The organism is Silvimonas iriomotensis (assembly GCF_014645535.1).
GTDB classification, from domain to species: Bacteria; Pseudomonadota; Gammaproteobacteria; order Burkholderiales; family Chitinibacteraceae; genus Silvimonas; species Silvimonas iriomotensis.
In genome coordinates this window covers 230,687-1,153,432 of record NZ_BMLX01000001.1, presented here as the reverse complement: position 1 = coordinate 1,153,432, position 922,746 = coordinate 230,687, and the positions used below count along the sequence as shown (strand labels likewise).

Below are 922,746 nucleotides of genomic sequence, written 5' to 3'. Positions count from 1 at the left end.
AACGAGCGCGACTTTTCTGCGCAGCTGACTGCGACGTCACTCGGGTCGATTTCTGTAACCCGCTGCAAAGGCACATCTCACAATAGTCACCGGGCGCGCCGGGAGTTGAGCTATAGCCAGGAACACAGCTATCACTTGCTGGTCAGCGTGCAAAACAATTGGGGACTGGTGCATCGCGGGCATCATCTGCTGATGCCCGGAGACGTGGTATTGACCGACTCGCAAGTTGCTCACGACATCGAGATTAATACCCGCTTTGACATCGTCAATCTGAAATTGCCGGTGGATTGGGTCAATGCCTGGCTACCAGATCCCAGCCTGCTGGTGGGACGGCCCATTTCCAGGGGCGAGGGTTGGGGGCAGACCTTGTCGAGTGTGTTGAGCTGCCTGTCTCCGGAGTTTGTGGCCTCCGCCCCGGTGCCGCACGCGGTGCTGGCCGATCAGATTGGTGCATTGCTGGCCATGAACTCAGGTGATGTAAATCCGCCCAAGGCGGCCGATCGGGCACTGCGCGACGCGGTGCATGACTGTATTGTGCAGCGGTGTGGCGAGCCCATGCTGACCGCCAGCGACATTGCGGCGTTCCTGAGCGTCTCCGAGAGCGATCTGCATGCGGCCTTATCCGCGTTTTCTGAGACCTTTGCAACCAGCCTGCTGGCGGCGAGGATAGACCTGGCCACCCAGTTACTGACTTCGCCTGTTTGGGCGCGGCTGACTGAAACCGAGATCGGCCGGCAAGCGGGTTTTGTGGATATGGCGCATTTTGAGCGCGCCTGCTTGCGCTGTAACGGGCGTACTCCGGCCCAAATGCGCGGGCCCCGTTCCCGGCAATAATCTCCGGAGTCCATGCTAACTGGGGCTGCCGGAGACGGGTTTTTATTGGTGCCCCCCCGGCATCCGGTCTATCTCGATGGTGATAGCTGCAACGCAGACTGACTGTTGATCCGGGGTTGCCCATGGCGGCGTAGTTTTCCTGTGGTGGAGCGTTGATGCCAGCCTGTTTTGGCAAACAGTTCCTGCCTAAACCACAAGGAGAAACGCCATGTTAAGCACCATGTTTTACGCAAAAAATCTCCCGAACTGGGAGCGCATTCTGCGCGTGATTGCCGGCCTCGTTGTTGCAGCGCTGGCTGTTTACTACTGGCCGGGAATGATTGGCTGGATTGTCGCCATTTCTGCACTGGGAATCGTGGCCACCGGCCTGGTTGGTTTTTGTCCCATGTGTGCCATGGCAGGTCGCCGATTGGCTAAGGCTGCCGCAAAGAAGTGAGTGCTTGCGCCGTGCCAGACCAGCATGTGCAATTTTTTCGCACATGCTGGCTCATCCCGTGAAACGGCACGGCGATCTGACGGGGGCAATATCAAACCGTCAAGACTCCACGGAAGATAAATCATGGCTCAATCTATTCAACGCTTGCTGGCACTCGTTGCGTTTGCTTTGGTTCTGGCGGGCACGCAGGCAGCCGAACAGGTCGAACAACATACCCGTAGCGTCGAGGGTGTGCCCATCCATTATCTGCAAACAGGTTCGGGCAACGGCACGCCGGTTGTACTGCTGCACGGCTATGCCGAAGAAAGTGATATGTGGATTCCACTGATGCAGCAACTCGCGCCCCAACGAGTCGTCATCGCCCCGGATTTACCGGGAGCGGGGCAAAGTGGATTTTTGCCGGCCTACACCAAGGTGGCCATGGCCCAGTCCATCCACGCGCTGGTTCAGCAACTGGGCTACAAAAAAGTCAAAATCGTTGGGCATGACATCGGCCTGATGGTGGCCTATGCCTATGCCGCCCAGTACCCGGATGAAACCGACAGCGTAGTGCTGATGGAGTCTTTCTTGCCGGGAGTAGGAGATTGGTACAAAACCTGGCAGCGGCAGGACAAATGGCATTTCCACTTTTACGGTGATACCGCAGAAAAACTCACTGCAGGCCGCGAGCGCATCTATCTTGATCATTTCTGGAATGATTTTGCTGCGGATCCACAACACGCTGTGCCAGAACATACGCGCGAGCAATGGACGGCCGTTTACGCAAAACCAGGCCGGATGCATGCGGGTTTTGAGTGGTTTCACGCATTTGAACTGGATGCGAAAGACTTTGGCGAGCTCTCAAAAACGCCGCTGACCATGCCACTCCTGACTGTAGCCGGTGAAAAATCCGCTGGGGTGTTTCTGATCGGACAGGGCAAATTGATCGACCCCAACGCCCAAGGCATTGTCATCCCCGGTGTGGGCCATTGGCTGATGGAAGAGGCGCCACAACAAACCATGGCCATACTGACCTCATTTATCAATGACCCAGCCTCGGTTCAAGGTATTGAAAACCGATAACATCAGGGGTCTTATCCCAACCATTGGAGTGCTTCAAATGCCCAAAGAAACCAGAACCGCCATCGTGACCGGAGCCTCGCAAGGGATTGGCGCTGCGCTGGCCATCCGCCTTGCCACTGACGGTTTTCAGGTGGTGGTCAACTACGCGAATAGCCGCGAAGGTGCCGAAAAGGTGGTCGCGGCCATCGAGGCTGCAGGCGGTGTTGCAAAAGCCATTCAAGCAAACGTGGCAAACTCCGCCGCGGTCATCAGCCTCTTTGATTTTGCAGAAGCCGAGTTTGGGCCGGTTGATGTGCTGGTGAACAATGCTGGCGTTGCCAAAATGGCGCCATTGGCTGAAGTGAGCGATGAGGACTTCCAGCAATTGATGGCAGTCAATGTGACGGGCACTTTCAACGGTATGCGCGAGGGGGCTCGACGTGTGCGCGATGGCGGCCGGATTATCAATTTCTCAACCAGCCTGATCGGGAATTACGCGCCGGGCGGTGGTGTTTATGCCGCGACCAAGGCTGCGGTCGAAGCGATGACTCATACCCTCGCAAAAGAACTGGGTTCCCGCCGGGTAACGGTGAATGCCGTTGCACCCGGCCCGGTCGCAACCGACATGTTTTTTAACAGCCGGACGGCTGAAGCGGCGAAGAGCGCAATCAATGCCATTCCGCTGGGCAGGCTTGGGGAGCCTGAGGATATTGCGAACATTGTGTCTTTTTTGGCTGGCCCGGAAAGTGAATGGATCAATGGGCAGGTGATCAAGGCGAACGGCGGCCGCAACTAAACCCTGTGCACAAGTGGCGAGGAGGGGCTGGATCGCGCGTTCATGCCAATATCCAGCCCCGCTTGGCGCGGCGCACCTCTTCAGTCGCTCACTAGCAGTCTGCCTAGCGCCATAAGTTGGTACGGCTCAGCTCCAGCACTTGCCCAGCCCGGCCGTCCAGAATGGCGCGGGCGACATACAGACTGAAGCCGCGCGCTTGGGAGAAGGTCACTTTAGGCGGCATGGCCAGCTCTTGCCGATTGGTGACCACGTCGATCAGTGCCGGGCCATCGTGGGTGAAAGCGCGCTCCAGTGCGGCATCAAGATCAGTTGGGTCTTCGACCCGTTGCCCATACAAGCCCATGGCGGTGACCACGGCCCCAAAATCCGGGTTAACCAGTTCGGTGGCCGTTTCAAGGAAGCCTGCGGCTTTCATTTCCAGCTCCACAAAGCCCAGCGCGCCGTTGTTGAACACTACAATCTTCACTGGCAGCTTTTCCTGCACGGCGGTGATCAGATCTCCCATCAACATCGTCAGGCCGCCATCTCCGCATAGCGCCACTACCTGGCGTTGTGGCGCAGCCGCTTTGGCACCCAGCGCTTGCGCCAGCGCGTTGGCCATTGAGCCGTGGTTGAACGAACCAATCAGCCGGCGCTGGCCATTCATTTTGAGATAGCGTGCCGCCCAGAGCGTGGGCGTGCCGACATCGGCAGTAAAGATGGCATCCGGCGCGGCCAGTTCGCTAACCCGCTGCGCCAGATACTGGGGGTGAATCGGTTTGCGCCCGGCATGACCCACGGCCAGTTCATCGAGCTCTTTGCGGGTTTTGCTGTAATGCGCCAGCGCACGATCCAGATGTGTGCGATCGCTCCGCGCTGCCAAGGCGGGCAGTAACGCGCGAATGGTCTGGCCCACGTCTCCCACCACACCTAATGCCAGTGGATGCCGCAAGCCGAGGCGTTCGCCGGCCAGATCGACCTGGATGACTTTGGCGTCTTGCGGATAGAACTGCCGGTAAGGAAAGCTGCTGCCCAGTACCAGCAAGGTGTCGCAGCTTTCCATGGCGTAATAGCCACTGGCAAAGCCAATCAAACCCGTCATGCCCACATCGTAGGGGTTGTCGTATTCGATATATTCCTTGCCCCGCAACGCATGTACCACCGGCGCTTGCAGTGCCTCAGCCAGTTTCACGACTTCATCATGCGCACCAGCGCAGCCCGCGCCACACAAGAGGGTGATGTTCTTGCCAGCATTGAGTAACGCCGCCATGTGTTCCAGTTCGGCCTGTGCGGGTAACACGCGCGGTTTGGCCTGGCGCGGCCAGACCGGGTCAGGCACATCGGTGGCTGCACTCAGCGCCACATCGCCCGATAGCACCAGTACGGCGACGCCTTTATGCGTCAGCGCCGCCTGAATGGCCGTGCCCAGCATGCGCGGCAATTGCTCTGGCGTGGCGACCAGCTCGCAATACACGCTGCATTCCTTGAACAAAATCTGCGGGTGGGTTTCCTGGAAGTAATCGCTACCCACTTCGCCGCTGGGGATATGTGCCGCAATCGCCAAGACCGGCACGTGGTTGCGCTGGCAATCAAACAAACCATTGATCAGGTGCAGATTGCCCGGCCCGCAACTGCCGGCGCATACCGCCAGACCTTCTGTGATCACCGCCGCTGCACCCGCTGCAAACGCGGCAACCTCTTCATGCCGGGTGTGCACCCAGCGCATGTCCGATTTACGGCGCATCGCATCGGTAATGCCGTTGAGCGAATCCCCGGCGACGCCAAAAATCTGTGAGACACCCAGCGCTTCGAGCGTGTCGATGAGTACGTCTGCAACCAGTCTGGCCATGTAAGAGCGTCCTTGTGATGGGGAAGTACTCGATCTGCGTCGTTCAAAGGGCCGTTTCATCTGGCGGCGGGCATACCTGCCCATCCCGAGTGCTGGCCGATGCCCCTGAAACAGGCCGGAACCATCGACCGCATCAGGCGGGATCAATCATGCTGCTGACCCGGGTCTGCAGCCTTCGCCCTAGACTTGCTTGTTTTAGGTGAATGGCGTCAGTTGCGCCAGTAGTTGTTGGCCGCGGCGATCGTCGCAAACTCGGTGGCCACGATCTGACAGGTCTGCAACAGCATCCCCGCGTTCTGGCTGTAGATTTCACGCAGATCTTCGCGGATGGCCGCATCCGGCTGGGTTGCCTTGACGATTAACCGTGCCATCTTCATGGCCAGAGCACGACCTTCTTCGGGTGTGGGGACGATCAACGAATTGCTGGGAATCAGATCAGATGACATGAGGGACTCCGTAGATGATAGGGGCGCTTCATCGCAAAGTGGATGCCTCATTATCTGGCCCGAGCCCAAGCGTCGGAACCCATCTGAAGTCGTAGTCCGGACTATGCACTGGACGTGGGTGCACTTACCAGCCAGACGGTGTTTAAAAAGCATAAAGCCCGATCACTGGATCGGGCTTTATGCTTTTGGGCCTGTTAAGGCAGAGATTGGTGTAACGATTGCAAAATGCCTACATGGTGCCTACATGAGGCCATAGTAACAAAAAGAAAACCGGGCAGAAGCCCGGTTTTCCTTGCAATCAACCAACCATTAAGTTCGGATTAGAAATCCGAACGGAAGCCGGTCAACACGGTGAAGTTGGTCTGGCCATTCTTGGCAACCAGCGAACCAGAGTTGTTCTGGAAGGCGAATTGGTAGCCAGTAGCCTTGCCGCTGTTCTTCAGACCAACAGCGGAGGTGTACCAACGAGTTTGCTTGGACAGGTAGTAAACGCTGGACAGGGAGTACTGTTGACCAGTCAGGTCGTCAACCGAGTAAACCTTGTTGGCGCGGCTGTACAGAGCTTGCAGTTCGAACTTCGGGTTGAACCAGTAGTTACCGGTAACCAGGTAGTTGTTCCAGCTCAGAGTGCCACTGCCCAGACCGGCAACGGTAGCGTTGTTGTCGGTAGAGATGTGTTCCCAACCCAGACCCAGACCCAGACCGAAGTCGAAGTTGTAGCCGGCGGCCAGTTCGATACCGTCAGTCTTCGCGCCGTCGGTCACGTTGTAGGTGGTGACAGGCGGAGTAGCGGTATTGGTGGTGCCAGTGGTGTCAGCGGTAGAGATGCCACCCAGTTGAGCGAACGAACGGTTCTTGGCGTACTGGTAAACAGCAGCAGCGTTGAAGCCACCGTAGTTATACAGAGCGCCGATGCCGTAGATCGGAGCCGAACCAGCAGCGCTCGGGGAACCGTCCAGAGCGATGTTGGCGCGAACCTGGAAACCACCCCAAACCGGCGATTCGTAGGCCAGGTTGTCGTTCAGGCGGGTTTGCAGTTGACCCCAAGTACCCTTGTTGCCCTTGAAGTCGGTGCTGTCGAGGAAGTCATCGAACAGCGGGGACATCTTGGAAGAAGTGAAGGTGTTCTTGTAGGTGCTGTCGTAGTTACCAGCGCGGAAGGTACCGAAGTCAGTGCCGGTGAAACCGATGAAGGTGTTACGGCCGCCCCAGGAACCGCCACCGAAAGCCTTCGGCTTGGTGCCGTTCTGGTCAGCAGAAGCCGGTGCAGCGCCGATACCGGTTTCAACTTGCCAAATAGTCGCCCAGCCAGCGTTGTCCCACTTGTCCACGCCCTTGAAGCCGATGCGGGAGGAGGAATCAACGATGCGGGTAGCGCCAGCGTTGGTCGGGGAAACGCCGTTGTGGTCGCCGAAGTGATCGTATTCCAGATCAGCACGGATAGAACCGTAGATGGTCACGTCAGCCAGAGCCAACGGGGTAACGAAAGCAGCAGCCAGAGCTGCAACCATGATTTTTTTCATTTGGACTATCTCCGTTTGCGGATAACAATGCAGAAGTTTGCACTTCTACAACTTTGAAACCGAGGCTGGCTCAATCAATTCAGATAAACCGATTTGCCTTTGCCGGATTACGACGAATGCTTCGTGAGACCCGTGGTTTCGTTTTGACTGGGTTGTTCGATCACTCAAATCGAATCGTCTTCTTCTGAAACCGGCGCCAGTCTAGGACCGTATGATGACAGAAATATGACATTTATAGGTCCGCAAACGCTTTAAAAGGCCAGTGATATTCCAAAAATTGCTGGTTAGCCCCTGAAAACGGTCGAATATTGGGGATAACCACTAAGAAAAGGCCCTTTTTTTTGTGTTTGTTGTTGTAGAAAAACAACTACAAAAAGTAATGATGACATCAGGCCACAGATCAACTGTGCCTAAAAAACCACTTTTCCGGTTATTGCCACCGGGCCTTCTCTGCAGCTAAATCCTTTTCAGCCAGATAAATACAACGTTGTACGCAAAAAAAGACCCGATTTGGTTAAACCGGGTCATTTTCTGGATTGCGCCGCCTGGCAGACGAACGTTGAAAAAAAGCTTGCCAGCGGTAGGTTTTTTCTGTTTGAACTTTCCGGCTCAATTCTTGTTACGGAAAAATCCGCACAAACACTGTGCCGTTTAATGGTGCATTTCAGGCAAAAAGTTGTGCCAAAGCCACGCCGGGTTGTTCCGCGCGCATGAACGCTTCGCCCACAAGGAAGGTGTGGACGTGGTGATCACGCATGAGTTTGACGTCCGCGGCCTGCAAAATCCCGCTTTCCGTGACGGCAATGCGATCAGCCCCGATGCGTGGCAGCAGATCAAGCGTGGTTTGCAGGCTGACTTCAAACGTGCGCAGATTGCGGTTGTTCACGCCCAGCAAGGGGGTGGAGAGTTCCAGCGCCAGATCCAGTTCTTCGCCGTTGTGCACTTCCACCAGCACGGCCATGCCCAACGCATGGGCGGTGGCTTCCAGGTTTTTCATCTGCGCCAGTTCAAGCTCAGCGGCGATCAGCAAAATGCAGTCGGCACCCCAGGCCCGGGCTTCGAAGACCTGGTATTCATCGATCATGAAATCTTTGCGCAGCGCGGGCAGGGCGCATGCGGCGCGCGCAGCCTTGAGGTAATCCGCGTGGCCCTGAAAATACTGTACGTCCGTCAGTACCGACAGGCAGGCAGCGCCGTGTTCGGCGTAGCTTTGTGCAATGGCGGCAGGCTGAAAGTCGGCCCGGATCACGCCTTTGGACGGGCTGGCTTTTTTGACTTCGGCAATCACGCCGGCCAGACCGGCCGCATGCTTTGCCCGCAATGCGCCGACAAAATCGCGCACGTCTTTGCGTGATTCGGCTTCTTCACGAATGGCCGCAAAGGGAATGGCTTTTTTTGCCGCCGCGACTTCTTCGGTTTTGGTGGCAATGATTTTCTTCAGAATATCGGACATATCAGATCAACCTGGAAATTGCTTTGAAAAGCGGATCAGCTCATCAAGTTTGGCACGCGCCTTGCCGCTGGCAATGATTTCACTGGCCAGTTTAAAGCCGGCTTCAAGGCTATCGGCCACATTGGCAGCGTAAATGGCGGCACCGGCATTCAATACCACGATATCGCGACACGGGCCTGGCTGGTTATCCAGCACGCCTTCTACTTTGGCGCGGGATTCGGCCGCATCACCGGCGTGCAGGTCTTTCAGTTCACAGAAGGCAAAACCGTAATCGCGCGGGTCAAAGTCGTATTCGGTGATGTTGCCGTCTTTGAGTTCAGCAATGCGCGTTTTGTCGCACAGGGTGATTTCATCCAGACCGTCTTTGCCATGCACCACCAGCACATGTCTGGAGCCCAGTTCCTTGAGTACGCGCACCTGAATGCCCACAAGGTCAGGGTGGAACACGCCCATCAACTGGTTCTCGGCGCTGGCCGGGTTGGTCAGCGGGCCCAGAATATTGAAAATGGTGCGTACGCCCATTTCCTTGCGTACGGCGGCGACATGCTTCATCGAGCTATGGTGGCTGGGCGCGAACATGAAACCGGCGCCGACATGGTCAATACAGGCCGCCACTTGTTCCGGGTTCAGATCCAGCCGCAGGCCCAGCGCTTCGAGCACGTCGGCGCTGCCGCTGCTGGAGGACACCGCGCGGTTGCCATGCTTGGCAACGCGGCCACCGGCGGCCGCGACCACAAACATGGCTGTCGTGGAAATATTGAAGGTGTGCGCCTTGTCGCCGCCGGTGCCGACGATATCGACAAGGTGCGTGCGATCAGCCACGTGTACCGGTACGGCAAACTCACGCATCACGGTCGCGGCGGCGGCAATTTCAGACACAGACTCAACCTTGGTGCGCAGACCCATCAACAGGGCCGCAATCTGCACGGCCGGCATCTGGCCGGTCATGATCTGCCGCATCAGGTACAGCATTTCGTCGTAAAACAGTTCGTTCTGGTCGATCAGGCGGTTCAGCGCTTCCTGGACAGAGATGGTCATGGCTGGCTTTCCTCAAGCAACTACGGCGTTATATAGATGTGCGGAGTCGGGCTGACTGGCGAAACAGATCAGGCCCATTCCTTGAGGAAGTTATCCAGCATCTGATGACCATGCTCGGTCAGGATGGATTCCGGGTGGAACTGCACCCCTTCAATCGGCAGCGTCTTGTGACGCACGCCCATGATCTCGCCGTCGTCGGTCCAGGCCGTGATTTCCAGGCAATCGGGCAGCGTGGCGCGTTCGATAACCAGCGAGTGATAACGGGTGGCGGTGAAGGGCGAGGGCAGATCCTTGAACACGCCCTTGCCGGTATGCGTGACCAGCGAGGTCTTGCCGTGCATCAGCGTCTGGGCGTGAATGATGTTGCCGCCATAAGCCTGGCCGATGGACTGGTGGCCCAGGCACACGCCCAGGATCGGCAGCTTGCCGGCAAAGTGCTCAATGGCCGCGACCGAAATGCCGGCTTCCAGCGGCGAACACGGGCCTGGCGATACCACCAGGTATTTGGGCTTGAGGGCCTCGATCTCTGCCAGGGTGATTTCATCGTTGCGGTAAACAACGACATCCTGTTTGAGTTCGCCAAAATACTGGACGAGGTTGTAGGTAAACGAATCGTAGTTGTCGATCATCAGCAGCATGGTGAATTCCTCCGTTATTCAGGGCAGATCAAGCATCAAGACCACGTTGAACCAGCTCTGCAGCGCGCAACACCGCGCGAGCCTTGTTCAGCGTTTCTTGCCACTCACTCTGCGGGACGGAATCGGCAACGATGCCCGCACCAGCCTGCATGTACAACGTTTCGTTCTTGACGACTGCGGTGCGCAGCGCAATGGCCACGTCCATATCGCCGTTAAAACCCAGGTAGCCGACCGCACCGGCATAAACGCCGCGCTTGGAAGGCTCCAGCTCATCAATGATTTCCATCGCGCGCACCTTGGGGGCGCCCGATACCGTGCCGGCCGGGAAGGTGGCCTTGAGCACGTCGATATTCGACAGCCCCGGCTTGAGCTTGCCTTCCACGCTGGACACGATGTGCATGACGTGAGAGTACTTCTCGACCACCATGCGATCCATCACCTTGACGCTGCCGGTTTGCGCCACGCGGCCGGTGTCATTGCGGCCCAGGTCCATCAGCATGACGTGTTCGGCAATTTCTTTCGGATCGGCCAGCAGTTCATCGGCCAGTGCCTGATCTTCTTCACGCGTTTTGCCGCGCGGACGGGTGCCGGCAATCGGGCGTACCGTAATGGTTTCGCCTTCCAGCCGCACCAGGATCTCTGGCGAGGCGCCGACCACGTGCATGTCGCCAAAGTGGTAGAAGAACATGTACGGCGACGGGTTCAGCGAACGCAGCGCGCGGTACAGGCTGAGCGGGGATTCGGAGAACGGCAATTGCATGCGCTGGGACAGCACCACCTGCATGATATCGCCATCGAGGATGTATTCCTTGGCCTTGCCGATCGCATCCTTGAAGCCGTTTTCACCAAACTCGGAGTTCGGCGTGGTCACCAGCTCGGACGGGCCTTGCAGCGGCATTGGCGCTGGCTCGCGCAGCTTCATGCGCAAGGACCACAGACGCGCTTCGGCTTTGTCGTAGGCTTCAGGCTGGGCCGGGTCGGCGTAAACCACCAGATACAGCTTGCCGGAAAGGTTGTCGACCACGGCCAGTTCTTCAGACAGCAGCAACTGGATGTCCGGCGCGCCGATCACGTCCGGCTTTTTCACCGCGGCCAGTTTGCGCTCGATAAAACGGATGGTTTCGTAGCCAAAATACCCGACCAGACCACCGATAAAGCGCGGCATATTGGGCGGGATGGCGGCCTTGTAGCGGCTTTGGTAATCGTGGATGAAATCCAGCGGATTGCCGTCATGGGTTTCCACCACGCGATCATCGTGAATGACTTCGGTGTGTTCGCCGTTGACCACAAGGCGCGTGCGGGCCGGCAGGCCAATGAAAGAGTAGCGGCCAAAGCGCTCGCCACCGACAACGGATTCCAGCAGATAAGAATACGGGCGGTTGGCCAGCTTGAGGTAAACGGAAAGCGGGGTGTCCAGGTCAGCAAACAGTTCCAGGACAACGGGGATGCGGTTGTAGCCTTGCGCAGCGAGCGCTGCGAATTGTTCACGCGTCAGCATGATTACTCCGAACGAAGGATGGGTTGAGACAATGCGAGGGGCTTGCGGCCGTAATCAGCAGCTACGCCATCGCCATTCAAGCCAGATTTCGTTGGAGTGGAATGCCATTTGAGATTGAGGTCTGCGTCAACAAAGGGGTGAAAATTCGGGTTTCATCTTGCCGGACTCGCCTGCATTGGTCAACCGGCAGTTTTGTGACAGGGGCCGTTCAGCCAGTGCTGTCGCTGTTTTCCGGTGCGAGCGCCAGAAAAAAATCCGGCCAGATGCGGCCGGATTTTTCAATGGGGACAAAGGCTTGTTCAGGGCGCGCTGCCAGGCAGCGGCGCGCCTTTGGGCCAGAGTAGCCAGATGCGCCCTTGTTGTTTTGTGTGGCCGGCCAGCTCGCCCGCCGCATCGCCCGTGCCCCAATAAAGGTCAGCGCGGACGGCGCCGGCAATGGCGCCGCCGGTATCCTGCGCAGCCAGCGGACGATTCAGCGGCTGCTGGTTGTCCGGCCGGGTGGATGACAACCAGACCATGCTGCCCAGCGGCACGGCACGCGGATCGATTGCGGCGCTGTATTCGGCGGTGAGTGGTACGCCCAGCGCGCCTTGCGGGCCCTCGCTGGATGGGGGTAGCGTGCGGAAAAACACATAGCTCGGGTTGCTGGCCAGCAACTCGGGAATACGCTGCGGGTTGGCGGTAGCCCAGGCGCGGATGGCCTGCATGCTCACCTCGCCAGACTTCAATTGCCCTTGTTCAATCAGCCAGCGGCCAATGGGTTTGTATGGGCGGCCGTTCTGGTCGGCATAGGCAATGCGCAACTGGCTGCCATCGGGCAGACGCACCCGGCCAGAGCCCTGAATCTGCATGAACTGCAAATCCATCGGGTCTTGCAGCCACGCCAGAACGGGGGCGGTAACGCCTTTGTCGCCAATGGCTGCGGCATCGGGATAGGGCACCAGCTTGCGCCCGACCAGCTTGCCGCGCACGCGCTTGCCTTTGAGTTCGGGGTAAAGGTCATCCAGCGCGACGATGATGAGATCGTCCGGCACGCCATAAACCGGCACGGTGGCCTTGGCGGTCTTGTTCTGGCTGCCGTTGTAAATGGGCTCGTAATAGCCGGTGATCAGCCCGTTCTGGCTGCCATCCGGGTTTTGCAGCGCCCAGGGTTGCAGTCGGCTTTGCAGAAAGCTGCGGATGGCGCTGGCATCTTGCGGCACTTGCGCCGCTTCTGCGCACACGGGTGCCCAGATGGTGTTGCGGCTGAGTCTGGCGCAACCTGCGCGCCAGGCGGTAAAGCCGCCCAGGATATCAGCATCGCTGGTGATGGGTAGATCGCCCCATTGTGCGGTCTGGTATTTGACCGCCGGCGCTGAGGCGGTTGGTGTCGGGCCGGGCTGGGGTGGCTGGACGGGCGGCGTGGTACAAGCGGCCAACAGCGTGCCAAGGGCCACGGTGGCCAGCAGGAGCAGATTGCGGGCGGGGGAACGGGTGGCGCGGGTTGCGCCGGCGATACACGGTTGCGTCATCCGCCGTGGCCTCCTTCGGGCATGTGGGGGTCCAGCCCCTGGCGCAGCGCGGCCAGGCCGGCTTTTTGCAACTCCAGGGTCTTTTCAGTCATCTGTAGCAGGTTGACCTGCATGGTCAGCCATTGTTCGACGGTTTTCAGTTCCGCCAGCTTGCGGTCGATCTCTTCTTCGGTCAGCGGTGGCATGAACGGGTTGCTGGCACCGGTTGCCGTGTTCTTCCACATTTGCGCAAAAAAACCGAATGGATCGCCCGGATTGAATCCGTGTTCACTCATTTTGCCTTTCCTCCTGTGTGGCGGCGGGCTCGCCGCGTTTATTGGATAGTGCAAAACAAAACCGGAACCCGTCTTGCAACGGATTCCGGTTCATTGTGGCAAGCCTGGCGTCATGACGCCAGCACAGGCGTCATGTTGCGGTCGGTTTACTGCGCCAGCAGGTTCAGCTCGTTTTCATGCGTGGCCGCTTCCACCGAGGCCAGCGCGGTCATGTTCACCACGCGGCGTACCGATGCTGTCGGCGTCAGGATGTGTGCGGTGGCCGGAATACCCAGCAGGATCGGGCCCACGGTCAGACCATCACCCGCCGTCATCTTCAACAGGTTGAAAGAGATATTGGCGGCATCCAGGTTAGGCATGATCAACAGGTTGGCATCGCCCTTAAGTGTGGAATGCGGGAACACGCGCTGGCGGATTTCCGCCGAGATCGCCGCATCGCCATGCATTTCACCGTCGATTTCCAGATCAGGCGCACGTTCACGCACCAGACGCAGGGTTTCCTGCATCTTGCGGGCAGACGGGCTGTCAGACGTGCCAAAGCTTGAATGCGACAACAGCGCGACCTTTGGTGCAATACCGAAATTGCGCACGGCTTCGGCGGCCATCAGCGTGATGTCGGCCAGCTGCTCTGCGGTCGGATCCTGGTTGACGTAGGTATCGGCGATGAAAATATTGCCGGTGGGCAGCAGCAGGGCGTTCATGGCACCCGTCGTTGCGCCGCCTTGCTGGGGGCAGAGCACGTTGGTGACATAGTAGTGATGCTGATGATAGCGGCCGGTCAGGCCACAGATCATTGCATCGGCCTCGCCCCGCTTGACCATCAGCGCGCCGATCAGGGTCGGCTTGCCGCGCACTTCCAGCTGCGCTTGCTCTTCCGATACGCCCTTGCGCATCATCAGGCTGTGGTACAGCGTCCAGTATTCGCGATAGCGCGGATCGTGTTCCGGATTGCAGACTTCAAAATCGACGCCTTGCTGCAGACGCAGCCCCAGTTGTTCGATGCGCTTGAGAATGATCTTGGGGCGGCCGATCAGGATCGGCACGCACAGTTTCATGTCTACCGCTTCCTGCACGGCGTGCAGCACGCGCTGGTCTTCACCCTCGCAATACACCACGCGCTCTTGCTTCTTGCGCGCGGCAGAGAACACCGGGCGCATGAACAGGTTGGACTTGTAGACAAACTGGGTCAGATCTTCGACATACGCATGCATGTCGGTGATCGGGCGCTCGGCCACGCCGGTATCCATGGCGGCCTGGGCCACGGCCGGGGCGATCTTGATGATCAGGCGCGGATCAAACGGTTTCGGGATCAGATATTCCGGGCCGAACTTCAGGCTCTGGCCGCTGTATGCATCGGCCACCACGTCAGACTGCTCGGCGTGGGCCAGATCGGCAATCGCGGTCACGGCCGCGCGCTTCATTTCTTCGTTGATGGTGGTCGCGCCGACATCCAGTGCGCCACGGAAGATGAAGGGGAAGCACAGGACGTTGTTGACCTGGTTGGGGTAATCAGAGCGGCCAGTGCACACAATGGCATCCGGGCGCACGGCCTTGGCGGCCGGCGGAGAGATTTCCGGGTCCGGGTTGGCCAGCGCCAGGATCAGCGGCTTGTCGGCCATGCGCTTGACCATCTCTTGCGTCACTACGCCAGGGCCGGACAAGCCCAGGAAAATGTCGGCGCCGGTGATGGCGTCGCTGACCGTGCGGGCGTCGGTATCGCGGACGTAACGCGCTTTGGTTTCGTCCAGACGCTCATCGCGGCCGCTGTAGATCACGCCTTTGGAGTCACAGACCACCACGTTTTCACGCTTGAGGCCCATGCCGACCAGCAAGTCCAGACACGCAATGGCGGCAGCGCCCGCGCCGGAACACACCAGCTTGACCTCTTCAATTTTCTTGCCAACATAACGCAGGCCGTTCTTGACGGCGGCGCCGGTGATGATGGCCGTGCCGTGCTGGTCATCATGGAACACCGGGATATTCATGCGTTCACGCAGCTTGCGCTCAACAATGAAACACTCCGGCGCCTTGATGTCTTCCAGGTTGATGCCACCGAAAGTGGGTTCCAGCGAAGCAATAATGTCGACCAGTTTGTCCGGGTCGTTTTCTGCCACTTCGATATCGAATACATCAATGCCGGCGAACTTCTTGAACAGCACGCCTTTGCCTTCCATCACCGGCTTGCCGGCCAGCGGGCCGATATTGCCCAGGCCCAGCACGGCTGTGCCGTTGGAAATCACGGCCACCAGGTTACCGCGCGCGGTCATGTTGCGGGCTTCAGCCGGGTCTTCCACGATCGCCATACATGCAGAAGCCACGCCGGGCGAATAGGCCAGCGCCAGATCACGCTGGCTGGCCAGTGCCTTGGTCGGAACCACCTGAATCTTGCCGGGGCGGGGAAAACGATGATAATCCAGCGCCTTATTCTTCAGTTCATCATCCATGTAGAACTCCGATACCTTTGATTTTGTAGTGATTGGGTTTTGTTGGTTTGTGCAAGCGCAATATATTTACCGGGTTATTGTGATGCTCCGCGCCTCTTCTCCTGAAAACAAGTCAGGGTTTTGCCGAATAGGGAAAGCGCGCTGGTGCGGCATCACGGAACCTGTTCCACGCCTTTTTGACGGGCGCCGGAAACAAACAAGGGGCCACTGGCCCCTTGTTTGAAACACACTTAATGCTGCGCGGCAAAGCGGATCGTCACTGCATCGTCGCCCAGCCATGTTTTCAGATTGCCCACCAGATCGTCATGCAAAGTCACGCGCCAGGCGTAGCCCAGCGCCAGTTTGCAACGGGCGTTGTCGTTGTGATATTCGATCTCCACCTGGCATGCGCCACCTGACCAGTTATCCAGGGTCTGCTTCAGTCTGGCCGCGTCGGCATTGCCGTTGAACTTGAGCGTCAGCGCCTGGGCAAACTGGCTGCGGGCTTCTGCGATGTCCATCACGCCATCGGCAATCACACGCAGGCCGCCCGAGAAGCGGTCTTCGCTGATCTTGCCCGGAATGACCAGCAACGCATCTTCCGTCAGCTTGGTGCGGTTGGCCTCAAACACCTCGGAATACACGGTGATGTCCTGCTTGGCCCAGCCGTCATCCAGCGTCACAAACGCCATGCGGCCACGCTCGCCATTCTTTACCCGCACACCGATCACAATCCCGGCGACGTACTGAATATCCTTGCGCGGTTGCAAGCGGTCCAGCCGGGTTTTGATAAACGCTTTGACGTCTTTGGCATACGCATCAAACGGGTGCCCGGAGAGATAAAACCCGATCGCCGGTTTTTCTTCGGCAAGGCGGGTTTTGTCATCCCATGCCGGCACCACGATCCGCTCCACGGTGGGGGCGGCGGCCGGCTCGAACACATCAAACAGACTGCCCTGGTTGGCGTTGGCAGCGGCATGCTCGGCAATGCTCATGGCCTGTTCAACGTTGGCCAGCAACTGGGCGCGGTTGCTATCCAGCGCATCAAACGCGCCGCCGCGGATCAGCGCTTCAATTACGCGCTTGTTGACTTCCTTCTTGTCGGTCCGCATGCAGAAGTCATACAGATCGATGTACGGGCCGTTGGCGGTACGTTCATTCACGATCATGTTGACCGCGCCTTCACCCACGCCCTTGATGGCGCCCAGGGCGTAGCGGATCTGTTTTTTGCCGACCGGCACGAAGCGGTACATGCTGGCGTTGACGTCGGGTGGCAGGATTTCCAGCCTGTTCTTCTCGACGCAATCGTCGTAGAACACCTTGAGCTGATCGGTGTTATCCAGTTCAGAACTCATGGTGGCGGCCATGAACGCCGCGGTGTGATGCGCCTTGAGCCAGGCGGTGTGGTACGACACCACCGCGTAGGCGGCCGTGTGCGACTTGTTAAAGCCGTACTCGGCAAACTTGGTCATCAAGTCAAACAAGTGCTCGGCCAGTGCCGGATCGTAGCCTTTCTGGGCCGCGCCCTCGGCAATGGTCACCCGGTGCTTGGCCATTTCTTCAGGTTTCTTTTTACCCATGGCCCGGCGCAGCATGTCCGCGCCGCCCAGCGTGTAGCCGCCGATAATCTGCGAGATCTGCATCACCTGCTCTTGATACACGATCACGCCGTAAGTCGGCTCCAGACACTTTTCCAGATCAGGGTGGAAGTAATCCGGGGTTTCCAGACCCTTTTTCCGGTTGATAAACGTATCCACCATGCCAGAGCCCAGCGGGCCCGGCCGGTAGAGCGCCAGCACAGCGATAATGTCTTCAAAACGGTCGGGTGCCAGCTTTTCCAGCAGCCGCTTCATCCCGTCCGATTCAACCTGGAACACGGCGGTGGTGTTGGCGTCGCGGAAAACCTGATACGCCGCCTGATCGCCAAAGCCCAGACTCATCAGGTCAATGTATTCGCCGGTCTGCTCTTTGATGTATTGCAGGGCGAGTTCAATAATCGTCAGGTTGCGCAGACCCAGAAAGTCGAACTTCACCAGGCCGACTTGTTCCACGTCGTCTTTGTCGAGCATGGAAACCGGCGACGAATCCACGCCGCTGGCCTGGTACACCGGGCAGAAGTCGGTGATCTGGCCTGGCGCAATCAACACGCCGCCAGCGTGCATGCCGATATTGCGGGTCAGGCCTTCCAGCTTCTTGGCCAGCTCCCACAACTCGATCACTTCTTCTTCGTTTTTGACGCGTTCGGCCAGTTCCGGAACCATCTCGGTAGCGTCATCCAGGCTGTATTGCTTGCCCGGTGCGGCCGGGATGAGCTTGGACAGGCCATCGACAAACATATAAGACAGATCCAGCACGCGGCCAACGTCGCGCACCACCGCCTTGGCGGCCATGGTCCCGAAGGTGGCGATCTGGCTGACGGCCTCGGCGCCGTATTTGCCGCGCACATACTCAATCACGCGCCAGCGGTTGTCCTGACAAAAGTCGATATCGAAGTCAGGCATCGAGACCCGTTCCGGGTTCAGGAAGCGCTCGAACAGCAGGGCGTATTCGGTGGGGTCAATGTCGGTAATGCCCAGCGAATAGGCCACCAGCGAACCCGCGCCCGACCCCCGGCCCGGCCCGACCGGGCAGCCGTTGTGCTTGGCCCAGACGATAAAGTCCGCCACGATCAGAAAGTAGCCCGGGAAGCCCATCTGGATGATGGTATCGGTCTCGAACTTGAGGCGTTCCTGGTAGCGCGGGCGTTCGGCGTCGCGTCTGGCTTCGTCCGGGTACAACTGCGCCAGACGCATTTCCAGGCCGTCCTTGGCCTGATGCACCAGGAAGTCATCCAGCGTCATGCCATCGGGCGTCGGGAACAGCGGCAGGAAGTTCTTGCCCAGCACGATATTCACGTTGCAGCGCTGCGCCAGCGTGACCGTGTTGGCCAGCGCCTCGGGGAGGTCGGCAAACAGCGCCTGCATTTCGTCAGGCGTCTTGAAATACTGTTCTTCGGTGAAGTTGCGCGGCCGGCGCTTGTCGGCCATCACGTAGCCTTCAGAAATACATGTACGGGCTTCGTGCGCCTTGAAGTCGTCCGGGTCCATGAACTGGATGGGGTGTGTCGCAACAACTGGCAAATCCAGTTCGGACGCGATATCCAGATGACCCTGCACCGACGCTTCGCACTCCGGGCGGCCGCTGCGTTGCAGTTCCAGATAGAACGCACCAGGAAAGTGATCGTGCCACCAGCGGGCCAGTTCAATGGCGCCGGCCATGTTGCCATTCAGGATGGCCTGGCCGATTTCGCCCTGGTGCGCGCCAGACAGGCACATCAAGCCCGTGTTGTCGCCGCTGTCCAGCCATTCTTTTTTCAGTTCAGCGCGGCCACGATACTGGTTTTCCAGGTAGGCGCGGGTGAGGAGTTCGCACAGACGGCCGTAACCGTCACGGTTGCGGGCAACAAACAACACGCGCGTGGGTTTGTCGCGATCATCATGGTTCTCTATCCAGCAATCCAGCGCGACGATGGGCTTCAGGCCGGTGTTGCGGCAGGCTTTGTACAGCTTGACCATGCCAAACAGGTTCATCAGATCCGAAACAGCCAGGGCTGGCATGCCCAGCTTTTTGGCCTGGCTGACCGCATCGTCAATACGGACAATGCCGTCGGTCACAGAGAATTCGGAGTGAAGGCGGAGATGGATAAAGGCAGGGGTATTCATCCGCAAATTCTATCACTGCTAATCAAGACAGAGGCAGGCGCGCGTTGAACAGTGTGGGCGGACTAACTTGCATTTGTAATAAATTCCAGGTTAAGGTGTTGATTCCTATAGAGGAGTCTTCAGCCTTATGGATGCAAGTGCAGTCAGCAGTCAAAGCAACGCGGTGAATCAGAGCATGAACCAGCTCAACGCCACGGTGCTGCAACCCGCCGCCAACGCCAATTCGATCAACGTGGCCGTCATGAAAAAAGCCAATGACGCGCAAGCTTCTGCGGCCCTTAGCCTGTTGCAGGCGCTGCCGCCAGTGCCGCAGTACAACAATCCGTCCAACCTGGGTAACAGCGTGGACGTCAAAGCGTAAAGCCTGCAAATCAAACAACTGTTTGATCCTGTTTATAAAAAAACGACCGTCAGGTCGTTTTTTTTCGTGCTGGATTTTTCTGATGCATTGCACAAAATAAGGTTGACATATGAATGCATTCTGCCAGAATGCCCTCAAATGTTGCATTGCACAACCACTTAGGAAAAATCATGACGCTTGGTACCAACCGTTTCGCCGAAGAGTTTTCCCGCGCTCAACAAGTCGGGATCGAACAGTCTCTGGGTTTTGCCCGTACCGTCCTGACCGGTACAGAGCGCCTCTGGGCGGTGCAACTGGGTTTTGCCCGTGCACTGTTGTCTGACAACGAGCACGCTGCCAAGTCCCTTGCTGGTGCCAAGGACGCGAATGAAGCGCTGGCCGTTCAGCGCGAACTGGTCGAACCCGTGACCGAAAAAACCACCGCCGCCTGGCGCGAAGCCGTGGGCATTGCCCATGCCACCCAGAAAGAACTGGGTGAACTGGTGGAAAAACATCTGAAGCAAACCAGCGAAGAAGTACTGGCTGGTCTGGACAAGCTGGCTGAACAATATCCGGCCGGTGCCGCAGGTGTGAAGAGCCTGCGTCAAGGCGTGGCCACCACGTTTGATGTGTACGATTCCGCGATCGCCGCAACCCGCAAGCAAAGCGAAGAGTGGCTGGCTGCGACCGTGCAGAACATCAACAAGGCCAGCTCTACCGCTGCAGCCAATCGCCGCAAGGCCGCTGCTGCCTGACCTGTTTACTAGCGCATATCTGCCGATTGCGTTAACGGCCCCTTCATAAGGGGCCGTTTTTTATTTGGGCCGACACTGTGTGAGTCAGGGTTTGGGGTTGACCGCCTGCGCGGCCAGGAACCAGTTGGCCAGTTGGCGGGCCGGGGATTCACGGGTCAGCGGGTTGAGTAGCAGGGCGCATTGATCGGCAAACCAGGGCTGGAACGGCCCGGTATCAATGGCCAGATAGCTGCGGGCATCGTCTTGCAGGTGCGTCAGGCTGTGGTCGATCAGCGTTTGCCAGGATTGCAGATCAAACGAACTGGCACCCGGTTGCTGCAAGGCATGCAGCAACCATTGCCAGACAGATTCAGACTGCGCCAGCCAGCCGCTGGCAATGCTGTTCAGAAAAGCACCGGCCCCAGGGCCGCCGGCGTGAAGCCAGGCTTTGGGAAACGGCGGCGCCAGCGCATCCAGTACCGGCGTGGCCAGGGCGAAATCATCATGGTTGCCACCCGCGGCAACCATCCAGCCCATGGTTTTACCAAACGGATTGTGCAGATTGACCGCCAGGTCCAGAAGGCGCCAGCCACCTTGCCGGGCAACGGCCAAGTGTTGCTGGTAAGCAGCCATATTGCCCGGATTGATCAGCACCAGCGTGCTGTCTGCCGTGGGGGCGGGCGGAAGCGCTGCCGCCGCCTCCGCCGGGAATACAGGCAGCCCCAGCCCGGCCTGTCCCAGGCGTTCAAGTACGGCAGAGGCTTGTGCGGCAGGGGCAATCAGGCAGAGCTGGGCGATCATGGGGGCGCGGGGTCAGTTGCCCTGGCAGCTATTCATCAACTGCTTCAGGCCTTCGATGTCTTTGAGTTCAATCAAACGGTTCTGTACCCGCAGTAAACCCTGGTCCTGGAAGCGTGACAAGGTGCGGCTGACGGTTTCCAGTTTCAGGCCCAGATAGCTGCCGATTTCTTCACGCGTCATGCGCAAATGAAAACTGTGCTGCGAGTAACCGCGCAAGGCAAAACGTTGTGACAGGTTCAGCAGGAATGCCGCAATGCGCTCCTCAGCCTTCATGTTGCCCAGCAACAGCATGACGCCATGATCGCGGACGATCTCGCGGCTCATCAGGCGGTACAGGTGGCGCTGCAGCGAGGGAATGCGGCGCGACATGTTTTCCATTTCATTGAATGGCAACTCGCACACTTCGCTGTCTTCCAGTGCCACCGCATCGCAGGTGTGGTGCTCGGTGCTGATGGCATCCATGCCGATCAGTTCACCGTTCATGTGAAAGCCCGTGACCTGCTCCCGGCCATCTTCAGAGACAACACTGGTCTTGAAAAAACCCAGGCGCACAGCGTAAAGCGAGTGAAACGGTTCGCCGGCCCGATAGAGCGCTTCGCCCCGCTTGATCGGGCGGCCCTGGCTGACAAGCTGGTCGACCTGACGCATTTCATCGGGAGAGAGCCCGACAGGCAGGCACAGTTCGCGCAGGCTGCAACTGGAGCAGGCATGGCGCAATTGCTTGAGACCGGTTTCACGTAACTGGATAGGTGAGAGCATGGTTGTTTTTCCACTTGGACTTCAGATAATTGCCTGCAGGCCAGAGCCAAAGTCACGGTTGGGGCTGGTCTGTCAGAAACGGTCGGTCGCTGAGGGCATCTATTAATTACATGTGCGAAGTAGATGCGAGCATCATGCGATTTGCTTTGATCTGTATCAAGTAAATATCTCCAGGGTGGAGGCAAACTGTTTACCCTGAATTTTCAGGGCAGGACAAATGCATACAGCCGCCTACATCCAGCAAGTCGAGTTCGATCGCCCCCTTGTCGAACGCTACGATGGCCAGGGGCCTCGCTACACCTCATATCCCACTGCTGACCGCTTTGGTCCGCTGAGTGTCGACGCCTATGCCGCGTCGCTGCAGCAGTCCCGCGTGGGGGAGGCAGACCGCCCGGCATCGCTGTATTTTCATCTGCCTTTTTGCAATACCGTCTGCTACTACTGCGCCTGTAACAAGATCATCACCAAAAATGAAAGCAGGGCAGTTGAATATGTCGAATATCTTAAAAAAGAAATTCGGCTGCTGGCAAATATATTGCCATATACCATGAAGGTTGGCCAGATTCATTTTGGCGGTGGTACACCTACTTTTTTGCCGGAAGCACAACTTGCCGATTTGATTTCAGAAATCAATAAGAATTTCCATATTTTGCCAAATGGCGAATATTCGATCGAAATTGATCCGCGCAAATTGCAGCCCGCCAAAATCAGCCTCCTGGCCCAGGCCGGTTTTAACCGCATGAGTGTTGGCGTGCAGGATTTTGACGAGCGCGTGCAGCGCGCCGTGAACCGCGTGCAGAGCGAAGCGCAAACCCGTATGGTGATCGACGCCGCGCGCAGCATGGGTTTCCGCTCGGTCAGCATTGATCTGATCTACGGCTTGCCGTTCCAGTCGGTGCAAAGTGTGTTGCGCACAATCGACCGGGTTCTGGCAATCAGGCCAGACCGACTTGCGCTTTATAATTATGCGCATTTGCCTGAAAGATTCAAAACACAACGGCAAATGGATGCCAGTGCATTGCCGGGGGCATCAGAAAAACTCGATATCCTGCAATCTGCAATTGAGCGGCTTACCGAGGCCGGATATGTCTATATCGGTATGGATCATTTTGCATTGCCGGATGATGATCTGGCCGTAGCGCAAAGGCGTGGCACTTTGCAGCGCAATTTCCAGGGTTATTCAACCTGGGCGGAATCTGATTTATTGGCATTTGGCGTTTCCGGTATTGGCAAAGTGGGCGCCGGTTATTTCCAGAACGCCAAAGAGATCGAACAGTACTACGCCATGCTGGATGAAGACATCCTGCCCATCGTGCGGGGGTACGAGCTGAACCGCGATGATCTGTTGCGGCGATCGGTCATTCAGGGGCTGATGTGTCGCTTCAATCTGGACTTCGGGCAGGTCGAAACCGCCTGGCTGGTGGATTTCAAAACCTACTTTGCGCCTGAACTGGCGGTGCTGGACGCCATGATGCGCGATGACTTGCTGATCATTTCGCCCGAAGGCATCGAGGTTACGCCCAAGGGACGCATGCTGATCCGCTCCATTGCTATGGTGTTTGATCGCCACTTGCGTGAGAAAACTACCGCCGCGCGCTACTCCCGCCTTGTCTGATGCATTGATCTGCCAGGTTTTGCGGTAAGCTTGCCGCTTGTCTGTCGCCGTTCTGGTGGCTGGGTCTGGCGTGCTTTTCCTAGCGGGATCATCCTTGCACGACTTCGACGTTTTTGCGTTCTTGCTGGCAGGCTTTCTGGGCGGCGGACATTGCTTTGGCATGTGCGGCGGCGTCGTTGCCGCGTTCAGCTTGCAATTGCCACCCGGCCCGCGCCTGCGTTATCACCTGGGTTTCAATCTTGGCCGCCTTGCCGGCTATACGCTCATCGGCGCGCTGGCCGGGGCGCTTGGCGCGCTGCCGTTTCTTGTTTCCCTGCAGTCCATCAAGCTGGTGCTCTATGTGCTGGCCAACCTGTTGCTGATTGGCGTCGGGCTGTATCTGGCCGGCTGGTTTTCCTGGATTGTGCATATCGAAACCGTTGGTCGGCCCGTGTGGCGATTTTTGCAACCGGTTTTGCGTCGTCGCTTACCAGTCAGGCGCTGGCCTGACACGCTGATCGTGGGGGCGCTCTGGGGATGGTTGCCCTGTGGTCTGGTTTATACGGCCAGCTTGTCAGCTTTGTCCTCTGGCGGGGTCGGGCAGGGCGCCTTGATAATGCTGGCATTCGGGCTGGGTACGCTGCCAAACCTGTTGTTGATGGGGCAGGCCGCAGGCCGGATTTTGCAGTGGATAAGAAAGCGATTTGTCAGGGTGTTGGCAGGGTTGCTCTTTATTGCATTTGGCATATATCGGCTGCTTTCAGTGCTGCTATTTAGTCATATGGTGCTTTGAGAGACTATTCAGGGCGAGATAACTTCACTAAAATCTGTCAGCTTAGGCCTTTTGCCTCGTTGAATAGCCCGGAATGCCGCATGCCAACGCCGATACTTGTCGTCGACGATTCATCCATAGCACGCAAGATGCTGATCAAAGCTTTGCCCCCCACGTGGGACGTGGAAATCACGCAGGCCAGTAATGGCAACGAGGCGGTCGCGGCCTATCGCGCGGGCAAGGCCGACGTGATGTTTCTGGATCTGACCATGCCGGACATGGACGGCTATGCCGTGCTGGAAACCCTGCAAAAAGAAGGTTTGAATTCCTTTGTGGTTGTTGTAACCGCAGATGTGCAAACGTTGGCGCGCGAGCGCGTACGCGCCCTGGGCGCTGCAGCCTTCGTCAAAAAGCCGGTTGATCCGGCCAGTATTGAGGCGGTGTTGCGCGAGTACGGAATCAAGCTATGACTGTTATTGCCTTGACGGAAGATCAGCGCGACGCGCTGCAGGAAATCACCAACATTGCCATGGGCCGCGCCGGCGCGCTGCTGGCCCAGTTGATGGGCAGCTTTGTCCATTTGTCGGTGCCGGGTATTTCGCTGGCCGATGCCGGCAATATCTCGGGCACCATCGCGCAGACGGTCGGGCGCGAACTGGCTGTCACCGCCGTGCGCCAGTCGTTCTCTGGCACGCTGCGTGGCGAAGCCATGGTGATCTATGACGAACGTGGCTGCCGCAACCTTGCCGACCTGATGGGTTACGAGGACGAAGTTGGCCAGGCGACCGAGCGCGAACTCTTGCTGGATGTCGGCAACGTGCTGGTCGGTGCCTGTCTGAACGGGATTGCTGATCTGCTGGTGTCGCCGCTGTCGTATTCGCCGCCGACCATCATTGCAGAGAACGCCGAGGTGGACCGCTTGATCAATCCTGATCAGCTGACCTGGGATTACGCCTTGCTGATCCAGGTGCGCTTCACGCTGGAAATCCGCGATTTCACCTGCCACCTTTTGACCTTGATGCCGGAAGAATCGATCTCGCAACTGAAAAAGGCGCTGGATGCGTTCATGGAAAGCATCTGATGCTGGAGACATTGCGCAATTTCATCGTCAGTGAGATCGGCGTAGGTATCTTTGCACTCGATCGGGAATACAACCTGTTGCTGTGGAACCGCTTTATGGCGGACCACAGCGGCATCAGCGCGGATCAGGCCATCGGCCGCAATCTGTTCGAGTTGTTCCCCGATTTGCCGCAAAAGTGGCTGAGCAAAAAAGTCGACAGCGTGTTCATGCTGCACAATTTTGCGTTTACTTCCTGGGAGCAGCGCCCCTGGCTGTTCCCGTTCCGCCACAACCGTCCAATCACGGGTGGCATTGATTTCATGCAGCAAAACTGCACCTTCATGCCCGTGCGTGAGGCCGATGGCGAAATCAGCGCAGTTGCGGTGACCGTCAATGACGTGACCGATGTGGCGGTCTACCAGAGCATGCTCAAACAGGCCATGGCCAAGCTGGAAGAAAGCTCCAGCCGCGATGGTCTCACCGGCGTGTACAACCGCCGCTTTACCGAAGCGCGCCTGCTCGAAGAAATCGGCAGGGTCGAACGTTACCAGGCCGAGACCTTCAGCGTCATCCTGCTTGATCTGGACCACTTCAAACAGATCAACGATACCCATGGTCACCTGGGTGGTGACGAGGTGTTGTGCGAGGTGGTCGCGCGGGTGCGCGACGTGCTGCGTGATACCGACGTGTTCGGGCGCTATGGGGGCGAAGAGTTTTTGCTGATGCTGCCGCAAACCGGTCGCGAAGGTGCGGTGGCCGCCGCCGAACGTATCCGCAAAGCCATTGCGGCCACGCCGATTCTGTACAACGAAGTACCGATCAACGTGACCGGCAGCCTGGGCGTGGCGACTTACGAAGTGGGCGCACCCAAGGTCGAGCGGGTGAAGACGCAGGCCGATCTGGCGCTGTATGCCTCCAAGCGCGCCGGCCGCAATCGGGTGACGTTCTACAGCGCGCAAATGGTCGACAAGGAACTGGGCGCGGGCTAATGCGCGCGCCGGGTTTCTGGTTTTCCTCTCCTTTGTATCTGATCTATCTGATCTATCTGATCGTTTTGTCCCTCATCTGCGGCGGGTGAGCCTGGGCTGCGGCACTGCAGCAGGGCTGCACCCGGGCGTCGGTGCGACTGTTGCATTTGGCCCACTGCGGACCGCAAAAAATTTTTTGCAAGCGCATGTAACAGGGCACGCGTTGGTATTTTCCTGTCAGATCAAGCAGTTCCGCCATTGGTCACCAAACTGGATCATCAGTTTGGTAATTCAGATAACGTTCATATCAAGAAACCGCCGTCACGCCGGAACGGGCTCGTCTATAACAGTAAGCGAGAGGGCGCGATGCCTTCCCGTTGTCCAGCGCCGCCCCTTGCTGTTTTGAATTTCCTCACTCAAACCCCACCTGGCGACGCGTGGCAGCCGTATCCCATCCAACAAAGCTGGAGATGCGTCATGGACGTGTTCAATCACTATGCCTCGCGATACGAGCGCACCCGCGAAGAAGAACTCACCCTGAAGGAATACCTGGAGCTGTGCCGGCAAGACCCGTCGGTATACGCCACCGCGCCTGAGCGCATGCTGATGGCGATTGGCGAGCCCGAGATGGTGGATACCCGTCTGGACTCGCGCATGTCACGCATTTTCCAGAACAAGGTCATGCGGCTTTACCCGGCGTTCCGCGAGTTTTACGGCATGGAAGAAGTCATCGAACAGGTGGTGGCTTATTTCCGGCATGCGGCGCAAGGGCTGGAAGAGAAGAAACAGATTCTTTATCTGCTGGGGCCGGTGGGTGGCGGCAAGTCGTCCATTGCTGAAAAACTCAAAGAACTGATGGAGCGCGTACCGTTCTATTGCATCAAGGGCTCGCCGGTGAACGAGTCCCCGCTGGGCTTGTTCAACGCCGAAGAGGATGGCGAAATTCTCAGAGAGCAGTACGGGATTCCGGAACGCTATCTGAAGACGATTCCCAGCCCGTGGGCGGTCAAGCGGCTGCATGAGTACAACGGCGACATCAACCAGTTTCGCGTGGTCAAACGCTATCCATCGGTGCTGCGGCAGATCGGTATCGCCAAGACTGAGCCGGGTGACGAGAACAACCAGGATATCTCGTCGCTGGTGGGCAAGGTGGATATCCGCAAGCTGGAAAAATACGCGCAGGATGACCCGGACGCATATAGCTACTCTGGCGGCTTGTGCCTGGCGAACCAGGGCCTGCTTGAGTTTGTGGAAATGTTCAAGGCGCCGATCAAGGTGCTGCACCCGTTGCTGACGGCCACCCAGGAAGGCAATTTCAAGGGGACGGAAGGTTTTGGCGCGATCCCGTTTGAAGGGATTATCCTGGCGCACTCCAACGAGAGCGAATGGAAACAGTTCCGCAACAACAAGAACAACGAGGCCTTCCTTGACCGGATTTACATCGTCAAGGTGCCGTACTGCCTGCGCGTGTCTGAGGAAACACGCATCTACGACAAGCTGTTGCGCAACTCTTCGCTCTCGGCCGCGCCATGCGCACCGGGCACGCTCAAGATGATGGCGCAGTTTGCCGTGCTCTCGCGTCTGAAAGAGCCGGAAAACTCCAGTTTGTTCTCCAAGATGCTGGTGTACGACGGCGAGAACCTCAAGGACGTCGACCCCAAAGCCAAATCCATGCAGGAGTACCGTGACTTCGCCGGGGTGGACGAGGGCATGAACGGGCTCTCGACGCGCTTTGCCTTCAAGATTCTCTCGCGCGTGTTCAACTTTGATCACCAGGAAGTGGCGGCCAATCCGGTGCACCTGTTGTATGTGCTGGAGCAGCAGGTTGAACGCGAGCAGTTCCCGCAGGAGCAGGAACAACATTACATCGCGTACATCAAAGAATATCTGGCGCCCAAGTATGTCGAGTTCATCGGCAAGGAAATCCAGACCGCATACCTGGAAAGCTATTCGGAATACGGCCAGAACATTTTTGATCGCTACGTGACCTTTGCCGACTACTGGATTCAGGATCAGGAATACCGCGACCCGGATACCGGCGAGAGCTTTGACCGCAATTCGCTCAACAACGAACTGGAGAAGATCGAGAAACCGGCGGGGATATCCAACCCGAAGGACTTCCGCAACGAGATCGTCAACTTTGTGCTGCGGGCGCGCGCCAGCAACAACGGCAAGAACCCGGCCTGGACCAGTTACGAGAAGCTGCGCACGGTGATCGAGAAGAAGATGTTCTCCAACACCGAAGAGTTGTTGCCGGTGATCTCTTTCAATGCCAAGGCCAGCGCAGAGGATCAGAAAAAGCACGAGGACTTTGTGAACCGCATGGTGACCAAGGGCTATACGCCCAAGCAGGTTCGGCTCTTGTGCGAGTGGTACCTGCGCGTCAGAAAGTCATCTTAGACGTGGTGGGTGGGCCGCCGTGGCGTAGTGCAGACGCCACGGCGGCCCGGTCGTACAACCCGCTCGGGGGACTTATATGCACCATCTGATAGACCGGCGTTTGAACGGCAAGAACAAATCCGCAGTCAACAGAGAGCGTTTTCTCAAGCGTTTCAAGAGCCAGATTCGCGAGGCGGTGGCGCGCTCGGTCAAGGATCGCTCGATTACCGATATTGAACGGGGAGAGAAGGTTTCGATTCCGGTGCGCGATATCAACGAACCGACCCTGGGTCATGCCCACGGCGGCGTGTGGGAGCGCGTGTTTCCGGGCAACAAGGAATACCTGCGCGGTGACGAGATTGATCGTCCGGAACAAGGTGGCGGTGGCGGTGGTAGCGGCGGCTCGGGTCAGGGCGGCGGCGGTGAGGATGACTTTGTCTTTGACCTCTCCCGCGAGGAATTCCTGAACTTCTTTTTTGACGATCTGGAACTGCCCAACCTCATCAAGCGGCAGCTGCAGCAAACCATCACTTTCAAATCCATCCGCGCCGGGTTTACCAGCGACGGCACGCCGACCAACATCCATGTGGTGCGCAGTTTGCGCAGCGCGCTGGGCCGCCGCATTGCGCTCTCGGCCGAGCCCATGCGCGAACTCAACGAGGCCCAGGAAGACCTGGACAAACTACTGGAAACCCGCAGCGAGCATGATCCGCTGGTCAAAGCGGTGATGGCGCAGATTCACGCGCTGAAAACACGTGTGGCCAATATCCCTTTTATTGATCCGTTTGATCTGAAGTATTCCAACCGCACCAAAATTCCGTTGCCGACCACCCAGGCGGTGATGTTTTGCGTGATGGATGTCTCGGGCTCGATGGACGAGAACAAAAAGGATATCGCCAAGCGGTTTTTCATCCTCTTGTATCTGTTCCTGACCCGTATTTACGACAAGATCGAAGTGGTGTTCATCCGCCATCACACGCAGGCGTATGAAGTGAACGAGGACGAGTTCTTCCATGCCCGCGATACCGGCGGCACCGTGGTGTCCAGCGCGCTCAAGCTGACGCGCCAGATCATCGAGGCACGCTATCCATCGTCGGACTGGAATATCTACGTCGCCCAGGCGTCGGACGGCGACAACTGGGATTCAGACTCCCCGCAGTGCCGCGAGATTCTGGAAAACAACCTGTTGCCGTTGTTGCAGTACTACGCCTACGTCGAAATCACCGAAGGGGAACCGCAAAACCTCTGGTACGAATATGAAATGGTAGCCCAGACGCACAAGGAATTTGCCATGCGTCGCATCAGGGATGCGTCGGAGATCTGGCCTGTGTTCAGAGATCTCTTTCGCAAGCATCCGGAAAAAGCGGTCGCCTGAAAAGGCGCCGCGCCGCAGGATTGAGCGCCATGACCACCACCCGCACCCGCAAGAACAAAGCCGATGAGCCAGAACACAAGCCGCCGCGCCGCAAGCCGTTGTCACTTGGCTCGGAATGGACATTCGAGCTGATCGAAACCTATTACCGCGAGATATCGCGCATTGCCAAAGACTTTGGTCTTGATACCTACCCCAACCAGCTGGAAATCATTTCTGCCGAGCAGATGATGGACGCGTATGCGTCGGTCGGCATGCCGGTAATGTACAACCACTGGAGCTTCGGCAAGCAGTTTCTCTCCACGCACAAGCATTATCAGCGCGGCATGATGGGGCTGGCGTATGAAATCGTCATCAACTCCAATCCCTGCATTGCCTACTTGATGGAAGAGAACACCATGACCATGCAGGCGCTGGTGATCGCGCATGCCAGTTTTGGTCATAACTCGTTCTTCAAAGGCAACTATCTGTTCCGTACCTGGACCGAAGCCGACGCCATCATCGACTACCTGGTGTTTGCCAAGCGCTACATTGCCGAGTGCGAAGCGCGACATGGCGAAGAGAAGGTCGAGGAGTTGCTGGATTCTTGCCACGCGCTGATGAACTACGGTGTGGACCGCTACAAGCGCCCGCAAAAGCTCTCGCTGGAAAAAGAACTGGCGCGGCAGGCCGAACGCGAGCAATACCAGCAATCGCAAGTCAACGAAATCTGGCGCACCTTGCCGCGCCGGTTTGAGGAAGAACAAACGGTCGCGCCACGACGGTTTCCAGAGGAACCGCAAGAGAACCTCTTGTATTTCATCGAGAAATTCGCCCCGTTGCTGGAGCCATGGCAGCGCGAAATTGTGCGCATCATCCGCAAGATTGCGCAGTATTTCTACCCGCAACGCCAGACCCAGGTCATGAACGAAGGCTGGGCCACGTTCTGGCACTACACACTGATGAACCAGCTGTATGAAGAAGGGCTGATCACCGATTCGGCCATGTTCGAGTTCCTGCACAGCCACACCAATGTGGTGATGCAGCCGGGCGTGGACAGCCCGTACTTCAACGGCATCAACCCCTACGCGCTGGGCTTTGCCATGTACCGCGATATCCAGCGCATCTGCCAGAACCCGACGGAAGAAGACAAGCGCTGGTTCCCGGACATGGCGGGCAGTGACTGGCGCAAAACGCTGGACTTTGCCATGCGCAACTTCAAGGACGAGAGCTTTGTGGCGCAGTACCTCTCGCCCAAGCTGATCCGCGATTTCCGCTTTTTCAGCATTCTGGATGACGACGAAAACGCCACGCTCAAAGTCGCGGCCATTCATGACGATGCCGGCTACGCCGAAATCCGCACGCAACTGGCATCGCAATACAATCTGGCCTACCGCGAGCCCAATATCCAGGTGTACGACGTCAACACCCGGGGCGATCGCTCGCTCACCCTGCGCCACTACCAGTACCAGCGCCGCCCGCTGGCCAACAGCGTGCATGAAGTCCTGAAACACATTGCGCGGCTATGGGGGTTCTCCGTCAAGCTCGAAAGCGTGGATGAAGACGGGCAGGTGATCCTGGCGTATGACTGCAAACTGGAAAAACGCGGTAGCCCGTTCTGAAGTCTTTGCCGCAATCCCGTCTGAAACCCGGTCTGTTGACCGGGTTTTTTAATGTGCACTGAATCTGGCGCCGGTCTCTTTTAAATGTGATTGTCTTTTTCCGTGATTTCAGCGCATTTGTTTTTATATTTAGGGTTTTCCTTATTGATATATTCCATATAAAAAATACATGGCAATACGTAGCCATATTGTGAATGGAAAAAGCTGGAATTTAAATTTATCCATGGTGTGCCGGGCCTTAGCATAAGGTGGCCGGACTCGTTTTTTTCATGAAAAGATAAAAATGCAATCCGGATTTTTCGAACAGACGGATTTTGCAGGATATAAAGCATGAATAATCCGGTGGCAGGAAATTCGAAATTCATCGCGCAGCAAGGCAAAGACAAGCTTTCGTTGTCCGAAAAAGTGGGATATGGCCTGGGGGATGCCGGCGGCACCATTATTACCTGCCTGATCATGAATTTTCTCACCTTTTTCTATACGGATATTTTCGGGATTACCCCTGCACTGGTCGGGATCATTTTTGTCGCACTGCGGATTTTTGATGCCATTTCTGATCCATTGATGGGCATTCTGGTAGACCGCACGCAGAGTCGCTGGGGGCGCTTCAGACCCTGGCAATTATGGGGAGCGGTGCCGATTGCGTTATGCGCGGTCCTGACCTTTACCGTGCCGGACGTCAGCATGAACATGAAGATCATGTGGGCGTTTGGCACGTATTTTCTGCTGTCGCTGGCCTATACCGCCATCAATGTGCCGTATTGCGCGCTGATCAATACCATGACCCGTCAGCGCGAGGATGTCATTGCTTGCCAGTCCTGGCGTTTCATCTTGTGTGGCCTGGCGGGTTTCATGGTCTCTGTGGGCCTGCCCTGGCTGGTTTCATTGACTGGTGGGGGAAATCTGGCCAAGGGTTACCAGACGGGTGTGGCCATTCTTGCTGTGGTCGCCATGTTGATGGTGCTGGCCTGTTTTCTGGGTGTGAAAGAACGTATATCCGTGAGTCAGATGGGTGTATTCGATCTGAAAACCCATTTGCGCGGATTACGCAAAAATGACCAGTTGCTGTTGATGCTGATTTTGTCATTCCTGCTGATTAATGTGTTTAATCTGCGGGGTGGCGGATATATGTACTTTATTACCTATGCACTGGAAGGTGATGAAGGGTTCGCATCCCTGTTTTTTACCATGTTGACGTTCTCTTCCATTGTCGGCTCGCTGGTGGTTGGTCCTGTAGCCAGGCGCATTGATACGGTGAAGCTTTATTCGTGGACCAATATCGTGCTGGCAGCACTGGCAATTGGCATGTGGTTTCTGCCAACGGGGCCGCAATACAAAAATCTCTGGCTGATCGCCATCTTTGGTAATGGCGTTATTCTGGGTTTTACCCTGCCATTGCACTTTTCCATCATGGCCTTTGCGGATGATTACGGCGAATGGAAAAACGGCGTGCGTTCGTCCGGGCTCAATTTTGCCTTCAATCTGTTTTTCATCAAGCTGGCGTGGGCCGCCAGTGCCGGTATTGTCAGCCTGATTCTGGTGCTGGTGGCTTACCAGCCCGGTCTGGAAAACCAGACGTCCACCTCTTTGCACGACATCTCGGCGCTGGAAAGCCTGTTGCCGGCGGCATTTCATTTGCTGGTGGCCTTTGCCGCGCGCTGGTGCCGTCTGGACAACACCACCATGGCGCGCGTGAGTGGCGATCTGGCGCTCCGGCATGCCAAACATTGATATGAAAAGGAACCGCGCGATGCAAGTACATGAAGTGAATCTGCAAGGCTGCGTCATTGATGATCCACTGCTGGGGCAATACCAGGCACTGGTGCGCGATGTGGTCATCCCTTATCAATGGGCCGCCCTTAATGACCAGATCCCGGAGGCGGAACCCAGCCATGCCATTGATAACTTCCGCATTGCTGCCGGGCAAAAAGAGGGCACGTTCTACGGTATGGTTTTTCAGGACAGTGACGTCGCCAAATGGCTTGAGGCGGTGGCCTGGTCACTGGTGCAGCAGCCAGACCCGGGGCTGGAAAAAACAGCCGATGAAGTCATTGCCCTGATCGCAGCAGCCCAGCAGGCAGACGGTTACCTGAACACCTGGTTTACCGTCAAAGCCCCGGAGCAACGCTGGAGCAATCTGGCGGAGTGCCATGAACTGTATTGTGCCGGGCACCTGATCGAAGCCGGCGTCGCCTGGTTTGGCGCAACCGGCAAGCGCCAGTTGCTGGAGATCGTCTGCAAACTGGCCGACCATATTGACCAGATGTTCGGGCCGGAACCGGACCAGCTTCAAGGCTACCCCGGCCACCCGGAAATTGAACTGGCCCTGGTGCGCTTGTACGAAGTCACCCAGGAGCAGCGCTATCTGCAACTGGCGCGGTTCTTTGTAGAGCAGCGGGGCGCGCAGCCACACTACTATGACATCGAGTCCGACCGGCGCGGCGGCAGTTATTTCTGGCCGGTGCATGGCCCGGCCTGGATGATCAAGGATAAGGCGTACAGCCAGGCGCATCTGCCGCTGGCGCAGCAAAACACCGCCACTGGCCATGCTGTGCGGTTTGTTTATTTGCTGGCGGGTGTCGCGCATCTGGCCCGCCTGTGCGGTGACGAAGAAAAACGCCAGACTTGCGTGCGCCTGTGGCAGAACATGGTGGAGCGGCAACTTTATATAACCGGCGGGATCGGCGCGCAAAGCCACGGTGAATCGTTCAGCACGGATTACGATCTGCCCAACGATACGGCCTACGCAGAAAGCTGTGCCTCGGTGGGTCTGATGATGTTTGCCCGGCGAATGATCGAACTGGAAGGCGAAAGCCACTACGCCGACGTGATGGAGAAAGCGCTCTACAACACCGTTCTGGGCGGCATGGCACTGGACGGCAAGCATTACTTTTACGTCAATCCGCTGGAGGTTCATCCGGCGACCCTCGCCAGCAACCACATCCATGATCACGTCAAACCAGTGCGCCAGCGATGGTTCGGGTGTGCCTGCTGCCCGCCTAACATTGCACGATTGCTAACCTCGTTGGGGCATTACATCTACACCCGGCGTGACGATGTGGTCCTGGTCAATCTGTACGTTGGCAATGTGACTACCCTGGGTGATTTGCGTCTGCACCTGCACGGCAATTATCCGCAGCAGGAAAACATCCGCATCGTGATCGAGGCCGCGCCAGATGCTCCGCGCGGCATTGCCCTGCGAATCCCGGACTGGTGCAGCAATGCCACCTGGACGGTGAATGGCGACGAGCTGTCCGGTGAACACATCAAGGGTTACGTGCATCTGCGACGGGTCTGGCGGGCTGGCGATGAAATCAGCCTGCATTTACCCATGGCCGTCCGGCGCGTGTACGGGCACCCACAACTGCGGCACGTTGCGGGCAAGGTGGCCGTGCAGCGTGGCCCGTTGGTGTATTGCCTTGAGCAGGCGGACAACGGCCCGGCATTGCACAACCTGCGCTTGCCGCCGGATAGCGTATTCGGGCAACTTGCTGGTGAAGGGGCCCTGGCGGGACTGGTGCTCTTGCAAGCAAAAGGGCTCAAGCACGCCCGACCTTCGCACACCGCGCTTTATGCCTATGACACTACGCCGCAGACCACCCCGGTGTCGCTGATATTCATCCCCTGGTTTGCCTGGGCCAACCGGGGTGAAGGCGAAATGTGTGTATGGGTCCGTGAACACTGAGCACCATTTCGCCCAATACCCGGCGTTTGGCCCGGGTATTGGGCCGCCAGCTGATTTCCAGGGTTCCAAAGCAGGCACGATTGCGTCAGGATAGGCGCAAGACCCATTTACCTTGATGCTGACCTATGACCATTCGCTCTCTGCGCTGTCTGATGCTGGTATCCACGCTGCTCGCCCCCGTGGCCTTTGCCGCGCCCGATGCAGGCACACCCTACGCCATCAAAGGCACTTGTGAAGGGCTGCCGCGCGTCAATCTGAAAACCGCGCCGGGTTTTTGCGTTGGTCTGGCCGCTACCGGTCTGGGTATGCCGCGCGGGGTGCTGCCGCTGGCAGATGGTTCTGCGCTGCTGACTGATATGGGCGGTTGGGGCGAGGGCAAGGGCCGTGTATTGCGGTTGGTGCGCAGGCAGGGCGGGTTTGATAGCGTCACCTTGTTCAGTGGCCTCAATCGCCCCCACGGTTTGCAACTGGGCCCGGATGGTCAGGTTTATCTGGGCGAAGATGGCCGCATCAGTCGCTTCAACCCGACTGACGCGCAGCCGAAATTGACGATGGTGATCGACAAACTGCCCGCCGACGGCCGCCATCCGATCAAGACCTTTTTGTTTGGCCTGGACGGTGCCTTGTATATCAACTTTGGTTCGGCCACCGATAACTGTGAAGGGCGGATCGACACCAGCCAGCCACCGCTGCAGCAATGCAAGGACATGCAGACTGACCCGCAGCGGGCATCAATCTGGCGCTACACCCAGCAAGACGGCCAATGGGAAGGCAAACAGTTTGCCGCCGGCCTGCGTAACTCGATGGCGCTGGCCATTCACCCGGTGACTGGTGCGTTATGGCAGGCCGAAAACAGCCGCGACTATATCAATCGCAAAATTCCCGGCATGAAAGACGACGAAAACCTGCCGCACGAAGAGCTCAACCTGATTCACGAAGGCAGCAACTACGGCTGGCCCTATTGCTACGACAACAACGTGCCGGCCCCTGAATTCCCGCAAGCCGATTGTGGCCTCTTTGCCAAACCGGCGATGTTGCTGCCCGGCCACGCCGCCCCGCTGGGCATGGCGTTCTACAACGAACCCGCCGGCCTTGCCGCATGGCGCGGCAGCCTGATCATGGGTTGGCACGGCTATCGCAACAACGGCCACCGCCTTGTGGCCATCCGTTTTGACAGCAACGGCATGCCGCAGGGCCAACCGCAAGAGCTGATCAGCGACTGGGGCGACATCCCCGGCAAACACCCGATGGGCGCGCCCACGGACATCAAGGTCGATAAAACAGGCGCAATCTGGATTACGGAAGACCGTAATGCGGATTTGCTGATCATGGCGCCGGTGCGGGGGCGCTAAATAAACATGCTTCGTTTCACCTTATGCATGCTGCTGGCCTGTGTGAGCGCGGTGGCGTTTGCAGCGCCGCATTTCCAGGTGACCTGGCCTGCCGCAAAGTGCCGTGCGCCTCAGGCGCCTGTTGCGGTGATTGTGCCGGGCTACGGGTTAAGCGGGGATGACTACACATTTCTCCAGGCGTTTTTGACGCAGTTTGGGTACGGTGTTGTCGTCTACGATGGTCAGATCGGAAGAACAACACCGTTGTTGTTGCAAAGTAGTCCGCTCGCGCCGCAATTACGCTGGTTGGCAGACCAGACTGCAAGGGCAGTGAGTGACGTTTTGCAGCAAGGCCAGACTCTTTATCCGCAAGGAGACTGGCATCGGGTGTTGTTGGTCGGGCACTCATTGGGCGGGGATGCGGCGGCGTTGCTGGCAAGCTGGCTGCCAGAACGAATCAGCGCCCTGATTACGCTGGATAACCGGCGCGTGCCTCTGCCGGTTACAGAACACTTCAAGGTGTTGTCGATTCGGGCTACGGATACCGTGGCCGACCCCGGCGTTTTGCCGAGCGCGCAAGCAATACAAGGTACGAGTCTGCAGCTGGTGACTTTGCAGGGCGCGCATCATAACGATATGCAAGATGCCGGGCCTGAGGCGCTCAAGCAGCAGATCCGCGCAGCGCTGACCGGATTTCTTCGTGCCAACGGACTTCCCGAATGTCATCGTTGAGTTTTTCCAGGCCTTGACCTGCCATGCCACAAAACATCTACGACAACCCGGTCTTCTTTGAGGGCTACAAAGCGCTGCGGCAGAACGATACCGGCCTGAACGGTGCAGTCGAAATCCCCGCCCTGCAGGGTTTGTTGCCTGCGCAGGCGGGCCTGCGTGTGCTTGATCTGGGGTGCGGCTTCGGTGACTTTGCGCGGTATGTGCGCAGCCAGGGGGCGATGGCGGTGACCGGGGTGGATGTGTCGCTGAACATGCTTGAAGAAGCGCGCCGGCTGACCGTTGATGCGGCGATCCGTTATCACCATGGCGCCATTGAAGACTTTCAGCCTGATCAAGGCGAGACGTTTGATCTGGTCGTCTCTTCGCTGGCCCTGCACTACGTGGCCGATTACGCGGCTGCGGTGCAGGCGGTATGGCGCGCGCTCCGGCCTGGTGGGTTGTTTGTGTTCTCTGTAGAGCACCCGGTGTGCACGGCTAACCCGGTCGGCTGGGTCAAGGATGAACACGAGGGCAAGGCGCACTGGCCGCTGGATCACTATCAGGCCGAAGGGCGGCGCGATACGCGCTGGTTTGTTGATGGCGTCATCAAGTATCACCGCACCACGCAAACCTGGATCAATACCTTGCTGGAACGGGGGTTTGCGCTGGAACGCATGCTGGAGCCAGGCCCGGTGCCGCATGCTTTGACACTGCGGCCAGCGCTGGCAGATGAAAACCGGCGGCCGCCGTTTCTGCTGCTGCGGGCACGCCGGTCGGGGTGAGGGCGCTCAGGCGGCGCGTATCACCTTGACCATGGCCGCAAGGCCGCTGGCGCGGGAGCTGGAAAGAAAGCGCTGCAGGCCAAGGGTTTGCAAAAGTGCCGCAAAGTCAAAACCGGCGACTTCATCCTGGCTGCGGCCCGCGTAGGCAGCGCAGACCAGCGTGAGCAAACCTTTGACAATACGGGAGTCGCTGTCGGCCTGCAGTTGCAGGTGGCCATCTTGCCACTGTGTCACCAGCCAGACTTGCGCCTCGCAGCCGGCGACACGGTGGGCGTCGGTTTTAAGGTCGTCTGCCATGGCGGGGAGTTCGCGGGCCAGCTGGACCAGCAAGCGGTTCTTGGCCTCCCAGCCGTGCGCGGCTTCCAGTCTGGCGCTCAGGGTGGGCAGGGCCAGCGATTCGGGCAAGGCGGGCCAGGCGCTCATTGCAGCAACTCCAGTGTGTCTTGCAGTGCGGCCAGCAAGCGCTCGATATCGGCGCTGGTGTTGTATAGCGCCAGCGAAACCCGCAAGGTGCCCTGGCTTAAACCCAGCGATTGCATCAGCGGCCCGGCGCAATGATTGCCCACGCGCACGGCAATGTCGCGTTCATCCAGAAACTGGGCGACGTCGTACGGGTGCGCCCGCCCAAAAACCAGCGAGGCAATCGGCCCTTTGTCCGGGGCGTTCCCGACAATCCGCACGCCGTCCAGGTATCTGATGCCTTCGGCCAGTTGCTGATAAAGCGCCGCTTCATGCCGGGCAATGGCCGGGCGATCTTGCGCAGACAACCATTCCAGCGCAGCGGCCAGCGCCACGGTCTGCGCAAATGCGGGCGTGCCGGCCTCAAACCGGCGCGGGGCAGGGGCGAACGTGGTGCCGGCAAACGACACGCGCTCGATCATCTCGCCGCCGCCTTGCCACGGCGGCATGTCGGCCAGCAGCTCGGCACGGCCCCAGAGCACACCAATGCCGGTCGGGCCAAAAACCTTGTGACCTGAAAACACGTAGAAATCCGCACCCAGCGCCGCGACATCCACCGCTTGATGTGCGATGCCCTGCGCGCCATCCACCAGTACCCGCGCGCCGACGCTGCGGGCCGCCTCAATGATCTGTTCCAGCGGCGGGCATACGCCCAGCGCGTTGGACATCTGGCTGATGGCCACCATGCGCGTGCGCGGGCCGAGCAAGCTGGCAAACGCGGTCATGTCGATCTGGCCGTCTTCTTGCAGCGGAATCGGCCTGATGACGGCGCCCGTGCGCTGCGCAATCAACTGCCACGGCACGATATTGGCGTGGTGTTCCAGGGTAGAAAGAATAATCTCGTCGCCAGCCTTGAGCTGACTACCGCCCCAGCTGTAAGCCACCAGATTGATGGCCTCCGTGGCGCCGCGGGTAAATACGATTTCCTGCGCACTGGCATTGATAAAACGCGCTACGGTGTTGCGTGCTGCTTCATAAGCTTCTGTTGCCGCATAACCCAGGCGGTGCCCGCCACGATGCACGTTGGCATTGCTTTCTTCATAGAAGCGTCGCTCAGCATCCAGCACCACGCCTGGCTTTTGCGTGGTGGCCGCGTTGTCCAGCCAGACCAGGTCCGGGTTGGCGGCCAGCAGCGGAAAAGAGGCCCGGTCGGGCAGCGACGAGTGATCCATGGGTGCGTACAGAAAGTGAAGCAATAGATGCGCATTGTATAATGCGCCGATGGCTTACAAACAACCGATCTCCGTCCTTGTCGTTATCCACACGCCTGATCTGAAAATCCTGCTGCTGGAGCGCAAGGGTTACCAGGATGGCTGGCAATCCGTCACGGGCAGTCGCGAGGGCGAAGAACTGTTGCCGGATACGGCCCACCGCGAGGTGTTTGAAGAAACGGGGCTGGATACCAATCGCTATGACCTGGCGGACTGGCATTACAGCTCCGACTATGAAATCTACCCGGTCTGGCGCCACCGTTATGCGCCGGGTGTGACCACCAATACGGAGCACGTGTTCAGTCTGGAAGTGCCATTTGAACTGGATATCACGCTGGCGCCGGATGAACACACCCGCTATCGCTGGGTGACCTGGCAGGTGGCGGCAGAAATGGTGTTTTCGCCGTCGAATGCCGAGGCGATCCGCACGCTTGCCGAACGTCGTCAGGGGTAACGCCAGGCGCTTGCTGCCCGTCAGCTTCATCCCCATCTTTCTCGTAATAAGTCACGCTGCAGAACCTTCGCTGACCCGTCTGTCAAACCTGACGTTGTCAGTGATAACCCGCTAAAAACCGGCCGGGCTGAGTGCTACGATGATCTCGTACACCTCAGGCAAAACATGCCGGCCCTGATCGTCATAACGATATAAAGCGCTGATCTGGTTATGGAAAGAAGAATCAAGGTTGCCTCCTACAACATCCACAAGGGCCTCTCGCCGCTGAACCGCCGGCTGGTGGTGCATGACGTGCGTCATGCGCTGCATAACCTGGCGCCGGATGTAGTGTTCCTGCAAGAAGTGCAGGGCGAGCACAGTACCCGCGCGCGCAAGTTCAACTACTGGCCGACCACGCCACAGCATGAATATCTGGCGGGCGACGATCTTTCGTTTGCCTACGGCCGCAACGCGATCCATCGCCTTGGTCACCATGGCAACGCGGTGCTGTCACGTTTTCCGATCAGCCGCTGGGGCAATCACGACATCACGCTCAACCGCTTTGAAAAACGTGGTTTGCTGCATTGTGTGCTGGAGATTCCCAGCTGGAATGTGCCTTTGCATGCGTTCTGCGTGCATTTGAACCTGCTGGCGCGGGATCGACGCAAGCAACTGGCGGCGATGGTGGAACAGATTCAGGACGAAGTGCCGAGGAACGCGCCGCTGGTGATTGCCGGCGACTTCAATGACTGGCGCCGCGAGGCGACCCGGATTCTGGGTTCCGAGCTGCATGTGATTGAAGCGTTTGAAACCATGCATGGCTCGCCCGCCCGCAGTTTTCCGGTGCGCTTGCCGGTGCTGTCGCTTGATCGCATCTACGTGCGCGGCTTCGGCATTGAAGTGGCTGATGTGCTGGGTGGCCAGCCCTGGTCGCATTTATCGGATCACGCCCCGCTGTACACTGTGCTGCGGCGGGGTTGAGTATGGACGGCTACCTGTCTGGTAACCGCATCAAGCTTCTCAAAAATGGCGCAGAGTATTTTCCGGAATTGTTAGGTGCCATCGCGCACGCAGAGCGCGAAATCTTCCTGGAAAGCTATCTGTTTGAGCTGGACATCATTGGCGAAGCCGTGTGCGAAGCGCTAATGAAAGCCGTGCAGCGCGGCGTAGAAGTCAAAATGCAGCTGGACGGCTTTGGTGCCCGCAAGTTTCCGGATGCCTGGAAAATGCGGCTGGCCGAGGCCGGCGTGTGGTTGCTGTTTTTCCGGCCAGAAGTCAAAGCCTTGTCGTTCAATCGCCAGCGCTTGCGGCGGCTGCATCGCAAACTGGTCGTCGTCGATGGCGTGCTGGCGTTTGCGGGCGGCATCAATATCCTGTCTGACTACACCGGCCAGCCCGGGCCGGAACCGCGCTACGACTATATGGTGGAAGTGCGTGGCCCGGTGGTGACCACCATGCATGAGGCCGCCGACCGGCTCTGGCGCCATACCGCCTGGGTGCAGGTGGAGCCCGACTGGGCCAGGACCAGCCGCGACAAACCGCCGTATGAAGAGGCGGGCGGGGCGCTGGCGCGGTTTGATATCCGCGACAATCTACGCAACCGTCATACCATCGAGCGCGAATATCTGGAGACCATCGAGGCCGCCACGGATGAAATCCTGATTGCCTGCGCGTATTTCTTGCCGGGCTACCGTTTTCGCCATGCGCTGATCGATGCTGCAGCCCGTGGCGTAAAAGTGGTGCTGCTGCTGCAGGGCACGCTGGATCACGCGTTGCTGCAATATGCCAGTCGGGCGTTCTTTCGCCAGTTTATCGAGGCAGGCATAGAGATTCACGAGTACGTCAGCGGCTATATGCATGCCAAAGTGGCGGTCATTGACGGCGCCTGGGCGACGGTGGGGTCGTCCAATATTGATCCGTTCAGCCTGTTGCTGGCGCGTGAAGGAAATGTGTTTGTGCGCGATAAGGATTTTGCCGGCACGCTGGCACAAGACGTGCGCAATACAATTGAAAACTCGGCACGACCGGTGCAATTGCCGGCCAGATTGCGCGGGCCATCGGGCTGGCGTATCAAGCCCTGGCTCAGTTACGGAATTGTCCGGTTTTTGATGGCGGTATCCGGTTACGGGGGCGAGCGTTACCTGAAATAAAATATGAATACAAAACAGGTGACGTAGTTCACTTTGATGCGTTGAAATCGGCCGCTTGTCGGCCATTTTTTATGCGCGCTTCTCCAATTGTATCGAAAGGTTATGGGTGATTGACGCCGTAATTGCCGCTGCGTAGATTTCGCCAAAAAAGACAACCGCACATAACAAAGTCACCGCAATAGCTACCCGTTGGCGCGGTCTACAAACATTCAATCAGGAGTCCTGATCATGAACAAAATGATGCGAGTTGTTGCTGCTGTTATCTCTGCCGGTGCCATTTTTGCGCCGCTGTCGGCCCACGCTGATACCCCGGGCCCGCACCCGTATTACCTGCACGCATTGAGCGATCTGCGCGACGCGCGTGGTTATCTGGATCGCATTGATTCCAGTCAGGTGCAAAAAGACGAAGTGAAAGCGCTGGAAGAAATTGACGCGGCCATTGGTGAAATGAAACATGCTGCGATCGACGACGGCAAGGATATTCATGACCATATGCCGGTCGATGCCAATCTCAAGCATACCGACCGTTTTCACAAAGCGCTGGAATTGCTGAATCGCGCAGAGCAAGACGTATCGCATCAAGAAAGCGATCCGGCTGCGATCGAATTGCAGGCGCGCGTATTACACCATATTCATGAAGCGCATCACGCTGTGGATCGCGCAATCAATGCCGCACTGGAATAAACCGGATTAATCCGGAAATGGCGCATTAAACACCGCCAATCAAAAAGGCCGCAATTGCGGCCTTTTTGATTGGGTAAACCGCAAGCAATATTTATTCAGATGCGGGCTGGTCTTTCTGGCCGGGTGGCGGCACCACACGCTCGAACTCAACAGCGGCACGCAAGACGCCGCGCAGCATATCCACTTCTTCCTGATCCAGCTGGGCGCGCTGCACAATGCGGCGCACGCGCGGCATCAGGCGCTTGGGGTTTTTGGTGCGCAAGAAACCAATGGTGATCAGCGTGCGTTCCAGGTGCTCATAAAAAAGCTCCATGTATTCATGGCTGGGCAGGGTGCGTTTTTCTTCCAGGTGGCTCACGTCATCCAGCAGCGCCGCGCGCAATTCGTAGCACAGCACCTGCACGGCTTGCGCCAGGTTCAGGCTGGAATACACGGGGTTGGTTGGAATGGTGACAAGCCGGTTGCACTGGCGCACTTCATCAATGGTCATGCCATTGGTTTCGTTGCCGAAGACGAGGGCGATCGTGCCGCCGCTGGTGGCTTCTTGCAAAAGCTCCGGCACCAGTTGCCGCGGCGTGTGCAAGGGCTGGACCAGTTCGCGCCGGCGTGCGGTCATGGCCACTTGCAGCGTGGTGCCCGCCAGCGCTTCTTCCAGCGTGTTCACGACGGTGGCGTTGTCGAGTACATCATCGGCGCTGCTGGCGAGCGAGCGCGCCACGTCCGACGGGTATTCTTTCGGGTTCACCAGATAAAGGTGCGACAAACCCATGGTTTTCATGGCGCGGGCGGTAGACCCGATGTTGCCGGGGTGCGAGGTATTGCACAGCACGACGCGAAACGCGGCGAGCGTGTGGTTGGCGGCAAGGCCGGCTTCAGGAAGATCAGTCAGTTCAGTCATTCGGGGCGTATCAAGGCGTTTTTTGGTTGGCGCTGACAAAAGGGCCGGAAATTCAGTACAATAGCGGCTATAGTTGTTTTCGATCTTTACAGGCTGATCCGTGACGCACTTCGCGCCGCCCGGGATCAGTGACAATCTGCATCGTCATGCATGGGCCGCTGGCCGCTTTGCCATTGTGTAATGGCATTGCAGGTTGCGCGTTTCAATCAGCCTGTTTCAATCTGCCAGGGGTAAGTTCATGCATCCGATGCTCAATACGGCCGTTCGTGCCGCTCGCCGTGCCGCTTCCGTCATCCAGCGCGCATCCAATAATCTCGATCTGATCACGCCAGAGAAGAAAGGCCACAACGACTTTGTGTCTGAAGTGGACCGCGCTGCTGAACGTGCCATCATCGAAACCATTCTGGAAGCCTATCCCAAGCACGCCATTCTAGCAGAGGAGTCCGGTGCGACCGGTAATTCCGAATTCGAATGGATCATCGACCCGCTTGATGGCACCACCAACTTCCTGCACGGCTTTCCGCAATATGCGGTGTCGATTGCCCTGGCACACAAAGGTGTCGTGACGCAGGCCGTGGTGTACGACCCGAACCGCAACGATCTGTTTACCGCCACCCGTGGCGTGGGCGCGTTCCTGAATGATCGCCGTATCCGCGTTTCCAAGGTGCGTGAACTGTCTGATGCGCTGGTGGGTACCGGCTTTCCGTATACCGACTTCAAGCATCTGGATACCTACCTGAACATTTTCCGCGAAATGGCGCAGAAAGCTGCGGGCGTGCGTCGCCCGGGCGCAGCCGCGCTGGATCTGGCCTATGTGGCTTGCGGTCAGTTTGACGGTTTCTTTGAGTTTGGCCTGAAGACGGTTGATATCGCCGCGGGCTCTTTGCTGGTGCAAGAGGCCGGTGGTCTGATTACCGACGTTGAAGGTGGCGAAAACTACTTGCAGACCGGTGATGTGATCTGCGGTACGCCGCGCGTGTTTGGCCAGATGCTGCAACTGATCAAGCCGCACCTGAAGTAAGCGTCAAACCAGAACGGTGATCCGGCCATGACTGCGCCAGATGCCGATTCCCGCCTGGCGGCGCTCAACGCCGCCTACATGGCCACCCGCTATGTTGTGCCCGCACTGGGCCTGACATTGCGGGTTGGCCAACACTCCCCGGAACTGGATGCCGTACTGCGTCAGCACGATGCGCACGGCTGGATGTTCATCTCTGCGTGTAACCCATACTCCCGCGCCGTGCTGTGCCAGCACGAGAACCTTGCACGCCACCAGAATCTGCTTGATGCCCTGAACACGGCCGGACTGGTCTTCTTTGAAGGCTTTGGCGAGGGCGATGACGGCCAGTGGCCGGCCGAACCCTCTGCGCTGGTGCTGGCGGTCGATGCGCCTGCCGCTGCGGCATGGGGTCAGCGTTTTGAGCAAAACGCCGTGCTATCAGGCACCTTGGGCGGCGCTGCCGGTTTGCTCTGGTGTCTGCCCGCAGACGCCTGATTGCGGTTTCAAAAATACAAAACCGCAATAAACCGCATTAATTTGCACAATCTGGCATGGCCGGACTAGAATGTCCGCATGTTTACTGAAGAACGCCATCAAACCATTCTTGATTACCTGGCCGAAACCGGCCGGGTGACGGTGCTTGAGCTCGCCCAGCGGCTGCAGGTGTCAGACGACACGGTGCGCCGTGATTTGCGTGCGCTGGATGAACTGGGCTTTTTGCAAAAAACCCACGGCGGTGCGGTGTCGCTGGAAGTGCCGCGCATGGCGCGGGCGCAGCGCGCCCAGGTGCTGCCGCAGGTCAAGCAGCAACTGGCGCAAGCAGTCATTGAACAGATTGAACCGGGCCAGACGCTGATGCTTGATGCCGGGCAAAGCGTACTGGCCGTGGCGCAAGCCCTGCCGGATGTGCCGCTCACCGTGATCACGCATGCGCTGGATATTGCCAATGCATTAAGCCAGCGCCCGCAAATACGCCTGATTCTGGCGGGTGGCCTGTGGGATGCACGCCAGCGCTTGTTTACCGGCACGCAAACCGTGGCGCAGATCCAGTCGCTGCGGGCTGACTGGGCCATCATGGGGGCGTGCGCGGTACATGAAAAACTCGGCCTGACCGCCAGTGATGCCGCCGATGCCGAAGTCAAACGCGCCATGCTGGCGGCCAGCGCCCAGGCCATGCTGGTGGCTGATCACAGCAAGACTGGCCGTAGCGAACCCTTTTTTGTCTGCCCTGTGCCGCATTTTACCCACTGGTTTACTGATCGCACGCCCGGCTGGGCGAATGCGCCGGCGGGTTTGCGGGTGATCGGGGCAGGGCATGTTTCTACAAATACGGAGAAAACCGCATGAATCGACTCAAAGTTGCACTGGTGGGCTACGGCTACGCCGGTAAAACCTTTCACGCCCCGCTGATCGTGGCCTCGCCCGGCCTGCAACTGGCCACAGTGGTATCCAGCGATGCGGGCAAAGTCCATGCGGATTACCCGGACGTCAACGTGGTAGCGCACGCCCGCGAAGCGCTGGCCGATCCGCAGATTGATCTGGTGGTGATCGCCGCACCCAATGACCAGCATTTTCCGCTGGCACAAGCCGCCCTGGCCGCAGGCAAGCATGTGGTGGTCGACAAACCGTTCACGACCACGCTGGCCGAAGCCCGCAGCCTGATCGCCCAGGCTAGGGAAGTGGGCAAGGTGTTGTCGGTATTCCAGAATCGCCGCTGGGATGCGGATTTTCTGACTGTGAAAAAACTGCTGGCCGATGATGATCTGGGCCGCGTGGTGCATTTTGAATCGCACTTTGACCGGTTCCGCCCGGTAGTGCGCCAGCGCTGGCGCGAAGCCGCCGGGCTGGGTAATGGCCTGTGGTTTGACCTGGGTCCGCACCTGGTCGATCAGGCACTGCAACTGTTTGGCACGCCAGAAGCGGTGTATGCCGATATGGCCATCATGCGTGATGACGCGGTGGCGACCGATTATTTCCACGTTATCCTGCGTTATGAAGGCCTGCGCGTGATCCTGCATGGCAGCACGCTGGTGGCCGGTGGCCCGCGCTTTGTCATTCATGGCGACAAGCGCAGCTTTATCAAGCAGGGCCTGGATACCCAGGAAAGCCAGCTCAAGGCCGGTGGCAAGCCGGGTGATGCCGGTTGGGGTCAGGATGCGCTGGATGGCTCGTTGATCACCAGTGTGAACGACATCGAAGAAACTGAAGTGGTCAGCACACAAGTGGGCGACTATCGCGCGTATTACAACGGCGTGGCGGCAGCCATTGCCGCTGGCGAACCCAACCCGGTGTCCGGCGAAGAAGCGCTGGCCGTCATGGCGATCATCGAACTGGCCCACACCAGCGCCACTATGCAGCGCGAACTGCCGTTTACGGTTTGATACCAGAGGGGAAGTGCATGACCGATTTTGCCAAAGACCTGGCCGCGATCAAGCGCCAGGAAGAAGTGCTGCAGTTTGACCGGTTCGATACCGATGAAGCCTGGAAGCTGGGCTGCCGCCTGCGTGATATGGCCGTGGCGCGCAAGGCGCCAATCACCATTGAAATCACGCTTAATGGCCAGCGTCTGTTTTACGTCTCCATGCCCGGCACGACGCCGGTGAATGATGACTGGGTGCGTCGCAAACGCAATGTGGTCGAACTGCATCATCACAGCACGTATTTTATTGGCCAGGGTTGCCGGCAATCCGGTATGACCCTGACTGACAAAATCGGCGTGCCGCTGGCCGACTACGCCACCAACGGCGGCGCTTTTCCCCTGTTGATCAAAGGCGCGGGCTGCGTGGGTAGTGTGATTGTGTCCGGTCTGGCGCAGCGTGACGATCACGGCTTTGTGGTCGAAGCGCTGGCAGCGCACCTGGGGGTGTCGCTGGACGGGTTGATGCTGGATTGATGTAGTTGTTGATTGAAAAAAAGCCCGCTGATGCGGGCTTTTTTTGTGGTCTGGTCTGCCTTGATCAGGTAAAGGCAACTTATGTTGGCAGTGTATGCACCTGCATGACCTTGGGTCGCCGGCCGTGCAGGGTGGATTGCCACAAGTCATAAGCCATCTGCGCACGCAGCCAGCTTTCCGCGCTGGGGCCAGCGTCGGGGCCGCCCAGCCAGCTTTCAAGTCGCAGAGCCATTTCGGTCGATATACCGGCATGGCCATGCAGAATGCGTGACAGGGCGGCGCGGGTTACCCCGAGTTCAATGGCGGCCTGGCTGACGGTAAGGTCCAGTGCGGGCAGGATATCTTCACGAAGTGCTTCGCCGGGGTGCGGCGGGTTGTGCATGGCGCTGGGCATCAATGGTAGTCCTGATCATCAACAAGCTCGGCGTGGCCGCTTTCAAGCCGGAAAGTCATGCGCCAGCTGCCAGACACGGTGACGGCCCAGTGGCCGGCCAAATGACCTGTCAGTGCATGCAGGCGCCAGCCGGGCAGGTTCATGTCTTGCGGATGGAGTGCCACATCGAGTCGGGCAAGTTGTCTGCCCGGTCGCCCGGCGTGCGATGGCTGAATGCCCGCCGTGCTACCGGTCTCAAAAAACTGACGAAGGCCTTTGTGCCTGAAGTGCTTGATCATGGCACAAAGCGGATAGCGTAACTATACGCCTGTTTGTGCGCTAAATCAGTATTGACGCCCAAAAGAGGGGTGTTATTCCGTCATCGCCAGCGCCTGACGCGCTGATTCTTCATCCGTCACCAGCCCTGACAACCATTTCCCGCGCAGTGCTGCGTTCAATGCGGCGTATTTGCTGGCGCCACCGGCAAAGGCGATCACCGGGCGTTCCACGGCGGTGGGCAATTGCAGGCTGGTGACGCGGTCGGTGATGGGCGAGGAGATGGGCCGGCCTTCGTGATTGACGGCATGACCAATGATTTCACCGGCCGCGCCCTCAGAAACCAGCTGGCCGATCTCTTCTTTGCTCAAGAAACCATCTTCTTCCAGCGGGCAGCCCGGGCCGACTGAGCCGATGCCGATAAAAGTCACGTCTGCGTGGGCAGACAACTCGCTCACTACGCGGTACACGCGGTGGCTGCACCACTGGCGGCAGTCTTCGGCGCTGTCGGCAATCAGCGGGGCGGGCAGCATGAAGTATTTGCTGCCGGTTTTCTCTGCAGTACGCAGCGCTACGTCGTAGCGGTTGGAAGCGCCGTCAGTGGCAATGGCGCCGACCATCGAGACGATGCGATGTTGCGGGCGCTCGATCTCTGTCAATTCGTCGATCACGGCCTTGAGGGTCCGGCCAGAGCCCAGATTCACCACGATCGGGGTTTCGGACTGCAAGAACTGCGTCATGACCTCGGCGCCCGCCACGGCCAGCATGCGGCGCAGGCCTTCAGATTCACCGCTGGCAGGCACCACGCGGCACAGGCTCAAGCCAAAGCGAGCTTTCATCTGCTCGGCCAAGGCCAGGCAGTCGGTGATTTCATGCTGCACGCTGACCCGTACCAGGCCTTGTTCTACGGCGTACGCCACGAGGCGCTGTGCCATCTGGCGCGAGATGCCCAGGTGATCGGCGATCTCATGCTGGGTGTTGTTGGCAACGTAATACATCCACGCGGCCCGCGCGGCCTGATCCAGTTTTTCTTGCTGTTTAGACATCGATTGCTCCGTGATGCAGGTCTGGCGCTGGCTGGCGGCAGACGGCGCTTGCCGATTGTAGCCATTTCAGCGGCCGTGCGGCAGTCACTGCGCGGCCGGGTGTGGTGCGCAAGACAAGTGCATAAAAGTGGCATTTGCTCTAAATGTGGGCAAAAGCTTGACATTGCGCAAGTGATGTTTGATTATTTGCTCGTGTAGTGATTAATTGCTCACTACGCGATGGCGAAAACCCAGGCCTGCCAGCCTGTCAGGCATGACAACGCTGCTGCATTTGACAGTCGCAAAGACCTTGAGCAAGAAGAAAATGGGGTTAAAGCACAGCAAATTGCAGTTAATGTGCGGTCTTTTTGCGTCATCAGAACTCGAACGACACGACGGATATGCCGCGCCGCGCTTGATGGCAGTTGCATAAAACAACGTCGGCAATGCGGTACCCAGCAAGCAGGAGCGGGTCGATGAATGCACCATATTGGTGTCAGAAGGCTACAAAAAATGTAGTCGGCACCGCGTTCATCGCCCAACGTACAAACGTTTGGAGAGACAAAGCATGAAACGCAATGCCATGATTTGCGCCGTGAGCGCGGCCACCTTTGCCGCGGCCGGTTTTGCCAGCGCCGCCACCGTGACCATCGCCACCATCAACAACCCGGACATGATCGAACTGCAAAAGCTCTCGAAGCAGTTCGAAGCCGCCAATCCGGATATCCAGCTCAAGTGGGTGACGCTGGAAGAAAACGTACTGCGCCAGCGCGTGACCACCGACATTGCCACCGGTTCGGGCCAGTTTGACCTGATGACCATTGGTGCGTACGAAACCCCGATCTGGGCCAAGAAAGGCTGGCTGACCCCGCTGAACCTGCCGGGCAGTTACGACGTCAACGACGTGATCAAGCCCGTGCGTGACGGCTTGTCGCTCAATGGCAAGCTCTACGCTGTGCCGTTTTATTCTGAAAGCTCCATGACCTACTACCGCAAAGACTTGTTCGATGCCAAAGGTCTGAAGATGCCGGAACAGCCGACCTGGAACGATATCTCTGGCTTTGCGGCCAAGCTCACTGATAAAGCCAATGGCGTGTATGGCATTTGTTTGCGTGGTCAGGCCGGTTGGGGCGAAAACATGGCGCTGGTCGGCACCATGGTCAATACCTTTGGTGGCCGCTGGTTTGACGAGAACTGGAAGCCCACCATTGATACGCCCGAGTGGAAAAAAGCCGTCACCACTTATGTGGATATCCTGAACAAATACGGCCCTCCGGGCGCCAGTGCCAACGGTTTCAATGAAAACCTGGTGCTGTTTGGCAGCGGCAAGTGTGCCATGTGGATCGACGCCACCGTCGCCGCCGGCATGCTGTACAACGGCAAGGAATCCAAGGTGTCCGATAAGGTCGCCTTCGCCCAGGCCCCGATCGGCACCACGCCGAAGGGCGCGCACTGGCAGTGGATGTGGTCGCTGGCGGTGCCCAAGTCGTCCAAGAACCAGGACGCTGCGCAGAAATTTGCCGCGTGGGCGACCAGCAAGGAATACATCGGGCTGGTGGCCAAGGATCTGGGCTGGGCTTCGGTGCCGTCCGGTACGCGTGAATCCACCTACGCCAATCCGGAATACCAGAAAGCCGCGCCGTTTGCTGCCTTTGTGCTGAACGCCATCAAGACGGCCAACCCGACTGACGCCACCGTGCAGAAAGTGCCTTATATCGGCATCCAGTTCGCCACCATTCCAGAGTTCCAGTCCATCGGTACTGTGGTTGGCCAGCAAGTGGCCGGCGCACTGACAGGCAAGAGCTCGGTCGACGCCGCGCTCAAGTCATCGCAAGCGCTGGCCGAACGCGCCATGCGCCAGGCGGGTTATCTGAAGTAATGCGTGAGGCGTGAGGAGGGAGGCGAGGGGCCAGGTGTGCCCTCCTGATGCCTTCCTCTCTTGCTCCATCGGGTGAGGGATGAGGTGCCGTGGCAAGACCATGCCGCAGGTTTTTTGCGCCTCAGCCCTTACGCCTTACCCCTTACTCACCGTAGGTGTCCCATGACTCAACACGTTCTTGAAGCCCTGCCAGCGGGTACGGCGGCTGCAGTGGCGCCTGCGCCCCGGCGCAAGCCGGTGACACCGCTGGCCAGGTTGCTGCTTACGCCATCGGTGGCCGTCCTCTTTTTGTGGATGATCGTGCCGCTGGCCATGACGCTGTATTTTTCTGTGATCCGTTACAACCTGCTCAGCCCGGATCAGACCGGCTTTGTCGGCCTGGATAACTACAAATACCTGCTGGAAGACCCGACTTTCTGGCCCTCGATCGGCCGCACGCTGGTACTGATTGGCTCGGTACTGGCGATCTCTGTCATTGGCGGCACGCTGGTGGCGGTGTTGTTTGACCAACCCTTTGCAGGCCGCGGTATCGCCCGACTCCTTGTTATCGCGCCTTTTTTTGTGATGCCCACGGTCAGCGCGCTGATCTGGAAAAACATGGTGCTGCATCCGGTGTACGGCTTGTGGGCGGGGATATTCCGCCACCTGGGCCTGCAGCCCATCGACTGGCTGGCGGATTACCCCATGTGGTCGGTGATCGTGATGGTGGCGTGGCAGTGGTTGCCGTTTGCCTTCCTGATTTTGCTGACGTCGCTGCAATCACTGGATACCGAGCAAAAAGAAGCCGCGCAGCTGGATGGCGCCGGCTCCGTGCGCATCTTTGTCTACATCACGCTGCCGCACCTGTCGCGCGCTATTGCCGTGGTGATCATGATCGAGACCATCTTCCTGCTGTCGATCTTTGCCGAGATTTTCACCTCTACCGCAGGCGGCCCGGGCAATGAAACCACCACGCTGACCTGGCTGATTTACTCGATTGGTCTGCAACAGTTTGATATCGGGATTGCCTCGGCCGGCGGTGTCATTGCCGTGGTGCTGGCCAATATCGTGTCGATCTTCCTTGTGCGCATGCTCGCCAGAAACCTCAAAGGGGAGTACGACAAATGAATGACAAAGCCCCGATCTGGGTCGGCGTGCTGGGCTGGGCGGTCGCGCTGGTCATCTTCATGCCCATCTTCATCATCGCCATTACCGCGTTCAAAACCGAGCAGGATGCGTACTCGCTCAGCCTGGTGTTCACGCCCACCCTGCAAAGCTTTCATGAGGTCTTCGAGCGCAGCCATTACCTGTCGTTTGTCACCAACTCGGTGATTGTGTCGTTTGGCTCGACCTTGCTCTCGCTGGCGATTGCCATTCCGGCGGCGTATTCACTGGCGTTTTTCCCGGGCCCGCGTGCCCAGAAAACGCTGTTGTGGATGCTCTCGACCAAAATGATGCCGGCCGTGGGTGTGCTGATCCCGATCTATCTGCTGGCCAAAAATAGCGGCTTGCTCGATAGCGTGACCGGCCTTGTGATCATCTACACCCTGATCAATCTGCCGATTGCCGTGTGGATGGCCTTTACCTATTTCAACGAAGTCCCCAAGGAAATCCTGGAAGCCGCGCGCATTGATGGCGCCAGCGCCTGGCAGGAAATGCTGCACCTGCTGTTGCCAACGTCCTTACCCGGTTTGGCATCTACCGCGCTGTTGCTGGTGATCCTGTCGTGGAACGAGGCGTTCTGGAGCCTCAATCTGTCCAGCTCCAGTGCTGCGCCGCTGACCGTGTTCATTGCCTCGTATTCCAATCCGGAAGGCTTGTTCTGGGCCAAGCTCTCAGCTGCCTCTTTGCTGGCCGTGGCGCCCATTCTGTGCCTGGGCTGGATCGCGCAAAAGCAACTGGTACGCGGCATGACCTTCGGGGCCGTGAAATGACCCTGAAGCACCTGATCTGCGATTGCGACGGCGTCTTGCTCGATAGCGAAAGCGTGGCGCTGGCCGCCATTCTGGACGGCCTTTCCGGGCGTATGGAGCGCGCGCAGCTTGATGCCTTTCTGCGGCCGCGCCTGGGTATGACCCTGCACCACATCGCAGACGACATGGCGCGCGTGCTGGGCCTGCATCTGACACATGACGAGACGATGCATCTGGAAGCATCAGTAGAAGACCGCTGCATCGTCGAAGCCCAGGCCATTGATGGCGTGCGCAATGCGCTGCGCAAGGTGGCCCTGCCCATGGCGGTGGCCAGCAACAGCAGCCAGCCGCGGGTTGAGGCCGGTTTGCGCAATGCCGGACTGTGGACGCTGTTTGCCGGCCGTATCTACACGCCAGGCCGTGGTTTGCGCCCCAAGCCCGCGCCAGACCTGTACCGCGCGGCCTGCCAGGGTTTGACGGCGGATCCGGCCACCACGCTGGTGCTGGAAGACAGCGTGGCCGGCGTCACCGCGGCGCGCGCGGCCGGGTTGACGGTGCTGGGTTTTGTCGGCGCCCGCCATGGCGAGCCCGCAGCAGCCCAACGTCTGCGTGATGCCGGTGCAACCGATGTTTTTGACGATATGACGACGTTGCCGGCGCGCCTTGCCGCCTGGCATTAACAGACACCAGCGGCCCGCGCCAGTACGTGCGGGCCGGTCAAGAGAAAGGAGCCTGAGATGGCCAGCATGACCTTGCGGGATGTGCAAAAGAGTTACGAGTCGGTTGAAGTCTTGCGCAATATCAATCTGGATATCGCAGATGGCGAGTTTGTGGTGTTCGTCGGCCCGTCTGGCTGCGGCAAATCCACGCTGCTGCGCATGATTGCCGGGCTGGAAGAAATCACCGGCGGCGAGTTGCAAATTGGCGGCACCCGCATGAACGACGTGCCCGCCAGCAAGCGCGGCATCGCCATGGTGTTCCAGAGCTACGCGCTGTACCCGCACATGACGCTGTACAACAACATGGCGTTTGGCTTGAAGATTGCCGGCAAATCCAGAGAAGAAATCGATGTGGCGGTGAAGCACGCCGCCAAAATCCTGCATATCGACCATTTGCTGGATCGCAAACCCAAGGCGCTTTCCGGCGGGCAACGGCAGCGTGTGGCGATTGGCCGCGCCATCACCCGCGAGCCCTCTGTGTTTCTGTTTGATGAGCCGCTATCCAATCTGGATGCCGCGCTGCGCGTAAAAATGCGGCTGGAGTTCGCCAAGCTGCACGACGATCTGAAGACCACCATGATTTACGTGACGCACGATCAGGTGGAAGCCATGACGCTGGCCGACAAGATCGTCGTGTTGTCGGCCGGGCGGATTGAGCAGGTCGGCTCGCCGCATACGCTGTACCACCATCCGGCCAACCGTTTTGTCGCCGGGTTTATCGGCTCGCCCAAGATGAATTTCATTGAAGGCGAGGTCGCCGGCATTGGCCCGGATCACGTCAAGGTGCAACTGGCCGGCGGGGTGCAACTGGTTGCCGTTGATGGCAGCGGTTTGAAGGTGGGCGACAAGGTCACGGTCGGCATTCGCCCGGAACATGTGGCCATTGATGGCGCGGGCCAGATTCAGGCCACGGTGACCGCTCAGGAGTCTTTGGGCGATCACGCTTTTGTGTATGCCACGTATGCCGGTGCGCCGGATGGCCTGATCCTGCGCGTGCCGGACGAAGACGAATACGTGCACGGCAGCACCGTACAACTGTATGCCGACCCCAATCGTTGCCACTTGTTTGCCGCCGACGGCAGCGCCTGCCCGCGGGTCAAGCTGCAGGCCGCGGCGTAACGCCCCAACCGAATGATCGCCACACGTGACAAGCCGGGCCAGACGGTGCCGGGCAGGGCGCGTGCGGCCGCAAGACCGCCAAAGACACAGGAGATTCATCATGAATACACATGCCAACGGGCCCTGCACCTGGTTGCACCTTGGGGCCGGCTCTTTCCATCGCGCGCATCAGGCCTGGTATCTGCACCGCCTGCGCGAGGCCGGTGATCACGGCTGGACCCTGGCACTGGGCAATATCCGCGAGGACATGTCGCCTTTGCTGGCCGCACTGGCGCGGCAGAGGGGCGAGTACACGCTGGAAACCATTACCCCGGAAGGTGTGCATCAGTATGAAACAGTGCGCTCCATCGGCAAGATCGTGCCGTGGGATGCCGAGCTTGCCGCAGTGGTCGAGGCAGGCGCCGCCGCGCAGACGCGCGTGATCTCGTTTACCGTGACCGAGGCCGGTTATTACCTGGATCAGCATTTCAAGCTGGATATCGCCAACCCGGATCTGGCGGCAGACCTGAAAGGCGGCAAACGCACCATTTACGGCGCGCTGCACGCCATTCTCAGTGCCCGCCGCGCGGCCGGCCATGGCCCGGTCACGCTGTTGAACTGCGACAACCTGCGCCACAACGGCGAACGGTTCCGCGATGGCATGCTGCAATTCCTGGCCCTGCGTGAAGAGAACGATCTGGCAGACTGGGTGACCGTGAACACCGCCAGCCCCAACTGCATGGTGGACCGCATTACCCCGCGCCCGGTGCCGGCCGTGCGGGAACGCGTCAAAGCCGCCACCGGGTTTGATGATGAAGTGCCGGTGATGGGCGAGAGCTTTATCCAGTGGGTGGTAGAAGACCACTTTATTGCCGGCCGTCCGGCGCTGGAGAACGTCGGCGTCGAGATGGTCGAATCGGTCTTGCCGTATGAAGAGGCCAAGATCCGTATCCTGAACGCCAGCCACAGCTGCATTGCCTGGGCCGGCACGCTGACCGGCCTGACGTATATCCATGAAGGCACGCACGTCCCCTCGATCCGGCAGATGGCCTACGCTTATGTCACCGAAGACGTGATCCCGTGCCTGTCACCCAGCCCGATCGATCTGGGCAAATATCGTGATGTGGTGCTGGACCGTTTTGGCAATCCGGCCATTCGCGACAGCAACCAGCGCGTGGCCGCCGATGGTTTTTCCAAAATCCCCGGCTTTATTGCGCCGACGCTGAACGAATGCTTCAAACGCGGCGCGGTGCCGGTGGCGACCGCCATGTTGCCGGCGCTCTTTTATGTGTTCTTGCAGCGCTGGGCCGCCGGCAAGTTGCCATATGAATACCAGGACGGCATTCTGGACGCCACGGCGACGCGCGCCATGCTGGCAGATGCAGACCCGATTGCCCGTTTTTGCGCTGATCCCATGCTATGGGGCGCCATTGCCGGCAAGCCGGAGTTTGTTGTGCTGATGCGTGAATCGGTCGAGCGCGTGAATGGCTGGCTGGCCGCGCAGTAAGCCGGCTGGTTCAAGCAGTCAAACTGGGCAGCACACAGGAGAAAGCATGTATCTGGGCATTGATCTGGGCACGTCTGAAGTCAAAGTTGTGCTGCTCGATAGCCGCAACAACATTGTGGCCACCGCAGGGACCACGCTGACCGTCAGCCGCCCGCATCCACGCTGGTCAGAGCAAGACCCGGCCGCGTGGTGGGATGCCACGGTCGAGGCCGTCGACAAACTGCGTGCCGCGCACCCGGCGCAGTTTGCCGAAGTGCGCGCCATTGGCCTGTCTGGCCAGATGCATGGCGCGGTGGTGCTGGATGCGGCCGACAAGGTCTTGCGCCCGGCCATCTTGTGGAACGACATGCGCGCCGCTGATGAATGCCGTGAACTGACCGAACTTGCGCCTGATCTGCATGACATTGCCGGCAACCTGGCCATGCCGGGGTTTACCGCACCCAAACTTTTGTGGCTGCGCCGGCATGAACCGGATATCTACGCCAGAACGGCGACTGTGTTGCTGCCCAAAGACTGGCTGCGCCTGAAGCTGACTGGCGAAAAAGCCTCGGACCCCTCTGACGCGGCCGGCACCTTGTGGCTGGATGTCGCCAGGCGGGACTGGTCTGACACCTTGCTGGCCGCCACCGGGCTGACCCGCGATCACATGCCCAAACTGGTGGAAGGCGATGCCGTGTCCGGCTTCCTGCGCCCGGAACTGGCCGCGCGCTGGGGTTTGTCGACCGGTGTGATGGTGGCCGGCGGTGGTGGCGACAATGCCACCAGCGCGGTTGGCATTGGGGCGACCGCGCCGGGCGACGGGTTTATTTCGCTGGGCACTTCTGGCGTCATGTTTGTGGTGAACGACCGGTTCCGGCCCAACCCGGCCTCGGCCGTGCATGCGTTCTGTCATGCCTTGCCCAATCGCTGGCACCAGATGAGCGTGGTGCTCTCTGCCGCCAGCTGCCTGCGCTGGTTGTGCCGGTTAACAAGTACCGACGAAGCGACCTTGCTGCCTGAAGTCGCGGCACTGTCGGCCGACATGCTGGATCAGTCGCCCGTGTTCTTGCCGTATCTGTCGGGCGAGCGCACGCCGCACAATGACCCGTTCGCTCAGGGCGTATTTCACGGCATGACCCACGCGACCGATCGCGCCATGCTGGGTTATTCAGTGCTTGAAGGCGTGACGTTCGCGCTCAAGGATGGTCTGGACGCGCTGAGCGAGGCGGGCACCACCGTCGATACGCTGTCGCTGATGGGGGGCGGCGCCCGCAGCCCGTACTGGGCGCAACTGATTGCAGACGTGCTTAACCTGCGCATTGTCACGCATCACGGCGGTGAGGCCGGCGGCGCGCTGGGGGCGGCGCGTCTGGGCTGGTTGTGTGCCGGCGGGAACGAGGCCGATATCTGCCAGAAGCCGCCAGTGCGCGCGGAATACCTGCCGCAAACCCAGCGGGCTGACATCCTGGCGCACCGGCTGGCGTTTTATCGCGACCTGTACCGGCAGCGGCCGCAAGCGCATCTGGTACGCGGCTGATCTGGCTTTATATTTACCCGGGTAATATTGACTGGATATTTTTATCCGGGTAAATTGTGTTCTCGCATTGATGGAGAACACGGCATGAACACGCTCAAGGCAAACGGCATTACGCTGGCCTGGGACAGTTTTGGCGACGAATCGGCAGAACCATTGTTGCTGATTGCGGGGCTGGGCACGCAAATGATCCGCTGGACCGTGCCGTTTTGTGAGGCGCTGGCCGCGCGCGGTTTCCGGGTTATCCGCTTTGATAATCGCGACACCGGCGGCTCCACCTGGTTTGATCAACACCCCGCGCTGGATTTTCCGGCACTGGCCGCCGCCTTGCAGGCCGGCAAGCCGCCCGTGCTGGCGTACCGGCTGGAAGACATGGCCGCCGATGCGGTGGGCTTGCTTGATGCGCTGGGTATCGCACAGGCGCATGTGGTGGGCCGGTCCATGGGCGGGATGATTGCGCAACTTGTCGCCAGCCATTACCCGGAGCGGGTGTTGTCGCTGACTTCGATCATGGCCAGTTCCGGCAATCCGGCATTGCCAGGTGCTGCACCAGAAGTCATGGCGCTGATGACGCGGCCCGCGCCAGACCCGCAAACCGATCTTGAAGGCTTTATTGCCCACGGTCTGGCTTTTGCGCAGCGCATCGCCGGCAAGGGGTATCCGTTCTACCCGGCGTTGCAGCGGCAATGGTTGCTGGAAGAAATTCGCCGTGGCCGCAGCACCGGTGGCTTTGCCCGGCAGCTTGCCGCGATTGCGCTCAGCGCAGACCGGCGCGCGCAATTGGCAAAGATCCGGGTGCCGTCGCTGGTATTGCACGGCACGGATGATCCGCTGTTTTTGCCGGTTTGTGCGCAAGACACCGCCAGTGCGATCCCCGGGGCGCGTCTCATGATCCTGCCTGGCATGGGTCATGACTTGCCGCTGGTCCTCTACGACACCGTGGTTGATGCCATCGCCAGACACCAAACTACGCCTGCGCAGGCCAGGGTAAACGTGACTTGAGTGCAGGGGCGCGCCTCTGGTCTAATCAGTGCATACTGATTTTCAATACGCGCGCCGGCCACAAGCCCTCAGTGCCCTGAAGTGGATACCCGCCCATGCAAAAAACCGCTTTCGCCAGTGACAACACCTCCGGCATTTGCCCGGAAGCGCTTGAATCGTTCATCGCCGCCAATACCAGCAACATGGCCTCTTACGGCAACGATGAATGGACGCGCCGCGCTTGCGATGCCATCCGTGATCTGTTCCAGACCGATTGCGACGTGTTCTTTGTCTTCAACGGCACCGCCGCCAATTCGCTGGCGCTGGCCTCGTTGTGCCAGAGTTATCACAGCATTGTCTGCCACAAGCTCTCGCACGTGGAAACCGACGAATGCGGCGGCCCGGAATTTTTCTCCAACGGCACCAAGTTGTTGCTGGCAGAAGGTGAGGACGGCAAGCTCGATGCCCGGGAAATCGCCCGCCTGGTCGCGGCCCGCACGGATATCCATTACCCCAAGCCCCGCGCCGTGACCATCACGCAATCGACGGAAGTCGGCACCGTGTATTCACTGGCAGAAGTACAGGCCATCGGCGCTGCCTGCCGTGAAATGGGCCTGGCGTTTCATATGGATGGCGCGCGCTTTGCCAATGCCGTGGCGCATCTTGGCGTCAGCCCGGCAGAACTGACCTGGCAAGCCGGCGTGGATGTACTGAGTTTTGGCGGCACCAAGATGGGCATGCCGGTGGGCGAAGCGGTGGTGTTTTTCAATCACGAACTCGCACAGGACTTTGCCTACCGCTGCAAGCAGGCCGGGCAACTGGCCTCCAAAATGCGTTTTCTGGCCGCGCCGTGGGTTGGCATGCTGCACGACAACGCCTGGACCCGCCGCGCCGCCCACGCCAACGCCATGGCCACGCGCCTGTCAGAAGCACTGGCCGCACTGCCAGGCGTCTCGCTGATGTTCCCCACGCAAGCCAACGCCGTGTTCGTCAACCTGCCCGCCAGCGCCGCGCAAGCGCTCAAGGATAACAACTGGGCGTTCTACAGCTTCATCGGCGCCGGCGGTGCGCGCTTTGTATGCTCGTGGGCGACGACGGTGGAAGAGGTTGATGCACTGATTGCGGATGTGAAAGCCGGGTTGTAATACTGGCGAATCGGTTTGCATGGTGGAGCCCATGACTGACGCACACGAGATGGAATCGCAACAAGGGCCGATGTGGCTGCGCGTGCTGCTCAAAATGGCGGAGTGGGTTGCCTTTGCTTTTCTGGGGTTGGCAGTGAGCTGGCTGGTTCACGCGCTTCTCACCAAGCCCTGATGCCCAATTGAGCACGCCGCAGAACTAACGTGCTTATTCGTGACTGGAGTAGCGACTTTTTGGCAAACGCTAGACACCAATTGACTCGGCAATTCGCATGAAGGTGCGGCAGTCTGACGGATCGTGCGGAGAGTTCTCAGTCAAGATTTGTAGTTCTGCCGATCAATACAAAAGCCATGGTGAGCAACACACCATGGCTTTTGTGCTTTAAGGGGCGTCGGCAAAAGCCGGCCAGTCACGCTAGAATACGCCCCATTTCCCCATAGACAGACCCGGCTGCCAACCCGCTGGCGGCCGCACAGGAACGCATAATCAATGGCTGTAGAACCGACCCCCAAAGCGAAATCCGGCAAGGTGGATTCGTCCACGCAACACACGCCGATGATGGCCCAGTACCTGAAACTCAAGGCAGATCATCCGGACAAGTTTGTGTTCTACCGGATGGGGGATTTCTACGAGCTGTTCTACGACGACGCGGTCAAGGCTTCCAAGCTGCTGGATATCACCCTGACCACGCGCGGGCAGTCGGCAGGTGAACCGATCCGCATGGCGGGCGTGCCGTATCACGCGGTCGAGCAATATCTGGCCAAGCTGGTGAAGTTTGGCGAGTCGGTCGCCATTTGCGAGCAGTTTGGCGATCCGGCCACGACCAAAGGCCCGGTGGAGCGTCGGGTGGTGCGGGTGGTGACACCCGGCACGCTGACGGATGCCGCCTTGCTGGATGACAAAACCGAAAACCGCATTCTGGCGCTGACGCTGGAAAAAGGCGCGCTGGGCATGGCGTGGTTGTCGCTGGCCTCCGGCGATTTTGCGCTGATGGACACCACCGTCGAAAAACTGATGTCTGAGCTGGAACGCTTGCGCCCGGCCGAGATACTGATTGCCGATGGCGCCAGCCTGGCGCTGTTCGATCAGGTCAGCGCGCCGGTGCGCCGCCTTGCGCCCTGGCAGTTTGATCGCGAAAGCGCCGCACGCAATCTCACCCGCCATTTTGCCGTGCATGATCTGGCCGGCTTTGGCGTAACCGATGAGACGCTGGCGCTGGGCCCGGCGGGGGCGTTGCTGGAATACGTGCGCAGCACGCAGGGTGGGGTGGTGCCGCAACTGGCGGGCCTGCGTGTGGAAAGCCATACGCAGTTCATTGAGCTGGATGCCGCAACACGGCGTAACCTGGAACTGACCGAAACCATTCGCGGCGAGGCCTCACCGACCTTGTTCTCGTTGCTGGATCGTTGCGCAACCGGCATGGGTTCGCGTTTGCTGCGGCACTGGCTGCATCATCCGCTGCGCCAGCATGGCCCGATTCTGGAGCGGCAAGAGGCCATTGGCGCGCTGGTCGAGAGCGGTGCGTATATCGATATTCACCGCGTGCTGGATGACGTAGCCGACATTGAACGGATTGCCAGCCGCATTGCCCTGCGCAGCGCGCGCCCGCGTGATCTGGCCAGCCTGCGTGACAGCCTGGTGTCGCTGGCCAGGTTGCCTGGCGTGTTGCCGCAGCAGCCTTTCTTTGCCGGCCTGGCACAGGCGCTGCAACCCGATCCGGCGCTGCATGCCATGCTGGCCGCGGCAATCAAGCCCGAGCCGGGTGTGGTCCTGCGGGAAGGCGGGGTGATTGCCGATGGTTTCTCGGCTGAGCTCGATGAGCTGCGCGCCATTCAGGTGGGCGGTGGCGAGTTCCTGACCCAGATGGAGGCCCGCGAGCGCGAGCGTACCGGCATTGCCAATCTGCGCGTGGAATACAACCGTGTTGCCGGGTTCTTTATTGAGGTGACCAACTCGTATCTGGATCAGGTGCCGCCGGAATATCGCCGTCGCCAGACCATGAAAAACTGCGAGCGTTTCATCACGCCGGAACTCAAGCAGTTTGAAGACAAGGCGCTCTCGGCCCAGGACCGCGCACTGGCGCTGGAAAAGCAACTGTATGAAACGCTGCTGGAAGACCTGCAAGCGCACCTGGCAGCATTGCGTCTGGCAGCCCACGCGGCTGCGACGGCAGATACGCTGGCTTGCCTGGCTGCACGTGCGGTCGAGTGCAATTATGTGGCGCCGCAGTTTGTCGATGAAACCGTGCTGCATATCGACGCTGGCCGTCATCCGGTGGTGGAAGCGCAGATTGACGATTTCATTCCCAACGGCGTGGATTTTGCGGCTACCCGCAAACTGCTGCTGATTACCGGCCCGAACATGGGCGGTAAATCGACCTACATGCGCCAGGTGGCGCTGATTGTGCTGCTGGCACATGTGGGCTCGTGGGTACCGGCAACGGCGGCGACCATTGGCCGGGTTGATCGCATCTTTACGCGGATTGGTGCATCGGACGATCTGGCCGGCGGGCGTTCGACCTTTATGGTGGAAATGACCGAAACCGCCAACATCCTTAATAACGCTGGCGAGCACTCGCTGGTGCTGATGGATGAAGTAGGGCGCGGCACGTCCACGTTCGACGGTCTGGCACTGGCCTGGGCCATTGCCCGCGCGCTGATCGAGAAAAACCGCGCCTATACGTTGTTTGCCACGCACTACTTCGAGCTCACCCGTCTGGCGCAAGACTACCCGCAGGTGGCCAACGTGCACCTGGATGCCGTCGAGCACAAAGACAAGATCGTGTTCCTGCATGCGGTGCAGGAAGGACCGGCCTCACAAAGTTATGGCGTGGCCGTGGCCAGCCTGGCTGGTGTGCCGCGCGACGTAGTGCGTCAGGCCCGTCGCAAACTGGTAGAGCTGGAACAGCACAGCGTCACCAATGGTCTGCAGGGCGATCTGTTTGCGGCGCCGTTGCCCGAGGAGCCCGAGGAAATCGCCGCTGACCCGGTGCTGGTGGCGCTGGATGAGGTCAATCCGGATGACCTTTCCCCGCGCGAAGCCTTGCAAGTTTTGTATCGCTTGAAAGCGATTTCAGACAATTTGTAACAAGGTTGCTTACGGATTGTAAGGTGGTGTGATAAGGTACACGCCCCATTGGACCGTCCGTCTATTTCCCCTATCGTTTGCAGGGTCGTTTGCTACGATTCTGGTCTGGTGACGCAACAGAGCTCAACCAAACCCTTTACGCATACCAATAAAAAAGCCTTGAGGAGTTGATTGTGAACATTGCAAGTGAGCCGGTGAATGCCCCGGCAGATGGCCCGGATCCGCTGGATTCGGGGGTTGTACGGTTTCTTGGGCTGACCGGGACGGACGACGGTATCAAGCTCAATGACATCCGCTCCAAAGCCGCCAGCGAATTAAGACGTTTCGGTGACGACCTGGGTCAGCATCTCAAAGAAATTGATATTACCGTGCCGCCAGCCGTCCAGTTACGTAGTGCCGAGGATGGCAAGGTCGCTGTTTTTGGTGACCACTTTGGTAAGGAAAAAATTGAAGCTTTCATCAACGCCGATACGCGTTTGATGAAGTGGTTCAAGGAAGTCGAAGTGCTGCACGAGATCCTGCGTCGCGCCGAGTTGCGCGGTACCGGACAAACCACCGAGGGTCAGCACTTCAATCTGGGCCTGACCAGTCTGGGCAGCATTGCTTTTTTCTCTGCTGACTGAGGCTTCAAACAGCACCGCAACAAGACCGCCAACTGGCGGTCTTTGTTTTTGTGGCCGGCCGCGCAGCGCGTCTGGTTGATATCCGCAAGCACTGGCCGGGTGTTGTTGTCGGCTCTAAGTTATAATCGTGGATTGAATTGGGGAAAGATCGCATGAAAACCACCCGCGCCCGTCGGCCGCAACCTGCCATCAGAGAGCAAAAAACCGGACAGAACCAGAAGGCTGCCGCCGGCGTTCGCCGTACGCGCACCAAAGATACGTCCGATAACTGGCACAGCGGCCCGCGTGAAGAAACCGGCGCGCGTGGTACTGCCCCCAAGGCTGCGCCGCGCTCTGGCCCGCGTGCAGCCACTACGGCCCGCCCGGCCAATACCCGCCCGACCGGTGCGGCTGGTGCCGCTGCGCCAGGCGCAGAAACCCCCGCCAGCAAGCCACGCACGGCCAAAGTGAGTGTGACCCGCGCCAAGAAAATGCTGGTGCGGCACGGCTCTGCCAAGCAGGTCGAAACCCAGAAGCAATTGCGTGCCAAGCGCCTGACTTCTGACCAGGTGGGTGAAGAGCGTCTGCAAAAAGCACTGGCGTTCAGCGGCTGGGGCTCGCGCCGCGAAGCGGAAACGTGGGTTGAGCAAGGCCGCGTTTCGGTGAACGGCAAGATTGCCGAGCTGGGCGCCAAGGTCAAGCAGGGCGACGACGTACGTGTGGATGGCAAGCGCGTGAACCTGCGCTGGGCCGATCGTCTGCCGCGTATTGTGATGTACCACAAACAAGAAGGTGAACTGGTCACGCGGGATGACCCGCAAGGCCGTGTCACCGTGTTCGACCGCCTGCCCAAGCTGGCCTCCAGCAAGTGGGTGGCCATTGGTCGCCTGGACTTCAACACCAGCGGCTTGCTGCTGTTTACCACGTCGGGCGATCTGGCCAACCGCATGATGCACCCCAGTTTTGCGGTTGAGCGTGAATACGCCGCGCGGATTCTGGGCGAGCTGACCGGCGAGCAAATGAACGAAATGACCCGCGGCATCGAACTGGATGACGGCAAAGCCCACTTTGACCATATTTCAGATTCGGGCGGCGAGGGCGTTAACCACTGGTATCGCGTGGTGCTGCGCGAAGGGCGTAACCGTGAAGTGCGCCGGATGTTCGAGCATTACGAACTCACCGTCAGCCGCCTGATGCGGGTGCGCTACGGCATGTTCCACCTGCCGGCCCGCCTGAAGCGCGGCCAGTTCTATGAACTGAACGAAACCGAAGTGCTGGCCGCCATGAAGTGGGCCGATCTGCGCATCAACGGCCAGACCAAAGATTACTGAGAAAGACCGGCCCGGTCTGATGGAAGTACATCATGAACAAGGCGTTTACCAAAGAGAGCGATGACGACGGCGATCTGCCGCCAGAACTGCAAGTGCCGGCGGGCAGCAAGAACTACATCACGCCCGGCGGCTGGAAAAAGCTGCGCGAAGAGTTGCATCACCTGGTGAACAAAGAGCGCCCGGAGCTCACCCAGGTGGTGAACTGGGCCGCCAGTAATGGTGATCGCTCTGAAAACGGTGATTATCTGTACGGCAAACGGCGGCTGCGCCAGATCGACAGCCGTATCCGCTTTCTGACCAAACGCCTTGAAAACGCCGAAGTGGTAGACCCCGAAACCCGTGAAGCCACAGACCAGGTGTTTTTCGGCGCCACCGTGACCTACGCGCGTGAAGATGGCCGCGAAGAAACCGTGAGCATCGTCGGCGTGGATGAAACCAACCCGCCACGCAACCATATCAGCTGGACTTCGCCCGTTGCCCGCGCGCTGCTCAAGGCGCGTGAGGGCGACGTGGTGTTGCTGCGCACACCGGCCGGTATTGAAGAACTGGAAGTGCTGGAAGTGATGTATGTCGCGGTAGAGACAGAGCCGGCCGCCTGATTTCACTGTTTTTGCAGCAAGCTGGCGGCGTCTGTATGCTGCCAGCATGACAGAACAAGAACTGACCGCGCCCGCCAAAGCCAGCCTGTTCCGCCGCGTCCTGCGCAATATGGCCTGCCGTATTGCGCTGGCCTCGCTGATCCTCTCCGCGCTGGGTTATTACTACAGCTACACGCGCTATCAGACCGAAGCGCTGGCCAATCTGGGCAAGTACATCGAGGCGCGCAGCCAGATTGAATCCAATCTGTTTTTGCAGGCCGAAACCAACACCAAACTCTTGCGCAACGAGTTTGTCCGCCGCTATGCGCAAATGCAAAGCAGCGATCCTGGTCCCGAGTTCCACCGCTTGTTCAAGCAAGACCGTGACGGCATGTGGCGCGTGCGGCCAGAGCTGGATGACTTCGAGTACAAAGCCACCGTCGCCATCTTGCCGCGGGTGAATCTTACCGATGAATTCATGCGGCAGGCGTTGCTGGCGTACGAGCTGTGCGGCCAGTTTGGCCAGGCCAACCGCAACCGCTATTACGACACCTTTGTTGATCTGAACGTCTCTGACGGCAGCGTGATGTTCCTGCCGGACCTGAACTACGCGCGCAATGGCTCGGTGGCGGACTTTGCGGTCGATCTGGAAACCGAACTGGGCGCTACGCCGGAGCGTAATCCGGAGCGCAAAACCTTCTGGACCGGTATTTATTTCGACAAACAGGCCATGGAATGGATGGTCTCGGTGGTGACGCCGATCGACTATCTGGGCCGCTATATTGGCGGCTCTGGCCAGGATGTGTTGCTCGATCAACTGATCCAGCGCACCAACAGCGTCAGCATTCCGGGTACCTACAACTTTATCGTGACGCGTGGCGGCCAGCTGATCGCTCATGCCGATCGCATGACGCAAATCCACCAGGCGCATGGTGAATACGATTTGCGCACGGCCAACGACCCGCTGCTGCGTGACTTGTATTACGCCGCCCTCAAGGCCACGCCCTCACAACCCTTTGTGGAATCGCCTGACGGCAAATCCTGGCTGGGCGTCTCTGGCATCTCTGGCGCGGACTGGATGTTTGTGGTGGTGTACCCCAAACGCCTGCTGCAGGAAAAAGCCGCGGTCGCCGCCAGCATGGTCTTGCTGCTGGGGCTGATTGCGCTGCTGGTAGAACTGGGCCTGCTGGCGTGGGTACTGAAGATGGATGTCGCCAGACCACTGTCGCGGCTTAAATCCGCCATCCAGACGCTGGCACACGGACAAGCCTCTGACCAGCTGGATATCCATCGCGATGACGAACTGGGCGAGCTGGCACGCAACTTTGATGCCATGGCGCAAAAAGTGGCCAATCACCGCCATCATCTGGAAGAACTGGTGGCCGAGCGTACAGCCGAACTGGCGCAGACCAATGCCGACCTGCACAGCGCCAACCAGCAACTGACGCACCTGAATGACGAAAAGAACGAACTGCTGGCCATTGCCGCGCATGACCTGAAAAACCCGGTCGCCAGCATTGGCGGCATGGCAGGCCTGGTGGCGGAAAAGCTGCACGAATGGCCGGCAGAGCGCGTGCGCACGCGCTTGTTGGGCATGCAGCAGCTGGCAGGGCGGTTGCAGCAGATCGTCAGCAACCTGCTGGATATTCACGCGCTTGAATCCGGCCAGTTCCGCGCGCATCTGGAAACCGTAGAGCTGGACCCATTGATGGCAGAGCTGCTGCAAAGCTGGGACGCGCGGCTGCAAGACAAATTCCAGCACGCCTCGTGGCTGCCCAGCGGGATATCGGTCCGGGCAGACCGTCAGGCGTTATGGCAGGTGCTCGATAATCTGTTGTCCAATGCCTCCAAATACTCGCCATCGCACAGCGCTATCACGCTGACCGCGCTGGTGCGGGGCAAAGCGGTGGAGATTCGCGTGGCGGATCAGGGCCCCGGCATCGCCTTACATGAAATGGACAAGCTCTTCTTGAAATTCAGCCGGCTCTCGGCTGTTCCGACTGGCGGCGAGCATGCCACCGGCCTGGGCTTGTCGATCGTCAAGCGCCTTGTCGAAAGCATGCACGGCACGGTGCATTGCCACAGCCAGCTGGGTAATGGCGCGACTTTTCTCGTAAACCTTCCGGTAGCCGGTTGAGGCCCCAGCGGGTAAAATGCCGCTCTTTAAAAAGTGTTTGTTCGCGGAGTTCTTCTTTCATGCGCCAGTACCTTGATTTGCTGCAACATGTGCTCGACCACGGAACGCGCAAGGAAGACCGCACCGGCACCGGCACCATCAGTTATTTCGGCGCGCAAATGCGGTTTGATCTGGCGGAAGGTTTTCCGCTGGTCACCACCAAGAAAACGCATCTGAAGTCGATCATTTACGAACTTCTGTGGTTCCTGCGCGGCGACACCAACGTGAGCTGGCTGCAGGAAAACGGCGTCACCATCTGGGACGAATGGGCCCGCGAAAATGGTGATCTGGGCCCGGTTTACGGCTACCAGTGGCGTAGCTGGCCAACGGCCGATGGTCGCCATATCGACCAGATCAGCCAGGTGATCCAGCAGATCAAGAACAACCCGGATTCGCGCCGGCTGATTGTTTCGGCCTGGAATGTGGGTGAGATCGAGAACATGGCGCTGCCGCCATGCCACGCGTTCTTCCAGTTCTACGTGGTCAACGGCAAGCTCTCCTGCCAGTTGTATCAACGCTCTGCCGACCTGTTCCTGGGCGTGCCGTTCAATATCGCCTCCTACGCATTGCTCTTGATGATGGTGGCGCAAGTGTGCAACCTGGAACCGGGCGAGTTCGTCTGGACCGGCGGCGATTGCCATATCTATCTGAACCACATGGAGCAGGTTAAAACCCAGCTCAGCCGCGAGCCCCGCTCACGGCCAGTCATGAAGATCAACCCGGATCGCCGCAGTATCTTTGACTTTGAATACGCGGATTTCACCCTGGAAGGCTACGACCCGCACCCGGCGCTGAAAGGCGCGGTGGCCGTCTGACGCAGTCTTGCCGCTACCCCGGCCCGCCAGCGCGCGGGCCTTTTCTTTTGCGGCAAGGGCTATCATTGGTTTTGTCTCACTCACCTTGCAACAATCGCCGGCACTGACCGGCGTGGAGTACCTGTCATGAATCCCGTCGCCACTCTGGCCTGTTTGCTGCCCAAGGCAGAATTGCACCTGCATATCGAAGGTACGCTTGAGCCTGAACTGGCATTTCGCCTGGCCCAGCGCCACGGCGTCACCTTGCCCTGGCCGGACGTGGAAGCCCTGCGCGCCGCGTACAACTTTTCTGACCTGCAGTCGTTTCTGGATTTGTACTACGCCGGTGCCAACGTCTTGCGTACCGAGGCCGATTTCTACGATCTGACCCGCGCCTATCTGGAGCACGCCCACGCGGACAACCTGCGCCATGTGGAAATCTTCTTTGATCCGCAAACCCACACTGAACGCGGCGTGGCCTTTGAAGACGTGCTGGGTGGTATCCGCCGCGCCTTGCTGGAGGCCGAGCGCGAGTGGGGTATCAGTTTCCGGGTGATCATGTCGTTCTTGCGGCATTTGTCCGAAGCCGACGCCCTGGCCACGCTGGACGAAGCCCGGCCGTACCTGCATCGCATTGACGGTATCGGGCTCGACTCCAGCGAAATGGGCCACCCGCCGTCCAAATTTGCCCGCGTCTTTGCCGAATGCCGCGAACTGGGCTTGCCGGTGGTGGCGCATGCCGGTGAAGAGGGCCCGCCCGAGTACATCGAAGAAGCGCTGGATATCCTGCGCGTCAAACGCATTGACCACGGCGTGCGCGCACTGGAAAGCGACGCACTGATGACGCGCCTGGCTAACGAGCAGATCCCGCTCACTGTATGCCCGCTCTCCAACGTCAAACTCAAGGTCTACGACGATATGACCGCGCACGGCCTGCGCAAGATGCTGGCACGCGATATCAAAGTCACCATCAATTCAGATGACCCGGCCTATTTTGGCGGCTACGTGAACGACAACTTTATCGCCTGCATCGACGCGCTGGATTTGACCGCAGACGAAGTCATCAAACTGGCACGCAACAGCATTGAAGCCAGCTGGCTTGATAACGCCCGCCGGGATGCGCTGCTGGCAGAGATCGACAAGGTAGTGGTGGAGTGGCAGAGCGCGGGCCAGTAACCCACGCGTGACAAGGCCCGCCATGAGCGGGCCTTGTTGTTTGAACGCGGCTGACCTTACTTGATCACATTCAGCGCTTCGTAGCACGCGCCCATGGTGTGATAGTCGGTCTTGCCGGCGGGGGACTTCTCGTCGTCTACCTTGCCGTTTTCCGGCGTCAGGATGCGGTACCAGGCGCCGTATTTGTGGTCGACAAAGAATTCCCAGCTGTACGCCCAAATGCGCTCGTACCACTCCCAGTATCTGGCGTCACGGGTGCGCTCGGCCAGCAAGGCGGCGGCGGCGAAGGATTCTGCCTGGACCCAGAAATACTTGTCGCCGTCGTACAGCTTGCCTTCAAGGTCGTAGCCATAAACCAGACCGCCATTCTGGTGATCCCAGCCATGTTCCATGGCGCGATCAAACAGCTCGCGGGCGCGGTCCAGATGCCATTCGGCCGGGGCGTGGCGATCCAGGATCAGCAGCAGTTTGGCCCATTCGGTCTGGTGACCGGTCTGAAAACCCCACGGGCGGAAGATGTTGGTGCGGTCGCCCTTGTTGTATTCCAGATCAGGCGTCCAGTCGGTGCGAAAGTGCTCCCAGACCTGGCCACCGGTGCGGCCGGCCTGCACGATGGTGAAGTTCTTGGCCAGCGTTTTGGCGCGTTCCAGATAGCGTTGTTCGCCGGTGGCTTCATAGGCGGCCAGCATGGCCTCGCAGCCGTGCATGTTGTCGTTCTGGCCACGATAGTCATCGAGTTTCCAGTCGGCGCTGGCTTCGCTGGCGTACATGCCGTGTTCGGGCAGCCAGAAGTGCTGCTCCATCAGGTCGTAGGTTTCACCCAGCCATTGGGCTGCATTGGCGACGCCGCAGCGCACGCCGCAGGCATAAGCCAGCATTACAAAGGCAAGGCCATAGCACATGTTGCGGCCGTCTTTGACCTGGCCGTCCTGCAATTCCCAGGCGTAGCCGCCGGTCTGCGGGTTGCGGTGGACATTGCGGATGAAGTCGATGCCGTGCTGGACGCGGTCTTTGTATTCGGGCTGCTGGAATTGCAGCCAGGCCATGGCGTTATTGAAGACAAAACGGGTAGAGGAGACGAGGTGACGGGTCGATTTATCGTAAATCGTGCCGTCGTCTTTGTAGAAGTGGTAGAACCCGCCGTTCTCATCGACCGAGCGCGGATCGTAAAACGACATGGTGTGACGGATATGGTCCAGCAAAAACTGGCGACTGCGAAATTCGGGGTGATGGGTACTCATGAGGTCTCCTGCCCATAGAGGGAAGCCAAAATACGGACGGCGGAGGAAAGCGGGCGTCCATCGCAAGCGTTATGCCGCTGGTGACGCTTGCCCACTATACTTGCGTCCTTGCAATCAACTCTTTCGCGAATTCTACGGAGGCGTTGCAAAGAGGTCTGTACGGTATCCCCCCACGCTTGCCTCGTGTCAGCAAGAGAGTTAGATTTTGATAATGTAGTGATTCCATGCTGGTGACATTGTCGCTGGCAACAACTGTATAGAGGCAGGAGCGAAGATATGCGAAATCTGTTGGCGTTGGCCGTGTTGTGCGGATGCGCTGCACTGGCACAGGCCCAGATCTACAAGTGGAAGGATGCGAACGGCAATACGCAGTACTCGGATACGCCACCACCGCCGACAGCGAAAGCCCAGGTCGTGAACGTCAAGACGACCAATCTGACCAGTATTCCTGCCCAGAAGGCCGCCAGCGGGGCTGCTTCTACCGTTGCCAACGCGGCCTCTGCGCCGACCAAGGCCAGCACGCTGGATGTGACTGCTTGCAGCAACGCCCACAAGCGGCTTGAGTTCCTGCAAAACGATGCAGTTCGCCTGCGCACTATCAATGAAAAAGGCGAAGTTGAAATGATGGATACAGACAAGAAGCAGGCAGAAATCAAACAGACCCAGGCCAACATCAAGAAGTATTGCGAAGAGCAATAAGGTTGGTTTGCCCACCTGTTCTGTGCAACAGGCTCAAACAAAAACAGGCGCCCCGAGCGCCTGTTTTTGTTGGTGCACCGGTATGGCTGATCAGCTTTGTACCGCAGTAATCAGCAATTCCACGCGACGGTTCAGTGCGCGGCCGGCCTCGGTGGCGTTGGATGCGCGCGGTTCGTTCATGCCGCGACCTTCCACTTGCAGGCGAACCGGGTTGACCTGGTGCGCAGTCATGTAGTCGCTGACCGACTGGGCGCGGCGTTGCGACAGGCCCTGGTTGAAGTCTGCCTTGCCGACGTTGTCGGTGTAGCCGATCACGCCAACCGTCGTCTTGCCGTACTGGTTGAGAACATGGCCGATCTTGTCCAGTGTCGGTGTAAAGCCGGCCTTGAGGGCGGCCGAGCCGGTATCAAAGCCGGTGGTCGAGGTCATGGTGACCTTGATCTGGCTGTCGCTCAGGCGTTGCAGGCTGATGTTGCCGGCCTGGATTTCCGGGGCCAGTTGCTTTTGCAGGTCTTTGGCTTGCTTGTCCATGTAAGCGCCGATGGCGCCACCGGCAAGGCCGCCACCCACCGCGCCGATCAACGCGCCGCGACCACGATGGTTTTTGTCGACTGCCGCACCAATGGCTGCGCCGCCAACCGCGCCAATCAGGGCGCCGGTTTCCGTATTGTTCATGCTGCGCTTGTCGCCCAGGTCATTGGCACAAGCAGAAAGCAAAAGGGCGCTGATCAGCGCCGGAATAACGATTTTACGCATGCGGTTGATTTCCCGTATTTGGAGTGGGCTTATAAGAGATTCGGTCGGGCGAGTATGACTGGATGTCTGTTCGTTGTGGAGGAACACAATCACACTGTATCGGCTGCAGATTCAGGTGCCGGCGATAGACAAACCGCGCCGGATCAGGGCTTGTGCCAGGCCGGCGGGCGACCATGGCACCAAGCCGTCGGCCTGTGGCCAGCGTGATGCCGGCCCGGCAGCACAGAGGGCATCATCCGGGCCGGTGCGCCGGTGGTAAACCGGCGCCTTGTCTGGCGGCAGTATGGGCGTGACGGCTGGCCGGCAGCTTATTCTTCGGCTGGGCCGCCGCCTTTTTTCATGACCTTGCCTTCAGCGGCGCGCTGGCGGCGCACTTCTTTGGGGTCCGCAATCAGCGGGCGATAGATTTCAACGCGATCTTTCTGGCGCAGTACGGTGTCCGGCTTGACGGCCTTGGCGAAGATGCCCAGTTTGTTGACGGCCAGATCAATCTCCGGGAACTCGGCCAGGATGCCGGAGCGGCGCACGGCTTCTTCTGCGGTGGTGCCTTCCGGCACTTTCACGCTCAGCAGCTTTTGTTTGTCACGCGTGGCGTAGACCACTTCAACAACGATGTCATGGCTCATGCTGGCCGCCTTTTCAGTCGTAAAGTTTGTCGGCGCGGGTAATGAACGCATCGACAAACGTATTGGTAATCCGCGAGAACACCGGGCCGATCACAGCCTCGATCATGCGGTTGGAAAACTCGTAATCCAGCGCAAATTCGATCTTGCAGGCGTCTTCATCCAGCGCAGTAAATGTCCACTCACCGTGCAGCGCCTTGAACGGGCCGTCGGCAAACTGCATGTCGATGCGCGTATGCGGCACGCGTTCATCACGCGTGCGAAAAAAGGTTTTAACCTTGAGGAATTCGATATGAACCGTCACGTCCAGCACGTCGTCGGTGCGCTCGTGCACCTCGATTCCGCCGCACCACGGCAGGAATTTCGGGTAGTCTTCTACCCGGTCCACAAGGTTGAACATGCGTTCGGCGCTGTGTGGAACCAGCAGGGATTTTCGTATGCGCTGCATGTCTGGCGTAAACTAACAGGCTTTTCTACAGGAATTGACGCAACAGCGCGTCAGCATCGCCTTCACGCGTTGCTTTGCCAGCCCCGGTTGCATTTATGCTGAACGGGTGTGACAACAGTAAACCAGAAGAACGGCGATTTGATTTAATTACAAAATGACCGAGCATCCTACCGCCCCCGTCCCTGACACGCAACCTGACAGCCTGCGCCTGCCCCCGCATTCCATTGAAGCGGAGCAATCGGTGCTGGGCGGCTTGTTGCTGGACAACCCTTCGTTTGACCGTATTGCCGACATTCTGGGCGAGCAGGACTTTTACCGCGACGATCACCGCCGTATTTTCCAGCATATCGTCCGCTTGATTGAACACAACCGGCCGGCTGACGTGATTACTGTCGCTGAATCGCTGGATAACAACAACGAACTGACTTACGTCGGCGGCCTGGCTTATCTGGGCGCGCTGGCGCAGAACACGCCCTCGGCGGCCAATATTCGCCGCTATGGCGAGATCGTGCGTGAGAAGTCCGTCATGCGCCAGCTGGCCAGCGTCGCCAACGAAATCGCCGACGCAGCCTATAGCCCCAACGGGCGTGAGGCGACAGAACTGCTGGATGAAGCCGAATCCAAGGTGTTCCAGATTGCCGAGCAATCGGCCAAAGGGCAGCAGGGCTTTATTGCCATGCCGCCGATTCTGAAAGAAATCGTCGAAAAGATTGATTACCTGTACCGCCAGGATAACCCGTCGGAAATTACCGGCGTGGCCTCGGGCTTTGTCGATCTGGACAAGATGACTTCCGGTCTGCAGCCGGGCGACCTTGTGATCGTGGCTGGGCGACCCTCCATGGGCAAGACTGCGTTTTCGGTGAACATTGCCGAACACGTGGGGACCGAACTGAAAAAACCGGTCGCGATTTTTTCCATGGAAATGGGCGCGGCGCAGCTGGGCATGCGGATGGTGGGTTCGATCGGCAAGATTGACCTGCACAAACTCAAAACCGGCCGGTTTGAAGATGAAGACTGGACCAAGCTGACCTACGCCATTAACAAGCTCTCTGAGGCGCCGATCTTCATTGAAGAAACCGGTGCGCTCAGCGCGCTGGATATCCGCACGCGCTGCCGCCGTCTGGCGCGTCAACACGGCCAGCTGGGTCTGATCGTGATCGACTATTTGCAGCTGATGTCGGGTCGGGCAGGGGCCAAGGACCAGAACCGGGCGACCGAACTGGGTGAAATCTCCCGTTCGCTCAAGGGTCTGGCCAAAGAGCTGAAATGCCCGCTGATTGCGCTCTCACAGCTGTCGCGTTCGGTGGAGCAGCGTACAGATAAACGTCCGATGATGTCTGACTTGCGTGAATCGGGCGCGATTGAACAGGATGCGGACATCATCATGTTCATGTACCGCGACGAGTACTACAACCCGGATTCGCCGTTCAAAGGCCTGGCCGAGTGCATCGTCGGCAAGCACCGTAACGGCCCGACCGGCAAGGTGCCGCTGGTGTTTATCGGCAAGTATTCGCGCTTTGACAATGCGCTGGTCAAGCCGGAAGGCTGGAGTGGTGATCTGGAGTAACGGGTGAGGTGCGCGCCGGCACGCTGGCCCAGCATCGCAAACTCTGAAAAAACCCTGGCCGCATCCGCGAAGGCCAGGGTTTTTTTATTCATGCAGCAAGGCAGGCTAACCGGGGCAAGCTGGTGCAGGTTTCCACCAGACTTCCCCGGCCGTGCCTTAGTACGTATAGAACATGCGCTGGATTTCTTTGGTGTCTTTGGTTTTGGTCAGCGCCAGCATCAACAGAATGCGTGCTTTCTGCGGGTTGAGCGTATCGGAGACCACAAAGTCGGTCTTGTCGTCATCGTTCTCGCCGTTGCGCAGCGTCGGGCCATTACCCACGCGCGATGAGCGCAGGATGAAGATGCCTTTCTGGCGCAGTTCTGTCAGGCGGGCGCGTACCGGGGTGGCCAGGCTACCGTCGCCCGTGCCAGCGTAGACAATGCCGACATCACCGGCGGCCACAAAGGCGTCGATGGCCAGGGTATTGGCGTTGGCCGAACCATAGGCGATATCGACGGCCGGCAGGTGCTCCAGTTTCGAGATATCAAACTCGGTATCAGCGGTGTGCTTTTTGGTGGTAGCGCGGTAGTACTGCGGCTTGCCACTGACGATGTACCCCAGATCGCCCAGTTCCGGCGAGCGGAAGGTGTTGGCGAGCATGGTGTTGGTCTTGGTGACATCACGTGCGCCAAGGATTTCGTCGTTCATGGCCACCAGCACGCCGCGGTTGACCGAGTCCGGGCTGCCCGCCACCGCGACGGCGTTATACAGGTTGATCGGGCCATCGGCACTAATGGCGGTGGAAGGGCGCATGGAACCCACAATCACCACCGGTTTTTTGCTTTTCACCGTCAAATTGAGAAAATAAGCCGTTTCTTCGATGGTGTCGGTGCCGTGCGTGATCACGATACCGTCCACGTCGCTTTGCTTGAGCAAGGTGTTGACGCGTTTGGCCAGGGTCAGCCAGTTCTCGTTGGTCATGTTTTCACTGGCAATCTGGAAAACCTGTTCGCCCGAGACATTGGCTACCTGTTTGAGCTCCGGGACGGCCTCGATCAGTTTTTCGACGCCTACTTTGGCTGCGGTATAACCCACGGTGGTGGTGCTGGTGGCGCCCGTGCCGGCAATGGTGCCACCGGTGGCCAGAATGACCACGTGCGGCAGTTTGTCGGCGGCCCAGGTGGCCGTGGCGCTGCAGGTAATGGCGATGAACAATGCGCGTTGAAACAACTTGGTCAGCATATGACTCTCCAGACAATGTTTTTCAGTGGATACGGCATGAAAACAACGAAACCTGTTTTCATCTGGTCAGCCTGCCGTGTTGCGTTTCAAATGGGCGGGCCAACGACGAAGCAAGTTTTGTCAGGGCATAAAAAGCATGATCTGTGCCCCGTGCTGACAACATTGCTGAAAGTACTGTCAGGGATTTCGTTAATACCAATCGGCAGCCGCGCTCTGGGCGGATTGCCCAAGTTGATGATTGATAAGGAATAACCGTGAAAGTGATCGCCTTTTCTGCCCACCAGCCGCAACCCGTCACCGATTACCCGCGCCCGGAACGGCTGGTCTCAGGCAACCCGCAGCGCACTACCTGGCTGCACTATGAACATGCAGCCAATGGCTTTTCGAGCGGAATCTGGGCGTCGGAAGTCGGGAGCTGGCGTATCGAGTTCGGCCCGGCTGAAGAAGAGTTCTTCAGCATTATCGAAGGCCGTGCGCGCGTGTATGACGAGGCGGGCGAGTTTGCCGAAGTCGGCCCGGGTGAGGCGCTGGTGATCCCCGCAGGTTTCAAGGGCCGGTTTGAGGTGCTCGAGCCGGTGAAGAAGTACTTTGCGATCTACGAAAAAACCGCGGACTGAGCCGCAAAGCGCAAGCGCAACCCTGTCAGCCATAAAAAAAGGCCCGCACAAGCGGGCCTTTTCTTTCAGGAATTCGTGGTCGTCAAACCGCAGTGGCGGGCCGGATCAGTGGTGCGCCGGCTGACGTTGCTGCTTTTCCACGACCAGTGCGTTATACGGCGCAAACAGATAGAACGGGGCAAACAGGAATCGCCAGCCGTGCATGGCGCTTTTGACGGTGAAGTGCATTTCTTCAGCGTCGGTGTCAAACACCAGTGGCGGGGTTTTGCCCCAGTCAAGCTGGGCCTGCAGTACGTGGCGGCCCGGGGGCAGTGAAGCGGTAAGGCAGTGGCCGGGCGCCGTGTGGCCCAGCGGGTGTCCATCTAACAACATGCGCGGCTGACGGCCCAGCGCGCCCTGACGATGAATCTTGATCGTTGGCATTGATCCTCCATCTTGTAGTTGTAACAGTCGCGCAACCGGCTACTGGTGTGCACCAGTCCCTCCCCGGGGGTGTACTGACGACCGGACAGCGCACAGCGTACACGTCGGTATGTTGCTTAGCTAGCCCCCGTAATGCTTGCCTTATCAAATAAATTTACGCATTTATTGGGATAGCGGCTGATACCACTTGACCGTCTGTCAGCTCCATACGGGATGACAGCAAAGCTGTCACGGAGCTGAAAAGATGCTGTGAAAACAGGTTTGAAAACGAATTCAATTGTGGATTCATGTAGTCAGGCAGTCACTTGCACCATGATTGGTCATGGATGACACCGGTAAAACGGCTGGCTGCAGGGGCATATCAGTCGCAGGTAAAGACCACTTGGCAGGGGCCGATCACTTTACGGGCAATAAAAAAAGCGGGCCGAAGCCCGCTTTGCGTTGCATGTAGCACCTGGTGCTCAGAGCGTTTCTGCGGCGTAATCCGCCAGTCTTGAACGCTCGCCCCGCTGCAAGGTGATGTGGCCGGAGTGGGTCCAGGATTTGAAGCGGTCCACCACATAAGTCAGGCCGGATGAACCCTCGGTCAGGTAGGGCGTATCAATCTGGCTGATATTGCCCAGACACACCACTTTGGTGCCAGGGCCGGCGCGGGTGATCAGCGTTTTCATCTGCTTGGGCGTGAGGTTTTGCGCCTCATCAATGATCAGGAACTTGTTCAGGAAAGTGCGCCCGCGCATGAAGTTAAGTGACTTCACCTTGATACGGCTGCGGATCAGGTCACGCGTGGCGGCGCGGCCCCAGTCGCCTGCTTCGGCGTCGGTCTGGTTGAGGACGTCCAGGTTGTCTTCCAGCGCGCCCATCCACGGCTGCATCTTTTCTTCTTCGGTGCCCGGCAAGAAGCCGATGTCTTCGCCCACCGGCACGGTCACGCGGGTCATGATGATTTCGGAATAAATCTTGGATTCCAGTGTCTGCACAAGGCCCGCTGCCAGCGTCAGCAAGGTTTTACCGGTGCCGGCCTGACCCAGTAGCGAGACAAAATCCACATCCGGGTTCATCAGCATGTTGAGCGCAAAGTTCTGCTCGCGGTTGCGCGCGGTCACGCCCCAGATGGCGTTTTTCTGGTGCGAGTAATCCTTCAGGCTCTCGATCTTGGCGGATTTGCCTTCCAGTTCCACCACGCGCGCGGCCATGGGGCGGTCGCCTTGCTGGAACAACAACTGATTGGGGTAGAGGTCGATGACTTCCGGGCCTTTCAGGCGCCAGTAGCTGCGGCCGCCTTCTTGCCAGCTCTCCAGATCCTTGCCGTTTTTCTCCCAGAACGTCTGGTCGATCTCACGCATGCCGGTGTACAGAAGATCGGTATCTTCCAGCACTTTGTCGTTGAAGTAGTCTTCCGCCGCCAGACCCAGTGCACGCGCCTTGATGCGCATGTTGATGTCTTTGGAAACCAGGATGACCTGCCGCTTGGGCTGCATCTGCTGCAGATGGTGCACTACGCCCAGGATCTGGTTGTCAGCCTTGCCCATGGGCAGTTGCGAGGGCAGCACGCTGGTGATGGCTTCGGTCTGCAGGAACAAACGGCCCGATGCCTGCCCCTTGCTGGCGTCTTCCAGCGAGACCCCGGCGTGCAGGTCTTCTTCGCGGCCGGCGATCAATTCTTCGATAAACCGGCTGGTCTGACGGGCGTTGCGGGCAACTTCCGTCATGCCTTTCTTGTTTCCGTCCAGTTCTTCCAGCGTCATCATCGGCAGAAAGAGATCGTGTTCCTCAAACCGGAAGATCGACGTGGGATCGTGCATCATCACGTTGGTATCCAGCACGAACAGCTTCGTTTCCTGGCTTTTCTTCGTTTTGCGGGTGGCCATCGGGCTCTCCTTGTAGACGGGCGGATCAATACGCATGAGCGACACCAACAAAAAACGGCCTGCGCGCAGACCGTTTTCCCCTTTTATTTAAGGCCCTGCACGACGCTGAGCACTTCTTCAACGTGGCCGGGTACTTTCACCCCGCGCCACTCGTGGACCACCTTGCCCTCCTTGTCGATGACGAAAGTGCTGCGTTCCACGCCGCGCACCTGTTTGCCGTACATGTTCTTCATTTTCATGACACCAAAGGCAGCGCACGCCGTTTCATCCGGGTCAGAGATCAACTCGAACGGAAACGACATTTTTGCTTTGAAATTTTCGTGGGATTTGATGCTGTCGCGGCTGATGCCAAAGACACGCGCGCCGGCGGCAGCAAAGGCCGCGTTCTTGTCGCGAAAATCGGAGCCTTCTACCGTGCAGCCAGGCGTGCTGTCCTTGGGGTAGAAGTACAGGACAAAGGCTTCGCCCTTGAGCGAGGCCGGGTTGAAAGTCGCACCACCCGTCATGGGCAACTCAAAAGACGGGCAGGATTCATTGAGCATCTGTATTCTCCGTTGTTTTTCGGGATGCTTGCCCCTCTGATTTCATTCTGGTCAATGCAATCACAAGCGGCAAGTAAGAAGAAAGTGTTTTGCAAAAATGCCGCAGGTGCTGCCGTGGCCGGGCAGTACCTCAAAACAAGCCGCGTTTGCCAGCGCGCAAGCACGTGACCCACACGCGCCAGTCAGGTGCAGTTACAATAACCCCCATTTTGTGTAGATGGTGTGACAACGATGAGTATCAAGTCCGATAGATGGATCCGCCGCATGGCCGAAGAACACCAGATGATCGAGCCCTATGTGCCGGGTCAGGTGAAAATGGTGAATGGCGAGCGCATTGTGTCGTATGGCACCTCCAGCTATGGCTACGACATTCGCTGCGCCGATGAATTCAAGGTGTTCACCAACCTGAATTCCACCATTGTCGATCCGAAGAATTTTGACGAAAACAGCTTTGTTGACGTCTCCGGCAAGGGCTATTGCATCATCCCGCCGAACTCGTTTGCGCTGGCCCGCACGGTGGAGTACTTCCGCATTCCGCGCAATGTGCTGACGGTGTGCCTGGGCAAATCAACCTACGCCCGCTGCGGCATCATCGTGAACGTGACCCCGTTCGAGCCGGAATGGGAAGGCTACGTGACGCTGGAGTTCTCCAACACCACGCCGCTGCCGGCCAAGATTTATGCCAACGAAGGCGTGGCCCAGGTGCTATTCCTTGAGGCGGACGAAGACGATATCTGTGAAACCAGCTATCGCGATCGTGGCGGCAAGTATCAAGGCCAGGTGGGCGTTACGCTGCCCAAAACCTGATGCATCCATGCATTGCCCAGTAAAAAAGACCGCCCGGCGCGGTCTTTTTTTGTTTGCGTGACGAGATCACCAAACCTGGTGCGGCCTCAGGCCGGATGTTGTGCCGGGCTTGCGCACTGGCCAGCACAGTCTTGAATACAAGGAAACCGGATGGCAGGTTGTGGGTCAACCTGCTCATTGTTCCTGTCTGCCAGTCTGTGGAGTGATCTCATGTCTTACCTTGCATCAGAAGCCCGTTACGATCAGATGGTGTACCGCACGTGCGGCAAAAGCGGCCTCAAACTGCCGGCGTTGTCGCTGGGGCTGTGGCACAACTTTGGCGGCACCACGCCATTGGAAAACCAGCGCGCCTTGCTGCGTACTGCGTTTGATCTGGGCATTACCCATTTTGATCTGGCCAACAATTACGGCCCGCCGTATGGCAGCGCAGAAAGTAATTTCGGCGAGTTGTTCCGCCAGGACTTCAAGCCTTACCGGGATGAACTGGTTATTTCCAGCAAGGCCGGCTGGGATATGTGGCCTGGCCCGTACGGGCAGGGTGGCGGCTCGCGCAAGTATGTGCTGGCCAGCCTGGATCAGAGTCTGAAGCGGCTGGGGCTCGATTACGTTGATATTTTCTACTCGCACCGCTTTGACCCGGATACGCCGCTGGAAGAAACCGCCGGCGCACTGGCCACAGCGGTACAGCAGGGCAAGGCGCTGTATGTGGGGATCTCGTCATACTCGCCCAACAAAACACGTGAAATGGCGGCGCTCTTGCGTGAGTGGAAAATCCCGCTGCTGATTCATCAGCCGTCGTACAACATGCTTAATCGCTGGGTTGAGCATGGTTTGCTGGATGCCATTGCAGATGAAGGTGCCGGTTGCATTGCCTTTACGCCGCTGGCCCAGGGGTTGCTGACCGACAAATACCTCAATGGCATTCCGGAGCATGCGCGCGTCAACAATCCGGGTGGTGGTTCGCTGCAAAAATCGCACCTGAATGATGAGAATATTGCCCGCGTGCGTTCGCTCAACGAGATCGCCAAACGGCGTGGCCAGAGCCTGGCGCAAATGGCGCTGGCGTGGGTGCTGCGCGACAAACGGGTTACCACGGCGCTGATTGGTGCCAGCACGCCAGAACAAATCAGGGAAAACGTCGCCGCCCTGGGCAAGTTGAATTTCTCTGCCGAAGAACTGGCCGAGATTGACCGCTACGCTGTGGAAAGCGGCATCAATCTGTGGGAGAAGCCCTCCACTGACCAGCGCCCTTGATCGCCGGCAGAGCGCAGCGCATGGCGTGCTAGAATCGCCGCCATGCGCTATCACCTTGTCATTCCTCACGGCATCTGGCCGGATGCCGAACTGCAATCTCACCTTGTCAACGACCTGAAACTGCCCGCGCTGGGGCAAATGCTGGGCCGTGGTCGGCCCATGCCTGCCCGCGCCCAGTCCTGGCACGACTGGCTGGCAGAACGCTTTGAAGTGCCGGGCCTGCCGGTGGCACCACTCAGCATGGGCGTCGATCTGCCTGATGCCGAGCCTGGATACTGGCTGCGGGCAGACCCGGTGCATTTGCATGTCGGGCGGGATCAGTTGTCTTTGCAGGATGGCCATAGTTTTCCGATTACCCAGGCCGATGCCGATGCGCTGGTGCACAGCCTGAACCAGTTGTTCGGTGAAGATGGCTACCATTTTGTCGCCGCCACCCCGCAGCGCTGGTATCTGCGCGTGCCGCAAGACCCGCAACTGGTGTGTACGCCGGTGGATACGGTCAATGGCCGCAATATCGACCCATTCTTGCCCAAGGGCCCGGATGCGTTGCTTTGGCATCGTGCCCTTAATGAAATCCAGATGTTGTTCTATACGCATCTGGTCAACGACGCGCGCGAAGCACGCGGTGAGCCGGCGATCAGCTCGGTGTGGTTCTGGGGCGGCGGGCAATGGCCGCTGAGCCACGCGCCGGTGTTGCCCGCCGCGCGCATTGTGGCGAATGACCCGCTGGTGCAGGCCTTGTCTGGCGCCGCGCGGGCGCAGGCAGAGCCCTTGCCGGGCCGTGTTGAAGACTTGCCGACGCAAGACGCCATGATTGTGTTTACTGCGCTGGGCGCGGAACTGGTCGCCAATGATCCGCAAGGCTGGCGTGATGCCTGGCAAAAGCTGGAAGCCACCTGGTTTTCGCCGCTGCTGGAGAGTCTGAAAGCAGGGCGGATCGACAGTCTGGCGTTCTCTTTGCCGGAAGCCGGGCTGGCGGTTGAGGTTGATCGCAGCCTTCGCTGGAAATTCTGGCGCGGGCCGCGACTGCCGTGGCAGTTCTGATGACATTGCAACCGGTGATCTGACCATGCCCCAAATCCAGCCCAGAGTCGTGCCTGAACAACTGGAAAGCCGCTTGCGCCATGCCGGGTATTCGGCGCTTGAAGCGCGCCTGTACGCCGCGCGCGGTATCGGTGATGAGCATGAGCTTGAATATGACCTGACGCGGTTGATCCCGTGGGCGCAACTGAAAGGGGCCGCTGCCGCCGCCGTGCGCCTTGCCGATGCGATCGCCCGCAAGGAACGCATCCTGATCGTGGCCGATTACGATGCCGATGGCGCCACGGCCTGTGCCGTTGGCATGAAGGGCCTCGGCATGCTGGGTGCGACCATCGGCTTTGTGGTGCCCAACCGCTTTGAATACGGCTACGGCCTGACGCCAGAGATTGTCGAACTGGCAGCGCAGCAATCGCCAGACCTGATCCTGACCGTGGACAACGGCATTGCCAGCGTGGCGGGCGTGGCTGCGGCCAAAGCGCGCGGCATTGATGTCCTGATTACCGATCACCATCTGCCGGGCGAGCACCTGCCTGATGCGCTGATCGTGAATCCCAACCAGCCCGGTTGTGACTTTCCGTCCAAGAACCTGGCCGGCTGCGGCGTGATGTTCTATGTACTGATGGCGACCCGGGCCGAGATGCGCAGCCGCGGCGTTTTTGCCAGCCAGCCGGAACCCAATCTGGGGCAACTGCTGGACCTGGTTGCGCTGGGTACGGTGGCCGACGTGGTGCGTCTTGATGCCAATAACCGCATTCTGGTTGAACATGGACTCAAGCGCATGCGTAGCGGCAAGGCCAGTGCCGGTGTGCTGGCTTTATTCAATGCCGCTGGCCGCAACCCGCATCGGGCCAGTTGTTTTGATCTGGGCTTTACGCTGGGGCCACGGCTGAATGCGGCCGGGCGGCTTGATGACATGGGCCTGGGCATTGCCTGCTTGCTGGCGGGATCAGAGCAATCCGCCTTGCCGCTGGCGAGCGAGCTGGATCAGATGAACCGCGCGCGCCGGGATATCGAAGCCGGCATGCGCGACGAGGCCGAGGCCATTCTGGCCAGCGTCAATGTGGCAGATAGCTGGAGCATCTGTTTGTACCGCGCAGACTGGCACCAGGGCGTGGTCGGGATTGTGGCCTCCCGCGTCAAGGAACAGTTTCACCGGCCTACGCTGGTGTTTGCCGATGGGGGCGAGGGCGAGATCAAAGGCTCTGGCCGCTCGATTCCCGGCCTGCATCTGCGTGATGCGCTGGATCTGGTATCAAAGCGTCATGAAGGCTTGATCCTGAAGTTTGGCGGGCACGCCATGGCGGCGGGCCTGAGCCTGCGTACCGAAGACTTTGCGCGCTTCCAGCAAGCGTTTGAGGCCGTGTGCCGGGAGTTGATGCCGGCGACGGCGCTGGAGCGCATTATCGAAACCGATGGCGCCTTGCCGGAAGAAAGCTACAACATGGAGGTGGTCGCGCGGCTGGATCACCAGGTGTGGGGTCAGGGTTTTCCGGCGCCACGCTTTCATGACGAGTTCCGGGTGCTGGAACAACGTGTGGTCGGTGAACGTCACCTCAAGGTGAAGCTGGCCACCCGCTTTGGCATGGTGCTTGATGGCATCCGCTTTGGCAGCCCGCAAGCCTTGCCGGATAAAGTCACCGCCGTGTTCTCGATCAGCATCAACGAGTTTCGTGGCGAACGCATTTTGCAGTTGCAACTGGAGCATTGCGAGTAAAACGCCCGCGCCGGCATCCGGCGCTTTGACGGAGACATGGATTTGACCCTGCAGCGGTTGGTGTTCTGTGTTCTGTGCTGGTTCTGCTGCGCCGTGGCGCAAGCAACCTTGATGACGCCGCAGGAAGCTGCCAGCAGCGGCAACCGGGCCTGCAAGCCGGCCAGCGGCGGCATGGTCGATTGCATTGATGTGGAAGCGCCGCCCGCAGCGCCGGCCAACGACCCATCCATTCAGGCCTTGCCGGCCATGCAATACCCGGGTCAGTCCATTCCCGCGCCCAGCGTAGAGCCGCCGATCAAACCGGCGATGGACGAGGTGCCCGCATCGCTGCCGGGCAATCAGCTGACCATAGGCTGGGATATCAATTTCGGGACCACGGCCCAGTATTGGGAAATCTGGGATAACGGCGAATTGCGCGTGCGCACGCAAAGCTTTACCCAGCGCACGTTGCTCACCAGCAAAGACAGCGCTGCCAAAGCGGTCTCGGTGCAAAGCGGCGTGTACACCCTGACCGATCTGGCGCCAGGCCGGCACGAACTGCAGATCCGCCTGTGCAACACGGGTACCAAAAACGAACCGGTCTGCACTTTGCTGGGCGCCAACACCTGGGTGGGTGGCGCCAAGGGCGACGGCAAGCCTTCCGCACCAGAAATCGAATGGCTGCCCACCGTGACCACTGGCGAGCCGATCAAGCTCACCTGGCATTTGTGGTGGGGTACGCCCGGCCATTACTGGCAGGTGCTGGACGATAAAAAAGTGCTGTTTGAATCCAGTGCTTTTGGTGAAGACGACGCGCACAGCCAGATGGGCGAAACCACGCTGACCGGGCTTGCACCGGGCAAGCATCAATTGAGCGTGCGGCTGTGTACCAAACTGGCCTGTACCCCCAGCGACGTTTACGCCGTGGAAGTCGTCAGCGCGCAACCTTCCAGCGTGGTGCCGCAACTGGCGCTCAGTGGTACGACGGCAGATTCGTACATCCTGGCCTGGTCCTTGCCGGTTGCCGCTGCGCCCAATGCGCCGTTGCGCTGGCAGTTGTTCGATACGGATGCCAGAACGGCGTTTGGCGATATCCAGAAGCGCGCCGTGCAATGCCCGCAAGGTGTGGAAGAAGCGGCCCAGACCGTCAGCAGTACGCGCAGTTACTGCGGCAAGGTGCGCATCCTGCGCACCGAAGCGCCGGTGCATATGGCCGTGCAAGTGTGTTTTGACGATGACGATTGCCGGGAAAGCCAGCCCTTGGCGATTGCCGATGCGACCACCGCCATCCCGCCCGCTGCGCCAGCGCCCGCCATCAGCAAGGTGCCGCCAGCGTCGACGGTCGATGACATGGAGCCACCGGCCGCCGCCCCGGCTACTGCTGCCCCGGCAACGGATCAGAACAGCAAGCCGTTTGATCTGCCCGACAACTACACGCGTGTCCCCACCCGATGACCCACAACAGCACTGCGGCCGATGATGGCTATGTCTTTGTATACGGCACCTTGAAACAAGGTTGCCGCAACCATCACTGGATGCGCGGAACGCCGTGCCTGGGTGCAGCCCGCACCGTGGCCAGCTATGCGCTTTATCTGGAGCAACGGATTCCGTTTCTGTTCAAGGGCGAATCACGCTATCCGGTGACGGGCGAGTTGTATCGCGTGGATGCGGATCAGCTGGCGCATCTGGATGTGCTGGAGCGCCATCCTGAATGGTATGCGCGCGAACGCATTGCGGTGCACGCGCCGGATGGCTCGCAAGTACAAGCCTGGGCGTATTTTTGCCCCGCGCCCATAGGCACGTTGTTGCCGGAAGGGGTTTACCTGGAGCAACTGGACTAACGCTGGTTCTGCTGCCGGATGAAAAAAGCCGCCTTCCTGGCGGCTTTTTTCATGACCGGGCGAGCAGGTTTAATGGCTGTGCGAGAATTCGGTCGCGCCAAGGCCCAGTACATCGACATTCACATCAATGCTGCCACCACGCTGCAACGCCAGCGAGAGCTTGAAGTGGCTGCCTTCCTTGAGCGGTGCTTTCAGCCCGGTCAGCATCACGTGATAACCCTGCGGGCTGAATGTGACGCTGGCTTTGGCAGGGATATCCAGCTTCGGCACGGCACGCATCTGCATCATGCCGTTCGCCATTTTCATTTCATGCACAGAAGCGTCATCGGCCACGCTGGTGCGCGCACCCACAATGCTGTCGGTCGTGGCACCCTCGTTTTTGATGATGAAATAGGCCGCTGCGGTGCTTGCGCCCGGCGGTGTTGCCCGGGCCCAGGCCTGGCTGACGGTCAGGGTGTCTGCAGCAAAGCAGGGGGCAGCCAGCGTCAAAGCCAGCGGCAGGGCGATAAACCATGTTTTCTTGAGCATGCGGCGGGTTCCGTTTTTATCCGTTGATCGGGTTGGCACAAAAAGGTTCAAGCAGTGCCGCCCTGGCCGGATACTTGTCTCGGGCAGAAACGTGTTGCAGATTCTAGACGCCGCCGGCTGCACCCGATAGTGGGGCAAACAGTCACCCGGCATACTGGAGCCCCTTTGGACGGAGCGGATGCATGCAGGCGAAGGACTGGTTGTCGGCGCTGGTGGTGGTGTTTGTGTGGGGCGTCAATTTTGTGGTGATCAAGTTTGGCCTGCACGGCGTACCACCCATGCTGCTGGGCGCCTTGCGCTTTACGCTGGTGGCGTTTCCGGCCGTGTTCTTTGTGCCGCGCCCGCAGATTTCATGGCGTTTGCTGCTGGCCTATGGCGCGACAATCAGCCTGGGGCAGTTTGCCTTCCTGTTTACCGCTTTGTACGTCGGCATGCCGGCCGGGCTGGCCTCCCTGGTGTTGCAGGCGCAGGCGTTCTTTACCGTATTGCTGGCCGCCGTGCTGTTTGGCGAGCCGGTGCGTTGGCACAATATGGCGGGTCTGGTGGTTGCGGCGACCGGGCTGGCCCTGATTGGCCTGCAAGGGCATGCTGGGTTTACTGGCTTCGGTTTTGTGCTGACCTTGCTGGCGGCGCTGTCCTGGGCCTGCGGCAATCTGGCAGTCAAACGTGCCGGCGCGGTCAATCCGCTCAGTCTCGTAATCTGGGGTGCGCTGGTGCCGCCGATTCCGTTTCTGTTGTTGTCGTTGTGGCTGGAAGGCCCGGCCCGCATCACCGCCAGTCTGGCCAGCCCCGGCTGGAGTAGCGTGCTGGCACTGTTGTACCTGGCGTATGTCGCTACCTGCATGGGCTATGGGTTGTGGGGCCGCTTGCTGGCGCATCACCCGGTGCGGCAGATTGCGCCGCTGACCTTGCTGGTGCCCGTCATCGGGGTGGTGACCGCCGCGCTGGCATTGGGGGAACGTCTTTCTGCGCTGCAATGGCTGGGCGGGTTGATTGTGATGCTGGGTTTGCTGATCAACGTGTTTGGGCCAACGCTGACCGCGCGCTTTTACCGCTAACCCGCGCGTTTGGCGGCAAGGTTGCGTTTTTTCAGTTCGGCCAGCACCAGTTCTACGTGATCGCCCTGGATTTCAATCACGCCATCCTTGATGGTGCCGCCGGAGCCGCACACGGCCTTGAGTTGGCGCGCCAGCGTGGTCAGGCTGGCGGCGTCCATGACGGCGCCCTTGATCAGCGTTACGCCTTTTCCCTTGCGGCCCTTGGTCTCGCGCATGACCCGGATTACGCCGTCGGCAAAGCCGGTGGGTTGCGCTGGTTTGCAAATGCATTGCGCCTCGGGCTGGCGGCAATCCGGACACATGCGGCCATGCTCTGTGGAATAAACCAGACCGCCTTGTGACGAGGATTTCATGCGCAAACTGCCTGTATCGGGAACGAAAGCGCTCAAGCATAACAGGGGATTTACGGTGCCAGCGCAATCGTCATGCATGTTTCCAGGTAAGAGAGACATTTGCTGGCTATGAATTGAGAGTGCCGCCGCGCTCTGGCGGCCCGATTTTCACAGCCTCGCCCGTGTCGTGGCGATATTCTGGAATTGCGTATTCATGCAGATGCCCTCGCGCAGATCGTTGCTGCAGCATTCTTATGTGGTGTTGTTGGTGTTGGGAATCATTGCGGTGGCGATCATTCCGGTCGGCATCATGACCTTTGTTGCGGAACAACGCGCACAGGCGCGTGAATACGATGCGCTGGTGCTCTACGCCCGGCGCGGCCTGTCCCGCGTAGAGATGGTGTACACCAACGCCCGTGACGCGCTGGAACAGATGAAGCGCATTGATGCGGATACCTGCGGCGATGAATACCTGCAAGACATGCGCCGCGTGGCGCTGATGCATCGCTACGTGCAGAACATCGTTACGCTGCGCGACGGCCAGTATGTCATGTGCGGCGCCATGCTGGGGCGACTGCAGCCACAAGCCCGCCTCAAGCAGCCGTCCTGGCAAGGCCCGCGCTATCGGGTCTGGCTCAATGCGTATGACATCGAAGACACCGGCAACCCTATGCTGATGATCGCCGATGAGCGCAACGCCGTGCTGATCGACCCGGATTCACTGGTTGATGTGGTGGTGGAGGACCCGAGTCTGTCCTTGTCGCTGGTCGGCACGGCGACCAATGAAGTGGTTGCGTCCTGGCACAACGTGAAACCGGAGTACGCCCTGATGGGCTACAAGGACCCCGGTTCACGGCAGGCGGACGGCAATTATTATGTGATGGTCAAATCCACGCAGTATCCGTTTGCGGTGGTGGCCGGAGAGCCCACTGGCAATCTGATGCGGCACTGGTATGCCAGTTTGCGCATCTGGTTGCCGCTGGGTATTTTGCTGGGGCTGGCGGCGGCCGCGGCCATGCTGATGTTCATTCGCAGCCGCGGCTCCATGGTGGGCCAGTTGCGCGATGCCATCCGCCGTAAACGGCTGGTCATGCATTACCAGCCCATTGTTGATCTGGCCAGCAGACGGTGTATTGGTGCAGAAGCCCTGGTGCGCTGGCCGCAGCAGCACGGCACCATGATCCGGCCCGATGTGTTTGTGCCGCTGGCCGAAGACAACGGCCTGATCCAGCCCATGACTGACCTTGTGCTGGAGTTGATCTGCGCCGATATGGCGACGCTGCTGCAATTGCGGAGTGATCTTTACGTTTCGATCAACCTGGCCGCCATCGACCTGAGTACAGACCGGTTCATCCAGGTGCTGGCGCACAAGCTGCCGCAGGCGGGAATTGAATCTGCCCGTCTGGCCATTGAAGCGACCGAACGCGGGTTCATGGATGTAAACAGCGCGCAGGAAGTGATCGGCAAACTGCGGGCCGCCGGGCACAAGGTGTTGATTGACGACTTTGGTACCGGCTATTCCGGGCTGTCGTATCTGCAGACCTTTCAGGTTGATGTGCTCAAGATCGACAAATCGTTTATCGATACGGTCGGCACTGAGGCGGCCACGGCCAGTGTTGCGCCGCATATTGTCGAGATCGGCCACGCACTCAAGCTGAAAATAATTGCCGAAGGCGTCGAGAGCGAGGACCAGGCACAATGGTTGCAGGCGCATGGCGTGCAGTCCGGGCAGGGCTGGTTGTTTGGCAAGCCGATGCCGGCGGCGGCATTTCTGGCCTTTCTGGCGCAGGATCGACAAAAAGCCTTGTCTTGAGGGGCCCGCAGTCAACAAAAAAGCGCCGATCCGGGCGCTTTTTTGTTGGGGCAAACCTGCTGCTTATGGCGTCACAAAGTAATTGAGCACGCCATCAAGCCCGACAAAGTTGATGCAGTAGGGCGCTTCAGCCTGAACCTTGGGTTTGGCATGGCAGGCTACGCCGTAACCGGCCTCGTGCAGCATGGGCAGGTCATTGGCGCCATCGCCCATGGCAACCACCTGATCAGGCCGCAGGCCCAGTTCCTCACGCATGCGGATCAATTCGCTCTTTTTGCGCTGGGCGTCGACGATATCGCCAATCACCCGGCCGGTGAGCTTGCCGTCGATGATTTCCAGTTCATTGGCAATGGTGCGGGTCAGATTCAGGCGGGTTTGCAGTTTGCTGGTAAAGAAGGTGAAACCGCCGGAAATCAGCAGCGTCTTTGCACCGGCAGCCTGAAAGCCCTTGAGCATGGCTTCAGCGCCCGCCATCAGCTTCAGGCGTTCGTCGTAAACGCGTTGCAGCGCGCTGGCGTCCAGCCCGGCCAGCAAGGCCACGCGGCGGGTCAGGCTTTCCTTGAAATCCAGTTCGCCACGCATGGCGGCCGCGGTAATCTCGGCCACCTGCGGCTTGATGCCGACCATGTCGGCAATCTCGTCGATGCACTCGATGGTGATCAGGGTCGAGTCCATATCCATGACCACAAGGCCGATATCGCCCACCCGGGTGTCTTCCGGAATAAACGCCCAGTCATGCTGGATGGATTCGCAAAAATCAGCGACGGCTTCCGTGTTGCCGATATCGGCGCCAATCAGATGGAATGCCTGCTGATTCACGGCCTGGATTTCCCCAGCGCCAGACAGGCGCGCCAGTTGCTTGAGGTTCGGGGTTTCGATTTCCGGAGCCTGGATAACAAGACGGTACATGGGCGGGATCAGTAGTCAGTAGATGGAATGATCAAGTACAACCCGGTGCAGTTGCCGCCGGGTTGCGCGCAGGCTGGCGCAATCAGGCGCCGTGGCACTTCTTGAATTTCTTGCCGCTGCCGCACGGGCAGGGGTCATTGCGGCCGACTTTGGGTTCTTCGTTCTTGACGGTTTCAACCTTGCCAAAGCGTTGTTCCAGCCAGTAGTACATCAGTTCTTCAATCAGCCACGGCAATTCATCCAGCCGATCCTGGCGTTGCTTGATGGTGAGTTTCTTTTCTTCTTCATCATCCGGGTCATGGCCCAGTTCCACCGCCAGAATGCGGGCGATGGTGTTGTAGAAGTCATCGTTCTCATCCATTGCGCCTTGCCAGGCTTCTTCGCGCACGGCCACGCCGGCATGAAAACCGGAAGCCCAGTACTGGCCAACGGTTTCCTGCCATTTTTCATCCAGACCTTCGTCATTGAGGATGAGCGGGTAGTACAGCGCTTCTTCGCCCGGCCGCACGCGGCTCTTGGCGGAAAACGCCTCACGCACCGTGGCCGCATGGCGACGGATCAGATCCATGATGTCGTCGGCTTCGACCTTGTCGGAAAACTCGGGCACCTGACCGTCAAACACTGCCGGCAACCATTCGTCTTCAGGCACTTCATCCGGGCCGATGGTCAGCGCGACCAGGAAACCATCCAGCATTTCCAGATCCATGGTGGCTTCAGGCGTGCGCGGGCACATCAGGAAAGTATCCAGGCGATCGAATTCCTGGTCGTCGAGCGGTTGCACGGTCATTGCGTTAAATCCGGTATCAGACAATCAAAGCGCTATTGTACCTGTTAGGCGATTCCCCTGGCGGCCATTGCGCGCGCGTTGCCCTTGGGCGCAGCTTCGCCCACAATGCCGCCTTTACTGCACTGCATGCACCGGAGTCGCCATGAGCCAACGCCCCGAAGTCGTCCTGATTGCCGCCATGGGCAGCAATGGCGTGATCGGTATCGAAAACCGCCTGCCGTGGCGCCTGCCGGAAGACCTGAAACGCTTCAAGGCGCGCACCCTGGGCCAGCCCATCCTGATGGGACGCAAAACCTGGGATTCGCTCGGCCGCCCATTGCCTGGCCGCCGTAATCTGGTGATTACCCGCCAGGCCGACTGGCAGGCTGAGGGCGCAGAAGCCTGGCCGAGCATCGAAGCTGCGCTGGCTGCGTGCGACGGCCTCGAGCGCGTGTTTGTGATTGGCGGCGGTGAAATCTATCGGCAATCGCTGGAACTGGCAGATGCGTTGTACCTGACCGAGGTTGAACTGGCGCCGGAAGGCGATGCGTATTTTCCGCAGTTTGATCGCCAGGTGTGGCAGGAAACCGCGCGTGAAGCCGCGGTGGATGAAGCCAGCGGCGCGCGCTTTGCCTGGGTGGATTACCACCGCAAGCGTTGATCCTGCGTGCCGCACATAAAAAAAGGCGCTCAACAGCGCCTTTTTTTATGTGCGGGTGGAAACGGCTTAGTCGATGAATTCCAGCAGATCGGCAAAATGCTGAATGACGCGATCGGCGCCCATGTCATCCATCTTTCCGCCGTAACCGTAACTGACCGCCACCACAGGGCAACCGGCGGCTTGCGCAGCCAGTACGTCGTTTTTGGAGTCGCCCACCATCAGCATTTCGCTCGGGCTGACACCTAGCCGGGCGGCAACGTGCAGCAAGGGTTCCGCCGACGGTTTTTTCTGCGGCAAGGTGTCGCCGGCAACCACGACCTCAAAATGCTCGCTCACGCCCAGTTCACGCAGCAGCGGCAGGGTGTAGCGCTCCGGCTTGTTGGTGACAATGGCCAGCGGAAAACCGCGCTCATGCAGGCGCGACAGCGTGATCTGCACTTGCGGGTAGAACGTGGTGGCAATCGTCAGACCTTGCTTGTAGTGCATGTCAAAGTGGCTCATGGCCTCTTTTTGCAAGGCGGTGCCGGTGAATTCGGCGGCGTGATCGTCCGCCAGCGTGCGTGCGACCAGTGAGGATGCGCCGTCGCCGACGTAACTGGCCACCACGGCCTCGGTCAGCGGTGCCAGGCCCAGATCGGCCCGGGCAGCGTTGGCGGCGCGGGCCAGATCGGCAATCGAATCGACCAGCGTGCCGTCAAGATCAAATGCAAAGGCTTTGATTTCCATGGCGCGCTCACTTGCTGACGTGGCGGTCGATTTCCTGATGCATGGCGCTGATGATGGCGCGGTAGTCCGGATGCCCGAAGATGGCGGAACCGGCCACAAAGGTGTCGACACCGGCGGCCGCAATCTGGCCGATGTTGTCGATCTTTACGCCACCGTCGATTTCCAGATGGATATGGCGACCGGTTTTGTCTTTGTACTTGTCCAGCTTGGCGCGCGCCTGGCGGGCTTTTTCCAGCATTTCCGGAATAAACGACTGACCGCCAAAGCCCGGGTTGACCGACATCAGCAACACCATGTCGACCTTGTCCAGCACGTAGTCCAGATAATCAAGCGATGTGGCCGGGTTGAATACCAGGCCAGCCTGGCAGCCATGATCACGGATCAGGCCCAGCGAGCGGTCGATGTGGTCAGACGCTTCCGGGTGAAAGGTGATGATATTGGCGCCGGCTTTGGCAAAATCCGGAATGATACGGTCCACCGGCTTGACCATCAGATGCACGTCGATCGGCAGCGTGGTGTGCGGGCGGATCGCCTCACAGACCAGCGGGCCAATGGTCAGGTTGGGGACGTAGTGATTGTCCATCACATCAAAGTGGATCAGGCTGGCCCCGGCCTCGGTGACGTTACGCACTTCTTCACCCAGGCGGGCAAAGTCTGCGGAAAGAATGCTGGGGGCAATGCGATATTCGGCCATGAAGAACTCCGTGAAATGGATAAGACACTCAGGCTGATTGTATCGCATAAGACATGCAGCCCGTTCGCATGCGCTGCTAATATGTAAATCACCCTGAAACAGGCATAAACCATGAGCGAAAAGCCAGAGTTCGTTATCGAGATCGTCCCGCATGCGAGTTACGTCCCGGATCAGTCCGACGAGACGGAAGACCACTACGTCTTTGCGTACCGGATTGCCATTACCAATCGCAGCGCGGTGACCGTGCAATTGATCTCGCGGCACTGGATCATTCGTGACATGGAAGGGCGTGAGCAGGAAGTCAGCGGGTTGGGCGTGATCGGCGAGCAACCCGTGCTTGAACCTGGCCAGTCTTTTGAATACATGAGTGGCACCACACTGGAGTGCCCGGTTGGCACCATGCGTGGCAGTTACCAGATGCGCACCACAGACGGCACGCTGTTTGATGCGCAAATCCCCGAGTTTCTTCTTTCCGTACCCCGCACGCTGCATTGACACGTCACCGCCTGCCAGTGCGCTTGACAGCGCCAGGCCGCGCCAGACAAGGGCTGCAAGCGCGCGGTACCTCCGGCAAGGCGGCAATACGCAACGCTCGTTCTGCCGCCGCTTCGCCGTCCAGGCGCATGCGGCTAGAATACGCCGCAGTGGAGGCCGCATGCGTATATTAGTTTCCAATGATGATGGGTATTTCGCGACCGGGATCGCGGCGTTGGCCGAGGCCCTGGCGGATGAGCACGAAGTCATGATCTGTGCACCGGAGCGCGACCGGAGCGGGTCCAGCAATTCTTTGACGCTGGATCGGCCGCTGAGCGTGAGAAGGGCACCGAACGGATTTTTGTATGTGAACGGTACGCCGACCGATTGCGTGCACCTGGCCGCAACCGGCTTGTTGGAAACCTTGCCTGACCTGGTGATCTCCGGCATCAATCATGGCGCCAATATGGGCGATGACACCATTTACTCGGGCACCGTGGCGGCTGCGACTGAGGGTTATCTGCTGGGGGTGACCTCGCTGGCGTTCTCGCTGGCCTCACGCAACCCACAGCATTTTGAAACGGCGGCCCGTGTGGCGTGTGATCTGGTGCGGCAAGTGATCAAGCAGCCGTTCGAACAGCCCACGCTATTGAATGTGAATGTGCCTGACCTGCCGTATGACGAAATCCGCGGCAAGCTCACCACCCGCCTGGGGCGCCGGCATCGCGCGGCATCGGTGATCAAGAGCGAGAACCCGCGCGGCGACCTCATCTGGTGGGTCGGGCCGGTAGGCAGTGCCGCTGTTTGCGGTGAAGGAACAGATTTTTATGCTGTGGCGAACGGGTTTGTCTCCGTCACGCCGCTTTCCATTGATCTCACTGCCTATACCGGACTGGAGACGGTTTCGAAATGGCTATGCGCATGAATTTCAATAATGTGCCCGGTATGGGCATGACATCAGCCCGCACGCGCAGCCGCATGATAGACCGCCTGAAAAGTCAGGGCATTACCCATCCCGAGGTGCTGGTGGTCATGGGTGAGGTGCCACGCCACGCGTTTGTGGACGAGGCCATCTCGCACAAGGCCTATGACGATATGTCCTTGCCCATCGGCCACGGTCAGACCATCTCTCAGCCTTATATTGTTGCCCGCATGACTGAACTGGCGCTGGGCGCGCCGCAGCACGACAAGGTGCTGGAAATCGGCACCGGCTGCGGTTACCAGACCACAGTGCTGGCGCAGTTCTTCAAAACTGTTTATTCCATCGAACGCATTGGCGGTCTGGCCAGGCAAGCGCGAGATCGTCTGGCCTCGCTGGGCGTGCTCAATACCCGTTTGCGTCATGGCGACGGCAGCCGCGGCTTGCCTGATGGCGGCCCGTTTGACGTGATCATGCTGACCGCCGCCGCGCCGATCGTGCCCGAGGCCATGATTGCCCAGCTCAAGCCCGGTGGCCGGATGATTTTTCCGGTCGGTGGCGAGACACAAGAATTGCGCATGATCGAACTCACCCCGGAAGGACCGGTCGAGCAAAAGCTGGAACGGGTGAAGTTTGTGCCGCTGCTTCCTGGCACGGCGTGAATTTTGCGGTGGCTCTGCGCGGCGTGTGAGTGCTACATACATGCGGTTGTTACACAAGCCAAGAACAATTGCCCGCAAGCAGCATCAGATAGAAAAAATCCAAGGAGAAATTGAGTGAACTGGCAGCGTCTCATTGCCCCCGCCACCGCGTTGCTGTTGGCCGCCTGCGCCAATCAGCCAACCCAGCCGGCCCCCATTGTTGACCGTTATCAGCAGAGCACGCCTGCCGCGATCTCTACCACCACGCCCAAGCCCCAGACCAGCACGCCGCCGGCGCTCGCTCCTTCCGGTGAAACCTATACCGTCCAGAAGGGGGATGGTTTGTATCGCATAGCCATGGATCATGGCGTGGCCTGGCGTGACCTGGCGGCATGGAACAATCTGGACGATGTGAACGCCATCAAGGTGGGGCAGGTGTTGCGGTTGACACCGCCGGCAAATGCCGCCACTGCGGCGGGCGGGGTTGAAACGCGCCCGCTCAAGGATGCCAGTACCGCGCCTGCCGTGGCGGCAGCACCTGCCAGCGTGAACAAAAGTTATCCAAAGGCGATGAAGCTGCCCTATAGCGCACAGAACGCAAGCGCCATTGCAGCACTGGCGGAAGGGCCTTCCGTTGTATCAAAACCACAGCCGGATAATAGTGCGGCAACCCGACCGGCTGTCACTTCAGAAACTGCGATATCGTCCGATAGTGTTACAAAAGGTAACGTAAAAGCGGCTTCCGGGCCCGCTTCCGCTCCGGCGGATGCGGCTTCGGCTGATGTTGAGTGGATCTGGCCTACTTCCGGTCAACCCGCCAAAGCTTTCAATGATGAAAGCAGAGGTATTGATATTCTCGGGAAAATGGGGCAGTCTGTGGTTGCGTCAGCGTCCGGTAAGGTGGTCTACGCCGGAAGTGGCCTGCGCGGGTACGGCAAAATGATCATCATCAAGCACAACACCGAGTTCTTGAGCGCATATGCGCATAACAGCAAGTTGCTGGTCAAGGAGGGCGACATCGTCAAGAAGGGTGAAAAGATCGCGGAGATGGGCAATACCGATGCCGACCAGGTCAAGCTGCATTTTGAAATCCGCAGATTTGGCAAACCGGTCGATCCAGCCAAATACATCCACTCAGACTAACCATGAACGATCAAATCGATATCCTGGAAGACGAAGCGTTACTTGAGGAAGAAGACCTCGAGTCAATCGAGAATGAAGCAGAAGGGGAAGGTGAGGCGGAGGCTGCAGCTGCCGAGGAAGCAGACGCTCCTGTCTATGAAAGCACTGGCGATGTCACTCAGATCTATCTGAATGAGATCGGCCATAGCCCGTTGTTGACGCCGGATGAAGAGCGCGCCCTGGCTCGTCGCGTGGTACAGGGTGATTTCCAGGCCCGGCAAAAGATGATCGAGCACAATTTGCGGCTCGTGGTGAACATCGCCAAGCACTACATCAACCGTGGCATGACGCTGCTTGACCTCATTGAGGAAGGCAACATCGGTCTGATGCATGCGCTGGAGAAGTTTGACCCGGAACGCGGGTTCCGTTTTTCGACCTACGCCACCTGGTGGATTCGCCAGAGTATCGAGCGCGCGATCATGAATCAGTCGCGCACGATCCGCCTGCCGGTGCACGTCATCAAGGAACTCAACGTTTATCTGCGCGCACAGCGCCACCTGGAAGCCCGCATGGGCCATGAACCGACGGTGGAAGAGGTGGCAGCGCTGGTTGGCAAGCCGGTGGAAGATGTACGCCGGGTCATGGGTCTGAACGAGCGGGTGGCATCGCTGGATGCGCCGCTGGATATCGACCCGATGCTGACCATTGGCGAATCGATTCCGGACGAGCAGCACGAAGGCCCTGAAACACTGCTGCAGAACATGGAAATCGAGCGCTATGTCCGCGAGTGGCTCAAGCAGCTCAACGACAAGCAACGCATGGTTATCGAGCGTCGTTACGGTTTGAACGGGTACGAAATCTGCACCCTGGAAGACCTGGCGGCCAGCCTGAATCTGACCCGCGAACGCGTGCGCCAGATCCAGATTGAAGCGCTCGAGCAACTGCGCCGCATTCTGCGTCGCTACGGTGTCACGCGCGACGTGGTGCTCTGACAATAAAAAGTGGTCTGGCCCTGATTGGTCAATCGATTAATCCGGGCATGTAAAAACGGCTGAATGACAACAAGTCACTCAGCCGTTTTTGTTTGCAGATCAACCGGTTATTTGCTGGTGATCTTGTGGTCTGGCACCACGGTAAAGCTGAAATTGCGATCCTTGACCAGATAGTGCCGGGCCAGCGAATCCAGATCAGCCTTGGTGATGCTTTGATAGTCGCTGGCGCGGCTACGGGCCCATTCCAGCCGGGCCGGGATTTCCTGCGAGCCATTAAGCACCGTGCCCAGCCAGTAGCCGTTGGTGCGCTCGGAATCGCGAATGCCGGTCAGGATCGGGGCGCGGGCGCGCTCCAGTTCGTCATCGGTCACGCCATGCGCCTGCATGTCGGCCGCGATTTTCTTCACGGCGGCGGTGACTTTGTCAGCTTGCTCAGGTTCTACCGTGATCAGCACGCCAACCATGCCATAACCCGTGAAGGTCTCGCTCAGTTGGGCAAAGGCTTCCGGGCTGTACGAACTGCCCATTTGCGTGCGGATGGTATCCCACAAACGGTTCTTGAAAACCTCTGCCAGCAGGTTGAAACGGCGGGCCAGATGGATGTCGCGACCGTCCGTTGCCGGCCAGACGATATACACCAGACCGCGGTTGATTTCGGTCGGAACGGTGAAGCGCTGGCTCAGACCTTTATCCGGAAAATTGACAATGCGCTGATTGGCATAGTCAGGCTTGGTTTCCCGATCCGGCAGCGTACCCAGCGTCTGGGCGACGGCGGCAATGGTCTTGTCGATATCAATATCGCCCACGATGGAGACTTCCAGCGGGCCTTTGTCCAGTTGTGGCTGCAACCAGTTCTTGACCTCGTCAAGCGTGCGCGACATCAGCACTTTCTCGTCCGGAATGCCAAAACGCGGGTCATGATTGGCCAGTTCAGAGTCAATGCGCGTCTGCAGCAAGCCTTCCGGCGTGTGTGTCAGTTCAGCCTGGGTTTCGACAATCGCCTTGCGTGCCATGGTCAGCGCCTCAGGGCGATAGCCGGCATGCGTCAGATATGCCGTGAGCAACTGCATCTGCAGCAGCAGGTTGTCCCGATTGGTGCTGCCGCCAAAGGTAAAGGCGTCGTTGGAAACCCGGAAATCCATGCCGACCTGCTTGCCGGCAAGGGCGGCATCCAGATCATCAATGCTCAGTTTGTCCAGACCGCCCGCCTTGAAGGTGAGCAAGGTCAGCCATGCCAGGCCCGGTTTGGTTGCTGCTGGTTCAGTCAGGCGGCCGGCGCCGACACGCATCGTCACATTGATGGTGTTGGCCTGGAAAGGCGTCTGCTTGAGGTTCAGGCGTACGCCGTTGGCGAAGGTAACCTGGGTGACATCCAGATCGGCCAGCCGCTTTTGCGAGACCACTTTGCCGGCCGGGCCAAAATCGGTATACGGGAATTTCAGGTTGTTGTCGTTTGCGCCGCTGGTGGTGGCGACGCTCTGGCTTTGTGTCCAGGCGGCCTTGATCTCGGCTTGCGGATCAGCCAGTTTGGCGTTGCCGGAAACAAACACGCGACGACCGCCCGTCCACGCCTTGCGCAGCGCGGCTACGCAGTCTTCTGGCGTGACTTTATCCAGCAAGGGGCCAAGCAGCGCCTTGTCTTGCGCGGGCGAGGTGTACACATTGCCGTCGTTCAGCGCGTCGGTAATGGCGCCGGCCAGCCGGTCGGACCGGCGTGTTGCCGCGCTGGAGACAGATTGATCCAGGTCGGTACGCAGATTGGCGACGGCCACTTGCAGTTCCTGCGCGGTAAAACCGTGATCCAGCGCGCTGCGCAGTTGCTGGTCAACCAGCGCCAGTGCAGCTTGCCATTGTTCCGGCTTGGCAGAGGCGCCAATGGTGCCAATCCGCACTTGCTGGAACATGTCGTACACGCCAGCGTACGAGCCATTGAGTGGCGAATTTTCCTTGTGCGCCAGGATATCCAGGCGGCGCGAGAGCATGTCCAGCGCCAGTTGCAGCGTCTGGTCACTCAGGCGGATGCCGCTACTGTCCTGGCCCGGGAAGGGTTGCAGGGTCTGGATGCTGATGCTGGTGTTCGGCGCATCCGCTTCATAGTGATAACCGAACTCGGTGCCCGGAATGGCGGTCGGGATCTTGAGGTCCGGATACGGGCGGGCTGGTGCGCGTGGCGCCAGTTCACCAAATTCTTTCTGGATCAGCGCGACGGTCTGTTTGACGTTGAGATCGCCCACCGCCACGACCGTAATGCGATCGGGCTGATACCAGGTGTTGTACAGATCCACAAAGCGGTCGCGCCGGCTTTGCTGGATAACGTCATCAAGGCCGATCGGCATGCGCGCAGCGGGCAGGGAGCCTGGCAGCAAGAAGCCGACTTCTGCCTTGTAACTGCGAAATGCCACGGAATCACGTGCCCGTTTTTCGCTCAGGATTACGCCACGTTCGCTGTCAATCTGGTCTGGCTGCAACAGCAGGCCGCCAGAGAAATCGGCAAAAACCTGCAGGCCTTCTTGTAGTGTGTGCGGCTTGGTATCCGGCAATTCCAGCTGATACACCGTACGATCCATGCCCGTATTGGCGTTGGCGTCGCTGCCCATGCCCATGCCAAGGCGCTGGAAATAATTGACCAGCGTACCCGGCTTGTAGTGCGTGCTGCCCTTGAACGCCATGTGCTCAAGAAAGTGCGCCAGCCCTTGCTGATCGTCCGTTTCATTGAGCGAACCCGCTTTGACCAGCAAGCGCAGGCTGGCGCGGCCTTTGGGTTCGGCGTTGGGCATGATGGCGTAGCGCACACCGTTATCAAGCGTGCCCCAGGTGACGGCAGGGTCTGCCTTCAGGTCACTTTTATCTTGCGGGAAGCCAGTATCGGCGTGGGCCAGGCAAACAAGGCCGGAGGAAAGCAAAGCAGCGAGCAGGAGCTTGCGAATCAATGGCATGAGTGGATACCGAGTCTCTTGTTCAATGTGATCAGATCACGGGTGACCGGTGTGGCGCACCGACAGGTGTGCGCAAACGCGGCCGTACACCCGGGCGGGCAATGCGTGCCAACCCGGGCTACGGTTGCGTTTGAATTAAATGCCGCGCAGAAGTTCGTTAATGCCGACCTTGCCGCGGGTCTTGGCATCGACCTTCTTCACGATCACAGCGCAATACAGGCTGTAGCTGCCGTCTTTGGAAGGCAGGTTGCCGGAGACCACCACCGAGCCAGCCGGAATGCGGCCGTAGGTGACTTCGCCGGTTTCGCGGTCATAAATCTTGGTGGACTGGCCGATGTACACGCCCATCGAGATGACCGAGCCTTCTTCAACCACAACGCCTTCCACCACTTCGGAACGGGCACCGATGAAGCAGTTGTCTTCAATGATGGTCGGGCCGGCCTGCAGCGGCTCCAGTACGCCGCCGATGCCGACGCCGCCGGACAAGTGCACGTTCTTGCCGATCTGCGCGCAAGAACCCACGGTCGCCCAGGTGTCGACCATGGTGCCTTCATCGACATAAGCGCCGATGTTGACATAGGAGGGCATCAGCACCACGTTTTTGGCAATGTAGGAGCCACGACGCGCAATGGCGTTGGGCACCACACGGAAACCGCCGGCACGGAAATCGGCTTCGGTGTAGTCGGCAAACTTGCTCGGCACCTTGTCAAAATACTGGGTGCAGCCGCCGGCCATGGGTACGTTGTCGTTCAGGCGGAACGACAGCAGTACGGCTTTTTTCAGCCACTGGTTGGTTTGCCATTGGCCGTCCACTTTTTCGGCCACGCGCCACAGACCCTTGTCGAGGCCGATGATGGCTTCGTTGACGGCATCGCGTACTTCGGCCGCGGCATTGCCAGGGTTGATTTCGGCACGGTTCTCGAACGCGGTTTCGATCACGGACTGCAGATTGCTCATGGCTTTTTCCTGTCTATTTTCAATGGTGGTGAAACTGCGCGGCGTGCAGCGGGCCGCGCGTGATGTAGCGGACTCAGCAGATGCTGGCCGGTATTACAGATTCTTGCAAAAGTGCACGATGCGCTCAGCCGCGATCACGCAGTCTTCCAGCGGCGCCACCAGCGCAATGCGCACCCGGTTGGCACCCGGATTGATGCCGTGGGCCTCACGCGCCAGATAAGAACCCGGCAGGACGGTCACATGTTGTTCAGCATAGAGCCGTCGCGCAAATTCCGTATCGCTGATTGGCGTAGCGGCCCACAGATAGAACGACGCATCGGGCAGTGCCACATCCATCACTTCGGCCAGTTTTGGCGTAACGGCGGCAAATTTGGCGGCGTACAAGGCGCGGTTTTCAATGACATGCGCTTCGTCATTCCAGCCTGCTTCACTGGCCGCCTGTACCGACGGGCTCATGGCGCAGCCGTGGTAAGTGCGGTACAGCAAGAACTTGCCCAGAAGCTGCGCGTCTCCCGCTACAAAGCCCGAACGCAGGCCAGGGACGTTGGAGCGCTTTGACAGCGAACTGAACACAACCAGGCGACGATCATCACGCCCCAGTTTGTGCGCGGCTTCCAGCCCGCCCAGTGGGCGCTGGTCGCCAAAATAGATTTCCGAGTAACACTCGTCGCTGGCGATCACAAAGCCATAACGGTCAGACAGGGCAAACAGCCGACGCCAGTCTTCCAGCGAGGCGACTGCACCCGTCGGGTTGCCCGGTGAGCAGACAAACACAAGCTGGGTGCGCTGCCAGACTTCTTCCGGCACCTGGTCCCAGTCCGGCTGGAAATGGTTTTGCGCAAGGCAGTTGACGTAAAACGGCTCGGCGCCGGCCAGAAGCGCCGCACCTTCATAAATCTGATAGAACGGGTTGGGCGAGATCACCACGGGCTTGCTGCTGCCGCTGGTGTCGATCACGGCTTGCGCAAACGAAAACAGCGCCTCGCGGCTGCCGTTGACCGGAATGATCTGCGTGGCCGCGTTCGGGGCCGGGATATCGTACCGGCGGGCAATCCACTGGCTGATGGCCTGGCGCAGGCTGTCACTACCCAGGGTGGCCGGATAGGCGGACAACCCGTCCAGATGATTGATCAGTGCATCCTTGATCAGCGCCGGCGTGGCGTGCTTTGGCTCGCCAATCGACAGATTGACGGCTTTGAGCGCCGGATTGGGCGTAACCCCCTGGAACAGGGCTTTGAGCTTCTGAAAAGGGTATGGGTGCAGACCGTCAAGCCGGGGTGACATACTCGCGGGGCCTTGGGGAAAATCGCAATTATAACGGCGTTGTGATCCATGCGGCACCCGTCCCGTGCGCTGGCAACAAAAACGGCGGAGGGCTTGCGCCATCCGCCGTTCTGGCGATGCAAACGCACCACCGTCCGTTACAGGCTTTCTTTTGACTGCGACGGGAAATACTTCAGCAGCTTTTGCACCTTGGAGGCGACCACCAGCGAGCAATAAGGTTGTTCGCCGTGCTGGTTGAAGTAGTTGTTGTGATAGTCCTCAGCCGGCCAGAAATCCTGCGCGGGCGTGAGGCGGGTCACGATCGGATCACGGAACGTGCCGGCTGCGGTCAGTTCTGCAATTTTGGCGCGGGCCTTTTGTTCTTGCTCTGCCGACAAAAAGAACACTTCAGAGCGGTACTGCGTGCCCACATCGTCGCCCTGACGGTTCAGCGTGGTCGGATCATGAATGGTGAAGTACACATCCAGGATGTCTTCATACTTGATCACGCTGCTGTCAAAGTCGATGCGCAGCACCTCGGCGTGGCCGGTTTCACCGGTGCACACGGCCTTGTAGGTGGGGTGATCGACATGACCGCCCATATAACCCGATTGCACAGCAGTGACGCCGCGCAGACGCTGGAACACGGCTTCCATGCACCAGAAGCAGCCACCGGCCAGTACTGCAACTTCTGTGGTCATTCTGTTTCTCCTTGTGGGATAGGTCATTCACGCGTCTTGCGCGTGGTGTTGTTGCGGACGTTCCGGTTTATTGCCGGGCCGTCCTGATATTGGTCGGTTGCGGGCCGCTGAAATTACAGCGGTACGGGTTGATGTCCAGCCCGCCGCGTCGCGTGTAGCGGGCATATACAGCCAGTTTCATGGGTTTGCATTCACGCATGATGTCAACAAAGATGCGCTCGACACATTGTTCATGAAACTCGTTGTGATTGCGGAACGACACCAGATAGCGCAACAGGCTTTCACGGTTGATCGGCGCGCCCACATAGTGGATCTGCACGCTGGCCCAGTCCGGTTGCCCGGTCACCAGGCAGTTGGACTTCAACAGATTGGACGTGAGCGTTTCTTCCACCGGGCTATCGGATTCATCGCACTTGAGCAGGCCCGGCGTGGGCTCGTACTGGTCGATTTCAATATCCAGATTGTCAATGCAATAGCCTTTCAGATCGCCCATCTTTTGCGCGGCAAAAGCGGCCGGCGCAAACAGTTGAACCATCACGGGCGCGCCGGTGGCTGCGCTCAGATCAGCCTGCAGCAAAGACTGCAATGCTTCAAATCCGGCCAGTCTGGTCTGGTTAAAACTGTTCAGGTACAGCTTGAATGACTTGGACTCGACGATATTCGGGCTCTCGGCCGGGATCAGGAAGGTGGCAATGGCCACTTCCGGCTTGCCCCGACTGTTAAGCCAGCTCAGCTCATAGGCATTCCAGATATCCACGCCCATAAAGGGCAGGGTGGCGCCCACGCCGATCTCATCACGCTTGCCTTGGCGCGGAATGGGAAACAGCAACGTGGGGTCGTATTCGGTTTTGTAACTGACCGCTTTGCCAAGCGGCGAAAATTCAGCTTCGCTCATGCACTTGTCCGATAAGTTCAGGCCACCGGGAAGGGCGACGCAGGGTAGACGGGATAGATGCGCCCGCCACGCGCACATTCAAGCCCGGCGGTATATCACGCTATTGTGCGGCATGCCCCGGCTTTGGGGCCAGCGTTGTTCAGTATGGGCAAAACAAAACCCCGGCTGAACCGGGGTTTTGTTTGATGGCGTTCGGGGCAGGGCGCGTTTAGCGGTACTTGCGCACAAGGCCAACCAGCACGCCGTAAATCTCCAGACCCTCTCGCGGGCGAATGGGCTGGAATTCCGGGTTGCGCGGCAACAGCAGAAAACCTTGCTTGTCGCGGCCCAGTTCCTTGAGCGTGTATTCGCCATCAATAATGGCGACCACGATATCGCCCACGCGCGCTGCCGGGCGTTTTTCGACAATGGCAATGTCGCCATCGTGAATGCCGGCCTCGATCATGGACTCGCCCCGCACGCGGATGGTGATCGTGGCAGAGGGGCGGTTGATCAGGTAGTCATCAATGGAGAGCGCTTCGCTCATCGCATCGTTGGCGGCCGCAGGCAAACCTGCCGGCACCGGGAAATCAGCCAGTTCACGCTCAAAGAAGCGTTTGGTGGGGGCCAGGCGCTTGTCTGGCGTCATTTCAATAAAGCCGGCCAGCATCAGGCGCTTGACCAGGGCCGAGACGGCAGATTTGGATGCCATGCCCAGCATCTCGCCAATAACGGCGTAAGAAGGCAGGCTGCGGTAATCGGCGTAATAGTCTTGCAGCTTGCCGAGGTACTCGTTATCGCGATTCGGGTTGCCCATGATGCGCTCACAGAACATTCGTTCTCTGAAGGTTATGTGAACGAACGTTCTGTGTCAAATAAGATCTGCCCGAGTGAGGGCTCCGCGCATCAATCCGCGCGCGGCAAACGGCGGGCCGCACGGTACAATGGCGGCTTACCGATTTTCAGGCTGGATCTGTTTTGCGTATCTATCTGGCCCCGATGGAGGGGCTGCTTGATCATGTGCTGCGTGATGTACTGACCCGCTCCAGCGGGATTGATGTCTGCGTGAGCGAGTTCATCCGCATCTCTGGCAGTTTGCTGCCCAAGCGCACCTTTTATCGCTCTGTGCCGGAACTGCTCACGGGTGGCAAGACACCTGGCGGGGTGCCGGTGCGCGTGCAGTTGCTCGGGTCCGATCCGGTCTGCATGGCAGAGAACGCAGAAAGACTGGCCTCGCTCAATCCGCCTGGGATTGATCTGAACTTTGGCTGCCCGGCCAAAACCGTCAACCGTCACGGCGGCGGCGCGTTACTGCTCAAGACACCTGACCTGATTCACGACGTGGTGCGTGCAGTACGGCAAGCCGTACCGGCGCATATTCCGGTGACCACCAAAATGCGCCTGGGTTACGAAGACCAGAGCCTGACCCTGGAGTGTGCGCACGCCATGGAAAACGGCGGTTCGGCCGAACTGGTGGTGCATGCCAGAACCAAAACCGACGGTTATCGCCCGCCCGCGTACTGGGAAAAACTCCCGGCGATTCGCGAAGCATTGCGCATTCCGGTGATCGCCAATGGCGAAGTGTGGACCGCGGCGGATTTTCACCGTTGCCGTGAGGTATCTGGCTGCGAAGACGTGATGATCGGCCGGGGCATGGTGGCCAATCCGGGCCTGGCGCTGGAAGTGCTGGGCAAGGCCGGCCTGGCGTGGCATGAACTCGCGCCGCTTGTCCATGTGTTCTGGCATAACGTTGAAACACGAATCCTGCCAAAATACCAGGGCGGCCGGGTAAAGCAATGGCTGGGCTATATGCGCCGTCAGTATCCGCAGGCCGACGCGGTTTTTGTTGAAGGCCGCGCACTGCCAGAAGCGCGTGATTTGGTCGCGCTGATGCTTGAATCCATGCGGCAGGCAGAAGTCGCTCACGCGTGAGCGCAATGGCAAATGAATGCAAAGGCCGGGTAAACCGGCCTTTATTTTGACTACCGGGTTGTTTCAACTCATTCAGTATTCAGTAAACAGGAGACGCCTTGATGGGGCTGCAGCTCGAAAGTATTTTGTTCGCAATCATGCAAGGGGTCAGCGAGCTATTTCCGGTCAGTAGTCTTGGGCATGGCGTGGTGGTGCCTGATTTGCTGCACTGGCAAATGGATACGCGCAGCGAACAGTTCTTGCCGTTCATGGTGGTGCTGCATCTGGGTACTGCCCTGGCGTTGCTGGCGTACTTTCGCAAAGACTGGATCGAACTCTTTCGCGACTTCTTCAAGGGTGGCTGCAACCCTAATAACGCGCTGGCACGTCCGCTGTGGCTGACCATTGTCGGCACCATTCCCGCCGGCCTGTTGGGCCTGTTGCTGGAAAAAAAGATCAAGTTACTGTTTGGCAGTACCACCATCGTGCTGGCTGTGCTGGTGCTCAACGGCATCATGCTGATTGCGGGCGAGCGGGCGGTGAAGCGCAGCCGTGGCGGTGGCAAGCTGGAAGACCTGTCTTTTGCGGGCGCGCTGAAGGTGGGCCTGGCGCAAAGCCTTGCGCTGGTGCCGGGGATTTCACGCTCGGGCAGCACCTTGCTGGGCGGTCTGTCGCAAGGGCTCTCTTACGAAGCCGCTGCACGCTTTTCTTTCTTGCTGGCCACGCCGATTATCCTGGCCGCCAGCGTACTGGAAGTGCCCAAGGCCATGCACCAGGCCGGGCCGTTGCCGTTTGGGCAAATGGCGCTGTGCGGGCTGATTGCGGGCGTCTGTGCGTATCTGAGTACGTGGGCCTTGATGCGCTACTTCAAGACGCATGAAGTCAAGGCGCTGAGCCCGTTTGGCTGGTACTGTATTGCCTTGGGTGTTTTGGGTCTGGCGGTCAAATTCGCATAAGGAGTGCGCAATGGCACGGCTCCCGCAGGAAACGCAGCAACGCAAACCCTGGTATCGCGAACCTGGTCCGTGGCTGGTGGCGCTGGGGCCGGCTTGCGTGGTGGTCGGCAGCTTGTTTTGCGTGTACCTGGCGTTCTCGCGCCAGGATGACCTTGTTACGCAGAACTACTATCAGGCTGGCCTGACTGTAAACCAGCGCATGCATGAGGATGAAAAAGCCAGAGCGTTGGGGCTGGATGGCCAGTTGACCATTGATGTCACCAGGGGGCAGGTTGCGCTCACCCTGGACAACCCGGAAAAACAACCGCTCCCGCCCGTCCTGCAGCTTGATCTGGCCCACCCGACACAGGAAAAGCTGGATCAGCATGTTGTACTCAGCAAAACCGAGGGCAATAGCTACATTGCCAACATTGAACCGACCAAAGCGTCGCGCTGGCATGTCACGGTTCAGAATGAAGAACTCTGGCGTATGGAAGGGGAATGGGATGCCCACAGCGGCAATGTTGTCCGCATCCAGCCAACCAGCCGCGCCGCCGCTCCCGCCGATAACTGATGGCCGGGTGATATCGCAGACAAAACAAAACCCCGCACTGACGGGGTTTTGTTTTGTCCGGTGCAGCCCGGAAGTGGGTCAGGTAGCGGGCGACAGAACCAGCTTGCCGCTTTGCCCCGGCTTCATTTGCCCACGTAGCCGCCAGGTGTTTTTGTTGTCAGACAATTCCACATCCCATCTGACCGCACCGGGCGGATGCGCCAGTTGGCCTTGCCACAGGTGATTGCCCTGATCGCTCAAGCTGGCGGCCTGATCATTCCGCGCCACGGTGGGGTGCAATAGCTTCAGCTGCAGTGGCCCGGCAACCGGCTGGTTGAGTTCAATCCGCGCCAACCCTTGAGCGTCAATGGTGGCAGTGGCACGCAAGCCCAGCCTGGCCGCCGCTTGATCCCGTGCCAGTACTTGGGTCACTTCATCACCCGTTCTGGTGTAATCGTCTGCCACCACGCCATCGCTATGCTTGCCGGCCAGCCAGATCAGATTGATGCAGCCAACAATGGCAATCACAGGCAACAACAGGATGAACCAGGCCCAGGGCTGTTTGTACCAGGGGCGTTTCTCTGGTGATGACGGGGTTTGCATAGGCTCAGGTTAAAAGGTCAGGGGTTCTGCCCGATAAAACTCGATTTTTCGCGAGTTTCGATTTTCGGGTCGTCTTTGGCGGTAATGATGAAATAGATGGTGTGACTACCTGCTTTGGCGTTGTGGGCATCGACATGCAAGCGCACGCCCACGTCTTCCTGCCCGGTAGCGCTGACCGACACCGCGTTGCCGCCATCCACCAGCACCTTGATGCCCTCCAGACCTTCGGCGCGGATGGTGTAGACATGGTTTTTCTCGTCCGCGTTTTCGATCTGCAAACGGTAGCTGTTTTCCAGCAGGCCATCTTCCGCCTCCCGCACCAGTGCTACCCGATCACGCGCGATATTGACCTTGACGGGCTGGTGACGAATCAGCGAGACAAGGGTGATCACCAGTACCACCAGCAGGATAAAACCATACATCAATACGCGCGGCCGCTTGAGGCGCGAGAGGAATTTAGACTCCGGATAAACATGGTTGAGGGCGTTTTCCGTGGTGTAACGGATGAGCCCGCGCGGGTAGCTCATCTTGTCCATGACCTCATCACAGGCATCAATGCATGCCGCGCAGCCGATGCATTCATACTGCAGGCCGTCGCGGATATCGATGCCGACCGGACATACCTGGACGCACATCTTGCAATCTATGCAGTCACCCAGGCCTTCTGCCTTGTAGTCCGCGCCTTTCTTGCGGCTGCCGCGCTGTTCACCGCGTTCAGGGTCGTAAGAGACCACCAGCGTGTCGGCATCAAACATGGCACTCTGGAAGCGGGCGTACGGGCACATGTACTTGCAGACTTGTTCACGCAACCAGCCAGCATTGCCGTAGGTGGCAAAGCCATAAAACAGCACCCAGAACCCTTCCAGCGGGCTAATGGTGAAGGTAATGGTCTCGTGCCACAGATCACGAATCGGCGTGAAATAGCCCACAAAGGTGAAGCCGGTCCACAGCGCAAAGACAATCCAGAGGGCGTGTTTGGTGATCTTGAGCCGGAGTTTGCGGGCAGTGCGCGGGCCGCTATCGAGCTTGATCCGCGCCATACGGTCGCCTTCGACCCATTTTTCTATCCACAAGAAGATCTCGGTGTAGACCGTTTGCGGACAGGAGTAACCGCACCAGAGCCGCCCGCCAATCGTGGTCCACGCAAACAGGCCGAAAGCGCACAAAACCAGCAGGGCGGTCAGGTAAATAAAGTCTTGCGGCAGAAAAACCAGGTTGAAGATAAAAAACTTGCGGTTGGCCAGATCAAACAGCAGCGCCTGACGCTCGTTCAGATTGATCCATGGCATGCCATAGAAGAAAAGCTGCGTGGCAAAGACAAAGAAGATGCGCCATTTGTTGTAAATGCCGTTGACCCAGCGCGGGTAGATTTTCTTGTGTTTGGCGTACAGGCTGATTTCTTCGTATTCACCCTGATCATTGACCTCTACCACTGTGACCGGAATGTCCTGCAGCTTCTTGCTCATGATCGCAATTCCTGTTGCGGCCCCAAAACAGGCGGCACGTATCGCCAGCGTCTTGAAACGGACACGGGCGGAATACCCGCCCGTGTCGTTGTTGCCATTAGCAGATGAAAGCGCGCGTCCCGCCGGGCTTACTGGGCGTTCTGTGCGTTATGGGACAAGCCATACACATAGCCGGCCAGTACATGCACCTTGGCGTCACCCAGAAAATCTTTCCAGGCCGGCATCTGGTTATTGCGGCCGTTGGTGATGGTCTCGATGATGGTGGTCTCTGACTTGCCATAGAGCCACACGCCGCTCGGGTGCGTCAGATTGGGCGCGCCGACATCGATATTGCCGTGGCCATCTGGCCCATGACAGGCAGCGCAGACTTGCTTGAATGTGGATTCGCCCCGCCCGGCGCGTTCATCGTCAAACTTGTTGCCGGAAATCTTCAGCACGTAGTTGGCGACATCGCGCACCTTTTCTTCGCCAAACGCTGCGCCAAAGGCGGGCATCTGGCCGTGACGGCCGTTGCTGATGGTTTGCACAATGCGGTCAGGCGTGCCGCCATACATCCAGTCATGGTGAACCAGGTTAGGAAAGCCCTTGGCGCCACGGGCATCTGCACCGTGGCATTGCAGGCAGTAGGTCAGGAACAGGCGCTTGCCGATTTCCTGTGCCTGCGGGTTCTGCGCAACCTGTTCAATCGGCATTTTCAGGAACTGGTCATACAGCGGCCCATATTTGGCATCTGCCTGGGCGGTTTCCTGCTTGTATTGCCCGGCCGAACTCCAGTTCCGCAGATTGCCAATGGCAATGCCAGGGTAGAGCGCCAAATAACCCACCGCAAACACCAGGGTCAGTACAAACAGACCCACCCACCAGCCTGGCAACGGGTTGTTGTACTCCTGCAGGTCGCCATCCCAGACATGACCCAGGGTTTCAACTTTCTCGCCCTTTTTGACTTTGACTGCGCTCTGGCTTTTAAGCAGGAACGCAAGGCCAATCAGGGAAACAATGACGATTACAGTGATGTAAACGCCCCAGAAACTGCTATAGAAATCATTCATTTATGACTCCGCGCGGTAAGCTGTCTATCTAGTTTTGTCTGGACGACGACGGAGGCAGGTCATCGTCCAGGAGGGGCGCGCGGCCCGCTTCTTCCATCTCCGCCCGGGTGTTCTTGCTGAACGCCCAGATGATGAGCGCGACGAAGCACAGAAACCCCAGCACGGTGACGCCGATGCGCAACAAATCCTGCCATTCCATATGTCTTACCTCTTGTTCTTCAAGGCCAGACCCAGGCCTTGCAGATAGGCAATCACCGCTTCCATCTCCGATTTGCCTTCTACATCCTTGGTGGCACTGGCAATGTCCTGGTCGGTGTAAGGCACACCGACCTTGCGCAGGGCACGCATTTTGGCTGGCAGGCTTTCCCCGTCCACGCGGTTGGCCGCCAGCCACGGAAACGCCGGCATGATGGATTCAGGCACCACGTCACGCGGGTTCATCAGGTGGGCGCGATGCCATTCATCCGAGTAACGCCCGCCAACACGCGCCAGATCAGGCCCGGTACGCTTGGAACCCCACAGGAAAGGGTGGTCATAGACAGATTCGCCGGCCACGGAGTAGTGGCCATAGCGCTCGGTTTCCGCACGGAACGGCCGGATCATTTGCGAATGGCAGTTGTAACAGCCTTCACGCAGGTAGATATCACGCCCGGCCAGTTGCAAGGCGGTGTAGGGTTTGACGCCCTCGATCGGCTCGGTCGTGGACTTGGCAAACGCCAGCGGCAAGATCTCTACCATCATGGCGACGCTAACGGTCAGAATGGTCAGCAAGATCAGCCAGAAGACGTTTTCCTCGATCAGCTTCTGAATTTTTTCCATATCTGTTTATCTCCGTCTTGGCTGGTCAGGCGTGTGCAGGCACAGCAGGAATCTGCGCGTTCACCGGCGAACCGGAGGACGCTGTGCGCAGCGTGTTGTACAGCATCAGCACCATGCCGGAGAGGAACAGCACACCACCCAGGAAGCGGATGATGTAATACGGATGCGTTGCCTTGACCGCATCGATAAACGCGTAGGTCAGCGTGCCATCCGGGTTGACCGCGCGCCACATCAGGCCTTCTGTCACACCGGCAATCCACATGGAGGCGATGTACAGCACCGTGCCCAGCGTGGCGATCCAGAAGTGCACTTCGATCAGCTTGATGGACCACATCTGTTCGCGGTTGAACAGGCGCGGGATCAGGTAGTAGGTGGAGCCGATGGTAATCATGGCCACCCAGCCCAGTGCGCCGGAGTGCACGTGGCCAATGGTCCAGTCTGTGTAATGCGACAGGGCGTTGACCGTCTTGATGGCCATCATCGGGCCTTCAAACGTGGACATGCCGTAGAACGACAGCGCGGTAATCAGGAACTTCAGGATCGGGTCGGTACGCAGTTTGTGCCAGGCGCCCGACAAGGTCATGATGCCGTTGATCATGCCGCCCCAGCTTGGCGCCAGCAGGATCAGCGAGAAGATCATGCCCAGCGACTGGGTCCAGTCCGGCAGGGCGGTGTAATGCAGGTGGTGAGGGCCGGCCCACATATAGGTGAAGATCAGCGCCCAGAAGTGCACGACCGAGAGGCGGTAAGAATAGATCGGGCGTCCGGCTTGTTTGGGCACGAAGTAATACATCATGCCAAGAAAGCCCGCGGTGAGGAAAAAGCCCACTGCGTTATGGCCGTACCACCATTGCACCATGGCATCGACCGCGCCGGCGTAGACCGAATAAGACTTCCACAAGCTGACCGGAATAAACGCACTGTTGACGATATGCAGCAGTGCGACCGCCAGAATAAAACCGCCATAAAACCAGTTGGCGACATAAATGTGCTTGACCTTGCGTTTGGCAATCGTGCCAAAGAAGACCACGGCATAAGTCACCCAGACAATGGCAATCAGGATTTTGATTGGCCATTCCATCTCGGCGTATTCCTTGTTGAAGGTAATACCGAGCGGATAGGTAATGACGACAGCAAGGATGACGATCTGCCAGCCCCAGAAGGTAAAGGCGGCGAGCTTGTCGCTGATCAGGCGCACATTACAGGTACGCTGGACGACGTAATAAGACGTGGCAAAAAGGCCGCTGCCGCCAAAGGCAAAGATAACGCCATTGGTGTGCAGTGCACGTAGACGACCGAAGTGAAAATAGGGTCCGAAATTGAGTTCTGGCCAGGCAAGCTGAGCCGCAATCACTACCCCCACCAGCATGCCGACAATACCCCACACGACGGTCATGATGGCAAACTGCCGCACCACTTTGTAATTGTATGTGGCCTGGTTTTCCATAAGCGCTCCGAAAAAGCTCCAAAACAGCAAAAGTAAATCTGTCGTGCATGCCCGTGGGGTCGGGGTCGGACTCAAGTCCGCATATGCATTCTGAATAAATCTTGTGTCGGGAATTTAGCCGGGCGAGCAGCAGCTCAGCTTTGATGCAAATCAAACTGCACCATGGGTTCGGGCATATCTTAACGTGCCGTAACCTGTCAGTCAGGTGTTTTTGGGGTTTCTATCTCTTTTTTTGACGACACGGCATGGGCGGAGTCGTCATCCTGCAAAATCCGGTGCGCCGGGCCTTCCAGATCATCGAATTGGCCGCTGCGCATACTCCACCAGAATAGCGCACCAATCAGAAAAACCAGTAATACGGAAAGCGGGATCAGCAAATATAAGCTCTCCATCAGGCAAGCCCTTGATCCGCAGTCGTTTTTTTGTTGTGTTTCAAACGCCCTGGCGCGGCAAGGCGCAGGGCGTTGCCCACGACCAGCAATGAACTGGCGGCCATGCCCAGACTGGCGAGCCAGGGGGTCACCAGACCGCATACGGCCAGTGGCAGTGCTACAAGGTTGTAACCCAGTGCCCACGCCAGATTCTGCCGGATGACCTTGCGGGTTTTGCGGGCCAGCGCCAGTGCCATGGGCAATACATCCAGTTTGCTGTCGTAGAGCACGGCGTCGCCAGTGGCCTGCGCGATATCCACGCCAGAGCCCATGGCGACGGAGACATGGGCCAGTGCCAGCACGGGCGCGTCGTTGACGCCGTCGCCAATCATCATCACCTTTTTGCCGGATCGTTGCAGTTGCTGCATGACTTTGAGTTTGCCCGCCGGTGTGGCGCTGGCGGTGTGGCTGGCTATGCCCAGCGTTGCGGCAAGATCAGCCACTGCCGCTTCATGGTCGCCGCTGAGCAAATGCACGGTGTAGCCCTGTTTTTGCAGCGCCTGCACGGCGCCTGCGGCCTCTGGGCGCACTGAGTCGGCCAGGGTAAAACAGGCGATCCATTTGGTGGCGCAAGCCAGCCAGATGTGAGTGCCGGCAGGGGCGTCTGCCGGCACGCCCGGTGGCGCCGCAGCGCAATGCGCCGCGACAAACTGCAGCTTGCCGATGGTGTAGCCGGTGCCGTCAATCATGCCGGTGAGGCCGCCGCCAGGATGATTGGTGACATCCGTGGCAAATACCGCAGTTTCACGGCTGAGCGCGTGCGCCAGCGGGTGTTCGGAATGCGCTTCCAGTGCGGCGGCAATGCCGGCGGCGCGTTCAGGCTCGCCATACCAGACGGCGGTGTGGATCAGTCTGGGCTGGCCTTGCGTCAGGGTGCCGGTTTTATCAAAGACGATATCGGTCACGTCCGTCATGGTCTCCAGTGTGTGTCCGCGTGACACCAGCAGCCCGCGCAACGCCAGATGACCGGTCGCTGCGGTCAATGCCGCGGGCGTGGCCAGCGATAGCGCGCAGGGGCAGGAAATCACCAGTACGGCAATGGCGATCGGCAAGGCGTGCTGGGGGTCGTGCCATTGCCAGAATAGCCAGGTCAGCAAGGCAACGCCCAGTAGTACGGCGACGAACAGGCCGGAGATCTTGTCGGCAACCTGCGCAATGCGCGGCTTCTCTGCCAGTGCGCCATCCAGCAAGCGCACAATGCCGGCAAGACGCGTGGATTCGCCCACGTGGGTGGTCTTGATGATCAGCGGGGAATCCAGGTTCACGGTACCGGCAGTGACGTCATGTCGCTCCGCCTTGCTGACCGGTGCGCTTTCACCGGTGAGCAGGGCCTCATTTACGCTGCTCTGGCCCTGCAATACCACGCCATCGACCGGAATGATCTCACCCGGTTTGACCAGAACCCGGTCATCCGGGCGCAGATGAATGACCGCTACTTCTTCGATCTGCGCGTAATCAGGCGCGGTTTGCCGATGGGCAAACGCCGGCAACATGCCGGCCAGATCATCCAGCGCAGCACCCGCGCGGCGGCGCGCGCGGCTTTCCAGGTAGCGGCCGCCCAATAGCAGAAAGACAAACATCGATACGGAGTCAAAATAGACTTCGCCGTGGCCGGCAATGAGTGTCCAAGTGCTGGCGGCAAACGCGGCCAGTACACCGATGCTGACCGGCAAATCCATGCCGGCCCGACCGCGTCGCGCGTCGCGCCAACTGGAAACATAAAACGGCCAGGCCGAATACAGCACCACCGGCAACGTCAGCATGAAGCCGGCCCACTGCAGCAACCTGAGCCACTGCGGCGCGATATCCTCTATGCCATTGATGTATATCGGCACCGTGAACATCATGACCTGCATCATCGACAGTCCGGCCACCCACAGGCGGAACAGGGCGGACTTGCGCGTTTTGTCTGCCACCAGTTCTTGCCGGGCGCGGTCGTAGGGCTGGGCGTGATAACCAATATCGGCAACCGCCTTGAGGATGTCCGATAGCTGCGTTTTGCTGTTGTCCCAGCGTACGCGGGCACGGTGTGTGGTGTAGTTGATCGAGACTTCGCGCACGCCCGGCACACGGGCAATCTGGCGTTCGTTAAGCCAGATGCAGGCCGCGCAGCTGATGCCTTCAATCAGCAGGGCGGCTTCGCGCCCGTTGCTGCCATCGCCCGTCACAAAGCCTTGCTGGAGTGCTGGGTCATCGTACAGGCGCAGGCGTTCCTGCAATTCGGCAGGCAGGGGCTGGGCGCGATCGGCGGGTTGTTCGCGTTGCTCGTAATAGTCGGCCAGGCCGGCGTCGATAATGCTGCTGGCCACGGACTGGCAGCCCGCACAGCACACCGGGCGGGGGATATCGCGGTAGACGACGGTGTAATTCAGATTGCGGGGAACGGGCTCGCCGCAATGAAAGCAGGGCGCGCTGGCAATGTCATTCATGGTGACCGCAATTGTAGCGGCTCGACATGACGCTTGCACAAATTCTTACAGCGCAATCGGCGGGGTTTTTCTTGTTTTAAATCAAATAAAAACGCCGCAAAAAGCGGCGTTTTTAACTGGCGGTGCAAGGTCCGGTCAAACCAGACCCTTGGGCAGGGAAAACACGATGTTTTCCTCAAGGCCATCCATGGGCACCACGGATTGCGCGCCGAACTGCTGAATGCGCTGCACCACCTGCTGCACCAGGATTTCCGGCGCAGAAGCACCTGCCGTCAGGCCCACGCGGGCTTTGTTGGCAAACCATTCTTGCTTGAGTTCGGTTTCGTTATCCACCATATAGGCATCGATGCCCAGCGTGGTGCCAACTTCGCGCAAGCGGTTGCTGTTGGAGCTGTTGGGCGAGCCGACCACGATCAGCACATCCACATCCCGCGCCAGTTGCTTCACGGCATCCTGGCGGTTTTGCGTGGCGTAGCAGATATCGTCTTTCTTGGGACCGACGATCTCGGGGAAGCGGGCGCGCAGGGCATTGATGACCACTTGCGCGTCGTCTACCGATAACGTGGTTTGCGTCACGTAGGCCAGTTTCTCAGGCGCGCGGACATTCAGTGCCGCCACGTCTTCCGGGTCTTCGACCAAGTACATGCCGCCTGCATCAGACTGGCCCATGGTGCCCTCGACTTCCGGGTGACCCTTGTGGCCGATCATGACGATTTCAAAACCCTGCTCACGCAGGCGTTTGACTTCCAGGTGCACCTTGGTGACCAGCGGGCAGGTCGCGTCGTACACGGTCAGGCCGCGGGTTTCGGCTTCTTTGCGCACCGCCTGCGATACGCCGTGGGCCGAGAAAATCACCGTGTTGCCGGCCGGCACGTCTTCCAGTTCTTCTACGAAGATCGCGCCTTTTTTCTTCAGGTCTTCGATCACGTATTTGTTGTGCACCACTTCATGACGCACATAAATGGGCGCGCCGTATTTTTCCAGCGCACGTTCCACGATGGCGATGGCGCGGTCCACGCCGGCACAGAAGCCGCGCGGGTTGGCCAGAATGATCTGCATGCTCACAGCGTCTTCTCCCTGGTGTGCTGCGGGCGGGCGATCGAATCAATCACCAGCAAGGCAGCCCCGATACAAATGGCCGAGTCAGCCACATTGAACGCCGGGTAGTACCAGTTTTTCCAGTAAACAAGAATAAAATCAATCACATGGTGATAAGCCAGGCGATCGATCACATTACCCAGGGCGCCACCCATGATCAGCGCCAGCGCAAATGAAAAGCGCGTTTGCTGATGATGCTTGCGCAGCGTAAAGACAATGAATGCCGATACGCCCAGCGCCAGCGCGGTAAAGAAGTAACGCTGCCAGCCGCCGGCATCCGCCAGGAAAGAGAACGCCGCGCCCGGGTTGTAGGTCAGGGTCAGGCTGAAACAACCCGGAATAATGGCGTACAGCTCGCCAAACTGGAAGTGCGACTGGACGAGCAGCTTGGTGATCTGGTCGATCACGATCACCAGCGCTGCAACCACTAACCACTTACGCATGCTTGCGCACCTCGCCGGCACCAAAGAGGTTGTCCGCACAACGTGCGCACAGGCCCGGATGATCGGCGTGGCTGCCTACCGTCGGCGTGTAGTGCCAGCAGCGTTCGCACTTTTGCTCGGTCGAAGCGGCAACCGCGATCCGGGTTTCGTCACCACGGGCCAGCTCGGCTTTGGAGACAATCAGCACAAACTTCAGATCATCGCCCAGGCTGGCCAGGGCGTCGTACACGTCGCCCGTGGCGGTCACGGTCACTTCGGCTTGCAGCGACGAGCCCAGTTTGCCTTCGGCGCGTTGCACTTCGATTTCTTTCTGTGCCTGCGCACGCACGTCGCGGATCAGTGCGAAGCGTTGCTCCAGCGCTGCAGCATCTGCCGGCAGCGGTGCGCTGTGCAGCGTGGCAAAGAACACATTGTCTTCATTGCCCAGCGTTTCCCACACTTCATGCGCGGTAAACGACAGGATCGGCGCCAGGATGCGCACCAGGCCTTGCGTGATGTGCCAGATGGCGGTTTGCGCAGAGCGACGGCCCGCGCTGTCGGCCTTCATGGTGTACAGGCGGTCCTTGATGATGTCCAGGTAGAACGAACCCAGTTCCTCCGAGCAATAACCGTGGATTTCCTGCACGGCAGAGTGGAACTCGTAACGGTCGTACAGAGCCGTGACACGATCCTGGAAAGCCTGATAACGGGCGAGGGCGTAACGGTCCAGTTCCACCATCCCGTCCACGGCCAGCACGTCGGCTGCCTTGAAGTCAGAGATGTTGGCCAGCAAGAAACGCAGCGTATTGCGGATGCGGCGGTAAGCATCCGAAGTGCGCTTGAGGATCTCTTGCGACAGCGACATCTCGCCGGAGTAATCCGCGCTGGCGATCCACAGGCGCAGCATGTCGGCGCCCAGGGTGTTGAAGATTTCCTGCGGCTCGATCCCGTTGCCCTTGGACTTGGACATCTTGTGGCCGTTTTCGTCCACGGTGAAGCCATGAGTCAGCAGTTGCTTGTACGGCGCGCGGCCTTCAGTGGCGCAGCCAGTCAGCAGGGAGGACTGGAACCAGCCACGATGCTGGTCAGAGCCTTCCAGATACAGATCGGCCGGCCAGGCCAGTTCTTCGCGCTGGCGCAGCACGGCGTAGTGGGTCGAGCCGGAGTCAAACCACACATCCAGCGTGTCGCGCAGCTTGTTGTAATGCTCGGCGTCCGCGCCCAGCAGTTCAGCTGCATCCAGCTTGAACCAGGCTTCGATGCCTTCTTTCTCGATGCGCTTGGCGGCTTCTTCCAGCAGTTCGAGCGAGTTCGGGTGCAGTTCGCCCGTTTCCTTGTGCACGAAGAAGGTCATCGGCACGCCCCAGTTACGCTGGCGCGAGATACACCAGTCCGGGCGATTGCCGATCATGGCTTCCAGGCGGGCACGGCCCCACGACGGGAAAAACTCGGTGGCATCCACGGCGGCGTTGGCTTTTTCGCGCAGGGTTTTGCCATCGGCACCGGCTTTTTCCATGGCGATAAACCACTGGGCCGTCGCGCGGAAGATGATCGGTGTTTTGTGGCGCCAGCAATGCGGGTAGCTGTGCAACAGTTTTTCGTTGGCCAGCAGCGTGCCGGTTTCAGCCAGCAGCTCGACGATTTGCGGGTTGGCTTGCCATACGGTCAGGCCGGCAAAACGCTCAACGCTGGATTTGTAGCGCCCATCGTCGCCCACCGGGTTGTCTTTGGGCAGGTCGTACTTCAGGCCGACTTGCCAGTCTTCCAGACCGTGCGCCGGCGCGGTGTGCACAAGGCCGGTACCGGCATCGGTGGTGACGTGATCACCAAGAATGATCTTGCCCTGGCGCGCGTAGAACGGGTGTTGTAGCGGCAGGAACTCCAGCGCGGCGCCCTTGGCGTGGCCGACCGACTTGCTGCCTTCAAACCCGTAACGCTTGAGCGCGGTTTCTGCCAGTTCACGCACCAGGATCAACAGACCCTTGGGGGTGTCGAACAGGTCATAGGTCAGTTCCGGGTGCACCACAACCGCCTGGTTGGCGGGCAGCGTCCACGGTGTGGTCGTCCAGATCACGGCGTAGGCGTCTTTGCCATTCAGCGACGGCAGATCAAACGCCTTGGCGACGGCTGCGCTATCGAGCACCTTGAAGGCGACGTCGATGGCCGGAGAGGTCTTGTCTTCGTACTCAACTTCAGCTTCAGCCAGCGCGGAGCCGCAGTCCACACACCAGTGCACCGGCTTCTGGCCTTTCACCATATAGCCATTGGCGTGGATCTTGCCCAGCGTGCGCACGATGTCGGCTTCGGTTTTGAAGTCCATGGTGCGGTAGGGGTGGTCCCAGTCGCCCATCACGCCCAGGCGGATGAAGTCGGCCTTCTGGATTTCGATCTGCGCGGCGGCATACTGGCGGCACAGTTCGCGGATGAACGCCGGCGGCAGGTCGTAGGATTTTTCATCCAGACCGTGTTCCTTGCGATACGCCACGATGCGGGCGTGGATATCCGGATTGTTCTTGATGGCGGTTTTGTCGCCCTTGGCCAGTTTTTCGATCTGGTGTTCGATCGGCAGGCCGTGACAGTCCCAGCCCGGCACATAAGGCGCATCAAAGCCCGCCAGCGAGCGCGACTTGACGATGATGTCCTTCAGGATCTTGTTGACCGCGTGACCCAGATGGATCTTGGCGTTGGCGTAGGGCGGGCCGTCATGCAGGATGAACTTGGGGCGGTTCTGTTCCTTGGACCTGGCGCGCAGTTTTTGATAAATCTGCTGGTCTTGCCATGCCTTCAGAAAGCCGGGCTCGCGCTTGGCCAGATCGCCACGCATCGGGAACGGGGTGTCGAGCAGGTTAACGGGGTACTTGTTCGACGGCTTGTCACTCATGGTTGCTCTATCCTGGCTCGTGTAGCGGTATGGGTATCTGTGAAAACGGGTTCGGTGGACGACGGGTCAGTCTATGTACATGGGGTTGGTGGCGCCCGTCTCAACGGCGGGCAGCAAACCAGTCACGCGCATCGTCGCAATCCTTGTGGATCTGGGCGATAAGCGCTTCCAGACCGTTGAATTTGAGTTCGTCGCGCAATTTATGCAGAAAATTGACGCGTAAATGCTCGCCGTAAATCTGGCGTTTGAAATCGAAAATGAATACTTCCAGCACCGGCGCAGCGCCAGCGCCTTTCACCGTGGGCCGTACACCCAGGCTGGCCACGCCTTGATAAGTGCGCTCCAGTCCTTCGATCTCCACCACAAAAATGCCCATGGTCGGCGGGCGATTGTGCCGAATGCGGATATTGGCGGTCGGAAAACCCAGCTCGCGGCCCAGTTTGTCGCCACCCACCACGCGGCCAGAGATCGAATACGGCCGGCCCAGCAAACGTGCGGCCAGATCCATATCGCCCGCAGCCAGCGCGTCACGCACGGCAGTGGAAGAAATACGCTGGCCATCAAGCGTGACGGCGTCGATTGAACGCACGGTCAGTGCCGGGTTCTGTTGCAACAGTTCAAAGTCGCCTGCGCGCTGTTTGCCAAAACGGAAGTCGTGGCCGATCAGCAAGAAACGCGCATTCAGGCGCTGTGCAATGATGTTGTCGCGAAATGCCGTGGCTTCAATGCCGGCAAACTGGCGATCAAAGCGCTGCAGAATGACGTAATCCAGACCTTCTGCCGCCAGGATTTCCATTTTTTCACGCAGACTGGTCAGCCGGGTCGGCGCCGTTTGCGGCGTAAATAACTCGCGCGGATGCGGCTCGAAAGTCAGCAGGGCACTGGCCAGCCCGCGGCTGGCCGCTTCCTGGCGCAACTCGGCCAGCATGGCGCGATGCCCGAGATGCAGCCCATCGAAATTACCGATAGTCAGTGCGGTTGGCGGAAGGGCGGCGGCATTAACGCCACGGATTATGCGCATTGGTCGCAGCAAGGCATTCAAAACGGACAATTTTAACGCCTGGCGGCCTGTTTGTCAGGACGGGGCGCAGAAGGTCGCGGTGAAGGGCGGAGATTCGCGTTTATTCGGTAACCAGTACCGCGCCATCTGCCCGGGCAATGCCTTGCACAATGGTGGATGTACCGACGCGCACGCGCACGTTTTGCCCTTCGCTGGCGTTGTTCATGGCGTAGCCGTCGTTGCTGACTTCGATCTCGCCCACGCGCATGAGCACACGCACTTTCTGGCCCTGCTGGATGATGATGGGGGCGCGCAACATTTCCGAGCGAACCGCGCCGCCAGCCGCCACCGCGGTGGACAGCGTACGACCCAGCGCATTGGCAGGATCAAGGATTACGCTGCCTGGCAGCTGGCCCAGATCGCCCTGTTGCGGGGCCAGGTCACCGTCAGCCAGCTGGTGGCCAGCGGCCAGGGGTTTGGCGGCCACATAATACGTGGCTTGCACACTGATCTTGACCGGCAGGTTGACGGCCCACGTGGCGCCATCCACACAGGTCACCCGCAGCATGCTGTTGCCGGCCAGGCGATAACCCGGTGCGGCTTTGACATCCATGGCGTTGCAGGCGTCCAGCCGCAGGCGGCTGTCGAGCTTGCCAAAGCTGTAGCTGCTCTGGCCCTGATACTGGGACAACTGCTGGTCCAGCCAGGAGGCGGCATTACGCTGGACGGTGGCGAGATCGACTTGCCCGGCCGCAAGGGCCGGCACAGCCAGAAGGAAACCGAAACTAACCAGTAGGGTGCGCATCGCACGATTATAGCGTGCGACATACGGCGTGTGTCCGTTCCCGCTGGTGAAGGGGGCGTGACTTGCCTACAATCCGCTCACGACTGCAGGTTTGGCGGCGTGCAAGGTTCTGGTAATCCAATTGTAAACGGGTAACACAAGTAATGATCGATCTACTGTTTGGCGTAACAACCCTGGTGGCCTTGCTGGCCGGTGTGCTGGTCGTGTTCCGGTTGCAGCAACTGGCGCGAGTGCAGGAACAAGCAGTAGAAGCGCTGGCCTCTGAACTGAATGCCAGTCAGCGGGAAATCCTGAACCAGTTCCACACGGGTCTGGCGCGCCAGGCCGAGACCACACACACCGCGCTGACCCAGCACGCCAGTTTGCTCAATACCGCCATTACGCGATCGGGCGAGCAGTTGCGCGCCAATATGGGCGAGGCGTTTGATCGCCTGCGCAGTGGCGTATCCAGCGAACTGAACCAGACGCGCAGCGCACTGGAGCGCCTGCAGATCACCCAGACCGAGTCACTTTCTACCCTGCGTCTGGCGCTGACGACGGCCCAGGGGGAATCGCGCGAACAGATCATGCGGCAATTGGCCGAGATCTCTGAGTCGCTGCAATCCAAACAGGACACGCTGCGTGAAGAAGTGCTGGTGAAGCTGGCGCAGATGCTGGCAGAACAATCCCGACGCGAGATGGACCAGTTGCGTGAGGCGCTGGCCCTGACCAGTACGCAACTGACGCAATCCGTGGCGCAACTGACGCAAACCGCAGATACCCGCCTGGCCGAGATTTCCGGCAAGGTGAACGAGCGGCTGGATGAGGGCTTCAAGAAAACTAACGAGACCTTCGCCAACGTCATGGCGCGTCTGGCCACCATTGATGAAGCCCAGAAAAAGATTGATGGCCTGACCACCAATGTGGTCAGCCTGCAAGAACTGCTGGGCGACAAGCGCTCACGCGGCGCATTTGGTGAAGTGCAACTGGAAAGCCTGGTCCATAACGTGCTGCCGCCGCAGGTATACGAAATGCAAGCCACGCTCTCCAACGGCACGCGGGTGGATTGCTTGCTCAAACTGCCGGAACCGACCGGCCTTGTGGCGGTGGATGCCAAGTTCCCGCTGGAGAACTACCACCGCATGTTTGAAGCGGGCGAGGATCGCAACGCCGCGCAACGCGCATTCCGGGCCGACATCAAAAAGCACATTGATGACATCAGCAACAAGTACATCATCCCCAATGAAACCGCTGATGGCGCGGTGATGTTTATTCCGGCTGAAGCCGTGTTTGCAGAAATCCACGCCTATCACGCCGAGCTGGTGAATCACGCCATGAAGCAGCGCGTGTGGATTGTCTCGCCCACCACGCTGATGGCCGTCCTTAACACCGCCCGCGCCGTGATCAAGGACGTGGAAACCCGCAAGCAGGTGCACATCATCAAAGAAGCGCTGGGGCGCCTGGGTACCGAGTTCGCGCGTTTTGACGATCGCATGAAAAAACTGGCCACCCACATCCGCCAGGCGCATGAAGACGCCCAGAACGTGGCCATTACCAGCGAGAAAATCTCCCGCCGCTTTGAGGAGATCGAGCAGGTGCGGCTGGATGAGCCGCTGCTGGAGCAAGGTGCCATGCCGCGCCAGACCAGCCTGCCGGAACTGCAGGAAGCCTTGCAGGACGAAGAATGATGCAGGGTGCAGAAGCGCTGGTACGCGAATTCTGGCAACTGATGCAGACCAATGATTTTGATGCTGTTGGCGCGGTGCTGGCGGATGACTTTGTGGTGGAGTGGCCGCAATCATCCGAGCTGATTCGCGGGCGGGCCAATTTTGCCGGGCTGAACCGGGAATACCCCGCCCACGGGCACTGGCAGTTTGTATTGAACCGGCTGGTGGCAGGTGTCGATCAGGTGGTGACCGACGTCTCGATTACCGATGGCGTACAACAGGCACGCGCCGTTTCGTTTTTCACTATCACTGACCAGCGCATCAGCAAACTGGTCGAGTACTGGCCAGAACCCTACGCCGCCCCCGCCAACCGGGCGCACTGGGTTGAAGCACTGGCCTAACGCGCGGCCTTGTCGCGCCAGAGCGAGGCACCGCACTGCTGGCAGGCGTAGACCGAGTAAGTGGCGGTGCTGCGCGCCGGATGCAAGGCAATGCGCGTGTGGCCGCACAGATAGCAACACAGCAAACCGCCCTGCAGCTGGCGGGCGTGGCGCAATGCATAGGCGGCCTTGGAGGGCAGTCTGTCGCGATGGAACGACGGCCCCCAGCGATAAGCGAGGGCGGCGACAATGATCAGAATGGTCAAACCCGTGATCAGATGGATCATGAAGGGTGTTTGATCTGGCTGGTTGGCATGCGTTGGGAAGGGGACGGCTGACCGCGCGCCAATTGTTGCAGCTTCATCGTGGGCGGCAAAGCACAGACTGCAGAGTGTCTTGCATTTGCTTCAACTGCCCGCATCTGACTGTGCGCCGCACGTTCCACAAGAACCCCGGCAACCCATGCGGGCCGCATCCGACGTGCCTGAAGACAGACCCAAAGGACACACCATGCGTATCCGCTTTTTGCGGCACAGCGACTTTCACCGCCTGTTTGACCTGGCCAACAAGGCCGGCGTGGGCGTCACCACCCTGCAACCCAATGCAGAGCGCCTGCAATCGCGCATTGCGGCCAGCATGGCGGCCGTCGCGGGCGAGCCCAGGCTGGGTGATGCCAGCTATTTCTTTGCGCTGGAGGACGAAACCACCGGGCAACTGGTTGGTACGTCAGGCATTGAATCGGCCGTGGGCATGCGTGACACCTGGTACAACTATCGCGTTGGCCTTACGGTGCATACCTCGCGTGAGCTGGATATCTACAAGCAGCTGACCACCTTGTTTCTGAGTTCCGATCTGACGGGCTCGTCTGAATTGTGCTCGCTGTTCTTGCTGCCAGAGCATCGCGGTAACGGCAATGGCGGCTTGTTGTCCAAATCACGCTTTCTGTTCATGGCGGAGTTCCCGCACCGTTTTGCCGAGCGCGTCATTGCAGAAATGCGCGGCGTGTCAGATGACGCGGGCCGTTCGCCATTCTGGGAGAGCCTTGGCCGGCACTTCTTCAAAATGGACTTCGCCCGCGCGGATTTTCTCTCTTACGTTGGCAATAAATCGTTTATTGCCGAATTGATGCCCAGCTATCCGATCTACACCTGCCTGTTGTCGGAAGAAGCCCAGGCGGCCGTCGCGGAAGTGCACCCGGCCACGCGGCCGGCCCGCAAGCTGCTGGAAACAGAGGGCTTTCGCTATCGCGGCTACGTGGATATTTTTGATGCGGGCCCCAGTCTGGAGAGTGCGCTGCACGATATCCGCGCGGTGCGTGACAGCCAGGTGTACAAGGCGCTGGCGGTCAAGGCGCAGCCGCAAGAGGGCGAGTCGTGGCTGGTCAGCAACCGCAAGCTGCAGGATTTTCGCTGCGTGCTGGCCATGACGCACCCACTGGATGGCGCACTGCCACTGACTGACGATGTCTTGCAGCGGCTGGAGATTGCCGATGGCGATAGCGTGCGCGCAGTCAGGCTGGCGCCGTAACTGCGCGTTGTAGTGCGACCGGAAATGCAAAAAGCCCGCAAAAGCGGGCTTTTTGTCGGGTAGCGCGTCAGCCCCGCAGGGTGAGAGTAATCAACGCGTTTTTTTCTTGCTGGTGCTGCGCGCCGGTGCTTTCTTGCTGGCCGTCTTGCTGCTGGTTTTGGTCGCCGCAGCGGTGCTCTTGCCAGCCTTGGGCTTGGCGCAGACCGTCTCGACGTGTTTGTGCTTGCCTTTGCCCTTGGTAACCTTGCGGCAACTGCCGCCGCTGTTGTCCTGCACGCTCACGCCGGCAGCAGAGGCCGACTCGGACTGGTTGGATACGCGCGATGCACCGGCCACCGCCAGCAAGCTGGCCAGACTGGGTGCTTCACCGCTGACATCGGTCACGCGGCGGGCGCCGTCAAAGCGGGTGGTCCAGTAAGACTCGCCCATGTTGGCCACTTCAATATCGCGGCCGGTACGTGGCGAATGCACGAAACGGTTGTCGCCCAGATAAATGCCAACGTGAGAGAACCTGCGGCGCAGCGTATTGAAGAACACCAGATCGCCGGGCTTGAGTTCAGAGCGATCCACATCCCTGCCAGACTGGCTCATGCCCAGCGCATTGTGCGGCAGCGTGATATTGAGTGCGTTCTGGAATACATAACGGACAAAGCCGCTGCAGTCCAGACCGGACTCCGGCGTTTTACCGCCCCATTTGTACTTGACCCCGATCAGGCTCATGGCTTGCAGCAGCAACTGCTGTGCAGGCTGGGCGGGGTTGGGTGCGCCGTCGTCGGCCGCTTCGGCAGGTTTTTCAGCAGCGGTTTTTTCTGCGGCGGCTTTCTCTGCCGCTTTGGTGGACTTGCTGCTTTTGCCACCACCCAGCCAGCTGGACGCAGCCGGCTCTGAGGCCGCACTGGTGCCTGTTGCGGGAAGGTCGTCTGCCTGCGCCCCGTAAAACGTAAAGCCCAACACGAGGGCGAAAATCAGCCGATTACATTTCATGGGGGCAAACTGTATCGGTGTGACCTGATGCTGTAAAGCACGAATTTCGCCGTCGGCCCAGGCCCGCGGAAACGTTTTCAACAGGCTCACACAAGATTGACAAAAAGGAGGGGATCACAGGAAAAACAGTCAGAAAAAGAGAGGGAACGCCTTTCGAGACCATTGCCCTGCATTGGTTCCATCCCGGCAAAAATATTACATGCGAGTAAACAAAACGGCAGGGCAAGACAGCTTGTGTGCCCGAAATGGGTTATCTTGACCATGCATAGCCAACATAGCGGGAAACACACTCAAGCATGCTCAAGGAAACATTCACCGTCATGCGCGACTTGCCGCGCGTGCGGGAGATTATCTCGGTATTGATGCGCCACGGCCTTGGCAATCTGGTTCAGCGACTGGGGCTGGCCAAAGGTCTGGAGCGCGCCGGCGACCTGTTGCGCCTGCCCGGCGAACATGGCATCGAGTTACTGGACCCGCCCGTGCGCGTGCGCCGCGCGCTGGAGGAGCTGGGCCCGACCTTCATCAAGCTGGGCCAGGTGCTGGCAACGCGGGTGGATGTCTTTACGCCAGACTGGATTGCAGAGTTCGAAAAACTGCAATCACATGTGCCGCCCGTGCCGTTTGAAGAGCTACTGCCTGAGCTGACGCTGGTGCTGGGCCGTGACCCGCACGAAATCTTTCTGGAGCTGGACCCGCTGCCAGTGGGATCAGCCTCGATTGCCCAGGTGCACCGCGCTCGCCTTGTGACGGGCGAAGAGGTGGTGCTGAAAATTCGCCGCCCGGGCATTGTGGCCAAAATTGATTCTGATTTGCGAATCCTGCGGCAGATTGCCTCGCTGATGGAGTTCGAGTTTCCGGAAGCGCGCCGCTATCAGCCGGTGAAGATTGTCGATGAATTCGCCAAATCATTGCGCCGTGAACTGAGCCTGGCCGCCGAAGCACGCAATCTGGAGCGGTTTGCGCAGAACTTTTCTGACCACGCCGAGATTGAAATTCCGCGCATTCACTGGGAATACACCAATGAATTTTTGAATGTGCAAAGCTGGGTAGGTGGTCTTGCCGGCAATGATCTGGCCGCGCTGGAGGAAGGTGGTTACGATCGCAAGCTGCTGGCCGCGCGCGGGGCGGACGCCGTGCTGAAAATGGTGCTGATTGATGGCTATTTCCATGCCGATCCACACCCGGGCAACGTCAAATATCTGCCGGGCAACCGCATTGCCTTCCTCGACTTTGGCATGGTCGGCCGCCTGCCACATCAACGCCGTGACCAGATTGTCGATCTGCTGGCGGCGCTGGCGCGGCGCGACGAGCACGGCATTATGGACGTGCTGATGGAGTGGACTGGCGACACGGTGGTTGATGAAGAACTGCTGGCGGCCGATATCGCCGGTTTCATCTTCAATTATGAGAATCTGCCGCTGAAAGACATCCAGATTGGCGTGCTGCTGAGCGAAGTGGCCGTCATCATGCGCGAGCACGAGATTACGCTGCCGGCAGATCTGACACTGCTGTTCAAGGCGCTGATCACGCTGGAAGGCCTGGGCCGGCAGCTTAACCCTGATTTCCAGATGATTGCCCAACTGACCCCGTTCGTGCGCGAAGTGCTGGTCGATCGCTACAAGCCCCAGGCCTTGTACAAGCGTTCCAAAGAAGGCTTGGCGGATGCATTTGATCTGATCACAGGTCTGCCGCGGGATGTCGCCAAGCTGGTGCGGCAGGCGCGGCGCGGCAATTTCCGGGTTGATCTGGACCTCAAGCGGCTGGATCGCTTTGGTACGCAACTGGCCAAAAGCGCCAACCGGCTGACCATGGGTATCGTCACGGGCTGCCTGATTATTGGTTCTTCGATTGTGATCACCGTGAAGGCCGGCCCGATGTTGTTCGGCTTGCCCGCCTTCGGTTTTCTCGGATTTGCCATCGCCTTTTTCAATACGCTGTGGCTGATTTTCTCGATCTGGGTTTCAGGTAAGGAAGAGCAATGAACATGCCGGCACTGGTGATCGACCGGCTGGATCATCTGGTGCTGACCGTGGCAGATATCGCGGTGACTTGCGCTTTTTATCAGCGCGTACTGGGCATGCAGGTCGAAACGTTTGGCGAAGGGCGCAAAGCCCTGGTGTTCGGGCGTCAGAAGTTCAACCTGCATCAGCGCGGCCATGAGTTTGAGCCCAAAGCGCAGGCGCCGACGCCGGGCGCCATTGATGTATGCCTGATCACAGGCTTGTCGCCAGACGCCGTGGTTGCCCACCTCAAGGCGCAGGGTGTGCTGATTGAAGCGGGGCCGATCCAGCGCACGGGTGCGGCCGGGCCGATCATGTCGGTGTATTTTCGTGATCCGGATGGCAATCTGCTTGAGGTGGCGAGTTATCTCTGAGGCCGATCCGGCCCTGGAAAAACAAAACGGCCGTGAAGGCCGTTTTTTTGTGTCTTGCCGGTCAGTGCAGGTGTCGCGGTGCTTCGGCCTGGGCTTCGGCTTCTTCCGGCGGCTCTGCATGCAACACTTCGCCTTCCGGATTGGGATACAGCGGCGAGCCGCAGTCATCACAGTAATCCAGCGGAAAATCGTGCTCGTGAACCAGAATGTCCACGATGCCGGCGTCTTTGAGTTGCGCTTCGATTTCTGCCACGCAGTCCGTGCGTTCGTCCTCGCCATCCAGCAAGGGCCAGACCACGCCCTGGATCACCTTGTCATCGCCACGGCGCAAGAAACCGACGCGATACTCTTCCAGCCGCTTGCCGGCAAACGGGCCGATCACGGCCTGCAGGTCACGGGCGGTGATATTGAGTGTCAGCATCAAAAACGAGACCGTCGCCCGCAAGGCATACGCCCGCGAGGCGCGATCAGCCTCACGCCAGGTGCCGTGATACGCGCCGGGCAACAAGGTCTCTGACGCCGCGCCAGGCAGCAAGGGTTGCAGCACGGCGCCACCTTGGCGACGCCATTGGGTCTCTGCTTCTTCCTGATCGCCGTCGTCTTCCTGCCAGCGGAAAATTGCCTCACCCGCCGGCACCAGTACGGCGCCAATCACGTAGCGCGTGTCAGACAAGAAGGCGCGTGTTTCCGGCAGGGTGCGTGCATCCAGTTTCAGCGTGCCGCTGCCCTGGGCGGCCTTGGCCAGCGCCTGCAGCAATTCAAGCGTCGGCACAAAGCCGCGGGGCAACTGATCCGGGCTGAACAGGAAGTCGGCAATGGCGATGCGGGCATCCCGTGCGAACACATGGGCGCGCAATTGGGTTTGCGTATTGCGCACGGTGTCGGCGTTCATCGGGCCAGAGGCAATCTGCCAGCGCGACCAGGTCAGCAGCGGCGCGGTGAACAGCAGGGCGTCCCACGCTTTGCCGTCCACGGTCAGCCTGACTGATTCGCATGTGCTCTCAATGGCGTCGGCCAGAACGGTGTAGGCCTCGGCGTCGCCTTCGGCCAGTTGGTCCAGCGCGCTGGTGAGCGTGTCTTCATCACGATCCTGCAGCAGTTTCTCGACCAGCGTGGTCAGCCGGCTCAGCCAGAAATTGTCTTCCAGCCGGCTGGTCGAGGCGGCCATGCCCTCGGCCAGGCGGATAAGTTCGACTTCGTTGGCAGGGCTGCGGCCACGGCGGGCGGTGCGATTACGCTTGAGCATGCAAAAAGACCTGGATCGCAAAAGTGGATATCGCGTAATTCTAGCGCTTCACCGCGCGTTCCGGGGGTCTTGTCGCGTCACCGCCAATACCCTTAGCTGCAAGGTGCGCCCGCCCGGCGCCGGCCAGGCGATAGTTTGCCCGACCGACAAGCCCAGCAGCGCGCTGCCTACTGGCGCCAGAATGGAAATACGGCCGGCGGCAATGTCTGTGTCTTGCGGGTAGACGAGGGTGAAGGTGTGGCTGGCCCCGGTGGCGTCATCCACAAAGTGGGCGGTGCTGTTCATGCCGATGACGTCATCCGGCATGGCTTCGGGCTCTACGACTTGCGCGCGGGCCAGTTCGTTTTCCAGCGCGCTCAGGTCATCGGGCAGCCGGGCGATCAGTGTTTCCAGGCGTTCCAGATCCGGACGGGCAATCATCAGTGTGGGTTGACGGGTCATTTCGACTCTCCTTGTTCTGAATGTAATAAAGCCAGGCATGCGCCTGGCTTTTTTTTGCGGCCGCATTGTGCTGCGGCACTCAAGGAGTATAGGTCGCCCCGTGGTGTCAGGGCCTGGTAGTAATTGCCTGGTTTTCTGCCGACAAAGCCATCAGTGCCGCATCGTCGCCATAAGCAGGGGCGGCGGCAACGGGCTTGAATCCCCACTTGCGCCAGAACGGCGCAGCGCCGGCTACGGCAACAAGGCGGGTGAATTTGAGTCCGCGTTGTTTGCCCCAGTGCAGCGCGGCCTCAATCAGTCTGGGCGCTACGCCACGGCCCCGTGCATGCGGGTGTACTGCCAGGTCATGCAAAAAGTGCGTGTCCTGATGTTGTGGCAGGTGTTCCAGCGTTTTGCCCAAGGGTGGTGGGGCTTCGCCGGTCCAGGGGTGGGTGAAGAAATAGCCCAGCACCTGGCCGCCGGCTTCTGCCACCCAGCTGGAACCCGGCGACAAGCGCAGGCGCGCCGCAAAGGTTTCAACGGGTTCGTGAAACACGGGCTGGTAGCAAAGCCGCTGGATCAGATCAATGGCGGGCAGATCGAACAACGTGGCGGGGCGAACGACAAGTGCAGAATCCGGGTGTTGCAGCATAAAAGGTATCGTCTTGCGGGGAGGCGCAGTCTGCCTGTTTCGTGGCATCGCGGCAAGTCAGTACAATGACTGCCCGGTTTGATGAAACAGTTCGACATGAATCCTTGTTTGTCTTGTGGTGCTTGTTGCGCAGCGTTCCGCGTCACCTTTGATGTCTCGGAACTGGAAAGCGAAGGCGGCACCGTGCCTGATGGTGTGGCTGATCGCGAAACCAGTACGCTGTATCGCATGCGCGGTACCGATTACGCGCGCCCGCGCTGTATTGCGCTGGTGGGCGAGATCGGCAAGTCGGTGCATTGCGGCTTGTATCGGGAGCGGCCCAATCCTTGCCGGGAGTTTGCGCCTCTGGCTGAAATAGGGCAGTTCAGCGATGCCTGTAACCGGGCGCGCGCCCGCCATGGCTTGCCGCCACTTGAGTCATGAGTTTGTTGGGCGCCACAAACAACAACGCCTCCTTGCGGAGGCGTTGTGCTGTATCAGCCAGGCTTATTCGCCAGAGCGATCGCCACGACGGGAGAAATCGCCACCGCGCGGGCGACGGTCGCCGCCAAAGCGGTCATCGCGACGCGGCTGGTTAAAGCCACCTTCACGACGGGCGCCGTCACGGTTGAAACCACCTTCGCGATTGCCGAAGTCACGCTTCTCGCCGTAACCACCTTCGCGCTTGCCATAGCCGCCACGGTTTTCACGCGGAGCGCTGTCGCGGTTGAAACCGCCTTCACGCGGGGCGTATTCACGGTTGCCGGTTTCGCGGTTGCCGAAATCACGCTTCTCGCCGTGACCGCCTTCGCGGTTGAAACGGTTTTCGCGCGGGGCGCTGTCACGGTTGAAGCCACCATCGCGCTGACCGTCACGGTTGTTGCGATAGCCACCTTCCGGACGCGGACGGTTTTCAAAGCTGCGTTCCTGACCGCCTTCCAGATTGCCGTTACGACGATCGCGGAAGTAGTTGTTTTCACGCGGTGCGTGTTCGCGGTTTTCGTTGTTGAAACGCGGGGCGCTGTCGCGCTGACCGTAACCTTGACGATCGCCACCTTGACGCGGAGGACGGTCACCAAACGAGCGGCCGCCATTCGGACGACGGTCGTCGGTGCGGCGCTGGTTCGGCTGGAAGCGCGATTCCAGGCCTTCCAGGGTCATGGTTTCAAAGTTGACTTGATAACGCTTCTTGATGCGGGTCAGCAGCACGAAGTCGTTACGGGTCACCAGCGAAATGGCGCGACCGGAGCGACCAGCACGGCCGGTACGGCCAATGCGGTGGATGTAATCTTCAGAGAAGCGCGGCAGATCAAAGTTGATCACCTGGCCGATACCGGCCACGTCGATACCGCGGGCGGCCACGTCGGTGGCAACCAGCATGTCGATTTCGCCGCGGCGCAGCTTGTCCAGCACCTTGCGACGGCTGCGTTGCGGCAGGTCACCGTGCATGGCATCAGCCTTCAGGCCGGCAACACGCAACCAGTCAGCGATGCCATCAGCATCAGCCTTGGTGGCGGTAAAGATGATCGATTGCGTACCGGCAGCAGCTTCGGCCAGTGCGGCGGTCAGCTTGAGCTTGTGCTCGTAGCCGTCGGCATAGTGTACGGATTGCTCAACGTTGGCCGTCGGCAGACCTTGCGGGGCCAGTTCTACCTTGCGCGGATCGCGCAGCATCGGACGGGCGAAGTCCTGCACGGTTTCCGACAGCGTGGCGGAGAACAGTGCGGTCTGGCGCTCTTGCGGCAGTTCGGCCACGATGGCTTCGATGTCGTCAATGAAGCCCATGTCCAGCATGCGGTCGGCTTCGTCCAACACCAGCAGTTCCAGACGGCGGAAATCAATACGGCCGCTGCGCATCAGGTCCATCAGACGGCCCGGGGTAGCGACGACGATTTCAACCGGCTGTGCCAGTTGCTTGTGTTGAATCGGGTACGGCACACCACCGACCAGGCTCACCACTTTGCAGCGCGGAATGCGGCGGCTGAATGCCATGGCAACTTTGGATACTTGCTCGGCCAGTTCGCGGGTCGGGGTCAGAACCAGAACGCGCGGACCCTTGCCATGATGCTTGGGCGGGCGTGCCAGACGGTTGAGTGCGGGCAGCAAAAAGGCTGCGGTCTTGCCGGTGCCGGTCTGGGCAGATGCCATCAGATCGTGGCCTTCCAGCAAAACGGGGATCGCGGCGGCTTGTACCGGAGTGGGGTTGTGCAGACCTTGCGAGGTCAGTTCTTGCACAATTTCGGTAGCAAGGCCGAGCGACGAGAAAGAGGTGTCCTGATCCTGAGCCGGATCATGGGCTGCGTGCGACATGATTGTTTCCTGGTTACGGTTGGCCGGCTGCAAAAGGGCCGGCGAGCATCGACCTAACCAAAAAGACAACCGCAATCAAACATCGAACGCAGGGCGGCAAAAGGTCAGGGGGCGATGAAATTTCAAGCGGGACCACGTTGTCCCGAGGCGAAGGGCAAGACTATATAGATGTTTTGTAGGCCTCGCAACAAAATTTACAGATTTTTCTTAATTTGTCGGTAACAAAACTACATTTTTGCACAATGACCGCCCACGCCGCCGATCTGGTCAGCGCGGCGTCACCCTGGGCTTGCCGGCAACCGGCTCTTCTTTGCCGGTATTGGCCGGAATAACGCCCGCTGCCGGCAGTGCTGCCAGGTATTCGCGCAGCACGCGTTGTTCAATCCGCGCTCGCTGTCCCAGCGGCACTGGCAATTGCAAATGCAAGTTGACCGCCTCGCGGTCATCCAGCGAAATCCGCACCCGCGGCTCGGTGGGCGGTGTATCCACCGCGTAATTGCGCTCCAGTTCTCGCACATGCATGGCCAGGTCTGCGGCGTATTCTTCAATGACCGCAGCCCCTGCCTGCAAGAGGGCGGCCTCAGCCAGGTGCCAGTCTTCGCCGCGGTTCAGTGCAATGTGAATGCTCTGCAGTACGTACGCGCCCAGCATGGTTTCGTTGTAGACCGGCGTGGACAGGAACATGGAGTTGGGAATTACCACGCCGCGCCCGACGGTGCCTTTGTTGGGCAGTGCTGCAGAAGATTCGATCAGCGTGGTGTTCAACAGATTCATGTCGATAACCCGGCCGCGAATCTGGCCAACCTCAATGCGGTCGCCCACTTCGAATGCGCGGCTGGTCGTGCGGTAAATCGAGCCCAGGATACACATGATGATTTCTTTGGTGCCGATCACAATGGCCGCGGCAATGGCAACCAGCGAGACGGCAAACGCCTCGATCTCATGACCCCAGATCACCACCGTGCCCAGCACAAACAGGATCAGCGAGGCATTGCGCGAGTAAACCATCAGCCGGCGTTTGTCTTCCGGCTGCAGCTTGCTGCGACGCAGGATGGCCCGCCGCACCATGGAATGCATGAACAGGAGGAAGATGATCAATCCGAGCGAAATGAACAGATCACGCAGGAAGGCAACGTCAGTAATGGTCGAGAGCAGATCTTTGAGCATGCGAAAACCGGGAAGGGACAACACAGCGATTGTAGCAGGGCACTTTGCCCCGCCAGGCAATTAGCGCGCTTGTCTGATACCGGCGGCAAGCGTCAAGCCAAATCCTGCCAGACTTGCGTCTTGACGAATATCAGGGCGATTGGTGGAATCGGCTTTTCGCAGGAAAAGGAGCGGGACAATGAACTGGGTCTGGCTGGCCATTGCCATTGTGGCGGAAGTCATTGCGACGTCTGCGTTGAAGGCGGCAGACGGATTCTCGAAACTGGTGCCCTCCGTCATAGTGGTCCTGGGCTATGCCGTGGCATTTTATTGTCTGGCTCTGACGCTGCGCAGTATCCCGGTTGGCATTGTCTATGCCATCTGGTCAGGGGTCGGCATTGTGCTGATCTCGCTGGTTGGGTATTTCGTGTATCGGCAAGCGCTGGATCTGCCTGCGATAATCGGGCTTGGCCTGATTGTCGCCGGGGTCGCCGTGATCAACGTGTTTTCCCGGTCCGGCGTGCACTAGTCATGAACGCAATGCCCGTGGCGGATTGATAACCCGCAGGGTGGCCCCATTCACGTACAGACCGGCATCTGCCGCATCCGCTTGTTACAAACAGTCGACCCGCACTCTGCCAGACTGTTTACAGAACCAATAATCCGGACCTCACCGGAGGAGGCACCATGATCAATTCAAGTCTGCTGCGCTGGCTACTGGCTGCGCTGCTGACGTGCCTGCCGCTCAGCGCAATGGCCGCATCCGGCCAGGTGGCCGCCATGGGCGGGCTTGTGACCGCCGCGCACCCGGACGGCAAAACCGACGTCCTGCACAAGGGCGACGACATCAACAAGGGTGATGTCATTGCCACCAGCGCCAACAGCTGGGTGGTGCTCAAGATGGAAGACGGTGCCAGCCTGACGCTGCGCCCCAATGGCAAGCTGCGCATCATTGATTACGTTTACGACCCGGACAATCCGCAAAACGGCCGCAGCTGGCTGTCGCTGCTGCAGGGCGCTTTGCGTTCGGTGACGGGTGCCATTGGCAAGCTCAACCATGACAGCTACCAGCTGACCACGCCGACGGCCACCATTGGCATCCGTGGTACTGACTATGATGTGGATGTCGTGCCGCCGGGCAATGAACAAGGCCTGGCGCCAGGGACATACCATACCGTTCATACAGGCGGCACAACGATTCGTGGCAAGGATGGCGGCGTCGTCAATGTTTCGCCCAAACAGGATGTGTTCACGGGCGAAAGTGCGCCCCGGCCGCGCCGCATGAAAGCGCGTCAGGACAGCATGTGGGCCAGCATTGCCAATTTTGATTTCAAGGAAAAGATCGACGGCGTACTTGATGGCATCCACAAGCGCGTGCATGGCGGCTATACGCTGAACCCGCAATCGCTGAGCCGTGGCCGTGACCAGGTGATGCGATATCTGGATGCGCATCCGGAAGAGACATCGCGCCGGGCGCTGCACGAAGCCCGCGGCAAACAAGGCGCACCGGAAGCGGCCATGCAGACGCATCCGCAGTACAACAAGTGGCAGCCAGGCAAACCCTTGCCGCCGGTGCGTGAGCGCAGCCGCCCGCATCAAGGTGCCGGACACAAACAAAACCGCGACTAAGCGGCCAGCCCGCAGCAGATGACAAACGGGTCAGCAAGGCCCGTTTGTTTTTTGCCGTGGCACAACACCAGGGACAGAAAACCTATGAAACAGATCGACCGACATCAACTTGCCGTGCTGGCCGCCAGCGCCGCTGCATCGCCGCGCCTGCGCGCCAACTACAACCTGCACCCGGAACTGGCTGATCCCATTCAGCGCCTGGCCATTGCCATGGAACCGGGCACCTATGTGCGCCCGCACCGTCATCCGCACACCTGGGAGTTACTGTTCCCGCTGCAGGGGCGCTTTCTGGTGCTGCATTTTGATGAAGCCGGCGTGGTGATTGATCGCGCCATTCTGGGCGAGGAATCGGCCATTCTGGAAACGCCGGCCGGCACCTGGCACGCGGTGCTGTCGCTGGACGTGGGCGGGGTGATTTTCGAGGTCAAACACGGCCCGTACATGCCGATTGCGCCTGAGGACTACACCACCTGGTCGCCAGCCGAGGGTGAGGCCGGGGTGGCTGAGCTGATGCGCTGGTACGCGACCGCACAAATTGGCGATCGCTACCTGGGCGTGGCCGCTTAACCTTTTTCGATAAACCCGCCGCCGGCCGGTGCCGGCGTGAGGCTGCGCCGGTCGTACACGCTGGCGGGGGTTGCAGCGGGGCGGCCTTGTGCGCCGTCTTCGTTTTGCGGTGCAATGCGCTTTTCTATCTGCAACCGCCGCAGCCACACCTGCGTGGATAGCTCCGGCATGACCTGCATGACGGGCGCAGCGGTGGGCGTCGGGGCTTCGACATCCATAGTGGTGTCGTCCGGCTCATCGCCTTGCTCGGGCGCGTGCGGGGTGGTGTGGCGGGAGAGATTGAAGCCGGCTCGTGGTGCGCCGGGTTTTGCGCGGATCGCGGCGGACTGCATGATGCTCGCCACGGGACCGCTGCCACGTAGGTCGATCGTCATGGAAGCACTCCGGTTGTTTGATATACATCATCCGGATTTCGTGCTTTTGTGGCTGTGACATGTTGCGGCCAATCAAACGTAAATATTTAGTATTTTGCGCCAAGTGACTGACCGGATTGAGTTTTCTTCAAGCCGGAGCCGCACATCACAATGCGGCCATGCGCCGCTTCATTTCTTCTTCAGATACATCTTCAACGTGCGTGGCCAGGTGCCAGTCATAACCATCCGGATCAACCACAGAGCCTGAGCGGTCACCGTAAAACTGGTCTTGCACTGGCCGGGTCAGTCTGGCGCCCAACTGCACCGCCCGGGCGACCGTGGCATCGACATCCGGCACATACAACACAATGCTCAGCGGACAGCCGCCCACGCGCAACGGGCTGCGGCAGCCGTTTTCCAGGTTTTCATCGGCCAGCATCACCACCGCGCCGTTGATAACCAGTTCTGCGTGACGAATCTTGCCGGTGGGGTCTGGCATGCGCATGCGTTCGGTGGCGTTGAACGCGGCTTTGTAGAAGTCGATCGCTTTGGCGGCGTTATCGCTGATGAGGTAGGGCGTGATGGCCTGGTAGCCATCCGGAATGGGTTTGACTGCACTCATGATCTGTCTCCGCAAAAGGGATGGGTGCAGGCGGAATGCACCAAAAAGGGGATATTTCTGTTTTTGCTTGCACCAAAAACACGCTAGACAAAATACGGCGGCATGGCGGGTTTTTTGTTTTGCCGGTATTGCCCAAAACAAATTGTCTTTATTTATCAGCCAAATACGCAGATTTACCAACGGTAACGGCGCCGTTTGATCTGCGCAGGCATGCCACTTGCATTAGATGACAGCACGAGAGGTGCGACATGTTCGCATCGTCTTTCAGGAAAGCTAGGGTTCCGGTCCCTGCGGGGATGAATGACTGGTCCGAGAGCTTTCCGGCCCTCCATCACACGGTGATGACTGCCCGACAAGCCGCAACGCGGCTTTGCCTGGTTGCCAGGGGCTCCACGGCGGGACAAAAGCCCGGGAGGTCGCGACAGATACAGTGTATGTGCACATGGTCTGCCCGCCTCTCGTACCCGAATTGTCCAAGAGGAGCCTTGCCATGTTTGCCCGCCAAGCTGTCCGCCGTACCCTCTGTCGTCTTGCTGCCATCTCTTTTGTCATGTTCTCCGCCTGGTCGCCCATTGCCCGCGCCGAGGTCAAGGTCGGCGTGTCCGACTGGCCGGGCTGGGTAGCCTGGTACGTGGCTGAACAGAACGGCTATTTCAAGAAATATGGCGCTGACGTGAAACTCGTCTGGTTTGCCAACTACACCGATTCCATTTCGGCGCTATCCAGCGGCCAGCTGGATGCCAACTCCCAGACCTGGTCTGACACCATGGCACCGCTGGCCAAGGGCGTGCCGGTCAAGGCGGTGCTGGTGAACGACAACTCGTTCGGCAACGACGCCCTGATGGTTGGCCCAGGCATCAAGTCTTTTGCTGATCTCAAAGGCAAGACCATCGCGCTGGAGCAATACAGCATCTCGCACTTTGTGCTGGTGACCGCGCTGGAAAAACACGGCATGTCGCTCAAGGACGTGAAGCTGACCAATTTGTCCGCCGGCGATGCTGCAGCGGCATTCATGGCCGGCCGGGTTGATGCGGCGGTGGTGTGGAACCCGTGGGTGAACACCATCCAGACTTCCGGCAAGGGCCACGCGCTCTTCACCTCCAAAGACATGCCGGGCCTGATTCCGGATTTGCTGGTGGCGCAAGACAAGGCCATCCAGACCAAGCGCAAGGAACTGGTCGGCATGATCAAGGCCTGGTACGACGCGCAGGCCTACATCAGCAGCCATCCGGATGAAGCCTCGAAGATCATGTCCAAAGTGGTCAGCATGAAGCCGGACGAATACAAGGCCTTCTTGCCTGGTACTCGCTTCTTTACCGCCAAGGACAACGCTGACGCCTTCAACCCGGCCAGCCCGACTTCGCTGGCCGCCGTGGCGCCGACCATCAATAAATTCCTGCTGGAAAACAAACTGGTTGATGGCAAGCCTGACTTTGCCAAAGGCCTGGATGGCTCGCTGGTCAAGGAAGCCGCCAAGTGATGCACGGTGCGGGCTGGCCGCCCGCACCTACGCCGTCTGACACCACAAGAGGGGGAACGCCCATGTCTGCACCAGAAACCATTCCGGCGCGCAATGCGGCCAGCACGGCCACGCCCCGGCGCACTACTTTCTGGGCGATCCGCGGTCAGTTGGGCCGGCGGCAATATGCGTTGATCGCCCTGGCTGGCCTGTTGTTGCCACTCGTACTGTGGTGGGCGCTGGCCGCCACGCAATGGGTGTCGCCGGTGTTCCTGCCGGGCCCGGCCCAGGTGGCAGAGCGGCTGGGTCAATGGTGGACCGATGACAATCTGGGCGCCGATATGGCCATCAGTGCCTGGCGTGTCTGTGCCGGCTGGGCGCTGTCGCTGCTGGTGGCGCTGCCACTGGGTTTGCTGATCGGCACGTTCCGCCCGGTACAAGCACTGCTGGAGCCGCTGACCGACTTTATCCGCTACATGCCGGCCGTGGCGTTTGTGCCGCTGGTCATGCTGTGGGTGGGGATTGATGAAGGCGCCAAAGTGGCGGTGATTTTCATCGGCACGTTTTTCCAGATGGTACTGATGGTGGCCGAAGACGTGCGCCGCGTGCCGGATGCGCAGATCGAAGCCGCCCAAACCATGGGCGCCACCCGCAGCGAGATCATCCGGCTGGTGATCATTCCCTCGGCCAGACCAGCCTTGCTGGATACCTTGCGCATCACCATGGGCTGGGCCTGGACTTACCTTGTGGTGGCAGAACTTGTCGCCGCCAACTCTGGCGTGGGGTTTGCCATTCTCAAGGCCCAGCGCTTTTTGCAGACCGACAAAATCTTCGGCGGCATTTTGCTGATCGGCGCCATGGGGCTGGTGATCGATCAAGCGTTCCGTCTGGTGCATCGCCTGGCGTTTCCATGGCTGGCCAAGAGGTAAACACCGATGACACAGAAAATTGAAATCCGCAGCGTCAACAAGGTTTTTGGTCGCGGCGCCCAGGCAGTGCAGGCGCTGCAAGATGCCAACCTTAATATCGGGGATAACGAGTTCATCACCTTTGTGGGCGCGTCCGGCTGCGGCAAATCCACCCTGTTGCGCATGATTGGCGGGCTGGAAACGCCCACCAGCGGGCAGATTGCCGTAGATGGCCGGGCGATTGATGGCCCGGGCGCAGACCGCGCCATGGTGTTCCAGCACTACAGTCTGTACCCGTGGCTGAATGTCATGGACAACATCAAGTTCAGCCGGCGGCTGGCGGTAAACCAGCAAAACCGCACCAGCGCAGATGTCGAGCAAGCCAGCGGCCGCGCCGACGCCTTGCTGAGCCTGATGGGGCTGACCGCTGCGGCTGACAAATATCCGGCGCAGTTGTCCGGCGGCATGCAGCAGCGCGTGGCCATTGCGCGGGCGCTGATGAGCAAGCCGCGCATCTTGCTGATGGATGAACCCTTCGGCGCGCTGGATGCGCAAACACGTGAAGTCATGCACGACCTGATCTGCCACGTGCGGCGGCTGGAGAAAGTCACCATCGTCTTTGTCACGCACGACGTGGAAGAGGCCATTTACCTGGGCGACCGGGTGGTGCTGATGGCGCCGCGCCCGGGCCGGATTGACTCGCTGTACCACGTGCCGCTGCCGTTTGCCCGCAATCAGGACATGAAACTGGCACCTGAATTCCTGCGCCTGAAGCGCGAGATTCTGGACCGCATCCGGGAGACCGCCGGAGTGAAGACGGATCTGGAACAACTACAAAAACTGTCTGGCGCGACCGCCTGATGCTTGTGGCAAGGAGTGAGCATGACCGATTTTTCACGCATACCCGCCAACCCGCCTTCTGCCAGCCCGGTTGATACGCCCGAGTTCTGGCGCCAGTTCGCCGCTGATCTACCACAGGACAAAGTCATGTGGTCAGAGATCATGCCGGGCGGCGCGCACTGGTCTGGCGTTATGCCGCGTGGCAGCAGCCTGCGCTTTGTCATGCTGGAGGCCGGGGCCAATGTCTCGCTGGTGTTGTACAGCGCCAAAGAAAAGCTGGAGCGCTACAGCATGCCGGACTCGCTCAAGGCGCAGCACACCGCCCATTACACCCGTGGCCACGTATTGATGAGCGACATGGGCCGCTCGCTGGCCTCCATCACCGCCGATACGCTGGGCTGGCATGACCCGCTGGGCGCCGTGCTTGATGCCGAAACCTGCCAGCGCAAATACGGCGAACGCAATTTCGAGTCTGCCCGCAACGCCATGTATCGCAACGGCAAAGATGGGCTGTTGATTGAAATTGGCAAATACGGCCTGACCAAGCGTGACTTGATCGCGCCGGTCAATCTGTTCAGCAAGGTGGTGGTTGATCCGCAAGGGCGTTTTGTGTTCGTGCCAGGGCACGGCAAGGCCGGGGATTACGTCGAGTTGCGGTTTGATATGGACACGCTGATTGCGTACTCCAGCGCGCCGCATCCGCTGGACCCGCGTCCTGATTACGCCCCGGCAAAAACCGGCCTTGTGGCATGGCGCTCCGGCAGTGCGGCGGCAGATGACTTTTGCCGCCAGTTCCGCCCGGAAAACGCCCGCGCGCTGCATAACGCCGATATGCAATATCTGGTCTGACTGAAGGGGAAGGATATGACCGTCATCGACAACGAAGTCACCACCACGGCCACGGCCTTTCGCGTTCAGGAAAGCACGCTGGACCCGGCCCGGGCCGCGCTTGACCACTACCAGCCCGCGGGCGAGCCGTGGCTGCATCCCGTCAAAAAGGGCCAGACGCTGCGCATTGTGGATCTTGAAGGCAATCAGGCCGCAGACGTGCTGTTCTACAACGGCAATGACATCAGCGAGCACTACAGCGCAACCGAAACCATGCTGCGGCAGGGCGGCATTTACCTGACCACGGGCACCACGCTGTACTCGTGCGATGCCAACCCGATGCTGACCATTGTGGCCGACACCTGCGGGCGTCACGACACGCTGGGCGGCGCCTGCGCGGCTGAAAGCAACACCGTGCGCTACGCCCTGCAAAAAAAGTACATGCATTCGTGCCGCGACAACTATCTGCTGGCCATGCAGCACGCTGATATCGGCCTGACCAAGCGCGATCTGGTGCCCAATATCAATTTCTTCATGAATGTCCCGGTGACTGAAGCGGGCGCACTCAAGTTTGATGACGGCGTTTCCGGCCCGGGCAAGTACGTTGAATTGCGCGCCGAAATGGATGTCTGGGTGTTGATCTCCAATTGCCCGCAACTGAACAACCCCTGCAATGCGTGGAACCCGACCCCGATCCGGCTCTTGATCTGGGATTGATCCGGCCCGCCATCGCACCGTCACTTTTGCACACCGGGACGACCCGGCGCTGCACGCCTTTCCGCGGGACGACCCGCACGCCGTCAAGGGCGCCATCATGTTCAGCAAGGTTCTGATTGCCAATCGCGGCGAAATTGCTTGCCGCATCATCCGTACTCTCAAAAAACTGGGCATTGCCTCTGTCGCGGTGTATTCCGAGGCTGACCGCCATGCGCAACACGTGCAAATGGCCGACGAAGCCATTTGCATCGGCCCGGCGCCGGCTGCGCAAAGTTATCTGTTGGCCGATACCATCCTGGCCGCCGCCCGCCAGTCTGGCGCGCAAGCCATTCATCCGGGCTACGGTTTTTTGTCTGAGAACGCCGCTTTTGCCGAGGCCTGTGCCGCCAGCGGCATTGCTTTTATCGGCCCCAAGCCGGCCCATATGCGCGCCTTTGGCCTGAAACACACCGCGCGTGAACTGGCGCAGCAAAACGGTATTCCGCTGCTGCCGGGCACGGGCCTGCTGGCCGATGCCGCCGCAGCACGGGTTGCGGCAGCGCAAATCGGCTACCCGGTCATGCTTAAAAGTACGGCCGGTGGCGGGGGCATTGGCATGCAACTGTGCCGGGATGAAACCCAACTGGCTGAAGCCTGGCAGACGGTAGAGCGGCTCTCGAAAAACAACTTCAAGGATGGCGGTATCTATCTGGAGAAGTTTGTCGAATACGCCCGTCACCTTGAGGTGCAGATTTTTGGCAGCAGCGATGGCACGGTTATTCATCTTGGCGAGCGTGATTGCTCCACCCAGCGCCGCAATCAGAAGGTGATTGAAGAAACCCCCGCGCCGCATCTGAGTGCGGAACAGCGCAAAAACTTGTGCGACACCGCCGTGCGGCTGGTGTCCTCGGTGGGTTATCAATCTGCCGGCACCGTCGAGTTTGTGTTCGATACGCGCTCTGGCGAGTTCTATTTCCTGGAGGTCAACACCCGTTTGCAGGTGGAGCACGGCGTCACTGAACTCGTCACCGGTGTTGATCTGGTGGCATGGATGCTGCAAGCCGCAGCCGGCGAGGGGCCAGACCTTGGCGCTTACCAGCATCAACCACAAGGCGCGGCCATGCAGGTGCGGGTCTACGCCGAAGATGCCAACAAGCAGTTCCAGCCGTCGGCCGGCCTGTTGACCGAAGTCAGTTTTGGCGAGGGCGCGCGCGTTGATAGCTGGGTAGAGCGGGGCACGGATGTGCCTGCGTTTTATGATCCGCTACTGGCCAAGGTGCTCACACATGGTCAGGACCGGGCCGAGGCGCTGGCGCGCATGCAGGCCACCCTGGCGCAAACCCGGCTGGATGGCATCGAGACCAATCTTGAGTATCTGCGGCAGATTCTGGCCGACAGCACCTTTGCCCAGGGGCGTCAGATCACCCGTTATCTGTCCACGTTCGCCTATGCGCCGCATACCATCGACGTGCTGGATGCCGGCGTGCAAAGCAGCATTCAGGATTACCCCGGCCGTACCGGCTACTGGCATATCGGCGTGCCGCCGTCCGGCCCCATGGATAGCCGCGCCATGCGCCTTGCCAACAAGCTGGTCGGCAATGCGGATGACGCCGCCGCGCTGGAGCTGACCGTCACCGGCCCGACCTTGCGCTTTAACAGCGCGACCGTCATCGCACTGACTGGCGCCGCCATGCGGGCCACGCTCAATGGCCAGCCGTTGCCGCAATGGCAGGCAGTGCCTGTCCGGGCGGGCGATCAGCTGGCCATCGGCGCTATCGAGGGTGGCGGTTGCCGCAGTTATCTGGCAGTGGCCGGCGGGTTTGATGTGCCGGATTATCTGGGCAGCAAATCCACCTTTACCCTGGGCCAGTTTGGTGGTCACGGTGGCCGTACCCTGCGCGCGGGTGATGTGCTGCATCTGGGCAAGGCCCACGGTCAGCCGGTAGATATGCAGGGCGGCGCGGTGCCGGCCTATCCGGCCCATTGGGAAATCTCTGTGCTGTACGGCCCGCACGGCGCGCCGGATTTTTTCACCGAAGCCGATGTAGACATGTTTTTCAGCACGGACTGGGAGGTGCATTACAACTCCAGCCGTACCGGCGTGCGCCTGATTGGCCCCAAGCCGGTCTGGGCACGTACGGATGGTGGCGAAGCCGGCCTGCACCCGTCCAATATTCATGACAACGCCTACGCCATCGGTGCCATCGACTTCACGGGCGACATGCCCGTTATCCTGGGGCCGGATGGCCCAAGCCTGGGTGGCTTTGTCTGCCCGGCGGTGATTGTCCAGGCAGAGTTGTGGAAAATGGGGCAGTTGCGCCCGGGCAATACCGTGCGCTTCAAGCGCGTCAGTCAGGCGGATGCGGCAGCACTGGAAGCGGCGCTGGAAGCATCTATCGACCAATTGGCTGCACCAGCGGCGGTTGAACTCACCCCCAGCCAGGATGAGCCCGTGGTGCTGAGTTTGCCGGCCACCGCAGCGCGGCCGGCGCTGGTGTGCCGGCAGGCGGGCGACAAATACCTGCTGGTCGAATACGGCCCGCTGGTGCTGGATCTGGACCTGCGTTTCCGCGTGCAGGCGCTCTACAACAGTTTCGATGCCGCGCAACTGACCGGGGTGATCGACCTGACGCCGGGCATCCGCTCGCTGCAGATTCACTACGACAGCCGTGTCTTGCCGCTGGCGCAATTGCTGGTGCAGGTTCAGCAGGCCGAGGCCGCCTTGCCGGCGATTGACGACATGACCGTGCCGTCACGCATTGTGCATCTGCCGCTCAGTTGGGATGACCCGGCAACGCGCCTGGCGATCGAGAAATACATGCAGTCCGTGCGCCCGGACGCACCGTGGTGCCCCAGCAATATCGAGTTCATTCGCCGCATCAACGGGCTGGACAGTATTGAGGACGTAAAGCGGATTGTGTTTGACGCCAGTTATCTGGTGATGGGTCTGGGTGATGTGTATCTGGGCGCGCCAGTTGCCACGCCGCTGGACCCGCGCCACCGCCTGGTGACCACCAAGTACAACCCGGCGCGCACGTGGACGCCGGAAAACGCGGTGGGCATTGGTGGCGCGTATATGTGCGTGTACGGCATGGAAGGGCCCGGCGGCTACCAGTTTGTCGGCCGGACCATCCAGATGTGGAATCGCCACAAAACCACGCGTGACTTTGTGCCCGGCAAGCCGTGGCTGTTGCGGTTCTTCGACCAGATCCGTTTTTACCCGGTCAGCGGCGAAGAGTTGTTGACGCTGCGCGAGGATTTTCTGCAAGGGCGGTTTGAACTCAAGATCGAGCACACCGAGTTCAAACTGGGCGACTACAACCGTTTTCTGGCAGACAACGCCGCCAGCATTGCCGCCTTCAAAACCGCCCAGCAAGCCGCGTTTGATGCCGAACGCGCGCATTGGGAGGCCACTGGCGCCAACAACTACAGCATGGAGCAGGCCAGCAGCAGTGCGGCGCAAGAAGACGAGTTGCCTGATGGCGCGCGCGGCATTCCCAGTCAGGTGGCGGGCAATGTCTGGCAAGTGCCGGTCAAAGAGGGTGATGTGGTGGCCGCGGGCGATGTGATCATGGTGGTTGAATCCATGAAGATGGAAATCAACGTCACCGCGCCGGCCTCGGGCAAGGTACTCAAGGTATTGTGCCAGTCGGGCACGCCGGTCAGCGCCGGGCAGAATCTGCTGGTGATCCAGCCGGAAGAAACCGTGCCGGCCTAGGCATCAGGCGGCGTCAGGCTGTTGCTCTGGCGCCGCCGCAACAAACGCCGGCAAGGCCTGGCACTGTGCTTCAATGGCGAGTATCCGCGGCAGGCGGGTCAAATCGCAGCCAAAGCGGCGCGCGTTGAACAACTGCGGGATCAGGCAGCAATCGGCCAGCGTGGGCGTATCGCCAAAGCAGAACCGTGAAGCCGGGCGCTGCGCCAGATGCGCCTCAAACGCTGCCAGGCCAAGCTGCACCCAATGCTGGTACCAGGCCTGCTTTGCCGCATCGGTTGCACCCAGTTCGGCCTGCAGGTATTGCAATACGCGCAGGTTGTTTACCGGATGAATATCACACGCCACCGCCAGCGCCAGCGCGCGCACCCATGCGCGGTCTGCCGGTGCGGCGGGCAGCAGTGGCGGCGTCGGCACCAGCTCTTCCAGATACTCGATGATCGCCAATGACTGCGTGAGCGTGACCGCGCCATGGTGAAGCGTGGGCACCAGGCCTTCCGGATTGACGGCCAGATAATGACTGGCGCGCTGCTCGCCGCCGTTTCGCAATAAATGAACCGGCTCAATGCGATACGGCATGTTTTTCAGGTGCAAGGCAATGCGCACGCGGTAAGCGGCAGAGCTGCGGAAATACGAATAAAGCACCAGTTCATCGGCCATGATCGCACCTGTTTTCAGTCAAGCGCTGGCAGCAGCGTGCCACTACACAGGCCAAAACCAATGCTGACTGCGCCATCCGCCGCGCAACGCCCGCGCAGGATGACCTCATCGCCGTCTTGCAGGAAAGTGCGCGTTTCCCCGTTGGCCAGTGTCATTGGCTGCTTGCCGCCATGGGTCAGCTCCAGCAAAGAGCCGGCCTCGTGCGCCAGTGGCCCGGATTGCGTGCCGCTGCCCAGCAAATCACCCGCCTGCAAATTGCAGCCATTGATCGTGTGGTGCGCCACCATCTGCGCAATGCTCCAGTACGACTGCGCAAATTGCGACTGCCCCAGTCGTTGTGGCGGCAGGCCGGCTTGCCGCATCTGCGGCGTACAAATGGCCACTTCCAAAGCAATGCCGATGGCGCCGGCATCCCGATGCGCGGGCGAGTCCAGATACGGCAGCGGTTGCGGGTCATCCACCGCGCGCGCCCAGGGTTGCCGGAATGGCGCCAGCGCTTCCAGTGTCACCACCCAGGGCGAAATGGTGGTGGCGAAGTTCTTGGCCAGAAACGGGCCGAGCGGCTGGTATTCCCAGGCCTGAATATCCCGTGCCGACCAGTCATTCAACAGGCACAGACCAAAGACATGCTCGTCCGCGCGATCCAGCGCAATGCGCTGGCCGGCGGCGTTACCTTTGCCAATGAATACACCCAGCTCCAGTTCGTAATCCATGCGCCGGGCCGGGCCCAGTTCCGGCGTGGCTGCGCCAGCGGGCAGGGTTTGCCCCAGCGGGCGGGCAAATTGCTGGCCGGATATGCCAATGGATGAGGCTCTGCCGTGATAGCCGATCGGCACCCATTTGTAGTTGGGCAGCAGCGGATTATCCGGGCGGAACAGCGCGCCGACATGCGTGGCGTGGTGAATGGACGTGTAAAAGTCGGTGTAGTCGCCAATCTGTGCGGGCAGGGCGTATTCCACCGCAGACTGCGGCACCAGCGCGTCTGCCAGTACCGCAGCGGCGGGCGCGCCGGCGCGCAGCGCGCGGGATAACGCCAGGCGCAAGGCATGCCAGGCAGGCTGACCCAAGGTCATCAGCGCATTCAGCGTGCTTTGTCGGCAGGCGTTCTGGAGTTCCGGGTCTTTCAGTTCAGGCAGGCCGTCCACGCAAAGCGCATGCGTCAGATCAAGCACCTGATCGCCAATGGCGACGCCAATCCGCCATGCTTCGGTTGCGCCGGCACGCCGGAATACGGCATATGGCAGGTTCTGCAGCGGAAAATCCGTTTGTGGCCCATTGGCCGAGGCAACCCAGCTGCGCAGGGTCGGGTCGTGCGTTTCGTTGGTATTGAGCATGACTTAGCCTTGCGGATGAGTGGGGCCGGCAAACCGGCTGCGGACATCTGCCCAGCAATCCAGGTAATTGCGTTGCCGTTGCGGGCCGTTCAGGGCGTGATCGGTCAGCAGCATGGGCAGGCGCGTTTCAAACATGAATGCCATGGTGTCGGTGAGGTAATCAGTCTGGTGCGTATCGGCCTGCAATGCCCGCTCGACCGTGGCGGCATCCGGCCCGTGACCGGTCATGCACGGGTGCAGGCTGGCGCCGCCGGGCACAAATCCGCTGGCTTTGGCATCGTACCTGCCGTGAATCAGCCCCATGAACTCGCTGGCGACATTGCGGTGAAACCAGGGTGGCCGGAACGTGTCTTGCGCCACCAGTGCCCGTGGTGGAAACACCACGAAGTCGATCTGATCGACGCCCGGCGTGTCTGAAGGCGCTTGCAGGACCAGGAAAATTGACGGGTCCGGGTGATCAAAGCTCACCGACCCCAGCGTGTTGAAACGACGCAAGTCGTATTTGTACGGGGCGTGATTGCCGTGCCAGGCCACCACATCAAACGGCGAGCGCTGGAGTACGCCTTGCCACAGCTGCCCAAGGTAACGCGTGATCAACTGGATCGGCGCAGTGCGATCTTCAAACCACGCCACGGGGTAGAGGAAGTCCCGCGCGGCAGCAAGACCGTTGGCGCCGATCACCCCCAGATCAGGCAGGCGAAACGGCGCGCCAAAGTTCTCGCACACATAGCCGCGGGCGGTGTCTTCTGTTAGCTCAAGCAAAAAGCGGATGCCGCGCGGGATGACGACGATTTCTTGCGGTGCCACCTCCAGCAACCCCAGCTCTGTCACCACCCGCAGCGCGCCGTGCTGCGGCACGATCAGCATTTCCGCGTCGGCATTGCAAAACACGCGCTCGCTCATGCTCTGGTTGCAGGCGTACCAGTGAATGGCAAAACCGTGCTGCAGCGTGGCGCTGCCATTGCCGGCCACGGTGACAAGGCCATCCACAAAATCAACGGGCGTGGCGGGTATGAGGGGCGGGTCCCAGCGCATGGGTTCTGGTGGGGTGTCCGGGCGCAGGCTGGCGGTAAAGCGCGGCTGCGCATAGGGCTCGGCGCAGGGCTGGCCGACGCTGGGCCGTATCCGGTACAGCCAGCTGCGGCGGTTCTGGTGTCGCGGCGCGGTAAACGCCGTGCCGGAAATCTGCTCGGCGTACAGGCCGTACGGGCAATGCTGCGGCGAGTTGTGTGCCGGCAGCGCGCCGGGCAGGGCTTCGGTTTGCAGTTCACTGCCAAAGCCGGCCTGGTAGTGCAGCGTGTCGGTCATGGTGGCGACCATCAGATCACGCCGCGGCGGCGCTGGTCTTCTTCAATGGAATCGAACAGCGCTTTGAAATTGCCCTCGCCAAAACCTTCATTGCCCTTGCGCTGGATGATCTCGAAAAACAGCGGCCCGATCACGGTGTCGGTGAAAATCTGCAACAGCAGGTCTTCGTGGCCGCTTTTATCCATGGGTTCGCCGTCGACCAGAATGCGATTGCGCTGCAGTCGCGCCGTATCCTGGTGGTGATCCGGCAAGCGGCCGGGCAGTTGTTCGTAATACGTGTCGGGCGTATCCAGAAACCGCACGTCGTTCTCACGCAGTTGCTCTACGGCGCGGTAAATGTCGGATGTCGCCAGCGCAATATGCTGAATGCCTTCGCCGTGATGTAGTCGCAGGTATTCCGCAATCTGGCTTTTATCGTCGGCCGATTCATTGATCGGAATACGGATACGGCCACAGGGGCTGGTCATGGCGCGGGAGTGCAGCCCGGTTGATTTGCCCTTGATGTCGAAATAACGGATCTCGCGGAAGTTGAAGTAATCCGCATAGAAACTGGCCCACAAATCCATGTGGCCACGTTCGACATTGTGGGTCAGGTGGTCGATGCCGGTCAGTCCGACGCCGGCCGGGTGCTGATCCACGCCGGCAATGGGCCGAAAATCCACGTCGTAGATAGTCTGCTGGCCGTAACGGTCTACCAGGTAAACCAGTGCGCCGCCAATGCCTTCAATGGCCGGAATCTGCAATTCCATCGGGCCGGCGCCAGATTCAACCAGCTTCGCGCCTTTCTTTCTGAGTTCTTCCACCGCAAAGGCCGCATCCTTGACGCGCAAGGCAAAGGCGTTGGCGCTGGGGCCGTGGGTGGCGGTAAAGCGCGCGGCCTGGCTGGCCGGTTCGGCGTTCAGGATGAAATTGATGTCGCCCTGGCGATACAAGGTGACATTCTTGCGGCGGTGCCGGGCAATGGCGGTAAAGCCCAGCCGCTCAAACAGCGCGGCCAGTTCGGCCGGGTTGCTGGATGCGTATTCAACAAATTCAAAACCATCAGTACCCAGCGGGTTTTCCCACATCGTCTTGCCTCCAGGGTGGTTGGCGCCGGTTTTTGAGCGTCAGCTTGTGGCTGCGCTGTGCCGGTCGTGTATGGGTTTCATTTCAACCTGTGGCTGTCTATTATTCAAACGAATAATTTCAATCAATTATCAAGAAAAACTCATGAATATCACTTTGCGGCAATTGCGGGCGTTTCTGGCGGTTGCCCATCATGGCGGATTTACCGAAGCCGCGCGCGAGCTCAGCCTGACGCAGTCGGCATTAAGCTTGCTGGTAAAAGACCTGGAAACCGAAATCGGCTTCAAGCTGTTTGACCGTACAACCCGCCGCGTTGCCTTGTCGCAACCTGGCGCCGAGTTTTTGCCCGCCGCCCGGCAAATTTTTGACGACTTGCAAAGCGCGGTGCGCAGCGCCTCTGATCTGGCGACGCTGGAAAAAGGGCAGGTGCGTGCCTGTGCGCCGCAGGTGCTGGCGTGTACCTTGCTGGCGCCGGTGATTGCCCGTTATCAGCTAGATCACCCCAAGGTGCAACTCAAACTGGTCGATACCTTGCTGGAAGATATGCTGGAGCAGGTGGTCAGTGGCGAGGTGGATTTTGCCGTCGGGCCGGATCGCAAGAACGATGCGCACCTGGTCCGCACGCCTTTGTTCTGCAGTCCGTTTGCGGCCTGGTGCCGGGCGGGTCATCCGCTGGCCGGGTCTGGCCAGACCAGTTGGGCGCAGTTGCAGCAATGGCCGCTTATCATCATGGAGAGCGACTTTTCGTCGCGCCTGTTGCCTGAATTGCAGGGCGCACACCCGGGGTTGCAGCTCGCGCCGGCCTGGACGGTGGCTTATGTTACGTCCGGGCTGGGTCTGGCCGGTGCCGGGCTGGGTGTGGTGATTGCGCCGGATTATGTTGCCCCGCTGGCAGGGGCTTTCGGGCTGCAGCGCATTGCACTGGTTGAGCCAGCCTTGTCGCGGGAAATCTCGGTTTACCGCCGGCCGGATCGGTCGTTGTCGCCTGCGGCGGCGCGGTTTCTGGAAGTATTGACGCAAGTGGCGACTGAAAATCCGTGACGCCATTACAGGATGGTGGTCGACATTGTGTGACTTGCCGCAAAAATTCTGATGTTATCTATAAAAATATAATAAATTCAACATATTGAATGCACTTGTTTATGTTGTTTGAAAAGAAAAAACACCACAAAACAGGTGGTGTTTTTTCCTGGTGGCTTTGTGTGACTTGGCTGTTATTGCAGCAGACCCCGCAACACATACGGCAAAATGCCGCCGTGTTTGTAGTACTCCACTTCAATCGGCGTATCAATGCGGCACAGTACGTTCACCGTTTCCTTGCTGCCATTGGCGCGGGTGATTTGCAGTGTCAGGTCTTGCTGTGGTTTCAGTCCGTCGCCCACGCCCAGCACATCAAATGTCTCATCGCCCTTGAGTTGCAGACTCTGCGCCGAGTCCGCGCCCTTGAACTGCAATGGCAGTACCCCCATGCCGACCAGATTGCTGCGGTGAATGCGTTCGAAACTCTTCGCCGCCACTGCCTTCACGCCCAGCAGTAATGTGCCTTTGGCGGCCCAGTCCCGGCTTGAGCCCGTGCCGTATTCCTCCCCGGCAAAGACCATGGTCGGGATGTGTTGCGCCAGGTAATGCCGGGCTGCGTCATAGACGGTGGTCTGCTGGCCATCCAGCAGCGTGAAGCCGCCCTCGACGCGGCTGCCGTCTGCTTTGGGTGGCAACATCAGGTTCTTGACCCGCACATTGGCAAAGGTGCCGCGAATCATCACGTCATGATTGCCGCGCCGCGACCCATAGCTGTTGAAGTCTGGCCGGCTGACGCCACGTGCAACCAGATACTGGCCCGCCGGTGTTTTCTCGCCAAACGAACCCGCCGGGCTAATGTGATCGGTGGTGACCGAATCGCCCAGAATCAGCAGGGCCCGGGCGCCCTTGACCTCGCCAATGGCGCCGGGCTGCATGGCAAAGTCGTCAAAAAAGGGCGGTTGGGCAATGTAGCTTGAATCAGGCCAGCTATAGACTTGCCCTTTGGGCGCGGGAATGGCGTTCCACAAATCCAGGTCTTTGGTGAAATCGCTGTACAAGCGCCGGAAGACGTCCGGGTCCAGCGCGTATTTGAGCAAAGCGGCGATTTCTTCGCTGTCCGGCCAGATGTCTTTCAGATAAACCGGGTTGCCGTCTTTGCCATTGCCTAATGGCTCGTGGGTCAGATCAATATTGACGCGCCCGGCGATGGCAAAGGCCACCACCAGCGGCGGGCTGGCCAGGTAATTGGCGCGGATATTGGGGTGAATGCGCGCCTCGAAATTGCGGTTGCCCGACAACACGGCAGCGGCAATGACATCGTTTTTGGTGATGGCCTCGTTGAATTCGGGCGCCAGATCGCCCGCATTGCCAATACAGGTGGTGCAGCCATAGCCGGCCAGCGCAAAGCCCAGTTGTGCCAGCGGCTCCAGCAAACCGGCTTTGCTCAGGTACTCGGTCACGACCCGGGAACCGGGCGCAAGGCTGGTCTTGATATGCGGATCAACGCCCAGGCCTTTCTCGACTGCTTTTTTGGCAAGCAGGCCGGCCGCCAGCAAAACGCCGGGGTTGGAAGTGTTGGTGCAACTGGTGATGGCCGCGATCAAGACATCACCGTTGCCCAGATCGGTGCGGGCGTGGGGCGGTACGACGCGGCTTGATGTGGGATGGTTGCCGATCATTTCTGCCTTGTTGGCAGCAGAGCCTGCTTCATCCAGCAGATTGTCGGCGGCCGGGCTGGCCGGCACAAAACCAAGGCCGATGCGGCGCTTGAGGTCATCCGCTGTCTTGCCAAAGCCGTTTTCTGCCACTGGCGCGACAAACAGCGATTCAAATTTCTGCTTCATGTCCGGCAGCGCAATCCGGTCTTGCGGGCGCTTGGGGCCGGCCAGGCTGGGCGTGACGTCGTGCAGGTTCAGTTTGACCACGCGGGTGTAGTCAATCTGCCCGTGCGACGGCACGCCGAACAAACCCTGCGCCTTGAAATAGGCTTCAAACGTGGCGATTTCCTGCTCGGTACGGCCGGTGCCTTTAAGGTAGGCAATGGTTTTTTCATCTACCGGAAAAAAACCCATGGTCGCGCCATATTCCGGCGCCATATTGCCGATGGTGGCGCGGTCCACTACCGACAAACTGGCCGTGCCTTCACCAAAAAACTCAACAAACTTGCCGACCACTTTTTCTTTGCGCAGTAGCTCGGTCACAGTCAGCACCAGATCGGTGGCGGTCACGCCTTCGTGCAACTTGCCGGACAACTCCACGCCAATCACATCCGGCGTGAGGAAGTAAACCGGTTGCCCCAGCATGCCGGCCTCGGCCTCGATGCCGCCCACGCCCCAGCCCACGACGCCAACGCCATTGATCATGGTGGTGTGGCTGTCGGTGCCGACCAGAGAATCCGGGTAAACCATACCGTTCTTGATCTGCACGCCGCGGAACAGGTATTCCAGATTCACCTGGTGCACGATGCCGATGCCGGGCGGCACAACCTTGAACGTGTCAAAAGCCTGCATGCCCCATTTCATGAACTGGTAGCGCTCGGTATTGCGCTTGAATTCCATCTCCATATTCAGGCGCAGCGCATCGGGCGTGCCGTAGTAATCCACTTGCACCGAGTGATCCACCACCAGATCGACCGGCACCAGTGGCTCGACCACTTTGGGGTCTTTGCCCAGTTTGTCGGCCACGTTGCGCATGGCGGCAAGGTCGGCCAGTAGCGGTACGCCGGTGAAATCCTGCAGCACCACCCGGGCCACCACAAATGGAATCTCTTCGGTGCGCTGGGCTGTCGGCCCCCAGTTGGCCAGTTGCCGGACATGTTCTGTCGTGATTCTCTGGTCATCGCAATTGCGCAGGACGGATTCCAGCACAATGCGGATCGACACCGGCAGGCGGCCGATCGGCCCGACGCCGGCGCTTTCCAGGGCGGGCAGGCTGTAATACTGCAATGATTGGCCGTCGGCCGTTTTCAGGGTTTTGAGCGTGTGATGCAGGTCGTGCGGCATAAGGGAACTCCCGGGGCAGCAGGCACAAGCCAGTACGCATGCGACCGTCATTGGCACTGCAGGTTCGACGTGGTTACAAAACCATCTTTGGTCATGCTGCCGCAAAACCCAAGCCCGGATATGCGCCCTGGCCGGATGGCCGAGCGTCGGTCGTTCCCTGTGATCAATAGCGGCCAGCGCCGACCGGTTCTTCCTGTTCAATGCTGGCCAGGCGCGCTACCCATTCCTGCACCCAGGCCCGGCGTTGCTCCTGGCCCACTTTGGAGGCCGAGTAGTAAATCTGCGGCTTGAGTACATCAAAGCCGACGAATTCCAGCATGCCGCGCTGGATCGGGCGCAGTACGCCGTTGATGTCGCCGTTGGACCCGTCGGGTTTGTAGGCATCCGCCCCGGCTCCCGTGGTCACCGACAACAAAGCCCGCTTGCCGCGCAGCATGCCGTCTTCGTACATGTGGCCGTAACCATAAACGCTGCCCATGGCAAACACGCGATCCACCCAACCCTTAAGAATGGCCGGCACGCTGAACCACCACAGCGGAAACTGCCAGATCATCAGATCGGCCCATTTCAGTTTGGCGATCTCGGTGGCGATGTCCGGCGCAAAGCCGGCGTGCTCTGTGGCGTGCATTTCCTCAAATTGCAGTTTGAGAAAATCCGGATTCTTGACCGTCTCAAAATTGCGGCGGCTGGACACCGGGTCAAACTGCATGGCGTACAGGTCGCTTACCTGAACTTCATGTCCCAGTTCGGTCAGGGTTTTGACGGTGATGTCGCGCAGGGCGCCGTTAAAGCTATCGGGCTCAGGGTGAGCGTAAACCAGCAGGATTTTCATGATATTGCCTTTCATTTCAATGCTTTGAACAAACGGCCCGCCAATGCTTTGCTTTGGCAGAAGCGGGCCGGTTGTTTAGCGGGCGCCGCCGTCGATATCAATCAGCGCGCCAGCGGTAAAGCCGTTGGTGACAACAAACTCAATGGCCTGGGCGACTTCCTCAGAGGTGCCCGCGCGGCCCACGTGCAAGCCTTTGGTGATGTTTTCAAACAGGCCGCTTTTGGCTTCTGGCGAAAAATCGTCATAAACCGGCGTGTCGATCAGCCCTGGCGATACGACGTTCACGCGGATGGGTGCCAGTTCTTTGGCCAGCGCCTGACCCATTTGCGTGATCGCACCATTGACTGCGGCAAGGCCGGCGGTGCCGGCAATCGCCACGCGGGATGCCGCGCCAGAGAGCAGGGTGATTGAGCCGTCTTTGCGCAGGTGCGGCAGCGCGGCGCGGATGGCGCGCCAGTAGCCCAGCGCTTTTTGCTCAAACGCCTTGGCCAGTGCCGCGCCGTCGATATCGCGAATCGAGCCCCAGGCGGCACTGCTGGATGCAGTGATGATCAGGTGATCCACATGCCCCAGTCTGGTAAAGAGGCGGGTGAGCGAGGCCTCGTCAGAAAAATCCGCCGTGTAGGCGCCGGCCTTGCTGTCGATGTGTTTCAGGGCCTCATCCAGCCGGGCCTGATTGCGCCCGGCGATGATGACTTCCGCGCCCAGTGCGGCCAGGCGTTGCGCCGTAGCCAGACCCATGCCATTGCTGCCGCCAATAATCAGAACACGTTGATTTTGCAGATTTTTCATGATGATCTCCGGTGTCTCTCCCGCGTCTCGGGAAAGTGATGTCAGCATAAAACCGGGTCATGAATTCGTGAAATGGATTATTGTTATTCAAGGTATTCATTCAATGGATAGTTTGGTGAACTGATGCAACTGGCCCGGCTTGATCTGAACCTGCTTAAATCTCTGGATGTCTTGCTGGCGGAGTGCAATGTCACGCGCGCGGCGGGGCGGCTCAATTTGTCGCAGCCTGCGTTATCCAGTCAGCTCAAACAATTGCGGGCCTTGTTTGATGATCCCTTGCTGGTGCCGGGTGGCCCACGTGGCATGTTGCCAACACCGCGGGCATTGGCGTTGCAAGAACCGCTGCGGGACTATCTGGCGCAATTGATTGCGCTGGTGGCAGAACAAAAAGGGTTTGATCCCACAACAGCCACGCGCACCTGGCGGCTTGGTGCGTCAGATGCGGTGCATTCGGTGGTGGTGCCAGGCTTGCTGCGCCGCCTGCGCCAGTACGCGCCGGCATGCCGGCTGTCCTTGCTGCAGCCCACGCCCAATCTGTTGCTGGAAATGACCAGTAGCAACGAACTTGATCTGGTGCTGGCTTCGCAGCCGTCCATGCCGGAGCAACTCAAGCATCGCGAGTTATACAAGGAAAGCTTTGTCTGTGTGATGCGCAAAGATCATCCACTGGCCGGCAAACCGCTTGATCTGGATGCGTTCTGCGCGGCATCGCACCTGTTGTCGTCCCCGTCTGGCGGCAAGTTTTCCGGCATTGTGGATGACACGCTGGCGGCACTGGGGCGTAAACGGCATGTTGCGCTGTCGGTGCCCAGTTTTTTGCTGGTGCCCTCGCTGCTGGCCAATAGCGACTTGATCTCGACCGTGCCCTTGCACATGGCGCGCACCTGGCAGGATCGCATTACCTTGCTGGCGCCGCCGTGTGAAATCGCCGGGTTCTCCATGGAGATGGGCTGGCATCCGCGCAATCACGCCGACCCGGCCTTGCGTTGGCTGCGCGAACAGATCATGCAGGTGGTGGCAGAAGACCTGGCCGGCTAGGCCGCGACTGCCTCCAGCCACTGGCCGAACGCGCTGATGCCTGGGTCGTTCATCATCAGCCGCGGCACAATCCAGCAAAAACCGCGCACGGGCACCACGGGTGCGGGCAGGGCGATGACGAGTTTTCCGCTGTCGATCTCGGCCTGCATCATCGGCAGCGCACCCAGCGTTACCCCCAAACCGTTCATGGCTGCTTGCAAGGTGAAGTGAAAGTGATCGAACTGCAAGGTTGCCGCCGGCTTCAGATCTGGTACGCCGGCCAGGGTCAGCCAGCGCTGCCAGGCGGTCGGGCGCGTGTCGGCGTACAACAGCGTGTGGCGCGCCAGGTCTGCCGGGCGCTGGATGGGCAACTGTTTGAGCAGCATCGGGCTGCACAGCAAGACTTCGCGCTCTTCCAGAAACGGCTTGGCGACAAAGCCCGGCCAGTCGCCCGGCCCGCGGCGGATCGCCAGATCAAATGGCGTGTCGATCCGGCTGATGTCCCGGTCAGACGTCATGATGCGCAGATCAATGTCCGGATGCGCCGCCCTGAAGCCCGCCAGGCGCGGTAGTAGCCAGTGCAGGGCAAAAGTAGGGGTGGAGTTGATGGTCAGCCGGCGCTGGCGGTCTGGCTGCAACAGTTGCGCAGTGGCGCTGGAGATCAAATCCAGCCCGTCTTGTACCTGCACCAGATAGCGCCAGCCTGCGTCGGTCAGCTTGACGCGACCACCGGCGCGCTCAAATAGCTGAACATTCAGCCATTCTTCCAGTTGCTTGATCTGCTTGCTCACAGCGCCGTGCGTCACAAACAGCTCGTTTGCGGCGGCGGAAAAGCTTTCCAGGCGGGCTGCAGACTCGAAAGCGCGCAGTGCGTTCAGGGGCGGGAGGGCTTGGCTCATGTTGTGAGTATATCTCACAAGCCGTGTAGCGATTACTCGTTTGAACCGCAGGGTTATTGCGCGTATTCTGCCACGCAGAACGGTTGTCAGACTCTGCGAAATTCCTGAGCGCAACCGTACCGTCCGGTTTTTTGCGGCACCCTTACCATCAGGAAGAACACCATGCTTGAAGCCTATCGTCAGCACGTCGCAGAACGCGCCGCGCTCGGCATTCCGCCGTTGCCCCTGACTGCTCAGCAAACTGCTGACCTGGTCGCATTGCTTCAGAACCCGCCTGCTGGCGAAGAAGCCTTTCTGGTTGACCTGATTACGCATCGCGTACCGCCGGGCGTGGATGATGCCGCCAAGGTGAAGGCCGCTTTCCTGGCTGCCGTGGCCCAGGGCAAGGATTCCTGTGCACTGATCAGCCGCGCCAAGGCTGTTGAACTGCTGGGCACCATGCTGGGCGGTTTCAACATCAAGCCGATGATCGACCTGCTGGGCGATGCCGAAGTCGGCACCGTGGCGGCAGAAGGTCTGAAAAAGACCCTCTTGATGTTCGATTACTTCCATGACGTGAAAGAGCTGGCCGATGCCGGCAATGCCAACGCCAAGGCTGTGATCCAGAGCTGGGCTGATGCCGAATGGTTCACCAGCCGTCCGGAAGTGCCGCAATCGGTGACGCTGACCGTATTCAAGGTCACTGGCGAAACCAATACCGATGATCTGTCGCCGGCGCCGGATGCCTGGTCGCGCCCGGATATCCCGCTGCACGCGCTGGCCATGCTCAAGAACACCCGTGATGGCATTACGCCGGAAGAAGACGGCAAGCGCGGCCCGATCGCTTTCTTGCAAGACCTGGCCGCCAAGGGTCACCCGGTGGCCTATGTGGGCGACGTGGTCGGCACCGGCTCCAGCCGCAAATCCGCCACCAACTCCGTGCTGTGGTGGACGGGCGAAGATATCCCGTTCGTCCCGAACAAGCGCTTTGGCGGTTACTGCCTCGGCGGCAAGATCGCCCCGATCTTCTTCAATACGCAAGAAGACTCCGGCGCGCTGCCGATTGAAGTGGATGTCTCGCAACTGAATATGGGCGACGTGATCGAACTGCGTCCGTACGAAGGCAAGGTCCTGAAAAACGGCGCTGCCGTGGCCGAATTCAAGGTCAAGTCTGACGTGCTGTTTGACGAAGTGCGCGCTGGCGGCCGCATCAACCTGATCATTGGCCGTGGCCTGACCGCCAAGGCACGTGAAGCACTGGGTCTGCCGGCCTCTGCGCTGTTCCGTCTGCCGCAAGCACCGGCCGCATCGACCAAGGGCTTCACCCAGGCGCAGAAGATGGTTGGCCGCGCATGTGGCCTGCCGGAAGGCCAGGGCGTGCGTCCGGGTACGTACTGCGAACCGCGCATGACTTCGGTCGGCTCGCAAGACACCACCGGCCCGATGACCCGTGACGAACTGAAAGACCTGGCTTGCCTGGGTTTCAGCGCCGATCTGGTCATGCAATCGTTCTGCCACACTGCAGCGTACCCGAAGCCGGTTGACGTCAAGACCCACCACGAACTGCCGGAATTCATCCGCAACCGTGGCGGCGTGTCGCTGCGCCCGGGCGATGGCGTGATCCACAGCTGGCTGAACCGCATGCTGCTGCCCGATACCGTCGGCACCGGTGGCGATAGCCACACCCGTTTCCCGATCGGTATTTCTTTCCCGGCTGGCTCTGGTCTGGTGGCGTTTGGCGCCGCGACTGGCGTGATGCCACTGGACATGCCGGAATCCGTGCTGGTGCGCTTCAAGGGCGAACTGCAACCGGGCGTCACCCTGCGTGACCTCGTGAACGCCATTCCGCTGTACGCCATCAAGGCCGGTCTGTTGACCGTCGCCAAGGCCGGCAAGAAGAACATCTTCTCGGGCCGCATTCTGGAAATCGAAGGCCTGCCGAATCTGAAAGTTGAGCAAGCGTTCGAACTGACCGATGCTTCGGCAGAGCGCTCCGCTGCGGGCTGCTCAGTGCGTCTGGATAAAGCCCCGATCATCGAATACCTCAATTCGAACATCGTGCTGCTCAAATCCATGATCACCAACGGCTATGGCGATGCCAAGACCCTGGGTCGCCGTATCAAGGCCATGGAAGCCTGGCTGGCCAACCCGAACCTGATTGAACCGGATGCCGACGCTGAATACGCTGCCGTGATCGAAATTGATCTGGCCGACGTAAAAGAGCCGATCCTGGCCTGCCCGAACGACCCGGATGACGTGAAGGTGTTGTCTGAAGTGGCCGGCACCAAGATCGACGAAGTGTTCATTGGCTCGTGCATGACCAACATCGGTCACTTCCGTGCCGCCGGCAAGCTGCTGGAAGGCAAGCGCGATATCCCGGTCAAGCTGTGGATCGCCCCGCCGACCAAGATGGACGCCCAGCAACTGACCGAAGAAGGCTACTACGGCACCTTCGGCACCGCCGGTGCCCGCACCGAAATGCCGGGCTGCTCGCTGTGCATGGGTAACCAGGCGCAAGTGCGTGAAGGTGCAACCGTGGTCTCGACCTCGACCCGCAATTTCCCGAACCGTCTGGGCAAGAACACCAACGTGTTCCTGTCCTCCGCCGAACTGGCCGCCATCGCCTCGCGCCTGGGTCGCCTGCCGACCGTGGCCGAATACATGGCCGACATGGGCGTGATCAACGAGAAGGGCGTTGAAGTGTATCGCTACCTCAACTTCAACCAGATCGAAAGCTATCAGGCTGAAGCAGAAAAGGCTTCGGTCTGATCAGGTGATGGTCTGAAAGAAAAAGCCGGCTGATGTAGCCGGCTTTTTTATTGGGTGCTCCTCTACAGGGGCATTAGTTCGCCGTCTGAACCAATCCCTTGGCGATAACCTCGCGTTCGGTCTGCTCCATATTCATGGATTTCATGAATTGGCGAATGGATTCTACTGTGACGACATCAATCAACCCCGCCGCACGGCGATCGCCCGGTTGTCCGTCAAACGCGATATTGGCCTTGAACATGCGTCCGCCCAAGCGTTTGAACATGCCAATTTCGAGCGTACCAGGCTGGTAGCCGTTGGCCTTGAGCCAGGCTTGCGCGCGATCACGGGTATTGATGCGATCACCGCCGACGGCCTCAGCTATCAATTCCAGCGGCCATTGGTTGGAGTTCTGATGAGCAGTTGAGAAGGGGTACGCCACGACGCTGTAACTCGGATCATGCATGCGATTCATGGAGCCAGGGTTATTAATCAGCGCCCATACCGCTTGCTGCGTTTTTTCGTCCGGAACCATGATCAACGAATCAAACGAGAACATGTCATCCAGAAAAAAATTGCCCAGACCCTCGTGCCACAGACCGGACGTGGCCGTGCCACAGTCGTTCAGCAAATGGGTGACGCGCCATGGTTGATCCGGTGCTGAACGGGACACGAACCCCAGGTGCGAATACCGAAGCCCATACGCCGATAGATCCTGCCCAACACGCCCGATCAGTGCGACGCGAGGCTGTAGTTCATCCAGCACATTAGAAAGCTGAAGCCCGGTTTCAAGGGCATTGCGAAGTACAGTGCCGTCAACCGGCTTGTCCGAGCAGGTTTGTCCAGCCAGGGACTGGCCACACAGTAGGGCTGCCATAAAGCCGGAAACAACTGAGCGATAGAGCAAGTTCAATCGCATGGGTTATTTCCCCGCAGTTGCGGGCGTGCTTGTGTCGTTCGAAACAGGGGTGTGCTCGAGCAATGAAGCCCCAACTGCGTTGGGTACGAAGGCGAGAATCTGTCCGGAATACATCAGCGAATATCCGGTGGCCTCGGAGACTGCAGTCATGGATTGGCCAACAGCGACGCCAAGTTTCTGGACGGCCTTAGTGGAGATGGCAAATGTGGCCTTGCTGCCATCTTTCGCATTCTGGACCGATACTTCGGTGACATCATCGGCGCCCATCGCCAGTCCGATGACAATCAGCGCCGCACCAGCCACACTTTCTGCGGATGCTTCAAGTGGGCGACCCTCTATCGACGTGACGGATGCCTTTCCACTGCCGTCGAATCCAGAGCGAATTGTTTCGGAGGCATCTTTGGCCAGGGATGCAGTAGAAGAGAGACTCAAAGCCAGGATAACCAGCGTGGTCAAAAGGGGCTGTTTCATGAGGATGCTTCCTTCGGCGTTGGAGAAGGCAAATCGTCAGGCCAACGTCACGGTCATCCAACCCAAATAACAGCAATAGACAATACGGACCTCAGGGTGAAATCCGCAGAAATGCACAGGCTTTCTTTTTTTGAAATTGAATTGAATCCTTTTGATTCAAGGAGTAAATTGCGCGCTCGCGGAAAAAACATCCGCTTTTTCAACGGGTCCGCCCTTTACGTGGGCGACCACCTGGAGTTTTGCAATGTCTGAACAAACCGCGCAGCCGATCGTGGTGGCTGCGCTATACAAATTTGTCACCCTGACTGATTACGAAGCCCTGCGCGAGCCCTTGCGCCTGTGCATGGAAGAGCTGGGTGTAAAGGGAACGCTGTTACTGGCCGAGGAAGGCATCAACGGCACGGTGTCGGGTACGCGTGAGGCGATTGATGGCCTGCTGGCGTGGCTGAAGCAAGATCCGCGCATGGTGGATGTTGACCACAAAGAGTCGTACTGCGACGAGCAGCCGTTCTATCGCACCAAGGTCAAGCTCAAAAAAGAGATCGTGACGCTGGGTGTGCCGGGGGTGGACCCGAACAAGCAGGTGGGCACTTACGTTGAGCCGCAAGACTGGAATGCCATCATTGCTGATCCGGAAGTGCTGGTCATCGACACCCGCAACGATTACGAAGTGGCTGTCGGTACGTTTGAGCGCGCCATGGATCCGGCCACCAAAAGCTTTGGTGAGTTTCCGGATTACGTCAAAGCCAATTTCGACCCCGCAAAGCACAAGAAAGTCGCGATGTTCTGCACGGGCGGCATCCGCTGCGAGAAAGCCTCCAGCTACATGCTGGGCGAGGGCTTTGAAGAGGTCTATCACCTCAAGGGCGGTATTCTGAAGTATCTGGAAACCGTGCCGGAAGAAGAGTCGCTGTGGAAAGGCGAGTGCTTCGTGTTCGACAATCGCGTGACCGTGCGGCACGACTTGTCTGAGGGCGATTACGAACTGTGTCACGCTTGCCGCGAGCCGGTGTCGGTGGAGGAACGCAAGTCTGCGCACTATGTGCCCGGCATCAGTTGCCCGCGCTGCTGGGATACGCTGAGCGAGAAAACCCGCGCTGGCGCCCGCGAACGCCAGAAGCAGATTGAACTGGCGAAAAAGCGCAACCAGCCCAATCCGCTGGGGCGCAAAGTGGTGCGCGAGGAAGACTGAACGCACTTGCCAACAAAAAAGCCCGTCATGACGACGGGCTTTTTTGTTGTTACCGCAGGCGGATTTATCAATCCTCGGCCGGTCGGGCGGCCGCCTGGGGTTGATTGCGCACCCATTGCGTCAGCCCGCGCATGAAATTGCGCAAAAGCTGATCACCACACGCGCGATAGTTTTTCTGGCCCTCCTTGCGGAACAGTGCCGATAGCTCGGGTCGGGAGACTTCAAAGCCGGCCAGCTTGAGTACGGCGTGCATGTCTTCTTCTTTAAGTTCAAACGCCACGCGCAACTTCTTGAGCACGATGTTGTTGGTGACTGAAGATTCAATCTGCTGCGGCGGGCGGGTGTCGTCGCGGCCGCGGCGGTAGATCACAAGGCCGTTCAGAAAGTGCGCCATGGGCAGGTCGGGGCAGGGGGTGAAATCGGCCTCGTCTTCTTTCAGCAGCCACAAGGCAACCTTGTCCAGCGTGACCTTCATGCCGCCCAGGTCAAAAATGGCGGCCAGTTGCGGTTCGCTCAGATCCAGCATGTAGCGCACGCCGCGCAGGATATCGTTGTGGTTCATGTCCGGATTATTCCTTCAAATCAGTGCCCTGCGCCGTGCGTTGTGCTGCGGCGCATTCAGGGGAAACGCCGCATTGTACCTGTCTGGCCACGACAAGCATGCACTCAGGGGTTGACGTTGTCATGTCAGACGCGCGGTCGGGATTGTTCTGCGTTAAACAAATTCCTGATTTTTCTTGCGTTTTCGGCGCGATGACACTTGCGTAACACCCCTGTTACGGGCAGAATCGCCCCTCTTGTGGCTCGGGGTGGTCTGCCCCGAATTTTTCAATGCTTGATGGCTTGCCCACCCATCCGCTGCGCACTTTGCGTCAGCAAAGTGGCAAGACGTCTTAGACCTTCTAGCCCAGGGGGTGTGGGATATTATGAATATTCTGGCTACGGCTGCGTCCTTGCAGCTGGATATGTCCTCTCAGTTGCCGATCTCGGCATACTTCGACGAAACCCTGTACCAGCGCGAGCTTGAACTCCTGTTTGAGCGTGGCCCCAAGTACATTGGTCATGAACTGATGGTGCCGGAAACGGGTGATTACCACGTTCTGGAAAACACTAACGGCGCGCGCTATCTCAAACGTACGGCCACCAGCGTCAAAGCGCTCTCCAACGTCTGCCGGCACCGCCAGGCACTGATGCTGGAAGGTCGCGGCAATGGCTCGCATACCGTGTGCCCGCTGCATCGCTGGACCTACAACAACGACGGTCATTTGCTGGGCGCGCCGCATTTTGACGGCAATCCCTGTCTGCACCTGCCGGAAACGGAACTGGTGAACTGGAACGGCCTGTTGTTTGAAAAAAATGGCCGCGACATCGAAGGTGACCTGAAGAATCTGGGGGTCGCCAAAGATCTGGATTTCTCCAGTTACGTGTTCCACAGCGTCTCGGTGGACGAATATGAAGGCAACTGGAAAACCTTCATTGAGGTCTATCTGGAGGACTACCACGTTGAACCGTTCCACCCCGGTCTGGGCAAGTTTGTCACTTGCGATGACCTGAGGTGGGAGTTTGGTGACTGGTATTCTGTGCAGACGGTGGGCGTGCACAATGCACTGGCCAAGCCAGGCTCACGCACGTACCAGAAGTGGCACGAAGAAGTCCTGCGCTACAACAATGGCAAGCAGCCGCCGTATGGCGCGATCTGGCTCACGTATTACCCGAACGTGATGGTGGAATGGTATCCGCACACGCTGGTGATCTCGACCCTGATCCCGACTGGCCCGCGCAGTTACAAAAACGTGGTGGAGTTCTACTACCCGGAAGATATCGCCTACTTTGAGCCTGAGTTTGTCGAGGCTGAACAGGCGGCGTATCAGGAAACCGCGGTAGAAGACGGTGAAATCATCCGTCGCATGGAACAAGGCCGTGAGGCGTTGCATGCGGCCGGTCGCAATGAAGTGGGCCCGTATCAGTCGCCCATGGAAGACGGCATGCAGCACTTTCACCGTTTCTTGCGTCGCGAACTGGGCATGTAACAGCCGGCATTCGCCGCACCGCCGCCCGAAAACCCGCCTTCTGGCGGGTTTTCTTTTTGGGGTGCTGCCCTGAGCACGGCGGCATCGGCATTGTCTGACGCCGAATCATGCTCTGTCTGGCATGTCCATGGCGCAGACACCGGCACTGACGGGCAAGGCGGCGGGGTAAGGTGTGAGTGTGTCCTCATAAAGGACGCATTTGACGTCACAGCATAAAGGAGATCGTCATGAAAAAGGCAATCATTACGGCCTGCACCTTCGCCGCTGCCCTGGTGGCCGGCTCCGCACTGGCGGGTGGCGCAACCGGCGAACATCCGTACCGCAACGGGGTAATGGATAATTCGCCCGCGTTTTACTCGCACATGCAAGATAGAACCAATAGCGATAATCTGGGCCTGACCCAGCCGACCGCAACCGGCACCGACTCTTCGTCCGGCACGACGAGCCAGTAAATACGCTGCGTGACTGCGATGGCCCGGCAACCTTTTGCCGGGCCATCGTCATATTGAGGGTGGACGGCGCGCTGCGCGCCTTGTGTTTGTGCGGGTTCGGCCATATGTTGTGCTGATCAAACCCGGCCCACACCCATGAAACCCGACTCGCAACCTGCGGTACCCCGTAACGACTGGCAAACACTCGGCACGCTGCTGCCGTATCTGCTCAAATACAAAACCCGCGTGATCGTGGCCATGGTATTGCTGATTGCAGCCAAGGTGGCCAACGTGGGCGTGCCGCTGGTGCTCAAGGGCATTGTTGATCATCTGGATGGCAGCAAGGGGCCGCTGGTGCTGCCACTGGCGCTGGTCGGTGCGTATGGCTTGCTGCGCTTGTGTTCGTCGGTTTTTGGCGAAATGCGTGACGCGGTGTTTGCCAAGGTCACCCAGGGCGCCATCCGGCGGGTGGCGTTGCAGGTGTTCGATCATCTGCACGCGTTGTCTTTGCGCTTTCATCTGGAACGCCAGACAGGTGGCATGAGCCGGGATGTTGATCGCGGCACCAAGGGCATTGCGTTCCTGCTCAATTTCACGCTGTTCAATATCTTGCCGACGCTAGTGGAAATCTTCCTCGTGGCCGGCGTTTTGCTGAAGAAATACGACTGGTATTTCGCCGCCATCACCTTTGGCACTATCGTGATCTATATCGCCTTCACCCTGGGCGTAACCGAGTGGCGCATGGTGTTCCGCCGCACCATGAACAATATGGATTCCGAAGCCAGTACCCGCGCGGTCGACAGTCTGTTGAACTACGAGACGGTCAAATATTTCGGCAATGAGCGCTGGGAGTCAGACCGCTACGACAAGAGCCTGATGAAGTGGGAAGCCGCCGCCGTCAAAAACCAGGTGTCGCTGTCGTTTCTTAACGCGGGGCAGGCCGGGATCATTGCGCTGGGCGTTTCTGCGCTGGTTGGTCTGGCCGCGCAGGAAGTGGTGACGGGCAAGATGACGCTGGGTGATCTGGTGCTGGTGAATGCCTTCTTGCTGCAGTTGTACGCGCCGCTCAACTTCCTGGGGTTTGTTTACCGCGAAATCAAGCATTCGCTGGCCGACATGGAAAAAATGTTCAGCCTGCTGGGCCAGAACGCCGAAGTCAAAGACGGGCCCGATGCCTTGCCGTTGCAAGCGCAACGCGCCAATGTGCGCTTTGAAAATGTGGATTTCGGCTACGAGGGCAATCGCCAGATTCTGCATGGCGTTTCATTTGAAGTGCCGGCCGGGCACACGGTGGCGGTGGTTGGTAGTTCAGGCGCCGGCAAGTCGACACTGTCGCGCCTGCTGTACCGTTTTTATGATGCCAGCAGCGGCAGCATCAGCATTAACGGGCACGATCTGCGGGCATTAACCCAAGGGTCATTGCGCCAGCATATTGGCATCGTCCCGCAAGATACCGTCCTGTTCAACGACACCATCTATTACAACATTGCCTATGGCCAGCCCGGTGCCACGCGCGAGGAAGTGATCGATGCGGCCCGTTCTGCGCATATTTACGATTTCATCATGAGCCTGCCGGATGGCTTTGACACGATGGTTGGCGAGCGCGGGCTTAAATTGTCTGGCGGTGAAAAACAGCGCGTGGCCATCGCCCGGACCATCCTCAAAAACCCGCCGATCCTGATTTTTGATGAAGCCACCTCGGCGCTGGATTCGAAAACCGAGCGCAGCATTCAGGCCGAACTCAAAGAGATTTCGGCCAACCGCACCACGCTGGTGATCGCCCACCGCCTGTCGACCATTGCCGACGCCGATGAAATCCTGGTCATGGAAGCGGGGCGAGTAGTCGAGCGCGGGCATCATCGCGCACTGCTGGCGGCCAACGGCGTTTATGCGCGGTTGTGGGCCATGCAGCAGCATGAGGCAGAACTCGCACCCAGCGACAAACCGGTCGACGCAATCTGACCTGGCTTGACCTCATCCAGAACGGCGCCATGCACTGCAGGCGCCGTTTTTCATGCTGCGGCACACCATTGACCTTGCGCCAATGCGTGCATATAGATAAGGGCAAGGTTGCCCGGCGCACGGCGTCATCCGTCCGGGCAATCCGACAACAGAAGACACTGGAAAACCGGCTCCCCCTGGGGTGCCAGCATGCTGTGGCCAGAAGCCCCAAGCACCAGCGGCCGCACTATGTACGACCCTGCACACGGTACAGATTGCCCGCGCCAGATTGTTACGGCGCTGCACTGGCCGTACCAGACGCCGCCTTTCCATGCCTTTCGCTCTGGCAATGCCAACTTGTGGAGTGATACCGGTATGACTACGCGCAGAACCCTTCTGAAACTGTCTGTTGCCACCATCGCCGCCGGCCTTGTCGCCGCGCATACCTGGGCCGATGCCACCAAACCGGTGATCGCGCTGCTGCCAGGCGTGGTGGACCCGTTCTATTTCACCATGCACCGTGGCGCCGAAAAGGCCGCCAAGGAAGAGGGCGTGGAGTTGCTGTTTCAGGTGCCCAAGTCCTGGAATACCACCGAGCAAGTGCCGATCCTGAAGGCGTTTATCGCCAAAAAACCGGATGTGCTGCTGGTGTCGCCGGTAGACAAACAGCAATTGATCCAGCCGCTGAAAGAAGCCGCGGATGCCGGCATCAAGGTCATTACGGTCGATACCTATATTGGCGATGGCAAATACCAGACCGGCAAGGGCGATGCTGACTTCCCGCTCTCGTACATTGCCTCGGACAACACGGAAGGCGGGCGCATTGCCGCGCGGGCGCTGGCCAAGGCCATTGGCGACAAGGGCGAGGTTTACTGTGAGGACAACAAGCCCGGCATCTCCAGTACTGACGCGCGCGTTGATGGCTTTCTGGAAGAGATGAAAAAACACCCGAATATCAAGGTGCTCGACACCCAGTACAACGAGGACGACGCCAACAAGGCGGCCGCACATATTGCAGCCATTCTGGCGCGTAATCCCAATCTGGCCGGGGTGTTTGGCGCCAATACGTTCTCTGGCAAGGGCGCGGCAGAAGGCGTCAAGAAAGCCGGCAAGAGCGGCAAGATCAAGGTGGTGGTGTTTGATGCGGTGCCGGGCATTGATCAGGACATCAAGAGCGGTCTGGTGGATATCGCCATCGCCCAGAAACCGGCCGAAATGGGCTATTACGGCGTGAAATATGGCGCTGATGCCGCCCGCGGCAAGAAAATTCCGGCACAAAAGGGCACGGGCTTTGTGGTGCTGGATAAATCCAATATTGATGGCGACGGCAAGCAGTACATCTATTCCAACTGATCTGGCCGCTACGGCCCTTTGCGGCTGGCGTCATGCCTGGCGCCAGCCCTGTCTGCCTTGATGGAACCCGCCCATGGAAGAATCCGGCAAACGGATGGATCGGCTGACCTTGATTACCAAGGTCTGGCCCTGGCTGTTTCTGGCCGCATTACTGGTGTTCTTTGAGGTCTGGGCGCAGATCGTCGCGCGCAGATCGTTCGTGTTCAACCTGTATAACGTGCAATCGATCATGCTGGCGGCCAGCGCGCCTTTGCTGCTGGCCATTGGCCAGACCTTTGTCATCATCACCGCGGGCATTGATCTGTCGGTCGGCTTCGTGATGGGCTTGTCGGCCGTGTGCGTGGCGCAATTCACCTTGCTGGGCGGGCAGTCCGTGGGCTCGCTGGTGCTGGCCTCTATCGGCACCATGCTGGTTTGCCTGATCCCGGGTTATGTGAACGGCGTACTGATTGCACGCATGGGGGTGCCGGCGTTTATCGGTACGCTGGGGATGTACGGCGTGGCGCGGGGCGCGGGTTTTCTGGCGGCGGGCAGCGGCATGACGGTGTCGGTCAATCACCCGGGGCTGGCGTGGCTGGGGACGGGCTGGGTGCCGATTATCCTGACCGGCATCTTGTTGCTGATCATGCACTTTGTGCTGTCAAAGACACGTTTCGGCCAGTACACCTATGCCATTGGCGGCAATCTGCAGTCTGCCGCGCGCGCCGGGATCAACGTCAAACGTCACCTCACCGTGGTTTACATGCTGGCGGCGTTATTTGCGGCCATTGGCGGCATTGTCTATACCGCGCGCTTTGCTGCGGGCGCTGCCAATGCCGGCGAATCTATGCTGCTTGATTCGATTGCCGCCGTGGTGATCGGCGGCGCCAGCCTGTTTGGCGGTACGGGTAACGTCATCGGCACGCTGATTGGCGCGCTGATCATTGCCGTGATCCAGTTCGGGCTGATTTTTATCGATATCAACGCGTTCTGGCAGTTTATCGCCGTAGGTGTCGTCATCATCCTGTCTGTGCTGATTGACCAGTACAAGGAACGGCTGGGGAGGGAGGGCTGATGGCCGATACGCCTTTGCTGGAAGTGCGCAATGTCTCCATTCATTTTGGTGGCGTGCAGGCACTGAAGAATGTATCGCTAAGCATCGTCCCGGGCGAGGTGGTCGCGCTGGCGGGCGACAACGGCGCGGGCAAATCCACGCTGATCAAGATCATCTCTGGCGTGTACAAGGCGACTGCGGGCGAGCTGTTTTTTGACGGTCAGCCGCTGGTTTCGCGTGATCCGCAAGACGCCCGCAGCAAGGGGGTCGAGACCATTTACCAGGACCTGGCGCTGGCTGATAACCTGGATGTCGGCGGCAATATTTTCCTGGGGCGCGAGCCCATGCGGCGCTGGCTGGGTTTGCCGGTGATTGATCGGGATCACATGCATAAAGTTGCACGTGAAGTGCTGGACCGGCTGGATATCATCATTCCTGAACGCAAACTGGCTGGCCCGGTGCAAATGCTCTCCGGCGGCCAGCGGCAGGCCATTGCCATTGGCCGCGCCATCTACTGGAATGCGCGGCTATTGATCATGGATGAACCCACCGCGGCGCTGGGCGTGCCGGAGCAACGCAAGGTCATGTCGCTGATCCAGACACTCAAGGCGCAAGGTGTTGCCATTTTGCTGGTGTCGCATAATCTGCACGACATTTTTGCCGTGGCCGACCGCATTGTGGTGCTGCGCCGGGGCGAAGCGGTCGGAGAGCGGCGCGTAGCGGAGACGCACGGCGAGGAAATCGTCGGGTTGATGGTCGGTAGCGAGTACGCCAATGTCGTGCCGTAATTTCAGGTCTGACGCAAACAGAAATTGATATATCAAAATGTATGAACCCGTAGCGCAAGTCGGGATAAAATGGATTGGATAGTCCAATCCAGGTTTATCTGTGTCAGCGAGTACGAGCTTCATGACCTCCGATATCAGCAATCACGATTGCGCCGAACGCGTGCTGGAAGCCGCCATGCAGGTGTTTTGCGAGTCCGGTTATCGCGCCAGTATTGATCTCGTCGCCAGCCGCGCCGGTGTGGCCCGGCAGACGGTGTACAACCGGTTTGGCAGCAAGCAGACGCTGTTTGAATCTGCCTTGTCAGCCAAAGTCGAAGAAATGCTGTCTATTTTCGAGAACGGTAAGGGCAACTTGCGGGATCGGCTGATCGAGTTCGGCGTGAGTTTTCGCGCGCGGGCACTGACGCCAGAATCCATCAATCTGCACCGGGTGCTGACCAGCGAGGCTTCGCGTTTTCCGGAACTGGGTCGGCATTTTTATCAGAACTGCGTGCAGCGTTGCACCACCCAGATCGCCGCAGAACTGGCCCGCTCCATGCAAGCGGGCGATCTGCGTCACGAAGACCCGGCGCGCACCGCCAATATGCTGCTTGATCTTCTGGCCAGTCGCGAAAAGCTCGCCATGATTTTTGGTGAAGAGCCGCCCGTACTTGAGCGGGAAACCGAGGCCGTGACTGAAACCATCGATTTTTTTCTGCGGGCACTCAAACCGCTATGAGTTTTCTTTAGAAACAGCAACTTGTGTTGCTGTCTTGATCCGGACAATAAAAAACGGCGCCATCTTCTGGCGCCGTTTTTGTTTGCTGTTCTGGCACGATCAGCAGGTGTGTTGACCACCATTCATGGCGATATTGGCACCCGTCATGAAACCGGACAAATCTGATGCCAGCCAGGCAATCAGGCTGGCCACTTCTTCGGGCTTGCCCAGACGCCCGACCGGAATCTGCGCAATGATCTTGCCGCGCACGTCTTCCGGCACTGCCATCACCATCTCCGTGGCAATGTAGCCCGGGCTGATGGTGTTGACGGTCACGCCTTTTTTGGCCACTTCCTGTGCCAGTGCCATGGTAAAGCCATGCATGCCGGCCTTGGCGGCGGAGTAGTTGGTCTGCCCGAACTGGCCTTTCTGGCCGTTGATCGACGAAATGTTGATCACGCGGCCCCAGCCACGCTCTGACATGGTGTCGACAAACTGTTTGGTGACGTTGAAAAGAGAATCCAGATTGGTCGCCATGACGGTGTCCCAATCTACCTGGGTGAGCTTGCGAAAGCTGGCGTCGCGGGTAATGCCTGCGTTGTTGACCAGCACATCGACATCGCCCACCGTTTCACGAATGCGGGTGGCCAGGCTGACGCACGCGTCAAAACTGGTGACATCGCATTCAAATGCGTGAAAAGCATAGCCCGCATCGCGGGTTTCGCTGAGCCATTTCTGTTCTTTGCCGGGCCGGGAGTAGGTGGTCACTACCGTAAAGCCACCATCAGCGAGTGTCTTGCAAATGGCGGTGCCAATCCCGCCCATGCCGCCAGTGACCAGTGCGACTTTGGCCATGAGAGTCTCCTCGTTGTTTTAAGACCGGAATTCTTTGCCAGATTCCGGCACAATCCTGTTCCTGTGGTTGCACCATTGCCTGATACAACCAATTCAATAATAAAACCTCTTTTGAAAAAGGGAATTACGAATGAGCCAAGATGGTGAATTGACAAGGAAAGTTCGTACGATTCTGGTTTCTGGCGCATCGACGGGTATTGGCTATTGTGCGGTGCACGAATTAAAAAACCTCGGCTGGCGGGTATTTGCCACGGCAAGACAAGCTGATGATGTGGCCCGGCTGGAGGCAGAAGGGCTGGAAGCATTGCAGCTGGATATTGCAGACAGCGCATCAATCCGGTCTTGCGTGACCGAGGTGCTGAACCGTACGGGCGGCACGCTGGATGCCTTATTCAATAACGCCGGCTTTGGCGTTCCGGGTGCGGTTGAAGATCTGACGCGTGATGCAATGCGTCATCAATTCGAAACCAATGTATTTGGCACTATTGAATTGACCAACGCCGTGCTGCCTGCCATGCGCCGGCAAAAACACGGGCGGGTGGTGATCAATAGTTCAATTCTGGGTTATGCCGCCATGCCGTATCGCGGCGCCTATAACGCCAGCAAATTTGCGCTGGAAGGTTTTGCCGATACCTTGCGCCAGGAACTCAAAGGCAGTGGCGTATTTGTCAGCCTGATTGAACCGGGCCCGATTACCAGCCGGTTCCGGCCCAATGCCCAGCAGCAGTTCGCACGCTGGATCAACGCGGACCAGAGTTTTCACCGGCCTGCTTATGAAGCCATGCAGGCACGCCTGGCCAAACCCGGCCCTGCGGCGCCATTCACTTTGCCGCCGCAAGCGGTATTCAAGGCACTTTTGCGCGCACTCGATCAAGGTCATCCGCCGGCACGTCTGCCGGTGACCGTACCGGCCATCGTGTTCTGGTATCTGAAAAAATGGTTGCCAATCAATGTGCTGGACAAGCTCTTGCTGGCAGCAAGTGGCGACGAACCTGGCTACAGTTATGGAAGAAAACGCAAATAGCGCGTTTATGCATCCGTCAAAATCACAAGTTTGCGGCCTTGTCCAGAATTGAGGGACAAGGGGTGTTCGTATAGAATACGGAATTCCAATCTGTACCCACTGCCATGACCAAGTACATCTTCGTTACCGGTGGCGTTGTTTCCTCCCTGGGGAAGGGCATCGCCGCCGCGTCTCTGGCCGCCATTCTTGAGTCACGCGGTCTCAAAGTCACCATGATGAAGCTCGATCCATACATCAACGTGGATCCGGGCACCATGAGCCCCATGCAGCACGGCGAAGTCTTCGTGACCGAAGACGGCGCCGAAACCGACCTGGACCTGGGTCACTATGAGCGCTTCATTCATTCCAAGATGAAAAAGCGCAATAACTTCACCACGGGTCAGATCTACGAATCGGTCATCAAGAAAGAGCGCCGCGGCGACTATCTTGGCAAGACCGTGCAGGTCATCCCGCACATTACCGACGAAATCAAGTCGTTCATCGACGCTGGCGCCAATGACGCGCAACTGGCGGTGATCGAAGTCGGCGGTACTGTGGGCGATATCGAATCCCTGCCGTTCCTGGAAGCCATTCGCCAGATGGGCGTGACGCTGGGTCGCGAAAACACCTGTTTCGTGCATCTGTCCTATGTGCCGTACATTGCGGCCGCAGGCGAGATCAAGACCAAGCCGACGCAACACAGTGTGAAAGAGCTGCGCGAAATCGGTATCCAGCCCGACGTGCTGATCTGCCGCGCAGACCGCATCGTGCCGGATGACGAACGCAAGAAGATCGCGCTGTTCACCAATGTGTCCGAACGCGCCGTGATTTCCTGCCCGGACATGCCGTCGATCTACCAGATCCCGAGCGTGCTCTCCAATCAGGGTATCGACGAGATCATCTGCAAGCAGTTGCAGCTGGACCTGCCGCCGGCCAACCTGGCAACGTGGGACAAGATTGTCCACGCCATCCAGAACCCGCAGCAGACCGTGCATATCGCCATGGTCGGCAAGTATGTTGACCTGACCGAATCCTACAAGTCGCTGATCGAAGCACTGAAGCACGCCGGCATCCATACCGGCTCTGAAGTGAAGATCGACTTTATTGATTCTGAAAGCCTGGAAACCGAAGGCGTGGACGTCCTCAAGAACGTCGATGCAATCCTGGTGCCGGGCGGCTTTGGCAAGCGTGGCGTGGAAGGCAAGATTCGTGCGGTGAAATATGCCCGCGAAAACAATGTGCCGTACCTGGGCATTTGTCTGGGCATGCAGATTGCGCTGATTGAATACGCCCGTGACATGGCCGACATGAGTGGCGCCAACTCGACCGAGTTCGATCTGGAAACCGACTTCCCGGTTGTGGCCCTGATTGACGAATGGGTCAACCACGACGGCAAGATCGAAAAGCGCGACGAGAACTCCAACATGGGCGGCACCATGCGCCTGGGCGCGCAGGAATGCCGCCTGGATGATGGCTCGCTGGCGGCAAAAATCTACGGCGCCGGCACCATTACCGAACGCCATCGTCACCGCTATGAAGTGAACAACCACTATCTGCCGCGCCTTGAAGCCGCTGGCCTGAAGATCAGTGGCAAGTCCACCGGCGCGGAACAACTGGTTGAAACCATTGAACTGCCGGAACACCGTTGGTTCTTTGCCTGCCAGTTCCACCCTGAATTCACGTCCACCCCGCGTGACGGCCACCCGCTGTTCAAGGCCTACATTGAAGCTGCCATTGCCAACGCCCGTGAACACGGCCGCGAAGGCGTGAGCTGCTGATCGGCTTTGCTGATCAACCGATCAAGACCTGTCAGTGAGCAACAGGGCGCGCATGCCAGGGCGGCGCGCGCCCGCCCACTCACACCTCACTGGAGCAAACCATGAAACTGTGCGGATTTGAAGTCGGGCTGAATCAGCCCTTTTTCCTGATTGCCGGCCCCTGCGTCATTGAAGGCGAGCAGTTCTCCATCGATGTTGCTGGCCAGTTGAAAGAAATCACCGCCGAGCTGGGCATCAATTTCATTTTCAAATCCAGCTTTGACAAGGCCAACCGCTCCTCCGGCAAGACATTCCGTGGCTACGGCATGGACGAAGGCCTGCGCATTCTGGCCAAGGTGAAAGAGCAGATCGGCGTGCCGGTACTGACCGACATCCACGAAATCGACCAGATCAAGCCGGTTTCCGAAGTGGTGGACGTACTGCAGACCCCGGCCTTTTTGTGCCGCCAGACTGACTTCATTCGTGCCTGTGCCCAGTCGGGTAAGCCGGTGAACATCAAGAAGGGCCAGTTCCTGGCCCCGGGCGACATGAAGAACGTGATCGACAAGGCGCGTGATGCAGCCCGCGATGCCGGCCTGTCTGACGACCTGTTCATGGCGTGCGAGCGCGGTGTTTCGTTTGGCTACAACAACCTCGTGAGCGACATGCGCAGCCTGTCGATCATGCGCGAAACCGGCGCGCCGGTCGTGTTTGATGCGACGCACTCCGTGCAGCTGCCAGGCGGCCAGGGCACCAGCTCTGGCGGTCAGCGTGAATTTGTACCGGTCCTGGCGCGTGCCGCCGTGGCCGTGGGCGTGGCCGGCGTATTTGCCGAGACCCACCCGAACCCCGCTTGCGCAATGTCTGACGGCCCGAATGCATGGCCGCTGGGCCGCATGAAGGAACTCTTGACCACGCTCAAAACAATTGATGCCGCCGTCAAGGGCACGCCTTTTATCGAACAAACTTTGTAATTCAAATGGGCTATTCTGATAGCCGCACCGACCACCGGGTTTGAAAGAAGCAGCAGTACCAAGATCAATCACCTACAGAGGTAAAGCCAATGAGCGCTATTGTTGAAGTCATTGCGCGCGAGATTCTGGATTCTCGCGGCAATCCGACCGTTGAAGCTGACGTTCTGCTGGAATCCGGCGTGATGGGCCGCGCTGCCGTACCGTCCGGTGCATCCACCGGCGAGCGTGAAGCACTGGAACTGCGCGATGGCGACAAGAGCCGCTACGGTGGCAAGGGTGTTCTGAAGGCCGTTGAGAACATCAACACCGAAATCTGTGAAGCCATCATTGGCCTTGACGCCGCGGACCAGGCTTTCATCGACAAGACCATGCTGGATCTGGACGGCACCGAAGACAAGAGCAAGCTGGGCGCCAACGCCGTGCTGGCCGTGTCGCTGGCCGTAGCCAAGGCTGCCGCTGATGAAGCCGGCCTGCCGCTGTACCGTTACGTTGGCGGTTCGGGCCCGATGGCCCTGCCGGTACCGATGATGAACGTGATCAACGGTGGCGAGCACGCCTCCAACAGCCTGGATTTCCAGGAAATCATGCTGATCCCGGCTGGCGCAACGAGCTTCCGTGAAGCCCTGCGCTGGGGTGCCGAGATTTTCCACACCCTGAAGAAAATCCTGCACGACAAGCATCTGCCGACGCAAGTGGGTGACGAAGGCGGTTTCGCACCGGACGTCGCCAACGCTGAAGAAGCCCTGGACCTGCTGATGCAAGCCATCGACAAGGCCGGCTACAAAGCTGCTGACCAGATCCTGATCGCCCTTGACTGCGCTGCTTCCGAGTTCTTTGACAAGAATACCGGCAAGTACGTGTACAAGAAGAGCGACAAGCGTGAACTGTCGAGCGAACAGCAAGTTGACTACCTGGAAAGCCTCGTCAACAAGTACCCGATCATCTCGATCGAAGACGGTATGGGCGAGCGTGACTGGGACGGCTGGAAGATTCTGACCGACCGCCTGGGCGACCGCGTGCAACTGGTGGGCGATGACCTCTTTGTGACCAACACCAAGATTCTGGCTGAAGGCATCAAGAAGGGTATTTGTAATTCCATCCTGATCAAGGTTAACCAGATCGGTTCGCTGTCCGAAACCCTGGCCGCTGTTGATCTGGCCAAGCGCTTTGGCTACACCTCGGTGATGAGCCATCGTTCGGGCGAAACCGAAGACAGCACCATTGCTGATCTGGCCGTGGCCACCAACTGCATGCAGATCAAGACTGGCTCGCTGTCCCGTTCGGACCGTATCGCCAAGTACAACCAGCTGCTGCGTATCGAAGAAGAACTGGGTGATGCTGCTTACTACCCGGGCTTTGACGCCTTCTACCAGGTCCGCAAGTAATTGCGCCTGACGGGCGACCCGCATGAAATGACGCATTGTATGATGCGTCATTAGAAAATACGGGTGGTCTGTAGTAACATCCGAAACCGGAGCAAACCTTGCTCCGGTTTTTATTTCCACACTTCAAAAATACATGCGGACACTCGCGATAGCCCTTGCTTTGCTGATTCTGTTGCTGCAATGGCCGCTCTGGATTGGCAAGGGCAGTTGGCTGCGCGTATGGCAACTTGATACGCAACTTGCCACGCAACGCGGCAAGAACGAGAAACTCAAAGAGCGCAATGCCGCGCTTGAGGCCGACGTGGTCGATCTGAAAACAGGCACGACCGCCATCGAAGAGCGCGCCCGCAACGAACTGGGCATGGTTCGTCAGGACGAAGTGTTCTTCCAGATTCTCGATAGCCGCAAACCAGCAGCTTCCGCCGCCAGTTCCAGTCTGGATGCGCCCATTGCCAGTGTGGCTGCCACCGCATCGGCAGCGCAGTAATCCATTGGTATAACAGTTATGACGGGCGTTTTGCCCAAACTGTTATCCTTTCATCTGTTTATTTTCTGTTTTTCTCAAAACTGTTCTGTTTTTGATTCAGGCGCGATATAGTGCATTGACCTCCTTGCGGACGCGATGCCATGAACGATCTGAGTTTTGCCGCCGGCCGGCGCAAACCTGACACCCTCTACCACCAGTTGGCAGAGGACCTGGCGCAAGCCATTCTGGCAGGCATGCTCAAGACCGGAGAAAAACTGCCCTCTGTGCGCAAGATGTCGGCACAGCGCCAGTTAAGCCTGTCGACGGTGATGGAGGCGTATCGCGAACTGGAAGACCGCGGGCTGATCGAGGCCCGCCCGCAAAGCGGGTTTTATGTCCGCAGCGCCACCGCATTTGCCACGCCGGCACTGACGCAACCGCCCAAAACCCCATCCAGGGTGGTAACCCAGGCCGAATACTGGCCTTATCAATCCAACCAGTTTGCCGAGGTCAAAGTCGATTTTGGCCTGGCGATCCTGAACCCGGAACACTTTCCGCTGCAGCCATTGCAGCGGTTGTTGTCGCAGATTTCCCGTCACGAACCCGAACTGCTGGCCGACTACGGCACGCCACCCGGCGACCCCGAATTGCGCCGCCATATTGCGCGCCGGGCGCTGGCATGGGGCGGCCAGTTTGAGGCCGATGACGTCATCGTCACCCACGGCTGCCTGGAGGCGATCAACCTGTGCTTGCGCGCAGTAACGCGCCCGGGCGATGTCGTGGCCATTGAGTCGCCCGCGTATTTCGGCGTGCTGCAGATGCTGGAGAGCTATCAGCTCAAGGCGCTGGAAATCCCGACCCATCCGCAAACCGGTATCTCGGTGGAAGCGCTGGAACTGGCCACCCGCAACGGCCAGGTCAAGGCCGCGCTGCTGTTGCCCAATTTTTCCAACCCGATTGGCAGCCTGATGCCGGATGAGAACAAGCGCCGCCTGGTGGAGTTGCTGGCCGAGCGCAGTATCCCGCTGATTGAAGACGACCTGTACGGTGAGTTTTTCCATCACGGCGAACGCCCGCGCCCGGCCAAGGCATTCGACAAGACCGGCAATGTCATGCTGTGCTCGTCGTTTACCAAAACGCTGGTGCCGGGGTTCCGGATTGGCTGGGTGGTGGCGGGGCGCTGGCGGCGAGAGCTGGAAAAGCTCAAGTTCATCAACACGTATTCGACCTCGACCTTGCTGCAGAAAACAGTGGCCCGGTTTCTGGAGAACGGCGGGTACGACCATCATTTGCGCAAACTGCGCCGGGCGGTGGCCGACCAGTTAAATTGCGGCGCAGCGGCAATCCAGCGCTATTTTCCGGCAGAAACGCGGCTGAACGTGCCGCAGGGTGGTTTTGTGTTGTGGGTGGAGTTGCCAGCCGGCATCAACACGCAGGTGCTGTTGCAGCGCTCGATTGAGGAAGGGATTGTCTTTGCGCCGGGCGAGTTGTTTTCGCCCAGCCGCAGCTATCGCAATTGCTTGCGCATTTGCTGTATTGAAACCTGGACCACGCGGCACGAGCGCGCCATCCAGCGCCTTGGGCAGCTGGCACAAGCACTGCTGGACGAGCAATCCGCCGCAACGGATCTCGTCATTCCCGCGGCCTGACGCATCACAGTTGCTGTGGTGCGGCCGCCAGCATGTCCGGGCTGTCTGGCTGCGCGTCATCCGCGTCTACGTCCGTGCCCATGACCAGCGGGCAACTGTCCGGGCCATTGGTCTGGATTTCTTCGCAGTAGGGCGAGTAGCTCATCATGCAGGGCGGGATTTTGTGGTCCTGATCCACCCAGACGACCTCAAAGCGCTGACCGCACACGCTATCAAGAATCGCCTCCAGCGTACCGACATCATCAACCATGTCGGCGCAGGCGGGGGAAAGCAGGCCAGCGCTGAGCAGGCCCGCGAGGGAAAGACGGCGTAGCATACGGCCTCCTTCACCGGCCCGGGATGTTAATCGGGCGCGTCAGGATAAGACCGTAATGACAATGTCAAGTTCTGGCCTGGATTCGCTTTATGGGGCTTGATCTTACACGCCACGACGAACGGAAGGCTGGCCAGCGCCATGCACCAGGCCAGTGCAAATGCCAGACGCTGCGCGGCGTTTGCAGGCTGAATCTGGCGTCCTGGGCGCCTTCGATCAGCACCGTTAACGGGCTGTTGATCTGCCAGGATTCGCCACGGCGCAGCACGATATCTTCACCAGGTACCGAGATCCAGAGCTGGCCTTGTTCGCAGCGGATGACCGTGCGCTCTGCCTTTTTCAGGCTGATCAAAGAAGGACAGGCAATCAGGGTGGCTTTCATGGTGGCGCTCCGCAGCGGCTTCAGACCTGGCCAGAATACGGGGTCGGCCCTGGTGCCGGTAGCTGCATCAGCCAATACAGTTTGCCTTTGCAGTTGCAGCAAAAAGCCCACTGTTATGCTGAACGTTGATGAAAGCTGTTATGCACTTGGCATCCAGTTTCAGTCGTCGTCCACTTCCGCTGTCTCTTGCGGCGGCCATGGCAGCCCTTTGCGCAGGGCGCGCAACAAGAACCTTGCCGGATCAATGGCTTGCACCAGATCGCGCTCCAGCGGCAGAGGCTCGCCATTCAATTGTGCGGCAATCAGCTCTGCTGCCAAGGGCGCAAACGTCAACCCGCGTGACCCCAGGCCCAGCAGGCCATACAAATCCGGATAACGGCGGATATGAAACAGCTGATGCGCCTTGCCTTGCTGGTGGGCAGGCAAGGGCAGTGCGCCCACCAGCGGCATGCGGTCTGCCGACCCGGGGCGCACACACAGGCGTGTACGGCCGGTTTGTGCGGGCGTGATCGCGCAATCTGCAAACAAGGCCTGACTGCGCTGGATGTTTTCTGCTGCGGCCGCTGTTTCCTGACCTGTTTGCGCAACCGCGGCGCCGGTGGTGTGCCAGCCATCCAGCGCCGGCGTGACATAGCCCGCGCCAGAGATGCCCGCCTGCACGGGCGGCAACGCGCCTTCGGCAATCAGCGTGGTGCTGCGTTGCGAGGCTGTGAGCGGCAACTCCGCAGCCAGGGGTAACTGTTTTGCCGCAAAGGCATGGGCGAGCACCGCTACGGGCGCACGCGCCAGCAATTGCCCGGCAGAATCGCTGGCGCACCAGTCGCCATCGACATATCCCAGTTGGGCCACATGCTGGTTGCCGATAAAGCGGATGCGATCAGCGTATCGCGCCAGGCTGGCCTCGCAAAAACTGCGTGGTTGCACCCAGGCGCCGCGTTCAAACCACCAGGCGCCCCAGTCCGTTGCCAGGCTGAATTGCTGCGCCACCTGGTCTGGCTCCAGCCAGCGCAACATCGCGGCCGGCCAGTCGCCGCTATGGGCAATGGTGCGGAATGTCTGTGCCTGATCGGCCGTGCGTGCCACCTGGACCAGACCAGGCCGGCCCCAGACGGGTTGCTGCGGTGCCGTGGCAAAACCGGCCAGATGCTGCAGGGTGAATTCGCTGCCGGCGCGGGTCAACCGGGCCAGCAGGTTGTCGTCGCGCGTAAAGTGCGCATGCATCAGCCCGACATGATTGCCGGATGCCCCTTGTGCTGGCGTGGCGGACTGATCCAGCACCGTGACCTGCCAGCCGCGCGCGGCCAGGCGTTCGGCCACGGCGCAACCGGCCATCCCGGCGCCAATGACCAGCGCCTGCCGTTCACCGGCATACACCGGGCGCGAATGGGGCGCGTGGGCGACGGTGCCGGCCAAGCGCTTGCGTTTGCTGCCAAAACCCGTTTCTTTGTGCGGGGCAAACCCGGCTTCGGTCAGCGCATCCCGTACCGTGCGGGCGACGGTGTAGGTCGCCAGGGTGGTGTCTGGGGTTGTGTTGCGCCACAGCGCGCGCAGCACGTCGACAGACCAGATGTCGGCGTTTTTGTCGGGAGAGAATCCGTCCAGGTAGATGGCGTCAATGCGCGCATCAAGCTGGCTGAGCAGGGTGACCGCCTCGCCCAGCAATAGTGTCAGTGTGACGCGGCCACCATCCAGGTTCAGGCGGTGAAATCCGGGGGTGAGTTGCGGCCACTGCGCCAGCAGTTCGGCCGACAGCGCGGCCAGTGCGGGATAGCGCTGATGCAGTACAGCCAGGTCTTCGGTACTGAAAGGGTGTTTTTCGACCGAGACAAAATGCAGTCGCGTGGCGCGTTGCGGATCGTTTTGCCAGGCCTGCCAGGTCACCAGAAAGCTCAGACCCTGACCAAAGCCGGTTTCAGCGATGGTGAACACGTCGCGCTCGCGCCAGCGCTCGGGCAGGCCATTGCCGGCCATAAACACATGCTGTACCTGAGCTTCGCCACCATTGTCCGAGTGATAGATATCGTCATAAATGCGGGACCAGGGGATCTGGTCTTTGGCAAAGGCGAGTTCTGCCGGGACAATGGCGGGATAGGGCATGGTGACGATATTGGGTTTTATTCGGTTGGCGTGGCGGGTAACGGCTGGCCAGGTTTGTCCCAGCCCATGAAGTGACGCAGCGTAAACACAAACGCCAGTCCCGTCAGCACAAATACGGCCGCAAACCAGCCTTCGCCACCAGCGCGATAGATCGCCTTGAATATCTCAATGCCGATCGCATAGATGCCCATCATGATCAGCCCCAGTGTGGCGGATACTGTGCCTTTAGCGATATCGCTGGCAAACAGCGTCAGCCGGAAAATACCGGCGTTGCCCAGGCCCAGGCCAAACGCGTACAGGCCAAGACCAATGGCCATGCCTTTGAAATGCGTTTCGAACGTCAGGGTAAAGACAAGCGCCAGCAGCGTACCGGCAAATACCAGCGAACCACCCACGCCAATGACGCGGTGAATCGGGAAACGGTCGCCAATGGTGGCCAGCGCGATATTGCCGGCAATCAGGGCGCCAAATACCGGCAATTGCCACAGGCCGTAATCGAGCGAGGAATGGTGTTCGCCTTCCATGATGATCACCGGCGACTGACCGATCCACGCCAGCAACGGCAGGCCTGCCATCGAGATCGCCATCACGCCGGACATGAACCGGCGGTTGGTCAGTACGGCTTTGTAATCCAGCCAGACAGACTTGCACGAGAACGGCGCTTTGCTGCGCGGCGCGGTTTCCGGCATGGTGAAATACAGGCCCACGCCCGCAACTGCAGCCAGACAGGCGATTGCCACAAAAATCATGCGCCAGGTGGTGAACGCCATCAGCGCCGCGCCCGTCAGCGGGCCAATCAGTGGTGCCAGCAACGCCACATTCGCCATCATGGCCGTGACCTTGATGGCGGTCTTTTCTTCAAACGCTTCCTGGATTGCGGCGTAACCCACGGCCACCAGGAAACACATGCCCATGCCTTGCAGGAAGCGCAGCGCCAGGAACACGCCCATATTGTTGGCAATCAACGCGGCCAGGCAGAGCGAGACAAACCAGACCACCCCCGCCAGCATCACCGGCCGCCGCCCGATCCGGTCTGACAACGGCCCCAGCAACCACTGCAGCGACGCCCCGCCGATCATGTACAACGTCATCGACGTCGGCACCCATGCCGAGCTCACGCCAAACTCCTGCGTTACGTGCAGCATGCCCGGCAGGATCATGTCATTGGCGATATAGGTAGAGAACTCGTACAGCACCAGGCACAGCGGAAACAGCATGGCGCCGATATGCAGACGGGAGATGGGCTTGTGTTGCATTTGTCATTATCTTTGGCCAGGTGCGGACCGGCCGGTAAAAAGCAAAAGGCCCGCAAGCGGGCCTCGTTCTGGATGGGGTCCAGTGAATTGGCGCGAACGGGAAAACTCAGCGAAGCGGTGCTGGCAAGGCATGTTCACGCAGGCAGTACGATTCGTACGACAAGTGAACATAACGCAGCCAGCAGAGTTTTCCCGTGAGCGCTAATTCAGTCTTCGCGGCGCATTTGGGGGAACAGAATTACATCACGGATGCTCGGCGAATCCGTCAACAACATCACCAGACGATCAATGCCGATACCGCAGCCACCGGTCGGGGGCAGGCCGTATTCCAGGGCGCGGATGTAGTCAGCATCGAAATGCATGGCTTCATCGTCACCCTTGTCTTTCAGGGCGACTTGCGCCTGGAAGCGGGCGGCCTGGTCTTCCGGATCGTTCAACTCAGAGTAACCGTTGGCGTGCTCACGACCGACCATGAAGAGTTCAAAACGTTCCGTGATGCCGGCCTTGGTGTCGCTGGCGCGGGCCAGCGGCGAGACTTCGGCCGGGTAATCGATAATGAACGTCGGTTCCCACAGCTTTTCTTCGGTGGTTTCTTCAAACAACGAGAGTTGCAGGCCGCCGATGCCATCGGTCAACACCGGCTTGCCGCCCAGACGGGCGATTTCGGCCTTGATGAAGGCGCGATCATTCAGTTGCTCGTCGGTGTATTGCGGGTTGTAGTGCTTGATGGCTTCGGTGATGGTGAAGCGCGCAAACGGCTTGGACAGATCAACTGTCTTGCCCTGGTATTCGATCACGGTGTGACCACAGACTTCCTTGGCGGCGTAACGGATCACGCCTTCGGTCATCTCGATCATGCGATGGTAGTCGGCGTACGCCTCGTAGAACTCCATCATCGTGAATTCGGGATTGTGCCGCGTGCTCATGCCTTCGTTGCGGAAGTTGCGGTTGATCTCGAACACGCGCTCCATGCCGCCTACAACCAGGCGCTTGAGGTAAAGCTCCGGCGCGATACGCAGGTACAGCGGCATATCCAGCGCGTTGTGGTGCGTTACAAACGGCTTGGCCGTGGCGCCGCCCGGGATCGGGTGCATCATCGGTGTTTCAACTTCCAGGTACTGCTCGCCGGTCATGTATTCACGGATCTTCTGCACAATGCGCGAACGCTTGATGAAGGTATCGCGCGCTTGTTCATTGGTGATCAGATCAACATAACGCTGGCGGTATTTCTGTTCCTGATCGGCCAGGCCGTGGAACTTGTCCGGCAGCGGGCGCAGCGATTTGGTCAGGAGGCGCAGTTCGGTGACCTGAACCGACAATTCGCCGGTCTTGGTCTTCATCAGCGTGCCTTTGGCACCCAGAATGTCGCCCATGTCCCAGGTCTTGAACGAGGTGTAAACGTCTTCGCCCACGCTGTCGCGGCTGATATAGAACTGGATACGGCCAGAGACGTCCTGCACGGTGGCAAAACTGGCCTTGCCCATAACGCGCTTGAGCATCATGCGGCCGGCCACGGCGACGGTGATGTTCTGCGCTTCGAGGTCTTCTTTTTCAACGTGGTCGAACTTGGCGTGCAAGTCGCCGGCCACGTCCACACGTTTGAAGTCATTCGGGAAAGCCGGGCCTTTTTCGCGCAGGGCAGCAAGCTTGGCGCGGCGCTCGGCCATGATCTGGTTTTCGTCCTGGACAACCACTTGTTCTTGTTGATCGCTCATTTTCTTTTCCGTTTTTAGCTATGCGCGCCCGTTGCGCGACTAAGGGGTGAGGGCGGCGAATTACACGCCCTGTTTCAGGCTGGCCTCGATGAAGTCATCGATATCGCCATCCATCACGCCCTTGAGGTTGCCGACTTCGTAACCGGTGCGCAGATCCTTGATCCGGCTCTGGTCAAACACGTACGAACGGATCTGGTGACCCCAGCCGATATCGGACTTGCCGGCTTCCAGTTGCTGTTGTGCTTCCATGCGCTTGCGCAGTTCAAGCTCATACAGCTTGGCGCGCAGCATTTGCCATGCTTCGTCGCGGTTGCGGTGCTGCGAGCGGTCGTTCTGGCACTGCACCACAATGCCGGTCGGCACGTGGGTCAAACGCACGGCAGAATCGGTCTTGTTGATGTGCTGACCACCCGCGCCAGAGGCACGGTAGGTATCGGTGCGCACGTCGGCCGGATTGATCTCGATCTCGAAGCTGTCATCCACTTCAGGATAGACAAACACCGAGCAGAAAGAGGTGTGGCGGCGGGCGTTGGAGTCAAACGGCGATACGCGTACCAGGCGGTGTACGCCGGTTTCGGTCCGCAAAAAGCCAAACGCGTAGTCGCCGGTCAGTTTGATGGTGGCGCTGGTAATGCCGGCAACTTCACCTTCAGAAACTTCCATGACTTCAACGTTGAAACCCTTGCGTTCGCCGTACCGCACGTACATGCGCAGCAGCATGGAGGCCCAGTCTTGCGCCTCGGTGCCGCCCGCGCCGGACTGGATGTCCACAAAGCACGGTTGCGGGTCCATCGGATTGGAGAACATGCGGCGGAATTCCAGCGTGGCGATTTCCGCTTCCAGCCCAGCGACGTCTTCAGACACCGCGTTGATGGTGTCCCAGTCTTCTTCGCTGCGACCCATCTCAAACAATTCTTTGGCGTCAGCGACACCGTTGACCACTTTGTCCAGCACCAGCACGACGGCTTCCAGCGCCTTGCGCTCACGGCCGATTTCCTGGGCTTTCTTGGGGTCGTTCCAGATTTCTGGCGACTCTGACAGGCGTACGACTTCTTCCAGCCGGTCCACTTTGGACGGGTAGTCGAGGTAACGCTTGAGTTCGTTGGCGCGTTCACCCAGGTTGGTGAAGCGATTTTCGATCTGGTTAAGCTGTTCGGCTTCCATGCTCGATCAATTCATTCGGTTCGGGAAACCTGACATTCTAGCAGGGAAGCGGGCCAAATCAGACGTTTGCGACGTGAAAAATAAAAAAATCCGGCAGCGGACTGCCGGATCAAACGGGTGTGGGCCACCCATGACTCGTACCGCCCGCGCTGCAAAACACAGCACGGGCGGCCAGTAGCAGATCAATCATCCATCAAGCGGTGACGGGCTTCGCGCAGGGCGGCAGAGATCATGGCCAGATCGGTCGTGCTGGTCTTGAGTTCTTCCAGCATGCGCTGCCAGGCCAGCACGGCGCCTTCCAGTGACGCCTGCCAGGTTTGCAGCCGTGCCTCAACCGGGCCTTCGCCACCCAGCCAGGCGCGATCAACCAGTCTGGCGTGCAGGCGTTGCAGATCATCCCGCGCAGCCAGCCGGGCCAGCGCCTGCCAGCGATTGTCACGCGGCAAGCCTTCAATGGCCGCAGTCATCCAGTCAAAGCCCAGCAATGCGTCCAGTTGCAGATACAACTGCAAGCGCTCGGCCAGTGCACTGCGCAAAGCGTCGTCACGACCCAGTTCCAGCAGCGGGCCGGCATATTCCACCGCCAGTACGCGCGCCGCCAGTTCCAGTGGCACGCCTTGTGCCACCCATTCATCGCGCCGGGCGTGGGCGCGCTCCGGATTGGCCAGCCATTGCGCCAGCCCGCTCAGCGCGCCGCGTACCGCATCGGCAAAGGCAGCGTCTTCTGCCACTTCCGGCGCCTGCAACACCCAGCGCGTGGCGCGCTCTGTCTGTCTGCGCACAATCTGTAGCAAGGCGTACTGGGTCTGTGCCGAAACCGGCGCGGGCAACGCTTCAGCCGCCAGTGCCAGTTGTTCGCTGCCCAGCAAGGATTCAGTCACCGCCAGTGCCTTGATGACCTGCGCCGGGTGTCTTTCCGCTTCTTCGCTCAGCCGGAAGGCAAACGTGATCCCTTGCCGGTTGACCGCATGATTGGTCAGCACAGTGGCGACAATCTCGCGCCGCAGCGGGTGATCAGCCAGGCGATTACCAAAGCGCTCGACCAGGAGCTTCGGGAAATACTCCCGCAGCAGCTCGTCCCACTGGGCTTCATCAGGCAGTTCGCTGTTGAGCAAATCTTCGCTCAACACCATTTTGGCGTAGGCCAGCAATACGGCCAGTTCTGGCCCGGTCAGCCCGCTACCGGCTTGCTGGCGATCCAGACACTGGCTATCGGTCGGCAGATATTCCAGCCGGCGCGAAAGCTTGCCGCGGGTTTCCAGTTGCTGCATGAAGCGCTGATGCACCGTCAGCAGCGACGCAGCCTGTTCTGCCTCCAGCGAGAGCGCCAGCGTCTGCAGTTCGTTGTCGCGCAAGACCAGGTGTCCTACGTCGTCGGTCATTTCGGCCAGCAGGGCGTTGCGCTGCTTGAGCGTCAGATCGCCTGCACTCATGATCCGGCCCAGCAGGATCTTGATGTTGACCTCGTGATCGGAGCAATCCACGCCGGCCGAGTTATCAATGGCGTCGGTAAACACGCGCCCGCCTGCCAGTGCGTATTCAATCCGGCCCAGCTGGGTCATGCCCAGATTGCCGCCTTCGCCAAATACCTTGCAGCGCAGGTCGCGGCCATCCACCCGCAAAATATCATTGCCGCGATCATTGGCTTCGGCCTGCGACTGGCTGGATGCCTTGACGTAAGTGCCAATGCCGCCGTTGTAGATCAGGTCAACCGGAGCCCGCAGCAGCAGATGGATCAGCGCCACTGGCTCCAGGGCCGATACATCCACTTGCAGCAGGGCTTTCATCTGCGGCGAGAGCGGAATGCTCTTGGCGCTACGCGGCCAGACGCCGCCGCCAGCGGAAATCAGCGTGGCGTCGTAATCAGCCCAGGACGAGCGGGGCAGGTTGTACAGACGCTCGCGTTCCTTGAATGAGGCTTCCGTATCCGGTTCCGGATCAATAAAGATGTGGCGATGATCAAAGGCCGCGACAAGACGCGTCACGCGGGAGCGCAGCATGCCGTTGCCGAATACGTCGCCAGACATGTCGCCAATACCGATCGCCGTGAAAGGCTGCGTGGCGACATCCACGCCCAGTTCACGGAAGTGGCGCATGACCGATACCCAGGCGCCGCGCGCGGTAATCCCCATCTTTTTGTGGTCGTAGCCGACAGAGCCGCCGCTGGCGAAGGCGTCATCCAGCCAGAAGCCGTAGTCTTGCGCCAGGCCATTGGCCACATCAGAGAATGTCGCCGTGCCTTTGTCTGCGGCCACCACCAGATACGGGTCGTCCTCGTCGCGGCGATGTGTTTGCGACGGCGGCACCACCTTGCCATCCACCAGGTTGTCGGTCAGATCAAGCAGGCCGCGAATGAAGCCCTTGTAGCATTCCACGCCGCGCGCCAGCCAGGCTTCGCGATCGGCTGGCGGGTTTTTCACAATAAACCCGCCTTTGGAGCCCACCGGCACAATCACCGTGTTCTTCACCATCTGCGCTTTAACCAGGCCCAGTACTTCGGTGCGGAAATCATCGCGCCGGTCAGACCAGCGCAGGCCACCGCGCGCCACCTTGCCGCCGCGCAAGTGAACCCCTTCGACCTCAGTCGAATACACAAAGATTTCAAACAGCGGCGCCGGTTGTGGCATCCCTGGCACGCGGGCCGACGCGATCTTCAGCGACAGGTGCCCACGCGGCAGACCGTCCGGCGCAGGCTGGAAATGGCTGGTGCGCACGGTGGCTTCAATTGCGCCACGGAAAGCACCCAGCGCTTTTTCATCGTCCGCCACAGGCAGCGCACTGATGGTGGTTGCCAGTTGCTCGCTCAAGGCATCGGCGGCGACATCATCCAGCGCCGACGGGTCGTGCCGCAGATAAAACAGTCGCACCAGATCCCGCGCAATACCGCTATGCGCCAGCAGGCAATCCGCCAGCGTATCCACGGCGTTGCGCAGATTCAGTTGTTTAAGCCAGCGGGCGTAGGCGCGCAGGACCAGCACTTCGCGCCAGGCCAGGCCGGCGTGCAGCACCAGCCGGTTAAAGCTGTCGTTTTCGCTACGGCTATTGAATACGGCGCGAAACGCATCCAGAAAGCGCTGGCGGGCGCCGGCATCTTCCAGCGCGCCAGCTACCGGCAACTGCAGGCCGATATCGATAATCCAGCGCGGGCCATCATCCAGTTGCAAGATGTACGGGCGCTCATCGAGCACGCGCACCGCCAGGTTTTCCAGCAGCGGAATGTAATCCGAGATCGCAATGTCTTTGCCGTGGAACAGCTTGATGCGCCACAGCCGGGTGTCGTTGTGGCTGGCGGGTGTCAGTGTTGCGGTGAGCGGGCTGACGTCAGATAACTCTTCCAGCGCATCAATATCGTAAACGGCCACGCGGGCGCCGAAATCACTGGTGTAGGCCGGCGGGAAAGCGCGCTGATAGCGCTGATAGCGTGCGGCGCCCAGTTCCTCGCCACTGTGCAGCAGCAGGCTGTTGCGCAGTTCGTCTTGCCAGCGCTGGGCGATCTGGGTGATTTCCGCTTCGATGTCCCGTGCGCTGTACACCGGGCAAGTGTCGTGGGGTAGCCGCACAATAAAGTGAATGCGCGCCAGAGGTGAATCCGACAGCAGCACGTTGAAGTCGCAGCTTTCGCCGCCCATGCGTTCCAGCAGCAATTGCTGAATGCGCGTGCGTACTTCGGTGGTGTAGTTGTCCCGTGGTACATAGAACATCACAGAGACGTAGCGACGGTAGATGTCGTCACGGAACAGCACGCGCACGCGGTTGCGCTCATGCAGCCCGACCACCGCCGAGACGATCCGGGTCAGGTCCTCAATGCCGGTTTCCATCAATTCATCGCGCGGCCAGGTATCCAGCACGTTCAGCATGGCTTTGCCGCGGTGACCGGACAAATCGACGCCGCTTTGCTGCAGCACGGCGTCAATCTTGCGGCGTGCCACCGGCACTTCGCGCGGCGGCTGGGTATAGGCGCTGGCGGTATACAAACCCAGCAAGCGCAACTCGCCCAGCACTTTGCCGGATGCGTCGACGCGCTTGACGATCACCACATCCAGATATGCCGGACGGTGAATGGTCGAGCGTGAATCTGATTTGGTCAGAATCAACAGTGTTTGCGGGTTGTAGGCGAGGGCGCGCAGTTCTGGCGCCAGTTGGGCAAACGCGTGCGATGGCGCGGAGACATTGCCGTTGCGCAGCAGGCCGAACCCGGAATTGGGTTCACTCATCAGCGCATTGCCATCGGCGCTAAGTTGATAATCGCGCACGCCCAGAATGACAAAGTGGTCATCTAGCAACCAGCTGAGGAATGCTTGCGTCTCGCTGCGCTCTGCCGCCTCCACCGGTGGCGGGTTGGCCGAAAGGTCGTCACGGCATGCGGCGATGCGCGCTTTCATGCGTGGCCAGTCAGCAATGACCGAGGCGAGCGTCGCCAGCACTTCTTCGATACTGCCTTGCAAGGCAGTCAGTGCCGCGGGATCGGTCTCGCGGTCGATCTCGAAATGCATCCAGGATTCGGCTACGCCATCCGGCCCCAGACCAGTCAGTTCGCCCTGGACATCACGCAGGACATGCAGTACCGGATGCAACACCAGGTGCACGGTATAACCGGCCCGCGCCAGCGCCATGCTGACGGTATCAACGAGGAAGGGCAGGTTGGGCACCACCAGTTCAATCACGGTGTGTGACGACTGCCAGCCGTGTTCAGGTGGTGTGGGATTGTAGATACGCAGCAGCGGCTGATCCGGCAGGCGACGCTGGCCCAGTCGCTGATGGGCGTGTGCGGCGCCCAGCCAGTCTTCGGGCTGGTGCGTAGAGAAATCTTCTTCTGGCAGGTCTGCCGACCACGCCTTGAGGAAAGACGCGAGGCCGGTGTCATTGCCAGCCAGCAGGAGTACACTTTCGAGAATGCCGGCGGCATGCATCGGGCGGGTTTTGTTTTGAATCATTGCAGCCATCCTTGATCAAAGCAGGACTGTCATCGAGTCGGCACCTGAGGCCGGGTAACCACCACAGGACTACAGCGACTGTATACGGCGCTTGAAACAGTCGCCAACGGGGTTTCCCGCATTGGGAATAGTCCTGATTCGACAGGGATTCAAGGGTGCGTGATAGTGGCCGACCCGCGTCGGCGTGACCGGCATGTGTTGTGGTCATCCGTTCTCATAAACGACAGATGCCCCTTACGGGGCGCTGAGCGGTCGAACGGATATATATAACAATGCGCTAATATGCCTACCATTGCCTGAAACTGTCATTGGAGTGCCTGATGAATTCCGCCCAAGAGGTCCGGGGTAGCCCGACGCCAAGCGACACGCTGGTCGCGTGCCGTGACATGGCGCTCAAGCTGCTCACGCAGTCCATGGAGGGGTTCTTTACCCAGCTGGAAGAAACGTTCTTCACGCTGGCTGAAAACACGCATGACAACAAACTGCGCGACTCTTACTTTGCCGCTCGTTACGAGCTGCAATCCAAGCGCACGATCATCCTGACGGCGTTCCGCCAGCAGTTTCTGGAAACCTTTGCCCAACGCCTTGAAGGCAAGACCAATAACGGTACTTTCTTCAAGGTGACCCAGTCGCTGGGCGAGCTTTCTCTGGTCGCCAACGACGATTACGAAGAAAGCCTGACCGCCAGCGGCGTCGCTAACGCACTGAAGAACTCGGGTGGCGACACCCTGCAACAACTGGAACAACGTCTGGCCCGCCTGATGCCGTTGTCGGATGACGCATCGGCCTCCAACCCGCTCAGCCCGGATGTGATCTGCGAAGCCGTCATGGCCGCATGTCGCGTGTTCGAAAGCGGTATTGGTGCGCGTCTGGCCGCCATGAAGGCGTTCGAGACCAATCTGTCTGGCCAGATTTCCAAGGTTTACACCGATCTCAACCAGTTCCTGATCCAGCGTAACGTGCATCCGGCACCGCTGCGTAGCGGCCAGAGCCGCGCGCCCAGCCGCGCCCCGTACATGGGCGATCGCCAGCCAGACGCCGCAGCGCAAGCTGCCGCTCAGGGCGGGTTCGACCAGGGTCAGTATCAGGGCGGTTACGGCAACCAGCCGCAATACGGCGGCTACAACCCGATGCAGAACTACGCGGTGACGCCGGAACTGGTGGCGCACTTGCACCAACTGGCAGCCGGCAATATGCAGCCGCAAGCGCAAAGCTCGCTGCGTCCGGAATGGTTTGGCTTTCTGAACAACCTGCAGCGCGATCCACCCAATGGCGGCCTGACCGCCAGCGGCCAGCCGGAAAACCTGCTGAGCGTTTTGCGCACCACGCGCTGGGTGAATGAACTCAACCGCGTTGACACCATGACGTTTGATCTGGTGTCCATGCTGTTTGACCGCCTGTTTGCCGATCAGCGCCTGCCTAACGCCGCCAAGGGCTTGCTGGCCCGCCTGCAGATTCCGGTACTGAAAGTATCGATGCTGGACGGCAGCTTCTTTGCCCGCAAGGCGCATCCGGCCCGTCAACTGATCGACTTGCTGGAAGAAGCATTCCTGGATTACGACGGCGAACCGGACGATACCGATCCGAAGTTTGCCAAATTCAGCGGCGTTGTCGCCTGGATTGCCGACCACTTTGAAGATGAAGTGGGCGTGTTTGACACCGCCCTGGCCGATATCAAGCGTTTCCTGGCCGAAGAAGCCGCCGCGCTGGAACAAAAAGCCAGCGCCGCCGCCGACGATTTGCTGCAAACCGAAGTCGCCGAAATTGCCAGCGCCACCGCCACCACGCTGGTGCAAAGCCGTCTGGCCCGCGCCGGCGAAGTGCCAGCCATGGTTGCTGATTTCCTGACGCAATGGTGGGCACCCGCCATGGCCAAAGCCTGGGGCCCCAACGGCGAGGCCGATCCGGTGTTTGCCCAGCGCCAGAAAGCACTGGACGATCTGTTGTGGAGCCTGCAAGCCAAGCGCGGCCCGGAAGAACGCCTGCAACTGGTGAACTTGCTGCCAGGCATGCTCAAGGTGCTGGAACAAGGCGTCACCGATGTCGGCATGGATCAGCCGGCATCGCGCGCATTTTTCTCTGAACTGGTGAACTGCCACGCCTCGGCCATCCGTACCGGCCTGCGCCAGTCCGCCATGGAACCCGCAGCCGCGCCTGTGCTGCCGCCGCCTTCCGCCCCGCAAGGTGTGGGCGCCAGTGTAACCATGCATGCCATGCCGCATGCAGTGGAAACCGCACCGGCCGTGCACGTGGAACCGGCGATCTCGTTTGCCGCTGCCGTGGCCGAAGCCGCCGCACCGGTCGCGGACGACAACGATATTCTGCCCAAGCGCGGCGAATGGCTGTCCTGGACTGCGGATGATGGCGAAGAGCGCCGGCTGCGTCTGTCCTGGGTAAGCCCGCTGGGTACGCGTTATCTGTTTACCAACCGTGCCGGTGAAAACGGTCTGACGCTGACCCGTGGCGATCTGGAAATGCATCTTGCCAGCGGCCGCTTGCAGCGTCTGCAGCGCGATGGCTCCGCCACCGAACGCGCGCTCAACCAGCTCAAGGAACAACTGGTTGCCTGAACCAGCACTGCTTCTCGCAAAAGCCCGGCCATGCCGGGCTTTTTGTTGGGCGGCATCTGGTAAAATGCGCCGATGATCCGACTCAAATCCCTGACTTTGCGGCGCGGCACCAAGGTTCTGCTTGATCGCGCCGAACTCACTCTTTATCCCGGCAGCAAAGTGGGCGTCGTTGGCGCCAACGGCGCGGGCAAATCCAGCTTCTTCAGCCTGCTGCGGGGCGAGTTGCACCCGGACTCCGGCGATCTGGAACTGCCGCCGCGTCTGACCATTGGCCATGTCGCCCAGGAAACGCCAGCACTGGCCTGCAGCGCACTGGATTACGTGCTTGATGGCGACACCGAACTGCGCGACATCCAGCGCGAGCTGGCCGCACACGAAGGCGACGGGCTGCAGCATGGTGAGTTGCTGGCACGCCTTGATGCTGTTGACGGCTACACCGCGCAGGCGCGCGCCGCCCGGCTGCTGTCGGGACTGGGCTTCTCGCAAGACGAAATGAGCAAGCCGGTGTCGGATTTCTCCGGTGGCTGGCGTATGCGGCTGAACCTGGCGCAGGCGCTGATGTGCCGCTCTGACATTCTGCTGCTGGATGAACCAACCAACCACCTGGATCTGGAAACCGTGGTCTGGCTGGAAAACTGGTTGCGCAGCTATCAGGGCATGTTGCTGATCATCTCGCACGATCGGGATTTTCTGGATTCGACCATCAACGCCATCTTGCACGTGGGCGATGGCGCATTGACGCTGTACACCGGCAATTACGAAGATTTCGAAAACCAGCGCGCGCAGAAACTGGCCCAGCAACAACAGGCATTCGACAAGCAACAGCGCGAGATTGCGCACCTGCAAAAGTTCGTCGACCGCTTCAAGGCCAAGGCCTCCAAAGCCCGCCAGGCGCAAAGCCGCGTCAAGGCGCTGGAACGCATGGAGCGCATTGCCGCTGCGCATGTGGACTCGCCATTCAGCTTTACCTTCCGCGAACCCGAATCCAGCCCCAACCCGCTGGTACGCCTGGAAAACGGCAACGCCGGCTATGCCCTGGCCTCGCCCATTTTGCGCAACCTGAACCTCAGCCTGCAAAACACCGCGCGCCTGGGCTTGCTGGGTGTGAACGGCGCCGGCAAATCGACGCTGATCAAAACGCTGGCAGCAGAACAGGAGTTGCTGGACGGCAAGCGCATTGAAGGCAAGGGCCTGAAAATTGGCTACTTTGCCCAGCACCAGGTAGACGCGCTGCGGCTGGATGAATCGCCGCTCTGGCACATGCAAAAGCTGGACCCGGACACCCGCGAGCAAGAGCTGCGCAATTTCCTGGGTGGCTTTGATTTCCGTGGCGGAATGGCTTCTGACCCGGTCGGGCCGTTTTCCGGCGGCGAAAAGGCCCGGCTCGCCCTGGCCTTGCTGATCTGGCAACGCCCCAATCTGTTACTGCTGGATGAGCCAACCAACCATCTGGACATTGAAATGCGTCAGGCGCTGACGCAGGCGTTGCAGGACTTCGAAGGCGCCATCATTGTGGTCTCGCACGATCGCCACTTGCTGCGCGCCACCGTGGATGACTTCTGGTTAATCGAAAACGGCACCGTACGCCCGTTTGACGGCGACCTGGACGACTACACCCGCTACAGCCAGGAAGTACGCGCCAGCCAGCAAGCCGCCAGCGAGGCTCAGGCCAGCGGCGACGGCGAAATCAAGGTGGACCGCAAAGCCCAGAAACGCGCTGAGGCCGAAGCACGCCAGCGCCTTGCCGTTTTGCGCAAACCGCTGGAACAGCAACTGGCCAAAATCGAAAAACAGATGAGCGCGCTGACGGCAGAAAACGAGGCGCTGACCGCAAAACTGGCCGAAGAAACCATCTACGACCCAGCCCATAAAGACGAACTGCAAACCGCACTCCGCCGCAAGGCAGACGTGGATGCGCAGCTGGAAGAAGTGGAAATGAACTGGCTGGATATCTCGTCGCAGCTTGAAGAAATCGGCGTGGACTAATCGCGGCATTGGACGGCTGGGCGATTGGCACGCAAAAAAAACGGCGACCCTTGATGGTCGCCGTTTTTGTATTCAGGGCCGTCCGCAGCTGCAGTCCACTTTGGTGCGTAATTACTTCACACTTTGGCGGTGGTGGCTGATTTGTCCATATTAGCAACCCTTTCCTGCAAGACACTGCGGCGCTGGACGGCAAATAATCCCCTGCAATCAAAGCGAGGGGACGCCAGATGGCAAACGACACACTTTCGGTCAGGGAAAAAATTGGTTATGGCATGGGCGACGCCGGCTGCAATATCATTTTCGGCGCCATCATGTTGTTTGTTAACTACTTTTACACAGACATCTTTGGACTGACGCCGGCACTGGTCGGCGTATTGCTGCTCTCGGTACGCGTCATCGACGCGGTGACAGACCCCATTATGGGCGCACTGGCAGACCGCACACGCAGCAAATACGGTCGCTTTCGCCCATGGTTGCTGTGGATGGCGCTTCCTTATGCGATCTTCAGCATCTTGATGTTCACCACACCAGCGTGGAGCTACGACAGCAAGGTTGTCTATGCCTTTGTCACTTATTTTTTGCTCTCGCTGGCCTACACCGCCATCAATATTCCGTATTGCGCTTTGGGCAGTGTGATCACCAACGACCCGCAAGAACGCGTCGCCTGCCAGTCGTACCGGTTTGTGCTGGTTGGCCTGGCAACGCTCTTGCTCTCTCTGACTTTGCTGCCCATGGCCGACTGGTTTGGTGGCGAAGACAAAGCCCGTGGCTACCAGATGGCAATGAGCGTGCTTGCCTTTGCCGGCATGTGTATGTTCCTCATCTGCTTTGCCAGCGTGCGTGAACGGGTACAACCTGCAACGCAGACGCGTGATGAACTCAAAAAGGATCTCAAGGATGTCTGGAAAAACGACCAGTGGGTTCGCATTCTGCTGTTGACGCTATGCAATGTCTGCCCCGGGTTTATACGGATGGCGGCGACCATGTATTACGTCACCTGGGTCATGCAGCAAAGCACCCGGTTTGCCACACTGTTTATCAGCCTGGGGGTAGTGGGCATGATCCTGGGCAGCATGCTGGCCAAGACGCTGACTGATCGCTGGTGCAAGCTACGGGTGTTTTTCTGGACCAATATCGTGCTGGGGGCGTTCTCTTGCACGTTCTATTTTCTTGACCCGCACGCAACCGGGTTGATCGTGGCGCTGTATTTCTTGCTGAACATCCTGCACCAGATTCCATCCCCATTGCATTGGTCGCTTATGGCCGACGTTGATGATTATGGCGAGTGGAAGACCGGCAAACGCATTACCGGCATCAGCTTTGCCGGCAATCTGTTTTTCCTGAAAGCGGGCCTGGCCATTGCTGGCGCAACGGCGGGTTTCTTGTTGTCCTGGTACGGTTACGATGCGGGCGCCAAAGCACAAAGCGCGTCCGCTATCGATGGCATTGTCCTGTTGTTCAGCATTATCCCGGGCGTGGGTTACCTGCTTACTGCTGCCGTGGTGCGCTTACTCAAGGTAGATCGTGAACTCATGCGGCAAATTCAGGTGGACCTGGAGAAACAGCGCCTGGTCAGGAGGGCTGCCTGATGAATGCCTGGCCCAATCCCTTTATTGAACAGCGTGCTGATCCGTTTATCTTGCGGCATCAGGATCACTATTACTTTATTGCCTCGGTGCCCGAATATGATCGACTGGAAATCCGCCGCGCTGCCAGTCTGGACGGCCTGCGTGAGACGCAAGCCGTCGTGGTTTGGCGCAAACCACACAGCGGGCCGATGAGCCAGCTGATCTGGGCGCCTGAACTGCACCATGTGGATGGCAGGTGGTATATCTATTTTGCCGCCAGCCATACGCAGGCGCTGGATGCGGCAGGCATGTTCCAGCACCGGATGTTTGTGCTGGAGTGCGCTGATGCTGACCCGCTTGCCGGTTGCTGGGTAGAAAAAGGGCAGATCACAACGCCACTGGATACCTTTGCGCTGGACGGCACCACTTTTCTGCATCAGGACAGGCGCTGGTATCTGTGGGCACAGAAAGCGCCGGATATTGCCGGCAATTCCAATCTGTATCTGGCTGAAATGGCCAATCCATGGACCCTCAAAAGCGCACCAGTACTGCTGAGCAAGCCAGAACTGGAATGGGAGTGTCGTGGCTTTCTTGTGAATGAAGGTCCGGCCGTCATCACCCATGGCGACAGACTGTTTGTCAGCTACTCTGCCAGCGCCACTGACGAAAACTACTGCATCGGATTGCTGTGGATACCCCTGCAGGCAGACCCGATGCAGCCAGAAAACTGGCGCAAATCAGCGCTGCCTGTGTTTTGCACCAACAAGCAAAATCGCCAGTTCGGGCCTGGGCATAACAGTTTTACGCAAACACCTGACGGCCAGGACGTGCTGGTTTACCACGCCCGCAATTACACCCAGATTGAGGGCGATCCCTTGTACGACCCCAATCGCCACACGCGTTTGCAGGCAATCCACTGGCAGGAAAACGGCATGCCGGATTTCGGCAGCCCCGCGCCGGATACGGCGTAAACAGGTGCGCGACGGCGGCCGGCAAAAGGTCGCCATTTTCACAATTGGTTGCATGATTGTGACATCGCTTACTGTGTTGTCATCAACGCAGCCCTCATTCTTGCCGTTAATCAAACAGATAAAGCCCGCGAGAAGAGGACTGCCATCATGACCCGATCACATCTGTTATGCAGTCTTGCCCTGGTGGCAAGTCTGTTTGCCGGCCACGCGCTGGCAGACGATCCACCCTCCGAAGTGGCCCGGCTCAATGATGCCGATGGCAACGTAACCTTTGCGCCCGCCGGGAGTAATGACTGGGCCTATGCGCCCATCAATCGCCCGATGACCACGGGTGACCAGCTATGGGTAGACCGTGGCGGCCGGGCAGAGCTGCATACTGGTGCGACCGCCTTGCGTCTTGGCGATCAGACCAGCCTGTCTTTTCTGGCACTGGATGACAACAACACCCAGTTAAAGGTGACTCAGGGCACATTGGGGCTGCGGGTACGCAATCTTTACAACGGTCAGCACATTGAGGTGGACACCCCCAATCTGGCCTTTACCATCAATGCGCCCGGCGAATACCGGCTGGATGTTGATCCGGATGGTAACAGCACGCGCGTGACGGTGCGCCGGGGCAATGGCACGGCGCTGGGCAGCAACGGCAACAGCTTCAATCTGCATGATGGCGACCAGATTTCCTGGGGCGGCACCGACCTGCAAGAACTCGCCGCCAGCGTCAACCCGCCTTACGATCCGTTTGATCAATGGACACAAGGGCGTGATCACCACGAAGACCAGTCGGTCAGCGCCCGCTACGTGCCGCGCGATGTGACCGGCTATGAAAGCCTGGACGACAACGGCACCTGGCAAACCGTGGTCGACTACGGGCCGGTATGGGTGCCACATACAACCATTGTGGGATGGGCGCCGTATCGCTTCGGCCATTGGGTGTGGATTGCGCCGTGGGGCTGGACCTGGGTGGATGATGCACCCTGGGGGTTTGCGCCTTTCCATTACGGTCGCTGGGCCTACATTGGCAGTAGCTGGTGCTGGGTACCGGGTCGCCCGGCGCCGCGCCCGGTGTACGCGCCGGCGCTGGTGGCTTTTGCCGGCGGGGTCAACGCATCGGTACACATCACCATTGGTGGCGGCCCCGGCGTGGCCTGGCTGCCGCTGGGCCCGGGCGAGGCGTACCACCCGGCCTATGTCAGCAGCCCGACCTACGTCACCAATATCAACCGGACAACGGTGATCAACAACGTCACGGTGAACAAGACGGTTTACGTTAACCAGGCGGCGCCCAATGCCATTAACGGCATGGCGGCCAACAACTTTGTGCACGGGCGGCCCGTGCAGGCTGCTGTCGCCACGTTCCAGCCGCAGCAGTTTGCCCATGCGCAATTCAACAATGCCCCAGGCGTGGCCCCGGTTGCCCAGAGCATGGTGGGCAACGCAAAACCAGCGGCCGCCGTGCGTGATGCCCATTTCAACCGGCCAGTGATCAGCACCCGGACGCCACCACAACCCTTTGCCGCACATGACGATCTGGCCAGCCGCTACGCCACGCACGGCGCCGTACCGGGAGCAGGGCCTGCGCTGGTGGCCCATGCCAATGCGCCGGCACCGCAGGTCAATCTGGTCAAGGGTGGTGATAATCATCCGGCAAACAACGCGCCAGCGCGGCCGCCGCAAGCCCAGCCTGCGCCGCAGCCAGCACCGGTGCAGTCGCAACATGCAACACCGCCAGAACAGCGTCCGGTGGCGCCGGGCAACAATGTGCCGCACCCACCCAGCAACCCGCGCGACCAGGACGCAGCGCAGAACCATCCGGTTGCCGCACTGCAAGCGCATGAGCGGGGCAATCCGTTCCAGCGGCCGAGCGAACAGCCGCAGCCGCGTCAGCAAGATCGCGCCCCGCAGCCGCAGCCGCAGCAGCTCCAGCAATCACAGCCACGACAGCAGGCCGAAGCGCCGCGCCCGCCGCAGGCGACGATGAACCCGCAACCTGTGATGCATGACAATCGGCCCACTGCGCAGGGCAAGCCGCAACAGACGCATGGTGACGAGCGCCATCCGGACGTACAACATCATCACGCGCCGCCCAAAGAGGAGCCGCAACACAAAGAGCAGCAGTGATCTTTATTCTGGCAGCGCCGTTCGGCCCGGGGCACGGGCCGAACCCAGCCAGACACCCAGCATGGCTACGGCCATGCCCAGCCACATCAGGCCGGATACCGATTCGCCAAAAGCCAGCCATGCAATGACCGCCGTGGTGGGCGGCACCAGAAAGAACAAGCCGGAGACCTGGCCTGCCTCGCCATGCCGCAACAGCCACAGCAAGATGCCAATGGCGCCGATCGACACCACCAGAGAAACCCACAACAGGGCAAAGATGAAGGCGCCATTCCAGACAATGGCGCCTGGCTCCAGCAGCGCCGCGGGCGTCAGCACCAGCAATGACACGGCTGAATGCACCACGGAAGTCGCCGTGACATCCACGCCCGCGCAGAACCGTTTCTGGTAGACCGTACCCAGGCTGATACTGAGCAAAGCCAGCGCGCAGAACGCAACGCCAGCCAAGGTAATGACGCCCTGACCAAGCTTGTGCTCAATCACCAGCAATACACCGGCAACACCCAGCAACAAACCCAGCCACTGCCGCCAGTTACGTTTTTCATCAAGCACAACGCTGGCCACCACGCTGACTACCACCGGTTGCAGCCCGGCAATGAGCGCCACCATGCCAGCGGAAAGACCCGCGTGCATGGCCTGGAATACGCCGGCAAAATAGCCGGTCTGCACCAGCAACCCGGCGGCAATCACGTGCCGCAACATGTGTCTGCGCGGCCATTGCACCTGCAAAAAGGGCGTAGCCAGACTCAATAACACCAATACAAGGGCAAACCGGGCTACCAGAAAATGCATGGGTGGCGCCCATGGAATACCAAAGCGCGCGCCCACAAAGCCGCTACTCCAGAGCAAGACAAACAAGGCGGGGGCGATACGGGCAAAACGGTGCGTCGTCACGGTGCGGGCAGGTCGAAAAAGGCGAGGGCGTTGATCGTACCAACGGATGCGCCGGCCCGCCGCACCGCAAGCCGCGTCGCAACAAAAAAGAAACACCACAAACAAAAAGCCCCGGCGAACCGGGGCTTTTCTCTTGCCTGAGAGTGGCGACTTACTTCGATGCCGCCTTGGCCGAAGCCTGGGCCTTGGCCACGACTTCTTCCACCACCGAGTCACGCTCATAGGCTTCTACATACGGGCGACCGTAGTAGCTGTCGAGCAGCACCTGCTTGAGCTCGGAGATCAGCGGGTAACGCGGGTTGGCGCCGGTACACTGGTCGTCAAACGCTTCTTCCGCCACTTCTTCAAGCTTGGACAAGAACAATGCTTCCGGGACGCCAGCAGCCTGGATCGAGGTCGGGATGCCCAGCGTGGCTTTCATTTCTTCAATCCAGCCGATCAGGGCTTCCACCTTCTCGTCGTCGTTCTTGCCCTTCAGGCCGAGGTGTTCTGCAACATCAGCATAACGGCACTTGGCGATCGGGCGGTCGTACTGGCTGAACGCGGCTTGTTTGGTCGGGATATCCACCGAGTTGTAACGCACCACGTTGGCAATCAACAGCGCATTGGCCAGACCGTGAGCCAGGCCGAATTCTGCGCCGATCTTGTGCGCCATGGAGTGACACACCCCGAGGAAGGCATTGGCGAACGCGATCCCGGCAATGGTGGCCGCGTTATGGACTTCTTCCCGTGCCTTGGGGTCTTGCGCGCCGTTCTGATAGGCCGACGGCAGGTATTTCTGCAGCAGTTTCAGCGCTTGCAGACCTTGCGCGTCAGAGTACTCGTTGGCCATCACCGATACATAGGCTTCCAGCGCGTGAGTCACCGCGTCGATGCCACCAAAAGCGGTCAGGCTCTTGGGCATGTTCATGACCAGGTTGGCGTCGATAATGGCCATGCCCGGGGTGAGTTCATAGTCGGCAATCGGGTATTTCATGCCGGTTTTTTCGTCTGTCACTACGGCAAACGGAGTCACTTCAGAGCCAGTGCCCGATGTAGTGGGGATGGCGACCAGTTCGGCCTTGATGCCCATTTTCGGGAACTTGTAGATACGCTTGCGGATATCCATAAAGCGCAGCGCCAGGTCTTCGAAGTGCACTTCCGGGTGTTCGTACATCACCCACATGATCTTAGCCGCATCCATCGGGCTACCACCGCCCAAGGCGATGATGACGTCAGGCTTGAACACGTTCAGCGCATGCACACCCTTGCGGACGACTTCCAGCGTCGGGTCGGCTTCTACTTCATAGAAGACTTCAACTTCCATGCCCATCTGCTTGAGAATGCTGATGGTTTCGTCGCAATAGCCGTTATTGAACAGATACGGACCGGTCACGATGGAAGCGCGCTTCTTGCCTTGCAGGTCTTCCAGCGCAAACGGCAGGCAACCGCGGCGGAAGTAGATGTTCCGGGGAAGCTTGTGCCACAACATGTTCTCGGCTCTCTTGGCGACGGTTTTCTTGTTGATCAAGTGCTTGGGGCCGACGTTTTCAGAAATCGAGTTGCCACCCCAGGAGCCACAACCCAAAGTCAGCGACGGCGCCAGCTTGAAGTTGTACAAGTCACCGATACCACCTTGCGAAGACGGGGTGTTGATCAGGATACGTGCCGTCTTCATCTTGTCGCCGAAGTACTTGATGCGCTCTTCCTGCAAATCCTGGTCGGTATACAGGGCCGAGGTATGGCCGATCCCGCCCAGCGCCACCAGCGCTTCGGCTTTCTGTACCGCATCGTGGAAATCTTTGGCGCGATACATGGCCAGCGTCGGGGAGAGCTTTTCGTGGGCGAAGGCTTCTTCTTCACCTACAGATGCCACTTCACCGATCAGTACCTTGGTGTACGGCGGTACCTTGATGCCGGCCATCTCGGCAATCTTCACCGCAGACTGACCCACGATGCCGGCATTCAGGCCGCCATCAATCAAGATCACCTTGCGGACGGCTTCAGTTTCTTTCTTGTTAAGAATGTAGCCGCCGGACTTGGCAAAACGGTCACGGGCCGCGTCATAGACTTCATCAACAATGATCACGGACTGCTCGGACGCGCAGACCACGCCATTATCAAACGTCTTGGACATCAGGATCGACGCCACCATGCGCTTGATGTCGGCGGTTTCATCAACCACAACCGGGGTGTTGCCTGCGCCCACGCCAATGGCGGGTTTGCCGGACGAATACGCGGCCTTGACCATACCCGGGCCGCCGGTGGCCAGGATCAGGTTGACGTCCTTGTGATGCATCAGCGCGTTGGACAATTCAACCGACGGAGCATCGATCCAGCCGATGATGTCTTTCGGGGCGCCAGCGGCAACGGCGGCTTCCAGCACCAGGCGGGCTGCTTCACACGTGGCCTTTTTGGCGCGCGGGTGCGGGCTGAAGATAATGCCGTTACGGGTTTTGAGGGAAATCAGCGCCTTGAAAATGGCGGTAGAAGTGGGGTTGGTGGTTGGCACGATACCGCAGATGATGCCGATGGGTTCGGCAATGGTCATGGTGCCGTAGACGTCGTCTACCGAAAGCACGCCGCAGGTTTTTTCATCCTTGTAGGCGTTATAGATGTACTCGGAGGCGAAATGGTTTTTGATGACCTTGTCTTCCAGTACGCCCATACCGGTTTCCGTCACGGCCATACGGGCCAGCGGGATACGTGCGTCTGCGACAGCCAGGGCGGCACTGCGGAAAATTTCATCTACCTGTTCTTGTGAGTAGGTAGCGAACTTTTGCTGGGCCTGTTTGACCCGCGCGACCAGTGCATCAAGTTCCTGAGTGTTGGTTACAGCCATTGTGAACCTCCTTGAATGAATTCCCTGTGCAGCACTTGCAGTCATGGTGCGCTTTATGCAAAAAGCATGCTGCCAACTATTTACCGGCATCCATATTGAATAGTTGCATACGGGCTAAACAGCCAGTACCTGGCGATAAATAGTCATTTCGGCGTATACGATATCGTCATTGCGCATCGCAAAATTTGATCTGCCTCAGAACTCGATCAACTTACGAGAAACTCGGGAATATCTGCGGCACGGTAAGACGCAGCTAGTCATATACTGGAAAATTTTTCAGGAAAACGGGCAGGGGGCAGAACGACCGGGAAACAGACAGGCGCGCCGGGCAGCGCGGGAGGACAAGCAGATTCAGCCCGGAGTATCGACTTGGCTTTGTAACAAAACAACGTAACAAATGCCGTAGTCATTGTTTGTTTTATTTCATTTTTCTCACCCAAGCCGCGTCAGGCTTCTGCGGCGGCGCCCGGTAGATACACGCGCAACAGCGCGCAGCGGCGGCACTGGCTTACAGCGTAATAGCAGAAATCGAACGCCGTCAGGGCCTTCTGACGCCCTGAATAGCCAGCCCGCCAATACCTTTGATCCCGAGCCCGGCTGTAGGCTGCGGCGCACAGCAAAACACACAAGCAACCGGACAGACCCCGCCGCCGCTCCGGCGCACGCTGGCAACATATCCATACTGCCGACCGGAGAGCATCATGCATCGTCGCAACCACGCCTTGCGCGTTTCCTGCCGCCTGCTGGCGCAATGCCTATTGCCCGGCGTGTTGATTCTGGCCAGTGCCGGCGCCGTACTGGCGGCCGATGCCAGCCCGGTCGCCAGCAGCACTGCGGCGCGCACACCGCTACGTCCGGCCGATGCTGCCTTTGTCGATGGCGCCACCCGCGCCAACCTGGCGGAAATCCGCCTTGGGCAACTGATGCTGCAGCGCAGTGCCGTGCCTGAGGTCAAATTCTTTGCGCAGCGTATGGTGCAGGAACACCAGACCAATCTGGATGGCCTGAACCAGCTGGCGTCGCAAAAAGGCATACGGCTGACTGATGATCTCAGTGTGGCCGACAAGGAGCTCTATGACCGCCTCAGCAAACTGCCATCGCCGCAGCTGGAGCACGACTACATTGGCGTGGCCGGCCTGAAAGGGCATCTGGAAGCCCAGAAACTGTTTCAGGGCTACCTCAAGGAAGGCAAGGATCAAGACCTGTTGAGCTATGCGCAGATGACGCTACCCACAATCAACGATCACCTGGAAATGGCCCGCCACCTGCTGGCCAATTCAAAGAGCGAATAAGCCCCGCTGCGCCTGTCGGGTGGCGGGCAGCGGGGCGCTGATCCGGGTGGATTTCTGATACCATGCAGAACGATCGTTCTCACCCGCTTTGCGCTGCGTATCTACCCATCTTTAATGAATGCCGCCACGCCCGCCAGCCGCACGCTGGCCGACCCGTTTTATTACCTGAACAATTTCCGGCTGGTGCTGGAATGGATCGGCGCGCGGTATGACGACCTGCTCAATGACGAGGAGCGCACCTTTCTGCATGGTTTTGCCGCCTTGCCAGAAGTGGCCCAGGCGCTGCTGGTCCGCATGGTCATGCGCAAAGGGGTGTTGTTCAGAGCCAGCAAACTGGACTACGCAGAAATTGGCGCCACTCGTGAGGCAGCGACGCCATTGCTGGCCCACGGCTGGATCAATGGCACCCCGGACATCACGGTTGAGCAGCTGTTTGCGCTATTCAACAAGGCCGATCTGACCGCGATCACGCAGACCGCGCCGACCACACTGAGCCGCAAACCAGAGCTACTGGCGTGGGCCAAAGCCAGTTACCCGCACGCCGCGCCATTAGGTACCTGGCTGCCGGCCTGCACCGATATCGTCTACGAACTCAAGGTAGATGCGCTGTGCGAACGCTTGCGGTTGATGTTCTTTGGCAATCTGAGCCAGGACTGGTCTGAATTTGTCCTGACCAACCTGGGCATCTACACCTTTGAGGAAGTCGCTTTCAGTGCCGCCAGCCGGGCTTTCCAGCAGCGCGAGGATATCGACACCTACCTGCATCTGGCGCGCTGCCGTGATGCACTGGAAGAAGGCACGCCGCCCGATACGCTTCTTGCGCAACTGCCCCCGCCGCGCGCAGACAACCCCTGGCTGGCGCGCCGGCATGCCCGGCTGGTGTTTCAGATTGCCCAGCAACTGGAACGCGCCGGCCAGTTTGCTGATGCCTTGCCGCTGTATGCCAGTTGTACCGCGCCGGGCGCGCGGCAGCGCCATATCCGCACGCTGGAAAAACTGGATCAACCCGGTGATGCCTACGCGCTGGCGCAACAGGCAGACCAGCACCCGGAAAGCGAAGCAGAGTGGCAGCAAATCCAGCGCATGCTGCCGCGTTTGCGCCGCACGCTTGGCTTGCCCGGCACCCGGCCCGGCAAGGCCGCCCCGCCAGAAGAATGGCATCTGCAACTGGTGCAAACGCCGCACAACGTCGAGATCATCACGCGGGATCATCTATATAGTGATGCCGCGCCGGTGGCGTATGTCGAGAACACGCTGTTCAACGCCTTGTTTGGCCTGTTGTGCTGGCCGGCCATTTTCAGTCCGGTACCCGGCGCATTTTTTCACCCGTTTCACCACAGCCCGGCCGATCTTTCCAGTGCGGACTTTTACGCCCGCCGCCAGACCGTGTTTGATGCTTGTCTGGGCGAGATCGCCAGCGGCCAGTATCGCCAGACCATCCTGACGCGGTTTGGGGCAAAGCAGGGCATTCAGTGCAGTTTCGTTAACTGGGCCGTCATCAGCGCGCCCCTGCTACAACTGGCGCTGGACTGTATTCCGGCAGCGCACCTGACGGTGATTTTCCAGCGACTGCTGGCCGATATCATGACCAACCGCGCCGGCCTGCCAGACCTGATCCGCTTCTGGCCGGCGGAACAACGCTACCAGCTGATAGAGGTCAAAGGGCCAGGCGACCGGCTCCAGGACAACCAGTTGCGCTGGATGGCGTACTTTGCCGAGCACCGCATTCCCGTTGCCGTGTGTTACGTCACCTGGGCAGACGCTGCATGAAATACAGCGTGGCGGTGCGCGAGTTATGCGAATTCGTGGCCAAGCGCGGCGACCTGGACCTGCGCTTCACGCCAGCGCCGTCCGCCCAGGAAGGCATCGCCGGCCACCAGACTGTCACCTTGCGCCGTGGCGCCAAATACCTCACTGAAATCACCCTGGCCGGCGAGTATGGCCCGCTACAGGTGCGCGGCCGCGCTGACGGCTACGATCCCACGCTCAACCAGCTTGAAGAGATCAAGACCCATCGCGGCCGGCTGGAGCGCATGCCGGAGAATCATCGCCACCTGCACTGGGCGCAGGCGCGCATCTATGGCTGGTTGATGTGCGAGTTGCTGGAACTGCAAACGCTCACCGTTGCGCTGGTGTACTACAACCTCAGCACCGGCCGGGAAACCGTCCTGACCGAGGCGCATACCGCAGAGTCCCTCAAAGTCTTCTTTGATGAATGCTGTGGCACCTTTCTGGCCTGGGCCGAACAGGAAATGGCGCACCTTCAGGCACGCCAGCAGGCGCTGACTGCGCTGGAGTTTCCGCATCCGGATTTCCGGCCAGGCCAGCGTGATCTGGCCGAGACCGTCTACAAGGCCGCCTTTACCGGCCGTGCCTTGCTGGCGCAAGCACCCACCGGCATCGGCAAGACCATGGGCACCTTGTTTCCGCTGCTGAAAGCCATGGCCGGCGGCAAGCTGGACCGGGCGTTTTGCCTTGCCGCCAAGACCTCTGGCCGGGCGCTTATTCAGGAAAGCCTGCTTAAACTGCGCCGCAGTGCGCCAGGCTTGCCCTTGCGCTCGCTGGAGATGGTGGCGCGCGACAAAACCTGTGAGCACCCCGATAAATCCTGCCATGGCGACTCTTGCCCGCTGGCCAAGGGCTTTTACGACCGTCTGCCCGCCGCCCGCGCCGCTGCACTAACGCGGCCCCACATGGATCAATTCACCCTGCGCGACGTGGCGCTGGCCCATCAGGTCTGCCCGTATTACCTCAGCCAGGAAATGGCGCGCTGGGCCGACGTGGTCAGCGGCGATTACAACTATTACTTTGACAGCTACGCCTTGCTGTTCAGCCTGACCCAGGCGCGTGACTGGCGCGTGGGTGTGCTGACGGATGAGGCGCACAACCTGATCGAACGCGCCCGCGCCATGTATACCGGCGAACTGGCGCAATCCACTCTCAAGGCGCTCAGCAAGAACCCGCCGGCGCCGCTGAAAAAGTCGCTGCGCAAACTGACCCGGGCGTGGAATGACATTGTGGGCGTTCAGTCTGTCCCTTATCTGGTTTACGCCGGTTTGCCTGACAGACTGGTCATGGCGCTGGCCACGCTGGTCGCGGATTTTTCTGAGGTTCTGGCCGAAGATCCGGACGGGCTGGATGCGGATATGCTCAATTTCTATTTTGATGCAGTCCATTTTGCGCGACTGGCAGAAAGCTACGGCCCGCACTCCTGGTTTGAAGTGGTCAGAAGCGGCGAGGGTAGATATGCCGATTCCGCACTGCGCCTGCGCAATATCGTGCCCGCGCCGCACCTGCAGCCGCGCTTTCAGGCTGCGCAAACCGCAGTGCTGTTTTCGGCCACGCTCAACCCGTTCGGCTTTTATGCCGACACGCTGGGCATGCCGCAGGACACCGCGCAGACCGACATTATTTCGCCATTTCACACTGACCAGCTCACGGTCAATGTGGTGACTGATGTCTCGACCCGCTTCAACGACCGGCGCGCGTCGATTGCCCCCATTGCCGATCTGATCGCCCACCAGTTTGCAGCGCAACCGGGCAATTACCTGGCGTTTTTCAGCAGTTTTGATTATCTGCAGCAAGTTGAAGAAGCCCTGCGCCAGCGCCATCCGCAACTGACGCTCTGGCCCCAGCAGCGCCAGATGAGCGAAACCGCGCGCACCGAGTTTCTCGGCCGCTTTACCGAAACCAGTTCTGGCGTGGGCCTTGCTGTGCTGGGCGGTGCTTTTGCCGAAGGGATCGACCTGCCCGGCAACCGCTTGATCGGCGCGTTTGTCGCGACGCTGGGCTTGCCGCAAGTCAACCCGATCAACGAAGAAATGCGGCAGCGGCTGGATGAGATTTTCGGCACGGGTTACGACTACACCTATCTTTTTCCTGGCCTGCAAAAAGTGGTGCAGGCGGCGGGGCGGGTGATCCGCACGCTGGAAGACCGTGGCACGCTGTATCTGATTGATGATCGATTCGGACAAGCACGGGTGCGGCAATTGCTGCCGGACTGGTGGACCATCCGCCACATTGCCAGCCGCGACACGCTGACCAGACCCCGGCAGATTGATCGCACCTGAGCGCGACGCTTGACAGTAAATTCCAATATATTGGATTATTTATCTCGTAAACGAGAGGATAATCCATGGATATCAATACCCGCCTGGCCGAGCGCATTCGCCACTTGCGCAAAACGGCCGGTTTGTCGCTGGATGCGCTGGCAGACAAAACGGGCGTCAGCCGCTCCATGATCTCCATGATCGAGCGCAACCAGAGCAGCGCCACTGCGGTAGTACTAGAGCGTCTGGCGGCAGGCCTGGGCTTGTCGCTGGCCGATCTTTTCAGTGCCGAGAAACCCGCTGCCGCGCCATTAAGCCGCCTTGCCGAACAACCGGTCTGGCGCGATCCACAATCCGGCTATATCCGCCGCAACGTGTCACCCTCAAGTGCCAACCCCGACTTGCAACTGGTCGAGGTCACTTTTCCGGCCGGCGCGCGCATTGCCTATGAAACTGGTCTGCGCCAGAGCCCGGTGCACCAGCAAATCTGGCTGCTGGCGGGCGAAATGCACATCAGCGTGGGCGAAGCGGTCTACGCCATGCTGGCGGGTGATTGCCTGGCGTTCGAACTCAGTTGCCAGACCACGTTCCACAACCCGGGCCAGACCGACGCGCGCTATCTCGTCGCCATTCACAACTGAACCAGTTGCAACCCAGCCAGAGCGATCGATACCACCATGAGTACCCCCACCCGCATTAGCCGGATCACCGAATTTTCCTCCATTATCCTGGAGGAGTTATCCGAAGTACTGGTCGCCTGCGTCGAAGCTGGCGCGTCAGTCAGTTTCATGAGCCCGTTTTCGACAGCGCGCGCCGCGGCGTTCTGGCAAGCCATGGCGGCAGATGTGGCCAGTGGCAAGCGGTTATTTCTGGTTGCCCAGGATGAAAACAATCAGGTCGTGGGTACGGTGCATGCCATTCTCAACCTGCCGGACAACCAGCCGCACCGCGCCGAAGTAGCCAAACTGCTGGTTCACCCACGCGCCCGCAAACAAGGCATAGCCGCAGCACTGATGCAGGCGCTGGAACAGCATTGCGCCCAGGCCGGCAAGACGTTGCTGGTACTCGATACCGTCACCGGCGGCGCGGCAGAGCGCTTGTACACGCGGGAAGGCTGGCAGGAGTGCGGCAAGATTCCGGGCTTTGCGCTGATGCCTGATGGCCAGCTGTGCGGCACCACCGTGTTCTACAAGCAGATATCGCCGGGTTGACCCGGCCAGCGCAATCAAAAAAGGAGGCATGAGGCCTCCTTTTTTTGTGAGCGTATGGATGCTTGTTCAGTGATCAAGCCGCGCCTTGCCGGCCGCCTGCCCGACAGGATGGCCGGCAAGCGAGGCGGCAAACACGTCGGTGTGATGCCGGCCAATGGCATCCTCGCACCGGGTTAGCTCAGCCTGTTGATCGGCAGAAAGCGGGCCTTGTTTTTGCATGAACAAGAGCGATTCATACAACCGCAACTGCGTGTCGTAATCAGACAGCATATGGATTTCGTCTTTGACCGTGCCGGCTTTGAAGACCGCCTCAAGCCGCCACACGATATCACTCAGCCGCAAGCCGTCGGCCAGCAGCTCCACCGCCAGATCGCTCCAGGCCCAGCGTTCGGGCAAATGGTGCTCTTGCAAAGCCTGGACCAAGGGCGACTGCTGGCCTGATTGTGCCAGTTGGCCGGTCTGGTTCTGCTTCATATGCTGATCTCCTGGGTTGATGAACCCAGTATGACCAGCGCCGCCAGCAGCCGGATGCGGACAGGCGCGCATCCGGCTGACAGAATCGGCTGACAGGCTAATCGCGTGTGTTCAGCGGCACCGCACGCAGATTGAACACGGCAAAGTGGGGCGCGTCGCTGACCCAGTGGTGCGCCACCTCCCAGCCGGCGTTGCTGGCCAGTGCGGTAAATGCCGGCACCGTGAACTTGTAGGAGTTCTCGGTATGCAGACGCTCGCCAGCCTTGAACGCAAACGTGTGCCCGGCCGCGTTCACCAGTTGGTCGATGCGGCTGACCAGGTGCATTTCCATCCGGCTTTCCTGCGGGTTCCACAGTGCCAGATGCTCAAATGCATCCAGATTGAAGTCGCCGCCCAGTTCGCGGTTAATGCGCGCCAGCACGTTCTTGTTAAAGCGTTCGGTCACGCCCTGGCGATCGTTGTAGGCGGCATGCAGCGTGGGTTCATCTTTGGCCATGTCGGCACCCACGATCAGCAAGGCGCCTTCGCCCAGCAAGCGATGCACCTGGCGCAAGAAAGCCACGGCCTGATGCGGATTGAAGTTGCCAATGGTCGAGCCCGGAAAGAAACCCACCTTGTTACTGCCCCGCACGGCGGACGGCAGCGCCAGCGCGCGGGTGAAGTCATCCACCAGCGGCGCCAGCGCCAGCCGCGGGTAATTGCGCGCCATGCGCGCCGTGGCGCTCTGCAGCGCGTCTTCGCTGATATCGATCGGCACATAGGTGGTAACTTGCGGTGCGGCATCAAGCAAAAGCCGGATCTTGTGGCTGGCGCCGCTACCGAATTCGACCAGTGCAGCATCAGGCGGGATGTCCGCAGCAATCTCACGCGCGATGGTTTCCAGCAACGCGGTTTCCGTGCGGGTGAGGTAGTACTCCGGCGTGTGGCAGATGGCCTCAAACAACTCGGAACCGGCCGCGTCGTAAAAATACTTCGGCGAAAGGTGTTTTTCCCGCGCGGACAAGCCGGCAATCACATCGACAGCAAAGCTTTCTTCGTTGTCTGCGTCGGTCTGGGCGTTGACGTCCCGCGCCAGGCGCAGACCAGAGAACACCCAGCGTTTGTCTGGATGAAAGAAATTGCGATAACTGTTGCGGGTGTGCGCCAAGGGCGTAATTGCCGCACCGCCGCGCAAGGTCATCTGGCCGACCATGAATTTGCCGTTGTACTCGCCCACGGCGCCGCGTTGCGGCTTGAAACCAGGGTAGGGGCTGTAGGCGCTTTGCGTCCATTGCCAGACGACGTCGTCGCATTGTTCCAGCACGCCAGCATTGGCGGCGAATTCCCACTCCGCTTCCGTCGGCAGCCGGGCTTCGGCCCAGTCGGCAAAGGCGGCGGCTTCGTAATAACTGATGTGCTGCACCGGGGCATCCAGGTCGATCTGCTGCATGCCGGCCAGTGTCATCTGGTGCCAGACACCGTCTTTGTTTTCCCAGTACAGCGGCGCTTGCCAGCGTTCAGCCTGTACCAGCGCCCAGCCATCGGACAGCCAGTAGAGCGGCCGGCTATAGCCGCCGTCTTCCATGAACGCCAGCCATTCGCCATTGGTCACCAGGCGATCGCTGATCTCATACGGCTGCAGCCACACCGGGTGGCGCGGCAGTTCGTTATCAAAACAGAAGCCGCCTTGCGCGCCGATCTCGACCTTGCCGCCGGCAAGCCGCCGGAAATGCCCGCGCCGGCCAGCCCGGGTTTGCGGCCACTGTGTGTCATAGGCCGGCTTGAGGCGTGAACGGGAAAACAGATTCAGCACATCCATCAGGATCAGTTCCTGATGCTGCTCTTCATGCGCCAGCCCCAGCAGCACCAGATCGCGCAGCGTTTTGGCCTGTTCCGATTGCAGCAATTGCCCCATGAACGCGTCCACGTGCTCGCGATACGCCAGCACCTCTGCCTGCAGTGGCCGGGTCAGCAGGCCGCGTTGCGGGCGCGGGTGACGATCACCCAGCGCTTCATAATAAGAATTGAAGAGGTAACCGTAGTCCGGATCGAATTCCTGATAGTCCGGCCAGTTGGGCTTGAGCAGAAAGGTTTCAAAGAACCAGGTGACGTGGGCCAGATGCCATTTGGTCGGACTGGCGTCCGGCATGGCCTGCACCACCATGTCTTCCGGGTCCAGCTTGGCCGCCAGCGCAAGGCTTCTGGCCCGGGTTTCGCGATACCGCACCAGCAAGTCACAGGCTGCCGCCGCAGCCTCGTCATCCCGTGCCCAAACATCGCGGGAGTCACTGAAATCGCTCAGAAATACCATCGCTGCACCTTTGCTGTTGGAGTGGGGGCAATGCCGACACAGCTTAGGGTATAGACATTACAGCGGCATCGGAGGTGGACTGATTGTCGTGTAGGACCGCCCGTCCGGGCAGCAAAGGCAGGATATCGGCTGGGTATTACAGATGAAACGGGTGCTTGGCGCGAATCTTGTGGGTCTCGCCAGCCACCTGAAACTCAATGTTGCGCAGGGAAAAACGGCCCATGACGGCCTCGATGGTTTCGCGCTGGGGCTTTTCGCCCAACGGGAAATCCACAATGCGCCGCAGGGCGATGTCTTCTGGAAATTCGTTCTGGATCACGGCCTCAAGCACTAGCGAGTCCACGCGGGCCCAGGGCAGGTCTACGCCAAAATCATAGGAAAAAGCTTTCTCACCAAGCCAGGTTTGATAACGGATATGGAAATGATTCATTGATCATCCTCTGGATTAAGAGCGCGCAATGATTTCACAAGCAATCAAAAAACGTAAAGACAAGCCTGGTGCGAAAGTGTTCTACCGCACAGCATCGACAAGCGGCGTGACACAGGCATGACAGCGCGGCCAGCAGCATGCCGGCCTGGGTTTGAACCGTCTGTCAGACACGAACGCAGGGCGATACCGGAGGGTGCTGGCGACACCGGAAAAGGTGAGGATGAGGCGGGACGGCTTATTGCTGCTGCGGCGCGGCCGTCTGGGTGGCGGCTTCGTCCACGTAATGCACGTAGACATAGAAAATGCCGGATTTCACATCGCCCTCGTGCTTGCTGCAGGCGCTGTTGTAGGTTTCAGATTCCGGATGGTCTTTGCAGAATTTCGTGGCTTGATCCATGAATTGCGCCAGTTGATCCTGGCTGACGCCATGGCGCGGCGCATCGACATGAATGTAGGCGTTAAGCTCGACCAGACAGGTCAGCGGCGCCTGATCACAGGCATTGAGGCGATCAACATACTGGCCGGCGAACACCGGCGCGGCAAGGGACAGGAGCAGGGCACAGAACAACGCTTTCATCGCGGTCAAAACCAGAGCAAAAACCGGCCGTCAGCATAGCACGGCCGGCCCTCGGGCAGGCGCATTCCGTACTCAGTAACCCGCCTGCGCGGCGACTGCGGCCACAGCGTTCAGCACGGCGGCAGGCTGGTCATTCTGAATGTAATGCCCGGAGTTCACCGGCTGCGCCTTGCTGGCGCCGGTCAACACCAGCCAGTCGGCCTCTTCCTGATGCACTTGCTGCTCAAAACTGCCTTGTTCCATCAGATCGTAACGCGTGCGTACCAGTACGCGTACCGGTTTGCCCAGCGCGGGCGAACGGGCGATCTGATCCAGACATTTGTCCTGATCATCAAACTCTGGCCGCATGGCCGGGGTAAAGACGGTCAGCCGCATGCCTTTGAGCAAGCTGGCTTGCGTGCTGGACTGGGTCTGCATATTGCGCCAGTGATCCGGGTGGGTGGCATCAACCAGCACCAGGCCGGCGACTTCGTCCGGATACATGCGCGCGTACACGTACTGGTACATGCCGCCAATGGAATGCCCCACCAGCAGATAGGGTGGCGGCACTTGCGCGGCGCGCAGCAGGTCGTGCAGTTCAGCGGCAATGGTGCACGGATCTCGCGGCGTACTGGCGCTGCTACTGGAACCATATCCTGGCCGGTCATAGGCAAACACGCGGTAGTGCGCCGCCAGATCAGGGAACACCTTGCTCCACGCGCTGCGATCATCCCCCAGCCCCGACTGCAGCACGACCACGGGCTTGCCGGCGCCTGCCACCGTCCAGCCGATCTTGCCGCCGCTGGCCAGAGTTTGCTGTCCGCTATCCGGCATGGATGTACACGCCGCCAGGACCGTTACCGCCATACCCAGCCATACCAGTCGCACCATGACTTGCTCCGCGTTGTTGAGGCCCAGCCAGTATCGGCAACATGGATGAATCTGCCATGAAAACCGGTGTGGGCGCCGTCACGCGGCAGGCCAGACAACCCCACCTTCAGGGGAGTCAGCCACAGCGGGCGGGGTGCTACCATCAGGCGATCCGCCGTTATGACAACAACATAATTTACCCATGCCCGCCAGAGTCTGGCTGTTATTCACCCCGACCTTGTCGTCGACCCTGTCCGCCGTGGTTTGCGCGGCGCAGACGCACGTCAGCCCGCCCGGCACCTTGAGCTACCTGAGCCCCGTTTTGTACCTGCTGGCCTTGCTGGCGGCATTATGGGTCGTCTACCTGTGGCGACTGGGGCGAGTGGCCGGGCGCGGACAAGCGCCAACCACGCCTGACCCCGGCGCAGAACACCTGGCCGATTTGCCCGGCGTGTTGTTGCAACTGGGCGAAGCCATGGCGAGCATTCACGATCTGCCGTTTCATTTCACCCTGGGTGGCAGCAGCCATCTGAAGTTATTGCCCGGCATGCGTAGCGACAGCTACACGATTGTGCGAGAAGCGGTCATCCACGCATTCGGCCATGCCGGTGTCAGCCGGGTTCATCTGGACATTCATTTTGGCGCGTCCGCGCTCACCTTTGCCGTGCGCAATAATGGCAAGAGTATCGACGCCCACAGTGCCAACCCCGGCTTCAACCTGTGTACCCTGCATGATCGCACCGCACGCCTGGGTGGCACGCTGGAGGCCCGGCAGACCAGCGCGGGCGACAGCGCAATCGTACTCACCATTCCGGCACAACACGCTTATGTAAAACCGCCGCGGCAGATCAACTGGCGTGCCGCACTCAGGCGCGCCGGTTCTGCCGTTCAAGACCAGCGCCCGCCACGCTGACTTACCCGATGGCGGTCGGCATGCCTCTTGCAAGCGTCATGCCAGGGCATCGGCCCACCCACCCCGAAAGAGGTAGATTCATCCGTGCCAGGATGTTGATCTGACTGACACAATCACGGGCTATGGTAAGTGTTTGACGCGCGCGGACAGCGATTCGCGCCGTCTTGTTTCCCTTCGGGGACCAACTTGCTGGAGACCGCAACATGAGCACGTTTACCACGCGTGACGGCGTCGAGATCTATTACAAGGACTGGGGCCACGGCCAACCGGTTGTGTTCTGCCACGGCTGGCCGCTGAACGCGGATAGCTGGGAGTCGCAGATGATTTTCCTTGGCATGCACGGCTACCGGGTTATTGCCCATGACCGTCGCGGTCACGGCCGCTCCAGCCAGCCGTGGGACGGCAACGACATGGATCACTACGCTGATGATCTGGCACAGTTGCTTGATCTCCTCGACGTCAACAATGTCGCGCTGTTTGGTTTCTCGACCGGTGGCGGCGAGGTGGCCCGTTACATCGGCCGCCACGGCACGGCTCGTGTCGCCAAGGCCGGTTTGATCTCTGCCGTAACCCCGCTCATGCTCAAGACCGATACCAATCCGGGCGGCCTGCCGCTGGAAGTGTTCGACGGCTTGCGCGCCGCGCAACTGGCTGATCGCGCCCAGTTTTATCGCGACGTCCCGACAGGCCCGTTCTTCGGCTTTAATCGTCCGGGCGCCAAAGTGTCGCAAGGCATGATTGAAAACTGGTGGCTGCAAGGCATGATGGGCGGCCACAAAAACACCTACGACAGCATCAAGGCCTTCTCTGAGACTGATTTCCGTGAGGATCTGAAGAAATTCACCATCCCGACCCTGATCGTGCACGGCAGTGACGACCAGGTGGTGCCGATTGACGCCGCCGGCCGCGCCGCGGCCAAGCTGATCCCGCATGCCCAGCTGCTGGTGTATGAAGGCGCGCCACACGGGCTGACCGACACCCATAAAGAGCGCCTGAACAACGACTTGCTCGATTTCATCCGCGGTTAAGCTGCGTGCGATCATGAAAAAGCCCGCCATCAGCGGGCTTTTTTCTTTGTCGGCGGCAACCCGGGGCCGCCGACCATCGACATCAGCACGGCATTCAGCAAGCGGGATCTTCAGGCGCGGCTGACTAGCGGTGAACCGGTATCGTTTCCGGCCAGAAAACAGGCACATAAACCCCACGCATCAGGGCCGGCTGCGCCATTGCATTTGCGGCAAATGGCGCCGTGGCATCGTTATAAACCGCATTAAAAACAAACAACAAGCTCTTGATATCAATGAAAACTGACAATGGATCACGTCAGCCCGATGACGCTGACCACAATTTGTCTTTTGAATAAATACCCGGTTCACGCTAATTACCGCACCCCAATGGGGCAGTAGCATGCAACGCGATGATTTTTGCGGGAAAGTGCGGTGAAAACCGGCAAACAGGATCACGATCAGTACGGAGTGCGGGCGCACTGGAAGGCCATGGTGGTTGTGGTGTGCCTGGCGCTGTTTTATTGCAGCCATTTCGTCAAAAACTATCTGTTCAGCGAATGGTGGTTCAGCGAGCGTCCGGCGCTGGCTGAGGTGGTCGCTTTCCAGCAGCGTGATGGCGACATCCCGGCTTTGTTGCTTCTGGATGCCGGCAGCCAGTCCGGCATGTTGCACATTGCCGATACCTCGCGCCGCCACACCATCAGCACGCCGGTCAGCATTGTTCAGGGGCCGTCGGGCGCGGCGTCCTTTCGCATTACCGGCAATGGCCTTGGCTTTACCCTGATTGCCGACAGCGCCGGCCCGCATTATTACACCTGCCGTGAATGCACCATGCATATGGGCCGGGCCCGGCTGCCTGTCCTGTGGGAAGCGATTCCGGCCGCCAGGCACTGACGCCATTCATGTATCTGGCTCATAAGAGCTAGCGGACTTTTGCTCTTAATTGCATGACCGGCCCGGACTACCATGGTCGTCCATCCCATCGTGCAAGTCAGGAGCCGCCATGTCCACCGAACCCACCCAAGCCCGCAAGTCTTTTGGCGATACCGCGCCCAAGCTGGCCGAACTGACGGACAAAGTCCTGTTCGGCGACGTCTGGGCGCGCCCGGGTTTGTCCCCGCGTGATCGCAGCCTGATCACCGTTACCACGCTGGCCGCCCTTTATCGCACCAACGAGTTGCCATTCCATATTGGCCGTGCGCTGGAAAACGGCGTCACGCGCGATGAAATCATCGAACTCATTACCCATCTTGCGTTCTACGCCGGCTGGCCCAACGCCATGACGGCGATGAACATTGCCAGAACCGTCTTCGCTGAACGCGGCCTTTGAGACTGAACTCATCCGGAGGACTTATGGATTATCGATATCTGGGGCGCAGCGCCCTGCAAGTCTCGCCGCTGTGTCTGGGCGCCATGATGTTTGGTGGTGAGACCGACGAGGCCACTGCGCGCCGCATCATTGCCAAGGCCGGCGAGCAAGGCATCAACTTCATTGATACCGCCGACGTGTACCACGCCGGGCGCTCCGAAGAGATTGTCGGGCGGGCAGTGGCGGATCAGCGTGACGACTGGGTCATTGCCACCAAGTTTGGTTTTCCGGGCGGGCACGGGCCCAATCAGCACGGCCAGTCACGCAAATGGATCATGCAATCGGTAGAAAACAGCCTGAAACGGCTAGGCACCGATTACATCGACATTCTGTATTTTCACCGGGCGTTGCCGGGTGTGCCGCTGGAAGAAGGCGTGCGCGCCGTGGCAGACCTTATCCGCCAGGGCAAGGTGCGCTATTTCGGGGTGTCCAATTTCAAAGGCTGGCGCATTGCCGAGATCGCGCGCCTTGCGGACCAGATGGGCATAGACCGGCCGGTGGCCAGCGAGCCGCTGTACAACCTGGTGGACCGTACCGCCGAAGTGGAACAACTACCCGCCGCGGCGCATTACGGGCTGGGCGTGGTGTCGTACAGCCCGCTGGCGCGCGGCGTACTGAGCGGCAAATATGCGCCCGACACCGCGCCGCCGGCAGATAGCCGGGCAGGGCGTGGCGACCGGCGCATTCAGCAGACCGAATGGCGCCCGGAATCATTGCAGATCGCCCAGACCATTGCCGCGCACGCCGCCGCGCGTGGCACGACATCCATCGGCTTTGCGCTGGCGTGGGTGCTGAACAATCGGCACGTCAGCGCCACCATTGCCGGCCCGCGCACTGAAGCGCAATGGGATAGCTATATGGATGCCCTGAGTTTCAAGCTCAATGCCGAAGATGAACAACTGGTCGATAGCCTGGTGCCGCCGGGCCACGCTTCCACGCCGGGGTACACCGATCCGGGTTATCCGGTAGAAGGGCGTGTGGCCAGATAGTGCGCAAGCGCAGGGCGGTGTGGCCGCCTTGCCTTAGCTCAGCTCGATCTTGATCCAGTCTTTGCTGGTGGCGTCCCAGTACTTGTAGGCGTAGCCGGCCTGGGCACTGAGATCGCGAATCTTGACGCGCGAGGCACCCGCAGCGATGCGGGTGCGTGCGACTGCATCGGCCTCGGTTTCGGTGTCGTGCAGGGTGATGCCGTGATTTTCTGCAATCAGGGCAAACAGGGGATATTTGAGGAAGTGGTTCATCACAGGCTACCTTTATGCCCGGTTGCATTCCAGGTGCAAACCGGGGGCTCATGTCATCTGACAGTCGGGTGTTTACTCCAGATTATTTTTCTTTGTTTGTAAGTAATTGGCTGAAAGCAAACTCTTGAAATCGAGTATACACAAGCACTTATGCCAATAGAATGTAAGTTAATTATCTACCGATGAACGGAAATAATTATTTAACATATTTTTTCTGACAAAAATGGCGGGGCCAGTCCGGTGCCGCGCAAACCGCCCAACACAGCCGTTTTGCACTGGAAACGGCCCGGCCGGTTGCGCATAATAAAAGCCGTTTCATGAAAAAGATGCATCAATGGCCAAGGACAATTACAGTGATCTCCTGGCGTTTCTGGCCGTCGCCAAAGCCCGCAGCTTTACCCGCGCCGCCGCGCAACTGGGCGTTTCGCAATCCGCGCTCAGCCACACCATCCGCAACCTGGAAACCCGGCTTGGTTTAAGACTGCTGACGCGAACCACCCGCAGCGTCGCACCGACAGAGGCAGGCGAGCATCTGCTGCAGACCCTTGGGCCGCGTTTTGAAGAGATAGACCTGGAACTGGCGGCACTTAGCAACCTGCGCGACCAGCCCGCTGGCCACATCCGCATCACCGCCACGGATTACGTCACCCGCACCTTGCTCTGGCCCAGGCTGGCCCCGTTACTGGCGCAATACCCGGATCTGAGCCTGGAAATCATCAATGACTACGGGCTGTCTGATATCGTGGCGGAGCGCTACGACATTGGCGTACGTCTGGGCAATCAGGTGGCGCGTGACATGATTGCCGTGCGCATCAGCCCGGATCAGCGCATGACCATTGTGGGCTCGCCCGATTACCTGGCCCGGCGCGGCATGCCGGATACGCCGCAAGCACTGATCGAGCACAATTGCATCAACCTGCGCCTGCCCACGCACGGCGGCACGTACGCATGGGAACTGGCCAGGGAAGGACACACCTTGCAGGTGCGGGTAGAGGGGCAAACCACGTTCAATGGCAGTTACCAGATGCTGGACGCCGCACTAAGCGGCATGGGTCTGGCTTACCTGCCAGAAGAGATGGCCGCACCGTTCGTGGCGGCCGGCCAGTTACGCTGGGTACTGTCGCAATGGCACCCGCATTTCCCCGGGCATCATGCTTACTACCAGGGCCGGCGCCAGTTTTCGCGCGCTTTGTCTTTGGTGATCGATACGCTGAGATACCCGCAGCACACCACCTGATCAGCCCTGACCCACTTCAAACCAGCCCGTTTTGCAGTGCATATATGGCACGAACGCGTCAGCAGGGTATTTGTGCCTGAATTCTGCTCCGTCAGTCGTTTCCTTACCCGGCACCAACCCTCTGTTTAACAAGCGCATTTGTGTTGCGCCGCAACGCCGGATACAAATCCGCAACCGGCACCCCATGACCCCAAAAGGGCAAAACCCTTTACCCATGCGGGTTGTGGTCACCATCCCGCAACAATCCCGCCCAACAAACCCGACACATCATCACGCGCATCTCGCCTGGTTCCACCGGCCAGCGGCTCAAAACGCACTTCACCTTTTCGGATTGCGGTTCGTTTGCTTTTTTAAATAGAAAGAAAAAGGAAAGTGAAAAAAATCTTCGGGAAATTATTTGCTAATAAAGGAAGCGCCATGGGCAGGGAAAAACCTTCAAGGCTCAGCAGTCTGCTGCGCCTGTTTTGCTGTGTCTTGCTGGCCGTAACGGCCACCTTCGCCAAGGCGCAAGTCACCACCTATCACTACGACAATGGCCGCACCGGTGCCACGCTGGGTGAAACCGTACTCAACACGTCCAACGTCAACAGCAGTAGTTTCGGCATGCTGTTCTCACTGCCCGTAGATGGCCAGATTTATGCGCAGCCACTGTATATGTCCGGCGTATCCATGGGCGCGCTGGGCATGCATAACGTGGTGTATATCGTCACCGAGAAAAATTCGGTGTACGCCTATGACGCTGACGCACCGGGCAACCCGCTCTGGCATGTCAATCTGGGCACCCCCATGTCGGCCTCGGTGTGCTGCGCACAGCGTGACCTGTACCCGTACATCGGCATTACTAGCACCCCGGTCATCGACCCGAACACCAATACAATCTATGTTGTGGCTGAAAGCTACGAAAACAGCGTGACGTATTTCCGGCTGCATGCACTGGATATCGCCACCGGCGCCGACAAAGTACCTGCCGTTGTCATTCAGGGTAGCGTGCCGGGCACCAGTAGCGATGCCGTCGGCGGCGTGGTCAGCTTCAAAGCCATCCAGCACTGGCAGCGCCCCGGACTGTTGCTCTCCAAGGGCAACATCTGGATCACTTTTGGCTCACACCAGGACACCGATCCGTATCACGGCTGGGTATTTACCTACGACGCCGCCACGCTGGCCCGGACCGGCATTTTCTGCGTATCGCCCAATGAAGGGGAAAGCGGCATCTGGCAAGGCGGCGTCGGTGCCACTGCCGATGACGACGGCAACGTTTATCTGGAAACCGGCAACGGCGACTTCAACGCCAGCAGCGGCGGTATTGATTACGGCGACAGCATTATCAAGCTGAGCCTGGGCGCAAACGGCATCACGCTCACAGACTATTTCACCCCGGCCACCCAGGACGAAGACAATGTGCACGACTGGGATCTGGGTAGCAGCGGCATTTTACTGATCCCCGGCACCCATCTGGGCGTCGCCGGCGCCAAAGACGGCAAGATTTATGTATTTGATACGGCTAATCTGAGCCACTACCACGCAACGGGCGACCAACTCCACCAGGAATGGCAGGCCACTTATGCCTACTCCGGCTCGGAAGCGGGCGGTTTCTGGGGCGGCAACTACATCTGGTACAACAACACGCTGTTTGGCTACGGCGAACGCGACGTACTCAAGACATTCCCGTTTAATGGCACCACCTTTGCCACCACGCCATCGGCACAGGGCACCATTGCACCGCTCTCGGCCATCAGTAACGACCCGTCGATTTCCATTTCCGCCAACGGCACCACGCCAGGCACAGCCATTCTGTGGGCCACGTTCTCTGCCTCCGGCATCGCCAACGGCAGTGCGCAACCGGGCATTTTCTATGCCTTTGATGCGGCCAACCCGGGCACCATGCTCTGGAGCAGCAACCAGAACGCCGCGCGCGATGCCATGGGCAGCTGGGCCAAGTGGGTGCCGCCCATTGTCGTGAGCGGCAAGGTTTACCTGCCCACCTTTGACAACACCGTACATGTCTACGGCTTGCTGGCACCCACGGGCAGCGGCGGCACCCTGATGGGGTCCAGCACCAGCGCGGTGACCAACGCCAACCTGACCACTGAAGGCAATACCGACTGGATTCACTGGGGAGACGGAACGACCAACCGCAAAACAGGCGTCACCCCGGTCATCAGCGATTACAGCATTGTCGGCGCCGGCCCGGCGGTGGCATACAACAACGATCTGCGCCCGCTGAGCTGGACCGATGGTTCACCCACCTTGACCGCCACCGCCAATACCAACGGCGTGTACGTCAACAAGGTCAATAACGGCTTTTCCTTTACCGCACCGGCCGACAGCACGCAGCGCACGCTGGTGGTTCACGTCGACGGCTACCAGACTGCCGGCACACTGACAGCCCACCTGTCTGATGGCTCCGCCCCGGATTTTGTCGACACCACGCCGCTGGGTACCGGCCAGTTTGACCGCAACTACACGCTGACTTACAGCGCAGGCACGGCCGGGCAATATCTGACCGTCAAATGGGTGGCTTCGTCCGGCACCGGCAACGTCGCCGTGAGCGCCGCAGCGCTGTCGACTGCATCCATCAACCTTGCCGCCAGCGCCGGCACGCCGCAAACGACCATTGTCGGCACCGCCTTTGCCACCGCCTTGCAAGTGCTGGTCAAAGACAGCAGCAACCAGCCGCTCAGTGGCGCCACGGTGACATTTACCGCGCCGGCAACCGGGGCATCGGCCAGTTTTAGCGGGTCCGCCACGGCCACCGCAGTGACCAATGCCAGTGGCATCGCCACTGCGCCCAAGCTGACAGCCAACAACACCACGGGTAGCTACACCGTGCTGGCCAGCACCTCTGGCACAACCGGCACGGCCAGCTTCAGCCTGACCAACGCCGCCAGCTCCGGCAGCATGACTGTCAACGCAGGCACGCCACAATCCGCCACCATCAACACCGCCTTCCCGGATGCACTGCAGGTCACCGTGAAGGATGGCGCCAACCAGGTAGTGAGCGGGGCGAGCGTGACCTTTACCGCGCCCGCCAGTGGCGCCAGCGGCAGTTTTGGCGGCTCAGCCACTGCCACCGTCACCACCAACGCCAGCGGGGTGGCAACAGCGCCGACACTGACGGCCAACGGCGTTGCCGGTAGTTACACCGTGTCGGCCAGCACCAGTGGCGTCAATAGCCCGATCACATTCAGCCTGACCAACATTGCCACCTCCAGCAGCGGCAGCAGCCTGCTTAACGGCAATGGCGATAGCGCCGCCACATCAACCAGCCTGACCACGGAAGGGGTGCTGGACTGGGTGCACTGGGGCGAGGCCAGCCTGAACCGCAAGAGCGGCGTCACCGCGCAGATTTCCACCTACACGGTAGTGGGCACGGGCACGGTAACGCGCTACGCCAACGACCCCAGGCTGCTGAGCTGGACTGACGGCACACCCACTGCGGCAGGCAGCAATGGCGATGGCGTGTATATCAGTGGCACCAACAACGGCTTCAGCTTTACCGCACCGGCCGACACGACCACCCGCACACTGGTCATCCATGTAGGCGGCTGGAACAGCGGCGGCACACTGACGGCACATGTGTCTGACGGCACCGTGACAGACTTTGTTGATGTCACGCCCTCAACCAACGGCCAGTACGATCGTAACTACAAACTCAGCTACAAGGCAGGCTCTGCCGCGCAAACCCTGACGGTGAAATGGGTCATGACGGCAGGCACCGGCAACGTCACCCTCAATGGCGCAGCGCTGGCGCAACAAGCCACGCTCGTTGCCAATAGCGGCACGCCACAAAGTGCCGCCATCAATGCCACCTTCACCAACACCTTGCAGGCCAAAGTAACCAGCGGCGACGGCAAGGCGCAAAGCGGGGTGAGTGTCACCTTCACCGCGCCAGCCAGTGGCGCCAGTGCCAGCTTTAACGGCGCAAACGCGATTACGGTCGTGACCGACGCCAATGGCCTTGCCACCACGCCACAACCCGTCGCCAACGGCCAGACCGGTGCTTACACCGTCACGGCCACCGCCAGTGGCATTGCGACGACCGCCAGCTTCAGCCTGACCAACACCGCAGCAAGCTCTGGCAGTGGTGCGCTCAGTGGCGCTGGCAACAGCAATGCCACGCTCTCCAATCTGACCACCGAAGGGGTGCTGGACTGGGTGCATTGGGGTGACACCAATCTGAACCGCAAGACGGGTGTGACGGCACAAATCAGCACATACACCGCCGTGGGCAGCGGCACAGTGACGCGTTACAACAACGACCCCAGAGCGCTGAGCTGGACTGATGGCACGCCGACCGCAACGGGCAGCAATGGCGACGGGGTGTATATCAGCGGCACCAACAATGGCTTCAGCATTACCGCACCGGCCGATACCACCAGCCGCATTCTGGTTGTGCATGTGGGCGGCTGGAACAGCGGCGGCAAGCTGACTGCGCACTTGTCAGATGGTTCGGCAGCCGACTTTGTCGACACCACAACCACCGTCACCGGTCAGTACGACCGCAACTACACACTGACCTACAAGGCAGGCTCCGCCACGCAGACGCTGACGGTGAAATGGGTCATGGCATCGGGCACCGGCAACGTCACCCTGAATGGCGCAGGCCTGTCGAATCAGCCCTTGATCTACGCCAATAGTGGCACCGCGCAAAGCACTGCCGTCAACACCACGTTCGGCAACGGTTTGCAGGCGCTCGTGACGGACTCCAATGGCAAAGTGCAAAACGGGATCAGCGTCACCTTTACCGCGCCCGCCAGTGGCGCCAGCGCCAGCTTTGGCGGAAAGAGTGTCGTTACCCTCGTGACTGATGCCAACGGACTGGCGACCACCGCACAGCCGCTGGCCAACACCCAGTCTGGCAGCTACGTGGTGACAGCCACCACAGCGGGCGCTACTACGCCGGCCAGCTACAGCCTGACCAATACGGCCGCCACCGCAGGCACGCTGACCGGCAGCAGTAACAGTGCCACCACCACTTTCAACCTGACCACTGAGGGCATGACTGACTGGTCGCACTGGGGCGAGGCCACGCTGATCAAGAAGTCCGGCGGCACCGGGCAGATTGGCACGTATCAGGTTGTGGGTTCGGGCACCAACACGCTTTATACCGATGACCTGAGAGCCTTGAGCTGGAGTGACGGCACACCCACGGCCAGCGCCACCACCAACCACGACGGGGTCTATGTCGCGGGCACCGGCAACGGTTATTCAATCAGCGTTCCGGCCAGCACGACGGCACACACACTGGTGGTGCACGTGGGCGGCTGGAAGAGCGGCGGCAAGCTCACCGCCCACCTGGCGGACGGCTCTGCCGCTGACTTCACCGACACCACCCCGACCAGCACTGGCCAGTATGATCGCACTTACACACTCAATTACACGGCCAGCGGCACTACCACGCTGACGGTCACCTGGGTGATGGTATCCGGCACGGGCAATGTCACCTTGAGCGGGGCGGCGTTGCAGTAGGGCGGCAATACAAAACAGAACGGGCGATGCTGTGATGGCATCGCCCGTTTTTTTTCACTGATTGTGCGTTACCCCGAATTCCCGGGCGCCTCCGCCTTGGCGCCTGGTTGTTCACCCGCGCCTTTCAGCCGCGTCACCCGCCCCAGCAGATCAAACCAGAAGGGCGCGCCAAACAAGGCGGAGGTCGCTGTCACCATCCAGCCCAGAATGCGGATCAGCCAGTCAGGCGTGGTATCGCTGGACGGAAACCGGTCCGGCCAGCCCAGTGGCAGCGCATCCAGCACATCGCCAAGCGGTTTTTGCTGAGCATCGGCAATCAGCTGATATTGCTCGGCCGACAGCGGGTGCTGCCACAGCGATTTGAACAAATGAAAGAAATCGATATTGAAAAACACGGCCACCGCCAGTGCAATCACAAACGTCCAGAGCTGCACCTTGCGTTTATAGTCACCAGAAATCCGGTCCATGCTGTTATTGAACCAGCGCACCAGCTCATCACGCACTTTGGCTGTCTCTGACTGCGTACGCGTGGCCACACCCAGCAAAAACGCCTTCAATTGCGGATCAGCAATCCCGTTTTCCACCTTGGCAGAGAGGGTTTCGCCGGGCAATTGCTGAACCAGCTCCAGCAGGGCATCGGCAAACTGCAGCGGCTCTATATAAGAAGGCTTGATATGGATGTCTGCCAGGCCTTTTGCCCGCCCATCACCCCGCGGATTGACCAGCGCATGGTTGTAGAGCCCCAGCAAAATATCGGCTGAGGTCTTTTTGCCGTCGGCAGCGGGCGCATCCAGATGCGCGTTAAGCACGCGTCCCAGGCCATGGAACAGCTCATTGGCGCGCCTGCCCAGAAACGACGCCAGCGCCTCGTTGATTGAACTCGTCAGCAAAGCGACCATGGCAAAACAGGCCACAATGCCGGTGATGGTTTCAAGCACCACGCTGTTGAACATGGGATTCTCCAGAATGATTGCCGCCTGATTCAGGCGCTCAAGCCGCCCAGCACCTCTGCCGCCAGTCGTGCCAGATTTTGTTCATTGGCCGGCACAACAATCGGCGCCAGACGCTCGCCAATGCGTGCATCCTCAAACGCTTGCTGCCAGGTTGCCGTGCAGCCACCCGGCACGGCAACCAGCGTCACCGTCAGCCGGTAGCGGGGCTGCGAAACATGGTGGACCACGAAACGGGAGGGCGCCTCGATCTCTTCAAACACCGCTTCATTAGGGTATTGATGTCCGTCCGGTCCGTGCATGGTCAGCACCCAGCGCCCACCCGGCACCAGATCGCACTCGCTGAACGTATTGGAAAACCCGTCCGGACCCCACCAGCGCGCCAGGCGCACCGGGTCACACATGGCGGCAAAGACCTGCTCCGGCGAGGCCGGAATTTCACGCGAAGTGGTGTAGGTGGTCATGAATATCTTCCTGACGATGGCGGCGGGGCAATCATAGCGCAAACAATGACAAATAAATCACGAGCCGCTGACCGTTGCTGTCAATGGCCGGGCAGGGCGGCCATTCACGGGCCGGCCGGCAGCCATTACCGAGAAACCCGGAATAAGCACGCAAAAACCCGGATAATGGCGGCCAGGTCTATTTGAATATCGCTCTGGATTTATCCCATGGAAATTAAGGTCAACTTTCTCGACAAGCTTCGCCTGGAAGCGAAGTTCGATGACTTCACCGTCATCGCCGATCAGCCCATCCGCTACAAGGGCGATGGCTCGGCGCCTGGCCCGTTTGATTACTTTCTGGCGTCCTCGGCGTTGTGCGCGGCTTATTTCGTGAAGTTGTACTGTTCCACCCGCAATATCCCGACAGAGAACATCCGGCTTTCGCAAAACAACATTGTTGATCCGGAAAACCGCTATCAGCAGATTTTCAAAATCCAGGTTGAGTTGCCGGCAGATATCTCGGCCAAAGACCGCGAAGGCATCTTGCGCTCGATTGATCGCTGCACCGTCAAGAAAGTCGTGCAGGCCGGCCCCGAGTTTGTCATTGAAGAAGTCGACAATCTGGACGCCGACGCCCAGGCATTGCTCACGCTGAACCCGTCGACCGATGCGGCCACGTATATCCCCGGCAAAGACCTGCCGCTGGAACAAACCATTGCCAATATGTCGGGCATTCTGGCCGACCTTGGCATCAAGATTGAAATCGCCTCCTGGCGCAATATCGTGCCCAACGTCTGGTCGCTGCACATCCGCGATGCGCACTCGCCCATGTGCTTTACCAACGGCAAGGGCAGCACCAAGGAAAGCGCGCTGGCCTCGGCCCTGGGCGAGTACCTTGAGCGCCTGAACTGCAACCATTTTTATGCCGGCAGCTTCTGGGGCGAAGACATCGCCAATGCGCCGTTTGTGCATTACCCGGACGAGCGCTGGTTCAAGCCCGGCCCCAAAGGCGCGCTGCCGGCCGAGATCCTGGATGAACACTGCCTGCCCATTTACAACCCGGATGGCGAGTTGCTGGGCACACACCTGTACGACACCAACTCCGGCAATACCGAGCGCGGCATCTGTTCGCTACCTTTCGTGCGCCAGTCTGACGGCAAGGTGGTTTATTTCCCGTCCAACCTCGTAGAAAACCTGTTCGTCAGCAACGGCATGAGCGCCGGCAATACGCTGGCCGAAGCCCAGGTGCAATGCCTGTCCGAGATTTTTGAGCGCGCCGTCAAACGCGAAATCCTGGAAGGCGAAATTGTGTTGCCGGACGTGCCGCAAGAAGTCCTGGCCAAATACCCGCGCATTCAGGCCGGCATTGCGGGTCTGGAAGAGCAGGGCTTCCCGGTGCTGGTGAAAGACGCATCGCTGGGCGGCAAGTACCCGTTGATGTGCGTCACCTTGATGAACCCGCGCACCGGCGGCGTGTTTGCCTCGTTCGGCGCGCACCCCAGCTTTGAAGTGGCGCTGGAACGCAGCCTGACCGAACTGTTGCAAGGCCGCAGTTTTGAAGGCCTGAACGATCTGCCCGCGCCCACGTTTGAAAGCCAGGCCGTGACAGAACCCAACAATTTCGTCGAACACTTTGTGGATTCAAGCGGCATCGTGTCCTGGCGGTTTTTCAGCAGCAAGGCCGATTACCCGTTTGTGGAATGGGATTTCTCCGGCCACGGCGAAAACTCCAACGCCCAGGAAGCCGCAGCCTTGTTCGGCATCCTCAAAGACATGGGCAAAGAAGCCTATGTGGCGGTGTATGAGCAACTGGGCGCGACAGCCTGCCGCATCCTGGTGCCTGGCTACTCGGAAATCTACCCGATTGAAGACCTGGTCTGGGACAACACCAACATCGCGCTCTGGTTCCGCGCAGACATCCTGAACCTGCATCGCCTGGACGACGCCAGCCTGGAAAAACTGCTGGCCCGCCTGGATAACAGCGAACGCGACGACTACACCGACATCGCCAGCCTGATCGGCATTGAATTTGACGAAAACACCGTCTGGGGCCAGCTCACCGTACTGGAACTGAAGCTGCTGATCCACCTGGCCTTGCAGCAGTTTGAAGACGCGCTGGATCTGGTGGGCGCCTTCTTGCAGTACAACGACAACACGCTCGATCGCGGCCTGTTCTATCAGGCGCTCAAGGCCGTGCTGGAAATTGAACTGGATGACGAACTGGAACTGGATCACTACGTCGCCAACTTCCGCCGCATGTTTGGCGATGCGCGCATGGATGCCGTATTGGGTTCGGTAGATGGCAGCGTGCGTTTTTACGGCCTGACACCGACCAGCATGAAGCTGGAAGGGCTTGACCGCCATCAGCGCCTGATTGATAGCTACCAGAAACTGCACGTGGCCCGCGCCAAAGCCGCCAGCAAATAAACCGTGCGACACATACCGCGCCTGGCAACCCGTTCGCCAGGCGCGGTTCACGCGAAAAAAACATATACACCGGCTTGTATAAAAGGAACGAAGCAACCTAAATTCAGATCACTCGCCAAACCTTTGCGCAGACTGGCCAGAACCACTGTTTCACCAGGGCCCGGCGCCAATCAGATGGGTGCATCATGAATAAAAAGTGGATAACGCCAATCGTTCTGGCCGCGCTGGTCTGGCTACCATCCCACAGCGCACAAGCCCAAACCAGCACCCCGAAAAGCAAACGCACCGCCATCGCCGCCTGGACGCAGGAAGGGCTACAACCGGTATCCGCACAGGGTTTTGACCTCGTCTACGCCAAACCCGGCACCAGCCTGACCGGCTATCACAACATCTTGCTGAGCCCCATTCCGGCATCGTTTCGCAGCGGTTGGGAGAAAAGATCCGCCACTGGCTCGCAGCTTCCCAACAGAACCAAAGACATCCAGGCCATCAAAGACCAGTTGGCAGATGCCATCCGCCAGGAATTCACCCGGCAACTGACCGCAGGCGGCTACACGCTGGTCGACGCAGCAGGCGAGGGCGTGCTGACGGTCAACCTGGCCGTAGTGAACCTGGATATTGCCGCCCCCAACATCCCCAGCGCTGGCCGAACCAAAACCTACGCCACATCGGCCGGCGAAATGTCGCTGGTTGCAGACCTGCGCGACAGCCAGACGGGCGAAGTCCTTATGCGGATTTACGACCACCACACCGACCGCGAAACCTTCAAACCCGAGAAAATCACCAGCGTCGACAACGCCGCCGCCGTCGAGGACGCAGCCAGCACCTGGGCCGCCGCATTACGTCAGACACTGGGCCAACCCGCCACCCACAACCCCTGACTCGTCCCAGGCGCCCATCCCACACCCATGCAAAGAATCTGGAAGCGTTACATGCAGATGCTCGAACAAGACGTCTGCACGCGTGTTTTTGACAACGTCAAAAACCTGCTGGTCTGCTCACTGCTGTTCGCCGCCGGCACCGACGCGCTGCGCGGACACCACCAACTTCTCCTCGGCATGGCCGCATCCAGCGTCCTCGGCGGCGGGCTCATCGCCGTCTCCACCGTCCTGATGTTCCTGAACGTCAGCGACGGCATCCGCCGACTGGCCAAACTGCGCCACCACCTGTTGCTGCAAATCCTGCTCTGCGCCGCATACCTGATCATCGCAGAGCGGCTGGTGGAGATTGTGTGGGGGTTTCGGTCGTTTTGAGGCTGGCCGGATCTTCTTTGGTTACTGTGATGCTGAAATCGGAAAGGGCACGTACCACGACTCAGCGAAACGCAAAGCCGCGCAAGAGCGTGAGGCCGCCAACGAGGAAGCAGCGAAGGTAGTAGCCAATGGCGAAGGGGCGTAAACCACGGGTGGCCGGGGCTCCGGCCTCACCACAAGTCAGCCGGGCAAACAAGGCGGATATCCGGGCCATTCTCGGGGCGTCTGGCTCGGGTAAAACCACCTACGTCATGCAACAGTTACGCAAGGACCGGCCTGACCGGCTGTTGATTTGGGATACCAAGGGCGAGTTTTCGCAAGAGGGTTACGCGGCGCCGGTTCGGTCGATTTCTGAACTGGTGGCCGCCGTGCGCAAGTCGGAAAAATGGAAACTGGCCCTGATCCCGTATGGTACGCCCAACGAGCGGCGCAAACTGTTCGACATGTTTGCCGCGCTGGCGTTTGCGGCAGGGCGCTGCACGGTGGTTGCTGAGGAGATATCTGGCATACTGTTTCTCTATGGCGTCGCTAATTAACCCCTGATCTCTCCCCTCAGTATGCGCGACAAAATCAGCCATTTCCCGGAATGAATTCTGCTTTCCTGCATAAGGTCGGAGCTTCGACAGTAAACCTTCAAATGCATTTTCATCGAAATCCCCCGATTGAATGCAGTTAAGCAATTTTTGAGCGTTGACCTTGTCATTGCCTTTGATTTTTTGTTGTCGCATTAAACTCTTCCCGACGAATGGTTGGGTGGGTGGTTGACGAGTGTAACACCCCTCTCTGGCGGGGGTTTTACGCCCCTTTGCCGGGCGTTTCTTTTTTGCCGATTCTTCGGGCTTGCAAGTTGTGTCTCACACATCAACCAAGCCCAAGGGAGGGCAAACAATGAATTCGTATCTCAAAACTGCACTGGTGGCGATTGTTGCCGTTGCTGTTGTCATGCGCGTTGACCCGCTGAAAAAGGTCGTGATCGGCGGCTAAGCAGGAAACAACTGAGCTTTATGAACGTGGCGCCGGGTGTTACCGCAACGGTAGCGTTGCCGCTCGGGCCGACTTATGAACGCTGGATTTTCAAATTTGGCGGCACCACGCTCAACAAGACACACCTGACCGATATTCGCCTGCGGGTGAATGGTCGCGTCATCCATCAGTGCAGCGGCGCCGATCTGGAAAGCCCCTCACGAGCACATTGTCTTTAAGTTCGCATAATGTATATTATGTTAAGTTACATTAAGCGTCTGATCAGAACCATCAGGAATTTGGCAACCGTCAAAACGCACAGTCACCCCGCCCCTTAACCTTAGCCAGCATAGAAACTTAATCAGGCACCTGCCCAGGCAACACGCAGCGTGCAGCCGAATCCTGGCCCGGGTGCACTGGTCCGGGCCACCCTCCCGCCCAGCCCGCGGCTTGTAAACCGAAAAACACAGATCGTGTGACGTGATCCTACAGGCCCGATTCGCGCCGCTCGCTCCACTCCAGCGCGGTGCGTTCAAGGTGCTCCAGAAACACCGCCGCAACCGGGGAAAGTTTTTTGCCGCGCGGATAAAGCGTAAACCAGTGCGACTGGAGCGGAAAACCGGCTACATCCAGTATGGTCAGTTGCTCGTCTGCCGGGCGCGCAGGCAGCGCGTGGCGCGAAATCACGGCAAGGCCAAGGCCGCCGGCAACGGCTTGCTTGATCGCCTCGTTGCTGCCCAATTCAAGTCTGACTTGCGGCACGAAGGCGGCGCGGGAGAAAAACGCGTCGCAGGCCAGCCGTGTACCGGAGCCGCGCTCCCGCAGGATGAAACGCTCGGCCGACAGGTCTGCAAGTTGTAGTTGGCGTCCTTTCATGGCGTGGCCGTCGGCGGCAATCAGGACCAGCGGATTGGGCAGGAACGCGTGCTGCTCAAGGTCCAGGTTTTCTGGCGGCATGGACATGATGTACAGATCGTCGCGGTTCTCGCGCAGGCGGGCGACGACGCCATCGCGATTCAGAATCTCAAGCGCAATTTCGATGTTCGGGTGTTCTGTACAAAAGTCGCCCAGCAGCCGCGGCACAAAATACTTCGCGGTACTCACCAGCGCCACCCGTAAACGCCCCTGCTCCAGCCCCTTCATGGCATTGAGGGTTTGCTCGAATGCCAGCCACTCTTCAAGCATCGACCGGGCGGTTTCTGCCAGCGCCTCGCCGGCGGCGGTCAGGAAAATGCGTTTGCCGATTTGTTCGTAAAGCGGCAAACCCGCGGCCTCGGTCAGCTCACGCAGCTGCATTGATACTGTCGGCTGCGTGACGTGGCAGGCCTCTGCGGCGGCGGTGACGCTACCGCGCTCGGCCAGCGCCAGAAAAAGGCGCAACTGGCGAAAAGTGGCATTCATAGATATTTATCGATCAATATCATCGTAAATATCGATTATTGCTTATTTTCTTGCGTTAGTACTATCTCGACCCAGTGCAATCGCTGCAAAGCTGGAGATGACTCACCATGAAAACGCATACCTCTGAAACCCAGGCCACCGTCACCCCGGCACTCGCCCTGCAATTTCTCAAGGAAGGCAACGCGCGCTTCGTCAACAACCTGCGCGTGAGCCGCGACCTGTTGCAGCAAGCCAATGAAACGCGCGACGGGCAGTGGCCATTCGCGACCATCGTCAGCTGTATCGACAGCCGGACATCGGCCGAACTCATTTTTGATCAGGGCCTTGGCGACATTTTCTCGGTGCGTATCGCCGGTAATGTGATCAACACCGACATCCTTGGCAGCCTTGAATTTGCCTGCAATGTGGCCGGGTCACGGCTGATCGTGGTGCTTGGGCACTCTTCATGCGGCGCAATCAAAGGCGCTTGCGACCATGTGGAGCTTGGCAACCTGACCGAACTGCTGTCCAAGATCCAGCCTGCCGTATACCAGGAGGGGCAAACCCTGGAACCGGCAAAACGCAACTCGAAAAACCCAGTGTTCGTCGAGAATGTGGCCGATCTAAACGTCCGCCACGCTGTGCGTTCTATCATCAACCGCAGCTACATCCTTGAACACATGGTCGCCGCCGGCAAGATCGGCATCATCGGCGCCAAACACGACCTGGCAACGGGCGAAGTCACCTTCTTCGATGACACCTGGTTGAACGACAAGACCGCCGTCCAGGCCATGGCCGGGTAAGCGCAAGCTCTACGCTTGAGAGGTATCAAGCCCAGACCACCGGCCGGGTGGTCTGGGTGTTTCATTTTTGAAAGGGCACCGCGCCCTGACCGCCCCTTCCGCAAACCCTCCTCCAGGACCGCGTAGCGCTGCCATCACGACAGCCGAAACAGCTTCGCGCGCATGAAGCCTGGCTAACGAAATACGTAGCGCAGCACCGCAAAAACGCCAGATGCATGGATAGTGCTTGCTTTGATCAAATACATGATTAGTCTTCGAAGCAGGCATCGTTGTTGTTGACGGGCGGATAGCCCCAGCAGCGGTTTGGGAGGGGATCGCATGACTCTGAGCGCCAGTGAAGTCATAGACTCGATATACGCTGCGGTCGAGCGCCCTTCCCTCATGGCCGATACCGTTGGAAAAATCGCCCTGCTTGGTGGGGGATACGTCGGGCAATACATCAAAATGGATGTACCAGGGCGTCAAGTCATTAGCGCATGTGTCAGTGACGGCTCGCTTGCAGAATCAGACCAGGCATATTCCAGTTACTTCGCGTCAATCGACCCCAGGGTCGCCTGGTTTGTATCCGGTGAAATCGGGGATTGGCGACCCGACCAATTCCGGTTTGACGAGCAGTTTGTAAAAAGCAGCGAACTCTATAACGAGTTTCTGAAACCCTACGGCGCCAAACGCGTTGCGGCAAATTGCATTCGCCGAAGCGGCCGTGTATACGAAGCCGTTACGATTGCCCGACGATACGATGCCGGCAACTATGACGATGGCAATCTGCAAGTCCTGAACAGTTTCTCAATGCATCTTGTTCGGGCCGCGACGTTGCGCGCACGCCTTGCCGAACTCGAAGAACAACACGCCGCCGCAGAGGAAGCCCTGAAACGCATGCCGTATGGCGCAATATGGGTCGATGCGACACAGCGCGTTGTCTGGATGAGCCCGCCCGCAATGACTTATCTTTCCATGGCCGACGGGATTAAAGTCTCTGCGCAACGCCTGTCGAGCCCGGATGCAAAATCCGCCTCTCGTATAAACCTGGCATTAAAACGGGCCACCAATCCATATGGGTCTGAAGGAAGCTGGTTCACCGTAGCGCGGTCAAAACAAGCCACCCCATGGCTTGTTTCCATCATCCCTTCCTCCAATCCACCGGAATGCGACAAAGGTTATCGGGGGCCCTACGCTCTTGTCATCATTCAGGATGGCGCCGGCCCGGCTTTGCCACATGCAAGACAACTGCAGTTGATGTACGGACTTACCTCTGCGGAGGCACGCCTCGCCTTGGGTTTGCTGCAGAACACAACGGTAAAAGCTTACGCAGAGAAGAACCAGATTAGCGCGTCCACCGTACGTACACACCTGCGGCAACTCCTCGCCAAAACAGGAACCCATCGACAAGCCGAACTTTTGCGTGTTCTTGGCTTGCCACTGCCCATGCAATTGCCTGGCACCCCTCAGCGCCAGTAATCCGGCGCACGACAGCCAGCTATTCCTTACCACCCGACCAACGCAACCGTTTACTCATTCAATCAGATGAGGCCCCGCACGGGCTTTCGGTCGATAGTTTTCTCTCAGTTTTGCCTTGTTTTCAGGGCCACCCAGAGGGAGAGCCGCGATGCTTGCCACAACGCGTTTGGGTCACTTTTGCGTGTACATCGCCTCACTGGCTTGCAGCCTGAGTAGCGTGGCGGCGTGGGCAGCAAACCAGACTGACGACAGCGGCATTGTTTTTATGGACACTTTGGGGCGATATCAGCCCGCCAAGTGGACCAACAGCAAACCTGGCGGGCGCCACGGTGAGTTTGGGCCGGCGCCTTCAGGTGCAAATGCAAGCCTGGTTTTTCATGCAGCAGATAACGGCGCCAATTTCTACAGCAAGCAAGTCCTCCCGCCCGGACACTACAAGCTTTATTACCGCTATCTGGCCAAAGATTGCCCGGGCCACAACGTGTGTAGCGGCGGCCTGACGGTGGTGAGTCGCGAGTTCGGAAAAATCGGCGCGCTGAAGTGGCCGTATGATTTCCCTGCCAGCAGTGGCTATACAACCACTCATTTCAAGCACGGCATTGCGGGGACGGGGCACTGGCAACGGGTCAGGGCGAATTTCATGGTTTATGAGCCCTTCCGGATCGCAATTGAATATGCGCCGGCCGGCCAGCACGAGGCGGGCAGCGCTTATTTCCGGCAGCTGGTTGTGCAGAGCGTGCCGTAGATTCTGGGCGATCCAGCGCCCTGCCCCTTGGTAACCACACAAATCAGCACCTGAGCCCGGACAACACGTTGCGGGTGATGAATCAATTCAGCGGAGGCAGTACCGAGGCGCTTGCGGCAGGTGCAATGGTTTGCTGTTTGCGTAACTCGGCCAGTGATGGCGCTGACACGGGATCGCCTCTGCCCTGCCCGTACACGCTTTGCAGCCAGGCATCTGCCGTTGCCGGGTTCATCCGGCGGCGTAATTCAGCGGGCGCTGGATCGTCTGCGGCATCCAGCCAGCGGTACAGTGCGGGGATGATTTTTTGTGGATTCTTGCCGGCCAGCGCGCGGCGCAGGGCGTTTCTGGCTGCGTGTTCGGGGCTGGTTTTCCTGGGGCGAGAAGACCAGGCGCGTATTGCGTGCCACAACCTGGGCACAAGAAACCATAAGGCCACCAGTGCGGCAATGAGCGCGCCGGCGTATTCGGCCAGTTGCTGCACATCCAGATGCCGGATGCGGGCGGGTGCGGGGGCAGCAGCTTCGGGCGGCAAGCCGATTTCGGGGTGATATGAAGGGGTTGCGACTGCGCTGAATGTCACCGCGGGCACCTGTGCGCTGCGCAACTGGCCAGCCCGGGTGTCCCACCAGGCAATGCTCACTGCGGGCAAGGTGTAGCTGCCGGCTTTCTGGATGACGTAAGTGGCGGCGTCTTGCCGGGTACTGCCGACGCACATTACGCTGGAGTAACCAACAGCAGTTAACCCGCCCGCGGCTGCACATCACCCACATCAGCGAGGTCTGTCGTGCTCAAAAGCCTGAAACGACTGATGCTTGGCGGCATTGCCTCGATGAGCAAAGCGCAGCTGCGGCAACAAAAGCAACTGACCCGGATATTGCTGGGCCCAAAGCGGCGTAAATCGCGCAAAAGCCCGGCATCAGCCACAACGACCAGGCCGGCCCGACCCAGCAAAAAACCCGCCACAGCCAGCTCCGCAGCCACCTCACTTCCTGGCAAATGGAGCACATCCTGGTTTCACACCACCAGCCTGGATCAGCCGCTGTCTTATCAACGGCTGGGCTACAAGCTGTACCTGCCCAGACAGCATAAAGACGCCCCGCTACTGGTCATGCTGCATGGTTGCGGGCAGAACGCGAATGATTTCGCGCTGGGCACCCGCATGAACCTGCTGGCCGGACAAAAGGGTTTTGCCGTGCTCTACCCGCAGCAGGCCTTGCATCGTCATTCGCAGCGCTGCTGGCCGTGGTATGACAAATCCGTGCAGGAAGGCGGCGGTGAAGTACCGTTGATCATGGGCGCCATACAGAAAGTGCTGGCGCAGCACGGTCTGGACCCGGCGCGGGTCTATGTGGCGGGTATTTCTGCCGGCGCCGGCATGGCGCATATTCTGGCGTTGCATTACCCGCACCAGATTGCCGCCGTTGGCCTGCATTCGGGGCCGGTCTATGGCGCGGGCAATGGCAAGCTAACGGCCTTGATGGTGATGCAAAGCGGTTCCGTGCACGGCACCAGCAGCGCCATGGCGCCAGCACAGCTCCGGCTGGGTACTGCGCTGCGCATGCCAGCGATTTTGATCCAGGGGCACGCCGACAAGGTGGTGCGCCCGATCAACCAGCATCAACTGGTGCAGCAATTCATGACGCTGAACCAGTTGCAGAGCAGCGACGCCCGGCCAACCGTGCTCAAGCGCAGTGGGCGTGGCCGCAAGGCACAGAGTTATCAGATTGATGACTACGTGGTCCGCCGCAAACTGCTGCTGCGGGTCTGCCGTGTCAGCGAACTGGGCCATGCCTGGAGCGGCGGTGACGGCACGATCAAATTTCATGCGGACCACGGCCCGGATGCCAGCAAGTTGATGTGGGATTTCTTTGCCCGCCACCGACGGGCACAACCCACTGCCCCAGCCCCGCGTACCCGCAAGAAAAAACCGGCGGGTTGAGCAAAATGTTGCCTCATTGCCCCAAACCAGCAGTGTCAGTGCCCGCCTACCTGCCGCCACCCACAAACACTGTGCATGCATCCAGTCAGCTGCTGATTTATTTGTCACCAACAAGCATTTAGCATCTGAACACCCGCAGCGCATCTAGAGGTGTCGCATGGCTAAACTAAATAGCAAATGGCTAAAGCGATTGGGGCCAGGGCTGATTACCGGGGCGGCAGATGACGACCCCAGCGGCATCGCCACGTATTCCCAGGCGGGCGCGGCATTCCGCTTTGATACACTCTGGTCTTTGCTGCTTTGTTTCCCGTTGATGTTTGCCATCCAGGCGATCTGCGCCCGCATTGGCCGCACCACGGGCTCCGGCCTGGCCTCGCTACTGAAAGGCCACTATCAGGGGTTCTGGTTTTACATCGTCATCCTGCCCATGTTTGTTGCCAACATGATCAACGTGGGCGCGGATCTGGCGGCCATGGGCGACAGCATGGCGCTGCTGACCCACTCAGAAGAGCGGCTCTGGTTTGTCAGCGGCTTTGGCGTTTTCTGCACCCTGGGCATGGTGCTGATGCCCTACCCGCGTTATTGCAGCATTCTGAAATGGCTGACGCTCACCCTGTTTGCGTATGTCGCCGTTGTGCTGATCATCAAGGTGCCCTGGCTTGCCGTACTCAAGACCACGGTGCTGCCGCCGCTGCGCTGGGAGAACAAATACCTGACCACCATCGTGGCCATTCTGGGCACCACCATCAGCCCCTATCTGTTTTTCTGGCAGTCCTCGCAAGAGGTGGAAGAAATCCATCTGCATCCGGAGCGCGAGCCACTGATCGAAGCGCCCCACCAGCACCCGGATGCCTTTGCACGCATTCGCAGCGACACCCTGACCGGGATGGCGTTTTCCACGCTGATTGCCTACTGCATCATGGTGGCCACCGCCTGCACGCTGCACCAGCACGGCGTAACCGACATCAAGACCACCGCGCAAGCCGCCGAGGCCCTGCGACCCGTCGCCGGCACCTTCGCCTTTGCCCTGTTTGCCTGCGGCATTATCGGCACCGGGTTGCTGGGTGTGCCGGTGCTGGCGGCATCGGCCGCGTATGGCATTGCCGGTTCGCTCGGCTGGCCCAACAGCCTGTCTCATCGCGCCCGTGAGGCCAAACGCTTTTACGGGCTCATCGTCGGCGCGATCGCGATCGGCGTGCTGATGAACCTGATCCACATCGACCCCATGGCCGCGTTGTTCTGGAGCGCGGTCATCAACGGGGTGGTGGCCGTACCGGCCATGATCGCCATCATGCTGATCGCCACCAACCGCAAAGTCATGGGCATTTTCCCCATCCCGGGCCATCTGGCGGTACTGGGCTGGGCCGGTACTGCCGTCATGCTGGTCGCGGTCATTGCCATGTTCGTATTCATGTTGAAGTAACGGCTTGGCGGCTTGCTGACAGCACGCTTCCGTTATTCCTGCACCGCTTTGCGCAGGCCACTGTTCCAGCAAGGCGGCCAGATGCATCAAAGTCAGGCCGTAGTTGCAGTCCGGCACGGGTTTGCCAGCCACGGACCTGCCGGGATAACGCCGTGCTTTTTGTGTTTCCGATAGACGTACGCCACTGATGCGCTGCCAGCGCCAGGGCCGACAGCAAATCGACCATGACGGTTCTAAAATGAACAAACACGCTCAACACACAGCGGGGGAAACCATGGACATCCTGCACCTCAAACCACTGCACCGCCCCGGCCTTCACTTGCCCAGACTGCGGCTGGATGATGATTTCGTGCCGCGCGCCACCACTTCAATCATCGTGATCTTGTGCCTGTTTGCCGGTGGTGTGCTGTATCTGACCATTGCGCTGCTTTCTGCCCTGCACGCCTGGTAAGCGCGCGTCATGACGGACTACACCCGCGGCCACTCTGACTGACAGCGGACTCATCCGCAGCCGGACCGTTTTCAGCGGCCCGGCGCCGTAAGGTGATCGGGTATGCCTAACGCGCATGCCCACCACCCACCAGGTGTCACCCGGAGAACCGTCATGGCCACTCATATACCCGCGCGCCCTGCCCGCGTTGAATCTGCCGGCAAGAATACGACCCAGCCCGCAACCTCGCCCAAACCGCACCCCAGCATCCAGCCGTACTCTGGCCATCTTGCGCCAGACCAGACGCCAGAATGGATGACCGACAAGGGATCAAGCGCCGGTGATGGCGGCGGCACCGGCATGGGCGCCAGCACAGATGCAGTCAAAGGCCCCACCCGCAGCATTGGCACCGGCACCAACCCGCTTACTGGCGAAAACGCGGGCACCGGCATTGGCAAAGAAGATGTCTCCGCCCACGGCAAGGCAACGGAAAGCGCCACTGGTGGCAGTGGTTCCAGCATTGATACAGACAAACAGGGAAAGACGGTCAGCGTGAAAAGCCCGAAGCACTAACAGTGCATATTCGGGCCAGCACCAACCGCAGACCGCGACCACAGACCGTGAACCGCCCCGGATAGTGCAATCACTGCGCCTTGCGGGGCGGTTGCATTACTGCGGGCCGGTTCTTTTCAGACGAAACGGTTGATCGTCCAGATCAAAATACCGGTCGTACTCTTCCCGCGTTTCCCGTTGGTAGTCAGCCTCGGTCATATAGCGCCGGTCAGACAGTTGATAACGGGTCAGATCGCGCTCCAGCGCGCGTGCGCTGCTGTCCAACCCCTCGCCCTCCGCTTCGACTTGCGGCGGCGTAGGCGTCACGGTGTATTGCGGGTATCTGGCCTGTTTGCGGGCGATCCGGCTCCCGCGTAAATGCGGCATTCTCATGGCGTTGCTCCATTCAAAAAGTGGCATTGCGGGCAGGAAAATCTGACCACCCCATACCACCAGCCTACGACTGGATCTCAGCGCCCCGGATCAGCAGCGGCAGGAGTTGCACGTCAGAGAGCGCGTGCGCGTATGTAGGGTGACGTGCCTTCTTGCAGCAGGACTACGCGCCGGGGATGTTTCTCCGACAGGACAGTCCGCCGATACCGGGCCTACAGCGCCCGAACCCGGGTTTAAGGTGCTCTGAAACTGGCTGCACTGCACGCCATGCGCGTTCAACCCCTGGCGCATGGCACACCTTTTTTGGTGTCCGCAGCCCACCCTTCAGCCGCAAGGAGTCCGATCATGGCGACACGCCCCCGCAAACATGCTGACACCAGGTCAGCCAGCACCCTTATTCAGGCACGTGACGAACAAGCACGCGCCCAGGAACAACTGGCGCGGAATATCCCATGGAACGCCACCAAAAAAGCCGAGTACGGCGCGCAAGCGCGTACGCCGCATCAGGGCGAAACAGCCCGTGCGGCCAGCGCTCTGGCCCATGCCAGCACGGTAACGGAAGCCACCGCCAGCCCCAAAACGGGCGATGGCAAAGTGTCCAGCGGCGCCAGCCCGATCGCCGGCGCGCTGGACCGGGTACGGACCGACGACACCGACCAGCCGCTGACCACCAATCAGGGTACACCGGTGGCCGACAACCAGAGTTCGCTCAAGGCCGGGCTGCGCGGGCCGACGCTGATGGAAGACTTCATCCTGCGCGAGAAACTCACCCACTTTGACCACGAGCGCATTCCGGAGCGTGTAGTGCATGCACGGGGCTCGGCGGCGCACGGGTATTTTGAAAGTTATGGTGATTTCTCCAGCCTGACCCGCGCGGCGCCGTTGGCCAGCGCCGGCAAGCGCACGCCGGTATTTGTGCGTTTCTCTACCGTTGCTGGCGAGCGCGGCTCGGCCGACACCGTGCGCGACGTGCGCGGTTTTGCGGTGAAGTTCTATACGGATGAAGGCAACTGGGATCTGGTCGGCAACAACATCCCCGTGTTCTTCATCCAGGATGCCATGAAGTTCCCCGACCTGATCCACGCGGTGAAACCGGAGCCCAACAATGGCATTCCGCAAGCCGCCAGCGCGCACGATACATTCTGGGATTTCGCCTCGCTCTCACCCGAGACCGCCCATATGCTGATGTGGCACACGTCTGACCGCGCCATTCCGCGCAGCTACCGCACCATGCAGGGTTTTGGCGTGCATACGTTCCGGCTGATCAACCAGGACGGCGAGGCGGTGTTCTGCAAGTTTCACTGGCAGCCACTGGCCGGCACGCATTCACTGGTCTGGGACGAAGCCTTGCGCATTTGCGGCGCAGATCCGGACTATCACCGCCGGGATTTGTGGGAGGCGATTGAGTCGGGCGAATACCCGGAATGGGAACTGGCCTTGCAGGTATTTACCGCGGAAGAAGCCGAACAGTTCGAATTTGACGTGCTGGACCCGACCAAACTGGTGCCGGAAGAACTGGCGCCGCTGCAGATCGTCGGCAAGATGGTGCTTGATCGCAACCCGGACAATTTCTTTGCCGAGACCGAGCAAGTGGCGTTTTGCACGGCGCATATCATCCCCGGCATCGACTTCAGCAATGATCCGCTGCTGCAAGGGCGTATTCACTCGTATGTCGATACGCAGATCAGCCGGCTGGGCGGCGCCAATTTTCATGAACTGCCCATCAACGCGCCGATCGCGCCCGTTCACAACAACCAGCGCGACGGCATACACCGGCAGGCACTGAACCGGGGCCGGGTGGCGTATGAACCCAACTCTTTGGGTGGCGGTTGCCCGTTCCAGACTGGCCAGGCCGGTTTTGCCAGTTTTCCGGAAGCGATCCACGCCGACAAGATGCGCGGCAAGCCGGAGAAATTTGCCGATCATTACTCGCAAGCGCGCCTGTTCTGGCGCAGCCAGACCGACGCCGAGCAAAACCACATCATCAACGCCTTTTGCTTTGAACTGGGCCACGTGCAAACACCTGCCATCCAGACACGCGTGGTCTCCATGCTGGCCAACATCAACCCGCGCCTGGCCAGCGCAGTCGCCCAGGGGCTGGGCATTGCAGTGCCAGAGCCAATGCCCCTGGCCACCGACGCCCCGATCCCTGATTTCGCGCCCTCGCCTGCCTTGTCTTTGCGTCATTTGCCCGGCAAGACCGGCATCCACACCCGCAAGGTCGCCATCTTGCAAGGCGAAGACGCCGATCACCAACAACTGGAACAGGTCCTGAAAACACTGCACGACAAAGGCGCCGTCACCCAGATTGTGACCAGCCGCGCCAGTCCGGGCAGCAAGGCCCACGCGACACTGCCGGCCACCGTATTGAGCGCCACCTCGCCCGTACTTTACGACGGCGTGATCGTGGCCGCGGGCGATGCCGGCGCGAACCAGCTTGCCACCGACCCACTAGCGCTGGAGTTCGCCCGGCTGCAGTACCGGCATGGCAAACCGATGCTGGCGCTGGGCGGCGGCAAAGACTTGTTCCAGGCCGCCCAGTTACCGGCCACCCTGCCCGATGGCGGGCACGACAACGCCATTCTGGTCGCCACCAACGGGCAAACCGACGACCTGCTGACCCAGTTCATGCGCGTTCTGGCCATGGGCCGCATTACCGGCCGCGAGCGAGCACCAGAAACTGCCTGATTGCGCTGGCAACCGTAACGCCCGGAAGACTACGCAAACGGGTCGGCTCTCTGACAACACAGTCCGTCGCCACCGGACCGCCCAGCCACACCCTGCGCCTTAAGCTGACTTGAATGCTTCAAGGGCCTCGCCACCCTGACATCACGACGGAGATTGATCATGGAGAAGGAACAACGCCATCGCCCAAGCGGGCACGCAGCGCACAGCCACTCGGATCGGCACCACACAACCGGCCATCACGCCGACAACCAGAACGATGACAGCCAAGGTTCGCACATCGGCGCGCCGGATGGCGAACCCACCTACGACAAAACCGAAGGCAGCGGCACGCAGACCGGCGTCAAATCCGGCAAGTGACGGCGCGCACCAAGGCATGACATCGACAACAGGAGACCTGCATCATGCGTCCCACCCCACCTCTTGCAACAGAACCCAACGTACCCGGCCTGGCGCCGCGCCTGTCCCACACCTTGACCAGCGGTTTGTCCTGGGGCGCGGTGCTGGCAGGCGCCGCCACTGCGGCAGCGCTGGCGTTTATCTTGCTGATTCTTGGCTTCGGCCTTGGCCTGTCGGCCGTTTCGCCATGGGCAGACAGCGGCGCCACGGCATCGGCCATCGGGGTATCTACCATTGTGTGGCTGGCGCTGACGCAAATCATTGCGTCCGGGCTGGGCGGCTATCTGGCCGGGCGCTTGCGCAATAGCTGGGTCGATATCCATGTGGACGAAGTGTATTTCCGCGATACTGCGCACGGACTGCTGGTCTGGGCTGTCGCCACGCTGATTACGGCAGCCGTGCTGACCAGCGCCATCGGCACCGTGCTCAGTGGCGGCGCCCAGGCCGGCGCCAGCGCCCTGCGCGGCGCGGCGGCCGGCATTGCCACGGGTGGCGCCCAGGTCGCAGCAGCGACTGACAGCAACCCGGATAACGCCGCCAGCCGCTATTTTGTCGATACCTTGTTCCGGACCAATCAAGCCCCGACCGACGCCCAGACCACCGGCCCCGGCAACCGCATCGAAGCCGGCCGCATCTTCGCCAACGCGCTGCGCGTGGGGCATCTGGACGCGCAGGACAAACAGTATCTGGGTAGCGTCGTCGCCCGCCAGACCGGCCTTGACCAGCCCGCCGCCGAAGCACGCGTGGCGCAAACCTACGACCGCCTCACACGCGCACTGAACGATGCCGACATCGCCGCCCGCAACGCCGCCGATAAAGCCCGCAAGGCCGCGGCCTACAGCGCACTGTGGATGTTCGTAGCCCTGTTATGCGGCGCGTTCTTTGCCAGCTGGTTTGCCACCATGGGCGGCAAACACCGCGACCGCCCCGCCATTGTCAGCAACTAACCAATCAGGAGACTGCCATGCGTTCCCTGCTGCTGTTTTTACTGGGTGTACCCATCCCCGTCATCATCCTGATCGCAATCCTGTTTCACTGATCGAGCATCGCGCTTCAAGGGATATCGGGCATTTCATGCACGCGGGCGACGACACCTCATCGCGCCCGCGTCATTTCATGTCTGCCCTTGTGGTCCGGTCTGACAAGACTTACTGCCGCGCTGATGCCACCACATGCGCAGACTCCGGCACCTGCGGCGATGTACCAGGAAGCAAACGGCCAATGGTCATCCGGCGCTCATCCAGATAGATGCTGGCAATCGCGCGCAAGCTTTGAGGTGTCAGCGCATCAAGCGCTGACTGGGTAATGGACTCGACATCTGGCGCAAAGCCCAGCGTGGTCAGACGGGCGATCCACCAGGCATTCGGCCCCGGTTCCTTGGCTTGTACGGTCAATTGCTTTTGTACAATCGAATTCGCTTGTGCCAGCTACGGCCCGGACACCGGCGTTTGGGTGAGCGACTGGCACAACTGCCGCGCGGCCGCCAGCAGCGCAGCTTCGTGCTCCGGATCAGCGTCAAAGTTGATCTGCACGGTCGCCAGACCATTTCCCGATAAATCCGAACTGATATAGGGCGTGTAACTGGCGCCAGTCGCGTTTCTCAGGTCGGTGTACACGCGGGCGCTCAACACCTGGGACAACACAGCCAGATGAACCACATGCTCTGGCGACCACGACTGGGCGGTAGCAAACAGGATGCGGTCTGCCGCGGCACTGGCGCCTGGCCGATAAGCGATATGTTCGCCACCGTTCACGGGCTGCCACGGTGTCACTACCGGCGGGTGGGTCGCCGGTTCAGCCGGGATGCCGGACAGCCATTTTTCCAGCAGTGGCCTGATTTCTGCTGCAGAGACGGCACCGGTAATCACCAGGGTAAATTGCCCCGGACTGCCAAAGAGCCGTTTGAATGCCGCCTCTGTCATCCAGCTTTTGTACTCGCTATACCAGCGGCTATCTGCTTCGGTGGCCCGGTAGTCGCCATTGAACGCGGCCGGCTTGACCACGCCTTCCATCAGCGCCTTGTACGGATCAGGTGTGACGGACGGATTTTGCAGATTACCTGGCCGGCCCCAGCCAGCCTGCGAAGAATCAGGGGTCAGCGTTAAACGATGGTGGATTTCCGCCAGTACGGTCTCAAACTGATCTACCGGCGCACTACCCCGAAAACCCTGCACATCACCGACCACATATGGCTCAAAGTTCACGCCGGCCGCCAGCCGCGTCTGCACTAGGTCCACATGTGGCACCCCGGCCACCGGCATATCGTTGATGACACCACTGGCAGCCAGCGCACCGCCCCATGCATCTACTGGAAACTGATCCATGCCACCCGGCGCCATCATGTAAAAGTACGCCGTCTGGCGCGGCGATTTCATGGGGCGCACCAGCACCCGCAGGTGATTGGCCAGGATGATCTCGGTGACATCACCCAGTTGCTGCTGACTGGCAACCGGCGCGGCAGGATAGCGCGCGGGCGGCAACGGAACCGGCGCATAGCGGGTCAGTGCCGGTGACAGTGTGGAAGCACGATACTGGCGATACCAGGCTTGTACTTGCGCCTCGGTCGGCACGACCTTGTCGTATTTTTGCTCATGGATCAGCTGGACATAACGCGGTCGCGCCAGCATGGGCACGAGCAATTGCGACAACTGTTGGCCATCCATGCCGGCCAGTGCAGCGTTGACCGCAGGCCATTCTGCGCTGGCATCGGTGGGCGGATTACGCCCCTGGGCGGTACGCAACAGGATATCCGCTTCGCTGCTGGCTTCGTCCCGCATGGTGTCATGCCATTGCCGCACGCTACCCAGGTATTCTTTTTTCAGTTGTTCTACCGTGGCTTGATCCATCGGGACACGGGCAAAAGACTGCAGCGCGTTTTCCGGCAACTTGAAGAGTTTGTCCGGCGTTGCGTCGGCTTCCAGCCAGTTGCTCAGGCTCCTTGCTGGCCAGGACAGGCTGAACATCGTCTGGCCGTCATCGCGCCATGCCCAATCCACGCTGATTCGCAGACTCTGCTGCAGGGCGTAGCGCAAAAATGCATAACGGTAACCAATCCGGTCCCGCTCTGGCCCTGGCGCGGGCAAAGGCGGCCATTGCAGGGACAGATTGATCAAGTCACCCTGGCGGTCCGGCACGCTGACATGACTGAAAACGGTCTCTGTCAGTGCAGGCCAGGCAGGCCGTTGCCACGCTGCCACCGGGCCCTGCCCCAGGTCGGCAAAGCGCTGACGGATTTGCGCCTCGCACCATGCGGTATCAATGTCGCCCGCCACCACCACAGTCATGCGCTCTGGCCGGTACAGTTTGTGGTACAGCGCCGCCACATCTGCCGCCCTGAAAGCCCGAATGCTGTCGGGCGTGCCAAATGACCAGTTCTCCGCGCCGGTACCGCGCATATAAAGATGCAGATTGTCCATCCAGGCCATAGACCACGGATTGTCGTGAACGCCCCGCTCCTCTTGCGCCACCACCCGCTGTTCTGGCTTGAACAGTTCTTCCCTGAACCGGATGCCGCCTGCGATCCCGTGCAGCGCATCCAGCCCGCGCAACAAGTCTGTATCCGCACGAACCGGCAGGGAAAACTGGAAACTGGTAAAGCCGGTGCGCGTTTGCCCGTTCAGATCAGGCCCGAACAACACACCCTGACTACGCAGCCAGGGCACCAGTTCGCCACCCGGAAAAGCATCCGTATCCCGGAATGCCATGTGTTCGATCAGATGCGCTGCGCCCTGCAATGCCGGGTCTGTCACATCCACTTCACCCGCATTGACCAACAGCCGAAATGCAGCCACACCGATCGGGCGGCTGGTATGGCGAATGCGGTAGCTCAGGCCGTTATCCAGCACGCCAGTGCGATCATCGGTTGTGGCACAGGCCAGCGCAGGCAGCAACCCAAGAAAAACAATCAATATTTGTTTAGGTGTCAGACGCATACACTTGCCAGGAGCGGGGAATGAAGCCGGTCAGTTCAACGACTGCGGGGTGACCTGGTATCCGGCATGACGCAACAGTGCGATCAACCCGTGCTCACCGGCAAGGTGACCGATGCCGACAGCAACGAAACAACCGCCATGTTGCAAGGGCTGGTCCAGTCCCCGGTAAAAACCCGCCGTACGCTGATCCAGAAGCACCCGGTAGTAATAATCCTTGAACCAGGCCAGATCCTGCGGCGGTAGCGTGGAAGGGTAATCAGTCAGCTGCTGCAGAAAACCGGCAGGCAGCGTATCGGTGAAATAGCGCGCGGCCAGCGGTTCTTGCGTGTCCGGCCCACGGGGATGATCCAGCAAGTCTTTCAACATCAGTATCTGCCGGGGTTCCGGCACACCCTGAAACACGGCAAGCGCAGTTTGCACGCTTTCCAGCCCCGCATATTGCTTTTTGTCAGCTACGGCCTCGGTCGCGATCTGCATATCAATAATGTGTGTCGGTCTGGTGTCGGGCGCGTACATCAACACCACGTTGGTCGCCCAGCTCGCCAGCGTTCCAGTCATGCCCGGGTCAATTTTCCGGGCGACCAGTTGCGCCTTGAGCTTCGCCAGATGCGCGCTATCGAGCTCGTTTTCCACCGCGATTTTGCCTGGTGTGCGCAGCGCATCACCGACCGCTTTAAACATCTCGCTGTCGAGTCTCGTTTCTGTATAAACACGCCCGGATTGCTGGATAAATGGCCGGACACGCGCGAGCAAGGTCGTTGCGCGCGGATCATGCACGTGCAACGTGCCTAACACCCAGGAAGGTGCAACACCCGGCTTCTGGACGCGCCAGAAAATCGCAAACCGGTCTGCCGGGGCTCCTTGGGCAGATTGGCCTGCATGGGCCACAGAAAACAAACCGCACAACAAAACAGCAAGCAGCCGTACGCCGCGCCGCCGGGCCAACCGGCACATATGAAGGGAGATCAATCGGTTCCATCCTGCGTTTTCGTTTTCAACCAGACCATCGTGCCTGCATTGCGCAGGGCGATTGCGCCGACGATGGGCTGGTTTCTTCTGTTGTTGCGCAGGCTAGGTTTTTTCTTCCTGAAAAGCAATATTTCATTTCTATGCCGTTACGTTTAATTGACAAAAAATGAAATGAAATATCACGAGGCTCCGGTTTTGAACGTGGCTCACGTGTCTGGCACGCCATCTAAACCTGCGAGGAAAGCGCCATGGCAACGACCCGGGCGGATGCCTCTGCCAGTGAATCCGGGGTGGCGCTTCCTTCTTCCAGCTTCGCATCCAGTTTTGCGCGGATGGTTGCTGCCCTTTCTGACAGGGCGTCGGTGGTGAGGGCTTCGAATCCGGTGGTTTGCAGCAGGCTTTTTTTGCTGCCGATACGCGATGCGGTTTCTTTCAGAAGGCTTCGCGTGGTGGTGGTCAGGCCTTTTGAAATCGCGATGCGATCCAGGCCGTCGGCCAGTTCGTTGTGCTGGTCAGTGCCGCCTTTGACGACATCACCGCCCAGCAGGGTGGTTTTCCAGCGCTTGTATTCTTCCAGGTAGGTGCTGACCATGGTCAGCCGGTCAGGCTCGATAAGGTCGGCGGATCTGGCAATGGCATCAAGCAGGCGGTTCAGCGCTTCTTGTGCATCCGGGCTGCCGCGGATCAACCTGGATTTGACCTCATCCCAGATCGTATTGAACGGCATGCTGGCGCCTGAGAATGCGCTGTCGCACATGCTTTTGCGGTATTCAAAGGCCACCAGGATGTAATCCATATCGTCGATGACCACCGTCTGACCCTGGGCGTTTTTTTGTTTTAGCTGACCTTGTTCTATTTCCAGCTCGGCATCCTGGGTGACGTCGGCGCCGGCAAAGACGCGATAGCCACTTTTCTGCAGCGCCGAGCCGTCATAAATGCCAAACCGGGTGGTCACGCCGCCCGCCCCCAGCAGCTTACCCAGCCGCTTGGTCATATCCACGCCTGTGCGCGCAATCAGTCCTGCTGCGGCGCCGCCGATGGTGCCGGCGGCATCGCCAATGAAGTCCAGCATGCCGCTGGCGAAAGTGGTGTCGCTCATGCGGCAAAGCGCGGTGTGCATGACAAGGCCGCCGGCCTTGAGCGGCGCATCGCGAACGATATACAGATTCTTGAATTCAATATGCTGCCCGCCCCGCTGATCGGCGCCGGCATTCAGTTCGCCGCGGATGGTGTCGTAGTTGATGATGAACGGGACTTCACGGACGTCATCGCCATAGCGATAGCGCAGAAAGCAACTGCACATCGGCAAGTAGGTGGCGATATAACTACCGGCTTCGGCCAGACGTACTTCGGCGATACGCACGCTGAAATAACACTGCTCCGCCTTGAATTCATCGCCTTTTACGGCCTGGTATTGCGGGTCGGCGGCGGCCTCGCTGGGGATCAGGTCGCTGCAGAAATTGCGGCCACGCCATGCCGGGGAATCGAGCGATCCATCGGTTTTTGTCCCTGCACCAAGCAGTTTTGCGACAAAGGGCAGCATGTGTCTCTCCAGCAGGCAAACTAGTCCCGGACTACAGCCACGGCGGACGCCCACAACGGGGAACTGAAATGCAGGCGCTGGGTGGCTCGGCAGGCGTCACGGTACGCCTGTGAAAAAGGCCGTCCTCGCCGCAAATAAGCCTCATAAAACTGCTCGAAATACTCGGTGCAGTCGTGCTCGTCGACTTCCCAGCGAAACCCCAGCACCGCCTCGGCGCCGCCGCGCATGATCTCAATGGCGCTGCGCAATGAAGAGCCCCGGCATGACGACAACACCACCAGTTTGCAGTCACCCTCTTCTACCCAATGAGCGAACTCGCGCACAGACACCGGATACGGTTCGCCCTCGTCGCCGGGCAGGACCAGATAGGTGCTGCCATCAGGCAAGCTGGTGGAGTGGCCGGAGAAATGCACGATGTCGAACGCTTTGGTTTGCAGCATGGCCTTGATGCGGTTGATCAGCGCCTTGCCCACCAGTCGCTCCGGCTGTTCCCGGCCAACCACAACGGGCTCGCTGAGCAGCATGCCCCCGCTGTCGCGCCAGATGGTTTCAAGTACGGCCAGTTCTGCGTCGATATAGTCCAGTTCATCCAGCCGCTGCGGGGCCGATCGTTCACCCGTGCTTTCAAACACAAACGACACCGGGCCGCTGGCGTTGGCGTGCACAAACAGGACACTGGGCGGGTGTGGCGGCGCTTGCACCCGGTTTCTGGCACTGGCCATCCGCCTGGGCATGTGTATCCGCCGCGCCATGGGGATATTGGCGCACAGAAAGGCCGGATCGATGGTCAGGCGCGGGCTGGCCAGCTCGAATGGCAGGCTGAACAATTTCACCGCGTCGTCGTCTTCACCATTGATATCAAACCGCAGTTCGACATCGGCAGCGCTCAGTTCGGCCGCCGGGTCTGCTTCGGCATCGGCCGTGCCTTCATGCCACATGGCCTCCAGGTGCGGGCCAATCATGTCGTTGATCAGGACATTGAAAAGGGTGTTGCCATAGCTGTTCAGGACAAACTTCCAGTCCGGACGCACGCTCTGCCCTGCGTTCCAGGGCGTGAACGCGTTCAGGGAATGCACCAGCGTCGGCAACACGCCCTTGTCCAGATAGGCTTTAGCCTCGGTCACGAACTCGTACCGGTTCATCCGGAAGTGATAGGTGGCGGCGTTACTGCCGACATCGATCGTGATGCGGCGTTTGCGCGGGCGATCAGGGGTAAACAGGTTTGAGATGACTTCCATGAACTCGCCATGCGCGTCGGCCTCTCCGGAATAGTTCAGCGTCAGCAGGGCGACATTGGGCCGGCTTAGCACTTTCAGTTCCAGTTTCTCCAGCGACGTGGGCATTTGCACCAGTACCGGAATATCCGGGTTTGTCTCTTTAAGCCAGCCCAAAAATCCGGTCGCCGCTTCGCCCGTGCGTGATTCTGGCTGCGCGACCGCAGACGTTTGTGCGTTTTTGGAGGCAAGCACCCTGCCATCCAGAATAATCAGCAGCGGCGGGCAATGGTCCGCATCGGTGCTTGAAAGCATCTTGCGCGCGGCTTCTGTGGTTGAGCGCCGGTCCGGCACGACATCGACAAAATCTGCCAGCCCTGGAAAATCATCCAGCCGGGATGGCAGCAGATCAAAGAACAGGGACACCAGCGCCCCCAGATCATCATCGTCGGTGATATGCATGACCCGCTTTCTTGGCGGCGGCAGGGTTTTCATTTCAGGTCTCCCGCTTCGGGCAGGCGTGGCAGGGTTATGTCAAACATGCGCCAGGGCGGCGACGCCTGCTGGTCAGCCCAGCAAGCCGGTTGCCTGGTAATCTGGCCGCCGTGCGCCGCAATGACCTCGGTGATGACATCCAGCGAGAGGCTGGCGTCGCTCATTGCCGTGCGGCTGGCTTGCCACAGCGCGTCACGCGGGCCTGGCGGATCGGTCGCGTCGGCCTCCATGGTCCGTTCGCTCAAGCCCAGCCGGAGTGTGACCTGTTGCGGATCGTCATCCAGCCAGACCACCAGATGTCTTTCGTCACCCGAGGCACGGCGCAGCAAAAACCCGATGATCGAACGAAAAGCGTAACTGAGTCTGCCCGCATCGCCACTGACTGAAACGGGCCGGGCGGGCCAGTTGTTCTCTACCCGCGACTGGTCGCGCTCCGGCAGTGACTTCACCAGTTGCGCCAGACATTTCACAAGGTCGATCCGTTCCTCAAACCGTTTGGGTACTTCACGGATGGAGAGCCCTTCAGCCAGGCGTTCGAAGGTGATATCGGCCTTGCCGATTTCTGCAATCAGCCGTTCCGTCATCGACACCAGCGCAGACGGTGCCTGGTCACTACCAGGCTGCGCGTGGCCGGCAAGCCGCGGCAACTGGCGCGCCAGTGTTGAGGCCAGCGTCAGCGGCGCGCGGGTTTGCTGCGCTACGTCGGACACCACGGTACGCAGAAAGCGCAAGTCGCGGCTCCAGTCGAGCTTCTCGATATCCGTAAAGAGCCAGATGGCGGTATCAAAGGTGGACTCCAGCTCACGGCGCGTGGCCAGCACCGCGCGCACCACGCCATCGTCGCCCTGCAGTTCAATCCGCCGGCCCGCCTGCGTGGTGCGCCCTTCCAGAATATCGGCCGTTTCCGGATGATTGCCGGAGGCGTACCGGCTGATCAGCACCGGCGCGTCGCCATCTGCCGGGGTCAGCACGGATGTGCCCAGCAACTTGCCGGCGACTTCGTTCATTTCCAGAATCACCCCATCCAGCCCGACCACCACGACGCCTTGTTCCGAGGTATGCAACAGCGCGTCTTTCATTTCGGCCAGCAAACGCTGGGTCAGTCCTTCTTCGATCAACGCCACCATTTTCATGATTTCGTCGCGATCCGGCCCGCGAAACGCCCGCGCCGAGGTTGATTCCACGTTGATCACCCAGCGGGCACGCCGGTTCAGCCGCAGCGGAATGCACATGGCCGAGCGTAAAGAGCGCCCGGCCGCGATGTATTCGTACTGTTCGCAATCCGGGCTGTCGATCTCGTCGACCACGAGGACTTTCTCCGCCCGCAGCGTTCTGGCCAGCATGCCGGCCGCCATGGATTGCTCATACGATGGCGGCAGCCGCAACGGCTCGGTTGCGGCATATTGCTGGACCAACTGGAACTGCTGCGTATGCCGATTCACCCGGAACAGCCCGACATAATCCCAGCGAAAATGCCGGGCGATATCGGTGACGATTTCCAGCGCGGTATTGGCCAGATTCTGGCTGGTCGCCAGCTTGTTTCTGAGCTGACCGGCCACGGTGTCATGTTCACGCCGCAAGCGCTCTTCAAACCGCAGCAAGACGGGTTCCAGATCCAGCTCCTGCAGCAGCGCCAGTTCGGCCGCGCCGTAGCGCCCCGCCTGTCGCGAGCACAAAGTGAGCGAGGAACTGATCGCGCCCTTGTAGCCCTTCATCGGCAAGGTCACTGAAGAGACAATGCCGTAATCCAGATACTGCCGGGTGATGTCGGTGCCGCGCAGACCGTCTTCATGCTCGGCAAAGATGCGGATATCCGGGATGAAGGTCTCACCCGCGGCCAGCCAGGGCGCCATGGACTCCGGCAGGTCCATCCAGCGCGATGGCCACAATTGATCAACCGGCGGCGCAGCGCTACTGCTGCCACCCTCGATCGCCACCGCCCGGAACAAACGCACGTCGTCTGAATAGATGCCAAAAATCGCGTGGTCAAACTCGATCAGTTGCTGCAGCTTTTTCACGATCAGGCCAAAGCAGACCCGCCAACTGCCCTGCGGCGGGTTCACCGCGCCATCAGGCATGCTGGTGGGCCGGATCATGATCTTGCGGATTTCATCGCGGACATGTTCAACAGCGGCCAGCTGGATGACCACCAGCACACCAAGAATCTGGCCGCTGGGTGCGATGTCCGGCATCAAATGCAGACGCACATGCCGGGATGGCAGGTTGTCGGGCCCATCAAGACACACATCCAGCGGCGCGGTGCGTTGCCCTTGTTCGCACAGGGCAAGGTACTCGCCAATAACGGCGTGTTCATTGGCTTCAAAGAATGCAACCAGCGGCCGGCCTGACAAGGGTTGCTGCGCAGAACCCAGCATGCGCAGCGCTTCATGATTGGCAAAGCGGATCACGCCGCCAGCCACACGCAGCACGGTATAGGGCGCCTGCTCGAACCGGCGCGTCTCTGCCGCGCGAAACGCGGCGCCATCGGTCAGCGCCACCAGCGCGGCCCCGCCCATTTCAGGGATATAAAACAGCACCTGCAAGGCCACCGGCACCAGTTCGCCAGTGGCATTCACATACATGCCATAGACCGGCGCACGCGTTGCAAAGAGTTGCGTGGCCTCGATCTGGAACAAGCCATCCACCGTCTGGCCAACGGCCTCCGGCAGGATCGCGCACAGACCGTGACCGGCGCCGACGATCACGCCCAGCGCATCGACCATGGCGCAGGCCATATCAGATTCAAGGATTTTGCGGGCGATCAGCTCGCTACACATACTGCTATCGAGCATTTCGCCCGCAAAGGGCGCCAGGGAACTGGACATTGTGCCTCCTGCAAGGCTGCACGACTGACGCGTGGCGACCGGCAGGAGAAAAGATGATTGCGGATTTGCACTCACCCCGATTCCCGCCACCAATCCGCTTTTCTTTCAGTCTTTATGCCTGCGCAAAAGACAGGAACAGACAGGCCGCAAGGCGCAAGAGGCTTGTGCGCTCACGGGCCGGACCAACCTGGAAAGAACGGCTTTCTGGAATACGCGGGAGTAATATATCGGTGCTTTATCAAGTCAATTGATAAACAATCTGGCGCCGCAACAAGACAGTATTCACCTGGATTTCCGTTAAACGGCCATTTGCCGGCGGCGCATTCATGTCAGCGGGGCGAATGCCGACACGCGGGGTTGCCCGCCTTGCAGCACAAAACACCAGAAATCCAGGATACGGGATGACCTAGCCGTTATCCGCAAATTCCGGGTAAAGCAGCACCCCACCATCAACCACCAGCGACGTGCCTACCACGTAATCACTGTCATCCGAGGCCAGCCAGACGGCGGCTTTGCCGATGTCTTCCACTTCACCAATGCGGCCGTACGGGATCAGTTCGAGCAGTTTTTCCAGCGCTTCAGGCGTGGACCAGGCGTCTTTGTTGATTGGCGTACGGATGGCCCCGGGCGAGATGCCATTTACGCGGATGCGCAACGGCGCCACTTCCTGTGCCAGCGATTTCATCAACATCATCACCCCGCCTTTGGACGCCGCGTAGTTGACGTGCCCCGCCCACGGGATGACGTCGTGCACCGAGCTGACGCAAATGATTTTGCCCAGCGCCTTTGAGACCGGCCGCTGGCCCTGCGCCTTGAATTGCCGCACCGCCGCGCGGGCAATCAAAAACTGCCCGGTAAGGTTGGTATTGATGACGGCTTGCCAGTCGGCCAGCGACATCTGGTCAAACGCGGCATCGCGCTGGATACCGGCGTTGGCCACGACGACATCCACGCCACCAAAGGCCGCAAGGGCCGCATCAAAGAGTTGTTCGACCTGGGCTTCATTGCCGGTATCCGCGCCTACCGCAATGGCGTTACCGCCCTGTGCGGCAATATCTGCAACGATTTGCTCTGCGCTGGCGGCATTGGCGTGGTAATTCACGACAACGCTGGCGCCTGCGGCGGCAAACGCTTTGGCGATGCCGGCGCCAATGCCGGAACTGGCGCCGGTTACGATGGCGGTCTGGCCTTGCAATGATGAGTTCATGCGTGATCCTGCAAAATGTCAGTCGAGCTTGCGGGCTAGATCAGACAGGGCGGCCGCCGCAGTCCGGTCAAAACCCAGCGGGGTAATGGTGATGTGGCCCAGGCCCAGCAACGGGGTTTCAGCGTCGTCCGCATCGGGCTGTGGGGCACGTTGCAACTTCAGCCACTGGTAGTCAAAGCCGCGCGGGTCTTGCTGGCTGCGCACTTGCACCCCGTTGAGCAAACCGCGCCCTTGCCGGCTGATCCGCACTTCTTTCACTTGTTCTGGCGGTACGTCCGGAAAATTGATATTCAGGCAAACGCCCGCCGGCCACTCACCACTGCTGATCTGCCGAATGACATCTGCGCCATGGGTACTCGCGGTTTCCCAGCGCACGGGCGCGCCATCGGTGAATTTCTGGCTCAGGGCGATCGAACGGATGCCCATCATCAAACCCGTCATGGCAGCGCCCACGGTGCCGGAGAAAAAGGTTTCAATCCCCAGATTGGCGCCGCGATTCACGCCAGACAAAATCAGGTCTGGCGGTGTAGCTTGCAGCAAGTGCCCCACCCCGACGGCCACACAGTCGGCTGGGGTTCCGGTCACGGCATAACGCCGCTCGCCCATGGGTTTGATCCGTAGCGGGTCTTGCAGACTGATGGATGTTCCGGTGCCACTTTGGTCAGCCGCAGGCGCCACAATCCAGACCTCGGGCGCGAGTAGCCGGGCAATGTGTTCCAGCACCGCAAGGCCCGGGGCATCTATGCCGTCGTCGTTGGTGATCAGGATACGCTGGCAATGGTATGGCGCTGAATCTGGCATGGCTTGCTCCGCTGCAACAAACAGGATGATCACTGGCCCTGGGGCTGGCGATGAATTACTATATTCACATAGCTATATAAATATAGGCAATAGCCATGGATTTTTCCTTGTTGCGCACCCAGGTCACCCGTTTGAGCCGGCGTTTGCGCCAGGAGGCGCAGAATGATCCGGACAACTGGACCCACATGCTGGTCTTGAGCGCGATTGACCGACTATGGATTGCGGCAACGCCATCCATGATCAGCACAACGGAGAAAATCCGCTCTTCCAACCTTGCCCCGATCCTGAAAGAGCTGGAGGCGAGAGGCCTGATCTTGCGCACCCAGGATGAGAGCGACAAGCGCAAGACTCGCTTGTTGCTGACGACGGCAGGACACCAGACCTTGACGGAAAGCCGCAAGCGCCGTGATCAATGGCTGAACCAGGCCGTGCGGGCCAGCTTGAGTGAGGAAGAACAGCAACTCCTCATCAAGGCCGGAGAACTGATGGAGCGACTCAGCCTGTATGAGGCACACAACGAGGACCGAACGCGCTGACGGGCGGGCCGCAACCGCCCCGGTGTTACTCGGCGCTGCCAGAGGGCGGCACGGCCGGTTTGCTGTACCAGTCCTGCTCTTTGACCAGTACCGCACCCTCCGGCTGCATGCGAAAATGCGGCGACATGATCTGTACACCCCAGTGGTTGAATTCATCCTGGATATCGGCATGCAGGACCGACAGGATCGCCACCGCGCGCATGGGTTCTACGCAATGCGCAAACAGTTCGTACTCCACATAAAAGTCAGACAGGCCGCGCTGCACCACATAGGGCTCGGGTTGCTGCACCAGCCCCGGATTGCGTTTGGCGGCATTGATCAGCATGGCATGCACCTGGCGCCACGGGGTGTCATAGCCAATCGTCACCACCGTAGACAGCAGTGAACCGGCCTCGCCCGCCGCCCGGGTAAAGTTGCGGATGTTGTTCCCCACCACCACGGCGTTGGGGATGGTGATTTCTTCTTTTTGCAGCGTGGTGAGCTTGACGGACAGGGTCGACAACTCCGTCACCACGCCGCGCGTATCACCAATGGCCACCAGATCGCCCCGCCGCAGCGCGCGCGAATAAACCAGCACCATGCCGCTCATAAGCTGATTGACGATCCCGGCCGAACCCAGCGTGATCATGAAGCCGAACAACACCGACAACCCTTTGAAGACGTCGCTTTGCGAGCCCGGTATATACGGGTAGGCAAAGGTCAGCCCCAGCGCCCAGACCACCACCGACACCATGCGCCGCGTTGCGCCGGCGGTATCGGGGTGCATACCGGGCACTTCAAGCCGGCCTTCCTGCACTGCAATGAACACGCGGGCGATCACATCCTGAACCGCGCGCGTGATCATCAGGATAACGATCACGGTAATGATGCCAGGCAAGGCATCGACAAAACCACGCGCAATGCGCACCAGCAAGTCCAGCAAGAAACCGCCCAGCCGCTCACCGACAGGCTGGGTCAGCGCAAACTGGTCCAGCGCGTAGATCAGCCACAGGTAAATGAGGGCGATGGCGGCAAAGGTCGCGACAATCTGCGTCACCTTGTTGGCCAGCGCCATACTGGCGTCCAGCCAGTCGAACCCGCTGACTTCTGCAGTGGCCTGCTTGCGGCGCGTTCTGCTGATGGCGGCAAGCAAGGCTTTTCTGGCCTTGCTCATGACCCACAAGCCCGCAAACAGCAGCAGCAAGGCAATCAGCGTGGCGATGACGCCGTGAATAAGATTGGGCCAGTGCACGCCTTCCAGCCGGGCCTTGAGCACATCCTGCAACTGGTTCTGGGTGGCTGCGACAAACGCCTCGAATGTGCGGTGATCATCCGCCGCCATGTCTTCCTGCACCACGTAAAACAGCAGGCGATCACCCAACTGGTACACCGTGACCGGCGTCGTGTCGTAGGTCACGGTAAAGTGGCGCAGCGGGTCATCAAGGTCAGCCTCCTTGAGTTCCTGCAACCGTTTCAGCCCCCGGTCCGCGCGCTCTTGCGGGCTGATACCCGCCACGGTGGCGCGAAAGGTCACGATATCCCGGTTCAGGTAGCTAAGCGGCGATGGCGTTGACACCGTCGTGCCTTGCGCAGCAGACGCCGATGACGCTTCCGGCGCGGCGAACGCCGGCGCGCAAAGCCCGATCAACAGCAGGCAGACGGATCTGACAACCCAGACTCTGAAGTACTTCATGATGAAGACATCCCTGCAAAAAGACACAATCGGGCGACCCGGCCAGCGGCGCGGGCCACCTTGTTCTAATGGGTGGTATGCCCCGGCGCGGTCTGCAGCAAGTGCGTGCGGCGATCACTGGTCAAGGAAAGATAACGTTCGTACTGCCGCAAGATGTCGGCAATGATTTCTTCTTCCCGCAGATGCTGGATGTCATAGCCTTCGCGTCCGTCTTCAAAGAACGTTACCGGCTCATAGACGAGGCCATCGTCGTCATCTTCCGCCTTGGCCTGGGCCAGCATGAATGCCGGCAACACACGGCTGCTGACACGCACGCCGTAAACAAAATCACGCACGCCTTCAATCGGGATAACCAGGTGCATCTCGCCCTGGGTGTCTTCACGGATCACCTGGGCTTGCACGTCGCGCCGCTGCAATTCCGTGCTGACTTGTTGCATGGCAGACAGCACCTTGCTTTGCATGAACAGGCGCACTTCTTCTTCAGTTGAGCGATGCACCAGTTGCGCCAGCCGTTTGCGCCAATGCGCGCCACTCCAGAAACTGGTGGCATGAGCCAGGTCTTGCGAATAATGCGCCAGGTCGGCCTTAAGCCCGCGCCACAAGCCAAAGCACAGCAACAACATGATGATGGTCAGCGGCAGCGCGGCGACCAGCGTCATGGCTTGCAGCGCCTTGAGGCCGCCCGCCAGCATCAGGATGGCGGCGGTCAGCCCCAGGATCACGGTCCAGAACAAGCGCTGCCACACCGGCGAATGCGCCGCGCCGCGCGTGGCAATAATGTCTGCCACCAGCGCGCCGGAGTCGGCCGAGGTCACGAAAAACACGGCGATCAGCACAATGGCCAGCACTGAAAGCAAAGTGCTGAACGGGAAGAAATCAAAGAAGTGGAACAACAGTGCATCCACCTGCCCGGCCGAACGCGACAGATCGCCCATGGCCTGATGGCTGTCGATCCAGATGGCGGTGTTGCCAAAGGCGGTCATCCAGATCAGGTTGAAGGTGGCCGGCACCAGCAACACACCGATCACAAATTCACGAATAGTGCGCCCGCGTGAGATTTTGGCGATGAACATCCCCACAAACGGCGACCAGGAAATCCACCACGCCCAGTACTGGATGGTCCAGGAAGCAAACCAGCCCGGCGTAGCAGTCGGCTGATAGGCAAAGGTACGGAAAGACAGCGCCACAAGGCTGCTCAGATAGTTGCCAACGTTCTCACTGAACGCCAGCAGCAAATGCGTGGTCGGCCCGCAGATCACCACAAAGAGCATCAGGATAATGGCGATGGTCAGGTTGAGTTCACTCAGAATGCGCACGCCTTTATCGACACCCGTCGCCGCCGACGTACCTGCCAGCCCCATCACCACAATGATCAGCCCGACCCGGAATACCGTTGAACTGGTCTCCCAGCCGAACACCTGATGCAGCCCGGCGCTCAGTTGCAGCACACCGTAGCCCAGCGTGGTGGCGATACCGGCAATGGTACCGATCAGGGCAAAGGCATCAATCACATGGCCAATCCAGCCGTTGATGCCGTTGCGCAGCACCGGATAAAGCCCGGAGCGCAGGGTCAGCGGCAGGTTGTAGCGAAAACCGAAATATGCCAGCACCAGCCCCATCACCCCGTACACCGACCAGGCGTGAAAACCCCAATGAAAGAAGGTCGAGAGCATGGCCTCACGTGCGGCGGCGGGCGTACCCGCCACTTGCGTGGCCGGGGCCACGTAATGCTGCATGGGTTCGCCCACGCCAAAATACATCAGCCCGATCCCCATGCCGGCAGCGAACAGCATGGCAATCCACGAAACGAACGAGTACTCCGGCCTTGCCGTGTCCGGGCCCAGCCGGATATCACCAAAGCGGCTGGCCGCCATCAAGACCAGAAACACCAGAAAGCCGGTGACACTCAGAATGTAGAACCAGTCGAAATGACCGGTCACCCAGTCTTCAGCGCCAGAGAACAACGCCAGCGCTTCCTGTCGATACACCACGCAATACACCAGCAAGCCCGCCACCACGGCCAGCGCAGGAATGACAACCGGTGCAGCCAGCGTCGTTGCCGGCTTTGCTTGCGCCGTATCGGTACCGGCAGGATGAGTCATGAAATCGCTCCTTGAAAACAGGCCGGATGAGCCCCACGGGCTGACCCGGCCTTTGAGTACATGCAATGCTCAGGGCGCGTTGACCACCACATAGGTGACGTTGCTGCCCTGGTACTGCGGCTGGTACCAAGTATTGCCGCATTGCATATACGCCGTATTGCCCCGCATCACCTGCACGCAACTGGACGGCATCTGGTTGGCGTTGACAATGGAACCCACCACCGCCGAGGTCACGGCCACGGTCGCCGTCACGGCGGCTGCGGTCGCCACCGGGTGATAGTGGTCATCGTAATAACGACCACGATCGCCATCGACGTTCACGTTGACGTCGCGATTGACGTTCACGTTGTTGTGGCTGTTGTTGATGTTCACATTGTTGCGATTGTTGGAGTTGCGCTGCACGTTGGCATGGTTGTTCTGCACCGCCGGACGACCACCGCCGCCACCGGCGTGATTCACCGATGCCCTGGCCGCGCGCTGGGCGCTTGCATCCATGGTGGCGGTCATCAACACAAAACTGGCAGCCAGCAGCACGCCAAGGCCCGGCTTGAAAATCAGGGAGGTTTTCATGTCAGTGCTCCTCATTGCGCAGCCGTATCGGCATCCGCTTTCTTCAGCGGGATGGCGATATCGCCCTTGCCAGGCTGGAAGGTGAACTCGCCCGATTTGATGGCCGGTTTGAGATTCCAGTGATATTCGGCCGAGTACTCTGGTCTGGATTCACTGTCGGTAGAGGTGATCACCAGGCGGCATGGCAACGGGTTGCCTTCTCTGGCGATCCACAATTGCCAGTCGGCATTGGGCTGGCTGAATGCGTAGTGGTCGCACGTCTTGCCGGCCACCTTTGACGGCCCGACATAAGCGGCCATGGTCAGGGCATCAATCTGGTCCTGATCGCGACCAAACTGGAACAAGTCTTCCAGCGGCACCTGAATGCCGTAGTAGTCCTCTACTTCATGCAGCATGTCGTAGACATTGTCTGCCGCCTTGACCGTGGTGTAGTACTTCAGCGCTGGCGAGTACTGGGTGAATTGGGTGCCGTTGTAGTAAAAACTGCGCACGTAGCGGTCGCTGGCCAGATGCGCCACCAGATGCGTGCGGCCATCAACCGTCATGTCGACCGTGCCCAGCGTCTTGACCTTGTAGCCGGAATCGAGCTCGACATCCTGGCTTACCTGCACGGCCACATTGAAGCGCTTGATGGTGCGCAGATAGTTGCCCATGTCGATCAGGCGATTAATGACGTCCTGGTTCAGTACGGGCTTGGACTGAACCTCATCTGCCGCATAGCCACTTGTACTGACGACAAGCAGCATGGCGGACAGCCATTTGGCAGGCGACTGCATGATGACCTCCAGGAAATCCGGATGAGAAAAACACGTTGAACGGGCGAGAGGCTAATGCCTGGCCAGCAAGACGCGCGCGTCCGCGCTCCCTATTGATACAAACAAACTGAGTGAATTGAAAGAAATCGATAAGGCAAAAGCAAGAAAATCCCTGGCTTTTGCTCCTGAAAACGCGCACTGATACAGGGCCAGAAGCGCCACCGGCCTGGCTGCCGGACCACAATCCAGACTCCGGGAACACCAAGGCTGCGGCATCACCCACCCACGCCAGCCTGCCCGCCCCTGCTCCACCAGGCCAGAAACCGGCGCCATCCCACAACAGTTGCGGCTGTATCTGCCTTGTCACGTTTGTCTTTCTTTTGTCTCTGTCTATATTTGGTGCTACTTGCATATTTCTTTCCGGTCTTAAAAGTCACACATGCAATGAGGCATGTGCGCTTTCCAGGCAGGGTGAGTTGTTACAGAGAGTCCGCATGCCACAGCACACCACGCGTAGTCCGGCCCATTTGCGACCTCAGGCCAGGGCGCTGGCCCTGGAACCCAGAATCCTGTTTGACGGTGCAGTCGCGGCCAGCGTTGAGCACCATCAACACCAGGCCGATACACACGCCCAGAGCGCCGACAAAACCGTTGCCCCCATCGCCCGCAACGGCGCCACGGCCGCGCACGCCAATACCGGCACCGACACCCCGCAAGCACGTGACGGCGCCACCGCCAGCAAAGCCGGCAGCGACACCAGCACACCGCAAGCCCGCGATGGCGCAACCGCTGCGGCGGCCACCCCGGCACGCAACCTGGTGGTGATCGACAGCCGGGTCGACAACTACCAGACCCTGCTGACCGATCTGCCGCAAAACAGCCAGGTCTTGATCATCAACGCCGGCGACGACGCCATCAGCGCTATTTCCGCAGCGCTGGCCGGCATGGGCAAGGCCGATTCCATCCAGATTTTTTCGCACGGGGCCGCCGGCCAGTTCACGCTGGGCAACCGCATTTATGACGCCCAGACACTGCAAAGCCTGGCCAGCAGCATGAGCAACTGGCGCAGCGAGTTGACCGCAGGCGCAGATATTTTCCTGTACGGCTGCGATGTGGGCGCCGGCACGCAAGGCCAGGCGCTGGTCAACACGCTGGCCAGCATCACCGGCGCGGGCGTGGCGGCGTCCAGCAACGACACCGGCGCGGCCAGTGCGGGTGGCGACTGGGTACTGGAGGTCTCCAGCGGCGTCATCGACCGACACATCGCACTGAGCGACAACGCGATTTCGCATTACGGCGAGTTACTGGCCAACGCCAGCCCGAGCGTAACCATCGGCACCGGCACGACAAGCGTCTTGCTGGGCGATCAGGTGACCTTCAATGTCACTTTGACCAACGCCTCCAGCCAGGTGGGCTATGCGCCCTTCATAGACCTGTTCATGCCCGCCACCGGCAAGGACGGCAATGACGGCCTGAGTTTTGTGTCGGCCACTTATCTGGGGCAACCCGTCACCGCCTACGTAGTCACGTTTGACGCCAACGGCAACGCCACTCACCCACTGGCCAAAGACAGCAACGGCAACGCGCTGGTCATCAACGCAGCCACCTATGGCTTGCGCGCTGGCGACCAGATGGTGGTACTGCAACTGCCGTTTGGCAGCGTCAGCCAGTCACAGCCTGCCATTACCGTGCAGGTCACCGCCACGCTGAGCGATCTGGCCGATACCAGTCTTTCCAACGCCTCGCCCGATCTGCTGGTCAAGGCGCGCGGCGGCTTCCAGTTTGGTAACGATTCGCTGGACAACCCGACCACCGACCCCAGCATTGTCGGCACGGCCACCGCCAGTTTTACCGTACACCCGACCGTGGTCACGCTGACCCAGAGCGTGCAGATGCCCGAAGGCGAAACGGTGACTGGCCCCAACTTCCAGCACACCGAAACCGTCACCATTACCCCGGCACCGGGCCAGACCATTGATAACGTGGTGGTCACCCAGCCCATGCCGGACAACGTGCAGGTCACCGCCATCACCCCCAGCAACGGCGGCACGGTCACGTCGCTGACCTTGCATGACGGCACCGTACTGACCAACCCGACTGCCATCGCCGCTGCGATTGCCGCGCAACCGCTGTACATCAGCAGCTACACCGTGACCTACAGCAGCATTTCGGCCCCGGTGGATGTGGTGGTCAGTTTTTATGTGCCGGAGGCAGACGCCAACGGCCAGCCTGTGCTCAATCCGCAAACGGGCGCCAATGTCGCCATTACCTTCGGCACGCCAACCGCCAGCGGCGAGTGGGTGCCGCTGGACCCGCGGGACGTGACGCCACCGGCCACCACGATTGATTTTTCCGGCTCGGGCGACGGCACGGGCGGCACGTTTGTTGCCAAGGCGCTCACGGTGCAGAAAACCGTCACCGACACCAATGACGTCGGCACGCCTGGCATCACCCCGGGCGACACGCTGGATTACCAGCTTGATCTGGCTATCTCGGATTTCTTTGCCATCGGCCAGACGCTGACCCGTAATGGCTCGTTTGTGCTGACCGATACGGCAAGTGACGGCCAGACCGTGACCGGCACGCCGACATTCACCTTCAGCATCAACGGGGTATCGCACACGGTTGCGCTGAGCTACACCAGCACGGTCAATGCCGACGGCACCACCACGCTGCGTTTCGATATTGCCGGCTCCATCCTGAACGCCGGCATGCTGGGCGCGCTGGTGGGCGACCTGGCCTTCGACAACACCCAGCAAGGCGCGACCACCGGCACCATCCACTACACCGTACTGGTCAACCAGGCCTATACCAGCAGCCACCCGCAAAGCGAGATCAACGAAGGCGACACGCTGGGCAATAGCGCCACGGTCAGCGGCACGCTGATGGTCGATCGCGTCAACCTGACCGGCAGCACGGTCACGGATACCTCCAGCACCACCTCGACCATCGGCACCAGCAATATCGATATCGAGATCACCGGCGTGAACGGCAGCACGCCGCCCTCCAGCGGCGAACTCAACCCGGGCGACGTCGTGACGTTCGAGATGAGCTATGACCTTGTCACCAGCGATTATGAAAACTTCACGCTCACGGCCTATCTGCCACTGCCGCTGTTTGATCTCTCAAGCATCAACTGGAGCCAGGGCACGGGCGTCGGCACGTGGGCGATCGGCAGCGGCAACACCAATGCCGGCCCGGTAACCAGCGTTACCACGGCAGCGGGCAATGCAGTGGTGTTCCACTTTGGCGACTACGCCACTGCCGCCACCAGCGGCAGCAAGATCGTGGTGACCTTTACGCTGAAAGTGGGCGATACGCCGTACGCGGACCAGCGCTCACTCAACGTACTGGCGCAGTCAGACCAGACCACCACCATTTCCGGGCAGCATCTGGTGTCCTCTGACGTGGCGACCATTGTGTCCGTGGCCGAACCGGTACTGACCATCACACAAGGCGTGGTCTCCAGCACCGGTAACGGGGTGATCACCGGCACCACCGGCACGTGGGCTGCGCCAGGCACCACCGGCGTGCCGTTCAGCAACAGCGTGACCGATCTGTCTACCGTGGCGGGCACCATTACCGGTATTGATGGCGGCGACAGCCTGCGGCTGGCAACGGCCATCGAGAACTCCGGCGGCGGTGGCGCTTACGATGTCGTCACCAGCGTCACCATCCCGCCCGGGCTGCAGTTTTCCGGCGGTTCGCTGGCGGCGGCTGACCTGCAGATTTATCGTGGCGACGGCACTTTGCTGGTACTGGGCACGGATTACCAGGTCAGCGGCAATACCATCACTTTCCTGGATCACAACGGCACGGCATCTTTGCTGCCTGGCCGCAGCGGCACCACGGCCGATACCAGTGGCCAGAACGTGGTGGTCATTACCTATGACGTGAAGGTAGTCGATGCCATCGCTGCATCCACCACCATGCAGACCACCGCCATACTGAGCAACTACGCCAGCGTGGAAGGCGGCGCGGACTTCACCCCGGTTGACCTGACCGCCAAGACCGGCGAACAAGTCGCCGCCCCGACCGTCAACGCGGTCTTTGCCGGCGGCAGCAGCACCACCGCACCCGACGGCGACTCCACCGCCAGCCACACCACCGGCAACAACCTGGTGATTGGCGAAGGCATGCTGTACGACCTCGTCGTCACCCTGCCTGAAGGCGCCACGCAGACGCTCTCGCTGGACGGGTTGATTCCCGCCGGCATGCGGCTGGACACCACTTTCAACGGCGGCCTGGGCTATCAGGTGATCACCACCAGCGCGGCCAGCACGGCGCTGACCACCAATTTTGCCGGCACCGTCACCCTTGGCAGCATGTCGGGCTTGTCTGGCGGCACGCTGGGCAACGATGGCGTCGGCGCGCACTGGACATTTACAGCCGCCAGCGCCACGGCCGACAACGTCACCACCAACAACAGTTTTGTGATTCGCGTACAGCTGATTGCCGACAACGTCGCCAGCAACCAGGCCGGCACGCAACTCCCGGTAACCGCGCGCATCACCTATAGCGATCCGGACGGCGATACGCCCAATGGCACCGCCGCCGCCAACCGTACCGTCAACCAGAGCCTCCCCACCCCGACTGCCGTGGTGGTCGAACCCACCCTGCAAGTGACGCAGTCTTATACCGGTGGCTCCACGCTGGGCGTGGATGAAGGCGATACGGTCGATTACACCATCACCATCAGCAATGGCAGTGCCAGCACTGATTACAACGCCTTCGACATCAATTTCCAGGACCTGCTGCCCAGCGAGTTGACCGGCCTGAGCCTCGTCAGCGTGACCTACAACGGCAACGCCACCAATAACAGCGGCGGGGACTTCCAGCTGGTCGGCCACACTTTGTCATCCGTCACTGGCGCCAATATCGACATCCCCAAGGGCGGGTCGATTGTGCTGCACGTCACCGGGACCGTGGTGGCCGCAGCGGCCAGCGAACAGAACTTCAGCAATACCGCCACCGTGCAATGGACCAGTCTGGATGGCACCCAGGCCAGTTCAGGCCAGGCCAACGGCGAGCGCACCGGCACAGACGGGTTATTGAATTCCGGCGCACTCAACGATTACCGCGTAGCCAACACGCTGGTGATTCCGGTCGAACAAGGTCTGATTGTTTCCCGCGTTGGCGGCTTGCCCGCCACGGCCGCCCCCAATCCGACCAATGCGCCGACAGAAGACGTCACCATTGGCGAGGTCATCCGCTACCGCGTTACCGCAGTGGTGGCCGAGGGCACTACCAATGATTACGTGCTGCAAGTCACGCTGCAAAACGGCTTGCAGTTTATTGATGACGGCTCGTCCAAACTGGCGCTGGTGTCTGATCAAGGGCTGATTACCAGCAGCTTTTCAGATCTGGTGACTGGCGGCTCGCTCGATGTAACGGGCAGCCGGGATACCGCCATTGGCCAGAACATTACGGCCGATCTGTCTGGCGCCGCACCCAATGCCGCTTTCAATACCGCGGCGCACCTGACGGTGACCACCGATAGCAATGGCAATCAGGTTCTGCAGTTCCATCTGGGTACGCTCAACAACCCGGACAACGACCCCAATCTGGAAGGCATTTCGCTGGAATTCAACGTGCGGGTCATGAACCAGGCCTCTAACGTGGCCGGCGCGGCGCTGGCCGTGAGCGCGCAAACCCAGTCGGGCAGTACCGTACTGGCGCATTCGGACGCCATATCAGAAAAGATTGTCGAACCGGTGTTGTCTGGCCTGAACAAACAGATTGTGCAGTTTGACCCCAACACCAGCGGCAGCACCGGCACGGCGCAGGTAGCACTCAGCTTTACTGCCGGCGGCACCATTCCGGCCTACAACGCAGAATTGACTGACGGCTATCCGGCCGGGTCCAACCTGACCGGGCTGACGCTGGTTATCAACGGCACCAGCTACGACATCAACAGCAGCAGTATTCCATCCAGCCTGGGCTTCAGTTATTCGGTTACCGGCAACACCATCACCGCCGATTTTGCCGAGCTGGACCCCGGCACCACCGTCAAGCTGACCTACCAGATCACCCTGCCCAACTCGGCCACCGTTGCCAGCACCAACGCCAGACTGACCTGGACCAGCTTGCCGGACAGTTTCACCAACTGGGGCGGCTCTACCGTGGGCACTGCCGCCACCACCACGGGTGAGCGTACCGGCAGCGGCGTCGCGGCCAACAACTACGTGCTGACCGAAGGCGCTGGTCTGGGGTTGATCAGTGGCACGCTGTGGGACGACACGGCCTCGGCAACATCCTCCACCACGCCAGACGGCCCGCCGCTGGCCGGCCAGACCGTCACGCTGACCTGGGCCGGCGCCGATGGCAACCTTGCCACCACTGCCGACAACCTCACCTATACCGCCACCACCGATGCGAACGGCCAGTACCACTTTGGCGATCTGGCTGCCGGCGTGTATCAGATCACCACCAATGCCGGCATTTTCAGCTACGGCAGCATCGGCAATGTGGCGGTGCGTATTGATAGCGACAGCAGCACACCACTGGGGCAGGTCAATCTCACCCTGGGCGAGTCTGCCGCAGGTACGGCCAACTTCGGTTACGTGCAGCAGAACGATGCACCGGTAAACCACCTGCCCTCGCCACCCACCGGGCTGGAGGACATTCCGTTTGCCATCAGCGGCGTCAGCATCAGCGACGTGGACGCCGGCAACGGCACCATGACGGTCACGCTGGGCGTGCTGCACGGCAAACTGAACCTGACCCCGACCACGGGCGTCATCATCACCGGCCAGGGCACGGGCAATGTGGTGCTCAGCGGCAACATCACCAATATCAACACCGCGCTGGCGACGCTGACCTACCTGGGCAACCAGGACTACAACGGCACCGACACGCTGACCATCCTCACCAACGATAACGGCAATTTTGGTGATCACAACGGCAACGGCATTCCGGGCGAAGCAGGCGATGCGCTGACGGCGCAAAACACGTTGCAGATCAACATTACCCCGGTGAATGACGCCCCGGTTGGCGTGAACGACGCCGCGTCCGCCACCGAAGCAGGCGGCAGCTTCAACAACACCATCGGCGTAGACCCGCGCGGCAATGTGCTGACCAACGATACCGATGTGGATATCGCCACCAATGGCGACAGCCTGCATGTGGTCTCTGTGCTGCCTACCGGCGGCACCAGCGGCAACGTCCCTGGCGTGGGCACCGGCACTTTTGCCGGGCAGTACGGCACGCTGACCATCAGCGCCGACGGCGGTTATCTGTACACGGTCGACAACAACAACGCCGCCGTACAGGCTTTGCGCACTGCGGGGCAGCATCTGGTCGACAGCTTTACCTATACGCTGGCAGATACGGCGGGCGCGCAATCTACTGCCGTGCTGGTGGTGACCATCCACGGCGCCAATGACACGCCGGTGGGCGTGGTCGATAACGGTCTGGCCACGGAAGCAGGCGGCGTCAACAACGGCACGCCAGGTGGCAACGCCACCGGCAATGTGCTGACCAACGATACCGATGTCGATAGCGCCGCCAATGGCGAAGTGCTGCATGTGTCGGGTGTGCGCAATCAGCCGGCGGCATCAAACAGCCCGCTCACGCCGGTCAACAGTGGCACCACCAGCGCCAACGGCACGCAGATTGTCGGCGCCTACGGCACGCTGACCATTGGCGCAGACGGCACCTACCGCTATGTGGTCGACAACAACAATGCAGCGGTACAGGCACTGGTCCCCGGCACCACGCTGCAGGACACATTCAGCTATCAGGTCACCGATGCCGGCGGCTTGAACGATCTGGCCAACATCATCATTACCGTCCAGGGCGCTTACGACAACCCGGTCGCCACCGACAACACCACGCATGCCACGGCCGGTTCGCCCGGGCTGGGCACGCCGGCCATTGCCGGCACCGGCAACGTCATTACCGACGATAACGGCCAGGGTGTGGATCATGACGTCGATGCGCCCGATCAGGTGGCCGGCGCACTGACCGTCACAGGCGCGCGCACCGGCACCGAGGCCGCGGGCGGCAGCATGAGTAGCGTTACCGCCGGCAGCACCTCGGCCAGCAATGCACTGACCCTGGTCGGCCAGTACGGCAGCCTGCATATCGGCGCCGACGGCACTTACGAATACGATGTCGACAGCAATAACGCCGCCGTCCAGGCCCTGCCTGCCGGCGCCACACTGACCGAAACTTTCAGCTACAGGCTGAGCGACAGCCACGGGCTGACCGATGTCGCGCAACTGGTGGTGACGGTCACCGGCGTGAACGACCCGCCCGTACCGACCGCCGATACCGCACATGCTGTCGAAGCCGGCGGCACCAACAACCAGACGCCGGGCATCAACCCCACCGGCAATGTGCTGACCAATGACCGTGATCCGGATGGCGACGCCATGACGGTGACCGGCATCCAGACCAGCAGCGGCACGATTGGCACGGTGGGCACGGCACTGGTGGGCGCGCACGGCACGCTGACGCTGGGCGCCAACGGCCAGTACAGCTACGTGGTCAACAACAACGACCCGGCAGTACAGGCCCTGCGCACAGCCGGCGACCAGATCACCGACCAGTTCACCTATACCGTCAGCGACAGCCACGGCGCCAGCGCCAGTACCACGCTGACCGTCACCATCACCGGCCAGAACGACGCCCCGGTTGGCGTTAACGACACCGGCAACGCCACGGAAGCCGGCGGTACAGCCAATGCCACGCCGGGCAGCGATGCCACTGGCAATGTACTGACCAACGACACCGATGTGGATGCCGGCGACAGCAAGACCGTCAATGGCGGCCACGCCGGCACGCTGGCTGCGGGCGGCAGCTTTACCGCCATCACCGCGCCCACCACGCTCACCGGGCAGTACGGCACGCTGACGCTGCAGCCCGATGGCAGCTACAACTATGTGGTCGACAACAGCAACGCCACCGTCAACGCACTCGCCCCCGGCCAGACACTCACAGACAGCTTCAGCTATCAGTTGCGCGATACCGCCGGACTGACCGGCACCGCCCAGCTGGATATCTCGGTACATGGCGCCAATGACGCCCCGACGGCGCAACTGGACCTCAACTACGCCTTGTCTGATAACGGCCAGGGCCAGCAGGTCAACGCCAACGGCAACGTCATGAACAATGACCGTGACCCGGACAACGGCGACACCATTACCGTCACGGGCGGCGCCAGGGGTGCCGCCTCCACCAACCCCACGCTTGACCCGGTGGCGGCTGGCAGCAGTGTCACAGCCGGCTCGCCACTCACCCTGGTCGGCACCTACGGCACCTTGACGCTGGGCGCGGACGGCACCTACCAGTACGTCATCGACATCAATAACCCGGTGGTACAGACACTGACCGGCAGCAGCTTCCGGCTGGAACAGTTCGCCTACCAGATCACGGATAGCGGCGGCCTGACCGCCACCGCCACGCTCGACATCGTGGTGCGCGGCCGTAATGACCCACCTGAACCGCTGCCCGATGCCGCAGTGGCCGTGGAAGCCGGCGGCCTGCATAACAGCACGCCAGGCGTGAACCCGTCCGGCAACGTGCTCGATAACGACAGTGATCCGGACAACGGCGACGTCTTGAATGTCACCACCGTACGCACCGCCACCGGCACGCCGGTCAATGCCGGCACCACGCTGCAAGGCCAGTACGGCCAGCTGAACATGAACAGCGATGGCACGTGGACCTACACGGTGGATAACTCGCTACCCGCCGTTGAAGCCCTGCGCACCGCCGGCCAGACGCTGACCGAGCAATTTACCTATACCGCCAGCGACCAGTGGGGCCTGACGGCTGATTCCACCCTGACCATTGTGATCGCCGGGCGCAACGATACGCCGGTGGCCGTGGACGACACCACCACGGCGATTGAAGCAGGTGGCACCCACAACGGCACCGCCGGCCTGAACCCCACCGGCAATGTGCTGACCAATGACACCGACGTCGACAGCACCGCCAATGGCGAGACCAAAGCGGTTGGCAACTTTGCCAACAGCAACGGGCAATCGGCGCAGGCAGGCAGCGCGCTGGCCGGGCAGTTTGGCACGCTCACCATCAATGCCGACGGCACTTACCAGTACGTGGTGGACAACAGCAACAGCCAGGTCGATGCCCTGCAGCAAGGCCAGACGCTGACCGAGGTCTACACCTACCAGATGCACGATGCCGATGGCGCCACTTCTACCGCCCGCTTGAGCATCACCATCCAGGGCCGCAATGATGCGCCGGTCGCCAACCCGGACAGCAACGTCGCCAGCGACCAGTTCCCCGCGCCGCAAGCCACGGGCAACGTGCTGACCAACGACACGGACGTAGACAATGGCGATCACCTGACCGTCGCCGCCGTGCACACCGGCCAGCCCACCGACACCGGCACGCAAGGCCAGTTGGGCCAGCCGCTGGCAGGCCAGTACGGCACACTGATCCTGAATGCCAACGGCACCTACAGCTACCAGATCGACCTGACCAACCCGGATGTACTCAAGGCCGCTGGCGCGGGCCAGGTGTTGCACGATACATTCACCTATACCGTGACCGATCTGGCCGGCGCCACCAGCCAGGCCACGCTGACGCTGAATCTGGATATCTCCCAACCCTATGTGCCGCCGCCGTCGCCGCCCGATACCAATGGCGATATCGGCCCGCATTACGACAACGGCTACACCCCGCCCTACACCGCCAGTTTCTACCGCAGCGTCGATCCGGTGGTGTACGTCACGCCGGAAGTCCAGGTGGTGGATGCACAACTGGAAGTCAGCGCGTGGGAGGCCGACGGCAGCAATTTGTATCTGGGCGGCCTGCAAAACCCCATCGCCCTGTCGATCGGCGCCGGGCTGGGGCTGATTCCGGATGTCCACGTGGCCAACAGCGTGCATCAAAGCCAGCGTGACTCTGCACTGGATCAAGCCTGGCTGATGGGCCGGCAAAGCCGCACCAATCTGACCGCCGATGGCTTGCTGGACAACCCGTCGGTGTTTGCGCTGACCCAGAAAAACATGACCGAGCATCCGGTCGTCCAGCATCACGCCACACCGCATCATGGTCACCGCCCTGTGCCGCACCACGCGGCGCCGCGCACGGCCGCCGGGTTCAAGGCACAACTGGAAGCCGCCTCAACCACTTTGCCGGCCAGCCTGCGCCGGACCACCCCTCAACTGCAAACCGATCTCGCTCATGAGGCGTAATCAAGGAGACTTTATGCGGAGGATCCCGCGCCGTCCCGCACGCATGACCCTGCTGCTGAGCGCCAGCTTGTTGCTGGCCGCATGTGGTTCACTCACCCAGACCAAGCCCGCGACGGCTGATGAAATGCGCAAACGCGTGGTGGATGACCAGGTGAAGATGTACACCGCGCAAGAACCCGTCACCGGTCCCATCACCTTTTACGAAGCCGCCGCCCGCGCCCTCAAGTACAACCTGGATTACCGGCTCAAGCTGATGGAGTCGGCCCTGGCGTCGAAAATCCGCGATGTCTCGGCCTACGAAATGCTGCCGCGCCTGGTGGAATCCGCCGGTTATACGGCGCGCAACAATGATTCCGGCGGCACCTCCATCGGCATTGAAGACCGCACCGTCAGCTTGCGGCCTTCCACCTCGGAAGAGCGTTACCACAAACTCAATTCACTGGGCCTGAGCTGGAGCCTGCTGGATTTTGGCGTGGCCTATTACCGCACCCAGCAAAAAGCCGACCAGATGCTGATGGCCGATGAACGCCGGCGCAAGGTCGAACAAAACGTACTGCAGGACGTGCGCAACGCCTACTGGCGCGCGCTGGCCGCACAACGGCTGCGCCCCCAGGTGGACGAGTTGCTTGATCGCACCCGCAAGGCGCTGGATGCCGCCCGCCAGGCGCAGGACAAAGGGTTGTTGCCACGCCAGGAAATCCTGGCTTACCAGCGCGCGCTGCTCGATTCCATCCAGTTATTGACGGTGCGGCGCCAGGATCTGGAACTGGCGCAATCTGAACTGGCTGCGCTGATGTCCTTGCCGCCAGGCTCGCCCATGGTGCTGGAAGACACTGAAGAAAAAGGCCTGCCGGACATGAACGTGAGCGAGCAAAAGCTGGAAACACTGGCGCTCGAACACCGGCCGGAAATCATGGAAGAGTGGTATCGCAAGCGGGTCAACGAGAACGATCTGAACATCGCCAAGGCGCAGTTGTGGCCGAACGTGAGCCTGGACGTGAACACGCAGTATGACTCCAACGCTTACCTGTACAACAACACCTGGAATGCCATCGGGCTGAATGTCTCGATCAACCTGCTCAAGCTCTTGCAATACCCATCTTTGAATGAAGAGCAGGACGCCCAGGCCGCCACCGACGACATGCGCCGCATTGCGCTATCCATGGCGATCCTGACGCAGGTGCGCGTGGGCAATTTGCGCTACCGGCTGGCGCGCGAAGAACTGAACTATGCCGATGAAAGCCTGCGGGTAGACCGCTCTTTGCTGGATTACGCGCAGGCGGCAAAAACCACTTCACTGGGCTCGGAACTGGAGGTCATCCGCGCCGAAGGCCGATACCTGTTGTCGCGCTATCAGCGCGAAGCAGCGTACTCGGACACCCAGGCGGCATGGGGCCGTCTGTATAACTCCATTGGCTTTGACGTGCTCCCGGAAAGCGTAGAAAAATATGACATCAAAACCCTTGCTCAGGCGATTCACCAGACTGTCATGGCGACGCCGCAATTGCGGTCTGACATTCTGGAAAAAGCAGTCCCCGTCCCCATTAGCGCATCGGGCCCGGCGGCCACTCAGTAAGGGCGTGGCCTGGCTGTTGCTGAGTCTGGCCAGCGGCCTGACCCTGGCTGCCAGCAAACCAGCCGACACCCCGGACGACACCAACGCCATCCGCGTCTTGCTGGCACCCAAGCTTGAAACAACGCTATCAAGCCAGATGAACGGCGCGCTGACCGATCTGAAAGTGTCACTGGGCAAGCGCGTAGCCAAGAGCGCGGTGCTGGTGCAACTGGACTGCGCCGAAGTCAAAGCCCGTGCCGGCGTGGCCACCGCAGAACTCAATCTGGCCAGACAGAACCTGGAAGCCAAAAAAGGCCTGCAAAAACTCAACGCGGCGGGCGATATTGAAGTAGCCGCCATGCAGACTGAAGTGGACAAGGCTTCCGGCACACTGGCGCTGACGCGCGCCCAGCTGGGTTATTGCCAGATCACCGCCCCTTTTGCCGGCCGCGTGGCCAAGGTCTACGTCAAACCGTACCAGACCGTCAGCACCGGCACGCCGCTGCTGGATCTGGTCAGCGACGGGCCGCTGAAAGTGCGCATGAATGTGCCGTCCGCCCTTTTGGGCAAACTCAAGCCCGGCACCGCGCTGGATGTGAACATTCATGAAACCGGCAAGAGCTACCCGGCGCACATCAGCGTGGTGAACGCGCGGGTGGATGCCGTGGCGCAAACCGTAGAAGTGGAAGCGCAACTGGACAAGGAAAATCCGGAGCTGATTGCCGGCATGAGCGGCACGGCGCGGATCTCAGGTCAATGAACGACACAGCCTTACCTCACCCGCAGCTGTTGCTGTATCTGGACAGCCTGCGTGACCGCGCGCTGGCGGCAGAGTCGCTGAATGCGCTGGCCTTTTCCATGGCCAACGACCTGTACGCCCTCATGCAGTTCCGGCAGGCCATGGTGTTTGCCGATCACGGTGGCAAACCGGTGTTGCTGAGCATTTCCGGCCTGGCCAAACCGGCCGAAGACTCGCCGTATCTGGTCTGGCTGGATCGGGCCGCGCGCTGGGTCAACAGCCAGACCGCCAGTGCCGACGCAATCTGGCTGACGCCAGACCCACCCGACATCCCCGCTGATATCCGCGAAGGCTGGGCCGAATGGTGGCCCACCGGTGTCTGGTGCGCGCCCGTGGTGACGCAAGATGGCCGGCGACTGGGCTTTTTGCTGGTCATGCTGGATGAACCGCCCGCCCAACCCCTGGTTGAAACCCTGGCTGGCGTGCGTGCCACCTGGGCGTACTGCTGGGCCGCGCTCACCCGCCAGCAACGGGCCTTGTGGTGGCGCCCCAGCCGCAAACAATGGATCGTTACGCTGCTGATCCTGGCTGCATTGTTGCTGATCCCGGTACGGCAAACCGTGCTGGCGCCGGCAGAGATTGTGTCCAGCGACGCACAAGTCATCAGTTCGCCCATTGATGGCGTGATCCAGCGCATCAACGTCAAACCCAACCAGCCGGTGGCGGCCGGCACCAGCTTGTTCACGCTGGATGAAACCTCGCTGCGTGGCCGGGTGGAAGTCCTGAGCAAACAAGTGGCCGTGGCCGATGCCGAACTGATGTCGGCCAGCCAGCGCGCATTTGACAACCCGCAGTCGCGCAGCGAACTGGCCGTACTGGAAGGCACCGCCCGGCAGCGCCGCGCTGAACTGGCGGCGGTACAAGCGCAATTGCAACGCACGCAAGTGCTTGCGCCTGAAGCGGGCGTGGCCGTGTTCAGTGACCCCAACGACTGGCTGGGCAAACCGGTGGTCACGGGTGAGCGCATCTTGCAACTGGCCAACCCGGACAAACCCGCCATCCTGATCCATCTGGCCGTCGCTGATGCGATAGCGCTGGAAGAAGGCGATGAAGTCACGCTGTTTCTCAGCGCCTGGCCGCTCTCGCCAGTGCGCGGCAAGATTGTAGAAACCAGCTACCAGGCCAAAACCGGCGATGACGGCGTGGTGGCCTACCGGCTACTGGCCAGCATTGACGGTCAACCAGCGCACGCCCGGCTGGGCCTGCACGGCACGGCCAAGCTCTATGGCAGCCGCGTCAGTCTGGCGTACTACCTGTTGCGGCGTCCGCTGGCTGCCGCGCGCGCCTGGACGGGCTGGTGATGTCTTTCGCTGCCAGCCTGCCGTTTGCCCCGCTGCGGGAAGACCTCAAGCTAATCAAGGCCGCACCCGGGCCGGATGGTGAACCGGCGTGGATGATCCAGGACGCCATCATCAACCGGTTTTACCGGATCGGCTGGCTGGAGTTTGAATTTTTGCTGCGCTGGGCACTGCCGCCAGACCGTATCTGCGCCGATATCGCCGCCAGTACCGCACTCAAGCCCGACGAAGCCCAGCTGGAAGACTTCCAGCGCTTTCTGGATGGCCACAACCTGCTGCGGCCAACCCAGGAAAAGCTGGCCCGGCTGCAACAACAAGCCACGCATACCGATGTTTTTTCATGGCGCTGGCTGTTGCACCACTACCTGTTTTTCCGCATTCCGCTCGTCCGCCCGCAACGCTTTCTGGCCTGGCTGACAGGGCATATTGGCTGGCTGTTTACCCGCACCACGGTGGTCGCAGTGCTGCTGCTGACCTTGCTGGGCCTGACGCTGGTACTGCATCAATGGGATACCTTCACCAGCAGCGTGGTGGAGTCGTTCTCGATGCAGGGCATTCTCAGCTTTGCCCTGGCGCTGGCCTTTGCCAAAACCCTGCATGAACTGGGCCACGCCCTGGTTGCCACCCGGCTGGGCTTGCGCGTGGCGCATATGGGCGTGGCCTTTGTGGTCATGCTGCCCATGCTGTACACCGATACCGGGGAGAGCTGGAAACTGCCCAGCGCGCGCCAGCGGCTGGCGGTGGCGTCGGCCGGCATTCTGGCTGAACTGGCGCTGGCGGGTCTGGCCACGCTGGGCTGGGTGCTGGTGGAGCCCGGCGCGCTGCGCAATGCCTTGCTGTATCTGGCCACTACCAGCTGGGTGTTGTCGCTGGCACTCAACGCCAGCCCGTTCATGCGCTTTGACGGGTATTTCATCCTGTCTGACTTGCTGGATTTTCCCAATCTGCACGAACGCGCCTCCGCCCAGGCGCGCGTGGCCTTGCGGCGTTTTTTGTGGGGTATGGATGAACCGTGGCCAGAGCCATTTGAGCCCAGGCAACGGCGCTTGTTGATCACCTTTGAATACATCACCTGGGTTTACCGCTTTACGCTGTTTCTGGGCATCGCCGCGACGGTGTACCTGTTCTTTTTCAAACTGCTTGGCCTGATTCTGTTTGCCGTCGAAATCACCTGGTTCATTGTCATGCCCATCTGGCGCGAACTGAAATACTGGTGGGCCCACCGTGCCCGGATCAAAACCAGCCGTCGCCTTGTCTTCTGGGCGCTATTGGGGGGCGGGATCATTCTGACCGCGCTGCCCTGGCAAAGGCAGATTGCCGCCGTCGGCGTAGCGCGCACCGCCCAGCAACTGCGTGTGTTTGTGCCCTTCCCCGCGCGCATCCTGCAGATTCATCCGGCCGGGCAGGTTCAGGCTGGTGATCTGTTGATGACCATGGACGAACCGGACATCGCCGCGCGTTTGCTGGGCAGCGAAGCCGGCCGCCAGGGTTACGAGGCCCGTCTGGCCGGCCTGATTGCCGATGACAAAGGGCTGGATGAACAATTGGCCACCGAAGAACAAGCCAGCGTCCAGGCCCGCGAATCAAACTCGGCCCGCAAGGAAATGGCGCGGCTGACGCTGAAAGCGCCCTTTGCCGGACGCTGGATGGATGTAGACCCGGCCTGGCGGCAAGGCCAGTGGATGGGGCCACGGCAGGCGATCGGCGTGCTGGTGAACCCGGCGCAATGGCAGGTAGATGCCTACGTGCGGCAAGATGACGTCCAGCAGATCAACCCCGGTGACAGCATCCGCTTTTATCCGGATGGTGCCGCCCACGCCCTGACCGGCAAAGTGGTTTCCGTTGGCAATACCCGCGTGCGCCAACTGGATTACCCCATGCTCTCTGCCCATTACAAAGGGCCGATCCCCGTTGCGGCGGCCGAAGACGGGCTGACGCCCAACCCGCCGGTGTTTCATGTGCTGATCCAGCTCACGCAAGTCCCGGACGGCCTGCGCGAAACCCGCGGCCAGATCCAGATTCTGGGCCAGCGCCAGAGTTTCCTGGTTGAAGGCGCCACCCGGCTGTTGTCGGCCGTGCTGAAAGAAAGCGGTTTCTAGGCCGCCACCGCAGCCAGATTGCGCTTGCGCCACAACAACCAGATCGGCACCAGCACCAGCGTCAGCAACAGATACAGCGTAATGACGGCCAGCACCGCTGGCTCGCCCGGAAAATTCAGATGCGCAATCGCCATGGATACACCCGGGTGGCGAGAGGCCGTGGCCAAGGCCAGCACGGTGCGATCATCCTCCTCCGGCCCGCCCAGCCATTGACCAGAAAACAGCCCGCACACAATAAACAGCACCAGCACCAGAAACGTGCCATCACCCAACTGCGCCAGCATGGGGTGCCACAGTTTGTACAACACCGGCAGCAACACCAGCAGCATGATCACGCCACCGGTACGCGCCAGACGCGGCGCCCATTGCGCGGCCAGTTGCGGCCAGCGCTGATGCACCAGCACCCCCACAGCCAGCGGTAGCAACAAATTAAGGAACACCAGCGTCAGCACCGGCACCTCTGCACTCACCAGCGTGATGCCAAACACCACCTGCAATAGCTGGATGGCGACGGGAATCCAGATCACCGCAAACAAGGACGCCGCTACCACCAGCCCCACGGCGTGCGATGCATCGCCACCGGCGCGAGTCTGTTTTTTGGGCAACAGCGGCGGGATGGGCGCCAGCGGCAGCACCAGGATCACCACGCTGACCGCATGATCAAAGCGGAACCATTTGCAGGCGATGATCGCCAGCAGCAGCATCACGCCGTACATGCTCAACAGCGAGCGCAACAACTTGCCCGGGTGCGCGCGCATGTACAACAGATCGGCCGGCCGCGCAGTCAGGCCCAGCGCCAGAATCATCAGCATGATGCTGGCCTTGAGCACAATCGGAACAACCTCTGTCAGCGCCATGATCGGGTCCGGATAATCAAGGTGGTGGTGGTTATTTCGTGGCAGCAAACCACTTGCCGTAAATCTGCTCGTACGTGCCATCGACATACATGGCCAGCAGGGCCTCGTTAATGGCTTTGCGCATGGTGCTGCCATTGGCGATGGCAATGCCGTATTTTTCCGGCCGGAAGATCGGCCCGACCACGGTGACCAGGCTGCTGCCTTGCCGCGCCACCCAGTACTGCAAGGTGGGCGCGTCGTAAACAATGGCCTGCACGTCGCCCCGCATCAGCAAATCCATGCCTTCTGCCGCGGTGGTGATGGGCGTGAACGCCATGCCACGACGGGTCAGGTAATCGGCCGCAATACTGCCAGGCGCCGTGGCAATCGCCTTGCCGGGCAGGTCATCCGGCCCGCGGATACTGGAGGCCAGCCGCGCCACCGTTTGTGATGACGTGACCGTGGCAGTGAGTTGGGCAATCAGCAGCACGCCGATCAGCCACATCGACGGCACCAGAATGCGTTTCCACAAGCCGGCCTGATCGCGCTCGCCGTGTTCGCCGGTCGCAATAATCAGCATGGTCACCCACAGCCCTTCGCCCAGCGCCCGCAAATACGGCTTCTGGAAAGCCTTGTCGTTCTTGCGTTCAATCAGCAGCACCAGATTGGCCAGAATGAACACCAGCACGATGGCAATGACAATCAGCTGGCCCACGGCATCCCACGGCACCGACCGCAGCGAGGCCATGAAGGAGCTTTCGTTTTTGGCCCGCACCACAATCTGCAGCCCGGAATCGAAATACGGCAGCGAAAAATCAACGGTCCGTTCGCCTTCAGGCGTCATGGTGATCGCCGCAATCGCCACATCCGCATCGCCCCGCTTCACCGCCGGCAACAGCAACGCTGGCGAGGCCACCTTGATCCAGCTGAACTGCACACCAATCCGGCGCGCAATCTCGTTCCACAAATCAATACTGAAGCCTTCCGGCACTGCGGTTTGCGGCAGTACAAAAGGTGCCACCGACGCAATCGCCACCCGCAACGGCGCCTTTGCCGCAGCCGGGGCCGATGCCGCCTCTGCCGGTGCTGCGCGCGCAGGCACAGTGACGGCCAGCAAGGCCAGCCAGATCAGTAAAACCAGCCACCGCACGTGCAGATGCATGCTGCGTTTACCCTTGTGAAAGACGGCCAGCCCATGATCCCCGCGCGCTCAGGCTGCGCCCTGGAAAAGCTCTGTATACGCCACACCTTTGCGGCCCAGATAGCCGGTTTGCTGGCCGGTGATCCAGACAATATAGCCAACGCACCCGGCCGCCATGGATTGCGCCACAAACGCCGGAAACCCGATCGCCCCGCTTTGTGCGCTGCGGATCACCGCGATCAGCGCGGCGTTATCGAACACGCGCGGAATGGCGACATCGGGCACCGTCATCGGCAACAAACAGCATTGGTCGTCGGGCATGTAATACGTCACCGTTCTGGCGCGGTAATCAACCAGATAAGACTCCACGCCAACCATCATCAGGCTGCCGATTTCCGCGCCAAAACTGATGCGGCCGCTAAAGGCGTCGCGGTTGCTTTGTTCTATGACCTGCCTGGCTGCACCATCCATGCCCTGCTCCCTGCGCGCATATCGTATTCCGGGGTGCCATCTGCAGACGACACCCCGGTCTCAGGCGCAATCAGGCGGACGACGCCTTATTGCACCTTGCGGATGACTGGCGGTTTCCAGGAACCATCCAGAATCGGCTCTTTGCCCCAATAAGCGCGGATATACAAAGAGAACGCGCCTGCCGGAGCGGGCAACCAGTTAGCTTCCTTGTCTTTGCCGGGCGATGTTTTGCCCACGTAGATGGTCAACGAACCATCGGCATTGCGCTTGAGCGTGGTGTTCTTGGTGCCCAGCGAATAACGCTTGAGGTTATTGGGGTTGAAAAGGTGTTTGTCGTTGTACAGCGTCAGCGACCAGAAACCGTTCACTGGCGGTTCCTGGCCCGCTGCAAACGTCACTTCGTAACTGCCGCTGCCGGTCAGTGCGGCGCCAGAACTGTCGTTATCGGTATAGAAATACTGGGTTTCAGTGGGCTTGTTATCGAACATGTTCGACTTGGCCGTGCCGGTGCGATTGAAGTAATCCACGCCCCACTGTGCGTTGTTGGCCGACCGGTTCCAGCCGTTGCCCGCTGGTACGCCGTTGTGCTGCCACAAGAAGAACTTGCTGATGACGTCTTTCTCGGTTTCCTGTGCGGTTTCAACCAGCAGCTGCTTCACCGCCGGGTCTTTGCTGGCGGCATCCATCAAGGCGCGGAACTGCGCGTACATGGCCTCTTCGCCCGGCAGCGGTGGCACGGCGTCCAGAATGCCCGGGAACTGGTCAAAGAATTTTTCCGGGATCACCCATTTGGTTTCGCCGCCGCTGCTGTCGTCAGAACCCGGGGCCTTGATGTCTGGCACCTTGGCCCAGGCAATGGTTTTCATCTTGCCGTCAAACTTTGACAACGGGTACGCCACGATCTGGTTGATCACCGGCTGGATGGCCTTGCGATCTTGCGCGTTATCGTTCTGGAACACGCGCGGAATGGCATTGGCCAGCGGCGTGCTGCTGCGGATCACAGCGGTAATGCCGGCCGGCTTGTCACCCTGCCAGTTGGGGCCTACCAGCAGATAGAAGCCCGGCTTGGTGCCGTAGGGCTTGCCCAGCTCGGCAAACTGGTCAGTACGCTGGTCGTACAAGGCGTACACCCAGAAGCGATCGCCAAACTCCGGCACCTGGATGACCACTGGCTCCTGATCCAGCGAGAAAAACCCCAGCCCGTAAACCACATCCTGATTAGGGCAGGTCACAAAGGTTTCAGACGGTTCGATATAGTCCGACAACATGGCCAGTTGTCCACGCGGCGCAGCGGGCAGCACGCCGTTAAGATGGCCCGGGTATGGCGCCTGGGTAATGGCATTGAAGCGGTTTTGCTGGTTGACCATCGGCCACGCCCAGATATAGGCCGCGCGGGCGACCGCCTTTACGTACTCTGGCTGCATCAACACCCCTTTGGCAGGCTGGGTGAGGTCAGCAGCTTTGGTTGGCAACGGCACCTGCCCGTCTGCGGCCAGCACCAGCGGCGCAGCAAAGGCAGCAACAACAAAAGCGGCAATCATTGAATCACGGCGAAAACGGAACATGGGTGTATCTCCGGCAATGCGTGGATGCGCGCGGGCGCCCGGCAGGCGGCGCCCGTATTTGTTGTGGTTGTTTACTTCAGTTTCACGACGTCATCCGGCTTCCAACTCTGGTCAAAAAACTCCGTCCCCGTGCCATACAAGCGCAATGCCACCAGGAAATTGCGCCCGGGTACGGTTTGCAGGAAGTTGGTATCTGCCGCTTCAGCCGGTTTGTTCGGCCCGATATAAAGGTCAATGGAACCATCGTCATTAGTCTTGACCTTGTTGAAACCATTGAGCGACGGCATCAGTTGCGGGGTTTCCGGCATGGTGCCGTCGGTGATGTTGTACAGCGTCACCGCCCAGAACAACCGGGCCGGCGGGTTGGGCGGCAAATGCAGCCTGTAGCTGCTGGAACCATTCAGGAAATTGCCGTCCGCATCGCGCAGGGTGAACGGATACTTGGAGCCCTGATCCAGCGTGTGCATCACCATGGCCGGTGCGGTGGAATAGGCAATCTGGAAATACGCCGCGCGCTGCGCCACATCAAAATAGCCATCCTGCAGCCACTCAGCCGTACCACCCGCCCACGTGTTCTCGTACTGGCGATCCTTGTAATAGCGGTTGCGCTGATCCGGACGACCCAACTGGCGGCTGGCCAGAATCATCTTCGGCGCGGTTTCCACCGCTTTTTGCAGCAACTGCTTTTGCTTGTCAGTCGGATTGAACGGCTGTCCCTTGACGATACCGACACTGGCCAGCACGCCCGTTGTCACCGGATCAAACGACGAAGACGGTTCGTAATCCACATACGTCTTGAGCTTGGTCCAGAAAGCAAAATCCGTCGGGTACATCATGTTGACCCGCTTGCCGCTGGCATCCGGAAACACCATGGGCTTGATGTCTTTCTCTGGCGTGAACAACGGATAAACACGCGTGGTTTCCGCCAGCGCTACAGCCGGCGCCGGATCAGGCCCGTTCTCGCCCTTTTTCATGATGGTGCGGAAAAACAGGAATACGTTGTAGGTGGAGGACTTGAACGCAAAATAACCCTGTGGAATCTGCCCGGTGTAATCCGGCGGCAACAGCAGATACAAACCACCACGCGCCCGATCCGGGCCAATCGCGCCGACATCGGTAATGGTGCGCTGATAGAAATCGGTAAACATGCCGATCACATTGGCCGGCGCCGATACCACCAGCGGGCCGGTTTTTTTCAGATCCAGATAACTCATGGAATAGATCACATCGGCATTGGGCGTGGGCACCCATGCGCGGCTATCCATGCGTTCTTTCCAGATCGGCAATACGTTGTACCCAGCCCCGAATGCCGCCTCTGAGCCATCTCGCAGGCCAATGGTATTGAGCACCGGCAAAGTCTGGATATAAGCCTGAATGGCGTTGCTGTAATACAGATCATCACGCAGTTGCTCTGCTTCTTTTTGCGGCAACCAGTTACCGTTATTGATCTGTTTTACCAAAGGCGGCGCATCAGCCGCGAAGGCTGGCAGGCCCAAACCGGCACCCATAGCCACAAGCACCGCAATTGCAATACGACGGCAAATAAAGGGGGACATTTTCTGACTCCACGTTCTGGTTAGATGAGCGAGGTCCGGGCGGGTATTGTTTTCGTACTGTTTTGTGTTTGCGTCAGTATAGAAAGCGCCTGCGCTTAGCCCATGTGGTTGACGCGCTGGATATGTACGGAAATGCCGCGCCGCAGTGAATACCGCTGTGCTGCGTATCGGGTGATGAAAAGTCTGGGGATTTGCTGCGGTTTTCCAGGCGACTGGCACAACCCGTTTGCCACTCACCCGCCCCGGCCAATATCGGGCTTTTCTAATAACGGCCGGTTATCGGACAAACACCTGCGCCGCCCCAAATAATTGCCTGAATCAACTATCCAGTATGTATTGAATAAAGTGCGACTGGCCTGGTACAGGCAAACAATCAGACTCAAGTTCCAGACAGGCGACCGACGACCCGCTGTTGGCGCGATAACGTGATCTGCAGGCGAATTGATATGGCTTCGCATGCGGTTGACCCAACGCGAGGTTTTCGATGGCACGCCCTGTTCTTTGTGGCCACAGCAGCCACGCCGGCCGGTTCAGACATCAATGGTCCGGCCGTCAATCTGCACCGCCCGCTCGTTGTTCTGCTCTTTTGCGCATTTGCCGTCCGGCCAATGCGATACCCCCGACGATCGCCTCTGGCACCTGGCCCGCCAGTCTTTTGCGCCAGGCGTGTGCGCTGTCGCGCCGGGTAACCGTTTAATGCGCGGATTTCTTGCGCAAACCAGATAAAGACACCAATCAAGGGCTTCTATTCCAAGACCTGCCCGCTCTGGATGTATTGCTTTGCTACGGCCCCGGGTTATCGGTTCGTTTGCTTGTGGGGCACGAACCGGGATTAACTGAACCCGTCTGGCGTTCCGTGGCTTTGGTGCAATTTTTTGATCATCGCGAAGGAATACCGATTATGGCAAATGACAACCTGGCACATGGGGCCTCTACGGCCGCAGTGCCGTTAACCGCGCGAGAGCTTCCCTCTCACCGCATTCCTTTTACCCGATTAAAAGGATTTGAAAACCAGGGCCAGACAGCCGATCTGGCGGCGCTGGCAGAACTGGCAAAAAGCATGGCCAGCGACCCGGACGAGGTCAAAGACGGGCCGGACCCGGAAGAGAACCTGTGGGTGCCAGCGGGTTACACCTATTTCGGGCAATTTGTTGATCACGACCTGACCTTTGACAGCACGTCATCACTAGACCCGGCCGACAAAAACCGCCTGCCCAGCAATCTGCGCACGCCGCGGTTTGATCTGGATTGCGTGTATGGCGATGGCCCGGACGCACAGCCTTATATGTATGCGCCAGACGGGGCGACATTGCTGGATGGCAGTTTTCCTGAGACATCCTCCAGCGGCAAGGAAACCAGCAACGGCAACCCGTGGGACCTGTTCCGCGGCCCCACCGGGCGGGCCATCATTGGCGACAAGCGCAATGATGAAAACTCGATTGTCTGTCAGATCCAGTTAGGGTTCATTCGCTACCACAATGCCATTGTGCAGCGCCTGAACGGCGAAGACCCCGGCACCTGGGTGGTGCCGGACAACCTGTTTGAATCCGCCCGGGCAGAAGTGCGCTGGACGTACCAGCTGCTACTGATCCATGACTTCCTGCCACGCATTATCGATGCCAGCGTGCTGGCGCCGTTTACTGGCAGCAAGGCAGAGCGGGAAAGCGTCTACAAGCTCTATCCGGACGATCAATACACCGATGCCTTTGGCGACGTGACACGCCGGCGCGGCAACCTGCCGCTGGAATTTGTGGGCGCGGCATATCGTTTCGGGCACTCCGGCGTGCGCACGGGTTATCGCCTCAACAAGCACACCAAACTGTCGATCTTCCCCGGCAGCAAAGACCTCTCTGGCGAGGAAAGCCTGCTGGGGTTCGACCCCTTGCCCAGAAGCCATGTCATTGATGACTGGGGCCGTTTCCTGACGTACACAGCGCCCGGCAAAGACAAAGACGGCACCGACATTCACACGATCACGGGCCGCAAAGCCGGCACCGACGTCCCGGACCCGCATGTGAAACTGCAATACGCCTACAAGATCGACACTAACCTGGTTGATCCGTTATCGGTCTTGCCACCGGCCGTGGCGGGCGGTGCGGCGGGTGAAGCGGCCAGGGCGGTGACAGACCAGCCAGACCCGCAGCGCCCCTCGCTGGCGCTCTTGAACTTGCTGCGCGGCAACGTTTACCAGTTACCCAGCGGCCAGGCGATTGCCAACGCGCTGCAGCTCACACCGCTGGCCAATGAACTCAAGGTACGGGAAGACGCTGCAGAAGACGGCAAATTCAAATGGGGAGCGGTGCCCTCCGCGCTGGCCAGCCAGACCCCGCTCTGGTTCTATATCCTGGCGGAAGCCCAGGCGGCCCATGTGTTCAAGAAACTCGGTAGCGCGGCAAGCTTTGACGAGGACGAACTCCTCAATGGTGAAGGCGCGCTGACCCAGCTTGGGCCAGTCGGCGGCCGCATCATTGCCGAGGTGTTTTACGGGTTGCTGGATTCAGACCCGGACTCTGTTTTCAATGCCGCAGCACCGCACTGGAAGCCCCGCATCCTTTCTGCTGGCGAGAGCGTGGCGGATGTCAGATTGCGCAGGTTGCTGGAGTTCAAAGCCTGAGTGGCAACATTGTTGAAGCCAACCCAAAGCGCGCCTTCAGGGCGCGCTTTTTTTAGACCAGCCCGCGCCGGTGCTGTCGCTGCCTGCCAACACCCTCTGGGCGGCGCTTTAACCGGCTACGGGCGCGCTGGTATAAACGCGGTATCAAAAACGCCTACCCTCTGCCGTGACTCACGCCCGTACCTTGCCCCGCCGTCTATTATTTGTCGCCATCACCTTGCTGGCCTTGCACAGCCCGGCATTTGCCGACTGCAAAAGCGACAACATTTCTTGCGTGAATACCTGTCTATTGCCCGGTCTGGCTGGCGCGTTGACCAAGCACGACGACACCGCATTTCGCAGTTGCAGTGACAAATGCGACAGCCAGTTGTCGATCTGCCTGATCGACGAGCAAGCGCGACAAGATCAGGAACGTCGGCAGCAAGAACAGGCCGCTGCGGCAAAGCGTGCGGCAGATGCACGTCAGAGTGCCGCCCAGCAAGCCCGGGACAATGCCGCCCAGGCAGCGCTGGACGCCCGCCAGGCCGCCATTACAGAAAAGTACCCAGGACGCCTGGCGATGCCGCTTGCGGTTTTGCTGGGCAACCCGGGCACCAGCGTGCGTGACGTCGCCGATATCCGCCAGTTGGCCGTTGGTACGGTACTCCTCAAGGGACGTTTCTTTTACGTCAGTGAAGCGGACCATCAGGTCAAGCTGCTGGATCTCGTCGCTGGCACCACGCAATCGCTCAACATTGCCGGCGTCAAAACGCTGTCTGCCATTTACCGGGATGGCAAACCGGCATTCCCCGTCGCCATGATGCCGGGCAAAGCGCCCAATGAACTGGCAATCCAGGTGCTGGACAGCAACAGCACACCGCGCTCCCCGGTGATTCATACCGGATTCAAGGCGTACCGCGATCCGGCCAAAGATTACACCGCGTTCAGCCCCGTGTTTTATCTGGCCGGCAACCAGCTTGCCGTGTACTCCTACTACGACGCTGATCCGGATGTGCGCGTATTTGATCTGACCACGGGCAATCAGGTGACCATGATGTCACTGCGTGGTGGGCGTGGTGCCGCAGTCGGGGTCGTCGGTGACCACCTGGTCGTCGTCGCAGCCTGGCCTGGCTATGGGCAAATCAAGGCGTTTGATCTGACCAGTAACGCGACGCTGTTCACCGCGCCATTGAACGTGGGGCAAGTTGGCGAGCAGGACGGGTTGTGGTCATCGTTCTCAAACAATGGCCGTCTGCTTAGCGTGTCATGGCGCAGCAATGACCAGAAGAGCAATCGCAGCGCCTGGTACGATGCCAGCACCGGCAAAGCCATGTGTCGTTTTGACGCGGAATCGTCATTCAGCGAAAAACAGGGCCTGTTTGCCAGTGGCACCCGCATTTACAGCCAGGATTGCAATGTCGTGCGCAGTTTCGATGCAGCCAAAGGCGGTTCGCTCTACCCCTTGGGGAGCGATCACTGGACGGTCAGTTATCCGGCGCAAGAGTACAAACAGCAACTACTGGACAAAGACGGCACGCCGCGCCTGGATCACCTGGTCAATTCTGTCGCGCAACTGGATGACGGCACTTTTTTGCTGTTTGAAGACAAACAGCCCATGCGCCTGCTCTCGCCCGCAGGCGAATTGACCACCAGCACCGTACGCACGGCCAGCTATGCCATTGTCAACGATCCGTATTTCGAAAGTTCCTGGTTTGACGATGGCTACCGCATCACCATCGGCCGGGTGGATCACAATGTGGGCATGGCGGCGTTTATGGCGGCGCAAAACAAGGATGACTACGAAACCACGGCGCAGTACAAATCCCGCATTGCCAGCCTGACCACCCCTTTCAGCGTGGAAGGTGCCTTGGGCCGGTACGATGCGGACACCCAGATACTGCCGCTGACACTGGGCAAGACCGCGCTGCAACTGCACATGGCGGCCGATGACGCGCGCCGCCTGAAAGGACAATCCAGCGCAACCCTTGCCGGCACCGCCAAAGTACTGGAACCCGGCGTACTGGAGATCGTTTCCGCCACGCTGACCGCAGCCGGCGTAGCGCCGCTGCCCGTTCAATTACCCAAAGCGGCCAGGTCCGGGACCAACCCGGCACCAACAGCCAGTACCAGCGCCAGGCAAAAACGCAAGAACTGAACCGCCGGTTGGCATAAGGCAGCGGTGCTTGTTCGCTATCCTTGGTGCATCATGACGCGGCCAGGACATCAAGCCCAAGCATGAGTTTATCCGCGTACTTGCGCAGCCCTTTGAAAATACTGCTGGCCACCTGCGGCGGAAAATCAGCCGGCAGCTTGCCTTCTACCGCCGCGATCACCGGCCCGGCCTGGCCGGCCAGTGTGGCCAGCATGTCGGCCATGGCCCTGGGCGTACCCAGCCCCAGCACATGCGCGCCGAAATGAACCCATTGCCGCGCCTGGATTTTTGAGACCAGATAATGCGGGCCGCTTTCGCCGCGCACCGGCATGGCCAGTTTGACCTTGCTCTCATGGTATTTGCCGCGACCGCTACCCATCACCGGGTGGGCCGACAACACGTCGTACAGCGGGGTGAGCCGGTACCGCGAGCCGGCCAGCAGAAAAAGGCTGAAATTCTTGGCGTGACCATCAATGGCGGCCAGCATCCAGAAAATCACCAGCGTCTGAAAGAAAATCACCCGATCGGCCGCATCGGCAGCCGGCCGGGAAAGCACGGCGTTGATCTGTTCCGCGTCCGGGCCGCCCTGGCCGGTATATTTATTGAGCGAATTAACCCCCAGCGCCTGACAAAAATCTTCTTGCGGCAGGCGCAGTATCCACTGCCCGTCCCGCGCCAGACGGCGGTCAAACCGTGCGACCGACAACACTTTGCGATCTTCAAAATGCAGAATCTCGCTGGTGGCCGTCGGCACGCCCCAGGCCTGCATGATCTGGCCGCACAACCATTCGTTCTCTACCGAATGGCGCATGTCCAGCGTGCCGTCGCTGACAATGAGTTCGCCCATGGGCAATTTGAGAATGTGCGTAGACGGCGTACTGCCCTGAGGCAGCATCCACTGGCCATCGTGGTACAGCAGCGCGGTTTTTTCCTGCGCGCCGGCAATGGAAATCCGCAATTCTTGCGCACCGTCCTGCAAGGCGGCGGGCGCGGCGCTCAAGGCATGGCGTAGTACCGTGGCCACGCCGGCTTCGGTCAGCGGCTGGCCGCGAATACTGCGCAGATCGGCAGGGATTTCATCGACCGGCAAAAGCTGGATCGCGCCCACGCAATCTCGGCCAATGGCACGCAGCAAATCAAACGCATCCACCGAATCCAGCCGGTGTTGCGACGCCAGGCGGCGGCGAATGCGGTCGCTGTCTGGCAGCAGATTGTCAAAAAAATTGCGCACTCTGGCGCCTTTGTACGGCGCATTGCCCGGCAGAAAACCCAGCGACAACGAAAGCGGTCGCCGCAGCGGGTTGTCTTCGCTCAGCCAGGCCTCGTCATACTGGAATTCGTCCCCTTGCGGCGTGGTGCGCCAGAAGCCGGCCCGGTAGCCATTGACCCAGACAGCAAGCTCCGCCATCAGAAGTCCTCCGGCGTTTCATCGTGCCAGATAGAACCGGGCGGCAATGTCCGCCCGCTCCCGCTGCTGTGGGCCGGCGTTTTGCCGGTGACGCCGACAGCAGCCGCCACCTGCCGGACAGGCCGGACAGCCGTCGGCAGGCCGGCCTGATCCGGCCCGCTCTCTTGCACATGCCGCCGGTCATCCACCTGCAAATCCAGCCCGAGCGCGGCCAGCACCAGCAGCACCGTATCAAACCCCACGCTACCCGGGTTCTTTTCGATACGCGCGTAGTTCTGCTGGGACATGCCGGTTCTTTCGGCCACCTGCCGCTGCGACAGGCGCAATTTTTTGCGGGCACTCTGCAGCATGTCGCTGAGCGTGTCGCTATCTGGCACTGGAAAAAGCATGCTACCCCTCTCTGAGAAGACGGATGCTTTATCCTAGATTCACATCAAATATGATGTCAAACCAAATCAACATAAAAAATGATGTAAATTTCATTTAACAACATATATGTTGTCGACTGCGAGACACCCAGGATCACCACCGCATGCCTGCCCAACCCGGCCGGACAATCAGTGCGCAGCCGGCTGAAGATGCCGACGATAGACCTCCAGCGTCAGCGCCACACTATCGTGAGACAGCAGCGTCGCAACGGCATTGGCCGCGCTCCGGCCCGAATCAACCACACGGCTGAACGATCAGCCGCAGCTACGCCCGCGTGCTTGATCAACCGCTCAAGGAACTGGGTTTCGCGCTGAGCCAGTTACCCGTGCTGGTTTCGCTCAAGCACGCCGGCACGCTCTCGCAAGCCGAGCTGGCGCACATCGCGCAGGTGGAGCAGCCCAGCATGGCGCAACTGTTGAACCGCATGGAGCGCGACGGCCTGATCACCCGCCAGCCCGATCCTGCCGATGGCCGCAGCCGCCTGATCAGCCTTACCGCGGATGCAGCCAGGCGCATGCCGCAAGGCAAGGCGGTCATGGAGCACGCCTGCGACAACGCCCTTGCCGGCTTTAACCCGGCCGAGCAAGCGCAATTGCAGGCATTGCTGCAACGGCTCAACGGCAATCTGGAACAGATGCTGCGGCCTGCCTGAGGCACCGCGCCACTCGTCAGCGTCAGGCATATTCCCGCACCCGTGATCTACCGTTAAGACGGTCCCGCAGACGCGTACTTATCGGCACCGCATCCACATTGCATGGAGGCCCTGATCATGGCACGGACATACAACCCGACCATCATCCTTCCAAACCGGACTGTGCCGGGCCCCGGCATGATCGACCCCAACGACAGGCAATACGCCTTGCGCGTGCTGGCCGAGGGGGATTCGTGGTATTCGGTGGGCTCCATTCCCACCTCAAACCTGCTTTACGGACTGGGCTTTGCGGATTCAACCCTGTTATTGAATCTGGCCTACCCGGGCGACACCATCATCCACATGTCAGACATCGAGCAGAATCACGATCTGTTCGGATTTCTGGCGCGGCCAAACTACGCCATCAAGTGGGATGCCATCTTGCTGAGCGGTGGCGGCAACGATCTGATTGATGCCGTACAACGCATCGTCCTGCCCGCCGCGGCCAGTGGCCAGGATCCGAAACTGGCCGCCAGTTATATCGATACCGATGTTTGCGCCAAGGTCACGCAAAGCATTGTGTCCAGTTACAAGACCGTTGTCGGCATTCGCGACAGCGTCGGCGGTCCCAATCGCGGGGTGCCGATCATCATTCATACCTATGACTACGCCACGCCGCGCGACGCCCCGGTCAGCTTTGCCGGTCTGGCATTGCCGCTGGGCCCGTGGCTGTACCCGGTGGTGAAGGCTTTTGCCGGCCCTTTGCAGTTATCCATTGCCGACCTGCTGATCGACACGCTGGCAACCACGCTGCTGTCACTGGACACGGCGTCAAAGTCGGCAAACGCCCTGCCCGCGTTTCATGTGGTCGACACGCGCGGAACGCTAAAGCGCGCCAAACAGGGCACATCTGGCGACAGTAATGACTGGACCAACGAGATACACCCGAATCACGACGGCTACAGCAAGCTTTCCAGCAAGCTCTCGCCCGTCATCAACACGCTGATCGGCAGCAAATAAACAGCTGACGGCGCGGCCAGCCCAGGCCCACGCCGCATCAGTACCAAAGATCAACAGTCAGCACTCAGCGATCCGGCCAGATGGCCTTTAACACATTGGCCAGATTGGCCCCGGCCTTGGCCAGTTGTTGCTGCTGTATCCGCACCCGCGTATCAGCATAGTCATCCGGCAGATCAATCTGCCATTTGGTGGCCTTTTTGGGCGTATTGGTGGGCTTGCGCGGGACGCTGGCGGCGTGGGGTTCGACCGTCACCGGGCCGTAGGCGTCTTTGGCAACAGCGATCGTGTCATTCGCCCAGCTGCGCGACCACGTCGTTACATCGCCACCCGGCGCGGGGATCGTTCTGGCCTGGGCGACCAGATCATCAAACTTGCTGCCGCCAATCTCGAAATACGCCGGGATATTGTCCCACTCTGCATGCAGCCGGCGGGTGCCATCCATAAGCAGGTTGCCGCCTTCAGACGATGTATCCAGGTGTGGGCCAGGGCCTTGCTTGTCGACATCGACCGGCTGGGCATCCGGCGTCATGTAGATGGACACCGTATGCAGCGGCTGGGTGATATCGCCGGCAAAATGCGCCAGCAACCGCAGCGCTTCGGCTTTGTCCTTGATGCTGTACGGCGACGGTGCCGGCTTGCCCTGCAGCACGGCAATGGCGGCGTCGATGGAATGCACAATATCGTGATCACTCACCCCGGCCACGGCATCTTCATAAGACGGATAGGTGGTTTCGACATCCATATAGTGATACTGGGCGTGGCACTTTTCCTCGCCCGGGCTGGGCTTGCACTGGTCCCAGTTGCGCTTGATATAGCTCTCAAAGGCCGCCTTCTCGCCCGCCAGCGGGATGCATTCCTTGTAGGCGTTGTCGTTTGAGATGTACTCAAACTGGCCATTGGTATGGCGGACTACCCCTTTGGCGCAATCCGGCCACACCGCAATCTGCGCCAGAGTAAGATCCGGCCCCAGAATGGCCTTGACCTGCTGCTCGGCATTGGTCCCCGCGATCAACCTTGCGGCAATCTCGCCAATCGCCTCATGACCTAGCGAGCCCCACGCAAAACAAGCACCAGCACTCAGCGCGATCACGCCACCCGCGAGATATCGAGCAATACGCATTTTCACTTCTCCTGTACGGTCGAAATAAATGTGTACCGCGGGCCGGCACGCTGGCTCTGCCGGCCAGATCCTGATCCCGGGACGATACTGGATCCCCCGGATCATCTTCGCTGTTGCTGATTAAAGGTAAATGACGTTCTGGCTGCGTAGCGGCTGATCAGGCGATCAGGATGTTGCGCCGCCGAATTCAGATTGACGACGCATTCTGGCAAGTCTTCTCTTTCAGGCCGCCACAAAAAACAACGCCCCTGTCACAACCACCGGCAATTTCTGCAAGTGTTGTGACAGGGGCGTTATCTATTGCAATCGGCAGCGTGCGTTCTGCCGCCGGTCTGCGGATTCAGACGGCCAGGTCGTCCAGGCTGCCACCGGCATTCAGGTGCGCCAGTGCCCATACCGGCTTGCGACCACGGCCGGACCAGGTTTGGGATTTGTCTGCGGGGTTTGCGTACTTGGCGACAGAAGCGCCTTTTTTCTTGCCGCCAGGCTCAGCGCCACCCAGCAGGTCTTTCAGGTTGAAACCCTTCTCGGCGGCCAGGGCGTGCAATTCGGAGATCAGGTTTTTCTTGTCGTCCACTTTGCGGCGTTCGATCGTCTGGCCCACTTCGATCACAAGCTGTTGAAGTTCTGCAGTGCTGTATCGGGAAAAATCGGTTGTCATGCTGGTTTATCCGTCGTTGAGTAGCCCTGTTGGTTTTTATGTCGGGCTGTTGGAAACACTTGATAATGGCTTATACAACGCAAATACGCGAGTGGTTTAATTCCCGTTAAAAGAATTGACCCGATGCACTGCAAAGCGACTAATGAGCCACGTGCAGGATTGACTGTCTGCGCACCCCGGTTTTTTCTGGTCAGCGCCATCATTGACCAGCGACAGGGTGCTGACAAAACCGGCTTTCATTTCAAACAGGATTTGTAGATGCAGATCAGAAAAATTGCAGCGTCAGCGCTTTCCGGCCTTTTGGCACTGCATCGGCATTTGCATACCGAAGATGCCCCCTTACCTGCACCAGAAATCGTTAGGCGATCTGGCAAGCGCTTGTGAAGCGCTTTTATGAATCTGCCGGATTCAACAGACACGACAAGCAAGCGTTTATTGCAAAGCCGCCCCGCTGATCCTGCACAAGGCTGAACCCCGAGGCGGCTTATGACGCTTGATTCAGCGTGCGCGATCGCACTGCGCTGGCACACCAGATCAAATCGCCCCGGCTCTGGTTTATCCGCGGTGTTCGCGCAGTACGCGCATGACTTCTGCCGAATACGGCACGCCTTTGGCCACCAGCGGCTCGGCAATACTGCGCCAGTGTTCGTATGCTTTTTTGCGGGCTTCAATCAAAGGCCAGATTTCTTCTTCTGATTCTTCGCCACGCTTGACCCGGTCTTTAGCCTCGCGAAATACGTTGGAGGCAACAATCAGATCTTTTTCGGCCTGTTCCAGCTGTTCACGCGTGAAGTCATCCATGGGTGTGCTCCTCTGCTCTGCTTTGAATTCTTGTTGTGCATAACGGTGAGAACTCCGGGCAGACACAGCATACATCCAGAGCGGGGGCGTGATTGGGCTATTTGATCTGTTACCGGCAATGCGGCGGATTTGTGCAGGTTTTTGCCACACCATCTGCCCGCCGGCGCCATCTACTCCAGGTGCAACACGTTTGATGATGTAGCAACATATTTCTGCCAGGACGGCTTTGTGCCGATAAAATTGCCCCGACAATGAATGCGGCGCATTACAGATTTTCTGGGGAAAATGGATAAAAGTCTGTTGTTTTATCTGATTGGCGGTTCTATTGCAGTGAGCGTGCTCTATGCGGTTTTGCTGGTCATTTACATTGCACGCATTTTCATGAAAAAGACCGTACTTACCAATCCGGATCTCTTGCAAAATATCCGGCTGGATTTCAAAGCCGGCGATCCGGTCGCCAGAATACGCTGGCCGGTGCACTGCACTGCGCTGACACTGGCTTTTTTGCTGTTGTTTATCATCGTCAAAAACCGCATGCACCAATAAAAAGGAGGGCCAAGCCCTCCTTTTTTTATTGGAGCCTTGCAAGCCACTCTGTTGGCTTACCCCCGGCGCAGTACCACGTGCGTGGCTTTTTCTGTCCCGACGGACTGCACGCATTGATAGCCCAGCGCACGCATATCCAGCCCTTCAAACAAGCGCTCGCCCGCCCCCAGCAAAACTGGCGAAATGGCAATGTGCAATTCATCAATCAGGCCGGCACGCAGGTATTGCTGGATCGTGCTGGCGCCGCCGCCAATACGCACGTCTTTGCCATTGGCCGCTTCACGCGCGCGTTCCAGCGCTTCATGAATACCGCCGGTGACAAAATAAAACGTGGTGCCGCCTTCCATTTCAATCGGGTCACGCGCGTGATGGGTCAGAATGAACGTGGGCACGTGATACGGCGGGTTATCGCCCCACCAGCCTTTCCAGTTCTCGTCCGGCCAGTCGCCGCGGGTCGGGCCGAACATGTTTCTGCCCAGAATCCAGGCGCCGACATTCTGGAAACTTTGCGCGGCGAAATCGTCATCGGCACCGGCGGTACCGCCGTCGGCACCAAACAGCATGTGCTGGAAGGTGCGGGTGGGAAACAACCACTGATGCAGATCGGTTCCGCCGATACCCAGCGGGTTTTCCAGACTCTGATTCGGGCCTGCGCCATATCCGTCCAGCGAGATGGTATAGGCCGCAACACGAACGCGTGTCATTTCACGACTCCTTTGGGTCAATGCCCGATCCAGCATCGCTGGTGAGCACTTTACTTGCCACCGGCAAGTTCATTTCTGGTTTTGTACCGCAAAAACCGCAAGCTGACTGGCTCGCCCCGTCAACAGGGCAAGCTCGGCAATCATTTGTCATGCCGCCATCTTCCGCAACCCGGGCCAACTCCCGTTCAACCCGGAACCGCTGTCTTGCCGATCCAGCCTTCTATACTGGGCACTCTCCATCCCGTGTATTGAAGGGGTTTTTCATGTCCAGCAAGAACACCATCTGCCTGTGGTACGACAAAGGCGCCCTGGAAGCCGCCGAATTTTATGCCAGCGTGTTCCCGGATAGCGCCGTCACCGCGGTTTATCGCGCCCCCGGGGATTACCCCGCAGGCAAACAGGGCGACGTATTGACCGTCACGTTTACGGTCGCCGGAATACCTTGCCTGGGGCTCAATGGCGGTTCCGGCATCAAGCATAGCGAAGCGTTTTCTTTCCAGATTACGACGGAAGATCAGGCAGAAACAGATCGCCTGTGGCACGCCATTGTCAGTAACGGTGGCGAGGAAAGCGCGTGCGGCTGGTGCAAGGACAAGTGGGGTTTGTCGTGGCAGATCACGCCAAGGGTATTGATGGAGGCTATTGCCGACCCGGACCCGGCCGCCGCCAAACGCGCATTTGACGCAATGATGACCATGGGCAAGATTGATATCGCGAAAATTGAGGCCGCCCGGCGCGGCTAACGATCTGGTTCAGTCTTCGATCGTGAGGCCCGATCCGGCAGCGGGAGCCGGGGCATCGGCATGCCCACCCAGTTGCACTACTTTCACGCCGGCCGGCGTGGTATCGCGCAGGGAGTCGGCCAGTTGCTCGGCCTCTTGCAAGGTGTCAAAGACTTCCAGGCAATAGCTGAACAAGAGCACCGCAAAACCGCGTTGCGCGGGAGGACGTCGGGTCACCGGAGGCTCCTGTTTGCCAAGGCCGGGACATTGTAAACAGCGCTAGACCGGACGGTCCAGTATTGTCATGCAAATGTCATAAAAACCTTATCTTTCAGGGCAATAACACTCAAAACACCCGCAAGATCGCCGGATTTCATCCCGATCTGAAGATGTTTCTGGCTCCACCTGGATCAGCCCTGTTTCTGCGGCGCCAGCCGGTCCATCCGCAGCCGGTGGCGCTCGTCAGTCACGCTGTAGGCCGACAGGATCACACAGCCAAATGCTGCCAGCCCGCTGGCGCCCGCCAGAATGAACATCAACAGGATCTGGTATTTGGCTGCTTCCAGCGCATCCATGCCGGCCAGCACCTGCCCGGTCATGATGCCGGGCAAGGTGATGATGCCCGCGGCACTCATCTGGTTGATCACCGGCAACATGCCACTGCGAATGGCCGAAACCAGATACGGCTTGAGCGCCTCTTGCCGCCGCGCGCCCAGCGCCAGCCGCGCCTCAATGACGTTGGCCGCACTCTGGATACGCGAGAGAAACGCATCCAGCGAAATGCTGGCCGAATTGAGCACGCTGCCCAGCACGATCCCCATCAACGGAATGGCATAGCGTGGATCATGCCAGGGGTGCGGCCGGATGGCGGTGGTCAGCGCCAGCGCCACTGTAAGCAAAGATGCCGCGCTCACCACCGCGCCGCTGATGGCATAGCCCTGATAGCCGCGCAGTTTGCGTGCCGGCCGTGCGGCAACTTCCCGCGCGGCCGCGCCGATCATGATCAGGATGACCAGCACGGTGGCTGGCGGCGATTGCAGCGCCAGAATCCAGCGCAACACCAGACCCACCAGCAACAGTTGCACCACCATGCGCGCGGCGGCGATCACCAGCGTGCGGTGCACCTGCAAACCCAGCGCCAGCGAGATCACGCCGTTGATCAACAACAGCGCCGAGGCCATGGCCAGATCAAATGAAGACAACAAGAGCGGTTTGATGATCAGGCCCTCCGTTGCACTTGCACCAGCTGGCCACCCAGCCGCGCGGCCTGTTCATCGGCATGGGTGATCAGCATCAGCCCCAGGCCTTCTTGCATCCGGCTCAGCAGCAGTTGTTCTACCCGCGCGATATTGTCGCGATCCAGCGCGCTGGTGGGCTCATCCAGCAACAACACTTTGGGCCGCGCAAGCAACGACCGGATCAACGTTGCGCGCTGGCGCTCACCCGTGGAGAGCAACGACAAGTCAGCATCCAGCCGGTCAGGCTCCAGCGCCAGCGCCGCGGCCAGTTGATCCAGTTCACGGTATTGCTCTGGCAGAAAATGCGCGCGCACGGTCGGCTGCCACCAGGCCGATTCCGCCCCCTGATACACCACTTGCCGCCGCCATGCCGGCGCCGGCATGCTGCTACGCGCCGCGCCCTGCAACAGCACTTCACCCGTGCCTTCATCCAGATCGGCAATCAGCCGCAACAAGCGGGTTTTGCCCGCGCCGGAAGGCCCGCGCACCACCGTACAGGCGCCGCGCTCCAGCACAAAAGACATGGGCGCAATGAGGGCGGACGCGACGGCATCCACCACCAGCAATGAGGGCGTACCAGCCACACTGGCGGGCGTATCGACAACAGGGGCAGCAAGCATAAGGGGCACAATCCCGGGCAATGATGGATTCTGAAAACAGACCTGTCCGCCGTGCATTGTAGCGGCCCGCACCTTAAAACTGGCCGAGGCGTGCATGGCCGAGGCACATAAAAAAAGCCGCGATACGCTCGCGGCTTTTTGCAAATGGACTTACCAGCGCTTTTTCACCCCGACCATGGCGCCGTAGTTGCTGTAGTCACTACCCATCTGGCCATGCCCTTGCAACCAGCCCGTGGTGTCTTTATCCAGACGCCCTTCCACACCGGCTTTGACTTCAGCCAGGTTGGCCGGTGTATCGCTATTGAGCACCTGGCCGTCAAAGGCCACGCTGCCGGCCTGATTGCCATGCAGCCAGTTGGCTTCCACAAAAGGCTGGGCCTGATTGCGGCCATCATCTGTGGTGGCGCGGCGATACATCCGCACCCCGACCCGCGTGGTGACTTGCCCGCCATCCTGGCCGTCGATACGGGTACCGCTGTCATCGGTCACCGCATTGGTTCTGGCATGGCTGTAGACCGCCTGCACTTGTGGCGTCAGCATGGTCTGCCTGTCTTCATGCGTGCGCAGCGGGATTTCATACCCGCCCTCAACCGAAGCAGACCAGATGCGTGAGGCATACGATTGCGTAGCCCGGGCGTCGGCGTCGACCTTGTTCTTGTACCAGCCGTGCTGCAACCAGGCATCCACATACGGGCCTTTGCGGGCTTCAGCGTCGCCAAACCAGGTGCCGTACAGGCCGATCGCCTGCCCGTCCACCCGGCCTTGCGCATGCGCCGCGTTGCCTTTGGCAGAGACTTCCGTCTTGCCCTGGCTGACGCTACCCATTACCCCAAGGTGCGTACGCTGGCCGTCGTCATCCCAGCGCGCCACGTCGGCCCCGGCATGCAGCAAGAACTGATTGCCCGACTGGCTCAACTCGCCCTGACCGGCCTTGCTGTTGGTGTGATCACCCACAATGCGGGCCCACGCGCCGTGGCTGGCGCCCTGGTTGTTGTCGAAATAAGACTCGCCCACCCGGTCACGCAAGGTATGCATTTGCCAGCCGCGGGCCATGGCCTGGTTGGCCAGATAAGCACCCGGCTCTGGCCGCAGGACTTCCGGTGTCATGGGTGCATCATTGACCAGCTCACCCTCTGCCCGGCGCGGTTGCGCCGCCCCTTCAGCACCTTCCTTGCGTGAGCGCAGGTACCAGTTGCCATCAGCCGGGTCCTCCGAGCCCTTGTACAGCCTGTACTCGTACAGACCTGCCGTGGCACGCCCTTGCAAAACAAACTCGCCGCCGGATTGCTGATCAACCTGTACCAGTTCAATACCGCGACTAGTCAATTCGCCAGCGCCGTTGGCATTCTTGACCGTCACGCGGGTTGAGCCGGCGGTATCGCCGTGCACGATCATTTTGTCGGTTGCTGCGTCATCGCCCGCCAGCACGGTCCTGAAATTGATCTGGCCATCCTGCCCGGTGTAATCACCGGCGATCTCCAGCACGTTGCCCGGCGCGCTGGTGGCCGAACCCAGGTTGACGACACCGGCATTCACCAGATCACCACCAATATTGAAGCGGCCAGCCTCCCCATTGGCCACCGAGGCATTACCGACATTGAGCGTACCCTGGTTATCAACAGCGCCAGCCACCCGGCCATAGCCACCCAGTACGGCACCCGCTGCGACATTGACCTGGGCGCTGGCCAGTTCACCCTGGCGACCCAGTTGCAACGCACCGGCATTGACATTGGTGGTGCCCGTCCAGGCTTGAGACTGGTTCACGTTCAGCGTGGCGTTGCCTTCTTTGTTGACCACACCCGCGCCAGCCACCGGGTTTTGCAACGTCCAGTCTGCACGGGCAACCAGGTTCAGCGTCCCGTCGTTTTCTACTGCGGCCGACCCCAGATGGCTTGCACTGGCCGCAGTCAGGCTGCTGGCGTTATCAACCAGGAACTCCCCGGCAAAGGGCGAGTTATCCGCCGCCAGCGTTACGTCCGCCCCACCCGTCAGCGACACCGTACCGCGGCCGGACAAAGCGTTGACGAGATCACCCTGCGCGCTGGCGGATGCAACCTGCAGCATGCCGTCATTGGCAATGGCGCCCGTCCCCAGACCCGCGACGTGATCCACGATCACTGCGGCGTCATCATCAATATGCGTTTGCACCCGCAGGCCGGCGTTGGCACCGTGAACCACCAGTTCAGCCGCGCCCGACGGGTTAGTCACGCGCAAATGGCCGGCGCCAGTCAGGCTACCCAATGCATTGCCGCCGTTGCTCACGGTCAGATCACCGCCATTGAAATCAAGTACCGAGCCTGCCTGCGTGTTTAGCGTACCAATCCCTTGCCGTGTGTGGTTCAGATCAGCGCTCGTGCCGGTTTGCAGGTTCAGTGCGCTGGTATCACCCAGAGCGTGATCGGCCACTGCGCGTAACGTGCCGCTCAGCACGGTCGTCTCGCCGCGATAGTCGTTGCGGGCATTGGAGAGCGAAATTGCCGCCGTGCCGGCCTGAATGGCCAGATGACCACTACCGGTGACACGGGCGGCCAGATCTGCCGCCGCGCCCGTCGCACCCGGCGCCTGCATCAGCGCCAGCGTCTGGTCTGCCTGCACATCCACCTCTTGCAGCCCGTAATTGACGTACAAGCCATCACCCGGCGCAGTAGACAGGCCAAAATCGTACGTCCCCTTGGCGACCACCTGCCCGTCTTGCGCGATGTTGACTTGCTGCTGGGCGCTGATCAGATTGCCGGCGTGATCGGTCAGCGCCAGCGCGCCGCCACTCCCGGTCACCTCTGCCGCCTGAACCAGTTGCAGCCCGATCAGGCCGTCATCCTGTTCCAGCAAGGTGGCGGTGTCTGTGGTACCCGGCACGCTGGGCACATACGGGTCTGGCAGATCAACCGCCACCGTACCGGTGCCGCTGGCGTCCAGCCGCCCGGCGTTGACGTAACTGCCGGCGCGGGTGCTGTCTGGCACCACATCGGCAAACACAGCGGTGCCGCCATTGAAGCTGAGGCCGCCGATTTTTTGCTCACCGGCGCCCACCCGGGTGGTGCTGTCCTCATCCATCCGCAAGGTGGCTTGCGCCAGCGCGGCGGTGTTGATGCCTTCCAGATCAAACTGCCCGCGACCCATGGCCAGCGTGCCGGTGAAACCGGTGCCGGCATCCGGCGTAAAGTCAAAGTGATCGGCAGTGGTACCCATTTGCGCTTCCAGCGTCCCCTGGCCGGTCAGCCCGTTGCTGAAGGCAAAACCGCCGGCAAGGGGCGCCACGCGCAAGGTGCCATCCAGCGCTACGCTGGCCGCTCCCAGATGTGCTGCAGCGCGCACCTGGGCGCTGCCATCCTGCTCAACCTGCAATACACCGGTAAATCCGCTGTTATCGGCGGTGATGTCGATATCCGTCCCTTGCACCGCAACCACGCCGGCACCGGCCAGCGCGTTGTCAAATTCCGCATCGTAACTGCCGGGCTTGCCGGCAAAGTCCAGCTCCAGCCGGGTATCGGCATTGACGTTGATTGCGCCGCTGCCTGCAGCGTCCTGGTGCGTCAGCGTTACCGTGCCGGCGTTTATCTGCGTGCCACCGCTGTAGGTATTGGCGCCGCCCAGCCGCAGGGTGCCGTCGCCGGTTTTTTCCAGCCGACCCGCGCCGGCAAGGCCGTCGTTGTAGGTCAGGCTGCGATCGCCCTCAACTTGCGCCGTCACCACGCCATCCAGTTCAATGCCGCTACTGGACAACACCCCGCTACCGGTCAGCGTCGCGCCAGCGTGCGCGGTAATGCGTGCGGCATCTTGCAGGCTGAGTGCGCCATCATGCTGGCCATCCCCCACCTGCACGGTGCCATACACATCGACGCCGCCTTTGGCGGTCAGCGACCCGTTGCCCTGCAGCGTGCCGCCGTCAGCAACATTGACTCGCCCGGCGAAATCCACACTGGCCTCATTGAGCGAGAGGGTTGCCTGATCCTTGATCGTCAGTGCGTTCACACTGGCATCGCTGCGGACAAAGGCCAGGTTGCCGCTTACCTGCGTGACGCCGCCTTGCGCGTCTGCGAGGATGTTGACTTCGCTGGCGCCGGTCGCCATATCGATGCGGGCTGTGTTGATCTGGCTGCGGGTCAGATTCAGCTTGTCGTTGCCGGCGCCAAAGTTGATCGAGGCAGCACCCTGATTGCCATTGATGGTGACCTCGGTCAGGTTGGCCGTATCGTTGCCCGCCCCCAGATCAACCAGCCCGGCGGTACCGCCACCGTTCATGGTCAGACTGGAAAAATTGACCACATCATTGCCGGCCCCCATATCCAGCAACCTGGCCGACTGGTCGCCATCCAGCGTCACCCGGCTGAAATTGGCGGTATCGTTACCCGCCCCCATTTGCAGCGTGGCCGCCACTTGCGGGTTCAGCGTCATGTTCGACAGATTGGCCGTGTCATCGCCATCGCCCGTATCAATGGCCACCCGGTTCTGCAAGGTGGTGCCGTCCAGATTCAGGGTATCGTTGCCGGCCTCCAGCTTGATGGTGACGCCATCGAGCGTCGCTGCCGTGGCGGTAAAGGTATCCGGGCCGTTACCCATATTGACCGCACCGCCAATCAGGGTGGCATCGTCAGCAACGGTCATCACATCGTTGTAATAGCCAAAGTTGTAGGTGATATCGGTTGAACTGGCGCCGCGATTGATCTGCACCGTGTCACTCGGATTACTGCCCGAGCCCTCAGCCATGGAACCCGTCAGCCCGCCAGTACCGGCGTCAGTCGCGCCCGATGTGGCGGTGGCGAACTCGTACATGCGCACTTCGCTGGCCGGCACGCCATTGACGTACAAGGCCGTGATGTGGATGTTTTCCGGGATGACAAAGGTGTCCGAACCCATGCCCATCTCGATCTTGCCGATGGCCTGGCCGTCTTCATCGGCCGTGATCAGATCGTCGCCGCCCCGCGTGGACAGCCAGCCGCCATTGAAAATGAAGTTGGACAGTTTGACGTCGCGGTCGTGGCGATACGGGTCAAACCGGAACGTGCCGCCAGTCAGCTTGATGTGCGCGTTTTCGCCAAACGCCACCGGCGTGTAGACCTTGTCGTAGTTACCGTTATTGGTGACCGCCACATAGTTGCGGCCTTCGTAACTGAAGGCGATTTCCAGCGTGGCGTCTTTGGCCAGCACAATCTGGCTGCCGGCCATGGTCGGCGCATAGATCAGGAACATGGCGCCTGACTTGGACGGCGGCGTATTGAGCCCGGAACCGGCGGACAGCCAGAACGGCAGGTTGGCGCTGCTGCCGCCCGTGATCTTGCCGTAACCACCCTCGCCCACGCTGATGCGACCTGTGGCGCGGTAATACCCCCCGGTCAGGTTCAGCTCGCCGCCATCAAACACAATGTTTTCAGGCACTTGTTTGGCATCCGGGTCAGCACCGCCGGCTTTGGCCTGGTCTTTGTACCCGCCCAGGATGGTGACCCGGTCCTCCTCGCCCAGCGTCCAGGTTGCGGCGGCTTCGACATCGACCGCGGCAACCGCAATGGCTGCGCCACCCAGAATCGCGGCAAGGCCTTTGACGGCTTCGTCCACGGTGCCACCAAGGGTGGTATTGCCCGCCGTGGCACGATCATGTTCGCTGACCACCACCCATGCATTACGGGCCGCGTTCCAGATACGCTGAAAGATACGGTTCATGACAAGACTCCTGCAACAGGCCCGGGCTATACGCGCGCAATGCGTTTTTCGGGCAAAGCCGGGCCCTTACGGCCCGTAAAGGGCCATGACCCGGATAAAACAAACAAAAGGGAATCAGCAGACGCACCAGGGCGCCAGCGCACAGAACTCAGTGCGGTGGCGCGCCACCTGCGGTGAACAACCAGTGCGGGATCAACATGAAATTCGCCTCTATACCGGAACGCTGCCGCGCGGGGTGCGCGACATAAATTCGTCAATAAGCGAATTCTGAGAAAGCCAGGGCGCGGCGAAAATCACCAAGTCATGAGACTGGCGTAGGAATGTCATTACAAACCGGGCATGACGGCGGATAACCCGCTCAGGACGTCACGCCTTTCTGACCTTGCCCGCACTCATGGCAGAGCGCGAGAACATCAGATCAATCTGCGCCTGAGTGCCATGCACCGACAGGCGCCCGCCCATGGCTTCCACCAGATCGCCGCACAGGATCAGATCGGCCAGTCCGTCATCCGGCCCGGCCACCAGCGGCGCCAGCGGGGCTTCACCGCTGCTGGCGCTGATCTGCACGGCCAGCAAGGCGCGGTTTTGCAACGTCAGATGCACATGCAGTTGCAACTCACTGGCGGGCGCCGTGCGTATGCAATAGCCCAGCAAGGATTGCAGCGCGGCGGCAAAGCGGCGCTGATCCAGCCAGACTTCATCGTGCTCGGTGCCATCAAGCGTCACTTGCAAAGTGATGCCACGCGCCTGCGCCAGCGCGTGTTGTTCTGGCAGCAAGCCCGACACCAGCGTGCGCAAGCGGCAACTGCTGTTCATCAACACGCCGTTGTCTTCCAGCGCAACCAGTTGCTCGAAGGAGGTCAGCCGCTCTGCCAGCACTTGCCGGGCTTCGATCACGGCGGGCAACCTGGCGGCAATGGCCGGGGGCAGGTCTGCCTGCCAGGTGCGCAGATCTGCCAGCATGTCTTCCAGAACGCCCTGCGCCTGCCGGCTTCTGGCGGCCGATTGTTCCAGCAGCATGCATCTGGCCTTGCCGGCCGCTTCAACCCGTTCTTTGGCGTGGCGCAAATCCAGAAAGGTGGCTTCAAGATCAGACAGGTTGAGCGTGCCACACAGCACCGCCTGCACCTCGCCGTCCGGCCCCGTCATGGGGGCGCCCCAATAAAGGAACGACACAATGCCCTGCCCGACCCGGCTGATCATCTCCAGCCGGAACGACTTGCCGGCGCTCACCGCCTCGGCAAATACCGTCTGGGCATGGGCAAGCGCATCGGCATCCATATAGGCGGCCAGCCCTTTCAGGTCTGTACCCTGCAGATTCATGCCGCGCCGGGCGTGAAAGGCTTTCATGGTGGTATTGGCAAAACGCAGCATGCCGTCGGGCGCACGGATGCCCACCGCCATGGGGATGGCATCAAGCAACGCGTAGAGCTGTGCCGGATCATCCAGTTGCCCGGCTGACAAAGGAATGCCTGGCGTAGCGGGCGCGGCTTCAGCGTCTACTGACAAAATGTGGTGTCGCCGCGCAATGCCGGCCAGCTCGATCACCGATTTGACGTTGAGCTTTTCCTGCAGGCGGATCTTGTAAGTGCTGACCGTGCGATCACTGATATTGAGCGCGGCGGCGATCTCGCGATTGGCATAGCCCTGCGCCAGGTAATACAGTACGGTCAGTTCACGCGGCGACAGGCTGCGCACCTGCGCCTCTTCGTCGTTGTCGTGCGCGCCGGCACGCACGCCCAGCGCCGGATAATACGTGCGGTCCTTGCTGATGGCGGTGATCGCTTCGGTCAGTTCCTCGATGCTGGCCAGCTTGCTGACAAAGCCCGCCGCACCGGCACCAATACACAGGTCGATCACGTGCGGCGAGTCCTGTGCCGTCAGCACCAGAATCCGCGTGGCCAGCTTGCGTTGCCGCAAGCGCTGGATGACCTCCAGCCCGCCCAGATGCTGCAGGCGCAAGCCCAGCACCAGCATGTCGGGTTCCAGTTGCGCTGCCTTGAGATACGCATCCTGACCATCGCCGGATTCATGCACAACTTCGTGCCCCAGACGGGTCAGCAAAGCATGAATGGCATGCCGGGTCAGCGGATGCTCTTCAGCGATCATCGCCCGCATGGCTGCGCCTTGCGCAAAGATGTGCAATCCGGTGACAACACGGCGGTCGGCCCTTTTTTGATGTTCTGGCACAACCCAGTGTAGTCGCTGCCCGGACGGGCGCCTCTGTTCAAACCGGCAGGTGGAAAAACCCGATGTAATGCGCTTCCTACAGCAGCTTCGTGTTCTGGCGATATGGCCGTGGGCGCTGTCGCTGCATGCTGGCGTCAGTGACCCGCAGGAAAACAGATCATGGAAACCGAAACAGAGCTAGGGGCGCGCCGGATACTGGCCGGGCTGACCCTGACCTGCGCCAGCCGGGGGGCGTGTTCAGTCCGGCATATTGTGCGGCCAGCGCTGGTATCGCAGTGTCTGGCCGCTCACCTGGGTTTGCCGCCTGAAGTCCAGGCACGTATTTCAATGGCGGCAGCCGCGCACGATATTGGCAAACTGATGGTGCCGGACACCCTGCTGGCCAAAACCGGCAAGCTCAGCGCCACAGAGTGGGCAACCATCCAGAGCCATGCCGCCGCGGGCGCGCGCCTGTTGCCGGAAAGCCCGTCCACCCTGTTGCGGCTGGCCGCCCACGTGGCGCATGCGCATCACGAGCATTTCAACGGCAAGGGTTACCCGGATCATTTGTGCGCCCAGGGCATTCCGCTGGCAGCGCGGATTGTGGCGATTGCCGATGTGTTTGATGCGCTGACCGATCCGCGCCCCTATCACCAGACGCGTTCTGATGAAGAAGCGGCGCAGTACATCTGCAGTGGTGCGGGCACGCAGTTTGATCCGGACATCGCCGGGGTGTTTGAACGCCACTTCGGCAGCATCCTGATCACCTGCCACGCTGCCGACATGTTGCTGGCGCGGGACAACCCGCGTCAGGTCATCGCCCGCTGTTTCTCGCTACCGGAGCGGGCACCGCACTTGCTGCGCCGGCCACGCTTTGCGCGCTAGCCGGCCAGGCCACCGGCCAGCAGCGCCACCGCATGCTGGAGGATGTCATCCTCGGTGATGCTGCTGCGCATGGCGTCATCCTGCCACCTGGATTTCATGGCCAGCGGCAAAACCGTCAACCCGACGAGGCTGGTAAAGATCAGCATCGGTTCCAGTTTTGAATTGATGCGGCCCTCTTGCTGCCAGCGTCGCAGGGTTTCCAGCATCAGCGACTCACGCTTCGCGCCAAGGCGCGCTTTCACGCGTTCGTGCAGCACCGGGTCTTCGCTGATCATCTCGCGAATCCAGAACGGCCCGAACCATGCGTGTTCGACATTGAGCGTCATCAGTTGCCGCGCAAACCGGGTCATGGTCGCCAGCGGGTCATCCGGCCCGCTCTCAAAGACCCCCTCGAAATACGCCCGCACCGGCAGGATGCGCTCTTCCAGCAAGGCATCCAGCAACTGTTCCTTGGTCTTGAAGTAGTAATGCGCGGCCGAAGGCGTGATCCCCGCTTCTTTGGTGATGGCCGCCATGGTGACGTAAGCCGCACCTTGCCGGGACAGCAAAGACTGGCCGATATCAAGCAAGCGTTCGCGCTGGTTCTCTTGCCCCTCGCGCAGTGAGGGCCGCCCTGGACGGCGCGGCGACGGTGAAGCTTCCCTGGTCACAAAACCTCCGTTTAATCCCCGGAATGATAGCAGCAGGCAACCGCCCATTGACATCCACCCTATGACATCCATATATTAATTGAATCATCAATTAATTAAAAACCCGTCTCAATGAACACCTCGGTTACCGAAGCTCCCCTTGCCCTGGATCACCCCGCGCCGGCCGTCAAACGGCCGCCGCTGCATTTGTTGTTCGGCGCGCTGGTGCTGGTACTGCTGTTGTCGGCGCTGGACCAGACCATTGTCTCTACAGCCCTGCCCACCATCGTGCGCGATCTGGGCGGCGTATCGCAGTTATCCTGGGTGGTGACGGCCTACTTGCTCAGCTCCACCATCGCCATTCCGCTTTACGGCAAGTTTGGTGATCTGTTCGGGCGCAAAAAAGTGCTGCAGATCGCCATTGCGTTGTTTCTGGCGGGGTCCGTGCTGTGCGGCTTGTCGCAGAACATGACGCAACTCATCATCACCCGCGCCATTCAGGGTCTGGGCGGCGGCGGACTGATGGTGGTCACCATGGCCATTGTGGCGGACGTGCTTTCGCCCGCTGAGCGCGGCAAGTTCCAGGGTTTGTTTGGCGCCACCTATGCGCTGGCCACCGTCATTGGCCCGATGCTGGGCGGCTATATTGTCGAGCACACTTCCTGGCACTGGATTTTCTACATCAACCTGCCGGTGGGCCTGCTGGCGCTGGGCGTGATCAGCGCGGTGCTGCATGCGCATGAAGTCCACGTCAAACACGAGATCGACTACTGGGGCGCGGGTTTTCTGGCCGTCGGCCTGAGCTGTCTGGTGCTGTTCACCACCTCGGGCGGCACCACCCTGCCCTGGTCATCGGCCGAATTGTGGATTTACCTCTACATCAGCATCGTCAGCCTGGGTGGCTTTATCTATGAAGAGCAACGCGCAGCCGAGCCGATCATCCCGCTCACGCTGTTCCGCGAGCCGACGTTTGTGCTGTGCAGCCTGGTCAGCGTGCTGGTCGGGGCCGGCCTGTTTGGCGCGATCACCTATATGCCGCTGTATCTGCAAGTGGTCAAAGGCTCCACCCCGACCGGGGCCGGCGCGCAGTTGCTGCCCCTGATGGGCGGCGTGCTGTCCAGCTCGATCCTGAGCGGCATGATCATCAGCCGCACCGGCCGTTATCGCTTCTTCCCCATTGTCGGCACCTTGCTGGCCAGCGTCGCACTTGTTCTGATTGGCCGCTTGCATACCGACAGCCCGCTGCGCGACTTGTACATCTGTGCGGCCATGCTGGGGACAGGCCTGGGCATGGTGATGCAGGTGATGGTGCTGGTGGTGCAAAACACGGTCAATGCGCGGCAAATCGGGGTGGCGACCTCCAGCGTGACGCTGTTTCGCATGGTCGGCGGGTCGATTGGTGTATCGGTCTTTGGCGCGCTTTTCAATGCGCTGCTCAGCCACAAACTGGAAAACCTGCTGCCCGATAGCGGCATGACCGGTCGCCAGGCCATGCTGAACGCCAGCCAGATGCCGCCAGAACTGCACGCCCGCTACGTGGATGCGTTCAGTTCAGCCTTTCACGGCATCTGTTTTGTTGCGGCAGGCGTGCTGGCGGTGGCGTTTATCCTGGCGCTGGGGCTGCGTGAAATCCCGCTCCGCAAGAAAAGCGCGGCAGCCAGTCAGCACTGAGTGGCCCGCAACCAGCGCCCCTTAATAACCCAGCGCCAGCCCGCTATTGCGGCGTGGATCATTGGCCCCATAAAAGCGGTTGTTTCCCACCGGTTTGCCACCCAGCGTCGGCGCGCCAATAAGGATGGCCGCCACATGGTTGGCAGGCTGGGGGCCGGCAAATTTCTGCCCCCAGTCTTCCAGGATTTTCCGGGTATCTGCGCTCAGGGCAAAGCGCTCGATATTGGTGGTTTCCGGCAACCATTGCTGATGAAAACGCGGCGCATCGACAGCTTCCTGGATCGTCATGTCGTAGTCGATCACGTTGATCATGGTTTCCAGCGTGGCGGTAATGATCCGGCTGCCGCCCGGCGTCCCCACCACCATCACCGGTTTGCCGTCTTTGGTCACAATGGTCGGGCTCATGGACGACAGTGGGCGTTTGCCCGGAGCAATGGCATTGGCCTCGCCCTGCACCAGACCGTACATATTGGGCACGCCAGGCTTGGTGGTGAAGTCGTCCATCTCGTCATTGAGCAACACGCCCGTGCCATTGGCCATGACCCGCGCGCCAAACCAGTCATTCAGCGTCACGGTGGTAGAAACCGCATTCCCCCACTTGTCGACAATCGAAAAATGCGTGGTGTTGCTGCCCTCATGCGGCGCGACGCCGGGTTTGATCTCTGCCGATACCCCCGCCTTGTGCGGATCAATCACCGCCCGGATGGCCGCCGCGTAGTTTTTATCCAGCAAGTGATCAACCGGATTGGTCACAAAAGCCGGATCACCCAGATAGCTGTTGCGGTCCATATAGGCATGGCGCATGGCCTCAATCTGGTAGTGCACGGCCTGGGCCGAATGGAAACCCAGATCCTTTAACGGATAGCCTTCGACGATATTGAGAATTTCACAGATCGTGGTGCCGCCAGAGCTAGGCGGCGCGGCCGACACCACATGGTAGCCACGGTAATCGCACTCAACCGGCGGCATCTCACGCGGCTGGTACTGGTCCAGGTCTGTCTGGGAAATAATGCCGCCGCCACCCTGCACTGAACTGACGAGCGCCCTGGCGACCCAGCCCTTGTAAAAACCATCCGCACCCTTAGTCCTGATTTCGCGCAGCGTGCGGGCCAGGTCTTTTTGCACCAGCGTCTCGCCCACCCTGTAGGGCTGGCCGTGGTTCAAAAATATCGCCCCGGCATGCGCTGCGTCTTGCTGAAAATCTGCTGTGGCCTCATTGAGTACGGCCACATTGCCTTGCTCAAGCACATAGCCACGCTGGGCGTAATGAATGGCCGCAGCCATCACCACGCCGCGCCCCATGGTGCCGTACTTCTTGCGCGCGTATTCCATGCCGGCCACAGTGCCCGGCACACCCACAGCCAGATAGCCATGGGTACTGAGTCTGGGCACCACATTGCCTTTTTCATCCAGATACATATTGGCGCTCGCGGCCAGCGGCGCCTTTTCGCGAAAATCCAGAAACGTCTTGCGGCCGTCGGCAAACTGCACCGTCATGAAACCGCCCCCGCCCAGATTGCCGGCCTCTGGCATCACCACCGCCAGCGTCCATGCCACGGCCACCGCCGCATCAATCGCGTTACCGCCTTTTTTCAGGACATCCACCCCGGCCCGGGTGGCAAGCTGCTGCGCAGAGACCACCATGCCGTTCTGCGCCATGACCGGCGCCACCGACGCGGCGTGGCTGCAAACCGGGACAAACAGCAAGGCAACGAGCCCGACGGCTCTGGCACAAGACAGGATTTTCATAAGATGACCTTGAGGAAAACCGGGGACAAGGTGCGCAGGGTGCGCGATAGACATGGCGGTGTGTCGATGCTCCAGCATAGGCAATCTGCGCCGGAACATGGCGGGCAACAGATCGTTGCCCGGTTTTCAGGAAAAACAAAAGCCGCCAACCGGCGGCTTTTGTTTACTGCTACTGCACCAACAAACAATTCATTCATAGCCAATTCCCGAAACAATTTCAAGTTTGATGAAATAAACAAGAAAGTTTTCTTCTTACACACAAAACCCGCCACCAGCCCACGCGGCAAAGCCGCCCATGCACCCACGCGCACCCCGCCACGCCCGGCACCACCAGTCCTACGCCGGCATGGGCCAACCCTGGCTGATGTCCCGGACCCCGCAGCATCGTGCACTGCAAACCCCGCGCACCGGGCAAGCCGGCCGCAGCGCCGGTCAACGGCCCCGCCCGCCCATTTGTCACCAGACACACACGCCGTCAGATTTCTGTCTAAAGTAAGGATGAGTGCGTCCTCATGCTTACCAGATGTGGGAATGCGCCGACAACCAGGATCGCCGCACCAAAGTGGCGACAAATGCTCCAGTACATGCACATTGAGGGAAATGCCAGGGCGCGGCACCTTGTTCAGGCCACTGGTTCGATACACTGCATTGCTGACAATAAATGCCAGAAAACAAGCCGTCTTTGCACCAGACAGCGGGCCGGCGCATGGCATCAGTCAGGTTTATTGATACAGGGAGAGTTTTCATGAGCTTGTCAGCCACACTGACCTTTCTGGTCGCGGCCGTTACCACCGCCGCCTTGACGCGCACTACCCTGCGCCGGGCACGCACCGCACGCAAGCATCGCTAACCGTGTTTGAAACGCTGCACGTATCCGGCGACGCTGTGCCAGACACCGCGCCGGATTACTACCCTTTGCGGCAGATTCTGCCGGTTGCCGTGGCGGTGTACTTTGTACTGGCCATGAGCGCGCTTTTGCTGGCGCACCAGAACGGCAGCATGGCCAATTTGTGGTACGCCAACGCACTGGGGGTGATCACGCTGCAAACGCGCCCCGCGCGCGAATGGCCGCTGATTCTGCTGGCGCTGGTGATGACGGACGTGATCCTGCGCAGCCTGCTGGGTATTTCGCTGGCGCACACGCTGGTCTATCAGCCGGGCAATGTGTGTGAAATGCTGCTGGGCGGCTGGTTGCTGCGCAAGTACGGCCGGCCGGCGCAGATCATCAGTGAACCAGCGCAACTGATGTCCAAACTGGCGCTGATCATCCTGCCCGCGTGTTTTGCCGGCGCACTGATCAGCACCTCCCTGGCCGGTGCGTCCGGCCCTGGTACATGGCTGGATGCGTTGCTGACCTGGTTCCTGGGTAGTGTGGTGGGTACGGTATCGATGTTGCCGCTGGGCCTGACCATTCTGGCGCGCGGCTGGCGCCGGGTGCTGGCCGCCATGCGTGGCCGCAACGGGTTGTTGCTGTTGCTACTGGCTGTCGCCATGTCGCTCTATGCCCCGGCGCAACTGGCCTTTCCGTATGTCTATGTTTCGGTCTCGCTCACTTTCCTGGCCGCGCTGGCGCCGCTGGAGATCGTCGCCCCGGGCATGTTGTTGTGTTCATTTTGTATGGGCACGCTGGCAGCGCTGGGCATTTTCTTGCCGCCACCGGGGCTGAGGCTGCATGGCGATGTCTGGTTTTTCCTGCCATTCATTCTGACCTTGTTGCCGCCAATGGTGGTCGCGGCGGCGCTGGAACACGTCCGCCTTGCCAATCTGCGGCTGGCCGAGCGCGAAGCAAGCTACAAGAGCCTGAACGACTTGCTGGGCAATCTGCTGCAGGCCGCAACCGAGGTCTCCATTATTGCGGGCGATACCAACGGCATTGTGCGCATTTTCAACCGGGGCGCAGAGCGGCTGCTGGGTTACGACGCAGCCGAAGTCATCGGCAAGATTTCGCCACGGGCATTTCATGTTCCGGAAGAACTGGCCGCCTACAGCGCCGAACTGGAAAAAAGCCTGGGCGCCGCCCTGCCGCCCGGTCTGGTGCCAACCCTGGTGCGACCCACGCAGGGCGAGGCCGAAACGCGCGAGTGGACCCTGATCCGCAAGGACGGCAGCCGCTTTCGCGCGCTGTTGTCGGTGTCGGCCATGCGTGAGGACACCAAGCTGGTGGGTTATCTGGGCATCTTTACCGACGTTACCGAACAGCACCAGTACAAGCGCGCCCTGCTCGCCGCCCGCGACCAGCTGCTGATGGCGGCCGAGGTTGCAGAACTGGGCATCTGGTCCTGGACGCTGGCGGACAACAGCCTGCAATGGAACCCGCGCATGTTCCAGTTCTACGAACAACCCTTGTCATTGCGCGATGGCAGTCTCAATTTTGAGCATTGGCGTTCCCGCGTGCATCCGGATGACCTGCCCGGCGCGCTGGACAATCTGGATGACGCCATCGCCGGCCTTGGCACGTTTTCGACGATTTTCCGCATTGTGCTGCCGGGCGAGCGCATCCGTTACATCCAGGCCTCCGCCCAGGTAGAGCGCGATGCGCAAGGCGTGGCCATCCGCCTGACCGGCATCAACCGCGATGTCACGGTGCAGCAGCAACTGGAAGCCAGCATGCGGCACGCCAAGGAGCAAGCTGTGGCCGCCAGCGAGGCCAAGTCTTCGTTCCTGGCCAATATGAGTCACGAAATCCGCACGCCGATGAACGCCGTACTGGGCTTGCTGCAGTTATTGCAATGGACCGATCTGGACACCCGCCAGCAAGACTACGTCGACAAAACCCAGAACGCCGCGCAGGCGCTGCTGGGCTTGCTCAACGACGTGCTGGATTTTTCCAAGATCGATGCCGGCAAGCTGCAACTGGACCCGCACCCGTTTGAGGTGGAATCGCTGCTGCGTGATCTGGCGACCGTCCTGTCGGGCAATATCGGCGCCAAGAATGTCGAACTCTTGTACGAAGTCGACGCCCGCCTGCCGCGCGTGCTGGTCGGTGACCGGCTGCGGCTGCAGCAGATCCTGATCAACCTGGCCGGCAACGCGCTGAAATTCACCCAGCATGGCGAGGTGGTGGTGTCGCTGCGCTACTGCGGCTGGGAGGGCGATCACGTCAAACTGGAAATCGCCGTTCGCGATACCGGCATCGGCATCGCACCAGAACAGATCGGCCATATTTTTGAAGGTTTCCAGCAAGCCGAAGCCTCCACCACCCGCCGCTTTGGCGGCACCGGGCTGGGGCTGGCGATTTCCCGCCAGCTGGTGCGCCTGATGGGGGGCGATCTGCAAGTGGAAAGCGCCCAGGGCGAAGGCAGCCGCTTCTGGTTCTGCATCAACCTGGCGGCACAGGAAGAAACGATCACGCCATCCAAACGCCATATCCGCGTACTGGTGGTCGACGACAACCAGGTGGCCTTGCGCATCATGATCACCATGTTGCGCAGCCTGGGATGGGATGCGCGCCCGGCCTCCAACGGCGCCACGGCGTGTGCGGCGGTACAAAAATCGCTGGATGACGACACGCCGTTTCATATCGTGCTGATGGATTGGGACATGCCGGAAATGGATGGCATTGTCACCGCCGGCCGCATCCGGCAGATGCCAGGCGCAGAAGCCGCAACCGCCGTCATTTTGTTAACGCGCCCGGGCGATGACGCCTTGCTGCGTTCGATCACCGTGGCCAGCCCGGTGTTTGCCGACACCCTCGCCAAACCGTTCACCCCAGGGCAATTGGTTGATGCGGTCCACCACGTACTGGACGGCACCAGTGCCGCGCCAGGCAAACCTGTGCGCAACCGGCCACAGGGCCGGCTGGGCGGCATGCGCATTCTGGTGGTGGAAGACAACGCACTGAACCGGCACGTTGCCTCTGAGTTGTTATCGGGTGAAGGCGCGCTGGTGACACTGGCCGAAGGCGGCCTTGAGGGCGTGACCGCGGTAATCGGCGGCGATCAGACGTTCGATGCGGTCATCATGGACGTACAAATGCCCGATATCGACGGACTGGAAGCCACCCGCCGTATCCGCGCGGACAGCCGCTTTGCCGCTTTGCCCATCCTGGCCATGACGGCCAATACCTCAGCGACTGACCGGGAAGAATGCCTACTCGCCGGCATGAATGATCACGTGGGCAAGCCGATTGATCTGGAAGCCGTCATCCCGCCGCTGCTCAGCCTGACCGGGCGTAGCGGCAACGACAACGACACCCGCGCGCTCAAGTAGCCGGCTCGCGCCGCTGCAGCCAGGCTTCCAGCATCGGCGCCGGCAATGGCCGGGACAGATAAAACCCCTGAATGACGTGAAAACCCTGCTGGCGCAGCAGGTTAAGCTGGATTTCGTTTTCCACACCTTCCGCCACAACCACCAGATCCAGACTCTCGCCAATGCGGATCACGGCTTCAGACAGCGTCTGGGCGGTTTGATCGTTATGCAAGTCGTGCACAAAGCTTTTATCCAGCTTCAGTTCGCTCACCGGCAGACGGCGCAGATAACTCAAGCTGGAATAACCCGTCCCGAAGTCATCCATCGACAACTTGACGCCCAGCGCATGCACTTCGTGAATGATGTTCAGCGTGCTGGCGTTGCCATCAAGCAAGACGTTCTCGGTGATTTCCAGCACCAGCCGCGCCGGCGCCAGGCTGTAGCGCGTCAGCAAGGCACTGATGAACTGGGGCAGTTCAACATTATGAAAATTGGTCGGGGACAAATTGACCGCCACGCACGGCACGTCAATCCCGCGCGCCTGCCAGTCGGCCAGCTGGCGGCAGGCTTCCTCCAGCACCCACAACCCCAGCCCGCCGATCAGGCCGGATTCTTCTGCCAGCGGAATAAACCGCGCCGGCGACACCTCGCCCAGCGTTGGATGATGCCAGCGCGTCAGTGCCTCCACGCCATGCAAGCGGCCATCTGCAAGCATGACCTGCGGCTGGTAATGCAGCCGCAATTGGCGGGTATCAATGGCTTCGCGCAGCGCGTTTTCCAGCGCCAGCCGCTCTTGCGCCCGCAGGTTCATCTCGTTACTGAAAAAGCTGTAACTGCCGCGATAGCTGGCCTTGGCCTCGTACATGGCAATGTCGGCGCGGCGCAGCAGGGTTTCGATATCGGTGCCATTGGCCGGAAACAGACTGATGCCGATGCTGGCCGAAATCACATGCGTCGCGTCGGCCATGCGGTGCGGGCGCGCCAGATTGGCCAGCAGTTGATCGGCCAGATCAGCCACCCGCCGCGCATCACACTGCGGCAGCACCAGCACAAATTCATCCCCGGCCAGCCGCCCGACAATATCGGACGCCCGCCGTCCTTCATTCAGGCGCTGCGCTGCAAGGCGCAACACTTCATCCCCGACGGTGTGACCCAGGCTGTCGTTGATCTGCTTGAAGCGATCCAGATCAACAAACAACACCGCCAGTTGCGTGTGATCCCGCGTTGCGCCGGCAATGGCTTGTTCGGCCTTGGCCAGCAACAGGCTGCGATTGGGCAAGCCGGTCAGGCCATCGTAAAACGCCAGTTTCTGGATTTCTGCCCGCGCGGCTTCACGTTCCAGCGCCAGTGCGCACAAGTTGACGCACACGCTGACCAGGCGCCGGTGAAACTCGTCCGGGCCGCGTTTTTCGCGGTAGTAAAACGCAAAGGTGCCCACCACCAGCCCCTTGCTGGACACAATCGGGGTTGACCAGCAGGCCTTCAAACCAAAAGAAGCCGCCAGCGGGGCATACTTCTGCCACAGCGGATCGGCCTCGATGTCTGTCACCACCACTTCTTCGCGCCGGAACGCCGCAGTGCCGCAAGAGCCCTCTTGCGCGCCGACCGGCATGCCATCCAGCGCAATGGAAAACCGTTCCGGCAGGCTGGGGCTGGCCAGCGGGTGCATGGTGCTGTGTTCATCCACCGACAGGATCGAGGCCACCACCTCGGGCGAGATCCGCTCGACTTCCTGGCAGATCATCGTCATCAGGTCCACCACTGGCGTCTCGCGCGCCATGGCGTCCAGACCCTTGTGATGGATGATCTCGTGCATTTTGGCGTCGGTGATATCGGTCACCACGCTCACGGTGTTGACCAGCGTGCCCTGGGCATCGCGCACCGGGTTGATGATCAGCTTGTTCCAGAAGCGCTGGCCATCTTTGGCATAGGTCAGTTCTTCCAGCCGGAATGGCTGGCCGGCATTGGCGCAGTTAAGCGCTTCTTCAATCACCGCAGGCTTCACGTGCGGCACCAGCAAGGCAATCGGCCGGCGGCCGTGAATTTCTTCAAGCTGATAACCAAACATCCGGGTAAAGCCGGCATTCACATACACAATGCGCCAGGCGCCATCGGTCACAATGACCGCGCTGTCGGTCTCGTCGACCACCAGCGATTGCCACAGACGTTTGGATTGCACGCGTTCATGCTCAACGCGCAAAGAGACATCGGCCGACACTGCCAGCACGGATTGCAGATGGCCGTGTTCATCCATGCGCGGCGCATAGGTGGCCTCCAGCCACACGCTGCGGCCATCACGCGCCACGCGTTCGACCAGGCCAGCCCAGGGCTTGCCGGCGCGTAGTGATCGCCATAATTCTTTGTGTTGCTGGTGCGCTTCTGGCCGGTTGGGCGGGCAGACCAGTTCATGCGGCGCGCCGACGATCTCGGCCAGGTCGTAACCAAAGCGATCCAGAAACAGCCGGTTGGCCCCCAGGATGCGCCCGTCAGCCGAAAAACGCGCCACCAGCATGGCACGGTCGATGGCCTCAACATGATGCTGGATTTCAGACGAAGACGGCGTCGCGCCGACCAGATGCCCGGCAGCCACCGAAAGATCGCGCATCAGTGACTCACTCACGGCAACACCAGCCCCGTGACTGCAAGTGCAGCACCGCCAGACCTGTCAGCACCCCAAGCCCATGCAAGCCCGCCTGCACAGTGCAGGACGGCGCAGCGGCCGCATCAAGCCCAAGGCAATCAGGCGGGGCAAACTGTAAGTTTAGCAAGAGCACACTCCAAACAAAGGAAGTCAGAAAGTCGGCTGTCTTGCATGGTAGTGCATTAGAAATTACTAATGCAACCAAAAGAGAAACCAATCTGAATGCGACTTCATGCGTTTGTCATTGAAGATGGAACGCGTGATGTACTTGACCTTTATGGTAAGAAATACGCATCAATGCAAATGTTCATTTACAAGAACATGCGCCGTAGCGACATCCAGCCATCTTCAATGCGCACCACCTTACGCCGTTTGCCATGCCAAACCAAACACGCCCGACAATGGGGCATTGGCCGCCAGGGCTTGTCATCTTTGGCTTGTACACTGCATTGACATTGAACCGGCGCATCAGCACCCGGTCTACCAGGGACTTCGCCGCTGACAGGGCGATGTCATCACGCTGGTTTGCCAAGCCTTGGCGACTCATATAAAACAGTGTCATTTGCCGCATTCGACGGCCGTACACACAACAAGGAGACGATGTGTCCGCGCACCACACCTCAACCCCTCACTGGACCTGGGTTCTGCCCGTTCTGGCCATGATCACCCTGGGCATTGCGCTGGGCGTGGGCAGCAGTGGCTGGCTGATTGCATTTGCCACGATATGTCTGGCGGGGACGGTGTTTGCTGCGGTTCATCATGCAGAAGTGATCGCCCACAAGGTGGGCGAGCCCTTCGGCACGCTGGTACTGGCGGTTGCGGTGACGGTGATCGAGGTCGCGCTGATTGTGTCGGTGATGCTGACCGGGGGCGATGCCAAGGCAGGCCTGGCGCGGGATACCGTGTTTGCGGCAGTCATGATTGTGTGCAACGGCATTGTCGGTCTGTGCCTGGTGCTGGGCGCCCTGCGCCATCGGGAACAGGTTTTCCAGCGCCAGGGCGCCAGTGCCGCACTGGCTGTACTGACCGCGCTGGCCGTGCTGGCGCTGGTATTGCCCAATTACGCCACCACCGTGCCAGGCCCGACCTGGTCGCAATCGCAACTGGCGTTTTCCGGTGTCTCTTCGCTGGTGCTTTATGGCACGTTTGTGTTTGTGCAGACGGTGCGCCACCGCAATTACTTTCTGGCTGAACCAGAGCCCGGCCAGACGACCGAAAACATTCAGGATATCCAGTTGCCGCCCCCTTCTGCGCGCATGACCCTGACCAGTTGCGTGCTGTTGCTGGTCAGCCTCGTGGGCGTGGTCGGCCTGGCCAAGATCCTGTCGCCCACCGTCGAAACCTTTGTGGTGTCGCTGGGCGCGCCGGCCATGGTGGTTGGCGTCATCATTGCCGGCCTTGTGCTGCTGCCAGAGGGCATTGCCGCGGCCAAAGCCGCCCGGGCCAACCAGTTGCAACAAAGCCTGAACCTGGCGCTGGGCTCGGCGCTGGCCAGTATCGGCCTGACCATCCCCACGGTGGCCGTGCTGTTCATTGCGCTGGATCGCCCGCTGATTCTGGGGCTGGACGCCAAAGAAAGCGTCATGCTGGCGCTCACGCTGTTGCTGAGCGCCGTCACGCTGGGCACTGGCAGAACCAACATCCTGCAAGGCGTGGTGCATCTGGTGGTGTTTGCGGCCTTTGTCTTTCTTAATATCGTGCCGTAAGCCGGAGCCGCCGCAATCATGATCAAACCCGGCCTGAAAACCCTTGCCACCACCTGGCTTGCCGGCCTGCTGGCGCTGTTGCCCCTGGCGCTGACCCTGTTCCTGATCGGCTGGCTGGTGGGCACGCTCAACCGTTTTGTCGGCCCCGGCAGCCTGATCGGCCGCGTCTTTGCCGCGCTGGGCGCGCCATTTGCCGCCGGCCCGGCGCTATCGTGGCTGGCAGGTACGCTCACCATCATCATCGGCATTTTCTTTCTGGGCGTGGCGGTACGCTCGGGCCTGAAAAAACCCATGGCGCGGCTTGTGGACCTGACCTTGCGCCGCATTCCGCTGTTCAACAGCCTGTACAACCTGGCCGACCGCTTTGTGGCCCTGCTGGATAAAAGCCAGGCCAAAGAAGCCGATATCGGCGCCATGAGCCCGGTGTGGTGTTTCTTTGGCGGAGATGGCGTGGCCGTGCTGGGTTTGCTGCCCAACCCGCAACCGGTTGATCTGGATGGCCGCGATTATCTGGCCGTCCTCGTCCCCACTGCCCCCATCCCCATTGGCGGCGGCTTGCTGTATGTGCCCTCGGCCTGGGTGAAACCGGCGCAAATTGGCGTGGACCGGCTGACCAGCATTTATGTCTCCATGGGCATTACTCCGCCACCCCCATTGCGCAGCAATGCGCCTGCCGCCTGACCCCCATCCAACAACCGGCCTAGTGCCGGTTTTTTCTTGCCCGGTTTTGACCTGGATTGCCCTGGCACGCCCCGCACCGGTCTGACGTCTTGTTCTGGTCTGGGGATGAGTACAGAATGGCCCGTGTTGTTTAGTTGTTTATTCAAATTTAAGTAAACAATCATTACGCGACAATTCAGCGTAGTGCCAACAAGGGGTCGAACCATGAAAAACAAGATACTCGCCGTGACGCTGGGCACACTCTGGCTGGCCGCTCAGGCCAGCGCCGTCACCGAAGTGGAGTTCTGGTCCAACAGCCTGTCCCCCAAGTTTGACGGGGTCATGCGACAACTCACCGCCGACTTCAACGCCAGCCATAAAGACATTCAGGCCAAATGGGTCGATGTCACCTGGGATAGCTACCAGACCCGCCTGATTGCCGCCGTCGCCGCCGGCCGCGCGCCTGGTCTGGTCAACATCACCGTGCCGTGGATGACCCAACTGGCGCAGAAGAAGATTATCCAGCCCGTGGACATCAGCCCGTTTGCAGCAAGCTATACCGACGGCGCACTCAAGGACGTGAGCTGGAACGGCAAGACCTGGGGCATGCCCTGGTACAACCAGGTGCCGATCCTGATCTACAACAAGGCACTGCTTGAAAAAGCCGGCATTACCACGCTCCCCCGCAATACCGACGAGATGCTGGCCGCAGCGCGCCAGATCAAGCAAAAAACCGGCGTGGCCGGCTATGTACCCAAGATGAATGAGGAAGGACTGTTTGGCACTTTCCTGCTGGAGGGCCTGCCCATCGTGCAAAACGGCAAGGCGGTCTTCAACAGCCCGCAACACGTGGCACTGCTGGAGAAATACGCCGCCGCAGTCAAAAACGGCAGCGTGCCGCCCGATCTGTTCAAAGATACCTTCGAGGGCGAAATTGCCGGTTTTGGCAGCGGCCGCTACGCCATGATCCTGACCGCCCCCTCCGCGCTGATCCGCATCAAGAATGATGCCCCCAACGTTTTTGCCAACACCGGCGTCGCGCCGTATCCCGGCAAGATTTTGCCGGGCAACCTCTTTATGTGGTCGGTGCCGCAGGGTTACGCCCACAAAGAGGCTGCGATCGAACTGGGCAAGTTCCTGACCAGCGACAAGGCGCAACTGGCGTTCTCCAAAGCGACCGAAACCACGCTCCCGTCCACCAAAGTAGCGCTGACTGACGGCTATTTCATGAGCGGCCAGAACAGCAAGGATGCGGCAAGCGCCGGCCGGGCCGTGGCCGCCAGCTCGGGTGGCGCAGCCAGAACGCTTTCAGTCTCTGACCTGCCCGATGAGGCTGGCATGACCAAAGCGCTGGCTACCGCCATGGAAAACGCGGTCAGCGGCCGCCAGTCGGCCAAGGCCGCGCTGGATGACGCCGTCAAATACTGGAACGCGCAGTTCGCCGCCGCCGGCAAGAAATAAGAAACACGCTGCCGGCCACACCTGGCATGCCGGACTGCATCCGGCATGCCAGGATCAATATGCCACTTGAACACTGGAACGAAGCCCGCCATGACCACCCTCGTCTTTCTTGATGCCCACTTTGCCCACACCGGCACCCTGCCCGGACTGCACGCCACCCTGGAGGCCCTGCCGGATGCCGTACACCACCCGGATGCCGCCAGCCTGACCAAAGCATTGCACAAGGCCGGCACGGGCGACGTACTGGTGCATCTGCATGGCGCGTTCGTTCCGCGCGCGGCATGGGCGGCGATCAGCACTTTTGTGCAGCGTGGCGGCAGTCTCGTCAGTGTCGGGCGCAATGCGTTTTCGCAACCGGTAGATGTCGATGGACAGACCACATCCCAGGCCGCCTTGTTCAGGGATCTGGATATCCACGAAATCATGGCGGTGGATACAAGCAGCGCAGTGACGCACAGCGCAGGCGCAAGCCACGGCTGGCTGGCGCAATACACCCATCTGTTCGGGCCAACCGGTGACACCGATGGCTTTGTGCTCATGCCCACAAAGCACAAAGATCAACCCGCCGATTCCGGTTCTGCCGGCCCTATGGATGCGCGGATTTACCCGCTGGTGCAGGCGCATGATGCTGCGGGCCACGCCATCGCCAGCCCGGTGGTGCTGATTGAACGCTTGCGCGGGGCCAGCGCGGGCGCCAGGCAGATTTTCGTCAACATCACCCCGGACACCGCTTTCTGGCGTGATGGCGGGCTTGAACTAGTGGCTTTGCTGGCAAAACACGCCAGCGCGGGCGTGACTGAGTGGTGGCTCAAACCCGACTTTTCTTGCTACGAACCCGGCGAAACCGCCACGCTGACCCTGCAGGGCGAAGCATTGGGCGTGCAGCGGCAACAGCCATGGCAAGCACAGATCAGCATCACGCACGGCACCGTCCCCGTGTGGGACCACGTCGTGAGCCTCACGCCGGTAGATGGCGTCATGCAGGCGCGCATCACCCTGCCGTTTGCGGTGCAAGCCGGTCAGTACCGGATTGAGGCCCAACTGCGCACGCATGGTGAAACCATTACGCTGCAACAAGGCTTCTGGGGCCGCGATGAGGCCTTGCTGCGTGCGGGCGCGCCGCTCAAGGCCGGGCGGGATTACTTTGAACGTGATGGCACAGCCATGCCCATTGTCGGCATGACTTACATGGCCAGCGACGTGCATCGCAAGTTCCTGCAATTGCCCAACGTGGCCACCTGGGACGCCGACATGGCCACGCTGGCCGGCATGGGCGTCAATTACCTGCGCACCGGCATCTGGAGCGCCTGGCGCCACGTCATGTTTGTCGATGGCCACGCCAGTGAAGCCGTCTTGCGCGCCATTGATGCATTCATCCTGACCGCCGCCAGCCACGGCCTGGAAACCTGCTTCACCTTTTTTGCTTTTACCCCGGAAGCCTGGGAAGGCGGCAACCCGTGGCTGGACCCGCGTTCACGCGCCGCGCAAAAGCGCTTTTTGCGGGCCGTGGCCAGCCGGCACACCCACACCACCCATGTACATTGGGATTTGATCAACGAACCCTCGCTGTTTGATCCGGCCCGTATTTTTGTCGGCCCGCGCACCCTGCGCGACCCGCACGAGATCAGCGCATTCCGTCACTGGTTGCAGCAACGCGACCCGGACATCACTACCTGGCAGGCGCGCTGGGACGTCAGCCCGGCCCAGTTGCCGGACTGGCAGGCCGTACTACCACCGCAGCCGGAAGAAGTCGGCTTCAACAACACGGAAATCCTGCCCAAACAACACGGCATCTGGCTGGATTACAGCCTGTTCACGCAAGCCATGCATGCGCAATGGGCCAGTGATCTGGCCGGAGCTTTGCGCGCACTCACCCCGCACCTTATGGTCTGCGTGGGTCAGGATGAAGCACTAGGACAACAACGGCCGCAGCCGTTCTTCTACGCCGACGCGGTGGATTACACCACCGTGCACAGCTGGTGGCTCAATGACGCCCTGGCGTGGGACAGCCTGTTCAGCAAAACGCCGGGCAAGCCGAACCTGATCCAGGAAACCGGCATCATGCATGTCGAACGCCCGGACGGCCGCTCGCGTCGCAACGAAGCCGAACTGCAGGCGCTGCTGGAACGCAAATATGCCTACGCCTATGCCTGCGGCAATGCCGGCGCTGTCCAGTGGATCTGGAACATCAACTACCACATGGACAACATCAACGAGTCGCACATCGGCGCATGCCGGGCAGATGGCTCGCTGAAACCCGAGGCCATGGTCACGCCGCAATTCGGCCGCTTTTTTGCCGACTTGCCCCTGGCTTTTGCAGAGCGACCCTTGCCGCAAACCGCCGTCATCTACCCGTTCAGCAACGACTACAGCAACCGCCGCTCCGCACTGGACGCCACCCAGCAACTGGCCCGCAGCTGTTTCTTTGAACTGGGCCTGCCGTTGCGCGCGGTGAGCGATCTGGACCTGGACAGCCTGTTTGCTGACGTCCCCAGACTTATCCTGCTGCCCTGCCCGAACAATCTGCATACCCGCACCTGGCAAGCGCTGGAGCAACTACTGGCCGGGCATGACGTCACAATCTTGCTGACTGGCCCCGCCACGCTGGATGAATACTGGCGGCCCACATCCCGCATTGGTTTTGCCGACGCCAGCGTGCGCAACCTGAGCCGGGAAGAAACCCTGATACTGGGCCAGCAGACGCTGCGCGCCAGCTTTGGCGGCGAGGCCATTGGCCGGCTCAGCAGCGGCGCACAAGCAGGCGAAGTGGCGCAGGTTGTGCAGACCCCGCACGGCAAAGGCCGTATTTTGTGGTGCCCGTTGCCGCTGGAACTGAACCAGCGCACCGACACCCTGGAAGCCGTCTACCGCGAGGCACTGCAAGTCAGTGGCGTCAGTCTGCCCTGGCAATGGCGCGACACAGCGCCGGCCGGTGTGTTCCTGCAAAAACAGGTATTTGGCAACGGCGCGCTGTGGATTGCGGTGAGCGAAACCAGCCAGGATATGCCGCTAGCCTGGCTTGATGTTGCCTGCGGACGCACATACCGCACCAGGCTGGCCGCAGGCCGGGCACTATTGATTGCCACGGATGCCTCTGGAGAAGTGCTGCGCACACTGGCCGGCCACCCTGTCAGTTGTGACTGAAAAGCGACCAGGCCCACGCGCGTGCACCACAATGGGCGAAGTCGCGGTATTGTGCGCGCTGGCCCTGATCCGCACTGAGAGGAAGACGCTTGTCGGTCAATATTCGTGATCTCGCCCGCGCTGCGGGCGTTTCAGTTGGCACCGTATCCCGCGCGCTGAAACAACAGCCCGGGCTCTCGGCCGACACGCGTGCGCGCATTGTGCAGCTGGCGCAGGAAATGGGTTACGACCAGGGCCGTTTGCGCCGCGATCCGATCCGCAAAGTCTTGTGCCTGCTGCACCCCGCGCATGGCGATCCGCTGGCCAACCCGTTTTACTCAGAGGTCATTGCCGGCGCACAACACTTCTGCCGTGAACACCAGCTGACCTGTACGGTGCAATCTCTCGCGCCGGGCAAGCCAGTCAAGCGCCAGGTCATGCAATACGAGCCAGACGCCCTGCTGTGCCTGGGTTTTTTTGAGCCGGAAACCCTGGCCGTACTGCAAAGCCTGGGCAAGCCCCATGTGCTGTCTGACATGAACGCGCCAGGCTGGCCGGCCGTGAATACCGACAACCAGCAAGGCGCCTGGCTGGCAACGCGCCATTTGATCGACAGCGGCCGCAAGCGCATCGCATTTTTGTCGGGTTCGCTGGCGCATTACTCCATCCGCCTGCGGGAACGCGGCTATCGCCAGGCTTTGTTTGATGCCGGTGTACTGGCCGACCCCGCGCTGGAAGCCTTGATCCCGCCCGGCATGGATATTGCCGACGGCGCGCCCCTGGCCATGCGTGAATTGCTGGCGCTCCCCAATCCGCCCGACGCCGTGTTTGCCTACAACGACGCCACCGCCATCGCCGCCATGCGGGTTTGCAGGGAAGCCGGGCTGCGCATTCCGCAAGACATTGCGTTTGTGGGCTTTGATGATCTGGGCGCCGCAGCCCACGTCACGCCACCCCTGACCACGCTGGCGGTCGACAAGGCCAGCCTGGGCTACGAGGCCATGAGTTTGCTGCTGGATCAAGAGACCCAGGCGCAACGCCTGTTGCCGGTCAAACTGATCGTGCGTGAAAGCAGCGCGACGTAAACGGCGGGCATAAAAAACCCCGCGCAAGGCGGGGCAGGAGAATATTCCTGTACAAATGTCTAAGCGTGCTAACAATTAGACCAGTCGATTATGCACAAAAAATAGACAAATTGCGATACCTTCCCCTTGTAAATACGTCGCAAGCCCCTGATTTCATTGAAACCATTTATCGGAATCCATCCGCGCCACGCTACGTTTGCCGCAACCTGACATTAAGCAAACGTCATGTTTTCATGAAGGTATTTCACTGCCCCGGTTTTTACCTGACAGATGAAAACAGTTAAACTTCACACCAGATCTGCTCTGAAAAACAAAGGTTAGTGTCATGCCCAAAAAAGGATCGGAATACGCTGCAGCCAGGCCAGACGCGGTTTCGCAACGCATCCGTGCCCGCATCACCAAGGCCAAAGCCCGCTTCCACGCCAACGACAACATCGCCGCCTTCATCAAGGAAGGTGAACTGGACGAACTGCAGGCAGAAGTGCAGGAAAAACTGCGCGGCGTACTGGAAAGCCTGGTGATCGATACCGACAGCGATCACAACACGCAAGACACCGCCCGGCGCGTGGCCAAGATGTTCATCAAGGAAGTCTTCCACGGCCGCTATCAGCCCATGCCGGCGGTGACCGAGTTCCCCAATATTGAACGCCTGAACGAATTGATGATCGTCGGCCCGATCACCGTACGCAGCGCGTGCTCGCACCACCTGTGCCCGATCATTGGCAAGGTCTGGGTCGGCATCATGCCCAATGAACACTCCAATCTGATTGGCCTGTCCAAATACGTCCGCCTGATTGAATGGGTGATGAGCCGCCCGCAAATCCAGGAAGAAGCCGTGACCCAGGTGGCTGACTTGCTGCAAGAACGGCTGCAGCCCGATGGCCTTGCCATCGTGATGGAAGCCGATCACTTTTGCATGCACTGGCGTGGCGTGAAGGATGTCGACGCCAAGATGACCAACAGCGTGATGCGCGGCGCCTTCCTGAAAGACGCCACCCTGCGCCGCGAGTTTCTGGCGCTGATGCACCGCTAAGCGCCAGTTCAAGCTGCTAACAAAGCCCGGCATCTGCCGGGCTTTTTGCTGGTGCCGTCTACAATGAAGCGCAATAGTGCTTTGAGGAGCTTTCATGCTGATTGTATTTGGCGGCCTGCCCGGCACCGGCAAAACCACCCTCGCCCGACTGCTGGCCCGTGAAATCCAGGCAGTTTATGTGCGGGTCGATACCCTGGAACAGGCACTAGTCCGGGCGTTCCCGGCGGGCACAGAGATTGGCGCGGCGGGCTACACCGTGGCGCATGCCGTGACCGCAGAGAATCTCTCGACCGGCATGACGGTCGTGGTTGATGCAGTCAATGCGCTGGCGTTTATCCGGCAAATCTGGCGCGATCTGGCCGCTGAAGCGAACAGCGCACTGTTTGAAGTGGAATGCATCTGTTCAGATGCCACCATCCACCAGAAACGTGTTGAAGAGCGCGCGGCGAATATTCCGGGACACGCGCAGCCCACCTGGCAAGAAGTTCAAGTGCGCGAATACGAGCCATGGCAGGCGCCACATCAACAAATCGACATGGCGTTCAACAGCCCGCAAGCGGCGCTGGCCTTGCTGCTGGCGCAACTGAAAGCCACACACGCGCCATCAGAGCCCATCTGGCAGGATTAAGCGCCAATGCGCTGCCAGACTTCGTACTCTACCCGCTCACCGTTTTCAAAACGCGCGTTGTGCCACAGATCGCCTTCCAGCCGCGCGGTAAAGACATAATCGCGCATGCCTTCAGGCGCAAAAGTGCCCATATCCGGTGACTCGGTATACACACCCTCTTCGTGGCGCACCCGGCCGCTGCCGGCAGACCAGAACGCGCCATTCTTGTGGGTCACAAAGGTGAAATAGCCGCCCGCAATCACCTTGCGTGAGGCAATGCCGTCAATGTCGTAACGGATCCACTGGCCTTGATCCAGACACTCGCCGGACACCAGTTGCCAGGCACCATCAAACGGGGTTGTGCTCATCAGTCTCGCCTTGCGCAAAAAGAGGTGACTGATTATGCAAATGGCGTGAGCCCGCTGGCGCAAAACCGGTCAACGCCAGCAAAGCGAAGATCAGCCGCGCCGCCGCCAGCCCGCCATCACCAGCGTGGCCCAAGCCAGCAAAAAGCACAGGCCACCAAAGGGAGTGATCGCACCCAGCGGCCGGATACCGGTCAGCGCCAGGGCGTAAAGACTGCCACTGAACAGCACCACGCCCAGCAGCATGAGCAACGCGGCGCGAGACAGCAACGTCACGGAAAAGCGCGTCCACAATGCGCTGAGCAACAACAGGCCCAGACCGTGGCTGGCCTGGTAGGTGACGCCGGTTTGCCAGATCGCCAGCATGTCAGGCGTCAGCACCGTTTTAAGCCCATGCGCGCCGAACGCGCCGGCGCCCACCGCAATGAACATATTGGCCGCACCGGCCAGCAACATATGACGATCGTTCAAGCTTCTCTCCCGCAGCGGCAGCACCAAAGCTCCGGATCATAGCCCGGTTGTGCGCCGGCCTGGGTTATTGATAACCCGATGCGGAGGTATCGACCGTAATGTGGCTGAGCACGGCGCCATTCTTGACGAACAGCAGACTGCCTTCGTGCTGGTAGAAGGTTTCGTCGTGCGTATATGCCCCCACCTGCGTGGTTTTCACATCGCCCGGCAGGCCGATCAGAGCTTCCACTTGCTTGCGGCTCATGCCGATACGCAGCCGGGCAAATTTGCTGCCTGGCGCGGGTTTGCCGGTCACGGCTGAAACCGCGCTCGCCGGTGGTCTGGTTTTGTGTCGTGGTTTGACCACGGGTACCGGCGTGGGCGCCGGTGTTGGCGTCGGCGTTGCGACCGGCGCCGGCGCAGAAGCGACCGCAGAGGCCACCTTGAGCGCGCTGGTGTCGTTCCCCGGCATGGCACAGCCCGCCATGATCGCCAGAGTCAGCAGCCCGCAAAGAGCCAGATGACGCATACAAGTTCCTGTTTTTGATTTGGTTTTGGGGACTCAGCCCGCAATACAGCGCCCTTTCAGGCCACCCCGCCCACGCTGTTGCCGGCTTGTTACGTCACACAAAACCAAATATAAGCGAAAAATAATATAGAAACTGCGCGTTCGTCCCCCGCCCGCCTCCGTTAATCTGGCTTAACCCGCGTGAAGCCTTCACGCAAGAGAAGCACTTAACGGCAAAAACCCCGCAAACCGGCATTCACCGGATTGCGGGGCGTGTACAACATCAGCCGTGCCGCGTACTGACAATGGCTTGCGTGACTGTCGGAGGCGCCTCGGAGTAATGCTTGAACTCCATGGAATACGTGGCGCGACCCTGAGTGAGCGAGCGCAACGTGGTCGAGTAGCCAAACATCTCGGCCAGCGGCACTTCCGCCCGGATCAGTTTGCCGCCACCCCCGGCAATGTCTTCCATGCCTTGCACCATGCCGCGCCGGGACGACAGATCACCCATTACGTTGCCCATGAACTCTTCCGGCGTTTCCACTTCGATCGCCATGGCGGGTTCCAGCAATACCGGTTTGGCGCGGCGCATGGCGTCCTTGAACGCCATCGAGCCCGCCATGCGGAAGGCGTTTTCGTTGGAGTCCACGTCGTGGTAAGAGCCAAACGTCAGCGTCACTTTCACATCCACCACCGGGTAGCCGGCCAGCACGCCAGTTGGCAGCGCCTCACGAATACCCTTGTCCACCGCCGGGATGAACTCGCGCGGAATCACCCCACCCTTGATGGCGTCGACAAACTCGTAGCCCTTGCCCTGCGGCGCGGGCTCCAGCGTGATCACGGCGTGGCCGTACTGCCCGCGCCCGCCAGATTGCTTGACGAACTTGCCTTCAACGCCTTCCACCTTGGTGCGGATGGTCTCGCGGTAGGCCACTTGCGGCTTGCCTACCGTGGCCTCGACATGGAACTCGCGTTTCATGCGATCCACCAGGATTTCCAGGTGCAACTCGCCCATGCCGGCAATGATGGTCTGGCCGGATTCTTCATCCGTATGCACCCGGAACGACGGGTCTTCCTGCGCCAGCCGGTTGAGAGCAATGCCCATTTTTTCCTGATCCGCCTTGGTCTTGGGCTCTACCGCCTGCGAAATCACAGGCTCGGGGAACACCATGCGCTCCAGGATGATCACTTTGTCCGGATCGCTCAAGGTGTCACCGGTCGTCGCGTCTTTCAGGCCCACGGCCGCAGCGATATCGCCGGCCCGCACTTCCTTGATTTCCGCCCGGTTATTGGCATGCATCTGCAAAATGCGGCCCAGCCGTTCGCGCTTGCCCTTGGTCGGGTTGTAAAGCGTATCGCCCGAATTCACCACGCCGGAATACACCCGGAAGAACGTCAGCTGACCCACAAACGGATCAGTCATGATCTTGAACGCCAGCGCAGAGAACGGTTCGTCATCGCTCGGGTGGCGCTCGATCTCTTTGTCGTCTTCGGTATGCCCGGCAATGGCCGGCACATCCACCGGCGAGGGCAGATAGTCGATCACCGCATCCAGCATGGCTTGCACGCCTTTGTTCTTGAAGGCGCTGCCGCACAGCATGGGCACGATCTCGTTGGCGACGGTACGTTTGCGCAAGGCACGCTTGATCTCTTCTTCGGTCAGCGTTTCACCGGAGATGTATTTATCCAGCAAGCCTTCTTCCGCCTCAGCGGCAGCCTCAACCATTTTGTCGTGCCACTCCTGCGCGGTGTCACGCAGATCAGCCGGGATCTCGCCATATTCAAAGTGCACACCCTGGCTCACGTCATCCCAGATGATCGCTTTCATCTTCACAAGGTCAATCACGCCCTGGAAATGATCTTCTGCGCCAACCGGAATCTGGATCGGCACCGCCACGCCTTTCAGGCGCTCGCCAATCTGCCGCTGCACGCGGAAAAAATCCGCCCCCACGCGATCCATCTTGTTCACGAAGGCAATGCGCGGCACCTTGTATTTGTTGGCCTGGCGCCAGACGGTTTCGGATTGCGGCTGCACCCCGCCGACCGAGTCATACACCATGCAGGCGCCATCGAGCACGCGCATGGAACGTTCTACCTCAATGGTGAAATCCACGTGCCCCGGGGTGTCGATGATGTTGATGCGGTGCTCCGGGTAATTGCCGGCCATGCCTTTCCAGAACGCCGTGGTCGCCGCAGAGGTGATGGTAATCCCGCGCTCTTGCTCTTGTTCCATCCAGTCCATGGTGGCCGCGCCATCATGGACTTCACCAATTTTGTGATTCACGCCGGTGTAGAACAGGATGCGCTCGGTGGTTGTGGTCTTACCGGCGTCGATATGTGCGCTGATGCCAATATTGCGATAGCGCTCGATGGGCGTTTTGCGGGACACGGGAACCTCTCACGTTTAGGGCCTGAACTCACCGGCGCATTCCGGATAGCCAGAAGGACGCGACGCCAGCGGCGGCAAAGCAATGCAACAGCACAGTGCTGTTTCAACATAGCGGGTCATGATCATTCTTGCCGCGCTGCGCACCGGGCAAATCTGCCGGGTAGCGCAGGCCGACCCTGGCCAGAAGATCCTGCGTGCGGGTTTATGGCAATTGTATATACAACCAGAAACACCTGAAATGCACGCCTTTATCCTGCGGCCTGCTTTGCCTGCCCTCACAGTAATCAGGGCGGCATCAGCAGAAATCAACCACACTGCCAGCAGGGCAAACCTGACACGGAAAACAGCATGAGCCAGACCCTGCATCTGCACCCCGGCCACTTTTCTTTACCAGACCTGCGCCAGCTCTGGCTGCAGCCGCACACCCTTGTGCTTGATGAGGCCGCCTGGCCGGCCATGCAATCGTCAGCCGATGTGGTTGCCCGCATTTTTGGCAAAGGCCAGGCCGCCTATGGCATCAACACCGGCTTTGGCAAACTGGCCCACACGCGGATTCCGGACGAACAACTGGAAGAACTGCAACGCAACCTGATCCTGTCGCATTCGGTCGGCGTGGGCGAAGCACTGAGCCCGGCCGTGGCCCGACTCGTGATGGCGCTCAAGATCGGCAGCCTGGCGCGCGGCTTTTCCGGCGTCCGGCCCGTGGTGGTAGAAACACTGCTGGCCGTGCTCAACGCCGGCATCGTGCCGCATATTCCGACCAAGGGATCGGTCGGCGCATCGGGTGATCTGGCGCCGCTCTCGCACATGACCCTGACCTTGATGGGCGAAGGCGATGCATGGGTTGACGGCAAGCGCACAACGGCCGCCGCAGCACTGGCCGATGCGGGCATCACGCCGTTGCGACTGGCCGCCAAAGAAGGCCTGGCGTTGATCAATGGCACGCAGGTGTCCACCGCCCTGACCCTGAACGGCCTGTTTCTGGCCGAACGCGTATTTGCCGCGGCGACCTTGTCTGGCGCGCTGTGCATTGACGCCGCCCGCGGCAGCGACGCGCCATTTGACGCCCGCATTCACGCCGTACGCGGGCAACCTGGCCAGATCAAGCTGGCAAACATCTACCGCGAATTGCTGGTTGGCAGCGTGATCCGCCATTCCCACCTGGAAAACGACGAACGCGTGCAGGACCCCTACAGCCTGCGCTGCCAGCCGCAAGTCATGGGTGCATGCCATGACCTGATCAACCAGGCCGCCCGCACCTTGCTGATTGAAGCCAACGCGGTCACCGACAACCCGCTGGTGTTTGCCGGCGACAACGGCGAGCCGGATGCCGTGTTGTCTGGCGGCAACTTCCACGCCGAGCCCGTCGCCTTTGCCGCCGACACCCTGGCGCTGGCCATTGCCGAAATCGGCGCACTGTCCGAGCGCCGCATCGCCCTGCTGATCGACGCCTCGCTTTCTGGCTTGCCGCCATTCCTGGTCAATGCGCCGGGGCTGAACTCCGGCTTCATGATTGCGCACGTCACCGCCGCGGCGCTGGCGTCAGAAAACAAAACCCTGGCACACCCGGCCAGCGTGGACAGCCTGCCGACCTCCGCCAATCAGGAAGACCACGTCAGCATGGCGACCTTTGCCGGGCGCCGGCTCAATGACATTGCCCGCAACACCGCCACCGTGGTCGGCATAGAACTGCTGGCCGCTGCGCAGGGCGTGGATTTTCATCAGCCACTCACTACCTCTCCGCGCCTGCAACAAACGCATCGCATTTTGCGGAGCAAGGTCTCGTTCTACGACAAAGACCGCCTGTTTGCGCCCGACATTGATGCAGCCACCACCCTGGTTCTGGATGGCAACCTGGTCGAAGGCAATACCGACCTGCTCGGCCCGCTGTTCGACTGACGCCTGCGACTTTCAAAAGCAAAAAAGCCGGATACCCGCACAGGGTTCCGGCTTTTTTATCGGGCTGTATTGCCGCGCAATGTGGCGCGATTACAGATGAACCATCAGCTGATCGATCAACTCGCCCATGGTCAGGCCGCGCTCTGCAGCACGCTGGCGCAACAGGCGGCGCGTGCGCTCATCCACCACTGCATTGAGTTGTACCGGCACTTGCACGCTGGTCACATCGCTCGACAACAACGCACTTTGCATCCGCATTTGACGACTGCGGCGCTTGCGCTCTGCAGCCGTCATCGGCCGCATACCCACACACGGCCGACCCCGCTTCAACACCATAGAAAGACCTGGCAGCTCAGCGGTCATCGTATCGGCAGCTTGCTTCATGATCAGTTTCCTTGTGTGACTTGCGACGAAATAAGATGATCTAATTATGTGACAAGTCACAAAATAAAGCAAGCTTTTTATGCAAAATGAATGCGAAAAATCCACATTTTTGTGACCCATCACCCACCCACAATCGCGGCGCGTCACAAAAACACAATTTCCATAAAAATCATCAAGATAGAAATACGTGACAGCCACACAATCCGGTCACGCATTTGTGTGACAAAAGACAGGAGCAACAACCCGCCCCTTATGTGACTTGCCGCCAAATCTGGCACTGCGCAAGACGTGACTAGTCGCGCTTTCTGAAGCGCCGCCAAACGTGACCAGTCACGCAAACCCGCGACCCGCGCAAACCCTGGCGGCCGCAAACTTGCCGCCATGGCAGCCTTCGGGTAGGATTCGGGCTCTGTTGCGGGCGTCGTATAATGGTAATACCCAAGCTTCCCAAGCTTGTGCCGTGGGTTCGATTCCCATCGCCCGCTCCAGTTTAAAATTGCTCGGAAGCCTTGCCAGATAAGCGATAGCCAGTCTGGATGCGCCCTCCGGGCTATTTTTTTCTCTGGCGTGTGTCACTGCACTGTGTCAGTTGCTGCGATAATTCGAGCATGAAGACTATGAGCACACCGCTACCTCCTGGCGTACATCTACGCACTGGTTCCACCGCTTACCATCTGAGAATCGTCGTCCCTCAGGACCTGAAACACCTCTACACAGACCCAGAGACAGGCAAGTCCAAGCAATACGCATACCGGGCAAGCTTGGGTACCACGTCATCCGGAATGCTCATGGAGTGGGATGGATGGTGGATCAGTCGAACTGAACTAGCATTGGCCTCATCGGATAAGTTGTATCGGTTTGCCGGCCATGTTTGAGTCCTCAATGTCCATCCTAGGTCAGCAGCAGATGTCGGGGGGACGGATGGCCCGGTGACTGCTTTGGCTGATTACTTGCCTGCGGCTGTTCGTGGCTGCAGGCAAATCAGCCTGAACTGACGCCGAGACACCTCGGTTCCAATATCCACTGTCGGCCCGAAACAGTCACTGGCAAACATGAAAAGCGGGCAAGGCCAAGGGTCGGCTGGCGGAACTTTCGGTACGTGAGCAGCAAGCAAAGTGGGAAGCCAAGAAAGCCGTGCAAATAGCTCCAGGCTCCGCCGTTTACGCTGATTGCGTAGGGGCGACTGCAAATGTAGCCCAACCTCTCCAATGACCCAGGAATCGCTACCACCCAGAATGGGCGACGAGCAACACAACCCAATCCGCCGACCCAAAGTCCTGTGATACACTGCCGACTCTCGTTAACCACTGTGTCACTAGACACCGCAGCGACCACTGACGCAGATCACCGAAACCGTTGAATTACGGGGCTTCCGGTGGGCACACTGGAAGGTTCGATTCCCATCGCCCGCTCCACAACCTCTTGCAACATCAATTACTTGCCGCAGGTTGTTCGCGCATCACACGATGTGATCGCAAATGAAAAAGGCCGCTATTGCGGCCTTTGTTGTTTCTGCAATCCAGACGCCCTGTTCACGTCTGGCCAGCCCCACCCTCGCCAGCTTGCTGGCCAAAATCCTCGAACCTGATAAAGGTGATCCGGCCGGGTTCGCTTTGCGCCGAGACACTGAAATCCACATTTGATTTCCAGTATTCAAACGCCTCGGCCAGCCGGCCACGGATGGTCTGCTCAAAGGTTTGCAGCAAATGCTGCTGGGCCTGATCTGATTGCGCCTTGAAGGCGCTCCAGCCTTTTTCAGCAATCACAAATGCCAGATTCAGGTCGTACTTCATCTCCTGCGGCGCTGCGGCATGCCGTGGCGTGGTGATGAATACATAAAGATCACCACCGACCGACTCTGCGCAGCGCCCCTGCAGCCCGGATTGAACGGGCAGCACTGGGGCCAGCGTGCCGGCGATAATGTCCAGAATGCTCGATTGCGCCACGTGGCTATCCATGCGCGGGTTACCTCGACCAAACCATAAGGCTAAACATCAACCATAGCCCAAGGCTGGCGCGGCGCTATTTTCCCGGCGCATGCGGCATGGGCTTCACTCCAGGTTAAATCTGGCGCGGGCTTCATCCACCGCTGTTTCAATCACTGATTCATACCCGGCCGGATTGCGCCATGCGGCCACGCGCCAGTTACAACCCTCGGCATCCGGCTTGTCTTTGACCGGCGCCGATACGTGCTGGTGATGTCCGTTATCAAGCAGCGCGTGGTCACCATTAATGCGATCAGACAACCAGTGCTGAATGTGCTGTGGCGTTACAAGCTCGCGAGACATATCAGGCTCCTGACAAATGGAAGAGACACCCCAGCCCAACACCCGCGCCTCGGGAAAAAGAGTGGACCCGGTCCTACATCCACGTGGGTATGGCGGCCACGCCACCGCATCACCGCACGACTGCGCGCCAAGGCAATTCTCCGGACAAAAACCAGAAAAAATCCCACTTCAATCCAACATAAATCATTACTTATCAATAATTTGCAAGACACACATAAAGCCATTTCACAAAGCGGTTTTTTGTGCCGCGTCCGCCCACATTCATTACATCAGTTGTAACACTGCGCCTCACCACCGTTTCCAGCCGACTGGCGCCCGGTTGTGCAAAACGCCGACCACATGCCGTATGCGCCTGCCATGCTCCAGATAGACCACGGTAAAAATCCGTCAGCTTGTGCGACTTTGTTTCCTTGCCGGAAACACTGTTTTAACGATTGAACGTGGAAGCTTTTGGCGCACAGGTGTAAGATGCGAAGGTTTTTCTGGCCCCGGCGCCGGATGTATAACCCGCCTTCTCACTTCAGTACCCAGTGATACCAGCCCCTTGGTGCGGCCTGACACTGTCAGTCGCCTCGGGTCTCTGTCATTTCTGGAAAGCGCGGTTTGCTCCCCCGCCCCGGCAGAAAATAGAGGGTCAGCTGTTACAAGTGCCATCTGTGCAGCATCTGCCTTTACCGGCAAAAGACCCCTTGTTTTGCAATGCAACCGGCCGCACAAAGTGGTGGTCTGTATTGGCAAGTTTGGCCCACGAGGCCGGTTCCATCTTGAGAACAGGCGCGATTCGCACGAATACGCGCATCGACAGGAGCAGAAGAAATGTCCAAGCAACAAATCGGCGTTATCGGCATGGCGGTCATGGGCCGCAATCTGGCGCTGAACATCGAAAGCCGTGGTCACACGGTATCCATCTACAACCGCTCGTTCGACAAGACCGAAGAAGTGGTTGCAGAAAACCCGGGCAAGAAACTGGTTCCGTACCAGACCCTGGAAGATTTCGTTGCTTCGCTCGAAACTCCCCGCCGCATTTTGCTGATGGTGAAGGCCGGTACCGCTACCGATGCCACCATCGACCAACTCAAGCCGCTGCTGGCCAAGGGCGACATCATTATTGATGGCGGCAACACCCTGTACACCGACACTATCCGTCGCAACAAGGAGCTGTCGGACCTGGGCTTCAACTTCATCGGCACCGGTGTTTCCGGCGGCGAAGAAGGCGCCCTGAAGGGCCCGTCCATCATGCCGGGCGGCCAGAAAGAAGCTTACCAACTGGTGGCTCCGATCCTGACGCAAATCGCTGCGAAGGCTCCGGATGGCGAACCGTGCGTGGCCTACATCGGCCCGGATGGCGCTGGCCACTATGTGAAGATGGTTCACAACGGTATTGAATACGGCGACATGCAGCTGATCGCTGAAGCCTACGACATCCTGAAGAACGTACTGGGTCTGACCAACGCCGAACTGGCCGACGTATTCGCCGACTGGAACAAGGGCGAGCTGGACAGCTTCCTGGTTGAAATCACTGCCAACATCTTCAAGAAGAAAGACGAAGACACCGGCAAGGAACTGGTTGACGTGATCCTGGACCAGGCTGGTCAAAAGGGTACCGGCAAGTGGACTTCCAAGTCCGCACTGGACCTGGGCGTACCGCTGCCCCTGATCACTGAATCCGTGTTCGCACGTTTCATCTCCGCACTGAAGAAAGAACGCGTTCAGGCCGCCAAGGTACTGAAGGGCCCGGCTTCCAAGCCAGCCATCGCCGACAAGGCCGCTTTCATTGAAGCCGTGCGTCGCGCGCTGTACCTGTCCAAGATTGCTTCGTACGCTCAGGGCTTTGCCCAGATGCGTGCCCAATCTGACGAAAGCGGCTGGGATCTGCAATACGGCGAAATCGCCCAGATCTTCCGCGCTGGTTGCATCATCCGTTCGGGCTTCCTGCAGAACATCACCGATGCATACAAGAAGAACCCGAGCCTGACCAACCTGCTGCTGGACCCGTACTTCGCTGGCGTTGCCAACGAGTACCAGGCTGCCCTGCGTGAAGTGGTTGCTGCTGCTGTTCAAGCTGGTATCGCCGTGCCGACCTTCGGCTCTGCCATCAGCTACTACGACAGCTACCGCGCTGAGCGTCTGCCGGCCAACCTGATCCAGGCCCAGCGCGACTACTTCGGTGCTCACACGTTCGAGCGCACCGACAAGGAAGGCATCTTCCACGCTGAGTGGTTCTAAGCACTCCAGCGTTTGCCGTCAGCACTGGCGGCATTGCAAGAAAAACCGGTCATCGCAAGGTGGCCGGTTTTTTTACGTCTTTACCCGCACCCGGTTCAACAATGATCAGCGTTGGGGCAAAGCACTTTTGATCGATATCAATTCCGGGTCAGCCACCGCTTTTGATTGCATGCAAATTCACCACAGCGGTCAGCGCCGCCAATCAAAATCAGGGATTCTCCTGAATCCGGTTTTCTCAAAAATTTGCGCGCCCAAATTACGAAAGTGTTCGATCAAAAATCCGTAAATACGGATTTTTTCATTTTAAAATCAACAATCTGAAAAACATCCAGAAGACCAGCCCAAACCAATCACCCCACCACCTGCAACATTGCCGTAAACCCCGCAAAAGTCCTCTCGAATTGAGCAATTCCATTTACTGAAAACGCACTGCAAGCGGCAGTTTTTCCTGCAGAAACACGTTTGTCTCCCGTGAAAAGATCGTCGTCCCGTCGCCGCCATGGCAACGACACATCAACACAGAGAGACAAGCATGAAAAAGAACATGATCAGCGCATTGCTGGCCAGCCTGGGTGCCCTCGCCGCCCTGCCCGCTGCCGCTGACGTTACCCTTTACGGCATCGCCCAAGGCTCCATCGATTACGGCAATAACGGCGGCAACGTGGGCAACCACGCCTACTACCAGGACATTGGCACGCGTGTGGGTTTCAAGGGTTCAGACAAACTGGATAACGGCAGCTATCTGAACTGGAATGTCTATCAATACATGGCCGCGCATGGCGGCGAATGGGGTAGCCGCGAGGCGTGGATTGGCCTGTCTGATGAGCGTCTGGGGTCATTTCGCGCCGGCAAGTCCAAATCCACTTATTCGCAAATGATGGATGACTTTGACTTGTTCGAGTCCAACACCACACTGGTCAGCACCTTCAACGACAGCACTTACAAGTCGTTCCCGACCAGTTCGGTGTTTTACACCTCGCCCAACCTGGGCGGGCTGGTACTCAAGGGCGACTATCAGTTCAAGGATGGCGCAAACGATCAGTTTCACGGTTACGCGGCATCGGCCAAATACAGCCATGAATGGTTTGCGCTATACGGCATTTACCAGCGCTTTGGCAATGCGGGGCGCGACTTGTCTGACCTCACGGAGGGTGGCTGGTACGCGCCAACGGCCGCCAGCGGCAAGAGCATGAGTTCCTGGATGCTGGGCGCACAGGTTTATCCGGTTAAAAACCTGATTGTGGGCGGCCTTTACCAGCACGCAAAACAGGATCTGGCCAACGCGCCGGCGTTCAATCCGGATGCATCAGACATGAAACGCGACAGCATGTTGCTGATGGCGCAATACACCGTTGGGCCGTGGACACCGCGCGCGGGTTATGTACGTCAGTTTGCCGGCAAGTTCAACACGGGTGCCGACCTCAAGGCGGCAGACCAGTTTGAAATCGGTACTGACTACAACCTGAGCAAACACACGATTGCCTATGTGGAAGCGGCCTATATCCGCAACCGCGACCAGAACGGTTTTCAAAGCTCGGCGGGGACTGATGGCTGGTCCGCAACAAAATCCGGCGACAGCAAAGTTATCAGCTTCGGTCTGATCGAATTGTTCTAGAATACGCAACCGTTGCCGTCAGCTTTTGCGCTGGCGGCAACAACGATGTCATCAGATACAGGCGTTCGCTTGCGTACCACCCGCGCGCCAGCGAAACAACGAATCAAAAACGCCAACACGATTGGTCAGGAGTTGCACTTTATGAATCGCAAAATCATTGCAGCGGCCCTTGCCGCAACACTCGGGCTGTCAGGCCTGACCGCACTGGCCGCGAACGTGCCGGCAGGCGTCAAACTGGCAGACAAACAGGAACTGGTACGCCACAACGGTACGGAACCCGATTCGCTCGATCCGTCCTTGTATGAAACCAAGCCGGCCAACTACATCGACAGCGATCTGTTTGAAGGCCTGACCCGCAACGGCGCCGATGGCTCTATCCAGCCTGGCGTAGCCGAAAGCTGGAAAGAAACCGATCCGCGCACCTGGGTATTCAAGCTGCGCAAAGATGCAAAGTTCTCTGATGGCAGCCCTGTTACCGCCGATGATTTTGTGTACTCCTGGCAACGCACCGTGGACCCGAAAACCGGCTCCAAGTACACCATCCTGCATGAGTTCATCCTGAACGCCAAAGACATCGTCAACGGCAAGAAGCAGCCCAAAGAACTGGGCGTGAAAGCCATCGACAAATACACCCTGGAAGTGAAGACCACCGATGTGGTGCCCTTCCTGCCGGGCCTTGTGGCCATGGGCAATATGGCGCCGCTGAAGAAAGACGCGATCGACAAGAACGGCAAGGATTGGGTCAAGCCGGGCAAGATGGTGTCCAACGGCGCTTATATGCTGTCGGAGTGGGTACCGAACAACCGCGTTGTGCTGGTAAAGAACCCGAACTACTGGAATGCCAAGTCGGTTGTGGTCACCAAAGTGACCTACAACCCGACCGAGAGCGACGACACCGCACTCAAGATGTACAAGTCTGGCGAAGTGGACTGGACGGATGAGATCCCGACCGGCATTTACGCCTCGCTCAAGTCGCAATTCGGTAACGAGTTGCGCAACACCCCGTGGCTGGGTGTGTACTACTTCAACCTGAACAACAAGCTGCCGGAATTCCAGGACAAGCGCGTACGTCAGGCGCTCTCCATGGTGATCGACCGTGACATTCTCACGCAAAAAGTCACCGGCAACGGCGAAACGCCGGCCTATAGCCTGTTTGTGAAAGGCACCAACGCCGGCACGCCGACCACCTACCCGTGGGCCAAAGAGCCGATGGCCCAGCGCGTGGCCGAAGCCAAAAAGCTGTTGTCTGATGCCGGCTACGGCCCGGGCAAGAAGCCACTCAACCTGAAGATCACCTACAACACCAACGAGATGCACAAAAAGATTTCGCTCTTTTTGGCCTCGGAATGGAAAACCAAACTGGGTCTGGCTACCAGCATGGAAAACCAGGAGTTCAAGGTGTTCGTGAAGACCCGTCATGACGGCAGCTATCAACTGGCCCGCAACGCCTGGATTGCCGACTACAACGACGCCACCACCTTCCTTGACCTGGTTCGTTGCGGCAGCGCCCAGAACGACACCTTCTACTGCAGCAAGACCGTGGATGGCCTGATTGCCGAAGGCAACCAGCAAACCGACGCCGCCAAGCGCACTGCCGCCTACTCCAAGGCCATGCAGACCGCCATGGACGACTACGCGGTCATCCCGATGTTCCAGTACTCCAAGGCCCGTCTGGTCAAGTCTTATGTCGGTGGTTACACCAACACCAACTATCTTGACGATTACCTGACCCAGGACTTCTACATCATCAAACACTGACCCGGATCAACACGACAGGATTACGGCCGTGACGTCGCAATACGGTATTACCCGTTTGTGCCCGTCAGTCACGGCTGCATCCTGTGATTGTTGATTTCTGGAATAATGGCGCGGCTCTACGGAGCGCGCCTTTTTGTCGTCCGGTTGGGAAGAAGAACAAATGTGGTCATATATTTTCCGGCGCGTATTGTGGGCGATCCCCACGGTATTGGCCGTTGTCACGCTTTGCTATGTGATGCTCCACCTCACCCCTGGTGGTCCGTTTGATAGCGAACGTCAGGTTTCCCCGGCGGTATTGGCCAATTTGCAGGCCAAGTACCATCTGGATTTGCCGCTGTGGAAGCAATATCTCTATTACCTGAAAGATCTGCTGCACGGCGATCTGGGTGCCTCCTTCCGCTATGCGGACTGGAGCGTGAACGCGCTGGTGGCGCAAGCCCTGCCCGTTTCGCTGTCCATTGGCGGCACATCCATGATCATTGCGCTGGTGGTTGGTGTGGGCCTTGGCATTGCCGCGGCGTTGCGCCAGAACAGCATGGTCGACTATGTAGTGATGTTTTTAGGCAACATCGGCAACACCGTCCCTTCCTTCGTTCTGGGGCCGGTGCTGATCCTGATCTTTGCGATCTGGCTCAAGCATCCTGATGGCAATGGCTTTTTGCCGGCAGGCGGCTGGGACGGCTCTGTAAGGTACATGATCCTGCCTATCATCTTGCTGACCATCATTAACATCGCCACCATCGGCCGCATTATGCGCGCCGGTCTTGTCGAAACGATGACAAGCAACTTCATCAGAACAGCACGCGCCAAAGGCTTGCCCATGCGGACCATCGTGTTCCGCCATGCGCTCAAGCCGGCCCTGATCCCGGTGGCATCCGTCCTCGGCCCGCTGGCCATCAGTTCGATCACGGCTGCCGTGGTAACGGAAACCGTGTTTGCGCTGCCTGGCCTTGGCAAGCTGATCGTCAACGGTGCCTCCAACCGCGATTACACGCTGGTGCTGGGCCTCGTGATCCTGATCACCGTGATTGCCGTGCTGTTCAACTTGCTGGTCGACCTGATCTACGCAGCGCTCGACCCACGCATTCGTTACTGAGGTTGCCCCATGCTTTTCAAACGCAAACAACTTGCGGTGGCTGGCGCGATCAGTGATCTGCCGCTGGCCAGCGTTCAGGGGCGCAGCCCCTGGGCCGACGCCCGCCGCCGTTATTCCCGCAACAAGGCTGCTGTGATCAGCACCGTGTTGATGGTCATCATTACCCTGGCCTGTATTTTCGGGCCGATAATGCTGCCCAACGCCTTTGACGATACCGACTGGGCTGCGATCAGCATGCCCCCGACCTGGGCTGGCACACACTGGTTCGGCACTGACGAACTGGGTCGCGATATCCTGGTGCGTACCTTGATTGGTGGCCGTATCTCTTTGCTGGTGGGCTTGTTGGGCACCCTGGCCAGCGTGGCGATCGGCATTGCCTGGGGCGCCGTAGCCGGCTTTCTGGGTGGCAAGACCGACTCGGTCATGATGCGGATTGTCGACATGATGTACGCGGTACCGTATCTGGTGATCGCCATCCTGATGATGACGCTGTTCGGCCGCGAGTTTTATCTGGTGATTATCACCATTGCCGTGTTCTCCTGGCTGGATACCGCCCGTGTGGTGCGGGGTCAGACACTGACGCTTAAATCGCGTGAGTTTGTCGAAGCCGCCCATGCCATTGGCGTGCCGACATCGCGGATCATCTTCAGCCATATCGTGCCTAACCTCTTGGGCATTGTGGCGATCTACACCACGGTGACCGTGCCGGGCGTGATCCTGACCGAATCCGTGCTGTCTTTCCTGGGCCTGGGCGTGCAAGAACCCATGACCAGCTGGGGCGCCTTGATTGGCGACTCGGTTGGCAAGATGGATGCCACGCCGTGGATGCTGCTGTTCCCGTCCCTGTTCCTGTGTCTCACGCTGTCTTGCGTCAATTACATTGGCGACGGTCTGCGTGACGCATTTGACCCGAAAGATCGCTGAGGTCCGCCATGAGTCTGTTGCAAGTCAAGAATCTGGGCGTTCGTTTCACGACGCCCGACGGCGTGATCAGTGCGGTCAACGGCGTCAATTTCGAACTGGAACGCGGTAAAACCATTGGTATCGTTGGCGAATCCGGCTCTGGCAAAAGCCAGACCGTGCTGGCGCTGATGGGCCTGCTGGCCAAAAACGGCCAGACCACGGGCGAGGCCATGTTTGAAGGCAAGAACCTGCTGGAAATGACGCCGAAGCAATTGAACGGCATTCGTGGCGATCGTATCTCCATGATTTTCCAGGACCCGATGACCTCGCTGAACCCGTATCTGACCGTTGAACGCCAGATGACGGAAGTGCTGGAACTGCACAAGGGCATGAGCCGCAAGCAGGCCAAAGCCCGTGCCATTGAACTGCTTGAAGCGGTGAAAATTCCGGAAGCCGCGCGCCGCGTCAACATGTACCCGCACGAGTTCTCCGGCGGCATGCGCCAGCGCGTGATGATCGCCATGGCGCTGTTGTGCGAGCCGGAAATCCTGGTCGCCGACGAACCCACCACCGCGCTGGACGTGACCGTACAGGCGCAGATCATCAGTCTTCTGAAGGATCTGCAGCGCGATTTCGGCACCTCCATCATCATGATCACGCACGATCTGGGCGTTGTGGCCGGCGTCTGCGACAAGGTCATGGTCATGTACGGTGGCCGCACCATGGAATACGGCAGCGCGGACGACATCTTCTATCGCCCGACCCACCCGTACACCATTGGTTTGCTGAACGCCCTGCCGCGCCTGGATCATGAAGGCAGCGAGCTGGTGTCCATTCCGGGCAATCCGCCCAACATGGCGCACATGCCCGCCGGCTGCCCGTTCAGCGAGCGTTGCTCGCTGGCCGATGACCGCTGCAAGACCGACATGCCGCCGCTGGTGGCTGCGGCCGATCAACCGCAAGTGCTGCGCGCCTGCCACAAGACCGGGGCTGAAGTCATTGCGCTCAAACACAAGGAGCCGGCCCATGTCTGAACAACGCAAAACCATTCTGTCGGTGCGTGACGTCAAGGTGCACTTCAAGGTACGCCAGGGCAACAACTGGCCGTGGCAAGCCCCGCGCACGCTCAAGGCGGTTGACGGCGTATCGTTTGACCTGTTTGAAGGCGAAACGCTGGGCATCGTGGGTGAATCGGGCTGCGGCAAGTCCACCCTGTCGCGCGCCATGCTCAACCTGATCCCGGCCACCGACGGCAGCATTGTCTGGATGGGCAAGGAAATGCGCGGTGCCAGCCATGCCGAATGGCAGGCGGCGCGCAAAGATATCCAGATGATCTTCCAGGACCCGCTGGCATCGCTGAACCCGCGCATGACCGTGGCCCAGATCATTGGCGAGCCGCTGCGCACGCATCGCCCAGAGCTGTCCAAAGACGAAGTCATGGACCGCGTCAAAAAGATGATGGTGCGCGTAGGCCTGCGTGAACAGCAGATCAACCGCTATCCGCACGAGTTCTCGGGCGGTCAGGCGCAGCGTATCGGCATTGCCCGTGCACTGATCCTGGAACCGAAACTGGTGATTTGTGATGAACCGGTCTCGGCGCTGGATGTGTCGATCCAGGCACAGATCATCAACCTGCTCAAAGAGTTGCAGCGTGAAATGGGCCTCTCGCTCATCTTCATCGCGCATGATCTGGCGGTGGTGAAACACATCAGCGATCGCGTGCTGGTGATGTACCTGGGTCACGTCATGGAACTGGCCGGCAAGCACGCCTTGTACGACCAGCCTACGCACCCGTACACCCAGGCGCTGATGTCGGCCATTCCGCTGCCGGACCCGAAAGCCGAGCAGAACAAGGTCATCCAGATCCTCAGCGGCGAGTTGCCTTCGCCGATCAACCCGCCGTCTGGCTGCGTGTTCCGCACGCGCTGCCCCAAAGTGCAACTGCAATGCGCCCAGACCGCGCCGCAACTGCACGGCGTGGCCAGCGGCGGCGAGGCCGCTTGCTTGCTGGTGTGATGTGACGGATGCATCAAAAAAAACCGGGTGTTCCTCGCCCGGTTTTTTTACGTCTGCGCCCTGCCCGTACGCAATTTACTGGCGCGTGCGGATGGCCAGCACAGCCTGGTTGCGCAATGTTTTCAACAGGTTGAGTGCGTTGGCTTCAATTTTCAACGAACCGGCATCTTGTTTGTCGCCATAGAAAAACCCCAGCATGCGCTCGCCCACCTTGATCGGGAACAACACAAACGTGCCCGCACCAATCTGCTGGCGATACCAGGCCGGCACATGCAATGCGATATTGGGCGCATCCACATCCTCGATCAGCACATCCAGATTGCGCTCCAGCGCCGCCTGAAAAACATCGCTCTTGCCGCTGGCCAGGTCCACCTGAAACAGCGGCGCAATGGTGCCAATATCGCTGCCAAAGCCAAACCGCGCGGCGACCACGGGCTTTTTGGCATCACGCGTACAGAACAACACCCGATCAAACCCGATGCCCCGGTACATGGCTTCCAGGATCATGCGCAGCACGTCATTCAGATTGAAATTGCTGACCAGCGACTGGGTAATATCCTGCACACCAGCCGACAACACCGAGGCCGGATCACTACCCGTTTGCGGTGCCGTCGCCAGCACCAGGTCTTCCAGCGTGTCCTGATGACTGCTCTCGGTGCCTTCACGCAGCAATGTCTGCAGGAACACGCTGCTGCGCGGATCGACCCCGATCGCGCCCAGATAACCTTGCAGCGACGCGGCGGCTTCTTTCATCAGGCGCTGGATATCGCGCAAATCCAGCCCGGTGGCTGGTGCAAACAGCCGGGTCGGCTCCGCCAGTTTGGAGGGTGGCTGCCCCACCAGGGGCACCAGCCGCGCGCTCAGATTGGCATAGGCGCGCAGGCGCTCGTTGGGGCTGGACGGCTCGCGGACCATCCCTTCGGGCAAGGGCCGCATGGCGTTGATGATGCGATCCGGAAACAACCAGCTGCGCGCCACACCCATGCCCAACTCATCCCACGACAAGCCCAGCACGGCGATCACCGCCGCTTCTTCGCTGATGCCGCCGAACACGCGACGGGATATCTCGCGAAACTCTTCCGGAAAATAGTAGATAGTCAGCAAACGCCCGAGGTGGCTGAACATGCCGCAGATCAGTGATTCTTCTGCCTCGCGTGAGCCGCATTCCTGCGCAATCTGCCGCGCCAGCAGCCCGCCGTAAAACGCTTGCAGCACGCCTTCGCGCAACTGGGCCGCGTGCGACTTGCTGTTCATATGCTCAAACAGCAGCAGCGAAGTTGCCAGATTGCGGATGGTATCGAAACCCAGAATGACAATGGCGCGGGAGATGGTGCTGATGGTGCCGCCGTACTGGCCATAACTGGCAGAGTTCACAATGCGCAGCAGTTTGTTGACCAGCGAAAAGTCATTGAGGATCACGCTGGACAACACCTGCAGGCGCTCTGAATCACCCTGGTTGATCTTGTTGATGGCACTGATGGCCTGCGACAGGGCCGGAAAATCACTGGTATGGCGCATGCGGCGCAGCAAGAAATCCAGCGTGCCGGTGGTGGCTTCTGCCGCCGTGCCGCGATGATCGCCCCGCCAGTCGCGCAGTGCATCACGCAGCGCGTCCGCACCCGGGGACTTGGCCTGCTGCATGCTGGCAAAAAGCTGCTCCAGCACGCCATCCAGCTCGGCCCGTTTGGCTGCGCCCGCAGGCTGGCCCGGCGCCGGTCGCTCTGTCAGCATAGTGTAAAACAACTGCCCGGCCGCCTGCAGATCGCCCTGCACCGAACCGCGGCCATTACCCACATCCATCAAGCGTGGACGGTGTTGCGCATCCATGACCACGTTATGCGCATTGACGTGACCATGCACCAGACCGGCAGCATGCAACGTGGCCAGGGTATCGAGCAGGTCAATCAGCAGATCAACCGCCGTGGATACCGTAAAATACTGGCCTTCCAGCCGCGTACCCTGCACGTACTCGTAAACCAGTGCCGGTTGGTCTTCGGCCTCGACCTGTTCCAGCAACGTCACCAGCCCCGGGTGCTGCAGGCCAACCGCATCGTCGTCTCCTTTTACCCCAAGGCGTACGGCAACATCCCGCCCGGCCTGCGTATCATGCGCAAGCCAGATGCGGCCTTGCTGGCCCTCTCCCAAAATGCGTAAAAGCTGAAAACGGTTCTTGAATGTGGCCGGCATGCTTTATCCCCCATGCCATTATCATAGCGAGGCAACTTAAGCCAGGCAGCAAATCAGCCCATAAAGAGACACTTTGAAAGCAAAAACCTTACAAACTGTCTGATTCCTCCATCCGGCGAGGGTGCGATTGCATTGCGCGATGCATTTACCAGGCTGCTTATTTTTTAAGCCGGGCAACCAGGGCTTCCAGTACCGCCTGGGTTTCCGGCAGATACCATTCCGCCACAAAAGCATCCAGGTCAAACCCCGCTTCAAACGGCGCCCGCAACCCTGCGCGCGCAATGTGGCGTGTCTTCAGCATAGCCTGGCATGGCAAACGGCCAAGTGCCTGCAACCAGGCTACCGCTGCGGGGATCACATCGGCCAGCGGTTTGAGTTCATCTACCATGCCAAACGCCAGCGCTTCGCTGGCGGTGATCATGCTGCCCGCCACCAGCAGGCGCTCGGCGCGGTATTCGCCCACAAGGCGACGCAGCGCATTCTGTACGCATTCCGGCGCCACCAGGCCAACCTGCACCTCGTTCAGGCCGATGCGATAGTCGCCCTCAGCCATGATGCGGTAATCACAGAAAATGGACAGCACCGCGCCGCCTGCCGGGCTATGGCCGGTAATGGCCGACACCACTGGCACCGGGCTGGCGGCCAGCGCGGCAAACAGACCGAAGAAGTCATCCATGGCAGCAGTAAAACCAGCGCGATCGAGCTTGAGCAAACCTGGCACGTCCAGCCCGGCCGAGAAAATACCTTGCGCGCCAGACAGCACGACACCGCTAACGCCTTCATCGATAGCGACCTGTAGTTGCTGGCGCAGCGCGCGCAGCAATTCCGGACCCAGCGCATTCACCGGCGCACGCGCCAGGCGCAACTCGCGAACCCCACCCTCGTGGGCAATGACTTCCAGCATGTTTTCTCCTCACCTGATGCCTGTATGGATATCAAGGGGCATTATCCGCAAGCCATTAACGACAGAGACCCCTGGTTTTCCCCTGGCGCGGCGTTTAATACGTGCAACTTTGCAACACGATTGGCCCGGCGCGGTGAGGCAGCCATGCCGATATAGCCAATTCAATGACACTTGCGCTACGCAAAGCTTGCAATAACCAACAATAAATCCGGGAGACTCATTTGAACAATCAGATGCATAAACCATCGGGCGCTTTTGTTGCCGCTTCATGGGTTGCTTTACTGGCCGGCTTTCTGGCATTTCTGGCCGGGTTATGGAATGCCAATATGCAACTCAATGAAAAAGTTTATTACTTTACCGTGCTGCTATACGGCCTGTTTGCCGCGGTATCGCTGCAAAAGAGCGTGCGCGACCGGCTGGAAGACATTCCGGTCACCGGGCTTTATTTTGGTATTTGCTGGCTGTCACTGACCATTGCCGCATTGCTGTTGGGCGTGGGTTTATATAACGCGACGCTGGCACTCAGCGAAAAAGGCTTTTATGGCATGGCATTCATTCTGGCCTTGTTTGGCGCCATTGCCGTGCAAAAGAACACGCGTGATCTGAACGCCGCCCGCAATAGTCCGGAAATGCGCTGACGCGAGCAGATTCACCCCTGTTTGCCCATTAAAAAAGCCGATCAACAGATCGGCTTTTTTGTCGGTACGCATGAATCAGGCGATCAATCAGGCACGGCGCCAGGTGGTGCCTTGCGGGCCGTCTTCCAGCACCACGCCAGCCGCGGTCAGCGCGTCACGGATACGATCAGACTCGGCAAAGTTTTTGGCAGCGCGGGCCGCCTTGCGTTGCACGATCAGATCGTCAATCGCTTCTGCGCTCAGTTCACCTTCCTGCGAACCACCTTGCAAGAAGGCCTGTGGATCACGTTCCAGCAAACCCAGCACACTGGCCAGCGCTTTCAGTTCACCCGCCAGCTGAGCGGACTGCTGCTTGTTGGCCTCGTGCGCCAGTTCAAACAGCACGGCGACGGCTTCCGTGGTGCCAAAATCGTCATCCATGGCGGCCTTGAAACGTGCGGCGTAGCCTTGCGACCAGTCCAGTTTCACCTCAGCCGGCGCCACATTCTTCAGCGACGTGTACAGGCGGGTCAGCGCGTTTTTGGCGTCATCCAGATGCGCATCGCTGTAGTTCAGCGGCGAGCGGTAATGCGCGCGCAGAATGAAAAAGCGCACCACTTCGGCATCGTATTTCTTGAGGATGTCGCGGATGGTGAAGAAATTGCCCAGCGATTTGGACATTTTCTCGTCATCCACGCGGATGAAGCCATTGTGCAGCCAGTAGTTCACGTATTTGTGATCATGTGCGCCTTCAGACTGGGCGATCTCGTTTTCATGGTGCGGGAACTGCAGATCTTCGCCGCCGCCGTGAATGTCGAAATGCTCGCCCAGGTGATGGCAACTCATTGCCGAGCACTCAATGTGCCAGCCCGGACGGCCCGGACCCCACAGCGAATCCCATGCCGGTTCGCCCGGCTTTGCCGCTTTCCACAGCACGAAATCCATCGGGTGCTGCTTGTTGGGATCAACCTCAACGCGCTCGCCCGCGCGCAAGTCTTCCAGCGACTTGCCAGAGAGCTTGCCGTAGCCGGGGAACTTGCCAACGGCGTAATACACGTCGCCATTGGGCGCCGGGTAAGCCAGGCCCTTTTCGACCAACTGGCCGATCAGCGCCAGCATGCCATCAATGTGCTCGGTCGCCTTGGGGGCGTGCGACGGGCGCTTTACGCCCAGCGCGTCGGCGTCTTCGTTCATGGCGTCGATAAAGCGCGTGGTCAGTTGACCAATGGTTTCGCCGTTTTCAGCAGCGCGCTTGATGATCTTGTCGTCGATATCCGTGATGTTGCGCACGTAGTCGACTTCATAGCCCGAAGCCTTGAGCCAGCGGGACACCATGTCGAACACCACCATGACACGACCGTGGCCGAGGTGACAGTAGTCGTACACCGTCATGCCGCAGACATACATCTTCACAAGGCCTGGGGTGATGGGTACGAATTCCTGTTTCTCGCGCGCGAGCGTGTTGTAGACGTTCAGCATGGTTTAACCAAAGTGAGGGACAAAGGGGGGATTTTAACAGAGCGCCCGGGTTTGTATCCGGCGAAGTGAGGCCCGCCGGCATTGCGACCGGATCAGCCTGCGGCCGGCGCTTCGGGTTCCGGCAACACCAGGTTGCCCAGTTCTTGCAGCGGCGGCAGCGCCGACAGGCTGGCCAGCCCCAGGTCATCCAGAAACTGGCGGGTGGTGCCCAGCAATTCTGGCCGGCCGGGTACTTCCTTGTGGCCGATCACATCCAGCCAGCCACGCTCCTTGAGCGTCTGGATGATCTGGCTCGATACGGTCACGCCGCGGATTTCTTCAATATCGCCACGCGTTACCGGCTGTTTGTAGGCCACGATCGCCAGCGTTTCCATTACCGCACGCGAGTAACGCGGCGGCTTTTCCGGGTTCAGCCGCTCCAGATAGGGCTGCATGTCCAGCCGCGCCCGAAAGCGCCAGCCGGATGCCAGCTTGATCAGCTCGACGCCACGGCCATTCCAGGCCTGCTGGATTTCCTCAAGCAGGCTGTTGAGCAACTGGCCAGAGACATCCTCGGCAAACAGCGTTTTGAGCGTGTTGAGCGACAAGGGCTCCACTGCCACCAGCAAGGCGGTTTCGAGCACTTTTTGCATATGGACGCGATCGTACAAGCCGGCTTCGGCTTCAGGTGCACTCATGATCAGGCTTCAGGCGGCAACGGCATGACTTCGGTGGAGGATGCGCCAGCCAGGCAGACGTAAATGGGCGCAAAGCCCTCGTCCTGGTTGACGTGTATGTATTTTTCCTTGACCAGCTCAAGCACGGCAATAAAAGTGACCACCAGCAGCGGCACGCCGCGGGTGGTGTCAAACAGCGTTTCAAAACGGGCGTAACGGCCGTCCTGCAAGAGTTTGAGGATATGCGTCATCTGCTCGCGCACCGAGAGTTCGTCCGGTTTGACGGTGTGGCTCTTGTTGCGTTTGGCGCGCGCCAGAATGGCCAGCCACGCGGTTTTGAGGTCTTCTGCACGGACATCTGGCAGCCGCACGACCATGTCTTTTTCAAACAGCACGGTCACCAGCTGGAAGTCGCGCCCGGCCTGCGGCAACTGGTCCAGTTCATAGGCGGCCAGTTTGACTTGTTCGTATTCCAGCAAGCGGCGGACCAGTTCGGCGCGCGGGTCAATCTCTTCACCGTCGGCGTCTACCGCCGGTTTGGGCAGCAGCAAACGGGATTTGATCTCAATCAGCATCGCCGCCATCAAGAGGTACTCGGCCGCCAGCTCCAGCCGGTCCACCCGCATGGCATCGACGTACTCCATGTACTGCGCGGTAACGCGCGCCATGGGGATATCGAGGATGTCGATGTTCTGCTTGCGGATCAAATACAGCAAGAGGTCCAGCGGGCCTTCAAATGCGTCCAGCAGCACGCGCAAGGCATCAGGCGGGATATACAAATCCTGCGGGTATTCGGTAACGGCCTCGCCAAAGACGTGCGCCAGCACCGCAGCCTCGGCCACTGCAGCGGCGGCAGGGTCGAGCGCAACGGTTTCTTCTACGGGTGGCGTAGTCACGGCGTTCATGTCGGTCATTCAGCGCAGCCGGGCGGCTTAATCGTAGGCCAGGCCCATGGCTTCACGCACGTCGCGCATGGTCTCACGCGCCAGATCACGAGCGCGCTCACAGCCATCGGCCACCAGGTTGCGGATCAGCGTCGGGTCTTCCAGATAAGGCTGGGCGCGCTCAAACATGGGTTTTTGTTCGGCCAGCACGCCATCAATCACCGGCTGTTTGCACTCAATACAGCCGATGCCGGCGGTGGTACAGCCTTGAACAACCCACTGGCGGGTGTCTTCGGTGGAATAAACCTGATGCAGCTGCCAGACCGGGCATTTTTCCGGGTCGCCCACATCGGTCCGGCGTACGCGCGCCGGGTCGGTCGGCATCTGGCGGATTTTCTTGGTGACGGTTTCCGGGTCTTCCCGCAGGCTGATGGTGTTGCCGTACGACTTGGACATCTTGGCGCCATCCAGCCCCGGCATGCGCGAGGCGGTGGTCAGCAGCGGCTGGGATTCAGGCAGGATCATCTTGCCGCCGCCTTCCAGGTAACCAAACAGGCGCTCGCGATCACCATGGCTCAGGTTCTGCGTGTCGGCCAGCATGGCGCGGGCAGATTCCAGCGCTTCGACATCGCCTTCTTGCTGATAACGGGTGCGCAGGTCTTCGTACAATTTGCCTTTCTTGCCACCCATTTTCTTGATGGCCGCTTCGGCTTTCTCGGCAAAGTTGGGCTCTTTGCCGAACATGTGATTGAAACGGCGGGCAATTTCACGCGTGATTTCAACGTGCGGCACCTGATCTTCACCCACTGGCACCATGGTGCCGCGGTAAAGCAGGATATCGGCCGACTGCAGCAAGGGGTAACCCAGAAAGCCATAGGTGCCCAGGTCTTTGCTGGCCAGTTTCTCGATCTGGTCTTTGTAGGTGGGAACGCGTTCCAGCCACGGCAGCGGCGTAATCATGGACAGCAACAAGTGCAGTTCTGCGTGTTCCGGCACCCGGCTTTGAATGAAGATGGTGGCCTGCGCCGGGTCTACGCCGGCGGCAATCCAGTCGATAACCATATCCCAGACGCTTTTTTCGATGACAGAGACATCGTCATACGCGGTGGTCAGCGCATGCAGGTCTGCCACCATGAAAAAGCATTCGTATTCGCTTTGCAGCTTGACCCAGTTCTTGAGCACGCCGTGATAATGACCGAGATGCAGCTTGCCGGTCGGGCGCATGCCAGAGAGAACACGATCGGGAAACATTTCAAATCCTTGAATTCAAAGTGGTTTTATTATTACTTTTTATGACTGCAAATGCTGGAAATGCTGAAAATAAATCAGCTAAATAGCCGCAGTAGGTGATTCACAAACAGATAACAGATGTTCATGAACGGCACCATGATGATAAAGAGCACCTTGGTGAACATCAGCACCAGCAAGATGATCATGCCATAAGGCTCAATGCGGGCCAGCTTGCGCGCTGCGCCATCGGGCAAAATCGAAATCAGCACCCGGCCGCCATCCAGTGGCGGAATCGGGATCAGGTTCAGGATCATCAGCACGATATTGATCTGCACCCCGGCCTGCGCCATCTGCCGCAGGGGGTAGACAAAATCGCCCTCGGCCGCGCGCAGCACCAGGCCCAGTACCAGCGTCCAGGCCAGCATCATCACCAGGTTGGCGGCCGGGCCGGCCAGCGCCACCCAGCGCATGTCTTTTTTGGGATTGCGCAAACCGGCAAAGTTGACCGGCACCGGTTTGGCCCAGCCAAACAGGAAACTGCCCGGCAACAACAGGCACAACAGCGGCAAGGCAATGGTGCCCAGCGGGTCGATATGCTTGACCGGGTTCAGCGTCATGCGCCCCATCAGGTACGCCGTGGGATCACCAAAGTGGCGCGCCGCGTAGGCGTGGGCCGCTTCGTGCAGCGTAATGGCAAACAGCACGGGCAGCGCGTAAATACAGATGTTCTGAATAAAAGAGGAAATATCCATTGAAGCCTTGACCGGTTAAGTGCGCCGGCCACAGGCCGCGCGTCACGTTCAGTACTGTTTTTTCTGGCCGGGTGCTACCGCGCTGCATCATCGCACGGAAACCGGCCCGCGCCCATGCAGGCGTGTGGTGTATTTGTCAGCCGCCAAACGGAACCGGATCGCCCTGACCCACCCGCAAGACCACTGGCGCTTCACCAGAGAGGTCTACCACGGTGGAAGGTTCAATACCGCAGTAGCCGCCATCAATGACCAGATCCACGTCGTGCTCCAGCCGGTCACGGATATCCCAGACATCGGTCAGGGCAAATTCGTCGCCTGGCAAGATCAGTGTCGATGACAACAAGGGCTCGCCCATTTCTTCAAGCAAAGCCAGTGCCACCGGGTGCTGCGGCACTCTGAGGCCAATGGTTTGTTTCTTGGGGTTCCACACCCGGCGCGGCGTTTCTTTGGTGGCTTGCAGGATGAAGGTATAGCTGCCTGGTGTTGCACTTTTCAGCATGCGGTACGTACGGTTATCCACGCGTGCATAAGTGCCCAGTTGCGACAGATCGTGGCAAACCAGGGTGAAATGGTGCTTGTCATCCAGCTGGCGGATACGGCGGATGCGCTCCAGCGCGTCTTTGTCATCCAGCCGGCAACCCAGCGCATAGCATGAGTCGGTTGGATACACGATCAAACCGCCCTTGCGGACAATGTCGGCGGCTTGTTTGATCAGACGGGCTTGCGGGTTTTCCGGGTGTACTGAGAAGAATTGGGCCATGTATGCAATGTGAGGTCAGGGTGCCAGCGGCGCAAGTCATTGTTTGCGCAGGTAGTGTAACTGGATCAGCCCGCCAGAGAGACTTTGCTGTTGTTTGAGTTGCCAGGACGACGCAGCCGGCCCGGCAAATAGATCAATCCCCTCGCCCAGTACCTCAGGCACCAGGGTCAGGATCATTTCATCAATGCAACCGGCAGTGAAGAAATCGGCCGCCAGTTTGCCGCCGCCCACCAGCCAGATACGCTGATAACCGGCACGATCCATGCGCGCCAGCCAGTCCGGCACGGGCTCGCAGACACGCTGGATGGTATTGGACATGGGCAAGGATGACAGTGCGCGATGACTGAAAACGTAACACGGCCGATCCGCGTGCGGCCAGGCGCCAAAAGTGCGCGCCTGATCAAACGTGGCGCGGCCCATGACCAATGCATCAATGCTGGCGTAGAAGTCGCCATAGCCGTAATCGTCGCCGCTAGCGGCATCCACCTGGGGTAGCCAGTCCAGCGCGCCATCCGGACGCGCCAGTTTGCCATCCAGCGAGATCGCCGCGTACAGCACGACCGTGCTCACGCGGCCTCCGGCAACCAGCGGGCCCATACCGGTGCGCAGCCAATCGGCAACTCCGGATTCAGGCCCGGCTCACGCGCGCCTTCACCGGTGGCGTGATAGTCGGTCCCGCATGAGGCCAGAAAACCGAACTCTTGCGCCAGCCGGCCAAAGCGCCCGACTTCCGCCGCGCCGTGGCTGCCTGACACCACTTCGATTGCCTCGCCGCCAAGGCGGCGAAACTCGGTCAGCAGCACACGCATGGTTTCATTGCCCATCTCGTAGCGCCCCGGGTGCGCCAGCACGGCGACACCGCCAGCGGCGCGAATCCAGTCGATGGCTTCGTGCATGCGCGCCCATTCGTGATCGACATAACCCGGTTTGCCGCGCACCAGAAACTTCTTGAACACCGATTTGGTGTCTTTGGCCGCGCCGATCTCCACCAGATAGCGCGCAAAGTGTGTGCGGCTGATCATCTCCGGGTTCTCGGCGTATTTGCGCGCGCCTTCCAGCACGTTATCCAGCCCGACGCGGGCCAGCGAGTCGCTCATGGCCTGGGCGCGGGCATCCCGCCCGGCACGCACGCTGGCCAGGCCCGCTTTCAATGCCGGGTTGGCCGGATCAACATCCAGCCCGACCACGTGCAGCGTGTATTTGCCCCAACTGGCCGACACCTCGACCCCGTTGAGAAACTGCATACCGTGCAGCGCAGCCTCTTCTGCCGCCAGCGCCACGCCACGCGTGTCGTCGTGATCGGTCAGCGCAAACAGTTTGCAGCCGCGCTCGGCCGCCTTGCGGGCCACCTCTTTGGGCGGCAGCAAACCATCAGAGAAATTGGAATGACAATGCAGATCAACCGGTACCATCACGCCTCCTTGACGCCGGGCGCCATGGCGATATTGCTGTTGCGACTCATGCCGGGAAGACCCCGGTAGAGAGGTAACGGTCGCCCCGGTCACATACGATAGACACAATCACCGCGTTCTGGACTTCAGCCGACAAACGCAATGCCGCGGCCAGCGCGCCGCCCGATGACACACCGGCGAAGATGCCCTCTTCCCGCGCCAGCCGGCGGGTCATTTCTTCGGCTTCTTGCTGGGTCACTTCCATCACCCGGTCAAGCTTGGTCCAGTCGCAGATGGCGGGCACGTATTCGGCCGGCCATTTGCGGATGCCGGCGATCGACGCGCCATCAGTCGGCTGTACCCCGATGATCTGGATGCCGGCATTTTGTTCCTTGAGATAACGCTGCGTGCCCATCACCGTGCCGGTGGTGCCCATGCTGGACACAAAATGGGTGATCTTGCCTTCAGTATCGCGCCAGATTTCCGGGCCGGTGGTCTCGTAATGGGCCAGCGGGTTATCCGGATTGGCGAACTGGTCCAGCATCACGCCTTCGCCGTTTTTGACCATTTCTGCGGCCAGATCGCGGGAGGCTTCCATGGATTCAGCCAGAATCACTTCGGCCCCGAAGGCCTTCATGGTCTGCACGCGTTCAACACTGGAGCTCTTGGCCATGATCAGTGTCATGCGATACCCCATCATCGCGGCCGCCATGGCCAGCGCGATGCCGGTGTTGCCGGAGGTGGCCTCGACCAGTCGGTCACCGGGCTTGATGGTGCCGCGTTCCTGCGCGTGACGGATCATGGACAGCGCCGGGCGATCCTTGACCGAACCGGCCGGGTTATTGCCTTCCAGCTTCACCAGTACGATGTTGCTGGTATTGCCGGGCAAGCGTTTGAGGCGAACAAGCGGGGTGTTTCCGACGAAATCTTCGAGGTATTTGAACATGCAGCACTCCAGTGATACGGGCAATTATACCCTTATCATGGAGTGCGGCTGATATCCGGCGCGAAGACACCAGATGAAGACAAGCGCCAGACCGCCTTACGCAATCGCGCGCAGGCCTTTGAGTACGGGCGCGGGCGCGCTCAGCAAGAGATCGCCATCTACCGCAAACTCAAGCTGGGCGAAGTCTGTAATGTGGCCGATCACGCCGGGTTCATCCGAAATAAAATCACCGACCAGCACCACCTTGCAGCCCGCCGCCAGCGCCGAGGCCATGCCCGCAGGCGCGTCTTCGAACACAATGCAGCGGGCCGGATCGACCCCCAACCGCCGCGCGGCCAGCAGATACGGGTCCGGCGCCGGCTTGCCGCGATCCACTTCTTCCGAGGTCACCACCACCGCCGGCAACTGCATATTGCACGCCGCAAACCGGGCATCAAGCACCGGGCGGGAGGCCGAAGTGACAACCGCCCAGCGGCCGGCCGGCATGGCTTGCAAGAACACGTCGGCCCCGGGCACCGGCGCAATGCCGCCCGTGGTGTCAGTCTCGATTTCTTCCATCCACGCGACTTCGGTCGCGACATCCAGATGCGGCGCCACCATGCGTACCGTGTCTTCCGTCCGCACGCCGTGGGTATAGGGGCGGATGTCATCCAGATTCAGGTCGCAGCGTGCGCACCACGCCTCCCAGACCCGTTCGACCAGAATGTGGGAATCAATCAGGGTGCCGTCCATGTCGAACAGAAACGCCTGTGCGCGATGTTGCTGCATATCAGCCTCGTGAGCCTGTTGGTAGAGATGCCTTCATCTTAGGCGCAAGGGCTGGACTTGCGTTCTGTTATGGTGCAAATTTCTCCATCATCAGCTCATTCGAACCCCTAAGGTTTAACCCGTATGCTTATACGTGAAATGGTCGGGCAGACCTTCGGCCAGCGTTGGCACTACCAGCACCTGCTGGTAGAACGAGTTCCCTTTGCCTGGCACTATCACCCGGAATACGAACTGACGCTGACGCGCCGCGCCCGCGGCATGCGCTATGTAGGCGGCGATGTCGCGCCCTTTGGCGAGCTGGATCTGACACTGGTCGCGCCCAACCAGGCGCACACCTGGCAAGCCCAAAGCCGGGCCGACGGGCAGACCCAGGAGGTGCAGGTCATCTTTTTCACGCGGGAATGGCTGGAGCAACTGACGACTGGCGGCCTGCCAGAACTGACGGGGTTTGCCGACTGGCTGCGCAAAGTACAGCAAGGCGTGGTCATCAGCGAGGCCTGTACGCGCCGGCTGGTGCCCCTGTTTGACCGGCTGCATCAAAGCCGCGGGCTGGATCGGCTCAGTTGTTTGTTGCAGATTTTCGGCCAGTTGCCGCGCGACAACGAAGCGCGCCTGATTGGTGGCGCACCCGCGCCGGAATATCAAGACAAGCGCGTAGAGACCGCGCTGGCCTGGCTGCACGAGCATTACCGCGATCCCGTCACCCTGGCTGACCTTGCGGGCGTGACACGCAGCAGCGAAGCCACGATCAAACGATTGTTGCGTGAGCAATTGCAGGACAGCATGACCGGCCTGCTGGCGCAATTGCGGATCGGTCATGCCTGCAACTTGCTGATTACCACCCAGATGCCGATTCAACTGGTGGCAGAAGAAAGCGGCTTTCCCAGCCCGAGCCACTTTTACAAGCAGTTCGGCCTGGCCAAAGCGATGTCGCCAGCGGCCTTTCGCAAGCGCTATCACCTGCGCCGGGCCGCGCAGGAAGACGCCCCGGCCATGCAGTCTTCGTTGATCCGCGCGCAAAGTGACTAGTCACGCGCGCCAACAAAAAAGCCGCATCAAATGATGCGGCTTTTTGCGGTGAAACGCCCTGCCGGATGCGATCAGGCACCGCGCTGCAGCAGGGTTTCCACATAACGCTGCACGCCTTCTTCCACCGTCATGAACGGCAGATCGTAGCCGGATTCACGCAGCAAGGTCAGGTCGGCCTCGGTAAAGCTCTGGTATTTGCCTTTGAGTGCATCCGGAAATTCGGTGTACTCCAGCAGACCTTCAGACAGGATCTGGTCCAGCGTCAGCACCGACTTGCCTTCGTGCTGGCGGAACGTGTTGATGACCGAGGTTGCCACGTCATTGAACGGTTGCGCACGGCCAGTGCCGACGTTGTACACGCCGCAGACTTCGGCGTTATCCAGGAACCACAGGTTGACCTTGACCACGTCTTCAACCGAGACGAAATCACGGGTATGGCCGCCCGCCGGGTAACCACCGTATTCGCCAAACAGTTTCACCTTGCCGTTCTGGCGATACTGGTTGTAATGGTGGTAAGCCACGGACGCCATGCGTTCCTTGTGCCATTCACGATCGCCGTACACGTTGAAATAACGGAAACCGACGGCCTGGGCAGACAGATCATCCCAGCGCTGGCGCAGCACCTGATCAAACAGCAGTTTGGAGTAGCCGTACACGTTCAGCGGCGACTCACACTCCGGGTCTTCATGAAAACCGTTAGTGCCCGCGCCATAGGTGGCGGCGCTGGAGGCGTACAGAAACTGCACTTCCTCAGCCTGGCACCACTCAAACAGACCCAGCGTGTACTGATAGTTGTTTTCCATCATGTACTTGCCGTTGTGTTCCATGGTGTCGGAACACGCACCCTGATGCAGGATGGCGGTGATCTGGCCGTCCCAGCGGCCGCTGGCCAGCTCGGCAATGAAATCGTTCTTGTCGACGTAGTGCGAAATCTGGCAATCGACCAGATTGCGGAACTTGTCGCCCCGCGTGAGGTTGTCCACGGCGATGATGTCGGTTTCGCCGCGCTCGTTCAGCGCCTTGACGAGATTGGAACCGATAAACCCGGCAGCGCCGGTAACCACGATGGTCATTGATTACTCCTTGTTGATTCGACTGCACAGCGCCAGGAAAAGCCAGGCGCCATGCGGCATCCATTGTTCGGTCCAGCGCCAGCTGTTCGCCATGGTCGCGACCTCGGACTTTCTGAAATCGATGTCCGCTTCATCCTCAAGCCCGCTGGTGATGCCGTTGCACACACCACCGGGCGCATTGTAGTAGCCAGGCTCGTAGCGCGGATTATTGCGTCCCCAGCCTTGCAGCATGCAGCTATCAAACGGATTGTGGCCCAGAATCCAGTCCAGCGCAGCCTGCGCGTAATGATCAAGCTGCGTGGCAAAGGCGGTTTCGTCGCCAAAGCACTGGCTGGCGCGCGCCGCAGCGGCGGCAATCGAGCCCAGCCGGGCGTTCTCGCCCTGCCACCAGTAACCCGTGCCATTATCGTGCGGAATAAAGAACTGCGTTTTACCAGGCTGGCCCGGTTGCTGCACATACTGGCGCGGGTAGCCGAACGGATTGTTCACTTTTTCACCCGTAATGCGCAAGGCATATTCAAACGCCAGACGCAGCGCGCCGCGAATTCTACCGGCCAGCGGGCTGGCTGGCACGACTTCCAGGTAACGCAGCAAGGCGATTTCCGGCAAACCGGCGTCCGCCGCGTGAAAGAACGAGCGGGTGCCGGGATCATCGGCACGGAACCAGCCGTCGTCGTGCTGGCGCACCAGGAGATTGTTGACGCGCCGTACCGCCGCATCGGCATACACGCCCTCGCCCGTGATCGCCAGCAACTCGGTGGCGGCCAGCAGCGCGCAATAGTCATCGATGATGTTTTCCACGCCATCATCCAGATAGCGCAGATTGTGTTCCTGCAAATGGGCAAAGCCGGTTTCTGCCGCTGCCAGATACTGCGCGCGGCTGAATTCGCCATCGCGCGACAACTGGCTGGCCCGCGCCAGTGCGGCAATCGTCATGCCGCCGCCCTGACGGAACGCGGCCTGGTACTGGTCAGACTTGATGCCCTGCTGCGTGGCATACGCGCACAGATCACGCTGGTTTTCGTCTTTGGACCATTTGTCGAACAAGGTCATGTAAAAGAACCCGGCCGGGTCTTGCATGCGGATAAGGAAATCCGCGCCATGCAAGGCTTCATCAACCATGCGTTCGTTGAACCATTTCAGTTGCGGCGGCAGCTGAGCGTGGCCATCAATCAGGTTCCAGACCACCTGCGGCGTTTGCTGCGGGTTCATGAAATTGGCGACCGACAAATGCGACAGATACTTGGAGCAATCGCCCGAAGCGTCATACCAGCCGCCGTGCACGTCCCGGTGTTCATCACTGCCCCACTTGGGCCGGCTGCGGTCAGCGTTGTCATACAGCCCGGTGCAGCGCTGGCCTTTGATGTAGTGAACAATGTCGGACAGCATCTGGCCGGCAAACAGGTCGGCAGCGATCGTAAAGGTGTGCGACACCAGTGGCGGGTTGATGCCATCCACCACCAGGAAATACTCGCCCGCGGCTGTCACCGCAGAAAAATCGGCCTGCCAGTAGTGGCGGTCTTTCCATTGATCTACGGTGCCGCTGACGGTAATGGGGCCGGACAGCACTTTCTGGCGGCTTTGCGCGTTGTACAGACTGAAAGTGAGCAGGTCTGCATCGGCTGGCGCATCAATGGTGGCCAGCTTGCGGGCGTGCGGGGTGAAACCGATGTGGTTGAACAGGATTTTCATTTCGTCTCCGGTTGCCTCTGCGGGCGGGTGGCCAGGGCTGGCTTGTCGGCTGCGGTGGATTCAGGCGCTGGCGTTTGACAACAACCAGTTGCGGGCCGCGCCGATCATGCCGGCGTGATTGCCGGCGCTGGCCAGGCGAATCTCTGTTGTGCCGCGAAAATCCGGCTCCAGCACCTCATCAACGCTGAGATTGAGCTCTTGCTGGAACCGTTCGCCGCGGGCGCTGATACCGCCGCCAACAATCACGCGTTGCGGATTGAAAGCGTATATCAGGTTGGCAATGCCAGTCGCCAGCAACTGGCGCCACTGGACAACGACAGCACAAACCACGGCATCGCCACCGTCATACGCGGCCATGATGCGCTCGCCACTCCAGCCGCCCTCGCCGGTTGCCGCTTCAATGGCGCGCACCAGCGCAGCGGTCGAGGCGTGGCGCTCCCACATCTTGCCGTCGATGCGCATATAACCCCACTCGCCCGCCGCAGCCCGCGCGCCGCGATACAGCGCGTTGTTGATCACAATGCCGCCACCGATACCGGTGCCCACGGTGAGGGCGATGAAATGCGCGCAGCCTTGACCGGCGCCAGTCCAGCCTTCGGCCAGCGCAACGCAGTTGACGTCGTTCTCTACCGTCACCTTGAGACCAAAAGCTTGCTCCAGAACGGCCTTGGGCGAACAAGCCGGGTAATCCGGGATCGCCTCGGCCGCGCCCAGAATGGTGCCGGTATCGGGCTGGACAAGGCCCAGCGTGCTGACGGCAATGCCGATGGGGGCATGCTCGCGCACCAAAGGTGCGGCCAGCGCGCACACGTGGTCGAGCACGGCGGGGCCGCCCTTTGCTGCGGGCGTTGCGGTGGTCTGGACATGACTGACGGCGCCATCAAGGCCGACAAGGCCGTACTTGATCTGCGTGCCGCCGATATCGAAGGCAAGAATGGAAGACATGATCGGTTTCGTTCCGCTGCGGTTGCTCTGAAGCCGCTTGCGCCGGTTTATCCGGTCTGGTCAGCGGCTTTTTGTATTTGATGCTGTCACGATTTCAGGCACTGGCCCAGTCAATCACCGGCCTGTGCTGGTCTTGCAGATAACGGTTGGCGGCAGAGAAATGCCCGTTGCCGATAAACCCGCGATGCGCCGACAGCGGCGACGGGTGGACCGACTCCAGCACCAGATGCTTGCTGCGATCAATCAGCGCCGCTTTTTTCTGCGCATGACTGCCCCAAAGCATGAACACGATGCCGGACTCATGCGCGGCCAGCTGGCGGATGATCTCGTCAGTCAGCACTTCCCAGCCCCGTTTGGCGTGTGACGCCGCGCAATCGGCCTCAACCGTCAGTACGGTGTTGAGCAACAACACACCCTGATCGGCCCAGCCGAGCAGCGAGCCGTCTTGTGGCGGCGTCATGCCCAGGTCGCGGGCGATTTCTTTCCAGATATTGTTAAGCGAAGGCGGCTTTTTGATACCCGGCGGCACCGAAAAACTCAGGCCATGCGCCTGACCTGCGCCGTGGTAAGGGTCTTGCCCCAGGATCACCACTTTGACATCGGCCGGCGCGACGTGCTCCAGCGCAGCAAACCATTGAGAGCGTGGCGGGTAAATGATCTTGCCGGCGGCGGCTTCAGCATCCAGAAACTGGCTGAGCCCATTCAAGACCGGGTTATGGCGCAACGCGGCCAGCAAGGGCTGCCACGTGGTGGGAATTGCATCAAAAATCAAGAGCTTGCTCCACGATTGCGGCGAATATGTTCACGGTGACGACGGAAAACGGTGCGTTCAAATGCTTCTTTCAGGCCCGGCGTGGGGTAAACCCAGCGTGCCAGAATCAGTTGCCCTTCGCCCTGGCTGCTGACTTGTTCAATGCGTGCCGGCAGACTCATCAAATACGGCAGATGCGGGCTCAGGATCAGGCCCACATAACCTTCCTGGCCTGCCGTCAGCGCATCAGGTTGCGACCACTGCAGGTACTCGATGCCGATCACGCAATCGCGCTCCGGCGGCTTCTGCGGGGTTAACAGGCGGGCCAGCCACAACAATTGCAGATCCAGCCGGGACTCTACTTGCGACACCTCACGTTCTTCATGCGGGTGTTGTTCCATGGCTTCCAGCACTTCCAGATAACGCTGGGCTTCCAGCGGGTGCTGAACCGGCTCGGCCAGCCAGGTCAGCGGCAGGCTGGTTTCAAAGAAAAGACCATCCGGGAAATCAGGCATGGGCGGGTTCCACGAGGAGTTTGCGGCACTGAAGATAGCCTGATTATAGGCCGATGACACTCAGCCCGACCGGGTTTGGCGCACGCGCTCGTACAGGCAGATGGCCGCCGCAGCGCCGACATTCAAAGACTCGATACCCGGCTGCATGGGGATGGTCAGCCGCAGCGTGGCCCGGGCAGCCATCGGCGCAGACACGCCCTGTCCTTCTGCACCCATCACCAGCGCCAGATCGCCGGTGAGTGTGGCGGCGTACAAATCCTGGGCCTGATCCAGCATCAACGCCCCGATCGGGCCGGCAAACTGGTCCGCAAACTGCAGCAGATCAGCGCGCTCGATCAGATCGAGCACAAAGTGCGCGCCCATGCCGGCACGCAATACCTTGGGCGACCACAGATCGGCGCACTGGTCAGACAACAATACCTGATCGACCCCCGCGGCCGCGGCGGTGCGCAAAATGGAGCCCACGTTGCCGGGGTCTTGCACGCCGTCAAGCAACAGGCACAGCCCGTGTTTGCGCGGTGCCTTGCTGTCCGGAATATCCACCAGTGCCATCAGGCCGGTCGGGCTGGGCAGTTCAGACAATGACTTGAACAGCGTGGATTCCAGCACGGTAGGCGTCATGACGCTGGTTTTGACCAGGGCCAGCACTTCCGGGTTATCCAGCCCTTCCGGCGTGACCAGCAGCTTTTCAATGGTCCAGCCGGCATCAAGCGCCGCAGCAACAAGATGGGTGCCATCAAGCAGTGTTTTCTTTTGTTTGAGACGATCACGCCGATGCGTCGCCAGCTTGTGACAAAGCTTGTACAGCGCATTGTGCGGCGAATGTATGACTTCCATGCCACTCTCGGGAAAAATCAGGCGCGGTTATTGCGTTCGGCCAGCGCACGGCTGACCAGCAGGCAAACCTGTTTGAACTGGGTAAAGGTGGTCTCGTCCAGCGCTTTGAGCGAGGTACGCTGACCGATGAACAAGCCCACCGGGCGCTCGTTCATGAAGATGGACATGGCACAGAAATCGCCCGCGCCAAAGCGCTGCAGCCAGGTGCCCGGCAGCAGTTTTTGCAAATTGTTGCGGGTATGTTCATTCAGCCAGACCGCTTGCGGTTTGGTCATCAGCCGCGCAAACAGGTGGACGTTATCCATGGGCAAGGCAAAGTCGCGCATGCGGTCCTGTTCGTCCGGGCTTTGCACAAATCGGGTCCGCAACAGGTTATCGGCCGCAGAGTAAACCATGAATGCGGCGCGCTGGATGTGCATGCCGTCAGTGAACACGCGCAAGGCCAGTTCGATCAGTTGTGATGCGTTGGCGCCCTGGCGCGCGGCGGTATTGAGCGCATGCAGGCGCTCGGCAAACAGGTTGGCGGCAGGGGCTGGCGGCGCTTCGGGCTCTGCCGGAGCCACGGGCTCCCACGGGCCGGGCAGCATCGGCAAGGCGTAGGCGGCCGGCAACCGGCCAGCGCGGGCTTCTTTGCGGGCAAACTTCAGGATACTGGTGGTGGCGATATCCCAGCACTCATCGGTCGCCGTCTGCAGCACACCGGAAATCACCTGTAGCGCGACTTCGATCTCTGGCTGCCACCAGCCGTGCTCCAGCGCACGGGCCATCTTCAGTACGGCCACCTGCAAGGTCTGGCGCGGGGTTTCGACGGCGCTACCGGCCTGCAACTGCACCAGTGGCTCCGGGAAATGCCAGGCCACCAGCATGTCATGCGCGGCAGAATCTGTTTGCGCCGCTGTAGACTTGTTCTGCCCCAGAATATTGAGCAGCGCGGGCAAACCGGACAACACCGCCGCTATGAAGATTTCATCAAGCTTGGCGTCAAAGCGTTGCGTGGCGTATTCACGCGCCAGCCGCGCCGCAAAGCGCAAGCTCATGACGGCCGAATGCAACTGGGCTACGCCCGCCGGGTGATCCGGCAACAGGCTGGCTTCGGCCACCGGGCCATTGGCAAAGCGCTCCAGGAACGGCCCGATGCCATAAAGGGCGACACAGTTCTCGACCGACACCACATCGGCAGACAAGCTGGTGCGCTCGCGGTGATTCACCGTGCGCAACACTTGCGCCGTCAGCAACGGATCACGCAGGACAATGTCGACCAGATCGACCGGCCGCACGCGATCCGGCCGGCGCAGCATGGGCAGCAGCAGGTCCTTGCTGGCTTGCAGCATGGGCAGCGGCCGGTTGGTCCATTCTGCGATCCAGGGTGCAAATGAGGGTGCTAGATTGACTGCCATATCAGAAGCTTGCTGTGTTTCCAGTCGCCAATATCAATGGTCTTGTCCGGATTGTGTCCGGGCACGCCAAAGCTGTTGCTGATCAGCCGGCAACCGGGCCGGCATTCTGCCTGCACCTTCTGCCACAAACGCGGCATGGGTTCAGGTGACAAATAAGCATAGACCACATCAAACGTGCCCAGATTCTGGGCAAATGCATCATCGCGCCGCCAGTCGGCACCACGCCCAAGCCGGCAGCGTCCAATCAACCACGGCAACAAGGCCGTTTCCACGCCGGTCGTCGTGACATCCGGCCGGTGTTTTCTGAGCCACGCCAGTACCGTGCCCGTGCCAGCGCCAAGATCAATCAGATGGGCATTGGGCGGAATTTCCTGCGACAGCAAGGCCAGCGTGCGCTGGTTGCTCAAGTACAAGGGCACCCGGCTCTGGATCGCCCCTGCGGAGAACAGAAACAACACGATAAACGCCACCAGCCAGAGCCAGGAAGGCACCTGCCAGCTCAAGGCGACCAGCACGGCGGCGGGAAAGCACAGGTGAATCAGACTCCACCAGCGCCCGTCATGCCAGAACCAGGCGACAATCGCAGCCAGACAGCCGCCAGTCAGCGCCAGTTGCCAGACGGCGCTTTGCGGCGCCAGCCACCACAACCCGGCCATACCGGCAAGCGCCAGCAGCTGCAACAGGACAAACCGCAGCGGCTGGGACATCAATTCGGCCCGGACGCCACCTTGTTGCCGGCCACCCTTGAGGCCACCTCGGAAGCCGGAATGGCATTGGCTTCCTGATCAATCCCGGCCTGACGGCGGATTTCGGCTGCGGCTTCGTTGTTCAGCACCACAATGCTGATCCGGCGGTTGACTGGCGCATAAATATTGGCGGTATCCAGCGGCACCTGGTCGGCGAACCCGTTTACGCGCAGGATTTTCCCGATGGAAAGCCCGCCGCCAGACAACAGTTCGCGGCGCGAGGCATTGGCGCGGTCAGACGAGAGTTCCCAGTTGGAGTACCCGCGCTGGCCCGAGGCAAATTGCTGGGCATCGGTATGACCAGAGAGCGAGAGATCATTGGGTACGTCGTTCAAGAGCTTGCCGATCTCGTCCAGGATGTCTTTGGCATAAGGTTCAAGCTCGCTGCTGCCTGACTTGAACATGGGCCGGTTCTGGTCATCAACGATCTGGATGCGCAAGCCTTCGGCCACCATGTCCAGCTTGAGCTGCTTCTTGAACTGCGCCAGCTTGCTGTTGGTTTTGGCCTTGTCTTCCATCAGCGCCTCAAATTTCTTTTTGAGTTCGCTCAGACGGCGCCGGTCCTTGGCTTGTTCATCTTCCTGCACCGCGCCTTTTTTCATCTGGCCGACTTGCTGGGTCAGGTCTTTGCCACCGCCCTTGATCAGCGAGTCCGCATCACCCGCGCCCTCGCCGCCCCGGCGGGCAATCTTCAGCGGATTGGAGAAATAATCGGCAATCCCCTTGAGGTTACCCTTGGACACGGAGCCCAACAGCCACATCAAGAGAAAGAACGCCATCATGGCGGTCATGAAGTCGGCGTACGCAATCTTCCAGGCGCCGCCATGGTGACCATGACCGCCCTTCTTGATGCGCTTGACCACTATGGGACGTTGGGAGTCGTCGCTCATTGCATATGCTCGTATTGATCGTCAGGAACGGCGGGCGTCGCTTACTTGCCCTTGGCGTTTTTGACGTAATCCTCCAGCTCCTTGAAGCTGGGGCGCTCGGTGCTTTCAACCGCTTTGCGGCCGAACTCCACCGCCACTTGCGGCGCGTAGCCATTCAGGCTTGCCAGCAAGGTGGTCTTCACGGCATTGAAAGCCTGGGTGGCCGCAGCTGCGCGCGCTTCCAGCACCGACGCAATCGGGCCCACAAAACCGTAGGCCAGCAAAATACCCATGAAAGTACCGACCAGCGCCGCGCCGATCAGCTTGCCCAACTCGGACGGCGGCAAATGCAGCGAGCCCATGGTGTGCACCACGCCCATCACCGCCGCCACGATACCGAATGCGGGCAGACCGTCCGCCAGTTTGGCGATCACGGTGGAGGGCACGGCGGCCTCGTGGTGATGGGTGTCGATTTCGACATCCATGAGGTTTTCGATTTCAAAAGCGTTGAGGTTGCCACCGACCATCAGGCGCAAATAGTCGGTCATGAATTCGATCAGGTGATGATCGTGCGCCACCTTGGGGTATTTGCTGAAGACGGCGCTGCTGTGCGGATCGTCCACGTCGGCTTCAATCGACATCAGACCTTCCTTGCGGATCTTGGTCAGGATTTCGAATTGCAGCGCAAACAGATCCATGAAGAAGTTTTTATTGTAGGGCGAGCCTTTGAAAATCGAGGGCGCCGCCTTGAGCGTGGCCTTCATCGGCTTGCCGCCGTAACCGACGATCAGCGCACCGATACCGCCACCAAAAATGATGACGATTTCCGTGGGTTGCCACAGCACGGCCAGTTCCCCGCCGTGCACCGCATAGGCGCCGAAAATACACGCCATCATGAAGATGTAACCAATAATGACAAACATGCGCCGTGTTTTCCCGGTATTACAGCTCTGTTATTGGAGGGAGCATCACTCTGGCGTCGGCATCGCACCGACACCCATATTCTCAATCAGCGTATGTGTTGACTGGCTTCGTTGCCAGACTCCGGACAGGTCCGGAATATTCATTATGAATACGCCTCCCGTATCGCAGTTTAGTTGCAGTGCCCAGAGGCGACAACAGCCAGTCAATCCCAAAGCGGCATTTGTGCCACGGCCTGACGTACCGGACCGAAACTCATGCGGTGTACCGGGCACGGTCCAAGCGTTTTCAGGGCGGCCAGATGCGCTGCGGTCGGGTAGCCTTTATGCTTGGCAAAACCGTAACCTGGCCACCTGGTTTCATACTCGGATACTTCACGGTCGCGCGCTACCTTGGCCAGGATGGATGCCGCAGAAATGCAGGCGTGCAAGGCATCGCCACCGACCACGGTCTGTACTTCACAGGCCAGTCTGGGCGCACGATTGCCATCAATCAGGGCCTTGTGCGGCGCGGTCTGCAAACCCGCCACAGCGCGCTGCATGGCCAGCATGGTGGCTTGCAGGATGTTGATCTGGTCGATCTCGGCGTGCGTGGCAAAGGCAATGGACCACGCCAGCGCGCGTTCCTGGATTTGCGGAAACAGGCGCTCGCGTGCGGCTTCGGTCAGCTTTTTGGAGTCATCCAGCCCGATCAGGCCATGGTCATCCGGCAAGATCACTGCCGCCGCGTAGACTGAACCCGCCAGCGGGCCGCGCCCTGCTTCATCCACTCCGCACACCAGCATGGTTATCTCCGCTTGTTCAGCAAGGCCAGTACAGCCTGCGCCGCGCGTTCGGCCGCGTTGCAACGCAGCTGCTCATGAAAATCAGTGAAGCATGCATTCAGACGAGCGCCAAAGCGCTTGTCGTCGACCATATTGGTCACGGCCTGCACCAGGTTTTCTACTGTCGCGTCGTGCTGCAGCAGTTCCGGCACCACAAAGCCACCCGCCAGCGCGTTGGGCAGGCTGACATAAGGCGTCTTGATCTTCTTTTTGACCATGCGATAGGTCAGATTGGAGAGCTTGTAGGTCACCACCAGCGGGCGCTTGGCCAGCATGGCTTCCAGCGCGGCGGTGCCCGATGCCACCACAATGGCGTCAGAGGCCAGCATGGCATCGTGCGCGTGGCCGAACATCAGGCGGAATGGCAACTCCTGCGCTTCCAGTTGCCACATGCGACGCTCAAACATGTCGCGCGTTTCACGGGTAATGAACGGCACCAGGAACACGGCATGCGGGTAACGCTCGGCCAGTTGCTTCGCGGTCTCGATAAACAACGTGGCGTGCAGTTCCAGTTCGCTCTGGCGCGATCCGGGCAGCATGGCAAACGCCAGCGCCTTGTCGCTCACCCCCAGTTGTTCGCGATACAACTCGCGATTGGGCTCAACCGGGAACATGTCGGCCAGCGGATGGCCCACGTAAGTGGCCGGCACACCCGCCTGGCGATACAGCGGCTCTTCAAACGGGAACAGCAACAGCACGTGCGAGACCGCTTTGGCGATCTTCTTCAGCCGCTCACTGCGCCAGGCCCAGATCGACGGGCTGACGTAATGAATGGTGGTGATGCCGGCGGCCTTGGCCGTGGCTTCCAGCCCCAGGTTGAAGTCTGGCGCATCAATGCCGATCACAAGATCCGGCCGCTCGCTGACGATGGCCTGCTTGAGCTGGCGACGGATACGCAGCAGCTCCGGCAGATGCCGGATCACCTCTGCATAACCGCGCACGGCCAGCTTTTCCATCGGCACGACAGAGTGCGCGCCCAGCGCTTTCATTTTGGGGCCGGCAATACCGGAAAACCGGGCATCGGGGATCACGCGCTGCAGCGCTTCGATCAGTTGAGCACCAAGCAAATCGCCCGAGGCTTCACCTGCGACAATGGCAATGCGCGGGCCGGTTCCGGTCTGGGGAAAGAGTCGATCAATCATCGGCTCGGCTGTATCTGGATTAGGGGTTAGAGAAAGGCTTGAACGCGGCTGGCAAGGCGCTTAGCGGATGATGCCGCGCTGGCTGGCCCGGACAAAGCTGGCAAAGCGTGCAACGTCTGCGGAATCTGCGGCCATTTCATCAAGCGCCGCCAGCGATTCTTCCAGCGGCAGGTTCTGCCGGTATAACACACGGTAAGCTTTTTTGATCTGGGCAATCTGTTCAGCGGTGACACCGTTGCGGCGCATGCCTTCGCTGTGCACACCCGCCGGCTTGGCCCGGTTGCCCGCCGCCACAATAAACGGCGGCACATCTTGCGCAATGGCCGCAGTAAAGGCAGACATCGCGTACGTGCCGATCTTGCAGAACTGGTGCACGGTGGTAAAGCCGCCCAGAAACACAAAATCATCGACATAAACATGCCCGGCCAGCGTGACGTTGTTGGCCAGAATGGTCTCGCTGCCGATTCTGCAATCATGGGCAATGTGCACGTAGGCCATGATCCAGTTGTTGTTGCCAATGCTGGTCAGACCTTCGTCCTGTACGGTGCCCGTGGATACGGTCACGTTCTGGAAAAACGCATTGCCATCGCCAATAACAAGGCGCGTCGGCTCGCCCTTGTACTTTTTGTCCTGCGGATCGCAACCAATGCTGCCAAACGAGTAAAACCGGTTGCGCTCGCCAATGGTGGTAACACCAGAGATGACCACATGCGCATCGACCACGGTACCGGCCCCGATGGTGACATCCGGCCCGATCACGGCATAAGGGCCAACTGTGACGCTGTCATGCAACTTTGCCTTGGGGTCTACAACCGCTGTCGGATGGATGTTTGCCATATCCGTCGATCCTGGAAAAAATTCTGGCGGGCCTGTTGCCCGCCGGTACACAACTGCCTTCACTCACCGGTCCGCACCTGGGCGGACGGGTGAACGTTGCCATGCTTACTTGTTGACCTTGCGCTCTGCACACATCAGGTCGGCTTCTGCAGCGAGTTCATCGCCCACATACGCCTTGGCCTGATATTTGTAGATGCCGCGCTTCTGGGCCACCATCTCGACGCACAGCGTGAGCTGATCGCCAGGCAGCACCTGACGCTTGAAACGGGCGTTATCAATGCCGGCAAAGAAATACAGAGTGCCGTCAGAAGGCATGCGGCCTTCAGACTTGAACGAGAGCACACCGGCGGCCTGGGCCAGGGCTTCCATGATCAGCACGCCAGGCATGACCGGGTAACCGGGGAAATGACCCTGGAAGAACGGTTCGTTGATGGTCACGTTCTTGATGGCCTTGATCGATTTGCCCAGTTCCAGTTCGATCACACGATCGACCAGCAAAAACGGGTATCGGTGTGGCAGATACTTGACGATATCGTTGATATCCATCGTCTCGCTCATTATTCCTCCTGCGCGTCGCGCGCCAGCAAGGCGGCGACCTGTTTCTCGAGTTGTTTGACCTTGTCGTTCGTGACTTCAAGGCGCCGCAGATGCACGGCATTTCTGGCCCACTGGTCTTGCGGGGCCGCCGGAATGGGGCCGCCGTAGACGCCAGGCTCACGTATGCTTTTGGTGACTGCAGTGGCGGCCAGCACGATGGTGCCGTCTGCAATCTCCAGGTGTCCGCCGATCATGGCCGCGCCGCCAATCTGGCAGCGCGCACCAATGCGTGTCGAGCCGGCAATGCCCACACACGATGCCATGGCGGTGTGTTCACCAATCTGGCAGTTGTGACCAATCATGATCAGGTTATCGATGCGCGCGCCGTTGGCGACAATCGTGTCTTCCAGGGCGCCGCGATCAATGGTGGTATTCGCACCGATTTCGACATCATCGCCAATGATGGCACGGCCCAGTTGCGGAATTTTTTCCCAATGGTCGCCAGCCCAGGCATTGCCGAAACCGTCCGCGCCAATTACCGCGCCCGGATGCAGAATCACGCGCTCGCCAATAATGCACTCTGCCATCAGGCAGGATTGCGGATACATGCGTGCGCCCGCCCCTACCTGGGCGCGCTCACCTACGTACGCCTGCGGCATGATGACGGCGCCGGCACCAATCACCGCACCGGCACACACGGTCGCGCCCGGGCCAACTTCGGCATCGGCCGCCACGACAGCGGTTGCATCGACATACGCTGCCGGATGAATGCCAGCGCGTACCGCTGGTGCCGGATGCAGCAAGGCAGCAGCGCGCGCGTAATACAGGTACGGGTTGTCGGTCACGATGTGCGGCAACGTCACATCTTCGGCATCGGCCGCCTTGAGCAGCACGCAGGCAGCCTTGCACTCGACCAGCAGATTCTTGAACTTCGGGTTGGTCAGAAACGTCAGCGCGTCTGGCATTGCGCCTTCCAGCGACGACACGCGTGTGACGTCGGCATCGGCGCCACGCAGTTCACCACCCAGTTTTGCTACGAGTTGGGACAAACGCATAGTCAGATCACTTACTTGTCCGCCAGGGCCTTGAGCACCTTGTCGGTAATATCGATACGCGGGCTGTGGAACGCCGCTTCCTGCAAGATCAGGTCAAACTTTTCAGTATTGGCGATCTGCTGTACCGCGTTGTTCACGCGCTCCTGAATGCCCGCCAGTTCTTCATTGCGGCGGGAGTTCAGATCTTCATTGAGTTCGCGCGACATGCGTTGGTAATCAAGGTTGAGCTTGACCAGCTGACGCTCTTTGTCTTTACGGTCGGTGTCGGACAGACCACCTTTGTCGAGCACCAGTTGCAGCGATTTACCCTGATCGGCGATCTTCTGCACATCGGCACGACGGCCCTCGAACTCTTTCTCCAGTCGCTTGGTTGCGCGCTGCGCCGGGGCCGAATCACGCAGGATGCGATCTACATCCACAAAACCGATTTTCAGCGCAGGGTCAGCCGCCCGGGCCACACCGCAAGCCAGCAGCAAAACACACAGAAAGATACCAGGCAGTCGTGCAAATTTCATGCTTTAACCTCGTTCAAACCCGAAATCAGAAGATATTCCCGATCTGGAACTGGAAGGATTCCATCTTGTCGGACTCGTCTTTCTTGAGTGCCTTGGCCAGCGAGAATTTCAACGGACCAATTGGCGACACCCACGAGAACGACGCGCCAGTGGAGTAACGCAGGGTACCGGCCGGCACATCGTCCGTCGGGCCGCGCACGATACCGGAATCCAGGAACAACGACAAACGCGTGCTCTTGTCATTCTTCAGGCCCGGCATCGGGAAGAACAGTTCCAGGCTGTTGGTCAGCATGCGATTGCCCCCCATACCGTCGCCGTTCTCATCCTTCGGACCAATCGTACCGTACGCAAAACCGCGCACCGAGTTCACGCCACCAGCGTAGTAATTCTTGAAGAACGGATAAGTTGCGTTGCCGTAGCTGCCACCATACCCGCCTTGCAGGTTCCATTCCAGCGCAGTGCCTTCATCGCCAAACGGAATCCAGAACTGGCTGGTCGCGCCCAGACGGTAATACTTCAGGTCAGACGACGGCACAGCGGCTTCGGCCGAGGTGCTGAAGTTCCAGCCACGCGTCGGGTACGATGCGCTGTCCCGCGTGTCGCGGCCAAACTTCATGTTGACGCTGAACGTACCGGTCTTGGAACCATATTCGTTCACGAAATCGTTCACGTACTTCGGCGTGTTGGCGTTGGTGATGATTTCCAGGTTGTCATAGGCAAGGCCCATGCCCACCGAGTTGAATTCGGTCACCGGCAAGCCGAAGTTCAGCGCGCCACCCCAGCCGCTGGTGGTGTAGTTACCCAGGCTGTTGTACGACGGATCGGTGTCGCGCTTGTAGAAGTTCCAGCCCATCGAGATGCCGTCAACCGTCGCGTACGGGTCACTCAGGCCCAGCGAGTACACGCGCTGTGCGGAGCTGTTGTTGAATTCTGCAGAGAATGCCTTGCCGCTACCCAGGAAGTTGGTCTGCGACACGGAGGCAATCAACACCACGCCTTCGGACTGACCGTAACCCGCACCGATGTTGAACTGGCCGGTTTTCTTCTCGGTCACCTTGACGTTCATGTCCACCTGATCGGGCGACTCTGGCACCGGCGGTGTGTCAATGGTGACTTCCTGGAAGTAATCGAGCTGGTTCAGGCGTTGCTTGGAGCGGTCCACCTTGGACGCGTCATACTGCGCCGATTCCAGCTGACGCAATTCGCGGCGCACCACTTCATCACGGGTCATGGTGTTGCCGGTGATGTTGATGTTGCGCACATAAACCTTGCGGCCCGGATCCACGTAGAACGTGAACGAGACCGTGTGGTTCACCTTGTCGACTTCCGGCACGGCGTTCACGTTGGCGAACGCGTAACCGTCATTGCCCAGCTTGCCGGAAATAACGGTCGTTGCCTTGGTGATCTTGGAGCGGTTGAAAATATCGCCCGGCTTGATGTTGACGATCTTTTCCAGCTCAGCCTGCGACAGGGTGCTCTCGCCGGCAAACTTGATATCGCTGATGGTGTATTGCTGACCTTCAGTCATGTTGATGGTCAGGAAGACGCTTTCCTTGTCTTCACCGATCGCCACCTGGGTGGAGTCAATGTTGAACTCCAGATAGCCGCGATCCATATAGTAGGAACGCAGGGTTTCCAGGTCGGCAGTCATCTTCTGGCGCGAGTACTGGTCATCACGCGTGTACCAGCTGAACCAGCCCGGCGTGGACATGCTCATTTCGTCCAGCAGCTTGCTTTCCTTGAACTCGTGCGCACCCACCAGGTTGACCTGCTGGATGACGGCAGTAGCGCCTTCGGAAATATCAAACTGGACACCGACACGGTTACGCTCAAGGCGGGTGGTCGAGGTCTTGATCTGCAGCGAGTAGCGGCCGCGCGAGTAATACTGCTGCTTCAGTTCCTGCACGGCGGCATCAAGCACGCCCTGGTCAAAAATGCGGCCTTCAGCAAAGTTCTGGCTCTTGAGCGCGGTCTTGATCTGGTCTTTGTCCAGCAACTTGGCGCCGTTGATGTTGATCTGCGCGATGGTCGGACGTTCGTCCACCGTCACGATCAGCACGTCGCCGCTGCGCTCAAGGCGCACATCGTTGAAAAAGCCGGTTGCGTACAGTGCCTTGATGGCCTGCTGCGCCTTATCGTCATCCAGGCTCTCGCCCACCTTGACCGGCAGGTAGTTGAAGACCGTACCGGCGTCAGTGCGCTGCAGGCCCTCTACCCGGATATCCTTCACCACAAAAGCATCGATGGCCCAGACAGGAAGTGCACTGAAAGACAATGCTGCGCCAAGCATCAAGGAAAGCGGTTTTAATTTCATTGTGTCGGATCGGAAACTGGCAGTACTCAGCCAGAGATAAGTCGGAAGAAATCGTTATATAGCGCTAGCGCCATTAACCCGGCAATAAACGCAAGGCCCAACCGCATGCCGAACGCTTGTACCCGCTCAGGGACCGGCCGTCCGGTCACCAGTTCGGCGGTATGATACATCAAATGGCCGCCATCCAGCAGCGGCACGGGAAGCAGGTTCAGAACAGCCAGGGAAAGACTGATCCGCGCCAGATTCTCGATAAAGGGCAACAAGCCCATTTCGGCAGAACGGCCTGCCAGGTCCGCCAGTGTGACCGGACCACCAATCTGCTTGACAGAGACGTGGCCCACAATCATCCGGCCAAACATCTGCAAGATGAATTTGACGGTATCCACCACCTTGGTTGCGGCGGCGCCAATAGCGTCAACCGGACCATACCGCAACTGCATTTGTTGCGCTTTCCAGCGCGCCTCATCCAGCCGGGGCGCCAGCCCCAACTGGCCAATATGCTGACCTTTGACGACGATCTCGTGCGGTGTCACGGTTTTGCTGATGTGTTCGCCATGCCGGTCCAGCACCAGTTGCACTGGCTGGATCGGATAATGCGCCACCGCCTGCTGCAAGGCGCTCCAGCTTTGCAACGGCTTGCCGTTAAGCGACACGATGCGATCGCCCGCCTTGATGTCTGCCTGCGCGGCGGCACTGTCAGGCGCCACCTGCCCGATCACCGTGGTAATCGGCAGCGGCGAGATGCCAAAACGGTCAATCAGATTTGCGTCAATCTCGCCCAGGCTGGTTCTGGCCGGGTCAACCGGCAAGGTGACATCACCCGACTGGCTGTGCACGGCAATGTCAAAGGGTTCGTGCTTGCTGGCTGAATCAATCAGGTTCTCGGCCAGATCGTCCCAGGTATTCACCGGACGATTGCCGATTGCGTCAATGCGATCACCCGCCCGCAGGCCGATCTGCTGCGCCACCGAACCGGCCGTGACGTCGGCAAGGACGGGTTTGAGTGTGGTCACGCCAGAAACAAACAGCACCCAGTAGAACAACAAGGCCAGCAAAAGATTGGCGACCGGGCCAGCCGCAGCGACGGCCATTTTTTTCAGCGGATGCTGCTGGTTGAACGAGCGCGGCAATTCTTCCGGTGTAACCGGCCGCTCACGCTCATCAAGCATGCGGACATAACCCCCCAGGGGCACGGCGGCAAGTTGCCAGGTGGTCTCGCCGCGCTGCCAGGACAGCAGTTTTTTGCCAAACCCGATGGAGAACGTGAGCACCTTGATGCCGCAACGTTTGGCTACCCAATAGTGACCCAGCTCGTGAAAGGTCACCAGGATGCCAATCGTGACAACAAAGGCCAGTATCGAGATCAATACGCTCATGGCGTCAGCTTTGCGCCGCCAGCCAGCGCTGTGCAGTCAAGCGCGCCAGTGCGTCCGCTTGCTGCAGGGCTTCCAGCGAGTCGGCCTTGCAGTCGCCCACGCAGGTGGCCAGCACTTCTTCAATCAGCACCGGAATGCGGGTGTAGCCCAACTGGCGATCAAGGAAAGCGGCAACGGCGATTTCGTTGGCGGCATTGAGCACCGCTGTAGCAGCGCCGCCCGCGCGCAGGGCTTCAAACGCCAGACGCAGACACGGTGTACGTACCAGGTCCGGCGCTTCGAAATCCAGCCGCCCGACGCTGAAGAGATCCAGCGACTTCACGCCGGACTCCACTCGCTGCGGGTAAGACAAACCATAGGCAATGGGCGTGCGCATATCCGGCGTGCCCAACTGGGCCAGCACCGAGCCGTCGGCGTACTCCACCATGGAATGGATGATGCTCTGTGGGTGAACCACCACAGTAATTTCATCGGGCGCGGCATTGAACAGCCAGTGCGCCTCAATGACCTCCAGCCCCTTGTTCATCATGGTGGCGGAGTCGACGGAAATCTTGCGGCCCATGGACCAGTTGGGGTGCTTGACCGCTTCTTCTGGCGTGACATCGACCAGCGTTTCCAGCGCACGGGTACGGAACGGGCCGCCCGAGGCCGTCAACAGGATGCGCTTGACGCCGGCCTGCGCCAGCGTGCCGCGATACGGGTGTTCACGGTGCGCACGCGGCAGCACCTGAAAGATCGCATTGTGTTCACTGTCGATGGGCAGCAGCTCGGCGCCACTGGCGTTGACGGCATCCATGAACAGTTTGCCGGCCAGCACCAGCGTTTCTTTGTTGGCCAGCAGTACGCGCTTGGCGGCACGGGCGGCGGCCAGTGTCGGACGCATGCCGGCTGCGCCGACAATCGCCGCCATGACCATGGTGACTTCCGGCGCCGTCGCAACTTGCTCCAGCGCAGCTTCACCACACAAAACCTCAGTCTGGCAGCCGGCTTGTTTGAGCAGGCCGCGCAGATCTTCCGCAGCCTGATCATCCAGCACCACGGCATAACGCGGTGCATGCTGACGGCATTGCTCTGCCAGTTTTTCCAGCTGGGTTGCGCCGGTCAGCGCATAGACGCGGAACTGATCGGCGTGACGGGCGACCACATCAAGGGTACTGACCCCGATGCTGCCGGTAGAGCCCAGCACGGTCAGCGTTTGGATTGCGCTCATGGTTACTGCCCGAAATTCGTTTTATCGATATGGATTGGCAAGGCGGCGCTAAACGCTCACGCCTGCATCAGCCACGGCCAGGCAAGCGCGGCCACCGGCAACAGGGCGATCAGGCTGTCCACGCGGTCAAGCACGCCACCGTGCCCCGGCAGCAACTGGCTACTGTCCTTGATGCCCGCCTGACGCTTGAACAGGGACTCCATCAAATCACCCACAATGGACACAGCGGTCAGGCACCAACCGGCCAGCAGCATTTTCCACCAGGAAATGCCGACGACATGCCCCATGACCACTACATAAATGCCGACTGCGACCAGCGCGCCTGCCACGCCTTCCCAGGTTTTACCCGGGCTGATGGCCGGTGCCAGCTTGTGCTTGCCAAATGCCTTGCCAGAAAAATACGCCGCGGTATCGGCCACCCAAGCCACGACCATTACGGCCAGCAGACCGGTTGCATCAGCCTGCGCCCGCAGCGCCGCCAGCGCAATACCTGCGGCGACGAGTAACAGAATACCAGGCAAGGTGCCTTTGAGCGCAGTGCGCTGCAAAGGCCAGCGAAAGCGCAACCATAAGGGTGCAATCACAACCCAGAAAACGGCCGCAACCGCCAGGATCGGCAGCACCCAGGGCTGATGAAATACAAAAAACTCACCCGGCGCCAGCGCCACCACCAGTGCGCCAACAATCACACCCAGCCCGATGCGGCCAAAGCGCGGCAGATTGCACAAACCACCCCATTCCCACGCGCCCAGCGCGGTGACCACGGCGGCAAATATCACCCAGCCGGAATGAGGCAGCAAATAAAGCGCGCACAGAACCAGCGGTATCAATACCAGTGCAGTCAGAACTCGGGTAATCAACATTTCAGGAGGCCGCGCTTTGAGGATGCAGTTGTTCGCTGATGCGGCCGAACCGGCGTTCGCGCCCCTGATACCAGGCCACAGCCTCGGCCATCGCGTTGTAGTCGAAGTCTGGCCAGAGCATGTCAGTGAAATAGAGTTCGGCGTAGGCCAGTTGCCACAGCAGGAAGTTACTGATGCGGCGCTCGCCGCCAGTGCGGATAAAGAGGTCAGGCTCAGGCGCGTAGGCCATGGCAAAGTACGGCGTCAGGTCAGATTCTTCAATCCGCTGCCCTACAAGCTCCGGCCGGTCTTTGAGCATGCGCTCGGTAGCTTGCAGGATATCCCAGCGACCACCGTAATCAGCGGCGATGGAGAGCGTCACACCGGTGTTGTCTGCCGTGCGCGCTTCTGCCGATTCAATCCACTGCACCAGTTCCGGCGCAAAGTGGCTGCGGTCGCCCACAATCTTCAGGCGGATGCCGTTCTCGTGCATGCGGTCCACCTCAGACTGCAACACCTTGAGAAACAGCCCCATCAGGAAAGAGACTTCATCGGCCGGGCGGCGCCAGTTCTCGCTGCTGAAAGCAAACACCGTCAGATATTTGACGCCCAGCTTGTCGCACGCCTTGACGGTGGCGCGCAGTGCGTCCACGCCCTTTTTGTGTCCGAAAACACGCGGCATCAGGCGCTGTTTGGCCCAGCGCCCGTTGCCATCCATGATGATTGCAACGTGACAGGGAATGCCGGACGACTCGTCCGGCGTATCCAGCGTGGAACTACGAAAAATACTCACCCGTCACCTCTACGAAGACTTTCGACAACCGTCACGGCTACTGCAGACTTTAAACAGTCAGCAGTTCCTTCTCTTTTTCTGCCAGAACCTTGTCGATTTCGGCGATGTACTTGTCGGTCAGCTTCTGCACTTCGTCCTGGCCACGACGATCTTCGTCTTCAGAGATTTCCTTGTCTTTCAACAGGTTCTTCAGATCGTTGTTGGCGTCACGGCGGATATTGCGGGTAGATACGCGCGCGCCTTCGGCTTCGGTACGCACAACCTTGATCAGGTCTTTGCGGCGCTCTTCAGTCAGCATGGGCATCGGCACGCGAATCTGGTCACCATTGGTGGCCGGGTTCAGGCCCAGGTCGGAATCACGAATGGCCTTTTCGACCTTGCCAACCATGTTCTTTTCGTACGGCTGAACGGTAATGGTACGGGCGTCAGACAGCGACACATTGGCCACCTGGTTCACCGGCACCGGCGAGCCATAGTAATCCACCTGGATGTGATCCAGCAGGCCGGTGTGAGCACGGCCGGTACGCACCTTCAAGAGGTCGGTTTTCAGCGCCTCAAGGGTTTTCTGCATCCGGGTTTCGGTATCTTTTTTTATGTCTGCAATCATGATTTCAACCTCATCAAGAGTGACGAAGACTATCCGGAGTGGATACGGTCAGTCACTCCAAATCAAAAACCGGCCGCGTGAACACCGCAGCCGGCGAAAAAACACTGGGCCGTGCCCCGAAGTAACTTAGCAGTGTACCAGCGTACCTTCATCTTCCCCAAGTACCACGCGCTTGAGCGCGCCAGCCTTGAAGATGCTGAACACGCTGATGTTCATCTTCTGGTCACGACAGAGGGCAAATGCTGTGGCGTCCATCACCTTCAGATTGCGGGTAATGGCTTCGTCGAAGGTGACGGTGTGATAGCGCACCGCGTCCGGGTTCTTCTTCGGATCATCAGTGTAAACGCCATCCACCTTGGTGGCCTTGAGCACGATGTCAGCGCCGACTTCCATGCCGCGCAGGGCGGCAGCGGTGTCGGTGGTGAAGAACGGGTTACCGGTACCGGCACCGAAGATCACGACCTTGTTTTCTTCCAGGTAGCGGATGGCCTTGCCGCGAATGTACGGCTCGGCAACCTGCTGGATGGTCAGGGCGGACTGCACGCGGCTGACAATGCCGGCGTGGCGCATGGCATCTTGCAGGGCCAGTGCGTTCATCACCGTGGCCAGCATGCCCATGTAATCGGCCGTGGCGCGGTCCATGCCGGCGGCGGCCGGGGCTACGCCGCGGAAAATATTACCGCCACCGATCACGATGGCCACCTGCACACCCAGATCAACCACAGCCTTGATTTCCTGGACAATGCGCTCGATGGTGACACGGTTGATGCCGTAGCTGTCCTCACCCATCAGGGCCTCACCAGACAGTTTCACCAGGATGCGTTTGTATTTGGTATCGGGGCTCATTCGGGTTCCTTTTGTGAGGTATCTTGAGGATGGTGACGGGCCGGCTCTTGGCCAGCCGAAGTATGCACTTTGCAATGTTTTCAAAACATGGCGAAGCACACACCGGGCGAACAAACGCCGCGCGTCGCCGCGCGGCGTTGTTGTTTGATACTACCGACAAGCATGGACGCCGCCGGTTCCGCCCGCCTGACCTTCGTCTGAGCCTTTATAGCACAGCGAACGGCAAGCGGACGTGCTACGGGAATCAGACCTTGGCAGCGGCAGCCACTTCAGCGGCGTAATCCACAACCTTCTTCTCGATCCCTTCGCCAACCACGAACATGGTGAAGGCGTCGACCTTGGCGCTGTTCTCGGCCAGCAGTTTTTCAACGGTCTGGTCCGGGTTCTTCACGAACGGCTGGCCCAGCAGGGTCACTTCAGCCAGGTACTTGGTCACGCGGCCTTCAACCATCTTGGCAACGATATCAGCCGGCTTGCCCGATTCTGCGGCTTGCGCGGTGTAGATCTTGCGCTCGGATTCCAGCAGTTCTGCCGGAACCTGGTCTTTGGACACACACACCGGCTTGGAAGCGGCGATGTGCATGGCGATATCCTTGCCCAGTTGCTCGTCGCCACCTTGCAGGGCAACCAGCACGCCGATCTTGGAGCCGTGCAGGTAAGCAGCCAGTTGACCGGTGGTTTCGTAACGCACAGCGCGACGCAGGGTGATGTTTTCTGCCAGCTTGGAGATCACAGCCTTGCGGTGTTCTTCAACGGTAGCGCCATCAACAGTCACGTTAGCCAGGGCTTCAACGTCGGTCACGTTCGATTCAGCAACAGCCTTCACAGCCAGTGCAGCAAACGCCAGGAAGTTGGCATCCTTGCCCACGAAGTCGGTTTCGCAGTTCACTTCGATCAGCGCGCCGTGCTTCTTGTCGGCGGAGATGAATGCAGCCACGGTGCCTTCAGCAGCGGTACGGCCAGCCAGCTTGGAAGCCTTGTTGCCGGACTTGATACGCAGCGCTTCTTCAGCAGCCTTGATATCACCGTTCGCTTCAACCAGTGCCTTCTTGCACTCCATCATGCCCATGCCGGTCAGTTCGCGCAGTTCGCCGACCAATTTTGCGGTAATTTCCGCCATAGTGATTCTCCTGAAATTCGATTGTGACTGGATACTTGCGAAAAAGGGGCGCAACGCCCCTTTTTCATGCAGATTCTAGCGAGCTGAAATTACGCTTGCGCTTCAGCAGCAGCTTCCACAACTTCCTGCACAGCCTGGTTACGGCCTTCCAGCACGGCATCAGCCACGCCACGAGCGTACAGGCGGATAGCACGGGAGGAGTCGTCGTTACCCGGGATGATGTAGTCGATGCCTTCCGGATTGTTGTTGGTATCAACAACGCCGATCACCGGAATGCCCAGCTTCTGGGCTTCAACGATGGCACCCTTCTGGTAGCCAGTGTCGATCACGAAGATCGCGTCCGGCAGACCCTTCATATCCTTGATACCGCCCAGCGAGCGCTCGAGCTTTTCAACTTCGCGCTTGATGTCCAGCAGTTCTTTCTTGCCGTAGCCGTTGTTGTCATCAGCCAGAATAGCGGTCAGGTCTTCCAGACGCTTGATGGACTGCTTGACGGTCTTGAAGTTCGTCAGCATACCGCCCAACCAGCGGTGATCAACGAACGGCATGCCAGCGCGCTGGGCTTCTTCAGCCAGGATTTCGCGCGCTTGACGCTTGGTACCAACAAACAGGACAGTACCCTTGTTAGCCGACAGACGACGCACGTACTTCAGTGCCTCTTCGAACAGCGGCAGGGTCTTTTCCAGGTTGATGATGTGAATCTTGTTGCGTGCACCGAAAATGTACTGGCCCATCTTGGGGTGCCAGTAACGGGTTTGGTGACCAAAGTGGACGCCCGCTTCGAGCATCTGACGCATGCTGATAGACATAAAACTGAACTCCGATAAGGGTTATGGCCTACCGTCCGCGTTGCACGCCAGGGTCAGATAAATGGTTGACCCCTTGTGGCGCACCCTTAATGGCGGACCGGGAAGATTTCCGCGAAATGCGAAAGCGCAAGATTATAACCTGATTGTGACAACCGGCTCAAGCCACCCTGCGCGACTAAATTGCAGGGCGCCTTCAATGAGCGGCAACCCGCTCACATCCACTGGCCGCAACGACCTCGCACACACTGCGCAAACGCACGCGAGCGTCCTCTGCCAGCGCCTGATCTGCCATGGCCCCGGCAAGATCAAGCTGCAAGGCAAAGTCATCAGCCAGCCAGAGCGGGTTGGCCAGCGTCCGGTCCATGACAATTCCCTGCTGCAGCGCCTGCCAGCCAGCTGCCGGCTGCCCCTGCTGCAAGCGGATTTGTGCCACCAGGCGCAAAGCATGGGCGCGCTCTACCATGGGTACGCCCTCGCCCCGGGCCAGCACGCCATTCGCCAACCCCAGTGCGCCAGCGGCATCACCCTGTTGCAGGTGAATGCGCGCGTCCAGGTTATCCAGTTGCGGGGCGATGGCACAATCGGCACTGCAGACTGAACGGGCATGGGCCAGCGCAGCATCGGCCATCTGGGTATCCGGCATGGCCAGCAAGGCCAGTTGATACCCGGCCTGGGCGCGTTGCACTGGCCTGAACAAGGTTGAATCCATCGGTGCCAGCGTTTTTACCGCATTGGCTGGCTGGTGCATTTTTACCTGGGCATAGGCCAGACCCAGCCGCGCTTCGCCCTGCCCGCCCCAGTCATCCATGGCCTGAAACAAACTCAACGCGGCTTGCCATTGCACGGCGGCATCGTCCCAGCGTTGCTGCTGGCTGGCGCGATTGGCGTTCACCATGGCGCCGCGTGCCTGCGTTGCCAGCACTGATGCCGGCGTCTGCGGCGCGGGCGTGGTACTGCATGCGGCCAGCAGACCCAACAGCGCAGCGCCCGCCACCAGTCCACTCAAGAGATGGCGCATGACTTATTCCCCCCGGCTTTCCGGCACCGGCGCCGAGGCATCGGGCACGCTCACCCAGTTGCGGAACGGCCAGCTGCGCTGCGCGCCGCTCACCAGTTCATTACTGCCCTGCACCAGGTCGCCGGTATTGCGCACAATGGACGGCAATTGCGGTGCCACACCATCCACTGCCTTGCGGGCGGTGCTGGCCAGGGCTGCGGCTTCACTGGCCGTGCGGTTGGTGTTGTCCAGAATGGCCGGCAGATGTGCCGCGACTTCAGACGCCGCCCGGTCCGCCTGCGCCAGCACCTGATCGGCGCGGCGCGCAGCCTGCGTGGCTTGATCCAGCGTGGCAGGCAGGTCTTTGGCGGCAACTTGATCCAGATGCTGCAACACCTGATCCAGCGTTTTGCGGGTTTCGCGCAGCTCGGCGCTGAACTGGTTCAGGTTGGCAACGGTGGCGCGCACATCACCCTTGGGATCGTTCAGGTATTCCAGCGTGTCGTGAATGGAGTCGATGACCGGTATGGTGCGCTGACGCAAGTCAGCTGCGATTTCAGACAGGCCCATGGCGGGCGCAAACACCAGCTTGCCGCCCTCCTGAATGGGCGGCGCCGTGGCAGTACCCCCCGCGATTTCAATATAGTGATCGCCCAGAAAGCCATCTTGCTGCAGCAACGCGACCGAATCGGGCTTGACCCACTTCAGATAGCGGTTCTCTACCAGCAACTCGACATCGACCTTGGCCTGATCATTGAGCGCCACCCGGTCCACCACGCCGATCTTGAAGCCGGAAAACCGCACCTGCATGCCAGTGCTCATGCTGTTGCCGCTTTCCGCCACAAAAGACAGCCGGGTCTTGGGCGTGAAATAACCCTGACGGATGGCCAGCAGCACCACCAGCGCTACAAAACACAAAAAACCGGCAGCGATAAAAACACCCACGCGCCAGCCCAGCCATTGAAAGCGGGCGTCGGTGTCTTTGAGGTATTTAATGGGCATCAATGTGTCCAGCAATCAAACATGCGGTTCATGCCAACCGTTACTGGCTGGCTGTTTTACGTTCTACTTATATATATCTGCAGTTACTGCAGTTATATCTGCAGCCGCCCGGGTTAATGCGCCCCGGACTGCGGCATGGGAATGATCTCTTGCAACTGCGCTGACAACGCAGGCGCCCCTACGCCGATCACCACCAAAGGCACCGATTCTGCCAGACCGGCAAACACGTCCTTGCACGCCGTGGGCGCGGCGTGGTTAATCCAGTCATACCAGTCCTGATCCGCCAGCAGGAACTGCGCTTCCTGCACATAGGCACGGACCAGCACCAGTTGCCGCTTGCGCTCCCTGTCCAGCCCGGCCGGCAAGGCGGCAGCCAGGCGGGCCAGCGCCTCGCCAGCCAGACCCAGTCGCCCGGTGACCTCAACAAACCGCGCCTCCAGCTGCGCCATGGATTGCGAGCGGTGATACCACACGGGCAGGATCATGTTCTCCCACACGCGTAGATTGCTCAGCAAACCGCCCGCGCCTTCCAGCGCGCCCACGGCGCCTGGGGCAATTTGATTGAGCCATTCAGCGCATGCGTCAAAGCGCTGCTGCATTTGTTGCTCATGCCCGCAGACCAGCCAGTAACCCTGGCCGGGCTCCAGCGCCTGTTCAATGCCATCGGCCAGTTTCAGGACAGCCATAAGGACCACATGAAATCGAGCACAAAGATGGCACTCAGGCCGCGCACCACCGCGCGGGACGATGCCTTGGGAATATCCGTGACATACGGGCCGACCCGCAAGCCGACGTGACACGCCAGCAAGCTGGTGCCCACGCCAAACAGCGCCGCCTTGGCCATGCAGGTCAGCACCTGTTCCAGCGACAGCATGCGATCAAACTCCAGCACCTGGTAGGCTACCTCGGCACCGGCACCCAGCAAGGCACCGCCCAGTTGCGCGGCCACCGCCAGATAAAAAGACAGGCCGATGCAGGCGATAGTCATACCCAGGACGCGCGGCATGATCAGATACGCCCCCAGCGGAATACCCATACGATAGAGCGAGCGGATTTCACCATGCACCTGCATGGTCGCCAGTTCACTGGCCACCGCCGAAGAAGAGCGCGCCACCAGAATGATGGCAGCCAGCAAGGGGCTGATTTCCTTGAAGCCCAAAGAGGCCAGCAAACGCAAGGCGGCCTCCTGACTCTGGCCGTACTGGCCGTGCAGCATAGCCACGACTATACCGCCCAGGGCAAACCCCACCAGCAACACCAGAAGTGCGGCCTCGTTACCGGTAAAGTAAATCTGCTTGAGCAATACCCGGCGTGCCGGCGCATGGCGCAGGCCAGACAAAGGATCAAGCAAGGGCGAAAACAGGCGGCGCAGCATGCGACAAAGACAAGCCTCAGGAAAGACAGCGGACACTATAACGTGCCTTTGCCGCTTGTCACAAAGCGCAATGAATGGACTGCTCTGGAAAAGCCCGCAGTCAGCCCCAAGCTGATTTTTATTGCTGACAGGCTGACCGGGCAGCACCGGGTTTGCGACAAGCCAATCGCGATCATAGTCATTTTCGATTAGATCGCCCTTGGCCAATGAATTAGACTAACGGCCAAGATTGCAGCCTATTTACACAGGAAAAAGCCAATGTCCACAAAGCACTCCAATCTGCTGATTCTGGGTTCCGGCCCGGCCGGCTACACCGCCGCCGTTTACGCCGCCCGCGCCAACCTCAAGCCCGTACTGATCACCGGTCTGGCTCAGGGTGGTCAGCTCACCACCACCACCGAAGTGGACAACTGGCCTGCCGACGCCGACGGCGTGCAGGGCCCGGAACTGATGGTGCGCTTTCAAAAGCATGCAGAGCGCTTTGGCACCGAAATCCTGTTTGACCATATTCACACCACGTACCTGAACGAAAAGCCGATCCGCCTTGTGGGTGATTCTGGCGAGTACACGTGTGACGCGCTGATCGTGGCGACCGGTGCCTCGGCCCAGTACATTGGCCTGCCCAGCGAAGAAGCCTTTGCCGGCAAGGGCGTTTCGGCTTGCGCCACATGTGACGGTTTCTTCTACCGTGGCCAGCGCGTCGCCGTGGTTGGCGGCGGCAACACCGCTGTGGAAGAAGCGCTGTACCTGGCAAACATTGCTGCACACGTGACGCTGATTCACCGTCGCGACACCTTCCGCGCCGAGAAGATTCTGGTTGATCACCTGATGGCCAAGGTGGCCGAAGGCAAGATCTCGCTGGAACTGCATCAGACCCTGGACGAAGTGCTGGGCGATAATTCCGGTGTCACCGGCGTGCGCCTGAAGTCCAGCCAGAACGGCCAGACAAAGGAACTTGAACTGGCGGGCGTGTTCATCGCCATCGGCCACAAGCCGAACACCGACATCTTCAAGGGCCAGCTGGACATGGACAGCACCGGCTACCTGATCACCAAGGGCGGCCGTGATGGCAACGCCACCGCCACCAGCGTGCCGGGCGTGTTTGCTGCCGGTGACGTACAAGATCACATCTACCGCCAGGCCGTGACCTCCGCTGCCAGCGGTTGCCAGGCCGCACTGGACGCAGACCGTTACCTGGAAACCCTGCGTTAAGCCTGGGTGCCCCGATAAAAAGCCGCATCGCTTGATGCGGCTTTTTTATTTGCCTGCCCAACCTGCACCCGCCGATACACTTGATGACGGATGGCCGCGCCCGGCCTGGCCATGGTATGTTGAATGCATCCCAGTCCCGTTTTTCCCACCATGAGTTCCGACCCGAAACAGCGCCTCAAAGAAATCAGAAAGACGCTGAAACAGCAGGCCGCGGACGCGCCCCGACCCATACCGGTCAAGCCGCCGGAACCGACTGATCACGAACTCTTTGTCGCCGCCACCAAAGGCACGGTGCCACTCTACCGCCCGGTACAGGTAGAACACCCACGCCCCAGACCCAGCCCGTGGCCACGCCAGCGCGAAAAAGACGAAGCCGCGGTCATGGCCGAAGCCATGAGCGACCTGTGGCCATGGGATGAACTGGAAAGCGGCGAAGAATTATTGTTTATCCGCCCCGGACTAAAACTGGAAACACTGCGCAAATTGCGGCGCGGCGAGTGGGTGGTGCAGGCACAACTGGACCTGCACGGACATACCTCTGATACCGCCCGGCTGGCGGTGGCGGAGTTTCTGTTGCAATGTCGCCGCACCAACAAGCGCTGTGTGCGTATTATTCACGGCAAGGGTCTGGGTTCAAAAAACCGCGAACCCGTACTCAAGCTCAAGCTGAAAAACTGGCTGGCACAGCGCGACGAAGTGCTCGGCTTCAGCCAGGCAAGACCAGTCGATGGCGGCGCTGGCGCGGTGCTGGTCCTGCTCAAGGGCTGGCGCGAGAAGTAAGTCCAGGTCACTTTTAAAAGTCTGTAACAGGCCACTTAAGCTTGCCCTAAGCCCTGCGCGCGGTCATTCAGGTACAATGCCGCGTTTTCATAATAGCGTGGTCCGATGAACGCCTTCTTTTCCCGCCCGGGATGCCGGGTACTGATCGTCGTGCTGTTTGCGGTTTTGTGGTTCGGCACGCTGGGCTACCGCAAAGTCATTACGCCGGATGAAGGACGTTATGCCGAGATCGGCCGCGAGATGGCGGTCTCTGGCGACTGGGTCACGCCCCGCCTCAATGGCATCAAGTATTTTGAGAAACCGGCGCTGCAATACTGGGCGACCGCAGCCAGCTTCAAGGTACTGGGCGAGTCTGAATTTGCCGCCCGCCTCTGGCCCGGCCTGACCGGCTTTCTGGGCGTATTGTTCGCATTCTTTGTATCGCGCCGGTTCTGGGGCGATCGCGTTGCCTGGTTGACGGGCAGCATCCTGGCGACCAGCGTGTGGTGGATGGCCAACGGCCACTTCCTGACGCTGGATATGGGCGTCAGCTTCTTCATGTCCGCCGGCATGGGCGCCTTCATGCTGGCCCAGCGCCAGGGCGCGACAGAGGACGAAAACCGCAACTGGATGGTCGCCTGCTGGGCGGCCATGGGTCTGGCGATTTTGTCCAAGGGCCTGATCGGCATTGTGCTGCCCGGTGCGGTGCTGGTGCTCTACTCGTTGATCCAGCGCGATGCCCGTTTGTGGCTGCGTCTGCATATCGGCAAGGGTTTGCTGGTGATGCTGGCCGTGACCGTGCCCTGGTTCTGGTTTGTATCGCGCGCCAATCCTGAGTTCTTGTGGTTCTTCTTTGTGCATGAGCACTTCCAGCGCTTTACCACGACTGAACACAATCGCCTTGGCCCGATCTGGTATTTCATCCCCATTCTGATCGCCGGCATGTTGCCGTGGACTTCCCTGCTGCCGCAGGCCCTGAAACTGGGCTGGCAAAAGGTTGAAGACCAGCGTTTTCAGGCCAATCGTTTCCTGTTGATCTGGGCGGTGTTCATTTTCGCCTTTTTCTCCAAGTCCGATTCCAAACTGCCCTCTTACATTTTGCCGATCTTCCCGGCGCTGGCCATGCTGGCCGCGCAGGTGCTAGACAAGGTCTCTGCCCGCGCGCTGCGCTGGCATCTGGGCTGGGTGGCGGTGCTGGGTGTAGCGCTGGTCATCGGCGCGCATTTCTTTGGGCAAACCGGCAGTGAACGCACGCCGCAGGCGATCAATCTCACCTATTCGTACTGGCTGATCGCCACCGGTATCGTGTTGCTCGCCACCGGCGTGGTGACCTGGATTCTGGCCAGCCGCAACAATAAATGCGCGGCCATTGCGGCGACGGTGATCGGCAGCGCCATCGGTTTCCAGATTCCAATGCTGGGGCATGAATCGTTCGCGGTGACCAACTCGAGCTATTACCTCGTCGAGGCCATGAAGCCGCACATCACCCCGAGCACCACACTGTACGCTGTTGAGTATTACGATCAGAGCCTGCCGTTTTATCTGAAGCGCACGCTGCAGTTTGTCGATTACGTCGATGAATTCGAAACCGGCCAGAAAGCCGAACCGGACAAGCTTATCCACATGGACGAGTTCGCCCGGCGCTGGCAGACCGACCAGGCGCCCATCGCCGTGGTGACCCGCACCACCTATGAGAAACTGCAGAAACTGAATCTGCCCATGACCATCATTACCAGCGACCCGCGTCGCCTTGTGATTACCCGACCATGAAAGCACTTGAATTCGTATTGATCCTGATTGGCGTGTTGCTCAATGCCGGCGCCCAGCTTGCGCTCAAAGCCGGCGTGCGCGGCATTGGCCATTTCGAGTTTTCTGCCGCCAACGCCGTGCCCATTGGCTGGCAACTGGCCACCAACCCGTACATCATTACGGGTTTGTCCTGCTACGTAATCAGCGTGGTGGTCTGGATCATGGCGCTGTCGCGCGTTGAAGTCAGCGTGGCCTATCCGATGCTGTCGATCGGCTATGTTGTCAACGCCGTGCTCGCCTGGCAGTTATTTGGTGAGGCCCTGACCACCCAGCGCGTGGCAGGCATTGGCATCATCATTGTTGGCGTTTTCCTGATTGCCCGGAGTTAAGACTTTCCCATGACCGATTTTCTGCCGTTCACCCGCCCTTCCATCGACGAAGAAACCATTGCTGACGTCGCCAATGTATTGCGCAGCGGCTGGATCACCAGCGGCCCCAAGGTACAAGCGCTGGAAGCCGGTTTGTCGGCCTACTTCGGTGGCCGTCCGGTCCGCGTGGTCAACTCGGCCACGGGCGCGATGGAAATCGCCCTGCGGCTGATGAAGATTGGCGCGGGCGATGAAGTCATCACCACCCCGATGACCTGGGTTGCCACCACCAACATCATCATCAATGCCGGCGCCATGCCGGTACTGGTGGACGTAGACCCGCGTACGCGCAATATCGATCTGGACAAGGTCGAAGCCGCCATTACCCCGCGCACCAAGGCCATTTTGCCGGTGGATCTGGCCGGCTTGCCGGTAGATCGTGATCGCCTCTACGAGATCGCCAGAAAGCACAATCTGCGCGTACTGGAAGACGCAGCGCAGTCGCAAGGCGCCACCTGGGGTGGTCGCCGCGTCGGCAGCTTTGGCGATCTGTGCTCGATCTCGTTCCACCCGAACAAGAACATGACCACCACCGAAGGCGGTGCGCTGGTCCTGAACAATGAAGAAGAAGCCCGCGAGTTCGTGAAGTGGCGCCTGCAAGGCGTGACACGTTTCCCGGACGGCACCATGGATTGCGACCTGCCTGGCGGCAAGTACAACCTGACTGATGTCTCTGCCGCAGTGGGCCTGGGTCAACTGAAAAGACTGGACGAATTCAACGCCCGCCGGGCCGAACTGGCCAGGCGCTACTTCCAGTTGATCGACCCGGAACTGGGCCTGGAACTGCCGCCGCAATCGGACGACAGCAACTGGCACATGTTCCAGCCGCTGCTGCCGCTCAAGCGCATGAGCATCAGCCGTGCCGAGTTCATTGACCGCATGAAAGAAGAAGGCGTGGGCGTGGGCATTCACTACCCGGCGCTGCACCTGTTTACGCTGTACCGCGAGCGCGGCTACAAAGAAGGCATGTACCCGCACGCTGAGCATATCGGCGCCACGACGGTCAGCCTGCCGCTGTTCCCGGCCATGAAAGACGAAGACGTGGATCGCGTCTGCGCGGCCCTGAGCAAAGTGCTCAAGCCGGTTCTGAAAAGCTGAACGGTGCGCCTGGCGGCGCAGATGACAGTCTGGCCATGCAATCCGGCCATGGCTGGAACATAACAACAATACAACCAACCGGAATCAGGCCGGCCGGCGCCAGGCGCCCCGGCCTCTTTCACCTACACAACGATAGCCAACACCTTATGAGCCAACCTGAAGTTACGGTCGTTATCCCTGTCTACAACGAAGAAGCGGGCCTGCAGGCCCTGTTCGACCGGCTCTACCCGGCGCTTGATGCGCTGGGCAAAAGTTATGAAATCCTGTTTGTGAACGATGGCAGCCGCGATCGTTCTGCCGGCATGCTGGCCGCCCAGTTTGAAAAGCGCCCGGATGTCACCCGCGTGATTTTGCTGAACGGCAACTTCGGCCAGCATCGCGCCATTCTGGCCGGTTTTGAAAACGCCAATGGCCTGCGCATTGTCACCATGGATGCCGACCTGCAAAACCCGCCGGAAGACGTGGGCACGCTGCTGGCAGAAATGGACAAGGGTCACGACTACGTGGGTTCCATTCGCCGTCAGCGCAATGACTCCATGTGGCGTCACGTCGCCAGCCGCGCCATGAATCACCTGCGTGAAAAACTCACCAAAATCAAGATGACCGATCAGGGCTGCATGCTGCGCGCTTATGATCGCCGCATCATCGACCTGATCAACCAGTGCGCCGAAATGCACACCTTTATTCCGGCGCTGGCGTATTCGTTCTCGCAAAACCCGACCGAGGTCATTGTCGGCCACGAAGAACGCCACGCCGGTGAATCCAAGTATTCGCTCTACAGCCTGATCCGTCTGAACTTTGACCTGATGACGGGTTTCTCGATTGTGCCGCTGCAGGCGTTCTCCATGCTGGGCATGGTGATTTCCTTCTTCTCGGCTTTGCTGGTGCTGGTGCTGATCGCCCGCCGTATTTTTGTCGGCCCGGAAGTCGGCGGTCTGTTTACCCTGTTCGCCATCGCCTTCTTCCTGATCGGGATTACGCTGTTCGGTATCGGTATTCTGGGTGAGTACATTGGCCGGATTTACCATGAAGTCCGCCAGCGTCCGCGCTACCTGATCAGCGCCATTCTGGAAAAGAAGGACCAGGAATGAGTCGCGCCGTCGTTTTTGCCTATCACAATGTGGGTGTCCGCTGCCTGAAGACCCTGCTGGCGCGCGGTGTGGATGTCGCGCTGGTGGTCACGCATGAAGACAACCCCAACGAGAACATCTGGTTCGGCTCGGTTGCCCAGGTCTGCCGTGAGTACGATATCCCGTACATCACCCCGGATGACCCGAACACGCCGGAAGTCGAACAACAGGTTGCCGCGCTCAATGCCGACTTCCTGTTCAGTTTCTACTACCGCAACATGCTCAAGGCCCCGCTGCTGGAGTCCGTCAAGCGCGGCGCTTTCAATATGCACGGCTCGCTGCTGCCCAAGTACCGTGGCCGCGTGCCGGTAAACTGGGCGATCATCAAGGGCGAAACCGAAGCCGGCGCCACCTTGCATGTGATGAACGTCAAGCCGGACAACGGCCCGCTGGTGGCCCAGCAAGCTGTGCCCATCCTGCCGGACGACACCGCCGAAGAAGTCTTTGTTAAAGTCACCGTGGTCGCAGAACAGTGTCTGTACGACGTCTTGCCCAGCCTGCTTGATGGTACGGCGGTCTTCAAGCCGCAAGACCTCAGTCAGGGCGCCTACTTTGGTGGCCGCAAGGCGGAAGACGGCCGGATCGACTGGCAACAGTCGGCAACGCAGGTACATAATCTGGTCCGCGCCGTCACCCGGCCCTATCCGGGCGCGTTTACCGATACTCCGCACGGCCGCCTGATTCTCTGGCGCACCCGTGTGGCTGCTGCCAGCGGCTCGCAAGGCCCGCTGGCCCTGTTTGCGGCAGACGGCAAACTGTTTGCACGCGCTGCCGATGGCAGTGTGTTGCGTGTGCTGGATGCTGAACTCGCAGGCCAGACACTGACTGTAGATACCCTGGCCAGTTTGCCTGGCCAGATGCTGCAACTGGTTTGAAGCGCATTGCGCTGAGCGGCCGGCACCCGATTGCCGGCCCCGATTTTCAATTTGTTGGTTACACCTGAGAAGGACAAAGAAGATGAAAAAAGTGCTGATTCTGGGCGTGAACGGTTTTATCGGCCACCACCTGACCAAGCGCATTCTGGAAACTACCGACTGGGAAGTGTTCGGTATGGACATGTTCACTGACAAGATCAGTGAATTCCTGGATCACAAGCGCTTCCACTTCTTTGAAGGTGATATCACCATCAACAAGGAATGGATCGAATACCACGTGAAGAAGTGTGACGTGGTGCTGCCGCTGGTGGCCATCGCCACGCCGTCCACTTACGTGAACAACCCGCTGCGCGTGTTCGAACTGGACTTTGAAGCCAACCTGCCGATCGTGCGTCAGGCCCTGCAATACAAGAAGCACCTGGTGTTCCCGTCGACTTCTGAAGTCTACGGCATGTGCCATGACGACGAATTCGATCCGGAAAACTCTGAACTGATCTGCGGCCCGATCAACAAGCCGCGCTGGATCTACTCCTGCTCCAAGCAGCTGATGGACCGCGTGATCCACGCCTATGGCATGGAACAAGGCCTGAACTACACGCTGTTCCGTCCGTTCAACTGGATCGGCGCTGGTCTGGACAACATCCACACCCCGAAGGAAGGCTCCAGCCGCGTGATTACCCAGTTCCTGGGTCACATCGCCCGTGGCGAGACCATCAAGCTGGTGGATGGCGGTCATCAAAAGCGTGCCTTCACGTACATCGATGACGGTATCGATGCACTGATGAAGATCATCGAGAACAAGGATGGCAAGGCATCGGGCCAGATCTACAACATCGGCAACCCGGTCAACAACTACTCCATCCGCGATCTGGCCTCCATGATGATCGACCTGGCCAAGCAATACCCGGAATACGCCGATGGCGTAGCCAAGGTGCAAGTGGTTGAAACCACTTCCGGCGAGTACTACGGCAAGGGTTACCAGGACGTGCAAAACCGCGTGCCGAAGATCGATAACACCAAGACCGATCTGAACTGGGCCCCCAAGACCAGCATGGCCGACGCACTCAAGGGTATCTTTGATGCGTACAAGAACCAGGTGGGTGCTGCCCGCGAACTGGTCGACTGATCAGGCGCTTGTGGCAAGGCAATAAAAAACGGGAGGCTCGCCTCCCGTTTTTTATTGGCCGGGATCATCGGGTGATTGATCCGGTTACTTTGCCGGCGCCTTGCCCGGCAACGGCTCAGAAGCGGGCCAGAGCGTGCGTACATCCTGCGCCAGGTGATACAGCATATAGCGCTCCGTGTCGTCGCCCGGGCGATTGCTGACCGCCACAGGCTGGACGCCATTGACCAGGGCCGGCATCTGGCCCCTCCGGCTTTGCACCAGCAGCCAGTGGCAGGACCAGGCATCCGGCATGGTTTCAAGGCGACGGGTGCGCACGCCATCGTAGTAATCCAGCAGCGCGCGTTGCGGCTCGCCCAACCAGACACTGGCGATGCATTCGTTCTCGGCAACGGGTTTGTCCAGCGCAGGCTTGAGCGCGACGAACACTTCCCGATACCGCATGCCAAAGTCCAGCGCCGGCAGCCACAAGGTGGCAATGGCGCCCCAGGTCAGCGTAATCAGCAGCACCCAGCGCCAGGCAAAGCCGGCCGGTGTATTGCGCGGCACGCGCGGCCACAGCAACAGCACCAGAATCACGATCACCGCGCACGCCAGCCAATGCCCCGGGGACCACGCCGGCGTCCAGCCGGCAAAGGTCTTGCGCGTGAGCAATGCTTCAACCGCATGCGGCGTGCCGGTCGCCAGCGCGTAACCGCTGATCAGCGCGCACGCCAGCAAGATGACGGCCAGCACCATGACCAGCACCGACACACCCGCCCAGCGCCGCGAGCCTTCGCGGTGCATCACCAGCCCGGTCAGCGCAGTCAGCGCCAGGGGCGCCAGCAAGGGCATGGCGTAAAGTTCGCGCGCGTCAGCCGCCAGCACCAGCACAAGGCTGTTGATCACAAAGAACAGCAAGGCCGGTGCAATGGCCGTCAGCGAGACCTGAATCTGCCCGCGCCACGCGCGCCACAGCCCCCACGCGGCCAGCGGCCACGCCGGGAAAGCATACCAGGGCAGCGTTTTCAGATAGAAAAAGCGTGTGGCTTCCGGCCCCAGGTGCGCGGTGCCATTAAAACGGCCGAAATTATTGGTACTGAACCACAGCTGAAACAGCGCGGGATCACGCACGTACAACTGGTTCATCCACAAGGCCGGCAGCGGCGCACCCACCACAAAAGCAAGCACGAACGCCAGCGCATAACGGCCGGTACGAAAAGACGGCAAAAACACCGGCAGCAAGACTGCGGTCAGCCCCAGACACCCCGGCCCAAGCAAACCCTTGGCCAGAAAAGCAACCGCGCCACCCAGGCCCAGCATAAGGCCGCCCGCCAGCGGGCGTACCGGTGCCCAGGTCAGGCCGCAAATCCCCCATGCAATCCCCGCCAGCAGTGCCAGATCGGTCAGCATCTGGTGTGCCCGCAAAGGCAGGCCCAGGCAGCCCAGCAACAGCAGCACGGCCCAGCGCCCCGCCCCCTGACCAAAGATACGCCGGGCCGATAGCGCCGTTCCCAGCATGGCCAGCAGCATCCAGCAGCCGGCAGTCAGGCGTGCCGCATCTGGCGGGCTGAACACACCACCAAACGCCTGCAGCACCCACGCCGCGCTGATAAAGAAGATTGGCGGCTTTTCCATGAACGGCTCGCCCGCCAGGGTGGGCACAACCCAATCACCGGTTTTGGCAATGTGCTCGATCAAGCCAAAGGTATAAGCCTCGTCCGGCTTCCAGGGCTCGTGCCCAATCAGACCCGGCAGCAGCCAGGCCAGCACAAGCACCAACAGCAACCAGGCGGGAATGGCGGGCAAACGGTGGGGCAGCTCGTTACTGCCACGCGATGAGGACGATAAATTCAGGCTACGCATGCGTTCAATGACAAAAAACAGAAAACCGGGCCCGCAAGCCCGGCGCATTCAGAAGTGGCGAGCCGCAGGGCTTACTAGGCGTTCAAGCCCGGCTGCCACAGTACGTCGCCCTGACCTTGCGCGCGGTTCGCCACGCGGGCCAGCACAAACAAAAGATCAGAAAGACGGTTGAGGTACTGCACAGCGGCATCGGCCACGTGCTGCTCTTTACGCAGGCACACAAGACTGCGCTCTGCCCGGCGCGCAACGCAGCGCCCGACATGCAGCAAGGCCGCAGCGCGGGTGCCGCCCGGCAGGATGAACTCTTTGAGCGGCGGCAGTTCGTCGTTGAAGCCGGCAATGGCCTCGTCCAGGCGCAGCAACTGGGTTTGGGTCATGGCAATGTGACCAGGAATGCACAATTCGCCACCCAGATCGAACAGGTCGTGCTGAACACGTACCAGACAATCGCGCATGGCCTCCGGCAGGGTTTCACACAGCACCACGCCCAGTTGCGAGTTCAACTCGTCCACTTCACCCAGCGCGTGAATGCGCAGGTCGTCCTTGCCCACGCGTGAGCCATCGCCCAGGCCGGTGGTCCCGTCGTCACCCGTGCGGGTGGTGATCTTGCTCAGGCGGTTGCCCATATGTGTTACTCCGTGTGTTCGAGGTCGGTGCTGCGGTCAGTGGGCTTCATCATGGCCAATCGCCACTTCGACCAGTTCCGGCTTGAGGATGTCCAGCGCGGTCTGCGGCGCCAGGGCCACCAGAAAACCGCGTTTGCCCCCATTGAGGTAAATCCGGTCCAGCGCCATGATGGATTTTTCCATATAAACCGGCATGGCTTTACGGGTACCAAACGGCGAAGTGCCGCCCACCATGTAACCAGAATGCTTGTTGGCGATATCCGGTGCACATGGGCGTATGGTTTTTTTGTGCAGATGACGCGCCAGGTTCTTGGTGGAAACCTCGCAATCGCCATGCATGAGCACGATCAACGGGTGCTTGTCTTCGTCTTCCATGACCAGCGTCTTGATGACGGCATGTTCCGGTACGCCAAGCTCACGGGCAGACACGGTGGTGCCGCCCTTTTCTTCGTATTCATAAAGGTGTTCGGTAAACACGGCTTTATGCTGGCGCAGCACCCGGATGGCTGCGGTGACGGGGGCCTTTTCGCTCATCCAGTCCTCACTTGTTGCTTGCCGCCCCGATACGCGCCGGTACTTGCCGGCACAGATCCAGACATGGCGGCATGCTGAATAACCGGCGAGTTTACCGCGACAGTGCGCGTCGCGTCCGATTTGTGCACCGGATGCGCGCAGACACTTTCCTGGTTGATGCGCCCGGCATCGGGCATTTCTGATAAAATACCCGATAGATTCACTCAACTATTAACCGACCATTGCGGTCTGGACCCCACCGTGCCCTACGCTTTCGATGAGTCTCCGTTCTCGCCCCGCTTTGCCACGCTGCCGCAGCGCTTTTTTGCGCACGTGCCGCCCACACCGCTGACCACGCCACAACTGGTGGTCTGGAACAGTGCGCTGGCCAGCGAGCTGAACCTGCATCCGGACGCGCTGGCCCATGCCGGCATTGATGACTACCTGGGCGGCAACCGCATCCTGCAAGACAGCCTGCCACTGGCCAGTGTGTATTGCGGCCATCAGTTCGGGGTCTATGTACCGCAACTGGGTGACGGCCGCGCGATCCTGATCGCAGAACTACCCGATGCGCACGGCCAGATTCAGGAAATCCAGCTCAAGGGCGCCGGCCCCACCCCGTGGTCTCGCCATGCCGATGGCCGCGCGGTGCTGCGTTCCAGTATCCGGGAATATCTGTGTTCTGAAGCCATGCATGGTCTGGGCATTCCCACCACGCGCGCCCTGGCGCTGGTGGCCTCGCCCACGCCGGTCTGGCGGGAAACGCGCGAAACTGCGGCCGTGGTCACGCGCGTTGCACCCACGTTTGTGCGGTTTGGCCATTTTGAGTACTACAGCCACCACGATGAACACGCGCATCTGCGCACCCTGACCGACTGGACCATCCAGCACTTCTATCCGCAATGCGCCGCAGCGCCCTCGCCGGCGCTGGCCTTGCTGCAAGCCGTGATCGCGCGCACTGCCAGCATGGTGGCGCAATGGCAAGCCGTAGGCTTTTGTCACGGCGTCATGAATACCGACAACATGTCCATTCTGGGCCTGACGCTTGATTACGGCCCGTTCGGCTTCATGGACGGCTTTGATGCACGCCATATCTGCAATCACAGCGATGACAGCGGCCGTTACGCCTATAACCAGCAACCGCAGGTCGCACTGTGGAACCTCAATGCGCTGGCCCAGGCCTTGCTGCCGCTACTGGATCGGGAAGCGGCCATCGCGGCGCTGCATGAATTCCAGAACCTGTTTGAAGACGCCTTCGCCGCCTGCTTCCAGGCCAAGCTGGGGCTGACAGACTGGCTGGATGAAGACTGGACACTGCTGACGGATCTGTTGAACCTGATGCACGCCAGCCGCACAGACTGGACCACCTTCTGGCGCGATCTGGCGACGGTGCACGACGCGCAAGCGCTGGCCACGCCGCTGCGTGACCGCTTTGTTGATCGGGACGGGTTTGATGTCTGGCTGGCGGCCTACCAGGCCCGCTGTGCCCAGAATGAGCTCACTGGCGCAGACCGGGCCAGCCGCATGCGGGCTGCCAATCCGCTATATGTCTTGCGTAACCACCTGGCCGAAACCGCCATTCGCCAGGCCCAGCAAGGTGATTTCAGCGAGGTCAAACGCCTGCAGGAATGTCTGGCTCATCCGTTTACCGAGCGCCCGGAGTTTGCCGACTATGCCGCACCGGCACCAGACTGGGCGGCAGACTTGTCTGTCTCTTGTTCGTCCTGATATGTCGCTGTAATACGCTTGTCAAAAAAACATGATCAATGTGATTTACGGCACCGTCCAGGGCTGGGATAATCCCGCCCATCCTGCCTCTGTAGTCCCTATCTGATGCCCGATCTTTTCAGCGGTATTCCGCTTCATGTCGCCGTCAGCCTCGCGCTGGCGCTTTTGTTTGTCCTCTTTTTTGAATTCATCAACGGTTTTCACGATACGGCCAACGCGGTCGCCACCGTGATTTATACCAAGTCCATGCCGCCGCATCTGGCGGTGGTGTTGTCCGGTATTTTCAATTTCGCTGGCGTCTTGCTGGGCGGCCTGGGCGTGGCCTATGCCATCGTGCATCTGTTGCCGGTTGATTTGCTGATCAATGTCAGCACCAGCCATGGCCTGATCATGGTGTTTGCGCTGCTGGCGTCTGCCATTCTGTGGAACTTCGGCACCTGGTATCTGGGCTTGCCTGCTTCTAGCTCGCACACGCTGATTGGCTCCATTCTGGGTGTGGGCCTGACCAATGCCTGGCTGACACATACCTCGGTCAAGGATGGCATCAACTGGGGCAAGGCCGTTGAAATCGGCATGTCGCTGATCATTTCCCCGATTGTGGGTGTGGTGCTTGCGGGTGCCTTGTTGCTGGCCTTGAAAAAGCTGCGTCCGGAATCGGGCATGCACAAAACGCCGGAAGAACGCAAAGGGATCGACGGCAAGAAGCATCCGCCGTTCTGGACCCGCCTGGTGCTGATCCTGTCGGCGCTGGGCGTGAGCTTTGCGCACGGCTCCAACGACGGCCAGAAAGGCATTGGCCTGATCATGCTGGTGCTGATCGGCATTGTGCCGGCCAGGTTTGTGGTTGATCTGGATGCCACGGCTTACCAGATTGAACACACGCGTGACGCCGCCATTCACCTGCGCCAGTTTTACCAGCGCAATGCCACGGCCGTGAATGAACAGCAAGTCAAACTGAGCGACTACCTGGCACTGGGCAAAGCCCCGACCAGCGAACTGCCGCGGCGCTACAAGTGCGATCCGACGCTGACCGAACCCATGATTGCCGATCTGTTGAGCACGCTCGATGGCGTGCAATCGTATCGGGACATCACGCCGGAAGCGCGCAACCGCGTGCGTCGCTCGCTGTTGTGCCTGGATGATACGGCCAAGAAAGTCGGCGGCATGAAGGCCATTGGTTCGGATGAAAAAGCCGACCTTTCCCGCCTGCGCAAAGACCTGACCGGCACCACTGAATACTCGCCGTACTGGGTGATTCTGGCCGTGGCACTGGCGCTGGGCGTGGGCACCATGATTGGCTGGCGCCGTGTGGTGCAAACCGTGGGCGAAAAAATCGGCAAGCAAGGCATGACCTATGCCCAGGGCTTGTCGGCACAGATTACCGCCGCGGTGTCGATCGGCATTGCCAATATCTTTGGCCTGCCGGTTTCGACCACGCACGTGCTGTCTTCCGGTGTGGCGGGCACCATGCTGGCCAACCGCAGCGGCCTGCAAGGCGCAACCATCCGCAATATCCTGCTGGCCTGGGTGCTGACCCTGCCCGCCGCCATGGCGCTGGCTGCCGGCATGTTCTGGCTGGCCAGCCGCTTTATCCAGTAAGTATTGCTGCATTACGCAAATTGACAGATCAAACGGCACGAACTAACATCGCGCCGTTTTCTTTTTCGGGGTTCTTCCCTTGGAAATCCAGATACAACCCGGTATCGCCTTGCCTGTGTGCTGATCCGGCTGGACTGTGTCTTTTGGCCATTGTCCTGCCTGACCGGCGGGATGGTGCGCGTCTTTGAAGGTTTGCTGTTGTCGGCAAATCGCGTTTTTCGTCTCCTTGCATTGCGATTGTTCCTGATTCTGGCGGCATAGACCGCTACGATGGCCTGCGCGCTGTCGTCACAACGTCATGACGCGTTGCTGTAATGCCGCCCATGACAAGGAGATTGCATGTTCAATGTCTTCAGTTTTGATCTGGCCCATTTCGTCCAGTCGCTCGTCGCCCTCGTCGTGGCGTTTGTCCTTGGCACCGTGATTGGTTATGAGCGCCAGTTCCGCCAGCGTACCGCCGGCCTGCGCACCAACACGCTGGTTGCGGTCGCATCGGCTGCGTTTGTCGATATGGCGTTCCGGATCAGCGGGCCGGATGGCGCCATCCGCGTCGCGTCTTATGTGGTGTCTGGTGTCGGTTTTCTGGGCGCTGGCGCCATCATGAAAGAAGGCGTCAATGTACGCGGCCTTAATACCGCGGCCACCTTGTGGGGCTCGGCCGCCGTCGGCGCGGCTGCCGGTGTACGCCAGCTCGATGCCGCTTTGCTCAGCGCAGTGCTGGTGCTGTCGGCCAATACGCTGTTACGCCCGCTGGTGAACGCCATCAACCGGCAGCCGATCAGCGATCGCAGCAGCGAACTGACCTGGCAGTTGCATGTGGTGGTCGATGGCGACCAGCAAAAGCACGCGCTGGCCCTGATCGACGCCCTGCTTGATCAAGCCCAGTACCCGCTCAGCGATATGGATATCGAGCCCTTTGGTGACGATGATGTCGAGCTGACCGCCACCCTGCTGGCAACCTCGGCCAACTCTGAAGAACTGGAGCGGATTGCCAAAAAGCTGTCCAACCAGCCCTATATCAAACAGGCGTTCTGGAACTCCAGTTCCATGGAGTAAAACGGCGTCCGCCAGCACCAGAAAAGAAAAAACCGCCTCAAGGGCGGTTTTTTCTTTTACAGCACACGGACTGAAACGGCTTAACCCACCACGCGGGCAATGGCACGCTCCACGCGGGCCAGGCCTTCCGCGATATCCGCATCCGGCATCACCAGCGACGGCGCAAAGCGCAGCACATCCGGGCCTGCCATCAGGATCATGGCGCCTTCTTCGACCGACAGATTGAGCACGTCACGGGCACGGCCCTTGTACTGGTCGGTCAGTTCTGCGCCAATCAACAGCCCCAGACCGCGTACTTCTTTGAAGATCGGGTAACGCTGGCCGATTTCGGTCAGCTTGCTGCGAATCAGCTCTGCCTTGGCAGCCACACCAGCCAGCACGGCCGGATCGGTAATGACATCCATGACGGCACCGGCAACAGCGCACGCCAGCGGGTTGCCGCCGTACGTGGTGCCATGGGTGCCGACGGCCAGGTGTCGGGCCAGGTTTTCTGTTGTCAGCATGGCGCCGATCGGGAAACCGCCGCCCAGACCCTTGGCGGTAGAAAGAATATCCGGCGTCACGCCGTAGTGCTGGTAGGCAAACAGCTGGCCGGAGCGGCCGTTACCGCTTTGCACTTCATCAAAAATCAGGAAGGCATTGTGTTTGTCGCACAGCTCGCGGATGGCCTGCAAAAATGCCTTGTCAGCCGGCGTTACACCGCCTTCGCCCTGGATCGGCTCGATGATCACGCAAGCGGTGTCGTCATCAATCAACGCTTTGAAGGAATCCAGATCGTTGAAATCAAAGTGGAAAATGCCTTCCGGCTTGGGGCCGAAGCCATCGGAATACTTGGTCTGGCCGCCGACGCAAACGGTGAAAAAGGTACGGCCGTGGAACGAGTTGTACGCCGCCAGCACCTTGTTCTTCTTTTCGCCAAAGCGCTCAATGGCCGCGCGGCGCGCCAGCTTGAGCGCCGCTTCGTTGGCTTCTGCACCCGAATTACAGAAGAACACGCGCTCGGCAAAGGTGTTGTCGACCAGCTTTTTGGCCAGCGCCAGCGCAGGCTCGTTGGTGAACACGTTAGACAGATGCCACAGCTTGCTGCCTTGCTCATGCAGCGCCTTGACCAGCGCCGGATGGCAATGGCCCAGCGAGTTCACCGCAATACCGCCACCAAAGTCGATGTATTCACGACCGGCCTGATCCCACACGCGGCTACCTTCACCACGCACCGGCACAAATGCGGCGGGCGAGTAGTTGGGGACCATGTATTGGTCAAAATCGGCTCTGGTAAAAGACATTGCAGTTCCTTTTTGCGTGATTCGGATAAAAGCCGGGCCGTGGGCACGCCCGTCACTGTTTATTCTAACTGCCATGACGCAAAGCAAAAACCATTAATTCACGTGAGGCGTGAGGCGTGAGGCGTGCAGTGTGTGTGTCTGGCTTGCCGGGCGTAACGATTCTTGTGCCATATCGCCCGGAGATTGCCGCGATAGGTGTGTCTGACTGTCTGGTTTCGTCCTGACGCGTGTGCGAGAGCGCTTTGAACGCGATGATGCCAGCGATAAAAAACGGGGCCGTAGCCCCGTTTTTTGCGGTTGCGTTGCCAACGCTTACTTGATCACGGCTTTTTCGCCGGCCAGCAGCAACCAGGTCTCGATCACCGTATCCGGGTTCAGCGAGATGGTCTCAATCTCCTGCTCAACCAGCCATTGCGCCAGATCCGGGTGATCCGACGGGCCCTGACCGCAGATGCCGACATACTTGCCCCGGGCGCGGCAGGCCTTGATCGCCATCGACAACATGGCTTTCACGGCCTCGTTGCGCTCATCGAACGAGGCCGATACCGGGCCGCCAGAGTCGCGGTCAATGCCCAGCGTCAGCTGCGTCATGTCGTTAGAGCCGATCGAGAAGCCGTCGAAATAATCCAGGAAACGGTCTGCCAGCACGGCGTTGGACGGGATCTCGCACATCATGATCACGCGCAGGCCGTTCTCGCCACGCTTGAGGCCGTTTTCGGCCAGCAGGTCGATCACCTTTTCCGCTTCGGCCAGCGTGCGCACAAACGGGATCATCAGTTCCACGTTGGTGAGGCCCATGACATCACGCACTTTTTTGGCAGCGCGGCATTCCAGCTCGAAACAGTCGCGGAACGACGGGTCAATGTAGCGCGAGGCACCCCGGAAACCCAGCATGGGGTTTTCTTCGTGCGGTTCGTACTGCGGGCCGCCCAGCAAGTTGGCGTATTCGTTGGACTTGAAGTCCGACAGGCGCACGATCACCTTGCGCGGCCAGAAGGCGGCGGCCAGTGTGGCGATACCTTCAGCAATCTTGTCGACGTAAAAATCCACCGCAGAGCGGTAACCGGCAATGCGCTCTTCTACCTTGGCCTTCAGGCCCGGCTCCAGGTTCGGGTACGCCAGCAAGGCTTTCGGGTGCACACCGATCATGCGGTTGATGATGAATTCCAGCCGCGCCAGACCCACGCCTTCATTGGGCAACTGGCAGAATTCGAACGCCAGTTCCGGGTTGCCGACGTTCATCATCAGCTTCACCGGCGACTTGGGCATTTGCGCCAGCGAGACATCAACGCGCTCGAACTTGAGCAACCCCTGGTAAACGTAGCCGCTATCGCCTTCGGCGCAGGAGACGGTGACTTCATCGCCTTCACGCAGCACCTGGGTGGCATCGCCACAGCCGACCACGGCCGGAATGCCCAGTTCGCGCGCAATGATGGCAGCGTGGCAAGTCCGCCCGCCCCGATTGGTCACAATCGCGGCAGCACGCTTCATCACCGGTTCCCAGTCCGGGTCGGTCATGTCCGAGACCAGAATGTCGCCCGGCTGCACGCGGTCCATTTCAGTCACATCACGGATGATCCGCACCTTGCCAGCACCAATCTTCTGGCCAATAGCGCGGCCTTCAGTCAGCACCGTGCTGCGTTCCTGCATGCGGAACTTGGTCAGCTTGTCGGCGGCCTGTTCTTGCGATTTCACGGTTTCCGGGCGCGCTTGCAGGATGTACAACTTGCCGTCGACGCCGTCACGGCCCCACTCGATATCCATCGGGCGGCCATAGTGTTGTTCAATGGTGAGCGCGTACTGCGCCAGTTCTTCCACTTCGGCATCCGTCACCGAGAACGCGCGGCGTTCGGCCGGATCAACCTCGACAGTACGCACGGACTTGCCGGCGACCGCCTCGGTGTTGAATTCCATCTTGATGGCCTTGCCACCCAGATGCTTGCGCACAATCGCCGGGCGGCCGGCTTGCAGCGTTGGCTTGTGCACGTAGAACTCATCCGGGTTCACCGCGCCCTGCACCACGGTTTCACCCAGACCATAAGAGGCGGTCACGAACACCACCTGGTCGAACCCGGTTTCGGTGTCGATCGAGAACATCACCCCGGCAGCGCCCTTGTCGGAACGCACCATGCGCTGAACCCCCGCCGACAGTGCCACCAGCTTGTGATCAAAACCTTTGTGCACGCGGTAAGAGATCGCCCGGTCGTTGTAGAGCGAAGCGAACACTTCCTTGATTGCATGCAGGATGTTCTCGAAGCCCTGAATGTTGAGGAAGGTCTCTTGCTGGCCGGCAAACGAGGCATCCGGCAAATCTTCTGCGGTGGCCGACGAGCGCACGGCGACGGTCACGTTGTCGCCCAGTCTGGCGTAGTGTTCAGCGATTTCGTCTTCCAGCGCTTTGGGGAACGGCGTGGCAACAATCCACTCGCGAATCTGCTTGCCGACCGTGGCCAGCGCCTTGACGTTGTCGACATCCAGCCCTTCAAGCGCGGCGTCGATGCGGCCGGCAAGGCCCTCATGCGCCAGGAACTGACGGTACGCATCTGCCGTTGTGGCAAAACCACCAGGCACACGCACGCCTTTGCCGGCCAGTTGGGAGATCATTTCCCCCAGGGATGCGTTCTTGCCGCCAACCTGTTCAACCTGATGCATGCGCAGTTGTGCAAAGTCGATCACTTGCGCGTTGCCGGTTGCGGTGACGTCGTGGTTCGGAGTGGCGTTCATCAGCGGACCTCGTCAGAATGTTGCGTTGCAGAATGGATTGCTCTCATTCTAGGCTGGGGCAAACGGGCGCATAGTTGGCGAAATCCTTTACGGGAAAATCCCGCATCGGGAAAGCCCCAACTCTCGCCAATAGTCTGATTTATATTGAGATTATGTTACGTGTGCGCGATATGAACTATCACAATTGTGTATGTCAATTGCAATACCTGGCACACAGTTGTCGCCCAAACGGCGCGTTTAGGGGTTTCGGCAATATGCCACTTTGCTAACTCATTTATGCTGGATAAATTTAACTTTCTGACATGACGGCCCTACGGAGCTGCTGAACCATGCCGCGTACCGCGTTTTTTGTCTCAGACCGCACCGGGATTACCGCAGAAATGCTCGGGCATTCGCTGCTGACGCAATTTGATGACGTCAATTTCCGCCGCATTGCCCTGCCGTTTATCGATACGCCGGAAAAGGCGCATGAAGCGGCCGCCCGCATTCGCGAGCAGGCCGCTGCCGATCAATGCCGCCCGATTGTTTTTACCACCATGGTGGATGAATCGCTGCGCAAGATTACCCATGTGCCAGAGGCGCTGACGCTGGATTTCTTTGAAATCTTTATCAGTCCGCTGGAACAGGAATTGGGGCGCGAATCCTCGCATACCGTTGGCCGTTCGCACGGTATTTCCAATTTTGAAGAATACAAAACGCGGATTGACGCCGTTAATTTTGCCATTAGCCATGACGACGGCGTAATGCCGCGCGATTTGAACGAAGCCGACATTATCCTGATTGGCGTTTCACGCTCGGCCAAAACCCCCACTTGTCTGTATCTGGCGCTGCAATACGGTATCAAGGCTGCCAATTACCCGCTGACACCGGAAGACTTTGGCGCGCATACCCTGCCGCGCTTGTTGCTGCCGTATCGCACCAAACTGTTCGGGCTGACGATTGACCCTGACCGCCTGGCGCAAATCCGCGAAGAACGCAAACCGGGCAGCCGCTACGCCGCGCTGGATAACTGCCAGTTCGAGGTGTCCGAGGCCGAAGCGCTGATGCGCCATGTCGGCGTCCCGTATCTGAGTTCGACCACGCGTTCGATTGAAGAACTGGCCACCACCATCATGCATCGCACCGGTCTGACGCGACGCACTTTCTGATCCGTAACGCAGCAGCTTTGGGTAGCTTCATGATCCGCACCGCTTTTTTCGTCTCTGGCCGTACCGCTATCACCGCAGAAATGCTGGGGCACAGCCTGATTACGCAGTTTGATGACGTGAGTTTTCGCCGCATCGTGCTGCCATTTATTGATACCGAGGAAAAAGCACTGCAAGCCGTGGCGCAGATCAAGGCGCAGGCCGAGGCCGATCAGTGCCGGCCGGTGGTGTTTTCCACGTTTATCAGCGAAAACCTGCGTCAGCTGTTTGTGATGGAAGAAGCACTGACGCTGGATTTTTTCGAGACCTTTATCGGCCCGCTGGAAAAAGAACTGGAGCGCCAGTCCAGCCACACCGCCGGCAAAGTGCACGCCATTACCAACTTTGAAGAATACAAAGACCGGATCGACGCGGTGAATTTCGCCACCACGCATGACGACGGGGGCATGGCAAAGAACCTGCAGGATGCGGACGTGATCCTGGTGGGTGTGTCGCGCGCGGGCAAAACGCCCACGTGTCTGTATCTGGCACTGCAATACGGCATCAAGGCCGCCAACTACCCGTTCACGCCGGAAGACTTTGCCGATCACCGCTTGCCCAAGCCGCTGCACCCGTTTCGCAACAAGTTGATCGGCATCACCATTGAGCCGGCGCGCTTGTCGCAGATCCGCCAGTCACGCAAGCCGGATAGCCAGTACGCGCAGCTGTCTACCTGCGAGCAGGAAGTGGCGCTGGCAGAAAGCCTGATGCAACACGAAAACATTCCGTTCCTGAACACCACACGCCTGTCGATTGAAGAGTTGTCGACCACCATCATGGTCAAGGCCGGGCTCAAACGACGTTGTTATTAGTTTGCGCGGCAAGGCCAGCGTGTGTCTGCACAGGTGCCAGCGCATCAGGCGGGCCGCGGCTTCGCAAGGGTGCTGCGGCGCCAGTTTGCAACCCCTCCGCCTGTCGCCCCTTGCCAACCTTTCAGCAAACGACATCAACAACTTCCGTGGCTGCGCCAGAGGCGGTACACTCTCGCCTTTGAACGTCCGGCCCGTAGCCATTTATGTCCCGATCCCGTAGCGAAGCCTCTGCTTTTGAATTCAAGAATATCGGGCTCAAACTGCTGACCTTTGTGCCAGCCACCACCGATATCACCGCCCTGGAAGCCGCATTGGCAGCCAAGCTGGGCGGCCGGGATCACATGCTCACTGGCGACCAGCTTGCCATTGATTTCAACCAGTTACCGCAAACCCCCAGCACCGCCGAAGTGACGGCCATGATCAATGTGCTGCGCCAGTTCAGCCTGCAGCCTATTGGCGCGTATGGCGGCAATGAGGCCCAGCAGATCGCCGCGCGTGAAGCCGGCCTGGTGGTGCTGTCCGATGAAGGCGTCAGCCTGCCCGCGGCGGCCCCTGCACCAGCGCCTGCTGCGCCGGTAGTGGCCGAGCGTACGCCGACCATGATCATCACCCGCCCGGTGCGTACCGGCCAGCAGGTGTATGCCAAAGATGCCGACCTGATCGTGATGGCGCTGGTTTCCAATGGCGCCGAAGTCATCGCCGACGGCAACATCCACGTGTATGCGCCGTTACGCGGCCGTGCGCTGGCTGGTGCCCGTGGTGATGCCAATGCCCGTATTTTCACCACCTGCATGGAAGCGGAGCTTGTTTCCATTGCCGGTGTCTATCGCACGCTGGACGAATCACTGCCGGCCTCGCTCAAATCGAAGCCGGCACAAGTGTTGCTAAACGAAGACAAACTCGTGATTGAAACACTGACGCTGTCGTAGGCAAAGCCAGCAACTTATATACATGTACAGTCGGCATATCGACTGCATCACTGACCGAATCCAGACCTACAGGGGATTTTTTGTGGCCAAAATCATTGTTGTCACCTCCGGCAAGGGCGGCGTGGGTAAAACCACCACCAGCGCCAGCTTTGCATCCGGGCTTGCGTTGCGCGGTTTCAAGACTGCCGTGATCGATTTTGACGTGGGCCTGCGTAACCTTGACCTGATCATGGGTTGCGAGCGCCGTGTGGTGTATGACTTCGTCAACGTCATTCAGGGTGAAGCCACCCTGCGCCAGGCGCTGATCAAGGACAAGAACTGCGACAACCTGTTCATCCTGCCGGCCTCGCAAACCCGCGACAAGGAAGCGCTGTCCAAAGAAGGCGTGGAAAAAGTCCTGAAAGAACTGACCCACGACGGTTTTGACTACATTATCTGCGACAGCCCGGCCGGTATCGAAACCGGTGCTTTCCTGGCGCTGTACTTTGCTGATGAAGCCATTGTCACAACCAACCCGGAAGTCTCTTCGGTGCGTGACTCTGACCGCATCATCGGTATTCTGGACGCCAAGTCCAGAAAGGCCGAAGAAGGCGGTTCGGTCAAGACGCACCTGTTGATCACCCGTTACTCACCCAAGCGCGTGGATAGCGGCGAGATGCTGTCGCTGGATGACGTGCAACACCTCTTGCGCATTTCGCTGATCGGGGTGATTCCGGAATCGGAAACCGTGCTGCAGGCCTCCAACGCGGGTACACCGGCCATTCACAACGAAGGCACGGATGTTTCGGAGGCCTACAAGGACGTCGTCGCCCGTTTCCTGGGCGAAGACAAGCCGCTGCGTTTCATTGAAGTACCGAAGCAGCCGTTCTGGAAGCGGTTGTTCGGAGGTTAAGCCATGTCGATCCTGAGCTATTTCTTTGGCGAGAAGAAAAAAACCGCCAACGTGGCGCGAGAGCGTCTGCAAATCATTCTGGCGCATGAACGCGCCGGCCGTGATGCGCCGGACTATCTGCCCCAGTTGCAAAAAGAGTTGATCGACGTCATCTCCAAATATGTCGCCATCAACGCCGATGACATCAAGGTACAACTCGAAAAGAAAGATGATTTCGAGGTACTGGAAGTGAACATCGTATTGCCTGAACCCGCACGCCGCTAAACATCTTGCGTGCGACAGGAATAAAATAAGTCACAGTCATGTGACCGGCAGAGAGGCGATCGCCTCTCTTGTCTTTTGCACAGCCCGCAAACCGGCTGTGCCGCTGTGGGAATACACACTATGTCAGTAGCGATCCGAACACCGGAAGAAATCGAAAAAATGCGCGTGGCCGGCCGGCTGGGCGCAGAGCTGCTCGATTTCATCACCCCGCACGTCCAGCCCGGTGTCACCACCGAAGAGCTGGACCGCCTGTGCCACGACTATATGCTCAACGTGCAGCACACCATTCCCGCGCCGCTGGGTTATCAGCCGCCCGGCTACACGCCGTACCCGAAGTCGATCTGCACCTCGGTCAACAACGTGATCTGCCACGGTATTCCCAACGACAAACCGTTGAAAAACGGCGACACCGTAAACATTGACGTGACCGTGATCAAAGACGGTTACCACGGCGACAACAGCCGCATGTTCATGGTGGGCGACAAGGTGCCGGCCCACGCCAGACGCCTGGCGCAAGTCACCTTTGACAGCATGTGGATCGGTATCGAACAGATCAAGCCGGGCGCGCATCTGGGCGATATCGGTGAAGCCATCCAGCGTTACGCCGAAAAAGCCGGTTACTCTGTGGTGCGCGAGTTCTGCGGCCACGGCATTGGCGATCATTTCCATGAAGATCCGCAGGTCTTGCACTATGGCAAAGCGGGGACGGGTATCGAGCTCAAACCGGGCATGATCTTTACCGTGGAACCGATGATCAACGCCGGCAAGCGCGAAATCCGCGCCATGCCCGATGGCTGGACCATCGTGACCAAGGACCGTTCGCTGTCTGCCCAGTATGAGCACACCGTGCTGGTCACTGAAACCGGTTATGAGATCCTGACCATGTCGGCCGGCGTGCAACCCAAGCCCGAAAAATACCTGCTCGGATAACCGGAACATCCATGACCGCCCTGCGCTCAGTCGTTGCCCTGCGAGAACACCACGCGGCCCAGAAAGCCGAACTACACCGCAAATTCAGCGATCCGGCCAAAGCCGCGCCGCTGTTGCAGGCACTGGCGCACCTGACTGACCGCACGCTCATCGAGCTGTGGGACCGGCATGGTTTTGAAGCAGACATGCTGCTGGTGGCGGTGGGCGGTTACGGCCGCGGCGAGTTGTATCCGTATTCGGATATCGACTTGCTGATGCTGCTGCCCGACCAGCCCTCGCCCGCCTTGCTGGAAAAGCTGGAAATCTTTATCGGCGAGTTGTGGGACATCGGCCTGGAAGTGGGCCACAGCGTGCGCACCCTGCCCGACTGCCTGGCCGAGGCGGAAAAAGACATCACCGTACAAACGGCCCTGCTGGAATCCCGCTGCCTGACGGGTGACCAGCAGCGCTTTGCCGAATTCCGCCATACGGTGTACCAGCACATTGATCCCAAAGAGTTTTTTGACGCCAAGCTGCTGGAACAACAAGCGCGCTATGCGCGTTTCCAGAACGCGACGTACAAGCTTGAACCCAACGTCAAGGAAGCGCCGGGCGGCCTGAGAGACTTGCATCTGATCGGCTGGATCGGCGCGGCGCTGGGCCTGGGCAACAACTGGCGCAAGCTGGCCGCGCTGGGCATGCTCACGCATGAAGAAAGCCAGAAGCTGCGCCGGGCAGAGCGCGTGTTGCGTTGCATCCGCATCCAGTTGCACTGGACGGCCAAACGCCACGAAGACCGTATCCTGTTCGACTACCAGAACCCGATGGCTGCGGATTTTGGTTACGTCGACAACCAGAAACAGCGCGCCAGCGAACAATTGATGGCGCAGTACTATCTGGCTGCGCGCATTGTCACGCAGCTCACGCCGCTGCTGGTGCGGGCCTTGCGCACACAGATCTTTTCGCAGATCGGGGTTGAAGTCACACCGCTGAACGAGCGCTTCCAGTTGCGCGGCCCGGTGCTGGAAATCACCCGTCCGGATGTGTTCCAGCAAGACCCGTCGGCCATCCTGGAACTGTTCCTTGTTTTCGAGCAGGAAAACTACGCGGCGGATATTGCGCCGGAAACCTTGCGCGCACTGTGGCATGCCCGTGCCCGGATCGACGATGAATTTCGCGCCAATCCGCGCAACAAGGCGTTGTTCATCGACCTCTTCCGGCAGCCAGCCGGACTGACGCGCATCATGCGGCGCATGAACCAGTACGGTGTGCTGGGGCGTTATATTCCCGAGTTCGGCAAGATCGTCGGCCGTATGCAGCATGACCTGTTTCATGTTTACACGGTGGACGAGCACACGCTGATGGTGCTGCGCAACGTGCGGCGTTTTGCCGTTGCCGCATTCACGCACGAATACCCCTTCTGTTCACGCCTGATTGCCGAGTTTGAACGGCCGGAAGCGCTCTATATTGCGGCGCTGTTCCACGACATCGGCAAGGGTCGGGGTGGCGATCACTCTGAACTGGGCGAGAAGATCGCCGCTGAGTTCTGCAATGAACACCCGCTTGATGCGCAGGACCGCAAGCTGATTCCGTGGCTGGTGAAGCATCACCTTGTCATGTCGTCATTCGCGCAAAAGCGTGACGTGTACGATCCGGAAGTGGTGGAAGAATTTGCCAATCTGGTGGGCGATCAACGCCATCTGGTCGCGCTCTATCTGCTGACCGTGGCCGACATCCGCGGCACCAGCCCGAAAGTGTGGAACGCCTGGAAAGCCAAGCTGCTGGAAGACCTGTACAAAGCCACCCAGCGCTTTCTCAGTGCCCGTAGCGTACCCGTGCAAACCTGGCTGGAAGACCGGCAATCTGAAGCGTTGCGCCTGTTGCGCCTGTACGGGCTGCGTGACGATGCCCATCAGGCCTTCTGGGATCAACTGGACACCATCTACTTCTTGCGTCACGACGCACGTGAGATTGCGTGGCACACACGGCAATTGTTCTCCCGCATTGATACCGATGTCCCGGTGGTGCGCGCCAAATTGTCCGAGTCAGGCGAAGGCCTGCAAGTCATGGTGTACACCAAAGACGCCGCCGACCTGTTTGCCCGCATCTGCGCTTTCTTTGAAAAAGCGGGTTACTCGATCTTTGACGCGCACATTCACACCACCCGGCACGGTTACGCGCTGGACAGTTTTTATGTGTACATCCCGGATCACCAGAAAGATGGCTACCGCGATCTGATCGGTTATGTGGAATATGAACTGGCCAACCAGATTGCCCGCCAGGCACCGTTAACTGCACCGGGCAAAGCGCGGTTGTCGCGGCAACTCAAGCATTTCCCGATCCAGCCCCGCGTGGAAATCAGTGCCGATGAGCGCGGCGGCAAATATCAGGTGTTGTCGATTACCGCCGGCGACCGGACTGGTTTGCTGTCGACCATTGCCGGCATTCTGGCGGCCAACCGGATCGAGATCCAGTCGGCCAAGATCATGACGCTGGGCGAGCGCGCCGAAGATAACTTCCTGATCTCTGGCCAGATTCTGGGCGATGAGCGCGCGGTACGGCACCTGGAAGGCGATCTGCTGGCGGCACTGCAGTTGTAACACTGCGGCGCGTTGCGTCAAACAAAAACACCACGCCGGAGCGTGGTGTTTTTGTTTGCGTGGTGAACAACTTATTACTTGGCTGTCACGCGCACATCAATACGGCGGTTCTGGGCGCGGCCTTCTTCGGTGTCATTGCTGGCCACCGGATGAGACTCGCCATAGCCCTCTGCGCTCAGGCGATCCTGCGCTACATCCAGCTTGACCAGCGCAGCCATCACGCTGTTGGCGCGGTCTGCAGACAAGCGCATGTTGACCGCCGGCGAGCCGGTGTTGTCGGTATAACCACCCAGCTTCAGATGCACCGCCGGGAACGCCCGCATGATGCTGGCAATGTTATGCAGTTGTTCTTCGGATTCCGGCATCAGCGTGGCCGCGCCGGTTTCGAAAGTCAGGCGGTCAAAACTGAACCAGGTGTCGGTATCAACCGGCTTGCTGCTGTCCTTGATGAACTCCACCAGCCGGGCCTCAATACCCCGCTCCGGTACATTCAGCGTAGCGCCATCCGGCAGCACCAGTTTGAAGAACTCGCCCAGACGCGCAGTGACATCACTCAACACACTGGCAACGCCGGAAGCCGCACTGGCCAGCACATTGCCGGCCGGTGCCGACGCGACAGTTGCGTTGGCCGCCTCGGTTTGTTCTGCCGGCTTGTTGCACCCGCGCAGCATGGCCAGCAACAGTGCCAGCACCAGCAAACCCAGCAGCACCGGCCAGAACCAGCGATGGCTTTTGCTCTCTTGCTGGGCCGGTTCAACCGCCAGCAGCGGCGCCAGCGTACTCGGGACTGCGGCTGCCCAGATATTGTTGTGCCCGGTCAGCAAGGCCAGCAATTTATGGATATCCAGGCCCTGGGTGTGGATTTTGCTGCCCAGCAAACCCGCCAGCAAAGAACCGCCGTAACGCAGCAACTGGCGGCCGTGGTGCGCGCTGGTGCCATTGACCTGGTTCAGTGCAGTGGCAATGGCGGTTTGCTTGTCGCCCAGTACCAGCGACAGGAAACGGTCAGTGACCGGGGCCAGCGGCGCATTGCCCTGATGATCATCCAGTGCGCCGCCCGCCAGTGCCCCGGACAGGTCGCCCACTTTGGCGAACGATTGCAGCACGTCCTGCAGTTGTGTCGGCCAGTTCACCTGACCCGCCCGCCCGCTGGCCGCATGCAGCAACGTTGCAAAAATGCGGTTGAGGTTAGCGCCAATCAGATGTGGATCAAGCCCGAAGAGTTTACCCAGGCGCGCCTGTTCGTCCGGGCCGACAAGCGCGTTAAGGTGTTCCAGCAAATTCATGATATTTCCTTGTAGACAAGACAATGACGCCAAAAAGACAGCGCAAAATAACGTCTTGTCCAGCGAGCTACGACAGGAAATACCTGATTTGCAGGCGCGTCAGCCGCCCACCGTGATGCAGGTTTAAATCGGGCATCAGCCTTTGCCCTAAAAACCGCGAAAACTGACCTGTAACAGCCCTCAGTTCTTGTCGGCGACGGCAGAGGCCTCTTCGGCCTGCGGCACTGAAGCCGCGTGAGACGCCCCCTGATAGGCCAGGTAATAGCGGTTCACGGTAGAGACATAATCAAGCAGCTTGCCGCCCACAGTTTGCCGCGCCACTTTCTCTACGTTGCCTGACCAGCGATTGGGGTCCAGCCCCTGGGCCTGCGCTTTCTTGCGCAATTGCTGGATACGCCCTTCGCCCGCGTTGTAGGCCGCAATCATGAATGCCAGCTGGTCGTCCGGCTCAATCTCCGGTGACTTGAACATGTCGCGCAAATAGGCCAGATAACGTGCGGCCGCAGTGACGTTCTGCTCGTTGTCATGCGGATTGGTCACGCCCATCTTGCGCGCGGTGGACGGGTTGATCTGCATGATGCCGGTCGGGCCATTTTTGCGGATCACCGGGTGCAAAGTGCTCTCACGCTGACCAATTGCCGCCAGCAACATCCAGTCCATATTGTTGGCCGAGGCCACCAGCTGGAACATCGGCGCAAAAAACCCGAGTTTGTCGACGGCGCTTAGCTGGTTGGGGTTGCTGATTTTGGCGTCGCTGGACAAAAAGCGCTGGGTCAGTTTGAGTGCGCGCTGCGCCATGCCCGAGCCGCTGCTACTGATAAAGCGGTTCAGCTCGGCCAGCAATTGCGGCTTGCTCTGGTCAACCGCCCAGGCCACGTCCACTGCGGGCTCGATACAGGCGTCGTTGCGCAGGCGCGGGTATTTCTTGCCCCACAAATCGGCCACGTAACGGCTGGACAGCGTGGCGACGCTCTCGTCGGTCTGGATGCTGCCCAGCACCGCTTCTGCGGTCGTGCCGGCGGCGGCATCGCGCGTGATGACCCTGGGGTAATCAAGCAGCAGGCGGCGCGCATAACTGCCGCTCGCCAGCGTCAGTGTTTTGCCATCGGCGTCCTTGATATCGCTCATCGCCGGGCTGTTGGGGTTCTGCACCACGCACCACTGATCACGCAGATAGGGCTGGGTGAATGCCACCAGTTGCTTTGAACCTTCATTCACCGGCATCAGGCCGGCCGCGATATCGCCCTTGCCAGCGCGCAAAGACGGGATCAGCTCGCCGCTTTCTACCGGCACAAACATCAATTTGAGCGGCGTGGCGGTTTTGGCGCGATTACGGTTCAGGAATTTTTCCAGCTCCAGCAGCATGGCGTATTCCACACCATGCGGGCGGCCGTTCTGGAAGAAAAAAGTAGAGGGGCCCAGCGCAACCAGCACCCGCAACTGGCCGGGTGGATTGGCTGGATCATAGTCCTGGTCGCCCAGCTCGGTCTGGCTGTTGAGCGCCGGGTGCTCACCTTTCTGGCTGGCCACAGCGCGTGCCCGTTTGGGGCTGTGGTTGGCGGCCCATGCGTTGCCGCTGCCAATAACAAGGGTGAACAGCAAGAGGTAAATCAGGGATTTGGCCTGGTTCATGCGCCGCATTTTAGGAGGCGCTGAAAGTTTTGTGCCAGTACCAAACTCACAAAAGGCCGGTTTTGCTCGATTGCCGCATGACTTTGACATGGGCCGGATCAGTTCCGGCCCCGGCTGCCAGACCCGGCCGCGCGGGCCGGCCTAGTGGGCAAAATCCACCGCAAAGCGGTGCGCCCAGCCGGTGTCGCCGTCATCAAAGGTGTAGCGGCCGGTCTTGCCATCGGCACGCCGTTTCACCGTCAGGCGCGCCATCTGCCCCGCCGCACCATCCAGCCAGGACTGGCCTTCCAGATGAAAATCAAAATCTTCGTGTTCTTTTGAGAGCGTCTGCAATGCGACATCCAGCGCAATGCGCTGATCCCACGGCAGGCTTGCAACGACATCGGACATCCATCACTCCTTGCGCGGCGGTCTGGCCCGGATACCCCGTTTGCGGGGGCCTGATATGACATCACCGGCGCCCAGGCCGTGCGCCGGTGATGAAGTAACAACGTATGAACGCCGCTACGGTTGATCACATTTGCGAGAAACTGCCCCGCGCCAGATCCGTTTCGAACTCGCGCAACCAGCCTACCGGGCCTTCGCTGCCCAGGTACATGCGGATGCGGTCGAACCGCGCCACACTGATTTCGCGCTGCTGCTCGCCTGCGCCATTGAGCAAGGCGTCGTTTGCGACCACGTCAAAATCCTCGTACACATAACCATGACGCTCGCAAGCACTGATGAATTCATCCTGTTCAGTGGGATCGAATTGATAAAACAGTTTTTGGGGCATGGTGAGTCCTCCAGGTGGGCCATCGGGACCAGCATAGACCACCCGGATGGCAGCCCGTGGCTCAATTTGCTGACAGAAAACGGTTTTATCCCTCGTCAGAGGGACACCGACCACCCTGCAAGGGGCGCCGGATAACCCGTTTTGCCGCGTAAAAGCTTCAAGTACGCGACCGAACAGGTAAAATGGCGAGCCGTGTCAGCCATGCCATCACCGCCCGTCGCCTGAGGTGGCTGGCCGACAACCGGAACCCGCCGCCATCTGGCGCCTTTTGCTGTCCAGGAATTGTCCATGCCTTTGCTTTATGTAGAAAACGCCAGCCTTGCCTACGGCCACTGGCCCTTGCTTGATCACGCCACATTCTCTGTCGATGAAGGCGAGCGCGTGGGTCTGATTGGTCGCAACGGTCAGGGTAAATCCACTTTGCTCAAGGCCATTGCCGGCCTTGCGGTGCTGGACGATGGCGATATCCGGATTGCCCAGAACGCACGCATGGCCTTTGTCGCCCAGGAACCGGAATTTCAGCCCGGCCAGACGGTGTTTGAAGCGGTGGCCGAAGGACTGGGCGAGTTGCGCCAGTTGCTGGTGGACTATCACGCGGTGGCCGACGCCCAGGATGGCAGTGAAGAAAAACTGGCGCACCTGATGCAACTGCAGCATGAACTGGAAGCGCGTGACGGCTGGCGGTTTGATGTGTTGATCTCTGGCACGCTCAGTCACCTGGGCCTGCCGCCGCAAACGCCGGTGGCCGATCTCTCTGGCGGCTGGAAAAAACGCGTTGCGCTGGCGCGGGCACTCGTCAGCGAGCCGCAGATCCTGCTGCTGGACGAACCGACCAACCACCTGGACGTCAGCGCGATCGAGTGGCTGGAAGGTCTGTTGAACAATTTCACCGGCAGCGTGTTGTTCATTACCCACGACCGGCGCTTTCTGGATAACGTAGCCAACCGCATCATCGAGCTTGATCGCGGCCACATCACCAGTTTCCCCGGCAATTTCACGACGTATGAAACCCGCAAGGCCGATTTGCTGGCGCAGGAAGAGAGCGTCAACCGCAAGTTCGACAAATTCCTGGCGCAAGAAGAAGTCTGGATTCGCAAGGGTGTTGAAGCGCGCCGTACCCGCAACGAAGGCCGCGTGCGCCGGCTGGAGCAACTGCGCCGGGATCGTGCCGCACGGCGCGAGCGCATCGGCAATGTGTCGTTCCAGCTTGATGCCGGTGATCGCTCCGGCAAACTGATTGCCGAGTTCGAACACGTCAACAAGGCCTTTGCCAACAAGGTCATCCTCAAGGATTTCAGCACGCGCTTGATCCGCGGCGACAAGATCGGCCTGATTGGCCCCAATGGCGTGGGCAAGACCACCTTCCTGAAACTGGTGCTGGGCGAACTCGAACCCGATACCGGCACCATCCAGCGCGGTACCAAGATCGAAGTCGCCTACTTTGACCAGTTCCGCGAGCAGCTGGACGAAAACGCCACAGTGGCCGACGTGGTAAGCCAGGGCAACGAGTATGTCGAGATCGGCAACTCGCGCAAGCACATCATGGGCTACCTGGAAGAGTTCCTGTTCCCGGCCGAACGCGCCCGCAGCCCGGTGCGCTCGCTCTCTGGCGGTGAGCGTAACCGCCTGTTGCTGGCGCGGCTGTTCACCCGTCCGGCCAACGTGCTGGTGCTTGACGAACCGACCAACGATCTGGATATCGACACGCTGGAATTGCTGGAACAACTGCTGATTGACTACCCCGGCACAGTGTTCCTGGTGTCTCACGACCGGGCGTTTCTTGATAACGTCGTCACACAAGTTGTTGCTTTTGAGGGTGAGGGTGTTCTGCTGGAAAACGCGGGCGGATATAGTGACTGGCAGCAAGCGCGTGAACGCATGCTCAAAGCCCGTGCAGCAACGCAACAAACTGCCGCCCGCAAAGAGCCTGTTGCAGAAAAACCGCAAGAACGTAACCGTCAGCGCCCTGCCCGGCTAAGCTTTAACGAGCAGCGTGAACTGGACCGGTTGCCGGACGAGATTGCGGCACTGGAACAAGAACAGGCTCAACTGAACGAAGCGCTACTTAACCCGGATATTTACCGGACTGACCCACATAAGGCACGCGAGATGCAAATACGGGTAGAAACCATCGAAACCAGCCTGCTGGAAAAACTGGAACGCTGGGAACAGCTGGAAGCGCGACGCTAACCGGTTCATGGACTGGCCTTTCAGCTCACGCGGGCAAACCTTGCCGCGCCAATCGTCGCTGCGCCCGATGCGAGTCGGGCTGGTGTCGTTTTACGTCATTCTGCTGCTTGGGTGCGGCATGGCGCTGGCGTGGCTGACCCTGCGTGACTATGACGCCAGCCTGGACGAAGCCCGGCGCCAGAACCTGTTGCTGGCGCGATCGCTGGATGAACAAACCACCCGGACGTTCATCAGTGCCGAACAAGCCATCCAGGCGGCGGTAGACCGGCTGGAAGTCGCCGGCGGCGTCGGCAATGCCGACCCGCAAGATGTCTCCCGCGAGTTGCGCAACCGCTTGCGCCTCACCCCCCAGGTCAGCGATATCGTCACCGTCGATGAACACGGCATGGTGCATAGCAGCGGCGCGCACCCGGGCATTCATGACATTGATTATTCTGACCGGGCCTGGCTGCAATACCACCGCGACAACGCCGACCCGCGCTTTCTGGTGTCTGCCCCGGTACTGGGCAAGATATCCGACACCTGGATGATCCCGGTCTCGCACCGGGTGGATCACCCCGACGGCAGCTTTGGCGGCGTGGTGGCCGCTGGCGTGCAGCCGGACTACTTCAACCGCTTTTACCGCTCGCTCAAATTGCCGCCAGGCACGCATATCAAACTGCTGCGCAGCGACGGCATCTTGCTGCTCAACTATCCGCTGGACGCGCGCGAACTGGGCCGCAACCTGCGCGCGGGCGACGCCACCCGGTTTGACCAGAGCCGGCAGAACCACGGCGCGTTCTATACGGACGCCACCCAGCCGGGCGCCGGAAAACTGGTGACCTTCCTTGTTTCGGAAGGCGAACTGCCCTTGATCGTGATGGTGACGTCCGATCTGGATGTCGTGCTGGAGAAATTTCACAGCGATCTGTTGGGGCGAACCGTTTCGGCGCTGGTGCTGATTCTGGTCGTCAGCGCCCTGCTGTTCTTGCTGTTGCGGCAAATCCGCCGGGTGGAACAGATTGAATCGCGCCTGTACCTGACCCAGTTCACGGTGGATGAAGCCCCCGACGTCATTTTGTGGGCCGACCGCCAGGCCTTTGTGCGGTACGCCAACCGCGCCGCCTCTGCCATCACCGGTTATCACCATGATGAATTGCTGCGGATGCGCTTTCTGGACCTTTATCCGCACATTACCGACCCGCAATGGCAAGAGTTCTGGCAGCGCTTGCGGCTGGAAAAACGCATGGTGCACATCACCCACCAACGCAACCAGGAAGGCGCGCTGCAGCCGGTGGAAATCACCTTCAACTACGTTGAGTTTTTCCAGGAGGCGTATATCTGCAGCACGGTGCGTGATATCACCGAGCAGCAAAACTCGGAACGCGAACTGCGCCGCCACCGCGACCATCTGCAAGACCTGGTGCTGGAGCGCACGGCAGAAATCCGCACGGTGCTTGATGCCAGCCCGCTGGCGATCATGTTGTCGGTGCGCAATACCATCCGCCTCGTCAACCCGGCGTTTGAAATCCTGTTTGGCTATGCCGCCAGCGACATCATTGGCCTGCCCACGCGTGTAATTCATGCCTCGGAAGCCCGCTATAACGAGCTGGCCACAACCATCTGGGCCCGCATCAACACGGGCGGCGTGTTCCGCGGTGAAATAGAACTGTTCCGCCGTGATCACTCCGGCTTCTGGGCTATGTTGTATGCCAAGGCGCTGGTGCCGGGCGATCCGTCCAAAGGCATGATCATGGTGATTGAAGACGTCACTGCACAGCGCATTGCCGCGCAGGCGTTGCGCCAGTCTGAACGCCTGAAACGCACGATTATCGATACCACCGCCGACGGTTTTATCCTGATCGACACCCATCGCCATATCGTCGATGTGAACCACGCATTCTGCCAGGTGCTGGGCCTGCGGCGCGAAGACCTGATTGGCGAACAACCGTCGGCAATCTGGGGCGAACCGGCAGACCGGATTTTCCCCGCCACGCTCTCGACTGAAACCAGCAACGAGAACCGCCTTTCTGAAGTCACCCTGATTGATGGCAATGGCGAACCGCTGCCTTTCCTCGTCAGCTCTGCCGCCATTCTGGATGACCAGCACCGGCTGGAATACGCCTTTGCGTTCCTGACCAATATCTCGCACCTGAAAGACATCGAGCGACGCCTGGTTGAAGCCAAGGACTCGGCAGAAGAAGCCAATATTTCCAAGTCGGCGTTCCTCGCCAACATGTCGCATGAACTGCGTACACCCATGCACGCCATTCTGAGCTTCTCGGAAATGGGGATCTCCAAGGCTCAGCGCGGCGAGCCAGGCGCGCTGGCACGGTACTTTGAACGGATTCACTCCAGCGGCAACCGCTTGCTGGTGCTGTTGAATGACTTGCTGGACATGTCGCGCCTTGAAGCCAACAAGATGCGGTACGACAAGTCTCGCCATTGCCTGCAAGTGGCCGTGCAAGGCGCGGCGGCAGAAATTGCACCGCTGTTGAGCTCGCAAAACCTGCGGCTGGATATCGAAGAAGACACGCCAGCCCTGTATGCGGTGTTCGACCAGGCCCGGTTGATGCAGGTGGTGGTCAATCTGTTGTCCAACGCCATCAAGTTCAGCCCGGCCGGCGGGGTCATTGAAGTGCGCTTCCTGGGTGAAGCCACGCTGGGCAACGGCGCGTCGGCCGTCGGGCTGACGGTGCGGGATCATGGTCCGGGTATTCCGGAGGGCGAACTGGAATCCATCTTCGACAAATTCATCCAGAGCACACGGGTGCGCGCTGAAGCCGGCGGCACCGGGCTGGGGCTGGCGATCAGCAAGCAGATCATGGAAGACCACGGTGGCACGGTGACTGCCGGTAATCACCCGGACGGCGGCGCCATCTTTACCGTGCTGCTGCAAACCGAGCCGCAACTGGTCACTGCCGCCGCCGGTTAGCCCTGACGGGGCGTTTGCAGTAGAATGCACGGTTTCGCTTCTCCACCTTGCAGACCATGCCCGATATCGCCCGCGAAGTAGCGCGCCGCCGCACTTTCGCCATCATCTCTCACCCTGATGCCGGTAAAACCACGCTGACTGAAAAGCTGCTGCTGTTCTCGGGCGCCATTCAGATGGCCGGTACCGTCAAAGGGAAAAAAGGCGGCAAGTTCGCCACCTCTGACTGGATGGATATCGAAAAGCAGCGCGGCATTTCGGTCGCCTCTTCCGTCATGCAGTTTGATTACCGCGAACACGTGGTCAACCTGCTCGACACCCCGGGCCACCAGGACTTCTCTGAAGATACCTACCGCGTGCTGACCGCCGTGGACTCGGCGCTGATGGTGATCGATGCGGCCAAGGGCGTGGAAGACCAGACCATCAAGCTGCTGAACGTCTGCCGCTTGCGCCATACCCCCATCGTCACGTTCATGAACAAGTACGACCGGGAAGTGCGCGACAGCCTGGAACTGCTGGACGAAGTCGAATCCGTACTCAAGATCCGCTGCGCGCCGGTCACCTGGCCCATCGGCATGGGCAAGACCTTCCGCGGCGTGTACCACATCCTGAACGATCAGGTGTTGCTGTTCACCGCCGGTAGCGAGCGCGACAGCGATGTCACCGAAGTTATCGACGGTCTGGACAACCCGCGGCTGGATGAACTGTTCCCGCTGGAAATCGAACAGACACGCATGGAACTGGAACTGGTCCGCGGTGCCTCGCACCCGTTCAGCCTGGAAGACTTCCTGGCCGGCACGCTGACCCCCGTGTTCTTTGGCTCGGCCATCAACAACTTTGGCGTGCGCGAAATCCTGAATGCGCTGGTCGACTGGGCGCCGGCACCGGCCGAGCGTGACGCCACGCTGCGCTCCGTGGCACCGTCAGAGGCCAAGTTCTCGGCTTTCGTGTTCAAGATTCAAGCGAACATGGACCCAAAGCACCGTGACCGCATTGCGTTCTTGCGCATCTGCTCCGGGCACTTTGAACGCGGCATGAAGTTCAAGCACCTGCGTCTGGGCCGCGATATCGCCGCCAACTCGGTGGTGACCTTTATGGCGCAGGGCCGTGAACAAGTGGAAGAAGCCTTTGCCGGCGATATCATCGGCCTGCCCAACCACGGCAATATCCAGATCGGTGACTCTTTCTCTGAAGGCGAAGCGCTGGCCTTTACCGGGATTCCCTACTTCGCGCCGGAAATGTTCCGGGTGGTGCGTATCCGCAACCCGCTCAAGATCAAGCAACTGCAAAAAGGTCTGCAACAGCTGGGTGAAGAAGGTGCCGTTCAGGTGTTCAAGCCGCTCAATGGCGCGGACCTGATCCTGGGCGCGGTGGGCGTGCTGCAGTTTGAAGTGGTGGCCAGCCGCCTGGCCAATGAATATGGCGTGGATGCCATCTTCGAACCCATCACGATCTACACCGCCCGCTGGGCCTCCTGCCCGGATGCCAAGCGCCTGGCCGAGTTTGAACGCGCCCTGGAAAACAACCTGGCGCGTGACGCCGCCGACAGCCTGGCCTATCTGGCGACCAGCCGCGTCAACCTGGAACTGACCCAGGAACGCTGGCCGGAGATCGTGTTTCACGAGACCCGTGAGCACGCGGTTACGCTCTGATCCATCTGTTCTGCCAGAAACAAAAAAAGCACCGGCCATCCGGTGCTTTTTTTATTGCGCTTGCAATTTATCCAATCTGATCAAGCCTTAGAGAGGCGTAATAGCAAGTCAGCGTATTCCCGCAGAAATACTACGAAGTAAAACTACAGATTTATCTATTCTGCATCAAACCCCAAGCCGAAATTTTGATCTGGATCAAATATTTTCACAAGACATAAGTTATTGATCCGTGTAGATATTTGCCAGGCTTCGCGGGCAGCGCGGTGCTATTCTATTTGCATCAAATCCCTGTGGCGAACCCAGAGGGAACTGTGTAGGTCAATTGTCAAACAGGCAGTCACCAAGGAGCATCACCATGAACGCACCGGAAGTTAACCTGCAACTTGATGCATGGCGTGGTTTCACCGCCGGCGAGTGGCAGAAGAAAGTCGCCGTACGCGATTTCATCCAGGAAAACTATACCCCGTACGAAGGTGATGACAGCTTCCTTGCCGGACCGACCGAGCGCACCACCCAACTGTGGGAAGAACTCTCCGTCCTTCTGAAAGAAGAACGCAAACGTGGCGTGCTGGAAGTCTCCGCTCAGGTGGGTTCTTCCATTACGGCCCATGCCCCGGGTTATATCAACAAAGAGCTGGAAACCATCGTCGGCCTGCAGACCGATGCCCCGCTGCGTCGCGCCATCATGCCGAACGGCGGTTTGCGCATGGTGCAAAACTCGCTGGCGGCTTACCACTTTGAAGAATCGCCGCTGATTAGCGAGATTTTCACCAAATACCGCAAAGACCACAATATGGGCGTGTTTGACGCCTATACGCCGGAAATCCTGGCCTGCCGCAAGTCTGGCGTGATTACCGGCCTGCCGGATGCCTATGGCCGCGGCCGTATCATTGGCGATTATCGCCGCGTGGCCCTGTATGGTGTGGATTTCCTGATTGCCGACAAGAAACGCGAAAAAGCCGAACTGGACGATGTCGCGTTCACCGAAGACGTGATCCGTCTGCGTGAAGAATTGTCCGAACAGATCAAGGCGCTGGGCGAACTCAAGCAAATGGGCAAGTCCTACGGCTTTGACCTTGCCCGTCCGGCCCAGACCGCACAGGAAGCCATTCAATGGCTGTACCTGGGTTACCTGGCTGCCGTGAAAGAACAAAACGGCGCCGCCATGTCGATTGGCCGTACCTCCACTTTCCTTGACGTGTATATCGAGCGCGATATCAAGGAAGGCCGCATTACCGAAGCCGAAGCGCAGGAAATGATCGACCACATGGTCATGAAGCTGCGTATCGTGCGTTTCCTGCGGACCCCGGAATACGACGAACTGTTCTCTGGCGACCCAACCTGGGTGACTGAATCCATCGGTGGCGTCGGCAAAGATGGCCGTTCCCTGGTGACCAAGTCCAGCTTCCGCGTGCTGCATACCCTGTACAACCTGGGCCCGGCACCGGAACCCAACCTGACCGTGCTGTGGTCTACCGCCTTCCCGCAAGGCTTCAAGGAATTCTGCGCCAAGGTCTCGATCGACACCTCGGCCATCCAGTACGAAAACGACGACCTGATGCGTCCTGAATGGGGCGATGACTACGCGATTGCATGTTGTGTGTCCGCCATGGCCGTCGGCAAGCAAATGCAGTTCTTCGGCGCCCGCGTGAACGTGGCCAAGGCCATGCTGTACGCCATCAACGGCGGCGTGGACGAAAAGAGCGGCAAGGTTGTGGCCAAGGGCTTTGAGCCGATCACGGGCGATGTGCTGAACTACGACGAAGTCGTGGCCAAGTACGACAAGATGCTCGACTGGCTGGCCAAGACCTATGTCACGGCGCTCAACTGCATTCACTACATGCACGACAAGTACGCCTACGAACGTATCGAAATGGCCCTGCATGACCGCGACATCTTGCGCACCATGGCTTGCGGTATCGCCGGTCTGTCGGTCGCTGCTGATTCGCTGTCTGCCATCAAGCACGCCAAGGTTCACGTGATCCGCAACGAGCAAGGTCTGGCTGTCGATTACAAGATCGAAGGCAGCTACCCGGCTTATGGCAACAACGACGACCGTGTTGATGACATCGCCGTCTGGATCACCGAAGCCATGATGGGCAAGATCAAGGCGCAACCGGCGTTCTATCGCAATTCGATGCCGACCCAGTCCGTGCTGACCATTACCTCCAACGTGGTGTACGGCAAGAAGACCGGTAATACCCCGGACGGCCGCCGCGCTGGTGCCCCGTTCTCTCCGGGTGCCAACCCCATGAACGGTCGTGATGAAAACGGCTTTATCGCCGCCGGTTTCTCGGTCTCCAAGATTCCGTACGAAGCCGCGCTGGACGGGATCTCCTGGACTGCCTCGATGACACCTGATTCGCTGGGTCACAACCAGAAAGATCGTGTGCGTACGCTGGCCGCGTCCATTGACGGTCTGTTCGGCCCGCACGGTGAAGGCGGCGGTTCTGCCTGCAAGGCGACCGAAGCCGTGGAAACCGCGATGGATCAGCTGTTCCATCTGAACATGAACGTGCTGAACCGCGACACGCTCAAAGACGCCATGGAGCATCCGGAAAACTACCCGCAACTGACGGTGCGTGTATCCGGTTACGCCGTGAACTTCGTGAAGCTGACCCGCGAGCAACAACTGGATGTGATCAGCCGTACTTTCCACGATCGCGTCTAAGTGCAAGACCACGGGTGGCGCTGCGGCGCTACCCGTCCCGCAACACAAGTAACAAGGTAATCATCATGGCTCAACTGTTTCATCTGAACATGAACGTGCTCAACCGCGAAATGCTGGAAGACGCGATGGAACATCCGGACAAGTATCCGCAACTGACGGTGCGCGTTTCGGGTTATGCGGTCAATTTCGTCAAGCTCACCCGTGAGCAGCAACTGGACGTGATCAGCCGCACTTTCCACGAAAAAATCTGAAAAAAGTCTGATACTCTCAATGTGCGTCGGCAATGCCGGCAGCATGAGACCCATGACGGACCGGTGGAGCCCATGCTTGCCGGTCCGTTTTCATTGATACCACTGGCAGAACACAACCATGGAAACCATCGAGCTGAAAAAGGTGGGCGAAATTGCACCACCGCTCTTTAACGACGCCGGCCAGCCGGCGGGGTTTGTGCACTCAATTGAAACCGGCGCAGCGGTCGATGGCCCCGGCATGCGCTTTGCGCTGTTTGTGAGCGGCTGTCAGTTCCGGTGCCTGTACTGCCACAATCCGGACACCTGGAAGCTGCATAACGGCAAGTTCTATACCGTTGACGAGATCATTGCCGAAATCCGCAAATACGCCAGTTTCCTGCGCGTGGCAGGCGGTTTGACCATCTCTGGCGGCGAACCCATGATGCAGGCGCACTTTACCGGTGAAATCTTCCGCCGGGCCAAGCACGAACTGGGGTTGCATACCGCCATCGATACCCAGGGTTATCTTTCTGGCAATCTGCCGGATGAATGGTTTGAGCCGATCGACCTTGTGCTGCTGGATATCAAGGAATTCAACAGCGAACGCCACGAGCGCCTGACCGGCAAGCCCAACGAACCCACCCTGTTGTTTGCCAAGCGCCTGGCGGCCATGAAAAAACCGGTCTGGCTGCGCTATGTATTGCTGCCGGGTTTTTCTGATTTTGAAGAAGACGTGGAAGGTCTGGCCCGCTTCGTTGCCGGTCTGGGCAATGTAGAACGGGTGGAAGTGCTGCCGTTTCACAAGCTGGGCGAATCCAAATGGCAAGAACTGGGTCTGGCGTACGAGCTGACCGACGTGCGCCCGCCCTCGCCTGAACTGGTTCACCGCGTACGCGAACAGTTCCGCAGCCACGGGCTGGAGACCTACTGACGCGGCCTTGCTGCCGCAGCGCACAAAAATCTGCCGGAAAAACCGACCAGGCGCCTTGCCAGGCGCGGTTTTCTGGCAGATTTATGGTCTTGACGTGGTACACTCGCCAAGCCCTGAACAAGTCCCCCACCTCATGTACGAATTCCTTATCGGACTGCGTTACACCCGCGCCCGGCGGCGTAACGGCTTTATCTCTTTTATTTCCCTGATTTCCATCCTCGGCATTGCGCTGGGGGTTGCTGCGCTCATCATTGTGCTCTCGGTCATGAACGGGTTTCAGGGCGAAGTGCGTGACCGCATTCTGGCCATGGCCGCGCATGTGCAGATCAGTGGCGCGGACAACCACCTGACAGACTGGCCCGCAGTCGCGCAACAGGCTGCAAAACACCCGCACGTGAAAGCAACGGCACCCTATGTACTGGGCCAGGGTCTGCTGACTGCTGGCGGTCAGGTCAAAGGTGCGCTGATCCGCGGGATTGATCCGGCACAAGAGCCTGGCGTGAGCCCGGCCGTTGCCAATGTCTCAGGCGGGCAACTGACCGACCTGACCGCGGGACGGTTTGGCGTGGTGCTGGGCTGGCAACTGGCCAATGATCTGGGCGTGCGCTCTGGCGACAAGGTGACGCTGATCACGCCCGATGGCCAGGTCACCCCCGCCGGGATGATTCCGCGCTTTCGCCAGTTCACGGTGGTCGGGGTGTTTCGCGCTGATTACTACCCGTATGACGCGGGTGTGGCGCTGATCCACATTGGTGACGCCCAGAAGCTGTTCCGCATGGGCGATGCGGTATCTGGCGTGCGATTGCGGCTGGATGACCCGCTGCTGGCGCGCAACGTGGCGATTGATCTGGGCAGCCAGATGACCAACGCCTACGTCAGCGACTGGAGCATGGAAAATCCGACCTACTTCCGTGCGGTGGAAATCGAAAAACGCATGATGTTCCTGATCCTGACCCTGATCGTGGCCGTGGCGGCGTTCAACCTGGTGTCTACCCTGGTGATGGTGGTGACGGACAAACAGGCCGATATCGCCATTTTGCGTACGCTGGGTGCGTCACCCGGTTCGATCATGAAGATTTTCATGGTACAAGGCGCGGTTTCCGGCTTTGTCGGCACCTTCACTGGCGTGTTCGGCGGCGTGATCATTGCGCTCAATATCGGCACCATCGTGCCATTTATCGAACGCGTGCTGGGCACGCATATTCTCTCGCCAGACGTGTACCTGATTACCGAGCTGCCCTCCCAGGTGGAGTGGAGCGACGTCAGCAGCATCGGGCTGATTTCTCTGGTGCTGGCTTTGCTGGCAACCATTTACCCCAGCTGGCGTGCCTCGCGCGTCAATCCGGCCGAGGCGCTGCGTTATGAGTAACACCAACATCAACAGCGCAGCGGGCGACGTGATACTGCAGGCCACCGGTCTGTCCAGGCGCTACACCGCCGGCAAACTGGAAACCCCCGTCCTGCACGATGTGGACCTGACTCTGGCCAAGGGCGAAACCGTCGCCATTGTCGGCGCTTCAGGCTCGGGTAAATCCACGCTGCTGCATCTGCTGGGCGCGCTGGATCAACCCAGCGCCGGCCAGGTGCGCATTCTGGGCCAGGACCCGTTCACCCTGCCCGAAGCCAAACGTGGCGAGTTGCGTAACAAGCATCTGGGCTTCGTCTACCAGTTTCATCATCTGCTGCCTGAATTCACCGCAGCAGAAAACGTGGCCATGCCGCTGATGATCCGCCGCATGCCCAAAGACGCGGCGCTGTTGCAGGCGCAAGCCATGCTGGAACAAGTCGGTCTGGGCAAGCGCAGCCATCACAAGCCGGGCGAAATGTCCGGTGGCGAGCGTCAGCGCGCGGCCATTGCCCGTGCCCTGGTCACCAATCCGGCCTGCGTGCTGGCCGATGAACCCACCGGCAACCTGGACCGCGGCACCGCAGAAACGGTGTTCGGCCTGATGCTGGAGCTCAACCGCCAGTTGCAGACCAGTTTCATCATCGTCACCCACGATGTCACGCTGGCACAGCGCTGCCAGCGCCAGTCGCAACTGACTGATGGCCACCTGCACGAACTGGTCAGCGGCCCGACCCTGTAACCGGCAGGTCCGGCCGTGCTGATCTTTCGCACCGATCAGTACCCCTTGCCCCTGCCGCCGGGGCATCGTTTTCCCGCCAGCAAATATGCGCTGATACGTGAGGCAGTCGCCCCGTTTGCCGCGCATTTGCTGGAAGAAGCGCCGGCCGCCAGCGATTACGAACTCCTCACCGCCCATACCGCCGGGTATCTGGACAAACTCCGGCATGGCACCTTGTCTGAAGCTGAGCAGCGCGTCATCGGCCTGCCGTGGTCTGTAGCGCTGGTCGAGCGTTCGCGCCGTTCCACGGGCGCTACGCTGGCTGCTTGCCGCACGGCCTTGCTGCAAGGGTGCGGGGTGAATCTGGCGGGCGGCACGCATCATGCCTGCGCCGATCACGGCAGCGGTTTTTGCGTTTTCAACGACAGCGCCGTGGCGTTACGCGTTTTGCAATCAGAAGGCGCGATCCGGCGCGCGCTGATCATTGATCTGGACGTGCATCAGGGCAACGGCACGGCGCTCATGCTGGCGGGCGATGCCAGCCTGTTTACGCTGTCGGTCCATGGCGCCAACAACTTCCCGTTCCGCAAGGTTCAGAGCGATCTGGATATTGAACTGGCCGATGGCACGACCGATGCGGCGTACCTGGCGGTACTGCGCGACACGTTGCCTGGCGTATTGCAGACACAGCGGCCCGATCTGGTGATCTATCTGGCCGGGGCCGATGCGTGGGAGGGAGACCGCCTGGGGCGGCTTTCATTGACGCCTGCCGGCTTGCAGGCGCGCGATGAGTATGTGATGGGATTGTGCCAGCGGGCAGATATCCCGGTGGCGGTGACCATGGGTGGTGGCTACGGGCGGGATATCGCCGGGACAGTTGCCATTCACGCGGCCACCGTCCGTACGGCGGTCAGGCTGTTTGACGCACCGCGGGCAGTTTAGCCAAAAAAGCGTACGTACAGGCGCTGCGACCAGCTCAGGCGTTGCCACCAGCGCTCGCCTTCTTCCAGCACCAGCGTACCCTTGTCAGACAGATCCCAGGCGCGCACGCCATTGGTCCATTCATGGCTTTCCACCCAACCGTAATGGTTGAAAAAGCTCAGCCACATCGCCGCTTCCTGACCGCAGCCATCTTGCCAAGTGGTCAGCGAAGACGGGCCGGCTTCCAGAATGGGGAAACCGTCTTTCATGCGGCGCATGACGCCCAGGGCGCGGCGCGGACGAGGAATGGCGAGAGAGCTCATGATGCTAGGCCGGTATTTGTTGATTAACTACGATCATACGCCATTAAAATACGTAGTTAAGTAACAAAATACACAACTGTCATATATGTAATCTGCGATAACCAGAGACGTCAGACATAAAAAAAGCGGAGGAAATCCTCAGCTTTTTCTGGTGTCAGATCAGCAACTTACTGAACGGTCACTTTGGCGAACTTGCGCTTGCCCACTTGCAGCACCACGGTCGTGCCCTTGGCCAGCAGCAGGTTCTTGTCGGACACCTTCTCGCCATCCAGTTTCACCGCGCCAGCCTGAATGTCGCGGAATGCCTGAGAGGTGGACGGGCAAAGCTGGGTTTCCTTGAGCACGGTCCCGATCGCCATGCCCTCGCCTTCAGCGCTCAGCGTGAATTCGGGGATGTCGTCCGGAATGGCGCCCTTCTGGAAACGGGTTTCAAAATCGGCCAGCGCAGCTTCTGCCGCGGCTTGCGAATGGAAACGCGCTACCAGCTCCTGGGCCAGCAACACCTTGATATCACGCGGGTTACGGCCGCCGGCGATATCGGTCTTGAACTGTTCCACCTCAGACATCGGGCGGAACGACAGCAATTCAAAATAGCGCCACATCAGCGTGTCGGACACGCTCATGACCTTGCCGAAGATCTCGTTGGCCGGCTCATCGATACCGATGTAGTTGCCCAGCGACTTGGACATCTTGTTGACACCATCCAGGCCTTCCAGCAACGGCATCATCAGCACCACTTGCGGCGCCTTGCCATGCTGCTGTTGCAGCATGCGGCCCATCAGCAAGTTGAACTTCTGGTCGGTGCCGCCCAGCTCCATGTCGGCTTCCATTGCCACCGAGTCATAACCCTGCAGCAGCGGGTACATGAATTCATGCACGGCGATCGGCTGGTTGTTGGCAAAGCGCTTGGAGAAATCATCACGCTCCAGCATGCGCGCCACGGTAATCGAGGCTGCCAGCTTGAGCATGCCGGCTGCGCCCAGCTCGTTATGCCAGGTGGAGTTGAACATCACCTGGGTCTTCTGGCGGTCCAGAATCTTGAAGACCTGGCGCTCATAGGTTTCGGCGTTGCGCTTGACGTCTTCTTCGGTCAGCGGCGGGCGTGTGGTGTTCTTGCCGGTAGGGTCGCCAATGCGGCCGGTAAAGTCACCGATCAGGAACTGGGCGGTGTGGCCCAGGTCCTGCAACTGACGCATTTTGTTGATCAGCACGGTGTGACCCAGATGCAGATCAGGTGCCGTCGGATCAAAACCGGCCTTGATCTTCAGCGGCACGCCACTCGTCCGGCTTTTTTCCAGCTTTTTGATCAGTTCGTCTTCCGGCAGGATTTCATCCGCGCCGCGCTTGATAATCTGCAGCGCAGCCAGCGTGTCCGGATGCAAAGGCGCTTTGTCTTGTTCAGTCATGGTGTTCGATCTGCTGTCCGGAAAAACCGGTAGATTGGCACAGACAGGCTGCTTTGCTACGCTGTGGCAGCAACGCCTGCCGGGAAATTCGGCAAAGGCGTGATTTTAGCGCAAAAATAAACCATTAAGCATTTACAGATTCCCACCGTTTATTCCGGCTTTTGAAGCACACCGCTCATGACCCTGACTCCCGAGTACTACATTGGCCTGATGACTGGCACCAGCCTGGATGGCGTTGACGCTGCGCTGGTCGACTTTGCCGGCGAAAAACCGCACCTGGCCGCCTCGCTCTCGCTGCCCTTGCCCGGCCCTTTGCGCGCGCAACTGATGCAACTGCAAAGCCAGTCGCCGGATGAATTGCACCTGGCACAACTGGCCGGCAATGCGCTGGCTGACCTGTATGCCGAAGCGGTCGCGCGCCTGCTGGTGGAATCCGATCTGGCCGCGGGCAATATCCGCGCCATTGGTAATCACGGCCAGACCGTGCGGCACCGCCCGGAACTGGGTTACACCGTGCAACTGGGCAACAATGCCCGCCTGGCCGAGCTGACCGGGATCACGGTCATTGGCGATTTTCGTAGCCGCGATGTCGCTGCGGGTGGCCAGGGCGCGCCACTGGTGCCGGCATTTCATCAAGCCATTTTTGGCCACACCGGCGAGCCGTGCGTGGTCGCCAATATCGGCGGCATTGCCAATATCACCATTCTGGCGGCAGATGGCGAAGTCACCGGCTTTGATACTGGCCCGGGCAATGTGCTGATGGATTTGTGGACGCTGCAGCACCAGGGCGAGCATTACGATGCCGGCGGCAAGTGGGCAGCGCAAGGTCATCTGCAAGCCGACTTGCTGCAAGCCATGCTCTCCGAGCCCTACTTTGCGCTGCTGCCACCCAAATCCACCGGCCGTGACCTGTTTCATGGCGAGTGGTTGCAAAAGCACCTGGGCAGCGCCCGCCACGAACCGGTCAACGTGCAGGCCACGCTCAACACCCTGACCGCCAGAACGATTGCAGACGCCATCCGGCTGCATGCCCCGCAAGCCAAAGCGGTGTATCTGTGCGGTGGCGGCGCGCACAACGCCCATTTGCAAAGCCAGTTGCAGCAATGGCTGCCCAGCCAGCATGTGGCCACTACGGCCGCGCTGGGGGTTGATCCAGACTGGGTAGAGGCCTACGCCTTTGCCTGGCTGGCCTGGCGTTGTGTCCACCGTTTGCCGGGCAATTTGCCGGGCGTTACCGGCGCGCACGGCCCGCGCATTCTGGGTGCCATGTGGCCGGCCTGACGCGCAGTTGAATGGTTTGCGTTGTGCAATATTGAACGGCAGTGGCAAGCGCCCTGCCGTTTTTGTTTGTGGTGATCCGCCGGCAGGCGTTGATGCCGATTGGGTTTTTGCCGGGCCGATATATAGTGAATTGAATCAAACAGAAAAAAGTGTGCCTGCAACGGGCACACCAAGGAGGCTCTGCGCATGATCTCCATTCAACGTCGCCCGCTGGTAACCCAGTTCCTGATCCTTGGTGCGCTGGTCTGTCTGGTTGTTTTCGGCAGCCTGGTGGTGTTTACCAGTATCAGCGTGCAGCAAACCGCGCGCTCGATCGCCGAGAGCAACCTCAACACCCAGCTGGTGCTGGTCAAGGACATGTTCCAGCTGGCGTATCGCGATGCGCAAACGCGCAGCAAGGGCTTGCTGGACCAGTTTGAACGGCAACTGGGCGCCGGCATGGTGGTCACTGGCGACAAAACCGAAGCCGGCCTGCCGGTGGTCAAATCCGGCGACAAAATACTCAACGCCGACATCGGCCTGCTTAACCAGTTCAAGGAACACACCGGCGCAGAGCCCGCGATTGTGGCCAGGAACGAGGCCGGCGCCTTTGTGCGCGTCAACACTCTGCTCAAGGACCCCGCCGGCAAATCCATGCTGGGCACGACCATCAAGAGCGATGACCCGATCGCCAAAGCCATCAGCGCCGGGAACAGTTTTGTCGGCATGGTGGTGCGCAACGGTCATTACTACATGACCAACGCCAACCCCATCAAAGACAGCAATGGCCAGATTGCCGGCTGGGTGCAGACCCGTACCGACCTCACGCCGGAAATCGCCACGCTCAAGCAAATGCTCAGCAGCCTGAAGATTGGCGAAACCGGTTATGTGTACGCCGTGGTGCCCACGGGCGATGACGGGATTGCCCGCTTTGTGATCCACCCGCGTTATGAGGGCAAGCTGGTAACCGAAACCAGCGGCGGCAGCCATAACTGGATGTACCAGAAGATGATTGCCGAGAAAGAAGGCCTGGTGCATTACACGCTGGCCAACCCGGCGCGCGGCGGCGCTGAAGAAGACAAAATGGCCGCGTTTGCGTTGATCCCGGACTGGAACTGGATTGTCGCCAGCGGCAGCTTTACCGAAGAATTCACCGGCCACAGCACCGAACTGCGTAACCGCCTGATCGCGATGTGTCTGGTGCTGGCGGTGATCACGCTGGGATTGTTGTATCTGGGCCTTAAACGCCAGTTGGGGCCGCTGGCGCTGGTGGTGCAGGCCATCGAACGCTTTGGCCAGGGCGATCTGACTGCCCGCATTGCCATTACCCACGCCGGCAAGAGCGACAACGAAATGGACCGCATCAGCGCCGAGTTCAATCAGGCGGCGCAATCGCTGCAGGGTTTGATGCATGACGTGCGCAACACCGCCAGCGAGGTCGATCAGGCCACGGGCGAGTTTGATAACGCCATAACCCGCATCGCCACCGATAGCCGCCAGCAGAGCGAATCGGCCTCCAGTATGGCCGCGACGGTGGAACAGATCACCGTCAGCATCACCCACATTGCCGATCACGCCAACGACGCCGCCAGCACCGCGCGCGACGCGCAAGGCTCGTCGCACGCTGGCACCACCGTGGTCGGGCGCATGGAAGAACAGATGCACACGCTGTCTGACGCCTCCCGCGTGGCCGCCGAACGTATTGCCGGGCTGGGCGAGCGCTCGTCCGAGATCTCCGGCATCGTGCGGGTGATCCGCGAAATTGCCGAGCAAACCAACCTGCTGGCACTCAACGCCGCCATCGAAGCCGCCCGCGCCGGCGAACAAGGCCGCGGTTTTGCCGTGGTGGCAGACGAAGTACGCAAGCTGGCCGAGCGCACCGGTAACGCCACGCAAGAGATCGGTTCGCTGATCAATGCCATGGTCAACGATACCCAGGCGGTAGCCAGCGAGATTGTCGCCGTCTCTGAACAAATGAAGAGTGGCGTGGAACTGGCCGGCGAAACCGGCAGCGCGCTGACGACGATTTCCGAGCATACCCAGCGCACCGCCGGCATCGTCAACGACATTGCCCACGCCACGCGGGAGCAATCTTCTGCCAGCGCGGCGCTGGCGCAAAATGTCGAATCGGTGGCACAGACGGCGCAAAGCAACGCCTCGCTGGTGGAAACCAACCGCGCCGCGGCCCGTCAGTTGCGTGAACAGGCACAAACGCTGCGCAGCAAGCTGGCGCAATTCCAGATGTAAAACAACGCAAGTTTACCGGCCGACTTTTTTACCACGACCAAACGCGCGGCTTCTCTCAGAATGCGGGCATTCCGGTAGACTACGGCCGGACCCGTCTGGAGAGTGCCATGTCGCAACAACAACACAGCCAGTTCGCGCTGTTTGGTACCCGTCGTTTTCTGCCTTTGTTTGTTACCCAGTTTTTTGGCGCATTCAACGACAATCTGTTCAAGAACGCCATGCTGGTCATGGTGGTATTCCACGGGCTCTCGCTCTCTGGCATTGACTCAAAAACGCTGGTCAGCGCAGCGGCCGGCGTGTTTATCCTGCCATTCTTTTTGTTCTCTGCCATTTCCGGGCAACTGGCTGAAAAGTTCGACAAAGCCATGCTGGCGCAGCGCGTCAAGCAACTGGAAATCCTGATCATGCTGGCCGCCGGCTACGGGTTCTGGGCGCATAACGCGGCCGTGCTGATGGGCTGCCTGTTCATGATGGGCGTGCACTCCACCCTGTTCGGGCCGCTCAAATACTCCGTCCTGCCCCAATACCTCAAACCCAATGAACTCATGGGCGGCAATGGCCTGATCGAGGGTGGGACGTTTGTCGCCATCTTGCTGGGCCAGATCGCCGGTACGCTGATCGTGCAGCACCAGCCGCATGGCGAAACGCTGATCATCTATGCCTGCCTTGCCGTGGCGATTCTGGGCTGGCTGTCCAGCCGCAAGATGCCCGCCGCGCCGGCCCCGGCGCCGGATCTGAAAATTTCCTGGAATGTACTGGGCCAGACTTTCAAGATCATCGGCCAGGCGCGCGCCAACAAGACCGTGTTCAACAGCTTGCTGGGACTGTCCTGGTTCTGGTTCCTGGGCTCGATCTACCTGATCTACCTGCCGGTCATGGCCAGCGAAATCCTGCATGGCGACCCGACGGTCTACACCTTGCTGATCACGCTGTTCTCGGTCGGCATTGGCCTGGGCTCCATGCTGTGCGAAAAGCTCTCTGGCCATCGCGTTGAACTGGGGCTGGTGCCGTTTGGCTCCATCGGCCTGTCGCTGTTCGGCATTGATCTGTACTTTGCGCTGCAAAACATGCCTGCCGGCACGTTTGATGTGGCCGGGTTTATCAGCAACCACGCGCACTGGCGCGTGATGATTGACCTGACGCTGCTGGGCGTTTTTGGCGGCTTTTATACCGTGCCCCTGTACGCGCTGATCCAGACCCGCGCCGACAAAACCTTTGTGTCGCGCGCCATTGCCGCCAACAACATCCTGAACTCGCTGTTCATGGTGGTGGCGTCGGTCATGGGTATCTTGCTGCTCAAGTTCGGGATGTCGGTGCCTGGCCTGTTGCTGACGGTGGCACTGCTCAATGTGGTGGTGGCGCTGTATATCTACTCGCTGATCCCTGAATTCCTGATGCGCTTTCTGGTGTGGATCATGACGCACCTGCTGTATCGCGTGCGCTCGCAAGGTTTGCAGAATATTCCGGAAGAAGGCCCGGTAGTGCTGGTGTGCAACCATGTCAGCTTCATGGACGCGCTGATCCTGGCGGGTGCCGTGCGCCGCCCGGTGCGCTTCATCATGGATCACCGCATCTTCAAGATTCCGCTGCTTAATTTCATCTTCAAAACCGCCGGTGCCATTCCTATTGCGCCGGCCAAAGAAGACCCGACGCTGAAAACCAAAGCGTTTGACCGTGCCGCGCAATATCTGGCTGAGGGTGAAGTGCTGTGTATCTTCCCGGAAGGCGGCATTACCCGTAATGGCGACATCCAGACCTTCCGTCCCGGCATTGACGAGATCATCCGCCGCACGCCGGTGCCGGTGATTCCCATGGCGCTGCAAGGCTTGTGGGGCAGTTTCTTCAGCCGCAAGGATGGCGCCGCCATGATGAAGATGCCGCGCCGCGCGTTCTCCAAAATCGGTTTTGTGGTGGGTACGCCGATTGCGCCGGAAGAAGTCACCCGGCAACGGCTGGAAGATGAAGTGCGCAAGCTGCGCGGCGACTGGCAGTGAGACGCGAGGCGCGCAGATGATGCGCGCCTCATTGCTGTGAGTGTTGCAAGTTGCAAAGCCGGGCCAGGCGGCCGGAACAGCGCCACCTGTCAGCCGTGAATCAAACGGCCAGCCACACTTCCCCATCCCGCACTTCTACCGCATGGCAAGGCACCTGGCCTTGCTCTGGCGCCAGCGCGCTGCCGGTGGCGAGATCAACCTTGAAGTTATGCAGCGGGCACGCCACCGCACCGCCAAATACCAGGCCATGTGACAGGGCGCCACCTTTGTGCGGGCAGTGATCGTCCAGTGCGAACACCTGATCGTCGGCAGTCCGGAACAACGCAATGGCTTGCGCCTGGGCGCTGGTGTTGACGACACGGGCGCCTTGTTGCGGGATGTCCTGCAAGGCACAGATTTTGTGGAATGATTTCATGATGTTCTCCTTGCTCAAGCAGGCAATGCGGCAAACTGGTCAGCGGCGACACCGTCACGTGCGCGCCACGGATCGGGTTCCAGCGCCAGGGCTTGCTGCAGGCGCGCCCACAGGGCCTTGCGACCGGCTTCGTCTTGCAGCACGCGTTCCTTGATGTAATCCAGGCCGACCCGCTGCATGAAGTGCACGGTCCGCTCCAGGTAGTGCGCTTCTTCGCGATACAACTGCAAGAAAGCGCCGCTGTATTCCATGACTTCGGTGGCGGTTTTCACCTTGATCAGGAACTCGGCCACTTCGGTCTTGATCCCGCCATTACCGCCGATATAGAGCTCCCAGCCGCTATCGACCGCGATAATGCCAACGTCCTTGATCCCGGCTTCGGCGCAGTTGCGCGGGCAACCAGAGACGGCCAGTTTGACCTTGTGCGGTGCCCACATCCGGTCCAGCGCTTTTTCCAGCTCAATACCCATACCGGTGGAGTCTTGCGTGCCAAAGCGGCAGAACTGCTTGCCCACGCACGTTTTGACGGTACGCAGCCCCTTGGAATAACCCATGCCACTGGGCATATCGAGGTCTTTCCAGATTGCCGGCAGATCGCTGCCCTTCACGCCCAGCAAGTCCAGCCGCTGGCCGCCAGTGACCTTGACCATGCGCACTTCGTATTTCTCGGCCACATCGGCAATGCGGCGCAGTTCGGCCGGGCTGGTCACCCCGCCCCACATCCGCGGAATCACGCTGAACGTTGAATCTTTCTGGATATTGGCGTGCATGCGCTCGTTCACAAGACGCGATTGCGGGTCGTCTCTGGCTTCACCCGGCCAGGTGGAAATCAGGTAATAGTTCAGTGCCGGGCGGCAGGTTGGGCAGCCGTCAGCCGAGCGCCATTGCAGCTTACGCATCACCTGATCCATCGAGGTCAGATGCTGGTTGCGGATGGCTTCGCGTACTTCGGCATGCGTGTGGGTCGTGCAATCGCACATGGGTTTTTGTCTGGGCGCAGCCTGGAAAGAACTGCCCACGGTGCTCATCAGAATCTGTTCCACCAGGCCGGTACAAGAGCCGCAGGAGGCGCCGGCGCGGGTGTGTTTCTTGACGTCTTCCACCGTAAACAGGCCGTGTTCGGTAATTGCCTTGACGATGGTGCCTTTGCTCACGCCATTACAGCCGCAGACTTCCGCATCCATGGGCAAGGCGGCGGCGCGGTTGGCCCCGGCCGTGCCCGCATCGCCCACTTCACGCGGGCCGGACAAGAGGTCGCGGCGCATATCGGCCACATTGCGGCCTTCACGCAGCAACTGGTAGTACCAGGCGCCCTCGCCCGTATCGCCATACAGGCAGGCGCCGACCAGCACGTCGTCCTTGAGCACCAGCTTTTTGTAGACGCCGCCCTTGGGGTCAGACACCACGATCTGGTCGTAATCATCACCGCCCATAAAGTCGCCGGCAGAGAACAGATCAATGCCCGTCACTTTGAGCTTGGTCGACGTGGTGGTGCCGGTATAGCGTTGCTTGCCGCAGCCGGCCAGCTGGTTGGCCAGCACCTTGCCCATTTCAAACAGCGGCGCCACCAGGCCATAACTGATGCCACGGTGATTGACACACTCGCCCACGGCATAGATAAACGGGTCGCTGCTCTTGAGCGTGTCGTCGACCACAATGCCTTGCTGCACTTTCAGGCCCGCCGCGCGCGCCAGCCCGTCGTTGGGCACAATGCCGGCAGCCATGATCACCAGATCGGCCGGCAACACCGTACCATCCCCCAGTTCCACGCCACTGACGCGTTGCTCACCCACAAGACGGCGGGCGGTCTGGCCCAGGTAAAGCGCCAGGCCATGATCGCGCATGGCTTGTTCCAGCATGCGGCCGGCTTGTTCATCAAGCTGACGGTTGAGCAGCCATTCGCCCAGATGCACCACGCTGACGTTCATGCCGCGCTGCTTGAGCCCGTGCGCCGCTTCCAGCCCCAGCAAACCACCGCCAATCACCACCGCGTGCTGATACTTTGCCGCCGCATCGATCATGGCCGTGGTGTCTTTGATGTCGCGAAAACCCAGTACGCCATCCAGTTGTGCGCCCGGAATCGGCAGCATGAACGGACGCGAGCCGGTGGCAATGATCAGTTTGTCGTAGGCAATGGCCTCGCCCGTGGCCAGACTGATGGTGCGCTGAACCCGGTCGATGCCGGTGGCGGCCACCCCTTTGATCAGGCGGATGCCATTGGCGTCGTACCAGTCTTCACTGTTCAGGATGATATCGGACAGGGTCTGTTCACCGGCCAGCACCGGGGAGAGCTGGATGCGGTTGTAGTTGCCACAGGGTTCATCGCCGATGATGGTGATGTCATAGCGTTGCGGATCGTGACGCAGGATTTCTTCCAGCGTACGGACACCGGCCATGCCATTGCCGATCAGTACCAGTCGTTGCTTGCGCATGGGTTGCTCCAGGCCGGCGCGCGCCGGCGGTTTCTATTTGATCAGGAGCTATGTTGGGCAATCTGGCGCGCGCGGACGAGGTAAATAGGCTGGGTCGATGGTTTGATCTAAATCAATGCGCAGTCAGGAAAATATGCATTTTGTATAAATGATGAAAACTACCAACGTTGCGTACGACAAATTAATGCTGATGGACTATTGCAGCGCGCCGGATTCGCAGCCCAAACCCTTGAATTGATGCGCATATCCGGAATATTCACACCCGGTTTTTTAGGGCACCCATCCGGCAAAAGCCAATAAAAAGGCCGGCACACCGGCCGGCCCTGGGTGACAGACGTCAATCAACCCTGCATCAGCAAGGACATTTACCGCCACCGGGACGATCCGCACTGGGATAACGGGCTTCCAGGCAATAACGGTAAAAGTCTTCGCGGCTCATCGGCTGGGCGTCCGGATGCTTTTCGCGCATGTGCTGAACGTAATACTCATAGTCATGCACGCCCACCATCAGCCGGCAGGTCTGCACCACTTTTCTGGCGGCATCTTTCAGCCCGGCCAGCCAGTCCGAGCCCAGGCTGTAGCGGTCGAACATGCTCTGGCTCATGGGCATGCCGGCGTGATGCTGCGCCGCGTGCTCTTCCACATAACGGGCGTAAGCGTCATCCGGGTGCTGCGGCGGCGTGTGGCGGCCGGTAAAGCTGGATAGATCAAGCATGGCTGGCGGCCTCCCCGCGCCATTGGGCATCTGCTTCACGCGCGGTGGGTTGGCGCGATGCCAATGCCTTGCGGATGTTAAGGAATGCGGAAATCAGCATGACCACGGCGACCAGCATGAAAAAGCCGCACAAGGCCGCGTTGACCTGGTTGTTGAATGCAATGCGCTGCATGTCTTCCACCGTTTTGGCCGGCGCAATGATGGTGCCTTGCGCGGCGGCGGTGTTGAACTTGTTGGCAACTGCCAGGAAGCCGATCTTGGGATTGGCACTGAAAATCTTTTCCCAGCCGGCAGCCATGGAAGTGATGAACAACCATGCCGTCGGCAGGATGGTGACCCAGGCGTAGCGTTCTTTCTTCATCTTGAACAGCACCACGGTGCCCAGGATCAGCGCCATGGAGGCCAGCATCTGGTTACCAATGCCAAACAGCGGCCACAAGGTGTTGATGCCGCCCAGCGGGTCAACCACGCCCTGGTAAACAAAGTAGCCCCAGCCGGCCACCGCCACGCTGGTGCCAATCAGGTTACCGATCCAGGAACGGCTCTTGCCCAGGCCCGGAATCGCCACACCGGCCAGATCCTGCACCATGAAACGGCAAGCGCGCGTACCGGCATCCACCGCGGTCAGGATGAACAGCGCTTCAAACAGGATGGCAAAGTGGTACCAGAACGCCATCATGGCGCGGCTGTTGAAGATGTCCGAAATGATGTGTGCCATGCCGACAGCAAAGGTCGGCGCGCCACCGGCACGGGACAGGATGGATTTCTCACCCACTTCCTGGGCAATGGTCGAGAGCGTGTCCGGCGTGATGGTAAAGCCCCAGCCATTGATGACGGTGGAGGCCTCCACCACGGTTTTGCCGATCAGGGCAGCCGGGGAGTTCATGGCAAAGTACACGCCCGGATCGATCACGCTGGCGCAGATCAGCGCCATGATGGCCACGAACGACTCCATCAGCATGGCGCCGTAGCCAATCATGCGCATATGGCTTTCACGCTCGACCAGTTTCGGAGTCGTGCCTGATGCAACCAGCGCGTGGAAACCGGAAATCGACCCGCAGGCAATGGTGATGAACAGGAACGGGAACAAACTGCCGGCAAAGACCGGGCCGGAGCCATCGATAAAGCGCGACACCGCCGGCATTTTCAGTTCCGGCGCGGCAAACACAATGCCGATTGCCAAGCCGACAATCACGCCGATCTTGAGGAAGGTAGACAGGTAATCACGCGGGGCCAGCAGCAGCCACACCGGCAAGACCGAGGCAATAAAGCCGTAGATCACCAGCGCCCAGGTCATTTGCGGGCCGGTCAGGGTAAAGATCGGGCCCCAGGTCGGGTCTTTGGCGATATCGCCACCGTACACAATGGCCAGCATCATCAGCACAAAGCCGATGACCGAGATCTCGGCAATACGGCCCGGCCGGATGTAACGCATGTAGATGCCCATGAACAGCGCAATGGGAATCGTCGCTGCAATGGTAAACGCGCCCCACGGGCTGTCTGCCAGCGCTTTGACCACCACAAGGGCCAGCGCCGACAAGATGATGATCATTACGCCCAGCGCACCCAGCATGACCACGACGCCGGCAAAGGGGCCCAGCTCCTGCTTGGCCATTTCGCCCAGCGAGCGGCCATCACGGCGGGTAGAGATGAACAGCACCAGGAAATCCTGCACCGCGCCGGCCAGCATCACGCCGATCAGAATCCACAGGGTGCCCGGCAGATATCCCATCTGCGCAGCCAGAATGGGGCCCACCAGCGGGCCAGCCCCGGCGATGGCAGCAAAATGGTGACCAAACAGCACCCATTTGTTGGTGGGTACGTAATCCAGGCCATCGTTACGACGCTCTGCGGGCGTCAGGCGACGGTCATCAAGTTCAAATACCTTGTTCGCAATAAAGCGGCTATAGAAACGGTACGCAATGGCATAGCAAGCCACTGCGGCCGTCACCATCCACACTGCGTTGACGTGTTCACCGCGGCTTAAGGCCAGCATGCCAAAGCCGATGGCACCCAGGATTGCGACCCCGATCCAGATTAACCATTCCTTGCTACGACTCATGAAAGTCCCCTTTTTATATTTTGCCGACGGATAAAGTCGGCGCAGAGCGTATGACGCCTTCTTTGCTGCAAGCGTAATGTAGTTTATCAATAGCAACTACATTCTTCATCCTCCACAACCCTGATTTGTGGATGAATGCAGCCCTTTGTTATTTCTGATCACCTTTCAATTTCGTCAGTGGCTGCAATAATGATGAAATAACAATCGGCCGCCCCAATGCCGATAACAACGCCAGAGCAAGGAATTCATGTCCCGCCTGTATTCCCGCACGTTGCGGTTGACCGTGTCTTTGGCACGCTGGGCCCCCGGTCTGCCGGAATTGCTGCGGTATTCGCGCAGCAATGTGCGCGCAGATCTGATTGCCGGGGTATCGGTGGCGACCGTGGCTTTGCCGGTCTGCATTGCCTACGCCCAACTGGCCGGGTTCAGCCCGGTCGTCGGCCTGTACAGCGCCATCCTGCCCATGATTGCCTATGCGCTGTTTGGCTCATCCCGCCAGTTGATCGTGGGCCCGGATGCCGCCACCTGCGCCATGATCGCCGCGACACTGGTGCCGTTGGCACAGGGCGATCCGGAGCGCTATCACGCACTGGCCATTTCACTGACCTTGTTCACCGGCCTGTTTTGTTTGCTCGCCGGCAAATTGCGGCTGGGCTTTCTGGCCGATTTGCTGTCGCGGCCGATTCTGACCGGGCTGTTGAACGGCGTGGCCATCACCATCATCGTCGGGCAACTGGGCAAACTGACCGGGGTGACGCTGATCGGGCGTGATGTGGTGGGTCAGGCGATCTCGTTTGTGCGCCAGTTGCCCGGCGCCCATCTGCCCACGGTACTGGTCTCGGCAGGTCTGATTGTGCTGTATGTCGTCCTGCGCAAAACCTGGCGCAACGGGCCGGTGGCGCTGGTCGTGGCCGTGGTGGCGGTGCTGGCGAGCGTGCTGCTGGGTCTGGAGGCGCGGCAAGTGGTCACTATCGGTGACATCCCCTCTTCAGTGCCGCGCCTGCACTGGCCGGCGCTGCCACATGAAGACTGGGGCGACATCATTCCATCGGCCGCGCTGCTGGCGTTTATCAGTTTTTCCAGCGGCATGCTGACTGCGCGCAGCTTTGCCGCCAAAAACGGGTATCAGGTGGATGGCAACCAGGAATTCATCGCCTTTGGCGTGGTGGATATTGTCTCTGCGCTGTCGCAGGGGTTTGCGGTGACCGGCGCGGACTCGCGCACGGCAGTGAATGATGCGGCGGGCGGGCGCACGCGCATGGCGCAGGTCTTTGCCTCGCTGGCCATCTTGCTGGCCTTGTTGCTGTTTGCCACGCCCATGGCCGCGCTGCCGACCGCGGCGCTGGCGGTGATCCTGATTTTCAGCTCCTGGGGGCTGACCGACTGGCGCGCCTATCTGAACCTGTGGCGCATGAGCCGGGCCGAGTTCGGCATTGCGCTGGGCACCTTTCTGGCAGTGCTCATTGTGGGTGTCATGCCGGGCATTCTGTTTGCCATTGCCATTGCCCTGCTGCGTTTTCTGGGGCAAGTGGCGCGACCCAGCAATTACGTACTGGGGCTGGCCGAAGATGGCGACTTTCACGGCACCATGTTCTACCCGACGGCGCAAAGCGTGCCCGGTCTGATCGTTTACCGGTTTGAAGCGCCGCTGATTTTCTTCAACGCCGGGTATTTCCGGCAGCGGATTGAGCAACTGATTGATGAAGCCACCAGCCCGGTGCACTGGGTGCTGATCGACAGCCACGTCATCAGCATGGTCGATCTGACCGGCGCACTGACCATTATGGAACTGGACAACAACCTGCACGCCCGCGGCATCAATCTGGCGTTCTGCGGGCACCGTTATCTGATCGAGCAATGGCTGGATGCGCATCACGTTGAGCTGAACGGCCCGCGTGAACTCAAACTGTTCAATACCCGTCGCACCGCACTGGCGGCATGGCGTCAGCTTCATCCGGACGTCCCGCTGCCCGTCACTACCCCGCCGGCCCGGCAAGCCGGCTCCTGAACCGAGAGGCCGAAATGTCCAGCAGCAAAAAGAAAACGCCTGACGTCGCTACGCCAGAAAAAATGGGCAACAAGGAATACGAACGCGCCCTGCGCGATCTGCACATTGAACTGGTTCATCTGCAGGAATGGGTCAAACAGAAAGGGCTCAAAGTCTGCATCCTGTTCGAGGGCCGGGACGGCGCGGGCAAAGGCGGTGTGATCAAGGCGCTGACCGAGCGGGTCAGCCCGCGGGTGTTCCGCGTGATTGCCTTGCCGGCACCGACCGAGCGGGAGAAAAGCCAGATCTACATGCAGCGCTATATTCCGCACCTGCCGGCAGCCGGTGAAGTGGTGATTTTTGATCGCAGCTGGTACAACCGCGCTGGCGTGGAGCGGGTCATGGGCTTTTGCACGCCGGAACAGACCCAGGCGTTTTTGCACGGGGCGCCCATCATTGAAAAAGCCATGGTCCACGACGACATCATCTTGCTCAAATACTGGCTGGAAGTGAGCATGGATGAACAAACACGCCGCTTGAAAGACCGCATCGACGATGGCCGCAAGACCTGGAAACTCTCGCCCATGGATGTCGCCTCTTATAGCCGCTGGTACGACTATTCAAAGGCGCGCGACGACATGTTTGCCCAGACCAGTAGCGAATGGGCGCCGTGGTATGTGATCCATTCTGATGACAAAAAGCGCACGCGCCTCAATATCATCAGCCACATCCTGTCCAAGGTGCCGTACAAGAAGATGCCGGCACAAAAGATTGTGCTGCCCAAACGGCAGAAGCCAGACGGCTACAAAGAAGCAGAAATCACGTGCCCGCGGGTTGATCTGAAATACTGAGCGACTGCATCCCGGCGCCGGGTGGGGCGATCAGGCCGTCAGCTTGAGTCCCACCATTCCCGCCAGTAGCAAGATCACCGAGATCGCCCGCAGCAACGACAGCGGCTCCCCCCAGAACAGCACACCGAACAGCACCGACCCCAGCACGCCGATCCCGGTCCACAAAGCGTAGGCCGTACCCAGCGGCAGCGTGCGCACGGCATACGCCAGCAAACCCATACTGCCCAGCAACAAAACCACAAAAGCCAGCGAAGGCCACAAGCGGCTGAAACCGGCAGATGATTTAAGTGCCACCGCCCAGCCCACTTCAAGCAAGCCGGCGACGATCAGGGCAATCCAGGAAACAACAGCAGAAGACATGAAAAACGGCCTCGACAAGTGAGGCCGTCCTCAGTGGAGAATGCGCTGCGGGGTCGTCCCCGCAGGGGCTACAAGCGGCGCAGTGGCAGCGCCTGTATATGCCAGTCAGATAGAACGTGCAGTTTGCCAGGGCGGCGAGTTTGCGTCAGCGCAAATATTGCCGCCACCCCGCTGTCGCATCAGTCGGCGAAACCGCGTTCCAGATCGGCGATCAAGTCGCCAATATGTTCCAGCCCGACCGAGATCCGGATCAAGCCATCACCAATGCCGGCGCGGGCGCGGGCTTCCGGCGTCAGGCGCCCGTGCGAGGTCGTCGCCGGGTGGCTGATGGTGGTACGCACGTCGCCCAGATTGGCCGTGCGCGACATCAGCTGCACGCGATCGATCACGCGCCAGGCCAGATCCTGGCCACCCTTCACATCAAACGACACCACGCCACCGTGGCCGGTCTGCTGACGTTCGGCCAGTTCATGCTGCGGGTGAGACTTCAGGCCGGAGTAATACACCCGGGCCACTTTGGGATGCGCTTCCAGCCAGGTGGCCAGCTTCATGGCATTTTCAGAATGGGCTTTCATGCGGATGCCCAGCGTTTCCAGACCCTTGAGCAACACCCAGGCATTGAACGGCGACAGCGTCGGCCCGGCGGTGCGCAAGAACAGGTAAACCGGCTCGATCAAGGCATTGCTGCCCACCACCGCGCCGCCCAGGACCCGGCCTTGGCCATCGATGTACTTGGTGGCCGAATGCACCACGATATCGGCGCCGAACTTCAATGGCTGTTGCAGCGCGGGCGAGCAAAAACAGTTATCCACCGCCAGAATGGCGCCGGCTGCGTGGGCGATATCGGCAATGGCGCGAATATCTGCCACATCCACCAGCGGGTTGGACGGGGTTTCCAGGAAAAACAGTTTTGAGTTCGGTTTGACCGCAGCGCGCCACTCCGCCAGGTCAACCGGCGAGGCGTAGGTCACTTCAACGCCAAATTTGGCCATGTAGTTGTTGAAGAACTGCATGGTGGAGCCAAACAGCACGCTGGAAGCCACGATATGGTCGCCAGAACGCAGATGCGCAAGGCACAAAGACATGATCGCGCTCATGCCCGACGCGGTGGCCACGGCGCGCTCGCCGCCTTCCATGGCCGCCAGACGCTCTTCAAAGGCGCTCACGGTCGGGTTGGTAAAGCGCGAATAGATAAACCCCGGCACCTGGCCCGTGAACTTCAGCTGGGCTTCATGCGCGCTGCCCACCACAAAGCTGGAGGTCAGGAACATGGCATCCGAATGCTCGCCAAAATGCGTGCGTTCCGTCCCGGCGCGTACCGCCAGCGTGTCCGGGTGCAAAGTGCTGTAATCGAGATCTGCCATGAAATGCCCTCACCTGTCCTTGTTGATGCGTATCTGTTTGATTGTGCCTTGAGCGCGCGCCGCGGCACAGACACAAAAGGGGCGCCCAAAGCCCCCCTTTTGTTATCCTGCCAGCCCGGTTCAGACCAGGTTTTGCTCTGCCACGCCGATATTCAGGTCAAGCAGGCCGCCGTCGCTGGTTTTGGTCGACAACGGCGACAGGCGCTTGGCTTCCAGCTGATCCAGGTAGTCGTCGGTGATATCACCGGTGATGTACTTGCCGTCAAAGCAGGAGGTTTCAAACTCCTGGATACGGCCACCGCTGGCCTCGCGACAGGCCGAGATCAGATCATCCAGTTCCTGGTAGATCACGGCATCGGCACCGACTTCTTCGGCAATCTGCGCGTCCGTGCGGCCGGTGGCGATCAGTTCAGCGCGGGTCGGCATATCAATGCCGTACACGTGCGGGAACTTCACCGGCGGTGCGGCAGAAGCCAGGTAGACCTTGCGGGCGCCCGCTTCGCGCGCCATCTGCACGATCTCTTTGGAAGTGGTACCACGCACGATGGAGTCATCCACCAGCAGCACGCTGCGGCCGGCAAATTCGACACCGATCGGGTTGAGCTTCTGGCGTACCGACTTCTTGCGCGAGGCCTGGCCTGGCATGATGAAGGTACGACCGATATAACGGTTCTTGATAAAGCCTTCGCGGTACGGCAGGTTCAGCTTGATCGCCAGTTGCAGCGCAGAAGCGCGGCTGGTATCCGGAATGGGGATGACCACGTCGATATCCAGATCCGGAATGGTCGAGCGAATGCGTTCGGCCAGGTAGTCACCCATCTTCAGACGGGCTTCGTACACCGAAATGCCGTCAATGACGCTGTCAGGGCGGGCAAAGTAAACGTGCTCGAAAATACACGGCACGAGGTTCGGGTTCGGGTGGCATTGGCGGTTGTGCAGCTCGCCGCCGAAGGTGATGTAGACCGCTTCGCCCGGATCAATATCGCGCATGCGCTTGAAACCCAGGGTATCGAGGGCGACGGATTCGGACGCCACCAGATACTCAGTGCCGGCTTCGGTTTCGTGTGCGCCAATGGTCAGCGGGCGGATGCCGTGCGGATCACGGAAAGCAACGAGGCCATAACCGGCGATGATGGCCACCACGGCGTAAGCACCCTTCACGCGCTTGTGAACGGCGGCGACGGCTTCAAAAATGATGTCTGCATCAAGCTTGAAACCCTTGGCGCGGTTTTGCAGTTCGTGTGCAAACACGTTCAGCAGCGCTTCAGAGTCCGAGTTGGTGTTGATGTGACGCAGGTCAGTGCGGTACATCTCGTCTTTAAGCTGGGCATCGTTGGTCAGGTTGCCGTTGTGGGCCAGCACGATACCGAACGGGCTGTTGACGTAGAACGGCTGCGATTCAGCCAGGCTGGAGGCCGAGCCTGCAGTCGGGTAACGCACGTGGCCAATGCCGGTGTTGCCCCAGAGCGAGCGCATATTGCGGGTACGGAATACGTCGCGCACCAGGCCCTGGCCCTTGTGCATATGCATCCGCTGGTCTTCAGCGGTGACAATACCCGCTGCGTCCTGACCGCGGTGCTGCAGAACCAGCAAGCCGTCGTACAACAGCTGGTTGACTGGAGTTTTGGCGACTATGCCCAGAATGCCACACATGCTGAATGCCTCTCGAAACGTGCAATACCAACTGCCAGGTTTAACCGACCTGTCCTTTTAGCCGGACTTCAGTCGTAATGAATATGCCGGGCGAGGTCCTGGGGTAACCAGGGCAACGCCATCACGGCTGCTTGCTCAAATAACGGGCTGAACATTGCATTGCGCCACAACGGGCTCCGGGGCACGTCAGTCAGACCGGCAATCAGCACGATCATCAACGTGAACAGGAAACCGCGCGCCAGCCCGAAAATCGCCCCCAACAGACGATCCAGCGGGCGCAGACCACTGACCTTGAGGAACTGGGCCAGCGTCAGACGCAGCAATGAACAAATAATCCAGGATGCAAAAAACAGCATGACCACCGCCGCCAGATAACGCAATTCCGGCGAAGGAATGGCCTGTGGCATATAAGGTGTGGTCAAGGTTGAATAATGAAAGGCCACCCAGGCCGAGATCGCCCAGCCGGCCAGTGCCATGATCTCTTGCACCAGCCCGCGCATGACGGAGAGCAGAATGGATAAGCCCAGGATGCCGAGTACGATGTAATCGAACCCGGTCACGGTCTGCTCCCGCTCGTCATGACTTCGGCGCGCATGGGTTTCATGGTTTTCATGTCGGGTTTATTTGCTCACCACCTGACCTTGATAGCCCATGGCACTGAGCTTTTTGGCCACGTTGTAGGCTTCAGCCGAGACCACCGGCCCGACGCGCACACGCGTCAGCGTGCCAGTCGAAGTCGTGACCTTTTCGGCATAGGCCGGCAATCCGGCCGCCTTGAGCTTGCCAACCACCTCATGGGCTTTGTCGGCATTGCCAAAAGCGCCCAGCTGCACGTAATGGCGCGGCGAGTTGTCAGCCGGCTTGTCTGCCAGGGCTGCATTGGCGCTGCCGTCTGCAGTGCCGTTCAGGATCGCTTCGGGATCAACGGCACCTTTGGGTTTGGGCGTCGGTTTGGCCTCTGCCACCTTCGGTTTGGCCGTGGCTACTTTTTCTGGCACGGGGGTCGGTGTGGCACGCGGCTTGGGTGCAGGTGTCGGGGCATCATCGCCCTGGACACGTTGCAACTTGCCAGGCAAGGACTGCGGCGCGTGGGTGGTTTCATCCACCGGTTTGGCCGCAGCAGCCGGCGCGGGCGCGGTATTGGCAGCCACCACCGGTGCTGGCGTGGCCGTGACCACCGCTGGCGTCAGGCCATCAGGCTGCGACGCGCTGGTCACGCTGCCATCCGGGGTGACGGTAGAGGTCAGCGCCACGGCCGAAGCATTGCCCGCGCTGGGTGCGCTGGCAATGATTTCTACCGGGTGCTGGGCCGCCAGATTGGCGGGGGGCTGTGAATCAAGCACTGTCCACAGGACAGTGAGCGAAAACAGAACCAGGGCTACTGCGCCGACAAGTCGACGACGGGCGCGTTTGCGCAGATGCTGGAGTTCGTCCGGGATATTATCTCGAGCCATTGCCATGCTGGGCAGCCATCACTTCCGCGACAGTGTAGAAGGAACCAAAGACCAGGATTCTATCAGTTTCGGCAGCCTGCTCACAGGCCGCTTTCCAGGCTTGTTCGACACTGCCATATGCGCTAGTGAGCGCTTGCGGTGCGGCCTGTAAAACAGCAGCTTGCAGCTGTTCGGTACTGGCAGCGCGCGGTAATTGCGGCGCAGCCAGATACCAGTGATCAATACGATCGGCCAGTGCGCTGACCACACCGCCAATATCCTTGTCGCCCATGGCGCCGAAGACGGCATGGGTTTTTGCGGCATAACCCATCTGGTCCAGCGCCTGGCGCAAGGCGCGCGCGGCGTGCGGGTTGTGCGCGACATCCAGCACGGTTTGTGGCCGGCCAGGCAGTACCTGGCAGCGCGCCGGCCATTCCACTTCAAGCAAGCCGCGCTTGATATCGCCAATCCCTACCGGCAATTTCAAGCGTACTTCGTCGAGCATGGCAATCGCCAGGGTGGCATTACCCATCTGGTAGCTGCCGCGCAGCGCCGGAATCGGCAAGGCATGGTGTTTGCCCTGGGCACCCCAGAACACCCACTGATTGCCCTCGCCTTCTTTCATGAAGCCGAAATCACGCCCGACCAGTTGCAGCGGCGCACCGACGCGGCTGGCCAGGTCGATGATCGATTGCGGCGGGTTCGGATCAGCACACAAAGCCGGTTTGCCGGCGCGGAAAATGCCGGCTTTCTCGGCCCCGATCAGCTCACGGGTATCGCCCAGATAAGACTGGTGATCCAGATCAATGCTGACCACGCCTGCAACATCCGGATCAAACACGTTCACCGCATCCAGCCGGCCCCCCAGGCCGACTTCCATGATGGCGACATCAACGCCTTCGTCGATGAACTGGCGCATGGCTGCCAGCGTACCGAATTCAAAATACGTCAGCGTGATCTCGCCCCGGGCCGCTTCAATGGCGCGAAAGCTGGCCAGCAGATCGGCATCGGCGGCGGGCTGCATGTTAATGCGCACGCGCTCGTTGTAATCGATCAGATGGGGTGAGGTGTACGTCCCGACCTTATAGCCCGCCGCGCGGAACATGCTCGAGAGCATGGCGCAGACCGAGCCTTTGCCATTGGTGCCGGCAACCGTCAGGACGGGAAACGAAGGCGTCAGGCCCATGGCGTCGCGGACTTGCGTCACGCGCGCCAGGCCCATGTCGATGGCCGAAGGGTGCAGCGCCTCAAGGTGCTGCAGCCATCCGGCCAGAGTGTCGGCATCAAAAAGCGGCATTAACGGGATGTATCAGTTAACCTGGGTCACAGCGGGCTGGCGCGAGAACAGCGTCACCAGCGAAGCAATTTTCTGACGCAATTCGCGGCGGTCGACGATCATGTCGATGGCGCCCTTTTGCAGCAGGAACTCAGAACGCTGGAAGCCTTCCGGCAGCGTTTCACGCACGGTTTGCTCAATCACGCGCGGGCCGGCAAAGCCGATCAGTGCGCCCGGTTCTGCCAGCACGGCATCGCCCAGGAAAGCAAACGAGGCCGATACACCACCCATGGTCGGATCGGTCAGCAGCGAAATGAACGGCAGGCCTTCTTCAGACAAACGCGTCAGGATGGCGCTGGTCTTGGCCATTTGCATCAGCGAGTTCAGCCCTTCCTGCATCCGCGCACCGCCCGAGGCCGACACGCACACAAACGGCAGTTTGTTTTCAATGGCGGTACGCACGCCACGGACAAAGCGCTCGCCCACCACGGAACCCATGGAACCGCCGATGAACTTGTATTCAAACGCGGCCACAACCAGCGGCACTGTCAGGATCGAACCTTGCATCACGACAAGGGCGTCATCTTCGCCGGTGCTGTCATGCGCGGCAACCAGCTGGTCGCTGTAGCGCTTGATGGCCTTGAACTTGAGCGGATCGACCGGCTGCACTTCAGCGCCGATTTCAAAACGGCCTTCCGGGTCCAGCAACAGATCAAGGCGACGGCGGGCCGACACCGGGTTGTGGAAGTTGCACTTGGGGCAAACATCCAGATTCTTTTCAAGGTCGGTGCGATACAGCACTGCGCCACAGGCGGAACACTTGTGCCACAAGCCTTCCGGCACGGCCGACTTGCCCGGTTCACGCGGTTTGTTGATCTTTGGCGGAAGCAGTTTTTGCAGCCAACTCATGGGTATTACTCCTTGCTCAGGCGCGGGCGGTATCGATGGCGGCACGGATGCCGGAAAGGAACGTGGTCAGGCGTTCGGCCAGACCTTCCTCACCTGCTTCCACTTCCTGGACGAGACGCGAACCAATCACCACGGCATCGGCAAACTTTGCCATGGCACGGGCGGTTTCAGCGTCGCGGATACCAAAACCCACGCCAACCGGCACGGTCAGGTGCTGTTTGATCACAGCAACCCGTTCGGCCACGTTGGAAACATCAAGGTGTGACGCGCCGGTCACGCCCTTGAGCGAAACATAATAAGCGTAGCCGCTGGCCAGCCGTTCCACCGCCTGAATGCGCGCAACGGGCGTGGTCGGGGCCAGCAGGAAAATCGGATCAATCTGGTTGGCCTTGAAAATGCGGGCCAGGTCTTCTGCCTCTTCAGGCGGCATGTCGACGGTCAGTACGCCATCAACGCCGGCAGCGTGCGCGGCGGCGGCGAAAGACTCGTAACCCCAGCGCTCGACCGGGTTGGCATAACCCATCAGCACCACCGGCGTGCTGGCGTCGGTCTTGCGGAACTCAGCCACCATTTCCAGCACGTTGCGCAGGCTGACGTTGTGCTTGAGCGCGCGCTCGCTGGCACGCTGGATCACCGGGCCATCGGCCATCGGGTCAGAAAACGGCACCCCGAGTTCAATGATATCGGCCCCGCCCTTGACCAGCGCGTGCATCAGTTCAACGGTGATGCCCGGGCGCGGATCACCCGCAGTAATGAAAGGAATCAAAGCCTGCCGGTTTTGCTGTTGGAGTGCGCCAAGCGTGGTCTGGATTCGGGACATGATTTTGTAATGTAAAAGTTGGGTGGATTGTGCGGCATCGGCCGGTTAAAGCCAATGCCGCATGTCGTCGCGATCTGCTGTGACGGCGTGAGCCTTAAAGCTCGATACCGGCCAGACGCGCCATGGTCGGAATATCCTTGTCGCCACGGCCGGACAGGTTCACCAGAATGACTTTGTCTTTGGGCAGTGTCGGCGCCAGTTTCTTGGCATGGGCCAGCGCGTGGCTGGATTCCAGCGCCGGGATAATACCTTCAAAACGGCTCAGCTCGTGGAAAGCCTCAATCGCTTGCTGGTCGGTGGCGGCCACGTATTGGGCGCGATGGATGTCTTTCAGGTAGCAATGCTCCGGACCCACGCCCGGGTAATCCAGACCGGCAGAGATGGAATGCGTATCAGCCACCTGGCCGTTTTCATCCTGCATCAGGTACATGCGGTTGCCGTGCAGCACGCCGGTGCCGACATTGGCGGTCAGCGGCGCAGCATGGCGGCCGGTTTCGACGCCATCACCGCCGGCTTCCACGCCGATCAGGCGCACGTCCGGCACCTTGATATACGGATGGAAGATACCGATGGCGTTGGAACCGCCACCCACGCAAGCCAGAACGAAGTCCGGCTGGCGACCCAGCATTTCGTCCATCTGCACCTTGGCTTCTTCGCCAATCACGCACTGGAAGTCACGCACCAGCATCGGGTACGGGTGCGGGCCGGCGCAGGTGCCGATGATGTAATAGGTGGAATCGACATTGGTCACCCAGTCGCGCATGGCTTCGTTCATGGCGTCCTTGAGTGTCTTGGAGCCAGATTCGACCGCGACCACGGTTGCGCCCAGCAGCTTCATGCGGAACACGTTGGGCGACTGGCGCTTGACGTCTTCGGCGCCCATGTACACCACGCACTCCAGACCGTAACGCGCCGCCACGGTGGCCGTGGCCACGCCATGCTGGCCAGCGCCGGTTTCGGCAATGACGCGTTTCTTGCCCATGCGGCGGGCCAGCAGGGCCTGGCCGATGGTGTTGTTCACCTTGTGCGCACCCGTGTGGTTCAGGTCTTCACGCTTGAGGTAAATCTGGGCGCCGCCCAGCGCTTCAGACCAGCGCTTGGCGTGATAAATCGGGGACGGACGGCCAACGTAATGAGCCAGTTCGTAGTTGAACTCGGCCTGAAACGCCGGATCGGCCTTGGCCTTTTCATATTCGGCACGCAATTCGTCGAGTGCGGGCATCAGGGTTTCGGCAACGTACAAACCGCCAAACTGGCCAAAGTGGCCTTTCAGATCGGGTTCTTGATACTGCAGAAAATCGTTCATGCGTGTCTCGCTGCCTTGATGAATTGTGCAACCTTGTTCAGGTCTTTGACGCCACGGGTGCTTTCCACACCACTGGACACATCGACGGCCCATGGCGCAACAGCCGCCACGGCCTCACTCACATTACCCGGATTCAACCCGCCGGAAAGAATCAGCGGCAGGGGTAAATCCTCTGGAATCAACGACCAGTCAAACGCTTCGCCGGTCCCCCCAGGGGTGCCTTCGACAAAGGCATCGACCAGCAAACCGCGCGCATCGTGAAATTGCGCGGCATATTCTATCAAATTTGTGTCCTGTTTTACGCGAACCGCCTTGATCCACGGTTTGCCGAAGCTGCGGCAGTACTCTGGCGACTCATCGCCATGAAACTGCAAGAGGTCCAGCGGCAGTACCTGCAACAGGTCGCGCAGCCAGTCCGGATCGGCGTTGACGAACAAACCCACACTGGTCACAAAGGCCGGCAATGCGGCCAGAACTGCTTTGGCTTCTTCTACGGACACATTGCGCGGGCTGGGCTCATAGAACACCAGACCAATTGCATCTGCCCCCATTTGCGCCGCAGCACGGGCGGTGGCGGGGTCACGCAGACCACAAATCTTGATTCTTACCTGCTGGTTCATCCGGCGGGGTTCCTGTCCATCAAGCGGTAGATTGTCGCTGACATTGCAACTTGTTGCCTGAACAACTTTGTCAGATCAGGCCATAACGGGGATCGGGCTCGCTGGCCAACCCGTATTCTTCCGGGTAACTCACCCCGGCCAGATACAGGCCGTCGGGCATGAAGGTGGGCGGCGCCAGGCTGCGATCACGCCACGCCAGCGCCTGAAGAATCCATTCTGGCTTCTCATTGCCTTTGGCTACATGCAACAAGGCGCCCATCAAATTGCGCACCATGTGATGCAAAAAGGCATCAGCCGAAAAATCTATCGCCAGCAACGTGCCAGATTGCGTCAATTCTACCTTGCGCAGGGTTTTGATCGGCGTTTTGGCCTGACATTCCGCCGCACGGAAGCTGGAAAAATCATGCGTTCCCAGCAACAAGTCGCCCGCACGCTGAAAAGCATCCAGATCAAGCGGATTGTGTATCCACCCTACCCGCCCGGCCCACAAGGCCGGCCGTACCGGATGATTAAGCAACAGATAGCGGTAATGCCGCGCCGTGGCAGAAAAGCGCGAGTGAAATGTATCTGGCACTACTTGCGCCCAGCGCACCGCCACGCCATCGGGCAAAAAGCTGTTCACGCCACGCACCCAGGCCGTCAGCGGCCGGCTGGCGTCGGTATCAAAGTGCGCAATCTGTCCGCTGGCATGCACGCCCGCATCAGTACGGCCGGCGGCATGGATGCGCACCGGGTGCCCTGCCATGCGCGAAACCGCGGCCTCCACCTCACCTTGCACCGTGCGCTGGTCAGGCTGGATTTGCCAGCCGGCAAAGGCACGGCCGTCATATTCAATGGCAAGAGCGTATTTCACGGGAAGATCTGGTGGAAAAACAGCAAGGTTAGCACGATGAGCGCCAGTAACAGCAGCAGCAATGCGCGTTGGCCGGCAGACAATGGCCGGATTTGCAGGGTCACCGCGACGGGCTGCAACGAAACCGCATCAAGCGGCTGCGAGATTTGCTGCCATAAAGCGCGCCAGTCCTGGCGCTCTGCCAGCAAGCGCTCGGCAAAATCCATGGTCAGGGTCAGGCGCAGTGCCCAGCGCTGCCGGTTGACGCCCAGCAGGGTCAGCGGCGCCGCCAGCAGATAGATGCCGCCAAACATGGCCTCCCGCGTGAGCGAGCGCAGCAGCCATTGCAGACTGGTCAGCACACCGACAAGGCGCACTGCCTGCAAAAACCCCAGCCATAACCCTTCCCGCGTGGGCGAGAACCCGCCCGACCACAGATACAGGCCCGGCGTAGACCAGCCGTAGACCAGCAAGATAGCCAGCAGCAGCACGCGCATGCGCCGCAACATGCGGGTCATGCGCGCAGCTTCAACCGCGAAGGTCACCACCACCAGAACGGCAGTCACAATGACAAGTGGCGTGGGCTGCAACATTTGCAACCAGCACGCCACCCAGATCCAGCACAGTATTGCGTTGGCGGGATGCAATCAGCCACCCCGCCCGTACGCATTACCTGCCTGGCAGATATTACAACCCATTCAACAGACCACGGATTTCCTGTTTCTGCTGAGCACTGCCCTCAGCTTCGGCTTCATGCAAAATCTCGCGGGCGCCTTCGATATCACCCATGTCGATATAAGCACGTGCCAGGTCAATCTTGGTCTGTACCGGATCATCCGCGCCGAAATCCGCGCTGGATTCAGCGGCACTGCCCGAAGACAACTCGCCAAACGAGGCGTCCAGATCGTGCGTTTCAGCTGCGGCAGCCGCAGTCGGCTCAGTGCCGGCTTCGTTCAGATCGAAGCTGAAATCCAGACCCAGGTCGTCAGCCGCTTCTGCTGCCGGCGAAGCTGCTGCCGGAGCGTGCGATTCCAGTGCCGGCAGGTCCAGATCAAGATCCGTACCCGACATCTCCGGCAAAGAGGCGCTCAGGCTTTCGTCGGTTGCCGTCTCGGACGGAAAGCTCAGATCAGTCAGTTCGTCGTGGGCGATATCCAGATCAGCCACGGCAGACTCAACCGGGCCAGCATGCTCAGCCGTCGCCGGGGCATTGAACGAATCCAGATCAAAGTCCAGCGACGAGCCCAGGTCCTCATGGGCCGGTGCAGCTTCAACCGGTGCCGGGGCTGGTGCATCCAGACCCAGATCAAGATCCGCCAGCGGATCGATCATTGGCGCGGCTTCCGCAACCGGCTGGGCAGCCGGTGCCGGCGCTGCGGCATCCAGACCCAGATCGAAGTCCAGATTGTCTTTCGGCTCTTCGTGATGATGCACGGCTTCTGCCGCAGCCAGACCCGCCACTGCAGCACCCGCTGCAGCGATACCGGCCACAGCGCCACCGCTCACGGCAGGCGCATGGTTTTCAGCGGCACGAGCGGCACTTTCGGTGCGCAGGTACAGCGGATTTTCCGGATCAAGGTTGTGGCCGATATACGCAGCTTGTTCCCACACCGGACCACGGCCACCCTGGCTGGCATACAACTCAGAGGCGATTTCCTCGAACGAGGTCTTGTCTTTGCGTGCGGCGTGGATTTCCAGCAGCTTCAGACGAATCTCGTTACGGGACGGATCTTTGGCCAGCGCGTCCTTGAGGATTTCTTCAGCCTGGGCGTCACGACCGTAGGCCATGTACACCTCGGCTTCCGCGATCGGATCGACCTCATCGGTATCGATGGTGCCCAGACCCTGACGGCTGAAATCGGTCAGGAAGGAGTTTTCGGTCGGCTGCGTGCTGATGACCGCACCGCCGGTCTGACCCAGTACGGTGTTCGGCTTCAGATCGCCACCGGTGATGATGCTGTCGTCAAACGCGGCCGGCTTTTTGCGGCGACGGTTGTAGACAAACGCGCCCGCACCCAGCAGCAGCACCAGCAGGCCTGCACCCGGGATCAGCGGGTTATCCATCAGCGAGTCAAAGAAGGACGGCTCTGGCGCCGGTGCCGGGGCAACCGGCACCACATGGTGACGCGGCTTGCTGGCAGCAACGGGCGCGGCGGCCGGTTCGCTGGCAGCAGCACTGGCTTCCGAGGCAACGGCCGCAACCGGTGCGGATGCTGCTTCAGAAGCAGCAGCTGCCGGTGCTTGCGTCGGGGCCGGAGTCGGCGCGGGTGTCGGGGTGGCGGCTTGCGAGGCAGCCTTGCCCTGCATGGCCAGCACGCCCTTCATGTCCTTCACATTCTTTTGCAGCGCGTCGACGCGGCTCTGCGCATCCTTGAGCGCCTTGTCATGGGCGATCTTTTCTTCTTCGCTGCTGCCGCCCGTGCCGGCATTACCTGCCTTGGCACCATTGGACAGCTTCAGTACATCTTTGTTGGGCTGACCGGATGCCGCACCCTTGTCTTCCACCTTGGCGCCAATCTTGCCGCTGGTGCCTTGATTCTGGGTGGTGTCTTCAGCCGGATTGGCCGCGGCATTTTCTGCCACTTTCTGGCGATAGGAATGCCAGTTCTGCGATTGCAGATGGATTTCTTTCGAAGCTTCAGCGCGAGACAACTGGTTCATCTGCTCTGCAGACGGAATCTGCAGAATCTTGCCGCGCTTGAGGCGATTCATGTTGCCATTGAAGGCATCGGCGTTATTGCGATACAGGGCAACCAGCACCTGATCCAGGCTCACACCGTCAGGCTGCACTTGATGGGCAATGCTCGACAGCGTATCGCCAGACTTGACGGTGTAGCTATCCACACCTGCCTGGGCGCCTGCCGACGGGGCCGGCGCAGCAGCTGCGGCTTTTTCAGCCGGCTGGGCTGCGGGGGCCGATGCAGCCGCGTGACCCTTGTGGCCACGGCGAGCCGACGGCGCAGCAACCGGACGGGCCGGGGTAATGGCACCGGGCAAGGCACGCGGTGCGGTGCTGCCAGTGGCATTCACGTTGTTATTGTTGCTGCCATAACCAACCGGATCGATCAGCGCAGTGTATTCGCGCTGGATGCGGCCCGAAGCCCAGTTCAGATCAACCAGCAGTTCGAGCACTGGCTCGCTGACAGCCTGACTGGAGGTAATGGTCACGAAGTACTGACCATTGGGGCGCTTGTCGATATTGAAACGCAGACCCAGTGAGGACGACGGGTACGGCACTTGCGCAGCGCCATAAGCATCAGGCGGAGCAAGGCTCACGACCAGCGAATCCGCCTCTTCCGGTTGCACGGCAACCAGATCGATTTCCCCGCGGAATGGCTGTCCCAGACCGGACAAGACATTCAAACGTCCCAGCCCCGCCGCATGAACACTCCACGGCGCTGCAAGCATCATTGCCAGCACGCAGGCTTTGACTCCAGGTTTGATAGGCACAGCTTCCCCCAATTTCTTTCACGTAAACCGACACACAACGGTGTCGGCAATTTCACGAATTCCGGGCCGCGAACATAACACCCACGCCCAAAAAAGCGCAAGGCGGCCCAACGGTTACATCGATTATATGTTGTGGATTATGCGAAAAATCGCTAATTCAATAAGAATTGTCAAATTTAAAAAGTGGATTGTTATTTTTCAGGCAACAGATGATTTACCTGTACTGCCGGCCATCGGTTTGAATGCCCCGTCCGACGGGCACTGCAGGTAATTTCCAATTGGCCACTGCCCAAGCCCAGAATTCATCCCGGGATGCATCAAGCAGCATCTTGTCTGGCTGCTGACCCAGCAACCCGAGTGCGCGCCACAATACCGGAACCGGATTTTTTTCTACCGCAACCGCGGGTGCTTGCGTCTGCTTGCTCAACTTTTCGCCAGCCGAATTGACCAGCACCGGAATATGCGCATATTCAGGAGACGGGCAATTAAGTAAAGTCTGCAAATATCGCTGACGGGGGGTCGAATCAAGCAGATCAGCGCCGCGAACGATATGCGTTATTCCCTGCAACGCATCATCCACCACCACTGCCAATTGATAGGCAAACAATCCGTCGGCACGCTTCAATACGAAATCACCAACGTCGGCAGACAACGTCTGACACTGCAGTCCTTGTATCCGGTCGGTATAGCAAACCGGCGCGATTTCTTCTGTATTGATACGCCATGCCCGCGCCGTTGCACCCGCTTTCAGACCATGCCGGCAGGTGCCCGGATAAACCGGGCCATCCACCCCGGCATGCGCCACACTGGCGATCTCGCGCCGGGTACAGGAACACGGGTAAACACGACCGGTTTGCTGCAATTGCTGCAATGCCGCGCTGTAAACCTCATCACGCCGGCTTTGATAAACAATCTCGCCATCCCAGTGCATGCCCCAGCTTTCCAGCTGGCGCAAAATCTCGTCGGCAGCGCCAGGTACGCAGCGCGGACGGTCCAGATCTTCCATGCGCACCAGCCACTCGCCGCCTGCCGCACGCGCATCCAGATAGCTGGCCAGCGCCGCCAGCAAAGAACCCGCATGGAGCACGCCCGTGGGGCTGGGTGCAAAACGCCCGCGATAAGGCGTTGCAGTTTTGTCAGCGCCCACCTGAGTGACTGCAGAAGCCGGATTTTCAACAGATTTCATCGATATACAACACACCACGCGCCCACCAGAACCAAAGCAATTACACCGGAATAGTTCTGCCTGAGCGCTGCTTGTTATAAAATGGTGACAGTTTATATCACCACTCGGCCCGCAACAGCGCGCCGGAACCAATTGCCTACCCGCTCCGATCTCTAAAAGGAAACGCCATGACCTATGTTGTCACCGACGCCTGTGTGAAGTGCAAGTACACCGACTGCGTGGACGTCTGCCCGGTTGACTGCTTTCGCGAAGGCCCGAACTTTCTGGTGATTGATCCGGACGAGTGCATTGACTGTACCCTGTGCGTAGCCGAATGCCCGGTTGAGGCCATCTACGCTGAAGACGACGTGCCGGCCGACATGCAAGAGTACATCGCGCTGAACGCCGAGCTGTCCAGATCCTGGACCCCGATCGTTGAAAAGAAAGACCCGCTGCCGGACCACGAAACCTGGGCTGGCGTGACGGGCAAGCTCGACCAGATTGAGCGCTAAGCCACCATCAGCACGCAACACTGTCAACAACCCGGCGGCGCAGCTTGCGTTACGCCGGGTTTTTCGTTTATAGTTGCAAGTTCACCCCTTGCCTGACCGGCGTCGCACCTGGCAGGCTGTTATAAACCGCAAGGAGCACACATGCGACACTATGAAATTGTATTCATCGTGCACCCGGATCAAAGCGAGCAAGTGCCCGCAATGATCGAGCGCTACAAGTCCCTCATCGCTCAAGGCAATGGCACGATCCATCGTCTGGAAGACTGGGGCCGCCGCCAACTGGCTTACCCGATCCAGAAGATCCACAAGGCTCACTACGTTCTGTTGAACGTTGAGATCGGTCAGGAAACCCTGGACGAACTCGAACACGCCTTCAAGTTCAACGACGCCGTACTGCGCCATCTGACCACCAAGATGGAACACGCAGTGACTGAAGCTTCCCCGATGATGAAGGAAGAGAAGTCCAAGTCGTTGGCCGCTCCGGCTCAAGAAGGCCAGGCTGTCTAAGCCGGCACTTTTGCCTACAACGACGTGACGAAAAGCAACCGGGTCCTGCTTTATGGAACCCTGATCGAACAACAAGCTTTACGCGTCACCCCGGCTGGCATTCCGGTTCTGGAGTTTGTTCTCCTGCATGAATCGGAACAGCTGGAAAACGAAGTGCCAAGGCGGATTACGCTGGAAGCACCGGCCAGGGCCACAGGCCCTGTCGCACAGGCGCTAAGCAAGTTGAAACCAGGTCAGGAACTCAAAGTGGCCGGATTTCTGGTCAGCATGGGACAAAAGTTCCGCCGCCGGCTCGTGTTGCAAATCGAACAGTACGAATTGTTGAATTAAAGGATAGATACCATGTCTCGCCATCTCTTCAAGCGGAAGAAATTCTGCCGCTTCACCGCCGAAGGCATCAAGGAAATCGACTACAAGGACATCGCGCTCCTGAAAGATTTCATCGCTGAAAACGGCAAGATCATCCCGGCCCGCATTACCGGCACCAAGGCCAAGTACCAACGTCAACTGTCGGCTGCCATCAAGCGCGCTCGTCTGCTCGCGCTGCTGCCGTACACCGACCTGCACTAAGTCGGGGAATTAGAACATGCAAATCATTCTGCTCGAAAAAGTAGCTAACCTGGGTAACCTGGGTGACGTGGTCAAGGTTAAAGACGGCTTCGCCCGTAACTTCCTGATCCCGCAAGGCAAAGCCAAGCGCGCCACCGAAGCCAACCTGAAAGAATTCGAAGCACGCCGTGCAGACCTGGAAAAGGCGCAAGCCGAAATCCTGGTTGGCGCTCAAGCCCGTGCCGAGAAGCTGCAAGGCGTTTCCATCACCATCGCTCAAAAGGCTGGTGTTGACGGTCGTCTGTTCGGTTCCGTTGGCAACAGCGACATCGCTGAAGCCTTCACCGCTGCTGGCCACCCGGTCAAGAAGTTTGAAGTTCGTCTGCCGAATGGCGCCTTCAAGGCCATCGGTGAATACAACGTCGATCTGGCGCTGCACCACGATGTCGTGGTTGAAGCCCAGGTTGTGGTTGTTGGCGAGCAATAATCTGCTTGCCCGCCGCGGCGGGAACAGCAAGAAAAAAAGGGAAGCTCAGGCTTCCCTTTTTTGCGTCTGTCGCCCACATGTACCATTCTGTGGATTGGTCACATTTGAGGCGTACCAAACCCCACGCCGCTCATTATAATGAGACCCTTATCTGCCCCGGCACCCGAAGGACAGCGCCCGCATGAGCTCAAGTATCAATCCAACCGACATTGCCCGGGAAACGCTCAAGCAGCTGGCCATACGCCGGATCGCCCCGACGCCTGATCACTACGAAGAAATCTATCACAGCATTGCGGGAACGCCCGAAGAGCAGCGCCTGCACCCGCTGGCGCGCCTGCTGGAAGAACGCATTGCCGAGTTGCCGCGCCAGTCGCCGGAACTCTTGCGCAATCTGGATCAGTTCAAACGCGCCATCCGCGCGGGTGACTGGGAACGCGCACCTGAACTGATTTTCCGCTGCGTCGATCTGCAAGGTGGCCAGACCCGCCTGAGCCGCAGCTGGGCCGAACTGCTGCGTGAATTCATCCGCCAGTGGGACCTGCGCAACCCGGCCTACCCGGCCACCCGCAAGCAGGATTCGTTTGAAAAAGTCCTGATCAACTTCGGTAATGACCCGGCCGCGCTGAACGAAAAACTGGATGCTCTGGTCCGCGCCTGGTCCGAGACCACCTCCACCTCCGATACCGTTGAAGAAACCCTGCCTGCCGGCGCCATTGCTGCAGAGATCGACTCTGCCAGCGGCGACAGCGGGCTGGGACACTGGGAAGAATGGCGCGAATCGCTGGCGCAAGCGCTGGATCTGGGCCTGGCGGCACGCCTCACCCACTACCCCGACCTTGCCATTGATGCCTCCGCGCTGGCCCGCGAAGCGGAAGGCGTGCAGACCGAGAACGACCTGCGCAAATTCATCCCGCGCCTGAAAAAGTTCTGGATCAAGCTTGAACTCACCAACGATCAGGAAGAGCGCCTGTGTGATGGCCTGCTCAATCTGCTGCGCCTGCTGACCGACAATATCAGCGAAATCATTGTTGATGAAGAATGGGTGCACGGCCAGATTGCGGTCATCCAGAACATCATGTCGCAGCCGCTGGATATGCGGCTGATCTATGACGCAGAAGCCGGCCTCAAAGAGGTGATCTACAAGCAAAGCGTGCTCAAGCAGGGCCTGCGTGAGGCGCAAACGTCGCTCAAATCGGTGCTGACTTCGTTTATTGACCGGCTGGGCACCATTGCCGACAGCACGGATCAGTACCAGTCACGTATCAGCTTGTATAGCGACCAGATCGAACGCAGCAACAATCTGGCCGACCTGAAAACCGTGCTGGACAACCTAACCCAGGATACGCGCTCCATGCAGCTGGACGTGGTGCGCACGCGCGACGAACTACTGGAGGCACGGGCCCAGGCAGAAGAAGCGCAATCCCGCGTGAATCAGCTGGAAGGCGAATTGCGCGCGGTCAGCGAGAAAATCCGCGAGGATCAACTGACCGGGGCGTTGAACCGGCGTGGTCTGGAAGAAAGCATTCTGGTCGAAACCGCCCGCGCGCAGCGTAGCGGCAACCCATTGGCGCTGGTCTTGCTGGATCTGGACGACTTCAAGCGCCTGAACGACAGCAAAGGTCATAGCGCGGGCGATAAAGCCCTGATTCACCTCGTCGCCGTGGTCAAAGCCCTGCTACGCCCGACCGACCGCATTGCCCGCTATGGCGGTGAAGAATTTGTACTGCTGCTGCCGGATACGCCGCTGCAAGAGGCTGCACTGGCCATGATGCGCCTGCAGCGCGAACTGACCCGGCGTTTTTTCCTGCACAACAACGAAAAGGTGCTGATCACCTTCAGCGCGGGCGTTACACTGCTGCAGCAAGGCGAACCGGGCAACAAGGCGATTGATCGCGCCGATGCGGCAATGTACCGCGCCAAGAAAGCAGGCAAGAACCGGGTGGAGGTCGAATCCCCTGTACCTTCTGACGCAGGCCCGGCCACCGGGGCTTGATCATGAAAAAAGGACGGCTTTAGCCGTCCTTTTTTTGTCTGGAACACCCGGTGGCAATCAGATGAACAGTTCATCCGGATTGCAGACCGCCGTACCCAGTTTGCCCACCACAATGCCGGCAGCCCGGTTGGCCCACAGCATGGCATCCGGCAGTTCCTGCCCGGCGGCCAGCATCAGCCCCAGTGTGCCGATAACCGTATCGCCAGCGCCAGAGACATCAAACACTTCACGCGCCACGGTCGGCATATGCGCCACGCCCTGCTTGCGGAACAGCGTCATACCCTCTTCGCTGCGCGTGACCAGCAGCGCATCCAGATCAAGCTGCTCACGCATGGATTGCGCCTTGGCGACGAGGTCTGCCTCATCGCGCCAGTCACCCGCCACCTGACGGAACTCAGAGCGATTGGGCGTCAGCAACGTGGCACCACGGTAGCGGGAGTAATCGTCACCCTTCGGGTCGATCAGCACCGGCTTGCCGGCATTGCGTGCCGCAGCAATCATGTCGAACACATGGTGCAGGCCACCCTTGCCGTAGTCCGACAGGATCACAACATCGTGATCCGGCAGCATGCGGCAGAAGTCATCAAGCTTGGAGGCGAGGATTTCGTAGCCGGGCGATTCTTCAAAATCAATGCGCAACAATTGCTGCTGGCGCGCCAGCACACGCAACTTCACGGTGGTGGCGATATTGGGATCGCGATACAGCGACGTGCTGACGCCATCCTCGTGCATCAGGCGCTCCAGCGTGTCACCCGCCTCATCCTGACCCACCACGCCCAGCAAGGTGGCTTTGCCGCCCAGCGCAGCGATATTGCGGGCCACGTTGGCCGCACCACCGGCGCGCTCTTCCGTTTTGCGGATATGCGCTACCGGCACCGGCGCTTCCGGCGAAATGCGCTTTACATCGCCAAACCAGTAGCGGTCCAGCATGACATCACCCACCACCAGCACCCGCGCGTGGCGCATGACCTCACGCAGGTGGGCGTGGTCTACTGCTGCATCAGAGACGACCGATTGCGTCATATTCAAATCCGTTATCGCGAACAATTGCCGGGTCGAACAGGTTACGACCGTCGATCACCACAGGCTGTTTCAGACGTGCCTTGATACCGGCAAAATCCGGCACCTGGAATTCCTTCCATTCAGTCACGATCAATAATGCGTCGGCGTTATCCAGGACGTCCATCAGCGTATTGCCATAAGTGATCTTGTCACCCAGGATGCGTTGCGCTTCGTGGATGGCCACCGGGTCAAACGCGCTGACCGTGGCGCCGCGCGCCAGCAAGCCTTCGATCACCACAAGGCTTGGCGCTTCGCGCATGTCATCGGTCTTGGGCTTGAATGCCAGGCCCCACACGGCAAAATGGCGACCCTTGAGGTCTTCGCCAAAGCGCTTGGTCACTTTCTTGACCAGCAGGCTCTTTTGCACGTCGTTGACTTCTTCAACGGCTTCCAGCACTTGCAGCGTCATCCCGTATTCGTTGGCGGTCTTGCACAGCGCCTTCACATCCTTGGGAAAACACGAGCCGCCGTAACCTGCGCCCGGGTACAAAAAGCTGTAACCAATGCGCGGGTCAGAGCCAATGCCTTTACGCACCAGTTCGATATCGGCACCCAGTTTTTCAGCCAGGTTGGCCAGTTCGTTCATGAACGAAATCCGCGTGGCCAGCATGGCGTTGGCGGCGTATTTGGTCAGTTCGGCAGAGCGGATATCCATGACCAGCATGCGTTCGTGGTTGCGCTGGAACGGCTGGTAAATGGTGCGCATGATGCGGATGGCGCGGTCGTCTTCGGCACCGACCACAATGCGATCCGGGCGCATGAAGTCTTCAATTGCAGCGCCTTCTTTCAGGAATTCCGGGTTGGATGCCACCGAAAACTCGATCTTCTCACCACGCTTTTCCAGTTCTTCCGCCACGGCCGCCTTGACTTTGTCAGCCGTGCCAACCGGCACCGTCGACTTGTCGACAATGACCTTGTATTCAGTCATGGCACGACCGATGTTGCGGGCAGCGGCCAGTACGTATTGCAGGTCGGCCGAGCCATCTTCATCGGGCGGCGTACCAACGGCGATGAACTGCACCGTGCCGTGCGCAACCGATTCATTGATGTCGGTGGTAAAGCGCAGGCGACCGGCCTGCACGTTGCGGGCGACGATGTCATCGAGGCCCGGCTCGAAAATGGGAATGCCGCCAGCACGCAGCATGTCGATCTTGCGTTGATCCAGATCGAGACAGACCACATCGTTGCCGTACTCTGCAAGGCAAGCCCCCGTGACCAGGCCAACGTAGCCGGTACCTACCACTGTGATTTTCATGAATCAGGCTTCCTTGATTTGTTGATTGAACTGTTGCAGCGTTGCAAACGGATCTTTGCTCTGCGTAATCGGGCGGCCCATGACAAGGTAATCTGCCCCGGCAGCAATGGCTGCCACGGGCGTCATGACACGACTCTGGTCATCCGCAGCAGCATCGGCCGGGCGAATCCCCGGGGTCACCAGTTTGAATTGCGCACCACACGCGGCCTTGAGCATGGCCGCCTCCTGGGCCGAACAGACCACGCCATCCAGGCCGCTGTCGCGGGCCAGGCGCGCCAGGCGCTCAACCTGCACATGCGGTTCCGGCAGGCCGATTTCGGCCAGTTGCGCGGCATCCATGCTGGTCAGCACGGTGACGGCAATCAGCAGCGGGCGTTGCGGCAAGGCTTCCAGCGCTTCACGCGTGGTTTCCATCATTTTGCGCCCGCCCGAGGCGTGCACGTTGACCATCCACACCCCCATCTGCGCAGCGACCTTGCAAGCCTGCGCCACGGTATTGGGAATGTCGTGAAACTTGAGATCCAGGAAAACATCAAAACCGCGCTTGACCAACCCTTCCACCACGGCCGGGCCGGCACTGGTAAAGAGTTCCTTGCCAACTTTCAGGCGACACTGCGCCGGCGTGACACGATCGGCAAAAGCGAAAGCAGAGGCCGCATCCGCGTAATCCAGCGCTACAACGATTCTTGGGTCTTGAGACATGGGTTCCTGTCTTTGTTGTTTCTAATGACAAATGATTACGCCCGGCACACAGGCAAACCGTAGCCTGACGCTACGGCCCTGCCCGTCAGCCAGGCTTATTGCGCATTGCGACTGCGCTTGCCCCGCACCGGCGCAAACGACTCCCAGCTGGTACACGCCGGGCAATGCCAGAAATATTGTCTGGCCTTGAAACCGCAATGGCTGCAGTAATACATGGATTGCTCACGGGTCGCCTCGTTGAGCAATTTCACAATGATTTCCAGATCCGACTTTTCGTTGTCCGGTGCGATCAGCAAGTGCGTTTCCAGCACGCGGCGCAACCCCGGCATGGTCGGGTGATTGCGCAGGCGATCGCGGATAAACGCGTAGGCTTCATCCATGCCGCTCTTGGACATGATGCGCTCATACAAGAGCTCCAGCACGTCCAGCTCGGGGTACTGGCTCAGCAAACGGGTCAACAGATTGGTGCCTTCATCGCCACGGCCGGTCGCGTCGTACGCCGCCAGCAACGGTCGGGCCACCAGCGCCAGATAGTCCGGATCTTGCGATTCAATGGCCAGCCAGAATTCAATGGCCGCCTCCGGGTTGCCGGCCTGAATGGCCAGCTCGCCCTGCAAGGAACGCGCGCGGGCGCACTGGCGATTGGCGACCAGCGCCGCTTCCAGTTCGGCCCGGGCCTCTTCCGGCTGCGAGCGCGCCATGGCTTGCTCTGCCAGTTCGCAATGAAACTGGGCGATTTCGTGCTGATAGGTATGGCTGTCGTCGCGCAACTGCTGGGCGATCTCGATTGCTTTGCGCCAGGCTTTTTCCTGCTGGTAAACGCCCAGCAGTTCGGTCCGCGCCTGACGGGCGTAATCGGTGTGCTGCAGCTCGGTCAGAATGGCCTCGGCGCGGTCATACAAGCCGGCGGCCATAAAATCCTGCGCCAGCTCAAACTGGGCCTGCTGGCGTTGCGCATCGTTCAGTTCCGGGCGTGCCAGCAATTTCTGGTGCATGCGGATGGCGCGTTCCAGTTCGCCACGGCGACGGAACAAGTGACCCAGGGTGAATTGCAGCTCAACCGTTTCTGCGTGATGGCGGGCCACTTCTACGTATACATCGACGGCGCGGTTGGTTTCGCCGTTGAGCAAATAGTTAAGACCCTTGAAATATGCCGCAGGCAGGGAGCGGGTTTCAGACAGGACGTGCTTGATGTCGATCCGCGCGGCCAGCCAGCCAAGGCCGAAAAAAGCCGGGAACGCAATCAACCACCAGTATTGTGAATCAACCATTGGACTAAACCTGGCCAGTACGAGCCGGCATTATCATTATTCTGGAAATAAAGCTGTGTGACTTAAAGCATATCGCGCGGCGGCTCTACGGCGACGGCCTCTGCCGTGGCCACCGGGGCCACGGTGCTGCGCGCGCGCAATTCCTTGCGCAGACTGACGAGTTCACGGCGCATGCGCACCACGCGGGTCAGCGAGGCCAGCAGGCCCAGTGCCACGCCGGCGACAAAGAACACCAGCAGGATCATGGACAGCGGCGCAGTCCATTCGTACCCGGCAAAGAACCGCAGCGAGGTGTTATCCCCGTTGCGCATGGCAAAACCCAGCAAGACCACGAACACGATCAGCTTGATAAGCCCGTAAACATATCGCATCTTTTTTCCACGCTATCCGGAGTATTTATGGCGGTATTGTAGCCGATTCAGGCATTGGGGCCATGTCAGGAATTTCCGTGTATTTGTTTCAGGCTTGTAGTGCCGTTGCTGCCACTACGCCGCCGCCAGAGCACCACACTGCCTGACGCGGTTTTGCGGCCAGGCGCTGCGCATAAAAAAACGGCTCCCGAAGGAGCCGTTTTCTATTACGGGCCATAAAAGCCAGGTATTACAGGAGCTCGTCTACGCGCTCGCGCAATTCCTTGCCAGCCTTGAAGTGCGGCACGAACTTTTCCGGAACCTCGACACGCGTGCCGGATTTCGGATTGCGCCCCACCCGCGGTGGGCGGTAGTTGAGGTCAAAGCTGCCAAAACCGCGGATCTCGATGCGCTGGCCTTGAGCCAGGCTCTTGCCCATTGCATCGAGAATGGTCTTGACGGCCAACTCAGCATCTTTCGTCACCAGTTGCGGGTAGCGCATGGTGAGCTTCGAGATGAGTTCGGACTTCGTCATGCTGCCGCGTTCCTTATTCGTTGGAACCGGACAGCTTGGCCTTCAGCAGTGCGCCCAGGCTGGTGGTGCCGGCATTGCCAGCGTCAGCGGTATTGGACAGACGGCTCATTGCGTCCTTCTCGTCGCCCATGTCCTTGGCCTTGATCGACAGGTTGATCGAACGGTTCTTGCGATCAACGTTGATGATCATGGCTTCGACTTCGTCGCCTTCCTTCAGCACGGAACGGATGTCTTCCACGCGATCGCGGGAGACTTCAGTAGCACGCAGGTAGCCTTCAACTTCTTCGGTCAGACCGATCACGGCACCCTTGGCGTCCAGGGACTTCACAGTACCCTTGACGATTGCGCCCTTGTCGCTGGAACCAACGTAGTTGTTGAACGGATCACCTTCCAGTTGCTTGATGCCCAGGGAGATGCGTTCCTTGTCCACGTCGATGGACAGAACAACGGCTTCCACTTCGTCGCCCTTCTTGAAGTTGCGAACGGCTTCTTCGCCGGCAACGTTCCAGGACAGGTCGGACAGGTGAACCAGGCCGTCGATGCCGCCCGGCAGACCAACGAACACGCCGAAGTCGGTGATCGACTTGATCGCGCCCTTGAGCTTGTCGCCCTTCTTGAAGTTTTCAGCGAACTCATCCCACGGATTAGCCATGCATTGCTTCATGCCCAGGCTGATACGACGCTTCTCTTCGTCGATATCCAGGATCATCACTTCGACTTCGTCGCCCAGAGCAACAACCTTGGACGGATGAACGTTCTTGTTGGTCCAGTCCATTTCGGACACGTGAACCAGGCCTTCGATGCCTTGTTCGATTTCCACAAATGCGCCGTAGTCGGTCAGGTTGGTTACCTTGCCGAACAGACGGGTGCCTTGCGGGTAGCGACGGGACAGGCCAACCCACGGATCTTCGCCCAGTTGCTTCAGACCCAGGGACACGCGGTTCTTCTCTTGATCGAACTTCAGCACCTTGGCTTCAACTTCATCGCCAACTGCCAGCACTTCGGACGGGTGCTTCACACGACGCCATGCCAGGTCGGTGATGTGCAGCAGGCCGTCGATGCCACCCAGATCAACGAACGCACCGTAGTCGGTGATGTTCTTGACGATACCCTTGACCACAGCGCCTTCGCGCAGGGTTTCGAGGAGCTTCTGACGCTCTTCGCCCAGGGACTCTTCCAGCACGGCGCGACGCGAAACAACCACGTTGTTGCGCTTGCGATCGAGCTTGATCACCTTGAATTCGATTTGCTTGCCTTCGAACGGGGTGGTGTCCTTGACCGGGCGGATATCTACCAGGGAACCCGGCAGGAACGCGCGCAGGCCGTTGACCATCACAGTCAGACCGCCCTTGACCTTGCCAGAGATCACGCCGGTCATGACCAGGCCCTTCTCCAGAGTGTCTTCCAGCTCGATCCAGGCGGCCAGGCGCTTGGCCTTTTCGCGGGAGAGCTTGGTTTCGCCGTAGCCGTTTTCCAGGCTGTCGATAGCGACGGGAACGAAGTCGCCAATCTTGACTTCGACTTCGCCGTTATCGTTCTTGAATTCTTCCAGCGGAATCAGGGATTCCGACTTCAGACCGGCGTTCACGGTCACGAAGTTATTGTCAATACCGACGACTTCTGCGGTAATTACTTCACCAGCGCGCATTTCCTGGCGCGTGAGGCTTTCTTCGAAAAGCGCGGCAAAGCTTTCCATCGAGTCGTTAAAGGTAGCAGTGGTCATGTGAATGAAAGGTTCCAGCATCTTCAGGCTGACGCCCGAAGGGGGGTTAGTTAATCACGGACCCGGCGTGCTTTGCGCGCGCCAGGCCAGGTGTTGTTCCGCAAACGCGAAAACCACCGTGGTGGATGACACAGTCATGTCATCCACCACGGTGAGCTTGCGATAGTACAGGATTCTGCCAAGCCGATCAAGTATTTAGCGACGATTTGCCGCTTGCCACCAGTCCAGAATCTGCTTCACGGCGGCGTCGATATCCATGGCGGATGTATCGAGCAAATGCGCATCCGGCAATTGCTTGAGCGGCGCCACGGCGCGCGCGCGGTCGCGCTCGTCGCGGGCATGCAGGTCTGCGGTGATGGCGGCCAGATCGGCCTCTTCACCGCGCGCCAGCAATTGCTTGTAACGGCGCTCGGCGCGCACTTCGGCGCTGGCGGTCAGAAAGACCTTCAGCGGTGCCTGCGGAAACACCACCGAGCCCATGTCACGACCGTCGGCCACAAGGCCGGGGACGTGGGCAAAGGCACGCTGGCGTTCCAGCAAGGCGGCCCGTACCTGGGGCAACGCGGCCACTCTGGAGGCGCCCACGCCGATGGACTCGGTGCGGATGGCGGTGCTGACTTCGCTGCCACACAACAGGATGTGTTCACCATCAAACTTCACATCCAGCGTCTGCGCGACATTGGCGACGCCGCCCTCGTCATCCCACGGTACACCGGCACGGGCGGCAGCCAGCGCGGCAAGGCGGTACAACGCGCCTGAATCCAGATAATGAAACCCGAGGGCTGCGGCGACGCGTTGCGCCACAGTCCCCTTACCCGAGGCGGAAGGACCGTCTACTGCGATGACCGGTACGAGCAAACTATGCATTACTTGCCCGCCAGGATGCTTTCGATACGGGCGAGTTCGTCAGCGCTGAACGCCAGGTTGTCGATAGCACCCAGGTTTTCATGGATCTGCTCGACGCGGCTGGCGCCAATGATGACGGTGGTGACGGTACGCAGCGCCCAGGCCAGCGACATTTGCGCCAGGGTCTGGCCACGGGCCACGGCGATCTCGTTCAGTTGCTTGACTTGCGCCAGGCGCAGATCGACCTTGTCCACGGTCAGGAACGGGTTGCCGCTGTCGGCCGCGCGCGAATCCGCCGGCACGCCATTCAGGTAACGGCTGGTCAGCAGACCTTGTGCCAGCGGGCAGAAGGCGATCGAACCAATGCCTTCTTCGTTCAGCACGTCAGTCAGGCCGTCTTCGATCCAGCGATCAAACATGGAGTACGACGGCTGGTGAATCAGGCACGGCGTGCCCAGTTCTTTGAGCACGCGCGCCGCTTCACGGGTTTGTTCGGCCGAGTACGACGAAATACCGACGTACAGTGCCTTGCCCTGACGCACGATGGCATCCAGCGCGCCCATGGTTTCTTCGATCGGGGTTTCCGGGTCCGGACGGTGCGAATAGAAAATATCCACATAATCAAGGCCCATGCGCTGCAGGCTCTGATCCAGACTGGCCATCAGGTATTTGCGGCTACCGAAATCACCGTACGGGCCGTCCCACATTTGCCAGCCGGCTTTGGTCGAGATGATCAGTTCGTCGCGATAGGCTTTCAGGTCAGTGGCCAGCACGCGGCCAAAGGTCGATTCTGCCGAGCCCGGGGGCGGACCGTAGTTGTTGGCCAGATCAAAGTGGGTGATGCCGGCGTCAAACGATTCCAGCACCATCTTGCGTGAGTTGTCGTACGCTTTGTTGTCGCCAAAGTTGTGCCACAGGCCCAGTGCCACGGCGGGCAGCTTCAGGCCGCTTTTACCGCAGCGGCGATACGGCATGCGCTCATAGCGCGCCGGATTTGCAACATAAGTCATGTGAGAGTGTCCTGTTTTCAGTGATTTTATTCTGGTGTGCGGTGACCGCACGTAGCCCCAACGAAAAGCGCCTGCACACGCAGGCGTTTTCTTGCCGGCGATGCCTCCACCGGCCCATCCATCTTACGGCGTCAGTTCTGCCTATTTATGACGCTGACCCCAGGCAACACGTGCGCAGCTGGCCGTCGCAAAGTACTCTTGCATGCCCTCGGTATTGCCTGTTTCAACCAGTGCAATAACGTGCTGCAACTGGCTGGCGCAGGATTTGAGATCGGCAAGAATGGCCTCACGGTTGGCCACGGCGATATCGCGCCACATTTCCGGATGAGAGCCCGCAATGCGGGTGAAATCACGGAAACCCGTGGCGGCAAAATCAAGGCAGGGTTGCGCATCCGCCTTGGCCAGTACCGCGTTCATATAGGCAAACGCCAGCAGATGGGGCACATGGCTGACGGCGGCAAAGATACCGTCGTGTTGCTCAGGGGTCATGGTATACACCCGGGCGCCACATTGCTGCCATAAGGTCTGTACCTGCTCCAGGGCATTCTGGGCAGTCTCGGCAAAGGGCGTCAGCACCACGCGGCGGCCTTCAAACAGCCCGTATTGTGCGGCAGCGGCACCGGAAAGATCAGACCCGGCGATCGGATGCCCTGGCACGCAATACGGCAGATGTTGCGGCAAATGCTGCCGGAACAGCGCGGCGACATCCTGCTTGGTCGAGCCGCCATCCGTCACGATGCAATCAGGTGCCAGGTGCGGCCCAATAGCCTGCATCAAGGCGCCCATCTGCCCGACGGGCGTCCCCAGCAGCACCAGATCAGCCCCCTGCACTGCCACTGCGGCATCGTGCGAGGCCTCATCGATCACGTTCAGCTCAAGTGCGCGCTCCAGATTGGTGGCATTGCGGCCGACGCCGACGACGTGCTGCACCAGCCGCGCACGTTTGAGCGCCAGGGCGAACGAGCCGCCAATCAGACCCGTTCCCAGCAGTACCAGCTTGCGCACGCCACTCATGCAGATGTCCCGTTCCCTGTTTTCGGCCTTGCCGGCTTGTTGTTTGATCGTTTGATCACAGCGGGCCGCCCACAGGCAGCCCGTTCGTTGAAATGAAGGCTTGTTACTGGATAACCAGCGTGGTCAATACCCGCACCAGACTGCGCTTGATGCTGGAGCCATCGGCCGGCGGGTTATCTACCGGCGTTTCCTTGATGCGCAGCGTGTACAAGGTGCCCTGCTGCCAGGTAAACCCGTCAATGCCACCGTACAAGAGCGTCCATGGCTGATCAGCCGAATCGCGCACTTGCAGGCACTGCATCTGGCCGGCGCCGGCCGAGCAGGTAACGGTGTCCGGGGCGACCTGAATCACTTTCTCGCCACCGGTGGTTGCCGGTGCCGCCGCAGCGGCCGGTGCTTTGCCATCCGTGCGGACAAAGACCAGCAAGTCTTCGTTTGGCGTGGTGAAGGTCAGATGGCCAGCGGTATCCAGCTCGTAATAGCGGGCGGTATCCAGCAGTTTGAGAACGTCACTTTCCTTGACGCCGACACTGGCATCCAGGCAGGCCATGCGGGTACCGGCCAGCGGGCCGATCTTGAGACCATTCAATGTCTGGATCTGCCCCATAAACCGGTTGCAGCCAGAAAAGCCGCTGACATGGTTACCGTCAATCTTCAGCGTGACCGGGTTTTTGGCCTGTTCCGTTTGCGTCTGACCGGCCACGCGCCAGGATTGCAACTGATATTCGCCATCCAGCAACGAGCGGGCCTGCGCGGCTACGGCGGTGGCAGCAAACATGCCGGCCAGCAACGCGGTCTGGAAGAAAGTGCGGATACGCATGACATGGCTCCTGTTTTTATCGATAAACCTGTGCGACCACAGGAAGGCGAGCAGGTTTTATGACGTTGGCGGGAATTTTACCCGGAGATTGTGCTTTTCTGGCTGTTTTGTTGGCATTCGCGTTCAGCGCCAAGCGCCACGCACCGCCGACGCCCGCCCGACCATCCACCTTCGGGTAGATCGCGCGTGGCGGCTTACAAACTGCGCCCCACTGCCGTTGCAATCGCGCGCAGCGTGGTCATCAGTTTGTTGAGTTCATCCGGCGCCAGCGCCTGATCGGCATCACACCAGGCTTCGCACGGGTTGGGATGCATTTCGATCAGCAGACCATCCGCACCGGCGGCGACCGCAGCTTGCGCCAGCGCCGGCACCATCCAGGCTTTGCCACCGGCGTGACTCGGGTCAACGATGACCGGCAGATGGGTTTCGCGCTTGAGTACCGGAATGGCGGTGACATCCAGCACGTTGCGGTAGGCCGTTTCAAAGGTACGGATGCCACGCTCGCAAAAGATGATGTTGTGGTTGCCGCCCGCGGCAATGTATTCGGCCGACATCAACCATTCTGACACCGTGGCAGAGAGGCCGCGCTTGAGGATGACCGGTTTGTTGACGCGCCCTACTTCTTTGAGCAGATCAAAGTTCTGCATGTTGCGCGCGCCAATCTGGATGACGTCAACGTCGTACTCCATGAAGGTGTCGAGCATGCGCACGTCCATCAGTTCAGTGACGATGGGCAGGTTATGCTGGCGCGCGGCCTGTTGCAGGTAGTCCAGGCCCTGAACGCCCAGCCCCTGAAAGGTATACGGGCTGGTGCGCGGCTTGAACGCGCCGCCGCGCATCATGCGGCAGCCGGCATCGGCCACGGCCTGCGCCGACAAGGCCATCTGTTCCGGCGTTTCTACCGAACACGGCCCGCCGATCACCTGAATTTGTTCGCCCCCGATGGGAATGCCCCGCACACGGATGACCGAACCCGCCGGATGCGTATCGCGCGAGACGATTTTGTAGGGCTTGGTGATGCGATTGACGCGCGTCACGCCTGGCAGCATTTCCAGATGCGCTGCATCCAGTTTGTCTTCATCGCCAATGGCGCCGATCAAGGTAAGCTCGGCCCCGCGTGAGAGATGCTCACGCAATCCGGCTTTGTGGATTTCGGCAATCACGCCCTGGATTTGCGCGTCAGTCGCGCCGGTGCTCATTACGATAATCATCAGTTTCTTCCGTGCAATGCCGTTCTGCTTGCGAGGGGATCGATTGTAATTCGGCAAGCAGGCAATTTTGTTGTCATAAATACGCTTGAAGGCCGACCAACTGACCAGCGCTGTTCATCTACATTTAACAAACAACTTGAGAAGGCTGCCACCCCGGTATGGATCTTGTCGCCCACCTGCTTAACAGTCTGTTCACCATGGCCTCTCTTGTGGAAGCCCGTGATCCTTATACCGGCGGGCATCTGTGGCGTGTTTCCCAATTGTCTTACCTGATGGCGCAGGATCTGGGCTTGCCGCCCGAAGCCGTGGCGCAAATCACGCTGGGCGGCTTTTTGCATGATCTGGGCAAGATTGGCGTGCCTGACGCCATTTTGCACAAACCCGGCCCGCTGACCGACGAGGAATACGCCACCATCCGCACCCACCCGGAAACCGGCGCGCGATTGCTGGGCAACCATCCGCTGGCTTATCTGGCGATCGACGCAGTGCTCAAGCATCACGAAACCCCGGACGGCAAAGGCTACCCGCAAGGGCTGGCCGGCGAGGATATTCCGCTGGCGGCCGGCATTGTCGGCATTGCGGACGCGTTTGATGCCATGACATCGACCCGGCCGTATCGCCAGGGCATGCCGATCAACACGGCGCTGGACATCATCCAGAGCAAGCTCGATACCCAGTTTGACCGCGTACTGGGCGAGCGGTTTATTGAAATGGGCCGGACGGGCGTGTTTGATGAGGTGGTCGGCCATTCAGAGCCTGGCGTGCGGCTGCAAAGTTGCCCCAGTTGCGGCCCGATCATTGCGGTGCCGCGCCGCACCCGCAGTGGCGACATCGTCGCCTGCCCCGCTTGCCGCACGCGGATCAAGGTGGTTGGCAATCATGAAGACTGGATGCTGGTGCCGCTGCCAGAAAAAGAAAGCGCTCCGCCACTGCAACTGGACCCTGACCTCGTGCGCGCCATGGCGCACACCATCCGCACCGCACTGGGCGAGTCAGTCCGCGTCAGCGGCTAAAGCCAATCCGTCAGGCGCTGCGGAACTGTTCTGCGGCGACGCGCAGGTAGTAGAACATCGACACAATGGTCAGCAGACCGGCGATATACAGCGCAGCCGTACCGACAGCCTGGGTAGACAGGCCGGGAATGAAGTTGCTTTGCCACAGCAGCAGCAAGATGGCGACCATCTGCGCCGTGGTTTTCAGCTTGCCGATATAGGCCACCGCCACACTTTTGGACTTGCCCAGTTGGGCCATCCACTCGCGCAGGGCAGAAATGGTGATTTCACGGCCGATGATGATCACCGCCAGCCAGGACGGCGCACGCATCAACTCGACCAGCAGGATCAACGCGGCGGCGACCATGAGTTTGTCAGCCACCGGATCAAGAAACGCGCCAAAGGAAGAGGTCTGGTTCCAGCGACGGGCCAGGAAGCCGTCAAACCAGTCTGTCAGCGCTGCCACCGCAAAGATGATCGCCCCGGTCATGTTCTTCATGGGCATGGAGATGACCGAATCAGGCAGATAGAACAAACCGACAAATACCGGAATGGCTGCAACACGTAACCAGGTCAGGAAAATCGGCAAGTTGAAAGGCATTGCGGATGGCCAGATCGCATAAAAGTCAGCATTCTAACAGGTGCGCGGCTTTCGGGGCGAAACCTTACGCTTTCGCCCCGCCGTTGCCGCCAGATTGCAGGCGGCAAAGCAACACGCTTACCCGCGCAGTGCCCCGTAGATTTTCTCCGCCAGATCGCGGTTGATGCCCTCCACCTGGATCAGGTCATCCACGCTGGCGGCCTTCACCCCTTGCAAGCCACCAAAGCGCGCCAGCAATTTCTGGCGGCGCTTGGGGCCGATGCCTTCAATCTCTTCCAGACTGGATGCCACCCGCGCCTTGGCACGCTTGGCACGGTGGCCGGTAATGGCAAAACGGTGCGATTCATCCCGAATCTGCTGTACCAGGTGCAAACCGGCGTGATCACGCGGCAATTGCACGCTTTCATGCGTGGTGGCGAAAATCAGTTGTTCCAGACCGGCCTTGCGCGTTTCGCCCTTGGCCACGCCAATCAGGATCGGCTGGGTCAGGCCGACTTCTGCCATGACTTGCTCTGCCATGGCCAGCTGGCCCTTGCCGCCGTCGATCAGCACCACGTCCGGCACCTTGCCCTCGCCCGCCGCAATTTTGCCGTAGCGGCGGGTCAACACCTGGCGCATGGCAGCGTAATCATCCCCACCGGTAATGCCGGTGATGTTGTAGCGCCGATACTGGCCGGGCTGGATATCGCCATCATCAAATACCACGCACGACGCCACCGTCGCCTCGCCCATGGTGTGGGAGATATCAAAGCATTCAATGCGCTGGGTTTCATCGGGCAAATCCAGTGCCTCGATCAGCGCTTGCAGGCGTCCGGCCTGGCTGGCCGAATGGGTATTGCGCTGGGTGATGGCCAGTTCGGCATTCTTGCGCGCCATCTCCAGCCACACACGGCGCTCGCCATTGGGATTGCTGTTGATCGCCACCTTGCGGCCAGCCTGATCGCTCAGCAACTGGGTCAGCACTTCGGCATTGGCCGGCGGCGGCGTACAGATCACCACCGGCGGCACGTTGCGATCCAGATAATGCTGGGCGAGGAAGGCTTCCAGCGCTTCGGCATCGTCGTAATCGGCCGCGTTGCTGGGGAACAGGTTCTTGTCGCCCACATGGCGGCCACCGCGCACCATGGCCAGGTTCAGGCAGACCGCGCCATCCTTGACCACGGCCGCGACAATGTCGGCATCCAGTTCGCTGGTATTGCTGGAAACAAACTGTTTTTCCTGGATACGCGCCAGCGCCTGGATCTGGTCGCGCACGCTGGCGGCTTCTTCAAAATTCCACGCTTCCGACGCGGCCGCCATGCGGGCTTCCAGCTCTTTCAGCAAAGCGTTGGCCTGACCGTTGAGAAACAGCACCGCGTTATGCACATCGCGCCGGTAGTCTTCGGCCGAAATGTGATCCACACAGGGCGCCGAACAGCGCTTGATCTGGTACAGCAAACAGGGGCGCGAGCGGTTGGCGTACACGCTGTCTTCACAGGTGCGCAGCTTGAACACTTTCTGCAGCATCTGGATGCTTTCTTTCACCACATAACCGTTCGGAAACGGCCCGAAATACTGGTTGCGCTTGTCCAGCGTGCCCCGGTAATAGGCCAGTCGCGGGCTTTTGTGCCCGGTCACGACCAGATAGGGGTAACTCTTGTCATCGCGAAACAGGATGTTGTAACGCGGGCCCAGCGCCTTGATCAGGTTGTTTTCCAGCACCAGCGCTTCGGCTTCAGAGCGCACCACCGTGGTTTCAATCCGGTCCACCTGGGTGAGCATCAGCTTGATACGCGGGCTGTGGTCGTTCTTCTGGAAATAAGACCCCACCCGCCGCTTCAGACTGATGGCCTTGCCGACGTAAAGCACTGTGCCGTCCTGCGCCAGCATGCGGTATACGCCAGGCAGATTGGGCAGCGCCTTGACGACGGCCAGCAGGCGCTCGCTGCGCGCTTCCAGGCTTTCAGGATTGATTGCGGGATCGGACATAGGGGTCATTGAAACAAAAACAAGACGCCATTCTAGCAACGACTGGCGCAGATGGATGCGGACTGATCAGGGTTGCCGGGCGATATCGGCCGGCTCGCCAGAGGCCGCAGCCGACGCTGTCTCGGCCGGGGCTTCAGGCGGCGGCAAAGAAAAAACCGGCGCGGCCACATCATTACCCTGCTCGACCAGATACACAAAGGCCAGCAATTCGGCAACCGCGCGGTACAGCGAGGCCGGGATATGGTCATCCAGATCAAGCTGCGACAACAACGAGACCAGTTCGGGCGACTGGTGCACGAACACGCCGGCCTCGCGGGCTTTTTCAATGATGGCCTGGGCTACCAGCCCCTTGCCCGTCGCCACCACCCGCGGCGTGGAACCCTCGGTATACGCCAGCGCCACGGCGCGCGCGCGGGCGTCAGGCTTACTGGCCATCGGCGGGCTCCTTCACGCTGGCAAAGGCGACCGAAGCCAGCTCCAGCCCGGCGCCTTCAAACTGGTTATCCAGCGCGGACTGGGCCGACTGCAATTCCTTGATGGCCTCGGGCGAGGCCTTGAATTGCAGGTTGAACTGGCCCTGATACAGCACGGCGCTGATCGCCACGTGGCCCAGGTGCGGCATATCCAGATTCAGCGTGGTGCGCCATTGCCGGTCGGCCGGATCCGCGTAGGCCGCATTGCGGCCCTGGTCATCAGCCTGCACGCTCCATTGCATTTGCTGGCCTGGCCACGCCTGGCCTTGCCACAGAATGGCCTGGCGGTCGATGGCATCCAGTTGCCGTTGCACAAGACCGGCCAGCGCCGCTTGCTGATCTGGCGTACCGGTAAGGTGATTCATGTTGGCACCAGACAAATCGGGCCGGTTGCCTGCCGCCGTGCTGGCCGCTTTCATGCTGGCCACATCCTGGCTGGTCAAATCCTTGATCAGGGTCGAGGCGGTTTTGCTGTCCGTCGCCGCGGCGGTCTGGGTTGAGGCTTGCTGCGCCAGGCGGGCTTGCGGCTCTTGCTGCAGCGTTTGCAGGCTGCGCTGGCCATCCACCCACTGGGCCTGGTGCGACTCATAAAACAGGCCGGATTGATCCAGGGTTTGCGCCAGTTTGCCGGCCAGGTCTGCCGCGTTGGGCGCGCCTTCAAACAACGGTGCAGCCGCGCTGGTTTGTGCCGTTTGTGCGGTCGTGCCTGCCTTGTTGTTGCCCGCATTGAGCAGATCAGACAGATACCGGGCGCCATTGGAGAACTCGGTCGACACACCCGGGTGATAATCGGGCGAGGTCGCGCTCGACAACGCAAAAGTCAGCGTCGGCCGGTTGGCCAGCACGGTCAGATCGAGTTTTTCACCGGCGGTGGCCCCCGCCGGCAGGTTGAGGTCCAGCAACTGGTTGTTGATCTGGACCGCAAAGCGGCCGTTACCCAGCGCGCCCATCACCGTGGCGGAAACTTGCTCGCCTTGCGTGAACAGTGCGCCAAGATCCGGCCGGGCCTCTGGCGTTTGTGTGGAATTGTTGAGGAGGAGCGCCTGCAGGGTGACGATTGCGTTACCGGGCAGCATGAGTCAGCGCAATCCTTCGGCGCGATACAGCGCCACGATCAGATCAGCCTCACCGCGCGAGATACCGCATTGCTGCGCCACGGCGGCAGAATCCGCACCCGTGCGGGCAAGACGAATAGCGTGGGCGTATGGGGTTTCGGTCAGGGGCTGGGCAACGGCGGTGGTATCGGCCACGCCAGCATCGCCGTGGTGTTCAACCGCCCAGGCCTGCTGCATGCTGTTGGCAGCCAGACGCACTTTCAGGAGTTCAAGCTCCTGGCGCAAAGCGGCCATTTCACCGGACATGGTTTCAATCCGCTGCTGGGTCTGGCGGGAAAGATGATGGGGCGAATTGGCTTTGCGTAAAAACAACAAAAGCTCGGCCACATAAAAAACCAGGAGCGCGAGCCCTGCATACAGTAGTTGTGGCCAGGTAATCAGGATGCCGTTCACGTGCCGCCTCTGTCACAGTTAAAACCGGCGACACGCCGGTTAACTACCGTACATGCGCCGCATTTTGTCGCCCGTTTGCAGGCTACGGATCGAACCCACCAATTCTTGCCGCCGCGCCATGGCCAGCGGAACAATCGCGTCGATCTGCGCCTGCGCAGTACGCATCAGCATCGCCAGTGTCTCGCGCTGGTCTTGCTGCATGCCCTGCCAGTCTACATCACCCAGCGTGTTGCTGATCTCGTTGAACCGGCCCGCGGTCTGCAGAAAATCATCCCAGTCTTTCGATTGCGCACTCAACAGCATCCGCGCGCAGCACGCTTCCATTTCACCATAGACTGCCTGCATATCAGGCGCGACCATAACTCAGTGCGCTGCGATTGGCGGCGTCGTCACCCGGGGCGGGCGTGGCAGGCGGCGGCGGTGTTACGGTGGTGCCACGGCTGTTCTGTTCGATGGTGTCCCAGGCTGATTTCAGATCGATCAGCAATTTGTTCACGTGATCGAGAATCTGCACGTTGTTCTCGATGTTGGCTTTGAACAACTGGGCAACCATGTGCTCGTACAAGGCATCCAGATTCTTGCCCAGCTCACCGCCTTTTTCCACGTCCAGCGACTGGCGCAGGCCTTCGTCGATGATCGCAATGGCCTTGCTGATCGACTGGCCCTTGTCGGCAATGTTGCCGGCCTGCATATGGTGCTTTGCCAGCCCGACGGCCTTGATCGCGCCTTCGTACAACATGACGACCAGTTTGAGCGGGCTGGCCGATGCCACGGCCATATCCACACTGTTCTGGCCATACGACGCCAGCGCTTTCTTGACGGCATAACTCATGCCACATCTCCAAATCTAACCACAACCACCCGCCGGGACAAACCCGGCGGCGCTGCCCTGCCCGCTTAGCTGCTGATCTTCGGCAGGTTCGCCAGTTGGGTGGTCAGGTAACTACTGGTGTTCTTCAACGTACCCACGGTGGTGTCCATCGCCGTGAACTGCTGCACATAATTGGCTTGAACCTGCGCCAGACGGGTCTGCATCTCGCTTTCTTGCGATTGCAGGCGCGTAATGCTGGCGTTAATGCTATCGGTCACACCTTTGAACAGGCCGTTATCGCTGGCCTTGGTCGAGACCATATTGCTGATGGCCTGGTTCAGATTATAGGAAAAACCCTGGCTATAGGTGACCGAACCCATGTCACCGGTCGATCCGGGAGCCAGGCTGATAATCATGCCCGCTGCATCTCCCGTGCCGACCAGCACGTTACCCGTGGCTGTGGCAGGCACGCCGCCAATGGTGGCTACGGCATCCGTCCCGGTGTTCTTGTTCGTTACAGAGAGGAAAGCCGGATCACTGGTACCGCCAGTCGCCGCCGTGGTGACCTGGATGCTGGAGGTCGAACCATAAGACGCGGAGGAAAACTGCAGCGCGCCATTGGCAAACGAGACGTTGGCCGACACGCCAGCCGCCTTGATCGCCGAGTCATTGTTCAGGGCGGTCTGGATGGCTGCGGCCAGATCGTTGCCGTTGTTATAGGTGGTCCCGTCCGTGAGCTTCACCGTGCCCGATTGCACACCGTCGATGGCGGCGGTGAAGAAATCGTTATCGGCACCAATGGTCAGCGGGAAAGTCAGGCCGGAGCCAGACGTCACCGTACCTTGCTTGGCCGGGCTGGTCACGTTGATGGCGTAGGTGCCGGCCTTGGTCAGCGTGGAGCTGGTGGAAACCACCGTCACCGAACCTGGCTTGCTGACCGAGGTGCCCGATGCAAACAGCGTGGCAATCGCCTGCGGATTGGACTGCGCGGACGAGGTCAGTTTGTCCTGATCCAGCGTCATGTTGCCCTTATCGTCAAAACCGACGCCGACGTCGAACAGGCTCTGGTAGGCATTGCTGCCGCCCAGCGCCTTGTTGAACACGCTGCGCAACTGGGTCTTGATCGAATTGAGCGAATACTGGCCGTTCAGAATGCCGGCCGTTTGCGTGGTGGTGTCGTAGCCCGTCAGGCTGGAGAGCTGCGACATGAAACTGTTGTAGCCATCGACCATGGCCTGCACGTTCTTCACCAGCGAGGTGGTATCGGTGCCAATGGTCAGCGTGGTGGCGTCGGTGTTGGTGCCGGTCAGGTTCAACGTCACGCCGGAGAGCACGTCGTTGATGGTATTGGTCGGCTTGGAGATGTTGATCCCGTCCAGGCTGAACTGGGCATCTTGCGCCTTTTGCGTCACCGACATGCTGTTGGTGGTCGAGGCCGGATCATAGGTGAAGGCGTTCAGGCCGGTGTCGCCATTGGCGCCCGTGGCCGTGATCTTCATGCCGTTGACCGCGCCCGACGTGTTGGACGACAACGCCAGACGGAAACCGTTGCCGTCGTTGATCACGCTGGCCGTTACACCGCCCTTGGCCGCGTTGATGGCGTCACGCAGACCAAACAGGTTGTTGTTGGTCGAGTCGATATTGACCGTGATCGATTGTTGCGTGGCATTGGCCGAAAAACCGCCGGAATCGCTGTAAGAGCCAAACGAAATGGTCAGCGAACCTGTCCCGACCGGGTTGTTCGGGCTGCTGACGTCCGCCGAGGCAATCACCTGGTTTTGTGCCAGCTGGCTGACGATCAGCGAGTGCGTGCCCTGCTGTGCAGAGTTGGTCGCCGTCGCCGTGCCCACCGAGGTATTGGCCAGCGTTGCCGTCGACAACTGCAGCTTGGTCGGGTCAGACAGCGCGGTCAGCGTGCTCTGGAAATCGGTCAGTGCGCCTTGCAGGGTACCCAGTGCAGACAACTGCGCGTCGTAGCTGGCTTCCTGCTTTTGCAAGGCCAGCAACGGTTGCTGCTCAACCTGCATCAACTGCGAAATGATGCCGGAGACGTCAATGCCGGAGCCGACACCCATGGAGGTAATCGCCCCCAACCCGCTGCTACTGCTCAGACCACCGGAAATACTGCTGCTCGGCGTGGGCGATGCAGTCGGTGTGGGCGTCGGCGTCGGTGTAGGCGTCGGCGTAGGGGTGGGAGAAATGCTCGAGGTCATGGGTAACTCCTGGCGTGCGTGCCCCCATCATACCAGTCAGTTATGCCAACTGGCTGACGATCAATGTATCGAGGGCGCCCGCATTACAAATCGGACAGAACGGCCTGCGGCAAGTTCGCCGCCTCTATCCAGTGATATCGGCCGTTCAGGCTTTATCTTTAATCAGCAAGCCTTCAAATTGTCCGATGGCCTTGGCAATGGCAATGGCCTGCTCGCTGGGAATCTGCCGGATCACGTCTTTGGTTTGCGAATCGATCACCTTGACGATGTGGGTCTGGCTATCCGGGTCTACCGAGAACTGCAGACTGCTGCCGTTCGGGTAATTCTTGACCGCTTCGTTGAGCTTGCCGACTGCGTCATTGACCTGGGTCGCATCGGCTTGCTGCCCGTTCTTGCCATCGTTGCTGTTGTTGCTGGAGCCAACGTTGCCGTTCTGGGTGACGGAACCGGTCTGCGCCGCTGTCTGGGTCTGACTGCCGGACTGGCCGGTGGTCGGCGACAACGCCGTGAGAGATTGAGTCAACTGCACTTGCATGAGTTATCTCCTTGAACGGAAAAACGCCCCGGCACGGTTTGAACCGGCCGGGGCATCATGCCTCCATACTACCTGAGACGTCTTGCGCCCGATTACTTCAGCAGGCTCAAGATGCTTTGCGGCAGCTGGTTGGCTTGCGACAGCATCGCGGTACCGGCCTGTTGCAGAATCTGCGATTGCGTCAGGTTGGCGGTTTCCGAGGCGAAGTCGGTATCTTCAATCCGGCTCTTGGCTGCCGACAGGTTGGTCACCGTGGTCGACAGGTTGGAGATGGTCGAAGTGAAGCGGTTTTGCAGAGCACCCAGTTGAGCGCGCTGGCTGTCGATGTACGATTGTGCATCGTCAGCGATACGCAGGGCTTGCGTTGCACCGTCAACGGTCGAGACATCCAGGCTTTGCACGGTCTTCAGCGAAGAAGTCATGGTCGAGCCGGAGGACAGGCCGTAAGAGGCGGTACCCGTGGAGTTCAGACCGGTGAACACACCGCTGGCGAAACCGGCACCACTGGTGGTGATGGAGTACGAGCTGGCGGAGTTCAGTACAACCTGACCACCGAAGGTGAAGCTACCCGAACCTGCAGCCGACTGGATAGCGGAACCCGAAGTGTACTGGGCCGAACCGGTCGAGTTGGTCGTGTCGTAGTTGTACTGGGTCACAGTACCACCGAAGCCGCTGGACACACCGCTGGCCGACGTCATCTGGATGTTGGCACCAGAGTTGTTGGTCAGCTTGATACCGTAAGTCACGGCACCGCTGGAGTCGGTGAAGGTTGCCAGTTGGGCCACAACGCCGGTTTGCGATTGTGCGTTGTTGAACGCAGTCACAGCCTGGTTGTAGTCGGACGCCGTCGGAGCCTGACCCGAAACAGACGAGGTCACGCTGAACGACACCGAAGCGTAGGTGTTGTTGTTCGAAGCAACAGCCAGCGAGTAAGAACCCGAACCGAACGACAGATCAACTTCAGTCGAAGCAGTTGCGGTTACGCCGGTGTTGGCAGCGTTGATCTTGGCGGCCACATCAGAAGCCTGGTCAGTACCGGAAACCGAAACCGACTTGCCGTTGATGGACATGGTACCGCTGGAGGTCACCACAGCGCCGGTCACGGCCACAGTGGCGGTGCCACCGATTGCGCCTTCAGTCGAACCGGTCACTTCGTTGGTGTAAGCCAGTTGGCCAGTACCGTTACCGCCACCCATCTGGAACGTACCGTACTGGGAAGTACGGAAGTTGCCCATGGTTGCAGTGATGGTCTGGTTGGCGTTGGCACCAACTTGATAGGTTGCAGCAGTGAAGCTGCCGTCGAACAGGTTCTGACCGTTAAACTGGGTAGTTTGAGCGGTACGGTCCAGTTCGGACACCAGTTGGTTAACTTGAGCGTTCAGGGCCTGGCGGTCGGACGTGGAGTTCGTCGCGTTGCCGGACTGAACGGCCAGTTGGCGGATGGATTGCATCATGTCGCTCATCTGGCCCAGAGCACCTTCCGCAGTCTGCGACAGCGAAACGCCGTCGTTAGCATTGCGGGATGCCTGATTCATGCCGTTGATTTGCGACGTCATGCGATCGGAGATCGCGAGGCCGGCGGCGTCATCCTTGGCGCTATTGATACGCAGACCGGACGACAGGCGTTCCAGCGACGTATTCAATGCGTCCTGGGACTTGCCCAGGTTTTGCTGAGCCTGCAGCGACGCTACGTTTGTATTGAGAACCAAAGACATTTGGTAGCTCCTCGATAGGGGGTTTTGCGTTCAACGTTCAGACGCATCACCGCGTCCTTGGACTGTTTATCGGAGGGCCTGAAAATAACTTTAGGGAAATTTTGAAAAATTTTTCCGGAAATTTCTGACGCATTCGGAAAGTATAAGAAATTTCTGCTATACCCCTCCTGCCGTTCATCCCCCTTCCCCGCTGGAGCCCGCATTCACAGGCCATTTGCAGATTGGCGGGCAAAAAAAACGGCGAGCCGTGAAGCGCGCCGTTCCTGTCGGATACTGTGATTTGTATCAGCCTGCCGTTAATCGGGAGACCAAGCCTTACGCCATGTCTCCAGATTTTTGCCATTGAGCATCCAGTCGGTTTTCACCGCCAGGCGCAATGCCTCGCCCCGCCGGCGCGTCTCGTCCAGATCAGACAAATGCATGCGGATGCCGTCGATCCAGTCCTTGTGGCGATTGCGCACGCGCGTCACCGGCAAATCCACCTTGTACGGCTCAATATCGGTACAGATCACCGGGAAACCGCAGATGCCGTATTCCAGCAAGCGCAGATTACTCTTGCTCTCGTTGAACTCGTTGAACTCCAGCGGTGCCAGCGCCAGATCAAGCTCCAGGCTGGCCAGCTTGAGCGGGTATTGCGCAATCGGCACGCCTTCATGCAACTCTTTGATATACGGGCGCAGTTTGTCCGGGCACATGCCAAAGAACACCCAGTCGACCTCGCCTGCCAGTTCGCGCACCACGCCTTCCAGCAACTCCAGATCGCCAGTGTGGCTGATCCCGCCGGCCCAGCCCACGCGCGGGCGCGGGTATTCGTTTCGCCGCTCTGGCAGATGGCTCCACCAGGACTCCGGCAGATAGTTGTTCACGACCAGGAAATTGTCGTGCAGGTCGGCGTATTGCTCGGCCAGACGCTGGGTCGAGACCACAAAGCGGTCTACATGCTGCAGCGCCCGTCTTAATTGCTTGAGCACGTCCCTGGGCATGTGATCGCGGTGAGCGCTCTTGAGCGGCAGGTTGGGCAGATAGTCATCCAGCTCATAAATACAATAAGCGCCCGAGAACTTGTGCGCCCGCGCCAGAAAATCAATCTGTTCATCCGTGATTTGCCGCTGGAACACCAGCACATCGGCATCCACCCGCGCCAGATCAACCGGTGCCATTAGCTCGTTGGTCAAACCACCCGCCACCATCTGCGCTGCTTCCAGCGCCAGAAACGGCTGGATCATGCGGTAGTGACCGCAACCCATCTGGTCGGCCGGATGCACCAGCGCGCGCATCGGTGGCTTCCAGGAGATCGGCTCGAACGACACAAGACGGCGCTGCTCCAGTTCAAAACCGTTGCCATGTGCCAGCAGATTGCGGTTGTAGTACGGGTCATGACCAATCTGCCGCATCCACTTGCGGTACATGGCGTCCTGCTCGCCCTGGAAGCGCTTGCGCTTGGCTTCTTGCGCGGTGGCATCGACCTGGGTCTGGCTGACGCTGCCCTCATGCAGCACTGATGCAAACGGTGTCCAGACAATCAGATAGCCCGCTTCCCGCACCTTCAGACACAGATCAACGTCGTTGTACGAGACTTTGAAATCGTGCTCGTCCATGCCGCCCAGATCGCGGTAGATAGACTTGCGGATCACCAGACACGCCGCCGTAACCACCGAGTAGTTCTGCGTTACCTGCAGGCGGTTCATGTAACCGCGCTCGTCCCTGGCCATGCCAATGAATGGGTGGTCGGCCGGCCCGCGCAGACCCAGCACCACGCCCGCGTGCTGAATCTTGCCGTCCGGATACAGCAGACGTGCGCCCACAGCCCCGACTTCCGGGCGCTGCGCATGCGCCATCATTTCATCCAGCCAGTTGTCCTGGACAATGGCTGTATCGTTGTTGAGCATCACCACGTATTCGCCGTGCGCCAGTTCCACGGCGTGGTTGTTGATCGCCGAAAAATTGAACGGATGCGGATAGCGGATCACCCGGATGCGCGGGTTGGCCATTTGCTCCAGCCCGTTGAGGAATGCCACTGCATCCGGCGCGGACGTGTTGTTATCAACAATCAGCAATTCAAAATTGGGGTAACGCGTGCGGCCAAGCACGCTTTCCACACAGCGCGACAACATGCCGAACTGATCCTTGGTCGGCACGATAATGCTCACCAGCGGTGCAGTGCTGTGCTGGTACTGCACGTGCAACGTGCCAGGAATCAACCCTTCAGACAAATTGGCCGGGCACGCCAGGCGGCCCAGGTGATTGCGCACCGCCCGTGCAAACGCCGCCGAGCGCCCGTGATCTTCCAGAGCCCGCCACGGCAGGCGCGCCAGATGGCTGCCGATCTTGGGGATGTGGCCAATGGCTTTTTCGCCAAACTGTTCATACACGCGCAACAGCAGGTCAACCTGTTCCGCCCCGGCTTCAAGCGGACCGGCGGCCAGCACCGCGCACAAGGTGCTGTGCCGTACCAGCAGCAGACCATCGGCATAAGGCATGGCGCGCATCAGGTCCGGGCTGAAATCCGGCTTCATGCGCGGCGAGTCTGGCTTGCCTTGGTCATCAATCCAGTCGTCATCCCAGTAAATGGCCTGCCATTGCGGCTGTTCTGCCGCCTGCAACAGGCCCAGCAGCAAACCGTCCAGCGTCAGCCGGTCACCCGCCTCGACAAAGCCAACCCAGTCCGACGGCACACCGGCGACCTCGGCCATGGCGGCCACGTAGCCGTCAGCGCTTTGCAACCAGGCAATGCCGCTTTGCGGGTCCGGGTCGGTCAGCGGCGACACAATGCTGACCTGCTTGCCTTTGAAATACTGCTGACCCAGCGTGCTGAGCGTCTCAGAAATGGCCGGCAGATTGCCGGTGCGATCAATCAGGTAAAAACGGGCGGTCTGCTGCGGTAGCTGATCAACCCGAGTGTCAATCATGCGGGCTTCGGCCAGCGAAAGATTGCGTGCGTGCAGCCAGGTTTCATACGGGTTGGCGACCACGACGGGTACGCTGGCCGCTTGCTCAGGCACCGCCGGGTCCGGCAGCTTGTCATTCGGGCCGGGCACTCTGCCCAAACTCAGGCCGACAGACTTCAACACCAGCGGCATCAGACGTTCAAACACGTGGGCCAGCGTGCCATCCAGCTGACCCGCCTCTTCTTCAAAATCGTCCAGCTTCAGTGCAATCCGGCGCAGTGCGGCAAAGAATGCGCCGCGCACCCAGTACATGCTGCCGGCCGCAAATTCATAGTTGAATCCTTGCGGATCAACGCCAATGCGTTGTGCCCATTCGTGCATGCCCGGCAGGTTCTCGCGCTTGCGGCCAGACATCTCGAACGCGTTGAGCAGATTGTTGGCCGGCGCCAGCATGCCGATGCCCGGATGCGCGTCAAACCAGGCCATGATCGGGCCGACACCTTGCTCTGGCACCAGACCATTGAGCAGGTTCGCCCGCCACAGATCGCCAAAGCCCGGGGCCAGGTGCAACGATTTTTTGGTGTGGATCTTCAGGACCGCGTCGAACTCTTCCAGCCGTTCGTATTCCAGCAACTTGAAGAGCGGTGCGATATCGCGCCCGCGGTTCTTCACCGGGTAAATCCGGGCCGCCGGGAAACGGGCGTGGACCAGTTCGGTAACCGCCAGCAATTGCTCGTCCGGTGTGGACACCAGCAGCGTGAACGGTTGATCAATGCGATTCAGCGCCAGCTCGATTTCCGGCCAGACTTCCAGATAATAAAGATGGCAGACCACAGCCAGCCGGCGCGGTGCCACAGCGACCGGCGCGTTTTGTGCTGCCGGTTGCGCTACAGGCTGCGCTGCACTTTGCGCCACCGCCGGCTGCGCTTGCGCCGGCGCAATCCGGTTCTGGTACCAGTCCTTCACAAAAATGGACGGTTCGCCCTGCGCGCGCGTGGTATCGCCCAGTGCCTGATAGATGCGCTGGCGCAGGCCATCAAGCCCCGCGACGGCCGGGTCGGCATCCACCGCTTGCAGCATCAGCGAATACGCTTTGCCGGTACACATGAACGGGCCGCCAAAGTGGCGCTCATCCACCCCCAGCAAATGGTGCGAGAGCTCCAGCAAGGCTTTGGCGCGTTTGGCCCGCCCGACCGGGGTGTTTTTTTCCGCGGGCGTACCGACGTCAAAGATTTTTTCCAGCGGCCATTGTTCGATCGCCGCCAGGATCGTGGCCGTGGTTTCATACATGGCGCTCAGGCGCACGCGATCCGGCGCGTTGATACTGAGGTTGCTGCCATGCAGGCGATACTTGACCCAGATATCGTCCACCCGCACGACTTCGTGGTCGGCCAGCAGACGCACCCACAGGTAGTAGTCTTCTACCGTGGTCAGCAGCGGGTTCACCCCTTCGGTTTTGCGAAACGCCTCGGCCCGCGCCACCACGGAGGTCGCGCACAGGAAGTTGCCGAACAACAAGCGCTCGCGGATGGACCGGAACGGGTCGTTAAAGGGCAGATCGGACTCCAGCGGGCGGTTTTCCGCGTCGATGTACTCCACTTTGGAAAACGCCACCATCACATCCGGGTGCGTCTCCAGCAGCTTCACGCCCTGCTCCAGCCGCAACGGCGTGGCCACGTCATCGGCGGCCAGCAAAGAGACATACTTGCCCGTACACAGCTTCAGACCGGTATTGGCGCACTGGGCCTGCCCGACGTTCTTTTCCAGAAAAACGGCTTTGATCTTGTCGGGGAAACGCTGCCGATAGGTTTCAATCAGCTGCTGGCTGCCATCGACCGATGCATCGTCGACGATGATCAGTTCCCAGTTGGTCCATGATTGCGCCAGGATCGATTCAATCGCATCGCCAATAAACCGGCGATAGTTATATGAAGGAATAAAAACGCTGACCAGCGGAAGAGAAGCCATCAAGATTGCCCGGCAAAAAATTGGATGATCAAATCGCAAACCCGATCAATCTGCGACAAAGATAAATGCGGCCCCATTGGCAAACTCAGCACCTGGTCTGCCAGCTGTTCAGTCACCGGCACGGGCGCACCCGGCGCAATCCGGCCCTGATAAGCCGGCTGCAAATGCGGCGGGCACGGGTAATGCACCAGCGTTTGCACCTCGTGCTGCTGCAACCAGGCCTGCAGCGCGGCACGCGCCGTGGTGCGCACCACAAACAAATGCCAGACCGGCTTCATGCCGTCCCGCACTGCCGGCAAACCCAGCTGGGGAACGGCTGCTAGACGCGTCAGGTAGCGGGCCGCCAGTTCGCTACGCTGTGCGTTGTGTGCCGCCAGGTGTGCCAGGCGCACTTGCAGGATGGCGGCCTGCATTTCGTCCAGTCTGGAGTTGGTCCCCAGCACCTCGTGTTCGTAGCGCTTTTGCGATCCGTAATTGCCCAGCAAACGGATCTGGCGCGCCAGCCCCGCGTCACGCGTGACCACCGCGCCCGCATCGCCCAGCGCGCCCAGGTTCTTGCCAGGGTAAAAGCTGAAACAGCCCGCCAGCCCCCAGGCCCCTGCCGGCTTGCCGTGCAGTTCTGCGCCATGGGCTTGCGCGGCGTCTTCAATCACCGCAATTGTGTGCGTCTGGGCCAGCGCGCAAATGGCGTCCATGTCCGCCAGCTGGCCGTACAGATGCACCACCAGAATGGCACGGGTACGGGCAGTCAGCGCGGCCTCGATCAGCGACGCGTCCAGATTGTAGGTATCGACATGGACATCGACCGCCACCGGGGTTGCCCCGACAGCAGAAACTGCAAGCCAGGTCGCAATAAAAGTGTGCGCCGGCACGATGACTTCATCGCCCGGGCCAATACCGGCGGCGCGCAAGGCCAGCACCAGCGCATCCAGCCCGTTGCCGACCCCGACCACCTCGCCACCACCGCACCACGTCGCAAACTGCTGTTCAAACGCGGTGACTTCTTTACCGTGAATATACCAGCCGGCCTCAAGCACTCTTGAGATGGCCGCCTGGATTTCATCGTGCATCCGGCCATTAATTGCGCGCAGATCAAGAAACGGGATGCTCACGGCCGGGCAATCCTTATTGCTGAGGCAAAGTCACTGTATTCACGATAATAATCCGCCTCGTCAAAATGGGCCGATGCCAGCACCATGCACACCGAACCGGAGGAAAAATTATCAATCTCGCGCCACATCATTGGCGGCACATAAAGACCGTAATAAGAGCGATTCAAATGATATTTGAATTTGGTATTGCCATCGTCCAGCGTGATGTCAAAGCTGCCCGACATGGCAATGATCAATTGCTGCAGCGTTTTATGGGCATGTCCGCCACGGTGGGCGCCGCCGGGAACGTCGTAAAGGTAGTACACGCGCTGGATATCAAACGGCACATGATTGCCCGCCTCAATAAAGGTCAGATTGCCGCGCGGGTCCAGCACACGGGGCAGATCGATAATTTTTACATGCTGCAGAGACATATCAATCCGTTGTTATTTCGTAAAAATCGTGAGTAATCGCTCTCGCACCAAAACCTTCCTTGAACTCAAGCAGCCCCACATTCAAGTATTCGCCATTATGCTCGGTGGATATACCAAAATCAAAATAGCGATGCCTGGCATAAATCTCGTCAATCAGGGTGATAAACAGCAAATCCAGCGCCCCGCCGGCGCGACCTGCAGCCGAACTGGCGATATATTGGGCATGGGCCACCCGGCCGGTATCGTAGATCACCGTGCCGGCAACCCATTGGCCAGACTCATCAAGACATGCCCACAGGCTGATCTGGCCGGCAAAGCGCCCGGCCAGCAAGCGGATTTCGGCTTCGGTATGCACTGGCGCTACTTCATGCCGGTCGGCCAGGTTGTCGGTCAGTACTTGCCAGAAGCCTTGCCAGTCCTGGCTTTGCTCCACCCGGTAGCCTTGTTTTCTGGCTTTGCCGGCACCGCGCTGGCGGCGCTGTTGCAGGGGCAATTGCCGGGGTAGTTCAACACAGCTACTGACATCGCGCCGGTAGAGCCGGGCCTGATGCCGGAACAAGGCGTAATCGGCATCTGCCGACGGCTGCCGATGGTAGATCTCCGGCACGGCCTTGTAGCGCAGCACCGTCAGTCCGTGCGCCTGCATATAGGCTTTCAGCTCATCAAACAGGGCAAGCACCTGACTGGCCCCGATTTGTGGCGCCAGCACCAGCCCGCCAAAACTCAGCCCGGCGTGGCTGACCAGCATCTGGCCGGTCTGGTTTGCCGGCATGACGGCGATGATTTCGCGCTCCGCATTCAGCCAGAGCAGAGAATGATCTTCAAAGCGGTCGGCGTGGTAATCCATGTAATTACGCTGGAACTGGAATACCCCGTTGCGGCTGGTTTCAACAAACTGATCCCACGCGCGCTGGTGCTGGTCGGGCTGATAACGTTCAATCATGCATCGACCCTGCAAGCGACGCCCACGCCGGCTTCACCAAAGTTGTTCCCGTTATAAAAGCACCACGTTTTGCCGCCCGCTTCAATCACCGCGGCATACATGATGGCGTGATCGTCAAACCCGTGTTCCGATACCGGCAAGCCGGCCGCTTCGTCATGGCGTTGCCATGTCTGGCCGTCGGCTGAAGAGGCATAACCAATACGATATGCGCCCAGCGATTTGCGGCGCAGCGAGTAATACATATGCCAGCCCTGGGCATCCTGATAAACCCACGGGCGTCCAAAGCCATGCTCATCAGAGGCGGAGGATTGATCTACCGCCAGCACCGTTTCACCGGCTACAGGCCAGTGGATGCCGTCGGCAGAACGCATATGGCGCACTTCGTACACGGGCAGGTCTTTGCCGTTGACAGAGGTCCACTCGCTGCCGGCGATGTACCACATGCGAAAGTCCCCGTCCTTGATGACCTGAGGACCACAGCGGAAATACAGTTCAGCAGCGCTGCGCTCAAGAATGGGCGCGTCGCCCTGCCGTTGCCAGGTATCGCCATTGTCATCGCTGATCGCGAGACCGGTGAGAAGACGGTAGCGGATCTTCACCCCCAGTTCGAACCCGACGTAGTACATGTACAGCCGGGTCGGGCTGAGCCGGACCACAGACAAAGGCAGCGCGCCGTTGTCATCAAACGAACCTGGCCGGCCAATATCAAACAGCGGCTGGCTGGAGCGCCCCAGCACTTTCAGCGGGTTGTTTGCGTCTACATCAATCCAGGCGGGCCGGCCCACGCCGTTTGCATCACAACAGCCGACAAAAAGCCGGATCACCGATTCATTCAACAGCAATGGCGTCGGAATCATTGCGTGACTCATTGCCCAGGGCGCCTGAATCAGGCTGGGAATCAGTCCGGTTTTTTGCCACTTGACCATGAATACAGCCCTGCAGATTTAGCGGGTAAAAGATGAAACCTTGAAATACCGACGGGCACTGGGCAAAAACTCGCTCACGGTCGGTTTGACAATCTGGTCTTCCGGAATGGTTTTGGCCACCAGCGCGCCGGCACCGACCAGCGTATCGGCACCCAGATCAATATTGTTGACCAGCGTGCAATTGACGCCCAGAAAACAATTCTCGCCAATATTGCAAAAGCCCGAGACCACCACGTGGGAAGAGATAAAACAGTGATTGCCAACCTTGCTGTGATGGCCGATGTGATTGCCGCTCCACAGAATCACGTTATCGCCCAGTTCAACAAAAGGCTGCACCGTGTTGTCTTCAAAAATGAAGCAATGCTCACCCAGCTTGACATTGCGCCAGACAAAAGCCCGCGAGCTGATATAGCTGGCCGGCGCATACCCGCGCCCTTTGGCTTCCAGATACATTCTGGTGCGGGCCCGGTTCAGGCCGGTATAAGTCAGCGCGGCAAAAAAGTGATGCTCAGCCGGATTGAATTTCTGCTCCAGCTGATCAAACGGCACAACCGGCAAACCGAACAGGCTGTCCTGCTTCAGGTATTCCGGATCAACCGTGAACGCCACGACTTCATAGTCTGAATCGTGCGTGAAATATTCATAGGCAATCTGGGCGAATGCCGTATCACCACCAATAATCAGTTTCTTTGACATGATTTACCTCACGGTCTGGTAATGAGGATATCTTCGCGCCGGTTGGCCATTGGCAAATTAACGGCTTGCGGCACTACCCATGCATGAAAACCGGCACTGCGGGCGCGTTGCAACACGCTACTGATAACGGAGTCATCCAGTTTTCCGGATACAAGCTGGTTGAATACCGGTGCCGGGTCTTCATCCCGCCCGGTGTATTGACGGTGATAACGCGCCCCCGCTTCAGACGCCAGAAAACGCTGCAACATGGAATGATTGGGCAAATCCCCGATCAGCAAACTGCCGCCGGGTGCAAGCAGCCCCAGCATGGCATCCAGAAACCGGTAGATATTGCCGTCGGCATATACGTACTGGAAAACGCTGTAGCACAATACCGCGTCACAACGCCCGGCATTGGCCGCCAGCCATTGCGTGTGCGACTCCGGAAACAGACCGGCGCTGCGCTCAATCACCGCCGAGGCCGGCAACTGTTTGAGTACCTCTTCGCTATCCACCATCACGAGGCGCTGGGTCTTGGCCTCGGCAATCCCGATCAAGGCCAGTGCCAGATCGCCACAGCCGGAGCCGACATCAACAATGGTGGCGCCCGCCATATCCAGCGCCGGCAATTTGCGCTGGATGTCTTCCATGATGGCCGTGGTAAAGCCGTCCCGGTACTCTTTCGGGAAACCGATTTTCTCGTTGGGCGACAGATCATCGCGTTGCGCCATCTGCCGGAAATCTTCAAAACCAAGATTCCGGAAGCTCTGAAAGCGGTCCGTGCTCATGACTGGCCCTGTTTGACTAACTGACTCAAGATTTCATACACGCCACCGGACAGAGACTGCCGGACGATCTCTGACGCGTCTTCCATGACGATCCGCTTCTGGCTGGTATTGACGCCCGCAGCCCAGTTGGAGACCACCGCCAGCGTGGCATACGGCACGCCTGCTTCCCGCGCCAGCACGGCTTCGGGCATGCCGGTCATGCCGACCATGTCGCCACCGTCATTCTGGATACGGCGGATTTCCGCAGCGGTTTCAAGGCGTGGCCCCTGGGTGCAGGCATAGGTGCCGCCATCCACCAGTTTGACCTGGGTTTGTTGCGCGGCATCGAGCATCGCCGCGCGCAGTTCGGCGTTATAGGGTTCGGTAAAGTCGACGTGGGTCACCGGGTGCTCGCCCACTTCAAACATGGTCTGTTTGCGGCCCCAGGTGTAGTCCAGAATCTGGTCTGGTACCACCAGCGTGCCGGGACTCATGTCGGCGCGGATGCCACCGACAGAAGCAATGGCCACAATGTGCGTGACGTGCTGCTGGGTCAGCGCCCAGATATTGGCACGATAGTTGATCAGGTGCGGTGGAATGGTGTGGCCGTAGCCATGACGGGCGATAAACACCACCGGGCGCCCCGCCACTTCGCCAAAGGTCAGCGCGCCGGATGGATCACCGTAAGGTGTGCGCACGACAAGCCGGTTCGTGATCTGCAAATTTGCCGGCTGACCTGCGCCGGTCCCCCCTATCAGGGCAAGCATGCGTCGTCCTCCAAGCGTTGCGCTGCGGCGCAATCAACATCGTTCATTCATGCATCATATCGGCATCCTGCGCCAATTACTAAACGAGAAAAGGGGCTGCCCTGACGGCAAGCCCCTTTGTCTTTGAATCCACGCCGAAAAGTTTTTTACAGCGGCGTGGCTGAAATGCCTATTGCCCGGCTTTCTTGCCACCTTCAGCAGCGCGGTCACGCACGTAAGCGGCAAACTCGGCGCCCACCTCCGGGTGCTTCAGGCCCAGTTCATAGGTGGCCTTCAGGAAACCGAACTTGGAACCGCAGTCGTAACGCGTGCCCTTCAGGGTGTGCGCCAGTACGTGCTGTTCCTGCATCAGTGCAAAAATGCCGTCGGTAAGCTGGATTTCGCCACCCTTGCCCGGCTGCACGCTTTGCAGGTGATGGAAAATACGCGGCGTCAGCACGTAGCGACCGACCACAGCCAGGTTGGATGGGGCTTCTTCTGGCTTCGGTTTTTCCACGATCGAGTTGATCTTGAGGCGACCGCCTTGCGACTCGGCGACTTCCACAATGCCGTAAGAACCGGTGTCTTCCTTGGGCACTTCTTCCACGCCCAGCACCGAGCAGTGCGTGTCGTCAAACAGATTGACCATCAGTTTGAGTTCAGAAGAACGGCCATCAATCAGGTCATCAGCCAGGATAACGGCAAAGGGCTCATCGCCCACGGCCGGACGGGCGCACAGTACGGCGTGCCCCAGACCCAGTGCTTCAGGTTGGCGGATGTAAACGCAGGTCACCCCCTTGGGCAGGATGCCTTGCACGATATCCAGCAGCTTTTGCTTGTTCTTGGCGGCCAGTTCGCTTTCCAGTTCGTAGGCCTTGTCGAAGTGATCTTCAATCGAGCGCTTGTTGCGGCCCGTGATAAAGATCATTTCGGTGATGCCGGCAGCCAGTGCTTCTTCAACAGCGTACTGGATCAGCGGTTTGTCCACGATGGACATCATTTCCTTGGGGCTGGCTTTGGTCGCCGGCAAGAAACGTGTCCCCATCCCGGCCACCGGGAAAACTGCCTTACGAATTTTCTGCATACCAATCCCTTTACTTTGATGTCCCGAATCCAGCAAACCCAGACGCAGTGCCGCACCCATGACCTGATCAGCCTGGCGCTGATGCAGTTCGTCCGGCCATTGCGAGACCGCGGAACGCCCCAGTCCGAGCGAATCGGCCAGGCGCGTTTGCGAACCGAACAAGCGTATGGCTTCTGATTTGTGCATGGCATCAATGTTCAGACAATTAAACAGGCAAGTCAAGAAAAGAAATTTCCCGACACCTGTTTAATTTAATGAACATCAATGAACATCTGGTTACGCTATCAGACAAATGCTGATAAACGGTCCACCCGGCCCGATCAGCCCGGTAAAGCGGCGCGCAACTGCGCTTCGTCCCAGATCGCAATACCCAGTTCTTCGGCCTTGGCCAGCTTGGAGCCAGCCTCTGCCCCGGCGACGACCACATCGGTTTTCTTCGAGACACTACCGCTGACCTTGCCACCCTGCGCTTCAATCAGCGCTTTGGCTTCATCCCGCGACAGGCTGGGCAGCGTGCCGGTCAGCACAAAGGTTTTGCCGGTAAAGGCGCCCTGCACCGCTTCGGTTTCCTCCGGCAAGGCCGCCAACAGCGTCGCGCACCAGGCATCCAGCGCGGCAAGATGGGCCTTGTTGTCATCCTCCGTCAGCCACTGCTGCACGCTGCTGGCAATATCTGCCGGCAATGCGGCCAGCGCAGCGGCATCGGCGTGGGCCAGATCCGCCACGTTGGGGAAGGCGACTGCCAGTTGCTTTGCCCGCGTGGCGGTCAGCCGGGGGATTTCCAGCGCTGCCAGCAGCGATGCGGTTTCCAGTTTCTCGCGCAGCGCCGGGTTGGGCGCGTGTTCGCCGGCAGGCTCAACGCCAGCCTGCAGCAAATCATCCAGCGCTTTCTGGTTCTTGGGTTCGGCAAAAAAGTCGGCAATCGAATCAGCCACCGTGCCGCCAATATCCGGCAGCACGCGCAGCACCGCCGCGGGGGCATGCCGCACAAACGCCAGCGAGCCCAGCCAGTCGGCCAGGGTTTTGGCGGTGGATTCACCCACATGGCGCACCCCCAGCGCAAACAGCATGCGCGCCAGTGGCGGGTTCTTGCTGGCGTGAATGGCCTCCAGCAGGTTCTCTGCCCATTTGGTGGCGATTTTGCCCTGGGCAACGGTGTCGGGCGTGGCCCCGTCGCGCTCATCCGCGCGCCGCTTCATTTCCAGGAAGTCGTCCAGCTTGAGCCGGTACAGATCAGCCACACCGTGGACATAATCAAGCTCAACCAGGTTGTCGATATAGCGCTGGCCCAGGCCATCGATATCCATGGCGCGGCGGCCGGCAAAGTGCCAGATGGCCTCTTTGCGCTGGGCAGAACAGAACAGGCCGCCAGAACAGCGGGCGACCGCCTCGCCTTCTTCGCGCACCACGTGTGAACCGCACACCGGGCAGGTTCTGGGCAGGCTGTAGGCCGGTTCCCGCGGCACTTGCTGCGGGTTGAAAAGATCGCCGCCGGGTTGATCGACCATGGGCCGGCGTTCCAGTACCACACTGACCACTTCCGGGATCACGTCGCCGGCACGGCGCACAATCACGGTATCGCCCACCCGCACGTCCTTGCGGCGCACTTCGTCTTCGTTATGCAGTGTCGCGTTGGTGACGGTCACGCCACCGACAAACACGGGCTGCAGCCGCGCCACAGGCGTAATGGCGCCGGTGCGGCCGACCTGGACGTCAATCGCATCCACCACCGTGAGCGCCTCTTGCGCCGGGTACTTGTGGGCAATGGCCCAGCGCGGCGCACGCGAGACAAAACCCAGTTCTTCTTGCTGGGCAAAGCTGTCTACCTTGTACACCACACCATCAATCTCATACGGCAGGCCGGGGCGTTTTTCACCAATCCGCTGGTAATACGCCAGCAGGCCTTGCGCGCCCTTGACCCGATCGCGCTCCTTGCATACCGGCAAGCCCAGTTCGGCATACCAGTCCATGACAGCCGATTGCGTAGCCGGAAGCGGCGCCCCTTCACAGGTGGCAATGCCGTAGGCAAAAAACGCCAGGCGACGGGATGCGGTAATGCGTGAATCGAGCTGACGCAAAGAGCCCGCGGCGGCATTTCTGGGGTTGGCGAAGGTTTTATGACCCTTGGCGACCTGATCTTCATTCAGGCGATCAAAGTCTTTCTTGAACATCAGCACTTCGCCGCGCACTTCCAGCAAGGTCGGGAACGGTACGCCATCTTGTTGGCGCAGCCGCAGCGGAATGGCGTTGATGGTACGTACATTGCGGGTGACGTCCTCGCCCGTGGCGCCGTCACCCCGGGTGGCCGCCTGCACCAGCACGCCGTTTTCGTAGGTCAGCGACATGGCCAGCCCGTCAAACTTTGGGCCGACGTCATACGTGATTTCGTCCAGCCCCAGTCCTTCGCGCACGCGGCGATCAAACGACTGGACGTCGTCATCTTCAAAAGCATTGTTCAGCGAGAGCATGGGCACGCGGTGCGTGACCGCGGCGAACTCGGGCAACGGCGCGCCGCCGACGCGCTGTGTGGGCGAATCGAGCGTGATCTGTTCCGGGTGCGCCATTTCCAGCGCCTGCAGTTGCCGGAACAAGCGGTCGTACTCGGCATCCGGCACTGTCGGGTTGTCGAGGACGTAGTATTCGTGGGCGTATTGATGCAAAAGGCGGCGCAGTTGCGCCGCCTGTTCGGTAAGCTGGGTCATCGTGCTGTCCGTCAGAGCTGGCACGGGGCCATCTGGCCCCGTGCGTTGCGATCAATCTTGATATCGACCATCAGGCAAACAAACGCAAGGCCGCCGGTGAGCCAGGCTCAATGCCCTGTTCATCCATCTGGGCGTAAATCTGGCCGAGCTGATCGTGGATATTGGTCAGGCTGGCGTTGGTCAGCGGCTTGCCGTTGTCATCCACCAGGGTGGCGCCCAACTGCGTGCACAGCTGGATGGCAAACTGGCACACGTATTCGAACACCGAGAGGCCACCCGCCGCGCGCGGCACGTCAAACAGCAGCGTCACGCCTTCAGACGTGGTGCCAAACGGGGTCTGGTCGTGATTAGTCAGCGAGAACAGCGTTTTGCCGCTGTCGCTGCGGTACTGGAACGTGCCATCCGGCGCCTTGACGAGGCCGGCGTGCTCCGCCAGTACACGGACTTTTTCCATCGGCAGCGGGTTGCCGGTCGCCATCACATTCAAGCCGATCATGACATCGACCGAGGCGCAGAATTCGTCCAGCTGGGCGGCGGCGGACAACTTGGCCGAGCGCTGCGGGAAAGTCACCGAGGCTTCGTGCTCGTCAGCAAACTGCTGCACGGCCATGCAAAAACCGTTGAGTTGTTCCTGGGTCAGCGCGCCCTGACGATCCACCAGCTGCAGGCCAATGCGCAACTCGCTGAATGCATTGCCAGTGCTGCCGTACACGGTTTGCCACTGACCTGCTTCATTCAGGCCGATCACGCGCACGCGCTTGGCGGCGGGGAATGGCGGCACTTCGCCGGCCGGGATATCCACACCCGCGTGTACTTCAGCAATGAAATCAAAAGCGGGATCAAGCAAGCTGGTCTCAGCGTCTTCGTCAGCAGTGGCAGATTGGGCTGCGGGTTGGGCCGCCGGGCGCGGGGCGACAGGTGCCGGTGCAGTCCAGGCGGGCTCTTCGGCAACCGGGGCTTCTTCTTGCAGGACTTCACCCACGGTATGGCCGGCCAGCACCGGTTCTTCACGCAGCTCGCCCGTTTTGGCGACGGCGGTATTGAGCGCCGGCTCCAGCCGTTGATTGTCGCCCTTGCGCACCACGTTTTGCGGTGTATCAAGCAGCACATCAGGCTGGTTGCGGGCGAAGGCCTTTGCGGCCTGTTTGCGGTAGCGGTGTTCCTGCCACCAGTTGAATGCGTAGACGGCGGCGACGATGGCGCCACCAGCAATCAGCGAACCAAGTTGCAAATCAGTCATGATTCCTGGCTGTATTTATCGTGTTGGCCCCTGCCCCGTTTCACGGGAAAGGCGGCAAATTCATCAAACGGTTGCTGCCTCGCGCATGGACAATGCGGTTTCAATATCTACCGCAACCACACGTGAGACCCCTTGTTCTTGCATGGTAACGCCAACGAGTTGCGCCGCCATCTCCATGGTCAGCCGGTTGTGACTGATATAGAGGAATTGCGTGCGTTCGGCCATTTTTTTAACCAGTTCGCAGAACCGCAGCGTGTTGGCGTCATCCAGCGGCGCGTCAACTTCATCCAGCAGGCAGAAAGGCGCCGGATTAAGCCGGAACAGCGAGAATACCAGACTTAGCGCAGTCAGTGCTTTCTCGCCACCTGATAACAAGTGGATCGTACTGTTCTTTTTGCCTGGTGGCTGGGCCAGAATGGTCAGGCCGGCGTCAAGAATTTCGTCGCCGGTGAGCATCAGTTCGGCATGGCCACCGCCAAACAGCAACGGGAACAACTCTTGCAGGTTACCGTTGACGGTGTCATAGGTTTCTTGCAACAACGCACGGGTTTCCCGGTCGATCCGGCGTATCGCGTTTTCCAGTGTTTCCACTGCCGCTGCCAGATCGCCCGCCTGCGCATCCAGATACTGCTGACGCTCGCGTGCTGTATTCAACTCTTCAAGCGCCGCCAGGTTGACCGAGCCCAGGTTATTCAATGCCTGACTCAAACGGCCGATCTCTGCCGCCAGCGTCGAAATCTTCACACCCGCGCCCAGTTTTTCGCGCAGGGCGGCTTCATCTGCGCCCGCTTCTTGCAATTCTTCGGCAAAGCGTTCCAGCGCCAGGCGCGCTTCCTGTTCTTTCAAGCGTGCCGTATTGACCGCTTCACGCGCGGGCTCCATGCCGGCCTCGATCAGCTGCTTGGCCGATTCGCGCTCCCGCATCTGCTGGGCAAAGCCGTTAAGGGCATCACGCGCCGCAGCCAGCGCGCGCTCTTTCTCGCCCCGCAGGTTGATGGCGTCCTGAAAACCGACATCAAAGTCGCCTTCGTGAATGCCTTCCAGCTCCAGGGTGAGGGACTCCAGCCGCTCTGCCACAAGCTCGCGGCGATGCTGCAGGTCTTCGTCGCGGCGTGACATATCGGCAAGGCGCGTTTGCGCAGCCTGGACTGCAAACCGCGTTTCCTGCGCCATGCGCTCGGCCTGGCGCAAGCGGCTGCGTTGCAGCTCGCAGGCCGATTCCGCTTCAGCCCGCGCCAGTTTTTGCGTATCCAGCGCTTCTTGCAAGGGTTCAAGCGCGTCTTGCGCGTCCTGATGCGCCGTTTCGGTTTCCTGGGCGGCGTAGATTTCTTCTTCCAGCTGAAGCTGGATGGCTTCCAGTTCTTCCTGCCATTGCGCCGACTGGCGGATACGCTGGGCGTCGGCCTCTTCCAGGCGCGCGCTTTGCCGGGTCAGTTCAGCCGCTTCACCCTGCAAACGCGTCAGCGTGGCGCGTTGCTGGCGCAGGCGTTGTTCGACGTCACTCAGGGCGCGCTGAGCTGTTTCGTGCGTGGACACCGCGCTTTGCCAGACAGGCTCGATGGCCTCGAACGCCTGTAGCGCTTCTTCCAGCGCCTGGCGCTGCGCCACCAGGTTGGCGACCACGCCCTGGGCGGCGTGATAGCGCAAGCTTTGGCGGTCACCACAATGACCATCACGCGTCACCACCAGGCCCGCCACCGGCAATTGGCTGCGTATCGCAGACCACTGGCCGACCTCATCAAGACACCAGACCGCACCCAGCAGATCGGCCAGCACCGGGGCCAGCGTGGCGTCGGCCGTGTGCACATGATCAAGCAGGCGCGGCAGACCAGTCGTATCGGTGATCGCGCCTGCGGCAACCGGCTGCACCAGCGCAAAGGCAGCAGGCGGGGCGGCGTCCGGCACGGCGGCGACGGTGCGCGCCTGCATGCGCTGGCCAAGCACGGCCTCAACTGCTTTTTCCCAACCGCTGGCAATGCGTAGCGACTCATACAATTGCGGTGCGGCTTGCAGCCCTTGTACGGCAAGCCAGGCGCTCAGGGCTTTGTCGTCAGCCGGCTTGGGCAGGCTTTCCAGCGCCTTGATCCGCGCCTGCAATTCGCTGCGCTGGCGGGTTTGCGTATCACGCGCTGCGGCCGCCGTATCCAGCGCTTGCCGCGCGGTTTCGAGTGCGACTTCGTCTTCATCCAGCGCCAGTTGCGCGGTTTCCAGATTCAGTGCGGCTTCTTCCAGCGACAACCGCAGGTGCTGCAGTTGCTCGCCATCCCCTTCCTGGCCCAGCCGGCTCAAGTCCTGCTGCAGGCGATCGCGCCGCGCCTTGAGCGCTTCGCAAGTGCGGGCGTGATGTTGGGTTTGCTGTTGGGTCAGTTGCAGCGTATTGCGGGCTTGCGCCAACTGGTCACGCGTTTGCTGGAAACGCTCGTCCATATCCTTCAGCGCTTGTTCCAGCTCTGGCAGCCGCTGGTTTTCGTCTTCCAGCGTCAGCGTAGCTTCTTCTGCGGCAATGCCGGCTTCTTCCTGGCGCTGCAGCCAGTCTTCGCGCTCGGCTTCACCTTGCCGGCCGCTTTGGTCAATGCGCGCCAGCTCCGCCTTGGCCGCATCCAGATCATTGCTGATGCGGTCGCGATTTTGCCGCAGGTGCAATAGCTGCTGTTCCAGCCGTGCAACAGCGGCGTTGGCGTCGTACAACTCGCCCTGCGCGGCATGAACGGCATCAGAGGCGGTGAAGTGGGTTTCGCGCAGTGCTTCCAGCGCGGCTTCAATCGCGCGCAAGTCTGCCAGGCGTGATTCCAGCGCGTTCTGCGCGGTTTCAATGTCACGCCGGGTGTTTTCTACATCCCGCGCGGCATCCAGCTTGCGCTGCAAGGCCAGCAGGTTTTGCTTCTCGGTAATCGTGTCTTTGAGGTTGTTGTACTGCGCGGCGATTTCGGCCTGGGATTCCAGTTTGGTGATCTGGCCCGTCAGTTCCTGGCGGATGTCATCCACCCGGTCCAGGTTGTCACGGGTATCGGCAAGGCGGGTTTCGGTCTCGCGGCGGCGCTCTTTGTATTTGGAGACGCCGGCTGCTTCTTCCAGAAAATGCCGCAGTTCTTCAGGGCGAGCCTCGATAATGCGCGAGATCATGCCCTGTTCAATGATGGCGTAGCCGCCCTTGCCCACGCCGGTCCCCAGAAAGAGGTCCGTGATATCACGGCGGCGCACCGGCAACTGGTTGATGTAATAAGACGACTCGCCCTGCCGCGTCAGCACGCGCTTGATGGAGATCTCGGCGTACTGGCTCCACTGCCCGGCGGCCAGACCGGCGCTGTTGTCGAACACCAGTTCCACCGACGCCCGGCCCACCGGCTTGCGTGAACCGGAGCCGTTGAAGATGACGTCCTGCATGGATTCGCCGCGCAACTGCTTGGCAGAGGATTCGCCCAGCACCCAGCGCACGGCGTCAATCACATTGGATTTGCCACACCCGTTGGGGCCGCACACGGCCACCAGCTGCCCTGCCACGTGAATGACCGAGGGATCAACAAAGGATTTGAAGCCAGCCAGCTTGATGTGGGTAAGACGCACTGAGGGAACTGCCAGCGGTTGCGAAAGCGCCGATTGTAGCGCAATGCGGGGGGTGCCCAGGGGTGTGCTGTACGGCAAGGTGTCGCATCGTTGCGACGCCTTGCCGTATCAAAACCGGCGCGGGGTGATGAAACCTGACCAGTCAGGCCGACGAACAGCCACCCACCGGCCCGTTGGCGGGCGCCGGTCAGTCGTTCTGGATCACGATCTTGGGGAATTTCGCAGAGAAATCCTGTGCCTTGATCGCGACACGCGCAGCCAGTTTGCGCGCCACTTCTTTGTAGGTGGCAGAAATAGCGCTGTCCGGATCAGCCACCACGCTGGGTTTGCCGGCATCGGCCCCCAGGCGGATAGACAGATCCAGCGGCAATTGCCCCAACAGCTCAACGCCGTAGTCCTTGCACATGGCCGCGCCGCCGCCTTCGCCAAAAATGGGCTCGGCATGACCGCAGTTGCTGCAGATATGCACGCTCATGTTTTCGACGATACCCAGGATCGGCACGCCGACTTTTTCGAACATCTTCAGGCCCTTGCGGGCGTCCAGCAGCGCAATGTCCTGCGGCGTGGTCACGATCACCGCGCCGGTCAGCGGCACTTTTTGCGACAGTGTGAGCTGGATATCGCCCGTGCCTGGCGGCAAATCGATGATCAGGTAATCCAGATCGTTCCACAGCGTGTCGTTCAGCAATTGCGTCAACGCCTGCGTCACCATCGGGCCACGCCAGACCATGGGTTGCTCGGTATCAATCAGGAAACCGATCGACATGGTCTGCACGCCGTAATTGACGATCGGCTCGATGTGCTTGTTGTCTGGCGACACGGGTTGCTGATCCGCCACGCCCATCATGGTCGGCTGCGACGGGCCGTAGATATCGGCATCCAGCAAACCCACGCGGGCACCTTCCGCCGCCAGCGCCAGCGCCAGGTTCACGGCGGTGGTGGATTTACCCACCCCACCCTTGCCGCTGGCCACGGCGATCATGTTGCGTACGCCTTGTTGCAGTTGCAGGCCACGCTGGGCGGCGTGTGCAACCACCTGCGTGCTGATACGGATATCCGAACCGGTCACGCCCGGCACGGTTTTCAGCGCGGCATCCAGTTGTTGCCGGATGATTTCATGCTGGCTTTTAGCCGGGTAGCCCAGCACCAGGTCAAAACTGGCCTGGCCGTTTTCGAGTTTGAGATTCTTCACCCCGCGCGAGGACAGATAGTCCTTGCCGGTATTGGGGTCGATGGTCTGGCTGAGAATGTGCTGGATAGGCTGGAGATCGGACATGGTCGTTTGGGCGCGCGCGGCGCAAAGTACGTCAGGGATATAAGCTCGATTTTACCGTAGATTGCGCCGGCACCGCCCAATCTCAAGACTGACGACCTGTGTTTGCCCATGGCCCCTGCCCTTTGGCGGTTTTTGGGCCACCCAGATGCGACAGGCAGAAACCGGCATCCGCCCCCAAACCAGCATGACCGGGGTGGCGTCGCCTTCTGGTTTAGCGAAAATAGCCTTTGTCCAGAGTCTGGAACAAGGTCGGCACCCAGGATTGCCCCAGCGCTTTTACGGCACGCGCTTCACCCTGGCAGGCGGCCCGCCACATCCACTTCGCCGACAGATACAGGCGCAGGTCTTGCGGCATTTCCTCGCACTCGGTCAGGCCGCCTTCGCGCAGCAATTCCCCGAGCGGGTAATAGGCCCGGTGATAACGCTGTTCTGCCGCCATGCGCAGATAGGCACTGGCCTGGTCCCGGCTTTGTTCAACGTGAAAACCGCGCAGATGCGCCACGCCCACGTTGTAGGCCGCCTTGGCCATGCCCTGACGGGCCAGTTGCTGCAGGCTGGCCAGGGCCTCGGCCTGTTCCTGGGGCGCGCTGCCACCCAGCATCCGGGCTGCGCGGTTGAATTGTTGTTGCATGGCGTGGGCGGTGGCCGTGCCCTGGGTTATCTGATGCATGTGAATCACCCGAAATCAATTTTGAGAATTCGAGAATTATTGATTAGGCATATCAAAACAGATATCAGAAATCTCTGAAAAACCGGCAGTATTGTCCGATATCTACCGCCATGAAAAAGCCCGGCTTCAAGCCGGGCTTTTTTGTTGCCGCTCAAGACTGTTTCGATGCTTAGCCTTCCAGCCAGGCCTTGCGGGCCGCGATGGCTGCGGCATCGGCATCCTGCGCGGCGCGCAAGCCCCAGGTATCTTGCCCGGCCACTTGCACGGTCAGTTGGCGTACATGCAGTTCATCACGGCGGAAGGCGTGGATTTCTACCTCAGTACCAGCAACATAGCTGCCCAGCGCGGTGTCCAGATTGCCGGCCGTAATGCGCAAACCGTTCAGTGCGATCAGGACATCCCCGGCGGCAAGGCCCGCTTGCTGGGCGGCACCGCCATCCAGCACATGCGTCAGCTTCACGCCGCCGGCCTCGCCGGTCAGTCGTGCGCCAATGCTGTTGCCTGGCGCGGTGATGTCTTTCCAGCCGCCTTTGTCGGTACCACCTGCGGTCACCCGCAGCTGGGTCGCTACGCCCACTTGCGCCAGCAAGCTGGCAACAGGCAACGCTTCGGTAGAACGCAGTGCCAGATCAAAGAAGGCTTTCAGATCAACGCCGGCGACTTCACTGGCGATCTGTTCCCATTCGGCCTCGCCGACGCCCTTGCCGCCCTTGTTGCTGTAGAAGTCTTTGCCGAACCGCTGCCACAGCGCGCGCATCACATCGTCCAGGCTCTTCTTGCCCTTGCTGTGCTGACGAATGGTCAGATCAAGGCACAGCGCGGCCAGTGCGCCCTTGGTGTAGTAGCTGACGATGACGTTCGGGCTGTTTTCGTCCTGGCGATAGTATTTGACCCAGGCATCCAGGCTGGCTTCTTCCAGGTTCTGCCGCTTGCGCCCGGCACCGCGCTCCACGCCGGTCAGCGTTTGCGCCAGCAGGTCGAAGTATTCCTGCTCAGTGATCAGGCCGGTCCGCACCAGCGTGAGGTCATCGTAATAAGAGGTAATGCCCTCAAACGCCCACAGCAGACGCGTGTAGTTTTCGCTGTACAGATCGTACGGTGCGTACGCGGCAGGCTTGATGCGCTTGACGTTCCAGGTATGGAAATACTCATGGCTGCACAAGCCCAGGTACTGGCGATAACCGGCTTTGACCGCGGTTTCATGCGCCAGCGGCAGATCATCGCGGCTGACCATCAAAGCGGTCGACGCCCGGTGTTCCAGGCCACCATAACCATCGCCCGTCACCATGCTCATGAACACATAACGCTCAAACGGGGCCGGTTCGCCAAAGAGTTTGATCTGGTATTCGCAAATCTTTTTCAGGTCGCGCTTCAGACGCTTCATGTCGGTACGGTGCCGACCGGCAATCACTACTTCATGCGGCACGCCACAGGCCTTGAAGCGGATGTCGCTGAAGTTGCCCATTTCAACCGGATGATCGATCAGCTCATCGTAATCACCGGCTTTATACAGGCCGAACTCACCGGCGCGGGCGCCATCAACCGGCAGACTGGTGGCGACATGCCATTGCACGCCGGCCGGGGCCAGCAGTTCAACCGTACACGGCTGGTGCTCTTGCCCCTTTACGGCCAGGAACGTGCTGGTGCCGTTGAAAAAGCCGCGGCTTTCATCCAGATAAGCGCCACGTACCGACAAATCCCACGCGTAGACGCGATAACTGATTTCCAGCTTGCCTTTCACGGGCTCGGCCTGCCAGCTGTGTTTGTCCAGCTTGGTCAGCGCCACCGGCTTGCCCTTGCACGAGGCACTGATCTCGATGAGATTGCGGGCAAACTCGCGCACCAGATAACTGCCGGGAATCCATACCGGTAACCACACCGTCTGTCCGTTGGCATCGGGTTTGTCGATCGACAGCGTGACATCAAAATAGTGGGCCTTGAGGTCGGCGGGCTTGATCCGGTAATGCGGCATGGCGAGGCTCTTTCAGAGGGGTTCAGTCAGGCAGGGTAGCCCACCTTGTGGGTGATTACCGCTGCAACAAATTCCAGTCAGGCAGAACAATGCCGCGACCGGGCTTGGGTGGCAAGCCGTTCTGGCCGGGCAATGAAAAGCCCCCGCGCGGGCGGGGGCTAGATTGTCGCATATTCAGCGCTGCGGCAGGCCTTCCGGACCCGCTTCGCTCTTGGGCGGCGGGTCTACCGCTTCGCCCTCATGCCCGGGATGACCATGCTGACGGCGCGCGGCATCAAGCAGTTGCTGTTGTTTTCTCGCCGCACGCTGGTCGGGGTAATCGAGTTCTTCAGCTTCACGATCAGGTTTTTGTACCATTTGTACCTCACTGGATTTGCAGTTTGCCCTGCCAACACCCACGATGGACTCATGGGGCGTCAGCATGTTCCCGTTTGGCGCTACAAGGCGGCGTGCTTTAATAAAAACCACAAGACACCGTGTCGAAACCATGCGTATCAAAACCCGTTTCGTTCTGTACATCACTGCGTGGACGCTGACGCTGGCCACCCTGCTGGGTTGGCTGGCGCACAAGCAATGGACGGACTACGCGCAAAGCCGCCGCGCGGTCGGTGATGTGGAACGTGCCCAACTGGCACTCAAGGTATTCGAGATGGTCTCGCGCGAGCGGGGTCCGGCCAATGCCATCATGGGTGCCGCATCGCCGGCCCCGGCCGTTCAGGCGACGGCGCTCACCGATGCCCGCGCCCATAGCGACGCGGCCATTCATGCCTTGCTGACCAATCTGCAGGCGCTGGACGACGATGACGCCAATCGCGCCGCCATGATCAACGCGCTGCTGCAACTGCAGGATGATCTGCAGACTGGCCGGCGCAAGGTCAACGCTGTCGCCGCCCTGCCCGCCGCACAGCGGCCCGGCGAAACCATTGACGACGCCGTCTCGACCATGATTTCCGTCGCTTCGCTCGCCTCACCGCTGGTCGCGCGCATTTCCGGGGCCGCCGAGCGCCGTGGCAATACGCTCAATGATCTGCTGGTCGCCGCGCGGGCGGCGGCCGAGTTGCGGGAACAGGCCGGCCAACTGGGCTCCCAGTTCACCCGGGCGCTGATCCGTCAGGAACCGCTGACGCGCCAGACGGTTGAATCGATCGAACGCATCGTCGGGCATATCGACATCATGCGCATGCTGGTGAACAACCGGGTTGCGCGTTGTTGTGCCGACGACGCGACGATCACCGGCGCCGTGGCGCAAATGAATCAGCATTACTTTGGCGATGGCCAGGCCCTCGTCAACCAGGTGCTGGTGACCTGGCATGCTGATGTCGTACCGCAAATGACCACCGGGGAGTTCGCCGCGCGCTACGTCCCCACCATGAACCCCATTCTGGACGTGCGCGATGCGCTGTTGCTGCAAGCCAGCAAACAGGCCATCACCGCGCAAGCAGAAGCGCGCGAGCGGCTAATCTGGCTGGCCCTGTTGACCGCCCTGATGGCCCTGTTGCTGATCGTGCCGCTGTGCGTCTTCGGTTATCGCTTGCTGAATGCGCTGACCACCTCGGCCAATATCATCAAGGCGCTGGCGGCCGGCAGGCTTGATACCCCGGTCCCTGTGCCGGTACGCAGCGATGAGATCGGAGATGTCCTCAGCGCCATTGCCGTGCTGCGCGACAACAGCCGGGCTCGCCAGGTGTTGCAGGTGGAACGCGAAGCGCTGATTGCCGAATTGCACGAAGCGGCCACCACCGATTTTCTGACCGGCGCCCTTAACCGGCGCGCATTCCAGACCACGGCGGCGATCACGGTCACGCAGACCAGCCGCCGTCATGGCGTCTGCAGCGTGGCCTTGCTGGACCTGGATCATTTCAAGCGGGTCAACGATACCTGGGGCCACGACGTTGGAGATGCAGTGATCCGTGCAATCAGCCAGCATTGCCGGCTGACCTTGCGCAGTTCAGACCTGTTTGCGCGGTACGGTGGCGAGGAGTTCATCTTCTTGCTGGCTGACGCCAACGCCGAAAACACGCGTGACATTCTGGAGCGGATTCGTCTGGCCATTGCCGAAGCGACACTGGCCACAGTGGATGATCAACCGATCCGCCTTACCGTGAGCGTGGGGTTTGCGGTACTGGATCATCAATGCGATACCCTGGAAAAACTGGTGCTGGCCGCAGATCGGCATTTATATGAGGCCAAACAGCAAGGGCGTAACCTCGTCGTCGGGTTGCCTACAGGACTGGCCTCGTAATCTGGCGTGAAAATCATCGTTCAATTCAAATCAGATTAAATATCGCTGACGATGATTTGATGATTGACGTCAAACGGTAAAACAAAAATAATTGCCAGACATAACTCCAACAACGTCTTTATCGCTAATCAGCGCAGAGCTGGATCAATGAATACCAAGGAAAAACTGCAAGAGCTGGAAGCCGCAAACGGCCAGGACGCCGCACTGAGCGCATCGCGCCGGGTTTACCTGGATTTGCGCATGCGTATTGTTGAAATGTCCATGCCGCCCGGCACCCGCATTGTTGAGCGCGATATTGCCGCAGAACACGGTACCAGCCGCACGCCGGTACACGAAGCCGTGCAACGCCTGGCCGAAGAAGGCCTTGTGGAAATCATGCCGCGCGTGGGGACATTTGTGGCGCGGATTCCGCTGGATGCGCTGGAAGAAGCCATGCTGGTGCGCACCGCGCTGGAAATCGCCATTGTGGAAGAAGCCGCCAAACGGATCTCGCCTGAAGGCGTTGAGGTGTTGCGCGGCATTCTGGCCTCGCAGCGCCAATGCACTGAAGCTGGCGACACCCGTGGCTTTCACCAGACCGACGAAGCGTTTCACGCGGCGCTGGCTGAATTGTCCGGCCACCCTGGCGTCTGGCCGATTATCTTGCAGGCCAAGACCCAGATTGACCGCTACCGGCGCCTGACGTTGCCGCTGCCAGGCCGCATGGAACATGTGGTTGACGAGCACGTTGACGTGGTCGACGCCATTGCCCGCGGTGAGCCCGCTGCCGCTGTTGCAGCCATGCGCTCGCACCTGGATCATGTTTTGCCGGTGCTGGAAGTGGCCAGAACGCTGCAGCCAGAATTCTTTATCCAGCACTTGCCAGAGCACAAAAGTGCACATGGCTAAGGGCGTAATCGCCGCTTGAGCCCAACAAAAAGCCCGCAAATAGCGGGCTTTTTTTTATTGCGCAAACGTGTAAGAAAAAGCAAAAAAGACGCATTGGCCTTTCTGCAGAAACCATTTACCGGTGTAAACAGAAATAGCTAAAGCGTTTAACCCGCCATTGCGCGTGCAATTGCAATGGCGGGTTTATCAGAATTTGCTTTTGCGCAAATTCAGCAAAATCAACCGCGCGAAATCAGCGCAGCAATACCTTGCGAATCAATCTGCGCCAGAATTTCGCCCAATGCGCTGGTCAATCCGGCAACGCCATTCAGATCCTGGCCCCAAAGCGCGATATTACCCAGCCACTCGGTTGCCATTTGCTGCACGGTCCACTGCCCGGCATCCACTTTGGCCCAGGCACTGTCAAACCACGCCAGCCAGGCCGGATCATCCGACAGTTTGATCAGCTTGCCGCGGTACAGCACCATGGTCGCAGCCAGCGCAATCAACAAGTGGCGTGGCAGCTTGCCGGTAGTGCGCTGGAATTGCAGCAGTTGGGGCAAAACGCGGGCGGCGTATTTGCTCCAGCTATTGAGCGCAATCGACTCCAGCCGGTGATGGATGTACGGATTGCGGAAACGCCGCAAGACATCAGCCGCAAACGGATCAAGTTCCGAGCGCTCCAGCGGTAGCGCCGGGATGATTTCCTCATTGAGCGTATCGAGCAAGAACGGCCCGACTACCGGGTCGGCCACGGCCTCGCCCACTTCTTGCAGACCAGCCAGCAACGCTACCGGTACCAACGTGGTGTGGCCGCCATTGAGCACGCCCACTTTGCGCTGCTTGTACGGCGTAATGTCATCGACCAGGCGGATGTTCAGGCCGGCGCCATCAAGCTTGAGTTCTTTGGCAAGCCATTGCGGGCCCTGAATCACAAACAGGTAGAAATACTCGGCGGTGACAAGGAACTGATCCTTGTAGCCCAGTTCTTCTTCAATCTGCGCCATTTCCGCGTGCGGGTAACCCGTGACGATGCGGTCGACCAGCGTCGAGCAGAAAGTACATGCAGTGGTCAGCCAGGCTTCAAACTTGGCACCCAGTTGCCACAGCCGGGCAAAGTGCAGCACCGCCGCCTTGAGCGCCTCGCCGTTGTAGTCGATCAGTTCGCACGGCAGCAGCACCAGCCCCTTGTCGGCGGCGCCGTCAAAGCAGGTAAAGCGCGCATGCAAAAAGCGCGTGAGCTTGGCCGGAAAGGTGCTGGCCGGCGCGTCATCAAAGCGGTCGGTGTCGTTGGTCGCAATGCCGGCTTCGGTGGTGTTGGACACCACAAAGCGCAGATCCGGATTGGCCGCCAGCGCCAGGTACTGTGCGTAGTTCTGGGCCAGGTCGATTTCACGCTCAACGCATTCAATCTTGCGGTAGGTTTTGACCGGCTGACCGGATTCATCCAGCCCGCGAATCAAGGTGGTGAACATGCCACCCTGAACATCAAGCAAAGGCAGCGCCGGGTTGCCGCGCGGGCGCACCACCACAACGCCTGCATCAAGCCCGGTGCGCTCGTTCAGCAGATCAATCTGCCAGTCGACAAACGCACGCAGAAAATTGCCTTCACCAAACTGCAAGAAGCGGATCGGGCGATGAAACGGTTTTTCCCGTTGTAATGTTTGCATGATCTTGCGCTCTTAAAGAGAGATATCCCGTTTCCAGAAAATGAAGTCGTACTGCTGCAGGCGATCTGCCTTGGCTTTGTACTGACCACCCGCGGTGGCAACCACCATCTTGAAGAGGTCTTCAGCCACTTCCGGCAAGGGCTTGCCCTCCACCACCGGACCGCAGTCAAAGTCGATCATGTCCTTGAGTTTGGTGGCGGTCTTTGTGTTGGTCGCAATCTTGAGCACCGGCACAATGGGGTTGCCCGTGGGCGTACCCAGACCAGTAGAGAACAGCACCACGTTGGCGCCAGAGGCCACGATGCCGGTCACGGATTCCACATCGCCACCCGGTGTGCACAGCAGGGACAAACCCGGCTTGCTGGCGTTTTCACCGTAATCGAGCACTGAAACAATGGGCGATGTGCCGCCCTTCTTGGCCGCGCCGGCAGACTTGATGGCGTCGGTAATCAGGCCGTCGCGAATGTTGCCTGGGCTGGGGTTGGCGGCAAAGCTGGTGCCCACGGCCTGCGCTTTGGCTTCAAAGTCGCGCATCATGCCAAGGAAACGGCGCTTGTCGTCGTCGTTCTCGCAACGTTCGATCAGGCTGGCTTCCACGCCGCACAACTCGGGGAACTCCGCCAGGATCGACGCCCCGCCCATGGCCACAACCATATCTGACACCAACCCCATGGTCGGGTTGGCAGAAATGCCGGAGAACCCGTCCGAGCCGCCGCATTTCACGCCAATCTTGAGGGCAGAGAGCGGCACCGGCGTGCGTTTGATGTCATTGGCGCCCTTGATGCCCTTGAGGGTGTCTTGCAGCACCGATTTCATCATGGCTTCTTCGCTATCCCACTGCTGCTGTTCAAAGATCAGACAGGGTTTGTCGAAGTCAGGGTTCACCTTGGCCAGTTCTTCCTTGAACATCTTGATCTGGGCGTTCTGGCAACCCAGGCTGAATACGGTAATGCCGGCCACATTGGGGTGATCTGCATAGGCAGAGAGCACTTTGCACAGCGAACGCGCGTCAGCGCGCGTGCCGCCACAGCCGCCAGCGTGGGTGATGATGCGCACGCCATCGACATTGGGGAACGGGCGTGTCACGGCTTGCGCCGGCGCATCCATATCCTCGCCCAGCAAAGACAGCGTGTACGCGGCCAGATCGTTGGTGGCGTAACCCAGCGGTTGTTCCAGCGCGTTGCGCAGGTGTTCCACATTGCGGTTTTCACAGAACACCAGCGGGAAAATCAGCCAGTAATTGGCCGTGCCGATGCGGCCATCTGCGCGCACCACGCCCGGGAACGTCGCCCCTTGCCAGCTGGCCATATCCGGCGGCGTCCAGGTATACGGCGCGGTTTGGGTGATCTCGACGTCCGCAGCGTAGTGCTCCAGGTTTTCCGTCGTCACCGCTTCGCCGCGGCGGATATCCTGCATGGCGCGGCCAACAGGCACGCCATAAAGACGCAGCAACTCGCCCTTGGCAAAGGCACGGCGCGCCAGCTTGTGCTTGGCGGCCACCGGGGTGGTGATCAGGATGGATTCGTTTTCCCAGGTGACGATCTCGCCCGAGGCCAGATCAGTCAGCGCGACGAGCATGTCGTCATCCGGGTGGATACAAAGCGTTTTTTGCATGGCTGCCAGTGTCTTCGTGAACCGGCCACCTGCGTGGGCAAGCGGCCGGTATGGATTACGTGTGATGCGTGCCGGTTACAGACCGAAATAGCGCTTGGCGTTTTCGTAGCTGATATCGCGCACGATCTGTTCCAGCGCCGGTTCATCTGCCGGGTATTCGCCGCCTTCAACCCACTGACCCAACTGACGGCACAGCAAACGACGGTAGTAGTCGTGACGCGGGTAAGAGGCAAAGCTGCGCGAATCCGTCACCATGCCGACCGAGGTGCCCAGTACGCCGTGATTGGCCAGGGTCACAAACTGCTGCAGGTTGCCTTCCTTGTGATCGTTGAACCACCAGGCCGGGCCGAACTGCAGCTTGCCGGTGACGCCGCCCCCCTGGAAGTTGCCGATCATGGTGGAGAGCACGTCGTTCATGTTCGGGTTCAGGCAGAACAGCATGGTCTTGGGCAACTCGTCGGTGCTGTCGAGCACATCGAGCATGGCGGCAAGGCCGGCACTGCAGCTCATGTCAGAGATCGAGTCGTAACCGGTATCTGCACCCAGCGTCGCCAGCATGCGGCTATTGTTGTTGCGCTGCGCGCCAATGTGCAGGCACATCGCCCAGCCGTGGCTGGCGTAAACGCGGCCCATGGCCGTCAGGATGCCGCGGACGTACTGGCCCAGTTCGGCATCAGACAACAAGCTGCCTGCGACGCGTTTCTGGAACAGCGCTTCCAGCTGTTGTTCTGTTGCCGGCACCACCGGCAGGGCAACGTCGACCGCGTGATCGCTGATCCGTGCGCCTTGCACGTGGAAAAACGCCACACGGGCAGCCAGGGCGGCAATCAGGCTGGCAAAGGAATCAACCTTCGCGCCGGCCACGTTGCCAAGGCGCGCCAGGTAATCCACAAAGCCTGGATTGTTGATCCGCATGGCTTTGTCCGGGCGATACGCCGGCAGCACGCGGGTCTTGAGCGCCGAACCGGCAATCTCCTGGTGTTGCAGCAGATCGTCGGCCGGGTCATCGGTGGTACATGCGATTTCAACTTTCGCCTGTTCCAGCAAAGACCAGGTATCCATGCCGGCCAGACTGGCGTTGGCTTCTTCCCAGATGCGACCGGCGTTCTTTTCGTTGATCAGCAGATCAATGCCGAAAATGCGGCGCAGTTCCAGGTGGCTCCAGTGATAGATCGGGTTACCAATGGCGTGCGGCAGCACCTTGCAAAAAGCACGGAATTTTTCTTCATCGCTACGATTGCCGGTGATGAAATCTTCGGTGACGCCAGAGCTGCGCATCAGACGCCATTTGTAGTGATCACCGCCCAACCACAGCTCGGCCACATTGCGAAACTTCTTGCGGCTGGCAATTTCGCCCTGTTGCAGGTGCGAGTGGTAATCGATGATCGGCAGATCCGCGGCGACGTCGTGATACAGACGACGGGCCGTTGCGGTATCGAGCAGGAAATCCTTGTCCATGAAAGCAGCCATCGCGGTACAACCTCCTAGCCTTTTTGCAGTGTGTGTGAAGCGCATCCCTCTGATTTGTTGCGGATTCAGAGGGGTTGTCGATCTGATATATCAGAATTATGAGCGCTGATATATTAGCTACGCAAGCACTTTGTAGTGACTTGTTCACGTGCTACGGTTGCCTTTGGTCAAGAAACCCGAACAAAAAGCAAATACAAGGGCTACAGACGCAAAAAGGGCGGAGTTAATCCGCCCTTTTTGTGATTTTTTCCCAGCCGGTAGTATGTTATTGGCCGAAATCCACTACGCCGCTCGCCAGCGTTGAATCAGCTGTAGCTTGCCGGTGGCCAGCGCGGTGCCGACCAGAATCACCAGACACCCCAGCACCGTCTGCATTCCCACCTCTTCATGCAGGAACAACGCGCCCCAGGCCACGCCAAAAACCGGGATCAAAAACGTGACCGACATGGCATAGCTGGCGCCCGCGTGCGCGATCAAGCGGAAATACAACACATACGCCAGACCGGTACACAGCACGCCAAGCCCGATCACCGCCCACCAGGCGCTGGTCGACACCGGGTGTTGGGGCCACCAGTACAACGCACCGGGCAGCAACACCAGCGCCGAGAAAAACTGGCTGGCCCACGCGGTTAGCGGCGGTGCCAGGCCCGCCAGCGTGCGCTTTGAAAAATGACCCGCAAAACCATAAGAGAGCGTCGCCACCAGCACCGCCAGTACCGCCAGCGTCTGGGTGCCCTGCGTGGCAGTCAGTTGCTTCCACACCAGGATCAGCACACCAACAAGACCCAGCGCCATGCCCAGTATCTGATCCCGTGTGAGATTGACCTTGAGCCACACAAAAGCGATCAGCGCGCCCCACAACGGCGTGGTGGCGTTCAGGATGGAATCCAGCCCGGCACTGACGTACAAGGTGGAATAGGCAAACATGCAGAACGGCAAGGCCGAATTGGTCAGCCCCACCACCAGCAGCGGCTTCCAGTGGCTACGCAAATGCCGGCGCGATGTCGCACTGGCGATCACCGGCAGCAATACCAGACTGGCAATCCCCACGCGCAGCGCAATCAGCGGCACCGGCCCGAACTCGGACGAGCCCATGCGCATGAACAGAAAAGAAGCACCCCAGATGGCCGCCAGCACCACCAGCTCAATGGCATTCATGGTTCAACAAACTCCATGCGGACACACGCGCCAGACAAGACAGCGGTGACAGGCCCGCAAACAGGGTGGAAAATAGCCGGATTATGCGTCGGCACCGGGCAAAACCCGTAGCGCCATTGAACGCATATATAGATAGGGAAGCCAGCCACAGTTTGCGTGTTGCGCTACAGATACAGCCCGCCGCGTGGTCGCTGGTGACCGCCCCTGATTGAATCACCCCCACGCAGTGCGTGTGCCGACACCACCCCGTCGCTACACCGTTGATGAATATTTCGGAGAAACACCCGATGAGTGATGCCCGCCAGACCATCCAGCAACGCGTATCCGATTTGCGTGCCGCCATGCGCCGCAATCAGTTCGACGCCTGGATCATTCCCTCCGCTGATCCGCATTTGTCTGAATACCTGCCGGATTACTGGCAAGGCCGCAAATGGGCCTCGGGCTTTACCGGATCCGTCGGCACACTGGTGGTGACCGACGATTTTGCCGGCGTCTGGGTTGATGGCCGTTACTGGGAACAGGCCGAAGCACAGCTGGAAGGCACGGGCGTCAAGCTGATGAAGCTGTTGAGTGGTCAAGCGCAGCCACACGTAGACTGGCTGGCCGCCAACCTGAAAACCGGCGCCCGCGCCGGCGCCGATGGTGATGTGCTGAGCCTGTCCTCTGCCCGCGCCACCGCCAGCACGCTGCAAGCCAGCGGCGTCAACCTGGCCACCGACAAAGACCTGCTCAGCGAAATCTGGGCAGACCGCCCGACCCTGCCGCAAGCCGCAGTCTACGAACACGTTGCGCCGTACGCCGCCGTCAGCCGCGCCGCCAAGCTGGCGCAAGTGCGCGCAGCCATGCAAGCCGCCGGAGCGCAGTGGCACTTTGTCTCCACGCTGGATGACCTGGCCTGGATTTTCAACCTGCGCGGCGGCGACGTGGACTACAACCCGGTCTTCCTGGCGCACGCGCTGATCGGCGCCGACAAGGTCACCCTGTTTGTTGATGAAGCCAAAATCAGCGCTGACCTCAAAACCACGCTGGCCAAAGACGGCGTAGAGATCGCCGCATACGACACCGCCACCACCGCGCTGGCCGCCCTGCCCGCCGGCTGTGCCGCGCTGATCGACCCGGCCCGCACAACCCTGGGCCTGATCAACGCGATCCCGACCAGCGTGCGCCTGATTGAAAAACTCAACCCGTCGCAACTGTTCAAATCCCGCAAGACCGACGCCGAGATCGCCCACGTGCGCGACGCCATGGCGCAAGACGGTGCCGCCCTGTGCGAGTTCTTCAGCTGGCTTGATCGTGCCCTGAATAAAGAACACATCACCGAACTGGACATCGACAGCCGCATCACCGCCGCCCGTGCCAAGCGGCCGGGTTTTGTGTCTGCCAGCTTTGGCACCATTGCCGGCTTCAACCAGAACGGTGCCCTGCCGCACTACCACGCCACACCGGAAGCACATTCCGTCATCAAGGGCGACGGCCTGCTGCTGATCGACTCTGGCGGCCAGTACACCGGCGGCACCACCGACATTACCCGCGTGGTCCCGGTGGGCAACATCACTGCTGATCATCGCCGTGACTTCACCACGGTGCTCAAAGGCGTCATCGCCCTCTCCCGTGCGCGTTTCCCGCTGGGCATCCGCGCCGCCATGATCGACGCCATCGCCCGCGCGCCAATGTGGGCCGAAGGCGTGGACTACAACCACGGCACCGGCCACGGCGTGGGTTACTTCCTGAATGTGCACGAAGGCCCGCAAAGCATTGGATACTTCCGCGAAGCCGGCCCGGACACCGCCATGCAGCAAGGCATGATCACCTCGATCGAACCGGGCATTTACCGCCCGGGCCGCTGGGGTATCCGTATCGAAAACCTGGTGGTCAACCAATCCGCCCCAACCACCGAGTTTGGTGATTTCCTGGAGTTCGAAACCCTGACCCTGTGTCCGATCGACACCCGTTGCGTTGAGCGCAGCCTGCTGACGCAAACGGAAGCCGACTGGCTTAACCAGTACCACGCCACCGTGCGCACGCGCCTGCAACCACTGGTGTCAGGCGACGCGCTGGCCTGGCTGCTGGCCCGCACAGAAGCAATCTAAGGCCAGAACGCCGGGCAATTTTTCAACAAATTGCCCGGCGCCCCCAATATCTGGCGTGTTGTCAGGCGCCTGTGCAATATCTGCCAACAACTGATTTAGCCTGTGTTTCAAAGCCTTATCAAAAAACCCCGGCCTTGCGTTTACGAACCCGAAGACCCGTGTTAGTATTCGCACCCTCAAGTGTGCCGGTGTAGCTCAGTTGGTAGAGCACCTGACTTGTAATCAGGGGGTCGCGAGTTCGATTCCTGCCGCCGGCACCAATGAATACGTAGTAAAGACAAAGGGTTGCAGCCTTCGGGTTGCGACCCTTTTTCTTTTTCTCGGTCGTCTTATTAGACAAACGTCTAATAAGACTTCCTCAAGCGTCCCTCGCCTGCTTTGTTCCGCCCTCCAAACAACCGCAAGGGGATAAAGGCTCAAAGTTTGTAATGAACAATTTGCCGGACTGCTCACGTGGCTCCCCGGCGCGAGCGAGACTGACCGAGGACCGCAATCCGGTTTCAAGCGATCAGAAGCCTTCTGATACCTGCAAGCTCTCAGAGTGGTCGTGAGGCTCTGAATGACCTTGCCCCCCACCCCGTATTAATTGGGCTACGCTCTCGTATCGTGCGAAGTCCCACGGCACGCCATAATCCTTGGTTCCTCAATACGGCGATCAAATAGGTCATCGCGCCGACCTATATACAAAGCACACCCTTACCCCCCGCCCCCTGCACTCACCGCGTCTGTTGCAGCCGTAACTGCTGATCCTGTTGCTGGAACTGTTGCTGCTGCCGCTGGATTTGCAACTGGTTTTGCTGCTGCTGTTGCAACTGTTGCTGTTGTTGCTGCAACAACAATTGTTGCTGTTGCTGGTCTTGTTGCTGCTGTTGCAGCAACTGCCGTTGTTGGTCTTGCTGCAGCTGTTGTAATTGCTGCTGGCCTTGCTGCTGATATTGCAGCTGCTGATTCTGTTGTTGCTGAATCTGCTGCAATTGCTGCTGCTGCAGTATTTGCTGTCCATTCTGGTAGGTGGCGGCCGTGGCGTTGCACAGCGCTCCTGCCAGCAGAACCAGCACCAAAATCTGGCGAACAGGCATGGCGGCCTCCCGGGCTGAGCCGACTGATCAATAGATAATCAGACCGCCTGCGCTGGTACTTGTTGCGCCGGTGAATCAATCCGGGCAGTTTTCCTGCAGCATTTTCAGACGGCCACCCTGCCGCGGCTTGCTTCTGGCTGCTGCAGTCTGTGTCGCGCCTGGCGCCATCCGTCATGGCCCGACATGCGGGCAAAAAGGCACCGCACATCCCCCGGAACCGGCCGATTGTTTCTTGTAAATCACTATGTCAATCAAGACGTTGACGGGCAGTTCAATCCCATTATCATAGTCACGCGACCCGTCAGAAGGCGGGCGAGAAACAAGTAGACAAACCGGATGATGGAGACTTGCATGACCCAATCTTTGTTCGCGCGCGGACAAGGCAAGCTTGCGCTTGCCGCTTTGCCGGCCATTATGGCCGCGTCCATGGCTTTTGCTGCTTACCCGGCCTGGCAGGATGGTGGTACTTACACCGCCGGGACCATCGTGTATTACAACGGCCACGATTATCAGGCCCTGGTCAATCAGACCGATTACGCTGGCGCGGGCTGGAACCCGGCCTCTACCCCGAGCTTGTGGAAAGACCTTGGCGCAGACACGGGTGGCGCTTCGCCGACACCGACGCCTACGCCGCCCCCCGTACCGACCCCAACGCCTACGCCAACCCCTGCGCCGACTGCAACGCCGACGCCGACGCCGACGCCGACGCCGACGCCGAATCCGACCCCCACGCCGACGCCCGCGCCTTCCGGTAACTGTGCTGCGGCATGGAGTGCCAGCACCGCCTATAACGGCGGCGCAACGGTGAGCTACAACGGCGTGAACTACACCGCCAATTTCTGGACGCAAGGCAACAATCCGGGCACCAGCAGCGGCGCGGCCGGTTCTGGCCAGCCGTGGACGGCCACCGGCAACTGCAGCGGCGGCGCGACGCCGACACCGACACCGACTCCGACGCCCACCCCAACACCTACGCCGACACCGACTCCTACTCCTACCCCAACGCCGACGCCTACCCCAACGCCGACGCCTACCCCAACGCCGACACCGACACCGACACCCACACCTTCCGGCAGCCTGCCGAAGCATGTGCTGGTCGGCTATCTACATTCCAGCTTCGCCAATGGCTCGGGTTATATCACCATGGCCAATGTCTCTAATGACTGGGACGTGATTGCGCTGGCGTTTGCTGATTCGGATACCAACGGCAACATCACCTTTACCCGCTGCCAGCCAAGCGAGTGCCCGAACGTCGAGAGCGATACCGACTTCAAGGCCGCGATCAAGGCCAAGCAGGCGCTGGGCAAGAAGGTGATTATCTCGGTCGGTGGCGCCAACGGCCTCGTGCAGTTGAACAGCGCTGCAGCGGTGACCAACTTTGTCACTTCGGTCGAGAAGATCATCGATACCTGGGGGCTGGACGGGGTTGATATCGACTTTGAAAACCAGTCGTTGTCACTGGATGCCGGCGATACCGACTTCACCGCGCCCAAGACCGCGAAGATCGTCAATCTGATCAGCGCCCTGACGCAAATCACCAGCCACTATGGCAGCAATTTTGTGCTGACCATGGCGCCGGAAACCTTCTTCGTGCAACTGGGCTACAGCTTCTATGGTCCGGGCCCGAGCGGTTCTGCCGATGCGCGTTCCGGGGCGTTCCTGCCGGTGATCTACGCCATGCGTAACCAGCTCACACTGTTGATGGTGCAAGACTATAACTCTGGCCCGATCACCGGCCTGGATGGTCAGTACCACACCATGGGTGGCGCGGATTTCCTGACAGCCATGACCGATATGGAAATCGCCGGCTTTGCCGTGGCCAACAACGGCGGCAAAGTCTGGCCAGGCTTGCGTCCGGACCAGATTGCCGTGGGCATTCCGGCCAACGCCAATGCAGGTAACGGTTTCCCGGCGACAGCGGATGTCGAATCGTCACTGGATTGCCTGATGAAGGGCACCAACTGCGGCAGCTACAAGCCGCATCAGGTCAGCCCGACCTTGCGTGGCCTGATGACCTGGTCGATCAACTGGGATGTCTACAGCGGTTCTTCGTTCTCCCAGCCGTATCGGGCTTATCTGAACAGCTACGGCCAGTAAACGCGGTTCGATCAACGCACTGCAAACCGCACCCGGTGAAAACGGGGTGCGGTTTTTTATTTCCGGCGCCCCGCTGTTTGTAGTCGATTTATTCCAGGTACACATTTCTTGATATTTGTCATATCTGCATGCGATGCCCATGGCGCAGCCGGGTGCTTCTCCATAGGATTGCTTTCTGTAACGTTCTGATATATCAGAATGATTAACAGCGGGACGCGGCGCCGTTTACCGGCTCTGCACCGGACTACAGAACATGGAGTGAGTACGAAAATGATCGCTATGTATCGCACGCAAGAAACCATCGAGACCATCCACGGCACCGACGGCCTGACTGTGCAAGCCGCCGCCGGCGCCTGATCCGGCCCGCACGCAACCTCATCCGTAACCCTGCTGGCACGCTGTGCCAGTTGCTATGCGGGCCTGCCCAGACATGCCCGCAGGGGATTTGTCATGCCTGAGAATCAACACGTTCGCACACGCCTTGGCAGCGCCGTTGCCCTTGCACTGGTGCTGGCCGCCTGCGGCGGTGGTGGCGGTGAAATCACCACGCAAACCAGTAGCCCGACCAACACAACGTCGAACACCCCAACGCCGACGCCTGCCGCTACGCCAACACCCACACCGACCCCAACACCTACGCCAACCCCGACCGCCAGTCTGTGGCCCAGCGCGGCGCTCAATGATGCGGCCGTAAGCGGCAAGGAGCCCGTGGTCCCGGCCACCGTCTGCAGCAGTCTGTCCGCCACCCTGACCACCAACGGCCGTGGCCTGCTGGATGACAGCGTAGATGCCGGCGGTACTAACTCCCAGCCAGACGCCAGCCGCATTCAGGCCGCCATCACGGCGTGTCCGTCGGGTCAGATGGTCAAACTGGTGGCGGGCAGCAGCGGGCAGAATGCCTTCCTGTCCGGGCCTTTGACCTTGCCTGCAGGGGTCTCGTTGTGGATCGATAATGGCGTCACGCTGTTTGCCTCGCGCAAGCCGTCGGACTATCAGATTGCAGGCAAGAATACCTGCGGCCAGACCGCCAGCAGCGACAACGGCTGCCAGGCGTTGATCAATGCCGTCGCGGGCAATAACGGTCTGTATGGCCCAGGCACGGTGGATGGTCGCGGCGGCGCGGTGGTGACGTCCGGCACCTACGCCAATACGCTGACCTGGTGGGACGTGGGCGCCCTGAGCAAAACACTGTCGAGCAACAACAACCAGAACAACCCGCGCCTGCTGCAGGTGACGGGTGGCAGCAACTTCAGCCTGTATCAGGTCAGCCTGCAGAATGCCCCCAAATTCCACGTGGTGACCAGCGGCGTGAACGGGTTTACCGCCTGGGGCAACAAGATCCAGTCGCCAACGCTGGCCTACAGCGTGGCCGGTTATAGCTGTGGGTCCGGCACAATGCCAACGGTATCGGGCACGGCCAATACCACGCGGGCCAGCACCTGCTTTACGCCAGATACTGTCAAGAACACTGACGGGATTGACCCGGGCCAGTCACAAAATGTCCTGATCGCCTTCAACCACATCAGTACGGGTGACGATGGCATTGCCATCAAGGCGCACACCACTGCCGCCGTCAGCAACATCCAGATTCTGCACAACCGCTTCTACTACACCCACGGCATGTCGATCGGTAGCGAGACCGACTCTGGCGTAAACGGTGTCACCATCCGTGACCTGACGGTAGATGGTTACGATGTCGGCGCCACCAGCGGTTTCCGGATCAAGACAGATGACAGCCGTGGCGGTGAAGTCCAGAACGTGACCGTAGACGGTGCCTGCGTGCGCCGCGTGGCGCAGCCGTTTGCCATTGATACTTATTATGGCGACGCTTATGGCTCCAGCAACGCGATGTTCCCCAATGTGCACGACATCACCATCCGCAACTTCCGCTATCTGGATACCACGGGCTCCAGCCGCAACGGTACCAACACAGCGATTGACCTGCGCGGTTACCAATCGCAAGGCCAGGCGTTACCGGCGTACAACATCACGCTGGATAACGTGGTGTTCGACAGCACACCGTCGTGGGTTACCACCAAGACGTCTTACGCCATCCCCTCTTACGCCAGTGTCATCATGGGGCCGGGGCCAGTGTCGTTTGCCAGCATGCTGACAAGTGCCGCGGGCGCCAACAGCTTCAACGTAACCGACAGTCGCAGCACCAGCGCCACCGCTTACGATTGCAGCTCGGCATTTGTGAGCTTCCCTTCCAGCAATTCACCGATCTGACAAGGGCGTTGTGCAAACATGAAAAAGAGCCACGCAAGTGGCTCTTTTTCTTTGGCAAGCGCCGTTCATCTGTCCTGATACAAGTCACGCTGTAGTATTCAGGTCATTCGCTACAAATTACTTGCCATTCAATGTTTTATACCGTCATAATTCTGATATATCAGAATGAAAACAGTATCCGGGATTCCTTTCCTGGCGGGCTTTTTCTTGCCGCTGTTTTCTGAAGCCGGCGCATGCTTTGATCAATACCGGATGCGCCATTTGCAATACCAGACCGACACAGGCAGGATAAGTCAGATGGTTACTGCGATCAGCATACCCGTTAAAAGGACATTGCCGCAGCGGCAATGCGCCAATTGCAATGTGCGTGATATTTGCCTGTTGGCCAATGTCGCCCAGCAACGTCAGGAATCCAGCGATACCACGCAACCGGTATTGAATATGCGGACGATATCCATCCGCCGGGGTGACCGACTTTTTTCACAAGGCCAGAGCGGTGCCATTTACGCGGTGCGGCTGGGCTTTTTCAAGACCCGTATTCTTAACGCGCACCTGCGTGAACAGGTCACCGGCTTTTATATGCCTGGCGCCCTGATGGGTGCCGATGCGCTGGCACTGGGCCAGCACGGTGACGACGCCGTGGCGCTGGAAGACGGCGAAGCGTGCGAGATTTCCTGCAACACGCTGGTCGGCCAGGCCCAGAAAAACGGTGACGCACGCCAGCAATTGCAACGGATTCTGGGGCAAGAGATCAGCCGGCTGCATCACACCACGCAGCGTCTGCGTGACACTGTGGCGGTGCAGCGTGTGGTCGGTTTGCTGCTGGATCTGTCAGATGCTTTCGCCCTGCGTGGCTACTCGGCGCGCAGTTTTCTGTTGCGCATGACGCGTAATGAAATGGCCAGTTATCTGGGCTTGTCGATTGAAACGGTCAGCCGCATTTTATCCCGTTTACAAAACCATGGCCTTTTGCAAATTCAGGGCAAGCTTGTCAATTTGACGGATACCAAAGCCTTGCACGGCATTCTGGAACAGACCGGCAATACGGTCGAACTTGAATAGCTGTTTGATACAAATCAAACCGTAAACAGGAAATGGCGAACTCAATCATGAGTTCGCCATTTTTATATCTTTCAAACAATCAATTACAACTGGTCAGTTCAAATCATAAAAATAAGAAAACGCTGATATTAGAACTGATATTTACAATTGAAAGCGTGAAACTGACTGACGTAAACCGGTCGCCAATTGTTGCAATTCCTGCACGTTCTGCGTCGCAATATGGACTGAGGCAGCAGAGCCCTCCACCATTTGCGCAATTCGTTCCACATTGACCGCCACGCTATTACTGGCCACGCTTTGTTCCGACGCCGCATTGGCTACATCGCGCACACGTTCCAGGTTGGCATTGGCATCAGCGCTGATGGCCTGCAGCGCATGCGCGGCCTCCCCCGCCATGTGCACGCTGCCAGAAACCCGCGGCGTCACCGCATGCATGCTGTTCACCACTTCATCCGTGTCAGTCCGGATGGCGTCGACCATCTGGCCGATACGGCCGGTTGCTTGCGAGGTGCGCTCGGCCAGCTTGCGTACTTCATCGGCCACCACCGCAAAGCCCCGGCCATGCTCGCCGGCACGGGCGGCCTCAATGGCGGCGTTCAGGGCCAGCAAGTTGGTTTGATCGGCAATTTCCTTGATCTCGCCCGACACCCCGCCAATCTCGCGCGAGCGTTCCACCAGCCCGGCAATCAGCTCGGAGGCGGCGTTGACCTCGGTCAACAGGCCATTGATTTCTGTCGAGACCTTGCCCACCAGCGCCTCGCCCTCGCCGGCCAGCACGGTGGTGCGACTGGAGTTTTTCTCGGTTTCGCGCGCGGAATGAGAAATCTGGTCAATGCTGACCGACATCTGTTCGATCGCGGCAGCAGTCGAGGCGGTCGCGTCGGAAGACTGTCGTGAGGCCTGGCGAATCTGCTCGATCTGCTGCGTCAGATTGCCTGCCGCCTGCGCCAGCGCCTGGGCGCCTTGCTGAATGCCTTCAATCATGCCGCGCAGACTGTGCTGCATGGTGGCCATGGAGCCCAGCAAAGAATCAGGCCGGCTGCGGCTGAACTGGCTCAGCGAGCGGGTCAGATCACCGGCCGCAATCGCCCGGGCGACCTGGGCGGCGTAGTCGGGCTCGCCCCCCAGTTGCCGGTAAATGTGGCGCGACATGACAAAGGCCAGCGCGCTGACCAGCACAAGGCCCAGCACGCCAATCAGCACAAAATGCCAGACCAGTTGCCAGTACGCGTGTTCGATATCGTCGACAAACACGCCAAAGCCGACCAGCCAGTTCCAGCCGTCGATGCGGGTTACGCCGTTGATTTTGGGTACCAGCACGTCGGTGCCCGGGCGCTTGGTCATGTCGTCAAAAAACGCGTAGTCGGTATCGCGCAGCCGGAAGAGGTATTCCTCAAAATTGCTGCGGCCGCTGGCCACTTTGGCGCCCCAGTCCACCTTGCCGATCACCGCCGGGTTGGGGTGAACCAGACCCAGCGCATCCGTGGTGCGTGCCCACAAGTAGTTCTTGCCATCACGCAGGCCGGAGAGCGCGGCGACAGCCTGTGCTTGCGCTGCCTGGTGATCCAGTTTGCCGCTTTGTTCCAGCGACTGGTAATACGCCACCTGATGCTTTGCCAGACTGAGCACAGTCCGGATTTCATCGCGCCGGTCGGCCAGCATGTTGGCATGCAGGGTGTGCAGCGCCACAAAGGCCACGACAATCAGCCCCAGAATAGCACTGGCCACGATCAGGCCCAGCCGGGTGGAAAGTTTCATGATGACAGCTCCATGCTTGATAAAATCTGGCCTGGCGGTTTACCAGTACGGCCCGGCCTGATGGTTGTCAGGCAAGTGCGCAATAAAATATTCAGGGCGATGCGTGCGGGCGATTTCCAGCACCGGCAGCACTTGATCCAGGTGCTCGCGCATGGCCGCGGCGGCTTGCAGGGCGTCGCCGGCTTCCAGCATCGCCACCACCTGCCCGTGCTCGGCCACCACCACTTCCATCCGTCCGGGCATGGGCAGTGTCAGCCGGCGGTAGCGGTCAATCTGCGTCTTGGCTTGCTGGATCATCCGCCAGACCCCGGGAAACCCGGCAATATCGGCCAGCGCTTCGTGAAAGTCTTCGTCCGCGCGGTGAAACCCGACGATATCGGCGGCAGCAATACAGGCCAGTTGCCCTGACAACAAACGGCGCAACCGGGCGATGTCCTCTGCCCTGCCCCGCATGGCGGCGCGCTGCACGATGGCGACTTCCAGCGCCGTGCGCACCAGCATGGCCTCGCCCAGCCGGTCCAGCGGAATACGCGACACGTAGGTACCGACGCGCTGGGTGACTTCCACAAGACCTTCTTCCACCAGGCGCCGCACTGCTTCATGCACCGGCGTGCGGCTGGTGCCGTGCGTTACGGCAATTTCTTTCTCGTTGATGCGGGCACCGGGCAGCATCACCATATCGACAATCTGCTGCCGCAAACTCAGATACACCCGCAGCGCGGCGCTAGGCCGGTTTGCGTCGGGTGCGCCGTTGGCGGCCTCAAACAAGCTGACGCTGATCTCAAGGGCCTCTTCGGTCTGCAGAGCCGGGCCGGGTCGCGCTTCGTGCATGGGATATTCCCGTTATTTTTTGTTGGTTTTGGGGTCTTGTGCAGGCGGATCAGGGCATGGCGCTGACCGGAATGATCGCGCCACGGTGCTGGATGACAGCGCCGGCCAGTTTGTGCGCCGCCTGCATGGCCGCGCCCGGCCCCTGGCCGGTCAGCCGCGCGGCCAGATAACCTGCGGCAAACGAATCGCCCGCCGCCGTGGTATCCACCACCGGCGTGACCGGCACAGGTGCGACTTCCAGCCGCAAGGCATCGGTGGCGACCACGCTGGCTGCGCCGCCGCGCTTGATCACCACCTCGGCCACGCCCAGCGCACGGGTGCGGGCAATCACGGTTTCGACGTCGGCTTCGCCATACAGGGCAACCTCATCATCCAGCGTCAGCAAGGCCAGGCTGGCGAGTGACAACATGCGGCGATAACAGGCTGCGGCCACGGCCGGGCTCTCCCACAGGCGCGCGCGATAATTGTTGTCGAACACGATCATGCCGCCGCGGGCCTTGCATTGCGTCAGCACGTCAAACAGGGTGTCCCGATCGGCCGGGGTCAAAATGGCCAAAGAGATGCCGGATAAATACACCACGTCGGTGCGGGCCAATACGGCCAGTACGCGCTGGGTGTCCGGCCCGTGCAGCCAGTAGCGGGCAGCGGCGTCCTTGCGCCAGTAGTGAAAAGTGCGCTCGCCGGCGTCGTCGGTTTCAATCAGATAAATACCCGGCAGGCGATCCGCCAGACGTTGCACCCAACGGGTCACAATGCCTTCGGCTTGCCAGTTGGCCAGCATTTCCTCTGACAGGCTGTCGGTGCCCAGCGCACTGACATAGGCGACGTCGAACGGTGCCGGTTTGAGCTGCCGCGCCAGGTAAACGGCGGTGTTCAGCGTATCGCCACCAAAGCGGTACGCCAGCCCGCCCGGTTGGCGTTGCAGTTCAACCATGCATTCACCGATCACGGCAATGGTTTGACGCATTTCAGAGCGGGCGGCATTCATCAGACGTTTCCTTTTGCGTAACGGGCGGCCATGGCATCCAGGCTCACCGGTTTGATCCGGCTGGCCTTGCCGGCAGCGCCAAAAGCCTCATAACGGGCAATGCAGATATCGCGCATGGCCTCGGTGGCCTTGCCCAGATATTTGCGGGGATCGAACTCGTCACGGTGGGTGGCGAAAGCGCGGCGGATGGCGCCGGTGGCGGCAAGGCGCAGATCGGTATCAATGTTGATCTTGCGAACGCCATGACGAATGCCCTCGACGATCTCGGGCACCGGTACGCCCCAGGTTTCGGCAATGTCGCCGCCGTGATCGTTGATGGTTTTAAGCCAGTCTTGCGGTACGGAAGAACTGCCGTGCATGACCAGATGGGTATTGGGCAGGCGGGCGTGAATCTGGCGGATGCGGTCGATCGCCAGCGTGTCGCCGGTGGGCGGCTTGCTGAACTTGTAGGCGCCGTGGCTGGTGCCAATGGCAATGGCCAGTGCATCAACACCGGTCGCGGCGACAAAGGCGGCGGCTTCTTCCGGGTCGGTCAGCATCTGGCTGTGATCCAGCGTGCCCTCGGCACCCACGCCATCCTCTTCGCCCGCTGAGCCGGTTTCCAGACTGCCCAGACACCCCAGTTCGCCCTCTACCGAGACGCCGCAAGCGTGGGCAAAACTGGTCACGGTGCGGGTAACGTGCACGTTGTAGTCGTAATCTGCCGGGGTTTTGCCGTTATCCAGCAAAGAGCCATCCATCATCACCGAAGAAAAACCCAGCTGGATGGCGCGCTGGCACACCGCCGGGCTGGTGCCGTGGTCTTGATGCATGACGATGGGCAGATGCGGAAATTCTTCGACGGCCGCCAGGATCAGATGACGCAGGAACGGCGCACCGGCATAGGCACGGGCACCGGCCGACGCCTGCACGATCACCGGGCTGTCGGTACGGTCTGCCGCCAGCATGATGGCGCGCATCTGCTCCAGATTATTGACGTTGAATGCCGGCAAACCGTACTGGTAGTCGGCGGCGTGATCCAGCAACTGGCGCATGGAAACGAGGGGCATGACAAAACTCCTTGTGCCCGGATGCAGCGTGCACCCGGGGCAAATCTGATCAGTATTCGGTCCAGAGGTTACGCAGGGCGTCGACGAGGTCTGGCAGCGGACGGCGGGCGTGCTGGTGATAGTTTTCGAGGCGTTCCACCTCATCGCGTGAGCCCAGCATGACCGGCGTGCGCTGGTGCAATGTGTGCGGCTGGATATCCATCACGCGCTCGTGCCCGGTGCTGCTTTTGCCGCCGGCCTGCTCCACCAGCATGGACATCGGGTTGGCTTCATACAGCAGCCGCAACTTGCCAAAGCGGCTGACTTCGCGGGCATCTTGCGGGTACAGGAACACGCCGCCACGCAGCAAGATGCGGTGGACATCGGCCACCATGGCCGCCACCCAGCGCATGTTGAAATCCTGCTGGCGCGGGCCGTGGGTGCCGGCCATGCATTCCTGTACATAGCGCTTGACCGGGCTTTCCCAATGCCGGGTATTGGCGGTGTTAATGGCGAACTCGCGCGTCTGGCGCGGGATGGCCATGCGCGGATGGGTAAGGATGAACTCGCCGGTCGTGCGCTCCAGCGTGAAGCCATGCGTGCCGTCACCCGTAGTCAGCACCAGCATGGTGGCCGGGCCGTAAATGGCGTAGCCGGCGCAGACTTGTTCAGAGCCAGGTTGCAAAAAGTCGGCCTCGGTGGCGGCAACGCGCGCACCAGGGCATTTGAGGATCGAAAAAATGGTGCCGACCGGGGCGTTGATATCGACATTGGACGATCCATCCAGCGGATCAAACAGCAACAAGTACTGCCCTGCCGTGCGCTCCTGGCTGGTGCGGCTGATACGCGCCATTTCTTCCGAGGCCAGCGCGGCCAGCGCCACGTGTTCACGCGTGCCGGTCAGCAAGATATCGTTGGCGATGATGTCGAGCTTTTTCTGCTCTTCGCCCTGCACGTTATCGACCCCCGCACTGCCGGTGGTCCCGGCCAGCGCGCTGCGGTCCACCGCCGCTGCAATGGTGCGGCAGCACATGGCCACCTGATGGATCAACTGGTAAAGCGCCACCGGATGACGATCATCGGACGCGCATTCAGTTGCAATGAAAGTAGAAAGATTGATACTCATGATTCACCTGTCTGACATGACCATCCGCGCTCAGGAGCGCACTGCTGCCTTGTAGATGCGGGACAGCGCCTGCGGCGACAGCGATGCGCGCCCCACCAGGGCGCCATCGACATCCGGCATCGCAAACAGCGCCGCCGCGTTGTGTTCGCTGACACTGCCGCCGTACAGCACGCTGATTTCGCCCGCGGCAACGGGGTCGGTTTCAGCAAGGCAAGCGCGGATAAACGCGTGCGCGGCCTGGGCTTCATCCGGCGTGGCCGCCGTGCCCGTGCCTATGGCCCAGACCGGTTCATAGGCCACCACCACCTCACGCCAGCCCGGGATCTCGACCAGATGGCGCAACTGCCGCGAGAGGATGTGTTCCGTAAGCTGGTTGTCGCGCTCCAGCCGGCTTTCACCAATGCACACCACGGGCGTGATCCCGGCATCCAGGCACGCCTGGGCCTTGGCTGCCGTCAGCTGATCGCACTCCAGGTGATGCCGCCGCCGCTCTGAATGCCCGACAATGGCGTAGCTGCAGCCGATCTCTGCCAGCATGCGGGCAGACCATTCGCCGGTCCGCTCGCCGCCAGACAACTCGGCCACGTTCTGCGCACTCATAGCCAGCCGCGTGCCTTGCGCCAGACGCCGTATCTCGCCCAGGTAAGGTGCGGGCGGGCACAACACCAGCGCAACCTGAGGCACCACGACGTCCGCCAGCACACTGACGGTTTCCAGGCATAAATCCAGATCGCCATGCATCTTCCAGTTCCCGATAACCAGCCGCTGGCGTGCGGGCTGGACCGGTAGCACATTGGCCGCTTTGTTCGGGCTTCTTGTGAAAGCCGACAGCGGTCCTTTTTTCATTTCAGCCATTTCCCTGTCCTGTTAGGGCCGTTAAAACGCTGCAAATGTCTATGCGATTGGCATACATGCCAGCATCGCTGACCGGATCAGGCTGACGGTTGCACAGGCAAACCGGATCGGGTCAACAAGCTGTGATCGGGAAGAACAACCTCCCGGCATTGCCGGGAGGTTGAGAAGCGCGCCACCGCCACGGGGTGACGCGCGCAGTGCTCTGGATTACTGGGAAGCCCAGGTAGAGCCAAACAGGTTGGATTGACCAATGGCCGGGAAGTCGACGAAGGCGTTGCTGCAATCGACAACCTTGCTCGGGTCAACGGCTTGCGTAACCTGGCCATTCACCGTCACGTTGTCCGAAGTGCTGCCAAAGATCGGCAGGTTGACGCCCTTGATGGTCAGGTTGGCATCCGACATGGCGCTCATGGTGACGGCCGATGCGTTGTCAGCAACCACGTTGTTCAGCGTCATGGTCAGCGGCAGTTGCGCATTGCCAGAGCCACCGGTGTTGGCTGCAAAACCCTGCAGCTTGGCGTTCGAAGTACCCATGATGCGCACGTTGTTCAACGTGATGTCATGGAAGTTCGGGTCCAGGTACTTGGTATACGTCACACCGTTTTGCGTAATGGTCGGCAGTGCCTTGGTGCTGTAGTACGGGGTGAACAGCAAGGCGTTTTGCGCGTTCTTGATACAAATATTGGTGTAGGTGATGTTGCTGACTTCACCGCCACGCGCATAGTCGGACTTGATACGCAGACCTTCTTCAGAACCTTCGAACGAGTTGTCGTACACCTGCACGTTGGTCACACCGGAGTTGGTTTCGCTACCGATCGAGATACCATGACCCCAGTAGATGTGGTTGTGGGCGATGATGATGCCCCACTTGCGATCGGAACGAACATCACGGTTACCGTCGATGGCAAACAGGCTGTTACCCAGCGGGCCGACGTAGGTCGAACCAGGCGTCGGGTTGTTGCTGCCCTTCAGTGCGATGTCATCGTCGCCGGTGCTGACGTGGTTGAACACGAACACGAAGTTCTTCAGATAGCCGTCAAACGAGATCTTGCCGGTGCTGGAAGAGGTGGTGGTCGATGCGATGGTCGAAGTACCGCCGCTGACAGGCGTGGTCACCGTGTTGCTGCCGCTGGTCACCAGGGCCACTTGCGTCGCCTTGCTGGCCGAACCCGGATCAAACGCGTCGGTGTTCTTGACGTTGTCTTCAGTGAAGGTGGCGCCGGTATACAGCGGGTTACCGTTACCAGCCGGGTTGGCAAACGCGGCCAGCGTCGGGGTTTGTACCTTCACGCCCCACACGGTCAGGCCGTCAACACCGCTTGGTACCACGTGGAAGTTGGCGCTGTTGTTCAGGGTAATGCGATACAGCGTCAGGTTCTTGGCGTAGTTGAACACCATCATGCGGAAGTTGGACTGCGAGCCAGCGCCGGTCGTGCCGTTCTGCACCATGTTGCCCAGATAAGCCAGATCCCACCAGGTCATGTTGCGGGCGGAAGACTTGGTATCCACAACCGTGCCACCGTTGTCGCAAGAAGTGCCGTTGGTAGCTTGCGCACCGATCGCGTAGGAGGCGTAGGTGTTGGAACACGTCATGTCCACTTTCATCAACGGATAGAGCTTGTTGGACGTGACGATTTCCGAGTAAGCACGGCTATCGATACGGCCATCACCCATCACGGCAGAGTTCACCAGGTTGTTACCGTTGATCAGGGCCAGACAGTTGCTGGAGCTACCGGCCTTGGTCGCGCTCACTGCGGTGTTGCCGCAATAGGTGCTGGTCCCGGCCAGATAGGTCATGACATCGCGCGAGGCGTAGAGCGTCACGCCCTTGTCGATCCACAAGGTCACGCCCGACGGCAGCGTCAGCGGGCCGCTGATAAAGCCGTTAGAGCCATCAGCCCCCTGGCTGACCACAAGGCGCACGGCAAACTTGGACGCTCTGTAGGTCGGCTTGGCCAGTTCTTCACCCGTTGCACCGGCAATGTTCTGTGCCATTTGCGTGGTGGTATAGGCTTGCTTGGCGTAATCGTACTGGCGCAGCGTGACCTGGGCGTTGGCCAGGGTTTGCGCTGCAGTCGCGGCGGCATCAGCGGCCTGGATCCTGGCGCCGACTTCTGCGTCAACCGAGGCACCGCAAGCGTTCAGTGCAGCCTGGATACGCGCCTGATCCGGGTTGGATGTGGTGGTTGCGACACCGGCACCCGAGGTGGACGGATCTGCTTCCGGTGGCAGCGAGCCATCAGGACGGCTGACGATTGGCACCTGGTTAGAGCCAATGGTATTGGGCTGTGCGTACAGGGTGGCACACACCTGGGTGTCCGTCGGCAGCGTCGGCTCTGGCGGCAGATTGGCGTCATAGCTGACCGTACCAACCTGGAACGGCTTGTCGGACGAATAGCTGTTGGCATTGGCGTTATCACTACCGCCGCCGCACGCGGTCATGGCAATAGCAGTTGCGGCCATTGCACAAGTCAGGGCCGCCGCCCCTTTCCAGCGCTGCAACAGCGCTCTGGATGCGTTCATTTTCATGATTTGACTTCTCCGGAACCGGGCCTTCGCTGTACGCAACTGCCCGTGGTTTCATCGTTGTTTTGGCCAAACACCGGCTGGCGAGCGGCAAGCCGCTCCCTGCGGTACGGAAAAACCGTACCGGGGTATGCCACGGTGATTGCTTTCTGGCGCGAATGCGCCGGGAAATCAGAAGTGCGCGATCAGGCCAACACCAAATGCGCGCGGGCTATCACCCGGGGCCAGATAGGCGCTGCTGGTTCCCGAGTTGTTGCTGTAAATCGGCGCTTGTCCCAGATTCACGCTTTGCTGGGACTTGTTATTGATATCGGTGTAATAAACATAAGTGGACAAGTAATCATTGAACTTGTACATGGCGCCGACCGACCATTGCGTGGCTTCGTAATCTTCCGGATTGGCATAAGTGGCATCATCAAGCTTGCCCAGTTTTGAATAACCGGCCATCAAGGAAATGTTTTCGCCAATATCCTGTGCAGCAGAAATCATCCAGCCATTCTGTTTCATTTTGCCCAGCGTTGTGGACGGATACAGATTGGTGCCGCTGGCCGGTATGAATTGCGAATAACCGTAATTGGCTACTTCATAACCGACACCCACATAGGTTTTGGTCGGGAATTTGTACGAGGCAACGAGCTTGTAAAAATAAGTATCGACGTTATTGACCGCGCCAGTCTGGAAACCATAACCGGCACTCAGGTTATCGGTCAGCACACCGGTATTGGCCTGGCGATCATACCCGGCGCCAATTTCAAAGCCGCCAATGCCGTATTTGGCTGCCAGCGAGTAACGGCCACGATTGCCGCCGTTGCTTTCGTTCTCGTCAAACCCGTAAGAGGCCGCGGCCTGAAAGCCTGCCCACACCGGCGAGGTGTAATGCACGGAGTTCTTGTAGCGGGCTTCGCCACGGCTGAAGATGCTGTTGGCGTTACCGGTCATCTGGGCCGAGGTATTGTTCAGAACGTCAAGGCCGTGCGAAGTCAGACCCAGGTTACCGCCCAGTTCACCGCCGGAACCCACCAGGCTGCGATACGCCGAATCATTGTTACCGGCAATCAGGCGACCAAAGCGGGTGTCGTCAATACCAATGAATGTATTGCGCGATTCCAGCGTAGCGGAACTACCCTGGTCATTCACGCCACCATTTTCAAAGTTATTCAGGCCACCTTCCAGTTGCCAGATCCCTCTGGCGTACTGGTTAATGCCAATAGAGCCGGAAAATCCAAGGCGGGAATTGCCATCAGAAACACGGCCACGCGAATTATATGGCGTAGCGCCACCTTCAGCCTGAACCGATTCAATCTGGCCATTCAGAAAACCATAAATGGTGGTTTGAATATCCAGGTCTTTCATGGCCTGGCTCACATCGGCAAACGCCGGAGCACAGATACAACTGAAAACCGATGCGCCAGCCAGCAGCATGGCTTTCACTCTGAAATTGCCACTTCTTTCCATTGTGATACTCCCCATTTTAAAACGCCGATTCATTCGGCCTTGTAGTACTGCAATTCATTCGCAATTGATTGGTCTGATTGCAAAATGCGGGCGTAAAAAGTCCCTTTCCGCCAGGCTGGCGGAAAAAAAGCAATACCAGGTATTTGTTTGAGCTTCAGGCGTTCAGATGCAGCAGATCACGCCTTGTTCCTGTCCGCCGGACCGGGGTGCACTACCGCCCGGGCCGGCATCCGGCAAATCAATCAGGCAGTGGCAACAGCGCCGACCGGTGCCTGGGTCACAATCACACGTTCACGGGCCAGCAGGCAGACAATCACGGCCGCAACGATGTCAAAGAACGCCAGCACCACAAACAGCGGGCTGTAACCGATTTGCGTTACCAGCACGCCAAACACCAGGGTGAACAAGGTGGCGCCCAGGTAACCGAACATGCCGCCCAGACCGGTGGCGGTCGCCACTTCGTTCTTGCCGAACACGTCCGACGTAATGGCATACAGCGCGCCAGAAAGGGTCTGGTGGGCAAAGCCGCCAACACACAAGAGCGCAATTGCAGCGTACGGGCTGGCAACCAGGCCGACACAAGCCGGGCCGATCATGCACAGCGAACCGGTCACCATGACCATCTTGCGGGAAGTGAACAGCGAGACCTTGCAATACTTGTGGTACAGCGGGCTCAGATAACCACCCAGCACGCAGCCGATATCGGCAGCCAGGAATGGCAACCAGGCAAACAGGGCGATCTCTTTCAGGTTCATGTGGCGTTCAGTCGCCATGTACAGCGGAATCCAGGCATTGAAGGTTTGCCATGCCGGTTCAGACAGGAAACGCGGGATACCAATGGACCAGAAGTCACGGTTACGCAGGATTTCTTTCCACGATGCCTTTTTGGTGCTGGCTTCGGCGTACTTGGCTTCCTGACCGGCCAGGATGTAATCGCGCTCTTCATTGGACAGATGCTTCTGGTCTTTGGGGTGCTTGTACAGCCACATCCACAGACCGGTCCAGATGATGCCCAGACCACCCACGATCACGAAGCCCCACTCCCAGCTGCCGTGCAGGATGGACCAGACCACCAGCGGCGGCGCGCACAAGGCGCCAATGGAAGAACCGATGTTGAACCAGCCAATGGCGACCGAGCGCTCTTTGGCCGGGAACCATTCGGTGGTGGCTTTCACCCCCGCCGGGATCCCCGCCGCTTCACTAAGCCCCAGCAAGCCGCGCATGAACGCCAGGCTTTGCCAGCCCGTTGCCATGGCAGCGCCAGCACAAGCCACCGACCAGGCCAGTGCAAAAATGGCAAAACCCATCTTGGTACCGATGGTATCGAGCACGTAACCGGCAACGGGCTGCATAAAGGCGTAACAGATCTGCCAGGAGACCACGATCCATGAGTACTCTTTGGCGGTGAAATGCATCTCCTCCATCATGGTAGGTGCAGCCACCGACAGCGTGTTGCGGGCCAGATAGTTGACAATCAGCCCCGCGGTGACCAACCCCACCATCCACCAGCGCATGCCTTTGATTTTATTCATGACGTATCCTTCAACCACTTGATTGATAAGCCAGCCGCTCCGGCCTGGCTTGTTGACCAGGTCCGGACTCCAGCGCGGCTGAATTTAACCGGATCGTTCGGGTTGTGGCGTTACCTTGCCAAAACCGTCGACCTCTGCAAATTGAATTCAAACCATCAACATCAGATACGGCAGTCTGCACTGCCCGTATGCACAGCCATTTACCGGTGGTCTTCCCGCTTTTTCATGATGAACGGGTTATGCCGGGCCAGCGCATGGCACTGTTCTTTCTCAGTTTTTTGTGCAACGCACCAGATGCGTGCATTTCCGCACTGCATTGGTGATATATCAGAATGCTGCGCCTAATATATCAGCATGACAAGCGCTTTGTAGGTACCCTGGATCAAACTACATTTGCCCGGAAAGGCAGGAAAAATGGGGAAACCCAAGGAAGATGCGGGTCGGCAGGAGGAAAGCCTTGGCCAGGGTGTTACAGTTTTTTTGCGTTAAATCAAAAAATGGACTGCAACCTTTAGGCGACACCCCGATCAGCCAGACGGCCGGTGGCTGGCAGCCGGATAACCGGAGCGCCAAGCCCTTGCTGCAGGCGGCGTTCAGCTAAAACGGACGCAGCACCGTTCTTTATATTGCGGTGCCGCAAATCATGCTGTCGATGATCTCGATCCAGTGCAGCACGGGCATCGCCGTACCGTTTTGCAAGTGCGCCAGGCAACCGATATTGGCAGTGGCGATGCAGGCGGCCCCGGTCTTGACCAGCGCCCGGCACTTGTCGTCACGCAGGGTGCGCGCAAGGTCTGGTTGAAACAACGAATACGTGCCGGCAGAGCCGCAACACAGATGGGCGTCCTGCGGCAAACTGGCATTGATGCCGAAGGCGGCCAGAATCTCTTCGACCTTGCCGCGCAATTGCAGGCCGTGTTGCAAGGTACAGGGCGGATGAAACGCCACGCCCGCTGGCGACGGCCAGCGTGCCTGCTGCGCCAGTTGCCGGGCTACGGGTTCAATGATCTCTGCGATATCCCGGCTCAGCGCCGAGACGCGTTCGGCCTTTTGCGCATAACGGGCGTCATTGCGCAGACGGTGGCCGTACTCCTTGAGCGCCACACCGCAGCCTGAGGCATTGCTGACAATGGCCTCGGCCCCGGCCTCAATCATGGGCCACCAGGCGTCGATATTGCGGCGCGCGTCTTTTAACGCCAGTTCATCAAAATCCATATGTTGGCGAATAGCGCCACAGCATTGCGCACCAGACGCACGCAAGGTCTGGATGCCGGCTTTATCCAGCACGCGGGCGGTGGCGCGGTTGATATTGGGCGCCATGCTGGGTTGTACGCAGCCTTGCAGCAAAATGATCTTGCGGGGGTGCTGGCCACGCGGCCAGACCCCGCCGGCCAGACGCCGGGCCGGAATATGATCGGCCAGCGCCGCCGGCAATGCCGGTTGCAACACCTGTCCAAGGCGCAACACCGGCGTAAACAGAATGCCGTTATGCAAAAACGCGGCCAGTGCCCGCCGCATGGCCTGTTCTGTCAGCGTGCGCGGATTGCGTTTGAGTACCATTTGCCGGCCGGTTTCCAGCAACCGGCCGTATTGCACCCCGGCCGGGCAGGTGGTCTCGCAATTGCGGCAGGTCAGGCAGCGGTCCAGATGCGTGCGGGTGTCCGCGCTGGTGGCGTGGCCTTCCAGCATCTGCTTGATCAGATAGATGCGCCCACGTGGCCCATCCAGTTCGTCGCCCAGGATCTGGTATGTCGGGCAGGTGGCATTGCAAAAACCGCAATGCACGCACTTGCGCAAAATGGCTTCGGCCTCTTCGCCTTCAGGGGTGTCGCGCACGGTTTGTTGCAGACGGGTTTGCATGATGGGCGGGTGTCCACGTCAGAATCGCGGGTCGATACGGTGTGGATTGAAAATGCCGGAAGGATCAAACACCGCCTTGAGACGGCGCTGGATGGTGGCCATCGGGCCGGGCAAGGATGAAAACGCGCACACGCCCTGCTCTGCTCCGGCGCCGCTGCGAAACAAGGTGGCGTGACCGCCCGCCAGATCGGCAATCCGGCGGATTTCAGCCGCAGGTTCATGGGTTCGCCACCAGCGCTGGCCGCCGCCCCATTCCAGCCATTGCGCGCCTTCCAGCGCCAGCGCCGGGGTGGTGGGTGGCACGGCAACCCGCCATAGCGCGGTGCCCTCTTGCGCGGCTTGCGGCGCAAAGAAATCATGCGATTGCTCACGCAGCGCCTGCCAATACGCCTGAGCGGTTTCTTCTGCCACAAAATCCCCGCCCAGTTGGGCGACAGCGGCCTCTACCCCTGCATGGCTGCCCGACAGGCGCAGCATCAATTCGCCTTCATGCCAGGCCGAGGCGCTCATGGGTACCGGTTTGCCTGCCCAGTGATTCAGCGTTTCGATGGCCTGGTTTTCATCCATCACAAACCGCAGCGAGCGCGTCGCCACCGGCACGGGCAACAGGCGCAGAGAGACTTCCAGAATCAGCCCCAGCGTGCCGAGCGAGCCCGCCATCAGCCGCGCGACGTCATAACCGGCCACGTTTTTCATGACCTGGCCGCCAAAGCGCATGACTTCGCCGCGCCCGTTCATGATCGTCACCCCCAGCACGAAATCCCGGATCGCCCCGGCGTACGGGCGCCGCGGCCCGGCCAGACCGGCCGCCACGCAGCCCCCCAGGGTGGCACTGGCACCAAAATGAGGCGGCTCGAACGGCAGCATCTGCCCGCATTCGGCTACGGTGGCCTCGATGTCGGCCAGCGGTGTGCCACAGCAGGCGGTGATCACCAGCTCGGCCGGGTCATAGGCCACCACGCCTTTGTAATCGCGGGTATCGAGCATTTGGCCGGTCACCGGGTTGCCGTACCACGATTTGCTGTCGGCACCACGAATGCGCAGGGGCGTGCCAGCGGCCTGGGCCATCAGCACCTGATCACGCAGGCGGTCCAGAACAGGCGTGGATAGCGCCGCATTGCCCCCCATCAGAACCTCTCAAGGTCGGGAAACGGCAGGCGCCCGCCGCTGACATGCATATGGCCGTATTCGGCACAGCGGGCATGGGTGGGAATGCCCTTGTCGGCATTGAGCAAACCGGCGGGGTCAAAAGCGCGCTTGATCGCCAGAAAGGTCTCGCGCTCGGCCGGGGTGAACTGAACGCACATCGAATCCAGTTTCTCGATGCCGACGCCGTGCTCACCGGTAATGGTGCCGCCCAGTTCGACACAACGCTCCAGGATATCGGCGCCGAAGTCTTCTGCGCGATGAAGCTCATCCGGATCATTGCCATCAAACAGGATCAGCGGATGCAGGTTGCCATCGCCCGCATGAAACACATTCAGGCATTGCAGCCCGTAGACCGCTTCCATGCCCTGAATGCGCTTGAGCAACTTGCCGATGGCCCGGCGCGGAATACTGCCATCCATGCAAAAGTAATCGGGCGCCAGCCGGCCCGCTGCGGGCAAGGCGTTTTTGCGGCCAGACCACCACTTGAGGCGCTCGGCTTCATTGGCCGACACCCGCACATCGCGAACATGGTGGCGTTGCAGCACGGCGCAAATGCGCGCTACTTCTTCGGCCACTTCTTCGCGGTTGCCATCGGCCTCACATAACAAGATGGCTGCGGCGTCCAGATCATAGCCGGCGTGGACAAACGCTTCGACGGCGGCAATGGCGGGCTTGTCCATCATTTCCAGCCCGGCCGGGATAATGCCCTCGCCAATGATGGCTGCCACGGCGTCACCTGCGGTTTCGACATCATCAAAAGTCGCCAGCACCAGTCGCGCCATGGCCGGTCTGGGGATCAGCCGCACCGTAATTTCAGTCACCACGGCAAACATGCCTTCGCTGCCGATCAGCAGCGCCAGCAAATCCAGCCCGGGCGTGTCAGGGGCCAGTGAGCCGAACTCCAGCATGTCGCCATCCATACTGATTGCGCGGACGCGCTGGATGTTATGCACCGTGAGGCCGTATTTCAGGCAATGCAAACCCCCGGCGTTTTCCGCCACATTGCCGCCGATGGTGCAGGCAATCTGCGAGGAAGGATCAGGCGCGTAGTACAAATCAAACGGCGCGGCAGCTTCAGAGATACGAATATTGCGCACACCAGGCTGCACGGTGGCGGTCCGCGCCAGCGGGTCGATGCTGATCACCTGGTTCAAACGGGCCAGCGACAGCACCAGGCTGTTGGGCATGGGCGTTGCCCCGCCAGACAGACTGGTACCGCCGCCACGGGGCACCACCGGCACACCCAGCCGCCGGCACACCCGCAATACGCCCTGGATTTGCGATTCATCGGCCGGCAACGCCACCGCCAGCGGCAATTGCCGATACACCGGCAGCGCATCTGTCTCATAGGGGGCCAGGCTCTCGTCCTCAGTCAGCAACTGACACGCCGGCACAGCCGCGCTCAGCGCCTCGACAAGGCGTGTTTTCAGTTGCAGACGGGCTGCCGTGGGCTTGCCGCTATCGGCCATCATGACAAGGCTGCCTGAGGCCTACAGCGTGATCTTCGTGCCCAATACCTCCAGAAACAGCGCCAGCCAAGCCGGGTGCGCCGGCCAGGCAGGTGCGGTGACCAGATTGCGGTCGCGGTGGGCGGCGGTGATCTCGACCTCGGCATATTTGCCGCCGGCCAGTTGCACTTCGGGCGCACAAGCCGGGTAAGCGGAACAGCTACGCCCTTCCAGCACGCCGGCTGCGGCCAGCAACTGCGCGCCATGGCAGATGGCGGCAATGGGTTTGTCGGTTTTGGCAAAGTGGCGCACCGCGTCCAGTACATCTTTATTCAGGCGGATGTACTCGGGCGCGCGGCCGCCAGGAATCAGCAGCGCATCATAAGCAGTGGCGTTGATTTCACTGAACGTGGCATTCAGGGTGAAGTTATGGCCGCGCTTCTCGCTATAGGTCTGATCGCCTTCAAAATCGTGGATGGCCGTGCGGATTTGCTCACCGGCTTTCTTGCCGGGACAAACCACATCGGGCTTGTGGCCTACCATCAAGAGCGCCTGAAACGGCACCATCAGCTCATAGTCTTCGACGTAATCACCGGCCAGAACCAGAATCTTTTTCGCACTCATGATGATGCTCCGCAGAATCGTGGCAACGGTAAAAGCCGCTGCTCTGGCTTCAAGCTAGTACACAAAAAGCACGGCCGCCGCCTGCCAGTTTTCCAGTTCCTGGCGGGCAGATTGCGCGGGCGCAGCCGCCAGCGTGTCGCCCTGCGGGGGCCGCATCCGGGCCATGACGCTTGAATCTGCCGCTGGCCCCACCCATCTAGCATGAATACGGCAGGCACCGCTTGCCGCTACTGACGTTTCCGGAGCAAATTCATGCGTCGTCGTTTGCTGTTTGCCAGCAGCGTGGTTGCGTTGCTGCATTTATATATCGGTCTGCGCATCTTGCCCGCGCTACCGTTTGATTCTGCGGTGATCACCGCTGGCGTGATCTGGCTGGTGATCTCTACCTTGTTGTTGCCACTCGGGCTGGTGGCCCGTGGTATTTCCAGCCAGCCGCTGTCTGATCGCCTGGCCTGGACGGGCCTTTTGGCCATGGGGTTGTTTTCTTCGTTGTTTGTACTGACGCTGCTGCGTGAGCCCGTGCTGCTGGTGGGCTATCTGGCCTTGCCGGCGGCCGGGTTTGCCACCTTGAAAAGCAGCTCTGCCATGGCCGTGCCGGTGCTGGCCTTGCTGGCAAGCGTTATCGGCTTTGCCAACGCGCGGCGCCGTGCGCGGGTGGTGCAGGTGGATGTCCCGCTGGAGAACCTGCCCGCCGCACTCAACGGTTTTACGATTGTGCAGATCAGCGATATCCACGTTGGCCCGACCATCAAACGCCGCTATCTGGATGCCATCGTCAACAAGGTCAACGCGCTCCAGCCCGATGTCATCGCCGTGACGGGTGACCTGGTCGATGGCAGCGTGGCTGATCTGGCCGCCCACACCGCACCACTGGCCCGCCTGCAAGCGCGCTATGGCGCTTACTTTGTGACGGGCAATCATGAGTATTACTCGGGCGCGGATGAGTGGACGGACGAGTTGCGCCGGCTGGGCCTGCATGTGCTGATGAACGAACACGTGGTGCTGGACCACGGCGGCGCGCCGCTGGTGCTGGCCGGGGTTACTGACTACACCGCCCATCATTTCAACGCGGCGCAACGCAGTGATCCGCAGGCCGCACTGGCCGGTGCGCCGGATAACGCCGGTGCGCGCGTGTTGCTGGCGCATCAGCCACGTTCTGCCATCGCCGCGGATGAAGCCGGCTTTGACCTGCAGTTGTCGGGCCATACCCACGGTGGCCAGTTCTGGCCATGGAACCTGTTTGTACGCTTTCAGCAGCCGTTTACCGCCGGGTTAAACCGGCTGAACCGGCTGTGGGTCTATACCAGCCGCGGCACCGGTTACTGGGGCCCGCCCAAGCGGTTTGGCGCGCCGTCAGAGATCACCCGGGTGCGCCTGGTACCGGCAAGCTGAGCCGGGCTGATAACGTGTGTTTTATGACATGGCCACCTTCGGGTGGCCATGTGCGTTTCTGGCCGTCTGTCTGCCGCCGTCCCGCTGTTTTGACCGTTTTTCAGCGCGTTCCGGCCCTTGGGGACGAACGGTCTTGCGGTGATGTATCAGTCCTGCCAGAGTAGCGCCCCCAAATGCTATTAGCATAAAAGAATAAACTGATCTAACCGCCCGGTTCAGATCCTTCCTGACTATTTCAATACGCGTACCAGACGGAGAGACACATGAAGGTGCACAAGTCACTTGTGCTTGCACTACTGCTGGCCTGCGGCAGCAGCATGGCGATCGCGGCCAAGGGGCCGGCCATCCGCATCGGCATCGACACGGCCTACCCGCCGTTTGCTTCCAAGAACGCAGCCGGCAAGCTGCAGGGCCTGGATATCGATATCCTCAATGCGGTCTGTAAAAAGCTCGACGCCCAGTGCAGCTGGGTAGAAACCCCGTTCGACAAATTGATCAGCGGCCTGTTGACCGCCCGCTATGATCTGATTGGTTCCTCGCTCAACATTACCGAAGAGCGCGCCAAAAGCGTTGCGTTTACCGATCCGATGTACAGCGTGCCCGTGCAACTGGTCGCGGCCAAAGGCAGCAATCTGCAACCGACCCCCGCCGCACTCAAAAGCAAGCGGGTGGGCGTGCTGAAAGATTCGGTCTCCGATGCCTGGGCCAAAGCGCATCTGGAGCCCTATGGCGTGACGCTGGTGCAATACCCCACGCAGGACAAGGTTTACCTTGATCTGATCTCGGGCAAGATCGACGCCTCGCTGCAAGACGCCCAGGCGGCTTATACCGGTTTCCTGAAAACCGCCTTCGGTAACGGCTACAGTTTTGCCGGCGGCCCGCTGCAGGACAACGCGTTGTTCGGTGCCGGCATGGGCCTGGGTTTGCGCAAGAGCGACACCGCGCTGCATCAGCAGATCAACGATGCCCTGAAGGCCCTCAAGGCCGACGGCACGCTGGATCGCATTGCCCATCAGTACACGCAGATCACCGTGCTCAAGGCCGCGGCGACCAAGTAATCGCCACGCTGCGGCACAAGGGGGCGGGCAGCCTGTCCGCCCCTTTTCATTGCTGTTCTCCCCGCTTTCCTCCCCGCCCTGCTATTCCTGGCAATCTTTGGCTATAAAACCTCAAGATGCACAGGAGAAACCAGCATGAACTGGTATGTGGCCGTATTACAGAACTACACCGGCTTTACCGGGCGCGCCCGGCGCAAGGAATTCTGGATGTTTGCGCTATGCAACCTGATCATCAACCTGATCTTGCGCGCAGCAGACCATCTTTTCGGCTTTCTGATTGTCTCGCCCGAAGGCAGCATTGGCATTCTGACCACCCTTTACGGGCTTGCCGTGCTGATCCCGTCACTGGCTGTGGCCGTACGGCGCCTGCACGATGGCGATCACGCGGGCTGGTGGCTGCTGATGGTGTTCCTGCCCATTGTCGGCGGCATTGTGTTGCTGGTCTTCATGCTGCAGCAAAGCACCCCTGGCGCCAACCGCTACGGCCCGTCCCCGCGCCTTGATTTCGACGAGCCCGAACCGCCGATTCCACCGTTTCACAATCATCAGCACTAGGCGACTCGGGGTGGTCCAGTTGCCCCGTCAGCATGATTTACATTATATATTTTTATATAATATAATTTTGCATATTGACCCATCCGGACGTGCGCTGGCATGAACCATCCTCAACCCTCTTTTACAGCCATGCGCCAGGGTGCGCAGGCGGCGACGGCCACCTTGCGCGTGCTGGCCAATCCTGACCGTTTGCTGCTGTTGTGCATGCTCAGCCAGGGGGAGAAATCCGTCAGCGAACTGGAAACCCTGCTGGATCTGCACCAGCCCTCGTTATCCCAACAGCTGGGTGTATTGCGCCAGGAAAACCTGGTCAACACCCGGCGTGAGGGCAAGCAGGTGTTCTACAGCGTGGCCGATGAACGCGTCCTTACCCTGCTGGGCACGCTGTACGCCCTGTATTGCCCTACCCCTTGATGAGTATTCTCATGACCATAGACTGGATGCATTTTTCCCCGTGGTCTGCCCTTGCTGGTGGCGCCTTGATTGGCCTGGCGGCGGGCGGGCTGTTCTTGCTCAATGGCCGCATTGCCGGCATCAGCGGCATTCTGGGCGGTTTGTTCTTCAACAAGCCAGAGCGCGCCAATATCTGGCGCTGGGCGTTTGTAGCAGGTCTGTTGCTGGCGCCGGTACTGTGGCGCGGCGTGGCGGCGCTGCCCGCCATCCAGATCAGCGCGTCCAGTCTCTTGCTGGTCATTGCCGGCTTGCTGGTCGGTTTTGGCACGCGCCTTGGCTCTGGTTGCACCAGCGGGCACGGCGTCTGCGGCTTGTCGCGCTTGTCGGCCCGTTCACTGGTCGCCACGCTGACGTTCATGGCGGTGGGTTTTGTCACGGTCTGGTTGTTGCAGCACGGTTTGCATTAAGGGCAAGGAGACATCATGGGCATTGTGTTTGCAGCCATAGGCGGCCTGGTGTTTGGTCTTGGGTTGATTGTTTCGGGCATGGCCAACCCGGCCAAGGTGACCGGATTTCTTGATCTGGCCGGGCAGTGGGACCCTTCCCTGGCCTTTGTCATGGGTGGCGCAATTGCGGTGGCACTGCCTTTGTTCTGGCTGGCCCGCAAGCGCACGCAGGCCGTCACGGCCGAGACCTTACAGTGGCCGCAGAACAAGCAGATCGACAAACCCTTGTTGCTGGGTGCGCTGATCTTTGGCGCGGGCTGGGGTCTGGCCGGCATTTGTCCTGGTCCGGCACTGGTGCTGGTAGGCGCGGGTGTCCCGCAGGGCATTGCATTTACCGTCGCCATGCTGGCCGGCATGTCGTTGTATGAACTGCTTGGGCACCGGATCAACCGCTCATGATGCTGGTGCTGGTACTGGGCGCGCTGGTGGGTGCCGTGCTGGGGCTGACTGGTGCCGGCGGCGGCATTCTGGCCGTACCCGCATTGGTGAACGGGCTGGGCTGGACCGTGCGTGAGGCCGCGCCGGTGGCATTGATTGCAGTCGCGGCAGGCGCTGCCGTGGGCGCGCTGGAGGGCTTTCGCCGTGGCCTGGTCCGCTATCGGGCTGCCACGCTGATTGCGCTATGTGCCATGCCCATGACCTTTGTCGGCGGCTGGCTGGCCCTGCGGGTGCCGGCAAACGGGCTGGCGGGCATTTTCGGTGGCGTGATGCTGATCGTGGCCTGGCGCACCTGGTATAACGCGGCTCCGCATCCGGATCGGCCGCAGGCCACGGCGCGCTGCCGGGTTGATCCGGCCAGCGGGCGTCTCATCTGGACGCCGGTGACCATGGTGCTGGTCGCGCAAGTCGGCGTACTGACCGGCTTGCTGACCGGGCTACTGGGAGTGGGTGGCGGCTTTGTGATTGTCCCGGCCTTGCGGCGGCTGACCAATCTGCCGGTGCAATCCATTGTGGCGACGTCGTTACTGGTGATTGCGCTGACCGGCATCAGCGGCGTAGTGTCCACGCTGGTGCATGGCGCGCAACTGCCCGCGGCTGTGTTGTGGCCTTTTCTGGGCGCGCTGGTACTGGGGATGACGCTGGGGCGGTTGCTGGCCGGGCGATTATCCGGGCAGATGATCCAGCGTGGTTTTGCCTTGATGGTGTTGCTGATTGCCGGCAGCATGCTCTGGCGTGCCACCGGCCTGTAACGACGTGTTGCGCGCTCAGTTCAGTTCCTGATCCAGATAGAACTTCACGCCCTGGCCGGTCAATGCCGGCGCCAGATTGCCCTTGGCATCAAGCTGGTACATCCACACGCCCGGCATGATTTCCGCTTCGCCCTTGCCCGCGCTCTTTGAGGCATCGACCGCGTACTGGCTCAGCACGTAACCCCGTGCCTGAAAGCTGTCCAGGCCTTCCTGGGTATCGAACACAAACACCACGCTATAGGTCTTGATGCCCGAACCCCAGCCCGAGGGCGAGTGGAACATGCGCATATAGGTTTTCTTGTCAGAGCCGTTTTTTTGCACCACGCCCGTACCAAAACCGCCCGGCAGCAAAATGCCCATGCCGCCATTGGTAAACGCCGCATAACCCGCGCTCTGGCCAATCTTTGCTTTTGCATCCGCATCTGCTTTGCCAAGCTTGTCGATCAGATCACGTGCGTTCATATCCACGGTGTGGCGTTTTTCCGGCACGTTCGATCCGGTGGCAGCCAGAGCCTGACCACTCAGGCCCAACGCCACAACCAGCATGGCAACCCAGCGCATACATCCCGACATCCTGCTTTTCATCCCTTACTCCCGGCCAGTGGCCATGCAATCCATGCATCAATGCCGCAAACCGGCCGGAGTCAGCCGGTCTGCGGTCAGGCAAGACAATGACGTGTTACTTGGCGGCAGCCGGTGTCACCGAGATCGCCAGCGCATCGGTCACGACGGCGACAATCTGGTCGCCCTTCTTCACCTTGTGCATGACATCCGGATCTTCCACCTCGACATCAACCACACGGCCCTTCGGACCCTTGACGCGAATGGTGTTGTGCTTTTTATCCACGCTGATCACGTTCGCCACGATGGTTTGACGACGTGCCACAGCGCCACCAGGCTGTTCGCCCTTGGCAGCAAAGGTCGATGCCGTGGTCTCGACATCCGCGCGGATGTCAGCGCCGCCCTTCTTGAGGGCCAGGGCAATGGCGCGGCGGTATTCCGCGTTCACGCGATCGCCCACCTTGAGTTCGTCAAAGTTCTTGGCGTCCGGGCCCACCGTCAGATCGAACACGTTACCGCGATCACCCTTGATGGTGACCACACGGTTTTCCTTGTCGATGGCGGTAATGGTGCCGGAACCGCGAATGGAAGCCTCACCAGCCTTGACCGCCTTGATCTCGGGTTGCGATGCGGTATCTGCGGCATAAGCACCGTAGCTCAGGGTCAGGCTTGCCAGAGCAACAGCGGTCAGGAGCATGCGTTTTTTCATGGAAAAAATTCTCCGGAAAACAAGTTTTGAGTTATGACATGACGGATGCGGTAGTCCCCACCTGCATACCGGCTGCCGGCACCTGGTGGGCGCTGGCATCATCCATCATAGAAAACGCTGACATATTCGCGACTATTACTTTCAGGTGTTTTTCCAGAAATTGACCTGGACAAGGGGAACGTGGCGATTAACCTTGATCTGTAGACCTCAAAAAAAACATCAGCCACTCCGGAACGCCATGCCCACACTCACGCCACTGCGCTTTGCCGTACTGCTTGCTGCTGCCCTCTCTGCCGCGGCGGCCCGTGCCGACACCTTGCTGCTTGATGCCGGTTTCATGAATTCCCCCGCACAAGACGACCATTCCTACGCCTGGAGCCTGATCTACAACCACCCGTTTACCGCCAACTGGTCAGCCAGCTTTTCCTGGATCAACGAAGGGCATGTAGAGGACCACCATCGCGACGGGCATTCATTCCAGCTGTGGTACAACACTGATCCGTTCTGGGGCCGCGTCAAACTGGCGGCAGGCATCGGCCCTTACCGGTATTTCGATACCACCACCGCCAGCACCAGCAACAACTATGACGACAACCACGGCTGGGGCGTGATCTACAGCCTAGCCGCCATCTACCAGAATCCGGACAGCAACTGGCAATACCAGCTGCGCTACAACCATATCGACGCACGCGGCAGCATTGATACCAACTCGGTCACGCTCGGGCTGGGTTACGAGCTGGCGCCCGATACCCGCAGCAGCGGCGCCAACTGGCGCGCCGGCAACGGCAATCAGGAAGTCACCGCTTATTACGGCCGCACCATCCTGAACAGTTTTGACTCTGAAACCGGCACTGCAGGCAGTCTGGAGTACCGTTATTCGCTCAGCCCGTGGGTGAAACTTTCTGGCGCCTGGCTGCTGGAAAACAACAATGCCACGGTGCGGCACAACGGCGCGCTGGCCGAGGTCTGGCTGGAGCCGGAGTTCTTCAACAAGCGCTTTACCATTGGTGTCGGTGGCGGCGCGTATTTCTTGCTGGATAAAAAAGACAACGTGATTGATGGCCGTGATGCCGATCCCAGCCGGGTGTCTGGCGTGGTTACCCTCACCAGCAGTTACCGCCTGGGTCAGGACTGGCGGGCGCGGGTGGCGTGGCACCGCATCGTGACCTCTTACAGCCGCGATAGCGACATCATTTTGCTGGGTGCGGGCTATCAGTTCTGAGCCCCGCACAAGCCGTTACCTGGGCCGCGCGCACCACCTGCGCGCGGCATGGCATAGTGAACTGCCCAACCACCGAGTTGTGCCCATGGAATTTCCCAAGCTGATCACCGATCGCCTGTTGCTGCGCCCGTTTGTGGCCAGCGATGCGGCCGAACTCTTTGCCATTCACAGTGATGAAGAAGCCATGCGCTGGTTTGGCTCTAACCCCGCACTGTGTCTGGAAGATGCCGAGAAGATCCTGCAAGCCTTCATGACTGCGCCACAGCAGGCCATTCCTGGCATGCGCTGGGCCATTGTGCGGCAGCATGATCAGCGTTTACTGGGTTCGTGTGGCTTTTTCAAATGGGATAGAGGCTGGCGCAATTGCCAGATTGGTTACGAGCTGGGCCGCGACGCCTGGCAGCAAGGCTATATGCGTGAGGCGCTGTCGGCCATGCTGGCCTGGATGTTCGCCAACCTGGGCCTGAACCGGATCGAAGCACGGGTGCACCCGCACAACGCGGCCTCGCTCAAGGTGCTTGATAAACTGGGCTTTGTGATTGAGGGCCAGCAGCGCGAAGCCGGTTACTGGAACAACCAGTATCACCCGCTGGTTCTGCTGAGTTTACTGGCCGCAGAGTTCAGCCAGAGCGCGACCGAGACCGCCGCCCTGCCGCAAGCCTGAAGCTGCAATGAAAAAAGGCCAGCCCTCACCGGCTGGCCTTTTTGTCTGGCGCACAATGCCCGCGTCACCACTTATAACCCACGCCCACACCATAAGTCAGCTGGCTGGCCGTACCGCGCTCGGTCACGATCGGCGTATCGCCGGCCGAGCCAATCAGGTACTGATCGATCACCGCCGCACCCACTGCCCAGTGATTGTCGATTTTGTAGATCGCGCCCAACCAGCCATACACCTGTTGGTTACCCCGATGCGCAGTGAACATCGGCAGGCCGGACGCCTGCGAGGCGGCCTCATCGATCCCGTAATAGGTGTTCATGAAACTCTGGCTGGCCCAGGCATAGCCCGCGCCACCGCCCAGCAACAGCCGGTAAGACGCCGGCACCCAGATTGAACTGAAGAACGCCCCGCGCATGCCGTTATATACCTGGCCGGCGTTGGTCAGTACGTTGGCGTACAGGCGCACGCGATAGGGAATATCGCCCGATTGATACAACTCATAGCCAACAAAAGCACCGCCCTCCAGCGTGGTATTGATTTCCGGCAGGCGTTTGAGCACCGGATCATCCAGATCACTGCGCCCCAGTTTCACCGATAACGCCGGCCCCCAGCGAAAATGGGAACCCGGCTCGCCGAAATCCACCTGCGCGTACGGCCCGTACCATTCCAGCAGCCAGCCATCGCCGTGGTATTCCACGCCCGGCACGGCACCGACCATGGTGTCTTTGCAACCGCTGCATTGCGTGGTGATCCCGACGCCCACGCCGACCATATTGGGCATTTGCGGCAAATCAAAGGCCCCTGCGGGCCCTGCCAGCATCACCAGGGACAAACTCAGCAACAGGGTTTTCCAGCCCGCCAGACTGCGCATCGAGAGGTTCTCCAGCCAAAGGTTGACACTGTATTGAAGACGGCAAATGCCAAACCCACAAACCAGTCTGCGTAATAACGCTGAAATAGACCCGGAACATGGTTGATTGCAGACAAGTTTGGTACGCTTCGCTTCTTTGATTTTTTGTCTGATTGCACCGTGCGCACCGCTTTGCTCTGGCTTGCCGCCACCCTGATCACCCCGCATGTGCTGGCGGCCGATGAACCAGCCCTGACTGCCGAGCCCGTCCCGGAGCCGGTTGAGGCTTCGGCCCCACCGGTGGCAGCAACGCTCACGCCCATCCCGGCACCCGCCTCGATCCCGGCCTCTGCGCCACAAGCCTCTGCCCCGCCCGCCATCACCCCGGTGCCAACGCCGGCGCCGTTGCAGCCCAATCAGGCCGTCACCGGTGATGCCGCTGGCCGCGCCCTGCTCAACGCGCTGTTGCCGGGCAATATTCCGGATCGCGCGGGTTGGTCGACTGATATTTTCACCGCATTCAGCACGCTGAAAATCCCGTATTCGCCCTCGTATTTTTGCGCCTCGATTGCGGTGATCGCGCAGGAATCAAGCTTCCAGAGCGATCCAGTCGTGCCTGGGCTCAATGAGATCGTCTGGAAAGAAATCGACAAGCGCATTCACAAGTTCGGCATCCCCCGCCTTGTGGTGCAGGCGGCCTTTGCCAAAAGCTCGCCCGATGGCCGCAGCTACAACGAGCGCATTGACGCGCTCAGAACCGAGCGGCAGATGAATGCCTTGTTCGAAGACATGATCACGGAGCTGCCGTTTGGCCCCAAACTGTTTGCCGACGACAACCCCATCCGTACCGGCGGCCCGATGCAGGTCGGTGTCGATTTCGCCAAGGGGCATGTGCAGGTCTGGCCGTATCCGTACAAGATCCAGCGCAGTTTGCGGGACGAAGTGTTTACGCGGCGCGGCAGCGTGTATTTCGGCACGGCGCACTTGTTGCAGTACCCGACCAGCTATCCGGAAATGATTTACCGCTTTGCCGATTACAACGCTGGCCGCTACGCCAGCCGCAGCGCCGCCATGCAACTGGCGCTGGCAAAGATCACCGGCCAGAAGCTGACCCCGGATGGTTATCTGATGAGCTACAACGGCGCGGTGCCAACCAACACGGTGACCGACAGCCAGCGCGCGCTGTTTTCGCTCTCCGGCAAGCTGGGTTTGTCACGCCAGCAAATGCTGGCCGATATCCGCCAGGAGCGCTACGCCGCGTTCGAAAAAACCGCCACCTATACCCGTGTGTTTACGCTGGCAGATAAAACCGCCGGCAAGCCCATGCCCCGCGCGGCTTTGCCGCAGATCCGGCTGATCAGCCCCAAGATCACGCGCAAGCTCACCACCGCCTGGTTTGCCCAGCGTGTGGATGGCCGTTATCAGGATTGTCTGGGGCGTCTGGACAACGCCCGTTAAACATGCGGTGGCTTAAAGGCCGCGGCAAAACGGGTAGTCCAGCTCAGGCTGCTGCCCGCTGATCATCTGCGCCACCGCATGACCCGCGCCAGCGCCTTCGGTCCAGCCCAGTGTGCCGTGCCCGGTGTTGACGAACAGATTGGGGTAACGCGTGCGGCCGATATAAGGCAAGTTGCCCGGTGTAGCTGGCCGAAGACCGGCCCAGAAACTGGCCTGGGCGTAATCCCCGGCCTGCGGGAAAATCTCTTGCGTGCGTTTGAGCAAGGCGGCGCAACGCACCGGGTTCAGGCTCAGATCATAGCCATTGAGTTCAGCCGTACCGGCCGCCCGGAAACGATCACCCAGCCTGGAAAACACCAGCTTGTGGCCGTCATCGGTCAGGCTGACCTCCGGCGCGTGATCACCATCGCGCACCGGGATCGTCACGGAATAGCCTTTGACCGGGTACACATCCAGCGTGATGCCCACCGACTTGAGCAAACGCGGGCTATAGCTCCCCATACAGACCAGATAGGCATCTGCCTTGATGCTGCCGGTCTGCCAGAGCCCGTCTTCATCCTGCCAGCGCAAGGCGGCGCCGTTCACCTCGCAGCTTTCTTCGCCATCCAGATGCAACACCTGCGTGCCGTATCTGAAGCGCACACCCAGCGCGGCGGCGCGCTCGGCCAGAGCCTGGGTAAATTTGTGGGCGTCGCCAGACTCGTCACTTGGCGTGTAGGTGCCACCAACAATGATCTTGCGGGCGTGGGCCAGCGCCGGTTCAATCCCGATACACTCTGCCGTGGTCTTGATCTGCCGGTCCAGCCCGCTTTCACGCATGTGCGCGGCGGCCGGGATCGCCGCGGCAAATTCGCGTTCGTCGGTGTAGTAATGCAGGATGCCGCGCGTCAACGCGTCATAGGCCAGACCCGTGCTGGCGCGCAGGCTTTGCAGTTGCGCGCGGCTGTACAGCCCCAGCCGCACCAGGCTTTTCAGATTGGCACGTGCCCGCGCGGGCGTGCATTCGCGCAAAAAGCGCAGGCCCCAGCGCCACTGATTGATATCGGCTTTGGGTCGCCATAACAACGGCGCGTCTTCTTCAGCCAGCCATTTGAGGATTTTCCACGGCGCCTTGGGGTTGGCCCATGGCTCGGCATGACACACCGAAATCTGGCCGCCGTTGGCAAAACTGGTTTGCAGGCCGGGGCCGGGTTCGCGTTCGATCACCGTCACCTCGTGTCCGGCTTGTGCCAGAAACCAGGCGGAGCTCACGCCTGCTATGCCTGCTCCCAACACGACCACCCGCATCCGCCCGTTCCTCCTGTACCGAAGGCGCAATTATGCATGTATCCTGGACCAGGGCGGGCACCGGTTACAATCACTGTTGATTCAGGCCAGAGCCAGGCGCCGCCAGACTTGACGCCGTGCCGGGCTGTTTGTGGTGCTTTTTTGACATGCGCAAATGCACACCGGCTGTCCCTGACGCTTTTCTTCTGTAGAACAATTGTTCTATAATCCGCCCACCACACATTCCTTTTACAGGTCGATCGTCATGGATGACAACAAGAGCAAGGCGCTTGCCGCCGCACTGGCACAAATCGAACGGCAGTTCGGCAAGGGCGCCATCATGAAGATGGGCGACAACCAGATCGAAAACGATCTGCAGGTTGTCTCCACCGGCTCTTTGGGCCTCGATCTGGGTCTGGGCGTGGGCGGCCTGCCGCGCGGCCGTATTGTTGAAATCTTCGGGCCGGAATCCTCCGGTAAAACCACGCTGTGTCTGCACGTGGTGGCAGAAATCCAGAAGCTGGGTGGCACCGCCGCCTATATCGATGCTGAAAACGCGCTGGACCCGATCTACGCGCAAAAGCTGGGCGTCAATGTCTCTGACATGCTGATCTCCCAGCCCGATACCGGTGAACAGGCGCTGGAAATCGCTGACATGCTGGTGCGCTCCGGCGGTGTGGACATCATCGTGGTCGACTCGGTCGCCGCGCTGGTTCCCAAGGCCGAAATTGAAGGTGAAATGGGTGATACCCACGTTGGCCTGCAAGCCCGTTTGATGAGCCAGGCCCTGCGCAAGCTGACCGGTAACATCAAGCGCACCAACACGCTGGTGATCTTCATTAACCAGCTGCGCATGAAGATTGGCGCCATGATGCCTGGCCAGAGCCCGGAAACCACCACCGGTGGTAACGCGCTCAAGTTCTACGCGTCTGTCCGTCTGGATATCCGCCGTATTGGCGCGGTGAAAAAGGGTGAAGAAGTGATCGGTAACCAGACCAAAGTGAAGGTTGCCAAAAACAAGGTCGCCCCGCCGTTCCGCGTGATCACGTTCGACATCCTGTACGGTGAAGGCATCAGCCGCGAAGGCGAGATTGTCGAGCACGGCGTGACGCACAAGATCGTCGAAAAATCCGGCGCCTGGTACAGCTACAACGGCAACAAGATTGGCCAGGGTCTGGAAAACTCCCGCCAGTATCTGAAAGACAATCCGGAAGTAGCTGCAGAAATTGTGGCCAAAATCCGCGAGAAGATTGGCCTTTCCAGCGCCCCGATTGAAATGGGCGGCAATCAGGATGACGAGATCGAACTCGAAATCTGATCAAGCTGACTGCAGTACACGCTGATGCACATTGATGACGACGTGTTTGAAGAATCCGCCAGCGCCGATCGTGAAAACGACGGCGCTGCGGCGTTTGATCCGGCGCGCTTTCGCAATCGCGCCCTGGCGCTGCTGTCCCGGCGGGAATATTCGCGCGCCGAACTCAGGGCCAAACTGCGCCCGCACTGCCCGGATGCACAAATCCTGGATGATCTGCTGGATGACTTCCAGCAACGGCGCTGGCTCTCTGACGAGCGCTTTGCCGAGCAATGGGCGCATTACCGCTCGCAACGCTACGGCACGCGTCGCCTTGTCGCGGAGCTGCGGCAAAAAGGCGTCGCCAGCGACATCATCAGCAATACGCTGGAAAACCTGGAAACCGACGAATTCGCCACCGCCCGGGCGCTGTGGCAGCGCAAGTTCGGCCAGCCGCCGCAAGATGCCAAAGAACGTGCCAAACAACTGCGCTTCCTGGCCGCACGCGGGTTCAGCACCGGGGTGATTTACCGCGTTGTCGGCGGTGAAGACGAATCCGACAGCTACGACTGACGCACAGCGCGCGCTGCATCACCAGGCTCGCCCAGGGCGTTTACCCGCCAGCCAGTCCCGAAAGAACGCAATAAACACCCGCACCTTGGCCGGCACATGCCGGCTATCCGGATACACCGCGTACATGCCACCGGCCGGCAAGGTCCACTCCGGCAACAAGCGCACCAGACGCCCTTCTTTCAGTGAGGGCGTGACCGTACCTTCATCCAGCACCGCTACGCCAGCACCGTGTTGCGCCAGGACCAGCGCGGTGGTCGGTGTACTGGTACGGATGGCCGGCTGCACCCGGATCGTGCAGTTTTCGCCGTCCGGATGCACAAAGGTCCAGGTCAGCGGTGCGGCCAGCAAGCTCAAAACCACCCAGCGCTCCCCCACCAGATCACGCGGGTGCTGCGGCGCCAGCCCCGTTCGGGCCAGGTAATCCGGCGAGGCCACGGCAAACTGTTCAAACCGGCCCAGTTGTGTGGCTCGCAAGCTGGAATCGCGCAGCCAGCCCATGCGGATGGCCACATCCACCCGTTCCCGGACCAGATCCAGTACTTCGTCTGTGGCCAGCAGATCAATCTGCAAATCCGGGTACAGGTCACCAAAAGCCGCCAGCGCCGGCGCCAGCAAGCTGGCGGCGTGATCTGCCGGCGCGGTGATGCGCAAGGTGCCGGTGGGCACGGCCACATCCCCGTTCAGTCTAGCCACGCTGTCATGCAAAGACTGGATCAGCGGCGCGGTATCACGCAGCAAGGTTTCACCCGCCTCTGTCAGCGTTACCCGGCGGGTGGTCCGCACAAACAGCGCTGTGCCCAGTTGCGCTTCCAGCCGCGCAATCTGCTGGCTCAAGCCGGCTTTGGTCATGCCCAGACGCTCTGCCGCTGCGGTAAAGCCGCCTGCCTCGGCCACGGCGGCAAAGAGTTCAATGCGATTCAGGTTCAGTGGATCAGACATGAATTTGTAAACAAAAAGTGAACAGTCAATTATTAACTGACTGCTTTATCCAATCAATCGAAATCCCGACAATAGCCTTCATTCAAGATTGATCAGGACCACACCGTGCAGCCTGCACTTACGCTTTTGTTCGACCCGCTTTGCGGCTGGTGCTACGCCGCCCACCCCGTGCTGGAAAAACTCGCTGCCGCGCTGGCCGATGAAGTGCAATGGCAACTGCTGCCCACAGGTCTGTTTGCAGGTGACGGTGGTCAGCCCATGACTGCGCAAAAGCGCGATTACTTCTGGCAGAACGACCAACGCATTGCGCAGATGACCGGCCAGCCTTTCAGCCAGGCCTATTACGACCAGGTCTTGAGCGACTTCAACAGCCGCTTTGATTCTGCGCTGGCCACCCAGGCGTGGTTCCTGATTGCCCAGGCGCGCCCCGCGCAAGCGCTGGCTGCGCTGCAGGACATCCAGCGCGTGCGCTATGTCGACGGCCATGGCAGCCAGGACATGGACGCACTGACCCGCGTTGCCACGCAATACGGTCTGGATGGTGAGGCATTTGCCGCCGCCATGCGTGCCGGTAACCCGGCCGGGCTGGATGCCGCGATCGCCGCTGCCCGCCAGATGATGCGCACTTTTGGCGTGTCTGGCGTGCCCTCGCTGATCCTGCATACCGCCGCGGGCAGCGGCGTGGTGCCAGGCGGCGCGCTTTATCAGAACCCCGAACAACTGACAGACATGATCCGCAACACGTTGAGTGCCTGAACCCCGATACCAACAGCAAGACCCACAAGGAGAAACCTCATGAAAATCGCTCTGATTGGCGCCACCGGTTTTATCGGCTCTGCCCTGCTGCAAGAAGCCCTGCAACGCGGCCACAGCGTCACCGCACTGGTCCGTGACGCCAGCAAGTTGCCGGCGCATGCCAACCTGACCGCCGTGTCTGTCGATGTGAACAACGCGGCCGCGCTGGCCAACGCCCTCAAGGGCAACGACGTGGTGATCAGCGCGCTGAGCGGCCACGCCCAGGGCAACGACGCCATGCGCGCCTACTATGTGGCCGGCTATCACAGCATTCTGGCTGCGATCAAAACGGCCGCCATCAAGCGCATCCTGGTGGTGGGCGGCGCGGGCAGCCTGGAAGTGGCGCCTGGTGTGCAACTGGTGGATACCCCGAGCTTCCCGGATGCCTACAAGCAATCGGCGCTGGGTGCGCGTGACGTGCTCAACCTGCTGCGCGAAGAAACCACGCTGGACTGGACGCTGCTGAGCCCCGCCGCCATGATCAAGCCGGGCGAGCGCACCGGTCAGTTCCGTCTGGGTGGTGATCAGTTGCTGACCGACGCCAACGGCAACAGCGAAATCTCCGTGGCCGACTACGCCGTCGCCATGCTGGATGAAGCTGAACAAGGCCAGCATATCCAGCGCCGCTTCACGCTGGCGTACTAAGCGCTGCCCACAAAAAAGGCCCGTGAATACGGGCCTTTTTTGTGCTGGGCCTTCACTTGCTGATCGTCGGGAAATCAGTTGACTCTGAACCTTGCATCCAGCAATCCCACGGTGGCGTTTCGCCCCACTTTTGCTGCAGGTAATCCACCAGCGAACGCACCTTGGCCGACAAATGCCGGCGGCTGGGATAAATGGCCTGTAGCGACATTTCCGGCAGCGTATAACCGGGCAAAATCTGCACCAGCCGCCCTGCACGCAGATCTTCACCCACAAGGAACGTGGGCTGGATGATCACGCCTTCGCCCGCCTTGGCCGCCTCGGTCAGAATGTCGCCATTATTGGCGCGGAACACCGGTTTGATCTGCACCGGCACTTTGCGTTGCTGCGCGTCTTCGAAATTCCAGGTATCGCCCTCGGCAAAATAGGAATAGGACAACGCCCGGTGGTTTCTCAAGTCAGCCGGTACTTTGGGCGTACCGTGACGCACCAGATAGCCCGGTGCGGCGCAAGCAACAATGCGAATGGGGGCGATCCGGCGCGCCACGTAAGAACCCGGCAACTGTGCGGCGATCCGCAAACCCATATCCAGGCCCTCTTCCACCAGATCAACCGCCCGGTCAGAGAGCGAGACATCCAGATGCACCTGCGGAAACTGCGCGCAATAGCCCGGCAAAACGTCGGCCAGATGGCGCGTTCCCAGCGAGAGCGGCGCGGTGAACCGCAACCAGCCAGAAGGTTGCGAGGCTTCGCTGCCCACGTCGGCCTCGGCTTCGGCCACATCAGACAGGATCTGCAAGGTGCGTTCGTAATAAGCGCGCCCTGCATCGGTCAGGCTCAGGCGACGCGTGGTTCTTTGCAACAAGCGCGCATTCAGATGAGATTCCAGATCAGCCACAAGGCGCGATACGGCCGAAGTCGACATATCCAGTTTCTCTGCCGCCCGCACAAAACTGCCGGTTTCCACGACACGGGCAAACGTCTGCATAGCCAGCAAGCGATCCATCAAACCTACCTTTGTTGCGTTATCTGAAACAATCAGCCACCAGCAATCAGATTTATCACAGAAACCCGGCAGTATCCAGGCGGATAACGCAGCGATATGCCGTAACAGGAAAAAACAGGTGATAATGACAACCAATTTTCCGCTGCCACTGCCCGACACAACCGGGCAGGCGTTTTGTCCCGCCCCGGTTTAACCATGCAAAACACCCAGAAAACACCACTTTCGCTCGGCGCCATTGTGCTGCTGGGCACGCTGACGGCCATCGGCCCGATGTCGATCGACATGTATCTGCCCAGTTTTCCGTCCATCCAGCAAAGCTTCAATACCGAGGCCGGCATGGTGCAGTGGACGCTGGCCAGCTTCTTTATCGGTCTGGCGCTGGGCCAGTTGTTTTATGGCCCGATTTCAGACCGCTTTGGCCGCAAGCCGCCGCTGTATTTCGGCATGCTGCTGTATGCCGCGGCCAGCGCAGGCTGCATGCTGGCGCCCAATATCGAAACCCTGATCGCCTGCCGCTTTTTGCAGGCACTGGGCGGCTGCACCGGCATGGTGATCTGCCGCGCCATTGTGCGTGACCGCTGCGAACCCCAGACTGCCGCCAGAATCTTCAGCATGCTGATGCTGGTCATGGGCCTGGCGCCGATTCTGGCCCCGTTGCTGGGGGGCTGGCTGGCCGTCCATAGCAGCTGGCGCGTGCTGTTCGGCATTCTGGTCGCGTTTGGTTTGATCTGCGTGACAGGCATTCACTTTGGCCTGACCGAGACGATCGACCGCCACAAAGCCGCGCCGCTGCATCTGGGCAACGTGGTGCAAGGTTATGGCCAGTTGCTGCGTGACCGCTGGTTTCTGGGCTACACGCTGTGCTCTGGCCTGGCAAGCGCCGGCATGTTTGCCTATATCACCGGCTCGCCCTTTGTACTGATCAACCTGCACGGCATTCCGGCCGAGCATTTTGGCTGGGTGTTTGGCAGCAACGCCTTTGGTCTGATCCTGGCCTCGCAACTCAATACGCGTTTTCTCAAAGCCAACGATATCGACACCCTGCTGCGCCGCGCGCTCTGGTCGCCCTTCCTGGCCGGGCTGCTGTTGCTGGTGACCGCCTGGCTGCATATTGATGCGCTCTATGTGCTGCTGCCTTGCCTGTTTTTCTTTGTCGCTGCCATCGGCTTTATCGGCCCCAATGCCTCGGCCGCTGCACTCAAGCACCACGGCGCGCGCGCCGGTCTGGCCTCGGCCTTGATGGGCAGCTTGCAGTTCACGCTGGCCACCGTGGTCGGCTTTCTGATGGGCGCCTGGCAAGACCCCAGCGCCCGCCCGCTGGCCACCTTGATGTGCCTGTGCGGGGTGGGTGCCTGGCTGGTTCATCGCACGCTGGTGATGCGTCAGTCGCAATAGCTTGCGCGCCGCCTGTTCGCTGGCGGCGCTTTTGTTTACAATCGAACGTTTCCCATTTAGCCCCGAACACGCCCACGACCATGACATCCGCAGAAATCCGGCAGAAGTTTCTCGATTTCTTCGCCTCGAAAGGCCACCAGATTGTGGCTTCTTCGTCGCTGATCCCCGCCAACGATCCGACCCTGCTGTTCACCAATGCGGGCATGAACCAGTTCAAGGACGTGTTCCTGGGCTTTGACAAGCGCCCGTACACCCGTGCGACCACCTCGCAAAAAGTGGTGCGCGCTGGCGGCAAGCACAACGATCTGGAAAACGTCGGTTACACCGCACGTCACCACACCTTCTTTGAAATGCTGGGCAACTTCAGCTTTGGCGATTACTTCAAGGAAGACGCCATCAAGTTTGCGTGGGAGTTCCTGACCAGCAAAGAATGGCTGGCCCTGCCGACTGAAAAGCTGTGGGTCACCGTCTACGCCGAAGATGACGAAGCCTATGACATCTGGCACAAGCAAGTGGGCGTGCCGGCTGAGCGCATGATCCGCATTGGCGACAACAAAGGCGCCAAGTACGCATCCGACAACTTCTGGACCATGGGCGATACCGGCCCGTGTGGCCCGTGTACCGAGATTTTCTTCGACCACGGCGCGGACATCTGGGGTGGTCCTCCGGGATCGCCTGAAGAAGACGGCGACCGTTACATCGAAATCTGGAACAACGTGTTCATGCAGTTCAACCGTGATGAATCCGGTGTCCTGCACAAGCTGCCCAAGCCCTCGGTGGATACCGGCATGGGTCTGGAGCGCATCTCTGCAGTGATGCAGCACGTGCACTCCAACTATGAAATCGACCTGTTCCAGGCCTTGATCGCCGAAGCGCAAAAAGTGACTGGCGCCGAAGACATCAACAGCCCGTCGCTGAAGGTGATTGCGGACCACATCCGCTCGTGTGCGTTCCTCGTGGCTGATGGCGCCCTGCCCGCCAACGATGGCCGCGGCTACGTGCTGCGCCGGATCATCCGCCGCGCCATCCGCCACGGTTACAAGCTGGGCCAGAAGGGTTACTTCTTCCACAAGCTCGTCGCTAAACTGGCCGAACTGATGGGCGATGCCTATCCGGAGCTGCGTCAGCGCCAGTCGCAAATTGAAGACGCGCTCAAGCAAGAAGAAGAAGTGTTCGGCCGCACGCTGGAAAACGGCATGACGCTGCTGGAGTCGGCACTGGCTGGTGGCAAGACCGTGCTGGATGGCGCTACCGCCTTCAAGCTGGCCGATACCTTCGGCTTCCCGATCGACCTGACCGCCGACGTTTGCCGCGAACGCAATCTGACCGTGGACATGGAAGGCTTTGAGAAGGCGCTGGAAGCACAACGCCAGCAATCCAAGGCAGCCGGCCAGTTCAAGATGGCAGCAGGTCTGGCCTACGAAGGCGATGCCAGCGCGTTCCACGGTTATACCGAGAACAGCCGCGATGCCAAGGTGATCGCGCTGTACCGCGGTAACGAACCGGTACAAGCACTGGCTGCCGGCGATGATGGCGTGGTGGTGCTGGATAACACCCCGTTCTACGCCGAGTCTGGCGGCCAGGTGGGCGATACCGGCGAGATTTCCGCTGCTGGCGGCATCAACGCCCTGTTTGACGTCACTGACACCCAGAAAGTGAAGGCCGATGTGTTCGGTCATCAGGGCCGTCTGGTGCGTGGCGCGCTGAAAGTGGGCGATGTGGTCACTGCCACTATCGACCTGCACAAGCGCAGCGCCACCGCGCGCAACCACTCCGCCACCCACTTGCTGCACGCCGCGCTGCGCGAAGTGCTGGGCAAGCACGTGGAACAAAAGGGTTCGCTGGTCAACAGCGACCGCACGCGTTTCGACTTCAGCCACCCCAAGCCGGTGACCGCTGAAGAACTGGCGCGCATTGAATCGCTGGTGAATCACGTGGTCATGCAGAACTACGCGGTTGACGTCGCCAACATGAGCTATGACGACGCCATCAAGGCCGGCGCCATGGCACTGTTTGGCGAAAAGTACGGCGACGAAGTACGCGTGCTGAAGATGGGCGATTTCTCTACCGAACTGTGCGGCGGCACCCACGTGCATCGCACCGGTGATATTGGCTTCTTCAAGATTCTGGCCGAAGGCGGCGTAGCCGCTGGCGTGCGCCGCGTGGAAGCCACTACCGGCGAAGGCGCTGTGGCCGTAGCCCAGGGTCTGGATCGTGAACTCAAGCAAGCTGCAGCGCTGGTGCAAGCCCAGCCCGGCGAGCTGATCGCCAAGCTGGAAAAGCTGCAAGACAACGCCAAGGCGCTGGAAAAGGAACTCGCCAAACTCAAAGGCCAGCTGGCCGCGAGCAAGGGCGACGAACTGGCCGGTGAAGCCATCGCCATCGGCAACGCCAAAGTGCTGGCCGTAGAACTGCCGGGCGCGGACAACACCGCGCTGCGTGAAACGCTGGACAAGCTCAAAGACAAACTCGGCTCTGCCGCGATCGTGCTGGGCTCTGCCGCAGACGGCAAGGTGACGCTGGTGGCCGGCGTAACGGCCGATCTGACTGGCAAGGTCAAGGCTGGCGAACTCGTCAACTTTGTCGCCCAGCAAGTCGGCGGCAAGGGCGGCGGTCGTCCGGATATGGCCCAGGCGGGTGGTACGCAGCCAGAAAACCTGGCCGGCGCACTGGCTGGCGTGAAGGACTGGGTTGCCGGCAAGCTGTAATACAGTTTGATCTGGCCAGTTAAAACGGGCGCCTCTCCAGGTGCCCGTTTTTTATTTGCTGGCGAATCAGTCGCGGGCTTTGATGTGTGTGGAATACGCGCATCGCCGTATCGCCAAGGAGGAATGTCGCGAGTGCTTCGAATCCGCCCTGCGACACCCGCCGTCGCCACCTCCCGCGTCAAAATGCCTTTCAGCCGCACTCCTCCAGGCGCTAACATCAACGCTTCAACCAAACCCTCAGCAGGAGCCACTCCCGTGCCATTTAACTGGCTCGCCGCCGTCCAGGCCATTCCCTGGGGTCAGGTGATCGACAACACGCCCAAACTGATCGAAGCCACCCGCAAGCTGTTCACCCGCTCCAGCCAGCCGCTGCCGCCAGAGCCGGTACCGCCGCCCAATCTGGATAGCAATGACAAAGAAGCGTGGCTGGAACAGCAACTGGCGCAAACCCGCGCCGATCTGGCTGACCTGCAGCACGATCTGCAAGAGTCGGTACGCCTGATCAACGGGCTGGCCGAACAGAACGCGCAGATGGTGCTCGCCATCGAGCGTCTGCGCATCCGCACGCGCTGGTTCGGGTTTGTGGCCGCGCTGGCCCTGGCCGGGGTGCTGGGTCTGGCATTGTCCGGGCGCTTGCACTGATCCGGCGCAAGGCGCACCGGTTTGATGATCTGTTACAGCGCGCCCGGTGTAAAAGTACGCCGGCCATGTAGAATAAGGGTTTTCCAGCACACAAAAACAACGGACACCGGAATTCCATGAAGCCAGCCAACGGCCCCCTGCTTGCCCGTATCGCCGAACAGTTCGGTACGCCCTGCTATGTTTATGACGCCGCAATCATCCGCGAGCGCATTGAACAGCTGCGTTATTTCGATGTCGTGCGTTTCGCGCAGAAAGCCAACTCCAACGTGCATCTGCTCAAACTGATGCGCGAGCAAGGTGTGCTGGTCGATTCGGTGTCTTTGGGTGAACTGGAACGTGCGCTGGCCGCAGGTTACCAGGTGGCCGACGAGCCCTGCCCCATGGTGCTGACCGCCGATATTCTGGATCGCGCCACGCTGGACCGCGTTGTGGAACTGAAAGTGCCGGTCAATGCCGGTTCGCCGCAAATGCTGGAACAACTGGGCGAGAAAAGCCCGGGTCACCGCGTGTGGTTGCGCATCAACCCCGGTTTTGGTCACGGCCACAGCCGCAAGACCAACACGGGCGGCGAGTCGTCCAAGCATGGCATCTGGTACGAACACCTGGGCGAGGCCATTGAACTGATCAAGCGCTACAAGCTCGATCTGGTCGGTCTGCATATGCACATTGGTTCGGGCGTGGATTACACCCACCTGCAACGCGTGTGTGATGCCATGGTGGAACAGGTCAAGACCTCCGGCCACGATATCCGCGCCATTTCTGCTGGCGGTGGCCTGTCTGTGCCGTACCACGCCGATCAAACCGCCACCCGCGTGGATACCGAACACTACTTTAGCATCTGGGACAAGGCGCGCAAGCAGATTGAAGCGCATCTGGGCCACCCGGTGCATCTGGAAATCGAACCCGGCCGCTTCATTGTGGCTGAAGCCGGCAAACTGCTTGCCGAAGTGCGCGCCAAAAAAGATGTCGGCAGCAACCACTTCGTGCTGGTCGATGCCGGTTTCAACGACCTTACCCGCCCGGCCATGTACGGCTCTTACCACGAGATCAGCGTGGTCAGCAGCGATGGCGTGGAAAAGCGCAACCCGACGCGCCCGACCGTGGTTGCCGGCCCGCTGTGTGAATCCGGCGACGTGTTCACGGTGGAAGACGGCGGCATTGTCGCGCCACGCGCCTTGCCAGATGCCGAGATCGGCGATTTGCTGGTGTTCCACGATGCCGGTGCCTATGGCGCCAGCATGTCGTCCAACTACAACTCGCGCCCGCTGGTGCCGGAAGTGCTGGTCGATGGCGACAAGATCACCCTGATCCGCCGCCGCCAGACCATTGCCGAGCTACTGGCGCTGGAAAACGTCTGAGCCACTGCCGGCACGTTGTTGAGTTGATCCATGAAAAGCCCCGGCAACGGGGCTTTTTTGTTGCGTCTCTTGCCGCACACGCTTCTGCCACAGACAGAGCCTTTGCCATGACCAGCCACATTCGCCCAGCCGTACTTGCCGATGCGCCCGCCATCGCCGTCATTCATATTGCCGCGTGGCAAGCGGCCTACAAACAGATCGTAGCGCCGGGTTTTCTGGCCACCATGAACCTGCAAGCACGCACGCAACGGTGGCAACGTAATCTGTCCCGGCCCTGGCCGGGGTTTCTGGTGGCACTGGATTCAGATGAGGCCGTCGTGGGCTGGATCGGGTACGGTGCCGATAACGAAGTACCGCCCGATTGCGGTGCCATCAAGGGTTTGTACATTGCGCCGGCGCATTGGGGCGCCGGTCACGGCGCGGCACTGCTGCACGCCGCCCTTTACGCGCTGCGCCGTCAGGGCTGGCGCCATGCCGGGCTGGTGGTGCTGGAGGCCAACCGCATGGCCCGTGCGTTTTATGAGAAACACGGCTTTCATACCGATGGCGTCGCCCAGCCCCATCACGTCGGTGAACAATCCCTGCCCGTCTTGCTGTATCGCCGCGCGCTGGACTAATCGCCCACGCCTGACCTGCGCCGGTTCTACCCGGCAGGCACGGCTGACTCACCGCACAGTTTTTGCCACTGTGCCATCAGGCCAAGGCTGATCAGTATGTCATTGGTCTGGGTTTAATCACGCCCGCACAAGTGCCATGCTCACCTAAAATCAACCGTTGCCCTTAACGGACGTGATTTTCATGCAACTTGATGTCTACGGCACGCTGGTTGCCGCTTCTCTGGTGCTACTGGTGGGACGTTTATTGATTAGCCGCCTCGCCTTTTTGCGCAACTACAGCATTCCCGAACCCGTGGCCGGCGGGCTGATTGTGGCGCTGGTACTGGCGCTTGCCCACTCGGCGCTGCAGGTGGACGTGAATTTCGATAAATCCCTGCAGACCCCACTCATGCTGGCGTTTTTTGCCTCGATTGGTCTGAATGCAGACCTGGCCAGCCTGCGCCGTGGCAAGGTGCTGACCGTGTTCCTGCTGGTAGTCACCGGTTTGTTGATCACGCAAAACCTGGTCGGCGCGGGGTTGTCGCTGGCCTTGGGGATCAATCCGCAATTTGGCTTGCTGGCGGGCTCGATCACGCTCTCGGGCGGGCATGGCACCGGCGCGGCCTGGGCCAAGGTGTTTACCGAGAAATACGGGCTGGCCAGCGCGACTGAAATCGCCATTGCCTGCGCCACGTTCGGGCTTGTTTGCGGCGGCTTGCTGGGCGGCCCGGTCGCGCGTTTTCTGGTCCGGCGCGTCAAATTGCCTGATGAAAAACACAGCAGTACCGCGGGCGCACACACCTTTGAACAGCCGCATGCCATGCGCCTGATCACGGTGCAATCGTTCATTGAAACTCTGGCGCTGATCGCGGTCAGCCTGCTGGGCGGCCAGTATATTGCCGGCTTGCTGGGTGGCACCGCGGCCGAACTGCCGGTGTTCGTCTGCGTGCTGTTTGTCGGCGTGGTGCTGCGCAACGTGCTGGGGCTGACTGGCTGGTATCGCGTATTTGACCGGGCGGTTTCCGTGCTGGGCAACGTCAGCTTGTCATTATTCCTGGCCATGGCGCTGATGAGCCTGCGCCTGTGGGAGCTGGGCGGCCTCGCCCTGCCTGTATTTATCATTCTGGCGGTGCAGACGCTGGTCATGGCGGCCTATGCCATCTTCGTCACCTTCCGCGTCATGGGCGCCAATTACGATGCAGCGGTGCTGGCCGCCGGCCATTGCGGCTTTGGTCTGGGCGCCACGCCCACTGCCATCGCCAACATGCAGGCAGTGACGGACCGCTTTGGCCCGTCACACATTTCTTTCCTGGTGGTGCCGATGGTGGGCGCGTTCTTTATCGACATCATCAACGCCATTGCCATCAAGCTCTTTCTGGCGTTGCCGTTTTACGGCTAGACCAGCACATTGCGCGGTTCACCGCGCAAAAATGCCTCGATGTTGTCGATCAACTGGCCGGCCAGCACGGACATGGTTTCCACGCTGGCCCATGCCACGTGCGGGGTAATGATCAGATTGGGCAGATTCACGTCCAGCAGCGGGTTGCCGTTGCGCGGCGGCTCTTCAATCAGTACGTCCAGCCCGGCCCCACCCAACTGGCCGCTTTGCAGGGCCGCCAGCAGCGCGGCTTCATCCACCAACCCGCCCCGCGCGGTGTTGATCAGCACACAACCGGGTTTAAGCAAAGCCAGTTCACGCGCACTGATCACGTTGCGGGTTTGCTCATTCAGCGGACAATGCAGGCTGAGCACATCCGCCTGCGCCAGCGCCTCTTCAAACGCCCTATAACCGGTGCGGATCTGCGTTGCGCCTTTGCGCTCGGCGTAGACAATCCGCATGCCGAATGCTTGCGCCAGATTCGCCGTCGCCTGCGCCAGCGTGCCTGACCCCAGCAGCACCAGCGTGCCGCCGGCCAGGTCATGCATGGGCGCGCCAAACAGACAGAAACCCGGAGCACGTTGCCAGTCGCCGGCGGCCACTGCATGGCGGTAAGCCGGCAATTGTCGTTTGAGCGCAAGCATCAGCATCAAGGCGTGCTCAGCTACACCGGCAATGGCGTAGTCGCGGATATTGCACACCGTGACGCCATGCTGGCGGGCAGCCACAAGATCGACCTGGTTATAACCCGTTGCGGCGACTGCAATCAGTTTGAGCGCCGGCAGCGCGGCGATGGTGGCAGCATCCAGCGGCACCTTGTTGGTAATGGCCACCTGAGCACCTTCAAGGCGCGAGACCACCTCGGCCGGCGTGGTGAGCGGATACTGCGCCCACTCATGCGGCACATTCACAGCCCGCACGGGCACCGGCAGGGTTTCACGATCCAGGAAAACAATACGGGGCGGCACGGGTTTGTCCTTGCTGATAGAGAGATCACAAAGGGCAGAGATTAATCCATCTGCTGTCTAGAATCAGTAGCAACCCTCAAACCCCTCAAAACAAGAAACCGCCATGCCGCCAGTTCTGGACCCGCGCACCGCCAAACTTCTCCCCTGGATTGTGGCCATCGCCTTTTTTATGCAGATGCTGGACGGCACCATTCTCAACACAGCGCTGCCCTCCATGGCAGCCAGCCTGAATGAGAGCCCCTTGCGCATGCAGTCGGTGGTGATTGCGTATCTGCTCACCGTGGCTTTGCTGATCCCGGCCTCGGGCTGGATTGCAGACCGGTTCGGCACCCGGCGCGTGTTCTTTAGTGCCATTTTGCTGTTCAGCATTGGCTCGCTGCTGTGCGCCGAATCACCCACGCTGGGGTTTCTGGTGGCCGCACGGGTGATCCAGGGGATTGGCGGCGCGCTGATGGTGCCGGTCGGGCGGCTGGTGGTGCTGCGGGCGTATCCACGCTCAGAACTGGTAGATGTGCTCAGCTTTGTGACCTTGCCTGGCATGGTCGGCCCGCTGATTGGCCCGACGCTGGGTGGCTGGCTGGTGGAGTACGCCTCCTGGCACTGGATTTTCCTGATCAACATTCCGGTCGGCATCCTGGGCTGTATTGCCACGCTTAAATACCTGCCGGATCTGCGCGGGCCGGAACGGGTGCGGTTTGATTTCACCGGTTTTTTGCTGTTTGGCGCAGCCATGGTGCTGGTATCGGTGGCGCTGGAGGGCCTGGGCGAGCTGCATCTGGCGCATGCGCGGGTCATGCTGCTGTTGCTGGCCGGTCTGGCCTCGCTGGCGGCGTACTGGCTGCATGCTGCCAATCACGCCAAACCCATTTTCAGCCTGATGCTGTTCCGCACGCATACTTATGCAGTCGGGATTCTGGGCAATGTGTTTGCCCGCCTGGGTAGCGGTGCCATGCCTTTTTTGATGCCCTTGCTATTGCAGGTGGGCTTGGGGTTCTCGCCCTCTCAGGCCGGTATGACCATGATCCCGACCGCGGTGTTTGCCATGTTTGCCAAAGCCATCGCCCGGCGCTTGATCGAACGCCTGGGATATCGCCGCTTGCTGACCATCAACACACTCTTGCTGGGGGCGTTGATCGCCAGCTTTGCCACGGTCGGTGCCCATACGCCCTACCCTTTGTTGCTGGTGCAGCTGGCCATCTTTGGCGCGGTCAATTCGCTACAGTTCACCGCCATGAATACGGTCACGCTCATTGATCTGTCCGAAGCCGACACCAGCAGCGGCAACAGCCTGCTTTCGGTGGTCATGCAATTGTCGGTCAGCCTTGGCGTGGCGGCGGCGGCGGCGTTGCTGCAAGGCTTCGTGGCGCAGTACGTGCATCCGTCCGAGGGACAGGTACTCGAATCGTTCCACTATACTTTTCTGTGTGTGGGCGGGATGTCGGTGCTGGCTGCGGCCATCTTCCTGCAACTGTCACCGGATGCCGGCCGCGCAGCCACGGTTGTGGAACACCACGCCGCCGGTGAAATGTAAACACCGCGACGACCCGGTTCTGGAGGAAACATCATGACGACCGCGCATGTGTATGTCGCCCCGGGGTTCGAAGAAGTCGAAATGATCACCATTGTCGACGTGCTGCGCCGTGCGGGCGTCGAAACCACCATGGTGGCATTGACCAGCAGCCGCGCTGTTACCGGTGCGCATGACATCACCATTCAGGCCGATATCGCGTTTGATGCCGCCGATGGCGTGATCGCAGACGCCATCATCCTGCCCGGTGGCGGCCCAGGCACGGCGGCGTTGCAGCAAAAAGCCGAACTGACGCCACGCCTACTGGCGCATCTGAACGCGGGCAAACTGGTGGCGGCCTTGTGTGCGGCGCCCACCGTGCTGGCGCGGGCCGGCATCCTCTCCGGGCGCAACGCCACTTGTTTTCCGGGATGTGAAGAAGTGCTGCGTGAAGGTGGCGCCCATGTGACGGCGGCCAACGTCGTGAACGATGGTCAGGTCACGACATCACGCGGGGCGGGTACGGCCGGGTTGTTTGCGCTGGATCTGGCGCGCCAGCTGGTGGGCGAAGACGCCGCCCGCGCCGTCGGCCGCGCCATGTTGTATGTCTGAGACCCGATCCCGGGCTTAACGCAGCCCGCTACGCAAGGGGCTGGTAGACGTGGCCGCCGCGCCGCCCTGCACCCGCTCATACACGGTCTTGCTGCGCAGCTTGAAGATGTCTGCGGCGTGATACAGATTTTCTGAATGCCCGACAAACAACAGACCATCGGGCTTGAGCAGCGGCGCAAAGCGCTGCAACACCTTCAGCTGGGTCGGTTTATCAAAATAAATCATGACGTTGCGGCAGAAAATGGCATCCAGCGGGCCGCGAATCGGCCAGTTGGGCTCCATCAGGTTCACGCGCCGGTACACGATCAGATCGCGCAGCTCCTGCTTTGCACGGTAACGGCCATCGGGCTGGCGATCAAAAAAGCGCCGGGCCCGGTTGTTTTCCAGTTTTTCCACTTCATCGGCGCTGTACACGCCCTGGCGCGCGGTCTCCAGCACGCCGGTGTCCAGATCAGTCGCAATGATGTGTACCGGCGGGCGCAGCGTATCAAACGCTTCGCAGGCGGTAATGGCCATCGAATACGGCTCTTCACCCGTGCTGGAGGCAGAACACCACAGGTTCAGCACGCCACTGCCGCGCGCTGCCTTCAGGTGGTCGGCCAGCATCGGAAAATGATGCGACTCGCGGAAAAACGAGGTCAGGTTGGTGGTCAGCGAGTTGGTAAAAAGCTCGAACTCTTTACTGTCGCCGCGTTCCAGCACCTGCAGATATTCATTGAAAGTGCGCAAACCCAGCGCGCGCAGCCGTCGCGCCAGGCGCCCGTACACCATGTCGTGCTTGGCCGGTGTCAGCGCAATGCCAGCGTAGTTGTAAATCATCACCCGGACTTTTTCGAAATCCTGTTCGGTGAAGGCAAATTCGCGAGGGGTATTGGTGAGCATGGGCGTTGCTTTCAAAAGTTATGGTTTGCGGGTCATTCGCGGCGGGAAAGCCTGGCTTCAATCAAGGCCAGGTACCCTGCCGGCACCTTGAGCGATGGATGCCCGGCATGCGTCAGCCACTGATTCAGTTGTTCCAGCCGCGCCAGTTGTTCTGCCGTTATTTCTGTATCGCTGGTGGCCAGCCGCATTGCAAGTTCTACCGCCTCTTTGTGCATTTCAAGTTCAGGCGGCAAAAAGCCACTGTTCTTGAGCACCCGGAACGCAAGGCGCTGATGCTCGGGCACAAGCGGGTCTATCTCGTCATCAGGCAGCGGTTTGCCTGCGCCGGGCAGGTTATCAAGCTCACCCTGATCCCGTGCTTCGGCAATCCGCCGCTCTGCCAGCTCTGTCAGAAACCACATGCACCCTCCTTGCCGCCGGGCCGGTCGCGATGGCGGCTTACAGGCCCAGCTCCGACCACATGGCATCGACACGCGCCACAACGGCCGGGTCTTTCTCGATCGGGCGGCCCCACTCGCGGCTGGTTTCACCCGGCCATTTGTTGGTGGCATCCAGCCCCATCTTGCCACCCAGCCCGCTGACGGGCGAGGCGAAATCCAGATAATCAATCGGCGTGTGTTCCACCAGCGTGGTGTCGCGCACCGGGTCCATCCGCGTGGTGATCGCCCAGATCACTTCTTTCCAGTCACGCGTGTTCACGTCTTCATCCACCACCACGATGAACTTGGTGTACATGAACTGCCGCAGGAATGACCATACCCCAAACAGGATGCGTTTGGCATGCCCCGGATACTGCTTGCGGATCGAGACAATCGCCATGCGGTAGCTGCAACCCTCGGGCGGCAGGTAAAAATCGACGATTTCCGGAAACTGCTTTTGCAGGATCGGCACGAATACTTCATTGAGCGCCACACCCAGCACGGCCGGCTCATCGGGCGGCTTGCCGGTATAGGTACTGTGGTAAATCGGGTTCTGCCGCTGGGTAATGCGGTCAACGGTGAAGACCGGGAACCAGTCTTGCTCGTTGTAATAGCCGGTATGGTCGCCGTACGGCCCTTCCAGCGCGTGCTCGTAGCCCGATGCGTGGCCGGCATCCGGATAAATATGCCCTTCCAGGATGATCTCGGCGGTGGCCGGCACTTGCAGGTCACTACCCAGGCACTGCACCACTTCGGTTTTGGAGCCGCGCAGCAAGCCGGCAAACTGGTATTCGCTCAGCGTATCGGGCACCGGCGTCACCGCACCCAGAATGGTGGCCGGATCACACCCCAGCACCGCGGCCACCGGGAACGGCTTGCCCGGATTGGCCTTGGCGAATTCGCGAAAATCCAGCGCGCCGCCACGGTGCGCCAGCCAGCGCATGATGACCTTGTTGCGGCCAATGACCTGCTGCCGGTAAATACCCAGGTTCTGCCGCTTCTTGTGCGGCCCGCGGGTCACCACGAGGCCCCAGGTAATCAGCGGCGCCACGTCCCCCGGCCAGCAATGTTGCACCGGGATACGCGCCAGATCGACATCTGGCCCTTCAATGACGGTTTCCTGGCACAGGCCGCGGCGCACTTCTTTGGGCGCCATGTTGAGCACCTGCTTGAGCAAGGGCAGCTTGTCCCATGCATCACGCAGGCCGCGCGGCGGCTCGGGCTCCTTGAGGTAGGCCAGGGTCTTGCCGATCTCCCGCAAGGCGCCCACGTCATCGGCGCCCATGCCCAGCGCGACACGCCGGGGCGTACCAAAAAGATTGCCCAGCACCGGCATGTCGCTGCCTGGCACGTTCTCGAACAAAATGGCCGGGCCGGCCGCACGCAAGGTGCGATCACAGATTTCGGTCATTTCCAGCACGGGCGAGACTGGCGCGGTGACGCGCTTGAGTTCACCCTGCTTTTCCAGTTGCGCCATAAAGTCGCGCAAGTCGCTGTATTTCATGGGACTCCACTGCAAAGCAGACGGGCCGCACTGCGGCGGCCCGACGGATTAATCGCAAGTTGCGACTATTTTACAGATTTACAGATTACTCGACAGACAGCGTCATCGTGGCGTGGTGAACCTGGCCCGGCTGCAGGGTCGGAGAGAACTCCCACGCATCGCCGCGCTCCACGCACAGATAACCGACATAGTTACCCGGGCCAATGTCCGCGATCTTGTCCGCGTTGGTCCAGGCGTTCCAGACAATGGCGCAATGTGTATCGGCGCTATCGATCTTGATGCTGCGTGCCGGCGTCTTGATATGCTGGGTGCGCGGCACGTCCACATACACGCGGTCAGTCGGGCCGACCAGTTGCACATCGCCTTCTTGCTTATGGCGCGGCTTGTCTTTGGGAATGGTATCGATGAAGGTCGTGCCCGCCAGGCCGGTAATGACGGCGTCGGTAACCTTGCCCACATTGAAATAGGTATGCAGGGCCAGCGAGTGCAGTTGCGGCGCATTGCCCTTGTGCTCAATGGCCAGATCCAGATGCAAGGCCTTGCCCACGCTGATTGCCAGACGATAGACAAAGGCATGCGGCCACAGCGCGCGGGTGGCGTCGTTGTCGCGCAGTTCCAGTGTCACGCGGGTGACATCGGCGGCGGGCTGGCTGGCTTCAACCAGTGTCCAGATTTCATTGCGCGCAAAGCCGTGCTTGGGCTTGTCTTCATCTTGCGGGTGCGGGCCGAACCACGGCAGGCACAGCGGAATACCGCCACGAATGGCTTCACCTGCGGCAAATTGCGCATTGGGCGAAATCCACATGACATCTTCGCCACCCCGCGGGGTAAACGACACCACGTGCGCGCCTTGCAAGGCGATGGTGGCCTGGCCGCCGGCGTTCTCGACCGTCAGCAGGTCCAGCCCCGCGCCGGCATAGGTGCCGGTAGAGGAGACAATGGCAAGACCGGGGACACTGGCCAGGATTTGTTGTTCTGTTTGGCTAAGGCTCATTTCGCTGACTCCTGCATGGCGCACACGCAGCGGCCCTGGCACGGGCCGCACTGACAATGGCGCAAGATAAAAGCTGAAACGGCGGCGCTTGCTGTGCGCCACCCCGGGACGAGATCATCACCCACACTTTGCCCGCCTGGCAATGCACCAACCTTGATTAAAGCAAGGCCGGCAATATCAAATCATTGCTTTTTGACGGGTGTTGGCGTCGGCGCACGCGAAGTGCGCTGCTCGTACGGATAAGTATGGAATGGATCCAGCCAGCGCGAGCACCATTTGAAGACGCGGCGGTAGGCATCATCGGTGGCAGCCTGATTGTAGCCCACCGTGACGCCCTGCCCCGGATGCTGCTCGTTGGGAATATCCTTGCGCACATGCACTTCCACACCCGGATCATCAAAGTCGTGGAAGACTTCCGGATAGCTCACAAGGCGAAAGGTATCCATACCCGAGTGCGACACCAGATCGCGGCACGGCTCAACCGGCGTCCAGTCGTCTGCTTCACCGGCCAGCACCAGGGTTGGCGCGGCTGGCTGGTAGCGTTGCGATAATTTCAGGAACGGTGCGCAAGAAGGATAAAACGCCACAGCAGCGCGCACGCCCGGGTTGTCCGAGTTCATCAGCGACAACACGGTGGTCGCACCCTGCGACCAGCCCAGCACTGCAATGCGGCTGCTGTCGATTTCCTTGCGGGCCTTGAGCCAGTTGATTGCGCGTTGCGCGTCTTCAGCGCGGCGCTGCACATTCACCGGGCGATCATGGCTGGGTGTCGTGCACACTTCATGCACGCCGCGCGGGCCAAAGCTGTCGACCATCAAGACGCCGTAGCCCAGTTCCTGCAGCAAACCGGCCATGCGTGCCGGCCGTGCCGCCATGACGCCAGGTTTGACCCACAAGCCGCTGCAGTCATGCAACAGCAGCATGCCAGGCGCGTTGACATTGCCGGATGGCGGCGGCGTGTATTCTGCGGTGAGCGTCACCCCGCCTACACCCGGGATTTCGACACGGTTTGCCCTTGCAGGTTGTGCCAGCAGTACAAGGCCGGACACCAACACCAGCAACACGGGGGAAAACCACAACCTCATTCGATCAGTCACAAAGCGGATACGCAAAATGTTTGTTGTCGCAACGGCCATTGCATCGTGCCCCATGCGATGCGCCTGGCGCAATCACACATGCACCGCAATCGGGCAAGCCGGTATTTAGCGGCGAACTTTATCACAATGGCTCATGTAACTGAATGTGTGTTTATGCCATCAGATTGTCCAGAGTGGCCCGGCGAACTGGAAATCCCGTCTTTTATACGCTAAATCAATGAGGTAAGCCCCATCGGGCTGTGGCATTCAGCAAGGATAACGGCATGAGCGATACTCTCCGTCTTGAAATGAATCCTGCCGGGGTAGCCACCATCACCTTCAGTCGGCCAGAAACCAGCAACTCGGTGGATGACATTCTGGTGGCAGAACTGACTGCCTCGCTGGCTGCACTGGCCCACAACCCGCATCTGCGCGCCCTGATCTTGCGCTCGGACGGCGATACCTTTTGCTCTGGCAACGATGTGCGCTGGCTGGCCCACATGAGCAACGAAGAACAACACGACAATTTTGAACAGGCCTTGCGGCTGGCGCGCATGATGCAGGCACTGGATCGATTGCCCGCGCCGGTACTGGCACTGGTCAATGGCCCGGCCATGGGCGTTGGCGTGGGTATCATTGCCTGTTGCGACATGGTTGTAGCCACCAGCCAGGCCTGGTTTTGCCTGCCGGAAACCCGCATTGGGCTTGTCCCGGCCATCATCGCGCCGTATATCGTCGGCAAGATCGGCACCAGTGCGGCACGGCGCTATTTTTTGACGGCAGAACGATTTGGCCCGGCGGCCGCGGCGCATTGCGGCTTGATACACGAAGTCATGGAAGATGAAACCGACGCGGCGCGCCAGATCAAGGACTGGCTGGATCACCTGCTACTGAACGGGCCGCACGCCGTGGGCGCGGCCAAGCGCCTGATTGCCACGGTGGCGTGGCGCGCCATTGATGACTCTTTGCTCTCGGACACCGCACACCGCATTGCCCATATGCGGACCAGAGAAGAAGCCAGGGAAGGAATTGCTGCGCTGAGTGAAAACAGGGCACCCTGGTGGGTGCCCCATATAGACTGACCGGCCGCAACCGGCACCATGCAAGATCAAAGGTATGGGCGGTATTGCGGCGACGCAGGGCGCGCCGATTCAGTCGCTTTTGCTTCTTCTACGGTCATCAAACGCAAAGCCGCTTGCGGCTGGCGATTGAGCTGGAGGTCTGTCACAGACTGCGAAAAATCGGCCTCAAACTGCGCCGGCTCGATCATGCTCGCACCCGATTCCATGTCAAAGATTGCCATCATGGTTATTAACCTCCGTCAGCGGGTATAAGAAATCAATTGATCTCTCACCTCGATATATCCGCCCCTTTAACAAAAAATTCAATGGTCTTTTGACCCAAATCACACTTTGTTGCACATTTGCTGCCAGAAATCCGACCAGTAGCAGTCTGGCGGCCGAAAATTTTCACAGACCTTATCAAGGTCAACATCAAAACTGACAAAACAGCAAAAACAAACAAAAAAAGCGGGCCGAAGCCCGCTTTCCCTACTTTCTGAAATACTGTCAGACAACTTTGCTTACTGCGGGTCCTTGGCCTTGACCGCGCGCATTTCAATTTTTGCGCCGTCCTGCAGGCTCTTCAGATAGTTGCCCAGCGCTTCTTCGCCATAAGCACCTTCAATCTGGCGGGTCAGCTGTGCGCGCATGGCCGGGGAAATCTCCTGCTGCGGCAGCACCTTGTTGACCTTGTACAGAATATAACCACCCGTAGCGACATCATCACCGCCGACATAAGACGGCAACTTGTTGGCCGGTGCGGCAAACAGCGCAGACATACGATCAGCCGAAATCGACGGATCACCACTCATGCGCGCCACTTCCTTGGTCTGGGCATCCCACGCCACATTGACGTTTTCACCCTTCTGCAGTGCAGCCAGCTTTTTGGCGCCATCGGCAGCCACCAGTTTGGCGGCCTTTTCATTCTTCAGACGGCTTTGGATATCCGGCGCAACGGTAGCCAGCGGCGGCACCTGAGCGTCTTTATGCTCAACCACGCGTGCAGAAACCAGCGTACCCGGCGAGACTTCAACGGCCTCGGTGTTGTGCTTTTTGTTCAGCACGTCGTCGCTGAAAATCGCGTCGGACAGCTTGGCGTTGTTCAGCGCGGGGTCTTGGGCGCCCTTGCGGGTGATCCAGCCGCTTTGTTGCACGGTCAGCTTGAACTGGTCAGCTGCCGGCTTGAGGCTGTCGGCTTGCTGGTACACCACTTCATTGAACTTGTCGGCCTGGGCCTGGTACAAGCTCTGCGCCTTGTCGTTCTTCAGTTTCTCGACAATCTGCGGCTTCAGATCAGCCAGCGAGGTACCGCGAATGCCATCAAGCTTGATGATGTGATAACCGAACTCGGTTTCCACCACATTGCTGATTTCGCCCTGCTTGAGCGAGAACACGGCGTCATCAAACGCCTTGACCATGCGGCCACGGCTGTTCCAGCCCAGATCACCGCCCTTGTCCTTGGAACCCGGATCATCCGAGTTCGCCTTGGCCAGTTCGGCAAAGCGTGCCGGATTGGCCTTCACTTCCTTGAGGATATTCTCGGCCTTGGCCTTGGCGGCGGCGCGGTCTGCAGCGGAAGCCGTCTTGGGCGACTGGATCAGGATGTGCGAGGCTTCGCGCTCTTCGCCCTGGGCCAGTTCACTCTTGTGCGCATCGAAGTACTTCTGCACTTCGTCGTCAGATACGGTTTGCTGGGCAGCCAGTTGTGCCTTGGACAGCACAAGGTATTCCACCCGCACCATTTCCGGCGCTTTCAGATCGGCCTGATGCTGGTCATAGAACTGTTTGACCTCAGCATCACTCACCGTCACCTGGCTCATATAGTCTTGCGGCTTGAGCACAGCCACGGCGATCTCGCGCTTCTCGGTCAGCAGCGCAATCAGATGGTCGACGGTGGTTTTAGAGGTGATCGAAGCCTGCGCGAACGGCAGCACCAGTTGCTGCGATGCCAGATCATTGGCCACTTCCTGCTGGAAGCTTTCCGGCGTTCTCTGGGTAGACGCCAGCATTTCCTGGTAGCGTGTCGCGCTGAACTGGCCGTTTTCCTGGAAAGCCGGGATAGCGGCGATGGCGTCACGCAGTTGCGCTGCGGACGGGGTCAGACGCAGCGATTGCGCCTGATTCAGAATCAATTGACGGCGAATCAGGTTTTGCACCACTTCGGGCTTCTGGTCATCCGAAATGTACTGGCCGCGCGTCGCATTGGCGACGTCTGCTTCAGTGATGGTCTTGCCACCTACTTTGGCCAGCCAGTTGGGACCCCCTTCCATGGCGGTATAGCTGGACAAACCAAAACCGACGATCAGGCCCAACGAAACAACACCCAGAATGAGCTGTGCAGCCGTTTTATTTTTTTGCACCAGATCAAACATGAACACAACGCTCCAAAAGAGATTCGCGCCGTATGATGCCAGAACGCGGGCGATGCGTCTCGGTTCGTTGTGACAAAAGGGTGACTTGTGCGGCAGATGTACAGCAGAAAACAAAAAAGCCAAGCTTTCGCTTGGCTTTTTTGATTCATCTGGCGGAGCGGACGGGACTCGAACCCGCGACCCCCGGCGTGACAGGCCGGTATTCTAACCAACTGAACTACCGCTCCAGAAGAGACAGCGATTATAGCATGCTTTTTGTATTTTGCAACAACTTTCATGCATCGCTTTTTTTGGTGGGTAGTAGTGGATTCGAACCACCGACCCCCTGCGTGTGAAGCAGGTGCTCTAACCAACTGAGCTAACCACCCCCGGTCTTATGCTGCTTCGTTATTTACCTGAAGCAGCAAAGACAATCATTGTACTGCATCTTTCAGAGATTTACCAGCCCTAAATTTCGGTTGCTTTGCAGCAGCGATTTCGATGGTCTGGCCGGTGCGCGGATTGCGACCGTTACGTGCCTCACGTTCGGCAACGTAGAAAGTGCCAAAGCCAACCAGCGTTACTTCGTCGCCGCCTTGCAGGGCTTTGGAAACAGCTTCGATGGTGGCATCAAGCGCCTTGCCAGCAGCAGCCTTGGACAGGCCTGCGGATTCGGCGATAGCGTCGATCAGTTCGGATTTATTCACTTATGTGTCCCCTTTCGTTCTGGTTGGATAGGTCCGGTCAGCCGATTGCTTGAGCTTTATAGCAAGCGGCAAAAACACGTGTCAACTAGTGTTTGGTGGGCTGTGTGCCCGTTTCCACGCCTGGACGATCGCTGGCTTGCGCCACGATCCCTTCTGCGTTATCTGCTTTGCCAGTGGCCGATTCGGGCTGGCTTTCAAGTGCATGCCCCAACACCTGGTCAAACCATTTGACCGGATGGATAGTGAGGCCACGCTTGACGTTGTCAGGAATCTCTATCAAATCCTTGACGTTACCTTCCGGGATCAACACATGCTTGATCCCGCCGCGATGTGCCGCCAGCAGTTTTTCCTTCAGGCCGCCAATGGGCAGAACTTCACCACGCAGCGTGATTTCACCCGTCATGGCGACATCGCAACGCACTGGCACATTCGTCATGATCGACGTCATGGCTGTTGCAATGGCGATACCCGCAGACGGGCCATCTTTCGGCGTGGCGCCTTCCGGCAAGTGAATGTGAATGTCGTTCTTCTGATAGAACTCAGGATCTATGCCCAATTGCGCCGCGCGGCTGCGTACTACCGACAGCGCGGCCTGGATCGATTCCTGCATCACTTCACCCAGCTTGCCGGTCTGGATTACCTTGCCCTTGCCCGGCAGCTTCACGGCTTCAATGGTCAGCAACTCGCCGCCCACTTCAGTCCATGCCAGACCGGTCACCTGCCCGACCTGATTTTGTTGCTCTGCCATACCGTAATCGAAACGGCGGACACCCAGGTATTTATCCAGATTCTTGGGCGTAACCTGTTGTTTCTTGTCAGACGGCTTGAGCAAAAGATTCTTGACGACCTTGCGGCAAATCTTGGCCACTTCACGATCAAGGCTACGTACACCGGCCTCACGCGTGTAGTAACGCACGATATCACGCACGGCGCCGTCCTGAATCACCAGTTCGCCTTCCTTCACGCCATTTGCCTTCATCTGCTTGGGTACAAGGTACTTGAGCGCGATATTGACCTTCTCGTCTTCCGTATAACCAGACAGACGGATCACTTCCATCCGGTCCAGCAAGGCAGGCGGAATATTCAGCGTGTTGGCCGTTGCGACGAACATCACATCTGAAAGATCGTAATCGACTTCCAGGTAATGGTCGCTGAACGAGTTGTTCTGCTCCGGATCGAGCACTTCCAGCAAGGCCGACGACGGGTCACCGCGGAAATCCGCGCCCATCTTGTCCACTTCATCGAGCAAGAACAGCGGGTTTTTCACGCCAGCCTTGGTCATGGACTGCAGGATCTTGCCGGGCATGGAACCGATATACGTGCGACGGTGGCCACGAATCTCGGCCTCGTCACGCATACCGCCCAGCGCCATGCGCACGAACTTGCGGTTCGTGGCACGGGCGATCGACTCGCCCAGAGAGGTCTTGCCGACGCCCGGAGGGCCAACCAGGCACAGGATCGGGCCCTTGAGCTTCTCAACGCGGCTTTGCACGGCGAGGTACTCAAGAATGCGTTCCTTGACCTTCTCAAGGCCGTAGTGCTCGGTATCAAGCACATCTTCAGCGGCCGCGACGTCCTTGCTGATCTTGGTCTTTTTCTTCCACGGCAAGGCCAGCATGGTGTCGATATAGTTACGCACCACAGTGGCTTCGGCCGACATGGGCGACATCATGCGCAGCTTTTTGAGTTCGGCCTCGGCCTTCTCGCGCGCTTCCTTGCTCATGCCGGCGCCCTTGATGCGCTTTTCCAGCTCATCAAGATCGGCGTTTTCGTCCAGTTCACCCAGTTCTTTCTGGATGGCCTTGACCTGTTCGTTGAGGTAGTACTCGCGCTGGCTCTTTTCCATCTGGCGCTTGACGCGGCCACGGATGCGCTTTTCAACCTGCAGGATATCCAGCTCGGTTTCCAGCTGCTTGAGCAGGTGTTCCATCCGGCGCTTGACGTCGCCCATTTCCAGGATGGCCTGCTTTTGCTCCAGCTTGAGCGGCAGGTGCGCAGCGATGGTATCGGCAAGGCGGCCGGCAATCTCGATACCAGACAGCGAGGTCAGCACCTCCGGCGGAATCTTCTTGTTCAGTTTGACGTACTGGTCAAACTGCGACAACAAGGCGCGGCGCATGGCTTCGGCCTCGTGGCCTTCGTCTTCGCCCGGCTCATGCGGCAGCGCCTCGGCACTGAAATAGCCATCCTCATCCTTGAGGCTGAGCATATCGGCGCGTTGCAGGCCCTCAACCAGCACCTTGACGGTGCCATCAGGCAGCTTGAGCAGCTGCAGGACGGTTGCAATCGTACCGACGGGATAGATATCCGCCATGGCTGGCTCGTCTTTCTGCGCGTTCTTTTGCGCAACCAACAGAATATGACGGCCCGCCTCCATGGCTGCTTCCAGCGCACGGATCGACTTGGGACGGCCCACAAACAGCGGAATCACCATGTGCGGAAAGACGACGACGTCTCTGAGCGGCAACATGGGGAAACTGGCGACTTCAGCGGGCAATGCGTGGTTTTCTGACATTTTGAGAGCCCTGTGATGAGTGGGAACTGGATCAATAATGTGGCTTGTAGCGCTCAAATTCAACGCTTGTGGGCCATTTAGCCAGAGAATCTGCCCGCCCTCGGGTTTCGGGCAAGCTTGAAATGCAAAGTGCCAGACCGCTAAGGGTCTGGCAGCATTGAAGAAATGCTTGCGCACCCGTAGATGCGCAATCTTTTCAGAACATCATTAAAAAATGATGAGATCAGGCAGCAGCGGGTTCAGCCGGCTCGGCCGGAATGCGTTGCGGCTGGGCACCTTCCAGAATCACCGCGTCATCCACCACCAGGCGTGCCACGCCTTCGAGCGCCGGCAACTCGTACATGGTATCGAGCAAGGACGATTCCAGAATCGAGCGCAAACCACGCGCGCCGGTCTTGCGTTCCATGGCCTTGCGGGCAATGGCTTGCAAGCCTTCTTGCGTGATGTCGAGCTTGACGTCTTCCATCTCGAACAAACGCTGGTACTGCTTGACCAGGGCGTTTTTCGGTTCGGTCAGGATATTGACCAGCGCAGCTTCATCCAGTTCGTCCAGCGTGGCGATCACCGGCACACGGCCGACAAATTCCGGGATCAGACCGAAACGGATCAGATCGTCCGGTTCCACGTCATGCAAGAGCTTGCCGATGGTGGTCTGGTCATCCTTGCTGGCCACTTCTGCACCAAAGCCGATCCCGCCTTTTTCAGAGCGGTTGCGGATGATTTTGGCCAGGCCTTCAAAGGCGCCACCCACGATAAACAGGATGTTGGTGGTATCCACCTGCGGCATTTCGTGGTTCGGGTGCTTGCGGCCACCATGCGGCGGCACCGATGCAACCGTACCTTCGATCAGCTTGAGCAGCGCTTGCTGCACGCCTTCGCCCGATACGTCACGCGTAATCGACGGGTTCTCGCTCTTGCGGGCGATCTTGTCGATTTCATCGATATAAACAATGCCGCGCTGGGCTTTTTCGATGTCGTAATCGCACTGCTGCAGCAGCTTGGCGATGATGTGCTCAACGTCTTCACCCACATAACCGGCTTCGGTCAGCGTGGTGGCGTCAGCAATCACAAACGGTACATCCAGCTTCTTGGCCATGGTCTGGGCCAGCAAAGTCTTGCCGGAACCGGTCGGGCCAATCAGCAGAATGTTGGACTTGGACAGTTCAACATCACCACCCGCGGTTTTCTCACCCTTGGTGGAAAGACGCTTGTAGTGGTTATACACCGCCACGGCCAGAATTTTCTTGGCACGTTCCTGGCCGATGACGTACTGATCCAGCGTTTCGCGGATTTCCGTCGGCAGCGGCAGACGCTTGCCGGTTGGCGTTTGCGGTTCAACCGCCGCGCCAATCTGCGCCGTACCTTCTTCGGTGAGGATGTCGTTGCACAGTTCGATACACTCGTTGCAGATAAAGACCTGCGGACCAGCGATCAGTTTGGTCACTTCATGCTGACTCTTGCCGCAAAACGAGCAATACAGCAGCTTTTCCTTGGATTTGTCTTTGGGCTTGTCAGTCATATCCCCCCCTCTTGGAAGAAGAGCGAGAAAAAAATAAAACCGCCAGCATGCATGACAGTCTGGCGGTCAGAATGGATTACCGGATCAGGCGGTGCCTGCCCGCTTCACCAGCACTTCATCGATCAGACCATAGGACTTGGATTCTTCAGCACTCATGAAGTTATCGCGGTCCGTATCGCGTTCAAGGGTCTCGAGCGACTGGCCAGTATGGAACGCCATACGCTCATTCAGTGTACGCTTGGTCTTCAACAGTTCGCGAGCGTGGATTTCGATATCCGACGCCTGACCTTGCAGACCGCCAATCAGCGGCTGGTGGATCATGATGCGCGAATGCGGCAACGCAAAACGCTTGCCCTTCTCGCCTGCGGTCAGCAGGAATGCACCCATACTTGCCGCCATGCCCACGCACAGTGTGGATACAGCAGGCTTGATGAACTGCATGGTGTCGTAGATGGCAAGACCGGCCGTGACCGAGCCGCCAGGAGAATTGATATACAGCGAGATGTCCTTGTCCGGGTTTTCCGATTCAAGGAACAAGAGCTGGGCCACCACGAGGTTGGCGGTCTGATCGTTCACCGGACCGACCAGAAACACCACCCGTTCTTTCAACAGACGCGAGTAAATGTCGTAAGAACGCTCACCGCGGCCGCTTTGCTCAACAACCATCGGAATATATCCGAGGCCTTGGGGTTCAAATTCCGGTCGTTGCATGGTTTTCCTCTTCAGTTTGGGTATCCGCCGTCCTGGCCGGATACCCAAAACCGGGGATCCGGGCCGATCAGGCTTGTTGCTGTTGGCCCATCAGTTCTTCAAAGGAGACAGTCTTCTCGACAGTCTTGCCCTTCGACTGCACAAACGCCACAACGTTGTCTTCCAGCGCCATGGATTCCGGGCCGGCCAGACGGTCACGTTGCTCATAGTACCAGCCCACCACGTCAGCCGGGTCTTCGTAGTTCTGTGCCAGATCTTCGATGATGGCCTTGACCTGTTCCGGCTTGGCTTCAAGGCTGTTGGCCTTGACGACTTCTGCCAGGACGAGGCCCAGATGAACGCGGCGACGAGCTTGTGCCTCGAACATTTGCGGGGAGAACGGTACCAATTTGGGATCAATACCGCGCTGTTTCAAGTCGGCTTGTGCAGACTCGGCCAGACGACCGATTTCCATACCAACCAGCGCCTTGGGCAATTCAACCGGCGTAGCGTCGATCAGCGCGGTCATCACGCTTTCCTTGGCACGGGCTTTCAGGCGGAAACGGACTTCGCGTTCCAGGTTGGATTTGACTTCGTCGCGCATCTTGGCCACGTCGCCATCTTCAATACCCAGGCTCTTGGCAAAGTCAGCGTTCACTTCCGGCAGGATGGATTGCGCAACATTCTTCACGGTGATGGCGAACACGGCCTTTTTGCCAGCCACGTCCTTGCCGTGATAATCGGCCGGGAAGTTGACTTCCACGTCCTTGGTTTCGTCTTCCTTCATGCCGCGAATGCCGGCTTCGAACTCAGGCAGCATCTGGCCCTTGCCCAGCAGGAAAGCATAGTTGTCGGACGAACCGCCTTCAAACGGCTCACCATCAATGGTGCCCTTGAAGTCGATGATGACGCGGTCTTCGTCAGCCGCAGCGCGTTCTACGCGCTCGTAGCGGGTACGCTGGCGACGCAGGATGTCCAGCGTCTTGTCGATTTCGGCGTCGGAGACATCCAGCACCGGCTTTTCGATTTCAATGCCGTCCAGCTTGCCCACAACGACTTCCGGGTAAACTTCAAACGTTGCAACGAATTCGAAATCGCCTTCAGCGGTAGAGCCTTCCTTCGGCTCGAAACGCGGGTAGCCGGCAACGCTCAGCTTTTGTTCTTGCACGGCTTCGCCGAACGAACGCTCAACGGTTTCGCCCATGACTTCTTCCTGAACACGGAAGCCATATTGTTGCGAAACGATGCTCATCGGGGCCTTGCCCGGACGGAAACCGTCGACACGGGCAGTCTTGGCGACACGCTTCAGACGGGCGCTAACCTCTTGATTAATCTGGTCACGCGGTACGGAGAAGCTGAGGCGACGTTCGAGCGCACCCAGGGTTTCCAGTTGAGCTTGCATGTGTTGATCCATCCTTCACATTGATTCAGTGCGGCCAACAAGCACCGCTTGGGCCAGGGCGACCCGGGAAATCCGGGCCTCTCTAAAATAAAACTTGTGGTGCGAGCGGGGAGAATCGAACTCCCACGCCTTACAGCGCTGGAACCTAAATCCAGTGCGTCTACCAATTCCGCCACGCTCGCTTTATGGACTGAATCTGCCAAAAAGGCATTTGCCGCTGGCAACCGGCCGCGACGCGCCTGACGCGCGCAGTCCGTAAATTCAGGTCAAACCGCGATTATAAAGGATATGTTGCACGAAAAACAAACGCGCTCCGGGCGGTTTTATTCGCCCTGGCGCTTTATGTCATACTTCCGGCCGGGTTATTCAGGTAAAACGTAGGCCTGAACTACTCCCCGCCTGTCGCGGGGTACCCATTTGCCCTGGACAAGTGATCGTATCCGTGAGCCTTGCTTTTCCCGACCCCGTTTTGCTGCGCGTGATGATTTCAGGCGCGGCGTCTTCCGATACACGTGTGCACTGGTGCGGCATTGATGCAACAGGCAAGTTGTACTCCGGACAAGCCAGCCTCTCTCATCTGCCTGCCGCGCCTGCCGTAGAACTGGTGTTATTGCCGGCCGCGTACTCATGGCATGTGCTGGATTTGCCAAAACAATCGCCGCAGAGACTGCGCGCGCTGGTGCCGCACGCACTTGATGACCGCATGCTGGGCAGCCAGCCGCGCCATTTCGCCATTGGCGAGGCCGGCAACGGCCAGACGCGCGTCATTGCCTGCGAGAAAGCCTGGCTGCAGCAATGGCTGGCCTTGTTCTTCAATCAGGGGATGGTGGTGCGCGCCGCATGGGCGCTGGCCGACCTGCTGCCGGCTGAAGCAGACTGGCAGCGCCTTGATACCGAAGATGGTGTCTTGCTGGCGCGCCAGGATGAAAGCGTCTGGTTTGATGCCGCCGCCATTGCCGACCAGTGGCTGGCCGATCAATCCGTACACCAGGCGCGCTGGCCGGATGTCTGTGGCGACAAACCGCGTGAGCGCGCCATCAACATTCTGCAAGGCGAGCTGACACCGCGCCTCTCGCTGCCGTTTGACCCGAAAAAATTCAAGCGCACCGCCGCGATTCTGGGCGCGCTGGTGGTGGTCATGACGCTCTCCAGCGTGTGGGACTGGTGGCAGTTGCATCAGCAAGCCACGGCCTTGCAGCGAGAGATGCGCCAGACTTTTGCTGCCGCCTTCCCCGGCACGCCGATTGTTGACCCGGTCTTGCAACTGCAAAGCCAGTTGCAAGCCACGGGCGCCGGCCAGGGCGCAGCCAGTACCGGCACAGACTTTACTGCCATGCTGCAGCGGATTGACGCCGTTGCTGGCAGCGCACACTTGAAACGCCTGCAGTTTGAGAACGGCCAGCTGCAAATGGAACTGGCCAATAACGACGCCCCGGCCTTGCAGCAAAAACTCAGTGGCGCCGGCTTCAAGATCGATACCCAGCCGGGCTCGGTCGGCAACACTGTTCTGCGCGTGCAAGGGGGCCAGAAATGAACCAGTACATCGCCCGCGCGCAACAATTCTGGCTTGGCCGCAATGCGCGTGAACGCGCCATGCTCAGCGCCTGTGCCGCTTTGATCGTGTTCGCCATCCTTTACACAGGCCTGTGGCAGCCGCTGGTCACGCAGCGTGCGCAGCTGGATAAACGCGTGCCGCAGTTACAGTCACAACTGGCACAAATGCAACACGACCTGCAGCTACTCAAGGGTGGCGTCACCGTCGCCCGCACGGACGATCTGCGCCAGGCCGTGTCGTCCAGCCTGCAACAACATGGCATCAAGGCTGACTTGCAGGCACTGCCTGACAACAAGATCCGTATCGACGCCCCTCAGGCGGATTTCACCCACGTGCTTGATCTGCTCGGCGCCCTGCCGCGTGAAACCGGCGCCCATGTGGTGAACTTTGATGCCAACGGCGCCCAGAACGATGGCGTCGTGCATTTTTCCGCGGTGGTGCAACGATGAAAGTCCGTTTGAAAAACCCTTTGCTGTGGCTGGGGATTGCCCTGTTTGTGCTGTTCGCTCTGTTCCGTCTGCCAGTGGTGTTGTTTGCCAGCGCCATCCCGGCCCCGGTCAAGGCCGGTGACGTCACTGGTTCGCTGTGGAACGGCCGCGTCGGTCAGTTGGGCCTGGGCGATCAGCTGTTACTGCAGGATGTACGCTGGACGCTGCAACCCGCCGCCCTGTTGCGCGGCCAACTGGCCTGGCAACTGAACACCAAAGACGGCGACGAGCCCGGCCAGGCCCGCGCCGTACTGGGCTTTAGCGGCTGGAAACTGGAACAAGTGGCCCTGAACATGCCCGCCGCGCCCTTGTTCGCCCAGGTCAAAATGCTGTCGCCCTTTCGCCTGGGTGGCCACCTGCAGGTACGCGCGCCGCAAATCAGCGCCACGCATATGGACCAGATCAATATGCAGCTGACCGATGCAACCTCGATGGTGACGCCGCAAGCCAATCCGTTCGGCAACTATGTCATCACCATCAATCAGGCCGGCAACGCCCAGAACTGGCAGATTTCGCCCCAGGGCGGCCTGTTGTCGATCACCGGTAATGGCGAGATCGGCAACAACGGCCCGACGGGCTCGCTGACATTCACGCCGGCCAAGGGCAAAGAAGCGCTGTTCAGCAGCCTGCTTGACCGTATGGGCAGCGGACACACCATCAAGCTTGGCGGCCAGTAAGCGCCACCTGCTAGAATTGAACCGTGGCAAGTGCCACCTGACGACATCAACGTGCGGCAAATCGCCATTCAGGAAAACCAATGAAAAAAATCGATGCGATCATCAAACCGTTCAAACTGGACGACGTGCGCGAAGCGCTTTCTGACCTTGGCATTTCCGGCTTGACCGTCACTGAAGTGAAAGGCTTTGGCCGCCAGAAAGGCCACACCGAGCTGTACCGCGGCGCTGAATATGTGGTCGACTTCCTGCCCAAGATCAAGATTGAAGTCGTGCTGAGCGACGACAAACTGGACGCCGCCCTGGAAGCCATCCAGAACGCCGCCCGCACCGGCAAGATTGGCGACGGCAAGATTTTTGTCTACACCGTCGAACAAGCCATCCGCATCCGCACCGGCGAACACGACGAAGACGCAATCTAAGCCGCCCGGTCTTAGGCGTCGCCCGATAAAAAGCCCCGCATGCGGGGCTTTTTGCTTTTGGGGCCGATCAGACATCCACCGGATCAACATCCAGTGCCCAGCGTACGCCGGGGTGTTTTTCTGTGCCCAGTTGTTCCAGCATCTCTCGCAATGCGGCTTGCAGGGCGGGCCGGCGCTGGGCGGAGATCAGGACTTGTGCTCGCTCCCAACCGGCTTTGCGCACCATGAGCGCAGGCACGGGTTGCGCCAGCTGCAAGCCTGGAAAACCACGCCAGCGTTCGCGCACTTCGCGCAGGAAAGTCATGGCGCGCTGCAGGGTTTTGGCTTCGGCCCGCAGCATGGCCCAGGTGGAGAACGGCGGTAGCGCGGTGGCCTTGCGCTCTTGCAGGGTGCGATCGGCAAAAGCGGCGTAGTCGCCGGAGATCAGCATCGGGTAGAACGGGTCGTCGTGGTAACGGGTCTGGATCAGCACCTTGCCGGGTTGCCCCGCCCGCCCGGCGCGGCCTGCCACTTGCAGCAAAAGGGCGTACAAACGCTCTTGCGCGCGAAAATCCAGCGAGAACAGACCCGCATCGGCATTGAGCACCACCACCAGTTGCAGGTTGGCAAAATCGTGCCCCTTGGCCATCATTTGCGTCCCGACCAGCAGGCGCGCTTCGCCTTTGTGGATTTGCTGCAACATGGCATCCAGGCTGCCTTTGCGGCGGGTGTTGTCGCGGTCGATACGCAGGGGTGGCGTGTCGGGGAACAAGCCCGTCAGTGCTTCTTCCAGCCGCTGTGTGCCAAAGCCCAGCGGTTGCAGGTCAGCGTTGCCGCAATCCGGACAATGCGTCGGCGGCGGGCTCTCCCAGCCGCAATGGTGGCAACGCAGCCGGCGATCCTCCCGATGCAGCACCAGCCGGGCGGTACAACGCTTGCAACTGGCGATCCAGCCGCACTCATGGCACGCCAGCACCGGCGCATAACCGCGCCGGTTAACAAAGACCAGGACCTGACCACCCTGCCCCAGCGTGTCACGCATGGCATTGATGGCGTTCTGGGTCAGGCCGTCAAACAGGCGCAATTGCTGGGTTGATAAAAGCTGGATTTGCGGTGGCCTGGCGCCCGTCACCGCGCGCTGCTTGAGCGTCAGCAAGCGGTAGCGGGATTCACGCATATTGCGCCAGCTTTCCATGCTGGGCGTGGCGCTGCCCAGAATGATCGGCACGCCCGCCTGGTGCGCGCGGTAGACTGCCACATCCCGTGCGGAATACCGGAAGCCCTCTTGCTGCCGGTAAGACAGATCGTGTTCTTCGTCGACCACGATCAGCGCCAGATCGGGCATGGGGGCAAATACCGCCAGGCGGGTGCCCAGCACAATACGGGCACGCCCTTGCGCGGCCAGCAGCCAGTTGCGCGTGCGCTCCCCGTCGGCAAGGCCGCTATGCAGCGAGACCATCATCTCTTGCGGAAAACGCGCCTTGAACCGCGCCTCAAGCTGCGGGGTCAGGTTGATTTCCGGAATCAGCACCAGCACCTGCCCACCCGCCGCCAACCGTTGTTCAATGGCGCGCAGGTAAACCTCGGTTTTGCCACTGCCAGTCACCCCAAACAACAGAAAAGGTGCAAAGCCCTTTGCGCTGTTCAGTTGTTCAAGCGCGGTGCGCTGTTCTTCAGTGAGTTCAGGCAATGCCGGCGTGACAGGCGCGCCATGCGTGGGCATGGGGGCGTCTACTTCAGATACGAGTTCTTGTTCCAGCCAGGCTTTCAGCCAGGCGGTGGCGCTGGGCGAAACGGCACGGATTTCATCCAGGCTGCGCGGCGCGGCGAGCAACCGGGCCAGTTCGTGTTGCCGGTGGGCACGGGCGGGGATGTGTTCAGTCAGGCGGGCCGCATCAGCCGCGGCGTACCACGCCAGTTCTTTGCCGCCTTGCCAGGCTTGCGGCTGCCGAAATGCGCCGGGCAACGCGGCAGAGATCACTTGCCCCAGCGGCCATGCATAGTAGTCAGAACAGAAACGACACAGCGCCAGCACATTCCGGGGCAGCGGCGGCATGTCGTAGAGCACTTCTTGCACCAATTTGAGCTGCTCTACTTTCAGCCCGGCCGTACCCGCAAATTCTGAATTGACCTGCACAATCACGCCGCACAGTAATTGGCGGCCAAATGGCACGATCACCCGGAGCCCGGCAATTGGCGATTCGCCTTCAAAGCGATAATCAAACGTGCGCTGTAATGGCACATCCAGCGCAACTTGTAAGTAAACTTCGGGCATTGGGGCACCAAAATATGCCACGGAAAACTACCCACAGCTTCTGTGGATAACTTTGTGAAGAACTTGCGGGAAACTCTGTGAAACCCGCGTTACAACAAGATGTAGGCTGGATTGCCTATTTTTTAAACCAAAATAAAAATACAAATAAAATCAACAACTTAAGTTATTTGTATTGTTTTGACACTTGCTTGTCATCAGGGCTTGACAAAGCGGTTTGATCCCTGTTTTGCCGTGTGCATAAGTAAATGCTACAGACATATTGCAAGCTTTTGCTTTCAAAGCCGCTTTGGCAGTTCCAGCCAGAATCTGCAAATGACGGAAGTATTACGAGTGATAGACTTTTGAAAGCTTATGCACGCTTTCTACCAAAGTGCTTACATTATCCGGCGATGTAAACTGACTAATTCCGTGACCCAAATTAAAGATATGGCCAGTGCCTGAACCATAAGAAGCCAGCAATCGCGCCACTTCAGCTTCAATTGCGGCGGGGGAAGCCATCAGGGCAACCGGGTCAAAATTGCCTTGCAAGGCAACCTGACTGCCAACCCGCTGACGTGCAGCGCCCAGATCAACCGTCCAGTCCAGCCCCAGCGCATCGCAACCGGTGGCCGCCATGTTTTCCAGCCACAGACCGCCGCCCTTGGTAAACAGGATCACCGGCACGCGACGACCATCAGCTTCACGCGTCAGGCCCTGGACCACGCGCTGCATATAAGCCAGCGAGAACTCCTGGTATTTACCCGCCGCCAGCGCGCCACCCCAGGTATCAAAAATCATCAGCGCCTGCGCACCGGCAGCCACCTGGGCATTCAAATAATCGATCACCGTCCGTGCGTTCACGTCCAGGATGTGGTGCAACAGGTCCGGGCGATCGTACAGCATGGTTTTGACGTTGCTGTAGGTGTCAGAACCGCTGCCTTCGATCATGTAACAGGCCAGGGTGAACGGGCTGCCGGAAAAACCAATCAGCGGCACGCGGCCATTCAGCGCAGTCCGGATGGAACTGACGGCATCAAACACGTATTGCAGTTCTGTACCGACATCCGGCACCGCCAGCTTGCGGATTGCCGCTTCGTCACGCAGCGGGTGGGCAAAACGCGGGCCCTCGCCTTCTGCAAATGACAAGCCCAGCCCCATGGCATCAGGCACGGTCAGGATGTCTGAAAACAGGATGGCAGCATCCAGCGGGAAACGCTCCAGCGGCTGCAGCGTGACCTCGGTGGCCAGGTCTCTGGACTTGCACAGATTAAGGAACGAGCCGGCGCGCGCGCGGGTGGCGCGGTATTCCGGCAGGTAGCGGCCGGCCTGGCGCATCAGCCATACCGGGGTGTACGGCACCGGTTCACGCATCAGGGCGCGCAGGAAAACGTCGTTCTTCAATTGTGCAGTCATGTTTCAACCTGTTCTGGTTCCGGCCACGGCCGGCAGATCATGCCGGCGCCGTGCAGGATAACATCTTGTCGCACCGGGCCAAACGGCGGGCCGGTGCCCGATGGTGATCAGAAAGCGCCACCAGGGCGCCAGCACGCGGGGGCACGGATGATACCGGGCCAGGCCCGGCATGCCAAGCCCGAACTGTTGCCGGGCACGGTTGCAATTATTGCGCGGATTGTTCTTCAGGCTTGGGCGCAGCAGTTTTACACGGCCGTTGGGTCCAGCCTTTGCCGCCGGTGCATTGCCAGTCCTGGCGGGCTGCCGAAATAAACCAGGTTTTGTCGGCGTAATCGAGCACCAGGTGATAACGCAAGGCGCTGCGCGAGGCTTCAAGGGCGCCGTTCATGGTGACGTCAATCTCGGCATGTTGCAGGTTTTTGCCGCTGGCACGCTGGGTCAGCGTGAGCTTGCTGTAATCGAACAAGCCGACTTCGTCAGAGGCGTGATCACCCAGAAAACCGAACACCACCTGGACCGGCGCTTCGCCCACGCGGCCACGGTAAATGGTCTTCGGCAAAGGCAGTTTTGCGCTGGCATCGGCCGGGGCGGCGGCGTCCTGCGCGTCATCAGCCGGTTCAATCGTCACATCGGCAGCGTGTGCGGCCCATGCGCTGGCAGCCAGCAACAGCGCCAGCAAAGTACGTTTGGTGGTCATCCCCTGCTCCGTTTTCTGGATTATCGGCTCTGTATAAACAAACTGCCGGGGCCGGTTTTGTCATCACCGGCCCCGGCAGTTTTCCTGCACCAGGCGCGCCTGGGTATTGTTTGTTTGTCTGGCTGGTTACTCTTTGGCGGCCCAGGTATCGCGCAGGGTGACGGTGCGGTTGAACACCGGTTTTCCACCTGCCACATGATCCTTGCGGTCGGTCACAAAGTAACCCAGACGCTCAAACTGATAGCGGGTTTCCGGCGCCGCATCACGCACGGCCGGTTCTACATAACCGGTCACGACCTTGAGCGAGTTCGGGTTGATGAACTGTTTGAAGTCAACGTATTCGCCATCTTCACCACGCACCGCATCCGGACGGGCTTCAGTGAACAGGCGGTCGTACAGGCGCACTTCGGCTTCGATGGCGTGGTGGGCGGCAATCCAGTGAATCACGCCCTTGACCTTGCGGCCAACCGGGTTCTGGCCCAGCGTCTCGGGGTCGATCGAGCACTTGAGTTCCACCACATTGCCCGCGGCATCCTTGATGACTTCGTCGCACTTGATCACGTACGAGTAACGCAGGCGCACTTCGCCACCCAGCGTCAGGCGCTGCCATTTGGGCGGCGGCACTTCGGCAAAGTCTTCGCGTTCAATGTACAACTCGCGGCCAATGGGGATCTCACGCTCGCCCATGGCTTCATGGTGCGGGTGGAACGGCGCGCTGCGGCTACCGGTAACGCCTTCTTCAAAGTTGGTCAGCGTCACCTTGATCGGGTCGAGCACGGCAATGACGCGCGGGCTGGTTTCTTCCAGCGTTTCCCGCACAGCGCCTTCCAGCGAGGCAAAATCCACCACGTTCGGGGTCTTGGAGACGCCGGCGCGTTGCGCAAACAGGCGGATGCCTTCCGGGCTGTAGCCACGGCGGCGCATACCGGTAATGGTCGGCATGCGCGGGTCATCCCAACCCGTCATCAGTTTTTCGTCGACCAGTTGCTTGAGCTTGCGCTTGGAGGTGACCACGCTCAAGAGCTCCAGACGCGAGAATTCGATCTGTTGCGGGTGAGTCGGGATGGTGATGTTGTCCAGCACCCAGTCGTACAGCGGGCGGTGGTCTTCAAATTCCAGCGTGCACAGCGAATGCGTAATGCCTTCCAGCGCATCAGAAATGCAGTGGGTGTAGTCGTACATCGGGTAGATGCACCACTTGTCACCGGTCTGATGGTGGGTAGCGCGGCGGATACGGTAGATCACCGGATCACGCAGGTTGATGTTGCCTGAGGTCATGTCGATCTTCAGGCGCAACGTCTTGCTGCCATCGGCAAAGGCGCCGTCGCGCATCTGGCGGAACAGCGTCAGGTTTTCTTCCGGCGTGCGGCTGCGGTACGGGCTTTCCTTGCCCGGCTCGTTCAGGTTGCCGCGATACTGGCGCATTTCTTCCGGGGTCAGATCATCCACATACGCCTTGCCGGCGTTGATCAGTTCTTCGGCGTAGGCGTACAGCTGGTCAAAGTAGTTGGAGGCGTAACGCACTTCGCCTTTCCACTCGTAACCCAGCCAGCGCACATCTTCCTGGATGGCGTTGATGTATTCGTCTTCTTCCTTCTCCGGATTGGTGTCATCCATACGCAGGTTGCACTCGCCCTGGTAGTCCTGGGCAATGCCAAAATTCAGACAGATCGACTTGGCGTGACCCACGTGCAGATAGCCGTTGGGCTCTGGCGGGAAACGTGTCACCACGGCGGCCCGTTTGCCGCTGGTGAGGTCGTGATCGATGATGCTGCGGATGAAATTGCTGATAACCGGTGCGGCGTCGTTGCTCATGACAAATGCAATTCGTGAAGATCGAAAACAACGATTGTAGCCGAAAACCGTCCCCGCGCCGGGCTTGCGCACAGGCAATTGGCGCAAGGCTTGCAACGGATTGTGCAAAGCGGCCGCGGCAAGACTGCAATCCATCGGATTTTTTCTGTAAAAACAGGCTGTAAGCAGATATTCCTTTGTCCTGGGCTGTCGAACCCATGCGCCGTTTTGCCTTGCGCAACCCTGTGCAGCTGGAGGACATGATGAAAATCTCTGCGTATTCCCACATGCTGGTTTCAGATCATGCAGGCTGGGACGAGCTAAGGACTCACCACCCGACCGCGCGTGACACCTTTTTCAAACTGGCGCTGCCGCTTTCCATCTTGCCCACCTTGATGATCGGCTGGGCAGGCATGAACCATGGCAGCTTCTATGCACCCAATGCGCCGCTCAGTTACTGGGTGACTACCGCGCTGGTGTTCTTTGTGGCGGAGTTGATCACCGTGCGCGGCATGGCCTGGGTGATCGACCGCCTGTCCCGCCCGCTGGTGGGACATGCCGATCATGACAGCAGTTACTTGTTGGCCACGCTGGCGGCGGTGCCACTCTGGCTGTCGTCATTAACCCTGTTTGTACCGGTTGTGGCATTTAACATGCTGTGTGGCGTGCTGGGCCTGGCCGTCGCCTGCATGCTGCTGTACCACGGTATCCCGGCCATGCTGGGGCACGAACGGGACGAAGACACCCGCGACATGACCTGGCTGACCATGTGGATTGGCGCCGGTGCATGGGCCATTCTGGGGGTGATTGCCGCGCTGCCGGTGATTATCCGCTAACACCGCCCGCATATTTGGCGGCCCGCTGGTGAACCTGATAGCCTGCGTTTTTGCTGTTCCGGCCGTGATCCGGACAGATCAACGCAGGCACAGGCATGTCTACCCGTTTCCCCATCCGCTTTGACTGGAAAGACCTTGAACTGATTCTGGCGCTGGCCGAAACCGGCAGCATTGCCGCTGCGGCACAGCGCAATCATCTGGTGGCCTCTGCGGTCAGCAAGCGTTTGTCTGATCTGGAACAGCAATTTGGCGCAGCCCTGGTCGAACGTCACGCCCGCGGGGTACGCCTGACGCCGGCGGGCGAGGCACTGCGGGCGCGCGCCGTGCATTTGCTGGATGAAGCGCACCGCCTGCAGGGTGAATTGCAGGACTATGCCAGCGGCGTCACCGGCCATGTGCGGCTGTTTGCCAATATCTCGGCCATTGTCGAATTCCTGCCGCGCGCGCTGGCGGCCTTTCGCGATACCTACCCTGGCATCCGGGTTGAACTGCAAGAACAGGTCAGCGCCGATGTGGCCCAGGCGGTCCGCGCCGGCGTTGCGGATCTGGGCATTGTCAGCGAATTGCCGCACATGCCTGATCTGACCTTTACCCCATTTCGGCAGGACGAACTGCAACTGGTCGTGCCCGCCGGCCACCCGCTGGCCGCACGGGAACAGTTGCCGTTTACTGCGGCGCTGGATTACCCACTGGTCGGGCTGCACGCCAACAGCACGCTGCATGTGCGGCTGACGCGAGAGGCAGCACAAGCCGGCCGCGAATTGCGCCCGCTGGTCCAGGTCACCAGTTTTGATGCCGTTTGCGCCATGGTCGCCGCCGGGCTGGGGGTTGGTGTGGTTCCGCGTGCGGCCACCACGCCGTATGTGCAATCGCTGGGGCTGACCGGCCTGACGCTGAGCGACGACTGGGCCCACCGCCAGTTGTGCCTGTGCACCCGCGCCGACACGGTCCTCTCCCCCGCGACGCATCAGTTGTTCACCCATTTGCAGCAGACGTCCGAAACGGCCACGGGCTAGCCATCTATTTTGGTGATGGATTCATCACCAGCCGTCAATTTTCGCGCAAGCCAGCCTGCGGCATAGTGGTGCCACTACTCACCGCAAGGAGCGCCACTCATGGCACGCTGGAACCCGCAGGATTACGCCCGCAATTCATCCGGTCAGGAACGCTGGGCTGTTGAACTGATCGCCCAGCTTGGGCTCAAGCCGGACGACACCGTGCTGGATGTCGGCTGTGGCGATGGGCGTCACACGGCGGCCATTGCAGCCCATGTCCCGCAGGGCAAAGTGCTGGGCACTGATTACTCGCCCGACATGATCGCCCATGCGCAAGCCGAGCACGGCGCAGACCGCCATCCCAACCTGACGTTTGAAGTTGCTGATGCGGCTGCCTTGCCGTATCACGAACAGTTCTCTGTGGTGTTTTCCAACGCCGCCATTCACTGGGTGCCAGGCGCACACGACGGCGCATTGCGCGGCATTGCCCATGCGCTCAAACCGGGTGGCCACGCGCTCTTGCAACTGGGTGGGCATGGCAACGGCGTTACCGTGATTGCTGCGTTTGATCAAGTGCGGGCGCGGCCGCAGTGGGCGCCGTATTTTGAAGATTTCCGCTTTCCCTACGGCTTTCATACAGTCGAGGACTATCAACGCTGGGCGCAGGCAGCGGGGCTGGTGGTGGTCGACGCACGCATGATTGCCAAGACCATGGAATACCCGGATCGGGCAGCGCTGACAGGCTGGTTTCGTACGGCATGGTTGCCGTTTATCGAGCCGGTGCCGGCCCAATTGCAGGCAGCGTATCTGGAGGAAGTAACCGATGCGTGGGTTGCGGCCAACCCCGGCGCGTTTCATGTGGGCATGATGCGCCTGCAGGTCAGCCTTGCCAGACCGGCGTGAAGCCGGTGGCAATTTCGAGCGGGTTATTGTTGTAATCCGGACGGATCAAACGGGTCAATCCATCCGTGCCATGGCCCGTGCGCGCTGTGCCTGGGGCATGCGCGTGGCCGATCTGATCCGTGTCGGCTCGCCAAAACGCAGCAAATTGCCGTGCGGATCGATCACGATCATTTCTTTCATGTGCCAGGGTTGCTGCACCGGCGTACGCACGGTCAGACCCCTGGCCTGAAAGGATTTGTGCAACGCGCCGATATCCTCGGTGTGCACATAGCAGGCGGTATGCTCCGCCACGTAGCGTTCGCTGCATAACCAGAAATGCAGCTCTACATCATCACGACCGACGATGAGGTAGTCATCCGCCCAATGCAGCGGTTCAAAGCCTAGTTTGTTGCAATAAAAATCAAGTGTGACTTCAAAATCGAGCGACGCCAGAATCGGCACCATGCTCTGGATTGTTGCGGTCATCGCATTCTCCCTCAATGCTCTGCGCGCCTGCGCCCATGTTGCCCGGGCAGGCCTGTAACAATCCCCCCAACAAATACCCGTGTCCGATATGCCGGTTCCGGTCTGGACATTTCATGGAATAATCCGTTTTGACCCTGACGCGCCAGTTTTCTCTGGCGGCAAGAGACCAACGGAGACACCATGCTGATCCAGAGCCAGACTGCAGACCTTGCCACGCCTACGGGCACCATGCGCACTTACGTGCACCGCCCCAACGCGGCAGGCCGTTTCCCGGCCATTCTTTTTTATTCGGAAATTTTCCAGCAAACCGCGCCCATTGAACGGGCGGCCCGCTATCTTGCGGGTCACGGTTATGCAGTACTGGTCCCCGAAGTATTCCACGAACTCAACCCGATTGGCACTGTTCTGGGGTACGACGATGATGGAAAAAATAAAGGTAATGCCGACAAGGCGGCCAAACCGGTGACCGATTACGACACCGACAACCGCGCCATGATCGACTGGTTGCAGCAACAGGATTGGTTTAACGGGCACCTGGGCGCAATGGGTTTTTGCATAGGCGGTCATCTGGCGTTCCGGGCGGCAGTCCAGCCTGAGATCAAAGCCACCGCCTGCTTCTATGCCACTGATCTGCATACGCAAACCATCCCCAACGCGCCGGGTCAACACACCATGGAGCGACTGGGCGATGTGACCGGCGAAATGCTGATGATCTGGGGCCGGCAAGACCCCCATGTTCCGGCGACTGGCCGCAAGCAGATTCATGAGGCCATGAGCCAGGCGGGTCTGAATTTCACCTGGCATGAGGTCAACGGCCAGCATGCGTTCATGCGCGATGAGGGCGACCGGTTCGACCCGCAACTGGCCTCTTTGGGGTATCAGCTGGCGTTCGATCTGTTCCAGCGCAATCTGCGCTGAGTTACGATAGTCTTATCAAGAGCTTCCAGCTTCGTTGATAGAAATGTTCTATGGGCGAAGTTGGAATATTTCATTTTCACAAATGAGAATGATTCTTGATAATGGGTTCGTAGCACAACGCTGAAACAGGACCCATCATGACCACGCTCATTCTCAACCTTGGCGAACAACTTTCCGCTCCCAGCCAGGGGCCGGTTGCGTTCAAAAAGCGCTACGCCCTGCTGGCGCTGATCGCACTGGTTGCCGGTGTGGCCTTCTTTGCCATGACGCGGCATAGCCTTGAGGCAGGCTGGGTGGCTGGCGGTAGTGTGGCGCTGGCGACCGCGATCGGTGCCCTGCCGGTGGCTTTTGCCCGGCGCATGCCAGAAAACCTTGCCAGCAGTTTGATGATGATTGGCGGCGGCATCATGGCCACGGTCACCATCGGCAGCGTATTGCCGGAAGCGCATGAGGGTCTGGCGCGCGGGATGTCGGCGGGCGTGGCGCTCTCCAGCGTGCTGGTCATTACCGCGCTCGGCGCCTGGGGCTTTGCCACCTGGCAAGCCAGTGCCAACCAGCTTGCGGCAAAAAGTGGTGCAGAAGCCGAACGTTTTGGTCTGTTGCTGTTCGCCCTGGCCATGACGTTGCAAAACCTGCCCGAAGGCATCGCCGCCGGTGTCTCCATGGCCGGTTCCGCTCACGGCAGTGCCCTCACCTTTGGTATCAGCCTGCAAGACATCCCGGAAGGCTTTGCCGTCGCCACCGCCCTGTTGCGGGCCGGCGCATCGCCAGCAAAGGCTGCGCTTGGTGGCATGGCCAGTGGTCTGGTTGAACTGGCTGGCGCACTGATCGGTGCTGCCGCCCTTAGTGTTTCGGCCACCTTGCTGCCGGTATTGCTGGCCCTGGCCGCTGGCGCGATGTTGTGGGTGATCGGCAAGGAAATGGGTCCGCGTCTGCTGGCTAGACCCGGTGTACTGCAAGCCAGTTTCGCGGCCGGGCTGTTGATTGCGGTGGGTTTCAATTTCCTGCCCATGTGATCAGCCCACTTATCAAGCGCTGAAAACACAGAAAACCCCATTGAATCAGCCCAGTAAACAAAAGAGCACCGCGCGCGGTGTTTTTTTTTGTGTCTGTAAACCGCCCGCGCCGTTGCGCCGCAGGCTTTCACACGTTACAAAGTTGAAAATGGAATTCCTGAAACAGGCGCTATATTGGTTGAAAGCTGATATACCGCAACTGAACATCACCAAAAATAATTTCTGATTGCCGCTCGCGGCACATTGCCCGTTCTGACCCTGTTTGAGTCTTGTATGTCTCATGAGCATCTGATTGCGTGTCACGAGTGTGATCTCTTGCTGCGCCCGCCTGAACTGGAGCCCGGCGGCGTGGCCCGCTGCCCGCGTTGCGGCGCCACCTTGTACAAGTCTGCCCACAGAAGCCAGGAACGCGCGTTGGCGTTTACCGTGAGCGCCATCATCCTGCTCATGCTGGCCAATTTCTTTCCGATCATGGCGTTGCAGGTGGGCGGCAACCAGGTGTCATGCACGCTGACCAGCGCCGCCCTCATGCTGTATCACGAAGGCATGCAGGAGCTGGGCATTCTGGTGCTGATTACCACCGTCATTGTGCCGACTGCGCAAATGCTGATCATGCTGTACGTGCTGCTGCCGCTGTCGCTCGATTACCTTCCCCCGCGCATTCCGGACATGCTGCGCATGCTGAACATGCTGCGGCCCTGGAGCATGGTCGAAGTCTTCATGCTGGGGATTCTGGTGTCGCTGACCAAGCTCACCGCCATGGCGACGGTCATTCCGGGCATTGCGCTGTGGTCTTTCGCCGCGCTCATGGTCTTGATGACTGCGGCGATCTCTGCGTTTAACGCGCGTCATATCTGGCAATTGCTGCCACTGGAAAACGCATGACGCCCCGCGCCGTTTCTGCCGCCGATGAAGGCTTGCTCAACTGTCACAGCTGCGGTCTGTTAAGCAAGAACGTACCCAATGCGCATGATCGCTGCCCGCGTTGCGGCGCGCATCTGCATCTGCGCAAACCAGATAGCCTGGCGCGCACCTGGGCGCTGCTGATCGCCGCTTTCCTGTTGTATATCCCAGCCAACATCCTGCCTGTGATGCACACGGCGTCCATCATTTATGAAGAGGACGACACCATCATGAGCGGCGTGGTGTATCTGTGGACTTCCGGTTCCTGGCCGCTGGCCATCCTGGTGTTCTGCGCCAGCGTAACCGTGCCGCTGGCCAAGCTGATTGCCTTGTCGGTGCTGGCCTGGACCGCGCAACACAAATCAACCTGGCGCCAGCAAGAACGCACCCGGCTGTACCGGCTGGTGGAGTTCGTGGGCCGCTGGTCCATGCTGGATATTTTTGTCGTGACGCTGATGGTGGGGCTGGTGCATTTCCAGTCGCTGGCCACCATTTCAGCCGGCCCCGGCGCGGTGGCGTTTGCCGCTGTCGTGGTGCTCACCATGTTCGCTGCCATGTCTTTTGATCCACGCCTGATTTGGGACCCCGAGCAAAAACAAGATGACTGATCAGACCCACACTCCCGCCCCGCAAGACGAAGATATTCCCTCTGCCAAAGCTTTGCCCAAGCGTCGCCTGCCCTCGTTGATCTGGCTGATTCCCATTGTGGCTGCGCTGGCCGGCGGCTGGATTGCCGTGCACGCCATCATGCAGCGCGGGCCGACCATTACCATCCGTTTTGATACGGCTGAAGGCATCGAGGCCGGCAAGACCAAGATCAAATACAAGGATGTGGATATCGGCAATGTCACCGGCGTGGTGCTGACCGAGGATCGCCAGCACATCAAGGTCACGGCGCAACTGGCCCACGCCACCGATGACCTGTTGGGCGACAAGACTCAGTTCTGGGTTGTGCGTCCGCGCGTCGCCGGCGGCACCGTCAGCGGCTTGTCGACCTTGTTGTCCGGGGCCTTTATCGGGATCGACCCGGCGCGCAAAGCCACCGACAAACGCGATTTTGTCGGCCTGGAACAAGCCCCCATCGTCACCACCCGCCAGGCCGGGCGGGAGTTTGTGCTCAAAGCGCAAGACATGGGCTCGATCGACGTTGGCACGCCGTTGTTCTTTCGTCGCGTGCAGGTGGGTGAGGTCTCTGCCTATACCCTGGACAAAGACGGCAAGGGCATTACCGTCAAAGCGTTTGTCCATGCGCCGTATGACCAGTACGTCACCAGCAACACCCGTTTCTGGCATGCCAGCGGTGTGGATGTCTCGCTCGACGCCAATGGTCTGAGAATTGAAACCCAGTCGTTAGCCTCCATTGCCATTGGCGGCATTGCTTTCCAGGCACCGCCGGATCAACCAGTGGCTGAGCCCGCCGCGGCCGACACCCAGTTCACGCTGGCGGCAGACCGCAACAGCGCCATGAAAGAGGCCGATCGCGAACGCGCACCGTTTGTGCTGTATTTCCGCGAGTCGCTGCGCGGTCTTTCTGTGGGTGCGCCGGTTGATTTCCGCGGCATCACCATTGGTGAAGTCAAAGCGATCAATTTCGAGTTCTCCAAAGAGAAACGCGAGATTCTGATGCCGGTCACCATTGATCTTTATCCTGACCGCTTGCGCGGCCGCATGCGCCAGGATCAGCCCATCCACACGCCGGCAGAGAACGTCCGCATTCTGAACGCCATGGTCGCCCATGGTCTGCGCGCCCAGTTGCGTACCGGCAATCTGATCACCGGCCAGTTGTACATTGCGCTGGACTTCATGCCAGGCGCCAGCAAGGCCGATATCGACTGGAAACAGTTCCCGCCGTCCTTGCCGTCTGTTGCCGGTAGCCTGACGCAGTTGCAGGACACCGCGCTGTCGATTGCCAAGAAGCTGGATGCGTTGCCGATCGAGTCCATTGGCAAGAACGCAGACCAGGCCATGCGCAACGCCAACAAGGTGCTTGATAACGCCGACCAACTGGTCAGCCGCCTGAAGAACGAGGTCACGCCAGAAGCACAAACAACGCTCAAGGCCGCGCAGGACGCCATCAATCAGGCCAAGCAGACGCTCTCGCCAGATGCCCCGGTGCAGCAGAACATGAATGACACGCTGCAAGAGGTGTCCAAAGCCGCCCAGGCCTTCCGCGACCTGTCCGACTATCTCAGCCGCCATCCGGATGCCTTGCTCCGTGGCCAGAAGGAAGATGCCAAATGATCCGCTCCGCCCTCTCACTTGCCCTTGCAGCCACCGTGATCGCGCTAGCCGGTTGTGGCTCGGCGCCGCCGGAACACTATTACACGCTGAACCCGGTGGCCGCGCCGGCCAATGTCACGCCGTCGAACCTGGCCATTGCGATTGCAGTGGTCAGCATTCCGCCTGCGGTAGACCGGCCGCAGTTCGTGATCAACCAGCCCGACAACAGCCTGAGCCTGCTGGAGCAACAACGCTGGGCCGCGCCGCTGAAAAACCAGATCCCGGCCACGCTGGCGGTGGATCTGTCACGGATACTGGGCACGCCCAACGTGACCGCATGGCCGCAATTGCCACTGCCAACCACCAGCTGGACCATCAGCGTGAACATCCAGCGTTTTGATTCCATCCCGGACAAAATGGCAGTACAGGAAGCCAGCTGGCAGATTCTGGATAAAACCAGCACCCCGGTGAAAAGCGGCCGCAGCGCGTATGAAGAACCGCTGCAAGGCACGGGTTATGCCGCCATGGCCGCCGCGCATGAGCGGGCGCTGGGCAAGCTGGCGGCAGAAATCGCCGCGGCCATTCCTGCAACCACCGGCAAATAACAGCCGGCCAAGTGTGACGGGTTGAGCGGCATGAAAAAACCGGAGCGCGGGCTCCGGTTTTTTCATTGATGAGCAGCGTACGTCAGGCCGGCGATGCGCCCGAGGCCCCCGGTTTGGGCGGCCCGTTCAGCGGCGTGGCAGGCTCCACACGGTCTGGCAAATCCAGCTTGCCGTTGACGCGGATATCCATCTGCGGGAACGGCATGCTGATGCCGGCACTGTCCAGGTTCTTTTTCAGGCGCAGGTTGTACGCGCGGGCGACGTCCCATTGCTGCAGCGGGCGTGTGCGGAACCGCGCCCGCACCACGATGGCGCTGGCATCAAAACGCTCCAGCCCCTGTACTTCCAGCGGCGCCAGCAGCAAATGCCGCCAGGAGACGTCATGGCTCATCTCGTGGCCGGTATCGCGCATGATCTGCAAGACCTTGTCGATGTCCGCATCGTACGGCACGCCGATATCAAACACGGCAAACGAGAAATCCCGCCCCATGTTCTTGATCACCTTGATCTGACTGAACGGGACTGAATGCACGGCGCCTTGCACGTCGCGGATCCGCACGGTCCGGATGGTCAGCCCTTCTACCGTGCCGACATGGCCGCCCGCGTCGATGGTATCGCCCACGGCGATGGTGTCTTCCACCAGAATAAACACGCCGGTAATCAGATCCTGCACCAGTGCCTGCGCACCAAAACCCACGGCCAGACCGATCACGCCAGCGCCGGCCAGCAGCGGGTTGACGTTGATCCCCAGGTTGGCCAGCGACACGATCACCGCAATGATCAGCATGACCACCACCAGGGCATTGCGAAACAAGGGCAGCAAGGTGCGGGCGCGGTTGGAAATCCGCTCTCCGCCACGCCGGTAGCCGCCTTTACCGGCAATGCGTTCTTCCATGATCGCGTCCAGCACAATCCACACCAGCCACATGACAAAGAGCGTGGTGGCAATGCTGAAGAACACCTGATCCATGCGCCGCCCGCCAACGGTGAGTTTGGCAATATCGGCCAGAGAGTGATGCCAGGTATGCAAAATCAGCTCGAAGAACAAAAACCAGCTGACGATATTGAGCAGCAGAAACGAAAACTGCAGCATGCGCCGCACGTACGCCGACCGCCGCGCGGCATAACCCGGGTGGCGCAAGCGTGCCTGATAGCGCCGGTGGATCAGCATGCTGACAAACGCCGCCATCACCAGCCACACCACCGTGCGCACGGCCTGATCCGTCAGTGCGCCGTTGCGGCCCGCACTGCCCCAGATTCCCACGCCGGCCACCAGCGCAATCATCAGCACCGGCCACTGCCAGACCATTGATGCAAATTGCAGGATCTCGCTCACGGTTTTGTATTTTTGCCGGAACGGATACGGATTATTGCGGATGAGATGCGCCACGGGCCGGCGGAAACGGATGGCAAACGCAGCAAGCAACACCACGTTCACCAGGTGGCTGATGGTGATGATCAGAAAACAGAAATTCATGCCCAGGGCCAACTGGGTGCGGTAATCGCCCGCCGCATCATTTAACGCCGCCATGGCGCCAAACAGGATCAGCCAACGCGAACAACCGTGCAACAACACACGCACGGCCGGCCGCCGATGGCCTTTGGCACACAAGGAAAACAACGCCAGCGCCAGCGAGGCAAACACCGCGCCGCAAAGCACGCACCAGGCCAGCAAGAACGCAAACGCCCCGCCGACCGAGTGCGACCAGTCACTGGTGAAATACACCGTCAGCACCAGACCCAGCGCCCACGGCGCAATGGTACGCGCGGCGTAGACCAGTAAGGTAAATGTACTGGGGTCGGCCGGCATATCCAGCCCCATGCCGTAGCGGCGCAAAATGCGAAGTGCGATTTCGCGGATGACAAACGCAGTGATCGCCCACACCGCCAGCCCACCCAGGAACCCCACCGCCACGCGCGCGCCCTGACCCGGGGTTTCCTGCACGTGCACCGTGAAGTCATACGCGGCATTGCGCAATAACTGGGTCCAGGCAATCTGGTTGGTCAGTATCAGGTCGGTCTGCACACCCATCCAGCGCGCCAGGCCAGTGACCTGCCCCAGCAGCCCCACGTTTTGCTGGGCTTGCGCGTCTTGCGCCACCGCGCTGGCCACGGTGCGCATCCGCTTCAGTTCTGCCACCAGCGCAGTACGGCGCTGGTCATCTTCCAGCGTGGTGATCACGGTATCGAGCGAGGCCGCAAAGGCCACGGCAGACGCCGCGCTGGCCTGGGAAGCCGCCGGCTTGGTCAACCCCGGCAAGGTCACCGCCAACGCCGGGCTCAGCAAAAACAGGCTTAACAAGGCCCACAGCACCGGGCTACGCCAGCGGGTCAGTACAAAAGCGACAGACGTCAAGACAGGACCTCGAAAAAGAAAGTCATCGCCCCGACATGAGCGATGACAAGGCGCAATACGTGCAGGATAGCCTGGCGATTGCAATCAGGCTGAGCAGCGGCCCAGTGAAGCACAACACAGCCCTCGATGGTGATGCCGTTTGATTAAGCCCTGTTTAAGCCGCCCCCGCCCATACTGCAGATGAAAAACCCGGGCTCGTGACGCTACGGCGTCACTTTGAAACGGGACTGGCAAGAATGCCGAACAAGGAGAAACACCCATGCGCTGGATAGCAAGTCTGATTTTTGCAGTCGCCACAACCCTGGCGTTTGCGCTGCCCACCGAACAAGACGTGCAAGCCGCGGTTAAACAGGGCAACTTTGCGCAGGCCCAGACCATGATGGCCGAAGTCATTGCGGCCAAACCTGACAGCGCCAAGGCACATTACATCTACGCTGAAATCCTGGCGCACAACGGCCAGTTTGCCGACGCGACCAACGAGGCCCTGAAAGCCAAAACCATCGACCCGCAAATCCACTTCACCAGCCCGGAGAAATTCCGCAAGTTTGAAGCGCAGTTGCTCAACTCGGCCCAGCCCGCCACCACTGCGGGCAACAGCCGTGCCGTGACCAGCCAGGCCGTCGCCCCGCAACCGGCACCGGCTGAACGCAGCAGCGGCTTTGGCTGGACCGGCATCATCCTCCTTGTCGTGGCCGGCTTTGGCATTCTGATCTGGCTGACCACCCGCCGCCGCGAACCGGCGGTCTTTACCGGCAATGGCGGCCCGGCCCAGCCCTACGGCGTACCGGGCGGCTACAACAACGGCGTGCCGGTCGGCTCTGGCCCGGTAGTGGTCAACCAGGGCGGCAGCGGCCTTGGCGCCGGTCTGATGGGCGCCGCCGGTGGCTTTGCCGCAGGCATGCTGGTTGAAGAAATGCTGGATCATCGCAACGGCGGCCTGGGTAGCCGGCCCGAGATCGTGGAGAACAACACCTATATCTACGAGAACGGCGCCAGCGCGGGCAATGTTGACCAGCAATTGCAAAACCAGTCCATTGATTTTGGCAACGGCAATAGCTGGGACGACAACAGCGGCGGTGGCGGCGATTTTTCAGACAGCGCGCTGGATATCGGCAGCGATGACAACAACTGGTAACACCCCCTGATCCTGCCCCGACAAAGCCGGTCTTCTGACCGGCTTTTTTCATGTTGCAGCACCAGATCTGTGCGTCTGGCGGCCAGCTTGCGCCGTTGCCACCCCGTAATGCGTGGTCCTGTGTGTACCTTTAAGGCAAGACCAGGGCACAATTGCCTATCGCTTATACAGGACCACTGATGCACATCCGCCGTCTGACCCCCGCCGACGCCCAGCTCTACCGCGCCCTGCGCCTTGCCGCGCTGGCGGATTCGCCCACGTCGTTCATGCCGACGGTAGAAGAGGAAATCATCACCCTCACCCCGCTGGAACTGGAAAAACGCCTCGCCCCCGATGGCCATAACCAGGTGCTGGGTGCGTTTGAAGACGACGAACTGGTGGGCATCATCGGCCTGTTGCAAGACCCGCGCCGCAAACTGGCGCACAAAGTGATTCTGGTCGGCGTATTCGTCAACGCCGCCGCCCGGGGCCAGGGTTACGCCACGGCGCTGATGAACGCCGCCATCAACACCGCCCGCGAGTGGAGTGGCGTACGGCAGGTGCTGCTGAATGTGCGGTCAGACAACACGCGGGCCCGGCATTTGTATTCCAAGCTGGGTTTCAAGCTGTATGGGCGGGAGCCGGATGCGATTCTGGTTGATGGGACGTTTTATGATGAAGAGTTGATGATTTTGATGTTGTGATTGGGGGTTTTGCTGCGCGGGGTTGAATGCTGGAGGTTTAGCGCCTTTGGCGCGGGTTTTAAAAGCGTTTGATACCGGCGGTGGCCGGAGCACCCTACTTTCTTTGCTTCGCCAAAGAAAGTAGGCAAAGAAAGGCGACCCCAGCCCTGCGGCCCTCCGGGCTTCCCTCGGTTGGTCGGGAGCCTGGGGTCTCCCTCCACGCCCTCGGCGCTTGGCTTTAATGGGGGAGGAAAGTCAAAGGCAACTGCAACCCCAAAAAGCAACGGCAACAGCAACGGCAACGGCAACGGCAAATTCGACACGCACCCCACGGACTCGTCATTCCGGACCTCGGCGGCCCCCCTTGGCCGGAATCCAGCTGCGGTGCTTGCAAGTGCCACAAGATCAACGCGAGACATTGGTAGTAGTCCGCCGAAAGCAGCCCGCTGGGCTGCGGGCTGGATTCCTGCCTGCGCAGGAATGACGTAGTGGTGGACTAAACCCGTCATTCTTGCGTGCGGAGGGTTTGCGGGTTTGGGGTTGCTTCTGAAGTTGCCGTTGATTTGCGCGGTTGCAGTTGCAGTTGCAGTTGCAGTTGCAGTTGCAGTTGCAGTTGCAGTTGCAGTTGCAGTTGCAGTTGCAGTTGCAGTTGCCTTTGACGTTGACGTTGAGCCCCTTGACTGCGCCGAGCATCGCAGCAAGGCGCGGGGTTTCGGCGTAAGGGTGTTTGAGGGCTTTGGCCCGAGTTCCCTGGAGCCAGCCGCGCCTTGCGAGAAGCACAGGGAACCCCGAAGGGGCGCAGTCGCAGGGGTCGCCTTTTCTTTGGGTACTTTCTTTTGGCGACCCAAAAGAAAGTACCTTGCCGTCGGGCAACCCCCGACACCCAAAACACCGCGCCGTCAGGCGCTAACACCAGTTCAAGGTTTCAAGCCAGACACAGGCGAATTGTCACCTCGCTCCAACTCCACCTCACGCCCTAAGCCACCCCACCACCAACACCCAAAAAATCCCCCCTCATCCCAACCACAGTCAACGTCCGCACCCCCTGCGCCCCCCTGATCAACACCCCCTCAATATCCGCCGTCGCAGAAGGCCCCGTCACCAGCGCGCAATACCGCGCCTGGCTAAACGCTGCCTGCCGATACGCATGATGCAGATTCGGCAAGATAACGGCCGGGTCCAGCAGCACCACCAGATGCTGCGCCAGATACCCCAGCGCATTTACCCCGTATTCGGCCTCGGATAACCAGACCGAGCCGGTCTCTGCCACTGCAAACCGCGCCCGCACGATGCCGACATCCACGTTTTCCAGCGAGCGCGGGTCTGTCACGGTGTGCACTTGCAGCGTACCGGCCGTTTCCGGCACCGCGCTGCAAATCACTTTGGCATTGGCAAAGCGCTGGGCTAGCCAGGCATCCAGCCCGTCAGCGGGCGCGTCTACCCATTGCCCGCCCATCCGGGCCAGTGCGGTTTTGAATTGATCCAGCGCGGGCGGCAGATTTTCATCAAACAGTGGTACATCGGGCAACGCCTCCGGCACCCGGCCTGCGCCACGCAATCTGCTCAGTATCTCGTCGCGGCTGCTCATGTTTCTTGCTCCGGTTTGCGGTTGGCGGCGTACCACTGGTGGAACGTCTGTCCGGGCGGTTCAGGGAGTTCGCGCTGTTTGCCCCAGGCGTTGAAGGGGTTGTACAGAAAGGCGCGGGGCAGGCTGGCCATGGCCTTGCCGGCGCCGCTGCTCCAGGCGCGGTAGCGCTTGGGGTCGGCCAGCACTTTGCCGGCCAGTTTCATGCTCTCTTTTTTCACGAACGACACCTGGCCCTGTTCGACCACAATCTGTCGCCATTTGTAGATCTGTTCGTGGATGTTGATCTTCACCGGGCAGACGTTGCTGCAACTGCCGTTGAGCGTGCTGGCAAAGGGCAGCGCACTGTATTTTTTCAGGTCAAACGTGGGGTTGATGATGGCGCCGATGGGCCCGGCGTAAACGCCGCCGTAACTTAGCCCGCCGCTGCGCCGGTACACCGGGCAGGTATTCATGCACGCGCCGCAGCGGATGCATTTGAGCGAGTACCAGAAGTCATCCATCGCCAGCCGTTCGCTACGGCCGTTATCCACCAGAATGAAGTGAGATTCCCCGCCCGCGCGCGGGGCCCGGAAGTGCGAGGTGTATTGCGTGATTGGCGAGCCCAGCGCGCTGCGCGAGAGCATGCGGATGAACACGCCCAGGTGTTCCATTTTGGGGATCAGTTTTTCAATGCCGATGCTGGCGATATACAGCGGCGGCACATTGCCGGAAAGATCGGCATTGCCTTCGTTGGTGCATGTCACCACGGTGCCGGTTTCCGCCACGGCAAAGTTGCAGCCGGTCATGCCTGCGCCGGCCTTGATGAAATACGGCCGCGTGTCCTGGCGCATGCCTTCGGCCAGGTAATGCGGGTCGGCATTGCTGCGATCGGTGCCAATGGTCTCGGCAAACACCTCGGCCACGTCTTTGGCCAGTTTGTGCACAGCGGGCACGACAATATGCGATGGCGGTTCGTCATCCAGCTGCTGGATGCGCTCGCCCAGATCGGTCTCGACCACCGTCATGCCGCGGTCTTGCAGATACGGGCGCATATTGCATTCTTCGGTGAGCATGGACTTGGATTTGACCAGCGTATCCACGCCGCGCGCCGAGAGGATTTCATGCACGATGCGGTTATGCTCGGCCGCGTCTTTGGCCCAGTGCACGGTCACGCCATTGGCGGTGGCGTTGCGCTCGAATTCTTCCAGGTAATCGGCCAGGTGCGTCAGCGTGTGGCTTTTGATGGCAGAGGCCAGCTCGCGCAGTTGCTCCCACTCTGCGATGCCGTGCGCTTCCTTGTCGCGCAGGTCGCGCAGTGTCCACAGGCGTTTGTCGTGAAAGGCAATGTGCGGTTCATCGGCAATGAACTGGCGCGAGCCTTTGACGTGATCGACTTTCTTGTCGGTGAAGATGTCGTTGGCCATGATCAGTGCCGCGCCCCGTTGAGGATTTGCGCAATGTGGATGAACCGCAGCGGCATACCCAGCCGCTCGGCACAGCCTTTCTGGTGCATCAGGCAAGACATGTCGGCAGAGACAATGTACTCGGCCCCTGCTCCGGCGTGGTCGCGCACTTTGTCATAACCCATGCGGGCAGAGACCGGTTCTTCGGTCACGCAAAAAGTCCCGCCAAAGCCGCAGCATTCATCCGGGCGTTGGGGCGTAACGAACTCGATCCCTTTGACCCCGCGCAGCAAATCCAGCGGTTTGGACCAGGGGGCGACATTGAGCTCGCTCGGGCTGGCGTGGCCCAGCCGGCGCAAGGTGCCGCAGCTATTGTGCAGGCCGACCTTGTGCGGAAACTCCGCCCACGGAAAATCGGTGATCTTGAGGACATCGTGCAGGAACTCAACCAGTTCATAGGTTGAAGCGCGCACTTTGCGCGTGGCGGCGTCCTGTTCTACCGCGGTGAAGTGATCACGCACATGGTGCACGCAACTGCCACTGGGCGAGACCACGTAGTCGTAATCGGCAAAGTTTTTGACAAACAAGGCCTCCGCGCCACGTGCGTCGGCCTCGCAACCACTGTTGCCCATGGGCTGGCCGCAACAGGTCTGGTCAAACGGATAGACCACGCTGCACCCGGTTTTCTCCAGCAGTTCCAGCGTGGCAATGCCCACTTCCGGGAAGAAGGCATCGATAAAACAGGGGATAAACAAAGCCACTTTCATTGTGTGTATCTGCTCTCTGTTTTGCGGTTCGCCCTGTCAGCGAAAACCGGATTTTGCACACTTGCCGGAACACCGCCAGGCAAGGTCAGTCGTACTGATGTTCAAAGCCGCCTTTACAACACGGCATCAAGGAGAAACCCATGCCCATCGCGACCGCGACTGCATCCGCACCTGCGCACACACAATACACCCTGGACTGGCTGACCACCCACGCATTGAGCTTTGGTGTGGATATCGTCTTTGCCGCCATCATCCTGATTGTGGGCTGGTGGTTATCCAACCGGATCAGCGCCATGGTCATGCGTTCTCTGGCCCGCACCAGCGCCGACGCCACCATTCGCCCGGTGCTGGCCAGCATTATTGAATGGACCGTGCGCCTTGTGGCACTCACCGCCGCACTGGACCGCTTTGGCGTGCGCACCACCAGCATTGTGGCGGCACTGGGCGCTGCCGGTCTGGCGATTGGTCTGGCGCTGCAAGGCACGCTGCAGAATATCGCCGCCGGCTTCATGATCTTGCTGCTGCGGCCGTTCAAGGTGGGCGACTATATCGAAGGCGCCGGCACCATTGCCGGCACCGTCAAGGAAATCAGCCTGTTTTACACACGGCTCAACAAGGCCGACGGCCAGGGCATGTTTGTGCCCAACAGCCAGTTGTGGAGCAACGCCATTACCAATTACAGCAGCAACGGCACGCGCCGGATTGAAGCGCATCTGGTGGTGCCGCATACAGAAGTGACCAACGCGATTGAGCACTTGCGCATGCTGATTGACTCTGACAACCGCATCCTCACCGACCCCGCGCCCAATGTCGTGGTGTCCGACTTCACCGACGTCGGCACCCGCATCACCGTGTATGCATGGACGCAGAACGCGGATTTCCTGAGCGTAAAGAGCGAATTGCTGGGTCAAGTACCGCCAGAACTGAAAAAAACCGTGACCATTACGCAGCGCGCCTGACGCCACGATACCGGCATGATGCAGCCCAGGTGGCATCATGCCGGCGCGTAACGGCCCGGTGGGTCAGGCCGTCAAACTGTCATCAGAAATTGAAGTTGTCGATGTTGGAAGCATCAAACGTGGTCGGTGGTCCAAGGATCACCTCGCCGCTCTTGCCCACAGTGCGCTTGCCCAGTTTGCCGGCTTCAAAGGTTTCGCCTTCTTTACCGGTGATGTTGCCCGAAGCCAGGTTAGCCGCAGCGTAAGCCGCCAGGTAACCTAGTGCGCCCGGATCCCACAACTGGAAGGCCTTGACCGTGCCGTTCTTCACGAACGCACGCATCTGGTTAGGCGTACCCAGACCGGTCACCACAAACGTACCTTTCTTGGGCGATGTCGAGATATAACGCGCTGCCGCAGAGATACCCACCGTGGTCGGGGCGACGATGGCTTTCAGGTTCGGATACGCTTGCAGCAGACCCTGGGTTTCAACGAAGGATTTCTGGTCATCGTCGTTGCCATAGGCCACCTTCACCAGTTTGATCTTGGCGTATTCCGGCTTCTTCAGTTCATCCTCCATCCACTTGATCCAGGTGTTCTGGTTGGTGGCGTTGGGCGTGGCCGACAGAATGGCAAACTCGCCCTCGCCGCCAATCAGTTTGGACAACAACTGGATCTGGCCACGGCCAATGGATTCGCTGTCAGCCTGGTTGATGAACAGCGCACGGCCTTCCGGTGCGGTATCCGAGTCAAACGTCACCACCTTGATGCCTTGCGCCTGCGCCTTCTTCAGGTATGGCACCACGGCATTGGCATCATTGGCGGCGATCACGATGGCGTTCTGCTTTTGCGTGATCAGCGTGTTGATGTACGACACCTGCGACGACGCGCCAGCATCCGACGGGCCGACCACCTTGCCCACGCCGCCCATTTCCTTGATCGCCTCAAGGCCGCCGTTGTCAGCGATCACTTCATACGGGTTGTTGATCTGTTTGGGCAGGAACGCGATCTTCAAATCTTTCTTGATCCCCGCGCCCATTGCTGTGGCAGACAGCAGCGCCGCAAGCAGTACCGGCATGGCCAGTAACTTGATGTTTCTGTGCATGAGTCGACTCCTCGTGTGTGTATCTGGTCGGTGGTTTGACCGTGGTTTTTGGGTACCGCTTAAGCCGGTCTTGTGGACCGGGATTTCGTCATGAATTTGCCTACCGTGCAGCGACAGCCTTCGCTGCCATAACGCGTTTGATCCGCGCGGCCCGCAGCCGCTCTGCAATATTCGGCACCAGCACAGACGACAGCAGCAGCAAGCCGGTCACAATCGTCAGTACCTCGCTGGACACGTCATACAAGGTCAGCGCGTTCTTCAGCACGCCGATAATCAGCAGCGACAACAACACGCCCACCAGCGAGCCCTTGCCGCCAAAAATGCTCACCCCGCCAAACAGCACCGCAGCGACGACAGACAGTTCAAACCCCTCGCCGTTATCCCCCCGGGCGCTGGAGAAACGCAGCGTGTAGATGATCCCGGCCAGCGCGCTCATGAAGCCGGACAAGACAAAGAGCTTGATCTTGGTGCGGGCGACATCCACGCCAGAGAAATGCGCGGCGGTCTGGTTGCTGCCAATGGCGTACAGGCTGCGGCCAAACGCCGTGGATTGCAGCAGCACGGTAAAACCGATAGCGGCAAGGATCACCAGGATGAAGGGTTGCGGCAAAAAGCTGTCGCCCACCGTGCTGATGCCAAAAGTGGTCCAGTTGGCCGGGAAGTCTGCGATGGCCTGATCGCCCAGCAGCAGGTAAGAAAAACCGCGAAACATGGCCAGCGTGCCGATGGTGATGGCCAGCGAGGGCAAGCCCAGCCGCACAATCACCAGACCGTTGAACAAGCCCGCCAGCACCCCGGCTGCCAGCACCAGGACGACCACCAGCGGCATGGGCAGGCCCATGTGCCAGAGCACGCCCATCAAGGCGCTGGACATGCCCATGACCGAGGCCACAGAGAGGTCGATCTCTGCCGCGACAATGATCAGCGTCATCGGCAAGGCCATGAGGGCGATTTCGGTGAAGTCCGCCAGCAGGTTGGACATATTGGCCGCGCCAAGGAACTCGCCAGACAAACCGCGCCCCAGCCCCAGCGACATGACCAGCACGACGCAGAGCATGGCTTCCCATGAGAAGCGCAGATTCAGTTTTCGGGGTGTGTCCATGGGTGTTTCCTTTTTTTGCCGTGCTTCAAAAAAACCGGTTGATCGTTTGCTGCTGCAACATCTTCAATGCGTCATTGCGGATTCCGGCTGTAAACCGGTTGCGCCGCAGGCGCTGGTCATCGGGCGAGGAAGGCGGGCGTTCTGGATTCCTGCCTGCGCAGGAATGACGAGCGGGTGGGTCGTTGGGGTGAACCCGGCAAGCAGTGACACCACTCCTCACTCCTCAACCCAGTTCCCGCTTCTTCATCGACCACTTGGCAATGCGCCGTGACAACAGCGTGTCACTGACAATCGCCAGCACAATCAGCGCGCCCTGGATGGCCAGTTGCCAGAAGGACGACACGCGCAGCACCACCAGCGAGATATTGATCACGCCCAGCAGCAAAGCCCCCAGCGTGGCGCCCCAGACATTGCCGACGCCGCCGGTAATGGCCACGCTGCCGACCACCGCCGCGGCGACGACTTGCAACTCGATGCCCTTGCCGGTGCTGGCATCCACCGTGCCAAAGCGCGCCAGCCACAGCACGCCGGCCAGCCCGGCCAGTGCGCCAGAGAGCAAAAAGCCCACAAACACGCGGCGATTGACGCGGATGCCGGCCAGCGTGGCGGCTTCCGGGTTAGAGCCAATGGCGTAGAACTCGCGGCCACCGCGGAAAAATTTGAGGTAGTACCCGACGCCCGCCAGCACCACGGCGGCGATGATCACCAGAATGGGCAGGCCCAGCACGTTGCCGGTGGCAATGTGCGAGAACGCATCCGGCAGGCTGGTGGCGTTGATCTGGCCGCCGTGCACCCAGGCGTAATCAATGCCCCGGAAGATGTAGAGCGTAGAGAGCGTGGCCACCAGCGAGGGCACCCGGCCAAACGTCACCAGCGCGCCGTTCACGCCACCGGCGGCAAGACCAATCAGCACCCCGGCGACAATCGCCAGCGGCACCGGCAAACCGGGCATGGCAATGAAAAGGCTGCCGACCGCATACGCCGTCACCCCCAGCGTGGAACTGACCGACAGATCGATATGCCGCATCAGCATCACCACCGTCATGCCGGCGGTCAGGATGGCGGTGATCGCCACGTTCAGCAGCACATCGCGCGCGTTGTGCCAGGAGAGGAACGCCGGTTCTGCCATGCCGGTGCCGATGATCAGCAGCAGCAAAACCACCAGCAGCGTGCTTTCCCGGTTACGGGCCAGCACCAGGAACCAGCGCTGACGCTCCGGCGTGGGGGAGTTGGCCGCGCCAGGCGCCAGGCTTTGTGTGTGTTGGTTCATGAATGCGGTACTCATGCTGCTTTCCTGGAGGCGGGATCAGTCTGGCCCAGCGCGGCGGCCATGATGCGTTCTTCGTTGGCCTGATCACGCGGGATATCCGCCGTGATACGGCCTTCGTGCATCACCAGCACACGGTCAGCCATGCCCAGCACTTCGGGCAGTTCGCTGGAGATCATCAGCACGGCCATGCCCTCTTTCACCAGGTCGGCCATGGTCTGGTAGACCTCTGCCTTGGCGCCGACGTCGATCCCGCGCGTGGGTTCGTCGATGATCAGCACGCGCGGATGCGTGGCCAGCCATTTGCCCAGCACCACCTTTTGCTGGTTACCGCCAGAGAGCGTGCCGGCCGGGGCGTCGACAGTGTGGGCCTTGAGCTTGAGTTTGCTGCCCCATTCCGTGGCCAGATCACGCTCGGCCTTGCCCGAGATCAGCCCGAAGCGCACCAGCTTGCCCAGCACGGTGAGCGAGGTATTGCGCGCAATCGGCATATCCAGCGCCAGGCCTTGCTGGCGGCGGTCCTCCGGCACCAGCGCCACGCCGGCGCGCACTGCGGTAGCGGGCTTGCCCAGCTTGAGCTTCTGGCCCATGACGTGGACCTCGCCGCTATCAACCGGATCAACCCCGAAAATAGCGCGGGCGACTTCGCTGCGGCCCGCGCCGACAAGGCCGGACAGCGCGACGATCTCGCCTTTACGCACGTCAAACGAGATATCGCGGAACACGCCGGTACGCGACAGCCGCCGCACCGACAAACCGACCTCGCCCGGCGTGACATCGGCCTTGGGGTAATAGGTAGAGAGATCACGCCCCACCATGCGGGCGACAATGCTGTCGTGATCCATCTCGGCCGTCATGGCGAAATGCACCGCCGCGCCGTCGCGCATGATGGTGACGCGCTGGGTCAGGCGGAACACTTCTTCCAGCCGGTGCGTAATAAACAGGATGGCGACATTGGCGGCGCGCAGGCGCTCGGCAATGCTGAACAGGCGCTCTACTTCCGGGCGTGACAGCGCGGCGGTCGGTTCATCCATGATCAGCACATTGGCGTTGAGCGAAAGCGCCTTGGCGATCTCGACCACTTGCTGATCAGCAATCGACAAACCGCGCACCAGCTGCGTGGCTTTGAGCGATACACCCAAAGACTGCAGCATTTCCTGCGTCCAGCGGTTCATCTCGTCGTAGCGGATACGCCCCAGGCGATCAAGCGGCTGGCGGCCCATGTAGATGTTCTCGGCAATCGAGAGATCGGCAAACAGCGTGGGTTCCTGATAGATCACCGCAATGCCGGCCTCCAGCGCGTCTGACGGCCGCGTGAAGTGGCGTTGCCGGCCATCAATCACCAGCGTGCCGGTGTCGGGCTTGTGGACGCCGGCCAGGATTTTCACCAGCGTGGACTTGCCCGCGCCGTTCTCGCCCAGCAAGGCATGGACCTCGCCCGGGTAGAGCGAGAGGCAGCCATTGAGCAGGGCCTGGACTTCGCCAAAGGCCTTGCTGGCACCGCGCAGTTCCAGCCGGGGCTGGAGGGGTTGATCGCTCATTGCATCGTCCTTGAAACGTACTTTGTTACCCGCCCTGCCACTTCGTCGTTCCTGCGAAAGCAGGAATCGGGCACGTGCGCCGAAGGTGGCCTGATTTTTGCAAGAACACCAAAAACACCTCATATCAGCGCCTGCGACACGGGTGTTCAGAACTGGATTGCTGCCTTTGCTGGAATGACAAATCAGGGGGTAGCGCGCTTCCAGTTCATACCCGCACTGACTTACCTCGATCCCCTGACCTCACAACCGGTACACCCGCTCTGCATTCATCCGGAACAACTGTGCTTTTTCAGAATCGCTGGCCCCGCCGACAATCTGTGCAAACGCCTGCCACACCGCCGGATAGTTGCTATAGAGCTTGTCCACCGGAAAATTGGAGGCGAACATGCAGCGATCAGCACCGAACGTGTCGATGACCTGCAAGACGTAGGGGCGCAGGCTTTCCGCCGTCCAGTGATGGTCAAACATGCCCAGGCCGCTGATCTTTACCGCCATGTTCGGCAGCGTCGCCAAAAGTGCCAGCCCGTCGCGCCAGGCCGCCCAACCCGCCACGCTGTCGCGATCGACAAACATGCCGGCGTGGTTGAGTACAAAGGTCACGTCCGGGTTGTCGCGGGCCAGCGCGGCAGCGGCGTGCATTTGCGACGGGTACAACTGCATGTCGAAGTTCAGCCCGTACTTGCCCAGCAATCTGAAATTGCGCTGCCAGGTTGCGTCGTCCATGTAGTGCCGGCCAACGTAGTCGTACAGCGGATTGGCGTGCACGTTCAGAATCTGGCGGATGCCTCGCATGGCACGGCTTTGGCACTGCGCAGCCAGCAAGGCTTCTACATCCGGCCGGGTAAAGTCGGCATACCCGACGATGCCGATCTTGAGCACATCCTGCGCATCGGCCTGGGCTTGCACCCATTGCGTTTCGGCCAGCGGGTCAGCGGCGATGGCTTCAATGTGCACGGCTTTAAGCACCTGCACCGCGTCACCCGCATCAGCCAGCAAGTCGGCCGGGGCGTAGATTTTCTTTACCGGCGTCACATCACCGTTAAAGCCGACGGCGTCGCTTTCCATCCAGGGGTAGCGCAAGGTGCCGGGGGCCCACAGGTGCACGTGCGGATCAACAACCTGAAGCGTCATGCGTCACTCCATGTAAAACACGGGCGTCAGCGCCCATTGCTGCGGTTTGTGATCAGGCTCTGTGGCCATGATGTCGGCCATGTAATCCCACCAGCGGCGCATGACCGGCAGTTGCGGCAGATCGGCCATGCGGTGATCGTCTGTGGCTTTGAGCACGGCAAACAAGGCGTGTGTCTGTGCGTCCAGAAAAATGCGGTAATCGCTGATGCCGGCAGCTTTGAGCGCCACGACCAGTTCCGGCCAGATTTCGTCATGACGACGCATGTACTCCGCCGCCTGACCCGGGTTCAGTTGCATGCGAAAAGCGTGGGTTTGCATGATCGCCGCCGTCTTGTGTTACTGCAGATTCACAAACAAGCCGCCATCAACCAGCAGCGATGCGCCGGTGACATACGCCGCCATATCCGAGGCCAGAAACACCACCGCGCCGCCGATATCCTCTGGCTGGCCCATGCGGCCCAGCGGAATGCGTTTGTTGAAATACGCCACTTTTTCCGGATCAGAGAGGTCGTCTTTGTTGATGTCGGTGAGAATCGTGCCCGGCATGACCGAGTTACAGCGGATGCCATATTTGCCCAGCGCAATGGCGGTCGATTGCATCAGCGAATGCACACCCGCCTTGGTCGGCGTGTAGTGGGTCTGATACTCGCCGCCCACCAGCGCGCTGATCGAGCTGATGGCAATGATGGAACCGCCCCGACCCTGGTCTTTCATGCGGTTGGCCACGGCCTGCGTCACGTAAAACGCGCCATGCAGGTTGACTTCCATGGTGCGCTGGAAGGTTTCCAGCGGCATGTCCAGAAAGCCGTGGAACGGGCAGATGCCGGCGTTGCTGACCAGCACATCCACCCCGCCAAAGTGTTCTACTGCCGCCTGTACCAGTAATTGCGCGGTGTGCGGATCGGCCACATCGCCCTTCACGGCGACCACGCCACGGCCCAGGGCTTTGATGTCGGCAATGGTTTCATCGGCATGGCTGTGATGGCTGACCACCACATTGGCGCCATGCTGCGCACAAGCCACCGCCACGGCGCGGCCAATCCCGCGGGAGCCACCGGTGACGATGACGGTTTTGTCTTTTAACAGCATGGTTCGGGGTTCTCCAGTTGCTGCTTGTTGGTGTTTGTCCAGGTGGCCGGGGTTTTCAACCAGGCCACCGACAACGCGCACTCTGTTTCATCATTGCGGCCTGTGCCGACAGGAATCCGGTAAGGCCATCCAGCCAGGGGCCAAAGCAAGCCGTCACGCAATGGCCGGGGCGTAAATGGATTCCGGCCAAGGAGGCCGCCGAGGTCCGGAATGACGACGGGTATGCACGTTTTTCCGCCCCTCACGCCTCACGCCTCACGCCTCACGCCTCACGCCTCACGCCTCACGCCTCACGCCTCACGCCTCACGCCTCACGCCTCACGCCTCACGCCTCACGCCTCACGCCTCACGCATCAATGCTCGTACGGCCGCACCAGCTTGCATTCCGGGTTCAGGCGGACGCCAAAGCCGGGTTTGTCCAGCGCAGAGGCAGAGATACGTCCGTTAACCGGCACCGGTTCATCCAGCAGCAGCGGGTTGAACATCGGCACCACCTGGTCAGCCTTGGGCGCCATCATCAAGAACTCGGCAAACGGGCTGTTGTGGCGGGTGATCACAAAGTGGTAGCTGTAGACCGACGAGCCATGCGGCACGACCAGCACGTTGTGCGCGTCCGCCAGGGCAGAAATCTTGATCAGTTCGGTCACGCCGCCGCACCAGCCCACATCCGGCTGGATGATGTCGCAGCAGCCCATTTCCAGCAGCAGACGGAAACCCCAGCGCGTGGCTTCATGCTCGCCCGTGGTCACCAGCATGCCTTTGGGCACGTTGCGGCGTAGCTCGGCGTAGCCCCAGTAATCATCGGGCGGCAGCGCTTCTTCGATCCATTTCAGGCCGTATTGATGCGCTTTGGTCGCCAGCCGGGTGGCGTAGTTGGTATCCAGGCTCATCCAGCAATCGAGCATCAGCCAGAAGTCGTCACCCACGCGGTTGCGCATGTCTTCGATCATGGCCAGGTTCTTTTTCAGGCCTTCTTCACCTTCTGCCGGGCCGTGGTGCAGCGGCATTTTGCCGCCGATAAAGCCCATTTCTTTGGCCAGATCAGGGCGTGCTCCCGTAGCGTAAAACTGCAACTGGTCACGCACCGGGCCGCCCAGCAACTGGTGCACCGGTTCGCCGCGCACCTTGGCCAGCAAATCCCACAAGGCCAGGTCGACGCCGCTGATGGTGTTGATCACCACGCCCTTGCGGCCGTAATAGAGCGTGGCGTTGAACATCTGGTCCCACATCTTTTCGATGTCGGTCACCTTCTGGCCTTCAATAAAACGCGCCAGATGTTTCTCTACGATATATGCGCCAATCTCGCCCGCCGTCGTCACGGCAAAGCCCACAGTGCCGTCGCTGGCTTCGATCTCCACCACCAGCGTACCCAACACGTTGATGCCGAAAGACTGGCGGCTCTGGCGGTATTTCTCGTATCTGGACATGGGCGTGGCGATGTGGTCGTCAATCCAGTGACCGCCGCCCTGATCGTGGTAATCCGCCCCGCCGCCGCGCACGGTATAAGCGCGGATCTGTTTGATGACTGGTACGTTCATTGCACGAATCCCCTGATCAATAAGTGGCGCGGCCGCCGGAAATGTCGATCACGCCGCCCGTGGTAAACGAGCAATCTTCAGAACTGAGCCAGCCGATCAGCGCGGCCACTTCATTCACCTGCAAGAAGCGCCCCATGGGGATTTTGCTCAGCATGTAATCAATGTGCTGCTGGCTCATCTGGTCAAAGATTTCGGTCTTGGCGGCCGCCGGGGTAATGCAGTTGACGATCACGTTCTTGGTCGCCAGTTCTTTACCCAAAGACTTGGTCAAACCGATCAGGCCGGCCTTGGATGCGCTGTAGTGCGATGCGGTGGGATTGCCTTCCTTGCCCGCCACCGAGGCCACGTTGACGATGCGGCCGTAACCGTTTTCCAGCATCTTGGGGATCACGGCGTGGCACACCAGGAACGGCGCCACCAGGTTGACCTCGATCACCCGTGCCCAGCCTTTGGGGTCCAGCTCCCAGGTCAGGCCGTTGCCACCGGTAATGCCGGCGTTGTTGACCAGAATGTCGACCTTGCCATGCGCGGCAACCGTGGCACTCGCTGCGGCATTCACCGCGCTTGCATCGGTCAGGTCCAGCGCGTGCACGCTGACCTTGCCCAGCCTGGCAAGCTCGGCTGCAGATTGATCCAGCCGCGCCGCATCGATATCCCACAGCGCCACGCTGGCGCCCGATTGCAGCATGCGCTCGGCCGCTGCGTAACCAATGCCGCGCGCGCCGCCGGTAATGATGGCCACCCGGCCTTGCAGATCCAGTTGATTCATTGCTTTTTAACCTCTTGCGAAAAGTGAAACCTGAGCGGAGAAACACAAAACCAGCGACCCCGAAGAGCCATTTCACATTTCACTGTTCACCCTTCCCGAACCTTGGCCGGCACCGTCAGTTGTTGCTGTTCACCCAGGCCCGCAATGCCCAGTTTCATGGTCTGGCCCGCGTGTAGATACACCGGCGGTTTCTGGCCCAGGCCCACGCCAGGCGGCGTACCGGTGGCGATCACGTCGCCCGGTTGCAGGGTCATGAACTGGCTGATGTAAGACACCAGCGTGGCGACATCAAAAATCATGGTGCGGGTGCTGCCGTCCTGGTAACGATGGCCATCGACCTCCAGCCACATGGCCAGGTTTTGCGGGTCGGCCACTTCATCTGCCGTGACCAGCCACGGGCCGATGGGCGCGAACGTATCGTGGCCCTTGCCTTTGTCCCACTGCCCGCCGCGCTCCAACTGGAAAGCGCGTTCAGAGACGTCGTTCACCACGCAATAACCGGCCACATGCTCCAGCGCGTTTTCCTTGCTGACGTACTTGGCGGTTTTGCCGATCACCACACCCAGTTCGACTTCCCAGTCTGTTTTTTCCGCACCGCGCGGAATTTCCACGTGGTCATTCGGGCCGCAGATCGAACTCGTCGGCTTCATGAACAAGATGGGTTCGGTCGGGATGGCCATGTTCGATTCTTTGGCGTGATCGCTGTAGTTCAGCCCCACGCAAATCACCTTGCCTACACCCGTCACACACGGCCCGATGCGCGCTCCGGCGGGTGCGGTCGGCAAGGTGTCGGTTTTGACGTCACGCAATTTGGCCAGATTGGCAGGCAACAAGGTGGCACCCGCAATGTCGTCCACCACGGAAGACAGATCACGGATCACGCCAGAAGCATCGACCAGGCCCGGTTTTTCATGGCCAGCAGGGCCAAAACGCAGCAGTTTCATGCAGTTCTCCTGTTCCCTGAAAAACGCCATTGGCATGACGTTTTCGTGTAGTGGTTTTGCAATGGCTACATTTTTATCGCGCCAATCAATACCTGACCAATGCAAATCTGGTTATATTCAATAATCAAAAGTTATCGAATGCGATATTTGTGCACACGCAACAAAATACATATCACATTGAATAAATGGATATTTGTTGAACGAAAACGTTTCTGGATTGGTGCGCCGCAATGCTCAAACAATATTTCTATCAATCGTTGCTTCACCGCCTGCGCTACAAGCATTTGTTCTTGCTGGTGGCACTGGCAGACCATGGCAACCTGCATCAGGCCGCAGAAACGCTGGCCATGTCGCAACCGGCCGCAACGCGCATGCTGCAAGAGGTCGAAGCGTTTCTGGACTGCACCTTGTTTGAACGCCAGGCGCGTGGCGTGAAGCCGACCGAAGTGGGCGAAGAAATCATCCGCTTTGCCCGTACCACGCTGGGCGGCCTGCAGCGCACGGCAGACAGCCTGCAACTGTGGCAACAAGGCGGGTTTGGCCAGTTGATCATCGGCACCATCATGGGCGCCGCGCCAGACCTGGTGGCGCAATCGGTATCTGAACTGAAAACCCGCAAACCACTCTTGCGCATCCGCATCAAGGGCGAGACCAGTGATCAGCTGATTGAATTGCTGGAACAGGGCAAAGTGGATTTCGCCATTGGCCGGTTTTCAGAACTGAGCCAGCACAACTGGCTGGATTTCGAACCACTGGGCAATGAAGTGATGAAAGTCGTGGTGCGCAGCGGCCACGCGCTGGCCGGGCGAGAATCCGTCACGCTGGCTGAACTGGCCAACTGGCCTTGGGTGCTGCAGCCGCTGGCCAGCCCCGCGCGGCAGGTGCTGGAGCGCGAATTTGAACACAATCACAGCGCCACCCCGCAGAACACGGTGGAGTGCGATTCCATCTTTGCCACGCTGCAACTGGTACAGCGAAGCGATGCCGTGACCGCGCTGGCCGAACCGGTCTTGCGCGATCACCTTTACGCCAAACTGCTGGTGGCGCTGCCGCTCAACATCGGGCAGAACCTGGCGCCCTATGGTTTGCTGACGCGCAAGGGCGAGAGCTTGTCCGGGATCGGGCTGGAGTTTGTAGAGATTGTGCGGCGGATGGCGCTCAATGCGCGGGTGGCACAGGTTTAAGATAGCCTGGGTGGGCAACCACCCATGCATGCCAGCCAGAGCAAGCCGATGGCTAAATCATGATTCCGCGGGCCATGGCGGCCGCGCACAACACCATGGGCACCAGCAAGAACAACTGCACATAGCTGATCTGCGATAACTTTGCGGCCACCGCCAGATTAAGCGTCACATCCCCTTTGGCACGCCCGATCCGCCAGCGTAGCAGGGTGATCATGGGGAAAATCTCCAGCAGGAAAATCAGCACCAGACAGGCCATCTTGATATGGAAAAAGGGCTGGTGCCCGTAATACAGCGTGCCTTTTTCAAACCCGCCAAACGCGCGCGTCAGGCCGGTGAGCACAAGCACCAGCGCGCTGATCCCCCACAAAGAATCCGCCAGAAAGGCTTCGGGCAGATCAAGCTGCTTTACCGGTTTGCCCAGAAAGCGCGCGCGGCTGTAGATAGCGGCAAACGCCAGGCCCACGCCCAGCAGATGGATAACGGCAAGCACCCAGCTTGAGACCATGGCACACATTCCCCGTTTGAATGGCTGAATGGTAGACCACTTTTGCCGGGTGCCCGGCGTTTATGGCGTGGCCGTGCGCGTGAGAAAAGCCACGGCCGCGTTCACGCTGGCCTGATCTTTCAGGATCTTCAGATGCCCCAGCGTGTTGCTGGTGCGCAGGGCCGCGCCGGGCCAGCGGGCGACCAGCGCCTCACCCTGGGCGACGGATACTTTGTCGTCGTCCAGATCATGCAGGACCAACAAGGGCGTGGTGAGATCGCCAGCCAGTGCCACGGGTTCCACTTCATCAAAACCCAGGCAGTAGCGGGCTTCCATGCGCGTGATCATGCGCTGGATCAGTCCTTGCGATACGCCGGTGCGGTTGCGCACGGCGTCCCACAAGGCGCCAAACTGCGTCATGGGGCCGACAAACACGGCACGCGGAATATGCAAACCGCGTGAGAGCGCATAGGTGGTACCGGCCGCGCCAAACGAATGGGCGATCACGCCGTGTACCGCATCGTGCCCGGCGCGACGGGCCATTTCTTCCAGCGCTTCATGAAAATGCGGCAAGGCCACCTGCGCCCGCGGGGAATCGCCGTGGCCCGGCACATCGACCGCCAGCACGCGGTAACCGGCCGCCAGCAAGGGCTCGACCATGCCGCTCATGTGGCCGGCATGCCCGCCCCAACCGTGCAGCAACAAAACGGCCGGCGCGGTGGCCTCGCCCCACTCGTAGCCGCGCATGATTTCGCCACGGACATGGCTTTGCCAGCGCCGCGCGGTAGCAAGGACGGCAGCTTCTTCAGCGCGCAAGCGCGTGCGCGGTGGAGTGGTGAACAGGTGTTGCAATACGCCAGCCGCTGCCTGAGGCGATACCGCGCTGAGTGCCGACAAACCGGTTTTTACCCATTTCGGCGCGGGTGGTTCATAAGAACGACCGGTCGTGCTTTTTTGTGTCTTCGCAAAGGCAACATCAGGCTGGTTCATGATCAGGCTCCGAAAGTGGACAAGGCTGGTTTTTGTGGTGATCTGAAAGCGGTGATCGGGTTGATCAGGCCGGGCGTACTGCCAGCACCTCAGGCTGACGGTAAGAGCGCAACAAGCGCTTGAAGGCCTGGCGCGCACGCGCTTCGGCTTGCGCCTCGCCCATCAGTTTGTGGGCATGCTGGAACACCATGACAATGCCGACAAACTCAAAGGCAAACTGGCCGGGATCACAATCCGGCCGGAATTCGCCCTCGGTAATGGCTGTGGCCGCCACGCGTGCCACAGAGCCGCCGAACTCGCGCCAGCAATTAACCAGCACGTCGCGGATTTCGCCGGGGCGATCGTCGTATTCATGCGCCAGCGCCATGAAAATGCAGGAACCCTGGCTGGCCTGGCCGCGTATCCACGCCAGGTAACGGTCAAACAAGCCATTCAGGCGCGACAAACCCCGCGGCAAGGCCACAGCGGGCGCCATGACTTCTGCCACAAAGCGTTCACGCGCCAGTTCCAGCACCGCCAGTTGCAGCGCTTCTTTGGATTTGAAATGCGCAAACAGCCCGCTTTTGGAAATCTCCATGCTGGTGGCAAGGCCGCCCAGGCTCAGGCCTTCAAGGCCCACCTGCCCCGCCAGCATCAGCGCGTGCTCGATAATGTCTTGCCGTTTCTGTTCGCCTTTTCCCATGTGCTGAAAATTAGCACGATCGGTCGTTTTATACAAACTGCATAAACGGGTCAGTTGCCAGACGGTCATCCGGCCCTTTTGCGGCTTTTTACGACAGATCAGCCCGGCGGCTTTAATGACATGTGAATCACTGCCAGAATGGGCCGACAAAATAGTACGAAAACCAATCGTCCGATTCTGCGAGTGAGCTTTTCCATGTCCCCTGCCCGCGTGTTTGTGCTCACGCTGTTTGCCATGGTGGCGTTTGCCGGCAACTCCATCCTGTGCCGCCTGGCGCTGAAACAAACCGGCATTGATCCGGCCAGCTTCACCATGATCCGCATTGCCTCAGGCGCGTTGGTGCTGCTTATGCTGATGTATTTGCGGAGGCAGCGACCGCGACCATCCCTTAAAGGCAATCTGGCCTCGTCGCTGGCGTTGTTTGTCTACGCGGCGGGGTTTTCTTATGCGTACGTCAATCTGCCGGCCGCGGCGGGTGCGTTGATCCTGTTTGGCGCAGTGCAGATCAGCATGATTGGTTATGGCTTGTGGCGCGGCGAACGCCTCGCGCCCGTTCAGTGGCTGGGCGTGCTGCTGGCGGCGGCCGGCGTGATCGGCCTGATGCTGCCGGGCTTGTCGGCACCGCCGTTGTTTTCATCGCTGCTGATGATTGCGGCGGGCGTGGCCTGGGGCGTTTATTCACTGCGCGGACGCGGCGCGGGCGATCCAGCCGCCGTCACCGCAGGCAACTTTTTGCGCGCTACGCCCGTTGCCGTGGGCTGCTGGATCATCGTCTTGCAGCACACCCATTTTGATACGCCAGGCGTGCTCTACGCGCTGGCCTCCGGCGTGATTACCTCTGGCCTGGGTTATGCCTTGTGGTACCGCGTGCTGCCCGCACTGGCGGCAACCAGCGCGGCCATTGTGCAGTTGTCGGTGCCGGCCATTGCTGCCGTCGGTGCGGTGCTGTTTCTGAACGAGCCACTGGGCCTGCGGCTAGTGCTGGCGTCCGTTGCCATTCTGGGCGGGATTGTGCTGGTGATTTTGAACCGCCGCCCCGCTGCCTAGCGCGCCGGCGGCTGGTTGGCGTGCTGGAACCAGTCGATAAACACGCGCAATTTGCGTGGCATCAAGGCGCGGTTGGGGTAGTACAGAAAGAAACCGTCAAACGGCGCGCACCAGTCATCCAGCACGCGTTCCAGCACACCGCTGGCCAGATCCGCTGCGATCACGTCTTCGGTAATGTGGACAATGCCCAGCCCCAGGCGCGCGGCATCGACCATATCGTAAATGTCGTTGTAGACCAGGCGCCCGGCCAGATCGATTTCAAACTCGCGCCCGTCGCGGGTGAACTCCCACGCGTACAACCGGCCGCTGGTCACAAAGCGGTAGCGCAGGCAGTTGTGCGTAAACAGGTCTTCCGGCACCTGCGGCCGGCCGTGCCTATCCAGATAATCCGGCGTGGCCGCTACGGCAATACGCCGGTTGCGGCCAATACGCGCCGCGACCATATCCCGCGCCACGCTCTCGCCAAAGCGGATGCCGGCGTCAAAACTTTCCCCCACGATATCGCTCAGGCCTTCATCCAGCCGGAACTCCACCCGCAAATCCGGATAGGCCGCCATAAAGCCGGCCAGGTACGGCGCAACGATAATGCGGTACGCCAGGCGCGGCAGGTTGATGCGCAAGGTGCCGGCCGGTTGGTCGCGCAAATCTTCCAGATCAATCAGCGCCGCTTCGATCTGCGCCAGCCCTGGCGTCACGCCTGATAACAGGCGCATGCCGGCTTCGGTCACGCTGACCCGCCGTGTGGTGCGGTTCAGCAAGTGAATGCCGGTGCGGGCCTCCAGGTTGCGGATGGTCTGCGACAAGGCAGAGGGCGATACGCCCATTTCATCCGCGGCCTTGCTGAAGTTGCCGTGGCGCGCCACCCGTTCAAAAGCCAGCAAGGCTGGCAACTGGGTTGGATCGATCTTTAAGTTTTGCTTCATGGTTCATCAACCTTAAAGGCATTTTTCTTCACAATAAAGCAGACCAGAATGACTTCCGTCAACACCCGATACCCCGACGGCAACACCGCCACCGGGACCACTTTCTGGAGAATCCGATCATGAGTAACGCCACTTATCACTTGCTGGGTCGTTCTGGTCTGCGTGTCAGCCCGTTCTCGCTGGGAACCATGACTTTTGGTACCGAATGGGGCTGGGGAACCGAACGTGATGTCGCTAAAAGCCTGTTTGATGTGTACCTGGAACATGGCGGCAATTTTATTGATACCGCCGACCTGTACACCGGCGGCACCAGCGAAACCTGGACAGGCGAATTCATTGCCGAGCGTGGCGTGCGTGATCGCATGGTGATCGCCACCAAGTACGCTTACAACGCCGAACCGGGCAACCCCAACGCCGGCGGCAATCACCGCAAGAACCTGATGCGTGCGCTGGAAGGCTCGCTCAAACGCCTGAATACGGATTACATCGACCTGTATTACCTGCACACCTGGGATCGCGTCACGCCGGTAGAAGAAGTCATGCGCACCATGGACGACGCGGTACGTGCTGGCAAAATCCGCTACGTTGGTTTGTCCGACACGCCGGCCTGGTACGCCGCCAAAGCGCAGACACTGGCGCAATGGCGCGGTTATGAACCAGTGGCAGCCATGCAGCTGGAATACTCGATGATCGAGCGCAATGCCGAACTGGAGTTCTCTGATCTGGCCGTGGAAAGCGGCATGGGTCTGGTGGCGTGGAGCCCGCTGGCCATGGGTTTGCTGAGCGGCAAATACAAGCCCAGCCAGGGCGGCCAGTTTGGCGATGGCCGTTTGCAGGTGACCTCCGCCGGCGGCAAGGCTTCACCGGGTTTCGACAAACTCACCCCGCGCAATTTCGGCATCGTGGCCGAGCTGGAACGCGTCGCGCAGGAAATCGACCGCCCGATGGCACAAGTGGCGCTGAACTGGCTGTATCACCGCAAAGGTATGAGCAGCGTGATTGTGGGCGCCACCAGACCGGCGCAACTGCAAGAGACCATGCGCTCGCTGGAGTTCACCATTCCGGCCGAACAACTGGCGCGCCTTGATGCCATCAGCGAACCGGCCCGGCCCTTCCCGTATTACATGTTTGCCGACAACCACCAGCACCGCATTCACGGCAATGTGCCGGTGGCAAGTCAACCGGCCAGCTATGCGCCGGCCACGGTGGTACCGGTTGCGTCGGAATAGCAGGACGGGGGCGTTCGCCCCTTTTCTACTGAAGCGTCATTTCTGCACAAGCAGGAATGACGCATTGAAGAGGCGCTACAACCCCGCCTGATCCAGCGCACTGCCGGCACGCCCTACCCCGGCGCGCCGGCCTTTTGCAGCAAGCCTGCAAAGCGCTGCAGGTCAGTACCATTCAGATCAGACACCGCCCACATATTCATGCCTTCTTGCTGCCAGCCCAGAATCTGGTAGCCCTGCCGGGTTTGCAGCGTCACGCCGGTGGCGGGTTTGCCGCTGGCCGGCCAGGCGTAGACCTCGATCACGTGCAGCCGGTAGCGGTAATTGAGCACGGCCACCGGCCGTTGCTGCAGGTAATCCAGCCGCCCCCCGGCCAGCGGAAAACCATCTGCCACCAGATCATGCACCGGCGGGGAAAAATCCAGCTTGCCGGCAAACCAGGGTTTGACGGTGTGCTGATCCGTGCTGATCACGTCCGACAGATGATCCACCTGCAACGCACGGATATGGCCGGACAACAGCGCCTGGGTGAGCGTGTCTTGCTGCGGCTGCCACAGCGGCAACAACACAAACATCAGCGCCGCACCCGCCAGCAAACCACCCAGGCCGGTCACGCCTGGCCAGAACCAGCCGCGTTTGGGTTCCGGCCGCGGCGTGGTGCGGGGCAGCGGCACGCTGGTATGCGCCGGGCCGATACTGGCCGCCAGTTGCGCCGCCAAGCCTGGCGGCACGGGCGTCACGGCATCACGCTGAATCCAGGTGCTCATGGCCAGCAAAGATGCGTAGGCTTCGCGGCAGGTTTCGCAATCGTTCAGATGCGTGCGGATCAGCGCGGCTTCGTCTTGCGGCAGTTCATCATCAATCAGCGCGGACAAACGCGTCTGGATATCGTCGTGGTTCATCGCGTTGTTCCTGGTTGGGCGGCACCCAGCAATTGGGCCAGCTGGCTACGGGCGCGGGACAGGCGGGACATCACCGTGCCTGGCGGCAGGCCAGTCAGCGTGGCGATTTCCTCATACGAGCATTCGGCCAGTTCACGCAGCACGATCATCTCCCGGTACGCCACCGGCAATTGCCGCAGGGCTTGCTCCAGCACGCGGCGGGCGTCAGCGCGGGCGGCCAGGATTTCCGGATTGAAGCGCCAGTCCACCGCATCCGGGCCGGCTTCATCCAGCGGCTCTGTCTCTGGCCGCGCCGCCACGCTGTCATAAAACGCATTGCGCACAATCGCCAGCAGCCACGCGCGGGCGTCCTCGGCGGTGCCGTTGAAGCCATCAAAATAACGCCAGGCGCGCAACCAGGCCTCTTGCACCACCTCTTGCGCCTGCGCGTCATTACGCGCCAGCCAGCGCGCCAGTTGCCAGACGCGGTTCAGATGGGGCAAGGCCAGTTGCTCAAAGCGGGTCTTTTTATCGGGTGGCATGGGGGCGTTCATGCTGTGTTAACTGCCGGGCGGGCAGTTTTATTTCACCTTGCGCGGAATATTTGTTCCGCGCAGCCGGTTACCGCAATCAAGAGCGATGGGCTCTGCTCAGAAGCAAAGGTGAAAAACATGGAAAACGCAATCAACCGGCGCAGTTTTCTCAAGCTCGCCGGTCTGGGAAGTGTGGTGCTGGTGACAGGCTGTGCCGGCATGGGCAAAGGCAGCCAGCAAGCCAGTAGCGACTTTTACTTTGTGCAGCTGACTGACACGCACTGGGGTTTCAAAGGCCCGGCCGTGAACCCGGACAACACCGGCACGCTGCCCAAGGCCATTGCCGCCGTCAACGCGCTCAACCCGCCGCCGGATTTTGTCGTGTTCACGGGCGACCTGACCCACATCAGCGAAGACCCCGCCGTACGCCGCCAGCGCATGCAGGAATTCAAAACCATGGCCGCACAGATCACGGTGCCAGTGGTGCATTACATGCCCGGCGAGCACGATGCCTCGCTCGATAACGGCGCGGTATTCCAGGAATTCTTCGGCGCCACGCATTACACCTTTGATCACAAAGGCGTGCATTTCATCGTGCTGGATAACGTAAGCGACCCGCACGCCAAAGTGGGCGACGCGCAGCTGCAATGGCTGGCGGACGACCTGGCCCGACAACCGCACGACGCGCGCATTATCGTCTTCACCCACCGGCCCCTGTTTGACCTCTACCCGCGCTGGGACTGGGCCACCACCGATGGCGACAAGGTCCTGGCCGTGCTGGAACCTTATGCCAATGTGACCGTGTTCTACGGCCACATCCACCAGGAACACCATCACCTGACCGGCCACATTGCGCACCACGCCGGCCAGGGCTTGATGTTTGCCCTGCCCGCGCCCGGATCACAACCCCAGCGCACGCCGGTACCCTGGAACGCCGCCGCCCCCTATCACGGTCTGGGTTTCAGGGAAGTGACCGAACCTGCCGCCGCCGTGATGCCGGTGTTGCATGAACTGCCGGTACAGGGGGCTTGGTCATGACCACACGACGCGCCTTCTTGCGCGGCAGCTTTGCCGCATTGTCTGCCGGAGCGCTGACTACGCTGGTGGCCGCGGCTGAGCCCAAAGTGGTACGCATCAGCGCCAGGCGCTTTGTGTACACGCCAGCGACCGTGCCCATCCCGGCCGGGCAAGCCGTGGTGCTGGAGATCACGGTGAGTGATGTGGTGATGGGGTTCAACTTGCCTGATCTGAAACTGCGCACGGATCTGGTACCCGGGCAGACGGCCCGGATCAACCTGCCGCCGTTACCGCCGGGGGAGGTGGTGTTTTTGTGTGATGTGTTTTGCGGGAGTGGGCATGAGGATATGAGTGGGGTTTTGAAGGTGGGGTGAGGGGATGGGCGAAGCCTGAAGCAAATTCGTCTGGGGGGTTCCCTGGCTTTAGGGGCGCCAGGGGGGCATTGAACCGCTGTTAGCGCCTTGCGGCGCGGGTTTAAAGGCGTTTTGATACCGGCGGTGGCCGGAGCACGTTACTTTCTTTGCTTCGCCAAAGAAAGTAACCAAAGAAAGGCGACCCCAGCCCTGCGGCCCTCCGGGCTTCCCTCGGTTGGTCGGGAGCCATGGGTCTCCCTCCACGCCCTCGGCGCTGGGCTTTAATGGGGGAGGAAAGTCAAAAGCAACTGCAACTGCAACTGCAACTGCAACTGCAACTGCGAAACCTAAACCAACAGCCAAAGCAACGACAACGACAACGACAACGACAACGACAACGACAACGACAACAACACTGGCGCGGACCCAGTCTCAGTAGTAGTGGTGAAAGTGGCAGTGGCAGTGGCAGTGGCAGTGGCAAATTCAACACGCATCCCACTGACTCGTCATTCCGGCGAAGGCCGGAATCCAGCTGCGATGCATGCAGGCTCTAGGAGGAAAGCACGAGGCCACGGAAAGCAGCCCGTTGGGCTGCGGACTGGATTCCGGCCAAGGGAGCCGCCGAGGTCCGGAATGACGAAGTGGCGGGGTAAGCCAATCATTCTTGCAAACCCGTAGGGTGGATTCGCGAAGCAATCCACCGTTGCGATAGTGGATTGTCGCTCCGCTCCAAATCCACCCTACAAAACCTGCACCCAATGACCTGGCGCTAGTGTTGATTGCCGTTGCCGTTGCCGTTGCCGTTGCCGTTGCCGTTGCCGTTGCCGTTGCCGTTGATTTTCGGGGTTGCTGTTGCTTTTGACGTTGGGCCCCTTTGACTGCGCCGAGCATCGCAGCGAAGTCCGGGGTTTCGGCGTAAGGGTGTTTGAGGGCTTTAGCCCGAGTTCCCTGGAGCCAGCCGGACTTTGCGAGAAGCGCAGGGAACCCGAAGGGCGCAGTCGCAGGGGTCGCCTTTTCTTTGGGTACTTTCTTTTGGCGACCCAAAAGAAAGTGCCTTGCTGTCGGGCAACCCCCGACATGTAAAACAACCGCGCCGTCAGGCGCTAACACACACCGCTATGGTGGATTGTCGCTCCGCTCCAAATCCACCCTACAAAATCTATACTCGGGTGACCTTGTTTTGGTGTTGGTGTTGGTGTTGGTGTTGGTGTTGGTGTTGGTGTTGGTGTTGGTGTTGGTTGCCGTTGCCGTTGATTTTCGGGGTTGCCGTTGCCTTTGACGTTGGGCCCCTTTGACTGCGCCGAGCATCGCAGCAAGGCGCGGGGTTTCGGCGGAGGGGTGTCTGAGCGAAGCGAGTTCCCGTAGCCAGCCGCGCCTTGCGAGAAGCACAGGGAACCCCGAAGGGGCGCAGTCGCAGGGGTCGCCTTTCTTTTGGGTACTTTTCTTTGGCGATCCAAAGAAAAGTACCGTGCTCCGGGCACCCCCGGTATCAAAACCACCGCGCCGCAGGCGCTAACAAAACGGGTTCTCGCCAGAGAACGGAGCCGTTCCGGCTCCAGACTGGATTCCGGCCTCCGCCGGAATGACGATCCAGCGGCACAAGCAATTACAAATCAATCACCAACATCCCGGCCAGGATCAATACCCTCTCCCACCCCATCACAAAGCAGCAGCCTCCCCGCCCAGCGCCTTGTATAGCGTCATCAGATTCACCAACTGGTTATACCGGTTCTCATCCAGGCTAATCTGCGCACTACGCCGTGTCTCTTGCTGGTCCAGCCAGTCCTTCACCCCCGTCTGCCCAGCCCGATAACGCGTTTCCGCCAGTTTCTCGGCCTTTACTGCGGCGTCATAGGCGATCTGCCGCTGCTCGCCTTCTGCCATGTACTGCGTGCGGGCGGAGAGTGCGTTTTCAACGTCAGACAGCGCGGAGTACAAGGTCTGGCGGAAGTTGACCACGGCTTCTTCGTACTGGGTTTGCGAGACCTTGATCGTCAGTTGCGTGGTGTTCCACTGAATGAACGGCAAGGTCAGACCTGCGCCCAGGGTGCCGATGGGGTTTTTCAGCACGTCGACCAGGGTGGTCGTGGATGTGCCCACGCTGCCGGTCAGACTGAAAGTCGGGTAAAAGCTGGCGCGGGTGGCGTCGACGTTGGCCAGGCTTTCGCGCAAGCGGGCCTCGGCGGCGCGCAGGTCCGGGCGGCGGCCCAGCACGTCGGCGGGGACGCCGGCGGGGACTTCGGGCAGCGGGCCAGCTGGCAGTGCGTCGCGTTCGGTTTCGCGGTTTTCCGGGGCCTGGTTGAACAGGATGGCGAGTGCGTTGCGGGCTTCTTCGCGCTGTTGCAAAAGGCTGGTCAAAGACGCTTTCTGGCTGGCCAGGTTCTGGATGGATTGCGCTTCATCCAGCCCGCTCGACTGCCCGGCCTGGTGCTGCACCTGGACCAGATCAAGCGTGTGCTGGGCGTAGTCGATGCTTTGCTGTGCCGAGACCACGCGCTGGTTCAGGTAGCCAATCTGCCAGTACAACTGCGCAGTGGTGCCGATGAGGGCAAGTGCGGTGTTCTGGCGGTCCAGTTCCGTGGCTTTGGCCTCCCAGGCCGACACATCGCGCAGTGCAGAAAGATGCCCCCAGAGGTCCACTTCGTAGCTTAAGGAAACCGTAGCGCCCACGGTCCGGGTGCTGGCGCCGCCGTGTTGCAGGTCTTTGGCAGCGCTGGCGTTCACGCCTGCAGTCACATTCGGCGTGAGGTTGGTGTCGGTCAGGTTGGCTTGCAGCTGCGCGGCGCGCACTTTGAGCGTGGCAGCCGCCAGATCATTGTTGGTCCGCAGCGCTTTGTCGATCAGGGCATTGAGTTGCGGATCATTAAAGCTGTGCCACCACGGGTCTTGCGCGGCCACGGCGCTGCCGGTGGTGACCGGGCCGGTCCATTGCGCCGGGACGCTGGTTTGCGGCGACTGGTAATCGGTGCGCGCCAGATTGCCGCAGCCTGCCAGGCCCAGGGCCAGCAAAGCGGCGGTGAGTGCGGTAAGGGGTTGTTTCATGTGCTTCATCATTCGCGCGCCAGGGCTTCGATCGGGTCCAGCCGCGCCGCGTTGCGGGCGGGCATGAAGCCAAAGATCACGCCAATCAGGGTGGAACACACGCAGGCCGCCACGATGGAGCCCACGGAAAATTTCATCGACATGGCCGAGACAAACAGGCTGAACACAAAGCCGATGCCAAAGCTGAGCAACACGCCAATCACGCCGCCCATCAGGCACACCAGTACGGCCTCGATCAGGAACTGTTGCAGGATATCGTCCTGGCGCGCGCCCACGGCCATGCGGATGCCGATCTCATGCGTGCGTTCGGTCACCGACACCAGCATGATGTTCATCACGCCAATGCCGCCCACCACCAGCGAGATCACCGCAATGGCAGAGATCAGCAGCGTCAGCGTGCCGGTGGTTTTTTCCACCGTTTTCAGGATGCTGTCGGATGAATTGGTGAAGAAATCCTGGGTACCGTGGCGCAGCGTCAGCACCTTGGTCAGGCTTTGTTCGGCCAGGTCGTTCGGCAGGCCGTCACGCACGCGCACGGTGATGCTGTTGAAATACTGCTGCCCCAGCAAACGCCCCATGGCCGTGGTGTACGGAATGAACACCTGCAGGTTGGAGTTGCTGCCAAACGCGCTTTCTTTTTTCTCTGCCACGGCCACCACGGTACACGGCAGCGAGCCGACCAGAATCACCTTGCCGACCGGGTTTTCCCAGGACTTGAACAGCTTGTTGCGGGTGTTGTCATCAATGACGGCGGTTTGCGCCTGGCGGGTGACTTCGGCTGTGCCAAAGGCCTGGCCGCTGGCCATTTTCATGTCGCGCACGCGGAAATACTGCTCGCCCACGCCGCTGACCGATGACGTCGCCGTCACGTTGCCATAACGCAGTGTCTGGCTGCCCGATACGGTCGGCGTCACGCTATCGATAAAGAATTGCGATTGCAGCACCGCCAGATCGCTCGGGGTGAGGGTCTGGATGGAACTTGCCTTGTCATCGCCCCAGCCTTTGCCCGGGTAGACATCGATGGTGTTGGTGCCGATGGAACTGATGTCGTCGATCACTTTTTGCCGCGCGCCCTGCCCCAGCGCCACCACCGACACCACCGACGTAATGCCGATAATGATGCCCAGCATGGTCAACAGCGTGCGCATGCGGTGCGTCATCATGGCAATCCACGCCATCTTGAACGCTTCGCCAAAACGGCCCCAGTTGGCGTGCAGCAGGTTCTGTTTTCTGGCGAGCGGCTTATCCAGCGTTTCACGCGGCAGGCTGTGTTGCTCGTGCACATTGGGCCGATCGGCAATGACTTCGCCATCGCGCAGTTCAATGATGCGCTCGGCGTTGTTGGCCACGCTCATGTCGTGCGTGACCAGAATCACGGTATGCCCGCGCTGATGCAGTTCGCGCAGGATGGCCATGACTTCTTCGCCGCTGCGGCTATCGAGCGCGCCGGTCGGTTCATCGGCCAGGATCACATCGCCACCGTTCATGAGCGCGCGGGCGATACTCACGCGCTGCTGCTGGCCGCCAGACAACTGGCTGGGCCGATGCAAGGTGCGGTCGGTCAGGCCGAGGCGTGACAACAATGCGCGCGCGCGTTCGCGGCGCTGCGTTTTGTCGGTGCCGGCGTACACAGCGGGGATTTCAACGTTCTCTTCGGCCGACAGATGCGGCAGCAGGTGATAACGCTGGAAGATGAAACCGAAGTATTCGCGCCGCAGCGTGGCCAGATCGTCGGTTTGCAGTTCGCGCGTTTCACGTCCGGCCACCTGATAGCTGCCGCTGGAGGGGCGATCCAGACACCCCAGAATGTTCATCAGCGTGGATTTACCCGAGCCGGACTGCCCGACAATCGCCACCATTTCACCGGCGTTGATCGTCAGGTTGATGTCCTTGAGCACGGTGACTTCTTCTTCCCCGGCGGGAAAGCGCCGCTCCAGATGCGTCAGTTGCAGGAGCGGACGGGCTGGTGTCGTGCTCATGTCAGTGCCCCGGCGGCGGGCCGCGATGCTCGTCGTCGCTGGCCGTTTTGAGCGTGGTGGTATCGCCCACGATCACTTTCTCGCCTTCGGCAAGGCCGCTGAGTACTTCGACATTCACATTGTTGTTCAGGCCGGTTTTGACGTGGCGGGTTTCCGGCAGGCCGTTCTTGCCCAGCACGCGCACTTCAGAACTGCCATCCGGCGCTTTCTTGCCCAGCGCGGTCACCGGGATCGCCAGCGCGTGTTTGACCTCGCCCTGCACAATGGATACCTGCGCGGTCATGTTGGTCTTGAGCACGTGGCCGGGGTTGGGCACATCAAACAGGCCGTTGTAATACACCGCGCTGCTGGACGACGTGCTGGTCGTGGTGGTGGTGCTTTCAGAACTGATGGATTCCGGTGCGGGTTCAATCGCCCGCAGCTTGCTTTCAAACTTCTTGTCCTGCGCGCCCAGAATGGTGAAATACACCGGCTGGCCCGGTTTGACGCGCACCACGTCCGCTTCGGAAATCTGCGACTTGATGGTCATGGTGTCCAGATTGGCCATGATCAGGATGGTCGGCGCCGATTGCGCAGACACCACGGTCTGGCCTTCCTGGGTCACGATCGAGATGATCTCGCCATCCATGGGCGCGGTAATGCGCGTGTACCCCAGGTTGGCCTTGGCGGTATCGACATCCACACCCGATTGCTTGATCTGCGCATCCAGCGCCGCCAGATCGGCCTTGGTGGAATCCACCTGCGCCTGGGCGCTTTCCAGATCAGCGCGCGCGCTGGCGTCGTTGGCAATCATGGTTTGCTGGCGTTGCAATGCCAGTTCGTACTGCTTGAGCAAAGCCTGCTTCGAGGCCTTTTGCGCCACCACGTTGTTCAGCCCGGCCTCGGCCTTGCGCAGGTCGTTCTCTTGCAGCACGGGGTCGATCTCGGCCAGCAACTGGCCTTTGCTCACACGCTCGCCCAGCACCACCTTGAGCGATTTCAACTGACCGTTGACCTGCGCACCCACGCTGACTTGCTTGATCGGCTTGATGGTCCCGCTGGCCAGCACGCTGTCTTCCAGATCCATGCGGGACACCGGCGTGGTCAGAAACTGCGGTTTGGGCGGCTTGAACAGCACGCGGCTGAGGGCAAACAGGGCAACAAGCACCACAAGCCCGATCACGATGATGCGGGTGGTTTTTCTGGATAGTTTCATGTTCTGTGAATTGGCTCAGGGCCATCGGTTGACTGCGGCATGATACCTGCGTGCCGTGTTATTGGGCTGCGAAATGCTGACGCAGCCCCACGCGAAATGTAGCGCTACCGATTTGATACATACAAGGCGACATATACCGCCCCGCTTTGGCGATCACCACCGCCGCCCTGCCGGCTTCAACGCGTCAGCACCGCCTGCAATTGCGTCAGGTCCTTGCGCACCCAGTTCTGGTCGCGCTGCCAGATTTCCTCTGTCATGCCCGGCTGGCGGAACAGGGTGATCAGCACTTCTGCGCCATCCACATTGGCAATCACGCGCATGGGGACATGCACGGGCGACTGGCCCGGCGGGATGACGGTGTGATCGAGCACGCCGTAGTCGTTGCGGGGCGAGAAATCCACCGCCAGCTCGCCTGACGGGCTTTGCACGTACCACACGCCATTGGCCTGGCGGATGCCACTGGCCAGGCCCGTGGCCCATTGCGGCCAGTTGTCCGGGTCTGCCAGAAAGGCGTAGACCTCGATCGCGGAGCGGTTGATGCTGACTGAAAAGGTGAGCGCAGGAAGCATGCCACGGGCCTCTGATGGCTTAGTTGGTACGCAGGTTCAACCACTTGCGCACAGCGGGTCTTTCCCATTGCGCCACGGCGTAACGCCGCAGTTTTTCCGGGACTTCATCGCCGTTGCGCACCAGCCGGTTGAGCATCAGCGCCAGATCGGTATCGGCAATGCACCAGGTGTCGAACAAGCTGGTTGCGCCATCCGGGATCAGTTTGTCGGCCACATCAAACAGTTTTTCGACGGCGTCGGTGGCTTCAAACGACAGCGGTGTGGTGTTGGGCTGGATAAACACCACTTCGGTCGAGCGCTCGTAACGCAGCGGCAACAGGTCACTGCGCAGCCAGGCTTGTACCTGGCGGGCGCGGGCGCGCTCCAGCGGGTGTTGTGGCAGCAGCGCGGCAAAATCGGGCGCCGGAAAGGTGTCTTCCAGAAATTCGATAATCGCGGAGGATTCAGACAAGGTGAAATCACCGGCTTGCAGCATGGGCACGCGCGCGGTGAGCGAGTTGCTGCGGTAGGTCGGCGCGTAGTGCGCGCCCTTGTCCAGGTCGACACTGACCAGCGAGAACGGCAAGCCTTTCTCATGCAGGCCGACAAAGACGCTCATGGCATAGGGGCTGAGGAAAGCCGCGTCGGTATACAGGGTGATGGGGGCTTCAGACATGGCAGGGTTTCCAGGCTAGGTGGCAAGTCAGGATTGGATGATCAAGGCCGGGCGCTGATAAAACAGGTCTACCCCGTCCTGGCGCAATTGCACAAAACCATGGCGTTCATAAAAGCGCGTGGCGTCGCTTTCGATCAGTACTTCCAGTCGCACTGGCAGGCCGGCGGCATCGGCCTCGTCCAGAATCTGGCGCAATACCGCAGAGCCAAGGCCGTGGCCGCTCAGGCCGGGAAGCAGATAGAGGTTCTGCAGATAAAAACCGCCCTCTTCCCGGATCAGGCAGAAAAACCCGGCGCACTCGCCATCGACCAGAATCAGCTGCGTTTGACCCGGCCGGAACTGATTCCGGAAACGCTGGCGCGCGCGGGTGTCGTCAAAGCGGCCAATGCGTTCCAGGCTGGGCCGCATGGCCCGCACCCGGATTTCACACAGGTCTTCCAGGTCAGCGGCGCTGACCGCCTGAGTGGCAAACGCCGGCATGTTGATCAGGCCAGCCAGCCGTGCCAGACATCCACAAGGCCTTCGGCCTCTGCGCTGGCCACATCGCTGCGGGCCTTGAGCCAGGCCACAAGGGCATCACGGTCAGCGTCGCCCAGCGAGCCACGCGCGGCCTTGCACACAAAAGCCGAGGTCTCTGCCAGTGGCAGACGGCCACCCAGCCCGCCCAGCATCCAGCCGCGGCTGTCGGCGTAATCCAGGGTGTCGTTGATAAACGCGGTCAGCGCGGCATCATCCAGCGCGGCCTTGAAGGTGATGTGGACATCAAAACCCAGCTCCTGGAATTCTGCGACGTGCAGCTTTTTGCGCTGACGGGTGTTGAGCTTGCTGATGCGGCGGCGTGATACGGCGTCGAGTGCGGACACAGGGAAAACCTCTGAGGATGAATCGGCAAATCACAACAATAGCAGCGCAATGCGCGCTGGTGCAGGTGCCCTGAATAAAAAAAAGCGGGCCCGCAGGCCCGCCTTGTTCACCAGATGTCAGTGATTACTGCTTTTGCGTGAAGTCCAGCGCGTTGGAGAGGTCACCCATCGGCTTGCTGCCGTTGGCGATCAGCGCGGTATCGCGATCCTTCAGACCTTGCAGTTCCGGCAGACCGTAACGGTTGGTCAGGAAACGCAGGATGGACGCGGTGTCGTACTGGGTGTGATCCACGTAGCCCTTCTTGGCAAACGGCGACACGATGATCGCCGGGATACGGGTACCCGGGCCCCAACGGTCAGCCTTGGGCACTTGCGCGTGGTCATAGAAGCCACCGTTTTCGTCATAAGTCACGACGATCAGCATGTTCTTCCATTGCGGCGAGTTTTGCAGCGTGGTGATCAGATCAGCAATGTGCTGGTCGCCATCAGTCACGTTGGCGTAGCCGTTGTGCTGGTTCAGGTTACCTTGCGGCTTGTAGAACGACACGGCAGGCAGCGTACCGGCGTTGGCATCGGCCACAAAGCGGCTGTCGAAGTCACGCAGGTGTTCTGCACGCTCAGCGGCGCCGGTCGCGGTACCCGGATCAAAGCGCTGGAAGTAGTTGAACGGATGATGGTGGAACTGGAAGTTCGGCGTCGGCGAACCGAAGGAACGCGAACCTTGCGCAGCAGCCAGCGTGGTGTTCCATGCGCCGGCATACCAGGCCCAGGTCACGCCCTTCTTGGTCAGCAGGTCACCGATGTTGGTCTGGGTCTGTACCGGCAGGGTGTTGGCCTTGCTCGGGTCAGCATACAGCTTGGCGGTATCGGTGCTGGCCGGGGCGTTGCTGGACGGCTGGTACGGCGGCTGCATGGTGTTGACTGCGTAGAACATGCCGTTCTTGTCTTTCGGCGTGATGTTGCCATCAGCCTGGTAGGTAGCGGCGGCGCTCAGTACGGACGAAGCCGCGGTCGAAGCCGGCGTCAGACGCACGAAGTTGCCATTGGCATCGGTATCGACGGCCGAGATGGTCGGCTTGGCCGCTGCGGTGTCTGCGTTCGGGTAGGTCGGTGCGCAAGCGCAGATCAGGTACTGGTGGTTCAGGAAGGAACCGCCAAACGCGCCCTGGAAGAAGTTGTCGGCCAGCACGTAGTTTTTGGCGACGTTCCACATCTTCATCTTGCTACCGTCGAAGTAACCCATGGTCAGGGCACCGGCGTCGGTATAGGCGGCGTACTTGTCGTTCTTGCCACCGTTGATCTGCATCTGGTTTTCATAGAAGCGGTGAACCAGATCGCGCGTGATCACAGACTGGCTGATCACGGTACCGGTGCCTTGCACGCCAGCCGGATCATCCACCTGGAACATGGTGTTGGCCCAGCCCGTGGCTTGCGCCTGGGTCACGGTGACCGATTGACCGGAAGCGGTCAGACCACCCCAGACCGGCGGCAGGGTCGGCAGTTCGCTGCCGTCAAAATCAAGCTGTTTGGCGATGGAACCCGTAGCAGTCGGGTTCTTGCCCGGAATGCCGTTGGCGCCCGGGAACAGGCCGTACAGGTTATCAAAGCCGCGGTTTTCGGCGTAGATCACGACCACGGTCTTGATCTGGTCCAGCGACAGTTCGGTATTAAGCGCGGCAATCGGGTCAGTACCGGTGGCCACTGCATTGGCGATCAGCGGCAGAACGCGATCGGTTTCTGCTTGCAGCAGCGCCTTAATGCTGGCGTCGGTTTCCTTGTTGTGGTCTTCAACCAGCTTTTCGCCAGACACACCGAGGCGAGCGGCCAGCGTCGTAGCGGCGGCCTTCAGATCGCCCCCGTTCTGGCTCATCAGGGCGACGAGTTCGGTGCTGATGGCAGACAGTACGTTCACGCCAGACGGCGCACGGAACAGCAGCGCGCTGGTCACCGGGGTTGCGGTGCCGGTGGTCGGATCGTAACGGGTGGCGTCGGTGCCAATCTCTGCGATCACGGTACCCTGGCCATTCACGGTATATGCACCGTTGTCGTCGGTATAGGCAAACGGCTCGCCGGTATCGCACTTGCCGTTGTTATTGGTATCGACACACACCTTGGCGTGGCGGAAATAGCTGCCGACCACAACACCGGAGCTGGTTTTGGCTGATGTGACCGCGTTGTCACCACCCCCGCCGCCACAGGCGGTCAGGGCAGAAAGTACGGCGACGGCGGCGGGCAATTGAATTAATGCGCGCTTCATTTTTTGTAAATCTCCTGAAAGAAGAGCGCGCATTATGCGTATCGCAATGTTTCAGCTTGATTAGACATATATTGCAGCGTCGCTAAACATTTTTTGTACCCCGCCCGCTTTACACAAAGTTGTCACCGATCCGTAATGATGGCGACTTAGACTCCCTGCCTGTTTGAGAACCGTTCGCAATCGGCGCTCTGACCCACCTACACATACAAACAAGTCAACCGCAGGGCTGTCCATGTTCAGCAAATTCAGTCTTCCCCCCATCCGGCCACGGCGCAGCAGGCTGCAATACCCGCTGTTTGTGGTGGCCGCCGTGTTCACACTGGGTACGCTTTATGGCTGCAAGGACAGCGTGGCCAGCCAGACTGCGGCTGCCAGACCCGCCGCCGCATCACAACCGGCCTGGAAAAAAGCCGATTACGCCCCCACGCTGAAAACGCAGCCCAAAGTGGCGGACATGGCCGCGCTGGGCAAACTGATGTTTTACGATGTATCGCTCTCGGGCTCGGGCAAGGTGTCTTGCGCCACCTGTCACAGCGCGGATCACGCCTATGGCCCGCCCAACAACCTGCCTGTACAAATGGGCGGCAAGGATGGCAACCTGGCCGGTACGCGCGCAGTACCGTCACTGCGTTACCTGCAGACCGTGCCGAACTTCTCTGAACACTTCTTTGATGACGACGGCGACGACAGCGTCGATGCCGGCCCCACCGGCGGTCACAACTGGGATGGCCGCGCCCGCAACGTGCATGAGCAGGCGCGTATTCCCTTGCTGGCTGTCAATGAAATGGCCAATGCCTCGCCGGCCGATGTCGCCGCCAAAGTGGCCAGAGCCCCTTACGCCGGCCAGTTCAAAAAGGTCTTCGGCGACGATATCTTCAATGACCCGGAAAACGCCTTCAAATGGGCGACCATGGCGCTGGAAATCTTCCAGGAAACGCCAACTGAGTTTTACCCCTACAGCAGCAAATACGACGCTTTCCTGCGCCATCAGATCAAACTCAGCCCGCAGGAAATGCGCGGCCTGCAAGTGTTCAACGACGAAGACAAGGGCAATTGCGCCAGCTGCCACATCAGCGCAGTCACCGAAAACGGCGCCTTCCCCAACTTCAGCGACTTTGGCCTGATCGCGCTGGGGGTGCCGCGCAACATGAAGATCCCCGCCAACGCCGACGCGGCTCATTTTGATATGGGCGCCTGCGGCCCGGACCGGACCGATCTGAAAGGCCGTGGCGAGTTCTGCGGTTTGTTCCGCACGCCGTCGCTGCGTAACGTCGCTACCCGCAAGGTGTTCATGCATAACGGCGAGTTCACCAGCCTGGAACAGGTGGTGCGCTTTTATAACGAGCGCGACACCAATCCGGGCAAGTGGTATCCGCGTGGCAAGGATGGCAAGGTCATCACCCACAACGATCTGCCGGACCAGTACAAGGACAACCTGAACCAGGACCCGCCGTTCGGGCGCAAGCCAGGCCAGAAACCGGCCATGAGCGAAGTCGATATCCGCGACGTGGTCGCCTTCATGAAAACCCTGACCGATGGCTACACCGACCCGGTGCAAGCAGGCGGCAAACTGAAGACGGCACACAAATAAACCACACTGCCGTCTGGCCCGGCCAGATGGCAAATCCGGTGGCGCCAGCCGGCAAGATGCGGCCAGGCGCCATTTTTTTGCCGGTTATCGGGCTTGCCGGCCCGCTGGCGCCCCCAAACGGCGCAGCGTGCGCCATAAAGGGGCAAGAAGCCCTGTCAGGTGTTTTACTGATCAGCAAATTGCCTTACTTATCAACACCATCCAGCTTATGTTGCAATGCCACATAGCCGGCATGCTTCTTGCATTTGCCTGATTGTCCCTTTGATGAAGCCAAAGCCATGCTACGTATTCTCCTGGTTACCGATACAGAGAAAGCACTGGGCGAGCTACGCCAGTCCTTGGGTAAACGCGGCCACACGCTGCTGCCCGATGCGGCCACCGCCCCGGCCCTCGCCCGCCTTGTAGAAGGTCAGTCACCTGATCTGGTGCTGGTCGATGCCGACTCGCCCTTGCGCGATACGCTGGAGCAGATGGCGGTGATGAACCGCAATGCGCCGCGCACCGTGCACATGAGCGAGTCCGACGCCGACATGCGCCTGCTGGAAGCAGCGCAGGATCTGGGTGTATCCGTCTACGGTTCACACAACGCCACCACGGCCGCCATTGCGCCGGTGCTGGCCTTGATCGTGGCCCGTCTGACCGCGCGCCCGGCGGTGCATCTGATGACCAGCACCGAGCGCGTGTTGCAGGCCGGCGCGCGCTGACCCGACAGCACCGACAGTACGACTGGCATAAAGCGGCGCATACAATCAGCAACACTGACGTAGCAGAATGACCTTTTGACCAGGCACCACCAAGAACACCGTGTTGCAAACCCGCTTTGAACCGCCCCGCATAGGCCCACCATGCCAGCCACTGTCAGCGCCAGTCGTCTGACGCCGTCTTCTACCCGCATGCATCTGCGCCTGGGCTATGTGGCCCAGGCAGAATGCGCCCCGCTGGTCGTTGCCCAGCGCCTGCGGCTGGGCGAGCAATACGGCATTACGCTGGAATTGTGCCGCCAGCCCTCCTGGTCTGCCCTGCGCGACAAATTGCTCAGCGGCGAGCTGGATGCTGCGCAAATGCTGCATGGCATGGCCTATGGCATCCAGTTAGGACTGGGTGGCCAGCGCGCCGACATGGCTGTGCTGATGACGCTCAGCCAGAACGGCCAGGCGATCACGCTTTCCAACGCGCTGGCCGAGGCCGTCACCAGCGGCGGTTCGCTACGCATGAAGCTGGCAGATACTCCGCGCCGGCGCGTGTTCGCGCATACTTTTCCTACCGGCACCCACGCACTCTGGCTGTTTTACTGGCTGGCCGCCCAGGGTATTCATCCGCTGAACGATGTGCGCAGCGTCACCATTCCGCCGACGCAAATGGCTGAGTCGCTGGCCAAAGGCGAGCTGGATGGCTATTGCGCGGGCGAGCCCTGGAGCACGCTGGCCAGCAACGCCCACCACGGCGTGACTGTGGTCACCAGCAGTGAAATCTGGCCGGATCACCCGGAAAAAGCGCTGGTCTGCCGGCTTGATTTTGCCCAGCGCCACCCGGACGCCGCCCGCGCCCTGATCCGCACTCTGTTGCAAGCATGCCAGTGGCTGGATGACCCGGCATTGCGTCCGCAGGCCGCGCCGTGGCTGGCCATGCCAGAGGTCATCAACCAGCCGGAACATCTGATCCTGGCGCGCTTGCTGGGCGACTACGGCAACGCCCCCTTGCGCAAACCGGCGCGGCCTATCCGCTTTTTTGGCGGTGGCCAGGTCAACTACCCGTGGTTGTCAGACGGTTTGTGGTTTCTGTCGCAATTCAAGCGCTGGGGCATGACGCAAGAACCGGCCAGCAACGTGACGGTGGTCAAGGCCGTCAACCAGATCGCCCTCTATGCCGAAGCCGCCAGCGATCTGGGTGTGCCGGTGCCGGCCGACCCGTTCCGCACCAGTATCCTGATGGATGGCCAGCCGTGGACCGGCATCAACCCGGAAGGCTACGCCAGCTCGTTCTCGGTACGTGAACGCAGCCCGGTGACCGGGCCTGGCGCCTGATCAACCGGCGCGGCTACGCTCCAGCACAACCGGGTTCACTGCGTTTTTCAGATCAGGATTGCCCGCCAGCGCGCGCAACAGGTTCTGCGCGGCACTGACCGCCATGGCGTGACGCGTCTCGACCGTGGCCGAGCCAATGTGCGGCAAGGCGACCACATTGGGTAGCTGCAGCAGCGGGTTGTCAGCGGGCGTCGGCTCGGTTTCAAAGACATCCAGCCCGGCCCCGGCCAGATGCCCGGCCTTGAGCGCAGCGGCCAGCGCGGCTTCATCCACAATCCCGCCGCGAGCAATGTTCACCAGCACGGCGTTGGGCTTCATGCTGGCAATCTGTTCTGCGCCAATCAGGTTGCGGGTTTGCGGCGTCAGCGGCACGGTGACGCAGACAAAGTCAGACTGCGTCAGCAGTTCTTGCAGATCACACTGGCGCGCGCCAAATGCTTGTTCAGCCTGCCGGTTGGGCGTGCGCTTGGTGTACAGCACGCGCATGCCAAAACCCAACGCGCCACGACGCGCCACTTCAGCGCCAATGCTGCCCATGCCGATAATGCCCAGCGTCTTGCCTTGCACATCGACGCCGAAGTGATCGAGCCCCACCACTTTTTGCCACTGCCCCTGGCGCACCCAGCCGTCCAGTTCCACCACCCGCCGCGCCACGGCCAGCATCAGCGCCAGCGCGGTGTCGGCGGTGGTGCCGGCCAGCGCGCCCGAGGTATTGAACAGCGCGACATTGCGGGCGGTCAGGTCGTCTACCTTGATGGTGTCGTAGCCGGCAGAGATCGTCGACACCACCCGCAATTGTGGGGCATGCGCCAGGAAATCCGCGTCGATCTTCATGCCGGCGCCGATCATGCCCTGGGCATCGGCCAGCGCCCCATGAAACGCCACCAGATCCGCTTTGGCCCGCGGCGCGTCGAACCGCCGCACGCTGCAGCGCGCTTCAAGCTGCTGCAACACATCTTCAGGAACCGGGCTGGCAAGCACGACGACGGGTTTCATATGGCACTCCTGTGAAATCAGCGGGATGGATTGCGCAGTGCGCTGGTTTTATCTGCAGTTTGTTTCAAACGAAATTATCACAAAGCATTGCGGGGCGTCATCAATACGCGCGTTGCCGATCCACCCGCCCCGCCACATCCTCGCCGCGCTGCAACGCCTTGATGCGTGCGGCTATCTGCGCCACGGATGGATCAACCAGCGTATTGGCCGCAACATGCGGGGTGACAAACACCGCCGGGTGCTGCCAGATGCGGTGGCTGGCGGGCAGCGGTTCCTGCGGGAAAACATCCAGCTGCGCGCCCTGCAAATGGCCGTTGTCCAGCAGCGCCAGCATGGCATCCAGATCAATCAGCTCGCCCCGCCCGGCGTTGATGATGGCCGCGCCCGCCGGCAACTGCGTCAGGCGCGTTTCATCCAGCAAGTTGCGCGTTTCAGGCGTGGCCGGCAGCAAACAGACCAGCACATCGGTCTCCCGCAACAAATCATCCAGTTGGGCCAGGCCGTGCACGCACGGGATGCCATCGATCACCTTGGGCGTGCGGCTCCAGCCCGTCACCGGGTAGCCCAGCCGCACCAGCGCCTGCGCCACCTGGGTGCCCAGTTCGCCCATGCCCAGCACGCTGATGCGCACTTCAGAAGCCGCCCGTTGCGGCAAGGCTTGCCACAGCGCCTGCCGTTGCTGGCGCAGATAGCCATCCATATTGCGCTGGAAGCGCAGCACGCCAAACAGCACGTACTCGATCATCTGCTGCGCCATGCCGGCATCGGTCAGGCGGTAAAGCTGCACGTGCGGGGGCAGATCAGGCCGCTGCAAAAAGCGGTCTATGCCGGCGCCCAGGGCGAACACATGGGCCAGATTGGCAAAGCGCGCAAACAAGCCCTCAGGCGGGCGCCAGGTAATGAGCGTGGTGACGGCGACGTCATCCACCGGTTGCGGGAAGGCGGCGATGTCTTGCCCGGGCAGCGCCTGGCGAAACCGGTTCAGCCAGACGTCACCGTCGGCAGGGGTATGGATATAAATCATGGCGGGAAAAGAAGTCAGGACGGGTGACAGACAATACAAACACTATGCCATGCTCATCAGGCGCGGGCGAAAAAAAGCCCGCACCTGGGTGCGGGCCTCAAGATGACGCCCTGTTGCCAGGGCGAACCAGGATTACAAGTCATCCATCCCCTGCTAGCGGAAGCGGCGAAAGCCGCCCATATGCCCCTGAAAACCGCCGCCATAGCTGCCACGGTCAAAGCTGCGGAAATTCTGGGCCCGCCCTGCATTCTGGTGCTGCATATGCTCACCCGCACCCTGTACATTCTGACGGGTGGCGCCGGACAGATTGCCGCCTTGCGCGCCGGGGGTGGCGCCACTGCGATCAATCGTGCGCTCGGTGCCGCGCTGGCGCGCCAGTTGATCAGTGGTTACGCCGGATTCAGCCGGCGGCTTGGGGACATTCTTGAACTGGCCATCCGGCTGCACTTGCTGCCAGCCCTGACCTTGCTGATAGCGATACACATTGCCATCCTTGCCGGCGTACACATTGCCCCCCGCGTTCACCACGCCACCATGGGTCACCTGCCCGGTACTGGCGTCGTAATGCACGTAGCCCTTGCCGCTGACATCGCCACCGGCGCCTTTGCTGTTAAAGCCGCCTGCCGCCGTCGCGCCCTGATCAGTACGCGTGGTGACGCCCGCGCTGTTGGTCACCCGGCCAGTATTGGTGTTGACCGAGGTATTGTGCCCGCCGGCAATGGCATTACCGGTGTTGGGGTTGTAGGCCGCGCCACCCTGCCCGGCCACGGCGCGCCCGGTTTCGGGGTTATAACGCACGCCGCCGGCCACGCCAGAGGTCACGCCGGTGTACTGGTTGTAGTTGCGGGCGGCATAACCATAACCGTGCCCGCCGGTGGCCTCGTTATAAAAACTGCCGCGCACACCGGTACCGCTGTTGCCGGTCCACGGGTTATACCAGTCAGCCCGCACGCCCTGCGCCACCGTATTGCCCCAGCGGCCATAGACATTACCCACCGCAACGGACGGTCCCCAATACCAGGGATACGGGCCGTACCAGCCATACCAGGGGCCCCAGTACGGGCCATACCAGGCTGATGCCCAGGCCCAGCCGGCGACAAACCCGAAAGTCCAGCCGGCATAGGCGTCATAGCCAAACGCCACGTTGTAGCCGTAGGTGGCCGGGCAGGCGTACCAGACATCCCCGACCCAGGCGTTGCACGGGTAACCTGTGCCATAAACCACTACGCCATTGGTCACCACGGTGCCGTAGTAACCGGGCGTGTAACCCACATAGACCACGGTATCGGTATGACCGTACACATGCACGTAGGTCACATAATGCAGCGGCGAATTGGCTGGGATGGTGTAAATCACCGGTGGCACCAGCGTGGCCACCGCCCACGGGCCAAGCGGCGACGCTGAACTGAACCAGACCCCGTTCTGCACCGCGTAATACTGGGTTGCGGCCACCTGGATGACCGGCGTGGCCGTATTCCAGGCATAGTTCAGCACCGTGCCTTCAATCTGTTTGAACTGCGGCTGGTTGCCGTCGTAATGCACCGTCAGGCTGGCCTGGCTGACCTGCACCGTCGCCGTTTGCGGGATGGAGTTGGCAATGAGCGACTCGCGCGCTTCCGGCGTGCCGGGAATCGACGCCAGCACCGCACTCTTGGGGCTGTCAGAGGGGATTCTGGCAAAGTCCGCCGGCAGCTTGTCGCCCGGCACATACGCCCACGGGCCCTTGGTCGAAGCCGCACTGAACCAGCGGCCAGACAACAACACATACCAGGTGTTGTCTGCCTGCGCATCTACAAACACATCGCCCGCGGTATTCACCACATAAGACAGATTGGTGCCCGCCAGCGGTGCAAACTGCGGTTCGCCATCGACCATGATCAATTCGGCCGGGCCGGTCGAGGTATAAATGGCCGGATACTTGCCCGCCGCCAGCGCTTTTTTCATTTCGTCGCTGGGCTTGTCCATCACATCCACCTGTTTGGCGGCGACCGCGTCTTGCATGGCCTTATCCAGCCCGGACGGCACAACGCTGGTTTGCGTCCACGGCCCGGCCAGCGCTGCGGCTTTCATCCATTTGCCGGCAAAGCGCAGATACCAGGTGCCGTCATCAATCAGCAGCAAAGAGCGCGTATTGATCACCCGGCTGACGCCGGATGCAGAGGTCGGCTTGACTGCGGGCGAGCCATCCACCAGCACCAGCAAGGCTGGCTCGAACGAGAAAATGATCTGCGGCGGATCATTGTTGACTGCCTGGCTGGCTTGCGCGGCATCCGCATGGTTGATCGCCAGCGTGGCCTCCAGTTGATCCAGGCTGGCCACAAACGGTTTTTGCGGCAATGCCTTGCGTGCCAGCGCCAGGTAATGGCTCTGGTTGGCGGTATCAGTCGGGAAATTCACCTTGTCCAGCGTCACGCTGCGCAGGGTCACCGTGCGCGCTTGCTTGTCGGTTTCGGTCCGCGCGGTAAACCAGCCCACGCCATAGGCCAGGATGTCCTGCTTTTTGCCGTCTTTGGTGGTGGCCGTACCTTTTTTGACCGAGATCGCCAGCCGCCCTTGCAGCGTATCGCCGCTCCAGCTATCCAGTTGTGGCTGGTAGAAGGTGACCGGCGTGCCATCGACCGTGAAATGGTGCGGCCAGGGCGCGCTGGACGACGTATTGCCGGTACTGCTGCCAGCTGCCTGCGCCGGCGCAACAACTGCAAACAACATTACAAAGAAGAGCACAACATATCGCCATGAGTTCTGGAGCATGTCCCATCCTTTTGGGAAAGATTGTTCCGGATAAACAGCCCTGCGGGGGTGGGCTGCAGACGCTGCTTTTTGCAGGTGCATAGCACTGGTTTTAGTGCATGCGGCCGCAGCGCACCAGGCGGGTGGCATAACCCGGGGATTTTTGACGGATAAAAAGCGGCCCGGCCAGGATGGCTGACGCGGTGAAACCAGGAACGCATCCGCCCCCTCACCCCGCCGTTTGTCGATCACGGACTTGACTTGGTGTTTCGTAAAATATATCTTAAGACACATATCGTAAGATATAAAACAGCGGCACAAAGAGGCTGCTGGACCAACAAAACACAATAATCAGCAATATCTACAAAGGAACAACCATGCGACACTTTTTTGACAAGCTGCGTGAACGCCACGCCCACCATCACGAATGCCGTGAAGAAATGATGATGCATATGATCGGCCGCCGCGGTCATGGTCATGGCCGTGGTTTTGGCCGCTTTGGCGGCGCCGATGACGAAGGCGGCGGCCGCGATTTTCGCGCCGGGCGCAAGCTCTCTTCCGGCGATCTGCAACTGATCATCCTCAGCCTGCTGCAGGAAAAACCCTGCCATGGCTACGAAGTGATCAAGGCGCTGGAAGAACGCACCAACGGTTTTTATGCCCCCAGCCCGGGCATGGTCTACCCGGCCCTGACCTGGCTGGAAGAAGTCGGCCAGGCCAGCGTGGTGCAGGACGGCAACAAAAAGCAGTACCACATCACCGATGAAGGCCGCGCCTGGCTGGCAGAAAACCGTGACCGGGTCGACGCCATTCTGGATCGCCTGACGGCCATTGGTGACAAGATGGACCGCATCCGCGAAGTGTTCGGTGAAAAACTGGACCGCCACGCCAACCGTTTTGGCATGAGCGTGGAAGACGACGGCGGCCGCTTCGTCAAGGAACTGAATCAGGCCCGCAACGCCCTCAGAAACGCCATCCGCGCCCATGCTGGTGCGAGTGACGATGAGCAGCGCCGCATTGCCGCCATCCTGGCCGAAGCCGCACGCCAGATCGAAGCCGGCGGCAAGTAAACCGCCCCGCTTCACCCTGAAAAAAAGTCACCCTTGCGGTGGCTTTTTTCTTTTCAGATGGCCCGGGCTTAGCGCTGCTCCGGCGCAACGCCGGCAATCTCGGCCGCAAACACGGCGTGCACGGCCGGGTCCACCGGCTGGTAACGGCGCACGGTGCTGGCCGGATCATTGCCCAGATAATTGCTGTCTTTCCAGTTGCGAGCCGGGCGCACCGGTCTTGCGGTAAACCCGCCGCCACAATTGGGGCAGACATTGTGCAGCACCGTGGCGACGCAATGGGCACAGAAAGTGCATTCGTAAGAGCAGATTTGCGCATCCGTCGCGTCTGGCGGCAAGGGCTTGTCGCAATGTTCACAGCTGGGTCTGAGTTCAAGCATGGCGGGCTCCGCAGTGATCAAGGAAAAAAAGTTGCCATACTAATCATTTATTTTTATCCATATAAATGGCTATATCTGTCAGATATGGAAAAATTCATGCCACGTATCTACAGATAACCAGGCTAGTATCAAAACTTCATTTCCAGATGCCTGCCCATGCGACGCGTCATCTTTGTCATCCCGCCTCAGGTGCATTTGCTGGACCTGGCTGGCCCCGCGCAAATTCTGGCGACAGTGCCGGAAATGGGCATCGCCCCGTTGTCGCTACGCTATAGCGGCGCGGATCGGGATTGCGCCAGTTTTCAGGGGCTGGGCCTGGGGCCGCTACAGCCTTTGCCAGAGCAGGTTCAGGCGGGCGATACCATCATGGTAATTGGCAGCAAACAGGGCCCGGACAGCCTTGAGCGGGTTGCAGGCGCACCCATTGTGCGCTGGCTGCGCAACGTGGTCGGCCCGGCGCTACCCGGCGTGCAGTTGGCCAGCGTCTGCACCGGCGCGTTTTTCCTGGGCGCGGCCGGTTTGCTGGATAGCCGCAATTGCACCACCCACCATGCCCATCAAGCCCGCCTGCAGCGGCTCTACCCCAAGGCGCGGGTGCTGGCTGAACGCATGCTGGTCCAGGACGGGCCGCTTCTCACCAGCGCGGGGGTTTCAGCCGGGATCGACCTCGCCCTGCAATGGCTGGCCCACGAGTTTGGCGCCGCAGTGGCCATTCAGGTAGCGCGCGACAATCTGGTGCCTTTTCGCCGGCTGGAAAAAGACCCGGCGCTGCAGACCCAATTGCAGTACCGCAACCACCATGACGCTCTGGTGCATCAGGTGCAGGATTTCCTCTCCGGGCAGCCCGCTTTTGATCAACCCTATGAACTGCTGGCCCGCCGTTTTGCCATCAGCTACCGTCATCTGGCCCGCTTGTTCCAGTACGCCTGTGGCGTGCCGCTAAAGCACTATCACCAGCAATTGCGGCTTGATCTGGCACGCCACCTGTTGCGGGACAGCCAGTGGCCGGTTGAACGCGTGGCCGAGCACTGCGGCTTTGCCAGCCCGCAGGCATTTCGCGCGGCCTGGCGTCAGGTGGAATCACTGGCGCCCTCGGTCTGGCGGCAAAATGTGGCGCAACGCGAAAGAACGGCCGACCGGTAACAATGCCAATACGCCCAGGCCGGTTGCTGGACATGTCAAAATAGCGGCTATGGTTTGCAAGAACCGCAAGCCAGCCCTCTCACTCACAGGTCTACCGCCATGCTGTCGTTGGCTTTCATCTGCCGCATCATCGCCCTGCTCGTCTGGCTGGAAGGCTTGTCGTTTGCCACTGTGCGCTGTGATCCGCGCTTTCTGGGCAAGACGCCACCCCAGCCGTAACGGCCATGCCTGTCCGTATATAAACAAACGGCCCGGAGATCATCCGGGCCGTTTGTTTGGGGCTTCACTGCGTGTTACGTGCGGTTGATCGACAAACCACCGTCAATCAGCGACGCCGTGCCAGAGACAAAGCTGGAATCGTCCGAGGCGAAATACAGCACCGAACGGGCCAGTTCTTCTGGCTTGGCCACGCGCTTGAGCGCATGCAGTTGCGTCACAAACGCGGTTTTTTCCGGGTTGTCATTCATCTCGCGGTACATGTCGGTATCCACCGCGCCCGGCAAGATGGCGTTGACACGGATATTGCTCGGGCCATATTCGGCCGCCAGGGTCTGGGTCAGACCAATCAGGCCGGATTTGCTGGCCGCATAGGCCGCCACGCCCGGGAATGCCGCGCTGTAACCCACAAAGGTGGAAGTAAAGATCACCGAACCACCACCGTTTTTCAGCATCTGCGCGATCTGGTACTTGGCACCAAGGAACGACCCGGTCAGGTTGATCGCCACTGCATCGGCAAAGCCGGCGGCGCTCACGCCGGTGCTCGGGCCTGCTTCGCCCAGGGTGCCGGCGTTGTTGAACGCGATATCCAGTCGGCCAAAAGCTTCTACTGCAGTTGCGACCAGCGCTTTGGCGTAGTCTTCCGAGCGTACATCGCCAGCCAGGCTGACGGCTTCACCCCCAGCGGCGCGGATTTCTGCGACCAGTCTGGCCAGTTCATCTTCCCGGCGAGCGCCGATGACCACTTTGGCGCCTTCAGCGGCGAACAGCTTTGCGGTTTCGCGACCAATACCAGAGCTTGCGCCGACGATCAGTGCCACTTTGTTTTGCAAACGTCCCATGATGTTTCTCCTTGCGTGCGTTTTCAGATGTGTTTGATAAGTAGACCCCGCCCGTTTCATGTTCACATCGTTCGTTCGAGGTAGTGACTGCAGTATCGTCTTGCTTTATCTGTCGGAGTAGCCTTCAATTTCCGCATCTGCTTTCCGGAAAAACCGAACAATCATGAAACTTGATGGCATTGCGACCTTTGTCACGGTAGTTGAGTGCAAATCCTTGAGTGAGGCGGCGCTCAAGCTGCGCATTTCACGCTCGGTGGTGAGCGAACGCATCGTCGAGCTGGAAAAAGAACTGGGCACCAGCCTGTTGCAGCGGACCACCCGCAAGATCACGGTGACAGAGGACGGCCAGGAGTTCTTGCAGCGCGCCATCCGCATCGTGCGGGAGGTAGAAGAAGCAACGGCAGTGATGTCAGAGCGCCGGGGCACACTGACCGGGCCGTTGCGTATTTCGGCGCCGGTGACGTTCGGGCGCATGCATCTGGGGCCGGCCCTTTACCCGTTTCTGGCGCAACACCCTGAAATCCAGCTCACGCTGGATCTGAACGACCGGCGCGTTGACCCGTTCGCCGACGGCTTTGATGCCATCATCCGCCACGGCATGATTCAGGATTCCCGCCTGATTGCCTGGACGCTGGCCACCAGCCGGCGCTTGCTGGTGGCCTCGCCAGACTATCTGGCCCGGCACGGCACGCCCGCCAACCCGGAACAACTGGAACAGCATCGGGGTATTTTTTATCTGAACCGTGGCGGCGAGGACTGGCGCTTTGTCGAGGCCAGCAAAACCACGGTGATCCGCGGCCAGCCGGCGCTGGTAGTCAACAACGGCGACATGAGCCGCGATGCCGCCATGGCCGGTGTGGGCATTGCCCTGCTGCCGCAATTCATCGTGCACGAAGCGCTCGGCACGGGTGCGCTTGTGACCATCGATATCGGAATTGAACCGGAGCAAGAGTTCATCTACATCGCGCATCGGGAAGGTCAGCGCGCCTCTGCCAAGTTGCGGGCGCTGGCAGACTGGCTGCGCCAGGCTTTTGGCAGCCCGCCCTACTGGGATACCGCCGGCAAGCCGGCCACAAGCTGAGCGCTGCCCAAAAAAAGACGCCGCCAGGAATTCTCCTTGGCGGCATGGGTTTATCAGATTTGTCCCAAGAGTTATCCACAAAAACTGTGGGTAACCCCAAGACAGTCAGCGGCGATGTTCGCCCCAGAAATTCTTGCGGCGGACCCAGCCTGTTTCAAAGCCGCGCTCGGTCAGCAAGACGTTCTGCACGTCGCGCACCGTGCTGGCGGCGCCGGCCAGGTAAATGGTGGTCGGCATGGGTAGATCCAGCGTGCGGGCAATGCCGGACTGCCTTGACGCGCCATTGCGTTTGTCCACCTGCAAAAACGGCAACTGCAACGCTTCGATCACCCGGCCAATGCGGTCATCACCATCAATCACGCCTTCGCACGGGCCATGGGCGGCTGCGGCAATCGCGGCAAACGGCGCCAGCGTGGTGGCATCGCCAAAGAACCAGTGCGCCTGCGCGCCGTGATCAAGGGTGATGCGCCCGGAAAACCCGCGAAACCAGACATTGTCGCCCCGCTCCAGCAAACGCGCCCAGGCACTGCCCGGACCTTGCCCATGCAGATGGATCAACAGTTCGATCTCGCCCTTTTGCGGGTCAAACCGGTACACGGAGTATTTGCGGCGTACCTGCATGGCCTGGCCGTCCACAAAGACGGAGATTTCCATGCCGGGTTCATAACCGGTCATTTTGCGGATGCCATCGCCGGCGATGACCACGTGGCGGATCACGCCTTCCAGGGTGGTGGCGCGCAGAACGGTGGCCCGCTCAATGCGTTCGCCCTTGATCATGGCCTTGATGCTTTCGATCACACTCATAGCGTACCTCTGGCTGATAAGGTATTGCTGCGTCTCATGATTTTTCCTTTGCAGATCTTGTTGTGCTGTTGTGCTGCTGCTGTTTTCAAGTCGGCCTCTGCGGGCCTTTTATATCTTAAGATATAAGTCTTAAGATATATCTAAAGAAATGCCAATGACAAGTGCAAGACGCCTGGAAACAGGCCGTTGTGACAAACGCGCGGACAGACGGCGTCTGCGCCGGGGTTTGAATACGAGTAATTACTCGTATAATCTGCGTCATTCTATGAGCAATTACTCGCGTTTCATACTCGCGTCCTGGAGCCACCATGCAAGTGCTGCCAAACCCAAGAAAATCGCCGCGTCAGGCCCGATCGCAGCTGATGGTGGAAACCATTCTGCAGGCCACGGCTCGCGTTTTGAGCGAACGCGGACTTGCCGGCACCAACACCAACGCCGTGGCCGAACGCGCGGGGGTGAGCGTGGGGTCGGTCTACCAGTACTTTCCCAACAAGGAAGCGCTGATCAATGCCCTGCATGAACGCCATGTGTTGCAGATGGAAACCCTGATCCTGGACTCGCTGGACCAACTGGCCGGCAAGACGCTGCTGGAGGCGGTGGAGTGCATGATTGAAGCCGTGCACGAAGCCCACTTGCTGGAGCCCGCACTGCACCGCGCGCTGGAAAATGGCGATTTGCTGTGCGACCCGAACGAAGACGACGACGGCTACCGCGCCGTGATGGTCGCGGTGCGCCAGTTGTTTGAAGTGCATCGCGCCACGATCAAGGTGCACGACCTGGATCTGGCGGTCTGGAGCGCGATGAAGATCGTGGAAATCATGGTGCACAGCGCCGTGCTCAGCCCGCCGCCCAACTTTACCCAGTGCCAGTTGCGTTGCGCGATCGTCGATGCGGTGATGGGTTATCTGGTCTACCCCTCCTCCGTACCCGCGCATCAGCCACCGGGCGAACTGCTTGAAGTCAAAATGTAAGGAACAAGACAGCGCAATGTGCGGGTCGTGCTTATACTGAGTGGAGCACAATCAGCCCGGCGGGCCACAAGTCACGCCGGGTTTTTCATCCTGCCCTATAAGGAAACCCGCTCATGAAAATCGCGATTATTGGCGTCACCGGCCGCGCTGGCTCACGCATTGCCGAAGAAGCCTGCCGCCGTGGCCACAGCGTGACCGGCATCGTGCGCAACCCGCAAGACGCCCCGACGCCCAAAGGGTGCGTATCGCTGGCCAAAGGCGATGCCACGCAGCCAGCAGAACTGGCGCCACTGATCAAAGGTCATGACGCGGTGGTCAGCGCCGCGCATTTCCGTATCCTCAAGGCCGCGCCGCTGTTGCAAGCGGTGAAAGACGCCGGCGTACCGCGCCTTGTGGTGGTAGGCGGCGCCGCCAGCCTGGAAGTCGCGCCCGGCAAGATCGTGCTTGATGACCCCAATTTCCCCGAGGCCTACAAGATTGAAGCCGTGCCCGGCAAACAGTTTCTGGATGACCTGCGTGAAGAAAAAGGCGTGCTGTGGACGTTCATGTCCCCTCCCGCCGAATTTGCCCCCGGCGAGCGCACCGGCAAATTCCGTGTCGGCAAAGACCAGCTGATGCTCGACAGCCACGGCCGCAGCCATATCTCCATGGAAGATTACGCAATCGCGCTGGTGGATGAACTGGAAAACCCCCAACACACCCAGACCCGCTTTACCGTTGGGTACTGATGGGCCTTCAGCCAGCAAAAAGCCCGGCAATAGCCGGGCTTTTTGCTTGTAGAACCCTCACAAACCAAGGACCTGCGCAGTTGCAGTTGACTTTCGGGGTTGCCGTTGCCTTTGACGTTGGCCCCCTTGACTGCGCCGAGCATCGCAGCGAAGTCCGGGGTTTCGGCGTAAGGGTGTTTGAGCGAAGCGAGTTCCCTGGAGCCAGCCGGACTTTGCGAGAAGCGCAGGGAACCCGAAGGGCGTAGTCGCAGGGGTCGCCTTTCTTTTGGTTACTTTTCTTTGGCGAAGCAAAGAAAAGTAACGTGCTCCGGCCACCGCCGGTATCAAAACACCGCGCCGCCAGGCGCTAACACCAGTTCAACGTTGCAAGCCAACCAGGGTGGATTGTCACCATCGCGCCAACCCGCCCCACCGCCCCAACATCAAAAATCAAACTGTGCCGATGCCTTCACCGTCCGCGGCTCCCCCTGATTCAGGATGAAACCCCAACTCGTCAGCCAGTATTTCTCATTGGTGATGTTGTCCAGATTCAGCCGCAAGGTCACTTTGGTGTTGTTCCACGCCGTCACATACCGCGCGCCCAGATCGTACAACGTGTACGACGGGGCAATATTACTGTTGTCCGCTTCCAGCGCGCGGTCACCCACGTACTGGGCGCCGGCCAGCAGCGTCAGCCTGTCGATTTGCGGCACGGCGTATTCCACATTGGCGCTGGCCTGGAAGCGCGGTGCGCCGTAGGCACGTTTGCCATCGATATCCGACGAGGCCTCGACGTTCTTGGCATCCAGCCACATGGTGCTGCCGGTCAGCGTCCAGTTTTTAGCCAGATTCACCGCGCCATTGAGTTCCAGACCCTGGTAGCGCGTCTGGCCGTCCTGCACGAACTCCTGCGCGCTGTTCACAAACTCCAGACCCCGGTTGATGCGGAACAGCGCAGCCGAACCACCCCAGTTCTGGTATTGGGCCTTCACGCCGGCTTCGTACTGCTTGCTCTTGAGCGGCGCCAGGCTTTCGTTGGCGTTGATGGCGTAGATCGGCGCTGTGCCACCCTGCTCCAGCGACTCCACATAACTACCGTAGATCGACACTTGCTGCACCGGCTTGTAGATCAGCGCGATGGTCGGGGTCACGGGCGAGCGGTCATACGTCGAGGACGTCGCGCCGGTGGTGTCGTAGTTGTCCTGGTCGTACTTGTTGTAGCGCAGGCCCAGAATGGTGGACCACTGATCGTTGAACTTGATCGTATCGCTGCCAAACAGCGACTTTTGCACCGTGCGGCTGGCCAGGTAGGTGGCGCTGGTGTACCAGGTATTCGGGTTGGCAAACGCCGTCATGTTGTAGATGTTGCCAGACCCGATGGTGGTAGAACCGCTGCTGTCGCCCTGGTTGGGGTAGTTGGAGTCCTGCTGCTGCCAGGCCACGCCCATGACCAGTTCGTGCTTGATGCTGCCGGTTTCCAGATGGCCATTAAGCAAGGCTTGCGCGGTCTGGTACTTGTAGGTGGAGTAACCGCCCCACTGCAGTTCGGTGTAACCGCCGCTGTTGTCGGTCAGGAAAATGGCGCTGTCGCGGTTGGTGCGGTCTTGCCAGGAATAGCGGTAGTCCAGACGCGCATCCCACTGCGGGTTGATCGACCACGCCAGGTTGGTACCGGCCACGCGGTAGCTGGTTTCGTAATAGGTAAACGGCGAGCCCAGACCCTTGCTGCCATCCAGCGCCGACGGGATCTTCACCGGTTCAGTCACCGGCAGGCCGTAATCCTGCCCCAGGATCACGCCATAGTAGGCGCCATCAACATGGCGTTTGTTGTACATGGCATCGACCGACCACACCAGATCCGGCGTGATGCGCATATCTGCGGCGACCGACGCGGTAGTGCGTTTGACATAACCGTTATCGACCGCGGTATCGCCCTGCTCCTGCACGGCATTCACGCGGTAACCAAAGCGGTTATCGTCAAAGCGCCCGCCCAGATCCACCGCGCCCTTCAGGATGCCGTCGCTTTCATAACCCAGCGTCACGCTGCGGTACGGCGCATTGGTCGGGCGCTTGAGCACGTAGTTGATAATGCCGCCCGGCGAGCCAAAGCCGTACATGAAACCGGACAAGCCTTTCAGCAACTCTACCTGGTCGAACACTTCCAGCGGCAAGTCACTGCCCCAGACCGGCGCGGCCAGACCATCAATCTTGATGCCGTTGAGCAAATCAACCTGCAAACCGCGAATGCTGATCCCGCTGGATTCACCGGCGTAAGCATTGCCAAACGCGGTGACCGAGGCATCGTTCTTGAATACTTCGGAAATCTGGTTCGATTGCTGATCGGCAATCTGTCTGGCGGTGACGGCCGTTTCAGAGAACGGGGTATCCAGGATGGAACGATCACCCAGGGCGCCGTTGCTGGTGGAAGGCACACGGTAACTTTGCAGCGTGGATTGCGTATCGGCCGTGGACGTCACGTCCACGTTGGAAAGCGTATTGTCTTCAGCAAAAACATGCGGCGCCGCGCACAAGATGGCAACAGCAAACGCCGTCGGCCGCAGGCGGTGAGAACGGTATGACATGGCAATTTCCCTGAGTGCAAAGTAAAGGTGTGCCTGACCTGTAGGCGGTCGGGCCTGTTTTTGAAGCTGATGCCGGCTTCTACGGCCGGCGTATTTCCTGGGGAATAAGGTGACTTACGCGGTATTGGGGGCAACCGCGCGGCGCGGCGGCGCGGCCTGCATGGCCCAGACACTGTTGGGCTGACCATTGCGCTGGCGTTGCTTCACCAGCCAGGCCAGATACAAAAAGCCGCAGCCCAGCAGCGTGGCGACGGCATCCACGCCAAACACCTGCCACTGGCCACGCCAGGGGGTGAGCAGCATCTGGTCGCCGGTCAGCACGCCGTTGGCCAGCGGAATGCACCAGGTGACCACCGCAGCGGCGATCAACAAGCGCGTGGCGGCCACAATCGGCGGCAGCCAGAAGCTCACGCCCAGTGCGGCAAAGAACAGCACGTAGCACACCAGCCGCTCGAACATCGGGACATCCAGCCCCAATGCCGCGCCCAGTTGCGCGGCGACAAAAGCGCCAGACACGCCCATGCACGTGCCCAGACACACGCCGACAGTGGCTTGCGCCATGTGATACGGCGCCCGGCCTTGCTCTGCCGCACGGTGTTTGCGGCGCGATTCAATCCACAGCAAATTGCCGGAATAAAACAGGAACGCCCCCATCAGGCCGAGCACGAAATACAGCCACTTCACCGCGTAATGGCCAAACGTGCCAAAGTGCAAGCTGTAAGCGCCGCTCATGGTGGCGTGGTTGATATCGCGATCGCCGGCGATCTGGGTGTTGGTAATGCGGCCATCCACCAGATGTACGCCGATATTGCCGTACGGCGCCAGCGCGCGCTCTGAATTGCCATGCACTGCCGCCTCGGCATTGGCGTCGCCGTAATTGAACAGGCTCAGCGCCGTGGCATCAAAATCAGGTTCTTGCGCTTTGGCGCGGGCCAGAATCTCTGGCAAGGGCAACATCGCCGCCGGTTTGCCAGCCGCAGGCGCGCCGCTGACGACATCCAGCGCCTGATTCATCTTGCCCATCAACTGACCGTCATAAGCCAGCGTGTTAAAGCCCATCAGGATGGTGCCGTACAGACACAGCGTGGCGCCGGTAATGGCAAAGATCATGTGAAACGGCAAGCTGATCACGCCGATCAGATTGTGCGCGTCCTGCCACAAGCGCTTGAGGTTCTTGCCCGAGCGCAAGGCCAGCAGATCCTTGGCCAGGCGCGGCAAATGGATCAGCAAACCCGACACCAGCGCCAGGCCATACAACACGCTGACCACGCCCATGAAATAAATCCCGCCCACCGGAATACCCAGCGAGTAATGGATGGCGTTGATAAAGATGGTCAGATCAGACGACGGCCTGGCGCTGCCTTCCAGATGCGCCAGGGTGGCGTTTTGCCAGTCATTTCTGGCGGTATCAAACCACCACGCCACATAGTGCGCGCCGGTTTCTTCCGGTAATTGCAGGCTCAGGCGGGCTTTGGCATCCGGATGCGCGGCAATGACTTTTTCAATCAGGCGCTGGCCGTCAGCCGGAGTTTCCATCTGGCTGCCGCGATTGGCCGCGTTTTGCCAGATCGCCACATCGTCCTGGAACACCGTGATCGCCCCGGCATAAAACGCCACAAACAACGCCAGACCGGCACACAAACCAGTCCAGGTATGCAGCGTGGTGTACAACCGCAGCGTGGCGGCAGAGACGGACGGAATTTTAAGCCAACGCATGGCGGGCCCCCCACAGCAACAGAACAGTCAGCACATTGAGGCCCGCCAGGACCAGCCATGCCCGTCTGGCAGAACGGAACATGACACTACCCGCCATGATGCCCACCCACACCGGCATGAACAGCAGCAAGACCGGCACGATGACCTGATCCCAACCCGCCACCCACAAGTGACTGATCAAGCCCGTCGACAGAAACGCCAAAGGCAACCCCAACACCGCCCCGGCCGAAAAACGCGCCCACATCAGCGAGCCCCCGTCACAGTCTTGAACACCGGCAACAACGCCAGCCACGGCAGCGCAATCCAGCTCAGCATCAGCGTCACAAACGCCCCGAACACCCCTGCCCCCGCGCCCAGTTCTGCAACCCAGAAGCACAAAGACAACAGAATGACGACCCACCCCGCCCGCCGCGCCGTGGCACCGGCGCGTTGCGGCAGCATGCTCTGGTTGCCCGCGGTGACATACACCGTGGCCGCACCCGCTGCGGTGAGCAAAATGGCTAGAACGATCAACATGATGGAGAACCGACCCTGCAGTTGGCTGTGCGCGCACTGGATCTCAGCGCCCGCTATTGTGGTTTTATCTGGGCGACATATTAATGATAAACATTCTCATTTGCAATATGTTGATATATTAAGACGCACGCCAAATTGATGACGATGACTAGAGTTTTTAACCGGGCGCAAACATCGGCGTTAGTCTGGACCCCGGACACGGCGGGAGCGGGTTTGCGGGGTTGGGGGTGCTTTTGACGTGCCGTTGCCACTTCCAGCATTGCAGCCGGACTCCGGCCAAGAGGGCCACCGAGATCTGGAATGACGACGGGGTGGGGCACGCTAGTCATTCTTGCGAATAGTGGTTTGTGGGGTTGGGAGTGCTTATGACGCGCCTCTACCACTTCAAGCATTGCAACTGGATTCCGGCCTTCGCCGGAATGACGAAGTGGTGAGGTAAACCGATCATTCTTGCGAACGGCAGGTTTGCGGGATTTGGGGTTGCGGTTGCGGTTGCGGTTGCGGTTGCAGTTGTGGCTGCTTTTGACCTTAGCCCCCTTGACTGCGCCGAGCATCGCAGCGAAGTCCGGGGTTTCGGCGGAGGGGTGTTTGAGCGAAGCGAGTTCCCGCAGCCAGCCGGACTTCGCGAGAAGCACAGGAAACCCACGTAGTGGGCGCCGTCGCAGGGGTCGCCTTTCTTTTGGTTACTTTTCTTTGGCGAAGCAAAGAAAAGTAACGTGCTCCGGCCACCGCCGGTATCAAAACACCCGCGCCGTCAGGCGCTAACACACACGCCGCAATGGTGGATTGTCGCTCCCGCTCCGAATCCACCCTACTCACCCGCTCTGGCCCCAACAGAAAGCCAGACACCAGACCGGATTCCAGCCCCCGCCAGAACAACAAAGTAGACAAACAACCCACTCCCCCCTGCCCGCACCACCCCCACCCCAAAAAACAAAAAGCCCGGCAATCAAGCCAGGCTCCCTGTTCCAACCAACCACGACCTAAGTACTGCCTCAAACATCCTGCCCCTCAACAATCCCATCCTTCTGCTTATCCTGCGGCAGAATCAGATTCAGGATAATCGCCAGAATACTCACCAACCCCACGCCCGCCAGATTCAGCGCGCCCAGTTTCAGCGTCAGGCCACCAATCCCGCAGGTCAGGATCACCGCCACAATCACCAGATTGCGCGGAGACATCAGGTCTACCTTGGCATCGATCAGCGTCTTCAGGCCAATGCTGGCGATGGTGCCGAACAGCAGCACCATGATGCCGCCCATGACTGGCAGCGGAATCGACTGCAGGATGGCATTGAACTTGCCAAAGAAGGCCAGGATGATGGCCAGCACAGCCGCCCAGGTCATGATCACCGGGTTGAAGTTGCGGGTAATCATCAGCGCGCCGGTCACTTCAGAGTACGTGGTAATGGGCGGGCCGCCGATCAGGCCGGCAAAACAAACGCCCAGACCGTCGCCAGTCAGCGTGCGGTGCAAGCCAGGCTTGGCGGTGTAGTCCTTGCCCGTTACCTTGCCCACGGCCATGACGGCGCCAATGTGTTCAATGGTCGGGGCAATGGCCACCGGCAGCATGAACACGGCGGCAGCCCAGTTCACTTCCGGGTGTACAAAGTGCGGTGCGGCAAACCACGGCGCAGCGATCACGCCGGCAAAGTTCACTTCGCCCATGAACGCGGCGACGATATAGCCCACGATCACGCCAGAGAGAATCGGCACGAGGCGCAGCATGCCACCGGCAAACACGGCCACGACAATGGTGGTCGCCAGCGACACAGCAGCGAGGAAAATGGACGGGCCGTATTCAACCAGTTGCTTGCCACCGCCCTGCCCCATGGCCATGCCCGACGCGGCCACGGCCACCGACAGACCGATCACCATGATCACCGGGCCGATCACGACCGGCGGCAACAGGCGCTCAATCAGCGACATGCCGCGCCATTTCACAACGGCAGCAATGACGAAATACATGAAACCGGCAAAAAAGAGGCCGAACTGCGTAGCGCCCTGGCCCCAGGTTTGCATGGCAAAAATGATCGGGCCAATGAACGAGAACGACGAGCCCAGAAAAATCGGTACCTGGCGGCCCGTCAGCAACTGGAACATCAAGGTGCCCACGCCGGCACCCAGCAGCGCCATGGCCGGGTTCAGGCCGGTGAGCAGCGGTACCAGCACCAGCGCGCCAAAGGCGACGAACAGAATCTGCGCGCCTGATATGAATTGCTTGATCCCTGAAAACATGTAATCCCCTTCCTGATTTAATTGATTTTGGGGTTTCCCGAAACGGTGGCCACGGATAGCGGCCCCGTACAAAACAATGCCGGGATATCTCCCGGCCTTGTCATCTCTCTCACTGGCTGCCTTACGGCTTGTTCACAGTACCGAAAATCTTGTCCCCGGCATCGCCCAGCCCCGGGATGATATAGCCATGCTCGTTGAGGTGGCTATCGAGCGCCGCAGCATAAATCTGTACGTCCGGATGCGCCTCGTTCACCAGCTTCACGCCTTCAGGCGCGGCCACCATGACGACGGCCTTGATGTCTTTGCAACCCTTGCGCTTGAGCATCTCGATGGTGGCGACCAGCGAGCCACCAGTTGCCAGCATCGGATCAATGATGATGGCGAGGCGATCATGCAGATCGCCAACAAATTTCTCGAAATACGGCTCTGGTTGCAGCGTTTCTTCATTGCGGGCCAGACCGACCACGCTGATCTTGGCCGAAGGCACCAGATCAAGCACGCCGTTGAGCATGCCGATACCGGCACGCAAAATGGGCACCACGGTCAGTTTCTTGCCTTTGATCTGCTTGACTTCAATCGGGCCGCACCAGCCCTGGATGGTCTTGGGTTCCAGTTCCAGATCGCGGGTGGCTTCATAAGCCAGCAAACGGGCCAGTTCTTCGGTCAACAGCCGGAATTTGTTGGTACTCGTGTCCTCCGCACGCAAGAGGGCGAGTTTGTGTTGCACCAGCGGGTGGTCAACGACGGTGAGTTGCATGGCGTGCTCCGGCTAACAAATAACAAATGATGCGCGCATTTTACTTGCTGTTTGCATCCTTGCCATTAGCAAAAGTGAGCATATGCGATATGCGGAATGAATAAGGTGTGAGGTGTGAGGTGTGAGGTGTGAGGTGTGAGGTGTGAGGTGTGAGGTGTGAGGTGTGCAGATTGTGTGGACGGGTTTGTGCCAGGCAAGACCTGGGTGCAGTGCTAATGGAAATCGCGGCTGCGCGTGAACAGGTTGCCCAACAGTGCGCTTCTATCTTCCAGCCGCCGCGCGATGACATGCAACACGCCGTCTACATGCTGCACTTCGCCATACACCACCATCAGCCGGGATCCCAGCAAGGCCTTGCGGAAGGTTTCACCAACTTTCTGCCAGACCACCACGTTGACATTGCCGGTCTCGTCTTCCAGCGTCACAAACACCACGCCATTGGCCGTGCCTGGCCGCTGACGGCCAACCACAATGCCGCACACTTTCACCAGCCGGCCATGCGCCATGCACTTCAGTTCAGCCGCGTTGACCAGTTTCTCCCGGCGCAGGCGTTCCCGCAGCAGCGACAAGGGATGCGCACGCAGCGACAAGCGCAGGCTGCGGTAGTCGGCAGAGATATCCTGCCCCAGCGTTGCGGCCGGCAAGTCCGGGAACAAGCCGTCGGTTTCAGACCAGGCCAGATCGTGCTCGGTATCAATGGCAGCCGCTTGCCACCAGACCTGCCGGCGATGCCCGGCCAGGGTTTCAAAAGCCCCGCCTTCAGTCAGCGCTGTCATGTCGCGGGTATCAAGCCGCAACAATTTTTGCACCTGGGCGACAGATTCAAACCCGGCGGCCGGCCGCAGGCGGGCCAGATCTATCACGGCCGTTTCATTCAAGCCCTTGATCTGCCGCATGCCCAGCCGTACTACGGGCTGCGGGCGGTCCGTCTCTTCCAGCGTGCAATCCCAGTCGCTGTGCTGGACATCCACCGGCCGCACTTCAATACCGTGGCGCTGGGCGTCCTGAATCAGTTGCGATGCGCTGTAAAAGCCCATGGGCAATGAATTGAGCATGCTGCACAGAAAGGCGGCGGGCTCATGGTATTTGAGCCAGGCGCTGGCGTAGACCAGCAAGGCAAAGCTGGCGGCGTGCGATTCCGGAAAACCGTACTCTGAGAACCCCTTGATCTGGTTGTATAACCGGGTGGCAAATTCCTCGGAGTACCCATTGTCTTTGAGGCCATCCATCAATTTCTGTTTGTAGACTTCCAGCTTGCCCGTGCGGCGCCAGGCCGCCATGGCGCGCCGCAAGCCATCCGCCTCCGTCGCAGAAAAACCGGCTGCCACTTGCGCCAGTTTCATGACTTGTTCCTGAAAAATGGGCACGCCGCAGGTGCGATCCAGGACCTGGGCCACGGCTGGCGTCATGGGTTCAATGGCTTCCTGCCCGTTACGGCGTTTCAGATACGGGTGCACCATGCCTCCCTGGATCGGGCCGGGCCGCACAATCGCCACTTCAATCACCAGATCGTAGAACTTGTTCGGCTTCAAGCGCGGCAGCATCGACATCTGCGCGCGCGACTCGATCTGGAACACGCCTACGGTGTCGGCCCGGCTCATCATCTGGTACACCAGCGGGTCTTCCTTGGGCATGTTGGCCAGCGTCAGTTGCGGGGTGCCGCGCAAGGCGGTGACCAGATTCATGGAACGCCGCAGCGCGCTGAGCATGCCCAGCGCCAGTACATCGACCTTCAACAGCCCCATGGCATCCAGATCATCCTTGTCCCACTGGATGACGGTACGGTCTTTCATGCTGGCGTTTTCTACTGGCACCAGGCGGTTGACGGGCCCGCGGGTGATCACAAATCCGCCCACGTGCTGGGATAAATGCCGGGGAAAACCCAGAAGGATATCGGTGAGCTTGAGCATCAGCTGCACAGACAGATTCGCCGGGTCCAGGCCAGCTTCGACCAGCCGCAGCGGCAGTTCTTCGCGCTGGTCCCACCAGGACAGATTGCGGGAGAGACGGTCGAGCTGATCGGTGGCCAGCCCCAGCGCGCGGCCCAGATCGCGCAAGGTGGATTTGGGGCGATACGTGATGACGGTGGCAGCCAGCGCGGCACGATCCCGGCTGTATCGGGTGTACAGGTACTGGATGACTTCTTCGCGCCGGTCGTGTTCGAAATCCACGTCAATATCAGGCGGCTCATCGCGTTCAATCGAAATAAACCGCTCGAACAAGGAATTACCCAGCGCCGGATCGACCGCCGTAATGCCCAGCACATAGCACACCGCAGAATTGGCGGCAGAGCCCCGTCCCTGGCACAAGATGCCCTTGTTGCGGGCAAACTGGACAATGTCATGCACGGTGAGGAAATACGGCTCGTATTGTTTGATCCGGATGATGTCCAGTTCGTGCTCTACCTGCTTTTGCACTTTCTCTGGCACACCGCCCGGGTAACGCTCCAGCAGGCCGGCAGCGGTCAGCGCTGCCAGGTGCTCTGCCGCGCTCTTGCCTTCCGGCACCAGTTCATCCGGATATTCATAACGCAACTCGCCCAGATCAAACGTGCAGCGCTCGGCCACACGCAGGGTTTCTGCCAGCAATTCCGGCGGGTACAACAGCCCCAGCCGATGGCGCGGCCGCAAATGGCGTTCGCCATTGGGAAACAGCGCATGCCCGCATTCGGCCACAGGTTTGTGCAGCCGCAGTGCGGTCATGACATCTTGCAAGGCGCGGCGTGAGCGCGTGTGCATATGGACATCACCCGCCGCGACGCAGGGCAGACCAGACTGGCTGGATAACCAGCGCAGTTGCCGCAAACGCCCCCCGTCATCCGGGCCTTGCAGTAGTTCTACGGCAATCCAGGCGCGATCTTCAAACACCGACCGGAACCACTGGGCGTCGTGCATCTCTGGTTGCTCTGGTGGAATCCACAAAGCCAGCAGGCCCCGCGCGTGGTTGGCAACTTCATCACGGGTCAGGCGGTATTCGCCCTTGGTGGCGGCCCGGCGGCCCAGCGTAATCAGGGCGGACAAATCGCCATAGGCGTGCCGGTCTGGCGCCAGCAGCACCAGCTTCAGCCCGTCGTCCAGGGTGAATTCGGCACCCACAATCAGCTTGAGCGGATCGCCCTTCATGCTTTTGATGGCTTGCCAGGCACGCACAATGCCGGCCAGCGAGCACTCGTCCGTGATGGCCAGCGCGGTGTAACCCAGCTCCCGGGCTTTTTCGACCAGCTCCTGGGCATGAGAGGCGCCGCGCTGGAACGAGAAATTGGATAAACAATGCAACTCGGCATACGCGGGCAAGGTGGTCAGGCTATAGGCGCCCGTGCTCTCAGAAGATGCCATGCAGCCACCAGTCATGTTGCGTATGGTCGTACCAGATCCAGTACCGCCGGCCCGAGGTGCCGCGCGCGGTGTAGTAATCACGGGCGATGGGGTTTTCATCCCACCAGCCCGATTCAATGCGTTCCGGCCAGCCTTCTGGCGTCAGCGTTTCGCCATACCAGGGCCGCTCGTCCCGCACGCTGAGCCGCATGGGTGTGGCCAGCAGCCAGCCTGGCCGTTCGCCCACCGGCAAGGGCGTGCTGGCCTCGCCGGGCCGGGCCACGCGCCAGGCCAGTTCAGGACGGTGATCTGCCACCGTGGCCACCGCCCGTACCGCGTCCTCCCCAAGCCGGGCCGAGAGCCGCGCCAGCAATAGCTGGAAATTGGCATCGCCCGCTTCATGCCCGAACAAGCCCAACGGCATGCCATCCAGCTGGTGCAGTTGCTCGGCAATCAGTGTCACGGTGAATGCGGGCGCGGCCAGTTCGTACCGTTCCAGCCGTTCCTGCAAGACCGACATGAACTGCGCGGCACGCCGGCCGGGCACACCAAAGCGCACCACCAGTGCAGTCGGTTCGATATCTTCATGCTTGAGCCGCAGGGTGACTTCCTGCACGCCCAGGCCCCGGCCAGAGAGAAACGTCTCCAGGGCATCGAACAACCATTGTCCGACCATGGCAAAGGTGTCCAGATGATCGACCGGGTAATCCAGATCCACTGCGTATTCAAAACGGTCTGGCGGCGTATAAGGCTCGCGCGGGTCGGCCGCCTCGCCAGTGGCTTGATCCAGCAACAAGGGCAACGCCTGGCCAAAGCGACGCTTGAGACCGGCACGGGGCAAGGCCATGACGTCGGCCAGCGTGTTCAGGCCCAGTTGAGAGAGACCATCCAGTGTGGCATCAGGCACGGGCAGCACCGCCAGTGGCAGCTCTGCCAGCGCCCAGCCGATGTCTTTGTCTTGCAGCACGGCGCGCGGCCGGTTGCAGGCCGCGCGCCAGCCTGCGGCCAGCGGCGTGGGGGCAACGCCGGTGGTGACCGTCAGACCAAAGCCGGCCAGGCCCTGGCTGACCAGCTCGCGCAGACGCAGCAAGCCGCCGAAATACCGCAGGCTGCCGCCGATATCCAGCAGCAGCGTATTGGCGGTGCCGATCACCACCGTGGGCGTGAATTGCAAAGCCCAGGCGGCCAGCACGCTCATCTGCTGCGTTTCTGCCTCTGGCTTGCGCACAAAGATGTCCAGCTCGTTGGCCAGCGCAAATGCGGCAGACAGCTTCATGCCCGGCCGGATACCCAGCCCGCTGGCCAGGGCATCGGCCAGCATGACGCGCTCGCCACTGCCCTGGGCAATCACCACAAGGCGTGGCCGGATCAGGTCCGGTTCAGTGGGTGAGCCGTGGTGCCGTGGCGGAAAGATTTCCAGCGGCAGCAACGGCAGATGGATAGCCAGCCAGAGCATGCCGGGCCTCCTGACGCGTCAAACGGACCGGCGTCGTCAGGGGCAAGCCGCGCCGTTTCAGAATCTGTACTTGCCAGCCGTCGTCTGTGGTGGCCACGGACAAACGCAATGGCAACGGGGAAGGTGTGCTGTGACCGCGTCCAGGCCGCAGCAAAAAGCCATAGCCCTGCCCGCTGCGTGCCGCCAGTTGCAAACGGCGGCAAGCCCGGTCATCAATAAACCCTTGTATCCAGCTCAGCACTGCGCCACAGGCCGGCTCACGCAGGGCTTGTTCCATGGCCCAGAGCGACTCTGCCACCGATGCCGGCTGCAACCACAAGGTGCGGCCCGGATCGATACCCGCCTGCAACCAGGCCGGGGCATAAGGTACTTGCGGTGGCGCAATCAACACCACCTCCCGTGCCCGGGCAATCTGCCCCAGCGCCGGCCACAGCAAGGGGAGCTCACCACTGCCCGCGCCATGGATCAGCAAGAGTTCCGCGACACCACCCAAAGGCCAGCCGCCGCCGGGCAGCTCGGCATCCAGCGCCGCAAAGGCAGAGGGCAAGGTGGCCGGTGCGCTTGCCATACGCCCGTCCCCTTGCCAGATGGCCGGGTGCTGCAAGACCGAAGCAAGCGCGGCTTTGTCCATGATCAATCAAGTCCAGAAAACAAAAGTACGGACTTGATCATATAGAACGTTCGTTCTATTTTCAAACCAGCCGGACAAACGTCGCCCTTGTTCATGTGGCACCGCGGCCACACTCTGTTCTCGCCTGACCAGGATGACAGGTAGCCAAACGAAAGCAAAACAGACTATCAAACAAGGATTGCCATGCTGCCCTGGCGGGTCGTATCACAAAGCATCAGGCCTGGCTTCAGGCCGCGTCTGAAATCACCTGAAGTACCCGTCTGGCAGCAAGTACATGGGCAGCGACCTGCCGGTTTTGCTAGAATCCGCAAGCTTCGGTATTTACTCGCCTTTTCGGGACCCATACACAATGAGCCTGCGACACATCGCTCTCTCTCTGATTTTCTGCATGATGGCCGGCCACGCACTCGCCGGCGACTTCGAAGATATCCAGCAACTGCTTAAGGCCCGCCAGTACAAATCGGTGGTCGATCGCGCCGACAGTTACCTGGTCAAAAACCCCAAAGACGCGCAGATCCGCTTCTTGCGCGCCATTGCGCTGACTGAACTGGGCCGCAATGACGAGGCCATCAAGGCCTTTACCTTGCTGACCGAGGACTATCCGCAACTGCCGGAGCCTTATAACAATCTGGCCGTGCTGTACGCGCAGCAAAACCAGCTGGACAAAGCCCGCACCGCGCTGATGATGGCAATACAGACCAACCCGTCGTATGCCATTGCGCATGAGAACCTGGGCGACCTGTACGCCCGCATGGCCTCGCAAGCCTACGACAAGGCGTTGCAACTGGAAGGCGGCAACCAGAACGTACAAAGCAAGCTGACCCTGGTCCGCGAACTGTTCAGCAGCAACCCGGGCATTGCACCGCATGCCACGCCGTCTGCTGCCGGTACCAAACTGGCCCAGAACACCCCGGCCAAAGCCACCCCGGCCCCGACCCCGGTAGCGACACCACGCCCGACCCCGACGCCGCAGCCCACCCAGGCGCCGACCCCCAAGCCGACGCCAACTGCTGCCCCGACACCCGTGGCTACCCCGACGCCGACCCCGGCGCCGGAAAAAGCGTCTGCTCCGCGCAACGCTGAACAAGACGCCGTGATTGCCGCCGTCAACAGCTGGGCTGCGGCCTGGTCGCGCCAGAACGTCAATGGCTACCTTGCTGCCTACAGCCGTAACTTCAAGGCGCCGGGTGGTCAATCTTATGCAGAATGGGCCAAAGAACGTCGTGATCGCATCAGCTCACCCAAGTCCATCGACGTGAGTGTCTCAAATATCAAAATCGAATTTACCGACAGTGATTCAGCCAGGGTAAAATTCCGCCAGTCTTACAAGTCGGATCGCCTGTCGGCGCGTTCCACGGGTAAAACACTGATTATGGAAAAGAGCGGCGGCCGCTGGCTGATCGTCGAAGAGCGTACCTGAGCGATTTAACTGAATGACCCGTACCATCAACTGGAGCAAGCTGATCCTCAGTTTGCTGGCTTTGCTGCTACTTGCGCCCGCAGCACAACCACGCATGCCGATCGTCGCTCCCTACCAGTTGCATCCGCTGCAAGAGATCAAAGGTACGGCTACCCAGGGTTCGCCAGAGCAAATGATCGTCGCCGCCATCGACGCCATCCGGGACAACCGGATGGCCGATGCGCGCGCAACGGTTGATGCCCTGCTGACCAAGGAACCCAACTACCACCTGGCTTATTTGTTGTCTGCCGACCTGTATGCCATGCAGGCCGGCCAGCTCGATACCATGGGTGGTGGTGCGCCGGCCGGCGCCGCTGACAAGCTGGAAGACTTGCGCCGTGAAGCACTGGTGCGCATCCGCCGTGAAGCCAGCCCTCCTCCGGTCACCTTGCTGCCAGCGCAACTGGTGTCGTTCTCCGACAAACAGAAATACGCCATCCTGGTCGATGCTGCGGCATCGCGCCTGTTTGTGTTCCAGAACAACAACGGCACCCCCAAATATGTGACCGATCACTACGTGACCGTCGGCAAGCTGGGCACCGAGAAAGTCCGCGAGGGCGATCAGCGCACGCCGCTGGGCGTCTACTTTGTGGACAGCCACATGACACGGCCGCAACTGGATAAAACCTTTGGCACCCAGGCCGATCTGTATGGCGTGGGCGCATGGCCGATTTCTTACCCGAACGAGCTGGACCGGCGCGAGGGCAAGACCGGGCATGGCATCTGGCTGCATGGCAGCCCGGCAGCCACCTACTCCCGCCCGCCGCAGGCCTCCAACGGCTGCGTGGTCCTGACCAATCCGGAACTGGCCAGCGTGCAGGAATACCTGCAGATTGATGTCACCCCGGTGGTGATCGTTCCCAGAATTGACTGGCTGACCACTGAACAATGGCAACAGCGCCATACCGCGGCGCTGAACCTGATTGATCACTGGCGTCAATCCTGGCAAACGCTCAACTTGCCAAGCTATCTGAACTACTACAGCAAGACGTTCACCAATAGCGACGGCCAGAACATCAGTAACTGGACCCGCCAGAAAACCGCACTGGCGCAAACCCGCCTTGATGCGCAGATCGTGTTGTCCAATATCAGCCTGTTTACCGGCGGCAAGGATGGCATGCTGGTCGCCACGTTTGACCAGGATTACCGCAGCAAGGCCCTGGATAACCGCATGCGCAAACGTCTGTACTGGCGTAACGAAGACGGCACCTGGCGCATTGTCTGGGAAGGCGCGGCGGCCAACGGTTAAGTACCGCACAGTTTGCGGGCTTGCCGCCCGCAGATAACCAACAAAAAACCTCGCCGCGGCGAGGTTTTTTGTTGGGGCGCAGAACGCTTACAGGGTCAGACCACCCGTCACTTCAATGGCAGCGCCATTGATATAACTGGCTTCATCGCTGGCCAGGAACGCATACACGCTGGCAATTTCTTCCGGACGCGCCATGCGCTTCATCGGCACTTTGTCTTCCATGGCCTGAATGACTTTCTCAGGCATGGCGTTCAGGATCGGTGTGGCCACAAAACCCGGGCACACGGCATTGGCACGAATCCCCTTCTTGCCCAGTTCCTTGGCCCAGGTTTTGACAAACCCGATCACGCCAAACTTGGACGCCGCGTAGTTGGTCTGGCCAAAATTGCCATAAACCCCCACCACGGACGAGGCATTCAGGATCACGCCCTGGCCTTGTTCGATCATGGTATCGATCACGGCCTTGGTGCAGTTGTACACGCCCTTGAGGTTGATATCGATGACGCGGTCAAACTGTTCTTCAGTCATCTTGAACAGCTGCGCATCCGCCACGATACCGGCGTTGTTGACCAGGATATCGATGCGGCCGAAACGGGATTTCACGCCGGCCACCATCTCGGCAATCGTTGCCTTGTCGGTCACATCAACCAGAAAGCCTGCCGCCTCGGTACCCATGGCAACCAGTTCGGACACCACTTGATCGACACCCGCGCGGTTCAGGTCACAGACCACAACCTTGGCGCCTTCCTGAGCAAACTTGAGCGCGGTAGCCTGGCCGATGCCGCTGGCGCTACCGGTAATAATGGCAACTTTATCCTTCAGTTTCATCGAGTTACTCCTGCTGACGATAAGGTGCTGCACGCCCGGCGACCAGCAAAAGTCCCGCGCAGCAGTGGGCGCGCCCATGCACGCCCGTGACAAGGCGTAGCATAGCGTGCGTTGTGCGTCGCAACAATAAAAAACCGATGAAAACGGGACCGAACGGCCCCGGAGGATACAACGGGTGGACTTAGCCGGCCTTGCGCTCGGCGTCCTGGGCGGCGGCTTGCTGCTGCTCCACCAGATCGCGGCAATCTACAACCTTGAGATCGTTATCACGGGCAAACGCCATGATGAACTGGAATACGCGGGGGTCGAGTTTTTCCAGTTGCTTGTCTACGGCGACGCAGCGCACGTTGTCCATCACCATGGGGCGGACATAAGGTGCGTAGGAGAGCTTCTGGTCAAAACCGAAGGTAGACAGGATACCGGAGAGGCGTTCTGCCCAGTCACTCGGGCGGAATTGACGCCCGTCGCTGGTGAGCCCCTGGATGACGATTTCGTATGGATTACAGATCATGTTGTGTGTATATCAGGGATTAATCTACGTTGGCACGTTTCAAACGTGAGTATACCGGTATTTTAATTGCAGCGCATTGTCACAACACAAATAACCCGTACTTTTACTACATAACCAATGGCCGCCATGATATCACTTTGATCCGGCTATGCCGATCAGCAATCGCCCCCACCCACCCGGCGATATCTGCGTAACAATTGCGCAAAATCAAGTTTCTACAGTCTACGCGGGGACAGCCCGCCACTCCGAGTTTCAGCCGACAGACGAGCACTTTCAGGGCAGCAAACCCGCAGCACTTGCCACCTGGCCGCTTCGCGCACAATAATGGTTGTTTTTTCAATCAATTGCGGGCCCTCCAGCCAGCAACAGCGTGCCCTATGCGACACTATCTGCAGTTCAAGGATTTCTCCCACGACGAATACAAGTATCTGTTCAAGCGCGCCGCCGTGCTCAAGCAGAAACTGCGAGCTGGCGAGTTGTACCAGCCGCTGGTTGGCCGCGTGCTGGCCATGATTTTTGAAAAATCGTCGACCCGTACCCGCGTTTCGTTTGAAGCAGGTATGGCGCAACTGGGCGGTCACGCCATGTTCATGGCATCCAAGGACACGCAACTGGGCCGCGGCGAACCGATTGAAGACGTCGCACAAGTCATCAGCCGCATGACCGATATCGTCATGGTGCGCACTTTTGAGCAAAGCATCATTGAGCGTTTTGCCGAGAACTCGCGCGTGCCGGTCATCAACGGCCTGACCAACGAATACCATCCTTGCCAGATCATGGCCGACATCTTCACCTACGAAGAACGCCACGGTTCGATCGAAGGCAAGACCGTCGCCTGGATTGGCGACAGCAACAACGTAAGCCGCACCTGGCTGCAAGCCGCGAAGATCTTCAATTTCAAGCTCAAGCTCGCTTGCCCGTCCGGCTATGAAATGACCGTGCTCGACGGCCTTGAATACGGCAAGGATATCTTCGAGCAGTATCGCAACCCGTTCGAAGCCGCCCACGGCGCCGACATTGTGACCACGGACGTGAGCGTGTCCATGGGTTACGAGCGCGAAACCCTGCAACGCAAGAAAGACTTCCTGAACTACCGCGTGACCGAGAAGCTGATGGCTGAAGCCGGCAAAGATGCCGTGTTCCTGCACTGTCTGCCGGCGCATCGTGGCGAGGAAGTGGACCCGGAAGTCATCGACGGCCCGCAATCGCTGGTGTGGGATGAAGCAGAAAACCGCATGCATACCCAGAAAGCCGTGATCGAGTATCTGCTTCTGGGTGAAATCAAGGGTTAAAGGACGACGGTGTTAGGCGTAACTGATCCCCTCACCTACCTGGCCGGCGCGACAGCCATCATTCTGATGCCCGGCCCCAATTCGCTGTTTGCGCTCTCCGTGGCTTCGCGCCGCGGGGTGCGGGCGGGCTTTGCCGCCGCCGCCGGGATTTTCACCGGTGATCTGGTCCTGATGCTCGCCGCTGCGCTGGGTGTGGCATCATTAATGCATGCATATCCGGTGGCGTTCGATATCGTCCGTTACGCCGGGGCCGCATATCTGGCCTTTCTGGGGATCAAGCTCCTCCTGGCTGGAAGCAACAAACGGGAACAGGAAGTCCATCTGGACATCCCGGCCCGTCATATTTATCGCCAGGCGATGTCGATCTCGCTGGTGAATGTCAAAGCCATCATCTTTTTCATGGCTTTCTTTCCCCAGTTTGTCGATCCATCGTACCCGCACATCTGGCTGACCTTCGGTGCCCTCGGCATCACTGTGCAAATCCTGAGTTTGTCGTATCTCAGTTTTCTGATTCTGGCCGGCGCCAATATCGCCAGGAAGCTTTCTGGCCGAGCGTGGGTTGCCACGATATTGAAGAAGTTGACCGGCACGCTGTTTTTAAGCTTTGGCGCGCGCCTTGCGTTAAGCCGATGACAGGGCCCGCCCTGTTGTCCGGTGTACAGTCGCGCGTAGTGTACCGGTCAGAAAAATGAATCCGGGATCGACATCAACCCATGTTCCAACCTTGCCTCATCAAGGATCTACCCCATGTCTGACGTAAAGAAAGTGGTGCTTGCCTACTCTGGCGGTCTTGATACATCGGTCATTCTCAAATGGCTGCAAGACACTTATCAATGTGAAGTGGTGACCTTCACCGCCGACCTTGGCCAGGGCGAGGAGCTGGAACCCGCTCGCCAAAAAGCGCTGAAATTTGGCATCAAGCCTGAGCACATCTTTATTGATGACCTGCGCGAAGAATTCACCCGTGATTTCGTCTTCCCGATGTTCCGCGCCAATGCGCTGTACGAAGGCGAATACCTCCTGGGCACCTCGATTGCCCGTCCGCTGATTGCCAAGCGCCAGATCGAAATCGCCAACGCCGTGGGCGCCGATGCCGTGAGCCATGGCGCCACCGGCAAGGGTAACGACCAGGTTCGTTTCGAACTGGGCTATTACGCCCTCAAGCCGGGCGTCAAAGTAGTGGCCCCGTGGCGTGAGTGGGATCTGTTGTCCCGCGAAAAGCTGCTGACCTATGCCGAAACCAACGGCATTCCGGTCGATATGAAACACAAGAACGGTGGCGCGCCGTATTCCATGGACGCCAACCTGCTGCATATCTCGTTCGAAGGTCGCCATCTGGAAGACCCGAAGGCCGAGGCCGAAGAAAGCATGTGGCGCTGGACCGTCAGCCCGGAAGCCGCGCCGGATGCACCGGAATACCTGGATCTGGAATTCGAAAAGGGTGACGTGGTTGCCCTCAACGGCGTACGCCTGAGCCCGGCGCAAGTGCTGACCAAGCTCAACGAGCTGGGCGGCAAGCACGGTATCGGCCGTCTGGATCTGGTTGAAAACCGTTACGTCGGCATGAAGAGCCGCGGCTGCTACGAAACCCCGGGCGGCACCATCTTGCTGAAGGCACACCGTGGTATCGAATCGATCACGCTGGATCGCGAAGTTGCGCACCTGAAGGACGATCTGATGCCGCGTTACGCCAGCCTGGTGTACAACGGCTACTGGTGGAGCCCGGAGCGCAAGGCACTGCAAGTGCTGATCGACCACACGCAACAGCAGGTCAATGGCTGGGTCCGCGTCAAGCTGTACAAGGGCGGCGTATCGGTCGTCTCGCGCGACTCCAAAGACACGCTGTTCGACCAGACCATCGCCACCTTTGATGACGACGGCGGCGCCTACAACCAGGCTGACGCAGGCGGCTTCATCAAGCTCAACGCCCTGCGTATGCGTATTGCGGCCAGAAAGGGTCGTTAAGCCACGACTCGTTCCGGCAACGGGCAGCGGCGTTCAGCCCTGCCCGTTTTGATGGTCTAACCACCTTGATCACCGTGAACTCCCGCCTGCCATGTCCGTACTTGATTCTTTTCTGAACATGCCTGAGGACACGTTTGATACGTTGTCCGTCTCCATTCTGGTCACCGGCCTCATCATCTACATGGGGTTCGTGATCTATCGCATGGCCAAGGATTCAAACGCGGGCAAGTTCGGCACCGTCATCCTGTTTTTTGTTCTGGGATTCGGCATGCTGGGTTTCATTATCAAAACCATTCTGACTGAAGTGCTGCAGAAATAAGCAGCGCCCTTCCTGCCCATTGGAGCCTCTTCATGAGCCAGCAATTCGATAACGTATCCGTAGTCAAACAAGGCAATGTGTATTTCGATGGCAAGTGTGTGTCGCACACCGTCATCCTGGCCGATGGCACCCGCAAAAGCGTGGGCGTGATCCTGCCGTCCAAACTGGTGTTCAATACCGGCGCCCCGGAAATCATGGAATTGATCGCCGGCAAATGTGTGGTGAAACTGGCTGGCGAAAGCGAAGCCGTCACCTACACTGGCGGCCAGTCGTTCAACGTGCCGGGCAACAGCAGCTTTGATATCGAAACGGTCGAGACCCTGCATTACGTTTGCCACTTTGGCTAAGCGCTGACGCCTGTCCTGACGCCCGGCCTGCCTGTGCAGCGCCGGGCGTTTTTACATCTACCGGAGCCGCCGTGACCACTGTTGTCACCCACGCCGTTGTCGCCGCCACGCTGGTGCGGTTGCTGCCCCAGCGCTGGCGTTCGCGCCCTTTGTATGTGCTGGCCATGCTGGGTAGCATGGTGCCAGACCTGGACACCATCGGCCTCAAGTTCGGCATCGCCTACGACAGCCCCTACGGCCACCGTGGCGCAACGCATTCGCTGCTGTTTGCCGTGGTGCTGGGTGGTTTGATGGCAGGGTGGCTGGCACGCCGGCACGGCGCATTGCTGCGTCACTGGGCCATTCTGGCCGCATGTGTGTTCAGCCATCCCGTCATGGATGCGCTCACTAACGGCGGCCGTGGCGTGGCGTTTTTCTGGCCACTGAGCGACGCACGCTTTTTCTTCGGGCTCCACCCGATCATGGTCTCGCCCATTGGCGCGCGGTTCTTTTCAGAACGCGGTCTCATCACGCTGGAAAGTGAGTTTGTCCTGGTCTGGATACCCTGCATTGTGGTCTGGCTGGTTTTAGCACTTTGGCCGGACCGCAAACGCCGTTAAAATCCAGTATCCACATCAACCACCTGTGCCCGCGCATGATCACCAACGCCGCAGTCCGTCTTCTGGCGCAATACAACCGCTGGATGAATGAGCGCCTGTACGCCATGGCAGACACGCTGGGCGAGGAATTGCGCACAGCGGATCGCGGCGCGTTTTTTGGCTCTGTGCATGGCACGCTGGATCACCTGGTGCGTGGCGACATGAACTGGCTGGCGCGCTTTGAAAACCAGCCTTTGCCCGACTTCGGCCCCGACGCGCTGGTGTGCCCCACGTGGGAGGCGCTGCTTGCGCTACGCCAGCAAACTGACCAGCACATCGACACCTGGGCCGGTACGGTCAGCGATGCCTGGCTGGCGGCACCATTGAGCTGGTACAGCGCCATGTATCACCAGCAAATGAACATGCCGGCATGGATTGCCGTCAGCCACTTTTTCAATCACCAGACGCATCACCGCGGCCAGGTTACCACCCTGTTCTCGCAACTGGGCATGGATATCGGCGTCACCGACCTGCCCATGATGCCGTCTCTTCACCACACAACGCCGGACTGATCGCCGCCGGCTTTCATACTGAAAACAGCAGGAGTACGACATGCCCTCTTTCGATATCGTTTCTGAAGTCAACGACGTGGAAGTGCGTAACGCACTGGAGCAAACCAACAAGGAAGTCGGCACCCGCTTTGACTTCAAGGGCTCTGACGCCCGCGTGGAACAAGCCGAGAAAGTCCTGACCATTTTTGCCGACAACGACTTTCAGCTGGAACAGGTCAAGGACATCCTGACTGCCAAACTGACCAAGCGCGGCGTCGACATCCGCTGCCTGGATGAAGCCAAGAGCGAGAAAGTGTCGGGCAACAAGGTCAAACAGGCCATTACGGTACGCACCGGCATCAGCGGGGACGAAGCCAAGAAAATCGTCAAACTGATCAAGGACTCCAAACTCAAGGTACAAGCCGCCATTCAGGGCGACGAAGTACGTGTGTCCGGCGCCAAGCGCGACACCCTGCAAGAAGCCATCGCCGTGATCCGCAAGCAGGTTACCGACTACCCGGTGCAGTTCCAGAACTTCCGCGACTGACCGGCCTTGGGGCGGCAATGCTGCCAGCAGGCACTAATTACTGCAGTTGATTGATTAGTATCAAGATTCCGGATACGACTCCGCGCCATGATCTTGTCATTACATGCACGCGTGGCAGGAGTCACATCATGGAAAACTCCCCCTGGGAAGCCCTGTTCTTCTCTGATATTGGTCTGTTGAGCCTGTTTACCATTGGTTTTGTGCTGGTCATGGCGGTGTATATCTTTCTGTTCGTACGCCGCAATGTGATGAACGCCGTGGATCCGGACACCATCCAGCAAAAAGACCAGCACACGCCGCAGCATTCCTGATCACTGCAGCAAAACAAAAAGACCGGCCTTGGCCGGTCTTTTTGTTGGCACCCGCGCCTAGCGCGTGGCGACAGAGCGTGTTTTGTCCAGCAGGTAAAAGTGTTCATGGCGCTCACCCGGGCGGGCACCATCCCACAATACCATAGACCCCGGCGGCGGGTCACCTGCCACCAGTTGCAGACGGCAATTGGTCACATCGCGCCGTTGCAGCGCCAGGTGCGAGAAATAATCGACCGACGCGGCCATAGAGTCGGACACCAGCGAGCCATCAATACACCCGGCCGGCTGCTTGTTCACGGCCACCTGCAGGCTCTCAACTACGGTCCGATAGCTCTTGGAGGCATCCAGCCACGGCTGCCACAAGCCCATCAGCGCACCCCACAGCAAGGTCACACCGCATGCCCAGTTGGTGATGGCCAGCCGACCCAGCGGACGCTTGCGCAGCAACACCCAGCACCAGGTGATCGAGATCGCCAGCGTAAACAGCACGCCACCCCACACCACATGCGGATGCCAGGAGGGGCTGGCCTCGGCCAGTGTTCTGGCCCAGGTCGCCGGCGTGCCCGTCGTCAGCACGATCCACGCACACCACAGCAAAAAGGTGCCGACGCCAAAGGTCATGATGCCAAACCAGTTCAGCGCCGCGGCCGCGCCACGCTGCAAGCGATCGATCCCGCTGGTAGTCAGTAAAGACAACGTGGGCAGAACCAGCAACAGCGCCGACTCGCCAATCAGGTCACCGGCCAGCGATAGCCAGACAGAGTTCAGTACCAGCACCACAATCGGCAGAGTCAGCTTCGGTTGCGCCAGTTGCGAGCGGTTGGACCAGATACCCCAGACACCCAGCGGCAATACCGGCCAGGCAAACCACAACACAATGGAAAAATAGAACCCGAACGAATGGAACGGTTGCCAGGAAGCTAGGCCACCAAAAGCGCCAAATGCGTAGTAATCCAGCCAGATCCGGAAAGCCTCCGGATTGGTGTGATACAGATCGCCCACCCACATCAAGCCCAGCGGCACCGAGGTGACAAGCGCGGTGAGCAAGGTCGCCAGATACCAGGCGCGGCGCCACGGCCGGAACCCCAGCAGCGCGACGGCCGTCACAAAACTGAGCAGGAACTCGCCCCAGGACGCGCCCAGCAGCAACATCAACCAGGAGAGGCCCAGCAACAAGCCGCCCTGCACCGGTTGGCGCAACGCCCATGCCAGCGCATAGAGCTGCCAGCTAAAGCCCGCCAGCACGATCACCTGCGGCGCCAGATGGTGACCCCAGATAATCAGCCCGATGCTGCCAATCAGGGCCATGACGGCCACACGGCCTTGCCGGCGACCATACAGTTCACGACCGGCCAGACCAAGACCCCACATGGCCAGCGCCATCCATGCGCCGGTTGCCAGCCGCGCGGCGTCATGCACCGCCATGCCCAGGTGCGACAAGGGCCAGGCAAACAGGCAGGCAGACCAGTAATACAAAGGGCCATACAAGAGGTAAGGATTGTCGCCCCACCACGGCAGCGCCCAGTGCTGCCCTTCCACGTAATGCTTGATCACCGCGGCCGTTTCCAGCTCCGCCGGCTTCCAGGGATCATGCCCGATCAAGCCTGGCAGCAGCCACACAAGACAAAGCAACAGCAACATCCATGGGCGCTGGCCCGGTGGCAGTGGCGGCTGCTCGCGTTCGGTTTCAGGGACGTAGGTAAGCATGCGGGGATTCTAACCGGCAAAACGCGGGAAAGGACAGAAACAAAAAAGGCAGCTTGAACAAGCTGCCTTTTTTGCGATGTACGACACAACGCCGGCTGATCAGCCCTTGTTGCTGGTGTACATGGAGTACTTCTGACGGAACTTCTCGACACGGCCAGCGGTGTCCAGCACCTTTTGCTTGCCGGTGTAGAACGGGTGCGATTCGGACGACACGTCCAGACGCACAACCGGGTATTCCTTGCCATCAGTCCACTTCATGGTTTCGCCGCCACGAGCAGTCATGGTCGAACGGGTCAGAAACTTGAAGTCAACGCTGGCGTCGAAAAAGATCACTTCTTTGTAACCGGGATGGATACCGTCTTTCATTTCGCTTTTCCTTTACATGAGCGCATCGGGGTTGTGCCGACGCAAAACGCGCATTATGTCAGTCCCGCCCACCTACCGCAAGGGAAACCGCGGCAAAACCAGCAGAAAAAGAGACGAAATGCCAAGCGCGCTCAAGAACTTGCCGTTCAAACTACAAAAACCACATCAAGCACCGCCAGAAACGACAAACCGGCGCATCAGCGCCGGTCAGGTTCTCCATGCATGTCACTCAAAGCCGTACAGAAAAACGCCCTGCCAGGGCAAACCGATACTCACCGTACCAAACGTACGGCAAGCTGGTCTGACAGGGTCAGGGCGTCTTTATGCGTGGCAATCAGCGACGCATGGAATCGAAGAAGTTGGCGTTATTCTTCGTGGCCTTGATCTTGTCTTGCAGGAATTCCATCGCTTCCAGATCATCCATCGGGTACAGCAACTTGCGCAGCACCCAGATCTTTTGCAGTTGTTCGGACGGGATCAACAGTTCTTCACGACGCGTGCTGGAACGGTTGATGTTGATGGCCGGGAACAGACGCTTTTCCGCCATACGACGGTCAAGGTGGATTTCCATGTTACCGGTACCCTTGAACTCTTCGTAGATCACATCATCCATGCGCGAACCGGTGTCGATCAGCGCAGTGGCGATGATGGTCAGGCTGCCGCCCTCTTCAATATTACGGGCAGCACCGAAGAACCGCTTGGGGCGTTGCAGGGCGTTGGCGTCCACACCACCGGTCAACACCTTGCCGGAGGCCGGCACCACGGTGTTGTAGGCACGGGCCAGACGGGTGATGGAGTCCAGCAGGATCACCACGTCTTTCTTGTGTTCTACAAGGCGCTTGGCCTTTTCGATGACCATTTCAGCCACTTGTACGTGGCGGGTGGCCGGTTCGTCAAAGGTAGAGGACACAACCTCGCCTTTCACCGAACGCTGCATTTCAGTCACTTCTTCCGGACGCTCGTCAATCAGCAGCACGATCAGCATCACATCCGGATGGTTGGCGGTGATGGCGTGCGCAATGTTCTGCAGCATCACGGTCTTGCCGGACTTGGGCGGCGCCACCAGGAGGGCGCGCTGGCCACAGCCGATCGGGGCAATCAGGTCAATGATCCGGCTGGTGACATTCTCTTCGCCCTTGATATCGCGCTCCAGTTGCAGGCGGCGCGTAGGGAACAGCGGTGTCAGGTTTTCGAACAGGATCTTGTGCTTGGCGTTCTCAGGCGGCTCGCCGTTGACTTTGTCGACCTTGACCAGCGCAAAGTAACGTTCACCATCCTTGGGGGTGCGGATCTCGCCTTCGACGGTATCGCCGGTATGCAGATTGAAGCGGCGGATTTGCGACGGGCTGACATAAATGTCGTCCGGACCGGCCAGGTAAGAGGTATCCGGGCTACGCAGGAAACCAAAGCCGTCAGGCAGCACTTCCAGCGTGCCATCGCCAAAAATACTTTCGCCCTTTCTCCCCTGGTTTTTCAGCAGCGCAAAGATCAGGTCCTGCTTGCGCAAGCGGCTGGCGCCTTCAATTTCGTTGGCGATAGCCATCTCTACAAGTTCAGAGACGTGGTGATGTTTTAGATCGGACAAATGCATGCGATTGGGCCGTTGCTATGAAGCAATCAAGAAAAATAAGGGAAAGGGAGAGACGTACTGATAAATATAGAATGGCGCAATGGCAGAAGGACTCTGGCATTGCGCAGTAAACGCCGTAAGGGTATATGGCGCAAACTTGCACTGTCAAGCAACCAGCGACACAAGGCGGCCGCTGGTGTTGCGTGTTCAATACGCATGGGGCCGGCGAATGCACCGGCCCGGCAACAACTTACAGGTTGCTGTCAAGAAATGCGGTCAGTTGGGACTTGGACAGTGCACCAACCTTGGTGGCCTTCACTTCGCCGTTCTGGAACAGCATCAGGGTCGGGATACCGCGGATGCCGTACTTCGGCGGGGTGCCCTGGTTTTCGTCAATGTTCAGCTTGGCAACCTTGAGCTTGCCGGCGTATTCGCCAGCTACTTCGTCCAGAATCGGGGCGATCATCTTGCAAGGACCACACCATTCGGCCCAGTAGTCGACCAGAACGGGGGTTTGCGATTTCAACACTTCAGCGTCAAACGAAGCGTCGGTTACGTAAGAGATGTGCTCGCTCATAAGATTCTCCAGGCAATGCGGGTAACGGTGCGATATCTAAAAAAACGGACTACCGGCCGCAAGGCAACCGGTTCATTGGCGACTATGCTAACGGATGCCGTCGCAAAATCCCAATCAATTTGACCGGTCCGCTTGATACAAAAATACTATGGGGCCGCAAAGAACGATTTCAAGCGCCCTGCCCGATCATCCATCTGTCACATTTTTCACAACTTTACAGCGCGGCACCCACGGCGTCGGACAAGCGCTCCACCGCAGTCACGGTCATGCCCTCAATGGGCTGACGCGGGCGATTGGCGTGCGGCACGATGGCGTGGGTGAAACCCAGCTTGGCGGCCTCACGCAGGCGTTCTTGCCCGCGCTGCACCGGGCGCACCTCGCCCGCCAGACCGACTTCACCGAAGATCACCAGCTTTTCCGGCAAGGGGCGGTCTTTCAAAGAGGAGACGATCGCCAGCAAAATGGCCAGATCGGCTGCCGGCTCGTTAATGCGTACGCCACCCACGGCGTTGATGAATACGTCCTGATCAAACACCGCAATGCCCGCATGGCGATGCAACACCGCCAGCAGCAAAGCCAGACGGTTCTGTTCGATCCCCACGCCAAGGCGTTTGGGTTGCGGCGCGTGGGTGTCATCAACCAGCGCCTGGATTTCCACCAGCATGGGGCGCGTGCCTTCTTGCGTGACCAGCACGCAAGAACCCGGCACCGGTTCACGGTGCTGGCTCAGGAACAGGGCCGAAGGGTTGGTCACCTCTTTCAGGCCGCGGTCGGTCATGGCAAACACGCCCAGTTCATTGACCGCGCCAAAGCGGTTCTTGATGGCGCGGATCAGCCGGAAGCTGGAGTGCGTATCGCCTTCAAAATAAAGCACGGCATCCACAATGTGTTCCAGCACGCGCGGGCCGGCCAGTGCGCCCTCTTTGGTCACATGCCCGACCAGCAAGATGCTGATACCGCTGCGTTTGGCCGCGCGGGTCAACTGGGCAGAGCATTCACGCACCTGGGCCACGCTACCGGGGGCCGAGCTGAGCGCTTCTGAATACAGGGTCTGGATCGAGTCAATCACCACCACTTGCGGCTTTTCACGGTCCAGCGTGGCAAGGATTTTCTCCAGATTGATTTCTGGCAGCAGGCCCACCGGCGCATTGGCCAGTTGCAGCCGGCGCGCGCGCAGCGCGATCTGCTCGGCTGATTCTTCACCGCTGACATACAGCACCCGCACACCGGCCGACATCTGCGTCAGTGCCTGCAGCAGCAACGTTGATTTGCCAATACCCGGATCACCGCCGATCAGCACCACGCCGCCTGGCACCAACCCGCCACCCAGCACACGATCAAGCTCGGCCAGCGTGGTCGCGGTGCGCGGCAGGTCGATCGCTTCGACATCAGACAACTGGCGGATGGCGCCATCTGCCGCCAGTGACTGAAAGCGTGTCGGTGCACCCGATTGCGCCACAGCTTCGGTCAATGAATTCCAGTCGCCACAATGCGGGCACTGGCCTTGCCATTTGGGAGAAGTACCGCCGCACGACTGGCAGACGAATTGGGATTTGATTTTGCTCATGGGCGCTATTAGAACATGCCGCCTTGCCGGATCGCAGGCACAAAAACAAAAACGGGTTCCGGAGAACCCGTTTTTCCCGCGTACGCCCTCTGGGTGATCAGAGGTTCCTGGGTGATCAGGAGATGTACTGGAACAGACTCAACCCGGCCACTTTGGAATACGTCTGACGTGCTGCTTCCAGCGTGGTCTGGTTTTGGGTGAAATCGCTGATGGTCTTGGCGTAATCCAGACCATTCAGGTCAGAGATGGTCGAGCTATACGCCAGGTTCAAATTGGAATTGGTCGATTGCTGCTGGGTCGATTCTTTTTGCCAGGCGCCAATGCTGGCGTTCACTGTCACCACGTTGTTCAGCGAGTTGCTCAAGGCAGAGATCACGCTGTTCAACTGGTTCTGGAACGCTGCTTGCGCCGTACCGGAGGTATCGGTGGCGTAATTGGTCAGCGCGTTCGAGAAATTCTTGATGGTGGTGAACAAGTCCTGGTTGGTACTGGCCGCCACATTGAAGCTGTCGCCGGCCTTGGGCGTGCCGGTCATGTTGATGCTGGCGCCAAAGTTCCAGTTGGCGATCAAGGGCGTGGCCGGATCACCGGGCTGCTGCGACAACTGGATATCCCCACCGTCGTTGTACGTGCGCGGATAAGCGCCGGTACGCGCGCCGGAGGCCGTGTAGTCATAGCCATCCAGCAACGACTTGTTGTAGTTGGGGTTGGCCGTGCCATTGGGCAGCGTTTGCAGGTTGTCGACAATATCGTAAGTCACCGTGGGCGGGGCCGACGGGTCCGTCGCATTGGGCTGCGTCTGGAAAACGATATTGAAGTTCTGATCGTTGGTGGTGGAGTTCCACTGCGCCTTGTTCAGCACCGTACCAGCGCCGATCAGGCCGGTGCCGGTATTGGTCGTGGCGGCGGTATCGGTAAACGTGCCATTGCCGTTCTTGATCTGCTGGAACACTTGCGAGCCTGCCAGCGAGGTCGGCAGATCGCGCGAGGCGGAAATCTGCACCTGGCGCTGACCCTGGTCGCCGTTGTACACCACGTTGCCAAAGCTGGATTCAGTAAACGGTTTGACGTCGCCCTTGTAGCCAGAGAACAGATACTGGCCGCTGCCGTCGGTGGCATTGGCCAGACCCAGCAACTGCTGGTAGTTGCCCAGCAATTGCGAGTTGATGGCCTGCTTGTCAGAACCGGTTTGCGAGGCGTTGCCGGCCTCGATGGCCAGCGACTGGATATTCTGGATGGCGGTAATGATGGAGCTGATGTTCGAGCCTTGCAGTTGCAGGGCCGAATCCGCCGATTGCGCGTTGGTGTTGTATTGCGTGGTCAGGTCTTGCGCCTGGGTCACATTCAACAGGCGTGCAGAACCCACCGGATCATCCGCAGGTGTCAGGATTTTCCGACCCGTCGACAGCATTTGCTGCAGCTGGTTTTGCTGATAGGTCAGGGTATCCAGGTTCTGGGTGTTCAGATTGTAGATGGTGCTGGTTGCAATACGCATGTTTCTAACCCCTGGCGCGGCGGGCCGGTGAATGCACGGCAGCCCGTCTTTTTGCGACAACTGGTGCTGGCGGTAAGTTCAGCGCGCCAGCCGTAACCGGCGCATCACTTTCAGATATCGGCAAGTGCCGCCAAAACTTAACCGATATTCACGATCGACTGGAATGCTTCCTGCGCGATCTGGATCACCTTGCTGGCAGCCTGATACGCCTGCTGGTAACGCAACAGATTGGCGGCTTCTTCATCCAGGTTCACCCCGGCCAGAGAATCACGCGCCGTCTGCGCATTGGTCAGCACGGTGGTCTGGGCTTGCGACATCACCTGAATCTGGTTGGTCTCGGTACCGATGTTGGACACCATATTGCTATAGGCATCCTGATAGGTCACAGAGCCGTTCAGCAGCAGTTTGCTGGTTTGCAGCTTGCCCAGTGCCAGCGCATTGCGGTTATCCGACGTACCGGCCACGGTGGGGCCAACGCTGATGGTGTCGCCCGTTGCCGGTGTGCCGTTCAGCACCATGTTCCAGCCGTTGTAGCTCACCGTCATGCCTGCGGTATAAGTTTGCGCCGCGGTGGTCACACCGGTGGTGCTATCGGTCAGCGTAAAGGTGGTCGGTGAGGTAAACGACAGCGTCACCGGGTTCTTTACCGCCGGATTGAGCGAGCCACTGGTGGTCGAGGTCGGCGGGGTATCCACCGTCGGCTGGGTCAGCGTCACGCTGCCGGTGTTATTGATGTTGGCCGTCGCCGTCATCGGCGCAGCCGCCGCCACCAGCGACGGATCAGTGGTCGCCACCGACAGATTGGAAATCACATTGGCGACCGGCTGGATATTGAAGCTGTCACCGGTGTTCATGGTGCCGCTGGAGATGTTGACCAGAAAGCCATCCGTACCGACCGGGCCGGCCGCAACCTGCGCTGCGGTAAACGTGGTCTGGGTGTTGTCAGACAGGCGCGTCAGCGTGTAATTGGTGCCGTCGTAGCTGAACTTGTAGTTGCTGGTGGTCAGCTTGGTGGCATCGCCGATATAGCCGGACAACTGCGCGTTGCCGGTATTGAGCGAGTTGGCATTGACCGAGCCCAGCGCAGGCGGGAAGGTAAATGTCCCGGTGCCCGAGGCCGCCGGCGTGCTGCCCGACTGCAATGTGACGCCCAGCGCGGTGAAGCCGGCAGTCATCTGTGCGCCGGTAATCGTCGCGGTAGAGTTATCCGTCATCCGCGTCAGCGTGTAATTGCCGGTGGTGCTGTCATACGCCAGCGAGAAATCAGACTGCGGCGTGGGCGACGAGGCCGTCGGCAGGCTCACATTGACGTTCACGCCGTTGACGTTGGCGGTGAAGCTGGATGCTGCCTGATAAGAAAAAATGTTCTGACCGATATTGCCGTTCAGATCCTGCCCCGCTTTTTGCTGGGCGTTAAAGGTCTGCGCCAGGCCAATGGCGGTCAGGTTCAGCGTGTTCTGCGCCAGCGTCAGCGAGTTGTTACGGAAATCGAGCAAGCCTTGCAGACTACCGCCTGCCAGCGAGTTGTCCGGCAGGTACACGGTCGTGTTGTTGAGCTTGTACGCGACCGAAATATTCTGCGGATTGGATGGCGATTGCACCGCCGCCAGCTGGAACGCCGTGCCGTTCACCACCACGTTCTGCCCATTACCGATGAACACGTTCATGGTGCCGTCGCTATTGGTGACGGTGGTGGCTTTCACGTACTGGTTCAGGTTCTGCACCAGTTCATCACGCTGATCCATCAAGTCATTGGGCGGCTGGCCAGAGTTACCCAGCACCGAAATCTGCGTGTTCAGATTGGCAATCTGCGAGGTAATGGCGTTGATGTTGCTCACCGTATCGGTGATCTGGCCATTGGTGGTGGATGCCTCTTGCTGCAGTTCCGTGTTGAACGTCTGAAACCGCGATACCAGCGTCTGCGCAGAGGTCAGCATGGCGGTACGGGACGGCGAATCGGACGGGTTGCTCGACACGCCCTGCACCGAGGTGAAGAAATCCTGCAGCGCCGGCGACACGCCCGCGGTCGGATCAGCCACGATGTTGTCGATATCCTGCAATTGCGACAGATACGAAGTCAGATAACTGTTCTGCGATGTCGCCGATTGCAGGTTTTTGGTCAGGAACTGGTCATATGCGCGCTTGATGGTATCGACCTGAACACCCATGCCGACAAAGCCGCTCCCCGTTTGCTGCGGGTACACGGCGCTTTGCACGATGCTCTGGCGCGAATAGCCGGGCGTGCTGGCGTTGGCGATATTGTGGCCGGTTGTCACCAGACCCAGATTCGCCGCGTTCAGACCCGATACGCCGATACTGAAAACACTCATTGTCCTGCTCCGTTACTTGTTCGCGGCGGTTGGTATGACCACAACCGGCGCTTTACCTGATATCGGCCATCTGACCTGAATCTTGATTACCAGGACGGGGAAACTCACCCGTGACCATCACTCACAACCGCTCAGGCGTTGCCTGAACCAGCCATCTGTTTTTGCACCCTTGCCGCCACCACAGCCAGCTTGCCGGCGTAGTACGGATCTGTGGCGTAGCCCTTGGACTGCAACGCCGTGCCATAGCTTTTGGCATCACTGCCTGAGCCGACCGCATCACTGAAACGCCTCTTGATGATGCTGGCGTAATCGCTCATGGCATCTGCGTAAGAGTCATACGCCCGGAATGTTTCCGTCTTCTTTTGCGGCACACCGTTCACGTATTCCGTGGTGGTGACATCTGCCGTCTTGCCTTGCCAATCCTTGCCGGCCTTCACGCCAAACAAGTTGTGCGTATCCTGGCCGGAGGCGTCGGTCAGCGGCTTCTTGCCCCAACCGGTTTCTAGCGCAGCCTGCGCCACCAGCACATGCGGCGACACCCCCAGCGTGGCACTGGCCGACCTGGCCGCGTTGCCGATCTTGTCGATGAATGACGCGGTATTGCCGCCGTCACCGGCATCTTTTGCCGCCCCGGTTGCCGCCGTTGCCGCTTTGCCTGTCAGCGTGCTGCTCTTGCCAAACGGGTTGGGCGGCGTGTGCCAGGCCTGTTTCAACAGCGACGGGTCTTGCTGAATACTGATCTGCCGCACGATGGCATCCGCCAACCCCACCCCGCCGTGCGCCGACATGTTCGCCGCGATCTGCTCGTCATACATGCTGCGAAACATGCTGGACGCAGGCGAGCTGGAAAGCGTGTCGTACTGCGGCGTAGCGTCGCGCATGGACTTGAGCATCTGTTGCATCAGCAAGGCTTCAAACTGCTGCGCCACCGCTTTGACACCGGCTTTAGAACCAGTGTTGGCGGTCTGCCGCAACGCAGCGATGCTGTTCGGATCAGAAGCTAAGGCTTGCGCGAGGTTGCTACGGCTGGCCGGGCTGTCTAACGTCATGTGGCTCGATTCGGCTAAGGGTCTTTAGCTGTAAAGAAGCAAGCACTGTGCCAGAGGGGTAAGTGGTTGATGGAACGGTAGCTTTAGACTGCCGCCGAGCCGCCGGCCCGGCACACCAGCAACGCCACAAACACTCGCCGGCCAAGCGCACACGCAGACATGAGAAGCCGGCACAACCCACTCCGGCGGGAGTTGTGCCAGACCCCAGGACAAAAAAAACCCGACCCCGGGGGTGGGTCGGGCCTGATGGACGCGGCGGGGGGATGCCGCGTCAGATCACCTCAAGGTCTGCCTTGAGGCTGCCGGCCGCCTTCATGGCTTGCAAGATGGCCAGCAAATCCTGGGGTGTAGCGCCAACTGCGTTCAACGCGCGGACCACGTCACGCAGGTTGGATGCCTTGGGCAGGCGCACAATACCGCCCTTGTCGGCTTCAATCTGGATATCCGCATTCTGCACGCGGGCCGTGCGGCCACCCGCCAGCGGCCCCGGCTGGACCACGGTATTCATGGCGGCAATGGTCACGGTCAGATTGCCATGCGCAACAGCGCACGGATCAACCTGCACTGCCTGGTTCATCACGATTGAACCCGTGCGGGCATTGATGATGACCTTGGCGGCCACCTCTGCCGGCGTGACATCCAGCCCTTCCAGACGGGCCAGGAAAGACACGCGCTGGTTGGCGTCTTCCGGCGCCCGCACCTGGATCACCCGGCCATCCTGCGCCGAGGCGATCGGGCCAAACTGGTTATTGATGGCGTTGACCATATTGCTGGCGGTGGTGAAGTCGGTGTGCAGCAGTTCCAGCTGTACAAAGTCACCCTGCCCCACGCCACCGGGCACCGAGCGTTCTACCGTGGCGCCGTCCGGAATCCGGCCCGTGGCCAGTTGATTGACCTGCGTGCTGGAACCACCGGCAGAAGCGCCCGCCCCGGCCACCACCACGTTGCCTTGCGCCATGGCGTAAATCTGGCCGTCCACACCTTTCAGCGGGGTCAGCACCAGCGTGCCGCCGCGCAGTGATTTGGCATTACCGATCGACGAAACAGTGACATCAATCGGCTGACCCGGGCGGGAGAACGCCGGCAGGTTGGCCGTCACTGTAACGGCAGCGACGTTCTTCAGTTGCAGGTTGCCGCCGGAGGGCACCTGGACGCCCAGGTTGTTCAGCATGTTGATCACGGATTGCACCGTGAATGGCGTTTGCGTGGTCTGGTCACCGCTGCCGTCCAGACCTACCACGAGACCGTAACCCACCAGCTGGTTGGGGCGCACGCCGGCAATACTGGCCAGGTCACGTACCTTGTCGGCCCGGGCTGCACCTGCAGCCAGCAGCATCAAGGCACACAGGGCAAAGCGCTTGAAGATGGTCATCGTATTCATGATTTCACGCGCACTCTCAGTAAGGCATCACGCTCAGGAAAAAGCGCTGCAGCCAGCCCATGGTCGTGGCATCGGCCAGCGCGCCCACGCCCAGTTGTTCAATCCGGGCATCAGCCACTTTGGTCGACGGAATGGTATTGCCGGCCTGGATGTCGGTCGGGTTGATGATGCCGGTCAGCCGCAAGGTATTCACATGACCGTTGATGGCGATCTGTTTTTCGCCGCCAATCTGCAGGTTGCCGTTGGGCAAGACCTCGATCACCGTGGCCGAGAGCGAGCCGGTAAAGGTGTTGGTGTTGTCGGTAGAACCATTGCCGGCAAACTTGTTTTCGTTGCTGGTGTTCATTGTGGCGCCCATGAACTCGCGCAGATAACCCGGCATGCCCGGCAAGGAGCCACTGCCACTCAGCGACAAGGTGCCCTTGCGGTCGGTGGAAGTATCCACCTTGTTGGTGGCGGAGAGGTTTTCCGCAATGGTAATGGTCAGCACATCGCCCAGGCGTTTGGCGGTGCGCTCTTCAAACAGCTGGCGGGAGTTGGCAGTCTGGAAAATCGAACCCTGGTTGTAGTTCGATTGCAGGGCCGGTTCTGGCCGGATGGTGGTCGGCCCGGTCACAATCGACTTGGGTTGCACCACGGCACAGGCCCCCAGCGACAACGTCACCGCTGCCAGCGCCAGTCGTACCCATCGTGATCTTTTCACCGCCATGCTCGTACCCTTCTCTCGCGGCTGCCTGCGGCGGCCGTCCTGCTTCAATCGTCTTGCCGGCAACGGCCGCGGTGGCCGTTGCGTTTGCCTCAATCCATTCACTGCTTTACAGCTTTACTGCTTGTATTGCCTTACATCGATTCGAGCTTTTGCAGCATCTGGTCAGACGTGGTCACCGCGCGCGAGTTGATTTCATACGCACGCTGCGCCTGGATCATGTTGACCAGCTCTTCGGTCACGTTCACGTTGGACGTTTCCACATAACCCTGGTTAACCGCACCCAGACCATTGGTGCCCGGCTGACCTGCCGTCGGCGCGCCAGAAGCGTTGGTTTCCAGGTAGAGGTTGTCACCAATGGCCTGCAAACCGGCCGGGTTGATGAACGTAGCCAGCTGGATCACACCCAGGGTCACCGGGGCGCTGGCCACATTGTTCACAATGGCGGTCACCGTGCCGTCTTTGCCCACGCTGACGGAGGTGGTACCGGCCGGCACCTGAATGGCCGGGCTGAGGGCCTCGCCTTCTGCGGTGACGACGTTACCCTGGTTATCCAGCTGGAACGAGCCATCACGGGTATAGGCCGTGGTGCCATCGGGCTGGGTAATCTGGAAGAAACCGACGCCATTGATGGCCAGATCAAGCTGGCCTTCCGTGTTCTGCAGACTGCCTTGCTCAAAAATCCGCGCGGTGGCGACCGTGCGCACACCGGTACCCAGTTGCAGGCCCGTTGGCAGGCTGGTGGTCTGGCTGGTGGCGCCGCCAGGCTGGCGCAGGTTCTGATACAGCAAGTCATCAAAAATAGGACGCTCGCGCTTGTAGCCGTTGGTGGCCACGTTGGCGAGGTTATGAGAGATCACGTCGACGTTGTTCTGCATGGCATCCATGCCCGTCTTGGCGATCCACAGCGAACGCATCATGGTGTGTTCTTCCTTGTTTTATCTTGCGCGAGCGCGGTATTGCATTCAGTAAACCTGGCCCGGTGTTGCGGCCTGAAACGGCATCTCAGTGATTTGATCAGCTGCTGAACTGGATGATCGACGCCACCGAGCGGGCATTGGTATCTGCCGACTGGATCAGTTGCACCTGCATGTCGTAATGGCGCTGCGAGCTGATCATGTTCACCAGTTCATCCACGGCATTGACGTTGCTGTTTTCCAGCGCATCCGGGGCCACTTCCACGTTTTCATCAGTCTGGGCGGCGGAGCCATCGCGCATCCGGAACAGGCCATCGGTACCTTTGTACACATCGGTCCCGGCCGGGTTGACCAGTTTCAGACGACCCAGATCGGTGGTGGCCGAAGGGTTATCCAGCGGCGTGCCGCTGATGGTGCCGTCAGAACCGAACGAGATACGCGTGTTGTCCGGCACGGTGATCGGGCCGTTTTCGCCCATCACCACCAGCCCGGAGCGGGTTTTCAGCAGGCCCGAAGCATCGATCTCGAAACCGCCGTTACGGGTATAGGCTTCGCCCGAGCCAGTCTGGACAGTGAACCAGCCGTCGCCATTGATGGCGGCATCCATATCGCGACCGGTGCTCTGGATCACGCCGGGAGACAAATCCGCGCCGGTGGTTTGCGCCACCACAAAAGCGCGGGTCTGTGCGCCCTCGCCCAGCACGGGCACGGCGCGGAACGTATCCAGATCAGCCCGGAAACCCGGGGTAGCGGCATTGGCAAGGTTGCTGGAAATCGTGGCCTGCCGTTGCATGGATTGCTTGGCGCCGGTCATGGCCACGTAAATCAGTCTGTCCATTAAGCAGGTTTACCCTTGTTCTGCTGCGTCTGCGAAATCGAAATCGACATCGAAATCAACATCAATCCGGTGATGAACCGGCGACCTTCAAAAACCCGATTAACCCAGGTTCACGATGGTCTGGAGAATGGTGTCCTGCGCCTTGATGGTCTGCGCATTGGCCTGATAGTTACGCTGGGCGGTAATCAGGTTCACCAGTTCCGAAGTCAGATCCACGTTGGAATCTTCCTGCGCGGACGATTGCAGCGAACCCAGGCTACCGGTGCCCGGATCGCCAATGGTCGGCTGGCCGGAAGCAAAAGTCTGGGACCAGCGGTTATCACCCAGCGGCTGCAGGCCCTGCACGTTGGTGAAGTTGGCCAGCACGATCTGGCCGACGGTCTTGGTCTGGCCGTTGGAGTAACTACCCTGGATCACGCCATCCTTGCCGATGCTCATGCCGGTCAGCGTACCGTCGGCGTAACCGTCCTGGTTCAGCGCGTTCACCACAAACGGGCTGCCGTACTGGGTCGAGTTCGGGAAGCTGACGTTAAAGGCAAACGGGCTGGTGGCGCCGTTCGGGGCGGTCAGCGTGGTGCTGAAGGTAAAGCCGGACACGTTGGAGGCGGCAGTGCCGGTCAACGGATCAGTCGGGACGGTCGTGGCATCCAGCGTACCGGTGCCGGTGTACATCAGGTAGCCATTGGTGCCGGCCGGGGAACCCGTCGTCGTCGGCGTGCCGCCGTCAAACGAGGTTTGCACTTCCCACTGGTTGGTCGCCACTTTGGTGAAATAGAACGTCAAGTTGTGCGATACGCCCTGGGCGTCGTACACCTGCGCGGTGGTGGAGCTGGTAAACGTGGTCGGATCGGTCACGTTCAGCGGGCCGACACCGGTCGGGGGCGCTGCGCGGTTGATGATCGTTGCCGCGGCATTCAGGTTCATCTGGCCGACTTGCAGGCCGGCGTTGGACGTACCAGACGAACCGGTTGCGCGCGCGCCGATGTTGCCGACGGTGATCTGCAGCGGCACCGGGTTGCCGCCCTTGAGCAACTGGCCGGTGTTCGCGTCAACACCCCAGCCGGTCAGGCGCTGGCCGTCGTTGACGATGTAACCCTGGTTATCCAGCTGGAACTGGCCATTGCGGGAGTACGAAATCGTGCCCGAGGTGTCGGACATCCGGAAAAAACCATTCCCGGTAATCGCGACATCCAGCGGGTTGCTGGTGGTTTCCACGTTGCCCTGGCCAAACTGCTGGGCGACATCCATCACGCGGGTACCGATACCGGCCACGTTGGAGGACGATGCGAATGTGGATGCGTAGATATCGGCAAACTCGGCACGCGACTGCTTGAAGCCTACCGTGTTGGCGTTAGCGATGTTGTTGCCGATCACGTCCAGGTTTTTGGACGCCGCATTCAGACCGCTCAGACCTTGTTGAAAACCCATGTTTACCCCTCCCGGCAATCCTTGCCGCCCCTGCGGCAATTCATGCCTGCCCTCCCCGGGCAGATTGTTTCGTTGGCTCGTTAATCTTGCTGAACGACGTTAACTACTGATCAGGTCGACGATGTCGAAGACCCGCCGCTTACCTGTTTGATGTCGCTCAGATTCACGGTCGAACCATTACCCAGTACCACCTGCACGGCACTGCCGTTCAGGATCACGCTCGATGCGGTCTGCCAGCCGTCCACGGTCAGCGAAGACTGGTTACCTGAAGCGTCCACGCCCTTGGCAACGATGGCGTATTTGCCGGCCGCAGCCTTGGTGCCGTCGGCCAGGGTGCCGTCCCAGTTGATCGGGTTGGACTGGCCTGCGGTCGGCGTGGTGGTCATCTGGTCGACCACCTGGCCGGTGGTGAGCGACACCACCGAAACCTGCATCTGGGTGGTGCCGGCCGGCACATCAACCGCGGCTTGCAGGTTGTTGGTGCCGTCGTAGGCCCAGGAACTGGTCGGCGCCATCACCTGTTTGCCGATCAGCGAAGCCGATTGCAGCGCCTGGCTGGAATTGAACAGCGAGGACATGCCGGTCATGGTGGCATTGAGTTGCTGCAACCCGCTCACCGTGCTGATCTGCGCCAGTTGCGAGGTCATCTGGGAGTTATCCATCGGGTTGGTCGGGTCCTGGTTTTGCAACTGCGCGACCAGCAATTGCATGAACTGGTCTTGCATGGCCTGGGCCGAGCCTGACGCGCCACTGCTGCTGGAGGTGCCGCTCAATGCGGAATTCAGCGCTGTGAAATTGATCCCGGTGCTGTTGTTTACGGTGGTTGCCATGGTGCTATCCCTCGATCCGGGTTATCAATCAGCTCGAACCCAGCTGCAACGTGCGCTGCATCAGGGTCTTGGCAGTGTTCATCACATCGGCGTTGGTCTGGTAAGACCGGGAGGCCGACAACATATTGGTCATTTCTTCGACCACATCCACATTGGGCATCGCCACGTAACCGTTGGCATCGGCCACCGGGTTGCGCGGGTCGTACACCAGCTTGGGCGGGGCCTGATCTTCGACCACCTGCGACACTTTCACGCCCACGCCACCTTCCGGGCCGACCGGCGTTGCCTGGAACACGACCTGTTTGGCCCGGTACGGCTGACCGTTGGAGCTGGTCGTCGATTCGGCGTTGGCCAGGTTGCTGGCCACGGCATTCAGGCGCATGGACTGCGCTTGCATGGCCGAGGCCGAAATATCAAAAGTGCTGAACAGAGACATGCTCAGGCGGCTCCGTTATCAGGACGAAGAAGAAGTCAGCGCAGTCCGGTAGGTACTCATCCGGTTCTGCATGAAAGTAATGGCGGCTTCATAGCGCAGCGTGTTGTCCGCGAAATCGCGCATTTCCTTGGTCATATCCACCGTGTTGCCATCAATGGAAGGCTGCACTTCGCTGCGATATTGCAATTTGGGGGACAGCAAATCTGCCGCGCTGGAACCGGCCGGTTGCAGGTGGCGACTATCCGTGGTCTTGAGCGCACCGCTATTGCCCGATTGCTGCGCCGCCAGTGCGCTGTTGAACGCAGAGGTGAAGTCGAAATCACGCGCCTTGTATTGCGGTGTATCGGCGTTGGCAATGTTGGACGACAACACTTCCTGACGGTAATCGCGCAAGCGCATTGCCGTTTGCTGTGTCTGGAAGTAGTTATCAAGTGCACTCATCATGATCTTCGGGCTTCCCCATCTGTGACTGCAATCACAAAAGCAGGAAGCGTGCCAGATATCAAACCATTGATTTTCAAGGGTTTTACAATTCTGACAAATATGCATCCGGCAAGTTTTGCCGGTCTGGCCAACGGCGCTGGCCACGCTGTTGCGCACATTGCCGCCGCCACCCGTCGCCCGTCAGCGACAGGCGGAAAACCCCGCACTGACTGACGATCCCGCTCTCGCCCCCTTCTACCTGACGCCACACAGCGACACGATTTGTCACAAAATTGCAGTCTTACCTTACAAAAAACAAGCAACACACTGTTTTTAAATGACTTTCACAACATGGCACGGCAATTGCAATAAAGGGCCGAACGCGGAAACAGTGATATTTCGCGCATTTGATGACGTCTTTCCCAAGGAGTACCCATGTTCTCGTCCAAACAGCAAACCCCCATCCTGAACCGCAACCAGGGCGTTCTGGGCAACCGCAACAACCAGCCCTCTCCCGCCCATGCCGACCCGGCCAGCCATGCCAGCCCGGCGGATGGCCTGCGGGCGGAACATGTACCCAGCAGTGTCCAGGCCGAACCCAAAGCCCCGGTCGCCGCGCCGGCAGACAGCGGCGGCAACCGCCTGATCGTCGGCCCGGATGTGAAACTGCGCGGTGCCGAGATTCTGGATTGCGACACGCTGGTGGTTGAAGGGCGTGTGGAAGCGACCATGGACAGCCGCGTGATCCGCATTGCCGAGGGCGGTTCATTCTCTGGCAAGGTCAGCATTGATGTGGCCGAAGTGCACGGCACGTTTGATGGCGAACTGACCGCGCGTGAACAACTGATCATCCACGCCACCGGCCGCGTCAAAGGCACCATTCGCTATGGCAAGCTGCTGATTGAATCCGGCGGCACGATCTCGGGCGAGATCGAATCCCTGTCTGAGGCCCGCCGTCCCGGGCTGGAAGACAAATCCACCGCGACCAACATTACCCGCCTTGCCGCTGCGGGCTAACGGTTTTTTCTGGATGAGGCCGTGACGACCGGTGACGCCTCACCTCGCCGGTCACAGGTTGAACGCACAACACCCGCTGCAAAGCGGGTGTTGGCGTTGAGCGGCCGGTGCTAGCTCACCAGCCCCGCCGCAATATTGATCGACAAACCCAGCACGCTCAGATTGAACACAAACGCCAGCACCGACTGCGCCAGCACAATCTTGCGGGTGCTGCTGTCCCCCACTGCGACGTCGGCCGTCTGGCAGGCCACGGCGATGGTGAAAGAAAAATACAGAAAATCCCAGTACGTCGGCGCTTCCGGTTTATCGGGAAACAACAACGGTTTGCAGGCGCCTTCAGCCGTATAAAACTGGTGCGCATAGTGAATGGCAAACGAGGTCGGCAACATCAGCCAGGCCCCCACCAGCGTGATCGCCGTGAAACTGATATGCGCTAGCTGGTGAATGCCGGTAGTGCCCTTGGCCGAAGCCAGTTCCACCAGAATGGTTGCCAGACTGACCACGCACGCCGTACACACCAGCCCAAGCACGATCTCGGCGTTTTCATCCTGGGCTTTGGCAATCTGCCTGATGCGGTCGGGTTGGGCGCGTACCAGCAACCACCAGACGGTGATCAGGTACACCCACACGGTGATGTTCCAGCAAGCCAGCGCCCGGCCGGCCAGCGAGCCATGCAGCGGCAGCACAAAGAAAGAGATCAGCCCGATCACCAGCGCCACCGTCAGGCGCGGGCGGGCCGTCATCAAGCCAGGCAGGTGGCGCATGCAGACCTCCTCAATCCATGGCGGGATAACCCGCCCGCATAAAAAAGGCCGGTCAGTACCGGCCTTTTTGTTCTGGTTACGCGTCAGTCATCTTCACTGACGTCGTAGAACACCCCTTCGTGTTTGTCGAAGGCCGCGCCGACGGGCGCATCCAGTTGTTCGACAATGCTGGGGTCGCAATTGGCGACCAGGTTCACATCAACCAGATTGAAGTGTTTGGGGTTGTCCAGATAGCGGTCATCTTCTGCGCCACTGAAAAAGCGCCAGCCGCTGTCTTCCTTGTCTTCCGGTTCTTCCCGCACCATGTAGCCCACCGGCTGGCCATCAACCAGGATCAGGTCCGTGACCATGCACAGGCCTTTTTCGGTAGCCAGCGGTTCCAGTTTGCGGGGATCAACAACGTATTGTTTTTGCATGACGGCACTCGTGAAACAGGTAAACCCTCAGCATACCCGCTTCACGCCTTGCCGCGTGTACCGTCAACCGTGGCTGGCCGGCAGTTTTTGCAGATAATCCAGGTGTGACTTGAGCACCGGCAGCGTCTGTTTTGCCAGCGCCACCACTTGCGGATCACTGCCGTTGGCCACCTCTTGCGACCACGCCACCAGCGCATCCTGGCTGGCCTTGGTCTGGATCTTGATCCACTCGGCCTCAAATTTGTCGCCCTGCAGGCCGTACAAATGTTCCATGTCCTGCTGCTGGGCGGCATCCGGGGCCGAGGCATCTTGCCGTTGTTTCTGCTGGGCCAGCGATTTGAGCTTGAGACTGATCACGCCGTGATCCTCAAACAGCTTGCTCGCCAGCGCCTTGATCGCCGGGGCTTGCGCCTGTTGCATGGCCATGCGCGCCAGGTCCTGGCCCGTGCTGGCAGCACGGGAGGCTTCCGCCAGAAACGACGCATCCTGTTGCGACAGCTTGGCCTGCGGCGCGGTGGCGGCCGGCGCAGTATTGGTCGATTGCGGCGCAGCGCCAGGCTGGCTTTGCGCGGCATCTGCCAATGTGCCCGCAGCCAGCAACGACAATGCCAGCGCAGGTGTCAGCAAAAAGTCTGCCGCGTGGGCATGGATTTCATGACGCAGTACATTCACCGTGTTCAACAGATTCAGTGCGGGCGGCGGGTTGCGCATGCGGGCCTCCTTCAATGCAAGGTGATCCGGCCGCCAAAATACGGCGTATCGCGATGCGGCTCGTCCGGGGCACGCGGCGGCTCTTTGATCGGGCCGGGGTTGTCCTCTGGCGGGATCGGATCATGCACCGGCTGCGGCGCAAACGGGCGATCCGGCGGCACCGGCAGCGGCGGAATCTGTTCGGGCGGGTTGGGTTGCGGAAAATCCGGGTCATCCGGTTCCGGGCCGGGCGGCTGACCGGGCACCGCCGGCGGCATGGCCTGCGGCGTAATCAGCCAGCGTGTGGCCGGTGCGGGTCTGGATTGCAATCTCGGCATGACGATCTCCGGCAATGAGCTTGATTTCATCATGCGTGCAAAAGCGGGATATCACTGTCAGCCAGCGCCCGATACCAGCGTGAGACTAGCCCGCGTTCCCCAGCAAGGCGGCGTCAACGGCCTGGGGCGCAAACACCGCATCGGCCACCAGATGTGCGCACCCCACGAGGGCCGCATCGTCGGCCAGTTCGCTGCCCAGGATTTGCAGATTGCGCGTGGCCAGCGGCAAGGAGCGGCGGTAGACCATCTCACGCACGCCGGCCAGCAAATGATCTTGCGAGTCTGCCAGCACGCCGCCGAGTACCACCAGCGAGGGGTTCAGCAAGCTGACCGCCTGCGCCAGCGCCTCTCCCACCAGGCGGCCGGACTGCAACAGCATGGCGACGACATCGGCATCGCCCTGGCGGGCCAGCGCGGCGACATCCTGCGCCACATGCACCGGATAACCGCGCCCTTCCAGCTGCCGCGTCAGCGACCAGCCCGCCGCGTAGGCCTCCAGGCAACCCGCGTTACCGCAGCGGCAAACCGGCAACTCGCCACCACCGGCTGAGCCCGCATGCCCCATGAACAAATGCCCCAGATCGCCCGCGCCACCCTGCGCGCCGCGTTGCGGGTGGCCATCCATGATCAACCCGGCGCCAATACCGGTGCCGACCGTGACATACATCATGTGCGCGACATCCGGCCACACTGCGCGGTGTTCGCCCAGCGCCATCAGGTTCACGTCTTTATCCACGCGCACCGGGCAGTGGAAATGTGGCGCAAAAAAGTCCGGCACAACATAGCCATCCCAGCCGGTCATGATCGGCGGGCGTACCACACGGCCTTGTGCAAACTCCACCGGACCGGGCACGCCTATGCCTATGCCTTTGACCTCGGCCGCCGTGCGCTGCGCCATATGCAACAAAGATTCAAACTGCTGCAGTACCCGCGTCAGCGTGGCTTGCGGGCCGCTGGCGATATCGTTGAGTTCGGCGCTGCTGGCCAGCGTATTGCCATGCATGTCGGCCAGCGCCAGCCGCATTTTCTCGGCACCGATATCCGCCAGCAGCATCACCCCGAAGGCCGGATTGATGCGCAACGAAGCCTGCGGTCGGCCGCCCGTCGATGCCGTGGTCTGGCCGTGTTCCAGATAACCAGCGGCCAGCAGGGTCTCAAGGCGCTGCCCCACGGTGGATCTGGACAACCCCGTCACCTGCATGATGCGCGCCCGCGTGGTGGCCACGCCGCTGCGGATCAGCGCAAGAATGGCGCCGCTGCTGTCGGCGGCCGGCAAAACGGGAGTGGTGACGTCGTTCATGGATAGCCTGTAGGTCGTTGTGCGCATTGTAGGGCCGGATGCCTTTCTTGCGACAAGTTTCCCACATCATAAAGCTACTTTTGTATTTTTTTAACGCAAAAGTTGTTTTTTCAAAATCAAAAGGTGTAGCATGCGCTCCATGCACTACCAACCAACAACCCTCTAGCAGGAGCAGCACCATGAATCCTCTCGGCATCCACGCCCTTGTCTGGGCTGGCGACGTGTCTCCGGAATCGGTCAAGAAGATCATCAGCAGCAGCAAGCAGGCTGGTTTTGACCTGATCGAGTTTTCTTTGCACGATCCCAAGCCGCTGGACTTTGGCTACACGCGTGAATTGTTGAAGGAATACGCCATCAAGCCGGCGTTCTCACGCGGTCTGGCCTTCAACGCCGACGTGTCGAGCGACGACCCCGCCGTGGTCGCCCGTGGTGTGGCGCTGCTGACAGAGGCCATCAATATCACCCAACAACTGGGTGGTGATTACTTCGGCGGCGTGCCCTACAGCGCGCTGGGCAAATACAGCCACCCGATCACCGCGCAAGGCCGCAAGCACGTGGTGGAAACACTGCGCCGTATCTCGGGCGAGGCCGCCGACAAGGGTGTGAAAATCGGTCTGGAAGTGGTAAACCGCTATGAAAGCAACGTGATCAACACCGCCCGCCAGGCGCTGGAACTGATCGATGAAGTGGGCACCGGCAACCTGTGCGTGCACCTTGATACCTACCACATGAATATCGAGGAAGTGGACTTCACCCGCCCGGTGCTGGAGTGCGGCGACAAGCTCGGTTACGTGCACATTGGTGAAAGCCATCGCGGTTACCTGGGCTCGGGCACCATCAACTTCACCGAGTTCTTCCACGCGCTGGCCCAGATTGGCTACACCGGCCCGATCACCTTTGAGAGCTTCTCCTCCACCGTGGTGGCAGAGGGGCTGTCCAATGATCTGGCGGTCTGGCGCAATTTGTGGAATAACGGCATGGATCTGGCCACCCACGCACACGCTTATATCAGCGCGCAAGCCAAGGGTGCCGGTCTGGGCGTGACGGATCGCCCGTATTGATCGCAACAGGCAAGGCGCACCAGCGCGTAGTACAAAGCGTACGTACTACGTGCAATCACGGCCGCCTTGCCGGTTTTACCGTGCCAACCTGTCTGGATTCAGGAACAACCTTCAATATGGTTCCCGATATTTATCTGCAACGCGCACTGGCCCTGCTGCAAAGCGGCCAGCGCAAAATCCTCGGCATTGCTGGCGCTCCGGGCTCGGGTAAATCTACCGTCGCAGAAGCACTGGCCAAAGCCCTGGGCGCGCGCGCCATGGTCGTGCCCATGGATGGCTACCACCTGGCCAACGTTGAACTGGCCCGGCTGGGCCGCGCCAATCGCAAGGGCGCGCCGGATACGTTTGATGTGTGGGGTTATGTCTCTTTGCTGGAACGCATCAAACACGCCAGGCCGGGTGAAACCGTCTATGCGCCCGTGTTCCGCCGTGAAATTGAAGAACCCATTGCCGGGGCCATTCCCGTCAGTGCCGAAACGCAACTCATCATCACGGAAGGCAACTACCTGTTGATGGAAGACGCCGGCTGGAACAACGTGCGCCCCCTGCTGGATGAAGCCTGGTACGTGGGGGTTGATGACGACCTGCGCCGCCAGCGCCTTGTAGCCCGCCACATGTTCTTTGGCCGCACCGAACAGGCCGCCAAAGACTGGGTGATGAACACTGACGAACCCAACGCCGTACGCATTGCCGCCAGCCAGCATCGCGCTGATCTGGTGGTGCAATGGCCTGAAATCACCGGCTGATTCACCACCCTGCCAAGCTTGAACCCCGACCCCGGATGCCCCCATCCGGGGCGGGCCTGCTGGTGGCGTGCCGTACCGGCCAGCCACACCGCCGGGGGCCGCGCACTTCCTTGCAACACTCCCCCTGCTTTGTGCGCCAACGGGCATATCCGGCAAAGGAAAAGAGGCATAATCGGGCACCTTGCCGCTTTTACTTTGAAAAACCGGGGCCCTCATGCGTCTGATTTTGTCTTTCTTGTGTACCAGTTTGCTGGCTGCTTCAGCCGCAGCCTGGAGTGCAGACCCGTTGCACGCCATTACCGAAGATGGCCGCAAGGTATTGCTGGCGCCCAATGGCACCTGGAAATTTGACTCCAGCACGACCAGCAGCACGCCAGCCGAGTCCACCGGATCGCCCTATATCCCGGCAGTGAAGAAATTCAGCGTGGCTTATGACGTGAACAACTGGACCCAAAGCCCGCCCAAAGATGGCGAATCCCCGGCCAAGCGACTGTTCATGCACAAGACACTGCCGCTTTACGCCATGGTGATTTCGGATCAGATTGCCGCCAACAATACCGTGGTGCGTGAGGTGATCTTGCATAACGTACAAAGCGCCGGCGCCACACCCACCATCATTCTGGAAAAGAAGCCGATCATTGATGGCAAACAAGCCGGCATGATCCGGCTGGTGGCCAATGTGAAGGGGCTGGATCTTGTTTTCACCACCAATTACTACGGCGATGAAAGCGGCAACATCCAGGTGACCTGTTACACCGGTCAGTCGCTCTTCTACAAGTACGAAGCCGAGTGCCAGAAGTTCATCGACGGCCTGTCGATCAAGTAAGCTGTCTCAGGCGGATGGCTGGCGGATTGCCCACGCGTAATTCGCCGCCCATGCCCACCTCTGCCCTGTACGGACCAAGCAAAAGTGTTATGCGCGGCTGTAAAAACCACTTCCACCCCTTCATGACAAAGCGTGGCTAGATCTGTGCGACCGGCTCAAGCCGTACACGCCATGCTCCCGCTTGGTCGGCCAGCAAAATCGCAGGCCCACACATCTACATCGTTTAGCCCTCAAGCCAGCAAAGCCGGCCGCTCCTGCTACGATGACCGTGTCCAGAATATTCTTCTCCCGGAGCACGTCATGCCGCAGGTCACAGGTAAATTCAACGTCCGGATAACCCGGCTGGAGCCAGCCGAGCCGCATGAAGAAGCGGCGTTGGGACGCATGGGGCTGGATAAGCACTTTGAAGGCCCGCTGACGGCCACCAGTCAGGGCCAGATGCTCAGCGCGGCCACCAGCACGGTGGGCTCGGCCGGGTATGTCGCCATGGAAAAAGTCACCGGCACCCTTGAAGGTCTCAGCGGCAGTTTCATTTTGCTACACACGGGCGTGATGAATCGCGGTACGCCGTCGCTGACGGTCACGGTGGTGCCCGATTCGGGCTCGGGCGAGCTGACCGGGCTGATCGGGCGCATGGGTATCCGTATTGAAAACGGCCAGCACTTTTACGACTTCAGTTACACGCTGGCCGATCAGGATCAGTAGTTTTGCAGCAGTTCCTGAATACCGCGCGGCGACAACACTTTGTCGATGCCCAGTGCGATCCCGCCTACAAGGCCGGCATCGCGCCCCAGTTGCGAGTTTTCGATCGACAACCGCCGTGTCGCCAGCGGCAGCGCACGGCGGTACACCACCGCGCGGATACCGGCCAGCAAGTCATCGCTCATATGGGCCATCTTGCCGCCCAGAATGATCGAGGCCGGGTTGTACATATGCACCAGCATGGCGACGATCTCGCCAATTTCTGCCGCGGCCGTGCGCAACAGGCGGACGGCGTGCGGGTCGCCACTGGTAATGAGGCCGGATAGCTCGGCCGTGGTCTGCACCTGCGCGCCTTTGAGGTCCTGCAGTTGCCGCATGACGGCGCTGGCCGATGCAATGGCCTCAAGGCACCCGATATTGCCGCAGCGGCAAATCACCTCGTCATGCAGCGGCACGCGAATATGCCCGATATCGCCCGCTGCACCATCAGCGCCGCGATGCAGTTCGCCATCTTTGGTGACAATGCCGCAGCCAATCCCGCTGGCCACTTTGATGAACAACAGTGGCGATTGCGCAACCGGGCGTGACCGCGCCTCGCCCAGCGCCATCAGGTTCACGTCGTTATCCAGCAAAACCGGCACGCCCATGCGGCGGCGTACCCAGTCGGCCACTGCAAAACCATCCCAGCCGGGCATGATCGGCGGACGCACCGGCATGCCGCGCTCAAAATCAACCGGGCTGGGAATGCCGATCACCACGCCGCGAATCGGCCGGTCACGCGCGGTGGAGGACTGCAGCAGTTTCTCGAACCGTTCGACGATTTCACTCAGCAATAGCTCCGGGCCGATCGTCAGATCAGGCATGAATGCCTCTTCCGCCAGACGGTGCTGTCCCAGATCTGCAACAACCAGCCGGCCATGCGTGGCCCCGATGTCGGCCACCAGGATCACGCCGGCCTTCAGATTCAGCGACAAACCGGTTGATGGCCGACCGCGCCCGGCATAGCTGCCGCGCTGCTCACTGACAAGGCCGCAATCAAGCAACGGCTGCAGATATTCAGCCACCGTGGAGCGCGCCATGCCGGTCATGCGCGCCATGTCTGCGCGGCTGATGCCGTTATCCAGCGCGATCAGGCGCGCCATCTGGCTCTGGATTTCATGTTGCCCCAGCCGGAAAGGTACGTCATCGGGCGGGGTGTGTCGGGCTATCTCATACATAAAAGTACTTACGTCGGATTGTGTGTTAAATCGAGCATAAGAGTGATTTTGTATGCTTTCAAGCGCAATTACATGGCGATAGTGAAAATCATTATGTCGAAATTCGACATAAATAATACAAAATTTGCGCTGTAGTAGTGCAGATGAATACTACATCGCACAAAACGGAGGCAGTCGTGAATAAAGAGCTGGGAATTGCGATTATTGGTACGGGCATGATTGGTGCAGTACACCGTCGTGCAGCAGCGTTAAGCGGCAGTGTGCTGCGTGGCGTCGTGGCTTCCAGCCCGGAGCGCAGCCGCGCGGTAGCACAGCAATGGCACTGCGAAGCCTACGCGGATGCCGATGCCGTGTTCGCTGACAAGGCCATTGATGTAGTGCATATCTGCACCCCCAATGCCACGCACCATGATCTGGCACGCCGCGCCCTGCTGGCCGGCAAGCATGTGATCTGCGAAAAGCCGCTCGCCACCTCGCTGGCCGACGCCACGGAACTGGCCACACTGGCCCGCGATAGCGGTCTGGTTACCGCCGTGCCGTTTGTTTACCGTTATCACCCCATGGTGCGCGAGGCCCGTGCCCGCATTGCCAGCGGCGAAGTGGGCGCACTCAATCTGATTCATGGCAACTACCTGCAAGACTGGCTGCTGGGTGCCAATGACACCAACTGGCGTGTCGATGCCGTCAAGGGCGGCGCCTCCCGCGCGTTTGCCGATATCGGCTCGCACTGGTGCGATCTGATGGAATGGGTCACGGGCGAGCGCTTTGTCGAAGCCGTCAGTTCGCTCAAGACCGTGCTGGCCGAACGCCCAGCCGCCACCCGCGCCACGTTCTCCGGCGCAGCAGATGCCGATGCGGCAAAAATGGCCGTCACCACCGAAGACATTGCCGGCGCCTTGCTGCGTACCAACAAGGGCACGCTGGCCACATTGACCATCAGCCAGGTTTCCGCCGGTCGCAAAAACCATCTGTGGTTTGAAATCGACGGCATGAATGAAAGCCTGACCTTTAACCAGGAAGAGCCGGAACGCCTGTGGGTGGGTCAGCGTGATGCCATGCAACTGTGGGTCAAGGACCCGTCGCAAGGCGCGGCCGAGCAACGCCGCCTGGCCACCCTGCCCGCCGGCCACGCCCAGGGTTATGCCGATTGCTTTGAGGCCTTTGTGGCCGATACCTATTCGCAAATTCGCGGGGAGCCCCGTGAAGGTCTGCCAACCTTCGCTGACGGTGCGCGCTCTGCGCAGATTGTCGAAGCCATTCTGGCCTCGGCGAAACAGCGGGCCTGGACTTCAATCCCGGCCTGATGCAGTGCGGCGGCTGCAGCCTGCCTGTCTGGCTTGCGGAACGCTTTGAAATGACGACTTGTGCAGTGAATCTTGCTCATCACCACTTATTCCGCGGCTGAGACCTCCGGGTTCAATCACGGAATCATAAAAAGACGCTTAAACCCGTCGAGGAGTCACCATGAACATCAAGCAACTGACCCTGGCTATTGCCGGTGCCGCCGCATTCACCTTGGGCCCGGTGCAATCCGCTTTTGCCGCAGATTACGCCGTGGTACTGAAAACCCTGGCCAGCCCGTACTGGGTTGCCATGAAAGACGGCGTCCTGGCCGAAGCCAAAAAACAGGGCGTCCAGGTCGATATCTTCGCAGCTAACAGTGAAGACGACATCACCGGCCAGCAACGTCTGCTGGAAGACGTCGTGAACAAGAACTACAAGGCCATCGGCGTGGCGCCGATCTCGCCGGTGAACGTGGTGCAAGCCATCGCCGCGGCCAACAAGAAAGGCATCTATGTTGTGAACATGGATGAGAAGGTCGACATGAGCCAGCTCAAGGCGGCCGGTGGCAGCGTGGTGGCGTTCCTCGCGACCGACAACGCGGCGCTGGGCGAGAAAGCCGGCAAGTACATTGTCAGCAAGCTGGGCAGCGCCGGTGGCAAGGTCGCCATTATTGAAGGCAAGGCCGGTAACTCGTCGGGTGATGCGCGTCGTGATGGCGTGAAGAAAGCCTTCGCCGCTGCGCCCAATGTCAAGGTAGTGGCCAGCCTGCCGGCCGACTGGGATCGCTCCCGCGCGCTGGATGTAGCCACCAACATCCTGCAACGCAATCCGGATCTGAAAGCCATCTACGCCGCCAACGACACCATGGCGCTGGGCGCTGTCCAGGCGGTGAAGAATGCCGGCAAGCTGGGCAAGGTGCTGGTAATGGGGACCGACGGCGTGCCTGAAGCCATTGACTCGGTGAAGCGTGGCGAACTGACCGCAACGGCGGCCCAGGACACCGCGACTCTGGGTGCCAAATCGCTGGATATCCTGGTGCAGAGCGTGAAGACCAAGCCGGCCATCAAGCCTGACAGCACCCCGCAGTTTGTCGCCATTGATTCGAAGATTGTGACCAAAGAGTAAGGCGTAAGGAGCGAGGGGTGAGGTGAACAGTCCTGGCAGGCCAGGGTCTGTTCTCCGGTTTTACCCCTCACACCTCTCCCCTCACACCTCACATGGATACAGCAATGAGTACGCTTGTCGCAGTACGTAACGTGGTCAAACGCTTTCCCGGCACCGTGGCCTTGCAAGATGTCAGTTTTGATATCAACGCAGGCGAAGTTCACGCGCTGCTGGGCGAGAACGGCGCCGGCAAATCCACGCTGATGAAGATTCTGAGCGGGATTTACGAGCCGACCTCAGGCACGATCGAACTGGCAGATGCCAGCTATGAGCGGCTGACCCCGTCCATTTCCAAGGCCTTCGGTATCCGGCTGATCTATCAGGAACTCTCCGTGATCGATCACCTGAGCATCGAGGAAAACCTGTTTGTCGGCAGCCTGCCTACCCGGCGCAAGTTCGGTGTGCCGGTTGTCGACAGCGTGCGCATCCGCCAGACCGCGCTGTCGGTGCTGGCCCGCGTGGGCCTCAAGCGCCATCCGGCCACCCTGGTCAGTGATCTGTCGATCTCTGAAAAACAGCAGGTGGAAATCGCCAAGGCACTGGCCAGCGACGCGCGCATCATCATCATGGATGAGCCCACCTCCTCGCTCACCGATGAAGAAGTGCATCACCTCTTCACCGTGATCCGCGAGCTCAAGGGCCAGGGCATCGGCATTGTGTATATCTCGCACAAGCTCAAAGAGATCCCGATCATTGCCGACCGCGTATCCGTGCTTAAAGACGGCCGCTATGTGGGCACGTTTGATGCCAAAACCACGCCGCCACAAAAACTGGTGGCCTCCATGGTGGGCCGCGAGATCGAACACGCCCGCCCGGATGGCGCCCGTGTGGATCAGGACAAAGTGGTGTTTGCCGTAGAACACCTCTCCTCACGCGATGGCCGCGTCAAGGACGTGAGCTTTGAATTGCACAAGGGCGAGATCCTGGGCTTTGCCGGGCTGATCGGCTCTGGCCGCAGCGAGTTGATGGAAGTCATCTTCGGCGCCCGCGCCCGTGCCCAAGGCCAGATCGAACTCAACGGCAAGGCGGTGTCCATCCCCTCCCCGTATCACGCAGTGAAAGCGGGGCTGGCCTTTGTGACAGAAGACCGCCGCAATACCGGGTTTTTCCACAATTTCTCGATTGCCGAGAACATTTCCATCCTGCCGTTTGTGAAAAACGCGCGTCGCCAGGTGTCGCTGGAACGGCTGGATTTTGCCGAAGAAAAAGCCTTCGGCGCGCAATACAAAGACAAGCTGCGCATCCGTTGCGCATCGCCGCAGCAAAACATCACCGAGTTGTCTGGCGGTAACCAGCAAAAGGCCATCATCGCCAAATGGCTGGCCGCCGAGAGTGACCTGTTTATTTTTGACGAACCCACCCGCGGGATCGATATCGGCGCCAAGACCGAGATTTACCAGATCATGCGGCAACTGGCCGACGCCGGTAAGGGCATCTTGATGGTGTCTTCCGAGTTGCCGGAACTGTTGTCCGTATGCGACCGCATTGCCGTCTACAAGGAAGGCAGCATCGCCGCCGTCTTGCCCAACAGCGAGGCGACGGAAGAAAACATCATGCACATCGCGACGGCATAAAGGCGCGACTGGCACATCGGTAAACCCCGTTGATAACAGGGGCTGAATGAATATGGAGAAAGACGATATGACAACGCAAGCCAATGCCGCCACGCTGACCGCGGGCACTGAGCAAAAGGCCAAACTGGGCCTGGGCTCCCTCTGGCAAAAGTACGGCACGCTGGGCATCCTGATTTTGCTGGTGGTGATCTCCAGCGCGCTCTCGCCGCAGTTTTTCCTGACGCGCGATAACCTTGTACAGGTGCTGCTGCAAAGCTCGGTGATGATCCTGCTGGCTTGTGGCGTGTTCTTCACCATCCTGATCGCCGGGATCGACCTCTCGGTGGGTTCCATGCTGGCGCTCACCGGCATGGTGTCGGCCCAGTTGATGGTCGCCGGCATGCCGTTCTGGCTGGCCATCCTGCTGGGCGGCGTGCTGCTGGGCGCCATGCTGGGCGCCATCAACGGCGTACTGGTCAACGTGACCCAGTTGCACCCTTTCATCATCACCCTGGGCACCATGGCCATTTACCGCGGCGTGACGCTGATCATCTCGGATGCGCGGTCGGTGTTCGGCTTTGATCCGCGCTTTTCTGACATCGTGGCCGGCCGCTTGCTGGGGATTCCGGTGCCCGTGCTGATCGCCGTAGCGGTGTCGGGCTTTCTGTACTTCCTGGCACGCTTCACCAAACTGGGCCGCAACATCTACGCCCTTGGTGGCAACGCCCAGGCCGCGTGGTTCTCTGGCATCAATATCAAGCTGCACACGCTGATGGTGTTCATTATCTCTGGCGTCTGTGCCGGCGTGGCAGGCGTGGTCACCGTAGCGCGGACCGGCGCGGCCGAACCCAATGCCGGCACCGGCTTTGAAACCTTCGCCATTGCCTCGGCCATTATCGGCGGCACCAGCTTCTTCGGCGGCCGTGGCGCAGTGACAGGCGTGGTGGTCGGCGGCCTGATCATCGGCGTGATCAACAACATCCTGAACATCATGAACGTGCAGTCTTACTACCAGCAGATCGTGATGGGCGCGCTGATCATTGGCGCCGTCACCGCCGACAAGCTGTTTGGCCGCAAGAAGTAAACCCTTGCTGATCTGGCAAGCGAACATAACATAGCCCGCCAGTTTGATTGACCAACGCCCGAGCGGTTCATAAAACGCGGCAGGCAAGGCGTGCGAGCGCAGATCAGTACGTGCAAGTACGGCAAGCGAGTACAACGCAGCCTGCCGCGTTTTATGAACCGCGATTTTCCTCCTCAGGCTCAATGCTGTGCCTGATTCTGCCGGACTGGCAGTCCCTCACTGCCAGTCCTTTTTTTATTCCGCTGGAACACAACATGGCCATCAAAGCCGTTGTATTCGATCTGGGTGGCGTGCTGTTCGACTGGGATGCCGAGTACGTCTACCGCGAACTCATCCCCGATGACGCTGCGCGCAGCCACTTTCTGGGCCACATCTGCAACGGCGCCTGGCGCCTGCAGCAAGACGCCGGGCAAAGCCTGCAGGCCGGCACCGATGAACTGGCCGCCGCCCACCCGCAGCACGAGATGCTGATCCGCCTTTTTTACCGCCGCTGGCCAGAGATGCTGCGGGGCACCTTGCCCGACGGCATGGCGATTTTCGACGCGCTGCGCCAGGCCGGTATTCCGGTTTACGCCCTGACCAACTGGGCGGCCGAGACCTGGCCGTATGCGCTGACGCATTACCCGTTCCTGCAAGGGTTCCGCCGCATTGTTGTGTCTGGTCAGGAAGGCATGGCCAAACCGGCGCTGCCGCTGTATCTGCTGACGCATGAGCGCATCGTCATGGATATGCCCGACATCACGCCGCAGGAAATCGCCTTTATTGACGACACCCGCGTCAACACCGAAGCCGCCGCGCGCTTTGGCTGGCAAGGGATTCACCACACTGCGGCCGCCCAGACCGCGCAGCGTCTGCGCACGCTGGGTTTGCCTTTGTAACCCGTATCCGCCCCATACCCACCGGTGCCCGGCCACCGGCACACAAAACCAGCACACACGGCCACCGCGGCCGAGGAGTTCGATATGTCCGACAAGAAAACCATCCTGCTCGTCCCCTCGCCCCGCAAAGTGGCGGACATTTTTGACGCCAGCGATCTGGCCCGCCTCAAGGCGCTGGGCGAACTGGTGATCCATGACAACGCCGCCGAACTGACCGACGCCCGTTTCAACGAACTGGCCCCGGAAATCGAGATCATCATCGGCCAGATCGACCTGCCGCGCGAACGGCTGGAACGCGCGCCCAGGCTGCGCGCCATTGTGAATGTCGAGGGAAATTTCCTGCCCAATATTGATTACGACTACGCCATGCGCCACGGCGTGCGCGTGCTGAACGTGAGCCCGGTGTTTGCCGAACCCGTCGCCGAAGCCGCGCTGGGTATGGCCATTGACCTGGCCCGCGGCATCAGCCGTTCTGACCGGTATTTCCGCAACAACACCGAAAAATACGGTCTGGATGCCAACCGCGACGCGTACTCGTTGCATCGCCAGAACATCGGCTTTATCGGTTTTGGTGATCTGGGCCGCGCCATCGTGCCGCTACTGGCGCCGTTCAACCCGACCATCCGCGCGTTTGATCCGTGGCTGCCGGCCGATTACATTGCCAGCTTTGGTTGCCAGGCCGCCACGCTGGATGAAGTGCTGCAAACCTCGCAAATCACTTTTGTGGTCGCGGGCGTGACCTCGCAAAACCAGGGTTTCCTGGGTGCCGATGCCTTTGCCAGCATGCCCAAAGGCGCATCGCTGATTCTGGTCAGCCGCGCTGGCGTGGTGGACTTTGATGCCATGCTGGACGCCGCCGAAAGCGGCCATATCCGCGTGGCGACCGATGTGTTCCCGCAAGAACCGGTACCGGCGAATCACCGCGCCCGCAGTGGCGACAATGTGTTGTTGTCGCCGCATCAGGCCGGGGCGATGGATGAGGCGTTGCGGCAGATTGGCAAGCGCACGGTGGCCGATGCCGAGTTGATTGCGCGCGGCTTGCCGCCGATCATGTGCAAGGTGGCGCAGCCGGAGACGGTGGCGATGTTCCGGAGCAAGCCGGTGAGCAAGAGTTGATTTTTAGTCGGGCGTGGATGTTGAGGTTGTGGCGTGGATGAAGCGGTAGTGGAGGTCCGGGGGCGCTTTTCCTGGAGGGATGGCTCGGCTGGCCTGATCTGCTACTTCGTCGCGAAGAACTGCGATGTTAGCGCCTGGCGGCGCGGGTGTTTACATGTCGGGGGTTGCCCGACAGCAAGTGCCTTTCTTTTGGGTCGCCAAAAGAAAGGCACCAAAGAAAAGGCGACCCCTGCGACTGCGCTCGCTACGCGAGTTCCCTGCGCTTCTCGCAAGGCGCGGCTGGCTCGCGTGTTCGGCCTGCGGCCTACCGCTTCGCCTTTGTCGCCGCGCCTTGCTGCGATGCTCGGCGCAGTCAAGGGGGGCAACGTCAAAGGCAACCGCAACGACAACTGCAACTGCAACTGCAACTGCAACGTCGAAAAATCGACGGCAACAACAGCTACTGCAGCATCCGCGCCGCGCGATTGTTTTGCCCTGCCGCTTTTCAGATCGGCCGGGTTTTATCAACCAACCAGACACACAGGACATCACCGTGATCAACGGCCACCGACAGCTGATCCAGACTAATTTCCATGGCTGGCAGGCCTGGCTGCTGGAGCAGGGCCCGCTCAAGTTGCATATCGTGCCGCAGGTGGGTGGGCGGCTGATGGGGATCAGTGTGAATGACGTGCAATTGGCCTATATCAACCCGGCGCTGGCCGGCAAAGTGCCGGATTTTGCCCCGCAACGCTGGGCGGCGCTGTGTGTGGATTGGGATTTTCCGCTATGGGGCGGTGGCAAGACGTGGATTGCGCCGGAAACGCGCTGGCCGCAAGGCAAGCCGCATCGTGATCTGGATAGCGGTAACTGGCTGGTCACGCAGACCTGGCTGGACGACACGAGCATGGGTATTGAAATGCAAAGCCCGGTTGACCGGGCCAGTGGCTTGCAGCTGACCCGGCGCATCACCCTGCCGGCTGGCGGCAGCACCTGGCGGATTGACCATGCCATGATCAATATGGGCGAACACACTTTGCACTGCGGTTTGTGGGATGTGCTGATGATGCTGCGCCCGGCCACGGTGTCGGTCCCGCGTCCGGCCAGCAGTCGCCATGAGCGTGATGGCGTACACCTGATGCCAGACAAAGGCCCGGTGGCAGATCTGTGGGCGCATGGCGTGCTGTTGCCGGCTGATCGGCGCACAGAGGTCGTCTGTGATGAAGCCCTGCAATTCAAAGTGGGTTTTGACAGCGACAACGGCGAAATGTGGGCCGACATTGATCTGCCCCAAGGCCAGTTCTGCTATCAGCGCAATTCGGTCATCCCCGCGCACGCCACCTGGGCGCACGGTCACCCGCTGGAAGTCTTCAACGCACAACACGCGCCCTATCTGGAAATTGAAACACACGCGCCGCTGGCCCACCTGAACCCGGGCGAGCGGGCGGACTACACGATTGAGGAAGCTGCATGGGCAATCTGAACAACCCTGGCTGGACCATCGACTGGGCCTGGGGTGAAGCCACGATCCAGGCGCTGGGCGGCATGCTGGCCCCGGTGAGCTTTGAACTGGATAACGGCCAGCGCATTCAACCCCTTCAGATCGCCCCATGGGGCGACACACCAGACCCCCAATGGCCCGGCGTGCTGCGCCAGTTGCGTGGCGAGTGGCCCTGTGTGCCGTTCGGCATGGCGCACGCGCCCAGACACACCGACCCGGCCTGGCCCAAAGCAGACGACGCCAACCCGCATGATCACGGCTACGGTGCCAATCATGAATGGCAACTGGTGCAGCAAACATCTGACGCCCTGACCGTCGCCATCAACTACCCCGCCGGAGACCCCGTCGCCCGGCTGGAGCGCGAAATCCGCCCCGACCCCGACAGCCCGGCCCTGACGGTGACGCTCACCATCCACGTGCGCCAACCCATCCGCCTGCCCGTGGCCCTGCACCCCACCTTTGCCGTGCCGCAAAGCGGCGTGGAAGTCATCGCCTGCCCGGTCGAGAGCGTGCACACCTACCCGGAACCCACCGAAACCGGCGTCTCGCGCCTGTTGCCGGATCACAGCGCCAGCAGCATCAACGCCCTGCCCGCCACCACCGGCACGCTGGACATCACCCGCTTGCCGTTGCCCTTTGCCACCGAAGAACTCTTGCAACTGCGCAACTGCAAACCACCCTTCGTACTACGCTACCCCGGCTGGCGCGCCCAGGTGGAACTGGACTGGGACACCAGCCAACTCCCCGACGCGCTGATCTGGGTCAGCAACGGCGGCCGCGCCTTTGCCCCCTGGTCCGGCCGCCACTACGCCCTCGGCGTCGAACCCCTTAACAGCTTCTTCGACCTCGCCCGCGTCCTCACCCCACCCGCCGACCACCCACTGGCCGACCGCGCCGGGCTGCTGATCCACCCTGGGCAACCGGCCATTATTCGCTACACGTTGAAAGCATCAGGACTGTGAAGGGTTAGCTGAGGCGGGGGAATTCGCGAAGCAATCCACCGCTGCCATGGTGGATTGTCGCTCCGCGCCGAATCCACCCTACGGTTGGCGTTTACATCCTTGCCCACCAAGGGGGCCGCCGAGGTCGGGAATGACGAGTCATTGGGGTACCCGTCGTGTAGATTTTGTCGTTGCCGTTGATTTTCGGGGTTGGGGTTGGGGTTGGGGTTGAGGTTGCTTTTGACCTACCTCCCCCTTGACTGCGCCGAGCATCGCAGCAAGGCGCGGGGTTTCGGCGGAGGGGTGTCTGAGCGAAGCGAGTTCCCGCAGCCAGCCGCGCCTTGCGAGAAGCACAGGGAACTCGCGAAGCGAGCGCAGTCGCAGGGGTCGCCTTTCTTTTGGGTACTTTTCTTTGGCGAAGCAAAGAAAAGTAACGTGCTCCGGGCACCCCCGGTATCAAAACCACCGCGCCGCAGGCGCTAACAAAACGGGTTCTCGCCCGCAAAGGCCACCTACGGCGGCCAACTGGATTCCTGCCTGCGCAGGAATGACGATGCAGTGGCGAAGCGAACAATACCTCCCTGCCATGACTCCAACTGGACTCCTGCCTACGCAGGAATGACGATGCAATGGCGAAGCGAACAATACATCCCTGCCATGACTCCAGCTGGATTCCGGCCTGCGCCGGAATGACGCGCCGATGGAAACATCAACGATACTTCCCCGCCCGAAGCCCTATCTCCCGCACCATCACCCGCACCCGCATCAGCACCAACACCAACACCAAAAAAAACGGGCATCTCAAAGACGCCCGCTCTTTCCCAACCCATTGCCCACCGGCAACACAACATCACTTCTGCGCAGTCAGCGCCTCAATCTCATCCATCGCCTTGTTCATCCGGCGAATCACCGCCCGATACGGCTCCGGCGATGCCAGATCAACCCCCGCCCGCTTCACGATCTGATACGGATCAGCCGAACCACCCGACTTGAGCATGGTGAAGTAACGATCCCGCAAGGCCAGGTCACCCTTCTCGATCCCCTCGGCAAAATACGCCGCCGCGCTGATCGAAGTCGCGTACTGGTACACATAGAAATCGTTATAGAAGTGCGAGACAAACTCCCACTCAGACCCATACAGATCATCAATGTGCATCACGCCTTCGGCATCGCCCTGGTAGCGCTTCAACAAGTCCAGATAAATCTTGCTGAAGTCAGAACCCGACAGCGCCTTGTCTTGCTCCAGCGCCTCATGCGCCTTGTATTCGAACTCGGCAAACATGGCCTGGCGGAAGAAGGTAGCGCGCAAGAGTTCCAGTTCCTGGTTCAGCGCAAACACCTTCTCGGCCTTGGTACTGGCGTGGTCGGCGACGTAATCGGCCAGCAGCATCTCGTTGGTGGTCGAAGGGATTTCTGCCACGAAAATGGAGTAATCCGCCGTCGGGAACGGTTGGGCGCCGTTGGCCAGCACGGTGTGCATGGCGTGGCCCCATTCGTGGGCGACGGTGGACATGCTTTCGTAGTCGCCGTTGAAGGTCATCAGCACAAACGGATGCACGTCATATGCAGCGCCATTCATATAGGCGCCAGACTGTTTGCCGCGCTGGGGCTGCGCATGCATCCAGCTTTTGCCAAACGAGGACGCCAGCGTGTTGACGTAGTCCTGACCCAGCGGCGCCACGGCTTTGAGCGTGGTCGCTTCGGCTTGCGCCAGCGTATAGCGCGGCGACTTGGTGGTCAGCGGCACGTACACATCCGGGTAACCAGCTTGCTTCAGACCCAGCAGGCGTGTGCGCAGCTTGAGGTAACGGTGCAGCGTCGGCAGGCCGGCGTTGGTTTCGGCAATCAGCGTTTTGTAGACGGCATCCGGCGTGTTTTCGTTGGCCAGTTTCATGTCCAGCACGCTGGCGTAATGCCGTGCATTGGCCTTGAAGATTTCACCGCGGATATGGCCGGCGTAGCTGGCACCCAGCGTACGCTCGTAGGCCTTGAACACGCTCCAGAAGGCCTTGAACACTTGCTGGCGCACTTTCGGATCAATGTCCGCGCGCAGCAAGGTGTAGGTGCCTTGATCAAGCGTGTAGGTCTTGCCGCGTACGGTAATTTTGGGGAATGGCAGGTCCGCGTTGGTCAGCAGGTCAAACACCTGGCGCGTGCCGTCCAGCGGGCGCTGGGCTGCGGCCAGCAAGGCTTCAGATCTGGCGTCCAGCGTATGCGGGGTCAGGCGCAAGGCGTTCTGGATGAAATACGAGAACTGGCCCAGCGCCGGTTCTTGTTTGAGCCAGGCGTCGATCTTGTCCGCGCCAATGGCGGAGATCTCCGGGTTGATGAAAGAAGCCGCTTCATCCAGCTGCGCATCAACCGAATACGCCTGTTGCGCGCGCGACTGGGCGGCATCATCCAGGGTGTTGGCATCGGCTTGCAGGCTGGCGTAGACCTCCATGCGCCACATACGGCGGCGCAGATCAAACATCTGCCCCAGCGCGGCAGCCAGGCTTTGCGGATCTTTGCCCAGCGTGCCCTGACGGGCTTTCAGTGCGGGCAGGTCAGCAACAATGGCCAGGCGTTCGGCATCCCACGCGGCGGTGGTCGGGTACAGCGGGGTCAAGTCCCAGACTGCGGGCGGGTTGGCAGTGGCGGCGGCAGTTTGGGTTGTGGTGGTGGCAGCGGTAGCAAAAACAGGGGAAAGCAACGCCACAGCCAGCGTGGCGGCAAGAACGGTCATCTTCATAAGTGGACGGACTCTGGATAAGGGTCGGGACTTGCAGCAACACCGGGTGCGGTGCCGTGCGGCAAAAAACTGCTCGATTTTGCCTCAGCCGTCTGTATCGCACCGATTTGCAGGTAATGAGCGTGTCATATTCGTCATACGCCCCGCGCAAGTGGAATAAAACGGCAGGCCGGCGCGTTGCACCGACACCGTCTGGTAAAGCCTGATCTCGTCTGCCAGGCTGGATGGGCAGTCAAAAAAACAGCCGTCTGCTGCGCAAATCTGCTGGTCTGCCTACCCGGCCGGGCCAGTCTTGCCATCGCCACAAAAGGACACGGGCCATGATCCCGATTACGCGTCGCTTCAGTCATCCTCCCACCCCTGCCGTACTGCGCCTGCTGGCTGGCGCCGCCTGCCTTGCCATCATGGCCGGTTGCGCTTCGGTCAGCGCCAACAGCACCCAATACGTCGGCGCCCCGCGCCCGCCCGCCACCGACCCCGCCAGCGTGCAGATTCTGCGGGCAGAGCCCACAAGACCGTTTGATCGTCTGGGCGAGATCAATATCGAAGCCTCGACCGACCCCGCGCCACCTGTGCAGGACATCGAAGCCAAAGTGCGCGACGAAGGCGCTAAACTGGGCGCTGATGCCGTGGTGGTCGTGCTGGACCGCATTGAACCCACCGGCGTGTGGGTGTCCGGCCCATGGTGGGGGCGCAGTGTCGATACCATTACCGGGCGCAAGCTGATTGGTGTTGCCATCAAGTACCGCTGAAAACCGCAGGGTGGATGAAGCAGATCATCCACCCTTTTTTATCGCGCTCCCCATCCCCTGCCAACCCACGTAAAATCCCTGGTATTCCCGCCCCAGACAAGGCACTCACCGCGCATGCGGATACTGCACACCTCAGACTGGCATCTTGGCCAGCATTTCATGGGCAAGACCCGCCAGACCGAACACCAGGCCTTGATCGACTGGTTGCTGGCCCAGGTGACCGAACACCAGATTGATGCCGTGCTGATTGCGGGCGATATCTTCGACACCGGCGCGCCGCCCAGTTACGCGCGGGAGTTATACAGCAGCCTGATCGTGCGGCTGCATGATCTGGGTGCGCATCTGGTCATCCTGGCGGGCAACCATGATTCCGTCGCCACGCTGGCAGAAAGCAAAACCTTGCTGGCCAGGCTGGGTACGACGGTCATTCCAGGCGTGGCCGACAATCCGGATGACCAGGTTCTGGTGCTGCGCCAGCGCAATGGGCAGCCCGGCGCGCTCATCTGCGCCATCCCCTACATCCGCCCGCGTGAAGTACTGCAAAGCCAGGCCGGCCAGAGCGCCGACGAGAAACAACAGAATCTGCAAGAAGCCATTGCCCTGCTATACCGCCAGACCTACCAGCACGCCGTACACAAGCGCGCCGAACTGGGCAGCGCTTTACCCATTGTGGCGACAGGCCACCTGGCGGTGATTGGCGCCAGCGCGTCCGAGTCAGTGCGGGAAATCTATGTCGGCAGCCTGAAAGCCTACCCGGCCGATGCCTTCCCGCCCGCCGATTACATTGCGCTGGGCCACATTCACCGCCCGCAAGACTGCGGCCAGGCGCATATCCGCTATTGCGGCTCGCCCATTTCGCTGAGTTTTGACGAGGCCAATCAAGCCAAACAAATGCTACTGGTTGAGCTGGATGAAACCGGCCTGCGCCAGATCACACCGCTGGCCATCCCCTGTTTCCAGCCGCTGGCCAGCGTTCGCGGCACGCTGGCAGACTTGCCCGGCGCAATTGCCAAAGCCGCCGTCGCAGGCAGCACCCAGACCCCGGTCTGGCTGGAAGTCGTAATCACCGCTGAGGACTACCTGAGCGACCTGCAAGCGCGGGTTGAAGAAATCTGCACCGGCCTGCCGGTGGAAGTCTTGCGCTTGCGGCGCGAGCGCGGCCAGAACGCGGCCAGCCTGCAAACCAGTGCCAAAGAAACGCTGGATGAACTCAGCCCGGATGACGTCTTTGCCCAACGCATCGCCCCGGAAACCCTGGAAGAGCCGCTGGCGCAACAACTGAAAGCGCGTTACCGGCAGGTTCTGGCCGAACTGATGGAGCCGGATGCATGAAGATCCTCACGCTGCGGCTTAAAAACCTGAACTCGCTCAAGGGTGAGTTCAAGATCGACTTCACCACAGAGCCCTTCAACCACAACGGCCTGTTTGCCATTACCGGGCCCACTGGCGCCGGCAAGACCACGCTGCTGGACGCGTTGTGTCTGGCGCTGTACCACCAGACGCCGCGCATGGACGTGATCTCGGCCAAAACCAATGAGGTCATGACCCGGCATACGGCAGATTGCCTGGCTGAAGTGGAATTTGAAGTCAAAGGCAAACGCTACCGCGCGTTCTGGAGTCAGCGCCGCTCCCGCGATAAACCGGATGGCGCGCTGCAAGCGCCAGTCGTGGAGCTGGCCGATGCCGACGGCAATATTCTGGCCACGCGCATCAACGACAAACTCAAGCTGACCGAAAGCATCACCGGCCTCGATTTTGGCCGCTTTACCAAATCCATGCTGCTGGCCCAGGGCGGTTTTGCGGCCTTTTTGCAAGCCGACGCCAACGAGCGCGCGGCCCTGCTGGAGCAACTGACCGGCACGGAAGTCTACGGCCTGATCTCGCAGCGCGTATTTGAACATACGCGGGATACCCGCATCGCACTGGAGCAACTCAAGGCCCGTGCAGAAGGTGTGGCACTGCTAAGCGACGCCGATCGCGATGAACTCACCACCCGTGCCGCAGCGCTGGCGGCCGAGGAAGTTGCCAGCAACCAGCAACGCGAACAAATACAGCAACAGCGCCAATGGCTGGATCAGGTGTTGCAAGCCACCCGGCAACAAGCCAGCGCCCATCAGGCCCAGCAAGATGCCGAGACCGCGTTGTACGACGCGCGGGCAGACCTGGCGCGGCTGGCCGCCGCAGAACCCGCTTTCAAGCTGCGCCCGATGTATCTGGCACTGACCAGCGCCAGCCATACCCTGAACCAGACAACACAGACGCTGCACACCGCCACGACGGCGCACACACAAGCGCTGGCTGAACAAGCTGACTGGCGCTGGCAGGCGACCCAGCGTGCCGGGCAACTCGTGCGCATCGGCCAGCATGCGCTGGCGCAGATCGAACAACAGCATGCCACCCTGAGCGCCAGCCAGGCGGCGCATCCGCAGCATGCACAACTGGCGGCACATCTGACGGGCTGGCAGGCGCAACTGGCTGTCCGCCAGCAATTGCGCCAGGAAATCACCGACCAGGAAAACCGGCTGCAAAGATTCACCAGCACCCTGCAGGGGCTGGACCAAGAACTGCAACAACGCACCCAGGAGTCGCGCACCGCACAGACCGGGCACACCCGCCTGGCCGCTGAGTTGCAACACAGCCAGACCGCGCTGGCCGATTGCCTTGCCGGGCAGCCCGAATCCGCGTTGCGGCAACAGTGGCAACAACTGGAGAACCTGCGCACGCAGGCCGAGCGGCTGGAACAACTGGCGGCCCAGCGCGCCAGACTGAATGCCGAATCGGCCCGGATATCCGACACCCAGGCCAGCCTGAACGAACAGACCAGCGCGTTGACCCAACAGCGTGATGTTCTGCGCGCGCGCTTTGTTGAAGTCAAACAGCAGGTTGCCGACAAACAAAAACTGCTGGAACAGGAACAACGCATCCAGGACCTGACCGCCCTGCGTGCACAACTGCAACCGGGCGAAGCCTGCCCGCTGTGCGGCGCCACTGAACACCCCGCTGTGGCGCATTACAACGCGCTGGATGTCTCTGCCACGCGCCAGGCCTTGACGGACAAACAGGCCGAACAAGAACAGGTTGAAGAACAGGGCCGCAAGCTGTCTACCGACCTTGCCACCCTGGCCGAACGCAATACGCACGCCGGCGCACGCCTGCAAGCCATTACCCTTGAAAGCACACAGCTGGATACCGACTGGCAACGCAGCGCCGGCCACTTTAACCCGCCACCTGCCAACCACAACGCCCTGCCCGCGCTCAAGGCCGGACTGGCGCAGCAACTGGCACAGATTGGTCAGCGCTTGACCCAGCTGGACCAGTTGAACGCACAACTGGGCAAGCAGCGCGATGCGCTGGCCAGTCATGACCAGGCGTTGCAGGCGCTGACTCAGCAGATTGCCGTTTTGCAGCAACGCGTACAAAACGGCCAGGCCCAGATCAAGGAAACCGGCACGGCGATCAAAACGCAGCAATCACGCCTTGCCGAGACTGAAACCACCTTCCGGCAACAATTGGCCGCACTGGGTTATGACTTGCCCGGTATCGAGCACACCGCCGGCTGGCTGGCCGCGCGTGAAGCCGAAGCAGCGCAATGGCAAGACGCCGCCAACCGCCTGCAAGCGCTGGAACGTGATCAACTGGCCGCCCGCAACACGCTGCAACAGGCGCAGGCCGAGGCCGCGCAATGGCAGCAAAGCTGGGGTGACAGCCCGCAGCCAGCCGCCTTGCCTGATGTAGCAGACCCGCAGGCGGAGCTTGCCCATGCCGCGCAACAACTGGATCAAGCTCGCCAGCGCGCCCACGCCCTGGCCGGCCAGATCGAGACGCTGACCACGCTGCAAAGCGCGCAAACATCGGCTCAGGCGCAAGCCGCAGCAGACTGGCACGCGGCGCTGTCGGCCAGCCCGTTCGCAGATGAAAACGCCTGGCAAACCGCCGTACTGGATGAATCGACCCACCAGCGGCTGCAGGCACTGAAGCAACAGCTGGACAAAACACTGACCGAAGCGGCCGCACTGTATACCAGCGCCGCGCGTCATCTGGCCCAGTTGAACGCCGCGCCGCAAACCACGCTTAGCGCCGAGGAGCTGGAAACCCATTGGCAAAACGTGCTGGCGCAGATCAAGGCGCTGGCCCAGCAGCAAGGCGAAATCCATGCGCAATTGCAAGGTGACGCCCAGCGTCGGGAAAACCAGCAAGCCCTCTTCGGGCAGATCAGCGCGCAACAGGCCGAATACGACATCTGGCAGCATCTCAACGGCTTGATCGGCTCGGCCGATGGCGCCAAATATCGCCGCTTTGCCCAAGGGCTGACGCTGGATCACCTGATCCATCTGGCCAACCGCCAACTGGCCCGTCTGCATGGCCGGTATCAGCTGGTGCGCAAAACGGGCGGCGAACTGGAAATGGCCATCATCGATAGCTGGCAAGGCGATGTCGTGCGTGACACGCGCACGCTTTCTGGCGGCGAGAGCTTTCTGGTCAGCCTGGCACTGGCGCTGGCGCTCTCTGACCTCGTCAGCCACAAGACTTCAATCGACTCGTTATTTCTTGATGAAGGCTTTGGCACGCTGGATGGCGAAACGCTGGACATGGCGCTGGATGCGCTCGACAGCCTGAACGCCACCGGCAAGATGATCGGCGTGATCAGCCACGTGGATGCGCTCAAAGAACGCATCCCGGTGCAAATCCGCATTGGCAAAGGCCACGGCTTTGGCTATTCGGGGATCGAAACCGGCTTGTACCGGCGCTAGCCGCACCGGGAAAAACGTGGATCTATAATCGTCATATTGCCATTCTGCGCCAGGAGGCGTGGCATGCCGCACGACATTCCAGCAGCCCCCAAACGGCAACTGTCACCGCATATCCTGCCCACGGCGTGCACCATGATTGGGGTCTGTACCACGCTGATCGGGCTGGTGAAAGTGGCGGAAGGCCATATCGGGCCCAGTCAGGTGGACGAATACACCTCGCTGGACATGCTGCTGTTCCTGGCCAGCGCCATGCTGTCGTATTGTTCCATCCGCCGCGCTGACACCTCACGCATCGGGGCCAGGCTGGAACGCTGGGCCGATCAATGCTTCATGGCCGGCCTGATTGGCCTGGCACTGATCGCCCTGTTTTTTGCCTATGAACTGATCTGATCCTGACTGGCCCGCGCCGCCTGCTTAGTTGGCCAGCAGCCGATCGTGCTGCTGCTGGTTGACCACCCGCCGCTTCACTTGTCTGATTTCTGCCAGCATGACCTTCAACTGATCCATGGCCAGTTGTTCATCGTCATTGAGCTTCAGTTGCGGCTCAAGATGTTTGATCAGCACGTCCAGCGCATCGCCCATGCGGCCAAGCTGCTTGCCGTAACTGGCCACATCTTCCAGCACCGTGGCTTCCACTTGCGGGTTGGAAGAATGGCCCAGATTGATATTCACCAGCCCGAACTGGCCACCCATGACCTTGAAGTAAGCATTCCACGGGTTGATGGCCTGTGTCACCGCACCAGAAAACGGCAAATTGAACGGTAAATTAACCGCGCGATTGAATGTTGCCATGCTGATCTCCATTTAATGATCCAGACTGATCCAACATAGCCGCTGGCTTTTACTCACGCGCCTGAACGCAACCACATTAAAGCCAGGCGGCAGCACAACCGGCCCCACCCGGGTCAACGCCTCTGGCCGCCGGTTCGTTACCTTTTCACAGCCTTGCCATCAAAGTGATCACCATGAAGTTTGCCTTTGCCAGCCTGCCCGCGATCTTGCTCTGTACCTTGTGCTACGCCGCAGACAGCGACGCGCCCAATATCGCGGCCGGCGATACCTGGCGTTATCAGGACGTCTCTGAAACCGCCAGTGGCAGCAACCAGATCACCAAGCAGATCACCGTCACCCGCGTGGCAGACGGCCGCATCGAATACACCTTGCAGCAAAACGACGTCACCCAGACGCGCACCGCCCAGGCCGACTGGGGCCGGGTGCTCACCGTGAACGGCCAGGATCGTGTGATTGATCGGCCGCTGTTCTTTCCGGTCGAACACGGCCAGACCTGGAATCTGCATTCTGCCGGCCCGGTCTCGGAGCACGGCAACGCCACAGAAGTACGCGATGAGCAATACAGCGTCGATGGCGTGGAAATGGTCAATGTCGCCGCCGGCCGCTTCAAGACCTTCCGGATCGAGGCCCAGGCGCAGTGGACCATCGAACCTGGCCATATCCGTGGTCACAGCAGCCGCACGCTCTGGTACGCACCGGACGCCAAGCGCTGGGTGAAAGCGGAAGAAACCACTTTTGACGCCAACGACCAGCAGCGCGCGCATGTCAGCGAAGAACTGGTGTCAATGAAGGTGGCGCCGTAAAGCGCCACCGGTTTACTCCAGCGCCAGCACGGGTTGGGCAGCCTGCTCGTCCCAACGCAAGGCAATCAACGCAGGCGGCTGGCCGTGTTCTGCCTGCCATTGCAGCAACGCCCGTGACATTTCCGGCAGTATTTGTTGATCCAGCATATGGCTGACCGCGCGGGCGCCAACATCGGCATTAAGGCAGCACGCCGCAATGGCAGTGCAGACTGCCGGATCAAACTCAAGCCGTCCGCGATAATGGCGGGCAACCCGCTGCTGCAGTTTCTGCAGTTTTAGCTGTACCACCAAAGCCAGCGCCGGCTGGCTCAAGGGCCGGTAGTAGACGGCCTGGAACCGCGCCAGCAAGGCAGGCTGGAAATACTCAACCAGCAAAGGCCTGATCGTTGTATCCAGTTCTGCCGCAGTCGGCATGGCATCGCCCTCATGCGCCAGCATGATCTCATCGGCGCCCAGATTGGACGTCATCAGGATGACGGTATTGCGAAAATCGATCTCCCGCCCTTCGCCATCGCGCATGAAGCCACGATCAAATACCTGGTAAAACAGGTTCAGCACATCGCGATGGGCCTTCTCCACCTCATCAAGCAAGACCACAGAGTATGGGTGCTGGCGCACGGCCTCGGTCAGCACCCCGCCCTGACCATACCCGACATAGCCCGGGGGCGAGCCCTTGAGTTGCGAGACGGTATGCGCCTCCCGGTATTCCGAAAGATTGATGGTAATGAGCGCGCGCTCGCCGCCAAACAGCAGATCAGCCAGCGCAAGCGCCGTTTCTGTCTTGCCTGTGCCAGAAGGCCCCACCAGCAAAAACATGCCCCCCGGGCCTTCACCCGTTTGCAGGCCGGTTCTGGCCGTGCGCAAACTACACGCCAGCTGCTGCAGGGCTGAATCTTGCCCGACTACCCGCTGCCCCAACCGGGACTCCAGCTCCAGCAAGCCGGTTTGCTCATCCTTGAGCAGTGTTTCCAGCGGGACGCCGGTCCAGTCCGCAATCACGTTGGCCACCACGGCCGGATTGACCTCTGCATGAACCAGCGCGGGCTGGCTTTTTTGCAAAGCAGCCAGCGCTTCACGCAGCGGAATGATATCGCCTGGCCGATGGCCTGGAGCTGATTGCCGCCCTGCTGGCGCACTATCCGGACACCATCTTGCCGCACCGGCCAGAAAGCCGAAAAGCCGCGCTGGAATGGCTCAACGGTGAGCGTTTTCAGGTCTTTCTGGCGCGCGCGCCCGCGTCTGCAACAGATGTACAGCGCGCCTGCTCTGCGCTGGCGCTGATTGAGCAATCTCTTGCCGCCTGGGACGAGGCGGTCAGGCCTGACCTGCACCCATTGTTATATCGCTTTGAGGCGCTGGGTGAAGCGGCCGGCAACGATGCTGGCGGCAACGTGCCTGCCGCGCAAGACGCCACGCAAACCGGCACGGCCATCAAACAGGGTGAAATTGGTTCTTCGCGTGATCTGCTGGATCGGGGTCGTGAAATGGCCGTGTTTCTGCGCCGCCAGGCCGAGGGCTACCTGCCTGCCTACCGCCTGCTGCGTTGCGTGCGCTGGGATACCGTCACCAGCCCGCCGCCGCATGATGGACAAGGCCGCACCCGCCTGCCGCCGCCGCGCCAGGATCTGCAACAGCATCTGAAACGGCTGGTGCTGCAGCAACAGTGGCATGAGCTGCTGGAGCGCGTGGAGCTGGCGTTTGCCGAAGGCGCTAATCATTTCTGGCTGGATTTGCAGTATCTGGCCTGGCAAGCGCAAGGCCAGGCGGGCCCGCTTTACGCTGGCTGGCAAGACATGCTGCTGACTGATTTTGCGCAAATGCGCGACCGGCTGGCCGGCGTAGAACGCCTCAGTTTCAGCGATGGCACTCCGTTTGCCGATGACAGCACGCTGGAGTGGATTTCCCGCCACGCCGTCATCCGTGATCTGGAGGCGGGCGACAGCATTGTGCAGCCGCCGCCTGGCGTCAGCGATTCAGACTGGCAAAACACCGTGGAACTGGCCAGCGCTACCGCAACGGAAAAAGGGCTGGAAGCCGCCTGGCAATGGGTACGCGACCTGCCGCATGTCCCGGGCGCGCACCAGCAATGTCTGCGCACGCTGTTGATGGCCCAACTGGCGGAACAGCATGGTCGCAGCGATATGGCATTGCATCTGCTGACCGAGCTGGACGGCATGATCGAAACATTCCGGCTTGATCAGTGGGCGCCCGCGCTGGCGTTCGAGATCAAGGCCCAGCAATGGCGCGTGTTGCAACAGCGGGCGCAGCGCAAGGATGTGGACAAGATCACCCTGCAGCAGCGGCTTGAACATGTGCATGGCGCGCTGGCGGCGCTGGACCCGGTCCGCACCTTGTCGCTGGGCCTGCCCACGCGCTGAACGCCCGCCTTCCCTCCGGTCCGCGCGACCGGCATGAACTGAACCTGTCACTGGCATTGTATGGACGACACCATTCTCAAGTACTACGAAGCCGAAATGCGCTATCTGCGCGAAGCCGGCCGCGAATTTGCCCAGGCCCATCCGGACCGGGCGGCACTCTTGAACCTGGACCGCGTAGGGGAACGCGACCCGTTTGTAGAGCGTTTGTTTGAAGGCTTTGCGTTTCTCACCGGGCGTTTGCGGCAAAAGCTTGATGACGATCTGCCCGAGCTGACCGAAGGCCTGATGAGCCTGCTGTGGCCACATTACCTGCGCATGATTCCATCGCTGACCGTAGTGGAATTGACGCCGCAGATGCAGGCGCTGCAGCACAGTGAATCCGTCCCGCCCGGCCTGGAGCTGCGTGGCACACCGGTCGCGCCCAGCCAGGTGCGCTGCCTGTACCGCACGACGCAAGCCGTGCCGTTATTGCCGCTGAACCTGATCGAAGCCAGTCCGGTTATCCGCAACGATGGTCGTTCTGCCATCCGTTTGCGCTTTGCACTGGAAGGCCAAGGCAAACGCGAACAGCTTGATTTCTCGCGCATCCGGCTGTTTATCAATGCCGATGCCCCGGTCGCTTGCGCCCTGCGCTTGGCACTGACCCGGCAGGTCCACCATATCGAGGCCCGCGCCACCGGCACGACCACCGACGCTGCCATTCAGGCGCTCTCTGCCGGTTTGCGCATGGAGCCGGCCGGGTTTGGCGCGGATGAACGCCTCTGGCCCAAGGCCGACAATGCCTTTGGCGGTTATCAGCGGCTGCTGGAGTACTTCACCTTCCGCGAAAAATTCATGTTCCTGGATTTGTGCGGGCTGCAGATCACCAAAGTGCCGGGCGATGCGGACTGGCTGGAAATCGACATCGTTCTCAATCAACGTTACCCGGCAGACATGCCGTTCTCGGCAGAACAGATCCGCCTGCACTGCACGCCGGCCATCAATCTGTTCGAACTGGAAGCCGAACCCATCCGCGTTGATCACATGGAGCCGGAATACCGCGTGATCCCCATGCTGCGGGAAGATGCGCCGATCGAAACCTGGTCGGTCGATGCCGTGCAATCGTTCGACCATACCGACAGCAGCCGCCACAGCTACACGCCGTTTACCAGTTTCCGGCATCGGGGCGGCATGCTGCGACATGACACACCGGAGCGGTATTTTCATACGCGCGTGCGGCGTGGCGCGTCGGGGCTGCATGATACCTGGCTGGTACTGGGTGGCCACGCCTGGCAGACGCAAACCCGGTTGCCGGTCGAAACCCTGTCGCTGCGCGTCACCGGCACCAACGGCCTGTTGCCGCGCAAGGCGCTGCGTGAATCGCAGATTCTGGATATGACGGTGGGCTACCCTTGCGTGGCCCGGGTCCGCAATATCACCGCCCCCACCCTGCCCGTTTACCCGCCCACCGAAGACCGCTTTCACTGGCGCGTGCTGTCGCACCTGGCGCCCAACTATCTGTCCTTGATGGATGCCGAAGTCCTGCGCGGCACGCTGGCCCTGTATGACTGGACCGACGATGAAATGAACCGCCGTCGCCTGCAAGGCATCGTCGCCGTGGCCCACCGGCCCTTGATGCGGGTGGAACAAGGCTGCGTGCTGCGCGGTGTCGAGATCACCGTGACCCTGGACAGCCAGCACTTTGCCGGTGAGGGTGATGTCGATCTGTTCGGCGAACTCCTGCACCGTTTTCTGGCCGCGTACGCCGATATGAACCTGTTCACGCAACTGGTGCTGCTGTGCCAACCCAATGGCAAACGGCTGACGTGGGCGCCGGATACCGCCCCGGTGGTGACCTTATGAACGCCAGCGCCAGATCCGGGTTTCAAAGCTGGCGGCCGGTTGTCACGCCTGTCACCGGCGAGGGCCTTGTTCCCACCCTGTTGCGTCGCGCCAGCGGGTTCAATTTCTACCAGTTCTGCGAACTGCTGGATCGCGCCCAGCCCGGCCGGCCACCGTTAGGCAGCGCAGATTCACCTGCTGCAGATCCGGTACGGTTCCGCTCTTATCCCGGGCTGGGTTTCCCCGGCAGCGAACTGGCCGGGGTGCAGGTTGATCCGGATCGGCCCGATGCCCCGCCCGCGGTGCGCACCACGTTTCTGGGGTTGTACGGCGTGGATGCCCGCATGCCCTGGTATCTGCTTGACGATATTTCCACTCGCCGCGAAGGGCACGAGGCGCTGCAAGGTTTTCTGGACCTGTTCCACCACCGCATTGTCACGCTGTATTACCGGGTCTGGCGCAAGTATCGCTACCCGGTCAGTTTTGAACGCGGCGCCACAGACCGTACCTCCACCTCTTTACTGGGGCTGGTCGGGCTGGGCATACACCAGCCGGACGAACATATCTGCGCCCGTTTCATGGCCTTGCTGGGCCAGGGCGGGCAACGCACCCGCACGGCGGAAGGCCTGGTTGCCGTGGTGCGCGCCACGCTGGCCTGCCAGCAGGTGACCGTGGAATCCTGCCACCCGGTCACACGCCTGCTGGAAGAACCCGCCCGGCTGGGCAACGCTGTGCTGCGAGCTGGCACGCTGGTACTGGGGCAACGCCTGACCGACCGTAACAGCACCGTGCGCGTCTTGATCACGCCCGCGCCTGAGGCCGACCTGCCCGCGCTGCTGCCCGGCGGTGCCACGCATACCGAGCTATTGCAAATGCTGCGCGTCTATCTGGGCTACAAGCTCGATGCCGAACTCGTGTTGCGGCTAGACCCGGCACAGCTGCCGCCATCGCAACTGGGCAAGTACGCGCCGCGGCTCGGCCTGACCGCCGTGAACGGCAAGCCTGCGCCGGGCAGACCGTTTGATATCCGCCTGGGCCGTTATAGCGGCTTTGCTGTGGCTTGACCTTGTTACCCCGTTTTCTGGATAACCCGATGAAACCCTTCATGAAACCCGTCCCCTGCCTTGCCGCACTCAGTCTGGCTTTGTTACTGGGTGCTTGCGGTGCGGTGCAGACCGTCAAACAAGCCTCGGTCAGCACTGCCCGCGCCATCTTCATTGCGCAGACACTGACCCTGAAACTTGATCTCGTCGCCCGGGAAAGCATCAACAGCGATGACAAGGATCAACCCATGTCCGTGGTGGTCCGCGTGTACCAGCTCAAAGACGGCAAAGCACTACAAGATGCGCCCTACGACAAAATCCTGGCCGACGACAACACAGTCCTCAAAGACACCCTGGTTGCCCGCAAGGAACTGCTGCTGCGCCCCGGTGCCACCGTCAGCCTGGACGAACCACTGGACCAAACCACGCAAGCTGTCGGCGTGGCGGTGTTCTTTCGCAAGGAAAACAAGGACAACACCTGGCACGTGATGATCCCGCGCGCTGACCTGTCTGATGACAAGCCGGTCAGGCTGTCGGTCACCGGCTACACCATCAAGCGCGATCCGCCCCCCAAGGCCAATACATGAGCGGCCCGGGTTTGTATGAACGCTTGCTGGGCAGCTTTGCCGACGGCACCCCGGTAGACGAATACGACGACAAGACGCAGACCATCCTCAGCGTCATGGACAACATCCAGTGCGTGCTCAATACGCGCGCCGGCAGCCTTTCGCACTTGCCCGAGTACGGCTTGCCTGATCTGACCAGCATCTACCGCGAACTGCCTGCCAGTGCGCACCGCCTGAAACGGATGATTGAATCGACCCTGCTGCAATACGAACCACGGCTGCAGGCAATCGAAATCGAACTGAAAACGCCCGATGACGAAGCCATGCTCAGTTACATGCTGATCTGCCATCTCAAACAAACTGGCCTGGTGCGATTTGGCACGTGGTTCATGCCAGATGGCCGGGTACGGTTGAGGCGGCATAGCGCATAAAAGAAGGCCAAAAAACGACAGATTGCCGCGCCTGGGCTCCTGCTGGCTGCAATCGCGTGGCCGCTTGCTCGGTGGCTGACACCGGCGTGTACAATCATGCAATGCTTACAGACGGGATGGCAGCATGAGTACCGAACAGTCTTTCAGCGCCTACGGGGTGTCTGAGCAACTTGAGCAAGCGGACCAGATCGACGAGGCCATTGCCGAACTGCGGATCAACGGCTACACCACGCTCGCCAGCGGTTTCAGCGCAGAATTCATCGAATCGCTCAAAGCCGGTCTTGACCGGGCCTATGCGAAACAGATTGCCGAAATCGGCACTGAGTCAGACCTTCTGAAAATCAACGATGCCGACATTGCACGTTGCATGCTGTCTTACGAGCCCGACTTCCTCACGGTCGCCACAGCGGCACCGTTGATGGAGCTCACGCGGCGTTTTCTGGGGCCTGAATTCGTGCTGATGATGCAGAACGGCATCATTAACCGGCCGGACCGGGAAAACTATCAGGCCAGATGGCACCGGGATCTCAACTACCAGCACTGGACCAGTTCAAAGCCGATGGCGATGAACGCGCTGCTCTGTATTGATGAATTCACCTTTGAAAATGGCGCCACTTTCGTGCTTCCCGGCACGCATCACGTTGCGCCTTTTCCGACCGATGCCTTTGCCCGGAAATTTGAAAAGCAGCTCGCAGTACCGGCAGGCTCGTTTCTGATTCTGGACGCCATGGTCTTTCACCGGGCCGGGATCAACCAGTCCGCTCACGTTCGCCGCGCGGTAAACCATGTCATCGGCTTGCCGTTCATGGCGCAGCAGATCGATATTCCCAGCGCAATGAGCCGGACCGGCGCCGCTGTTCCCGACGATCCGGCCATCCGGAAATATCTGAATTTTCGCTGGGCGCCTGCCGCTGATGCCATCGAGTGGCGCCAGCGGCGGATTGTCCGCTAGAACGCCACATTTTCTGGAGTGCAGTAATGCTGACTGGGTTATACGGGGCAGGATTTCTTGGCCGCAAAATCGGGCAAGCCATCGACGCACCGTTCATCTTTGTCGATGACACACCGGCCAAACTCGGCACCGTCATTGACGGGCACGAGGTCACCAACCTTGATCTGTTTGCCGCGCGCGCGCCTGCTGAACCGCTGGTGCTGTATGTGTGCATCTACCAGCCCGGGTTCTCGTACCTGAACAAGCGTGCCGAGATTCATGCGCGCTACCCCGACCTGGATGTGCGCCCGTTTACGAGGCTATTTCACGCCGCGGCATCCAGCGTTCTGCCTTATCTGTTCTTCGAAGCGCCAGCCCGGTTGCGTGAAAAACTGGGCCGCTATGAGTACATCAGCCAGCTTTTCAGCGACGATCTATCGCGCAGCACGCTGTCTGGTCATCTGGCGTTCAGGCTCACCGGGGAGTTCGAACAGATTGTCTCGAGCGCACGTCGCGATGTCCCCTTCCTGCTTGATGCGCTGTCCCCCGCAGTCACCTATATCGATGCCGGCGCATTTGATGGCGATACGGCCGAAGAGTTTGTCAGCATGACCGGTGGCCGGTTCGGGCATCTGTGCCTTGTTGAGCCGGATGCAAACAACATTGCGCGCGCGCAACAGCGGCTGGCAGGCCTCGTCCAGCCCGACCGTGTCACTTTCCGCCAGGAAGCGGTTTCTGACGTGCGCGGCATGATGGGTTTCAATGCCCTGGGCTCGGTTGGATCAGCGCTGGATGCCGGCGCTGAAGACCAGGTAAACACCGCCTTGCTCTCTGATTTCGATAAAGAGGGCCAGCTTTACTTCAAGCTCGACATCGAGGGCGCCGAAGTCCCTGCGCTTCGCGCATCGCTTGATTTCATCGCCGCCCGCCGCCCGTTCATGGCAATCAGCGTCTACCACCGTCCAGACGATCTGCTAGATGCCATGACGCTGCTGGAAGGCATCGACGGCTACAGGTTCTACCTGCGTTGCCACGGGCCAGCGGGAGAAGACCTGATGCTTTACGCTATTCCGGCATAACCGGTTTCAGCGCCTGCCATAGCTGGCCAGGCACAAAAAAAAGCCCCGCACATGCGGGGCTTTTTGTTCACGCGGATCTTCGGATCAATCCCAGCTCAATGCACCGCCGGTTTGATATTCGGTCACGCGGGTTTCGAAGAAGTTCTTTTCCTTCTTCAGGTCGATCATTTCGCTCATCCACGGGAACGGGTTGTTCACGCCCGGGAACATGGCTTCCAGACCGATCTGCTGCAGACGACGGTTGGCGATAAAGCGCAGGTATTCCTTGAACTGCGACGCGTTCAGGCCCAACACGCCGCGCGGCATGGTGTCTTCGGCGTAGGCGTATTCCAGTTCAACGGCTTTCTTGAAGAGGTCATAGATTTCGTTCTTGAACTCTTCCGTCCACAGTTGCGGGTTTTCCTGCTTGATGGTGTTGATCAGGTCGATGCCGAAATTGCAGTGCATGGACTCGTCACGCAGGATGTACTGGTACTGTTCGGCAGCGCCGGTCATCTTGTTCTGGCGGCCCAGCGCCAGGATCTGCACAAAGCCGACATAGAAGAACAGACCTTCCATGATGCAGGCAAACACAATGATGGAACGCAGCAGTTGCTGGTCGGTCAGTTGCGTGCCGGTCTTGAATTCCGGGTCAGTCAGGACATCAATGAACGGGATCAGGAATTGATCCTTGTCGCGGATGGATTTGATTTCCTGATAGGCGTTGAACACTTCGCCTTCTTCCAGACCCAGGCTTTCCACGATGTACTGGTAGGCGTGGGTGTGAATGGCTTCGTCAAAGGCCTGGCGCAGCAAGAACTGGCGGCATTCCGGGCTGGTGATCTGGCGATACGTACCCAGCACGATATTGTTGGCGGCCAGCGAGTCGGCAGTCACAAAAAAGCCGAGGTTACGCTTGACGATGCGGCGCTCATCTTCGGTCAGGCCGTTGGGGCTCTTCCACAGTTCGATGTCGCGCTGCATGTTCACTTCTTGCGGCATCCAGTGGTTGGCACATTGGGCCAGATACTTTTCCCACGCCCATTTGTGCTTGAACGGGACCAGCTGGTTGACGTCAGTCGTACCGTTGATCACGCGCTTGTCCGCCGCACGAACGCGGTTGCTGGTGGCAGCAGCCGGGGCAGTGGCGCCTTGTGCTGCAGGCGCAGCCGGTTGGGCGGGCTTGGGGGTGATGATGTCGTCGTCAAAACTCAGCATGGGTCTGCTTTCCTCTTTTACAAATCTTCAAAATTCAAAAGTATTTCAATGGCAACCGGCAAGCCGGCGGTGCGTCTGGTACCCGATCCATCGTCTGGCCGGGCCGTGGTTCAGAAAGCGCGCCGTTACTGCGCAGGCTGCACTGTCTGGCTTGCCGCAGCGTCAAGCGGCCGCGGCAATCTGATCTGGATATTGCTGGTATCCGGCACCCCCCACATCACCTTGATGTGGTTGAAGTCTCGCTGGTGCGCATCCTTCAGCGTGGCGGTGGGCTGGAAATTCACGTCCACGTGGACTTCGCCCAGGTACACCACTTCGCCCGCTTTCACGTCAAACCCCTGGTTCAGCGGCAAGCGGCCAATGCGGCGGCTCATGTCCATGCCCGGGTTACCCCAGCGCGTCCATGTGTCCGTCATGGTGTAGTGGCCTGGCGGCAGCGTTAACAGCTGCAGCTGGCCGGTGGTGTCCGGCACGTCACCCGCATCGCGGATGTAGTTGTTATTGTTGGCAAAAAACTCTTTACGGCCCCACGGGCCTTCCACCACCACACTGGTGACAGTGGTGTCATGGTCCAGGCTGTTGAAGGTCACGGCCAGAATGCCGTACGCCTGCCCTGCCGGCGGGACCATTGCCCCTGCTGTCGACATTTGCGGACGAGCCGCGCAGGCACTTAACAGCCCGATACAACACAGCAACAACACGCGTTTGAACATGACCTGGCCCCTTGTACGTGGCTATATCGGCCCCTGGCCGACACAGACACCCGGACTCTGCTTGGACTGTTTATCTGGCGGTTTGTTGCCCCGCCCGGCAGATGGGCCAACAGCCCGGCGATGCGGCCGGGCTGTGGCAACAGGCTTTTACTGGCAAGCCTCGCACTCTTCAAAGCCAGGATCACCCGGGCGCAGGTAGCATGCGGCGCCTTCGGCTTCCGGCATCTCGGCAACCGCTGCAGCGGCCGATGCGGCTGCGATTGGTGCGCTGCTGACGGATGCTGCGGCAGAGAGGCCACCATCAACCGGCACGGCGTTCAACTCGCCGCCACGACCGGTGGATTTTTCTGCGCTGGTTGCAGCCAGGGTACGCAGATAGTAGGTGGTCTTCAGGCCACGCAACCAGGCGTGCTTGTAGAGTTCATCCAGCTTCTTGCCCGATGCGCCGGCCATGTAGATGTTCAGGCTTTGGGCCTGGTCAATCCACTTCTGGCGGCGGCTGGCAGCTTCAACCAGCCATTTCGGGTCCATTTCAAATGCAGTGGCGTACTGTTCGCGCAGGTCAGCCGGGATGCGGTCGATGCGGGAAACAGAACCGTCGAAGTACTTGAGGTCAGAGATCATGACTTCATCCCACAGACCGCGTTCTTTCAGATCATGCACCAGGTGCTCGTTGATCACGGTGAACTCGCCAGACAGGTTCGATTTCACGAACAGGTTCTGGTAGGTCGGTTCGATCGAGGCATCTACGCCAACAATGTTGGAGATGGTCGCAGTCGGGGCGATCGCCAGGCAGTTGCTGTTACGCATGCCGTAGGTGGCAATGCGTTCACGCAACGGAGCCCAGTCCAGCTTGCTGCTGCTGTCCACTTCCAGGTAGCCACCGCGCTCTTCGGCCAGCAAGGCGTTGGAGTCTTGCGGCAGGATGCCACGATCCCACAGGCTGCCCTTGTAGCTCGGGTAGGTGCCGCGTTCTTGTGCCAGTTCGGTCGATGCCCAGTAGGCGTGATAAGCGATGACTTCCATCGATTCATCAGCAAACTGGATCGCCGCGTCAGATGCGTACGGAATACGCAGCATGTGCAGCGCGTCCTGGAACGCCATCAGGCCCATGCCCACCGGGCGGTGCTTGAGGTTGGACGTGCGGGCTTTGCGCACGGCGTAGTAGTTGATGTCGATCACGTTATCGAGCATGCGCATGGCGGTCTTGACCGTGCGACCAATCTTGTCGGCGTCCAGCTTGCCGTCCTTGATGTGGTTGGACAGGTTCACCGAGCCCAGGTTACATACGGCGATTTCGTTGTCGTTGGTGTTCAGCGTGATTTCCGTGCACAGGTTGGAGCTGTGAACGACGCCAACGTGATTCTGCGGGCTGCGGATGTTGCTCGGGTCCTTGAAGGTCACCCACGGGTGGCCGGTTTCGAACAACATGGTCAGCATCTTGCGCCACAGGGTCAGCGCCGGCAGCTTCTTGGCCACGCGCATTTCACCGCGGGCCGCCTTTTCTTCGTAACGGGTGTAGGCCTCTTCAAACTTCTTGCCGTACAGATCGTGCAGGTCCGGCGCTTCAGACGGGCTGAAGAGGGTCCAGTCGGCGCCTTCCATCACGCGCTTCATGAACAGGTCAGGAATCCAGTTGGCGGTGTTCATGTCGTGGGTACGACGGCGATCATCACCGGTGTTCTTGCGCAGTTCCAGGAATTCTTCGATGTCGGCGTGCCAGGTTTCCAGGTAGGCGCAGACCGCGCCCTTGCGCTTGCCGCCCTGGTTCACGGCGACGGCGGTATCGTTCACCACCTTCAGGAACGGCACCACGCCTTGCGACTTGCCGTTGGTGCCCTTGATATGGCTACCCAGCGAGCGCACCGGGGTCCAGTCGTTGCCCAGACCGCCGGCAAACTTGGACAGCAGCGCGTTTTCTTTCAGCGCTTCGTAGATGCCATCCAGATCATCGGCCACGGTGGTCAGGTAGCAGCTGGAGAGCTGGCTGCGACGGGTACCGGAGTTGAACAGCGTCGGGGTGCTGGACATGAAGTCAAACGTGGAGAGCACGTTGTAGAACTCGATGGCGCGCGCTTCGCGGTCCACTTCGTTCAGCGACAGGCCCATGGCGACGCGCATGAAGAACACCTGCGGCAGTTCAATGCGAGTGCCATGCACGTGCAGGAAATAACGGTCGTACAGGGTTTGCAGGCCCAGGTAACCAAACTGGTAGTCACGCTCGTGCTTGAGCGCAGCGCCCAGGCGAGCCAGATCGAACTGGGCGAGTCTTTCGTCCAGCAGTTCGTTCTCGATACCCTTCTTGATCAGCGCCGGGAAGGCTTCGGCGTACACGGTCGCCATGTCTTCGTGGCTGGTTTCTTCGCCCAGCACTTCGCGGCGGGCGACGTCCAGCAGCAAACGTGCGGTGACAAAGCTGTAGGCCGGATCGATTTCAATACGACCGCGCGCAGCCAGAATGGCCGACTTGTGGACTTCAGCCACCGGCACGCCGTCGTACAGGTTCTTGAGCGTTTCGGCCAGGATGGTTTCCTGGCTGGTGATCTTCTCGAAACCCAGGCAAGACGATGCAATCAGCGACTTCAGGCGGGCCACATCCAGCGGGCGGCGGCTGCCGTCTTCCAGCGTGACGTTGACCACGGCGTGCTGTTGCGGGGTGACTTCGTGGCTTTCGGTATGGGAAGCACGTTCTGCCTTGCGCTGTTCGCGGTACAACACGTAGGCGCGGGCGATGTCATGTTCGCCAGAACGCATCAGGGCCAGTTCAACCTGATCCTGGATGTCTTCAATATGAATAGCGCCACCTTCAGGCTTGCGACGCATCAGCGCGCTGACCACTTGCTCGGTCAGGGCCTCCACGCGTTCACGCACAGCAGCGCTGGCCGCAGCCTGATTCCCGTGAACGGCGATATAGGCCTTGGTCACGGCAACCGTGATCTTGGACGGCTCGAACGGCACGACACCACCATTGCGGCGGATGGTCTTGTACAGTTCGTATCGGCTCTGTTCGTTGTTGATCGGGGTATCTACGGCTTCGGTCATGCGGCTTCCTGTGGTGCTATCCAGTGTGGCGTACATTTGGGTGTGTTCCCTCTGGCCAGGTGTTAAATCTGGCCGCATTTCTTCACAAATCAAGGACTTGAAAAGACAGGCGGCCGAATGTGGATAAGTCTGTGAATAAATTGTGAAGAACCACTACATCTTGTGGTCCCTGGTTGGATTCGACACAAATACTAGGGGAAGCGAGGCCGCTAGCGCAACCGGAAAAAGATGTGATATTGGCGACGGGCGGACATAAAAATGTCACGGTTTTCCCGCAAGCCTTTATTCATGCGGCATAGCGGGGAGGCGGGGTACGTTGCAATTTGAGGACAGCCTGACGAAAGTCACCATATCGTGTTGCAAATGCGGCAATGTCGGGGTCAAAAACACAATATATTGTGTTGCAGCATGGTGCATTGCACCAACGCCCTGCCCCATTTTGCATCAACCGGCCGCGGGTGCCTGACACGGCCAGAATGCATGACGACATCCATGAAAAAAGCGGACCGAAGTCCGCTTTTTTTGTTCAACCCGGCCAGCTTGCCCACCCTGGGGTGCGCCAGCAGGTCAACCAATGGTCATGGCTTAGTGATGGTGGCCGTGTTCGCCGTGCACGTGGCCGTGGGCGATTTCTTCATCGCTGGCTTCACGCACGTCGGTCACCTTGCCCACAAAACGGATGGTCATGCCGGCGAACGGGTGGTTGGCATCCACAGTCACTTCGTTACCGTTGATTTCGGTCACGCGGAACAGCATTACGTCGCCAGTGGCAGGATCATCGGCTTCGAACATCATGCCGGCTTCCACTTCCATCGGGAACACGTCTTTGGTTTCCTTGCGCACGAGTTCCGGCTCGTATTCGCCGAATGCGTCGTCGGGCGCCATGGTGACGTCAATGGAATCACCCTTGGCTTTACCGTGCAGCGCTTCTTCTACCAGCGGCAGGATGTTGTCGTAACCGCCGTGCAGGTAAACGATGGGGTGTTCGGTCTTGTCGAGCAGCTTGCCCTCGGTGTCGAACATCTCATAGTTCAGCGTTACAACCGTATCTTTGGCGATTTGCATCGGGTTTATCCTAACTGTTTAACAAGTGAAAGTATTTCCGCCGCGTGCCCTTTGGGCAGCACGTGGTAGAACGCGTGACGGATTACGCCCTGCCGGTCGATGACGAAGGTAGAGCGTTCAATAGCGTATTTTATCATGCCCGCCGCCATGGTTTCTTTTAAAACATGGTAAAGACGGCTGACTTCTCCTTGCTCGTCGGACAACAACCCGAATTCAATGCCGTGTTCGTCCTGGAATGCCTCGTGCGAGAGGCAATCATCCAGACTGACACCCAGCACGATCGTGCCCAGCGACTTGAATGTTTCCGCCCGGTCTGAAAACTCGACCGCTTCTGTAATACCGCCTGGCGAGTGGTCTCTGCTAAAGAAATAGAGCACCACATGATGCCGCCCCTGGTAGTCCGACAACCGGATCAGTTGCATGCTGGCATCGTGTAAAGCAAAGTCAGGCGCAATTTCCCCGTTTTTGAGCATGCCGGCTCCTTCGCATGGTGGGATAATAAAGGCCGTGTTTTTCTACTGTTATAGCCAAGTCAATGAACAAACAACTCCTCGGTGGACTGACCGCTGCGCAATTTCTGGCCGAATACTGGCAAAAACAGCCATTGCTTATCCGCAATGCCTGGCAGGATTTTCCGGAGCTGATCGATCTGCCCAGGTTGATTGGCCTGGCGCAGCAAGACGATGTCGAATCGCGCCTGATCGAATACCGCAACGATCGCTGGAAGCTGGAGAACGGCCCGTTCCGCCCCAGCCGGTTCGAACACCTGCCCGAGACCGACTGGACCATGCTCGTGCAAAACGTCAATCATCATGTCCCCCACATTGCCGACCTCTTGTATGAGTTCAACTTTCTGCCCTACACGCGCCTTGATGATCTGATGATCTCTTACGCGCCGCCCGGCGGCACGGTGGGTCCGCATTACGACTCTTATGACGTGTTTTTGTTGCAGGTAGGCGGCAAAAAACGCTGGCAGATTTCCAGCGACGATGCCGGCAACTTTGTTGAAGACGCCCCCATCCGCGTACTGAAAGATTTTACGTCAGAACAAGAGTGGATTCTGGACCATGGCGACATGCTCTATCTGCCACCCAAATATGCTCATTATGGCGTGGCGCTGGAACCTGGCATGACTTATTCAATTGGTTTCAGAGCGCCCACTGAACAGGAAATCGTCGGCAAATTCCTGGAATACCTGCAGGACGAATTACGCCTCTCGGGCATTTATGGCGACCCTGAACGCACCCCGACAGATCGCCCTGGTGAAATTGATCTGGCCTTTGTCCGCAAAATTGAAACCATGCTCAAGCAATTGACCTGGACCGAAGGCGATGTACGCAAATTCATCGGTCGCTATTTCACCGAGCCCAAAGCGCATGTCTTTTACAATCCGCCCGAAGAACCGCTGGATTTCGAAGAATTTGCGGAACAAGTCAACGAACACGGTGTCCACCTGGACCTGAAATCGCAAATGCTGTACGAAGGGGATCAGGTCTTTATCAACGGCGAAGAGCTGGAAGTCGCCCCTGCGGCACTGGAAACACTGCGCCAACTGGCGGATGTCCGCCGTTTGCCCGCAGCCAGCTATGATGACGACATTCTTGAAGCCCTCTATACCTGCTACGACTACGGGTACTTGCATGCCGGCAAAATTTGATACGTACAAAGATTATCGGGAGCAAACACTCATGCTGCTGCAAAGCGCGCGTGAGAGCCTGACCCTGTACGAACACGACTTCAGCGCTTGCGGTTTTTCAGACCGCGCCGTGGCCCAGGCGCTGAATGATTTGCTGGTCCGCAACCCGGCCGCGCAGGTCCGTCTGCTGGCGCGCTCGGCCGATTACATCGCCGCGCAATGCCCCCTGCTGCTGCAATTGGCCAATGTGCAGAGCCAAAGATTCATCCTGCATTTAGTCAATACGGATATGCCAACGTTGTTAACGCCATTTATGCTGGCCGATATGCAACGATTTGTAAGACGTTGTCACTTTGATTGGGCCAAAGGCGAGACAGATGATGATCCGCAAGAGGTAACGCGCCTGCGTCAAGCCTTTGATCTTGCTTGGGAATGTTCTATACCGTCATCAGACTGGCGCAGGCTTGATTTATAAGGATTTGACGATTGTTGTAAAAATCTCTACGTGCCGCACTTTGGTGCGCCAGGGACGCTACCCTTTTATTCAAATCGTGCTAGAATTCCGCCCGTCGGTCGTCAGTGATGTAACTGGTTTCCAAATAGCCATCGATCAACGGTCGATAGCCAAACAACTGCTGTATTGAAATTTACTTGTCCAACCCATTCTGCTAAAGGTAAGAAGAATGAAACAGTCTCTGCTCGTTGCTGCCCTGCTGGCCCTGGCCCTCACCGCTTGCGGCAAGAAAGATGAAGCCCCTGCTGCTGACGCTTCCGCTCCGGCTGCTGAAGCTTCCGCTCCGGCCGCTTCCGACGCTGCTGCTGCTCCGGCTTCCGACGCTGCTGCCGCTTCTGACGCTGCTGCTGCTCCGGCTGCTTCCGACGCTGCTGCTTCGGACGCTTCCGCTGCCAAGTAATTCTTGGTGCGCAAGCAAAAAAGCCGACCGCAAGGTCGGCTTTTTGTTTTTCTGGCGCCCTTGCAGCGTCAGCCTGGCCTGACCAGATAACCCCGTCATTCACCTGGTTGCTTCGGCAAAAACCGGCAGCCCGGATATTGTTCCTGCCAGATATTGCATGACCACACACATCATCATTCCCCGCTGGATCATTCCTGTTGAGCCCCGGGCCACAGTACTGACCGATCACGCCCTTGTGATGCAAGGCCAGAAAATCAAAGCCGTCCTGCCGGTCTCACAGGCATTGCAGCAATACCCGGATGCAGAACGCCGCCACTTGCCGCAGCACGCACTGCTGCCCGGACTGATCAATTTGCACGCCCACTCCGCCATGACCTTGCTGCGCGGCTATGCCGACGACCTGGCCTTGATGACCTGGCTGAACGATCACATCTGGCCCGCCGAGGGCAAGTTTGTCTCGGACGAATTCGTGTTTGATGGCACGCAACTGGCCATCGCAGAAATGATTGCCGGCGGCACCACCTGCGCCAACGATATGTATTTTCACCATGGTGCGGTCGCCCGGGCGGCGCTTGGCAGCGAGTTCCGCATGATGGTGGGCTGCTCCATCCTGGAATTCCCCACGCCTTACGCCAGCAACGCCGACGAGTACACCCGCAAGGCCATCGCCTGCATGGATGAATACAAGGGCGAGCCACTGGTGGGCTTCACCCTCGCCCCGCATGCGCCGTACACGGTAAGCGACGACACCTTCAGCAAGATCATCATGCTGGCCGATCAACTGGACGTCGGCATTCATTGCCACATTCACGAGACGCAAGACGAGATCGCCAGCAGCCTCAAAGAACATGGCGTACGCCCGCTGGAACGCCTGGCGCGGCTGGGCCTGTTGGGCAACCAGTTGATCGCGGCGCACATGGTACACACCACCAGCGACGAGATCGCCTTACTGGCAAAACACGGCGTGAATGTCTCGCACAACCCGGCATCCAACCTGAAGCTGGCCTCCGGCCTGGCGCGCATTGCCGATCAGGTCGCCGGTGGCATCAATGTGGGCATTGGTACCGACGGCGCCGCCAGCAACAACAAACTGGATATGTTTGCCGAGATGCGCCTGGCTGCACTGCTGGCCAAGGGTCAGAGCGGCAACCCGGAGGCCCTGCCCGCGTGGCAGGCACTGGAAATGGCCACCCTCAACGGGGCAAAGGCACTGGGCTGGCAGGACCGCATCGGCAGCCTCAGCGCTGGCAAGGACGCCGACATGATCGCGGTGGATCTCTCTCTGGCCGGCACGCAGCCGTGCTACGATCCGGTATCCCATCTGGTTTACGCCGCCGACCGCAATCAAGTCAGCCATGTCTGGATTGCCGGCCGGGAAATCTACACCCAAGGCCTTTACGCCAGTCTTGATCATCAGGAAGTGCTGACCCGCGCCCGCCGCTGGCAAGCACGCATGCAAGGACAAACAGCATGACCGAACACCAGGCCAATCAGGATCACGCCGCGGAGCACGAACACGTGCTGAACGCCGACGCCGCAGAGATCGCCAAGTTTTCCGCACTGGCCCACAAATGGTGGGACAAGACCAGCGAGTTCAAACCGCTGCACGACATCAACCCGCTGCGCCTGGGGTTTATTGAGGACAACGCCGGGCTGACCGGCAAGAAAGTGCTGGATGTCGGCTGCGGTGGCGGCATTCTGGCCGAAGGCATGGCCGCCAGCGGTGCCCAGGTCACCGGCATTGATCTGGCCGATAAATCGCTCAAGATCGCCAGGCTGCATCTGCATGAATCCGGCCTCTCGGTCGAATATCGCAAAGTGCCGGTCGAAGATCTGGCCGCAGAGGCCCCGGCGTCTTTCGACGTGGTGACCTGCATGGAAATGCTGGAGCACGTCCCCTCGCCGGCCAGCGTGATTGAAGCCTGCGCGCGCCTGTGCAAGCCGGGTGGCTGGGTGTTTTTCTCTACGCTGAACCGCAATGCCAAAAGCTACGCGCTGGCCGTGCTGGGCGCCGAATACATCATGGGCATGCTGCCCCGCGGCACGCACGACTATGCCAAGTTCATCAAACCGTCTGAACTGGGCCGCATGACTCGCAACAGCGGGCTCGATACCGTGACCCTGACCGGCATGACCTACAACCCGCTGAGCAAGGTTTACAAGCTGGGCGAAGACACCGATGTGAACTACATGGTGGCTTGCCGCAAGCCGCTGTAACGCCCTCGCCCAATTGCCCCATCGCCACGCACCTGACATGACTCAACCCGCACGCGCCGTATTGTTTGATCTGGATGGCACCCTTGCCGACACCGCCCTCGACCTGGGCGCCGCGCTCAATCTGCTGCTGGCAGAAGAAGGCCTGCCGCCACAGCCGTATCAGGCCATCCGCCCGGTCGCCTCGCACGGCGCGCGCGGTCTGATTGGTCTGGGCTTTGGGGTCACGCCGCAGCAAGCCGACCAGTTCATCGCCCTGCGCGACCGGTTCCTGGCGCATTACGCGTTGCATCTGGCCGATAGCACCGTGCTGTTTGATGGCGTTGCTCCGCTGATTGAGGCCATTACACAGCGCGGCTGGCGTTGGGGCATTGTCACCAACAAGCCCGCGCGCTTTACCGACCCGCTGGTAGCACGCCTGCCACTGCCGATCGCGCCGGGCGTGGTGGTGTCCGGTGATACCGTGGGCGTACCCAAACCAGACCCCAAGCCGATGTATCACGCCGCCGAAATGCTGGGCGTCGACCCCGCGCACTGCATTTATGTGGGCGATGCGGAACGCGATATCGAAGCCGGCCGCCGCGTGGGCATGACCACCGTTCTGGCCAGCTACGGCTATATTGCAGCGTCTGACCAACCCGATGCCTGGGGCGCCGATCTGACCATCAGCCACCCGCTGGATTTGCTGGCCCACCTGCCGGCATAAACCGCCAGGTTACCCCCTGCGCACAGCAAAAAGCCCGGACATTGATCCGGTCTTTTTTGTTGGCATTTGATTGGCGCCTGGCCAGATCAGCGGTTCACATCCACCACAAAGCGCCCTTGATGCTTGCCTTGCAGGATCATTGCTGCGGCTTGCGGACAATCAGCCAGCCCGATCTTGGTGGTCACTGCGTTCAGCGTGGCGACATCCACATCTGCTGCCAGCCTGGCCCACGCCGCAAGGCGCTTTGCCTTGGGCGCCATCACGCTATCCACGCCATACAACGTCACTCCGCGCAAAATAAACGGCGCCACGGTCGCCGGGAAATCCATCCCCTGAGCCAGACCACACGCTGCGACCGCCCCGCCATACCGCACTTGTGCACACGCATTGGCCAGCGTGTGGCTGCCTGCGGAATCGACCACGCCAGCCCACGTCTCTTTTTGCAGCGGCTTGCCGGCAACGGCAAACGCCTGGCGATCCAGCACCGCAGTTGCACCCAGTTGTTTCAGGTAAGCCTCAGACTCCGGCTTGCCCGTCAGTGCCGTCACCTGGTATCCGGCACGGGCCAGCAAAGCAATCGCAAACGACCCCACGCCCCCCGTTGCCCCTGTCACCAGCACCGGGCCATCTTCAGGTTTGAGACCATGCTGCGCCAGTGCCAGCACGCACAGCGCCGCGGTATAACCCGCCGTACCCATCGCCATGGCCTGCTCTGCCGTAAACGCCGTGGGCAGCGGAATCAGCCAGTCCCCATTCAGCCGCGCTTTTTGCGCCAGGCAACCCCAGTGTTTCTCTCCCACGCCCCAACCGTTGAGCACGACACGATCACCCGGTTGGAAATCCGGATGCGATGACGCCGTCACCACGCCGGCACCATCCACCCCTGGCACCATGGGCCATTGCCGCACAATGGGGCTGGCATTGCCAATCGCCAGCGCATCCTTGTAATTGAGCGTAGAAAATTCGACATCGAGATCGACATTGCCCACAGGCAGAGCGGATTGATCCAGCTCCGCAATCTTTGCGGAAAAAACCTCTGCTTCTTTGCTCAGCAACAGCGCTTTAAACATGCATCCTCCGGTTTTGCCGTATTGGCCCGTCCTGGTGCTTGCACCAAAGTAACCGCCGTCAACCCAGGCCGCGTGGCAAGCAGTTTGCGCGCCCGGCCGTTTTAGCTCAACGTCATTTATGCGCGGCCCCAACCCAGTGCTTGACGCCAATCAACGTCTTTACACTGACCCGCCACGGATCACACCATGAATCTTTACCTGCGCCTGCTCTGGCTCATGCTGTTTGGCCGCCGCCGCAGCGCCTGCCCCACCCTCGGCCCCTGCCGCACCCCGTATCAGGTCTACCCCAACGACCTGGATATCTTTCGCCACGTGAACAACGGCCGCTATTTCACCATGCTGGATCTGGCCCGCGTCGACCTGATGCAACGCTCCGGCCTTGCCGACAAGGTTGCAGCGGCAGGCTGGTTTCCCGTGGTCTCCATGGAAACCATGCACTTCAGAAAAGCGCTCAAGCTCTGGCAACGGTTTGAAGTACAAACCGTGGTGCTGGGCTGGGACGAAAAATCGTTTTTCCTGGAACACCGCATTGAACGCAAAGGCGAAACCATCGGCATCGCCTATATCCGCGCCCGTTTTCTGCGCAAAACCGGCGGCTCTGTCGCCTCGCAAGAACTGATGGCACTGGGCGGCATCACCCACGACAGCCCGCCGCTGCCAGAATGGCTGGCCAACTGGGGCAACGCCATGACTGAGGTGGAATAAACACGAGGGCTGACCAGAACGCCCGTTCCAGGTTATACTGACCCTTCTTCATCTGGGGCCGCCATGGTTTCGACGGGGGTTACAAAGCGGATGGGGGCATGCCGGGATCTCAGTTCCCCGTAAAACACTGAACCAAGATAGTCGCAAACGACGAAACTTACGCTCTGGCTGCTTAATGCACCGGACTCTGCACTGCTTCTCCCCTCGGGTAGACCGGGTAACCGGTAGCAGAGTCATTTAGAGGGGATCGCGCTGCATCGGGTCACTTGATGTAGTGTCAAATTAAGGTGACTCGCCCGAGACAAGCCCGCCCGCCGGCTCGTTGAAGGTTAAATCCAGTTGGCACGGCTAAGCATGTAGAACTCTTCGTAGAGGACTTCCGGACGCGGGTTCGACTCCCGCCGGCTCCACCAGTTCATCCAGTCATGACGTGTCATGGCTACCCAAAAACCCCTGTAAAGCTCTGCTTTCAGGGGTTTTTTATTGCCGCCGTCCGTCAAGAAGGGTCATGCGGTCTCATGACATGTCACAGGTTTAGGGGTAGCTTTAGGGGTATCGAGGCGGTCTCACCGCCATTCATCTCCAACATACCCCTACCGGTGATCAGTAGTGCCCCGTCAGACCAAGCCTCTTACCGATACAGAATGCAAGCAGGCCAAGCCTGGAGAAAAGGACCGCAAGCTTTTTGATGGCGGCGGTCTCTACCTGCTGGTCAAAGCCAACGGTTCCCGTCTGTGGCGTCTGAAGTATGTGCGCCCAAACGGCAAAGAGGGTCTTATGTCGTTGGGCGCGTACCCGGAGATTTCGCTGGCTGGTGCGCGAGCAAAACGTGATCAGGCTAGGTCGATGCTTGCCCAGGGGCACGATCCACAAGAAGATCGCGCGCGCGCCAAAGAGGCGGCAGCGGTGGCTGCCAGCAACTCATTTGAATCAGTAGCCCGCGTCTGGTTTGAAAAGTTCATGGGGGGCAAATCGGAAAGCCACCGTGAGCGGACGTTAAACCGGCTGGAAACAGACATCTTTCCCTGGCTGGGGAAACGCCCGGTTTCTGACATCCGCCCCCAGGAGATACTGGCCTGTCTTCATCGGATTGAGGCACGCGGGGCGATTGAAACTGCCCATCGCGTACGCTGGTCATGTTCCAAAGTTTTCCGCTTTGCCATCGCGTGCGGCATTGCAGAAACCGACCCTGCCGACTTACTCAAGGAAGCCCTTACTCGCCCAGACCCGAAGTCATTTGCAACGATCACAGACCCGGTAAAAGTGGGCACATTGATGAATGCGCTGGATAGTCTGGAAGCCTCTTTGATCGTTCGTTGTGCGGCAAGGCTCGCGCCGCTCGTATTTGTACGCCCCGGTGAACTTCGGCAAGCAGAATGGTCAGAGATTGACCTGGAAAAAGCAGAATGGCGCATCCCAGCCCACAAGATGAAAAGTCGCGCGGTCCACATTGTGCCGCTCTCACGCCAAGCAATCGCCATCTTGGAAGAAATACGCCCGCTAACTGGTAATAGCGACGGTCGTTACGTCTTCCCTGGAGAACGTACCCGCGAACGCCCCATGAGCGAGAACACCGTGAATGCTGCTTTGCGCCGCTTGGGTTACAGCAAGGAAGAATTCACTGGTCACGGCTTCCGCAAAACGGCATCCACACTGCTGAATGAATCGCAATGTTGGCATCGTGATGCCATTGAACGCCAGCTTGCCCACGGCGAACGTGATGAAATTCGCGCCGCATATAACTACGCCGAACACCTCCCCGAGCGCATCCAGATGATGCAGTGGTGGGCTGACTATCTCGACAAGCTCAAGTCTGGGGCAGATGTCTTTTCTATATCCCCAAGGGCCGCCTGATCGCCGAGATCTCCTGAAGGGCTTACCCCGTTTTCTGTTCGCTGTCCCTTCCCAGTCCGGGCCTCCCGGACTCTTTGTGTTTTATTGCACATGGAGAAAGTACTGTGATTGATCCGGAAGAAGAACAAAAGCACTTTGCAAGTATTCCTGAGGTGATGAACACGATTGCCTCCATTACAGGTCGCAGCCCGCAACAAGCGGCTGATTGGTTAAACATCAACATGTGTCGTGCCCCTGAATGGGTCGCATTGCCAAGGAAGTTTTGCACCAACGGCACGGGCATGGTGGATGCCTTGCACGGATCGGATGAAAAGGTCTATTTAATGCTGTCCGCCTTTGCCGCCAACGGGAAAATCCTGTATGACGCGCCCCCTGATGCCGCTCAGATATACGAATGGCGGACAGTGGCATCGTTTCAGCAATCCACGCTCCGTTTTTACGGTTTCTCCCTGGAGGCTGTTTCTCCTTTACTTGTACAACTCGCGCAGCACACGCAACAGAAACTACTCAATGGCCAACATGACTATTTCGCTCAACCGGACCTGCCCCTGATCACCAAGCTGCTCAACATGAAAGAGGTTCTTGCCGAATTGGCTACAGCCAAGACGGAGCTTGAACAATATGGCAGTCGAGAACAGGGGGTGTGTGAGCGCGAACAGGAAGCCGAAAATCTCTGCGCAACGGCAAATGCCCTGATTGCTGAGCTGGAGCTGGATAAGCAGGTACCCGTAGGCAGCAAGCCACCAAAAATGAAAAAACAAGTCCGGGTGATAGTCGCTATCGCTGAAGCCCTGGATATTGACCTGATGGTAACTACTGACGAGGACAAGGCGAGAATCCAACAGTCCTGCCTCAAGCTGGATGAGGTGTTCTCGGCCAACTCCTTCAAGCGCGCCTGGCAAGTCGCACTGAACTTGAAAATCATCGTGCGCAAAGCAACTGAGAAACCGGCTAAACAATAGCCGATTTACCTTGCAATTTACCCTTGGGCGCATGCCCTGGGCGCTGTTTTTTAATGAAAATGAAAGCGCCCAGGCTTCAACGCCCAAGCCTCATTCTGATGTCCTTGTCGGGCCGCCATCAAGACGGCTCACTGGAAATCAGATCATGTCATACACCGTCATTCCACTGCCCGAAACGGGCTTTGTCCGCCTCCCCGTTCTGATCGGCGATACTCGAACCGGTCGGCCTGGCTTGCTCCCCTTTTCTGAAGCGACCTTGTGGCGCATGGTCCGGGCTGGTTCGTTCCCCTGCCCGGTCAAGCTGTCCGAACGCATTACGGCCTGGAAGGTGGAAGACATCCGCCAGTGGCTGAAAGAATTCAATCAAACCAAATAAGGATGCGCGATCATGAAAAAGAAAAACCGCCATCCGAATTTTCCGAACAGCGGCCAGAAAGAACTGTTCGGCCATGATACTGCTGGCGCTGCAAGTGATGAACCGCCGACTGTGACTGGTCAAGCCGCTATCGTCCTTGAGCTGATTCGCAACGGCCCGGTTACATCGTTGCAATTGATTGTTGACTACACCATCACGAACGCTAGCACGCGCATTACTGAGCTGCGGAGGATGGGGTTCAACATTGAGACCAATATCCTCAAGTCGGTGACGTTCAGGGGGCGTATCCGCAGCGGGATTGCATCCTATACGTTGGGTAAGCCGGAATGGCTTCTGCCGGACCCAAAGTAATAGGCATTGAGCTCGGAGCCAATCATGAACGGACGTAACCCAAGAGGAAGGCAAAAGTTCAGTGGGCGTTTTGTCATGTTTTCTGAGGTGGTATTAACCAGCGAAGTGGTTGCCAACCTCAGCGGGCCCGCATCCAAGCTTCTTTTGGATGCTTGTAGTAAGTATCGACATGGCAGAAATGGAGACATCAGCCTGGTGTTTTCTGACTTGCAGACAAACAGGAGTTGGCGATCCAAGTCCACGTTGAACAAGGCTCTAAAAGAACTTATGGCCGCTGATTTACTTGTAAAAACCCGCCAAGGCTACAAAAAGAAATGCAGTTTATATGCCTTGGGGTGGCTGCCCATCGATGCATGCGGTGGCAAGCTTGATGTACTGCCTGGAAAGTATTGCAGTAACAGATGGCTTGCTACGGTCCCGCTGATGCCGCCAAAACAAAAATCGGCCAGTACACCTACTGTACCTAAACCGGAGGGAAACCGTATTTAAAGTACGGATATTGAACCCATAAAACAGGCGCCTTTGGTTTTTAGTACGCATTCCGTACCAAAAACCAAGGGTTGCCCTTTTTTAAGGTTCGCTAACCGTACCCCTCTTTAGAATCACCATCTTGAGGCAGCTCTGTTAGCTGCCGACTTCAGAACTACGCGGTTTCATGAACTGTATTTTGGGCAGCCACAATTGCAGGCAGCAGCCATTAGCAAGGTCAAGCTGTTTTGATGCCATCACGCACCGCATCGGGCCGCGGTCGTTTAGCAAACTTCGACTCATGACGCAGTTGCTTCTTACCTACGGACAGTCCTTGTACGGGGCATCATATGCCGGAGGTTGGGGTGCGGGCGTACTCCACAAGTGTTCCTCGAGGGCGACATACCACGGGTGCCCTTCCGCTGACATTTGGTTGATAGCGTTCATCTGGGCGTACCTAGCGGCCATTGAGTAGTTATCCCCGGTTATTGCGTCCAGCCCAAAGATTTCCTCGTACAACGCGTTAAGCCTGTCCTGATAGTCACGCACGGGGATGATTACCTGTGCTGGCAAGTGTTGCAGTTTGTCCGTGCTCTCGGAGTACCGGGTAAACGTGGGGGAATTTTTTTCCAGCTTGGATATGTCTTCAGCCAGTGTCATTAGGCCAGCCGGCGGCGGGGCGTACTGCAAGGCGTTCGCCCCATCCTTCAGCATCTGGGCCAACTTTACGAGGTCATGCTTAATCATAGCCTTCCGCCGTTTCTCATTGTCTAGCGGTAACACCACTGCGCCAGGGTGCTTCGCCAAATACTGATAATCGTCTGCGTCGTAGATAAGCGTCAGGATGTCTTTAAGCATCAGCTCCAGTGCATGCCGTTGAAGCATCAGCAAGGGAATACAGAGCTGATCAAGGTCATTTACCTCGGTGGCCTTTTCCAGCATGCACGCAGATGCCCGCATGTAGGCCGCCAAGTAGTTGAGGGGAATGTGTTCACCACCCACACGGGCCACGCCCTTAGCAAGGTCTGCTGCTTCATGCTCTGGGTTACGGGTTTGCATGAGAGCGTATGGTCCAGGCCGGGGATTACTCCAGATGGGCTCTTGCAGCCGTTTAAAGGAGCTGGGTTTGCTTTCGTTGCTCATTCGCCCACTCTCTCGTCCCAGATTGCATTAATGCGGTCTATAAGCGCATCTATGTCGGCCTGCGCGTGCAAGGTGTAAGCCGGTAAAGTTTGAATGGTGCGTCCCAGAATGGCCGTCGCCATTTTCAAAAACCCGAATGTCACCGCACGAGCGGGTTGGTCTCGGTAGCGCAACTCTCCAACCCCGGCATGCCTTGCCAGGAGTGACACAAACTGGTTATGCGTGTGGGCACACAACACCCGATAGGCAACATAATCGTGCTCCAGCCCGGCGTTAAGAAGGGTGGTTTCCATATTCTCCTGCTCGAAGCCCAGTGCGCGAAGCTCCTGATACTTTTGATCTGCTTCGTCTTTGATCCTGTGCATATCAGCTAATGCCGCCGCATCATCCTGCATATCGGGCACTAGCAGATACCTGCGAAAGGTCTCTCTGTTCTCACGGGCAGCTTTGAAGTGCAACTGGTTAAGATAGTCGGCATTTGCCACTAGGTTAAGCAGGTCTGCCAGTGACTCCAGCATGGGCCGTATCAGGATGGGTGCTTGCGTAGCGGAGCCAGCATCCACAAGCTGCAACATGGCCACGTATTGCTCGCAAATGGTCAGGCAGAGACATTGCCCCACCCTTGCCTCCCCGCTGTCTTGTACCTCGGTGACAAGCAGTACGGCTTCTACTGCGTCTTTGATTTCGTGTGACGCCTGAATAGCACCTTCAAGGTTTGGCATGTTCTCTGGCCTCGGGATTGAGTGAGATTTGTACGCTATGTGGCTAAAGTTGCAGTTAATGTGACTCGTGGGCGAGACAGCAAATTGGTATACGAAAAGCGAAAAAAAGTGAGCAAATGCCCCTTGGGGGGCCCAAAATGCTGCAAAAACATCACTAGAACGACGGAAAACATACGTTTATTGTCAAAAAGTATGCACATTTCACCCGCTTAGAAAGCGCGCCAGCGCTTGATCTCACTAATTTAACTATTGATTTCGTATGGGCAAGGCACTCACTACAGATTTTCTCCGCCTGGACGTACGCCATCTCAAACGTGAAGGCCTGCTAATTGCCGGGAAAAATACGTTGTTGGGCCAACCTGAGCCAAACGGTGCCGAGCCCAAACCCTTGATCCAAATAATGGGAGGTCAAGGTGGGGTCAATGTTCGATATTTCTGGGAAGCTGGTGGCCAGAAGCGGGATGTAGTGCAATCGATCTACCTCGACAGCAGCGCCTGCCATTATGGTAATACCCGCCCTTGGTTTCTTTGTCCGATCTGCGAACGCCGCGTTGCATTACTCTATCTGAGCGAAAACATCTCTTGCCGCAAATGCAAAAAGCTTGCTTATCCGGTTCAAAATGTCGGCAAGCTCACCCGGCAGATTTATCGGATGCACGCGCTGGGCAGACGTATTGGCACCAAACCGGGATTAACGTCAGATTTACGTTTTCGCCCAAAAGGTATGCATGTTCGCAGGTACCAGAAGCTGGCGCTGCTCTATGCAGAAAAGCGACTCTCCGTGCTCAATACAATTAACGGCTATGTCAACAAGCTCGCTCAACAGGTAATGAAAACTTAACCTAGCAACGCGCAATTCAAACTCATTACACGTCACTAGGTAAGCGAGCTAATTCAAATACCGCAACTAGCAAAGTAAGAACATCTCACTTCATTGGGGCTGTTTTTCAGCTTCTGTTGAAGTACGAACCTCATCAATGATTCGCTTAGCCTTCTCCCCTGCTGCCTCTACTTCGTTTTTCACCACTTCCTTGGCATCAGGCAATGCATCTTTTGCAAGTTGAATGACGCGATCAGCAAATTGGGGCACAGTATTGACTGCTTGCCGAATTACATCAGAGTCAAGAAGCGCATGCCAAGGACTCCCATGGTTGGTTTCGTCCATGACCCGTAAAGGAATTTCCTCAAGACGCGTCAACGCGGAAGAAAAAAGTCGTGACTGGAAAGTTGGATCAAGTCGTACTGCCTCTTGACGATAGCCCTCATACGCTTTGGAAATTGAGGCCTTATATGCATAATCCTCAGCAAGTTTAAACCGTTGGCCAATCTGTTTAGTCGCTAGCCATGCGAACCAAAACGGCCCACCAATGCTGAGAATGGATAGTACAAAATCGACCCAGATAGCGGTACTACTCTGCCCCTGAGACGCAGCGGCCTTGTCGATCATGGCGGTTAAGCGATCTAACTGTAAATATCCGACAAAACCACCTCCAGCCAGTGCGCCAATCAAGCCGAATACCCATACCCACACCGATTGTGTCAGCGAATCTGCACGGTCTTTAAATGCGGATGCTAACCCTTGGCTCGTGTTGGCTCGGTATGCTTCATCTGCTCGATCAAGAGTTTTCTCAGCACGTTCATGAAGCTCCGCCAAGTCCTTTATCTTTTCCATCAAATCGGATACCGCATTCTTAGCGGTACCTTGCATTTTTAAAATCTCGCCGGCCGTTGACTCCACGCGCTCCCGCTTCTCATTCAGGCTCGCAAGGTCTTCTGGCAATTGGGCCATCGCGCTTTGTGCAGCGATGATGTAATCAACACCAACATTTAGCCCATTAAGCCGAGGCTGAAGCTCCTTCAAGAGATTCTCACCAGCACGTAGTGCCGTTCGCATTTTTTTTGCGGCGGCAACGTCATTGGATAAATCTTCAGGCTTTGGTAGCTTGCTAGTTCGGGTGAACTCAAGCCTGTCTACTTGGGAACGAATTGCTTCCAATAACGATAGAATTACCGCGACTCCCACAGGAGGGTTTCCTGGTAGTTGAGGTAATACGTTTTGGCGAGTCCATCCTACACGTGTAGCCAACAGATTTAGCTGAGTTGCTGTTGCCTCAACTGATTCTGGCTGAACGGATTTGATCTCAATCAACACCCGATCATTAAGTAAACTAAATGATTCGGCGAGTTCCGCACGAGTTACTGATGGGTAACTCCAGTTATTGTGTTGGGCGCTGAATGGCTGATCGACCGGTGTGACGGAAAGTAGCGAAGCAATGAATTCTTCCAGTTCGGATGGCAGAGTCGTGGTTGCAGAATCGGCTGACAAAATAACCTCTTATTAGTAGAGTTTTTAAATGGCGGGGAGCCCAAACTACCTTGGGGATGATAAACCAAGACAGAAACTGACCAGCGCACAGGCGATGCATGTGGGTCATTGAAGTCACACCCCGAGCCAAGAACGCACCACCTCGTGGACGAGAGGCAGCATGACGAGCGAGCGACGGGTCAATGGTCATGATCTTGTTTAGGATCAGGCTTTGCACTGTCGACCCAGTGATTTAGCGGCCCCCTCTGCTACTCAGCGATACTGCCAAGCACCTACTCCAGCCAAGCCCTAAGTGATGGTGAAGCAACTACATCCAACAAATGCACGAAAATTAGCTACCGCTTATCTGTCCTGGTGCGACCTTTTGCCGCTGTTTGAGCAGTACATCCTGCTTAAAATTTGAGCATCTTTATTGCAGGATGCAGAACATGGGATGGGGTTTTAGAAAATCGGTCAAGCTAATGCCTGGTGTTCGCTTGAACTTCAGCAAGAGCGGTGTGAGCACTTCTATTGGCGGAAAAGGGTTTACCTACAACACACGCGGCAGAATAACGGCCAGCGTACCGGGAACCGGCATTCGATACAGCACCAACACCAACGCCAAGAGGCAATCTCGTTCATCTGTAGCCTCCCTGGCTGCTAGCTCTGGGACATCCGGCCTCACGAAGAAAGAGCAGGACAATCACGAGTTCATGCTGAAGCTGCGCGGCAACACATTTGAGGCCGTGCAAGATTACTTCTTCTCACACGGGATTTTAGCTGACCTGGATTCTTACGATGAAGCCACGGCTCAAGAAGAACATAGCGAACTATTCGCAAGTCTCGAAGATCAGTTTGAAACGGTGAGCGATGCAGCCCGGATGATGAACGATGTGGGCACGCTATCATTGGCAAGTAAAGAACAAGCAATGCGCGCCGCCTACGCCATCGAGAAAGCTCTTGGTGCTAAAAAAGGCGCTACATCCGGTCTCAAAGATGCAGTTGAACAGGTTCAGCAAGCGCAGGCCGCTATCCCCCAAAAGCCAATCTATGTAACCCTTGTAATCTGGACTTTGATACTCGGCGGTTTGTGCGTAGGTATGCACGCCACAATCTGGCATTACGCTATCGTGCTGCCTGTACTGCTAATCGGAGTCGGAAAGCGCCTGGTCTATAAACATAAACTTCGTGGGGCTCTGCGCAGGCTTGATGAGGCAAACTACCAACTTGATAAGCTTTCTCCCGTTGAACTCAGTTCAAGGTCGATGATTAAGCTTGAATAGCCCAAGAGGCACGACGCAGCGCGAACGTTCGTCGGCCATGCTTTGAGTTGCCAGGGTGCAGACGCTCTCCTGACACGAAGCACGAGTTGGATAAGGGTCTACCCCGAAATTTTAGGGGTACTCTTAGGGGTACATTGATCAGATCAGGTTTTTAAACTCAGGAAAAATGCGGGTAATAGCAGAATTTTCGACTCCCGCCGGCCCATCACATCGAGACAAAACCCTGATTATTCAGGGCTTTTTCTTTTTTCACATTGCCCCTCACATCACCCCGAACAGCGCAGTGGCTTCAGTTCGATGCCAGCCCGGGCTCAGGCCGCATCACCGGCTAGCCGCCGTTTGCAGGCACCCCCTAAAAAGCGTCCGCAACAAAATCTCCAAATGCCCGCACTCTGGCCGCGTGTCGTCGTTCTGGCGGGCTGACCAGGTGGATGGGGGATGCGGGTGGGTGCCAGTCGGTCATCAGGCGGGCTATTTCGCCACTTTGCAGTTCCGGGCCAAGCAGCCAGTCTGGCACGTAGCCGATGCCCATGCCGGAGAGGATGGCAAAGCGCATGACTTCACTGCTGTTGGTTTGCAGGCATCCTTGCACCGCGACGCTCTGGCTGGTGCCCTCGGGCGCGGTGGCGCCTGCAGCTGCGGTAAAGCGCCACAGGTTGCGGGTAGAAAGGCCCGTGTAGATCAGGCAATTGTGTTTGCCCAGATCCTGCGGGCTGGTCGGGGCGGCAAGGCCGTGAGGGAGTTGCCGAAGGTAGTCTCTGTGCGCGACCAGTAGCCGGTGCGAGGTGCCAACGCGGCGCGCGACAAGGCCACTGTCCGCCAGCTCGCCAATGCGGATAGAGACATCAATGCCTTGTTCGACAAGGTCGATAAACCCGTCGTGCAGTTGAAGGTCGACCTTCAAGCCAGGATGTTTTGCCATGAACATCTGCACCAGCGGCATCAACTTGAGCCGGCCAAAGCCCACCGGTGCGGCGATGCGGATCAAGCCCTGTATCTGGCCAGTGCCCTGGCGCAGCGTTTCTTCCGCGCCTTCGATTTCCACCACCAGACGGCGGACTTGTTCGAAGTAGCGCTGCCCTTCTTCGGTCAGTGAGAGCGAGCGTGTGGTGCGGCTGAACAGCCGTGCGCCGAGGTCACGCTCCAGCGCAGCCACTTGTTTGCTGACCGCACTCTGGGTCATCCCTGCCTCGCCGGCCACGGCAGAAAAACTGCCCGCCTCGGCCACGCGTACAAAGGTTTTCATTGCGGATAGCTTGTCCACCTGATGCCTTATTCATTCTTTAATGGAATGATTTATACAACTTCAGCATATCTAGTTCAAATCTTTGGAATCAATCAAAGTGAGTGCCGTGGCAAGACCTGAACCCAAAGGAGAACTTCATGACTACGCAAACCGTTCTGATTACTGGCGCACTGACCGGCATTGGCCGCGCTACTGCGCTGGCGTTTGGCAAGCTCGGCGTGAACATTGTGGTGAGCGGCCGGCGGCCGGAAGCTGGCCAGGCGCTGGCGGCAGAATTGCGCGCCCTGGGTGCGCAAGCCGAATTCATCAAGGCGGATGTGACACAAGAGGTCGAAGTACGAGCGCTGATCGAGGGAGCCGTCGCCCGGTTCGGGCGCCTTGATGTGGCGGTGAACAACGCCGGTGTGGAGGGCCAGAACAAGCCGGTGACCGAACAGACTGAACAGAACTACCGCGATACGTTTGAAACCAATGTGCTGGGTGCGCTGCTGTCCATCAAGCATGAGATGCGCGTGATGCAGGCGCAGGGCGCGGGCGCCATTGTCAATCTGTCGTCGATTGCCGGCCAGGTGGGCATGGTTGGGGCATCGGTTTATGTGGCCAGCAAACATGCCGTTGAAGGGCTGACCCGCAGCGCCGCACTGGAAGGCGCACCGGTGGGTGTGCGGGTGAACGCCGTGGCGCCTGGCCCGGTGCAGACGGATATGCTGGAGCGTTTTCTGGGGCGCGATGAAGCGGTCAAGAACGGGTTTCTGGCCAGCATTCCCGCCCGGCGCGCTGCAACGCCGGAAGAAATTGCCGAGACTATCGTGTGGCTGGCGTCTGACAAGGCCCGTTATCTGACCGGGCAGTCTGTGGCGGTGGATGGCGCTTATACCGCCCAGTAAGCGCTGCCACAACGGGATGAGCCGATGCCTGGATTGTCCCGAAACATGGAACAGGTCACAGCGCGAGGCTGTGGCCTGTTTTCAGGATTGCGGTGATGGCCCCGGATTGAAGCGTTGCGCCTGAAAGAAGCGGATTCGCCCGGCCTTAAACTTTGCGGGTGAATTGCTGCTCGGTAACCGTGCTGCCCCACTGCGTGCCCTCTTCTTCCCACGCAAGCGTAAAGCCAGATGACTCATACAACCGGCGTGCGGCATCCAGCCCTTTGAAGGTCCATAGCTGGGTTGCGCTGAAGCCCTTCTCATCACAGAACTCGACGGCCTTCGTCAGCAGTTCGCGGCCTATGCCGGAGCCGCGACAACCGTCATCCAGAATGAACCAGCGCAAGTGCGCCTCGTTGTTGCCCAGATCCTGGCCGTCAATCGCAATCGACCCGACAATGCGTCCGTTTTGCACTGCCGCCCAGATCTGGTTCACCGGTTGGTCCAGTCGTGGCACAAACTCTGCAACGCCCGCAGCCACCTTGCTCTCGAAGAATGGCCCAAAGTGCCAGTGCCGGGAATAAAAATCAGCGTGCATCTGGGCAATCCGCCCCACCAGGCCCGGCCGGTATCCCGCATGAATCCCGATCGGGTTGGCAACAGCTTCATGGGGTCGCTGGTTGCGCTGTTTCAACGCGTTCGCATAGGCCCCGAGACCTTGTGCCACGACAAGTTGCTGATCAGCGTCCAGCTGGCCAAGGGCCGAGATCACTTGCTGTTGCCCATGCGTGTGGATGTCGACGATGGTCTTTTTGCCTTGTGTGGTGAGCGCAAGTTGCTTGAAGCGGCCGTCATCCATGGCGCCGGTTTCTTCAATCTCGCCCGCCTCAATCAGCTTGCCCACCATCCGGCTCACACTGGATTTCTCCAGCCCGAGGGCTTGTACCAACTGGGCTGCCGGCATGGCGCCGTGCATATCAATCTCTAACAAGGCATGCACTGCAGACGGGGAATAACGCGTCCCGGCCAGCGTAGACTTCATGAAACCCAGCTCACGCACCATGGTGCGCGATGCGGCACGGATGTCTTCGACCAGATTGGGGTTGATGCTCACTGCGGCATATCCTTGGCAATCAGTTGCAATATACAACTACATGCGCAAAGCATACGGCAACATGGTTGTACATTGCAACTACAAGGCGGGTGCGATGATTAGCGCATGGCTGCTCATGGCAATGTTGGCGCCAAAGCGTTCCCAATCCGCATAGTGTTGCCGGTATTGCATAAACGCTGCCAAAGCCACTGCATTCACCTGTGGGGCATCCGTGTTTCTGAATGGGCGAATCAAGGCCGCTGCGGCTTGCACCAGTTTCTCCGGGGGTTGCACTACTGAACGGGGGCGATATGCAATAATCGGCACTCTTTTACACGGGGCTGATAATGACCGCAATCATTCTGGATGGCAAAGCTGTTGCAGCACGAACCGAGGAAGAACTGGCAGCACGCGTGGCGCGCTTCAAGGGCGCAACAGGTGGCCGCACTCCAATCCTGGCGACCATCCTGGTTGGGGATGACCCGGCATCAGCCACCTACGTGAAAATGAAAGCCAATGCTTGCGCGCGCGTGGGCATGGACTCCCTCCGGATCGAGCTGCCAGCGTCAACCACAACAGATGAATTGCTGGCGCAAATCCTGGCGCTCAATCGCAATCCCGACGTGCATGGCATCTTGTTGCAACACCCCGTTCCCGCCCACATCAACGAACGGGCGTGCTTTGATGCCATCTCCGGGCACATTGATGTTGATGGCGTAACCAGCCTTGGGTTTGGCCGGATGACGATGGGTGAATCTGCCTATGGCAGCGCCACGCCGGGCGGCATCATGCGGCTGTTGGCGGCCTATGGCATTGAACTGCCGGGCAAGCATGCGGTGGTGGTGGGCCGCAGCCCTATTCTGGGCAAGCCTATGGCCATGATGCTGCTCAACGCTGATTGCACCGTGACCATTTGCCATTCCCGTACCGTCAACCTGCCGGACCTCGTCAAACAGGCTGACGTCGTCGTTGGCGCTGTGGGCAAACCGGCCTTTATCAAAGCGGAATGGATTAAAGACGGCGCGGTGGTGGTTGATGCCGGCTATCACCCTGGCGGTATTGGTGATATTGAACTGGCACCCCTGACGCATCGGGTGGCCGCATACACACCGGTACCTGGCGGCGTTGGACCGATGACCATCAATACGCTGATTGCGAATTGTGTAGATTCAGCGGAGAAAGCGCTTGAGCAGAAGAGATGAATCTGGCGAGAGGACTGACGCATTACTCAAGGCGGGCCTGCCAGATGGCGACGCTGTACTCTGCCCCGAGAGCGAGATGGTCAATGCTGTCATTGGCTTGACCTCTCAACGCGATTTTGCAGGCTGCAACGACCAGGAACCTACCACCATGTCCGGCAATAACTCAATTCAAACATGCCAGTAGCCGCCTCTCTCGTTACTTCACACCGGGCTGTCCAGCGTGCCGCTAAACAGGTCCTTGCGGAACTCCCCAAGCTGATAACGCCAGACGACACGGAGCAAACCATCGCCGCCACGGCCTACGCTGGCCTGGTTGCATTGGGCTATCCGGACACCTGGTATTACCAATGCCCTGCGCTGGTTCTGCTGGGCTCGCGCAGCTGCCTCTCCGTCTCTGGCCGGGATTACAGGCCTGGCAACGAACCAGTGGGCAAACACAATCTGGTAACGGTGGATTTGAGCCCGGTGATGGATGGGCACTGGGGAGATTGTGCCCGCTCGTTTTATATCGAAGAAGGTCGGGTTACCGACGAGCCAGAATCCCCGGCGCTGGCTGAAGGGAAGGCATTTCTTGCCGGCTTGCATCAACGCATGCAAGCCACGGTTCGACCCGACTGGACCTTTGACAAGCTGTTCCGGTGGACAAACGCAGAGATCGCAGCCGCCGGCTTCGAGAATCTGGATTTCCTCGGGAATGTTGGCCACAGCATTGCCACCGCCCGGGCAGACCGGCAGTTTATTGAGGCCAGCAACACGCATCTTCTCAGCGATGTTCCGTTCTTTACCTTCGAGCCCCATGTGCGATGCTCAGCTGGCCATTGGGGCTTCAAGCACGAAAATATTTTCTACTTCGATGCCGGCGGTGACCTGACCGAGCTTTAGTCATACGCGTTCGTAACCGGGAACGAGATGGCTGTTCATCTCATCAGCAAACAAGGCAAGGGGCCGTATTGCGTGCAGCCAGGGAAAAGCATCGTCTGAAAAACCTGGAAAGGCTGAAACGCCCCTCGCCACACTACCCCCCTGCACCCCCCACCCGCGGCTCTACCCACGCCAGGATGTCGGCCATGACTTCACTTTTTCCCACGTCATTAAGCGGGTCGTGGTAGCGGCCGTCGTAGAGTTTGAGGGTTTTGTCGGTGGCGCCGGCTTGTTCGAACAGGCGTTCGCTGCCGCTGGGGCGGGTGGCGTTGTCGGCGGTGCCGTGGATGATCAGTAACGGCGAGACCAGCGATGAGAATGAGGCTTTGAGGCGGGCGTTTGCGCGGATCAGGGCGGCGGCGGTGGCGAAGGGTTGGGCTTCGCCGGCGATCAGCGGGTCGTCGTTCATGGCTTGCACGACGTGCAAATCGCGGGAGAAATCGGTGTTTTTGAGGGTGAGCGCCCGGGCGCGCGGGGCGATGTGGCTGATCCCTTTGAGCACGGTAAGGGCAAAGTCGGGCGCGGGGACTTCGAAGGCGAAGTCTTCGCAGATCAGGCCGGCCAGTTGCTTGCCGTGATCCAGCGCGTACAGGCAGGCGATCACGCCGCCGGCGCTGTGGCCCAGCACAAACAGCGGCGCGTCCGGTTGCAGGCGGCGGGCGTGATCAACCAGTGTGGCCAGGTCTGCCACGTAGTCGTCAAAGCTCTCGACGTAGTAGCGGACACCACCCGATTTGCCGCGCCCGCGCAGGTCAACGGCAAAGGTGGCGTAGCCGGCCTCGGCGCATTGCTCGCCTACCCACTGGTAATACCCGCTGTGAGCGTTAAAACCATGACAGATGGCGATCAACGCGCGCGATGGTGCAAGCGGCAGCCAGGCGCGCACAAACAGCGCCCCGGCACTGCCGCGGATGGTTTCCTCATGCATTGCCGCCACCTCAGTGGCCTTCAATGGCAAAGAGGATATCGGCAAAGCCCGGTACGGTTTTTTCGCGGTTCCAGTCGCGCTGCAATTCGCAGATCAGTTGCACCCAGGAGGTAGGTCTGCCGCCGGCCTGAACCAGCCGTTCCAGCCCGGCCAGATGCGCTTCCAGCGAGGTGCCGCCAACGCAATCGACCACCGGGTAAACCTCAAAGCCTTCATGCAGCGCATCCAGCGCGGGGTGGACCAGACACACTTCCGTCCACAGCGCGGCCATGATCAGTTTCTTGCGCCCGGTGGCCTTTACGGCGCGGTTAAAGTCTTCATCTTCCCAGGCGTTGATCGAGGTCCGGTCGATCACTTCCACTTCTGGCAATACATCTGTGATCTGGTGAATGGTCGGCTGGTTGCGCCCGGTTTTGACGTTGACCGAGGTCAGCACCACCGGCATTTCGTACAACTTGGCGATGCGGGCCAGCGCGGTGATGTTGGCCACCAGTTCACGCTTGGGGCGCGAGGCAATGGATGAAACCTGCACCGGCTGAAAATCAATAATCAGGATGGCGGCATTGTGCGGCGTCAGCAGATGGTCATCTGCGGCGTTACGGGGCTTTGCATAAGAAGTCATCTTTCACTCCCAGGGGGTGGCAGAACATCTTCGATATCGAGCAGGCAAACCGGGCTACCCGTTATGGGCACTGGCCCGCCGGGCGATCAATAAAGGTGCGGATGGCAGCCACGGTCGGCCCGGTCTGTTCTTCCATCAGCCAGTGACCAGAGTCGGGGATCACCACCTGCTGCACGTTGTCTGCCGCAAAACGCATGATGTAGGCCATGGTGGCGCCCAGCGAATGTGCCCCGCCAATGGCCAGCACCGGCATTTGCAAACGCCCGCGCGAGACCGCCTGCCGGTTGTCGATCACGTCCTGGTCAAACGCGGCAAATTGCATGAAGCCGGCGTGCATGCGGCCCGGCTGGGCGTAAAGCGCGGTGTAATGGCGGCGCGATGCCTCAGGAAAATGCGCCGGATCGGCGGAGAAATCGTTCCAGAAACGGTCCAGGTAAATGCGTTCGCGCCCGGCAACCAGCCGTTCCATATCCGGGCCGCCAAAACGGAAATGCCACAACAGCGGGCTTTTGAGGATGTCATCCCACGGGCCTACGCCCGGGACCGGGGCATCCATCATGATCAGGCGCGTGGTGCGATCGGGGTGCGATTCGGCAAATGCAAATGCCACCATATTGCCGATGTCATGACCGACCACCACCGCTTGCTGCACCTTGAGCGCATCCATCACGCCCGCCACATCTTCCGCTTCGTTTTTCTTGGAAAAACCGTCTTTGGCCACAGCCGACAGGCCCATGCCACGCAGATCCGGCGCGATGACGGTATGGTCACGCATCAGTTCCTGCGCCAGCGGCGCCCACATGTCGCCGGTGTCGCCATAGCCGTGCAGCAAGACCACGGCCGGGCCACTGCCGCCAACGCGGACGTGAATGGTGGTGCCGTTGGTCGCGATTTCCTGCGTGCGAAAACCGGCAGGATAGGTGGTCTGGTCTGCAAATGCCGCCTGGCTCAGGGCCATCACGGCGGCCAGCATCACGATTGCTTGTTTCATGGTGCTCCTCCTTGGTCTGGGTGGGCACATATAAGCATCGCGAAAGCTCTACATCTTGATCAATTCATGCGTTTCCTGGCGAAAATGCGCCCTTTTTACGCCCGCTCCAGCACAGGCGAGGTACGCATATCCGCATTCGGGCTATTTCAGACTAAAAAGGATAAGAATATTCAAGACCCGCAAAGCCGGGATTGAATTATGCTTCCGTCAATTATTTGTTTGCTAATGGACAGACCAAGGTAAGCAGGGAGCACCCGGCGGCAGGGCGCGCATGGCCGGGTTGGGGACTTCTCTTTGAGGAGCAATTGATGCAATCCGATCTAGGCTACAGCCGGAACTTTGTCGAAAAGTTCCGGGCGGACTCGGTGTCGCAACTCATCACCCGGGGCCCGAAAGCGTCACGGCTGCTGGTATCGCGTTTGCGCCGCGATACGCCCGGGCATGGCCTGGTGACGCCGCCACAGGGCGATGCGGTGTTTTCCGTACTGCTGCAACTGCGCGAGCAAAAGCAAAGAGAGTTGTTTCTGGATGGCCGCTGCATTCACCGCGGCGCGTACCTTGAGCGCACCACCAGCGTGGTCAATCACCTGGAATTGCCCTGCGCCAATCTGATCAGCCCGTTTGACAACCTGATGTTCACGATCCCGCAAAGTGCGTTGAACGAGATCGCGGATGAGGCCAATGTGGGGCGCGTGGATCATCTGTATTGCCCACCAGGCGGCGTGATGGATGAAACGGTCTGGCATCTGGGCAATGCGCTGTTGCCGGCACTGGAACGGCCGCATGAGGTCAGCTCCATGTACGCCGAACACGTCATGCTGGGCGCGTATACATATTTTGCGCAAACGTTTGGCGGCATGCGCCCGACCAAAGAACGCCCCGGTACGCTGGCGCCCTGGCAATTGCGCCGCGCCATGGACGCCATGGCATCGCAGATTGATGGCGATGTCTCGCTTAAAATGCTCGCCGCCGCCAGCGGGTTGTCGGTCAGTTATTTTATCCGCGCCTTCAAGGCCAGCACGGGCGAGCCACCGCACCGCTGGATGCTGCGTCACCGCGTAGAGCGCGCCAAGGATTTGTTGAGCGGCACTGAAGCGACGCTGGCAGAAATCGCCATCAGTTGCGGGTTTGCCGATCAAAGCCATTTCAGCCGCGTTTTCAAAACCTTCGTCGGCGTCAGCCCAGCGGTCTGGAAACGCAGCATTCGCCACTGAGCGGCCGGCCTCGCCCTCGTTGGCCACGGCATCAGACCGGCCCGACCGTACGCAGTGTCGGGCCTTTGTTTTTTGGCCGCTTCGCCACCGCCGCGCCCGCTCCCCCGCATAATCATTGCCGGCAACAAGCAGTTGTGACTGTGCTGGCACACGCTGTTGTTACGCTTGCCAAACCTGCCCGTGCACCGAAAAATAGTCAGGCATCGCCCTGGCGATACCCGCAGCACATCTGGCAGCGCGCGCATGCCCTTGCCAGACAAAAAAACAGATTGATATGACCACCCCGCCCGCCTCATCGTGTCGCCACGTGAATGAACACGTGACCGTTTTTCAGCCATGCCCTGCTTGTGCCAGGCAGACGGTTGAGACCGGGTATGACCGTGTCACGGACGAGCGGCGCCTGGCTTAGGGCCGCTGCCATGCGCCCCAAACTCCCCACCCCTGAAGACTGCAAGCCTGGCTTTGCTTATATTGAATACGTCGGCCGGCGCACGCTGTTTATCTCTAAAAGCGTAGAGCTGCATTGCCGCCGCTGTGGCAATACCGAGCACGCCGGCCCGCTGGACCTCTTTCACACCTTCAAGACCTGGTTCTTCATCAACGAGTACGGGCTGGAATGTCTTGAGTGCAAATGGCAGGAATTTACTGCCCATCCGCGCCAGCCTGCCGATTCCGGCTCTTGATCCCTTCTGGCCGCCTGGCCTCGTCGCAGCGCTACCCAAACCGGCAGTATTGTTGTGCAAAAGGGACAGTCATGAACATGACGGCTTTCTCACAAATGAGACTGTTTCATGAGGTTCTTTCTTCTCTTATGACAAATGGAAACAGAAATATCCCGGCGTCATGTAAGTTATTTCCTACGTTCGCGGCTGACCGTGGTAATCTTTACTCTTACAAGAAATGACAAAAATCAAAGCATAAAAAAATTGCCAGGGACACCGCCCTCTGAGCAATGCACTTTCAGCTTGTATGGCCAAGGGGGCTCTGATGTCTATTCACCACGCGCCAGCCGCGCGGCCCAGTGTTGAACTGGTGGCTGCGTCCGTGCTGGACATTCCATTTATCTTCGGTTTGCTGCAAGAAGGCAGCACTACCGGTGTTTTTTCCGATCGCTATCTGAGTTCTGCCGGTATCTGGCGCAGCTTTCGCAGCATTGCGCTGGCCTGTGTGCGCAACGCCGTGCGCCGGCGTCGGGTAGAAGGCTTGTGGCTGATTCGCGGCGAAGATGCCGACCACGGTTTTGCCTGGGTGCAGCGCACGCCAGACGAGCAAGAAGTCTATTGCATCGACATGATTTCGCTTGATCAGCAGGCGCGCGGCAAAGGGTTGGGCACTGCCGCCGTGATGGCCTTGCAGCAAAAAATCGGCCCGCAAGCCAGCCTGATCGCCTTGTGCACACCCTATGCCAAAACCATGCGGGCGCTGTTGCGCGGTTCCGGGTTCAAGCGCAACAAGCAAAGCCTGGTGGTGCCTGACTCTAACCACGGCATCGACCTCTATCACTGGCGACACGCGGCCTGAGCCATCGCCCCGGTGTTGGTCACGCGGTGCGCTTAGCGGCGCGCCGCGGCAAATACAGCCCAGAAAGCGCCTTTGGGCTGGCCATGCTCATCCAACAGCAGCGGTTGGTCGCGGTGATCTGCCGGCGCATCCTGATTCAGCCAGGTACTGGCGTCGCTCACGCCCCACCAGGTCACCGCCGTCACGTCCGGGTGGTTGTGGATCATGCGCATGATCTCGCCATAGCGGCGCGCCTGCAGCGACAGCAGGTTTTCGCGGGTGTCATACAGGCGGTTGTCTTTCCAGCGGTACAGGCTCATGTCCAGTTCGGTGATCTGGTTTTCCAGACCCAGACGGGCAAAGGTGGTCAGGGTCTCATCAATGGCAGAAATGGTCGGGTAAAACACCGAAATATGCATTTGGTGACCAATGCCATTCACCGGCACGCCCCGTTGCAGCAACCCCTGCACGACCCGGACAAGGCAGCGCCGCTTGGCGGGTTCTTCCGTTGAGTATTCGTTGATATACAAGCGCGCGGCCGGGTCTGCCGCATGGGCGTAGCGAAACGCGTAATCGACATAGTCCGGCCCGACCACGCGATGCCACAGGTCATCCCGCAGGCAGTCGGGCTGTTTCTCGTCGATGATCTCGTTGACCACATCCCAGACATAGACCTGGCCTTTGTAGTGGCCGACTTCGGTCTCGATATGCCGTTTCAGCCGCGCCAGCACCAGGTCACGCCCCGCCGGCTGGCCATTGGCGCCCTGCCACATCCAGTCTGGCGTATGCAGATGCCACAACAACGTGTGACCGCGAATAGCCATGTCGTGGCTTTGCGCAAAGCGGACAATCGCGTCGGCCGCTTCAAAGTGGAACTCTCCTTCGCGCGGCTCGGTCGCCATCGGCTTCATGGCATTTTCTGCCACCACGCTATTGAACTGTTCGGCAATCAGCTCGCCCTGGGTTTTGATGTTTTTCTCATCAACCGCCGCCCCGATCAACACCTGCCCTTGCCAGGCTTTGGCCAGCGAGGGCCTGGGCACTGTGCCGGTTGCGGCGGGCGGCGCTGGCGTCGTGCTGCTGCAGGCCAGCAAAGCGCTGGTGAGCAGACTGATCACCACAACGCGCAGGTTCTGGCTGATATTCATGATTGCCCCCGGGCCGGTTGGGTCTGCAGCCAGTCATGCAAATCCTGCGCAACGGAGTGGACCAGTGTCTGCCAGTCGCCGGTGGATGTCTGGCGATACAACGTCATGGTCGGGTACCACGGTGAATCAGTCCGTTCCGTCAGCCAGCGCCAGTCGGGGCGATAGTCCGGCAACAACACCCAACACGGCTTGCCCATGGCCCCCGCCAGATGCGCCACAGCCGTATCAACGGTGATGACGAGATCCAGATTGGCGATCAGCGCGGCCGTGTCGTCGAAGCTTTGCAGTTCCGGGCCGGCGACCCACAGCGGGGCCGGCGTGGCTACTGCCGGTTGCGCTGTTTCGGCCGGGCCTTTTTGCAGGCTCACAAACTGGATGCCCGGCACCGCCAGCACAGGCGCCAGGATATCCAGCGCCGGCATGGAGCGATCCTGGTCGTTTTCAAACGCCGCGTTGCCCTGCCACACCAGCCCGACCCGCGGCCCGGCGTCGACCAGCCGGTCTTGCCATTGCGCGGCCTTGAGCGCGTCGGCAAACAGATAGGGTACGTGGTGCGGAATGTTATCCAGCCGCGTCGCAAAATGCAGCGGCAGGCTCATGGGCGGGCACCAGTAATCGTGGCCGGTAGGCGGCACGGCTTCGTCATAGCCATAGACCGCATCAAGCGTAGGCATGCGCTGCAACAAGGTCTTGAGCGGCGGATGGCACACCAGGCTGACCCGCGTGGCGCCGTGGGCCTTGAGCAAGGTGGCGTAGCGGCAGAACTGCAGCATGTCGCCAAAGCCGGCCTCAAAGCCGATGATGATGGATTTGCCCGCAATCTCTTCGCCCTGCCAGCGCGGACACTGGAAATACCGCCCCAGCGGATCGTCCGAGCGCGCTTCCCGCGCCATCCAGCCCTCTTCAAAGCGCCCCTGCCGCATCAGGACATAACTGAGGTTAAAGCGGGCGCGGGCGTAGTGCGGATCAATATTGAGCGCATGACGGTAGCAGGCTTCGGCTTCGTCCTCACGCTTCAGGCAGGCCCACAGCACGCCCAGGTTAGACCATGCCGGCGCCGAAGCGGGCGACAGTTCCAGCGCCTGCCGGAAGGCCAGTTCTGCGTCGTCAAAGCGTTTGTGGTTGAGCAGCAATACGCCCAGATTGAGGTAAATCTGCGTATTGGCCGGTTGCAGCGCCAGCGCCCGGCTGTAACTCCCTACCGCGTCGGCGATCTCGCCCTTGCGTTCTTGCAACAGCGCCAGGTTGGCCCAGATGGCGGCCTCGTCCGGGGCAATCGCCAGTGCCAGCTTGTAATGCGCTTCTGCCGTGGGCAGATCGCCTTGCTGCAGCAAGCGGTTGGCTTCATCAAACTGATGCTGGGCCTCAGCCGGGCACGTGGTGGGCATGGGTATGGGTTCTGATCAAAGGCGTGATGCCGGTCAGTGTAGCGCCCGGCGCGGCGGTGCAGAAACCTGTCATCAGGCAGCCATGCCAACTCTGACAGGGTTACAGGACAGAGCGAAAGATTATATTAAGCCCGTGCGCACGCAATCCCCCCAGCGCATTCTGGAGCATTTGACAGGCCCCGGTGTTCTCCCTGCATCGGGGTATTTTTTTGGGTGCAGCCTGGCGTGAATCAGCGCCGTGTCGGGGTGTCTTGCGGCACTTCCACCGCCATCAGCCCGGCCAGCCAGAAACAAAATGCTGCCACCAGCAAGGCAAGCACGCACAAGGTAATGCCCAATTGCTTGCCATGCCACAAATGCCCCAGCCACTGATCAAATTGCGAAACCAGCACACCGGATGTACCGGCAATACGCTCTAGCTGCGCCGTATATTGCCGGCCCTGCATGGCCGCCGTGGCATCAGCCACATCATCGGCCAGCCAGTAAATCAGCCCGCCACCGATGACACCGGCAATCAGGATAACGAACCCGGCAATACGCACCCTGACATGGGCAGCCCAGTCTTTGCGGGCGGGTTGCGGAACAGGTGGCGGGAAGTCTGGCATGGACATGGTGACGTGGCGGGGTTGATGCAGTTGTAATGATCAGGATAACGCGGCACCGGGCAAACGGGCAGACGTGTTTTACAAATTGCGGGCTGACCGGGAGGGGTTCTTCTCTGGCCAGCGCGGTGTGCCGGATTCCCCGACCGGGTGGACGGCAAATGCTGCACTAGCCGCCCAGCACAAGTTGCGTCAACCAGAAGCTTCAATAGACGTAAAAAAACGGCAGCGCAGGCTGCCGTTTTCGCTCAAACAGACCCGATCAGCGATTCACCGCTGCAGCCAGGCGTCGCGCTCCTTCGGCGGGGGTCATGGCTTCGTTGTTCCAGAAATCGGCCACGGCTTCGATCAGTGCCTTTTTCTGGTCGTCCTGCACTGCCATATTGTGTGCCCAGGACGGCACCAGCGTGTTGCGGCTGGCTGCGGCGGTAAAGTCGCGGGAGGAGGCGCGGCCGTAGGCGTCCAGCTTGTTGGTGTCCACGTCGGTGCGGGCCGGGATGCTGCCCTTGTGCTTGTTGTAGGCCAGCTGACCTTCGTGGCTGACCAGCAGGCGGACAAAGTCCAGCTGGGCCTTGCGGCGCACCGGGTCATCCTGACGGAAGAAGGTCAGCGTATCTGCAGCAAAGCTGTACTCGCCGCCCACCGAAGGCGCGGCCCAGAACAGGTAGTCTTCGCCTGGCTTGCGGTTGGCTTCGTCCAGTTCGCCCTTCACCCAGTCGCCCATCAATTGCATGGCGGCGCGGCCGTTGATGACGTCGGCGGTGGCCAGGTTCCATTCACGGCCGACGGAATCGGGCGTGCAGTATTTCTTCAGCCGACGGAAGGTTTCCAGCGCGCGCGCCATTTGCGGGCCGGAGAGCGCGCTGGCATCAAGCTTGCTGAACGCCTGCAGATAGAACTGCGCGCCGCACAGGCCCAGCACCACAGATTCAAACAGCGTGGCGACTTGCCATTTCACTTCGCTGTGCGCCAGCGGCGTAATGCCGGCGGAAACCAGCTTGTCGCACAGCGTGAAGAATTCATCCCAGCTGGCCGGCGGCTGGGTGACGCCCACGCGCTTGACCAGCGTGGCGTTCACCCACAGAACGTTCACGCGCGCCACGCCCAGCGGCGCGGCCACATACTTGCCATCGGCCTGCATCATCTTGTCCAGCACCGTGGGCAAGATGCGGCTCCAGTCTTGTTCTTTGGCCACTTCGCCCAGATCAGCCAGCACGCCTTTGCCGGCCCAGTTCTGGATCTTCACACCGCCAAAGGCGGCGGCAGTCGGCAGCTTGCCTTTCTCTACCGCGGCCTTGAGCATGCCGGGCACGTCCTTGCCGCTATGCATGTCGGCCCAGTGGTGACCCATCTGGTTCAGGCGCAGCTTGATTTCAGCCACGGCGCGCGCACCGCTGGAGGCAAACCAGCCATGCAGCACTTCGATGTCTTCCAGCCGGAAGCGCCCCACCACCGCCATCAGGTCGCGGGCACGTTTATCCAGCGATTCCAGCGCGCGGCGGGCCTGTTGCAGGGCGGAGTCAGACGCCTGGCTCATGACGTTGATCTGTTCAGCAGACTGCGCCATGGTGGTGGCAGCAGAGGTCTGCTCTTGCGTGGCATCGGCAATGCCCTGGATCACATCGGCCATCTGGTCCATACGAGCACCGATCTGCAGCATGTGCTCACGCGCGACGTCGGCTTTTTCAACGCTGGCGGACACCTGGCCGGTGGTGCTTTCCATGCTGTCCACGGCCTTGCGCGTTTCCTTGTTGACCGAGTCGATCAGGCTGGCGATTTCTACCGTGGCGTTGGCGGTGCGCTCGGCCAGCTTGCGCACTTCATCGGCCACCACGGCAAAGCCGCGGCCTTGCTCACCGGCGCGGGCGGCTTCAATTGCCGCATTGAGCGCCAGCAAGTTGGTTTGTTCGGCAATGTCCTTGATCACCACCACAATGCTGCCGATCTTCTGGGAGTTCTTGCCCAGATCGGTCATGGTGCTGCCCAGGAGTTGCATGGACTGGGCCATGCTGGACACTTCGTCCGACACTCGCAGCACGGCTTCCGCGCTCTGGCGCGAAAGGTGCGTGGTTTCCTTGACGTTGCCGTCTACGTCAGAGGCGTTGTCGGCAATGTGGGTGATGCTGACGGTGATTTCTTCCACCGCCGCGGCAGAGGCCGAGGCAAAGTCGCTTTGCACGTGGGCGTCTTTCACCAGCTGCGCAGTCACGCCGGTGAGTTCTTTCAGGCCCAGCGACAGGCTTTCCATATCGCGCTGGACTTCACGGAACGTCACTTGCAGATCAGACACAAAATGATTGAAGGCGTTGGCGATGTCGGCCAGTTCCGGCGCGCCGGAGGCCTCGACACGGGTGTTCAGATCACCGCCCTTTTCCACCAGGGTGGTCAGGGTGTGACGCAAGCGGTTCAGGGGCTTGAGGGTCAGGCCGACGGCGGCCCAGATACCGGCCAGGACGGCCAGCAAAATGACCACGGCCACGGCGGCAATGCCACCACCACTGGTAATGCCAAAGGCGCCAATCAGGCCCCAGGCAACGATAAAGCCGGCAACGACAAGGGCCGCGACCCAAAGGAGAATGCGGTTCTGGATGGACATATCAGGATTCCAGGCTGTTTGTTTCCACTCATGACATACATAGCTGATATTTCTTTTTTTATGTGCAAACCATATCCGGAACGACCATAAAACACCATCTGATTTTTGATATACACAGCATTAGCTTACTAAACAGTGGGTTTTATGTAGCTTTTTCGCCTTTTACCAAAAATTTGCTTTCTACAAATGAAATGTATAAGCAAAAAACTGGTTACCAGAGCCAGTTCATTGTGAGAATAAGCCCCATCATTTCCCCGCTTGTGGTCCGGCCACAAGACCGTGCACCGTGCGCCATTGATACAGATCAAAGCCTGCCCGCGCTCATGTAATCAGCATATCGCCATGACATTTGAGAATCAGATGATGCAAACGCTGGTGCAATGGGATGACAGCCTGTCGGTCGGCATTCAGGAGATCGACGAACAACACAAGGTGCTGGTGGCGCTGCTCAACGAGTTATACGAGGCCATCCACCGCCATCAAGGTCGCGCCGCCTCAGTTGACATTCTGGGGCGACTGGCGGACTACACGCGCATCCACTTCACCGTGGAAGAAAGCCTGATGCGCATTCTGGGCTACCCGGATTATGAAGAGCACAAACAGCACCACGAGATCCTGATCGGTGATCTGCGGGTGTTCCAGGCGCGCGTCCAGGCCGGCGATGCGGTCACCTTCGAGTTGCTGCATTTCCTGCGTAACTGGTTGACCCACCATATCCAGGAGGGCGACACCCGCTACGCCGCGTTCTTTCTGGAGCGCGGCGCGCAGGCCACCTGGCAGAAAAAAGGCTGGCTGGACCGTTTCTGGTCTGGCATCACGGGTTAGCCGCAACTGACGCGCTTGATCACGCCGGTTTCATCCACCTCCAGGTTCAGCCGGGTGATGTTGTAGTCCATGGTGACGGCATCACCGGGCTTGATCACGCGCAGCACGCTGGCACTGGCTTGCTGGCGGAGGGCCTCAAGCTGATCGGGTGCGGCCATCTGGCCAACGCGCGCTTGCACCGCTTCGGCGTGGCATTGTGCTGCGGCCTCTGGCTGGGCGGGCGTACTGGCCGGCCCCGGGTTGCTGGCGCAGCCCGGCAGGCTGCAAGCCAGCACCAGGCCTGCGCTCATCATCCATCCATTTCTCATCATGCCTCCCGGCTGGGGTTGAAGGCTTTCACCATAGCAGAGCGGCACGCCGACGCGGCTACAGCCGGCCAGCGCATCGCCCTCTCCCTCCGCAGATAGACGCGGGGCTCACCGCATACTTTCAGTTGCAACAACCAGGTACTACATTGATCAGACGTGCGCCCGCAATACCGTGCCTGTGCCAGGTACGCGGCGCCCATGAACCTATAGCGCGCGGGTCACGGCCTGGCGGGAGACATCACATGAACAAGATCGGGATTAACGGGTTTGGCCGGATTGGCCGTCTGGTACTGCGGCGCATGCTGGAGGTCAACTCCGGGCTGGAAGTGGTCGCCATCAACGATTTGACCTCGCCCAAGGTACTGGCTTACCTGCTGCGCCATGACTCCAACTACGGCGCTTTTCCCTGGTCGGTAGAGCACACCGACGACGCGCTGATCGTGAACGGCAAGCGCATTGCGGTGTATGCCGAAAAAGACGCGGCCAATATTCCCTGGGGCAAGCTGGATGTGAATGTGGTGGTGGAGTGCACGGGCTTTTATACCTCGGAAGAGAAATCCCAGGCCCACCTGACCGCCGGGGCCCGCAAAGTGCTGGTCTCTGCGCCGGCCGGCAATATGAAAACCGTTGTTTACGCCGTGAACGATGACACCATGACGGCGGCGGACAAATTCATTTCTGTGGCCTCCTGCACCACCAACTGCCTGGCACCCATGGCCAAGGTGCTGGATGACCAGTTCGGCATTCAGGTCGGCACCATGACCACCGTCCACGCCTACACCGGCACGCAAGCGCTGGTGGATGGCCCGCGCGGCAAGGATCTGCGCGCCAGCCGCGCCGCGGCAGAGAACGTCATCCCGCATACCACCGGCGCCGCCAAAGCCATTGGCCTTGTGATTCCGTCGCTGACCGGCAAGCTCAAGGGCCACGCCCAGCGCGTGCCGGTGAAAACGGGCTCTGTGACTGAACTTGTCACCATCCTGGGCAAGAAAGTCAGCGCAGAAGAAATCAACGCAGCCATGAAAGCCGCCGCCAGCGATTCGTTTGGTTATACCGAAGAAGAGATCGTTTCTTCTGATGTGATCGGCTCTACGTTTGGCTCTGTCTTTGATGCCACCCAGACCGAGATCTCTGAGCATGGCGATCTGCAACTGGTGAAAACCGTGGCCTGGTATGACAACGAGCACGGTTTTGTAACGCAGCTGATCCGCGTGCTGGACAAGTTCGTCAAGCTGCAATGACCTTGCCACGCCCTGCCGTGATCAGTAAAAAGCCCCGGGAAACCGGGGCTTTTTACTGTTGTCGCCACCCGCATTGATACGCCACCGCAGGCCGGCGCGCAGGCACGTTCCACATATCCCGCCAGAAAAGCAATCAGGTAAACAGCAGCCTGCAAAATTGCCAAGTCCTGCCGATAATTCCTGAATAGTTGCCAATAACAAATGGAGAGCAATCATGGCTCTGGGTATGCGTACTCTGCAAAGCAAACTGGTCGCGGCAGTCAGCGCGATGGTGATCGTGACTGGCGTGGTGATCGCCGGGGCGAGCTATTTTCTGTCAAGCGCGCAGCAAGAGGCCGAGTCTAAAGCGCAGATCAGCGCAGTCAGCAACGTGCTGGGCATTCATATCGGCAACTGGATTTCCGCCAAGGCGCAGGTGCTCAACGCCTTCAAACCCGTACCGCATGATCCGGGCCTGGTCGCCGGAATGGGCTATGCGCGCGATGCGGGCGGCTTTGCCAACGTGTTCCTGGCCTACCCCGATGGCACCCAGCAAAATGCCAACAACGTTACCTTGCCGCCGGACAACAATGATCCGCGCAAATGGCACTGGTGGGGCCGCGCCCAGGCGGAACAGAACGGCACGTTTGTCGAGATGCCCTCGGTCGCGGCGGCGACGGGCTCGGCGGTGTCGAGCTTTGCGCATGCCGTGGTCAATGGCGGCCAGGTGGTTGGCGTGATCGGGGCGGATGTTGAAATCTCGTCGATCATGCAAGAACTCAAGCGCACGCAACTGCCGGGCGAAGGCTATGCGTTTATCGTCAATCACGACGGCCTGATTTTTGCGCATAGCGATCCGTCCCGCCTGAACCAGCCGGCCTCTGCGCTGGGTGCGGCGCTGACGCCGGCCGTGCTGGAATCCACCTTTAACGACAAGGGCTTTTCTGAAGTCGCCATTGATGGCCATACCAAGCTGATCACGGTGCTGCCGGTGCCGGGGACCGAATTCCGGCTGGTGGCAGTCAGCGACAAAGCCGCGCTGCAAGCGGCCACGCGCGCCCTGCTGTACAAGAGTGTGATCATCCTGATCGTGCTGCTGGTGGTGATCATCAGCCTGAGCACCTTGTTCCTGCGCAAACAGCTGCAGCCTTTGCTGGGCATCCGCAAGGCCATGCGCGATATCTCGCAAGGTGATGCCGATCTGTCGCGCCGCCTGCCGGTGCTGACCCAGGATGAAGTCGGCCAGACCAGCGAAGCCTTCAACCAGTTCATTGGCCAGCTGGGCAAGACGTTTGCCGATGTGCGCAGCCGCAGCCAGCAACTGGCGCAAGGGGTGGAAAGCGCGCGCAATGAAATCCAGCGGATCGCCCGGGAGACGAACTCCATTACCGATTTTGCCGGCCACAACGCCGCGGCAATTGAAGAAGTCACCGTCAGCGTGTCAGAGGTCGCCGCATCGGCCCAGCAGGCCGATGAACTGGCCAGCCAGACGGCAGAGCAAAGCAATAACAGCGCGCGCGATCTGGAAAAGATTTCGGTCGAGAGCAGCCAGACCCGGGAAACCGTGCAGTCGATTTCCGGCATGCTCGATACCCTGGCACAAAGGGCCAGTGATATCCGCTCTATCACCACCGTGATTGGCGAGATTGCCGGGCAAACCAATTTGCTGGCCCTGAATGCCGCCATTGAAGCCGCCCGGGCCGGCGAACAAGGACGCGGCTTTGCCGTGGTGGCCGACGAAGTGCGCAAACTGGCCGAACGCACCAGCGCCGCCACGGGCGAGATCACCGGCATGCTTGAATCCATCAGCAAGGAAACCGGCAGCGCGGCGGGCAGCATGCAAGGGGCGCTCGATAGCGTCACCGCCAGCGTGACGCTGACTGAACAGGCCAGCGGGCGCATGCGTGAAGTGGCCAGCAGCATTCAGGATATGGCCGGCCGCGTGGGCCATATTGCCGACGCCACGCTGGAGCAGCGCAACGCTACCAACGCCATGAGCGAGAGCACGGAACAGATCAACCAGCGCATCGGGCAGTCTGACTCGGCCCTGCAAAATACCTCACGCAATCTGGAGCAACTGGAAAAACTGGCTCAGGCCATCAATGCAGATTTCGGGCGTTTCCGCCTGTAAACCCAGACCCGGCCCGCCCTGTGCGGGCCGCTTCCGGCAGCGCCAGCAAGCGAGGTTAGACCGGTAAGTTCCTGATTGCACTGCGGTAATACCAGGCTTTCTTTTCAGGTAATTGTTCGCAACAAGTATTTTCAGGATTATCTGAAAATTCGCTCATCGTATTTCGCGATTGAGGAGCGAATCATGGCGAAAGCTGTCTTTATACTTGCGGCGTCTACCTTGCTGGCAGCGAACTGGGCCTGGGCTGAAGAGGTCATTGTGGTTCAGCAACCCGCCCCGGTGTACGCACCGGCGCCAGCACCAGTCCTGCCTGCCGGCGGCGCGTTCATGGGCATGGCCGTGGGTGCGGCCATCGCCAACAATAACGATGACGTGGATATCAACGTCAACCGCTCAACCAATATCCAGCGCGACCAGGTTCAGCACTACAACCGCGACAACTCAATTAACAGTACCCGCAACAGCGATCGCCCCCGACGCCAGGGCCGCAATCGCTGATCGCGTTACCGGGCCTGACCGGGCCCGGGTTCCCTGTTGCTGGAGTTGTTGAAATGAATCATCGTACTTTCCTGGCAGAGCCCGCCATTGCGCTGACCGTGCTTTGCGCCACGCTCTCTTTTGGCACCCGCCCCAACCCTGCCCGGAACGAGCCCGACTGGCTGCCGGCCCCGCGTCAACACCTCCAGCAAGCCTCATCGGGCACGCCTGATTCAGCCAGCGCATTGCTGCGGCGACCCGGTGTGGTGTGGCCCGCCTTCAAACGGGTTTCGCTGACCGGCATGACCCATTTCAACCAGCGCATGTTCACGCCGTGGCTGCATTATCTGGCCAACGAGCGTTTCTCTCTGGCGGCCACCAGCACGCTGGCACAAGCCATTGTGGCGCATTACGTGGCCGACGGGCTGGCCCTTCCCCGCATCGTTGCCGGCACAGATAGCGGGCATGGCGATCATCTGGTGATCGCGGTCGAAGAAGGCTGATTTTCGCCACGCCAGCCTGAATGGTGCTTTGCAGCATCCATCAGCATTCACTGATTGACGTCCATCAGACCGCATGTGCGATAAGCCGGCTGTGTCAGAGGCCGCTGACTATCTTTTGTGCGAACGCGTTGCAGATATTGCAATGCACCACGCTTTCGCCCTATCAGAGGTATGTGTATGTCGTCTGTTGAACAAAACGCGAATCACGTCGTGACGGCCAATGATCGCGTCACCCAGTTGTTTCAGCGCCGTAGCGAGATTGCCCGGGAGCAATGGACCAACCGCGCTGGCAAAACCACCGAGCGCCTAGCGGCCGTGCAGGCCCGCGCCTGGCTTGACCCCTGGCAAATGATCGAAGACTGGTGGTCTTACAGCGTGGATGCAGCCCAACGCAGCGTGCTGTTCATGGATACCCTGCGCGAGCGCGGCAACAACTATCTGCGCCATGTAGAAGCCGGCCAGCCGCCGGTACTGCATTTTGATTATGAAATGGTGCTTGATGCCCGCACCTTTGCCCACCCGGTGAACTACGCGCTGATCCGCATCACGCCGCCCACCGGCGTCACGGTAGACCCGACACGGCGCCCCTACGTCATCATCGACCCGCGCGCCGGCCACGGCCCTGGCATTGGCGGCTTCAAGGATGACTCTCAGGTGGGCGTCGCCCTGCGTGGTGGTCATCCGGTGTATTTCGTGATCTTTTTCCGCGAACCGGAACCTGGCCAGACCCTGCTGGATGTCTGCGCCGTAGAAGCCGTGTTCGTGCGCAAGGTGCGTGAACTGCATCCGGACAGCCCCAAGCCGGCCATTGTCGGCAACTGCCAGGGTGGCTGGGCAGCCATGATGCTGGCGGCATCGGGCCCGGAAGACACCGGCCCGATTGTCATCAACGGCGCGCCGATGTCGTACTGGGGCGGCGCATGGGGCGACGGCATGGCCGATAACCCGATGCGCTATTCAGGCGGTTTGCTGGGCGGCAGCTGGCTGGCCTCGCTGACGGCGGATCTGGGCAACGGCATTTTTGATGGCGCCTGGCTGGTGGAGAACTTTGAAGGGCTGAACCCGGCCAACACCTACTGGGACAAGTACTACCACGTGTTTGCCAACGCCGACACCGAGCCGCCGCGCTTTCTGGAGTTCGAACGCTGGTGGGGCGGGTTTTATCTGATGAACCGCGAGGAAATCGAGTGGATTACCCGCAACCTGTTCGTCGGCAACCAGCTGTGGCAAGGCGGCACGCGCAACGGCAAGGGCACCACGTTCGACTTGCGGGATATCAAGACACCGATCGTGCTGTTTGCCTCCATGGGCGACAACATCACCCCGCCGCAACAAGCCTTCAACTGGGTGGCCGATGTATACGGCAGCACCGAAGAAATCAGGAAACGGGGCCAGACCATTGTCGGCCTGCTGCATCACGATATCGGTCACCTGGGCATTTTTGTGTCAGGCAAGGTGGCCAAAAAAGAGCACGCGCAGATTGTCGAAGTGCTTGAATCCATTGAACTGTTGCCGCCTGGCCTGTACGGCATGGAACTGACCGAAGTGCGCGGCAAGGATGGTCAGGTGACTTATCAGGTCGAGTTCCACGAACGCGAACTGGAAGAAGTGATCGGCCGCTTGAACCGCTTTGCGCGCAAGGATGAAAAACCCTTCGCCGCCGTGTCACAGGTGTCCGAACTGAACCAGCGCGCGTACGAGCTGCTGGTGCGCCCATTCGTGCAGTCGATCAGCACGGAACCCACCGCCGAACTCATGCGCACCCTGCATCCTTTGCGCATGCAGCGCTGGGGGTTCTCTGAACGCAACCCGTGGCTGTCATGGCTGCCGCTGGCGACTGAACAGGTGAAAGCGCATCGCGCTGCCGTCCCCAAAACCCAGTATTTCCGCCAACTGGAACAAAACAATGCCGAGCTGATCAGCGCCGGGCTGGATTACTACCGTGCCATGCGTGATGCGCTCAGTGAAGCCTTGTTCTTCCAGATTTACGGCAATGTGCTCGGTCAGGTGCGCGCCTCGGATGCTTCGCCCCTGCTGGCGGAATTCGCGCCCACTGGCGAGCAGTTTGTGCAGGAGGCGCTGGCCGCCATCGAAGAAGGCGGCTTTAACGAAGCCTTCGCCCGTATTTCAGCTTTGCTGACCCGTCAGGGCGAGATTTCGCTGTCCCGCCTCGCGCTTACCCGCGATATCGCCAAAGACTACGCCGCGCTGCTGCCCGATCTGCCGCTGGATCAATGGCGGCGGATTCGCGGTGAACAAGAGATCATCGTGCGCCATGCGCGCGATGAAGCGCTGCGTACCCTGCCCGCCCTGGTGCTGGACCCGACCGACCGCGCACGCTTGCTGCAACTGATCGACACCCTGGTGGCTGATCCACGCGTGCAGGAGCGCATGACGCTGCCGGAGCAATCGGCCACGCTGAAGCAGATCAGGGCGCTACTGGCCTTGCCCGAAGGGGTGAAAGCCGCTGCCCCCGCGCCAGCAGCCGCAACGCCGGCAGCAGCCCCGCGCCGCAAGCGCAGCCCGGCCAAGCCGCCGATCACTGCCGACAAGTGAGCCCGCCATGACGCAACTTGAACATTCCAGATTCCAGAATCTGATTGATCGTTGCCGGGCGCTGCCGCCGACCTCGGTTGCGGTGGCGCACCCTTGCGATGAAACCTCGCTGGCCGGTGCGGTTGACGCGGCGCGCATGGGGCTGATCGTGCCGATCCTGGTCGGCCCGGTCAGCCGCATTACGGCGGTGGCGCATGAGCACGATATTGATCTTTCCGGTCTGCAGATTGAAGACGCCGGTTTCAGCCAGGCCTCGGCCGAACGTGCCGTGGCCCTGGTGCGCGAAGGCAAGGCCGAAGCCTTGATGAAAGGCAGTCTGCATACGGATGAACTGATGGCCGAAGTCGTGCGGCGGGAGGCCGGTTTGCGCACCGGCCGCCGTATCAGCCACTGCTTTGTGATGGATGTGCCCGGCCATGACCAGCCGCTGATCATTACCGATGCCGCCATCAACATTGCACCCGGCCTCTCTGAGAAAGCCGACATTGTGCAGAACGCCATCGATCTGGCTCACGCGCTGGTGCCCGCAGCCCGGCGCGAAGTGCGCGTGGCCATTTTGTCGGCCACCGAGTCCATCAACCCCGCAGTGCCCTCCACCATTGAAGCGGCGGCGCTGTGCAAGATGTCCGAACGCGGCCAGATTACCGGCGCGGTGCTGGATGGCCCACTGGCGCTGGATAACGCCATCAACCTGGAAGCCGCCCGCATCAAGGGGATCAAATCCGTCGTGGCCGGGCAGGCAGATATCCTGGTTGCGCCCGATCTGGAGGCCGGCAACATGCTGGCCAAGAGCCTGACTTTCCTCGCCGGTGCGGCGGCAGCCGGGATTGTGCTGGGCGCGCGGGTGCCGGTGATTCTGACCAGCCGGGCCGATTCGGTCACCACGCGGCTGGCCTCTTGCGCCGTGGCGGTCATGGTGGCGCACGCCCGCAAACGGCAAGCCACGGGAGCGGCTTGATGCCCAACAATGTCATTCTGGTGCTCAATGCCGGCTCGTCCAGTATCAAGTTCTCTGCCTTTACGGTGAACGCAGACGGGCTCACGCCGGTCATGCGCGGGCAGATTGAAAGCCTGGCGGCCAACCCGCAGTTTCTGGTCGGGCACGGCGACAAACCGGTCGCGCCGGTGGAAGGCTGGGAGGCGCCGCCAGCGCTGACGCATGACGAGGCCGTGGCGCAATTGCTGGCGTTCTTGCAGCAATATCGCGATCAATACCACCTTGTCGGCGTGGGGCACCGCGTGGTGCATGGTGGCGGCCAGCATGCCGGCCCGGCGCTGGTCACCGACGCCTTGCTGGAAGAACTGGCCGCGCTGACCCCGCTGGCGCCGTTGCATCAGCCGCACAATCTGGCGCCCATGCGCGCCCTGCGCGCGCGGCTGCCTGATCTGGCGCAAGTGGCGTGTTTTGATACCGCGTTTCACCGCGATCAACCTGAACTGGCGCAGCGCTTTGCCCTGCCCGAAGCCATCACCCGGCGCGGTGTTCGCCGCTACGGTTTTCACGGGCTCTCTTATGAGTACATTGCCAGCGCGCTGGCAGAACGCGACCCCGCCAGCGCGGCCGGCCGCGTGATCGTGGCGCATCTGGGCAATGGCGCCAGCCTGTGCGCCCTGCAAAACGGCAAGAGCGTGGCCGGCACCACCGGCTTTACCGCGGTGGATGGCTTGCCCATGGGCACACGGACCGGCGTGCTTGATCCGGGCGTGATCCTGTATCTGCTTGATGACATGAACATGAACGCGCGCCAGATCGAAAACCTGCTCTACAAAGAATCAGGGCTGCTGGGCGTGTCGGGGATCTCCAGCGATATGCGTGTCTTGCTGGAGAGTGACGCGCCGCAAGCCAGGCTGGCAGTCGATCTGTTTGTATACCGGATTGGCCGGGAGATCGGCTCGCTGGCCGCTGCGCTGGGCGGGCTGGATGCACTGGTGTTCACGGCCGGCATTGGCGAACACGCCGCCCCGATCCGGGCCGCGGTCTGCCAGCAAGCCGCCTGGCTGGGCGTGCGGCTGGATGCCGCAGCCAACACCGCCGGCGCCGCACGTATCAATGCGCCAGACAGCCAGGTTGCCGTGTGGATCATCCCCACCAACGAAGAAGCGATGATCGCCCGCCATACCGCACACATCACAGGTTTGAACTGAGGAAAGAAAAGCCATGCAAAACGATCAAATCCGTCCCATTCTGGCTGGCAAAAAAGCACTGGTGGTCGGTATCGCCAATGACAGCTCCATTGCCTGGGGCTGCGCCCAGGCTTTTGCCCAGACCGGCGCCGAACTGGCCATTACCTACGCCAACGAGAAAACCCGCACCTATACCGAGCCGCTGGCGCAAAGTGTGGAAGCACGGCTGTTCATGCCGCTGGATGTCACCCGCGATGAAGAACTGGCTGCGGTCTTCGAGCAAATCCGCCAGACCTGGGGCGAGCTGGATATCCTGGTTCACTCAATCGCCTGGGCGCCCAAAGAAGACCTGCAAGGCGGCCTGATCAATACCTCGGCCAGCGGTTTTGCCCAGGCCATGGATATCTCTTGTCACTCGTTTGTGCGCATGGCGAAGCTGGCCGCCCCGCTGATGAAAAACGGCGGCACCATGATGGCCATGAGCTATTACGGCGCCAACAAGGTGGTGCCCAATTACAACCTGATGGGCCCGGTCAAGGCCGCGCTGGAAGCCAGTTGCCGTTATCTGGCGTATGAACTGGGTAACCAGGGCATCCGCGTGCATGCCCTCTCTCCGGGCCCGCTCAAAACACGTGCGGCCTCTGGCCTGAAGGATTTTGATGTGCTACTGAACGAGGCCGCCGAACGCGCCCCGCTGGGTGAACTGGTCGACATCATGGACGTCGGCTACACCTGCGCCTATCTGTCCTCGCCCTTTGCGCGGCGCTTGTCGGGCGAGACGCTGTATATCGACGGTGGCGTCAACATCATGGCCTGATCGCCAGCGCCCGCAAAAAAAAAGCCCCGGCCAGGCCGGGGCTTTTTTGTCGGCAGGCTTAATCAAAAACCACGCCCACACCGGCCCGGAAGATCGTGTTGTTGTTCCCGGCGCTGGAGACCCCGCCGTTCACGTTCACCGTACCCCGGTCATTCCAGCGCGAGGCGCCCACCGCCACGGCAGCCCGGCCGCGGTAAATGGCAGTACCGGCATTCATGGTGGTTTTGCCCGGCACGTACGGCACGATATTCATCAGCGCGGCCGCCGCGGCAATCCCGCGCCGGGTCGAGTCATCCAGATCGTTGAGCGAGCGGTACACCCCGTCGACGCGCTGATTGACACCGCCCACTTGTTGATCCGTATAGCTGTTGGCGCTGGCCACGCCCTGGTTGAGCTGCTCAACGTTGACGGCGTCCGTGCCCTGCACACCGGCAGCGACATTGCTGATGATGCGCTCGTTGCCCGCGCTGCCCACCGATACCGTCCCGGCGCGATCGGCCACGCTACCCGCGCCCAGCGCCACGCTGTTGTCCGCACTGGCACTGGCCCCGGCGCCCAGCGCGACGGCCTTGCTGCCGGCAGCGACGGTCGCGGTCTCGCTCAGGCTGTCGCCATCGGCTTTCATGAGCGGGCTGGCCTCGTTCACGGTCTGATAGCTATCACCGCTACCAACGCCGGTGGCGCCCTGCCCGCCATGGTTGTTCACCACGTTCTGGACCTGGGTGATGCGGGTATCAAACTGGTCTTGCAGCGCCTGGATCTGCCCGCCGTTGACGGCTTCCATACTGCCCGCAGCAATCTGGCCAGCGGCCACGTTGTCGATCACGGTCCCGTTGGCGCCGCTCAAGGTCACGCGGTCGTGCGCGTCGCCGTCGTAGAACACCACATTGCCGATATTGCCGATGTTCTGGTTGATGTTGTTCACCTGGCTTTGCAGTGCCGACAGTTGCCGCATGTTCACGGCGTCTTCTTCATCCGTGCCCTCTTCCACATTCTTGACCTGCACGGCATGGCCGCCCGGGTTAAGCGTGACGCTGGTGTGGGATGGATCGTCATACAGCACTACGTCACCGAGCGAGCCGTTGATCCGGGTAATCGAGTTCTGCAGCTGGCTGACATCGCCCTCCACCACGGTGACCCGGTTATCGACCAGGGCCACTTTGCCATCCACCTGGTTCAACTGGTTCAGGTTGACCGCGTCAGTGCTTTCAACACCATCGGCCACATTCTTGATACGCACTGGCGCGCCAGTGGGGTTGAGCGTCACGGCCGCATGCGTCGCGTCGTCGTATTTCACTGCCAGTTGATCAAGCTGGTCTGTCCGCCATTTGGCGTCGTAGGCCACCGATTCAATGATGGTCGTTTGCTGGTCCAGCAGTGACAGTGCATCGCCCACATTGGTGGCGTGACCCATGCGCAGATAGTAATTGGGGGCGATGACCTGGCCCGTGGCATCCACCGTGGCGCCGCCACCCAACAACTGCGTGGTCTGCCGCAACTGGCTGACATTGACCGCGTCGGTATCCATGGCACCGGCGGCGACGTTCACCACTTGCCGTTGCAGGGTATCGCTGCCGACAGGCACGGTGTTGGCGCGGGTTGCCGTGCTGGCAGAACCAATGGCGACACTGTCATCGGCCTGGGCCACCGCCTGGTTACCCAGCGCCACACTGCGTGCGCCCTACGCCTGGGTGTCGTTACCGACGGCCAGTGCGCGCAAGTTGGTGGCGGCGGCATTGTAGCCCAGCGCGGTGGCGCGGATTTTGGTGGCTTTGCTGCTGGCGCCCAGCGCGGTAGAGCCGGAACCACCGGCATCCGACGAACCCCCGAGTGCCAGCGCGGAATCCGCATTGGCCTCCACCTTTGCATTACTGCCGATGGCGACACTGGTCGTCGCGCCGGACGCCACACTGGCGTTGTTGCCCAGTGCCATGGCGGTTTTGGCGTTCACCGTCGCTTTGGTGCCGATGGCCACACTGCCATCCTGCAAGGCCTGGGTTTGCGAGCCAACGGCGACAGACTGTACGCCCTGCGCCAGACCCTGCGCGCCGATGGTGGTCGCTTCCACGCCCGTGGCGCTGCTGTCGCGGCCAATGGCCGTGGCATCAATAGCCGTCGTGGTCGCCCGTGCGCCTACGGCCACCGTGTTGCTGCCGATGGCCTGGGCATCTTTGCCCAGCGCAAACGCGTTGGTGCCTTCCGCCCAGGCGCGATTGCCCAGCGCGACCGCACCATCACCATGCGCCAGCGTGTAGGCGCCCACGGCAATGGCCGCAGTGCCATCGGCGGTTGTCTGGCAACCCAGCGCAATGGGCGAACTGCCGCCATTGGCCACGGTACCGTTACTTTGCGTGCCATTAGGCAAGGTGCCGGGTGGGCAGGCGTTGTTCTTGTCATCGCCGTTAATGGCAATGCCCGAGGTTGAAGTCACCACGCCACCATTGAGTGCCACGCCTTCGGCACTGGCGCTGTCGGGCAACTCCATGCCCAGACCTGCGACAAGTGCCATGGCCGCCAGCGTGGGCCGGTTCAGTTTCCGGATGCGATCCATGTTCTTGCTCCTGTCTGTTTCATGATGCAAGCATGGGCGCAGACCTCGTTCGTGGCAGCAGGCACAATCAGAACGGCGTGTAGGCAAAATCAGAAAACACCGATACGGGTGCGGCGGCACGCATAAAAAAAGGCACCGCAAGGTGCCTTTTTTCAACTCATTGGCGCAGGGTCAGGACTTCTTGCAACCCAGCGCTTCAAACGATGCCTGCGTGCTGTAGGTGACACTGGGCAGGTAAGCGCCAACCACCGATTGCTCTTGCCCTGGCGTCGCCACCCGCTGGATGGCGCTGCCAAACGAGGCAGCCGGCAACATATTGCGCATGATCAGCAGGCCGTCATCCAGGTGGCCATCGCCATCGCCGGCATCGGACCATTGAATCCAGCCATAACCGCAACCCGTGTTGGCATTGGTCGGCCGATCCGCACCACGGCTGACAGCGATCACGTAGTTGCCGTTGGCATCGACCGGAATCTGTTCGTCATACATACAGTCGGTGACTTTCTGGCTGAAGAACTCGTTCATGCAGATCGACCAGTAACGCATCTGCCCGGTCGTGGCGGTCTGGCTGTTGTGGTACGTCGCCGGCACCTGCGGCACCTTGCCCCGCAGCACCACCACCGCGCCGTAATTGCGGTTGATCATGCTTTCCACGTAGGCGTTGTCCGGGTTGGCATACCAGGCGGGTGCATAAGCCGGTGTACCGCCGCAGCTGAAGTAGAACAGACATTGCAGGTTCCACACGCGGTTGAACGGCACATGCCAGACGCCCGGATTCTGCGCCGGGAAGGTGTTGCTGGCATTGGCCTGGTCACGCAGCGTGGTGTACGTCGCCTGCGGCAGCAAGCCCGCCGGAGCCAGGTTGGCGGCCGGATTCAGTTCCGCACACGCGCTGTCGGCACTGGTGGTAGAGCCATCCGCATGCAGCAGTTGCACGTCGGGCAAGCCGGTCGCACCGGTCATGTCGGCGCCGGCATCCGGCACGTAAACGCGGTAGAACAAGGTCACGGTCTGGCCCGCAGTACCGCTGTACAGCGTGTTGGCTGCCGGGGTTGCCGGGGCGGTACCGGGTACGATTTCTACCTGGTAATCACGCGCATCGGCATAACGCGGGTTGCCAGCCACAAACGGATTGGTGGCGCCGCTGGCCGGCTGGATATCGACATCCGCCAGCGTATTGACCGGCTGCGTTGTGCTGGAGTCATAGCTGATGAACGAGATATATCTGGCATACGGGAACTGCCCTTTCAGGAATAAGCGTTCGCCAGCCGGCACTGTGAAGGTGGCAGACCAGTACGCCGCGCCGGTATCCGGATAGGCATAGTTGCCATTCGGGTTATTGCGTGAGAGCGGGCCTTTCCACAGACAGGTTTGCGTTGCATGCTGCACGCTGAACGCGGCCGGCAGGTTGGCGGTGGGTGCCGGTGTCGGCGTGGGCGCAGGCGTGGGTGCGCTCGTGGTCGTGGTCGAACCGGAACCGCCGCCGCAAGCGCTGAGCAGCAAGGCAGAAAGCGCACAGGTCAGCCCCAGGGCCAACGCACGGCGCGGTTTTTTTGTAATGACAGCAGACACGGACTCCTCCTTGATTTTGGTCGTGTATTACCGGTACTGGTTGTCGTTGTTTGCAGAGTCAAAGGCCGGCGCGGTGAACCGGCCCTTATCTGGTGCGATCACACCTTGCCCGGGCGGCTGGAAAAACTGATGCCACCCACGATGTAATCGCGCAGATATCGGTCGAGCCGGTCGCGGCTGGTGGTCTCAAGCGGCCACCAGCGTTCCAGACCGGCGTCGGGAATCACATTCAGAACAGTGTTGAAGGCGTAAAGGATTTTGACGCCAGCGGCTTCCTGATCCAGCGCGGGCATGGCCTCGCGGGCACTGGCCGACAATTGCAGCGACACCGGCCCCAGACCGCGCGCCAGCAATTCACGGCCGCGCTGGCCACAGTCGCCGGCCATTCTGGCCATCAACTGCACCCGGCCCCGCCCTTGCGGCGTAAGCACCATGCGCACGGTGGGACGGATCATCGCCTCGGCCACATCCATCAGGGTGATGGTCTCGCCGGAGGCTTTTTGCGCCGCCAGCATGGCTTCAATATCGCGGCTGTAGGCGCGGGTGGCTTCAGTCACCGCCACCTCGACCAGCCCCCAGATATTGCCGAAGTGGTAGTTCACGGCCGATTGATTGGCTACGCCCGCCTGCTTGTTGATACTGCGCACAGACGTGCCATCCAGCCCGCGTTCTGCAATCAGGACGGTGACGGCTTCAATCAATCGCTCACGGGTGGTGCCCGTTGACGTACTCACAGCAGAGACCATGTGTATTCCGTTGTAATACGGTTGTATTAATACAATCGTATTAAGACCCGCCTGAAAAAGGCCATCAGGGAGATCACTGATAGCCCGGTTTGAAACAACACCCCCGGCCGGCAAGCCGCGCCTGTCAAAGCCTGCAGCCCGCTGCCATCTGGCGGAATACGACGTCATATGTGCTACAACGGATACAAATCCGCCTTTTTCACCACAACCCTGGCGGAGCAACACCTCTCTGGCCCAGGCATGTCCGCGCACGTCCCACCGCAAATACTGATCGTCGAGCCGTACCCGCTGTTGCGCCACGCCATGCAGGTGGCATTAACCGAGGCCGGGTATCACGTCGTTGCCAGCGTCGGCAACGGGCGCGACGCACTGACCGCAGTGCGCGAGCATCAGCCTGATCTGGTCATTCTGGAACTGGACCTGCCGGAACTGGGTGGTCTGGATGTCATTCGCCGGCTGCGCGCCAGGTCTGCCCAGTTGCGCATCCTGGTATTCACCGGCCAGCACGCCCGCCATTACGCCTTGCGCAGCGCCCAGGCCGGCGCCAATGGCTTTGTCAGCAAGCACGATGCCGAAAACGCCCTGGATGCGGCGGTGCATGCCGTCTTGCAGGGCAAAAACCTGTTTCCGGATGGCGCGGCCATTCACACCGCTCGCGGCCAGCAACAGTTGCTTGACTGTCTGTCTGCGCGGGAACTGTCCGTGCTGCAAGCGCTGGCCAACGGCGAGAGCTATCACGACATTGCCAGTACGCTGGCCATCAGCTGGAAAACAGTCAGCACCTACAAAAGCCGGCTGCTGGGCAAGCTGCAAGCCAGTTCGCTGGCCGAACTGATCGACATCGCCCGTGATGCCGGGCTGGACAAACCCGGCAGTGGCAGCATCACCACCGCGACGTCGGCCCAGCTCAGCATTTTGCAAAAGCTGGTCGATGCCTCACCGGAAGTGATGTTCGTGCGGGATCGCCAGGGGCGGCTGTTACTGTGCAACGCGCAATTTCTGCACTTGTATCAGGTCGACAGAGACGCCGTCATGCACACCACGCTGGCCCAGGCCCACTGGTTTGACGAGGCGCAGCGCGAACGCCTGCAAGCCAGTTATGACGAAGCGCTGGCCGCGCCCCGTCTGCGCGACTCGGACCTGACGTTTGTGATCAACGGGCAAACGCATTCCGTGCGCATCTGGAGCATGCCCTGGCATGACGAAACCGGCCAGGTGGGCGGGTTGCTGGGCGGCGCGATTGATCTGACGGCGCGCGACCAGTCGCTGATCCATCTGCGCAATAACGAAACGCTGGCCCAACTCAAACTGGCAACGCGCAAAGACACGCTGACCGAGGCCGGAAAATACGTCAAAGCGCATATCCCCCGCCTGCGTGAAGCATTGGCCCAACCCGGGCCGGACGAGGCCTTGCGCAAGGTCAGTGCCGCCCTGCTGCAAGACCTTGTCGATACCGCCCTGCTGCTGCGCCTGACGCACAAAATCGTCACGCCCCGCCCGCAACCGCTTGATCTGCCCGCCCTGTTAAGCCAGTGGCCAGGCTATCACCCGTCCACCCAGGCCACTGCGCCAGTCTGGCTGGACCAGACCCTGCTGGAAGAATTGCTGCAACGCCTGCCCATCAACACCGCCCGCCTGAACCTGACCAGCCGCACGCTGCCGCTGGGCATGCTGCGCGTTGAAATCGACCTTACCTGGCCCAACCAACCCACCCCGCACCCGGCGGGCGTCCAGCGCCTGCTGCTGCAAGCACTCCTCGATACCCTGGGCGGACACATGCAAACGCAAGATGGCGGCCTGAAACTCAGCTTCGAACTCACGCCGGTAGAACAAGTACCTGCGGCTTGAAACAACCTGGCGGGTGGTCAACCACGCACACGCCGCATCAACCCAACGCCATGATTCCCTGAACCCCCATATACACCCCAACCAGCATGATCAGCCCGCCGGATACAAACGGGGCTTTGCGGGCGAAGTCGCCAAAGCCGCGCCAGCGGCGGGAGACGTGCTTGACCGACAGCGCCGCAATGGTCCCGCTCATGACCATGGTCAGGGCAAGGCCAATGCTGAAACAGACGACCAGCGCGGCGCCCAGGCTGAATTTCTTCAATTGCAGACACAGCAGCAAAACGGTGATGGATGCCGGGCACGGCACCAGTCCACCCGTCAGCCCAAACACCATGATCTGCCCGGTGGTGACATGGCGGTTGGCAAAACGGCGGCGGATATCGTTGGCGTGGGCGCGTTCGTGTGCGTCCTGGTATTCATCGGTGCCCAGGTCCAGCCCGCTCATGACGTGATCATGGCCGTGCTCTGCAAACACCACATCAAAGTCATGGCTGTGGCCGCCGTGGCCCAGCGTCAGCCGCGCGGTAAAGTCATGCGGCTCCGGAATGCTTTCTGTTGATTGCAGATAGCCCATCTGCGACTTGAAGCGAAAGGTCTGGCGCGCGCCGTCGGGGCGCTGCGTTTCCAGCAGGACATCTTTGGACATCCAGTGATGCCCCATGCGCCCTTGCTGATACAGCCGAAACACCGGCGGCACCCCATCGGCAAAGATATCCAGCTTTACCGTGCCGTGGCCGGTGTCGATCACCCTGGCATCATGCGGGCCGGTGTGTTCATGATCTTGCACATGTTCGCGCGCGGCCTGTTGTTCGCGCCAGGTGCGCCAGATCATCCACCCGGCCACCCCCATGATCAGCGCTGCAGAAGCCACCTGGAAATACGGTTCGGTGGTGGCGGGATTCCAGTTCCGGCCAAAGTACAACCCGGCCAGCGCTACCAGCCAGACCACGGCGGTATGAGATACCGTGGCAGACAAGCCCAGCAGCACCGCCTGCCCCACCGTACCCCGGATGGCCACAATAAACGCCGCCATCATGGTCTTGGAATGCCCGGGCTCCAGCCCGTGCAGGGCGCCCAGCAAAATGGCACTCGGGATAAACAGCCAGGCATTGCCTTGCTGCAACAGGGTGGTGAACTCGGTCATGGCGCAAACCAGCTGGAATTGACGGTGGCCATATACTACCCCCAAGTACCTGATCATACTACCAGGCAGTATAGGTGCATGCTAATCTGTGCTGCTTCACATCAAGGAAAATCCGATGAGCCACACGGTACAGGACAAGGCAAAACTGCTTGCCCGCGTCCGCAGAATCCAGGGACAGGCCGCAGCGCTGGAAAGGCAGCTCGACAAGGAAGAAGACTGCGGCGCGATCTTGCAGCAGATCGCCGCCATCCGCGGTGCGGTGAACGGGCTGCTGGGCGCGGTCATTGAAGGCCATATCACCCATCATCTGGTCCTTGAGCCCAGCGAGGCGCAGCGACGCGAGGATCTGGATGTGGTGCTGCAAGTGATCAAGTCCTACGTGAAATAAGCGCTTGCACCGGCCCGGGCGTTTTTAGTCACCGCAATATTTACAAAACACAGCCCCGCCACAACACGAACGGGGTATTCTGCGCAGGCTGTCTGCCCCGACTGCCCTTGTGCAGTTACGGAAATCCATCATCGCAAAGGGAAGTTTCATCTTGATCAAGCACCTGCTGCACTGGCGTATCTACCTGGCCTGCCTGTTCCTGTTTTGCTGCGGCATGATCGGCTTTGCCTTGTACCACCAGATTTATGCGTGGGTCATGCCGTGTCTGCTGTGCGTGTATCAGCGCCTCGGCGTCATCGTCATCGGTCTGCTGGCCCTGATCGGCGCAATCCGGGCGCCCAAAAGCAAAGTGGGCACCGCCGTGCTGGGTGGTTTGATCGTGCTGGCGTCCGCCGTCACAGCCGGGGTTGCCGCATGGAACCTGCTGTTGCAATACGGCCCGCGTGAAGCCGGTGCGCAATGCGCATCCAGCCTGCCCTTCCCCATTGATCTGAACCAGTGGCCCGAATGGGTCGGCGTGCTGATCCGCCCGGTGGGTGATTGCAGCCAGATTACCTTCACCCTGTTCGGCCTGTCTGTCCCGCTCTGGATGATGTTGAGCGCGCTGGCCATTGCCGTGGTCACAGCCGTGGTCACCGTGCGTCGTTGCAAGGCGCTGGCGCGGTAAGATCCAGCGCCCGCCAGCCCCGATCAGCCCAGCCCGTATCGCTGGGCTGATTGCTTTGTGGCCGCGCCTGCACAACCCAGCCTCAGCCGCTATGAACTTACCCACAAAATCTGTGGATAACTCACTGGATGGTTCTCGCAAGTCCATAACGCACCGGCTAAATCCTGGTCGCGCCTTTTTTTAAGCACCACCCGCCTGACCTCTCTTCACCCGCAGTGGCGCGTTGCCTTGCGGCATCCCCCGCCCTGCACCTGCCGGGCCATACGGTGCAGACAAAGACAGGTTGTCAACGGCGGTGATCGCTTCTTAAATTTGAATAAGCTGGCCAACGGGTCGGCGTGACCTTGCCCCTTTCCTCCCCATCCGTTCGCCCAGGTGGTTTTATGAGAATTGTCACGCGCTGTTATCTGCTGATCGCCGTCTCCGTCCTGTCTGTCTTGTTGCTCTCGGTTTCCGCCAACTTCGTGCAGTCGCGCCTTGGGGAGAATATCGAGAACTTCCAGACCAACGATTACCCCAGCCTCACCACCATCGCGAGCATGCGTTTTGAAGCCATGCGTTTGCGTATGGCCAGCGTGGTGTATCTGCTGGCTGGCACCAACAACGCCGATGCCGCAGCCAGGCAAGCCATCAAGGATTCACTGCAGCAAGACTGGGAGAAATACGGCAGCGCGCTGAACAAGTACGAAAAAGAACTCGTCAACGATGACGAAGACCGCGCCATGCTGACCAGTGACAAAGAAACCGCCGGCGCCTACCACGATCACCTGATCCACCTGATGGCGCTGATTGATCAGGGTGATATTGCCGGCGCCACCCGGTTGCGCAACACAGAACTGGCGCAAGCCGGCGACAAGCTGATCAAGTCGCTCAATGATCATGTGTCGTACAACATCCGCTACGTCGACAAAGAAGCCGTAGACTCCGCCGCGCTGATCTCCCGCACCCGCACCGCACTGATTGCGTTTTCCGTGGTGCTGATCCTGTTCATGGTGGGCTTTGGGGTGTACAGCGCCAGAAAGATCGCAGCGCCCTTGATGTCACTGCGCGACTTCATGGCAGAAACCGGCCAATCGCTGGATTTCACCCGCACCGTGCCGCACCTGGCAGCCAAAGACGAAATTGGCGACACGGCGCAGGCCTTTGCCGCATTGCTCAACACCTTGCGAAACAGCCTTAAACAGGTCACAGACACTGCCGTGCGGGTGGCCAGCCACACCAGAACCCTGGCAGATTCAAGCGAACACATCCGCCACGCCGCCAACAGCCAGACTGAATACGCATCCAGCATTGCCGCGGCCGTCGAACAGATGACGGTCAGCATCACCCATATGAGCAACCAGGCTGAAACCACCAATACCCGGACCGGAGAAGCCAGCGAACTTGCCGTAAGTGGCCTGACCACCATCGACGGCGTGCAATCCGGCATGCAGCACATTGACTCTACAGTGCAAGAAAGCACCACCTCGCTCAACGAGTTACAGCAAAGCGTCAGCAACATCGCCTCCGCCATTGGCGCGATCAAGGAAATTGCCTCGCAAACCAACCTGCTGGCACTCAACGCCGCCATCGAAGCCGCCCGCGCCGGCGAACAAGGCCGCGGCTTTGCCGTGGTGGCCGACGAGGTGCGCAAACTGGCCGAGCGCACCACCGCCCTCACCGATGAAATAACCGGGGTCATCACCAACGTGACGCAAGCGTCGGCCAACACCGTTCAAGCCATGGGGCACACCCGCCAGCGCGTGGACGAAGGCGTGTCAGAGGTAGGCCAGGCAGGCAACGCCATGCGCCAGATCAGCGACGCAGCCAACGAGGCGCTGGACATGGTGAATGACATCGCCCATGCCATCAAAGAACAATCCATCGCCAGCACCCAGATTGCCACCAACGTCGAACGCATCGCCCAGATGGCCGAAGAAGCCAGCCGCTCCGCCAATGAAAGCGCCCAGCTCGTCACCGGCCTGAACAGCGCAGCGGCCGAGATGCAAGCCGCGGTAGACCGGTATCGGGTATGAGATAGCTGGCGTGCCAGTCGTGCGGGCGAAAGCCTTGGGCTGCGGTGTGCGGGTGGCGGGTGCTGCGTTGGGTGAAGCAGAAATGAAAAAAGCCCTGACGAGTCAGGGCTTTTTTCAGTAATACTGGCGGAGAGAGGGGGATTCGAACCCCCGATAGGCTATTAACCTATACACGCTTTCCAGGCGTGCGACTTAAACCACTCATCCATCTCTCCGCAGAGGAGGCCGAACTATACTTTATCCCGCCCAACTTGCCAAGCCTGATTGTAAACAAAGCGCATAAACCTTTATTTGTACTCGATTTCTGCGCGTTGCCAAAGTCTCTGTTTGCAGGTCGCACGTGATCGGCAGGGCCGATACAATGGATGCCTTTGTGACCTGCTTCACAGTCCTGTGGCGGGCACTTGATCCTCTTCTTTGCAGGAAAGCCTGAGCGTGAGCCAGTTCGAGCGTCTGACCATTGATGACATTGCCCGTCTTGCCAAAGTATCCCGTACCACGGCCAGTATGGTGCTCAATGGCTACGCCGAGCGCTATCGTATTTCCAAAGCCACGGTAGAGCGGGTGTTGCAGGTGGCGGCGGAGCATCATTTCAGCCCTTCCCAGTCGGCGCGCGCGCTGCGTTCGCGGCGCAGCCATACTATCGGGCTGGTGATTCCTGATCTGACCAATTCGGCGCATTCGGCGCTGGCGCAAGCGGTAGAGACGCAATGCCGCGAGCGCGGTTACCAGATGATGATGGTGACCAGCGATGAAGACCCGGCGCTGGAGACCGATTGCATTGCGCATCTGGTGGCGCGGCAGGTGGATGGGGTGATTGTGGTGCCTTGCGCCACCGATCCGGCGCATTACCAGAAATGGCTCAAACGGCTGCCTATTGTGTTTGTAGACCGGGCGGTAGACGGTTTGCCGGTGCCCTCGGTGATTACCGATGCGACCGGCATCGTCGCCGGCCTGATTGGCGAGGCGCTGGCGGCCGGCGCGCGTGAGGTGGTGTATTTCGGCGGGCAGCCAGACGTGTCTGCCAGCCGCGATCGCCTTGCTGGTTACACGCAGGCGCTGGTCAGCCATGGCTTGCCGGTGCGTGAAGAACTGGTGTTCCAGCGTGATTACCAGCGTGAATCCGGTTACGCCATGATGCAGCAATGGTTCGCGGCGCATCAGCGTTACCCTGAGGTGTTGTTTGTCGGCGCAATCACCTTGCTGGAGGGCGTACTGGCGTTTTTGAATGAGCAACACAAGCTGACCCAGGCGCCGGGCCGTTTGCTGACGTTTGATGATCATCAGTTGCTCGATTGCCTGCCCTTGTCGATCGACGCCATCGTGCAAGATGCCAACGGACTGGCCAGCGAGAGCCTGTCCCGCGTGCTGGCCTTGCTGGAAGGACAAACCCAGACCAGCACCCGCGTACCCGCCCGCGTGCATTACCGCAGCCCGCGCGCTACTTCGTAAATACCTGGCTTTGTAACTGGCCTGATACCCGCGCCTTGTCATGCGGCGCTACACTGCCGTATGAATCCGTCGTTGATGTGGAACCGACAGCATGCCCTTTCATCTGACCTACCCTAAAGTTGTCGCGCTGGGTGGCGGCACCGGCTTATCTTCGCTCTTGCGCGGGTTGAAGCATTTCCCGGTGGATATCTCTGCCATTGTCACCGTGGCCGATGATGGCGGTTCCTCCGGCATTCTGAACCGCGAACTCAAAGTGCCCCCGCCCGGGGATATCCGCAACGTGCTGGTGGCCTTGAGCGAGGCCGAGGGCATTTTCCGCGACCTGTTGCAGTTCCGCTTCCAGAGCGATGAAGGCGGGCATTATCTGGACGGGCATTCGCTGGGCAATTTGTTGATTGTGGCCATGTTCAGCCTGACTCACGGCAATTTTGTCGAGGCCGTGGAAAACATCGGCAAGGTGCTCAATATCAAGGGCCGGGTTTACCCCGCCTGCCCCCACGCCACCGTACTGCACGCCCAGTTGCAGGATGGCCGCGTGTTCAAGGGTGAATCGCAACTGGCTTTCCAGGGCTCACGCATCCAGCGGGTATTTTTTGATCAGGATGTCCACGCTGAACCCCTGGCCGTCAAAGCGATCGAGAACGCAGATGTGATCGTACTGGGGCCAGGCAGCGTGTTTACCAGCGTGCTGCCCAACCTGTTGCTGCCGGAGATCGCGGCCGCCATCAACGCCAATACCCGGGCAGAGAAGGTCTATATCTGCAACCTGATGACCGAACACGGCGAAACCGATGACATGACGGCATCGCAGCACGTGCAGGCGATTCTGGATCACGGCATTGAACGTGTAAGCAAAGTCATTCTGAATGAAGAAAGCTTGCCGACCGATGTGCTGGGGCGTTATGAAGCCGAAGAAGCACGCCCGGTGATCAACGATTTCGACAAACTCCGGGAAATGGGCGTAGAGGCCATCTCTGCGCGCATTGCCAACCTCAGCGACGGCACCGCACGGCATGATCCGATCAAGCTGGCGGCTGCGGTCTACAGCATTGCACTGGGTAGTGTCTGAGTACGTCTGGCGGCAAAACCAACAAATGCGTCAGATTGATGCAGGGATAAATCGATTTTGCAATGACCCCGGCATATAATCGCCGCGATGAAGCCACGGCCTTTTTCGGGCCTCTGCCCGGCCGCCGCTTCTGACCGACCTATCACGCCCTCGCGGCGTTTTGCCTTCAGGATCAAAATGATGAACAAATCCCTGGTTTTCGGCGCTGCCCTCGTGATCGCCACTTTCGCCGCAGGCGCCCAGGCTGCCGGTTGCGGCAAGCCGCGCAACGCGTTTGATACCGTTTACTGTGCCGGCAACCTGTTCTCGCAAACCGACAAGTCGCTGAACCAGACGTACACTGAACTGCGCAAGCAACTGACGCCGGATCAGCAAAACACGCTCAAGCAAGGCCAGCTGGCCTGGATCAAGAACCGCGATGCCAAGTGCAGCCGCGAAGAGAGCGATATGTACTTTGTGAACCTGGATTGCGCGATCACCATGTCGCAAGAACGCCTGGATTTCCTGAAAGAGCGTCAGCGCGAGTGCAGCAGCACCGGTTGCGAAGCCAGCAAGCTGGGCCAGTAACAGCGCCAGCATCTTGCGCACAACAAAAAAGGCAGCCCAGGCTGCCTTTTTTGTTGCTTGCTGTACCAGCAGATCAGCCGACCGAGACCGGGATCTTGCCGATCTTTGCCTGCCATTCTTTCGGGGCCACGGCGTGTACCGATGTGCCGTTGCTATCGACCGCCACCGTCACCGGCATATCCACCACGTCAAACTCGTAAATGGCTTCCATGCCCAGATCGGCAAACGCCACCACCTGGCTGTGCTTGATTGCCTTGGAGACCAGATACGCTGCGCCACCCACGGCCATCAGGTACACGGCCTTGTTGTCCTTGATGGCTTCCACGGCGGTCGGGCCGCGTTCGGCCTTGCCCACCATGCCCAGCAGGCCGGTGGTTTCCAGCATCTGGCGGGTGAACTTGTCCATGCGCGTGGCAGTGGTCGGGCCGGCCGGGCCAACGACTTCATCACGCACCGGGTCAACCGGGCCCACGTAGTAAATGAACCGGTTGGTGAAGTCCACCGGCAGCTTCTCGCCCTTGTTCAGCATGTCGATCATGCGCTTGTGCGCGGCGTCGCGGCCGGTCAGCAGCTTGCCGTTCAACAGCAGCGTCTGGCCCGGTTGCCATTGCGCCACCTGTTCCGGCGTGATTGTGTTCAGATCAACGCGCGTAGCAGCGGCCGACGGTGTCCAGGTAACGTCCGGCCAGTCTTCCAGCTTGGGCGCTTCCAGTTGGGCCGGGCCGGAGCCATCCAGCACAAAGTGCACGTGGCGGGTGGCGGCGCAGTTGGGGATCATGGCCACAGGCAGGCTGGCGGCGTGGGTCGGGTAATCCTTGATCTTCACATCCAGCACGGTGGCCAGGCCGCCCAAGCCTTGCGCGCCAATGCCCAGCGCGTTGACCTTCTCGTAGAGTTCCAGGCGCAGTTCTTCCACACGGTTTTGCGGGCCGCGGGCGATCAGTTCATGGATGTCGATTTCTTCCATGAGCGACTCTTTGGCCATCAGCATGGCTTTTTCTGCGGTGCCGCCAATGCCGATGCCCAGCATGCCCGGCGGGCACCAGCCGGCGCCCATCAACGGTACGGTCTTGATCACCCAGTCCACGATCGAGTCAGACGGGTTGAGCATGACAAACTTGGATTTGTTCTCAGAGCCGCCGCCCTTGGCAGCGATATCCACTTCGATGGTATCGCCCGGCACGATCTCGTAATGGATCACGGCCGGGGTATTGTCTTTGGTGTTCTTGCGCCCGCCTGCCGGGTCCATCAGGATGGACGCGCGCAGTTTGTTGTCCGGATGCAGATAAGCGCGGCGCACGCCTTCATTGATCATGTCGGTCACGCCCATGGTCGCGCCGGCCCACTGCACATTCATGCCGACGCGCACAAAACAGGTAACAATGCCGGTGTCCTGACAAATGGGGCGATGGCCTTCTGCACACATGCGGCTGTTGGTCAGAATCTGCGCGATGGCGTCTTTGGCCGCCGGGCTCTCTTCACGCTCGTAAGCCTCGCCCAGCGCCTTGATATAGTCGGCCGGGTGGTAATAGCTGATGTACTGCAGCGAATCGGCAATGCTTTCGATCAGGTCGTCCTGGCGGATGACGGTCATGACGTACTCCGTGGTGCGGGCAAAGGTCAGAAAACGCCGATTTTACCCTGGCGCGTGTAGTCATGCCGAAGCGGGTTACACGTATACCGCCGAACACACTATCCCATAAGCAAAACACCTGATTTGTCAGTTACTTGAGGTGTTGTGACACAAATACTTCATGCAGACCCGACAAAATGACCGAACGGTCGGTAGTGTAATCATCTAGATGAAATAAGCCTGCGTTAAGATGGCGCCATGAACCGGTACCGGTTGGCGGCGGCGTGCCGCACTCCCCCTCAGGACAACAATAAATGAACATCAACGTAGAACGTGGTTCCGGTATTGCCTTGTGGCGCCAGATTGAAGAAACCCTGGCCGCCGAAATTGCCCGCAAGATCCTGCGTGAACGCCTGCCTAACGAAACCGAACTGGCCAGCCGCTTCGGGGTAAACCGCCACACCGTGCGCCGCGCCGTGCAAGCGCTGGAGGCACGGGGCCTTGTGCGGATCGAACAGGGTCGCGGCACGTTTGTGCAGGAAGAATTCATCGACTACAAACTGGGCAAACGCAGCCGTTTTTCGCACAGCCTGGAAAAACAGCAACTGGCCGGCACCAGCCAGGTCCAGCGCTCGCGCGAGGTAGTGCCGCGCGATGAAGTCTGCGCCATGCTGGGCGTCTCTAACGGCACACCCGCGTTGCAAGTGGATGCGCTGGATGTGGTCGATGGCCGCGTCATTGGCGTGTGTACCCAGTATTTTCCGTTGCCGCGCTTCAAGGGCTTTGACACGCTGTATAAACAGCATGGTTCGGTTGCCACGGCGCTGGGCGTCGTCGGTATCAACGAATACAGCCGCAAACTGAGCCGGGTCAGCACCCGCCTGCCTGAAGCCGAATGCGCGCAGCAACTGGGGCAACCCAAGACGCAACCCATCCTGTTTGTGGAAAGCGTCTACGTGGACGCCGTGGGCGTGCCCATCGAATACGGCATTACCCGCTTTGCCGGTGACGCCGTACAACTCTTGTTTGAACCGGAAGCCGTTTGATGTCATTGCGCCAGCAGGTTGAACAACATCTCGCAACGCAGCCGCAGCTGGTCACAGACCACCTCACCCGCTTCACCATCCTGGGTTTTGAACTGGGCTGGCTGGAGCCGGTGACGGTTGAATTCCTGCTGACGCACAGCCCGGCGTTCTCGCGCCAGGCGCGGGGCGTGGTTCTGCTGGCAAACACCGGCGAAGAAGCCGCCCGTATCCTGACCGATGCGGCGCTGGCCATGAAAACGGCCGGGTTGATCCGGGGCTGGCGCAACGAGCTTTACACCGTGCTCGCCCCCAATGCCGACGGCACGCCGGACCTCTCGCGCCCGTTGTTCCAGCTGGAACGGGGCGCGTTCCGGCGCTTTGGCATGTTAAGTCTGGCGGTGCATATCAATGGCTGGCGGCAAGACCAGCATCTGTGGATTGGCCAGCGAGCAGCCAGCAAGGCGGTAGACCCGGGCCGGCTGGATAACCTGGCCGCAGGCGGGATGTCTGCCGGCGAAGACGCCACCAGCTGTGCCATCCGCGAATTGTGGGAAGAAGCCGGCGTCCCGGCCGCGCTGGCCAGCCAGGTGGTGGCGGCCGGCCAGTTGCGCAGCACGCGCAATGAAACAGATGGCACGCATGACGAAATCCTCTACTGCTTTGACTTGCAGTTGCCGCAGGACTTCATCCCGCACAACACCGATGGCGAAGTTGCCGGGTTCATCGCCACCAGCGTGCCGGAAACGGTCTCGCGCCTGGCTGAACTGACCTGGGATGCCGCGCTGGTCACTGCAGATTTTCTGCTGCGCAAAAACTGGGTTTAACCCGATTCGCCCTGCCCTTTGCCACCGGTTGCACCGCAAGGTTGCACCATAGGGTGCAACCGCAATTGATCACCGGTTGCACCCGCTTTATGCTGCGCGCAAAATCCTTTGGTATTTTTGCCAATCTGCCTTTTCAGGAAGCGCACCATGAGCACCACCACCCTTGGCGTCAAGCTGGACGAATCGACGCGCGAACGCTTGAAACAAGCCGCGCTCAAGCTTGATCGCACGCCGCACTGGCTGATCAAGCAAGCCATTTTCAACACGCTGGAACAGATCGAACGCGGCCAGACTTTCACTGCCGGTACTGGCGGTGACGAGGGTGGCACCAGCCAGGGCGAAGTTGCGCCGGAACAACACCCGCAGGTGCAACCTTTTCTGGAGTTTGCCCAGAGCGTGCAACCGCAGTCGGTCTTGCGCGCTGCCATCACCGCCGCTTACCGCCGCCCGGAACCGGAATGCCTGCCTGCCCTGCTTGAGCAAGCGCGATTGCCGCAGGCGCTGGCGCACAACGCACAGCAACTGGCCGGCAAGCTGGCAGGCAAACTGCGTGAACAGAAAGTCGGCACCGGTCGCGAAGGTCTGGTGCAGGGCCTGATCCAGGAGTTCAGCCTGTCGTCGCAAGAAGGCGTAGCGCTGATGTGCCTGGCCGAAGCGCTGCTGCGCATTCCGGACAAAGCGACCCGCGATGCGCTGATCCGCGACAAGATCGCCCGTGGCAACTGGCACTCGCACGTGGGCCAGAGCCCGTCGCTGTTCGTCAATGCCGCCACCTGGGGTTTGCTGCTGACCGGCAAGCTGGTGGCCACACATACCGAATCCGGCCTGTCCAGCGCGCTGACCCGTATTATCGGCAAGGGTGGCGAGCCGCTGGTGCGCAAGGGCGTGGATATGGCCATGCGCCTGATGGGCGAACAGTTTGTGACGGGCGAGACCATCTCTGAAGCGCTGGCCAACGCGCGCAAATTTGAAGACGAAGGCTTCCGTTATTCGTACGACATGCTGGGCGAAGCCGCGATGACCGAGGCTGATGCCCAGCGTTATCTGGCCTCTTACGAGCAAGCCATCCGTGCCATTGGCCGCGCCGCCCAGGGCCGCGGTATCTACGAAGGCCCGGGGATTTCGATCAAGCTCTCTGCCCTGCACCCGCGCTACAGCCGCGCCCAGTACGACCGTGTGCAAAGCGAGCTGTACCCGCGCCTGAAGTCACTGGCGGTGCTGGCGCGCCAGTTTGATATCGGCATCAACATTGATGCCGAAGAAGCCGACCGCCTGGAGATCTCGCTCGATCTGCTGGAGCGCTTGTGTTTCGAGCCTGATCTGGCCGGCTGGAACGGCATTGGTTTTGTGGTGCAGGCCTATCAGAAGCGCTGCCCGTATGTGCTGGATTATCTGATTGATCTGGCCCGCCGCAGCCGCCACCGCCTGATGATCCGCCTTGTGAAGGGCGCGTACTGGGATAGCGAAATCAAGCGCGCCCAGGTGGACGGGCTGGAGGGTTATCCGGTCTACACCCGCAAGGTGTATACCGATGTCTCTTACCTGGCGTGCGCCCGCAAATTGCTGGCCGTGCCGGAAGCCGTTTACCCGCAATTTGCCACGCACAACGCCCACACGCTGGCGACGATCTATCACCTTGCCGGCCAGAACTACTACCCCGGCCAGTATGAATTCCAGTGCCTGCACGGCATGGGCGAGCCACTGTACGAACAGGTGGTGGGCAAGCTGGCCGAGGGCAAGCTTAACCGCCCCTGCCGTATCTACGCGCCCGTCGGCACGCATGAAACGCTGCTGGCTTATCTGGTGCGCCGCCTGCTGGAAAACGGCGCCAATACGTCGTTTGTGAACCGGATTGGCGATGAAACCATCTCGCTGGATGAACTGATCGCCGACCCGGTCGCCGTTGTGGAAGACATGCATCTGAAAGAAGGGACGCTGGGTCTGCCGCATCCGCGCATCGGCCTGCCAGCGCAATTGTATGGCGCGGCGCGCACCAACTCGGCCGGGCTGGATTTATCCAACGAGCAACGACTGGCTTCGTTGTCGGCCGCCTTGCTGCATGGCGCGGATGAAGCCTGGCGCGCCACACCGCTGATTGAAGGCGTGACACCGGCGGCAACCGGCGGCGCCGAGGTACTGAACCCGGCCGATCACCATGATGTGGTCGGTCACGTGATTGACGCGACGCCGGCCGATGTCGAACTGGCCATGCAAGCGGCCGTGCGCGAAGCGCAAATCTGGCAAGCTACCCCGCCGGCACAACGCGCTGCCCTGCTGGAACGCGCGGCAGATCTGATGGAAAGCCGCCTGCAGCACTTGATGGGGCTGATCGTGCGCGAGGCCGGCAAGTCTTTGCCCAACGCCATTGCCGAAGTCCGCGAGGCTGTGGATTTCCTGCGCTATTACGCCGCCCAGGTGCGTGACCACTTCAGTAACGATACGCATCGCCCGCTCGGCCCGGTTGTGTGTATCAGCCCGTGGAATTTCCCGCTGGCCATCTTTGCCGGGCAGGTCAGCGCGGCGCTGGCTGCAGGCAATACCGTGCTGGCCAAGCCGGCGGAACAGACCCCGCTGATCGCCGCGCAGGCCGTGCAGATTCTGCATGAGGCCGGTATTCCGGCCGGTGCCGTGCAATTGCTGCCGGGCGCCGGCGAAACCATCGGTGCAGCGCTGGTAAATGACGCCCGCACCCGTGGCGTGATGTTTACCGGCTCCACCCAAGTGGCGCGCATTTTGCAGCGCAATCTGGCCGGACGCCTGAGCGCGCATGGCACCACCATTCCGCTGATTGCAGAAACCGGCGGCCAGAACGCCATGATTGTTGATTCATCTGCCCTGACCGAACAGGTTGTGGCCGATGTGCTGGCCTCGGCATTTGATAGCGCCGGCCAGCGCTGCTCTGCCCTGCGCGTGCTGTGCCTGCAGGAAGACATCGCCGATCGCGTGCTGGACATGCTCAAGGGCGGCATGCAGGAACTGGTGGTCGGCAACCCGGATCGCCTTGCCACTGACGTCGGCCCGGTGATTGATGCCGAAGCCCAGGCCGGCATCCAGAACCATATCGACGCGCTCTACGGCAAGGGCCGCAAGGTGTATCAGGCGGGCGAACCCGAGGCCGGCCGCCACGGCACCTTTATCGCACCGACGCTGATTGAACTGGACAGCATTGCCGAACTGGAACGCGAGGTCTTCGGCCCCGTACTGCACGTGGTGCGCTGGCAGCGCACGGCAGATCATGCCGGGCTGGATCAGCTACTGGATCAGATCAACGCCACCGGCTACGGCCTGACCATGGGCATCCACACCCGTATCGACGAGACCATTGCCCATATTGTCTCGCGCGCACAGGTGGGCAACCTTTACGTGAACCGCAATGTGGTGGGCGCCGTGGTCGGCGTGCAACCGTTCGGTGGCGAAGGTTTGTCCGGCACCGGCCCCAAAGCCGGCGGCCCGCTGTATCTGCACCGCTTGCTGTCGGTCTGCCCGCAAGAGGCCATGCGCCAGACGCTCAGCGCGGCCACCGGTTTGCCGGCGGCACTGAACAGCGCCACGCGTGAGCAACTGTTGCAGCCATTTGCCAGCCTGCAGCAGTGGGCCGCGCAGCACCAGCCAGAACTGGCCGCGCTGTGCCAGAAACTGCAGAGCGCCAGCATGACCGGTACCACGCTGACGCTGGCGGGCCCGACCGGCGAGCGCAATACCTACGCCCTGCTCCCGCGTGAACGCGTGTTATGCGTGACCAGCGCGGACGACGTCTTGCGCCAGATTGCCACTGTACTTTGTATCGGCGCGATGGCAGTCGTGATCAAGCGCGCCGGTACCGCCGAGACCGTGGCGCAATTGCCGGCGGCGGTGCGGGCACGGGTTGAACTCATTGAGGCGACGCAGGACCTGGGCTCGCTGGAGTTCGACGCAGTGCTGCATCATGGCGACTCGGACGAATTGCGCACGCTGAGCCTGGCGGTGGCAGAACGGAACGGCCCCATTATCGGCGTACAGGGTCTGGCCGCAGGTGGTGAAGCCTTTGCGCTGGAACGTCTGCTGATTGAACGGGCGCTGTCGGTGAATACGGCGGCAGCGGGCGGGAATGCGAGTTTGATGACCATCGGCTAAATAACGCGCCAGCAAACCAGTGGTGATGGTCAGCGCAAGCGGGCCATCGCTGCGGGTTTCCCCGCTACACTGGCGGCATGACCGCCACCGCCCGCCTCTTTATCGGCCTGACTCCCCCGCCTGCAGTACGCCAGCAACTGGTGGCCGTGCGCGACAGGCTGCATGCCGTGGCTGGCGGCAAACCGGTGGCGCAGGCCAATCTGCACCTCACCCTGGCATTTCTGGGCCAGACGCCGGTGGCCCGCGTGGAAGAACTGGCCAGCCTGATTGACCAGTGCGGCTTCATGCCCATGACCTTGCAACTGGCAAGCGTGGGCAGTTTCAGCCGCGCCAACGTCACGTGGGCCGGGCCGGCCGAACGGCACATGATGCTGGACGGGCTGGCCGCGCGCCTGCACCAGTCCTTGCAACAGCATCATTTCAGCGTGGACGCGCAAGGCTTCTCTGCGCACGTTACGCTGTTGCGCAAGGTGGCCTGCCCGCCACAAACGTTAACGCCCGCCATTATCTGGCGGGCGTCTCAGTTAAGTCTGTATGAATCGCGCTCCACCCCGGACGGGGTCGAGTATCACATCCTGCACCGCGTGATCAGCAGCGCCGGACACCCTCAAACCTGATCAGGGAAACACCGCGCCCTGCATGGCCAGTACGCCGCTGCGGCCCGGAATTTCTTCCATCTCTACGTGATGGTACGGCAGCGCAGCCGGGTCCAGCGCCTCGTACAGATCGCGGCAGGACACCAGTTGATAACCTTGTTCGATCCAGCCGGCCAGCAGGCGCTCAAACACCGGCAGCAGCTTCATGCCTTCCAGTTCCGCGTGCAGCGTGAACACGTGGCCGTAGGGCTGGGTATCTTCGGTCAGGCGCAGGATGTGTTCATGCACGTTGTCGGCGTTCAGGCCATCCACACCCAGAAGTTCATCCAGCGTCGGCAGCGTGCCCGGCAGTTGCACGCAACGCACCAGTTCGCCCTTCACAACCGGCCAGAACGGGTGGGTGCCGCGGGTATCCGCCGCATAGGTCAGGCCCATGTGCTGCTGGTAACGGTAGGCGTGTTCGTTCATTTGCCAGCCTGCCGCGCCGTGGGTTTTGGCCGGCTCGCCAAAAATGCTCTGGAAGCGTTCAGCCGCCTTGTTCAGTTCTGCGCGCGTCCACTCGGCATCTGCCCCCGCTACACCATCTTGCCAGCGGATGTGATCCCAGGTGTGAATACCGTTCTCGAAACCCGCTGCCGCCACGCTGCGCATCAGTTCTGCGCAGCGCTTGCCGATATCCGGGCCCGGCAGCAAGGTGCCGTACATCAAGGTCTTGATGCCGTAATGCTCTACCACAGAAGTGCGGGAGACTTTCTTCATGAAACCCGGACGGAATACGCGCTTGATGGCGCGGCCGGTGTGATCCGGGCCAAGGCTCCACAGGAACGTGGCATTGGCCTTGTGCCGCTGCAGGGCTTCGACAAGGCGCGGGACACCAATGCGGGTGCCACGAAAGGTATCGACATCAATCTTGAGCGCTAGCAATCGCATAAATCTGGGACAGTTCTGGTAACAGTGAGAGTGGTTTCAAACCGGATGCGAATGGGCTGCAGCCTTATTGGGCAGCGGTGCCGGATGCGGCCTCTGTCTTGCCCTTGTGCGCCCGGCGCAGCATTTCCTGCTCCATGGCGGTGAACTGGTGCAATAACTGGTCACGGGCGGTGCCGGTACCCAGGCTCCCCACCAGCTTGGAGGTCGGCGTCCATTCGGCGTGGTAGCTTACCACGGTCTGGCCGTTCTTTTCGGACAAGGTGCTGATGCTGGTCAGCGGCCCGGAATCCCCGCCGACCGACTTCGCACGGATCTCGGTCATGGGTTTGAGTTCCATTTGCCGGATCGAATCATAAGACGCATGAAATATCCCGAGCGGCACCACCCCTTTTTGTTCGACCTTCATGGTGGTGTCGGTGTGCTCCAGAATCTTGCTGCTGCTAAGGTTGGGCACGTAACTGGCCATATGGTCAAAATCGGTCAGCACTTCCCAGGCGATTTCCCGCGAGACGGGTACGGTGAATTCGCTCTCCAGCGTGACGGTTTCACCTTTCTTTTCGACATGGGCAGCCACGGGGCTGGCGGCGCTGGTGTCGGCAGCCAGGGCCGGCCAGCAAGCCAGCAAGGCCAGCGCACCGGCCAGTGAAATCAAAAGTCGCATGGTGCTCTCCGGAAGCTTCAGGGGGCATGATGCCTGCGTACCATGACATAGGCATGCCGGTTCAGGACTCATGGTAGACGCGCCAGCCGCACTTTGCCTGCGCACCCCGCCACAGGGCAGAGACTTGACCACGCCAGAGGGCACTGTCAGGCGCCAGCCATCTTCAGCTGGACCAATGCCACGCCGGCCGTTCCAGATCAGCCAGACCTTGCACACTGGTCTGGCCGAGTTCTTTTTCCAGCTGCCAGGTGTGCACGTCTTCTTGCTGACTGAGCGTGTTGATCAGCCTGCCCGCATGCGACACCACAATCACCTGCGCTTGTTTTGCCGCCTGCAGGATCAGACGCCCCAGCGCGGGCAACAGGTCCGGGTGCAGGCTGGTTTCCGGTTCGTTCAGCACCAGCAGTTGGGCAGGCCGTGGCGAGAGCAAAGCGGCAATCCACAGCAGGTAGCGCAAGGTGCCATCAGAGAACTCGGCCGCACGCAGCGGACGCAACAGGCCTGGCTGCCACATGATGACCTCGAACCGCGCACCCTGGCAGTCAATCTCGATGGTGCAGCCCGGAAAAGCGTCATCCACTGCCTCGGCCAGCGCGCTGGCATCACCGATCTGCATGATGGTCTGCAAGGCCGCGGCCAGATCACGCCCGTCATCGGCCAGCACCGGCGTATACGTGCCCACCTGCGGCTGGCGGGCCGGGGCGTCTGCATCCGTGCGGAAATGATCATAAAACCGCCAGGACCGCACTTGCTCGCGCAGCCGGAACATCTCTGGCGCCTGGGCCGGGTCAGCCAGCTCGGTCAGCATGCTGTCAAAGGGCGACAAATTGTGTGCCAGTACCTGCCAGCCACGCCCGTCTTTCACCCTGACGAGTGCGTTCTCACGCTCCACCAGCGTCCCGGCACGCCGCAACCACGGCCCCGCCCAGATTACTTCTTCCTTGATATGCGGATCACTGCCAAATGCCCCGTACCCCGGAATCGGCAAGCCCAGCCTGAGCAGATAGCCAAACTGCTCACTGCCAAACCCCAGCTTCAGATTGTAGGGCTCGGAACGCACTGTTCCCTGCACCGGCTGCCAGCCTTCTTTCATGCCACGGCTGTGGTTTTCCGGCCCGGCCCACAAGGTGGAGCGGAACCCGCCCTCTTGCGCCAAAGTAGCAATCACTCGCCCTTGTGCCACCTGCGCCAGCAAACGCAAAGCGCGATAAACGCTGGATTTGCCACTGCCATTGGCACCGGTAATCAGGGTTAGCCGGCCCAGCGGCAAAATCAGGTCCCGCAGCGAGCGGTAGTTTTCAATGGCCAGGGTGGTGAGCATGAAGTGCGTTTCCACAGTGAAAAGCAAACCCGTTCAGCATGGCAAACAGCAGCGGCAAGGTCCAAATAAAAAAGCCCCTTGCGGGGCTTTTCAGTGTTAAACCTGATGGCACATCAACTCTCACGCGTGACGCGCCAGACTTCTTCCAGCGCGGTTTCACCTCGCTGCACGCGGCGGACACCATCTTGCCGCAGGGTGAACATGCCGTGCGCCAGCGCGTAGTCTTTCAACTCTTGTTCCGGCACGCGGGCGTGAATCATGCTGCGGACGGTCTCATCAATCTTGAAGAGTTCATACAGACCGGTACGGCCCCGATAACCGGAACCGCCACACTGCTCGCACCCCACGGCGCGGTAAAGCACCGGCGCGCCCAGGCCTTCAAATGCGGGCAGTTCGTCCGGCTGTACCTCACCTGGCTGGCGGCACGACGGGCACAATTTGCGCGCCAGCCGCTGGGCCAGCACGCCCAGCAAACTGGAAGCCAGCAAGAAGGGTTCAATACCCATATCCGTCAGCCGCGTCACCGCGCTGACCGCATCGTTGGTGTGCAGCGTGGCCAGCACCAGGTGGCCGGTGAGCGAGGCCTGCACCGCAATCTGCGCGGTTTCCAGGTCACGGATTTCACCAATCATGATCACGTCCGGGTCTTGCCGCAAAATGGCGCGCAGGGCGCGGGCAAAACTCATGTCGATACGCGGGTTGATCTGCGTCTGCCCCACGCCGTCCAGATCGTATTCGATCGGGTCTTCGACGGTCATGATGTTGCTGGTTTTGGAATCCATGCGCGAGAGCGCGGCATACAGCGTGGTGGTCTTGCCCGAACCCGTGGGGCCAGTCACCAGCACAATGCCGTGCGGCTCGTTGAGCATGGCTTGCAATTGCACCAGCGTATTGCCGCCCATACCCAGTTTTTCCAGGTTCAGGCGGCCGGCGGATTTATCCAGCAAACGCAACACGGCACGTTCGCCATGCCCTGTCGGCAGCGTCGAGACCCGCACGTCAACCGGGCGTCCGGCAACGCGCAGCGTGATACGGCCATCTTGCGGCAGCCGCTTTTCAGCAATATCCAGCCCCGCCATGACCTTGATCCGCGACACCAGCGCCGCATGCAGCGCACGCTTGGGTTCGAGCACATCACGCAACTGGCCATCCACCCGGAAACGCACCACCGAGCGCGTCTCGAACGGCTCCAGGTGCAAGTCAGACGCGTTCTCGCGCAGGGCTTCGGTCAGCAAGGCGTTGATCAGGCGAATGATCGGCGCGTCGTCTTCGGTTTCCAGCAGGTCTTCGATTTCGGGCAGTTCTTGCGCCAGGCGCGAGAGATCCAGACTGCCTTCCAGGTCATCGGCCACGCTGGCCGAGGCACTCCCGGCATTGCTGAACAACTCGGACAAGCGCGCCTCGTAGGCGTCCTGATCCAGCAGTTCGACATCCAGCGGGCGGCCGGCAACCCGGCGCAATTCGTTCAGCGCAGACAAATCTGCGCCCTTGCGCATCAGCACATGCACCGAGCTTTCATGTTGCTCGGTATCGACCACGCCAAAATCGCGGGCGTAATGATAAGGAACCAGCCGTGCGCTCACTTGGTCTGGCCTTGTGTGGTGTCAGCTGCCGCTGCCGGCGTGCTGGCGACCGGGGCAACCGGCTGGGTGACTTCAGGCGCCTTGCCGGCACCGCGCAAGTCCTGCACGCCATAGCGCGAGGTGGACGGCGTGGTCGGCGTGGTCTTCAGTTCCGGCAACACGGCTTTCGGGATCGCGGGCAGCGCCGGGCTGTCCGACATGTTGAATTCTTGCTGCACGCGGCGCAGATACTGGTAGCGGTCGACCGAGAGGGTGTCAGTATCCTTGCTGTCGTACAGGATGACCGGGCGCAGGAACACCATCAAATCGGTCTTGGACCAGTTGCGCGTCTGGTAGCGGAACAGGCCGCCAATAACCGGGATATCACCCAGGATCGGCACCTTGTTCTGGTCGTTGGTGGACGAATCTTGCAGCAAGCCGCCCAGCACGATGGTCTGGCCGTTATCGACCAGCACCTTGGAATCAATGGTGCGTTTCTTGGTTGCAATACCGCCGCCATTGGTGTTCACCGTGCTGTCGATGCTGGACACTTCCTGGTACACCTGCATGGTGATCGAGCCACCTTCAGAGACCTGTGGCCGTACCGCCAGCGTGATACCGATATCCTGGCGGGTATAGGTATTGAACGGGTTGGTGTTGGAACCGGTCGATGCCGTCTGCCCGGTCAGGATCGGAATATTCTGGCCGACCAGAATGCGCGCTTCTTCGTTATCCAGCGTGACCAGGTTCGGCGTGGACAATACATTGGCGTCGCCGGTGCTTTCCAGCGCCGACAAGATCACGCCTGCAGTCGCAGAACTGTTGACCACACCCAGGTTAAAGCCGGTCGGTGCGCCGTTGGTGAACGTACCGCTGGAAATCCCCGACAGGATGCTGGAAATCGGGTTGTTCAGCGTGGCGATACTGCCCGCCAGCCCCGACAAACCAACCACCGACGTGCCGGAACCGGTCAGGCCCAGCTGCCACTGCACGCCCAGTTCATTGAGCTTGGAGGCGTTGACTTCGGCAATGATGGCTTCGACATACACCTGGGCGCGACGGGCATCGAGCTTGTCGATCACATCACGCAGGTTGTTATATACATTGTCCGGCGCCGTGATGATCATCGAGTTGGTCATCGGGTCGGCCGTGATCAGCACATTGGCACCGCCCACTTGCACACTGGTCGAGGTCGGCTGCGTGCTGGTGTTGCTGCTGGTATTGGTCGTCGAGGTGGCATTCATGCCCGACAGCCCGCCGCTGTTGCTGGTGCTGCTGGTGCTGGACGACGAGTTGTTGCTCAGGCTGGCAGAGGCGGCCAGGCTGGTGGACTGGTTACTGCTGCTGTTGCCGGAGTCCTGACCGGTCAGAATGCCTTTGAGCGTACCGGCCAGCTTGGTGGCTTCTGCATTGCGCAGGTACACCACATGGATGTTGCCGCCAGCGGCACCGGGCTGATCCAGGGTATCAACAATGCGCTTGATCTGCTGCGCAGTGGCCTGGTTTTCAGAGCGCACCAGCAAGGCGTTGCTGCGTACATCCGGCACGATGGTGCTGCGGTGAATACCCTCACCCGGCGCATTGGTCGGGGTGACGCCCTGCATGGAAATTTCCGGCATCAGGCGCGCCAGCGTCTGCGCGACGTCCAGGGCGGAGGCATATTTCAACTGGATCGGGAAAATATCCGACTGGGCCGGCTGATCAATGCTTTCAATAATGCGGTTCAGACGCCGCACGTTATCAGCGTAATCGGTAATCACCAGCGTATTGCCAGCCGGATAAGCCGCCACCGTGTTGTTGGGCGAGACCAGCGGACGCAGGATCGGCACCAGCTGCGTGGCCGACTCATAGCGCAACGGGTACACCTGGGTCACGATCCGGTCGCCAGACACCTTGGCGCCGCGTTGCACCGTGGCACTGTAGTTCTGCTTGGCGTCCGCCTCTGGCATCACCTTGACCACGCCGTTGGCTTCCAGCGCAGTAAACCCCTGCTGACGCAGCGCGGACAGCAGGATCGGGTAAACCGCTTCTTTGGCCACGGGCTCGGACGAGACGATATTGACCGTGCCTTTGACGCGCGGATCAATCACGAAATTCTTGCCAGTGATCAAACCCACGGCCTTGATGGTGGATTCAAGGTCGGCATTCACAAAATTGAGCGTGACCGAATTTGTATTATCAGCAGCCTGCAACAACTGGCTGGCGAGCAAACAGGCGATCAACAGGGGGCGAAAACGAGGTTTCATTGCAATCCGTCAGGGCTGAATCTGGTAATGCATTCGCAACAGGCTGCCGTGCCTCAAAAGCACAAGCTGCACCTGCGACTGCTGGCTGAATGCGGTATATACGGTCGAAATATCGGTGTTTTGCGTCAAATTGGCGCCGTTGACACTCTTGAGTACGTCCCCGTTCTGCAAGCCCAGCGGGCCGGCAAAAGGTTGCTGGGACGGGTTATCGATCTGGATGCCACCACCAGCGGCACTGCTGATGCCTTTGGCCCAGTCCGAGATATTGGCGTTTTGCATGGCTGCAGCAAGCTGACCGCGTGTGAGCGTGGCCGACGGGCCCTCGCTGATGCTGCCGCCTGCGGTGGGCGGCGCAACGGGCGGCGCCTGCACGGCACCACCGGCCACCGGCGGACGGCCTGCCGGCATGGCAGCCACTGCCGGAGCGCTGGCGCCTTGCAACATCAGTTTCGAGCTCTGGCCGCGCTCATCCAGCTCAACATGATCACGCTCTACGCGTGTCAGTTTGACGCCGGGGCGCAGCTCCTGCCCTACCCTGACTGCGGTCGGCATGGATGCATCCAGCCCGGTAAAGATCGCGGCACTGTAGTTATCACCACCGGCAATCACGGCAATCAACTGCGCAGACAAATTACTTTCGCCAGCATCTTGCGCGCCAGAACCAAACCAGGTACGCGCACCCGCCCACTGCATCTGTGCGCTGCGCGGTGCTTCTACCGCCGGCGCCAGGCGCACTTGCGGAGAACGGGGGGCAAACAGTTGCCAGAACAAACCGGCGCATGCCCACGCCAGCGCGACCACCAGCAGCACGTCCAGCACGCCAACCCAGCGGGATTTGTCTGATACAGATATTTTTGGAAATTTCACCGGAGCCGACTATGTATGTATGTTGACTGGTTTTGAACTGGGCCAATTTATACCAAATGCCGCAGGCGCATGACTATAAGCGGCAGACCCCCAGCAGCAGAGCGAGACACTTTATTTCGCGTTTTTTACGGTTTTGCGACTTCTCTGCAAAAAAGTGTTTGACAGCCCAAAAGGTGCATGGTTAAATGCGCACCTCTCGACGAGACACGGGTGATTAGCTCAGATGGTAGAGCGTCTGCCTTACACGCAGAATGTCGGCGGTTCGATCCCGTCATCACCCACCAAACCGCTGCGGAGCGGTAGTTCAGTTGGTTAGAATACCGGCCTGTCACGCCGGGGGTCGCGGGTTCGAGTCCCGTCCGCTCCGCCAGCAACACTCTTGTTGCAGCCTTGTTGTTCCAGTAGTCCTGTAGTAAATCCTCTCTTGTTTATATTTGTCGCTTCTTTCTCTTGATGTAAGAATGCGCCTGCACGTCGTGGTTAATCGGCAACACTCAGCGGCTAGTTTCGACGCCCGTCGTTTAAATTCCAAGCTTTGCTTGACCTGATCCGGCTGCTAGCGCAAATTCGTCAGAAATTGTCCGCTGACCTTGCCCATGCCGCTTGCCTCACGCACTCTGGACCACCGTTCCCGTTCGCTGCCACTTGCCACTGCATTGATCGTCAGTCTGGGCGGTATTGCCGCACTGCATCTATGGGGCGGCGTTCAACCCGGCCTGCCCTTGTGGATCACCGAAGCCTGGCTGGTTGCCGGTAGCGTGGGCGTTGCCCTCCTGGCCACCCGTAGCCGCACTGCCGGTGTTGATGTGCCGCTGGACGCTGAACCGGCCGCCAACGACGATACCCATACCCCGATTGCCCATTGCCTGCCTGATCTCGTGTGGCGTATTGATTACGCCAATCGCACGGTCACGCCGCTCAATGAAGCGACGGCGCAATTTCACCCTTCCGCCAGCGATGGCAACGGCCGTCTTTCCGGGCTGTTTCCGGCACGCGTGTCGCGCCAGTATCTGGAAGCACTGATTTCTGTGCAGAGCACGCAAGTGCAGCAACAGTTTGAATACCGGCAATGAATCCAGCCAGCACGTGTTCGAAGCCCGCTTGCTGCCGCTTTCCACTGGTGAATGTCTGGCGGTGATCCGCGATATCACGCAGATGAAAGCCACGGAAGAAGCCCTCTTCCAGCAGCAATTGTTTGTGCACCAGATTATTGATTCCAGCCCCAACCTGATTTTTGTGCGCGACAAGCACGGCCGCTTTTTGCTGGTGAACCGCGCCACACAAACCACGCTGGGCCACGAATTGCTGGTGCAGTCGCATCTGGCTGCGCACGATCACCCCATGCCATTCACCACGGGCGATACCGAAGTACTGGAACACGGCGATACCGTGCGCACGGTGGATCACTGGACATTGCCCAACGGCCGCACGCACTGGTTTGATATCACCAAGCAGCCGCTGGTCCGCGAAGGCGATGTATATATATTGTCGATTGCCATCGACATCACCCACGTCAAGGCTGCCGAAGCGCTGATTGCCTCGTCCGACCCGCTGTCTGAAGGTGTGGCCGACGCGCTGCCGGTGCCGTTCATGTTGCTGCGCAAGGGCATCATCGAGTTTGTGAACAACCCGCTGTGCGAACGCCTGAATACGCCGCCGACTGACTTGCTTGGCCGCCCGCTGGAAGCCATTACCGCCAACAGCGAGCAACTGCTGGCCGAATCCAGCCCCGGCACCGCGCTGGAGTTCCTCTATCACCGTGACCAGAAGACGCACGCTTGCCGGGTGCAGCAGATCGGCACAGAGGAAAAAACCCGCACATTGCTGGTCCTGCACTAGACGCGGCGTCATGCCTGCCGGAGCGCAGCCGCGCTCATGCTAGAATCGGGCGTTTTTGACGCCCGGTTTCGTTTTATATGTCCACCGACCTTCTTGCCCAGCTGGGCGAAGAACTCCAGCATTGCCTTGCCCGCGACCGCATCAGCCTGCAGCCCAGATTGCGCGCGGCGCAGCAGCGGGCCGCCCAGGGCAAACCGGTGGACCGCAGCGTGACCGAGCTGTCGCAGCAGATTGAAGCCAGCAGCCGCAAGTACGCCTTGCGTGAACAGAACCTGCCGCGCCCGACATTTGACGAGGCCCTGCCCGTCAACCAGAAGCGCGACGAAATCCGCGACGCCATCGCTGCCAACCAGGTGGTGATCATCTGTGGCGAAACGGGTTCGGGCAAAACCACGCAGCTCCCCAAAATCTGTCTGGAACTGGGCCGCGGCACGGCCGGTTTGATCGGCCATACCCAGCCACGCCGCCTGGCCGCGCGTTCTGTGGCCACCCGCATTGCCCAGGAACTCAATTCCGAAACCGGCGCCGTGGTCGGCTACAAGGTGCGCTTTGCCGACAAGACCTCAGAAGCCAGCTACATCAAGCTGATGACCGACGGGATTTTGCTGGCCGAAACCCTTAGCGATCCGCTGTTGAGCGCCTATGACACCATCCTGATCGATGAGGCGCACGAACGCAGCCTGAACATTGATTTTCTGCTGGGTTATCTCAAGCAGATCCTGCCGCAGCGGCCAGATCTGAAAGTGATCGTCACCTCGGCCACGATTGATGCAGACCGCTTTGCCAACCATTTCTCCGGCGCGCCGGTCATTGAAGTGTCTGGCCGCACCTACCCGGTTGAAGTGCGCTACCGGCCGCTGCAGGCGCGCGATGAAGACGATGCCGAAATCGAGATGGAAGAAGCCATCGTCAACGCCGTAGAAGAACTGTGGCGCCACGATGGCACGGGTGACGTGCTGGTGTTCTTGCCCGGCGAGCGCGAAATCCGCGAAACCGCCGAGGAATTTCGCAAAGCCAAGGTGCGTGATGCCGAAGTCCTGCCCTTGCTGGCGCGCTTGTCCAACGAAGAACAGCAGCGCATTTTCCGCAGTTCCAACGGCCGCCGCGTGGTGCTGGCCACCAACGTGGCCGAAACCTCGCTCACGGTGCCGGGCATCCGCTATGTGATCGACTCTGGCCAGGCGCGGGTTAACCGCTATTCACCGCGCGCCAAGGTCGAACAACTGCTGGTGGAGAAAATCTCCCAGGCCTCGGCCCGCCAGCGCGCTGGCCGTTGCGGCCGGGTCAGCTCCGGCATTTGCGTGCGCTTGTATGACGAGGACGACTTCAACAACCGGCCCGCGTTTACTGATCCGGAAATCGTCCGTTCTTCGCTGGCGGCCGTCATTTTGCGGATGGCTGCGCTCAAGCTGGGCAAGGTCGATGATTTCCCCTTCCTGGAAGCCCCATCCGGCCGCCTGATTGCCGATGGCTACCAGCAACTGCGCGAACTGGGCGCAGTGGATGAAGAAGATCGCCTCACCCCGACCGGCAAGCAATTGTCGCGTTTGCCGGTAGACCCGAAACTGGGCCGTATGCTCTTGGGCGGGCAGCAGGAAAACTGCCTGAAAGAGATTCTGGTGATTGCCAGTGCGCTCAGCCTGCAAGACCCGCGCGAGCGGCCGTTTGACGCGCGCGACGCGGCAGACCGCGCCCAGCACCGCTTTGTTGATGAAAAGTCGGATTTCCAGTCTTACCTGAAACTCTGGCATTTCTTTGAAGAGGCGCTGGCCAACAAGCAATCAAACCGGCAACTGGTGAACCTGTGCCACGAGCACTTTTTGTCTTATCTGCGCTTGCGTGAATGGCGTGACCTGCACCGCCAGCTCACTGACATTGCCGAAGACATGGAGTGGCGCCTGAACGACAAGCCCGGCACTTACGAGCAAATCCACAAGGCCTTGCTCACCGGCTTGCTGGGCAATATCGGCATGAAACAGCCCGAGGCCGATGAATACCTGGGTGCGCGCGGGATCAAGTTCCAGATTTTCCCCGGTTCCGGCCTCAAGCGCGCGCGGCCCAAATGGGTGCTGGCCGGTGATCTGGTCGAAACAACCAAGTTGTTCGGCCGTTGCGCCGCCGCCATCGAACCGGACTGGGTAGAGAAACTGGCCCTGCATCTGGTCAGCCGCCAGTATTTTGATCCGCACTGGGAAAAAGAACCCGCACAGGTCGTGGCGTCGGAACGCGTCACGCTGTACGGCTTGCCGATTGTGGCGCGCCGCCGCGTGAACTATGGCCGGATCAACCCGGTCGAGGCGCGTGAAATCTTCATTCGCGAAGCACTGGTGCGGTTCAACTACAACACCAAAGCGAAGTTCCAGGAGCACAACTTTGATGTGCTGACCGAGATTGAAGAACTGGAACACAAGGCCCGCCGCCAGGACTTTCTGGTCGATGAACAGGTCTTGTACGACCATTTTGACCAGATCATTCCGCCTGGCATTGTCAACGGTGCCGGCTTTGAGGCGTGGCGCAAAGAAGCCGAAAAAACCACTCCCCGATTGCTATTCCTGGATCGGGAAGAACTGATGCAGCGCGCGGCCGGCATAGTCACGGCCGAGCAGTTCCCCGCGCATTTCAGACTGGCGGAAGCCCGTCTGCCGCTGTCTTACCGTTTCGAGCCCGGCCACGTGCTTGATGGCATCACGCTGACCTTGCCGCTGCACCAGCTGAACCGGGTCAACGCCAACGTGTTCGACTGGCTGGTGCCGGGCATGCTGCGCGAAAAGATCACCCTGCTGATCAAGGCGCTACCCAAATCCATCCGCCGCCTGTGCGTGCCGGTGCCGGACTTTGTCACGCGCATGATGACCGAACTGGATACCGCCGACCGCGAAGCGCCGTTGCTGCCGCAACTGGCCCGCGCCGCGACGCGGGGCATTGGCCAGCCGGTGGCGGAGGACGATTTCTCCAGCGTGGAACTGCCGCCGCATCTGCAGATGAATTTCCGCGTGGTGGACGACGCCGGGCAAGAACTGGCCAGCGGGCGTGATCTGGTGGCCATCCGCGCGCAACTGGGCGAAGCGGCGCAAATGACATTCCGTGAAGCCGGCGGCGCCAGCGACGAAGGCGGCAACGAGATCGAAAAAACCGGCATCACCAAATGGGACTTCGGTGATTTGCCCGCCAAGCTGACCTTCAAACGTCAGGGCCGCAATACCACGGGTTACCCGGCGCTGGTGGTCGATGAAGCCGAAAGTTGCGCCATTTTGCTGTTTGATACCGAACACGCCGCCGAAGCCGCGCACCGCGAAGGCGTGGTGCATCTGTTGCGGATCGAACTCAAGGAACACGTCAAACAGCTGCAAAAGTCGGTGCCGAACTTCCAGCAACTGGCGCTGCAATTGCGCGCCATCGGCAATGCCGACATGTTGCTGGACGACCTGATCAATTGCATCTGCAACCGCGCCTTTCTGGGCGAGGACGAAGCGCCGCGGACCAAAAAAGCGTTTGATGACCAGAAAGCCCGCGCCCGCGCCCGCCTGCCTTCCGTGCGTGATGCCGCCATCCGGGCACTGACCGAAGTCGTGGCCGATTACGCCTCTGTTGCGCAGATCGCCAACAAGCCCGGCCAGATCAGCCATGAACTGAAAGATCAGTTGAACAAGCTTGTGTTCAACGGCTTTCTGGCTGCCACCCCGTGGGAGCAACTGCCGCGCCTGCCGGTGTATCTGAAAGCCATGAAACTGCGCGTGGAAAAGCGCACCGCCAACCCCTCGCGTGATATGCAGCGCGCGGCCGAGGTGATCGACTTTGAAGGCAAATGGCGGGCCGAGATCGACAAATGGCAACGCGACGGCCGCGACACCGCCAAACTCATGCCGGTGCGCTGGATGATCGAAGAATGGCGCATCAGCCTGTTTGCCCAGGAATTGCGCACGCCCTACCCGATCTCGCTCAAGCGTTTGAGCAAATTGTGGGAAGAATTGCTGCGACGCTGATCACAGCAGCTCTATGGTACGTTCCGGAACGGTAAACGCGGCGGTCAAACGCCGCGTTTAGCTTTCACCAGCCTGCTTTTCTGGATCGTCCCGTGTTCAAACCGCTCGTGTTGTCTTTGCTGCTGATCAGCGCCCCCGTCACCGCGCTGGCCAGTGGCTATGCCATTTTCACCCCGCTGTCCGTCAACCGTTTACCCCAGTCTGCCGACAGCCCGACCGCCCGCCAGGTGCTGCATGCCGCAGAACTGGCCCGCCACCGTGACCCGCACCCCATGGCGCGCGTGCATACCGAGGGCACACTGCCGCATCAGGGCATTCGCGACCAGAGCATCGCAGCCGAGGCAGACTGGCCGGCGATACTGAACCTGGCGCTGGCCTGGCGGCTGACCAACGATGACGTCTATCTGGTGGGGCTCTCGGCTTACCTGGACGCCTGGTTCCCGCTGTACCGGGCCTCTTTCAACCCGATCGACGAAACCAATCTGGATACGGTGATCATGGCCTACGACCTGAGCGCCGACCGCCTGCCCGATGCCACCCGCGCCAATATGGAAGAATTCCTGCGCCAGCTGGCCACCGGCTATATCAGCCAGGCCAACAGCAAGCTGCGCAAAGACCACGGCAACTGGCAAAGCCACCGTATCAAACTGGCCACCATGGCCGCCTTTGCCCTGAACGACCCCGCCCTGATCCAGGCCGCGCACAAGGTCTACCAGAAGCATCTGGCCAACAACCTGCAAGCCGATGGCTCGGTGTTCGACTTTCACGAACGCGACGCCCTGCACTATGTGGTGTACGACCTGCAGCCCCTCTTGATGGCCGCACTGGCCGCCCAACGCCACGAACAGAACTGGTATCAGGACACCACGCCCGAAGGCGCCACCCTGGGCAAAGCGCTCGACTGGCTAACCCCGTACGCCATGGGCGAACAAACCCACATTGAATACGTCCACTCCAGCGTCAAGTTCGACGCCCAGCGCCGCGACGCCGGCGAGCCCGGCTTCTCCGGCCCGTGGGAACCCCAGAGCGCCACGCAACTGTTCAACCTGGCCGCACTGATCGACAACCGCTACGCCCCCCTCGCCGCGCGACTGGGCCGCCCCGCCGCGTGGATGGTACTGGGGCAGTAAGGGCATGACGGCGTGGTTAAGCGGGCCATGTTGCAAACCACAACGCCGGGTGGATTCGCACAGCAATCCACCACTACCAAGGCCACCCGCCGCAGCCGCACAGGACTCCGGCAAAGGCCGCCGCTAGGGTTGCGGTTGCCGTTGATTTGCGCAGTTGCAGTTGCAGTTGATTTTCGGGGTTGCCGTTGCCTTTGACGTTGGGCCCCTTGACTGCGCCGAGCATCGCAGCAAGGCGCGGGGTTTCGGCGGAGGGGTGTCTGAGCGAAGCGAGTTCCCGTAGCCAGCCGCGCCTTGCGAGAAGCACAGGGAACCCACGTAGTGGGCGCAGTCGCAGGGGTCGCCTTTTCTTTGGTGCCTTTCTTTTGGCGACCCAAAAGAAAGGCACTTGCCGTCGGGCAACCCCCGACACCCAAAACAACCGCGCCGTCAGGCGCTAACACACCCACACCGCAATGGCGAATTGTCGCTACCGCCCCGAATCCACCCTACTCACTGACTCTGGCCACAACAGCAAGCCATCCAGACGCCAGACTGGATCCCCGCCTGCGCCGGAATGACGAACCAGTGGCAACCCCACAAACCTAAAAAAACCCCTACCGTGCCACCGGCCGCGCCGGATCAGCACACCACTCACTCCAGGACCCCGCATACAACCGCCCACCAGGCAACCCGGCCGCAGCCAGTGCCAGCAAGTTATGACACGCCGTCACCCCGGAACCGCACTGATGCACCACATCTGCCGGCGGAATCGCCCCCAGCACGGCTTGCCATTCTTGCTGCAACTGCTGTGGTTCCTTAAACCGCCCGCCTGGCGCCAGGTTGTCCTGGAAAAAGCGGTTGATCGCGCCGGGGATATGCCCGCCGATAGGGTCAATGGTCTCCCCCACGCCGCGAAAACGCTCCGGGCTGCGGGCATCGACCACCTGAAACGATGACTCACGCAAGTCCCGCTCCACATCTGCAGCAGTCACGCGCCGTTCTGCGCGCAGGTGCGGGGTGAATTTCTTTGGCTCCAGCGCGGGCACGGTGTCAGAGACCGGCTGCCGCGCGCCTTGCCAGGCCTGATAGCCACCATCAAGCACCTGGACTTTGTCGTGCCCCAGCCAGCCCAGCATCCACCACAAACGCGCGGCGTACATGCCACCGGAGCCATCGTAAGCGACAACGTGGCTGTCGTTCCCGATACCGGCCGCACCCAGCCGTGCGCCAAACCAGCCCGGGTCTGGCAGCGGATGCCGGCCGTTGCTGCCGGTTTTGGGGCCGGAAAGGTCTTCGTCCAGATGCAGGAAAATGGCGCCGGCAATGTGATCCTGTTCGTAGGCGGCCCGGCCGGATTGCGGGTTCGCAAGGTCGTGACGGCAATCAACAATCACAAGGTCAGAGTCGGTCATGCGGGTAGCCAGTTCGGCGACGGTGATCAACGGAGACATCAGGCAATACTCCAGCCGGGGTTAATGTGCGCGTAGTGTGCCATCAGGCAAGACACCACGATATGCCAAAGCAATAACGGACGGATGACAAGAAAAAAGCGCCGGTTCTGCCAGCGCTTTTTTCGTGAAGGCCAGATGCGCCGCTTAGCGTTCCACCGCCAGCGAAACACCCATGCCACCCCCAATGCACAGCGTGGCAAGGCCGCGTTTTGCATCGCGGCGGGCCATTTCATGCAGCAGGGTCACAAGGATACGGCAGCCCGAAGCACCAATCGGATGACCCAGCGCAATGGCGCCGCCATTGACGTTCACGCGATTCCAGTCCCACTTGAGTTCACGCGCCACACCCAGCGCCTGGGCGGCAAAGGCTTCATTGCCTTCCAGCAGGTCAATGCTGTCCAGCGTCCAGCCGGTACGGGCCAGCACGCGCTGGGTCGCCGGCACCGGGCCCATGCCCATGATGCTGGGATCTACCCCGGCCGATGCGGCGGCGCGGATGGTCGCCAGCGGCTTGAGGCCCAGTTCATCCGCCTTGGCCCGGCTCATCAGGATGACCCCGGCAGCGCCATCGTTGATCCCGGAGGCATTACCGGCGGTCACGGTGCCTTCTTTGTCGAACGCAGCACGCAGTTTGGAGAGCGAATCCATGGTGGTGTTGCCCTTGATGAATTCATCCTGGTCGAACACCACCGGATCACCCTTGCGCTGCGGAATGTGTACCGGAATGATTTCATCGACAAACCGGCCGGCCGCCTGTGCGGCAGCCGCTTTGGTCTGCGACGCCAGCGCCAGTTCATCTTGCTCGGTGCGGCTGATGCCGTACTTTTTGGCGATGTTTTCGGCGGTGACGCCCATGTGGTACTGGTTGTACGCATCGGTCAGGCCGTCGTACACCATGCTGTCGATCAACTGCGCATTACCCATGCGAAAACCGTCGCGGCTGCCCGGCAACAGGTGCGGCGCGGCGCTCATGTTTTCCTGGCCACCGGCGATCACGACTTCGCTCTCGCCCGAGAGAATGGCTTGCACGCCCAGCGCGACGGCCTTCAGACCCGAACCGCAAACCTGGTTGATGGTCAGGCCCGGTACGGCGTCCGGCAAGCCGGCGCGGCGCAGTGCCTGACGGGCCGGGTTCTGGCCAAGGCCTGCGGTCAGCACATTACCCAGGATGACTTCGCTGACCTCTTCAGCAGACAGGCCGCTGCGTGCCAGCAGGCCCTTGATAACGGTGGCGCCCAGTTCCGGCGCGCTCACTTTTGCCAGGCTGCCGCCGAAGCTACCGATAGCGGTACGCCCGGCAGCAACAATCACGATCTCACTCATTGTGTTTCTCCAAACCAGCGTTGCTAGAGTCTGGCCATGCCTTGCGGCAGGCCGTTGCCGGAGCCGGTTTCATGGTTGAAGACCGGCTCCGCTACGTTGGATCACCCGGTGTGGAAAGCCGGATGGGCACAAACAAAGCGTCTTGTGTTTTGCGTCAAGGAGCCCGGTTGCGGCGCACCGGCCAGGCTCTTTGCGCGTTTAGTCGCGCTTCTCTTTTACATAGCGGCCTGGCGCGGGTTCGATCGGTTTGAAGCCGACCGCACCCAGCGTTTTACGGGCGGCCACTTTCTTGCCCGTGTACTGCTGTAACCAGTCATTCCAGTCCACCCACCAGCTACCCGGGCGGCTTTCTGCGCCGTCAAACCAGGTTTCAGGCGTGGTGGCCGCGTTGTCGTTCACCCAGTAATTGCGCTTGCCGGCAGCCGGGTGGTTGATGGTGCCGGCAATATGCCCTGAGGCGCCCAGCACAAAACGGGTCGGCCCCTTGAAGATACGCAAGGTGCCCCACGCAGACTTCCACGGCACGATATGGTCTTCCCGCGCTGCAAACACATAGGTCGGCGTAGTGACGGCGGTCAGATCAATCGGCACCCCGCACAGCGAGAACGAACCCGGTCTGGCCAGGTTGTTTTCCAGATACATATTGCGCAGGAAGAACGTATGCATCGGCAACGCCAGGTCTGCCGAATCATTGTTCCAGTACAACAGATCGAACGGCGGCGGCGTCTTGCCCTTCAGGTAGCTGCTGACCACGTAGTTCCAGATCAGGTCATTGGCCCGCAGCGACGAGAACGTCCGCGCCAGCTCCTTGCCGGACACGATCCCGCCCTTGTCCAGTTGGGCCTCACGGGAACGGATGAGGTTCCAGTCAATATAGTGCTTGATATCGCCCGGGTCAGAATGATCCAGCATGGACGTCATCAGCGTGACGGAACGGAACCAGTCCAGATCACGCGATTGCATGACCGGAATGGCCGTGGCCACAAGGCCGCCGCCAATGCAGAACGACAACACGTTCATCTGCTCGCGCCGGGTGATCTTGCGCACGACTTCAGCCGCCTTGATCACGCCTTGATCAACGTAATCGTCCCATTGCAGATGGCCCAGTTCAGGCGGAATGGAGCGCCAGGACACCAGGAACACCGTGTTCCCCTGCTCTACGCACCAGCGCACCATGGAGTTCTCGGCCTGCAGATCCATGATGTAGTACTTGTTCACGCACGGCGGCACGATCAGCAAGGGAACTTCATTCACCTGCGCGGTCAATGGCGTGTACTGGATGAGTTGCAGGATGTCGTTTTCGAACACCACCGCGCCTTCGGTGACCGCCAGATTGCGGCCCACCTCGAACTGCGATTCATCCGTCATGGTGATGGTGCCCTTGCTGATATCATCCATCAGCCGGCGCATGCCATCTTTCAGGCTGTCGCCGTTGGTCTCGGCAGCCAGTTTCATCACTTCCGGGTTGGTCAGGGCAAAGTTGGCCGGGCTGACCGCATCCAGATATTGCCGCGTGAAGAACGCGGCTTTTTCGCGCAGGGCGTCGTCGGTTTGCGCGGCGTCGACCATCTGCAACAGATAACGGGAGGTCAGAAGATAGTTTTGCTTGATCCAGGAAAACAGCGGCGCGTCCCATTCAGGAGAATTGAACCGGCGATCGCCCTTGTCGGGCTGCACCGCGGGCACCGCTTCTTTGGCGCCGATCAGGCCCAGCCAAAGATCAAGTTGTTGCTGATAGTACTCAGCCTGGCGGGCTTGCCACTCGGCTGTGTGGGCCGGCACCGTTGCCAGCACTTTGGGAACCAGATGCGGCAGCGCGTCATCCACGGTGGGTGCTACCGCGTTGACCCATTGCTGCCACCACTGCTGGCTAGCGTCGTTCATTTGCTTGAAAAAGCCGTCAAATGGCGTGGCCTGGGACACAATCTATCTCTCCGTCGTCATGGATTGATGGTTTGGAACTGCCCTGAAGTGGCGCAAAACTACATCGTGAATTAACGCAAATGGTGCACCACAACATACATAATTCCCCCATGACCTGCAAGGTCGGTGAAATCTTTTAAAGTTGCACTTTGCAAGTACTACGCGACCTCTTGATTTGGCATGACATTTTGAATGTTCTCAATTAGTATTACAGCGATTCTGTTAATCTTGGCCGCATATTGGAGATCTTGATGCGTCCCGCTTTTCCCCTTTTTGTCGCGTTGCTGACTGCCGCCTCCCTGTCGATGACACCAGTCGCCAGCGCAGCCACGTCTCATAAACACAAACACACTACTCAGTCTGCAAGCAAGAAGACAGCCACACCGAAGGCGTCGACAAAAACTGCTGCGCGGACAACCACGGTTTACGAAAAAGGTCGGGTCAAACGTACCGCCATCGCCAATGCCCAGCGTAGCGTGCATGTCACGCGCGCCGTGGCCTTGTCTGGCTTTACGGCTGACAATCCTGGCCTGCAATCGGCCTCTGTGCTGATCCTGAACGAAAACAGCGGTGAAGTGATCTACCAGAAGAATCCGGACGAAGTCGCGCCGATTGCTTCGATCACCAAGCTGATGACCGCCATGGTGACGCTGGATGCTCACCTGCCGATGAACGAATACATCACCATCAGCGATGAAGATGTCGACACGCTGAAAAACAGCTCGTCGCGTCTGCGCGTCGGTACCCGTCTGACCCGTGCTGAAGTGATGCTGCTGGCCCTGATGTCGTCGGAAAACCGCGCGGCTGCCGCGCTGGCTCGCACCTATCCGGGTGGCCGTGATCTGTTTATCCGCAAGATGAACGAAAAGGCCACGGAACTGGGCATGAGCCACAGCCGTTTTTATGATTCGACCGGCCTGACGCCGCAGAACATCTCCAGCGCCCGTGACCTGGTGCTGATGGTGCGTGCTGCGCGCAAGTACCCGGAGATTCATGAATTCACGACTTCGTCGCAATACGAATTCACCTCCAACCTCAATGGCCGCACCATGGCTTTCCACAACACCAACCCGTTGGTGAAGGAAGAGCAATGGGATATCGGGCTGACCAAGACCGGCTTTACCAATGAAGCTGGCCATTGCCTGGTGATGGAAGCAACCATCAGCGGCACTCCGGTCGTGATGGTGCTAATGGATTCCACCGGCAAGTACACCCGTATTGGCGATGCCAACCGCGTGAAGAAATGGCTGGAAACCAGCCCGGTTGCGCTGGCGCGCAGCTGATTGCTTGTGTGACATGCCATAAAAAAAGCCCGGTGCTGAACCGGGCTTTTTTCATTGGTCGGCTGCTTGTGCCAGCGCTTAGAAAAAGTCAGACAACCAGGCCTTGAACTGGCCCGAGGACATCGCCCCGCTCTGCCGGGCTTGTTCCTGACCGCGTTCAAACACCAATAAGGTCGGGATGCTGCGAATGCGCAGGCTGGCCGACAGGGCCTGCTCTTGATCGGTATCGACCTTCACAAACGTGGCCTTGCCGGAAAAGTGCTCGGCGGCCGAGGCAAATGCCGGCGCAAACGCCTGGCACGGGCCGCACCAGGTGGCCCAGCAGTCCACCACCAGCGGCTGTTTGAGCTGTTTGTTGAGCACGGCAAACTGTTCCCCCGTCACCGCCACCGGCGCGCCGGAAAACATGGGCTTGTGACAGGCGCCGCAGGTCGGGCCTTCGGCAATACGTTCATCGTCGATGCGGTTCTGGGTGTGGCAATGCGGGCAGGCAATCTGCATGATCGGTTCCGTTTCATCAAAATCCTGTCCGCATATTGGTGCCTGGTGAGGCCAATCGCAAGCCGCAGGCCAGGCAATGTGTCTGATCATGCGCCTGGCCACATTTCCTGGTTTGCGCCGGGCAGTCGTGCCGGTACAATCGCGAACCCATTCAGTTAAACGAGCGCCGCACCATGCTCTGGTTTCGCAATATCCAGATTTACCGTCTTTCTTCCGACCACGCCCTTTCTGCCGACAGCATCAATGATCTGCTGGCCAAGCGCCCTTTCTTCAGCTGTGGCAGCCAGGACCTGATGACCCAGGGCTGGATCGCGCCAGCCGCCCACATGCCGGAAATGATGGCCTACCCGTTCCAGGATACGGTGCTGGTCATGCTCAAGACCGAAGAAAAGCTGCTGCCGGGCTCGGTCATCAAGCAGACCGCAGACTCCCGCGTGCAAGAGATTGAAGCGCGCGAGAACCGCAAGGTGGGCAAGCGTGAAATCAAGGAACTGCGCGAGCGCATTACCGAAGAATTGCTGCCGCGTGCCTTTACCCGCTCGCGCACAACGCGCGCGCTGATTGATCTGAAGAACAATCTGGTGCTGGTCGAAAGCGCCAGCGCGGCCAAGGCCGAAGTCACCCTTTCTTTGCTGCGTGAAGCGCTGGGCAGCCTGCCGACGCGCCTGATCCAGACCAACACCACGCCGCAAACCGCCATGACCGTATGGCTGGAATCGGCCGATGCCGGCCTGTTTGATCTGGGCCAGGACGTTGAACTGCGCGCGCCGGGCGAAGACGGCCCGATCGCCCGCCTGGTCAAGCAGCCCTTGATGGGCGAAGAAATTGCCCAGCATCTGTCGTCCGGCAAGCTGGTCACCAAAATGGCTTTGTCCTGGAACGACCGCATTGCCCTGCAACTGACCGACAAGATGGAACTCAAGCGCGTGGCCATGCTTGAAGCGCTGCAAGACGACTTCAAGAATGCCGATGCCGCCGACAAAGCGGCCCTGTTCGATTCCGGCCTGGCCCTGTTTGTGGGTGAAACCCGCGCTCTGGTGCCGGATCTGCTGGAAGCATTGGGCGGCGAACAACCCGCCTGATCGGGTTAGACGCACCAATGACAAAGGCCAGCCGGGCAACCCGCTGGCCTTTGTTTTATCTGGCACCGCGATCAGAACGGCTTGGCGACCATCAACCAGTACACCACCAGCAGGCCGCCAAAGGCCGGGAAACCCAGCACGGTCCACAGCTTTTCATAGCGCCAGTACACGGCCGGCAAGGTACTGTGGCCCTGCCCTGCAGCCTTTTGCGCCATGTCCCGCATGCGCAGTTGCAGCCATACCACCGGCAGCCAGCACATCCCGGCAATCACATACAGCAACAAGGCCAGGCCCACCCAGTTCCAGGCCACGGGCCAGCCGGCCTGACGCATCATCCAGTAGCCGGACAAGGGCTGGAAAATCACCGATGGTGTGGTAAACCACCAGTCGGCGCGCGCAACCCAGCGGGTCACCACCGCAATGGCCTGTACGTTCTTGCTGCGGTTGGTAAAGAACATATAAAACGCAGTGCCAAAGCCGGTGCCGAACATGAATGTGGCCGACAGGATGTGCAGTGTCTTGATCAGTAGATAGAGCATGTCAGTTTTCCTCCAGTATCAGTAATGCAAACAGCGCGCCGAGCAATCCGGCGTTCTTGAGCAAGGGGCCAAACGGGTGGACAAGAAACTCGGGCAGGCAGAGCGCCACGATGACGCTGTAAACGGCAATGAGCGCGATCTGCCCTTGCCATAACCGGCGCCCGGGCGCGAGCAGGGTCAGCACACCCAACGCCGCATCCAGCACCGCGGCGCCAATCCGCATCAGTGCAAACCATGGCGGCGGCACATGGCACGCGGCCAGCAACTGGTTGCTGCCGGCAACCGGAAACAGCCACAGCGACACCACCGCCGTGCCCAGCCAGACCAGCGCCAGACCAGCTTGCAGGCTGCAACGCGCCAGCCCGATGCGGGCCTGCCAGCGTGCTGCGGCACTGACAAAATCTGCGGCCTGACGTAACGGCCGCCCGACCAGTCGGGCAAAGGGTTCGGCATCCGCCGCGACATTGCCTTCGGCCAGCATGGCCAGGCTTTCCGGGGTCAGCAGCGAGCCGGGCCAGTGTTGCGCCACGCGGGCAGCCACATTGCATAGCGCCGGCCCCACCGACACCACCCGGCAGCGACCACGGCCACGCAATTGCTGCAGGTACTGCGCCATATCCAGCGTTTGCGGACCGGCGGCGGCCAGCGTCTGGCCCTGCGTGCTGGCATCACTCAATGCAGCCACCACGCCCTGCGCCAGATCATCCACATGCATCGGTTGCACCCGGCTACGCCGTGCGGGCAGCAGCGCCAGCGGCCCTTGCGCCAGGCGTACAAACCAGCGGGTGCTGGCGCCGTCTTCGCCATAAACCAGCGAGGGACGGATGACGGTCGCCGGTAATCCGGATTCATGCAGCACGGCCTCTCCGGCGGCTTTGCTGCGCCAGTACGCGGTCACGGCATGGGGTGCGGCACCCAGCGCAGAGATCAGCACACCCCGGCGTACGCCTGCCGCCACGGCCGCCTGATACAACGCGCGCGGGCCGTCGATGTGCACCGCGTCAAACCGGGCGCTGGCGGTTTCCCGAAAAAGCCCGGCACAGTTGATCAGTACCTCGCAGCCGCGCATGGCGTTGATCAGTTCAGCCTGCTGCAAACGGGTGAAGTCCGCCTCTACCTCGCCGGGCTGCCGCACTTGCCGGACTGCCGGGACAATGGCATGACCCGCAGCCAGCAGCGCCCGGGCAATGTGTCGCCCCAGAAAACCGTCGGCACCGACCAGAAAGACCTTCATGCTTGTCACAATTTCTGTTTATAGAGAAATACAGAGGCGGATTTTGGCCCGATACCGGAACAACCCATCCGCCAAAGCGACTAAAAACCAGTGCCGTTGCAGAAAATAGGCCAAAAAATGCAGAAGCGGCGGGTTGTTATCACACCGATCGCTTCATTTTTATTTCTGTTAATACAGAAATTACAGAATATAGCGCGCCATGACAAGGCCATAAGCCGGAATGTCTCGGGAAAAACACACCGGACTTTCCCATGAAAGTGTCATGTTTTTGCCGCAGGCTGTTATGCCGATTGAATTGTTTGTCCATCACAAAGAACAATCCAACCGACCAGTCGGCTAGTTATCAAAAATACCAATCAAAATCAGGTAATTACGCAATGAACACTGGCCGCGATCGACTATTCGCTTTCATACCATTGCTTTGACAATTATCACAGAAGAAACCTACCATCAGCCACCGACTTCCACCATTCACAAGGTTTGCCAATGTCTTCCATCCACGCACCCGAAGAGAATCTCGGGGTTCTGGTCCGCCAGGTCCGTGACGGTCTGTTTCAACTGTTTGAGCGCAAGCTGGCATCCAGTGGGCTGGAACTGAACCTGAGCCAGTATCTGGTGCTCAAGCGCCTGGCCTACCACGGTGCGCAAACGGCAACCGAACTGGCACGCGCCATTGACCATGATGCCGGTGCCATGACGCGCCTGCTGGACAAGCTGGAAGAGAAAGGCTACCTGCGCCGTCAACCGCACCAGGAAGATCGTCGCGCCTTGCAGATCACGCTCACAGAAGCGGGCATGGCGCTGTGGACCACCATGCGCAGTTGTGGTGACGATTCCATGGAACAAGCACTGGTCGACCTCTCTGCACAAGAACAAGAGACATTGATTTCGCTCCTCAAACGCGTCAGGAATAGCCTGGAGAAAGCGCAGTGATGAAAAAAACCTTGCGACGGCAAGTATCGTCGCACCCGCTGGTCTTGAGTGCGCTTGTCGTCGCACTGCTGGCCGGTTGTGCCAATCAGGACGGGTTGAGCCCGCAGGGCAAATTGCTTGATGCCAACAGCTTGTCCGGGCAACAGGCGCTGGCTGCGGCCAAAGTCAGCAGTGCCTGGCCGGATCAGCGCTGGTGGACCACGCTGGGCGACGCCCAGTTGTCCACGCTGATCGACGAAGCACTCAAGAACAACCCCAATCTGGAAGCGGCTGATGCGCGCACGCGCCTGGCGCTGGCCCAGGCCGGTGCGGCAGACGCTGCGCGCGCGCCACGGGTAGATGCCGCGGCCGCGTATTCGGGCATCCGCATTCCGGGCACCGTGTTGCCGCCGCCGTACGGCGATGGTTACGCCGCGCTCAAGATGGTCTCGCTCAAGTTCAGTTATGACTTTGACCTGTGGGGTGGCGAACGCGCCGCCTGGGAATCCCAGGTCAGCCAGAGCCGCGCCGCGCAGATTGATGGTCAGCAAGCGCGGATCACGCTCTCCACCAACATTGCCCGGACGTACTCGCAACTGGGCTACGCCTGGCAGATGCAGGATATCGCCAAGGCCGACCTGAAGCGCGCGCAAGACCAGCTTGATCTGGTGCAACAGCGCGTCAGCGCCGGTATTGATAGCCAGGTGCAACTGAAGCAGGCCCAGGCCGCCCTGCCCGGCGCTCGCCAGCAAGTAGAAGCTGCGCAGCAGCAGATTGACGATAACAAACTGGCACTGGCCGCCCTGCTGGGCCAGGGTCCGGATCGCGGCCAGCAACTGGCCCGTCCGCAGGCACTGCAGCCTGGTGCGCTGGCCCTGCCCAGCGTACTGCCGGCAGATCTGGTGGGCCGCCGCGCCGATATCGTGGCCGCGCGCTGGCGTGTCGAAAGCGCCAGCAAGGACATCAAGGCCGCCAAGACCAAGTTCTATCCGGATTTCAACATCACTGCCGCCATCGGTCTGGCTTCGCTGTCTGCCGGTGACTTGCCCACCTGGGATAGCCGTTACGGCCAGCTGGGCCCGGCACTGACGCTGCCGATCTTTGACGGTGGCCGCCTGCGCGCCAATCTCTCGACCAAAGATGCCCAGTACGATCTGGCGGTGGCGCAGTACAACCAGTCGCTGGTCAACGCCATGCATGAAGTGGCGGCGCAGGTCTCTGCCATGCAATCGCTGAACAAGCAGATTGCCGAACAAAAAGACGCCATCCAGACCGTGCAGGGCGCGTATGACCTGGCCATGCAGCGCTACAAGGGCGGCCTTGGCAATTACCTGGATGTCCTGAGCGTGGAACAGCAACTGCTGAACGCGCAGATGCGCCTTGCATCGCTCAATGCACAACAACTGGATGCGTCGATCTTGCTGGTACAAGCCCTGGGCGGCGGTTATCGCCCGGCTGACGATACCCCGGCACTGGCCGATGCCTCTTCGCCAGCCAGCGCGCAATAAGCGCGGCGGATCACACAGATATCAAGAGATAAGGGAAAGACAAGCATGAGCACCGAAACCAACGCCGTCGCTGCGCCAGAGCAGCAACGCCCTTCCCGCCGCAAGTTCCTGTTGCGACTGGCCCTTGCCGTATTCATCCTGGCCATGCTGGCCTGGGCGGTCTGGTACTTCATGGTCGGCCGCTGGAACGAAGACACCGATGATGCCTACGTGCAAGGCAACATCGTGCAGATTACCCCGCAGATTGCCGGCACCGTGGTCAGCATTGGCGCGGAAAACGGCTCGCTGGTCAAAGCCGGCCAGACCCTGGTGGAGCTGGACCCGAGCGATGCCCACGTCGGCCTGCAACAAGCCAAGGCCAACCTGGCCAGTACCGTGCGTAAAGTGCGCGGTCTGTTCAGCAACGTGAACAGCCTGCAGGCCGAACTCTCGGCCCAGCATATTGCGCTGGACAAGGCCAAGGCCGACTACGACCGCCGCCAGCAACTGGTGAAAACCGGTGCGATCTCGACCGAAGAACTGGCTCACGCCCGTGATGCGCTGGCTGCTGCGCAAAGCGCCGTGGCAACGTCTGAAGGCCAGTTGACCTCCAGCAAGGTACTGATCGAAGACACCGTCGTGGCCTCGCACCCGGATGTCGAAGCCGCCGCCGCCAAGCTGCGCGCTGCTTACCTGGATGACGTGCGCACCACCATGGTTGCCCCGGTTTCCGGCTACGTGGCCCAACGTGCGGTCCAGGTGGGCCAGCGCATTCAGCCGGGCACGCCGCTGATGGCCGTGGTGCCGCTGGATCAGGTCTGGGTAGAAGCCAACTTCAAGGAAACCCAGCTGCGCCATATGCGTATCGGCCAGCCGGTCACGCTCAAGGCTGACCTGTATGGCGGCAGCGTGGAATACCACGGCAAGATCGATAGCCTGGGTGTCGGCACGGGTAGCGCGTTCAGCCTGATCCCGGCCCAGAACGCCACCGGCAACTGGATCAAGATCGTGCAGCGCGTACCGGTCCGCATCACGCTGGACACCCAGGAAGTGCAAAAGAACCCGCTGCGCATCGGTTTGTCGATGAGCGCGGATGTCAGCCTGCACGACCAGTCCGGCCCGTCGCTGTCTGAAACCCCGGTGACCCACCCGTTGTTCACCACGGACGTCTACAAGCAGCAACTGGCGTCGGCTGACCAGTTGATCAAGGACATCATCCACGCCAATCTGGCTTCCGGCCAGGGCAAGAAGTAAGGCGGGGTTGCGAGGATGAGTCATCCTTCGTTCCGCCCGCCCAATCTGGCGCTGGCGACCATTGGTTTGTGTCTGGCCACCTTCATGCAGGTGCTGGACACCACCATTGCCAACGTCTCGCTGCCGACCATTGCCGGTAACCTGGGCGTGAGTTCTGACCAGAGCGCGTGGGTGATCACGTCGTTCGCGGTCAGCAACGCCATTGCGCTGCCGCTGACCGGTTTTCTGGTGCGTCGTTACGGCGAAACCCGGCTGTTTGTGCTGGCCACGCTGCTGTTCTCGCTGGCCTCCTTGCTGTGCGGTGTTGCGCAGAGCATGGGCATGCTGGTGGGTTTTCGCGCGCTGCAAGGCGCCGTGGCCGGCCCGATGTACCCGATCACCCAGTCGCTGCTGATCTCTATCTACCCTGCCAACAAACGGGGGCAAGCGCTTGCGCTATTGGCGATGATCACGGTGGTGGCGCCGATTGCCGGCCCGATTCTGGGCGGCTGGATCACTGACAATTACTCCTGGCCGTGGATTTTCTTTATCAACGTGCCGATCGGGGTATTTGCGTCGTGGGTCGTCGCCAACCAGATGAAGGGCCGTCCGGAAAAACTGGAAAAGCCCAAGATGGATTACGTTGGCCTGATCACGCTGGTGATCGGCGTGGGCGCGCTGCAGGTGCTGCTGGACAAGGGGAATGATCTGGACTGGTTCCAGTCGCCCTTCATTGTCACGCTGGGCATTATTGCGGCGGTGGCGCTGACCATTTTCCTGATCTGGGAGCTGACCGACAAAGATCCGATCGTGAACCTCAAACTGTTCCGCCACCGCAATTTTGCGGCCGGAACGGTGACGCTCACGCTGGGTTATGCCGGCTTCTTCGGCATGAGTCTGTTGCTGCCGCTGTGGCTGCAGACGCAGTTGCGCTATACCTCGGTCTGGGCTGGTCTGGCCACCGCGCCCATCGGCGTGCTGCCGGTGGTGCTGACGCCGTTTGTGGGCAAATACGCGCCCCGCTTTGATCTGCGGGTTCTGGCGTCGTTCTCGTTCATCATCCTGGCAAGCACCTCGTTCATGCGGGCGGCATTCACCATTGATGTGGACTTTGCCTCCGTGGCGCTGGTGCAATTGCTGATGGGTCTGGGCGTGGCGTTCTATTTCATGCCGGTGCTGTCGATCGTGTTGTCTGATCTGCACCCGCACGAGATCTCCGCCGGCTCGGGTCTGGCCACGTTCCTGCGTACGCTGGGCGGCAGCTTTGCGGCCTCGCTCACCACCTGGATCTGGCAGCATCGCGCCATTGAACACCATGCGCGGCTGACCGAGCATATTTCGGTCTACGACCCATCCACCCAGCAAGCCGTGGCCCAACTGGGGCATGGCAGCCTGGCGCGGGCCGCCACGGTGATCGACCAGTTGGTACAGCAACAAGCGCTGATGATGTCGACCATCGACTACTTCAACATGCTGGGCTGGTTGTTCCTGGCGCTGATTGTGGTGGTGTTCTTTGCCAAACCGCCGTTTGCCCCCAAGGGCGGTGGCGCCAGTGCCGCTGCGGCAGGCGGTCACTAAGCTTGTCTACCCACACAAAGGCCCCGCAAGGGGCCTTTGTTTTTTCTGCCGATACTGCGGAAACACCCAAGCCACCCGCCCCTGCCGCCTCGGGTAAAGTCAGTGTTATCAAGACATGCCCGATCAGGACGTCACCATGCTTATCCGCCCCGTTGTTGCCAGCGATGCCCAGGCCATCTGCGATATCTACAATCACTATGTGATCAACACCGCCATCAGCTTTGAACAAAACCCGGTGACGGCGACAGAAATGGTCAGGCGCATTGAAGACATTGGCGGTAAATATCCGTGGCTGGTGGCCGAGACTGAAGCCGGCATTGTCGGCTATGCCTATGCCACGGTCTGGCGCGGTCGCCCGGCGTACAAGCACACGGTGGAAAGCACCATCTATCTGCGTGCAGATACCCTGCGCGGCGGCATCGGCAGGCCGTTGTATACCGCCTTGCTTGAGGAACTGCGGGCGCGGCAGTTTCATGCGGTGGTCGGCTGCATTGCCCTGCCCAACCCGGCCAGCGTGGCGTTTCATGAGCGCTGCGGGTTCAAGAAGGTTGCGCACTTTTCAGAAGTGGGCCGCAAGTTCGAGCAATGGCTGGATGCCGGCTTCTGGGAAGTGCTGCTGCAGGACTAACCGCGCCACTTGCGCCAGGCCCACCAGCCGGCCGCGCTGGTCAGCCCCGCCACCACGGTCACAATGATCCAGAAACCGTGTGCATGCTGCGCCAGCGGAATGCCGCCCACGTTCATCCCCAGCAAACCGGCCACAATATTGAAGGGCAAGGCCAGCACGGTAACGATGGTCAACATGAACAGGCTGCGGTTGTCCTGTTCATTCATATGCGCGGCGATCTCTTCTTGCAGCAGCTTGATGCGCTCATGCAGCGCGGTCAGGTCTGACAGGACGGCGCTGAACTCTTCGGTGGATTCACGCAAGTCATCAATGTCTTCCTGTGCAATCCATTCTGGCGGCCGGTTCAATAGCCGGAACAAGGCTGCTGGTTCTGGCGCCAGCAAGCGCTGCAAGCGCACCAGCACCCGGCGCAAACTGCCCAGATTCACGCGGCGGCGTTCCAGCCGGTCTGCCAGCAAACGGTCCTCGATGCGGTCTACTTCCTCGGCCGAATCACGCACGATCTGCTCCAGCACGCCAGCCTGCAAGCTCAACAGCCTCACCAGCAACGCCACCGGCGAGCGCATCAGCGCGCCGGTGCGCACCGATTCACGCAGACGGTCGATGGTCCGCAAAGGCCGGCTGCGCGCGCTGATGACCATGCGGCAATCCAGACACAACCACAAAGTGGAGATCTCTGCCGCATCAAACGAGAAATCAAACTGCACGTCATTGAGCACCGCCTGCAGTGCCTCGCCTTCAAGCTCCACCCGGGATGAGCGCGACGAGGTATGCAGCGTATGCATGAACGATTCTGGCAAGGGCAGCGTGGCCAGCCAGCGTTCTGTTGTGGCCATGGCCAGATTGAAATGCAGCCAGACAAAACCGGGATGCGCGCCGGGCTGGGCCAGCCAGTCGCGCGCTTCTTCTGCAGAAATAGCCTTGGCACCCTCCGGCCCGAACCAGAAGCCGCACACCAGGCCACTTGAATCTGCTCCGTAACTCCCCAGCGCGTTCCGCTCCATCAGCCGTTTACCTGTCTTGATATGTTGTTGATCTGACCGGCTACGCTAACCTGCCTTTATGACGTCTTTGTTGCAATTTCTTTACCACCGACAAAGCATTGCCGTTGGCATGACGCAAGCACATAATTTCGCAGCATCCATAGCTACAAACACAACAAAACGGGCGCGCAAAGCGCTCAGGTGGACGGAGGATTCATGATCGAGCACATTCTGGCCTGGCACGGACTGGGCTGGCTGTTCTGGGCAATATGGTGGATGTTCATCGCCCGGGGCATCCATCAGGCGCAACCGTTGCAACCGCCGTTATCCCGGTTGCTGCAGGTTTTGCTGATTTTTTCCGGCTTTGTATTACTGAACCAGTACGACCCCAGCGAGAACGCCTGGGAGCAAATCCTGTCTTTGCTGATGCTGCTGGCGGGCCTGGCGGGCATGGTGCAATCGCGCCGCGTACTGGGCGCCGCGTTTACTGATCGCAGCGGCCAGCTTGATCCCGGCCCGCTGGCTACCTGTGGCATCTATCGGCGCGTGCGGCATCCACTGTGCAGTTTCTTTGTGCTGGCGTTTTGTGGCACCGCACTGGCGCACGGCTGGCCGGCTTTGTGGACAACCATTCCGGTACTGGCTGCGTTTGTCTGGAAAGCCCGCCAGGAAGAAAACACGCTGCAAGCGCGTTTTGGTACTCGCTGGACCGATTACAGCAATCACACGGCGCGCATGTTGCCCGGCATCTGGTAAACCGGGCGCGCGTCTTTTCGCCCTCTTGCGCCTCAGGAGTACCGCATGACCAGTCGTCGCACTTTCCTCTTCAGAATCCTGCCTGCCACCGCAGCGGCATTGGCGCTGGCCCGGCCCGTGCTGGCGGCCGATCCGGAACTGGCCGAGTCTGACCCCGATGCCATCAAGCTGGCCTACGCCGCTGATGCCAGCAAGGTCGACAAAGCCAGAAACCCGACCTGGGCGGCCGGCCAGCGCTGCGACACCTGTGAGCTTTTCAACGCGCCGGATGGCGGCGAGCTGGGCGCCTGTAGCCTGATCAAGGGTAAGCTTGTGCGCGCTGGCGGCTGGTGCAATCAGTACGTGATGTAAGCGACGCCAGCCATGAAAAAAAAAAGCAGCCCTCAGGCTGCTTTTTTCTTTGCGGGCCGGTCAGACCGGGATCACAACTTGTACTGCGCGGTTTCGCGTTCCATATCCTGCGCCAGGCGGCCCAGGTTGCGCGCAGCCTCGCTGGTATTGCCGGCAATGGCGCTGTTCTCATCCGTCATTTGCGCAATGCGCTCCACCTGCTGGGCAATGTTGGAGCTGGCCTGCGACTGCTCGCGCAGTGCGCCGGAGATATCGTGCACCATTTCCACGGTGCGACCGGCGTGCTCGCCAATCTGCTCGATCACCGACCGCGCCTGCCCCGCCTGCTCTACCCCGGAATGCACCAGCTGGACCGCCTCGTTCATGCCGGTCACGGTACGCTGGGCGCTTTCACCTACCGCGCTGATGATCTGGCTGATTTCTGCGGTCGATTGCGCGGTGCGCTCGGCCAGCTTGCGTACTTCATCGGCCACCACTGCAAAACCGCGACCGGTTTCACCGGCACGGGCAGCTTCAATTGCGGCGTTCAGGGCCAACAGGTTGGTTTGTTCGGCCACATCACGAATCACCCGCACCACAGACGAAATCTGCTGCGTCTGCTGCTCCAGCTGGGTCAGGCGGTCTGCCGCCACGCCCACACCTTCGGCAATGCGGTTGATCTCGTCAGCGGTGCGCCCGATGATGTCGCGGCCCTGCGTTACCAGCTTGCCGGATTCGGACGACAGGCTTTGCGCTTCCATGGCGCGATCAGACACGTGGTTGATACTCACGGTCATTTCTTCGATCGACGCCGCCATGCTGGCGGTGGCTTCGCTTTGCGATGCCGCAGCTTTGGCCACTTGCTCGCTGGCGTCAGACAACTGGCTGGCCGAACTGGCGACGCTGTTGGTGGCGCTGCGCAACTGGGTCAGGCTGCCTTGCACTTTGTCCTGCAGCTTGTTGAAGGCGCGGATGGTCACCCCGACTTCATCCCGGCCGCTGCCTTCCACACGCGTACGGAAATCCAGACGGCTTTCAACGGCTTCAATGCCATTGCGCATGGCGCCAAGCGGGCCGGTAATGGAACGGTAAATCAGCACCGACAACACAATCGCGGCCAGCAGCACGACCACGCTCAGGCCAATGAGCATATACATGGCGGAATGGAATGTTGCTTCCGCTTTGGCACTGGCCCGATCTCCCAACTGGCTGTTGTATTTGACGTGCGCGCCAAATGCATCGGTCACTTTAAGCTGATCGGCATAAGAGGACATCATCAACGCAATACCCTGCGCTTCATTGCCGGCTTTGGAGAGTGAAACCATATTGTTCTGGAGGGTTTCATAATTGTTATACGCAGCAATATCTGCATCAAGCAGGGTTTTATCCTGATCATCCGAGATCAGTTTGCGATATTGCTCAAGGCTGTCGCGCACCTGTTTGGACTGATCATTGATTTTCTGTTCCAGCTTGGCTTTGTCGTCGGGCTTGTTCACCACCAGATGGCGGAACACGGTCACCCGCATGCGCTGGAAGTTCTCTGATGCATCCCGCAGCGTGTTGATGCTGGGGACAATATCTTCATTGAGTTCCAGCACCCGGTCGTTCATGCGATCCAGTTGCCAGACCCCCGCCGCCAGAATGAACACCAGGCCGGCGACAAACAAACCAATCAATACAAGTAAACGTTTTCCGATAGACATGGCACAAGCGACCCTGTGGGTTGGATAACAGCAAGGGCAATACTGACCCCGACCCGATATTCAAACATCATAAAGGGGCTTTGGTCAGCCAGCATTGTGCGATCGGATTGTTCTTGTATTGTCTTTAAAGACCCTATTTGCCTCATTGGCAAGGGCTTACAGCCCAATAGCGACCGCTCAATAATCCGACGAACGGTAAATGAAGCACAAAAGAAAAAAGGCACATGAAAGCTTTAAAACTTTCTGTGCCTTTTTTTCAATTCCCATTCTTTCAATAACGGAAATAACTTGCGATTATTTAGTTCTGATCATCAATTATCGCAATATCAATTCTTGAACATGTCGATTACTTTTTGCCGATCTGCATTGTCATCAGCATTGGGCGAACTGGCATCTTCGGCATCAGGCTGGGCACTGTCGCCCAGATCAATCCCCGCCACAAAGCCGTTACCTGGCGTCATGTTGTCGTAGTACAGCTCGCCTTCAATATTGACCACGCCATCGGGCATGGGAATCTGGTATTGCGGTACGCCCTGCAAGGCCTTGCCCATGAACGACACCCACAACGGCAACGCCAGTTGCGCGCCAAATTCGCGGCTACCCAGCGTTTTGGGCTGGTCGTAGCCCAGCCAGGTGACGGCTACCAGATTGCGCTGGTAGCCGGCAAACCAGCCATCCATGGCGTCGTTGGTGGTACCGGTTTTACCCGCCAGGTCAGTACGGCCCAGCGCGTTACTGCCCGCACCGGTACCGCGCTGCGCCACCGTCTGCAGCATGCTGTTGATGATGTAGGCATTGCGCGGATCAATCACCCGCGGCGCATCCTTGCCCGCCACAATCGGCTTGAAGCGCGACATCAAGCTGCCGCGGGCATCGTGCACTTCTGCAATCAGCCACGGATTGACGCGATAACCGCCGTTGGCGAACACCGCATAGCCATTCACCAGCTGGATCGGCGTGACGGCGCCGGCGCCCAGCGCCATCGGCAGATACGCCGGGTTCTTGGCTGCATCAAACCCGAAGCGCGTGATGTATTGCTGGGCGTAGGCGGTGCCAATGAAATTGAGCGTGCGCACCGCCACCAGGTTTTTGGACTTCTGCAAACCGCGGCGCACGGTGATCGGGCCTTCGGGCTCGTCATCATCTTTGGGCGACCAGGGCTGCTGGTCTGGCGTGGCCGGCGGCAAGGTAAACGCAGCGTCGTTCACCAGCGTGGCCGGGCCGACGCCCTTCTCGATCGCCGCAGAATAAATGAACGGCTTGAAGGTGGAACCCGGCTGGCGCCACGCTTGCGTCACGTGGTTGAACTTGCTGCCGTCGGCCTCAAAACCGCCCACCAGGGCTTTGATCGCCCCGTTATCCGGGCTGATCGCGACAAGCGCCCCCTCCACCTGCGGCAACTGGGTAATCTGCCAGTTGTCCTTGGCATCTTTGCTGATGCGGATGATCGAACCCGGACGGATGCCGTTTTTGGCGTTGGGCTTGAGCGCGTTGGCGGCAAACTTCAGGCCGTCGCCCGTCACCGTCACGGCTTCACCGCTGGAGGGCACGGCCGTGACCGATTTGGCGCTGGCGGCGGTCACCACGGCGGCGATCAGATCATCGTTATCCGGATGCTGGTTCAGGGCGTCGTCAATCGCGTCCTGCAAGGTGTCCTGATCAACCGGCAACTCCATGCTGCCTTCAGGACCGCGATAGCCATGGCGACGATCGTAATCCATCACACCTGCGCGCACGGCCTTGTAGGCGGCAGTCTGGTCGACCGAATTGACCGTGGTGTAAACGGTGAAGCCCTTGGTGTAGGCGTCTTCCTTGTACTGGCCATATAGCGACTGCCGCACCATTTCAGCGATGTATTCACCGTGCACGGCGAACTGGCCGCTGGAGGCCTCGACCACATGCAGCGGCGCTTTGACGGCGTCGTCGTACTGTTCCTGGGTGATGTACTTCAGTTCAAGCATGCGCTTGAGGATGTATTCCTGGCGGATCTTGGCGCGCTTGTAGTTCACCACCGGGTTATAGGCCGACGGAGCCTTGGGCAGACCGGCCAGCATGGCCGCTTCCGGCAAGGTGATGTCCTTGAGGTCCTTGCCAAAGTACACGCGCTCGGCGCTGGCAAAGCCATATGCACGCTGCCCCAGGAAAATCTGGTTCATGTACAACTCAAGAATCTGGTCTTTGGTCAGTGCAGCTTCAATCTTGTAGGCCAGCAACATCTCGTAGATCTTGCGCGAGTACGTCTTGTCACGGGTCAGGAAGAAGTTGCGGGCAACCTGCATGGTGATGGTACTGGCGCCCTGGGTGGCGCCGCCATGCATCAAGTCGGCCACACCGGCCCGGGCGATACCGACAAAGTCGACGCCACCGTGTTCGTAAAAGCGGTAGTCCTCAATAGCGAGCACCGCTTTTTTCATGACATCGGGGATATCCTGGAATTTGACGAGGCTACGGCGTTCTTCGCCAAACTCGCCAATCAGCACCTTGTCTTCGGTGTAGACGCGCAACGGCACCTTGGGCTGGAAATTGGTCAGGGCGTCCAGATCGGGCAGCTTGGGCCCCATCAGGAGCACCACATAGGCCACGCCCAGCGCAATCAGGACGGCAATCGCGGCAACAATGCCGACGAGAAACAGCAGGATGCTGCCGCGCGCGTGGTGCGGGCTTTTCTTGTTCTGAGCGGGATTCATGAGGCGATCCGGTCAAACCTGTGAGCGACAAAGGCTCAGATGATACCGGTGTCAGGTCCTTGTTGTAATGTCAGCCTTCATTGCGCCCTGCGGCAAAAGCCCCCGCAGGCGGGATCATCCCGCTGCCAGCGCCCTAGTGGCGCAAGCCTGGCGTGTGCTCCAGGCTCAGCCAGAGCCCGGTTTCATCTTCTTGTGGAAACGGCCGTTCGACATCCGGCAGCATCTTTCTGCCCGGCGTAACCCATTCGCGCTGGGCGTACAGGCCGGACATATTCCCCAGCACCGACGCGGCCACCAACAGGTTCAATGACTGGAGTGATTTAGACGGGGTACGCATGATGCCCTCCTTGCCGGCGCATGACGAGGCCAGCTGACAACATCATCGCGCAGGCAACCCCTGCCGCACGATCAGCCCGCACCGGTTACAGTTGTCAGCCTGAGCCGGACATACTCATTTGTCATTTCCGTATGACCGAAGGCACGCACCGCCATAAACAGCCATGACAGGTGCGGCTACCCCCCAAAAAAAACGGGCGCTCGAAGCGCCCGTATCAAGGGTTGATCAAAAAAACCGGTCTGGCCTCAGGCCGTGAGCCTGGCCGCCACATCCCGCAAGGCGGTCCGCAGGCCCTCTTCCACCACCGGGTGGTAGAACGGCATATCCAGCATTTGCGGCACGGTCAGTTGTTGTTGCACCGCCCAGGCCAGCAAGTGGGCAATGTTCTCGGCGCGCGGGCCGATCCATTCTGCCCCCAGGAAACGGCCGGTCTGCTTGTCGGCATAGACATGCATCAGGCCCTTGTTGCGCAGCATGACGCGGCTGCGGCCCTGATCTTCAAAACTGACTTCACCCGTGGCAAAACTGCCGGGCGCCAGATCAGCAAAACGCTGGCCCACCATGGCGATCTGCGGGTCAGAGAACACTACCGCAATGGTGGCGCGGCGCAGGCCTGGTTTCACTTCTGGCCAGGTGGCGGCGTTAGTGCCCGCGGTTTTGCCTTCGTCGGTGGCTTCATGCAGCAAGGGCAAGAAATTGTTGGCATCACCGGCAATAAAGATGGGCGAGTTGCCGCATTGCGTGGTGTCCGCATTGAACAGCGGCACGCCACGAGCATCCAGCGCCAGGCCGGTGTTTTCCAGCCCCAGACCGCGCACATTGGGCGTACGGCCGGTGGCGGCGAGTACGTATTCAAACTGTTCGGTAATCAGATCCCCGTTCGGGTCACGGAAGCTGATCACGGCGTGATCACCCTCGCGCGCCATCTGTTCAATCTGCGCATCCGGGTTAAAGGCAAACTCACTCTGGAATACGCTTTTGGCGTAGTCACGCACTTGCGGATCAGTGAGCGGGCCCACGCCGCCGCGCACGCCAAACAGACGCACTTTCACCCCGAGGCGCGACAAGGCCTGACCCAGTTCCAGACCGATCACACCCGGGCCGAATACGGCGACGCTTTGCGGCAGGGTATCCCAGTTGAATACGTCGTCATTGATGATCAGGCGATCACCAAACACCTTGAACGCATCCGGCACCGCCGGGCTGGAGCCGCTGGCAATCACCACACGGCTGGCCTGAACCAGCGTTTGCTCGCCGCCATCAAACCCCACCTGCAGCGTGGTGTTATCAACAAAGCGCGCAAAGCCGGCCAGCTTGTGCTCAGCCGGAATGCCATCCACGCTCTTGACCACAAAGCCGACAAAACGGTCGCGTTCGCGTTTGACGCGGTCCATCACTTCACGGCCATCAATGCGGATTTCGCCATCAATATGCACCCCGAACGGCGCAGTGTGGCGCGCTTCGTGAGCGGCTTCAGCGGCGGCGATCAGCAGTTTGGAAGGCATGCAGCCAACGCGGGCGCAGGTGGTGCCGTACGGGCCGCCTTCAATCAGCAAGGCGCGTTTGCCACCGGCAATGGCGGCGCGGTACGCGGCTAGGCCAGCGGTGCCGGCACCAATGATGGCAACATCGGTAGTGATGATCTTGTTCTGATTGGTCATGTCGGGCCCCTTGTTTTGATTGGTCAATAACGCAGTGCGATTTTTCAGCGCGCAGGCCACACCGCACGGCGCAATGTCATGCGCTGTGGTCTGCAAACTGGGGAGGGAAAAACGGGCGGTGCGATGACCGCCCGTTCAGACAGAGACTTACCGGTGCAACTTAAGCCGCGACAAACTTTGCCACTTCTTCAGAACCGCCAATCAGCTTGCCGTTCACGAAGACTTGCGGGGCAGTCATGGTGCCGGACACCGCGCCCAGAACCTTGCCGCGCACCTTGTTGTCCAGCGGCACTTCCACGAACTCGTAACCGGCGGCGGTCAGTTGTTCCTTGGCCTTGGCGCAGAAAGCGCAACCCACCTTGGAGAACACTACAACCTGATCAGGCTTTTTGGCTGTCGGGGCGATGTGGTTGAGCATGGTGTCAGCGTCGGACACTTCAAACGGATCGCCTTCTTTTTCCGGCTCGATGAACATCTTTTGCACCACGCCGTCTTTCACCAGCATGGAGTAGCGCCAGCTGCGCTTGCCAAAACCCAGGTTGGCCTTGTCGACCAGCTGGCCCATGCCTTCGGTGAATTCACCGTTGCCGTCCGGCACCATCACAATGTTCTGGGCTTCCTGATCCTTGGCCCATTCGTTCATGACGAAGGTATCGTTCACGGACACGCACAGGATGCTGTCCACGCCTTGCTCACGGAAAGCCGGCGCCAGTTCGTTGTAACGCGGCAGGTGGGTAGAAGAACACGTCGGGGTGAACGCGCCCGGCAGCGAGAACAGCACCACGGTCTTGCCCTTGAAAAGATCGTCGGTGGTCACGTTTTTCCATTCGTTGTTTTCACGAACACGGAAAGTGACATTGGGTACGCGTTGGCCTTCACGAGATTGCATAGTGATTACTCCTTGCTGGTCGGTTGTGTTGTTTGATGCGATGGACGAAGTATGCCGACGCCCGTTCGATTGATCCAATTTATTGTTACAAATAAATCGATAGAAAATATCGATCAATCATCAGGCATAGATTATTGCTATCGTCCTTTTGCCGCCCACAAGTGGGACAACACCACCAGCCGGCAAGTGCCAGTCATATGTACACCCCGCGACGGCACAAACCGGCTTGCCGCAAGGCTTGCATTCAGCGCTGAATAGCTGCGGGCAAGGTCGTCAGCCAGGTGAGCACGGCACCCAGCACATCCTGCAGGTAGGGGTCGGGTTCGTTGAAGAGTTCGTGATAGTGCTCGGCAAACTCATGCAGCGTGACCACGCCAGCCGGGGCATTGGCGGCAAACGCGCGGCTGCCGGCGGGGTCAACCAGTTCATCATCGCCTGCCACCAGCAACAGCGTGGGCACCGTCAGATCATGCACTTCAGAAAGTACCCGGTTGCCGGTGGCCAGCAGAAAATGCGCCAGTCTGGGAGTCATTCTGGCGTGGCGCAGCGGATCGACCAGAAAGGCCTGCCCTACCGCAGGATCATGCGACAGCTTGTGATTGGGAAATTTGCGGCGCATGGGCAAACGCGGCACCGTGTGCGCCAGCGCCCAGGCCAGCGCCTGTACCGGTTTGCCCAGCCATGTGCGCAACGCGGGCGAGCTCAGGATCAATCCAGCCGGCCGCACCCATTTGCCGGTAACTGCCGCTGCCGCAACGAGACCGCCCATGCTGTGGCCCAGCAATAGCGGCGTAAAGCCCAGTTCGGCCTCCCAGGCGTTGAACTGGCTGCGCAGGTCATCCAGCAGCATATCGGCATGCAGCAGCGAGCCCCGCGCGCCGGGGCTATTGCCGTGGCCATAGTGGTCATAAATCCGCACGGCGTAACCATGCTGGTTGAACCAGCGGGCGACGTGCTCGTAACGGCCGCCATGCTCGCCCAGGCCATGGGCAATCATGATGGCTTTGCGGGCATTGGCCACTGGCCAGTTGTACTGGTACAGCGTGTGTTCGGGTCGGGTCATGCGGTGATTGTAGTCCGCAATATGCGGACGGGATGCAGATGACCTAGGCATGGCCGTTGCGGCCTGGGCATTGAAACGCAAGTCAGATCATGCTGGCAGCTGCAGCGCCATTGAAACGCAGACCCGGTCACGCTTGCAGACATAAAAAAACCCCGGCGTGGCCGGGGTTTTCTGTTGCGTCAGGCTTAAGCAGCTTAGTGCGCGCTCTGGCCTGCCGTGCCTTCATCCAGCGCACGGATTTGCTCATCTTCTTCCTGGTGCGCAGCGGCGTTGTGGTCAGCGGCCAGCATCATGTAAATGGCCGGAACCACATACAGCGTGAACAGCGTACCAATGGCGATACCGGTGGCAATCACCAAACCCATGTTGTAGCGGCCCAGCGCGCCAGCACCCGAGGACAGGATCAGCGGCAGCACGCCCAGCACCATGGCGGCGGTGGTCATCAGGATCGGACGCAGACGGATACCGGCGGCATCTTCAATGGCCTTGCGCTTGCTGTGACCCAGCTTTTGCTGCTGGTTGGCAAATTCCACAATCAGGATACCGTGCTTGGAAATCAACCCGATCAGCGTCACCAGACCCACTTCCGAGTAGATATTCAAGCTGGCGCCGCCAATACCCAGCGAAACAAAGATCATGGCACCGCAGATCGACATCGGCACGGACACCATCACGATCAGCGGATCGCGGAAGCTTTCAAACTGCGCCGCGAGCGCCAGGAAAATGATGATCAGCGCAAACACGAAGGTCACGATCAGCGCGCTGCTTTCCTGCACAAACTGACGCGACTGGCCGCCGTAGTCCACGGTATAGCCTTGCGGCAACGTGTCTTTGGCAATGCCCTGCATGGTCTGGATCACCTGACCCACCGTCACACCAGGGAACGGCACGCCAGAGATCGTGGCGGAGTTCATCTGCTGGAAGTGGTTCAGCTGCTGCGGAATCACTGTCGTCTTAACCTTGGCCACGGTCGACAGCGGAATGGTATCGCCGGTCGAAGTGGTGATGTGGTAATCGAGCAATTGATCCGGGTTCAGACGGTCGTCGCGGCCCACTTGCGGGATGACCTTGTACGAACGGCCAGCCAGACTGAAGTAGTTCACATAGCCACCACCCAGCGCAGCACCCAGCGAGTCACCCAGGTCTTTCATCGACAGACCCAGTTGCGAAGCCTTGTCGCGATCAAAGCTGATCTCGGTTTGCGGCTTGTCGTACTTCAGGTCAACGTCCATGTAGATGAACACGCCGCTGGCACGGGCCTTGGCCATCATCTCTTGCGCCACTTCGTTCAACTGCTGGAAGTCATTGGTCGTGTTGATGACGAACTGCACCGGCAGACCACCACCACCACCTGGCAGCGGCGGCGGCTGGAAGGCCGCAGCTTGCGCACCGGCGATCTCGCCCAGCTTTTGCTGAACCTGCGGCTGGATCTTGTCCGCCGTGGTTTTACGCTCATCCCAGGGCTTGAGCACCATACCGCCAATGGAGGTATTGAGACCCGACACACCGGTCAGCTGGAAGACGTGGTCCGTCTCCTTGAAGCCCTTGAAGATGTTGAAGACCTGGACTGCGTCTTGCTGGGTCTGCTTGAGCGAGGCATTCGGCGCGCCCGTGCTCATGGTAATCACAATCCCCTGGTCTTCCTGCGGTGCCAGTTCGCTCTTGGAGGTAATGAACAGGAAGTAGATGCTCACCAGGATGATCAGCGCGAACACACCCACCACCGGCAGATAGTCCAGCGAACCACGCAGCGAACGCTCATAGCGGTTACGCAGTTTTTCGAACTGCTTGTCCAGCCATTGCGCCAGCTTTTCCGGGTGTTCCGGGTCATGCGGCTTCAAAAAGCGGCCGCACATCATCGGCGACAGGGTCAGCGCGATGATGGCCGACACACCTACGGCCCCCGCCAGGGTAAAGGCAAACTCGGTAAACAGCGCGCCAGTCAGGCCGCCCATGAAACCGATCGGGACATACACCGCAATCAGCACGACCGAGATCGCGACGATCGGGCCGGCCAGTTCACGCGCGCCCTTGATGGCGGCCTGGAATGGCGACAAGCCTTCTTCAATGTGCCGGTGAACGTTCTCCACCACGATAATCGCGTCATCGACCACCAGACCGATCGCCAGCACCAGCGCCAGCAGGGTCAAGAGGTTAATGGTGTAGCCCAGCGCCAGCATGATCATGAACGCGCCGATCAGCGACAGCGGCATGGCGATCACCGGAATGATCACGGAGCGGAACGAGCCGAGGAACAGGAAAATCACCACGGTCACGATCAACAGCGCTTCGCCCAGGGTCCAGATCACTTCATGAATGGCGCTGTTCACGTATTTCGTGGCGTCATACACGATGGTGCCCTGCAGCCCTTCCGGCAACTGGCTTTGCACATCCGGCATGGTCTTGCGGACGTTGTCGATCACGGTCAGCAAGTTGGCGTTCGGCGCCACCTTGATCCCGATATACACCGCCTGCACGCCGTCAAAGCCCACCTGGGTGTTGTAGTCTTCCGACCCCAGCGAGACATTGGCGACATCAGACAGACGCACAATGGCGCCGCCCTTTTGCTTGACGATCAGGTTGTTGAACTCGTCAGCAGAATGCAGACCGGTATCGGCCGTCAGGTTCACCGTCACCATATTGCCGTCGGTACGGCCCACGGCAGAGATAAAGTTGTTGGCCTGCAAGGCGTTGGAGACATCCGCAGCCGTCACGCCATAGGCGGCCAGCTTTTTGGGGTCGGTCCATACGCGCATGGCAAAGCGGCGCTCACCCAGGATTTCCGCCTGTTGCACCCCGTCCACGGCTTGCAGCTTGGGCTGCACCACGCGGATCAGGTAGTCGGTGATCTTGTTGGGCGGCAAGGCCTTGCTGTAAAAGCCGATGTACATCGAGTCGATGGTGTCACCGACCGAGATGGCAATCACCGGCTGCTGCGAGCCCTGCGGCAACTGGTTCAGCACCGCGTTCACCTTGGAGGTGATTTCGGTCAGCGCCTTGTTGCCGTCGTAGTTCAGTCGCAGGTTAGCCGTAATGACGGAGCTACCCTGTGTACTGGTCGAGGTCATGTAATCAATGCCCTCGGCCTGGGCAACAGAGTTCTCCAGCGGCGTGGTGATAAAGCCAGCCACCAGTTCCGGATCAGCGCCGGTATAGGTGGTGGAGATCGTGATCACCGCGTTTTCGGTCTTGGGATACTGCCGGATCGGCAACAGATCCAGCGAACGCAAACCCAGCACCAGAATCAGCAGGGAGAGCGTGGTCGCCAGCACGGGCCGGCGTATGAAAATATCGGTAAAGCGCATCTGGCTAACCTCAGTAATCTATCTGCGTCATGCAGACAGAGAGCCTTTCTGCCCCGACGGCGTACTTGTGGTGCGCCGCCAGGTCTTGCTGGTCAGGAACAGGCTGCGACCTGCGCCGCAGCCCGCGACATCATTCCTCGTTACCCACTTGCGGATTGGGGTTGTCGGACGGTGCCTGCTTGTTGTTCACAATGACCGTGCTGCCATTCTTGAGCTTGTGCTGACCGCTGGTGACCACGTAGTCGCCCTCTTTCAGGCCACCGGTAATCGCCACCTGATCGCCACGGGTCTGGCCCGCAGTCACGAAGGTTTGCTTGACGGAGAGCTCTTGCTTGCCGTCCTTGTCCTTGCCTTCAGTGATCAGGAATACCACTTCACCGTACGGGTTGAAGCTCACGGCTGTTTGCGGCAGCGTCAGGTACTTGATCGGCTCTTGCGTGGACACATTCACGGTGGCAAACATGCCCGCCAGCAGATCACCCTTGGGGTTGCTGACCGACGCTTCGACCTGGATGTTGCGGGTCGACGGATCAACCTTGGCATCAATCGCCGTGATCTTGCCGGTGTAGTTGGCCTTCGGATTGGCATCGCTCTTGACGCTGATGCTCTGGCCGATCTTCAGCTGTTGCAGCGCTTGTTGCGGCACCAGGAAGTCCACGAGGATCGGGTCAACGGTCTGCAGCGTCGCCAGCTTGTCGCCCGGGTTGATGTACTGACCCGGATTGACGGTGGTGATACCCACCTTGCCCGCGAACGGCGCACGGATCACTTTCTTGGCGATCACGGCTTGTTGCTGGGCCACGAGCGCGTTCTTGCTGTTCAGGTCGGCTACGTCAGCATCTACCACGGCTTGCGCCACGGCCTGGGCTTCGAGCTGGGCTTTGTCGCGCTTGAGGGTGGTGGCAGACAGATCAGCCGAAGCCTGCAGCGACTTCAGTTGCGCCACTTCGGTATCGTCATTGAGCTTGACCAGCGGCTGACCCGCTTTCACGAACGTGCCCGACTGCAGCAGCACTTCGCGCACCTGGCCGGCTACTTCGCTGGACAGATCAACACCGCGCACGGCGCGCAGCGTACCCACGGCGGACAGCGTCGGTTGCCACGGCTGCACACCCACGTGGGTTGCAGTCACGGTCACCGGCGGTGCTTTGTTCCCGCTCAGGTACTTCTTGATCATCATTCCCTTGAAGACCTGGAAGCCAAAAATGCCCCCAAAAATCACCCCGACAACAACCAGCATGATAATCATGCGCTTGGTCATACAAATTCTCCCCGAAGGCTTGGGTACTACGATTACGGATTCTTTCCCGGACGGATACAGCCTGATTGGCCGTACCCGGCTCCACCAGTCATGACAGGTTTGCTCTTCCCGTCACGACACGTCGTGTCACGTATTGATTGATTGCTACTGTATTCAGCCGCCAGCAGCCGGTGCGCTCGCGGCGTTGGCCACGGCGGTATCGGCCTTGACCGGGCCACCCACAGACTGGAACAGTGCGGCGGTATCGGTCAGCCGTGCAGCGCTGGCCGTCCACATGTTCAACTGGGTTTCCTGGTACTGCAGTTGCGAAATCAGCAATGCGGCAAACGAGGTGCCACCCAGCTTGAAACGTGCCTGGGTAAAGTCCAGCGAACGCTTGGCCGCATCGGCCGCATCCACGCGCGCTTGCAGCGCTTGCGCATCCTGATCCAGCGCCTGCAGGCTGTCAGACACATTCTTGAAAGCGTTCAGCACCACCTGGCGATACTGCGCCAGGGCGGCATCCAGCCCGGCTTCTGCCGCCCGCTTTTGCGCGCGCAGCGAACCGCCATGGAACAAGGGCTGGGTCAGACCCGCGCCAATGCTCCACAGACCATCATTGCCAAAGCTGACCGTATTGAAGCTTTGCGAGGCCAGACCCAAAGAACCGGTGAGGGTGATCTTGGGGTACAGATTGGCCGTAGCGACACCTACCTGGGCGGTTGCCGCATGAACCAGCGCTTCAGAGGCCTGGATATCCGGACGGGCGCGGACCAGCTCAGACGGCAGGCTGACCGGCAGATCGGTCGGCAGGTGCAGGTCTTCCAGCGCCAGTTCCGGCGTACCGTTATCCGGCGTGCGGCCCAGCAATACCGCCAGTTGCGTGCGCGACTGGGCCAGCGACTTGTTCAGGTCAGGCAGCGACGCCTTGATGGTGGCCACTTGGGTTTGCTGGGTGGACACATCGGCTTGCGATACCGCACCCAGCTTGAATTGCTTTTGCAGGATATCCAGCTGGGACTGCTGCAGGTCGATCAGCTGCTTCGTCACCTCAACCTGCTTGCGCAGCGAGGCCTCGGTAATGGCTGCAGTGACGATATTGCCCGCCAGCGTCAGGCGCGCGGCTTCCAGCTGGAATTGCTGCGAATCGACTTGCGCGGCAGAGCTTTCCAGCTCGCGACGATTGCCGCCAAAAACATCCAGCGTGTACGACACATTCACCGATGCGTTGTACAGGTTATAGATATACGACCCACCCGCATTGGACGTCGCCGCAGAGATGCGATTACGCGACGCGCTCAAAGAACCGTCAACCTGCGGGAAGACAGTTGAACCGTACTGGGCGTTATAGTTTTCCTGAGCCTGACGCAACGTGGCTTTCAGTTGATCCAGGTTAGGGCTGTGCGACAGGCCTTCCGCCACCAGCGCATTGAGTTTTTCAGAGCCAAACAGCGTCCACCAGTCATCCTGGATCTGGCCGGCCACAATCTGCTGGGCAGCGCCATCAAGACCTTTGCTGCTGGCCGTTTGTGCAGCAACAGGCACCTGGTTGTAACGCTGGGCGGCCGGGGCATCCGGCGATTTGAAGTCAGGCCCGACCGCACAACCGGCGATCATGGCGACAAGGGGAACGACGAGAAAACGGCGAGGCACTACACGCATCATGACAATCCCGAAAGTACGATCAGCCCGGCTGGAGTGCTTGGGTAAAGCCCAGATCAGCAGAGGAACAAAACCGGCAAGCGGCTTGCGCCTGACCGACATTGCGACAGCGGGCACGCGATCAGCCCGTAATAAGAACAGCATCATAATGAGTCAGTTGGGGCGCGTCTAGACTGTACCGTCCAGCAAATATATTTTTATTGATTATATTTTTGGGGATATGACTTGCAATCTGGCGAAATTTCTGTGCAAGCGGATGTAACACCGGTGACACACACCCCCGCCCTGCCCGCCAGCAACCCGCCAGATATCTACATTAAACGGGGGCACTCAGGAAAATCCTTAGTGGCTTGCCCGGCACATTCGCCCAAGAATGAGCAGACCAATTCAAACAATCGTTTTAATATGTAGCACCCGGCCAGACAACTACACTGCGCAAGGCCGGCAAATACATGATGCGAGGATTCTGCAATGGCTGCCTACCCACACTTGCTGCAACCGCTCGACCTGGGCTTTGTCACGCTGCGTAACCGCGTGCTGATGGGCTCCATGCATACCGGGCTTGAGGAGCAGCACGACAGTCTGTCGGCACTGGCCGCGTTCTACGCCGAGCGCGCCGCAGGTGGCGTGGGCCTGATCGTGACCGGCGGCATTGCCCCCAACGCGGCCGGCCAGATTTACGCCGATGCAGCCATGCTGAACGACGCTGCCGCCGTAGCGCGCCACCGCGAAGTCACCCACGCCGTACACGCTGAAAACGGCCATATCTGTTTACAGATCCTGCACGCCGGCCGCTATGGCTATCACCCCGAGTGCGTGGGCCCCAGCGCCATTGCCTCTCCGATTTCCGCCTACACGCCACACGCGCTGACCGATGCCGAAATCCACAGCACCATCGCCGACTTCGCCCACACCGCCACCCTGGCGCAACAAGCCGGGTACGACGGCGTGGAAATCATGGGCTCGGAAGGCTATCTGCTGAACCAGTTTCTGAGCCTGCACGCCAACCAGCGCGATGACGACTGGGGCGGCAGCTTTGCCAACCGCATGCGCCTGCCGCTGGAAATCGTCAAAGCCGTGCGCGCTGCCACCGGTGACCACTTCATCATCATTTTCCGGCTGTCGATGCTGGATCTGGTCAAAGACGGCGGCACGCTGGCCGAGGCCATCGAGCTGGCGCAAGCGCTGGAAGCCGCTGGCGTGACCATGATCAACACCGGCATTGGCTGGCACGAAGCACGTATCCCGACCATTGCCGCCGCCGTGCCGCGCAAGGCCTTCAGCTGGGTGACGGTGCAAATCCGCCCGCATGTGAAAGTGCCGCTGATCGCCGTGAACCGCATCAACACACCCGAGATTGGCGAGGACATCCTGGCCAGCGGCATTGCCGACATGGTCTCGCTGGCGCGCCCGCTGCTGGCCGATTCAGACTTCGTCAATAAAGCTGCCGCCGGCAAAGCTGACGAAATCAATACCTGTATTGCCTGCAACCAGGCCTGCCTGGACCAGATTTTCCAGGGCCAGGCCGCCAGTTGCCTCGTCAACCCGCGCGCCTGCCGCGAGACGGAATGGATCATCAAACCCGTCTCTACCCGCCGCCGCGTCGCCGTCATTGGCGCCGGCCCGGCCGGTTTGTCCTGTGCCACCACGGCCGCAGAACGCGGCCACGACGTCACCTTGTTTGAAGCCGGCGACGCGCTGGGCGGCCAGTTCCGCATTGCCAGCCAGATTCCGGGCAAAGAAGAATTCAAGGAAACCCTGCGCTACTACAGCAAGCTGGTCGAACGCCGTGGCGTGAAGGTAAAACTCAATACCCGCGCCAGCGTGGATGATCTGGCCGGCTTTGACGACGTCGTCATCGCCACGGGCGTACAACCGCGCGAACCGGCCATTCCAGGCATCGACCACCCCAAAGCCGTGCGCTACCCCGATGTACTGCATGGCAAAGTGACGGTGGGCCAGCGCGTTGCTATCATCGGCGCCGGCGGTATTGGCGTGGATACGGCGGTGTTCCTCTCAGAACAGAACGAAACGCACCACGAAACCGACATTGCCCGCTATCTGGCTGAATGGGGTATCGACCAGACCATTACCGCCCCCGGCGGCCTGATCGCCCCCGAAGGCCACACGCCGACACGCGAAATCTGGCTGCTGCAACGCCGCCCCGGCAAACCCGGCGCCGGCCCTGGCAAAACCACCGGCTGGATTCACCGCCTGACGCTGCAGCACCGCAAGGTCAACCTGGTGGGCAGCGTGGAGTACCTGCGCATTGATGACGCCGGTTTGCATATCCGCGTGAAGGATGAAGAACAATGTCTGCCGGTGGATCATGTGGTGATCTGTGCCGGTCAGGAACCGGTGCGCGATCTGTTTGACGCGCTGACTGAACGCGGTGTGAAAGCGCATCTGATTGGCGGCGCAGAAGAAGCGCGGGAGATTGATGCGCGGCGCGCGATTGCTGGTGGGATGAAGGTGGCGATGGCGTTGTAATCTAGTTGGTTTTTGGGTGGGTTTTTGAAAGAGGCCTGGCGGGTATGCCGGGCTTTTTTTATGGGGTGTGGTGGTAGAAAAGCGTGTGTTAGCGCCTGACGGCGCGGGGTTGAAAGGCTTTTGATACCCGGGGTGCCGGGCCCACCCTACTTTCTTTGCTTCGCCAAAGAAAGTAGGCAAAGAAAGGCGACCCCAGCCGGGCGGCCCTCCGGGCTTCCCTCGGTTGGTCGGGAGCCTAAGGTCTCCCTCCACGCCCTCGGCGCTTGGCTTTAATGGGGGAGGAAAGTCAAAAGCAGCGGCAACCCCAAAAAGCAACGGCAAACGCCACGACAACGACAAAACCTGAAACCTGAAACCTGAAAGCAACGGCAACGGCAACGGCAACGGCAAATTCAACACGCGCCCCCACTGACTCGTCATTCCGGACCTCGGCGGCCCCCTTGGCCGGAATCCAGCTGCGGTGCTTGCAAGTGCCACAAGATCAACGCGAGACATTGGTGATAATCCGCCGAAAGCAGCCCGCTGGGCTGCAGGCTGGATTCCTGCCTTCGCAGGAATGACGAAGTGGTGGGCTAAACCCGTCATTCTTGCGTGCGGATGGTTTGCGGGTTTGGGGCTGCTTCTGAAGTTGCTTTTGAAGTTGCCGTTGATTTGCGGGTTGCCGTTGCCTTTGACGTTGGACCCCTTGACTGCGCCGAGCATCGCAGCGAAGTCCGGGGTTTCGGCGTAAGGGTGTTTGAGCGAAGCGAGTTCCCTGGAGCCAGCCGGACTTTGCGAGAAGCGCAGGGAACCCGAAGGGCGCCGTCGCAGGGGTCGCCTTTTCTTTGGTTACTTTCTTTTGGCGAAGCAAAAGAAAGTAACGTGCTCCGGCCACCGCCGGTATCAAAACCACCGCGCCGTCAGGCGCTAACAACCGCAAAGACCCCACACCAGCACCCCAACGCCAGTCGCACAAACCACACTCCACCCACAACCACCTTTGACAACCCCACCCCCCAAAGCGCACAGTAGCGCCTCCACCCCCAACCACAGGAGCACCAAAAGATGCGTAAAACTGATCTTGCCCTCCTGTCGGTCAACGCCTGAGCGGGCGCTCTGTCTTTACCCTGAACTGAAGTCCTGCTGCTGTTGTCCGCCTGCCATCACGCATTGCGTGTTTCTGGCATGTGACGGCATGCGCTGACAGCCCGCCACGATTTCTCGCCCACCTTGGGCATGGCCGACCTATCCCCTATCTCGTTGCTGCGCGATCAATGCGCAGCGTGCGCCTGCGCGCGTCGCGGGCAGACCGGAACAGGAATGACGGACACCATGCTTGAAGTCGCTTTCGACTATCCGCAACTGCAATCGATTGGCCTGAACCAGACCGTGGTCAATCAGCTTTACACTCTTGATGAACAACCCGCCCTGCCCGCCGCGCTGTTGCGTGTGACGGAGATCCAGCGCGACTGCCTCACGCTGCATGACGGACACGAAGAACACAACGCCCGCGTTCTGCCCAGGCTGGCCGAGGCGCTGCATGCCCGGGCCACGGCGCTGGCGGTGGGCGACTGGGTTATCGCAGAAACCAACGCCCTGGGAGAACGCTGGGTTTGCCAGCAATTGCCGCCCGCCACCCACCTGGCTCGGCGTGCCAACGATGGCCGGCGCCAGCCGCTGGCCAGCAATGTCGATACGGCTTTGCTGGTCATGGGGCTGGACATGGACTTCAACCCGCGCCGGCTGGAGCGGTATGTCGCGTTTACCCGCGCGGCGGGCGTGACGGCGGTGGTCGTCCTGACCAAGGCCGATATCAGCCCGGATGCGCAGGACAAACAGACCCTGCTGCAGACGCGCTTGCCGGCCGATACGCCCATCCTGGCCATCAACGGGCTGGATGCGGCCACACGGCAAATGCTGGCGCCGTGGCTGGGCGCAGGCCAGACGCTGGTGGTGCTGGGCAGTAGCGGTGCGGGTAAATCCACCCTCACCAACACGCTGAGCGAGGCGGAGATGCAAGCCACTGGCGGCGTACGCAAGGGCGACGGGCGCGGGCGGCACACCACCACGGCGCGCTCGCTCCATCGTTTGCCTGGCAGCGCGTGCATCATCGACACCCCCGGCCTGCGCACCTGGCGGCCTGATACCGATGAAGCCGGCATCAACGCCGGGTTTGACGATATCGAGCAACTGGCGGCGCATTGTCATTTCCGGGATTGCCAGCACCAGGACGAACCCGGCTGCGCAGTGCGCGATGCAGTTTCGCCCGACCGTCTGCACAACTATCACAAGCTGATCCGTGAGGCCCGGCGAGGCCAGCAGACGGCGCTGGAACGCAAGGCAGAAACCGCGCGCTGGAAAGCCATTGGCAAGGCCGGGGCGGCCCGTAGCCGGGAAAAACGCGGCGGCTAAGCCTGAACCACACGGGCGCGCTGCGGGCGCGCCCTTCTTTTGCACAAATGGCCTGTTGCAATGGGCCAGACTTGATGAATAATCAACAAATGAAAATCAGCACTGAAGAATTGCTGGCGTTTGTCACGGTTGTGGACACCGGGTCCATCACCGGCGCCGCACAGCAACTGGACCAGACCACGTCCGGCATCAGCCGGGCGCTCACCCGGCTTGAGCAAAAACTGGCCACCACCTTGCTTAACCGCACCACGCGGCGACTGGAACTGACCGAAGAAGGCCGCCTGTTCCTGGCCAACGCGCGCAGGATCATCGCCGCCATTGACGACGCCGAAGAAGAACTGGCCGTGCGGCGGGAACAACCGGCCGGGCGCTTGCGTGTCAACGGGGCGTTTCCGTTCATCCTGCATGTCATCGTGCCGCTGGTGGCAGAGTTCCGCGAGCGCTATCCGGGCATTGCGCTGGAACTGAACGCCAGCGATACCATTATCGACCTGCTGGAACAACGCACGGATATCGCTATCCGCCACGGGCAATTGCAGGATTCCTCGCTGCATGCGCGGTTCATGGGGCACACCCGGCTGCGGGTGCTGGCCGCGCCGTCGTATCTGGCCCGGCAAGGTACGCCGGAACACGTCGGGCAACTGGCCGATCATTCTTTGATCGGGTTCAGCCAGCCAGAGTCGCTCAACACCTGGCCACTGCGCCACGCCGAGGGGGATGGTTACACCATCACGCCGGCGCTGGTGTGTTCCAGCGGCGAATCCGTGCTGCAACTGGCCGAACAAGGCAATGGCATTGTGTGCCTGTCTGACTTCATGACCAGCAAGGCCAGAACAGCCGGCAGGCTGGTTGAAGTGCTGCCGCATTTCACCATGACCACCTTCCAGCCCATTCATGCCGTGTATTACCGCAACACCGGTTTGTCGGCGCGGATTCGTTGTTTTCTGGACTTTCTGGGTGAAAAGCTGCCAGGCATGTTGTGAACTGCACCGCAGCGGTCGGCGCAGGTCAACGGCGGTGCCTGGGTGTCAGGGTAAACTGGCAGACTTCTACACAAAAACAAACCAAAGAGGACGACATGAAAACCAGAACCCTGCTCATCGCCGCGCTGCTCACACTCACGCTGGCGGCCTGCAGCAAAGTCACCGCCGAGAACTACGCCAGAATCGATACCGGCATGGCCCGCGCTGACGTGGTGAAAATTCTGGGTGAGCCGGATAAAACAGAAAGCAGTTCGCTGCTGGGGATCAGTGGCGAAAACGCGGTGTGGGAATCACGCGGGACCGTGATCACGCTGCGCCTGGTCAACGGCGTAGTGCTGACCAAAGACCTGCAAAAGCACTAAGCACCGCCAGCCACTCCCCCGCCCTCACTGGACGGCGCGGCCTGTTTTTCTGCGCCGCGCCGGTCTAGCCTGAGTCATGCCCGCCTGATGGAGTTCCGGCATGACCCGCCATCCCGCCACACCAGACCCGCTGAACCAGCCACGCCCGCTGGACGACTACAACCTGTTCCTGGCTGATCTGCCGCTGCGCGAGGCACTGGCGGCGGAGTCTCCCGGCAACGATTACAGCCAGTTGTTGACCCGCCTGGGCGCGCGACTGGGTACGCCAGAGGCCTTTGAACTGGGCCGGCGCGCCAACCGCCACGGCCCGGAGCTGCTGCGGTATGACGCGGGTGGCCGGCGTATTGATCGCGTGGATTTCGACCCCGCCTGGCATCGGCTGATGACCGAGGTCACCGCCAGCCGCCTGCACAACGGCCATTGGGGCGATCCGGATGATTCTGCGGTGGCGCGCGCAGTGCGCTTCATGTTGCACGCGCAGGTCGAGGCCGGCACTTTGTGCCCGGTCACCATGACCTACGGCGCCATTCCGGTCTTGCAGGGCACCATCATGGCCGAGCGTGGCCCCTGCGCGGATTGGCTCTCGCCCCTGCTCTCACCGCTGTACGACCCGTCCGACGCCCCGGCGCCCGCCAAGCGCGGCGTGTTGATCGGCATGGGCATGACCGAGAAACAAGGCGGTTCCGATGTCCGCGCCAATATCACCGAGGCCGCACCGACTGGTGATGGCATGTATCGTATCAACGGCCACAAGTGGTTTTTCTCAGTCCCGCAAAGCGACGCGCATCTGGTGCTGGCGCAAGCTGCGGGCGGATTATCGTGCTTCTTGTTGCCGCGCGTTTTGCCCGATGGTCAGCGCAACGGCATTGTGTTGCAGCGGCTTAAGGACAAACTGGGTAATCGCGCCAACGCCAGTGCAGAAGTTGAATTCAGCAACGCCCTGGGATGGCTCATTGGCGAGGAAGGCAAAGGCGGCCGCACGATTCTGGAAATGGGCAGCCACACGCGGTTTGATTGCGCCCTGGGCAGCACCGGCCTGATGCGCCGGGCGCTCTCGCTGGCGCTTGACCATGCGCGGCATCGGCATACCTTTGGCAAAAGGCTGGTTGAACACCCGCTGATGGCCTGCGTGCTGGCAGATCTGGCACTGGACCTTGAAGGCTACACCGCGCTTTTGTTGCGCCTTGCCCGCTGGCGCCGCCCGCAAGCCGAACCGCATGAACAAGCGCTGGCCCGGATTCTGACGCCCGCCGCCAAATACCTGATCTGCAAACGTGGCGCCGGGTTTGTGGTCGAGGCCATGGAGGTACTGGGCGGCAATGGTTATATCGAAGAAAGCGACTTGCCCCGCATTTACCGCGAAATGCCCGTGAACGCGATCTGGGAAGGCTCAGGCAACATCATGGCGCTGGATATCATGCGCGCGCTGGCCAAAGAGCCGGACACGCGTGACGCGCTGGAGAACTGGTTTGCCCCGCTCTCTCGCGCCCACCCCGCGTTTGCAGTGGCCTCCACCATCATCGGGCCTTTGCTGGCCACGCCGGAAGATCACCGCATGCGCGATCTGGCCGAGCGCATGATCAACCTGGCGTGCGCTGCAGTTTTGCTGGAAAACGGCAATGCGGCGGTGGCTGATGCCTGGTGCCACGGCCGGCTGAACGCCACGGCCAGCCAGTACGGCGCCCAGGTGCGGGAGGTGCACTTGTTGCTGGAGCGCGCGTTGCCCCGGTTCTGAAGCCGCCGCTTGTCCCCGCTTTATGCACGTACGACAAGATCAGCACAAACGGTGACATAAACGGGCGTGAGAAAATGACGGCGGTTTAATACACTGTTTCATAGTGTTGATTATTTCTTTTGCAATTTCTTACCTGCTGCCTCGACCCCAAGCTGACACCATGTCGGAATAAGGGCCGGCATATGCCATGCGCGCCCTGACCGCCTTTTATTACAGGCAAAAGCCTGATCTTGCTTCCGCCGCTTTCCTGGTGGTGGCGTTTCTCACCGGTACTGCCGGTGCGTTACAAGTCCCTACACTGAGCCTGTTCCTGAGCAATGAAGTCGGTGTGCGTCCCTTGCTGGTCGGCACCTTCTACACGGTCAGCGCCATCATCGGCATTCTGATCAGCCAGTGGCTGGCGCATCACTCCGACAAGGGCATCAACCGCCGCATGCTGATTGTGTGGTGCTGTTTGCTGGGCATGCTGGGCTGCGTGCTGTTTGCGTTTGATCGCCACTACCTGTTGCTGATTACCGTCGGCGTGGTGCTGGGCAGCTTTGGCGGCACCGGCAACCCGCAAGTGTTTGCGCTGGCGCGTGAGCATGCCGACCACTCCGGCCGTGAAGCCGTCATGTTCAATTCCATCATGCGGGCGCAGATTTCACTGGCCTGGGTCGTCGGCCCGCCGCTGGCCTTTGCGCTGGCGATTGGTTATGGCTTTCCGGCCATGTATCTGGGTGCGGCGGCGGCCTTTCTGGGCTGTGCGCTGATTGTCTGGAAAGTGCTGCCAGACTTGCCCGCACGCAAGCATCACGCCGCCGCCAATGCCCCGCGGGTAAGCTGGTGGCGTGACCCGCAAGTGCGGCTTTTGTTTATTGGCTGCACCTTGATGTGGACCTGCAACAGCATGTACCTGATCACCATGCCGCTCTATATCACGCGGGATCTGGGCCTGCCGGAACGCACGGTCGGCATTCTCATGGGCACTGCTGCGGCGCTGGAAATCCCCGCCATGCTGATCGCCGGTTATTACACGCGGCGTTTCGGCAAACGCAGCATGATGCGTTTTGCCACTGGCGCCGGCGTGCTGTTCTACATCTGCATGACGTTGATCTCCAACGAATACGCCATGATTGCCATGCAGCTGCTCAATGCCATTTTCATCGGCATCATCGCCGGGATCGGCATGTTGTATTTCCAGGATGTCATGCCCGGCCAGGTCGGCATGGCGACCACGCTGTTTGCCACCAGCACGCGGACGGGCTCGATTGTTGCCGGCGCGGTGGCCGGTTCGGTGGCCGAGCTGTGGGGTTATCACGCAGTGTTTTATGTGGCGGTGCTCAGCGTCTGTACCGCCTTGTTCTGTTGTTTCCGCATGAAGGATGTCTGATCCGGCGCCATCCGGCTTGCTGCTATCACAGTGTATGACCTGAAAACGGCCCGCTCTATGCGGGCCGTTTGCTTTGCTGCGATCAATTCATCCCATATTAGACATTAAGTACAATATATTTGATGGCCAGATTATTTTTAGACTTTATTTCCAAATTTGTTTGACAAAAAGATCACTCAACCACTAGATTTGATCAAGACACAGGCAAAACGTTAGACAATTTATACATTTAGTCCAAAAAATCACCAGGAGAGCACCGTGCATCCGAACCCAGCCAGCAAGTACCGCGCATTCAGCCCGATCGCCTTGCCTGACCGCACCTGGCCCAACCAGCGCATCACCCATCCCCCCATCTGGATGAGCACCGACCTGCGCGACGGTAACCAGGCGCTGATCGACCCCATGAATGCCGAGAAAAAGCTGCGCATGTTCCAGACGCTGGTGCAGATCGGTTTCAAAGAGATTGAAGTCGCCTTCCCTTCTGCCTCGCAAACCGACTACGACTTTGTGCGCAAGCTGATTGAAGAGCGGCATATTCCGGATGACGTGACCATTGAAGTATTGACCCAGTCGCGTGAAGACCTGATCAAGCGCAGCGTGGAATCTCTGGTGGGTTCGCGCCGGGCGATCGTGCATTTGTATAACCCCATCGCCCCGGCCTGGCGGCGCATTGTGTTCGACACGGATCGTGAAGGCGTCAAACAACTGGCGCTGGAAGGCACGCGCCTTGTGCGCAAATACACTGAGCAATATCCGGAAACCGACTGGGTTTACCAGTACTCGCCAGAGACTTTCTCTGCCACCGAGCCTGATTTTGCGCTGGAAGTCTGCAATGCCGTCATTGGCCTGTGGCAACCGACACCCGAACGCAAAATGATCATCAACCTGCCGGCCACGGTAGAGATGTCCACGCCCAATACCTATGCCGACCAGATCGAGTGGATGAGCCGCCAGCTGGTCCGCCGCGACAGCGTGATTTTGTCAGTCCACCCGCACAATGATCGCGGCACGGCCGTGGCAGCGGCAGAACTGGCCGTCATGGCCGGCGCGGACCGGGTTGAGGGTTGTCTGTTTGGCAATGGCGAGCGCACAGGCAATGTGGATCTGGTGACGCTGGGCCTGAACCTGTACAGCCAGGGCGTGCATCCGGGCCTCGATTTCAGCCAGATTGATACCATTCGTGAAGTGGTGGAGTGCTGCAACCAGTTGCCGGTGCATCCGCGCCACCCGTACGCGGGCGATCTGGTCTACACCGCGTTTTCCGGATCGCACCAGGACGCCATCAAGAAGGGCCTGGCCAGACAACAGGCCGATGAATTCTGGGAAGTCCCTTACCTGCCGATCGACCCGGCCGATGTGGGCCGCAGCTACGACGCCGTGATCCGCGTCAACAGCCAGTCCGGCAAGGGCGGGGTGAGCTTTGTGCTGCAACAGGAATACGGCTTTGAAATGCCGCGCCGCATGCAGATCGAGTTCAGCCGCGCCATCCAGCGCGTCTCTGACGAGACCGGACGCGAGATCACCAGCTCAGATATCCACGACATCTTTACCCAGGAATACCTGCGTGCCGTCGAACCGTGGACGTATTACGCCCACCATTTGCACAGCGCCAAAAATGGCGGCATTGCCATCACCGCCGATATCGCCCTGGCCGGGCAACGCGTGCAACTGCAGGGCGAAGGCAAAGGCCCGCTGGAAGCTTTTGTGCGCGCACTTGATGGCAAGGCGCATATCGTGGAGTACCACGAGCACTCGCTGGGGAAAGGCGAAGACGCCCGCGCGGCATGCTATGTGGAACTGCGTGTACCGGATGGCCGCACGCTGTATGGCGTGGGCGTGGATAGCGATATCGTCACCGCCGCGATCAAGGCCGTGCTGAGCGGGATGAACCGCGCGGCCAAGGGCTGATGTTTGCCCAACGCGGGCCACAAAAAAGCCGGGCTAACCCGGCTTTTTCTATCTGGTCACGCTGTTGCTGACACTATTGGTCGCACTTGCGGTAACACAGGTGGGTGTCTTCCGACAGCATATGCCCCATCCGTACCCGCTTGGTCTCCAGGTAGTGGATGTTTTCCTTGTTGGGCACCACCTGGTGGATCACCCGCTCTACCACCGGCACGCCAGAGGCTTCCAGCGCAGCCAGTTTTTTGGGGTTGTTGCTCATCAGGCGCACGGATTTGATCCCCAGATCCAGCAGGATTTCCGCCGCGGCATCATAGCTGCGCGCATCTACCGGCAAGCCTTGCGCGGTGTTGGCATCAACCGTATCCATGCCCTGATCCTGCAGCGCGTAGGCCTGGATCTTGTGTGCCAGCCCGATACCGCGCCCTTCCTGGCCGCGCAGGTACAGAAGCACACCCGAGCCCACCTTGCTGATGCGCTCCAGCGCCATCTCCAGTTGCTCGCCGCAATCACAACGCAAAGAGCCGAACACGTCACCGGTCAGGCATTCAGAATGCAGGCGCACCAGCACCGCTTCACGATTGGCGACGTCACCCGCGACCAGCGCGACGTGTTCCACACCATCAAGGTGGGAGCGATAGACGTGCGCCGTGAACTCACCATGTTTGGTGGGCAGACGGGAACGGGCTACAAAGCTGGCCAGTTGCAGGGCACTTTCAAGAGGTTCGCTGGCCTGGATATCGGACATGAGGGAAATTCCACAAGCAGAGTCGGTATTGGAAATCACATATCATGATGGTGCCATCATCGTGATATTCAATACCACGCCAGCATACAGTTGCCGGCGAGTGCTGTTTTTCAAGGAATCTCTATGGATTTACCCGCGCTGCAGCAGCAACTCAGGGACTTTGTCGCCGCCCGCGACTGGGCCCGCTATCACACGCCCAAAAACCTGGTGATGGCCATGTCGGTGGAAATGGCCGAACTAGTCGAGCATTTTCAGTGGCTGACGCCGGAAGAATCGCAGGCCCTGGCGCAAGATGAGGCAAAGCGTGACCTGGTGGAACAGGAAATGGCCGATGTCATGCTGTATATGCTGCAACTGGCCGATGTCATGAACGTGGATATGGAAGCGGCCATGCTGCGCAAGATGAAACTGAACGCCATCAAGCATCCGCCGAAGGTGTGAGGTGTGAGGTGTGAGGTGTGAGGTGTGAGGTGTGAGGTGTGAGGTGTGCCAGAGGGTTGCACAATTGCATCTGGTGTTGCCGGGTTGCCTGCAACCCACCCAATAAAAAAACCGGCGTCAGGCCGGTTTTTTATTGGGTGGGCAGCCGCCACTTACTGCTTTTGCTGCTGCAACAGATCACGAATCTCACGCAAGAGTTGCACGTCTTCCGGTGTCGGCGCGGGCGCGGCCGGGGCGGCTTCTTCTGCGCGCTTCATGCTGTTCAGACCCTTGACCAGCAAAAACACGGCAAAAGCCACAATCACAAAACTGATGGCAATGTTGATGAAATTACCGTAATTGAGCGTGACGGCGCCGGCTTTCTGGGCGGCTTCCAGCGTGGCGTACGGGCCGGGGGTTTTGTCGCTTTCCCTGAGCAGCACGTACAGGTTGCTGAAATCCACTTTACCCAGAATCAGGCCAATCGGCGGCATGATGATGTCTTTGACCAGCGAATCCACAATCTTGCCAAAAGCCGCGCCAATGATCACACCCACGGCCAGATCGACCACATTGCCGCGCATGGCAAATTCTTTGAATTCCTTGAACATGTCCGCTTACCCCTGGTTGAACCTGAAATGAATATGGCATAAAGCCTGCCGGGAAGGCGTCATGCTGTCAACGGCGCCCGCCCTTACCGGCCACGCTTGTTGCCACCTGCCTTTTGCCGCTGCAGGAAACAGGTGATCTCTTCACGGTCGTGATAAAGATGTTTCGCCGTCAGCGTGTAGCGGATACCGGCGGCGTGCATGATCTCGTCGATCAAGCCAAAACAGCGCTCGACTTCGGACCAGCGTTTTTTCATGGGCAGTTTAAGGTTGAACACCGCCAGCCGCGCCTGTCCGTGCGCCACCCATTGCGCGATCAACTGTGCCACGCGCGCGGGTTGTTCGATCATGTCGCACACCAGCCAGTCCACCGGGTTTTGCGGCCTGAACTTGAAACCGTCGGTGCGCATGTGTTTGACGTTGGGGTGAATCGCCATGTCGCCCTTCATGGGGCCGTTATCAATGGCATACACTTTGATCCCGCGGGTAACCAGCTGGTATGTCCAGCCGCCGGGGGCTGCGCCCAGATCAACGCCGGTCATGCCCGGTTTGAGCAGGCTTTCGGCGTCTGGTACCAGCGTCATGAAGGCTTCAGCCAGTTTCAGCGTGGAGCGGCTGGGGGCTTCGGCCGGCATGCGCACGCGTGGAATCCCCATGGGCCAGTCGCTGGCGGCCAGGTTGGGGTCTACCGAGGCGATCACTACCCGGTTCATGGAGGGAAAGAACAAATGCAGGCGAAAGCGCGCATTCGGGTCAATCAGGCCTTGTTCTTGCAGCGCCTTGCTGGCGATATCGCCAAAGCGGCGGCAAAAGCCGGATAGCGGCTTGCCTTCGTCTGAATCCGGGTGTTCCAGCCAGACTTCCTTGAACGATTGCGTCTTGCCAGCCTTGAGCGCATCAATGATCGGCGTCAGCCGGTCCTTGTCGCCCAGTTGCACATCGGCCAGCACATAAAGCATCTGCCGGGCAAAAATCAGTTCTTTGGCGGCGGGCGGATTCGGGTCAGCCTCGCCCCCTTTGCCGGGCTTGAACAAGGCAAAGCCGGGCGCGGTTTCCCAACCCCCCGTCTGGCCGGAGCGGGCTTCCCACTCCTGACGGCAGTCGTTCTCGAAACCGGCCCGGCAATAAAACAGCAGTGCGTGACGCATAGGACTAACCAGCGCAATTCAATTCAAAGGCGCAGGATACCTGACTTGGCCGGGTTCCCAAAAACATCGGGCGCCGATCAGGCCGCCGCCTGCACCGGCAGCGGCACGGTTTTGCTGCCACGCAAGCGCAGGAAATACACGCAGTAGAACGCATCCAGAATCGTCGCGCCGGCGCACAGCACCAGCAGGAACACATCTTTCGGGTAATGCAGCACCATGAAAACCGAGACCAGCAAAGTGCCCAGGCTGCGCAGCCAGGTGATGGTCCAGGCATAGCCGATGGTCGAGGGTTGCTGTACCAGCAAGATCAGGCACAACACGCTGATGATGAACTGGCAGACATAGGCCGAGCGCGCGCCAATGGGCGAATCAATACCGGACAACGACATGCCCCAGTACATGGCAATAAAGAACACCACGGTCGCGCAGACAATGGCGTTGTAGTGGCGCTTGAAAAAGTCGGTGGTGAATTGCTCGCGGCCCAGTTTGAGCACCTGATAAAAGATAAACAGGTCAAACACCAGCCAGGCGCGGTAGGTCCACACCAGAAAAAGGCCCATGTCGGTGTGCAGCGGCACGCCCCAGACGAACTCCCACGCCAGGTTGCTGGCGCCGGCCAGCACGGCCATTTCCACTACGCGGTTGCGGTGCGCCTGCACCAGCACAAACGCATAGGCGACGACCCACAACAGGCAGCCAATGGCAAAGAACGCCAGCTGCGGTGTGGTGTAGATGCTGCCATCAATGCTGATGGTATTGAACAAGGCGGTGGGGTCATTGGCACCGCTGGCGACAATCATCATGAAACGCTCCCTGCTCTTTTTGTTTGTGGGCGCCTGCTGGCGCAGTGGGTGTTACGTCAAACGGCAATGACCTTGCCATCCAGCGCTCAACTGATCATCCTGCAGCCCGGCATGCCTGCATGGCCGGTGCGCCACCGCCAGCAATCCCGCAGCGCGGTTATACGCCTGGTTTATTGCAGCGAACGGCTGCCCCGACCAGTCAGGACTGGATTTCGATCTGTACCTGCGGGCCACTGGCCGGCGCGGGCCGCGTCACCGGATGCAGCGCGGTATCGGGAATGCGGAACGGCACGCCAGGGTCGGCGCTGGCCCAGTGTTTTTGCAGCGCTTCCATCAGCACTTCGCTGTACATCTCGACAAAGCTTTGCGCGGTGTGAGAGCTATCCGCCAGTTTGCGTTTGATGCGAAATACCCAGCGCATCAGATCAATCGCCCAGCTCCACCAGTGTGATTGCTGCAAGCCCAGATAACCGGCAGCGCGGCGGCCCAGCAACACCGCCATCAGGTCAGGTACAAGGCCGTGGGCGATTTCCGGCAATTGGGATTGCAGAAACTGCACATGCGCTTGCGCCAGTTTTGCGCCAGCGGGCGACGGGCCGAAATTGCGGCGATCCAGTGCCTGCCAGAAATCACGGGCGCTGCCGACATCGTCCGGCATGGCTTCGGGGATGATCCCCAGCACGTGGCCAATGGTTTTCCACAGATACAACTGGTCTTCTTCGTCCGCCTTGCTGACCTCGACACCCAGCGTACGCAGGCCCTCGACCGCGATGGTCGAGAACGCCAGCATGGTGCCGGCCAGTTCTTCCTGGTTGATCGGCATGCCCCATTGCTCAGGCCAGGCGGTTTGCGGCCAGCCGCGCGTGGCCAGGGCGAAATGGCGGATGGCGGCGTGCATCAGCCGCACTTTGCGAATGGTCAGCAACCCCTTGCCGCCAGCATCAAGGCCGCCCGGCTCGGCGCTGTTCAGGATAAAGCGCAGCGTTTCAGAAGCGCGGCGCTCAAAACGGTTGGTCAACTGGCCGGTGGCGGCCAGCACCTGCGCCCCGCCCTGCTTGCCGGCGTACAACACCGGCAGCGAGCGGCACATCAGGCTGACGCCAAACTGCAATCCGAATCGGGTAAAAAACGCCTGCGCCCGGTGAATGCGGGCCATGTCTACATCGGCCGGCAAACTGCTGGTGGCATTCAGGTAAGCCAGCAATGGCGCGGGGGTATCCGCGGGCCAGGTCTGATCGGTATCAAGGCGTGCCAGCACATCGTTGGCAGTGGCGATATCGCCGTGAGCGATCAAATGCCGGATGCAATCGTCCGCGAGTGGGTCGGCGGTGCGCTTGAATTCATCCAGCAGAGCATTGCTCCAGACTTGCATGGCATTCCTGACATGTTTTTAAAGCGCCAGATCATAGTTCCACCGCAGAAAAATAACAGCAGCGACATGTATTTGTCGTGTATCCCTGGCGACAAAAGAGACAAAATCGGGTGGTTTTGCATCAATTTCAGGATGAACGTGCGCGCATGGACGACAAAAGCGCCATTTGGCGGGATACTGCGCGACGAACAGCTGAAAATGCCAAAGGCATATCCCGGCAACAGCTTACAAACCAGCATCCAGACCTACCCGAGCCGGATCAGCAGGACACCCACACCAACATGAGCACAAGGCAAGTACGCGGCACAGGCAAAGGCCGCATCGCCGCGTATCTGCTATTGCAGATGCTCTGCCTGCTCGTCTTCGGTCTGGGGATGGCGCCGGCCCGCGCGGTGAATGTCGATGCCGGCACCGCCGGCGTGGAACTGGATAGCGAGCTGAAAATCTGGCGAGACCCTACGCGGGTCGCCACGGTCGAAGAAGCTGACAAAGCTGCCAGTACCGGGAAATTCCATTCTCCCCATGGTCTGATGCGCTCTCGCGGGTACAGCCGCGATGCCTGGTGGTTCCGCTTTGTCATCCGCAACGATTCGCCCGAGGCCATCAATGGCCTGATCGAATACACCGATGGCCTTGTCGGCAGCGTCACGCTGTACAGCCGCCCTGAAGGCAGCAAGGGGCCATGGCAACAGCAGGATTTTCTGAGCAGCCAGGGCGAAGACAACCGCCCGCTCTCCACTATCCGCCCGGTGTTCCGCGAGCCTCTGGGCGGGCTGGAAAGCAAAGAAGTGCTGATGCAGGTGGTGTTCAACGGCCACAACGACATCGCCGGCCCGATCTATTCAGATCTGCGTATCTGGGGCGAGCAGCCGTTTTTCCGCGCCAATAATCATGAGATGTTTTTGCTGGGCGGCATGATCGGGATCATGTTGCTGGTGGCGTTTGGCGCCATCACCGGTTTTGCCGCCACGCGTGACAAGGCGTTTCTGTATTACGGCCTGAACCTGGTGATGCTGACGATCTCGTTCCACAGCGCCACCGGGGTCTGGCCCTTGTTGCTGTGGCATGGCCACTTCAGCTTCAAGCTGCTGTTTTTCTGCAGCGGCATCTACTTTATTTGTGCGGCCCAGTTTGTGCGGCACTACCTGCAGGTTTCGCGCTTTTCGCCCTGGCTGGATCGCGCCTTGCTGTGCATTGTGGCCATCGGCGCTGTCAGCAGCATTGCTGCCTTGCTGGATAAAGAACAGTTTGCGCTCGAAGCGCTCAATATCGGCGGTATCGGCTTTCTGATCTACATTGCCGCCAGCGTGGCCGCCATCCGCAACCGTGTGCCGGGCGCCAAGCTGTTCCTGGCCGCGTGGGCGACGTATTCGGTTTCCTTGACGGTAACCTGGGGCCTGCGTGACTACGGCCTGATCGAGCACGACACCTTCAGCTACCGCTTCATTTTTGTCGGCATTGTCATTGAGATCATGCTGTTCAGCGTGGCGATGGCGCTGCGTGTGCGCGAGTTGCGTCGCCGCAAGGAAGCCGCAGAATCAGCCTACCGCCTGCACCTGATTGCCGAGGCAGAACGGCTTGAATCACTTGTCGCGCAGCGCACCGCAGAACTGGAAACCGCGCGCAGCCAGGCCGAAACCGCCAATCATGCCAAGACCACCTTCCTGGCCCACGTCAGCCATGAAATCCGCACGCCGCTGACGGCCATTCTGGGCTATGTGGAGCGCCTGTCTGACGAGCGCGACCTGCGTCCACACCAGTCGCAATGGCTCTCTCATATTGGCGACAGCGGCGAATATCTGCTGAGCCTGATCGGCAACGTGCTGGATGTGAGCAAGCTGGAAGCCGGTCATATCAAGCTGTATGAAACGCCGATGTCGATCCCGGCGCTGGTACGCCAGCTGCAGGGTTTGTTCCATGAACAGGCCGCACGCAAGGGCGTGGCGTTCGAGATCATCGCGCCAGATCAGGGCTGGTTCCGGCTGGATGCGGGCAAATGGCGGCAGATTCTGGTCAACCTGATCGGCAATGCCATCAAGCTGACCGAAGAAGGCAAAGTGGCCATTCACCTGGCGCATGAAGCACGCCCGGGCCAGGGACACTGGCTGGTGGCCAAGGTTATTGATACCGGGCCGGGCATTTCTGCCAAAGATGTTGAAATGATCTTCACCCCGTTTGAACAAGCTGCCGCCGGCCGCCGCGCCGGGGGTGCCGGGCTGGGTTTGTCGATCTGCCGCGACTTCACCCACTTGATGGGCGGGCATATCGAACTGGACAGCACGCCAGGCCAGGGCTCCACCTTTACCGTCAATGTGCCGGTCACGCCGGCCCAGCCGGTGCATGAATCCAGCCATCACGACTGGCAAGGCGTGCTGAGCGGCCGCAACGTACTGATTGCCGAAGACCAGCCGCTTAACCGTGACCTTTTGAGCGACATTCTGCTCCGGGCCGGCGCCAATGTGCTGAGCGCGGAAGACGGCATTGATGCCATGGGCATCTGGCGGGCCAATCAGCGCATCGACATCATCCTGGCCGACTTCCACATGCCGTTCATGAATGGCGTGCGGCTGGCGCAAACCCTGCGCAAACTGGGTTACAAGGGCATGTTCCTGCTGGTCAGCGCCGGCCACTCGCCCGATCCGGAACAACTGGCCGCCAACGGCGTGGATGGCTGGGTCACCAAACCGTTCACGCGTGATCAACTGCTGCGCGCATTGATCGACAAAACCGCCGTGCCGGCGCAATCGCAATTGCCCGCCACGCTGGAAGAAGCCGCTGCCGCCATGGGTTACACCCTGGAAAAAGCCCTGCCGATTGCCCAGCGCGGCCTTGATCGGGTCAGCATCTTGCTGCAAAACCTGGCCGGCGAAGAAACGCTGGCCGAACGCAGCCGCCATGCGCACAGCGCCAAGGGCATTGCCGGGCAGATCGGCATGCTGAAGCTGATGCGCGCACTGGAAGCGCTGGAACAAAAGCCCGAAGCCATGCAACTGGCGGTCGCCCAGCTTGAACTGGCCGCAGCCAGTGCCATTGTGACCCGTCGTGCGCGGCAACTGGCCGCCGAACCACTGAACGACGAAACCGCCTGAACCCCGCCTTTATCCACCCGTCATGCCGCGCAGGCCATGCGCGCAACACCCTGCCTGTATCGAATTTTGTCAGCGACAAGTTGTTGTTATGCTGACCCCCATCCGGAAATTGGCCTTCGCGCTGACCGGGCACGAGGGCTGTGGTAAACGTTGAATCACAACGATGGTGTTGCAATGCGAGTTCATGGGTGGATGGGTCGTAGTCTGGTGCTGGGTATCGCCGTGTTTGTCGGGTACGTGCCCGCGCTGACGGCACACGCGACGCCGCTGGGCAGTTGCCTTGGCTTCAAGCCGCAAGACAAGGTGGTGATTGTTGAAGCCACCGACGTGGGCATGCAGACGGATATCGATGCCGCCGCCTTTGAGCTGGTCGATAGCGGCGCCATCCAGACGCTGGCCTTGCTGCCCGCCGGCAAAACATTTGATAGCGCGGCCCAGCGCGCGCGAACGCGCAATCTGAACGTGGGCATTACCCTGGCGCTGACCAACGAGGCACAGGACAAACTGCCCTGGCGCGGCGTGTTGCCGGCCGCCACCGTGCCCTCGCTCTACAATGGCCAGGGCAATCTCTGGCGCACCCCGGCCGAACTAGCCCAGCACGCGACGGAAATCGACGTGCGCCTGGAACTCAATGCCCAGATCGCCAAAGCGCGCGATGCCGGGCTCAGCATCAGTCATCTGGAACCGCGCAGTGCATTCTGGCGCGCCAGCCCCATGTTGACGCGGGTGTATCTCTCACTGGCCCGGCAAACCGGTTATGCCATGATTACCACGCTGGGCGACATGCCGCTGGATCGGCAACAGGCGCTCAACCGCAATGGCCAGCGCGCCGGCATCATCACGCCGGATACCGCCAGCTCCCTGATCACGCCCGCCACCAGTAAATCCGCGGACCGCACCGATGATTACGCCGCGCTGCTGCGGCGTATGCCGGCAGGCGTCAACCTGCTGTTTATCCGCCCTGCCCTGGGTACGCCCGCGGCCAAAGCCCAATTGTCTGATTTGCCGTTGCGGCAAGCGGATTACGCGGCCTGGAGTGATGCGGATTTACAAAAATCGGCCCAGCGCGACCGTATCCGTTTTACCAACTTCAATTCATTACAGTCATTGCAAGGGAAAATCAATGACGACACGGATGAGTGCCTGATGCAGGCATTCAACCAGTAGTTTTATGACTTTATCCGCAATCTGCAGGGCGCCTGTAACCAGCGATAAATGACATCTGGCTTATAAAGCTCAGACAAAACCTACAAGAAAGCGCGTGTGATTCTCATCAAATGCTGATTTTCTGACCTATATATAAATGCAAACTCATTCCGCCCAGCTCCGGCAGGAACGTTTTCACCGCTTTTATATAAATCAGCCTGACGAAGCGCCAGCCATATCGTCAAAGAGGGGATATCCGTGTTTTCCGGTCGCGTGCTGCCTGTCTGCATTCCTGTTGCCCTTGCCCTTTCCATTTCCCTTTCCGGTTGCGATAAAAAATCCGCCGCTCCCCAGCAACCGCCGCCCAAAGTGGCCGTCATGCAGATCCAGCCGCATGACATCGAAACCACATTTGAAATTGTCGGCCAGACTGCGGGCTACCGGCAGATTGAGGTGCGCGCACGGGTAGAAGGCATTCTGCTCAAGCGTGAATACACGGAAGGCAAACCGGTCAAGGCCGGCCAGTTGATGTTCCAGATTGACCCGGCGCCCTACAAGGCCGCGCTGGATCAGGCGGTGGGCGTAGAAGCCCAGGCCAAGGCGGCACTGGACAAAGCCACGGCAGACCGGGACCGGATCGTGCCGCTGTACAAGGAAAACGCCGTCTCCCGCAAGGATTACGACGACGCGATGTCCGCGTATGACTCGGCCGTTGCCAACGTGGCTTCTGCCAAAGCCAAAACCGAAGAAGCCCACATCAACCTGGGTTACACCAGTGTGGTCGCCCCGATTGATGGCATGGCCAGCAAGCTGAACTTCTCTGAAGGCAGCCTGGTGTCGCCTTCGGCCAACGGCGGTTTGCTGACCACCATCAACCAGCTCGATCCGCTGTACGCCAATTTCTCTTATTCGGAATCCGACAAGCTGATGCTGCAGCAACAAGCGCAGCGCGGCGAGATTGTGCTGCCTGCCGGCCAGCGCTTCCCGGTGAAGCTGCGCCTGTCTGACGGCACCTTGTACGATCGCAGCGGCACCATCGATTTCTCTGACAGCAAAGTGGATACCACCACCGGCACCATCAGCGCCCGGGCGATCATCCCCAACCCGCAGGGCAAATTGCTGCCCGGCCAGTTTGTGCGTGTGCTGGTGGGCGGCATCATCCACAAGAACGCCCTCTTGATCCCGCAGCGCGCCGTGGTACAGATCCAGGCAGACAAAGCCGTGCTGGTGGTCAACGACAAGAATGTGGTTGAGCCGCGCGTGGTACAACTGGGCGATACCTACGGCACCGACGTACTGGTCAACAGCGGCCTGAAGGGTGGCGAGCGCATTGTGGTGGAAGGTGTGCTCAAGGCGCACCCGGGATCACCGGTTGAGCCTGTTGCTGCCAGCGACGTTGCCGCCAGCGATGCCCCTGCCGCCGTTGCCCACACCAACGACGCGCAGTAAGGAGCGGCCATGTTCTCAAAGTTCTTTATTGAACGGCCGGTTTTTGCCAGCGTCATTTCCATCATCATCGTGCTGGCCGGTCTGGTCTCGATGAAGGCATTGCCGATCGAACAGTACCCGCAGATCGTGCCGCCGGTGGTGACCGTTACTGCCAACTACCCGGGCGCTTCGCCCCAGGTGATTGCCGAAACCGTGGCCGCGCCGATCGAGCAGCAGGTCAACGGTGTGGAAAGCATGCTGTACATGCAATCGTCGGCGGCCTCCAACGGCGCCATGACGCTGAACGTGTACTTTGCCATCGGCACAGACCCTGACCAGGCCACCATCAACACCAACAACCGCGTCCAGGCGGCCATGGCCCAGTTGCCGCAGGAAGTGCAGCGTCAGGGCGTGACGGTGAAGAAAAAATCCACCTCCATCCTGGCCTTTGTGACGCTGGATTCCTCCACTGGTGCCCAGGACGCGCTGTTCCTGTCCAACTACGCCACCTTGAACGTGGTCGATGAAATCAAGCGGATTCCCGGGATTGGTGATGTGTCCATCATCGGTAGCGGTGACTACGCCATGCGCGTCTGGCTGCGCCCGGACAAGGTTGCGCAACTGGGTCTGACGCCGACTGACGTGCAAAACGCCATTTCCGAGCAGAACCAGCAGTTCTCCGCTGGCAAGATCGGTGCAGAACCAAGCGATCCCAAGCGCCCGCAAGAGTTCACCTATACGGCAACTGCCAAGGGTCGTCTGTCCAGCATCAAGGAGTTTGAGGACATCATCGTCCGCGCCAACCCGGATGGCTCGCAAACCCGCGTGAAAGATGTGGCGCGGGTAGAACTGGGTTCCAACGCTTATGACGTGGTCGCCAAGCACAACGGCAAGCCGACCGTGGGTATCGCCCTCTACCTGCAACCGGGTGCCAACGCGCTGAAAACGCTGGAAGCCGTGCGCACCAAGATGGAGGAACTCAAGGGCCGCTTTCCGCATGGCCTGACGTACGACATCCCGTATGACACCACCACCTTCGTGAAGATTTCGGTCGAAGAAGTGGTTCACACGCTGTTTGAAGCCATCTTGCTGGTGTTCGTGGTGGTGTATGTGTTCTTGCAGAACGCACGCGCCACGCTGATCCCTTGCCTAGCCGTGCCGGTTTCGCTGATTGGTACCTTTGCCGGGATGGAGGCACTGGGTTTCTCCATCAACCTGTTGACCTTGTTCGGTATGGTGCTGGCGATCGGTATCGTGGTGGATGATGCGATCGTGGTGCTGGAAAACGTCGAACGGATCATGAGTACCGAACACCTGCCGCCCAAGGAAGCGGCCATCAAGGCCATGGAAGAAGTCTCCGGCCCGGTGGTGGCGATTGTGCTGGTGCTGTGCTCGGTGTTCCTGCCGGTCGCCTTCATGGGCGGCATGACGGGGGTGATGTACAAACAGTTTGCCGTCACGATTGCGGTCTCGGTGGTGATCTCCGGCCTGGTGGCGCTGACGCTGACGCCAGCCCTGTGCGCCTTGTTGCTCAAACCCACACACAGCAAGCCCAACCGGTTCTTCCGGGCTTTCAACAGTGGCTTTGACAAGATGACGAACAAATACGTCGGCGGTGTGGCGTTCCTGAACCGTCGCGTCGGCATTGCTTTCGTGATCTTCGGCGCCATGATCATCAGCCTGTTCCTGCTGTTCAAGACGGTCCCGGGTGGCCTTGTGCCTGATGAAGACCAGGGCTATCTGATGGTCATTCCGATCATGCCCGATGCCGCTTCGCTGGCACGGACCGAGGCCGTGACCGGGCAGCTTGATGCCGCCCTGACCAAGAACAAGGATGTGGCGCAAACGCTGACGTTCTCCGGCTTTGATCTGTTGTCCAGCACCTACCGCTCCAACGGTGCCGCCGCATTCGTGACACTGAAAGACTGGAAAGAGCGTAAAGGCGATGGCGAAGATTCGTTCTCGCTGGCGCGCAAGGTGATGTTTGCCGGCGCCCGCATCCGCGACGCCGTAGTGCTGGCCTTCAACCCGCCGCCCATTACCGGGATGTCGACCACGGGCGGTCTTGAAGCGTATATCCAGAGCCGTGGCACTACTGATCCTGCCGCCATCCAGCAGGCGATCCAGTCTTACCTGGAAGCGGCCAAGAAACGGCCCGAGTTCTCTGCGGTCAGCACCACTTACCGCGCCACCGTGCCGCAGGTGTTTTTTGATCTGGATCGCGACAAGGCCAAGACGCTGGGCGTACCGGTGAACCAGGTGTTCAACACCATCGCGGCTACCTTCGGCGCGCAATACGTCAACGACTTCAACATCTTTGGTCGTACCTACAAGGTGCAATTGCAGTCTGAAGCAGATTTCCGCTCTTCTGCCGACGACATGCGCAACGTGTATGTGCGGTCCAACAATGGCCAGATGATTCCGCTCAGCGCCATGGTCACGGTCAAGCCCGTGGTCGGCCCTGAGCTGGTGGAGCGGTTCAACGTCTTCTCCGCCGGCAAGGTCATGCTGACGCCGGCGCCGGGTTACTCCACCGGCCAGGCCATTGCTGCGGCCGAAGAAGTGGCAGATTCGGTGCTCACCAGCGACTTCACCCTGACCTGGATGGGTAGCGCGTACCAGGAAAAACTGGCGGGCAGCACGTCCACGCAGGCCTTTGTGTTCGGGATCATCATGGTGTTCCTGATCCTGGCCGCGCAGTATGAACGCTGGACCCTGCCGATTGCCGTGGTTACCGCGGTGCCGTTCGGGCTCTTTGGTGCCTTGCTGGCGGTGTGGCTGGTTGGTCTGAACAACGATGTGTATTTCCAGATCGGCCTCGTGACACTGATCGGCCTGGCGGCAAAGAACGCCATTCTGATCGTGGAATTTGCGGTTGAAAAACACCACGAGGGCATGTCGCTGTATGACGCCGCGCTGGAAGCCGCCCGCCTGCGTTTCCGCCCGATCGTGATGACTTCGCTCGCCTTTATCCTGGGTTGCGTGCCGCTGGTGACCTCTTCGGGCGCCGGCGCAGCCAGCCGTCACTCCATCGGTACTGGCGTGATTGGCGGCATGCTGGCGGCCACCTGCATTGCCACCTTCTTTGTGCCGCTCTTCTTCCGCCTGATCATGGGGATGGGCAGCAAGAAGAAAAAACCGGATGAACCGCCGGCACCGGCACTTGAGCATCAGGGGGCTGATCATGAATAAGCCCGTCAAAGTGCTGCCCCTGACCGCCTTGCGCCGCGCCCTGCTCTGCACCCTGTTCGCTGTGGCCTTGCCCGGTTGCGCCTTCATGCAGCCCGACAAAACAGCCCCGGCAACCGAGTTGCCGGCTGCGGACAAAATGCAGACCGATGCCGGCTGGATCGACACCCACTGGTGGGACCAGTTTGGCGACCCGCTGCTGGCGCAGTTGATCCAGACCGCACGTGCCAATAACCAGAACCTGGCGCAGGCCGTGGCGCGCGTCGATCAAGCCCGCGCAGTGCTGGGGATCAATTCCTCGGCACAGCTGCCACAACTGAACCTGCAAGGCGCTGGCGCCAGGCAGATGGTTTCCGGCAAAGGCCCGCAAGCGACGCTGGGCACTTATAACGACTACCAGCTGGCCGGTGTCGCCACATGGGAACTCGATATCTGGGGGCGTCTGGCCAACCTGACCGAAGGCGCACGACGTGACTTGCTGGCAGCGGAATACAACCGCGATGCCGTCAGCCTGGCGCTGGATGCCGAAGTTGCGCAGACGTATTTCAATCTGATCGCGCTGGATGGTCAGTTGCAGATCGCGCGCGACACCATCCAGTCCCGCGTGGAAAGTTACGATCTGCAGTCCAAACGCTTCAAGGGCGGGTTGATCTCGGAACTGGATGTGCGTCAGTCCGAGGCTGAATTGAACACCGCGCAGGCGACCGAACCCAATCTGGTGGGCGAGATCGCGCAGACTGAATCAGCGCTGGCGGTACTGTTGGGCGAAACGCCCAAGCAGATCATCGAGACCCTGCCCGAGCGCGGCAAACGCATAGACGAGATCGGCCACCCGCCGGTGATTCCTGCCGGCCTGCCCTCTGACCTGTTGCTGCGCCGACCGGATATCCAGCAGGCAGAAGCCACGCTGATCGGCGCGCGGGCGCGGGTTGAAGCGGCCCGGGCGGCGTATTTCCCGACCATCAGCCTGACCGGGCTGGCGGGCGTGGAAAGCCTGGCGTTTGGCGACCTCTTTACCGGTGCCGCCAAGACATGGTCGTTTGCCGGCAACCTGGGCATGCCGCTGTTTAACGGCGGCCTGACCGCAGCGCAAGTCGATCAGGCACGCGGCGTGGAAAGAGAAGCGCTGGCGGCCTACCGCGGGACGGTGCAGAACGCGTTTGGCGATGTACGCGGTGCGCTGGTGGTGAACGATCAGGCAGCCAAAGCCACCCAGGCGCTGCAGAACAAGGTGCAGGCGCTGACCCGCCAGTTACGGCTGGCCAATCTGCGCTACGACAACGGTTATTCCAGCTATCTGGACGTGCTCGATACCGAACGCAACCTGTTTGATGCGCGGCTTTCGCTGGTCCAGGCCCAGTTGTCTGAACTGAATGATCGCGTGGCGTTGTACAAGGCTGTGGGGGGCGGTTGGCGGCTTAGTGAAGATCAGGCGGCCAGCAGTGCGCAAAAAGCCACACCCTGATTATTGCCGCCAACAAACACCAACCCGTTTTGCACGCCATTGATCAGCCATAAACCACGGCCCGCAGCCTGACAGACTGCGGGCCGTTTTCATTCATTGCATGCACCAGTGCAGTGCAGAACAGATCAGGCCACGGGTTGGTCACCGGAAAACACGCCATGGAAATGCCGCGATTGCCCGTCTGGCAGCGGTGATTTTTCAGGTGGGCACGCATCCTGCTTGGGGCCGTAACGCAGGCCAGCAACGGGTTTGCGGCCGGCGCACCCTTTCTGTGAACACCAGCCCACACCGCGTCGCAGCAAGTTTGCGTCCTGGCTCGGGAATATGTCACAAATGCAAAACTAAAGACTTGACTGTAAGGGAAAGCAGCAGGTGTTCGCTCAAAACTGCGGCGGGTAAGGTTGACCGAAGCAACTGTTATGGTTGATTTCATAGCTGACTGCATCCGTTCCAACGAACACAACCCCGTGGGATCGCCTCCAGACGTCTGCCTTTTGCCACAAGCAAGGCGACAGTGGCAGCGGCTCCATAAGCGCCCGTCCACAGGTTCATTCGTCAGTTTTGCCAGTTACAGATACAAGCAGTCATCAGAGGATGAAGCAACGTGGATATTTTTCTGCAACAGATCATCAATGGTCTGGTGATCGGTAGCATTTATGCGCTGATCGCGCTGGGCTACACGATGGTGTACGGGATCATGCAGCTGATCAATTTTGCCCACGGCGAAATTGTCATGTTCGGCGCCATGGTGACCATTACCTGCATCAACGTGCTGGTCGGGCACAACATTCATTTGCCGGGGCCGCTGATGCTGCTGGCAGGCCTTTTGATGGCCATTCCGGTTTCCGCGCTGTTGGGGTTTGCGGTGGAACGCATCGCTTACCGGCCTTTGCGCCGCGCACCGCGTCTGGCGCCGCTGATCACGGCCATTGGGGTATCGATTGTGCTGCAACAGGTCGCCAGCCTGATCTGGGGCCGCAGCTACCGGCCGTTTCCGGAAATCCTGCCGCAAACCGTGCATGATTTCTTTGGCGCCGCGATCACCGATCTGCAAGTCGCCATCGTCATCCTGGCCATCGTGCTGATGGCGGGGCTGTTTTTCATGATCGAAAAGACCAAACTGGGCCGCGCCATGCGGGCCACCGCCCAGAACCCGGAAGTCGCCGGGCTGATGGGTGTGAACATCAACAACATCATTTCCATGACCTTCATCACCGGTTCCGCGCTGGGCGCGGTCGCGGGCGTGATGGTGGCGGCCAACTACGATCAGGCACACCCCTATATGGGCTTTCTGATTGGCCTTAAAGCCTTCACCGCCGCGGTGCTGGGTGGCATCGGCAACCTGCAGGGCGCCGTGCTGGGCGGGATCACGCTGGGCATTATCGAGAGCCTGGGTTCTGGTTATCTGGGTGATCTGACTGGCGGTTTCCTTGGCAGCAACTACAAGGACATCTTTGCCTTCCTGGTGCTGATCCTGGTGCTGGTATTCCGCCCGTCCGGCCTGTTGGGCGAACGCGTTGCCGAGCGCGCCTGAGCGGAGAGAACCAGATATGTATCCTGCTTTTCTGAAAACCCATCGTCAGCGGCAAATTGCGCTGTTTGTGTTTGCTGCCGTGCTGCTGGTCTTGCCTTGGGTGCTGGGCGCCGGTTTTGCCAATGGCAAGTCGTGGATTCGGGCCGTTGATTTCGCGCTCTTGTACATCATGCTGGCGCTGGGCCTGAACATTGTGGTCGGCTTTGCCGGTCTGCTGGATCTGGGTTACATCGCCTTTTACGCCGTCGGCGCGTATTGCTATGCCATTTTCAATTCACCGCAATTGCAAGCGGTAATGCCCATCTGGATGCAGCATCCGCCGTTTTTGATCATGGTGGTGCTGTGTGCGCTGGTGGCCTGCATCTTTGGTATTTTGCTGGGCACGCCAACCTTGAAACTGCGCGGCGATTATCTGGCGATTGTGACGCTGGGCTTTGGCGAGATCGTGCGCATCTTCATGAACAACCTGGATCGCCCGATCAACATCACCAACGGCCCGCAAGGCATCAACAATATCAACCCGGTGCACCTGGCAGGTTATGACTTCGGCAAGCCAATTTACTGGATGGGCCTGAAGTTCGAGATGGTGCACACGTATTACTACCTGATCCTGGCGTTCTGCTGCCTGATCATCTTTGTGACGCAACGCTTGCAGTATTCGCGCATCGGCCGCGCCTGGGTGGCCATCCGGGAAGACGAAATCGCCGCCAACGCCATGGGCATCAATACCCGAAACGTCAAGCTGCTGGCCTTTGCCATGGGCGCCTCATTTGGTGGTGTGTCCGGCGCGCTGTTTGCCAGCTTCCAGGGCTTTGTCAGCCCGGAATCCTTTGTGCTGATGGAGTCCATCATGGTGTTGTGCATGGTGGTGCTGGGCGGCATGGGCAATATTCCAGGTGTGATCCTGGGGGCGATTCTGGTGTCGATCGTGCCGGAAATCCTGCGTGACGTGATCAACCCCTTGCAAGAGGGCCTGTTTGGCCGCCGGCTGATTGATCCGGAAAACCTGCGCATGCTGCTGTTCGGTCTGGCCATGATCATCATCATGCTGCTGCGCCCGGAGGGTCTGTGGCCGTCGCGCCGCCGCCGTGCCGAGTTGCACGCCACCGATGCCGTTGCTGAACAAGAGAAGTCCGGTTTGCAGGACGCGGAGCGTGCCCATGGCTGAAACATTGCTGAGTATTGAAGGCATTCACAAACGCTTTGGCGGGCTGCACGCGCTGAACGATGTGGGCCTGACCATCAACAAGGGCGAAATCTACGGTTTGATCGGGCCGAACGGCGCCGGCAAGACCACGCTCTTTAATGTGCTGACGGGGCTGTATCAGCCCGATGAAGGCACATTTGTCTTCAACAGCATCAACCTGTTCCGGCAAAAACCGTATGTCGTGGTCGAGAGCGGCATTGCGCGCACGTTCCAGAACATCCGGCTGTTTGCCAATATGACCGCGCTGGAAAACGTCATGGTCGGCCAGCATGTGCGCACTCGCGCCGGCGTGCTGGGCGCGGTGTTCCGTGGCCCGAAAACCCGCGCCGAAGAAGCCAAAATCCGCGCCCGGGCGCTGGAGTTGCTGGCTTATGTCGGTATCCAGAAACATGCTGAAGAAACCGCACGCAATCTCTCTTATGGCGATCAGCGCCGGCTGGAAATTGCGCGGGCGCTGGGCACCAACCCTACCCTGCTGGCGCTGGATGAACCCGCTGCCGGCATGAACCCGAAAGAAACCGTGGCGCTTAAAGCGCTGCTGGAAAAAATCCGCGGTGACGGGGTGACGGTGTTGCTGATCGAACACGACGTCAAACTGATGATGGGCCTGTGTGATCGTATTGCCGTGCTGGATTACGGCAAGAAAATTGCAGAAGGCGTCCCGGCAGAGATCAAGAATGATCCACGCGTGATTGAAGCTTACCTTGGAGTCGCTCCGGAATGAGTACACCGCTGTTGCAAGTCAAAGACCTGAAAGTGGCCTACGGTGGCATCCAGGCGGTGAAAGGCATTGATCTGGAAATCAACAAGGGCGAACTCGTGGCGCTGATTGGCGCCAACGGCGCCGGCAAAACCACCACGCTCAAAACACTGGTGGGCATGCTCAAACCCGCTGGGGGCGAGATCCTGTACGAAGGCCAGCCGACGCTCAAGCTGCCCTCTTACGCTTATGTCAAAAACGGGCTGGCCATGGTGCCGGAAGGCCGGGGGATTTTTTCGCGCCTGACCGTGGAAGAAAACCTGCAGATGGGTGCCTACACGCGTGACGACAAAGCCGATATCGCCATTGATATGGAACGCGTCTATCAACTGTTTCCGCGTCTGAAAGAGCGGCAAAAGCAGCTGGCGGGCACGTTGTCCGGTGGCGAGCAACAGATGGTGGCCATGGGCCGCGCCATCATGAGCCGCCCGCGCTTGTTGTTGCTGGACGAACCGTCCATGGGTCTGGCGCCGATCATCGTGCAGAAGATTTTTGAAATCATCCGCATGATCGCCGCCGAGGGCGTGACCATGTTGCTGGTCGAACAGAACGCCCGCCTGGCCCTGCAAACCGCCAACCGCGGCTATGTGATGGAGTCCGGCAAGATCACGCTGGCCGATACGGCGGCCAACCTGCTGGCCAATGAGAGCATCCAGCACGCCTACCTTGGTGAATAAGCGCCCTGCCCGGCGCTTGCCACACCACGAAACGGGTCGCATCATGCGACCCGTTTGCTTATTGCCGCACAGACCATGATCGCTGCCTCTTTCCTGATCAAGAACGCCATCAGCGCGCTCTTGCTGCCGCCGGGTATCCACATCGCGCTGGGCGTGCTCAGCCTGGTTTTGTGGCGGCGCCGCTCAGCGCTGGCGCGCGCCCTGCTGGCGTTCAACCTGGCCACCATGTATGCCTTGTCGACCCCGCTCATCAGCCATGCCCTGATCGCCACGCTGGAGCCGCCGCCCATTACGCCGGCGGCGCTGGCGCAGACCGATGCAATTGTCTGTCTGGGCGGCGGCACCGTGTTTGGCGCCCTGCAAACGCCGGATGAACGTGATGTGAACGCCACCAGCGCCGAGCGCGTGCGCTATACAGCGCGCCTGGCCCGCGCCACCGGCAAGCCTGTGGCACTCTCTGGCGGGGCTGCCTTTGGCGAAACCGTCAGCGAGGCCGAACTGATGGCGCGCGTCTTGCGTCAGGACTATGGCATTACGCCGGTCTGGACCGAAACCCGCGCGCTCGATACAGCCGACAACGCCACGTTTCTGGCGCAGCAAATGCTGCCGCGCTATCGGCGCATTGCGCTGGTCTCCAGCGCCTGGCATCTGGCGCGCGCGCAACTGGTATTCCGGCGTGCCGGGTTTGAGGTCACGCTGGCGCCGACCTCGTACCAGAATCAGCGGCCGTTCTCCGCGCTACAATTGCTGCCCGCGCCCGATGGCCTGAGCACCAGCTATTGGGCGCTGCACGAATATCTGGGCATGCTCTGGTATCGCCGTTAGCCGCTCAGGCGCGCGTGGCCGCCAGCGTCTGGCGAATGCCCTCTTCGTACGATGTCTTGTGAATGGCGCCAAGCAGTTGATGCAGCGCGCTGTCATCCATGATGACGGGCTCGGTTTGCAAGTAATGCATCTCCACCATCTCGCGCAGCATGGGGTTGAACAAACCCAGAAGGCGCAGGCCCAGCTTGCCCAGTACGCGCGTGCGCAGGGTTGAGCCGGCGGCGGCAAAAATCTGTTGTGCCAGTTGCTTCTGGCTGGTTACCCCGGCCCCGGCCAGATGCCACACCCGGCCATACGCTTGCGGTTCAGCGGCAAGCCGCAACGCCACCGGGCCCACGTCTGGCACAAACACGAACTCGTGCGGGGTATCAATCGGGCCGATCATGTCTGCGGTTTTGCCTGCAACCGCCGCTTTGAAGACGCCATCCAGAAAGCTTTTCTCCACGCCCGGACCGTAGAAATCGGGCAGGCGCAACACCGTGCCCTGAATACGGCCGGCGGCATGCGCGGCCAGCAGCAAATCTTCTTGTTCCTTGCGCCGCATCCCCTTGAAGGTGTGCGGCTGGCGCGGGTGTGCTTCGGTGACGCGCGCTTGTTGCGGGCGACCATAAGGGTAGACCGTGCCGATCAGCACAAAGCGTTTTACGCCAGCAGCAATGGCGGCTTCCAGCGTGCGGCCCAGCAAAACAGGGTGCAATTCAAACTGCCAGTACGGCACACCGACCATGTAAATCACCGTGTCCATGCCTTGCAGCGCCGCTTTGATGGAATCCGCATCGTCCGGGTTCCAGGTCACCCGCTCCACCAGAGCATCCGCCCCGAACTGCTGTTGCAGCGCCGAGGCCGAGCGCGCAATCGCCCGCCAGTGCTGCCCGGCTGCCGACAACGCCTGGCCAATGCTGTGACCGATAGCACCCGTGGCACCCACCAATGCGGTTTTTTCCATGATCGACTCTCCTGTGAACACTTCAATATTTACTGAACGATGTTTACTAAACAGTGTTCATAATATATTGACGCTTCATTTCGTCAAGCCATAAACTGCAGTCATGGCTATCTCAGACAGAAAAGAACGACAGAAGGCGCAACTGCGCGAACTCATCCTTGAAGCCGCCCGCGAGATCGTGGTGCGGGAGGGATTTGCTGCGCTATCCATGCGCAAAATCGCAGATGCCATTGAATATTCGCCTGCCACCCTCTATCTGCATTTTGAGAATCGTGATGCGATTGCCCGCGCCATCTGCGCTGCGGGCTATGCAGATTTTGCGCGTGAGCTGGTGCCGGCCATGGAAAATGAACCAGACCCGATCCAGCGGCTGCAGATCATGGCCAGGTCTTATGTGGATTTCGGCCTGACGCATCCCGAGACTTACCGGCTGATTTTTATGGTCAGCCCGGAATACGCCAGCGCGCTCTCTGACGGCAATGACGAAGAGCGTGCGGGCGAGAAAGCTTTTTTTGAACTGGTTGGCGCGTTTACCCAATTGCGGGCCGCCAACCGCTTGCGCAGTGAACTGACAGACGCGCAACTGGCAGAAATGCTCTGGGCCAGCCTGCATGGCATCGTGAGCCTGAAGCTCACCTGCCCGCTGTTTGTCAGCCAGAGCGCAGAAGTGCTGGCGCAACACACCTTGCAGACGCAGCTGTACGGCCTGCTGGATGCGCCGCCTGCGCCTGCCGCAACATGAAACCGGATACCTGCCGCGCCCGGCGCGGCCCAATGAGGAGTTACTCGTGCACTTTGAACACCTGGTCCAGATCAACGACCCGCTGAACCCGCTGCTGGAAAGCCTGACCGCAGAACAGGTATGGCAGGCGCTGCTCTGGCGCGCCGAAAAACCGCAGGATTTTCAGGAAGACATCACCGAGGTGGTCATTCATGAACGCGGTGATGATTACCTGGTGCGCTCGTTCCGCCTGGGCAAACTGCACGTGCGCGACCATATCGAATGGGAAGAAGGCCGCACGATCGATTTTCACACCCAGCCCAACGATGAGCATTCTGGCGGCCGCCTGACCATTACCATCGAAGCCCCGGACGAAGCCCAATTGTTTGTGCGCTTCACCTACAACACACCGCTGCCAGAAACCGTTGCCCCGGGCAGTGATGACGCCAGCGACGCGTATTTTGCCTCGTATGTGAAATCGGCCTATCACGCGGCGGATGTCGATACGGTGCGGCGTATTCGTGAACTCGCCGCCGCGGGCCAGCTCAAGTCTTGAGATAACGCAATATCCAGCACACCAAGGCCGGGCGTAATACCCGGCCTTTTTTTGACTCTGCAAAGCCATACACATCATGCGTCAAGGCGCCATTCAGGCAGCGCTGGCCTACCTTATCTGGGGCCTGCTGCCGCTTTATCTGAAATCACTGCATGGCGTAGCGCCGCTGGAAATCCTGCTCTGCCGCATGGTCTGGGCGCTGTTTTTCCTGGTCGGCGTGCTGCTTTGGCGCCACCACTGGGCATGGCTGGGTCATGCCGTGCGCCAGCCGCGGCTGATCGGCATTTTCATGCTGAGCGCGCTCTTGCTGTCGACCAACTGGTTTTTGTATATCTGGGCGGTCACCCACAACCAGGTGATTGATGCCAGTCTGGGTTATTTCATCAACCCGCTGGTCAGTGTGCTGCTGGGCGTGGTGTTCCTGCACGAACGCTTGCGTGCGGGCCAGTGGGCGTCCATTGGCGTGGCGGCGGCCGGCGTGATCTGGCTGACCGTGCAGGCCGGCCATTTACCGTGGATTGCCCTCGGGCTGGCTGGCTCGTTCGGGGTTTACGGCCTGTTGCGCAAAACCGCCCCGCTGGGCGCGCTGGAAGGGCTGACGCTGGAAACGCTGGTGCTGTTTCCGTTTGCGCTCTTCTGGTTGACCCTGCTTGCCAGTCAGGGCCAGAGCGCACTGCTTGGCGGCAGCACGCCGCTGCAAGGCCTGCTGGTGCTGGCCGGGCCAATCACCGCCATCCCGCTGCTGCTGTTTGCTGCGGGGGCGCGCAAGATTCCGTTGTCGCTGCTGGGGTTGTTGCAATACATCGGCCCGACGGTGCAGTTGCTACTGGGCGCGCTGCTCTGGCACGAACCGTTCTCCGGCCCGCGCTTGCTGGGTTTTGCAGTGATCTGGCTGGCGCTTGTGCTGTACACCGCAGAAGGGTTTTATATGGCGCGAATGAAAAAGACCTAACGCCGTTCATTCGCGCCGGCCCCTGGGTGTTAGTTGTTCAGCCCGGCGTCTTCGCGCGCCAGGCTGGCAATGGCAGACCAGTCCGCACCTGCCAGGCCCTGCGCCATCCCGCGCACAAAGCGATCCCGCACCACGCTGGCAAACGGCAGCGGCACGTTATGCGCCTCTGCCGCCTGCAGCACCAGACGATTGTCTTTTGCCCCCAGCGGCAAGGCAAAACCCGGGTTCTTGTAACCACCCGTGGTAATGAGCTTGCCGTAGATCTGGTAAACCGGTGCGCCAAAGATGGTGCCGGTGAGCACTTCCATCAGTTTTTCTGGCGCAACCCCGGTTTTTTCCGCCAGCGCAGCGCCCTCGCCCAGGCCTTCAATCACGCAACTGATCAGGAAATTGCCGATCAGCTTCACGACCGCCGCCTGTTCTGGCTGATCACCCACTTCAAACAGCTTCTGCCCGACGGCTTCCAGCACCGGGCGCACCTGATCAATATGTGCGGGCTTGCCTGCTGCGGCCACAAACAGTTTGCCTGCCGCCGCCGCATCTGGCCGGCCGAATACCGGGGCCGATACCAGACCGGAACCGTGCCGTGCGTGCGCCGCGGCCAAAGAGGCCACCAGCGCCTGGCTGACCGTGCTCATGCTGATATGGACAGCGTTTTGCGCCAGCCCCGCCAGCAGGCCGTCTTCACCCAGCGTGACGGCTTGCAGCGCGTTGTCATCTGCCACCATGGTCAGGACAGCATCCTGGCCGGCGGCCAGCGCCCGCGGGCTGTCCGCCCATGCCGCGCCTTCGGCCAGCAACGGCGCGGCTTTTTCCTTGCTGCGGTTAAACACCGTCAAACTGTGGCCGGCACGCAAGATATTGTGGGCAATCCCCACGCCCATACTGCCAAGACCGATCAGACCGACTTTCATTGTGGTATCTCCGTCATTTCAAAGAGGTTGGCGCGGTGTGGAGCCCCTGGGCGCAGCGCGCAGGTATTGCTCAGGCCAGGTGGTGGTGGTGTGCAGCGCCGTGGCGGCATGCAGCGGCCAGTACGGATCACGCAGCAGTTCACGCGCCAGCAAAACAAGATCAGCCTGGCCGGTCCGCACAATATGGTCGGCCTGAGCGGGCTCAACGATCATGCCCACCGCCCCGGTTGCAATATCGGCCTCGCGGCGGATCTGGTCAGCAAAACGGGTCTGGTAACCCGGGCCGACCGGAATGGGCGCCACCGGCACTGAACCGCCGCTGGAGACATCAATCAGATCCGCGCCCGCTTCTTTCAGCCAGCGCGAGATCACCACGCTTTCTTCTGCCGTCCAGCCACCTTCAACCCAGTCGGTTGCGGAAATCCGGACCAGCAGCGGCAGATCATCCGGCAATGCGGCGCGGGTAGCGCGGGTCACCTGCAACAAAAGGCGCGCGCGGTTTTCCAGACTGCCGCCGTATTGGTCGGTACGCTGGTTGGACAGCGGCGACAGGAACTGATGCAGCAGATAGCCATGCGCGGCGTGTACTTCCACCACCTTGTAACCGGCCTTGACTGCGCGGCGCGTGGCCGCAGCAAAGGCATCGATTACCTGATCAATACCGGCCTGATCCAGTGCCACCGGCTGCGGGTATTCCGGTGAAAACGCCACCGCCGACGGCGCCACCACTTGCCAGCCGCCCTCAGCCGGTTTCACCGCGCCATTGCCGCGCCACGGCGAGAACGTTGAGGCCTTGCGCCCGGCATGCGCCAGCTGGATACCCGGCACGCTGCCTTGCTCAGCGATAAACCGGGTGATGCGGGCCAGCGGCTCGATCTGTTCATCGTTCCACAAACCCAGGTCTTCCGGGCTGATGCGGCCTTCGGGCAATACGGCCGTGGCTTCCTGAATAATCAGCCCGGCGCCGCCCACCGCGCGGCTGCCCAGGTGAACCAGATGCCAGTCATTGGCCAGACCGTCGATGGCGGTGTACTCGCACATTGGCGACACGGCAATGCGGTTGGGCAGCGTAATCCCGCGCAGCGGGTAAGGGGCAAACAGATGGCTCATGGTGTCTCCGGCAAGTGGGATTGAGGCAAGCAGTCTATCAATAGACCAATTGGTCTAGTCAAGCGTTTTTCGCGGCGCAGCATGTGTTCAGTGTAGATATTGCACAAGCCCGTATTTATGCCAGGAGCAACTTGCGCCAACGCAAAGGTCGGTTGTCAGGCGACCAGTACATTTTTGATTTTTTGATAATTCAGGAGTGTGACATGCCGCCAGATACCACGACCGCCCTGCCCCTTGTCGATCCTGATTACGATGGCGTGCCTGAATATCTGATCGATGTTTACGACTGGGCCTACGTCAACCCGCGCCAGGTCAAACGGCTGGATCACAACTGGGTGGTCAAAACCCTGTTGTTTGGTAACGATCAACGTCTGATGCGCGCTTACCTGAACGAGATCAAACCGGGCGACAGCGTGTGGCAAGTGGCGCATGTCTACGGCGATCTGGTCACCCGCGCAGCGCAAAAAGTGGGGCCGACCGGGACATTTCACCTGACCGACATCACCCCGGCCCAAGTGCGGCACGGCAACGCCAAATTGTCCGGTTTACCCTGGGCCAGCGTATTCAGGGCCGATGCCGCCAGTTTTGCCAGCCATGCCACCTATGACGTGGTCTGCAGCTTCTTTTTGCTGCATGAAGTGCCGGAATCCAAAAAACACGCCATTGTCGATCACATGCTTGCCCGCGTGCCGCCGGGCGGCAAAGCGGTATTTGTTGACTACCACCGCCCCCGCCCCTGGCACCCGGTGGGCTGGTTGCTGCGTCTGGTGAACGCCTGGCTGGAACCCTTTGCCTTCGCGCTCTGGCACAAAAGCATCCCTGAATACGCCCGCCACAGCGGGGATTTTTGCTGGACCCGCCGCACCTTTTTTGGCGGCGTTTACCAGTGCACCATCGCCACTCGCCCGCACCGCTGATCTGCAATGGATCAATGCGCCGTCATGACATACTGTCGAAACCCCTCGACTCATGGCGGCGCTTGCGTATAATGTGCTTTCGCGTAGTTTGCTGACCTGTCTGTTTTTCTGACCGCAGCCTGTGCAATCGCACATCCGCCCTGCCGAGTGACATCCGCCTGACCGGCAACCGCTCCAGGAACCTGCGGAACTACGCAGAGCGCATCCAGTCTTCGCTGTTCCCACACACGACATTCCTGTATCCGCCACCGGACTGGAGCAGCTATTGCTGCAATGGCCGATACACGCTCTGGAGTTAATTAATGACTTTTTCCGCTTTAGGACTTGCGGACGAACTTGTGCGTGCCGTGACCGAACTTGGTTACACGGACCCAACCCCCATTCAGACACAGGCCATTCCTGCCATTCTTGCTGGCCAGGACGTCATGGCTGGTGCCCAGACCGGCACGGGTAAAACGGCAGGCTTTACGCTGCCTATCCTGCAAAAGCTGCTGGCCAGCCCGATCAAGGTCAAGCGTGGTGAACACGCCCCGATCCGTGCGCTGGTGCTGACCCCGACGCGAGAACTCGCGGCGCAGGTTGAAGAAAGCGTGCAGGAATACGGCAAGTACGCCGGGCAAAAATCCCTGGCCATGTTTGGTGGCGTCAGCATCAATCCGCAGATCAAGGCACTGAAGGGCCGTGTGGACATCCTGGTTTCCACACCAGGCCGTCTGCTTGATCACGCCCAGCAAGGCACCATTGACCTGTCCACGATTGAAATCCTGGTGCTCGATGAAGCCGACCGCATGCTGGACATGGGCTTTATCCACGACATCAAGAAAGTGCTGGCTCTGTTGCCGGCACAGCGGCAGAACCTGTTGTTCTCTGCCACGTATTCGGACGAAATCAAGCAACTGGCCGACAATCTGCTGAACAGCCCGGTGCTGATCGAAGTCGCCAAGCGCAACGCCACCGCCGAAGCCATCGCACAGAAGATCGTCCTGGTTGACCGCGAGAGAAAACGCCACTTGCTGGCGCACCTGATCAAGGAACACAACTGGTTCCAGGTTCTGGTGTTCACGCGTACCAAGCACGGCGCCAACCGCCTGGCCGAGCAACTGACCAAGGAAGAAATTCCGGCGCTGGCCATTCACGGCAACAAGAGCCAGTCTGCCCGCACCCGCGCGCTGACCGAGTTCAAGGCCGGCACGCTGCAAGTGCTGGTGGCGACCGACATCGCCGCCCGTGGTATCGATATTGAAGAATTGCCGCACGTGATCAACTTCGAGTTGCCCATGGTGGCCGAAGACTACGTACACCGCATCGGCCGCACCGGCCGCGCTGGCGCCGAAGGTGAAGCGCTGTCGCTGGTTTGCGTCGACGAAATGCGTCTGTTGTCTGATATCGAAAAACTGATCAAGCGCGCCCTGCCGCGCGAAATCATCACCGGTTTCGAGCCCGACCCCAACGCCAAGCCCGAGCCGATTGAATCGGGCCGTCGTGGTCGTCAGCAACAACAGCAAGGCCGCGGCCGCAATCAGCAACAACCCCGCCGCGAGCGAGCACAACGCGCGCCGGCCGAAGCCGGAGCCGAAGGCGCCGCTGAAGCCAGCACCAACGCCGAAGGCAGCCCTGCCCGCGAAGGTGGCGACAACCGTCGCCGCCAGAACCCGCGCAACAACAACCGCAACAAACCGCGTCAGGAAGGCCAGAGCAACGGTCAGAACGGCGGTCAAGGCGGCGGCCAGCGCGCCGAAGGCCAGCAACGTCGTCAAGGCCAGCAAAACCAAGGCCGCAACGGCGGTGGTCAGCAGCGTGACGGCCAATCGCGCGACGGTCAACCGCGTGGCGAAGGTGGTAATCGGGGTGGTAACGGCCAGCAACAAGGCCGTCGCAACGATCGCCAGCAACAAGGCCAGGCTCAGGGTCGTGGCAGCAACGGTGGCGGCCAGCGCGATGGCAATCGCAGCGGCAACGGCAATGCCAACCGCAACAGCAGCCAAGGCCAGAAAACCGACAAGAACCTGCGCGACGCCATCATGCGTGGCGACGCCCAGCCGATCTCCAACGAGAACACCCCCGTGTCCACCTGGTTTGACCAGCCACGCCGCACCCACGGGCGTCATCGTTAAGCGATCGTTGTCGCTGCACCAACAAAAAACCCGGCTTTGGCCGGGTTTTTTTATGGCCAGGCAAACGCAGATGCTTGCCATGCAGTCGCAGTTGCAGTTGCAGTTGCAGTTGCTTTTCGGGGTTGCTGTTGCTGTTGCTGTTGCCTTTGACGTTGGGCCCCTTTGACTGCGCCGAGCATCGCAGCAAGGCGCGGCGATCAAGGCGAAGCGGTAGGCCAAAGGCCGAACTCGCGAGCCAGCCGCGACTTGCGAGAAGCGCAGGGAACCCGAAGGGCGCAGTCGCCGGGGTCGCCTTTTCTTTGGGTACTTTCTTTTGGCGATCCAAAAGAAAGTACCGTGCTCCGGGCACCCCCGGTATCAAAACACCGCGCCGCAAGGCGCTAACACACCAGCCGTTCAAGGAGCTCCAACTCCGCTCACCATAAGGCCACCTGCGGCGGCCCGACTGGATTCCCGCCTCCGCGGGAATGACGAAGTGGTGAGGTCAGGAGAACATTCTTGCGAACACTTGATCCGCGGGACTGGGTTGGCCGTGGCAGTTGCAGTTGTTTTTCGGGGTTGCTGTTGCCTTTGACGTTGAGCCCCCTTGACTGCGCCGAGCATCGCAGCAAGGCGCGGCGATCAAGGCGAAGCGGTAGGCCGCAGGCCGAACTCGCGAGCCAGCCGCGCCTTGCGAGAAGCGCAGGGAACCCGAAGGGCGCAGTCGCCGGGGTCGCCTTTTCTTTGGTTACTTTCTTTTGGCGAAGCAAAAGAAAGTAACGTGCTCCGGCCACCGCCGGTATCAAAACACCGCGCCGCAGGCGCTAACACACCAGCCGTTCAAGGAACTCCAACTCCAACTCCGCTCACCATAAGACCACCTGCGGCGGCCCGACTGAATTCCCGCCTCCGCGGGAATGACGAAATGGAAAGGTCGGAAGAACATGCTTGCGACCACCCAATGCGCGCGCCGAACCGTTGAAGTTGCCTTTGAAGTTGCATTCGAAGTTGCATTCGAAGTTGCCGTTGAAGCTGCCTCTGAAGCTGCCTCTGAACCACCACAGACGTCACCTCAAAAGCCACCCCCTGAAACCGCAATCACCTCCCCCCTTCCCCCCTCCAATCCCCCACCACCATAACCATTTTGTCCGCCCCCACCCGGCGGTTTCGTCCATCCCCGTGCTGCACTGCACCCAGCCAACCCCAGCGTTCTCGGGCGTTGCGGCGATGCGCCTTGCGCCACCCCGGTGCACAGGTGTCCTGTTTTGTGCATTGATTCAGCAGAAAATTACATTGGTATAAGGATTACCCTGGAGCACGATTTGCCAAGCTTTTGATCATCGAAAGCTGATCCGGCCACGTCGGGCAAAGCCACACCCTTGCCCCAAAAAAGTGCCGGCAAATAACCCACTGAAAATGAAGGAGTTGATGATGAATAAATCGGGCACGCGTGTATTGGCCACGTTGATGGTCGCCGCAGGAGTCATGCTCTGTAGCACGTTCTCTCATGCATCAGACAAACTGGTACTGGGTTTTGCGCAAGTCGGGGCAGAAAGCGAATGGCGCACCGCCAATACCGAATCGATCAAGAGCAGCGCCAAAGAAGCCGGCGTGGATCTGAAGTTCTCTGACGCGCAGCAAAAGCAGGAAAACCAGATCAAGGCCATCCGTTCCTACATTGCCCAGAAGGTCGACGTGATTGCCTTCTCGCCGGTGGTGGAATCCGGTTGGGAACCCGTTTTGCGTGAAGCCAAAGCGGCCAAGATCCCGGTGATTCTGACCGACCGCGCGATCAAGGTGTCGGATGATTCGCTTTACACCGCTTTCATTGGTTCTGATTTCCTGGAAGAAGGCCGTCGTGGTGGCCGCTGGCTGGAAGACCATTACAAGGGCGCGCAAGGCCCGATCAATATTGCCGAACTGCAAGGCACCGTGGGTTCCGCTCCGGCGATCGACCGTCACAATGGTCTGATGGAAGTGATCAAGAACGATGACCGCTTCAAGATTCTGGCCAGCCAGAGCGGCGACTTCACCCGGGCCGGTGGCAAGCAGGTGATGGAAGCCATGCTCAAGTCTTATGGCAAGCAGATCCAGGTGGTGTATTCGCACAATGACGACATGGCCATTGGCGCCATCCAGGCCATTGAAGAAGCAGGTCTGAAGCCGGGCAAGGACATCATCATTGTGTCGTTTGATGCGACCAAGGGCGGCTTCCAGGCCATGATGGCCGGCAAGATGAACGTGTCTGTCGAGTGCAGCCCGCTGCTGGGCCCGCAATTGATGGAAACCGCCAAGCTGGTTGCTGCCGGCAAGCCGGTGCCCAAGCGCATTGTGACCAAAGAGACGGTGTTCCCGATGGAAACCGCCGCGGCAGCCTTCCCGTCGCGCAAGTATTGATCGCGTCGTTCGCACAACGCTGACTGGCAAGGCAACGGGGACGGTGCAAACCGTCCCCGCATGCCTTGTTACCCGCCTGTTCATTCAGGTTTGTGCCACAAGGACTGCACGATGAATGCTGCCGCCTCTGACCTGCCGCACCAGCACACCGGTGAGGCCATCTTGCACATGACCGGGATCGAAAAACGCTTTCCCGGCGTGCATGCCCTCAAACAGGTGGAGTTCCGCCTGTTTCCTGGCGAAATCCATACCCTGATGGGCCAGAACGGCGCGGGGAAATCCACGCTGATCAAAGTGCTCACCGGGGTGCACCCGGCGGACGCTGGCCAGATTGTGTTTGCCGGTAACACGGTCAAGCTGGACTCGCCCGAAGCGGCAGAAGCCGCCGGTATCCGCACCGTTTACCAGGAAGTGAACCTCTGCCCCAACCTGTCGGTGGCAGAGAACATCTATATTGGCCGTTTTGCGCGCAAGGCCGGCCGCATTGACTGGGCCACCATGCACGAGAACGCCCGCGCGCTGCTGGCCACGCTCTCGCTGGATCTGGATGTCACCCGCGCGCTGGACGCCTACCCGATTGCCATCCAGCAAATGGTCGCCATTGCCCGTGCGCTGAGCGTGGATGCCAAAGTGCTGATTCTGGATGAGCCGACATCCAGCCTGGATGAAGATGAAGTCCAGAAACTGTTCACCTTGCTGCGGCAACTGAAAGCGCGCGGCATGGCGATTTTGTTCGTGACGCATTTTCTGGAGCAGACCTACGCGGTCTCTGACCGCATTACCGTGCTGCGCAATGGCGAGCGCGAGGGCGAGTATCTGGCGCGTGATCTGCCGCGGCTGACGTTGATCCACAAGATGGTGGGCCGCGAGATCGACCCCGATCAACTGGGCAAACCGCAGTGGGCCGACAACCAGCCTGGCCAGACTTTTATCAATGCGCAAAGCATCAGCCGGCGCGGCAGCATGCAGGCGCTGGATCTGGATATCCGCGCTGGCGAAGTGCTGGGCCTGGGTGGCTTGCTGGGTTCTGGCCGGACCGAGACCGCGCGCTTGCTGTTTGGCGTGGATAAATGCGAAAGCGGCGCTCTGAATGTCGGCGGGCAGAGCGCCCGGTTTTCTTCCCCGCGTGATGCCATCAAGGCCGGCATTGGCTATTGCCCGGAAGACCGCAAATCTGAAGGCATCATTGCCGACCTCTCGGTGCGCGAGAACATCATTCTGGCGCTGCAGGCCCGCCAGGGGCTGTTTCGCTACCTGCCGCGCAAGCGCCAGGACGCCATCGCCAACGATTACATCCAGCATCTGGGCATCAAAACGCCGCATGCCGAGCAGCCCATTGGTCTTTTGTCTGGTGGCAACCAGCAAAAAGCCTTACTGGCACGCTGGCTGGCAACCGACCCGAAAATGCTGATCCTGGACGAACCCACACGCGGCATCGACATGGCCGCCAAGCTGGAGATCATGGATCAGGTGCTGGCGTTGTGCCGCAAGGGCCTGGCGATTTTGTTCATCTCGTCCGAGATGAGCGAGGTGGTACGCGTCAGCAACCGCATTGCGGTGCTGCGCGATCGCCACAAGGTGGGCGAACTGCCCGCCGGCCAGACCAATGAACACGCGGTCTTTCACATGATTGCCGGAGGCGAACAATGAACACGGCCACGACTGAGGCCACCGGCTGGCACAAGGCACTGGTACGACACCCGCTGTTTTTGCCGGTGCTCACCCTGCTTGTGCTGTTGCTGGTCAACCGTGCGTTCAATGCGCACTTTTTTCATATTGAAAACAAGGACGGCCACCTGTTTGGCAGCCTGATCGACATTCTCAACCGCGCCTCGCCGCTGGCTCTGGTGGCGCTGGGCATGACCCCGGTCATCGCCACACGCGGCGTGGATGTCTCGGTCGGCGCCATTGTGGCCATCAGTGCCGCCACCGCGGCGGTGCTGATTGGCGGGCAGATGCATATTGTGAATGGCGTGGAAGTCTACGTCAGCAATGTGCCGCTGCCGGTGGCCATTGCCGGCGCGCTGGCGGTGGGCCTGCTCTGCGGCTTGTGGAACGGTGCGCTGGTGGCATATGTGGGCATGCAGCCCATCATTGCCACGCTGATCCTGATGGTGGCCGGGCGCGGTATTGCCCAGTTGCTGACGGCCGGGCAGATCATCACCATCTACTACCAGCCGTATTTCTTTCTGGGCGCCGGTTTTCTGGGCGGGTTGCCGTTTGCGCTGTATATCGTCGCAGCGGTGGGTGTGGTGCTGTGGTTCTTTACCCAACGCACCGCACTGGGCCTGTTTGTGACGGCGATCGGCATTAACCCGACCGCTTCTTACTTTGCCGGTATCAAGGCACGCGCCATCATGCTGTGCGTGTATGGTTTTTCCGGGCTGATGGCGGGCGCAGCGGGGTTGATCATCAGCTCTAACGTGAAAAGCGCAGATGGCAACAACGCCGGCCTGTTGATGGAGCTGGACGCCATTCTGGCGGTCACGCTGGGTGGCACCTCGCTGGCCGGAGGCCGGTTCAGCCTGGTGGGGTCGTTGATTGGCGCACTGATCATCCAGACGCTGACCTACACCACGTATTCCATTGGCGTGCCGCCGGAAGCCAATCTGGTGGTGAAAGCCGTGGTGGTGTTCATTGTCTGCGTGGTGCAGTCCGAACCCATGCGCAAGCTGATCATCCGTGACCCGATCCTGCAGGGAGCCAGCCGATGAACAAGCCCTCTCTTTCTACCCGCCTGACCGACCCGCGCACGCTGCCACTGTTGATCACGCTGGGGCTGTTTTTGCTGATGTTCGGTTATGGCTCGGTGGCGTATCGCGGGTTTTTCTCCGCCCAGGTGTTCTGCAACCTGTTCATCGACAACGCCTTTTTGCTGATTGTGGCGATCGGGATGACCTTTGTGGTGATCTCGGGCGGGATTGATCTGTCTGTCGGCGGGCTGGTGGCCGTCACCACCATGATCTCGGCCACGCTGGTGCAATCGCATCACTGGCCGATCTGGGTGGTGACCCCGCTGGTGCTGTTGCTGGGTGCCTTGTTTGGCGCCTTTCAGGGCGTGCTGATCCAGTACTTCCGGCTGCAACCCTTCATTGTCACGCTGGGCGGCTTGTTCCTCACCCGCGGGCTGTGTTTTCTGATCAATATCGAGTCCATCACCATTAGCGATCCGGCCTATACGGCGGTGTCAGAGTTCCGCCTGCATCTGCCGTATGCGGATATCTCGGCCAATGTGCTGATCGCCGCCGTCGTGTTTATCGGCGCCGTGTGGCTGGGGCATTACAGCGAATTCGGCCGGGTGGTGTATGCCATTGGCGGCAGCGAGCGCTCTGCCCTGTTGATGGGCCTGCCCGTGGCGCGCACCAAAGTGCTGGTGTACACGCTCTCCGGCTTTTGCGCGGCGCTGGGCGGGGTCACGTTCACCTTCTACATGCTGTCGGGTTACGGCCTGCATGCCCAAGGGATGGAACTGGACGCCATCGCCGCCACGGTGATCGGCGGCACGCTGCTGACCGGAGGCGTGGGGTATGTGACGGGTACGCTGTTTGGCGTGCTGATCCTGGGCGTGATCCAGACCCTGATCACCTTTGACGGCACACTCAGCTCCTGGTGGACCCGCATTGTCATCGGTGCGCTGCTGTGCGTGTTCTGCGTGTTGCAACGGTTGCTGGACAGCCATGCCAGCAAGCGCCGCACCGGACGGGCCGCTGTCGGCAAGACAGTCGCCCCTGCCGTGGCGGCCGGAGATGCCACGCCGGCAGAACTGGTGGCGCACGGGCAGTGAGGTGTGAGGTGTGAGGTGTGAGGTGTGCAGAGTGTAGGGCGGGGTTTGCCGGGTGCAATTGCCATCTCACGCCGCACCACTTTCACGCGCCCCAGCACTTCGTCATTCCGGACCTCGGCGGCCCCCTTGGCCGGAATCCAGCACGCCCGCCGCAGGTGGGCTTGGCCGGCAAGAACACCAAGGACAGCGCCTGCGGCGCGGTTGTTTTACAGCTGGATTCCTGCCTTCGCAGGAATGACGAGCCGGGGGGGTATGCACGCCTCCCCCTCCTCACTCCTCACTCCTCACTCCTCACTCCTCACTCCTCACTCCTCACTCCCCGCACCTCAATTCGTCAGCAATTTCAGCGACAACACCGTCTCCGCCGTATACGCGGTACCGTCGATATAGTTATCCCCGACAATCCGTTCCAGCGAGATCGAGGGCATGACGATCGGCCGGGAGCCGTCTTTGTTGGGCGCCAATGAGTAATCCACGCCAAAGCGGGTCAGGTGGGATGAGCGCCGGTTCAGGCCGGAGGTCGCGGTCAGATCGCGCGCGGTCAGATAAGAAGCGTGAAACTTCAGCCGCCACAGATAGCCGCCGGGGTAGTAATCCGCCGTCATGCCCACGTAGCCGCCTGTGGCCGTGCCGGGGCTCTGGCCTTGTTCCACGCGCGCCAGATGGTCCACATATACCCCGCCCAGCGGGTAAACAAACCAGGATGAGCCGCCCGGATCATACGGTTTGCCCACCACCAGAAAGTCCGGCAGGATCAGCCGCGTATCAAACGCCAGCCCTTGCGAGAGCGTGTCGTTCTGCGCGTCTTCCTTGACGTTGACGTTGATGGAACTGCCCAGCGCAAAGCCGTCTTTTTTGGCATCAAACAAGGTGCCGGCCGCGCCCAGTTGTGCCCCGCGCGAGTTATACGGGTTGTCGCTGGCGGTATTCATGTTCATCCACAGTGCCGAATACCAGCGCCAGCCCCAGTCTGTCAGCGTATCGGGCAAGAAACGTTTGCCCATGCGCCACGTCAGCCCGGCCTGCACCAGCGAGGACGAATTATCCGAACCGTGGGTAATGGCCAGCACTGCCGGGTTGGTGGCATTGGGGCCGGGGCCGTCACGCAGGGCGAAGTCGTTCCAGAAATGATGCGGTGGCGCAGCGGCGACCGCAGAAGCTGTAGTGGCCGCCGGCCTGGCCACCGCGACAGCCGAGGCCTCGCTGGCGCCTTGCCCTGCCGGTCTGGCGGCGGCAACAGCACTGGCAGGCGCTGGCGCCGGCTGTGTTGCCTGGGCGGCATTGGCAAGGTCGGCGCTGTCTTCAGGCGCGGTTTCCGGGCGTCCGAACAGCTCGTCATAACAAGCAAGGCGGGCCTTGTTGTTAACGATACTCTGGCAAGGGGCAGCCAACGCCGGTGAAATACTCACCGTAAACAACGCGATGGCCGCAGATAACAGCAAAGTCCGCATGGGCAGGGCGGCATTTGCCCACGCTCAGGCTGCGCGGGCAAGCGGGGCCGAAGTATGAACACTGCCCCGATTCTGGCATCAAGCCGCTGCGCTGTTTGTCAGCGGATCACTGACGTGATGTGGGAAAACGGCTCAGGCCGACTCGCGGATCACCAGACGCCCGGGGAATCGCTGCTGGTAAAAGCGCCCGCCCAGCTCAGCCGGATCAAGCTGGATAAAGTGCATGGCGGCCTGGCTGATGCGCTCGATATCCTGGTGCACCGTGGTCAGTTGCGGGTCCATGTATTCGCAGATATCCAGGTTATCGTGCCCGGCCAGCAACATGTCTTTACCCGGATGCCGGCCAAACTTGCGCAGCGCCTTGGCCGCACCGAAGGCCATGCGGTCTGTGGTGCACATGATGCCGCCCGCGCCGGAATCCCGCAGGCCGCCCTGCCCGCACCAGTTCAATAATTGTTCGTAGGCAAACGCTTCAAACTGCCAGGTCGGGGTATCGACCGCGACGGGAATCACTTCTGGCGTCTCGCCCGCCGCTTTCATGGCTGAGACATACCCGGCCAGCCGCTCTGGCCGCGAGGGGTTGGCAATGCGCGGCGTGCCCAGGTAGGCTGGGCGCACATTGCGGCTTAACAGGTAGTTCACCATCAGGCCAATGCTTTGCTGGTTGTCGTTCATGACGAAATGGCAGTTTTCGTCCATGAAACTATCCAGGAAGACAATGCGCATTTCCTTTTGCAGGCTGGCCAGCAAGGCGCGGTTTTCCTGAGATTCGATCGGGGTGAGGATGATGCCGTGCACTTTCATGGCGCGCAGTGCCATCAGCGCGGCAGCTTCACGCCGGGTGTCGTTATTGGAGGCCTGGATGACAATCTGCAACCCCAGCGCCGCGGCTTCGCGCTCCATCAGTTGCAGCACCTTGCCAAAAAACGGCTCGGCAATAAACGGCAGCACCACGCCCACCAGGTTGGAGCGCCCGGTGACGAGACTGACCGCGTGCAGGTCTGGCACATAGTTGAGCGCACGACAGGCGCGTTCGATTTTTTCGCGGGTATCGGGCTTGAGTGTTGCGCTGCCGTTGAAATATTTGCTCACCGTGGTGCGCGATAGCCCGGCCGCGGCGGCAACGTCATTCATGGTCACGACACCGGAAAATCCATCCGGAATGGCAACGTTTTCATTCTCTGCCACGGCAAGCTTCCCTGAGCGAAATTTGTTATTGAATTCAATGTGAACGCGTGTAAATCGCAGTGTACACAGTTTGCGCAAATGCTGCCGTAACGCCCGTCTGAACGACCGTTTGAATTGCCGCAATGCACCATGATGGTGTAATAAAAACACCTTATGCCACTTGTCGGCACATTGTTGGGGCGCTCTCGCATTCAAAAATTTACACGTGTACATTTATTGGCAGCGGGTTATCCAACAAGACACCGCAACAAGCCGCGGCTTTCTCACCGGCAAGCTATTTCTATCAACTGGATCAGGAGTCCGACCATGCGTTTCGCCCAACGAGTTGTTGTAGCCACGTGTGCAGCCGCTTTTGCCCTGCCCGCTTTTGCCGCCAAACCGATCAAGTACATTGGTGTGACTGTCGGTGACCTGGCCAATCCGTTCTTTGTGGCCATTGGCAAGGGTGCAGAAGATGAAGCCAAAAAGCTCTCTGGCGCCAACGTCAAGGTCACCACTGTGTCCAGCAAATACGATCTGAACACCCAGGTGGGCCAGATCGAGAACTTCATTGCCAACAAGGCCGACATGATCATCGTCAACGCGGCTGACCCCAAAGGCATTGCGCCAGTGCTGCAAAAAGCCAAAGCCGCCGGGATTGTCGTACTGGCCGTAGACGTGGGCGCAGAAGGCGCCGATATCACCGTGATGTCTGACAACACCATGGCTGGCACCGAGTCTTGCCGCTTCCTGGCCAAACAACTCAATGGCAAGGGCAATGTGGTGATCGTCAACGGCCCGCCTGTGACCGCCGTGATCGACCGCGTCGCCGGTTGCAAGAAACTGCTGGCCACTTATCCGGGCATCAAGGTGTTGTCGGATAACCAGGACGCCAAGGGCAGCCGCGACGGCGGCATGCAGGTCATGGCTGACCTGTTGACTGCCCACCCGAAAATTGACGGCGTGTTTGCCATTAACGACCCGTCCGCCATTGGCGCTGAACTGGCCATCAAGCAAGCCAGCCGTACCGACGTGAAGCTGATCGCCTCGGTAGACGGCGCGCCGGATGCGCAAGTGGCGCTCAAGGACAAGAACAGCCTGTTTGCCGTTTCCACCGCCCAGAACCCGTACAAGATGGCCGAGACCGCGGTGCAGATGGGCTACGACATGATGAATGGCAAGAAGCCGGCACAAACCACCGTACTGCTGCCCACGCCCCCTATTACCAAAGCCAACGTCGCCACTTATCAAGGCTGGGTCAAGTAAAGGGCGTGTGAGGCTCGAGGCGTAAGGTGTGAGGTGGCAAAACCTGCCACTGCGGGGTTACCCCTCACACCTCTCCCCTCACACCTCACTCCCCCGAAGGGGAAGACATGGGTGAAATCGTTCTTGAAGTAGAGCGCATCAGCAAACGTTTTGGTGCCACGCGCGCGCTGGATAACGTGGCGCTGCAGGTCCGCAGCCACGAAGTCCTCGCCCTGATGGGCGAGAACGGCGCCGGCAAAAGCACGCTGATGAAGGTGCTCTCTGGCGTCTATCAGCCTGATGCGGGCGAAATCCGCCTGCTGGGCAAACCGGTCAAACTGCATGCCCCTGCCGATGCCCGCGCAGTGGGGATCAATCTGATTTATCAGGAACTCGCCGTGGCCCCGCACATGACGGTGGCCCAGAACGTGTTCATGGGCAGCGAGCCGCGCGGGCGTTTTGGCCGGGTTGACCAGGCGGCCATGCGCACGCGCACGAATGAAGTGTTGCAACAACTGGGCGCGCGCTTTGGCGCAGACACGCTGGCCGGATCACTGGGCATTGCCGATCAGCAGCAGGTAGAAATCGCCCGCTCGCTCATCCACAAAAGCCGCGTGCTGATCATGGATGAACCCACCGCCGCGCTGTCTGACCGCGAAACCGAGCGCCTGTTTGCCGTGATCCGCCGCCTGCGTGATGACGGCATTGCCATTGTGTACATCAGCCACCGCATGGCGGAGATGACCGAACTGGCCGACCGCGTGGCCGTCATGCGGGATGGCGGTTATGTGGGCACGCTGATCAAGGCAGAAGCCGCGCCCGAACGCGTGATCCAGATGATGGTCGGGCGCCCGCTGGATGACTTTTACCAGCGCCGCGAACATGTGGAAAAAGGCCCGGTGCGCCTTGAAGTACGCAACATCATCAGCCCCAAGATCAACGATGCGTCGTTCCATGTCTGTGCCGGCGAAGTGCTTGGCCTTGCAGGGCTGGTCGGCGCCGGTCGCACTGAACTGGCGCGGATCATCTTTGGCGCAGACCCCAAGGCCAGCGGCGACATTGTGGTCGATGGCAAGCCTGTCAACATCCGCCAGCCACTGGACGCGATGAAACTGGGCATTGGTTATCTGCCGGAAGACCGCAAGGGTCAGGGACTGTTTTTGCAGTTGTCGGCGCTGGCCAATACCACCATGAGCGTGCTGAACCGCCATTCGCGCGCGGGGCTGTTGAACCACAAGGCGCTGCGCAAACTGACCGAAGACGCCATCAAGCAGTTGTCGGTAAAGGTGCCCGGGCCGGACGGCATCGTGGGCGGTTTGTCTGGCGGCAACCAGCAAAAACTGTTGCTGGCGCGCTGGCTGGCGATCAAACCGCGCGTGCTGATTCTGGATGAACCCACCCGTGGCGTGGACGTCGGCGCCAAGAGCGAGATCTACCGCATCATCAACCAGCTGGCCGCCAGCGGCGTGGCGGTGGTGGTGATCAGCAGCGAGCTGCCGGAAGTGATCGGCATTTGCGATCGCGTGGTGGTCATGCGTGAAGGCCATATCACCGGCGAGGTGTCGGGCGAGGCCATCAACCAGGAAACCATCATGACCTGCGCCACCCTCGCCACCACGCAACCCGCGCTGGCTCTGGCCGCGTAACCGGCTTTGCCGGATTTGCAGCATTCAAGGACATTATCATGGCCAATCAGACACACACCGCCGGCTCTACCCCGCTTGCGCCAACCCCGGCCAGCGGCAGCGGCCAGCACCGCATGACTTTCGGGCAGGTGTTCAATCGCGTCGGCATGTTGCCGGTGCTGATCCTGATGTACATCGCTTTCTACTTTTTGACGCGGTATCTGAGTGATGACGGCACGTCCAACTTCATGACGACCGGCAACACCATGAATATCCTGCGCCAGACCTCCATCAATCTGGTGCTGGCCTGCGGGATGACCTTTGTCATCCTCACCGCCGGCATTGATCTGTCCGTGGGTTCCATCCTGGCGGTGTCGGCCGTACTGGGCATGCTGACTTCCTTGCCCGGCCATATGGCGGCGCTGGCCTTGCCGGTGTTCTTGCTGTCCGGCCTTGCCATGGGCTTGATCAATGGCGTGATGGTGGCCGGCTTCAAGATCAACCCGTTTGTGGTCACGCTGGGCACCATGACCGCGTTGCGCGGCGCAGCCTATCTGTTTGCCGATGGCACCACCGTGCTCAACCGCGATATCCCGTCGTTTGAATGGCTGGGCAACAGCAACTTCCTGGGCGTGCCCTGGCTGATCTGGGTGGCGATCGGCGTGGTGCTGGTCAGCTGGTTCATCCTGCGCCAGACCGTATTGGGGCTGCATATCTACGCGGTCGGCGGCAACCCGCAAGCGGCACGGCTGACCGGGATCAAGGTCGGCGCGGTACTGCTGTTTGTGTATGCCATCAACGGGCTGTTCAGCGGCATTGGCGGCGCCATGAGTGCATCACGTTTGTATGGCGCCAACGGCAACTGGGGCACCGGTTATGAACTGGATGCCATCGCCGCCGTGGTGCTGGGCGGCACCAGCTTGATGGGCGGGGTGGGCTCGATCTGGGGCACGGTGATCGGCGCGCTGATCATTGGTGTGATGAACAATGGGCTGACCATTATCGGGCTCTCCAGCTTCTGGCAATACGTGGCCAAAGGCGTAGTGATTGTGCTGGCCGTCATGCTGGATAAATGGCGCCAGCAACAAGCCACCACCAACTGATCTTCTGACCACGGTACAAGGCGGGCATCATGTCAGCGCACAACCAGAATGTACCAGTGCCCGCCGGTCCCGGAGTTCGTCATGCAGCGTGACGACGCCACCAGTTGCCTGCTGGTCTGGGAACACGGCACTGCGTGCATCGAAAAACCGGGCGCCATGCTGGGGCCGGTGTATTTCCGGCTCTCGGCGCAGCAGGATTTCCAGCCGTTTTATGTTGCACCCTGGCCCGACGATCCGGCCCTGCCCGGCCTGCTGCGCGCCATGCGTGGCGAATGGCCTTGCGTGCCGTTCAGCCGTACCGAAACCCCGCAAGAGATCGCGCCAGGCTGGCGCAAACACCTGCCGGCAGACGCCGCGTATGCCGATATCCACGGCCCTGGCGCCAATCACCCCTGGCAGGTGCTGGAGCGCGACGCGCTGGGTATCACGCTGGGCATTGAATACCCGCGCGACTCGGCCATTGCCCTGCTGCGCCGGGAAATCCGCGCCGATCCGCATGCGCCCGCGCTGGATATCAGCCTGACCATTTACCCGCGCCGCGATACGGTCATGCCGGTGGCGCTGCACCCGACCTTTCGCCTGCCCAGATCCGAAGGCGGCCTGTTGTTGCAACCGGGGGCGTTTGAACAGGCGCTGACGTTCCCGACCGACTTTGAAGCTTCGTCACGCCTGGCGCCCGGTGCCAGCGCGCATCATCTGGCGGCGCTGCCGGGCAAGGATGGCCAGCCGGTGGATTTATCGGCACTGCCGCTGGCCAGCGCGCAGGAAGAACTGCTGCAACTCGTCAACGCGGCGGGCAGGTTTGACCTTGTGTATCGCAAAGAACAAGCACGCGTGCGGCTGACGTGGGATGCCGCCGCCCTGCCCGACGTGGTGCTCTGGATCAGCAATGGCGGTCGGCCGCAGGCGCCCTGGCTGGGCCGCAATTTTGCGCTGGGCGTGGAACCCGTCAATGGCGTGTTCGAACTGGGCGGCGTATTGCAGCCGCCGCCTGATCATCCGCTGGCCCGGCGTGGCCTGGTGTTGCAGGCTGGCGTGGCACGCACAATTCACTACCGGATTTCTGTAGAAAATACGGCCGCCGCCCCTTGCTGAGGAGGGTTTGATGTGGGTCTTGCACAACCCCTGATCCACTTGCCAGTAGACGAAGCAGCCGAAGTAACGCAATCTATCTGGTATCAACCGCTTTTGCTGCACTGCAATGCCTCAGATTCGCGCCAATAAAATCGCTATCGAGTACGAAACATTCGGCCAACCCGATCGGCCCGCCGTATTGCTGATCATGGGGCTGGGTATGCAATTGCTCGGCTGGCCCGAGGATTTCTGCCAGGCTCTGGCCAACCAGGGCTATTACGTGATCCGCTTTGACAACCGTGACATCGGCCTGTCATCGCACATGGATTGCTGCGGCAAACCCAATCTGATGTGGGCAGCCATGAAGCACAAGCTCGGGTTGCCGCTCAAGCCGCCGTATTCACTGGCCGACATGGCTGACGACGCCATCGGCCTGATGGATGTACTGGGGCTGCCGCGTGCCCACGTAGTGGGTGCATCCATGGGTGGCATGATTGCGCAGATTGTGGCGTCCAAAGCGCCGGATCGCGTCATCAGCCTGACCAGCATCATGAGCAGTTCCGGCGCGCCAGGTTTGCCTGGCCCCAATGCCGCCGCGCAAGCGGCCTTGCTCAAACGCGCCGCGCCCTCCCTCTACCGGCCGCAGCACCGCGAGGCGCTGATCGACTTTCTGCACCAGAACTGGCAAGTGCTGCACAGCCCGGGTTTTCCCACGCCAGAGATCGTCCAGCGCGAGCGTATCCGCCGCAGCCTTGACCGTGCCATTTACCCGCAAGGGGTGGTGCGCCAGTTGATGGCAGTGGTGGCCGGGCCGGATCGCAGCGCCTTGCTGGGCAAGCTCACGGTGCCGTCGTATGTCATTCACGGTACGGATGATCCGCTGATTCCGCTGGCCTGCGGCCAGGATACCGCCAGCAAGATTCCTGGCGCGCGCTTTGAAGAAGTCCCCGGCATGGCGCATGACCTGGCGCCCGGCGTCTGCGCACTGCTGCTTGATCGCCTGCCCCCGCATTTTGAAGCTGCTGCGGCCGTGCAACGCGCTGAAGAAGACGCGCTGAGCGACACCACCGCCAGCGTCTGAGCCCTTTTTTCCGATTTGTCTGACAGGTAAGGGACAGGCTGGCGAGACACTCTCGTCAGCCCTGCCCGGCGCCGGGCTTTTCCGGCTCAAAAGCTACCGTATGTCGGAAGGCCTCCAGCATCCATGCGGGCCAGGCGCGAGCCTGTCTGTCGGCCCATGCCAGGCACCCCTTTCCCTGGCTATAAATCAGATCAGAACCACAAACAGCCGGACTGCAATTTGCCGGACTGGATAAAACGCCCGCACCGGTGAAACCGCCAGGCGTTGGGAATATGGAGTTGATCCTTGCCCGCCACCGACCTGTAACAGGCAGCCGGTGCGCCGGGCCTTCGGCATCTGCCGTACCATCCAGCGGGCGCTCGCCGCGCCTGAACATGGCTTTTGGCAAGATCGGGAGACAGACATGACGCTCACACGCTGGTCCAGGACCTGGAGAAAGGACGAAGGGTACGAACTGCGCGAACGCATCCATGAAGATGAAACCGGTATCGGCCGTTTTGCCGGGTTGTACCTGTTCCAGAATGGCGAAGAAATTGGCGGGCCCTACCCCAGCATGCGCAAGGCAGAAGATGTACTGCTGCACATGACTGCGCGCGGTGCGGACCTGCAATTGCAACTGGCCCGCTGACGGCGGCCAGTTTGTGCGGCAGTGACACACAAAACACAAGGCGGACCCGATGGTCCGCCTTTTACATGGTTCAGGTGCAAGCGCACCTTGCTGGCCCGCGCTCAGGCCGTGCGGCCCGCCCCGCCACGTGGTGGCGGCAAACGGCCCGATTCAATGATGAACCGCGCAACGCGCAAGGCTTCAGCATTGGCGGCCGCTTCAGAGAAATATTGCGACGGACGCGACACCCGCTGCCACGGGAACACCAGTTGCGGATCTACGCCCTCTGTGGCCAGGCCGATCGTCAATGTGGGGTACCACTCCAGCGTTTCCAGATCCAGCTCAGCACTGGTTTCAATCAGATATCCACGGTGTTGTTGCATGATGCGTGCCTCCTTGCACAAACCACATAACCCCCAGCCCATCGCACTTATTGCGCGCCCGGTTGTCGCAGTGGGCACAGCCGGACCCGAACACAGGTTGACCCTACGCCACTTTATTGCTGCAATGCAACATATCGAGTCCGCAAACGGGTGTCTGTAGGGGTTTGCACGTAAACAATTGTTTGAAATACCGGATTCAAATCGCAGTAACGGCGCGGCCTGGCGCGCGATCTGCCGATTGGCTGACCGCACGTCGACTCAGGTGTGCTGTACTGCACCGACAAGGAGACCTACGCATGTCCTGGCAAGGTGGCAGTGAGCTTTTTGAAGACTTGATCGCTGCGGCGCAAAAAGCCGTGGTTGATAAAGATCTGCGGCGCGACTTTTACCTCGAAATGATCGAGTCCTTTGAGCGGGAAGGCTGGGATCAGCCAGAATACTGCCGGGGTCTGGATACCGCGTATGACGAGGCGCTGGAGATCCTGCATCCGGAACTGGAAGAAGAGGAAGAGCTGGACGACGACGACCGCGAAGACAGCGACTGGTCCTGAGCGCTCACTCGCCCGTGTTGTAGTGCTGAGCCCGTGCGCGCCATGGGTCAGCGGGTTGCACCCATCATCATGACAAGGAGCTTTATCCATGAGTACCGTCCGACACGTTGCCGTACTGGTAGGCAGCTTGCGCAAGGCATCGCTGAATCGCAAAACCGCGCTGGCGCTGGCTGAGCTGGCGCCTCCTTCGCTCAAGCTGCAGATTGTCGAGATCGGTGACCTGCCGCTGTACAACGAAGATATCGATGTCGATCCGCCCGCCGCGTATGTGCGCTTTCGGGCTGAAATGAAAGCGGCCGATGCCGTGCTGTTTGTCACGCCGGAATACAACCGCTCGGTACCCGCCGCGCTGAAAAACGCTATCGATGTCGGCTCCCGTCCGCGGGGCGAAGCGGTGTGGAGCGGCAAACCCGGGGCCGTGGTCAGTGTCTCGCCCGGCGCGGTGGGCGGCTTTGGCGCCAACCATCATCTGCGCCAGTCGCTGGTGTTCCTGAATGTGCCGTGCATGCAGCAACCCGAAGCCTATGTCGGCAATGCCGGCGATATGTTTGATGCAAACGGCAAACTCAGCAGCGACCGCAGCCGCGAGTTTTTGCAGAAATTCATCGACGGCTATGCCGCGTGGGTAGAAAAGCAACTGGGATAAACCTGCGCTGACGTGCCGGAACAGTTCAAGGGCAGTTCAAAGAAAAAGGCGAACATGAAGTTCGCCTTTTTTGTTGGCCACAAAGTGGCCGGTACTGCCAATACGCTTAAACCTTCACGTTCACGGACGAGCTGCTGACCGCCGGGGTGGCCGGCGATGTGGCCGTTGCCGCAGGCGCAGTTTCAGTGCGCTGCGGCTGCGGGGTAGCCGGACGGCTACTCGCAGCAGGCCGCGCAGTCGGCGGCAAAGATGAACCAACAGTGAGTGACATTCAGACTCTCCAGGTTAAAAACGCGCCAGGGGCGCAAAATGGCAGCCGGCAAACAGATACAACTCGCTGGCCGCCAGTTTTAATTGCCGGCCAGCAAGGTATCGACCACCGGTGCCAGCTTGGCGCCCGTGTTCTTCCATTTATCGAACCCGAAGTTGCCTGCCTCATAGGTCGCACTACCCAGCAACTGCCCGTTGCGGCGCAAGGTCAGCGAGGCGCTGGCCAGGTAGGAGGAATCTTCGTCCCGACCATAGCGGCGCTCCCATTTGCGGCTGGCGGTGTAGGTCAGCTCGGCACACCCGGTGGGGGCGGTGCCCGGCGAATACACGCGGCTTTCCACGCCGTAGCGTTTAAGCAGCAATTGCAGGGAGGGGACGAAATCCGGCACCGCAACGACTTCATTCCAGTCGATGCAGACTTCTTTCAGGGAGAGATACGGCCGGACATATTCAAACGGAGCGCCGCTGTTACCGCTGGACGCTGCCGAGGTCACAGTGGCAATGCCGTCTGCCGCTGCGGTGACCAGTTCGCCCACCGGAATGGTCGGCACCACCACACAGCCGCTGAGCATCAGCAGGGATATCAGCGCACAGCACAGGCGCAGCAAGGTAAAACGGGTCCACAAGTGTCGCATCAGTCGAAACCCAGCACACTCATGAAAGTACGTTGCAACCAGCCCACCGTGTTGGCATCGGCCACGACCCCGCGCCCGACTTGTTCCAGTTGCACATCTGCCACTTTTTGCGACGAGACCACGTTGCCCGCTTTGATGTCGCGCTTTTTGACAAGGCCCGAGAAGCGCAGCTGGTTCAGATCGCCGTTGACGGCAATGCGCTTGCTGCCGGCGATCTCCAGCAGCCCGTTGGGCAGGACATCAATCACCGACACCGAAAGCGTGCCGGTCATGGAATTGGCGTTGTCAGTCTGGCCCGAGCCTTTGAAGGTATCGGAACCGGTAGAGATCACGTTCAGATCAAACAACTCTTTGATCACGCCGCCCATGGACGACGTGGAACCTGGGCCTTTGAAGGCCACTTCGCCGTTCTTGCTGGCGTTGGTGGTCGATTTGTTGCTGCCGGTCAGGCTTTCCTGGATCTGGATGGTAAGCGTATCGCCCACGCGGCTGGCGACGGCTTCTTCAAACAGCATTTGCGCCGTCGCGTTCTGGAAGATGGAGCCCTGGTTATCCATGGTGATCAACGTGGGCTGCGGCAAGGCGCGGGTCGGGCGGGTGACAATGGACGCCGGGTCGCTGGAGCATCCGGCCAGCACCATCAGGCCAAGAATGCACGCGGCCTGACAGATGCGGTGTCTGACATCGCTGAAATCCTGGTTTGCCACGGTCTGCCTCGCTCCACAATCCGGGCCGGCGGCCCATTACGCTTTGCCTGAAGTGTGCAAAGCAATTGCGCAGCAAATGTGCAAACAATGTGAAAGTCGCGCCCGGATCGGGCGAATGGCAAACCCGTCAGATCAGGCGAGGCAGGCCTGAGCGGCCGGCACCAGCGCACCGCCACGGCGTGGCGCGGCTTCAAAACGGTAGCCTGCGCCATAGGCAGACTGGATGAACTCCTGGCCGGGCGCAGCAAGGGCGAGTTTCTGGCGGATTTTGCGGATATGGCTATCCACCGTGCGTTCGGTCACCACGCGGCCATCGGCGTACATGCCATCGATCAACTGCGCGCGGGAAAACAAGCGCCCCGGCCGTGCGGCCATCAGGCGCAGCAACTGGAACTCCACCACCGTCAGCTGGATATCACGACCGCCAATCTGCGCGCGGCCGGATTCATCATCCAGCGTCAGCGCGTCGCGCACCGCCGGGACCGGCAGGCCGCGCCGCAACACGGTACGCACGCGCGCCGCCACCTCACGCAGGCTGAACGGCTTGCATACGTAATCGTCCGCGCCCAGTTCCAGCCCCAGCACGCGATCCATCTCGGTATCGCGGCCGGTCAGCATGATGATCGGCAAGCCGGAACTCTGGCGCACGCGCCGGCAGATTTCCATGCCCGGGATATCGGGCAGGCCCAGATCAAGCAACACCAGCGCGGCCTCGTTATTGGCCAGCCAGTTCAACGCATCGCTGCCGGTCTGCTGCCAGACCGGCTCAAAACCATCGTTGCGCAGATAATCGAACAACAGACTGGCCACGCGGGCTTCGTCTTCAACCAGCAATACCACTGGCTTCATGGGTCATTTCCTCTTCAGCGGCTTCTACCCGCAACACCCAGCACAAACCGCCCAGCTGACTATGGCGGGCGTGCAGCGTGGCGCTGTGGGCTTCAGCAATGGCGCGGGCAATGGCAAGACCCAGCCCGCTGGCATGCGGGTGGCGCACACCATGGCCCGGTACGCGGTAAAACCGTTCGGTCAAACGGGGTAAATCCTGACCTGGCACCCCGGGCGAGCTATCTTCCCAGGTCACTTCCACCGCGCCGTCATACGTGCCTTCAACCCGGATCACAATCTGGCCGGGCGGGTCGGTATAACGCAGGCTGTTTTGCAGCAGGTTGGTGAAAAGCTGCTCCAGCCGCAGTACGTCTCCGGCCACGCTGGGCGCGGGCTTGCGGGTAAGTGTCACCGTCAGCCCGGCGCGTTGCAGCGACAGCCGATGCCGCTGCAGCAATTGTTCAA

The 922,746-nt window shown here is 59.9% G+C and carries 801 protein-coding genes, 8 tRNA genes, 1 other RNA gene, 1 pseudogene and 1 riboswitch (2 of these 812 only partly in view); of the genes and pseudogenes, 393 read left to right on the top strand and 418 right to left on the bottom strand.

Annotated elements, in window-relative coordinates:
• From IEX57_RS05080 to IEX57_RS05065, 4 genes are all read left to right on the top strand, one after another.
• Positions 1–834 carry the 3' portion of a helix-turn-helix domain-containing protein gene (locus tag IEX57_RS05080; RefSeq protein WP_188702971.1) on the top strand. Its footprint begins 135 nt before the window's first position, so only the last 834 of its 969 coding nucleotides appear in the window; its start codon lies off the left edge, out of view; its stop codon occupies positions 832–834.
• 208 nt (positions 835–1,042) lie between these two features.
• The gene (locus IEX57_RS05075) at positions 1,043–1,270 is read left to right on the top strand and encodes a YgaP family membrane protein (protein ID WP_229708726.1); all 228 of its coding nucleotides are present in this window, start codon (positions 1,043–1,045) and stop codon (positions 1,268–1,270) included.
• A 123-nt stretch (positions 1,271–1,393) separates the two neighbouring features.
• Complete coding sequence (locus IEX57_RS05070) at positions 1,394–2,332, top strand: alpha/beta fold hydrolase (RefSeq protein ID WP_188702970.1); 939 nt, start codon at positions 1,394–1,396, stop codon at positions 2,330–2,332.
• Between the two features lie 37 nt (positions 2,333–2,369).
• Positions 2,370–3,107, top strand: coding sequence for an SDR family oxidoreductase (locus tag IEX57_RS05065; RefSeq protein WP_188702969.1), 738 nt, complete (start codon positions 2,370–2,372; stop codon positions 3,105–3,107).
• A gap of 103 nt (positions 3,108–3,210) precedes the next feature.
• On the opposite strand, the gene poxB is transcribed toward IEX57_RS05065, so the two are convergent.
• The 11 genes from poxB to dnaE form a co-directional block, all read right to left on the bottom strand.
• Positions 3,211–4,935, bottom strand: a complete 1,725-nt coding sequence (poxB, locus tag IEX57_RS05060) for a ubiquinone-dependent pyruvate dehydrogenase (RefSeq protein WP_188702967.1) — start codon at positions 4,933–4,935, stop codon at positions 3,211–3,213.
• 209 nt (positions 4,936–5,144) lie between these two features.
• Positions 5,145–5,381 (bottom strand): hexameric tyrosine-coordinated heme protein, encoded by a 237-nt coding sequence (locus IEX57_RS05055; protein WP_188687545.1) that lies wholly within the window; start codon positions 5,379–5,381, stop codon positions 5,145–5,147.
• A 320-nt stretch (positions 5,382–5,701) separates the two neighbouring features.
• On the bottom strand, positions 5,702–6,892 hold the full coding sequence (locus IEX57_RS05050; protein ID WP_188702965.1) for a porin: 1,191 nt from the start codon (positions 6,890–6,892) through the stop codon (positions 5,702–5,704).
• Positions 6,893–7,568: 676 nt separating this feature from the next.
• Positions 7,569–8,357 (bottom strand): indole-3-glycerol phosphate synthase TrpC, encoded by a 789-nt coding sequence (trpC, locus tag IEX57_RS05045; RefSeq protein ID WP_188702962.1) that lies wholly within the window; start codon positions 8,355–8,357, stop codon positions 7,569–7,571.
• A gap of 6 nt (positions 8,358–8,363) precedes the next feature.
• Positions 8,364–9,395 (bottom strand): anthranilate phosphoribosyltransferase, encoded by a 1,032-nt coding sequence (gene trpD, locus IEX57_RS05040; RefSeq protein ID WP_188702959.1) that lies wholly within the window; start codon positions 9,393–9,395, stop codon positions 8,364–8,366.
• A gap of 68 nt (positions 9,396–9,463) precedes the next feature.
• A complete protein-coding gene (gene pabA / locus IEX57_RS05035; protein WP_188702957.1) occupies positions 9,464–10,033 on the bottom strand; it encodes an aminodeoxychorismate/anthranilate synthase component II in 570 nt (189 codons plus the stop codon).
• 28 nt (positions 10,034–10,061) lie between these two features.
• Positions 10,062–11,531, bottom strand: coding sequence for an anthranilate synthase component I (gene trpE, locus IEX57_RS05030; protein WP_188702955.1), 1,470 nt, complete (start codon positions 11,529–11,531; stop codon positions 10,062–10,064).
• A 299-nt stretch (positions 11,532–11,830) separates the two neighbouring features.
• Positions 11,831–13,042: a murein transglycosylase A gene (mltA, locus tag IEX57_RS05025; RefSeq protein WP_188702953.1), complete on the bottom strand. Its 1,212-nt coding sequence runs from the start codon at positions 13,040–13,042 to the stop codon at positions 11,831–11,833.
• On the bottom strand, positions 13,039–13,317 hold the full coding sequence (locus IEX57_RS05020; protein WP_188702951.1) for a PhaM family polyhydroxyalkanoate granule multifunctional regulatory protein: 279 nt from the start codon (positions 13,315–13,317) through the stop codon (positions 13,039–13,041). Before IEX57_RS05020 ends, mltA begins: the two co-directional genes overlap by 4 nt.
• Before the next feature lie 146 nt (positions 13,318–13,463).
• On the bottom strand, positions 13,464–15,761 hold the full coding sequence (locus tag IEX57_RS05015) for an NADP-dependent malic enzyme (protein ID WP_188702948.1): 2,298 nt from the start codon (positions 15,759–15,761) through the stop codon (positions 13,464–13,466).
• 230 nt (positions 15,762–15,991) lie between these two features.
• Positions 15,992–19,441 carry a DNA polymerase III subunit alpha gene (gene dnaE / locus IEX57_RS05010; RefSeq protein WP_188702947.1) on the bottom strand — a complete coding sequence of 1,150 codons (3,450 nt, stop codon included), beginning with the start codon at positions 19,439–19,441 and terminating at the stop codon, positions 15,992–15,994.
• 127 nt (positions 19,442–19,568) lie between these two features.
• Between dnaE and IEX57_RS05005 the strand changes: the two genes are divergently transcribed.
• On the top strand, positions 19,569–19,802 hold the full coding sequence (locus IEX57_RS05005; protein WP_188702945.1) for a putative motility protein: 234 nt from the start codon (positions 19,569–19,571) through the stop codon (positions 19,800–19,802).
• 170 nt (positions 19,803–19,972) lie between these two features.
• Positions 19,973–20,536 (top strand): phasin family protein, encoded by a 564-nt coding sequence (locus IEX57_RS05000; RefSeq protein WP_188702943.1) that lies wholly within the window; start codon positions 19,973–19,975, stop codon positions 20,534–20,536.
• Between the two features lie 84 nt (positions 20,537–20,620).
• Here IEX57_RS05000 and IEX57_RS04995 read toward each other — a convergent pair whose 3' ends face one another.
• Positions 20,621–21,316, bottom strand: a complete 696-nt coding sequence (locus tag IEX57_RS04995; protein ID WP_188702942.1) for a hypothetical protein — start codon at positions 21,314–21,316, stop codon at positions 20,621–20,623.
• A 12-nt stretch (positions 21,317–21,328) separates the two neighbouring features.
• Positions 21,329–22,075 carry a fumarate/nitrate reduction transcriptional regulator Fnr gene (gene fnr / locus IEX57_RS04990; RefSeq protein WP_188702940.1) on the bottom strand — a complete coding sequence of 249 codons (747 nt, stop codon included), beginning with the start codon at positions 22,073–22,075 and terminating at the stop codon, positions 21,329–21,331.
• A gap of 217 nt (positions 22,076–22,292) precedes the next feature.
• On the opposite strand from fnr, the gene hemN reads away from it, so the two are divergent.
• The 13 genes from hemN (at position 22,293) to IEX57_RS04925 (ending at position 38,330) form a co-directional block, all read left to right on the top strand.
• Positions 22,293–23,690, top strand: coding sequence for an oxygen-independent coproporphyrinogen III oxidase (gene hemN, locus IEX57_RS04985; protein WP_188702938.1), 1,398 nt, complete (start codon positions 22,293–22,295; stop codon positions 23,688–23,690).
• Between the two features lie 37 nt (positions 23,691–23,727).
• A complete protein-coding gene (locus IEX57_RS04980; RefSeq protein WP_229708725.1) occupies positions 23,728–24,462 on the top strand; it encodes a sulfite exporter TauE/SafE family protein in 735 nt (244 codons plus the stop codon).
• Positions 24,463–24,542: 80 nt separating this feature from the next.
• Positions 24,543–24,911, top strand: coding sequence for a response regulator (locus tag IEX57_RS04975; protein ID WP_188702936.1), 369 nt, complete (start codon positions 24,543–24,545; stop codon positions 24,909–24,911).
• Positions 24,908–25,522 carry a hypothetical protein gene (locus IEX57_RS04970; protein WP_188702934.1) on the top strand — a complete coding sequence of 205 codons (615 nt, stop codon included), beginning with the start codon at positions 24,908–24,910 and terminating at the stop codon, positions 25,520–25,522. The genes IEX57_RS04975 and IEX57_RS04970 overlap by 4 nt, the downstream gene beginning before the upstream one ends.
• A complete protein-coding gene (locus tag IEX57_RS04965) occupies positions 25,522–26,490 on the top strand; it encodes a sensor domain-containing diguanylate cyclase (protein ID WP_188702932.1) in 969 nt (322 codons plus the stop codon). The genes IEX57_RS04970 and IEX57_RS04965 overlap by 1 nt, the downstream gene beginning before the upstream one ends.
• Positions 26,491–26,946: 456 nt before the next feature.
• Positions 26,947–28,869: a PrkA family serine protein kinase gene (locus IEX57_RS04960; RefSeq protein WP_188702921.1), complete on the top strand. Its 1,923-nt coding sequence runs from the start codon at positions 26,947–26,949 to the stop codon at positions 28,867–28,869.
• Positions 28,870–28,945: 76 nt separating this feature from the next.
• Positions 28,946–30,223 (top strand): YeaH/YhbH family protein, encoded by a 1,278-nt coding sequence (locus IEX57_RS04955; RefSeq protein WP_188702919.1) that lies wholly within the window; start codon positions 28,946–28,948, stop codon positions 30,221–30,223.
• Positions 30,224–30,252: 29 nt separating this feature from the next.
• Entirely contained in the window at positions 30,253–31,821 is a 1,569-nt protein-coding gene (locus IEX57_RS04950) for a SpoVR family protein (protein WP_188702917.1), read from the top strand.
• Between the two features lie 330 nt (positions 31,822–32,151).
• A complete protein-coding gene (locus IEX57_RS04945) occupies positions 32,152–33,552 on the top strand; it encodes an MFS transporter (RefSeq protein WP_188702915.1) in 1,401 nt (466 codons plus the stop codon).
• A gap of 19 nt (positions 33,553–33,571) precedes the next feature.
• Positions 33,572–35,506 (top strand): glycoside hydrolase family 127 protein, encoded by a 1,935-nt coding sequence (locus IEX57_RS04940; RefSeq protein ID WP_188702914.1) that lies wholly within the window; start codon positions 33,572–33,574, stop codon positions 35,504–35,506.
• Positions 35,507–35,631: 125 nt separating this feature from the next.
• Positions 35,632–36,858, top strand: a complete 1,227-nt coding sequence (locus IEX57_RS04935; RefSeq protein WP_188702912.1) for a PQQ-dependent sugar dehydrogenase — start codon at positions 35,632–35,634, stop codon at positions 36,856–36,858.
• Positions 36,859–36,864: 6 nt separating this feature from the next.
• On the top strand, positions 36,865–37,569 hold the full coding sequence (locus IEX57_RS04930) for an alpha/beta hydrolase (protein ID WP_188702909.1): 705 nt from the start codon (positions 36,865–36,867) through the stop codon (positions 37,567–37,569).
• A gap of 23 nt (positions 37,570–37,592) precedes the next feature.
• The gene (locus IEX57_RS04925; protein ID WP_188702908.1) at positions 37,593–38,330 is read left to right on the top strand and encodes a class I SAM-dependent methyltransferase; all 738 of its coding nucleotides are present in this window, start codon (positions 37,593–37,595) and stop codon (positions 38,328–38,330) included.
• 6 nt (positions 38,331–38,336) lie between these two features.
• On the opposite strand, the gene IEX57_RS04920 is transcribed toward IEX57_RS04925, so the two are convergent.
• Positions 38,337–38,753, bottom strand: a complete 417-nt coding sequence (locus tag IEX57_RS04920; protein ID WP_188702906.1) for a SufE family protein — start codon at positions 38,751–38,753, stop codon at positions 38,337–38,339.
• Positions 38,750–39,961, bottom strand: a complete 1,212-nt coding sequence (locus IEX57_RS04915) for an aminotransferase class V-fold PLP-dependent enzyme (RefSeq protein ID WP_188702904.1) — start codon at positions 39,959–39,961, stop codon at positions 38,750–38,752. Before IEX57_RS04915 ends, IEX57_RS04920 begins: the two co-directional genes overlap by 4 nt.
• Positions 39,962–40,010: 49 nt before the next feature.
• Here IEX57_RS04915 and nudB point away from each other — a divergent pair, with 49 nt between their 5' ends.
• From nudB to IEX57_RS04895, 4 genes are all read left to right on the top strand, one after another.
• Positions 40,011–40,454 (top strand): dihydroneopterin triphosphate diphosphatase, encoded by a 444-nt coding sequence (gene nudB / locus IEX57_RS04910; RefSeq protein ID WP_188702901.1) that lies wholly within the window; start codon positions 40,011–40,013, stop codon positions 40,452–40,454.
• A gap of 210 nt (positions 40,455–40,664) precedes the next feature.
• A complete protein-coding gene (locus IEX57_RS04905; RefSeq protein WP_188702899.1) occupies positions 40,665–41,414 on the top strand; it encodes an endonuclease/exonuclease/phosphatase family protein in 750 nt (249 codons plus the stop codon).
• A gap of 2 nt (positions 41,415–41,416) precedes the next feature.
• Positions 41,417–42,583: a cardiolipin synthase ClsB gene (gene clsB, locus IEX57_RS04900; protein ID WP_188702897.1), complete on the top strand. Its 1,167-nt coding sequence runs from the start codon at positions 41,417–41,419 to the stop codon at positions 42,581–42,583.
• A gap of 228 nt (positions 42,584–42,811) precedes the next feature.
• Positions 42,812–43,267 carry a hypothetical protein gene (locus IEX57_RS04895; protein WP_188702896.1) on the top strand — a complete coding sequence of 152 codons (456 nt, stop codon included), beginning with the start codon at positions 42,812–42,814 and terminating at the stop codon, positions 43,265–43,267.
• A gap of 91 nt (positions 43,268–43,358) precedes the next feature.
• Here the strand turns inward: IEX57_RS04895 and IEX57_RS04890 are convergent, their stop codons facing one another.
• Positions 43,359–44,165: an RNA methyltransferase gene (locus tag IEX57_RS04890; protein WP_188702894.1), complete on the bottom strand. Its 807-nt coding sequence runs from the start codon at positions 44,163–44,165 to the stop codon at positions 43,359–43,361.
• A gap of 238 nt (positions 44,166–44,403) precedes the next feature.
• Here IEX57_RS04890 and IEX57_RS04885 point away from each other — a divergent pair, with 238 nt between their 5' ends.
• The 5 genes from IEX57_RS04885 (at position 44,404) to IEX57_RS04865 (ending at position 48,058) form a co-directional block, all read left to right on the top strand.
• Complete coding sequence (locus IEX57_RS04885; protein WP_188702892.1) at positions 44,404–45,186, top strand: inositol monophosphatase family protein; 783 nt, start codon at positions 44,404–44,406, stop codon at positions 45,184–45,186.
• 27 nt (positions 45,187–45,213) lie between these two features.
• Positions 45,214–45,660 carry a DUF3293 domain-containing protein gene (locus IEX57_RS04880; RefSeq protein ID WP_188702890.1) on the top strand — a complete coding sequence of 149 codons (447 nt, stop codon included), beginning with the start codon at positions 45,214–45,216 and terminating at the stop codon, positions 45,658–45,660.
• A 78-nt stretch (positions 45,661–45,738) separates the two neighbouring features.
• A complete protein-coding gene (locus IEX57_RS04875) occupies positions 45,739–46,512 on the top strand; it encodes a DeoR/GlpR family DNA-binding transcription regulator (protein WP_188702888.1) in 774 nt (257 codons plus the stop codon).
• Entirely contained in the window at positions 46,509–47,546 is a 1,038-nt protein-coding gene (locus tag IEX57_RS04870) for an oxidoreductase (RefSeq protein ID WP_188702886.1), read from the top strand. Before IEX57_RS04875 ends, IEX57_RS04870 begins: the two co-directional genes overlap by 4 nt.
• A 17-nt stretch (positions 47,547–47,563) precedes the next feature.
• Positions 47,564–48,058, top strand: coding sequence for a heme-degrading domain-containing protein (locus IEX57_RS04865; RefSeq protein WP_188702884.1), 495 nt, complete (start codon positions 47,564–47,566; stop codon positions 48,056–48,058).
• Between the two features lie 79 nt (positions 48,059–48,137).
• On the opposite strand, the gene IEX57_RS04860 is transcribed toward IEX57_RS04865, so the two are convergent.
• From IEX57_RS04860 to IEX57_RS04850, 3 genes are all read right to left on the bottom strand, one after another.
• Positions 48,138–48,452: a HigA family addiction module antitoxin gene (locus IEX57_RS04860; protein ID WP_188702882.1), complete on the bottom strand. Its 315-nt coding sequence runs from the start codon at positions 48,450–48,452 to the stop codon at positions 48,138–48,140.
• Positions 48,452–48,730 carry a type II toxin-antitoxin system RelE/ParE family toxin gene (locus tag IEX57_RS04855; RefSeq protein WP_188702880.1) on the bottom strand — a complete coding sequence of 93 codons (279 nt, stop codon included), beginning with the start codon at positions 48,728–48,730 and terminating at the stop codon, positions 48,452–48,454. Before IEX57_RS04855 ends, IEX57_RS04860 begins: the two co-directional genes overlap by 1 nt.
• A 72-nt stretch (positions 48,731–48,802) precedes the next feature.
• Positions 48,803–49,753 (bottom strand): sugar-binding transcriptional regulator, encoded by a 951-nt coding sequence (locus IEX57_RS04850; RefSeq protein ID WP_188702878.1) that lies wholly within the window; start codon positions 49,751–49,753, stop codon positions 48,803–48,805.
• A 547-nt stretch (positions 49,754–50,300) separates the two neighbouring features.
• Between IEX57_RS04850 and IEX57_RS04845 the strand changes: the two genes are divergently transcribed.
• The 17 genes from IEX57_RS04845 to IEX57_RS04765 all read left to right on the top strand — a co-directional run bounded on the left by IEX57_RS04845 (position 50,301) and on the right by IEX57_RS04765 (position 70,208).
• On the top strand, positions 50,301–51,611 hold the full coding sequence (locus IEX57_RS04845) for an ABC transporter substrate-binding protein (RefSeq protein WP_229708723.1): 1,311 nt from the start codon (positions 50,301–50,303) through the stop codon (positions 51,609–51,611).
• Between the two features lie 162 nt (positions 51,612–51,773).
• The gene (locus tag IEX57_RS04840) at positions 51,774–52,718 is read left to right on the top strand and encodes a carbohydrate ABC transporter permease (protein WP_188702875.1); all 945 of its coding nucleotides are present in this window, start codon (positions 51,774–51,776) and stop codon (positions 52,716–52,718) included.
• Entirely contained in the window at positions 52,715–53,524 is an 810-nt protein-coding gene (locus tag IEX57_RS04835; RefSeq protein WP_188702873.1) for a carbohydrate ABC transporter permease, read from the top strand. The genes IEX57_RS04840 and IEX57_RS04835 overlap by 4 nt, the downstream gene beginning before the upstream one ends.
• Positions 53,521–54,183, top strand: coding sequence for an HAD family hydrolase (locus IEX57_RS04830; protein ID WP_188702871.1), 663 nt, complete (start codon positions 53,521–53,523; stop codon positions 54,181–54,183). Before IEX57_RS04835 ends, IEX57_RS04830 begins: the two co-directional genes overlap by 4 nt.
• A gap of 57 nt (positions 54,184–54,240) precedes the next feature.
• Positions 54,241–55,341, top strand: coding sequence for an ABC transporter ATP-binding protein (locus IEX57_RS04825; protein WP_188702869.1), 1,101 nt, complete (start codon positions 54,241–54,243; stop codon positions 55,339–55,341).
• A gap of 100 nt (positions 55,342–55,441) precedes the next feature.
• Entirely contained in the window at positions 55,442–56,827 is a 1,386-nt protein-coding gene (dalD, locus tag IEX57_RS04820; RefSeq protein ID WP_188702867.1) for a D-arabinitol 4-dehydrogenase, read from the top strand.
• Between the two features lie 46 nt (positions 56,828–56,873).
• A complete protein-coding gene (gene xylB / locus IEX57_RS04815) occupies positions 56,874–58,343 on the top strand; it encodes a xylulokinase (RefSeq protein ID WP_188702864.1) in 1,470 nt (489 codons plus the stop codon).
• A gap of 84 nt (positions 58,344–58,427) precedes the next feature.
• The gene (locus IEX57_RS04810; protein WP_188702862.1) at positions 58,428–59,342 is read left to right on the top strand and encodes an alpha/beta fold hydrolase; all 915 of its coding nucleotides are present in this window, start codon (positions 58,428–58,430) and stop codon (positions 59,340–59,342) included.
• Between the two features lie 95 nt (positions 59,343–59,437).
• Positions 59,438–60,466: a threonine aldolase family protein gene (locus IEX57_RS04805; RefSeq protein ID WP_188702860.1), complete on the top strand. Its 1,029-nt coding sequence runs from the start codon at positions 59,438–59,440 to the stop codon at positions 60,464–60,466.
• A gap of 31 nt (positions 60,467–60,497) precedes the next feature.
• Positions 60,498–60,638 carry a hypothetical protein gene (locus IEX57_RS04800; protein WP_188702858.1) on the top strand — a complete coding sequence of 47 codons (141 nt, stop codon included), beginning with the start codon at positions 60,498–60,500 and terminating at the stop codon, positions 60,636–60,638.
• Between the two features lie 315 nt (positions 60,639–60,953).
• Positions 60,954–63,551, top strand: a complete 2,598-nt coding sequence (gene mutS / locus IEX57_RS04795; RefSeq protein WP_229708721.1) for a DNA mismatch repair protein MutS — start codon at positions 60,954–60,956, stop codon at positions 63,549–63,551.
• Between the two features lie 173 nt (positions 63,552–63,724).
• Positions 63,725–64,174, top strand: a complete 450-nt coding sequence (locus IEX57_RS04790; protein WP_188702857.1) for a hypothetical protein — start codon at positions 63,725–63,727, stop codon at positions 64,172–64,174.
• Between the two features lie 152 nt (positions 64,175–64,326).
• Complete coding sequence (gene rluB / locus IEX57_RS04785) at positions 64,327–65,484, top strand: 23S rRNA pseudouridine(2605) synthase RluB (protein ID WP_188702855.1); 1,158 nt, start codon at positions 64,327–64,329, stop codon at positions 65,482–65,484.
• Positions 65,485–65,516: 32 nt separating this feature from the next.
• The gene (gene greB, locus IEX57_RS04780; protein WP_188702852.1) at positions 65,517–66,083 is read left to right on the top strand and encodes a transcription elongation factor GreB; all 567 of its coding nucleotides are present in this window, start codon (positions 65,517–65,519) and stop codon (positions 66,081–66,083) included.
• 46 nt (positions 66,084–66,129) lie between these two features.
• Positions 66,130–68,199 (top strand): ATP-binding response regulator, encoded by a 2,070-nt coding sequence (locus IEX57_RS04775; RefSeq protein ID WP_188702850.1) that lies wholly within the window; start codon positions 66,130–66,132, stop codon positions 68,197–68,199.
• A gap of 59 nt (positions 68,200–68,258) precedes the next feature.
• Positions 68,259–69,053: a thymidylate synthase gene (locus tag IEX57_RS04770; RefSeq protein WP_188702848.1), complete on the top strand. Its 795-nt coding sequence runs from the start codon at positions 68,259–68,261 to the stop codon at positions 69,051–69,053.
• Between the two features lie 126 nt (positions 69,054–69,179).
• On the top strand, positions 69,180–70,208 hold the full coding sequence (locus tag IEX57_RS04765) for an adenosine deaminase (protein WP_188702847.1): 1,029 nt from the start codon (positions 69,180–69,182) through the stop codon (positions 70,206–70,208).
• Positions 70,209–70,264: 56 nt separating this feature from the next.
• On the opposite strand, the gene IEX57_RS04760 is transcribed toward IEX57_RS04765, so the two are convergent.
• Positions 70,265–71,449, bottom strand: coding sequence for an AGE family epimerase/isomerase (locus IEX57_RS04760; RefSeq protein ID WP_188702845.1), 1,185 nt, complete (start codon positions 71,447–71,449; stop codon positions 70,265–70,267).
• A 276-nt stretch (positions 71,450–71,725) separates the two neighbouring features.
• Between IEX57_RS04760 and IEX57_RS04755 the strand changes: the two genes are divergently transcribed.
• The gene (locus IEX57_RS04755; RefSeq protein WP_188702843.1) at positions 71,726–72,148 is read left to right on the top strand and encodes a DUF4124 domain-containing protein; all 423 of its coding nucleotides are present in this window, start codon (positions 71,726–71,728) and stop codon (positions 72,146–72,148) included.
• A gap of 90 nt (positions 72,149–72,238) precedes the next feature.
• Here the strand turns inward: IEX57_RS04755 and IEX57_RS04750 are convergent, their stop codons facing one another.
• The 3 genes from IEX57_RS04750 to IEX57_RS04740 all read right to left on the bottom strand — a co-directional run bounded on the left by IEX57_RS04750 (position 72,239) and on the right by IEX57_RS04740 (position 73,975).
• Positions 72,239–72,904 (bottom strand): YiaD family glycine zipper/OmpA-like lipoprotein, encoded by a 666-nt coding sequence (locus tag IEX57_RS04750; RefSeq protein ID WP_188702841.1) that lies wholly within the window; start codon positions 72,902–72,904, stop codon positions 72,239–72,241.
• 308 nt (positions 72,905–73,212) lie between these two features.
• Complete coding sequence (locus IEX57_RS04745; protein ID WP_188702839.1) at positions 73,213–73,530, bottom strand: RnfH family protein; 318 nt, start codon at positions 73,528–73,530, stop codon at positions 73,213–73,215.
• Positions 73,531–73,543: 13 nt separating this feature from the next.
• The gene (locus IEX57_RS04740) at positions 73,544–73,975 is read right to left on the bottom strand and encodes a type II toxin-antitoxin system RatA family toxin (RefSeq protein WP_188702837.1); all 432 of its coding nucleotides are present in this window, start codon (positions 73,973–73,975) and stop codon (positions 73,544–73,546) included.
• A 154-nt stretch (positions 73,976–74,129) separates the two neighbouring features.
• On the opposite strand from IEX57_RS04740, the gene dnaB reads away from it, so the two are divergent.
• The gene (gene dnaB, locus IEX57_RS04735) at positions 74,130–75,542 is read left to right on the top strand and encodes a replicative DNA helicase (RefSeq protein WP_188702835.1); all 1,413 of its coding nucleotides are present in this window, start codon (positions 74,130–74,132) and stop codon (positions 75,540–75,542) included.
• Between the two features lie 156 nt (positions 75,543–75,698).
• Here the strand turns inward: dnaB and IEX57_RS04730 are convergent, their stop codons facing one another.
• Positions 75,699–76,766 (bottom strand): type II asparaginase, encoded by a 1,068-nt coding sequence (locus IEX57_RS04730; protein WP_188702833.1) that lies wholly within the window; start codon positions 76,764–76,766, stop codon positions 75,699–75,701.
• 36 nt (positions 76,767–76,802) lie between these two features.
• Between IEX57_RS04730 and IEX57_RS04725 the strand changes: the two genes are divergently transcribed.
• Positions 76,803–77,018 carry a hypothetical protein gene (locus tag IEX57_RS04725; RefSeq protein WP_188702831.1) on the top strand — a complete coding sequence of 72 codons (216 nt, stop codon included), beginning with the start codon at positions 76,803–76,805 and terminating at the stop codon, positions 77,016–77,018.
• A gap of 2 nt (positions 77,019–77,020) precedes the next feature.
• Positions 77,021–77,383 (top strand): cupin domain-containing protein, encoded by a 363-nt coding sequence (locus tag IEX57_RS04720; protein WP_188702828.1) that lies wholly within the window; start codon positions 77,021–77,023, stop codon positions 77,381–77,383.
• Between the two features lie 105 nt (positions 77,384–77,488).
• Here IEX57_RS04720 and IEX57_RS04715 read toward each other — a convergent pair whose 3' ends face one another.
• The 3 genes from IEX57_RS04715 to IEX57_RS04705 form a co-directional block, all read right to left on the bottom strand.
• Positions 77,489–77,806 (bottom strand): hypothetical protein, encoded by a 318-nt coding sequence (locus IEX57_RS04715; RefSeq protein ID WP_188687607.1) that lies wholly within the window; start codon positions 77,804–77,806, stop codon positions 77,489–77,491.
• Positions 77,807–78,267: 461 nt separating this feature from the next.
• On the bottom strand, positions 78,268–79,677 hold the full coding sequence (locus IEX57_RS04710) for a PhoH family protein (protein WP_188702826.1): 1,410 nt from the start codon (positions 79,675–79,677) through the stop codon (positions 78,268–78,270).
• A gap of 83 nt (positions 79,678–79,760) precedes the next feature.
• On the bottom strand, positions 79,761–80,219 hold the full coding sequence (locus IEX57_RS04705; protein ID WP_188702824.1) for a peroxiredoxin: 459 nt from the start codon (positions 80,217–80,219) through the stop codon (positions 79,761–79,763).
• Between the two features lie 231 nt (positions 80,220–80,450).
• Here IEX57_RS04705 and dcd point away from each other — a divergent pair, with 231 nt between their 5' ends.
• The 6 genes from dcd (at position 80,451) to IEX57_RS04675 (ending at position 86,855) form a co-directional block, all read left to right on the top strand.
• Positions 80,451–81,026, top strand: coding sequence for a dCTP deaminase (dcd, locus tag IEX57_RS04700; protein ID WP_188702822.1), 576 nt, complete (start codon positions 80,451–80,453; stop codon positions 81,024–81,026).
• A gap of 210 nt (positions 81,027–81,236) precedes the next feature.
• On the top strand, positions 81,237–82,280 hold the full coding sequence (gene mgrA, locus IEX57_RS04695) for an L-glyceraldehyde 3-phosphate reductase (RefSeq protein ID WP_188702820.1): 1,044 nt from the start codon (positions 81,237–81,239) through the stop codon (positions 82,278–82,280).
• 42 nt (positions 82,281–82,322) lie between these two features.
• The gene (locus IEX57_RS04690; protein WP_188702818.1) at positions 82,323–83,324 is read left to right on the top strand and encodes a hypothetical protein; all 1,002 of its coding nucleotides are present in this window, start codon (positions 82,323–82,325) and stop codon (positions 83,322–83,324) included.
• 25 nt (positions 83,325–83,349) lie between these two features.
• Entirely contained in the window at positions 83,350–85,035 is a 1,686-nt protein-coding gene (recJ, locus tag IEX57_RS04685; RefSeq protein ID WP_188702817.1) for a single-stranded-DNA-specific exonuclease RecJ, read from the top strand.
• 36 nt (positions 85,036–85,071) lie between these two features.
• On the top strand, positions 85,072–86,469 hold the full coding sequence (locus IEX57_RS04680) for a chitinase N-terminal domain-containing protein (protein WP_188702815.1): 1,398 nt from the start codon (positions 85,072–85,074) through the stop codon (positions 86,467–86,469).
• On the top strand, positions 86,466–86,855 hold the full coding sequence (locus IEX57_RS04675; protein WP_188702813.1) for a gamma-glutamylcyclotransferase family protein: 390 nt from the start codon (positions 86,466–86,468) through the stop codon (positions 86,853–86,855). The genes IEX57_RS04680 and IEX57_RS04675 overlap by 4 nt, the downstream gene beginning before the upstream one ends.
• A 69-nt stretch (positions 86,856–86,924) precedes the next feature.
• Here IEX57_RS04675 and IEX57_RS04670 read toward each other — a convergent pair whose 3' ends face one another.
• Complete coding sequence (locus IEX57_RS04670) at positions 86,925–87,383, bottom strand: copper chaperone PCu(A)C (RefSeq protein ID WP_188702811.1); 459 nt, start codon at positions 87,381–87,383, stop codon at positions 86,925–86,927.
• 182 nt (positions 87,384–87,565) lie between these two features.
• Between IEX57_RS04670 and IEX57_RS04665 the strand changes: the two genes are divergently transcribed.
• Positions 87,566–88,441 (top strand): EamA family transporter, encoded by an 876-nt coding sequence (locus IEX57_RS04665; protein ID WP_188702810.1) that lies wholly within the window; start codon positions 87,566–87,568, stop codon positions 88,439–88,441.
• Here IEX57_RS04665 and IEX57_RS04660 read toward each other — a convergent pair.
• Complete coding sequence (locus tag IEX57_RS04660; protein ID WP_188702808.1) at positions 88,438–88,794, bottom strand: translation initiation factor Sui1; 357 nt, start codon at positions 88,792–88,794, stop codon at positions 88,438–88,440. The genes IEX57_RS04665 and IEX57_RS04660 overlap by 4 nt on opposite strands.
• A gap of 193 nt (positions 88,795–88,987) precedes the next feature.
• On the opposite strand from IEX57_RS04660, the gene IEX57_RS04655 reads away from it, so the two are divergent.
• On the top strand, positions 88,988–90,586 hold the full coding sequence (locus IEX57_RS04655) for an EAL domain-containing protein (protein ID WP_188702806.1): 1,599 nt from the start codon (positions 88,988–88,990) through the stop codon (positions 90,584–90,586).
• A gap of 63 nt (positions 90,587–90,649) precedes the next feature.
• Here the strand turns inward: IEX57_RS04655 and serB are convergent, their stop codons facing one another.
• Together serB and IEX57_RS04645 are read right to left on the bottom strand one after the other, a co-directional pair.
• Positions 90,650–91,495 carry a phosphoserine phosphatase SerB gene (gene serB, locus IEX57_RS04650; protein ID WP_188702804.1) on the bottom strand — a complete coding sequence of 282 codons (846 nt, stop codon included), beginning with the start codon at positions 91,493–91,495 and terminating at the stop codon, positions 90,650–90,652.
• An 82-nt stretch (positions 91,496–91,577) separates the two neighbouring features.
• Positions 91,578–92,282 (bottom strand): UPF0149 family protein, encoded by a 705-nt coding sequence (locus IEX57_RS04645; protein WP_188703470.1) that lies wholly within the window; start codon positions 92,280–92,282, stop codon positions 91,578–91,580.
• Between the two features lie 142 nt (positions 92,283–92,424).
• Here IEX57_RS04645 and IEX57_RS04640 point away from each other — a divergent pair, with 142 nt between their 5' ends.
• Positions 92,425–92,922: a dihydrofolate reductase gene (locus tag IEX57_RS04640; RefSeq protein WP_188702802.1), complete on the top strand. Its 498-nt coding sequence runs from the start codon at positions 92,425–92,427 to the stop codon at positions 92,920–92,922.
• A 66-nt stretch (positions 92,923–92,988) separates the two neighbouring features.
• On the opposite strand, the gene IEX57_RS04635 is transcribed toward IEX57_RS04640, so the two are convergent.
• Both IEX57_RS04635 and rpe read right to left on the bottom strand, forming a co-directional pair.
• Entirely contained in the window at positions 92,989–93,648 is a 660-nt protein-coding gene (locus IEX57_RS04635) for a phosphoglycolate phosphatase (protein WP_188702800.1), read from the bottom strand.
• Between the two features lie 7 nt (positions 93,649–93,655).
• On the bottom strand, positions 93,656–94,342 hold the full coding sequence (gene rpe, locus IEX57_RS04630) for a ribulose-phosphate 3-epimerase (protein WP_188702797.1): 687 nt from the start codon (positions 94,340–94,342) through the stop codon (positions 93,656–93,658).
• A gap of 111 nt (positions 94,343–94,453) precedes the next feature.
• On the opposite strand from rpe, the gene apaG reads away from it, so the two are divergent.
• The 5 genes from apaG to rpoS all read left to right on the top strand — a co-directional run bounded on the left by apaG (position 94,454) and on the right by rpoS (position 98,490).
• A complete protein-coding gene (apaG, locus tag IEX57_RS04625) occupies positions 94,454–94,837 on the top strand; it encodes a Co2+/Mg2+ efflux facilitator ApaG/CorD (protein ID WP_188702795.1) in 384 nt (127 codons plus the stop codon).
• Between the two features lie 160 nt (positions 94,838–94,997).
• On the top strand, positions 94,998–95,741 hold the full coding sequence (gene surE / locus IEX57_RS04620; protein ID WP_188702793.1) for a 5'/3'-nucleotidase SurE: 744 nt from the start codon (positions 94,998–95,000) through the stop codon (positions 95,739–95,741).
• Positions 95,738–96,397, top strand: a complete 660-nt coding sequence (locus IEX57_RS04615) for a protein-L-isoaspartate(D-aspartate) O-methyltransferase (protein ID WP_229708719.1) — start codon at positions 95,738–95,740, stop codon at positions 96,395–96,397. Before surE (IEX57_RS04620) ends, IEX57_RS04615 begins: the two co-directional genes overlap by 4 nt.
• A 114-nt stretch (positions 96,398–96,511) precedes the next feature.
• The gene (locus IEX57_RS04610) at positions 96,512–97,519 is read left to right on the top strand and encodes a peptidoglycan DD-metalloendopeptidase family protein (protein WP_188702788.1); all 1,008 of its coding nucleotides are present in this window, start codon (positions 96,512–96,514) and stop codon (positions 97,517–97,519) included.
• Between the two features lie 2 nt (positions 97,520–97,521).
• Positions 97,522–98,490, top strand: coding sequence for an RNA polymerase sigma factor RpoS (gene rpoS / locus IEX57_RS04605; protein ID WP_188702786.1), 969 nt, complete (start codon positions 97,522–97,524; stop codon positions 98,488–98,490).
• Between the two features lie 107 nt (positions 98,491–98,597).
• Here rpoS and IEX57_RS04600 read toward each other — a convergent pair whose 3' ends face one another.
• The 6 genes from IEX57_RS04600 to IEX57_RS04575 form a co-directional block, all read right to left on the bottom strand.
• Positions 98,598–101,426 (bottom strand): M16 family metallopeptidase, encoded by a 2,829-nt coding sequence (locus IEX57_RS04600; protein ID WP_188702784.1) that lies wholly within the window; start codon positions 101,424–101,426, stop codon positions 98,598–98,600.
• 135 nt (positions 101,427–101,561) lie between these two features.
• The gene (gene dapD / locus IEX57_RS04595) at positions 101,562–102,383 is read right to left on the bottom strand and encodes a 2,3,4,5-tetrahydropyridine-2,6-dicarboxylate N-succinyltransferase (RefSeq protein WP_188702782.1); all 822 of its coding nucleotides are present in this window, start codon (positions 102,381–102,383) and stop codon (positions 101,562–101,564) included.
• A 93-nt stretch (positions 102,384–102,476) separates the two neighbouring features.
• A complete protein-coding gene (gene dapC, locus IEX57_RS04590) occupies positions 102,477–103,667 on the bottom strand; it encodes a succinyldiaminopimelate transaminase (protein ID WP_188702780.1) in 1,191 nt (396 codons plus the stop codon).
• Positions 103,668–103,804: 137 nt separating this feature from the next.
• Positions 103,805–104,347, bottom strand: coding sequence for a peptide-methionine (S)-S-oxide reductase MsrA (msrA, locus tag IEX57_RS04585; protein WP_188702777.1), 543 nt, complete (start codon positions 104,345–104,347; stop codon positions 103,805–103,807).
• A 67-nt stretch (positions 104,348–104,414) separates the two neighbouring features.
• Positions 104,415–105,242, bottom strand: a complete 828-nt coding sequence (queF, locus tag IEX57_RS04580) for an NADPH-dependent 7-cyano-7-deazaguanine reductase QueF (RefSeq protein WP_188702775.1) — start codon at positions 105,240–105,242, stop codon at positions 104,415–104,417.
• Between the two features lie 208 nt (positions 105,243–105,450).
• Positions 105,451–106,038 (bottom strand): LexA family protein, encoded by a 588-nt coding sequence (locus IEX57_RS04575; RefSeq protein WP_188702772.1) that lies wholly within the window; start codon positions 106,036–106,038, stop codon positions 105,451–105,453.
• 161 nt (positions 106,039–106,199) lie between these two features.
• On the opposite strand from IEX57_RS04575, the gene IEX57_RS04570 reads away from it, so the two are divergent.
• The 3 genes from IEX57_RS04570 to IEX57_RS04560 all read left to right on the top strand — a co-directional run bounded on the left by IEX57_RS04570 (position 106,200) and on the right by IEX57_RS04560 (position 108,641).
• A complete protein-coding gene (locus IEX57_RS04570; RefSeq protein ID WP_229708715.1) occupies positions 106,200–107,153 on the top strand; it encodes a tRNA dihydrouridine synthase in 954 nt (317 codons plus the stop codon).
• A gap of 101 nt (positions 107,154–107,254) precedes the next feature.
• Positions 107,255–108,088 (top strand): undecaprenyl-diphosphate phosphatase, encoded by an 834-nt coding sequence (locus tag IEX57_RS04565; protein ID WP_188702770.1) that lies wholly within the window; start codon positions 107,255–107,257, stop codon positions 108,086–108,088.
• 10 nt (positions 108,089–108,098) lie between these two features.
• Positions 108,099–108,641: a FixH family protein gene (locus IEX57_RS04560; protein ID WP_188702768.1), complete on the top strand. Its 543-nt coding sequence runs from the start codon at positions 108,099–108,101 to the stop codon at positions 108,639–108,641.
• Positions 108,642–108,719: 78 nt separating this feature from the next.
• On the opposite strand, the gene IEX57_RS04555 is transcribed toward IEX57_RS04560, so the two are convergent.
• The 13 genes from IEX57_RS04555 to flgA all read right to left on the bottom strand — a co-directional run bounded on the left by IEX57_RS04555 (position 108,720) and on the right by flgA (position 123,070).
• Entirely contained in the window at positions 108,720–109,223 is a 504-nt protein-coding gene (locus tag IEX57_RS04555; RefSeq protein ID WP_188702766.1) for a FixH family protein, read from the bottom strand.
• Between the two features lie 17 nt (positions 109,224–109,240).
• Positions 109,241–110,689 carry a cytochrome c oxidase accessory protein CcoG gene (gene ccoG / locus IEX57_RS04550; protein ID WP_188702764.1) on the bottom strand — a complete coding sequence of 483 codons (1,449 nt, stop codon included), beginning with the start codon at positions 110,687–110,689 and terminating at the stop codon, positions 109,241–109,243.
• Positions 110,690–110,817: 128 nt separating this feature from the next.
• Complete coding sequence (ccoP, locus tag IEX57_RS04545; protein WP_188702762.1) at positions 110,818–111,738, bottom strand: cytochrome-c oxidase, cbb3-type subunit III; 921 nt, start codon at positions 111,736–111,738, stop codon at positions 110,818–110,820.
• Positions 111,739–111,766: 28 nt separating this feature from the next.
• Entirely contained in the window at positions 111,767–111,937 is a 171-nt protein-coding gene (locus IEX57_RS04540) for a cbb3-type cytochrome oxidase subunit 3 (protein WP_188702760.1), read from the bottom strand.
• A 5-nt stretch (positions 111,938–111,942) separates the two neighbouring features.
• Positions 111,943–112,557, bottom strand: coding sequence for a cytochrome-c oxidase, cbb3-type subunit II (ccoO, locus tag IEX57_RS04535; RefSeq protein WP_188702758.1), 615 nt, complete (start codon positions 112,555–112,557; stop codon positions 111,943–111,945).
• Between the two features lie 25 nt (positions 112,558–112,582).
• Positions 112,583–114,004, bottom strand: a complete 1,422-nt coding sequence (ccoN, locus tag IEX57_RS04530) for a cytochrome-c oxidase, cbb3-type subunit I (RefSeq protein WP_188702756.1) — start codon at positions 114,002–114,004, stop codon at positions 112,583–112,585.
• Positions 114,005–114,201: 197 nt separating this feature from the next.
• Positions 114,202–114,396: a cbb3-type cytochrome oxidase assembly protein CcoS gene (ccoS, locus tag IEX57_RS04525; RefSeq protein ID WP_188702754.1), complete on the bottom strand. Its 195-nt coding sequence runs from the start codon at positions 114,394–114,396 to the stop codon at positions 114,202–114,204.
• Positions 114,396–116,864 (bottom strand): heavy metal translocating P-type ATPase, encoded by a 2,469-nt coding sequence (locus tag IEX57_RS04520; RefSeq protein ID WP_188702753.1) that lies wholly within the window; start codon positions 116,862–116,864, stop codon positions 114,396–114,398. The genes ccoS and IEX57_RS04520 overlap by 1 nt, the downstream gene beginning before the upstream one ends.
• Positions 116,865–116,999: 135 nt before the next feature.
• Complete coding sequence (gene ispH / locus IEX57_RS04515; protein WP_188703468.1) at positions 117,000–117,923, bottom strand: 4-hydroxy-3-methylbut-2-enyl diphosphate reductase; 924 nt, start codon at positions 117,921–117,923, stop codon at positions 117,000–117,002.
• A 2-nt stretch (positions 117,924–117,925) separates the two neighbouring features.
• Positions 117,926–118,405, bottom strand: a complete 480-nt coding sequence (gene lspA, locus IEX57_RS04510) for a signal peptidase II (RefSeq protein WP_229708709.1) — start codon at positions 118,403–118,405, stop codon at positions 117,926–117,928.
• Positions 118,398–121,265, bottom strand: coding sequence for an isoleucine--tRNA ligase (gene ileS, locus IEX57_RS04505; RefSeq protein ID WP_188702747.1), 2,868 nt, complete (start codon positions 121,263–121,265; stop codon positions 118,398–118,400). The genes lspA and ileS overlap by 8 nt, the downstream gene beginning before the upstream one ends.
• Before the next feature lie 100 nt (positions 121,266–121,365).
• Complete coding sequence (locus IEX57_RS04500; RefSeq protein ID WP_188702745.1) at positions 121,366–122,286, bottom strand: bifunctional riboflavin kinase/FAD synthetase; 921 nt, start codon at positions 122,284–122,286, stop codon at positions 121,366–121,368.
• 100 nt (positions 122,287–122,386) lie between these two features.
• Positions 122,387–123,070 carry a flagellar basal body P-ring formation chaperone FlgA gene (flgA, locus tag IEX57_RS04495; protein WP_188702743.1) on the bottom strand — a complete coding sequence of 228 codons (684 nt, stop codon included), beginning with the start codon at positions 123,068–123,070 and terminating at the stop codon, positions 122,387–122,389.
• 143 nt (positions 123,071–123,213) lie between these two features.
• On the opposite strand from flgA, the gene IEX57_RS04490 reads away from it, so the two are divergent.
• Positions 123,214–124,737, top strand: a complete 1,524-nt coding sequence (locus IEX57_RS04490; protein ID WP_188702741.1) for a DNA recombination protein RmuC — start codon at positions 123,214–123,216, stop codon at positions 124,735–124,737.
• A complete protein-coding gene (locus IEX57_RS04485) occupies positions 124,734–125,117 on the top strand; it encodes a nuclear transport factor 2 family protein (protein ID WP_188702739.1) in 384 nt (127 codons plus the stop codon). The genes IEX57_RS04490 and IEX57_RS04485 overlap by 4 nt, the downstream gene beginning before the upstream one ends.
• Here IEX57_RS04485 and IEX57_RS04480 read toward each other — a convergent pair.
• On the bottom strand, positions 125,114–125,383 hold the full coding sequence (locus IEX57_RS04480) for a hypothetical protein (protein ID WP_188702738.1): 270 nt from the start codon (positions 125,381–125,383) through the stop codon (positions 125,114–125,116). The genes IEX57_RS04485 and IEX57_RS04480 overlap by 4 nt on opposite strands.
• Before the next feature lie 223 nt (positions 125,384–125,606).
• Between IEX57_RS04480 and astA the strand changes: the two genes are divergently transcribed.
• Positions 125,607–126,623: an arginine N-succinyltransferase gene (gene astA, locus IEX57_RS04475; protein ID WP_188702736.1), complete on the top strand. Its 1,017-nt coding sequence runs from the start codon at positions 125,607–125,609 to the stop codon at positions 126,621–126,623.
• 90 nt (positions 126,624–126,713) lie between these two features.
• Here the strand turns inward: astA and IEX57_RS04470 are convergent, their stop codons facing one another.
• Entirely contained in the window at positions 126,714–127,607 is an 894-nt protein-coding gene (locus tag IEX57_RS04470) for a C40 family peptidase (protein ID WP_188702734.1), read from the bottom strand.
• A gap of 296 nt (positions 127,608–127,903) precedes the next feature.
• Between IEX57_RS04470 and IEX57_RS04465 the strand changes: the two genes are divergently transcribed.
• Both IEX57_RS04465 and IEX57_RS04460 read left to right on the top strand, forming a co-directional pair.
• The gene (locus tag IEX57_RS04465) at positions 127,904–129,589 is read left to right on the top strand and encodes an ABC1 kinase family protein (RefSeq protein WP_188702732.1); all 1,686 of its coding nucleotides are present in this window, start codon (positions 127,904–127,906) and stop codon (positions 129,587–129,589) included.
• Positions 129,586–129,981, top strand: coding sequence for a VOC family protein (locus tag IEX57_RS04460; protein ID WP_229708706.1), 396 nt, complete (start codon positions 129,586–129,588; stop codon positions 129,979–129,981). The genes IEX57_RS04465 and IEX57_RS04460 overlap by 4 nt, the downstream gene beginning before the upstream one ends.
• Before the next feature lie 61 nt (positions 129,982–130,042).
• Here the strand turns inward: IEX57_RS04460 and IEX57_RS04455 are convergent, their stop codons facing one another.
• The 3 genes from IEX57_RS04455 to IEX57_RS04445 all read right to left on the bottom strand — a co-directional run bounded on the left by IEX57_RS04455 (position 130,043) and on the right by IEX57_RS04445 (position 132,299).
• A complete protein-coding gene (locus IEX57_RS04455) occupies positions 130,043–131,227 on the bottom strand; it encodes a DUF2863 family protein (protein ID WP_188702730.1) in 1,185 nt (394 codons plus the stop codon).
• A gap of 48 nt (positions 131,228–131,275) precedes the next feature.
• Positions 131,276–131,668: a nucleoside diphosphate kinase regulator gene (rnk, locus tag IEX57_RS04450; RefSeq protein ID WP_188702728.1), complete on the bottom strand. Its 393-nt coding sequence runs from the start codon at positions 131,666–131,668 to the stop codon at positions 131,276–131,278.
• 106 nt (positions 131,669–131,774) lie between these two features.
• Positions 131,775–132,299, bottom strand: coding sequence for a GNAT family N-acetyltransferase (locus tag IEX57_RS04445; protein ID WP_188702725.1), 525 nt, complete (start codon positions 132,297–132,299; stop codon positions 131,775–131,777).
• A 96-nt stretch (positions 132,300–132,395) separates the two neighbouring features.
• On the opposite strand from IEX57_RS04445, the gene IEX57_RS04440 reads away from it, so the two are divergent.
• Positions 132,396–132,722 carry a YkgJ family cysteine cluster protein gene (locus IEX57_RS04440; protein WP_229708702.1) on the top strand — a complete coding sequence of 109 codons (327 nt, stop codon included), beginning with the start codon at positions 132,396–132,398 and terminating at the stop codon, positions 132,720–132,722.
• A gap of 63 nt (positions 132,723–132,785) precedes the next feature.
• On the opposite strand, the gene IEX57_RS04435 is transcribed toward IEX57_RS04440, so the two are convergent.
• The gene (locus tag IEX57_RS04435; protein ID WP_188702722.1) at positions 132,786–134,588 is read right to left on the bottom strand and encodes a DEAD/DEAH box helicase; all 1,803 of its coding nucleotides are present in this window, start codon (positions 134,586–134,588) and stop codon (positions 132,786–132,788) included.
• Between the two features lie 267 nt (positions 134,589–134,855).
• Entirely contained in the window at positions 134,856–135,755 is a 900-nt protein-coding gene (locus IEX57_RS04430) for a mechanosensitive ion channel family protein (RefSeq protein WP_188702719.1), read from the bottom strand.
• 178 nt (positions 135,756–135,933) lie between these two features.
• Here IEX57_RS04430 and IEX57_RS04425 point away from each other — a divergent pair, with 178 nt between their 5' ends.
• The 3 genes from IEX57_RS04425 to IEX57_RS04415 all read left to right on the top strand — a co-directional run bounded on the left by IEX57_RS04425 (position 135,934) and on the right by IEX57_RS04415 (position 137,930).
• Complete coding sequence (locus IEX57_RS04425) at positions 135,934–136,263, top strand: DMT family transporter (protein WP_188702717.1); 330 nt, start codon at positions 135,934–135,936, stop codon at positions 136,261–136,263.
• 158 nt (positions 136,264–136,421) lie between these two features.
• Positions 136,422–137,363, top strand: a complete 942-nt coding sequence (locus tag IEX57_RS04420; RefSeq protein ID WP_188702715.1) for a FecR family protein — start codon at positions 136,422–136,424, stop codon at positions 137,361–137,363.
• A gap of 84 nt (positions 137,364–137,447) precedes the next feature.
• Entirely contained in the window at positions 137,448–137,930 is a 483-nt protein-coding gene (locus IEX57_RS04415; protein ID WP_188702713.1) for a WbuC family cupin fold metalloprotein, read from the top strand.
• Here the strand turns inward: IEX57_RS04415 and IEX57_RS04410 are convergent.
• Both IEX57_RS04410 and IEX57_RS04405 read right to left on the bottom strand, forming a co-directional pair.
• Positions 137,927–138,304 (bottom strand): hypothetical protein, encoded by a 378-nt coding sequence (locus IEX57_RS04410; RefSeq protein WP_188702711.1) that lies wholly within the window; start codon positions 138,302–138,304, stop codon positions 137,927–137,929. The two genes, IEX57_RS04415 and IEX57_RS04410, sit on opposite strands and share 4 nt — an antisense overlap.
• Before the next feature lie 145 nt (positions 138,305–138,449).
• On the bottom strand, positions 138,450–138,905 hold the full coding sequence (locus tag IEX57_RS04405; RefSeq protein WP_188702709.1) for a VOC family protein: 456 nt from the start codon (positions 138,903–138,905) through the stop codon (positions 138,450–138,452).
• 262 nt (positions 138,906–139,167) lie between these two features.
• A riboswitch (guanidine-I (ykkC/yxkD leader) is annotated at positions 139,168–139,322 on the top strand.
• A 73-nt stretch (positions 139,323–139,395) separates the two neighbouring features.
• On the opposite strand from IEX57_RS04405, the gene IEX57_RS04400 reads away from it, so the two are divergent.
• The 6 genes from IEX57_RS04400 (at position 139,396) to uca (ending at position 147,354) form a co-directional block, all read left to right on the top strand.
• On the top strand, positions 139,396–140,385 hold the full coding sequence (locus IEX57_RS04400) for an ABC transporter substrate-binding protein (protein ID WP_188702707.1): 990 nt from the start codon (positions 139,396–139,398) through the stop codon (positions 140,383–140,385).
• Between the two features lie 62 nt (positions 140,386–140,447).
• Complete coding sequence (locus IEX57_RS04395) at positions 140,448–141,293, top strand: ABC transporter permease (protein WP_188702705.1); 846 nt, start codon at positions 140,448–140,450, stop codon at positions 141,291–141,293.
• A gap of 6 nt (positions 141,294–141,299) precedes the next feature.
• Positions 141,300–142,133: an ABC transporter ATP-binding protein gene (locus tag IEX57_RS04390; RefSeq protein ID WP_188702703.1), complete on the top strand. Its 834-nt coding sequence runs from the start codon at positions 141,300–141,302 to the stop codon at positions 142,131–142,133.
• 21 nt (positions 142,134–142,154) lie between these two features.
• Positions 142,155–142,961 carry an urea amidolyase associated protein UAAP1 gene (locus IEX57_RS04385; RefSeq protein ID WP_188702701.1) on the top strand — a complete coding sequence of 269 codons (807 nt, stop codon included), beginning with the start codon at positions 142,155–142,157 and terminating at the stop codon, positions 142,959–142,961.
• Between the two features lie 15 nt (positions 142,962–142,976).
• Complete coding sequence (locus IEX57_RS04380) at positions 142,977–143,657, top strand: urea amidolyase associated protein UAAP2 (protein WP_188702699.1); 681 nt, start codon at positions 142,977–142,979, stop codon at positions 143,655–143,657.
• Between the two features lie 97 nt (positions 143,658–143,754).
• The gene (uca, locus tag IEX57_RS04375) at positions 143,755–147,354 is read left to right on the top strand and encodes an urea carboxylase (protein ID WP_188702697.1); all 3,600 of its coding nucleotides are present in this window, start codon (positions 143,755–143,757) and stop codon (positions 147,352–147,354) included.
• 3 nt (positions 147,355–147,357) lie between these two features.
• On the opposite strand, the gene maiA is transcribed toward uca, so the two are convergent.
• Genes maiA through hppD form a run of 4 tightly spaced genes read right to left on the bottom strand, consistent with a single transcriptional unit; the run spans position 147,358 to position 151,720 of the window.
• Positions 147,358–148,011, bottom strand: a complete 654-nt coding sequence (maiA, locus tag IEX57_RS04370; RefSeq protein ID WP_229708700.1) for a maleylacetoacetate isomerase — start codon at positions 148,009–148,011, stop codon at positions 147,358–147,360.
• 14 nt (positions 148,012–148,025) lie between these two features.
• Complete coding sequence (gene fahA / locus IEX57_RS04365; RefSeq protein ID WP_188702695.1) at positions 148,026–149,345, bottom strand: fumarylacetoacetase; 1,320 nt, start codon at positions 149,343–149,345, stop codon at positions 148,026–148,028.
• A gap of 3 nt (positions 149,346–149,348) precedes the next feature.
• The gene (gene hmgA / locus IEX57_RS04360; protein WP_188702693.1) at positions 149,349–150,653 is read right to left on the bottom strand and encodes a homogentisate 1,2-dioxygenase; all 1,305 of its coding nucleotides are present in this window, start codon (positions 150,651–150,653) and stop codon (positions 149,349–149,351) included.
• Between the two features lie 11 nt (positions 150,654–150,664).
• Positions 150,665–151,720 (bottom strand): 4-hydroxyphenylpyruvate dioxygenase, encoded by a 1,056-nt coding sequence (hppD, locus tag IEX57_RS04355; protein ID WP_188702691.1) that lies wholly within the window; start codon positions 151,718–151,720, stop codon positions 150,665–150,667.
• A 142-nt stretch (positions 151,721–151,862) separates the two neighbouring features.
• On the opposite strand from hppD, the gene IEX57_RS04350 reads away from it, so the two are divergent.
• Complete coding sequence (locus IEX57_RS04350) at positions 151,863–152,759, top strand: LysR family transcriptional regulator (RefSeq protein ID WP_188702689.1); 897 nt, start codon at positions 151,863–151,865, stop codon at positions 152,757–152,759.
• 173 nt (positions 152,760–152,932) lie between these two features.
• Here IEX57_RS04350 and acnA read toward each other — a convergent pair whose 3' ends face one another.
• From acnA to IEX57_RS04335, 3 genes are all read right to left on the bottom strand, one after another.
• Entirely contained in the window at positions 152,933–155,740 is a 2,808-nt protein-coding gene (gene acnA, locus IEX57_RS04345; RefSeq protein WP_188702687.1) for an aconitate hydratase AcnA, read from the bottom strand.
• Between the two features lie 163 nt (positions 155,741–155,903).
• Positions 155,904–156,572, bottom strand: a complete 669-nt coding sequence (locus IEX57_RS04340) for an NAD(P)H-dependent oxidoreductase (RefSeq protein WP_188702685.1) — start codon at positions 156,570–156,572, stop codon at positions 155,904–155,906.
• A 75-nt stretch (positions 156,573–156,647) separates the two neighbouring features.
• The gene (locus tag IEX57_RS04335; RefSeq protein WP_188702683.1) at positions 156,648–157,364 is read right to left on the bottom strand and encodes an SDR family oxidoreductase; all 717 of its coding nucleotides are present in this window, start codon (positions 157,362–157,364) and stop codon (positions 156,648–156,650) included.
• 123 nt (positions 157,365–157,487) lie between these two features.
• Here IEX57_RS04335 and IEX57_RS04330 point away from each other — a divergent pair, with 123 nt between their 5' ends.
• Positions 157,488–158,402 (top strand): LysR family transcriptional regulator, encoded by a 915-nt coding sequence (locus IEX57_RS04330; protein WP_188702681.1) that lies wholly within the window; start codon positions 157,488–157,490, stop codon positions 158,400–158,402.
• Here IEX57_RS04330 and gcvA read toward each other — a convergent pair.
• The gene (gene gcvA, locus IEX57_RS04325) at positions 158,399–159,280 is read right to left on the bottom strand and encodes a transcriptional regulator GcvA (protein WP_188702679.1); all 882 of its coding nucleotides are present in this window, start codon (positions 159,278–159,280) and stop codon (positions 158,399–158,401) included. The genes IEX57_RS04330 and gcvA overlap by 4 nt on opposite strands.
• Positions 159,281–159,442: 162 nt before the next feature.
• Here gcvA and acnB point away from each other — a divergent pair, with 162 nt between their 5' ends.
• On the top strand, positions 159,443–162,028 hold the full coding sequence (gene acnB / locus IEX57_RS04320) for a bifunctional aconitate hydratase 2/2-methylisocitrate dehydratase (protein WP_188702677.1): 2,586 nt from the start codon (positions 159,443–159,445) through the stop codon (positions 162,026–162,028).
• Between the two features lie 73 nt (positions 162,029–162,101).
• Here the strand turns inward: acnB and IEX57_RS04315 are convergent, their stop codons facing one another.
• The gene (locus tag IEX57_RS04315; protein WP_229708699.1) at positions 162,102–162,926 is read right to left on the bottom strand and encodes a DUF2145 domain-containing protein; all 825 of its coding nucleotides are present in this window, start codon (positions 162,924–162,926) and stop codon (positions 162,102–162,104) included.
• A 3-nt stretch (positions 162,927–162,929) separates the two neighbouring features.
• Complete coding sequence (locus IEX57_RS04310) at positions 162,930–163,397, bottom strand: hypothetical protein (protein WP_188702676.1); 468 nt, start codon at positions 163,395–163,397, stop codon at positions 162,930–162,932.
• Between the two features lie 244 nt (positions 163,398–163,641).
• Here IEX57_RS04310 and trhO point away from each other — a divergent pair, with 244 nt between their 5' ends.
• A complete protein-coding gene (trhO, locus tag IEX57_RS04305) occupies positions 163,642–164,589 on the top strand; it encodes an oxygen-dependent tRNA uridine(34) hydroxylase TrhO (protein ID WP_188702674.1) in 948 nt (315 codons plus the stop codon).
• 67 nt (positions 164,590–164,656) lie between these two features.
• Here the strand turns inward: trhO and IEX57_RS04300 are convergent, their stop codons facing one another.
• The gene (locus tag IEX57_RS04300; protein WP_188702673.1) at positions 164,657–165,151 is read right to left on the bottom strand and encodes a YehS family protein; all 495 of its coding nucleotides are present in this window, start codon (positions 165,149–165,151) and stop codon (positions 164,657–164,659) included.
• A gap of 403 nt (positions 165,152–165,554) precedes the next feature.
• Between IEX57_RS04300 and IEX57_RS04295 the strand changes: the two genes are divergently transcribed.
• The 7 genes from IEX57_RS04295 (at position 165,555) to IEX57_RS04265 (ending at position 172,883) form a co-directional block, all read left to right on the top strand.
• Entirely contained in the window at positions 165,555–166,619 is a 1,065-nt protein-coding gene (locus tag IEX57_RS04295) for an aromatic ring-hydroxylating oxygenase subunit alpha (RefSeq protein ID WP_373285145.1), read from the top strand.
• A 227-nt stretch (positions 166,620–166,846) separates the two neighbouring features.
• Positions 166,847–167,071: a hypothetical protein gene (locus IEX57_RS04290; RefSeq protein WP_188702669.1), complete on the top strand. Its 225-nt coding sequence runs from the start codon at positions 166,847–166,849 to the stop codon at positions 167,069–167,071.
• 135 nt (positions 167,072–167,206) lie between these two features.
• The gene (locus IEX57_RS04285; RefSeq protein ID WP_188702667.1) at positions 167,207–169,012 is read left to right on the top strand and encodes an ABCB family ABC transporter ATP-binding protein/permease; all 1,806 of its coding nucleotides are present in this window, start codon (positions 167,207–167,209) and stop codon (positions 169,010–169,012) included.
• Positions 169,013–169,366: 354 nt separating this feature from the next.
• Positions 169,367–170,344: an ABC transporter substrate-binding protein gene (locus tag IEX57_RS04280; protein ID WP_188702665.1), complete on the top strand. Its 978-nt coding sequence runs from the start codon at positions 169,367–169,369 to the stop codon at positions 170,342–170,344.
• A gap of 73 nt (positions 170,345–170,417) precedes the next feature.
• Positions 170,418–171,398 (top strand): ABC transporter permease subunit, encoded by a 981-nt coding sequence (locus tag IEX57_RS04275; RefSeq protein WP_188702663.1) that lies wholly within the window; start codon positions 170,418–170,420, stop codon positions 171,396–171,398.
• Entirely contained in the window at positions 171,398–172,165 is a 768-nt protein-coding gene (locus tag IEX57_RS04270) for an ATP-binding cassette domain-containing protein (RefSeq protein ID WP_188702661.1), read from the top strand. The genes IEX57_RS04275 and IEX57_RS04270 overlap by 1 nt, the downstream gene beginning before the upstream one ends.
• A 121-nt stretch (positions 172,166–172,286) precedes the next feature.
• The gene (locus tag IEX57_RS04265) at positions 172,287–172,883 is read left to right on the top strand and encodes a TetR/AcrR family transcriptional regulator (protein ID WP_188702658.1); all 597 of its coding nucleotides are present in this window, start codon (positions 172,287–172,289) and stop codon (positions 172,881–172,883) included.
• A gap of 99 nt (positions 172,884–172,982) precedes the next feature.
• On the opposite strand, the gene phbB is transcribed toward IEX57_RS04265, so the two are convergent.
• Positions 172,983–173,717: an acetoacetyl-CoA reductase gene (gene phbB, locus IEX57_RS04260; protein ID WP_188702656.1), complete on the bottom strand. Its 735-nt coding sequence runs from the start codon at positions 173,715–173,717 to the stop codon at positions 172,983–172,985.
• A 148-nt stretch (positions 173,718–173,865) separates the two neighbouring features.
• Between phbB and IEX57_RS04255 the strand changes: the two genes are divergently transcribed.
• The 6 genes from IEX57_RS04255 (at position 173,866) to IEX57_RS04230 (ending at position 180,951) form a co-directional block, all read left to right on the top strand.
• Positions 173,866–174,741 (top strand): SDR family NAD(P)-dependent oxidoreductase, encoded by an 876-nt coding sequence (locus IEX57_RS04255; protein ID WP_229708697.1) that lies wholly within the window; start codon positions 173,866–173,868, stop codon positions 174,739–174,741.
• Between the two features lie 104 nt (positions 174,742–174,845).
• Positions 174,846–176,498: a CTP synthase gene (pyrG, locus tag IEX57_RS04250; protein ID WP_188702652.1), complete on the top strand. Its 1,653-nt coding sequence runs from the start codon at positions 174,846–174,848 to the stop codon at positions 176,496–176,498.
• 101 nt (positions 176,499–176,599) lie between these two features.
• Positions 176,600–177,451 carry a 3-deoxy-8-phosphooctulonate synthase gene (gene kdsA / locus IEX57_RS04245; protein ID WP_188702650.1) on the top strand — a complete coding sequence of 284 codons (852 nt, stop codon included), beginning with the start codon at positions 176,600–176,602 and terminating at the stop codon, positions 177,449–177,451.
• Between the two features lie 89 nt (positions 177,452–177,540).
• Positions 177,541–178,836: a phosphopyruvate hydratase gene (gene eno / locus IEX57_RS04240; protein ID WP_188702648.1), complete on the top strand. Its 1,296-nt coding sequence runs from the start codon at positions 177,541–177,543 to the stop codon at positions 178,834–178,836.
• 133 nt (positions 178,837–178,969) lie between these two features.
• Positions 178,970–179,323, top strand: a complete 354-nt coding sequence (ftsB, locus tag IEX57_RS04235) for a cell division protein FtsB (RefSeq protein ID WP_188702646.1) — start codon at positions 178,970–178,972, stop codon at positions 179,321–179,323.
• Between the two features lie 140 nt (positions 179,324–179,463).
• Entirely contained in the window at positions 179,464–180,951 is a 1,488-nt protein-coding gene (locus IEX57_RS04230) for an aminotransferase-like domain-containing protein (RefSeq protein WP_188702644.1), read from the top strand.
• A gap of 4 nt (positions 180,952–180,955) precedes the next feature.
• Here the strand turns inward: IEX57_RS04230 and IEX57_RS04225 are convergent, their stop codons facing one another.
• From IEX57_RS04225 to IEX57_RS04195, 7 genes are all read right to left on the bottom strand, one after another.
• Positions 180,956–181,267, bottom strand: coding sequence for a hypothetical protein (locus tag IEX57_RS04225; protein ID WP_188702642.1), 312 nt, complete (start codon positions 181,265–181,267; stop codon positions 180,956–180,958).
• A gap of 64 nt (positions 181,268–181,331) precedes the next feature.
• Positions 181,332–181,646 carry a DUF2917 domain-containing protein gene (locus IEX57_RS04220; protein WP_188702640.1) on the bottom strand — a complete coding sequence of 105 codons (315 nt, stop codon included), beginning with the start codon at positions 181,644–181,646 and terminating at the stop codon, positions 181,332–181,334.
• A gap of 159 nt (positions 181,647–181,805) precedes the next feature.
• The gene (gene mnmC / locus IEX57_RS04215; RefSeq protein ID WP_188702638.1) at positions 181,806–183,743 is read right to left on the bottom strand and encodes a bifunctional tRNA (5-methylaminomethyl-2-thiouridine)(34)-methyltransferase MnmC2/FAD-dependent 5-carboxymethylaminomethyl-2-thiouridine(34) oxidoreductase MnmC1; all 1,938 of its coding nucleotides are present in this window, start codon (positions 183,741–183,743) and stop codon (positions 181,806–181,808) included.
• 17 nt (positions 183,744–183,760) lie between these two features.
• On the bottom strand, positions 183,761–184,999 hold the full coding sequence (locus tag IEX57_RS04210; RefSeq protein ID WP_188702636.1) for an MFS transporter: 1,239 nt from the start codon (positions 184,997–184,999) through the stop codon (positions 183,761–183,763).
• A gap of 206 nt (positions 185,000–185,205) precedes the next feature.
• Entirely contained in the window at positions 185,206–186,714 is a 1,509-nt protein-coding gene (gene lysS / locus IEX57_RS04205) for a lysine--tRNA ligase (RefSeq protein ID WP_188702634.1), read from the bottom strand.
• 60 nt (positions 186,715–186,774) lie between these two features.
• Complete coding sequence (gene prfB, locus IEX57_RS04200) at positions 186,775–187,878, bottom strand: peptide chain release factor 2 (protein ID WP_188702632.1); 1,104 nt, start codon at positions 187,876–187,878, stop codon at positions 186,775–186,777.
• 182 nt (positions 187,879–188,060) lie between these two features.
• Positions 188,061–192,812, bottom strand: a complete 4,752-nt coding sequence (locus IEX57_RS04195; protein WP_188702630.1) for an NAD-glutamate dehydrogenase — start codon at positions 192,810–192,812, stop codon at positions 188,061–188,063.
• A 320-nt stretch (positions 192,813–193,132) separates the two neighbouring features.
• Here IEX57_RS04195 and IEX57_RS04190 point away from each other — a divergent pair, with 320 nt between their 5' ends.
• The 5 genes from IEX57_RS04190 (at position 193,133) to IEX57_RS04170 (ending at position 202,025) form a co-directional block, all read left to right on the top strand.
• Complete coding sequence (locus IEX57_RS04190; RefSeq protein WP_188702628.1) at positions 193,133–195,382, top strand: DUF1631 family protein; 2,250 nt, start codon at positions 193,133–193,135, stop codon at positions 195,380–195,382.
• Between the two features lie 72 nt (positions 195,383–195,454).
• On the top strand, positions 195,455–197,368 hold the full coding sequence (locus IEX57_RS04185; RefSeq protein ID WP_188702626.1) for an ATP-binding cassette domain-containing protein: 1,914 nt from the start codon (positions 195,455–195,457) through the stop codon (positions 197,366–197,368).
• Between the two features lie 227 nt (positions 197,369–197,595).
• Complete coding sequence (locus IEX57_RS04180) at positions 197,596–198,957, top strand: glycoside-pentoside-hexuronide (GPH):cation symporter (protein ID WP_188702617.1); 1,362 nt, start codon at positions 197,596–197,598, stop codon at positions 198,955–198,957.
• On the top strand, positions 198,957–199,907 hold the full coding sequence (locus tag IEX57_RS04175) for a glycoside hydrolase family 43 protein (RefSeq protein WP_188702616.1): 951 nt from the start codon (positions 198,957–198,959) through the stop codon (positions 199,905–199,907). The genes IEX57_RS04180 and IEX57_RS04175 overlap by 1 nt, the downstream gene beginning before the upstream one ends.
• Before the next feature lie 147 nt (positions 199,908–200,054).
• Positions 200,055–202,025 carry a DUF6600 domain-containing protein gene (locus IEX57_RS04170; RefSeq protein WP_188702614.1) on the top strand — a complete coding sequence of 657 codons (1,971 nt, stop codon included), beginning with the start codon at positions 200,055–200,057 and terminating at the stop codon, positions 202,023–202,025.
• 3 nt (positions 202,026–202,028) lie between these two features.
• On the opposite strand, the gene IEX57_RS04165 is transcribed toward IEX57_RS04170, so the two are convergent.
• Both IEX57_RS04165 and adhE read right to left on the bottom strand, forming a co-directional pair.
• A complete protein-coding gene (locus IEX57_RS04165) occupies positions 202,029–202,916 on the bottom strand; it encodes a DMT family transporter (RefSeq protein WP_188702612.1) in 888 nt (295 codons plus the stop codon).
• A gap of 151 nt (positions 202,917–203,067) precedes the next feature.
• Positions 203,068–205,737: a bifunctional acetaldehyde-CoA/alcohol dehydrogenase gene (gene adhE, locus IEX57_RS04160; protein WP_188702610.1), complete on the bottom strand. Its 2,670-nt coding sequence runs from the start codon at positions 205,735–205,737 to the stop codon at positions 203,068–203,070.
• Positions 205,738–206,438: 701 nt separating this feature from the next.
• Here adhE and IEX57_RS04155 point away from each other — a divergent pair.
• The 5 genes from IEX57_RS04155 to IEX57_RS04135 all read left to right on the top strand — a co-directional run bounded on the left by IEX57_RS04155 (position 206,439) and on the right by IEX57_RS04135 (position 212,289).
• Positions 206,439–207,029, top strand: a complete 591-nt coding sequence (locus IEX57_RS04155; protein WP_188702608.1) for a DUF4142 domain-containing protein — start codon at positions 206,439–206,441, stop codon at positions 207,027–207,029.
• Between the two features lie 114 nt (positions 207,030–207,143).
• Positions 207,144–208,799: a VRR-NUC domain-containing protein gene (locus tag IEX57_RS04150; protein WP_188702606.1), complete on the top strand. Its 1,656-nt coding sequence runs from the start codon at positions 207,144–207,146 to the stop codon at positions 208,797–208,799.
• Entirely contained in the window at positions 208,796–211,099 is a 2,304-nt protein-coding gene (locus IEX57_RS04145; protein WP_188702604.1) for an ATP-dependent DNA helicase, read from the top strand. The genes IEX57_RS04150 and IEX57_RS04145 overlap by 4 nt, the downstream gene beginning before the upstream one ends.
• A 65-nt stretch (positions 211,100–211,164) precedes the next feature.
• Positions 211,165–211,719 (top strand): helix-turn-helix domain-containing protein, encoded by a 555-nt coding sequence (locus IEX57_RS04140; protein WP_188702602.1) that lies wholly within the window; start codon positions 211,165–211,167, stop codon positions 211,717–211,719.
• Positions 211,720–211,755: 36 nt separating this feature from the next.
• Positions 211,756–212,289: a GNAT family N-acetyltransferase gene (locus tag IEX57_RS04135; RefSeq protein WP_188702600.1), complete on the top strand. Its 534-nt coding sequence runs from the start codon at positions 211,756–211,758 to the stop codon at positions 212,287–212,289.
• A gap of 66 nt (positions 212,290–212,355) precedes the next feature.
• On the opposite strand, the gene IEX57_RS04130 is transcribed toward IEX57_RS04135, so the two are convergent.
• The 5 genes from IEX57_RS04130 to IEX57_RS04110 form a co-directional block, all read right to left on the bottom strand.
• Positions 212,356–212,763, bottom strand: a complete 408-nt coding sequence (locus tag IEX57_RS04130) for a hypothetical protein (RefSeq protein ID WP_188702599.1) — start codon at positions 212,761–212,763, stop codon at positions 212,356–212,358.
• Between the two features lie 97 nt (positions 212,764–212,860).
• Positions 212,861–215,053: an ergothioneine biosynthesis protein EgtB gene (gene egtB / locus IEX57_RS04125; RefSeq protein WP_188702597.1), complete on the bottom strand. Its 2,193-nt coding sequence runs from the start codon at positions 215,051–215,053 to the stop codon at positions 212,861–212,863.
• 136 nt (positions 215,054–215,189) lie between these two features.
• A complete protein-coding gene (locus IEX57_RS04120; protein ID WP_188702595.1) occupies positions 215,190–215,483 on the bottom strand; it encodes a hypothetical protein in 294 nt (97 codons plus the stop codon).
• A gap of 235 nt (positions 215,484–215,718) precedes the next feature.
• The gene (locus IEX57_RS04115) at positions 215,719–216,060 is read right to left on the bottom strand and encodes a hypothetical protein (RefSeq protein WP_188702593.1); all 342 of its coding nucleotides are present in this window, start codon (positions 216,058–216,060) and stop codon (positions 215,719–215,721) included.
• Positions 216,061–216,132: 72 nt separating this feature from the next.
• Positions 216,133–216,930 (bottom strand): alpha/beta fold hydrolase, encoded by a 798-nt coding sequence (locus IEX57_RS04110; protein ID WP_188702591.1) that lies wholly within the window; start codon positions 216,928–216,930, stop codon positions 216,133–216,135.
• Positions 216,931–217,111: 181 nt separating this feature from the next.
• Here IEX57_RS04110 and IEX57_RS04105 point away from each other — a divergent pair, with 181 nt between their 5' ends.
• The 5 genes from IEX57_RS04105 (at position 217,112) to IEX57_RS04085 (ending at position 221,187) form a co-directional block, all read left to right on the top strand.
• Positions 217,112–217,822 carry a sensor histidine kinase gene (locus IEX57_RS04105; protein ID WP_188702590.1) on the top strand — a complete coding sequence of 237 codons (711 nt, stop codon included), beginning with the start codon at positions 217,112–217,114 and terminating at the stop codon, positions 217,820–217,822.
• Positions 217,823–218,025: 203 nt separating this feature from the next.
• Positions 218,026–218,850, top strand: a complete 825-nt coding sequence (locus IEX57_RS04100; protein ID WP_188702587.1) for an alpha/beta fold hydrolase — start codon at positions 218,026–218,028, stop codon at positions 218,848–218,850.
• A 411-nt stretch (positions 218,851–219,261) separates the two neighbouring features.
• Positions 219,262–219,723: a hypothetical protein gene (locus IEX57_RS04095; RefSeq protein ID WP_188702585.1), complete on the top strand. Its 462-nt coding sequence runs from the start codon at positions 219,262–219,264 to the stop codon at positions 219,721–219,723.
• Positions 219,724–219,832: 109 nt separating this feature from the next.
• Complete coding sequence (locus tag IEX57_RS04090; RefSeq protein ID WP_188702583.1) at positions 219,833–220,159, top strand: carboxymuconolactone decarboxylase family protein; 327 nt, start codon at positions 219,833–219,835, stop codon at positions 220,157–220,159.
• A 23-nt stretch (positions 220,160–220,182) separates the two neighbouring features.
• Positions 220,183–221,187 carry an aldo/keto reductase gene (locus IEX57_RS04085; protein ID WP_188702581.1) on the top strand — a complete coding sequence of 335 codons (1,005 nt, stop codon included), beginning with the start codon at positions 220,183–220,185 and terminating at the stop codon, positions 221,185–221,187.
• Between the two features lie 33 nt (positions 221,188–221,220).
• On the opposite strand, the gene IEX57_RS04080 is transcribed toward IEX57_RS04085, so the two are convergent.
• Positions 221,221–221,439, bottom strand: coding sequence for a hypothetical protein (locus IEX57_RS04080; RefSeq protein WP_188702579.1), 219 nt, complete (start codon positions 221,437–221,439; stop codon positions 221,221–221,223).
• 334 nt (positions 221,440–221,773) lie between these two features.
• Here IEX57_RS04080 and IEX57_RS04075 point away from each other — a divergent pair, with 334 nt between their 5' ends.
• Positions 221,774–222,676, top strand: a complete 903-nt coding sequence (locus IEX57_RS04075; protein ID WP_188702578.1) for a LysR family transcriptional regulator — start codon at positions 221,774–221,776, stop codon at positions 222,674–222,676.
• A 417-nt stretch (positions 222,677–223,093) separates the two neighbouring features.
• Entirely contained in the window at positions 223,094–228,145 is a 5,052-nt protein-coding gene (locus IEX57_RS04070) for a beta strand repeat-containing protein (protein ID WP_188702576.1), read from the top strand.
• A 68-nt stretch (positions 228,146–228,213) separates the two neighbouring features.
• Here IEX57_RS04070 and IEX57_RS04065 read toward each other — a convergent pair whose 3' ends face one another.
• Together IEX57_RS04065 and IEX57_RS04060 are read right to left on the bottom strand one after the other, a co-directional pair.
• Entirely contained in the window at positions 228,214–229,098 is an 885-nt protein-coding gene (locus IEX57_RS04065; protein ID WP_188702573.1) for a hypothetical protein, read from the bottom strand.
• Positions 229,099–229,127: 29 nt separating this feature from the next.
• Positions 229,128–229,559, bottom strand: coding sequence for an SRPBCC domain-containing protein (locus IEX57_RS04060; RefSeq protein WP_188702571.1), 432 nt, complete (start codon positions 229,557–229,559; stop codon positions 229,128–229,130).
• Between the two features lie 207 nt (positions 229,560–229,766).
• Here IEX57_RS04060 and IEX57_RS04055 point away from each other — a divergent pair, with 207 nt between their 5' ends.
• The 5 genes from IEX57_RS04055 (at position 229,767) to IEX57_RS04035 (ending at position 234,420) form a co-directional block, all read left to right on the top strand.
• A complete protein-coding gene (locus IEX57_RS04055) occupies positions 229,767–231,965 on the top strand; it encodes an OsmC domain/YcaO domain-containing protein (protein WP_188702569.1) in 2,199 nt (732 codons plus the stop codon).
• A gap of 185 nt (positions 231,966–232,150) precedes the next feature.
• Complete coding sequence (locus IEX57_RS04050; protein ID WP_188702567.1) at positions 232,151–232,846, top strand: DUF3313 family protein; 696 nt, start codon at positions 232,151–232,153, stop codon at positions 232,844–232,846.
• Positions 232,847–232,897: 51 nt separating this feature from the next.
• Positions 232,898–233,218 (top strand): hypothetical protein, encoded by a 321-nt coding sequence (locus IEX57_RS04045; RefSeq protein WP_229708694.1) that lies wholly within the window; start codon positions 232,898–232,900, stop codon positions 233,216–233,218.
• Positions 233,219–233,346: 128 nt separating this feature from the next.
• Complete coding sequence (locus IEX57_RS04040; RefSeq protein WP_188702563.1) at positions 233,347–233,754, top strand: type IV secretion system DNA-binding domain-containing protein; 408 nt, start codon at positions 233,347–233,349, stop codon at positions 233,752–233,754.
• Positions 233,755–234,213: 459 nt separating this feature from the next.
• Positions 234,214–234,420 (top strand): major capsid protein P2, encoded by a 207-nt coding sequence (locus tag IEX57_RS04035; protein WP_268238316.1) that lies wholly within the window; start codon positions 234,214–234,216, stop codon positions 234,418–234,420.
• Positions 234,421–234,667: 247 nt separating this feature from the next.
• Here IEX57_RS04035 and IEX57_RS04030 read toward each other — a convergent pair whose 3' ends face one another.
• Entirely contained in the window at positions 234,668–235,582 is a 915-nt protein-coding gene (locus IEX57_RS04030) for a LysR family transcriptional regulator (RefSeq protein ID WP_188702559.1), read from the bottom strand.
• Between the two features lie 107 nt (positions 235,583–235,689).
• Here IEX57_RS04030 and IEX57_RS04025 point away from each other — a divergent pair, with 107 nt between their 5' ends.
• The 3 genes from IEX57_RS04025 to IEX57_RS04015 all read left to right on the top strand — a co-directional run bounded on the left by IEX57_RS04025 (position 235,690) and on the right by IEX57_RS04015 (position 238,567).
• Positions 235,690–236,364 carry a carbonic anhydrase family protein gene (locus IEX57_RS04025; protein WP_188702557.1) on the top strand — a complete coding sequence of 225 codons (675 nt, stop codon included), beginning with the start codon at positions 235,690–235,692 and terminating at the stop codon, positions 236,362–236,364.
• A gap of 318 nt (positions 236,365–236,682) precedes the next feature.
• Positions 236,683–237,822 carry a helix-turn-helix transcriptional regulator gene (locus IEX57_RS04020; RefSeq protein WP_188702553.1) on the top strand — a complete coding sequence of 380 codons (1,140 nt, stop codon included), beginning with the start codon at positions 236,683–236,685 and terminating at the stop codon, positions 237,820–237,822.
• Between the two features lie 148 nt (positions 237,823–237,970).
• Entirely contained in the window at positions 237,971–238,567 is a 597-nt protein-coding gene (locus tag IEX57_RS04015) for a hypothetical protein (RefSeq protein ID WP_188702551.1), read from the top strand.
• Between the two features lie 82 nt (positions 238,568–238,649).
• On the opposite strand, the gene IEX57_RS04010 is transcribed toward IEX57_RS04015, so the two are convergent.
• Positions 238,650–239,282 (bottom strand): BatD family protein, encoded by a 633-nt coding sequence (locus IEX57_RS04010; RefSeq protein WP_188702549.1) that lies wholly within the window; start codon positions 239,280–239,282, stop codon positions 238,650–238,652.
• 69 nt (positions 239,283–239,351) lie between these two features.
• Here IEX57_RS04010 and IEX57_RS04005 point away from each other — a divergent pair, with 69 nt between their 5' ends.
• From IEX57_RS04005 to IEX57_RS03990, 4 genes are all read left to right on the top strand, one after another.
• The gene (locus IEX57_RS04005; RefSeq protein ID WP_229708690.1) at positions 239,352–240,506 is read left to right on the top strand and encodes an extracellular catalytic domain type 1 short-chain-length polyhydroxyalkanoate depolymerase; all 1,155 of its coding nucleotides are present in this window, start codon (positions 239,352–239,354) and stop codon (positions 240,504–240,506) included.
• A 157-nt stretch (positions 240,507–240,663) separates the two neighbouring features.
• The gene (locus IEX57_RS04000; RefSeq protein ID WP_188702547.1) at positions 240,664–241,929 is read left to right on the top strand and encodes an NRAMP family divalent metal transporter; all 1,266 of its coding nucleotides are present in this window, start codon (positions 240,664–240,666) and stop codon (positions 241,927–241,929) included.
• 274 nt (positions 241,930–242,203) lie between these two features.
• Positions 242,204–242,380 (top strand): hypothetical protein, encoded by a 177-nt coding sequence (locus tag IEX57_RS03995; protein ID WP_188702546.1) that lies wholly within the window; start codon positions 242,204–242,206, stop codon positions 242,378–242,380.
• Positions 242,381–242,533: 153 nt separating this feature from the next.
• Positions 242,534–242,932, top strand: a complete 399-nt coding sequence (locus IEX57_RS03990) for a hypothetical protein (RefSeq protein ID WP_188702544.1) — start codon at positions 242,534–242,536, stop codon at positions 242,930–242,932.
• Between the two features lie 96 nt (positions 242,933–243,028).
• Here IEX57_RS03990 and IEX57_RS03985 read toward each other — a convergent pair whose 3' ends face one another.
• Positions 243,029–243,304 (bottom strand): hypothetical protein, encoded by a 276-nt coding sequence (locus tag IEX57_RS03985; protein ID WP_188702542.1) that lies wholly within the window; start codon positions 243,302–243,304, stop codon positions 243,029–243,031.
• A 345-nt stretch (positions 243,305–243,649) separates the two neighbouring features.
• Here IEX57_RS03985 and IEX57_RS03980 point away from each other — a divergent pair, with 345 nt between their 5' ends.
• From IEX57_RS03980 to IEX57_RS03970, 3 genes are all read left to right on the top strand, one after another.
• Positions 243,650–245,992 carry a catalase gene (locus tag IEX57_RS03980; RefSeq protein WP_188702540.1) on the top strand — a complete coding sequence of 781 codons (2,343 nt, stop codon included), beginning with the start codon at positions 243,650–243,652 and terminating at the stop codon, positions 245,990–245,992.
• A gap of 159 nt (positions 245,993–246,151) precedes the next feature.
• Positions 246,152–246,349 carry a hypothetical protein gene (locus IEX57_RS03975; RefSeq protein ID WP_188702538.1) on the top strand — a complete coding sequence of 66 codons (198 nt, stop codon included), beginning with the start codon at positions 246,152–246,154 and terminating at the stop codon, positions 246,347–246,349.
• 44 nt (positions 246,350–246,393) lie between these two features.
• Positions 246,394–247,335 (top strand): hypothetical protein, encoded by a 942-nt coding sequence (locus tag IEX57_RS03970; RefSeq protein WP_229708688.1) that lies wholly within the window; start codon positions 246,394–246,396, stop codon positions 247,333–247,335.
• Positions 247,336–247,536: 201 nt separating this feature from the next.
• Here the strand turns inward: IEX57_RS03970 and IEX57_RS03965 are convergent, their stop codons facing one another.
• The 3 genes from IEX57_RS03965 to IEX57_RS03955 are packed head-to-tail and all read right to left on the bottom strand — an operon-like array spanning position 247,537 to position 251,097.
• A complete protein-coding gene (locus IEX57_RS03965; protein ID WP_188702536.1) occupies positions 247,537–247,782 on the bottom strand; it encodes a hypothetical protein in 246 nt (81 codons plus the stop codon).
• Positions 247,783–247,815: 33 nt separating this feature from the next.
• The gene (locus IEX57_RS03960) at positions 247,816–250,296 is read right to left on the bottom strand and encodes a M16 family metallopeptidase (RefSeq protein WP_188702534.1); all 2,481 of its coding nucleotides are present in this window, start codon (positions 250,294–250,296) and stop codon (positions 247,816–247,818) included.
• Between the two features lie 54 nt (positions 250,297–250,350).
• A complete protein-coding gene (locus IEX57_RS03955; RefSeq protein ID WP_229708686.1) occupies positions 250,351–251,097 on the bottom strand; it encodes a TraB/GumN family protein in 747 nt (248 codons plus the stop codon).
• 26 nt (positions 251,098–251,123) lie between these two features.
• Here IEX57_RS03955 and IEX57_RS21090 point away from each other — a divergent pair, with 26 nt between their 5' ends.
• Positions 251,124–251,459, top strand: a complete 336-nt coding sequence (locus IEX57_RS21090; RefSeq protein WP_229708684.1) for a hypothetical protein — start codon at positions 251,124–251,126, stop codon at positions 251,457–251,459.
• Between the two features lie 56 nt (positions 251,460–251,515).
• On the opposite strand, the gene IEX57_RS03950 is transcribed toward IEX57_RS21090, so the two are convergent.
• The 5 genes from IEX57_RS03950 to surE (IEX57_RS03930) all read right to left on the bottom strand — a co-directional run bounded on the left by IEX57_RS03950 (position 251,516) and on the right by surE (IEX57_RS03930) (position 259,374).
• Positions 251,516–252,832 (bottom strand): hypothetical protein, encoded by a 1,317-nt coding sequence (locus tag IEX57_RS03950; RefSeq protein WP_188702531.1) that lies wholly within the window; start codon positions 252,830–252,832, stop codon positions 251,516–251,518.
• Positions 252,833–252,852: 20 nt separating this feature from the next.
• Positions 252,853–254,508, bottom strand: a complete 1,656-nt coding sequence (locus IEX57_RS03945) for a CHAT domain-containing protein (protein ID WP_188702528.1) — start codon at positions 254,506–254,508, stop codon at positions 252,853–252,855.
• A 29-nt stretch (positions 254,509–254,537) separates the two neighbouring features.
• Positions 254,538–257,366 (bottom strand): PAS domain-containing protein, encoded by a 2,829-nt coding sequence (locus IEX57_RS03940; RefSeq protein WP_188702526.1) that lies wholly within the window; start codon positions 257,364–257,366, stop codon positions 254,538–254,540.
• Positions 257,367–257,772: 406 nt separating this feature from the next.
• Positions 257,773–258,573 (bottom strand): glucose 1-dehydrogenase, encoded by an 801-nt coding sequence (locus IEX57_RS03935; RefSeq protein WP_188702524.1) that lies wholly within the window; start codon positions 258,571–258,573, stop codon positions 257,773–257,775.
• 18 nt (positions 258,574–258,591) lie between these two features.
• Positions 258,592–259,374, bottom strand: coding sequence for a 5'/3'-nucleotidase SurE (surE, locus tag IEX57_RS03930; RefSeq protein WP_188702522.1), 783 nt, complete (start codon positions 259,372–259,374; stop codon positions 258,592–258,594).
• Between the two features lie 95 nt (positions 259,375–259,469).
• On the opposite strand from surE (IEX57_RS03930), the gene IEX57_RS03925 reads away from it, so the two are divergent.
• Positions 259,470–259,910 carry a MarR family winged helix-turn-helix transcriptional regulator gene (locus tag IEX57_RS03925; RefSeq protein ID WP_188702520.1) on the top strand — a complete coding sequence of 147 codons (441 nt, stop codon included), beginning with the start codon at positions 259,470–259,472 and terminating at the stop codon, positions 259,908–259,910.
• Positions 259,911–259,935: 25 nt separating this feature from the next.
• Here the strand turns inward: IEX57_RS03925 and IEX57_RS03920 are convergent, their stop codons facing one another.
• The 4 genes from IEX57_RS03920 to IEX57_RS03905 all read right to left on the bottom strand — a co-directional run bounded on the left by IEX57_RS03920 (position 259,936) and on the right by IEX57_RS03905 (position 265,030).
• Positions 259,936–261,582 (bottom strand): mechanosensitive ion channel family protein, encoded by a 1,647-nt coding sequence (locus tag IEX57_RS03920; RefSeq protein ID WP_188702517.1) that lies wholly within the window; start codon positions 261,580–261,582, stop codon positions 259,936–259,938.
• 65 nt (positions 261,583–261,647) lie between these two features.
• A complete protein-coding gene (locus IEX57_RS03915; RefSeq protein WP_188702516.1) occupies positions 261,648–263,684 on the bottom strand; it encodes a BCCT family transporter in 2,037 nt (678 codons plus the stop codon).
• A 69-nt stretch (positions 263,685–263,753) separates the two neighbouring features.
• Positions 263,754–264,254 (bottom strand): hypothetical protein, encoded by a 501-nt coding sequence (locus IEX57_RS03910; protein WP_188702513.1) that lies wholly within the window; start codon positions 264,252–264,254, stop codon positions 263,754–263,756.
• Between the two features lie 11 nt (positions 264,255–264,265).
• Positions 264,266–265,030 (bottom strand): DUF2092 domain-containing protein, encoded by a 765-nt coding sequence (locus IEX57_RS03905; RefSeq protein ID WP_188702511.1) that lies wholly within the window; start codon positions 265,028–265,030, stop codon positions 264,266–264,268.
• 473 nt (positions 265,031–265,503) lie between these two features.
• Between IEX57_RS03905 and IEX57_RS03900 the strand changes: the two genes are divergently transcribed.
• The 5 genes from IEX57_RS03900 to IEX57_RS03880 are packed head-to-tail and all read left to right on the top strand — an operon-like array spanning position 265,504 to position 281,928.
• Positions 265,504–276,177, top strand: coding sequence for a VCBS domain-containing protein (locus tag IEX57_RS03900; protein WP_188702509.1), 10,674 nt, complete (start codon positions 265,504–265,506; stop codon positions 276,175–276,177).
• A gap of 13 nt (positions 276,178–276,190) precedes the next feature.
• Entirely contained in the window at positions 276,191–277,753 is a 1,563-nt protein-coding gene (locus IEX57_RS03895; protein ID WP_188702507.1) for a TolC family protein, read from the top strand.
• Between the two features lie 4 nt (positions 277,754–277,757).
• Positions 277,758–278,492: an efflux RND transporter periplasmic adaptor subunit gene (locus tag IEX57_RS03890; protein WP_188703503.1), complete on the top strand. Its 735-nt coding sequence runs from the start codon at positions 277,758–277,760 to the stop codon at positions 278,490–278,492.
• The gene (locus IEX57_RS03885) at positions 278,489–279,832 is read left to right on the top strand and encodes an efflux RND transporter periplasmic adaptor subunit (RefSeq protein ID WP_188702505.1); all 1,344 of its coding nucleotides are present in this window, start codon (positions 278,489–278,491) and stop codon (positions 279,830–279,832) included. Before IEX57_RS03890 ends, IEX57_RS03885 begins: the two co-directional genes overlap by 4 nt.
• On the top strand, positions 279,832–281,928 hold the full coding sequence (locus IEX57_RS03880) for a site-2 protease family protein (protein WP_188702503.1): 2,097 nt from the start codon (positions 279,832–279,834) through the stop codon (positions 281,926–281,928). The genes IEX57_RS03885 and IEX57_RS03880 overlap by 1 nt, the downstream gene beginning before the upstream one ends.
• Here the strand turns inward: IEX57_RS03880 and IEX57_RS03875 are convergent.
• The 5 genes from IEX57_RS03875 to IEX57_RS03855 all read right to left on the bottom strand — a co-directional run bounded on the left by IEX57_RS03875 (position 281,925) and on the right by IEX57_RS03855 (position 287,497).
• On the bottom strand, positions 281,925–282,785 hold the full coding sequence (locus IEX57_RS03875; RefSeq protein WP_188702502.1) for a bile acid:sodium symporter: 861 nt from the start codon (positions 282,783–282,785) through the stop codon (positions 281,925–281,927). The two genes, IEX57_RS03880 and IEX57_RS03875, sit on opposite strands and share 4 nt — an antisense overlap.
• A gap of 31 nt (positions 282,786–282,816) precedes the next feature.
• Positions 282,817–283,926 carry a transporter substrate-binding domain-containing protein gene (locus IEX57_RS03870; protein ID WP_188702500.1) on the bottom strand — a complete coding sequence of 370 codons (1,110 nt, stop codon included), beginning with the start codon at positions 283,924–283,926 and terminating at the stop codon, positions 282,817–282,819.
• A 48-nt stretch (positions 283,927–283,974) separates the two neighbouring features.
• Entirely contained in the window at positions 283,975–284,376 is a 402-nt protein-coding gene (locus IEX57_RS03865) for a DUF1398 domain-containing protein (protein WP_188702498.1), read from the bottom strand.
• 86 nt (positions 284,377–284,462) lie between these two features.
• A complete protein-coding gene (locus IEX57_RS03860; protein WP_188702496.1) occupies positions 284,463–285,941 on the bottom strand; it encodes a DUF1254 domain-containing protein in 1,479 nt (492 codons plus the stop codon).
• 71 nt (positions 285,942–286,012) lie between these two features.
• Positions 286,013–287,497 carry a DUF1254 domain-containing protein gene (locus tag IEX57_RS03855; protein ID WP_188702494.1) on the bottom strand — a complete coding sequence of 495 codons (1,485 nt, stop codon included), beginning with the start codon at positions 287,495–287,497 and terminating at the stop codon, positions 286,013–286,015.
• 901 nt (positions 287,498–288,398) lie between these two features.
• Here IEX57_RS03855 and IEX57_RS03850 point away from each other — a divergent pair.
• Positions 288,399–290,111 carry a peroxidase family protein gene (locus tag IEX57_RS03850; RefSeq protein ID WP_188702492.1) on the top strand — a complete coding sequence of 571 codons (1,713 nt, stop codon included), beginning with the start codon at positions 288,399–288,401 and terminating at the stop codon, positions 290,109–290,111.
• 166 nt (positions 290,112–290,277) lie between these two features.
• On the top strand, positions 290,278–292,245 hold the full coding sequence (locus IEX57_RS03845; protein ID WP_188702490.1) for a WD40 repeat domain-containing protein: 1,968 nt from the start codon (positions 290,278–290,280) through the stop codon (positions 292,243–292,245).
• A gap of 49 nt (positions 292,246–292,294) precedes the next feature.
• Here the strand turns inward: IEX57_RS03845 and IEX57_RS03840 are convergent, their stop codons facing one another.
• Together IEX57_RS03840 and IEX57_RS03835 are read right to left on the bottom strand one after the other, a co-directional pair.
• The gene (locus IEX57_RS03840) at positions 292,295–293,650 is read right to left on the bottom strand and encodes a type II toxin-antitoxin system HipA family toxin (protein WP_188702489.1); all 1,356 of its coding nucleotides are present in this window, start codon (positions 293,648–293,650) and stop codon (positions 292,295–292,297) included.
• Positions 293,650–294,039, bottom strand: a complete 390-nt coding sequence (locus tag IEX57_RS03835) for a helix-turn-helix domain-containing protein (RefSeq protein ID WP_188702487.1) — start codon at positions 294,037–294,039, stop codon at positions 293,650–293,652. Before IEX57_RS03835 ends, IEX57_RS03840 begins: the two co-directional genes overlap by 1 nt.
• 314 nt (positions 294,040–294,353) lie before the next feature.
• Here IEX57_RS03835 and IEX57_RS03830 point away from each other — a divergent pair, with 314 nt between their 5' ends.
• Both IEX57_RS03830 and IEX57_RS03825 read left to right on the top strand, forming a co-directional pair.
• The gene (locus IEX57_RS03830; RefSeq protein WP_229708681.1) at positions 294,354–294,731 is read left to right on the top strand and encodes a MarR family winged helix-turn-helix transcriptional regulator; all 378 of its coding nucleotides are present in this window, start codon (positions 294,354–294,356) and stop codon (positions 294,729–294,731) included.
• 117 nt (positions 294,732–294,848) lie between these two features.
• Complete coding sequence (locus tag IEX57_RS03825) at positions 294,849–295,730, top strand: hypothetical protein (protein ID WP_188702485.1); 882 nt, start codon at positions 294,849–294,851, stop codon at positions 295,728–295,730.
• 64 nt (positions 295,731–295,794) lie between these two features.
• On the opposite strand, the gene IEX57_RS03820 is transcribed toward IEX57_RS03825, so the two are convergent.
• The 4 genes from IEX57_RS03820 to IEX57_RS03805 form a co-directional block, all read right to left on the bottom strand.
• Complete coding sequence (locus IEX57_RS03820; protein WP_188702483.1) at positions 295,795–296,850, bottom strand: S1/P1 nuclease; 1,056 nt, start codon at positions 296,848–296,850, stop codon at positions 295,795–295,797.
• Between the two features lie 340 nt (positions 296,851–297,190).
• The gene (locus IEX57_RS03815) at positions 297,191–297,511 is read right to left on the bottom strand and encodes an H-NS histone family protein (protein WP_188702481.1); all 321 of its coding nucleotides are present in this window, start codon (positions 297,509–297,511) and stop codon (positions 297,191–297,193) included.
• 555 nt (positions 297,512–298,066) lie between these two features.
• On the bottom strand, positions 298,067–298,900 hold the full coding sequence (locus tag IEX57_RS03810) for a hypothetical protein (RefSeq protein WP_188702479.1): 834 nt from the start codon (positions 298,898–298,900) through the stop codon (positions 298,067–298,069).
• A gap of 14 nt (positions 298,901–298,914) precedes the next feature.
• On the bottom strand, positions 298,915–299,562 hold the full coding sequence (locus IEX57_RS03805) for a dihydrofolate reductase family protein (RefSeq protein WP_188702476.1): 648 nt from the start codon (positions 299,560–299,562) through the stop codon (positions 298,915–298,917).
• A gap of 263 nt (positions 299,563–299,825) precedes the next feature.
• On the opposite strand from IEX57_RS03805, the gene IEX57_RS03800 reads away from it, so the two are divergent.
• Positions 299,826–300,305, top strand: coding sequence for a VOC family protein (locus tag IEX57_RS03800; RefSeq protein WP_188702474.1), 480 nt, complete (start codon positions 299,826–299,828; stop codon positions 300,303–300,305).
• A gap of 9 nt (positions 300,306–300,314) precedes the next feature.
• Here IEX57_RS03800 and IEX57_RS03795 read toward each other — a convergent pair whose 3' ends face one another.
• The 5 genes from IEX57_RS03795 to IEX57_RS03775 form a co-directional block, all read right to left on the bottom strand.
• Positions 300,315–300,521, bottom strand: a complete 207-nt coding sequence (locus IEX57_RS03795) for a hypothetical protein (protein WP_188702472.1) — start codon at positions 300,519–300,521, stop codon at positions 300,315–300,317.
• A gap of 173 nt (positions 300,522–300,694) precedes the next feature.
• A complete protein-coding gene (locus tag IEX57_RS03790; protein ID WP_229708680.1) occupies positions 300,695–301,489 on the bottom strand; it encodes an ABC transporter permease in 795 nt (264 codons plus the stop codon).
• 14 nt (positions 301,490–301,503) lie between these two features.
• A complete protein-coding gene (locus IEX57_RS03785) occupies positions 301,504–302,142 on the bottom strand; it encodes an ABC transporter ATP-binding protein (protein ID WP_229708679.1) in 639 nt (212 codons plus the stop codon).
• Between the two features lie 150 nt (positions 302,143–302,292).
• Positions 302,293–307,800, bottom strand: coding sequence for an autotransporter outer membrane beta-barrel domain-containing protein (locus IEX57_RS03780; protein WP_188702470.1), 5,508 nt, complete (start codon positions 307,798–307,800; stop codon positions 302,293–302,295).
• A gap of 366 nt (positions 307,801–308,166) precedes the next feature.
• On the bottom strand, positions 308,167–309,918 hold the full coding sequence (locus IEX57_RS03775; RefSeq protein ID WP_188702468.1) for a response regulator: 1,752 nt from the start codon (positions 309,916–309,918) through the stop codon (positions 308,167–308,169).
• 231 nt (positions 309,919–310,149) lie between these two features.
• On the opposite strand from IEX57_RS03775, the gene IEX57_RS03770 reads away from it, so the two are divergent.
• Complete coding sequence (locus IEX57_RS03770; protein ID WP_188702466.1) at positions 310,150–310,854, top strand: HD-GYP domain-containing protein; 705 nt, start codon at positions 310,150–310,152, stop codon at positions 310,852–310,854.
• On the opposite strand, the gene IEX57_RS03765 is transcribed toward IEX57_RS03770, so the two are convergent.
• Positions 310,851–311,504 carry a TetR/AcrR family transcriptional regulator gene (locus tag IEX57_RS03765; RefSeq protein ID WP_188702464.1) on the bottom strand — a complete coding sequence of 218 codons (654 nt, stop codon included), beginning with the start codon at positions 311,502–311,504 and terminating at the stop codon, positions 310,851–310,853. The genes IEX57_RS03770 and IEX57_RS03765 overlap by 4 nt on opposite strands.
• A 111-nt stretch (positions 311,505–311,615) precedes the next feature.
• Here IEX57_RS03765 and IEX57_RS03760 point away from each other — a divergent pair, with 111 nt between their 5' ends.
• Positions 311,616–313,154, top strand: coding sequence for an MDR family MFS transporter (locus tag IEX57_RS03760; protein WP_188702463.1), 1,539 nt, complete (start codon positions 311,616–311,618; stop codon positions 313,152–313,154).
• A 21-nt stretch (positions 313,155–313,175) separates the two neighbouring features.
• Here the strand turns inward: IEX57_RS03760 and ggt are convergent, their stop codons facing one another.
• Positions 313,176–314,903, bottom strand: coding sequence for a gamma-glutamyltransferase (gene ggt / locus IEX57_RS03755; RefSeq protein WP_188702461.1), 1,728 nt, complete (start codon positions 314,901–314,903; stop codon positions 313,176–313,178).
• 852 nt (positions 314,904–315,755) lie between these two features.
• On the opposite strand from ggt, the gene IEX57_RS03750 reads away from it, so the two are divergent.
• Positions 315,756–319,112 (top strand): response regulator, encoded by a 3,357-nt coding sequence (locus tag IEX57_RS03750; protein WP_188702459.1) that lies wholly within the window; start codon positions 315,756–315,758, stop codon positions 319,110–319,112.
• On the opposite strand, the gene IEX57_RS03745 is transcribed toward IEX57_RS03750, so the two are convergent.
• On the bottom strand, positions 319,105–321,711 hold the full coding sequence (locus tag IEX57_RS03745) for a sensor domain-containing protein (RefSeq protein WP_229708678.1): 2,607 nt from the start codon (positions 321,709–321,711) through the stop codon (positions 319,105–319,107). The genes IEX57_RS03750 and IEX57_RS03745 overlap by 8 nt on opposite strands.
• A 623-nt stretch (positions 321,712–322,334) precedes the next feature.
• Here IEX57_RS03745 and IEX57_RS03740 point away from each other — a divergent pair.
• The 7 genes from IEX57_RS03740 (at position 322,335) to IEX57_RS03710 (ending at position 331,428) form a co-directional block, all read left to right on the top strand.
• On the top strand, positions 322,335–323,438 hold the full coding sequence (locus tag IEX57_RS03740; RefSeq protein ID WP_229708677.1) for a calcium:cation antiporter: 1,104 nt from the start codon (positions 322,335–322,337) through the stop codon (positions 323,436–323,438).
• 18 nt (positions 323,439–323,456) lie between these two features.
• The gene (locus tag IEX57_RS03735; RefSeq protein ID WP_188702457.1) at positions 323,457–324,119 is read left to right on the top strand and encodes a DUF502 domain-containing protein; all 663 of its coding nucleotides are present in this window, start codon (positions 323,457–323,459) and stop codon (positions 324,117–324,119) included.
• 204 nt (positions 324,120–324,323) lie between these two features.
• Positions 324,324–325,559: an ABC transporter substrate-binding protein gene (locus IEX57_RS03730; RefSeq protein ID WP_188702455.1), complete on the top strand. Its 1,236-nt coding sequence runs from the start codon at positions 324,324–324,326 to the stop codon at positions 325,557–325,559.
• 90 nt (positions 325,560–325,649) lie between these two features.
• On the top strand, positions 325,650–328,703 hold the full coding sequence (locus IEX57_RS03725; RefSeq protein ID WP_188702453.1) for a beta-galactosidase: 3,054 nt from the start codon (positions 325,650–325,652) through the stop codon (positions 328,701–328,703).
• 89 nt (positions 328,704–328,792) lie between these two features.
• Positions 328,793–329,767 (top strand): LacI family DNA-binding transcriptional regulator, encoded by a 975-nt coding sequence (locus IEX57_RS03720; protein ID WP_188702451.1) that lies wholly within the window; start codon positions 328,793–328,795, stop codon positions 329,765–329,767.
• A gap of 325 nt (positions 329,768–330,092) precedes the next feature.
• Positions 330,093–330,800 carry a GTP cyclohydrolase I gene (gene folE, locus IEX57_RS03715; protein ID WP_188702449.1) on the top strand — a complete coding sequence of 236 codons (708 nt, stop codon included), beginning with the start codon at positions 330,093–330,095 and terminating at the stop codon, positions 330,798–330,800.
• A gap of 94 nt (positions 330,801–330,894) precedes the next feature.
• A complete protein-coding gene (locus IEX57_RS03710; RefSeq protein WP_188702447.1) occupies positions 330,895–331,428 on the top strand; it encodes a P-loop nucleotide/nucleoside kinase family protein in 534 nt (177 codons plus the stop codon).
• Here IEX57_RS03710 and IEX57_RS03705 read toward each other — a convergent pair.
• The 4 genes from IEX57_RS03705 to fusA form a co-directional block, all read right to left on the bottom strand.
• Positions 331,425–331,775 (bottom strand): hypothetical protein, encoded by a 351-nt coding sequence (locus tag IEX57_RS03705; protein ID WP_188702445.1) that lies wholly within the window; start codon positions 331,773–331,775, stop codon positions 331,425–331,427. The two genes, IEX57_RS03710 and IEX57_RS03705, sit on opposite strands and share 4 nt — an antisense overlap.
• Positions 331,776–331,865: 90 nt before the next feature.
• On the bottom strand, positions 331,866–332,243 hold the full coding sequence (locus IEX57_RS03700) for a DUF423 domain-containing protein (protein ID WP_188702443.1): 378 nt from the start codon (positions 332,241–332,243) through the stop codon (positions 331,866–331,868).
• A 64-nt stretch (positions 332,244–332,307) separates the two neighbouring features.
• Positions 332,308–332,751 carry a hypothetical protein gene (locus IEX57_RS03695; protein WP_188703502.1) on the bottom strand — a complete coding sequence of 148 codons (444 nt, stop codon included), beginning with the start codon at positions 332,749–332,751 and terminating at the stop codon, positions 332,308–332,310.
• A 262-nt stretch (positions 332,752–333,013) separates the two neighbouring features.
• A complete protein-coding gene (fusA, locus tag IEX57_RS03690) occupies positions 333,014–335,119 on the bottom strand; it encodes an elongation factor G (RefSeq protein WP_188702441.1) in 2,106 nt (701 codons plus the stop codon).
• Positions 335,120–335,237: 118 nt separating this feature from the next.
• Between fusA and IEX57_RS03685 the strand changes: the two genes are divergently transcribed.
• Together IEX57_RS03685 and hutH are read left to right on the top strand one after the other, a co-directional pair.
• A complete protein-coding gene (locus tag IEX57_RS03685; RefSeq protein ID WP_188702439.1) occupies positions 335,238–335,471 on the top strand; it encodes a hypothetical protein in 234 nt (77 codons plus the stop codon).
• Positions 335,468–337,018 carry a histidine ammonia-lyase gene (gene hutH / locus IEX57_RS03680; RefSeq protein WP_188702437.1) on the top strand — a complete coding sequence of 517 codons (1,551 nt, stop codon included), beginning with the start codon at positions 335,468–335,470 and terminating at the stop codon, positions 337,016–337,018. The genes IEX57_RS03685 and hutH overlap by 4 nt, the downstream gene beginning before the upstream one ends.
• A 90-nt stretch (positions 337,019–337,108) precedes the next feature.
• Here the strand turns inward: hutH and IEX57_RS03675 are convergent, their stop codons facing one another.
• Positions 337,109–337,276, bottom strand: a complete 168-nt coding sequence (locus IEX57_RS03675) for a hypothetical protein (RefSeq protein ID WP_188702435.1) — start codon at positions 337,274–337,276, stop codon at positions 337,109–337,111.
• 540 nt (positions 337,277–337,816) lie between these two features.
• Here IEX57_RS03675 and IEX57_RS03670 point away from each other — a divergent pair.
• Positions 337,817–337,890 (top strand) — tRNA-Gly (locus tag IEX57_RS03670).
• A gap of 1,044 nt (positions 337,891–338,934) precedes the next feature.
• Here IEX57_RS03670 and IEX57_RS03665 read toward each other — a convergent pair.
• Complete coding sequence (locus tag IEX57_RS03665; protein WP_188702433.1) at positions 338,935–339,360, bottom strand: hypothetical protein; 426 nt, start codon at positions 339,358–339,360, stop codon at positions 338,935–338,937.
• A 93-nt stretch (positions 339,361–339,453) separates the two neighbouring features.
• Positions 339,454–339,690: a hypothetical protein gene (locus tag IEX57_RS03660; protein WP_188702430.1), complete on the bottom strand. Its 237-nt coding sequence runs from the start codon at positions 339,688–339,690 to the stop codon at positions 339,454–339,456.
• 816 nt (positions 339,691–340,506) lie between these two features.
• Here IEX57_RS03660 and gnd point away from each other — a divergent pair.
• From gnd to oppF, 7 genes are all read left to right on the top strand, one after another.
• Complete coding sequence (gene gnd / locus IEX57_RS03655; RefSeq protein WP_188702428.1) at positions 340,507–341,916, top strand: NADP-dependent phosphogluconate dehydrogenase; 1,410 nt, start codon at positions 340,507–340,509, stop codon at positions 341,914–341,916.
• A gap of 532 nt (positions 341,917–342,448) precedes the next feature.
• Positions 342,449–343,531 (top strand): porin, encoded by a 1,083-nt coding sequence (locus IEX57_RS03650; protein WP_188702426.1) that lies wholly within the window; start codon positions 342,449–342,451, stop codon positions 343,529–343,531.
• Positions 343,532–343,672: 141 nt separating this feature from the next.
• Positions 343,673–345,289 (top strand): peptide ABC transporter substrate-binding protein, encoded by a 1,617-nt coding sequence (locus tag IEX57_RS03645; protein ID WP_188702424.1) that lies wholly within the window; start codon positions 343,673–343,675, stop codon positions 345,287–345,289.
• A 160-nt stretch (positions 345,290–345,449) separates the two neighbouring features.
• Entirely contained in the window at positions 345,450–346,385 is a 936-nt protein-coding gene (gene oppB, locus IEX57_RS03640; RefSeq protein WP_188702422.1) for an oligopeptide ABC transporter permease OppB, read from the top strand.
• 9 nt (positions 346,386–346,394) lie between these two features.
• Positions 346,395–347,309 (top strand): ABC transporter permease subunit, encoded by a 915-nt coding sequence (locus IEX57_RS03635; protein WP_188702420.1) that lies wholly within the window; start codon positions 346,395–346,397, stop codon positions 347,307–347,309.
• 8 nt (positions 347,310–347,317) lie between these two features.
• Positions 347,318–348,322: an oligopeptide/dipeptide ABC transporter ATP-binding protein gene (locus IEX57_RS03630; RefSeq protein ID WP_188702418.1), complete on the top strand. Its 1,005-nt coding sequence runs from the start codon at positions 347,318–347,320 to the stop codon at positions 348,320–348,322.
• On the top strand, positions 348,315–349,304 hold the full coding sequence (gene oppF, locus IEX57_RS03625) for a murein tripeptide/oligopeptide ABC transporter ATP binding protein OppF (RefSeq protein WP_188702416.1): 990 nt from the start codon (positions 348,315–348,317) through the stop codon (positions 349,302–349,304). The genes IEX57_RS03630 and oppF overlap by 8 nt, the downstream gene beginning before the upstream one ends.
• Before the next feature lie 75 nt (positions 349,305–349,379).
• Here the strand turns inward: oppF and IEX57_RS03620 are convergent, their stop codons facing one another.
• Together IEX57_RS03620 and IEX57_RS03615 are read right to left on the bottom strand one after the other, a co-directional pair.
• Positions 349,380–351,491 (bottom strand): HDOD domain-containing protein, encoded by a 2,112-nt coding sequence (locus tag IEX57_RS03620; protein WP_188702414.1) that lies wholly within the window; start codon positions 351,489–351,491, stop codon positions 349,380–349,382.
• 157 nt (positions 351,492–351,648) lie between these two features.
• The gene (locus IEX57_RS03615; protein WP_188702412.1) at positions 351,649–352,395 is read right to left on the bottom strand and encodes an enoyl-CoA hydratase/isomerase family protein; all 747 of its coding nucleotides are present in this window, start codon (positions 352,393–352,395) and stop codon (positions 351,649–351,651) included.
• Between the two features lie 233 nt (positions 352,396–352,628).
• Here IEX57_RS03615 and yiaA point away from each other — a divergent pair, with 233 nt between their 5' ends.
• Complete coding sequence (gene yiaA / locus IEX57_RS03610; RefSeq protein WP_188702410.1) at positions 352,629–353,033, top strand: inner membrane protein YiaA; 405 nt, start codon at positions 352,629–352,631, stop codon at positions 353,031–353,033.
• An 87-nt stretch (positions 353,034–353,120) separates the two neighbouring features.
• Here yiaA and cysS read toward each other — a convergent pair whose 3' ends face one another.
• The 10 genes from cysS to IEX57_RS03560 form a co-directional block, all read right to left on the bottom strand.
• Positions 353,121–354,491, bottom strand: coding sequence for a cysteine--tRNA ligase (cysS, locus tag IEX57_RS03605; RefSeq protein ID WP_188702408.1), 1,371 nt, complete (start codon positions 354,489–354,491; stop codon positions 353,121–353,123).
• 92 nt (positions 354,492–354,583) lie between these two features.
• Positions 354,584–355,168, bottom strand: coding sequence for an SMC-Scp complex subunit ScpB (gene scpB, locus IEX57_RS03600; RefSeq protein ID WP_188702407.1), 585 nt, complete (start codon positions 355,166–355,168; stop codon positions 354,584–354,586).
• Positions 355,169–355,170: 2 nt separating this feature from the next.
• Positions 355,171–356,061 carry a segregation and condensation protein A gene (locus IEX57_RS03595; RefSeq protein ID WP_188702405.1) on the bottom strand — a complete coding sequence of 297 codons (891 nt, stop codon included), beginning with the start codon at positions 356,059–356,061 and terminating at the stop codon, positions 355,171–355,173.
• An 18-nt stretch (positions 356,062–356,079) separates the two neighbouring features.
• Positions 356,080–357,282 (bottom strand): tryptophan--tRNA ligase, encoded by a 1,203-nt coding sequence (locus IEX57_RS03590; protein WP_188702403.1) that lies wholly within the window; start codon positions 357,280–357,282, stop codon positions 356,080–356,082.
• 74 nt (positions 357,283–357,356) lie between these two features.
• Entirely contained in the window at positions 357,357–358,013 is a 657-nt protein-coding gene (locus IEX57_RS03585) for a site-2 protease family protein (RefSeq protein ID WP_188702402.1), read from the bottom strand.
• A 136-nt stretch (positions 358,014–358,149) separates the two neighbouring features.
• Positions 358,150–358,773: an L-threonylcarbamoyladenylate synthase gene (locus IEX57_RS03580; RefSeq protein ID WP_188702400.1), complete on the bottom strand. Its 624-nt coding sequence runs from the start codon at positions 358,771–358,773 to the stop codon at positions 358,150–358,152.
• Positions 358,774–358,809: 36 nt separating this feature from the next.
• Entirely contained in the window at positions 358,810–359,343 is a 534-nt protein-coding gene (locus tag IEX57_RS03575) for a dihydrofolate reductase family protein (RefSeq protein ID WP_188702397.1), read from the bottom strand.
• Complete coding sequence (locus IEX57_RS03570) at positions 359,340–360,185, bottom strand: 3',5'-nucleoside bisphosphate phosphatase (protein ID WP_188702396.1); 846 nt, start codon at positions 360,183–360,185, stop codon at positions 359,340–359,342. Before IEX57_RS03570 ends, IEX57_RS03575 begins: the two co-directional genes overlap by 4 nt.
• A 46-nt stretch (positions 360,186–360,231) precedes the next feature.
• The gene (gene cysM / locus IEX57_RS03565) at positions 360,232–361,110 is read right to left on the bottom strand and encodes a cysteine synthase CysM (protein ID WP_188702394.1); all 879 of its coding nucleotides are present in this window, start codon (positions 361,108–361,110) and stop codon (positions 360,232–360,234) included.
• Between the two features lie 96 nt (positions 361,111–361,206).
• A complete protein-coding gene (locus IEX57_RS03560) occupies positions 361,207–361,878 on the bottom strand; it encodes an HAD family hydrolase (RefSeq protein WP_188702392.1) in 672 nt (223 codons plus the stop codon).
• A 123-nt stretch (positions 361,879–362,001) separates the two neighbouring features.
• On the opposite strand from IEX57_RS03560, the gene IEX57_RS03555 reads away from it, so the two are divergent.
• Complete coding sequence (locus IEX57_RS03555; protein ID WP_229708662.1) at positions 362,002–362,907, top strand: helix-turn-helix domain-containing protein; 906 nt, start codon at positions 362,002–362,004, stop codon at positions 362,905–362,907.
• A 71-nt stretch (positions 362,908–362,978) separates the two neighbouring features.
• Here the strand turns inward: IEX57_RS03555 and rfaD are convergent, their stop codons facing one another.
• The 29 genes from rfaD to IEX57_RS03410 all read right to left on the bottom strand — a co-directional run bounded on the left by rfaD (position 362,979) and on the right by IEX57_RS03410 (position 390,853).
• Positions 362,979–363,980: an ADP-glyceromanno-heptose 6-epimerase gene (rfaD, locus tag IEX57_RS03550; protein WP_188702391.1), complete on the bottom strand. Its 1,002-nt coding sequence runs from the start codon at positions 363,978–363,980 to the stop codon at positions 362,979–362,981.
• Between the two features lie 3 nt (positions 363,981–363,983).
• Positions 363,984–365,672, bottom strand: coding sequence for a glycoside hydrolase family 9 protein (locus tag IEX57_RS03545; protein ID WP_188702390.1), 1,689 nt, complete (start codon positions 365,670–365,672; stop codon positions 363,984–363,986).
• A gap of 60 nt (positions 365,673–365,732) precedes the next feature.
• Positions 365,733–366,617 carry an ROK family protein gene (locus IEX57_RS03540; protein WP_188702389.1) on the bottom strand — a complete coding sequence of 295 codons (885 nt, stop codon included), beginning with the start codon at positions 366,615–366,617 and terminating at the stop codon, positions 365,733–365,735.
• A gap of 94 nt (positions 366,618–366,711) precedes the next feature.
• Positions 366,712–367,389 (bottom strand): uracil-DNA glycosylase, encoded by a 678-nt coding sequence (ung, locus tag IEX57_RS03535; protein ID WP_188702388.1) that lies wholly within the window; start codon positions 367,387–367,389, stop codon positions 366,712–366,714.
• A complete protein-coding gene (locus IEX57_RS03530) occupies positions 367,386–367,883 on the bottom strand; it encodes a PilZ domain-containing protein (protein WP_188702387.1) in 498 nt (165 codons plus the stop codon). Before IEX57_RS03530 ends, ung begins: the two co-directional genes overlap by 4 nt.
• Before the next feature lie 60 nt (positions 367,884–367,943).
• Positions 367,944–368,720, bottom strand: coding sequence for a TrmH family RNA methyltransferase (locus tag IEX57_RS03525; protein ID WP_188702385.1), 777 nt, complete (start codon positions 368,718–368,720; stop codon positions 367,944–367,946).
• Positions 368,721–368,737: 17 nt separating this feature from the next.
• Positions 368,738–370,117: a hypothetical protein gene (locus IEX57_RS03520; RefSeq protein ID WP_188702383.1), complete on the bottom strand. Its 1,380-nt coding sequence runs from the start codon at positions 370,115–370,117 to the stop codon at positions 368,738–368,740.
• A complete protein-coding gene (locus IEX57_RS03515; RefSeq protein ID WP_188702381.1) occupies positions 370,102–370,824 on the bottom strand; it encodes a class I SAM-dependent methyltransferase in 723 nt (240 codons plus the stop codon). Before IEX57_RS03515 ends, IEX57_RS03520 begins: the two co-directional genes overlap by 16 nt.
• Entirely contained in the window at positions 370,824–371,753 is a 930-nt protein-coding gene (gene motB, locus IEX57_RS03510) for a flagellar motor protein MotB (protein WP_188702379.1), read from the bottom strand. Before motB ends, IEX57_RS03515 begins: the two co-directional genes overlap by 1 nt.
• A gap of 41 nt (positions 371,754–371,794) precedes the next feature.
• Positions 371,795–372,655 carry a flagellar motor stator protein MotA gene (gene motA, locus IEX57_RS03505; protein WP_188702377.1) on the bottom strand — a complete coding sequence of 287 codons (861 nt, stop codon included), beginning with the start codon at positions 372,653–372,655 and terminating at the stop codon, positions 371,795–371,797.
• Between the two features lie 203 nt (positions 372,656–372,858).
• Positions 372,859–373,437 carry a ribonuclease HII gene (gene rnhB, locus IEX57_RS03500; RefSeq protein WP_188702375.1) on the bottom strand — a complete coding sequence of 193 codons (579 nt, stop codon included), beginning with the start codon at positions 373,435–373,437 and terminating at the stop codon, positions 372,859–372,861.
• Positions 373,438–373,439: 2 nt separating this feature from the next.
• Positions 373,440–374,618 (bottom strand): lipid-A-disaccharide synthase, encoded by a 1,179-nt coding sequence (lpxB, locus tag IEX57_RS03495; protein WP_188702373.1) that lies wholly within the window; start codon positions 374,616–374,618, stop codon positions 373,440–373,442.
• Between the two features lie 60 nt (positions 374,619–374,678).
• Positions 374,679–375,455, bottom strand: a complete 777-nt coding sequence (lpxA, locus tag IEX57_RS03490) for an acyl-ACP--UDP-N-acetylglucosamine O-acyltransferase (protein ID WP_188702371.1) — start codon at positions 375,453–375,455, stop codon at positions 374,679–374,681.
• Between the two features lie 105 nt (positions 375,456–375,560).
• Positions 375,561–376,013, bottom strand: coding sequence for a 3-hydroxyacyl-ACP dehydratase FabZ (gene fabZ / locus IEX57_RS03485; RefSeq protein ID WP_229708659.1), 453 nt, complete (start codon positions 376,011–376,013; stop codon positions 375,561–375,563).
• Complete coding sequence (lpxD, locus tag IEX57_RS03480) at positions 376,013–377,047, bottom strand: UDP-3-O-(3-hydroxymyristoyl)glucosamine N-acyltransferase (RefSeq protein ID WP_229708657.1); 1,035 nt, start codon at positions 377,045–377,047, stop codon at positions 376,013–376,015. The genes fabZ and lpxD overlap by 1 nt, the downstream gene beginning before the upstream one ends.
• A gap of 11 nt (positions 377,048–377,058) precedes the next feature.
• A complete protein-coding gene (locus IEX57_RS03475) occupies positions 377,059–377,562 on the bottom strand; it encodes an OmpH/Skp family outer membrane protein (protein WP_188702369.1) in 504 nt (167 codons plus the stop codon).
• A 25-nt stretch (positions 377,563–377,587) separates the two neighbouring features.
• Positions 377,588–379,852, bottom strand: coding sequence for an outer membrane protein assembly factor BamA (gene bamA / locus IEX57_RS03470; RefSeq protein ID WP_229708654.1), 2,265 nt, complete (start codon positions 379,850–379,852; stop codon positions 377,588–377,590).
• A 50-nt stretch (positions 379,853–379,902) separates the two neighbouring features.
• Positions 379,903–381,252 (bottom strand): RIP metalloprotease RseP, encoded by a 1,350-nt coding sequence (gene rseP / locus IEX57_RS03465; RefSeq protein WP_188702365.1) that lies wholly within the window; start codon positions 381,250–381,252, stop codon positions 379,903–379,905.
• 4 nt (positions 381,253–381,256) lie between these two features.
• On the bottom strand, positions 381,257–382,462 hold the full coding sequence (gene ispC, locus IEX57_RS03460) for a 1-deoxy-D-xylulose-5-phosphate reductoisomerase (protein WP_188702363.1): 1,206 nt from the start codon (positions 382,460–382,462) through the stop codon (positions 381,257–381,259).
• A 56-nt stretch (positions 382,463–382,518) separates the two neighbouring features.
• A complete protein-coding gene (locus IEX57_RS03455) occupies positions 382,519–383,325 on the bottom strand; it encodes a phosphatidate cytidylyltransferase (RefSeq protein WP_188702361.1) in 807 nt (268 codons plus the stop codon).
• A 1-nt stretch (position 383,326) separates the two neighbouring features.
• On the bottom strand, positions 383,327–384,022 hold the full coding sequence (gene uppS / locus IEX57_RS03450; RefSeq protein ID WP_373285155.1) for a polyprenyl diphosphate synthase: 696 nt from the start codon (positions 384,020–384,022) through the stop codon (positions 383,327–383,329).
• A gap of 124 nt (positions 384,023–384,146) precedes the next feature.
• Positions 384,147–384,704 carry a ribosome recycling factor gene (gene frr, locus IEX57_RS03445; protein ID WP_188702357.1) on the bottom strand — a complete coding sequence of 186 codons (558 nt, stop codon included), beginning with the start codon at positions 384,702–384,704 and terminating at the stop codon, positions 384,147–384,149.
• Between the two features lie 126 nt (positions 384,705–384,830).
• On the bottom strand, positions 384,831–385,550 hold the full coding sequence (gene pyrH / locus IEX57_RS03440; protein ID WP_188688034.1) for a UMP kinase: 720 nt from the start codon (positions 385,548–385,550) through the stop codon (positions 384,831–384,833).
• 244 nt (positions 385,551–385,794) lie between these two features.
• Entirely contained in the window at positions 385,795–386,670 is an 876-nt protein-coding gene (gene tsf / locus IEX57_RS03435) for a translation elongation factor Ts (protein WP_188702356.1), read from the bottom strand.
• A gap of 89 nt (positions 386,671–386,759) precedes the next feature.
• The gene (gene rpsB, locus IEX57_RS03430; RefSeq protein ID WP_188702354.1) at positions 386,760–387,479 is read right to left on the bottom strand and encodes a 30S ribosomal protein S2; all 720 of its coding nucleotides are present in this window, start codon (positions 387,477–387,479) and stop codon (positions 386,760–386,762) included.
• A gap of 193 nt (positions 387,480–387,672) precedes the next feature.
• Positions 387,673–388,497: a tetratricopeptide repeat protein gene (locus IEX57_RS03425; protein WP_188702352.1), complete on the bottom strand. Its 825-nt coding sequence runs from the start codon at positions 388,495–388,497 to the stop codon at positions 387,673–387,675.
• Positions 388,498–388,500: 3 nt separating this feature from the next.
• Positions 388,501–389,478 (bottom strand): MlaD family protein, encoded by a 978-nt coding sequence (locus IEX57_RS03420; RefSeq protein WP_188702350.1) that lies wholly within the window; start codon positions 389,476–389,478, stop codon positions 388,501–388,503.
• A 113-nt stretch (positions 389,479–389,591) separates the two neighbouring features.
• Positions 389,592–390,164, bottom strand: a complete 573-nt coding sequence (locus IEX57_RS03415) for a hypothetical protein (protein WP_188702348.1) — start codon at positions 390,162–390,164, stop codon at positions 389,592–389,594.
• Entirely contained in the window at positions 390,152–390,853 is a 702-nt protein-coding gene (locus IEX57_RS03410; RefSeq protein WP_188702346.1) for an ABC transporter permease, read from the bottom strand. The genes IEX57_RS03415 and IEX57_RS03410 overlap by 13 nt, the downstream gene beginning before the upstream one ends.
• A 258-nt stretch (positions 390,854–391,111) precedes the next feature.
• Between IEX57_RS03410 and trxB the strand changes: the two genes are divergently transcribed.
• The 8 genes from trxB (at position 391,112) to IEX57_RS03370 (ending at position 399,230) form a co-directional block, all read left to right on the top strand.
• Positions 391,112–392,065, top strand: a complete 954-nt coding sequence (gene trxB, locus IEX57_RS03405) for a thioredoxin-disulfide reductase (protein ID WP_188702344.1) — start codon at positions 391,112–391,114, stop codon at positions 392,063–392,065.
• Positions 392,066–392,188: 123 nt separating this feature from the next.
• The gene (locus IEX57_RS03400) at positions 392,189–392,845 is read left to right on the top strand and encodes a Smr/MutS family protein (protein ID WP_229708651.1); all 657 of its coding nucleotides are present in this window, start codon (positions 392,189–392,191) and stop codon (positions 392,843–392,845) included.
• Positions 392,846–392,950: 105 nt separating this feature from the next.
• Positions 392,951–394,594 (top strand): phospholipid carrier-dependent glycosyltransferase, encoded by a 1,644-nt coding sequence (locus IEX57_RS03395; protein ID WP_188702342.1) that lies wholly within the window; start codon positions 392,951–392,953, stop codon positions 394,592–394,594.
• Complete coding sequence (locus IEX57_RS03390; RefSeq protein ID WP_188702333.1) at positions 394,591–394,962, top strand: SMR family transporter; 372 nt, start codon at positions 394,591–394,593, stop codon at positions 394,960–394,962. The genes IEX57_RS03395 and IEX57_RS03390 overlap by 4 nt, the downstream gene beginning before the upstream one ends.
• Positions 394,963–394,971: 9 nt before the next feature.
• Complete coding sequence (locus IEX57_RS03385) at positions 394,972–396,099, top strand: DegT/DnrJ/EryC1/StrS family aminotransferase (protein ID WP_188702331.1); 1,128 nt, start codon at positions 394,972–394,974, stop codon at positions 396,097–396,099.
• A 146-nt stretch (positions 396,100–396,245) separates the two neighbouring features.
• A complete protein-coding gene (locus IEX57_RS03380) occupies positions 396,246–397,190 on the top strand; it encodes a glycosyltransferase (RefSeq protein ID WP_188702329.1) in 945 nt (314 codons plus the stop codon).
• Positions 397,187–398,104: a formyltransferase gene (locus tag IEX57_RS03375; protein ID WP_188702328.1), complete on the top strand. Its 918-nt coding sequence runs from the start codon at positions 397,187–397,189 to the stop codon at positions 398,102–398,104. Before IEX57_RS03380 ends, IEX57_RS03375 begins: the two co-directional genes overlap by 4 nt.
• Before the next feature lie 82 nt (positions 398,105–398,186).
• Positions 398,187–399,230, top strand: a complete 1,044-nt coding sequence (locus IEX57_RS03370; protein ID WP_188702326.1) for a bifunctional UDP-4-keto-pentose/UDP-xylose synthase — start codon at positions 398,187–398,189, stop codon at positions 399,228–399,230.
• A gap of 84 nt (positions 399,231–399,314) precedes the next feature.
• Here IEX57_RS03370 and IEX57_RS03365 read toward each other — a convergent pair whose 3' ends face one another.
• From IEX57_RS03365 to ybaK, 3 genes are all read right to left on the bottom strand, one after another.
• On the bottom strand, positions 399,315–401,072 hold the full coding sequence (locus IEX57_RS03365; RefSeq protein WP_188702324.1) for an ArnT family glycosyltransferase: 1,758 nt from the start codon (positions 401,070–401,072) through the stop codon (positions 399,315–399,317).
• A 74-nt stretch (positions 401,073–401,146) separates the two neighbouring features.
• Positions 401,147–401,698 (bottom strand): cob(I)yrinic acid a,c-diamide adenosyltransferase, encoded by a 552-nt coding sequence (locus IEX57_RS03360; RefSeq protein WP_188702321.1) that lies wholly within the window; start codon positions 401,696–401,698, stop codon positions 401,147–401,149.
• 36 nt (positions 401,699–401,734) lie between these two features.
• Complete coding sequence (gene ybaK, locus IEX57_RS03355) at positions 401,735–402,232, bottom strand: Cys-tRNA(Pro) deacylase (protein WP_188702319.1); 498 nt, start codon at positions 402,230–402,232, stop codon at positions 401,735–401,737.
• 240 nt (positions 402,233–402,472) lie between these two features.
• Here ybaK and IEX57_RS03350 point away from each other — a divergent pair, with 240 nt between their 5' ends.
• From IEX57_RS03350 to IEX57_RS03340, 3 genes are all read left to right on the top strand, one after another.
• Positions 402,473–403,939: a protein adenylyltransferase SelO gene (locus IEX57_RS03350; RefSeq protein ID WP_229708647.1), complete on the top strand. Its 1,467-nt coding sequence runs from the start codon at positions 402,473–402,475 to the stop codon at positions 403,937–403,939.
• Between the two features lie 105 nt (positions 403,940–404,044).
• Positions 404,045–405,538: an inorganic phosphate transporter gene (locus IEX57_RS03345; protein ID WP_188702308.1), complete on the top strand. Its 1,494-nt coding sequence runs from the start codon at positions 404,045–404,047 to the stop codon at positions 405,536–405,538.
• A gap of 339 nt (positions 405,539–405,877) precedes the next feature.
• Positions 405,878–406,594 (top strand): MgtC/SapB family protein, encoded by a 717-nt coding sequence (locus tag IEX57_RS03340; RefSeq protein ID WP_188702306.1) that lies wholly within the window; start codon positions 405,878–405,880, stop codon positions 406,592–406,594.
• 80 nt (positions 406,595–406,674) lie between these two features.
• Here the strand turns inward: IEX57_RS03340 and IEX57_RS03335 are convergent, their stop codons facing one another.
• Both IEX57_RS03335 and ppsA read right to left on the bottom strand, forming a co-directional pair.
• Complete coding sequence (locus tag IEX57_RS03335) at positions 406,675–407,877, bottom strand: aspartate aminotransferase family protein (RefSeq protein WP_188702304.1); 1,203 nt, start codon at positions 407,875–407,877, stop codon at positions 406,675–406,677.
• Positions 407,878–408,189: 312 nt separating this feature from the next.
• The gene (gene ppsA / locus IEX57_RS03330; protein ID WP_188702302.1) at positions 408,190–410,601 is read right to left on the bottom strand and encodes a phosphoenolpyruvate synthase; all 2,412 of its coding nucleotides are present in this window, start codon (positions 410,599–410,601) and stop codon (positions 408,190–408,192) included.
• A gap of 329 nt (positions 410,602–410,930) precedes the next feature.
• Here ppsA and ppsR (IEX57_RS03325) point away from each other — a divergent pair, with 329 nt between their 5' ends.
• The 7 genes from ppsR (IEX57_RS03325) (at position 410,931) to IEX57_RS03295 (ending at position 418,191) form a co-directional block, all read left to right on the top strand.
• Entirely contained in the window at positions 410,931–411,749 is an 819-nt protein-coding gene (gene ppsR, locus IEX57_RS03325; RefSeq protein ID WP_188702300.1) for a posphoenolpyruvate synthetase regulatory kinase/phosphorylase PpsR, read from the top strand.
• A gap of 29 nt (positions 411,750–411,778) precedes the next feature.
• The gene (gene ppsR / locus IEX57_RS03320) at positions 411,779–412,597 is read left to right on the top strand and encodes a posphoenolpyruvate synthetase regulatory kinase/phosphorylase PpsR (protein ID WP_188702298.1); all 819 of its coding nucleotides are present in this window, start codon (positions 411,779–411,781) and stop codon (positions 412,595–412,597) included.
• A 203-nt stretch (positions 412,598–412,800) separates the two neighbouring features.
• Positions 412,801–413,526, top strand: coding sequence for a septum site-determining protein MinC (gene minC / locus IEX57_RS03315; protein ID WP_188702296.1), 726 nt, complete (start codon positions 412,801–412,803; stop codon positions 413,524–413,526).
• A gap of 82 nt (positions 413,527–413,608) precedes the next feature.
• Positions 413,609–414,418 carry a septum site-determining protein MinD gene (gene minD / locus IEX57_RS03310; protein WP_188702294.1) on the top strand — a complete coding sequence of 270 codons (810 nt, stop codon included), beginning with the start codon at positions 413,609–413,611 and terminating at the stop codon, positions 414,416–414,418.
• Between the two features lie 3 nt (positions 414,419–414,421).
• The gene (gene minE, locus IEX57_RS03305; protein WP_188702291.1) at positions 414,422–414,682 is read left to right on the top strand and encodes a cell division topological specificity factor MinE; all 261 of its coding nucleotides are present in this window, start codon (positions 414,422–414,424) and stop codon (positions 414,680–414,682) included.
• Between the two features lie 120 nt (positions 414,683–414,802).
• The gene (gene map, locus IEX57_RS03300; protein ID WP_188702289.1) at positions 414,803–415,612 is read left to right on the top strand and encodes a type I methionyl aminopeptidase; all 810 of its coding nucleotides are present in this window, start codon (positions 414,803–414,805) and stop codon (positions 415,610–415,612) included.
• Between the two features lie 11 nt (positions 415,613–415,623).
• Positions 415,624–418,191, top strand: a complete 2,568-nt coding sequence (locus IEX57_RS03295; protein WP_188702287.1) for a [protein-PII] uridylyltransferase — start codon at positions 415,624–415,626, stop codon at positions 418,189–418,191.
• A gap of 74 nt (positions 418,192–418,265) precedes the next feature.
• On the opposite strand, the gene IEX57_RS21085 is transcribed toward IEX57_RS03295, so the two are convergent.
• The 4 genes from IEX57_RS21085 to IEX57_RS03275 all read right to left on the bottom strand — a co-directional run bounded on the left by IEX57_RS21085 (position 418,266) and on the right by IEX57_RS03275 (position 421,884).
• The gene (locus tag IEX57_RS21085; protein WP_229708644.1) at positions 418,266–419,477 is read right to left on the bottom strand and encodes an OmpA family protein; all 1,212 of its coding nucleotides are present in this window, start codon (positions 419,475–419,477) and stop codon (positions 418,266–418,268) included.
• 180 nt (positions 419,478–419,657) lie between these two features.
• Positions 419,658–421,109, bottom strand: coding sequence for an MltF family protein (locus IEX57_RS03285; protein ID WP_188702284.1), 1,452 nt, complete (start codon positions 421,107–421,109; stop codon positions 419,658–419,660).
• Positions 421,110–421,250: 141 nt separating this feature from the next.
• Positions 421,251–421,499 carry a hypothetical protein gene (locus IEX57_RS03280; protein WP_188702275.1) on the bottom strand — a complete coding sequence of 83 codons (249 nt, stop codon included), beginning with the start codon at positions 421,497–421,499 and terminating at the stop codon, positions 421,251–421,253.
• Between the two features lie 124 nt (positions 421,500–421,623).
• Positions 421,624–421,884 (bottom strand): hypothetical protein, encoded by a 261-nt coding sequence (locus tag IEX57_RS03275; protein WP_188702273.1) that lies wholly within the window; start codon positions 421,882–421,884, stop codon positions 421,624–421,626.
• Between the two features lie 288 nt (positions 421,885–422,172).
• Here IEX57_RS03275 and IEX57_RS03270 point away from each other — a divergent pair, with 288 nt between their 5' ends.
• The 9 genes from IEX57_RS03270 to IEX57_RS03230 all read left to right on the top strand — a co-directional run bounded on the left by IEX57_RS03270 (position 422,173) and on the right by IEX57_RS03230 (position 435,477).
• Positions 422,173–424,074, top strand: coding sequence for an ATP-binding cassette domain-containing protein (locus IEX57_RS03270; protein WP_188702271.1), 1,902 nt, complete (start codon positions 422,173–422,175; stop codon positions 424,072–424,074).
• A 7-nt stretch (positions 424,075–424,081) separates the two neighbouring features.
• Complete coding sequence (locus IEX57_RS03265) at positions 424,082–426,988, top strand: PAS domain S-box protein (RefSeq protein WP_188702260.1); 2,907 nt, start codon at positions 424,082–424,084, stop codon at positions 426,986–426,988.
• A 56-nt stretch (positions 426,989–427,044) separates the two neighbouring features.
• Positions 427,045–428,637 carry a peptide chain release factor 3 gene (locus tag IEX57_RS03260; protein ID WP_188702258.1) on the top strand — a complete coding sequence of 531 codons (1,593 nt, stop codon included), beginning with the start codon at positions 427,045–427,047 and terminating at the stop codon, positions 428,635–428,637.
• A 355-nt stretch (positions 428,638–428,992) separates the two neighbouring features.
• A complete protein-coding gene (gene pflB / locus IEX57_RS03255) occupies positions 428,993–431,308 on the top strand; it encodes a formate C-acetyltransferase (RefSeq protein ID WP_188702256.1) in 2,316 nt (771 codons plus the stop codon).
• Between the two features lie 14 nt (positions 431,309–431,322).
• Positions 431,323–431,559 carry a glycine radical domain-containing protein gene (locus IEX57_RS03250; protein WP_373285139.1) on the top strand — a complete coding sequence of 79 codons (237 nt, stop codon included), beginning with the start codon at positions 431,323–431,325 and terminating at the stop codon, positions 431,557–431,559.
• A gap of 118 nt (positions 431,560–431,677) precedes the next feature.
• Entirely contained in the window at positions 431,678–432,469 is a 792-nt protein-coding gene (gene pflA, locus IEX57_RS03245; RefSeq protein ID WP_188702254.1) for a pyruvate formate-lyase-activating protein, read from the top strand.
• Between the two features lie 133 nt (positions 432,470–432,602).
• On the top strand, positions 432,603–433,838 hold the full coding sequence (locus IEX57_RS03240; protein WP_188702252.1) for a lipoprotein-releasing ABC transporter permease subunit: 1,236 nt from the start codon (positions 432,603–432,605) through the stop codon (positions 433,836–433,838).
• Positions 433,831–434,556, top strand: coding sequence for a lipoprotein-releasing ABC transporter ATP-binding protein LolD (gene lolD, locus IEX57_RS03235; protein WP_188702250.1), 726 nt, complete (start codon positions 433,831–433,833; stop codon positions 434,554–434,556). The genes IEX57_RS03240 and lolD overlap by 8 nt, the downstream gene beginning before the upstream one ends.
• Positions 434,557–434,571: 15 nt before the next feature.
• The gene (locus IEX57_RS03230) at positions 434,572–435,477 is read left to right on the top strand and encodes a histone deacetylase family protein (protein ID WP_188702247.1); all 906 of its coding nucleotides are present in this window, start codon (positions 434,572–434,574) and stop codon (positions 435,475–435,477) included.
• Here IEX57_RS03230 and IEX57_RS03225 read toward each other — a convergent pair.
• Both IEX57_RS03225 and tyrS read right to left on the bottom strand, forming a co-directional pair.
• Complete coding sequence (locus tag IEX57_RS03225; protein ID WP_188702246.1) at positions 435,474–435,779, bottom strand: hypothetical protein; 306 nt, start codon at positions 435,777–435,779, stop codon at positions 435,474–435,476. The genes IEX57_RS03230 and IEX57_RS03225 overlap by 4 nt on opposite strands.
• 167 nt (positions 435,780–435,946) lie before the next feature.
• Complete coding sequence (tyrS, locus tag IEX57_RS03220) at positions 435,947–437,185, bottom strand: tyrosine--tRNA ligase (RefSeq protein ID WP_188702244.1); 1,239 nt, start codon at positions 437,183–437,185, stop codon at positions 435,947–435,949.
• A gap of 177 nt (positions 437,186–437,362) precedes the next feature.
• Between tyrS and IEX57_RS03215 the strand changes: the two genes are divergently transcribed.
• The 3 genes from IEX57_RS03215 to IEX57_RS03205 all read left to right on the top strand — a co-directional run bounded on the left by IEX57_RS03215 (position 437,363) and on the right by IEX57_RS03205 (position 442,686).
• The gene (locus IEX57_RS03215; RefSeq protein WP_188702242.1) at positions 437,363–438,466 is read left to right on the top strand and encodes an anhydro-N-acetylmuramic acid kinase; all 1,104 of its coding nucleotides are present in this window, start codon (positions 437,363–437,365) and stop codon (positions 438,464–438,466) included.
• 186 nt (positions 438,467–438,652) lie between these two features.
• Positions 438,653–440,692 carry a methyl-accepting chemotaxis protein gene (locus IEX57_RS03210; RefSeq protein WP_188702239.1) on the top strand — a complete coding sequence of 680 codons (2,040 nt, stop codon included), beginning with the start codon at positions 438,653–438,655 and terminating at the stop codon, positions 440,690–440,692.
• A gap of 107 nt (positions 440,693–440,799) precedes the next feature.
• Complete coding sequence (locus IEX57_RS03205; RefSeq protein ID WP_188702237.1) at positions 440,800–442,686, top strand: MFS transporter; 1,887 nt, start codon at positions 440,800–440,802, stop codon at positions 442,684–442,686.
• A gap of 100 nt (positions 442,687–442,786) precedes the next feature.
• Here the strand turns inward: IEX57_RS03205 and nirD are convergent, their stop codons facing one another.
• The 4 genes from nirD to IEX57_RS03185 form a co-directional block, all read right to left on the bottom strand.
• The gene (gene nirD, locus IEX57_RS03200) at positions 442,787–443,101 is read right to left on the bottom strand and encodes a nitrite reductase small subunit NirD (protein WP_188702235.1); all 315 of its coding nucleotides are present in this window, start codon (positions 443,099–443,101) and stop codon (positions 442,787–442,789) included.
• 14 nt (positions 443,102–443,115) lie between these two features.
• Complete coding sequence (gene nirB / locus IEX57_RS03195; protein WP_188702233.1) at positions 443,116–445,533, bottom strand: nitrite reductase large subunit NirB; 2,418 nt, start codon at positions 445,531–445,533, stop codon at positions 443,116–443,118.
• Positions 445,534–445,885: 352 nt separating this feature from the next.
• Entirely contained in the window at positions 445,886–446,248 is a 363-nt protein-coding gene (locus IEX57_RS21080) for a YbdD/YjiX family protein (protein WP_188702230.1), read from the bottom strand.
• Positions 446,241–448,310, bottom strand: coding sequence for a carbon starvation CstA family protein (locus IEX57_RS03185; protein ID WP_188702228.1), 2,070 nt, complete (start codon positions 448,308–448,310; stop codon positions 446,241–446,243). The genes IEX57_RS21080 and IEX57_RS03185 overlap by 8 nt, the downstream gene beginning before the upstream one ends.
• Positions 448,311–448,557: 247 nt before the next feature.
• Between IEX57_RS03185 and IEX57_RS03180 the strand changes: the two genes are divergently transcribed.
• Positions 448,558–450,318, top strand: coding sequence for a SulP family inorganic anion transporter (locus tag IEX57_RS03180; RefSeq protein WP_188702226.1), 1,761 nt, complete (start codon positions 448,558–448,560; stop codon positions 450,316–450,318).
• A gap of 14 nt (positions 450,319–450,332) precedes the next feature.
• Positions 450,333–451,148, top strand: a complete 816-nt coding sequence (gene ppk2 / locus IEX57_RS03175; protein WP_188702224.1) for a polyphosphate kinase 2 — start codon at positions 450,333–450,335, stop codon at positions 451,146–451,148.
• A 30-nt stretch (positions 451,149–451,178) separates the two neighbouring features.
• Here the strand turns inward: ppk2 and IEX57_RS03170 are convergent, their stop codons facing one another.
• The 14 genes from IEX57_RS03170 to gluQRS form a co-directional block, all read right to left on the bottom strand.
• Positions 451,179–451,508, bottom strand: a complete 330-nt coding sequence (locus tag IEX57_RS03170; RefSeq protein ID WP_188702222.1) for a DMT family transporter — start codon at positions 451,506–451,508, stop codon at positions 451,179–451,181.
• Positions 451,509–451,687: 179 nt separating this feature from the next.
• Positions 451,688–452,872, bottom strand: coding sequence for an O-succinylhomoserine sulfhydrylase (locus IEX57_RS03165; RefSeq protein ID WP_188702220.1), 1,185 nt, complete (start codon positions 452,870–452,872; stop codon positions 451,688–451,690).
• A 120-nt stretch (positions 452,873–452,992) separates the two neighbouring features.
• A complete protein-coding gene (gene purF, locus IEX57_RS03160) occupies positions 452,993–454,525 on the bottom strand; it encodes an amidophosphoribosyltransferase (protein WP_188702218.1) in 1,533 nt (510 codons plus the stop codon).
• A gap of 68 nt (positions 454,526–454,593) precedes the next feature.
• Entirely contained in the window at positions 454,594–455,085 is a 492-nt protein-coding gene (locus IEX57_RS03155) for a CvpA family protein (RefSeq protein ID WP_188702216.1), read from the bottom strand.
• Positions 455,086–455,145: 60 nt separating this feature from the next.
• Positions 455,146–455,979, bottom strand: a complete 834-nt coding sequence (locus IEX57_RS03150) for an SPOR domain-containing protein (RefSeq protein ID WP_188702214.1) — start codon at positions 455,977–455,979, stop codon at positions 455,146–455,148.
• Entirely contained in the window at positions 455,966–457,255 is a 1,290-nt protein-coding gene (folC, locus tag IEX57_RS03145) for a bifunctional tetrahydrofolate synthase/dihydrofolate synthase (protein WP_188702212.1), read from the bottom strand. Before folC ends, IEX57_RS03150 begins: the two co-directional genes overlap by 14 nt.
• A 12-nt stretch (positions 457,256–457,267) precedes the next feature.
• Entirely contained in the window at positions 457,268–458,143 is an 876-nt protein-coding gene (gene accD, locus IEX57_RS03140; protein WP_188702210.1) for an acetyl-CoA carboxylase, carboxyltransferase subunit beta, read from the bottom strand.
• Positions 458,144–458,159: 16 nt separating this feature from the next.
• Positions 458,160–458,963, bottom strand: coding sequence for a tryptophan synthase subunit alpha (gene trpA, locus IEX57_RS03135; RefSeq protein WP_188702208.1), 804 nt, complete (start codon positions 458,961–458,963; stop codon positions 458,160–458,162).
• Positions 458,964–459,057: 94 nt separating this feature from the next.
• Entirely contained in the window at positions 459,058–460,269 is a 1,212-nt protein-coding gene (trpB, locus tag IEX57_RS03130) for a tryptophan synthase subunit beta (protein ID WP_188702206.1), read from the bottom strand.
• Complete coding sequence (locus IEX57_RS03125; RefSeq protein ID WP_188702205.1) at positions 460,266–460,889, bottom strand: phosphoribosylanthranilate isomerase; 624 nt, start codon at positions 460,887–460,889, stop codon at positions 460,266–460,268. The genes trpB and IEX57_RS03125 overlap by 4 nt, the downstream gene beginning before the upstream one ends.
• A 70-nt stretch (positions 460,890–460,959) precedes the next feature.
• The gene (truA, locus tag IEX57_RS03120; protein WP_188702203.1) at positions 460,960–461,742 is read right to left on the bottom strand and encodes a tRNA pseudouridine(38-40) synthase TruA; all 783 of its coding nucleotides are present in this window, start codon (positions 461,740–461,742) and stop codon (positions 460,960–460,962) included.
• Positions 461,739–462,314, bottom strand: coding sequence for a hypothetical protein (locus IEX57_RS03115; RefSeq protein WP_188702200.1), 576 nt, complete (start codon positions 462,312–462,314; stop codon positions 461,739–461,741). Before IEX57_RS03115 ends, truA begins: the two co-directional genes overlap by 4 nt.
• A gap of 94 nt (positions 462,315–462,408) precedes the next feature.
• Positions 462,409–465,132, bottom strand: coding sequence for a motility hub landmark protein FimV (locus IEX57_RS03110; protein ID WP_188702198.1), 2,724 nt, complete (start codon positions 465,130–465,132; stop codon positions 462,409–462,411).
• Between the two features lie 253 nt (positions 465,133–465,385).
• Complete coding sequence (gluQRS, locus tag IEX57_RS03105; RefSeq protein WP_229708641.1) at positions 465,386–466,489, bottom strand: tRNA glutamyl-Q(34) synthetase GluQRS; 1,104 nt, start codon at positions 466,487–466,489, stop codon at positions 465,386–465,388.
• A gap of 35 nt (positions 466,490–466,524) precedes the next feature.
• Between gluQRS and fdxA the strand changes: the two genes are divergently transcribed.
• The 6 genes from fdxA (at position 466,525) to IEX57_RS03075 (ending at position 470,384) form a co-directional block, all read left to right on the top strand.
• Positions 466,525–466,848 (top strand): ferredoxin FdxA, encoded by a 324-nt coding sequence (gene fdxA, locus IEX57_RS03100; protein WP_188702196.1) that lies wholly within the window; start codon positions 466,525–466,527, stop codon positions 466,846–466,848.
• A 141-nt stretch (positions 466,849–466,989) separates the two neighbouring features.
• Entirely contained in the window at positions 466,990–467,355 is a 366-nt protein-coding gene (gene rpsF, locus IEX57_RS03095; RefSeq protein WP_188702194.1) for a 30S ribosomal protein S6, read from the top strand.
• A gap of 24 nt (positions 467,356–467,379) precedes the next feature.
• On the top strand, positions 467,380–467,685 hold the full coding sequence (gene priB / locus IEX57_RS03090; RefSeq protein WP_188702192.1) for a primosomal replication protein N: 306 nt from the start codon (positions 467,380–467,382) through the stop codon (positions 467,683–467,685).
• Between the two features lie 12 nt (positions 467,686–467,697).
• Positions 467,698–467,925 (top strand): 30S ribosomal protein S18, encoded by a 228-nt coding sequence (gene rpsR, locus IEX57_RS03085; protein WP_184097521.1) that lies wholly within the window; start codon positions 467,698–467,700, stop codon positions 467,923–467,925.
• Between the two features lie 16 nt (positions 467,926–467,941).
• Entirely contained in the window at positions 467,942–468,391 is a 450-nt protein-coding gene (gene rplI, locus IEX57_RS03080; RefSeq protein WP_188702190.1) for a 50S ribosomal protein L9, read from the top strand.
• 181 nt (positions 468,392–468,572) lie between these two features.
• Positions 468,573–470,384, top strand: a complete 1,812-nt coding sequence (locus IEX57_RS03075) for a sensor domain-containing diguanylate cyclase (protein ID WP_188702189.1) — start codon at positions 468,573–468,575, stop codon at positions 470,382–470,384.
• Positions 470,385–470,441: 57 nt separating this feature from the next.
• Here IEX57_RS03075 and rfaE1 read toward each other — a convergent pair whose 3' ends face one another.
• From rfaE1 to aroF, 12 genes are all read right to left on the bottom strand, one after another.
• Positions 470,442–471,407: a D-glycero-beta-D-manno-heptose-7-phosphate kinase gene (gene rfaE1, locus IEX57_RS03070; protein ID WP_188702180.1), complete on the bottom strand. Its 966-nt coding sequence runs from the start codon at positions 471,405–471,407 to the stop codon at positions 470,442–470,444.
• Positions 471,385–472,701, bottom strand: coding sequence for a UDP-glucose dehydrogenase family protein (locus IEX57_RS03065; RefSeq protein WP_188702178.1), 1,317 nt, complete (start codon positions 472,699–472,701; stop codon positions 471,385–471,387). Before IEX57_RS03065 ends, rfaE1 begins: the two co-directional genes overlap by 23 nt.
• A gap of 3 nt (positions 472,702–472,704) precedes the next feature.
• A complete protein-coding gene (pyrF, locus tag IEX57_RS03060; protein WP_188702175.1) occupies positions 472,705–473,403 on the bottom strand; it encodes an orotidine-5'-phosphate decarboxylase in 699 nt (232 codons plus the stop codon).
• Between the two features lie 95 nt (positions 473,404–473,498).
• Positions 473,499–474,674: a lipopolysaccharide assembly protein LapB gene (gene lapB, locus IEX57_RS03055; protein ID WP_188702174.1), complete on the bottom strand. Its 1,176-nt coding sequence runs from the start codon at positions 474,672–474,674 to the stop codon at positions 473,499–473,501.
• Positions 474,675–474,736: 62 nt separating this feature from the next.
• The gene (locus tag IEX57_RS03050) at positions 474,737–475,045 is read right to left on the bottom strand and encodes a LapA family protein (protein WP_188702172.1); all 309 of its coding nucleotides are present in this window, start codon (positions 475,043–475,045) and stop codon (positions 474,737–474,739) included.
• Between the two features lie 229 nt (positions 475,046–475,274).
• Entirely contained in the window at positions 475,275–475,559 is a 285-nt protein-coding gene (locus IEX57_RS03045) for an integration host factor subunit beta (RefSeq protein WP_184097507.1), read from the bottom strand.
• 13 nt (positions 475,560–475,572) lie between these two features.
• A complete protein-coding gene (gene rpsA / locus IEX57_RS03040; RefSeq protein ID WP_188702170.1) occupies positions 475,573–477,282 on the bottom strand; it encodes a 30S ribosomal protein S1 in 1,710 nt (569 codons plus the stop codon).
• A gap of 195 nt (positions 477,283–477,477) precedes the next feature.
• Positions 477,478–478,149, bottom strand: coding sequence for a (d)CMP kinase (gene cmk / locus IEX57_RS03035; RefSeq protein WP_188702168.1), 672 nt, complete (start codon positions 478,147–478,149; stop codon positions 477,478–477,480).
• Positions 478,149–479,138 (bottom strand): L-glyceraldehyde 3-phosphate reductase, encoded by a 990-nt coding sequence (gene mgrA / locus IEX57_RS03030; RefSeq protein ID WP_188702165.1) that lies wholly within the window; start codon positions 479,136–479,138, stop codon positions 478,149–478,151. The genes cmk and mgrA (IEX57_RS03030) overlap by 1 nt, the downstream gene beginning before the upstream one ends.
• Before the next feature lie 141 nt (positions 479,139–479,279).
• Positions 479,280–480,152, bottom strand: a complete 873-nt coding sequence (locus tag IEX57_RS03025) for a prephenate dehydrogenase (protein ID WP_188702163.1) — start codon at positions 480,150–480,152, stop codon at positions 479,280–479,282.
• A 103-nt stretch (positions 480,153–480,255) separates the two neighbouring features.
• Positions 480,256–480,972, bottom strand: a complete 717-nt coding sequence (locus tag IEX57_RS03020; RefSeq protein WP_188702161.1) for an META and DUF4377 domain-containing protein — start codon at positions 480,970–480,972, stop codon at positions 480,256–480,258.
• A 194-nt stretch (positions 480,973–481,166) separates the two neighbouring features.
• Complete coding sequence (aroF, locus tag IEX57_RS03015; RefSeq protein WP_188702159.1) at positions 481,167–482,183, bottom strand: 3-deoxy-7-phosphoheptulonate synthase; 1,017 nt, start codon at positions 482,181–482,183, stop codon at positions 481,167–481,169.
• Between the two features lie 158 nt (positions 482,184–482,341).
• Between aroF and IEX57_RS03010 the strand changes: the two genes are divergently transcribed.
• Positions 482,342–483,196 carry an HD domain-containing phosphohydrolase gene (locus IEX57_RS03010; protein ID WP_188702156.1) on the top strand — a complete coding sequence of 285 codons (855 nt, stop codon included), beginning with the start codon at positions 482,342–482,344 and terminating at the stop codon, positions 483,194–483,196.
• 10 nt (positions 483,197–483,206) lie between these two features.
• On the opposite strand, the gene pgsA is transcribed toward IEX57_RS03010, so the two are convergent.
• The 26 genes from pgsA to IEX57_RS02880 form a co-directional block, all read right to left on the bottom strand.
• Positions 483,207–483,776, bottom strand: a complete 570-nt coding sequence (gene pgsA / locus IEX57_RS03005) for a CDP-diacylglycerol--glycerol-3-phosphate 3-phosphatidyltransferase (RefSeq protein WP_188702154.1) — start codon at positions 483,774–483,776, stop codon at positions 483,207–483,209.
• A 117-nt stretch (positions 483,777–483,893) separates the two neighbouring features.
• Positions 483,894–485,744 (bottom strand): excinuclease ABC subunit UvrC, encoded by a 1,851-nt coding sequence (gene uvrC, locus IEX57_RS03000; RefSeq protein WP_188702153.1) that lies wholly within the window; start codon positions 485,742–485,744, stop codon positions 483,894–483,896.
• A gap of 66 nt (positions 485,745–485,810) precedes the next feature.
• The gene (locus tag IEX57_RS02995; RefSeq protein ID WP_188702150.1) at positions 485,811–486,179 is read right to left on the bottom strand and encodes an EscU/YscU/HrcU family type III secretion system export apparatus switch protein; all 369 of its coding nucleotides are present in this window, start codon (positions 486,177–486,179) and stop codon (positions 485,811–485,813) included.
• On the bottom strand, positions 486,169–487,293 hold the full coding sequence (fliK, locus tag IEX57_RS02990; RefSeq protein ID WP_188702148.1) for a flagellar hook-length control protein FliK: 1,125 nt from the start codon (positions 487,291–487,293) through the stop codon (positions 486,169–486,171). The genes IEX57_RS02995 and fliK overlap by 11 nt, the downstream gene beginning before the upstream one ends.
• A gap of 3 nt (positions 487,294–487,296) precedes the next feature.
• Positions 487,297–487,659: a DUF2802 domain-containing protein gene (locus IEX57_RS02985; protein ID WP_188702146.1), complete on the bottom strand. Its 363-nt coding sequence runs from the start codon at positions 487,657–487,659 to the stop codon at positions 487,297–487,299.
• Positions 487,660–487,764: 105 nt separating this feature from the next.
• Positions 487,765–488,070, bottom strand: a complete 306-nt coding sequence (gene fliT / locus IEX57_RS02980; RefSeq protein WP_188702144.1) for a flagellar protein FliT — start codon at positions 488,068–488,070, stop codon at positions 487,765–487,767.
• A gap of 1 nt (position 488,071) precedes the next feature.
• Complete coding sequence (fliS, locus tag IEX57_RS02975) at positions 488,072–488,557, bottom strand: flagellar export chaperone FliS (RefSeq protein ID WP_188702143.1); 486 nt, start codon at positions 488,555–488,557, stop codon at positions 488,072–488,074.
• A gap of 65 nt (positions 488,558–488,622) precedes the next feature.
• Complete coding sequence (gene fliD / locus IEX57_RS02970; protein ID WP_188702141.1) at positions 488,623–490,749, bottom strand: flagellar filament capping protein FliD; 2,127 nt, start codon at positions 490,747–490,749, stop codon at positions 488,623–488,625.
• Positions 490,750–490,894: 145 nt separating this feature from the next.
• The gene (locus tag IEX57_RS02965) at positions 490,895–491,284 is read right to left on the bottom strand and encodes a flagellar protein FlaG (RefSeq protein WP_188702140.1); all 390 of its coding nucleotides are present in this window, start codon (positions 491,282–491,284) and stop codon (positions 490,895–490,897) included.
• Between the two features lie 92 nt (positions 491,285–491,376).
• Positions 491,377–492,999 (bottom strand): flagellin N-terminal helical domain-containing protein, encoded by a 1,623-nt coding sequence (locus tag IEX57_RS21325; RefSeq protein WP_188702138.1) that lies wholly within the window; start codon positions 492,997–492,999, stop codon positions 491,377–491,379.
• A gap of 296 nt (positions 493,000–493,295) precedes the next feature.
• Positions 493,296–497,855: a glycosyltransferase gene (locus IEX57_RS02955; RefSeq protein WP_188702136.1), complete on the bottom strand. Its 4,560-nt coding sequence runs from the start codon at positions 497,853–497,855 to the stop codon at positions 493,296–493,298.
• Entirely contained in the window at positions 497,855–498,967 is a 1,113-nt protein-coding gene (locus tag IEX57_RS02950) for a DegT/DnrJ/EryC1/StrS family aminotransferase (RefSeq protein ID WP_229708638.1), read from the bottom strand. The genes IEX57_RS02955 and IEX57_RS02950 overlap by 1 nt, the downstream gene beginning before the upstream one ends.
• Positions 498,964–499,380 (bottom strand): sugar 3,4-ketoisomerase, encoded by a 417-nt coding sequence (locus IEX57_RS02945; protein ID WP_188702134.1) that lies wholly within the window; start codon positions 499,378–499,380, stop codon positions 498,964–498,966. Before IEX57_RS02945 ends, IEX57_RS02950 begins: the two co-directional genes overlap by 4 nt.
• A 1-nt stretch (position 499,381) precedes the next feature.
• The gene (locus tag IEX57_RS02940) at positions 499,382–500,323 is read right to left on the bottom strand and encodes a GNAT family N-acetyltransferase (RefSeq protein ID WP_188702132.1); all 942 of its coding nucleotides are present in this window, start codon (positions 500,321–500,323) and stop codon (positions 499,382–499,384) included.
• Positions 500,320–501,192 (bottom strand): glycoside hydrolase family protein, encoded by an 873-nt coding sequence (locus IEX57_RS02935; RefSeq protein ID WP_229708635.1) that lies wholly within the window; start codon positions 501,190–501,192, stop codon positions 500,320–500,322. The genes IEX57_RS02940 and IEX57_RS02935 overlap by 4 nt, the downstream gene beginning before the upstream one ends.
• A gap of 75 nt (positions 501,193–501,267) precedes the next feature.
• The gene (locus IEX57_RS02930) at positions 501,268–501,945 is read right to left on the bottom strand and encodes an acetyltransferase (RefSeq protein WP_188702127.1); all 678 of its coding nucleotides are present in this window, start codon (positions 501,943–501,945) and stop codon (positions 501,268–501,270) included.
• Positions 501,946–501,953: 8 nt separating this feature from the next.
• Positions 501,954–502,712, bottom strand: a complete 759-nt coding sequence (locus IEX57_RS02925) for a class I SAM-dependent methyltransferase (protein ID WP_188702125.1) — start codon at positions 502,710–502,712, stop codon at positions 501,954–501,956.
• Positions 502,709–503,458, bottom strand: coding sequence for an S-methyl-5'-thioinosine phosphorylase (locus tag IEX57_RS02920; protein WP_188702124.1), 750 nt, complete (start codon positions 503,456–503,458; stop codon positions 502,709–502,711). The genes IEX57_RS02925 and IEX57_RS02920 overlap by 4 nt, the downstream gene beginning before the upstream one ends.
• Before the next feature lie 169 nt (positions 503,459–503,627).
• Complete coding sequence (galU, locus tag IEX57_RS02915) at positions 503,628–504,521, bottom strand: UTP--glucose-1-phosphate uridylyltransferase GalU (protein ID WP_188703450.1); 894 nt, start codon at positions 504,519–504,521, stop codon at positions 503,628–503,630.
• Between the two features lie 320 nt (positions 504,522–504,841).
• Positions 504,842–507,223 (bottom strand): NAD-dependent DNA ligase LigA, encoded by a 2,382-nt coding sequence (gene ligA, locus IEX57_RS02910; RefSeq protein WP_188702121.1) that lies wholly within the window; start codon positions 507,221–507,223, stop codon positions 504,842–504,844.
• Between the two features lie 70 nt (positions 507,224–507,293).
• Positions 507,294–508,463 carry a cell division protein ZipA C-terminal FtsZ-binding domain-containing protein gene (locus tag IEX57_RS02905; protein ID WP_188702119.1) on the bottom strand — a complete coding sequence of 390 codons (1,170 nt, stop codon included), beginning with the start codon at positions 508,461–508,463 and terminating at the stop codon, positions 507,294–507,296.
• Between the two features lie 63 nt (positions 508,464–508,526).
• The gene (smc, locus tag IEX57_RS02900; RefSeq protein ID WP_188702116.1) at positions 508,527–512,027 is read right to left on the bottom strand and encodes a chromosome segregation protein SMC; all 3,501 of its coding nucleotides are present in this window, start codon (positions 512,025–512,027) and stop codon (positions 508,527–508,529) included.
• 187 nt (positions 512,028–512,214) lie between these two features.
• Positions 512,215–513,303, bottom strand: a complete 1,089-nt coding sequence (gene apbC, locus IEX57_RS02895; RefSeq protein ID WP_188702113.1) for an iron-sulfur cluster carrier protein ApbC — start codon at positions 513,301–513,303, stop codon at positions 512,215–512,217.
• A 211-nt stretch (positions 513,304–513,514) separates the two neighbouring features.
• Entirely contained in the window at positions 513,515–513,973 is a 459-nt protein-coding gene (locus tag IEX57_RS02890) for a tetratricopeptide repeat protein (RefSeq protein WP_188702111.1), read from the bottom strand.
• Positions 513,974–514,142: 169 nt separating this feature from the next.
• Positions 514,143–515,945: a M61 family metallopeptidase gene (locus tag IEX57_RS02885; protein WP_188702109.1), complete on the bottom strand. Its 1,803-nt coding sequence runs from the start codon at positions 515,943–515,945 to the stop codon at positions 514,143–514,145.
• Between the two features lie 174 nt (positions 515,946–516,119).
• Positions 516,120–516,302: a hypothetical protein gene (locus IEX57_RS02880; RefSeq protein WP_188702107.1), complete on the bottom strand. Its 183-nt coding sequence runs from the start codon at positions 516,300–516,302 to the stop codon at positions 516,120–516,122.
• 130 nt (positions 516,303–516,432) lie between these two features.
• Between IEX57_RS02880 and IEX57_RS02875 the strand changes: the two genes are divergently transcribed.
• Both IEX57_RS02875 and IEX57_RS02870 read left to right on the top strand, forming a co-directional pair.
• On the top strand, positions 516,433–518,187 hold the full coding sequence (locus tag IEX57_RS02875; protein WP_188702105.1) for a GGDEF domain-containing protein: 1,755 nt from the start codon (positions 516,433–516,435) through the stop codon (positions 518,185–518,187).
• A 147-nt stretch (positions 518,188–518,334) separates the two neighbouring features.
• Entirely contained in the window at positions 518,335–519,075 is a 741-nt protein-coding gene (locus IEX57_RS02870) for a GntR family transcriptional regulator (protein ID WP_229708633.1), read from the top strand.
• Between the two features lie 218 nt (positions 519,076–519,293).
• On the opposite strand, the gene IEX57_RS02865 is transcribed toward IEX57_RS02870, so the two are convergent.
• The 4 genes from IEX57_RS02865 to IEX57_RS02850 form a co-directional block, all read right to left on the bottom strand.
• Positions 519,294–520,724, bottom strand: coding sequence for a tagaturonate reductase (locus IEX57_RS02865; RefSeq protein WP_188702103.1), 1,431 nt, complete (start codon positions 520,722–520,724; stop codon positions 519,294–519,296).
• A gap of 12 nt (positions 520,725–520,736) precedes the next feature.
• Positions 520,737–522,338, bottom strand: a complete 1,602-nt coding sequence (locus IEX57_RS02860; protein WP_188702101.1) for a UxaA family hydrolase — start codon at positions 522,336–522,338, stop codon at positions 520,737–520,739.
• 75 nt (positions 522,339–522,413) lie between these two features.
• Positions 522,414–523,808, bottom strand: coding sequence for a glucuronate isomerase (gene uxaC / locus IEX57_RS02855; RefSeq protein WP_188702099.1), 1,395 nt, complete (start codon positions 523,806–523,808; stop codon positions 522,414–522,416).
• A 282-nt stretch (positions 523,809–524,090) separates the two neighbouring features.
• On the bottom strand, positions 524,091–524,966 hold the full coding sequence (locus IEX57_RS02850) for a DMT family transporter (protein WP_188702097.1): 876 nt from the start codon (positions 524,964–524,966) through the stop codon (positions 524,091–524,093).
• 287 nt (positions 524,967–525,253) lie between these two features.
• Here IEX57_RS02850 and IEX57_RS02845 point away from each other — a divergent pair, with 287 nt between their 5' ends.
• The 7 genes from IEX57_RS02845 to IEX57_RS02815 all read left to right on the top strand — a co-directional run bounded on the left by IEX57_RS02845 (position 525,254) and on the right by IEX57_RS02815 (position 533,523).
• The gene (locus IEX57_RS02845) at positions 525,254–527,056 is read left to right on the top strand and encodes an aminopeptidase P family protein (RefSeq protein ID WP_188702095.1); all 1,803 of its coding nucleotides are present in this window, start codon (positions 525,254–525,256) and stop codon (positions 527,054–527,056) included.
• Between the two features lie 184 nt (positions 527,057–527,240).
• Positions 527,241–527,316: transfer RNA gene (locus IEX57_RS02840), tRNA-Thr, on the top strand.
• A gap of 492 nt (positions 527,317–527,808) precedes the next feature.
• On the top strand, positions 527,809–527,967 hold the full coding sequence (locus tag IEX57_RS02835) for a hypothetical protein (protein ID WP_188702093.1): 159 nt from the start codon (positions 527,809–527,811) through the stop codon (positions 527,965–527,967).
• Entirely contained in the window at positions 527,968–528,153 is a 186-nt protein-coding gene (locus tag IEX57_RS02830; RefSeq protein ID WP_188702092.1) for a hypothetical protein, read from the top strand.
• 333 nt (positions 528,154–528,486) lie between these two features.
• A complete protein-coding gene (locus IEX57_RS02825) occupies positions 528,487–530,232 on the top strand; it encodes a chitinase (protein ID WP_229708629.1) in 1,746 nt (581 codons plus the stop codon).
• Positions 530,233–530,682: 450 nt separating this feature from the next.
• On the top strand, positions 530,683–532,461 hold the full coding sequence (locus IEX57_RS02820; protein WP_188702086.1) for a glycoside hydrolase family 28 protein: 1,779 nt from the start codon (positions 530,683–530,685) through the stop codon (positions 532,459–532,461).
• Positions 532,462–532,758: 297 nt separating this feature from the next.
• Complete coding sequence (locus IEX57_RS02815) at positions 532,759–533,523, top strand: helix-turn-helix domain-containing protein (RefSeq protein ID WP_188702084.1); 765 nt, start codon at positions 532,759–532,761, stop codon at positions 533,521–533,523.
• 141 nt (positions 533,524–533,664) lie between these two features.
• Here IEX57_RS02815 and IEX57_RS02810 read toward each other — a convergent pair whose 3' ends face one another.
• The 13 genes from IEX57_RS02810 to IEX57_RS02750 all read right to left on the bottom strand — a co-directional run bounded on the left by IEX57_RS02810 (position 533,665) and on the right by IEX57_RS02750 (position 550,703).
• Positions 533,665–535,281 carry a methyl-accepting chemotaxis protein gene (locus IEX57_RS02810; RefSeq protein ID WP_188702082.1) on the bottom strand — a complete coding sequence of 539 codons (1,617 nt, stop codon included), beginning with the start codon at positions 535,279–535,281 and terminating at the stop codon, positions 533,665–533,667.
• A gap of 39 nt (positions 535,282–535,320) precedes the next feature.
• Entirely contained in the window at positions 535,321–536,112 is a 792-nt protein-coding gene (locus tag IEX57_RS02805; protein ID WP_188702081.1) for a GntR family transcriptional regulator, read from the bottom strand.
• Positions 536,113–536,161: 49 nt separating this feature from the next.
• Entirely contained in the window at positions 536,162–537,100 is a 939-nt protein-coding gene (gene kdgK, locus IEX57_RS02800; RefSeq protein ID WP_308433851.1) for a 2-dehydro-3-deoxygluconokinase, read from the bottom strand.
• Positions 537,100–538,149 (bottom strand): class II fructose-bisphosphate aldolase, encoded by a 1,050-nt coding sequence (gene fba, locus IEX57_RS02795; protein ID WP_188702079.1) that lies wholly within the window; start codon positions 538,147–538,149, stop codon positions 537,100–537,102. Before fba ends, kdgK begins: the two co-directional genes overlap by 1 nt.
• A gap of 49 nt (positions 538,150–538,198) precedes the next feature.
• Positions 538,199–539,254 carry a class 1 fructose-bisphosphatase gene (locus tag IEX57_RS02790; RefSeq protein WP_188702077.1) on the bottom strand — a complete coding sequence of 352 codons (1,056 nt, stop codon included), beginning with the start codon at positions 539,252–539,254 and terminating at the stop codon, positions 538,199–538,201.
• A gap of 30 nt (positions 539,255–539,284) precedes the next feature.
• The gene (gene tpiA / locus IEX57_RS02785) at positions 539,285–540,109 is read right to left on the bottom strand and encodes a triose-phosphate isomerase (RefSeq protein ID WP_229708627.1); all 825 of its coding nucleotides are present in this window, start codon (positions 540,107–540,109) and stop codon (positions 539,285–539,287) included.
• Between the two features lie 207 nt (positions 540,110–540,316).
• Positions 540,317–542,638, bottom strand: a complete 2,322-nt coding sequence (locus IEX57_RS02780; RefSeq protein WP_229708625.1) for a glycoside hydrolase family 28 protein — start codon at positions 542,636–542,638, stop codon at positions 540,317–540,319.
• A 168-nt stretch (positions 542,639–542,806) separates the two neighbouring features.
• A complete protein-coding gene (locus tag IEX57_RS02775) occupies positions 542,807–544,057 on the bottom strand; it encodes a porin (RefSeq protein WP_373285154.1) in 1,251 nt (416 codons plus the stop codon).
• Between the two features lie 275 nt (positions 544,058–544,332).
• Positions 544,333–545,622 (bottom strand): MFS transporter, encoded by a 1,290-nt coding sequence (locus IEX57_RS02770; RefSeq protein WP_188702072.1) that lies wholly within the window; start codon positions 545,620–545,622, stop codon positions 544,333–544,335.
• 621 nt (positions 545,623–546,243) lie between these two features.
• Positions 546,244–547,482, bottom strand: a complete 1,239-nt coding sequence (gene glcF, locus IEX57_RS02765; protein ID WP_188702070.1) for a glycolate oxidase subunit GlcF — start codon at positions 547,480–547,482, stop codon at positions 546,244–546,246.
• 18 nt (positions 547,483–547,500) lie between these two features.
• The gene (gene glcE, locus IEX57_RS02760; RefSeq protein WP_188702069.1) at positions 547,501–548,610 is read right to left on the bottom strand and encodes a glycolate oxidase subunit GlcE; all 1,110 of its coding nucleotides are present in this window, start codon (positions 548,608–548,610) and stop codon (positions 547,501–547,503) included.
• Positions 548,610–550,103, bottom strand: a complete 1,494-nt coding sequence (locus IEX57_RS02755; RefSeq protein WP_188702068.1) for an FAD-linked oxidase C-terminal domain-containing protein — start codon at positions 550,101–550,103, stop codon at positions 548,610–548,612. Before IEX57_RS02755 ends, glcE begins: the two co-directional genes overlap by 1 nt.
• Before the next feature lie 18 nt (positions 550,104–550,121).
• A complete protein-coding gene (locus IEX57_RS02750) occupies positions 550,122–550,703 on the bottom strand; it encodes a DJ-1/PfpI family protein (protein WP_188702067.1) in 582 nt (193 codons plus the stop codon).
• A gap of 252 nt (positions 550,704–550,955) precedes the next feature.
• Here IEX57_RS02750 and IEX57_RS02745 point away from each other — a divergent pair, with 252 nt between their 5' ends.
• From IEX57_RS02745 to IEX57_RS02715, 7 genes are all read left to right on the top strand, one after another.
• Positions 550,956–552,095, top strand: coding sequence for a metallophosphoesterase (locus IEX57_RS02745; protein WP_188702066.1), 1,140 nt, complete (start codon positions 550,956–550,958; stop codon positions 552,093–552,095).
• Between the two features lie 263 nt (positions 552,096–552,358).
• Complete coding sequence (locus IEX57_RS02740) at positions 552,359–553,153, top strand: transporter substrate-binding domain-containing protein (RefSeq protein ID WP_188702065.1); 795 nt, start codon at positions 552,359–552,361, stop codon at positions 553,151–553,153.
• Between the two features lie 135 nt (positions 553,154–553,288).
• Positions 553,289–553,708 (top strand): DUF805 domain-containing protein, encoded by a 420-nt coding sequence (locus IEX57_RS02735; RefSeq protein ID WP_188702064.1) that lies wholly within the window; start codon positions 553,289–553,291, stop codon positions 553,706–553,708.
• 99 nt (positions 553,709–553,807) lie between these two features.
• Positions 553,808–554,122, top strand: coding sequence for an ArsR/SmtB family transcription factor (locus IEX57_RS02730; RefSeq protein ID WP_268238295.1), 315 nt, complete (start codon positions 553,808–553,810; stop codon positions 554,120–554,122).
• An 11-nt stretch (positions 554,123–554,133) separates the two neighbouring features.
• Entirely contained in the window at positions 554,134–554,568 is a 435-nt protein-coding gene (locus tag IEX57_RS02725; protein WP_188702063.1) for a YeeE/YedE family protein, read from the top strand.
• 15 nt (positions 554,569–554,583) lie between these two features.
• Positions 554,584–555,006, top strand: coding sequence for a YeeE/YedE family protein (locus IEX57_RS02720; protein WP_188702061.1), 423 nt, complete (start codon positions 554,584–554,586; stop codon positions 555,004–555,006).
• Positions 555,003–555,797: a sulfite exporter TauE/SafE family protein gene (locus tag IEX57_RS02715; protein WP_188702060.1), complete on the top strand. Its 795-nt coding sequence runs from the start codon at positions 555,003–555,005 to the stop codon at positions 555,795–555,797. Before IEX57_RS02720 ends, IEX57_RS02715 begins: the two co-directional genes overlap by 4 nt.
• Before the next feature lie 15 nt (positions 555,798–555,812).
• Here the strand turns inward: IEX57_RS02715 and IEX57_RS02710 are convergent, their stop codons facing one another.
• On the bottom strand, positions 555,813–556,358 hold the full coding sequence (locus tag IEX57_RS02710; protein WP_188702059.1) for a lipid-binding SYLF domain-containing protein: 546 nt from the start codon (positions 556,356–556,358) through the stop codon (positions 555,813–555,815).
• Positions 556,359–556,476: 118 nt separating this feature from the next.
• Complete coding sequence (locus IEX57_RS02705) at positions 556,477–557,067, bottom strand: hypothetical protein (RefSeq protein ID WP_188702058.1); 591 nt, start codon at positions 557,065–557,067, stop codon at positions 556,477–556,479.
• Positions 557,068–557,305: 238 nt separating this feature from the next.
• On the opposite strand from IEX57_RS02705, the gene IEX57_RS02700 reads away from it, so the two are divergent.
• Positions 557,306–558,289, top strand: a complete 984-nt coding sequence (locus IEX57_RS02700; protein ID WP_188702057.1) for a hypothetical protein — start codon at positions 557,306–557,308, stop codon at positions 558,287–558,289.
• An 85-nt stretch (positions 558,290–558,374) separates the two neighbouring features.
• Complete coding sequence (locus IEX57_RS02695; protein ID WP_188702056.1) at positions 558,375–558,953, top strand: GNAT family N-acetyltransferase; 579 nt, start codon at positions 558,375–558,377, stop codon at positions 558,951–558,953.
• Between the two features lie 64 nt (positions 558,954–559,017).
• On the opposite strand, the gene IEX57_RS02690 is transcribed toward IEX57_RS02695, so the two are convergent.
• Complete coding sequence (locus tag IEX57_RS02690) at positions 559,018–559,821, bottom strand: MipA/OmpV family protein (RefSeq protein ID WP_229708622.1); 804 nt, start codon at positions 559,819–559,821, stop codon at positions 559,018–559,020.
• A gap of 159 nt (positions 559,822–559,980) precedes the next feature.
• On the opposite strand from IEX57_RS02690, the gene IEX57_RS02685 reads away from it, so the two are divergent.
• Positions 559,981–561,258, top strand: a complete 1,278-nt coding sequence (locus IEX57_RS02685) for a DUF1615 domain-containing protein (protein WP_229708620.1) — start codon at positions 559,981–559,983, stop codon at positions 561,256–561,258.
• Positions 561,259–561,270: 12 nt separating this feature from the next.
• On the opposite strand, the gene IEX57_RS02680 is transcribed toward IEX57_RS02685, so the two are convergent.
• Positions 561,271–562,509 carry a D-amino acid dehydrogenase gene (locus IEX57_RS02680; RefSeq protein WP_229708618.1) on the bottom strand — a complete coding sequence of 413 codons (1,239 nt, stop codon included), beginning with the start codon at positions 562,507–562,509 and terminating at the stop codon, positions 561,271–561,273.
• 280 nt (positions 562,510–562,789) lie between these two features.
• Between IEX57_RS02680 and recA the strand changes: the two genes are divergently transcribed.
• Positions 562,790–563,842: a recombinase RecA gene (gene recA, locus IEX57_RS02675; protein WP_188702053.1), complete on the top strand. Its 1,053-nt coding sequence runs from the start codon at positions 562,790–562,792 to the stop codon at positions 563,840–563,842.
• Positions 563,843–563,866: 24 nt separating this feature from the next.
• Entirely contained in the window at positions 563,867–564,391 is a 525-nt protein-coding gene (recX, locus tag IEX57_RS02670) for a recombination regulator RecX (RefSeq protein ID WP_188702051.1), read from the top strand.
• Positions 564,392–564,409: 18 nt separating this feature from the next.
• Here recX and IEX57_RS02665 read toward each other — a convergent pair whose 3' ends face one another.
• Complete coding sequence (locus IEX57_RS02665; RefSeq protein ID WP_188702049.1) at positions 564,410–565,330, bottom strand: LysR family transcriptional regulator; 921 nt, start codon at positions 565,328–565,330, stop codon at positions 564,410–564,412.
• A 105-nt stretch (positions 565,331–565,435) separates the two neighbouring features.
• Here IEX57_RS02665 and IEX57_RS02660 point away from each other — a divergent pair, with 105 nt between their 5' ends.
• Positions 565,436–566,086 (top strand): DsbA family protein, encoded by a 651-nt coding sequence (locus tag IEX57_RS02660; protein ID WP_188702046.1) that lies wholly within the window; start codon positions 565,436–565,438, stop codon positions 566,084–566,086.
• Positions 566,087–566,125: 39 nt separating this feature from the next.
• On the top strand, positions 566,126–566,770 hold the full coding sequence (locus IEX57_RS02655; RefSeq protein ID WP_188702038.1) for an NAD(P)-dependent oxidoreductase: 645 nt from the start codon (positions 566,126–566,128) through the stop codon (positions 566,768–566,770).
• A 52-nt stretch (positions 566,771–566,822) separates the two neighbouring features.
• Here the strand turns inward: IEX57_RS02655 and IEX57_RS02650 are convergent, their stop codons facing one another.
• Entirely contained in the window at positions 566,823–567,773 is a 951-nt protein-coding gene (locus IEX57_RS02650; RefSeq protein WP_188702036.1) for a LysR family transcriptional regulator, read from the bottom strand.
• Positions 567,774–567,968: 195 nt separating this feature from the next.
• Here IEX57_RS02650 and IEX57_RS02645 point away from each other — a divergent pair, with 195 nt between their 5' ends.
• The 6 genes from IEX57_RS02645 to gltS all read left to right on the top strand — a co-directional run bounded on the left by IEX57_RS02645 (position 567,969) and on the right by gltS (position 575,871).
• A complete protein-coding gene (locus IEX57_RS02645) occupies positions 567,969–569,168 on the top strand; it encodes a Bcr/CflA family multidrug efflux MFS transporter (RefSeq protein ID WP_188702035.1) in 1,200 nt (399 codons plus the stop codon).
• 80 nt (positions 569,169–569,248) lie between these two features.
• Positions 569,249–571,876, top strand: coding sequence for an alanine--tRNA ligase (gene alaS, locus IEX57_RS02640; RefSeq protein ID WP_188702034.1), 2,628 nt, complete (start codon positions 569,249–569,251; stop codon positions 571,874–571,876).
• A gap of 255 nt (positions 571,877–572,131) precedes the next feature.
• The gene (locus tag IEX57_RS02635; protein WP_188702033.1) at positions 572,132–572,518 is read left to right on the top strand and encodes a hypothetical protein; all 387 of its coding nucleotides are present in this window, start codon (positions 572,132–572,134) and stop codon (positions 572,516–572,518) included.
• Between the two features lie 116 nt (positions 572,519–572,634).
• On the top strand, positions 572,635–573,876 hold the full coding sequence (gene lysA / locus IEX57_RS02630; RefSeq protein ID WP_188702032.1) for a diaminopimelate decarboxylase: 1,242 nt from the start codon (positions 572,635–572,637) through the stop codon (positions 573,874–573,876).
• A 107-nt stretch (positions 573,877–573,983) separates the two neighbouring features.
• Entirely contained in the window at positions 573,984–574,493 is a 510-nt protein-coding gene (locus tag IEX57_RS02625) for a GNAT family N-acetyltransferase (protein WP_188702031.1), read from the top strand.
• 181 nt (positions 574,494–574,674) lie between these two features.
• Positions 574,675–575,871: a sodium/glutamate symporter gene (gene gltS, locus IEX57_RS02620; RefSeq protein WP_188702030.1), complete on the top strand. Its 1,197-nt coding sequence runs from the start codon at positions 574,675–574,677 to the stop codon at positions 575,869–575,871.
• Here the strand turns inward: gltS and IEX57_RS02615 are convergent.
• Positions 575,868–576,818 carry a D-2-hydroxyacid dehydrogenase gene (locus IEX57_RS02615; RefSeq protein WP_188702027.1) on the bottom strand — a complete coding sequence of 317 codons (951 nt, stop codon included), beginning with the start codon at positions 576,816–576,818 and terminating at the stop codon, positions 575,868–575,870. The two genes, gltS and IEX57_RS02615, sit on opposite strands and share 4 nt — an antisense overlap.
• Positions 576,819–576,921: 103 nt before the next feature.
• Here IEX57_RS02615 and mdtD point away from each other — a divergent pair, with 103 nt between their 5' ends.
• A complete protein-coding gene (mdtD, locus tag IEX57_RS02610; protein ID WP_188702025.1) occupies positions 576,922–578,349 on the top strand; it encodes a multidrug transporter subunit MdtD in 1,428 nt (475 codons plus the stop codon).
• Positions 578,350–578,382: 33 nt separating this feature from the next.
• Complete coding sequence (locus tag IEX57_RS02605) at positions 578,383–578,937, top strand: DJ-1 family glyoxalase III (RefSeq protein WP_188702024.1); 555 nt, start codon at positions 578,383–578,385, stop codon at positions 578,935–578,937.
• Between the two features lie 15 nt (positions 578,938–578,952).
• On the opposite strand, the gene IEX57_RS02600 is transcribed toward IEX57_RS02605, so the two are convergent.
• From IEX57_RS02600 to IEX57_RS02580, 5 genes are all read right to left on the bottom strand, one after another.
• The gene (locus IEX57_RS02600) at positions 578,953–579,819 is read right to left on the bottom strand and encodes a CheR family methyltransferase (protein ID WP_188688332.1); all 867 of its coding nucleotides are present in this window, start codon (positions 579,817–579,819) and stop codon (positions 578,953–578,955) included.
• Between the two features lie 32 nt (positions 579,820–579,851).
• The gene (locus IEX57_RS02595) at positions 579,852–580,220 is read right to left on the bottom strand and encodes a DnaJ family domain-containing protein (RefSeq protein ID WP_188702021.1); all 369 of its coding nucleotides are present in this window, start codon (positions 580,218–580,220) and stop codon (positions 579,852–579,854) included.
• 37 nt (positions 580,221–580,257) lie between these two features.
• Positions 580,258–581,742, bottom strand: a complete 1,485-nt coding sequence (gene ubiD / locus IEX57_RS02590) for a 4-hydroxy-3-polyprenylbenzoate decarboxylase (protein ID WP_188702019.1) — start codon at positions 581,740–581,742, stop codon at positions 580,258–580,260.
• A gap of 85 nt (positions 581,743–581,827) precedes the next feature.
• On the bottom strand, positions 581,828–582,736 hold the full coding sequence (locus IEX57_RS02585; protein ID WP_188702017.1) for a D-hexose-6-phosphate mutarotase: 909 nt from the start codon (positions 582,734–582,736) through the stop codon (positions 581,828–581,830).
• Positions 582,737–582,918: 182 nt separating this feature from the next.
• The gene (locus tag IEX57_RS02580) at positions 582,919–583,716 is read right to left on the bottom strand and encodes a dienelactone hydrolase family protein (RefSeq protein WP_188702015.1); all 798 of its coding nucleotides are present in this window, start codon (positions 583,714–583,716) and stop codon (positions 582,919–582,921) included.
• Between the two features lie 380 nt (positions 583,717–584,096).
• Between IEX57_RS02580 and IEX57_RS02575 the strand changes: the two genes are divergently transcribed.
• Positions 584,097–584,894 carry an enoyl-CoA hydratase-related protein gene (locus IEX57_RS02575; protein WP_188702014.1) on the top strand — a complete coding sequence of 266 codons (798 nt, stop codon included), beginning with the start codon at positions 584,097–584,099 and terminating at the stop codon, positions 584,892–584,894.
• Positions 584,895–584,920: 26 nt separating this feature from the next.
• Here IEX57_RS02575 and IEX57_RS02570 read toward each other — a convergent pair whose 3' ends face one another.
• The 10 genes from IEX57_RS02570 to IEX57_RS02525 form a co-directional block, all read right to left on the bottom strand.
• On the bottom strand, positions 584,921–585,118 hold the full coding sequence (locus tag IEX57_RS02570) for a hypothetical protein (protein ID WP_188702011.1): 198 nt from the start codon (positions 585,116–585,118) through the stop codon (positions 584,921–584,923).
• Positions 585,119–585,394: 276 nt separating this feature from the next.
• Positions 585,395–587,233 carry a peptidylprolyl isomerase gene (locus tag IEX57_RS02565; RefSeq protein ID WP_188702009.1) on the bottom strand — a complete coding sequence of 613 codons (1,839 nt, stop codon included), beginning with the start codon at positions 587,231–587,233 and terminating at the stop codon, positions 585,395–585,397.
• 162 nt (positions 587,234–587,395) lie between these two features.
• Positions 587,396–587,472 (bottom strand) — tRNA-Asp (locus IEX57_RS02560).
• 64 nt (positions 587,473–587,536) lie between these two features.
• Positions 587,537–587,613 (bottom strand) — tRNA-Val (locus tag IEX57_RS02555).
• Positions 587,614–587,658: 45 nt separating this feature from the next.
• Positions 587,659–587,931, bottom strand: coding sequence for an HU family DNA-binding protein (locus IEX57_RS02550; protein ID WP_184097309.1), 273 nt, complete (start codon positions 587,929–587,931; stop codon positions 587,659–587,661).
• Positions 587,932–588,016: 85 nt separating this feature from the next.
• Positions 588,017–590,446 carry an endopeptidase La gene (gene lon, locus IEX57_RS02545; RefSeq protein WP_188702007.1) on the bottom strand — a complete coding sequence of 810 codons (2,430 nt, stop codon included), beginning with the start codon at positions 590,444–590,446 and terminating at the stop codon, positions 588,017–588,019.
• A 223-nt stretch (positions 590,447–590,669) separates the two neighbouring features.
• Positions 590,670–591,965 (bottom strand): ATP-dependent Clp protease ATP-binding subunit ClpX, encoded by a 1,296-nt coding sequence (gene clpX / locus IEX57_RS02540; protein ID WP_188702004.1) that lies wholly within the window; start codon positions 591,963–591,965, stop codon positions 590,670–590,672.
• Positions 591,966–592,049: 84 nt separating this feature from the next.
• Positions 592,050–592,676, bottom strand: coding sequence for an ATP-dependent Clp endopeptidase proteolytic subunit ClpP (gene clpP / locus IEX57_RS02535; protein ID WP_188688351.1), 627 nt, complete (start codon positions 592,674–592,676; stop codon positions 592,050–592,052).
• A 67-nt stretch (positions 592,677–592,743) separates the two neighbouring features.
• Positions 592,744–594,057, bottom strand: a complete 1,314-nt coding sequence (gene tig, locus IEX57_RS02530) for a trigger factor (protein ID WP_188702002.1) — start codon at positions 594,055–594,057, stop codon at positions 592,744–592,746.
• A 97-nt stretch (positions 594,058–594,154) separates the two neighbouring features.
• A tRNA-Leu gene (locus tag IEX57_RS02525) sits at positions 594,155–594,239 on the bottom strand.
• A gap of 260 nt (positions 594,240–594,499) precedes the next feature.
• On the opposite strand from IEX57_RS02525, the gene gspL reads away from it, so the two are divergent.
• The 4 genes from gspL (at position 594,500) to IEX57_RS02505 (ending at position 597,196) form a co-directional block, all read left to right on the top strand.
• Positions 594,500–595,591, top strand: coding sequence for a type II secretion system protein GspL (gene gspL, locus IEX57_RS02520; RefSeq protein ID WP_188702000.1), 1,092 nt, complete (start codon positions 594,500–594,502; stop codon positions 595,589–595,591).
• A complete protein-coding gene (locus tag IEX57_RS02515; RefSeq protein ID WP_188701998.1) occupies positions 595,588–596,061 on the top strand; it encodes a type II secretion system protein M in 474 nt (157 codons plus the stop codon). The genes gspL and IEX57_RS02515 overlap by 4 nt, the downstream gene beginning before the upstream one ends.
• Positions 596,058–596,777 (top strand): type II secretion system protein N, encoded by a 720-nt coding sequence (gene gspN / locus IEX57_RS02510; RefSeq protein WP_188701995.1) that lies wholly within the window; start codon positions 596,058–596,060, stop codon positions 596,775–596,777. Before IEX57_RS02515 ends, gspN begins: the two co-directional genes overlap by 4 nt.
• An 80-nt stretch (positions 596,778–596,857) precedes the next feature.
• Entirely contained in the window at positions 596,858–597,196 is a 339-nt protein-coding gene (locus IEX57_RS02505) for a P-II family nitrogen regulator (RefSeq protein WP_184097295.1), read from the top strand.
• 67 nt (positions 597,197–597,263) lie between these two features.
• Here IEX57_RS02505 and IEX57_RS02500 read toward each other — a convergent pair whose 3' ends face one another.
• From IEX57_RS02500 to IEX57_RS02485, 4 genes are all read right to left on the bottom strand, one after another.
• Positions 597,264–599,450 carry a primosomal protein N' gene (locus IEX57_RS02500; RefSeq protein ID WP_188701985.1) on the bottom strand — a complete coding sequence of 729 codons (2,187 nt, stop codon included), beginning with the start codon at positions 599,448–599,450 and terminating at the stop codon, positions 597,264–597,266.
• A gap of 324 nt (positions 599,451–599,774) precedes the next feature.
• Positions 599,775–600,842: a uroporphyrinogen decarboxylase gene (hemE, locus tag IEX57_RS02495; protein WP_188701983.1), complete on the bottom strand. Its 1,068-nt coding sequence runs from the start codon at positions 600,840–600,842 to the stop codon at positions 599,775–599,777.
• Between the two features lie 205 nt (positions 600,843–601,047).
• Positions 601,048–601,539: a hypothetical protein gene (locus IEX57_RS02490; RefSeq protein ID WP_188701981.1), complete on the bottom strand. Its 492-nt coding sequence runs from the start codon at positions 601,537–601,539 to the stop codon at positions 601,048–601,050.
• 126 nt (positions 601,540–601,665) lie between these two features.
• Complete coding sequence (locus IEX57_RS02485) at positions 601,666–603,354, bottom strand: glutamine--tRNA ligase/YqeY domain fusion protein (protein ID WP_188701979.1); 1,689 nt, start codon at positions 603,352–603,354, stop codon at positions 601,666–601,668.
• Between the two features lie 239 nt (positions 603,355–603,593).
• Here IEX57_RS02485 and IEX57_RS02480 point away from each other — a divergent pair, with 239 nt between their 5' ends.
• From IEX57_RS02480 to IEX57_RS02470, 3 genes are all read left to right on the top strand, one after another.
• Positions 603,594–604,169, top strand: coding sequence for a YIP1 family protein (locus tag IEX57_RS02480; protein ID WP_188701977.1), 576 nt, complete (start codon positions 603,594–603,596; stop codon positions 604,167–604,169).
• A gap of 95 nt (positions 604,170–604,264) precedes the next feature.
• Positions 604,265–605,185 carry a LysR family transcriptional regulator gene (locus IEX57_RS02475; RefSeq protein WP_229708616.1) on the top strand — a complete coding sequence of 307 codons (921 nt, stop codon included), beginning with the start codon at positions 604,265–604,267 and terminating at the stop codon, positions 605,183–605,185.
• 99 nt (positions 605,186–605,284) lie between these two features.
• On the top strand, positions 605,285–606,067 hold the full coding sequence (locus IEX57_RS02470; protein WP_188701974.1) for a class I SAM-dependent methyltransferase: 783 nt from the start codon (positions 605,285–605,287) through the stop codon (positions 606,065–606,067).
• Between the two features lie 54 nt (positions 606,068–606,121).
• On the opposite strand, the gene IEX57_RS02465 is transcribed toward IEX57_RS02470, so the two are convergent.
• Positions 606,122–606,532, bottom strand: coding sequence for a bleomycin resistance protein (locus IEX57_RS02465; protein ID WP_188701972.1), 411 nt, complete (start codon positions 606,530–606,532; stop codon positions 606,122–606,124).
• Between the two features lie 180 nt (positions 606,533–606,712).
• Here IEX57_RS02465 and IEX57_RS02460 point away from each other — a divergent pair, with 180 nt between their 5' ends.
• The 6 genes from IEX57_RS02460 to IEX57_RS02435 all read left to right on the top strand — a co-directional run bounded on the left by IEX57_RS02460 (position 606,713) and on the right by IEX57_RS02435 (position 612,194).
• Complete coding sequence (locus IEX57_RS02460; protein WP_188701971.1) at positions 606,713–607,450, top strand: dienelactone hydrolase family protein; 738 nt, start codon at positions 606,713–606,715, stop codon at positions 607,448–607,450.
• Positions 607,451–607,587: 137 nt separating this feature from the next.
• Positions 607,588–608,466, top strand: a complete 879-nt coding sequence (locus IEX57_RS02455) for a ZIP family metal transporter (protein WP_188701968.1) — start codon at positions 607,588–607,590, stop codon at positions 608,464–608,466.
• 273 nt (positions 608,467–608,739) lie between these two features.
• Positions 608,740–609,351: a paraquat-inducible protein A gene (locus IEX57_RS02450; RefSeq protein WP_188701967.1), complete on the top strand. Its 612-nt coding sequence runs from the start codon at positions 608,740–608,742 to the stop codon at positions 609,349–609,351.
• Positions 609,348–609,977, top strand: a complete 630-nt coding sequence (locus tag IEX57_RS02445; RefSeq protein ID WP_188701964.1) for a paraquat-inducible protein A — start codon at positions 609,348–609,350, stop codon at positions 609,975–609,977. The genes IEX57_RS02450 and IEX57_RS02445 overlap by 4 nt, the downstream gene beginning before the upstream one ends.
• Complete coding sequence (locus tag IEX57_RS02440) at positions 609,970–611,610, top strand: PqiB family protein (RefSeq protein ID WP_188701962.1); 1,641 nt, start codon at positions 609,970–609,972, stop codon at positions 611,608–611,610. Before IEX57_RS02445 ends, IEX57_RS02440 begins: the two co-directional genes overlap by 8 nt.
• A complete protein-coding gene (locus tag IEX57_RS02435; protein ID WP_188701960.1) occupies positions 611,607–612,194 on the top strand; it encodes a PqiC family protein in 588 nt (195 codons plus the stop codon). The genes IEX57_RS02440 and IEX57_RS02435 overlap by 4 nt, the downstream gene beginning before the upstream one ends.
• Before the next feature lie 82 nt (positions 612,195–612,276).
• Here the strand turns inward: IEX57_RS02435 and IEX57_RS02430 are convergent, their stop codons facing one another.
• The gene (locus tag IEX57_RS02430; protein ID WP_188701957.1) at positions 612,277–614,550 is read right to left on the bottom strand and encodes a mechanosensitive ion channel family protein; all 2,274 of its coding nucleotides are present in this window, start codon (positions 614,548–614,550) and stop codon (positions 612,277–612,279) included.
• A gap of 259 nt (positions 614,551–614,809) precedes the next feature.
• Between IEX57_RS02430 and IEX57_RS02425 the strand changes: the two genes are divergently transcribed.
• Positions 614,810–615,685 (top strand): tetratricopeptide repeat protein, encoded by an 876-nt coding sequence (locus IEX57_RS02425; RefSeq protein WP_188701954.1) that lies wholly within the window; start codon positions 614,810–614,812, stop codon positions 615,683–615,685.
• A 179-nt stretch (positions 615,686–615,864) separates the two neighbouring features.
• On the top strand, positions 615,865–616,368 hold the full coding sequence (locus tag IEX57_RS02420; protein WP_188701951.1) for a GNAT family N-acetyltransferase: 504 nt from the start codon (positions 615,865–615,867) through the stop codon (positions 616,366–616,368).
• 955 nt (positions 616,369–617,323) lie between these two features.
• Here the strand turns inward: IEX57_RS02420 and IEX57_RS02415 are convergent.
• From IEX57_RS02415 to IEX57_RS02405, 3 genes are read right to left on the bottom strand one after another with little or no spacing between them, the layout of a single operon-like run.
• The gene (locus IEX57_RS02415) at positions 617,324–617,935 is read right to left on the bottom strand and encodes a LutC/YkgG family protein (RefSeq protein WP_188701949.1); all 612 of its coding nucleotides are present in this window, start codon (positions 617,933–617,935) and stop codon (positions 617,324–617,326) included.
• Positions 617,932–619,338, bottom strand: coding sequence for a lactate utilization protein B (locus IEX57_RS02410; RefSeq protein ID WP_188701947.1), 1,407 nt, complete (start codon positions 619,336–619,338; stop codon positions 617,932–617,934). The genes IEX57_RS02415 and IEX57_RS02410 overlap by 4 nt, the downstream gene beginning before the upstream one ends.
• Positions 619,339–619,340: 2 nt before the next feature.
• Positions 619,341–620,084 carry a (Fe-S)-binding protein gene (locus tag IEX57_RS02405; RefSeq protein WP_188701946.1) on the bottom strand — a complete coding sequence of 248 codons (744 nt, stop codon included), beginning with the start codon at positions 620,082–620,084 and terminating at the stop codon, positions 619,341–619,343.
• Positions 620,085–620,224: 140 nt separating this feature from the next.
• Here IEX57_RS02405 and IEX57_RS02400 point away from each other — a divergent pair, with 140 nt between their 5' ends.
• Entirely contained in the window at positions 620,225–621,043 is an 819-nt protein-coding gene (locus IEX57_RS02400; protein WP_188701944.1) for a mechanosensitive ion channel family protein, read from the top strand.
• Positions 621,044–621,125: 82 nt separating this feature from the next.
• Here the strand turns inward: IEX57_RS02400 and rhaS are convergent, their stop codons facing one another.
• From rhaS to IEX57_RS02350, 10 genes are all read right to left on the bottom strand, one after another.
• Positions 621,126–622,127: a rhamnose ABC transporter substrate-binding protein gene (gene rhaS / locus IEX57_RS02395; protein WP_188701941.1), complete on the bottom strand. Its 1,002-nt coding sequence runs from the start codon at positions 622,125–622,127 to the stop codon at positions 621,126–621,128.
• 100 nt (positions 622,128–622,227) lie between these two features.
• Positions 622,228–623,229, bottom strand: a complete 1,002-nt coding sequence (locus IEX57_RS02390; protein ID WP_188701939.1) for an ABC transporter permease — start codon at positions 623,227–623,229, stop codon at positions 622,228–622,230.
• Positions 623,230–623,452: 223 nt separating this feature from the next.
• Positions 623,453–624,514 (bottom strand): ABC transporter permease, encoded by a 1,062-nt coding sequence (locus tag IEX57_RS02385; RefSeq protein ID WP_229708615.1) that lies wholly within the window; start codon positions 624,512–624,514, stop codon positions 623,453–623,455.
• Positions 624,511–626,037 (bottom strand): sugar ABC transporter ATP-binding protein, encoded by a 1,527-nt coding sequence (locus IEX57_RS02380; protein ID WP_188701937.1) that lies wholly within the window; start codon positions 626,035–626,037, stop codon positions 624,511–624,513. The genes IEX57_RS02385 and IEX57_RS02380 overlap by 4 nt, the downstream gene beginning before the upstream one ends.
• A gap of 240 nt (positions 626,038–626,277) precedes the next feature.
• Positions 626,278–627,168 carry an amidohydrolase family protein gene (locus tag IEX57_RS02375; protein ID WP_188701935.1) on the bottom strand — a complete coding sequence of 297 codons (891 nt, stop codon included), beginning with the start codon at positions 627,166–627,168 and terminating at the stop codon, positions 626,278–626,280.
• Positions 627,169–627,171: 3 nt separating this feature from the next.
• A complete protein-coding gene (gene rhaM / locus IEX57_RS02370) occupies positions 627,172–627,486 on the bottom strand; it encodes an L-rhamnose mutarotase (RefSeq protein WP_188701933.1) in 315 nt (104 codons plus the stop codon).
• A gap of 18 nt (positions 627,487–627,504) precedes the next feature.
• On the bottom strand, positions 627,505–628,257 hold the full coding sequence (lra1, locus tag IEX57_RS02365) for an L-rhamnose 1-dehydrogenase Lra1 (RefSeq protein WP_188701931.1): 753 nt from the start codon (positions 628,255–628,257) through the stop codon (positions 627,505–627,507).
• 353 nt (positions 628,258–628,610) lie between these two features.
• Positions 628,611–629,795, bottom strand: a complete 1,185-nt coding sequence (gene rhmD / locus IEX57_RS02360) for an L-rhamnonate dehydratase (protein WP_188701929.1) — start codon at positions 629,793–629,795, stop codon at positions 628,611–628,613.
• Positions 629,796–629,811: 16 nt separating this feature from the next.
• A complete protein-coding gene (locus IEX57_RS02355) occupies positions 629,812–630,564 on the bottom strand; it encodes an SDR family NAD(P)-dependent oxidoreductase (RefSeq protein ID WP_188701926.1) in 753 nt (250 codons plus the stop codon).
• Positions 630,565–630,650: 86 nt separating this feature from the next.
• Positions 630,651–631,508 (bottom strand): fumarylacetoacetate hydrolase family protein, encoded by an 858-nt coding sequence (locus tag IEX57_RS02350; RefSeq protein ID WP_188701925.1) that lies wholly within the window; start codon positions 631,506–631,508, stop codon positions 630,651–630,653.
• 230 nt (positions 631,509–631,738) lie between these two features.
• Here IEX57_RS02350 and IEX57_RS02345 point away from each other — a divergent pair, with 230 nt between their 5' ends.
• Complete coding sequence (locus tag IEX57_RS02345; RefSeq protein ID WP_188701923.1) at positions 631,739–632,692, top strand: LysR family transcriptional regulator; 954 nt, start codon at positions 631,739–631,741, stop codon at positions 632,690–632,692.
• 52 nt (positions 632,693–632,744) lie between these two features.
• Here IEX57_RS02345 and IEX57_RS02340 read toward each other — a convergent pair whose 3' ends face one another.
• From IEX57_RS02340 to IEX57_RS02330, 3 genes are all read right to left on the bottom strand, one after another.
• Positions 632,745–633,197: a DUF2214 family protein gene (locus IEX57_RS02340; RefSeq protein WP_188701921.1), complete on the bottom strand. Its 453-nt coding sequence runs from the start codon at positions 633,195–633,197 to the stop codon at positions 632,745–632,747.
• 60 nt (positions 633,198–633,257) lie between these two features.
• On the bottom strand, positions 633,258–634,166 hold the full coding sequence (locus IEX57_RS02335) for an alpha/beta hydrolase (protein ID WP_188701920.1): 909 nt from the start codon (positions 634,164–634,166) through the stop codon (positions 633,258–633,260).
• A gap of 64 nt (positions 634,167–634,230) precedes the next feature.
• Positions 634,231–634,848, bottom strand: a complete 618-nt coding sequence (locus tag IEX57_RS02330; protein WP_188701919.1) for a TetR/AcrR family transcriptional regulator — start codon at positions 634,846–634,848, stop codon at positions 634,231–634,233.
• 195 nt (positions 634,849–635,043) lie between these two features.
• On the opposite strand from IEX57_RS02330, the gene IEX57_RS02325 reads away from it, so the two are divergent.
• Positions 635,044–635,895 carry a DMT family transporter gene (locus tag IEX57_RS02325; protein ID WP_188701918.1) on the top strand — a complete coding sequence of 284 codons (852 nt, stop codon included), beginning with the start codon at positions 635,044–635,046 and terminating at the stop codon, positions 635,893–635,895.
• On the opposite strand, the gene IEX57_RS02320 is transcribed toward IEX57_RS02325, so the two are convergent.
• The gene (locus tag IEX57_RS02320; RefSeq protein ID WP_188701917.1) at positions 635,892–636,818 is read right to left on the bottom strand and encodes a LysR family transcriptional regulator; all 927 of its coding nucleotides are present in this window, start codon (positions 636,816–636,818) and stop codon (positions 635,892–635,894) included. The two genes, IEX57_RS02325 and IEX57_RS02320, sit on opposite strands and share 4 nt — an antisense overlap.
• 119 nt (positions 636,819–636,937) lie before the next feature.
• Between IEX57_RS02320 and IEX57_RS02315 the strand changes: the two genes are divergently transcribed.
• A complete protein-coding gene (locus IEX57_RS02315; protein ID WP_188701916.1) occupies positions 636,938–638,047 on the top strand; it encodes an aldo/keto reductase in 1,110 nt (369 codons plus the stop codon).
• A gap of 113 nt (positions 638,048–638,160) precedes the next feature.
• On the opposite strand, the gene IEX57_RS02310 is transcribed toward IEX57_RS02315, so the two are convergent.
• Positions 638,161–638,946 carry an anti-sigma factor family protein gene (locus IEX57_RS02310; protein WP_188701915.1) on the bottom strand — a complete coding sequence of 262 codons (786 nt, stop codon included), beginning with the start codon at positions 638,944–638,946 and terminating at the stop codon, positions 638,161–638,163.
• Positions 638,943–639,467 (bottom strand): sigma-70 family RNA polymerase sigma factor, encoded by a 525-nt coding sequence (locus tag IEX57_RS02305; RefSeq protein WP_188701914.1) that lies wholly within the window; start codon positions 639,465–639,467, stop codon positions 638,943–638,945. Before IEX57_RS02305 ends, IEX57_RS02310 begins: the two co-directional genes overlap by 4 nt.
• 129 nt (positions 639,468–639,596) lie before the next feature.
• Here IEX57_RS02305 and IEX57_RS02300 point away from each other — a divergent pair, with 129 nt between their 5' ends.
• Both IEX57_RS02300 and IEX57_RS02295 read left to right on the top strand, forming a co-directional pair.
• Positions 639,597–640,496, top strand: a complete 900-nt coding sequence (locus IEX57_RS02300) for a metallophosphoesterase family protein (protein ID WP_188701913.1) — start codon at positions 639,597–639,599, stop codon at positions 640,494–640,496.
• Positions 640,493–640,849 (top strand): cupredoxin domain-containing protein, encoded by a 357-nt coding sequence (locus IEX57_RS02295; RefSeq protein WP_188701911.1) that lies wholly within the window; start codon positions 640,493–640,495, stop codon positions 640,847–640,849. The genes IEX57_RS02300 and IEX57_RS02295 overlap by 4 nt, the downstream gene beginning before the upstream one ends.
• A 1,638-nt stretch (positions 640,850–642,487) precedes the next feature.
• Here the strand turns inward: IEX57_RS02295 and IEX57_RS02290 are convergent.
• The 8 genes from IEX57_RS02290 to acpA all read right to left on the bottom strand — a co-directional run bounded on the left by IEX57_RS02290 (position 642,488) and on the right by acpA (position 651,388).
• On the bottom strand, positions 642,488–643,870 hold the full coding sequence (locus IEX57_RS02290; protein WP_229708614.1) for an efflux transporter outer membrane subunit: 1,383 nt from the start codon (positions 643,868–643,870) through the stop codon (positions 642,488–642,490).
• An 8-nt stretch (positions 643,871–643,878) separates the two neighbouring features.
• The gene (gene macB / locus IEX57_RS02285) at positions 643,879–645,849 is read right to left on the bottom strand and encodes a macrolide ABC transporter ATP-binding protein/permease MacB (RefSeq protein ID WP_188701908.1); all 1,971 of its coding nucleotides are present in this window, start codon (positions 645,847–645,849) and stop codon (positions 643,879–643,881) included.
• A 1-nt stretch (position 645,850) separates the two neighbouring features.
• Positions 645,851–647,044, bottom strand: a complete 1,194-nt coding sequence (gene macA, locus IEX57_RS02280; RefSeq protein WP_188701907.1) for a macrolide transporter subunit MacA — start codon at positions 647,042–647,044, stop codon at positions 645,851–645,853.
• Positions 647,045–647,220: 176 nt separating this feature from the next.
• Positions 647,221–647,613 (bottom strand): SRPBCC family protein, encoded by a 393-nt coding sequence (locus IEX57_RS02275; RefSeq protein WP_188701905.1) that lies wholly within the window; start codon positions 647,611–647,613, stop codon positions 647,221–647,223.
• A 19-nt stretch (positions 647,614–647,632) separates the two neighbouring features.
• A complete protein-coding gene (gene yfcF, locus IEX57_RS02270) occupies positions 647,633–648,268 on the bottom strand; it encodes a glutathione transferase (RefSeq protein ID WP_188701902.1) in 636 nt (211 codons plus the stop codon).
• A gap of 27 nt (positions 648,269–648,295) precedes the next feature.
• A complete protein-coding gene (locus IEX57_RS02265; protein ID WP_188701901.1) occupies positions 648,296–648,748 on the bottom strand; it encodes a GNAT family N-acetyltransferase in 453 nt (150 codons plus the stop codon).
• A 5-nt stretch (positions 648,749–648,753) separates the two neighbouring features.
• Positions 648,754–649,131: a 50S ribosome-binding protein YggL gene (locus IEX57_RS02260; RefSeq protein WP_188701899.1), complete on the bottom strand. Its 378-nt coding sequence runs from the start codon at positions 649,129–649,131 to the stop codon at positions 648,754–648,756.
• Between the two features lie 124 nt (positions 649,132–649,255).
• Positions 649,256–651,388 (bottom strand): acid phosphatase, encoded by a 2,133-nt coding sequence (gene acpA, locus IEX57_RS02255; RefSeq protein ID WP_188701898.1) that lies wholly within the window; start codon positions 651,386–651,388, stop codon positions 649,256–649,258.
• A gap of 232 nt (positions 651,389–651,620) precedes the next feature.
• On the opposite strand from acpA, the gene IEX57_RS02250 reads away from it, so the two are divergent.
• The 3 genes from IEX57_RS02250 (at position 651,621) to IEX57_RS02240 (ending at position 655,003) form a co-directional block, all read left to right on the top strand.
• Positions 651,621–652,979 (top strand): cytochrome-c peroxidase, encoded by a 1,359-nt coding sequence (locus tag IEX57_RS02250; RefSeq protein ID WP_188701897.1) that lies wholly within the window; start codon positions 651,621–651,623, stop codon positions 652,977–652,979.
• A 278-nt stretch (positions 652,980–653,257) separates the two neighbouring features.
• Entirely contained in the window at positions 653,258–653,683 is a 426-nt protein-coding gene (locus IEX57_RS02245) for an ANTAR domain-containing response regulator (protein ID WP_188701896.1), read from the top strand.
• Positions 653,684–653,824: 141 nt separating this feature from the next.
• Positions 653,825–655,003: a CmpA/NrtA family ABC transporter substrate-binding protein gene (locus tag IEX57_RS02240; RefSeq protein WP_188701895.1), complete on the top strand. Its 1,179-nt coding sequence runs from the start codon at positions 653,825–653,827 to the stop codon at positions 655,001–655,003.
• Here IEX57_RS02240 and IEX57_RS02235 read toward each other — a convergent pair whose 3' ends face one another.
• The 3 genes from IEX57_RS02235 to IEX57_RS02225 form a co-directional block, all read right to left on the bottom strand.
• Entirely contained in the window at positions 655,004–655,999 is a 996-nt protein-coding gene (locus IEX57_RS02235; RefSeq protein ID WP_188701894.1) for a 2-hydroxyacid dehydrogenase, read from the bottom strand.
• Between the two features lie 100 nt (positions 656,000–656,099).
• Positions 656,100–657,023 (bottom strand): 2-hydroxyacid dehydrogenase, encoded by a 924-nt coding sequence (locus IEX57_RS02230; protein ID WP_188701893.1) that lies wholly within the window; start codon positions 657,021–657,023, stop codon positions 656,100–656,102.
• 153 nt (positions 657,024–657,176) lie between these two features.
• The gene (locus tag IEX57_RS02225; RefSeq protein WP_188701891.1) at positions 657,177–659,774 is read right to left on the bottom strand and encodes a hypothetical protein; all 2,598 of its coding nucleotides are present in this window, start codon (positions 659,772–659,774) and stop codon (positions 657,177–657,179) included.
• A gap of 356 nt (positions 659,775–660,130) precedes the next feature.
• Here IEX57_RS02225 and IEX57_RS02220 point away from each other — a divergent pair, with 356 nt between their 5' ends.
• Entirely contained in the window at positions 660,131–660,823 is a 693-nt protein-coding gene (locus tag IEX57_RS02220; protein ID WP_229708613.1) for a PadR family transcriptional regulator, read from the top strand.
• A 68-nt stretch (positions 660,824–660,891) separates the two neighbouring features.
• On the opposite strand, the gene IEX57_RS02215 is transcribed toward IEX57_RS02220, so the two are convergent.
• Positions 660,892–661,200, bottom strand: a complete 309-nt coding sequence (locus IEX57_RS02215) for a DUF1272 domain-containing protein (RefSeq protein ID WP_188701890.1) — start codon at positions 661,198–661,200, stop codon at positions 660,892–660,894.
• 156 nt (positions 661,201–661,356) lie between these two features.
• Here IEX57_RS02215 and IEX57_RS02210 point away from each other — a divergent pair, with 156 nt between their 5' ends.
• Complete coding sequence (locus tag IEX57_RS02210; protein ID WP_188701888.1) at positions 661,357–662,343, top strand: GlxA family transcriptional regulator; 987 nt, start codon at positions 661,357–661,359, stop codon at positions 662,341–662,343.
• Positions 662,344–662,636: 293 nt separating this feature from the next.
• On the opposite strand, the gene IEX57_RS02205 is transcribed toward IEX57_RS02210, so the two are convergent.
• Positions 662,637–663,401, bottom strand: a complete 765-nt coding sequence (locus IEX57_RS02205) for an SDR family oxidoreductase (protein WP_188701886.1) — start codon at positions 663,399–663,401, stop codon at positions 662,637–662,639.
• A 163-nt stretch (positions 663,402–663,564) separates the two neighbouring features.
• Between IEX57_RS02205 and IEX57_RS02200 the strand changes: the two genes are divergently transcribed.
• Positions 663,565–664,482, top strand: coding sequence for a LysR family transcriptional regulator (locus tag IEX57_RS02200; RefSeq protein WP_229708611.1), 918 nt, complete (start codon positions 663,565–663,567; stop codon positions 664,480–664,482).
• Between the two features lie 105 nt (positions 664,483–664,587).
• On the opposite strand, the gene IEX57_RS02195 is transcribed toward IEX57_RS02200, so the two are convergent.
• The gene (locus IEX57_RS02195) at positions 664,588–665,286 is read right to left on the bottom strand and encodes a siderophore-interacting protein (RefSeq protein WP_188701884.1); all 699 of its coding nucleotides are present in this window, start codon (positions 665,284–665,286) and stop codon (positions 664,588–664,590) included.
• A 308-nt stretch (positions 665,287–665,594) separates the two neighbouring features.
• On the opposite strand from IEX57_RS02195, the gene IEX57_RS02190 reads away from it, so the two are divergent.
• Together IEX57_RS02190 and IEX57_RS02185 are read left to right on the top strand one after the other, a co-directional pair.
• The gene (locus tag IEX57_RS02190) at positions 665,595–666,257 is read left to right on the top strand and encodes a TetR/AcrR family transcriptional regulator (RefSeq protein WP_188701882.1); all 663 of its coding nucleotides are present in this window, start codon (positions 665,595–665,597) and stop codon (positions 666,255–666,257) included.
• 113 nt (positions 666,258–666,370) lie between these two features.
• Positions 666,371–666,985: an NAD(P)-dependent oxidoreductase gene (locus IEX57_RS02185; RefSeq protein WP_188701880.1), complete on the top strand. Its 615-nt coding sequence runs from the start codon at positions 666,371–666,373 to the stop codon at positions 666,983–666,985.
• 422 nt (positions 666,986–667,407) lie between these two features.
• Here IEX57_RS02185 and IEX57_RS02180 read toward each other — a convergent pair whose 3' ends face one another.
• The 9 genes from IEX57_RS02180 to imuA all read right to left on the bottom strand — a co-directional run bounded on the left by IEX57_RS02180 (position 667,408) and on the right by imuA (position 680,173).
• Positions 667,408–669,546 carry a TonB-dependent siderophore receptor gene (locus tag IEX57_RS02180; protein ID WP_188701878.1) on the bottom strand — a complete coding sequence of 713 codons (2,139 nt, stop codon included), beginning with the start codon at positions 669,544–669,546 and terminating at the stop codon, positions 667,408–667,410.
• Between the two features lie 114 nt (positions 669,547–669,660).
• The gene (locus tag IEX57_RS02175) at positions 669,661–671,262 is read right to left on the bottom strand and encodes a PepSY-associated TM helix domain-containing protein (RefSeq protein WP_188701876.1); all 1,602 of its coding nucleotides are present in this window, start codon (positions 671,260–671,262) and stop codon (positions 669,661–669,663) included.
• Complete coding sequence (locus IEX57_RS02170; protein WP_188701874.1) at positions 671,249–671,506, bottom strand: hypothetical protein; 258 nt, start codon at positions 671,504–671,506, stop codon at positions 671,249–671,251. The genes IEX57_RS02175 and IEX57_RS02170 overlap by 14 nt, the downstream gene beginning before the upstream one ends.
• Positions 671,506–671,778, bottom strand: a complete 273-nt coding sequence (locus IEX57_RS02165) for a hypothetical protein (RefSeq protein WP_188701873.1) — start codon at positions 671,776–671,778, stop codon at positions 671,506–671,508. The genes IEX57_RS02170 and IEX57_RS02165 overlap by 1 nt, the downstream gene beginning before the upstream one ends.
• Positions 671,779–672,773: 995 nt before the next feature.
• Entirely contained in the window at positions 672,774–674,015 is a 1,242-nt protein-coding gene (locus IEX57_RS02160; protein ID WP_188701871.1) for a uracil-xanthine permease family protein, read from the bottom strand.
• A gap of 121 nt (positions 674,016–674,136) precedes the next feature.
• Positions 674,137–674,772 (bottom strand): uracil phosphoribosyltransferase, encoded by a 636-nt coding sequence (upp, locus tag IEX57_RS02155; RefSeq protein WP_188701869.1) that lies wholly within the window; start codon positions 674,770–674,772, stop codon positions 674,137–674,139.
• A 212-nt stretch (positions 674,773–674,984) separates the two neighbouring features.
• On the bottom strand, positions 674,985–678,107 hold the full coding sequence (locus IEX57_RS02150) for an error-prone DNA polymerase (RefSeq protein WP_188701866.1): 3,123 nt from the start codon (positions 678,105–678,107) through the stop codon (positions 674,985–674,987).
• Complete coding sequence (locus IEX57_RS02145; RefSeq protein ID WP_188701864.1) at positions 678,094–679,542, bottom strand: Y-family DNA polymerase; 1,449 nt, start codon at positions 679,540–679,542, stop codon at positions 678,094–678,096. The genes IEX57_RS02150 and IEX57_RS02145 overlap by 14 nt, the downstream gene beginning before the upstream one ends.
• A complete protein-coding gene (gene imuA, locus IEX57_RS02140; protein ID WP_188701862.1) occupies positions 679,466–680,173 on the bottom strand; it encodes a translesion DNA synthesis-associated protein ImuA in 708 nt (235 codons plus the stop codon). The genes IEX57_RS02145 and imuA overlap by 77 nt, the downstream gene beginning before the upstream one ends.
• A gap of 349 nt (positions 680,174–680,522) precedes the next feature.
• Here imuA and IEX57_RS02135 point away from each other — a divergent pair, with 349 nt between their 5' ends.
• Both IEX57_RS02135 and IEX57_RS02130 read left to right on the top strand, forming a co-directional pair.
• Complete coding sequence (locus IEX57_RS02135) at positions 680,523–681,593, top strand: nuclear transport factor 2 family protein (protein WP_188701860.1); 1,071 nt, start codon at positions 680,523–680,525, stop codon at positions 681,591–681,593.
• 13 nt (positions 681,594–681,606) lie between these two features.
• Positions 681,607–682,881: a L,D-transpeptidase family protein gene (locus IEX57_RS02130; RefSeq protein WP_188701857.1), complete on the top strand. Its 1,275-nt coding sequence runs from the start codon at positions 681,607–681,609 to the stop codon at positions 682,879–682,881.
• An 87-nt stretch (positions 682,882–682,968) separates the two neighbouring features.
• Here IEX57_RS02130 and fabG read toward each other — a convergent pair whose 3' ends face one another.
• On the bottom strand, positions 682,969–683,709 hold the full coding sequence (gene fabG, locus IEX57_RS02125; RefSeq protein ID WP_188701855.1) for a 3-oxoacyl-ACP reductase FabG: 741 nt from the start codon (positions 683,707–683,709) through the stop codon (positions 682,969–682,971).
• A gap of 181 nt (positions 683,710–683,890) precedes the next feature.
• The gene (locus tag IEX57_RS02120; RefSeq protein WP_188688533.1) at positions 683,891–684,220 is read right to left on the bottom strand and encodes a DUF3579 domain-containing protein; all 330 of its coding nucleotides are present in this window, start codon (positions 684,218–684,220) and stop codon (positions 683,891–683,893) included.
• 377 nt (positions 684,221–684,597) lie between these two features.
• On the opposite strand from IEX57_RS02120, the gene argF reads away from it, so the two are divergent.
• The 9 genes from argF (at position 684,598) to IEX57_RS02075 (ending at position 690,130) form a co-directional block, all read left to right on the top strand.
• Entirely contained in the window at positions 684,598–685,512 is a 915-nt protein-coding gene (gene argF, locus IEX57_RS02115; RefSeq protein ID WP_188701854.1) for an ornithine carbamoyltransferase, read from the top strand.
• A 9-nt stretch (positions 685,513–685,521) separates the two neighbouring features.
• Positions 685,522–686,145 carry a leucine efflux protein LeuE gene (leuE, locus tag IEX57_RS02110; protein ID WP_188701852.1) on the top strand — a complete coding sequence of 208 codons (624 nt, stop codon included), beginning with the start codon at positions 685,522–685,524 and terminating at the stop codon, positions 686,143–686,145.
• Positions 686,146–686,259: 114 nt separating this feature from the next.
• Positions 686,260–687,477, top strand: a complete 1,218-nt coding sequence (locus IEX57_RS02105; protein ID WP_188701850.1) for an argininosuccinate synthase — start codon at positions 686,260–686,262, stop codon at positions 687,475–687,477.
• Between the two features lie 91 nt (positions 687,478–687,568).
• Positions 687,569–687,796 (top strand): DUF2788 domain-containing protein, encoded by a 228-nt coding sequence (locus tag IEX57_RS02100; RefSeq protein ID WP_229708609.1) that lies wholly within the window; start codon positions 687,569–687,571, stop codon positions 687,794–687,796.
• Between the two features lie 32 nt (positions 687,797–687,828).
• Positions 687,829–688,143 carry a pyrimidine/purine nucleoside phosphorylase gene (gene ppnP / locus IEX57_RS02095; protein ID WP_188701848.1) on the top strand — a complete coding sequence of 105 codons (315 nt, stop codon included), beginning with the start codon at positions 687,829–687,831 and terminating at the stop codon, positions 688,141–688,143.
• 71 nt (positions 688,144–688,214) lie between these two features.
• Positions 688,215–688,742 carry a metal-dependent hydrolase gene (locus IEX57_RS02090; RefSeq protein ID WP_188701846.1) on the top strand — a complete coding sequence of 176 codons (528 nt, stop codon included), beginning with the start codon at positions 688,215–688,217 and terminating at the stop codon, positions 688,740–688,742.
• A gap of 35 nt (positions 688,743–688,777) precedes the next feature.
• Positions 688,778–689,293, top strand: coding sequence for a DinB family protein (locus tag IEX57_RS02085; protein ID WP_188701844.1), 516 nt, complete (start codon positions 688,778–688,780; stop codon positions 689,291–689,293).
• Between the two features lie 40 nt (positions 689,294–689,333).
• Positions 689,334–689,819, top strand: coding sequence for a YajQ family cyclic di-GMP-binding protein (locus IEX57_RS02080; RefSeq protein ID WP_188701842.1), 486 nt, complete (start codon positions 689,334–689,336; stop codon positions 689,817–689,819).
• 128 nt (positions 689,820–689,947) lie between these two features.
• On the top strand, positions 689,948–690,130 hold the full coding sequence (locus IEX57_RS02075; protein WP_188701840.1) for a DUF3149 domain-containing protein: 183 nt from the start codon (positions 689,948–689,950) through the stop codon (positions 690,128–690,130).
• 57 nt (positions 690,131–690,187) lie between these two features.
• Here the strand turns inward: IEX57_RS02075 and IEX57_RS02070 are convergent, their stop codons facing one another.
• From IEX57_RS02070 to flgB, 16 genes are all read right to left on the bottom strand, one after another.
• Positions 690,188–691,837, bottom strand: coding sequence for an ArnT family glycosyltransferase (locus tag IEX57_RS02070; RefSeq protein WP_188701838.1), 1,650 nt, complete (start codon positions 691,835–691,837; stop codon positions 690,188–690,190).
• A 99-nt stretch (positions 691,838–691,936) separates the two neighbouring features.
• Complete coding sequence (locus IEX57_RS02065) at positions 691,937–692,203, bottom strand: type B 50S ribosomal protein L31 (RefSeq protein ID WP_188701835.1); 267 nt, start codon at positions 692,201–692,203, stop codon at positions 691,937–691,939.
• A gap of 334 nt (positions 692,204–692,537) precedes the next feature.
• Complete coding sequence (rho, locus tag IEX57_RS02060) at positions 692,538–693,794, bottom strand: transcription termination factor Rho (protein ID WP_188701833.1); 1,257 nt, start codon at positions 693,792–693,794, stop codon at positions 692,538–692,540.
• Positions 693,795–694,023: 229 nt separating this feature from the next.
• Complete coding sequence (gene trxA / locus IEX57_RS02055; protein ID WP_188688569.1) at positions 694,024–694,350, bottom strand: thioredoxin TrxA; 327 nt, start codon at positions 694,348–694,350, stop codon at positions 694,024–694,026.
• A 214-nt stretch (positions 694,351–694,564) separates the two neighbouring features.
• Entirely contained in the window at positions 694,565–695,917 is a 1,353-nt protein-coding gene (gene radA, locus IEX57_RS02050) for a DNA repair protein RadA (protein ID WP_188701831.1), read from the bottom strand.
• 115 nt (positions 695,918–696,032) lie between these two features.
• Entirely contained in the window at positions 696,033–697,412 is a 1,380-nt protein-coding gene (gene flgL / locus IEX57_RS02045; RefSeq protein WP_188701829.1) for a flagellar hook-associated protein FlgL, read from the bottom strand.
• 137 nt (positions 697,413–697,549) lie between these two features.
• Positions 697,550–699,742, bottom strand: a complete 2,193-nt coding sequence (gene flgK, locus IEX57_RS02040) for a flagellar hook-associated protein FlgK (protein WP_188701827.1) — start codon at positions 699,740–699,742, stop codon at positions 697,550–697,552.
• A 131-nt stretch (positions 699,743–699,873) separates the two neighbouring features.
• A complete protein-coding gene (gene flgJ, locus IEX57_RS02035) occupies positions 699,874–700,791 on the bottom strand; it encodes a flagellar assembly peptidoglycan hydrolase FlgJ (RefSeq protein ID WP_188701825.1) in 918 nt (305 codons plus the stop codon).
• A 271-nt stretch (positions 700,792–701,062) separates the two neighbouring features.
• Positions 701,063–702,172 (bottom strand): flagellar basal body P-ring protein FlgI, encoded by a 1,110-nt coding sequence (locus IEX57_RS02030; RefSeq protein WP_308433850.1) that lies wholly within the window; start codon positions 702,170–702,172, stop codon positions 701,063–701,065.
• Positions 702,173–702,188: 16 nt separating this feature from the next.
• The gene (locus IEX57_RS02025) at positions 702,189–702,881 is read right to left on the bottom strand and encodes a flagellar basal body L-ring protein FlgH (protein ID WP_188701823.1); all 693 of its coding nucleotides are present in this window, start codon (positions 702,879–702,881) and stop codon (positions 702,189–702,191) included.
• Between the two features lie 131 nt (positions 702,882–703,012).
• Complete coding sequence (gene flgG, locus IEX57_RS02020; RefSeq protein ID WP_188701821.1) at positions 703,013–703,798, bottom strand: flagellar basal-body rod protein FlgG; 786 nt, start codon at positions 703,796–703,798, stop codon at positions 703,013–703,015.
• Positions 703,799–703,895: 97 nt separating this feature from the next.
• Positions 703,896–704,633 carry a flagellar basal-body rod protein FlgF gene (flgF, locus tag IEX57_RS02015; RefSeq protein ID WP_188701818.1) on the bottom strand — a complete coding sequence of 246 codons (738 nt, stop codon included), beginning with the start codon at positions 704,631–704,633 and terminating at the stop codon, positions 703,896–703,898.
• A gap of 99 nt (positions 704,634–704,732) precedes the next feature.
• Positions 704,733–706,061, bottom strand: a complete 1,329-nt coding sequence (gene flgE, locus IEX57_RS02010; protein ID WP_188701816.1) for a flagellar hook protein FlgE — start codon at positions 706,059–706,061, stop codon at positions 704,733–704,735.
• 110 nt (positions 706,062–706,171) lie between these two features.
• Positions 706,172–706,891 carry a flagellar hook assembly protein FlgD gene (locus IEX57_RS02005; protein WP_188701814.1) on the bottom strand — a complete coding sequence of 240 codons (720 nt, stop codon included), beginning with the start codon at positions 706,889–706,891 and terminating at the stop codon, positions 706,172–706,174.
• A 28-nt stretch (positions 706,892–706,919) separates the two neighbouring features.
• A complete protein-coding gene (flgC, locus tag IEX57_RS02000; protein ID WP_188701812.1) occupies positions 706,920–707,327 on the bottom strand; it encodes a flagellar basal body rod protein FlgC in 408 nt (135 codons plus the stop codon).
• An 18-nt stretch (positions 707,328–707,345) separates the two neighbouring features.
• Positions 707,346–707,771, bottom strand: a complete 426-nt coding sequence (gene flgB / locus IEX57_RS01995) for a flagellar basal body rod protein FlgB (protein ID WP_188701810.1) — start codon at positions 707,769–707,771, stop codon at positions 707,346–707,348.
• 414 nt (positions 707,772–708,185) lie between these two features.
• Here flgB and IEX57_RS01990 point away from each other — a divergent pair, with 414 nt between their 5' ends.
• Positions 708,186–708,767, top strand: coding sequence for a bactofilin family protein (locus IEX57_RS01990; protein ID WP_188701808.1), 582 nt, complete (start codon positions 708,186–708,188; stop codon positions 708,765–708,767).
• Between the two features lie 110 nt (positions 708,768–708,877).
• On the opposite strand, the gene IEX57_RS01985 is transcribed toward IEX57_RS01990, so the two are convergent.
• The 5 genes from IEX57_RS01985 to IEX57_RS01965 form a co-directional block, all read right to left on the bottom strand.
• Positions 708,878–709,531 carry a DUF1345 domain-containing protein gene (locus tag IEX57_RS01985; RefSeq protein ID WP_188701806.1) on the bottom strand — a complete coding sequence of 218 codons (654 nt, stop codon included), beginning with the start codon at positions 709,529–709,531 and terminating at the stop codon, positions 708,878–708,880.
• An 83-nt stretch (positions 709,532–709,614) separates the two neighbouring features.
• Positions 709,615–709,947, bottom strand: a complete 333-nt coding sequence (locus IEX57_RS01980; protein WP_188701804.1) for a DUF2185 domain-containing protein — start codon at positions 709,945–709,947, stop codon at positions 709,615–709,617.
• Positions 709,948–710,010: 63 nt separating this feature from the next.
• Positions 710,011–710,658 carry a DUF4142 domain-containing protein gene (locus IEX57_RS01975; protein WP_188701802.1) on the bottom strand — a complete coding sequence of 216 codons (648 nt, stop codon included), beginning with the start codon at positions 710,656–710,658 and terminating at the stop codon, positions 710,011–710,013.
• Positions 710,659–710,669: 11 nt separating this feature from the next.
• Complete coding sequence (locus tag IEX57_RS01970; RefSeq protein WP_188701800.1) at positions 710,670–710,975, bottom strand: hypothetical protein; 306 nt, start codon at positions 710,973–710,975, stop codon at positions 710,670–710,672.
• 85 nt (positions 710,976–711,060) lie between these two features.
• Positions 711,061–712,275, bottom strand: coding sequence for an ROK family transcriptional regulator (locus IEX57_RS01965; protein WP_188701798.1), 1,215 nt, complete (start codon positions 712,273–712,275; stop codon positions 711,061–711,063).
• Positions 712,276–712,454: 179 nt separating this feature from the next.
• Between IEX57_RS01965 and IEX57_RS01960 the strand changes: the two genes are divergently transcribed.
• The 4 genes from IEX57_RS01960 to IEX57_RS01945 all read left to right on the top strand — a co-directional run bounded on the left by IEX57_RS01960 (position 712,455) and on the right by IEX57_RS01945 (position 715,613).
• Positions 712,455–713,336: a sugar phosphate isomerase/epimerase family protein gene (locus tag IEX57_RS01960; RefSeq protein ID WP_188701795.1), complete on the top strand. Its 882-nt coding sequence runs from the start codon at positions 712,455–712,457 to the stop codon at positions 713,334–713,336.
• Positions 713,337–713,452: 116 nt separating this feature from the next.
• Positions 713,453–714,082, top strand: a complete 630-nt coding sequence (locus tag IEX57_RS01955) for a nucleoside/nucleotide kinase family protein (protein ID WP_188701793.1) — start codon at positions 713,453–713,455, stop codon at positions 714,080–714,082.
• Between the two features lie 214 nt (positions 714,083–714,296).
• A complete protein-coding gene (locus IEX57_RS01950) occupies positions 714,297–714,908 on the top strand; it encodes a hypothetical protein (protein ID WP_188701791.1) in 612 nt (203 codons plus the stop codon).
• A gap of 300 nt (positions 714,909–715,208) precedes the next feature.
• Entirely contained in the window at positions 715,209–715,613 is a 405-nt protein-coding gene (locus IEX57_RS01945; protein WP_188701789.1) for a DUF3224 domain-containing protein, read from the top strand.
• On the opposite strand, the gene IEX57_RS01940 is transcribed toward IEX57_RS01945, so the two are convergent.
• Complete coding sequence (locus IEX57_RS01940; protein ID WP_188701786.1) at positions 715,607–716,827, bottom strand: ROK family transcriptional regulator; 1,221 nt, start codon at positions 716,825–716,827, stop codon at positions 715,607–715,609. The two genes, IEX57_RS01945 and IEX57_RS01940, sit on opposite strands and share 7 nt — an antisense overlap.
• 176 nt (positions 716,828–717,003) lie before the next feature.
• Here IEX57_RS01940 and IEX57_RS01935 point away from each other — a divergent pair, with 176 nt between their 5' ends.
• The 8 genes from IEX57_RS01935 (at position 717,004) to IEX57_RS01900 (ending at position 726,345) form a co-directional block, all read left to right on the top strand.
• The gene (locus IEX57_RS01935; protein WP_229708606.1) at positions 717,004–718,131 is read left to right on the top strand and encodes a Gfo/Idh/MocA family protein; all 1,128 of its coding nucleotides are present in this window, start codon (positions 717,004–717,006) and stop codon (positions 718,129–718,131) included.
• Positions 718,132–718,291: 160 nt separating this feature from the next.
• Positions 718,292–719,236: a D-allose transporter substrate-binding protein gene (gene alsB, locus IEX57_RS01930; protein WP_188701782.1), complete on the top strand. Its 945-nt coding sequence runs from the start codon at positions 718,292–718,294 to the stop codon at positions 719,234–719,236.
• 104 nt (positions 719,237–719,340) lie between these two features.
• The gene (locus tag IEX57_RS01925) at positions 719,341–720,849 is read left to right on the top strand and encodes a sugar ABC transporter ATP-binding protein (protein ID WP_188701781.1); all 1,509 of its coding nucleotides are present in this window, start codon (positions 719,341–719,343) and stop codon (positions 720,847–720,849) included.
• A 67-nt stretch (positions 720,850–720,916) separates the two neighbouring features.
• Positions 720,917–721,912, top strand: a complete 996-nt coding sequence (gene alsC / locus IEX57_RS01920; RefSeq protein ID WP_188701779.1) for a D-allose ABC transporter permease — start codon at positions 720,917–720,919, stop codon at positions 721,910–721,912.
• 254 nt (positions 721,913–722,166) lie between these two features.
• Positions 722,167–722,790, top strand: a complete 624-nt coding sequence (locus IEX57_RS01915) for an HAD family hydrolase (protein ID WP_188701777.1) — start codon at positions 722,167–722,169, stop codon at positions 722,788–722,790.
• Positions 722,791–722,874: 84 nt separating this feature from the next.
• Complete coding sequence (locus tag IEX57_RS01910) at positions 722,875–723,906, top strand: hydroxyacid dehydrogenase (RefSeq protein ID WP_188701776.1); 1,032 nt, start codon at positions 722,875–722,877, stop codon at positions 723,904–723,906.
• Between the two features lie 532 nt (positions 723,907–724,438).
• Complete coding sequence (locus IEX57_RS01905; RefSeq protein WP_188701774.1) at positions 724,439–725,365, top strand: hypothetical protein; 927 nt, start codon at positions 724,439–724,441, stop codon at positions 725,363–725,365.
• Positions 725,353–726,345 carry an aldose epimerase family protein gene (locus tag IEX57_RS01900; protein WP_188701771.1) on the top strand — a complete coding sequence of 331 codons (993 nt, stop codon included), beginning with the start codon at positions 725,353–725,355 and terminating at the stop codon, positions 726,343–726,345. The genes IEX57_RS01905 and IEX57_RS01900 overlap by 13 nt, the downstream gene beginning before the upstream one ends.
• Before the next feature lie 829 nt (positions 726,346–727,174).
• On the opposite strand, the gene pepF is transcribed toward IEX57_RS01900, so the two are convergent.
• Positions 727,175–729,055, bottom strand: a complete 1,881-nt coding sequence (pepF, locus tag IEX57_RS01895; protein WP_188701769.1) for an oligoendopeptidase F — start codon at positions 729,053–729,055, stop codon at positions 727,175–727,177.
• Between the two features lie 320 nt (positions 729,056–729,375).
• Here pepF and IEX57_RS01890 point away from each other — a divergent pair, with 320 nt between their 5' ends.
• From IEX57_RS01890 to IEX57_RS01875, 4 genes are all read left to right on the top strand, one after another.
• Entirely contained in the window at positions 729,376–729,807 is a 432-nt protein-coding gene (locus IEX57_RS01890) for a hypothetical protein (protein WP_188701767.1), read from the top strand.
• A gap of 114 nt (positions 729,808–729,921) precedes the next feature.
• Complete coding sequence (sbcD, locus tag IEX57_RS01885; protein WP_188701764.1) at positions 729,922–731,139, top strand: exonuclease subunit SbcD; 1,218 nt, start codon at positions 729,922–729,924, stop codon at positions 731,137–731,139.
• Positions 731,136–734,558, top strand: coding sequence for an AAA family ATPase (locus IEX57_RS01880; protein WP_188701762.1), 3,423 nt, complete (start codon positions 731,136–731,138; stop codon positions 734,556–734,558). The genes sbcD and IEX57_RS01880 overlap by 4 nt, the downstream gene beginning before the upstream one ends.
• 63 nt (positions 734,559–734,621) lie before the next feature.
• Positions 734,622–734,948 (top strand): hypothetical protein, encoded by a 327-nt coding sequence (locus IEX57_RS01875; RefSeq protein WP_188701760.1) that lies wholly within the window; start codon positions 734,622–734,624, stop codon positions 734,946–734,948.
• 24 nt (positions 734,949–734,972) lie between these two features.
• On the opposite strand, the gene IEX57_RS01870 is transcribed toward IEX57_RS01875, so the two are convergent.
• Positions 734,973–735,350, bottom strand: a complete 378-nt coding sequence (locus IEX57_RS01870) for a hypothetical protein (RefSeq protein WP_188701758.1) — start codon at positions 735,348–735,350, stop codon at positions 734,973–734,975.
• Positions 735,351–735,523: 173 nt separating this feature from the next.
• Between IEX57_RS01870 and IEX57_RS01865 the strand changes: the two genes are divergently transcribed.
• The gene (locus IEX57_RS01865) at positions 735,524–736,153 is read left to right on the top strand and encodes a hypothetical protein (RefSeq protein ID WP_188701756.1); all 630 of its coding nucleotides are present in this window, start codon (positions 735,524–735,526) and stop codon (positions 736,151–736,153) included.
• Positions 736,154–736,165: 12 nt separating this feature from the next.
• Here the strand turns inward: IEX57_RS01865 and IEX57_RS01860 are convergent, their stop codons facing one another.
• Positions 736,166–737,212, bottom strand: a complete 1,047-nt coding sequence (locus IEX57_RS01860) for an AAA family ATPase (RefSeq protein WP_229708603.1) — start codon at positions 737,210–737,212, stop codon at positions 736,166–736,168.
• 35 nt (positions 737,213–737,247) lie between these two features.
• Between IEX57_RS01860 and tssA the strand changes: the two genes are divergently transcribed.
• From tssA to IEX57_RS01825, 7 genes are all read left to right on the top strand, one after another.
• Positions 737,248–738,531 carry a type VI secretion system protein TssA gene (gene tssA / locus IEX57_RS01855; protein ID WP_188703435.1) on the top strand — a complete coding sequence of 428 codons (1,284 nt, stop codon included), beginning with the start codon at positions 737,248–737,250 and terminating at the stop codon, positions 738,529–738,531.
• A gap of 60 nt (positions 738,532–738,591) precedes the next feature.
• Positions 738,592–740,373 carry a type VI secretion system baseplate subunit TssF gene (gene tssF, locus IEX57_RS01850; RefSeq protein ID WP_188701754.1) on the top strand — a complete coding sequence of 594 codons (1,782 nt, stop codon included), beginning with the start codon at positions 738,592–738,594 and terminating at the stop codon, positions 740,371–740,373.
• Positions 740,370–741,416: a type VI secretion system baseplate subunit TssG gene (tssG, locus tag IEX57_RS01845; protein WP_188701744.1), complete on the top strand. Its 1,047-nt coding sequence runs from the start codon at positions 740,370–740,372 to the stop codon at positions 741,414–741,416. The genes tssF and tssG overlap by 4 nt, the downstream gene beginning before the upstream one ends.
• Before the next feature lie 41 nt (positions 741,417–741,457).
• Positions 741,458–741,982 carry a type VI secretion system lipoprotein TssJ gene (gene tssJ / locus IEX57_RS01840; protein ID WP_188701742.1) on the top strand — a complete coding sequence of 175 codons (525 nt, stop codon included), beginning with the start codon at positions 741,458–741,460 and terminating at the stop codon, positions 741,980–741,982.
• Positions 741,979–742,392 (top strand): type VI secretion system baseplate subunit TssE, encoded by a 414-nt coding sequence (gene tssE / locus IEX57_RS01835; RefSeq protein WP_188701740.1) that lies wholly within the window; start codon positions 741,979–741,981, stop codon positions 742,390–742,392. The genes tssJ and tssE overlap by 4 nt, the downstream gene beginning before the upstream one ends.
• Before the next feature lie 124 nt (positions 742,393–742,516).
• Positions 742,517–743,344: a phytanoyl-CoA dioxygenase family protein gene (locus IEX57_RS01830; protein WP_188701738.1), complete on the top strand. Its 828-nt coding sequence runs from the start codon at positions 742,517–742,519 to the stop codon at positions 743,342–743,344.
• 26 nt (positions 743,345–743,370) lie between these two features.
• A complete protein-coding gene (locus IEX57_RS01825; RefSeq protein ID WP_188701736.1) occupies positions 743,371–744,402 on the top strand; it encodes an FkbM family methyltransferase in 1,032 nt (343 codons plus the stop codon).
• A gap of 84 nt (positions 744,403–744,486) precedes the next feature.
• On the opposite strand, the gene IEX57_RS01820 is transcribed toward IEX57_RS01825, so the two are convergent.
• The 5 genes from IEX57_RS01820 to IEX57_RS01800 form a co-directional block, all read right to left on the bottom strand.
• On the bottom strand, positions 744,487–745,599 hold the full coding sequence (locus tag IEX57_RS01820) for a ribonucleotide-diphosphate reductase subunit beta (protein ID WP_188701734.1): 1,113 nt from the start codon (positions 745,597–745,599) through the stop codon (positions 744,487–744,489).
• A gap of 125 nt (positions 745,600–745,724) precedes the next feature.
• Positions 745,725–746,312 (bottom strand): hypothetical protein, encoded by a 588-nt coding sequence (locus IEX57_RS01815; protein WP_188701732.1) that lies wholly within the window; start codon positions 746,310–746,312, stop codon positions 745,725–745,727.
• Positions 746,313–746,459: 147 nt separating this feature from the next.
• On the bottom strand, positions 746,460–749,354 hold the full coding sequence (locus IEX57_RS01810) for a ribonucleoside-diphosphate reductase subunit alpha (protein WP_229708596.1): 2,895 nt from the start codon (positions 749,352–749,354) through the stop codon (positions 746,460–746,462).
• Between the two features lie 585 nt (positions 749,355–749,939).
• Positions 749,940–750,419: an FKBP-type peptidyl-prolyl cis-trans isomerase gene (locus tag IEX57_RS01805; RefSeq protein WP_188701728.1), complete on the bottom strand. Its 480-nt coding sequence runs from the start codon at positions 750,417–750,419 to the stop codon at positions 749,940–749,942.
• 5 nt (positions 750,420–750,424) lie between these two features.
• Complete coding sequence (locus tag IEX57_RS01800; protein ID WP_188701726.1) at positions 750,425–750,892, bottom strand: peroxiredoxin; 468 nt, start codon at positions 750,890–750,892, stop codon at positions 750,425–750,427.
• Positions 750,893–750,954: 62 nt separating this feature from the next.
• Here IEX57_RS01800 and IEX57_RS01795 point away from each other — a divergent pair, with 62 nt between their 5' ends.
• The 6 genes from IEX57_RS01795 (at position 750,955) to IEX57_RS01770 (ending at position 755,889) form a co-directional block, all read left to right on the top strand.
• On the top strand, positions 750,955–752,076 hold the full coding sequence (locus IEX57_RS01795; protein WP_188701724.1) for a ribosomal protein uL16 3-hydroxylase: 1,122 nt from the start codon (positions 750,955–750,957) through the stop codon (positions 752,074–752,076).
• A complete protein-coding gene (locus IEX57_RS01790) occupies positions 751,979–752,530 on the top strand; it encodes a DUF7931 domain-containing protein (protein ID WP_444544638.1) in 552 nt (183 codons plus the stop codon). The genes IEX57_RS01795 and IEX57_RS01790 overlap by 98 nt, the downstream gene beginning before the upstream one ends.
• A gap of 208 nt (positions 752,531–752,738) precedes the next feature.
• On the top strand, positions 752,739–752,969 hold the full coding sequence (locus tag IEX57_RS01785) for a hypothetical protein (RefSeq protein ID WP_188688704.1): 231 nt from the start codon (positions 752,739–752,741) through the stop codon (positions 752,967–752,969).
• Positions 752,970–753,126: 157 nt separating this feature from the next.
• Positions 753,127–754,443: a TRZ/ATZ family hydrolase gene (locus tag IEX57_RS01780; protein ID WP_188701720.1), complete on the top strand. Its 1,317-nt coding sequence runs from the start codon at positions 753,127–753,129 to the stop codon at positions 754,441–754,443.
• On the top strand, positions 754,440–755,186 hold the full coding sequence (gene ubiG, locus IEX57_RS01775; RefSeq protein ID WP_188701718.1) for a bifunctional 2-polyprenyl-6-hydroxyphenol methylase/3-demethylubiquinol 3-O-methyltransferase UbiG: 747 nt from the start codon (positions 754,440–754,442) through the stop codon (positions 755,184–755,186). Before IEX57_RS01780 ends, ubiG begins: the two co-directional genes overlap by 4 nt.
• 37 nt (positions 755,187–755,223) lie before the next feature.
• Positions 755,224–755,889 (top strand): HAD family hydrolase, encoded by a 666-nt coding sequence (locus tag IEX57_RS01770; RefSeq protein WP_188701716.1) that lies wholly within the window; start codon positions 755,224–755,226, stop codon positions 755,887–755,889.
• 86 nt (positions 755,890–755,975) lie between these two features.
• Here IEX57_RS01770 and acuI read toward each other — a convergent pair whose 3' ends face one another.
• Positions 755,976–756,959 carry an acrylyl-CoA reductase (NADPH) gene (gene acuI, locus IEX57_RS01765; RefSeq protein ID WP_188701714.1) on the bottom strand — a complete coding sequence of 328 codons (984 nt, stop codon included), beginning with the start codon at positions 756,957–756,959 and terminating at the stop codon, positions 755,976–755,978.
• Between the two features lie 186 nt (positions 756,960–757,145).
• Here acuI and IEX57_RS01760 point away from each other — a divergent pair, with 186 nt between their 5' ends.
• From IEX57_RS01760 to IEX57_RS01730, 7 genes are all read left to right on the top strand, one after another.
• Positions 757,146–757,664, top strand: coding sequence for an acyl-CoA thioesterase (locus tag IEX57_RS01760; protein ID WP_188701712.1), 519 nt, complete (start codon positions 757,146–757,148; stop codon positions 757,662–757,664).
• A gap of 54 nt (positions 757,665–757,718) precedes the next feature.
• Positions 757,719–758,077, top strand: a transfer-messenger RNA (tmRNA) gene (gene ssrA, locus IEX57_RS01755).
• Positions 758,078–758,273: 196 nt separating this feature from the next.
• Positions 758,274–759,518, top strand: a complete 1,245-nt coding sequence (locus tag IEX57_RS01750) for a tyrosine-type recombinase/integrase (protein WP_188701710.1) — start codon at positions 758,274–758,276, stop codon at positions 759,516–759,518.
• Positions 759,519–759,622: 104 nt separating this feature from the next.
• Positions 759,623–760,480 carry a hypothetical protein gene (locus IEX57_RS01745; protein ID WP_188701708.1) on the top strand — a complete coding sequence of 286 codons (858 nt, stop codon included), beginning with the start codon at positions 759,623–759,625 and terminating at the stop codon, positions 760,478–760,480.
• Positions 760,481–760,625: 145 nt separating this feature from the next.
• Positions 760,626–760,856, top strand: coding sequence for a helix-turn-helix transcriptional regulator (locus IEX57_RS01740; RefSeq protein ID WP_188701706.1), 231 nt, complete (start codon positions 760,626–760,628; stop codon positions 760,854–760,856).
• Between the two features lie 12 nt (positions 760,857–760,868).
• Complete coding sequence (locus IEX57_RS01735; protein WP_188701705.1) at positions 760,869–761,207, top strand: helix-turn-helix domain-containing protein; 339 nt, start codon at positions 760,869–760,871, stop codon at positions 761,205–761,207.
• Between the two features lie 24 nt (positions 761,208–761,231).
• Positions 761,232–761,696 carry a hypothetical protein gene (locus IEX57_RS01730; RefSeq protein WP_188701703.1) on the top strand — a complete coding sequence of 155 codons (465 nt, stop codon included), beginning with the start codon at positions 761,232–761,234 and terminating at the stop codon, positions 761,694–761,696.
• 300 nt (positions 761,697–761,996) lie between these two features.
• Here IEX57_RS01730 and IEX57_RS01725 read toward each other — a convergent pair whose 3' ends face one another.
• Together IEX57_RS01725 and IEX57_RS01720 are read right to left on the bottom strand one after the other, a co-directional pair.
• Positions 761,997–762,734, bottom strand: coding sequence for a hypothetical protein (locus IEX57_RS01725; RefSeq protein ID WP_188701701.1), 738 nt, complete (start codon positions 762,732–762,734; stop codon positions 761,997–761,999).
• An 80-nt stretch (positions 762,735–762,814) separates the two neighbouring features.
• A complete protein-coding gene (locus IEX57_RS01720) occupies positions 762,815–763,540 on the bottom strand; it encodes a DUF5677 domain-containing protein (RefSeq protein WP_188701699.1) in 726 nt (241 codons plus the stop codon).
• Between the two features lie 259 nt (positions 763,541–763,799).
• Here IEX57_RS01720 and IEX57_RS01715 point away from each other — a divergent pair, with 259 nt between their 5' ends.
• Positions 763,800–764,381 (top strand): hypothetical protein, encoded by a 582-nt coding sequence (locus IEX57_RS01715; RefSeq protein WP_188701696.1) that lies wholly within the window; start codon positions 763,800–763,802, stop codon positions 764,379–764,381.
• 90 nt (positions 764,382–764,471) lie between these two features.
• On the opposite strand, the gene IEX57_RS01710 is transcribed toward IEX57_RS01715, so the two are convergent.
• A complete protein-coding gene (locus IEX57_RS01710) occupies positions 764,472–765,866 on the bottom strand; it encodes a hypothetical protein (RefSeq protein ID WP_188701694.1) in 1,395 nt (464 codons plus the stop codon).
• 428 nt (positions 765,867–766,294) lie between these two features.
• On the opposite strand from IEX57_RS01710, the gene IEX57_RS01705 reads away from it, so the two are divergent.
• A complete protein-coding gene (locus IEX57_RS01705; protein ID WP_188701692.1) occupies positions 766,295–767,128 on the top strand; it encodes a DUF4236 domain-containing protein in 834 nt (277 codons plus the stop codon).
• A gap of 352 nt (positions 767,129–767,480) precedes the next feature.
• Here IEX57_RS01705 and IEX57_RS01700 read toward each other — a convergent pair whose 3' ends face one another.
• On the bottom strand, positions 767,481–768,374 hold the full coding sequence (locus IEX57_RS01700) for a LysR family transcriptional regulator (RefSeq protein WP_229708595.1): 894 nt from the start codon (positions 768,372–768,374) through the stop codon (positions 767,481–767,483).
• Between the two features lie 137 nt (positions 768,375–768,511).
• On the opposite strand from IEX57_RS01700, the gene IEX57_RS01695 reads away from it, so the two are divergent.
• Positions 768,512–769,261: an SDR family NAD(P)-dependent oxidoreductase gene (locus IEX57_RS01695; RefSeq protein ID WP_188701688.1), complete on the top strand. Its 750-nt coding sequence runs from the start codon at positions 768,512–768,514 to the stop codon at positions 769,259–769,261.
• A 145-nt stretch (positions 769,262–769,406) separates the two neighbouring features.
• Here IEX57_RS01695 and IEX57_RS01690 read toward each other — a convergent pair whose 3' ends face one another.
• Complete coding sequence (locus IEX57_RS01690; RefSeq protein WP_188701686.1) at positions 769,407–770,354, bottom strand: helix-turn-helix domain-containing GNAT family N-acetyltransferase; 948 nt, start codon at positions 770,352–770,354, stop codon at positions 769,407–769,409.
• Between the two features lie 326 nt (positions 770,355–770,680).
• Here IEX57_RS01690 and folD point away from each other — a divergent pair, with 326 nt between their 5' ends.
• Positions 770,681–771,535 carry a bifunctional methylenetetrahydrofolate dehydrogenase/methenyltetrahydrofolate cyclohydrolase FolD gene (gene folD, locus IEX57_RS01685; protein ID WP_229708593.1) on the top strand — a complete coding sequence of 285 codons (855 nt, stop codon included), beginning with the start codon at positions 770,681–770,683 and terminating at the stop codon, positions 771,533–771,535.
• Positions 771,536–771,709: 174 nt separating this feature from the next.
• Positions 771,710–772,417: a M24 family metallopeptidase gene (locus tag IEX57_RS01680; RefSeq protein ID WP_188701684.1), complete on the top strand. Its 708-nt coding sequence runs from the start codon at positions 771,710–771,712 to the stop codon at positions 772,415–772,417.
• 133 nt (positions 772,418–772,550) lie between these two features.
• Here IEX57_RS01680 and IEX57_RS01675 read toward each other — a convergent pair whose 3' ends face one another.
• The 3 genes from IEX57_RS01675 to IEX57_RS01665 form a co-directional block, all read right to left on the bottom strand.
• Complete coding sequence (locus IEX57_RS01675; RefSeq protein ID WP_188701683.1) at positions 772,551–773,384, bottom strand: alpha/beta hydrolase; 834 nt, start codon at positions 773,382–773,384, stop codon at positions 772,551–772,553.
• Between the two features lie 10 nt (positions 773,385–773,394).
• Positions 773,395–774,006, bottom strand: a complete 612-nt coding sequence (locus tag IEX57_RS01670; RefSeq protein ID WP_188701682.1) for a hydrolase — start codon at positions 774,004–774,006, stop codon at positions 773,395–773,397.
• Positions 774,007–774,067: 61 nt separating this feature from the next.
• Positions 774,068–774,997, bottom strand: coding sequence for an alpha/beta fold hydrolase (locus tag IEX57_RS01665; protein ID WP_188701681.1), 930 nt, complete (start codon positions 774,995–774,997; stop codon positions 774,068–774,070).
• Positions 774,998–775,305: 308 nt separating this feature from the next.
• Between IEX57_RS01665 and IEX57_RS01660 the strand changes: the two genes are divergently transcribed.
• From IEX57_RS01660 to IEX57_RS01650, 3 genes are all read left to right on the top strand, one after another.
• Positions 775,306–776,211: an AraC family transcriptional regulator gene (locus tag IEX57_RS01660; protein ID WP_188701680.1), complete on the top strand. Its 906-nt coding sequence runs from the start codon at positions 775,306–775,308 to the stop codon at positions 776,209–776,211.
• 419 nt (positions 776,212–776,630) lie between these two features.
• Positions 776,631–776,894, top strand: coding sequence for a hypothetical protein (locus IEX57_RS01655; RefSeq protein WP_188701679.1), 264 nt, complete (start codon positions 776,631–776,633; stop codon positions 776,892–776,894).
• A gap of 304 nt (positions 776,895–777,198) precedes the next feature.
• Complete coding sequence (locus tag IEX57_RS01650) at positions 777,199–777,732, top strand: GNAT family N-acetyltransferase (RefSeq protein ID WP_188701678.1); 534 nt, start codon at positions 777,199–777,201, stop codon at positions 777,730–777,732.
• A 32-nt stretch (positions 777,733–777,764) separates the two neighbouring features.
• On the opposite strand, the gene IEX57_RS01645 is transcribed toward IEX57_RS01650, so the two are convergent.
• From IEX57_RS01645 to IEX57_RS01630, 4 genes are all read right to left on the bottom strand, one after another.
• Positions 777,765–778,859: an endo-1,4-beta-xylanase gene (locus tag IEX57_RS01645; RefSeq protein WP_188701676.1), complete on the bottom strand. Its 1,095-nt coding sequence runs from the start codon at positions 778,857–778,859 to the stop codon at positions 777,765–777,767.
• Positions 778,856–780,247, bottom strand: coding sequence for a tetratricopeptide repeat protein (locus IEX57_RS01640; RefSeq protein ID WP_188701675.1), 1,392 nt, complete (start codon positions 780,245–780,247; stop codon positions 778,856–778,858). The genes IEX57_RS01645 and IEX57_RS01640 overlap by 4 nt, the downstream gene beginning before the upstream one ends.
• Positions 780,248–780,477: 230 nt before the next feature.
• Positions 780,478–780,858: a hypothetical protein gene (locus tag IEX57_RS01635; protein WP_188701673.1), complete on the bottom strand. Its 381-nt coding sequence runs from the start codon at positions 780,856–780,858 to the stop codon at positions 780,478–780,480.
• Between the two features lie 253 nt (positions 780,859–781,111).
• A complete protein-coding gene (locus IEX57_RS01630) occupies positions 781,112–783,445 on the bottom strand; it encodes an extracellular solute-binding protein (RefSeq protein WP_188701670.1) in 2,334 nt (777 codons plus the stop codon).
• A 342-nt stretch (positions 783,446–783,787) separates the two neighbouring features.
• Here IEX57_RS01630 and IEX57_RS01625 point away from each other — a divergent pair, with 342 nt between their 5' ends.
• Positions 783,788–784,270, top strand: coding sequence for a bacteriohemerythrin (locus tag IEX57_RS01625; protein WP_229708592.1), 483 nt, complete (start codon positions 783,788–783,790; stop codon positions 784,268–784,270).
• Here the strand turns inward: IEX57_RS01625 and IEX57_RS01620 are convergent.
• A complete protein-coding gene (locus IEX57_RS01620; protein WP_188701668.1) occupies positions 784,267–784,563 on the bottom strand; it encodes an I78 family peptidase inhibitor in 297 nt (98 codons plus the stop codon). The genes IEX57_RS01625 and IEX57_RS01620 overlap by 4 nt on opposite strands.
• 257 nt (positions 784,564–784,820) lie before the next feature.
• Between IEX57_RS01620 and gap the strand changes: the two genes are divergently transcribed.
• The 8 genes from gap to fabI all read left to right on the top strand — a co-directional run bounded on the left by gap (position 784,821) and on the right by fabI (position 794,406).
• Positions 784,821–785,819, top strand: a complete 999-nt coding sequence (gene gap, locus IEX57_RS01615) for a type I glyceraldehyde-3-phosphate dehydrogenase (RefSeq protein ID WP_188701666.1) — start codon at positions 784,821–784,823, stop codon at positions 785,817–785,819.
• A gap of 214 nt (positions 785,820–786,033) precedes the next feature.
• Positions 786,034–787,929, top strand: coding sequence for a methyl-accepting chemotaxis protein (locus IEX57_RS01610; RefSeq protein ID WP_188701657.1), 1,896 nt, complete (start codon positions 786,034–786,036; stop codon positions 787,927–787,929).
• A gap of 183 nt (positions 787,930–788,112) precedes the next feature.
• Positions 788,113–788,427: a hypothetical protein gene (locus IEX57_RS01605; protein ID WP_188701655.1), complete on the top strand. Its 315-nt coding sequence runs from the start codon at positions 788,113–788,115 to the stop codon at positions 788,425–788,427.
• A 53-nt stretch (positions 788,428–788,480) separates the two neighbouring features.
• The gene (locus IEX57_RS01600; RefSeq protein ID WP_188701653.1) at positions 788,481–788,909 is read left to right on the top strand and encodes a POTRA domain-containing protein; all 429 of its coding nucleotides are present in this window, start codon (positions 788,481–788,483) and stop codon (positions 788,907–788,909) included.
• 177 nt (positions 788,910–789,086) lie between these two features.
• Positions 789,087–791,465, top strand: coding sequence for a DUF3141 domain-containing protein (locus IEX57_RS01595; protein WP_188701651.1), 2,379 nt, complete (start codon positions 789,087–789,089; stop codon positions 791,463–791,465).
• 7 nt (positions 791,466–791,472) lie between these two features.
• On the top strand, positions 791,473–792,423 hold the full coding sequence (locus IEX57_RS01590) for a phosphate acetyltransferase (RefSeq protein ID WP_188701649.1): 951 nt from the start codon (positions 791,473–791,475) through the stop codon (positions 792,421–792,423).
• Positions 792,423–793,610: an acetate/propionate family kinase gene (locus IEX57_RS01585; RefSeq protein ID WP_188701647.1), complete on the top strand. Its 1,188-nt coding sequence runs from the start codon at positions 792,423–792,425 to the stop codon at positions 793,608–793,610. The genes IEX57_RS01590 and IEX57_RS01585 overlap by 1 nt, the downstream gene beginning before the upstream one ends.
• A gap of 13 nt (positions 793,611–793,623) precedes the next feature.
• A complete protein-coding gene (gene fabI, locus IEX57_RS01580; RefSeq protein ID WP_188701645.1) occupies positions 793,624–794,406 on the top strand; it encodes an enoyl-ACP reductase FabI in 783 nt (260 codons plus the stop codon).
• A gap of 58 nt (positions 794,407–794,464) precedes the next feature.
• On the opposite strand, the gene IEX57_RS01575 is transcribed toward fabI, so the two are convergent.
• The 5 genes and pseudogenes from IEX57_RS01575 to IEX57_RS01560 form a co-directional block, all read right to left on the bottom strand.
• Positions 794,465–795,820: a YadA family autotransporter adhesin gene (locus IEX57_RS01575; protein WP_373285152.1), complete on the bottom strand. Its 1,356-nt coding sequence runs from the start codon at positions 795,818–795,820 to the stop codon at positions 794,465–794,467.
• A gap of 48 nt (positions 795,821–795,868) precedes the next feature.
• Positions 795,869–796,078: pseudogene (locus IEX57_RS21370) on the bottom strand (YadA-like family protein); the annotation flags it as partial.
• Positions 796,079–796,087: 9 nt separating this feature from the next.
• Positions 796,088–796,957, bottom strand: a complete 870-nt coding sequence (locus IEX57_RS01570; protein WP_188701641.1) for a hypothetical protein — start codon at positions 796,955–796,957, stop codon at positions 796,088–796,090.
• A gap of 171 nt (positions 796,958–797,128) precedes the next feature.
• Positions 797,129–798,529: a hypothetical protein gene (locus IEX57_RS01565; RefSeq protein WP_188701638.1), complete on the bottom strand. Its 1,401-nt coding sequence runs from the start codon at positions 798,527–798,529 to the stop codon at positions 797,129–797,131.
• Positions 798,530–798,627: 98 nt separating this feature from the next.
• Complete coding sequence (locus IEX57_RS01560; RefSeq protein WP_188701636.1) at positions 798,628–799,263, bottom strand: TetR family transcriptional regulator; 636 nt, start codon at positions 799,261–799,263, stop codon at positions 798,628–798,630.
• Between the two features lie 252 nt (positions 799,264–799,515).
• Between IEX57_RS01560 and IEX57_RS01555 the strand changes: the two genes are divergently transcribed.
• Entirely contained in the window at positions 799,516–801,123 is a 1,608-nt protein-coding gene (locus IEX57_RS01555) for a response regulator (protein ID WP_188701634.1), read from the top strand.
• Between the two features lie 37 nt (positions 801,124–801,160).
• Here IEX57_RS01555 and IEX57_RS01550 read toward each other — a convergent pair whose 3' ends face one another.
• Positions 801,161–802,267 carry a nickel/cobalt efflux protein RcnA gene (locus tag IEX57_RS01550; protein WP_188701632.1) on the bottom strand — a complete coding sequence of 369 codons (1,107 nt, stop codon included), beginning with the start codon at positions 802,265–802,267 and terminating at the stop codon, positions 801,161–801,163.
• A gap of 115 nt (positions 802,268–802,382) precedes the next feature.
• On the opposite strand from IEX57_RS01550, the gene IEX57_RS01545 reads away from it, so the two are divergent.
• From IEX57_RS01545 to IEX57_RS01535, 3 genes are all read left to right on the top strand, one after another.
• Positions 802,383–802,655, top strand: coding sequence for a metal/formaldehyde-sensitive transcriptional repressor (locus IEX57_RS01545; protein WP_188701630.1), 273 nt, complete (start codon positions 802,383–802,385; stop codon positions 802,653–802,655).
• 151 nt (positions 802,656–802,806) lie between these two features.
• Positions 802,807–803,322, top strand: a complete 516-nt coding sequence (locus IEX57_RS01540; protein ID WP_188701628.1) for a disulfide bond formation protein B — start codon at positions 802,807–802,809, stop codon at positions 803,320–803,322.
• A gap of 383 nt (positions 803,323–803,705) precedes the next feature.
• A complete protein-coding gene (locus IEX57_RS01535; protein WP_188701626.1) occupies positions 803,706–805,337 on the top strand; it encodes a methyl-accepting chemotaxis protein in 1,632 nt (543 codons plus the stop codon).
• 124 nt (positions 805,338–805,461) lie between these two features.
• Here IEX57_RS01535 and IEX57_RS01530 read toward each other — a convergent pair.
• Positions 805,462–805,552: transfer RNA gene (locus IEX57_RS01530), tRNA-Ser, on the bottom strand.
• Between the two features lie 220 nt (positions 805,553–805,772).
• Here IEX57_RS01530 and IEX57_RS01525 point away from each other — a divergent pair.
• From IEX57_RS01525 to IEX57_RS01515, 3 genes are all read left to right on the top strand, one after another.
• Complete coding sequence (locus tag IEX57_RS01525) at positions 805,773–806,789, top strand: LacI family DNA-binding transcriptional regulator (RefSeq protein ID WP_188701624.1); 1,017 nt, start codon at positions 805,773–805,775, stop codon at positions 806,787–806,789.
• A 91-nt stretch (positions 806,790–806,880) separates the two neighbouring features.
• Complete coding sequence (locus IEX57_RS01520; protein ID WP_188701622.1) at positions 806,881–807,858, top strand: gluconeogenesis factor YvcK family protein; 978 nt, start codon at positions 806,881–806,883, stop codon at positions 807,856–807,858.
• 177 nt (positions 807,859–808,035) lie between these two features.
• Positions 808,036–808,425 carry a lysozyme inhibitor LprI family protein gene (locus tag IEX57_RS01515; RefSeq protein WP_188701620.1) on the top strand — a complete coding sequence of 130 codons (390 nt, stop codon included), beginning with the start codon at positions 808,036–808,038 and terminating at the stop codon, positions 808,423–808,425.
• Positions 808,426–808,498: 73 nt separating this feature from the next.
• On the opposite strand, the gene IEX57_RS01510 is transcribed toward IEX57_RS01515, so the two are convergent.
• Entirely contained in the window at positions 808,499–810,019 is a 1,521-nt protein-coding gene (locus tag IEX57_RS01510; RefSeq protein ID WP_188701618.1) for a fumarate hydratase, read from the bottom strand.
• A 293-nt stretch (positions 810,020–810,312) separates the two neighbouring features.
• Here IEX57_RS01510 and phnF point away from each other — a divergent pair, with 293 nt between their 5' ends.
• The 4 genes from phnF to thpR all read left to right on the top strand — a co-directional run bounded on the left by phnF (position 810,313) and on the right by thpR (position 816,577).
• Positions 810,313–811,044, top strand: a complete 732-nt coding sequence (phnF, locus tag IEX57_RS01505; RefSeq protein WP_188701616.1) for a phosphonate metabolism transcriptional regulator PhnF — start codon at positions 810,313–810,315, stop codon at positions 811,042–811,044.
• A complete protein-coding gene (locus IEX57_RS01500) occupies positions 811,044–811,847 on the top strand; it encodes an NUDIX hydrolase (protein ID WP_188701614.1) in 804 nt (267 codons plus the stop codon). The genes phnF and IEX57_RS01500 overlap by 1 nt, the downstream gene beginning before the upstream one ends.
• A 147-nt stretch (positions 811,848–811,994) precedes the next feature.
• Positions 811,995–815,960 carry a trifunctional transcriptional regulator/proline dehydrogenase/L-glutamate gamma-semialdehyde dehydrogenase gene (putA, locus tag IEX57_RS01495; RefSeq protein WP_188701611.1) on the top strand — a complete coding sequence of 1,322 codons (3,966 nt, stop codon included), beginning with the start codon at positions 811,995–811,997 and terminating at the stop codon, positions 815,958–815,960.
• A 77-nt stretch (positions 815,961–816,037) separates the two neighbouring features.
• Entirely contained in the window at positions 816,038–816,577 is a 540-nt protein-coding gene (gene thpR, locus IEX57_RS01490) for an RNA 2',3'-cyclic phosphodiesterase (protein ID WP_188701609.1), read from the top strand.
• On the opposite strand, the gene IEX57_RS01485 is transcribed toward thpR, so the two are convergent.
• The 6 genes from IEX57_RS01485 to IEX57_RS01460 all read right to left on the bottom strand — a co-directional run bounded on the left by IEX57_RS01485 (position 816,578) and on the right by IEX57_RS01460 (position 824,095).
• Positions 816,578–817,486: a polysaccharide deacetylase family protein gene (locus IEX57_RS01485; RefSeq protein ID WP_188701608.1), complete on the bottom strand. Its 909-nt coding sequence runs from the start codon at positions 817,484–817,486 to the stop codon at positions 816,578–816,580. It abuts the gene before it with no gap.
• Positions 817,487–817,550: 64 nt separating this feature from the next.
• Positions 817,551–818,147 (bottom strand): SRPBCC family protein, encoded by a 597-nt coding sequence (locus tag IEX57_RS01480; RefSeq protein ID WP_188701606.1) that lies wholly within the window; start codon positions 818,145–818,147, stop codon positions 817,551–817,553.
• 163 nt (positions 818,148–818,310) lie between these two features.
• Positions 818,311–819,468, bottom strand: coding sequence for an AAA family ATPase (locus IEX57_RS01475; RefSeq protein WP_188701604.1), 1,158 nt, complete (start codon positions 819,466–819,468; stop codon positions 818,311–818,313).
• 113 nt (positions 819,469–819,581) lie between these two features.
• Positions 819,582–821,051 (bottom strand): type II secretion system ATPase GspE, encoded by a 1,470-nt coding sequence (gspE, locus tag IEX57_RS01470; RefSeq protein WP_188701602.1) that lies wholly within the window; start codon positions 821,049–821,051, stop codon positions 819,582–819,584.
• Positions 821,048–823,276 (bottom strand): type II secretion system secretin GspD, encoded by a 2,229-nt coding sequence (gspD, locus tag IEX57_RS01465; protein ID WP_188701600.1) that lies wholly within the window; start codon positions 823,274–823,276, stop codon positions 821,048–821,050. The genes gspE and gspD overlap by 4 nt, the downstream gene beginning before the upstream one ends.
• A gap of 9 nt (positions 823,277–823,285) precedes the next feature.
• The gene (locus IEX57_RS01460; protein WP_188701598.1) at positions 823,286–824,095 is read right to left on the bottom strand and encodes a type II secretion system protein N; all 810 of its coding nucleotides are present in this window, start codon (positions 824,093–824,095) and stop codon (positions 823,286–823,288) included.
• 256 nt (positions 824,096–824,351) lie between these two features.
• On the opposite strand from IEX57_RS01460, the gene IEX57_RS01455 reads away from it, so the two are divergent.
• From IEX57_RS01455 to IEX57_RS01430, 6 genes are all read left to right on the top strand, one after another.
• Positions 824,352–824,427: transfer RNA gene (locus tag IEX57_RS01455), tRNA-Val, on the top strand.
• Between the two features lie 9 nt (positions 824,428–824,436).
• Positions 824,437–824,513, top strand: a tRNA-Asp gene (locus tag IEX57_RS01450).
• Positions 824,514–824,739: 226 nt separating this feature from the next.
• Positions 824,740–825,216, top strand: a complete 477-nt coding sequence (locus IEX57_RS01445; RefSeq protein ID WP_188701596.1) for a hypothetical protein — start codon at positions 824,740–824,742, stop codon at positions 825,214–825,216.
• Complete coding sequence (locus IEX57_RS01440) at positions 825,200–825,982, top strand: PAS domain-containing protein (protein ID WP_188701594.1); 783 nt, start codon at positions 825,200–825,202, stop codon at positions 825,980–825,982. Before IEX57_RS01445 ends, IEX57_RS01440 begins: the two co-directional genes overlap by 17 nt.
• A gap of 77 nt (positions 825,983–826,059) precedes the next feature.
• Complete coding sequence (hrpA, locus tag IEX57_RS01435) at positions 826,060–829,965, top strand: ATP-dependent RNA helicase HrpA (RefSeq protein ID WP_188701591.1); 3,906 nt, start codon at positions 826,060–826,062, stop codon at positions 829,963–829,965.
• A gap of 92 nt (positions 829,966–830,057) precedes the next feature.
• A complete protein-coding gene (locus IEX57_RS01430; RefSeq protein WP_188701589.1) occupies positions 830,058–831,095 on the top strand; it encodes an alginate lyase family protein in 1,038 nt (345 codons plus the stop codon).
• 593 nt (positions 831,096–831,688) lie between these two features.
• Here IEX57_RS01430 and IEX57_RS01425 read toward each other — a convergent pair.
• The 3 genes from IEX57_RS01425 to IEX57_RS01415 all read right to left on the bottom strand — a co-directional run bounded on the left by IEX57_RS01425 (position 831,689) and on the right by IEX57_RS01415 (position 835,732).
• Positions 831,689–832,525: a sulfurtransferase gene (locus tag IEX57_RS01425; protein WP_188701587.1), complete on the bottom strand. Its 837-nt coding sequence runs from the start codon at positions 832,523–832,525 to the stop codon at positions 831,689–831,691.
• 144 nt (positions 832,526–832,669) lie between these two features.
• A complete protein-coding gene (locus IEX57_RS01420; protein ID WP_188701585.1) occupies positions 832,670–833,848 on the bottom strand; it encodes an acetyl-CoA C-acetyltransferase in 1,179 nt (392 codons plus the stop codon).
• A gap of 198 nt (positions 833,849–834,046) precedes the next feature.
• Entirely contained in the window at positions 834,047–835,732 is a 1,686-nt protein-coding gene (locus IEX57_RS01415) for a PHA/PHB synthase family protein (protein ID WP_188701582.1), read from the bottom strand.
• A 515-nt stretch (positions 835,733–836,247) separates the two neighbouring features.
• On the opposite strand from IEX57_RS01415, the gene pbpG reads away from it, so the two are divergent.
• Positions 836,248–837,054, top strand: coding sequence for a D-alanyl-D-alanine endopeptidase (gene pbpG / locus IEX57_RS01410; RefSeq protein ID WP_229708586.1), 807 nt, complete (start codon positions 836,248–836,250; stop codon positions 837,052–837,054).
• Positions 837,055–837,132: 78 nt separating this feature from the next.
• On the opposite strand, the gene trxC is transcribed toward pbpG, so the two are convergent.
• Entirely contained in the window at positions 837,133–837,555 is a 423-nt protein-coding gene (trxC, locus tag IEX57_RS01405; protein WP_188701578.1) for a thioredoxin TrxC, read from the bottom strand.
• A 173-nt stretch (positions 837,556–837,728) separates the two neighbouring features.
• Between trxC and IEX57_RS01400 the strand changes: the two genes are divergently transcribed.
• Positions 837,729–838,637, top strand: a complete 909-nt coding sequence (locus IEX57_RS01400; RefSeq protein WP_188701576.1) for a recombination-associated protein RdgC — start codon at positions 837,729–837,731, stop codon at positions 838,635–838,637.
• A gap of 71 nt (positions 838,638–838,708) precedes the next feature.
• Here the strand turns inward: IEX57_RS01400 and IEX57_RS01395 are convergent, their stop codons facing one another.
• The gene (locus IEX57_RS01395; RefSeq protein ID WP_188701574.1) at positions 838,709–839,176 is read right to left on the bottom strand and encodes a DUF2269 family protein; all 468 of its coding nucleotides are present in this window, start codon (positions 839,174–839,176) and stop codon (positions 838,709–838,711) included.
• A 1-nt stretch (position 839,177) separates the two neighbouring features.
• Entirely contained in the window at positions 839,178–840,410 is a 1,233-nt protein-coding gene (locus IEX57_RS01390) for an SDR family oxidoreductase (protein ID WP_188701572.1), read from the bottom strand.
• 2 nt (positions 840,411–840,412) lie between these two features.
• On the opposite strand from IEX57_RS01390, the gene IEX57_RS01385 reads away from it, so the two are divergent.
• The 6 genes from IEX57_RS01385 to IEX57_RS01360 all read left to right on the top strand — a co-directional run bounded on the left by IEX57_RS01385 (position 840,413) and on the right by IEX57_RS01360 (position 846,248).
• Positions 840,413–840,613, top strand: coding sequence for a hypothetical protein (locus IEX57_RS01385; RefSeq protein ID WP_188701570.1), 201 nt, complete (start codon positions 840,413–840,415; stop codon positions 840,611–840,613).
• A gap of 283 nt (positions 840,614–840,896) precedes the next feature.
• Positions 840,897–841,343 carry a MarR family winged helix-turn-helix transcriptional regulator gene (locus IEX57_RS01380; RefSeq protein ID WP_188701568.1) on the top strand — a complete coding sequence of 149 codons (447 nt, stop codon included), beginning with the start codon at positions 840,897–840,899 and terminating at the stop codon, positions 841,341–841,343.
• Positions 841,343–842,830 (top strand): efflux transporter outer membrane subunit, encoded by a 1,488-nt coding sequence (locus tag IEX57_RS01375; RefSeq protein WP_188701566.1) that lies wholly within the window; start codon positions 841,343–841,345, stop codon positions 842,828–842,830. Before IEX57_RS01380 ends, IEX57_RS01375 begins: the two co-directional genes overlap by 1 nt.
• A 45-nt stretch (positions 842,831–842,875) precedes the next feature.
• On the top strand, positions 842,876–844,063 hold the full coding sequence (locus IEX57_RS01370) for an HlyD family secretion protein (protein ID WP_188701564.1): 1,188 nt from the start codon (positions 842,876–842,878) through the stop codon (positions 844,061–844,063).
• Between the two features lie 15 nt (positions 844,064–844,078).
• Positions 844,079–845,620 carry a DHA2 family efflux MFS transporter permease subunit gene (locus IEX57_RS01365; protein ID WP_188701561.1) on the top strand — a complete coding sequence of 514 codons (1,542 nt, stop codon included), beginning with the start codon at positions 844,079–844,081 and terminating at the stop codon, positions 845,618–845,620.
• Between the two features lie 136 nt (positions 845,621–845,756).
• Complete coding sequence (locus tag IEX57_RS01360; protein ID WP_188701559.1) at positions 845,757–846,248, top strand: arsinothricin resistance N-acetyltransferase ArsN1 family B; 492 nt, start codon at positions 845,757–845,759, stop codon at positions 846,246–846,248.
• On the opposite strand, the gene IEX57_RS01355 is transcribed toward IEX57_RS01360, so the two are convergent.
• Positions 846,245–847,252 carry a transporter gene (locus IEX57_RS01355; RefSeq protein WP_188701557.1) on the bottom strand — a complete coding sequence of 336 codons (1,008 nt, stop codon included), beginning with the start codon at positions 847,250–847,252 and terminating at the stop codon, positions 846,245–846,247. The two genes, IEX57_RS01360 and IEX57_RS01355, sit on opposite strands and share 4 nt — an antisense overlap.
• A gap of 195 nt (positions 847,253–847,447) precedes the next feature.
• Here IEX57_RS01355 and IEX57_RS01350 point away from each other — a divergent pair, with 195 nt between their 5' ends.
• Complete coding sequence (locus IEX57_RS01350) at positions 847,448–847,987, top strand: methyltransferase family protein (RefSeq protein WP_188701555.1); 540 nt, start codon at positions 847,448–847,450, stop codon at positions 847,985–847,987.
• A 45-nt stretch (positions 847,988–848,032) separates the two neighbouring features.
• Positions 848,033–848,338 (top strand): high-potential iron-sulfur protein, encoded by a 306-nt coding sequence (locus IEX57_RS01345; RefSeq protein WP_188701553.1) that lies wholly within the window; start codon positions 848,033–848,035, stop codon positions 848,336–848,338.
• Between the two features lie 71 nt (positions 848,339–848,409).
• On the opposite strand, the gene IEX57_RS01340 is transcribed toward IEX57_RS01345, so the two are convergent.
• The 9 genes from IEX57_RS01340 to IEX57_RS01300 form a co-directional block, all read right to left on the bottom strand.
• Entirely contained in the window at positions 848,410–850,020 is a 1,611-nt protein-coding gene (locus tag IEX57_RS01340) for a methyl-accepting chemotaxis protein (RefSeq protein ID WP_188701550.1), read from the bottom strand.
• A 326-nt stretch (positions 850,021–850,346) separates the two neighbouring features.
• Positions 850,347–852,707 carry a penicillin-binding protein 1A gene (locus IEX57_RS01335; RefSeq protein ID WP_188701548.1) on the bottom strand — a complete coding sequence of 787 codons (2,361 nt, stop codon included), beginning with the start codon at positions 852,705–852,707 and terminating at the stop codon, positions 850,347–850,349.
• Between the two features lie 133 nt (positions 852,708–852,840).
• A complete protein-coding gene (locus IEX57_RS01330; protein ID WP_188701546.1) occupies positions 852,841–853,044 on the bottom strand; it encodes a hypothetical protein in 204 nt (67 codons plus the stop codon).
• 245 nt (positions 853,045–853,289) lie between these two features.
• Entirely contained in the window at positions 853,290–854,705 is a 1,416-nt protein-coding gene (locus tag IEX57_RS01325; RefSeq protein ID WP_188701544.1) for a dihydrolipoyl dehydrogenase, read from the bottom strand.
• Between the two features lie 160 nt (positions 854,706–854,865).
• On the bottom strand, positions 854,866–855,594 hold the full coding sequence (locus IEX57_RS01320) for a glutathione peroxidase (RefSeq protein WP_188701542.1): 729 nt from the start codon (positions 855,592–855,594) through the stop codon (positions 854,866–854,868).
• Between the two features lie 244 nt (positions 855,595–855,838).
• Positions 855,839–856,657 carry an alpha/beta hydrolase gene (locus tag IEX57_RS01315; protein ID WP_188701540.1) on the bottom strand — a complete coding sequence of 273 codons (819 nt, stop codon included), beginning with the start codon at positions 856,655–856,657 and terminating at the stop codon, positions 855,839–855,841.
• A 194-nt stretch (positions 856,658–856,851) separates the two neighbouring features.
• A complete protein-coding gene (locus IEX57_RS01310) occupies positions 856,852–859,962 on the bottom strand; it encodes an efflux RND transporter permease subunit (protein WP_188701537.1) in 3,111 nt (1,036 codons plus the stop codon).
• Positions 859,963–860,092: 130 nt separating this feature from the next.
• Positions 860,093–861,223, bottom strand: a complete 1,131-nt coding sequence (locus tag IEX57_RS01305) for an efflux RND transporter periplasmic adaptor subunit (RefSeq protein WP_188701535.1) — start codon at positions 861,221–861,223, stop codon at positions 860,093–860,095.
• 153 nt (positions 861,224–861,376) lie between these two features.
• Positions 861,377–862,864 (bottom strand): efflux transporter outer membrane subunit, encoded by a 1,488-nt coding sequence (locus IEX57_RS01300; protein WP_188701533.1) that lies wholly within the window; start codon positions 862,862–862,864, stop codon positions 861,377–861,379.
• A gap of 471 nt (positions 862,865–863,335) precedes the next feature.
• On the opposite strand from IEX57_RS01300, the gene IEX57_RS01295 reads away from it, so the two are divergent.
• The 7 genes from IEX57_RS01295 (at position 863,336) to leuA (ending at position 874,105) form a co-directional block, all read left to right on the top strand.
• Positions 863,336–865,354 carry an NADPH-dependent 2,4-dienoyl-CoA reductase gene (locus IEX57_RS01295; protein WP_188701531.1) on the top strand — a complete coding sequence of 673 codons (2,019 nt, stop codon included), beginning with the start codon at positions 863,336–863,338 and terminating at the stop codon, positions 865,352–865,354.
• A gap of 1,311 nt (positions 865,355–866,665) precedes the next feature.
• The gene (gene rsgA, locus IEX57_RS01290) at positions 866,666–867,745 is read left to right on the top strand and encodes a ribosome small subunit-dependent GTPase A (RefSeq protein WP_188701529.1); all 1,080 of its coding nucleotides are present in this window, start codon (positions 866,666–866,668) and stop codon (positions 867,743–867,745) included.
• Between the two features lie 89 nt (positions 867,746–867,834).
• Positions 867,835–868,728, top strand: a complete 894-nt coding sequence (locus IEX57_RS01285) for a LysR family transcriptional regulator (protein ID WP_188701527.1) — start codon at positions 867,835–867,837, stop codon at positions 868,726–868,728.
• Between the two features lie 95 nt (positions 868,729–868,823).
• Positions 868,824–869,090: a DUF3862 domain-containing protein gene (locus tag IEX57_RS01280; protein ID WP_188701526.1), complete on the top strand. Its 267-nt coding sequence runs from the start codon at positions 868,824–868,826 to the stop codon at positions 869,088–869,090.
• Between the two features lie 100 nt (positions 869,091–869,190).
• Positions 869,191–870,825, top strand: a complete 1,635-nt coding sequence (locus tag IEX57_RS01275) for an isovaleryl-CoA dehydrogenase (protein ID WP_188701523.1) — start codon at positions 869,191–869,193, stop codon at positions 870,823–870,825.
• A gap of 187 nt (positions 870,826–871,012) precedes the next feature.
• Positions 871,013–872,197 (top strand): MFS transporter, encoded by a 1,185-nt coding sequence (locus IEX57_RS01270; RefSeq protein ID WP_188701520.1) that lies wholly within the window; start codon positions 871,013–871,015, stop codon positions 872,195–872,197.
• A 258-nt stretch (positions 872,198–872,455) separates the two neighbouring features.
• Positions 872,456–874,105: a 2-isopropylmalate synthase gene (gene leuA, locus IEX57_RS01265; protein ID WP_188701518.1), complete on the top strand. Its 1,650-nt coding sequence runs from the start codon at positions 872,456–872,458 to the stop codon at positions 874,103–874,105.
• A gap of 73 nt (positions 874,106–874,178) precedes the next feature.
• Here the strand turns inward: leuA and ribA are convergent, their stop codons facing one another.
• Complete coding sequence (ribA, locus tag IEX57_RS01260) at positions 874,179–874,847, bottom strand: GTP cyclohydrolase II (protein ID WP_188701516.1); 669 nt, start codon at positions 874,845–874,847, stop codon at positions 874,179–874,181.
• A gap of 123 nt (positions 874,848–874,970) precedes the next feature.
• On the opposite strand from ribA, the gene IEX57_RS01255 reads away from it, so the two are divergent.
• Positions 874,971–875,288 carry a nucleotide pyrophosphohydrolase gene (locus IEX57_RS01255; RefSeq protein WP_188701515.1) on the top strand — a complete coding sequence of 106 codons (318 nt, stop codon included), beginning with the start codon at positions 874,971–874,973 and terminating at the stop codon, positions 875,286–875,288.
• A gap of 152 nt (positions 875,289–875,440) precedes the next feature.
• Here IEX57_RS01255 and mscL read toward each other — a convergent pair whose 3' ends face one another.
• The 4 genes from mscL to IEX57_RS01235 all read right to left on the bottom strand — a co-directional run bounded on the left by mscL (position 875,441) and on the right by IEX57_RS01235 (position 879,120).
• On the bottom strand, positions 875,441–875,878 hold the full coding sequence (gene mscL / locus IEX57_RS01250) for a large conductance mechanosensitive channel protein MscL (RefSeq protein ID WP_188701512.1): 438 nt from the start codon (positions 875,876–875,878) through the stop codon (positions 875,441–875,443).
• A gap of 83 nt (positions 875,879–875,961) precedes the next feature.
• Positions 875,962–877,023 (bottom strand): 23S rRNA (cytidine(2498)-2'-O)-methyltransferase RlmM, encoded by a 1,062-nt coding sequence (gene rlmM, locus IEX57_RS01245; RefSeq protein ID WP_188701510.1) that lies wholly within the window; start codon positions 877,021–877,023, stop codon positions 875,962–875,964.
• Positions 877,024–877,100: 77 nt separating this feature from the next.
• Complete coding sequence (locus tag IEX57_RS01240) at positions 877,101–877,826, bottom strand: transmembrane-type terpene cyclase (RefSeq protein ID WP_188701508.1); 726 nt, start codon at positions 877,824–877,826, stop codon at positions 877,101–877,103.
• 199 nt (positions 877,827–878,025) lie between these two features.
• Entirely contained in the window at positions 878,026–879,120 is a 1,095-nt protein-coding gene (locus IEX57_RS01235) for an oxygenase MpaB family protein (protein ID WP_188701507.1), read from the bottom strand.
• Here IEX57_RS01235 and IEX57_RS01230 point away from each other — a divergent pair.
• The 6 genes from IEX57_RS01230 (at position 879,109) to IEX57_RS01205 (ending at position 889,515) form a co-directional block, all read left to right on the top strand.
• Entirely contained in the window at positions 879,109–879,483 is a 375-nt protein-coding gene (locus IEX57_RS01230) for a hypothetical protein (RefSeq protein WP_188701505.1), read from the top strand. The genes IEX57_RS01235 and IEX57_RS01230 overlap by 12 nt on opposite strands.
• Positions 879,480–882,287, top strand: coding sequence for a hybrid sensor histidine kinase/response regulator (locus IEX57_RS01225; RefSeq protein WP_188701502.1), 2,808 nt, complete (start codon positions 879,480–879,482; stop codon positions 882,285–882,287). The genes IEX57_RS01230 and IEX57_RS01225 overlap by 4 nt, the downstream gene beginning before the upstream one ends.
• Positions 882,288–882,461: 174 nt before the next feature.
• Positions 882,462–883,454, top strand: a complete 993-nt coding sequence (locus tag IEX57_RS01220) for a ChbG/HpnK family deacetylase (RefSeq protein WP_188701498.1) — start codon at positions 882,462–882,464, stop codon at positions 883,452–883,454.
• Positions 883,455–883,811: 357 nt separating this feature from the next.
• Positions 883,812–884,882 (top strand): efflux RND transporter periplasmic adaptor subunit, encoded by a 1,071-nt coding sequence (locus tag IEX57_RS01215; RefSeq protein WP_229708585.1) that lies wholly within the window; start codon positions 883,812–883,814, stop codon positions 884,880–884,882.
• 9 nt (positions 884,883–884,891) lie between these two features.
• Positions 884,892–888,053: an efflux RND transporter permease subunit gene (locus IEX57_RS01210; RefSeq protein WP_188701496.1), complete on the top strand. Its 3,162-nt coding sequence runs from the start codon at positions 884,892–884,894 to the stop codon at positions 888,051–888,053.
• The gene (locus IEX57_RS01205; protein ID WP_188701495.1) at positions 888,046–889,515 is read left to right on the top strand and encodes an efflux transporter outer membrane subunit; all 1,470 of its coding nucleotides are present in this window, start codon (positions 888,046–888,048) and stop codon (positions 889,513–889,515) included. The genes IEX57_RS01210 and IEX57_RS01205 overlap by 8 nt, the downstream gene beginning before the upstream one ends.
• A 43-nt stretch (positions 889,516–889,558) precedes the next feature.
• On the opposite strand, the gene IEX57_RS01200 is transcribed toward IEX57_RS01205, so the two are convergent.
• On the bottom strand, positions 889,559–889,948 hold the full coding sequence (locus tag IEX57_RS01200; protein ID WP_188701493.1) for a hypothetical protein: 390 nt from the start codon (positions 889,946–889,948) through the stop codon (positions 889,559–889,561).
• Between the two features lie 171 nt (positions 889,949–890,119).
• On the opposite strand from IEX57_RS01200, the gene IEX57_RS01195 reads away from it, so the two are divergent.
• The 5 genes from IEX57_RS01195 (at position 890,120) to IEX57_RS01175 (ending at position 894,518) form a co-directional block, all read left to right on the top strand.
• Complete coding sequence (locus IEX57_RS01195) at positions 890,120–891,049, top strand: branched-chain amino acid ABC transporter permease (RefSeq protein WP_188701491.1); 930 nt, start codon at positions 890,120–890,122, stop codon at positions 891,047–891,049.
• 16 nt (positions 891,050–891,065) lie between these two features.
• Positions 891,066–892,217: a branched-chain amino acid ABC transporter permease gene (locus IEX57_RS01190; protein WP_188701489.1), complete on the top strand. Its 1,152-nt coding sequence runs from the start codon at positions 891,066–891,068 to the stop codon at positions 892,215–892,217.
• Positions 892,210–892,980 (top strand): ABC transporter ATP-binding protein, encoded by a 771-nt coding sequence (locus tag IEX57_RS01185; RefSeq protein ID WP_188701487.1) that lies wholly within the window; start codon positions 892,210–892,212, stop codon positions 892,978–892,980. Before IEX57_RS01190 ends, IEX57_RS01185 begins: the two co-directional genes overlap by 8 nt.
• The gene (locus IEX57_RS01180; RefSeq protein WP_188701485.1) at positions 892,977–893,693 is read left to right on the top strand and encodes an ABC transporter ATP-binding protein; all 717 of its coding nucleotides are present in this window, start codon (positions 892,977–892,979) and stop codon (positions 893,691–893,693) included. The genes IEX57_RS01185 and IEX57_RS01180 overlap by 4 nt, the downstream gene beginning before the upstream one ends.
• Positions 893,694–893,768: 75 nt before the next feature.
• Positions 893,769–894,518, top strand: a complete 750-nt coding sequence (locus IEX57_RS01175; RefSeq protein WP_188701483.1) for a YdcF family protein — start codon at positions 893,769–893,771, stop codon at positions 894,516–894,518.
• 4 nt (positions 894,519–894,522) lie between these two features.
• On the opposite strand, the gene IEX57_RS01170 is transcribed toward IEX57_RS01175, so the two are convergent.
• Positions 894,523–895,464 (bottom strand): NAD-dependent epimerase/dehydratase family protein, encoded by a 942-nt coding sequence (locus tag IEX57_RS01170; RefSeq protein WP_188701462.1) that lies wholly within the window; start codon positions 895,462–895,464, stop codon positions 894,523–894,525.
• Positions 895,465–895,567: 103 nt separating this feature from the next.
• Between IEX57_RS01170 and IEX57_RS01165 the strand changes: the two genes are divergently transcribed.
• From IEX57_RS01165 to rarD, 3 genes are all read left to right on the top strand, one after another.
• Positions 895,568–896,206: a TetR/AcrR family transcriptional regulator gene (locus IEX57_RS01165; RefSeq protein WP_188701461.1), complete on the top strand. Its 639-nt coding sequence runs from the start codon at positions 895,568–895,570 to the stop codon at positions 896,204–896,206.
• A gap of 46 nt (positions 896,207–896,252) precedes the next feature.
• Positions 896,253–896,741 (top strand): AtaL-like protein, encoded by a 489-nt coding sequence (locus tag IEX57_RS01160; protein WP_188701458.1) that lies wholly within the window; start codon positions 896,253–896,255, stop codon positions 896,739–896,741.
• 76 nt (positions 896,742–896,817) lie between these two features.
• Positions 896,818–897,693, top strand: coding sequence for an EamA family transporter RarD (gene rarD / locus IEX57_RS01155; protein ID WP_188701456.1), 876 nt, complete (start codon positions 896,818–896,820; stop codon positions 897,691–897,693).
• A gap of 29 nt (positions 897,694–897,722) precedes the next feature.
• Here the strand turns inward: rarD and IEX57_RS01150 are convergent, their stop codons facing one another.
• Complete coding sequence (locus tag IEX57_RS01150) at positions 897,723–898,607, bottom strand: NAD(P)-dependent oxidoreductase (RefSeq protein ID WP_188701454.1); 885 nt, start codon at positions 898,605–898,607, stop codon at positions 897,723–897,725.
• Positions 898,608–898,625: 18 nt separating this feature from the next.
• Entirely contained in the window at positions 898,626–899,717 is a 1,092-nt protein-coding gene (locus IEX57_RS01145; protein ID WP_188701453.1) for an NADH:flavin oxidoreductase/NADH oxidase, read from the bottom strand.
• A 203-nt stretch (positions 899,718–899,920) separates the two neighbouring features.
• On the opposite strand from IEX57_RS01145, the gene rquA reads away from it, so the two are divergent.
• The 6 genes from rquA to yjfF all read left to right on the top strand — a co-directional run bounded on the left by rquA (position 899,921) and on the right by yjfF (position 908,908).
• The gene (rquA, locus tag IEX57_RS01140; protein WP_188701451.1) at positions 899,921–900,634 is read left to right on the top strand and encodes a rhodoquinone biosynthesis methyltransferase RquA; all 714 of its coding nucleotides are present in this window, start codon (positions 899,921–899,923) and stop codon (positions 900,632–900,634) included.
• 302 nt (positions 900,635–900,936) lie between these two features.
• Entirely contained in the window at positions 900,937–902,748 is a 1,812-nt protein-coding gene (locus tag IEX57_RS01135) for a DEAD/DEAH box helicase (protein WP_188701449.1), read from the top strand.
• A 1,464-nt stretch (positions 902,749–904,212) separates the two neighbouring features.
• Positions 904,213–905,124, top strand: a complete 912-nt coding sequence (locus IEX57_RS01130) for an ABC transporter substrate-binding protein (protein ID WP_229708583.1) — start codon at positions 904,213–904,215, stop codon at positions 905,122–905,124.
• Between the two features lie 111 nt (positions 905,125–905,235).
• Positions 905,236–906,774: a sugar ABC transporter ATP-binding protein gene (locus tag IEX57_RS01125; RefSeq protein ID WP_229708581.1), complete on the top strand. Its 1,539-nt coding sequence runs from the start codon at positions 905,236–905,238 to the stop codon at positions 906,772–906,774.
• Complete coding sequence (locus IEX57_RS01120; RefSeq protein WP_188701447.1) at positions 906,771–907,838, top strand: ABC transporter permease; 1,068 nt, start codon at positions 906,771–906,773, stop codon at positions 907,836–907,838. Before IEX57_RS01125 ends, IEX57_RS01120 begins: the two co-directional genes overlap by 4 nt.
• On the top strand, positions 907,835–908,908 hold the full coding sequence (gene yjfF, locus IEX57_RS01115) for a galactofuranose ABC transporter, permease protein YjfF (protein ID WP_188701445.1): 1,074 nt from the start codon (positions 907,835–907,837) through the stop codon (positions 908,906–908,908). The genes IEX57_RS01120 and yjfF overlap by 4 nt, the downstream gene beginning before the upstream one ends.
• Before the next feature lie 326 nt (positions 908,909–909,234).
• Here yjfF and IEX57_RS01110 read toward each other — a convergent pair whose 3' ends face one another.
• Both IEX57_RS01110 and IEX57_RS01105 read right to left on the bottom strand, forming a co-directional pair.
• A complete protein-coding gene (locus IEX57_RS01110) occupies positions 909,235–910,359 on the bottom strand; it encodes a hypothetical protein (RefSeq protein ID WP_188701443.1) in 1,125 nt (374 codons plus the stop codon).
• Positions 910,360–910,491: 132 nt separating this feature from the next.
• Positions 910,492–911,547: a LacI family DNA-binding transcriptional regulator gene (locus IEX57_RS01105; RefSeq protein WP_188701441.1), complete on the bottom strand. Its 1,056-nt coding sequence runs from the start codon at positions 911,545–911,547 to the stop codon at positions 910,492–910,494.
• A 306-nt stretch (positions 911,548–911,853) separates the two neighbouring features.
• On the opposite strand from IEX57_RS01105, the gene IEX57_RS01100 reads away from it, so the two are divergent.
• The 6 genes from IEX57_RS01100 (at position 911,854) to IEX57_RS01075 (ending at position 918,282) form a co-directional block, all read left to right on the top strand.
• Positions 911,854–912,792, top strand: a complete 939-nt coding sequence (locus IEX57_RS01100; RefSeq protein WP_188701439.1) for an ABC transporter substrate-binding protein — start codon at positions 911,854–911,856, stop codon at positions 912,790–912,792.
• A gap of 107 nt (positions 912,793–912,899) precedes the next feature.
• Complete coding sequence (locus IEX57_RS01095; RefSeq protein WP_188701437.1) at positions 912,900–914,417, top strand: sugar ABC transporter ATP-binding protein; 1,518 nt, start codon at positions 912,900–912,902, stop codon at positions 914,415–914,417.
• Positions 914,418–914,455: 38 nt separating this feature from the next.
• Complete coding sequence (locus IEX57_RS01090; RefSeq protein WP_229708578.1) at positions 914,456–915,499, top strand: ABC transporter permease subunit; 1,044 nt, start codon at positions 914,456–914,458, stop codon at positions 915,497–915,499.
• Between the two features lie 81 nt (positions 915,500–915,580).
• On the top strand, positions 915,581–916,594 hold the full coding sequence (locus IEX57_RS01085; RefSeq protein ID WP_188701436.1) for an aldose epimerase family protein: 1,014 nt from the start codon (positions 915,581–915,583) through the stop codon (positions 916,592–916,594).
• A 106-nt stretch (positions 916,595–916,700) separates the two neighbouring features.
• Positions 916,701–917,654 carry an alpha/beta fold hydrolase gene (locus tag IEX57_RS01080; protein ID WP_188701433.1) on the top strand — a complete coding sequence of 318 codons (954 nt, stop codon included), beginning with the start codon at positions 916,701–916,703 and terminating at the stop codon, positions 917,652–917,654.
• 403 nt (positions 917,655–918,057) lie between these two features.
• A complete protein-coding gene (locus IEX57_RS01075) occupies positions 918,058–918,282 on the top strand; it encodes a hypothetical protein (protein WP_188689141.1) in 225 nt (74 codons plus the stop codon).
• A 101-nt stretch (positions 918,283–918,383) separates the two neighbouring features.
• Here IEX57_RS01075 and IEX57_RS01070 read toward each other — a convergent pair whose 3' ends face one another.
• Entirely contained in the window at positions 918,384–918,644 is a 261-nt protein-coding gene (locus IEX57_RS01070) for a hypothetical protein (RefSeq protein ID WP_188701432.1), read from the bottom strand.
• Positions 918,645–918,940: 296 nt separating this feature from the next.
• On the opposite strand from IEX57_RS01070, the gene IEX57_RS01065 reads away from it, so the two are divergent.
• Together IEX57_RS01065 and IEX57_RS01060 are read left to right on the top strand one after the other, a co-directional pair.
• Positions 918,941–919,195, top strand: a complete 255-nt coding sequence (locus tag IEX57_RS01065) for a hypothetical protein (RefSeq protein WP_188701430.1) — start codon at positions 918,941–918,943, stop codon at positions 919,193–919,195.
• 88 nt (positions 919,196–919,283) lie between these two features.
• Positions 919,284–919,841 (top strand): NADPH-dependent FMN reductase, encoded by a 558-nt coding sequence (locus tag IEX57_RS01060; RefSeq protein WP_188701428.1) that lies wholly within the window; start codon positions 919,284–919,286, stop codon positions 919,839–919,841.
• A gap of 350 nt (positions 919,842–920,191) precedes the next feature.
• Here the strand turns inward: IEX57_RS01060 and IEX57_RS01055 are convergent, their stop codons facing one another.
• From IEX57_RS01055 to IEX57_RS01040, 4 genes are all read right to left on the bottom strand, one after another.
• Positions 920,192–920,746, bottom strand: coding sequence for a cell division protein FtsI (locus tag IEX57_RS01055; protein WP_229708574.1), 555 nt, complete (start codon positions 920,744–920,746; stop codon positions 920,192–920,194).
• The gene (locus IEX57_RS01050) at positions 920,746–921,453 is read right to left on the bottom strand and encodes a flagellar basal body L-ring protein FlgH (protein ID WP_229708571.1); all 708 of its coding nucleotides are present in this window, start codon (positions 921,451–921,453) and stop codon (positions 920,746–920,748) included. The genes IEX57_RS01055 and IEX57_RS01050 overlap by 1 nt, the downstream gene beginning before the upstream one ends.
• 132 nt (positions 921,454–921,585) lie before the next feature.
• Entirely contained in the window at positions 921,586–922,302 is a 717-nt protein-coding gene (locus tag IEX57_RS01045; RefSeq protein ID WP_188701426.1) for a response regulator, read from the bottom strand.
• Positions 922,277–922,746, bottom strand: the 3' portion of a protein-coding gene (locus IEX57_RS01040; RefSeq protein WP_188701424.1) for an ATP-binding protein. Its footprint extends 445 nt past the window's final position; 470 of the gene's 915 nt are visible here — the last part of the coding sequence; its start codon lies off the right edge, out of view; the stop codon is at positions 922,277–922,279. The genes IEX57_RS01045 and IEX57_RS01040 overlap by 26 nt, the downstream gene beginning before the upstream one ends.

Bases quoted from the DNA above. Each gene is read 5' to 3' on its own strand.
- IEX57_RS05075 (WP_229708726.1), top strand. From the start codon at position 1,043: ATGTTAAGCACCATGTTTTACGCAAAAAATCTCCCGAACTGGGAGCGC.
- IEX57_RS05070 (WP_188702970.1), top strand. From the start codon at position 1,394: ATGGCTCAATCTATTCAACGCTTGCTGGCACTCGTTGCGTTTGCTTTG.
- IEX57_RS05065 (WP_188702969.1), top strand. From the start codon at position 2,370: ATGCCCAAAGAAACCAGAACCGCCATCGTGACCGGAGCCTCGCAAGGG.
- poxB (WP_188702967.1), bottom strand. From the start codon at position 4,935: ATGGCCAGACTGGTTGCAGACGTACTCATCGACACGCTCGAAGCGCTG.
- IEX57_RS05055 (WP_188687545.1), bottom strand. From the start codon at position 5,381: ATGTCATCTGATCTGATTCCCAGCAATTCGTTGATCGTCCCCACACCC.
- IEX57_RS05050 (WP_188702965.1), bottom strand. From the start codon at position 6,892: ATGGTTGCAGCTCTGGCTGCTGCTTTCGTTACCCCGTTGGCTCTGGCT.
- trpC (WP_188702962.1), bottom strand. From the start codon at position 8,357: ATGTCCGATATTCTGAAGAAAATCATTGCCACCAAAACCGAAGAAGTC.
- trpD (WP_188702959.1), bottom strand. From the start codon at position 9,395: ATGACCATCTCTGTCCAGGAAGCGCTGAACCGCCTGATCGACCAGAAC.
- pabA (WP_188702957.1), bottom strand. From the start codon at position 10,033: ATGCTGCTGATGATCGACAACTACGATTCGTTTACCTACAACCTCGTC.
- trpE (WP_188702955.1), bottom strand. From the start codon at position 11,531: ATGCTGACGCGTGAACAATTCGCAGCGCTCGCTGCGCAAGGCTACAAC.
- mltA (WP_188702953.1), bottom strand. From the start codon at position 13,042: ATGACGCAACCGTGTATCGCCGGCGCAACCCGCGCCACCCGTTCCCCC.
- IEX57_RS05020 (WP_188702951.1), bottom strand. From the start codon at position 13,317: ATGAGTGAACACGGATTCAATCCGGGCGATCCATTCGGTTTTTTTGCG.
- IEX57_RS05015 (WP_188702948.1), bottom strand. From the start codon at position 15,761: ATGGATGATGAACTGAAGAATAAGGCGCTGGATTATCATCGTTTTCCC.
- dnaE (WP_188702947.1), bottom strand. From the start codon at position 19,441: ATGAATACCCCTGCCTTTATCCATCTCCGCCTTCACTCCGAATTCTCT.
- IEX57_RS05005 (WP_188702945.1), top strand. From the start codon at position 19,569: ATGGATGCAAGTGCAGTCAGCAGTCAAAGCAACGCGGTGAATCAGAGC.
- IEX57_RS05000 (WP_188702943.1), top strand. From the start codon at position 19,973: ATGACGCTTGGTACCAACCGTTTCGCCGAAGAGTTTTCCCGCGCTCAA.
- IEX57_RS04995 (WP_188702942.1), bottom strand. From the start codon at position 21,316: ATGATCGCCCAGCTCTGCCTGATTGCCCCTGCCGCACAAGCCTCTGCC.
- fnr (WP_188702940.1), bottom strand. From the start codon at position 22,075: ATGCTCTCACCTATCCAGTTACGTGAAACCGGTCTCAAGCAATTGCGC.
- hemN (WP_188702938.1), top strand. From the start codon at position 22,293: ATGCATACAGCCGCCTACATCCAGCAAGTCGAGTTCGATCGCCCCCTT.
- IEX57_RS04975 (WP_188702936.1), top strand. From the start codon at position 24,543: ATGCCAACGCCGATACTTGTCGTCGACGATTCATCCATAGCACGCAAG.
- IEX57_RS04970 (WP_188702934.1), top strand. From the start codon at position 24,908: ATGACTGTTATTGCCTTGACGGAAGATCAGCGCGACGCGCTGCAGGAA.
- IEX57_RS04965 (WP_188702932.1), top strand. From the start codon at position 25,522: ATGCTGGAGACATTGCGCAATTTCATCGTCAGTGAGATCGGCGTAGGT.
- IEX57_RS04960 (WP_188702921.1), top strand. From the start codon at position 26,947: ATGGACGTGTTCAATCACTATGCCTCGCGATACGAGCGCACCCGCGAA.
- IEX57_RS04955 (WP_188702919.1), top strand. From the start codon at position 28,946: ATGCACCATCTGATAGACCGGCGTTTGAACGGCAAGAACAAATCCGCA.
- IEX57_RS04950 (WP_188702917.1), top strand. From the start codon at position 30,253: ATGACCACCACCCGCACCCGCAAGAACAAAGCCGATGAGCCAGAACAC.
- IEX57_RS04945 (WP_188702915.1), top strand. From the start codon at position 32,152: ATGAATAATCCGGTGGCAGGAAATTCGAAATTCATCGCGCAGCAAGGC.
- IEX57_RS04940 (WP_188702914.1), top strand. From the start codon at position 33,572: ATGCAAGTACATGAAGTGAATCTGCAAGGCTGCGTCATTGATGATCCA.
- IEX57_RS04935 (WP_188702912.1), top strand. From the start codon at position 35,632: ATGACCATTCGCTCTCTGCGCTGTCTGATGCTGGTATCCACGCTGCTC.
- IEX57_RS04930 (WP_188702909.1), top strand. From the start codon at position 36,865: ATGCTTCGTTTCACCTTATGCATGCTGCTGGCCTGTGTGAGCGCGGTG.
- IEX57_RS04925 (WP_188702908.1), top strand. From the start codon at position 37,593: ATGCCACAAAACATCTACGACAACCCGGTCTTCTTTGAGGGCTACAAA.
- IEX57_RS04920 (WP_188702906.1), bottom strand. From the start codon at position 38,753: ATGAGCGCCTGGCCCGCCTTGCCCGAATCGCTGGCCCTGCCCACCCTG.
- IEX57_RS04915 (WP_188702904.1), bottom strand. From the start codon at position 39,961: ATGGATCACTCGTCGCTGCCCGACCGGGCCTCTTTTCCGCTGCTGGCC.
- nudB (WP_188702901.1), top strand. From the start codon at position 40,011: ATGGCTTACAAACAACCGATCTCCGTCCTTGTCGTTATCCACACGCCT.
- IEX57_RS04905 (WP_188702899.1), top strand. From the start codon at position 40,665: ATGGAAAGAAGAATCAAGGTTGCCTCCTACAACATCCACAAGGGCCTC.
- clsB (WP_188702897.1), top strand. From the start codon at position 41,417: ATGGACGGCTACCTGTCTGGTAACCGCATCAAGCTTCTCAAAAATGGC.
- IEX57_RS04895 (WP_188702896.1), top strand. From the start codon at position 42,812: ATGAACAAAATGATGCGAGTTGTTGCTGCTGTTATCTCTGCCGGTGCC.
- IEX57_RS04890 (WP_188702894.1), bottom strand. From the start codon at position 44,165: ATGACTGAACTGACTGATCTTCCTGAAGCCGGCCTTGCCGCCAACCAC.
- IEX57_RS04885 (WP_188702892.1), top strand. From the start codon at position 44,404: ATGCATCCGATGCTCAATACGGCCGTTCGTGCCGCTCGCCGTGCCGCT.
- IEX57_RS04880 (WP_188702890.1), top strand. From the start codon at position 45,214: ATGACTGCGCCAGATGCCGATTCCCGCCTGGCGGCGCTCAACGCCGCC.
- IEX57_RS04875 (WP_188702888.1), top strand. From the start codon at position 45,739: ATGTTTACTGAAGAACGCCATCAAACCATTCTTGATTACCTGGCCGAA.
- IEX57_RS04870 (WP_188702886.1), top strand. From the start codon at position 46,509: ATGAATCGACTCAAAGTTGCACTGGTGGGCTACGGCTACGCCGGTAAA.
- IEX57_RS04865 (WP_188702884.1), top strand. From the start codon at position 47,564: ATGACCGATTTTGCCAAAGACCTGGCCGCGATCAAGCGCCAGGAAGAA.
- IEX57_RS04860 (WP_188702882.1), bottom strand. From the start codon at position 48,452: ATGCCCAGCGCCATGCACAACCCGCCGCACCCCGGCGAAGCACTTCGT.
- IEX57_RS04855 (WP_188702880.1), bottom strand. From the start codon at position 48,730: ATGATCAAGCACTTCAGGCACAAAGGCCTTCGTCAGTTTTTTGAGACC.
- IEX57_RS04850 (WP_188702878.1), bottom strand. From the start codon at position 49,753: ATGTCTAAACAGCAAGAAAAACTGGATCAGGCCGCGCGGGCCGCGTGG.
- IEX57_RS04845 (WP_229708723.1), top strand. From the start codon at position 50,301: ATGAAACGCAATGCCATGATTTGCGCCGTGAGCGCGGCCACCTTTGCC.
- IEX57_RS04840 (WP_188702875.1), top strand. From the start codon at position 51,774: ATGACTCAACACGTTCTTGAAGCCCTGCCAGCGGGTACGGCGGCTGCA.
- IEX57_RS04835 (WP_188702873.1), top strand. From the start codon at position 52,715: ATGAATGACAAAGCCCCGATCTGGGTCGGCGTGCTGGGCTGGGCGGTC.
- IEX57_RS04830 (WP_188702871.1), top strand. From the start codon at position 53,521: ATGACCCTGAAGCACCTGATCTGCGATTGCGACGGCGTCTTGCTCGAT.
- IEX57_RS04825 (WP_188702869.1), top strand. From the start codon at position 54,241: ATGGCCAGCATGACCTTGCGGGATGTGCAAAAGAGTTACGAGTCGGTT.
- dalD (WP_188702867.1), top strand. From the start codon at position 55,442: ATGAATACACATGCCAACGGGCCCTGCACCTGGTTGCACCTTGGGGCC.
- xylB (WP_188702864.1), top strand. From the start codon at position 56,874: ATGTATCTGGGCATTGATCTGGGCACGTCTGAAGTCAAAGTTGTGCTG.
- IEX57_RS04810 (WP_188702862.1), top strand. From the start codon at position 58,428: ATGAACACGCTCAAGGCAAACGGCATTACGCTGGCCTGGGACAGTTTT.
- IEX57_RS04805 (WP_188702860.1), top strand. From the start codon at position 59,438: ATGCAAAAAACCGCTTTCGCCAGTGACAACACCTCCGGCATTTGCCCG.
- IEX57_RS04800 (WP_188702858.1), top strand. From the start codon at position 60,498: ATGACTGACGCACACGAGATGGAATCGCAACAAGGGCCGATGTGGCTG.
- mutS (WP_229708721.1), top strand. From the start codon at position 60,954: ATGGCTGTAGAACCGACCCCCAAAGCGAAATCCGGCAAGGTGGATTCG.
- rluB (WP_188702855.1), top strand. From the start codon at position 64,327: ATGAAAACCACCCGCGCCCGTCGGCCGCAACCTGCCATCAGAGAGCAA.
- greB (WP_188702852.1), top strand. From the start codon at position 65,517: ATGAACAAGGCGTTTACCAAAGAGAGCGATGACGACGGCGATCTGCCG.
- IEX57_RS04775 (WP_188702850.1), top strand. From the start codon at position 66,130: ATGACAGAACAAGAACTGACCGCGCCCGCCAAAGCCAGCCTGTTCCGC.
- IEX57_RS04770 (WP_188702848.1), top strand. From the start codon at position 68,259: ATGCGCCAGTACCTTGATTTGCTGCAACATGTGCTCGACCACGGAACG.
- IEX57_RS04765 (WP_188702847.1), top strand. From the start codon at position 69,180: ATGAATCCCGTCGCCACTCTGGCCTGTTTGCTGCCCAAGGCAGAATTG.
- IEX57_RS04760 (WP_188702845.1), bottom strand. From the start codon at position 71,449: ATGAGTACCCATCACCCCGAATTTCGCAGTCGCCAGTTTTTGCTGGAC.
- IEX57_RS04755 (WP_188702843.1), top strand. From the start codon at position 71,726: ATGCGAAATCTGTTGGCGTTGGCCGTGTTGTGCGGATGCGCTGCACTG.
- IEX57_RS04750 (WP_188702841.1), bottom strand. From the start codon at position 72,904: ATGCGTAAAATCGTTATTCCGGCGCTGATCAGCGCCCTTTTGCTTTCT.
- IEX57_RS04745 (WP_188702839.1), bottom strand. From the start codon at position 73,530: ATGAGCCATGACATCGTTGTTGAAGTGGTCTACGCCACGCGTGACAAA.
- IEX57_RS04740 (WP_188702837.1), bottom strand. From the start codon at position 73,975: ATGCAGCGCATACGAAAATCCCTGCTGGTTCCACACAGCGCCGAACGC.
- dnaB (WP_188702835.1), top strand. From the start codon at position 74,130: ATGACCGAGCATCCTACCGCCCCCGTCCCTGACACGCAACCTGACAGC.
- IEX57_RS04730 (WP_188702833.1), bottom strand. From the start codon at position 76,766: ATGCTGACCAAGTTGTTTCAACGCGCATTGTTCATCGCCATTACCTGC.
- IEX57_RS04725 (WP_188702831.1), top strand. From the start codon at position 76,803: ATGAAAACAACGAAACCTGTTTTCATCTGGTCAGCCTGCCGTGTTGCG.
- IEX57_RS04715 (WP_188687607.1), bottom strand. From the start codon at position 77,806: ATGCCAACGATCAAGATTCATCGTCAGGGCGCGCTGGGCCGTCAGCCG.
- IEX57_RS04710 (WP_188702826.1), bottom strand. From the start codon at position 79,677: ATGGCCACCCGCAAAACGAAGAAAAGCCAGGAAACGAAGCTGTTCGTG.
- IEX57_RS04705 (WP_188702824.1), bottom strand. From the start codon at position 80,219: ATGCTCAATGAATCCTGCCCGTCTTTTGAGTTGCCCATGACGGGTGGT.
- dcd (WP_188702822.1), top strand. From the start codon at position 80,451: ATGAGTATCAAGTCCGATAGATGGATCCGCCGCATGGCCGAAGAACAC.
- mgrA (WP_188702820.1), top strand. From the start codon at position 81,237: ATGTCTTACCTTGCATCAGAAGCCCGTTACGATCAGATGGTGTACCGC.
- IEX57_RS04690 (WP_188702818.1), top strand. From the start codon at position 82,323: ATGCGCTATCACCTTGTCATTCCTCACGGCATCTGGCCGGATGCCGAA.
- recJ (WP_188702817.1), top strand. From the start codon at position 83,350: ATGCCCCAAATCCAGCCCAGAGTCGTGCCTGAACAACTGGAAAGCCGC.
- IEX57_RS04680 (WP_188702815.1), top strand. From the start codon at position 85,072: ATGGATTTGACCCTGCAGCGGTTGGTGTTCTGTGTTCTGTGCTGGTTC.
- IEX57_RS04675 (WP_188702813.1), top strand. From the start codon at position 86,466: ATGACCCACAACAGCACTGCGGCCGATGATGGCTATGTCTTTGTATAC.
- IEX57_RS04670 (WP_188702811.1), bottom strand. From the start codon at position 87,383: ATGCTCAAGAAAACATGGTTTATCGCCCTGCCGCTGGCTTTGACGCTG.
- IEX57_RS04665 (WP_188702810.1), top strand. From the start codon at position 87,566: ATGCAGGCGAAGGACTGGTTGTCGGCGCTGGTGGTGGTGTTTGTGTGG.
- IEX57_RS04660 (WP_188702808.1), bottom strand. From the start codon at position 88,794: ATGAAATCCTCGTCACAAGGCGGTCTGGTTTATTCCACAGAGCATGGC.
- IEX57_RS04655 (WP_188702806.1), top strand. From the start codon at position 88,988: ATGCAGATGCCCTCGCGCAGATCGTTGCTGCAGCATTCTTATGTGGTG.
- serB (WP_188702804.1), bottom strand. From the start codon at position 91,495: ATGTACCGTCTTGTTATCCAGGCTCCGGAAATCGAAACCCCGAACCTC.
- IEX57_RS04645 (WP_188703470.1), bottom strand. From the start codon at position 92,282: ATGACCGTGCAACCGCTCGACGACCAGGAATTCGATCGCCTGGATACT.
- IEX57_RS04640 (WP_188702802.1), top strand. From the start codon at position 92,425: ATGAGCCAACGCCCCGAAGTCGTCCTGATTGCCGCCATGGGCAGCAAT.
- IEX57_RS04635 (WP_188702800.1), bottom strand. From the start codon at position 93,648: ATGGAAATCAAAGCCTTTGCATTTGATCTTGACGGCACGCTGGTCGAT.
- rpe (WP_188702797.1), bottom strand. From the start codon at position 94,342: ATGGCCGAATATCGCATTGCCCCCAGCATTCTTTCCGCAGACTTTGCC.
- apaG (WP_188702795.1), top strand. From the start codon at position 94,454: ATGAGCGAAAAGCCAGAGTTCGTTATCGAGATCGTCCCGCATGCGAGT.
- surE (WP_188702793.1), top strand. From the start codon at position 94,998: ATGCGTATATTAGTTTCCAATGATGATGGGTATTTCGCGACCGGGATC.
- IEX57_RS04615 (WP_229708719.1), top strand. From the start codon at position 95,738: ATGAATTTCAATAATGTGCCCGGTATGGGCATGACATCAGCCCGCACG.
- rpoS (WP_188702786.1), top strand. From the start codon at position 97,522: ATGAACGATCAAATCGATATCCTGGAAGACGAAGCGTTACTTGAGGAA.
- IEX57_RS04600 (WP_188702784.1), bottom strand. From the start codon at position 101,426: ATGCCATTGATTCGCAAGCTCCTGCTCGCTGCTTTGCTTTCCTCCGGC.
- dapD (WP_188702782.1), bottom strand. From the start codon at position 102,383: ATGAGCAATCTGCAGTCCGTGATCGAAACCGCGTTCGAGAACCGTGCC.
- dapC (WP_188702780.1), bottom strand. From the start codon at position 103,667: ATGTCACCCCGGCTTGACGGTCTGCACCCATACCCTTTTCAGAAGCTC.
- msrA (WP_188702777.1), bottom strand. From the start codon at position 104,347: ATGACCACAGAAGTTGCAGTACTGGCCGGTGGCTGCTTCTGGTGCATG.
- queF (WP_188702775.1), bottom strand. From the start codon at position 105,242: ATGAGCGAAGCTGAATTTTCGCCGCTTGGCAAAGCGGTCAGTTACAAA.
- IEX57_RS04575 (WP_188702772.1), bottom strand. From the start codon at position 106,038: ATGGGCAACCCGAATCGCGATAACGAGTACCTCGGCAAGCTGCAAGAC.
- IEX57_RS04565 (WP_188702770.1), top strand. From the start codon at position 107,255: ATGGGGCTGCAGCTCGAAAGTATTTTGTTCGCAATCATGCAAGGGGTC.
- IEX57_RS04560 (WP_188702768.1), top strand. From the start codon at position 108,099: ATGGCACGGCTCCCGCAGGAAACGCAGCAACGCAAACCCTGGTATCGC.
- IEX57_RS04555 (WP_188702766.1), bottom strand. From the start codon at position 109,223: ATGCAAACCCCGTCATCACCAGAGAAACGCCCCTGGTACAAACAGCCC.
- ccoG (WP_188702764.1), bottom strand. From the start codon at position 110,689: ATGAGCAAGAAGCTGCAGGACATTCCGGTCACAGTGGTAGAGGTCAAT.
- ccoP (WP_188702762.1), bottom strand. From the start codon at position 111,738: ATGAATGATTTCTATAGCAGTTTCTGGGGCGTTTACATCACTGTAATC.
- IEX57_RS04540 (WP_188702760.1), bottom strand. From the start codon at position 111,937: ATGGAATGGCAGGATTTGTTGCGCATCGGCGTCACCGTGCTGGGGTTT.
- ccoO (WP_188702758.1), bottom strand. From the start codon at position 112,557: ATGGAAAAAATTCAGAAGCTGATCGAGGAAAACGTCTTCTGGCTGATC.
- ccoN (WP_188702756.1), bottom strand. From the start codon at position 114,004: ATGGAAAACCAGGCCACATACAATTACAAAGTGGTGCGGCAGTTTGCC.
- ccoS (WP_188702754.1), bottom strand. From the start codon at position 114,396: ATGGAGAGCTTATATTTGCTGATCCCGCTTTCCGTATTACTGGTTTTT.
- IEX57_RS04520 (WP_188702753.1), bottom strand. From the start codon at position 116,864: ATGAATGACATTGCCAGCGCGCCCTGCTTTCATTGCGGCGAGCCCGTT.
- ispH (WP_188703468.1), bottom strand. From the start codon at position 117,923: ATGCAGATCATTCTGGCCAACCCGCGCGGCTTCTGTGCCGGCGTGGAC.
- lspA (WP_229708709.1), bottom strand. From the start codon at position 118,405: ATGCGTAAGTGGTTAGTGGTTGCAGCGCTGGTGATCGTGATCGACCAG.
- ileS (WP_188702747.1), bottom strand. From the start codon at position 121,265: ATGAGTGACAAGCCGTCGAACAAGTACCCCGTTAACCTGCTCGACACC.
- IEX57_RS04500 (WP_188702745.1), bottom strand. From the start codon at position 122,286: ATGCGCATAATCCGTGGCGTTAATGCCGCCGCCCTTCCGCCAACCGCA.
- flgA (WP_188702743.1), bottom strand. From the start codon at position 123,070: ATGCGCACCCTACTGGTTAGTTTCGGTTTCCTTCTGGCTGTGCCGGCC.
- IEX57_RS04490 (WP_188702741.1), top strand. From the start codon at position 123,214: ATGATCGATCTACTGTTTGGCGTAACAACCCTGGTGGCCTTGCTGGCC.
- IEX57_RS04485 (WP_188702739.1), top strand. From the start codon at position 124,734: ATGATGCAGGGTGCAGAAGCGCTGGTACGCGAATTCTGGCAACTGATG.
- IEX57_RS04480 (WP_188702738.1), bottom strand. From the start codon at position 125,383: ATGATCCATCTGATCACGGGTTTGACCATTCTGATCATTGTCGCCGCC.
- astA (WP_188702736.1), top strand. From the start codon at position 125,607: ATGCGTATCCGCTTTTTGCGGCACAGCGACTTTCACCGCCTGTTTGAC.
- IEX57_RS04470 (WP_188702734.1), bottom strand. From the start codon at position 127,607: ATGAAATGTAATCGGCTGATTTTCGCCCTCGTGTTGGGCTTTACGTTT.
- IEX57_RS04465 (WP_188702732.1), top strand. From the start codon at position 127,904: ATGCTCAAGGAAACATTCACCGTCATGCGCGACTTGCCGCGCGTGCGG.
- IEX57_RS04460 (WP_229708706.1), top strand. From the start codon at position 129,586: ATGAACATGCCGGCACTGGTGATCGACCGGCTGGATCATCTGGTGCTG.
- IEX57_RS04455 (WP_188702730.1), bottom strand. From the start codon at position 131,227: ATGCTCAAGCGTAATCGCACCGCCCGCCGTGGCCGCAGCCCTGCCAAC.
- rnk (WP_188702728.1), bottom strand. From the start codon at position 131,668: ATGACCCGTCAACCCACACTGATGATTGCCCGTCCGGATCTGGAACGC.
- IEX57_RS04445 (WP_188702725.1), bottom strand. From the start codon at position 132,299: ATGCTGCAACACCCGGATTCTGCACTTGTCGTTCGCCCCGCCACGTTG.
- IEX57_RS04440 (WP_229708702.1), top strand. From the start codon at position 132,396: ATGAATCCTTGTTTGTCTTGTGGTGCTTGTTGCGCAGCGTTCCGCGTC.
- IEX57_RS04435 (WP_188702722.1), bottom strand. From the start codon at position 134,588: ATGTCGCACGCAGCCCATGATCCGGCTCAGGATCAGGACACCTCTTTC.
- IEX57_RS04430 (WP_188702719.1), bottom strand. From the start codon at position 135,755: ATGCTCAAAGATCTGCTCTCGACCATTACTGACGTTGCCTTCCTGCGT.
- IEX57_RS04425 (WP_188702717.1), top strand. From the start codon at position 135,934: ATGAACTGGGTCTGGCTGGCCATTGCCATTGTGGCGGAAGTCATTGCG.
- IEX57_RS04420 (WP_188702715.1), top strand. From the start codon at position 136,422: ATGATCAATTCAAGTCTGCTGCGCTGGCTACTGGCTGCGCTGCTGACG.
- IEX57_RS04415 (WP_188702713.1), top strand. From the start codon at position 137,448: ATGAAACAGATCGACCGACATCAACTTGCCGTGCTGGCCGCCAGCGCC.
- IEX57_RS04410 (WP_188702711.1), bottom strand. From the start codon at position 138,304: ATGACGATCGACCTACGTGGCAGCGGTCCCGTGGCGAGCATCATGCAG.
- IEX57_RS04405 (WP_188702709.1), bottom strand. From the start codon at position 138,905: ATGAGTGCAGTCAAACCCATTCCGGATGGCTACCAGGCCATCACGCCC.
- IEX57_RS04400 (WP_188702707.1), top strand. From the start codon at position 139,396: ATGTTTGCCCGCCAAGCTGTCCGCCGTACCCTCTGTCGTCTTGCTGCC.
- IEX57_RS04395 (WP_188702705.1), top strand. From the start codon at position 140,448: ATGTCTGCACCAGAAACCATTCCGGCGCGCAATGCGGCCAGCACGGCC.
- IEX57_RS04390 (WP_188702703.1), top strand. From the start codon at position 141,300: ATGACACAGAAAATTGAAATCCGCAGCGTCAACAAGGTTTTTGGTCGC.
- IEX57_RS04385 (WP_188702701.1), top strand. From the start codon at position 142,155: ATGACCGATTTTTCACGCATACCCGCCAACCCGCCTTCTGCCAGCCCG.
- IEX57_RS04380 (WP_188702699.1), top strand. From the start codon at position 142,977: ATGACCGTCATCGACAACGAAGTCACCACCACGGCCACGGCCTTTCGC.
- uca (WP_188702697.1), top strand. From the start codon at position 143,755: ATGTTCAGCAAGGTTCTGATTGCCAATCGCGGCGAAATTGCTTGCCGC.
- maiA (WP_229708700.1), bottom strand. From the start codon at position 148,011: ATGGCCGATGAACTGGTGCTTTATTCGTATTTCCGCAGCTCTGCCGCT.
- fahA (WP_188702695.1), bottom strand. From the start codon at position 149,345: ATGCTCAATACCAACGAAACGCACGACCCGACCCTGCGCAGCTGGGTT.
- hmgA (WP_188702693.1), bottom strand. From the start codon at position 150,653: ATGACCGACACGCTGCACTACCAGGCCGGCTTTGGCAGTGAACTGCAA.
- hppD (WP_188702691.1), bottom strand. From the start codon at position 151,720: ATGTGGGAAAACCCGCTGGGTACTGATGGTTTTGAATTTGTTGAATAC.
- IEX57_RS04350 (WP_188702689.1), top strand. From the start codon at position 151,863: ATGAATATCACTTTGCGGCAATTGCGGGCGTTTCTGGCGGTTGCCCAT.
- acnA (WP_188702687.1), bottom strand. From the start codon at position 155,740: ATGCCGCACGACCTGCATCACACGCTCAAAACCCTGAAAACGGCCGAC.
- IEX57_RS04340 (WP_188702685.1), bottom strand. From the start codon at position 156,572: ATGAAAATCCTGCTGGTTTACGCTCACCCTGAGCCCGATAGCTTTAAC.
- IEX57_RS04335 (WP_188702683.1), bottom strand. From the start codon at position 157,364: ATGAAAAATCTGCAAAATCAACGTGTTCTGATTATTGGCGGCAGCAAT.
- IEX57_RS04330 (WP_188702681.1), top strand. From the start codon at position 157,488: ATGCAACTGGCCCGGCTTGATCTGAACCTGCTTAAATCTCTGGATGTC.
- gcvA (WP_188702679.1), bottom strand. From the start codon at position 159,280: ATGAGCCAAGCCCTCCCGCCCCTGAACGCACTGCGCGCTTTCGAGTCT.
- acnB (WP_188702677.1), top strand. From the start codon at position 159,443: ATGCTTGAAGCCTATCGTCAGCACGTCGCAGAACGCGCCGCGCTCGGC.
- IEX57_RS04315 (WP_229708699.1), bottom strand. From the start codon at position 162,926: ATGCGATTGAACTTGCTCTATCGCTCAGTTGTTTCCGGCTTTATGGCA.
- IEX57_RS04310 (WP_188702676.1), bottom strand. From the start codon at position 163,397: ATGAAACAGCCCCTTTTGACCACGCTGGTTATCCTGGCTTTGAGTCTC.
- trhO (WP_188702674.1), top strand. From the start codon at position 163,642: ATGTCTGAACAAACCGCGCAGCCGATCGTGGTGGCTGCGCTATACAAA.
- IEX57_RS04300 (WP_188702673.1), bottom strand. From the start codon at position 165,151: ATGAACCACAACGATATCCTGCGCGGCGTGCGCTACATGCTGGATCTG.
- IEX57_RS04295 (WP_373285145.1), top strand. From the start codon at position 165,555: ATGTCCTCTCAGTTGCCGATCTCGGCATACTTCGACGAAACCCTGTAC.
- IEX57_RS04290 (WP_188702669.1), top strand. From the start codon at position 166,847: ATGAAAAAGGCAATCATTACGGCCTGCACCTTCGCCGCTGCCCTGGTG.
- IEX57_RS04285 (WP_188702667.1), top strand. From the start codon at position 167,207: ATGAAACCCGACTCGCAACCTGCGGTACCCCGTAACGACTGGCAAACA.
- IEX57_RS04280 (WP_188702665.1), top strand. From the start codon at position 169,367: ATGACTACGCGCAGAACCCTTCTGAAACTGTCTGTTGCCACCATCGCC.
- IEX57_RS04275 (WP_188702663.1), top strand. From the start codon at position 170,418: ATGGAAGAATCCGGCAAACGGATGGATCGGCTGACCTTGATTACCAAG.
- IEX57_RS04270 (WP_188702661.1), top strand. From the start codon at position 171,398: ATGGCCGATACGCCTTTGCTGGAAGTGCGCAATGTCTCCATTCATTTT.
- IEX57_RS04265 (WP_188702658.1), top strand. From the start codon at position 172,287: ATGACCTCCGATATCAGCAATCACGATTGCGCCGAACGCGTGCTGGAA.
- phbB (WP_188702656.1), bottom strand. From the start codon at position 173,717: ATGGCCAAAGTCGCACTGGTCACTGGCGGCATGGGCGGGATTGGCACC.
- pyrG (WP_188702652.1), top strand. From the start codon at position 174,846: ATGACCAAGTACATCTTCGTTACCGGTGGCGTTGTTTCCTCCCTGGGG.
- kdsA (WP_188702650.1), top strand. From the start codon at position 176,600: ATGAAACTGTGCGGATTTGAAGTCGGGCTGAATCAGCCCTTTTTCCTG.
- eno (WP_188702648.1), top strand. From the start codon at position 177,541: ATGAGCGCTATTGTTGAAGTCATTGCGCGCGAGATTCTGGATTCTCGC.
- ftsB (WP_188702646.1), top strand. From the start codon at position 178,970: ATGCGGACACTCGCGATAGCCCTTGCTTTGCTGATTCTGTTGCTGCAA.
- IEX57_RS04230 (WP_188702644.1), top strand. From the start codon at position 179,464: ATGAACGATCTGAGTTTTGCCGCCGGCCGGCGCAAACCTGACACCCTC.
- IEX57_RS04225 (WP_188702642.1), bottom strand. From the start codon at position 181,267: ATGCTACGCCGTCTTTCCCTCGCGGGCCTGCTCAGCGCTGGCCTGCTT.
- IEX57_RS04220 (WP_188702640.1), bottom strand. From the start codon at position 181,646: ATGAAAGCCACCCTGATTGCCTGTCCTTCTTTGATCAGCCTGAAAAAG.
- mnmC (WP_188702638.1), bottom strand. From the start codon at position 183,743: ATGCCCTATCCCGCCATTGTCCCGGCAGAACTCGCCTTTGCCAAAGAC.
- IEX57_RS04210 (WP_188702636.1), bottom strand. From the start codon at position 184,999: ATGCAACACAAGCCCATCTCCCGTCTGCATATCGGCGCCATGCTGTTT.
- lysS (WP_188702634.1), bottom strand. From the start codon at position 186,714: ATGAGCGATCAACAAGAACAAGTGGTTGTCCAGGACGAAAACCAGATC.
- prfB (WP_188702632.1), bottom strand. From the start codon at position 187,878: ATGGAAGCCGAACAGCTTAACCAGATCGAAAATCGCTTCACCAACCTG.
- IEX57_RS04195 (WP_188702630.1), bottom strand. From the start codon at position 192,812: ATGATTCAAAACAAAACCCGCCCGATGCATGCCGCCGGCATTCTCGAA.
- IEX57_RS04190 (WP_188702628.1), top strand. From the start codon at position 193,133: ATGAATTCCGCCCAAGAGGTCCGGGGTAGCCCGACGCCAAGCGACACG.
- IEX57_RS04185 (WP_188702626.1), top strand. From the start codon at position 195,455: ATGATCCGACTCAAATCCCTGACTTTGCGGCGCGGCACCAAGGTTCTG.
- IEX57_RS04180 (WP_188702617.1), top strand. From the start codon at position 197,596: ATGGCAAACGACACACTTTCGGTCAGGGAAAAAATTGGTTATGGCATG.
- IEX57_RS04175 (WP_188702616.1), top strand. From the start codon at position 198,957: ATGAATGCCTGGCCCAATCCCTTTATTGAACAGCGTGCTGATCCGTTT.
- IEX57_RS04170 (WP_188702614.1), top strand. From the start codon at position 200,055: ATGACCCGATCACATCTGTTATGCAGTCTTGCCCTGGTGGCAAGTCTG.
- adhE (WP_188702610.1), bottom strand. From the start codon at position 205,737: ATGGCTGTAACCAACACTCAGGAACTTGATGCACTGGTCGCGCGGGTC.
- IEX57_RS04155 (WP_188702608.1), top strand. From the start codon at position 206,439: ATGCATCGTCGCAACCACGCCTTGCGCGTTTCCTGCCGCCTGCTGGCG.
- IEX57_RS04150 (WP_188702606.1), top strand. From the start codon at position 207,144: ATGAATGCCGCCACGCCCGCCAGCCGCACGCTGGCCGACCCGTTTTAT.
- IEX57_RS04145 (WP_188702604.1), top strand. From the start codon at position 208,796: ATGAAATACAGCGTGGCGGTGCGCGAGTTATGCGAATTCGTGGCCAAG.
- IEX57_RS04140 (WP_188702602.1), top strand. From the start codon at position 211,165: ATGGATATCAATACCCGCCTGGCCGAGCGCATTCGCCACTTGCGCAAA.
- IEX57_RS04135 (WP_188702600.1), top strand. From the start codon at position 211,756: ATGAGTACCCCCACCCGCATTAGCCGGATCACCGAATTTTCCTCCATT.
- IEX57_RS04130 (WP_188702599.1), bottom strand. From the start codon at position 212,763: ATGAAGCAGAACCAGACCGGCCAACTGGCACAATCAGGCCAGCAGTCG.
- egtB (WP_188702597.1), bottom strand. From the start codon at position 215,053: ATGGTATTTCTGAGCGATTTCAGTGACTCCCGCGATGTTTGGGCACGG.
- IEX57_RS04120 (WP_188702595.1), bottom strand. From the start codon at position 215,483: ATGAATCATTTCCATATCCGTTATCAAACCTGGCTTGGTGAGAAAGCT.
- IEX57_RS04115 (WP_188702593.1), bottom strand. From the start codon at position 216,060: ATGAAAGCGTTGTTCTGTGCCCTGCTCCTGTCCCTTGCCGCGCCGGTG.
- IEX57_RS04110 (WP_188702591.1), bottom strand. From the start codon at position 216,930: ATGGTGCGACTGGTATGGCTGGGTATGGCGGTAACGGTCCTGGCGGCG.
- IEX57_RS04105 (WP_188702590.1), top strand. From the start codon at position 217,112: ATGCCCGCCAGAGTCTGGCTGTTATTCACCCCGACCTTGTCGTCGACC.
- IEX57_RS04100 (WP_188702587.1), top strand. From the start codon at position 218,026: ATGAGCACGTTTACCACGCGTGACGGCGTCGAGATCTATTACAAGGAC.
- IEX57_RS04090 (WP_188702583.1), top strand. From the start codon at position 219,833: ATGTCCACCGAACCCACCCAAGCCCGCAAGTCTTTTGGCGATACCGCG.
- IEX57_RS04085 (WP_188702581.1), top strand. From the start codon at position 220,183: ATGGATTATCGATATCTGGGGCGCAGCGCCCTGCAAGTCTCGCCGCTG.
- IEX57_RS04080 (WP_188702579.1), bottom strand. From the start codon at position 221,439: ATGAACCACTTCCTCAAATATCCCCTGTTTGCCCTGATTGCAGAAAAT.
- IEX57_RS04075 (WP_188702578.1), top strand. From the start codon at position 221,774: ATGGCCAAGGACAATTACAGTGATCTCCTGGCGTTTCTGGCCGTCGCC.
- IEX57_RS04070 (WP_188702576.1), top strand. From the start codon at position 223,094: ATGGGCAGGGAAAAACCTTCAAGGCTCAGCAGTCTGCTGCGCCTGTTT.
- IEX57_RS04065 (WP_188702573.1), bottom strand. From the start codon at position 229,098: ATGTTCAACAGCGTGGTGCTTGAAACCATCACCGGCATTGTGGCCTGT.
- IEX57_RS04060 (WP_188702571.1), bottom strand. From the start codon at position 229,559: ATGACCACCTACACCACTTCGCGTGAAATTCCGGCCTCGCCGGAGCAG.
- IEX57_RS04055 (WP_188702569.1), top strand. From the start codon at position 229,767: ATGGAAATTAAGGTCAACTTTCTCGACAAGCTTCGCCTGGAAGCGAAG.
- IEX57_RS04050 (WP_188702567.1), top strand. From the start codon at position 232,151: ATGAATAAAAAGTGGATAACGCCAATCGTTCTGGCCGCGCTGGTCTGG.
- IEX57_RS04045 (WP_229708694.1), top strand. From the start codon at position 232,898: ATGCAGATGCTCGAACAAGACGTCTGCACGCGTGTTTTTGACAACGTC.
- IEX57_RS04040 (WP_188702563.1), top strand. From the start codon at position 233,347: ATGGCGAAGGGGCGTAAACCACGGGTGGCCGGGGCTCCGGCCTCACCA.
- IEX57_RS04030 (WP_188702559.1), bottom strand. From the start codon at position 235,582: ATGAATGCCACTTTTCGCCAGTTGCGCCTTTTTCTGGCGCTGGCCGAG.
- IEX57_RS04025 (WP_188702557.1), top strand. From the start codon at position 235,690: ATGAAAACGCATACCTCTGAAACCCAGGCCACCGTCACCCCGGCACTC.
- IEX57_RS04020 (WP_188702553.1), top strand. From the start codon at position 236,683: ATGACTCTGAGCGCCAGTGAAGTCATAGACTCGATATACGCTGCGGTC.
- IEX57_RS04015 (WP_188702551.1), top strand. From the start codon at position 237,971: ATGCTTGCCACAACGCGTTTGGGTCACTTTTGCGTGTACATCGCCTCA.
- IEX57_RS04010 (WP_188702549.1), bottom strand. From the start codon at position 239,282: ATGTGCGTCGGCAGTACCCGGCAAGACGCCGCCACTTACGTCATCCAG.
- IEX57_RS04000 (WP_188702547.1), top strand. From the start codon at position 240,664: ATGGCTAAACTAAATAGCAAATGGCTAAAGCGATTGGGGCCAGGGCTG.
- IEX57_RS03995 (WP_188702546.1), top strand. From the start codon at position 242,204: ATGGACATCCTGCACCTCAAACCACTGCACCGCCCCGGCCTTCACTTG.
- IEX57_RS03990 (WP_188702544.1), top strand. From the start codon at position 242,534: ATGGCCACTCATATACCCGCGCGCCCTGCCCGCGTTGAATCTGCCGGC.
- IEX57_RS03985 (WP_188702542.1), bottom strand. From the start codon at position 243,304: ATGAGAATGCCGCATTTACGCGGGAGCCGGATCGCCCGCAAACAGGCC.
- IEX57_RS03980 (WP_188702540.1), top strand. From the start codon at position 243,650: ATGGCGACACGCCCCCGCAAACATGCTGACACCAGGTCAGCCAGCACC.
- IEX57_RS03975 (WP_188702538.1), top strand. From the start codon at position 246,152: ATGGAGAAGGAACAACGCCATCGCCCAAGCGGGCACGCAGCGCACAGC.
- IEX57_RS03970 (WP_229708688.1), top strand. From the start codon at position 246,394: ATGCGTCCCACCCCACCTCTTGCAACAGAACCCAACGTACCCGGCCTG.
- IEX57_RS03950 (WP_188702531.1), bottom strand. From the start codon at position 252,832: ATGCTGCCCTTTGTCGCAAAACTGCTTGGTGCAGGGACAAAAACCGAT.
- IEX57_RS03945 (WP_188702528.1), bottom strand. From the start codon at position 254,508: ATGCATATCACCGACGATGATGATCTGGGGGCGCTGGTGTCCCTGTTC.
- IEX57_RS03940 (WP_188702526.1), bottom strand. From the start codon at position 257,366: ATGTCCAGTTCCCTGGCGCCCTTTGCGGGCGAAATGCTCGATAGCAGT.
- IEX57_RS03935 (WP_188702524.1), bottom strand. From the start codon at position 258,573: ATGAACTCATCATTGCAAGGCCAGACCGCCATCGTAACCGGCGCCAGT.
- surE (WP_188702522.1), bottom strand. From the start codon at position 259,374: ATGCCAGATTCAGCGCCATACCATTGCCAGCGTATCCTGATCACCAAC.
- IEX57_RS03925 (WP_188702520.1), top strand. From the start codon at position 259,470: ATGGATTTTTCCTTGTTGCGCACCCAGGTCACCCGTTTGAGCCGGCGT.
- IEX57_RS03920 (WP_188702517.1), bottom strand. From the start codon at position 261,582: ATGAAGTACTTCAGAGTCTGGGTTGTCAGATCCGTCTGCCTGCTGTTG.
- IEX57_RS03915 (WP_188702516.1), bottom strand. From the start codon at position 263,684: ATGACTCATCCTGCCGGTACCGATACGGCGCAAGCAAAGCCGGCAACG.
- IEX57_RS03910 (WP_188702513.1), bottom strand. From the start codon at position 264,254: ATGAAAACCTCCCTGATTTTCAAGCCGGGCCTTGGCGTGCTGCTGGCT.
- IEX57_RS03905 (WP_188702511.1), bottom strand. From the start codon at position 265,030: ATGCAGTCGCCTGCCAAATGGCTGTCCGCCATGCTGCTTGTCGTCAGT.
- IEX57_RS03900 (WP_188702509.1), top strand. From the start codon at position 265,504: ATGCCACAGCACACCACGCGTAGTCCGGCCCATTTGCGACCTCAGGCC.
- IEX57_RS03895 (WP_188702507.1), top strand. From the start codon at position 276,191: ATGCGGAGGATCCCGCGCCGTCCCGCACGCATGACCCTGCTGCTGAGC.
- IEX57_RS03885 (WP_188702505.1), top strand. From the start codon at position 278,489: ATGAACGACACAGCCTTACCTCACCCGCAGCTGTTGCTGTATCTGGAC.
- IEX57_RS03880 (WP_188702503.1), top strand. From the start codon at position 279,832: ATGTCTTTCGCTGCCAGCCTGCCGTTTGCCCCGCTGCGGGAAGACCTC.
- IEX57_RS03875 (WP_188702502.1), bottom strand. From the start codon at position 282,785: ATGGCGCTGACAGAGGTTGTTCCGATTGTGCTCAAGGCCAGCATCATG.
- IEX57_RS03870 (WP_188702500.1), bottom strand. From the start codon at position 283,926: ATGCATCTGCACGTGCGGTGGCTGGTTTTACTGATCTGGCTGGCCTTG.
- IEX57_RS03865 (WP_188702498.1), bottom strand. From the start codon at position 284,376: ATGGATGGTGCAGCCAGGCAGGTCATAGAACAAAGCAACCGCGACGCC.
- IEX57_RS03860 (WP_188702496.1), bottom strand. From the start codon at position 285,941: ATGTTCCGTTTTCGCCGTGATTCAATGATTGCCGCTTTTGTTGTTGCT.
- IEX57_RS03855 (WP_188702494.1), bottom strand. From the start codon at position 287,497: ATGTCCCCCTTTATTTGCCGTCGTATTGCAATTGCGGTGCTTGTGGCT.
- IEX57_RS03850 (WP_188702492.1), top strand. From the start codon at position 288,399: ATGGCAAATGACAACCTGGCACATGGGGCCTCTACGGCCGCAGTGCCG.
- IEX57_RS03840 (WP_188702489.1), bottom strand. From the start codon at position 293,650: ATGGCGGAGCTTGCTGTCTGGGTCAATGGCTACCGGGCCGGCTTCTGG.
- IEX57_RS03835 (WP_188702487.1), bottom strand. From the start codon at position 294,039: ATGCTTTTTCCAGTGCCAGATAGCGACACGCTCAGCGACATGCTGCAG.
- IEX57_RS03825 (WP_188702485.1), top strand. From the start codon at position 294,849: ATGGCACGGACATACAACCCGACCATCATCCTTCCAAACCGGACTGTG.
- IEX57_RS03820 (WP_188702483.1), bottom strand. From the start codon at position 296,850: ATGCGTATTGCTCGATATCTCGCGGGTGGCGTGATCGCGCTGAGTGCT.
- IEX57_RS03815 (WP_188702481.1), bottom strand. From the start codon at position 297,511: ATGACAACCGATTTTTCCCGATACAGCACTGCAGAACTTCAACAGCTT.
- IEX57_RS03805 (WP_188702476.1), bottom strand. From the start codon at position 299,562: ATGACACGCGTTCGTGTTGCGGCCTATACCATCTCGCTGGACGGATAT.
- IEX57_RS03800 (WP_188702474.1), top strand. From the start codon at position 299,826: ATGTCCAGCAAGAACACCATCTGCCTGTGGTACGACAAAGGCGCCCTG.
- IEX57_RS03785 (WP_229708679.1), bottom strand. From the start codon at position 302,142: ATGCTTGCTGCCCCTGTTGTCGATACGCCCGCCAGTGTGGCTGGTACG.
- IEX57_RS03780 (WP_188702470.1), bottom strand. From the start codon at position 307,800: ATGAACCGTATCTTTCAGCGTATCTGGAACGCGGCCCGTAATGCATGG.
- IEX57_RS03775 (WP_188702468.1), bottom strand. From the start codon at position 309,918: ATGCGGGCGATGATCGCTGAAGAGCATCCGCTGACCCGGCATGCCATT.
- IEX57_RS03770 (WP_188702466.1), top strand. From the start codon at position 310,150: ATGGAAACCGAAACAGAGCTAGGGGCGCGCCGGATACTGGCCGGGCTG.
- IEX57_RS03760 (WP_188702463.1), top strand. From the start codon at position 311,616: ATGAACACCTCGGTTACCGAAGCTCCCCTTGCCCTGGATCACCCCGCG.
- ggt (WP_188702461.1), bottom strand. From the start codon at position 314,903: ATGAAAATCCTGTCTTGTGCCAGAGCCGTCGGGCTCGTTGCCTTGCTG.
- IEX57_RS03735 (WP_188702457.1), top strand. From the start codon at position 323,457: ATGATCAAACCCGGCCTGAAAACCCTTGCCACCACCTGGCTTGCCGGC.
- IEX57_RS03730 (WP_188702455.1), top strand. From the start codon at position 324,324: ATGAAAAACAAGATACTCGCCGTGACGCTGGGCACACTCTGGCTGGCC.
- IEX57_RS03725 (WP_188702453.1), top strand. From the start codon at position 325,650: ATGACCACCCTCGTCTTTCTTGATGCCCACTTTGCCCACACCGGCACC.
- folE (WP_188702449.1), top strand. From the start codon at position 330,093: ATGCCCAAAAAAGGATCGGAATACGCTGCAGCCAGGCCAGACGCGGTT.
- IEX57_RS03710 (WP_188702447.1), top strand. From the start codon at position 330,895: ATGCTGATTGTATTTGGCGGCCTGCCCGGCACCGGCAAAACCACCCTC.
- IEX57_RS03705 (WP_188702445.1), bottom strand. From the start codon at position 331,775: ATGAGCACAACCCCGTTTGATGGTGCCTGGCAACTGGTGTCCGGCGAG.
- IEX57_RS03695 (WP_188703502.1), bottom strand. From the start codon at position 332,751: ATGCGTCATCTGGCTCTTTGCGGGCTGCTGACTCTGGCGATCATGGCG.
- IEX57_RS03685 (WP_188702439.1), top strand. From the start codon at position 335,238: ATGATCATTCTTGCCGCGCTGCGCACCGGGCAAATCTGCCGGGTAGCG.
- hutH (WP_188702437.1), top strand. From the start codon at position 335,468: ATGAGCCAGACCCTGCATCTGCACCCCGGCCACTTTTCTTTACCAGAC.
- IEX57_RS03675 (WP_188702435.1), bottom strand. From the start codon at position 337,276: ATGCGGATGCAAAGTGCGTTGTTGTCGAGCGATGTGACCAGCGTGCAA.
- IEX57_RS03665 (WP_188702433.1), bottom strand. From the start codon at position 339,360: ATGGATAGCCACGTGGCGCAATCGAGCATTCTGGACATTATCGCCGGC.
- IEX57_RS03660 (WP_188702430.1), bottom strand. From the start codon at position 339,690: ATGTCTCGCGAGCTTGTAACGCCACAGCACATTCAGCACTGGTTGTCT.
- gnd (WP_188702428.1), top strand. From the start codon at position 340,507: ATGTCCAAGCAACAAATCGGCGTTATCGGCATGGCGGTCATGGGCCGC.
- IEX57_RS03650 (WP_188702426.1), top strand. From the start codon at position 342,449: ATGAAAAAGAACATGATCAGCGCATTGCTGGCCAGCCTGGGTGCCCTC.
- IEX57_RS03645 (WP_188702424.1), top strand. From the start codon at position 343,673: ATGAATCGCAAAATCATTGCAGCGGCCCTTGCCGCAACACTCGGGCTG.
- oppB (WP_188702422.1), top strand. From the start codon at position 345,450: ATGTGGTCATATATTTTCCGGCGCGTATTGTGGGCGATCCCCACGGTA.
- IEX57_RS03635 (WP_188702420.1), top strand. From the start codon at position 346,395: ATGCTTTTCAAACGCAAACAACTTGCGGTGGCTGGCGCGATCAGTGAT.
- IEX57_RS03630 (WP_188702418.1), top strand. From the start codon at position 347,318: ATGAGTCTGTTGCAAGTCAAGAATCTGGGCGTTCGTTTCACGACGCCC.
- oppF (WP_188702416.1), top strand. From the start codon at position 348,315: ATGTCTGAACAACGCAAAACCATTCTGTCGGTGCGTGACGTCAAGGTG.
- IEX57_RS03620 (WP_188702414.1), bottom strand. From the start codon at position 351,491: ATGCCGGCCACATTCAAGAACCGTTTTCAGCTTTTACGCATTTTGGGA.
- IEX57_RS03615 (WP_188702412.1), bottom strand. From the start codon at position 352,395: ATGCTGGAAGTCATTGCCCACGAGGGTGGGGTTCGCGAGTTGCGCCTG.
- yiaA (WP_188702410.1), top strand. From the start codon at position 352,629: ATGCATAAACCATCGGGCGCTTTTGTTGCCGCTTCATGGGTTGCTTTA.
- cysS (WP_188702408.1), bottom strand. From the start codon at position 354,491: ATGCTGAACGTCTACAACACGCTCGCGCGCGAGAAACAGGAATTCGTA.
- scpB (WP_188702407.1), bottom strand. From the start codon at position 355,168: ATGAGTGCACCTGAAGCCGAAGCCGGCTTGTACGATCGCGTCCATATG.
- IEX57_RS03595 (WP_188702405.1), bottom strand. From the start codon at position 356,061: ATGACCGACATGAACGCCGTGACTACGCCACCCGTAGAAGAAACCGTT.
- IEX57_RS03590 (WP_188702403.1), bottom strand. From the start codon at position 357,282: ATGTTTCCCGATCGTGTTCTCTCTGGCATGCGCCCGACCGGCAAGCTG.
- IEX57_RS03585 (WP_188702402.1), bottom strand. From the start codon at position 358,013: ATGGATATTTCCTCTTTTATTCAGAACATCTGTATTTACGCGCTGCCC.
- IEX57_RS03580 (WP_188702400.1), bottom strand. From the start codon at position 358,773: ATGGCCCAATTCTTCTCAGTACACCCGGAAAACCCGCAAGCCCGTCTG.
- IEX57_RS03570 (WP_188702396.1), bottom strand. From the start codon at position 360,185: ATGGTACCGGTTGATCTGCATTGTCATTCCAATTTCTCTGATGGTTTG.
- cysM (WP_188702394.1), bottom strand. From the start codon at position 361,110: ATGTTCAAATACCTCGAAGATTTCGTCGGAAACACCCCGCTTGTTCGC.
- IEX57_RS03560 (WP_188702392.1), bottom strand. From the start codon at position 361,878: ATGCAGCAACATCGCGCACAGGCGTTTCTGTTCGACATGGACGGCACC.
- IEX57_RS03555 (WP_229708662.1), top strand. From the start codon at position 362,002: ATGCTTATACGTGAAATGGTCGGGCAGACCTTCGGCCAGCGTTGGCAC.
- rfaD (WP_188702391.1), bottom strand. From the start codon at position 363,980: ATGACCATCGTGGTTACCGGCGCTGCCGGGTTTATCGGTTCCAATCTC.
- IEX57_RS03545 (WP_188702390.1), bottom strand. From the start codon at position 365,672: ATGAAAATCCTGTTCAACCACATCGGTTTCACCCCGCACGCCCGCAAG.
- IEX57_RS03540 (WP_188702389.1), bottom strand. From the start codon at position 366,617: ATGTCTTCCATTCTTGCCTTCGATATCGGCGGCACGCAGATCAAGTAC.
- IEX57_RS03530 (WP_188702387.1), bottom strand. From the start codon at position 367,883: ATGCCTGATTTCCCGGATGGTCTTTTCTTTGAAACCAGCCTGCCGCTG.
- IEX57_RS03525 (WP_188702385.1), bottom strand. From the start codon at position 368,720: ATGGAAGTCATACATTCGCCGCACAATGCGCTGTACAAGCTTTGTCAC.
- IEX57_RS03520 (WP_188702383.1), bottom strand. From the start codon at position 370,117: ATGGCAGTCAATCTAGCACCCTCATTTGCACCCTGGATCGCAGAATGG.
- IEX57_RS03515 (WP_188702381.1), bottom strand. From the start codon at position 370,824: ATGTCCCAGCCGCTGCGGTTTGTCCTGTTGCAGCTGCTGGCGCTTGCC.
- motB (WP_188702379.1), bottom strand. From the start codon at position 371,753: ATGAGCGACGACTCCCAACGTCCCATAGTGGTCAAGCGCATCAAGAAG.
- motA (WP_188702377.1), bottom strand. From the start codon at position 372,655: ATGTTTGTCATTATTGGTTACATCTTCATGATGGCGTGTATTTTCGGC.
- rnhB (WP_188702375.1), bottom strand. From the start codon at position 373,437: ATGCTGGTGTGCGGAGTGGATGAAGCAGGGCGCGGCCCGCTGGCGGGT.
- lpxB (WP_188702373.1), bottom strand. From the start codon at position 374,618: ATGATTGATCGACTCTTTCCCCAGACCGGAACCGGCCCGCGCATTGCC.
- lpxA (WP_188702371.1), bottom strand. From the start codon at position 375,455: ATGGCAAACATCCATCCGACAGCGGTTGTAGACCCCAAGGCAAAGTTG.
- fabZ (WP_229708659.1), bottom strand. From the start codon at position 376,013: ATGAGCGAGACGATGGATATCAACGATATCGTCAAGTATCTGCCACAC.
- lpxD (WP_229708657.1), bottom strand. From the start codon at position 377,047: ATGCGTTTGTCCCAACTCGTAGCAAAACTGGGTGGTGAACTGCGTGGC.
- IEX57_RS03475 (WP_188702369.1), bottom strand. From the start codon at position 377,562: ATGAAATTTGCACGACTGCCTGGTATCTTTCTGTGTGTTTTGCTGCTG.
- bamA (WP_229708654.1), bottom strand. From the start codon at position 379,852: ATGCTTGGCGCAGCATTGTCTTTCAGTGCACTTCCTGTCTGGGCCATC.
- rseP (WP_188702365.1), bottom strand. From the start codon at position 381,252: ATGAGCGTATTGATCTCGATACTGGCCTTTGTTGTCACGATTGGCATC.
- ispC (WP_188702363.1), bottom strand. From the start codon at position 382,462: ATGAGCGCAATCCAAACGCTGACCGTGCTGGGCTCTACCGGCAGCATC.
- IEX57_RS03455 (WP_188702361.1), bottom strand. From the start codon at position 383,325: ATGTTGATTACCCGAGTTCTGACTGCACTGGTATTGATACCGCTGGTT.
- uppS (WP_373285155.1), bottom strand. From the start codon at position 384,022: ATGGATGGCAACGGGCGCTGGGCCAAACAGCGCCTGATGCCGCGTGTT.
- frr (WP_188702357.1), bottom strand. From the start codon at position 384,704: ATGATTGCAGACATAAAAAAAGATACCGAAACCCGGATGCAGAAAACC.
- pyrH (WP_188688034.1), bottom strand. From the start codon at position 385,550: ATGAGCCCCGATACCAAATACAAACGCATCCTGGTGAAACTGTCTGGT.
- tsf (WP_188702356.1), bottom strand. From the start codon at position 386,670: ATGGCGGAAATTACCGCAAAATTGGTCGGCGAACTGCGCGAACTGACC.
- rpsB (WP_188702354.1), bottom strand. From the start codon at position 387,479: ATGTCTATCAGCATGCGTCAGATGCTCGAAGCGGGCGTCCACTTTGGT.
- IEX57_RS03425 (WP_188702352.1), bottom strand. From the start codon at position 388,497: ATGCGCCATCTCTTGAGTGGACTGGTGGCGGGCGCTGCGCTGTTGGGT.
- IEX57_RS03420 (WP_188702350.1), bottom strand. From the start codon at position 389,478: ATGCCCATTAAATACCTCAAAGACACCGACGCCCGCTTTCAATGGCTG.
- IEX57_RS03415 (WP_188702348.1), bottom strand. From the start codon at position 390,164: ATGGCTGTCCTGAAACTGGCCGATGGCATTGAACAGGCGCTGGAGCCC.
- IEX57_RS03410 (WP_188702346.1), bottom strand. From the start codon at position 390,853: ATGCTGCGCCGCCTGTTTTCGCCCTTGCTTGATCCTTTGTCTGGCCTG.
- trxB (WP_188702344.1), top strand. From the start codon at position 391,112: ATGTCCACAAAGCACTCCAATCTGCTGATTCTGGGTTCCGGCCCGGCC.
- IEX57_RS03400 (WP_229708651.1), top strand. From the start codon at position 392,189: ATGCATCCCAGTCCCGTTTTTCCCACCATGAGTTCCGACCCGAAACAG.
- IEX57_RS03395 (WP_188702342.1), top strand. From the start codon at position 392,951: ATGAACGCCTTCTTTTCCCGCCCGGGATGCCGGGTACTGATCGTCGTG.
- IEX57_RS03390 (WP_188702333.1), top strand. From the start codon at position 394,591: ATGAAAGCACTTGAATTCGTATTGATCCTGATTGGCGTGTTGCTCAAT.
- IEX57_RS03385 (WP_188702331.1), top strand. From the start codon at position 394,972: ATGACCGATTTTCTGCCGTTCACCCGCCCTTCCATCGACGAAGAAACC.
- IEX57_RS03380 (WP_188702329.1), top strand. From the start codon at position 396,246: ATGAGCCAACCTGAAGTTACGGTCGTTATCCCTGTCTACAACGAAGAA.
- IEX57_RS03375 (WP_188702328.1), top strand. From the start codon at position 397,187: ATGAGTCGCGCCGTCGTTTTTGCCTATCACAATGTGGGTGTCCGCTGC.
- IEX57_RS03370 (WP_188702326.1), top strand. From the start codon at position 398,187: ATGAAAAAAGTGCTGATTCTGGGCGTGAACGGTTTTATCGGCCACCAC.
- IEX57_RS03365 (WP_188702324.1), bottom strand. From the start codon at position 401,072: ATGCGTAGCCTGAATTTATCGTCCTCATCGCGTGGCAGTAACGAGCTG.
- IEX57_RS03360 (WP_188702321.1), bottom strand. From the start codon at position 401,698: ATGGGCAACCGCCTGAGCAAGATCACCACCCGCACGGGTGACGACGGG.
- ybaK (WP_188702319.1), bottom strand. From the start codon at position 402,232: ATGAGCGAAAAGGCCCCCGTCACCGCAGCCATCCGGGTGCTGCGCCAG.
- IEX57_RS03345 (WP_188702308.1), top strand. From the start codon at position 404,045: ATGCCCGATCTTTTCAGCGGTATTCCGCTTCATGTCGCCGTCAGCCTC.
- IEX57_RS03340 (WP_188702306.1), top strand. From the start codon at position 405,878: ATGTTCAATGTCTTCAGTTTTGATCTGGCCCATTTCGTCCAGTCGCTC.
- IEX57_RS03335 (WP_188702304.1), bottom strand. From the start codon at position 407,877: ATGTCTTTTACCAGAGCCGATTTTGACCAATACATGGTCCCCAACTAC.
- ppsA (WP_188702302.1), bottom strand. From the start codon at position 410,601: ATGAACGCCACTCCGAACCACGACGTCACCGCAACCGGCAACGCGCAA.
- ppsR (WP_188702300.1), top strand. From the start codon at position 410,931: ATGCCGCGTACCGCGTTTTTTGTCTCAGACCGCACCGGGATTACCGCA.
- ppsR (WP_188702298.1), top strand. From the start codon at position 411,779: ATGATCCGCACCGCTTTTTTCGTCTCTGGCCGTACCGCTATCACCGCA.
- minC (WP_188702296.1), top strand. From the start codon at position 412,801: ATGTCCCGATCCCGTAGCGAAGCCTCTGCTTTTGAATTCAAGAATATC.
- minE (WP_188702291.1), top strand. From the start codon at position 414,422: ATGTCGATCCTGAGCTATTTCTTTGGCGAGAAGAAAAAAACCGCCAAC.
- map (WP_188702289.1), top strand. From the start codon at position 414,803: ATGTCAGTAGCGATCCGAACACCGGAAGAAATCGAAAAAATGCGCGTG.
- IEX57_RS03295 (WP_188702287.1), top strand. From the start codon at position 415,624: ATGACCGCCCTGCGCTCAGTCGTTGCCCTGCGAGAACACCACGCGGCC.
- IEX57_RS21085 (WP_229708644.1), bottom strand. From the start codon at position 419,477: ATGAATTTGCTGGAACACCTTAACGCGCTTGTCGGCCCGGACGAACAG.
- IEX57_RS03285 (WP_188702284.1), bottom strand. From the start codon at position 421,109: ATGAACCAGGCCAAATCCCTGATTTACCTCTTGCTGTTCACCCTTGTT.
- IEX57_RS03280 (WP_188702275.1), bottom strand. From the start codon at position 421,499: ATGTCCGATGTCGTTGCAAGCCTGCCGTGGGATCAGCGCATTGCGCTG.
- IEX57_RS03275 (WP_188702273.1), bottom strand. From the start codon at position 421,884: ATGCCCCAAAAACTGTTTTATCAATTCGATCCCACTGAACAGGATGAA.
- IEX57_RS03270 (WP_188702271.1), top strand. From the start codon at position 422,173: ATGCCTTTGCTTTATGTAGAAAACGCCAGCCTTGCCTACGGCCACTGG.
- IEX57_RS03265 (WP_188702260.1), top strand. From the start codon at position 424,082: ATGGACTGGCCTTTCAGCTCACGCGGGCAAACCTTGCCGCGCCAATCG.
- IEX57_RS03260 (WP_188702258.1), top strand. From the start codon at position 427,045: ATGCCCGATATCGCCCGCGAAGTAGCGCGCCGCCGCACTTTCGCCATC.
- pflB (WP_188702256.1), top strand. From the start codon at position 428,993: ATGAACGCACCGGAAGTTAACCTGCAACTTGATGCATGGCGTGGTTTC.
- pflA (WP_188702254.1), top strand. From the start codon at position 431,678: ATGGAAACCATCGAGCTGAAAAAGGTGGGCGAAATTGCACCACCGCTC.
- IEX57_RS03240 (WP_188702252.1), top strand. From the start codon at position 432,603: ATGTACGAATTCCTTATCGGACTGCGTTACACCCGCGCCCGGCGGCGT.
- lolD (WP_188702250.1), top strand. From the start codon at position 433,831: ATGAGTAACACCAACATCAACAGCGCAGCGGGCGACGTGATACTGCAG.
- IEX57_RS03225 (WP_188702246.1), bottom strand. From the start codon at position 435,779: ATGAGCTCTCTCGCCATTCCTCGTCCGCGCCGCGCCCTGGGCGTCATG.
- tyrS (WP_188702244.1), bottom strand. From the start codon at position 437,185: ATGACTGAACAAGACAAAGCGCCTTTGCATCCGGACACGCTGGCTGCG.
- IEX57_RS03215 (WP_188702242.1), top strand. From the start codon at position 437,363: ATGACCCTGACTCCCGAGTACTACATTGGCCTGATGACTGGCACCAGC.
- IEX57_RS03210 (WP_188702239.1), top strand. From the start codon at position 438,653: ATGATCTCCATTCAACGTCGCCCGCTGGTAACCCAGTTCCTGATCCTT.
- IEX57_RS03205 (WP_188702237.1), top strand. From the start codon at position 440,800: ATGTCGCAACAACAACACAGCCAGTTCGCGCTGTTTGGTACCCGTCGT.
- nirD (WP_188702235.1), bottom strand. From the start codon at position 443,101: ATGAAATCATTCCACAAAATCTGTGCCTTGCAGGACATCCCGCAACAA.
- nirB (WP_188702233.1), bottom strand. From the start codon at position 445,533: ATGCGCAAGCAACGACTGGTACTGATCGGCAATGGCATGGCCGGTGTC.
- IEX57_RS21080 (WP_188702230.1), bottom strand. From the start codon at position 446,248: ATGCTTGATCTATCCAGCTTTACCGGCCGCCACACGCCGCCGCAGCAC.
- IEX57_RS03185 (WP_188702228.1), bottom strand. From the start codon at position 448,310: ATGAGTCGTAGCAAGGAATGGTTAATCTGGATCGGGGTCGCAATCCTG.
- IEX57_RS03180 (WP_188702226.1), top strand. From the start codon at position 448,558: ATGTCCCGCCTGTATTCCCGCACGTTGCGGTTGACCGTGTCTTTGGCA.
- ppk2 (WP_188702224.1), top strand. From the start codon at position 450,333: ATGTCCAGCAGCAAAAAGAAAACGCCTGACGTCGCTACGCCAGAAAAA.
- IEX57_RS03170 (WP_188702222.1), bottom strand. From the start codon at position 451,508: ATGTCTTCTGCTGTTGTTTCCTGGATTGCCCTGATCGTCGCCGGCTTG.
- IEX57_RS03165 (WP_188702220.1), bottom strand. From the start codon at position 452,872: ATGGCAGATCTCGATTACAGCACTTTGCACCCGGACACGCTGGCGGTA.
- purF (WP_188702218.1), bottom strand. From the start codon at position 454,525: ATGTGTGGCATTCTGGGCATAGTCGCCAAAACTCCAGTCAACCAGCTG.
- IEX57_RS03150 (WP_188702214.1), bottom strand. From the start codon at position 455,979: ATGGCTCGAGATAATATCCCGGACGAACTCCAGCATCTGCGCAAACGC.
- folC (WP_188702212.1), bottom strand. From the start codon at position 457,255: ATGCCGCTTTTTGATGCCGACACTCTGGCCGGATGGCTGCAGCACCTT.
- accD (WP_188702210.1), bottom strand. From the start codon at position 458,143: ATGAGTTGGCTGCAAAAACTGCTTCCGCCAAAGATCAACAAACCGCGT.
- trpA (WP_188702208.1), bottom strand. From the start codon at position 458,963: ATGTCCCGAATCCAGACCACGCTTGGCGCACTCCAACAGCAAAACCGG.
- trpB (WP_188702206.1), bottom strand. From the start codon at position 460,269: ATGAACGATTTTCTGCAGTATCAAGAACCCGATCTGAAAGGCCACTTT.
- IEX57_RS03125 (WP_188702205.1), bottom strand. From the start codon at position 460,889: ATGAACCAGCAGGTAAGAATCAAGATTTGTGGTCTGCGTGACCCCGCC.
- IEX57_RS03115 (WP_188702200.1), bottom strand. From the start codon at position 462,314: ATGTTGCAGCCCACGCCACTTGTCATTGTGACTGCCGTTCTGGTGGTG.
- IEX57_RS03110 (WP_188702198.1), bottom strand. From the start codon at position 465,132: ATGATGCTTGCAGCGCCGTGGAGTGTTCATGCGGCGGGGCTGGGACGT.
- fdxA (WP_188702196.1), top strand. From the start codon at position 466,525: ATGACCTATGTTGTCACCGACGCCTGTGTGAAGTGCAAGTACACCGAC.
- rpsF (WP_188702194.1), top strand. From the start codon at position 466,990: ATGCGACACTATGAAATTGTATTCATCGTGCACCCGGATCAAAGCGAG.
- rpsR (WP_184097521.1), top strand. From the start codon at position 467,698: ATGTCTCGCCATCTCTTCAAGCGGAAGAAATTCTGCCGCTTCACCGCC.
- rplI (WP_188702190.1), top strand. From the start codon at position 467,942: ATGCAAATCATTCTGCTCGAAAAAGTAGCTAACCTGGGTAACCTGGGT.
- IEX57_RS03075 (WP_188702189.1), top strand. From the start codon at position 468,573: ATGAGCTCAAGTATCAATCCAACCGACATTGCCCGGGAAACGCTCAAG.
- rfaE1 (WP_188702180.1), bottom strand. From the start codon at position 471,407: ATGACGCAATCGGTCGTCTCTGATGCAGCAGTAGACCACGCCCACCTG.
- IEX57_RS03065 (WP_188702178.1), bottom strand. From the start codon at position 472,701: ATGAAAATCACAGTGGTAGGTACCGGCTACGTTGGCCTGGTCACGGGG.
- pyrF (WP_188702175.1), bottom strand. From the start codon at position 473,403: ATGTCTCAAGACCCAAGAATCGTTGTAGCGCTGGATTACGCGGATGCG.
- lapB (WP_188702174.1), bottom strand. From the start codon at position 474,674: ATGGTTGATTCACAATACTGGTGGTTGATTGCGTTCCCGGCTTTTTTC.
- IEX57_RS03050 (WP_188702172.1), bottom strand. From the start codon at position 475,045: ATGCGATATGTTTACGGGCTTATCAAGCTGATCGTGTTCGTGGTCTTG.
- IEX57_RS03045 (WP_184097507.1), bottom strand. From the start codon at position 475,559: ATGACGAAGTCCGAACTCATCTCGAAGCTCACCATGCGCTACCCGCAA.
- rpsA (WP_188702170.1), bottom strand. From the start codon at position 477,282: ATGACCACTGCTACCTTTAACGACTCGATGGAAAGCTTTGCCGCGCTT.
- cmk (WP_188702168.1), bottom strand. From the start codon at position 478,149: ATGCATAGTTTGCTCGTACCGGTCATCGCAGTAGACGGTCCTTCCGCC.
- mgrA (WP_188702165.1), bottom strand. From the start codon at position 479,138: ATGACTTATGTTGCAAATCCGGCGCGCTATGAGCGCATGCCGTATCGC.
- IEX57_RS03025 (WP_188702163.1), bottom strand. From the start codon at position 480,152: ATGAGTGGCGTGCGCAAGCTGGTACTGCTGGGAACGGGTCTGATTGGC.
- IEX57_RS03020 (WP_188702161.1), bottom strand. From the start codon at position 480,972: ATGCGTATCCGCACTTTCTTCCAGACCGCGTTGCTGGCCGGCATGTTT.
- aroF (WP_188702159.1), bottom strand. From the start codon at position 482,183: ATGATTATCGTAATGAGCACCGGCGCGACTGACGCGCAAATCCAGGGC.
- IEX57_RS03010 (WP_188702156.1), top strand. From the start codon at position 482,342: ATGGATCTTGTCGCCCACCTGCTTAACAGTCTGTTCACCATGGCCTCT.
- pgsA (WP_188702154.1), bottom strand. From the start codon at position 483,776: ATGCCTTTCAACTTGCCGATTTTCCTGACCTGGTTACGTGTTGCAGCC.
- uvrC (WP_188702153.1), bottom strand. From the start codon at position 485,744: ATGTCCGATCCCGCAATCAATCCTGAAAGCCTGGAAGCGCGCAGCGAG.
- IEX57_RS02995 (WP_188702150.1), bottom strand. From the start codon at position 486,179: ATGGCCAGTAAGCCTGACGCCCGCGCGCGCGCCGTGGCGCTGGCGTAT.
- fliK (WP_188702148.1), bottom strand. From the start codon at position 487,293: ATGCTGCCCGGTAACGCAATCGTCACCCTGCAGGCGCTCCTCCTCAAC.
- fliT (WP_188702144.1), bottom strand. From the start codon at position 488,070: ATGCAGGCAGTCTATGGTGAAATGGAAGCGTGCTGCGCGCGGATGCTG.
- fliS (WP_188702143.1), bottom strand. From the start codon at position 488,557: ATGAGTTATGCCGTCAAGAAAGCGCTGGCGTCGTATGGCCAGAACAGT.
- fliD (WP_188702141.1), bottom strand. From the start codon at position 490,749: ATGACCTCGAGCATTTCTCCCACCCCTACGCCGACGCCTACACCGACG.
- IEX57_RS02965 (WP_188702140.1), bottom strand. From the start codon at position 491,284: ATGCAAGTGCAGTTGACTCAATCTCTCACGGCGTTGTCGCCGACCACC.
- IEX57_RS21325 (WP_188702138.1), bottom strand. From the start codon at position 492,999: ATGTCTTTGGTTCTCAATACAAACGTAGCGTCGCTGCAGGCTCAGCAA.
- IEX57_RS02955 (WP_188702136.1), bottom strand. From the start codon at position 497,855: ATGGCTTCTCTTCCGCTGGTCAGCGTTTTTATTCCTTCATATAACTAT.
- IEX57_RS02945 (WP_188702134.1), bottom strand. From the start codon at position 499,380: ATGTCTCTGCAGCATGTAAAAATTATCGATCTGCCCCGTGTGCTGGAC.
- IEX57_RS02940 (WP_188702132.1), bottom strand. From the start codon at position 500,323: ATGATTGAACGTTATCAGCCCGACCAGCACCAGCGCGCGTGGGATCAG.
- IEX57_RS02935 (WP_229708635.1), bottom strand. From the start codon at position 501,192: ATGAGTCACGCAATGATTCCGACGCCATTGCTGTTGAATGAATCGGTG.
- IEX57_RS02930 (WP_188702127.1), bottom strand. From the start codon at position 501,945: ATGTCAAAGAAACTGATTATTGGTGGTGATACGGCATTCGCCCAGATT.
- IEX57_RS02925 (WP_188702125.1), bottom strand. From the start codon at position 502,712: ATGAGCACGGACCGCTTTCAGAGCTTCCGGAATCTTGGTTTTGAAGAT.
- IEX57_RS02920 (WP_188702124.1), bottom strand. From the start codon at position 503,458: ATGCTTGCCCTGATAGGGGGGACCGGCGCAGGTCAGCCGGCAAATTTG.
- galU (WP_188703450.1), bottom strand. From the start codon at position 504,521: ATGCAGAAAATTCGTAAGGCAGTTTTCCCGGTGGCCGGGATGGGGACA.
- ligA (WP_188702121.1), bottom strand. From the start codon at position 507,223: ATGACCCAGCTTACCGAACAGGCGGCGCAACTGCGCCGCCTTTTGCAT.
- IEX57_RS02905 (WP_188702119.1), bottom strand. From the start codon at position 508,463: ATGACTGATTTGCAACTTGGTTCGCTGATTGCTGGTGGCGCCATCGTC.
- apbC (WP_188702113.1), bottom strand. From the start codon at position 513,303: ATGTCCGATCTCCAGCCTATCCAGCACATTCTCAGCCAGACCATCGAC.
- IEX57_RS02890 (WP_188702111.1), bottom strand. From the start codon at position 513,973: ATGCATCAGATAACCCAGGGCACGGCCACCGCCCACGCCATGCAACAA.
- IEX57_RS02885 (WP_188702109.1), bottom strand. From the start codon at position 515,945: ATGCCGCATTACCGGATCAAGCCCGCCGACCTCAAGGCCCACTATTTT.
- IEX57_RS02880 (WP_188702107.1), bottom strand. From the start codon at position 516,302: ATGGTACAAAAACCTGATCGTGAAGCTGAAGAACTCGATTACCCCGAC.
- IEX57_RS02875 (WP_188702105.1), top strand. From the start codon at position 516,433: ATGCGTATCAAAACCCGTTTCGTTCTGTACATCACTGCGTGGACGCTG.
- IEX57_RS02870 (WP_229708633.1), top strand. From the start codon at position 518,335: ATGAATACCAAGGAAAAACTGCAAGAGCTGGAAGCCGCAAACGGCCAG.
- IEX57_RS02865 (WP_188702103.1), bottom strand. From the start codon at position 520,724: ATGCAAACATTACAACGGGAAAAACCGTTTCATCGCCCGATCCGCTTC.
- IEX57_RS02860 (WP_188702101.1), bottom strand. From the start codon at position 522,338: ATGCAAAAAACGCTTTGTATCCACCCGGATGACGACATGCTCGTCGCG.
- uxaC (WP_188702099.1), bottom strand. From the start codon at position 523,808: ATGGCTGCTTTCATGGACAAGGATTTCCTGCTCGATACCGCAACGGCC.
- IEX57_RS02850 (WP_188702097.1), bottom strand. From the start codon at position 524,966: ATGAATGCCATTGAGCTGGTGGTGCTGGCGGCCATCTGGGGTGCTTCT.
- IEX57_RS02845 (WP_188702095.1), top strand. From the start codon at position 525,254: ATGAGTGATGCCCGCCAGACCATCCAGCAACGCGTATCCGATTTGCGT.
- IEX57_RS02825 (WP_229708629.1), top strand. From the start codon at position 528,487: ATGACCCAATCTTTGTTCGCGCGCGGACAAGGCAAGCTTGCGCTTGCC.
- IEX57_RS02820 (WP_188702086.1), top strand. From the start codon at position 530,683: ATGCCTGAGAATCAACACGTTCGCACACGCCTTGGCAGCGCCGTTGCC.
- IEX57_RS02815 (WP_188702084.1), top strand. From the start codon at position 532,759: ATGGTTACTGCGATCAGCATACCCGTTAAAAGGACATTGCCGCAGCGG.
- IEX57_RS02810 (WP_188702082.1), bottom strand. From the start codon at position 535,281: ATGAAACTTTCCACCCGGCTGGGCCTGATCGTGGCCAGTGCTATTCTG.
- IEX57_RS02805 (WP_188702081.1), bottom strand. From the start codon at position 536,112: ATGCACGAAGCGCGACCCGGCCCGGCTCTGCAGACCGAAGAGGCCCTT.
- kdgK (WP_308433851.1), bottom strand. From the start codon at position 537,100: ATGAATGCCGCCCGCTCTGAAATGCGTCAAACCATTGCCGTGATCGGT.
- fba (WP_188702079.1), bottom strand. From the start codon at position 538,149: ATGCCCCTCGTTTCCATGCGCCAGTTGCTGGATCACGCCGCCGACTAC.
- IEX57_RS02790 (WP_188702077.1), bottom strand. From the start codon at position 539,254: ATGAGTATCAATCTTTCTACTTTCATTGCAACTGAATGCGCGTCCGAT.
- tpiA (WP_229708627.1), bottom strand. From the start codon at position 540,109: ATGGCTGAAATGAAAAAAGGACCGCTGTCGGCTTTCACAAGAAGCCCG.
- IEX57_RS02780 (WP_229708625.1), bottom strand. From the start codon at position 542,638: ATGAAAATGAACGCATCCAGAGCGCTGTTGCAGCGCTGGAAAGGGGCG.
- IEX57_RS02775 (WP_373285154.1), bottom strand. From the start codon at position 544,057: ATGCTGCTGGCTGGCGCATCGGTTTTCAGTTGTATCTGTGCTCCGGCG.
- IEX57_RS02770 (WP_188702072.1), bottom strand. From the start codon at position 545,622: ATGAATAAAATCAAAGGCATGCGCTGGTGGATGGTGGGGTTGGTCACC.
- glcF (WP_188702070.1), bottom strand. From the start codon at position 547,482: ATGCAAACCCGTCTGCAACAAACCGTGCGCGACACCCCTGAAGGCGAA.
- glcE (WP_188702069.1), bottom strand. From the start codon at position 548,610: ATGGGGGGCAATGCGGCGCTATCCACGCCTGTTCTGGACCGCCTGCGT.
- IEX57_RS02755 (WP_188702068.1), bottom strand. From the start codon at position 550,103: ATGATGGCCGATAGCGGCAAGCCCACGGCAGCCCGTCTGCAACTGAAA.
- IEX57_RS02750 (WP_188702067.1), bottom strand. From the start codon at position 550,703: ATGAGTGCGAAAAAGATTCTGGTTCTGGCCGGTGATTACGTCGAAGAC.
- IEX57_RS02745 (WP_188702066.1), top strand. From the start codon at position 550,956: ATGCGTCGTCGTTTGCTGTTTGCCAGCAGCGTGGTTGCGTTGCTGCAT.
- IEX57_RS02740 (WP_188702065.1), top strand. From the start codon at position 552,359: ATGAAGGTGCACAAGTCACTTGTGCTTGCACTACTGCTGGCCTGCGGC.
- IEX57_RS02735 (WP_188702064.1), top strand. From the start codon at position 553,289: ATGAACTGGTATGTGGCCGTATTACAGAACTACACCGGCTTTACCGGG.
- IEX57_RS02730 (WP_268238295.1), top strand. From the start codon at position 553,808: ATGAACCATCCTCAACCCTCTTTTACAGCCATGCGCCAGGGTGCGCAG.
- IEX57_RS02725 (WP_188702063.1), top strand. From the start codon at position 554,134: ATGACCATAGACTGGATGCATTTTTCCCCGTGGTCTGCCCTTGCTGGT.
- IEX57_RS02720 (WP_188702061.1), top strand. From the start codon at position 554,584: ATGGGCATTGTGTTTGCAGCCATAGGCGGCCTGGTGTTTGGTCTTGGG.
- IEX57_RS02715 (WP_188702060.1), top strand. From the start codon at position 555,003: ATGATGCTGGTGCTGGTACTGGGCGCGCTGGTGGGTGCCGTGCTGGGG.
- IEX57_RS02710 (WP_188702059.1), bottom strand. From the start codon at position 556,358: ATGCGCTGGGTTGCCATGCTGGTTGTGGCGTTGGGCCTGAGTGGTCAG.
- IEX57_RS02705 (WP_188702058.1), bottom strand. From the start codon at position 557,067: ATGAAAAAACGCATGCTCCTGACCGCTGTTGCTCTGGCAAGCCTGACC.
- IEX57_RS02700 (WP_188702057.1), top strand. From the start codon at position 557,306: ATGCCCACACTCACGCCACTGCGCTTTGCCGTACTGCTTGCTGCTGCC.
- IEX57_RS02695 (WP_188702056.1), top strand. From the start codon at position 558,375: ATGGAATTTCCCAAGCTGATCACCGATCGCCTGTTGCTGCGCCCGTTT.
- IEX57_RS02690 (WP_229708622.1), bottom strand. From the start codon at position 559,821: ATGCGCAGTCTGGCGGGCTGGAAAACCCTGTTGCTGAGTTTGTCCCTG.
- recA (WP_188702053.1), top strand. From the start codon at position 562,790: ATGGATGACAACAAGAGCAAGGCGCTTGCCGCCGCACTGGCACAAATC.
- recX (WP_188702051.1), top strand. From the start codon at position 563,867: ATGCACATTGATGACGACGTGTTTGAAGAATCCGCCAGCGCCGATCGT.
- IEX57_RS02665 (WP_188702049.1), bottom strand. From the start codon at position 565,330: ATGTCTGATCCACTGAACCTGAATCGCATTGAACTCTTTGCCGCCGTG.
- IEX57_RS02655 (WP_188702038.1), top strand. From the start codon at position 566,126: ATGAAAATCGCTCTGATTGGCGCCACCGGTTTTATCGGCTCTGCCCTG.
- IEX57_RS02650 (WP_188702036.1), bottom strand. From the start codon at position 567,773: ATGGATCGCTTGCTGGCTATGCAGACGTTTGCCCGTGTCGTGGAAACC.
- IEX57_RS02645 (WP_188702035.1), top strand. From the start codon at position 567,969: ATGCAAAACACCCAGAAAACACCACTTTCGCTCGGCGCCATTGTGCTG.
- alaS (WP_188702034.1), top strand. From the start codon at position 569,249: ATGACATCCGCAGAAATCCGGCAGAAGTTTCTCGATTTCTTCGCCTCG.
- lysA (WP_188702032.1), top strand. From the start codon at position 572,635: ATGAAGCCAGCCAACGGCCCCCTGCTTGCCCGTATCGCCGAACAGTTC.
- IEX57_RS02625 (WP_188702031.1), top strand. From the start codon at position 573,984: ATGACCAGCCACATTCGCCCAGCCGTACTTGCCGATGCGCCCGCCATC.
- gltS (WP_188702030.1), top strand. From the start codon at position 574,675: ATGCAACTTGATGTCTACGGCACGCTGGTTGCCGCTTCTCTGGTGCTA.
- mdtD (WP_188702025.1), top strand. From the start codon at position 576,922: ATGCCGCCAGTTCTGGACCCGCGCACCGCCAAACTTCTCCCCTGGATT.
- IEX57_RS02605 (WP_188702024.1), top strand. From the start codon at position 578,383: ATGACGACCGCGCATGTGTATGTCGCCCCGGGGTTCGAAGAAGTCGAA.
- IEX57_RS02600 (WP_188688332.1), bottom strand. From the start codon at position 579,819: ATGCTCACCAATACCCCTCGCGAATTTGCCTTCACCGAACAGGATTTC.
- IEX57_RS02595 (WP_188702021.1), bottom strand. From the start codon at position 580,220: ATGTGGTTTCTGACAGAGCTGGCAGAGCGGCGGATTGCCGAAGCACGG.
- ubiD (WP_188702019.1), bottom strand. From the start codon at position 581,742: ATGAAATACAGCGACTTGCGCGACTTTATGGCGCAACTGGAAAAGCAG.
- IEX57_RS02585 (WP_188702017.1), bottom strand. From the start codon at position 582,736: ATGAGCCTTAGCCAAACAGAACAACAAATCCTGGCCAGTGTCCCCGGT.
- IEX57_RS02575 (WP_188702014.1), top strand. From the start codon at position 584,097: ATGAGCGATACTCTCCGTCTTGAAATGAATCCTGCCGGGGTAGCCACC.
- IEX57_RS02570 (WP_188702011.1), bottom strand. From the start codon at position 585,118: ATGATGGCAATCTTTGACATGGAATCGGGTGCGAGCATGATCGAGCCG.
- lon (WP_188702007.1), bottom strand. From the start codon at position 590,446: ATGTCAGAAAACCACGCATTGCCCGCTGAAGTCGCCAGTTTCCCCATG.
- clpX (WP_188702004.1), bottom strand. From the start codon at position 591,965: ATGACTGACAAGCCCAAAGACAAATCCAAGGAAAAGCTGCTGTATTGC.
- clpP (WP_188688351.1), bottom strand. From the start codon at position 592,676: ATGCAACGACCGGAATTTGAACCCCAAGGCCTCGGATATATTCCGATG.
- tig (WP_188702002.1), bottom strand. From the start codon at position 594,057: ATGCAAGCTCAACTGGAAACCCTGGGTGCGCTCGAACGTCGCCTCAGC.
- IEX57_RS02515 (WP_188701998.1), top strand. From the start codon at position 595,588: ATGAACCAGTACATCGCCCGCGCGCAACAATTCTGGCTTGGCCGCAAT.
- gspN (WP_188701995.1), top strand. From the start codon at position 596,058: ATGAAAGTCCGTTTGAAAAACCCTTTGCTGTGGCTGGGGATTGCCCTG.
- IEX57_RS02505 (WP_184097295.1), top strand. From the start codon at position 596,858: ATGAAAAAAATCGATGCGATCATCAAACCGTTCAAACTGGACGACGTG.
- IEX57_RS02500 (WP_188701985.1), bottom strand. From the start codon at position 599,450: ATGCCCGAAGTTTACTTACAAGTTGCGCTGGATGTGCCATTACAGCGC.
- hemE (WP_188701983.1), bottom strand. From the start codon at position 600,842: ATGACTGCACAATTGAAGAACGACGTTTTCCTGCGCGCCCTGATGCGT.
- IEX57_RS02490 (WP_188701981.1), bottom strand. From the start codon at position 601,539: ATGACCACCAAACGTACTTTGCTGGCGCTGTTGCTGGCTGCCAGCGCA.
- IEX57_RS02485 (WP_188701979.1), bottom strand. From the start codon at position 603,354: ATGAGCAACGACGCCGCACCGGTTATCAGCAATTTCATCCGCAGCATC.
- IEX57_RS02480 (WP_188701977.1), top strand. From the start codon at position 603,594: ATGATGAAAATCTCTGCGTATTCCCACATGCTGGTTTCAGATCATGCA.
- IEX57_RS02475 (WP_229708616.1), top strand. From the start codon at position 604,265: ATGTCTACCCGTTTCCCCATCCGCTTTGACTGGAAAGACCTTGAACTG.
- IEX57_RS02470 (WP_188701974.1), top strand. From the start codon at position 605,285: ATGGCACGCTGGAACCCGCAGGATTACGCCCGCAATTCATCCGGTCAG.
- IEX57_RS02465 (WP_188701972.1), bottom strand. From the start codon at position 606,532: ATGACCGCAACAATCCAGAGCATGGTGCCGATTCTGGCGTCGCTCGAT.
- IEX57_RS02460 (WP_188701971.1), top strand. From the start codon at position 606,713: ATGCTGATCCAGAGCCAGACTGCAGACCTTGCCACGCCTACGGGCACC.
- IEX57_RS02455 (WP_188701968.1), top strand. From the start codon at position 607,588: ATGACCACGCTCATTCTCAACCTTGGCGAACAACTTTCCGCTCCCAGC.
- IEX57_RS02450 (WP_188701967.1), top strand. From the start codon at position 608,740: ATGTCTCATGAGCATCTGATTGCGTGTCACGAGTGTGATCTCTTGCTG.
- IEX57_RS02445 (WP_188701964.1), top strand. From the start codon at position 609,348: ATGACGCCCCGCGCCGTTTCTGCCGCCGATGAAGGCTTGCTCAACTGT.
- IEX57_RS02440 (WP_188701962.1), top strand. From the start codon at position 609,970: ATGACTGATCAGACCCACACTCCCGCCCCGCAAGACGAAGATATTCCC.
- IEX57_RS02435 (WP_188701960.1), top strand. From the start codon at position 611,607: ATGATCCGCTCCGCCCTCTCACTTGCCCTTGCAGCCACCGTGATCGCG.
- IEX57_RS02425 (WP_188701954.1), top strand. From the start codon at position 614,810: ATGCGCTGGATAGCAAGTCTGATTTTTGCAGTCGCCACAACCCTGGCG.
- IEX57_RS02420 (WP_188701951.1), top strand. From the start codon at position 615,865: ATGCACATCCGCCGTCTGACCCCCGCCGACGCCCAGCTCTACCGCGCC.
- IEX57_RS02415 (WP_188701949.1), bottom strand. From the start codon at position 617,935: ATGAGCAGCCGCGACGAGATACTGAGCAGATTGCGTGGCGCAGGCCGG.
- IEX57_RS02410 (WP_188701947.1), bottom strand. From the start codon at position 619,338: ATGGCCAACGACATCTTCACCGACAAGAAAGTCGATCACGTCAAAGGC.
- IEX57_RS02405 (WP_188701946.1), bottom strand. From the start codon at position 620,084: ATGAAAGTGGCTTTGTTTATCCCCTGTTTTATCGATGCCTTCTTCCCG.
- IEX57_RS02400 (WP_188701944.1), top strand. From the start codon at position 620,225: ATGCCCATCGCGACCGCGACTGCATCCGCACCTGCGCACACACAATAC.
- rhaS (WP_188701941.1), bottom strand. From the start codon at position 622,127: ATGCACAGAAACATCAAGTTACTGGCCATGCCGGTACTGCTTGCGGCG.
- IEX57_RS02390 (WP_188701939.1), bottom strand. From the start codon at position 623,229: ATGGACACACCCCGAAAACTGAATCTGCGCTTCTCATGGGAAGCCATG.
- IEX57_RS02385 (WP_229708615.1), bottom strand. From the start codon at position 624,514: ATGAGTACCGCATTCATGAACCAACACACACAAAGCCTGGCGCCTGGC.
- IEX57_RS02380 (WP_188701937.1), bottom strand. From the start codon at position 626,037: ATGAGCGATCAACCCCTCCAGCCCCGGCTGGAACTGCGCGGTGCCAGC.
- IEX57_RS02375 (WP_188701935.1), bottom strand. From the start codon at position 627,168: ATGACGCTTCAGGTTGTTGATCCGCACGTGCACCTGTGGGCCCCCGGC.
- rhaM (WP_188701933.1), bottom strand. From the start codon at position 627,486: ATGCAAACCCACGCTTTTCGCATGCAACTGAACCCGGGTCAGGCGGCG.
- lra1 (WP_188701931.1), bottom strand. From the start codon at position 628,257: ATGCTGTTAAAAGACAAAACCGTCATCGTCACCGGTGGCTCCCGCGGG.
- rhmD (WP_188701929.1), bottom strand. From the start codon at position 629,795: ATGAACGTACCAGTCATCAAACAGATCCGCGCTTATACCGTGCGCGGC.
- IEX57_RS02355 (WP_188701926.1), bottom strand. From the start codon at position 630,564: ATGAATCAACTGGATCTGCAAGGCCGGGTGGCCATCATTACCGGCGGC.
- IEX57_RS02350 (WP_188701925.1), bottom strand. From the start codon at position 631,508: ATGAAACTGCTGCGTTTTGGCCCTGCTGGCCATGAAAAACCGGGCCTG.
- IEX57_RS02345 (WP_188701923.1), top strand. From the start codon at position 631,739: ATGCTCAAACAATATTTCTATCAATCGTTGCTTCACCGCCTGCGCTAC.
- IEX57_RS02340 (WP_188701921.1), bottom strand. From the start codon at position 633,197: ATGGTCTCAAGCTGGGTGCTTGCCGTTATCCATCTGCTGGGCGTGGGC.
- IEX57_RS02335 (WP_188701920.1), bottom strand. From the start codon at position 634,166: ATGAACCAGCCTGATGTTGCCTTTGCGAAGACACAAAAAAGCACGACC.
- IEX57_RS02330 (WP_188701919.1), bottom strand. From the start codon at position 634,848: ATGGGAAAAGGCGAACAGAAACGGCAAGACATTATCGAGCACGCGCTG.
- IEX57_RS02325 (WP_188701918.1), top strand. From the start codon at position 635,044: ATGTCCCCTGCCCGCGTGTTTGTGCTCACGCTGTTTGCCATGGTGGCG.
- IEX57_RS02320 (WP_188701917.1), bottom strand. From the start codon at position 636,818: ATGAAGCAAAACTTAAAGATCGATCCAACCCAGTTGCCAGCCTTGCTG.
- IEX57_RS02315 (WP_188701916.1), top strand. From the start codon at position 636,938: ATGAGTAACGCCACTTATCACTTGCTGGGTCGTTCTGGTCTGCGTGTC.
- IEX57_RS02310 (WP_188701915.1), bottom strand. From the start codon at position 638,946: ATGAACCACGACGATATCCAGACGCGTTTGTCCGCGCTGATTGATGAT.
- IEX57_RS02305 (WP_188701914.1), bottom strand. From the start codon at position 639,467: ATGCCACCCGATAAAAAGACCCGCTTTGAGCAACTGGCCTTGCCCCAT.
- IEX57_RS02300 (WP_188701913.1), top strand. From the start codon at position 639,597: ATGGAAAACGCAATCAACCGGCGCAGTTTTCTCAAGCTCGCCGGTCTG.
- IEX57_RS02295 (WP_188701911.1), top strand. From the start codon at position 640,493: ATGACCACACGACGCGCCTTCTTGCGCGGCAGCTTTGCCGCATTGTCT.
- IEX57_RS02290 (WP_229708614.1), bottom strand. From the start codon at position 643,870: ATGAAACAACCCCTTACCGCACTCACCGCCGCTTTGCTGGCCCTGGGC.
- macB (WP_188701908.1), bottom strand. From the start codon at position 645,849: ATGAGCACGACACCAGCCCGTCCGCTCCTGCAACTGACGCATCTGGAG.
- macA (WP_188701907.1), bottom strand. From the start codon at position 647,044: ATGAAACTATCCAGAAAAACCACCCGCATCATCGTGATCGGGCTTGTG.
- IEX57_RS02275 (WP_188701905.1), bottom strand. From the start codon at position 647,613: ATGCTTCCTGCGCTCACCTTTTCAGTCAGCATCAACCGCTCCGCGATC.
- yfcF (WP_188701902.1), bottom strand. From the start codon at position 648,268: ATGTCTGAAGCCCCCATCACCCTGTATACCGACGCGGCTTTCCTCAGC.
- IEX57_RS02265 (WP_188701901.1), bottom strand. From the start codon at position 648,748: ATGCCGGCGTTTGCCACTCAGGCGGTCAGCGCCGCTGACCTGGAAGAC.
- acpA (WP_188701898.1), bottom strand. From the start codon at position 651,388: ATGAAGCGCGCATTAATTCAATTGCCCGCCGCCGTCGCCGTACTTTCT.
- IEX57_RS02250 (WP_188701897.1), top strand. From the start codon at position 651,621: ATGTTCAGCAAATTCAGTCTTCCCCCCATCCGGCCACGGCGCAGCAGG.
- IEX57_RS02245 (WP_188701896.1), top strand. From the start codon at position 653,258: ATGCTACGTATTCTCCTGGTTACCGATACAGAGAAAGCACTGGGCGAG.
- IEX57_RS02240 (WP_188701895.1), top strand. From the start codon at position 653,825: ATGCCAGCCACTGTCAGCGCCAGTCGTCTGACGCCGTCTTCTACCCGC.
- IEX57_RS02235 (WP_188701894.1), bottom strand. From the start codon at position 655,999: ATGAAACCCGTCGTCGTGCTTGCCAGCCCGGTTCCTGAAGATGTGTTG.
- IEX57_RS02230 (WP_188701893.1), bottom strand. From the start codon at position 657,023: ATGATTTATATCCATACCCCTGCCGACGGTGACGTCTGGCTGAACCGG.
- IEX57_RS02225 (WP_188701891.1), bottom strand. From the start codon at position 659,774: ATGCTCCAGAACTCATGGCGATATGTTGTGCTCTTCTTTGTAATGTTG.
- IEX57_RS02220 (WP_229708613.1), top strand. From the start codon at position 660,131: ATGCGACACTTTTTTGACAAGCTGCGTGAACGCCACGCCCACCATCAC.
- IEX57_RS02215 (WP_188701890.1), bottom strand. From the start codon at position 661,200: ATGCTTGAACTCAGACCCAGCTGTGAACATTGCGACAAGCCCTTGCCG.
- IEX57_RS02210 (WP_188701888.1), top strand. From the start codon at position 661,357: ATGCGACGCGTCATCTTTGTCATCCCGCCTCAGGTGCATTTGCTGGAC.
- IEX57_RS02205 (WP_188701886.1), bottom strand. From the start codon at position 663,401: ATGGGACGTTTGCAAAACAAAGTGGCACTGATCGTCGGCGCAAGCTCT.
- IEX57_RS02200 (WP_229708611.1), top strand. From the start codon at position 663,565: ATGAAACTTGATGGCATTGCGACCTTTGTCACGGTAGTTGAGTGCAAA.
- IEX57_RS02195 (WP_188701884.1), bottom strand. From the start codon at position 665,286: ATGAGTGTGATCGAAAGCATCAAGGCCATGATCAAGGGCGAACGCATT.
- IEX57_RS02190 (WP_188701882.1), top strand. From the start codon at position 665,595: ATGCAAGTGCTGCCAAACCCAAGAAAATCGCCGCGTCAGGCCCGATCG.
- IEX57_RS02185 (WP_188701880.1), top strand. From the start codon at position 666,371: ATGAAAATCGCGATTATTGGCGTCACCGGCCGCGCTGGCTCACGCATT.
- IEX57_RS02180 (WP_188701878.1), bottom strand. From the start codon at position 669,546: ATGTCATACCGTTCTCACCGCCTGCGGCCGACGGCGTTTGCTGTTGCC.
- IEX57_RS02175 (WP_188701876.1), bottom strand. From the start codon at position 671,262: ATGCGTTGGCTTAAAATTCCGTCCGTCTCTGCCGCCACGCTGCGGTTG.
- IEX57_RS02170 (WP_188701874.1), bottom strand. From the start codon at position 671,506: ATGTGGGCGCGTTTTTCGGCCGGGGCGGTGTTGGGGTTGCCTTTGGCG.
- IEX57_RS02165 (WP_188701873.1), bottom strand. From the start codon at position 671,778: ATGTTGATCGTTCTAGCCATTTTGCTCACCGCAGCGGGTGCGGCCACG.
- IEX57_RS02160 (WP_188701871.1), bottom strand. From the start codon at position 674,015: ATGTTTTCAGGGATCAAGCAATTCATATCAGGCGCGCAGATTCTGTTC.
- upp (WP_188701869.1), bottom strand. From the start codon at position 674,772: ATGCAACTCACCGTCGTTGACCACCCGCTGGTGCAACACAAACTCGCC.
- IEX57_RS02150 (WP_188701866.1), bottom strand. From the start codon at position 678,107: ATGGCATCTTCTGAGAGCACGGGCGCCTATAGCCTGACCACCTTGCCC.
- IEX57_RS02145 (WP_188701864.1), bottom strand. From the start codon at position 679,542: ATGCTCTGGCTGGCTATCCATCTGCCGTTGCTGCCGCTGGAAATCTTT.
- imuA (WP_188701862.1), bottom strand. From the start codon at position 680,173: ATGGACAAAGCCGCGCTTGCTTCGGTCTTGCAGCACCCGGCCATCTGG.
- IEX57_RS02135 (WP_188701860.1), top strand. From the start codon at position 680,523: ATGAGCCTGCGACACATCGCTCTCTCTCTGATTTTCTGCATGATGGCC.
- IEX57_RS02130 (WP_188701857.1), top strand. From the start codon at position 681,607: ATGACCCGTACCATCAACTGGAGCAAGCTGATCCTCAGTTTGCTGGCT.
- fabG (WP_188701855.1), bottom strand. From the start codon at position 683,709: ATGAAACTGAAGGATAAAGTTGCCATTATTACCGGTAGCGCCAGCGGC.
- IEX57_RS02120 (WP_188688533.1), bottom strand. From the start codon at position 684,220: ATGATCTGTAATCCATACGAAATCGTCATCCAGGGGCTCACCAGCGAC.
- argF (WP_188701854.1), top strand. From the start codon at position 684,598: ATGCGACACTATCTGCAGTTCAAGGATTTCTCCCACGACGAATACAAG.
- IEX57_RS02105 (WP_188701850.1), top strand. From the start codon at position 686,260: ATGTCTGACGTAAAGAAAGTGGTGCTTGCCTACTCTGGCGGTCTTGAT.
- IEX57_RS02100 (WP_229708609.1), top strand. From the start codon at position 687,569: ATGTCCGTACTTGATTCTTTTCTGAACATGCCTGAGGACACGTTTGAT.
- ppnP (WP_188701848.1), top strand. From the start codon at position 687,829: ATGAGCCAGCAATTCGATAACGTATCCGTAGTCAAACAAGGCAATGTG.
- IEX57_RS02085 (WP_188701844.1), top strand. From the start codon at position 688,778: ATGATCACCAACGCCGCAGTCCGTCTTCTGGCGCAATACAACCGCTGG.
- IEX57_RS02080 (WP_188701842.1), top strand. From the start codon at position 689,334: ATGCCCTCTTTCGATATCGTTTCTGAAGTCAACGACGTGGAAGTGCGT.
- IEX57_RS02075 (WP_188701840.1), top strand. From the start codon at position 689,948: ATGGAAAACTCCCCCTGGGAAGCCCTGTTCTTCTCTGATATTGGTCTG.
- IEX57_RS02070 (WP_188701838.1), bottom strand. From the start codon at position 691,837: ATGCTTACCTACGTCCCTGAAACCGAACGCGAGCAGCCGCCACTGCCA.
- IEX57_RS02065 (WP_188701835.1), bottom strand. From the start codon at position 692,203: ATGAAAGACGGTATCCATCCCGGTTACAAAGAAGTGATCTTTTTCGAC.
- rho (WP_188701833.1), bottom strand. From the start codon at position 693,794: ATGCATTTGTCCGATCTAAAACATCACCACGTCTCTGAACTTGTAGAG.
- trxA (WP_188688569.1), bottom strand. From the start codon at position 694,350: ATGAGCGAGCACATCTCTTACGTAACCGACGCTTCGTTTGACGCTGAA.
- radA (WP_188701831.1), bottom strand. From the start codon at position 695,917: ATGAGCAAAATCAAATCCCAATTCGTCTGCCAGTCGTGCGGCGGTACT.
- flgL (WP_188701829.1), bottom strand. From the start codon at position 697,412: ATGCGTATTGCAACCAGCACCATCTACAATCTGAACACCCAGAACCTG.
- flgK (WP_188701827.1), bottom strand. From the start codon at position 699,742: ATGAGTGTTTTCAGTATCGGCGTATCGGGTCTGAACGCGGCGAATCTG.
- flgJ (WP_188701825.1), bottom strand. From the start codon at position 700,791: ATGACGTTAGACAGCCCGGCCAGCCGTAGCAACCTCGCGCAAGCCTTA.
- IEX57_RS02030 (WP_308433850.1), bottom strand. From the start codon at position 702,172: ATGAATACGATGACCATCTTCAAGCGCTTTGCCCTGTGTGCCTTGATG.
- IEX57_RS02025 (WP_188701823.1), bottom strand. From the start codon at position 702,881: ATGGCGGTGAAAAGATCACGATGGGTACGACTGGCGCTGGCAGCGGTG.
- flgG (WP_188701821.1), bottom strand. From the start codon at position 703,798: ATGATGCGTTCGCTGTGGATCGCCAAGACGGGCATGGATGCCATGCAG.
- flgF (WP_188701818.1), bottom strand. From the start codon at position 704,633: ATGGACAGACTGATTTACGTGGCCATGACCGGCGCCAAGCAATCCATG.
- flgE (WP_188701816.1), bottom strand. From the start codon at position 706,061: ATGGGTTTTCAACAAGGTCTGAGCGGTCTGAATGCGGCGTCCAAAAAC.
- IEX57_RS02005 (WP_188701814.1), bottom strand. From the start codon at position 706,891: ATGGCAACCACCGTAAACAACAGCACCGGGATCAATTTCACAGCGCTG.
- flgC (WP_188701812.1), bottom strand. From the start codon at position 707,327: ATGTCTCTGTTCAGCACTTTTGATATTTCGGCCTCGGCCATGCAAGCG.
- flgB (WP_188701810.1), bottom strand. From the start codon at position 707,771: ATGATGAGTGCACTTGATAACTACTTCCAGACACAGCAAACGGCAATG.
- IEX57_RS01990 (WP_188701808.1), top strand. From the start codon at position 708,186: ATGTTCTCGTCCAAACAGCAAACCCCCATCCTGAACCGCAACCAGGGC.
- IEX57_RS01985 (WP_188701806.1), bottom strand. From the start codon at position 709,531: ATGCGCCACCTGCCTGGCTTGATGACGGCCCGCCCGCGCCTGACGGTG.
- IEX57_RS01980 (WP_188701804.1), bottom strand. From the start codon at position 709,947: ATGCAAAAACAATACGTTGTTGATCCCCGCAAACTGGAACCGCTGGCT.
- IEX57_RS01975 (WP_188701802.1), bottom strand. From the start codon at position 710,658: ATGCGCAACCCGCCGCCCGCACTGAATCTGTTGAACACGGTGAATGTA.
- IEX57_RS01970 (WP_188701800.1), bottom strand. From the start codon at position 710,975: ATGCCGAGATTGCAATCCAGACCCGCACCGGCCACACGCTGGCTGATT.
- IEX57_RS01965 (WP_188701798.1), bottom strand. From the start codon at position 712,275: ATGAACGACGTCACCACTCCCGTTTTGCCGGCCGCCGACAGCAGCGGC.
- IEX57_RS01960 (WP_188701795.1), top strand. From the start codon at position 712,455: ATGAATCCTCTCGGCATCCACGCCCTTGTCTGGGCTGGCGACGTGTCT.
- IEX57_RS01955 (WP_188701793.1), top strand. From the start codon at position 713,453: ATGGTTCCCGATATTTATCTGCAACGCGCACTGGCCCTGCTGCAAAGC.
- IEX57_RS01950 (WP_188701791.1), top strand. From the start codon at position 714,297: ATGCGTCTGATTTTGTCTTTCTTGTGTACCAGTTTGCTGGCTGCTTCA.
- IEX57_RS01945 (WP_188701789.1), top strand. From the start codon at position 715,209: ATGCCGCAGGTCACAGGTAAATTCAACGTCCGGATAACCCGGCTGGAG.
- IEX57_RS01940 (WP_188701786.1), bottom strand. From the start codon at position 716,827: ATGTATGAGATAGCCCGACACACCCCGCCCGATGACGTACCTTTCCGG.
- alsB (WP_188701782.1), top strand. From the start codon at position 718,292: ATGAACATCAAGCAACTGACCCTGGCTATTGCCGGTGCCGCCGCATTC.
- IEX57_RS01925 (WP_188701781.1), top strand. From the start codon at position 719,341: ATGAGTACGCTTGTCGCAGTACGTAACGTGGTCAAACGCTTTCCCGGC.
- alsC (WP_188701779.1), top strand. From the start codon at position 720,917: ATGACAACGCAAGCCAATGCCGCCACGCTGACCGCGGGCACTGAGCAA.
- IEX57_RS01915 (WP_188701777.1), top strand. From the start codon at position 722,167: ATGGCCATCAAAGCCGTTGTATTCGATCTGGGTGGCGTGCTGTTCGAC.
- IEX57_RS01910 (WP_188701776.1), top strand. From the start codon at position 722,875: ATGTCCGACAAGAAAACCATCCTGCTCGTCCCCTCGCCCCGCAAAGTG.
- IEX57_RS01900 (WP_188701771.1), top strand. From the start codon at position 725,353: ATGGGCAATCTGAACAACCCTGGCTGGACCATCGACTGGGCCTGGGGT.
- pepF (WP_188701769.1), bottom strand. From the start codon at position 729,055: ATGAAGATGACCGTTCTTGCCGCCACGCTGGCTGTGGCGTTGCTTTCC.
- IEX57_RS01890 (WP_188701767.1), top strand. From the start codon at position 729,376: ATGATCCCGATTACGCGTCGCTTCAGTCATCCTCCCACCCCTGCCGTA.
- sbcD (WP_188701764.1), top strand. From the start codon at position 729,922: ATGCGGATACTGCACACCTCAGACTGGCATCTTGGCCAGCATTTCATG.
- IEX57_RS01880 (WP_188701762.1), top strand. From the start codon at position 731,136: ATGAAGATCCTCACGCTGCGGCTTAAAAACCTGAACTCGCTCAAGGGT.
- IEX57_RS01875 (WP_188701760.1), top strand. From the start codon at position 734,622: ATGCCGCACGACATTCCAGCAGCCCCCAAACGGCAACTGTCACCGCAT.
- IEX57_RS01870 (WP_188701758.1), bottom strand. From the start codon at position 735,350: ATGGCAACATTCAATCGCGCGGTTAATTTACCGTTCAATTTGCCGTTT.
- IEX57_RS01865 (WP_188701756.1), top strand. From the start codon at position 735,524: ATGAAGTTTGCCTTTGCCAGCCTGCCCGCGATCTTGCTCTGTACCTTG.
- tssF (WP_188701754.1), top strand. From the start codon at position 738,592: ATGGACGACACCATTCTCAAGTACTACGAAGCCGAAATGCGCTATCTG.
- tssG (WP_188701744.1), top strand. From the start codon at position 740,370: ATGAACGCCAGCGCCAGATCCGGGTTTCAAAGCTGGCGGCCGGTTGTC.
- tssJ (WP_188701742.1), top strand. From the start codon at position 741,458: ATGAAACCCGTCCCCTGCCTTGCCGCACTCAGTCTGGCTTTGTTACTG.
- tssE (WP_188701740.1), top strand. From the start codon at position 741,979: ATGAGCGGCCCGGGTTTGTATGAACGCTTGCTGGGCAGCTTTGCCGAC.
- IEX57_RS01830 (WP_188701738.1), top strand. From the start codon at position 742,517: ATGAGTACCGAACAGTCTTTCAGCGCCTACGGGGTGTCTGAGCAACTT.
- IEX57_RS01825 (WP_188701736.1), top strand. From the start codon at position 743,371: ATGCTGACTGGGTTATACGGGGCAGGATTTCTTGGCCGCAAAATCGGG.
- IEX57_RS01820 (WP_188701734.1), bottom strand. From the start codon at position 745,599: ATGCTGAGTTTTGACGACGACATCATCACCCCCAAGCCCGCCCAACCG.
- IEX57_RS01815 (WP_188701732.1), bottom strand. From the start codon at position 746,312: ATGTTCAAACGCGTGTTGTTGCTGTGTTGTATCGGGCTGTTAAGTGCC.
- IEX57_RS01810 (WP_229708596.1), bottom strand. From the start codon at position 749,354: ATGACCGAAGCCGTAGATACCCCGATCAACAACGAACAGAGCCGATAC.
- IEX57_RS01805 (WP_188701728.1), bottom strand. From the start codon at position 750,419: ATGCAAATCGCCAAAGATACGGTTGTAACGCTGAACTATGAGATGTTC.
- IEX57_RS01800 (WP_188701726.1), bottom strand. From the start codon at position 750,892: ATGCTCAAAAACGGGGAAATTGCGCCTGACTTTGCTTTACACGATGCC.
- IEX57_RS01795 (WP_188701724.1), top strand. From the start codon at position 750,955: ATGAACAAACAACTCCTCGGTGGACTGACCGCTGCGCAATTTCTGGCC.
- IEX57_RS01790 (WP_444544638.1), top strand. From the start codon at position 751,979: ATGTCCGCCGTTTGCCCGCAGCCAGCTATGATGACGACATTCTTGAAG.
- IEX57_RS01785 (WP_188688704.1), top strand. From the start codon at position 752,739: ATGAAACAGTCTCTGCTCGTTGCTGCCCTGCTGGCCCTGGCCCTCACC.
- IEX57_RS01780 (WP_188701720.1), top strand. From the start codon at position 753,127: ATGACCACACACATCATCATTCCCCGCTGGATCATTCCTGTTGAGCCC.
- ubiG (WP_188701718.1), top strand. From the start codon at position 754,440: ATGACCGAACACCAGGCCAATCAGGATCACGCCGCGGAGCACGAACAC.
- IEX57_RS01770 (WP_188701716.1), top strand. From the start codon at position 755,224: ATGACTCAACCCGCACGCGCCGTATTGTTTGATCTGGATGGCACCCTT.
- acuI (WP_188701714.1), bottom strand. From the start codon at position 756,959: ATGTTTAAAGCGCTGTTGCTGAGCAAAGAAGCAGAGGTTTTTTCCGCA.
- IEX57_RS01760 (WP_188701712.1), top strand. From the start codon at position 757,146: ATGAATCTTTACCTGCGCCTGCTCTGGCTCATGCTGTTTGGCCGCCGC.
- IEX57_RS01740 (WP_188701706.1), top strand. From the start codon at position 760,626: ATGTCATACACCGTCATTCCACTGCCCGAAACGGGCTTTGTCCGCCTC.
- IEX57_RS01735 (WP_188701705.1), top strand. From the start codon at position 760,869: ATGAAAAAGAAAAACCGCCATCCGAATTTTCCGAACAGCGGCCAGAAA.
- IEX57_RS01730 (WP_188701703.1), top strand. From the start codon at position 761,232: ATGAACGGACGTAACCCAAGAGGAAGGCAAAAGTTCAGTGGGCGTTTT.
- IEX57_RS01725 (WP_188701701.1), bottom strand. From the start codon at position 762,734: ATGCAAACCCGTAACCCAGAGCATGAAGCAGCAGACCTTGCTAAGGGC.
- IEX57_RS01720 (WP_188701699.1), bottom strand. From the start codon at position 763,540: ATGCCAAACCTTGAAGGTGCTATTCAGGCGTCACACGAAATCAAAGAC.
- IEX57_RS01715 (WP_188701696.1), top strand. From the start codon at position 763,800: ATGGGCAAGGCACTCACTACAGATTTTCTCCGCCTGGACGTACGCCAT.
- IEX57_RS01705 (WP_188701692.1), top strand. From the start codon at position 766,295: ATGGGATGGGGTTTTAGAAAATCGGTCAAGCTAATGCCTGGTGTTCGC.
- IEX57_RS01700 (WP_229708595.1), bottom strand. From the start codon at position 768,374: ATGAAAACCTTTGTACGCGTGGCCGAGGCGGGCAGTTTTTCTGCCGTG.
- IEX57_RS01695 (WP_188701688.1), top strand. From the start codon at position 768,512: ATGACTACGCAAACCGTTCTGATTACTGGCGCACTGACCGGCATTGGC.
- folD (WP_229708593.1), top strand. From the start codon at position 770,681: ATGACCGCAATCATTCTGGATGGCAAAGCTGTTGCAGCACGAACCGAG.
- IEX57_RS01680 (WP_188701684.1), top strand. From the start codon at position 771,710: ATGCCAGTAGCCGCCTCTCTCGTTACTTCACACCGGGCTGTCCAGCGT.
- IEX57_RS01675 (WP_188701683.1), bottom strand. From the start codon at position 773,384: ATGCATGAGGAAACCATCCGCGGCAGTGCCGGGGCGCTGTTTGTGCGC.
- IEX57_RS01670 (WP_188701682.1), bottom strand. From the start codon at position 774,006: ATGACTTCTTATGCAAAGCCCCGTAACGCCGCAGATGACCATCTGCTG.
- IEX57_RS01665 (WP_188701681.1), bottom strand. From the start codon at position 774,997: ATGAAACAAGCAATCGTGATGCTGGCCGCCGTGATGGCCCTGAGCCAG.
- IEX57_RS01660 (WP_188701680.1), top strand. From the start codon at position 775,306: ATGCAATCCGATCTAGGCTACAGCCGGAACTTTGTCGAAAAGTTCCGG.
- IEX57_RS01655 (WP_188701679.1), top strand. From the start codon at position 776,631: ATGCGCCCCAAACTCCCCACCCCTGAAGACTGCAAGCCTGGCTTTGCT.
- IEX57_RS01650 (WP_188701678.1), top strand. From the start codon at position 777,199: ATGTCTATTCACCACGCGCCAGCCGCGCGGCCCAGTGTTGAACTGGTG.
- IEX57_RS01645 (WP_188701676.1), bottom strand. From the start codon at position 778,859: ATGAATATCAGCCAGAACCTGCGCGTTGTGGTGATCAGTCTGCTCACC.
- IEX57_RS01640 (WP_188701675.1), bottom strand. From the start codon at position 780,247: ATGCCCACCACGTGCCCGGCTGAGGCCCAGCATCAGTTTGATGAAGCC.
- IEX57_RS01635 (WP_188701673.1), bottom strand. From the start codon at position 780,858: ATGTCCATGCCAGACTTCCCGCCACCTGTTCCGCAACCCGCCCGCAAA.
- IEX57_RS01630 (WP_188701670.1), bottom strand. From the start codon at position 783,445: ATGTCCATCCAGAACCGCATTCTCCTTTGGGTCGCGGCCCTTGTCGTT.
- IEX57_RS01625 (WP_229708592.1), top strand. From the start codon at position 783,788: ATGACATTTGAGAATCAGATGATGCAAACGCTGGTGCAATGGGATGAC.
- IEX57_RS01620 (WP_188701668.1), bottom strand. From the start codon at position 784,563: ATGATGAGCGCAGGCCTGGTGCTGGCTTGCAGCCTGCCGGGCTGCGCC.
- gap (WP_188701666.1), top strand. From the start codon at position 784,821: ATGAACAAGATCGGGATTAACGGGTTTGGCCGGATTGGCCGTCTGGTA.
- IEX57_RS01610 (WP_188701657.1), top strand. From the start codon at position 786,034: ATGGCTCTGGGTATGCGTACTCTGCAAAGCAAACTGGTCGCGGCAGTC.
- IEX57_RS01605 (WP_188701655.1), top strand. From the start codon at position 788,113: ATGGCGAAAGCTGTCTTTATACTTGCGGCGTCTACCTTGCTGGCAGCG.
- IEX57_RS01600 (WP_188701653.1), top strand. From the start codon at position 788,481: ATGAATCATCGTACTTTCCTGGCAGAGCCCGCCATTGCGCTGACCGTG.
- IEX57_RS01595 (WP_188701651.1), top strand. From the start codon at position 789,087: ATGTCGTCTGTTGAACAAAACGCGAATCACGTCGTGACGGCCAATGAT.
- IEX57_RS01590 (WP_188701649.1), top strand. From the start codon at position 791,473: ATGACGCAACTTGAACATTCCAGATTCCAGAATCTGATTGATCGTTGC.
- IEX57_RS01585 (WP_188701647.1), top strand. From the start codon at position 792,423: ATGCCCAACAATGTCATTCTGGTGCTCAATGCCGGCTCGTCCAGTATC.
- fabI (WP_188701645.1), top strand. From the start codon at position 793,624: ATGCAAAACGATCAAATCCGTCCCATTCTGGCTGGCAAAAAAGCACTG.
- IEX57_RS01575 (WP_373285152.1), bottom strand. From the start codon at position 795,820: ATGGGTCACGCCACCAATGTGGGCGATGCACTGTCACTGCTGGACCAG.
- IEX57_RS01570 (WP_188701641.1), bottom strand. From the start codon at position 796,957: ATGGATCGCATCCGGAAACTGAACCGGCCCACGCTGGCGGCCATGGCA.
- IEX57_RS01555 (WP_188701634.1), top strand. From the start codon at position 799,516: ATGTCCGCGCACGTCCCACCGCAAATACTGATCGTCGAGCCGTACCCG.
- IEX57_RS01550 (WP_188701632.1), bottom strand. From the start codon at position 802,267: ATGACCGAGTTCACCACCCTGTTGCAGCAAGGCAATGCCTGGCTGTTT.
- IEX57_RS01545 (WP_188701630.1), top strand. From the start codon at position 802,383: ATGAGCCACACGGTACAGGACAAGGCAAAACTGCTTGCCCGCGTCCGC.
- IEX57_RS01535 (WP_188701626.1), top strand. From the start codon at position 803,706: ATGAGAATTGTCACGCGCTGTTATCTGCTGATCGCCGTCTCCGTCCTG.
- IEX57_RS01520 (WP_188701622.1), top strand. From the start codon at position 806,881: ATGCCCTTTCATCTGACCTACCCTAAAGTTGTCGCGCTGGGTGGCGGC.
- IEX57_RS01515 (WP_188701620.1), top strand. From the start codon at position 808,036: ATGATGAACAAATCCCTGGTTTTCGGCGCTGCCCTCGTGATCGCCACT.
- IEX57_RS01510 (WP_188701618.1), bottom strand. From the start codon at position 810,019: ATGACCGTCATCCGCCAGGACGACCTGATCGAAAGCATTGCCGATTCG.
- phnF (WP_188701616.1), top strand. From the start codon at position 810,313: ATGAACATCAACGTAGAACGTGGTTCCGGTATTGCCTTGTGGCGCCAG.
- IEX57_RS01500 (WP_188701614.1), top strand. From the start codon at position 811,044: ATGTCATTGCGCCAGCAGGTTGAACAACATCTCGCAACGCAGCCGCAG.
- putA (WP_188701611.1), top strand. From the start codon at position 811,995: ATGAGCACCACCACCCTTGGCGTCAAGCTGGACGAATCGACGCGCGAA.
- thpR (WP_188701609.1), top strand. From the start codon at position 816,038: ATGACCGCCACCGCCCGCCTCTTTATCGGCCTGACTCCCCCGCCTGCA.
- IEX57_RS01485 (WP_188701608.1), bottom strand. From the start codon at position 817,486: ATGCGATTGCTAGCGCTCAAGATTGATGTCGATACCTTTCGTGGCACC.
- IEX57_RS01480 (WP_188701606.1), bottom strand. From the start codon at position 818,147: ATGCGACTTTTGATTTCACTGGCCGGTGCGCTGGCCTTGCTGGCTTGC.
- IEX57_RS01475 (WP_188701604.1), bottom strand. From the start codon at position 819,468: ATGCTCACCACCCTGGCCATTGAAAACTACCGCTCGCTGCGGGACCTG.
- gspD (WP_188701600.1), bottom strand. From the start codon at position 823,276: ATGAAACCTCGTTTTCGCCCCCTGTTGATCGCCTGTTTGCTCGCCAGC.
- IEX57_RS01445 (WP_188701596.1), top strand. From the start codon at position 824,740: ATGCCGCTTGCCTCACGCACTCTGGACCACCGTTCCCGTTCGCTGCCA.
- hrpA (WP_188701591.1), top strand. From the start codon at position 826,060: ATGTCCACCGACCTTCTTGCCCAGCTGGGCGAAGAACTCCAGCATTGC.
- IEX57_RS01425 (WP_188701587.1), bottom strand. From the start codon at position 832,525: ATGTCTCCGTTGATCACCGTCGCCGAACTGGCTACCCGCATGACCGAC.
- IEX57_RS01420 (WP_188701585.1), bottom strand. From the start codon at position 833,848: ATGAGTGAGATCGTGATTGTTGCTGCCGGGCGTACCGCTATCGGTAGC.
- IEX57_RS01415 (WP_188701582.1), bottom strand. From the start codon at position 835,732: ATGAACGACGCTAGCCAGCAGTGGTGGCAGCAATGGGTCAACGCGGTA.
- trxC (WP_188701578.1), bottom strand. From the start codon at position 837,555: ATGCAGATTGCCTGCCCGCATTGCCACACCCAGAACCGCATCGACGAT.
- IEX57_RS01400 (WP_188701576.1), top strand. From the start codon at position 837,729: ATGCTCTGGTTTCGCAATATCCAGATTTACCGTCTTTCTTCCGACCAC.
- IEX57_RS01395 (WP_188701574.1), bottom strand. From the start codon at position 839,176: ATGCTCTATCTACTGATCAAGACACTGCACATCCTGTCGGCCACATTC.
- IEX57_RS01390 (WP_188701572.1), bottom strand. From the start codon at position 840,410: ATGAAGGTCTTTCTGGTCGGTGCCGACGGTTTTCTGGGGCGACACATT.
- IEX57_RS01380 (WP_188701568.1), top strand. From the start codon at position 840,897: ATGTCTTCCATCCACGCACCCGAAGAGAATCTCGGGGTTCTGGTCCGC.
- IEX57_RS01375 (WP_188701566.1), top strand. From the start codon at position 841,343: ATGAAAAAAACCTTGCGACGGCAAGTATCGTCGCACCCGCTGGTCTTG.
- IEX57_RS01370 (WP_188701564.1), top strand. From the start codon at position 842,876: ATGAGCACCGAAACCAACGCCGTCGCTGCGCCAGAGCAGCAACGCCCT.
- IEX57_RS01365 (WP_188701561.1), top strand. From the start codon at position 844,079: ATGAGTCATCCTTCGTTCCGCCCGCCCAATCTGGCGCTGGCGACCATT.
- IEX57_RS01360 (WP_188701559.1), top strand. From the start codon at position 845,757: ATGCTTATCCGCCCCGTTGTTGCCAGCGATGCCCAGGCCATCTGCGAT.
- IEX57_RS01355 (WP_188701557.1), bottom strand. From the start codon at position 847,252: ATGGAGCGGAACGCGCTGGGGAGTTACGGAGCAGATTCAAGTGGCCTG.
- IEX57_RS01350 (WP_188701555.1), top strand. From the start codon at position 847,448: ATGATCGAGCACATTCTGGCCTGGCACGGACTGGGCTGGCTGTTCTGG.
- IEX57_RS01345 (WP_188701553.1), top strand. From the start codon at position 848,033: ATGACCAGTCGTCGCACTTTCCTCTTCAGAATCCTGCCTGCCACCGCA.
- IEX57_RS01340 (WP_188701550.1), bottom strand. From the start codon at position 850,020: ATGTCTATCGGAAAACGTTTACTTGTATTGATTGGTTTGTTTGTCGCC.
- IEX57_RS01335 (WP_188701548.1), bottom strand. From the start codon at position 852,707: ATGAATCCCGCTCAGAACAAGAAAAGCCCGCACCACGCGCGCGGCAGC.
- IEX57_RS01330 (WP_188701546.1), bottom strand. From the start codon at position 853,044: ATGCGTACCCCGTCTAAATCACTCCAGTCATTGAACCTGTTGGTGGCC.
- IEX57_RS01325 (WP_188701544.1), bottom strand. From the start codon at position 854,705: ATGACCAATCAGAACAAGATCATCACTACCGATGTTGCCATCATTGGT.
- IEX57_RS01320 (WP_188701542.1), bottom strand. From the start codon at position 855,594: ATGCAATCTCGTGAAGGCCAACGCGTACCCAATGTCACTTTCCGTGTT.
- IEX57_RS01315 (WP_188701540.1), bottom strand. From the start codon at position 856,657: ATGACCCGACCCGAACACACGCTGTACCAGTACAACTGGCCAGTGGCC.
- IEX57_RS01310 (WP_188701537.1), bottom strand. From the start codon at position 859,962: ATGCGCTTTACCGATATTTTCATACGCCGGCCCGTGCTGGCGACCACG.
- IEX57_RS01305 (WP_188701535.1), bottom strand. From the start codon at position 861,223: ATGACCAAGCGCATGATTATCATGCTGGTTGTTGTCGGGGTGATTTTT.
- IEX57_RS01300 (WP_188701533.1), bottom strand. From the start codon at position 862,864: ATGCGTGTAGTGCCTCGCCGTTTTCTCGTCGTTCCCCTTGTCGCCATG.
- IEX57_RS01295 (WP_188701531.1), top strand. From the start codon at position 863,336: ATGGCTGCCTACCCACACTTGCTGCAACCGCTCGACCTGGGCTTTGTC.
- rsgA (WP_188701529.1), top strand. From the start codon at position 866,666: ATGCTTGAAGTCGCTTTCGACTATCCGCAACTGCAATCGATTGGCCTG.
- IEX57_RS01285 (WP_188701527.1), top strand. From the start codon at position 867,835: ATGAAAATCAGCACTGAAGAATTGCTGGCGTTTGTCACGGTTGTGGAC.
- IEX57_RS01280 (WP_188701526.1), top strand. From the start codon at position 868,824: ATGAAAACCAGAACCCTGCTCATCGCCGCGCTGCTCACACTCACGCTG.
- IEX57_RS01275 (WP_188701523.1), top strand. From the start codon at position 869,191: ATGACCCGCCATCCCGCCACACCAGACCCGCTGAACCAGCCACGCCCG.
- IEX57_RS01270 (WP_188701520.1), top strand. From the start codon at position 871,013: ATGCGCGCCCTGACCGCCTTTTATTACAGGCAAAAGCCTGATCTTGCT.
- ribA (WP_188701516.1), bottom strand. From the start codon at position 874,847: ATGTCCGATATCCAGGCCAGCGAACCTCTTGAAAGTGCCCTGCAACTG.
- IEX57_RS01255 (WP_188701515.1), top strand. From the start codon at position 874,971: ATGGATTTACCCGCGCTGCAGCAGCAACTCAGGGACTTTGTCGCCGCC.
- mscL (WP_188701512.1), bottom strand. From the start codon at position 875,878: ATGTTCAAGGAATTCAAAGAATTTGCCATGCGCGGCAATGTGGTCGAT.
- rlmM (WP_188701510.1), bottom strand. From the start codon at position 877,023: ATGCGTCACGCACTGCTGTTTTATTGCCGGGCCGGTTTCGAGAACGAC.
- IEX57_RS01240 (WP_188701508.1), bottom strand. From the start codon at position 877,826: ATGATGATTGTCGCCAGCGGTGCCAATGACCCCACCGCCTTGTTCAAT.
- IEX57_RS01225 (WP_188701502.1), top strand. From the start codon at position 879,480: ATGAGCACAAGGCAAGTACGCGGCACAGGCAAAGGCCGCATCGCCGCG.
- IEX57_RS01220 (WP_188701498.1), top strand. From the start codon at position 882,462: ATGCGAGTTCATGGGTGGATGGGTCGTAGTCTGGTGCTGGGTATCGCC.
- IEX57_RS01215 (WP_229708585.1), top strand. From the start codon at position 883,812: ATGCAGATCCAGCCGCATGACATCGAAACCACATTTGAAATTGTCGGC.
- IEX57_RS01210 (WP_188701496.1), top strand. From the start codon at position 884,892: ATGTTCTCAAAGTTCTTTATTGAACGGCCGGTTTTTGCCAGCGTCATT.
- IEX57_RS01205 (WP_188701495.1), top strand. From the start codon at position 888,046: ATGAATAAGCCCGTCAAAGTGCTGCCCCTGACCGCCTTGCGCCGCGCC.
- IEX57_RS01200 (WP_188701493.1), bottom strand. From the start codon at position 889,948: ATGAAATCAACCATAACAGTTGCTTCGGTCAACCTTACCCGCCGCAGT.
- IEX57_RS01190 (WP_188701489.1), top strand. From the start codon at position 891,066: ATGTATCCTGCTTTTCTGAAAACCCATCGTCAGCGGCAAATTGCGCTG.
- IEX57_RS01185 (WP_188701487.1), top strand. From the start codon at position 892,210: ATGGCTGAAACATTGCTGAGTATTGAAGGCATTCACAAACGCTTTGGC.
- IEX57_RS01180 (WP_188701485.1), top strand. From the start codon at position 892,977: ATGAGTACACCGCTGTTGCAAGTCAAAGACCTGAAAGTGGCCTACGGT.
- IEX57_RS01175 (WP_188701483.1), top strand. From the start codon at position 893,769: ATGATCGCTGCCTCTTTCCTGATCAAGAACGCCATCAGCGCGCTCTTG.
- IEX57_RS01170 (WP_188701462.1), bottom strand. From the start codon at position 895,464: ATGGAAAAAACCGCATTGGTGGGTGCCACGGGTGCTATCGGTCACAGC.
- IEX57_RS01165 (WP_188701461.1), top strand. From the start codon at position 895,568: ATGGCTATCTCAGACAGAAAAGAACGACAGAAGGCGCAACTGCGCGAA.
- rarD (WP_188701456.1), top strand. From the start codon at position 896,818: ATGCGTCAAGGCGCCATTCAGGCAGCGCTGGCCTACCTTATCTGGGGC.
- IEX57_RS01150 (WP_188701454.1), bottom strand. From the start codon at position 898,607: ATGAAAGTCGGTCTGATCGGTCTTGGCAGTATGGGCGTGGGGATTGCC.
- IEX57_RS01145 (WP_188701453.1), bottom strand. From the start codon at position 899,717: ATGAGCCATCTGTTTGCCCCTTACCCGCTGCGCGGGATTACGCTGCCC.
- rquA (WP_188701451.1), top strand. From the start codon at position 899,921: ATGCCGCCAGATACCACGACCGCCCTGCCCCTTGTCGATCCTGATTAC.
- IEX57_RS01135 (WP_188701449.1), top strand. From the start codon at position 900,937: ATGACTTTTTCCGCTTTAGGACTTGCGGACGAACTTGTGCGTGCCGTG.
- IEX57_RS01130 (WP_229708583.1), top strand. From the start codon at position 904,213: ATGCTCTGTAGCACGTTCTCTCATGCATCAGACAAACTGGTACTGGGT.
- IEX57_RS01125 (WP_229708581.1), top strand. From the start codon at position 905,236: ATGAATGCTGCCGCCTCTGACCTGCCGCACCAGCACACCGGTGAGGCC.
- IEX57_RS01120 (WP_188701447.1), top strand. From the start codon at position 906,771: ATGAACACGGCCACGACTGAGGCCACCGGCTGGCACAAGGCACTGGTA.
- yjfF (WP_188701445.1), top strand. From the start codon at position 907,835: ATGAACAAGCCCTCTCTTTCTACCCGCCTGACCGACCCGCGCACGCTG.
- IEX57_RS01110 (WP_188701443.1), bottom strand. From the start codon at position 910,359: ATGCGGACTTTGCTGTTATCTGCGGCCATCGCGTTGTTTACGGTGAGT.
- IEX57_RS01100 (WP_188701439.1), top strand. From the start codon at position 911,854: ATGCGTTTCGCCCAACGAGTTGTTGTAGCCACGTGTGCAGCCGCTTTT.
- IEX57_RS01095 (WP_188701437.1), top strand. From the start codon at position 912,900: ATGGGTGAAATCGTTCTTGAAGTAGAGCGCATCAGCAAACGTTTTGGT.
- IEX57_RS01090 (WP_229708578.1), top strand. From the start codon at position 914,456: ATGGCCAATCAGACACACACCGCCGGCTCTACCCCGCTTGCGCCAACC.
- IEX57_RS01085 (WP_188701436.1), top strand. From the start codon at position 915,581: ATGCAGCGTGACGACGCCACCAGTTGCCTGCTGGTCTGGGAACACGGC.
- IEX57_RS01080 (WP_188701433.1), top strand. From the start codon at position 916,701: ATGCCTCAGATTCGCGCCAATAAAATCGCTATCGAGTACGAAACATTC.
- IEX57_RS01075 (WP_188689141.1), top strand. From the start codon at position 918,058: ATGACGCTCACACGCTGGTCCAGGACCTGGAGAAAGGACGAAGGGTAC.
- IEX57_RS01070 (WP_188701432.1), bottom strand. From the start codon at position 918,644: ATGCAACAACACCGTGGATATCTGATTGAAACCAGTGCTGAGCTGGAT.
- IEX57_RS01065 (WP_188701430.1), top strand. From the start codon at position 918,941: ATGTCCTGGCAAGGTGGCAGTGAGCTTTTTGAAGACTTGATCGCTGCG.
- IEX57_RS01060 (WP_188701428.1), top strand. From the start codon at position 919,284: ATGAGTACCGTCCGACACGTTGCCGTACTGGTAGGCAGCTTGCGCAAG.
- IEX57_RS01055 (WP_229708574.1), bottom strand. From the start codon at position 920,746: ATGCGACACTTGTGGACCCGTTTTACCTTGCTGCGCCTGTGCTGTGCG.
- IEX57_RS01045 (WP_188701426.1), bottom strand. From the start codon at position 922,302: ATGAAGCCAGTGGTATTGCTGGTTGAAGACGAAGCCCGCGTGGCCAGT.